The sequence below is a fragment of the Pseudomonas weihenstephanensis genome, assembly GCF_001043055.1.
In the GTDB taxonomy this organism is placed as follows: Bacteria; Pseudomonadota; Gammaproteobacteria; order Pseudomonadales; family Pseudomonadaceae; genus Aquipseudomonas; species Aquipseudomonas weihenstephanensis.
The window spans coordinates 1-855,826 of sequence record NZ_JYLF01000001.1 but is presented as its reverse complement, the minus strand read 5'-3'; the positions used below and the strand labels follow the sequence as shown (position 1 = coordinate 855,826).

Here is an 855,826-nt window from a genome sequence, read left to right as displayed (position 1 = left end):
GGATCACCGTGTTAGAAAGCGAGATCCAAAAACTTGAAGGCACGTTAGCAATCGAAGCGGAAACGCTCGAAATCACCACCTACGAAGACATAATAGCCCTATACGAAACAGAAGAAGGCCGATTGAAGCTCAACACATTTTTCATCACCAGAGGAATCACCTTCGACGTTAAAATTGACAAAGAAACAAATCTCGTCGGCATGGACATTCGTATAAAAGGTGAAAAAGACTTCAACCTTTACACCCATCAATTTTTCAAACAAAAAGCTCCACTAACGCCATTTGGAATACCAGACCTTTCCCACATCATAAAATAAACGTAAGCCCCTCTAATAAACCAAAAATTGGAGGGGGTTACACATTAAATAACCAAGGCGTTACACGTTAAAATTCAGAACAATAATCAAAGACTCCTAAGCTCTTACCCACCAGAAGAGCTTTTGACCTTTTCTAAACCACGATCTTTTTTTACAAATCGCCTAGCATAATGCACGCCCCTGCACACGCCTCATGCATACGCACGCACCCACACACGTCTTTAGTTATCAATATATAGATAACATGTAGACTACATAACCATAATAAAGATTACTACACCACACGCACATACCCAACCCCCCCATACAAAACTACCTACACCATCATGCTTGATATACATTTTTTATGTGGTTCAATATATGTATATGGTTCAAGTTCTCAAAGAAGCCCTTTAAAGCATACCTGCTATGTTAACCATCCCACTTTTGCTACGCAAAAGATGTGACGGTTAACGCAGGTGCCTAGTCGGCAGGACAGAAGCAAAAGCCAAAAGAAAAGACCAACCCACTACTGAGGATAAAATGAATGATACTAATTTGCAGACAATCACACTGACCAAAAGAGATCGAAACTACTCCAACCTGAAGGGGTTGGACAGTTCGTTGAAGCACTCGCTTAGACTGGACCAAAACGAGTATGACGACTTTGAATTCAACCTCAATCCAGACCACCCAAATATCGCCATTGTAGGTGGCGTTGAACAGGTATTAACTAGGGAATTGGCCGAGCAATTGCTGGCCGACTTCAACGACCAACTACAGACCAAACTCAAAGCAACAGAAGCGACTGACGAGATAGCAGCAGAGAAAGAAAAGCTCCGAAAACTAAAATCGAAGCTGGTCAAATTCATCAACGCAACCGAATCGACTGAGATAAAAGAATACGTCACATCGATAATGGAAGGAGAAAGGCCGTTAGTAGTCCAAGACTACGCCGCCCTACTCAATCAGCACAAAATCAGCCGTATATCCCAGCGAATCGACCTCTTAGAGAACTACACCACAAAGAAACAAGAGATCGAGCAAAACGCACCAGAACGAGCCGTATCAAGGACGGTCAACAGGGTTAAAGAAATCATCCTTGTGATCCCCGAACCCAATAAATTGGCAATCACAAAGGGATACACAGACCTTTTGCAGAAAGCCATGCACCAGTTCTACCAAAAGAACTTCCCCAACAACGACATTCTATTTTCGTTCAGTCACTTGGACGAAACCACAAACCATGTCCACGCCTTCCTTGACCTTCAAAATACAAAAACTGGGAAATATGATTTTTCAGCCCAAGAATTTGAATTCGCATCACAATACTATGCGAGGAATAAAGCTCACCTTGACAAAATATCTGAGCCACCAATATTAGAAGACTTCAAACTTCCCAACCGTAGCGAAGAAAAGCAAAACCATAGGTTTATCCGAGAACGCGAGTCATGGAAGTCAAAAGTAATGCAGGCAGCCTTTTATGAACACTTTAACGGATTAGCCGCTGCATATGGATTACAAGCAAAATTCCTACCTAAAACCAAGGAAAAACAAGAATTCCTAAGCAAGATTGAGCAGGAGGCCAAGAAGCCCAAGAGCGAGCGAAGCCATAACTATTACACCAGACAAGTAGAAAAACTTGAGCAGGAGCTTACACAGAAGAAAGAAGAGCTGACCGAGCAAAAGACCACTGTCGTAAGACTTAATACCACGATAAGCAACCTTCAAAATACTGTTTCAACATACCAGAATACAATCCAAAATTTAGAGATGCACGCCACGGAGCAGCAGAAAGAAAATGCGAAGCTCGACCACGATAGGCAAATACTGTCCGAGGACATAACCAAGAAAACAAACAAAACCGAAGAGCTTAGGGTAAATTTCAAAACCGCCAAAGAAAAAATGACCAAGGAACTACGCGAGCTAAGGAAGAAAATAGAAGAGGATACCGAAAGAAAATCAGTGTTAGAAAGAGCAATTAAGGTCTACGAGGTAGAGTTAGAACCATTAATCAAGAAATTTGACATTCTCGTTGATAGAATACTTGAAGCTAAGAGGCTCGATGAAAATCCAGAGCAATACTACCAAAGACTTAGAGAAAACACCTATAAAATGGCAAGCCGGTTGGGTTCCGAGAAGCGAAAGGATTACCTATTTAATGTCGGAGAACAACTAAAAGAGCAAGGATTAGACCATGTTAAAGTGGAGCTTGGATTGACAGGAAAAGTAAAACTTTGGGCATCCGACACCTTCACAAAAAAACAAGTGGTTGAATTTGACAAAGAGGAAGCCCTGCAGGCAAAAGAAGCCAGAAGGCGAAGATTGCTAAAGCTCAAACCGCCAAGCCCATTCCAAGACCCTTACGACCCCTATCAATAGCCGCAATATAGCGGCTTTATAGCCTCTATCCCCTTCAACGCCATTCTTGGATTGATGGCATCTCAATGGTAGAATGCCAGCATTGAACGCAACGGATATGCCAATGAAAATCCGCACCCATTACGATAACTTAAAAGTTTCACGGGACGCCCCTCCAGAGGTTATACGTGCAGCTTACAAGTCGTTAACACAGAAATACCACCCTGATCGTAACCCCGATCCGCAAGCAGCTAAAATTATGCTGCATCTCAATGAAGCATATGAGGTTCTCTCTGATCCAGAAAAACGAGATAACCATGATAAATGGATAAGATTTGAAGAATGGAAAGCTGCTCATAGAGTTGATCCAAAAAAAGAACAGCCACAGCCACAGCCACAGCCACAGCCACAGCCACAGCCACAGCCACAGCCACAGCCACAGCCACAGCCACAGCCACAAGCATCGGCCTCTTCAGATAAATGGCGGGAAAAAAAGCCGGTAGAACCCGCCAGTTCAAAAAAACAACCGTTTCAATGGTCAAGGACAATACTACCTTTACTGATACTTCTAGGTTGGGGGTACTCGCTTACTCCAACAGATATGAAAAACAAGATTGCCGGATACTGGGACCACTTTTTTGATTATAACAATTCTAAATCAACAACAGAAAATAGTGAAACCACGAAAACATCGCCATTTCAGCAAGCATATAATTTAACACCGGAACAAAGTAAAAAGCTTTTAACACAAACTAATATCAAACCAACGGGCACCACAGGCACTCAAGCACCGACTGTTAAAGCTCCTACAAAGCCAACAGCTCCTACCATGTGCTCTCCTGAAATGACAAAAGCCCCTAATGGACAGGCTTGGCCCGCTCGTGCTGCCTATGTAGGGCCGATCACTAGAGCCAATGGTTATTCGACTATTACGATTGACAATGGTAAGGGCAACTCAAACATTTACATTAAGCTTGCTCGCCCTTCTGATGGAAAATCTTCTGGAATCCGAGAGGCGTACATTCCAGCAGGGAGCACATTCAAAATGAATAAAATTGAACCGGGCAACTATGTAATTAAATACAAAGACATTAAGAGTGGGTGCAACTCAAAGTCAGACCCTTTTGACGTTGAGCAAATCCAAACAGCTCAAGGCATTCAATATAGCGATATATCCCTGACAATCTACACAATGTTCAACGGAAATATGGACTTCGAGAGGCTACCAGAAAATGCGTTTTGAGTTCTCAAATATAAGCTTAAGAAATGCCATTATATTCGCTTTGACGATTTTTATTTTGGCAACCTCTTACAAATTATTCGTAACTCCTAGAAATTTTGAAGATTGTGTTTTATATAACGCAAAAAATGGGGGCAGCAAATTTCACGCCCAAATAGCATACGACATGTGCAAAAGAAAATTCCCCAAAGAATAAAATAGAAAAGCCCGCAAGCAAACGGGCTTTTTAGCATCCAAGTTTGACAAACCTCTAAAGTATGGCAATTTGAAAGGAGCAGAAAAAGAAAACCACCTTGGGGAAGGTGGCCAGATACTACAATAAAATTTTAAAAAACTTCAATCAACACAACCATTTAATCATTATAAAAATTATTGTCAAGTCATCTCCCAAGGTTTTCTTTTTCTAAATATAACTATTAGAAGAGGACAACGATGGGATGCGTAAAACTATTTGAGGACTACTTACCAAAGAGACCTTACCACACTGACGATTTACTCAGTGGCTTAAAAATAAACAAAAAAGAAAAAGCAAAACTTGCAAGGCTTGTGCAACCAAACGGCCCTACGCATAGATATTGGATGGTATTTGACCTCGATAAATCTAATGCAGGGATGCACTGGGATGACGTGGGGGCACCAGCCCCTAACCTAATCGCTCGAAATCCGGCCAATGGGCACGCCCATTTGCTCTACCTGCTACAAACCCCTGTCCGAACCGCAATCGACGGCAAAACCGCCCCTTTACGCTATGCGGCAGCCGTTGAGGCGGGCTTGCGTAGTCGTCTAGGAGCAGACAGAGGCTACAGCGGCCTGATCTGCAAGAACCCGATCAATTCCCACTGGATGACCCACCAGTGGCAGGCCGCCCCCTACACCTTGGACGACTTGGCCGACTACATCGATCTAACCCCGGAAAAAGCCAGAGAGAAGCCCGTAGAGGATTACGGCTTGGGTCGTAACTGTATGCTTTTTGACCAATTAAGAGCGTGGGCATACAAGGCGATACGTCAGGGTTGGCCGACCTATGAACAATGGCTAAACGCTTGCCTAGACCGTGCCACCGGCTACAACGTTAATTTTACTACGCCGTTGGACATTTCCGAAGTAAAGCACACGGCCAAAAGCGTAGCCAAGTGGACGCATAGAAACTTCAACCGTGGCACCTTTGACGATTATGTCGCCAGAACCCACACCAGCGAGATACAGAGCTTCCGAGGCAAGCAAAAAGGTAAGACCAAGAGAGAGCGAGGCATTATCTTGCTTGAAGCTGGGGCAACTATTACGGAAGTGATGAAGGAGTTAAATGTCAGCCGTAGAACTGTATTCTATTGGAGGAAGTAACCATAGCATTATAATTAGTGCAAAAGCCTATATCAGATAATAGCACCCTCAGCGGGTGTTTCTTCTTCCTTCCGCCCATCCCCCTCCCTCCGACCGTACTCACCTACCTATAAAAAGACCTATAAGGCGATAGCCCTAGAATGCCTGAGAATAGTCAAAATCGGCTTTCTTCCACTCCGTTGATACAACGACACCAAGCCACCCCACTACACGCCTAAAATAGCCAAGTGCGTTACACCTCGCAGCATTATGGTTAGTGTAAAAAACCTATATCAAAACAGTCCAAAACAGCGTTAACCACTCAACCCATCGCTTACCATGCTTTGGAGATATATCCCCCAACCTATATGTATGTATACATACATATCAAATTTATTTCCTGATGAAAAATTCACACTTTTCCAAATTCATCGAAAACGGTGAACATCACTCACTGGGCTGGTGAGCGTAAATATCCCGAAAGCGATTTGGGGCAGTAACCAAAAATCGACTTTTTAGAAAAATGATTTTCTTGAAAAAACCATCATGAAAATTTAACTTTTTTATCGAATTTTTTAGATATTTAATTTTTCCAACCATTGAATTATGGCTTACTTACGGCAAAAATCCTTGTCAATAGCAAAACGAAAATAAATATAAGGTCGGAGGTTAATAGGTGAATAGGATTCGACTATAACTAAATTACTTAGTTGGGTTCTGCAACAAAGCACATCAAAAAATCAACCCTGAAAAAATTAAAAATCGCCCCCATATTTATTTCACAAAAAAACATGGGGTCTTGGTTACGTTAAAATTTTAAAAAAAACGAAACTAGCCAATTTCCTACAAGATGTATCCCGGAAGCAAAACCTGAAACAGTTAAAGGTTTGGAGATATGACCTTGAAGCATTGACATATCAAAACCCTATGGTATTGGTATTATAACAACATAGGAGTTCTAATTATGAACAGGATGGAATATGCAGGAAAAATAGGCGGTATGGTTGGTGGATTTAAAAGACGTGAGCGTCAAAAATTTTTAATTATGTTCGTAAAGATAGTAGAAATGGATGAGCTTCATGATATCCGAATGACCTCAAACCTCGCCAAAAAGCTAATAGCAGCATTTTCAGGCTGCAAATCAATATCCAATGATGTTCTAATCAAGGAGTTTGCAAGAAGCGGGAATAGTGTAAAACAACAAAACCTTGATATGATTGTCCATTCATTAGCAGCACGATGGCAAGACCTTTATGAAGAACAGTGGAAAGAAGCAAAAATAAAGATAGACATTGAAGCCGACGAATACAAGCAATCTATTATCGAAAAGCTGGACATTAAACTATAAATACATGTAAAGCCCCACTTTACATACTTATACCCGTGAAGCTATTTTCGCTTTGCGGATATACACATTCCTACACCGTAGGAATTTACAACCACTATGTATCCTGCCACGATACATACTTGTATCCTTTAACCAAAACCTTACCTTCACGGACATATAACCTACTCTCACAGAGTAGAATCGCCCCATTCCATTTCGTTTAAATCAGGCAGCCATAGGTTTAGAGATATATCTCCGAAGCTTTAACTATCACCTACTACTCCAAACCCTTCCATTATTTTCGATACTTCTTTCTAGGGAACTCACACGTATTATATTGTCACACATCTTGACAGGCCAGAATTCTGGCCTTATTATACCAATTGAACCACTCACTATAAATGGAGAAAATACCAATGTCATTAGCAACTCATATTCGACCTATTACTTATTTAAAAAATAGTGCCGCAGACATCGTTAAAGAATTTACTGTTAATCCTGAACCGATAATAATTACTCAAAATGGAGAACCTAAAATGGTTATCGTAGAGATCAATGATTTCGAACGTCAGCAAGAAACAATGGCTCTATTAAAGCTCATTGCACTGGGGCACAAACAGGTTGCCGATGGGAAATTCAGCGATGCCATGGAATTTATTGAAGAACTGGGTGACTGATAATGACTAGACAGTTCATCATCACTGAGAATGCGAAAAAAGACTTATCCGAGATAAAGTCATACGTCACGAAAGAGTTTGGGAAAAGCACATGGAAGAAGGCTCACGCTGAATATGCAGCGGAATTTAAAAAAATCAGAGACAAACCTGAAGCCGGAAAAATTGTTGACGAGCTTAAAGACTTAGGAATTAACCACATACTATACAGATTAGTTAGACAAACAAAAATTGTTTACGAGTTTAATGAGTCAAAAATAATTATTCAGTTACTTATCAATACCAGAAGAGACTTTCGCTCTCATTTACTCAAGAGAGTTCTATCTTAAAGCCCTTTCACGGGGCTTTTTATTACTAATGCCCTCACCCACCTACAGAAAAATTCTCGCTCGAATGAGCCATTCTCGTGCCCATACAGGCCAGATCCCTTACCATCTACGGCACGCCACCGTTTTCCCCTAAGTCCAGTATTTTCAGCCCCCAAAGCCACGGGTACAAGTCCCCGCACCTTTGGCGACCTAGATCACAATTATTAGAAACCGCTAGACCCTGCGAGCTGGGCATTATCAACAGTCGCTGGCGCGGTTATGTGCCCGCCTCTGATAGCTACTGGCGTAATTATCATCGCTTGATTTACCAGATCATCATCGGGACCACCCTTTTACTGCTGCTGTCATTGGTCTGGAACGCTTACATGCGCCGCCAGATACAGCAGCGAAAACAGGCTGAGCGCGCCCTCAGCGATCAGTTCGAATTTATGCGCGCCATGGTCAATGAAACACCCCACCCCATTTATGTGCGAGACCGCCAGGGCATTCTGCAAACCTGTAATGACAGTTATCTGGAAGCCTTTTGCGCCAAGCGCGAAGAAGTCATCGGCAAAACGGTCATACAAACTCGCAGTGCCATCAGTAATGAACACGAAGCCCGGGACTTTCAGGCTGACTATCTGCGCGTTATACGCGAAGGCACGCCACTGATCATGGATCGCCAATTGCACATCGGCGATCAGATCATGACCATTTACCACTGGATTCTTCCCTACAGGGATTCGCTGGGTGAGGTGCAAGGCATCATCGGTGGCTGGATCGACATCAGTGACCGCCGTCAATTGATGGACAAACTGCGCTCCGCCAAAGAGCTGGCTGATGAGGCCAACCGCGCCAAAAGTACGTTCCTGGCGACGATGAGCCATGAAATCCGTACCCCCATGAATGCGGTTATAGGCTTGCTGGAACTCACGTTGAAACGAGCGGATAAAGGCCAGCTCGATCGACCTTCAATTGAGGTGGCGTACAACTCTGCCAAAGACTTGCTGGAGCTGATTGGCGATATTCTTGATATCGCCAGAATCGAGTCGGGCCGGCTGAACCTGTCAGCTGAGCGCGTCAACTTACGCGAATTGGCCAGCTCCGTTATTCGGGTGTTCGACGGTTTGGCACGGCAAAAAAATCTGACCCTGTCACTGATTTTCACTCCGGAGCATAACGCCCCGGATGTACAGGTCGACCCTCTGCGTTTTAAACAAATCCTCACCAATCTGATCAGCAATGCCATCAAATTCACAGACCGCGGTCATGTAACACTGACATTGAACCTGCTCCCCACAGACGCCCCGGATCAGGTTCAGGTGCAGCTCAGCGTGCAAGACACAGGCATTGGTATCAGCAGCAGCGATCAGGCGCGCCTGTTTGAACCTTTTTCCCAGGTAGAAAACAGCGGCCAGTTTGCCTTGGGGGGCGCAGGACTCGGGCTGGTGATTTGTAAAAGCCTGTGCGAAATGATGGGCGGCACGCTGACGCTGAGCAGCCAACATACGGTGGGCACACGGGTTCAGGTCACCCTGAAAGTACCGTCTCTGGCGCCCAGCCTGAGTCAGACCGCAAAAGAGCCGGAGATCACCCACAGCACACGGACGCTCAATGTCCTGGTTGTGGACGATCACCCGGCCAATCGCTTGTTGATGTGTCAGCAATTGGGCTTTTTAGGCCATGTGTACACCACGGCACAAAACGGGGCCGCCGGGCTTGAACTCTGGAAGCAAGGGGGGTTCGACGTGGTCATTGCTGATTGCAATATGCCCGTCATGAATGGCTATGACTTGACCCGCGCGATTCGACATATCGAACACATTGACCAGCGAGTGCCGTGCACGATCCTGGGGTTCACCGCCAACGCCCAACCAGAGGAGCGTCTCAACTGCCAACAGGCAGGCATGGACGACTGCATGTTCAAGCCCATCAGCCTCACATTGCTCTGCAAGCGTCTGAACGTACTCAAGCCTGTCTACGCCGAAGTCGCATTCAATGTTGAAAGCCTTTATGCGCTGTCAGGTGCAGACCCCATCAGGATCAAACGATTGCTCCAAGAGCTGTTACACAGCAACCGCGCTGACCTTGAGGCGCTGCGCATACTGCGCGCAGACGAAGGGCTGGACGGCTTTACTGAATTGGCCCACAGAATTAAAGGCGCCGCACGTATTGTCGGGGCCGTGAAATTGATTGAGCGGTGTGAAGCGCTGGAAACGGCCAGCCCCGACACCTTGCAACACGCCTGTGATGAGGTCAGGCATGCCATGGCGTCACTTGAGCAAACGCTGCTCAATGAACTGGCCAAGCTTGCCGAATAACCCAGGCGTCACCCTGCACAAAAAAAGGGGCTCGTGAGCCTGGCCTAACTATGCTTACAGGGACCAGCGCACTCCTATCTGCGGGGACACCTTGTATGCCCAAAACTGGGTCAGCTAAAAAGCGCCAATTTCCGCTGCATGTCCATATCAGCGTGATGTTCACGCTGTTGCTGGTATTGCTGGGTGTGGCCTTGGGCGTTTTTAACTATGTGCAAACCACCCGGATCATTCTCAACAGCAGCCAACAGGTGTTCAGCCAGATAGCACAGGATGTGCAGCAAGACTTGCTGCACACCTACCAGCCGATACGCCAAGCGCTGAACCTGCTTTCACTCGGTACCGATGGCACTACCGATCAATTCGAAAGCCGGATGGCATTGTTGAAACCGTTTGTGCAAACACTCAATGACAATCCGGCACTCGCCGCCCTTTATCTGGGGGACAACCAAGGGAACTTCTTTCTGGTTCGCCCTTTACGTAATCAAGCAACCAAGAACCGCCTGAAAGCACCGCAACAAGCCATGTATCAGGTCTGGAGCATTCAACGGTCGGGGCTACTGAGCGCAGTTGAGTCGAAAATTCTGTTTTTTGATGAGTCCCTGTCGCTGCTTGAACAACGCAATAAAGCCGATGAAACCTACGACCCACGTGCCCGCAGCTGGTTTATTCCGGCGCGGGGCATCACCGACCAACTCACCACCAGCCCCTATCTGTTTTTCTCGACACGCGAGGTGGGCACTACATTATCCCGTCGCAGTTCGGCCAAAGCGGTGATCGGAGCAGACCTCACGCTTTCTCAACTTTCCACCACGCTGGCCCGGCACAAGGTCACGCCCGGCACAGAAATCGCGTTATTTGATGACACAGGCCAGGCCGTTGCTTACCCTGATTACCAGCCGTCACTGGCCGATCCTGAGTCCACTCACCTGTCCCGCGTTGAGCAACTTAGCCCCGCATTCGCGGCCTTAACCCGCCAAGGCATCGACCACGAGCATCGCCTCCAGGCAGACCAACGCCAGTGGATCGTCTCACAGGCCAGGCTGACCGATGGTGGACTGAACGGCTTGTATCTGACCCTGATGGTTCCTGAAGACGAACTGTTGGGCGATGCTTATCAACTGCGTTGGGAAGGCGCAATTGTCACACTGGCGATCCTGCTGCTGTGCCTGCCCTTAGGCTGGTTAATCTCTCGGCTGTTGGTCAAACCCCTGCGTGCCCTGGTGCAAGAAGCCGAAGCGATACGCCGTTTTGACTTCAATTACCCCGCGATTGAGCACTCACCGGTGCTTGAAATCGACCAGTTGGCCGCCTCCATGCGCCGCATGAAAGAGACCTTGGCCAGTTTTTTTGAGATCACCGCCAGCCTGTCGGCGCACACCCGCTTCGAACCGCTGCTGCAATCGGTGGTGCGCGAAACCATGAAGATTGCCCAGGCGCAGGCTGGACTGATTTATCTGACCGAAAGTGAGGGGCCTCATTTCGCCCTCAAAGGGTTGATCATTAACGATCAACCTCGCGACTTGAGCACACTGACTCACCCCGCGCTGAATGCTCAGGAGCGCGAATATCCGCCCTGGTTGCGTACGCTGCATGAAGGCAACGACAGCGTGGTGTGCACCCTCAGCCATGCACAGGCCGGTGACTTGCAACCCGTGATGCAGGCGTTCGACAGCCAAAGCGTGCACCTGATCGGGATTCGTCTGCACAACCGTCATGGCGAGACCGTGGGCATCCTGGTGTTATTACTCAACAACAGCGGCTCGCGTGAAGACCAGGAGCACCTGCGCGCCGACCGTATTGCCTTCATCAAGGCCGTCTCGGGCGCGGCGGCGGTTTCTATTGAAAGCCAGCGCCTGCAAGCGCGACAAAAGCAGCTGCTGGACGCCTTCATCCAATTGCTGGCCGGGGCGATTGACGCCAAAAGCCCTTACACCGGCAGTCATTGCCAGCGCGTGCCCGCCCTGACCTTGATGCTGGCCCAGGCGGCTGCCGCCAGCCAACACACCGCATTTGCGCACTATCAACCCACCGATGAAGAGTGGGAAGCGCTGCACATCGCGTCCTGGCTGCATGATTGCGGCAAGGTCACCACGCCAGAATACGTGGTCGACAAAGCCACCAAACTTGAAACCCTGTACGACCGGATCCACGAAATACGCACCCGTTTCGAGGTCCTCAAGCGCGATGCCTGGGTCAGCTATTGGCAGGGCCGGGCTCTAGGCGCAGACGAGAAGCAACTGGCTCAAACCCGTGACGCCAGCCTGGGCGCACTGGACGATGACTTTGCCTTTGTTGCACGCAGCAATCTGGGCAGCGAGGCCATGGCCGAGGTCGACCTGGAACGCTTGAAGACGATTGCCCTGCGCCCCTGGACCCGCACGCTGGATGATCGGCTGGGCGTGTCATGGGAAGAAAACAAACGCCAGGCAACCCGAACGGAGCAAGCGTTACCGGTGACCGAATCACTGCTGGCCGACAAGCCGGAACACCTGTTCGTACGCAACGAGGCCGAATGCATGGAGCCGGACAATATATGGGGCTTTCAACTGGACGTGCCTGCGTACAAGTTCAATCGCGGCGAGCTGTACAACCTGAGCATTACTCGGGGCACCCTGACCCGCGAAGAGCGTTACATCATCAATAACCACATCGTGCAAACCATCCTCATGCTCAAGCACCTGCCCTTCCCCAGCTACTTGGGCAACATTGCTGAAATAGCGGGCGGGCATCATGAAAAAATGGACGGCACCGGTTATCCGAAACGGCTGAAACGCGAAGAGATGAGCCTGGCGGCACGCATGATGGCGATTGCCGATATCTTTGAGGCGTTAACCGCGTCCGATCGACCGTACAAACGCGGTAAAACCCTGAGCGAAGCGCTGAGCATCATGGCAGCCATGTGCCACGATGCTCATATTGACCCGCAATTGTTCGCGCTGTTTATGCACGAGCAGATCTATATGCAGTATGCCCAGCGCTTTCTGGCGCCTGAGCAGGTCGACAGCGTGGAAGTCGACGTGCTGCTACGCAAGGCCGGGCTGGGCCCATAGGCTCAGCAATCGCTCAAACGCAAAAAGATAGCCGCAAGTGCTTCGATGCCTTGCTGATCCTGCGCTGAAAAACGCCCGATGCTCGGACTGTCCAGATCCAGCACACCGATCAAACGACCGTCCTTGATCAAAGGCACCACCAATTCACTGTTGGACGCGCTGTCGCAGGCAATATGCCCTGCAAACGCGTGTACATCCTCAACCCGCTGGGTCTCTCGGGTTGCGGCCGCAGCTCCGCACACCCCCCGACCAAACGGGATGCGCACACAGGCGATCTGGCCCTGAAAAGGGCCCAGTACCAACTCATCATTACGATTGAGGTAAAACCCGGCCCAATTCAAATCGTCGAGCTGGTGATACAAAAATGCCGAAAACTGTGCGGCATTGGCAATAAAGTCACGCTCATCAGCCAACAAGGACTCCAGTTGCGCCTTCAACAAGGCATAACCGTCCAAACCATCACCTGTTGCGTTCAAATCAATCATTCGGTTGCTCCAACAATTTCAATCCAACCCAGTAGCGTGCGAACTGGTAAGCGCAGCGTCCATTACGATTGCCACGCCCGGTTGCCCAGCGCACGGCCAAAATATCCAGCGCCTCATTGCGCTCCCACTGCAAACCGGCCTTGCTCGCCAACACGCCGATCCAGTGTTCAACCACGCTCAGAAAGTGTTCCTGCGTAAACGGGTAAAACGACAGCCACAGGCCAAATCGATCAGACAACGCAATCTTGTCTTCCACGGCTTCGCTGGGATGCAGTTCACCGTCGACGTGCTTCCAGTTTTCGTTGTCGCTTTCTTTTTCTGGCACTAAATGCCGGCGGTTAGACGTGGCATACAACAGAACGTTTTCCGGGGCTTGCTCAAGGGAGCCATCCAGCACGCTTTTCAGCACGCGGTAATCGCCCTCGCCGGCCTCGAAAGACAAGTCATCACAAAACAGTACAAAACGTTGCTCAAGACCTTGCAGGGCTTCAACCACGCGAGGCAGGTCGGCGAGGTGATCGCGCTCGATTTCAATCAGGCGCAACCCCTGCGAGGCGTATTCGGCCAGCAACGCCCGAATCAAGGAGGACTTACCCGTGCCGCGCGACCCCCAAAGCAATGCATGGTTGGCCGGTAAACCGTCCAGAAATTGTTTAGTATTGCGGCCCAATTGATCGCGCTGCTGATCGACGCCAATCAAGTCGGTAAGACGCATCTGAAGGCTGACATCCAGCGGCATCAAATAACCCGTACGCCCTTCGCGCTGCCAGCGTGCGGCGAGTGAGCGATCCCAATCCACCGGTTGGCGGATCGCCGGCAGCAACGGTTCAATACGCGCAAGCACCGCGTCAGCACGCTCAAGAAAGGCATTCAGTTTAGAATCCACAACATCTCCTCAGACTGATACACACAAAGCGCATTGATGGAGTGGACACGGATGCCCATCCCCGGATTAGCGGATACGTAATTACCAGCGGTTAACTGGGCAAAGTCTGCCAGCTAACCTGTTAATCTCTTGCCAGCCGACAGGACATGGAAACAGGTGCAGCACCTTATGGACATAAAACTCACCCATCGCCTGTCGTTCAAGCAGGCACGGCTGACAGTGCTGGTCGGCTTTGTACTGGGAACGCTGCTCAGCCTGCTGCAAATCGGCATCGATTATGCCAGCGAAAACGCTGCCATCAATCGTGAAATCTATTCCTTGCTTGAGATCAGCCATAACCCGGCTTCACGGATTGCCTACAATCTGGACTCAGAGCTGGCTCAAGAGTTAGTGCTGGGGCTGTTGCGCTCGCCCGCAATCATCGGCGCGCAATTGAACGACAACGATAAGTCGGTGCTGGCATCGGTGCAGGATCAGCCCGAATCCGGGCGCTACCGGGCACTCAGTGACTTCCTGTTCGGGGCCAATCGTTCGTTTGATGACCGGCTCTACTTCAATCACATGCCGGAACAAAGCGTTGGCGTGCTGCACCTTGAGGTAGACACCTACCCTTTTGGCAGCCGTTTTTTACACCGGGCCGAAGTGACCTTGCTCAGCGGCTTCGCCCGCAGCCTCATCCTGTCAGGCATTTTACTCGGCCTGTTTTATGTGATGCTGACCCAGCCATTGGTGCGGGTGATCCGTGAGCTGAGCAACAGCAAACCCGGCGACCCTCAACCTTCACGTATCCATTGCCCGCCCGGCCACGAAGACGATGAAATCGGGGTGTTGGTCAACGTTGCCAATCAGCAGTTTGATGCACTGGTGCGTGAAATCGAACAGCGGCGCAGCGCTGAAAACCGTCTGAACGAATACCTGGCGCAGCTGGAACACATTGTGTCTGCCCGCACCCAGCAATTAAAAGCGATCAATGACCGCCTCAGCCAGTCCAATGAAGAACTGGAAGCCGCCCGTAGCACGGCGCTGGAAATGGCCCAGGCACGCTCCGCCTTTTTGGCCAATATGAGTCACGAAATACGCACCCCTCTCAATGGGTTGTTGGGCATGCTCGCCCTGACCCTGGACAGCCCGCTCAATGCTGAACAACACCAGCAACTGTCGATTGCCCATGATTCGGGCAAAGTGCTGGTCGAGCTGCTCAACGATATTCTCGACCTGTCCAAATTCGACGCCGGGCAATTGGAACTGGAGCACATTGCGTTCGATCTTGGGACGCTGGTTGAGGACACCGCCAACCTGCTGTCGCAGAACGCTGCGCCCAGCGTCGAGCTAACGTGCCTGATCGACCCGCAGTTCCCGGCGCTGGTATTGGGCGATCCGACGCGGGTGCGTCAGATCGTCAGCAACTTGTTATCCAACGCCCTGAAGTTCACCCGGTTCGGGCGGGTGGATGTGCGCCTGAGCGCACAGCATGATCGCGTGCGTATCGAGGTCTGCGACACAGGGATTGGGATTGCTCAAGAGGCACAGGCCAGAATCTTTCAACCTTTTACCCAAGCGGGCGCCGGTATCACTCGCCAGTACGGCGGCACAGGCTTGGGCCTGGCATTGACCAACAGCCTGTGTGAAGTCATGCAAGGGCGCTTGACCATCAGCTCCGAAGTGGGTTTTGGCAGTCAGTTCTGCGCTGAACTGCCCCTGCCCTGCCACACAGAGGCGATTACGCCCAAACCCCTTTTGGGTAATGTGATTGCGGTCACAACCGCGAGCAGTGGCCTGGCAGAGTTACTGAGCAGCCTATTGCCGATCTGGGGCCTGAAATTTCAGCGCTTTTCGATCGACGACTCCTTGGCCAAGGTCAATCCTGACTTGTTGATCACGGACTGCCCCGAATGCCTGTTTGGCTTACGCCCGGCGATCAGCACACCGATCTTACTGGTCACCGCCTATGGCAATTTCATGCCGAGCGATCAGGTCAATGCGTTGGCGCCGCTCCAGCAGAAAGCCCGGCCCCTTTCGCGTAAAGCGCTCTATCAAACCTTGCAGCACTTATTGCAAAAAGACGATGACGACACCTTGCGTGCACCGACCCACCACCTGCCCACCCCGCACCGGGCACACATTCTATTGGTGGAAGACAACCCGGTTAACCAGCTGGTCGCCAAAGGCATGCTGAGCAAACTGGGCTGCGAAGTAGTGGTGGCTGCCCACGGCGGGGAAGCCTTGAGGCAGTTAGCGCAGAACCGTTTTGATCTGGTGCTGATGGACTGCAACATGCCCGTTATGGATGGCTATGAGGCCAGTCGGCAAATACGCCAAAGCGGACTGTGGCCAGACCTGCCGATAGTTGCTCTGACAGCCAATTCCATGCCTGAGGAACGTGAACGTTGCCGCACGGCAGGCATGAATGACTACCTGTCCAAGCCGTTCCGGCGTGAAGAGTTGCAAGCGCTGCTCGATACCTGGGTGCCGCTCAAGCCTTAGGCACAGGGCGTAGCTGCGAACGAATGAGAAGCGTGGCTAACGCTCGTACATAAACACCTCAGCCCTCGCCTTTAGGGCCGCGCCTGCACACGCAGCAGTGCTTCGATGTCAGCTTTCAAGGCATAGGGTTTCGTCGCAGGGGCATAGCGTTTGATACTGCGACCGTGCTCACTGATCAAAAACTTGGTGAAGTTCCACTTGATGCCTGTGGACCCCAACAGTCCAGGGGCGCGCTGTTTGAGGGCAGTAAAGAGAGGGTGCGCCTGAGGGCCATTCACTTCGACTTTCTTGAACAACGGGAAGCTCACGCCAAAGTTCACCTCGCAAAATTGCAAGATTGCCGCTTCATCCCCGGGTTCCTGTTGCCTGAACTGGTTGCAGGGAAACCCCAGAATGACCAAACCTTGATCCTTGTACTGCTGCCACAGCGCTTCCAGCCCTTTGTACTGTGAGGTAAACCCGCAGTTGCTCGCGGTATTAACCACCAACACGGCTTTGCCCCCGAAGTCGGCCAAGGTCTTTTGCTCACCGCTCAGTGTGGTGCAAGCAATGTTCAACAGGTTGTCAGTCATGACGCCACCCTCGATAACGTGAAGTTCAGTCGCGCGCCACGAAGTCCAGGCACACCGAGTTGATGCAATAACGCAAACCGGTAGGTGGCGGGCCGTCAGGAAATACGTGGCCCAAATGCGCATCACATTTGGCACACTTCACTTCAGTGCGGACCATGCCGTGGCTCACATCACGAATCTCGACCATCGCACTCTCGCCAATGGGTTGATAAAAACTTGGCCAACCACAGCCTGAGTCAAACTTGGCCGCAGAGTCGAACAACGGCTCATTACAACAAATGCAATGATAAACACCGTCCGTTTTGGTGGCGTTGTACTTGCCGGAGAATGGCCGCTCGGTGCCCTTGAGGCGGCACACGTTGTATTGCTGTGGGTCGAGCATGGCCTTCCACTCGTCCAGTGTTTTTTCCAACTTTTGCATGCTTAAGCCCCTGTCACTGAAAAACCCCGACCAGTGGCTTTTCCAGGGGTCGGGTGGCACGTATGATTGCGCCTCGTTAAGCGCCAGTCTGGCACCCGCGTTATGTGCATTCAAACGGATTCTTGAAGCAAAGCGGGTTGCCGCTGTGTGAAGACACAGAATTTCCCAGTGCAGGCGTCACGTCCTGGCTGGATCGTTCATTTTCGGGATCACATCGCCATGCAGGTCAGCAAATCAAACAAGCTCGCCAACGTCTGTTATGACATTCGCGGCCCAGTGCTCAAGCACGCCAAACGTCTGGAAGAGGAAGGCCACCGCATCCTCAAGCTGAATATCGGCAACCCGGCGCCATTTGGTTTTGAAGCGCCGGACGAAATCCTTCAGGACGTGATCCGCAATTTGCCTACCGCTCAGGGCTACAGCGACTCCAAGGGCCTGTTCAGCGCTCGCAAAGCCGTGATGCAGTACTACCAGCAAAAGCAGGTAGAAGGCGTGGGCATTGAAGACATCTACCTGGGTAATGGCGTCTCCGAACTCATCGTGATGTCGCTGCAAGCGTTGCTCAACAATGGCGATGAAGTGTTGGTGCCCGCACCCGATTACCCGCTATGGACCGCAGCCGTAACGCTGGCAGGTGGCCATCCGGTGCACTACCTGTGTGACGAGCAAGCCAACTGGTTCCCTGACCTGGCCGATATCAAAGCCAAAATCACCCCAAACACCAAAGCGATGGTCATCATCAACCCGAACAACCCAACGGGTGCGGTGTATTCCAAAGAACTGCTGCAAGGCATGCTGCAAATCGCTCGCCAGCACAACCTGGTGGTGTTCTCGGATGAGATCTACGACAAAATTCTGTATGACGATGCCGTGCACATCTGCACTGCGTCGCTGGCACCGGACGTGCTCTGCCTGACCTTTAACGGCCTCTCCAAGTCGTACCGGGTGGCAGGTTTCCGTTCCGGCTGGATCGCCATCTCCGGTCCCAAGCACAATGCCCAAAGCTACATTGAAGGCATCGACATGCTGGCCAACATGCGCCTGTGCGCCAACGTGCCTAGCCAGCATGCCATCCAGACCGCGCTCGGTGGCTACCAGAGCATCAATGACCTGGTGCTGCCCAACGGCCGCCTGCTGGAGCAACGTAACCGCACCTGGGAGTTGCTCAATGACATTCCGGGCGTCAGTTGCGTAAAACCGATGGGCGCGCTGTATGCCTTCCCGCGCATTGATCCAAAAGTCTGCCCGATTCTTAACGACGAGAAATTCGTGCTCGACTTGCTGCTGTCGGAAAAACTGCTGGTGGTTCAAGGCACGGCGTTCAACTGGCCGTGGCCAGATCACTTTCGTGTGGTAACACTGCCACGCGTGGACGAACTGGATCAGGCGATCGGCAGAATCGGTAACTTCCTGAAAACCTACCGTCAGTAATTTCTCTACATGCTGTGCGACGCATCAAATGTCGCACAGCATGTGTCTAATGAAACATTCTTCACTTACTGTACCCTCCGGGCCTTTTCGCGCCTGAATACGCCTTAAAAAATCCTTAAGCCTCGTATCCACTGGGTTTTGTGGGAATTTTTGAGCCTAAAAAAAGTCAATCCGTATTAGGAAATGGCTCTCTTGCAACTAGAATCACGCTGTAGGACACAGTTTGAAATAGTCACTTGGTTGAATAGCCTGTAACAGCACCTTATATACCCCGCATGCGGCAATACCTAAAGACGAGGAGATTCTTACAACCATGATGCGCATTTTGCTGTTTTTGGCCACTAACCTGGCGGTCGTGCTGATTGCCAGCATCACCCTGAGCCTGTTCGGCTTTAACGGGTTCATGGCGGCCAACGGGGTTGATCTGAACCTCAGTCAGCTGTTGGTTTTCTGTGCAGTCTTTGGTTTCGCAGGGTCTCTGTTCTCGCTGTTCATCTCCAAATGGATGGCGAAAATGAGCACAAGCACCCAGGTGATTACTCAACCTCGTACTCGTCATGAACAATGGCTGATGCAAACCGTTGAGCAATTGTCTCGGGAGGCCGGGATCAAAATGCCCGAGGTCGGGATCTTCCCGGCTTATGAGGCCAATGCTTTTGCAACCGGCTGGAACAAGAACGATGCCCTGGTGGCTGTTAGCCAAGGGCTTTTGGAGCGTTTCTCGCCCGATGAAGTGAAAGCCGTGCTGGCTCACGAAATCGGCCATGTGGCCAACGGTGACATGGTCACCCTGGCACTGGTTCAGGGCGTGGTGAACACCTTCGTCATGTTCTTTGCACGCATTATCGGCAACTTTGTCGACAAAGTGATTTTCAAGAACGATGAAGGCCGCGGCATCGCCTACTACGTTGCGACCATTTTCGCCGAGTTGGTACTGGGCTTCCTGGCCAGCGCCATCGTGATGTGGTTCTCGCGCAAACGTGAGTTCCGGGCAGATGAAGCCGGTGCTCATCTGGCGGGTACCGCCGCCATGATCAGCGCCCTGCAACGTCTGCGCTCCGAACAGGGCCTGCCGGTGCATATGCCTGACACCTTGGCCGCCTTTGGTATCAATGGCGGTATCAAGCAGGGCCTGGCGCGCATGTTCATGAGCCACCCGCCACTGGAAGAACGTATCGATGCATTGCGTCGTCGCGGCTAACCTGACGGCACAGGCACAATAAAAGGGCGACTTCGGTCGCCCTTTTTCATGTTCGCCGCAGCGGGCTTAGACGTTTTTTTGCAAGCGATACGCGCGCTCTACCAAACGAGTGGCGCCCTTATTCAGAAAGTTCCAGCTCTTGTCCAGAATGTCGGATTGCTCCAGCACCTCCAGTGACCACTCTGGGGTCAGCAGGCGCTGAATCTCTGTATCCGGCACTGAGAATGGCGGCCCCTGCATTTCGGATTGATCGTAGTCGAGGGTAATCAACAGGCCCTTGCAATCGCGCGGCAAAACGTTCGTCAAGTGGGTCACGTAATTTGCTCGCATCTCAGGCGGTAAGGCGATGATTGCCGCACGGTCATATAACCCCTGACACGTCGCCACATCGTCTGCGCTGATCGCAAACACGTCACCACACATGAGCGTCACAGGCCCTGCCTCATAGACGCTCAACGCGCCACGCCGGGTAATGTCGGGTTTGAGGTTATGCTCGCTGAAATAGCGCTCTACAGCAGCCTCAGACAACTCGACACCCAACACCTGGTAACCGTGAGCGGCCAGCCAGGTGATATCCAGACTTTTCCCACACAATGGCACCAGCACACGCGCACCGGCCTCTAACCCCAAGGCTGGCCAATATCGTGCCAAATACGGGTTGACGTGGTCCAGGTGAAAGCCAATCTGATTGTTCTTCCACCGGTCGTGCCAAAACTCAGGCTGCATGATTCACCTTTAAATTCGATAGATAAGTACTAAAACTTATATTGGATTTAGATCAATGATCAGGATGAAGATGACGCATCTTAACCTTGAGACATAACGCCATGCTCCCCAGTCTTTTTATCTCCCATGGCTCGCCGATGCTGGCACTCGAGCCAGGCGCCAGTGGCCCCGCCCTGACTCGCCTGGCCAGTGAATTGCCACGACCTAAAGCAATTGTAGTGATGTCTGCCCATTGGGAAAGCCCCGAACTGCGCGTTAGCAGCGCCGCAGCGCCTGAAACGTGGCACGATTTTGGCGGTTTCCCTCCTGCGTTGTTTGCCGTGCAATACCCCGCGCCGGGCGAGCCTGCCCTGGCGGCGCGCATTGCTCAAATGCTGCAAGACGGCGGCCTACCCGCACAACTCGACGCCAAACGCCCTTTCGATCACGGCACCTGGGTGCCGCTGTCATTGATGTACCCGGCAGCGGATATTCCGGTTGTACAAGTTTCACTGCCCAGCCACAAAGGCCCGGCTTATCAGACACAAATCGGTCGCGCTTTGGCGAGTTTGCGTGAAGAAGGCATTTTGCTGATCGGTTCTGGCAGCATTACCCACAACTTGCGTGAGCTTGACTGGCGTGCGGGGCCAGAGAGCATCGAGACGTGGGCCAAAGATTTTCGTGACTGGATGATTGAAAAGCTCACCCATGATGACGAGGCAGCGCTGCACGACTATCGCCGCCAGGCGCCAAGTGCCGTACGCAGCCACCCGAGTGACGAGCACTTGCTGCCGCTTTATTTCGCTCGCGGTGCCGGGGATGCTCCTCGTATTGAACACGAGGGCTGGACGATGGGCGCTCTGGGGATGGACATCTATCGGTTCGGGTGAACCTGCAATCGCTACAACGCGATCCGGTTGAGCAAAGAACCGGCTCAGTCAACATTCGCAGCTTGCGTGCCTTGGCTGCCTCTACGGGCAGTCCCCAAAAAAGGCAGGCAAAAAAAATCCCCGAACCAGTCGGGGATTTTTTTAGCGATCAATCACTGCAACAGTGATTAATCTTCGCGATAGCGACGCAGCTTGAGCTGCTTGCCTGCAACGCGAGTATCTTTGAGCTTGGCCAGCAGTTTTTCCAGGCCATCTTCCGGCAGTTCTACCAGGCTGAAGCTATCACGCACTTGAATGCGACCGATGGCTTCACGTGCCAGACCACCCTCGTTGAGGATAGCGCCCAGCAGGTTCTTGGCAGCGATGCCATCACGCGCGCCCAGCGCGGTACGGCAACGAGCACGGCCTTCGGCCAATGCCACCGGAGCGCGACGCTCACGATCACCACGGTCCGGACGGTCACCCGAACGCTCGGAACGCTCACGCGGTGCACTGTTAGGCACCAGTGGGCGATCACGCTCGATCGCAGCCAAGGTCAGCGCCTGACCATTGGTGGCTTTGCGCAACAGCGCTGCGGCCAATGCACGTGGGCTGCAACCGATATCGGCAATCAGGCGATCCAGCAGATCACCGTGAGTCGATTCAGCGTCAGCCACCAGCGGCGTCAGGCTGTTGGTCAGTTTCTTGATGCGAGCATCGAGAACAGCTTGGGCATCCGGCAGGCGGACTTCAGCAACCTTTTGCCCGGTTACACGCTCGATCACTTGCAGCATGCGACGCTCACGCGGCGTAACCAGCAACAGGGCGCGACCTTCGCGACCGGCACGGCCAGTACGGCCGATACGGTGAACGTAGGACTCTGGATCGTAAGGCATGTCAACGTTGAACACGTGGGTGATACGTGGAACGTCAAGACCACGTGCCGCTACGTCGGTCGCCACAACGATGTCCAGACGGCCATCTTTGAGGGATTCGATAACGCGCTCACGCTGGTTCTGAGCAATGTCACCGTTCAGCGCAGCAGCTTTATAGCCTTTGGCTTCCAGGGCACTGGCCAGGTCCAGGGTCGCTTGCTTGGTGCGCACGAACATGATCAGGGCGTCGAAATCTTCAACTTCCAGCAGGCTCAACACAGCCGAGGTCTTCTGGTCAGCGTGAACCAACAGGTGAGCCTGTTCGATCGCGGTAACGGTCTGAGTCTTGGTCTGAATCTTCACGTGTTGCGGGTCGCGCAGGTGGCGCTCAGCAATGGCACGGATCGACTGCGGCAAGGTCGCCGAGAACAATACGGTCTGGCGAGTCGCTGGCAAGGCCTTGAAGATCACTTCAAGGTCATCCATGAAGCCCAGCTTGAGCATTTCGTCAGCTTCGTCGAGAACCAGGTGGTTCACGGTCGCCAGTACTTTTTCGTCACGACGCAAGTGGTCGCACAGACGGCCCGGTGTGGCGACAACGATTTGTGCGCCATTACGGATTGCTTTCAGTTGTGGGCCCATAGGCGCGCCGCCGTAAACGGCCACAACAGTTACACCCGGCATTTGCTTGGCGTAGGTTTCGAAAGCGGTTGCTACTTGCAGCGCCAACTCACGGGTTGGCGCCAGGATCAGGGCTTGCGGCTCGCGCTTAGCAGGATCGATGCGGTGCAGGATCGGCAGGGCGAACGCGGCGGTTTTACCCGTACCGGTTTGCGCCTGACCAATCATGTCGTGACCGGCCATGATGATCGGGATCGATTGCTGCTGAATAGCCGAAGGTTCTTCGTAGCCAGTTGCTGCAACGGCTGCAAGAATGTTCGGATTAAGATTAAAAGCGGCGAAGCCGCCGGTTTCCTGGGTCATGGGTCTGCCTCTAAGTGCATCCGCAAAGACCCATGCTCCAAAGCTGCGCATGCCGTGTAAGACTCAAGAGTCGCCCTGGCTGCTTTGTCGGCGGGGATTTGCGAAAACGTTTAAATGAATGGAGCGTTCAGGGTTGTCCGCGAAACGGACGAGCAGCCGAAGCGTGCTTCGGGAAATGCGACACCTAAACGTGGCCCGGCTAAAGGCCGGCGCGCACTATACCGGATTTATCAAAAAAAAGAAGCGTTTTTTTAAGGATAAAAGCGCTGAACGCCTCTGTAGACCGGGCCTTGACGATATTTTGCACACTGCAAAATGATCAAACCCTCGCCCGCGGGCTAAAACGTTTCACCTTCGCCCTTCACGTGGCGGGGCGAATGGCCTTGATCAAGGACTCCAGGGAGTAGCCCAAACGCGAGGCCAGACCCTCGGCCCGCAGCGTCAAAGCCGGCAGCTCCAGCGTTTGTTCCAGATCGGCAGGCACCATCAAAATGACGTTCCCCTCCTTCACCGGCAGCTCCCAATAGTGACGATGGAATAACCCGCGCAGCAGCGCTGCACCCAGCGGCTTGCCATCATCCGTGGCCCACTGGTTGATGATCAGCCAACCGTTGGGATTGAGCTTGTTCTGGCAGCTTTCAAGAAAGTTCCAGCCCAGATGAGCAGGCGCAGGCCCCAAGTCGTTGTACAGGTCGACAAAAATCAGGTCCGCCGACTCCGCACTTTCCAGCAACTCTTGCGCATCGCCGATGCGAATGTACAAGCGCGGGTCATCGTCCAGCCCAAGGTACTCGATGGCCAGACGCGGAACATCCGGACGCAACTCAATGGCTTCGACATCCTCAAGGGGCAAAAACTTCAGGCAGGCCTGGGTCAGGGTTCCGGCGCCCAAACCTAGAAACAAGGCACTTTCGGGGGTTTCATGGCACAGCGCGCCAATCAGCATGGCGCGGGTGTAGTCGTATTCCAGCCAGCTGGGATCAGCGGTGAACACACAACTTTGCTCGATCGCATCGCCAAATTCGAGGAAGCGGTAGTCTTCCACTTCAAGTACTCGAATCATGCCGAAGTCATCATGAACCTCAGCGAGCAGACGCTCAACGCGCTCCTCAGACATTTCCTCTCCTTGCCGCGACCCGGCACAACCCGGGCATCGCTCTAAAAAAACACCACTCGGCGCCGAGCAGAAAGGCGCGATTGTCGGCCATTGCCACGCAACAGGTCACGCACTAATTGCTGATAACATGCGCCATCTCCCCTTGACACTAGAGTCTGCGATGAGCCAACCCTGGACCCCCGACAGCTGGCGCGCCCTGCCAATCCAGCAACAACCGCACTACCCTGATGCCGCGCACGTACTGCGTGTCGAGCAGAGCCTGGCGAGTTACCCGCCACTGGTCTTTGCGGGCGAGGCTCGCGAATTACGCCGTCAGTTTGCCGAGGTCACACAAGGTCGGGCGTTTCTGTTGCAGGGCGGCGATTGCGCTGAAAGCTTTGCCGAGTTTTCCGCCGCCAAAATTCGCGACACGTTCAAAGTGTTGCTGCAAATGGCAATCGTCATGACCTTCGCCGCAGGTTGCCCGGTGGTCAAGGTCGGGCGCATGGCCGGGCAATTCGCCAAGCCGCGTTCGGCCAACGATGAAACGATCAATGGCGTAACCCTGCCAGCGTACCGGGGCGACATAGTTAACGGCATCGGCTTCGATGAAAAAAGCCGCGTGCCGGACCCCGATCGTCTGGTGCAAGCCTATAACCAGTCAACGGCGACCCTGAACCTGCTGCGCGCCTTTGCCCAGGGCGGCTTTGCCGACCTGCATCAGGTTCACAAATGGAACCTGGACTTCATCGCCAACTCGGCACTGGCGGATAAATACAGCCAGTTGGCCAGCCGCATCGACGAAACCTTGGCCTTTATGCGTGCCTGCGGCATGGACAGCTCACCGCAGTTGCGCGAGACCAGCTTCTTCACGGCTCACGAAGCGCTGCTGTTGAACTACGAAGAAGCGTTCGTGCGTCGCGACAGCCTGACCAACGATTATTACGATTGCTCGGCCCACATGCTGTGGATCGGCGATCGCACGCGCCAGCTCGACGGCGCACATGTCGAGTTCCTGCGCGGGGTCAATAATCCGATTGGGGTCAAGGTTGGCCCGAGCATGAACACCCAAGACCTGATCCGCCTGATCGATATCCTCAACCCGGACAACGACCCGGGCCGCCTCAACTTGATCGTGCGCATGGGCGCCAATAAGGTGGGCGATCACCTGCCAAGCCTGATCCGCGCGGTCGAAGGCGAAGGCAAGCAGGTGCTCTGGAGCTGTGACCCGATGCACGCCAACACGATCAAGGCCAGCAGCGGTTACAAGACCCGCGACTTCGCGCAGATCCTCGGCGAGGTGAAGCAGTTCTTCCAGGTGCATGAGGCCGAGGGCAGCTATGCAGGCGGCATTCACATCGAAATGACCGGACAAAATGTCACTGAATGCATTGGTGGCGCGCGTCCGATTACCGAAGATGGCTTGTCGGACCGCTACCACACCCACTGCGACCCACGCATGAATGCCGATCAGTCGCTGGAACTGGCGTTTTTGATTGCCGAAACGCTCAAGCAGGTTAACCGCTGAGTGAGCACGCAGTTGCGATCTCTTGCTGTTAAAAAGGATCGCAACCTGCGCCATCGCCAACACGGATTGCGGCTCATTTGTTGAACGGGTCTTCCCAAAAATGCCGGTGACTTTCGGTTTCAATATCCGCCCGACTCAACCCCAAATCCTTCAGCGTGGCATCACTGACCCGCCGTAAATGTGCGCGTTCGCGCGACAGTTGATGCCAGCGAACCACCCGCGTAAACCAGCCTGCACGTATCTGACCTTTCATCGCTCAAATCCTCCTTGGGGATGACTCAAGTCTGCGCGCCGGCATAAGATCAATCCAACGAATGCTTCTTATGCAATTCATTTGCGAGATTGATCAATGGCTGACTTTCCGAGCATCGACACCGACCTGCTGCGCACGTTCGCAGCCATCGCCGATCACGGTGGATTTACCCGCGCAGCCGAAGCCGTCAACCGCACTCAATCGGCGGTGAGCATGCAAATGAAACGGCTGGAGGAAGACGTGCTGCAATGCCCGCTCTTTCAGCGCGAGGGGCGCAACGTGGTGCTCACTGCCGAAGGGCAGGTGTTGCTGGGCTATGCGCGGCGCATTCTTAAATTACACAGTGAGGTGTTCAATACCCTGCGCCAGCCGCAGATGGTGGGCATGATCAAAATCGGCTCGCCGGATGATTATGTGATGCGTTTTTTGCCCGGCATTCTTTCGCGCTTTGCCCAGGACTATCCGCTGATCAATGTCGAAGTGCATTGCGAACCTTCAGCGCAGTTGTTGCAGCGTAACGATCTGGACCTGACCATCGTCACCCGCAAACCCGGCTCTGAAAGGGGCCAGATCTTGCGCCAGGAACGCTTCGTGTGGATGGTGGCTCAAGGTTTCTCGCCGCACGAGCAAACGCCCTTGCCCCTGGCGATGTTCAATACCGAGTGCTTTTGCCGGATCTGGGCCTGCAATGCACTGGATGCATTACAGCGCGAGTACCGCGTTGCCTACACCAGCGCCAGCCTGGCAGCCATCAATGCAGTCGTGAGCACAGGACTTGCAGTGACTGCACAGCTCGAAAGCCTGTTGACACCCGACCTGCGTATCGTGGGCGAAGCCGAAAACCTGCCGCTCTTGCCTACGGCCAGTATCGTGCTGCTGCGCAAGGCCACCACCACGCCCTCCCCCATCATCGAGTGTTTTGCTCAGTACATCATCGACGGCTTCAAGCCTTGATCGCCAGCAGCCCGGCACAGATCAGCAAAAAGCCGCAGTACATGCCACGCAATACGCGCTCCGGTAGCGCATGGGCCACCTTGACCCCCCAACTGATACTCAACAGGCCACCAATGGCCATCGGCACCCCCATGTGCCAGTTCACTTCATGGTGCACGGCATAGGTGAGCAGCGTGACGCTGGTACTGGGCGCCGCCAGCGCCAGGGACATCCCCTGAGCCACCACTTGCGAAGTGCCGAAGACGCTGGTCAGTACGGGGGCCGCCACCACAGCGCCGCCCACACCGAACAGTCCGCCTGTCGTCCCCGCCAGCGCGCCCAGCACGCCATACCACGGCCAACCGAAGCGAGTGTTTGCAGCGGCTTGCGCCGAAGCACCATAAAGTTTGATCAGGTTATAGAGGGTGATGGTCAGCAAGAATCCGACAAACCCCCAGCGGATCAGGCTTGGGTCCAGGCCGACCGCGAGCATGGCGCCCAGCCAGGCAAAACAAAAGCTCATCACCACCAAGGGCAATGCCTGGCGCCAATCGATACGGTTGCGCTGGTTATAGCGGTACAGCGCCACGAACACATTGGGCACCGACATCACCAAGGCCGTGCCCTGCGCCATCTGTTGATCCAGCCCGAACCACAAGCCCAGTACCGGAATGGCGATCAAGCCGCCACCAATGCCGAACAACCCGCCCAGCGCGCCCAAGGCAATCCCCAGCGCGGCATACATTGCAAAATCGATCAGCATGACTGGCCCTCTTGGTGAGCCGCCATGCTACCCAGTCACTCGCCTGTGGCAAAGCTCAAAACCGGGCCTTGCGCACGATTTCATCGAGCAAAAAAAACCCAACCATAAGGCCGGGTTCTTTTGTGGTGCGGTTAACGCAAGGTTTAAACCTTGGCGCGGCCCTTGTAGGAGCCACCGTCACGGGTGTCGATCTCGATCCAGTCGCCGATTTCAACGAAATCTGCAACGCTCAGCTCGGTACCGTTTTTCAGTTTGGCAGGCTTCATCACCTTGCCCGAAGTGTCGCCGCGCGCGGAACCTTCGGTGTAGTCAACCTGACGCACGATGGTGGTCGGCAGCTCTACGGAAACCAGGCGGTCTTCAAAGAAGATGGCTTCGCAAACATCGGTCATGCCTTCTTCAACGAAAGGCAGAACGGCTTCGATGTCTTCAGCGTTCAGCTCGTACATGGTGTAGTCAGTGGTGTCCATGAACGTGTAGGTGTCGCCGGAGATGAACGACAGGGTCGCTTCTTTGCGATCCAGGATCACGTCTTCCAGCTTGTCATCAGCGCTGTAAACGATTTCAGTTTTGTAGCCGGTCAGCAGGTTCTTCAGCTTGGTCTTCATGATCGCGCTGTTACGGCCCGACTTGGTGAATTCAGCTTTCTGAACCAACCAAGGGTCGTTTTCGAGCTTGATGACGGTGCCGGGTTTAAGCTCTTTACCAGTTTTCATTGCGAGTATCCGAATTTGGATTGAGATTTACAAAAATCTAGGCCGCGTATCATATCCAATTTCTATAAAACAGTACCAGCGCTTGCGCAAGATCAGCCTGCATTGCCTGTTGCAAGCACCAGCGCTCGCTGTGCGCGGTGATTTCAGGCCAGTGTTCAAGCACCGCATTCCAGCTGTGCGCCATGTCTGCGCCAGCATTCCAGGCCAGCCACAGCTCGGTGAACGCCTGCGCGGCGGGCGCGGACAAGTCTTTGACGTACAACGCCAAAAACGCCTTGAGCTTGATCCAGTGCGCGTCCTCTTCTTGCTGATAGATGTGCCACAGCAGCGGACGGCCCGCCCATTGCGCCCGCACAAATGAATCCTCACCACGCACGGCATTGAAGTCACAACTCCATAACAGGCGATCGTAATCCTCTTGCCGGACGAACGGCAGTGCCTGAACGCTCAGTTGACCCCGCTGCTCAACCGTTCCAAGTGGCAATTGATCAACACCCAGCCAGCGCAATAAGTCCCCCATGATGCGACCTTGCGGCACCAATAAATGCGTGGGTCGAGCGCCCGCAGCCATCGCCTCCAGCCAGCTGGCCAGCCCGGTGTTTTCGTAAGCAAAGAGCGAAATCAGGCGCGCACCGTCTAACGCATACACCCCCAGCGCCTGCAAAAAAGCACGTCGTGCCTGCGGATCACGCTCAAACGCCTGGCGTCGGGCAATCAGATCCGCTTCTCGCAACAGGCCCCCCGTGCCTTTCTCAAAGCCGGGAAAGAAGAACATGCGCTTGAGCCCGTCAGGCCGCAGCGAGGGTAATCCGTGACAACCGGTCACCCAGTCTTCGGCGCTTAAATACTCAAGGTTGATCCACAGCGCAGGCACAGCCCGGGCTTTCATGGCCAGCAGATAAGCCTCTGGCAGTTTGCAGGCAAAGGCTTCGATGACGACATCAGCCACCTGCGCCGCCTCCCACTCCTGCGGCCACAGATGCACCTCAACCCCTTGGCGCCATTGTTGGGTTGCCGTGGCGTCTGCCTCGGGACAAAGCGCGACAAACGCCTGCAAGTCGTCGACCCACAACCGCACGGCCACGTCATGTTCAGCAACCAATTGCCGGGCCAGCCGCCAGGTCACACCAATGTCGCCGTAGTTATCGACCACACTGCAAAAAATATCCCAGGAGGCTTTCATTCCGGGCTCCAACGCTTAAAAGGCGGATTGTCCGCATAAAACAGTCGATACAGAAGCGCTGACGCGGATTAATCTGCTCGGGAGTCGTGCGACAATCGCCGCTCTCATCCATTCGCGCCTGTCAGGAGGCTGTCATGCCCGCCCGTCCGATTGCTCGCCGTCGATTGTCTGTCAGGTTAAGCCCGCTGTCGTTGATCGGCTGTATCGCCGCTGGCCTTTGGCTAGGTTGCATGGCGATTGCGCTGACCGGCTGGCTACTTTATCGCACGCTCGGGCCTGCCCCTCTGGCGCCAGTAGTCAACGACCTGCGACAAATCATCCAACCGCAACCGCCCGTTCAAACGCCTGAAGCCAGCAACGTGATGTTTGAGCAGTACCAGCAGAATCTTTATCAAAGCGAGCAACAGCAACGTCTCGACCAAGCGCGCAGCAACTATCGCAACCTGTCCAACCCAACGTGCCAGTTTTGGTTACAGCAAGACCAAAATGCCCCAACCGATAAAAGCCGGGCTAATGTGCTGCGCTTTTGCAATTAACCTCAGACATAAAACACCTCCCTTATGAACAAGACTGTTGTGCACCGCCTGCTACTGGAAAAGCTTGAGGTGGACCTCGACGTACTCCAGCGCGCCGCTCAAACGGCTTATGAAGCCGCCACGCACGAAGAGAATGTCGCGGAAAACAAATACGACACGCTGGGCCTGGAAGCCTCGTATCTGGCGACGGGGCAAGCGCGCAGGGTTGAGCAGATCCGCCAGTCGCTGAAAAGCTGTCGGACAATGGCGCTAGAGCCGTTCAATGCGGCGCGCGGGATTCAGGTCGGCGCACTGGTCAACCTGGAAGCCGAAAACGGCAATGCGCAGCATCTATTTCTGGCGCCTGATGCCGCCGGCCTCACACTCTGTGTTGAAGGGCAAACCGTGACGGTTATCACCCCGCGTTCACCGCTAGGCACAGCGCTGCTGGGCAAACAGGTGGACGATGACGTGCAGATCACCGTGGGCGCTACAGCGCAATACTTCAGCGTCTGCACGATTGAATAGATGGGCTGCGCTGGATCGCGAGCCGGATTGCGCCTGCGGGGCTACTCGCTTCGACTTACTTGGCAGCCGCCATCAGACGGTTCACTTCACTGCGCACCATGTTGGCGTACTCCGGCGGTGACATCGCGTCCAGTTCCGAGCGCACCCATTCAGCCCACTTGCCCTTGCGCTTGGAGCGCTCACCAAACAAACGCGCCGCATCCCCTTTGGCCTTGCCCAGATTGCTCTGCCAAAGATCAAACAGACGGGACTTTTCATCTTCAAGCGCAGCACGCTCAGCGAGAGACTTATTGGCGAGGTTGAAGCTCATGAGATTTTCCTGCGGCGTAAATTGGGCTACATCTTACACCGTCAAAAGAAGTGTCTCAGCCTGGTTTTTAACTACGCTGTCACCCTAGTACCGCACCCCGTGCGAAAACAGATGCAACTTTTCAGCACGGGACTGACTCCATTACTCATCACCCTTTCACCTGCAAGGAGTACCGCAATGGCTCGAAAAAACGCCGTACACGCCGCTGAAGACCAAATCAAAGACCAGGCTTTCAGTGAGCTGCAAGACCTGATTGCCGAATCGGAAAAGCTGCTTAAAGACAGTGCGTCACTGGTCGGCGAAGAGGGTGAGACGCTGCGTGCGCAAGTTGGCCTGAAACTTAAACAGGCGCTGGATTCGGTGAGCAATGTGCGCGAGCGCACCAAGCCCGTCGTGGACGCCACAGAAAATTACATCGGTGGCCATCCATGGCAGACCGTGGCGATTTCGGCAGGCTTTGGCCTGGTGGTTGGCCTGTTACTGGGGCGCCGCAACTAATCAGCTTTTTAGTCCGACAGCGCTGCACCTGCACAGCCCTTCGCCTCCCTGGCGAGGGGCTTTGTTGTTTGAGCCGTTATTTTTTTCGACATACTCAGTGACATTGACGCCCGACAGTCCCGATACTTCACGCCACTCCCAACGCCTTCGAGACAGTCAATGTCAGCCTCAACTGCTGCCGCCAAGCCCTTAAGTACCGCCCTGATTCTGCTGATGGCGACCGCCACCGGCCTGGCGGTTGCCAGCAACTATTACGCGCAACCGTTGCTTCACACCATCGCCCAACACATGGGCTTGAGCATGAGCGGCGTTGGCTCCGTGGTCATTACCGCGCAGCTGAGCTACGGCGCAGGCCTTTTGTTGCTGGTACCACTGGGGGACTTGTTCGAGCAACGCCGGCTCATTGTGATCATGACGGTACTCAGTGCGCTGGGGCTTCTTTTAAGCGCATTTTCTCCTTCGTTGACCTGGCTGTTACTGGGCACGGCGATGACGGGACTGTTTTCAGTGTCAGCTCAAATACTGGTAACCATGGGGGCCAGCCTGACAGATCCGCAAAGTCGCGGGCGCGTAGTAGGCACCTTGATGAGTGGCCTGCTGCTGGGGATTTTGCTCGCGCGAACGGTTGCGGGGGCGTTGTCCTCGGCGGGTGATTGGCGAACTATCTACTTGCTGGCGGCAGCACTGATGTTTATCAGCGCCATCGCTTTGTTTGTCGCCCTGCCCAGCCATCACCACAGTGCGGGCTTGAGCTACCCGAAATTGCTGGGGTCGGTGTTTCGCCTGTTCGTCGAAGAGCCAGTGCTGCGCCTGAGAGCCGCATTGGGTTTATTGACGTTCTCGCTGTTTGCCTTGTTCTGGACCCCGCTGGCTTTTCTGCTGGCGGTGCCACCTTATAGCTACTCAGACGCTGTGATCGGCCTGTTCGGCCTGGCCGGTGCCGTCGGCGCACTGGCGGCCAGCTGGGCCGGACGCATGGCTGACCGAGGCAAAGGGCAGCAGGCCACCACCGTCGGCTTGCTGGTCCTGCTTGCTTGCTGGCTACCGATGGCGTTTGCCGGCACCTCGTTGACCGCCTTGTTGATCGGCGTGCTGGCATTGGATTTTGCCGTGCAACTGGTTCACGTCAGCAATCAGAATGCGGTGTTTCAAGTCCGTCCTGCTGCGCGTAATCGCCTCAATGCCGGTTACATCACCTGTTATTTCATCGGTGGCGCGCTGGGTTCACTGGTGGGTGCGCAAACCTATCCGGTCTATGGGTGGGATGGCATCGTGCTCGTCGGGGCCGTCATCGCCACATTAACCCTGGCTGTCTGGGGCTACGCCTTGCAACGCGAAAGCAAGCTGCAACCCGTCGACTAGAGAGTGTTACAGCACTTCTCATCACTTGGCTTAGTCGCTAGGATGCATTCCCCCTGAAAATAACCTGCCCGCGCAGACCCTCTTATAGCTCCGAGATAACGAATGATCCCTAAAGAATCGCGCAACGAACTCGCCCTGGACACATTCATCAAGGCGCACCCGCACTTAATCGAAGAAATGAAGGAACTGAGCCACGAAGACCGGCAACAGCAAATCCTCTGGGCATTTGAAGATGAAGCACAAAGCCGCGGACTGGACACGTGGGAACTGGCGCTGGAGCTGATTGCACGCTCACCTGAAGAACTCGCAGCCATGCGCCGGGAGGTTCATCAAGAGGCGGCTGAAGCACTGGACATGAGCTGGGAAGAATACTGCGGATTCAACGACATCGCGGTGTGAGTGGCGCGCGCATTGAGTGACGCAACGGTTGTCAGCCAACCGTTCGTCACTTGAGTGGCACCAATCGATAACACGCACACACCAATATCATGTAGTCCTCGCCCACCTTGGAGCTGACCTCATGATGACGCTGCTCAAACACCTCTCTTTCGCCGCCGCGCTAGGCATTTTATCCGCCAGTTCGTATGCCGCACCGTCTTCAACGGGACCGACCATCCCCGAAAATCCCGTCAACCCGCCTGCAACTCAAGGGGTTGAACCCAGCATCAATCAGGATTCCAAAATCCATAACGATGCCGATACGCCTACCCATCCTTCAGTTGACCCCAGGATTCAGGGCAATGACCCTGGCCGCCAGGGCGGTATGAATACCGACGGAAATGGCCCAGTGGGCGATGATCCAAGCCCACATCCACGCCCCTGACCCCATCAGGCCCGGCCGAGCCTTAGGCAGGCTGGTAAAGCACTGGACGCTGGCTTTTATCACACACCCGCGCAGCACTGAGATTCATTTCTGGAGCGTTGCGGCGTCACCTTTTTGGTGAGCCGCCGCGAGCTTTTTGGCCATTTCCAGGTGCATTTCCAGTTTCGGCAAATACTTTTGGGCAAACGCTTTCAACTCCGCAGATTTAGACTGTTGCGCCTCTTGCTTAAACAGGGCGATTGCATCCTCATGAGTGGTGACTTGATTAGCCGCATAGGCCACATCAAAGGACGCGCCCTCTTGCACTTGAAGCATCATGTTCTTCACCTTGCTCAACATGTCCTCTTCAGTCGCCAAGGCCCACCCTTGTTTATGGGCGATTTCCTTCAAATCGCGATTGGCATCGGTATGATCCCTAATGACTTCTACGGCGTAGCTATTGATGTCCACAGAGGTGGTTTTCTGAATCGCCATACGGCTGTTTTCAATCTCTGCAATCCCAGCCGCAGACGCCTCGTCAACAAACTCGGCCGGGCTTGCAGCCGCAGCAGAACCGGCCATGAAAACGGCATAAACCACTGCGCAGCCAGCGACAAAACGTTTAGGGGCACACGGGGTAGTCATAACATCCTCCAAAAAAAGGCAGGTTTTGCCCTGCACAGAATCTGAAGGCGTGTGGTGGCAAAGGTTTAGAAAAACCTCACAAGGGCGACGAATGGTATCGAACACTTTTGCATCCGCTTTTCACACTTCACGCCGCCCAATCTAAAACTGACTATTTGCAAGGGGCGTAGATAAATATATAGAGGCACTCCTGATTGATAGGTAGCAACGTTGAAAAAACGCCGCAACGTAAGGGTTAACTAATGCGGTATTCGACACTAAAATCGAAAGGCGATGAGTCGTCATACTCAACAACTTCAGCATAACAATGAGCCTCTTTAGTACCGGTGGATGCTGCATAAACCTCGCGCGTTGCACTGAGAGTCGGGCTGAATACCCCAAAGGACTGAACAACCTTCAGCACCACGCTATAAGTACACTCCTGCTCACCGTTGGTATATGAAAGAGTCTCTCGCAGATAACGCGGCTTCTTGCTTGGGTAAGTGAAATTGGTCGAATAATTCGCGGCAAAAGAATGCTCACTCAAGGGGCCTACATCAAAATAACCTGGCGCCGCTAACGACCTGTCCCAGCTCGATGAATTCATAATTAGCGCACTTGACGTATCGTTAACAACTTCGAAACTGATCGTCGTCACATCGTTCGCCCACGCGTTGCTGATGGCTGCCACAGACACGAACATCAGCGACATAACAGCGATTTTTTTCTTGATATTGTCTATCATCTCTAATCCTCTTAATGACTTAAGTAGCGCACGTGTTAGCACGGTGCGCCGTTACTCATTAGTAATAGTCGTCTTTTTTGCACGGGAAGCTTCTTGATGAACTGAAAAGCATTCTGGATAAAACACTAAACATTGCAGGGAATACTTTAAATCCAAGTAATCATTCGATATTTACTGGTGTAGGAAATCGACAAGAGCCGCCCCAGTTCCGGCGTACATCGGCCCGCTGACACACTCAGCTGGCAACTCAAACCAACCCGTGGCTGTAAACCATGAAGCCCCATGAACTGGACACACTTGCCTCGCAAGTAAACAGCACCACACCGCCCTATGCAGCAGCGCCTACTGAACCGGAAACCGTATCGCGCAGGCGAAGTGAAATATTACCCCGCGTAAAACATCGACACAGGGCGGAGGGGGACTACGAAAAAGATGGAAGACAAGAGATGGCACTATTGTTGAGTGGGATAGCCAGCATGGCGCTGTTGAGAAATACAACAAGTGGGGAAAACATCTTGGGGCGTTTAATCACGAAACAGGTGAACAAACTAAAGATGCTGATAAACACAGAAAGGTAGAACCCTGAAATTTATCGTCGAAGCATTCCATAAAGAGAGCGAATTTCAAGATTTTGAAGGTGTTCTACCAGATGACTGCGAAGCCCAACTAGCCAAAATCATAAACGGGTCATCTCCACAGCGAGGTGATGAGGGCTACAACCTTAACAGCTGCCAACTATCTAGTATCGAGGCATTGACAGGTAAGCATTTCAACGATGACAAACACATATTTCAACTCACTTGTAACATGAGCTGAAATAAGGCCTCTGATGATCTTCGTAGCGGGTACGAACTCATACCCGCTACACCCTCACATCAAAACAACATTCCCAGCGCTTCCGGCGTCCAATTCATAATCACCACCTCACCGCTAACCTCTGCCTTCCCCTGCGGCTGATTCGCAGCGCTATAACGAATATCCACCCTCTCAAAATGACACCCCTCACATCCCCGCCGCATATCCGGGTGATCATTAATGCTGACCATCACCTTGCCTTTGCAGCGGCACATGAAGTCGGGCATCCGTTCATAGTTATCAAGCGCAAAGTCCGCTCCATAGCCAGCTGTCTACCAATAAGGAGGGTCCATGTAATGGAAAGTATGTGGCCGTGCACCTACTCAGCCATTGATATCTTCATTCCGGATTCAACAGTGCGTGGCTACCGGCGTCTTTCCCAGCGGGAGGCATGGTTCAAATTGCCTACCGTATTCACATCCCTCTTTTTCCAGACGCCAGAAACCACAAACCCCCGACTTTCTCTAGGAAAATCAGGGGTTTGTGTTTACTTAATGTGGCGGTGAAGGAGAGATTCGAACTCTCGATACAATTTCTTGTATACACACTTTCCAGGCGTGCTCCTTAAGCCACTCGGACACTTCACCGTATCTCTTCAAACATGTTCTGTCTGTCGAGGCGCGCTAATGTAGTCGAAACCTTTCGATATGACAAATCTTTTTTTCAGAATTTTCATGTGCTTACGCGATTTGCTGATGACTGGCCTCTTGCAGGGGGGCAAATCGGCCAATTGTCGGCCCCTGCACCACGCCTTGGTTGGCGCCATACGCCGCTGCGCCAGCGTCTATATAGAAGATGCGCCGCGATCAGCTGACTCACCAGTCAGTCACAGCGCTTTACCTGTGCCGTGGGGCTGGGTAACGTCTGCTCCACTTCAATACAAGGAATGACGCCATGAGTGACTTGATTGCCTACCACCTGGAAGACGGTATCGCCACGCTGACTTTGTGCAATGGCAAGGTGAATGCGATTTCACCGGATGTAATCACCGCCTTTAATGCCGCGCTGGATCAAGCGGAACAAGATCGCGCCGTGGTGATTATTACCGGGCAACCGGGCATTCTCTCCGGCGGCTATGACTTGAAGGTGATGACGGCAGGCCCTCAGCAGGCGGTTGATCTGGTGACTCAAGGCTCGACGCTGGCACGTCGCCTGTTGGCGCATCCTTTCCCGGTGATCGTGGCTTGCTCCGGGCATGCGGTCGCCAAGGGTGCCTTTTTGCTGTTGTCGGTCGATTACAGGATCGGTGTCGATGGCCCCTTCAGCATCGGCCTCAACGAAGTGCAGATCGGCATGACCATGCACCACGCCGGTATTGAGCTGGCCCGCGATCGCCTGCGCAAGTCGGCCTTCCATCGTTCGGTGATCAACGGCGAGATGTTTAACCCGCAAAGCGCAGTGGACGCAGGCTTTCTCGACAAGGTGGTTCAGCCGCAAGAGCTGCACGGCGCAGCGCTTGAGGCTGCACGCCAATTGAAGAAGATCAATATGAAAGCGCACAAGAACACCAAGCTCAAAGTGCGCAAGGCATTGCTGGAAACTCTGGAAGCTGCCATCACCCTTGATCAAGACCATATGGGTTGAACCTCTTGCGACCCGACTGCATGCGCAGTCGGGGCGCAAGCTCTGTCGCTCACCTCCCCTGCCTGGCCTGCTCATTCCAGCAAAGCCGCTCTGTCGCGCCCCTTAACGCCCTGCTGAAACATGCGCTTAAACATCAGTCATCTCCTGTGTGTATCGGAGTAATTGCCGAATACAGTGCACGTCCGTACACTGCGCCACCTTTTGTGTTGACGAGCCTGTAAATGCTACTTTCGTTTCGTATGCTGTTGATGAGTCTGCATTTTATGACCGCCGGAGTACTGGGAGTGCTGCTGGGCCTGTGCCGACCTTTCAACCCTGACAACAGTCGTCTTTGCGCGCGCCTCTATGCGCTGCCGTCCAGATGGATCCTGGGCTATAAATTGAAGACTGAAGTCGGCCCATTGATGGATAAACCGCAAAGCTGCGTAATCATTGCCAACCATCAGTCCAATTACGATCTATTCGTGTTCGGCAACGTCGTGCCGCGTCGCACGGTGTGCATCGGCAAAAAAAGCCTGAAGTGGGTCCCGCTATTCGGTCAATTGTTCTGGCTGGCCGGCAACGTGCTGATAGATCGCGGCAATGCTGATAAAGCCCGCAAGTCAATGCTGACCACGACCCGTACCTTGCAACAAAAGGACACGTCGATCTGGGTATTCCCAGAGGGCACACGCAATTTAGGTAAAGAATTACTGGCGTTTAAAAAAGGCGCATTCCAAATGGCCATTACTGCGGGCGTGCCTATCGTGCCGGTCTGCGCCAGCACTTATAGCCAGCACCTGAAGCTCAATCGCTGGCACAGTGCCGACATCCTTATTCGCTCCTTACCTGCCATCCCGACAGTGGGCTTAACACTGGACGACATGCCTGCGTTGATGGAGCAGTGCCGCGAGCAAATGCGCGCCTGCATTGAGGCAATGGACCGTGAAGTGCTGGCCGGGCAAAAGCACGCCACGCCAACCTTGACCGACAGCAAGGGCGCTGCCTCCAACCCGAACGTCTGAAGGTTTGTTGACTCAAAGGATGACATTGCACGCTAAGCTGCACCTTCGTGCCCTAACCCTTTGAAGAAGAAGCGATTAGAACTATGGGGAGAGTTGTTGCTGCGGCGGTCTATTCCGCTGGCAAAAAAATCACTGACATCACGCTGGACGAAGGCAGCGACTGGGCGAAAAAGCCCGGCCACTTCGTCTGGATTGGTCTGGAGCAGCCCGACGCGCAAGAGATCAGCAACCTGCAACGCCAGTTCAATTTGCATGAACTGGCCATTGAAGATGCCCTTGAGCAACACAGCCGGCCCAAACTGGAGACCTTTGGCGACGCGCTGTTTATCGTGATCTATTCGCCGATTCGTCACGAGGGCAAGCTGGAGTTTGTCGAAACCCATATTTTTGCCGGCAATGGCTACATCATTACCAGCCGCAACGGGCACTCAGCCTCTTACAAAGCCGTGCGCCAGCGTTGCGAAGCCAGGCCCTTGCTACTCGATCATGGCGAAGACTTTGTCTTGTATGCCTTGCTCGACTTCGTCACCGAAAGCTATCAACCGGTGAGCGAAGCCATCCACGCCGAAATCGATGCGCTGGAAAAAAGCATCATGGGCAACTCGCTTAAAGAAGCCGACATCGTGCACTTGCACAGCTTGCGCCGCGATGTACTGCGCTTGCGCCGCTATGTAGCCCCGATGGTTGAGATCAGCGAAGAACTGCAACGCTTGACCTTTCCCTTTATCGACAAGAACATGCGCCCCTACTTTCGAGATGTGCAGATTCACGTCACCCGCCAGATGGAAGACCTCTCGACACTGCGCGACATCGCGAGTCAGACCATTGAAGTGGTGGTGCTGCTGGAGTCGTCGCGCCAAAGTACTGTGCAGCGCAAGTTCGCCGCCTGGGCGGCCATTCTGGCCTTTCCTACGGCTGTTGCAGGGATTTACGGGATGAACTTCCAAAACATGCCAGAGCTGAGTTGGCATTACGGCTACTTCGGCGTTCTGGGCTTTATTGGCATTGGGGTCACAGGGTTGTGGGCCAGTTTCAAGCGCTCTGGCTGGCTGTAAGCATGCGGGCAGTCTGCGCCTGCCCGCAAATCCTTGACGCTTAAACGACTTGCGTTTCAGACTTGTGCGCAACGAAACGCATCATCCACTCTGCCACCGTTTGACCGTGATGGGCCTTTTCAAGACTGGCAATGCCTGTGCCGTAGATTTGCGCCCCCAAATGTTCCTGGCGCAGGTCTAACAATGCACGCGAGTAATCGTGAATGAACTCCGGATGACCTTGAAAGCACAGCACTTGATCATTGATGTGATAGGCCGCAAACGGACAAAAGTCACTTGAAGCAATAACCGTGGCGTTTTCAGGCAGGGCCGTGACCTGATCCTGATGACTGATCAGCAGCGTCAGGTCTTCGACTGCCGGACTCATCCACGGCGCCTTGGCGGCCAATTTGTATTGGTGAGTGCCAACCCCCCAGCCCTGGGTCGCGCGCTCACTTTTGCCGCCCAGTAACAGCGCCAGCAACTGGTGACCAAAACACACACCAATCAACTTGTCGCCACGCTCATACCGTGTGAGCAGGTAGCTTTTGAGGGTTTCAATCCACGGGTCTGTGCCAAACGAGTCCGCCTTGCTCCCCGTTACCAGATAAGCATCGTAGGTCTGGTCATCAGACGGGTATTGACCGTTCATCACGTTAAAGACGCTGAATTGCGCGGCGATAGGCTGCTGGGTGAACAGTTGTTTGAACATCTGCCCATAGCCCTGGTATTGATCAACAAACTCAGGGCGCAGAACGTCGGTTTCCAGAATGCAAATGTGTAGCGACATAAAAGTACCTGGCACGATGAAGACGAAATGATCACAGCAATGGGCTAGAGCCTGCCTTGAAAGCGTAATTCAAGGCAAGCACTGAACACCGGGTTTCATGTAAGCCTTACGCTTTGTGTACACAGAACTGAATGAAAACGCTGCACAGCCCACGCGCTGACGAACGGTAGGTCGCTAAGCACTCCAACCCTTTGAATGCCCGTTGCGTCTAGCAACGGCCTGTCAGGCAGCGCCTTCACTGCGTAATAGCGTTTTAGAAACATTGCGCACTCAGATGATGTGAAAGCGTTCTAAGCCCTTCGATACGCGGGCTCTAAGGTAAACCTGTGAACCGCTGCGTTGCTGACCCACAAGCACACATGCGGCTAAGGATCGTTGCTTGTTAATAACAATAAAGGCAGATAGCCATGTTCAAACACACCAAACTTCGTCAAGCAGGACTCATCCTTTTTGCCACCGCCCTGCTGCTGATTGTGCCCAACCTGACCAAGGTGATCGGCTAGCATCCCTGTCATTAGGCCCTCGTCTTATTTATGACCACTGCTTTCGGGATTGGCACTTGTGTGCCAATCTTCAAGCACGTTTGGAGGGAGGGAACCTTATGCGTCATTGGCTGGCAGTTGCTCTACTTCTCTGTGGCGGGGGGGCCGCTCAAGCAGGCATCATTGATGTGAACCGGGCAGTGGATGAAATCGAAGATGGCGCGCTGATTCTTGATCTGCGTAACAACAGTGATTTCGCCGCAGGCAACTTGCATAACTCATTGCAGGTAGACCTGACACTCGAAGACGGCACGGGCATCAGTGCAGAAGGGCTTGCCTACCAACTGAGACAAGTTGTGCTGGATCCCAACAACACTATCGTGATTTACAGTGACACCAATCAACACGCCCTCGACGCCGAAGATACGCTGATCAAGCGTGGTTATTTTGGTGTCGTAAATGGTGGCAACTATGAAGAACTGCGCGACGCGCTTTTTGACCATGTTTCGCTGACCGAGAATGTACTGCCCGGCGACGAAGCCACTGACGACGACATTACAGCCATCAATTGAAACGCCTGACGCTTTTTATTACCGCCCTGCTCAGCCTGCCTGCTTACGCCGCCCAACTCACCCTGGAGCTGGGTGATACCCGCCGCACTTGGCAAACCGCCGAGCTGCTGAAGCATCCGGCCGCGCAAGAAGTGCGCATAGATGACGATGTGTCTTACAAGCGCGCCATGATCTATCGCGCAGTACCTGTGGCCACCTTGCTGGAAGGCATCCAACCTGAAGACCATCTGCAAGCGGTGGCGCTGGATGGCTTTGCGGCTGAACTCAGCGCCGGCCCGCTGCTGAGTCAAAACGGCGCCAAGGCCTGGCTGGCCATTGAAGACCCTGAACAGCCGTGGCCCGCACTGGGCAAAGGCAAGCCCAGCGCCGGGCCTTTTTACCTGGTGTGGACCCACCCTCAAGCCAGCCACATCAGCCCTGAACAATGGCCCTTTCAGGTTGCCCGCATTACACGTCTGCGACCCGTCGCCGAACGGTTCCCGGTGATGCGCCCTGACCCGGCACTCCCGGTTGACTCACCGATCACTCAAGGCTTTAACTTATTTCAAAAGAACTGCCTGGCCTGCCATCGCCTGAACGGTGCAGGGGATTCACAGTTTGGCCCCGACCTGAACATCCCGTACAACCCTACCGAGTATTTTGGCGCTGACTTTCTCAAGCGCTACGTGCGTGACCCACAAAGCCTGCGTCATTGGCCACAAGCGCGCATGCCCGGATTTTCTACCCGCGTGCTGTCCGAAAACGAGCTGGATCAGTTGGTCAGTTACTTACAGCACATGGCCACGCGCAAAGTGACGTTGCCATGAATAATGCGCCCAAGGTTTTAACTATCAACGACATAGGCATCGGCAATTTCACGAACGTCACGAACCGACAGATACTTGCCGCCATTGTCGAACTTCCCTTTAGCCACCCACTTGCGGTGGCTTTTTTTCGGCGCTCATAACGTAAAACGGCCAGCCCAAGGGCCGACCGTGAGTCGTTGGATTGACGATTAATTCAACAGGCCACGCACCTCCTGCTTAACGCCCCAGCCTTCTATGATCCCACCCAGCGGTACAACCACCGCTTCGAAGTCTTGTTCAAAATCACCAATGCCACCGTAGGTGGCATACATCACTTTGCTCAGCTCCAGATTCCAGGCGCCATCATCGCGCGCATTGATTTGCGCATTCAGGGACTCACCACAAAACTTTCCTGCTGCTCGGCGCGCCCGCTCTTCGTCCGGGAAGATGGCGTAGAACTCAATAGGATGGATACGTGAAAAATCAAAACCGCCTTCTTTCATGCGGCGCAGCACATAGCTGCTGAGGTCTTCTTGATGGGCTGTGCTCATGAAACGTCCTCCTCGCAATGGATAGACATTCAACGTTCCCCGTGGTGCAACAGTCAGGCCGTTACGGGGATGCAAGCATGTAGCGAACAAGATCAGAGCCAGTCGAACACTTCGCCGGTCTGGGTGCAGATTAGCCTTGGCGCGCAATATCTGCCAAGTGCCGGAATATGAAATTAATGATTTATTTCAGATTAACTTACGAGCGCCTGGAAAATAACCGCCTGACCCCGAGCAGATGCGCTACCCAGGGCCAGACCAGCCTTGGCAGAGGGCTTATTGCTTCTCTGCGCGCTCTTTGAGCGCCTTCAGCGTATTGAACGGTGCATCGACTACAAACTTGTTGGCCAGCCAGGATGGCACGCTGCCGCCCGGCTCAGTGTGAACCTGATAGGTCACTTCAGTTTCATCAGCACCTTTGGGCACCAACTTCCAGAAGCCTTCTACCTGAGCTACCCGCACAAAGCCTTTTTCTTCAGGGAGGTACGTCGGGACTTCTTCAAGCTTACGCATTACAGCGCCATCACTGCCGAGCGAGGTAGTCACCAGCAAAATCGAATCACGCGGTGTTACCGGCCAAGGCGTATTGAACTGGGTGTAAGTCCAGCTCTTGTCCCCTTCGGTTTTAAGCAGCTTTTGGGATTTGCACTCGTGAATCCATTTGCACGCACCCGCTACGTCTTCCTGCAAGCCACGCACTTTGGCAATCGGCGCCTTGATCGTGGTCACACCCTGGTAAGCCTTGTATTGCGAGCCAGCCACCTCGCTCAACGACACTTTGATGCCGTCTTCATTCTTCGCCACTTTCCAGTCTTGAGCGTGAGCAGCGCTCACCATCAACACGCTCAGACCACATGCAATTGCTACTCGATGCAACGAACCCATTGTCTTATTCCTTATTGTTGAAGGTTTGTTCACTGGACATGAACACACTATGCTGCGGTCATCTGTTCCCACCACCCGATCAGGTTGATGGCTTCTTCCCGGTTACTGCCGCACACCTCGATGTCTGCTTTGAACGAACCACACACGGCGGGACGTTCAGGGCGCCCAAACAACCCACACAGATTTTCGACAGAAAGGTGCAGACAGCGTTCCCCGGCAGGTTTGCCATTGGGCATGCCAGGGATCGGGGTACTGATGGAGGGGGCTATACAGCAAGCGCCACAGCCTTCACGGCAATTCATGACGTTAGCTCCTCATTCGGGGCAAAGTGTGGTGATGACAAGGGATAGTACTCGCTGGAACAGGCGTTTGAAATTGTCCGTTCAGCAGAAAGTGCGCATAGACGCACGTGACTGAACAGTCAGTTTAGAAGCCTGCTTTGGCGCATGAGGCACTTATTGCTTGAACTCGAAATCCAGGGCCGCGCCTTCAATCTGTCGGTCACGGGCTTCGTTACGCAATTGCAGTTCCATCTCATTGCTCAACAGACGACCGTTTAATTGAAACGGGCTGTCTTCTGCGGGTTTTTCACCGAACAGATTGGGCAACAAGGGTTTGTGCTTGGGCATCGGCATAGTGCCAATCGGCTGAAGTTGCTTGACCATTTCAGGAGGCAGGCTCAAGTCAAGCTTGGCGCTGGGCAAGCGTTTTTTTGCGATCTCACGCGCCGACTTTGATTTGCTCGCAACAGGTGCACGCTTTTTTGCGAGTGCCTTTTGAGCACTGGCAGCTGGCTTTTCAGGCGACTCGACGGTCTTGGTGTTGGTTGTCTGGGCCTGTGACTGCACCGCTGCCACATCGACAGCCGCAAAGGCAGTTAACACGCCGATCAACAGTATCACCACGCTAAATGTCGCTTTCATAACTCCCACAGCGTTAACGGTTCAAGTGCATATGCTGGCGCTTTAGACCTCGTGTGACAAGTCACATGTAGGCACATCGCCATGTCCGATTGCCGCATGCGGGCTCAATAGAGGCTTGTCGCCTCCTGACAGAGTTGGCTGGCAAGCATCCCCAAGGTCATCAGGGCGCGCTCCGCTTCCCGGTTCCAGGGCGTACCGCAATTGAGCCGTATGCAATGATTAAATTGCTCGGTATTACTGAAAATCAACCCCGGCGCGATGCTGATCCCTTGCTGCAACGCCCGCACATGCAGCTCTTGGGTGTTAACCCGGCCTGGCAAACTGACCCACAGTATAAACCCACCACTGGGACGCGACATCTGCGTGCCCTCGGGGAAATACTGTTGGACCGCCAACTGAAATGCGCTGAGGTTTTTCCGGTACTCCTGCCGGATATGCCTCAAATGGCGGTCATACCCGCCATTTTCAAGGTAGGCCGCAACACCCATCTGCGTCACGCTGCACGCTGAATGGGTAGTAAACGTCTGCAAGCGCTGGATCTCTTGCTGAAACTTACCCGCGATCATCCAGCCAATCCGTACACCGGGCGAAAGAGTCTTGGAAAAACTTGAACAGTAAATTACTCGATCCAGCCGGTCATAGGCCTTGAGCGCCTTGGTACGGCCGACTTCGAACATCAACTCGCCATAAATATCGTCTTCAACGATCTGGATATCGAAATCGGAAGCCAGGCGCAGTAACTGCTTCTGCCGCTCCTCGGGCATGGTGCCGCCCAGCGGATTACTCAGGCGCGTGGTCAACACCAACGCTTTGATCGACCATTGATTGGCCGCCAATTGCAGGGCTTCCAGGCTCATACCGGTGGCAGGATCACTGGGAATCTCGATCACCTTCAAGCCCAGTAAATCCGCCAGTTGCAACAACCCGTAATAGGTAGGCGACTCGGCTGCAATCAGGTCACCGGGGCGCGTGAGGGTGCGCAGCGACATTTGCAGTGCATCGACGCAGCCATGAGTAATGATCACTTCTGAAGGATCGACCACCACCCCGGCATCACGCATGCGAATTGCCACTTGCCGACGCAACGGCTCAAAGCCTGGGCTGAACATGTAACTGAACGCGCGAGGGCTATGGAAGCGCGTAACTTTGGCCAACTGCTGGTGCAGGGCGCGTACGGGTAAATAGTCGACACTGGGCACCGCAGCGCCCAGAGGAAACACCCCTTCGCGGCGCGATTCGACCAACACCTGTTGAATGATACTGCTGCGTGTAACCAAACCTGGGCGCTCAACGCGGGCGATATCGGGGGTTGGCGCGGTCAGTGCCGGGGTTTGGTGGACGTAATACCCCGACTGTGGCCGGGCGCGAATCAGCCCTTGATCTTCAAGGTTGGCGTAGGCTTGCAAAACTGTGGCATGGCTGACATTGAGCTGCGAACTCATCTTACGCACCGAAGGCACACGCTCGCCGGGCTGATAAACGCCACGCCGAATATCCTCAGCCAACTGCTGAGCGATACGTTGATAAAGCAAAAGGTTGGTCATGGCGCAGCACTCAATGTTCAGGCGTTTTTTTTGTTGTGTAGAACAATACCGGAACAGTTTAGAAGTGTACGGGCACAGTTGTCATCCATCTAAGCCGTACAGTGCTCAACGGGGTGAAACTGTATGGGTACAGAGTGGCAACAGATTTACGCAGACCTAAACCTGTAGTCGCTGACGAGTAATGCGAGGCTGCGACCGGGCGCGCAGCGCTCGCACAGCAATTCAACACGGTGCTCGCTTCGCAATCGAACGTCGCTTTCGCCAGCAGGTTACGCAGACCTCAGGGTGTTAGCGGGCAGCGCCCAACTGACCTTTTTCGTCAGAGAACACAATCTCAACGCGACGATTCTGCGCCCGACCACGCTCAGTGGCATTCACATCCACCGGGTATTCATCGCCATAGCCTTCAACCTGAATGCGTTTTTCGTCGATGCCCAGGTCAATCAACACATCAGCCACGGCTTGTGCCCGATCACGCGCCAGTTTGAGGTTGTCATCCTTGCCGCCCGTGCTATCGGTATAGCCCTCGATACGCACCACGCGCTTGGGGTTCAGCTGTAGAAATTGCACCAGCTTGAGGACCGTACGGTTGGCGGAGTTTTTCAAGTCAGCCTCACCCGTATCGAACAACACATCCCCCAGGGTCATGACCAACCCCCGATCTGTCTCGTTGGTCGTCAGGCTCAGGATTTGCTCTTCCAGCCATTGCCCTTGCTGCTGAACGCTTAACAACTTGGCTTCGCGCAGGGCCAATTGCAAGCGCTGACGCTCCAGTTCGAGCTTGGCCGCACGCTCTTCGTTGAGCACTTGCTGCGTGTGTTCGCGCGCGATCTCGCTATAGCGCTGACTCAAATACGCGTAATGGGCCACATCTTCGCCACTGCCCCAGTAACTGGACAAGCGCTCAGCGCGGGCTAACGATTCACCAGCACGGATGACATCCTTGGGAGCAATGCGCAACACATTGGTGTCTTCTTTGACCACCTGAAAATCGCTGGCGGCCTGTTGCAAGGCCTGGTCACTGTTGTGGTGCCCGGCGCAACCGGCCAGGCTGACGCTGGCGAGCAACACGCTCGCGCTGATCATGACGGACTTAAGGCTCATTGGTCCTCCGCCAGTTGCTTGCGCAAGCGTGTAATTCGGGTGTTCAACACGTTCAATTGCTCCTGGCTCTTTTGGGTCAGCACGCGCGCTTCGGCCAATCGCGCATCCAGCTCGGCTTGTTCAGCCTGCATGCGCGCATCTTTGTAAGACGCTTCAGCCATTTCGGCCAATGCCTCGGCCAGCTTGTCTTCGGCTTGTTTGAGCTCGGTGACATCATCAGCACTGGCACCCACTGCTTTGGCTTGCTCCAAGGCTTGCTCAGTCAAACGAATTTGTTCATTCGGCGCAGGATCAGCTGCACAGCCCGCCAAAGCCAGAACGGCCAGGGCAGCGAAAAGAGGTCGAATTGTCACTGGGTATTCCTACTGTTTTGGGGCGCTGACCGGCTGTTTCAGCTGAGCTTTCCACCGTTCCAGGTTGCGTTGCACTGCGGCCTCGGTCAGGCCAGAGGCGGGCAATTCTGTCATCTTTTGCGCGAGCTGTCCGCGCAACCACGGTTCATTGCAAGCGGAGTCATGGGAAATCGCCACAAACAGTCCCGGCTGATCGACTGGCTGATCGTGTGCCCGCACGTCATCGGTGATGCCCAACGTTTGAGACGTAGCCAGGCCCGCATAACGCCCCGCCAGCACGTATTCGACGTCACCCAGCAACAACGCCTGGAACGCTTGCGCCAAGCTCGAGCGACGCTCCAGCGTAAGCTGACGTTGCGCAAAGGCATCAAACGCCTCTGTGAGGCGAGCTTTATCGGAGAGTGCGCCTTTATGCCCATGCAGATCGGCAGGCGTGTCATAAGCGAGGGCTGACCCCTTGAGCGTCCACACCAAGTAGTCGTTACGCACCAGCGGGGGGTGAATGTAATCTTGCGCCGTCAGGCCGGCCAACGTCAGCGGCGCATCCAGCAGCATGTCCATGCGCCCGGTGCGCACTTCGTTTTGTGCTTCTGCACGCTTGCCGCCATACACCACTTCAATGTTGATACCGAGGTCTTGCGCCACGTGTTGCAGCAGGTCAGCACTGGCGCCAATCAAATGTGCAGGATCAGCAGGGTCGCGCCACAGATAGGGAGGAGCATCCGGGCTGCCGGTCACGATCAGGCGCTCGCACTTTCCGGCCGCCTGCGACAACACTGGCAAAAACACCAAACCCAGCAACCACCTGCTTACTTGCCGCACACCCATACCTCACACCCCGAAAATCCGATTCAGACACACAAAAAAGCCCGACCATACGACCATGAAAAATCAGCTGAAACACTCGGTGTTTCGCCTTTCTCCACGGCCCGAATGGTCGGGCTCTTTATAAGTGAAGCGGCTGGATTAAACCAGCTTCTCCAACTCCGGCACAGCTTCGAACAAGTCCGCGACCAGGCCGTAATCAGCCACCTGGAAGATCGGTGCTTCTTCATCCTTGTTGATCGCAACGATCACTTTGGAGTCTTTCATACCGGCCAAGTGCTGGATCGCGCCAGAAATACCCACAGCGATGTACAGCTGTGGCGCAACGATTTTACCGGTCTGACCGACCTGCATGTCGTTGGGTACAAAACCTGCGTCGACTGCGGCACGGGAAGCGCCAACAGCAGCACCCAACTTGTCAGCCAGTGCGTACAGGTGTTTGAAGTTGTCACCGTTCTGCATGCCACGACCGCCCGACACGACGATTTTGGCAGCGGTCAGCTCAGGGCGGTCCGACTTGGCCAGCTCTTCACCTACAAACGAGGAGGTGCCTGCATCATGAACAGCGCCAACTGCTTCAACCGAAGCCGAACCACCGTCAGCAGCAACCGGATCGAAACCGGTAGCACGCACGGTGATCACTTTGATCGGTGCAGTGGACTGCACGGTGGCAATGGCGTTACCGGCATAGATCGGACGCTTGAATGTATCCGCGCTTTCGACCGATACGATCTCGGAGATCTGATCAACGTCCAGCTGCGCAGCCACACGCGGCAGGATGTTTTTACCGTTAGAGGTAGCGGCCGCCAGGATGTGGCTGTAGCCAGCGCCTAGCTCAGCGACCAGCGGGGCAACGTTTTCTGGCAACTGGTGCGCGTAAGCCGCGTTATCAGCAACCAGCACTTTGGCCACGCCAGCAATTTTGGCAGCGGCTTCAGCGATTGCGCCAATGCCCTGGCCTGCAACCAGAACATGAATGTCACCGCCGATTTTGGCAGCGGCGGCAACGGTGTTCAGCGTGGCCGGAGCCAGTACTTTGCCGTCGTGTTCGGCGATTACGAGGATAGTCATGATCAGATCACCTTCGCTTCGTTTTTCAGTTTCTCGACCAGTTCAGCCACCGACTTGACCTTGATACCCGCGCTGCGAGCAGCCGGCGCTTCAACTTTCAAGGTTTTGTTGGTCGAAGCGGTCGAAACGCCCAACGCTTCAGGCGTCAGCACTTCAAGCGGCTTCTTCTTGGCCTTCATGATGTTTGGCAGGGACGCATAACGCGGCTCGTTCAAACGCAGGTCGGTGGTGATGATGGCCGGCAAGCTCAGCGAAACTGTTTGCGCGCCGCCGTCAACTTCACGGGTCACGGCAACCTTGTCACCCGCCACTTCAACCTTGGACGCGAATGTGCCCTGACCATACCCGGTCAGCGCAGCCAGCATCTGGCCCGTCTGGTTGTTGTCGCTGTCGATGGCCTGTTTGCCCAGGATCACCAACTGAGGCTGCTCCTTGTCCACGACTGCCTTGAGCAGCTTGGCCACGGCCAGCGAAGTCAGGTCTTCGGCGGATTCGACGAGGATGGCGCGATCTGCACCCAGTGCCAGCGCGGTCCGCAGCTGTTCCTGAGCCGTGGTCGGGCCGATGGAGACGACGATGATTTCAGTCGCCACGCCTTTCTCTTTCAGGCGTACGGCTTCTTCCACTGCGATTTCGCAGAAAGGATTCATCGACATCTTGACGTTGGCGAGGTCAACGCCGGAGTTGTCCGCTTTGACGCGTACTTTAACGTTGTAATCGACCACTCGTTTGACAGCTACAAGAACCTTCATGGATTCCTCGTTACTCTCCGGTGAAAAGAAAGTCGCCTAGGCGAACCTGGCGGTTGAAGCTCATCAGCACAAGGGCACCTCCAAAGATCGTTGCTGTGCCCTTCTTATATAAAGAATGACGAATGCCAAATACTTCCCGTGCGACCGTCTGTCAGGTGTGACTCACGAGTCATCCACCAAAAGGACGTGTAAACTTCGCTCAAAAAATAGCGGGCTCCTACAGGCTCATGCCTGTGCCCTGTCTTTAGAGGTGCTCTTGAAACCGACAATCAGCCTACGGCGAGCGCAAAACCGCCCGTATCTTGACCGGAACGCCTTTTGCGGTCAATACAGCAAATCGGTCACTTTTGAGCCTCTCGACTTTGATTTGTCTGGGTTCCAGCAGATTCAAACAAACGTTTGTATTGGACCCTGACAGTGGTGTAGATATAATGCCCGGCCATAGAGAGAGCGGCGCCTCATCCATTGCATCTTCAGCCAGCAGGCGAGGAAATAATGGATGGAACGCCAAACCTCCAATTAGAAAAATACCGTTGAGCCTTGAGTAGGAGATAGCCTGTGGAACGCGAATACATGGAATTCGACGTGGTCATCGTCGGCGCCGGCCCTGCCGGTTTGTCCGCCGCCTGCCGTTTAAAGCAGAAGGCCGCCGAAGCCGGTAAAGAAATCAGCGTCTGCGTGGTTGAAAAAGGCTCCGAAGTCGGTGCTCACATTCTGTCCGGTGCCGTATTTGAACCACGCGCCCTGAACGAATTGTTCCCGGACTGGAAAGCACTGGGCGCTCCGCTCAATACCCCAGTCACCCGCGACGACATCTATGTACTGCGCAGCGAAGCCACCGCGACCAAGGTGCCGGATCTGTTTGTGCCTAAAACCATGCACAACGAAGGCAATTACATCATCTCGCTCGGTAACCTGTGCCGTTGGCTGGCGCAGCAGGCCGAGAACTTGGGCGTGGAAATCTACCCAGGTTTCGCGGCTCAAGAAGTTCTGTTTGACGAAAACAACGTGGTTCGCGGGATCATCACCGGTGATCTGGGCGTTGACCGCGAAGGCAATCCTAAAGAAGGCCTGTACACCCCTGGCATGGAGTTGCGCGGCAAATACACCCTGTTCGCCGAAGGCTGCCGCGGTCACCTGGGCAAACAGCTGATCGAGCGCTTCAACCTCGACAGCGAGGCCGACAGCCAGCACTACGGCATCGGCCTGAAGGAAATCTGGGAAATCGACCCGGCCAAACACCAACCCGGCCTGGTGGTTCACACCGCTGGTTGGCCACTGGACATCATTAGCAGCGAAAACACTGGCGGTTCTTTCCTGTATCACCTGGAAAACAACCAAGTGGTGGTGGGCCTGATCGTTGACTTGTCCTATAGCAATACCTTCCTGTCGCCGTTCGATGAGTTCCAGCGCCTCAAACACCACCCGGTGCTCAAGCAATACCTTGAAGGCGGCAAACGCATCAGTTACGGCGCGCGCGCCCTGGCCAAAGGCGGCCTGAACTCGCTGCCAAAAATGGTGTTCAACGGTGGCGCCCTGATCGGTTGCGACTTGGGCACCATGAACGTGGCCAAGATCAAAGGCAGTCACACGGCGATGAAGTCCGGCATGCTTGCCGCCGAGGCGGTGGCAGACTCGCTGCTCGCAGACTCCGAAGGCGGCGATGCACTCAACACCTACGTTGAAGCCTTCAAAGCCAGCTGGTTGTTCGACGAGCTGTTTGCAAGCCGAAATTTCGGCCCGGCGATGCACAAGTTTGGCCCGATCATGGGCGCAGGCTTCAACTGGATGGATCAAAACATCTTCGGCGGCAAACTGCCGTTCACCCTGCACGACACGAAGCCAGATTACGCCTGCCTGAAACTGGCCAAAGACTGCAAGAAGATCGACTACCCGAAACCCGATGGCAAGTTGAGCTTCGACAAACTCAGCTCGGTGTTTCTCTCCAGCACCAACCACGAAGAAGAGCAGCCTTGTCACCTCAAGCTGCGCGACGCAAGCATTCCGATCAGCGTGAACCTGCCGCTCTACGACGAGCCGGCGCAACGTTACTGCCCGGCAGGTGTGTATGAAGTGATCACGCAGGAAAGCGGTGAAAAGCGCTTCCAGATCAATGCGCAAAACTGCGTGCACTGCAAAACGTGCGACATCAAAGACCCGTCACAAAACATCACCTGGGTCACCCCGGAAGGCGCTGGCGGCCCGACGTACCCGAACATGTAAGCCCGACTCGTTTAGTCGCTGACAAGGCAGGGGCTGCAAAGCGGCCCCGCTTTATTGATCGAAGGCCCTGCAGTTCTTATCGCAGCCTCGTGCCTGGTCATCGACTACACAACGGTTGTAAGGCCCTCAGCACCCTGCCCCCTCATGCCCGGGACTGCGTTCAAAGTAGCGCTTGTACTCACGACTGAATTGCGAGGCGCTCTGATAGCCCACGCGTTCGGCCACCTGCGCCACACCCAGCCTTTCACTCAACAACAACTGCTGCGCCCGCAACAAACGCAAACGTTTGAGATATTGCACCGGCGACAGCAAAGTGCTGCGTTTGAAATGCTCATGGAAGGTGGACGTGCTCATGTTGGCGCACCGTGCCAGCGTGTCGACATTCAACGGCTCGGCAAAGTGCTCATGCAAATGACTGAGCGAGGCGGCAACCCGGGCGAACTGGCCCTGCTGCTCAACCAGTGCCCGCAACACCCCGGCCTGCGGCCCACGCAGTGCCGCGAAAAGAACTTCGCGCAAGCGCGCTTTACCCATGATCCGGCACTCCAGCGGGTCATGCAGGCAACGTAGCAAACGCTCAACCGCTTGGCGCATTTCGTCATCCAACACCGCCGAGGTCATGGATTCCGGCGTTTGCGCCACGGCGCTACGGTCCGGGTCCAGCCCCATCGCCAGCACCAGCTCCCCCAGCACAGCCCGATCAATACTGATCGCCACCCCCAGCAGTGGCAACGTTTCAGAGGCAAAGGTTTCACACTCAAACGGCACCGACAGCGCCTGCACAAGGTAATGGCCTGCGCCATATTCCAGGGTGCGCTGACCGAGATAGGCCAACTTACTGCCTTGCGCGATGACCATCAGGCTAGGCTCATAAATCTGCGGCATGCGCGCCACAGCCCGACACGCCGACACCACGCGCACTTCAGGCAATAAAGTCGATACAAAACCGGTTTGCGAGGCCAGCGGCTCGATCAACGAGACCAGCGTGGCGTTCTCATCGCGATGGCGAGTCAAAAACATGAAGACAACTTCACAGGAGGAATAGACAGGCGCATCTTCGCAGAATTGGCCACCAAAACCACCTCCAGCCCGACACGCCGGAGGAATAGGCATAACAGGCGGAGGAATTGTCATAGTCCTGCAAGACTGGCGAGCGCAAAATGACCTCCTTGTTCACCGTCAACGTTTCGCGAGGCCTTCCATGTCCAACGTCACTTACAACGCCATCGGCTATGCCGCTCAAACCACCTCGGCCCCCTTGGCCCCGATGCAGTTTAACCGCCGCGCCCCGCGCCCGGACGACGTCGCCATTGAGGTGTTGTACTGCGGCGTGTGCCACTCCGATATCCACCAAGTGCACAACGATTGGGGCTTTGCGGTTTACCCGGTCATGCCAGGCCACGAAATCGTGGGCAAAGTCACCACCGTCGGTAGCGACGTCACTCAATACAAAGTGGGCGATATGGTCGGCGTAGGCTGCATGGTCGATTCGTGCCGCGAATGTTCGGCCTGTAAAGAAGATTTGGAGCAGTACTGCCTGGAAGGCTTCACCCAGACCTACGGCTCACCGGACCGTATTGACGGCACCACTACAATGGGCGGCTACTCGGACAGCATCGTGGTGCGCGAAGCCTTCGTAGTGCGCATTCCGGAAAACCTCGATCCGGCCAGTGCAGCCCCGCTGCTGTGCGCCGGCATCACCACTTACTCGCCGCTGCAACACTACGGTGTTGAGCCGGGCGACAAAGTGGGCGTGCTGGGCATGGGTGGCTTGGGCCACATGGGGATCAAGTTTGCCAAGGCCATGGGCGCAGAAGTGACCTTGTTCACACGCTCCGCCGCCAAAGCTGAAGAAGCGCGCCGTCAAGGTGCCGATCACGTGATCGTGTCCACCGACGCCGAGCAAATGAAAGCCGCCGCTGGCAGCTTCGATTTCTTGCTCGACACCATTCCGGTGCAACACGACCTGAACCCCTACCTCGAAACCCTGCGTTTTGACGGCGTGCACATTCTGGTTGGCTTGATCGAACCGGTTGAACCGGCTGTGGATGCGTTCAACCTGGTGTTCAAGCGTCGCGTGCTGGCCGGCTCGCTCATCGGCGGTATCGCTGAAACTCAAGAAATGCTGGATTTCAGCGCCGCGAATGGCATCACCTGTGACATCGAAATGCTCGACATCAAAAACATCAACCAAGCGTTTGAACGCGTGCAGAAAGGTGATGTGAAATACCGCTTCGTGATTGATATGAAAACGCTGAAAGCCTAAGCGTTTAGCCCGCCGGGGCGGGAGCAATGGGGAAGAACTCCCCGTTGCTCCACACGCCCAGCCAAGGCTGGCCATCAATGACCAGCGTCTGCGCCATCTCGACCAACGGGTAAAACACATTGCGATGGATCAACGCCTCAAGGTTGCGTCGTACCCGCACGTAAGGCGAAGGCTCTTGAGTGACAGGATCAATCACCACCCGCAACGGGTGTTCACGATCCAATTCAAACTGCTCATCCACGTTCGTGGTGAAGCGCAACACCTGCTGCTCACCCACCCCTTCGACCTCAAGGGTAACCGCCACAAAGGGCGCGTCATCGACTTTGATCCCGACCTTTTCCACCGGTGTTATCAGAAAGTAATCGTCACCCTCACGGAGAATGATGGTTGAGAACAGCTTGACCATCGGCTTGCGCCCAATCGGCGTTCCCATGTAATACCAAGTACCATCACGGGCGATGCGCATGTCGATGTCGCCGCAAAATGCGGTGTCCCACAAGTGAACCGGCGGCAAACCTTTGCCGGGCTTGGGGATTTGCGCCAACAGGCCACTGACGTCCACCGGCTCGCTCATACTGCCCTCCTGAATTTATTGATCGCTCAAGCCTATCAAGCTGCGCGCGTACTTAGCCAGCGGCGGGCCAATCAGGTCGGCAGGCTTGTTGTCATGAAACGTCAGCAAACCGCCACGGCTGCGAATGGTGGCCGTGTCGATCAAGTATTGGGTGCTGGTCTCGATCAACATCACCTGAATCACACCACTGTCGATACCCAAACGGCTGATTTCTTCCTGGTCCAGCCACTCGTCACTGTTGCCAATGCGGTCATCGGCACGGGCAAATCGGGTGTAGAGCAAATAGTGCGCGCCAAAACCCCGGGCTTCAGTCATCGCTTCGTCCAATCCCAGCGGTGCCTTGGCACGACGCACCATCGGGAAGTATTCGATAAAACCACTGTAGGCTTCTTCTGCCACAACGTTGGGCCGCACGTAAGGGTCGCCGATGGGCTTAAACGGGCCTTGAGCAATGTAAATGAAGGAGTCGGGCTGGATGCGCAGCGAATTGCTGCGACGCGTGTTGCTGTGGTCGAGCAAACCGGCGTCACTCATTTGATAGCGCGCGCCTTCGCCCAGGTCGCTGACCTTCATGCAACCACCCAGCGCCAAAAAAGCCAGCAACACAAACAGACTACGCATCACGATCTCCCGATGGCCGGTGACAAAAAACCGGCGAATAGCCGCGTAATGCAGTTTGCGCGCCAGTTTGAGCCGAAGCTGAACATCGCAGGACACACACATCAACCACCAATGATTTTCATCACCGTGGCCCCCCCCGAAAAGGCGACGTCCTGCTTGTCACCCAAGGCTTTCATCAACAAACCTTGCAACGCCGGCAACGCTTCGTGCCGGGGCTTGTTGAGCAAATCCCCGACGTAATGACGATTACTCGACGATAAACACCCGTGCAACCAGCCGGTCGATGAAAGGCGCAACCGCGAACACGTCCGACAAAACGGGACACTCTCGTTGGCAATCACACCGAAATACCCCCGGCCCGGGATCTGATAGCGCACGGCCGTGGCATCAATCGGCGCATCGGCTTGCAGGTAGTCGTGCCGCTCGCCAATCAGCTCAAGCAATTGCTGCAAGCTCACAAACTGATGCAAAAACGCATTGCCATCGCTGGCCAGATGGCCCATGCGCATCAGTTCGATAAAGCGCAGTTCGAACCCTCGCTCAAGGCAGTACTCCAACAGCGGCAGGACCTGATCCAGGTTCTGACCCCGCAAGGGCACCATATTGACCTTGATCTTCATCCCCGCCTCGCTGGCGTGTTGCAGGCCATTGAGCACGGTCGCCAAATCGCCGCCGCGGGCAATGCTGCGAAAAGCGTCGGGGTTGAGGGTGTCGAGGGACACATTGAGGCGGCGTATGCCCGCGTCCAGCAGCAACGGTAATTTGCGCGTGAGCAATTGGCCATTGGTGGTCAGGCTGATATCACTCAGGCCCAACTGCCCGACTTCGCGCATGAAGGTTTCCAGCTTGGGACTGACCAACGGCTCGCCGCCGGTAATACGTAAACGCTCAATTCCGGCCGCTTCAATCAGATACGCCACGCCACGCGCCATTACTTGAGCTGACAACTCATCCTGCGCCGCCACTAATCGCTTGCCGTTCGGCACGCAGTAGGTGCAGGCATAGTTGCAAGCGGAGGTCAGACTAATGCGCAAGTTGCGAAATTGTCTGCCTTGGCGGTCAACAATCATGGATGACTCCGGCACGAGGGAAGTAGGACGCCCCAAAACCTGACTCATGTATCAGGTTTTGGCAAGACCTACACCTGAGTATAGGCGGCACGGCAAAGCGCCATGCGCGGTGAACCGACGGCGTTACTCGACAGCCGGGGTGTCTGTATCGCGCTTGCGCTTGTTACCCATGCGCACACCGATGTCCATCAGGAACTGGAAAAAACCTTCCTGATCTTCCAGGACATTGCTCCAGAACGGCGAGTGGTACAGCGCCACCGCGCCGTGAACCAGCGCCCAGGCAGCGCAGTAGTGGAAATAAGGCGGTACGTCTTCGAGCTTGCCTTCGCTGATCCGACCTTTGATCAGGAGCGTGAGGCGCTCAAAATTCGACGCACGGATTTTATGCAGCTCTTCGATCAACTCAGGCACCTGATTACCTTTGACCACCTTCTCTTCAAGGCGATCAAACAACCGATAACGCTGAGGGTCACGCATGCGAAATTCAAAGTAGGCGCGCGACAGCGCTTCTTTGTCTTTATCCACATCGGCGGAATGCAGCAGCTCGTTCAAATCACGCTCATAGTCGAGCATCAGGCGCAGATAGATCTCGGCCTTGGACTTGAAATGCTTGTAGATCGTGCCTTTACCGATGCCGACGGCATCCGCAATCATCTCGACGGTGACGCTGTCTTCACCCTGTTCGAGGAACAGTTTGAGCGCGGTATCGAGAATTTCTTGCTCGCGGCGACGAAACTCACGGACCTTACGGGGTTCTTTGTGCATAAGAAAAGGTCTGTAGGGGTCAAAATCGAAGCCCGGTATTATGCCTAAGTCACGCTAAATTGCACGGATCATCCTGCCTATCGATGTCTGCGGATGAATAATGCCCAGCACAATGCGTACTCAAACGAATCACGGGTATTCCAAATCTGTTTAAAAAATGATCAATGCCGACTGGACGCCCTACAAAGCTGACCAATACTTAGGGTGTCGGCGTGACATACCCCCCAAATGCTTCGCCGATAAGGGTCACAACGGAGTGTGCGCCTTTGTTTTACTCCTAATGGTCTTAACCCGGATTCCCCCAGAGCCCGGGTTTTTTTTGTCTTTTTTGCCGACGGGTCAGTGTTGGACCCGCGCCAGCGGGAACAGGCGCTGGAAGTTTTCGGTGGTCTGCTCGGCAAAACGCTCGTAGGACTCACCGCGCAACATGGCCAGAAACTCTGCCACTTCACGTACGTACTGCGGCAGGTTGGGCTTGCCCCGGTAAGGAATCGGCGCCAGGTACGGCGAGTCAGTCTCCACCAGCAAACGATCGGCCGGCACTTGGCGCGCCACGTCTCGCAGGGCGTCGGCGTTGCGGAACGTCACGATGCCGGAAAGCGAAATGTAAAAACCCAGGTCCAGCGCCGCCTTGGCCATATCCCAGTCTTCGGTAAAACAATGCAACACACCGGCCTGCGGCAATGCGGCTTCGCGCAGCAGCGCCAGGGTGTCTGCACGTGCGCCACGGGTATGCACCACGACCGGTTTGCCGGTTTGCTGCGCGGCTTGCAAGTGAACGCGAAACGACAACTGCTGCAACTCGGCCGCTTCAGGTTCGTAGTGATAATCCAGGCCGGTTTCGCCAATCGCCACCACCTGCGGGTGATTCAGCTCGCTCAGCAGCCAGTCCAATGCCGGAGCGGCGCCCGGTTGCACGTCCAGCGGGTGCACGCCCACCGAACAGTCCACATCGCTATAACGCTCGGTCAGGGCTTTGACATCGGCCGCGTTGTCAGCGCTGACGCCAATGCACAGAAAATGCCCCACCCCGCGATCACGCGCCGCTTGCAGGGCGGCGTCCAGCGAACCGTCGTGGGCACTCAGATCAAGGCGATCAAGATGGCAGTGGGAGTCAACGAGCATGGAAAATCACCTGCTTAAAAATGTGAATCAACTCAGCGCTGGCCGGGCAGGCTTGCCCATTGCACCAATAACGCTTCAAGCAACAGCACTCGGTTGAGGTTGGCCTTGCTCAACACCTTTTGACGCTGGGCCAGAATCCAGTCCTGAATGTTCAGGACTTTTTCCTGCGGCGTTTTTTGCGCCAGGTACTGCACGACTTTGCGCATGTCTTCAAGGCCCAGGCCGGCTTCGTCCTGAGTCAGTTGATAGCGCAAGATCAGGCTCGACCAGTCACAGAACCAATCAAACAGCAATAAAAGGGGAATCGCGTTCCAGCTTTCTGCCAATTGAGTGGCCGAGATCTGCTGCTTGAGCAGCTTTTTAACCCCTTCCACTACGCCAGCCCGCTGCTCTCGCACACCCTGTGCGTGCAACTTGACTGCGGCCAATGGCGAACCGGCCGCCAGGGTCAATAACTCCACCCGCTCATCAGCACTGCAATCGGGCAAGGTTTTAGCCAGCCACGCCAGGCTCAGCGTTTCGTTCGGCAGCGGGCACGCCTGCTGCACACAACGACTGCGGATGGTCGGCAACAAACGGCTGGACTGGTGACTGACCAACAGCAATACCGTATCGCCCGACGGCTCTTCCAGGCTTTTGAGCAATGCGTTGGCCGCGTTGATATTCATCGCCTCCACCGGCTCGACCAACACCACCTTGCGCCCGCCCAACTGAGCGGTTTGCACCACAAAACTCACCAGATCACGCACTTGGTCGACCTTGATCGCCTTGTCCGCTTCTTCGGGTTCCAGAATGTAGTTGTCCGGATGACTGCCCGCCGCCAACAGCAGGCAAGACTTGCAGGTACCGCAGGCCTCAAGCCCGGCAGGTTGTCTGCACAGCAGGCGGGCCATCAGGCGCTCGGCTAGGGCGCGCTTGCCGATCCCGGCAGGCCCGTGCAGCAGATAGGCGTGCGCATGGTGTGCGCGCCCGGCCATTTGCTGCCAGAGGCCGTCTTGCCACGGATAGGCTTCAGCCACGGTACAGACCCAGCACTTGCGGCATCAACGCGTCCAGCTGCGCCTGAACGTGCTCAAGGCTTTGCGCCGCGTCAATCAAACGGTAACGCTGCGGGGCGGCTTCAGCGCGCTGCAGATAGGTACTGCGCACGGCATCAAAAAAGGTCCGGCCTTCTTGCTCGAAGCGATCCAGGCGGCCCCGCGCACTGGCGCGCGCCATGCCAACCTCGATAGGCAAATCGAATACCAGCGTCAAGTCGGGACGCAGGTGACCCTGTACAAATGACTCAAGGGTCGCGATGCGCTCTTTCGATAAGCCGCGGCCACCGCCTTGGTACGCGTAGGTGGCGTCGGTAAAGCGATCACACAGCACCACGGCGCCACGCTCCAGCGCCGGGCGGATCACCTCGGCCAAGTGCTGCGCGCGGGCGGCAAACACCAACAACAACTCGGTGTCTGCGCACATGGCATCGTCGCTCGGTGCCAACAACAGCTCACGAATGCGCTCAGCCAGCGGCGTGCCGCCCGGTTCACGGGTCAGCACCACATCAATACCTTCAGCCCGCAAGCGCGCGGCCAGGTATTCGCGGTTGGTGGTTTTGCCCGCGCCTTCGGGGCCTTCCAACGTAATAAACAAGCCAGTCACAGGCAGCAGTCCTTTATCAGTGTCATTGCGCGCTTTGCGGTTGGGCTTCGCCGGGCGACGGGGAAACAGGGGCGACGGCATCCGGCGCAGGGCTTGAACGGTAATCGGCACGGCGTTTGATCTGGAATTCACGGACGGCGCTGTTATGCGCGTCCAGATCATCAGAGAACGTGTGGCTGCCATCACCCTTGGCCACAAAATACAAACTGCTGCCGCTGACCGGATGCAAAGCGGCATGAATGGCTTCACGGCCTACCATGGCAATCGGTGTCGGTGGCAAACCGGGAATCGTGTAGGTGTTGTAAGGCGTCGGTTCGCGCAAGTGGGCGCGGGTGAGCTTGCCGTTGTACCGCTCGCCCAAACCGTAAATCACGGTGGGATCGGTCTGTAATGGCATGCCGATCTTCATACGGCGCACAAACACCCCGGCAATCTGCCCACGCTCATGCGGCACACCGGTTTCTTTTTCTACCAGCGAGGCCATGATCAGCGCTTGATAAGGGTCTGCGTAGGGCAGGTCCGGGGCGCGCTGCGCCCATTCTTCAGCCAACACCTTATGCAAACGGTCATAGGCCTTTTCAAGCAACTGCGCATCGCTCATGCCACGCACAAAGCGATAGGTGTCGGGGAAGAACCGCCCTTCCGGGAACTCACCCGGATGACCGAGCTTGGCCATCACCTCACTGTCACTCAGGCCGTCGAGGGTCTGCTCGATTTTCTCGTGCTTGGCCAACGCGCTGCGCACTTGTCGAAAATTCCAGCCTTCGACCAGCGTCAGGCTGTATTGCACCACCTCTCCACGCTGCCAAAGGCCGATCAGGTCCTGGGCTGTCATGCCGGGCGTCATGCGGTATTCGCCGCTGTGCAGCGGTTGCTCCGCCAGATTGAAGCGCCAATACACGCGCAACCAAAAGGCGTCTTGCAGCGTGTCGTCTGCCTCAAGGCGATTGAACATACCGGTTGGGGTCGCGCCCGCCGGTACATCAAGCAGTTGTTCTTGCGTGAGGCTTAGCGGCTGCTCGAGCGCCGAATTGAGTTTCCAGGCGCTGGCGCCCAACACCAGGCCCGCCAACACCAGACCGGTCTCCAGCAGCAACAAGAATTTACGTTTCACGAATCAAACATCCAATAGGGTGCGGGCAATGCTTTGCAGTTTACGGGTGAGTGGCCCCACCGGCCAGCTCAGACCAGCAACACCCCGTACAGGCCAAATGCCGTACACGCTGTTGCAGACAAAGAGTTCATCCGCCTGTTGAAGCTGCTCAACGCTGATATCAGTGACATGACACGGGATCGCCAGGCGCTCGGCCTCGCTCAGTAATGCAGCACGCATCACACCCGCCACCCCACAGCGTTGCAGGTCGGCGGTGATCAACACCCCGTCACGCACTAAAAACAGGTTACTGAACACGCCCTCGATCACGCGTCCCGAGGTGTCACGCATCAAGCCTTCGGCGTAAGTCGGGTCTTGCCATTCCGAACGGGCAATGACTTGCTCCAACCGATTGAGATGCTTAAGTCCCGCCAGCAGCGGTTGCTCAGCCAATCGCGTGGTGCAGTCAAATAACTGAACACCTTCAAGGGCGTGCGCTAGGGGATAAGCCGGCGCAGGGCTGGCTTGCAGAATTCTGCGAGGCTGAGCCTCGGGGCACGCGGCATAACCGCGCAGGCTGTCGCCGCGGGTCAGGATGAGCTTGAGAACGCCCTCGCCCATCGCCTGTGCATACGCCAGCACTTCACTGCGAATCAGTGACTGATCCGCAGTAATCGCCAGTCGTGAGCAGCCCCGCACCAGGCGCTGCATGTGCAGCTCCAGCAACACCGGCCGCCCGGCCTTGACGGCGACGGTCTCAAACAGACCGTCGCCGTAGGCCAGCCCACGGTCCTTGAGCGACGATAAACCGTGCGCTGTCAGACCGTCGACCCAGCTGTGCATCACTCGGCGAACCGGCGGAAAACCAGTGAGCCGTTGGTGCCGCCAAACCCGAACGAATTGGACAGTACGACATCGATCGGCATTTCACGCGGCGTGTGCGGCACGAAGTCCAGATCGCAGCCTTCATCAGGCTCGTCCAGGTTGATGGTCGGCGGGGCAATCTGACTGTTAATCGCCAGCACGCTGAAAATTGCCTCAACCGCGCCAGCAGCACCCAACAAGTGCCCGGTCATCGATTTGGTCGAACTGACCGCCAAGTTGTAGGCGTGATCACCGAACACCGACTTGATCGCCGACACTTCCGCCAGGTCACCGGCAGGCGTCGACGTACCGTGGGCATTGATGTACTGCACTTGATCGATGTTCACCCTGGCATCACGCAAGGCATTGGTGATGCAGCGTGCAGCGCCTGCGCCATCCGCCGGGGGCGAGGTCATGTGATACGCGTCGCCGCTCATCCCGAAGCCAATCAGCTCGGCATAGATCGTCGCGCCACGCGCCTTGGCGTGTTCAAGCTCTTCAAGCACCAGTGCACCGGCGCCATCAGACAGCACGAAGCCATCACGGCCTTTGTCCCAGGGACGGCTGGCACGCGTCGGGTCATCGTTGCGGGTCGATAGCGCACGCGAGGCACCAAAGCCGCCCATGCCCAAACCGCATGCGGCCATTTCAGCACCGCCGGCAATCATCACATCGGCTTCGCCGTAGGCAATGTTGCGCGCCGCCATACCGATGCAATGCGTACCCGTGGTACACGCTGTCGAAATGGCGTAGTTAGGTCCCTGTGTACCCAAGTGGATAGACAGAAAACCGGAAATCATATTGATGATCGAGCCAGGCACAAAAAACGGAGAAATCCGTCGCGGGCCTTGTTCGTGCAAGGTACGGCTGGTTTCTTCGATATTGGTCAATCCCCCAATACCCGACCCCATTGCCACACCAATACGCTCACGATTGGCATCCGTGACTTCCAGGCCAGCATTTCGTATTGCCTGAAAACCAGCTGCCAAACCGTATTGAATAAACAGGTCAAGTTTTCGGGCTTCTTTGACGGAGAGGTAATCCTCAACGTTAAAGCCCTGTACCGAGCCGCCAAAACGGGTGGAATAGGCAGAAAGATCCGTGTGTTCGATCAGACCAATGCCACTTCGGCCTGCCAGAATGCCTTGCCAGGTGCTCGGAACATCCGCACCCAGTGGCGACAACATCCCCATACCGGTGACTACGACGCGTCTACGCGACACAGCACTCTCCTTTATTCTATTGACGACACTTTGCATCAAGCCTAAAGAAAAAACCGCACGCCATAGTGGCAGTGCGGTTTTTCCATGACAGCATGTAACGATTACAAACTATTACGCCTGGTGGGCAGTAACGTAATCGATAGCAGCTTGTACAGTAGTGATCTTTTCAGCTTCTTCATCAGGAATTTCGGTCTCGAATTCCTCTTCCAGAGCCATCACAAGCTCAACAGTGTCAAGGGAGTCGGCACCCAGGTCTTCAACGAAGGAAGCAGCGTTGGTCACTTCTTCTTCTTTAACGCCCAGTTGCTCGGCAACGATTTTCTTGACGCGTTCTTCGATGGTGCTCATACCTTGTTTTCACTCCTAATGGACAAATTCAGGCAGCTGGCCAGTGGGCAAGTGTATCGAAAGACTTTTCAGTTTTTCAACTGAAAGCTTTGCACCTACCCCGCTACAACCGGCTGCCTATAAAAAGATTGCAGCTTTATAACGGATTTTAGACAGCTCGTATGACATTTTTTTGCAGCAATCCGTCACATTTAACTCATGTACATCCCGCCGTTGACCGGAATTGTAGCCCCAGTCACGTAAGCTGCACCGTCCGAAGCCAGGAAAGCGACCACGTTCGCGATCTCTTGAGCCTGACCCAAACGACCCAGCGGAATCTGCGTCTGCAAGGCTTCACGCTGTGCTTGCGGCAACTCGCGGGTCATGTCGGTATCGATAAACCCAGGAGCCACCGAGTTGACAGTGATTGAGCGCGAACCCACTTCACGCGCCAGAGCACGGCTGAAACCTTCGAGGCCGGCCTTGGCGGCGGCATAGTTTACTTGGCCTGCGTTGCCCATGGCACCCACAACAGAGCCAATGTTGATAATTCGTCCCCAACGCGCCTTGGTCATGCCGCGCAAAACACCCTTGGAGAGGCGAAACAGACTGTTCAAGTTGGTATCGATAACATCATGCCATTCGTCGTCTTTCATGCGCATCATCAGGTTATCGCGGGTGATGCCAGCATTATTGACCAGGATCGCCGGCGCGCCGAACTGCTCCTGAATGCTGTTCAGCACGGCGGCAACGGAATCTGCATCCGTGACATTGAGTTCCATGCCCGTGCCCTGAACGCCGTTTTCTTTCAGCGTGGCAGCAATGCGCTCAGCACCCGAAGCAGTGGTGGCAGTGCCAATGACAATGGCGCCCTGACGACCCAACTCCAATGCGATCGCCTGGCCAATGCCACGGCTAGCGCCCGTTACCAGTGCAACTTTACCTTGCAAGCTCATGCAGGCTTCTCCTAATTCAGGCCAGTGCCGCACGAGCGGCAGCGAAGGCGTCTGGGGTATTCAAGTTGTGAGTGGTGATGCCCTCAGCGCAACGCTTGCTGATGCCCACCAGAACTTTGCCCGGGCCACATTCAACCAGCTCGACCGGGCCATTGGCCGCCAGACATTGAACTGATTCAACCCAGCGCACAGGCTTGTACAGCTGCTCAAGCAAGTCGCGCTTGAGGGTATCCAAATCGTTCGCCACGGCGGCGCTGACATTCTGCACCAGCGGGATTTGCGGCATTTTCCAGTCAATGGCCTGGATCGACTCGGCAAAACGCTCAGCTGCGGGTCGCATCAATTCACAGTGCGAGGGCACACTCACCGGCAGCGGCAGCGCACGCTTGGCGCCCTTGGCCTTGCACAGCTCCATGGCGCGCTCAACAGCCGCCTTGGCTCCGGCAATAACCACCTGGCCCGGCGAGTTGAAATTAACCGCACTAACCACTTCGCCTTGCGCCGCGTCAGTACAGGCAGCCAGCACATCAGCATCGTCCAGCCCCAGGATCGCTGCCATGGCGCCTTGACCGGCAGGAACAGCTTCTTGCATCAGGCGACCGCGACGCTCAACGAGCTTCACGGCATCAGCCAGGCTCAGGCAACCGGCAGCAACCAGCGCGCTGTACTCGCCCAAGCTATGGCCAGCAACAAAATCAGGCTGCTTGCCGCCTTCTGCCAACCACAGACGCCACAGGGCAATCGAGGCGGTCAAAATGGCGGGCTGGGTGATATCTGTTTGATTCAGCTTCTCGGCAGGGCCGACCTGGGTCAACGCCCACAGGTCGTAACCCAGAGCATCAGAAGCTTCTTTAAATGTTTCCAGGACCAGCGGGTGTTCCGCGCCCAGCTCGGCCAACATGCCGAGGGACTGCGAACCCTGCCCTGGAAAGACGAATGCGAGGGATGTAGACATGTAACAAGCCCCTAATGATCTTGTCGTCGGTGAATTGACGTCCTGCCGTGGCGGACGCAAGAAACTGACAGTTGGATGGCGATTTAGACCGTGCGGTCACATTTACACGCTCGACCGGCAATACGCCTACGGTAACAACCCTTCAAGGCGCCCATGCAAACGCTTTGGCAGGTCTTCATGGATTTCAATCAGCGCCCGTTGTATCGCACTTTGAAAGCCCTGAGCACCTGCCGAACCGTGACTCTTAATGACAATTCCCTGCAACCCCAGAAAACTCGCGCCATTGTGCCGTGCGGGGGCCAAATCAGCCTGCAAGCGACGCAGTAACGGCATCGCCAACGCACCGACACATCGCCCAAAGAGCGTGCGCTTGAACAGCGCCTCAATCCGGCCTGAGATCATGGTCGCCAGGCCCTCACTGGATTTGAGCAGGATATTACCTACAAAACCGTCACACACCACCACATCGGCCTCGCCGCGGTACAACCCATCACCTTCGACAAAGCCGATGTAATGCAAAGCACTCGCCGCTTGCAACAAGGCGGCGGCCTCCTTGACCTGCTGGTTACCCTTGATGTCTTCGGTACCGATATTCAACAGGGCTACGCGCGGGCGAAGCGTGCCGAGGGCCTGCGCCGCCACCGACCCCATCACCGCGAACTGAAACAACTGCTCAGCCGTGCAATCGACATTCGCCCCCAGATCCAGCAACTGACAATAGCCCGTCTGCGTTGGAACCGCCGCCACCATCGCAGGGCGATCTATGCCGGGCAGTGTTTTGAGGACGAACCGCGACAGCGCCATCAAAGCCCCCGTATTTCCCGAACTGACACAAGCTTGCACTTTGCCATCACGCAGCAGCTCAAGCGCCACCCGCATGGAGGAGTCCGGCTTGCCACGCAACGCATGGGAAGGCCGCTCGCTCATGGCGATAACTTCTGAGGCTGGAGTAATGGTCAGGCGCGAGCGATCCACAACCGAATGGCTGGCGATCAAATCTTCAAGTACGGAGGGTTGACCAACGAGGGTCAGATGCAGCGAGGGTGTAGCAGACAGACAAGCGATGCAAGCCTGAACAATGCTGCGGGGACCGAAGTCCCCGCCCATTGCGTCGATCGCGATGACCTGAACGGACAAGTGATTACTCGTCAGCGCCCTTGTCGATCACTTTACGACCACGGTATACGCCTTCTGGCGATACGTGGTGACGCAGGTGAATTTCACCGGTGGTTTTTTCTACAGACAGCGTGCTAGCCGAAAGAGCATCGTGCGAACGACGCATGTCACGGGCAGAGCGGGATTTTTTGTTCTGCTGAACAGCCATAATTGATTAACTCCTAAACGTTTGGGTCACGCTTTAACTGCGCCAATACACTGAACGGGTTGGACCGCGTTACCTCGTCCTCGCCTGGATCGGGCTCATCGAGACCCGCCGGCTGCTGGCATTCTTCCGGATGATGAGCAGGCACAATGGGCAAGGCGAGCAAAAGCTCCTCCTCGATCAGTGCATGCAGATCCAATGGATCTTCGCCCAGTTCCAGCACGTCATAACCTTTCGGTAACGACTGGGTATTCGCACCCTCTTTCACCACAGCGTAACTGCATTCGCTATGGATCGGCAGGGTGACCAGCTCAAGACAACGCTGGCAAACCATCTTGACCTCGACGTCGATGGAGCTGTGTATTACCACAGATCTTCGCTCGTCGCGCTCAAAAACAAATTTAGCCTGGACCGTACCGACATTGTCGGAAAGCGGGTCGCAGAGTCTCTCCAAATCAGCCAGCAGCACTTCACCTTGAAGGGTAGTGCCACGATCAGCTAATTTGCGCGGGTCAACGTGAGGTGGAATCGGGTCATTCAACATAGGCGCAGCATTCTAGGGACGACCCCCTCACCTGTCAAAGGAAATTGTGCCTGTGCGACATCCCGTGCGCCCGTTAGAATCGACATTCATCTACAGGAGCCGCGAATGCTGCCTTTATTACTCGCCTCAAGCTCGGTTTATCGCCGGGAATTACTGGCTCGTCTGCGCCTACCCTTCAGTTGCAGCTCACCTGACATCGACGAAAGCCACCACACAGATGAAAGCGCAGCCGACCTGGTCAAGCGCCTGTCGCTGGAGAAGGCCCGTGCACTGGCGGGCAGCCATCCCGACCACTTGATCATCGGCTCAGACCAGGTGGCCGTGCTTAATGGCCGAATCATCGGCAAACCTCACACCTTCGACAAGGCACGTCAACAACTCCTGGACGCCAGTGGCGCCAGCGTCAGCTTCCTCACCGGCCTGACCCTGCTCAACAGCCGCACCGGGCAGCACCAGACTGACTGCGTGCCCTTCACGGTGCACATGCGCACGCTCAGCGCTGAACAGATTGAACGCTACCTGCACGCTGAGCAGCCCTACGATTGCGCAGGCAGCTTTAAAGCCGAAGGCTTGGGCGTGAGTCTGTTTCAGCGCACCGAAGGGGACGACGCGACCAGCTTGATTGGCCTGCCATTAATCCGACTGGTGGACATGCTGACCCATGAAGGCATCAGCATCCCTTAACACAGCAAACCCGACCCCACCCAAACAACAACGGCCTTCACAGGCCGTTTTTTTGGTGCAGTCGCAAGTTAGCGCAAGGTGGGTCCCTGAAAACCCATCCACAAGGCAACGTGCTCTGCAACGCTGGCACCGAGTTTTTTCGAGAAGCGATCGAATGCCGACTCTTGCACGGTGAAATCAACCAACTCTTTTTCACCAATCACATCACGGGCAACCGAACTGGCATTGCCCAAGCCGTCAATCAGACCCAGCGGCAGCGCTTGCTGTCCCGTCCACACCAACCCCGAGAACAACTCAGGATGCTCTTTATCCTTCAAGCGATCGCCACGACCCTGCTTAACGCTGGCAATGAACTGCTCATGCGTCACATTTAGCACGCCTTGCCAGAACTTGGTCTCGTCCGGCTTTTGAGGCTCAAAGGGATCAAGGAACGCCTTGTGCTCGCCCGAAGTGTAGGCGCGACGCTCAACACCCAGCTTTTCCATAGCCCCGACAAAACCGAAACCTGCCGCTGTCACGCCAATCGAACCCACCAGACTGGCTTTGTCGGCATAAATCTCGTCAGCCGCACTGGCGATGTAGTAGGCACCCGAGGCACCGAGGTCCGAAATCACCGCGTACACCTTGGTCTCAGGGTGCAAGCCGCGCAAACGACGGATCTCGTCGTAGACATAACCCGATTGCACAGGACTGCCGCCCGGACTGTTGATACGCAGCACCACGCCTTTGACTTTGGGATCATCAAACGCCGCTTGCAAGCTGGTCACCAGGTTATCGGCACTGGCCTGCTCTTTATCGGCAATCACCCCGCGCACCTCGATCAGCGCACTGTAACCCGAACCCGCCGTAGCGTTGCGCTCCATATCCATCAACGGCGTGAAGGTGAGCAGCACCGCCACCAGCAACAGAAAGGTCAGCAACTTGAAAAAAATACCCCAGCGACGTGCACGGCGCTGCTCCTGAATACCTGCCAACAAGGTTCTTTCCAGCAACTTCCAGCTTTTGTCATCACCCGCAGCAGGCTCAGACTCAGCGGGCGCTTTCCATTGATCGACCATGCACTACCCCAGCTAAGACGTTATTAGTGAGCGCGCCCATGCAGCCAGGCACGCAACTCAGAAAAATGATTGATTTCCAGCGTAGGCCCAAACGTGCGCAGACGTTCAATTGACTGCGCCCCGTAACTCACCGCCACCGAGTCGATGCCTGCATTACGCGCCATGAGCAAATCAAACGACGCATCACCCACCATCAACGCCTGCTGCGCGGGCACATCGCAGTGAGCCAGAATCTGATTGAGCATGAGCGGATCCGGCTTACTGGCGGTTTCGTCGGCTGCACGGGTGATATCAAAGAAGCCTTCCCAACCCTGCGCCTTGAGCACCCGATCCAGACCGCGACGCGCCTTGCCCGTCGCAACGGCCAAGCGGTAACCCTGATCACGGAAGGATTCTAGCGACTCGGCCACACCGGCAAATAGCGGTGAAGGCTCGGCATCCGACGCGATATAGATATCCGCGTAGTGCTGACGGAAGGCAATAACTTGCGCCTCGGTCAAATCAGGGTAAAGCGTCAAAATCGCTTCCGGCAACCCCAGACCAATAATGCCTTTGACCGCCTCATCATCACGCTCAGGGCGACCTGCGCGCTGCGCAGCCCCCTGCATCGAAGTGACAATGCGGCCAATGGAGTCCGCCAACGTGCCATCCCAATCAAAGATCAGTAATTTGTACTCAGACGGCACTCAATCGCTCCACGGTTTTAGCCCACATCTCATCGACGGGCGCCTGAAACTTCATTTCACCGCCATCAGGCATGGGCACGGTCAGCATGTAGGCATGCAAAAACAGACGCTTGCCGCCCAATTCGCGAATTTCTTTAGAAAAGCCTTCTTCGCCGTATTTGGTGTCGCCCGCAATGCAGTGGCCCGCATGCAGGGTGTGCACGCGGATCTGATGGGTCCGCCCGGTAATCGGCCGGGCTTCAATCATGGTGGCGAAATCGCCAAAACGACGCAGCACCTTGAACACCGTGACCGATTCTTTACCCTCTTCGTTCACCTCAACCATGCGCTCACCCGAGCGCAGATTGCTCTTCATCAATGGCGCACGCACCTGCTTGATCGAGCTGGCCCAATTGCCACGCACCAACGCCATGTAGCGCTTGTCGATTCCGTCACCGCGCAACGCTTCATGCAAGTGGCGCAACATGCTGCGCTTTTTGGCGATCATCAAAAGACCGGACGTATCGCGGTCAAGGCGATGCACCAACTCCAGCTCTTTGGTATCGGGACGCAACTGACGAAAGGCTTCGATCACACCGTAATTCAGGCCACTGCCACCGTGAACAGCAATACCCGCAGGCTTGTTGAGCACAATCAGGGCTTTGTCTTCATAGACAATTGCCGCTTCCAGGCGCTGCAACAAACCCTGAGCCAGGGGCACCGGTTCGTCGCGCTCAGGCACGCGCACAGGCGGCACGCGCACAATATCGCCCGCTTGCAGCTTGTACTCAGGCTTGATCCGGCCCTTGTTCACGCGCACTTCGCCTTTACGCAAAATGCGGTAAATCAAGGTCTTGGGTACGCCCTTGAGCCGGGCAAGAAGAAAGTTGTCAATGCGTTGGCCGGCATATTCCGGCGAGACCTCAAGCAGCTGGACGCTGGGGGTCGGGGGGGTAGTCGTCGTCATGCCGCGGATGATAACAATTTTTTATGGAATTGAAGCACTTAATCATTGCTGCTATAGTCGCGAACGCCGCCAAAAGCGGCCTGGACAGCGGATTAACGGTGAGTCACCGGCCCTGCCCTACGCTCTTCACGAGGACGCGAGGCCGTCCTACGGGACTTTTGCTGCATACGGAACGCCTGGAGTTGTAACAAGCGCAGGTGACATGAGGCCTGAAGCGAGCCTGGAAAGCAGAGTGAAAACTCGCCTTTTACGCCGATATTCACGGCCAGTTCACAAAGTGCAGTCAGCCTCGGGAATTTCGAGCGAATGTTTCGGAAACTTCGCCTTTATTAGCCATGATGCGTGACCTCCCCTTTTGGAGTTCACGGTAAATGCCAACCCGCTGCGGATTCTGCGCGCGGCAGCACCCGAATTATCAGGGATACGTGTGGGGTGGAGATGCACAACCGCCGGACTGTGTAGCAATAGGCTTTATCAAGACGCTTCATCTCGTCCACAGCCGCCGGTTGATTCCTCCTCCTGACCAGACTTTTGCTTAAGCGGTGCTTTAGCACCACAGCAAGCAGGAAGCGTTAGTCGCGACTCGGCCCCCAGGGCCGAACCTCGCTGGACAATGGAGTGGCCAACTACTCCTGACGCACCTGACACCGACCGTGAGAAGTCGTGTGTGCCGAACGCCGTTTCCGGCAGCCCGGAAACCGACGGTACAACATGAAAAGAATGCTGATTAACGCGACTCAACCCGAAGAGTTGCGTGTTGCACTGGTAGATGGCCAACGCCTCTACGACCTGGACATTGAGTCAGGTGCACGCGAGCAGAAGAAAGCCAACATCTACAAAGGCCGTATTACTCGCATCGAACCAAGCCTTGAGGCTGCCTTTGTCGATTTCGGCTCTGAGCGCCACGGTTTTCTGCCCCTCAAAGAAATCTCCCGCGAATACTTCAAAAAAGCCCCAGAAGGCCGCGTCAACATCAAAGACGTCCTGAGCGAAGGCCAGGAAGTCATCGTGCAAGTCGAGAAAGAAGAACGTGGCAACAAGGGCGCAGCCCTGACCACCTTCATCAGCCTCGCTGGCCGTTACCTGGTGCTGATGCCTAACAACCCGCGTGCCGGTGGCATCTCGCGCCGCATCGAAGGTGAAGAGCGCAACGAACTGCGTGAAGCGCTCAATGGCTTGATCGCACCTGCCGACATGGGCCTGATCGTGCGCACTGCAGGCCTGGGCCGCAGCAGCGAAGAAATGCAGTGGGACCTCGACTACCTGCTGCAACTGTGGACTGCTATTAAAGAAGCGTCGCTGGACCGCGCGGCGCCGTTCCTGATCTATCAGGAAAGCAACGTGATCATCCGCGCCATTCGCGATTACCTGCGCCAGGACATCGGCGAAGTGCTGATCGACAGCGTTGAAGCCCAGGACGAAGCCCTGACCTTCATCCGCCAAGTGATGCCGCAGTACGCCAGCAAAATCAAACTCTACGAAGACAGCGTTCCGCTGTTCAACCGCTTCCAGATCGAAAGCCAGATCGAGACCGCTTTCCAGCGCGTTGTTGAACTGCCTTCCGGTGGCTCTATCGTTATCGACCCGACCGAAGCCCTGGTGTCCATCGACATCAACTCGGCGCGCGCCACTAAAGGCAGCGATATCGAAGAAACCGCCCTGCAAACCAACCTTGAAGCGGCTGAAGAAATCGCCCGTCAGTTGCGCCTGCGCGACATCGGCGGCCTGATCGTCATCGACTTCATCGACATGACCCCTGCCAAAAACCAGCGCGCCGTGGAAGAAAAAGTCCGCGAATGCCTGGAAGCAGACCGCGCCCGCGTTCAAGTGGGCCGTATCTCGCGCTTTGGCCTGCTGGAAATGTCCCGTCAGCGCCTGCGCCCATCGCTGGGTGAAAGCAGCGGTATCGTCTGCCCACGCTGCAACGGCACCGGCATCATCCGTGACGTTGAATCGCTGTCGCTGGCCATCCTGCGCCTGATCGAAGAAGAAGCCCTGAAAGACCGCACTGCCGAAGTGCGCGCCCAGGTGCCAATCCCGGTCGCCGCCTTCTTGCTCAACGAAAAACGCAACTCGATCACCAAGATCGAACTGCGCACTCGCGCGCGCATCATCATCCTGCCGAACGACCACCTCGAAACGCCGCACTTCGAAGTTCAGCGTTTGCGCGATGACAGCCCGGAAGCCCACACCAATCAGTCCAGCTATGAAATCGCTGCCGCTGCTGCTGAAGTGGAAGAAGTGCAACCGGCCGCTGCCACCCGCACCCTGGTTCGCCAGGAAGCCGCGGTCAAAACAGCTCCGGCGCGCACCTCGGCACCGGTTCCGACCGAAGCCGCAGCCACCGCGACTGCCGCCCCGGCACCCGCCGCTACCATTGCCGAACCCAGCCTGTTCAAAGGTCTGGTGAAATCACTGGTCAGCCTGTTCGCCTCCAAGGATGAGCCTGCGGCTGCCGCGCCAACCGTGACCGAGAAACCGGCCACCACCGAGCGCCCGCAACGTAATGAAGAACGTCGCAACGGTCGCCAGCAAAGCCGTAACCGCAACGGTCGTCGTGACGAAGAACGCAAGCCGCGCGAAGAACGTGCACCTCGTGAAGAGCGCGCCCCGCGTGAAGCCCGCGAAGTGCGTGAACCACGCGAAGAAACCCCGGTAGTCGTTGCCCGCGAAGAACGTGCCCCGCGCCCACCGCGCGAAGAGCGTGCTCCACGCGCACCTCGCGATGATCGCAAACCTCGCGGTGAGCGTGAAGAACGCGTACGCGAACTGCGAGAACCGCTGGATGCCGCACCCGCTGCAACCACCGAGCAAGAGCGTCCGGCCCGTGCACCTCGTGAAGAACGCCAACCACGCGCACCTCGCGAAGAGCGCGCACCACGCGCCGAGCAAGCCGCCGTCGCCGCTGAAGACGAAACCGCTCTGAACAACGAAGAGCAATTGCAGGACGAGACTCAGGACAACGCCGAAGGCGATCGTCCACGTCGCCGCTCCCGCGGTCAGCGTCGTCGCAGCAACCGTCGCGAGCGTCAACGCGATGCCAATGGCAACGTGATCGAAGGCAGCGATGACGGTTCTGAAGAAGGCAGCGAAGAGACCAACGCGCAAAACGTGCCTGCCAACACCGAGCAGCTGGCTGCCGGACTGGCCGTCACAGAAGCCGTTGCCAGTACCGTCATCAGCGCTCCGGCCGAAGCTCAGGCTCATCAGCAAGCTGAACGAGCCAGCGCAGCCACCGAGCAAGCAGCCCCGGCCGAAACCGTGGTTGCCGTTGAAGCTCAAACCAAGGCTGTGACTGTCGTTGAAGCACCGCAAGCGCCAGCACCGGTCGTTGAGACGCCAGTGATCGAAACGCCAGTGGTTCAAGCCCCTGTGGTTGAAGCCATCACGCCAATCGAAGCCGTTAAAGCGCCTGAAGTTGAAGTGGCTCCGGTTCAAGAAGCCCAGCCTGAACCCAAGGCAGCCGCAGAACCTGCTCCAGCCATCGAAACACCGATTGTTGCTGCACCTGAGCCTGTAGTTGAAGCGCCAGTGGTAGAAACCCCGGTTGTTGAGAAGCCTGCCTTCGAAAAGCGCCCTGAGCCTGTCAAGGAAGCCCGCACTGTACGCGAGCCCGTTGCAGAGCCTGCCGCCGCTCAAGCCGCACCGGCCCACGCCACGCCAGCAGAACCGGTTGTGATCGCACAACCAGAGCCTGTTGAAGTGCTGGTAAAAGCTGAAGTGGTTGAAGTGGCCATCGTCGCAGCACCTGTCGCCAGCGGCCCGACCAGCAATGGTCGTGCCCCGAACGATCCGCGTGAAGTGCGTCGTCGCAAGCGTGAAGAGGCCGCCGCTGCCGCTGCCGCCGCTCAAGCGCAAGCCACCGAAGCCGTCGCAGAGCACACGACACCTGCCATCGACGAGAACTTGCGTTCTGTTGAGGAAGTGGTCGAGCAAAACCCTAAAGCCCTGGAAGAAGAGCACGAGCCTAAACCCCTCGCCTAATTCCAAAGGCCACTAAAAAGCCCCGCCAGTTTGCACTGGCGGGGCTTTTTTTATGCGTTGAAGGCGTGCCGATCAGAAGAACCAGAACGAACGACGATTGCTCTCCAGCTCACCCCGGCACTGATTAAGCTGTGCGCCGTACGTCTTTGATTGCTGCTCAACCTTGCGTGCGACCTGCACCAGCCAAGGCTTGGCACGATACGTACCACGACTGTAGCCGCCCCGCCCCTCGTGATAGGCCAAATATTGGTTATAGGCGTCCCACTTGGAGATGCCTAGCTGCTGCTGAGTACCCGCCGCATACCAACCAATAAAGCGAATGGCATCCGCAAAGTTGTCACGCGAACCTCCCTTGCCCGTGCTTTTTTTGAAGTCACTCCACGCTGGTGGCTGAGCCTGGGCATAGCCATAAGACTGACTGACCCGCCCCCACGGAATGACCCACAACAAATAGGCGCGCGGCGGCAGTGCGTCCGCCACAAAGCTGCTTTCCTGCTTCATGATTGCCATCGCCACCTGTGGCGGCGTGCCGAACTGGCTCTGCATGCTTAACGAGTCTTCATACCAGCGCGGGTACTGACGATAGATATTGCACAGATTGCCTTGATCCCTGGGCGGCGCGGTGGTGCAACCGGCCAGCGCCACCCAGGTCAACGCCAAGGCCCAAGCAGGCTTATGCTTCATTGGTTTTCCTTACGGCCACGGATGATGGAGCAACGCGAGTGCCCGATTAATACACGTTGGGTTCCATCTCCAACTGCACGGCAAAGCGCTGCGCAATATCGGCCTGGATACGCTGCGCCAGCGCCAACAATTGCAGACCGGTCGCCGCGCCGTAGTTGACCAGCACCAGCGACTGCAAACGGTGTACGCCCGCATCCGCGTCACGAAAGCCTTTCCAGCCAGCCGCCTCGATCAGCCAACCCGCCGCCAGTTTCACCTGACCGTCCGCTTGCGGATAGCCGATCAGGTTGGGGTGCGCCAGCTTGAGTTCAGCCGCCAACACCGATGAAACCACCGGATTCTTGAAGAAGCTGCCCGCATTGCCCAAGACCGCAGGGTCGGGCAGTTTTTCACTGCGGATGCTGCTGATGGCACGACTGACATCACTGGCGCTCGGCAGATCAACGCCTTGTTCGATCAGGCGCTGGCGTACCGGGCCGTACTCCAAGTGCAGACTGGCAGCACGACTCAGAGCAAACCTGACCCGCAGAATCAACCATCGACCCGGATGTTGCTTGAACAGGCTGTCGCGGTAACCAAAATTGCACTCAGCCAGGGTGAAATCACGCAACTCCCCACTTTGACGGTCGAGCGCGGTCAGCCCGGCAAACACATCCTTGATCTCAACCCCATAGGCACCAATATTCTGCATCGGCGCAGCGCCGACGGTGCCCGGGATCAGGCTCAGGTTTTCAAGCCCGGCAAAGCCCTGCGCAAGCGTCCACAACACAAAGTCATGCCACACCTCACCCGCCTCGGCCTCAACCACCACGCGCTCGCCGTCATCTACTAGCACACGAAGGCCACGACTGGCCATGCGCACTACCAACGCCTGCACATCGCCGGTCAACAGCAGGTTGCTGCCACCACCAATCACCAGTAAAGGCAACTGGTGCTCAGCCGAATAGCGCAACGCTTCACGCACGTCATCGTCGTTATGCGCCTGGGCAAACAATCGGGCACGCACATCGACACCAAAGCTGTTGAACGGCTTGAGTGACGCTTCAACCTGCAACTGCAAACTCATAAACGTCCTTTCAATTCGATCACTAGCAAGTCGCACGCGCGTTCAATCAGGTCCAGCACTTCTTCAAAGCCCTGTTCGCCATCGTAATAAGGGTCGGGAACTTCGTGTTTCACACCCTCATAACGTCGCAAGAACAAATCCAGCTCAGCCTTCCCACTGACCGGTTGCAATGCCTTGAGATCACGCAGGTTGCTGTTATCCATCGCAAAGATCAGCTCATAGCGGCTGAAGTCAGCGGCGCTGACGTGCTGCGCGCGCTGCGCGGACAAGTCATAACCGCGCAGCTTTGCCGCCCGCTGAGTGCGTTTGTCAGGAGGCTGCCCTACGTGCCAGTTGCCAGTCCCTGCCGAAGCGACATCAACCTGCGATGCAAGGCCGGCTAACTGCAATTTATGGCGCAGGACACCCTCAGCCGTCGGCGAGCGGCAAATATTGCCCAGGCACACAAACAGGACGCGCATCAAACCTCCAACAAACGCCGAACGCGCTCAAGGTCTTCAGGGGTGTCTACACCGCCAGGCGGTGCTTCGAGCACGTCGGCGACATGAATACGCACGCCATGCCACAGCGCGCGCAACTGCTCAAGACGCTCGGTATTTTCAAGCCAGCAAGGGCCCCAACTCACAAAGTCATGCAGGAAACCCGCACGGTAGGCGTAGATGCCGATATGCCGACGATAAGGCACGCCCTCTGGCAGGCGGTCGCTGGCCTGCGCAAAATCATCACGCGCCCACGGCAGGCAGGCTCGACTGAATGTCAGCGCCAGCCCATTGAGGTCACTGACCACTTTGACCACATTGGGATTGAACAACGCGGCTACGTCTTCGATGGGCTCGGCCAGCGTCGCCATGCTCGCTTCGCTGTGGGCAGCCAGGTTAACCGCCACCTGATCAATTACCCGAGGGGGAATCAAAGGCTCATCGCCCTGGACATTGACCACAATGGCATCGTCAGCCAACCCCAGAAGCGTCGCCACTTCGGCCAGGCGGTCGGTGCCTGATTCGTGATCGACGCGGGTCAACAACACCTCGGCCCCAAACGCCTGACAGGCCTCAACAATCCGCGCATCGTCCGTAGCCACCACCACCCGTTGCGCACTGCTTTTGCACGCTTGTTCCCACACGTGCTGAACCATCGGCTTGCCCGCAATCATTTGCAGGGGCTTGCCGGGCAAGCGTGTGGAAGCAAACCGCGAGGGGATAACGACCGTAAACACCGGGATCATTTATCCAGACGCTCTTCGTCAGTCAGCGTACGGGCTTCTGTTTCGAGCATGACCGGGATGCCATCACGAATCGGGTACGCTAGGCCTGCGCCCTTGCTGATCAGTTCGCTCTTGTCGGCACTGAGCTTGAGCGGGCCTTTGCAAACAGGGCAAGCAAGGATATCGAGCAGTTTGGTGTCCATAAGGGTTTCCCTGAATAAGAGGAGTTAGGGCAAAAGACGATCAGGTAAAAGACGCAGTAGCTGCTGATCAAACCAGCGCACAAAGGCTTGCGAAGGTACAGCGTCTACCGCCAGATACCACCAGTTAGACGCGGCAAAGTCGCGGCATTTCACCGCATCCTTTTCCGTCATGACCAACGGCAAAGGCGGCGTAAAATTCAGCACCTCGGCGCTATACGGCGCATGGTCCGCAAACGCGTGGGCAATTGGCCGCCAGTGTAACGTTTCGAGGGTAGTGAAGAAACGCTGCGGGTTACCGATACCGGCGACCGCATGCAACGCTTGCTGCGGCGCAAAATAGTCCAGTGACTGACGTTGGCCACTGCACAGGTTGATCAGCGCGGTGGGCTGCAAAGCAAAGGCAAATCCCGATGCCGGGTCCGTCATTGCACCGTTGTACAGCACCGCATCGACACTGTTCAGCCGCTCGGCCGGCTCGCGCAGGGGGCCTGCGGGCAAACAACGGCCGTTACCCAAACCGCGGGCGTTATCGATCAACACCAGCTCAAGATCACGCGCCAGGCGGTAATGCTGCAAACCATCATCCGACAGGATCAAGTCCAGCGACTCACTGGCCAGCAAGGCTTTGACTGCACGGCTACGATCAGGATCGATCATCAAGGGAACACCGCTGCGCTGCACGATCAGCAAAGGTTCATCACCGGCCTGCGCGGCACGTTGTTCAGCCGTCACACGCCAGGGGAAATGCGCAGGCCTGGCCCCATAGCCGCGACTGACCACCCCAACCCGCAGGCCGTGGCGCTGACAGTGTTCAATCAGCCACAGGATCAGCGGCGTCTTGCCGGTGCCGCCCACCGTGATATTGCCCACCACTACAATCGGCACCGGCGCTCGGTAAATATCGCCCTGCCCTGCCACAAAACGCGCGCGCTTACCCGCCACCACGCGACGGTAGAGACACTCAAGCGGCCGCAGCAGCGACAGCAGCGGGTGCCCGGCATACCAGGCGCGTAACAAACGATCGGACATAGCCATCAGGGAGCTGCCTGTGCCTCGACGGTGGTCATGCGTAAATGGCTGAAACCCAATTTACCCGCCGCATCCATCGCGGTGACGACATCTTGATGCCGGGCCTTGCCGTCAGCACTGATCGACAGCGCCAGCGTGGTGTCACCCTCAGACTCTTTCTGCAAGGCCTCCATCAGAGTGGCCAGGTCATTTTTCGGCAGTATCTGGTTGTTCACCGAAAACACACCGTCTGCGCTGATGGCGACATCTAACTGCTTGGCGTTTTGATCGTCACTCGGGGCACCGCTCACCGCTTGCGGCAGATCAACACGCAGTTGAGTTTCGCGGGTGAAAGTGGTGGTCACGACAAAAAACAGCAACAGGATAAACACCACATCAATCAATGACGCGAGGTTGATATCCACTGTTTCTCGTGGCTTGCGGCGAAATTTCACGCTTTGCTCCCGGCCATGTCGACTTCGCGGTCGCCTTGAACGACTTCAACCAGCTTGATGGCTTCTTGCTCCATGCCCACCACCAACTCATCAACGCGCCGTTGCAGGAAACGATGGAAGAACACCGCCGGGATACCCACCATCAAGCCCGCGGCCGTGGTGATCAACGCCTTGGAAATACCGCCCGCGAGGATCGCTGCGTTGGTGCTCATGCCTGCCCCCATGAACGAACTGAAAATGTCGATCATGCCCAGCACCGTGCCCAGCAAACCGAGCAATGGGGCCATCGCGGCAATCGTACCCAGCGCATTGAGGTAGCGTTCAAGCTCATGAATGACGCGGGCCGCAGCCTCTTCAATGCACTCTTTCATGATCTCGCGACCATGTTTTGAGTTGGCAAGCCCCGCTGCAAGGATTTCACCGAGCGGCGAATCGGCGCGCAATTGCTTGAGTTTTTCTTTGTCCAGTTGCTTGTCCTTGATCCAGACCCACACCTGCCCCAGCAGGTGGGGCGGAGTTACGCGGCTGGCGCGTAAAGTCCAAAGACGCTCGACAATAATGCCCAGCGCGGCAACAGAGCTCAGAATGATCGGCAGCATCATCCAGCCGCCGGATTTGACCAGTTCCCACACAGTGACAATCCCCTCGAAAAAGTGCGCCACTCTACCATAGGATTGGGCGCCCGCTCAGGCGCAGGCAAATCCCCGGTTATCCACCCTGGCGCCAAAACCTGCTGGGTTGACGCAGGCTGCGGGCCATCCCCCTCGTCCCCAACCTGAACCGCAGCGCCCCTTGTTCTGCGCTGTCCAGCACGTTCATGCCCAAGGCGTTGTAACGTGCCAGTACCTGCGGGTGCGGATGACCAAAGCTGTTGCCGTGACCTCGCGATATGAGCACATGTTCAGGTTTTAACGCATTCAGAAACACCTTGGATGACGATGAACGACTGCCATGATGCGGCGATTGCAACCAGTGCACCGGCATCGCCAGAGGGCTTTTCAAAAAGGCGCGTTCGGCCAACGCGTCAATATCACCCGTCAGCAACAGACGCTCATCGCTGGCCTGTACAAGCAGCACACAGGATTTTTGATTACCCGTCTGCGCATCCGCCCATTGCCAGAGTGAAAAACTCACACCGTCCCACTCCCACCGCTCGCCACTGACACACGGCTGCGCCTGTAACTGTAGTGCCAACCCGGGCACGTCACCACTGATCACTTTTTTGATGGTCATGGCGCGCTGCACGGCCAACGCGCCACCGGCATGGTCAGAATCGGCGTGACTGATGAGCATCACGTCCAATTTACCGACACCCAACGCGCGCAGCACCGGCACCACCACGCGCTCACCCTGATCCACCTCCCTGACCTTGGGCCCTGCGTCATAGAGCAAGGTGTGATGGCGTGTACGCAGCACCATCGCCAACCCCTGCCCGACGTCCAGTTGCCAGACCTCGACCTGACCATGGGGAATCTGCTCTTGTGGCGCGAATACCGCCAGCAGCACCAGTGGCCAGCCCAACGGCCTGGGTAAAAGCCCTGCGGGTAGCAATAAAATCAGCACCCCGATAGCACTCAAGCACCACACACCGGTTGTGACTTGTGCGGGCATCCACGGCAAAAAAGTACCGGCCAACAACGCTAACCCGCGTATCAGGGCATCCAATAAACCGCCCGACAGCCACAAAAGTGCCTCCCCGAGCCAAGGCACAGGTAACAGCAGCGTGCCCAATAACGCCGAGGGCAGCACCAGCAAGCTGATCCACGGCACCGCCACCAGGTTCGCCACTGGCCCGGTCACGCTGACCGGCAAACCCAGTGCCCAGATCACAGGAAACAGCCCCAGCGCGATCAAACCTTGGGGCCGGGTCCAGGCCGCCCACCACCGCCACGCACCCAAGCGCCCGCTGAACGTGAATATCAGCACGGCCACTGCCATGAATGACAACCAAAACCCCGGCATCAGGCTCGCCAGAGGCTGTGCTATCAACACCGCGTTGAGAGCCAGCAAAAACGGCAACCACATGCCCACATGACGAAACCGCAAACGCCATAGCAGGACCAGCCCGAGCATGACGCAGGCCCGCTGCACCGGCACTTCAAACCCTGCGAGCAGGCCATAACCGAGTGCACCCGCAAAGGCCAGGCCGCAGGCCCACGGCAGCCACGGCCAGGTACGCGGCCATAGGCCATAACGTGCCAGCAGCGCGACAAGCCCATAGAGCAACCCGCCAAACAGCCCGATGTGCTGACCCGAAATCACCAATAGATGCACGGTCCCCGTGGCTTGCAGCAGCGCCCAGTCATCACGGCTTAGCCCGGACCCGTCCCCCATCACCAGGGCTGCCAGCCACGGTGCTCGGCCGTGAGCATCAACCTGCAACAAGCGTTGGCGCAAACCGTCTCGCCATGCATAGGCCGCGGGCGCTAAACGCTGGCCCTCCTTGACCGAACCGGTCCCCCCGATACGCTGCGCCAGCAACCAGGCCTCGTAATCAAACCCCTGTGGATTGAGTAACCCATGGGGCTTTTTGAGCTTGACCGCCAGACGCCAACGCTCACCACTGTTGAGCGGCGGGCCGCCATGCCAGCTTAAACGCAGGGTGCGCGGCAGCTCGGCATGACGCGAGGTCGCGTCCCGTAATTCAAACCGCTGCGCTGTACCTGTGCGTTGCGGCAGGCCAATCACACGCCCCTCAACCCATAGGGTGCGACCATCGAGCGATGGCGACAAACGATCGTTCAGCGCCGATTGCCCCTGTACGCACGCCCATACCAGCCCGAACAAAAACAATCCAAATGGATAGGTACGAAAAAACAACAGCGCCAGTCCCACTGCCGACAGAAGAAACAGACACCCCACCGGCGGCAACACCGGTAAATAACGCAAAGCCATCAAGCCCGACGCCAGCCCTAACATCCCTGTATACATAGCCAGCCCACCGAGATCCTTTACCTCGGATTAGTCGATGCGGGTAATACGCGCTTAAATAATTGTCACAAAGTCTGAATAGGCAGAAGAGTGAATTTGGGCATACTGCCCCATTCATTCCCGGGAGAGGCCCATGCCACGGCGTTTGTTTAAACGTTACATGCCAGACCCAGCCAGCATCAGGGAACACAAATCCTTACGCTTTATGGGCACCCTGCTACATGACCCCAATCTGTGGCACCTGAATCGGCACTCGGTTTCCCGCGCAATGGCAGTGGGCATTTTTGCGGCATTTATCCCCATGCCTTTCCAGATGCTACTGGCCGCCTTCCTCGCCATTACCGTGCGCAGCAACATGCCCATTTCGGTTGGCCTGGTATGGCTGACCAATCCGATTACCATGCCGCCGGTTTTTTATTGCACCTACAAACTGGGGGCGTGGTTGATGAATGTGCCGGCACGCAGCCTGCCCGAGAACCTGACGTGGGAGTGGATCAGCGGGCAACTGTCTACGGTGTGGCAGCCTTTTCTACTGGGTTCGGTGGTGTGTGGCGTGGTGTTGGGTGCGCTGGCTTATTGCCTGACCCAGCTGTATTGGCGTTGGTGGGTGAACCGCCAATGGAAACGCCGACAAAAAAAACGCCCCTGAAGGGGCGTCGTTTCGCGCAAAAAAAACCTACCGTCATGTTTGCTACTGACGCATGCCGCGACCGCTGACCAGCAACCGCGCGCACAGCAGGTAAAGCACCACGGTCGCAATGACCATGAAGGTCAGTGCCACACTGATCTTGATGTCCGAGACACCCAGAATGCCGTAACGGAAGGCGTTGACCATGTGCAGCACCGGGTTGGCCATCGAGACCGTCTGCCAGAACGGCGGCAACAAGCTGATGGAGTAGAACACCCCGCCCAGGTAGGTCAAGGGCGTCAGCACGAAGGTTGGGATGATCGAAATATCATCGAAGTTACGCGCAAATACCGCGTTGACGAACCCCAACAGCGAAAAGATAGTCGCCGTCAGCACCACCACGGCCACCGTCAGTCCCAAGTGGTGCACTTGCAGGTCGGTAAAGAACAGCGACAGCAAGGTCACGATCACACCCACCATCAGCCCGCGCAAAATCCCGCCCACGGTAAAACCGATGAGGATGATGTGCGGCGATACCGGCGACACCATCAGTTCTTCAATCGAGCGCTGGAACTTGGCGCCAAAGAAGCTCGATACCACGTTGCCGTAGGCGTTGGTGATCACCGACATCATGATCAGGCCCGGCACGATGTACTCCATATAGGTGAAACCACCCATATCACCGATTTGTCGGCCAATCAGGTTACCGAAGATCACGAAGTACAAAACCATGGTGATCGCTGGTGGCAGCAGGGTTTGCGGCCAGATGCGCATGAAACGTCGCACTTCACGGTAAACAATGGTGTTTAACGCAATCAGATTGGGGCGCAGCTCCGAGCTCATATCGCCACCTTTGCCAGATTTTTTTCGACCAGCGACACGAACAACTCCTCAAGGCGATTGGTTTTATTGCGCAGGCTCACCACTTCAATGTGCTGTGCCGCCAATTGCGTGAACAGACCCGTGATGCCGACCGCCTTGTCCACCTGGACTTCCAGCGTGGCGCTGTCGAGCAACGCACTTGGGTAGCCGATCAACTGCGGTGCAGCCTGCAACGGGGTTTTCAAATCAAGCAGGAAGGTTTCGACATGTAACTGGCCAAGCAACTGGCGCATGCTGGTGTTTTCAACGATGGTGCCGTGATCAATGATCCCGATGTTGCGGCACAACTGCTCAGCCTCTTCCAGGTAGTGGGTGGTGAGGATGATGGTGGTGCCCTGCTCATTCAGCTCGGTGAGAAAGCTCCACATCGAGCGACGCAGCTCAATGTCCACGCCTGCGGTCGGCTCATCGAGAATCAACAGCCGCGGCTCATGCACCAAGGCGCGGGCAATCATCAGACGGCGCTTCATGCCGCCGGACAACGAACGTGAAGGTGTGTCGCGCTTGTCCCACAACCCCAGCTGGGTGAGGTACTTTTCGGCACGTTCCTTGGCGATTTTCGCCGGAATGCCGTAATACCCCGCCTGAGTCACGACAATGTCGAAGGTTTTTTCAAACTGGTTAAAGTTGAACTCCTGCGGCACCACGCCAATACAGCGCTTGAGTGCAGCAGGTTCACGGTCAAGATCATGACCAAACACATTCACCGTGCCGCCCGTCTTGTTGACCAGCGTCGAGAGAATGCCAATGGTGGTGGATTTGCCAGCCCCGTTCGGGCCGAGCAACGCGAAAAAGTCACCTTCGGATACATCCAGATCGATACCACTCAGGGCCTGGAAACCGTTGCCGTAGGTTTTGGTTAGCTGCCGTATGGACAGAGCGGAACTCATATCTGATTACGCACCAAGATGAGGGAATGGGAGGTGTAGATAAGGGCGAGCCGTCAGTCATACAAGTCCGACACGCAAGGTGCATGGTGCTTGGCCTCGACGCACAAGTACAGTCGCCCGTATTAATAGTGGGTATTAAGTCAACGCAGTCATGACCGAGTTGCGATAGGCCGGACGCAGCTTCAGACGCTCGTACCACGCCTCAAGATGCTGCATGCGCGGGCGTTCGATGGGCATTTCAAACCAGGCGTAAATAAACGATCCCAGCGGTATATCCCCCATGCCGATTTCATCACCGGACAGGTAAGGCTTTTGTGACAACGCCTGGTCAACCAGCGATAACAATTCGGCGCAGTGTTTACTCGCGGCGTTAATCACCCCCCAATCCTGCTGTTCGGCGGGGGTCCGTAAAATGCCCCAAAACAGATCACGAAACGGCCCGGCGAATGAAGATGTCGTCCAGTCCATCCACTTGTCGGCCTGCGCCCGCACGCAAACATCACGTTGATACCAAGAGGTGTCTGACCCATATCTGGCCGCCAAATAGCGCACGATGGTGTTGGATTCCCACAACACGAAACCATCGTCCTCGATCATTGGCACCCGGCCATTCGGGTTCAACGCCCTATATTCGGGGGTATCGACCACACCGAAAGCACCTCCGGCCTCTTGCCGGTTGTAAGGCAACGCCAACTCCTCGGCACACCACAGCACTTTTCTGACATTTGACGAATTCTTGCGACCCCACACTTTGAGCATGACTCAACTCCTGATTGATAGACGCCGGGGCAGTCTAACCTTGCCAGACGAACTCCGCCTCCCGCGCGAGGTCACTATCCATAACGCCTTGATCACGACTTGCGACTAAGCTCACAAAGGTGCCCGCCCCTGGCTTCACGGAGGATTGAATATGCTGTTGTTGTGGATTGTGGTTTTAATCGTTGGCGTCGCCTGGCTGGCGCATCGTCGCGTTGCCCCGCTGCCCGCCATGGGCGTGGTCGCGGTCTATCTACTCGCCATGGGCCTGTTCAGTCATGCTCCGGGCTGGCTGTTGGGTATTTTCTGGATCCTGCTGGCGGTCCCCGCCGCCCTGTTGTTACTGCCTGATATGCGGCGCAAAGTATTCACCGCGCCGCTTTTTAACTGGTTTCAAAAAACACTGCCGCCCATGTCGCAAACCGAACGCGACGCCATCGACGCGGGCACCGTGTGGTGGGACGGCGAATTGTTCAGTGGCCGCCCCGACTGGAACCAGTTGCTGGCCTACCCCAAGGTCCAACTCACAGAAGAAGAACAAGCCTTCATCGACGGCCCGACCGAAGCACTGTGTGCAATGGTCAGTGATTGGGACATCGGCCAGCGCATGGACTTACCCCCCCAAGCGTGGGCGCACATCAAAGAGCACGGTTTTTTTGCGCTGATCATCCCCAAAGAATTCGGCGGCAAAGGTTTCTCGGCCTATGCACACTCGCAAGTGGCGATGAAGCTTGCCACCCGCAGCGGCGATCTGGCCTCCACGGTGATGGTGCCCAACTCACTCGGCCCGGCTGAGCTGTTGTTGCATTACGGCACCGACGAGCAACGCAACCATTACCTGCCACGTCTGGCCCGGGGGGATGACATCCCTTGTTTTGCGCTCACCGGCCCGCTCGCGGGTTCTGACGCGGGCGCCATGCCCGACACCGGGATCATATGCAAAGGTCAGTGGCAAGGCGAAGAAGTGATCGGCCTGCGTCTGAATTGGGAAAAACGCTACATCACGCTCGGCCCGGTCGCCACGCTGCTGGGGCTGGCGTTCAAGGCTCACGACCCGGACCACCTGCTGGGCGAGGAAAAAGACCTGGGCATCAGCCTGGCGTTGATCCCCACCGACACACCGGGCGTCGACATAGGCCGCCGTCACTTGCCACTGGGCGCGGCCTTCATGAATGGCCCGAACAGCGGCAAAGACGTGTTCATCCCGCTGGACTACCTGATCGGCGGCCAGGAAATGCTTGGCAAGGGCTGGATGATGCTGATGAACTGCCTGTCGGTCGGGCGGTCGATTTCACTCCCGGCGGTCGGCACAGGCGCCGCCAAGTTCACCAGCCTGGTGACCGGGCAATATGCGCAAGTGCGTGAGCAATTCAACGTACCGCTGGCCGCCTTCGAAGGCATTCAAGAAGCCCTGGCCCGTATTGGCGGTAATGCCTGGCTGATGGACAGCGCCCGCATGCTGACCGCCAACGCTGTGGATCTGGGCGAAAAACCCTCGGTCCTGTCGGCCATTCTCAAGTACCACCTCACCGAGCGCGGCCGCGAATGCATCAGCCATGCGATGGACGTTCACGGTGGCAAGGGCATCATCATGGGGCCCAATAACTATTTGGGCCGCAGCTGGCAAGGGGCGCCGATCTTCATCACCGTCGAAGGCGCAAACATTCTGTCGCGCAACCTGATGATCTTCGGCCAGGGCGCAATCCGCTGCCATCCGTTTGTACTGAAGGAAATGGCGCTGGCCGGGCGCGAAGATCACGCGCAAGCGTTGCACGAATTTGATGGACTGCTGCTCAACCACATCGGATTTGCGGTGAGCAATGCCGCTAGCACCTTCGTGTTGAACCTGGGCTTTGGGCGCCTTGAAAAAGCCCCCGGCAATGCATTGAGCCAAGGTTACTTCCGGGCGCTTAATCGCCAGGCCGCAGCCTTTGCGATGCTGGCCGATTTGAGCATGATGCTGCTGGGCGGTGAGTTAAAACGCCGTGAGCGCTTGTCCGCACGTCTGGGCGATGTGCTCAGCAACCTGTATCTGGCTTCGGCCGCACTCAAGCGCTACCACGACATGGACTCGCCCGAGTACCTCAACCCGCTGTTCAACTGGGCCATGCAAGAAAGCCTGGGCCATGCCGAGCGCGCGCTGGATGAGCTGCTGCAAAACTTCCCGAGTCGCACACTGGGCTTCTTGTTGCGCGCCATCGTGTTCCCGTTTGGGCGTCGCCACACCGGGCCGTCCGATGCGCTGGACGCTGAAGTCGCCGCTGTATTGGGCCGCGCCAAGGGCGACCCGACCCTTGAAGCGGTGTTGGCAGGTTGCTATCGCCCACAATCGGCTGACGATCCTGTCGGCGCCCTGCAACACGCCAGCGAACTGCTCAGCGCCGCCCATCCACTGTTCAAAAAATTGCATGAGGGCCTTAAAAGCGGTCAGGTCAACCCCGCCGCCGGCGAACCGGCGATTGAGGCAGGCGTGAAAGCAGGCGTGCTGCAACCCGACGAGGCGCAGACCTTGCGCGAGGCCGAAGCCGCACGTCGCAAGGTGATTGACGTGGATGATTTTTCCAAAGATGAGCTAACTCTCAGCGAAGGAAAGATTCGATAGCACGACAGCGGGCGCGCGGGGCTTTATACTCCCGCGCCCGTTTTGTTTAGAGGACACCGCAATGGCCACCAACGATCTGAACCACAACCTCGTGTTGCTCGATATTCTGCGCAGCATCCTGGTTGCTGTCGGTGACGCTGAGCAGATCCCTGAGGAAAGCCACGCGTTATTCCTGGAACGCTTTGACGACATGCGCAGTTCGCTGCCGGTTGACCCGATCAACAGCCAGTACTTGGGCCAGGACATCATGTGCCAAGTGATCGAACGCTACCCGCAGATCGCCCATCTGGTTCCCCGTGACCTGCTGTGGTACTTCGGCGGTGCGTGCTTCAACTTCCTCTCGGATGAAGAACTGGACATGTATCAGGCACTGGAAGAGCGCCGTCATGAAGCTGAACTGAACGGCGAACCGTTCGACTGGAATCAGGAAAAGCAGTTCATGGTCATGCCCGTGACTGAAGACAGCACCCAGCACTGAATGCTTGTCTGAACATTCAAAGGCCCGCCCGGTTTAACCGGGCGGGCCTTTTTTTGGCACACAGCGCCCCATGCTGCACCTGCGGCTACACCTGCTTATGCGGCATGCCAAGTGTCGGCTCCTGCGCCATTCGCTCCACTAAAAAATCAATAAACACCCGCAGCTTGGGCGGCAGATAACGCGATGGCGCATGCAATAGCCACACGCCACCATGGTAGGACGCAATAAAACTCCATTCAGGCAGCACTTGCACGACCAGCCCTTGGGCCAATGCGTGGCGCGCCGTGAAATACGGCACGCTGCCAATCCCGATGTGCTGCAAGATCGCCTCCAGCCGTACCCCGGTGTGATTCGCCGCATACCGCCCGTGCACCCCGACGGTCACGGACTTGCTACCCTGCTTGAACTTCCAGCGCGCATCCGCCGGGGTTTCCCCCAGGTAAATGCAACTGTGCGCACGCAAGTCTTCGGGCCGGGCCGGTAGGCCGTGTTCAGCCAGGTAAGCGGGCGTGGCACACAGTACGTGCTCCAGCGCAAACAGCTGGCGCCCCACCAACCCCGGCGCGGGTTGGTCTGTGATGCGGATACTCAGGTCAACGTTGTCATCAATCAGGTCGACGTAGCGATCTTCCAACATCATCTGCACATCGACTTTTGGATAACGGCGCAAAAAATCCGCCATGTGCGGGTGAATCACATAGCGCCCGATGGCCTTGGGCACGCTGACCCGGATCAAGCCTTCAGGCTCCTGCGTAAACTGGCCACTGAGCTCCATCACCGATTGGGCCGCCCCCACCACCTCGCAGCAGCGCTTGAATACGGCCTCACCGCCCTCGCTTAAACGTAATTTACGCGTGGTGCGCTGTAGCAAACGCAGCGCCAGCGCTTTTTCAAGGCGCGAAATACTGCGACTGACAGCCGACGGTGAGGTACCCAGCTGGCGTGCCACTTCAGAGAAGCTCCCGGCCTCAGCCACCCGCACAAACACGACCATTTCAGCCAACAACGACAACGGTAGATTTATGCTCATGACGCACAGGTCCATTGAAATTTGCAGGAATTATCACACCGAGTGCGCTTTTCTATACTAGAAAAAGAATTCGATCAGGACACCGTGATGACTCAACGCCTTTATTTTTCCGACGACACACTGACTGCCGATGCCGTGGTGATGCAATGCACCCCCCACGAGGAAGGCTTTGCCGTGACCCTGCAGGCCACGCCGTTTCACCCGCAAGGTGGCGGGCAACCGTCAGACATTGGCTGGATCGGCGACAGTGAAGTACTCAAAGCGCTACAAGAACACGACAGCATCGTGCATTACCTCAAGCAACCCGTTGCCCTTGGCCCGGTACAGGTTCGCGTCGATGCCCAGCGTCGCCAGTTGAATACCCGACTGCATTCGGCCGGGCACTTGATCGGCGTGGTGGGCGAACAAGCTGGCTGGATACCCACCAAAGCTCACCATTGGCCGGGTGAATGCCGAGTCAGCTTTGTACCCGGCGAGCAGCCCCAAACACTGGATGCAAGCGCCATTGAGCAGCAACTCACGCACTGGATCAGCGCCGACCTGCCCCGGCATTTGCACCTCGACGCCCCACAGCGCGCGGTCAGTTTTGGTGAGCTGCCAAGGTACCCGTGCGGCGGCACCCATGTGCGTTCGCTGTGCGAGTTGCAGGCCGTGAAGGTGCTATCGGTTACCGAGAAAAAAGGGGTGCTGTCAGTGCGTTATGAACTGGACTGACAGCACCGCCTGCCTCCACCACTTGCGGCACTATGGCGTCGACAGAAAAAGACGCTGCGCCAAATCCTTGTCTAATTTGGCGCGGTACACCTCGATATAATCGTGGGCAGTCTTGGCTCTGGCATAAAGCGCCCTTTCACTCAACGTTCTCTGATTGGCGGTTTTCAAGTGCGCCACATCAAAAGCAGCCTCGGGGGTGTCGAGCGCAGGATAGTGAAAATGCGCAAACCACAGCACCTTGCCGTCCTTGTCACTGATCGTATATTCCTGAAGGTAATCTTTGCGTTGCCCCTTGGATAAATGCCGCCTAGGGCCTTCGCGCACAATGGTGATCTCATTTTGGGTCTTTAAATAGTCAACATTTGGCCCTGTCGGTGGCAGTCGTTTAATGATCTGAGTCCGTAAATTTTTGCCCTCTGAACGCAGCACTTTCGCTTCTATCGCAAGTTCTTGGCTCAACGCCAGCACAACGCTTCTGCGGGCCTCAGTTAACGTCGGGGTGTGCGCAGGCGTGGCCATGACGATCTGTTCGATCTGCCGGCCCACCTCCTCCATTGACTGGGCTTTGAACGTCAGTATTTCTTCAATTTCAATCGGGATTTTTGATGTCGCGGCACTTGCCCGGTTGTCTTGAATCACCTTGGGCAAACGCCCCAGTAAGCTCCGTGCATCGGCCTCCAGCCTCACCAGATTCTTGGTATGCGAAACCTGTGCCGTTGAGGGACGGGTACTGCCGAACTCTTCCCAATGGCCATTTTCGAGCTGGCGAAAGGAGCGAATCTGCATACGATCCACACCCTCGGTCACGTCCACGATTTCATCGCCGGGCTGGGTGGGAGACTCACGCTTTATGCCCACCAATGTCTGCTTCTTAGTGGTTTTGATGATCTTGTGTGCCGGGCTTAATGGCACGGCTTTCGCAACGGGTACCCGCATCTGACTGCTTGGCCCAGGCCTTGGCTCATCCAATTGAGATGAGGCGCTTTCTGGCTCACGAATGGCCATTTCCAGCTGCGTTTCGGCAAGCCCCCTGAGATGCTCCAGCACTCGGCGAATGGAAGGCAAATACTCGTTACGAAAGTGCTCGGAGCCAAGCTGCTCAAGGCTTACGCAAATGGCATCAGCCGACGCATATTGCTCGATTGCACTGTCGAACACGTCGATAGGTTGGAGACCAAGAAATCCCCCCTCGCGTGGGATGTACAGCTGTGACCACGCCGTATCACTCAATGTGCCTTGGCCAAACAGGTCAAACGCAAATTGCTCTTCAGGCAGAAGATCCGTTGCATCACGTCGAATCAGAAGCTCACACAGGGTTTCCAGATATCCAACCGCCCAATGCCAATCAAAATATTGCCGATCAGGCCGCTGCATGAGTTCGGCCAAGGAACTTCCTTTGGGCAAAGGTCTGAGCATGGCTTGTGTAATGGCTTCAGACTCAAACACAGAATTATTAAAAAGCCGTTCCTCCAACTTTTCTGCCTGCTTTAAATGCTCAACCCATTGTTCGTACGGCGCGTTGTTGGCGTCTTTAATACCGCTCAGTACGGCCTTTAGCCCATCGAGATAAGCCGGGTGCACGCTTGAGACCGGCAACCCTCGCAGCGCATCGTCTAAATAATTCTGCAACTTGAACAGCCTGAGCACGACGCGTGGCCACACCTCCTGCATCTTTTTTTCATAATGCTGCGTCGGCATCAACTTATTGGCCTTGCCCATGACCTTGATTAGCTCAAGCGTCGTTGTTCGCCAGAGGCCCACATCGCGCTCATAGCGGTCTAGCAGCTGTGTCAGCCGCTCAGGATTAGCGGTCAGCAATTGTTCACTGATTTTCAGTACGCCATCACGCCTTTCAAGCTCGGCCAAGAGGCGCTCTTCATCCTGGGCGAGTTCGGTCAGCTTTTCGTTTTTTTGCGCACGTAATGCCTGAATACGCTTCTTCGGCCCGCCCCCGCGTAATCCCAAGCGCAAATCGAGATCCCATTGGCCCAAGCCATCTGTTTTAAGCCTTGGCCCCAGCCGCTCAGGCTGCTTGTCATCCTGCACGACTAACCCATCACCCTGGCGGGTGATGCGGTAAGCCTTGCCGTCGAGTCGTACATATGACTTACCTTGATATTTAATAACGCCTTTTAACGGGCCTACCGCTATTGACGTACCCGAGGTGAGGTCTACGTCTGCGGCGAACGTCTCCAGACTGATGCGCAGGCTCTGTGAGAGCTGGGGTGAAGCACTGAACCAGGAAAAGTCCAGGGTTGAAAAACGCATCACTGAATGGCCACTGATGGAGGGGACCTTTTGTTGTGCCAGGGGTGACATCACAGGCAGCTCAACAGGCGTCGGTCTTTCATCCCCGATTAGCGTGAACGTCGGTTCATCAATGGGCGCTTTAAGGTCTGGTGGCTCATGGGGCCCTGCTTTAAATTTCATTCCTGCATGCAATAACGCCAAGCTAACAGTGAATAGCAGATCAATCACGGTCTGCGTGGCAGCCTCTTTATCACCCTCGATACGGGCCTGTAAGCCGCTCTCAAGGCTAACCAAGGTTTGAAACAGCCACGCCGCTTTTTGCAACGGGCCGCTGACAAAAAACGTCAAACCATTAAAGACAGTCCATGCATAGCGCTTGAACAACATCCAGCGCCGCTCTGAACGCGACACCGTTTGCCTGTCAGACAGGGTTATTAATGCATTGGCATTGCTATTAAACATCGCTGTGAAAACATCACCCACGACGCGCTCCGTACTGAGCCTGGCTGCACTGCGCGGTAAAAGCGCCAAAAATCCTTCTAATAAAACGCCTTCCAGATGCGGTCGCTCAAAGCCGCCATCGGCATAAAAACCGCGCGCGTCGTCATCAAGCCACGCCAGCACTGTCTCTTGCAGTTCACCGGACTGATTGATGGCCGCCAATAAGGCCCCCCACGTTGCAAACTCCAGCAGGGCCTCACCTGCCAGTGGCCGGTAGAGGACAAAAGGCCCGGATCCAATATCTCTTGCGCCGAACACAAACATGTTGGCGACATAATCAGGTACTGCCCCTTCATAAGCGTAAAAGCCTAACGGCCTGACACATAGGCGGTCATACACCGCTCTCGCGACTGAGTCAGGGTTGAGCACATGTTTGAGCATTTGCCACCCTGCCGCCGTAAAGCCGGCTTGCGCCTTAATCTTTTTTTCCAGCGCTTGCAGGGGCAACTGCACCCTCAGCTGCTGCTTGTACAAGGCCAGGCGGCGCGCGGACTCAACCCGATCATCCACCAGCAGGCGCTTGATCAATGCAATGTATTGGCTGCCAATATCAAGTTCGTCCAGTAGTTTTTTGAGGTAAGCCGAGGTCAACCAGTGCGGCAATCGCTGCTGATCTTGAAGACTCAGATTCATAAGCCCAGCGGGTTTTCCACCGACGTACATCAACGCAAATTCTGGTAATGGGATGACTTCTTCTGTCAGCCATCCCAACTGTAGACTCTGGATCGACACATCATGGATTTCGACCTTAGCGGCATCCACACTGAAACCCGGGTGATCGAGCTGGAAACGTGTATTGAGAACCTGGGCGGCGTAGGCGGGAAGCGACACGATACCGTCCAGAAAAGTCTGTCTATGCGACGCTTGCTCGGCCATTAAGGCGCTGTATTCCATCAGATCCTGCGCCCCAGCCTGACTGAGCCACGCAGGCATCTTGGCCATCACCCACTCAAGCTCAGCACGATCAGGGCGGCTGAAAAAATCGAACATGGCACTGTCAGACTCAAGCGTTTGCATTAACCGCCCCACACTCCAGCGCTCTGTTTGAGCGCGCTGCCCAGCACGGGTCAGTTGACGTAACTGTTGATCAAGCAGCGTCAACGCCAACCCGGTAAAAAAGTTGCCTTCTGGCTCATGTAACGACCACGTAAATAACGGCCCATCGAGTGTCCCTTGCAAGCGCTGGGTCAAGGCGGTGCCGAACGCTTGCACAGAATCAAACACCTCGACCCCATGCGCCAGCGAGTAGCCGAGAACTAACAGTTTGTCGGGCATCAGACGTGTAATCAGGCCCATCCCCGGTAACTGAAAGCGCTGGGTCTGCGTGGCTTCAACGCATTGGATATTGATCAGATAAGCATGCAGCGGGGTTTCTTCGGCCATTTTCGAACGGACCGCAGCATAGGGAAAGTTGGCCACGACAGCCAATGCGGCCGCCTGATCCCCGGTCAAAGTCGGCAATGATCCAGGTTGCGCAGTGACGGCGTTCAGGCTTCCTTGCAGTACCTGCTGTATCCATTGAACCGGGCTGATACCGCGCCCAGTGGCTTCGCTCCAGAACTGCGCCAAGGCCTGTTGATAGGCATCCATTAATAATTCGGCGCAGTCATTGAGCCGCTTTTGCACCTCACTCATATCAACCGGTAAGGCTGTGGGGGGCTGGGCAGTTGAGTCCGTGGTCAGGCAATGAAAGCCTTGGACCAAGTGCACCGGCTCAGTATCGATATAACACTGAATCAGTACCTCAACCACCGCCATGAACCGGTAGCGTGGGGGCTGCCCCTGGCTCGTGATGGGTAACGGCTCAGCAATCCACAGCGGCGTACTGTCACCCACATTCAGGTTCGGATACTTGTCGAGCAACAGGCTGTTGAAGCACTGCATGGCTGCACCGCGAAAGGTAGGGCGAGGCGCAAAGTCCTGATGAACAAAGCTGCCCAACGGACTGTATCGGGCAATTAAATCGGGTGTTGAAGAGAGTTTTTTCATGGTCAATCCATCGCATTGAATCGCTAAAAGACAGTCCGGCTGACGGGGTAACCGTCAACGCCAACCGAGTAAGCGATTCAACGTGATGAAACACGGGGGGTGGTGGTAAGCAGATATTGCTAAATGCTGGACCGGTGGCGCTGCACAAAACGGTCAACATAGTCATCGGCAGGGGCCTGCAAAATTTCGTGCGGCGTGCCCACCTGAACCAATTGCCCATCTTTGAGAATGGCAATGCGATTGCCAATGCGCAGCGCTTCATCCAGGTCATGGGTGATAAACACAATGGTTTTTTGCAATGTGCGTTGCAGCTCAAGCAGTTGATCTTGCATCTCAGCGCGAATCAACGGATCGAGGGCGCTGAAGGCTTCATCCATCAGGATGATGTCGGTGTCGGTGGCCAATGCACGTGCCAGACCAACGCGCTGTCGCATTCCCCCCGACAACTGATGAACAAAGGCGTGCTCATAGCCTTGCAGGCCCACCACTGAGATCCAGTGCCGTGCGCGCTCATCGCATTGCGCCTGACGCTCGCCCCTGACCTTTAACCCATACGCGACGTTCTCCAGCACGTTGCGATGCGGCAACAGGCCGAAATTCTGGAACACCATACTGACGTTGTGCCGCCTGAATTGACGCAACGCAGGCATGTCGTAATCAAGGATGTTCTGACCGTCGACCAGGATCTGGCCGCTGGTGGGGTCGATTAAACGATTGAGGTGACGCACCAGCGTCGACTTGCCGGAACCGGACAAGCCCATGATGACGAACACTTCACCGGCACGGATCGACAGCGACAAGTCGTTGATCCCGATCACGCAACCCGTTTTGGCCAACACTTCTTCCTTACTCTTGCCTTCGCCGATCAGCGCCAGCACGTCTTTTTCGCGATTACCGAACACCTTGAACACGTTGCGCACTTCGATTTTATTGATCGTCACGTCTGTCATTCCTGAGGCCCATGCCGAGGTCGGCCATAGGCCTGGGTGATACGGTCAATGACCACTGCCAAAATCACAATCGCCAGCCCGGCCTCCAGGCCCTTGCCCACGTTGAGCGTCTGAATGCCGACCAACACGTCCTCGCCCAAACCCCGCGCACCAATCATCGATGCAATGACCACCATCGACAGTGCCATCATGGTGGTCTGGTTGATGCCCGCCATGATGCTCGGCATCGCCAACGGCAGTTGCACGCCGAACAGTTGCTGCCAAGGGGTGGCGCCAAACGCGTTGATCCCCTCCATCACTTCACGGTCGACCTGACGCAACCCCAGGTCGGTGAGGCGAATCAATGGCGGTACGGCATAGATCACCGTGGCAAAAATGGCCGGAACCTTGCCCAGGCCGAACAGCATCAACACCGGGATCAAATACACAAAGCTGGGCATGGTTTGCATGATGTCCAACAAGGGCATCATCACCGCTCGCAAGCGATTGTTGCGCGCCGCGAGAATACCCAGCGGAACCCCCAACATCACCGAAATGACCGTGGCCACCATCATCAGCGCCAGGGTTTGCATCAGCTTGTCCCACAGCCCGACGGCACCGACCAGAAACAGCAGGCCAACAATCACCACTGTGCTGAGGACTTTACGGGTGGCGTGCCAGGCAATCGCCCCCACGATGGCCAGCATCAGCCACCAGGGGGTGATGCGCAGCAGGTTTTCAAGGTTGATGATGGCCCACAGCAGCGTGTCGGAGATGTGCCTGAACACATCGCCGTAATGGCTGACCAGCGCGTCCACGCCGTCATTGACCCAGCCTGCGATGGAAAACGTCATGTTGTCTGGAAACATGCAGTGCTCGTGTCAGTGAGTTATTTGGAGTTCAGCGCTGCATCGACTTTTTGTGCCGCGTCAGGGGTTACCCAGGCATGCCAAATCTGCGGTTGCTCGCGTAAAAAAGTTTCAGCGGCCTTGCGTGGCTCCGTGCGTTTTTCGCTCATGTGGGCCAACGTTGTGTTGAGCAAATCAATCGGAAAGTCGACCTTTTCATAGAACGCGACCAATTGCGGGTACTCGGCTTTGAAAGGCGCTGAAACGCCAATCGCCAGTTTCGCCGGTAATGAGCGCGTGCCTTTGGGGTTAGGGTTGTTGACGTCAGCCAGAGTCTTCCAGGCCTCAGCATCAAAGGCCGGCTCTTCGAGCTTGATCAGTTTGTAGCGGCCAATCAGCGGGGTCGGTGACCAGTAGTAGAACAACACCGGTTTGCCACGGCGAATCGAGGAACTGACTTCGGCATCCAGCGCCGCGCCCGAGCCGGTGCGGAAATTCACGAAATCCTTGTCCAGGCCATACGCTTTGAGCTTTTGGCTGTTCACAATCTCAGACGTCCAGCCGGTGGGGCTGTTAAGGAAACGGCCACGGGTCGGGTCTTCCTGATCACGGAACACCTCTTTGTAGCGCGCCAGGTCGTTGACCGACTTCAAGTCCGGCGCCAGCGCCTTGATGCCTTTTTCGGCATCGCCCTTGATCACATACTCCGGCACCCACCAGCCTTCACTGGCGTTTTTGACAATATCGCCCACGCCAAACACTTTGCCCTCCGCTTGCGCCTTGAGCCACACCGGGCTGCGACCCGCCCACTCTTCGCCAATCACCTGAATGTCGTTTTTAGCCAGGGCCGCTTCAAGACTGACCGTGCTGCCGGGCAAAGTGTCTGTGGCGACGCCGTAGCCTTTCTCGGTGATAAAGCGCAGCACTTCGGTGATCAAACTGCCGCTTTCCCAAGTGATATCACCGAAATAAACAGGGGGCTTCTGGCTTTGCGCCAAGACCGGTTGTGTGATGAGTCCTAACGCCAGAAGCGAGCCACCGAGCCACTTTTTCAGATTGTTCATACAGATTCTCTTGTTTTGGAGGAGTGGTCTTGAAACGGTGCAATGCCTGTTTTGGAGCACCTGCGCAGCGCAAGGTTCATGTAATCGCTGACCGAACGCTGGGAAATCCCCAACTGCGCGGCTATTTCGGGGTAGGTCATGCCGTTCACCCGCGAGAGCACAAAGGTTGATTTGACCTTGTCGGGCAACCCTTCGAGCTGACGCTGCACCGTGCGCAAGGTTTGATGTAACTGCGCCATAGACTCAGGGCTAGGCACGTCCTGCGTATCGTGCAGGGGTAAGGTCATCAAATAGGCCCGCTCTACCGAACGACGGCGCCATAGTTGATACACCAGCCGCTGTGCGATGGTCGTCAATAACGCCCGCGGCTCACGAATACTCCCTGGGGTTGGCACGTTGAGCAACTGGACAAAGGTGTCGGCTGCAATGTCTTCAGCGTAGCTGTCTGAATGCAGATTGCGCCGCAAACGAGTGTGCAGCCAAACATAGTGAGCGCTGAAAAGATGACTCACGTAATCACGATGAGAAAGGTCGGCCCCGGACATACAGGCTCCAAAAATAAGATGAAAGCAACGTGTCCGGTGATCCGGTGCGGCGATCCTAGCAAACGCCTTTATTTCTTTTAAATATTAAAAAATGATTTAAACATTAACTTTTGATATATAAACGCGCGCAGTGGCGTGCTATTGCAGCACCTCAAAGCCTTGAAGCGTCGCCTCGCGCTGGTAATCGAGTACGCATTCATAGTCTGCCAGGCTGGCAGGTAGCACCTCACGCAGCCGCAGGCAGTCGCCCACCTGCGGTAACTGTTCAAGTGCCGCGTTCATGGCAGTGCGAATGCGCTGTACCTCCTGCGCGCTCGTGCCGATAGACGTAATAAACGGCAAGGTCGGGCTGGGGGCCGTGCGGGCAACGATTCGAATACCCGCCACGTCTTGAGGCGCGTAGTGCGCAAGGTAGGCAAAGGTCACGCTGTCGATAGCGGCCAGATCTGCGCGCTGAGCCTGGACCCAACGCAGGCTGTGTTGATGCGCCCCGCTGATTGTCACCGACGAAAAAAAGCGCCCACCCTGCTGGAGGGGCGCCAGTTGATGACGAAACAGGTTCATGCCGCTATTGGAATGCTCGTCATTGATCACCGCTCGGCAGCCACGAAATTGAGCCAATGTGCGACGCGGATCCTGTTCGCGGCAGACAATCACACTGCAATGGCTGCCACCCGTACTGTGCGGCCATTCGTAGCGCGGACGACCAATCAATTGCACCTGATCGCGCAGTTGAGTCATCAACGGGTAGCCGCAGGTTTGTGTCAGCAGCAGCTCAGGCGCACGAAACAACGCGCTCAGCTCAAGCCCCTGCGCATCAGCGCGTATGTATCCCAACAAGTGCATGATGCGTGTCAGCCATTGCTCATTGGCGGCCTGCACCGGCTTCGGTGCTACATACATCGCGAGGGCGGCGTAACGACCCGACATAGGACACTCCTGGTGCAATTAATGGAAGGGATGCTGAGGGCTGTCGATGGCGCGCATGCTATTGTTGCGCAGGAACGTGCCATAGCCTTCAACCAAGAAGCCACCACTGCGCTCAATCCATTGCGCGCGCCGAGCCCGGTACACCGTGGGCAAGTAAAACCACGGTAAGCCCGGCATGTCGTGATGCACCAAATGCAAATTCAAGTGCAAAAACAGCCACGCCCAGGGCCAACCGGCCTCATTGAGCACCGTTCGCTGTTCGGGCCGTTCGGCAGGCCGATGCTCATAGTAAGAACGCAACGCGCCCACAGACAGTGCAGGAACCGTTACCAAGAACACGTATTGCCAGATCGAAAGCACGCTGTAGTGAGCAATAAAGGCACACATCAACCCTGTGCAAAAACCGTGCGTCAGCCACATGCACCACGCCTGTCGCTGACCTTGGCGCAACCGCGCAAACTCTTCCGTGGCCAGCCCGCATAAGGCCAGTGGCGGCCCGATCAATACCCGCCCCGCCACAGTCTTGTTCAGCCAGAGCAACCCACGCAGCCATTTGGGCGACTGAGGCCATTGGCGGTTGAGCAGGTAACGGCTTTCCGGATCGATGCCGGGCAGGGTCAGATCATGGTCTCGGTGGTGCAGCAAGTGGCTGTCTCGGTACAAGGTGTACGGGTACCACACGGCAAAAGGTGCATACCCCAGCAGTTTGTTGAACCACAGCGCCCGCGTGGGATGCCCGTGCAACAGTTCGTGCTGCACCGACATCCACAACACGACCACCGGTATCAACAAAAGGAGTGTCCAAAAAGCCCCTATCAACGGGCTGATTAAGAGCAGGCCAAACCACGCACCGGGAACAGCGATCAACAATAGCCAGGTGGGCCATTGCGTACGACCGGTAAAGCTGCGGGCCAAGGTGTGAATGTCTTGTTGCTGGGCAAGATCAAAGTAGTGCGCCATCCTGAAGCTCAATTAAGAAGTAGAAGAACCTTCTGTGGCGCGAGCGGTGAGTTTCTTGCAGATCGATTGGTTATTTGCTTAGAGCGGATTGACCGGGCGTGACCTTGCAAAATCGCAGGCACAAAAAAAGCAGCCATAAGGCTGCTTTTCTGGTGTTTTTTGAAACTGCGTAGCCCCAAAAAACAAAATTTGGAGCGGGAAACGAGACTCGAACTCGCGACCCCGACCTTGGCAAGGTCGTGCTCTACCAACTGAGCTATTCCCGCAATAATGGCGTCCCCTAGGGGACTCGAACCCCTGTTACCGCCGTGAAAGGGCGGTGTCCTAGGCCACTAGACGAAGGGGACGTTGCCCGAAATGTACACGTACATTTCAGTGCCAGGCACAGTAACCGAAGTTATCGCTCTGGCTTTTCACCAACTTCACTCGAAAGCAAAGCTGCTTGTGACACAAAAAAAATCAGCCTTGGCTGATCTTTTTATGCTTTCTCAACACTATTGAGCGTCAGAAAACAAAATTTGGAGCGGGAAACGAGACTCGAACTCGCGACCCCGACCTTGGCAAGGTCGTGCTCTACCAACTGAGCTATTCCCGCAATAATGGCGTCCCCTAGGGGACTCGAACCCCTGTTACCGCCGTGAAAGGGCGGTGTCCTAGGCCACTAGACGAAGGGGACGTTGCCCGAAATGCACACGTACATTTCAGTGCCAATCACATAACCGAAGCTAAGGATCTGGCTTTCACTCAACCCCGCCCGAGAGCGAAGCTGCTTAAAAATGGAGCGGGAAACGAGACTCGAACTCGCGACCCCGACCTTGGCAAGGTCGTGCTCTACCAACTGAGCTATTCCCGCAATGGCGTCCCCTAGGGGACTCGAACCCCTGTTACCGCCGTGAAAGGGCGGTGTCCTAGGCCACTAGACGAAGGGGACACGCTACAACTTCACTGGTTACTGCGTTTCGCTGTGTGCTTTACGCTGCAATTGGCGCGCATTCTAGGGATGGTTTGGGAAGTCGTCAACCCCAATATGAAAATATATTGAAATCAATGACTTCGCCCATCTTCACCTCATTTCATGCACCGTACGGCGCCGATGTCCTGACGCCTATATTCCGACATCCTACAAGGAGTTATAGTTGGCACCGTGCAATAGTGGCACTCTGTACTTCCGCTAGCAGTCCAACCTCTTTAATAGACGAGGGCAGCCAACCTCAAGACCGTTTGCACGTTTAGAAAATAAAGCCCACCGACCATCCAAAGAGGTTTTTACGTTGACGCCATCCATGATCACCCTGCTTGTAGTAGCCGGGATCGTCCTATTGATCGCCATCGGTTACATGAACCATGTGGTGGAAAACAACAAATTGGAAAAGGCCCGCTTAAAGGTTGAGCTTACTGACCGTGTGCGTCGTTGCAGCGAAGTCAGCGAGACGTTCCCTGGCCAACTGATGTCGCCCGCACTCAAACACCTGCTGGCACGCCTGGAACTTAACGCCACACAACGCCTGTTGCACCTGCAAAAAAACAGCGCGCCTTTAAAGACCCGGATCGCCGAACTCAATGCATTGATCGGCCAGGGTGAATCGATCCCGGTCAACAACCCGCCCGGCCCTATCCTGACTGAAGCCAAAGCCAAAGATGTGCGCTTTTTGCTGGAAACCCTGCACGGGCAAATCACCCGCGCCGTTCAGGACGGCTTCCTACCCACCAACGAAGCCAAGCGCTGGATCAAAGAAATTCGGCACTTGCTCGTGGTGCTGCACATCGAGTTTTTCAATAATCTGGGCCAGCTCGCTTTTCAGCAAAATCAGCCGGGCCAAGCGCGTCTTGCCTATGAGCGCGGCGCTCAATACCTGCGCAAGCAACCAGAGCCTGCGATGTACAGCGCAGCACTCAAAGAAATGGAAGAGCAACTGGTGCGCGCCAACTCGCTGGTGCTGACCAACCTTGAACCGGCGAAAGATGAAGTCAACGAACTGACTGAAGGCTTGAAAACCGATGACGCGGATGCCGACTGGAAGAAGAAAGTGATTTACGACTGATTTCTAACCGCCCGCAAAAAGGACAAGCTCACCCCTTGTCCTTTTTTTTGCACGCTTTTTGGCCTGCGACTGCAACCGCAGTTGCATTGCCCCTTTGCAGAGGCTCTCAGGCGCCAGGCACGCAGGATCGCGCCATAAAAGCTGACCAACAATAACGAGGATTTAAGCGACGCCCGAACGGGCTAGAGGATCTTGCAGTAAAGCAGCAGAGAGGCAACCCCATGGGCCGCCTCCCTGCGTCACATCAGGCTACCGGATTGATTGGCTTTTCCGGGTACCAAACGTCGAGTAACGGGCTGACTTCAACGCTGGTCAGCTCAGTGCGAGCTTTCAACCAGGCTTCAACCGCAGCACGCTGCTCTTCGCTGACCGAGCCGCGCTTTTGCAGGCAAACCAGACCGTAGTCGTCGCCGCCAACATAGCCCAGACCGTTAGCTTCCATGGCATCAGCCAAGAAGGCGCTGAGGAATGCGTCGATAGCTTTTTCCGACAGGTCTTCTTTGAAATCCAGGTTCAGCTCAAAACCCAGCTCCTGAAATTCATCAACGCACAGTTTTTTGCGCAGACGCTGGGAACGATTAGTAGCCATTGAACAATCCTCTTAAGTAATAACGGCGGCACTTTACCAGTTTCAGGCTGCACGTGCCCGGTTCCGTGTGGACGGCTCATCGTTTTGTGCATTTAATCAACAGATGGGTGTAACACGGTAATGCACAAGTCCAGCCACCTTGGGGCATAATGCCGTCACTTTTATGACCATTGAGGGAACTTATCATCATGCCCTCGTATTTTTTCCCCTCGCGTGCAGGGTTTTACTTCTTATGATCAAATCTTTACGTCCTCTGTTACTTGCCGGCTTTTTTCTGCCACTCGCCTTTGGGGCTCACGCCGCCCCGGTCAACACCACGCTTTCACCCAAGGTTCAACAAGCGCTCAAAACCAACAAGCTGCAAAACGACGCACTGTCGCTGGTGATGCTGCCCCTGAGCGGCCCCGGCGTACCCACCGTCTTCAATGCCGACGTGTCGATGAACCCGGCCTCCACCATGAAACTGGTCACCACCTACGCCGCCCTTGAAATGCTCGGCCCGACCCATCAGTGGAAAACCGAGTTCTACACCGACGGCACCCTGAACAATGGCATCCTGCAAGGCAACCTGTACCTCAAGGGTGGCGGCGATCCCAAGCTGAACATGGAAAAACTCTGGCTATTGATGCGCGACCTGCGGGCCAATGGCGTGCAACAAGTGACCGGCGACCTGATTCTGGATCGCGGCTTCTTCGAACAACCTCACTTGCCGGTGTTTGACGACGACGGCAATGATAAAAACAAGCCGTTTCTGGTTAAGCCCGATGCCTTGATGGTCAATCTCAAGGCCCTGCGGTTTGTTGCCCGTAACGATGCGGGCAAGGTGTTGATTTCAGTCGAGCCGCCAATTGCCAGCATCCGCGTCGACAACCAGGTCAAAGCGGTCAATTCCAAGCAATGCGCAGGCGATGTGCGCTACAACCCGGTGCCGCAAGCCGACGGGTCGGTGTTGGTGACCGTCAACGGGCAACTGGGCGATGGCTGCAACTCGCAGACCTACCTGTCCCTGCTCGACCATGCGACCTACACCGCGGGTGCTGTGCGCGCGATCTGGAAAGAGCTGGGTGGCAGCATTTTGGGTCAGGATCGCCAGGGCTCAGTGCCCAAGGGCGCCAAAGTGCTGGCCCGCGCCTTCTCGCCTGATCTGGCCGAGATCATTCGCGACATCAACAAATACAGCAACAACACCATGGCTCAACAATTGTTCCTGAGCCTGGGCGCGCAGTTCCGCACCGACGCCGACGGCGATGATGCCAAGGCTGCGCAACGCGTCGTGCGTCAATGGCTGGCCAAAAAAGGCATTACGGCTCCGCACCTGGTCATGGAAAACGGCTCCGGCCTGTCCCGTGCAGAACGTGTGAGCGCGCGTGAAATGGCGCAGATGCTCCAGGCCGCCTGGAAAAGCCCCTACGCTGCCGAGTTCATCAGCTCCATGCCTATCGCCGGCAAAGACGGCACCATGCGCAAGCGTCTGAAGACCACCGCCATGAACGGTCAGGCCCACATCAAAACCGGCACCCTCAATACAGTGCGCGCCATCTCGGGCTTTAGCCGCGACAGCAATGGCAACACGTGGGCTGTGGTCGCGATTCTTAATGATCCGCGCCCTTGGGGCGCTTCTGCGGTACTCGACCAGATACTGCTCGACCTGTATCGCCAGCCGCAATTGCCTAACAACGCGATTTCAATCGCTCAGTAAGTCATTCACCGGCAACAAAAAACGCCCCGGCTCGTGAGAACCGGGGCGTTTTTGTGTGCACTGGAAAAACGTCGCCACCGGTGGCAGCGACGATACGGCAGTTTAGCGGGCCGTTATTTTCCACGCGCGGTGGATTTTGCTGTTGCGGGCAAAGTCCGGATCGATGGTGCTGGCCGTGATTTCTTCAACCGCGTAACGCGCTTCCAGATGCTCATCGAGGATGAACTTGCGGAAGTTGTTCGAGAAGTACAACACGCCACCCGGTGCCAAACGCGCCATGGCCAAGTCCAGCAACTGTACGTGATCGCGCTGAACATCAAAGATGCCTTCCATGCGCTTGGAGTTGGAGAAGGTCGGCGGATCGATGAAGATCAGGTCGTACTCTTCGCGACAGGCATCCAGCCACACCATCACATCACCCTGCTCCAGACGGTTTTTGTCCGAAAAACCGTTGAGTGACAGGTTACGGCGAGCCCAGTCCAGATAGGTCTTGGACAAGTCAACGCTGGTGGTGCTGCGCGCTCCGCCTTTGGCGGCGTGAACACTGGCAGTGGCGGTGTAGCAATACAGGTTAAGGAAGCGCTTGCCAGCCGCCTCTTTCTGAATCCGCATGCGCATTGGGCGATGATCGAGGAACAGCCCGGTGTCCAGGTAGTCGGTAAGGTTGACCAGCAGTTTGACACCGCCTTCATTGACCTCGGTGAACTTGCCCTGCGCACTTTGTCGCTCGTACTGCTTGGTGCCGCTCTGGCGCTCACGGCGCTTGACGATGACGCGGCTTTTGTCGACGTTCAACGCCTGAGGAATCGCCGCCAACGCGTCAAACATACGGGCCGAGGCTTTTTCAGGGTCGATGGATTTTGGCGCCGCGTACTCCTGGACGTGAACCCAGTCGTGGTACAGGTCGATGGCCATCGAATATTCAGGCATGTCGGCATCGTAAACACGGTAGCAATCAATGCCTTCACGCTTGACCCACTTGCCCAGGGCCTTGAGGTTCTTTTGCAGGCGGTTGGCAAACATCTGCCCGCCTTCGCTCAAGCGTGGCTGCTCAATCACCACCGGTGCCGGTTTGATCGGGTTGCCGTTCTTGTTGAACTTCTCGTACTTGCCAGGCGCTTCGAGGTTGCCCGGCAGATCCGACTCAGCCTGCTCACGCTCGGCTTGACGCTGCTCAGGCGTGCGACGCTCACCCGTCACGAATTGGTCTGGCGCCACTTTGATCAGCAGCAACTTGCACGGCAAGGCGCCGTTCCAGAACGAATACTGTTTGTGACTGCGAATACCCATCCGCTTACCCAGATCCGGGGCACCCGTGAACACCGCTGCTTCCCAGTTCAAACAAGCCTGACGCAACCGCTCACCGAGGTTCTGGTAGAGGTAGAGCAAGCTCGCCTCATCACCCAGACGCTCGCCGTACGGCGGGTTGCAAATGACCAGACCCTTTTGATTTTGGTCCGGGCGCGGCTCAAACGTTGCCACTTCACCCTGATAGATTTTGATCCAGTGGCTCAGGCCTGCACGCTCGATGTTGTTGCGCGCCGGTTGGATCAGGCGCGGGTCAGCTTCATAACCGCGAATCCACAGCGGCGGCTTGGCCATACCGGCTTCAGCGCGCTCAGTGGCTTCTTCATGCAGCTTTTTCCAGATAGCCGGCACGTGACCAAGCCAGGCGTCAAAGCCCCAGTGGATGCGATTGAGGTTTGGCGCCATGTCGGCCGCGATCATCGCGCCCTCAACCAGGAACGTACCCACACCGCACATCGGGTCAGCCAAGGCCGCGCCTTCGGCAGCCATACGCGGCCAACCTGCACGAATCAGGATCGCTGCCGCGAGGTTTTCTTTCAGTGGCGCAGCACCCTGCTGCAAACGGTAGCCGCGCTGGTGCAAGCTGCTGCCCGACAGGTCCAGCGACAGGATGGCTTCACCGCGATCCAGACGCAGGTGGATGCGCAAATCAGGGCTGATTTTATCAATCGAAGGACGCTCACCCGACGGCGTGCGCAGCTTGTCAACGATGGCATCCTTGACCTTCAGCGCGCCGAAGTGAGTGTTGTCGATACCTGAACCGTGGCCACTGAATTCCACGGCCAGCGTGCCATCCGGCACCATATGGTCTTGCCAGTCCACATCCAGTACCCCGTGGTACAGGTCTTCAGCGTCCTTCATCGGGAAGCGCTTGAGTACCAGCAACACGCGGTTGGCCAGACGCGACCAGAGGCACAGACGGTAGGCAGTTTCCATATTTGCCGTGCCACGAATGGCCGAAGTGTGCTCGCGAGCTTCCTCAAGGCCAAGGCCGGTGGCCTCCTCAAGAAGCAGACCTTCGAGGCCTTTGGGGCAGGTAAGGAAGAGTTCGTAACGATCCGACATGGGATTCCTGAGCTTTTAGCTATGTGTGAAGAGGCAACGCATTGCCTGCTCCGTTTTCAATCAAGCGCTTTTCTTGAAGAGCGCTCGCGTGGCACGAAACTGTGCCGTCCCGCCAAGGCGCCACTCATGCCCGCAGGCACACAGAGTCTAGACGCAGAGGCAGATCATTTATCTTGAAACAAAGGGACATATTCAGACCCTTCGTCGAATAGTACCCGAGCAAAAAGGACGGTCATTCACAGCCGAGAATGAAACTCATCATCTTTGCAAACACTGGTCATATCAGGCTTTGGTCGCATCCGGGGTCTCAAAACCGGTGTTTCTTATGGCCTTAACACCACTATCGTTACGTCCTTATGACAAAACGATCATTCACACACCTAAGCACATTGGTTAGAACTGGACTCAGGTTGTCACCGCGCAGGTGATAACAAAAATGCTCGCCACGCCGGCAGCGAGCAACCAACGGCAGAAGCATTCTGCCCCGACCTGAGTCAGGTCGACGCGATATAAACAGTCAACAAGTGAGGGCAACACCCTATGAGAAGACTTAAGCGTGATCCGTTGGAAAGAGCTTTTTTACGCGGATACCAATACGGCGTTAGCGGGAAATCCCGTGAGCTTTGCCCTTTTACTCTACCGTCGGTACGCCAGTCCTGGATTAACGGCTGGCGCGAAGGACGCGGCGACAACTGGGACGGTATGACAGGCACTGCGGGCATCCACAGACTCAACGAACTTCACGCGGTCGGCTAACTCTGGGCACATTCCGACACCACCATGAATAGGCAATGATTTAACCTTGCCGTCTCATCCAGGCGGCGGGCTGCGGCCCAAGGGCTCCTTCGAGGAGCCCTTTTTATTGCGCGCTTATTGGCGCGCAATGGCAGAGATGGCGTCGACGGACTCACGAATCAAGGCAGGGCCTTTGTAAATGAATCCCGAGTAGATCTGCACCAGACTGGCACCTGCGGCGATTTTCTCAGCCGCATGCTTGCCTTCGGTGATACCGCCCGCCGCGATGATGGGCATGCGCCCGGCCAACTCGCCTGCCAGCACCTTAACGGTGTGCGTACTTTTTTCACGCACCGGCGCACCCGACAAGCCGCCTGCCTCATCACCATGTTCCATGCCTTCAACACCTGCGCGGCTAAGAGTGGTGTTGGTTGCAATGACCGCATCCATCCCGGTCTCCAGCAGCGCCTGGGCGACGAGAACGGTTTCTTCGTCGGTCATGTCAGGGGCGATCTTGATCGCCAACGGGACACGCTTGCCGTGACGCTCAGTCAGCTCGTTCTGACGCAGCTGTAGGGCCTCAAGAAGCTGCTTGAGCGAATCGCCGAATTGAAGGCTACGAAGCCCCGGAGTATTCGGCGAACTGACGTTAACGGTCACATAGCTGGCGTGGGCATAGACCTTATCGAGACAGATCAAGTAATCGTCGACGGCCCGCTCAACCGGAGTGTCGAAGTTTTTACCGATGTTGATCCCAAGGATGCCGCTGTACTTGGCCGCCTCAACCCGCGCCAACAAGTGATCGACCCCCAGGTTGTTAAAACCCATGCGATTGATGATCGCTTGCGCTTCAGGCAGACGGAAAATACGCGGTTTGGGATTGCCCGGCTGTGGCCGCGGTGTGACCGTGCCGATTTCGACAAAACCAAAACCCAACTGCGCGAACCCGTCGATGGCCGCCCCATTTTTATCCAAACCTGCGGCCAGACCGACCGGGTTCGGGAAGTCGAGGCCCATCACCGTCACAGGTAGCTTGGCGGGCGCCTTGCACAGCAAACCGTTGAGCCCCAGACGGCCACCCGCACCGATCAAGTCCAGAGACAGGTCATGCGAGGTTTCAGGGGAGAGTTTGAAGAGCAACTGGCGGGCCAGGTTATACATGGGCTCGATGGTCTCGAAAGGCAACTGAAAGAGCCGGCGATTATAGCCGGGCATCGCCTTGGCAAGCGAGAGGCAGTCGCGGGCAATGAGGTATACGGGTCAAAAATGCACCATTCACCAAATCGCAGGCAAAGAAAAGCCCGGCCTAAGCCGGGCTTTTCTGTACAGGCTAGCTAAAAATTACTTAGCTTCAGCTTGAACGGTTGCTTCTACGCGACGGTTCAGAGCACGGCCTTCTTCAGTTGCGTTGGAAGCAACTGGGTTAGCTTCGCCGTGGCCAACAGCGGCTACACGGTTAGACTCAACACCTTGGTTAACCAGAGCTGAACGAACAGCGTCAGCACGACGCTGGGACAGTTTTTGGTTGTAAGCGTCTGGACCTACGCTGTCAGTGTAACCAGCAACAGTGGTAGTGGTCGCAGGGTACTGCTTCATGAAATCAGCAACGTTGTTGATGTCAGGCATGTACTGCGACTTAACAACCGACTTGTCGAAGTCGAATTTCACGTCAAGTTCAACGCGAACAACTTCAGCGATTGGAGCTTCTGGTTCTGGCTCAGCGATTGGTGCTGGAGCTGGAACTGGAGCAGGAGCTACTTTGCCGCCGCTGCCGCCGAAGTTCATACCCAGACCAACGGTAGGCGCGTAGTCCCACTTGCCGTTGTCCAGTTTGTAGTCAGCTTCAACGCCTGCACGGGCAAACAGGTTGTCAGTGATGTACCACTTAACACCAGCGCCTGCAGTCAGGAAAGTCGACTGGTCACGACCGCTGTGGCCATCGTCTTTCACGTTGGTCATGCTCTTGTGAGCAACACCACCGGAAACGTATGGACGCAGAGCGTCACCAACGGTGCCGAAGTGGTACTGAGCGTTCAGACCAAAGTTGTCGCCTTTGATTTTCTGGTTGCCAGTGCCGTCATTCGAACGGGTGTGGTTAGTCTTGTCGTAGGTCAGGTTCAACGAAACGTCGTCGGTCAGGAAGTAACCGATCGATGCGCCTGGGTTGTAACCGTCTTCTACGTGCTTGACGCTGTCGTTGTACTGTTTTTTGTAGAACAGTTCACCCTCGACCGCGCCTTGGCCTTGTGCCAGGGCACCGAACGAAGTTGCGGCTACAAAGGAACCAATGGCAATGCCCAAGGTGTTTTTCAGTTTCATCCGTTAAATCCCCATCTGGTGATTGTAAAGCAGTCCCACATACCGGGGGACAACTCGGCGGCAAGTCTATCAGAACTTACCTACACGTAGAGCTATTTGCGCTGAACTAAGTTTCAGCAATGCCTGCAAATTTCTCACGCAATTTATCAAGAGCACGCTTGTAGCGCATTTTCGTCGCACTCAAACCCATATGCATTATGTCTGCGATTTCCTGAAATTCCAGTTCTGCGACAAAACGCAGCACAAGAATCTCCCGGTCAATCGGATTCACATGCACCAGCCAGCGATCAAGTCCGCCCTTTTCCTCAGGTTTCGGCGCCTTCTCTTCAGACGCTTCCTCGAGGGGGTCAATACTTAATGCGTCCATCAAGCGACGCTTTCGCCGTTCCTTCCGATACTGCGTAATGCATTCGTTGTAAGTGATGCTATATAGCCATGTCTTGAATTTCGATTTGCCCTCGAAATTCTTCAAGCCATACAAGACCTTAAGCATTACCTCCTGACAGACATCGTCAGCATCACGATCGTTCCCTAAATACCTTGAACAAACGTTGAACAAAGTGCGTTGGTAACGCCGCATTAACTCTTCATAGGCGCGCGTAACGTGAAACAACTCATCATGCGAGCGCGCCACCAACTCCTCATCAGAGAGTTCGCGGGGGTCGTAGCGCATGGACAGCGATTGGGCTTTATTCAAAACGAGTCGTGCCGACAGTCAGGTCAATGTCCGCCACAGCCCGGAACACGGGCTTTTTTGCGGCGGCATACATTAGCAGGGTTTGCCGCATCAGCGGCTAGTCACGTGCTGCTCCAGCAAGATCCGATTGGAGATGGAGACTAGCTCACCCTCCTCGGTCAGCAACGTGGTCTTAACCGTGCCGATCTCTTCGATCTGACCCTCTACCTCACCCACACGTACATCTTGCCCAACCTGATACAGCTCACGCACGTAGATCCCAGCCAGAATCTGCCCGGCAATTTCGCGACTTCCCAAACCCATTGCCAAGGCAACAGCCAGACCAACGGTAATCAAAACGATGACGATCACATGGTTCAGCAGGTCAGTTTTCACTTCCAGCTGGCTGATTGCCACGGAGATGCTGATGATTATGACCAGACCCTGGGCCACTCGACCCAGACCGCCCGCATAATCAAACCCCACGCTCTCGGCAGCGCCACGCACCAGGCCATTGAGCAACTGCGCAAGCAGAACGCCTACCAGCAATACCAGCAGGGCACCAAATACTTTGGGCAGGTACAGCGTAAAGATGTCCAGCGTAGCTGAAACGCGCTCCAGGCCCAGGGACTGAGCGGCCGAAACCAGGAAAATCAGCAGAATGAACCAATAGACAATTTTGCCGATCAGGGTCGAAATCGGCACTTGAATGCCTGCACGGCCCAGTATTTTGGTCAGCCCCGTCCCCCCCATCAACCGATCAAGGCCCAACTTGGCCAGCAACTTCGACAGCAGGGTATCAAGCAGTTTTGCAACCACGAAGCCCAGCAGCACCACCACCAACGCCCCGAACAAATTGGGGATGAAGTTGGCAATTTTGGTCCAAAGAGCGGTCATTGCGGTGACCAGGCTCTGGGTCCAGAGATCAAGTTCCATGTTCAATCAGCCTTATCAGCAGGGCGAGCAACAGGTTTGCGTCGCGAAACGGGCGCAATATGAGCCGAACCGCTATTCAAAGCAATCATCAGTGCTTGAACCCAACGCCCCAGCAGGCTGAAAAGGTCGCCCGCGCCCACCTGACGGTTCGCGGTTTTCAGCACTCGGCCCAGGCAGGCATCGTCGTCACGGGCAGACGGCTCGGCCTTGAGCATTTCACGTAAGGACTGTTCAAACGGATCGTGCATAAGCACCTCTCGGTATGTCAGTGAAAGACGCGGGCAAAATGAAAGAGGTCACATGGCCTACACTCAAAGCCACTGCAAACGACGATAAAACCACCATTGCCCTACACCAATCACGAGCATCACACCGCAGGTGACCGCAAAGCCGTAGGGGTCATTGGAGAACGGAACACCGCCCACGTTAATCCCCAATAAACCGGTAATAAACGTGATGGGCAGAAAGATCCCGGTCAGCACGCCAAAGCGGTACATGATGCGGCTCATGCGCACATTCAAACGCCGATCCTCAGCCTCCAACACCAGCCCCACGCGCTCGCGGGTCAGCTCGAGCTCTTCCAGATAGCGGGTCAGGCTGTTGTTCAATTCGTTCCAGTAATCTGCATCGTCGGCCGTGAACCACGGCAATTTAGTACGCGTCAGTTGCCCAAAAATATCGCGTTGCGGGGCCAGAAAACGACGCAGCCCGGCAGCCCGGCGACGAATCTGCAAAATAGAACCATGCTCGGGCGTATACCGTTCGTCGGCATCTATCTTATCTTCTTCGTCATCGACGATTTCGGACAGTTCACCGATCAAATCCTGGACCTTTAACGTCAGGTGTTGAGCCAAATAAAGGATCAATTCGGCTGGATTTTTTGGACCTTCCCCCTGCTCAAACTCGCCCAACAATTCATCCGTGGCCCGCAACGGACGCATACGCAACGAGATAACCCGTTGCGCACTGCCAAAAATGCGTAGCGAGACCATGTCTTCCGGTTCTGCACCAGGATTGAGGTTGACCCCGCGCAAGAACAGCAATAACTCGTTATTGGGCAGCCCCAACAGCCGCGGACGGGTATTTTCCTCCAACAACAAGTCACAACTGAACTCGCTCAAACCACTGGCGTTGCGTAACCAGCTTTGTGTTTGAGGATGACTGCGATCCCAGTGCAACCAAAGGCTTTCATGGCTCTTTAACTCAAGGTCATTGAGTTCGGTACGGGCAATCGCACGGGCACCGCCTTCTCCATCGAGCACCAGTGCATGCACCAGCCCCCACTGAGCGTTGTCTTCCTCAAACATCCGTGATCCTTAGCAGTTGGGCGATTATTCCGGCATTTTCAAAGCAGAAGGCGAAATGATCACGCCATTATTGTCGGCATAGATAAATTCGCCCGGACGGAATGTGACGCCTGCAAAGGTGACTGCCACATTGAGATCGCCCACGCCGCGCTTGTCGGTTTTCATCGGGTGACTGGCCAGCGCCTGCACACCCAGATCGGTTTGAGCGATGACATCCACATCCCGAATACAGCCGTAAATGACCAACCCTTCCCAGCCATTCTTAGCCGCCTTCTCGGCGATCATGTCCCCCAGCAAGGCCCGGCGCAGCGAACCCCCTCCGTCCACCACCAGCACTTTGCCCTTGCCATCCAGCTCTGCCTGCTCTTTAACCAACGAGTTGTCTTCAAAACATTTGATGGTGACGATTTCGCCACCAAATGAATCGCGCCCGCCAAAGTTGCTGAACATCGGTTCCAGCACCTGAATCAGCTCAGGGTAGGCATCGCACAAATCGGGAGTAATGTAGTGGTTCATGGAAACTCCTGTGGAGAGGGCGTAGCAGTCAGAGTTAAAGGACTCTACTGTTTATAGACGTTGGCACACGGGCAAGCTTTAAATGTCACGACCAGCCATACCCTGACACTGCGACACCACCAAGATCACAGAATATGACCAAGGTCGCAAATCGCGTCACATAGTAGCCGCAAGCGCGGCTTGCCGAAACCCTGAACCCGGCTCACTCACTGCCTGCTTCAGGCATTGCTCCTCAAGCCAATCGCGCACCAACGGCCAGACCTCAGCTTGAGCAGGCGCGCTGACCAGCATTTCAGTGTGACCAAAATCTGAACTGAACCCATGCTCACGGCCCAAGGCAATAAATTGGCGCTGCTCAGAACCCAATTGCTCATACAGCTTTCGACACGCCCACTCAGGGGTCTGCTGATCGCCTGCCGCCGCGACGGCCAGAACCGGTAGCTGGACGTCAGATAATCCCGCCCACCAATCGCGCTCAGAATCCTTGAAACGCCCCAAAAAGCCATTCCAGCGCAAGGTTTCGAGGGCGATGCCTACTGGTTCGTCCTCGGGGCCGCGCTTGAGCTGAACACCCGACAACTGCGTGCAGCGCTTCAAGAGCAGATAAGCGCCCCATTCCACTGGCGGAATTTTCAGCGGCCAATAGCGGCGATTGATCTGACAGCCAAAAAACGCTGCGGACGCCACCGCAGGTTCACCCAGGTACTGCCCCCCCAATGCGGCCGCCAACGTGATACCGCCCTGGGAATGGCCAAGCCAATGCGGGACTTGGCCGCTTTGCTCGCGTACAAACGCCGCAATCGCCGGTAAGTCGTAGCGGGCGTAATCCGCCACCCGATTGGTGCGCCACTGTTGATTACGCACCGACAGTCCATGACCGCGCATCTCGGGCAGCCACACATCAAACCCGGCACGGGCCAAATAAGCGCCTAGGCCGACACCTTTGGGTGAGTACCAGAAGCGCCGGTTAGAAAAACTGCCATGCAACAAAATCACGGGTACACCGCGCGCCTGGCTGGCATCCGCCATGCCCAGTCGCGTGACCGCCAATTCCACGGAGATGTCCGGGCTATTAGCGGGTTTTAAGCGATAAACATCCTCGCTCAGATCACCCCGACGCTCGGCACTGATCAGGGCAACGGGAAAAAGATGACTGCTGCTTTGCATAATGCTCTTGCACAAAAAAGGGCGATCCCGAACAGGCGCTCGCCCTACCACTGCCTATAAAGAGCAGCACAGCCTTGCGGCCGCCCTGCTCCTCTCTCAACGACTCAAGCCTGGGCTTGACCTTCAGCCAGGAAGAACCAGGTTTCCAGCACGGTGTCCGGGTTCAGCGACACACTTTCAATGCCTTGCTCCATCAGCCACAGCGCCAGATCCGGGTGGTCTGAGGGGCCCTGCCCGCAAATACCAATGTATTTACCGGCTTTGTTGCACGCCTGAATCGCGTTGGACAGCAGCTTTTTAACCGCAGGGTTACGCTCGTCGAACAGGTGCGCGATAACCCCGGAGTCACGGTCCAGACCTAGCGTCAGCTGAGTCAGGTCGTTGGAGCCAATGGAGAAACCGTCGAAGTACTCCAGGAATTCGTCGGCCAGAATCGCGTTTGAAGGCAGCTCACACATCATGATCACGCGCAGACCGTTTTCGCCGCGCACCAGACCGTTTTCAGCCAACAAGTCGATAACCTGGCTCGCCTCGCCCAGGGTCCGTACGAACGGCACCATGATCTCGACGTTGGTCAGGCCCATGTCATTGCGCACACGCTTGAGCGCACGGCATTCAAGCTCGAAGCAATCGCGGAAGTTTTCGCTGATGTAACGCGACGCGCCACGGAAACCCAGCATCGGGTTTTCTTCTTCGGGTTCGTACAGCTTGCCGCCGATCAGGTTGGCGTACTCGTTGGACTTGAAGTCCGACAGGCGCACAATGACTTTTTTCGGGGTAAAGGCTGCGGCCAGGGTGCTGATGCCTTCGACCAGCTTCTCAACGTAGAAACCTACTGGATCGTCGTAACCGGCAATGCGCTTGTCGACGCTGTCCTTGATGTCTTGCGGCAGACCGTCGTAGTTGAGCAGCGCTTTAGGGTGCACGCCGATCATGCGGTTAATGATGAACTCAAGGCGGGCTAGGCCCACACCGGCGTTCGGCAACTGCGCAAAGTCAAACGCGCGGTCCGGGTTACCGACGTTCATCATGATTTTGAACGGCAGGTCCGGCATGGCATCAACGGAGTTCTTCTTGATGTCGAAACCCAGTTCGCCTTCAAAAATCAAACCGGTGTCGCCTTCGGCACACGAAACGGTCACGCCCTGGCCGTCTTTGAGCAACTGGGTCGCATTGCCACACCCTACAACGGCCGGAATGCCCAGCTCACGGGCGATGATTGCTGCGTGGCAAGTACGGCCGCCACGGTTGGTCACGATGGCGCTGGCGCGCTTCATCACCGGTTCCCAGTCTGGGTCGGTCATGTCGGAAACCAGTACGTCGCCGGGTTGAACCTTGTCCATTTCGGACACGTCCTTAATGATCCGAACCTTGCCCGCGCCAATCCGCTGACCAATGGCCCGACCTTCCACCAGCACTGTGCCGGTTTCTTTGAGCAGGTAACGCTCCATCACATTGGCCTGGGAGCGGCTTTTTACGGTTTCAGGCCGGGCCTGTACGATGTACAGCTTGCCGTCATCACCGTCTTTGGCCCATTCGATGTCCATTGGGCACTTGTAGTGTTGTTCGATGATCATCGCTTGCTTGGCCAGCTCGCTGACTTCAGCGTCGGTCAGGCAGAAACGCGCGCGATCGGCCTTCTCAACGTCGATCACCTTGACTGACTTACCGGCCGAGGCTTCGTCGCCGTAAATCATCTTGATCGCTTTGCTGCCCAGGTTACGGCGCAAAATCGCAGGACGACCCGCTTCCAGCGTTTGCTTGTGGACGTAGAACTCATCCGGGTTGACCGCGCCCTGGACCACGGTCTCACCCAGGCCATAAGCGCCGGTGATAAAGACCACATCACGGAAACCCGACTCAGTGTCCAGGGTGAACATCACGCCCGCAGTGCCGGTTTCGGAACGCACCATGCGCTGCACGCCTGCCGACAGGGCGACCAGTTTGTGGTCAAAGCCCTGGTGCACGCGGTAAGAAATCGCACGGTCGTTGAACAACGACGCAAACACTTCCTTGGCCGCACGAATGACGTTTTCTACGCCACGGATATTAAGGAAGGTTTCTTGCTGACCGGCAAAGGAAGCGTCCGGCAAGTCTTCAGCGGTGGCCGAGGAACGTACGGCAACCGCCATGTCCGGATTACCTTGGGACAAGGTGGCAAATGCGGTGCGAATTTGCGCGTTGAGCGTCTCAGGGAACTCGGCTTCCATGATCCATTGGCGGATCTGGGCGCCGGTTTTGGCCAGTGCGTTAACGTCGTCCACATCCAGCGCGTCGAGCGCGGCATGGATCTGATCGTTCAAACCGCTGAGTTCAAGAAAATCGCGATAGGCCTGAGAGGTGGTGGCGAAACCACCGGGAACCGAAACACCAGCGCCTGCAAGATTACTGATCATCTCGCCGAGGGATGCGTTCTTGCCCCCCACATGCTCTACATCATGGACGCCGAGCTTATCGAGGGAAACTACGTACTCTACCAAGGTGATCTCTCCACTAACTGTGTTGGGAAAAGCTCAGGGCGCTGGACGCTCTACAAAGGGCGGCATCTCAGCGAATGTGGCCTGGACCTGGAAAATAAGTGACACTGCCTGCCATTCAGGGCGACAAAATCGCGCCTATCATATCCAAGAATCGTCACCAGCTTAAGGCCCAAGGCGCAAATGAAACGATCTGCTTTCTTTATCTCCGATGGCACCGGCATCACCGCCGAAACCCTCGGCCAGAGTTTGTTGGCCCAATTCGAAAATGTGACCTTCAGCAAGTTCACGCGACCCTATATAGACAGCGTGGATAAAGCGCGGGCAATGGTACAACAAATCGATAACGCCGCCGAAAAAGACGGAGTTCGCCCGATTATCTTCGACACCATCGTCAATCAGGACATTCGCGAAATCCTCGCAACGTCCAATGGTTTCATGATCGACATCTTCTCCAGCTTCCTGGCCCCGCTGGAGCAGGAACTCGCCGAACACTCGTCCTACTCGGTAGGCAAGTCCCACTCTATCGGCCATAACTCCAATTACATGGAGCGTATTGAGGCGGTGAACTTTGCCCTCGACAACGACGACGGCGCCCGCACGCACAAATACGACAAGGCCGACCTGATTCTGGTGGGCGTCTCACGCTGTGGCAAAACCCCGACCTGCCTGTACATGGCCATGCAATTCGGCATCCGCGCGGCCAACTACCCGCTGACCGAGGACGACATGGAAAGCCTGAAGCTGCCGGCGGCCTTGCGCGAACACAAGCATAAGCTGTTCGGCCTGACCATCGACCCGGATCGCCTCACCGCCATCCGCAACGAGCGCAAGCCCAACAGCCGCTATTCAAGCTTTGCCCAGTGCGAATTTGAAGTGCGCGAAGTCGAAAACCTGTTCAAGCGCGAAAATATCCCGCACATCAACTCCACGCATTTTTCTGTGGAAGAAATCTCGGCCAAAATTTTGGTCGAAAAAGGCGTGGAGCGACGCTTCAAATAACAGCGCAGCGGCGATTAAGGGCTGCGATCTTTTCATCGTCAAAGATCGCAACCTTCGGGGTGTGCTTTAGATCACCAGTAAATCCACGAACCGGTTTACCGGGGTCGCTTCAAGTGCAGCCTGATCCTTGCAAAGGGCAAAAATCTCCTCACAACGCTGCCCTGCAAAGCGCGTGGCCAGATTGGCCTTGAACTTGTCTTCCAGCAGCGCAATGCCTTCGGCACGGCGGCGACGATGGCCAATCGGGTATTCCACCACCACTTGCTGAGTGCTCGTGCCATCGTTGAAAAACACCTGAATGGCATTGGCAATGGAGCGTTTATCCGCCTCCAGGTATTCACGGGTGTAGCGTGGATCTTCAACAATCACCATTTTTTCGCGCAGCTCATCAATGATCGGATGCGCGGCATGGAAGTCATCCTCGTACTGCTCGGCCACCAGATTGCCAAACGCCAACGGCACGGCGGTCATGTATTGAAGGCAGTGATCGCGATCGGCGGCGTTGGCTAATGGACCTTGCTTGGAAATGATCCGAATCGCCGATTCGTGGGTGGTGATGACAATTTTCTCGATTTCGTGCAGACGATCTCTGACCTGCGGATGCAAAGTCACTGCCGCTTCACAGGCCGTTTGCGCATGAAACTCTGCCGGGAAGCTGATCTTGAACAGCACGTTTTCCATCACGTACGTGCCATAAGGCTGTGAAAGCTTGAACGCGCGCTGCCCTTCGGGCTTGAGTGCCAGATCCTTGTTGGTATGACTGAACAGCACCTCATAAAAACCCCATTGCGGCGCCGTCAGCACACTCGGAATACCCATTTCACCGCGCAGCGCAATGTCCGCCAGGCGCACCCCCCGGCTGGACGCATCGCCCGCCGCCCAGGACTTGCGCGACCCTGCGTTCGGTGCATGGCGATACGTGCGCAGCGCCTGGCCATCGACAAAGGCATGGGACAGCGCCGACAACAACTGTTCACGGTTGGCCCCCATCAGTTTGGCGCAGACCGCCGTTGAGGCCACTTTGACCAGCAGCACATGATCCAGACCGACACGATTGAAGGAGTTTTCCAATGCAATAACGCCCTGAATCTCATGGGCCATGATCATTGCATCAAGTACGGCGCGCACCGTCAGCGGCGCCTCGCCATTGGCCACGCGCTTTTGCGACAGGTGGTCGGCCACGGCCAAAATACCGCCCAGGTTGTCCGAAGGATGCCCCCATTCAGCCGCCAGCCAGGTGTCGTTGTAATCCAGCCAGCGCACGATACAACCAATGTCCCAGGCGGCCTTGACCGGGTCGAGGCGAAAGGAGGTGCCGGGCACTCGGGCACCAAACGGCACAAGGGTGCCCTCCACGATGGGCCCCAGGTGCTTGGTGCATTCTGGGAATCGCAGCGCCAGCAAGCCGCAGCCCAACGTGTCCATCAGGCAGTTACGGGCGGTGTCGAGGGCGTGTGGCGAGGTGATGCGGTAACTGAGGACGTAATCGGCAATGTCCTGCAAAACCTGATCGTAGTCGGGGCGGTTGTTGAGGTCGACGTTAGCGCTCATGGGTGTCTCCAAAGAGTGGGTAAGTGTCGTGGTCCATCCTCAGGCTTATCGTGCTTTTGCGGGTCTGGAGTGCCCGCTTGATGTATCAAAATCACCCCCCCCTCACCCTAACCCTCTCCCGGAGGGAGAGGGTTAGGGTGAGGGTGAGGGGGATGCTATAGATCAGCGGCGACCTTGGCTCTTGCACTGAATCCACAAGCAACTCGGTCAAGCCCCCTCTCCCTTTGGGAGAGGGTTGGGGTGAAGGCCAAGGGTTCACGCAATTAAAAGCAATCGCCCGGCACCCGCACCCAGCCTTCCATCAACACCCGCGCACTGCGGCTCATGATGGCTTTAGTGACAGTCCACTCGCCGTCAACCTGCTGCGCTTCAGCACCCACGCGCAAAGTCCCGGACGGATGGCCAAAGCGCACTGCGCTGCGCAACTCGCCTCCGGCCGCCAGATTGACCAACGTGCCCGGTATCGCGGCCGCCGTGCCAATCGCAACCGCTGCCGTGCCCATCATCGCGTGGTGCAGTTTGCCCATCGACAAGGCCCGCACCAGCAAATCCACGTCTTGCGCCTTGACCACCTTGCCGCTAGACGACACGTACTCTGTCGGGCCTGCAACAAACGCCACTTTAGGGGTGTGCTGACGCTTGGCAGCGTCGTCCAAATGAGCAATCAAACCCATGCGCAACGCTCCGTGCGCCCGAATGGTTTCGAACAGGGCCAACGCTTTCGGGTCGCTGTTGATGTCGTTTTGCAGCTCCGCGCCGGTGTAACCCACATCACGCGCATTGACGAAAATCGTCGGAATGCCCGCATTGATCATGGTCACGTTCAACGTGCCCACACCCGGCACTTCAAGCGCGTCGACCAGGTTGCCGGTGGGGAACATCGAACCGCCCCCGCCCTCTTCATCCGCTGCCGGGTTGAGGAACTCCAACTGCACTTCGGCCGCAGGAAAAGTCACACCGTCAAGCTCAAAGTCGCCAGTTTCCTGCACCGCGCCGTCGGTCATCGGTACATGGGCGATGATGGTTTTACCGATATTGGCTTGCCAGATGCGCACCACGGCAGTGCCGTTCTGGGGCAGGCGTGCCGGGTCGACCAAACCACTGCTGATGGCAAACGAACCCACCGCCGCCGACAGGTTGCCGCAGTTGCCGCTCCAGTCCACAAACGGTTTGTCGATGGAGACCTGGCCAAACAGATAATCAACATCGTGGTCGGCACGCAGGCTTTTGCTCACGATCACTGTTTTGCTGGTGCTGGACGTCGCGGCGCCCATGCCGTCGATTTGTTTTTCGTAAGGGTCGGGGCTGCCAATGACCCTTAACAGCAACGCGTCACGCGCAGCCCCCGGCACCTGCGCCACCGCTGGCAGGTCAAGCAGGTTGAAAAACACACCCTTGCTGGTGCCGCCACGCATATAAGTGGCAGGGATTTTTATTTGCGCTGCGTAGGCCATAGAACAGAGTCCTGTGAAGTGACCTCTGTAGGCGCTGGCGCCTACAGAGGTATGTGATTAAACCGACGCCGATTCCAGGAAGTCCTGGGCAAAACGTTGCAACACGCCACCCGCTTCATAGATCGAAACTTCTTCGGCGGTGTCCAGACGGCAGGTCACCGGCACCTCCACGCGCTCGCCGTTTTTGCGCGTGATCACCAGCGTCAGCGTGGCACGCGGGGTGCGCTCGCCGATCACGTCGTAGGTTTCACTGCCGTCGATTTGTAAGGTTTTACGATTGGTGCCCGGCAGAAACTCCAGCGGCAACACCCCCATGCCCACCAGGTTGGTGCGGTGAATGCGCTCAAAGCCTTCCGCCGCAATGGCTTCGACACCCGCCAGACGCACGCCTTTGGCCGCCCAGTCACGGGACGATCCCTGACCGTAATCGGCGCCCGCAATGATGATCAGCGGTTGCTTGCGCTCCATGTAGGTTTCGATGGCTTCCCACATGCGCATCACACGACCTTCAGGCTCCAGCCGGGTCAGCGAACCCTGTTTGACCTTACCGTCCTCAATCACCATTTCGTTGAACAGTTTCGGGTTGGCAAACGTGGCGCGCTGGGCGGTCAAGTGGTCGCCACGGTGGGTGGCATACGAGTTGAAGTCGACTTCCGGCAAACCCATTTTCGCCAGGTATTCACCCGCGGCGCTGTCGAGCATGATCGCGTTGGAAGGCGACAAGTGGTCAGTGGTGATGTTGTCCGGCAGCACCGCCAGCGGGCGCATGCCTTTGAGCGGCCGCGCCCCGGCCAACGCACCTTCCCAGTACGGCGGGCGACGGATGTAAGTACTTTGCGGGCGCCAGTCATACAGCGGCGCCACTTTAGGGCCGGTGTCTTCGTGAATGGCGAACATCGGAATATAGACTTGGCGGAACTGCTCAGGCTTCACTGCGGCCTTGACCACAGTGTCGATTTCTTCGTCGCTCGGCCAGATGTCTTTCAGGCGAATCTGATTACCCTGGGCGTCCAGGCCCAGCACGTCTTTTTCGATGTCGAATCGGATCGTGCCCGCAATCGCGTAGGCCACCACCAACGGAGGCGAGGCTAAAAACGCTTGTTTGGCGTAAGGATGAATACGTCCGTCGAAGTTGCGGTTACCCGACAACACGGCGGTGGCGTACAGGTCGCGGTCGATGATCTCCTGTTGGATGGCCGGGTCCAGTGCTCCCGACATGCCGTTACAGGTGGTGCACGCGAAGGCCACCACGCCAAAACCCAATTGCTCCAGTTCGCTGGTCAGCCCCGCTTCATCGAGGTACAACGCCACGGTCTTGGACCCCGGCGCCAGCGAGGTTTTGACCCACGGTTTACGGGTCAGGCCGAGTTTATTCGCGTTGCGCGCCATCAAGCCCGCCGCGATCACGTTGCGCGGGTTGCTGGTGTTGGTGCAACTGGTGATGGCCGCAATAATCACCGCGCCATCAGGCATTTGCCCCGGTACGTCGTCCCATTGACCGGCAATGCCCTTGGCCGCCAGCTCGGTGGTGGCCACGCGCGCGTGCGGGTTGCTCGGGCCGGCCATGTTGCGCACCACAGACGACAAGTCAAAACTCAGGCCGCGCTCGTATTGCGCGTCTTTAAGGTTCTCGCCCCACAAGCCTGTGACCTTGGCGTAATGCTCAACCAACTGCACTTGCTGGTCATCGCGACCGGTCAGCTTGAGGTAGTCAATGGTTTGCTGGTCGATGTAGAACATGGCCGCCGTAGCACCGTATTCCGGGGCCATGTTGGAAATGGTCGCGCGGTCGCCCAGGGTCAGCGCAGAGGCGCCCTCACCGAAGAATTCCAGCCAGGCACCGACCACTTTTTGTTTGCGCAGGAACTCGGTCAGGGCCAGCACCATGTCAGTGGCCGTAATGCCCGGTTGCAGCTTGCCGGTCAGTTCCACGCCGACGATTTCAGGCAGGCGCATCCATGACGCACGGCCCAGCATCACGCTTTCGGCTTCCAGTCCACCCACGCCAATGGCGATGACGCCCAGCGAGTCGACGTGGGGGGTGTGGCTGTCGGTGCCGACGCAGGTGTCCGGGAAGGCCACGCCGTCACGCACCTGAATCACCGGGGACATTTTCTCCAGGTTGATCTGGTGCATGATGCCGTTGCCCGGCGGGATCACATCGACGTTTTTGAAGGCTTTTTTGGTCCACTCGATGAAATGGAAACGGTCTTCGTTACGCCGGTCTTCGATGGCGCGGTTCTTCTCGAACGCTTCGGGGTCATAACCGCCACACTCCACCGCCAACGAGTGGTCAACGATCAGTTGCGTCGGCACCACCGGGTTAACTTGCGCCGGGTCGCCGCCTTGCAGGGCGATGGCGTCACGCAGCCCGGCAAGGTCGACCAGAGCGGTCTGGCCCAGGATGTCGTGGCAGACCACACGGGCCGGGAACCACGGGAAATCCAGGTCGCGCTTGCGTTCGATCAACTGGCTCAGCGAGGCATTGAGGGTTGCCGGATCGCAGCGACGGACCAGATTTTCGGCCAGTACACGCGAGGTGTAAGGCAGCGTGTCATAAGCGCCGGGCTTGATCGCATCGACCGCTGCGCGAGTGTCGAAATAATCCAGCCGGGTGCCCGGCAGTGTTTTGCGAAATTCAGTATTCATTGGCGCGGGACTCGATCACGGGTAGGTCTGAGGGCTGGCGCACCGCCGGGGCGGTTGCACCTGCCCTGCTGTTCAGCGACGCTCGATTGGCACGAACTTGCGCTGTTCGACGCCGATGTACTCGGCGCTTGGACGAATGATGCGGTTGTTGGCACGCTGTTCGAACACATGCGCCGCCCAGCCGGTCAGGCGTGAGCAGACGAAGATGGGGGTAAACAGCTGGGTCGGGATGCCCATGAAGTGGTACGCCGAGGCATGGTAGAAATCGGCGTTGGGGAACAGCTTCTTTTGCTCCCACATGGTTTGGTCGATGGCCTCGGAGACCGCGAACAACACCGTGTCGCCCACTTCGTCCGCGAGCTTTTTCGACCAACCCTTGATCACCTCATTGCGCGGGTCGCTGTCTTTGTAGATCGCGTGGCCAAAGCCCATGATCTTGTCTTTGCGTTCGAGCATGCCGAGCGTGCCCTGGACGGCCTCCTGCGCAGAGCTGAAGCGCTCGATCATTTCCATGGCCGCTTCATTGGCGCCGCCGTGCAATGGACCGCGCAGCGAACCGATGGCGGCGGTGATGCACGAATACAGGTCGGACAATGTCGAGGCGCAAACCCTTGCGGTGAATGTCGAGGCGTTGAATTCGTGCTCGGCGTACAGGATCAGCGACACGTTCATCACTTTGACGTGCAAGTCACTCGGTTTTTTGTCGTGCAGCAGGTGCAAAAAGTGGCCGCCAATTGACGTTTCATCACTCACACAATGAATGCGCACGCCGTCATGGCTGAAGCGATACCAGTAGCACATGATCGCCGGGAAAGCGGCCAGCAGACGGTCAGTCTTGTCCCGCTGCTGAGTGAAGTCTTTTTCCGGCTCAAGATTGCCCAAAAACGAGCAGCCGGTGCGCATCACGTCCATCGGGTGGGCGTTGGCAGGGATGCGTTCCAGCACCTCTTTCAAGGCTTGCGGCAGGTCGCGCAGGTTTTTTAGCTTAAGGGTGTAGGCGTCCAGCTCAGCCTGGGTCGGCAGTTCGCCGTATAACAACAGGTAAGCCACTTCTTCAAAACGGGCTTGGGCGGCCAATTCACGTACGTCATAACCGCGATAGGTGAGACCGGCACCTTCCTGACCTACGGTCGACAACGCCGTTTGACCGGCCACCTGGCCACGGAGTCCGGCACCACTCAATACTTTTGCTTCGGCCATTGCGCTTCTCCAATTTTTGAATTTGTTAGGGATTGGGCAAGAACGGTTTAATGCGCTGTTACTTTTTGCTGGCAAACAGCGCATCGAGCTTTTGTTCAAACGCGTGGTAGTCGATGGCGTCGTACAGCTCCATGCGGGTTTGCAGGGTGTCGATCACGTTCTGTTGAGTGCCGTCGCGGCGAATTGCGCCGTATACGTTTTCGGCAGCCTTGTTCATCGCACGGAACGCCGACAGCGGGTACAGCACCAGCGACACGTCGACTTCACGCAGTTGATCAACGGTGTACAGCGGCGTGGCGCCAAACTCGGTGATGTTGGCCAGAATCGGCGCCTTGACGCGATCAGCGAACAGTTTGTACATCTCAAGTTCGGTGATGGCTTCGGGGAACACCATGTCCGCGCCCGCCTCAACACAGGCCGCTGCACGTTCAAGGGCCGATTCCAGCCCTTCTACCGCCAGTGCGTCGGTGCGCGCCATGATCACAAAACTGTCATCGGTACGGGCATCGACGGCGGCCTTGATGCGGTCGACCATCTCTTGCTGCGAGACGATTTCTTTGTTCGGGCGATGGCCGCAACGCTTGGCGCCCACTTGGTCCTCAATGTGAATCGCCGCTGCGCCAAACTTGATCATCGACTTGACGGTGCGCGACACGTTGAAAAACGAGGAGCCGAAGCCGGTATCCACGTCCACCAGCAGTGGCAGGTCACAGACGTCGGTGATACGCCGCACATCGGTCAACACGTCATCCAGACCGGTAATGCCCAGGTCCGGCACGCCCAGCGAACCCGCTGCCACACCGCCACCCGAGAGGTAGATAGCCTTGAACCCGGCACGTTTGGCCAGTAATGCATGGTTAGCGTTAATGGCGCCGACGACTTGCAGCGGATGCTCACTGGCGACCGCATCACGGAAACGTTGGCCTGGACTGTTTTTATTGCTCATGACTCACCTCGTGGAGTGGCTGTCTGCTGGGCGCTGTCTTGGTAGTGACGCGCAATATTGCGTTTGGATACGCCAATGTGGCGGCGCATCAATAACTCGGCCAGTTCGCCGTCGCGGTCGGCAATGGCATCTAGAATCCGGTGGTGCTCGGCGAACGCCTGACGGGGACGATTGGGCGTGGAGGAAAACTGGATGCGGTACATACGCACCAATTGATACAGCTCACCGCACAGCATCTGCGTCAGGGTCCGATTGCCGCTGCCTTGAATAATCTTGTAATGAAAATCGAAATCGCCTTCTTGCTGGTAGTACCCAACGCCCGCCTGGAAGGCCTCGTCGCGCTCATGGGTTTCCAGTACCCGGCGCAACTCGCCAATGTCTTCATCACTCATGCGCTCGGCGGCCAAACGACAGGCCATGCCTTCGAGGGACTCGCGAATCTCGTAGAGTTCAATCAGCTCGGCATGGCTCAAGGACACGACGCGAGCGCCTACATGCGGCACCCGCACCAACAGGCGCTGACCTTCAAGACGGTGCAGGGCTTCACGCAGCGGCCCGCGGCTGATGCCATAAGTGCGGGCCAGTTCCGGCTCGGAAATCTTGCTGCCGGGGGCAATCTCGCCTTTGACGATAGCGGCCTGAATACGCCTGAAGACGTTCTCGGACAAGGTCTCCGAGTCGTCTTGAGCCACCGCGGCACTTTCCAGCGAATCCAGCATATTGTCGACACCTTTTAAATCAATAGCGCCAAAACTAGCCATTTAAGACTTCAACGTCAAAGAATAAATATGGATTGTCGACAATCGTCTAATACGACGTGGGTTTAATCGAGTGCTTCACGCCTCGCTAAACGCGGCGCCAGCGCTGGCGTCATAAAACCATCATGCTAGAATGCCGCCCGCATCAGCCTTGCCCTCTTTATAGGGCAGCCGCACGAGGACACTTGCGCTGTATTGCCAGTCGCCTTGAACTGAAGATTGCAAGAGACTGCCCCCGGATTTATGAAATTTTCCCCCTTCTTTATATGCCTTTGCCTGCTGACCTTGCCGGGCCTGAGCCTTGGCGCCGAAAAAACCGTGTACGGCCTGAACGAATACGCCGAACTGTCGGGCATTAACCTGCAAGTGGCTGCCAAACTCGACACCGGTGCCAAAACCGCCTCGCTCAGCGCGCGTGATATAAAACGCTTCAAGCGCGACGGTGAGAGCTGGGTGCGCTTTTATCTGGCCATTGATGATGCACACTCGCACCCGATCGAACGTCCGCTGGCACGGGTCAGCAAGATCAAGCGCCGCTCAGGTGATTACGATCCCGAATCGGACAAGAACTACACCTCGCGCCCGGTTATTTCACTGCAAATCTGCATGGGCAAAGCTTTACGCACCATCGAAGTGAACTTGACCGACCGAAGTGCGTTCCAATACCCGCTGTTGATCGGCTCCGAAGCGCTCAAACGCTTTGATGCGCTGGTCGACCCAAGCCTTAAATACGCTGCTGGCAAACCTGCCTGCGCCGCCAACGCTCAAACCGCAGAGTAATTGAAATGCGCGCTCTTACCCTTCACCTGAAAATCTTGATCACCATCCTCGTGGTGCTGGGCATTTCGATTACGGCCTATCAGATTTTCGTCATCGGCATTCCTGTGACCGAAGACGCGACGGACGACCTGTGGAACATCGACGCCAAAGTCGAATTTGTCGCCAGCTCCAAAGACCCGGTCAAGATCCAGATGTTCGTGCCGCCTCTGAACCGCGACTACGTCAGCCTGAATGAAAGCTTTATCTCCAATAACTACGGGGTGAGCGTCAATCGGGTCGATGGCAACCGCAAGGTCACCTGGTCGGCCCGGCGGGTGAGCGGCAAGCAAACCCTGTATTACCGCCTGGTATTGACCAAGCGCTACACCGGCGACAAAACCAAAGTCAAAGGCCCGGTATTTCGCGACAGCATCGCCGTGGAAGGCCCGGAAAAAATCGCCGCCGAAGCGCTGCTGGCACCGATTCGCCAACACTCGGCCGACGTTGAAACCTTTATCAGCGAGACCATCAAGCGGGTGAGCAACCCCAGCGATGACAACGTGAAGCTGCTGCTGGCCGGCGATCCATCGACCGCGCACAAGGCACAAATCATCGAACTGCTGCTGTCGATTGCCCACGTACCACTGGAAAAAGTCCACACCATTCGCTTGGTCGCCGACCAGCCGCAAAGCCCCGAACTGTGGCTGCGCAGCTTCAATGGCAACGACTGGCTGTACTTCAATCCGGAAACCGGCGAACAGGGCCTGCCGTCTGACCGCCTGCTGTGGTGGACCGGCGACGAGCCCATGATCACGGTCGACGGCGGCAAAAAAGCCAATGTCACGTTCAGCCTGAACAACAGCGAAATGAACGCCATCCGCCTGGCCAAGCTGACCGACGAAAACACCGACGCCAACTTCCTCGAATACTCGCTGTACGGCTTGCCGCTGCAAACCCAGCAAACCTTCATGATCATGGTGATGATCCCGATTGGCGTGCTGGTGATTCTGGTGCTGCGCAACCTGATCGGCCTGCAAACCCTGGGCACGTTCACCCCGGTACTGATTGCCCTGGCGTTCCGCGAGACTCAATTGGAGTTCGGCATCATCCTGTTTACGGTGATAACCGCGCTCGGGCTGATGTTGCGTTCCTACCTTGAGCACCTGAAGTTGCAAATGCTGCCGCGACTCTCCGTGGTATTGACCTTCGTGGTAATACTGATCGCGGCCATCAGCCTGTTCAGCCACAAACTGGGGCTGGAGCGCGGGCTGTCCGTGGCCCTGTTCCCGATGGTGATCCTGACCATGACCATCGAGCGCCTGTCCATCACCTGGGAAGAACGTGGCGGCGGCCATGCGATGAAAGTCGCCATCGGCACCCTCTTCGCTGCCACCCTGGCGTATCTGGTGATGAGCATCCCGGAACTGGTGTACTTCGTGTTCACCTTCCCGGCGGTGCTGCTGATTCTGGTGGGCTTCATGCTGGCAATGGGCCGTTATCGCGGTTACCGCCTGACCGAGCTGGTGCGTTTCAAAGCATTCTTGAAGGCTGACTCCTGATGTTTGGCTTCTGGAAGACCTGGAAGGCCCTGGAAGCCAGAGGCATCATGGGCATCAATCGGCGCAATGCGGACTACGTACTCAAGTACAACAAACGCAGCCTGTACCCGATTGTGGATGACAAGATCATCACCAAAGAGCGCGCCATCAAAGCCGGGATTCACGTCCCGGAAATGTACGGCGTGATCTCCACCGAGAAAGAAATCGACAAGCTCGACGAGATCATCGGTGGCCGCAGTGACTTCGTGATCAAGCCCGCACAAGGCGCGGGCGGTGACGGCATTTTGGTGATTGCCGACCGTTTCGAAGACCGCTTTCGCACGGTCTCGGGCAAGATCATCAGCCACGAAGAAATCGAACATCAGATTTCCAGCATCCTGACCGGCCTGTACTCGCTGGGCGGTCACCGCGACCGCGCGCTGATCGAGTACCGCGTGACACCGGATCAAATCTTCAAAAGCATCAGCTACGAAGGCGTGCCGGACATCCGCATCATTGTGCTGATGGGCTACCCGGTGATGGCGATGCTGCGCTTGCCGACCCGCCAGTCCGGCGGCAAGGCCAACCTGCACCAGGGCGCCATTGGGGTTGGTGTAGACCTCGCCACCGGCCTGACCCTGCGCGGCACCTGGCTGAACAACATCATCAGCAAACACCCCGACACCACCAATGCGGTAGACGGCGTTCAATTGCCGTACTGGGATGGTTTCATGAAGCTGGCGGCGGGTTGTTACGAGCTGTGCGGCCTGGGGTATATCGGTGTCGACATGGTGCTCGATCAGGACAAAGGCCCGCTGATTCTGGAACTGAACGCCCGTCCGGGGCTGAACATCCAGATCGCCAACGACTGCGGTTTGACCCTGCGCACCCATGCGGTCGAAGCGCACGTTGAAGCGCTGGCCGCCAAAGGCATCAAGGAAACCCCCGAAGAGCGCGTGCGTTTTGCGCAAGAACTGTTCGGCCATATCCACCCCAACGAATAAAACCCGCACAGGCGTTGCCGCAGGCGACGCCCGGTTGCCGGGCAAACGCCAACCGTGATGCCGCAGCGCCTGCGGCAGCCGCTACGCAACTCGCTTTGCGGCCGCCCACAGGATTACAATCCCCACCCCCGCCCCACTGGCTGATTTGCTTCGCATGTTGATCTGCTCTGTTCACCCGCTCCCTTACCTTGCCAACCCGGCCGACTATTTCGCGGCGATTCGCCATGCACCCGGTGCTGTGTTGCTGGACAGTGGACGCCCCGAAGCCGAACGCGGCCGCTACGACCTGATGAGCGCATGGCCGCTCGAAGAGTTGTGGGTGCAGCCGCAAGAGTCGGGGCGCGATTTTTTGCAGCGCTTGCGTGAACATCTGGCCCGACTGGGCCGTGCGCAAATCCCCGCACCGCATGAACTGCCCTTCGCAGGCGGTTTGATGGGCTATCTGAGCTACGATTTCGGGCGAAAGCTTGAACCGTTACCCGCACTGGCACACGACGACTTGCAGTTACCGGATGCGCGCCTTGGCCTGTATGCCTGGGCATTGATCAGCGACCACCAGCACGCCAGCAGCCAGTTGGTGTTCCATCCCAGCCTTGAGATGAACGAGCGCGAACGCCTGATCAACCTGTTCACTCGACCACGAGCTGCGCCAGTTGCGCCTTTCAGCCTCAAGCAACCGATGCAACCCGACCTCAGCGCTCAGCAGTATCAGCAGGCATTGACCCAGGTTCATGACTACATCCAGGCCGGTGACTGCTACCAAGTCAATTACACCCAGCGTTTCAGCGCCGAGTGCGAGGGCGATGCCTGGACCGCCTATTGCGCCCTGCGCGCAGCGTGCCCGACGCCTTTTTCAGGCTTCATGCAACTGCCTGAGCAAGGCGCCATTGTGAGCCTGTCGCCCGAACGCTTTGTGCGCGTGAGCCGCAATCAGGTCGAAACCCGCCCGATCAAAGGCACCCGTCCACGGGGCAAAGACCGCGGCGAAGATGCCGCCAACGCCGCCGAACTGCTGGCAAGCCCTAAAGATCGCGCTGAAAACCTGATGATTGTCGACTTGCTACGCAACGATTTGGGGCGCACGTGCCGCACCGGCTCGGTCCGTGTGCCTGAGCTGTTCAGCCTTGAAAGCTACCCCAACGTGCACCACTTGGTGAGCAGCGTCACAGGCGAACTGGCGCCAGGCAAAGATGCCCTGGACCTGATCGGTGACAGTTTCCCCGGCGGCTCGATTACCGGCGCACCGAAAATTCGCGCCATGCAAATCATCGACGAATTGGAACCAACACGGCGCAGCATCTACTGCGGCTCATTGCTGTACCTCGACGTGCGCGGCGAAATGGACAGCTCCATCGCCATTCGCAGCCTGCTGATCAAGGACGGGCGCGTGAGTTGCTGGGGCGGAGGCGGCATTGTCGCGGACTCGGACTGGCGCGCCGAATATGAAGAATCTGTCACCAAAGTGAAGGTGCTGCTCGACACGCTACAAACCCTGTAACGCGCGGTTTTTGCTAACATCGCGCCACTAGAGAGCGCCCAGCGCCATTTACTGTAGGAAGCCGCCTGATGAGCCATCCGTTTGACGTCGCTGAACTCGCCGCGACATACGCCAGCAAATCCCCGCAGGACATTCTCAAGCTCGCCTTTGAGCACTTTGGTGACGAACTCTGGATTTCGTTCAGTGGCGCCGAAGATGTGGTGTTGGTTGACATGGCCTGGAAGCTCAATAAAAACGTCAAAGTGTTCAGCCTCGACACCGGTCGCCTGCACCCTGAGACCTACCGTTTTATTGAGCAAGTGCGCGATCACTACAACATTCACATTGAGCTGATCTCACCCGACCAACGCGCGCTCGAACCGTTCGTCAAAGAAAAAGGCTTGTTCAGCTTCTACAAAGACGGGCACGGCGAATGCTGTGGCGTGCGCAAAATCGCGCCTTTGCGTCGCAAATTGTCAGAGGTCAAAGCGTGGGCCACCGGCCAGCGTCGCGATCAAAGCCCCGGCACGCGCAGCCAGGTTGCCGCGCTGGAAATCGACGGCGCCTTCTCCACCCCCGAGCGCCCGCTGTACAAATTCAACCCGCTGGCGCAAATGAGCAGCGAAGAAGTCTGGGGGTATATCCGCATGCTGGAGCTGCCCTACAACAGCTTGCACGAGCGCGGATTTATCAGCATCGGCTGCGAACCTTGCACCCGCCCGGTGCTGCCAAACCAGCACGAGCGCGAAGGCCGCTGGTGGTGGGAAGAAGCCACGCAAAAAGAATGCGGGCTGCACGCGGGCAACTTGATCGCCAAACACTGACGCTCGACTCGCGCAGGCTGCGATCTTTTGACGACCCCATCAAATGCTCGCCGCTTGCCCCAGCGCCTACAAAAAATCCCCGCCTTGCGTTTATTCAAGACTTGAGCACAGAATTAGCAATTATTCTCAATAGCGTTTGAGCTTAGTTCTATGTCTTCGGGTGAGCCTCCGTTCCAAGCCGCGATTTCCCACCTCTACTGTGAGCATCACGGCTGGCTGCTGGGTTGGCTGCGCCGAAAGCTGGGCTGCGCACAAAATGCCGCCGACGTCGCGCAGGACACCTTCGCCCGAATTCTCAATGCCCGCGAGTCAGTGGCAAGCTTGCGCGAACCCCGGGCTTTTTTGAGCACCACCGCCCGACGCCTGATCATCGACCAGGCCCGCCGCAAGAAAATTGAAAACGCTTACCTGTCGCAGCTAGCCCTCACCGCCGAGGCGCTGGAAGGCCACCAATCCCCCGAAGACATTATTGCCACCCTGGAAGCCCTGGAGCAGATCGCGTTTATTCTCGAAGGCCTGCCCGAAAAAACTCGCCAAGCCTTCGTCCTGTATTACCTGGACGGCTTGAACCAGGCCGATATCGGCCGCCAGCTGGGGTTGTCGGACCGCACGGTGCGCAAATACCTGATTCAAGCGCTGCTGCATTGCAGCCACAGCATGAACACCTGAGCCCCTATGCCTGCCTCTCGCCAACAGATTGATGAACAAGCGGCTGAATGGATGATTCGTCTGCATGAAGGGGGTTTTTCGGATGAGCTGCGGCTGGAATTCGAACGCTGGAAACACCTCAGTCCCCACCACGCTTCGGCGGCAGCGCGCATGCAAGAGGTCATTTCACGCATGCAATTGTTGCGCCCCCAAGCATCGCCAGCCAAGGCGGCACTGAATGCAGCCTTCGCGGCACCCCGAAAAACCTTACCGCGCAGGGCAACATTGCGCGCCCTGTTGCTGGCGGGCTGCCTGATCGTACCGGCCACCCTGTTACTGCGCAGTCAGTACCCGCAGGTGTGGCTGGCCGACATCAGCACCGCTGCGGTGGAGTGGAAAACCGTGCGCCTGCCCGACCAGTCCACCCTGACGCTCAGCGGTGCCAGCGCCGTAGATCTGCATTTCGACGCCCGACAACGCCGTATCGAGGTGCTGCAAGGCGAGGTGCTGATCGAAGTAGCGCACGACCCCGCACGGCCGTTTATCGTGCACACCGCGCAAGGCAACATGCGTGCGCTGGGCACCCGGTTTGTGGTCAAGCGCACGGGCGACACAACCGTGCTGAGCATGCTCGAATCGCGTGTCGCGGCGCAAAGCGAAAACCAGCAGCAAACACTCGAAGTCAATGCAGGCTCCCAAGCCTTGATCAAGCACGACGCCATCGAATTGCTCGGCGCCATTGACCCGTCGAGCATTGACCAAGCCTGGAAACACCACCAACTGGTGGTCGAGAACCTGCCCTTGGCGCAGGTTCTCGATGAAATTTCTCGCCATCGTCCAGGCTTCATGCATTTCGATCGCCAGGCATTGGCCGACATGCGTGTGACGGCGGTCTTACCGCTGGACGACCCGGAGCGCGCACTGAACTTGATCGTTGAAACCTTGCCTGTCACGGTCAAGCACGTCACGCCCTGGCTGATTTCCATCAACAAAAACAGCGCGCCTGAAAAATAATGATTCGCATTGCTTCCGCTTTTTGAGCCTCGCTCGTCAAGGTAGGTACATAGACCCTAAAGGACTGCGCCTACCATGCTGACCACCCCAATCTCCCGAGGGCGCTTGCGCTCGAAGGCTTACGCCCCCCTGACGCTCGCTATCCATTTGATTGTTGCTTCTGCGGCTGGCGCACTGGTCAGCACAGCGGCGCTGGCGCAAAACAGCAGCGCGGTACAAGCCTATGACATCCCGGCCGGCCCACTGGGCAGTGCACTGAATCGCTTCGCACAACTTGCCGGTGTCGCCATCCTGTTCCAGTCGCACAATCTGGACGGCATCACCACCCAAGGCCTGCACGGCAGCTACAGCGAAGCATCGGGCTTTGACACCCTGCTGCGCGGCAGCGGTTTCAGCGTAATCAAAGGCCAGAACGGCTATCTGCTGGAAGCGACGCCCACCGTGAGCGGTGCAATGGAGCTGGGCGCGACCGAAGTCAGTGCCAACCAGCTCGGCACCATCACTGAGGGCACGGGGTCTTACACCCCCGGCAGCATCGCCACCGCGACCCGCATGGTGCTCACCCCGCGCGAAACGCCGCAATCGATTTCAGTGGTCACCCGCCAGGCAATGGATGACTTTGGCCTCACCTCCATTGATGACGTAATGCGCCACACCCCCGGCATTACCGTCGCCACCTATGACAGCGACCGCACCAGCTATTATTCGCGCGGGTTTGCGATCAAGAACTTCCAGTACGACGGCATCCCCATCCTGCAAGACCCGCAATACTCCGCGGGCCATACCCTGACCGACACCGCGATTTACGACCGCGTCGAAATTCTCAAAGGCGCCACCGGATTGCTCACCGGCGCTGGTGGGCCTGGCGGCACGATCAATATGGTGCGCAAAAAACCGACCCACGAATTCAAGGGCCATATCGATCTGGGGGCTGGGTCGTGGGACAACTACCGCTCTGAAGTCGATGTCAGCGGCCCGCTGACCGAAAGCGGCAACGTACGCGGCCGGGCCGTGGCGGCCTATCAAGACAAGCGCTCGTTCATGGACCATTACAAACGCGACAGCGAGGTCTATTACGGGATTCTTGAGGTCGATTTGACGCCTGACACCCTGCTCACCCTCGGCGCCGACTATCAGGACAACAACCCCAAAGGCTCAAGCTGGTCAGGCAGCGCCTCGCTGTTCAACTCCGCCGGGGATCGCATCAGCAACCCGCGCGACTTCAACAACGGCACCCAGTGGAGCAGTTGGGAGCAATACACCCGCACCGTATTCGCCACCCTGGAGCACAGTTTCGACAATGGCTGGGTTGCCAAAGGCCAGTACAACCACCAGATCAATGGCTACAACGCGCCACTGGGGGCACTGCTTGACCCGGATGCCATCACCGGCAAAGCCAAGATCCTGGCCCGCAAGTACACCGGCGAATACGTGAGTGACAGCGGCGACGTGTATGCCACCGGCCCTTTCAGCCTGCTGGGCCGTGAGCACCAACTGGTGATCGGTGGTTCGGTGTCCCGATCGCACTGGACCGGCAAGGACTACACCAACGCGGTCATGATCAACAACGCCTATGACTACTACAACTGGAAGGGCGACGCACTGGAACCCGACTGGGGTAACGTCACCTCCAAAAACGATGAAACCACGCGCCAAACGGGCACTTACATCACGGGCCGCTTTAGCCTGACCGATGATTTGACCCTGATGCTTGGGACCCGCGTCGCCAACTACACGCTGACCGGCACCAGCCAGGCCAAAGACACCGGCAAAGTGCTGCCCTATGCGGGCCTGATCTACGACCTCAACGACAATATTTCGGCCTACGCCAGCTACACCGAAATCTTCTTGCCGCAGTCGTACTACCACAACAGCGACAACAAAATGCTTGAGCCGGATGAAGGCACCAACTATGAGCTGGGGCTTAAAGGTGAGTTCTTTGACGGTCGCCTGAATTCAAGCCTGGCGTACTTCGAAGTGCATCAGGATAACCGGCCTGAGGCAGACACCGCCTACAACGCTCACCCCACTAATCCCGACATTGATTACGCCTACAAAGGCATCAAAGCCACGACTAAAGGCTACGAAGCAGAAATTTCCGGCGAATTAATGCCTGGCTGGCAGCTACAAGCAGGCTACACCCACAAAATCAGTCGCGATCAGGGCGGTAAAAAAGTCTCTACCTGGGAGCCTGAAGACCAGATCAACCTGTATACCCGTTACAAACTGACCGGCAGCCTCGACAAATTGACGCTGGGCGGCGGAGTTCGCTGGCAGGGCACGGGCTGGCAGGTGCTGACCAACTACAACAAAGGCGCCACCCAGGAGAAATTCTCCCAAGAGGCATATTGGCTGGTGGATCTGATGGCGCGCTATCAGGTCACGGAAAACCTGTCGGCCACCGTTAATCTGAACAACGCATTCGACAAGTCGTACTACACCAACATTGGCTTCTACAACTCGTCGTATTACGGCGACCCACGCAACGTGATGGTCACTACCCGTTGGGATTTCTAAGACCACGCGCAAACGCTACATGACGTTTAGGCAATAACTGGCGCAGGCTGCTTGCGATGAAGCAGCCTGCGTGAACGTGTGTGGCAGCAACCTGCCCAATGCGGTTTTTACGAGCGCTTCGCCCTCGCACACTGCCTGCGGGAGCGGTTACGCACCACAAAATAGACGCGCACAAAAAAGCCTGCACAAGGCAGGCTTTTTGTTGATCACAAGCGTTCAAGGGGCTTGTGTTCAGAATATGGCGCAGCGGACGGGACTCGAACCCGCGACCCCCGGCGTGACAGGCCGGTATTCTAACCGACTGAACTACCGCTGCGCGTAACACTGAAAGCGAATGGTGGGTGATGACGGGATCGAACCGCCGACCCTCTGCTTGTAAGGCAGATGCTCTCCCAGCTGAGCTAATCACCCTTTCACTTCACTCTCGTTGCGGGGCGCATTCTCTCACACATTTCGTGTAAGTGGTTGTTTTTATTAAGTTTTTTTCAAAACTTCAGAAAAACTTCCGTTTCCTGCGACCTGCATCTTTGAATCAACAGCGAACTGCTGACTCGAAGCCTTTCAAGAAAAAGCCCGCATTCAGCGGGCTTCCCCTGACCACAAGCGTTCAAGGGGCTTGTGGTAAAAATATGGCGCAGCGGACGGGACTCGAACCCGCGACCCCCGGCGTGACAGGCCGGTATTCTAACCGACTGAACTACCGCTGCGCGTAACACTGTGAGCGAATGGTGGGTGATGACGGGATCGAACCGCCGACCCTCTGCTTGTAAGGCAGATGCTCTCCCAGCTGAGCTAATCACCCTTTCACTCTCGGTGTGGCGCGCATTCTACGGAGCGACCTTGAGTCTGGCAAGCACTTTTTAAAATAATTTTCTTATGCGTGACAAAGGCTTAGCGCAGGGTTGGCCTATCAGCTCATGAAGCGAATAATGCCGTCTTTGTATAAAGGAGTGATTCACCCCATGTGGTTCAAAAACCTGCTTATCTATCGCCTGACCCAAGATCTGCCTTTTGATGCGCAGGTGCTGGAAACTGCACTGGCCACCAAACTGGCCCGCGCCTGTTCAAGTCAGGAATTAGCCACCTACGGTTTCGTCGCCCCTTTCGGCAAAGGCGAAGACGCGCCCCTGGTGCATGTCAGCCAGGACTTCCTGCTGATCGCCGCCCGTAAAGAAGAACGCATCCTGCCCGGCAGCGTTGTGCGCGATGCCTTAAAGGAAAAGGTCGAAGAGATCGAAGCCGAGCAAATGCGCAAGGTCTATAAGAAAGAGCGCGACCAGCTCAAGGATGAAATCATTCAGGCCTTCTTGCCGCGCGCCTTTATTCGTCGCTCGGCGACCTTCGCCGCCATTGCGCCTAAACAGGGTTTGATTCTGGTTAACGCCTCCAGCCCAAAGCGCGCCGAAGACTTGCTGTCCACACTGCGCGAAGTCGTCGGTTCGCTGCCTGTTCGCCCGCTGGCCGTCAAAGTCGCGCCAAGTGCCACCATGACGGAATGGGTCAAAACCCAAAAAGCGGCTGATAACTTCTTCGTACTCGACGAATGCGAGCTGCGTGACACCCATGAAGACGGCGGCATCATCCGTTGCAAGCGTCAGGACCTGACCAGCGACGAAATCCAGCTGCACTTGAGTACTGGCAAAGTCGTCACTCAACTGTCACTGGCTTGGCAGGACAAACTGTCGTTCGTGCTGGACGACAAACTGGTGGTCAAGCGCCTGAAGTTCGAAGACCTGCTGCAAGACGAGGCCGAGCAGAACGGCGGTGATGACGATCTGGGCCAACAAGATGCCAGCTTCACCCTGATGATGCTGACCTTCGGCGAATTCTTGCCACAGTTGTTCGAAGCACTGGGTGGCGAAGAAGTGCCTCAAGGTATCGAATAACCCTTAGCCCCCGCGTCTATGTCTATAAAGAAGGCACGGCTGGCCTGCGATGCAATGTCGCCCGCCAGCAGCCTTCTTTAATAGAAGGCGCACATGAAAAATCAGAGTTGCCTGTCAGAACAATCATGGGCAATATACTGCGCACTGCGAGGACGACCTCGCGACTCATCGAGTGACTTTCTGGGGACGACCCCATCAATTGATGGAGGCAACCATGGCCTGGATTATTCTGTTTTTCGCCGGTCTATTTGAAGTTGGCTGGGCCGTAGGCCTGAAATACACCGACGGCTTCAGCCGCCCTCTCCCCACTGCACTGACGATTGCCGCGATGGCGGTCAGCTTGGGCCTGTTGGGTTTGGCCATGAAAGAGCTGCCGTTGGGCACCGCTTACGCCATCTGGACCGGTGTAGGTGCGGTGGGCACGGTGATCGCCGGCATCATTTTGTTTGGCGAATCGATGGCGCTGTTCCGCCTGGCCAGCGTTGCGCTGATCATTGCCGGGTTGATCGGTTTGAAAGTGAGCGCATAAGCGCTCACTCATCCTTGTAGTCGCTGCCGCAGGCTGCGAAGGGGTATTCACATCCCCTTCGCAGCCTGCGGCAGTCACTACAGGTTCTGACCTCGCAACTGCATCACCCGCTCACGCAACCATTTTTGCGTGGCCTCAGACGGTGCGACCGGCTCACCTGCCACCAACGTCACCCGCGACCACAACCTGCGTAAAAAGCCTTTGTTCGGATCGCGACTGAAGAAACTGCCCCACAACCCCTGCAAGGCCATTGGAATCACCGGCACCGGTGTTTGCTCCAGTATTCGCGTGACCCCTGCCTTGAATTCATTGATCTGGCCATCCGTGGTGAGCTTGCCTTCCGGGAAGATGCACACCAATTCGCCGTCCTTCAAATACTCCGCAATTTTTTTGAAAGCGCGCTCATAAATGGCTTCATCCTCACCGCGCCCAGCAATCGGAATCGTCCCGGCCGTGCGGAAGATAAAGTTGAGCACCGGCAAATTGTAGATTTTGTAATACATCACAAAGCGAATGGGTCGACGCACCGCACCGCCTATCAACAACGCATCCACAAACGATACGTGATTGCATACCAGCAACGCCGCCCCCTCATCCGGGATTGCGTCCAGGTTTTTGTGCTGCACGCGGTACATGGAGTGGCTCAGGAGCCAGATCATGAAGCGCATGCTGAACTCGGGCACGATTTTGAAGATGTACGTGTTAACCGCGATGTTCAACAGCGACACCACCAAAAACAACTCAGGGATGGTCAGCTTGGCCACGCTCAGCAGCAAAATCGTAACGATGGCCGAGACCACCATAAACAGCGCATTCAAAATATTGTTGGCCGCGATCACCCGCGCCCGCTCATTTTCGGCCGTGCGCGACTGAATCAGCGCATAGAGCGGGACGATGTAGAACCCGCCAAACACGCCCAGCCCCAGAATGTCGAACAGCACCCACCACGCCTGACTGAAACCCAATACGTCCAGCCAGTTGCTGGCCTGAATGTTGTGCGGCATGTGCCCGGAGTGCCACCACAGCAACAGGCCGAACACGGTCAGGCCGAACGAGCCAAAGGGCACCAGACCGATCTCGACTTTACGACCCGACAGCTTCTCGCACAGCATCGAGCCTAAAGCGATCCCCACGGAGAACACCGTAAGAATCAGCGTAACCACGGTTTCATCACCGTACAGCCACTCTTTGGCGTAAGCCGGAATTTGCGTCAGGTAAATGGCCCCGACAAACCAGAACCACGAGTTGCCCACCACAGAGCGCGACACCGCTGGCGTCTGATTCAGGCCCATTTTCAAGGTGGCCCAGGACTCGCTGAAAATGTTCCAGTTCAGGCGCAAATCGGGCGTATCAGCAGGCGCCCCCGGAATGGCGCGACTGGCCAGATAGCCCAGGACGGCCACCGACACAATCACCACCGACACCACCACTGCGTAATGGCTGGAAGACAACATGATCCCGGCACCAATAGTGCCCGCCAAAATGGACAAGAACGTGCCCATCTCGACCAAACCATTGCCACCCACCAGCTCATCGTCGTGCAGGGTTTGAGGCAGGATTGAATACTTGACCGGGCCAAACAGCGCCGAATGAGTGCCCATCGCGAACAGCGCAATCAGCATCAGGGCCAAGTGATCGAACGCAAAGCCAATGGCACCGACCAACATAATCGCGATTTCGCCGAGTTTGATCAGGCGGATCAGACGATCTTTGGCGTACTTTTCGCCAAATTGCCCCGCCAGGGCCGAGAACAAAAAGAACGGCACGATGAACAACAACGCGCACAGGTTGACCCAGATCCCGCGGTCACCCTCGATCGCGAGCTTATAAAGGATGGCCAGAATCAGCGATTGTTTGAACAGGTTGTCATTGAGAGCGCCCAGCGATTGGGTCACGAAGAAGGGCAGGAAGCGTCGCTTCCTTAGCAAGCTGAACTGCGAGGGGTGACTCATCTTCCATGTACTCACGTTGCGCCAGAGGCTTTCTCATTGGAGTGCTGTTTTAACACTCAAGGCACAACGTTACTCAGGTTCTGTACGCAACACGCCAGACTCGGCGCTTTCATACAGAACCTGAGGCAACGTCTTACTTCTTCAAGCCTGCAATGCAGGGCGATACAAACAACTCGCCACGATACGCCCCGATCACAGTGCGTTTACCCACGATCAGCCACATCAGCACCAGCAATGCCACCAGCACACAGCCCGCGACATCAAAGAAGGTGAGGTGTAGCACCTTGCCCAGACGCAGGGTCGCCAGCGAGTACACGCCCAGCGGGAACGTGAACCCCCACCAGCCCAGGTTGAAGGGAATGCCCGCGCGGTAGTAACGATGGGTGATCAGCACGGCCATGACGATCCACCACAAGCCGAAGCCCCACAGTGCAATGCCTGCGATCAAGCCCAGGCCTTCGGCCACCTCGCCTGTGCCGGTAAAACCATTGGCCGCGAAAATGGCGGGAGCATCCGCCCCCAGCAACAGCAAACCCAGCGCCCCGGTACCAATCGGGCCCAAGGCCAGCCAGCTCGATGCCGCCATGCTTTCGTGGGGCAACTTATGCAGCGCCATGCGCAGCATCAAAATGGTCAGGATGCTGAAAGCCACCGGCACCGAGAACGCCCACAGCACATAGCTGGTAATCAGCACATGGAACTGCGCCACCGTATCGCTCAAGTGCGGCGCCAGCTGCCCGCCACTGGCGGCCGCCACTTCAGCCGCCACCACGGGTAACAGCCAGACCGCAGTCATTTGGTCGATGCTGTGCTCCTGACGGGTGAACATCATGTAGGGGATCATCACCCCGAATGCCAGCGACATGGCCACATCGAGCCACCACAACACTTCAGCGACCTGCACCATGCCACTGCCCCACCGGGCGACACCAAATAGCAGAAAGCCATTAATGATGGTCGCCAGCCCCATAGGGATCGTGCCGAAAAACATCGACACGGTGGAGTGACCGAAAATGCGCCGTGCTTCATCGAAATACAGCACCCAACGGGCGCCGTAGAGCACGCTGAATAAAATGAACAAGCCTATATTGAACAGCCACAGCCCTTCGGCGACGGCGTACATACCCGGGATCTGTACGGGCAATGAAGCCAGTGCCAACGCCAACACACCGGTGCCCATCGTCGCGGCAAACCAGTTCGGGGTGAACTGACGAATGACTTCGCGCGGGTGCTGCAATGCGCTCAAGGGCCGAAAAGTGGCTTTGGGGGTGTTAGGGCATGTCATGGGTTCCTCCTGTTCCTCGTATGAGGTGATGCAAGAGTAGAACTGAATCGAATATCTATATAACGGGTAATATCTCTAACTGTTATCGACTTAACAGATAAGTACAATCCAAAAGGCTTTCAAGCCCTGCGGCGCTTGGCCGCGCTGCGACCATCGTCGACACTGACGCCGCCCAAACATCATGCGAGACTAGCCCGCCGCAGACGGATAGCTGCGGCCTTTACCTCCAGGAGTCACCATGTCGTTGTCCAGCGGGCTGATCGCCGCCGTTGCCCTGGCCTATATGGCCATCATGTTCGCCATTGCCTTTTATGGTGACCGGCGCAGCAAACCGCTGCCGCCGCGGGTTCGCGCGTGGGTCTATAGCCTGTCGCTGGCGGTGTACTGCACCAGCTGGACGTTCTTTGGCGCCGTCGGTCAGGCCGCCGAACAACTCTGGTCATTTTTGCCCATCTACCTGGGACCGGTGCTGCTGCTGGTATGTGCGCCGTGGGTGTTGCAAAAAATGGTGATGATCAGCAAGCAGGAGAACATCACCTCCATTGCTGACTTTATTGCCGCGCGCTACGGCAAATCCCAGTCGCTGGCCATTGTGGTCGCACTGATTTGCCTGGTGGGCGTGCTGCCCTACATCGCCCTGCAACTCAAAGGCATCGTGCTCGGCGTAAACCTGCTGATCGGTGCCGGGGCTGACGCGACCGGTACGCGCGCGCAAGACACCGCGCTGATTGTGTCGCTGGTACTGGCGCTGTTTACCATCGTCTTTGGCACCCGAAACCTCGACTCGACCGAGCACCACCGGGGCATGGTACTGGCCATTGCCTTTGAGTCACTGGTCAAACTGTTCGCGTTTCTGGCGGTGGGGGCGTTTGTCACCTTCGGCCTGTACGACGGTTTTGACGACCTGTTCAATCAGGCCATGCTCGCCCCGCGCCTTGAGGAATACTGGAAAGAGACCGTCAACTGGCCGTCGATGGTGGTGCAAACCGGCGTGGCCATGATGGCGATCATCTGTTTACCGCGCCAGTTCCATGTGACGGTGGTCGAAAACATTGAGCCGCAAGACTTGCGCTTGGCCAAATGGGTGTTTCCGGCGTACTTGATCCTGGCAGCCCTCTTTGTGGTGCCCATCGCGCTGGCTGGCCAAATGCTGCTACCCAGCTCCGTGCTGCCCGACTCGTTTGTGATCAGCTTGCCGCTGGCGCAAGCGCACCCGGCGCTGGCCGTGCTGGCGTTTATCGGCGGCGCATCGGCCGCCACCGGCATGGTGATTGTGGCCAGCGTGGCGCTGTCGACCATGGTGTCCAACGACATGCTGCTGCCGTGGTTGTTGCGCCACAAAAACGCCGAGCGCCCGTTTGAGGTTTTCCGCCATTGGATGCTGTCGGTGCGCCGCGTCTCGATTGTGGTGATTTTGCTGCTGGCGTATGTCAGCTATCGCCTGCTCGGCTCAACCGCCAGCCTTGCGACCATCGGGCAAATTTCCTTCGCGGCTGTTACCCAACTCGCGCCCGCGATGATCGGCGCCCTGTACTGGAAGCAGGCCAACCGCCGTGGCGTGTTCGCGGGCTTGGCCACCGGGACCTTTATCTGGTTTTACACGCTGGTGCTGCCATTGATTGCACACAGCCTTGGCTGGCACTTAAGCCACTTCCCGGGCTTGGCCTGGCTGCACGGCAACCCGCTGAGCCTGCCAATCACACCACTGACCCAAGGCGTGGTGCTGTCGCTGGCGGGCAACTTCACCGTGTTTGCCTGGGTGTCGGTGCTGTCGCGCACACGGGTGTCCGAGCATTGGCAGGCGGGACGTTTCATCGGTCAGGAAATCAGCAGCCATCCGAGCGGGCGCTCGATGCTTTCGGTGCAAATCAATGATTTGCTAACCCTCGCCGCACGCTTTGTCGGTGAAGAGCGCGCTCGCCAGAGCTTTATTCGCTTCGCTTACCGCCAAGGCAAAGGCTTTAACCCCAACCAACACGCTGATGGCGAATGGATCGCACACACCGAGCGATTACTGGCGGGCGTGCTGGGTGCGTCATCCACGCGCGCAGTGGTCAAAGCGGCCATTGAAGGTCGCGAAATGCAGCTCGAAGACGTGGTACGCATCGCGGACGAAGCCTCAGAAGTGTTGCAGTTCAACCGCGCCCTGCTGCAAGGCGCCATTGAGAACATCACCCAGGGCATCAGCGTGGTCGACCAATCCCTGCGCCTGGTCGCCTGGAACCGCCGCTATCTGGAGCTGTTCAACTATCCAGAGGGCCTGATCAGCGTGGGTCGGCCGATTGCCGACATCATCCGTCACAATGCCGAGCGCGGGCTGTGCGGCCCCGGCGAGGCGGAAGTGCATGTGGCCCGCCGCCTGCACTGGATGCGTCAGGGCCGCGCGCACACCTCTGAACGCCTGTTCCCCAATGGCCGTGTGATTGAACTGATTGGCAACCCGATGCCGGGCGGCGGATTCGTCATGAGTTTCACCGACATTACCGCCTTCCGCGAAGCCGAACAGGCGTTGACCGAAGCCAACGAAGGGCTTGAGCAACGGGTCGACGAACGTACCCGTGAGCTATCGGAGCTGAACCAGGCGTTAACGGAAGCCAAAGGGATTGCCGAAACAGCCAACCAGTCGAAAACCCGTTTTCTGGCCGCCGTCAGCCACGACCTGATGCAGCCGATGAATGCGGCACGGCTGTTTTCAGCCGCCCTCTCCCATCAAGAAGAAGGCTTAAGCCCGGAAGCGCAAAAACTGGTCCAGCATCTCGACAGTTCCCTGCGTTCGGCCGAAGACCTGATCAGCGATTTGCTGGACATTTCACGCCTGGAAAACGGCAAGTTCACGCCCGATATCAAGCCGTTTGCTCTGAACGACCTGTTTGACACCCTGGGCAATGAGTTCAAAGCGCATGCGCAGGAACAAGGGCTGAGCTTCCGCATGCGTGGCAGTCGTTTGCGGGTCAGCAGTGACATCAAATTACTGCGGCGCATTTTGCAAAACTTCCTGACCAATGCCTTGCGCTACGCCAAGGGGCCGGTGCTGCTGGGCGTACGTCGCCGTGGCAGTGAACTGTGCCTTGAAGTGTGGGATCGCGGGCCGGGCATCCCGCACGACAAATTGCAGGTCATTTTCGAAGAGTTCAAACGGCTGGACAGCCATCAGACGCGCGCCGAAAAAGGCCTGGGGCTGGGGCTGGCGATTGCCGATGGCTTGTGCCGCGTGCTGGGCCATCGTCTGCAAGTGCGCTCATGGCCCGGCAAAGGCAGCGTATTCAGTGTCAGCGTACCCTTGGCGCAGAGCCAGACCGCGCCGCAGCCGGTGGTGGCCGAACAAAACGGCCAGCCGGTCACAGGCGCACAAGTGCTGTGCATCGACAACGAAGACAGCATCCTTATCGGCATGCAAAGTTTGCTGACGCGCTGGGGCTGTCGCGTGTGGACGGCACGCAATCGCGAAGAATGCGCCGCCCTGCTCAATGAGGGCGTACGGCCGCAGTTAGTGCTGGTTGACTACCACCTGGATGACGGAGAAGTCGGCACCGAACTGATGCGCTGGTTACGCGCCGAACTGGGCGAGCCAGTGCCGGGCGTGGTAATCAGTGCTGACGGTCGCCCGGAAATGATTGCGCAAGTGCATGCCGCGGGCCTTGAGTACTTGGCTAAACCGGTCAAACCTGCCGTGCTGCGGGCACTGGTGAGTCGGCACGTACCGCTTTAAGACGGCGTTCAGTAAGGCCCGTAGCCGCTGACGAGCCACACGCGGCGGCGGGCGGGCGTTCAACACGGCGCCCCAGAAACAACCACTCACTGCCCAACCGGACGTCGGCTACGGCGTTATCTCTCATTATTCTGCCGGGTGCGCCACACCATCGACATCGGTCATGGCGCGCTCCAGCAGGTCGGCCGGCAAACTTTTACTGGCCCGCGCACCTAACAATTTGAGCTGTTCGCTGCGACTCACCAGGTTGCCACGCCCATCGGTCAACTTGTTACGCGCGGCGGCGTAGGCCTTGTCCAGTTGCTGCAAGCGGTTGCCGACCTCATCCAGATCCTGAATAAACAGCACGAACTTGTCGTACAACCAACCCGCCCGCTCTGCAATCTCCCGCGCATTCTGGCTTTGTCGCTCCTGCTTCCACAGGCTGTCGATCACCCGCAGTGTCGCCAGCAACGTGGTAGGGCTGACGATCACGATATTGCGATCAAACGCCTCTTGAAACAGGTTCGGCTCAGCCTGCAAAGCGGCGGAAAACGCCGCTTCTATCGGGACGAACAACAACACAAAGTCCAGGCTGTGCAGCCCTTCGAGGCGCTTATAGTCTTTACCGGCCAGCCCTTTGACGTGGTTACGCAGCGAGAGCACATGCTGCTTGAGCGCTGACTGCCCAATCACCTCATCATCGGCGCCTACAAACTGCTGGTACGCCGTGAGGCTGACCTTGGAATCGACCACCACCTGCTTGTTACCCGGCAGCATGATCAGCACGTCCGGCTGAAAGCGTTCGCCATCCGGGCCCTTGAGGCTGACTTGCGTCTGGTATTCGCGGCCCTTCTCCAGCCCCGCGTGCTCCAGCACGCGTTCCAGAATCAGTTCACCCCAGTTGCCCTGGGTTTTCTGGCCTTTGAGTGCCCGGGTAAGGTTGGTGGCTTCATCGCTCAATCGCAGGTTCAGTTGCTGAAGGCGCTCCAGCTCCTTGCCCAGCGAGAAGCGTTCGCGCGCTTCTTGCTGATAACTCTCCTCAACGCGCTTTTCAAACGACTGAATGCGCTCTTTGAGGGGGTCAAGCAGTTGCCCCAGGCGCTCGTTACTGGTCTCGGCAAAGCGCTGCTCGCGCTCATCGAAAATCTTGCTGGCCAGCTCCGCGAACTGCGCGCGCAACTCATCACGCGAGCCTTGCAGATCACTGAGACGCTGTTGATGGCTTTCTTGCTGCTCACGCAACTCGGCCGCCTGCGCAGCCACTTGAGCATCAAGCCTGCGCAGTTCGACTTCCTTTTGCGCCCGCTCAAGGTTCCAGGCATGGGCGGCATCCCGTGCGTTGTCACGTTCAAGCTGCAACAGCTCAACTTCACGGCGCAGTGCGGCCAGCTCGGCCTGTTTGGCGGCATTGGCCTGGCCCAGATCACTGATCTCGTCTCGACTGGCATCCAGTTGCGCGTTGAGGCCCTCTTGGGCCAGTTGCGCCATGCTCAGCCGCTCATCCAGCAGCGTGCGTTCAGCGTTTAACGCGCTGGCTCGACGTTGCAACTGCCAGATAAACGCCAACAACGGCACGCCTGCCACTGCCAAGCCCAGCAAAAGGCTGTTCAAGTCCAGGGCCATGACCCCTCCACACGAGGTAAAAGAGCAAGGTTAACCAAGCTGGCGAGTCGAAGACAGCTCAGTCTTCGATCTTGTTGAGTTCTTGCTGAGCGCTCTGGTCACCTGCCCGCGCGGCATGCCGGAGTAGCGCCTGCCCAATGCGCTGATCGCGGGCACTGCCGCAATCGCGGCACATCAATTGGCCGAGACGGCTTTGCGCCAGCACCACGCCTTGACGTGCAGGTTGTTTGAGTAGATGACCGGCCACATGCTTGACGCTGGGGTTCGCACCCAGCCGTGGGTTATCCAATAGCCAGATAGCCACGCGCAGAGAAAACCGTTTTGGCGCTTCAGCTGGAGAGCCAGCCGGAGTAACAGAGGCAGAGTTTGAACGAAACTTCATAGAACACTGTGGGGCAGAACAGAAGGCGCGCCACTCTACTCCTTTTTTCGTTTGGGTAAAGTCGAAAAAAGTCTACACCCGCGATCTAGAGCAAGCGCTTGGGACAATCCACAGATCCTGTGGATAAGTCAGTGGACAACCCTCTTTTAACTCCCGCAAACCCCCACCCTACGGGGCCTAAGGTCAAACTGACGATTTTTTCACCAATTAAAAAAAACGATGTTTTTCATTGACTTAAATTTGCATAACAGGCTAAGCGAAGGCTTGCTCGCGGTTGTGTGGCGAACTGACGCAGCGCACTGCAAATGTGCACAAGTTCACATTGAGAAGCAGGATATGGCCTTATAACCACTAAATTCTGTAGGACTGCATCGCCAGCGGGCACAGCCTTCTCATCAGGATGTAAGGACCTAAAAGGCCATCCACAACACTGGAATATTGTCAGAAACCGACTAGCGGCACCCCACTCTGATACATAACGCTGACTGAGGAGCCGTGCGAGGCTCTGATCGGACGCTGATTTGGAGTGACTCCAAAAAGTATTTTGCTAACACACTTGCGTTTAAATTTTCAAGCCGTTAGTATCCGCAGCGTTAGTACCAAGCTGAAAGTCAATTCGGGTTGAACAAATCCCCTCATGGTCACCTTCCCTAAAGAGAAGACGAGCCAAGGCACATGGGATCGACCCCCTCGATGGTTTCCAGGTAAATCTTGCGACGATACAGCCTTTGAACAAACACAAAGGGTATCGCGAAGTTCTTTTACTCTGACCGAACCAACCTGCAAATTGATCAGGATCTTCACCCCGAGCACGGAACCTTAGCTCTTGTTGTGATTGCCTGCCCTCCTAAGTACCTACCTGCCAGCCCAAGCGCTACAACTTAAATGCGCTCCAACTGGCGGCTTTGTTCCAGTCAGGTTCTTCGTCCCGCCAAAGATGGCCCGACGTCACTGGAACGTTTTAACGTTGCGCGGATCATATCCGTGTCATTTGTAGGAACACCTAATAACTATGTCTACTCAAATCCATACTCAGGATGCCATTCGCACCCTAACCAACGCCTTCGCTCCAATGAACTGCCTGATTATGGCCGCTCGCAAAGGCTGCTTCAGCTTCACGCTGGTCAACGAACACGGTATCGCACGTCACAGCGAACGCCTGTACCCCGATCAATACTCCAGCGCAGAACCCCTGCAAGCTGTGATCGAACGTACTCGTCAGGCACTCATCGCCTGATCACGCAGTAAGCGTCTATACAACAAGCCCTGCCTCAATAGCAGGGCTTTTTGTTGCCTGCTATTTACGAAATATCCAGCATGATTTAATTACTTGCGGGTATATAGCCGACACATCGAAGCTGCAAATGTTTTAAAAACAGTCCTTTACAGCAAAGATATGACACTACACTTCAACTCAAGCGGCCTGTGCCGTTTACGGCGAACCCTCCCGACTCATTGCTGCCAAGCCCTTGGGTGTCGCCGACCATTTTCAGGTGTCGAGGACGCTATGGGTATCGCTGCCAAGGAATTGAACCAGTATGTGATTCGGCCAACACTTCTCTACTTGGGTCTTAACAACCCAAATGCAGAAGCTTTGTTGCTGGGTATTGCTGCCAGCCAGTCACATTTGGGGTCAGCCCTGCACGACCGACGCGACCACGGCCTTTACTGTATTCGCGAACTTCGCCATGCCGCGTTATGGGATGACTACCTGGCCCACGATCCGGATTTGGCGAGTCAGGTTCGCGGCCTCGCCAGCCAACACGCTTTTTTATGCAGCCCGCATTTAGAACTGACCGTGAATTTACGCTACGCCACCGCCATTGCCTGGCTGTTGATTGAAGAGCAAAAAGCCATCATCCCGGAACGTGAGGATGTGTTGGGTATGGCCAGAATTTGGCGCCAAGCCTTTGAACCACAAGGACGTTTACGTGACTTCATCGATGCCTGGCGCATCTGCGTAACACCTCTCAACCACGTGGCTTGAGATTTTCAACCGCTACATCCAATCAGAAAAAGACCTAAAACCGGTAGGATTGTCCTACAAAAACACGCTATCTCCTTCGATTTGGCCTATAGCGCTTAAACAAAAATGTTGGTAGCTTTCCATCCGGTGATCAAAAGGAGTTCTAATAATGAAAAAAGTAATGCTCAAGACCACACTTAGCCTCGCCGTCACTTTGGCTTCCAGCCAGATTTTCGCAAGTGGCTTCGCCCTCAACGAACAAAGCGTCAGCGGTATGGGGACCGGTTTCGCAGGTCGTTCGTCTTCCGCTGATGATGCAAGCACCGTGTTTGGTAACCCTGCCGGTATGTCCCGTCTGCAAGGTCAGCAAGTGACCGGCGGTATCGCTGTAATTGATGCCTCCACTGACATCAAAGATGAGCGCAGTAACCTCAAAGGCCGCAACAAAGGTGACATGGTGCCGTTCACCGGCGTACCTATGGGCTTTTACACCAACCGTCTTAACGATCAGTGGGCCGTCGGTTTTGGCTTGTATGCCCCGTTTGGTTTGGCAACCGAGTACAAAAGTGACTTCCCGGGCCGTGCATTCGGCAGCACCAGTGATGTCGCTGTTGTGACGTTCCAACCGACCATCAGCTACGCGTTCAACGACAAAGTTTCGATAGGTTTCGGCCCGACATTCAACCGAATTTCCGGCAAATTAGAGTCCGATCTGCCACTGGCTCGCGGACTGCCCGAAACCCACGTCAAGATCAAAGGTGACGACACTGCCTTTGGTTTCAATGCCGGTGTTTTGGTGCAAGCGACAGACACCACCCGCGTTGGCCTGACCTACCACTCCAAAGTCAGCTATAAGCTCAAGGGCCACACTGACATCGAAGCAGGTCCAGGCACTCCGGCTCAAATTCTGAAAAGCAATCGTTATGACGCTTCCCTGTCGATCGACACCCCAGAGTCCTGGGATCTGTCTGTCACACAAGACCTGTCTGATGCCTGGAAAGTGTATGCCGGTTCTACCTGGACTCGCTGGAGCCGCCTGAAAGACATTACCGTCAAGAACGAAGGCGTGACCGTAGCCAACGCCGGGTTTGGCGGTGCGGCTGCATTCAGCACCATCAAAGAAGAACAAAACTGGCACGACACCTGGGCTTACGCTATCGGTACGTCGTATCAGTTGAACAAGCAGTGGGTATTGCGTACCGGCCTAACCTGGGATCAGTCGCCTACCAACAACACTAACCGCTCGCCACGTATTCCTACCGGCGACCGGACAATCTTCAGCTTGGGTGCTGGTTATGCCGTCACCGACGACCTGACCATCGACGCGGCTTACTCTTACCTCAAAGAAGAGTCAGTCAAAGTCAATGACACCAAAGGCATCAACAGCTACAGCGCCAAATATGAAAACAGCGCTAACGGCTTTGCAGTAGGCGCAACCTACAAGTTCTAATTCGCAACGAGCCTCAACCCCTCGCCTGCTGAAATAAAAAATCCCCGCCTCGGTCACGAGAGCGGGGATTTTTAATGGCGCCGACTCAAGGTTTTGAAGCAATGGCTTGTTCAATCGCCTCGATCAGTTCCGGGCTGTCCGGTTTGGTCAGGCTGGAAAAGTTGGCAATCACATTGCCCTGACGGTCCACCACGTACTTGTAGAAATTCCACTTCGGCGCACTGCTTTGCTCAGCCAGCACTTTGAACAAATGCGCCGCATCAGCACCCCGTACTTTTTGTGGGTCGGTCATGGTGAACGTCACGCCGTAATTGACGTAGCACACCTTGGCGGTCTCTTCGCCATCTTTGGCTTCTTGCTTGAAGTCATCCGACGGCACACCGATCACTTCCAAACCTTGATCCTTGAACCGCTGACTCAGAGCCTCAAGCCCTTTGAATTGAGGGGCAAAACCGCAAAAACTTGCGGTGTTTACGATCAACAAGGGCTTGCCCGCGAATCGCTGACACAAGTCGATTGATTCTTTGGCGCGCAACTTGGGCAATGAGCCATCAAGCAGCGGCGGGCAATCGGCCGCCCAGACAGAACCTGCGCACGCTAACAGCAGCACGGGCATCGCAATCCAGCGTTTGAGCATCATCGCTATCCTTGAATGAAAGAATCGGTTCTGAATTTACGCGCACAGGTTGCCACCTAGCAAACCCCCATGCCCAGTTGCATGAGTGCCAGTCCACCCTGATGCCAACCCCACCACACCCCTGCAAGCAACGCGAACCCAATAGTTACGCCGCTCAGCCATAGCCAGGTTGAACTCATGCCATCCCCTCCTGTGCTTGCAAGCGCGCCACCGGTCGTTCGCGTACCGGCACGTTAAGCGCTGCCGCCAACAGGCTCAGGCCAATCGAAACCTGCCAGATAAGGTCATAACTGCCAGTTTGATCATAGACCACGCCTCCCAGCCAGCCACCGAGGAAGGCCCCGAGCTGGTGAAATAGGAACACGATCCCGCCCAGCATCGACAAGTTACGCACACCAAACATCGTCGCCACCGTGCCGTTGGTCAGCGGTACTGTCGACAGCCATAGAAAGCCCATGACCATGCCAAACAGATAAGCACTGAACTGGGTAACCGGCGCCCACAAGAACAGCACGATCACCACTGAGCGGGCCAGATACAACCCGGTCAACAAGCGCGGCTTGGACATACGCCCGCCTAGCCAGCCAGCCGTGTAAGTGCCAAAAATGTTGAACAGGCCGATCAGCGCCAGCACCGTAGTGCCCACGGTGGCCGGTAAATGCTGGTCCACCAGATAGGCTGGCAGATGAATACCGATAAACACCACCTGAAAACCACACACAAAAAAACCAAACGCCAGCAACCAAAAACCCGAGTGGCTGCACGCTTCGTGCAAGGCTTCTTTAAGCGTTTGCTCGCCGCCCAATTTGGGCATGGGGCGATCCTTGAGCATGCTCACCAGCGGCACAATCAGCGCCACCAACAGGCCCAGCACCAAGAGCGCCGCCGACCAGCCCAGCCAGCCAATCAGCCCCAGCGTACCGGGCAACATGGCGAACTGACCGAACGAACCTGCCGCACTGGCGATCCCCATGCCCATGCTGCGATTTTGCGGGGGCAAGGCGCGACCAACCACGCCCAAAATGACTGAAAAGGAGGTGCCAGACAGGCCAATGCCGATCAATAGACCGGCGCTCAGCGACAACGACAGCGGCGAATCCGATAACCCCATCAGCAATAAACCGACGGCGTACAGCACCCCGCCGACAATCACCACTTTGGCGGCCCCAAAGCGGTCTGCCAAGGCTCCGGTAAACGGCTGAGCCAAGCCCCATATCAAGTTTTGCAGGGCGATGGCGAATGCAAACACTTCACGCCCCCAACCGAACTGCGCACTCATGGGCGGCAGAAACAGCCCGAAACCGTGCCTGACACCTAAAGACAGTGCCAAAATCAAAGCACTGCCCAGCAACACCCAACCACTGTTACGCCACACCGTTGTCATTATTGTTCTCCGGGAGCAGGTATATCTTTCGATTTAAGCCCAAGCGACTGACCTTCAACCAGGGTCGGCCAATTCATCCAATAGCGCCAACAACTGCGCACGTCGCTCTTCACCCAAGCGATCCATCAAACGCTGCTGTGCGGCTTCCCACGCAGGCAGGGCAGCAGCCAGACGCTCATTTCCTGTCTCGGTCAGGCACACCAGACGATTACGTTGGTCTGCGCCCCCGGACAGCTTCACCAGCCCAACGCCCTCAAGCACACGCAAGTTACGGCCCAAGGTGCTGCGGTCCAGCCCCATAGCCTCTGCCAGGCTGGAAATACTCGGTTGCTCAAGACGCTTGAGATTGCTCAGCAGTGAATACTGCGCAACGTTAATTCCGAAGCCTTCAAGGGCGCCGTCGTAATGTTTGCTGGCGCCACGGGCGGCGCGCCGCAGGTTGGTGCATAAACACTGGGTCGGTAACATTCTGTATGCATATACCCGCAATAAAAGAGAATCACGTTGGAAGATCAACGCACCTGTGCCTATGCGAGTGCCAGACCTACCAGCATCAGCACTTCCAGCAATTCCAGCATGGCGCCCGCCGTATCGCCGGTGGTGCCGCCCAACCGGCGCATCATCACTTGGCGCAACCACGCAAACCCGAGCACTGCCAACCCCAGCGCCCACACACCGCTCACGCCCGCCAGCAGCACACAGGCCAGCGCGCTGAACCCCAGCACCCACCAACCCGCTTGGCGCGGCAAGTGGTCGGCCAACGCCTGCCCCAATCCACCGGCGCGCACATAAGGCGTGGTCAAGAATACGCCGAGTAACGCACTGCGCCCTATCAGCGGCACCATCAACAATGCCGCAAACTGTTGCTGCTCAATCAACGCCAGCAGCGCGCAAAATTTCAGCAGCAGTACCAGCACCAACACCACCACGGCTATCGGCCCGCTGCGCGGGTCTTTCATGATGGTCAGGGTGCGCTCGCGGTCACCAAACCCGCCCAGCCAGGCGTCGGCACTGTCGGCCAGACCGTCCAGGTGCAACCCGCCACTGAGCAGCACCCACACCGTCAGCAGCAAGGCGGCATGGAGCATGGCCGGAGCACCTGCCAGCACAGCGTTCACCCCCCACAGCACGGCACCGAACAGCACACCCACTAATGGATAAAACAGCAACGAACGCCCAAGTTCCTGGGGCTGCGGCATGTCCGGCAACCGCACCGGCAAACTGCTCAGAAACTGCACAGCAATCCAGAAGGGCAGCATCAGTCCATCACCTCATGCAACTGACCGTCCGCCATCACTTGCAGGCCAAACAAAGCCCCATGCGCGACTGCAACGTTAAGTAACTGCTCGCGTGGCAAGCCTCGGGCCTGTGCAAGCAGTCGCTTGATCACGCCACCGTGGCAGACCACCAACACCCGCTCACCCGCACAGCTGCGCTGCAAACGCAGCACTGCCGCCAACACCCGCTCGGCGAACTCAACCACCGGTTCACCATCAGGCGGGGTAAAGCGGTAGGGGTCGGCCCAAAACAGGCCCAGCGCCTGCTCATCGGTTTGCATCAGCGCCGCGGCGCTCTGCCCTTCCCACGCACCGAAATGCAGCTCTTGCAGGTCCTTTTCCAGACTCAACAGCAGGTTGAGTGAGGCCGCCAATTCTTCAGCAAACAAACGGCAGCGTTGCAAAGGTGAGCTGACAATACGATCCCACGGCCCCTGACCGATCACTGCCTCACGCATTTGCGACCAGCCCAGTTCGGTCAGCGCATCATCCAGGCTGCCGCGCAAGCCCCCGCCCAGCTCGGTTTCGCCATGACGCAGCAGGTCCAGGCGCACGGTCATGCCGGACGATCCGCCACGGCCGCCTCAGCAAACGTCGCCATCTGCGCGTGCAGGTCGCAGGCCAGGCGCAGCAACGGCACCGCCAACGCAGCGCCGCTGCCCTCGCCCAAGCGCAAGCCCAAGTCGAGCAAAGGCTCAGCTTCAAGGCTTTCAAGCACATGACGATGCCCTTGCTCGGCGCCGCGATGGCTGAATATCAACCACTGGCGGCACTCAGGGTTCAAACGCACAGCCACCATCGCGGCAACGGTGCAGATAAAACCATCCACCAGCGCAACGACACCCGCTTGCGCGCACGCCACGTAGGCGCCCGCCAAGGCGGCAATTTCGAAGCCGCCCAGACGAAACAAGGCTTGCAACGGGTCGTCGAGCAGCCCGGCATGAAACGCCAGCGCCCGCTCGATGACCCGCGCTTTATGGCTCACACCGGCTGCATCCAGCCCGGTGCCCGGCCCGGTTAACACAGAGGCTGGGCATTGCAGCAGCGCGCTGGCCACGGCACTGGCGGACGCCGTGTTGCCGATGCCCATTTCGCCACCGATAAACAATTGGCAGCCCTGCTCCCGTGCCCGCAAAACGCTGTCGCGCCCCGCCTGCAATGCCTTCAACCCTTGCGCGTCAGTCATCGCCGGACCGTTCGCAAAGTTCGCCGTGCCCGCGCCCAATTGCACATGGCGCACGCCTGCCAGGTTAAGCATCGGCGAAACCGTGCCCAGGTCCACCACATCCAGCTGCGCGCCCAATTGCCGTGCCAGCACACTGATCGCCGCACCGCCGTTGACAAAGTTATGCAGCATTTGCCCGGTCACAGCTTGCGGATACGCCGAAACACCTTCGGCCACCACGCCGTGATCGCCCGCAAAAATGGCAATCCACAGGTGATCGACACGCGGCTTGAGCTGGCCTTGCAGCCCGGCCAATTGAATCGCCACCGCTTCCAGTTGACCCAGCGAACCGGCAGGTTTGGTCAGTTGCTGTTGACGCTCGGCTGCCGCCTGTTGCACATCAAGGTCAACTGATTTGCAGGGCAGCAGCCACCACGGCGTGTTCATAAAGCAGTTCCTTTCAAGGTAAGGGGCAAGCCTGCAACGGTCAGCACAACGCGCTGGCAACGCTCGGCCAACGCTTGATGCAGCCAGCCGGCTTCATCGACAAAGCGACGGGTCAGCTCGCCCAGCGGGACAACGCCCATGCCGGTCTCGTTGCTGACAAACAGGATTTCACCCGGTAGCTCGCCCAGGCATTGCAGCAATGCATCACGCTCCTCAGTCAGGCGCTGCGGGTTTTCGAGCATCAGCAGATTGGTCAGCCACAGCGTCAGGCAGTCGACCAGCAGGCAGGTATCGACGCGCGCGTTTTCACGCAGCACACGGGCCAGTTCGATAGGTTCTTCAATCAATGCCCAATGGGGCGGACGGCGTTCACGGTGGTGGCGCACGCGCTCATTCATCTCGCCGTCCAGCGGTTGGCTGGTAGCAATGTAGGTCACCGCACAGCCCGAGTCGGCCGCAAGCTTCTCGGCCAAGCGGCTTTTACCCGAGCGGGCACCGCCCAAAATCAGTTGCAACATGTTCGTCCACCTCTAAAAGACGCAGCACTCTGCGCCTGTCATCACGCGGTTAGGCAAGCCCACAGAGTTCGCGCAGAAAGGCGGTGTCGAGATGGTTTTCTACCAAGTCGGCCAGCCGTTCAATGTCACGCTCACGCAGGGCGTGGTAATCCACGGTTTGCACGGTATGTAATCCGGCCCAGCGCAACAGCGCGCTACAGGCTGGCGGTGACTCGAACATACCGTGCAGGTAGGTGCCCAGAATCTGCCCGTCGGCACTGAGCGCGCCATCGCAGCGCCCGTCCTCCAACTGCACCGCGGGCAGCTCAAGCGCAGGCCCGGTCGTAACGCCCGCATGGATTTCATAACCGCTGACCTCAGCGTTTTCCAGAGTCAGACGCCCGCGCACGTTGCGCAGTTGTTTTTCAGCTTCAAGCCGGGTGCTGAACGCCAACAAACCCAAACCGGCACTCGAACCCGACGGCCCTTCAAGGCCCAGCGGGTCGTGGACGTGCTCGCCGAGCATCTGCAACCCCCCACAAATCCCCAGCACTTTGCCGCCATAGCGCAGGTGACGGCTGATGGCCGTGTCCCAGCCATTGGCGCGCAAGTAGGCCAAATCACTGCACACGCTTTTGGAACCCGGAAGGATGATCAAGTCCGCAGGCGGTATCGGCTGCCCCGGCCCCACAAACTGCAAGTCCACCTGCGGGTGCAGGCGCAGCGGGTCAAAGTCCGTGTGATTGCTGATGCGCGGCAGCACGGGCACCACCACCTTGAGCACGTGCGCGTGTTTCTCGATCTGACGCTGATCAATGCCGTCTTCGGCTTCAAGGTGCAAGTCCATCACGTATGGCAGCACGCCGATCACCGGTTTGCCGGTGCGCTGCTCCAGCCAGTCCAGACCCGGTTGCAGCAGCGCGATATCACCGCGAAAACGGTTGATGACGAACCCTTTGACCCGCGCCTGCTCGCTCTCGGACAGCAGCTCAAGGGTGCCGACCAAATGCGCGAAGACCCCGCCGCGATTGATGTCGGCAATCAGGATCACCGGGCAATCTACGGCTTCGGCAAACCCCATGTTGGCAATGTCACCGGCGCGCAAATTGATCTCGGCGGGCGAGCCGGCACCTTCGACCATGACCACCGGGTAGGCCGCGCTCAGGCGTTGATGCGAGGCCAGCACCGCTTGCATCGCGATGGCTTTGTAATCGTGGTAAGCCACCGCGTTCATGCTGGTCACGGCGCGGCCGTGAATAATCACTTGCGAACCGGTGTCGCTGTTAGGTTTGAGCAGCACCGGGTTCATGTCGGTGTGTGGCGCTAGCCCCGCGGCCTGCGCCTGAACCGCTTGTGCGCGGCCGATCTCGCCCCCCTCAGGGGTCACGGCACTGTTGAGCGCCATGTTCTGCGGCTTGAAGGGCACCACGCCGACGCCCTGACGGGTCACCCAGCGACACAACGCCGTCACCAACGTACTTTTACCGGCGTCAGACGTCGTGCCTTGCACCATCAATGTGCTCATGGGGTTTCCTGGGCATAAGCCTGCAAGGCGTGTTCAAGTTTGAGCCAGTCTGCCTCTTCGCCAGGCAGGCCCAAACGCACGCTGCTGTTGTGGGGGAACAAACGCAACAGAATGCCGCGCCGCGCCATGAAGTCGTACAAGCGTTCGGCATGCGGCGTGATCAGCCACTGGAACAGCGCACAACCGCCCAAAGGCGGCAGGCCGTATTGGCTTAACAGCGCAACCAAACGTTCACTGGCCTGCTCGCTGCGTTCGCGCTGACGCGCATGCGCCTCGTAATCGAGCAGGCACGCTTGCCCCAGGACCCGCGTCGGGCCACTGACAGCCCATGGCCCGACTTGCTCGGCGAGCAATTTGAGTAATTTGAGTTCAGCCAGCACAAAGCCCAGACGCACGCCCGCCAGGCCGAAGAACTTGCCGAATGAACGCAACACGATCAGACCGGCACGATGGCTCTGCGCTGCCAGACTCAAATCGGGGGTGTTGTCCATGAACGCCTCGTCCACCACCAGCCAGCCGCCACGCGTCACCAACCGCGCATGCCACTCCAGCAAGCGCTCGGGCGACAGGCTCAGGCCGGTGGGATTGTTGGGGTTGACCACCACCAGCACGTCCAGCGTGTCGAGGTAGAAGTCGACTTCTTGCTCCATGACTTCACGCACGACATGCCCGTTGCGCCGCCAGGCTTCGGCATGCTCGGCATAGCACGGGGACAACACCCCGACTTTGCCCGTACGCCGCAGGCGCGGCAGCAACTGGATGGCACATTGCGAACCCGGCACGGGCAGCGCGTTCGGCGCGCCGTAATAGGCGCACGCGGCGTGCTCAAGCCCGTCGTCGGTTTCAGGCAGACGCGCCCAGGCCCGTTCAGCAATCGCAGGCACCGCAAAAGGCCAGGGCGCCAGACCGCTGGACAAGTCCAGCCAGTCGGTTTCACCAATACCGTATTGCAGCGCTGCCTGACGTAAACGCCCACCGTGCTCAAGCATAGAATTCACTCCACACGCACAAGATCAACAACCACAGCCACACACCGCGCTGTACCAACTGCCAGCCGCGCTCGATGGCGTCGGCATCGGCGGGCGGGCCTTCACCCAACTGCGGGCGTTGGTGCAACTCACCGTAGTAAATCGCCGGGCCTCCCAGCTCCACACCCAGCGCACCGGCACCCGCCGCCATAACCGGGCCAGCATTGGGACTGTCCCACTGCGGCGCCTGTTTGCGCCAGCACTGCAAGGCCAGCCGCGTTTTGCCCAACAGGGCGTACGTTAACGCCACCAGACGTGCCGGGATGTAATTGAGTACATCGTCGATGCGCGCAGCGGCCCAGCCAAAACGCTCAAACCGTTCGTTGCGATAGCCCCACATGGCGTCCAGCGTGTTGCTCAACCGGTAGAGCACCACGCCCGGCGCGCCCGCCACGGCAAACCAGAAGAGGGCGGCAAACACAGCGTCGCTGCCGTTTTCGAGCACCGACTCGGTGGCGGCGCGTGCGACGTCGGTGGCGTCCAGTTCACTGGTTTGGCGACTGACCAGATACCCGACGCGGGTGCGTGCGGTCTCCAGGTCATCACTGCGCAACGCCTCGGCCACCGGCTGCACATGCTCGCCCAAGCTGCGCATGCCCAGCGCGCAATACAGCGCCGCGATCTCCACCAACCAGCCGATATAGGGCAGCCACGACAGCGCCGTGGCCAGGATCGTCAGCGGGACGACCGCCAGCACCCAGGCCGTCACCCCATGACTGCGCCAACCCCGCCCGCCGGAGTTAAAACGTTGCTCGATACGCTCAGCCATACGGCCAAACGCAACCAGCGGATGCCAGCGTTTTGGCTCACCCAGTAGCGCATCCAACGCCACACCGGCGACGCACAGTAACGCCACACTCATGGACTCACTCCCCAATAGTTCTCGTACACCAATTCGTTCAGTGGTCGCGCTTGCGCCCACCCTTCCAGCACCAGCATCGGCGCCGGGTAAAACGCCGCAACCGGCCCCAGGCATAACACTGCCAGCGGCTTCGCCCCGGGTGGCAGGCCGAGTACATCTGCCAGTGCCTGCGGCTCGAACAACGACACCCACCCCATGCCCAACCCTTCAACCCGCGCGGCCAGCCACAGGTTTTGAATGGCACAGGACAACGACGCCATGTCCATTTCCGGCAAGGTGCGACGGCCAAAAATGTGCTTTTCGCGGTCATCCATCAACGCGGCCACCAACACTTCGGCGCAGTCGTTGATGCCTTCGACCTTGAGCGTCATGAATTCATCCGAACGCTCGCCCAGCGCCTCGGCGGTGCGCACGCGCTCTGCTTCGACCAAACGTTGAATCTTGCCGCGTAACGCACGATCTGTAATGCGGATAAACCGCCACGGCTGCATCAAACCCACGCTGGGGGCTTGATGCGCCGCTTCGAGCAGGCGCGCCAACAGCTCGGGCGCTACCGTACCGCCGCTGAAATGACGCATATCGCGGCGTTCGGCGATGGCGCGGTACACCGCTGCGCGTTCTTGGGGACTAAATGCGTTGTCGCTCATGGCACCTTCACGGCACACGGTGCGAACAGCGCAGCCACGGCCTGGGGGTTGGAGGGAAAGTAAAAGTGCACATAAGACGCCGTCATCCGGCCTTCGCGATACACCGCTTCGGCGCCGCGCCCGCCATTGGGGCTAAGGCCACGGGCGATAGGGAGCAGCTCGGTGCGGGTCAGCGAGTGATGGTAGGTGTGACCGCGCAGCAGGCCTTCGGGCATGTCCACCGCTTGCAACGCCAATGCCGCCAGGCGTTTTTGCATGGTGGCTTCGCCTTTCAACAACCCCACCAGCTCAGCCCGCTGGCCTTCAACATCGGTCAACGCATCGAGTAAATACAGCATGCCGCCGCACTCAGCCAGCAGCGGTTTACCGGCGGCGTGGTGAGCACGAATGGCCTCCAGCATCGGGCGATTACGCGACAACTCAAGGTGATGCAACTCGGGATAGCCGCCCGGTAAATACAGGCTGTGCGCCTGCGGCAGGTGCGTGTCGCGAATCGGCGAGAAAAACAGCAATTCAGCCCCCATGTCTCGCAACAAGGCCAGGCTCGCGCCGTAGGTGAAGGCGAACGCTTCATCGCGGGCCACGGCAATGCGCACACCGGCCAACAGCGGTTCGATCGCGACCGGCTGCGGCGCGGCAAACTCAACCGCCGGTGGCAGCGCTACCTCGCAGGTGCTGGCGAGCGCATCGGCGGCAGCATCGAGACGTGCGTCCAGATCGTTCAACTCGCTGGCCTGCACCAGCCCCAAGTGACGACTGGGTAATTCGATACCGGTTTCACGCGACAGTGCGCCGTACCAGCGCAAGCCTTGGGTCAAGCTGCCTTCGAGCAATTGCGCGTGGCGTACCGTACCGACGCGGTTGGCCAGAACCCCGGCAAATGGCAAATCAGGCTGATACATCGCCAGCCCCAACGCCAACGCACCAAAGGTCTGCGCCATTGCGGTGCCATCAATGACCCCGAGTACAGGCACACCAAAGTGGCGCGCCAGATCAGCGCTGGACGGGGTGCCATCGAACAGGCCCATGACCCCTTCAATCAGAATCAGGTCGGCCTCGCCTGCGGCTTCCCACAACAGGCGTCGGCTTTCGTCCGCGCCCACCATCCATAAATCAACCTGATACACCGGCGCACCGCTGGCGCGCTCCAGAATCATGGGGTCGAGAAAATCCGGGCCACATTTAAATACCCGCACCTTGCGCCCTTGATTGCGATGCAATCGGGCCAAAGCGGCGGTAACGGTGGTCTTGCCCTGACCGGAAGCCGGTGCGGCGATCAACACCGCCGGGCAATGACGCGACTCTCTCATGCTTGAGCACTCACAATTCAATGCCTTTCTGGGCTTTTATTCCGGCCTGAAACGCGTGCTTGACCACGTTCATTTCCGTCACGGTGTCGGCCAGATCAATCAATTCGGGTTTGGCGCCACGGCCGGTGACCAGCACATGCTGCATGGGCGGACGGGCTTGCAGGTCACTGAGCACCTGTTCCAGGTCGAGATAGCCGTGCTTGAGCGCAATGTTCAGCTCATCCAGCACCACCAGCCCGATGGAGGGGTCGCGCAACATCTCGCGCGATACTTCCCACGCCGCTTCAGCAGCGGCGATGTCACGCTGGCGGTCCTGGGTTTCCCAGGTAAAGCCTTCGCCCATCACGTGGTAACGCACTTGCTCGGGGAAGCGGCGGAAAAAAATCTCTTCGCCAGTGCTGTTGCGGCCCTTGATGAACTGCACTACGCCACATTGCATGCCGTGCCCCATGGCACGGGCCAACATGCCAAAAGCCGAGCTGCTTTTGCCTTTGCCATTGCCGGTCAATACCAGCAACAAGCCACACTCGTTGGGAGCGCTGGCAATGCGCTCATCCATGACGGCTTTTTTGCGCAGCATGCGCGCCTGATGACGTTCGTCGCGTTCGGGGGATTCATTCATGGCAGCTCTCCGTCGGGGCTGAATTAAGCAAACGGGAGGCGGGGGGAATAGGTCAATAACGACACACACTCGCCCGCCGCGAAGGTGCTGGATGGCTCAGGCCGGTCTCCGGGCTCACAAGCAGGCGGCCCTGACGCGGGGCAGCCCTGACCGCGCGCCTTCCCGTGAATAAACACAGTGGCACTCAGCGCGGCGTTGACTCATTTACCGTTGCGGGGGCAGCGCCGGGATCGTGGCGGCTGTGCGAAATGCACGCGCCCTCACCGGCTTCCCTGTTTCACCCTGCGAACCTTGGATTGCAGGGCACCTGAAACAAGCGCCAAAGGTTAGAGGGTTGGGGGTGGAGCGTCAATTAAAGGTGGTGCGCATATCGGCACGCCTCGCATTGCCCTGAACCTTTAAGCGACTAGGCTTATCTATCACTTACGCCCCCTGAACTCATGGAGATTCACATGCTCAAGCGCCAACACGCCGTCGTCATCGTCCTCGCGGCCGGTTTAGCCGCCTGTGGTGAGAGTTCGTCACTGCAAGTGGCGGATGGCACCGGCCCCTCGCCCAAGCTGCCTGAACCCAATAAAACCTTGATCCCCACCGTAAACATCGCCCCCGCCGTGGGCTGGAGCCAAGGCGCCAAGCCGATTGCAGCTGAAGGCTTGAACGTCAGCGCATTTGCTGAAGACCTCGACCACCCGCGCTGGCTCTACGTACTGCCCAATGGCGACGTGCTGGTGGCCGAAACCAACGCCCCGCCCAAACCGGATGACAGCAAAGGCATTCGCGGCTGGGTGATGGAGAAGGTCATGGGCAAAGCCGGTGCCGGCGTGCCCAGCGCAAACCGCATCACGTTACTGCGCGACGCCAACCATGACGGCATCGCCGAGACCCGCACCGTGTTTTTGCAAAACCTCAACTCGCCGTTCGGCATGACGTTGGTGGGCAACGACCTGTACGTGGCCGACTCCGACAAGCTGCTGCGCTTTCCCTATCAAGCCGGCCAAGACTCCATCAGCGCCCAACCGACCAAAGTGGTCGACTTGCCGGGTGGGCCGCTGAACCATCACTGGACTAAAAACGTCATCGCCAGCCCCGACGGCAAAAAGCTCTACGTGACCGTCGGCTCCAACAGCAATGTGGGTGAAAACGGCCTGGACAAGGAAGAAGGCCGCGCCGCCATTTGGGAAGTTGACCCGGCGACCGGCAGCCACCGCATTTTCGCCTCCGGGCTGCGCAACCCCAACGGCATGGACTGGGAACCTGCGACCGGCAAACTCTGGACGGCGGTTAACGAACGTGACGAGATCGGCAGCGATCTGGTGCCGGATTACATCACCTCCGTCAAAGACGGCGGCTTCTATGGCTGGCCCTACAGCTATTACGGCCAGCATGTTGATGTGCGGGTTGATCCGCAAAACCCCGAACTTGTGGCCAAAGCCATCGCGCCTGACTATGCCGTCGGCCCACACACCGCTTCACTGGGTTTAAGTTTTGCCGATGGCAGCAAGTTGCCGAACTTCACTGAAGGGGCTTTTATTGGCCAGCACGGCTCCTGGAACCGCAAACCGCACAGTGGCTACAAAGTGATCTTCGTGCCCTTTGCTGACGGTAAACCCACAGGCATGCCGATGGACGTGCTCACCGGCTTTCTCAACGCCGACGAAAAAGCCATGGGCCGCCCGGTGGGGGTAGTGATTGATAAACAGGGGGATTTGCTGGTGGCCGATGACGTCGGCAACAAGATTTGGCGGGTGTCAGCCAAGTAACCTCAGGCTCGCAGCTTTCGGCAGCTCCTACAGACGTCCCGTAGGAACTGGCGCAGGTTGCGAGCTTTTAAGAGGCGCTCAGATTGCCTAAGGATTACGCGCCAGGTGCTGCTCGGTCGGCAAGACGCGCTTGGCATTCAGGTAGGCTTTTTGCCAATAGGCTTTGGACAGGCTGTCGAGCTTGACAGTGCCGCCCGTGGCAGGCGCATGCACAAAGCGCCCTTCCCCCACATAAATCCCTGCATGGCTGACTTGCGTACCACCGCTGGTGGCGAAGAACAGCAAGTCACCGGTTTGCAGTTTGTCTTTGCCCACATTCGGCGCGCTCATCACGATCATTTCGCGGGTTGAGCGCGGCAACGAAATACCCGCCGCGTCGTTATAGACGTACTTGATCAAACCGCTGCAATCAAAACCCGAATCCGGGGTATTACCGCCCCAGCGATAAGGCGTACCGACCAAACCCAAGGCGCGAAACAGCACATCGGCCGCGACCGGCGAAAAGTCTTCAGAGGAATTGGTAAATACCACCGGCTTTTTGGCCACGGGGGCTGGCGGCGGGTTGCTGGCGCAAGCACTGAGCAAGGCAGCTAGAGTTAAAACGGCAACGCGGGCGATGATCGGCATAAACAGAACGTTCCTGATTCTGGATACGGCAACTCGGCCGCGAAACCTGAAGCCGCGAGAGGGAGCACCTTCGCGGCTTCAAGAGTTTAACAATGCGACTGAATTCTAGCCCTTAGAGGCCAAACTTCAAGTGAAGCTTTAACTTTACTTGCGGGCTACTACGCTCGTAGGCGCCATCGCCAAGGCACGTTTGGCCTCAATAAAGGTTTTGCTCCAGTAGGTGTCACCCAGGTTGTCGATCCGTACGCCCCCGCTGCGGCGGCTGCTGGAGTGGATGAACTGGTCATCGCCCAGGTAAATACCGGCATGGCTGACGCGGCCACGACCGTTGGTGCTGAAGAACAGCAAGTCACCCGGCTTGAGTTTGTTGCGCGCGACGAGCGGTGCTTTTACGTTGATCATTTCTCGCGTGGAACGCGGCAATTGCATGCCCGCCTCTTCGCGAAACAGATAACCGATAAAGCCGCTGCAATCGAAGCCTGCTTCAGAGGTGCCGCCAAAACGGTAGCGGGTACCGATCAAGGACATGCCACGCTCAAGGATGCTGTCAGCCAGGGCTGGCAGTTCGTAAGGCTTGCTGTTCTCGGAGAATTGAGCCAGTTCTTTTTCGGTCGCCAACTCTTCCTGATAAATAGCGGAAGCCTGGGACGAAGATGACGATTGAACCTGATGATCGACCACTTGCTGAGACACGGGCGAGTGCGCAGCGCAACCAAACAACAGGGTAACGAGTGCGAGAGGCACGAGGGGTGCGAAGCGATTTAGCATGGGCACGACCGTGGCTTGTAGGAAAAGTAGTCGCGACTATGCCAACTATGATCCTCATTTGCAAATTCAATCGATCTAAATGTGACTCGCCAGTTTTCTCATGACATCTAAGGTTTTACACCCCTGACGATAGATTCTGCGCGCGCAGCCCTTCTAGCCCGCAGGTTTTCTGGCGCCTGAAACTTGCCAAACAGAGAGGAAGTGCCGACTTTACCAGCCCAATGTTTCTTTCAAGAACGGGATGGTCAGCTTGCGCTGTGCTTGCAACGAGGCTTGATCGAGCTGCTCAAGCAGGTCAAACAATGCACTCATGCTGCGGGTGCCGCGGGTCAGGATGAAGTGCCCGACTTCGTCGGTCAGGTGCAGGCCACGGCGTGAAGCGCGCAGCTGCAAGGCACGCAGTTTGTCTTCGTCAGACAAAGGGCGCATCTGGAAAATCAACGCCAGCGTGAGGCGCGACTTGAGGTCAGCCAGCTTGATTGGCAATTCGCGCGGCGAGGCCGAAGCGGCAATCAGTAACCGCCGACCGCTGTCACGCAGACGGTTGAACAGGTGGAACAAGGCCTCTTCCCAATCAGCACGACCGGCCACGGCTTGAAGGTCGTCCAGGCACACCAGCTCGTATTGCTCAAGGTTGTCGAGGATTTCGATGCCACGGTCCATCAGCTCGCCCAGCGGCAGATAAACAGCAGGCTCACCCATCTGTTCAAAACGCAAGCAGGCTGCCTGGAGCAAGTGCGTACGCCCTACCCCGTGTTTACCCCAAAGATAGATCAGACTTTCTGTCCAGCCGGCGTCGGCTTCGCATAGACGCTCGACATAGCCGAGTGCAGCGGCATTGGCGCCTGGATAGTAGTTTATGAAGGTAGCGTCATCACGCAGACGCACACCTAGGGGCAGCTGAATCGGTTTCATGCTGACTGAACAGTTCAAACGAACCGTTAGTGGCCTCTGTGTAAAGTTTGCAAAGTTTATACCCGTGTAGCCGGGCGCACAATGTAACAGACCACGAGCAAAATCAAAGGTTTGCGTTAAGACCTTGGATTAGATCAAGTTTTTTTGCGCTCTCGCGCACGCCACGCTAAACAAAAAGGCAGGTCAGCGCGTTGACTGACCTGCCTTTATTAACGCAACAAACACTTACAACTCAGGGTCTTCGGTGCCCTTATAAGCCTGCGAATCCTTGTAGATATCTTGCACATGGCGCACCAGCACCATAATCACGGCGGCCACGGGCAAGGCCAGCAACACACCGGTGAAACCGAATAATTCACCGCCCGCCAAAATCGCAAAGATCACCGCCACCGGGTGCATGCCAATTTTGTCGCCCACCAGCAATGGCGTGAGCACCGTGCCTTCGAGCGCCTGACCGACCATGAACACCGCCACGATCCCGAGCATCGGGTACAGGTCGCCACCAAACTGGAACAACCCCGCGATCAACGCCGCACCAATGCCGACGATAAACCCCATATACGGCACGATGGCGGCGATGCCCGCCATCAAGCCGATCAACAGCCCCAGCTCCAGGCCCAGCATCATCAAGCCCGCCGAGTAGATGACGCCCAGCGCCAGCATCACCAGCAACTGCCCACGCACAAACGCCCCCAGCACGTCATGACATTCCTTGGCCAGCGACACAATTTGCGTTTCGCGATCACGCGGCAGCAAGCTGCGAATCTTGCCCAGCAGCACGTCCCAGTCACGCAGCAGGTAAAACGCGACAACCGGGATCAGCACCAGATTGGCCAGAAAACCGATCAGCGCCAGACTCGATGCCGTTGCCTGTGACAGCACAATGCCCACGATGTCTGAGGCCTGCCCCATGTGCCCGGTAATCGCAGCCTTGATCTTGTCGAACTTCCAGAACCCGTCGCTCAGGCCAAACTTGCTCTGCGCCCACGGCATCGCAGTGTTCTGCAACCAGTCGAGCACTTGCGGCGCCAGTTGATAGAGCTTCATCAACTGCTTGGCCAGCAGCGGCACCAGCACCAGTACCAGCGCTGTCACGATGATGGTGAACAGCGCGAACACCGTGACCACGCCCCAGGTTCTGGAAAAACCGACCTTTTCAAGACGATCAACCACCGGATCGAACATGTAAGCCAGCACAATCGCGACCAGAAACGGCGTGAGTATCGGATGCAGAAAATACACAAACAGGGCAAACACCAGCGCCACGCCCCACCATACCCATCGCCGCGAATCCGTCATCAAGCACCCATCCTTTATAGAGAAGAAAAAACCTACCAGCGAAAACGTAGCTGCACGACCGGGTTATCCGCAGGCGGCTGTCCGGCGTCCGTCACCGCGGGCACTTCTTGCGCTGACACTTCCTGCAAATGCGCCAACCCCAGTTGCGAGCGCAACTGCTCGGCACTGCCGTTTACCTGATACACAATCCGGTCACCCTCGACACGCTTGAGCTGTCCGCCAAACGGTTCGAGCAAACGGCCCAGCGAGGCATAGCGCTCAAGGGTCATGCCCTGCACTTCCAGCAACTGGTCGCTCGAGACACCCGGTTTGACCACGTAGCGCGGCGCCAGACGCTCGCTCACCGCCAACATCACCGCATCGGCCAACGCTGCCTGATCAGCTGCCTGCGCACTGCCTTGCTCCTGCTGATCGCCCAGCCACAGACGCCATTTGGCTTGCCATTGACCGCCCTCTTCACGCGCATGCACCGCCAGCAAGGCATCGGCACCATAACGCTCAGACGCTTCGCGCAAAGGTGCAGGATTAGTGCCTTCCAGATTTTCGACCGTCCCCACCAACTGTTCGTTCAAGTCCGCCAGCGGCAAGCGCAACGGCAAACCTCGGTGCTGTGCGGCGCGGCGCAAGGGTTCGGCGGCCGATTGCCCGTCGCCCACCAGGCTTGAGCCGTCGACCGAATCGTTAAGCCACCAGCTCAGCAACGCCGGACGGTTGCTGCCCCACAGCGACAAACCGGCCTGACGCAACGCACGCTCCGTGCTCACCGGGTCGAAATCCACTTGCAGGCTTTCAGGAGGGCCTGCGTCGTAGCCGTATTGGCTGATAATCTGCTGCGGGTCTTTGCGCACCGCCTCAAGTGCCGGGCTTTGCGCGGCCTTGGCATCGCCGGTCAGGCGTAGCACCAAGGTTTCTAACGCTTTTTGTGTCGCCTGAGTGCGCTCTTCGGGTGATTGACTGCTCACCGGCTCACGCACCTGATACAGATTGGTCAGAATTTCGGCATGGCTCGCCAGACTGAAAAATGACAAGCAGCCCGCCGCTAAAAAATGATGAAAACGCATGAAAGATTCCTGACGACAAAAAAGTAGTCTTGAAAGACCCGAGAAAAATACGCAAGCAGGCTTCAGACAGGGCTCGCGCCCAATCATTCACCCGGCCACAGCGGTTTTCATCCAGCCGTAAAAAATCAAAAGTGAACCCGTATACCTTATACAGGGCTGCGCGCAGCGGCCAGTACGACTAAAAAAGGTTTTTTTCGCGCTATATAACCCTGCCCGTCGGCCCGAGGATGGCCGCTGCCCTTCAAGCCTGATAAAATCGCGCGCCTTCGCAGACCGGCGACAGCCGGGCACCCGGCAAATGCTCTATCCCCAACGATGAGCACTTGCCAGTGGGCCCTCTGAGATCGGTCGACCTCCCCGAATCCCCCCTAAAGGCCTGGATTAATGAGCAAGCAACCATCCCTGAGCTACAAAGACGCCGGTGTAGACATCGACGCCGGTGAAGCATTGGTCGAACGCATCAAGAGCGTGGCCAAGCGCACTGCACGCCCGGAAGTGATGGGCGGCCTCGGCGGTTTTGGCGCCCTCTGCGAAATTCCTGCTGGCTACAAGCAGCCTGTTCTGGTTTCCGGCACCGACGGTGTCGGCACCAAGCTGCGTCTGGCACTGAACCTGAACAAGCACGACAGCATCGGCATCGACCTGGTTGCCATGTGCGTGAACGACTTGATCGTATGCGGCGCCGAGCCATTGTTCTTTCTCGACTACTACGCCACCGGCAAGCTCAACGTAGAAACCGCGACCCAAGTGGTTACCGGTATCGGCGCGGGCTGCGAACTGTCCGGTTGCTCGCTGGTAGGCGGCGAAACCGCTGAAATGCCAGGCATGTACGAAGGCGAAGACTACGACCTGGCCGGTTTCTGTGTCGGCGTGGTCGAAAAATCCGAAATCATCGACGGCTCCAAAGTGGCTGCTGGCGATGCGCTGCTCGCCCTGCCATCTTCTGGCCCGCACTCCAACGGCTACTCGCTGATCCGCAAGATCATCGAAGTGTCGGGCGTCGACATCGAAAATACCCAGCTGGACGGCAAGCCGCTGACCGACCTGCTGATGGCCCCGACCCGTATCTACGTGAAGCCGTTGCTCAAGCTGATCAAAGAAACCGGCGTGGTCAAAGCCATGGCCCACATCACCGGTGGCGGCCTGCTGGACAACATCCCGCGCGTGCTGCCAAAAGGCGCTCAAGCCCTGGTTGACGTGGCCAGCTGGCAGCGTCCGGCCGTCTTCGACTGGCTGCAAGCACAAGGCAACGTGGACGAAAACGAAATGCACCGCGTGCTCAACTGCGGCGTCGGCATGGTGATCTGCGTGGCTCAGGCCGACGTTGAAACCGCGCTGAACGTACTGCGTGAAGCCGGCGAGCAGCCTTGGGTCATCGGCAGCATTGCAACAGCCGCTGAAGGCGCTGCACACGTTGAGCTGCAAAACCTCAAGGCGCACTAATGCCTGATACCTGTGATGTAGTGGTGCTGCTTTCCGGCACCGGCAGCAACTTGCAGGCCTTGATCGACAGCGATGACGTCAAGGGCAGCCCGGCCACGATTCGCGCGGTGATTTCCAACCGCGCCGATGCCTACGGCCTGCAACGCGCCACAGACGCGGGTATCGACACCCGCGTACTGGATCACACAGCATTCGAGGGCCGCGAGGCCTTCGATGCTGCACTGATCAAAATCATCGACCAATTCAATCCGCACCTGGTGGTCCTGGCCGGCTTCATGCGCATCCTCAGCGCTGATTTCGTGCGTCACTACTCAGGGCGGCTACTCAATATCCATCCCTCCTTATTGCCCAAATACAAAGGCCTGCACACGCATCAGCGCGCATTGGAAGCGGGTGATCGTGAGCACGGTTGCAGCGTGCACTTTGTTACCGAGGAACTCGATGGCGGCCCACTGGTCGTACAGGCAGTGATACCGGTAGAGTCCGAGGACACGCCAAGCAGTCTGGCGCAACGGGTTCACACCCAAGAGCACCTGATTTACCCGCTTGCAGTGCGCTGGTTTGCCGAGGGTCGTTTGTCTCTCAACGAACAAGGCGCATTATTGGACGGTCAATTACTCCCGGCCAGCGGCCACCAGATACAAATCTAGGAGATTTTATGCGTCGTGCCCTGCTCCTTGCCCTTAGCTTGCTGGCCATCCCAGCAGTGCAAGCGGCCGATCTTCAGCCTTTCAAAGCCAGCTACACCGCCGACTGGAAACAGTTACCCATGAGCGGTTCGGCAGAGCGCAGCCTGACCAAAGGCGCCGACAACGTCTGGACCCTGAACTTCCAGGCGTCGATGCTGGTGGCCAGCCTGAACGAAGAAAGCACCCTCAAGCTGGACAAAGACAAACCGGTTCCCCTGACCTACCACTTCAAGCGTGGCGGGCTGGGTAAAAGCAAAAACATCGACCTCAAGTTTGACTGGTCGGACATGACGGTGACCGGCACCGACAACAGCGAAGCGGTAAACGTAAAGCTGCTGACCGGCATGCTCGACAAGTCCACCTACCAGTTGGCTCTCCAGCGCGATGTTCTGGCGGGTAAAAAGTCCATGAGCTATCAAGTGGTTGATGGCAACGACGTGGACACCTATGACTTTCGCGTCATTGGGCCTGAAGTGGTCGACACCAAAGCAGGCAAAGTAGACGCGATCAAGGTCGAGCGTGTGCGTGATCCGTCCCAAAACAAGCGCATCACCGAAATGTGGTTCGCCAAAAAATGGGACGGCCTGCTGGTCAAACTGCGTCAGGTCGAAAAAGACGGCAAGGAATACAACATCATGCTGCTCGACGGCACGGTGAACGGCCAGTCGGTCAAAGGCAACTGAGTCACGACCGTCTTCGGGCTGCAAAAAACCTCGCTTCGGCGAGGTTTTTTTTTGCCCGGATACCCCCGCGCAAGATGAAGCTTTTGTCATAAAACTATTGGCCAAATCGCTAAACACCGCGCCAACCGTGGCCTGCGTGAATTTCACGAATTCCCGGCAGATGACACCCTGTGCAATACCTATTTACTTAGGAAGCTAACAGATTCTATAAAGAAGGCCTGCGACGACTTGCCGCATACCTCATCAGAATTTGGAGCAAGCAGATGACTATCAAAGTAACTGAGCGCGACGATTCACGTATGTTTCACCAACTTGTCGCCCACGGCGTACACCTGTGGGATGTTCACCAGGAAGACATATTGGTCGGTATGTTTCACCGCGAAAGCGACGCTCACAACTACAAAGCCGAGCTGGAACAGCTAGAAGCGCAGAAACGTCAGGCCTGAAGTACTGAAACTACTGTCTTGAAAACACAAACCCCGCCGAAGCGGGGTTTGTTGTTTACGGGCCCGTAACGGATACCTGTAGCCGCTGACGAGTAACACGAGGCTGCGTCCGCGCGGATAGGTCGTAAAGCCATGCAGCCTCGTTCTTCAGCCCCCGTAGCGTCCGAGTGACCCGTTTACCACATCAGGTCGTCAGGGATCTGGTAAGCCGCGTACGGATCGTCTTCTTCCGGTGTTTTCGGTTCGACGAGGATGTTCAATTGCACGATACGGCGCGGGTCACGTTCCTGAATCTTCAGCGCGGCCTCGCGCGGGATCACTTCGTAGCCCCCCTGATGCTGCACAATCGCCAGCGAACCATTGGCCAGCTTGTTGCGCATCAACGTGTTGACCGACAGGCGCTTAACCTTCTTGTCGTCCACAAAGTTGTAGTAGTCCTCAGTGGTCAACTTGGGCAAGCGCGACACTTCGATCAATTGCTTGATCTGGGCAGCACGGGCCTTTTGCTCGACCTTTTCTTGCTGCTGACGATTGAGTTCCTGATCGCGTTTGATCTTCTCGGCCTTGGCTTCTGCTGCCAGGCGCTGCTGAGTGTCGTCAAGCTCGATCTGGCCTTTGTGGGCCAGACGCTGCTGTTTTTGCTTTTCTTTGCCGGCCTGCTTGGCCTGCTTCTCGTTGACCAGTCCGGCTTTGAGCAACTGGTCGCGTAGGGAAATGCTCATCTACTTACTCACTTAGGCAAACTCAGCCGCAGCTGGGTAAATTCTTTTCCTGGCGCTTGGCTTCGCCCCACAGGGCGTCCAGGTCTTCAAGGGTGCAATTTTCAATGGGACGCAGGGTATCGCGCAATGCCTGTTCGATAAACCGGAAACGTCTGTCAAATTTGGCGTTAGCGCAGCGCAGGGCGGTTTCAGGGTCAACTTTAAGGTGCCGGGCCAGATTGACCACTGAGAACAGCAGGTCGCCGATTTCATCGTGAACCGCAGCACTATCGTTGTCCGCCATCGCTTCAAGCACTTCGTCGAGTTCTTCGCGCACCTTGTCCAGTACCGGCAAGGCCGCAGGCCAATCAAAACCGACCTGCGCGGCGCGCTTCTGCAATTTGGCGGCGCGCGACAAGGCCGGTAACGCTACTGGCACGTCATCGAGCAATGACAGCTGCTCAGGACGTTCGGCGTTCTCTGCCCGCTCTTGGGCCTTGATCTGCTCCCAGCGCAGCTTGACCTGTTCTTCGCTCAGGCGCGGGACGTCCAGCGGGGCATACAAATCACCGGTCGGGAACACATGGGGATGACGGCGGATCAGCTTGCGGGTGATGCTGTCGATCACCCCGGCAAACTCAAAACGCCCTTCTTCGCGCGCCAACTGGCTGTAATACACCACCTGAAACAACAAATCGCCCAACTCGCCTTGCAGGTGTTCAAAGTCACCTTGCTCGATGGCATCGGCGACCTCGTAGGCCTCTTCAAGGGTGTAGGGCACGATCGTCTTGTAGGTTTGCTTGATGTCCCACGGGCAACCGTACTGCGGGTCACGCAACCGGGCCATGAGATGGAGCAAGTCGTCGAGGTTGTACATCGCGGATCTCTTCTAATGTGCACTCAAACCCCGTAGTGCTGGCGCAGGCAGTATTCAAAGCCTGCGCCAGCGGCTGCGCATCAGCGTGGCTCGCTGCGCCCGATGCGGCGGGTTTCGATGATGTTGGGCAGTTGCGAAATACGCCCCAGCAAACGCCCCAGCGCATCCAGCCCCGGAATCTCGATGGTCAGGGACATCAACGCCGTGTTGTCCTCTTTGTTCGAGCGGGTGTTGACGGCCAGTACGTTAATGCGCTCGTTGAGCAGCACCTGCGACACATCACGCAGCAAACCAGAACGGTCGTACGCACGAATCTCGATATCCACCGGGTAGGTCGACACCGGAATCGGGCCCCAATTGACCTGAATGATTCGCTCCGGCTCGCGGCTGCCCAGTTGCAACACTGAAGGGCAGTCCTGCCGGTGAATGCTCACGCCACGGCCCTGGGTGATGTAACCAACAATCGCATCGCCCGGCAGCGGCTGGCAGCAGCCAGCCATTTGCGTCAGCAAGTTGCCCACGCCTTCGATCTGGATGTCGCCGCGCTTGCCCGGTTTGTAACCCGTGGCCTTGCGCGGGATCAGCTCCATTTGCTCGTTGCCGCGTTCCGGCTCGACCATTTGCTGCGCGAGGTTGATCAACTGCGCCAAACGCAAGTCACCCGCGCCCAACGCCGCGTACATGTCCTCGGCGGTTCTCATGTTGGCTTTGTCGGCCAGCTTCTCGTAATCGACGGCCGGCAGGCCCAGGCGCCCCAGTTCACGTTCAAGCAGGGTTTTACCCGCCGCGACGTTTTGATCACGCGCCTGCAACTTGAACCAGTGAACAATCTTGGCCCGCGCCCGCGAGGTGGTGATGTAGCCCAGGTTGGGGTTCAGCCAGTCGCGGCTCGGCGTGCCGTGTTTGCTGGTGATGATCTCGACCTGTTCACCGGTTTGCAGGCTGTAGTTGAGCGGCACAATGCGCCCGTTGATCTTCGCGCCCCGGCAGTTATGGCCGATTTCGGTGTGTACCCGATACGCGAAGTCCAGTGGCGTCGAGCCTTTGGGCAAGTCGATGGCATGCCCGTCGGGCGTGAAGATGTAGACCCGGTCCGGTTCGATATCGACCCGCAACTGATCGGCCAGACCACCGATGTCGCCCAGTTCCTCGTGCCACTCCAGCACTTGGCGCAACCACGAGATTTTTTCTTCGTACTGGTTGGAGCCGGCTTTAACGTCGGTGCCCTTGTAACGCCAGTGCGCACACACGCCCAGCTCGGCTTCTTCGTGCATGGCGTGGGTGCGAATCTGCACCTCAAGCACTTTGCCCTCAGGGCCGATGACGGCGGTGTGCAGCGAGCGGTAGCCGTTCTCTTTCGGGTTGGCGATGTAGTCGTCGAATTCTTTGGGGATATGGCGCCACAACGTGTGGACGATCCCCAACGCGGTGTAGCAATCGCGCATTTCGGGCACCAGCACCCGCACGGCGCGCACGTCATAGATCTGGCTGAAGGCCAGGCCTTTGCGCTGCATTTTGCGCCAGATGGAATAGATATGTTTGGCCCGACCGCTGATGTCAGCGTCAACCCCGGTGGCCACCAGTTCGGTGCGCAACTGGTTCATTACATCACTGATAAAGCGCTCGCGATCAAGGCGACGCTCATGCAGCAAGGTGGCGATCTGTTTGTATTGCTCAGGCTCAAGGTAGCGAAAGGACAAGTCCTCCAGCTCCCACTTGATATGGCCAATGCCCAAGCGATGCGCCAGTGGCGCATAAATATCGAACACCTCACGGGCGACGCGATTGCGCTTCTCGTCCGGGGCATTCTTGACCGCCCGTATGGCGCAGGTACGTTCAGCCAGTTTGATGAGCGCCACACGCACATCATCGACCATCGCCACCAGCATTTTGCGCAGGTTTTCAACCTGTCCCTGCGTGCCCAGCACCATAGACTGGCGCGGGCTGAGGCTGGTGCTGATGGCCGCCATGCGCAGCACGCCATCAATCAGCTTGGCCACCACCGGACCAAAACGCTGACTGACGGCGGGCAGTTGAATCTGCCCTTCACGTACGCCGCGATACAAAATCGCGGCGACCAACGAATCCTGGTCCAGCTTGAGGTCCGCCAGGATTTCAGCGATTTCCAACCCGGTCCGAAAGCTCGACGTGCCCTCGGTCCACAGGTTTTTCGCCGCATTGGCTTGTTGTTCGGCCTCGCGTGCAAACTCACAGGCTTCTTTCAAGGCTTCTCGGTCCAGCGCGACGTCAACGCTCACGGCATGGTCAAGCCATGCCTCAAGGTTGAGACTGCCGTCAGTGTTGATCGGCTGGTGTGCTCTGACCTGTACCATCTTGCTTACCTTCCCTACGGCGCACATTCAATGCGCCGAAATCACCGACCCGAATCCCAACTCCACGCCACTGGGCCAAGTCGCGTGGAACTGCGGGCCCGTCGAAATAGACAGACCGTCCTAGTCTGCTTCAAATAACGCCATCGCCTCGACATGCGCGGTTTGCGGAAACATATCGAGGATTCCGGCACGTTTTAACCGATAACCCTGTTTCATCAGCTCAACCGTGTCGCGCGCCAGCGTGGCCGGGTTGCACGACACATACACCAAACGTTTGGCCCCCAGGCCAGACAACGTGCGTACGGCTTCATAAGCGCCGTCGCGGGGCGGGTCGAGCAACACAGCACCAAACCCTTGTTTGGCCCATTGTGCGTTCGCCAGCGGCTGCGACAGATCAGCCTGAAAAAACGCTGCATTATGCAGGTTGTTAGTGACCGCGTTTTGCCCGGCGCGTTCGACCATCGTCGTAACCCCCTCAACGGCCACCACTTCGCGAACCTGCTTGGCCAGAGGTAAGGCGAAATTACCCAGCCCGCAAAACAAGTCAAGCACCCGCTCCTCGGCCTGTGGCGCGAGCCATGTCAGCGCCTGCGCCACCATGGCTTCGTTGACGCCTGCGTTGACCTGAACAAAATCACCGGGCCGATACGCCAGCTCCAAATCCCATTGCTCTAAACGGTAGCCCAAGCGTTGCTGCGCATCGACCGGCTGTGGATCGCCGTCGCCATGCAGCCACAATTGGGCGTCATGGGCTGCGCAAAACGCCTGCAACACCTGCATGTCTGCCTCGTTGAGGGGCGCCATGTGCCGCAACAACACGGCAATCGCCGAGCCACTGAACAACTCGACATGGCCCAGCGCCTTGGGATTGCTCAACTGACGCAACATGGCGGGCAGCCCGGTCATGATAGGTTGCAAAGCCTGTACCAGCACTAAACAGTGATCAATTGCCACGATGTCTTGACTGCCGGCAGCCCGAAAACCGACCTCCAGATGCTTGGCCCGCACGTCCCAACGCACCGCAATGCGGGCGCGACGGCGATAGCCAAACTCGGGACCGGTCAAGGGCGCCGCCCACTCGTCGGGTTCTACCCCGGCCACACGCGACAATTGCTCGGTGAGCATGCGCTGTTTCAGTGCGAGCTGCTCTTCGTGGGGCATATGTTGCACGCTGCATCCGCCACATCGTCCGGCATGGGCACACGGCGCTGTGCGGCGCACCTCACTGGCGCTGAACACGCGCTCGGTGCGCGCCTCAACCACTTTGCCGTGAGCACCCAACACCCGCGCCTCAACCTCTTCACCGGCCAGGGCGCCCGACACAAACCAGGTACGCCCCTCGATAAAGGCAATGCCACGGCCGTCGTTGGCCAGACGCTCAATGCGCAGACGTTGTTTCTTGCCGGTCGGCACTTGCGCGGCTTTGGTGCCGCCCGTTGGCTGGAAACGCAGGCCTCTCTCTTGCTTAGCCATCAGTTAGGCGCATCGTAAATGCCGGTCGACAAGTAACGGTCGCCACGGTCACAAATGATGGCGACGATGACCGCATTCTCGACTTCCTCAGACAAGCGCAACATCGCTGCCACCGCCCCGCCCGACGACACACCACAGAAGATGCCTTCTTCGCGGGCCAGTCGGCGCATCACGTCCTCGGCTTCACGCTGAGCCATGTCGACGATGCGGTCTACACGATCGGCCTGATAGATTTTGGGCAGGTATTCGGTCGGCCAGCGACGGATACCGGGGATGGCGGCGCCTTCCATCGGCTGCAAACCCACGATTTGTACGTTCGGGTTTTGCTCTTTCAAGAAGCGCGACACGCCCATGATGGTGCCGGTGGTGCCCATCGAACTGACGAAATGGGTGATGGTGCCTTCGGTCTGGCGCCAGATTTCCGGGCCGGTACTGGTGTAGTGCGCCTCGGGGTTATCGCCGTTGGCAAACTGATCGAGCACCTTGCCACGGCCTTGGGCCTGTAACTTATCGGCCAGGTCGCGGGCACCTTCCATGCCCTCTTTCTGGGAGACCAGGATCAGCTCGGCACCGTAGGCCGTCATGGCGGCCTTGCGCTCGGCGCTGGAGTTGTCGGGCATGATCAGGATCATCTTGTAACCCTTGATCGCGGCGGCCATGGCCAATGCGATACCGGTATTACCCGAGGTGGCTTCGATCAGGGTATCGCCGGGCTGGATCTGGCCGCGCGCTTGAGCACGGTCAATCATCGACAGCGCAGGCCGGTCCTTGACCGAACCCGCCGGGTTATTCCCTTCGAGCTTGAGCAACAAGGTATTGGTGGTGTTGCCGGCCAGGCGCTGCAAGCGCACCAGCGGCGTGTTGCCGACGCAGTCGGCGATAGTGGGGTACTGCAAGGTCATGGCGTATTCGCAATCCGGACTGCGGGGCCGCACATCATACCGACAAACGCCAATTGCCCATATCACGCAAAGTGCGCAGCTTATGGCGAAAGGCTATAAGCGAGCTTTTGGTCTGAAGGCTCACAGACTCGCAGACGCCAATGCACGCGCAACCCCGGCCCGTGATTCTCAGCCCACAAACTGCCGCCCTGTAGCCTTAAGGCGTTGCGCGCAATGCTCAAGCCCAGCCCAAACCCGCCATCACCGGGCCGTGAACCATCGAGGCGGATAAACGGTGCAAAGATTCGCTCCAGCTCTTGTGGCGCCACGCCGCCGCCCTGATCGTCGAGCCATAGGTGCCACCTATCGCCCTCACGCTGCCCACTCAAACTGACCACGCCCTCAGGCGGTGAGTGACGAATCGCATTGCGCAGGATGTTTTCCAGGGCTTGCGCCAAGCTATTGAGATGCCCCTGCACCCAGCAATCGGCCTCCACGAAACAGGGCAGACGGTCCTCGGTCCAGCCACTTTCAAAGCGCGCGTTTTCACTGATCATTTCCCACAGTGCCTGCACTTGAATGTCTTCCAGCGGCAACGGCCCGCGCTCGGCATCCAGCCACGCCAGTTGCAGGGTGTCTTCGACCAGCCGCTGCATGCCGTCCACTTCGCGGCTCAAGCGTTCGCGCAACGCGGCTTCGCCCTGCTCGCTGTCACACGCCACCCGCAAGCGGCTCAAAGGCGTACGCAATTCATGGGACAAATCGCGCAGCAACTGTTGCTGTTGGCTGACGGTACTTTGCAAACGCTCGGACATTTGGTCGAACGCACGCCCCAAATCGCCCAACTCATCCTGACGACTGGTGGTCTGGCTCGACAGCCGCGTGCCCAATTGATCGGCGCGCCAGGCATTGGCCTGTTCGCGCAGATGATTGAGCGGCACGATCAATAACCGATAGAGGCCGACGCACAGCAGCAACGTGAATAAACCGGGGATGACGCCGTTGGTGATGATGCGCCAGATGAACTGCGAGCGCCCCGGCATAAAACGTTGCGGCAACTCGATGACCAGATACCCCAACGATGAGTCGCGCGGGAACGGCACCTTGATCCACGGCCGCGTGGCCTTCAAATGGCTGACAGGCCAATCCAGACCGCGCAAAAAGGTCAAACGCTGACTTTCGGCATCGCTGAGCGGGTAGCTGCTCAGCGACTGCAAATCCTGGCCGATGACCCCGATCCAGCCGCTCTCTACCTGCCCCAGCGCTTGCAACCATTGGTCGACACCGGCTTGCTGGCCGCTTTCCCAGGCCCTTTCGGCCTCGCTCGCATACCGCACCAGCGTGCTGCGCGCCTCCTGGGACAGAAACCCGGTGCGCTTGTCCATGTAGCGTCCCCAAGACCAACTGAGCCAGATCATCAGCAGGCAGAACGCAACCAGCAGGCACGCCAGCTTCCAGAACACCGAGTGTTTGCCCGGCACCTTATAGCGCATCATTGGCACTCAACACGTAGCCCTTGCCCCACACCGTGCGCACTTCACGCGCGTGGTAGCCGAGGGTTTTGAGCTTGCGACGGATTTGGCTGATGTGCATGTCCAGGCTGCGATCATGCGGCGCGTAGCCACGTTGCAGCACATGCTGATAAAGAAAGGCTTTGCTCAGCACTTCGTCGCCATGACGGTTAAGGGTGTCGAGCAAGCGGTACTCACTGCGCGTCAACCCGGCCCACTGCACGCCGTAGCGCACGTCGCTGGCGCTGTCATCCAGAAACAGCTCGTCCTCAATCGCAGGCGACACGGGCAAAACGCTGGTTCGGGGCGAGCGATCAAGCGCCACCCGCCGCAAAATGGCGGCAATACGCACCTCAAGCTCGGCCATGCTGAACGGCTTGGGCAAGTAGTCATCGGCGCCCAATTGAAAACCATTGATACGGTCAGCCTCCGCGCCCAACGCCGACATCAGAATCACCGGCAATGCGTGGGTCTGGCGCAATTGCGTGAGCACATGCAGGCCATTCATGCCGGGTAACAGAATGTCCATCAGCACCACGTCAAAGTGTTCGTGTTGCGCGAGGGCCAAACCTTGCTGGCCGTTTTGGCACCACACCACCTCAAAGCCGCTGCGCTGCAACTGCTGGTGCAGATAGGCCCCCAGCACGGGATCATCTTCAATGGCCAAAAGGCGGGAGGGGCTAATTACGACGGGATTCATTAGCGTCTGCAAGTCATTCTCAATCGTCGATTATTCAAGATTGAGCCTGCGCGAGCAACCGGCACAGGGGTAAGCGGGGCTGATGTCGATCAAAGGCAGGGCCAGAACTTGAAATTTCTGCGCGTGGGGTGACAGTCAAATCGCTACACTGCCAGCAAACCCGCGCCGGATGCGCGGGGCAAAAAATTAGAAAGACGTGGAGCTGGAGAGTTGCGTGCTTAAAAATCTGGGTATCAAAGGCCGCGTATTGTTGCTCACGTTAGTGCCCGTCAGCTTGATGGCGATGCTGCTTGGCGGCTATTTCACCTGGCTGCAACAATCGGAATTACAGGCTCAACTGCTGCAACGCGGTGAAATGATTGCCGAGCAACTCGCGCCGCTGGTGGCGCCAGCCCTGGGCCGCCATGACACCGCCCTGTTAGCGCGCATCGCCACCGAGTCGCTTGAGCAGCAAGATGTGCGTGCTGTGTCGTTCCTCGACGCCAATCACGAAACGCTCGCCCATGCCGGGCCGGTCATGCTCAATCAGGCCCCGCTGGGTAACAGCACGCACTTGCTGCAACGCACCGAAAACGACGCCACCCGCTATCTACTGCCGGTGTTTGGCCGCCACCGCAACCTGGCCGGTGACGTCATTCCCAACGAAGCGCATCGCCTGCTGGGCTGGGTCGAACTTGAACTGTCCCACAGCAACATGTTGCTGCGCGGCTACCGCAGTTTGTTTGCCAGCTTGCTGCTGATTGTCAGCGGCCTGGTGTTTAGCGCCCTGCTGGCGCTGCGCATGAGCCGCACCATCAATGCACCGTTGGGGCAGATCAAACAGGCGGTCGCGCAACTCAAAGACGGTCAACTGCAAACTCGCTTGCCACCCTTGGGCAGTCACGAACTGGATGAGCTGGCGTCGGGCATCAATCGCATGGCCGAAACCCTGCAAAACGCTCAGGAAGAACTGCAACACAGCGTTGATCAAGCCACCGAAGACGTGCGCCAAAACCTTGAAACCATCGAAATCCAGAACCTTGAGCTGGACCTGGCTCGCAAAGAGGCCCTTGAAGCCAGCCGCATCAAATCCGAATTCCTGGCCAACATGAGCCATGAAATTCGCACCCCGCTCAACGGCATTCTGGGCTTTACCCACTTGCTGCAAAAAAGCGAGTTGACCCCGCGCCAGTTCGACTACCTGCACACCATTGAAAAGTCGGCCGACAACCTGCTGGGCATCATTAACGAAATTCTCGACTTCTCAAAAATCGAAGCCGGCAAACTGGTGCTCGACAGCACGCCGTTCAACCTGCGCGACCTGTTGCAAGACACCCTCACCATCCTCGCCCCCTCCGCCCACGAAAAAGGCCTGGAGCTGGTGAGCCTGGTGTACCGCGACACGCCGCTGTCGTTGATTGGCGACCCGCTGCGACTCAAGCAAATCCTGACCAATCTGGTCAACAACGCCATCAAGTTCACCCGCGAAGGCACGATTGCCGTGCGCGCCATGCTCGAAGACGTGGATGAAAATGACGGCAGCGTGCAACTGCGCATCAGCGTTCAGGACACCGGCATCGGCTTGACCAGTCAGGATGTGCGCGCGCTGTTCCAGGCTTTCAGCCAGGCCGACAACTCATTGTCCCGCCAACCCGGCGGCACGGGTCTGGGACTGGTGATTTCCAAGCGCCTGGTGGAGCAGATGGGGGGCGAAATTGGCGTCGAGAGCACCCCCGGCGAAGGGTCTGTGTTCTGGATCAGCGTCAGCCTGCCCAAAGCCCGGGATGATGTCGAAGACCTGCCGGGCGCCCCGCTGCTGGGTCGTCGCGTGGCCCTGCTGGAAAAACACGATCTGGCGTGCCAGGCCTTGCAGCACCAGCTCGAAGACTGCGGGCTGGACGTCACGCCATTCAACACCCTGGAAAACCTCTGCAACAGTGTGACCAGCGCACACCAGACAGAGCAGGCATTCGAACTGGTGGTGCTGGGCGTCACCGCTAAAGACATTCCGCCAGAGCGTCTGAACCAGCACATCTGGGATCTCGAACACCTGGGTTGCAAAGTGCTGGTGTTGTGCCCTACCACTGAACAGCAGTTGTTCGGCGCATCGGTGCCCAACGCCCATGACCAATTGCAGTCAAAACCGGCGTGCACACGCAAACTTCGCCGTACGCTAGCGGACTTGATCGAGCCTCGGCAAACCCGCAACGAACCTATCGGGCTATTGGCCAGCCGTGCGCCGCGCATTTTGTGCGTCGACGACAACCCGGCCAACCTGCTGCTGGTACAGACCTTGCTGGAAGACATGGGTGCCAAGGTCACCGCGCTGGACAGTGGCTATGCCGCGGTCGATGCGATCAAGAACGAGGCCTTCGATCTGGTGCTGATGGACGTACAAATGCCTGGCATGGACGGTCGCGAGACCACCGAAGTGATCCGTCAATGGGAGAGCGAGGGGCAATCCACCCCGCTGCCGATTGTCGCCCTGACGGCCCACGCCATGGCCAACGAAAAACGTGCGCTGCTGCAAAGCGGCATGGACGACTACCTGACCAAACCCATCAGTGAGCGCCAACTGGGCCAGGTAGTGCTGAAGTGGACCGGGCTTGCGCTGCTCAACCAAGTCAGCGAAAGCAGCCCCGAGCCTGGGCGCAATAACGCCAAACTGCCGGTCCTCGACCACGACGAAGGCCTGCGTCTGGCGGCCGGCAAGGCTGACCTGGCCGCCGACATGCTCGCCATGCTGCTGGCCTCCCTGGAAGCTGACCGCCTGGCCATCCACCAGGCCCGTGAAGCGCGAGACAACAACGCACTGATTGAGCGGGTCCACCGTTTGCACGGCGCGACGCGTTACTGCGGTGTGCCGCAATTGCGTGCCGCCTGCCAGCGCAGTGAGACCTTACTCAAGCAAGACAACCCTAACGCTTACGCCGCGCTGGACGAACTGGATCAGGCCATCACGCGCCTGGCCAATGAAGCGCGAAGCACCGCCTAGCCCCACCCTCAACCAAGGAAGACCCTCATGCGCATCCTTCTGTTCAGCAGCCAAACCTACGACCGCGACAGCTTTACCGCCGCCACGCAGCACGCAGGCTTTGAGCTGCACTTTCAACCGGCGCGCCTGAGCCTGGACACCGCCGCACTGGCCCATGACTACGAGGTGGTGTGCCCCTTTATCAATGACGACCTGAGCGCCCCGGTGCTTGAACAATTGGCAGCCGGGGGCACGCGCCTGATCGCCCTGCGTTCGGCGGGGTATAACCATGTCGATCTGCTGGCCGCCAAGCGTCTGGGGTTAAGCGTGGTGCGCGTGCCTGCGTATTCCCCGCATGCGGTGGCCGAACATGCCGTGGCGCTGATTCTGGCGCTTAACCGCCGTCTGCACCGGGCCTACAACCGCACCCGCGAAGGCGATTTCACCCTGCACGGCCTCACCGGGTTTGATCTGGTGGGCAAGACCGTCGGCGTGGTCGGCACCGGGCAAATCGGTGCCACGTTCGGCAAAATCATGGCCGGTTTTGGTTGCAAGCTGCTGTGCTTCGACCCGTACCCCAACCCCGTTTTGCTGGCACTTGGCGCTGAATACGTGAGCCTGGCCGAATTGATTGCCGGTTCGCACATCATCAGCCTGCATTGCCCGCTGACCACCGAAAACAAACACATGATCAACCACGACAGCCTCGCCACCCTGCAACACGGCGCAATGCTGATCAACACCGGGCGTGGCGCACTGGTGCACACCCCGTCCCTGATCGACGCGCTCAAAAGCGGCCAGCTCGGGTATTTGGGCCTGGATGTGTACGAAGAAGAAGCCCAGCTGTTTTTCGAGGACCGCTCAGACTTGCCGCTGCAAGATGACGTACTGGCACGGTTGCTGACCTTTCCCAACGTCATCATCACTGCGCATCAGGCGTTCCTGACCCGCGAGGCGCTCAGCGCAATTGCGGGCACCACGCTGGGCAATATCCAGGCCTGGAAAAGCGGCTCGCCACACAACCTGATCGAAGGTTGAACGCTCACGCCTGGAGCTTTGAGGTCTGCGTGCTAGCATAGCGGCCTATTTGGAGGACCCATGGTCGAACACGATTTCCGCTACAACCTGCTTAGCCCGCAGCACACCCTGATCGAATGCCGTGCCTTGATGCCGGGTCGCTACCAAGTGACCGGCAACGGCGGCTCGATTCAAAACGATGACGTGCTGATTGTGACGCTCAAAGGCAGCAAGGACTTGGCCATGCGTTTGACGGTCGAAAAAGTCCGTCACCTGATCAACCCGCGCGGTCAATGGGTAGCCGTGGCCCACGGCCCGGTCTTCGGCGAACTGGCGATTCACGAATGGCAGGTCAACTGTGATGCGTGTGCCAAAGAGCTGAAGTTTGAATTTGCGGTCGACGCCAAACTGGGCACCAAAGCGCAAAAGCCTGCCGCCAGCGCGCGCATTGCCGAGCTGGGCTGGAGCACCGAAGGCAGCAAACACCTGTGCCCCCAATGCCAAAAGGAACGCGCATGAAACGCCTGACCTTACTGGCCCTGCTAGGCGCAAGCCTGATGGGCTGCGCGGGTGATCCGGTTAAATTGCAGCAAAACCACACCTACGTACTGGAGTGGATTGGCGAACGCCCGCTGATTGACCGCAGCCACTTGACCGTGACGTTGGACGATGCAGGCCGCGCGTATGGCAGCGGTGGTTGCAACCACTGGTTCGCGCCTTACACCCTGGACGGCCATAAACTGACCTTCGGTGGCGTAGGCAGCACCCGCAAGGCATGCGCTCCGGCGCTGATGGAGCAGGAGCAACGCTTCTTCAAGGCCCTGCAAACCGTTGAGCGCTGGGACATCTCGCCCATCGAGCAAGTGCGTTTCTGGCCGGCCGAAGGCAAGCCCCTGCGCCTGTGGCCCGAAGAAAGCTGATCCCCTGGTACAGGAGCGAGCGTGTTCGCTCCTGTACACCGATGTGATTACGACCCCTTCAATTCCTTGAGCTTGGCCAACACGCCCGCCGCGGTCTGTTCGCCCAGCAACTGCGCCCGCACTTTGCCTTTCTCATCGAGAATGAACGTCACCGGCAGCGCTTCACTGCGTGGCAGATCAAACACCTCGGCCGGGTCTTGCGCCAGCACGGTAAAGGTGATGCCCAGCGCAGTCGCCGCATCGCTCAGCTCCTTGCCCTGCAAGCCATCGAAGTTCACCCCGAACACGCCCACCGACTGCCCTTGCAGCTGTTTTTCCAGCGCATTGAGCTCTGGAATTTCTACCCGGCACGGCCCACACCACTCAGCCCAGTAATTAATGACCTTCCACTGCTTGTCCAAACGCTCGGACGCAACTTTTTGACCGTGTTGGTCAACCCCGTAATCATTGCCGCACCCCGCCAGCATTAACGTCGCAGTGACGGCGGCGAGCGCCATGAGTCGCTTAAACATGCGTTGATCCTTCTCAATGAATACCCACAAAAAACCACGGGACGGCGGCCATTTACCGCACACGTTTCAGGCGCGGCCGTCAGGCGGGTAGAATAGCCCCCACCTTACGCAAGATGCGACCCGCACATGACCGATCTGACGCTTTATCACAACCCGCGCTGCTCGAAATCGCGCGGTGCGCTCGAACTCCTCCAGGCTCAGGGCCTGACGCCCAACGTGGTGCGTTACCTCGAAACGCCACTCAACGCAGCCCAACTGAGCGATCTGCTGGCCAAACTGAAGATCAGCGCCCGCCAATTGCTGCGCACCGGTGAAGAGGAATACAAAACCCTCAACCTGGCTGACAGCAGCCTGAGCGATGCGCAGTTGATCGACGCGATGGCCGCTCACCCCAAACTCATCGAGCGCCCGATTCTGGTCGTCGACAACCACGCCGTGATCGGTCGCCCGCCCGAAAAAGTCCTGGAGATTCTGCCGTGAGCACGCCTTACATTCTGGTGCTGTATTACAGCCGCAATGGCTCGACCCGCGACATGGCACGCCAAATCGCCCGCGGCATTGAGCAAGGCGGCATGGAGGCACGCTTGCGCACCGTGCCAGCGATTTCCACTGAATGCGAAGCCGTGGCCCCTGCGATTCCAGTTGAAGGCGCGCTGTACGCCAGCCTTGATGACTTGAAAAACTGCTCGGGCCTGGCGCTGGGCAGCCCGACCCGCTTCGGCAACATGGCTGCGCCTCTCAAATACTTTTTGGATGGCACCAGCAACCTGTGGCTGACCGGTGCCCTGGTGGGCAAACCGGCTGGCGTGTTCACCTCCACCGCCAGCTTGCACGGCGGTCAGGAAACCACCTTGCTGTCGATGCTGTTGCCACTGATGCACCACGGCATGCTCGTCACCGGCCTGCCTTACAGCGAATCGGCCTTGCTACAGACCACCGCAGGCGGCACGCCTTACGGGCCAAGCCACCATGCGGGCGCCGACGGTAAACGCGGGCTAGACGAACACGAAATCGCGTTGTGTCGTGCACTGGGCCAACGCCTCGCCAGCATCGCGCTGAAACTGGAGAACACCCGTGGCTAAACAGCCCAAAGTGCTGCCGTCCATCGAGTGGCTAAAACCGCGCGTGCGCCTCATGCGGGCGTTAAGCCTGGTGTGCTTCTTTGGCTTTATCGGCTTGCTGTGCGTGTACTACCTGATGTTCGCCAACTTGCATGGCGCCCGCCCCTGGGTGATTTTGCTGATCGAGCTGGTACCGCTGATGTTTCTGGTGCCCGGCATGCTGCTCGGCAACCCGCGCGGGCACTCCTTCACCTGTTATGTGATCAATTTGTACCTGATCAAAGGCGCACTGGCGGCCTTCGACCCCAATCGTCAGCTTTTCGGTGTGCTGGAAATTGCCGGCAGTGTGGCGGTGTTTGTCAGCGCGATGCTGTTTGTGCGCTGGCGCCATCAGTTGGACCGGCGGCTGGCGGGCGAGTAAGACGAAGCTGCGACGATGGGCTATCGACGCCCTGTAGTCGCTGCCACAGGCTGCGAGATCGCTGAAGATTGATCGCAGCCTGCGGCAGCGACTACAGGGGGTTAATCAGTGATTGACGGTGAAGGCCAGCATTTGTGACAGCTGGCACATCGGCCGCCCGCTCTCGGCATGCCATTGGTTGAACGCATGTTGCACAATCGCCAAATCCCGCAGGCTGGTCGGCGCTTTATCCACCAGCTTTTGCGCATTCAACGCCGCCACCACGTCATAGCTCGGCACGAAGGTGTCTTTGCCCACCATGCGCAAAAAACGCGGGGCCGAAAGCCCGCCCAATTGGTGCCCGTGCTTGGCCAGGTACTTCCACAAGCCCACGATGTCGGTCACCGGCCAGTCAGCGACGAATGCACCAAAGCTGCCGTGCTCGTGAGCGATGTCGAGCACCATCTGCGCATTGCGCGGCACGCTTTTAAGCTTGCCCAAATGCCGAATGATCCGGGCGTCCTGCATCAGGCGCTCCAGGTGTTCTGCGCCCATCAGCACTACTTTTTCCGGGTCGAAGCCAAAAAAAACGGTTTCAAACACCGGCCATTTGGCATCAACCACACTGTGTTTGAGCCCGGCGCGAAATACGCGCAAGGCCAGGGTCGAGAGGTAACGGTCGTCTGGAATCGCCCGCAATTGGGCTGCGGTTAACGGCACAGGCAATTGGGCTTCGAGCGCGGCGGCAGAACCAAAACGGTTCAAACAATACTCGTGCAGCCATTTGTAGTCGCGCATGCCCTCTCCTCTTGGCAGTTGGGGTGTTACGTGTGGGATCAGAACCTGTGAACGGCTCAGAGGTTCAGCACATTGACGAAACGCGACGCTGCCGTGTCATCGATTTTCAGGCTGGCAAAGTCGAACAGGTTGCGATCGGCCAATTGCGACGGGTTCACATTCTGCAAACTGCGAAAGATGCTGTCGGTACGCCCCGGCGTTTTGCGGTCCCACTCTTGAAGCATGTCCTTGACCACCTGGCGTTGCAGGTTTTCCTGAGAACCGCACAGGTTGCACGGGATGATCGGGAATTGCTGCACATCGGCGTAGGCCTGAATGTCTTTTTCTTTGCAGTACGCCAGCGGGCGGATCACCACGTTGCGCCCGTCATCGGACAGCAGCTTGGGCGGCATCGCCTTGAGGTGACCGTTGAAGAACATATTGAGGAAGAAGGTCTCAACGATGTCATCGCGGTGATGCCCCAAGGCCATCTTGGTCGCCCCGATTTCGTCAGCGAAGGTGTACAGCGTGCCACGACGCAGGCGTGAGCACAGCGAACAGGTGGTCTTGCCTTCCGGGATCAGTTCCTTGACCACCGAATAGGTGTCTTTTTCGACGATGTGGTACTCAACGCCCAACGCTTTGAGATAGGCCGGCAGCACGTCTTCAGGGAAGCCCGGCTGTTTTTGGTCCATGTTCACGGCGACGATTTCAAAGCGGATGGGCGCCACTTTCTGCAAATGCAGCAGCACATCGAGCAGCGTGTAGCTGTCTTTCCCGCCCGACAGGCAGACCATCACCTTGTCGCCATGCTCAATCATGTTGAAATCGGCAACGGCCTCACCGGTCAATCGGCGCAGGCGTTTCTGGAGTTTTATTTGAGAGACCGACAGAGTGCCCATAGCGCTTCAATTCCGCGAGTTAAGACAAAAGCTGGCGATTTTACCCCTAAATTCGCGACGCACGAACCCCCTGTGCAAGGCTTAAGACGCCAAAGCGATTAACCCCCGGCCTGACAGCACAATATGCTCTAAAGCACCGACTCTATTGGGCGGCAGGTTTCCTATACTGCGACATAAGGCCGCAAGCCCTCTCACTTGATCACCTATTCAGGCTGCGCGACCGGCACGCGTCCCACTGGGGGCGATGCGTCTTACTACAGGAGCGACAGCCATGATCCATCACGTTGTGGGCCTTTTCACCCACCCCGATAAAGAGTGGCGCCAGATCCGTGGCGATGCCGAAGAAAGCATCAGCCACATGTACTTCACCCATACGTTGATTCTGGCCGCGATCCCGGCCATTTCCGCCTTTATTGGCACCACTCAGGTCGGCTGGGTCATCGGCAGCCGTGCCCCGGTGATGCTGACCACTGAAAGTGCGCTGTGGATGACCGTGATGTCTTACCTGTCCATGCTGGTGGGCGTGGGCGTGATGGGGGCCTTCATTCACTGGATGGCCCGTACCTATGACGCGCAACCGAGCATGGCGCGCTGCGTGGCATTCGCCACCTACACCGCCACGCCGCTGTTTATCGGCGGGCTGGCCGCGCTGTATCCGCACATGTGGCTGGGCATGGCCGTGGGCACCGCCGCGATCTGCTACACCGTGTACTTGCTGTACGTCGGCCTGCCAACCTTCATGAGCATCGACCCGGATGAAGGCTTTTTGTTTTCAAGCTCGGTGCTTGCAGTCGGCCTGGTGGTGCTCGTCGCGATCATGGCCTTCACCGTGATCGTATGGGGCTTGGGGGTCGGCCCCGTCTACACCAATTAACGCTCCCACCCCACCCGCAGGTGCCGCCAAAGGTTGCGAGCGTTGAGTCTTTTAACCGCTCGCAGCCTTCGCCAGCGCCTACCGGGTGCGTGACCATTGAGCAGTAACCGGTTCGGAAGCCTTTGCACTTGCGGCATAATCGCGGCTTCTGGAGAACCGAACCGCATGCCCGAGTTGCTCAATACCCGCGTCGAAGACTGTTTCAAACAGGCCGAAGTGTTTTTCAAGCGCCCCTTCAAACGCCCCGTGGTCAGTTTCAAATTGCGCGGCCAAAAGGCTGGCGTCGCCCATCTGCATGAAAACCTGCTGCGCTTTAACCCCCAGCTGTACCGCGAAAACAGTGAAGACTTTCTCAAGCAGACCGTGGCCCACGAGGTCGCGCACCTGATCGCCCATCAACTGTTTGGCGAACGCATCGCGGCCCATGGCGAAGAGTGGCAACTGATCATGCGCGGCGTGTACGAACTGCCGCCCAACCGCTGCCACACCTACGACATCAAGCGCCGCAGCGTCACCCGCTACATTTACCGCTGCCCCTGCCCCGACATCGACTTTGCGTTCACCGCGCAACGCCACGGGCTGGTAAAAAAAGGGCGGCGCTACCTGTGCCGTAAATGCCGCGAAACCCTGATATTCAGCGGCCTGACCCGCGTCGAATAACGCGCAATAAAAAACCCATCCGAAGATGGGTTTTTTAATGCGCTGCGCGTTACTTCATCAGTGAAGGGGTTGGGCCTTCAGCCACACCCAAATCGTCTTCAGGGCGGGTTTCTTCCAGCGGACGACCGCCAGAAGCCAGCTCAGCGTGCAGCGTGTCTTCGTCCAGCTCCTTGACCCACTTGGCAACGACCAGCGTCGCGACCGCGTTACCCACCAGGTTGGTCAGGGCACGGGCTTCGGACATGAAACGGTCGATACCCAGAATCAGCGCCAGGCCAGCCACCGGCAAGTGGCCAACCGCCGACAGCGTTGCCGCCAGTACGATAAAGCCGCTACCCGTCACGCCCGCCGCACCTTTGGACGACAGCAACAGCACCAGCAACAGGGTGATCTGGTGCGTGATGTCCATGTGCGTGTCGGTGGCTTGCGCGATAAACACCGCCGCCATGGTCAGGTAGATCGAGGTGCCGTCAAGGTTGAACGAGTAACCGGTCGGGATCACCAGGCCTACAACAGACTTTTTGGCGCCCAGACGCTCCATCTTCACCAGCATGCGGGGCAGTGCGGACTCGGACGAGGAGGTGCCCAGCACGATCAGCAGTTCTTCACGGATGTAGCGGATCAGCTTGATTACGCTGAAACCGTGAGCGCGGGCAATACCGCCCAGCACCACCAGCACGAACAGCACGCAGGTGATATAGAAGCAGATCATCAGTTGACCCAGCTGCACCAGCGAACCGACGCCGTAAGCACCGATGGTGAAGGCCATCGCACCCAGCGCTCCCAGCGGGGCCAGCTTCATGATCATGTTGATGATGTTGAACATCACGTGGGCGAAGCGGTCGATGAAGTCCAGCACCGGCTTGCCATAGGCGCCCAGGCGGTGCAGGGCAAAACCGAACAGCACCGAGAACATCAGCACTTGCAGGATGTCGCCATTGGCGAAGGCACCGACGATGGTCGACGGGATCACGTTGAGGATGAAGCCAACGATGCTCTGGTCTGCACCCGCGGTCACGTAAGCCGCGACTTTGGAGGCGTCCAGGGTAGACACGTCGATGTGCATGCCGGCGCCCGGCTGCACCACGTTGACAACGACCAGACCGATCAACAGCGCAATGGTGGAGACCACTTCAAAGTAGAGCAGTGCATAACCGCCGGTTTTACCGACCGATTTCATGCTCTGCATACCGGCAATACCGCTCACCACCGTACAGAAAATGATCGGGGCAATGACCATTTTGATCAATTTGATAAAGCCATCACCCAACGGTTTGAGTGCTACACCGGTTTCCGGGTAGTAGTGGCCCAGCAAAATGCCGATGGTGATCGCTACGATCACTTGCACATACAGGGATTTGTACAGTGGCTGACGAGTCGTCATTGCAAAGTTCCTCAAGTGCATCACTCGGCCATCATTCCATCTGAGACCGGCAACGCCCAAAGCGCGAACCCTCCTGTACTTGGAGGGATTTGTTGTGTCGAGCTGCTCTAACGGCAGACCTCTCGCACTTATTGCAAGGCGCGGGCCAATGTTGACTAAACCTCGCGAACGCCCGGCAGCACCCAGCCTTGCAGGAAATTGCAGATAAATCTTGTAGGACAACTTTGGCGGGTTTCCGCCCATTTGGCGTAAATGAACAGAGCAGATGGCGGGTTTCCGCCTGCCAGGCTGGCAGGTCGCAGCTCAGGTACAAGGGCGCGATTGAGCGCGCAGCGTGCGTAAACCGCCGTTATTGGGATGTATGAAACGATAAATACCTGTGTCGCGACTGCGGGCCTCGTACCTCGACAGCGACGACAGGTGCTTCATAGCGCCGGGAAATAGATGCGGAACGCCGCCCCGCCCAAGGGTGAATCATCGAGGGTCAGTTGAGCGTCGTAGCTTTCAATGATGTCTTTGACCACTGCCAGGCCGATGCCCTGTCCCGGGTGCTGACGATCAAGGCGTTCGCCGCGTTGCAGAATACGCGCGCGCTGATCGGGCGGTACACCGGGACCGTCATCTTCCACGCAGACGTCGATACCTGCTTGAGTGCGATGCAGGCTGATACGCACTTGGCTCAAACACAGCCGCCAGGCGTTTTCCAGCAAGTTGCCGAGCAATTCCAGCAGCGCGTTTTGCTCAATCGGCACATGGCTTAAGGCCGGGATGTCGTAGCTGACGTTGACCCGTTTGTCGCGATAGACCTTCTCAAGGGTGTTGCACAGGCTTTCAACCACCGGGATCAGCTCAACCTGATGGCGCACCAAACCGCTTTTACGCAAGCTGGCCCGCTGCAATTGGTAGCTGATCTGCTGGTTCATGCGTTCGATCTGGGTTTGCAACACCCTCGCCTGCTCACGGTCTTGCGGACGCTGCGCCATGCTTTCACTGACCCCTTGCAACACCGCCAGCGGCGTTTTCAGGCTGTGGGCCAGATCATCCAGCGAATCCCTGTACCGCGCGCGTTGTTCGCGCTCGCTTTGCAGCAGGCGGTTCAAGGAGCCGGTCAAACGCAGCAATTCACGCGGGTGTTGCTCGCTGAGGCTGTCGCGCTCGCCGGTTTCAATCTGGTCCAGTTCCTGACTCAAACGTCGCAAGGCTCGTAACCCCCACGTCAAACCAATCCATAACAGCGCCAGCAACACAAACAATGCCGCGCCAAATCCCAGGTAAAGATTTTCACGCAGCCCGGCGAGGGTCATGTTGTATTCGCGCATGGGCTGCAACGCGACGAAGCTGAAGGCCGCGCTTTTGCCGCCCAGCAGCTTGACCTCCACGTCATAGACGAAGAACTCTTCGCCGTTGTCCTCGCGAATGCTCGCAAACTCGTTGCCGCGCCCGTCGTAGCGCGGTTTGTAGTTGATGGTTTCTTCTTGCGTGGCCCGCGAGCGCCACACCAGGTGCCCCTCGCGGTCATAGATGTAGCCGAGCAGGCGACTGTCCGGCAGGTTGAATTGTTCGTCCGGCAGCAGGGCCGGCATTTTCAGGTGATTTTTTTCGACCCGCGCAGCAGAAATCAGGGTGGTGACATCTGAAGCCAAACGCTGCTCGATGGCGTCTTTGAGCGCCAGACTGAAAGCCCCCTGCATGGCCGGTAACAGCGCAAGCATGAACAACACGGCCAGCAACGTGGCCGCGAGCATCAATCTGACGCGCAGCGATCGAATCATCGGCAGCGCTCAGTAAACAGATACCCCAAGCCGCGCACGGTATCGATTGGCTTAAAGCCGTTTGCCCCCTCCAACTTGCGTCGCAGGCGCCCGACCAGCACCTCGATCACATTCGGATCACGTTCCTCGTCATCCGGGTACAGCTGCTCCATCAGTCGGTCCTTGGCCACCACCTGTTGGTGATGACGCATCAGGTATTCCAGAATCCGGTATTCATAGGCCGTCAGCGCCAGCGGCTCACCCTCAAGCCTCGCTTGCTTGCGATTGATGTCCAGCTCCAGTTCGCCCGCAATAATGGTCGATTGGGTAAAACCGCTGGAGCGGCGCAACAAGGCATTCAATCGCGCTTCCAGCTCTTCAAATTGAAAGGGCTTGACCACGTAATCGTCGGCGCCTGCCGCTAGCCCTTCCACTTTGTCCTGCCAGTTACCGCGCGCCGTGAGGATCAGGATCGGAAAGGTCTTGGCGCGTTTACGCAACTCGCGGATCAGCTCCAGCCCGCCCAAACCGGGCAAGCCCAGGTCGATCATCGCCAAGTCGTGGTTGAACTGTTCGCTCTGGTACAACGCTTCTTCAGCATTGGCCACCGCCTCGACCACATGCCCCTTTTCCGTGAGGCGGGTTTGCAAGTGATGACGCAACAGCGCCTCATCTTCAACCACCAGCAATTTCATCGCGCTCTCCCACGCTTGATCGCGCCTGCAAAGGCATAAAACACACCCGCACTCTACGGGTTTGGCCCTGAACACACTCTGAACAATAGCCTAAGAGTACCGGCCCCCTACCCAGCTCGGCCCAGACCCGGCAAAATGCGCGGCATGACCCGACTCCCCACCTTGCCCGCCTGCTGCACGCCATTGCGTGCCGACTGGCCCATGCCCCAGCCACTGCCCGGCAGCGTCTGGCGCAGCACTGACTTCGTTCCGGCACAGCTTGGCGTGGATGACTTTGCGCGCAGTGCCATCGAAATGCCCGCCAGTATTCAACGCTCGGTGGCCAAACGCCAAGCCGAATTTCTGGCCGGGCGCCTGTGCGCTCGCGCCGCCTTGCTGCAATTGGACGGCACCCTTGGCGCACCCGCCATCGGCGAGGACCGGGCGCCCGTGTGGCCCGCGCACATCAGCGGTGCCATCACCCACAGCAACGGCCGCGCCGCGGCGGTGGTGGCGCTCAAGCGTGACTGGCAAGGCATTGGCATCGACCTTGAAAACCTGCTCAGTGCAGAACGCGCGCAGCGTCTGGCCAAAGAGATCCTGACCCCAGCCGAGCTGGAGCGCATGGCCGCCAGCCCTGCTGAGCACATGGCGCTGGGGGTCACGCTGACGTTTTCTATCAAGGAAAGTTTGTTCAAAGCCCTGTATCCGCTGGTGAACACACGCTTTTATTTTGAGCACGCCGAAGTCCTCAGTTGGACGCCGAACGGTCAGGTGCGCTTGCGCCTGCTGACTGATCTCTCTGAGCACTGGCAACACGGGCGCGAGATCGACGGCCAATTTGCGCTGACTGAGGGTCAGTTGTTGAGCCTGGTGGCCATTCACGGTTCGCCGCATCAGCGCCCCTGACGTCACGTCCGAGTGCGCCCTGCACAATCGCTTCACCCGCTCATGACATAGACCTGCGTCATGCTTTATGCGGCTTTGCGCAAACGCCATTATTGGCCCGGCATGCCTGCATGCTATCGTTTGCGCCCCCTAATCGAGCGTATGGCCACTATGCCCGTGACGTCCCGTTCTCTGCGTTTGGCGCTCTACACCGTGTTAATCCTGATGGGAGCGGCGGTGGTTGGCAGTTGGGCCATGCAGCAGGCCAAGCAGCATGCATTAGAAGAAAGCGCCCGACGCGGCCCCGAGCAGTTGAACCTGTATGCCAACTCGCTGCATACCCTGATTGAACGCTACCGCGCCTTACCGGCTGTTTTGGCACAAGACCCCGAGTTGATTTCGGCGTTGGCGGGGCCGATCACCGCCGACATACAGACACAGCTCAACCGCAAACTTGAACGTATCAACGGCGCCGCGCAGTCTTCGACCCTGGAGTTGCTCGACAGCACCGGCCTGGCAGTTGCCGCCAGTAACTGGAACACCTCCAACAGTTACGTCGGCCATAACTACGGATTTCGGCCTTATTTCAGCCAAACCCGCAGCCAGGGCACCGGGCGCTTTTTTGCCGTGGGTGTGACCAGCGGAATTCCGGGCTACTTTTTATCCAGTGCATTGCACGATGCCAACGGCGCGTTTTTGGGCGCTATTGTGGTCAAGCTTGAATTCCCGGAGCTGGAGCGCGAATGGAGCCAGGGCAACGACACGCTGCTGGTCAGTGATGCACGAGGCATTGTGTTTATTGCCAACCAGCCCGGCTGGCGTTATCGCCATCTGCGCGCGTTGAACGACACTGACCGCAGCGAGATTGCCACCACCCGTCAATACGACAAACAGCCGCTCAGCCTGATGGCCACACGCACGCTGCAAAGCTTTGGCGACAACAGCTACCTGAGCCGGGTTGACGGCCCCGGCGGCCCGGCCGATTACTTGTGGGGTTCACTGGCGCTCAAAGCCGAAGGCTGGACCTTGCACTTGTTACGCAAGCCGCCCACTGCTGCCGAGGATGGACGAAATGCGGCGCTGGCCGCCATCGGCCTGTGGCTGACGCTGGTTTTCCTGGGGCTTTTTTTGCTGCAACGCTGGCGCATTGGAAGGTTGCGCCAGCGCAATCGCGAAGAGCTTGAGCAACTGGTTGAAGCGCGCACCAAAGATTTGCGTACCGCGCAGGACGGGCTGGTGCAATCGGCCAAGCTCGCGGCGTTGGGGCAGATGTCAGCAGCGCTGGCCCATGAAATCAACCAGCCTCTGACTGCCCAGCGCATGCAATTGGCGACCCTGCGCCTGCTGCTCGACCACGGTCGTATTGAGGACGCCTATAAAGCGCTGACACCCCTTGAGCACATGTTGACACGCATGGCGGCGCTCACAGGCCACCTCAAGACCTACGCCCGGCAAAGCCCCAGCGGCCTGCGCGAACGGCTGGACCTGGCCAGTGTGGTCGATCAGGCCTTACAACTGGTAGAACCACGCATGAAGGAAGAAGGGGTTGAGTTGGACATCCAGCTCATACGCCCGGCCTGGGTGCGCGGTGATGCCATCCGTCTGGAGCAAGTGCTGATCAACCTGCTGCGTAACGCGCTGGATGCCATGCGCGACACCCCGCGCAAGCACCTGGAGATTCGCATCGAAGCCGATCAACAGCTGTGGCACTTGACCCTCAGCGACAGCGGAGGCGGTATCAGCGACGAACATTTGGGTAAAATTTTCGACCCCTTCTTCACCACCAAACCGGTGGGGGATGGATTGGGCTTGGGGCTGGCGGTGTCTTACGCCATTGTTCACGAACTCGGCGGCCGCCTGACCGCTTGCAACCATGCCGATGGCGCGCTGTTCACGCTGACGCTGCCCATCGCACAGGAACTTTGACCCATGCTCAACTCGGTAATCGTGGTCGATGATGAAGCCAGCATTCGGTCTGCCGTGGAACAGTGGCTGAGCCTGAGCGGCTTTGAGGTGCAGTTGTACAGTTGCGCCGAAGACTGCCTGAGCCAATTGCCAGCACACTTTGCCGGGGTGATTGTCAGCGACGTGCGCATGCCGGGCATGGGCGGGCTTGCCTTGCTCACACGTTTGCAACAACTGGACCCCGATTTGCCGGTGATTTTGCTCACCGGCCACGGCGACGTGCCGATGGCCGTCGAAGCCATGCGCGACGGCGCCTACGACTTTCTGGAAAAACCCTTCAGCCCGGATGCGCTGCTCAGCAGCCTGCGCCGCGCCCTGGAAAAGCGTCAGTTGGTGCTGGAAAACCGGCGTTTGCATGAACAGGTCGACCTGCGCGAACAGATCGAGGGGCGCCTTTTGGGCGTGTCCCGCAGCTTGCACACCTTGCGCCGCCAAGTCATGGACCTGGCACCGTTGCCGGTCAATGTATTGATTCGCGGTGAGACCGGCAGCGGCAAGGAGCTGGTTGCCCGTTGCCTGCATGACTTTGGCCCGCGTGCCGACAAACCGTTTGTGGCGCTCAACTGTGCCGCCATCCCTGAGCAATTGTTTGAAGCAGAATTGTTCGGTCACGAAAGCGGCGCCTTTACCGGGGCGCAAGGCAAGCGTATCGGCAAGCTCGAATACGCCGATGGCGGCACCTTGTTTCTCGACGAGATCGAAAGCATGCCACTGGCTCAACAAGCCAAACTGCTGCGGGTGTTGCAGGAGCAAAAACTGGAGCGGCTAGGCTCCAACCAAAGCATTCATGTGGACTTGCGGGTGATTGCCGCCACCAAACCGGACTTGCTGGAAGAAGCCCGCGCCGGGCGGTTTCGCGAAGACCTGGCCTACCGCCTGACGGTCGCCGAATTGCGCCTGCAACCCTTGCGCGAGCGCCGCGAAGACATCCCGCTGTTGTACGAATATTTCTCGCGCAGCGCCGCTGAACGCTTGGGCCGTAGCGTGCAACCGATGAGCGGCGTGCAATTGACCACACTGCTCAGCCACGACTGGCCAGGCAACGTGCGCGAACTGGCCAACGTGGCCGAGCGTCAGGTGTTGGGCCTGGGTGAACCGCAATGGGATGAACCTGAGGTGGGGCAATCGCTGGTGGCCCAACAAGAAGCCTTTGAGGCCCAATGCCTGCGCTCAGCCTTGACCCGGCACAAAGGCGATATCAAGGCAGTGATGGCCGAGCTGCAACTGCCGCGCCGCACGCTCAACGAAAAAATGCAGCGTCATGGCTTGGTGCGTGAAGCGTTTTTGAATGACGCTTGATATCGGTTCGCAGGCGCTGGCTCAGCCGCATCGGCGGGAATCCGCTCACCGCAAAGTGTGAATCAGCGGATTTCCGCTCACTTATCAATTGAACCCCTTATAAACCGGGGGTTCACATCTTGGCACAACTCCTGCTATTGCCCCGTAAGCACGCGTTTTGACGCGCTATAACAAAACCAAAAATAGAAGGATCCATTTAATGGATAACGCCAGTTCCCTGCCTGCCGGGTCGGCCTCTACGACCCCACCAGAAAAGACCACCTCCAGTCGCATCAAATCCATTTTCAGTGGTTCCGTCGGCAACATGGTCGAGTGGTACGACTGGTATGTGTACGCGGCTTTCTCGCTGTACTTCGCCAAGGCCTTTTTCCCTAAAGGCGACACCACTGCACAACTGCTCAACACCGCCGCGATTTTTGCCGTGGGCTTTTTGATGCGCCCCATCGGCGGCTGGCTGATGGGCCTGTACGCTGACCGCAAAGGCCGCAAGGCCGCGCTGATGGCTTCGGTGCTGCTGATGTGCTTCGGCTCACTGATCATCGCGCTGTCGCCGGGTTACGAAAGCATCGGCGTCTGGGCGCCAGTGCTGCTGGTCTTTGCCCGCTTGCTGCAAGGCTTGTCGGTGGGTGGCGAATACGGCACCTCGGCAACCTACCTGAGTGAAATGGCCACCAAGGAGCGCCGCGGGTTCTTCTCCAGCTTCCAGTACGTGACCCTGATTTCGGGCCAGCTCATCGCGCTGGGCGTGTTGATCGTGCTGCAACAAACCCTGACCGAAGAGCAACTCTACAGCTGGGGCTGGCGTGTGCCGTTTGTGATCGGTGCGCTGTGTGCAGTGGTCGCGCTCTACCTGCGTCGCGGCATGGAAGAAACCGAGTCCTTCAAAAAGACCAAGGTCAAGCCTAAAGAAAGTGCCATGCGCACCTTACTGCGCCACCCCAAAGAGCTGATGACGGTGGTCGGCCTGACCATGGGCGGTACGCTGGCGTTCTACACCTACACCACGTACATGCAGAAATACCTGGTGAACACGGTGGGCATGAGCATTTCGGACTCGACCACGATTTCGGCTGCCACGCTGTTCCTGTTCATGTGCATTCAACCGCTGGTAGGCGCGCTCTCAGATAAAGTGGGCCGTCGTCCGATCCTGATCGCGTTCGGCGTGCTGGGCACCTTGTTCACCGTGCCAATCCTCACCACGCTGCACACCATCACTACGTGGTGGGGCGCGTTTTTCCTGATCATGGCGGCACTGATCATCGTCAGCGGCTATACCTCGATCAACGCGGTGGTTAAAGCAGAGCTGTTCCCGACTGAAATTCGCGCACTGGGTGTGGGCCTGCCGTATGCCCTGACCGTGTCGATCTTTGGCGGCACGGCCGAATACATCGCACTGTGGTTCAAAAGCGCTGGCATGGAAACCGGTTACTACTGGTACGTCACGGCGTGTATCGCCTGCTCGCTGCTGGTGTACGCCACCATGAAAGACACCCGTAAACACTCGCGCATCGAGACCGACTAAACGTCGTCTGCCAAGGCTGCGTAGCCGCGGCTTAAATGCGAAGCGGTCCTGGACCCAATGACGGCGGTGCCTGTGAGGCACCCCGTCAAGGGGTTTAGCGGTCGCTTTACCGGTTGCTTTGAGTCCTGAGCAACCTGCCCCTGCAACTCCCCCCGCCACTCATGAGTAAGATTTTTCGGAATTAATTACCCGTTAATTCTAAAAGCTCACGCTCAGCCTCAATAAAGCCCCTGAAGCGATACGCATTTTGATCGAAGGCTTAACGCCGGAATGATCGCAACGTGGATCGGCGAAGCCTTGCCTTAAAACATCGAAAAAAACGATTCTTTAGTGCTATTTTTTGCGCTTTTTAATCGAATTGATCAGCGTAATCTTAGACCCATACCCACTCAACACCCCCTTACACGGAGCACCACCATGAAAACCTCACTGATCCTCGCCACTGCCCTCTCTGCCCTGGCCCTCAACGCCTTTGCCGCTGACGGTTATGACCGCACCCACTCGTCGAGCTTTGCAGAGGACGGCTACGGCCGCACCCACTCAGCCACGTTTGCTGCCGACGGTTATGACCGCACTCACTCGGCGACCTTTGCTGAAGATGGCTATGACCGCACGCAAGGTGCCCGCTTCAGCTAACACCTGAACGCGGCACATCAGCCCGGCCTCGGCCGGGCTTAGTCATTTTTGGGGGACGCAAAACCTGTCGTCGCTGCCGAGGGCTGCGAGCTGATTCAAATCAAGGCCAATCACTCACACCCTGTTGAGACACACTTTGTCTTTCGCCCCATTGCCTTGCACTATAGGGCCTTCTAATTCAGCTGTTTACGGACACTTCTGATGCCTGACGATATCCATTTCTACGAACCATCCCTGGGCCACGGTCTGCCCCACGACCCGTTCAACGCCATTGTCGGGCCGCGCCCGATAGGCTGGATTTCGTCACAGGATGCCCAAGGCCGACTGAACCTTGCGCCTTACAGTTTTTTCAACGCGTTCAACTACATCCCGCCGATCATTGGTTTTTGCAGCGTGGGGCGCAAAGACAGCCTCAACAACATTGAGCAAACCGGCGAGTTCGTCTGGAACCTGGCCACGCGCCCACTGGCAGAGGCCATGAACCAGAGCTGCGCCAGGGTCGGGCCGGATGTAAATGAGTTTGAGCTGGCAGGGCTGACGACTGTCGCGTCGCGGGTGGTGAGTGTGCCGCGGGTGGCTGAAACGCCGGTGTCATTCGAATGCAAGGTGACGCAGATTATTCAGCTGCAACGTGCGGACAAGGCATTAGTGCCCAGTTGGCTGATTCTGGGTGAAGTGGTGGCGGTGCACATCGCCAAACATCTGCTCAAAGACGGGATTTACGACACGGCCGCCGCCGAACCGATCTTGCGCGGCGGCGGCCCGGCAGATTACTTCCAGCTTGGCCCTGAAGCACTGTTCAAAATGCACCGCCCTCAATAACTACCAGACCAGTTCAGCGTCTTCGCTCACGCCTTGAAGGGCGTGAAGTTGCTGCTCGGCGGCGGCATCGGCTGCCGTCGCGGTGCTGAAGGTCTGGCCCGGCAAGATCGTGTGAAAGCGCGGTGCACCACCTTCGTACAAGGCTTTAACGGCTATCGCTGCGTGGTAAACCCCAGGTTCCACCGGCACCACTGCCGAGACGGCTTCAAACTGTGCAAATTCCTTACGTGCCATGTTTCAAATTCCGGCCTGTGAAAAAGCGGCATTCTACCCGCTTAACCGGTGCGCTGGCGCAAACCTGCGCAGGCCACATCGCTGAAGGTCTGAAAATCCAGGTGATCGACAACCTGTTCATGCACCAGGTCGCTGTAAACCTGCATCACCGGTGAGTGGAAGTACGCCTGCATCGAGGATTCATCTAGCCAATACCCTGCGACGTGCCACAGCAACGGGTCGCTGTGGGAATGTTGCAAGGCAAAATGCAGGCAACCTGGCGTTTGCAGCGTAGGTTCAATCAGTTGGTTCAGGCATGTCTGGACTTGCGCCGCACAGCCAATGCGGGCGCGTACCCAGGTCGTGTGACTGACAACAGGGGACTGGGGCATGGTGGCCTCCACAAAAGAGAGTGGCGTGAGGGGAGGTTCAAAGCTTGGGGGCCACCGTCACCTGACCGTTAGTCGATTCCTGCCCCTCGATTGCACAATCGTGCCAAACAGTACACTCGCGAAAAAATCATCGCCCATGCACTCACCTCACTCTCAGCCGCCCTTTCAAGCAATCTCCCTGCCCTGAAACGCCGTCTGCACATCACTTGCGGTGTGGCCTGACAGGATCAGGCAAGTGTGCGGCAGAAATTGGCTACCCCCCTGCCTTGCACAAACTTAAGCTAGGGTCCCATCACCGCTGAATCAGGACGTGCCGATGTCACTGCTGGAACCGCCCCAGGCCACACTCGACGCAGCCCTCGAAGAAAAGCGCGTGGAGTTGGCTGACCTGATCTACCGCCATACGCGCGAGGACGGCACCGTCGAAAGCGCCGTCGGCGCGCTGTTCATGTCGCGCTACAGCTACTCCAGCGACTTTTCGCCCAGCTTGCCGCAACCGGCCTTGTGCATCCTCGCCCAGGGCCGCAAAGAAGTGCGGCTGGGCGATGAGTATTTCGCCTACGATCCGCTTAATTATCTGGTGGTCAGCGTGTCGATGCCCATCAGTGGCCGGGTGGTGGAGATATCACCCGAACGTCCGGTCCTGGCCCTGCGCCTGGACATCGACCCGATGGAAATCAAAACGCTGATCAGCGATGCCGGGCCCATAGGGATGCCGTCGCGCACGGCTGGACGCGGCCTGTACGTCGAGCCAATCGATCAAGTCATGCTTGACGCCCTTTTGCGCCTCACCCGGCTTCTGGACACCCCGCGTGACATCGCCATGCTCGCGCCGTTGATTCGCCGCGAAATCCTTTACCGCTTGCTGCGCAGCCCACTGGGCTACCGGCTGTATGAAATTGCTACCGAAAACAGCCAAACCCACCGTGTGAGCCGGGCCGTGTCATGGCTCAACGGTCATTTTGAGCAACCGCTGCGTATTGATAGCCTGGCCCGTGAAGCCAATCTCAGCGTGTCGACGCTGCATCACCGCTTCAAGGCAATGACGGCCATGAGCCCGCTGCAATACCAGAAACAACTGCGCCTCAATGAAGCACGCCGCTTGATGCTCTGCGAAGGGCTGGACGCGTCAGCGGCAGGCTATCGCGTGGGGTATGAAAGCCCGTCGCAATTCAGCCGCGAGTACCGCCGCCAATTCGGCGCGCCACCGGTCAGGGATCTGGCGCGCCTGCGCATGCGTTTATAAGCCCAACGATTGCTGCCACTGGTGTTCATCAATCTCGATCACGCTAGGCCCCTGTCGGCCTGCCGCCGTGGCCAGCGCCGTGCGTAATTGCGCTTCATCCGCCACAGATTCAGCCGCGCAGCCCAATGCTCTGGCGACACCCACCAGGTCGGGAGTGTAGATGTCGACACCAACTGGCTCGATACCGCGGTTGAGCATGTATTTTTTGATTTCGCCATACCCTTGGTTATTCCACAGCAGCACGATGATGGGCGTGCGCGCTTCCACCGCGCTGGCCAGCTCCGGCAAGGTGAATTGCAAACCGCCATCACCGATCAGACACACCACCGGGCCACCCGCCTTGCCTGCGGCACGCCGCCCCAACCATGCGCCAACAGCGGCAGGCAACGCATAACCCAGCGTGCCGTAGCCGGTGGCCGAGTTGAACCAGCGCCGTGGCTGCGCAGGGTTGAAGGTGAAATTGCCGGTATAGACGGGTTGGGTGGAATCGCCCACGCAGACCGCGTCTGGCAAGACGTCGAATACGCTGTGTATGAAGTGCGTTTGCGCGCGGGTCGGCGCGTCCCATTGAGCATCCACTTCAAGACGCAAGCGTTGCGCGCGAGCAGCCCCCCAAGCGGTCTCGCGTGGGGCCAGCGAACGTTGACTGAGCGCAGCCAGTAACGCCTCGGCGGCCAACCGCGCATCGGCCACCAGCGCCAGCGTCGGCAGATAATTGCGCACCGTCTGGTCGCTATCAATGTCGATGCGCAGCAAAGCGCCGGGGATCTCAAACCCTCCGCCAAAAAATACGTCGTAGTCGGTTTCCGCCAGCTCCGTGCCGATGGCCAATACCACATCGGCCTCAGCCACCAATGCCCGGGTGGCCGCCAGCGATTGCACCGAGCCGATCAATAACGGGTGCGCGGCGGGCAGCATGCCTTTGGCGTTGATGGTCAAAGCAACGGGGGCGCCTAAGCGCTCAGCCAGTAACGTGAGCGCCGGGGCCGCGTCAATGGCGCCGCCTCCGGCCAAAATCAGCGGACGTCTGGCGTGCATCAGGCGCTCGCTCATCTGCTCAATAGCCGCGACTGAAGGGCCGGGGCGCGCGAGGGTCATCGGCGGGCTGTGGGGCAGCGCGTCTGCATTTTCAACCAGCACATCCAGCGGGATTTCGATATGCACCGGCCTTGGCCGTGCGGCCTGAAACAGCGCAAATGCTCGCGCCAGCACGCCGGGCAACTCGGCCGCCGACATCAAGGTGTGGGAAAACGCGGCCACGCCCGCCACCAGCGCACCTTGATTGGGCAACTCATGCAGTTTTCCGCGCCCCCCGCCCAACTGGCTGCGCGACTGCACGCTGGAGATCACCAACAGGGGGATCGAGTCTGCGTAGGCTTGGCCCATCGCCGTGGCGATATTGGTCATGCCCGGCCCGGTGATGATGAAACACACGCCCGGTTTGCCGCTGCTGCGCGCATAGCCGTCGGCCATAAAGCCTGCGCCCTGCTCATGACGCGGGGTGATGTGCCGGATGCTGGAACCTGCCAACCCCCGGTACAGCTCAATGGTGTGCACGCCGGGAATACCGAAAGCGTGCTCAACGCCGTAGGCTTCCAATAACTTGACCAACACTTCGCCGCAGGTTGCCATCAATTACGCCCTCTCTTGTTGTGCCTGGGACTGGACATCGCAGTCTGGACGATGGGGTCCCGATGGCAACCATTGAAGCGAGCGCAGGTAGCGCGCACAACGTAAACCTGCTCATACTGGCCATGTCCTGCACGCATGGCTCAGCCCCTATGAAACGCTTACCGCCTCTTCCCGCCTTGCACACATTTTTGATCACGGCTCACCACTGCAACTTCACCCGGGCGGGTGAGCACTTGCACATCACCCAGGGCGCCGTCAGCCGACAAATCGCCGGGCTTGAAGATCAATTAGGGTTTGCGCTGTTCCACCGTCAGGCGCGAGGTTTGAGCCTCACCGAACAGGGCCAGGCATTACTGCCGCGTATTGAGCAAGCCTTTAACCTGATCGACGAAGCCATCGAACACGCCAGCATTCGTCGCACACCGCTGCAACTCAAAGCCCCGAGCTGCCTGTTGCGCTGGCTGATGCCCAAGTTGCAGGACTGGCAAGCCCTGCGCCCCGACGTACCCGTCGAACTCACCAGCAGCGTGCAACATGGGGTAGATTTTCGGCATGAGGCGTTTGATGCTGCGGTGGTCTACAGCCCTTTACCGGGGCCAAAGCGCCAAGGCCAACACTTGTTCGACGAACAGCTCACCCCGGTTTGCGCCCCCCAGTTGTTAGAGGGCAGCGCATCGCTCAACAGCCTGCGTGACCTGGAGCAACACACCTTACTGCACCCCAGCCGTGACCAACGCGATTGGGCGCTGTGGTTGAGTGCGGCGGGCGCGGATGTTCCTACAACGCGTAAAGGGCAGTATTTCGACACGCTGGACCTGGCCATGACCGTGGCGGCGCAAGGGAATGGTGTCGCGATTGGCGACTGGTCGTTGGTGGGGGACGATGTAAAGGCAGGCCGATTGGCCATACCGTTTGATTTGAAGGTAAAAACCGGCGCGGCGTATTACCTGGTGTGCCCGCCCCGCAGCGAACCGTCCGCGCCCTTGCATGAACTGATGCACTGGCTGGTGGAAAAAGCCGCAGAGACCCGTAGCAGCTGACGCGTAAACCATTGACCGCTTCGCGCTCGATCGCAGCCTCGTGTGACTCGTCAGCGACTACAAAACGTGGATGACCGTCGGGGCTCAATAACCGACCGTGAAACGCTGACGCGTGTGCTTGGGCTGCTCAACTTCGTCGAGCATCGCAATGGCGAAGTCGGCAAAGGTGATCCAGCTTTTGCCTTCAGCGCTGACCAACAGGTGGTCTTGCCCCAAACGGAAAGTGCCCGTGCGCTCCCCCTCTACAAACTCGGCTGACGGCGAGAGGAACGTCCAGTCCAGGTCCTTCTCGGCACGCAAGTTGTCCAGATAAATGCCGCCTGCCGTGGCCTCCGGCTTGTACGCTTCAGGAAAATCGGGGCTCTGGATGACTTGGCTGCCATCCGGTAGCAACAGAGAACCGGCCCCGCCCACAAACAGCAAACGTTTAACACCCGCTTTTTTCACCGGTTCGATGATGGCCGCAGCCGGCAACGTCGAAAAATGCGCCGCGCTTAATACTACATCGCTGCCGGCAACAGCCGTTTGCAAAGCCTGAGCATCGTTAACGTCTACCTCTTTGGTCACTACCCCCGCACGTTCGCCTATTTTGGAGGCGTGGCGCGCAATGGCGACCACGCGATGGCCACGACGCAGCGCCTCTTCCAGCAGTTGGCTACCCGCACGCCCGGTGGCACCTATGATTGCAATGTTGCTCATGACGTTCTCCTGTTGAATGGACAGATCAAATTTCACTGAGCGCTTGAATCACCACTTCATTTCGCCTTTGGCCACTTTGGCACTCAGTTCCAGCGAAGACTCTTCGGCCAGGTCCGGGTAGCGTTTTTTCATTGCCGCAATCAGCTCGCCCGCGTTTTTGGCTTTCAGGGTTTCTTCATCAAACGCCTTGATGTAATCACGCGTGAAATGCACGGCGTTTACTGAGCGGTCGTTATCACCCATGTAATGACCAGGCACCACCGTCAGGGGCTGCAAGCTGTCGATACGTTTGAGAGTGGCCAGCCACTGTTTGTGGGATTGAGGGGTTTGGGTGTCGGCCATCCACACATGGATGTTGTCGGCCACCACCACACCACCGACCACGGCCTTGAGCGATGGAATCCATACAAAACTGCGGTCCGGCTGCTTGCCATTGAGGCCGATGACGTCCAGTTCGCGACCTTCCAGTTGCAGGCTATTGCCTTTGAGCACTTGAGGCACGATCAGCTTGGCCGGTACATCAACCCCCATTTGCGGGCCCCAAAACGCTAACTTGGCGTCTTTGGTGTGGTTGATGTGTTCCACCGTGGGGGCTGAGGCCAGTACTTTTGCGTCCGGGAATGCCTGGGTCAGGGTTTCAAGACCGAAGTAGTAGTCCGGGTCGCCGTGGCTGATGTAGATGGTGGTCAGGTGTTTGCCACTGGCGCGGATTTTATCCACGACATGCTGGGCTTGAGCCTTGCCGAATTGGGCATCGATCAAAATGGCGTCTTTGTCACCGCTGACCAGCACTGAAGACACCGGAAAAATGGCCGCCGCGCCAGGGTTGTAAACGTCCAGGGTCAAGGGCGCTGGCGCCGCTGCGGCATGGGCCGCAAAACCCAGCGCAACGGCGCTGAGGAAGAAACGACGCAGGGTTGTCAGTGCTGTCATGAGGGTGTCCGTAGTCAAGAGGCCAAGGTCGGCGATGAACAAAGCTTAGCCGCGCGGTCAGGCATAAAAAATGCGATGCTGCGACATAGTTTGTTTCACAAATCGGGCAAATCATGGACCGTCTCATTGCAATGCGGGTGTTCGTCACCGTCGTCGACCTCGGCAGCCAGTCAGCGGCGGCCGATCACCTGGACCTGTCGCGCCCGGTGGTGTCGCGCTATTTGGCTGAGCTGGAAGAATGGGTGGGCGCGCGGTTGCTGCACCGCACCACGCGCAAACTGAGCCTGACGGCCGCAGGCAATGAAACCCTGCCCCGCTGCCGCCAATTACTGGAACTGTCCGAAGACCTGCAGGCCGCTGTCAGCACCGCCGGGGATGCGCCTCGCGGCCTGTTGCGCATCAGCGTCAGCACTTCGTTCGGGCAATCACAACTGGCCGCGGCAGTGACCGACTATGTACGCCTCAACCCCGGCGTCACCATTGATCTGCAAATGCTCGACCGCACCGTGAATCTGGTGGACGAGCGCATCGACCTGGCAATCCGCACCAGTAATGAGCTGGACCCCAGTTTGATTGCCCGCAAATTGACCGTGTGCCGTTCGGTGCTGTGCGCGGCACCCGCGTACTTGCGTGAGCACGCAACGCCACGGCAGGTAGATGACCTGAGCCTGCACAACTGCCTGACCCATTCCTATTTCGGCAAAAGCCTGTGGCATTTCACCTGCCAGGGCGAAGACGTGTCGGTGCCCGTACAAGGCAATATCAGCGCCAACGAGGCCAGTACGTTGCTCAGCGCGACCCTCGCGGGCGCAGGCATTTCATTGCTGCCCAGCTATCAGGCCGGCGTGCATGTGCATCGCGGCGATCTGGTGCGCTTGCTGCCCGAGGCCGAACCCAGGGTGATGAACATTTATGCCGTGTACGCCTCGCGCAAACACATGCCGGCCGCGCTGCGCAGCATGCTCGACTTTCTGGCAGAGCGTTTCACAGCAGAGCCTGCGTGGGACACAGGTTTGTAACAGGTAGTCCATTTGAGGGATGAAGGCTTACAAAGGCAGTCGTACAACGGGCGTGGCAAGTCCGATGGTCTGTACTAGCTTTAAAAGTGTGACGTCTAGGTATCAGGAGATGACTGCCATGACCACGAAAACAAAAGCCAGATGCATGACCGCGTTTGTTGTATTGGCTGCCGCCGTACTGTTCGCCAGCGCCTGCTACCGCGCTGAGCAAACACGCTTGTCCCCACGCTTTACCGCCAGTTGCCAGGGCGAGCACTGCAACTCGTTGAATGCCGCATTTAGCGCACTGCGATAACAAGGTCGGTGCACCCGTTGCTGGAATAACGCCTGCACCGATTTTGCGCACATCCGTTAGCCAGCTATCCAGTACACTGGGCGCCATTACGCCACAGGCGGCCGCGCCTGTGCCTTTGCGCCCACAGGTGTATTGATGAGCAGTCTGAACCAACCCGCCCAAGCCAAACCCGCCATTCGCAGCATCCTGGTCGCCCTGATGCTGGCCATTTTCCTCGGTGCGCTGGACCAGACCATCGTGGCGGTCTCGATGCCCGCTATCTCCGCCCAGTTCAAAGATGTCAGCCAACTGGCCTGGGTGATTTCAGGCTACATGGTGGCCATGACGGTGGCCGTGCCGATCTACGGCAAACTTGGCGACCTGTATGGCCGGCGGCGCCTGATGTTGTTTGGCATGGGCCTGTTTACCGTGGCCTCGCTGTTTTGCGGGTTGGCGCAAAACATGGAGCAGTTGGTACTGGCTCGGATCATTCAAGGCATTGGTGCGGGCGGGATGATCTCGGTCAGCCAGGCCATCATCGGGGACATCGTGCCCCCGCGCGAACGCGGTCGCTACCAGGGGTATTTCAGCAGCATGTACGCGCTGGCCAGCGTCGCCGGGCCAGTATTGGGCGGTTACATGACCGAATACCTGTCGTGGCGCTGGGTGTTTTTGATCAACTTGCCCTTGGGGCTGGTGTCGTGGTGGATCGCCCACCGCACCCTGGTCGGGCTGCCGGTGCCACAGCGCAAACCGATCATTGATTACCTGGGTACGGTGCTGATGATTATCGGCCTGAGTTCCTTGCTGCTGGGCATCACGCTGATTGGCCAAGGCCAGAGCTGGCGCAGTGAGCAGGTGCTGATGTTACTGAGCGCCTCGCTGATCGCACTGCTGCTGTTTGTGTGGCATGAACGACGGGCGCCAGAACCGCTGCTGCCCATGCACCTGTTTGCCAATCGCAGTGCGGTGCTGTGCTGGTGCACCGTGTTCTTCACCAGTTTTCAGGCCATCTCGTTGATCGTACTGATGCCGCTGCGATACCAGAGCATCACCGGCGCCGGTGCCGACAGCGCGGCCTTGCACTTGCTGCCGCTGGCCATCGGCTTGCCCATCGGCGCGTACTTTGCCGGGCGCAGGACGTCCGTGACCGGGCATTACAAGCCGATAATTTTGGGCGGCGCAGTGTTAATGCCCTTGGCGATTCTCGGCATGGCCCTCAGCCCGCCGAGTGCCGAACTGCTGAGCGGTGTATTCATGCTGCTCAGCGGGATCGCCTCGGGCATGCAATTTCCGACCTCACTGGTGGGGGCACAAAACAGCGTGGCGCAACGCGATATCGGCGTGGCGACCAGCACCACCAACCTGTTTCGTTCGCTGGGCGGCGCGATGGGCGTGGCGTTGATGTCGGCACTGCTGTTGGCGTTACTGCACGATTCGTTGATCACCCCGATCATGGGCCAGCCGCTGCTGGGCGAAGGCAGTTCGGGCAACGTGCTGCTGGACGGACTCAACGCGGTTCAAGGCCCCGCGCTGGACAACTTGCGGGCCGAGTTACAGGTGACCTTCCGCCATTTACTGAGCGTCAGCGCAGCCATTTCAGTGCTGGGTTTGTGTGCGGCAATTGCCATGCCCAATCAAGTGCTGCGCGGGCGTGAAGACAAGGCCCGGTAATCGCTCGCAACCCATGACGTAGCCGTTGCCAAAGGCGACGTCCGGTTGCTCAGCAAGCGTAGAACCTGACAACTCGACCAGCCTGACACTGCGCGAGTATCGATTCTACGAAAGCTGCGGCTACGCGTGCTTACTTGGCGCTGATCTGTTTTTGCAGGTTTTGGATCTGGCTTTGCAAGGTGTTGATGTTACGTGTGACTTGCCCACGGAACAGGTCAAACTCGGCGGTGTTGGCACCTTGCGCCGGGGCCGCTGGCGCTGCCGGACGGGTTTCCAGTTCGCTCTTGAGCACGATCAAATCTTGCTCCAGGCGCTGAATGGCCGCAGCCGGGTTGCCCTGTTTTTTCAACGCAGCCACATCGGCACTTAAACTTTTGAGCTGGGCGTCCAGCTTGCCCTGCTCCGCGACGGTGGCTTTGAGTGTGGCCAGTTCGGTGCCTAATGCCTTCACCTCAGTGGCCCGTTGTGTGCTGTCCGCTTGCTGAGCGGTCACTTGCGCCACAATCGCCGCATTGATTTGCTCAAAGCGTTTGTCCAGCTCACCTTGCTGGCCCACCACAGCGCCTTGCTGTTGCTTGCTCTGCTCAAGGAGTTTTTCTTCAAGCTGCTTGATCTGCAACTTCAGCGCTTCGCTGCCGCTGTTGAGGGTGGATTCACTGGCCACCACTTTGCCGGAGATGGCTTGCAAGCGCCCCGCCGCTTCTTCGCTGATGCGTGCAAAGCTTTCCTGGGTGGCCACCAGTTGCTGCTCCATCATCGACAACTGCTGAAAACTCCACCACGCCAACCCGGCAAACGCCAGCAAGACCGCGCCGAGCAGTGCCCACAGTGGGCCAGTGGTGGGCGCCTTGACCTTGTTCACAGGGGTGTTGCGCGAATACACCGTGGTGCGTTCTCGGGCACCGGTTGGGGTGGCCAGTTCATCGTGGTCATCGACCGTGGCTCGCAGGGTCGGGACATCATCGAAGTCGTCGCGGGCATCGTTACGCATGGCAAACCTTATTCAAAACCTGAGTGAAAGCTGAATGGCGCGAGTATAAACCGCTGACTCGCGCCTTGATCGTCCTTGAACCTTCATCGGGTTCATCGGCAGTACGGGTGTTTAACGGTAGGGCGATTCCTGGGCTTTCCACCAGCCACAGAACTCATCAAGCGCCGCCCACACGCTGACTTTTGGGTCGTAGTCCAGGCAATGCCGGGCGCGACTGATATCGAGCGTGAAGTCTTTGCTCATTTCCTGCGTGCGCAAGCGCGAGCGTTTCGGCTCGGGCTGACCGGGCCACAGTTTACAGGCAACTTCACTGAGCGCACTCAAGCTGTACGCTGAGCCGTAGCCACGGTAACGCGTAACCGGCGCTACATTCATTTGGCGCATCACATAATTGACCACGTCCCAGAACGGGATCGGCGTGCCATTACTGATGTTGTACGCCTTGCCCAATGCCGAACCTGTGGCCAGCACGCTGCTGAGCAGGGCTTCGTTAAGATTTTGCACACTGGTGAAGTCGACTTTGTTAAGCCCGTTGCCGATGATCGCCAAACGGCCTTTGCGCTGCATTTGAAGCAAACGCGGAAACAGGCTCATGTCCCCCGCCCCCGTCACCATGCGCGGGCGCAAGGCGATCACTTCAAGGCCGAACTCTTGGGCGCCGAAGACTTTTTGCTCGGCCAGGTTTTTGGTGGCGGCATAGGTGTGGCTCAAACGTCTTGGCACCTGTTCTTCGCTCAGGCCCACATGTGAGCGGCCGTCGAAATACAGCGAGGCCGAAGACAAGTGCACCAGGCGCCGTACGCGCTGTTTCAAGCAGGCTTCGACCACGTTTTCGGTAACCAGCACGTTGTCGCGCTGCAAGTCCTGCGCACGGCCCCACGCACTGACGGCGCCCGCACAATGCACCACGGCGTCGATGTCGACGCACAGGTCGCGCACCAGCAAGCCATCGGTCAAATCACCCGGAATAAACTCAGCGCCACGCCGCACCAGGTGTTCAACACCGTCGGCACGCCGCCCACTGACCCGTACGTCAAAGCCCTGCTCCAGGGCAAAACGCGCAAAGCGTCCGCCAATGAAGCCGCTTGCGCCGGTGACCAGAATCTTCATCAATCGCTCCAAATGCTCTAATGCGTGCTGCCTGCTGTTTAAACGCTGGATATCAGGCCAAAGGCACTAACCAGCGCGGCGCCGAACGCGATAAATGTTCGGTCAGTTGCCCCAGCAGTTGTCCGCCGTTGCGCCAATGATGCCAGTACAGTGGCACGTCAATCGGTTTATCTGGCAAAAGCTCCACCAGTGTTGCGCTTTCAAGTTGTTCGCGCACTTGCAGCTCGGGGACTAACCCCCAGCCCAGCCCAGCCTCGGTCAAGCGAATAAAGCCTTCGGAAGACGGGCACAGATGATGCTCGAAACCACCGTCCACCCCCAACGAAGCCAGATAACGGTGTTGTAAGAAATCGTCCGGGCCAAAGACCAGCGCGGGGGTTTTTGGCAGTAACGCTGCGCTCACCCCCTGCGGGAAATGCCGCGCAATAAACGCAGGGCTGGCCAACGCCCGATACCGCATGGCACCCAGCAACACACTGCGCGCACCCGCCACCGGGCGTTCATTGGCACACAAACACGCCGCCACTTCACCGGCACGCATGCGTTTGAGGCCTACGGTCTGGTCCTCGACCACCAAGTCCAACAACAGGTGCTGTTCGGCGCAAAAATCTCCCACCGCCTGCGCCCACCACGTGGCCAGGCTGTCGGCGTTCAAGGCAATGCGCAGACGCTCCGGCAAACCTTCGTCGTCCAGCGCAGGCACAGCGCTTTGCAGATCACGTTCTAGTAAACGCACTTGCTGCACATGGTTGAGCAAACGGCGCCCGATCTCGGTGGGGCTGGGCGGTGTCGCACGTATCAACACAGGCTGACCGATGCGCGCTTCGAGCAATTTGATGCGTTGGGAAATGGCCGATTGTGACAGCCCCAACACCTGCGCCGCACGTTCGAAACCCGCTTGTTCCACCACCGCCGCCAGCGCGGAGAGTAATTTATAGTCGAACATCAGTTTTCCTAATGAGCGATCAGCAATATTGGTTTTTCTTATACCTCTAACGACCGGAGAATAGCCAGCAGCACACCGCTCCCCGCGCTGTAGTTAGACGAGTAATTCTTATGTGGCAAAGCTACCTCAACGGCCTGTTGGTCGCGTTCGGCCTGATTATGGCCATTGGCACCCAAAATGCTTTCGTGCTGGCGCAAAGCCTGCGCCGAGAACACCACCTGCCAGTGGCGGCATTTTGTGTGGTATGCGACGCCTTGCTCGTGGCTGCCGGGGTGTTCGGGCTAGCGACGATTTTGGCGCAAAACCCCATCCTGCTCAGCGTGGCGCGCTGGGGTGGCGCTGTGTTTTTGTTGTGGTACGGCACCCAGGCGCTGCGCCGCGCCTTTTCTAATTCCAGCCTTGAACAATCGGCGGGGCAAACCGCCCGCTCGCTCAAGGCGGTGATGCTCAGTGCATTGGCCGTCACCCTGCTCAACCCCCATGTGTACCTCGACACCGTTTTGCTGATCGGCTCGCTGGGGGCGCAGCAAAGTGTACCCGGCGCTTATGTCATCGGTGCAGCCAGCGCTTCACTGTTGTGGTTCTTCACCCTGGCCCTCGGCGCGGCATGGCTGGCACCGTGGCTGGCCCGTCCCGGCACCTGGCGCCTGCTCGATTTGCTGGTGGCCGTGATGATGTACACCGTGGCCGTGCAGTTGATTGTTGCCGGGTGATCGAGGACAAAAAAGACGCGCCCGAACCCATCGAGTTTTTCTATCAATCGCGCTGGAACCTCTATTCCACACAGTTGTTGCGTGGTTAAGGCGTCACCCCGGTGCTATGATCCTGACCCTGCGCCGCGAAGAGTAAAAACTCATCGGCGCGTGTTTGGCCGCCCGTGATCGGCCTTGCGCTCATCGCAACTGACCTGATTAGGAGAATCAACATGGCTTTCGAATTGCCGCCGCTGCCGTACGCACACGATGCCCTGCAGCCGCACATCTCCAAAGAAACCCTGGAGTTTCACCACGACAAGCACCACAACACCTACGTCGTGAACCTGAACAACCTGGTGCCAGGCACCGAGTTTGAAGGCAAAACCCTGGAAGAGATCGTTAAAACCTCTTCGGGCGGTATCTTCAACAACGCAGCCCAAGTGTGGAACCACACGTTCTACTGGAACTGCATGACGCCAAACGGCGGCGGCCAACCGACTGGCGCACTGGCTGAAGCGATCAACGCCTCGTTCGGCTCGTTCGACACGTTCAAAGAAGAATTCAGCAAAACCTCCATCGGCACCTTCGGTTCCGGCTGGGGCTGGCTGGTGAAAAAGGCTGACGGTTCCCTGGCACTGGCCAGCACCATCGGCGCCGGTAACCCGCTGACCAGCGGCGACACCCCGCTGCTGACCTGCGACGTGTGGGAACACGCTTACTACATCGACTACCGCAACGTACGTCCGAAGTATGTAGAAGCGTTCTGGAACCTCGTTAACTGGAAGTTCGTGGCCGAGCAGTTCGAAGGCAAAACCTTCACCGCTTAAGCGATGCGCCAGATAAAAAACCCGGCATTGCCGGGTTTTTTTTGCCTGCTGAAAAGTCCGTGCCCCACTGGCCGGTGCACTAACGCCAGCTAGAATCAAACCACTGAAATATTCTTCGGCACCGGCTCAAGTTCAGCAGGCACAAGACCGACACAGTGTGCACAGCATGGCCGCATCAACGTTTTGAAAGCGAAGAGTGTCTGCGAGGGATTACCCACAGTCATGGCTACTTGATATCATCGGCCGGAAACAAGGAAGCGCTCTTTGAAGCTGGAACTTAAAAACAGCTTGTCAGTCAAGTTGCTCCGGATCGTGCTGCTGTCAGCGCTGGTCGTCGGGGTGGTGCTCAGCTGCGCGCAAATTGTGTTCGACGCCTACAAAACCCGGCAGTCGATCAACAATGACGCCGAACGCATTCTCGACATGTTTCGCGACCCTTCGACCCAGGCCGTTTATAGCCTGGACCGCGAAATGGCCATGCAAGTGATCGAGGGGCTGTTTCAGGACGAAGCCGTACGCCAGGCCTCTATCGGGCACCCTAAAGAAACCACCCTGGCGCAAAAGTCCCGACCGCTGCGAGAAGCCTCCAGCCGCTGGCTGACAGATGTGTTTCTGGGCAAGGAACTCACCTTCGTCACCCCTCTGGTCGGTCGCGGCCCTTACAGCGAGTACTACGGCGATTTGACCATCACCCTGGACACCGCGACCTATGGCGACGGGTTTCTGGTCAATTCCGGGATTATTTTCATCTCCGGTGTACTGCGCGCCCTGCTGATGGGGCTGGTGCTGTACCTGATCTATCACTGGCTGCTGACCAAACCGTTGTCGCGCATGATTGAGCACCTGAGCACGATCAACCCCGACCGTCCCAGCGAACACCTGTTGCCGTTGCTCAAGGGCCACGAAAAAAACGAACTGGGGATCTGGATCAACACCGCCAACCAGTTACTGACCTCAATAGAACGCAATACGCACCTGCGCCACGAAGCCGAAAACACCCTGCTGCGCATGGCCCAGTACGACTTTCTGACCGGCCTGCCCAATCGCCAGCAACTGCAAACGCAACTGGCCAAGATTTTATTCGATGCCGGGCGCTTGCAACGCAGGGTGGGCGTGTTGTGCGTGGGCCTGGACGATTTCAAAAGTATCAACGAGCAATATGGCTACCAGACCGGCGACCAACTGCTGATGGCCGTTGCTGACCGTCTGCGCTCTCACAGCGGCCGACTGGGCGCCCTCGCCCGCCTGGGCGGTGACCAATTTGCCCTGGTGCAGGCCGATATCGACCAGCCTTATCAGGTGGCCGAGTTGGCGCAAAGTATTCTCGACGACCTCGAAACCCCGTTTTCGCTGGCAGAACAGACGATTCGACTGCGGGCCACCATCGGTATCACGCTGTTCCCCGAAGATGGCGACACCAGCGAAAAATTGCTGCAAAAGGCCGAGCAGACCATGACCTTGGCCAAGAGCCGCTCGCGCAGCCGTTACCAGTTCTACATCGCCAGCGTCGACAGCGAGATACGCCGCAGGCGAGAGTTGGAAAAAGACCTGCGTGACGCCTTGCTGTGCAATCAGCTGTACCTGGTCTATCAACCGCAGATTCGCTACAGCGATCACCGCGTAGTCGGCGTCGAGGCGCTGTTACGCTGGCAGCACCCCGAACACGGCATGGTGCCGCCTGACTTGTTCATCCCCCTGGCCGAACAAAACGGCAGCATCATCGCCATTGGCGAGTGGGTACTGGATCAAGCCTGTCATCAATTGCGCGAGTGGCACGATCAGGGCTTCACTGAGCTGCGCATGGCGGTCAACCTGTCGACCGTGCAGCTGCACCACGCCGACCTGCCGCGCATGGTCAACAATCTGCTGCAAATTTACCGTTTACCCGCGCGCAGTCTGGAACTGGAAGTCACTGAAACCGGCCTGATGGAAGACATCAGCACCGCCGCCCAGCACCTGCTGAGCCTGCGCCGCTCGGGGGCATTGATCGCCATTGATGACTTTGGCACAGGCTATTCGTCGCTCAGCTACCTCAAGAGCCTGCCGCTGGACAAAATCAAGATCGATAAAAGCTTTGTGCAGGACCTGATTGACGATGACGACGATGCCACCATCGTGCGGGCCATCATCCAGCTCGGTAAAAGTTTGGGCATGCAAGTGATTGCCGAGGGCGTCGAAACCCTGTCGCAAGAGATGTACGTGATCAATGAAGGCTGCCATGAAGGCCAGGGTTACTTGTACAGCAAGCCCCTGATTGCACGGGAATTGAGCATTTTTCTGAAGCAGGCGCAGCGCAACAATGCCGTCATTATGTAAATGCATGTTTCGAGTGCGGTGAAGCATCCGGCGTAGAGGTGACGTGAATAGGAAATATTTACAACGCTAACCCTTTACAGAAAATGCATATCTTTCGCATCATGTCGCCAGTATTGCGTGCAGTCGCACGCGTGTCCCACCTCTCGAAGCAGGATTTTCGCCATGATTCGTATGCCCCTGGCCTCCGCCAGTCTGCTGGCCATTGCTATTTCACTCGCCGGTTGTGGCGACAAAGACCAAGAAAAAAATGCAGCGACCCCAGCGCCTGCCGCAGCGACGACTCAAGCGACTCCCGCAGCTGACATCAGCGCAGTGAAAATCGACGAAGCTGCCGCCAAGGCTGTTGTCGCGCATTACGCCGACATGGTGCACGCCGTCTACAGCGACGCCGAATCCACCGCTAAAAAACTGCAAACCGCAATCGACGCCTTTTTGGCCAACCCTAACGATGACACGTTGAAAGCGGCCAAAGCGGCCTGGGTTGAGTCCCGCGTGCCTTACCTGCAAAGCGAAGTGTTCCGCTTTGGCAACACCATCATTGACGATTGGGAAGGTCAGGTTAACGCCTGGCCACTGGATGAGGGCCTGATCGACTACGTTGACGCCAGCTACGCGCACGCTCTGGGCAACCCGGGTGCCACCGCCAACATCATTGCCAACACCCAAATCCAGGTCGGCGAAGACAAAGTCGACGTCACCCAAATCACCCCTGAAGTCCTTGCCAGCCTCAACGAGCTGGGCGGCTCGGAAGCTAACGTAGCCACTGGCTATCACGCCATCGAATTCCTGCTGTGGGGCCAGGACCTCAACGGCACCGGTCCGGGTGCAGGCAACCGCCCTGCGTCGGACTACCTTGAAGGTGAAGGCGCTACGGGCGGCCACAACGACCGTCGTCGTGCCTACCTGAAAGCCGTGACCCAATTGCTGGTCAATGACCTGAACGAAATGGTGGCGAACTGGGCACCTGAGGTGGCCGACAACTACCGCGCATCGCTGGAAGCAGAGCCTGTCCAAAACGGTCTGCGCAAAATGCTGTTCGGCATGGGCAGCCTGTCGTTGGGCGAACTGGCAGGCGAGCGCATGAAAGTGTCGCTGGAAGCCAACTCCCCTGAAGACGAACAAGACTGCTTCAGCGATAACACCCACAACTCGCACTTCTACGACGCCAAAGGTATTCGTAACGTGTACCTGGGTGAATACGTACGCGCCGATGGCACCAAGATGACCGGCCCTAGCCTGTCTTCGCTGGTAGCCGTAGTTGACCCGGCTGCTGACGCCACCTTGAAGTCTGACCTGGCCGATACCGAAGCCAAGATCCAGGTTATGGTGGATCGTGCAGCCAAGGGCGAGCACTACGACCAATTGATCGCCGCGGGCAACGAGTCCGGCAACCAAGTGGTTCGTGACGCCATCGGCGCGCTGGTCAAGCAGACCGGTGCCATTGAACAAGCCGCTGGCAAGCTGGGCATCAGCGACCTGAACCCGGACAACGCCGATCACGATTTTTGATCAATAGCGTTTGAGTGACTGAACATGAGGCGGCCTGCGGGCCGCCTTTTTTTTAGGTTTGTAGATGCCTCACCGATGCATGGCCCGTAGTCACTGACGAGTAACGCGAGGCTGCGATGGGTCGCGATGCGCCACCCCGGCACGCGATTATTCAACCCGGCAGATCATGCCATCCGATGAAGGGTTTACGGTCGTTGACTGCCGCAGATCAAACCAAACGCTAATTCCTCTTATTTCAATTCACCTTCCCTGATAAACTTTGCGCCCTCGATTTTGCTCGCTGAACTGGACGCTTGATGCCTTCGTTGCCTCTTCGCCTGTCTCTGCTGCTCCTGGCCCTTGGCCTTGGCGGTTGTGATGACGCCCCGCGTTTTACCAAACCCGAGCCTGGCGAAGCCCGCTCCGGTGGGGCCACGACGGTGCGTAAAACCGATCAAAATGCGTTTTCGATGCCCTCTGCCAACCTGGCGCCCACACGGCGTCTGGATTTCAGTGTCGGCAACAGTTTTTTCCGCAGCCCGTGGGTGATCGCCCCGTCCACTACCACGGCGCGCGACGGGCTGGGGCCCCTGTTCAATACCAACGCCTGCCAAAACTGCCACATCAAGGACGGCCGGGGTCATCCACCCGCCCCCAACGCCAAGAACGCCGTCTCGATGCTAGTACGCCTATCGATTCCCAATGACCCGGCATTTGCCACGCTAATCGAACAAATCGGCATCGTCCCCGAACCGGTCTACGGCGGCCAATTACAGGACATGTCAGTGCCCGGCGTGCCACCTGAGGGCAAGGTGCGGGTCGATTACACGCCTGTGCCCGTGCGTTTCAAGGACGGCACCGAAGTCGAACTGCGCAAACCTGTGCTGCACATCACTCAATTAGGCTACGGCCCGATGCACCCTGACGCGCGTTTTTCCGCCCGTATTGCGCCGCCTATGATTGGCTTGGGGCTGCTTGAAGCGATCCCGGACCAAGACATTTTGGCCAACGCCAAGGACAAGAGCGCTGATGGCGTTACCGGGCGCCCTAATTGGGTGTGGGACGACGCACAACAAAAAACTGTCTTGGGCCGATTTGGCTGGAAAGCGGGCCAACCCAATCTCAATCAACAAAATGTTCACGCCTTTTCTGGTGATATGGGGCTTACCACGTCCCTGAGACCGTTTAATGATTGCACCCAGGCTCAAACTGCCTGCCTTGAAGCGCCCAACGGCAATGGCCCGCAAGGTGAGCCTGAGGTCAGCGACAACATTCTGCGTCTGGTCGAGTTCTATACCCGCAACCTCGCGGTGCCCGCGCGTCGGGATGTCGGCGCACCAGAAGTGCTGGCCGGTAAAAACCTGTTCTACAAAGCTGGCTGCGTTGCGTGTCACACCCCGACCTTCACCACCTCAGCCACGGCGGCTGAACCGGAGCTGGCCAATCAGGTCATTCATCCCTACAGCGACCTGTTATTGCACGATATGGGCGAAGGGCTGGCCGATGGCCGCACCGAGTTCACCGCCAGTGGTCGACAATGGCGCACTGCGCCCTTATGGGGGATTGGTTTGACCCAGAACGTGAGCGGCCATACCCAGTTTTTGCACGATGGACGTGCACGCAACCTGCTCGAAGCCGTGCTGTGGCATGGTGGCGAGGCCGAACCGGCCAGGCAGCAGGTTTTACAGTTCAATGCCGAGCAGCGCGCTGCGTTGCTGGCGTTCCTGAATTCTCTTTAAACGCTTATAAGATCGGGGACCCCGACATGTTTCGACCCAAGTTGTTGTTCACCAGCCTTGCCGCCCTTGCCTTGGGCGCGTGTGCACCGCAAGACCCGCAGGCCGTGACCTCGGCCGCGATTGCCAAGCAAGTGATCCTGCCAACTTACAGCCGCTGGGCCGATGCCGATCGCCAATTGGCTGTCAGCGCCCTGGCGTATTGCGAAGGCAAAGAAACCCTGGAAACCGCCCGTGCCGACTTCCTGCATGCGCAGAAAGCCTGGGCCGAGCTGCAACCGCTGCTGATCGGTCCGCTGGCTGAGGGCAACCGTTCGTGGCAAGTGCAGTTCTGGCCGGACAAAAAGAACCTGGTCGGGCGTCAGGTTGAACAACTGGTCATCGCTCAGCCGCAGATCGATGCTGCTGCCCTGGCCAAGTCCAGTGTTGTGGTGCAGGGTCTGTCGGCTTACGAGTACATCTTGTTCGACAGCAAGATTGACCTTGCCGATGACACACAAAAAGCCCGTTATTGCCCACTGCTCACGGCCATTGGCGAGCGTCAGAAACAACTGGCCGAAGAAATTCTGGGGAGCTGGAACAGCACCGACGGCATGCTGGCGCAGATGAGCAAGTTCCCTAACCAGCGCTATGCCGACTCTCACGAAGCCATTGCTGACCTGCTGCGTGTTCAGGTCACCGCACTGGACACCCTGAAAAAGAAACTCGGCACCCCGATGGGCCGCCAGAGCAAGGGCATTGCACAGCCTTTCCAGGCCGATGCATGGCGCAGCGAGTCGTCGCTCAAGAGCCTGGCCGCCAGCTTGGCCGCCGCTCAGACCGTATGGGCTGGCGTTGACAACAAAGGTTTGCGTGGTCTGTTGCCCGCCGACCAGAAACCGTTGGCCGACAAAATTGACGCCGCGTATGCCGCCTCGCTCAAATTGTTCAATGATAACCAGCAGTCGCTGAATGAATTGCTGGCCGATGACGCCGGCCGCGCCAGGCTGAATGCGATTTACGACAGCCTGAACGTGGTTCACCGCTTGCACGAAGGTGAACTGGCCAAGGCGCTGGGCATTCAACTGGGCTTTAACGCCAACGACGGCGATTAATGAAGGAAGGTTCGATGATGCGCAGGCAAGCTCTGAAACTCGGCGGTTTACTGCTGAGCGCCGTTACGCTGGGCGGCTGGTCGCTGTTCAAAAACAAAGGCCACAGCCCGCTGTTGTTGAGCGCCCGGGATGACGTGGACGGCAATCACTTTGCCGTGGGTTACACGCTCGACGGCACTCAGGTATTCAACACCCCAGTGGGCCAGCGCTGCCACGACATCATCAACCACCCCACACTGCCCATTGCGTTGTTCGTTGCCCGGCGCCCCGGCACCGAGAGCTACCTGATCAACCTCAAGGATGGGCAGTTGCTGCAAACCCTGACATCCCTGCCCAATCGCCACTTTTATGGTCACGCGGTGATTCATAAAGATGGCGAGTGGCTGTACACCACAGAAAACGACACCACCGACCCGGGCCGTGGCGTGCTGGGGGTTTACCGCTTTGAAGGCGAGCGTCTGATACACACTGGCGAAATCCCGACTCACGGCGTAGGCCCGCATCAAGTGTCGTGGATGCCAGACGGCGAAACGCTGGTGGTGGCCAACGGCGGTATCCGTACCGAAGCTGAAAGCCGGGTCGAGATGAACCTCAACGCCATGCAACCCAGCCTGGTGCTGATGCAGCGTGACGGCACCCTGCTGAGTAAAGAAACCCTCAGCCAGCCGATGAACAGCGTGCGTCACTTAGGCATTGCCAACGATGGCACTATAGTGGCGTGCCAACAATTTATGGGCGACGCCCAAGCGCTGTCCGAGTTGTTGGCAATCAAGCGCCCCGGCCAGCCCTTTAAGCCGTTCCCGGTGGCCGAACAGCAACTGCGTGCAATGGGCCATTACACCGCCAGCGTGGCGGTGCACAGCGACTTGCGGCTGGTGGCATTGACGGCCCCTCGCGGTAATCGGTTTTTTGTGTGGGATCTGGACAGTGGCGCAGTACGACTGGATGCGCCGTTGCCCGATTGCGCAGGCGTAGCCGCCGTAAAAGAGGGTTTCGTGGTGACATCAGGCCAGGGGCGCTGCCGGTTCTATGACTGCCGACAAACACCGTTGACCGCCAAACCGCTGGATTTGCCCGCAGGGCTTTGGGACAACCATTTGCATGTGATGTAGGGCACTTGTCTGCGCAGCGATCACGACATCCGATGACGTCGTTAAATCAGGCAAAACCATCACCCTGAGTTAACGACGTCTTCGCTTGCGCACAGGGCCTTCGGCAACGGCGACAGACAGCCTGTCAGGGGCGCAGGCCTTGGGACATACCAAACATGAACAGCAATAAATCATGATCCGGCCTGGCTATGGTTTCGACTTTAGCGATGCGCGGCAGCGGGCATTGACTGCCACTGGTGGTTGAACTCAACACTTGCAAACGGGGTTGCTCCCAGGCGGCCATTGCCACCGAAGCAATCGCCAGCGCACCCAGCAGGAACAAACCTCGTGCTATTTCTCTCTTCATCATCGTAAACCTTTGATGGCGCTGCCAAACACCGTCTCATAAAAGTAGATCAACTTGCGCCAGTCGGTGTCGCTCCACGACGAATGGCGACGCAGCTGTTTCAGATCGTGTGAGGCCGCCTTGTAGGGTGTCAGGCGTTGCCTGCATTTCTCCAAGTCAAGCAGGGCGACGTCTACCGTTGCACTCTGCGCGCTGCCCGTGACCCGTACAAAGACATGTTTGATATAAAGGCAACCGTGCTGCCAACGCCCCAGGTGCATGCGCGCCAGGTTTTGCGCCACAGCCTCAAGCACGCGCTCATGCACGGCTTCGCCATAGCGCTCACGCCCACCGGCGGCGTACCAATTGTCGATTTCGATAAAGCCGTCCAGCGCCGCCGTCACCAACAACGCACGCCATTGCCCGTCCGGTGCCTGCCTGGCCCCACAAAACACCAGTTCCGGCACATTGACGGACAAGGCGCTCAGGGCCAGCAGCGCATCGCGCTCACGCAACACAGTCGGGCGCCCTAGCGGGTAGCGCCAGCTGCGGTAGATATGGCCCACTTGCCGCTTGGCATACAACAACCGACCCGCTTCGTGGATTCGTTGTACCCCACTCTCCCCGCCACGACGCTGGTTGGGTTCTTCGACCCACTCGCCCTCCTGGCGCCAGTAATGTTCAAAACAGTCTTCTGTCGACATCGGGGGTTGCTGTACACAATCAACGGCCATGAGTTACCTCTTGCGTAGTACGTAAACCCGCCACATCGCATACAGCGGAATAAAGTCCAAATGCTCCTGAACAGTGAAACCAGCCTTCCTAAACTCCGCCTCAACCGTAACAGCAGGTAACACAAACCGATTTTGGTAACCCTCCTGCACAGGCGAAGTGCCCCGTTGACGCTCCAGACGCTTACGCTTCCACGCCTTGAAGTTGCCGTCGACCCACAGAGAAACAATCACGCTGTCTCGGCTGACACGGTGAAACTCCCGCAATAGAGCCATCCGATGACTTGCGTCACCGATATGGTGGAGCAGGCGCATACAAAAAATACTGTCGACCGCGTTATCTGGCAGGTCTATATCAAACGCAGATGTCTGCAAACGGCGTACCCGTTTCACCACTTCGGACGGCTGAGCGACGCAAGCCACTTCCAGCATAGACGCTGAATTATCAGCCCCGATGATTTCACGGTTATGTTTTGCGGCCAGTAACGGCCAAAAACGACCTGCGCCGCACGGCAAATCCAGCACCACCCCAGGTTCGCCCGCTAACGCCAGGGCACGGCGCGCCAACTGCTCGTCACGGGTATGGGACAAGCGTCGCGCCCAACCGTTCTGGTGCTTTAACAGATAGTCAGTTGCGTGTTGCTGGTCGTACTTTTCAGAAAACTTAAGTGTGATCACGGGGCTCATGACGGCTCTCCTGAAGCATGTAGCCCTACCTTAATCAGGCGGGTGTGAGCATCAGGTCATCATCGAGTGAAAATTTTGTGCCGCTAAACACCGAAAAGATCGCAGGGTTTTACAGGCATGGAGTGCTGGCGCGGGGCCATTTAACGACTAAAAGCTAAGAGGAGACGACGGCGAGCAAGGTGCAGGCCGTCGTTAAGCGGGCATCAATCCTTGGGATCGAGTTCGACGTGAAAACGGCAACCGTTGGGTTCCATCGTGGTCAATGACACACGCCAGCCCTGGCTGTCACAGATGCGCTGAACCAATGACAAGCCCAGCCCCAGCCCCTCTCCGCGCTTTTCACTGCCGCGTACAAAAGGCTGGAACATGGCCTGGCGTTTCTCTTCAGGGATACCAACACCGCTGTCCTCCACCACAAAACCGGTCGGTTCGAGGGTCAGGCGAATGAAGCCGGTATCGGTGTAGTGCAACGCATTACGTAACAAGTTACCCATCACCGCGTGCAGGAATGTCGCGTTATAGAGCGTGTCCAGCGGCTGACCCGGCTGGTAGATCAGCTCCAGGCCTTTGGCTTCAATCGGGCCACGCCACAGACTGATCAAGCCTTCAGCCACAGTGGTGAGGTTGACCTTGGGCGACATACTGGCGTCTTCGTGTTGCGCACGAGCCAGCATGAGAAAGGTCTGCACCAACTCGCGCATCTCTTCGCAAGCGCGGGAAATACGCTCCACTTGCGAACGACTGCGTTGATCCAGGGCCGGGTTTTCGAGCAACAGCTCGCAGGAACTGGCCAGGACCATCAACGGCGTGCGCAACTCGTGGCTCACGTCACTGGTAAACAGCCGTTCGCGGGTCAGCGTGTCGCGCAGGCGCCCCAGCGTGGCGTCAAAGGCAACGGCCAGCTCACCCACTTCATCGGCAGCGTAATCGGGCGCCAAGGGCGGCGCCAGCCCGAGCAATTGATCGCGATGGCGCACTTGGCGCGCCAGCCTTACCACCGGCGCCATCACCCGTCTGGCCAGCACCCAGCCCAGGAAGACCGCCAGCGCCAGCGCCAGCACAAAGCCCACTAGCACCACGGCAAACAGCACGCGCTCACGTTCTTCAAAATCGCTTTGGTCTTGCAGCAAGACATAACGCCGCCCGTCAACCACCTCAACCATGGCGTGATACGACAACTGGTCGCGAAACACCTCGTGAAAACCCGGCTGCAAATGGCGCAGATCCTTGGGTAAGGCAAAGTCGCCGCGCCCACCACTGAAGTAGAACAACTGGTCTGGCTCGGGGCGGTGATTCCAGTCGGCAACGTTGTCCATCAACAGCAAGCGCTGCAAGTCTCCGCCCAAACCGGCCGAGATCAGTTTTTCTTCCACCAGGTGCACGGTGGCGACAATCCCCATCGCGAAGGTGCCCGCAACCAGCGCACTCATCAGCGCAAACGCGATGATGATCCGCTGGGCAAGGCTTTGCTTAAACTCCATCGCGTGCCTCGGCGAGGCGATAGCCCACGCCATGCACGGTTTGCAGCAGCGGTTTATCGAACGGTTTGTCGATCACCTGGCGCAGTTGGTGTACGTGGCTGCGCAGGCTGTCGCTGTCCGGGCAATCGTCGCCCCACAAGGCTTCTTCCAATACTTCGCGGCGCAGCACGTGCGGGCTTTTTTGCATCAGCACAGCCAGCAGTTTTAGCCCTACCGGGTTGAGCTTGAGCAGGCGCCCATCGCGCGTGACTTCAAGGGTGTCCAGGTCATATTTGAGGTCTGCTACTTGCAGCTCGCGCCGCCCGCCGCCCTGGGCACGACGCAATACGGCTTCAATGCGCGCCGCCAATTCAGACAGCGCAAAGGGTTTGAGCAGGTAATCATCGGCACCGGACTTGAAGCCTTGCAGGCGATCGTCCAACTGATCACGGGCGGTGAGCATGATCACGGGTGTGTCGCGGCGCGCGTCTTCACGCAAGCGCTTGCACAAGGTATAGCCGTCAATGCCGGGCAGCATGATGTCGAGCACGATCAAGTCGTAATGCTCGGTGGCCGCCAGGTGCAGGCCCGACAAACCATCCTGTGCGCAATCCACGGTATAGCCTTTAAGCCCTAGATAATCGGCCAGATTGGCGAGGATATCGCGGTTGTCTTCAACCAACAGAATTCGCATGGGCACTTTCTCCGTACGCAGTTACGGCCGTCTTGGCCCGCGCAGCTTAGAGTGAAGATCGGCGCAGGGCCAGTGCCACAAGGCGTTCTGCGTATTTAGTTGACGCTCATCAGAGCCTGACATTTTTTTCACCTGCGGTTCACAAGCGACCGACAGCCGCGCCATCAGACTTGCGCACGCGCGTGATCGCTTTCGCAGGTCTGCTGGCGCGGCCAGGGCCGCAATGCTTACCAGCACGAACGGGCAGTAACGGCCCCTCTCAATTCTTCGCCGCTTCTCGTAACAACGAACTCGATGACCAGCAGTTCTACGCCAGCTTGCCGCGCAGATGTTGAGCTGGAAACCGGCGCAAGCGGCTTAACAACAGGTGTCTCAACGCTAAGCACGCAAGTGCGTGATCTCCCGTTGCGGCGCTCATGTGCTATCACCGCGCGATGGCGTCGCAAGCACATGTGGCCGAACAACGACCCACTAATAGCCGGGCACTAAAAAGCCCCGCCTGATTACTCAGGCGGGGCTTTTGCGTAGCGGGGTAAGGCTGGCTTACATCATGCCGCCCATACCACCCATGCCGCCCATGTCTGGCATACCGCCGCCAGCTGCTTTGTCTTCCTGGATCTCAGCGATCATCGCCTCAGTGGTGATCATCAGGCTGGCAATCGAGGAAGCCGCTTGCAGAGCCGAACGCGTCACTTTAGCCGGGTCAAGAATACCCATTTCAATCATGTCGCCGTATTCGCCAGTGGCAGCGTTGTAACCGTAGTTACCCGAACCCTGCTTCACTTTGTCGACGACTACGCTTGGCTCGTCACCGGAGTTGGCAACGATCTGGCGCAGAGGTGCTTCAACAGCACGACGCAGCAGAGCAATACCTACGTTCTGATCAGCGTTGTCGCCTTTCAGTTCGGAGATAGCCTGCAACGCACGCACCAGTGCCACGCCACCGCCAGGTACCACGCCTTCTTCAACGGCTGCACGGGTTGCGTGCAGGGCGTCTTCAACGCGGGCTTTCTTCTCTTTCATTTCTACTTCAGAACCCGCGCCAACCTTGATCACTGCAACGCCGCCCGACAGCTTGGCCAGACGCTCTTGCAGTTTTTCACGGTCGTAGTCAGAAGTGGTATCAGCCACTTGTGCACGGATCTGAGTTACACGGGCCTGGATGTCCGCGTCAACGCCAGCGCCATCAATGATGGTGGTGTTTTCTTTGGACAGGATCACGCGCTTGGCGTTACCCAGGTGCTCCAGGGTGGTGCTTTCCAGGCTCAGGCCGATCTCTTCGGAGATGACGGTACCGCCTGTCAGAACAGCGATGTCCTGCAACATTGCTTTACGACGATCGCCGAAGCCAGGTGCTTTAACAGCAGCGACTTTAACGATACCGCGCATGTTGTTCACAACCAGAGTCGCCAGGGCTTCGCCTTCAACGTCTTCAGCCACGATCAACAGTGGGCGGCCGGCTTTTGCAACGGCTTCCAGCACTGGCAGCATTTCGCGGATGTTGGAGATTTTTTTATCAACCAACAGGATCAGCGGGCCGTCCAGCTCAGCCACCATGGTGTCTGGCTTGTTTACGAAGTAAGGGGACAGGTAGCCACGGTCGAACTGCATGCCTTCAACCACAGACAGTTCGTTTTCCAGGCCCGAGCCTTCTTCAACGGTGATCACGCCTTCTTTACCGACTTTTTCCATGGCTTCGGCAATGATGTCGCCGATGGAGCTGTCGGAGTTGGCAGAGATAGTGCCTACCTGAGCGATAGCCTTGCTGTCAGCGCATGGCTTGGCCAGCTGACGCAGTTCTTTAACAATAGCGATGGTCGCTTTGTCGATACCGCGCTTGAGGTCCATCGGGTTCATGCCGGCAGCGACGGCTTTCAGGCCTTCGTTGACGATCGACTGAGCCAGTACGGTTGCAGTGGTAGTACCGTCACCGGCGTCATCGTTGGCACGGGAGGCAACGTCTTTAACCAGCTGCGCGCCCATGTTTTCGAAGCGATCTTTCAGCTCGATTTCTTTGGCAACGGACACGCCGTCCTTGGTGATGGTCGGAGCGCCGAAGCTCTTCTCGATGATCACGTTGCGGCCTTTAGGGCCCAGGGTCGCTTTTACTGCGTCAGCCAGGACGTTTACACCGGCCAACATTTTTTTACGGGCGGAGTCGCCGAATTTAACTTCTTTAGCAGCCATGTTCGTTCTTCCTTAAATACTGTGTAGTAACGGGAAAATGAGCGGGAAATCAGCCTTCGATAACAGCGAGAATCTCGTTCTCAGCCATTACCAACAGGTCTTCGCCGTCTACTTTCACGGTGTTGCTGCCGGAGTACGGGCCAAACACAACCTTGTCACCCACTTTTACGGCCAGCGCGCGCACTTCACCGTTGTCCAGAACGCGACCAGTGCCCACAGCGATGACTTCACCGCTGTTGGCTTTCTCAGCAGCCGAACCCGGCAGAACGATACCGCCAGCGGTTTTCTTTTCTTCTTCGCTGCGACGGATTACGACGCGGTCATGCAGAGGACGAAGCTTCATTGTCGATCTCTCCTAATTGTGGTGTTCATCGGCCGGTTTCATACCGGCTGGGTTTACAAGTCCGGAATTGCCGGGAGTGTTTCGCGGAAGAGTGTTTGCTGTTGCCAGCAAAACCCTGCGGTGTCCGTTACATGAGGGCGCCCTTATTGATTACAAGGGCCCACGCGTGTTTTTTTTGCGTTTACACACCGTTAAAAAACAAACACGGCACTCGAGGTGCCGTGTTGAAAACGCTAAGCCGCTTTACTTGTCGCGATGCTCGAATTCGCCTTCGATCACATTAGGCTCACGGCCTAGAGGCGTGTGCGAACCAGGCCGGGTCGGCACATCAAATTCATCGGCGAAAGCACGCTGACGAATGGCCTGTTCTTGCGCACGTTTACGCAGACGATTCACCAACAGGCTGCGCACGGGCGGCATCAACAACAGCAAACCGGCAACATCGCTGATAAAACCTGGAAGCACCAGCAAACCGCCACCCAATGCCATCATCAGACCGTGAAGCATTTGTTCAGCGGGCAACTCACCGCGGTTCAAACTTTCACGCGCACTGAGCGCAGTCGCCAAACCTGCCACACGCACGACGAGAACGCCCAGCATGGAACCAGCAATGATCAGCAGCAACGCGGGGAAGAACCCGATAGCGGTGCTGACCTTAAAAAAGACGTACAGCTCTAGCACTGGAAACAACAGAAAGAGCAATAGAAAAGCGCGCATCAAATGATTCCTCTCCGGAAGAATATCTTCCAACCCCTCTTAGATGACGGCGCTTGGCGCTGAATTCAAGGTCAGGCTGGCTGTTTTTTCGGCCATTGGCTCGCACGCGCCAGAAAGACCAGAGCCTCGCGGGCTTGTGTCGGGTTGTTACAGACCTCTGGAAAGCCTAGCCAATAAAGGCCGTCTCCGATGCGCAAATGCATGCCTTCACTGTCAATACCGACCAGCGTGGCGGGCACGGTTTGCGGTAAGCCGGCCAGTTCAACATAGTGCTGGATCGCATTGGCGTGGTCATCGTTCATGTGCTCGACCATGCGCACTTCAGCTTGACCGGCGAACGGGTTTGCCAACGTAACCTGATCGAGCCAGTGAATTGCGCCAAAACCGCCGATGTAACGATGACGAACGGGCTTGAGCACCCAAAAGTCAAAATCATGGGCCGTGTGGTAGCTCTGCGACTCAGGGAAATAGCGGTAGTAACGCTCGGCAGCCGCTTCAATCGCCTCAGGGTCAGTCAACTGCTCGGCTTCAGCCAGGCAGGTCAGGCGACCCACCGCCTGCACATCTTCAGCGCCCCGCTCGCCGACCATCAAGGAGCACTTGGGGTCTTTGCGCAGGTTATGGGTGTGCTGGGCAATCCGGCTGATAAGGATCAAGGGCTGCCCTTGCTCGTCCAGGCAATAGGGCACCACCGAGCCAAACGGGAAGCCCGGCATCGCCTTGGACTGGGTGGCCAGCGCTCCACGGTATTCCTTGAGCAGTAATTCTCGGGCATGCTTGACGGCTTCAACGCTCAACTTATGACTCCTTATAAAAAATCCGTCAAAAACGGACGAGTTCAGGGCATGTAGCACACCCGCGCTCAGGGCTATGTTTGATAGACGACCGCTCCCAAGGCGTTGATCAACGGCTGCGTAAGGAATCACACCGTTCAACTGCTGCCGAGGGCTGTCATGCAACTAAAAGACAAAGTAATCATTATCACTGGCGGTTGCCAAGGCTTAGGTCGGGCCATGGCAGAGTATCTGGCGGGCAAAGGGACAAAACTGGCGTTGATTGACCTCAACCCCGAGAAGCTCGAATTGGCAGTGGCGGCCTGTCAGGCCCACGGCGTCGAGGCCCGCGCATACCTGTGCAACGTGGCGGATGAAGAACAAGTCACACAAACCGTTTCACAAATTGCTGATGATTTTGGTGCGATCAACGGCCTCATCAACAATGCCGGTATCCTGCGTGACGGCCTGTTGCTCAAGGTCAAAGATGGCGTCATGAGCAAAATGAGCCTGGCGCAATGGCAAGCGGTGATCGACGTAAACCTGACCGGTGTTTTTTTGTGCACCCGTGAGGTGGCGGCCAAGATGGTAGAGCTGAGCAATCAGGGCGCGATCATCAACATCTCATCCATTTCGCGGGCCGGAAATGTGGGTCAAACCAACTACTCTGCCGCCAAAGCAGGGGTTGCCGCCGCCACCGTGACCTGGGCCAAAGAACTGGCGCGCTATGGCATCCGCGTGGCGGGTATTGCTCCGGGGTTTATTGAGACAGAAATGACCTTGGGCATGAAGCCCGAAGCGCTGGAAAAAATGACGGCATTTATTCCACTTAAGCGCATGGGCAACGTTGAAGAAATTGCCCATTCGGCGGCCTATATCTTTGAAAACGACTACTACACCGGGCGGATTCTTGAGCTGGATGGCGGGTTACGGATTTAACCCGCTGGGGGACACCGCACCTGTAAATGAGGCGCGTGCTGCGGTAGGGCTGACGTTCAAGGTTGGAGGGGTTTGCGATGGCTTCGCCGCCGCACGCAGCCTCGCGTTGCTCGTCAGCGGCTACAGAGTGCTCGCTGTCGAGGCCCTTACCAGGTCACACCAAAGCCTGCGGTGTAGCGGGTTTTGTTGAGGGTATTGTCACTGCCGCTGCCGCCACCAATCAGGTCTTTCTCGGCCTTGAGGTTGAGCGATGCCCATTCGGTGACTTTGTAGCGCAGGCCGATCTCGGCATCCAGGCTGTAATCCGCAGCACTACCCAGCGGTTTACCCACCTCGCCATTGGTGAAGAGCGAAACCGTTTTACCCAACAAGTAACGGTTGTAATCCCACTTCATGGCCAGGGAGTAGAAATTGTCTTTTTTGCCATCCGAGTATTCGTAATCGGTACGGTTGAGCAAAGAACCCAAGGAAAACGAACCCAACTCATCATCCCAAAACTGGTAACCGGGACCTGTACCCACAGTGCGCTGGCGGGAGACGTCTTCTACTTTGTCGCGCTTGTAGGTCAAACGGCCCTGCCAATACCACTTTTCATCAATAAAGTGGTCGAGCGCGTATTCGGCGCTCCAGTTGTCTGTGGTCACAACGTCGTTCTGGAACTCGCGGTTGTATTCGCCTTCAGCATGGTGACGCCAAGACCCGTGACGCGCCGTTGTTTTGAAATCGATGTCGTAATCGTCGGTGTCTTTGTCTGCACGCTTGTAGTCCAGCGCCACATCTACATTGCCCTTCCAGACCAGGTCTTCAATCACCGGCTTGGGCTTGAGTATTTGCTGAATGCTGGCCAGCTCTACCGTTTTAGGCGCTTCGCCGTTGGCCAGAATAACCTTGCCGTCTTCAGCGGCTTTGAGTGACTTGGCCTTTTCGCCTGCGTAAGCATCTTGCTTGACCAGAAGCTCCTGATCGCTCTCCAGGGTTTTGACTTGTTTCCAGTCAATCGGAATGGCACCCGCATATTCCGTTTGAATGAGCAATTTGCCACCATCAAACACTTTGATTTTGCCGCTCAGGCGGTCACCGTTTTTCAACCAGACCGTATCAGCGAGCAAAGGCGTGGACACATTCAGGACAGCGAGGCATAACAAGGTTCTGGACAACATAAGCAGATGCGAAACTCAGATTTGCGAAAGAATGCCGGCATTATCCAGATGGATACGCCCCAGGCATAGAAAGACCGACTGAAAAGGTTGTAGTTCCTTCAGTATTCCAATTGACAGAAATGTCTTCATTTACATTTATAAGCAAAAAACATTAAGGCACTGGCGGTGAATTCAGACTCTTGCGCCACTCAAACAGCCGCCGAGATTCGTCGTGAGGCGCTGTACTCCACATTAATGCAGGTCCCGGCCGGTTACGTTGTGACTTACGGCCAACTCGCCGCGCTGGCAGGCCTGGGCCGGGCCGCTCGCTGGGTGGGACGCACTCTCAGCCAACTGCCCGCAGGCTCGCGACTGCCTTGGCACCGCGTGCTGGCGGCTGGAGGACGTATCAGCTTGCCAGCAGGCAGCCCGTCGGGGGACGAGCAACGTGCGCGCCTGCGCACTGAGGGTTTAAGCATTATGAATAATCGTGTGGATATACAGCGTCATGGCTGGCGCCCGATAGAGCACTGCGGTTAGAGTGCGCCCTTTGTTTCCGTAACCTGAGGCAGACTCCAGCCCATGCCCCGTAAAACCTGGCGCGCCGCGCTCGCTGCCTATGCCAGCCCCTCGACTCTTGTGCTGTTGTTGCTCGGTTTTGCCGCCGGCTTGCCGTACATGCTGGTGTTCTCAACCCTTTCCGTGTGGTTGCGCGAAGCCGGTGTGGCCCGCGAAACCATCGGCTACGCCAGTCTGATTGGTTTGGCTTACGCCTTTAAATGGGTGTGGTCACCGCTGCTCGACCAGTGGCGCCTGCCTTTGCTCGGCAAACTGGGGCGGCGGCGTTCATGGCTTGTGTTGTCGCAATCGCTGGTGATCCTGGGCCTGATCGGCATGGGCTTCTGCGATCCGCAAAAACACCTTTCATGGCTGATTGCCATCGCGGTGATTGTGTCATTTGCCTCGGCAACCCAAGACATCGCCGTGGACGCCTATCGCCTGGAAATTGCAGAAGACAGCCGCCAGGCCGCTCTCGCCGCCAGTTATATGTCCGGCTATCGCGTGGCCGCGTTGCTGGCCACCGCGGGCGCTCTGTTTTTTGCCGAAGGCTTCGGCTCAACCGGCTTTAATTACAAACACTCGGCCTGGACAGGCACCTACGTGCTGTTTGGGGTGCTGATGGTCCCGGCCCTGCTGACCACATTCTTTATGCGCGAACCCCCGGTGCCTTTGCGCACCCAATTGTCGGCAGGGCGTTACAGTTTCGGCCATCAACTGGCGTCGGTTTTTGTGTTGATTGTGCTGCTGGTGTCGGTGCCCGCGATGTTTACGCAGCTCTACAACACCGACTTTGCGGGCGTCATGTTTGGGGACCTGAGCCCCACAGACCTGCTGCTCGAAGACCGCGCATTCTTGCGAGCGATTCTGTACACCCTGCTGACCGTGCTGTGCTTGTCGTCAATTGGACGACGCGGGCTGGCGCCTGTACTGACGCCAGTCAACGACTTTATCGTGCGCTATCGCTGGCAAGCCCTGTTGCTGCTCGGGCTGATTGCCACCTACCGCATGTCGGACACGGTAATGGGCGTGATGGCCAACGTGTTCTATATCGACCAAGGTTTCACCAAAGATCAAATCGCCGGCGTCAGCAAGATTTTTGGCCTGATCATGACCCTGGTGGGTGCCGGCATGGGCGGCTTGCTGATTGTGCGCTTTGGCATTTTGCCGATTCTACTGATTGGCGGCGCGGCGTCGGCAGGCACCAACCTGCTGTTTATGCTGCTGGCGGATATGGGGCCGAATCTGCAGATGCTGATTGTCACGATTTCACTCGACAATTTCAGCTCGGGCCTCGCCACTTCAGCGTTCGTGGCCTACCTGTCGAGCCTGACCAACCTGAAGTTCTCGGCCACGCAATACGCCCTGCTCAGCTCGATCATGTTATTGCTCCCGCGCTTGATGGGCGGCTATTCGGGTGTGATGGTCGAAAAGTTCGGCTATCACACCTTCTTCATCATTACGGCCGTCATGGGCATACCAACGCTGCTGCTGATTAGCCTGCACTGGTATCAAGAGAGCCGTCGCGCTCGCTTGAATCCCCCCGTCGACCTCGAAAAAACCCCGTAAACACGAGGGGGAGCCTACCTCCCCCGCCTGGCCTGTACGCAAGCAACTCTCGCCCGTACAATGCCCAGTCATTTCTAGTCATCAGCAACGGCACCGGCTAACCATGCGCACCAGTCAATATTTGCTCGCCACACAGAAAGAAACGCCATCGGACGCGGTCGTTATCAGCCATCAGCTGATGCTGCGCGCCGGCATGATTCGCAAACTGGCTTCGGGCCTGTACACCTGGCTGCCGATGGGCCTGCGCATCATGCGCAAGGCCGAAGCCATTGTTCGCGAAGAAATGAACGCTGCCGGTGCTCTGGAAGTGCTGATGCCGAGCATTCAACCGGCTGAACTGTGGCAGGAGTCCGGTCGCTGGGAAGAGTACGGCCCTGAGCTGTTGCGCCTTAAAGATCGCCACGGTCGCGAATTCTGCGTGGGGCCGACCCACGAAGAAGTCATTACTGACCTGTGCCGCAACGAGTTGAACAGCTACAAACAGCTGCCTATCAACCTGTATCAGATCCAGACCAAATTCCGTGATGAGATCCGCCCACGCTTCGGCTTGATGCGCGGCCGCGAATTCATCATGAAGGACGCTTACTCCTTCCACGCTGACGAAGCGTCGTTGCAGGTCACTTATGACCGCATGCATCAGGCGTACTGCAACGTGTTTACGCGCCTGGGCCTCAATTTCCGCCCGGTTGAAGCCGACAACGGCTCTATCGGTGGCGCCGGTTCCCACGAGTTCCACGTCTTGGCCGAGTCAGGCGAAGACGACATTGTTTTCAGCAACGGTTCGAGCTACGCGGCCAACATTGAAAAAGCCGAAGCCGTACCCACCGAGACCTCGCGCCCTGCTCCTGCACTGGAGCTACGCCTGGTGGACACTCCAGACGCCAAAACCATCGTGCAATTGGTCGAAGGCTACGACCTGCCGATCGAGAAAACCGTCAAGACCCTGATCGTTCACGCTGCCGAAGAAGGCAAGCTGATCGCCCTGGTCATCCGTGGCGACCACGAGCTGAACGAAATCAAAGCCTCCAACCACCCGCTCGTGGCCAGCCCGCTGGTCATGGCCGGTGACGCTGAACTGCGCGAGGCCATTGGTGCCGGTGCAGGTTCTTTGGGCCCGCTGAACTTGCCATTGCCGTGCATCATTGACCGCTCGGTCGAGCTGATGAGCGACTTTGCCGTTGGCGCCAACATCGACGACAAGCATTATTTCGGCGTGAACTGGGAGCGTGACCTGCCCGTCCCTACCGTTGCCGACCTGCGCAACGTGGTGGCTGGCGACCCTAGCCCGGACGGCAAAGGCACGCTGGAAATCAAGCGCGGCATCGAAGTCGGTCACATCTTCCAGCTGGGTACCAAGTACAGCGAAGCCATGAAGTGCCAGGTGCTGGGTGAGAACGGCAAGCCGGTCACGCTGAGCATGGGCTGCTACGGCATCGGTGTTTCGCGTGTGGTGGCAGCCGCCATCGAACAGAACAACGACGAGCGCGGCATTATCTGGAGCGATGCTCTGGCACCTTTCCAGGTTGCCTTGGTGCCACTGCGCTACGAAACCGAAGCGGTACGTGAAGCCACAGATGCCTTGTATGCCCAACTGACCGCCGCAGGCTTTGAAGTGCTGCTGGATGATCGCGACAAGAAAACCAGCCCGGGCATCAAGTTCGCGGACATGGAACTGATCGGCATCCCGCACCGCATCGTGGTCAGCGACCGTGGCCTGGCCGAAGGCAACCTTGAGTACAAGAGCCGCACAGAAGCAGAGCCGCAAGCCCTGCCTGTCGCTGACGTCCTCGCATTCCTTCAGGCACGTATCCGTCGCTGAACCCAGATAGAGACGCCATGTTCAATCGAAGTACCTTAACCCTCGGGGGCGCCGCCATGTGCGGCGCCCTGCTGTTGAGCGGCTGCGCCAATCACATGTCGCAACGCAGCGAGCACGAGGAGCGCATTGAGCGCAAATTGCTCTCCCACAGCTTACAAATCGATGTGGGCTCACCGTCTGTGCTTGAGCTGCCGCAACGCCGTGTGCGCATCAATGAACAAAAGACCTTTGAGGTCACTGAGTTCGATGTTACCCGGCGCTATGACCGCTACACCCCCTACCAACCCTGGCGAGAAATCTACGAGGTACCACTGGGAGCTGTAGCGGTTGTGGCAGGTGTGGGCGCCAATGTGCTGAACATCTTCATGTTTGGGCAACTGCCAGACAGTGTCACCAGAGACTGGCTCAGCTATGGCGTCGACGGCCTGAACCCGGCCATGAATGTGCAATCCAACGGCCGTGCGCAGCAGAACCTGGCAGGCATTGAAGACGTTCAGCGCGAATCGCGCCTGGAATATTCCAGCCTGCCGTGGGCCGAGCGTCCCGTGGTGGTGACCGCAGGCACCCAACACCATGAGCTGACCACTGACCGCAATGGCGTGCTGCGCCTCAATTTGCTGGACAGCCCGTTTGCCGAACAAGATCTCAATCACGTCGGCAAGCTGACGATCACCGTAGAAGACGCGCAGGACGAAACCCATTCGGATTCAACCCTGTCGGTAAGCAGCAACCTGCGAGGCAAACTGCTGGAAGCGCACAACCTGATTTACGACGACCTGGAGGGTGATGACGTCAGCCAATGGGTGCATCGGGTTAAACGCTTGTCTGAACTGGGGCTGGAAGAAGAAGCCAGCGAGCTGGAGCAGAGCCTGATCGAACTCACGCGTAATGATCCTGAATTACAGCGCGAATTCCTTCAGTCCTTGACCAAAAACGCCGGGCGCCTGGTGGCAGATCCGGGGGTTAGCTGACATACAAGCCATCCGTAGCGGCCGCCCAAGGCTGCGGCTACGGGCGCGCGCCGAACAGTTCCAATTGCTCAAATCCGGTGCTCAAATCCTGTAAACGCACCCCCAGCCCGAGCAATCGAACGGGCTTGGCGCCTCGTGCGAACGCCTGACTCATCAGGCTTTGATAGCTTTCCACGTCCCGCCCTGCACCCGACTGCTCAAGAGTCGTTTGGGTGAAGTCATGAAACTTCACTTTGACGAACGGTTTGCCCGGGCGATAACTGGCATCGAGCCGACTGATGCGCCCATTGAGGGTATCGAGCAGTTCAGGGATTTTTTCCAGGCATGCGGCAAGATCCGGCAAGTCCACATCGTAGGTGTTTTCGACACTGACCGACTGACGACGACTGTCGCTGTGCACCAAGCGCTCATCAATCCCCCGCGCCAACCCCCAAAGTCGCTCACCGAAACTGCCGAATTCACGCACCAACGCCATTTTTTTCCAGTCGCGCAAATCAAGGCAGGTTTCAATCCCCAGTCGCGCCAGCTTGTCAGCCGTGACTTTGCCCACCCCATGCAACTTGTTTACAGGCAGTGCCGATACAAAATCGTCCACTTGGTCAGGGGTGATGACGAACAAACCATTGGGCTTGCGCCAGTCACTGGCAATTTTGGCCAGGAATTTGTTTGGCGCCACGCCCGCAGAGACGGTGATATGCAACTGATTAGAGACCCGGCGCCGAATATCTTGCGCGATACGCGTTGCACTGCCTGCAAAATGCGGGCTATCCGAGACATCCAGATAAGCTTCGTCCAGCGACAGCGGCTCAATGAGCTCGGTGTAATCACGCAAGATGCCGTGTATTTCCCTGGACGCCTCTTTATAAGCGTCCATGCGGCCGTGGACAATCACCAGATCCGGGCACAGCTTAAGGGCATGCCGGGATGACATCGCCGAGCGCACGCCGTAAGCCCGCGCTTCATAGTTACAGGTAGAGATCACGCCGCGTCGATCGGCCGAGCCGCCGACCGCCATAGGCTTGTTTGCCAGGCTCGGATCATCACGCATCTCGATGGCGGCATAGAAACAGTCACAGTCGACGTGGATGATTTTTCGCTGCGTCATGTAGGCCGGCGTTCTTTCCGAGGTGAAGTAAAGCGGATCGCCAGTATGTCACCCTGAACTGTATATAGCACCAGTAGTCTTAATACTCCCCGACCAGCGTGGGAATTGTACGCTTAATTTATTTTTCTAATCGAAATCACTCCCCTGATAGAGCCTAAACCCTTGCGCCGCGGGCTCTGTGACGCTTTTTATAGCTGCATTTATCAGCTAACCAATTGAACCAAAAGGTTTTTCCGTAAATTAACGTTTGACAGCAAGGCCTATCGCTGTAGAATCCACCCCACAGACGCGGGATGGAGCAGTCTGGTAGCTCGTCGGGCTCATAACCCGAAGGTCGTCGGTTCAAATCCGGCTCCCGCAACCAAACATCGAAAAAGGCTACTCGAAAGAGTGGCCTTTTTTGTGCGCGTGCGTTTTATGCAATGAAACTTGCTGACCATCATTTGCACTGGCAACCCCATTGAAGCCTGCGGCAGTGACGACCAAGTCCGCGCCCTGCTTTGAGGTTGAAATCTGCGCATGCGACCTAATTCATTGTTTTTACGTATTAAAGTTTGACACTTCGGCGTATCGCTGTAGAATCCGCCCCACAGACGCGGGATGGAGCAGTCTGGTAGCTCGTCGGGCTCATAACCCGAAGGTCGTCGGTTCAAATCCGGCTCCCGCAACCAAACATCGAAGAAGGCTGCTCGAAAGAGCGGCCTTTTTTGTGCGTGTGTGTTTTTGCTGACCCGCCACCTGAAAGTTGTTTATTTCGACCGCACGGTCAATTAAGCGTTGACACATCTTCGTTCAGCTGTAGAATGCGCCCACACAGACGCGGGATGGAGCAGTCTGGTAGCTCGTCGGGCTCATAACCCGAAGGTCGTCGGTTCAAATCCGGCTCCCGCAACCAAACATCGAAAAAGGCTACTCGAAAGAGTGGCCTTTTTTGTGTGCGCTCGAAAAGTACCTCGCATGCGTTTATTGACAATAAACGGCATATTTCTGAGAGTGCGTGCAGCTATCCCCTGGCGCAGCAACTACCTTCTTTTTACCTCGTCAACCTGAACCTCAGGCAAACAACTGAAAGTATTTCAAAATATTTTAGCCAAAAGGATTGGTAACTTGAGTCTATGCCTCCATCCTATCGCGCACGATCCACGAGGTGATTGATGCCCGATAACTCGCCACTCCCCAAAGACACCGTTACAGCAGCCCACCCGATTGCCGCGACCCGCTTGCGCTGGCTGGATTTGCTGAGCAAGTACCGTCAACCCATCGGGCTGGTGCTCACCTTGCTGCTGTTTGCGATAGCCCTGATTGCATGTCGCCATCTACTCAGCGAACTTGACCTGTACGCACTGCACGACTCCATTCTTGAGGTGCCCAAGCCCGCCCTCTTCGGCGCGGTGGCTGCCACGGCTGTCGGGTTTCTGATCCTGCTCGGGTATGAATGGTCTGCGAGTCGCTACGCGGGGGTCAAACTGCCTCCCAAAACCTTGGCACTTGGCGGCTTCACCGCCTTTGCCATTGGTAACGCCATCGGCCTGTCGCTGCTGTCCGGTGGCTCGGTGCGCTACCGCTTATATGCACGCCACGGTGTCGGCGCCTCGGAAGTGGCACACATGACGCTGTTCGCCAGCCTCTCTTTAGGCTGCGCGTTACCGCCCCTGGCAGCGCTCGCAACATTAAGTAATTTGCCCGCAGCTGCAGCCGCCCTGCACATTCCCGCCTATTTATTGGGTGCGATTTCTTTCGCAGTGCTGGCACTGTTCGGCTTGTTGGCACTGGGCATTTATCGTCGCCGACTGCCCGAACAACCGATACCGGACAACTTGCTGGTCAAGGCTGGCCGACGCACCCTGCGCCTGCCGAGCCCACGCCTGACGCTCCTGCAACTGGTGATCACTGCCCTGGACGTGGCCGCAGCCGCCACCGTGCTGTATTTGTTACTGCCCGAAGCGCCCCCGTTTGGCGCTTTCATGCTGGTTTATCTGCTGGCGCTGGCCGCAGGCGTGTTGAGTCATGTACCCGGCGGCGTGGGTGTATTTGAGGCCATATTGCTCGCCGCCTTTGCCGACAAGCTTGGGGCTGCGCCGTTGGCCGCCGCTTTGCTGCTGTACCGCATGATTTACGTGATTCTGCCGCTGCTGGTCGCGTGTCTGATGCTGCTGATCAACGAAGCCCAGCGCCTGATTCAAACCCGCCAAAGTCTGCGCGTCGCTTCGGGCCTTGCGGCTCCGATCCTTGCGGTGCTGGTGTTCATGTCGGGCGTGGTGTTGCTGTTCTCGGGGGCGACCCCTGAAATCGACACCCGCCTTGAACACATCGGCTTTCTTATCCCGCACCGCCTGATTGATGCCTCACACTTTGGCGCCAGCCTGATTGGCGTGCTGTGCCTGTTGCTGGCTCAAGGCTTGCGTCGACGCTTGTCGGCGGCGTGGATGCTGACCACCATTTTGCTGCTGGTGGGTGCCGTGCTGTCGCTGCTCAAGGGCTTTGACTGGGAAGAAGCGTGCATTCTGGCCCTGACCGCCAGCCTACTGGCGCTGTTTCGCCGCTCGTTCTATCGCCCCAGCCGTTTGACTGAACTGCCCTTCTCTCCCCTGTACCTGGTCGCCAGCCTCTGTGTGCTGGGCGCCTCGATCTGGTTGCTGCTGTTTGCCTATCAGGACGTGCCTTACAGCCATCAGCTGTGGTGGCAATTCACCCTGGATGCCGACGCGCCACGCGGGTTGCGCTCATTGCTGGGCGCCGCCGTGGTGTTGGTGATCATTTCGCTGACCTGGCTGCTGCGCACCGCCCGGCCCGTCATCCACCTGCCGGATGCCGAGGAACTGGCACGCGCCGAGAAAATCCTCCTGGCGTCCAACCAACCCGACGGCGGCCTGGCCCTGACCGGCGATAAAGCCTTGCTGTTCCACCCGCACGACAACGCATTTTTGATGTACGCCCGCCGTGGCCGCAGCCTGGTGGCCTTGTACGACCCGATTGGGCCGAACCAACAACGTGCCGAGTTGATCTGGCAGTTTCGCGACCTGTGCGACACCTATCACGCGCGCCCGGTTTTTTATCAGGTTCGCGCTGAAAACCTGCCGTTCTATATGGATATCGGCCTGACCGCGATCAAGCTGGGCGAAGAAGCCCGCGTCGATTTGCATCGCTTTGATCTCGACGCCAAAGGCAAAGAGATGAAGGACCTGCGTTACACCTGGAACCGCGGTACTCGTGACGGTCTGTCACTGGAGATTCACGAACCGGGTGAAGCACCGATGGATGAATTGAAGGTGATTTCCGATGCCTGGCTCACGGGCAAGAACGTGCGCGAAAAAGGCTTCTCGCTGGGACGATTCAGCGAGGACTACATCAAGCATTTTCGTGTGGCGATTATTCGTTTCGAAGGTAGACCGGTGGCTTTCGCCAACTTGCTGGAGACTCACAGCCACGAGTTGTCGAGCCTTGACCTGATGCGCGCTCACCCCGATGCGCCGAAGTTGACCATGGAATTCATGATGGTCGGCCTGATTCAACATTATAAGAAGCACGGATATGCCCGTTTCAGCCTGGGGATGGTGCCGTTGTCTGGCTTGCAACCGCGCCGGGGCGCACCGCTGACCCAGCGTTTGGGGTCGATGTTGTTCCAGCGCGGCGAGCACCTGTACAACTTCCAGGGGTTGCGCCGTTTTAAAGACAAATTCCAGCCTGACTGGGAACCTCGTTATATGGCCGTGCCTGCCGGACTTGATCCGCTGGTCGCACTGGCTGATACCGCCGCCCTGATTGCAGGCGGCTTGACTGGATTGGTGAAACGTTAATGAAACATCGTTCCTGGCGGTTTTTGCTGGTCACTCTGGTGGTGTTGGTCGCGCTGGTGGCAGGCGGCTATTGGGCATGGAACCGCCCCGCTCCTGAGCCCACAATTGAACACATCAGCCAAGCCGACGGCTCGACGCTGACCAAAGTTATCCCGGGCCAGAAAGCCCGCGCCCAAGTGGTCATCGCCGTACCTGCCGAAGAAGCGCTCAACGATAAGCAATTACTGGCGTTGAGCCGCGGCGGCGCCGCTCAGTTGGCGCAGGTCATCCTGCCCAAAGAGGACTGCACCTTGCAGCAGCAAGCGCTGCAAAACGCACTCGCACAACTCAAAGGCCCGGCCACGCTGGTCAGTGGCATAGGTCCCGGTGCAACGTTGGCCTGGCGCTGGCTGGCCGTGCAAACCAACGACAAAGCGCAAGCGGTGTCAGTGGGCTTCAAGCTGGAAGAGCCGGGATGCGCCCTGCCCGTGCCAAAGTCGGCTGCCCACGGCAACTGGCTGGTGGCCTGGAACGACAACCCTGACGATCCAAGCGCTGCGTTCGTACGCGATCAGGGCAATGCACAGACCAGCATCAGCGACTACGACATCCATTTGCCGCAAGTGCTGAGCAATGAACTGCGCAAAATCCTGGTGGGCAATGAAAACGGTGGACTGAGCATGCCGGTGGTCGAAGTCCCGGCCGGTCAGCAAAACAATACCGTTACGCTGTTTTTGTCGGGTGATGGCGGCTGGCGTGACCTGGACCGTGACGTGGCCGGTGAAATGGCCAAGATCGGCTACCCGGTGGTGGGTATCGACATGCTGCGCTACTACTGGCAGCACAAAACCCCGGAGCAAAGTGCTACCGACCTGACAGAACTGATGCAGCACTACCGCCAGAAATGGGGCACCCAGCGTTTTGTGCTGGTCGGCTACTCGTTTGGTGCTGATGTGCTGCCTGCCACCTACAACCGTCTACCCGAAGCCGAGCAAAAGCGAGTAGATGCCATTATGTTGCTCGCATTTGCCCGCAGTGGCAGTTTTGAAATCCATGTGGATGGCTGGCTGGGTAAAGCGGGTGCAGAAGCCGACACGGGCGAAGAAATGTCAAAACTGCCGCCAGCCAAAGTCGTGTGTATTTATGGCGAAGAGGAAGTCGACGAAAGCGGCTGTACGGCCAAAACAGCAGTGGGCGAAGGCTTGAAGCTACCGGGCGGCCATCACTTCGACGAGAACTACCCGGCACTGGCGCAACGGCTGGTCGACCTGATCAAGAAACACCAGGCCGTAGCCGAATAACCCGATGCAAGCAGTGCGCAAACGTCCATGACGGGTGCGTTTTACAGCGGCTGCACAACAAAAAGCCCGACCTCTCACAAGGCCGGGCTTTATTATCAGGCTACATCTCGACCTGGGTTCCCAGCTCGATCACCCGGTTTACCGGCAGCTTGAAGAAGCGCAGGTTGCCGTTGGCGTTTTTGAGCATGAAAGCAAACAGCCCTTCGCGCCAACGCGCCATGCCCACCAGTTTTGAAGGGATCACTGTCTCGCGACTGAGGAAGTAGGTCGTGCGCATCGGACTGAAATCCAGCTCGTCCAGATGGCACAGCTTCAACGCTTGCGGTACATCCGGCTCATCCATAAAACCAAAATGCAGAATCACCCGATAGAAGCCATCACCGTAAGCATCCACCTCAAAGCGTCGCTCAGCTGGCACCCGTGGCGAGTCTTCGTTGACCACCGTCAGCAACACCACTTGCTCATGCAGGACCTGGTTATGCAGCAGGTTATGCAACAGCGCGTGGGGTACAGCGTCTGGGCGGGCAGTCAAAAACACAGCGGTACCCTGCACACGGTGCGGCGGTTGCACGCGAATGCTGCTAATAAACAGCGGCAGCGGCAAGGCGCTTTCGTCGAGGCGATCAACCAACAACTGTTTACCGCGACGCCAGGTGGTCATCAGTACAAACAGCACAATACCCGCCAACACCGGAAACGCCCCGCCCTGGAAGATTTTCGGCACGTTGGCCGCAAAAAACAGGCCATCCACCAGCAGAAAACCGGCCAAAATGGGCACCGTTAAAATCGGTGGCCACTTCCACAGCAACAACATCACGGCCGACACCAAAATACTGGTGATCAACATGGTGCCGGTCACCGCCACGCCGTAAGCCGATGCCAGCGCGCCCGAGGACTCAAAGCCCAACACCAGCAAAATCACCCCCACCATCAACGACCAATTCACGGCGCCGATGTAGATTTGGCCCTGTTCGGCGCTGGAGGTGTGCTGGATGTGCATGCGCGGGATGTAACCCAACTGGATCGCCTGGCGGGTCAAGGAAAACGCCCCGGAAATTACCGCTTGCGATGCAATCACCGTGGCCAGCGTGGACAGCACCACCAACGGGATCAGCGCCCAGCTGGGGGCCAGCAGATAGAACGGGTTACGCGCAGCGTCCGGGTTTTCGAGCAGCAATGCGCCTTGTCCAAAGTAGTTAAGCGCCAGCGCAGGCAACACCAAAATGAACCACGCCCGTGCAATCGGCTTGCGACCAAAGTGCCCCATGTCGGCGTACAACGCCTCGGCCCCGGTCAAGGCCAGGACCACGGCGCCCAAAATGGCCACGCCCATGCCAGGGTGCGACACAAAAAAGCGCACGCCCCAAACAGGGTTCAGCGCGTTGAGCACTTCAGGGTGCTGGGCTATCCCGTGAATGCCCAGCCCGCCCAATACCAGAAACCACACCACCATCACCGGGCCAAACAGCTTGCCAATGCTGGCAGTACCGTGGCGCTGAATCAGAAACAGCAGCACCAGCACCACCAACGCGAGGGGCACTACCCAGTGGTCCAGGCCATCAAACGCCAGCTCAAGCCCTTCAACCGCGGATAGAACCGAGATCGCCGGGGTGATCATGCTGTCACCGTAAAACAACGATGCGCCGATCAACCCCAGAATCACCAGCACCGAACGCAATTGGGGATAAGGCGAAGCGGCTCGGCGAGCCAGCGCGGTCAAGGCCATAATGCCGCCTTCGCCCTGGTTATCGGCGCGCAGGATGAACAGTACGTATTTGATCGACACGACCCAAATCAGCGACCACAGAATCAGCGCCAAAATGCCGAACACACCGTCGTGGTTGACCTGCACCCCATAACCGCCAGAAAACACCTCTTTGAGGGTGTACAAGGGGCTGGTACCAATGTCGCCGTAAACCACCCCGACCGCCGCAACCAGCATCCCAATCGGCTTGGCTTTTGAATGCCCGCCTTCTGCCGCCTGACTACTTGCCTGCCCCATCAACCACTCCTACAACTCTAGACCGCTGTTCTTAATGGCGAGCGCTACGCTTGCTCGGCAGCATGCGCTGATTGTCTGACTGTTATCTACGAAAATTCATAGTTTAGAAACCCTACTTTCGCGACGGCGCGCAGCATAGCGCAGCACTCGTCGTAAATCCCCGCATAACGCTGGTCAAGTGCGTTGACCATAGCTAAAATCACGCACTTTTTTTCATTAGAGGCGCATCAAGCGCCCGTTCGTCGTGCAGCCTTTACGGGCATGTAACGTCACTACATACCGAGGTTCGCCATGTCCACCGTTACCAAGCCTGCCAACCCCAAGGTTGGTTTTGTTTCCCTGGGTTGCCCCAACGATGGTCTAAATATACTAATTATTTTTTCGCTTCCTCAGTAATATTCCCACTAGCCTCCCCATTCCTACTGGCAAACTGTACACTTTGTCCCTTCATGGCAACGTGCCATCCAGCACGGATGTCTGACCCATTTTTGATCAACAGCCCTGCTGTCGATTGAAAAATTCAATCGGCGCTTCGTCTCTTTTAAGGTACAGTCTGTAATGTACGCAGTGGAACACGTACTGTCTGCCAATGGAGTGGATATCTATCAAGCTTGGCTCGACACCATTAGAGACAAGCGATCTAAGGCGAGAATCACCACCAGAGTTGACCGGGCAGCGCTCGGAAACTTTGGCAAAACCGAGCCGGTGGGTGATGGGGTCTTTGAAATGAAGCTGGACGTTGGCCCTGGATTTCGCGTGTATTACGCAGTCGAAGGTCAAAAGGTCATTTTCCTGCTGGGCGGCGGCTCAAAGGATAAACAGCAGAACGACATCGACCAAGCTAAGGCTCTCTGGAAATCTCACAAGGTGAAATAGAAATGACAACTCGTACTCGTTCTCATGAAGACAGCGTTCTTGAAATGCTCCGTGAAGACGAAGCATTTGCCATCGAATACCTATCTGTAGCATTAGAAGAAATTGACGAGGCAGGCGGCGGCGATGCTTTCCTCCTAGCTATCCGTCGTCTTGTCGACGCAAGAGGCGGGATGGGTAGCCTCTCTCAAAATACAGGCCTTGCTAAAGGAAATCTCTACCGATCCATTGCGGCAGGCGGAGATCCAAAGCTCTCTACAATCCTCAAGGTACTGCAGGCGCTAGGCATAGGAATGTCGAAAGTTGTTACACATCGGACAGACGAAGCATGCGCTTAAGTTCTTCAGGTTAGATAAAAAAGCCCTAGTCAAAAACTAGGGCTTTTTTAGTCACTAGCAAAAACGTATTTCTTGACAAAAAAAAGCCGCGAATCAGATTCGCGGCTTTTTTTTAACGCTTGCTGTCAGGAGTAACGTGGGTCGGGACCCAAGTATTTCCCGGCGTTGTGGTCGGCGGTAGTGGCTTGTTGTCTGGAACAGCCGCAAAATTATCTTTCGGTCCGCCGCGAGGGCCTACTTCTTGAAAGATGCCGCCTTGTTTACCGGTACTCTGCCCAGGTTTTTTTCCGATTGTCATGGTAAATCTCCTACTTACATAGTGCCTAGGAGCTACAGACCCAGAAAATTCACGACCACGTTGTGCTAAAGCACAAGCGGATATAGAATTAGCTAGTCCGCAGCTTTTCGGCTATGGGTTCTGAATTGGGAAGGTCTCGTAAATCATCCCCAAGTTCAGGCTAGAAGTCCTACGTGCAAAAGCATGTGGGACTTTTTTTTTGGCATCCAATTTGTAGACACCCTTTAGATCGACTTCTACATGTAGAAGTGACAGGCCAATAATAGCCATCTCTTCTAAGAGAAATCAACAGCTGATTGATAGTTTTTTATCCACAGCCTCTGTGGATAACCCTGTAGATAAACCTGTGCTTAAGGGCACAAATCCTTGACTATCACTGTCAAAACAATAATTGATCATTTTTTAATCAAAAAAAAAATTATGCACATTTGCCCTTGAATTGCGCCTGAGCACTAGAGCCCTCACACCACTACATGTCGTGTTATACTGAAAGGTTCCCAACACTTCCCCTCTAGATCTTGTGAGATTCAAATGCTTTCAGCCTTCTTCAATCGCTTCGAGCAATATTGCCTCTCGCCTCAATGGCTGAATGGCTGAATGGCTGAATGGCTGAATGCAAAAAAATACAATACAGCAGTGCCTTTCAGATCGACTCCATCCCTTAATCTGATTGGTTCTCAGCAGTCTTCAAAATTTATCCCGTCACTCACCTGATGCGTATTGCCGGAGCGATGCCGTTTTTGAAAACCGTCCCATTCATTACTTTTCCGGCTTTCCGCCCAATGAATTCGGGCACGTCATCATTGCCCCGCTCGTGACCTCCCATTGCGCCGCTGTGTTACCGCGCTGCATTACCTTTCAAAACTTTGCATTATGTGCAAATGGCGGTCGGCTGCAGAGCCCCGCGGCGTGCCTGGGCTGCAGGATTGTTTGCACTACATTCGACTTTGCACAAAAAAAGGACACAAAGCCCGTCGGCGGGAGGGGGATAAGTGCTTTTTTCTCCAAATTTTTATTTCCTAAATTATTTTTATAAACAAACTCGCAATCAAAGGCTTGCGTCACTGACTGCTCCTTACAACTTTACGACAGATGTTAAAAAGCCCTCAATTGAGGGCTTGGGACTGTCAGAATGTGTATGGAAACTTACACCTAAGGCACAGCATCAGTTCATTACTGGACTGCACCACCAGCCGCATGCCCAGCTACCTTTTTAAACATAGGAACCAGCATTTGGCTGCCTCGCTCATTTAGATGATCATCATCAAAATAAATCGGCAGTCCGCCTACATCTCCCCAACATGTCTCCTCTTCGCACAAGAATGGTACTGGGTCGAGAATTTTAGCTCCGCACTCTTTCGCAGCCAAATCAAGGGTTTCTAGAGCAAATTCATTTCGTTTGTTGTACTGTTCTCGCGAGACTGAGATCCGTGTTGGCACATGAAACATCATTGAGCGCCCCATACTCATAGGGACGTTGAACCCTTGCTCCGGCACAGGACGCACGATATAAACCTCTCTATCCTTAGAAAGCTCACAAACCATTTTCAGAACACCCTCTCTCATTTTAGTCGGGTATTCGTTACTTTTAAAATTCACCCCTTCAAATCCAAATAAAGATATTAAATTCATTAAAGGCGGGTCAACCTCATTAGGCCCATATAAGTAAACCGAAAACCTATTAACCAAAACGACAGGCACATTGCTTGGCAACGTCTTAGCTTCTTTCAAAACCCAAGTCAGAAAATTTTCACACTTATGCTTTACAATGCTGCTATGTATCCCGATAGCAAGAGGACAAGCATTTGCAGTCCATTGAAGTACATCACCGCTCCCAATCGCGGCCTTAAATGAGGTCACCAGAGAGGATGAGTGGCTATCTCCAATCATTACAGCCTTGATAACACCTTCGGTTCCATACGTGCAATTAGGTACGGGTTTATCCTTAGAGCTAGTTCCGGAAGCTTGGGATGCGCATTCTTCCAAACGCGGATTCTTATTAAGTGCTTCGGCGAAAATAGCATTTGTCTCCGATGAGACGCGGCCAGGAAAACCATCCTGCCAGCGAACCAAAGCACCAAGCGCGCCGACTATCAAAACCCCTGACAACAATAAAACAAACGAAATAAATATAGGCCGTTTCGATAGATTTATACGCGTTGGGGTTTCAACGTAGCGATAGGACAGCCATCCCAAAAGCAAAGTTAAAACCAGTCCAAATGCAACTCCCAACATGTGGCCTTTGAAATTCAGAAAGACCAGCATGACTGCAATCGGCCAGTGCCACAGATATAGAGAATATGAGCAATCACCTAACCACTGGGCCAGCTTAGTACCCGTCCACCAGGAACCTTGTCTTGCAGCAATTAAAACCAGTACCGTTCCCATTACAGGAATCAGTGCTCGCCAGCCCGGCCACTGGCTGGTCTGATCAAAAATAACGACAGATGCTATTATCAAAACAAAGCCAAAACCTTCAATCACCCTTCTAATGATTGAGGGCATTGCAATATTGTTGGCCCACAAATAAACCACCCCACCAGCAAGAAGCTCCCAGGCTCTAGTTTTGATGAGATAGAATGCGATCAAAGGTTTATGCGGAGTCATCTTGACCGACCAATACAGCGACAACAAAAGGCCGATAACAATCAAGGTCTTCAATGATGAGATTTTAGGGCGAAACTTCCAAGCACCCAACATAACCAGCGGGAGAACTAAATAGAACTGCCACTCAACCGAAAGCGACCAAGTATGTAGTAATAAATTCTCGTGGGACGAGACATCGAAATACCCCGACTCACGACTAAATTTTATATTCGAGAAAAAACCTAAGGCACTAATAACATATGTGCCAAGGGTATGATATTCCTGAGGCAGTAAAACCAGCCACCCCAGCGCAAGAACAAATAGACACAGGACTATCAAAGCAGGAAGAATACGTTTAGCCCTAGAGACATAAAACTCAAGCACTGAAAATCGCTTGCCTGAAATCAGTGAATCAGTTAAGCCTCTCACGATTATTCCAGTCATTAAATAACCAGATATCACGAAAAATATGTCTACCCCTACAAAACCTCCTGAAAAGCCAAAAATACCAAAATGGTAAAAAATTACTGAGACTACTGCCCAAGCACGCAACCCATTGATATCAGCCCTGAAGTTGCTCTTCTTAATATCCATGTTGTTCCATATCTAAATCTCAAAATCCACCACCCTGGCCGACAGGGCTTATTAAAATTCAAGGGATTACTTGCGCACAAACAACCCTTATTCAAAAAAATACCGCACTACTGAACGGCGCGGCATTAAACATCTATCTTTCGTTACTGCTTTATCGCCCCACTCAGGGTGTACTAAAATTAATTTTAGTAGCAACGATTTAAGTACATCATTCCATGATTGATGTGATTTTGCCAGCATCCCCAACGAATCTAAGTCCACCTTTGTGTGCAGACTAAAACGTTTCAGGACTTATAACGTAATCGGTTTTAACTGGCCCACTAACAAGGTGGCCTTACCGGCGTTTGATGTGAACACCGCTGCATTCGCTGGCACTGGTGTCGGCCCATGGGTATGGCTGGCCAATTGCGTGTTCATCTCCTGCACCAAATCCAGCAAATCACACACCACCTGAAACAGGTTCACGCTTTCCGACCCTATCCAGTTTTGGGGAGCCACCAATCGCTGACTAACCCCCGCCACACTCTTACGCAGCCCCTCGATCCTCTCCTGCATGTCGCCACCCACCGTGGCGTTGTGCTTCTGCCCCACGACCATGTTGAAGTCCCGGCCGGTAGCTTGGTGCAGATCATCCACTGCCGCTAGGCTCGCAGATCCGCCCGACAGCAGCTTGAGCGCGCCCAGCGCTTCGATGGTCTTGATTCCGCCCACTGACTCGGTTGAATGGTCGTCCACTGTCCTGGTGTGGTTCTGGAAGGTCTCGGTGTTGTCCAGGGCTTCCACTTCGCGCTCGATCGCTTTGTCCTGGATCTTGCCGTCGGTTTGGCGCAGCCAGTTGCCGTCGGCATCGACCCGTTGCTGGCACGCTTCGCTGTGCTGCCAGACCTGATCCCCTTTCGGGACTTTGGGCATGCTCAGGCCGTGCGGGAGAATGGTTTGGATGTAAGGCTTGTGCGGCAGGCCGTAGGCGAAGCACACAACGACTTGGGTGCCTTCCTCGGGGAAGGCGTAGATGCCCATTTCCTCGCCGCCTGTAGGCAGCGGCAGCGGGACACCGGCCAAGATCGGCAGTTGAGTGTCTGGCTCGCCATCTGGCCCCATGACCTCGATGTCGACCGCGTAGCGCGGGCGGAAGTCGTCGCAGATCCCGGCGCCGCTGGGGGCGTCGGCAACGGCGACCACGCGGGCGAAGCGCGGCAGGTGGTAGCCGCCTGTGAGTTCGGGGAATTGTCGTTCTACGCTGCGGCGGATTGCGTCGTCCATCGGATGGCCATCTGGTTGTCGACGAGGGCCACACTGGTGATGCGCTCGCCGTGGTTGATTGTTGCACCTGGTCGCAACCCGGGAAGGGCCGCGATCATGGCGCTTTGATTGCCCTGGTAGCCGTCGAACAGCTCGGCAGGCAGTTGTAGCGGCGCCCGCACGCCGAAGAAGCTGTCGGCCCAACTGCCCACGAACACTTCGCCATCGCCCTGTTGCTGCCAGATAAAGTCGGGGATGTTGAACACGCGGGCCATGCTGTCCAGCGCCTGATAACCCGCCGCCAAGCTGTAGAAAAACGGCGCTTTCACACTGGCATAGGCTTGTTCCGGCACACGAAAGCGCAGGCCGGTGTGCTGGCTGATTTCGGTCAGTACGTCGCGCAGATCGACGTGACGCAGGTTCAACGGCAGCGGCTTGGCCAAGATGGCGGCCATCTCGCGGCAGTACAGCACCTGCTCCACGCGATTAGCCGCGGTGCAGCGCTCGACGTAGCCGATAAAGTGCCGCTGTAGCGTGCGTTCGTTGTAGCCGATGTCGAGTGTGACCAGCCCCCTGACGGGGGCTTGGGCTTGAATGGTGAAGGTGGCCCGGCCGGGGCTTTTCAGATCCAGCCGCACGTCGTCTTTGACCAGTTCCACCCGTTCGCCGTTGATGCTGAGGATTTTGTGCAGTTTCATCGGTTAATTACCCCCACCCAGCCAGCCGTCGACCTTTTTCAAGGTGGCTTCAAAGCCGGTCAGTGCCTGTTCGCCCTCGGCGGCGTCCTCGCCGGTGCCGCCCTTGCCACCCACGGCAGCGCCGGGGCCGGATTGGGCCGTCACGCCATTGGCAGCGCGGCGCCCTTCGACCTTTTGCGGGTTAGAGACTTTTTCGGTCAGGGTGAACTGGATCCGCCAAGCGCTGAGGGTGTCGTCTTCGCGTGCACTGACGCCTTCGGAGAACTCCACCTGACGGATGCCGAACGTGCTCGCCGTGTCGTTGACCACGCGATAGGTTTTGAGTTGGCCACCGCCTTCGGTGGCCTCGGCCATGCGCATCAGGTCACGCAGTTGCACCTGGTCAACGTAAGGGATCATCAGGGACGCAGTGAGGGTCTTGGGCTTGAAACCCTTGTGGGCGGTTTCGGTGTTGCTGGTTTGGCCCGACATATCACCGCTTTCGATCCGCATATTGGCGGTCACTTTCAGGCCCTTGCCACGCACCTGTTCGCCATCGAGTAGCAGCGTCATAGGCCCACCAGCTCGCGGACGAAGTTCAAGCCCTTTTCCGACCCCACCAACAGCGCCCCGGCGCACAGCACCCATTCATGGCCCGGCGCTTCGGTGCTGAGCAAGTTTCGGCGCAGGTCGCTGGTGGTGCCGGGGCCGATCATCCGCGCGCGCAGGCTGCCGTCCTGCTGGCCACCGGCAAGCAAGGCTTTAAGGTCGGCCAGTTGTTGGTCGCGGCCTTTTTGCTGGGCGGTCTTGCGGCTGGCCAGCGCGGCCAGATCGCTCATGGGCGAGCTGTCGGCGGCGTAGCTCTCCAGCACCGCCAGTTGGCCCGCCATCGACTGTTTGGCGGCCTTGAGCAAGGTGCAGCGCTCCAGCGGCAAGGACTGCCAGCGCGGCAACGGCCCAGCGTTGGGGATTTCCCACTTTTCGGTCTCCAGCTTTGACAGGTGCCGGGCGCGGCGCTCGGTGCGCACCAGATCCGGCATCGGCAGCAACGCATTGAACCGGGACAGGCTGTCGGCCAACTGGTCGAAACGTGTGGCCAGAAACATCAGGCACAGCGCGTACTGCTGCCCTTCGGGACGGCTGGCATCGCTGACGTCCACCAACTTGTTGGCCAACTGCTGCACCAGGTTCGGCGCCGACAGATACCGCTGGTAGCCACGGCCCTGACCCACACCACTTTGAAACGGCGTCACCACCAGACAGGCCGGGGCTTCGCCCATCTGTTCCGTGAGGGCCGCACGCCCGGCCGCAATCACGCCTTGCGCGGCGGCGCCCACCGGCCCCGGATTGGTACTGGTCATGCCGTCCAGGCCGCTCAGGCGCAACGCGGTGCTGGCCAGCTCGCCGCTGGCCAAGTCCTTGGCCGCGCTCAGTTGCTGCATCCAGCCGGTGGACTGCTCGGGCCAGCGCAGGGTCACAGGTGCCCAGGTCATGAAAGCGCCTCTCCCCAACGGATGGCCTCGACCGTCTCCAGCTCTCCGCTGGCTAACGCTTGGTCGAGCTGCTGTTTCAGCTCATTGCCGTACACCAGCAGCTTCATTTTGAATTGGTTGAAGTCCTCCCCCACCTGGCGCAACTGCTGCGCCGTGTGCAGGTGAAAGCCCTTCTCCCCCTGCGCATCACGGCAGGGATAGTGCATGTCGATGCCCAGCAAAATGGCGGCGTTCAGGTTCAATTGGTCGTCCCGCTGACTGTCGTAGTCAAAACGGGTACCGGTGGCGTTTGAGCTGAATCCCGAAGTGATAGCGTCCTCGCAGCGCTGGTCAATGTCGCGGCGCGTGCGCAGGCTTTGCTGCTGGGCATCCAGTCGATAAGGGCGGAACTCCAGCACGTTGTTGACGTAGTACGGCGCTTGCTCCTTGCGGTAGTTCAGCGAACCGTCATAGATCGTTTTCGCCACATCGATGGCGTCGTCCGGTATGGCATTGCCGTGCAGTGCCGATGAATAGCGAGTCAAAATGCGGCCGTCAGTGGCCAGCAGAAAGCAAAAACGGGCCATGGTTATTTCCCTAATGCCAGAAAGAAGGCTTGGCCCTCATGTGAAAAGGTACCGCCCGCGCTCCAGAGGAAACGCGAACTGTCCACAACCTGGTGCACCATGCCGAAGTTGTTGCCAAAACCGCCCTGCGTGCTGGACATGAGACTGAACAGCATGCCGAAGCACTCATTCGGGAACGGGGTCGGGAAGTACCGGTAATCGCTGCTGGAAATACACTCGCTGGTGGTCGCCCATTGCAATACCCACCCGCCCAACCAGGTGGGGGCGGCAAAGTAGCCATTGCGCCCGATCGACCAGGAGCAACCCCGGCGCAGTTTCTTCGGGGTGACGATGGTGCTGTCATCGTTTCCCGCATCGATCTGGGCGTCAGAAGCAATGCGCGCCACGCCCACGTCGGCGGTAGTGGCCAGCTTTGAGCTGTCGATGATTGTGGCTTGCCCTTTGAACACAATCGGGTTGGCCCCGGCCTCTGCACGTCGCACGATCAGTTGACCGGCCGCCCCCGCCATCACCACCGCAGGCAGCCCGGTGTTGTGGCGCATCCATTTGGCGCCGTCCCAGTAGCAGTTTTGAGACAGGCTGGTCTCGCTGATAGAGCTTAAAAAACCGTACTGACCCGCGTGAATGTCTAAGCTGTCACCCGACAAGGGGTTACGGTTTGGAATGGCGTCGGTGATGCCGTAGTCCTTTAGAGTGGTGCCCTTGTCGGCCTTTTTATCCAGCGTTTTGTTGATGACAACCAGGTCTTTATTGATCTGACCCACGTTCACATTGGTCTTGTCGATCGCGTTATTGATGGGCACCAACAAGTCGTCCACCTGGTTGGCGCTGTAGGTATTGAGGCTGTCCATTAACGTGGCGTCATACGTCCAGACAATGGGATTGGCCCCGGCCGCTGCCTTGCGGATGATCGCCCGACCATTGGTGACGGCAATGCAGGCGGCAGGTTTGTTGGTGTCGTGACGCATCCAGCGGCCGTCCGCGTAATAGCAGTTCTGGCACAGGCTGGATTCGAGAATCGAACTCACAAAACCAAAGCTACCCGCGTGAATGTCCAGGCTGTTGTTAGGCAGCGGGTTAAGGTTCGGGATGGCATCGGTGATGCCATACCCCCCCAGCGTCGTGGCTTTGTCGGCTTTGGAGTCCACCACCAGATTGAGCGCCGTCAGCAAGCGATCGATCTCTACGATGCTGTACGTGTCGCCACTGTCGCGGATCGAGGCCGAAGACGTCCACACGATCGGGTTCTCACCTGCGCTCGCACGCTGCACCCGCAATCGACCACCACCGCCCACCAACACCACAGCAGGCTTGGCCACGTCATGCCTCAGCCAGGCTTTCCCGTTCCAGTAGCAGTTCTGGCACAGGTGGGTTTCACTTTCAGCCGACACGAAAGCGAACTGCCCGCCGTGCAGATCCAGGCTGGTACCGGGCAGCGGGTTGACGTTCTGAATGGCGTCGGTGATGCCGTAATCCTTCAGCGTCGTGCCCTTGTTGGCCTTTTTCAGCAGTTCGGATTCGACCCAACTGCGACCGGCGAAGTGCTTGACCAGCGCGTCTGTGATCGGCTCGGGCTTGCGGATGTCGGTGATGGTGTTGGAATTGGGAATGTCGGCCAGCGGCACCACGTAGTGACGCACCCCAACGCTGTCGGTGTAGTCGGGCAACGAGGCGCCAAAGGTCACTTTCCAGCTGACCACGGCATCGCTCAACTGGCGTTCCAGGCACACATCCAGCCAGGCTTTGGTCGGCAGGTTGGCCGGGGCGACTGGCGTGGCTGCCGCTGACAGCACCCGCACGCCTTCGATGTAAGCAATACCGGGCTTGAGCTGGTACACCGCCCCGACTTTCTCCAACTGAAAACCGCCGTCAAAGAAGCACGAACGCCCGAACATATCGCGGTTACTCAGGCGCTCGCGCTCGTCGATGCTGTGCAGGCGCACAGTGAAGTCGTGCTGCCAGGTCTTGGCGTCGATGGTGATGCCGGTCAGCGCCTGGGCGCCGTCGAACACCACCAGAAAGTTGCGGGTGACGTTGTTGCCGATTTGCAGCGGCGGGATGTTGCGGCGCTTTTGCTGCACCGGCACGTACGCCACGGCCAACAACACGTTGTCGGCGGTTTCGAGGCCGATCCAGTTCCAGTCGAAGTCCCCGATGTCGCTGCCCATCATCAGGCTGTAAACCACCTGATTAGGGTTCACAAAGCCTTTTTGGGTCACGTCGTAAGTGGCCACGATCTGGCTCACGGGCGGCTTGGCCGCGCCACGGTTTACCGGGCCGTTCGGGTTAAGGCCCGGCACGTTGGCCAGCACAAAGCGGCTGACGATCAGGGGTTGTTGTGCGCCGACTTTCTGCGCGATCAGGCTTTCACCTGCAAGGGTAATACTGGCACCCACGGGAGGCTCCTACAGGCTGGCAACCAGCGTTTGCTGGTCGTCGTTAAAGTCCACCGCGACGATGCGCAGCGATACAGGGGTGATGGTCACAAAGTCATAGCGGCGGCACGTGCGCCCGTACTGCTGGATCAATACCCGCATCAGTTCCGGGTTTTGCGACAGTTGCGAATCGGAGAGGCGCAGCAGCACCACGTCCCAGTCCCGATCGGGCAGGCGCTCGTCGATCTCGACGTAGCCCACGCCCAGGCGTTGCAGAATGCGTTTCAGCCCTGCGGTGCTGCCCGCGTCCACGGCGTTGATAAAGGCGAATTTGACCCGCAACCGGTACAGGCTTTCGGGTTCGTCCTTGAAGCGGCTGATGTCGCGCTGCCAGGCCAGCAGATCGAGCACGGTCAGGTGGCAGGTTTCAGCGTCCATTTGCAGCAGCGGCCACTGCAACCAGCCTTCGACCTTGTTCCACCAGGACTGACTGGCGGTCTTGAGCCTGTTCAGCTCCTTACCATCGAGCCAGAACGGCAACTTGAGTTTGATCATGCGAGCGTCACCACCAGGCTGTTGATCCGGGGGATGCTCAGTTCTGAAACGATGTCGGCATTGTCAAAGTGCAGCGACTCGATGCCGGGGAACTGTTGGTGCAGCTCTTCGCCCAGTCGGCTGAAAGAAAAGCGTGACTGCGGATAGGTCAGGGTCGGCTGGTAGTCGGTGACCGTGCTTTCACGGAACGCTGCGCGCACGAACAACGCCACCTCATCGCGCAGGCTGTCGCGTTTGTCATTGCCGATCAGCGCGCGTGGCCACAGGGTCAGGCGGATGGCGTGTTGGGTTTCGGGCATCACCATCACCACCAGGTCATCGCCGTGGCCATGGTTGCCCTGGTTACGGATGTGCGCGTTGATCTGCTCCAGGTACGTGGCCGCTGGCACGTCCGCATCGAACAGCACATAGGCGTTGGCACTGCCGGGGCCACGGGGCGCGCCGTGCAGAAAATACACCCCGTCCGGGCGCACGCCGGGGAACGCTGAGATCATCGCCCGGTACACCGCGTCGGTGTGCCACTGGTTGACCGCCGAGAACTGGTTGCGCACGCGCAAGCGCAGTTGCTCGTCGGGTTCAGGGTCGGCGCCTGGGGCGATCAACCAACCATCGGCGTTCACCACCTGGGCAATGCCCGCCAGTGGCACCGGCAAAATGGCGTAGTAACCGGGCGCCAGGTTGTAGCCGCTGCCCACCTCCTGCGCCTCCACCGGCACTTCCAGTTGCAGCAGGCCATCGGCAAAGGTCGCGGGTGTGGTGGTGACCAGTTGATAAATATGGCCGTTGATCGCGGACGACTGCACCACGATGCCCGCAGGCAATTCCAGCGTGCCACCGGCTGCAATGCGGGTGAACAGGATCACGCCCTTGGCCTTGGTCGCGCCTTTGCGCTCGACGTTGACCGCCCAGGCCAGCATGTCCAGCCAGGTGTCACCGGCCGTTTTGACAAAGAAATTCGGCAGCACGGTGTCGCTGATAAAGCTGATGAGCCACATGACTGGCTTGGTCACCAGCGCGGTAATCAGCCGCCAGAACGGCGAATAGGCGCTGGTGTTGCTCAGCTTACTGCCTTGGGTCGCCACCTCACTTTCCCACGCCTTGCGCAACCCGGCCTCGGTGGTCGGGATCCCGGCGTCTGTCAGCGCCTGTTTAAAATCCACGTCGCTCACAGGAACACCTCGATCGCGCCAAACTTCAAAGTTTTAGCCGTCACCAGGTACTTGCCGCTGTCGTAGGACTGAATCAACGCCGTGCCCGGCACCAGGCGCACATCGGCCTCCACCAGCAGCTCCAGTTGCTGGATGCAATCGCGCTGACGCAGACGGCTGCGCTCGGCCACCAACGTCACCAGCAAGCCGCTTTCGCGGATCATGTGCGCGATGTCCTGGGCAATACTGGCGCGGTCATCGATGAGCAACGGTTGGCGCGACGGATCCAGCGACAAATCGTTGTCCACAATCCGCAGGTCGATGTAGTCACTCATCCGCCCACCGCCATGCTCATCATGTTTTCAAGCTCCAATGGACTCATGGGTTTGGTGTTGGTGATGTTCAGGTTTTCCACGTGGGTGGCCTTGCTTTGGGTTTGGCTGTTGTTCTGAATGCTGCTCAACAGGCCGCCCTTAGGCACGGCGTTGGGCCGTGACGGGGACAGGCTGCTCAGCGCGCTGTTGAGGCGTTCCTGACTTTGCTCGGACTTGGCTTGCGGCGGTGCCGCCGTCACCAGTGCAGGGACTTGCAGCGGCGGTTGCAGTGCATCGACCTGCGGTATGGCTGGGGTGGCCAGCGCCCGAGGGCCGGGGATGTTGGGTTGCACGGGCACAGGTGCCGGTGCCATCACCAACGGCGGCGCTTGAGGCACGAGCCGCAACGGGCTTTCCATCTCCGGCAGCATGGCCGTGGGGTCTTTCGGCACGGGGGCCATGACCAGCGGCGGCGCCGGTTGGGCCTGCACCTGCGCCACCCCGATGTCCGGCATCTGCGGCGGTGCTGGCAGGTCGCCAAACGCGGCATCGATCTGCACGCCGGGGATTTTGTTCAGCATCTCGATCAGGCCATTAATCGCGCCTTTGAAGATGTTGATAATCCCGTCCCACGCGGCCTTAGCCATGCCCATCCAGCCGCCCATGGAACTGAACCAGTCACTCAAGCCCTGGAGCTGGTCACTGACCCACTTGAACGCCTCGCTGTTGAGTAGCGCGGTCGTCCACTCATCCCAGTAATAAACGGCAGCAGCCACGGCAGCGATCAACGCCACCACCCCGATCACGATCCACACGATGGGGTTGGCCAGCAGGGCCGCGTTAAGCAGCCAGATCGCGCCTTGCCACAGCAGCATGGCGCCGCGAACCAGCCATATCCAAGTAACCATGGCCATCATGCTCACCACTAACGTGGTGGCAATGGCCACGTGAATGAGGAACATGGCAATGCTGCGAAAGCCTGTCCAGGTGAGGATCTTCCAGACCGTCACCAAAGCCAGCCACACCATCTTGCTGATGCCCACCACCAGCGTGAGGGCCGACATCACGGCAGTGATAGTAAAGATGGCCAGCGTGGCAATCCCCACCACGCGGGTGATGTTAGGGAACAACTGCGACCAGCGCGTCAGGGTTTGCGCCACACCAGTGAGCTTGGCCATCAGCGGTTCAAGGATCGGGATCAAGCCTTGACCGAAGGCAATGCGCAGCGCCTGCACGGCCGAGCCGAACTGTTGCCACGGGTCAACCATCGCCCGCGCCATCTTGTCTGCGCTCTCCAGCCCGCGCACGTTGCCCAACTGCTCCATGCCATTGCGCAAACGCCCGGTGTCTTTGGCCAGAGCGCCAATCACCCGCGCCCCTTCGCCGCCAAAGGCATCGGTCAAGGCCGTGCCAGCGGCGGCGGTGGTCAGGTCGCCAAACTTGCCTTGCAGCTTGTCCAGGATGTCGAGCATCGGCAGCAGTTTGCCGTTCTGGTCGGTGAACTTCATGCCCAGTTTTTCCGACCCTGCGCCGATGTTTTCAAACAGCGCCTTGTACATGCCCCCGGCGTCGCCGCCTTCCATGGTGCTGCTCAGCGTGCCAATCACGGCGAACTGCTCGGCCAGATCGACACCGGCCGTGGTCGCGATCGCGCCGACCTCTTTAAAGGCATCCTTGAGCTGGGCGCCGTCGGTGCGGAACAGCTGCACCGCCAACGCGGTCTGCCCGCCCATCTTCTCGACCCACTGGCTTTTGCCCATGGCATCGGCTTGATCTTTGAACAGGTTGTACAGGGTGCCGACGTAGGCGCCCATGGTGTCGGCGTCGGTTTTGGTGGCCTTGGCCAACAGGTTGCTGGTGTTGGTGAAGGTGGCCAACTGGCTGCCGCTCAGCCCTTGAATGGCGCCATTGATGCTGGACGCCGAGGCCACAAAGTCACGGGCGTTTTCACCGTAGGCCACTGAGAACTCCAGCGACTTGCGGTTGAGTGCATTCAGCGCGTCTTCAGCCACGCCCAGTGAGCGGACTTCGCCCAGGGCGCGGTTCATTTCTAACGCAGGCTCCAAAGATTTATTGATCGCAACCCCCGCCCCCAACAAGCCACCCAAGCCAAGGCCCATGGTCTTGTTGTTGTTTTCTGCCTGCTTGGTCAAATCCGAAAATCCGGTTTTGACCTTGCCCAAGGGCGCGGTGATCTTGTCGGTCAGGCTCAAGATAAAGGCTAGGCGGGCGCTGCGATCTGCCATGTGTGGTTATCCGTTCAGGGCATGGGCAATGCCGTTAGCCACGGCATATTCCATGCGTTTCCAATACTCGTCTTCCAACCACTTGGCCGTGCCCATCACCTCGGCGGTGGGTTCGGCGCCCGGTAGCCAGCGATTGGCCAGGGCCACTAACTGGCCCAAGCCGTTCTCACTCAGTCCTTCGGCGTGGTCGAGGGCTTTTTTACGATGATTTCAACGTCCGGGCCGTACTCTTCCAGCAGCGTGCCGGCCAGTTGCATCACCATCACCGGGTTGGCCAGCAACGGTTTCAGGGAGGCGCGCTGTTCCTGCTTCACCGTGGTCACCAGCAAGTTGTTGGCCGGGGCCACTTTGTTGTTCTGGTTAACGGCGTTGAAGTACTTGGTCACGTCTTGAGGGGTCAGCTCAAAGGTGAATTCGCTGTTGCCAATTTCCAGTTCGATTTCGCGACGTTCAGTCATGGGGTGTTTTCCGTTCAGGTTTAAAAGTGGGTGATTCGGGTTAGCGCAGGCAGATCCGGCGCACGTGGTCTTGCAGCCCCAGGATCATTTCTCGACTGAGGGCGAGTTGATCGCGGAGGGTGAAATAATCCGGTCGAGCGTCTGTTGCGAGTTCGGCGGCGCCTGCATCAGCCAGGCTGCCGGGGCCGGTCTGGTCGGGCTTTGGGGTGCTACAGGTGGCTTTAACGAACAGCCGCTTACCACCACTATCAACAGCACGGCGCAGATCATTGATTTCAGAAAGTGCATGGTTCAGAGCCTTAGTTCGAGTGCGGTCGTTTTCGTCACGATCAGCCAGCATTTCTCCACTGATACGGGCCGCTTCGCGCAGTCCGCTGACCTCAAACAAGGCGCGGTTACGCTCATCGATGAGGTGGTTGAACAGAAACCAGGCGGCCAAGAACAGCAGCAACGAAAGCAAGTTCGTGGGCAACGCGGTCATAGTCCGACCTCACACATTTCACGCTCAGCAGCGCGGCGGTGCACCAGCCCGGCCAATTCCTTGCCACCGGCATACACCCAGCGCGACAGCTGGGCACAAGCACCGCGCACGTCACCGCTGTTCAACAGTCGCAACAGTGTCGAGCTTGAAAACTGGCGCTCTCCCACGTTGTAAACAAACGACCCAAGGGCAGCGCGGCGGGTGTCCGGCAGCGGCATACGCACCTGGCGGTCAACCGCGGTCAATGCGATGCGCAATTCACGCAGCAGCAGCTGGTCGCACTGGGCCGGTGTGGCCTGATCGCCCAGCTTTACGCCCAGGGTGACGCCCTCACAGATGGTCGGAATCCCCACCGGATCGAGATAAGCCACCAGCGAGCGGCCTTCAAACCAACTGACCAGTGCGCCGGTCATGCCCAGCACACCCGTCAACGCGCCTATGGCGATCTTGTTGCGCAGGCTCATCACTTGCGCCTCCAGTCACGCAGCATCTGGCGGTACTTGGGCGCCAACAGCAGGATCTGCAACACCATGTAAAGCGCGGTCAGCATGTAGGCCACTGCTGACCAATCCACGGCCCCGGTCGCACCGGTCGCGGCCACGCCGATGGCGGGTGAGGCTTTTACGATCGCAATCGCGGTGTCCTGGGCGGCCTGATTTGTGCTCATCGCAGCCCCTCCTTCTCAAAAATGGACTGGCACGGCACACACCGCAGGATCCCGCCCAGCGCCTGGCGTGCTGCGGGGATTTCGCCCTCACAGTCCAGGCACTCGCTACGGCTTGGCCCGATCGGGCGCACACGGGCCAACTGGGCGGCAATCGCGTGATCGCGCTGACGTTGCTCCAGCGCCTGGGCGCGATCGAACGGGCACGACATCAGCTCAGCCCCTCAATCTCGGACACAGCCAGGTACGGCACACCATTCATGCGGATAAAATCCGGGCTAGTGACGTCGAACGGCACCTTGTGTTTGGATTTCTCGCCACCTTTGGGATCAATGCTCAGCAAGCTGGACACCTTCAACTTGCAGCCGAAGGCCTCGATGCGCATTTCTTCATCGCCGCTCTTGGCGAAAAACACGCTGTCGAAGGGCTTCAACTCGCGAAAACTGCCCGCCGTGCGCGCGGCATCCACCAGCAGGCCGAAGTTGTAGCTGTCCAGCTCAAACTCGCCGCTGGCCGACACGTCGCCATCCACGTGGCCATCGGGCACGCCACGGGTTTGCGCCACGGCGCTGTTGTCGGTGATATCGAGGGTGCAGCTCTCCACGTGAACCAGCAGATCGCCCAGGTTCACGTCAAAATTCTTACCGCCAATGCGTGACATAGGGGGGTTACTCCTTGGCGTCGTTGGAAAGATCCAGGGCGATGTTGGCCGTGATGTCTTTCGGGCAGTTGTGGGGTTTGAGCTTGATGTACGCCTCTACGGCGGTTTTGCTCTTCCAGACCAGCACGATGTCGCCGTCCTTGGGGGTCTGGATTTCACCGGGGAACACCTGACCCGCGAACGTGACGGACTTGGCCATCGCACGCAGGGGCGCCATCAGCGCATTAATGTTTACCGCCATGCTGTTGGGCGTGCTGTTCAGGCGGCGGTCACCCACGCGACGGATCAACAGCGGGCGCACCTGGCGCGCAGCCTTGTCGGCCAGACGCAAATGCTCGATCACCTGAAAGTCGCTGGCCGGGGTGTCCAGCAGGTTGCCGTCGCCCCAGTACACGCCCTCGTAGTCCGGGTAGGTCTGCGAGACCGAGAACCGCGCTTTATCCAGCTCGGCACGGATCGCGGACGGCAGCGGCACGCCTTCGGAGTCTTCCGGCACCGGGCCAAGGCCCAACACCGCACCGCTGGCCACGCGCATCGGCGTGTCGGCAATGCTTACGGCGGCATTCGCCAAGCGACCGGCCAACACCCCCAAATCGTTGCCGTGCAACTGCGGCACCACCAACACACGCGGCGCGGCCAGACCGGCCGTAATGGCTTTCTGTTCGGTCAGGAACTGCGACCACGGTTGCAACGCGGTAATGCCCGACGTCGCGGCCATCACGAACGAACGGCGGCCGTAGACGTTATTCAACGCCACCGCCGCATCGTTCATTTGCGACAGCTCGGCGCCGGTGGTGACCGGTTTGGTAATCACCACCGCTTCGACTGAAAAGCCTTTCTGCTGGGTCATTTCCAGCGCGTCCGACCACGCGCCGTCTGCGCCGATCGGCACGGCCACGCAGGCCCAGCGGTCGCCACCATTGAGGCGCGCAGCCGTGATCTGGGTTTTCAAATCACTGGCAGGAATGCCCAGCTCGTTATCCAGATCGCTGTCGGTGTTGAGGGCCAACACCTTGCCGATGTTTTTGGTACTGGGGCCAATGAAGAGGAAATAACGCTCGATCGCGGTCACTTCGCCCTGGCCCAGATTGAGATTGTTAACGCTGACTTTGCCGAGTGCCATGGGGTGCCTCGTTAGCGGGGTGAATTTAGGATTTGTTCAAAGACCTGGTTAACCAGTTCGCGGGTTTCATTACTGCTTTGCACGCCGAGGAACTGGCGTTTGGGCAGGGTGATGTCCCAGCTTTGTGCGCCCGAGGACTCGGTTCTTTCATCGTTCAAAATGCGGATCAACAGACCGGCCTTGGCGTAGTTCACGTGCTCTTGAATCCACGCCACAGACGGTTTGGTCAGGTTCTTTTTGCCTTTGACACGCACGCGAAAGCCCACCTGACGCAAGCGCTTGGCCTGTTTGTCCGTGCAGGCGACACCGGGCGGGACTTTGTTCCAGCGGCGCATCTGCGCGGCCGTGCGGCGCTCGCTGACGCCGTTGTGCTGCTGCGAGGCAACCCAGCGCGTGAGGGCATTTTTCCAGCCCAATTCGGCCTCATCCGAGCTGACGCGGGTGACTTGCAGCAGCTTGGCCAACCCGGCTTCCATCTTCTTTTTGCCCTTGGCCGAACCCTTGCGCTCAGCGAACGGCGAGCCGTCGAGGTTCTTCTGCTCGCGCACGCGCTTGCGGCTCATCGAGCGCACGCGTTTGGTGACGTTGTTCAGCAAGCGGCGGCGCAGTTGTGGGCGCAGCTCCATCAGGGCCAGTTGCGCGTCCACGTTGAGCAAGCCCCGGATATCGAGGTCGAGCGGACTAGCGGCCATTGCTGCCCACCTCGCCTTCTTCCGCGACCCACAGATCAAACGGGATAAATGACCAGGTCTGACCGAACGCCACGATTTCGCCGTCCGGGTCTTCGGCCAGGTACTGCGGCTCGACAAACTCCACGGTGATTTCGACGTCAGCCAGGTCGTTGTCCAGCATGTCGATGGCAAACGTGAGGGCTGGCAGCCCGTCGCGGTCGCGGTCGTGGCTCTCCAGCCAACTGCCGAGCAACGCCATCAGCCGTCCCGGCTCATCCGCAAAACGCTCCAGCACAATGGCGGCGCTGTAACGCATGTCAGCAAAGTGCAGCCCCTTCACATCCGGCTTCCAGATCAACTCCAGACTGATCTGGTTGGCCCAGCTGTCGAGCTGCTCCGGCATGACCAGGCGGCGTTCAATCAAGTAGCTGGTAAGGGCTTGCAGCTTCTTCATAGCAACACCGCCGTAATGCGCCCACGCCCTTGCAGCGAGCGCACAGCCTGCTGACTGAAAGACAGAAAGGTCTCGGCGCGCTCGGGGGCTTCCTTGCCGGTGTTTTCCGCGCTCTCGCGACGGGTCACGGTGGCGAACTGGGTCAACAGGCTGGCTTTGGCGCGTGCATACACGGCGCGCTTGTACGTTGCTACGTGAAAAGCACGCTGTGGCATCACCATAGGGTCAGCAGATTCCACACAGACAACGCCTACGGATTGCCACTGGGACTTGCAGCGCGCCAAATCGGTATTGACCTCGACCATGGCGGTGGTCAGATCCGCGACCAGCATTTCGCCCAGGTACTCACCCGGCAAGCGATAGCCTTTCTGGAACTCGCTTACAGACAAGTCCGGCCAAAAGCCGTCGTTGTCGATGTGCTGCTCCACCAACGTGGTGGGTTTGCCTGAAAAGCTCATTGCCGGGCGCTCAAATAGGGCGGGAGAACTGTTTCAGAGAGGCAGGCCATAAATGGCTCACTCTCATCCACAGTTTCCCGCTGGGGGGGTAGTCGGTTATTCGGTGGCCGGTGCGGCCTGTTGCTTCGCCAGCGCCTTACGGCACTTGGAGATGCGGGTTTCATTACCGGCCTTGGGGTACAACTCGGTCGAGCGCTCAAGGTGCTTGAGTGCGGTGCTCAACTCCCCTGCTTCCATGGCGCGCATGCCGATCAACTTGTGGTACTTGCTCGGGATCTGCTCCGTCAGTTCCCACTCGCCATCTACCAGCGGCAGCATGTTGCTCAAGTAGGGTTCAGGGCTGCGCTCAGCGTTGTACTCAGCAAAGGCCCAGTCGATGACGGCATCCGCGACAAAGGTCTGGATGTCGCGGCGCTTGAAACGCTCCGGCATCACCTGGCCCTGTTCGATCGCGAAGTCCGCCAGTTCCAGACCGTCTTCGAACTGCTCGGTGTCAAACAGCCACACCATCACCTGCACCAGGACACGGTTGGGAAAGTTCAGGCCCGACTCGCAGTAGCGCTGCACATAGTCCTGGTACTTGGGCAGCAGTTCGTCGCGCTTGAGCGTCTGACGCCCCGCCAGTCCCTTGATCGCGCTCAAGCGCTCAAGGTCTTGATCCAAAGCGGCTTCCTGCAACATCAGGTGCTTACGGGCGTTGGCCGGGCTGCTCAAGGCATCAGCGGGCGAGTACGCCACAGGGGCGCCCGCTGCCATAACTGCCGCTGCGCTTCCCTGTGCCAGGGTGCGGCGCTTGTGCGCCAGGGCCAGACTCACGCGACCACCAACTCAACGTTTTCAGTCAGTGCGATCTTTTCCATTTGCTCGATCACATAACCTTCGTTGCGGCTGTTGTAGTCCTCGACACGGGAGCGTTTCGGGTTGTCGACTGTCTGCTTACGCCAGCTGGTGTCCTGGTAGTAAATCGACAAGTTGTCCCAACTGGTGACCAGCACGGCGTTGACCGGGAAGTTCGGCACGCTGAACGCGGGCAGACCGCCATAGGTGGCAATGACCTGAGCGTTTTCGATGCGCTCTTTTTCGGTCGGGGTATCGCCCTGTTTGGTGTACAGCTTGGCCTTGTCAGCCGCCAACAGGTCAGAACCGATGATCGCTACCAGGTCGCCGTCTTCACGCAGGATTTCGTCAACCATTTGCTTTGTGTCATGCACCAGGGCGTCAAGGTTGGCGTAATCGCCATCGGCACCCAACGTGATCTTGCCAGCGGTTTTGCCCTCTTTGAGCACTTGTTGCGGGGCATCTTCACGCAGTTGCTGGAGCCAACCTTTGTTGACGTCCTGCAACTTGGGGTTGGCGTCCAGATCGGTCTGGGGTGCCGCCGTTTTACCGTGAAAACCGATCACAATTCGGTCTTGTGCAATGCGCTTTTGCACCGCAGCGGAATAGCGATCCTGGAAGTCGGGAAACTTCGCCCACGCGTCGATCTTGGCGTATGGCAGGCCCACGTCAGACTGGGTATCCACCAGCTCATAGGTGGTGTTTTCCAGCGCCGACGCATCCTTGGCCTGGCGGTCAGCGGTTTTGGTGTTGGTTCGGCCGGTGACCGGGCCATTGACACCAATAAACACCTTCTCGCCCTTGATCTCGCTGACCGGGATGATGTTGATGCGTTCCAGAAAGTCCGCTTTCGCCGTGATCGCGTCGTTCAATTCCTGAGCGACCGAAGCTTCAACGGCAAACATTTTGCTGGCACGTTTGACACCGTAACTTTCGGCGATCGCGTCCTGTAATTCAGCGTATTTCTTTTCGCCCTTGGCGCTCAGTTGAGCCATGTCAGAGCACCTTTTTCTTGGCAGTTGCTACAGGGCCAGAATGACGTGGCAACTGGCGACCGACGGCGGTGTTCTGCAGGGTGGAGAACTGCTTTTGCAGTTTCAGCAGTGCAGTCAGTACCGCCTTGTTGGACGAACTGCCTTTGCGTTTGAATTCGCGCTCTTCTTCGGCAGTGGTGACGATGTCGTCAACTGCTGCCTGCACTTCTTCAATAAGTTCAGGTTCGGGGTCTGGGGTGTCAGCTGCGGCGCTGTCGATAACGACGTCTAGACCAGCCACAATTATCAGCAGCTGATCGCGCAGAGCCTTCAAGGCTGTGCCGTTGGCTTCATCCATTTGGGATTTGTTCTCTGTGTTGGGTTGGGTGATTTCGGGGGGCAAGACTTCAGTGGAGAAGCGCTTGAAAAAGCTGGTCAGGGCGTTGAGTAGCCCGGTTTCAGCAGTGCTTGGACTTTCGTCCCGTAGGCGGCCGATTTCGACCGACGCGGCGTAATAAGAGGTGCGGCTGTTCTTGTGTGAGAAATAAAGTTCTTGGGTGCCCACACTGGCGGGTTCATCTGTAACGCCCATACCCGTCAGGTAGGCTCTACCACTGCCTCGAAAATCCGGGCTGATCTCAATGCTGGTGAACAGCTTCTGACCTTGGTCGTTCAGGTACAGCAAGCGGTCGTTCGGCTTAAGTTGCGCTTCCAACGCGATTTCGCCCGGCTCAAGGTCGTCAGCTTCTTCCACCAAGCGCACGGCGTATACGGTGCCGTGCGAACCCGGCCAACGCTCGTGATCGCACCAGATCACGGCGGTGTAAAAAGATGGCTTGTAGGTTTCAGCGATATCGCGCAGTTCCTGGGGAAGGATCACGCGCCCATCAACGGTTGCGCCGCTGGTGGCGACACGTTTCCAGAACGAAACAAGGGAACGGGGCATGGTGGTTAACTGCGCTCAATCGGTGATTTGAGCCGCCAAGATAGGGAGCGATTCAGCCCGAAACAAACGATTCAAATCCGCCCTTCTCCTATTTTCAGCTTTTAGGAGAATCGCGGAAATTATCAGCACGTTTTCACCGTTTTCGCCGCATAGACTGCGGCCCATGCTCTACTCAACCGAAGTTAAAGAAGCCGCTAAACGCCTGTTTCTACGCCGCTGCAAGGCCAAGGAAATTCAGGCGCAACTCAACCTGCCCAATATTCGGATCGTCTATTACTGGATCCGCCAAGGCGGGTGGGAAGACATGCTGTCCGATGAAGAACCGCTGACCGCTGTCGGACGCAGAATCACCCTGTTGCTGGACAAGGCCAGCAGCCTGAGCAAAGACGATCTGAACGAACTGGATCGACTGACCAGCATTCGCGAGCGACTGCTAAAGCAGGCCGTGAAACCGACAGCCCCGACCGGGGGTGCTCAGGACGCCCCGGACGAAAGCCCCCAAGCGCCGCGCAGGGGACGTGCCAACCGTGGGGACAGCGGCGGGAAGAAACGCGAGAAGAAGGCCAAGAACGACATCAGCGGCCTGACCGAAGTGGACTTCCTGGATAAGTTCATCTCAAAGATGTACGGCTACCAAAAAGAACTGTTCGCCGCAAAACAGAATCCTCTGACGCGCAGGATCCGCAACATCCTTAAAAGCCGTCAGGTCGGTCTGACCTATTACTTCGCCGGTGAAGCGTTCATGGATGCCGTATTGAGCGGCGACAACCAGGTGTTTCTGTCGGCCAGCCGTTCGCAGTCGGAGATTTTCCGCAGCTACATCATCCAGTTCGCCCAACAGTGGTTTGGCATCGAATTGACCGGCAACCCCATCACACTGAGCAATGGTGCCGAGCTGCGTTTTCTCAGCACCAACAGCAGCACGGCCCAGGGCTATCACGGTCACGTCTATGTCGACGAATACTTCTGGATCCGCGACTTCGAAAAACTCAGCACCGTGGCCAGCGCCATGGGCACCCACAAGAAGTGGCGTAAAACCTACTTTTCAACGCCCAGCGCGGTGTCGCATCAGGCGTACCCGTTTTGGTCCGGTGAAGAGTTTCGCAACAGCAAGCGCGGGAAAAAGGCCGGTGGCACTTGGCCCACTGAATCAGCGTACACACAGGGCGCGCTGTGCCCGGATGGCCAATGGCGCAAGACCATCACGATTCAGGACGCAATCGACGGCGGCTGCGATCTGTTCGACCTTGAGCTGCTGCAACTGGAGTACGACGAAGACAAGTTCCAACAGTTGTTCTATTGCAAGTTCATCGACAGCACACAGAGCGCGTTTGGTCTCAAGGATCTGGAGCGCTGCTACTCCGACCTGACGTTGTGGGAAGACTACAAGCCGGACGACGACCGCCCCTATGGCAACAGCCCGGTCTGGCTTGGGTACGACCCCAGCCGCACCCGCGACGACGCCACCTGTGTGGTTATTGCTCCACCGCTGGAGGCCGGGGCGAAATTTCGCATCCTCGAAAAATACAGTTGGCGGGGTCAGTCGTTCAAATACCAGGCCGAGCAAGTTAAAAAACTCACCGAACGTTTCAACGTCCAGCACATCGGCATCGACACCACGGGCATTGGCTACGGCGTGTTTGACCTAGTGCGCGACTTCTATCCTCGGGCCACATCGATTCACTACAGCCTGGAGACCAAAAACACTCTGGTACTCAAGGCTCAAGACACCATTCAGGGCAGCCGCATCGAATGGGATGCGGGGTGGACTGATATCGCCCAGGCATTCCTGACCATCAAGCGCGGCACCACCGGCAGCGGCCAAGTCACCTACAGCGCATCGCGTACCGACGCCACCGGCCACGCCGACATCGCGTGGGCGATCATGCACGCCCTGGCCAACGAACCCTTGAACACAAACAAGCGGCGCCGGAGCCGCTACATCACGAGCGGAACCCATGTCCAAAGTACGACGCAAACAGCACCAGGCCACTCAGCAGGCACGACGCAAACAGCCCAAGGTCACTCAACCGGCGCGTCAACAACAACCCATGCGCGCGTTTACGTTCGGGGAACCGGAACAAGTGCTGAGCGGCAACATCGGGGAGTACGTGGGGGTGTTCCCCAGCGACGACGGCGACATCTACAAGCCCCCCGTGTCGCGCACCGGGTTGGCCAAGCTGTTGCGCGCCAACGCGCACCACGGCGCCATACCGAAGTTCAAACGCAACCTGCTGCTGCGTGAGTTCATCCCCTCGGCGGGGTGCAGTGCCCACACCATGGGCTGCGCGGCGCTGGACTACATGGTGTTTGGGGATGCGTTCTTCTATTGCGACACCAACACCTTCGGCCAAGTGCTGGAGCTGAAACACCTGCCCGCAATCAACATGCGGGTCAAAGTGGACGGTTGTTATCGAATGCTACTACCCGACGGCAAATTCATGGACTTCGAGCGGGATGAAATCATCCATGTCATGGACTATGACGTCGAACAGACCATCTACGGCATCCCGGACTATCTCGGCGCCCTGCAAGCACTGTTGCTCAACGAAGCCGCAACCTTATTCCGCCGCCGCTACTACAGCAACGGCGCCCACGCGGGCTATATTTTCTACACCAACGACCCCGATCTGACCGAAGAAGACGAAAACAACCTGCGCGAACAAATCAGCGCAAGCAAAGGCGTGGGCAACTTCCGCTCGATGTTCGTCAACATCCCCAACGGCAAAGAAAACGCCATCCAAATCATCCCGGTGGGCGACTTTCAGGCCAAAGACGAACTGGAAAAGGTCAAAAACATCACCCGCAACGACATCATCGCCGCATGGCGCATGAACCCGGCCCTGGCGGGCATCATCCCGGAAAACAGCGGGGGGTTTGGCGATATCGAAAAGATTGACGGGGTCTACACCAGCAACGAGATACGGCCCATTTGCCAGTTGTTTAACCAGGTCAACGATGTCTTGAGACCAGACAGGAAAATTGACTGGAAAAAACCAGAAAGAACAGAAATAACAACTGACTAAATACACAGTTAGCAGTGAAAACCACTACACTAAAAGGCATAATAGTGATTATTCAACCCTGGGGAGGGAGACATGCGAATTTACTGTACCGGTTGTGGCCACAAAGGACGTATCAGCTCACGGGCGGAAGTAACACGAGGTTACGTGAAATTGTATTGTCAGTGCTTGGACGCAAAGTGCGGGCACACTTGGCTATCCGAACTAACGTTCATACATTCGTTACGGCCACCAGCACAGCACCTAGATACACTTTTAGTCGAGCGCATCAGAAACTTATCGACAGCACAACAACAGGAACTATTCGAGCAAGTAGGCTCGCAACAATTCGACTAACAACTCGCCTACTGTCGCAACCTCCTCACATTTGCCAAAGCCTGCCTCTCGAGTGTCCACCATGGACATCTCAAATGATAACCATCGGTCTGTGTTTCAGAATGTCTGCGCAGCAGGCATATAAGCCGCCGACACCATCTAACTTGATACCTCCGATCTTACAGCGGCGACACTCGCGAAGCGGTCGGCTATACGCCAAGCTCGCCCCAAAGAAATGTGCTGCACCGCAAGATAAAGCCCGCGACCGCTACCTGCGAATTTGCAACTCACCTCGACGCGCCCAATTACCGCTTTTGTGCCCCATGGATTTCCAGCACGGGTGCAGGGCACTGCCCTGCCGCTGTGCGGGCGCGCAGCCCGCGACTTGTACTCGGGCCGCGCCTTGGCGCGAAGTGCTCGAGGCATCATCTTGTACCCAACACACTGACCCTGTGGACACCTCGGAAAGCTCTTTTTTTTACCCTTTGGGGATGCTGAGTGGGGTTTAAAATTCCATTTAATTCAAAGACCTTTGGGATTACCCGGCCGCCCGCTGGCGGCGTATAGAAATGACGCTGAAAAATGGGCGTGATCGTCCGCCTGAGCCTGCATAGCGATGCGTGCCAACAGTGATCGTATGATAGGGAGTGTGTTTTTCGACTGCCAGGCGTAGCCCGGCCTCGCAAGATTTGCGATTAGTTCTGAGGGATGTCTTTCTTGACTTGGACGTTGCGCAGTAGCCGCGCCATGGATTCGCCCAGTCCACCTGAACTCTTGTCAGGCTCAAGGGCAGGTTTTACGCCCCTACCTGACCCTCGAGACGGGGTCATCACTACTGATCCACCATGCACATGAGCCGCCTTGCGCGCCTCACTCTTTTCCCAATTGCTACGGGATTGCTGCCTGCGGAACTCCTCCAGGGATGCCTTTTCCTGACGAGCTGCACGAAGCCCGCTGACCTGGTGAAGTTCTCTCTCTCTGCGTTTGATGGCGGCCTTCTTGGCCCGGTACCAAAGGTAGCGAACACCAAGATCGGCAAAGAATTTTTCTGTGAAGCGCACCAGCACCCGGGTTCGCACCAGGTTAAGTCCAGCCTCGTCCTTCTCATCCAACCGTACTTTCTCGATGCGCCGATAGACGTATCCGGCCAAGTCCAAGCTGTGCATGAGCCGGTTAAGGGAAGCAGGAGACATATCGCAGTCTTCAGCGACACCGCATTGGGTGTTAAGGAAGTACTGCCCTCGTTCGATATCCAGCCATCCCAGCACGCCGGTGGCCAAGTCCAATCGGAGCAACAGTTGCTCGGCTGCCTTGGCCAGTGCGTCGAATTTCTCGGAGCGGGTACGGCGACCACCGTGGATCGTGTCCAGGTCGCGCAGGTACTGCCCACGCAGATCACCAATGCGGCTTAGGCGCGAGAATGCCATGCGCAGGAGGGGATTTTTCAGCTGCTGGCCAGTCAGTCGGCGTGGAGCTGAGTACCGCGGCGCCCGGATTGGCGCACGGAGTGCGGCATGGGGATCTTTCTTGTCACGATGGACAGCAGGAGGCCTGCCCTTCTTGGGGCTGTCGGTGCGGCCGCTTGCCGTGCGCGATTTGATGTCCTTATCAAGGGGGTTCACAGAGACGTATTCACCTGGTGAAGTACGCTCTCAGCACGCGAACGCAGTTCGCTGCAGCGGGCTTCGACCGAACGCAAGCGATCGACAAACTCAGGCAGTTTGTCCAGGTCTTCGATATCAATTCGACCATCAGCCAAGATTTCACTACCGAGGGAGACTGTATTGCCCAAGCGGGCAACCAACGCGCCGAAGACCCCAACAGGGTTGGCATCACCGATCAGCGCACGCGCTCCAGTCAGCCCGTGACGGCTGGCCAGCTCATTCAGACAGTGCTCCTGAAAGTCTCCTTCGAGAGCATCAACCCAAGCCTCCTCAAGCCAACTTGGCAGGTCAACTTCACCACTGAGCCAACGCCCAACACGCCGCAGCCAAGCCCCTGATGATCTTAGAAAGGTCTCAGAATCGTTGCCCTTCGCCAACAGCTTGAAATCAGGTACATCCTTGCTGGTAGCCTTTTCAGGAATCAGGCGATGTAAATGGCTGCTTAATGCCTGAGCAAAGTCATCCTGGCTAAAACCTGTGCGCGCAATCATTTCAGCGGCATGAGCTACCAGCACCTGATCACGGGAGATGGACTGCTGTCCTGAGTTGGACATATTCATACAACGCTACTGCTTATAGCCTCAGCGGCGTCTTGGTTTTCCAGCACTTTTGACGGAAAAGGCCGAATCTCTTTAGCGACACATGAGCCGTCGTCATTGACCATCACCATGATGTTTCGACGAATGCGAATAGCTTTTGCAATAGACGCAGGCTTAACGCCAAGTGCTCGCGCAACTCGTGCCTGACCTAGCTTAGATACCAAGTCATTCAAGGAAACGTTTTCCATGCCACACACCTCTACCTGATGAATGGCGAATATTAACCGCAGACATATTTTTTATCAATGCCGCTAGCTAATCATCGGCATTAGCTAGCGGCTTATACTTTTATGATGACCAAGAAAAAACCTCTCCCCCCGGCACTTCTGGCTGAATGCAAAGCAGCTCACGATCTTTATCTCTCGAAAAAGAACGCGCTTAAGCTCAACCAAAGGAAAATTGCTGACGCTGCTGGAATCACACCAGTTTCGGTGAATCACTATTTGAAGGGTATAAACCCGTTGAATGCTCGTTTTGCCGCAATTTTGGCGAAACTGCTTAACGAACCAATTGAAAGTTTTAGCCCACGACTTGCTGCGGAAATTGCAGAGATGAGCAACGTTGGGCCAATGGTGCAGCCGCACCGTCAGAGTAGGGAATATCCAGTTTTGAGTTGGGTCGCTGCAGGTGAAAGGCTTGAGTCTGTAAACAGCTATCCAACCGGCATTGCCGAAGAGTGGCTAAGTTCTACCGAGAATGCGGGTCCGCATGGCTACTGGCTAAGAGTAAAAGGTAGATCGATGACATCGGATACACCTCCAAGCTTTCCGGAGGGCACCCCAATCCTGATCCGCCCAGAAGGCTTTGATCTTATCAGCGGGAAATTTTACATCGCTGAACATACCATCAGCGGCGAGCACACCTTCAAACAATATGTTCAAGACGCTGGTGTAGGATATTTAGTGCCTCTGAACCCCGAGTATCAGACTGTGACTCTGGACGGGACTTGGGAGATCACGGGCCGGGCAATTGACGCCAAGATAACCGGCATGTAATCCGCAGTCCAAAAGCGCGACGTGTTGCATACGTGCGCTTGAACTGCCGGTGAGTTGAACGCAAGCAGCACAACGTCAGCTCATCATTTTTCGTTTGACAAGTCCTGGCGGCGCGCTGTGCACCACAATATGGCCCTGCCCGATCTTGAAGTTCTTGATCACAGCAATGCATACATTCCATGCCTCCCTTGCCACAGCGTCGCCGGACTCAATCACATTGCCCTGGTCGTCGATTATCGCCAGCCGAGCTGATCGACCGTCGGCGGTACTGAACTGGTAGCCACTGGTGACATTGGCACTAATGCAGCCATTTTCCAGTGTGCCTGTCTTGGGGATACCTATCATGACTGCGCTCCGTACTCTGTTGGCTTGTCTGTGTACATGTTGATGATCAACGCAATGGTATTGGCGTGCAGTTCTCGATTGCTCTGGGCCTGATGTATTGCTCCCCAGTTTTCAGCATCGATGGCGACATCCAGGTCTGTATTTGCGCTTCTGTAGCCAGCAATGCTTCGGTCGAACAATCGTTTGGTGTCGGGTTCCGAAATGATGATCGTCATCGTCATAGCCGCCCCCTCAAGCCGCACAGCGGTAGTTGGCAATCAGCTCTTGCACGCAGCCTGAAAGCAGCTCGTAGGCCAGTGCCTGATTGCTAGGCAATAACAACGGCAAGGTCAGCCCGACGCTATCCAGCTCAAAGCGAAAGACTGTTCGCGCAGGATCGCTGCGGCTGGGATGCAGCAACAGGCCAAGTTGCTCGATCCCTTCAGCTGGCAGGTAATAACTACCTTGGCGCAAGCGAACCGCGTCACGCAGCACTGATTCAACGTCACTCACCACCAAGTGCTCGTCAACTTCCCGCACGCTGCACGGAGATGCGCCGTTGGCCAGCTCTTCAAGGAAAAGCGCAACCCTCTCAGCGTTATCTGCACGCTGAGTCAACGTGAGGCTGTTGACGCTATCACCCAATTCGACACGCACAGACACAGCACTGATGGACTGCTCGATCACCACGTAGGCCATGGCGCAGATCATCCCGTTTCGGGCGTGCAGCGAGTGAATAAACGTTCCGTTTTGGTTTATCTGCTCAGCCAATTGCGTGCGTGTATTGGGGGAAAGGATGAGGGTGTGCATGCGAGGAATCTCCTTTGTGATCAAGTCAGCGTATTTCACCGACCTGAACTGTTGGAGATACGTTAGCCGCAGGCTAAGATTCAGTCAATGCCTGCGGATAATAATTAACCATAGACATTTAGCCTCGATGCTGATTTGTCCAACTCAGGTACACGACACCCTCATCCATACGAGTCACGCGCACGCTTTCCTCTAGCTCAAACTGCTCAAGCAGTGCATCCCAATCATCCATTTTTTCGCTGGACTGCCTTACGATCAACGTCCGCCTCCACAATTGTGCTGCTGAACTGTTGACCTGTTTCAGAATGCGACGAGCGAGTTGTTCGCATGATGTTGACTGCTGATGGGTGGAAGCTGGAAGAACATGTGGAAACATAAGGCACCCCGCCATTACTGTATAAGTATACAGTATCACGAGGTACGGCTTAATCCCAGTCTTCGCTTGACACCCACTCACCACTGCGACGATCAATCTGAATCAGCCGGTGCTGCCCTGTCCGAGAGAGCAGCTGAACATCAATTAATTGACCTTTTCGACCATCTGGTTCAAGCCCTCTCATGTAAATGACAATACGCTCGAACGTATCCATGACCAACTGACGCACCTTCTCCCTAGCACCATAGTCACCAGTACCAACCAACTCTGCCAGCTCCTCCCAACGCTCTGCCTGAGCAGGTTGAGAAGTCCCGGAGACTGTAGCCAGCGCATACTCCAGTTGCAGTACCTTCTGTTCAGCAACAACCTGTTGCGCTTCCAACTCGCGAGCCTTACGAACAAATGCGATCGGGGCAGAACCACTCTCATCATCCAAAAGCGCTTCAGTGATCTTGCCGAGCTGCCTAGTGTTTTTTTCTACGGCTGCTCGTGCAATTACCAACTGCTGACGAATGCCTTGCCCATCGTCCCCCACTTGCAACAAGCGCTGCAGATTGAGTTGGTCAGAGCAGAAATTCAGCAGCGCACGCTCGATCGGCACGACACTGCAACTTCCACTGGCTGAGCAACCCCCGTTCTTGCTGTACGAAGTACACTGCAGACGCCTATGACCGTCAGCAAGACTTCCATCGGCTCGCCGACGCTGCATGATGTTTTGAGCCACTAAGGCGGTTCCGCAGTACCCACAATAGGCGAGTCCAACGCCGGTAATTATTCCGGGGATCTCACCAGCTCCACGACGTCGATGGCGCTGGCTTGCCAGGTGTTGCAGCTCTGCCCACTCTGTATCGGAAAGAATCCGGGGATAATATTCCTCCAGCATGTAAGCCTCGCCATCCACAGCCAGCCGCTTGGCTCCGCGTAACGCGGGCAACTTGATCAGTCGATAAACCTGCTGCCCAGAAATTCCCCAGCTGGAAAGCTCGAACCCCTCATCGTGCATCAGCTTCGCAGCGCGCCCAGCACCAAGCCCCTGCTGATACAACTCTAAAGCTCGACGCACAGCACTGACGCGCTCAGGAATCAACTCCCAGCCCTGTTCACCCCAATGCAACCATTGAGGGTCTTTGCCATTGCGGATCAAGCCTCGGAATGAACCCGCTACCCACCCTTCACACTGACGGCGGATCGCGGCTTTAACGCGCTTGCTCTTTGTGTCGGATTCTTCATGCGCCCGAATCATAACCAGGAGCGAATAGACCAAGTCCATAGGCTGGGCTTTCAAACTCGCCCGGTTGTACTCGCGGCCATCGCTGGCGGTGACGACAGTGATACCTGCATTGATGATCTGGGCCAACTGGGCCTGAGCCTGTATAGGTTCCGCTCGACTCAGACGATCCAAACCCTCAACCACCAGAACTGAGCCGCTGGCAATACGCCCGTCCTCAATCGCTCGAAGGAATACGCCTAATGCACCCTGGGTAACGTGACGTTGGTGGTAAGCAGATAAACCCTCATCTTTTAGCGTGAGGGTGGCATCCAACTCCATACCTTGCTTCGCCGCCCAAGTTGCAGCGTAGGCAAGTTGGCGATCCGCACTACTACCAGCAGCCTGACGAGGGTCTGAGAAACGAAGATAACTAAATACCTTGCCTATACCTACCTTCAATACCTTCACCCAAATATGAGAACGAAAACCAATAGCAACAATTGCTTTTGCGCATTTTTTAATCAGCGCTTAGAATCGCGCGCCACGAAATTCGACCAGGGTAAACCCTGCAGGTTATTAGTATATGAGCAACAATCCACGTGTAGGGTTTATATCACTGGGGTGCCCAAAAGCGTTGGTCGACTCCGAGCGCATCCTCACGCAGCTGCGTATGGAAGGCTACGATGTCGTCTCCACCTATCAGGACGCTGACGTCGTGGTGGTTAACACCTGCGGCTTCATCGACAGCGCCAAAGCTGAATCGCTGGAAGTCATCGGCGAAGCCATCAAGGAAAACGGCAAAGTCATCGTGACTGGCTGCATGGGCGTCGAAGAAGGCAATATCCGCAACGTTCACCCAAGCGTGCTCGCAGTCACCGGCCCGCAGCAGTATGAGCAAGTGGTCAACGCCGTTCACCAAGTGGTGCCACCGCGTCAGGATCACAACCCGCTGATCGACCTCGTGCCGCCTCAAGGCATCAAGCTGACCCCGCGCCATTACGCGTACCTTAAAATCTCCGAAGGCTGTAACCACAGTTGCAGCTTTTGCATCATCCCTTCGATGCGCGGCAAGCTGGTCAGCCGCCCGGTCGGCGACGTGCTTGACGAAGCGCAGCGTCTGGTCAAGTCCGGGGTTAAAGAGCTGCTGGTGATCTCCCAAGACACCAGTGCCTATGGCGTTGACGTGAAATACCGTACCGGTTTCTGGAACGGCGCCCCCGTCAAAACCCGCATGACCGAACTGTGCGAAGCCTTGAGCTCGCTGGGTGTATGGGTGCGCCTGCACTACGTTTACCCGTACCCGCACGTTGATGAGCTGATCCCGTTGATGGCCGCCGGCAAAATCCTGCCGTACCTGGACATCCCGTTCCAGCACGCCAGCCCTAAAGTACTCAAGTCGATGAAACGCCCGGCGTTTGAAGACAAGACCTTGGCGCGGATCAAGAACTGGCGCGTCATCTGCCCGGACCTGATCATCCGCTCGACCTTCATCGTCGGCTTCCCCGGCGAAACCGAAGAAGACTTCCAGTACCTGCTGGACTGGCTGAGCGAAGCGCAACTGGATCGCGTGGGTTGCTTCCAGTATTCGCCCGTAGAAGGCGCACCGGCCAACGATCTGGATCTGGACATCGTGCCCGATGACATCAAGCAGGACCGTTGGGATCGCTTTATGGCGCACCAGCAAGCCATCAGCGCGGCACGTCTGCAAATGAAGATCGGTAAGGACATCGAAGTCCTGATCGATGAAGTGGACGAGCAAGGCGCTGTAGGTCGTTGCTTCTTTGATGCACCGGAAATCGACGGCAACGTGTTTATCGCCACCGACAAAGACATCAAGCCGGGTGACAAGATCATGTGTCGCGTGACCGACGCCGACGAGTATGACCTGTGGGCTGAAGTGATCTAAATCGCCGCACACTCTGAAAAAGCCCTGCCGCACTCGCGCCAGGGCTTTTTTTACGGCTATGGTTAACCTCATGGTTTTAATCACGGGCGTCAGGAGAAAGGCGTAATGGGCCGGGTATGGGTGGTAGAAACACCACAACACAACGATTTAAAAGAGCTGTGCCAGGTTTGGGACGACTCCGTGCGGGCAACTCATGACTTTTTACCTAACCGTTACATCCAAGAACTGCGCGAACTGGTGGAGCACTCCTACCTTAAGGCGGTGACGCTGATTTGCTGTAAAGACCCACTCACCCGTCGCATCGCGGGGTTTGCCGGGATCCATGCTGACAAAGTTGAAATGCTGTTCATTGACCCTGAGTACCGAGGGCTTGGCGTCGGTAACAGCCTGCTCAGGCATGCCATCAACCACCTTCACGCCGTGCAACTCGACGTCAATGAGCAGAACCTGCAAGCCATCGGTTTTTACTTCAAACAAGGATTTGAAGTCATCGGCCGCAGTGAAAAAGACGGCATGGGCGAGCCTTATCCGCTACTGCACCTGCGTTATAAGCGCACAACACCGGCCCAAGGCAAATGTAGCCGGGCTTAACCGACGCGAGGCGGGTACAATAGCCGCCCAATTACATTACGGCCCTTGTCATGTCTGAACCGATACGTCTCTCCAAACGCCTCATCGAACTCGTCGGCTGCTCGCGCCGTGAGGCCGAACTGTTCATTGAAGGTGGCTGGGTCACGGTAGATGGCGAAGTCATCGACGAACCACAATTTAAGGTCGACAACCAAAAAGTCGAGCTGGACCCTGAAGCCAAGGCCACCGCCCCCGAGCCGGTGACCATTTTGTTGAATGCCCCCGCCGGGCTGGACACTGACAGCGCCATGGCGTTGATCGGCCCGGACACCCTGAGTGAAGAGCACCGTTACGGCAAACGCCCGCTGAAAGGTCACTTCCTGCGCCTGAGCGTTGGCAATGAACTGCAAGCAGGTGCCAGCGGCTTACTGGTGTTCACCCAAGACTGGAAGATCGTGCGCAAGCTGACCGCTGACGCCAACAAGATTGAACAGGAATACGTGGTTGAAGTGTCTGGCGAGATGGCGCCTCACGGCCTCAATCGCCTCAATCACGGCATGACGTACAAAGGCCGTGAATTGCCTGCCGTCAAAGCCAGCTGGCAGAGTGAAAACCGCCTGCGCTTTGCGATGAAGAACCCGCAGCCGGGCGTTATCGCACTGTTTTGCCAGGCCGTGGGCCTGACGGTTATTTCCACCCGTCGTATTCGTATCGGCGGCGTGTCGATGGGCAAGCTGCCTGTAGGCCAATGGCGCTACATGACAACCAAAGAAAAGTTCTAAACACGGCTTTACCCCGAACATATCGACACCGCAGCACGCCTGCGGTGCTCTCTGCTGAATATCAGGATTACCCACCATGATTCATAACGACGTACTGCGCAGCGTGCGCTACATGCTCGACATCAGCGACAACAAGATGGTCGACATCATCAAACTTGGCGGCTTTGAAGTGTCCAAGGAAGATCTCTTGAACTACCTGAAAAAAGAAGATGAAGAAGGTTATGTCTTCTGCCCGGACGTGGTGATGGCGCATTTCCTGGATGGCCTGGTGATCTTCAAGCGCGGCAAAGACGAAAGCCGTCCTGCGCAGCCCATTGAAACGCCAGTGACTAACAACATCATCCTGAAAAAACTGCGCGTGGCCTTCGAGCTGAAAGAAGACGACATGCACGCCATTCTTAAAGCCGCCGAGTTCCCGGTGTCCAAGCCTGAGCTGAGCGCCCTGTTCCGCAAGTTTGGTCACACCAACTACCGCACCTGCGGCGACCAGTTGCTGCGCAACTTCCTCAAAGGCCTGACCCTGCGCGTACGGCCCGCCTGAGTGCTGCCGTAGTCGTCACTGGCGCAGGCCGCGAAAAGATCTGAAGATCTGATGCAACACCTATTTCAAGGGCCGCAACCGCAGCCCATCGCAGCCTGCGGCCGCGACTACAGGGTCCCTTCATGAGCTACAGCGTTTCCCCCATCGGTTTTGTGCGCTCCTGTTTCAAGGAGAAGTTCGCCATTCCGCGTCAGCCGCAATTGGCCCCCGCCGCCCGTGGCGTGCTGGAGCTGGTCGCGCCGTTCAATCAGGGCGATGCGGTGCAAGGGCTTGAGCAGGTCAGCCATGTCTGGTTACTGTTTGTGTTCCATCAAGCCCTGGAGGACAAACCACGATTAAAAGTGCGACCGCCGCGCCTTGGGGGCAACACGTCGATGGGCGTCTTTGCGACCCGTGCCACTCATCGTCCAAATGGCATCGGCCAGTCCGTCGTCAAGCTGGATCGCGTTGAAGCTGGCCGGCTGCACATCTCTGGCATCGACCTGCTCGACGGTACGCCGATTCTGGACATCAAGCCCTATGTGCCTTACGCCGACATAATCCCTGGCGCCAGTAACGACATGGCCAGCGCAGCCCCTGTGCTGATCCCGGTGGTTTGGGCCGAGAGCGCCTTGCAACAGGCGCATGCCCACGCCCTGCGCCTTCAAGAGCCGCTCGTGGCCCTGATTGAACAGTGTTTGGCGCAAGACCCACGTCCGGCCTACCAGACGCCTACAGCAGAACGAGAGTACGGTGCTCAGTTTTGGGACCTGGATGTGCGCTGGCACTACCCCGAGCCGGGCATGATCCGAGTGCTGGAAGTGATCACAGCAGCATAAAACCCGGTCAGCAAAAAGCCCGCGCTGTCGTCAGACACCGCGGGCTTTTTGTTGAAAGACGCTTACTTTTCTACGAAAGCGCGCTCGATCAGGTAATCACCCGGCTCGCGCATACGCGGCGAAACGGTCAGGCCAAAGCTGTTCAGAACTTCGCTGGTTTCGTCCAGCATGCTTGGGCTACCGCACAGCATGGCACGGTCATCTTGCGCATTGATCGGCGGCAAACCGATGTCGCTGAACAGTTTGCCACTGCGCATCAGGTCAGTCAGGCGCCCCTGATTTTCAAACGGCTCGCGGGTTACGGTGGGGTAGTAGATCAACTTTTCACGCAGCGCTTCACCAAAGAACTCGTTCTGCGGCAAATGCTCGGTGATGAACTCGCGGTAAGCGACTTCGTTGACGTAACGCACACCGTGGCACAGGATCACTTTTTCGAAACGCTCGTAGGTTTCCGGGTCCTGGATGACGCTCATAAACGGCGCCAAGCCTGTACCGGTGCTGAGCAAATACAAATGCTTGCCCGGCTTCAAGTCGTCCAGCACCAGCGTACCCGTAGGTTTTTTGCTGATGATGATCTCGTCGCCTTCCTTCAAGTGCTGCAACTGGGACGTCAGCGGGCCGTCTGGCACCTTGATGCTGAAGAACTCCAGATGCTCTTCCCAGTTCGGGCTGGCGATCGAGTAGGCACGCATAAGCGGACGGCCGTTGGGTTGTTGCAGGCCGATCATCACGAACTGACCGTTCTCAAAGCGCAGGCCCGGGTCGCGGGTGCACTTGAAGCTGAACAGGGTGTCGTTCCAGTGGTGAACACTGAGGACACGTTCGTGGTTCATGTTGCTCATGTACGGGGCTCCTAATTTCGCCTGCGCTGACTATGGGCGCGATTGCATAGCATTCTAATGGCGACGACAATATCTGTTAACTGAATTATTAAGATAAGGGTTATCGGTTATATCGATATGCGATTTACTCTCAGACAACTCCAAGTGTTCGTCACCGTCGCCCAACAAGAGAGCGTGTCACGCGCTGCCGGCTTGTTGGCCCTTTCACAATCGGCCGCCAGCACCTCAATTACCGAACTGGAACGCCAAACCAGTTGCCAACTGTTTGATCGCGCCGGCAAGCGTTTAAGCCTCAACGCGCTCGGCCGCCAACTGTTGCCACAAGCTGTCGCCCTGCTCGACCAAGCCAAAGAAATCGAAGACCTGCTTAACGGTAAGTCCGGGTTTGGCTCGTTGACGGTAGGGGCAACCCTGACCATCGGTAATTACCTGGCCACTTTGCTCATCGGCAGCTTTATGCAAGCTCACCCCGAAAGCCAAGTGAAACTGGTTGTTCAAAACACTGCGCACATCGTGCAACAAGTGACCCATTATGAAATTGATCTGGGTCTAATTGAGGGCGACTGTAGCCATCCTGACATCGAAGTTCAGAGCTGGGTCGAGGATGAATTAGTGGTGTTTTGCGCACCGCAGCATCCGCTGGCCGCCAAGGGGAGCGCCACACTGCAAGAGCTGACCCGTGAAGCGTGGATTTTACGTGAGCAGGGTTCAGGTACACGACTGACCTTCGACCAGGCCATGCGCCATCATCAGAGTGCGCTCAACATTCGCCTGGAACTGGAACACACCGAAGCGATCAAGCGCGCGGTGGAGTCAGGTCTGGGCATTGGGTGCATCTCTCGCCTGGCACTGCGCGATGCCTTCAGACGCGGCAGCCTGGTGGCGGTTGAAACGCCGGAGCTGGATCTTGCGCGGCAGTTTTACTTCATCTGGCACAAGAAAAAGTACCAAACCTCTGCCATGCGCGAGTTTTTGGACCTGTGCCGCGCCTTCACCGCCGGGGTTCAGCGCAGCGACGAGATCGTACTGCCCAGCATCGCTTAAAGCAGGATGACAGCCCACACCACGGCAATCAGGGTCAGCACCACAAACTGAGCGGCGCTGCCCATGTCTTTGGCGTTCTTGGACAAGGGGTGCAGATCGAGGGAGATCCGGTCAATCGCTGCTTCAATGGCCGAGTTGAGCAACTCAACGATCAATGCCAGCAGGCATACAGCGATTAATAACGCGCGCTCGACCCGGCTGACATTCAAGAAAAACGTCAGGGGAATCAGCACCACATTAAGCAGCACCAACTGGCGAAAAGCGGCTTCGCCCGTAAAGGCTGCGCGCAACCCATCCAGCGAGTATCCGCCTGCATTCAAAATCCGTTTAAACCCGGTTTTCCCTTTAAAAGGCGACATAGATAGGCAACTGAGCAAAAAATGAGAAAAGAACGCTAATTCACGCTTCGTCAAAAAAGCGTGAAGCCTGGCAATTTAATGGTTAGAAATTGACTCGAGTTGTTGCAGGAGCAACGCCGCCTGCGTGCGGGTGCGTACACCCAGCTTGCGAAATATCGCGGTAACGTGCGCCTTGATCGTGGCTTCCGACACGCTCAACTCATACGCAATCTGCTTGTTCAGCAACCCTTCACAGACCATCGTCAGCACCCGGAACTGCTGCGGCGTCAAGCTGGCCAAGCCTTCGCTAGCGGCTTTGGCTTCGGCAGACACCTGCACCTCTTCGAATGCCTGAGGCGGCCACGACACATCGCCATCCAGTACGGCACGTACAGCTTTTTGAATTTCGTGCATAGAGCTGGACTTGGGAATAAACCCGCTGGCGCCGAACTCGCGAGAGCGGACCATGACCGAGGCTTCTTCCTGAGCAGACACCATGACCACCGGAATTTGCGGGTATTGCCCACGCAGCAACACCAGCCCAGAAAACCCGTAAGCGCCCGGCATGTTCAAGTCGAGCAGTACCAGATCCCAATCCGCCTTGATTACCAGTTGCGTTTCAAGCTCGGCAATACTGGCGACCTCTACCAGACGAACATCAGGTCCCAGCCCCAGCGTCACCGCCTGAAGCAATGCACTGCGGAACAATGGGTGGTCGTCGGCAATCAGGATTTCGTATGTGGCCATTTTTAAAATGATCCCGTTTCAGGCGAGCCCTGATGAATTCCAGCACTCGCTAAGGCAACTTGAGCAGCAGTTGAAAGACTGTGCGTCAAAGGGCGTGCTTAGGCTAAACGTCGTGAAAAATAAGCGTTTGAACAGCAACAGCGCCCGAATCGGCGCCAAGCATGCCCAGCGAACTGTGGGTGGTCAAGGATAAACCTGACCCCAACGTTCAACTTTGTACGACGTCAAACGCACCGGTCAGGATGCGACGCTTTGACACACGTTGTGAACGCGCAAAATTGTAGCGCTACTTCTTTAGTCTATTGAGAGCGATTCTGGCGAAGGTCTTTTACAAAAAACACCCAGCTCATGGTGCGCTGCGCTACTTTCGTTCATCGGCAACTGATTTCGGGCATCCAGATAGTGCTGACTGAACACATCGAAGTAGGCATCCAGCGCGGTGGACGCCTGGGTATCACCTGCAAGGTCCAGGCACAGGCTGGCGACCTCGGCAGTGCATAAATGCTCACTGCGGGTGGAGCGGCGCAGGCGATAGCGTGAGAGTTTTTCAGGCAACAGACTCAGGATCGGAAAACGATCAAAATGCGGGCTTTTGCGGAAAATCTTGCGGGCCTCGGTCCACGTGGCGTCAAGCAGAATAAACAGTGGCCGTTTTCCGCTCTCGGCCTGAACCGTATGGGTGACGCGCCGAGGCTCGACATACTCGCCCGGAAATACCAGATAAGGCTGCCACTGCGGGTCGGCCAGCAGCTCAAGCAATGCCGGATCGGTTTCAGTGCGCGACCAGATAAAGGCAAAATTGTCGCTCACCACGTCAGCAATCAACCAGCCCGTATTGCTCGGCTTGAACACTTCTTTTTTGGTCATGATCAGGCACACCCCGGCGCGCGTACTGACCTGCGGGCGCCAGCGACACAAACAATGGCTGGCAATCACGCGGCAGGTAGGGCAGCGCGGCGCGCGCGAGCCACGGGACAAATAGGGTTTTGTGCTTTCCTCTTCTCGCTCGTCTCGTAAACGGGCGACAGCATTCGGGGAAAAGGTCATCAGGGTCATGGTGTTTACTTTGAGATGCAGATCGCCGGCACGCCTCGGGTTAGCGCAGGGGCAGATTGGCTGGGAAAGGCGCGCAGTCTATCAGAGGCCGCCTTGTGGCGTGCCAACCCGTGACTTCAGGCATTTCCTGTAACCGCAGGCTGACCTATACTCCCGCGCCACTGAACGCATACAACTGTGGCGGGTCAAAGCCTGCGTCACTGAATCAGGAGAGTTTCATGTTGCGCACTATCATTCCGACCGTCGCTTTAATGCTGGCACTGCCTTTGGGCGCACAAGCGGCCTCTCTTGCCGAATTCAACCTTGAAAAAAACCTGAAAAAGACGGCCGAAAAAAGCAGCCAGGGCACACCTAGACTAATGAGTTCAGGCCTTACCGATAACGGTTTTAGCGCTGAAGGCCGGGTACTGACTAATCACTTGGTCGCTCCACAGGCATTGGCTTTAGACATACTCAAAAATAAAGAGGCCGCTGCGTCGGTCCTCGGCCGAGGTGTGTGTAGCAATAAAGAGTTTCGTACATTGCTCGCCAACGGCGCAATTGTGCGACTGGACATCAAAGATGACCAAAACAACATCACGATTCTCAGCCAAGAAATTGTCGCTGATAACTGTCGGCCAAAAAAATAAACCCTTTCGGGGTGCATGCACGCCGTAATTCGTTGCGGCGTTCGCAACTTTCTATCTGATGCTCTCTCCCCCCTCCTCCCGCCTATTTTCATGGATTTCAGGCAATTAGCGGTTGCCAGGTTCGACGGCACAAGACCATCATCAGGCCATTACTTTTGACACGCTGTGTCTGTGCGCTGCCATGTTTTACTGCGCCCCAAAGGATGTTGTGCTGAAGGAGATCTACATGCCTGATCAAACCCATGCGAACCTGCCTCTCGATTTCGAACGCTTGAGCCTCGACCTTGCGCAGCACGTCGATGCCCAACTTGAGTTGATTGCTCCCGACAGTAAAAACCGACCGCTTTACCGCGAAATGATGCTCACGGTATTGCGTATGGCGCACGACGACTTTGATCGCTGGAACGCCAAAATTACGCTGCAAGCCATACGTGAACTGGAGCAAACCTTTCGCGTGCTGGAGCAATTCAAATCCCACCGCAAAATCACCGTATTTGGCTCGGCACGTACCCCAATGGAAGACCCGCTGTATGCCTTGGCCCGTGAAGTAGGCGCGGAATTGGCCAGAGCCGACATGATGGTGATCACCGGCGGCGGTGCAGGTATCATGGCCGCGGCCCATGAGGGGGCCGGTCTTGAACACAGCCTGGGCTTCAATATCACCTTGCCGTTTGAACAGCGCGCCAACCCGACCATCCTGGGCAGCTCACACCTGCTGGCGTTCCACTTCTTCTTTACGCGCAAACTGTTTTTCATCAAGGAAGCGGCCGGACTGGTGATGTGCCCTGGCGGATTCGGCACGCTGGATGAAGTGCTGGAGGTGCTGACGCTGATACAAACCGGCAAAACGCCATTGGTACCTGTGGTGTTGCTCGACATACCGGGCGGGACATTCTGGCAAAGCGCACTGGACTTCATTCAAGCGCAACTGCAAGCCAATCATTACATCCTGCCTAACGACTTGAAGTTAATGCGCCTCGTCCACAGCGCCGAAGAAGCCGTGGCGCAGATCGATCAGTTTTACAACAACTTCCACTCCACACGCTGGCTGAACAAGATTTTTGCGATACGCATGAAACGCCCCGTCAGTGCGCTGGCGCTGAAACAAATACAGCACGAATTTGGCGATATCTGCTTAAACGATAGCTTTCATCAACAGTTGGATGACGAACCTGCGTTTGAACACCTTACGCGTTTGAGTTTTGCTTTCAGCGGCCGTAATCAGGGGCGTCTGCGCGAGCTGGTGGACTTTATCAATCTGCCGCAGAACTGGGCTGATGCTGGGGGAATGATCCAGAAGAAGTCACTTGAGCCTTTGTCTCGATAGGCCTGCAATGTTCTGCATGCCGGCGTGGCAGGTGTTGCGCTCATACTCTGTCGCTGGGGGACTAAGCGGCAGGGAATCGCAAGACTGTGGCAGGTTTGATGTATCAGATTGAATGGTTTTACGGCCGCTACGCGCCCGGACGCAGCCTCGCGTTGCTCGTCAGCGGCTACAAAGGGACTGCCGGGGCTGGCGACTCTCGATTGCGAAGCGATTGTATATCCGTTGACTGCGGGGGCTCTGCGGTAGCGCGTTTAACGGTTTTACGGCCGCTACGCGCTCGGACGCAGCCTCGCGTTGCTCGTCAGCGGCTACAAAGGGACTGCTGGGGCTGGCGACTCTCGATTGCGAAGCGATTGTATATCCGATGACTGCGGGGTCTCTGCGGTAGCGCGTTTAAGGTTTTTAGTCATCGAACTCTCGGCCACTGAGCAAGCGGCCAATCATTTCAAGCGGATACCCTCTGTAACTCAAGAAGCGCCCTTGACGTGCACGCTCTTTGGCATCTTCAGGCATACGCCCTGAAAACTTACGCTGCCAAGTGTCTTGCAACTGTGCTTGCCAGTTGAATTCACATTCACGCAGCGCCTCCTCCACGTCACTACGCGCTAAGCCTCGCTGGTTCAATTCTTCGCGGATACGCAAAGGGCCATAACCCGAGCGGGCACGGTAGGAGATATAGCTTTCGAGGTAACGCGATTCGGACAGCAAGCCATCTTCCGTTAAACGGTCGAGGGCTATGTCGATCATGTCAGGGCAAGCGCCTCGCTGACGCAACTTGCGCGTCAGCTCGACACGACCGTGCTCGCGTCGCGCGAGCAGGTCCATTGCAGATCGCCGTATGGCGACGAGGTCATCCAGAACAACAGTCATGGTTCAATCAGTTGCTAGCGTCGTCTGAACCCGAGTTTTCGAGCTCCATTTCCGCCGCTTCCTGTTCAGCTGCCGCTTGCTTGGCCGCCTTGCTCAGTTTTGGCATGACTTTCATTGCAGCCAGTTCACTCTCGGTTTTTGGGCCGAGCAGCTTGTCACGCAGTTGCTTCTCAAGCGTGGCTTTAATGTCCGGGTTCTCATCAAGAAACTTGGCGGAGTTAGCCTTGCCCTGGCCGATTTTGCTGCCTTGGTAGCTGTACCAAGCACCGGCTTTTTCGACGAAACCGTGCAACACGCCCAGCTCGATCATCTCGCCGTTCAGGTAGATGCCCTTGCCGTACAGAATCTGGAACTCAGCCTGACGGAATGGCGGAGCGACTTTGTTCTTGACCACTTTGACGCGGGTTTCGCTACCAATGACCACGTCGCCTTCTTTAACGGCGCCGGTGCGACGAATGTCCAGACGTACAGAGGCGTAGAACTTCAGGGCGTTACCACCGGTGGTGGTTTCCGGGCTGCCGAACATCACGCCGATTTTCATACGGATCTGGTTAATGAAGATCACCAGGCAGTTGGCATTTTTGATATTGCCGGTGATTTTACGCAGTGCCTGAGACATCAAGCGGGCTTGCAGGCCAACGTGGGTGTCACCCATTTCGCCTTCAATTTCAGCTTTAGGCGTCAACGCGGCCACGGAGTCGATGATGATGACGTCAACCGCATTGGAGCGCACCAGCATGTCAGTGATTTCCAGCGCCTGTTCGCCGGTATCTGGCTGGGAAACCAGCAGGTCATCAACGTTGACACCCAATTTGGCGGCGTACTCAGGATCAAGGGCATGTTCCGCATCGACGAACGCACAGGTAGCGCCAGCTTTTTGGGCTTGAGCGATAACGGACAGGGTCAGCGTGGTTTTACCCGAAGACTCCGGACCGTAGATTTCAACAATACGACCCTTTGGCAGACCGCCAATACCCAGCGCGATGTCCAGACCCAACGAGCCGGTGGAGATAGCCGGGATCGCCTGGCGGTCTTGATCACCCATCAACATCACGGCGCCTTTGCCGAATTGACGTTCGATCTGACCCAAGGCCGCAGCCAAGGCTTTCTTCTTGTTGTCGTCCATTAAAGTCCTCTCGTAATCAATAAGGCCTGACGGCCGATAACTGTATAAGTAGCCAGTATTATTCCACAGGGTTTCAGGATCGCCTACCCCTGATTTTTTATTTCTCGTACCGTTCGGCGTATTAGACCCTCTAGCGCGGCTATCACCGTTTGTCGGCGCACATTATCGCGATCTCCGTGGAAGTGCCTGCACTGCGTCCACACCTCGTTGCCGGCGCCCCACGCCAGCCAAACGGTACCCACCGGTTTGGTCGCCGACCCGCCGCCCGGCCCGGCGATGCCGCTGACCGCCACCGCAAAATGCGCGCCGCTTTGTGCCTGCGCACCGCGCACCATCGCCTGGACTACCTCACCGCTGACCGCACCCACTTGCCCGAATAGAGTCGCGGGCACGCTCAACTGCTTGGTTTTCTGCTGGTTGGAATACGTGACAAACCCGGCTTCAAACCAGGACGAACTGCCAGCAATACGGGTAATGGCCTCAGCGATACCGCCGCCTGTGCAAGATTCAGCCGTTGTGACCTGCGCATTAAGAGCCTGCAAGTGCTGGCCCAGTTCAGTCGCCAGTTGAGTTAATTCGTCCACGATGGTCTCCCGAAGCGCAAAAAACAGCGGTCTAAGCTACGCGACTTACTGCTGCCCATCGACCCCCAAACGCTTGGCCGCCCAACGCTGATAAAGGCTGATGGCCGCATCCGCTCCGGCCAATGCGGTAAAACAGCCCAAAGCACCGGCTGCCCACACCGACATACTCGCCGAGTAAAGCAGCATAAACGTGGACACACCGCACACCATGCAGGCTCCCGAGCGCAGGGCCAAACGTCGCACGAGAGGCCAGCCGCTGGCGCCGTCTTTGTCGGCTCGCCACATCTCACCAAAGATACCGCCTACCAAGGCCAGAAGGATGACCAGCAAAACCGGCATATCCAACAAAAACTGCGGATCATTCATCGTGTCATCACTCCTGATTCCTTATCCAAACGCGTCATTAACTGACAGATAGGCTGAAAAATTGACGCTCCTCTCACCCCAATCACTGCGAAAGGCCAACGACGACAACCCTGCCACAAAGACTATGCATGTATGGATATACAGTCAATGCACCAATGCATAATTTGTAGGGCGCTGCGCAAAATCATCATCCAAAGGAAGAAACTTCGTCGGACAGGGCTTTAAAAGGCCGAAAAAAAGGCCTACTTCTATGTAGGCCTTAGCTCAAAACGTAGACTCAACGAGCGTACATACCCCACCAGAAAACATGCCCGAGAATCACCAGTCGATCATCTTCAAGGTCAGCGTAGAGGTAATCTTCATCCGGGTATTCGTCGCGATTGAAACTGCGTAAACGCAGACCGCCAGCCAAGCGATACAGCTGTTTCACCCGAAGTTCGCCGTTGTGATTAATCGCATACAGGTCGCCATCTATCACTTCAGCCATTGAGCGTTTACCTGCATTGACCCCCACGGTCGCGCCATCGCGCAACACCGGGAGCATGCTGTCCCCGCGCACCGTTACACACTTGGCTTGATCGAATTGCACGCCATTGTGACGCAGGCTGCGCTTACCAAAACGCAGCCTGGCACGCTCGCTTTCTTCGATAGCAAAACGCCCAGAACCCGCCGCCAGCTCAACCTGACGCAAAAACGGAATCGACACCTCATCCTCGGCCACAGGGGTTTCGTCATCCCATAAACAGATATCACGCAGCTCGGGATGCGACGGTTCGAGGAGAGCGACCGGGTCTTCACGCCCCCGCAGACGGTCTGTACTGATATTGAAATAAGCAGCTATTTTAGAAAGGTGCCGGTCAGACGGCTCGGCAATTTGGCCACTCAAAATTCTGGACAACGTGGATTGCGCCACCCCGGTCAGACGGTGCAGCGCCATCGCGCTGATTTGATGCCGGGCGAGCAATTCTTTAAGGACGATTGAGACGTTACGTTTAGCCATGCGCGCAATATTGCTAAGCGCCCAGGCAGATGGCAAATGCTATTTCTTCTATTTATAACAACCCACCACAGCGATCGGTGCTTGGCTGTAGGTGCAAGGCACAGGCGTGTTAACCTTGCGCCCATTGCACAAAAGCCGTGCGTGGCACCCGCTTTTCACCCCTCTTTTTAAATGAATCCGCCTAAGCCCTGATGAGTAAAAATACTTCCGATCTGTCCTCACACACGCCGATGATGCAGCAGTACTGGCGCCTGAAGAACCAACACCCTGATCAGTTGATGTTCTATCGCATGGGCGACTTCTACGAAATCTTCTATGAGGATGCGAAGAAGGCCGCCAAGTTGCTGGACATCACTCTCACGGCGCGTGGGCAATCGGCAGGACAGGCGATTCCGATGTGCGGGATTCCTTACCACGCAGCCGAAGGCTATTTGGCCAAGCTGGTCAAGCTCGGCGAGTCGGTGGTGATTTGCGAGCAAGTCGGCGATCCAGCCACGAGTAAAGGCCCGGTCGACCGTCAGGTGGTGCGCATCATCACGCCGGGTACGGTCAGTGACGAAGCGTTACTGGATGAGCGCCGCGATAACCTGATCGCCGCCGTGTTGGGTGATGAGCGCCTGTTTGGCCTGGCCGTGCTGGATATCACCAGTGGTAACTTTTCGGTCGTCGAGATCAAGGGCTGGGAAAACCTGCTGGCTGAGCTGGAGCGCATCAACCCGGTTGAGCTGATGATCCCGGATGATTGGCCACAGGGCCTGCCAGCCGAGAAGCGCCGTGGTGTACGTCGTCGAGCGCCGTGGGACTTTGAGCGCGACTCTGCACTAAAAAGCCTGTGCCAGCAGTTCTCGACCCAGGACCTTAAGGGCTTTGGCTGCGAGAACCTGACCCTGGCCATTGGCGCAGCAGGCTGTTTGCTCAGCTACGCCAAAGAAACCCAGCGCACCGCCCTGCCCCATTTACGCAGCCTGCGCCATGAACGACTCGATGACACCGTGGTGCTGGACGGCGCCAGCCGACGCAACCTTGAGCTGGATACCAACCTGGCGGGGGGGCGTGATAACACACTGCAATCGGTGGTTGATCGCTGCCAAACCTCAATGGGCAGCCGCTTGCTGACCCGTTGGTTGAACCGTCCGCTACGCGACCTGCCCGTTCTGTTGGCGCGCCAGTCGTCAATCACCTGTTTGCTCGATGGCTACCGTTTTGAGCGCTTGCAACCGCAGCTCAAGGAAATCGGCGATCTGGAGCGTATTCTGGCGCGTATCGGCCTGCGTAATGCGCGGCCGCGCGACCTGGCCCGACTGCGCGATGCCCTGGCGGCACTGCCTGAACTGCAAGACGCCATGCTGGACCTGCATGCCCCGCACTTGCAGCAACTGGCCGTGACCACCAGCACCTACCCCGAGCTGGCCGCGTTGCTGGACAGCGCCATTATTGATAATCCGCCTGCGGTCATTCGCGACGGCGGCGTACTGAAGACTGGCTATGACGCCGAACTCGATGAGCTGCAAGCCCTGAGCGAAAACGCCGGTCAGTTTCTGATCGACCTGGAAGCACGCGAAAAAGCCCGCACTGGACTGGCCAACCTTAAGGTCGGTTACAACCGAGTGCACGGTTACTTCATCGAACTGCCGAGCAAACAGGCCGAACAGGCACCCGCCGATTACATTCGCCGTCAAACCCTCAAAGGCGCCGAACGGTTTATCACCCCGGAACTCAAGGCGTTTGAAGATAAAGCCTTGTCGGCCAAGAGCCGCGCACTGGCACGCGAAAAGATGCTTTACGAAGCGTTGCTCGAAACCTTGATCGGCGAGTTGCCACCGCTACAAGACACCGCGGCGGCTTTAGCCGAACTGGACGTTTTGAGCAACCTGGCCGAGCGTGCACTGAACCTCGATTTGAATTGCCCGCGTTTTGTTGAAGAACCGTGCATGCGCATAAGCCAGGGCCGTCACCCGGTGGTTGAGCAAGTGCTGACCACACCGTTTGTGGCCAACGATCTGGCGCTGGATGACAACACCCGCATGCTGGTGATTACCGGCCCGAACATGGGCGGTAAATCGACTTATATGCGACAAACCGCGTTGATCGTGTTGCTGGCACACATCGGCAGCTTTGTTCCAGCCGCCAGCTGCGAACTGTCACTGGTCGACCGGATCTTTACCCGTATCGGTTCCAGCGATGACCTGGCCGGTGGACGCTCGACCTTTATGGTGGAAATGAGCGAAACCGCCAATATCTTGCATAACGCAACCGAACGCAGCCTGGTACTGATGGACGAAGTGGGCCGCGGCACCAGCACATTTGACGGTTTGTCGCTGGCATGGGCTGCGGCAGAACGACTCGCCCAGCTTCGCGCCTACACGTTGTTTGCCACCCACTATTTCGAACTGACCGTACTGCCTGAAAACGAACCCTTGGTGGCCAACGTGCATTTGAGTGCCACCGAGCACAATGAGCGTATCGTCTTCTTGCATCACGTCTTGCCCGGTCCGGCCAGTCAGAGCTATGGCCTTGCAGTGGCGCAATTGGCGGGGGTTCCGGCCAATGTCATCACCCGCGCACGGGAGCATTTGAGCCGTCTTGAAACCACCAGCCTGCCGCACGAAGCGCCTGCTCCGGTGCCCGGAAGAAAATCAGCGCCCCAGCAGAGCGATATGTTTGCTAGCCTTGCGCATCCGGTGCTGGACGACTTGGCCAAGCTTGATCTTGACGAGCTGACGCCACGCAAAGCCCTTGATTTGCTCTACACATTAAAGACACGCATCTAACCATGCGCTAGAATCGCGCGCGGTTCGGGATGCTACTGGCCTTTTAGCCTGATCAGTGGGTATCACTCCCGAACCTGGCGAACCCGACCTGGAAGGGCTTCGCTGCCGCCGCCTGAGGAGAAAATTAGAAATGACCTTCGTCGTCACCGACAACTGCATCAAGTGCAAGTACACCGACTGCGTAGAAGTCTGTCCGGTGGACTGCTTTTACGAAGGCCCGAACTTCCTGGTGATTCACCCGGACGAGTGCATTGACTGCGCGCTTTGTGAGCCTGAATGCCCGGCGCAAGCCATCTTCTCCGAAGATGAAGTGCCCGCTGACATGCAAGAGTTTATTCAGTTGAATGTGGAACTGGCTGAAATCTGGCCAAACATCACTGAACGTAAAGACGCTCTGCCGGACGCGGCAGAATGGGATGGCGTGAAAGGCAAGCTCAAAGATCTGGAACGCTGATCCACGCTGCACCAAAAAGCCCCGCCTCACCTGAGCCGGGGCTTTTTTACGTTTCAGGGCCCGCTACGTAGTCGCAGGCTCGTGTTTCTCGTCAGCGCCTACAAGCTTTGATCAGCGTTTTAGCCGTTGATCTCACAGCCCGTAGCTTCTTGAAGCTGCTCACGGGTAACACCTGAAGCCAACTCAACGAGCGTGAGACCTTGCTCCGTCACATCAAGCACGCCCAGATCCGTGATGATTCGATCCACCACGCCTACGCCGGTCAGCGGTAAATCACACTGCTTGAGCAGTTTGTGAACGCCACCTTTGGCAGTGTGCTCCATCAACACGACGACGCGTTTGACCCCTGCCACCAGATCCATCGCACCGCCCATGCCTTTTACCATCTTGCCGGGAATCATCCAGTTGGCCAGGTCACCGTGCTCGGAAACCTGCATCGCCCCCAGGATCGACAAGTTGATGTGCCCGCCGCGAATCATGGCAAACGAATCGGCACTATTAAAGAAGCTGCTGCCAGGCAAGGTGGTGATGGTTTGCTTGCCGGCATTAATCAGGTCGGCATCAACTTCATCTTCGGTGGGAAATGGGCCAATACCCAGTAAGCCGTTCTCACTTTGCAGCCACACGTCCATGCCCGCAGGAATGTAGTTGGCCACCAGCGTCGGCAAACCGATACCCAGGTTGACGGAGAAACCATCCTGCAATTCTTGGGCGGCGCGGTGCGCCATTTCTTCACGAGTCCAAGCCATGATCAGGCGCTCCGCACAGTGCGTTGTTCGATGCGTTTTTGCGGGGTGGCATTGAGTATCAGCCGCTGCACATAAATCCCGGGCAGATGAACCTGATCAGGTTCAATCTCACCAATTTCAACGATCTCTTCAACTTCAACAACACACACTTTGGCCGCCATTGCAGCCAGCGGATTGAAGTTACGTGCGGTTTTATTGAACAGCAGGTTGCCGGACTTATCCGCCTTCCAGGCTTTCACCAACGCGACGTCCGCACGCAGTGAACGCTCCATGACATACCATTGCCCGTCGAACTCTCGGGTTTCCTTGCCTTCGGCAACCAGGGTGCCGTAACCGGTTTTGGTAAAGAACGCCGGAATACCCGCGCCCCCCGCACGCAGCTTTTCAGCCAGGGTGCCTTGCGGGGTGAATTCCAGCTCCAGCTCGCCCGCCAGGTATTGACGCTCGAACTCTTTGTTCTCACCCACGTAGGAAGAAATCATTTTGCGTATTTGACGGGTGGCCAGCAGTTGGCCCAATCCAAACCCGTCGACACCCGCGTTGTTGCTGATGACGGTCAAGTCGCGCTTGCCGGTGTCACGCAAGGCGCCGATCAGTGCTTCTGGAATCCCACACAATCCAAAACCGCCCACAGCGAGGGTCATGCCGTCTTCGACGAGCCCCTGCAAGGCGGATTGCGCACTCGAGTAAATCTTATTCACTTGTTATTCCTCGAATTCACCACGCACACATGCCGTACGTGGCCTGCTTGCTTTAGTCGAGAACGAACACACAGTAAGGCAGGTGCCCGCTCCCCGATTCTGGCTGCATTGGCCTTAAGCCAACGCGTTGCCCGAGTGTAGGGGAAGGCGGCGCGGGAACTCTAGCCATGAGTGAAGATGGCGCACAAATAAATGCGCGAGGTGTCGCGCTTGCGCAACTCTTTGACGTGCAGGCCGTTCGAGTGACCTTTCCATTAACATGGTCGTAACAATTGACCTACAAAATACTTAGCTCGCTAACTTTAAACCCGCGACCTAGACGTATATAAAGACCGCCGGGTTTTAAAAAGTCATTAGAGCAAAATCTTCTCTCACCTTATGGCTGTAGAGAACTAGACTCAGATTCGGTTTTGTCTGATGTTCGCAGCGCAGGATTGAGTCGTAGCATGTCCAGGCCAATGTCGACCCATGCCTCTGCCTCTCCATGAAGCTCGAAACTGTCAGGAACCAGTAGCCATTGCCCGAGAATGCCGTCGATATAGGCATGTAAACAAATGGCGGCTCGGCGTACGTCGAGTGTTTTAGGGAGTTGTTGGCGATGAACTGCATTACTCAGGGTCAGCTCGATTCGACTGTTGCAGTCGGCCATCGCGACTTGGCGCTGACGGCGCAAATCGCACATTTCGTCAGTGAATTCGCACTTATGAAACAAAATCTCGTTGATACGTCGGGTTTTGGGATCGTTCGCAACTTGATGAAACAAATGGATCAACAGCTTGCGCATGCAGCCAAGCGGATCAATTTCGTCCTGACTTTCACTGGCTTTTGCCAATGCGTCCAAGGGTTCATGCAGGCTATCGAGCATCGCCTGCACCAAGTCAGCTTTGTTGCTGAAATGCCAGTAGATGGCACCTCGAGTCACACCCGCCAATGTGGCAATATCCGCCAACGTCGTGCGCGCTACACCCCGTTCATAAAAGGCCCGTTCGGCCGCTTCAAGGATGGCACTGCGGGTTTCCTGGGCTTCTTCTTTGGTACGACGCACCATGGCAATAAAAACCTCAATCAGGGCGGTTCTGAGCACGGCGTAAAGCCTTCAAAACCTATATCGGGTGGCGTTTGTTGTGCCTTATCCCGGCCTACATCTCACGCATTAAAAAGGGTTGCGGCATGCCTTTAAAGACACAACCCCGCTATTTACAAACAGACACGAATGTAAGTATATTCCTTAGCAAGCTACTTATCCACCCGGAACAGCTTTCTTTACCTTTCCACTATTCTTGTGCGCTTTCGCGTGCCTGACCCGAGGATCTTCATGCAATTCAAGCCAGCTGTTACCGCTCTGGTTGCCGCCGTCGCCCTGGCATCGCTGCTCAGCGGATGCAAAAAGGAAGAAGCGGCACCCGCCCCCCAAATCCCTCAGGTCGGCGTCGTGACGCTCAAAGCTCAGCCGTTCACCCTGACCACTGATCTTCCCGGCCGAACTACGTCTTATCGTTCTGCCGAGGTTCGACCTCAGGTCAACGGGATTATTCTCAAGCGCCTGTTCAAAGAAGGCTCTGACGTCAAAGTTGGCCAACAGCTGTATCAAATCGATCCGGCTATCTATGAAAGTGCCGTATTGAGTGCCCGCGCGACCTTACAATCCGCCAAGTCGCTGGCTGATCGCTACAAGCAATTGGTCGCAGAGCAAGCCGTGAGCCGTCAGGAATACGACAACGCTGAAGCCGCTCGCCTGGAAGCTGAGGCCACTCTCAATACCGCTCAAGTCAACCTGCGCTATACCAAAGTGCTGGCGCCGCTGACTGGCCGTATCGGTCGCTCGCTATACACCGAAGGTGCGCTGGTGACCAGCGGTCAAGCCAACGCGCTGGCCGTCATCACCCAACTGGACCCTATCTATGTTGACGTGACCCAGTCCTCTGTCGAGATGCTGGAACTGCGCAAAGACCTCGCTGATGGCCGCTTGAAAAAAGCCGGCGATAATGCGGCCAAGGTCAAATTGACCCTGCCGGACGGCAGCGAGTACGCACAAGAAGGTCGCCTGGAATTCAGCGAAGTGTCGGTCGACGAAACCACCGGTTCCGTGACGCTGCGTGCACTGTTCCCCAACCCCGACGAGATTTTGTTGCCAGGCATGTTTGTGCACGCGCAACTGGAAGCGGGTATCGACAGCCACGCGATTTTGGCACCTCAAGTGGGCGTGACGCATAACCTCAAAGGCCAGCCGACAGCAATGGTTGTAGGGCCGGACAACAAGGTCGAACTGCGCGTACTGCAAGCATCCCGTACCGTGGGCAGCGACTGGCTGGTCGAGAAAGGTTTGAACCCTGGCGATCGCCTGATCACCGACGGCCTGCAATTCGTCAAGCCAGGTGTTGAAGTCAAGATCATGGAAAAACCACAAGGCGCAACCCCGGCAGCTGCCCCGGCAACAGAACAAGCTGCAGGCAGTAAAGGGGAGTAAACCATGTCGAAATTTTTTATCGACCGTCCGATTTTCGCTTGGGTAATCGCCCTGGTGATCATGCTGGTCGGGGCTTTATCGATCCTCAAACTTCCGATCAACCAATACCCGAGCATCGCACCGCCGGCTATCTCGATCTCCGTGACCTACCCGGGCGCTTCGGCGCAAACCGTGCAGGACACCGTGGTCCAGGTGATCGAGCAGCAGCTCAACGGTATTGACCACCTGCGTTATGTATCGTCTGAAAGTAACTCCGACGGCAGCATGACCATCACCGCCACGTTCGAGCAAGGCACCGACCCCGACACCGCTCAGGTGCAGGTGCAGAACAAACTCAACCTGGCGACCCCACTGCTGCCTCAAGAGGTTCAGCAGCAAGGTATCCGCGTGACCAAGGCAGTGAAAAACTTCCTGATGGTTATCGGTGTGGTGTCTGAAGACGGCAGCATGAACAAAGACGACTTGTCGAACTACATCGTCTCTAACATGCAGGACCCGATCTCCCGTACCGAAGGTGTGGGCGACTTCCAGGTGTTCGGCGCCCAGTACGCCATGCGTATCTGGCTCGATCCAGCCAAGCTGAACAAGTACAACCTGACCCCGGTGGACGTTAAGTCCGCTATCAGCTCACAGAACGTACAGGTGTCCTCCGGGCAACTGGGCGGCCTGCCAGCTGTAAAAGGTCAAGAGCTGAACGCAACCATCATCGGCAAAACGCGCCTGCAAACTGCTGAAGAGTTCAAAAAGATACTGCTTAAAGTCAACACCGACGGCTCTCAGGTACGTCTGCACGACGTCGCCGAAGTCGCTTTGGGCGGTGAGAACTACAGCATCAGCGCGCAGTACAACGGCAAACCGTCTTCGGGTCTGGCGATCAAACTGGCCACCAATGCCAACGCACTGGACACGGCCAAGGCGCTGCACCAAACCATCAATGATCTGGCTCCGTTCTTCCCGCCCGGCATGAAAGTGGTTTACCCATACGACACCACGCCAGTGGTATCGGCCTCGATCAAGGGCGTTGTTGAAACCCTGGTTGAAGCCGTCGCTCTGGTGTTCCTGGTGATGTTCCTGTTCCTGCAAAACTTCCGCGCCACCATCATCACCACCATGACGGTGCCAGTGGTATTGCTGGGTACATTCGGCATTCTCGCAGCAGCCGGTTTCAGCATTAACACCCTGACCATGTTCGGCATGGTACTGGCCATCGGCTTGCTGGTGGACGACGCCATCGTTGTGGTGGAAAACGTCGAACGGGTCATGAGCGAAGAAGGATTGTCACCCAAAGAAGCCACCAAGAAATCCATGGAGCAAATCCAGGGAGCCCTGGTGGGTATTGCCTTGGTACTGTCGGCCGTATTGCTGCCAATGGCGTTCTTTAGCGGCTCAACCGGTGTGATCTACAAACAGTTCTCGATCACTATTGTTTCGGCGATGGCGCTTTCGGTACTGGTTGCCCTGATCTTCACCCCGGCCTTGTGCGCCACCATGCTCAAGCCCGTCAAAAAAGGGGATCACGGCGAAAACAAACGCGGTTTCTTCGGCTGGTTCAACCGCACTTTCGACAGTGGCGTGAAGCGCTACGAGAAAGGTGTCGGCAACATCCTGCGCCACAAGGCTCCGTATCTGCTGGCATACGTGCTGATCGTCGTCGGCATGGTCTTCCTGTTTACACGCATTCCTACCTCGTTCCTGCCAGAAGAAGACCAGGGCGTACTCTTCGCCCAGGTCCAAACTCCAGCCGGTACGACAGCGGAACGCACACAGGTAGTAATTGACCGCATGCGCGAATACTTGCTCGCCGATGAATCGGCGGCAGTGTCTTCGGTGTTTACCGTGAACGGCTTTAACTTCGCCGGTCGCGGCCAAAGCTCCGGTCTGGCGTTCATCATGCTCAAGCCTTGGGGCGAGCGTGATGCCGACAACAGCGTGTTTGCACTGGCAGCCCGTGCTCAGGCGCACTTCTCCACCTTCCGCGATGCAATGGTGTTTGCCTTTGCCCCGCCAGCAGTGATGGAGCTGGGTAACGCCACCGGTTTTGACGTGTACCTGCAAGACCGCGCCGGTATTGGCCACGAAAAGCTGATGCAAGCCCGCAACCAGTTCCTGGGCATGGCATCGCAAAGCAAGATCCTGGCAGGCGTGCGACCTAACGGCCTGAACGATGAACCGCAATACCAACTGGAAATTGATGACGAAGCGGCTCGCGCCCTGGGCGTTAGCCTGACAGACATCAATAACACCCTGTCTATCGGTCTGGGTGCCAGCTACGTCAACGACTTCATCGACCGTGGTCGTGTGAAAAAGGTTTACCTGCAAGGCGAAGCTGACTCGCGGATGAACCCCGAAGACCTGAAGAAGTGGTACGTGCGTAACGACGAAGGAACCATGGTGCCGTTCTCGGCGTTCGCCAAAGGCAAGTGGACCTACGGTGCACCGAAGCTGTCGCGCTACAACGGCGTAGAAGCTATGGAAATCCTCGGCGCCCCGGCACCCGGCTACAGCAGTGGTGAAGCCATGGCTGAAGTTGAAGCCCTGGCCAAGAAACTGCCGGCAGGTGTAGGTATTTCCTGGACTGGCCTGTCATACGAGGAGCGTCTGTCGGGTTCGCAAGCACCTGCTTTGTACGCAATTTCCTTGCTGATGGTGTTCCTGTGTCTCGCAGCGCTGTATGAAAGCTGGTCAATCCCGATTGCAGTGATGTTGGTTGTACCGCTGGGGATTATCGGCGCCTTGCTGGCCACCAGCCTGCGCGGACTGTCCAACGACGTGTACTTCCAGGTGGGCTTGCTCACGACCATCGGTCTGGCATCGAAAAACGCCATTCTGATCGTCGAGTTCGCCAAAGAGCTGCATGAACAAGGGCGAACCCTGACCGAAGCCGCCATCGAGGCGTGCCGTATGCGTCTGCGTCCGATCATCATGACGTCGCTGGCGTTCGTATTGGGTGTGATTCCGCTGGCCATCTCCTCGGGTGCCGGTTCAGGCAGCCAGCACGCCATTGGTACCGGTGTAATCGGCGGTATGATCACCGCCACGGTTCTGGCCGTGTTCTGGGTGCCGCTGTTCTTCGTTGCCGTGTCGTCCTTTGGCAGCAAGGACAAAGAAGAACAGAAGAAAGTAGATCTGACTAAAACTCCAAATCAAGAGGCTGGCCAATGAGCAAGTCGCTTCTCGCAGTAGCGGTCGCAGCGTTTACGCTGGGCGGCTGCTCGCTGATCCCTGACTACCAGCGCCCTGAAGCGCCGGTAGCAGCGCAGTACCCGCAAGGCCCGGCCTACAAGCCAAACGAAGCGCCGAATCAAACGGCTGCCGAGCAAGGCTGGCGTCAGTTTTTTCATGACCCGGCCCTGCAACAGTTGATTCAGACGGCACTGGTCAACAACCGTGACCTTCGGGTCGCGGCCTTGAACATTGATGCATATGCCGCGCAGTACCGTATTCAGCGTGCGGACCTGTTCCCGGCAGTAAACGCGAATGCCAGCGGTAGCCGTCAACGCACGCCTGGGCGCATGTCGCAAACAGGCGAGTCGGGCATCACCAGCCAGTACTCGGCAACCCTTGGGGTCAGCGCGTATGAACTGGACCTGTTCGGGCGGATTCGCAGCCTGAACGATCAGGCGTTGCAGAACTACTTTGCAACCGAAGAAGCCCGCCGCACGACACAGATCAGTCTGGTTGCCAGCGTCGCCAATGCCTACTTGACCTGGCAGGCCGACAAAGAGCTGCTCAAGCTGACTGAAGACACGCTCAAAGCGTTCAATGAGAGCTACAAGCTCACCTTGCGCAGCAATGAAGTGGGCGTGGCATCGGCACTGGATGTGAGCCAGTCCCGTACCTCGGTCGAAAACGCCAAAGTGCAACTGGCGCGTTACACCCGCCAGGTCGCTCAAGATCAGAACAGCCTGGCGCTGCTGCTCGGCACGACGCTTCCAGAGAACTTGCCCGCGAGCAAGCCGCTGGCCGCCGACCTGCTGAACGAAGTACCGGCCGGTTTGCCATCGGACCTGCTGCAACGTCGACCGGACATTCTGGAGGCCGAGCACAAGCTGTTGGCCGCCAACGCCAACATCGGCGCGGCCCGTGCTGCATTCTTCCCCAGCATCAGCCTCACCGCCAATGCCGGGACCTTGAGCCCGGACTTGTCCGGGCTGTTCAAGGGTGGCTCGGGTACGTGGCTGTTCTCGCCGCAAATCACACTGCCCATCTTCAACGCAGGTGCTTTGCGCGCCAGCCTGGACTACTCGAAAATCCAGAAGGACATCACCGTCTCGCAATACGAGAAGGCGATCCAGACGGCCTTTCAGGAAGTCTCTGATGGTTTGGCCGCTCGCCAGACTTACAGCCAGCAGTTGCAAGCGCAGACTGATTTCGTCAACGCCAACCAGGATTATTACCGGTTAGCGGAACGTCGTTATCGCATTGGCGTGGACAGCAACCTCACCTTCCTCGATGCCCAGCGCTCGCTGTTCAGCGCCCAACAGTCGTTGATCAGTGACCGCCTGTCGCAGTTGACCAGTGAGGTCAACCTGTACAAAGCACTGGGTGGCGGATGGTACGAACAGACCGGACAAAACCGCCCGATCTCTTCAGAACCACCGAAGGCCTGATTGTCGCTTAGCGTCACCAAAAAACCCGCCTGATGGCGGGTTTTTTATTTGTTCACCGCTGTCAATCACCGTCAGCTCAGTCAAATCACCCTCCGTCCATCCGGATTAAACACGTCATTTAATCCATCAAACCGGTTGTATGCAGTCCATCACCACGTTGATTTGATCGCCCCTTGTGTAGAAAAATTGTTCTTTGATAAGCACTTAACACGCCTGATAAGTGCCGCTCCCTTATCGAGCCAACATTCCCCTCCCCTTTTGCATCCTGCTCACACGGCTGGCGAAAAAGCACCGACCACATACAGTTATTTCAATACCCGGATTTTGTGTGCGTGTTTAAAACAATAGGTCAATGCACGGCTCTTTTCAGGAAGCCGCGTGACGACCCGACCACGGAGGTCACGCAATGGTAAAAAAAATCATCATCGTCGGTGGCGGTGTGGGGGGCACATTGCTCGCCAACCAACTGGTCACCAAACTCTATCCAGAGATCAATCGAGGCGATGTGCAACTGACGTTGCTTTCAAACTCGCCCGACCACTACTACAAGCCCGCCTTCATGTACGTGGCATTCAACCAGTTCTTCGAGGAGGAGCTAAAACGCTCTGAAAAATCGCTGCTGCGACCCGAAATCGACTTCAACGTTGAAGAGGTCACACGCTTCGATTTCAACGCTCAAGCCCTGCATACCCGCAGCGGCAAGCGCTATGGCTATGACTATTTAGTGATAGCCACAGGGTGCGTGCCTGCGCCAGAACGTATCGAGGGTCTGAAAGAAGCTGGCGACCACTTCTATCAATACACGCCGGCAAGACTATTGGCAGAACGCTTAAGCACGATCAAAAAAGGCCGTATTTTTATCACCGTATCGTTCCCCCAGACACCCAACGTACCCCATCAATGCGGGATCGCACCTGTAGAAACGACCTTGATGCTGGATGATTTTTTGCGCAAGCGCGGGGTGCGCGATCAAATCGAAATCATCTACACCTACCCCACTACGGCGCAATTGATGCGTAACTGCCTGTTTATGCAACGCCGTGTGGGCGATGTGCTACCGGGGGTTTTCGAGCAAAAAAACATACAGTTCCAACGCAGCTTCACCCTGAGCAAGGTAGATCCCGACGCGCGCATTGCGTACAGCGCTGAGGGCGAAGAACAACCATTCGACATCTTGATGGCCACACCGCCCATTCGCGCCGTGGACGCAGTGCTCAACAGTGGTGTGTCGCAGGCGCAGAACCATGAAGGCTGGCTGCCTACCCATCATGAAACCCTTGAAGTGTATGGCCTGGAAAACGTCTACGTAATCGGTGACACGGTTGACCTGCCCATCAGCAAAGCCGGAGGTGCTTGTCACAATCAGGGGCCGGTCATCGCCAACAATATTGCGGGCAAGGTTCGCTTGGGCACTAACGTCAGTGTCTATGACGGCCGGGTGCAGGCCGTCGCTCAAATGGGCCTGAATGCCGGCATGCCACTGTGGTACGACTATCAAGTCGACGTGCTGCCAACACCGCCGACCAAACTCGGCAGTTTACTTAGAAACGGATTTAACCGCGGACTGTATTGGGCTGTCGCCCGTGGAATGCTGTGACCCGATACCGGGAGGAGCGTGCGTATGGAACCCGTCAATCAAACACCCACTGAGGGTCAGGTTTGCCAAAACCCTATCACTGATCAGTCCCCTCTCGATCTGGGCGACCTGCTGAGCAAACTTGAGCCCTTGATTCAAAGCGGCCGCCTGGACAATCTGGTCGACGCCCTGTCCTTGGTCAGCGATACCGTAGACCTGCTGGACCCGGCCATGGTGGAAAAACTGGCGTTGCTGTTTGAACAAATCACGGCGGCCACCTGGTCGCTGGGCAATGCGGTGCGCATGGCGAGCGCGCAAACCGCCGCCCAAACCGAATCCCCCAGCCTCCGCCAATTGCTGTCACTGCTGCGTCAGGAAGACACCCGACGTGGCTGCGCTGTTGCTTTACGAACACTCAATGTCATCGGAAGACAACTCTGAAATGCACTGGAGGACCACCTCATGCTTTCCAATGTTCAGACACCCCCGGCACGGACTGCCAGCACCCAATGGGACGCCAAGTCCTACCAGCAATTTGCCCGGCTGCGTGAGCGGCCGGTGCTTGAGCTGCTGGACCATGTCGACCTGCAACACCCGCAACGTATCTATGATCTGGGCTGCGGCACCGGCATTGCGACGCAACTCCTCGCCAAACGTTGGCCATTGGCTGACCTGACCGGCATCGACAGCTCAGCCGAAATGCTGGAAGAGGCAACTTATTTGCCCATCAAAGCGTTATGGCAAAAGTGTGATGTGCGCGAGTGGCGGGCGCAAAGCCCGGCGGATCTTTTATTTGCCGCCGCTGTGTTGCACTTCATCAATGATCATCAATCGTTGCTCCCGCAGTTATTGAGCCAGTTGAACACGGGCGGGTGCCTCGCCGCGCACATGCCTAACTGGCGCGATGCACTGTGGTACGAATTAATGCTGGAAACCCTGGAAACAGGAGGCCCGCAGGGGCGACCCCTTGGCTCTGCACGTCTGCGCCAATTCATGGCCGAACGTACGGTGCTCTCACTTAAAAGCTATTACCAATTGCTGGCCCCCCTGACAAAGGCGCTGGATATTTGGGAAACCGAGCACTTACAAGTCGTCGAAGGAACATCGCCCATTTTCGACTGGGTCAAAGTCTCCGCACTGCGACCTGTATTACTGGCACTGGGCGAGCATGAGAAAGAACGTTTCATTGAGCAATACCTGCGTGTGGTGCATCAACACTACCCACAAGAAGCCAATGGCCAGACGCTGTTCCCGTTCAAACGCATTTTCATCCTCGCGACTGTCTGACTCGCGCTGTGTTTTATACATGGCTGCCGGACATCATGTCAGCAGCCATTGCTAATGTGCGCGCCTCACACATGCAACATAAGGACCGTATAACCACGCTTTATTACACGCACCCTTGCGGGCATGAAAACTTGCTGAGTACTTTCAGACAGGTTTAAGTTCTGCGGCACATAGACCTGAGTGAGTTGCTTTAGCACGTCCGTTCTATATCACACGCACTCAACATCACGTGAAGCGCTAACTTAAGTTGTAAGGCGCCAGCCCTGTTCACGGGTTAGCCAAACCACTCTGTACCGCCCATCAGCCAGGGCGGCCATGGCCCTACACAGGAAAGTTGACGCCTGCAAAGTCCATCAGCGATAGTAGCGGCTGTTGTGCTCCTGCACGGTGCAGCACACCTCTCACGCCACCTTGAAATCATCTTTGTTAAGAAGACCAGTGGCCTATTCAGTACCGTGGTTTAAATCAGCTATTGATAAGCCGGCCGCTCGCCTAGGGGCGACCTCAAAACAACGGCGTACAGTTTCATGATTGAAACTACGAACGGCGTGCCTGTTTTAAATACGCAGGGCTGTTACTCCGTCCCTGCACGGAGCAACTAGGATTCACCCGACTCACTCTCTACTCCATTAGGTAACACGGTGACGAAAGACGAACTGCGCGCAGAACTTGAGCGACAGGAACAACGTTACAAGGACGTTTACGGCGGTGAAGTGACGACTTACGCGGCTCAGCCTGAGCCTGAGCGTAAGCCTTGGCGCAAACGCGCCAGCCTGATTGATCAGGCATTTACCCAAGAAATCCAAAAAATCGAAAAAGAGCTGAAACCCGAGGAACCATAACCTCTGCGCCATCAGGTTCCACGCACCGTCCATGAGGCTCGCTATGCGGCGTCCTTTCTTTGAACGCAGGGGGCGGATTTTCGGCATCGAGGACGGAATGTCGCTGCTGAAACCTCTTGGACAAGAAATTTCATACGCATGATTCAGACATACATAAAGGCTGACTCATCACCTGTTCAATGGCTTATAGCCTTTGATATCAGCGGCTTGTAACCAACATCCCACCCGTTGAAGCGATCCGGTCTGACAGGTTTTTTCATTTACAGATGTTACCAACGAGCAGCTAGTGCATCGATTACCGGGGTTTTCTGGCATAATCCGGCCCCCTTTATGACCGTGTCAGAAAACCTTCATGATCGATCTATTAAGCGGATTGGATGCCTGGGTTCTTATCAGCCTCTTCTTCGCCCTAGCCTTTGTTCTCGCGTTTGAGTTCATCAACGGCTTTCATGACACCGCGAATGCGGTAGCGACTGTCATCTACACCAAAGCCATGCCGCCTCACCTGGCGGTGTTCTTTTCCGGTGTGTTCAATTTTCTCGGCGTTTTGCTGGGCGGTGTGGGCGTGGCGTATGCCATCGTCCACCTGTTACCCGTAGAGCTTCTGGTGAATGTGAATACCGGACATGGCCTGGCCATGGTGTTCTCACTGCTCGCCGCTGCCATCACCTGGAACCTGGGCACCTGGTACTTCGGGATCCCGGCTTCAAGCTCGCACACCTTGATCGGCTCGATCCTGGGCGTGGGTTTGGCCAATGCCTTGATCACCGGGATTCCGGTGAGCGAGGGTGTGAACTGGCAGAAGGCGATCGACATCGGCGCCTCGCTGGTATTCTCGCCCCTGGCAGGCTTTGTGGTTGCCGCGCTGGTCTTGATCGGCCTTAAATGGTGGCGTCCGGGTTCCAAGATGCACAAAACCCCGGAACAGCGCCGCAAGATGGACGACAAAAAGCACCCGCCGTTCTGGAACCGTCTGGTACTGGTCATTTCGGCCATGACCGTGAGCTTTGTACACGGCTCCAACGATGGCCAGAAAGGCATTGGCCTGATCATGCTGGTATTGATCGGTATCGTGCCGAGCGTCTTCGTACTGGACCTCAACAGCACGACTTACCAGATCGAACGTACACGCGACGCCACCTTGCACCTGAGCCAGTTCTATCAGCGCAATAACGCCACCCTGAGCGAGTTTCTGGCACTGGGCAAGAGCGCAAAAGGCGACTTGCCGGAACAGTTCAGTTGCAACCCTCAGCAAACCGAGCCGACCATCGCAGCCCTGCTCAGCTCGCTTAAAGGCGTAGCGGACTACCACTCGATCCCGGCTGAAAAGCGTATCGAGATCCGTCGCTACCTGCTTTGCCTGGACGACACGGCAAAGAAAGTCAGCAAACTGCCAGTGCTCGATAAACGCGAAAAAGCCGACCTCGAAAAACTGCGCAAGGACCTGACGGCCACGACTGAATACGCCCCGTTCTGGGTGATTCTGGCGGTCGCCCTGGCCCTGGGCCTGGGCACCATGGTGGGCTGGAGACGTGTGGTTAAAACCATCGGTGAGAAGATCGGCAAGCAGGGCATGACCTATGCTCAAGGCATGTCGGCGCAGATCACCACCACGTTTGCGATCGGGCTGGCCAACATCTACTCCTTGCCGGTATCGACAACGCATATTTTGTCGTCCGGTGTAGCGGGTACGATGGTTGCCAACAAAAGCGGCCTGCAAGGCGGCACCATCAAGACCATCCTGATGGCATGGGTACTGACCTTACCGGCCACTATCGCACTGTCTGCAACCCTGTTCTGGCTGGCCTCCAAAGCCCTCGCCTAAGCAGCACGCACTAAAAAAGGTACGCCCCTCACGGGCCGTACCTTTTTTTATGCCTCGGGTTTCAGGGGATGGCACCAAGGCCGTCGCTTGAACAGCTCGCAACCTGTACCAAAAACAACCGCAAGCCTTGCAAAACACACACGCAAAAAAATAGGCGACCGAAGTCGCCCAAAATGCCTTGCGTGCTCGTGACTCGAAAAGACCCGGCGCTACTTATTGCGCTTCTGGGAGTCTTTCCAGATAAAAATCCCTAAACCCGCGAAAAATAAAACCATGAGACCGACGGTAAGTACTCCAGCGATAACCACATTATCGAGAAACATGACGGCCTCCTGCGCGTGTTTGTTTGTGTGAAGCCAGATTAACCCCACACGCAGGCAAGGAACTTGACCGGGATCAATAGTGACTCCGGCCAGCAGGGTGTTAGAGGGAATAGTTGATACAGATCAGGGAAACGCCGATGTTCAGCGCTTTTTAGGCTTTTTCTTCGCTTTTTTCTTGGGGCTTTTCAGCGGCATCGCTTGCTCAAACGCCTGGCGCACTTCATTCAGACGTTTTTCATTGAGGTCATGCACGCGTTTGGCGCGTTCGGCGCCCAGGTCGACCAGCTTGTTGTCTTGGCTCATAACGAAATGGGGTCACTGTCAGTGGGAATCGGCAATGCGCTAATAATGCGACGCACCTACAGCCCTGACCAGAAAAAACACTCAAACCTCAATATCAACCCACAACCCCTGGCGTGGCGCGCCATCAATCAACGGCGATACCGGCACGGTGTTGTCTTCATTTAACTCATCGCCCGGCACAACCACCACCTCCTGCCCTTGAGCCGCTTCACGACGACGCTTGTCCTGCTGGCGCTGTTGCTCTTCGCGCAGCAGCAACGTGGCTTGATCGCTGTCCTGATTCTTCAGGTTGATCGTACTGTCGCCTGAACTTGGCTGGGCTGGCACAACGGGCGGAATATCGGGACGCGGGCGAACCGGGTCTTGCTGAGAGGTCACGGGCACAAGGCTGAGAGGTAGGATCGGCGGCAGCATATTATTGTTCTCCTGTATTCAAGCTGTCGGCCCAAGACGGTTCGACTTGAGCCGCCGGTCGTAAACCCATGACTGACTAAATCCCTACGCGTAGCTTTTTGTCAGAGTCCTTTGGACTGAGGCCCTTGATCCGTTAATATACTCGGCTTTTTCAAAGCGGGAGTCAGGCAGCATGGCGCAGCAGTATCAACCGGGGCAACGCTGGATTAGTGACAGCGAAGCTGAGTTAGGTTTAGGCACCGTTCTGGCACAGGACGGTCGCTTATTGACCGTGCTCTATCCGGCCACTGGCGAAACCCGTCAATATTCGCTGCGCAACGCACCGCTGACGCGCGTACGTTTCTCGCCAGGCGACACCATCATCCACTTCGAAGGCTGGAAGATGACTGTACGCGAGGTCGATGATGCCGACGGCCTGATGGTCTATCACGGCCTGAACGAGCAGAACGAAACCGTGACCCTGCCCGAAACCCAGCTGTCGAACTTTATCCAGTTCCGCCTGGCCAGCGACCGGCTGTTTGCCGGGCAAATTGACCCGTTGTCCTGGTTCTCGCTGCGCTACCACACCCTCGAACACACTAGCCGTCAGTTGCAATCGCCACTGTGGGGCTTGGGTGGCGTGCGTGCACAACCTATCGCACACCAACTGCATATTGCTCGCGAAGTCGCAGACCGCATCGCGCCGCGCGTACTGCTGGCCGACGAAGTAGGCTTGGGTAAAACCATCGAAGCCGGCCTGGTGATCCATCGTCAACTGCTCAGCGGCCGTGCCAGCCGTGTGCTGATCGTGGTGCCAGAGAACCTCCAGCACCAATGGCTGGTGGAAATGCGCCGTCGCTTCAACCTTGAAGTAGCCCTGTTCGACGAAGAACGCTTCATCGAAAGCGATGCCAGCAATCCCTTTGAAGACACCCAGCTGGCACTGGTTGCACTGGAATGGCTGGTTGATGACGAAAAAGCTCAGGACGCGCTCTTTGCAGCGGGCTGGGACTTGCTGGTTGTCGACGAAGCCCACCACTTGGTGTGGCACGAAAACAATGTCAGCCCCCAGTACGCATTGGTTGAGCAACTGGCCGAAACCATCCCTGGCGTGCTGTTGCTGACCGCGACCCCGGAGCAATTGGGTCAAGACAGCCACTTCGCCCGTCTGCGCTTGCTGGACCCGAACCGCTTCCACGACCTCGCCGCTTTCCGCGCCGAGAGCGAAAACTATCGCCCGGTGGCCCAGGCCGTACAGGAGTTGCTGGACAAAGGCAGCCTGTCGCCTGAAGCGCAAAAAACCATTCATGGCTTCCTCGGCGCTGAGGGCGATGCCCTGCTCGCAGACGTCAATGCAGGGGACGCTGAAGCCAGTGCCCGCCTGGTGCGTGAACTGCTCGACCGCCACGGCACCGGCCGCGTGCTGTTCCGTAACACCCGCGCAGCTGTCCAAGGCTTCCCGGAGCGCAAGCTGCACGCTTATCCGCTGCCATGCCCGGACGAATACCTTGAGTTGCCGCTGGGCGAACACGCCGAGCTGTACCCGGAGGTCAGCTTCCAGGCCCTGCCGGATGCCAACGAAGAACAGCGCTGGTGGAACTTCGACCCGCGTGTCGAGTGGCTGATTGACACCCTCAAGATGCTCAAGCGCACCAAAGTCTTGGTCATCTGCGCGCATGCTGAAACCGCAATGGATCTGGAAGACGCCCTGCGCGTGCGCTCCGGCATCCCTGCCACGGTCTTCCACGAAGGCATGAACATCCTTGAGCGCGACCGTGCCGCCGCCTACTTCGCAGACGAAGAGTTCGGCGCACAAGTGCTGATCTGCTCGGAAATCGGCAGTGAAGGCCGCAACTTCCAGTTTGCACACCACTTGGTACTGTTCGATCTGCCGTCACACCCCGACTTGCTGGAGCAGCGCATTGGTCGTCTGGACCGTATCGGCCAGAAACACACCATTGAGCTGCACGTGCCGTACCTTGAGCCAAGCCCTCAGCAACGCCTGTTTCAGTGGTATCACGAAGCCCTGAACGCCTTTCTCAACACCTGCCCGACCGGTAACGCCCTGCAACACCAGTTCGGCCCCCGCCTGCTGCCGTTGCTGGAAGCTGGCGATGACGAGGAGTGGCAAGCCCTGATCAATGAAGCCCGCGCCGAGCGCGAGCGGCTTGAACAAGAGCTGCACACGGGTCGTGACCGCTTGCTGGAGCTGAACTCTGGCGGCGCAGGTGAAGGTGAAGCGCTGGTTGAAGCGATTCTTGAGCAAGACGATCAATTTGCCCTGCCGATCTACATGGAAACCCTGTTCAACGCCTTTGGCATCGACAGCGAAGACCATTCGGAAAACGCCCTGATCCTCAAGCCCAGCGAGAAGATGCTGGACGCCAGCTTCCCCTTGGGTGACGACGAAGGTGTGACCATTACCTACGACCGCAACCTGGCCCTGTCACGCGAAGACATGCAGTTCATCACCTGGGAACACCCGATGGTGCAAGGCGGCATGGACTTGGTGCTTTCCGGCTCGATGGGCAACACCTCGGTGGCGCTGATCAAGAACAAGGCACTCAAACCCGGCACTGTCTTGCTTGAACTGATTTACGTCAGCGAAGTGGTCGCTCCGCGCGCGCTGCAACTGGGCCGCTACCTGCCGCCTGCTGCTCTGCGCTGCTTGCTCGACGCTAACGGCAATGACCTGTCATCACGGGTTTCTTTCGTGACGCTCAATGAACAGCTCGAAAGCGTGCCACGTGCCAGCGCCAACAAGTTCGTGCAGGCCCAGCGCGACCAACTGACACCCAAAATCAACGCCGGTGAAGCCAAAATTGCGCCGCGTCATGCTGAACGTGTCGCCGACGCGCAACGTCGCTTGGCCGCTGACACCGAAGAAGAACTGGCCCGCCTCACTGCTTTGCAAGCTGTGAACCCAAGCGTGCGTGACAGCGAACTGGTTGCCTTGCGCAAACAACGTGAACAAGGTCTGGCCATGCTTGAAAAAGCTGCCCTGCGCCTTGAAGCGATTCGCGTATTGGTTGCAGGCTGACGCCACACACTTTGTAGGAGCAAGTTGCCCGCGAAACAAAACAATGCGCCCCGTCTGATGAGATGCGTTGTTTTTTTCGCAGGCAAGCTAGCCCCTACAGGGTCCCCCCCTTGTTCAAGGCAGGGGTTATAGCGTTAAACACGGTCAAAGCCGTGTTTAATCGCAAAATCATAGGCATCATCTTGCCATCATCGCTTTTTCCCCCATTTCAGCTTCTACACTTCAGAGCAAGCTAGCGTCTGACGACTGGCAAACCTGCACTCAGTGTTGAGGGATGCTATGGAATGGCTGGGGCTGCAGTTTATTGGGGAGCACACCGCAAACGGGCAAATGGCGCTCAACAGCAGTCATAACCCGTATTTGGTGTTTCTGGCATTTTTAGTCGCTTGTGCCGCCAGCCTCGCCACCCTGCACATGTTTGAACGCGCCTGCAACGCGGAAAAACCTACGGCCAAAACGGTGTGGCGCTGGATAGGCGCATGCTCTCTGGCGGGCGGCATCTGGGCCATGCACTTCATCTGCATGCTCGCCTTTGAATCCCCATTGAATGTTCACTTCGACTTGGGCATCACCATTGGCTCGCTGTTTATCGTCTTACTCGCAGCCATTATTGCGATGCAAATCCTCACCCAAACGCCCCTCACACGCCCCAGGCTGATACTCACCGCGCTGGTGTTCGGGCTGGGCATCTGCACCATGCACTACGTCGGCATGTCAGCCATGCATTCCAGCAGTCAGCAGCACTACAACCCCGCCCTGTTCACCCTGTCATTCGTGATCGCCATAGTCGCCAGTTATGCCGCCCTGTTACTGGCCAAGTCATTGCGCACCACCAGCGGCTTGGCGCATCAGTTCTACAAGTACGCCATCAGCCTGGCCGCTGGCCTGGCCATTACCAGTGTTCACTTCATCGGCATGTGGGCGCTGCACACCTATGCCCCCCTGGGCAGCAACGTGCAGCCGCACATAGAAAATAACCACTGGCAATTGGCCCTGATGGTGGCGCTGATTGCCTTGCTGCTCATTGGCAGCAGCATAAGTGCTGCGCTGGTGGACAAAAAATTGCAACTCAAAGAGCACGATCTCAGGCGGGTCAACGCCCTGCTCAGCCAACTGGATCAGGCCCGCGCCTCCTTACAACAAGTGGCGCATTACGACCCGCTGACCAACTTGATCAACCGTCGCGGTTTTAACCAGCTGTTTGCCGAAAAGCTGATTGAACGCGCCAGCAATAACACCATGCTGGCGGTGATGTTCCTCGATATCGACCACTTCAAACGCATCAACGACAGCCTTGGCCACGATGCGGGGGACGAACTGCTCAAAGTGATTGCCTCGCAAATCAAGAGCGCCACCCGCAGTCACGAGGATGTGGTTGCGCGCTTTGGGGGCGATGAGTTCTGCATATTGATCAGCCTGAACAATCGTGAAGAAGCCCGCCAAATGGCGCAGCGCATCATGCTCAAAATGAAAGACCCCATCGAGCTTGCCGGACGAAACATGGTGATGACCACCAGCATCGGCATCAGTGTGTTCCCTGACGATGGCACCACCATTGATGAACTGCTCAAACATGCCGATCTGGCGCTGTACCAATCCAAAGACAATGGCCGCAACAGCCTGAATTTCTTTAGCTCAAGCCTCAAAGCCCGCGCCTCTCTTGAGCTGCAAATCGAAGAAGAGTTGCGCCATGCCTTGCGTGAAGATCACGGGCTGTTCTTGCATTACCAGCCCATATTCGACCTTAAAAGTGGCCAGGTAGCCAAACTCGAAGCCTTGGTCCGCTGGCACCATCCGGAGCATGGCCTGCTGGGGCCAGAGCGCTTTATCAGCATTGCCGAAGCCAATGGCCTGATCGCCGAACTCGACAACTGGGTACTGCGCAAAGCCTGCCATGACCTCGCGGCCTTGACCGATCTTGGCTGGAAAGACATCAGCGTCGCAGTGAACTGCTCGGCACTCAACCTGGTACGCGTTGAACTGGCTGATGAGATTGAGAGCGCCCTGCGCAGCTCGGGCATCAGCGCTAACCGACTGGAACTCGAAGTCACCGAAAACGCGCTGATGGGCAACATCAGTAATACCTCGCAACTGCTGCGACAGATTCGGGCGCTCGGCGTTTCACTGTCCATTGACGACTTTGGCACTGGCTACTCATCGCTCGCTTACTTGAAACGACTGCCGCTCAACACGTTGAAAATCGACCGCTCGTTTATCCAGGACATCCCCAAGTCCAGCCAGGACATGGAAATCGTCCAGGCCATCATCTTGATGGCCCACACGCTGCACCTGCAAGTGGTCACCGAAGGCGTTGAAACGCACCAACAGTTCGCCTTCCTCAACCAGTACAGCTGCGACTTTATCCAAGGCTTCCTGCTCAGCCGCCCCGTGCCGTTCGAGGAGTTGAATGCGCTGCTCGAACAGCTCAATAAACGACCGCCTGAGACCCTTGACTACACAACCTTTCAACTCTCAAGCCAGTAAAATGCCAGCATCCTCTTCGCTGCTCGAAAAGAGCCATTAAAGAACCACCGCCTCAGGCCGATTCTTTTCTATCCGTACCGTTTAATCCCCTATACAAAATATGGATTAGAACGTGCGAATACCCTTATCGCCCCGTTGGTGCGCGATTCCCAACCTCGTTTTGGCCTGTTGAGCATCCCTCAACAGTCGTCCAGCCCAGACAGATGGCACACAATGACGTCGAACAATAATGCGACACCCTTGGTCTCTGAAGTGTCTCTAAAAACAATAAACGAGCCCCTACGTTCATCGAAAAGCTATTCCAGCCAGCAACCATTGGCGACTCAGCAATACCTGTATTTCACCGAAACCAATACCGACCGTATCCTCGAAAACCTTGATGGCTTACGGGACTTGGTGTTCCCGCAACCCGAGCTGGTTGAAGACGACAGCGCGAGCCGTGTCGAGCAGCAATTCCCCTCGGTGTGCCTGATTGGCCTGGGGCGCTGCGGGTCCAACATTGCGCTGGACGTCGCCGAACTGGTGTACAACGCCCGCAAGTTCTACCTCAACGAATTCAATACCATCGACCCGCAACACGAAGACAAACGCTACAACCCTGGCCAATGGATTCGTAATAACTTGCGACTGGTGCAAAACAAAGCCACTAAACCGGTGTTTTTGGTCGAACCGCTGGTGCTGCTGGGTGATCTGGACAAAGACATCGCGGGGCGTATTCGCTTCTCGCGCAAAAGTGAGAAAAGTAACTTCATCCGCGACTACAGCAAGATGAAGATCATGGACTTGTCGGAAGTCCACGCAGGCGGTGCCGGTAACGCGCCGATTCTGGGTCAGTACCTGGCCAAGATCATTCTCAACAAGGATGCGCAGCGCTTCTCCAGCCCGGACTGGAAACTGATCCACTCATACCTGATCGACTCCTGCGGCATCAAAGCCAACCAGTCGCGCCTGTACTTTTCGATTTTCAGCGCAGGCGGCGGGACAGGCTCGGGCATGGCCTCGGAGTTTGGTCTGGCGCAGCAGTTCTCGTACATGAACAAAACCTTCGACACCAAACCGGCCGATGAACATGACAGCAAGAGCGGACACGCTTTTGTGTTCGAGCCTATTTTCACCAGCGGCATCTGCGTACTGCCGAACATTTCCGATCACCGCAGCGAAATGTCCGAAGCCTTGCACATCAACGCGGGCCGACTGTTGTGTAAATACCTGTCAGAAGAATGGGACTTCTCATACAACTTCGACAATGAAGACAGCAGCGAAGCCAGCGTCATGGGCCGTATTCGCCCCTGGAACGCCATGATGTTGATCTCCAACGACATCATGCGTTACGCCGAACAAAGCGATGACGGCAACATCCAGAACATCGACGTCAACGCGATGGAAAAGCACGCCAACCAATACATCTCGCAGCAGATCTTCAACATTCTGACGGCGCAGGCGGTGACCACTGACTACGATCAGAATTACTTCCGCCGTGCCGGGATCGACATCGGCGAAACCATCCGCCTCGATGCCAACGATTTGTTTATGAGCCTGGCGGGCCCCGTAGCCATTGCCTACGCAGAATCCGTGGTGCCCGAACAACCTGTACCGGGAACCGACAAATTCAAAGTCTTCGAAAAAGAGCCACTGCGTCTGGACATTGACGACTTGTTCTTTCGCTCCATCGATTTGCCGCACTTCAACAAGGACACCCAGGCTATCGAAGGCATCAGCTTGCTGCCGATCGAGTCTCAGCGTTACCGCGCAGCCCTGGAGCAATACAAGCACTCGGGCTACGACGCCGCTGCGCTGCACGACCTGCATTTCTTCAAGAACTGCTCTTCGGTGGTTTCCATCGTGTCCTTGCCCAAGGACTACAAGCTGTCGTACATGGACTTGAACCGGCTCAAGACCCACCTCAATAGCCTGTTCCCCAATACCACGCTCAAACGTTATGCGTTGGTCATCGGTGCCTCGGCCAACTTGTCGCTGACAACATTGATCGCCAAAAGCCCCTGCTTGTCGGACGACTTTCTCACGCTGATCGTTGCCTTTATCAAACGCTGTTTTGCGCGAAATCCTTACCGTTTTGACGACACGCTGGATGATTCGATGCTGGAATTCATCACCGGTGACGCGTTCGATGAAAGCCAGATTGATGACTTGCTCAACGAGTTCGAGAACCCGGCCAAAATCCTCGATACCAACTGGTACGCGATCAAGCCGATGTACGAGAAGAAATACCGTGAGCTGATTAACGACAAAGACAAATTTGTGTCGATCAATGACATCCGCCTTTCCCGAGACTGCGTGAAAAAAGCCATCAAGTACCTGCGTGAAATTTACCGTCACCGTATCGGAAAAACCAAGATCATCTCGCTGAACAATCACACGGGCAAAACGGCCTACTGATCCTCGCCGCAGGTACAAAAAAACGCCACAGTCACGACTGTGGCGTTTCTCTACGGCAACTAGCCACTATTTAGCCGCCAGTTACTGGGCTACACACTTCCCCCTTCTTTTCGCGCCCCAAAAAACGCTCAATTTTGGTGCGCAGAATTTTTTTCATGCCCTTTCCTGGATCAGTATCCACGGCGAAACCACCACGGCCCACAGCTGCGGATCACGCTCGGCGAAGTCTAATGCCTGCGTGTCAGACAATTTATTGAGTGTCCCGGATGCCATCCAGCCCCCCACTTTGCTTGCATCATCCTGGCTCACTGCCTGCGCTGCTTCGATCAAGTCCAACTGTGCGTCAACGTACAGCAGTTCGCCTTTGGCGAAAAACTTCTCCAACGCTTTCCATTCGATAGTTGAGGTCTCGCCGAGCAGCTTGGCATAGAGGGTGCTAGGTTCTTCGATCATGGGTTTCACCAGGTAAAAAATCGGCGCAATGATAGCGCTGCACACCCGGTAGCAAAACCCGGATTCAGGTGGGAGAACGAAGAAAGAGTCGAAGGCTGTGCAACAGGCGTCAAGACAGCAACATTCTGTTAAGAATCATCAGCCTGTTTAGCCGCCATTCTGTCTTTTTCTTTCGTTTAAGCGACATTTTCTGGTTTTTCCCTCAGCCGCCCGCTATTCAAGCGCTGAATCGTGGCCCTACACTGTACCGGTACAGTTGCAGGGGGGATTGACCGGGAATTTCGCTCAGATGAAGACCCGGTCCGGCTGCCTTGGCTTCCAGGACTATAAAAATTACAACAGAAGAGTGGAGCACCAATAAAGATGGCTATTAAGCACATGACTAAACTGTTTGCCGCTATGGTTTTGGCCGGGGTTGCCAGCCATTCGTTTGCAGCAGACACCATCAAGATCGGTATCGCGGGTGCCAAAACAGGCCCTTTGACCCAGTACGGCGACATGCAGTTCTCCGGCGCCAAAATGGCCATCGAACAAATCAACGCCAAAGGCGGCGTAGACGGCAAAAAACTGGTGGCCGTTGAGTACGATGACGCTTGCGAACCCAAACAAGCCGTTGCCGTAGCCAACAAAGTCGTGAACGACGGCGTCAAGTTCGTGGTCGGTCACCTGTGCTCCAGCTCCACTCAGCCTGCTTCGGACATCTACGAAGACGAAGGCATCATCATGATTACCCCGGCAGCGACCGGCCCGGAAATCACCAATCGCGGTTACAAAATGGTGTTCCGCACCATTGGCCTGGACAGCGCTCAAGGCCCTGCCGCCGGTAACTACATCGCCGATCACGTAAAACCTAAAATCGTGGCCGTGGTTCACGATAAGCAGCAATACGGAGAAGGCATCGCCTCCGCGGTCAAAAAGACCCTGGAAGACAAAGGCGTGAAAGTCGCGGTGTTTGAGGGCATCAACCCGGGCGAAAAAGACTACTCATCGCTGATTGGCAAACTCAAGCAAGCCAACGTCGACTTCGTGTACTACGGCGGCTACCACCCAGAACTGGGCCTGATCCTGCGCCAAGCCAAAGAAAAAGGCCTGAGCGCCAAGTTCATGGGCCCAGAAGGTGTGGGCAACGAGTCCATCTCGCAAATCGCTCAGGGTGCCTCCGAAGGCCTGCTGGTGACCTTGCCACAAGCTTTCGACAAAGACCCTGCCAACCAGCCTTTGGTTGAAGCCTTCGCCGCCAAGAAAGAAGACCCAAGCGGCCCGTTCGTCTTCCCTGCTTACGCCGCCGTTGAAGTGATTGCGGGCGGTATCGAGCAAGCCAAAAGCGAAGACCCGGTAAAAGTGGCCGAGGCCATCCACAAAGGCACCTTCAAAACCCCGACAGGTGATCTGAGCTTCGACGAAAAAGGCGACGTGAAGAACTTCAAGTTCGTGGTGTACGAATGGCACTTCGGCAAACCTAAAACCGAAGTAAGCCCTCAGTAAGGGCAGCGTTTTGATCTGATCACAAAGCCCACTGCACAAGCGGTGGGCTTTGTTTTACAGACGTTCGTTGGACTGAATTGGGGCCGCGCTTTCGTGATCCGAAAGTCTGCCCACCTGAAAATCTTTAAAACCGTCACCAGCGGTTCGCTGGGAGAAGACTTGTGCTCAAAGTGGATGCAAATCCACGCAGGCAAGTCCGCAAAATGACTCCGCCAGTGAAATGCGTCTCAGGTTTTTAGGAGCTTGGTAATGCCTGACATCTATCACTTTTTCCAAATGCTGGTTAACGGCCTCAACGTTGGCAGCACATATGCCCTCATCGCCATCGGCTATACGATGGTTTACGGCATTATTGGAATGATCAACTTCGCCCACGGCGAGGTGTACATGATTGGTTCCTATATTGCGTTTATCGCCATCGCCGGCCTGACCATGATGGGTCTGGACAGCGTGCCGTTGCTGATGACCGCGGCCTTTCTGGCCAGCATCGTGGTCACCAGTGCCTACGGCTACAGCATTGAACGGGTGGCCTACCGTCCTTTGCGCGGCAGTAATCGCCTTATCCCTTTGATTTCTGCCATCGGTATGTCGATCTTCCTGCAAAACATGGTGCTTTTGTCTCAGGACTCAAAAGACAAATCGATTCCAAACTTGATTCCTGGCGGCTTCACCTTCGGTCCGGGTGGCGCCAGCGAAGTGGTTATTTCCTACATGCAGATTGTGGTCTTCGTGGTCACCTTCCTCGCCATGCTGGGCCTGACACTGTTCATCTCCCGTTCACGCCTGGGTCGCGCCTGCCGCGCCTGCGCCGAAGACATGAAGATGGCCAATTTGCTGGGCATCAACACCAACAACGTGATCGCCCTGACCTTCGTCATTGGTGCCGCGCTGGCCGCCGTCGCCGCCGTGCTGATCAGCGTGCAATACGGCGTGATCAACCCCAATGCGGGGTTTTTGGTGGGGCTTAAAGCCTTTACCGCCGCCGTACTGGGCGGTATTGGCAGCATTCCGGGCGCGATGCTCGGAGGGCTGGTATTGGGTGTAGCTGAAGCCTTTGGTGCCGACATCTTCGGCGACCAGTACAAAGATGTTGTGGCGTTTGGCCTGTTGGTATTGGTGCTGCTGTTCCGTCCGACCGGCATTCTGGGGCGTCCGGAGATCGAAAAAGTATGACTAGGAATCTTAAGTCGGCGCTCTTCAGCGCCCTGCTGGTCTGGGCAGTCGCCTATCCGGTGCTTGGCCTGAAACTGACCATCGTCGGGATTAACATTGAAGTTCACAACACCAGCGCCTTTACCCTGAGCGTGATCGCAATCTGCTCGTTGCTGATGTTTGTGCGCGTGCTATTCAACCAACAATTGAGCGCGGCCTGGAAAGCCACGCCCGGCCTGCCAAAAGTGCCAGCCAAAGCCAGTAACTTCTTGACCCTGCCCAGCACTCAGCGCTGGATCATTCTCGGGCTGGTGCTGGTGGCATTGGTATGGCCGTTCTATGGCTCACGCGGTGCGGTGGACATTGCCACACTCATCCTGATCTACGTGATGCTGGGCCTGGGCCTGAACATCGTGGTGGGTCTGGCTGGTCTGCTGGATCTGGGCTACGTGGGCTTCTACGCCGTGGGCGCTTACACCTACGCGTTGCTGTCGCACTTCTTCGGTTTCAGCTTTTGGGTGTGCCTGCCCCTCGCCGGGTTGATGGCGGCTACGTTTGGCTTCCTGCTGGGGTTCCCGGTGCTGCGTTTGCGCGGTGACTATCTGGCCATCGTGACGCTGGGTTTCGGCGAGATCATTCGCCTGTTCCTGCGTAACCTGACCGAGATCACCGGCGGACCAAACGGCATCAGCAACATCCCTAAACCGACGCTGTTCGGGTTGAGCTTCGACAGAACCGCCGCTGAAGGCATGCAAACCTTCCACGAATACTTCGGCCTGCCCTACAACTCGATCAACAAGGTGATTTTCCTGTACCTGATCGCATTGGTCCTGGTGCTGGTGGTGCTGTTCGTGATCAACCGCCTGCTGCGCATGCCCATTGGTCGTGCGTGGGAAGCGCTGCGCGAAGACGAAATTGCCTGCCGTGCACTGGGTTTGAATCCGACGATTATCAAGCTTTCAGCTTTCACCCTGGGCGCGACCTTTGCGGGCTTTGCGGGCAGCTTCTTTGCCGCTCGCCAAGGCTTGGTGACCCCGGAATCGTTCACCTTCCTTGAGTCGGCGATCATTCTGGCCATCGTCGTGCTTGGCGGTATGGGGTCACAGCTGGGTGTGATTCTGGCTGCTGTGGTGATGATCCTGCTGCCCGAAATGATGCGTGACTTCAGTGAGTACCGGATGTTGCTGTTCGGTGCCCTGATGGTGTTGATGATGATCTGGCGTCCGCAAGGCCTGCTGCCCATGCAACGTCCTCACCTGGAGCTGCGCCAATGAGCCGCGAGATCCTGAAAGTCAGCGGCCTGAGCATGCGCTTTGGCGGCTTGTTGGCGGTCAACGGCGTGGGCCTGACCGTCAAAGAAAAACAGGTTGTATCAATGATCGGCCCTAACGGGGCCGGCAAAACAACCGTATTCAACTGCCTGACCGGCTTCTACAAGCCTTCGGCTGGCAGCATCCTGCTCGATGGTCAGTCGATTGAAGGCTTGCCGGGTCATGAAATCGCCCGCAAGGGCGTCGTGCGTACCTTCCAGAACGTACGCCTGTTTAAAGACATGACCGCCGTCGAGAACCTGCTGATCGCACAGCATCGCCACCTCAATACCAACTTTCTGGCAGGGCTGTTCAAGACCCCGGCGTTTCGTAAAAGCGAACGTGATGCAATGGAGTACGCCGCGTACTGGCTGGACAAGGTCAACCTGACCGAGTTCGCCAACCGCCCGGCGGGCACATTGGCTTATGGCCAGCAACGGCGCCTTGAAATCGCTCGCTGCATGATGACGCGCCCGCGCATTCTCATGCTCGACGAACCCGCTGCGGGGCTTAACCCCAAGGAAACCGAGGACCTGAAAGCGTTGATCAGCGTGCTGCGCGAAGAGCACAACGCCACGGTATTGCTGATTGAACACGACATGAAGCTGGTGATGAGCATTTCTGACCACATCGTGGTTATCAACCAAGGCACGCCTTTGGCTGATGGCACACCGGAACAGATCCGCGACAACCCTGACGTGATCAAAGCCTATTTGGGGGAAGCGTAAATGCTGCAATTCGAAAACGTTTCGACCTTCTACGGCAAGATTCAGGCGCTGCACAGTGTCAATGTCGAAGTGCGTCAGGGGGAAATCGTGACGCTGATCGGTGCCAACGGTGCTGGCAAATCGACGTTGATGATGACCTTGTGCGGCTCACCGCAAGCCCACAGCGGCAGCATTCGCTATTTGGGCGAAGAGCTGGTGGGCTTGAGTTCTGCGCACATCATGCGCAAGAGCATCGCCGTGGTGCCTGAAGGCCGTCGGGTGTTTGCCCGACTGACGGTGGAAGAAAATCTCGCCATGGGCGGTTTTTTCACCGACAAGCACGACTATCAGGAGCAAATGGACAAGGTGCTGCATCTTTTCCCGCGTCTGAAAGAGCGCTTTACCCAACGCGGCGGAACCATGTCCGGGGGCGAGCAGCAAATGCTCGCGATTGGGCGCGCACTGATGAGCAAACCCAAGCTGTTGCTGCTTGACGAGCCATCATTAGGCTTGGCACCGATCATCATTCAGCAGATTTTCGACATCATCGAGCAACTGCGCAAAGAAGGCGTGACGGTGTTTCTGGTGGAGCAAAACGCCAACCAGGCACTGAAAATTGCCGACCGCGCGTATGTCTTGGAAAACGGCCGAGTCGTCATGCAGGGCACCGGAGAGCAACTGCTCAACGACCCAAAAGTGCGCGACGCTTACCTGGGCGGCTAACCCTGCCAGCCACACCCTAAACGGCCTTACGGGGCCGTTTTTTATGACCCGCAGCCATGAAGTCATGCCGCACGCACCTAACACCTGGAGCCGCGGACGAGCAGTGAGACTGCGGCGTTCAGAGACGCAGCGGTCGTAAAATCCTTCAACCGCGCCTAAGAGAGGCCGCATTCACCCGGTGAATAAAAAACACTCATTTCAATTTTTTTTTGAGTTCTCTGTAACAAATCCAGACCTCGTTTCTCTAGTGGGGTAAGCCGGCAGACATTCGCTGCTGGCAGGCATAAAACCTCAACCCTGGAGAAACACCATGACTAACAAAACCACCCGCACTGTGTCCGCCGCTGCTCTGGCTTTGGCGTTGGGTTCTGCATTGAGCATCGCTGCTCTGCCAACGACCGCTGTGGCTGCGGGCGACATGGAAAAATGCTTCGGTGTGGCCATGAAAGGCCAAAACGATTGCGCGGCGGGCGCTGGCACCACCTGCGCTGGCACTGCCAAAACTGACCATCAAGCCAACGCCTGGAAACTCGTCCCTAAAGGCAGCTGCGAAAAAACCACCAGCAGCACCTCGCCCACCGGTTTTGGCCAACTGGCCGCTTTCACAGCCAAGTCCTGAAACACGGCGCCAGAGTCATGATGATGCACAGCCCTGATGCTTCGCTCATCGCGCCTGGTGCGCCCCAACTTCCACCGCGCGTGGGGTTGGGGCTCAAGGCCGAGCATTTCAAGGATGTACTCCAAACCCGTCCTGATGTCGGGTTCTTCGAAGTACATGCCGAAAACTACATGGTGGCCGGGGGTCCGTTTCATCATTACTTAACGTTGATTCGTGAACACTACCCGCTGTCCATTCACGGTGTCGGCCTGTCTATAGGCGCCGACGCAGCGCTCGATTCCGAACATTTGAAACGTTTGAAAACCTTGCTTGAGCGCTACCAGCCCGAGCAGTTTTCCGAACATCTGGCCTGGTCCACCCACGGCCCTTTTTTCCTCAATGACCTGCTGCCATTACGCTATGACGACGCCACGCTGACACGGGTGTGCGCCCATATCGACCAGGTCCAAAACACACTGCAACGCACGATGTTGCTGGAAAACCCGGCCACGTATATCGAGTTCGATCAGGCCAGCTATACCGAGGCGGCCTTTATAGAGCACGTCATACAACGCACCGGCTGCGGTTTGCTGCTGGATGTCAACAACGTTTACGTGTCGTGCACCAACCATGCACGCGACCCTTTGGCCTATATCGATGCCTTGCCGTTACATACGGTGGGTGAGCTACATCTGGCGGGTTTTGCCGAAGACACCGACAGCGCGGGTCAACGTTTGTTGATAGACAACCACGGGGCAGCTATCGATGACGCGGTGTGGGCCCTCTATCAGCAGGTGCTGGCACGCACCGGGCCTGTGGCGACGCTGATCGAACGCGACAATCACCTGCCTGAGCTGAGCGCACTGATCACCGAAGCTCAACTCGCCGAGCACTTTTTACACTCAACCCCACAGGTGTTCCCATGACCTTGCAACAGGCATTCAGCGCCGCTGTGCTTGCCCCACAACACGCCTGCCCACAAGGGATCATCAGCCCCAGCGGCGGCGATATCCTCAGCCGTTTTTCGGTCTACCGCAACAATGTACAAAGTGGCTTGATCAACGCGTTAGAGTCCAGCTTTCCGGTGGTTGCACAACTGGTCGGCGAAGCGTTCTTTAACGCCATGGCGCAGTTATTCATTCAGAAACACCCCCCCCAAAACCCGGTCATGAGCACCTACGGCCGCCAGTTTGCGGATTTCATCCAGGGTTTCGCGCCCGCCAACAAAGTGCCTTACCTGGCGGATGTGGCCCGTCTTGAACGGCTGTGTGTGCAGGCCTTTCACGCCGCCGATGCCAGCCCCGTGGCCCCGCAAACCCTGGCCCTTGCATTGAGCACGCCCGACACATTGGACCAGTTACGCATGACGCTGCACCCCAGCGTTGCCACCCTGCATTCGCCTTATGCCGTCGCTGCGTTATGGGCCGCGCATCATGGTCAAGGCCAAATCAAAGGACTTGACCCGCTCCAACCGCAAAGCACATTGGTGCTGCGTAACGGCTTGAGTGTTGAAGTCTTCGCCGTGCGCTCAGGGTGCGTGGCCTTTGTACGGTTTATGAAAAGCGGCTGCCCGCTCGGCGAAGCCGCCGCCTATGCACTGCAAGCCGACCCGCTTTTCGATTTAAGCCAAAGCCTGGCGCTATTGATCAGCCAAGGCGCCATCACTGAACTGCAGCCCAGCCCCGAGGTATCGCCATGAACACGTGTGCTGAACATTCCTGCGTGTTTCGGCGCGCACTCGCCCGTGTGATTGGGTGGATGCAATGCATTCCCCACACACTGATCGCCTTGATCGCCCGGGTCTCAATTGCGGCCGTATTCTGGAAGTCCGGGCAAACCAAGGTCGAAGGGTTTGCCGTGGACCTGGTGTCCGGCACGTTCGAACTGGGTATGCCACGTTTGTCAGGCTCTGCGGTTTACCTGTTCAGTCACGAATACAAGCTGCCTGTGCTTTCTCCTGAGTTCGCGGCCCACGCGGCGGCGTTTTGCGAACATTTTTTCCCTGTGCTGATCTTGCTGGGCCTGGCTACGCGCTTTTCAGCGTTAGCCCTGCTCGGCATGACCCTGACCATTCAGCTATTCGTCTACCCCGATGCGTATCCCACTCACGGCACGTGGATCGCAATTTTGCTGTACCTGATGGCCAAAGGGCCGGGAGCCTTCTCGATTGATCACCTGATTGCCCGGCGTTTTGGCTAAAGCTGCGCCATGCTCTCACCGCTGCGCTGAAACCATCCGGCCAGGTAATCTGCCAACACCTGGGTACGCTTGGGCAAACCGCCCTGATACGGATGCACGAGGTACATCGGGTGACTGCGGGTCTGGTAGTCACGCAGCAATACGCACAAGCGGCCGTCTGCCAATTCGTTGTGAAGCATGTACGACGGCAAACGTGCGATACCGGCGCCAATCACTGCCGCTTTTTTCAGCAAGCTGTAGTGATTACTGGCAAACGGCCCCGAGACACGCACCCGATGCAGTTCATGCTGCTGGTGGTACTGCCACTCTTCACGGCCACTGTAGTGACTGTTAAGCAAACAGCTGTGCCCGACCAGTTGCTGTGGCGTTACGGGTTCACCGTTTTGCGCCAGGTATGCAGGGCTGGCGCAGGTCATTTCGTGCCAGTTGACCACCTGTTTGGCCACCAGGCGCTCGTGACTGTGCACCTGTGAGCGGATCGCCAGATCAAACCCGTCACGCGCCAGATCGCGATAGCTGTTGTTGAGTTCCAGTTCGACCTGGACATCGGGGTAATCACGCGAGAACTCCAGCAACAACGAATCGAAGAAGGTTTCACCTAAAGAAACCGGAACCGTCATACGCACAGGCCCCGCCATATCCTCCTTCAGACGGGCTAAAGCCTGACGCGCTCGCTCCACTTGCACCACCAATGCCTGCGCTTGGGGCAATAGTGCTGCGCCCGCCGCCGTGAGGCTCAAACGACGGGTGGTGCGGTGCAGCAGTACCACCGAAAACTGCGCTTCCAATTGGCTGATGCGTTTGGACAACTGACCCTTGCTGCAACCCAGTTGCTGGGCAGCCAAGGTAAAACTGCCCGCGTCGATCAACACGGCAAACGCCGCAAGGTCATCCATTTCGCTCATCAATTGTTTCCATATGAAAACCAAAGGTTGCCTATTAGTGCGCTTATCGCTCCAAAAAACCAGTACTAGACTGAGTCCACACCCACCCACTCCAGGAACACATCATGAAAATTCTGTTGATCGGCGCACACGGCACCATCGGTTCGGCCATTGATCGCGAACTCTCGGGCCGCCATGAGATTGTGCGCATTGGCCTTAAAAGTGGTGACGTGCAGGTGGACATCAGCGACAGCGCCTCGATTCGCAAACTGTTTGAACAAACCGGTCGATTTGACGCGCTGATCTGCGCCGCCGGTAGCGTCACGTTTGCTCCCTTGGGCGAGATGAGCGAAAAAGACTTTGCATTGGGCTTGCAGAACAAGCTCATGGGCCAAGTCAATTTGCTGTTGATCGGACGCGAATTCGCCAATGATGGCGCCTCGTTCACCTTCACCAGCGGTGTGATCAATCGCGAACCGATTCGCACGGGCAGTTCGGCCGCGCTGGTGAATGCCGCACTGGATGGTTTTGTAAAAGCTGCCGCCATTGAACTGCCCCGTGGGCTACGGGTGAACTCGGTCAGCCCGACGGTGCTCGAAGAAGCCATGGGCCATTACGCACCGTACTTCCGCGGTTTCAAGCCGGTGCCGGCTGCGGACGTGGCTTTGGCGTACGCCAAAAGTGTCGAAGGTCTGCACACAGGTCAGACCTATCAGGTGGGCTAAACACTTGTGATGCGCGTCGCGCCTAAGTAACGTGGCGACACTTGTCAGGAGTCCCAATGATGCGTGTTGCCCGTTCCTTCGTTTTAGTCGCCCTGCTCCCCGTGTTTGCGGGCTGCCAACTGTTCAACAGCAAACCGGTGGACAGCAATGCCGGTTTGTCCCGCCTGCAAGGTGAACTGCTCTCGGCCAACGGCGAGCTGGTGTTCCAACCCTGTATCGGGCAACAGCGCTATGTGGTTCGCGACAGCGCTGACACCACCCTCGTACAAGATGCGATGGATATGCCTGTCAAACCTGGCGCGTTATTCGCAGACATTCGTGGCAGCTTTACTGCCAGCAAATCAGCCGGTTCCGATGGCGAAGTCAATGTTAAGCAGCTCTATCGTCTGGAGCGCAGCAGCAGCGCCTGCAAAGACCCGAACTTCAAACAACTGACCGTGCATGCCAACGGTAACGGCCCGGCGTGGGAAGTGCGCGCCAGCGGCAAAGGCCTGCAAATGACCCGTGAAGGCCAGCCACCGCTGGTACTGCCCTATGTTGAAGAACAAGTGGGCGACGGCCGCTTCTACTTGTCCACTGAAGCCAACAACCAACGCATCGAACTGTGGGTCGCCCCGCAACGCTGCACCGACAGCGTTGATGGCAGCGTGCAGCACCTGGGAGCAGAACTGCGCGTCAATGGTCAGGTTCAACGCGGCTGCGGTTATTTCGGCGGCGCACGGAACGATTAATCGACGGTTGTTACTGAACATTGCCGTTTTAGCCTGACGGTTTTACCCCGAAGCAGCCTATAATCGCCGGTCTATGGCTGCTGGGGTATACCTGGCCCCGATACTGGACACCGTCATGTTACGAATTACCGAACTCAAGTTGCCGATCGACCATCCCGAAGAAGACCTGCGCCCTGCCATCGTGCAACGCCTGGGCATCGCCGATGCTGACCTGCTCGACTTCACCTTGTTCAAGCGCAGCTACGATGCGCGTAAAAAATCTTCCGAACTGTGCTTTATCTACACCATCGACCTGTCGGTGCGTGATGAAGCGCCGTTGCTGCTCAAGTTCGCGGACGACCGCAACGTCAATCCGGCACCGGATGTCAGCTACAAAGTCGTCGGTCACGCCCCACACGATTTGAGCGAACGCCCTATTGTGGTCGGCTTCGGGCCTTGCGGCATTTTTGCTGGCCTGTTGCTGGCACAGATGGGTTTCAAGCCCATCATCCTTGAGCGCGGCACTGAAGTGCGCCAGCGCACCAAAGACACGTGGGGGCTGTGGCGCAAAAACGTGCTCAACCCGGAGTCCAACGTGCAGTTTGGTGAAGGCGGTGCCGGGACATTCTCTGACGGCAAACTGTACAGCCAGATCAAAGATCCCAAGCACCACGGTCGAAAAGTGCTGCACGAGTTCGTGAAAGCAGGCGCACCCGACGAAATCCTCTACGTCAGCAAGCCGCATATCGGTACGTTCCGTCTGACCGGTGTCGTAGAAAACATGCGTCAGCAAATCGAAGCGCTGGGTGGCGAAGTGCGCTTCCAGCAACGCGTGGCAGATGTACTGATCGACAATGGTCAGCTGACCGGCGTGGTACTGACCGATGGCGAGCAACTGAACTCCCGCCATGTGATCCTGGCGTTGGGCCACAGTGCCCGTGACACCTTCCGTATGCTGCATGACCGTGGCGTGTACATGGAGGCCAAGCCGTTCTCGGTAGGCTTCCGGATTGAACACCCGCAATCGCTGATCGACAGCGCGCGGTTGGGCAAATACGCCGGTCACCCGAAACTGGGTGCCGCTGACTACAAGCTGGTGCACCACGCTAAAAACGGTCGCTCGGTGTACAGCTTCTGCATGTGCCCTGGCGGTACTGTGGTTGCCGCCACCAGCGAGCCTGGCCGTGTGGTCACCAACGGCATGAGCCAATACTCGCGTAACGAGCGCAATGCCAACTCGGGCATCGTGGTCGGCATCACCCCCGAAGACTACCCGGGCGGCCCATTGGCCGGTATCGAACTGCAAGAGCGCCTCGAAGCGCACGCCTACATTTTGGGGGGCAGCAACTACGAAGCGCCGGCGCAGTTGGTCGGTGACTTTATTGCTGGTAAACCTTCGACGGCGTTGGGCAGTGTAGAACCGTCGTACAAGCCTGGCGTAGCGCTGGGCGACCTGGCGCTGGCCTTGCCCGATTACGCCATTGAAGCCATCCGCGAAGCCTTGCCTGCGTTTGAGAAGCAAATCAAAGGTTTCTCGATGCATGACGCGATCCTGACCGGTATCGAAACCCGCACCTCATCGCCCCTGCGCATGACCCGTGACGCGTCGATGCAAAGCCTCAACGTCAAAGGGCTGTTCCCGGCCGGTGAAGGCGCCGGCTATGCGGGCGGCATCCTGTCAGCCGGGGTGGATGGCATTCGTATTGCCGAAGCCGTGGCCCGTGACATGCTCGGCCTCGACGCCTAAAAGCGAATGGGCCCTGTAGGAGCGAGGCAAACGCGCTCCTACAGGTTTTTTTCCAACGTTGTTACACCCCTTTCCTACGGTCGTTAACGGCATATTCCCGACTCAATTTGACATACAACGGCCAACGTTTTTGGCAGTGTGAGATCACGCACCTGCTTATAACAAAAAAGAATATAGTTTTTGTTTTAACAACTAACCCCACAGGTTAGGGTGTTGCACCCCTTTACTCACTGATGGAGAGCGACCTTGCCTCTGCGTAGCACTTTCACTCGTTTCTTTCAGTTGGAAGCTGCCAGCGGTTTGCTGTTGATTGCCGCAGCCGCTCTGGCTTTGATCATCAACAACTCACCGCTTTCGCACTTCTACATGGCCTTTTTGGACACGCCCGTGGCTGTGCAAATCGGTGCCTTGCAAATTGCCAAACCTTCTCTGCTCTGGATCAACGATGGCCTGATGGCCTTGTTCTTCCTGTTGATCGGCCTTGAGGTCAAACGCGAGTTGCTGGAAGGCCAGCTGTCCAAGCCGTCCCAAGTCGTGCTGCCCGGTGCGGCGGCGATTGGCGGCATGGTGGTGCCAGCGCTGATCTATTGGTTCATCAACAAGGACTACCCGGACGCACTCGGCGGCTGGGCTATCCCGATGGCCACCGACATTGCCTTTGCACTGGGTGTGCTGGCACTGCTGGGCAAGCGTGTTCCCGTGTCGCTCAAGCTGTTCCTGATGACCCTGGCAATCATCGACGACTTGGGTGCGATCGTCGTGATTGCACTGTTCTACTCCAGCGAACTGTCGGGTATCTCCTTGGCTCTGGCAGCCGCATGCCTCGTCGCGTTGATCCTGATGAACCGGATGGGCGTGATAAAAGTGGCGCCGTACATGATCGTCGGTTTGATCCTGTGGGTGTGCGTGCTCAAAAGTGGCGTGCACGCAACCTTGGCCGGTGTCACCTTGGCGTTCTGCATCCCGCTGCGCACCAAAAACTCGGAGCCATCACCCCTGATGACCATCGAGCATGCGCTACACCCTTGGGTGGCTTACGGGATTTTGCCGCTGTTTGCGTTTGCCAATGCGGGCGTCTCGCTGTCCGGCATCACCCTGCATAACTTCATCAGCCACGTACCAATGGGGATCGCCGCAGGCTTGCTGATTGGTAAAACCGTCGGCGTGTTCGGCCTGACCTGGCTCGCAGTCAAAACCGGGTTGGCCGCATTGCCGTCCGGCGCTAATTGGGGGCAAGTCTTTGGCGTGGCGATCCTGTGCGGTATCGGCTTCACCATGAGCCTGTTTGTCGGCTCACTGGCGTTTGTCGCGGGCAGCAGCGACTACGTGGGCATGGACCGCATGGGTATCCTTACCGGTTCGATCCTGGCGGCGTTGATCGGTTATGCCGTCACCGCTATGGCGAGTCGCAAGCAACAACTCTCCTCGTAGCCGTACGATTCGCACCTGCGCTCTGTAGGTGTTCGGTCGAGCCGTAACCCCTGTCACTGCGGTATGTCTGACATACCCTGTTGACGGGGCTTACGACGACCCTGTCGCCGGATGCAGCCTCGCGTTGCTCGTCAGTGGCTACAGGTTTTCACGCAGGCGACAGGCAATAAAAAACCCCGGCCAGTTCACACTGGCCGGGGTTTTGTTTTTGCCCGATGACTTATTGAGTGACGCGGCTGGTGCCGTCAACGGTCATGATGCGCACGCGCTCACCGGTGCGGAACACTTGGTTAGGTTCAACTTGTTGAACATAAGCACGGGTGCTGCCGTCGTCTTCACGCACGGTAATCTCAACGCCCTGGGTTTTAGTCAGGCCCGATTCAGCCGCAGAACCCAGCAAGCCACCGGCGACAGCGCCGATAACCGCTGTGACGATGCTACCGCGCCCGCCACCAATCGCACTGCCGCCCACCCCACCTACGATGGCGCCAGTTGCAGCACCGATTGGGGTCTTGGTGCCTTCAATTTGCACAGGGCGTAAAGCCACGATGGTGCCCATACGAACCGTTTGTACACGGCGGGCTTCATCACGCGAGTAAGAGTCGCCAGTCAAGTTGGAGGTGCAGCCGCCCAACAAGACTGTCATGGTAGAAAAAGCAGCAATTAACAGTACGGACTTACGCATTTAGATCAACTCCAAAAGATCAGGGGTTCATTAAACTCCGCTGCTTGAGGCCTGTCACGGCTCAACCCGGATAAAATGGCCTTTATTCAGCGCTTGTACAGGCAAATTCAAGCCATTACTTATTCAAAACGTTAAGCAAGCGTAGCGGGAAATCGACGAATTCGCCTCGCCCATCACAGGACCGTCATGGACTACTTCATCATTTTCATCACCACTGCCGCCGGGTTGTATTTCCACGGGTGGCTGTATGTCCGTATCAAGCGCTGGATGGACAGGGATTTGGCGCTGTCTTTAGCGGGAGACGATCCCGCCAAGAAGGACTTTATGCTGCAACGCCTGACAGCAGCGCGCCAGCAGAAGATCAAACGCCGCGACTTGCCTCAATGGCTGCAAGCTGCGGCGGCTGACTACAGCATCAAGGCGCCAGCCGCTCCCGCGTCCAGTCAGCCCCGTCACGCCGATAGTTGAGACGATCATGCAAGCGGCTAGGTCGCCCCTGCCAGAACTCGATACGCTCGGGTAACAACCTGAATCCGCCCCAGTGCTCAGGACAATGGGGCTGCGTGTCGCTGAAACGCTCTTGAGTAACGCGAAGCAATTGGGCTAACGCCTCACGGTCTGCAATGACCTGACTTTGCGGTGACGCCCACGCGCCGATCCGGCTGCCCAGTGGGCGCACCTGATAGTAAGCGTCGGATTCCTCTGGCGTAACCTTGACCACCTGGCCCTCGATACGCACCTGACGCTCCAGCGTTGGCCAGAAAAATGTCATGGCTGCGTAAGGCCGTGCTGCCAGTTGCTGACCTTTGGCACTTGTGTAGTTGGTAAAGAAGGTAAAGCCCTGTGCATCCAGCCCTTTTAGCAGCAGGACCCGGCAATGCGGACGCCCTTCATCATCAACCGTTGCCAAGGTCATGGCATTGGCTTCGACAGGCGGTTGCTCGGTTTTGACCGCATCCGCAAACCATTGGTGAAACAGCGCGAAAGGCTCCGCCGGGGCCTGAGCCTCGGCGAGTCCATCACGGGTGTAATCGCGTCGCATATCAGCCAGCGCTTGAGTCATGACACCCTCCCGTTAATCAAACCGATTAATTCTTGGCTTGAGCGTTGGCAACGTCCTTTTTAGCCGCTGCGCTTTTCGCGACGACGGCTTTCTTGGCCGGCGCAGCTTTCACGGGTTTCTTGGCTGGCGCGGATTTTTTGGCAACGACGGCTTTCTTGGACGCGGCCGCGCCCTTTTTAGCCGCTACGGCCTTGGTGGGCGCAACGGCAGGCTGCACGGCAACCAGATCGGCTGGCGACAACGTTGGCTGGCTGTATTTGCTGACCAGCGCCAACATGGTGTTTTGCGGCGTCATCAGAATTTCAACACGACGGTTCAATGCACGACCTTCGTTGCTGTCGTTGGCCGCTCGCGGCATCACCGAACCCATGCCACGCAGGGTCAACCGGTTGGCTTGCAAGCCGCTCATGCGGAAAATAGCCGCCACCGAACGCGCACGGTCCAGGCTCAGCTTGGTGTTACCCGCCATAGCGCCCGTGGAGTCGGCATGGCCGAGTACCAGCACGGCGGTTTTAGGATCGCCTTCAACCACTTTAGCCACGCGTGTGAAAGGGCCCAGCATAGAAGGCATCAACAAGTCAGGACGCGTGGCTTTGAACGAGCTGTCCGCAGAAGCCACGATCACCAGCAGGCTTTCGCGACGCTCAAGTTGCAGGTTGGTGTCTTTGATGGCCGCACGCAAACGGGGTTCGTATTCGTCCAGCCAGGCTTGCGTGATTTTTGGGTCCGGCATCGGGACGACGTTGCCAGCGGTCGTTTTGCTGTCTTTAGCAGTGCTGCCGAACGGCCACCACCAGTTCTTTTCAGTGCTGGTAGCCGCTGCGGGCGCGGCCGCCACGGTTTTTGGCTTTTCAGTCGAGGCGTCTTTCTTCGCGCTGTCAGAGCCGAAAGGCCACCAATCGAAGCCGCTGTCTTTTTTAGCGTCTGCTAAAGCTGGCGCAGGTGCGGCCTTGGCAGCCACGGGCGCAGAGGCTTTTTTATCCGCGGGTTTGGTCGCTACGGCATCCTTTTTATCGACCGAAGCGGGGGCGTCAGCTTGGTCAGACGCGCCCAGCTGCCACCATTTGTGGCCACCTTCGGCGTCATTTTGTGGAGTTTGTGCGCAACCGGTGATTGCCAGGCACAGGGCCAAGGCGAGGGTCTTATTAGATGACATTGAATATCCACACAATGAATTAGAAATAATCGGACGCGATATACGTATAAAAAAGCGTATTAAGCGCATTAAAGCCACAGTGATCCGACCTACGGCTTACAAAAGAGTCTTACAAACACGTCGCTAATACCTGCACCAGCTTTTGTGCTCGCGGGTCCATCAGTACATAAGGCCCCAACGTGTTGGTGACGAAGCCAAAGGCCACCTCCCGTTGCGGGTCCGCAAAACCAATCGAACCGCCCGCCCCCGGATGGCCAAATGCCTTAGCACTTAAACCATAGGTTGCATTCCCAACCTGGGGCTGATCCAGCATGCAACCCAGGCCAAACCGCGTCTGGGTGCGTAATGTTTTGTCTTCACCCACGCTGTGTTCACGCGTCAGCTCAGCGAACATCTCGGGGCCTAATAGCCTGCCATCCAGTAAACCGCTGTAAAAACCGGCCAGACTGCGGGCATTACCATGACCATTGGCAGCGGGCTGTTCCATCCGGCGCCATTGCGGCTTATTGGTGCTGGTCATAATAGACGGCGGGTTGGTAAATGCCCGGGTGCTCATGGACGCAGGCTCTTTCATCATCGCCATCAATAAGCGCTGCGCAGACGCATCGCCCTGCGAGCCCTTGCTGCGAGCGATATGCGCCACCCGGTAAAATTCGTCATCTGCCAGCCCGATATGAAAATCCAGGCCCAAAGGCTGGGCAGTACGCGCCACGATCGACTGGCCAGGGCTGCGCCCGTCTGCGCGACGAATCAACTCACCGACCAACCAGCCATAGGTGATGGCGGCATAGCCATGGCCTTCGCCCGGCGTCCACCAAGGCGCCTCAGCAGCCAGCGCATCCACCATGGTTGGCCATTCATACAACGCTTCTGGCGCCAACAGTTCGCGCAATGCAGGCAGCCCGGCACGGTGACTCAGCAATTGGCGCAAAGTAATAGAGGCTTTGCCCGCTGCCGCAAATTCAGGCCAATACTTTGCCACGGGGACGTCCAGCGCCAACTTGCCCTCTTCCACCAATTGCAAAGCGGTCACGGCAGTAAAGGTTTTGGTGCAGGAAAACAGGTTGGCAATCGTGTCGGTATGCCACGTTTGCTCACCGTCTTTGTCCGCTGTGCCGGCCCACAGATCAACCACCGTGTCACCGCCAATCTGGATGCACAGCGCTGCACCGCGCTCTTGCGGATCATTGAAAAGATCGGCAAATGCTTCGCGCACTGCTTCGAACTTAAGGTCGTGAAAACCCTGAATCTGCACCCGCACCTCCTGGTTCAAGCATGGCTCTACAAGGCGTGCATTGTTCCAGTCCCTGTCAGATTTTGAAACAGACTAAACGGTTCTGAACGCACAATTTTTGAGCATGCGAAATCACCCGCCAAAGGTAACGAGATAAGAGTGGATTTTTTGTGAAACATACTCGGGATTTCAGCAGAGCGTGTAAGAGCGAGCATGCCTCGCAAGCGCTTTGACCAGCAATCAGTCAAAACCTGGGGTTTGGATGGTGAGAAAAAAGTGCTGTGTGCGAGTAAACAAAGCTCGTTTTAAGCGTGGGAAGTAAACGTGAAAAGGTCCGATCAGCGACGAAAGACACCGCCGCTGATCGGGGCTCATAGGATCAGTGACCTTTACCTGAATGCCCGCCCGCGTGGCCCGCACCTGAGCCGCCTTCATTGCCGTCCTGTGGCGCATGGCGTGGCGCTTTGAGCACTTTTTGTGCGTCAGCTTGGGCCTTGGCAGCCTCTTGGCCGAGTTGCTCAAGCACTTGCAAATTGGTCTTACGCACGCTGTCGACAAACCCGGTAAACGGTAAATCGGTGATGCCGACCAAACCGAAATGCCCGTTTTCACCATCCAACAGGCGCCCGGTCACGGGCTGATCCAGGTATTGGAACCAATGCACGCCCACAATCGAGGGTTCTGCCACGGCTTGCTTAAGGAACTTGGCGTAGGCCGGGCCGCGGGCTTCTTCATTGGCCACTTCTGTCACACCGCCCCAGAACGGGCCACGGTCACGCGAACCGAAATTGAACTCGGTGATCATGACCGGTTTGTCCAGTGCATGCAGTTTGGCGAAGTCGTAGCCGTCCTGAGGTTGCAAGGTGTAGAAGTTGAAACTCAGTACGTCGCAATACTGCGCGCAAGACGCCACCGCCTGCGGGGTGCTGACTGCAAATCGGCCGCCCAATAACAGGTGATTGGGCGCGTGCCATTTCAAAGAATCGGAGAGGGTCTTGAAGTACGTGTCGGCAAATACTTTTTGGAAGTTTTGATAGTCGGCTTCGATTTCCGGGTGTTGCGGATTGGGCAACGGTGCTTCGAAGCCCGGGTCTTCGAGTAGTTCCCACGCAGCAATTTCAACGCCCCACGCCTTGGACAAGCCCTGCTGGTTACGGTATTTGTCGCGCAGTTGCTTGAGGAACGCACGCTTGGCCGGCACGTCAGTGGTCATGCGCAACGTGCCGAAGGCCAGTGCATAACGGCTTTTGGCATCATCGCCGGGACCAGCCCATGCCAATTCGTTGTCTGCAAAGTAGCCGATCAACCACGGATCGTCACGATGGTCACGCGCCGCAATGGCCACAGCGCGTTCGGTAGCCATTGCAAAGCGCGGGTCAAACGGGTCAGGCATGCCGCCCCACCAATCAGAGCCGGTGCTGATGCTGGCGTAATCACCAACGATCGACAGTGGCAGGGTGTAAGGCACACGATCATTCTGGCCCAACTGCGGGTCGCTCCAGTTGCCGATGGTGTTGAAACCCCATGCTTGCAGGCGATCCAGCGTGTGGGTTTGCCAGCGTTTGGCATCGAAGGCCTGCGGCGCACAAGGTGTGGCCGGCTGTGCGCCATCGGCGGGTTTAGTGACACTGCACGGCTGACCATAAATGCGTTGCAGGTTAGCGCCATAAAAGTTGTACCAGCGCCCGGCGTTGAAATCGCGGCCCTGAGTCGCACCGTTGCCATTGTTGTGGTTTGACGTGCCGTAGTAGGCATGCAACGGCTGGTCTTTTTCAGGCAAAGTGCTGAACATCCATTCCCGCCCGGCGACGTACGTCTGACTGTCGTTGGCCGTGACGGCATTCAAGCCCAGGGAGTAAAAAGGGTGGCCCTCGGGGGTGACCAGATTCCAGCGCCCGTCGCGCTTTTCAGTCCGGAAAAAACCCGTGGCTTCAAAAGGGGTGCCCGTGGTCCAGCCGCCGTATTGGTCCTGATCGCCACGTTTGGCCAACCATCCTTTGAGCTGTTGCTGCTCTTTGGCGGCTGCGGCCTTTAGCTGCTCGTCATTGGTCACGCGCTCCGGCCATCTGGCGCGGGTTGACTGCCCATAGCCGTCCACGATCGAGCCGTACACGGCTTTAATTACTCCCTCGCCGTCTTGCACGCCAAAACGTTCCAGCAAGATGCTTTGCGCTGCATTGGGATGCGGGATCGACAGGGTCACCGACACCACCTGGCTGCGATCAAGTTCGCCCTGGCTGGCGGCCAGCAAAATACGTTGCCCATCCAGGGTCATTGGCATCGGCGGCCCGGCGCGCATGCCCTGGCTATGCGGGGTGTTGGCTTGCATGGGTAATAACAATGTCTGCGCAGGTCCGGCTGGCAAGGCGACCCGGCTGGTCAGGGTTTTACCGTTGCTGCTGTGAACCGTGATGTCGAGGGTCAGCGCCCAGTTCATGGCATTTTGAATGCGCAAGGTCATCATCCCGGACTGCGACCAGTCCCACACACCGGTCTGCGGTTTCAGGATCAGGCTCGGGGTCGTGGCCGGGTTGAAGGTTACACGGCGCAGCACCTCACCCTCCGCCGTTTGCTCCGCATTGTATTGCGGCAAGCTCGCATCCACGGTCGCCACCTGGACCACATCGGCAGGGCGAACGAAGTTGAACAAGGTTTGTTGACCCGCAGGCGCCGCCAGAAGCGGGGTCGTGACCAGCAGCGCTAAAACAGCAGAAAGCGAACGGCGAATCATAAGACAGTGGTTCTCCCTGACGACCGATAAGCGGCCTGTAAGGTGGTGAAAGACAAAGCATAGACAGCAAAATCGGCCATATGGCCGACTTGCACTTAAGAAATTTCGCGCCGGAAAGGCGGCAAGGCATTCAAAATCGCCTTGCCATAACGTTGGGTGACCAGTCGTCGATCCAGCAACGTGATCGTCCCGCGATCCTGCTCGGTGCGCAGCAGGCGCCCGCAAGCCTGCACCAGTTTGAGCGAGGCATCGGGCACGGATATTTCCATGAACGGGTTGCCACCGCGCGCTTCAATCCATTCCGCCAGTGCCGCTTCAACGGGATCGTCAGGCACTGAGAACGGGATTTTGGCAATGACCACGTGCTCACAGTAGGCGCCGGGCAAGTCCACGCCTTCGGCAAAACTGGCCAGGCCAAACAGCACACTGGAGTCGCCGCCGTCGACCCGCGCCTTGTGCTTGTTGAGTGTTTCCTGCTTGGACAGATTGCCCTGAATGAACACCTGCTTGCGCCAGTCGCGCTCCAGCCCGTCGAACACGTCCTGCATTTGCTTGCGCGATGAAAACAGCACCAGCGTGCCTTTCGAACCTTCGACCAACCCTGGCAGTTCGCGAATGATCGCAGCCGTGTGGGCCGTGGCATCACGCGGGTCAGCCTTGAGGTCGGGCACTCGCAACACCCCTGCATCGGCATGATGAAACGGGCTTGGCACTACCGCCGTCACGGCCTTTTTGGGCAGGCCGGCACGCATACGAAAGCGATCAAATGTGCCCAGAGCGGTTAACGTGGCCGAGGTCACCAGCGCCCCATACGCCACGTTCCACAGATTACGACGCAGCATTTCAGCGGCCAGAATCGGGCTGGCGTTGACCTCAATGTCAAACAACGAGCCGCTTTCAGCCAGGGTCAGCCAGCGCGCCATCGGCGGGTTGTCTTCAGGGTCTTCGGTGGTGAAGGCCGTCCACAGCTCCCAATTACCTTGGGCGCGGGATAGCAAGCTGCCAAACAATGGGTACCACTCTTCAGCCTGATTGCTGGTGATGCCGATACTGACCTCACCGTCCATGCCGTCTTTGAGGATTTCGGTCAAACGGGTGAACAGGTCGGTGAGGCGCGAGAAACCTTTTTTCAGTTCGATGCCCATTTCGCGCATGTGCTCGGGTATCAATCCCCCGACAAAACGATGGCGCGGGCGCTCACGACCTTCAGGCTCTTCACCGACCTTGAAGTCAGCGATTTGCTCGCAGGTGGTGAACATGAAATGCTGTTGTGCCTTGATCTCTTTGGCCAGCTCAGGCACTTGCTCCAGCAAGCGCCCCAAGTCGCCCGGCAACGGGTGTTGCGCCAGCAGCTTGGTAAGGTTCTTGGCAGTCTGCTCCAGCCAGTCGGCGGTCGAGCGCAAACGCGTGTAATGCGCAAAGTGACCGATGGCTTTGTCCGGCAGGTGGTGACCTTCGTCGAACACGTACAGCGTGTCACGCGGGTCGGGCAACACCGCGCCGCCGCCCAGGGCCAGGTCTGCCAGCACCATGTCGTGATTGGTCACGATCACGTCCACTTTGCTCATGCCTTCGCGGGCCTTGTAAAAGGCGCATTGGCCAAAATTGGGGCAATGCCGGTTGGTGCATTGGCTATGGTCGGTGGTCAGACGCGCCCAATCCTGGTCTTCGAGGGCCTGAGGCCAACTGTCGCGGTCACCGTCCCACTTATTGCCCGCCAGTTTTTCGATCATGCTGGTGAACAGTTTTTGGCTGGCTTCGTCGACTTCAATCTTGAAGCCTTCCTCTTCGAACAGCTGCGCGGTCGCCGTTTGGGCGTGGCCTTCTTGTAGCAGCATGTCGAGCTTGGACAAGCACATGTAGCGCCCACGGCCTTTGGCCAGCGCGAAACTGAAATTCAACCCGCTGTTGCGCATCAGGTCAGGCAGGTCTTTGTAGACGATCTGCTCTTGCAGGGCCACGGTCGCCGTGGCGATGACCAGACGCTTGCCGGCGGCCTTGGCCGTAGGAATCGCCGCCAGGCTGTAAGCCACGGTTTTACCGGTGCCAGTGCCCGCTTCTACAGCGACCACGGCCGGTTCGCCACTGCGGTGGCCTTCTTCATCGGTGTCAATGTCGCCGAGCACCTTGGCCACTTCAGCGATCATCAACCGCTGGCCGTAGCGTGGTTTGAGGCTCTTGGCTTCGAGAAAACGCGAGTATGCGCCCTGGATCTGGGATTTGAGTTCGGTACTAATCATGGTTCTTCGGGCGCGAGAAACGCTGGATAAATTTTCAGTGGTTCGAATGGCCGCTATCATACCCCGCTAATTCATCCCGCGCCGCACGGAGTACCTCATGACCGCCTTTGCCCTTGCCCTTGCCTACAGCCTGCATGTTTTGGCCGCCCTGATCTGGGTGGGCGGGATGTTTTTTGCCTGGATGATCCTGCGCCCCGCCAGCGTGGCGGCCCTTGACGGCCCGGTGAGGCTAAAACTGTGGGTCGAGGTCTTTCAGCGTTTTTTTGGGTGGGTCTGGGTGGCCGTCGTGATTTTGCCGATAAGCGGTGTGGGCCTGTTGCAAATCCGCTTTAACGGTTTCGAAACCGCGCCGCGTTATGTGCAGATCATGATGGGACTGTACATCGTGATGGTGGCGTTATTTATCCGGATTCAATCGCTGCAATTGCCTGAACTGCGCAAGGCTGTGGAATCTGAGCAGTGGGCAACGGGCGCAGCGGTGATGGGGAAAATTCGCCGATTGGTGGGGTGCAATTTGATTGTGGGGCTGGTGCTGGTGGCCATTGCGGCAGCGCGCCCGGTGTTTTAACGCCTGCGGCCGTTGCATGAGGACCGCCTAACGATCATGCAACAGCTCGCAGCCTTCGTACCTTGCCAGCCACTACGGCGCGCGCTTTTACAGGCGCTGGATGGTTACTGCGCCAGCTGAACCTGCTTCACCCGGTTCACCGGCCAACCCTGGACGGCCCGACTTAGCGCCGTCAGTGCGATACACCAAGCAACCCTTGGATTTGCCGCCTGATCCTGCGCGCCCGGCCACACCCGGTTTGCCGCCAGCACCGCCGTCGACGCGCACTTTGATCAAGTCATCAGGAAAGTCACGCGGCAGCTCTACACGCACCTGTGCACCGGGGGCGCCCTGCTGGCCGTTGCCGCCGTTTTGTCCATTGAAGCCCGAACCTGCCGAACCCCACGTACAACCCGGCGCCTCGCCGTTACCACCGTCCAAGCCGGCAAAGCCAGGAGCGCCGGTACCGCCACGGGCATCAATAGACAGTTCTGCGGCTTGTAACGCATCAAAGCGCAGGCTCAAATCACGCGCGGGCCGAGCCGGTTTCTCATAGGTACCCGCCGCGCCGCGGGCGTTGATTTGGCTGCCTTCGCCAAACTCTGCATACGCTGCCCGCAACTCAATGGCCCGTTCGGCGGGCACGATGGTAATGCGCGCTTCATGACCCAAACGCAATTGATCAATGTTGACCTGTGTAACACCCGCCGGGATCAACAAGGTGCCGTAATCCGCGACCTCTAGCGCTTCCAGCTGCAACACACTGGCATTGGCGGGCAGGCGCATCAAGGTGTTGGGGTCAACCTTGACCGATTCGGCATGCACAAAGGGGCTGCACAGGGCGACCAGTAAACATAACTTACGCATGATGAGCGCCTTGTTCTGAAGTGGAGCGAAGGGTTTGCAAGTGGAAGATGCCCACCAACAGGATGTTCAGACGATCACGCCAAGGGTGCGGCCGCTGTTTCAAACTGCCGTTAAACAGCAACAGTTCAAGTACGTGCGTCAACAGCAGCAAGCTGCCTGCCAGATTAATCAGTAAATCGAACGGGTTGATCAGTGGGCTGAACACGTTGATGACAACAACAACCCAGAACAATAGGGTCAAGACTTTCCCCAGCCCCCAAAGCACCTTCATAGCGTCCCCCCTTCATTTATGTTTTTCTTTGGACGCACCTTAACGGCTCGCAGGATAGCTGCGCCAGAGGCGTCGATAAAAATTCCTTAATGCGCAACCTCTGGTACGAGCAACTCATCCCTCGGCCAAGGCTGTCGGTCAGGGCGCCAAAGGCAAGAACCAGCGTTGCGCAAGATCCCTGCCGATTTCACTTCGATACACCTCAACCACTTCATACTGATTTCGCGCGTTTTCTTTGAGTGCCCAGTAGTCATCGGTGCGCTGGCTCCAGACTTTCAGGTGCGCAACCTCATACTCATTTTTTGATTTATTTGCATCTTTGTAATGAAAGTGCGCGCACCACAAGAAGTTACCGTCCGTGTCTTTTATAGCGTACTCATCAATAAAGTCTCGTTTAAGCCGTTTGCGGGCTCTGAACAGCGAAACGGTGACACGGTGCAGCTCAAGCAGGTATTGAAGATTGCCGTGGGTGGGCGGCAGTTTAAGACTGAGCCGTATGCGCAAATCGAATGCTTTGGCACGCATATCCAGGGCCCTCTCGCGCATGCTACCGACCAACTCCTGATCGTCCCTTTGGCGCCAGCTTTCGGTATCGGTCCCAATCACTCGTTCGAGTTCGGAGGCCGATTTATTCAAGCGATCCGCCACATGCACTAAGGTTTCTTCAGCTTCTTGCGGGTACCTCGCACTATTAAGCAGGCCCTCTGCGCGCGTTAAGTGGACCTGCGCCATGCCATACAACTTGCGGGCTTCACCCTTGATATCTGACAGGCTACGTTTGAATGGCAAAGGCTCTGCGGGCCGCTCGACGGGGACTGCATTCCAGGTGTCGCCATCCCTGATATAGGTAGAAAACAATTCATTGTCCCGATCTGAACGCACCTCGATAGTCTCGATACCGGCCCCGTCTGTTGACAGTTTTAAGTCACCGATCAGTTGCCCCTTATTGCGCGTTTTAATGATGCGTTTAAGGGGGCGTTCAGACAGTTTAGGCTTGTTTTTTTTGATTTTTACGGGCATTGACTCAAGGGGTTTTAACTCCGCTGCCAGTTGCTGCTCAACGTCTTTGTAGAAACCTGCCACCAAATCAATGAGCCGTTGATAGGTGTCTCCCTCCAGCTCTTCAACACTCACTTTTTGAATATTCAGTAATGCATCCAGGGCTTTGCCATATTGCTCAAGCAAGCTGCCCAACACGTCAAGACGCTCGCGAGCGTCCAGCTCAATTTTATTGAGTTGATCGTGTGTCTGGATCTGTTCGCGTAGCGGTTCAAGATGCTCATTTAGCTGAACGACCCGTTCGGTAGCGAACGTTTTTAAACTGATCGTTTTCAAACACACGATCTGTAAACTTTTCAACTGGAGTGAGGTCAATGTTTCATCTGAATATTCTGTGCGTAGACGTTCAGCAGCTTCAACACCTTTAGGCCCGACGGTTGAGAGTTCGGCAATATTTCTGTCCAGCGTGTCGATCATGCGGATGCTTTGATCGTTAAGGTCAACCAGCGCTTTCATATGCGCCCTAAAGTGCACCATGCTCGCCAAATTCAAGGCCGACACGTCGCCTGACATACCGCTCTGAGCCACCGTTATCTCTGCCCATCGCGCGTTAAAAATCACTCTTATTTTTTCAATCTGAGACAAGCTGACGCTGGCATTGTTGATCACGCTTTCAATGAGCGCTATCACATGCTCAGGTGTAAATCCCACACCCAGTTCATTGCGTTCCTGGTTGCTTATCACCACACGCTCTATCAAGTTAGTTTCTGATTCGATGTCCATCAGAAATTGTGCACGGCGATCCAAGACTTCATCCTCGGTTCTGCGCGGGTCATTTTCAAATGCTTTTAATACCGTGTTTTCTAGCATTATTTTTTTCTGTTTAACTTTGTGTTCGTGTAAAAACAGCGTGTATTCGGCATCTAACTCAGCGATACGCTTGGCTTTACGTGCGCGCAATGCGGCAACTTGCCGGGTAGGTCCGCCACCGCGCAACCGTAACCTCAAGTCCAGGGACCACCGGCCAGCGCGGTCCCGCTGCAAGTGGGGCCCACCTACGATAACGACCTGATCCGCCTCAATTCGCACGGGGTAAAAACCCTCATCTATCAAGGCATACCAAGACTGTTGGACGTTGTAGAGGCCCGCCTGCCCCCCTGACTGTTCGGGCGACGGCAGTGGCTCGGGGGCCGGAACCGCGAGCGCCTGTAGCGCTCGACGCTGATTCGGCGTTAGCCGGTTAGTGGCGTTGGAAAAACTAAAGTCCACGTGCTTGCTCAGCCTTTTTTCCCACTCGCCTGCCAGGACTACAGGCCCTTCGGTGATTTTTGCTGATGGCCGAGGAGGCCACTCTTGGGGGGCGCGGCGCGGTACGCCTGCCCGTCGTAGTTGCTTAATGACACCTTCACCCGGTTTTGTGGGTGAAGCGGTGAAGGCAGGTCCCCATTGAAACAGCACCATCGCCAGGTTTTGCAATACATCAACCAGTGCCAACTCTCGGGTAACCGGATCATCGCTATGAAGCGCCGGTATATCCCTGCGCAATGCATCCAGCAACAACACAAACCAGGCAGTGAGCATGACCGGGCCGCGAAGATAGGGAAGCAGAAAGATGTTTAAAAACAGGTTGGCGCCCTCTAAAAAAATACGCCAACGACTTTCACGATTAGAGACCGTGTCGCGATCTGCCTGATGCGTTAGCGACAGCGCGTTAAATTGATAGAGATAGGGCAGTAACGTGCCGTTTTGTAAATGCTGCATCAGCTCGTCATTGACCCCATTGACCGCGAGGCTGGCCGGTTGAGGCTTAACAAATGCGCTCACAGGAAAGTCATCTTCTAACGTAAAACGCACGTAATGTGGCTCTTTGAATCCCTCATTGTCGTACATCGTTCTGGCCGCGTCGGTTAACCAGGTCAGCACACTGGTTTGTAACGCACCTGACTGTGCGATAGCGCGCATCAAATCATCACGCGACGCAAACTCCAGCAGTGATTGGTCGTAAAGAGGTCGATACAACACACACGGCCCAACGTCTAGATGCATCGATTCAATAATGAACATATTACTGACAATGTCTGGTTTTGCTTCGCTATGACTGAGAAGTGCCAGATGGCGAATCACTACCTCCTGACCATCGACCCTGCGCGCATCGGCGTTTGTTTGCATGACTGCTGCCACATAACGCGCCCCTTCAGGAGTGATCCCACTTTCATTCTTTAGGCTCAACTCCAGCGCTTGCAGGGGTAACTGCCACCTGAGTTGCTCAGTAAACAGCTTTTCGCGGTCCATTCGCGCTTGACCATCACCCAGTAGCTCGCGCTTGAGTGTTTCAGGGTAATACCTGCCAATGTCGACAGTCTCGATCAAGCCATTGCGTTGCGTGATGTAATGCGCCGTGAGCCAAACGGGGAGCGCCAAACCCTGGCGGTGCATCACGCTGATGATTTCACCCCTTGGTTTGCCACTGAGGTTATTAAGGGCCAGTTCCGTCAGGGTCATTTTCACCTGCTGCGCAATACCTGACACATGGGTGGAGCCAGGTGCCAACGTGCCTGCCACGAGCAGGAAGGTCAGTTCAATATCGTCCGGCTCGAAGGATGCGTTTGAAAGCTCGCTCGCTTGCTGATGCCCAAAACGCTGCTGATCACGCTCAAGCTGTCGTTTCAATGACTCAATGGTAAAGCGATGTATGTCTGCAATACCGGTGAGGTAGCTCTGCCCTTGCGCGCTTTTTTTGGCGTTGGCCAACGCCAGGCTCCAGGAACGATAGAGTGCCTGATCCGCAGCAGAGGCTTTCGCTAGCCACTGGGGCAGTAACGATTGCAGCCTGCTCACGGTATCAGCGCTGCCAGTAGGCGCGTTAAGGAACGCGCTTGAGGTATCGGTCATTGCGAAACAGACAGACTCCAGCGCTTGTAAACCGGTTTGAGTGGGCAATTTCAGTGCTGAAAGTCGGCTCATATGCCTGCTGAGTATTAACGCCGCTTCAGCATCAAAGGCATCACCGTCAATTTCGTAGTGTTTAGTGACAATCGCCTCAACGACATACAGTGACTCAGCAAGCGCGGCTCTGGATTGAGCGACCGCCTGCACTGAACTGAATGTTTCGATAGCGCCGTCTGGCAGACACATCATCACCAGCGGCTGCACGTTTTGGCCGCCGGCGTAACGAACCAGCAACAGATGCGGGTTAATGATCGAACCGCTCGTACCCGCAAAAGTGAGCGTGGTTTGTACGTAATAAACTCGAGTAGCGTGGTCACCGTAAAGGCGGACTCTGTCGCTGCCATCCGGAAAATTAAGCACCTGGCGCAAGGTTTCTAACTCAGCATCGCTGAAATCGGTTTGTTGCACGGCTTTGATCGCCAACGTGTCTTTAAGTACATTGCTCAGCCACCGCCATCGGCTGATACCGTTTTCGGTCTGCTCACTCCAGTATTGGCTCAACGCGCTTTTAAGCCCTATCGGCACACTCCAGGACAGTTCTTTAACGAGTGTTTCTACGACCTTCATGTCGATTTCATAGCCCTGCGCGAGCTTAAGTCGATTACCTTCAGGGTCAGACAAAAAATAATAGTTGTGCGGGCTAACATGACTGATATCCAGCGATGCACCATCGACCAACCAGGCCAGCACGCGGTCAATGAACAGCGGCAACTCCCACCCACCACCTACCCTAGGCGTCGCTAAACGCGTACTGGACAAATCGAGCGTAAGCGTTGGGAATCGCTCATGCAGCGCAGCCGTCAGCATTTGTCGAATAACCGTATCAATACGTGCACGGCTGGCGAATTGCGCACTGACCGCTTTTTGAACCGGTGAAACAGGCTCCAGTAAAACGGGGGCGGAGATTGAAGGTGTCGACATAAAAATCCCTTTCATTTTTAGGCGGCCTAATGACCCGTTCCGTATTGACACACGCTGCAACCCTGTCCAGGTGGTACACCGCTATAGCGCTTCCAACAGTGCCACTGCCAAGATGAGTACACTGTCTTGCCCGCCATACGCGTCCATCTACTAGGCCACACGTTCTGGGCACGCTAGTCTTGAACACTCTGATTGAGGACTTACGATGACCCTTGGCATTTCCACGCGCACGCCTCAGCACGCTTTGGCGGCCATGCTCGATCGTTATGCATCACAGCGTTTGCTGATCGTCGGTGCCAGCAGCTTCCCGGCCCTGGACGCTTATAAGGCCGAGCACCCCGAGGCCGTTGTTGCCCACGCCAACCCCGGCGCACTGCCCGCCGACTTGGCCGCCCAACGCTTTGATTTCGCGCTGGTAGTGGATTGCCTTGAACACCTGCCAAAAAGAGAGGGCTTTGAATTGCTCGCAGGGATTCGCAATCTGAATGCCAGCCGAATTGCCGTGCTAGCGGACCTCAACGCTTGTAAATGGAAAGAGACAGACTTTTTCGCTTTAGGCCTACAAAACAATGAGAATTTTCAGCGCGCCGAGCAGATGCTGACTCTGTTCACTTATGACTTACACGAGTACAAACAAGTGCCCGACTGGCTTAATGCAAGGTTCTGGGCCAATCCGGAAAACTTCGGCAAGTATTGGTGGTAACCCGATGAGTACATCTATTTGCCCCTGTGGCACCGGCAATTTACTGGACGCATGCTGCGGGCACTATCACGACGGCGTTGCCGCCCCAAGCGCCGAAACACTCATGCGCTCGCGCTACAGCGCTTATGTGCTGGGGCTGATCGATTATCTGATTGGCACGACTTTACCCGTGCAGCAACCCGGCCTGGATCGCCAGTCGATTGCAGCATGGAGTGCCCAAAGCACTTGGTTGGGCCTGGAAATTGAACAGAGTGAGGTCTTTGGCGGTCAACCTGAACATGCCTTTGTGACTTTTACTGCACGTTGGCACGACGCCGACGGTGAACACCGCCACCGGGAGCGCTCCTCGTTTGTGCAAAGTGCTGGTCGCTGGTACTTCATCGACCCCACGGTACCGCTCAAAGTAGGCCGCAATGACGCGTGCCCCTGCGCCAGCGGGCTTAAATTCAAAAAATGCTGCGCCAGCTATTTCGCCCAATAAGCTGAACTGACGCGCGTAATAAGGAGCAAGGAATGGAATCTCGGGCACTTATTAGAAGCTCATTCGCCGTCATGTTAATTGTGGCGCTATCAGGTTGTGCATCATGGTTTGAATCAGCCGACAAGGACCCGCAAGTTCGCCTTGCCAAAGTGGAGCTGGTTCAAGCAAAGCTGCTGGAGCAACGCTTCAAACTGCATTTCAGGGTGGATAACCCTAATGACTCGACGCTGACCGTACGCGGGCTGAGCTACAAAGTGTATCTGGGCCCCATCTTGCTGACCGAAGGCGAACACAGCCAGTGGTTCAGCGTTGAGCCAAAAAGCCACGTCGACTATGTCGTACCGGTGCGCACCAATATGTGGCAACACGTCAAACCGCTGGTCAAACTGCTCGAATCCCCCGACCAACCGATCCCTTACCGGCTGGAAGGCATACTGGAAACCGGATTGTTCTACGGTAACGACGTGCACCTGATGCGCAAAGGCGAGATAATCCCCGGCGATTTTATTCCAGAGTGATTGAGCAATGACCCAGCAACCCCACGTTCACGGCCCGGACTGCAACCACGATCATGACCAGCATGATCACGCCCATGACCACGATAACGGTCATGTGCATGGCCCGAACTGCGGTCACGCCCACCAGGAGCCTGTGCGCAATGCGTTGAAAGACGTTGGCCGCAACGACCCTTGCCCGTGCGGCAGCAGCAAGAAATTCAAGAAGTGCCACGGCGCCTGATACTTTAAAGCGCCTCGCCCACGCCGCACTTGCCTTCAAGCATGTGCGGCGTGTGTGTTTTCACCACATGAAAAATGCATCCAGAACAGAGTCAGGTACTTTCTTCCTGCACAAGATTGGGAGTAAAACTGACAGGCCGCGGTGAACTGTTACCTTTGGCTGGCATCAGTTGCTGCGTGAACTTCCCTTCTGGAGCTCTTCATGATCGATCTTTATTACTGGACCACCCCCAACGGCCACAAGATTTCGCTATTCCTTGAAGAAGCGGGGCTGCCCTATAACGTTCACCCGGTGAACATCGGCAAAAACGAACAGTTCGAACCGTCCTTTCTGAAGATCGCACCTAACAACCGCATCCCGGCCATCGTCGACCAAACACCGGCAGACGGCGGCGCCCCGCTGTCGCTGTTTGAATCCGGCGCTATCTTGTTGTACCTCGCCGAAAAAACGGGCCAATTCCTACCCAAGGACCTACGCGGCCGGCAAATGGCGCTGCAATGGCTGTTTTGGCAAATGGGCGGCCTGGGGCCGATGGCCGGGCAAAACCATCACTTCAATCGTTTTGCGCCAGAAAAGATTCCTTATGCCATCAAGCGCTATACCGACGAAACCGCACGCCTCTACGGTGTATTGAACAAGCAGCTGGAAGGTCGAGAGTTTGTCGCAGGCGCCACGTACAGCATCGCCGACATGGCGATATACCCCTGGATTGTGCCTCACACCTGGCAAGGTCAAAACCTGGATGACTTCCCGGCGCTCAAAGCCTGGTTCGCCCGCGTCAAGGCACGTCCCGCAACCGAGCGGGCTTATGCGCTGGTGGAAAAAATCAATCCATCGAAGTAAACAGATCCCATCGCTACGCGTAGGTATCTGCGCTGTTTTTGACAGCGTGGCGGGGCATTAATCGCCACCTGTCATACCGACCACAGCTTTTATCTGGCTAACCCTTGCGCGCCATCATCGGCCTCACTAACGTAGCGCCTTTCGATGACATCCCCCGCAGGAGCTTTGCCATGGCCTCGCCAGCCCTCACTCATTTTTTACCCCGGTTCGGCGTTGCCGCGGCAGTGGTCGGTTTTTTAAGCCTGACCGGTTGCCAGATAAACAACCACGCCTCTCAAAGCCTGGTACCTGCTTCCGGCGTGCAACCGCTCAAAGGGTTGGCCCAGAACGTCTCGGTGCGTCGTAACAGTCAGGGCATGCCACTGATTGAAAGCAGCAGTTTTCATGACGCGCTGTTCACCTTGGGTTACGTGCACGCGAGTGATCGCTTCAGCCAAATGGTGCGCTTGCGCTTGCTTGCTCAGGGCCGCCTGGCGGAACTCAACGGTGCCGACGCCCTGCAAACCGATCGCCTGATGCGCAGCATCAACCTGAAAAAAAACGCCAGCGAACTCTATAAAAGTGCATCGCCGCGCCTGAAAAGGTTCTTCGAAGTCTATGCTCGCGGCGTGAACGCTTACGTGTTCCGCTACCGCGACAAGCTGCCCGCTGATCTGGCACAGGCCGGCTATAAAGCCGAGTACTGGAAGCCTGAAGATTCAGCCTTGATTTTCAGCCTGCTGAGCTTCGGCATGTCGACCAACTTGCAAGAAGAGCTGAACGCATTGGTGCTGGCGCAGAAAGTCGGCACCGACAAGCTCCCATGGCTGGTGCCGACGTACCCCGGCGAAGCCTTGCCCAGCGCCGAGGCCGACAAACTCAAAGGCCTGAACCTGGGCAGCCAGTTACAAGGGCTGGACAGCGTCACTCAAGCCCTTGAGCAGGTCACGCGCTTGAGTATGCCGGGCGTCACCGCGTCGAGTGACTGGGCGTTTGGCCCACAGCGCAGCCGCACAGGCAAAAGCCTGCTGGCCACTGATATCCACCAACCTATTGGCATACCGTCCGCCTGGAGCTACGTGCAAATTCGCGCGCCAAAATATCAGGCTGCTGGCGCCTCGATTGCGGGCCTACCGACGCTGTTTGCCGGTTTCAATGGCAAAGTCGCTTGGGGCATGAGCATGGCGATGGGCGACAACCAGGACGTCTTCCTGGAGAAACTCAAGCGCCAGGGCAACAGTGTGTATTACCTCGCCAATGGCAAATGGGTACCCGCGAGTGTGCGCAACGAAACCTTTTTCATCAAAGGCCAGCGCCCCATTCGCGAAGCACTGTATGAAACCCGCCACGGCCCTTTGCTCAATAACCCGCTGAACAGCAGTCTGGGGCTTGCCCTGCAAGTACCGGACTTCAAGGGTGACAAGACCCTTGATGGGTTTTTCGATCTGTCGCGTGCGCAAAACAGTGAAGCCGCCTCCGATGCCAGTCGCGAAATCCGCGCCGTAGCGCTCAATCTTCTCTATGCAGACGCCCAACACATCGGCTGGCAATTGACGGGGCTTTATCCTAATCGCCGCGAAGGTCTGGGGTTGTTCCCGTCGCCGGGCTGGGACAGTCGCTATGACTGGGACGGTTATGCCGACGCCATGCTGCACCCCTACGACCAGGACCCGGCGCAAGGCTGGCTCGGCATGGCGAACCAGCGCACGGCTGCGTACGGCTATGGCATGCAGCTGTCCAACTCGTGGTTATCGCCCGAGCGCAGCGAACGCATTGCGCAACTGGCGGCCAGCGGCAGGCAGGACGCGCGCAGCCTGATAGCCATGCAGTACGACCAGACCACCCTGTTCGCCCCCAAGCTTAAGGCCATGCTTACAGCGCCCGGCATGGCGCAGCCGTTGAAGCAAGCGATTGCCGGGCTACCCGCAGGCGAGCAGGTCAAAGCCCGCGAAGCCTTGGCGCGCTTATTGGCGTTTGACGGCAAACTCAGCGCCACCTCCGCCGATGCGGCGTTATATGAACTGTTTTTGCAGCAAAGTGCTGAGCAAACGTTCCTCAGCGCACTTGGCCCGCAAAACAGCGCGAGCTGGAAGGCCTTCATCAGCAATGGCAACCTGTCGTACTCGGCTCAGGCTGACCACCTGTTGAGCCGCGAAGACAGCCCGTTCTGGGATGATTCAAAAACGGCGCAAAAAGAAGACAAACCCACGGTGTTGGCGCGCAGCCTGGTGGCCGCAGTGAACGCCGCAGAACAGTCGATGGGCAGCAATCACAAAGCCTGGCAATGGGGCAAGCTGCACCCTTACGTATGGCGCAACACCGAAGGGCAAACCGTGCGCGGCCCGATTGCAGCGGGCGGCGATCACACCACGCTGAACATTGCGGCCTACAACATGGGCGCTGGCGACTTCGAGGCCACCGTGATTCCGGCAATGCGCATGATCATCGACTTTGGCCAAATCGAACCGATGATGGTGCAAAACAGCACGGGGCAATCGAGTAACCCGGCCAGCCAGCATTATGCTGACGGCATCGATCCGTGGCTCAAGGGTCAGTACCTCAGCCTCCCGATGCAGCCACAAAACTTCGACAAGGTGTATGGCAAAACACGATTGACTTTGACACCCGGGAAGTAAAACCGGCAACCAGACCCATGAGCCGCAGGCCCAAGGCTAAGATGCCCTGCGCTGCGAATTGACGTTCATTACCCGTTCTCCAGGATTTTTTTATGCGAGCACAACGACATCAGATCCACGCTTTGCTGGCCCCGGTGCCGGGTACTGAACGATTCATCCATAGCTTTCATTACGGGCCAGCGCAGCCACAGGGCAAGGTCTATATCCAGGCGTCCCTGCATGCCGACGAACTGCCCGGCATGTTGGTGGCCTGGCACCTCAAGCAGCGCCTGGCCGAACTGCAAACAGCTGGCCGACTGCGCAGCGAGATCGTAATCGTCCCGGTGGCCAACCCGGCGGGCCTCGAGCAAATTTTAATGGACGTGCCTTTAGGTCGTTTTGAGATGGCCAGCGGGCAAAACTTCAACCGCAACTTCCTCGATTTGAGCGGGCCAATTGGCGATGCCATCGAAGGTCATTTGACCGACGATGCCACGCACAACCTGCACCTCATCCGCCGTCATTTGCGTGATGCGCTTGCAGCACAAGTGCCCGCCACACAGCTGCAATCACAGCGTTTGACCCTGCAAACACTGGCCTGCGATGCAGACATGGTGCTGGATTTACATTGCGATTTCGAAGCGGTTTCGCACCTGTACACAACTCCCGAAGCCTGGCCACAGGTCGAGCCACTGGCCCGGCGCATCGGCGCGCAGGCCAGCCTGCTGGCAACCGACTCCGGGGGCTTGTCCTTCGACGAGTGCTTTACCTTGCTGTGGTGGGCGTTGAGCCAGCGCTTTGGGCACGCTGCGGCGATCCCGCAGGGCAGTTTTTCGGCCACCGTCGAGCTGCGCGGCCAAGGCGATGTGAACCACTCACTAGCCGAGCAAGACTGTCAGGCATTGATTGACTACCTGATCGATTATGGCGCCATTGAGGGCCAACCCGCGCCACTTCCGGCCCTCATGTACCCTGCGACCCCTCTGGCCGGGGTTGAACCCGTCACAACGACCGTCGGAGGCTTGCTGGTGTTCAGCGCAAAACCGGGCGATTACCTGAAAGCCGGTGCGTTGGTTGCCGAGGTCATTGACCCGATCAGTGATCGCATCACGCCCATTCATTGCACCTGTTCCGGCGTGTTGTATGCCCGTGTAACACGCCGCATGGCCACAGCCGGGATGGTCATTGCCCATGTGGCAGGCGAACAGGCATATCGCAGCGGGTATCTCTTATCGGCTTGAGGTTCATCCAGACTGTGGCGCTACGCTTGAGCCATAGCAGCACACAACACCCGCGATGCAGCGTGGGGTGTTGGCCTGCACAGGTAAGGATGGCGTACTCATCATTCAGGCCACAGGCGCAGGCGGCGGCTCATCCGGCAGCGTCGGCACGCCAGGTTCTGTGGGTTGCGGGGTATCGGGGTCTGGCTGGCCGGGAATACCGCCTGCCTGGATCTGAGGGTGTGCAAGTAACGACCAGGCCAGCATCCCGACCTGATTAGGTTCAAGGTTTGCCAACTGGGCGCGGATACTCGGATCAATCTTCATAAGGGCACTCCTGAGCGTGGATCCGGCTCGCTGGGTGCATCACCGGAAATACACTCAGTAGAGTGCATTTGCGCTCAGGAATTCCCTCTGTTCGTCAGGTACGCGGCAAGGTGACGCCACGTTGGCCCTGATATTTACCGCCACGGTCTTTATAAGACACTTCGCACTCTTCATCGGATTCGAAGAACAGCATCTGCGCGACACCTTCATTGGCGTAGATTTTCGCCGGTAATGTCGTGGTATTGGAGAACTCCAGCGTGACGTGGCCTTCCCACTCAGGCTCAAGCGGTGTCACGTTCACGATGATGCCGCAACGAGCGTAGGTGCTTTTACCCAGACAGATGGTCAACACGTTGCGCGGGATACGGAAGTATTCGACGGTGCGCGCCAGTGCGAAAGAGTTCGGCGGGATGATGCAGACATCGCTGGTGACATCGACAAAGCTGCCTTCATCGAAGTTTTTAGGGTCGACGGTGGCGGAGTTGATGTTGGTGAACACCTTGAATTCGTTCGCGCAACGTACGTCATAACCGTAGCTCGACACACCGTAGGAGATCAGACGGTTTGCGCCTTCACCACGAACCTGGCGCTCAACGAAAGGTTCGATCATGCCGTGCTCTTGCGCCATGCGGCGAATCCACTTGTCTGATTTGATGCTCATGGCGGGGTGTCCTGAATAGCGAGGTGGAAAAATTCTGTCCGGCATCTTACCGGGGCGCGGGGCCAGGTTCAAAAAACTGGAACAGATTTATTAAAAATAGCCCCGAGCGCCGTGAATACGGGCCTTCAGGCCAACCGTCAGTCACGTTTTTAGAGAAACCTTTGCAAAGACCCTTTGCACGTTCCTGAAAAAGGGTTAAGGTGGCGCCACTGTGCTGCTTGTGTCACTGAGAATCTCTACACGATGTTGAATTTCGATCCAACCATCTCCAAGAATTTTTCCTGCTCTTTGCACTCAGTCTCGGCCAGGGCTTTTCCTGCGTCGCAGTTATCTTTGTTCAAGGAGTTACACCATGTCTAATCGCCAAACTGGTACCGTTAAGTGGTTCAACGATGAAAAAGGCTTCGGCTTCATCACTCCACAATCCGGTGACGACCTGTTTGTTCACTTCAAAGCAATCCAATCCGACGGCTTCAAGAGCCTGAAAGAAGGCCAACAGGTTTCTTTCATCGCTACTCGCGGTCAGAAAGGCATGCAAGCTGAGGAAGTACAAGTTATCTAACTTGTACTGATCCAGTAAAAAACCCCGCCCTCAAAAGCGGGGTTTTTTTATGCCCGCAAAAACGAACCTCAAAGCTTGAGCCTGTCTCGCAATGCCTTCAAGTCCGCCTTTTGAATCCAGACGGACAACATCGCGAGAAAGAACAACCCCTTACCTCAGCATCAATCGTCGCTGGAGGTAATCGTCGGCATGGCCTGTGACGTCGCTTCATGCAGGACAATGCGCGCGCCCACGTGGCGGGCCAGCTCCTGATAGATCATCGCAATCTGGCTGTCAGGTTCTGCGATCGCCGTCGGCTTACCACTGTCCGCTTGCTCGCGGATGCTCATCGACAAAGGCAATGACGCCAAAACCTCAACACCATATTGAGTCGCCAGCTTTTCACCCCCCCCCTCGCCAAACAGATGCTCTGCGTGACCGCAATTGGAGCAGATATGGATCGCCATATTCTCGACAACACCCAGCACAGGGATGTTGACCTTGCGGAACATTTCGACGCCCTTGCGAGCATCCAGCAACGCCAGATCCTGCGGCGTAGTGACGATAACAGACCCGGTGACCGGGACTTTTTGCGCTAACGTCAACTGGATATCCCCGGTGCCGGGCGGCATGTCGATGACCAGATAGTCCAAATCATTCCAGGCGGTCTGTGTCACCAACTGCAACAGTGCCCCGGACACCATCGGGCCGCGCCACACCATCGGCGTGTTGTCGTCGGTCAAGAAAGCCATCGACATCACTTCAACGCCATGGGCTTCAATGGGCACAAACCACTTCTGGTCACGGATTTTGGGGCGAGTGCCCTCGGCAATACCGAACATCACGCCCTGACTCGGACCATAGATGTCAGCATCCAGGATTCCGACCCGCGCACCTTCACGCGAAAGCGCAAGCGCAAGGTTGGCCGCGGTGGTCGATTTGCCGACTCCGCCCTTGCCCGAGGCCACTGCCACTATGTTCTTCACATTGGCCAAACCCGGGATTTGCGCTTGTGCCTTGTGCGCAGCAATCACACAGCTGATCTCAACGCTGGCCGTTGCGACACCGTCCATATTCTCGATGGCCAGTTGCAGCATTTGCGCCCAGCCTTTCTTGAACAAACCTGCGGCATAACCCAGCTCAAGCTGGACATTGACGCGATCACCTTGAACAGCAATGTGCCGTACACATCCGGCACTGACCGGGTCCTGATTCAAATAAGGGTCAGTGTATTGGCGAAGTACAGCCTCCACCGCTGCGCGATTGACGGCGCTCATGGGCAACTCCCTAAATAGGTCTGAACAAAACAGGCCGCTATCCTAACCCTTCTAAAGCGGTGGACGCAGGCTTTTAAAAACACCCTATGCCAACTGATACGCGCCCACGGGGTGAAATAAATTGCCCGGCGCTTTATAGTGGCCGACCACCGTCTCATCAAGTAGCCGAGCCCCATGTCCGAGCCACGCAAGATCCTCGTCACCAGCGCCCTGCCCTATGCCAATGGTTCAATCCACCTTGGCCATATGCTTGAGTACATCCAGACTGATATGTGGGTGCGCTTCCAGAAGCAACGCGGCAATCAATGCACTTACGTCTGCGCAGACGACGCTCACGGCTCGGCAATCATGTTGCGCGCCGAAAAAGAAGGCATCACGCCAGAGCAACTGATCGCCAATGTCCAGGCTGAACACTGCGCCGACTTTGCTGACTTTCATGTCGACTTTGATAATTTCCATTCGACCCACGCCGAAGAAAACCGCGAGCTGTCGAGTGCGATCTATATCAAGTTGCGCGAAGCTGGCCACATTGCAACTCGCTCGATCACCCAGTATTTCGATCCGGAAAAGAAAATGTTCCTGGCCGACCGCTTCATCAAGGGCACCTGCCCGAAATGCGGCACTGAAGATCAATACGGCGATAACTGCGAAAAATGTGGCGCCACTTACGCCCCCACCGATCTGAAGAACCCCAAGTCGGCCATTTCTGGCGCCACCCCGGTATTGAAGGATTCGCAGCATTTCTTCTTCAAGCTGCCCGACTTCGACGCCATGCTCAAGAGCTGGACGCGCAGCGGCGCACTGCAAGATGCGGTAGCGAACAAAATCGCCGAATGGCTGGATGCTGGGCTTCAACAGTGGGACATTTCCCGCGATGCACCGTACTTCGGCTTTGAAATCCCGGACGAACCGGGCAAGTACTTCTATGTGTGGCTGGATGCACCGATCGGCTACATGGCCAGTTTCAAAAACCTCTGCTCGCGTCGTCCAGACCTGGATTTTGACGCGTACTGGGCCAAAGACTCCACCACCGAGCTGTACCACTTCATCGGCAAGGACATCGTGAACTTCCACGCGTTGTTCTGGCCCGCCATGCTCGAAGGCGCAGGCTATCGCAAGCCGACTGCCATCAACGTGCACGGCTACCTGACCGTTAACGGTCAAAAGATGTCCAAATCCCGCGGTACCTTTATCAAGGCCCGCACGTACCTGGATCATTTGGCGCCTGAATACCTGCGCTACTACTACGCGTCCAAACTGGGTCGCGGCGTCGATGACCTGGACCTTAACCTTGAAGATTTCGTGCAGAAGGTTAACTCGGACCTGATCGGCAAAGTGGTCAACATTGCCAGCCGTTGTGCAGGATTCATCCACAAAGGCAATGCGGGCGTCATGGTTGAGGGGAACGCAGCACCTGAGCTGACTGAAGCGTTTCTCGCTGCCGAACCAAGCATTGCGCAAGCGTACGAAGCCCGTGACTTCGCGCGCGCCATGCGTGAGATCATGGCGCTAGCCGACCGTGCCAACGCCTGGATTGCCGAGAAAGCGCCTTGGGCAATGGCCAAACAAGAAGGGAAACAGGACGAAGTGCAGGCGGTCTGTGCCTTGGGCATCAACCTGTTCCGCCAACTGATCATTTTCCTCAAGCCCGTGTTGCCCGTGCTCGCAGCAGATGCCGAGGCATTTCTTAATGTCGAGCCTCTGACATGGGCTGACCACCACACGCTACTCAACAATCATCAGTTGAATGCATTCAAGCCGCTAATGACCCGCATTGACCCGGTAAAAGTTCAAGCCATGACTGACGCCTCTAAAGAAGACCTGATTGCTAGCCAGACCGATACGGGGGCTGCCAAGCCTAAAGGCAACGGTGAGCTGGTAAAAGAGCCGCTGGCGGACGAGATTGAGTTTGATGCATTTGCCGCCGTAGACCTGCGCGTCGCGCTGATTCTCAAAGCTGAAGCCGTGGAGGGCGCTGACAAACTCTTGCGCCTGACATTGGACATCGGCGATGAACAGCGCAATGTGTTCTCCGGCATCAAAAGCGCCTACCCAAACCCGGCAGAGCTTGAAGGCCGTTTGACCATGATGATTGCCAACTTGAAGCCGCGCAAAATGCGCTTTGGCATCTCTGAAGGCATGGTGATGGCCGCCGGTCCTGGGGGCGAAGAAATTTACCTGCTGAGCCCCGATAGCGGCGCAAAGCCAGGCCAGCGCATCAAATAATACTTGCCACACACACCCGCTAACGGCTTACAGGCCGTTGGCGGACGTTCATCAGTAGCCGCCCTTCCTGCCTTGTCGGATAATCAGCCACGCTCACTTAACCGTATTGAGCATGACTGATCTGACATTCACGCGTTATCGCCAGCCCATTTCAACCACCGCGCCGGATGAATAGCGCTTGGGGGCGGCCTGCTGTCGCTGGACATAAAACACCATGAGCCTGATTCAACAGATTGATGCTTTATTGCCACAAACCCAATGCGGAAAATGCGGCCATCCCGGCTGTAAACCCTACGCGCAGGGTATTGCTCAAGGCGAAGCGATTAATAAATGCCCGCCTGGTGCAGATGAAACCATTGGTACGCTTGCCACATTATTGAAAATACCCGTCATTGCACTGGACACCGAGCGCGGCACGGCACCGGCACAAATCGCCTTTATTCGCGAGGCCGAATGCATCGGCTGTACAAAGTGTATTCAAGCTTGCCCGGTAGACGCCATTCTGGGTGCCGCCAAGCTCATGCACACCGTGATAGTGGATGAATGCACGGGATGCGACTTGTGCGTAGCCCCCTGCCCTGTCGACTGCATTGAAATGCGTCCGCTACCTGACGATGTGATCCCGGTGGTAAGCGGATTTGCTCATGGAACAGCCCAGTATCACGCACGTACGCGCAAGCGCGATCACGCTCGACAACGCTATGAGCAGCGCATGACGCGCCTGAGTCTTGAGGAGCAAATCAAGCAATCACAACGAATCGCTCGCACTCAGCACACTCGTACATCTACTGAAGTTGCGCACAACCCGTCAACCCCATCAGCATCACTTAACGATGCAGCCCTTAAAAAGGCCAAAGTCACCCTTGCGATGGCCCGCGCCCAACTTCACAAATCGCTTAAAGCATTTGGTCACCCGCCAACTGCACCACAGCAATCCCAGTTGATCCAGCTTCAAGCGCAATTCGAACGTGCAGAACAGGCATTGGCTCAGCTCGAGCAGCGTCCAGAGCTATCGAGTAATGCTCCCTTAGCGCCCGGCGCCGATGTTAAGCGTGCAAAAATCCAGCTTGCTTTGCGTCGCGCAGAACTGAAAAAAGCCATTAACCAGGCATTGCCGAGTGAGCAACTCACTTCACTGAACGAAGCAGTCACTCATGCAGAATCGACTCTGGCCGCGCTAGACGTAGTCAAAGCTTGAAATATCAGGCTTTGCACCTACTTACTCTCAAGGCCCTTAACACTGCACATCGGGAACCTTTTTACTCATGAACGCCGCTAAGCGCCTTGAAATATTTCGTCGATTTCACGAAGACAACCCCGAGCCCAAGACAGAACTGGCCTACACATCGGCTTTCGAACTATTGATCGCCGTGATTTTGTCAGCCCAAGCAACGGACGTTAGCGTAAACAAGGCGATGGCCAAGCTGTTCCCGGTCGCGAATACCCCAGAAGCCATCTACGCTCTGGGAATAGAAGGTTTGTCGCACTACATCAAGACCATTGGCCTGTACAACAGCAAGGCCAAGAACGTGATTGAGGCCTGCCGCTTATTGATCGAACGTCACGCCAGCCAGGTGCCTCAAACCCGCGAGGAGCTCGAAGCACTCCCTGGTGTAGGTCGCAAGACGGCTAATGTCGTGCTGAACACCGCCTTCAGGCAGCTCACAATGGCGGTGGACACGCATATTTTCAGGGTCAGCAACCGGACAGGAATCGCTCCTGGAAAAAATGTGGTGGAGGTAGAAAAGCAATTGATGAAATTCGTACCCAAGCCTTATTTGCTGGATGCTCACCACTGGCTGATCCTGCACGGCAGGTATGTGTGCCAGGCACGCAAGCCACGTTGCGGCAGTTGCCGTATAGAAGACCTATGCGAATTCAAGCAAAAAACATCCGATGATTGAAACATCGAAGCTTTTAGGGTTGATCGATTGAGAAAATCTTTTTTACCCCCGAAGCGTTTGTCGCTATAAGGGGCGCCAATAGCTGTCTTGGCCTGGAGTGAAAAGAATGAGCACTGGCAAAGAAAGACTGGATGACGACGATTTGGAAGAGCTGGACGATAGCGTGCCTACCCCTTCTCCTGAGCCTGTGGCGAAGATCAATCTCGCCAAGCGCAGGACCATAGACAATCTTCTGGAGGAAAAGCGCCTCAAGAAACAACTGTCTGACTATGACTACGACCTTTAACGTCCTCAAAAGCCTCCTGTCTCGGAGGCTTTTATTCTTAAGGCCGCAACGCACGGGGACATCAGTACAGGCAAGCTACGTTCACATTCCCCTCACACCAAGCCATTACGCTGTGCAAGCTCGATCAGGTCAACAAGCGAGCGCGCATTGAGCTTTAATAACAGCCGGGTTTTGTAAGTACTAACCGTTTTATTGCTCAAGAACATGCCATCAGCAATGTCCTTGTTACTTTTCCCCCGTGCCAACTGCTGCAAGACCATCATTTCCCTACCCGACAAACGATTGACCATATCCGCTTCACTGGCATTCCCAAGGCTCGTACGCACTGAGTGCAGTGCCTGATTAGGAAAGTAACTGTAACCGGACAGTACCGCTTTGATTGCACTCAGCAACTCGGTCAAATCTTGCTGCTTGCATACATACCCCGCAGCTCCCGCCTGCATGCAGCGCATGGAAAAATGCCCGGGAGCCTGTGAAGTCAATACCAGTACTTTTACGGGTAATGCGGGTGTTGAAAGACGGGCAATAACCTCGAGCCCGTCTAGTTTGGGTATTCCTATATCCAGAATGACAATATCTGGCGCATGTTCACGCGCAAGTTGTAATGCATCTACACCGTTATCCGTCTCAGCAACGACTTCATAGCCATGTCGTTCCATGAGCATACGTACAGCAAGACGGATCACGGGATGGTCATCCACGATCAGCACTTTATTCATGGGCAATTCCAATTTTCGCTGTTCGAATTTTTAGAGTCAGCACAATAGCCTAGTCGTAACACCCTGGGCATAGCGCTCCCCCCCGAGCACTAACAGCCAAAGACATCACCTACATAAAATAACGATTTATCCTACAAAAAACCGCTCTAAAGAAAAGCTTCCCGTCCATCAAACGCGCGAATCACCCCACGTAAGAAAAATCGAATTTCGAAGCCTCCACGTATATTGAATTAATCAAACGAGTGTTTTTTTGTGCAACCCCATCGCACTTACGCAAGCGATGCTCCGACGCAACGCCATACTTTTACATACTGCCTTTTTCAATCACCTTCCTTTGCGCCCGCTCTGAAGCATCACTCACCTTCACACTATGTATGGGTAATGGTCCAATATAAACGCGTAAAAAAATCCTTACAAAACATTCGCACCGCCTACCCACACAAACAGAGAAATATTGACACACCTATTTAGCAGCACGTCAATCATTCAGCAACATCCCGGATACGTATGAAAAATATGACTACCAACCACACTAGCATGCCTTTACAACATCGCTACCCGATAATTATTGCCACCCGGCAAAATCTACTCTCCTTTCATAAGAAAATATTTCAAATTATCACTTAAGGAAAAGTACTACAGATCATTCGGAAATAGATTAAGCGTTACTTAATCAATACTAACAAGTTCATTACCCGAACCCGCCCAGCATTTGATCTCACTCAAAAACCATCTGCCCTTAGCACTTATTGATGCATTACATAAAAAGAAAACTTCCGAACCATTTTCACGATAAGTACTACAAGAAACCGTCAAAAACAAACATTCACATATCGCGCATATAAATACAGACCAAGCCTGCCCTTGCAGTTTCAAAAAGCCAGGTCTAGCTTTATAAGAAGTCACACTTTTTCACCCCTTGCAAACGCCCTCCCTGATGCTGACATCTCTCAGGAACGGCCTCTTGCGCACAGGACATTCACGTAAAAAACCACCCTTTTTTTCATACAGGCCGCACCATGATTACTCAAAAATACAAAGCCAAAAACCCGCTGACCGTAATCGCTATTTTTTCAATGCTTACGCAGGCGTCTGCCTCTATTTCCTTGCCTTACATCAACAATGAGAACCAGGAGATCTATGTATGGTTTTTGATCATTTTTCCACTTATTCTAATTGTTCTTTTTTTCATCACCTTAAACTTCAATAACAAATCCCTTTACTCGCCCTCCGACTTCACCAATGAAACAAACTTCATAACCACCAATATTGACCGCGCACACCCGCAAAATGGCGGCAGCACTCACTTCACACGTTCTGACGTGCCCGCCCACAAAAAAGCCCTCGACTGGGCAAATGTAAAGCTGACTCTTTGCCGCCCGCAGAGCCTTATTTTCTTGCCTCAAGGGCATCGAGATTATGATTCAACGCACTGCAAACGACACAAAATAAAAACAGCACCTGGTATTAGCCCTGCCACCAAAGAAGCCAGTGCCCCACAATTTATTGCCTTAAAGAAGGCCGGAACAGACGGCTTGCACATTGCAAACCTTACGCATCCGAACCTTCGCATCCTGGATATAAACAGACTCGAGGAAGTCCTACATCGCCTGAATAAGGCCTTGCACCCGACCAAAAATATACTTAAGAAAAATACCACGCTTATTCTATTAATCAATCATCACATTAATGCATTGATGCAAGACACTTCATTAACAATGCATACACATAAGAAGAATCAGTTAATGGAGAACACGAGGGTTATCACCTACAACACCCAAGACGACGCCATTCGGTTGCCCCTTTGACACTCGTCACTGAATGCCCCCCATAAAAAAGCCCTGGCCAAGGCCAGGGCTTCTTTAACACCGTGCGTATCAGAACAATTTACGGCCTTTGTTCGCCGCAATCCGCATGCGCAGTGCATTCAGCTTGATAAAGCCTGCTGCATCTGCCTGATTGTAAGCACCGCCATCTTCTTCAAACGTTGCAATGTTGGCATCAAACAATGATTCGTCAGACTTGCGCCCCGTAACAATCACATTACCTTTATACAATTTAAGACGCACAACACCATTAACGTGCGCTTGGGACGCATCAATCATTTGTTGCAACATCACCCGCTCAGGGCTCCACCAGTAACCGGTGTAGATCAAACTGGCGTATTTAGGCATCAGCTCATCTTTCAAATGCGCCACTTCACGATCAAGCGTAATCGACTCGATAGCACGGTGCGCACGCAGCATGATGGTGCCGCCTGGCGTTTCATAGCAACCACGGGACTTCATGCCTACATAGCGGTTTTCAACGATATCGAGACGTCCAATACCATTCTCACCACCGATACGGTTCAGTGTCGCCAGCACTGTGGCCGGCGTCATTTCAACGCCATCCAGTGCAACGATGTCGCCATTGCGGTAAGTCAGCTCCAGATATGTTGGCGTGTTAGGCGCGTCTTCGGGCGACTTGGTCCAACGCCACATATCCTCTTCGTGCTCGGTCCACGTATCTTCCAGTACACCGCCCTCGTAAGAGATGTGCAGCAGGTTGGCATCCATCGAGTACGGGGATTTTTTCTTACCGTGACGCTCGATAGGGATGGAGTGCTTTTCAGCGTAATCCATCAGCTTTTCACGCGAGAGTAAATCCCACTCACGCCAAGGAGCGATCACTTTGACCCCAGGCTTCAAGGCGTAGGCGCCAAGCTCAAAACGAACCTGGTCGTTACCTTTGCCTGTAGCGCCGTGAGAAATGGCATCAGCGCCCGTTTCGTTGGCGATTTCAATCAAGCGCTTGGCAATCAGCGGGCGAGCAATAGATGTGCCCAGCAGGTATTCGCCTTCGTAAACAGTATTGGCGCGGAACATAGGGAACACGAAGTCTCGAACGAACTCTTCGCGCAGGTCATCAATGTAGATTTCCTTGACGCCCATGGCTTGCGCCTTGGCACGTGCAGGCTCGACCTCTTCACCCTGCCCCAGGTCAGCGGTAAAGGTTACGACTTCACAGTTATAAGTATCCTGCAGCCACTTCAGGATCACCGAAGTGTCCAGGCCGCCCGAATAAGCCAGAACGACCTTGTTTACGTCCGCCATGCCATCACTCCACGGGTTGTTCGAAAAGCCGAACAGTCTACCGCTCAAGTGTATGAATTTACAGAGGCGCGACAGCTTAAGACGACAAAGCGACAGTTACTTTCATTTGCGCGACGAACAAGGCGCATTCAAGAGACGTTTGCAGGATTGATAACGCTTGCCGCCGGAGCCGTTTTTTCAGGTGGAGGGGTACGATCGAGTCGCACACTGACTCGACGATTTTTCGCACGATTTGCCGCACTGGAATTGCGCACCAAAGGATACTGCTCGCCGTGGAAACGCAAGGTGATCTGCGATTCTTGCAGGCCGTTCTCCTTGAAATACTCCATCACGGCCAGCGCCCTGCGCCTGGACAAATCACGATTGGTCAAACGGTTCCCGCTATTGTCGGAATGGCCATCCAGCGTGACATGATTCACCGAGGGATCTGCCTTCATGTATTGCACCATGACTTGCAGATTGATCCGCGCCTGAGCGTCCAGCTCAATACCTCCCCCCGGGAAGCCAATCTGAGATTGGCGTACCTGTTCAAAGTTTTTCGGCAGCAGCTTGGCAGTGCATGCCTCGTAATCACCATAAGCCTGACGGAACTTGACCGGTAACAAGCGAACCTCCGAGAGCCCACCTGACGAGGAGTAATGCCTGACCAACGGACTGCGACCTTCCAGCAACCCTCTGACCAGACTGCCTGCCTGGGCCTGAGAGCTGTTAAACAGCACGTGGCCGCGGCTTATGCGCACCGCCCCCAAATTAATATCACCGCGCCCTGGCTGCCAGGGTGCAGCCGCAGCCAGCAGCGTCGCAGACCCTTCACCCATCATCGAGTTGTAGGCATTCAAACGGAAAACCGCTTGCTCACCCGCACGACGCACAAAGGCGCCGGAGCCGAAATCAGTGATGGGCTGAATCAGACGACACTCGAACTTGTCACCTTCTACCTTCCACTCGATATTCTCCAGACGCGTCTGGAAAGTCAGGGCCATGGCAGGCAGGCTGGCAAACATACTGAGTAGGGCTAGATAACGCTGGCGCACGGGAGGCTCCACAGGCTTGTACGGCAAAAAAACAGCAAACAGATTTACGGCATTCTCAAGAGATATCGGTTAAGCGCCACAAAACTTGATAGCGAGTGCCTGAGAGAGTGTTTTCCGGTAGCATTCGCCTCAGTTTGACCCGCCTGGAATCCCCAATGTCCGACCGCCTGACCCTGCTGCGTCCCGACGACTGGCACATACATCTTCGCGATGGCGCCATGTTGCCTCACACTGTCGCGGATGTTGCGCGCACTTTTGGCCGCGCCATCATCATGCCCAACCTGGTACCTCCGGTGCGTAATGCAACCGAAGCAGATGCCTATCGCCAGCGTATTTTAGCTGCGCGCCCTGACGGTAGCCGCTTCGAACCGTTGATGGTCCTTTACCTCACCGATCGCACACAGCCTGAAGATATTCGTTCGGCCAAGGCTTGCGGTTTCGTTCACGCTGCCAAGCTTTATCCTGCTGGCGCCACAACCAACTCCGACTCTGGCGTCACCAGCATCGATGCCATTTTCCCGGTGCTTGAAGCCATGGCCGAAGTCGGCATGCCATTGCTGATCCACGGCGAAGTGACACGCAGCGATGTGGATGTATTCGATCGCGAAAAAATCTTCATCGACGAGCACATGCGCCGCGTTGTGGATCGCTTTCCTACGCTGAAAGTTGTGTTTGAGCACATAACCACTGCTGATGCCGTGCAGTTCGTCAACGAGGCCTCGGCCAACGTCGGCGCAACCATCACCGCTCACCACCTGCTCTACAACCGCAACCATATGTTGGTGGGGGGCATTCGCCCGCACTTCTATTGCTTGCCTATTCTCAAGCGCAACACCCATCAGGAAGCGCTGTTGGATGCGGCAACCAGTGGCAGCGAAAAGTTTTTCCTGGGTACCGATTCGGCCCCGCATGCCCAACACGCAAAAGAAGCGGCGTGCGGCTGTGCTGGCTGCTATACCGCATACGCGGCCATTGAGCTGTATGCCGAAGCCTTTGAACAGCGCAATGCGCTGCCCAAACTGGAGGCATTTGCCAGCTTGAACGGCCCGCGCTTCTACGGTTTGCCGCCGAGCGCCGAACACATCACCCTGGTTCGCCAGGAGTGGACCGCCCCAAGCAGCCTGCCCTTCGGCGAGCTGACCGTAATCCCGCTGCGCGCCGGTGAAAAACTGCGCTGGCGCCTGCTGGAGGAACAGCTGTGAGTGACGACCATTTTGATGACGAACACGAAGGCGGTCATAGCGGCCCTCGCCACCCGATGGCCGAACGCTTTCGCGGTTACCTGCCGGTTGTGATTGATGTTGAAACCGGTGGTTTCAATTGCGCGACCGATGCATTGCTGGAAATTGCCGCTGTGACCATCGGCATGGACGAAAAAGGCTTCGTGTTCCCCGAGCACACCTATTTCCACCGTGTTGAGCCGTTCGAAGGTGCCAACATCGAAGCCGCTGCGCTGGAGTTCACCGGCATCAAGCTTGATCACCCACTGCGAATGGCCGTTAGCGAAGAAACCGCGCTGAATGACATCTTCCGTGGCGTACGCAAAGCCTTGAAAGCCAACGGCTGCAAGCGCGCCATTCTGGTAGGCCATAACAGCAGTTTCGATTTGGGCTTCCTGAACGCTGCTGCCACGCGCCTGGACATGAAACGTAATCCGTTTCATCCCTTCTCAAGCTTTGACACTGCAACACTGGCTGGCTTGGCCTATGGTCAAACCGTTTTGGCCAAGGCGTGTCAGGCCGCTGATATCGACTTCGACGGGCGCGAAGCACACTCGGCACGTTACGACACCGAAAAAACAGCTGAGCTGTTCTGTGGCATCGTCAACAGCTGGAAACAAATGGGCGGTTGGAAAGACTTCAACGACTGATTCAGTCGCCTGAACTTTCTTGTCAGCATAAAAAAACCGGACACTGAGTCCGGTTTTTTTATGCCTGAAACGGAGGCTTACAGCTTGTCAGCGTTCTCGGTCAGGTAAGCAGCAACACCCGCAGTCGAAGCGGTCATGCCTTTGTCGCCTTTTTTCCAGTTGGCAGGGCACACTTCGCCGTGCTCTTCGTGGAACTGCAATGCATCAACCAGACGCAGCAACTCGTCCATATTACGGCCCAGTGGCAGGTCGTTAACGATCTGCGAGCGAACAACGCCCTTGTCATCGATGAGGAAAGCACCACGGAAAGCAACACCACCTTCGGACTCAACGTCGTAGGCTTTGCAGATTTCGTGCTTCATGTCCGCAGCCATGGTGTATTGCACCTGACCGATACCGCCGTTGTTAACTGGGGTATTGCGCCACGCATTGTGTGTGAAATGGGAGTCGATAGAGACTGCAACCACTTCAACATTGCGTGCTTTGAACTCAGGAATGCGGTGATCCAGGGCAATCAGCTCCGATGGGCACACAAAGGTGAAGTCCAACGGGTAGAAGAACACCAGGCCGTATTTGCCTTTGATCGCGGTGGACAGCGTGAAGCTGTCAACGATTTCGCCATTGCCCAGAACAGCGGCTACGGTGAAGTCAGGGGCTTGTTTGCCTACGAGTACGCTCATGGATATCTCCTGATGTGCAGCGTGAAGAACGGGAACTGGCTAACCTTCGTTGAAAGGCGTTATTACCGCCAGCGCTCGCGTGAAAAGATCGCGCATCATACACCGCTCGTCGGAACCGGCCTTACCCCTTTTTCATGGCAAGTGCAGATCATCGCAGCACCGTTCGTCAGCCACGCTAAATCGAGGTCCAATCGAGACCTAAGTTGCTTTGACAATCATTCTCGTTAACATTAAGATCCATCGCATTGAATCCCAACCAGTGATGGTTCTTATTTATGTACGTTTGCCTTTGCACTGGCGTCACCGATGGAAAAATCCGCGATGCGATCTACGACGGTTGCTGCAGCTACCGTGAAGTTCGCGAAGCGACGGGTGTTGCCAGCCAATGCGGCAAATGTGCATGCCTGGCCAAACAAGTGGTTCGTGAAACCTTGACGTCCCTACAAGCCAGCCAGGGCGTTATGAGTTATCCCGCAGATTTTTCAGCTGCCTGAATAAGCTATTTTCAAAGAACCGGACGAATGTCCGGTTTTTTTATGCTCTGAATTCAAGTGCTTAGCGTCAAGACGCGGAACACAAACATTCTTATTCCGATTAATTTTCATTTATTATTCAAATACTTAGGTTTGACAGCTGTAAGTGCGCGGCTCAAACTCTGGCGCATATACAGTTAACTAAGGCAGGCCCTCGCGATGAAAGGCGACATTTCAGTCATCCAGCACCTCAATAAAATCCTCGGCAACGAGCTGGTCGCAATCAATCAATACTTCCTGCATGCACGCATGTATCAGGACTGGGGCCTGGAAAAGTTGGGCAAGCACGAGTACAACGAGTCCATCGATGAGATGAAACACGCTGACAAGCTGATCAAACGCATTCTGTTTCTAGAAGGTCTGCCCAACGTGCAGGACCTGGGCAAGCTGCACATCGGCGAGCACACCAAAGAAATGCTTGAGTGCGACCTGCGTATTGAGCGCACCGGCCATGCTGATCTAAAAGCCGCCATTGCCCATTGCGAAGTTGTCGGCGACTTCGGCAGCCGTGAACTTCTCGAAGATATTCTTGAATCTGAGGAAGAACACATTGACTGGCTGGAGACTCAATTAGGCCTGATCGACAAAGTCGGCATTGAGAACTATCTGCAATCTCAAATGGGGTGAATAAGCAACTTCGCACTCATTAAAAAACCCCGCCCTGTTCATCGCAGGGCGGGGTTTTTTATTGTGCGCAAATAGTTAGCGCACCACCGTCATCACGCTTCGGTCTTGGCGGCGGCTGCCTTCGCGGTGGCCTCTTTGATCAGCGTTTGCAGCTCACCCGTGGCATGCATCTCAGCCATGATGTCGCTGCCGCCCACCAATTCACCGCCTACCCACAATTGAGGAAAGGTTGGCCAGTTGGCGTACTTTGGCAGGTTGGCGCGAATTTCCGGGTTTTGCAGGATGTCCACGTAAGCGAACTTTTCACCGCAGCCCATCACAGCCTGAGCAGCTTTAGCCGAAAAGCCGCACTGCGGGGCATTCGGCGAGCCTTTCATGTAGAGCAGAACGGTATTGTTGGCAATCTGTTCTTTAATAGTTTCGATGATATCCATGGAGCACCTCGGCTGAACTTTCCGACTCAGTTGTCGGCACGGTGGCGCATTGTAACGGAAACACAAGCAAGACGCTCGGTCGGCCCCACAGACGATAGTCTGCTTCTGCCGCCCATGAATTGCCAAGCAATGTCAGGGCAGTGTACAAATGGGCATCTGAGGGCTGGAAGCCACCCTTCAGGTGATCCAGACACACGCTAACGGCGGGCGAACGGAACCTGAACCCTCTAAAAAAACACCCTGATTGGCAAGACGCGACATTTCCTTATAAGATCGCGCCTTCCCCTATTTCGTCGCCCCGTGCGGCTTACGCCGCAGGTCTCGCCCGTTTTTGTGAAAATCCCGGCTTTGAGCATCTGCAGTCGTTGTAAAAAAGGTAGCTAATGATGAGCGCAAGGCACTTTCTCTCCCTCATGGATTGCACGCCCGAAGAGCTAATCAGCGTGATTCGTCGAGGCATTGAGCTCAAGGACCTGCGCCATCGCGGGGTACTCTTCGAACCTCTGAAAAACCGCGTGCTGGGCATGATTTTCGAGAAATCGTCGACCCGCACCCGCTTGTCCTTCGAGGCCGGCATGATCCAGCTCGGCGGTCAGGCCATCTTCCTGTCGCCGCGCGACACCCAACTGGGCCGTGGCGAACCTATCGGTGACTGCGCCATTGTCATGTCGCGCATGCTTGATGCCGTGATGATTCGTACCTTCGCTCACAGCACCTTGACTGAGTTCGCGGCCAATTCCCGCGTTCCCGTGATCAATGGTCTATCAGATGACTTGCACCCCTGCCAACTACTGGCTGACATGCAAACGTTCATGGAGCATCGCGGCTCGATCAAAGGCAAGACCGTGGCCTGGATCGGCGACGGTAACAACATGTGCAACAGCTATATAGAAGCGGCCATTCAGTTCGACTTCCAACTGCGCATCGCTTGCCCGCAAGACTATGAACCCAACCCGCAGTTTGTTGCCTTGGCAGGCGAACGCGTGACCATCGTGCGCGATCCACGCGAGGCTGTTAAAGGGGCGCACCTGGTGAGTACGGATGTGTGGACGTCCATGGGCCAAGAGGAAGAAACGGCCAAACGCTTGAAGCAGTTCGCCCCTTACCAAGTCAATAAAGCGCTGCTCGACCTGGCTGCCGAGGACGTGCTGTTCATGCACTGCCTGCCCGCTCACCGCGGCGAAGAGATCAGTGTCGACTTGCTGGACGATCCGCGCTCAGTCGCCTGGGATCAAGCCGAAAACCGCCTGCACGCACAAAAAGCGCTGCTCGAATTCCTCGTTCAACCGGCGTACCACCACGCATGAGTCAGCCTCTACTGCTTAACCTGCGCGATCTGGCCTGCGGGTATCAAGGCCAGAGCGTGGTACAGAACCTCAACTTGCACCTCAATGCAGGCGACATCGGGTGTCTGCTGGGCTCTTCAGGGTGTGGCAAAACCACAACCTTGCGCGCGATTGCAGGCTTTGAACCCGTTCATCAAGGAGAAATCCAGCTAGGCGGTGAAATCATCTCCAGCGCCGGATTCACCTTGGCGCCCGAAAAACGCCGGATCGGCATGGTGTTTCAGGACTACGCGCTGTTTCCCCATCTCAGCGTGGCGGACAACATTGCGTTCGGTATTCGCAAACTTCCAGACAAAGAGCGCATTACTGAAGAGTTGCTCGAACTGGTCAACCTGAAGAACCTGGGCAAGCGTTTCCCCCACGAGCTATCGGGTGGGCAACAGCAGCGTGTAGCACTCGCCCGTGCGCTGGCGCCAGAACCGCAACTGCTATTGCTTGATGAGCCGTTCTCGAACCTGGACGGTGAGTTGCGGCGCAAGCTGAGCCACGAGGTACGGGACATTCTGAAAGCCCGTGGCACCAGTGCGATTTTGGTGACACACGATCAAGAAGAAGCCTTCGCTGTCAGCGACCACGTCGGCGTGTTCAAGGAAGGTCGTCTCGAACAATGGGATACGCCCTACAACCTGTATCACGAACCGCTCACACCCTATGTCGCAAGTTTTATTGGCCAGGGTTACTTCATTCGTGGCCAGTTACTCAGCCCGGAATCGGTTCAGACCGAGCTGGGCGTGTTGCAAGGCAATCGGGCTTATACCTGGCCAACAGGGTGTGCTGTCGATGTATTACTGCGCCCGGACGACATCGTCTACGCACCGGACAGCAACTTGAAAGCGCGCATTATCGGTAAAACCTTCTTGGGGGCTTCAACGCTGTATCGTCTGCAATTACCGACAGGCAGCCAGCTGGAATCCATTTTCCCAAGCCACGTGGACCATTTGCCTGGTACAGAAGTGGGCATCCGGGTCGCGGCAGAGCATTTAGTGATGTTTCAAACCAGTGGCAGCACCGCAGCGCAAATCCCGCACTGCGAGGCTGGCGTAAGACGTTTCAGCACGTCCCACTGAAAACGACAACCCGCCCACACGGATGCATAACGTGCAGGCGCTGTGCTCCCGAGCGGCTTAACCCGCAACCGCGCCGCTACATCGCGTAAATACTGACGTCTGTAGCGGCTGATCAACCTCGCCCAATGTCGGCAAAGGTAGCCTGTGTCTGCGCTGCCAACACGCCAGGCGCCAGCTCGACCTCAAGCCCGCGTCGCCCCGCACTCACATAAAGGGTGGTGAAAGCCTGTGCACTGCTATCTATAAAAGTACGCAGACGCTTCTTTTGTCCCAGCGGACTGATCCCACCCAGCAAATACCCTGTCGCTCTTTGCGCCGCCGCAGGGTCAGCCATCTCGGTTTTTTTAACCCCTGCCGCCTGAGCCAACGCTTTGAGATCAAGACTTCCGACGACCGGTACAACAGCAACCAACAACTCACCTTTTTCACTGCTCGCCAACAGCGTCTTAAACACCCGAACAGGCTCCAGCCCCAGTTTCTCTGCGGCCTCAAGACCATAAGAAGGCGCTTTGGGGTCGTGCTCATAGCTGTGTACCCGGTGTGGCGCGCAAACTTTTTTCAGCAGGTCCAGTGCGGGGGTCATGTGCGTTCCAATCGTGGAGTGAATAAAGACAGTCGCGTGCGGATTTTAGGCCATCGGCCCGTAAAAAGGCATTGGAACGGGCGTTCCGAATTAAATCCCTGATGAATCGTTACACCTGACCCTACCAATTTGTAGCCTTTGCTTACAGAAAAACAAGCCCCAAAACATCTCCCAAAAGTCAGAATACGACGGCTCGTTCACTTTCGACCTTTGACAGCGGTGTTTCTTGTCTATATTTTTTCGATTCTGAATATAAACGCTCGATACCTGAACATTTTTATCCGCACACGAAAACCGGGCGCAAAGCTTCCCGGTTTTTGTGCAGCTTCACGACCAACCTGACTGACGATGTCAAAAAAAACAAAAAAGAGGTTTCAAATGACGACTGCATCGCAGCACCCTACGCTTTCAGGCCAGTGTATGGCCGAGTTTCTCGGCACCGCACTTCTCATCTTCTTTGGTACAGGTTGTGTCGCAGCCCTCAAGGTGGCGGGCGCCAGCTTTGGCCTCTGGGAAATCAGCATCATCTGGGGCATTGGCGTCAGCATGGCGATTTACCTGACCGCGGGAGTTTCAGGCGCACACTTAAACCCCGCAGTCAGCATCGCGCTGTGCCTGTTCACCGATTTTGAAAAACGAAAACTGCCGTTTTACATCCTCGCCCAAGTGGCGGGTGCCTTCTGCGCGGCGGCATTGGTGTACACCCTCTACAGCAACCTGTTCTTCGATTACGAACAAACTCACCAGATGGTACGCGGCAGCAAGGAAAGCCTGGAGTTGGCGTCGGTGTTCTCAACCTACCCGCACCCGGCGCTCTCAACTTTGCAGGCGTTTATGGTTGAGATGGTGATCACCGCTATCCTGATGGGCGTAATCATGGCCCTCACTGATGACAAGAATGGTCTGCCACGCGGCCCATTGGCGCCGTTGCTGATTGGCTTGCTGATTGCGGTGATTGGCAGCTCGATGGGCCCGCTGACCGGCTTTGCGATGAACCCTGCACGTGATTTCGGGCCTAAGCTGATGACTTTTTTTGCGGGCTGGGGGGAAGTTTCTTTCACCGGCGCGCGGGATATCCCTTATTTCCTGGTTCCTATCTTTGCACCGATCGTCGGTGCCTGCCTCGGCGCAGCGATTTATCGCGGGATGATTGCCCGCCACCTGCCTGCCGTCGAAGCTGTGGCAACGGATGCCCAAGCCAGCGCTGAGGTAAAAACAGCGTCCTGACATCGATTTATGAAACGGGGCGCAGCAGATCACTGCCCGTTAACGCTCTCGCGCCCTGAACCCATTACTTCATTCTGCAAGGCAATCCCATGACCGACATTCAGAATAAGAACTACATCATTGCGCTGGACCAAGGCACCACTAGCTCGCGAGCGATCATCTTTGATCGTGACGCCAACGTGGTTTGCACCGCACAACGTGAGTTCCAACAGCACTACCCGCAAGCCGGCTGGGTTGAGCACGACCCGATGGAAATTTTCGCCACCCAAAGTGCCGTAATGGTTGAAGCCTTGGCACAAGCGGGTCTGCATCATGACCAAGTGGCCGCCATTGGTATCACTAACCAACGCGAAACCACCGTTGTGTGGGACAAAATCAGCGGCCGTCCCATCTACAACGCGATCGTTTGGCAATGCCGACGCAGTACCGAGATCTGCGAACAGCTCAAACGCGACGGCCACGAGCAATACATCAGCGAGACCACCGGTCTGGTCACCGACCCGTACTTCTCGGGCACCAAGCTGAAATGGATCCTCGACCACGTTGAAGGCAGCCGCGAGCGCGCCCGCAATGGCGAACTGCTGTTCGGCACCATCGACAGCTGGTTGATCTGGAAATTTACCGGCGGCAAGACCCACGTCACCGACTACACCAACGCCTCGCGCACCATGCTCTTCAACATCCATACGCTGGAATGGGATGCGAAGATGCTGGAAGTGCTCGATATCCCGCGTGAAATGCTCCCAGAGGTAAAATCCTCCTCCGAAATCTACGGTCGCACCAAAAGCGGCATCGCCATTGGCGGCATCGCAGGCGATCAGCAGGCCGCTTTATTCGGCCAGATGTGCGTAGAGCCGGGCCAGGCGAAAAACACCTATGGCACCGGCTGTTTCCTGCTGATGAACACCGGCACCAACGCGGTCAAATCCACACACGGCATGTTGACCACCATCGCCTGCGGTCCCCGTGGCGAAGTTGCCTACGCATTGGAAGGTGCAGTTTTCAACGGTGGCTCCACCGTGCAATGGCTGCGTGACGAACTAAAAATCATCAACGATGCGCACGACACCGAATACTTCGCCAATAAAGTCAAAGACAGCAATGGCGTGTATCTGGTCCCGGCGTTTACCGGCCTTGGCGCACCGTATTGGGACCCGTATGCACGGGGTGCTCTGTTCGGTCTGACTCGGGGCGTACGTGTAGATCACATCATTCGCGCAGCTCTTGAGTCGATTGCCTACCAGACTCGCGACGTACTCGACGCCATGCAACAGGACTCGGGCGAACGCCTTAAAGCCCTGCGCGTCGACGGTGGCGCAGTCGCCAACAACTTCTTGATGCAGTTTCAGGCTGACATTCTGGGCACCATGGTGGAACGGCCGCAAATGCGCGAAACCACAGCGTTGGGCGCTGCCTACCTGGCGGGTCTGGCATGCGGTTTCTGGAGCAGCCTGGACGAATTGCGTGGTAAAGCCGTCATCGAACGCGAGTTCGAACCAACGCTGGAAGAAGCCAACAAAGAGAAGCTCTACGCGGGCTGGAAAAAAGCCGTGAGCCGCACCCGCGATTGGGAACCTCACGAAGAAAACAACTAAGCAAGGCAGGCAATGCCAGAAGCTGACGCCTGAGGCGTCGGCTTCTATCAACTGACTTCATGGCGCCTGTGAGTAGCAGGCGGCGCTTTCCTGCGGCATCATGGGCGAATTTGCTTCGCCGCCCAAAGGAAACTCCATGAATCTGCCTCCACGCCAACAGCAGATCCTCGAACTCGTTCGCGAGCGCGGCTATGTCAGCATCGAGGAAATGGCGCAGTTGTTCGTCGTCACGCCGCAGACCATTCGTCGCGATATCAACCAATTGGCCGAAGCCGATTTGTTGCGTCGCTACCACGGTGGAGCAGCCTATGACTCCAGTGTTGAAAACACCGCCTACGCCATGCGCGCGGATCAAATGCGCGATGAAAAACGCCGTATCGGCGAAGCCATCGCTGCTCAGATTCCTGACCACGCCTCGATCTTTATCAACATCGGCACCACCACCGAGTCGATAGCCAGAGCGTTGCTCAACCATAGCCACCTGAAAATCATCACCAACAACCTGCATGTCGCCTCAATTCTGAGCGCCAAGGATGACTTTGAAGTCCTGATTGCAGGCGGTAACGTGCGTCGCGACGGCGGCATCGTTGGTCAGGCCAGTGTCGACTTCATAAACCAATTCAAATTCGACTACGCCTTGGTGGGTATCAGCGGTATCGATTCAGACGGCAGCCTGCTGGACTTCGACTACCAGGAAGTACGCGTTTCCCAAGCCATCATTGCCAATGCCCGACAAACCATACTGGCCGCAGACTCCAGCAAGTTCGGACGTAACGCGATGGTACGCCTGGGTCCAATTACACTGATTGATTGCCTGGTGACCGATCAACCACCCGTGCCGGAGCTGGCTCAATTGTTGGCCCAGAACAAAATCCGCCTCGAAGTGGTGTAACCACATGCCACGCTAATCTGTAGGCGTTAGGGCAGGCTGCGATTTTTGGCGGTTATTTCGTAATAGATAGTGGCCAGAGATCAAGAAGCAGCCTTCGTGCATCAGCAGCTTCTACCTAATGCATATCGGCAAAATGTTCGAAATTCTTCCTTTCAGCCCTCTTCGATGAGTTTTTTCAATCGAAGGGTGCTGGCTGCCCGCCTGTTTATCCGCTACCATTTTCGAAAATGAACATTAATGTTCGAATTCAAATATGCGTAAACAACGCGAGGCTCATCCATGTCGCACAACACCTTGCCTGCCACCCCTCTCGCTGAGGTCTACGATGTTGCCGTGATTGGCGGCGGGATCAACGGTGTCGGCATCGCCGCAGACGCAGCCGGGCGCGGCTTGTCGGTTTTTCTGTGTGAAAAAGATGACCTCGCCAGCCACACATCGTCAGCCAGCAGCAAGCTGATTCACGGCGGTCTGCGCTACCTCGAACATTACGAGTTCCGCCTGGTGCGAGAAGCCCTGGCTGAGCGTGAAGTGCTCTTGGCCAAAGCCCCACACATCGTTAAACCGATGCGTTTCGTGTTGCCACACCGCCCCCATCTGCGTCCTGGCTGGATGATCCGCGCAGGTCTGTTCCTTTACGACCATTTGGGTAAGCGTGAAAAGCTGGCAGGCTCCAACAGCCTCAAGTTCGGTGCAGACAGCCCGCTTAAAGCTGAAATTACTAAAGGCTTCGAATATTCGGATTGCTGGGTCGATGACGCCCGCCTCGTCGTGCTCAATGCGATGGCCGCGCGCGAAAATGGCGCTCATGTGCATACCCAAACCCGCTGTGTAGGGGCTCGTCGCAGCAAAGGCTTGTGGGAATTGAACCTGGAGCGCGCTGACGGCAGCGTGTTCTCGATTCGCAGTAAAGCGCTGGTCAACGCGGCTGGCCCCTGGGTTGCCAAGTTCATCAAGGACGACCTCAAGCTCGAATCGCCGTATGGCATCCGCCTGATTCAAGGCAGCCACTTGATCGTGCCCAAGCTGTATGACGCGCCGAATGCGTTCATCCTGCAAAACGAAGACCAGCGGATTGTGTTCACCATTCCGTACATGGACCAGTTCACCATCATCGGTACCACTGACCGCGAATACACCGGCGATCCGGCCAAGGTCAGCATTACCGAAGAAGAAACCGAGTACTTGCTGAACGTGGTCAACGCCCACTTCAAAAAGCAGGTAAGCCGTGCCGATATCTTGCGCACTTACTCCGGCGTGCGCCCCCTGTGCAACGACGAATCCGATAACCCGTCGGCTGTGACACGCGACTACACCCTGGCCCTGTCCGGCATACCGGGTGAAGCGCCTCTGTTGTCGGTATTCGGTGGCAAGCTGACCACGTATCGCAAACTGGCTGAATCGGCGATGGCGCAACTGACGCCCTTTTTCACGCACATCAAGCCAAGCTGGACTGCCAGCGCCACACTGCCTGGCGGCGAAGACATGACCACCCCGGCTGCCTTGAGTGCCGCCCTGATTAACGCTCACAGCTGGCTCGATGCTGCCATTGCCAAACGCTGGGCAATCACTTACGGCAACCGCGCATGGCGCCTGCTGGACGGCGCTCAAAGCCTTGAAGACATGGGTGAGCACATCGGCAGCGGCCTCTATAGCCGTGAAGTGGATTACCTGTGCAGTCAGGAATGGGCACTGGATGCACACGACATCCTGTGGCGTCGCACCAAGCTGGGCCTGTTCACCACCGCTGAAGAGCAGGAACACCTGGCGCAATACATGACCAGCCTCAACCTCAAACACCGTAAAGTTGAAGCGGCTTAACGCCCAAACCTCGCAAAACCTCTAGGGGCGAATTCGCCCCTAGAGGTGGCCTTCTGCCCTCCCTTCATTCGGATTTCCGAACAGCCTTGCCCATGCCTATTCGGCTTTCCGGGCGACAGGGGCTTTGCCTCCGCACTCCATAAACAAATAAACCGATATAAAACAAAGACTTAAAGTTATTTTTAAAGTCTGGCACGACTCATGCTCTACACTCAGGGCCGACTGCTTAAACAGCGTTAGCCTGTTGAGTGGCTCGAAGTACATAAAGGGTCCAGTGAACTGGCTCAATAAAAAAAACAATGTCGAGGAAACACCGATGCGCATCGTTCCGCAACTTTTGGCCGCAGCTATTGCTGCCGCTCTGATTAGCACTCCAGTTTTTGCTGCCGAATTGACCGGCACACTGAAGAAAATCAAAGAATCCGGCACCATCACCCTCGGGCATCGTGACTCCTCCATCCCGTTCTCTTACATCGCGGACGCTTCCGGCAAGCCGGTTGGCTACTCCCACGATGTGCAACTGGCAATCGTTGAAGGGCTGAAAAAGCAACTCGACATGCCTGAGCTGAAGGTCAAGTACAACCTGGTCACCTCCCAGACCCGTATCCCGCTGGTACAAAACGGCACTGTTGACGTTGAATGTGGCTCCACCACCAACAACGCAGAGCGCGCTCAGCAAGTCGACTTCTCGCTCGGCATCTTCGAAATCGGTACCCGTCTGCTGTCCAAAAAAGACTCGACCTACAAAGATTTCGCTGATCTCAAAGGCAAGAACGTCGTGACCACCGCGGGTACAACGTCCGAGCGCATCCTCAAGTCCATGAACGCCGACAAGCAAATGGGCATGAACGTGATCTCGGCCAAAGACCACGGCGAAGCCTTCAACATGCTGGAGTCGGGCCGCGCTGTTGCGTTCATGATGGACGACGCCCTGCTGGCCGGTGAAATGGCCAAAGCCAAGAAGCCAACTGACTGGGCCGTAACAGGCACGCCACAGTCGTATGAAATCTACGCGTGCATGGTGCGCAAAGGCGACCCGGATTTCAAAAAAGCCGTGGATGACGCCATCGTTGCGTACTACAAGTCCGGCGACGTCAACAAGTCCTACGCCAAGTGGTTCGAATCGCCAATCCCGCCTAAAGGCCTGAACCTCATGTTCCCGATGAGCGACAAGGTCAAAGAGCTGATCGCCAATCCAAACGACAAACCAGCGCCAGAAGTCAAAATCTGATAGCGGCCTGTATTGACTCCCGAGTGTGAACGATCGCACTCGGGATGTTTGGATCACCTGCTGTACTCGCTACTGACTGCATGAGAAAGCACTCGACCCGCTGGTTGTCGAGCGGGGAGTGTGTGCCTGACGATCGTGTCAGGTGTGAACGGATTCCCTGAAGCAAGTGCGTGTTTATAGAACCAACTGAGGGGAGACCCTGCATGAATTACAACTGGGACTGGACCGTGTTCTTCAAGTCCACCGGCGTAGGCAGCGAGACATATCTCGACTGGTTTATTTCGGGCTTGGGCTGGACCATCGCGATCGCTGTCGTTGCCTGGATTGTTGCGCTGGTATTGGGTTCGCTGCTGGGCGTTATGCGCACACTGCCGAACCGTTTTATCGCAGGCATCGCCACGGTTTACGTGGAAATTTTCCGTAACGTACCGCTGCTGGTGCAGCTGTTTATCTGGTACTTCCTGGTACCCGATCTGCTGCCACCAAACTTGCAGGAGTGGTACAAACAGGACCTCAACCCGACCACCTCTGCCTACCTGAGCGTTGTTGTGTGTCTGGGGCTGTTTACTGCCGCCCGTGTCTGCGAACAGGTACGCACCGGTATTGAAGCGTTGCCGCGCGGTCAGGAATCCGCCGCCCGTGCAATGGGTTTCAGCATGGCGCAAATCTACTGGAACGTGCTGCTGCCTCAAGCCTACCGCATCATCATTCCGCCCCTCACCTCTGAGTTCCTCAACGTCTTCAAGAACTCGTCGGTGGCGTCATTGATCGGTTTGATGGAGCTGCTGGCGCAAACCAAACAGACGGCCGAGTTTTCTGCCAACCTGTTTGAAGCCTTCACCCTGGCCACGCTGATCTACTTCACCTTGAACATGAGCCTGATGCTGCTGATGCGCCTGATCGAGAAGAAAGTCGCTGTACCCGGCCTGATGTCTCTGGGGGGCAAATAATGGACTTCTTCGATTTCAGCGGGATTGTCCCTGCCCTGCCGGGCCTGTGGAACGGCATGATCATGACCTTGAAGCTCATGGTATTGGGTGTGATTGGCGGCGTGGCCCTGGGCACCGTACTGGCGCTGATGCGTTTGTCATCGAGCAAGTGGATGGCCAACCTGGCCGGCGCTTACGTGAACTACTTCCGCTCGATTCCACTCCTGCTGGTCATCACCTGGTTCTACCTGGCAGTGCCGTTCGTGTTGCGCTGGATCACCGGCGAAGACACCCCCATCGGCGCCTTTGAGTCGTGCATGGTGGCTTTTGTCATGTTCGAAGCGGCCTACTTCTGCGAGATCGTACGCGCAGGCGTTCAAGCCATCCCCAAAGGCCAGATGGGTGCAGCCAAAGCGCTGGGCATGAGTTACGGCCAGGCCATGCGCCTGATCATCCTGCCCCAGGCCTTTCGCAAAATGACCCCGTTGCTGCTGCAACAAAGCATCATTCTGTTCCAGGACACCTCGCTGGTTTACACCGTAGGGCTTGTGGATTTCCTCAATGCTTCACGCTCAAGTGGCGATATCATCGGCCGCTCCAATGAGTTCCTGATCTTCGCCGGTCTGGTGTATTTCATCATCAGCTTTTCCGCCTCGCTGCTGGTCAAGCGTCTGCAAAAAAGGTTTGCCGTATGATTTCGATCAAGAACATCAACAAGTGGTACGGGGACTTTCAGGTACTGACCGATTGCAGTACTGAAGTCAAAAAGGGTGAAGTGGTGGTGGTCTGTGGGCCGTCCGGCTCCGGCAAATCAACCCTGATCAAGTGCGTCAACGCCCTCGAACCGTTCCAGAAAGGCGACATCGTGGTCGACGGCACCTCGATTGCCGACCCCAAGACCAACCTGCCAAAACTGCGCTCGCGCGTGGGCATGGTGTTTCAGCACTTTGAGCTGTTCCCGCACATGACCATCACCGAAAACCTGACCATTGCGCAGGTCAAGGTGCTGGGCCGCAGCAAAGCCGAAGCCACCAAAAAGGGCCTGGAACTGCTGGAGCGCGTAGGGCTGTCGGCGCACGCCCACAAGCATCCGGGCCAGCTTTCGGGCGGTCAGCAACAGCGGGTGGCCATTGCCCGTGCGTTGGCGATGGACCCGATCGTCATGCTGTTCGATGAACCCACTTCGGCCCTCGACCCTGAGATGGTTAACGAAGTGCTCGACGTAATGGTGCAATTGGCTCACGAAGGCATGACCATGATGTGCGTCACCCACGAAATGGGTTTTGCACGCAAAGTGGCTAACCGCGTGATCTTCATGGACCAGGGCAAAATCGTCGAAGACTGCGAAAAAGAAGAGTTTTTCGGCGACGTAAGCGCCCGCTCACAGCGCGCCCAGGACTTCCTCAGCAAAATCTTGCAGCACTAAGCAACAGCCATCACCTGTAGGCGCGGACCTGCTCGCGCCTACAGGAAACCATTGATCAACGGCCATTGCGCAGTGGTTGACCCAAGGCATCTGTGATGAAATGCGACCCCACACTTTATCGCGGTGCCCCGCCCTCACTTGCCGTGAAACCTCGTCTGCTTCGCCATTTGCTGTTGCCGCCCTTGATCATCCTGCTGACAATCGGCCTGGGATACGCGGGCTATCGCGTCAGCGAACACTTCGGCATTCGCAACCTCAGCGAAAGCGGTGAACGCCAGTTGGAGCTGCACGCACGCACGGTTGAGAGTGAACTGGGCAAATACACCTACCTGCCCAGCCTGCTGGAACTGGAGTCCAGCGTCTCAAAGCTGTTGGGCGACCCGAATCTGCAACATCGCACCACGGTCAATCAATACCTCGAAGGGCTGAATCGGCGTAGTCGCAGCCGCGCCATTTATGTGCTCGACACCACAGGGCGCGTGCTAGCCACCAGCAATTGGCGTGATGCCGACAGTTACCTGGGTGAAGACCTGTCTTTTCGCGCCTATTTTCAAGACGCGGTACGCGGGCAGCCCGGCCGGTTTTACGGCATTGGCAGTACCAGCGGCGAACCCGGCTACTACTTGGCACACGGCCTGGAAGAGCAAGGCAAAATCATCGGCGTCGCGGTCATCAAAGTGCGTCTCGAAGCGCTGGAAGAACGCTGGCAACGTGCCCGCCTGGAAGCCTATGTCAGCGATGAGAACGGCATCATTATCCTGTCCAGCGATCCCTCGCGACGCCTGAAGTCTGTGCGCCCTTTGACCCCCGACATCAAAGAGAAGCTGGCGCGCAGCCTTCAGTATTACTGGTGGCCACTCAATGAGCTGCAACCGCTGGACCGCGAGCACTTGGCCGAAGGGGTCGAGAAAGTCACCTTTGCCACCAACAGCGAAGTCATTACCGATCACGATCAAGTGAGTTATCTGGCGCAAACCCGTAAGCTAAACGACACGCCGTGGGACATCACCCTCCTCTCACCCTTACAGGACCTGCGCCGCGAAGCCGCCAACCAAGGCATGCTGGTAGCCGTTGCGTTTGCGTTGCTGGCTTTTTTGCTGATTGCCTGGAACGAGCGGCGCAAAGTCATCGCCACCCGACTGGCTGCGCGTGAGGCCCTGCAAGAGGCCAATAACCAGTTAGAACGCAAAATCACCGAACGCACCACTCACCTGCGCGCCAGCAATGAACGCCTTAAAGGGCAGATTCGTGAACGGAGGCAAACAGAAGACACATTGCGTCGCGCTCAAGACGAACTGGTGCAAGCTGGCAAACTGGCCGCCATCGGGCAAATGTCCACCAGCATCGCTCACGAACTGAATCAGCCATTGGCAGCCTTGCGCACGCTTTCAGGCAATACCGTGCGCTTTCTTGAACGGGGCGATTTGAAAGTGGCGGCGGACAATCTGGGCACCATCAACAAGCTGGTGGACCGCATGGGGCGCATCACCGCCAACCTGCGTTCCTTTGCCCGCCGCGGCGATGATCACGGCCAGGCCAACCTCAATCATGCGGTCGACGCGGCCCTGCAACTGCTGGCCAACCGGCTGGAAGCCTCCGGTGCGCGCCTGCATCGAGACTTCAGCGACGCCGAGCTGAAAATTGACCAGACCCGCCTTGAACAAATACTGGTCAACCTGATCGGTAACGCACTGGACGCCATGCAGGGCCAGACCTCTGCGCCGCAGGTGTGGCTTGAGGGGCATTTACAGGAAGGAAAATACCGCCTGCAAGTGCGCGACAACGGTCCCGGCATTGACCCCGAAACCCGCAAGCATCTGTTTGAACCGTTCTTCACCACCAAACCCGGTGAACAAGGGCTTGGCCTGGGTCTGACATTGTCTGCCAGCCTTGCCGCAGCCGCCGGCGGCAACCTCAGCGTCGAATTCCCGGCCAGCGGGGGTGCTTCGTTTGTCCTCTTAATACCGTTGGTGCAACCCGCTAAGGTCGATCAGATATGAACCACGAGTTGAGCGTCCTCATCGTTGAAGACGACCCCCATGTGCTGCTCGGTTGCCAACAGGCCCTGGCGCTCGAAGACATCCGCAGCGAGGGTGTCAGCAGTGCCGAGCAGGCGCTCGCCCTGGTGGGCGACAACTTCCCCGGTATCGTCATCAGCGACATCCGCCTGCCGGGCATTGATGGCCTGGAACTGCTTAAACGCCTCAAGGCTCGCGACGCCAGCCTGCCAGTGGTACTGATTACCGGCCACGGCGACATTTCAATGGCTGTCGGGGCCATGCGTGACGGTGCCTATGACTTCATGGAGAAACCCTTTTCACCGGAACGCCTGGTAGACGCCGCGCGCCGGGCACTTGAACAGCGCAGCCTGGCACGCGAAGTCTGGTCATTGCGCCGACAATTGGCTGAGCGCGATTCGCTTGAAGGGCGCATCATCGGCCGCTCTCCCGCCATGCAGCACTTGCGCGAATTGATCGCCAACGTTGCCGATACCTCTGCCAACGTATTGATTGAAGGCGAAACCGGCACGGGCAAAGAGTTAGTCGCACGTTGCCTGCATGACTTCAGTCGGCGCCAGCCTCAGCAGTTTGTCGCGCTTAACTGCGGGGGCTTGCCCGAAAACCTGTTTGAAAGTGAAATTTTCGGTCACGAAGCCAACGCGTTTACCGGCGCAGGCAAACGGCGCATCGGCAAGATTGAGCACGCCGACGGCGGGACGCTGTTTCTTGATGAAGTCGAAAGCATGCCGCTCAATTTACAAATCAAGCTGCTGCGGGTACTGCAAGAACGCACGCTGGAACGTCTGGGTTCCAATCACAGCATCGACGTGGATTGCCGAGTCATTGCGGCCACCAAATCCGACCTTGATCACCTGAGCAAAGCCAATCAATTTCGTAGCGACCTTTACTACCGCTTGAACGTGGTCACGCTCGAACTGCCGCCCTTGCGCGAGCGGCGCGAAGACATCTTGCAATTGTTTGAGCATTTCTTGCAGCAGTCCTCCCTTCGCTTCGACCGCACGGCGCCCGAGCTGGACAACCAGACCTTGTCGACCCTGATGAGCCACGACTGGCCGGGCAACGTGCGAGAGCTGCGCAACGTGGCCGAGCGGTTTGCCCTTGGCCTGCCCGCGTTCAAAAAATCCGGCAATAACGTGGCACAAGGCCTGGGCTTCTCCGAAGCGGTGGAAGCGTTCGAGCGCAACCTGCTCAACGACGCCTTGCAGCGCAGCGGTGGCAACCTGACTCAAGCCAGCCAGGAGCTGGGCATGGCCAAGACCACGCTGTTCGATAAAGTTAAAAAATACGGTTTGGCTCACTAATGGATCTGATTTTAAAAGCGGCGCTCGGGGCTGGGGTGGTTATCATTTTGGCCATGCTGGCAAAAACCAAAAACTACTACATCGCAGGGCTGGTGCCGCTGTTTCCAACGTTTGCGCTGATCGCGCATTACATCGTCGGCAAAGAGCGCTCCCTCGACGATCTTAAAACCACCATCGTTTTCGGTATGTGGTCGATCATTCCTTACTTTGTGTATCTTGCCGCGCTCTACCTGCTGGTAGACCGCATGCGCCTTGAAGCCTCGCTGGCGCTGGCCGCTGTGGCCTGGTTAATGGCCGCCACCGTGCTGGTCAGTGTGTGGGTGCGCTTGCACTAACCTTCCACGTAAGGCCGCTTAAAATGTGTAGCTCAGCGCCGTCTGCACCGCGCCCTGATTCACATCGCCCAACGCCTTGACCATGCTGCTGTCAGCCGCCGAGCCGATCAAGTGGGTCCAGGTGGTACTGGCCACCCAAGACCAATGTTGAGCCAAAGGAAACGATAAGTTCTGCGTCAGGCTGATCTGTTGAAACCCGCCACTGGCCTTGTACCCCGAAATCCCTGACGCTTGCGCTTCACTGGCACTTACACCAAAAAACGTCGAAGTCTGGCGCCCGTCCGCGAAGTGGGCGGCCAACTGGCTGCTGCCAATGACCCCAAGCCCCAGCGGATAACCCAGCTCGCCGCCGAACTTGCCCAACACCCCGCCCTGCCCGCTGGCGCCCCCCACGGCTTGCCCCACTTGCGCGTACACCCGCCAGAACTCGGCAGGGCTGTATTGCACAAAACCGCCGAGTTGAGCCATGCCTGAAACATCCCGCAAGCCACGTAATGAGCCATTGGCGTTGCGCCCCGACACGTCGTTAATGAACGGCCCCGCACTCCACCCCTGTGCCTTGAGGACACTCCAGGTCAGGCCATCGTCACTGTCCAGACTGACATTTCCCCAATCCAGATCGAAATACGGTAACGGAACAGTCTCGTAGCGACTGGCGCTTGGGTCGGAGGGCTGATACCCGACCCCCACGCCGATTTCACCCGTCAAGTCGTCAGCGGCACGCGCACCTGCAGTGGCGCTCAATAAGACGAACAGCAAAACAACCGATAGTGGCGCCTTCATCTCAAGGTATCCCTGTGATTCATGCGCGCATCACGCCTTTTATTGCCTGTTCAGTGCAAGCACCGATGTTGTTTGTAGCGAGCTACAAAAAATGTAGCTCTGGCGTCTTATTTTTTGCTCTTGGCTGGTCAAAGCCCGGCCTGCCGGGGTTTTTTCAACTTGGCACAATCAGTGCAATTGCCCTGTTGCAGCGCAACGTGCGCCCCTTCCAACAGGACAATGCTGATGATGCAATGGCATATCGTGTGCGATTTCGACGGAACCATTACGGGCACCGACGTCATCGATAACATTCTTCAACGCTTCGCCGACGCGAGTTGGGAAGCGATCGAAGACCAATGGATGAAAGGCGAGATCGGCTCACGTGAATGCCTAAGACGCCAACTGTCGTTGGTCCAAGCCTCTCCAGCCCAATTGCTGGCCTATTTCGACAGCGTTGACATCGACCCGGACTTTCCGGATTTCGTCGATCACGTGATCAGCCTCGGGGCGTCCATTGAAGTGGTCAGCGACGGCATCGAACAAGCCATCGCGCGGATCCTGGCGCGTAACTACGTCACCTTGCTGCCGATACTCGCCAATCGCCTGCGCCAAATGGACCAAAACCGCTGGCGTATCGACTTCCCTCACTCCAGCGATGCTTGCCGTGCCGCCTCGGGCAACTGCAAATGCAAGTCCACACCCAGCGGCAAACGCGTGCTGGTGATTGGTGATGGCCGCTCCGACATGTGCGTGGCCGCGACTGCCGACTTTGTGTTCGCCAAAGACAGTCTGGCCAAACACTGCGAGGACAACGGCATTCCTTACGCCCGTTTTGACACATTCGCAGATCTTCCAGCATTACTCGCCAAACTGCCCAGCAATGCTGCCAACACCCTCCACTTTTCTCGTGAACAGCAGGAACTCTTCAACCATGTCTGACATCCGAATCGCCACCCCTGAAGACCAGATCCTTCTGGATAAAGAAGCCAAATACTGCTCGTACGGCGATACCGTTCACTACATTGAACCGCCGCGTATTTTCAGCCGCTGCGAAGGTTCCTACGTATGGGACACCGAAGACCAAGCCTACCTCGATCTGCAAATGTGGTATTCGGCGGTTAACTTCGGTTACTCCAACCCGCGCCTGAACAACGCGCTGAAACAGCAGATCGACACGCTGCCGCAGATCGCCAGCCAATACCTGCACAAAGGCAAGATCGAGCTGTCAGAGTGCATCGCTGTCGACGCCAAGAACAAGTTCGGCCTCGACGGGCGTGTGCACTTCAACGTGGGTGGCTCGCAGTCCATCGAAGACTCGCTCAAAGTAGTACGCAACGCCAGCAACGGCAAAAGCCTGATGTTTGCCTTCGAAGGCGGGTATCACGGCCGTACCCTCGGCGCGTCGTCTATTACGTCGAGCTACCGCTACCGCCGCCGTTACGGGCATTTCGGCGAACGCGCCAACTTCATTCCGTTCCCGTACCACTTCCGTGGGCCAAAAGGCATGACCAAGGAAGAATACGGCAGCCATTGCGTGCAGCAATTCGCCCGCTTGTTCGAGACCGAGTACAACGGCGTATGGGACCCAAAAGTCGGCCAAAGTGAATACGCCGCGTTTTACGTCGAGCCGATCCAGGGCACTGGCGGCTATGTCATACCGCCGATGAATTTCTACAGCGAACTCAAGCAGGTGCTCGATCAGCACGGCATTTTGATGGTAGTGGACGAAATCCAGATGGGTTTCTGGCGCACTGGCAAGCTGTGGTCGATTGAACACTTTGACGTCAAACCCGACGTGATCGTATTCGGCAAGGCATTGACCAACGGCCTCAACCCGCTGGGTGGCATCTGGGCACGCGAGGAGTTGATCAACCCGACGGTGTTCCCGCCAGGATCAACCCACTCCACCTTCGCCTCGAACCCGCTGGGCACCGCTGTGGGCCTTGAAATGTTCAAAATGACCAGCGAAGTCGATTACGGCGCGATGGTCATGGCCAAAGGCAAATATTTCTTGGCCGGCCTGCAAGACCTGCAAAAGCGTTACCCAATCATCGGCGACGTGGACGGCCTGGGCTTGGCCCTGCGCTGCGAAATCTGCGGCCCGGATGGCTTCACACCAGACAAGGCGACGCTGGACTTCATGGTCGAAGAAGGCATGAAAGGCGACATCGAAATCGACGGCAAGCGGCTGGGTTTGATTCTGGACGTGGGCGGTTACTACAAAAACGTAATCACCCTGGCACCGTCGCTGGAAATCAGCTACGCAGAAATCGACTTGGGCATCGCCCTGCTCGACCGCCTGCTGCACCGGGCCATGAAACGGTGAACACGTCAAAGATCGATCTGGGCGAAGGCGACGCCGGTTTCGTTCTCGGCACAGGTGAGGTCGCGGTGTTGTTGATCCACGGCCTTACCGGCACCCCGACGGAGTTGCGTCGGGTGGCCGTGGGCCTGGCCAAGGCTGGCTGCACGGTGTACGTGCCTACCTTGGCCGGGCATTGCGCCGATAACGCATATTTGCAGACCACCGGCTGGCAAGACTGGTATGAAAGTGCGCGCAACACCTTTGCCGGGATTCGGCAAAAGCACTCACAGGTGTTTGTCGGCGGCCTGTCGATGGGCGCCGTGATGTCGATGTACATGGCGGCCGAACATCCAGGGCAAATCGCGGGCCTGCTGCTGTACTCCACGACCTTGCGTTATGACGGCTGGAATATCCCAAAGACCTCCTTACTTATCCCGCTGATGATGATGCTTCCTTTTGGCGTGCACCTGTGTAGCTTCAACGAAAGGCCACCCTATGGGATCAAGAATCCACGTTTGCGGGCCATCGTAGAGCGGCAGATGAAAGCAGGGGACAGCAATAGCGCCGGACTTTTAAGCATGCCAGGTCTGAGCGTGCGCGAACTGCGCCGGTTAATTGCAGTGGTCAAACGCAAAATGCCTAGCGTAATGACGCCGACACTGGTGATCCATGCCAGTGAAGACGACTTGACCAGCCGCTGGAACGCCGATTACGTTGAACGCCACTTGGGCGGGCCGGTGACCAAAGTGCTGCTCGATAACTGTTACCACATGATCACCGTCGACCTGCAATACCCGCGCGTGATCGAGTTAAGTAATGCCTTCGTGAAAAAAAACAGTCTCGAAACGCAGGTCCAAGACCCGCTCTTACAGGGAACCTGACGTGAAGAATGGTTCCTGAACCGCTCACAGGCTTACCCCGTGTCCTATAAACCGGGGTCGCTTAGCCTGACAACCAATTTCGATCAGGACGCTTACCGGCGCTGAATTTGGCGAGTATTCTCAGGCCCTTGAATAACACGACAACATGAGCGGGGGTTACCCGCTCCGACCGCCATGACCGCTTCGATAAGCGAGTATTAATGTCGACCTCTCCCCACTCCGCGCACACGCCACCTCCGTTCAAAGTTTCGCGCTGGACGGTCCAGCGCAAACTGGTACTGGCCTTTTGGCTAGTCAGTGTTATTCCGACCATGATCGCCTCGGAACTGGCCGCGACCACCTTGTCGCACATTTTCGACAGCAACGTGCGCGTATGGCTTCAAGAGTCGACCAAAATCGTCAAAGACGAAATCAGCGAAACCCTGCTAGACAACGCCAGAGCGGCAAAGCTTTTTTTGCAATACACCCACCCGCCTTCCAGCAGTAAAGCCATTCGCCATGATCGACTCACCGCCGACATCGCTGACGCCATGGGCATCGACGTTGTCGCGCTGATACGTGACAGCGACCATAAAGTGGTGTTTAGCACCGCAAGCGATAACATCGTCAAGCAGATCAGCTTGTCACCCAACGCGGTATTGCAAACGGTTAACGTAGGCGAAGTCACGACCGGCACAGTAGTGTCGACTTTTCCGGCACGCCAGGACGGCGTGGACTATCAACTACTGGTGGCGACCAACATCGACAGCAGCTTTCTGATCAGCGTGGCAGAGGTGCACTCTCTGGACCTGCGTCTTTATCTGCATACCCCAAAAGGCTTCGCTGAAATATTCTCCAGCCAGCGTTTTGAAGATAGACAGCCCACAGTACCCAATGCCATCGAGCAAAAACTGCGCGATACCAAGTTGCCCAGTGAGCAGTTCACGAACCGTTATTGCGGCTTGTACTGGCCGATCATTAATGACACGGGCGAGCTGCAAGGCGTGATTTACAGCGGTTTGTTGTGCAACACCAATTTGGTTGGACTGGTGAACCAACCCAACCTGTTTATGCTGATTTTTCTGCTGGGTTCGATGCTCTCGTTAACCGTTGGCTGGCAGGTGTCCGAGCACCTGACGCGGCCTTTGCGAGCACTTTCTGAAGGTGTGCGCGCGGTCACCGCCGGGGATTACGACCAACGGATGGACGTTTCCGGGCATGACGAACTGGCCGAATTGAGCAGTACCTTCAACCACATGACATTGCGTTTGGGCGAGCTGCATCACCTTGAGGCGCAACTGCGTCGACGGGATCGCCTGCATGCCCTGGGCGAGGTGGCCATGGGCCTGGCCCACGAAATCCGCAACCCGCTGGGCATTATCAAAACCGCCACCCAATTGCTGCACCGCCGCGCCGAACTGGGGGAAACCGACAAACGCCATCTCGAATACGTGGTCAGTGAAGTCACGCGCATCAATGACCTGATCACCGACTTTCTCGAATTCGCCAAACCCAGTACACCCGTGCGCTCAACTCAAGCCGCGCGCCCTCTGGTTGAAGACATTCTGGGCTTTTGCAAACCGGAACTTGAAAGCCACCACATTGATGCGCACATCTATGACCAAGCACCCGGTGCCACCTTGTATGCCGATGCACGGCAGTTGAAACAGGCGCTCCTGAACTTGATCATCAACGCCATCGACGCCATGCCTGAAGGCGGGCAGCTCAGCGTAGGCATTGACCAGAAAGACGGTTACACCGTCATCAGCATTGCCGACAGCGGCGAAGGGATCGCGCTTGACATGATAGAACGCATCTTCACCCCTTTTGTGACCACCAAAGCCTCAGGCACAGGCTTAGGGCTGGCCAAGGTTTTCTCGATCATGGACAGCCACGACGCACGCATCGAGTGCCTCAGCGACAGGAGCGCAGGTGCCACCTTCAATCTGTACATTCCGTCACATGGAGGGGATGAGGCATGAGTCATAACGTGCTGGTGGTGGACGACGAACCGAAGTTGTGTGACCTGCTCAGCTCAGCGCTCAGCCAGAATGACGTGCACGTGTTCACAGCGAGCAACGGGGTACAAGCACTGGCCATTCTTGAGCAAGAAGACATCGACCTGGTCATCAGCGATTGGCGCATGCCGGGCATGGACGGGCCGCAACTGCTGGCCGAAGTCAAACAGCGTTATTCGCACCTGCCGGTGATCGTGATGACCGCCTACAGCACGGTAAAAAATGCCGTGCAGTCCATGCGCAACGGCGCCTATGACTACATCGCCAAGCCCTTCGACATCGACGAACTGGACATTACTGTCCACAAAGCCCTGCAATTTCGCGACATCCTGCGTGACAACGCACGCATGCGGGCCGAACTGGACCAACACCAGCCCTTCGACAGCCTGATGGGCGACAGCCCCAGCTTTCGCCGTGTGTTGCAGGCCATTGACTCAGTACGCGACAGTAGCGCGACCATTTTGCTCACCGGCGAAAGCGGCACGGGCAAAGAGATGGTGGCACGCGCCATTCACAAACATGGCAGCCGCGCCGACAAACCGTTTGTCGCGGTTAACTGTGCGGCCATTCCTGAAGGGCTGCTGGAAAGCGAGATGTTTGGCCATCGCAAAGGCGCATTCACTGGCGCGGTCACCGACCGTGTAGGACGCTTCATGCAGGCGGACAAGGGCACGTTGTTCCTCGATGAAGTCGGCGATATGCCACTGGCGTTGCAGGCGAAGATTTTGCGTGCCCTGCAAGAGCGTGTGATCGAACCCGTGGGTGATCCGCGTGAGCGCAAGGTGGATGTACGGGTGATTGCAGCCACCCACAAAAACCTGCTCGAAGCGGTCGCCAACAAGGAGTTTCGCGAAGACTTGTACTACCGTTTGAACGTGTTTCCGATCCAACTGCCCGCCTTGCGCGAGCGCATAGAAGACATCGCACCGCTGGCGCGGCACTTTGCGCATAACCTGGGGGCAACGGCAGGTAAACGTATCACCGGGTTCAGTCCAGATGCCTTACAGGCCATGGCCGAATACAACTGGCCGGGCAACATCCGCGAGCTGCAAAATTGCGTCGAGCGCGCCACCATTGTGGCCACCAGCAGCACCATTGAAGACAGCGACCTGCCGCCGTATTTGTTTACCGCACAACCCAATCAACAATGTAGCGTGCTGGAGTCTGGCCCCAGTGTGCCACCGGACCTGGAAGCGGCGTTGGCCGAGGTTGAAAAGGCCTACATTCTCGCGGCTTTGCAACAGGCCAACGGCGTGCAAGCGGCGGCGGCGCAGCTCATCGGCATTTCAGAACGAAGCTTTTGGTATCGCCTGAAAAAACTCGATATCCATGTCGAAAAAATCGTGCGCTAACCAAACCCTGTAGGCGCTGATGCAGGCTGCGATCTGTTGATTTGAAGATCAAAAGATGACTGCCTGCATCAGCGCCTGCATAACGTGCGGCCTTAAGCCACCTCGGCGCGCAACTGACGTGCTGCGGCCACCATGTTGATCAACGCGGCTTCCGTCTCGGCCCAGGCGCGGGTTTTGAGGCCGCAGTCCGGGTTCACCCACAGCCGCTGCGCCGGGATACGCTGCGCAGCCTTGCTCAGCAACTTGACCATTTCGGCCGTGTCCGGCACCCGTGGCGAATGGATGTCATACACCCCTGGGCCAATGTCGTTCGGGTAGTCGAACGCTTCAAAGGCGTCCAGCAATTCCATGTCCGAACGGGAGGTCTCAATCGTGATGACGTCAGCGTCCATCTCGGCAATCGACTTGATCACATCGTTGAACTCGCTGTAGCACATGTGGGTGTGAATCTGGGTTTGATCCCCCACGCCCGAGGCACACAGACGGAACGCTTCGACCGCCCAATCCAGGTACTCCTGCCACTGCGCACGGCGCAGCGGTAAGCCCTCTCGGAATGCTGCTTCGTCGATTTGCACAATTTTTATCCCGGCTTTTTCCAGGTCGACCACTTCGTCACGAATGGCCAATGCCAGCTGTTGCGCCTGCTCCTTGCGCGACACATCTTCGCGGGGGAAGGACCACATCAGCATAGTCACCGGCCCGGTCAGCATGCCCTTCATGACTTTCTCGGTCAGGCCCTGGGCGTATTTGATCCATTCCACGGTCATGGCTTTCGGACGACTCAGGTCGCCGAAGATGATCGCCGGTTTCACGCACCGCGAACCGTAGCTTTGCACCCAGCCATATTGGGTGAATACATAGCCATCCAGTTGTTCGGCAAAGTACTCCACCATGTCGTTGCGCTCGGCCTCGCCGTGTACCAAGACATCCAGCCCCAGACGTTCTTGTGTCTCTACTGCATTACGAATTTCACTGTGCATGGCTTCGGTGTATTCACTGACCGACAATTTGCCTTGCTTGTAGGACTGGCGCGCCAGACGAATAGAAGCGGTTTGCGGGAATGAACCGATGGTGGTGGTCGGAAAGGCTGGCAGGTTCAAACGCGCCCGCTGTACTTCAATGCGTGCAGCAAACGGCGAATGACGCTGGCTATCCGCCTCGCTGATCGCGCCAAGGCGCGCTTGGACGGCGGGCTTGTGAATACGCGGCGACTTGGCGCGGCTTTCTTGCACGGCCCGACTTTCGGCCAGGGCTTTTTGCACGCTGGCGTCGTGCGGTTTATTCAGCGCATCACGCAAAACAGCTATTTCGCCGCATTTTTGTTTAGCGAACGCCAGCCAGCTTTTCAGCTCGGCATCGAGCTTGGTTTCGCGCTCCAGGTCTACCGGGCTGTGCAGCAATGAGCACGAACCCGCGACCCACAGGTTGTCACCAAAACGCTCTTCGGCTTGTTGCAGTTGCGCCAGCGCGTTTTCCAGGTCGCAACGCCATACGTTACGGCCGTTTACCAGGCCCAGCGACAACACTTTATAGGTCGGCAAGCGATCCAGAATCGCGTTCAACTGGTCTGGCGCACGCACCAGGTCTACATGCAGCCCTTCAACCGGCAAGCTGACCGCCAGGCCGAGGTTGTCTTCCAAGCCGCTGAAATACGTAGCAACCAACTTCTTTAGCGGGGAGTACTGAAGGATGTGGTAGGCGCGCTCGAAGGCGTTTTTCCATTCTTGCGGTAAGTCGAGTGACAGAATCGGCTCGTCAATCTGTACCCACTCAACCCCTTGTTCGGCCAAGCGGGTCAGGATTTCACCGTAGACCGGCAGCAGGTTTTCCAGCAGGTCGAGTTTGTTGAACTCATCGCCTTTGGCCTTGCCCAGCCACAGGTAGGTCAGCGGACCGATGATGACCGGCTTGGCTTGATGCCCCAGTGCAAGCGCCTCAGCAGTTTCTTCAAACAGTTCGTTCCAGCTCAGTTCAAAACGCTGATCAAGGCTCAATTCCGGCACGAGGTAGTGGTAGTTGGTGTCAAACCACTTGGTCAGTTCCTGAGCATACTGGCCTTGGCTGTGCTCGCCACCGCAGCAGCTCTGGCTCGCGCCACGGGCCATGGCAAACAAGGTGTCCAGGGTCGGGCGGCCTTCGTCATCGAGGGTGCTGGAAAAGCGTTCTGGAATCGCGCCAAACATCAGCGAATGGGTCAACACCTGGTCGTACCAGGCGAAGTCGCCGACCGGCACCAGGTCAATGCCTGCATCTTTTTGCAGTTGCCAGTGTTTGGCGCGCAATTCACGGCCCACGGCGTTAAGTGCGGCTTGATCGATATCGCCTTTCCAGTAGGCTTCAAGGGCTTTTTTCAGTTCGCGATCCGCGCCGATGCGTGGGAAACCAAGATTGTGAGCCAGGGCCATAACGGCATTCCTCCATGTCAGTAATGGCCCAATTATCGACAGACGCATCAACATGAGACAAACTCAACGTTTTCGTGTTCATCATCAAAATTACTCATGGAGCACCCGTGCTGGAAATTCGTCACCTCAAAACCCTGCACGCCTTGCGCGAATCCGACAGCCTGGTCGAGGCGGCAGAGCGCCTGCACTTGACCCAGTCGGCCCTGTCTCATCAGTTCAAAGAGCTGGAAGAACGCATGGGCATGCCGTTGTTCGTGCGCAAAACCAAACCTGTGCGCTTCACCAGTGCGGGTCTGCGCCTGCTGCAACTGGCCGACGCCATGTTGCCGCTACTGCGGGGTGCAGAGCGAGATATAGCGCGCCTGGTCGGGGGTACCGCGGGCCGCTTGCACATGGCGATTGAATGCCACAGCTGCTTCCAGTGGTTGATGCCCACCATCGACCAGTTCCGTGATGCGTGGCCCGAGGTTGAACTGGACCTGGCATCAGGCTTCGCGTTCGCCCCGCTCCCAGCGCTGGCGCGCGGCGATCTGGATTTGGTGGTCACCTCTGACCCACAAGAGATTGCAGGTCTAACGTACGTGCCGCTGTTCACCTACGAAGCCATGCTGGCCGTTGCCAATCAGCACCCGCTGGCCAGCAAGCCATTTATCGTGCCTGAAGACTTGAGTACCGAAATTCTCATCACCTACCCGGTGGAGCGTGACCGACTCGACATCTTTACCCGCTTTCTGGAACCGGCTGACGTAGAGCCCGCACAAGTACGTACCTCAGAGTTGACGGTCATGATGATGCAACTGGTGGCCAGCGGCCGAGGTGTATGCGGGATGCCGCACTGGGCGCTGCATGAATACAGTTCACGGGGTTACGTGAAAGCCAAGCGCTTGGGAGAAAAAGGGTTGTTCGCCACGCTGTATGCAGCGATTCGCGCAGACATGCTGGATGCGCCGTACATGCGCGACTTCTTGCTCACCGCCAAAGACACCTCGTTCTCGACGCTGGATGGCGTCAGCGCCGTGCGCTAAACCTCGCAAACGCCATTGGCTGCGCTCTTTTGATCTTGAAAACCAACAGATCGCAGCTGCGCCAACGCCTACAGGGTTTTGTGCTCGGCAACCGTCAGCCGGCGGCGCATATGCACGCGGTCGTAATAGTCTTCCCCCACCCTAATCGCACAATCCTCCAGCCCCGACTGTTCAAACCCGCAACGCTTGTACAACGCCAGCGCCGCCGTGCTATTGGCGCTGACGGTGAGTTCAATCACTTTGATATCGGGTTCTTGCTCAGCCAGAGACACGACCGCCTGCACCAATTGCTCGCCCAACCCTTGACCTCTGAAGCGTTCGCACACATATAAGCCAAACAAGGTGGCCTTGTGCTGCGCCTCTGCCCACGGCTCAAAGGCCAGGCCGACGATCCCCACCAACTCGCCCTCAATAAATGCGCCGTACAGCTCACTGAATTCGTCATCCAGCTGCGATTGCCACCAGCTCAGCGGCACGAGATCTCGCCGGGTAATCGTGGAGACAAACGCCTCAGGGTGTCGTTCATAGGCCTCTAGCATCAAGCGGCAATAGCCAGCGGCGTGTGAAGGATCAAGCAGTTCTATAGCCATTGAGGGTCCACGTCATAGCGTTTTACGTTGTTCGAGCATCAGCCTCACCGCCAGCGCCGCCAAGACGAACCCCATCACATAACGCTGCACGGCCAACCATAACGGGTTGCGTACAAACCAGACGGCGATCCCCGAGGCGAACAAGGCAATCAGCAAGTTGACGGTAAAACTGACGCTGATTTGAATAAGGCCCAACAGGATACTTTGGATAAACATCGAGCCGTGAGCCGGGCTGATGAACTGCGGCAGAATCGAGAGGTAAAACAGCGCCACCTTGGGGTTTAGCACACTGGTCAAAAAGCCCATGGCGACCAGTTTCGAAGACGAATCCGGCACCAGCTCACGGGCCTCAAACGGCGAACGTGCGCCGGGTCTAACCGCCTGCCAGGCCATCCACAACAGATAGAGAGCACCTGCCCATTTCAAGGCCTCATAGGCCATCGGCACAGCCAAAAACACAGCCGTCAGCCCGACCGCAGCGGCGAGCATGTGAACAAAGAAACCCGCCACCACCCCCACCAAAGACGTCACCCCTGCTGCGCGCCCCTGACAGATCGAACGCGAAATCAGATAGATCATGTTTGGCCCCGGTGTCAGCACCATCAGCAAACACGCCGCAGTGAAAATCAGCACATCGTGGGCAGCAATCATCAAGGGTCCTTATCGGCATTCAATCAGGCAGAGGTCGGAATAATCTGGCGGTAGAACGGCAAAATCACATCACCGGTCAAGGGCGCCAGGGTCAAACCGCCATCGCCACGGGGATCAATCCATTGCACTTCTTCGATCTCCGCAGCAGGGGCCACGTCAGCGTCGATGTGCAGCAAAAACAACTCGGCCTGCACTTCAAACCCTGGCTCATTCACCGCCGGTGCACAAAAGTGCCCAAGGTAGGTGGCGCGGACCGGGTCAATCTTGAGCGCAAGCTCTTCCTCCAGCTCCCGGGCCAGCGCTTCAATGGGTTGCTCATGGGCATCAATTTTGCCACCCGGCTGCATAAAGGCTTGAGTACCGCGCTTGCGCACCAACAGGGTTCGGCCGTCGGGACCAATCAGCACAGCGGCGGCGATACGAATGATGTTTGTCGGTACAGGCAAAGATTGATCGGAACGCGTCACAAGAATTAACCACTCAGAGTGCGAAGGCGGGCAGGATCACACGGCCAGACTTCGCTGAAAAGATACAGATCCGCCTTTTTTAGAGGTTTATCAAACCGCTGAAATGGTTAATAAAACATTGCCTGTAAGGTTCTGTTAAGGTGCGCACCGTCCTGCCCGGAGGCAAGGATTGAGCGCGTGAATAATTACGCCGAGACAAAGGATAAAAGGAGTTTTAAATGTCGAGCATCACTGAGCTAAAAGAACGCGTTAATACTAAAACCTGGAACCTGGTATTGCTGGCTGTTGCAACTGCGGGCCTGTACCCCCTGCTCTGGCTATGGCAAAACCACACGATCATTGATCAGGTGACTCAACGTCAAACCGCGAACACTACTTACCTTATCTGGCTGGCGGTGTGTATTGGCTGGGGGGGTGCACTGGGCAATACAGGGGATAACGCCCTGATTCTCATTGGTAGCCTTTTGAGCCTTGCTGGGGCTGTTTTGTACATCGTGTGGGCGTTTCGAGCGCGGGCTGCCTTGCAAGAATACGCACTCAACGAACACAAAATTGATCTGCGCATGAACGGTTTTTACACCTTCATCTTCAACGTTTATTACATCAACTACTGCATCAACGACCTGCCTGAAGCGCTGCGCAAGCAGCAGATTTTGCAGGGCAAGACGCAAACCACTACCGTTTGATGATGTTTGGCCGCCCCGTTCGAGGGCGGCCAGTTAGGCCTGTGCATATCAATCTTGAGCCACGGCCTTCGAACCACACCCCGCGAAACACTTGTTAAAGCCTGCAACCCTCCCCTCCGATTGCGTCTTGTGCTGCTGCCCGGTGTACACCGGATGCGAGGCGCTGGAAATATCCCGCACCTCAAAAGGGTACGTGCTGCCATCGGTATGGACATGCGTGCGATCCGTGTCCATCGTAGAGCCGATCAGAAAGTACGCGTCAGCTGCGTTGTCGTGAAAAAGCACTGTCCGGTCGTCAGGGTTAATGCCAGGTGTCATGAAATGTCTCCGCCGTTAAGGCAAGCTCGAAACGTTAGACAGTAACTACAGCCCCCCCTGCAAATGACAACTTGCTTCAACTCGGCGCTCACGTTATATGCCCGCGACTATCGTCGGGATGCCGCGCCAAGCGAAATACCGTTCAATGACTGGTCTGCTTTCTGTAATGACGTTTGCTTGATACAGGGCAAACACCGCACCCGGGAAACCTCCAAGCTAAAGAGAGGGTCCTGACCACACCGTGAGTTCCCGCTTGTGCAGTTCACAAGCCCTTCAGGCGCAATGGCCTGACTGAAAAAACAAGCCTGAAACAGGAAACCGTATGAGCCTGTCACTGTTGAGCCGTTATGCGTTTTTTGCCTTTTGCGTGATTTTCACTCTCGCCAGCCTGCCGTTTATGCACCACGAGTGGTTATGGCCCTTTACTGCTGTGACCCTGGTGTTGAGCCTGATCGGTATTTTCGACCTGATGCAAACCCCCCACGCCGTGCGCCGTAACTACCCCATCCTGGGCAACATCCGATACATGGTTGAGACCATTCGCCCAGAGATACGCCAATACCTGCTGGAATCGGACAGCGATGCCCTGCCCTTCTCCCGTGCACAACGCTCACTGGTGTATTCACGGGCCAAGAATGAGAGTGCTGACAAACCATTTGGCACCCTGATCGATGTGTACCAATCAGGCTTTGAGTTTATCGGGCACTCCATGCGTCCGGCCCCTTTGAGCGACCCGGCGGGTTTTAGAGTGATGGTCGGCGGGCCTCAGTGCACGCAGCCTTACAGTGCATCGGTGTTCAACATCTCAGCCATGAGTTTCGGCTCCCTGAGCGCCAACGCGATTCGCGCACTTAATAAAGGGGCCCAACTGGGTAACTTTGCGCACGACACGGGTGAGGGCAGCATCAGCCCATATCACCGCGAAAACGGCGGGGACCTGACGTGGGAGTTGGGCAGCGGCTATTTCGGCTGCCGCACGACCGATGGCCGTTTCGACCCGGAACGCTTTGCCGTTCAGGCGCAAAACCCGCAAGTGCGCATGATCGAAATCAAGATGAGCCAAGGAGCAAAACCCGGTCATGGCGGGATTTTGCCAAAAGATAAAGTCACTCAAGAAATCGCTGAAACACGCGGCATCATGATGGGTGAAGACTGCATTTCCCCTTCACGACACAGCGCGTTTTCAACACCGCTTGAGTTGATGCAGTGGATCGCCCAATTGCGTGAACTGTCCGGCGGCAAGCCCGTGGGCTTCAAGTTCTGCCTGGGCCATCCGTGGGAGTTCATGGGCATTGCCAAAGCCATGCTGGAAACCGGCATCTTGCCGGACTTCATCGTCATCGACGGCAAAGAAGGTGGCACCGGGGCCGCACCGGTTGAGTTCACCGATCACATGGGCGCGCCAATGCGTGAAGGGTTGTTATTCGTGCATAACACCCTGGTGGGCCTCAACCTGCGCAGCAAGATCAAACTGGGCGCCAGTGGCAAGATCGTCAGCGCCTTTGATATTGCCAGCGTGTTGGCGATTGGCGCCGACTGGGCCAACTCGGCACGCGGCTTTATGTTTGCCATCGGCTGTATTCAGTCGCAGTCGTGTCACACCAACAAATGCCCAACCGGCGTAGCCACACAAGACCCGTTGCGTCAGCGCGCCCTGGTGGTCCCGGACAAAGCACAGCGCGTATTTCATTTCCATCGCAACACCCTCAAGGGCCTGGCCGAAATGCTCGCCGCCGCGGGCCTTGAACACCCAGCACAACTGCAGGCCAAACATTTGGTACGTCGCGTGTCGGCGACCGAGGTCAAACTGTTTTCGCAACTCCACGTGTTTCTCAAGCCCGGCGAATTGCTGACCGGCGAAGTGAACGGGGAGTTTTATTCGCGCATGTGGCAAATGGCACGAGCCGACAGCTTTGACGCCAATGTCATTACGGCGGCTTGAAACGCACCTCGCCCACCACAAGGACGTAAAACATGCTGAAAGTGATTGCCGAAGACTTCATCAAACCCGAACACCTGAACACCGTACGCCCGTGGTACGCCGAACTGGTGGAAAAACCCGATTGGAACCGGACTGCATCGCCTACGACTTGTACGTGGATCAGCAAAACCCGGGGCATTTCATTTTTATCGAGCAATGGCCCGATCAAGCGGCATTGGATGCTCACTGTCAAAGCGAGCACTTCAGGCGGCTGGTGCCGATGATTAATGCGCATCAGGCAAAAGCGTGCACGTTTATATTGATGCACGCGTTCTGAATAAGGCCATAACCTCTAACTTTCGCTGTCCGCCTTCACGCCGCCCGAACGAGAAGGCTGACAGCACAAGGCCCTACAACAAACATCATTGCGCACGGTATTACATAGTTAACAGTGACCTTTAAATCACCACTGCTGAATTTGATGAAAGGTCGAGTACGTTTGCAGGCGCTGGATGACATTGCAGAGAGTCAATACGAGTTGCAGTTACAGGCCTATAACGAAGGACTTGCAAACCCAAATCCCGGTACACCTGCCAGCCGGCTCAAGCCTGACCTGCTAGAAGTCCAACGGATATATCAGGTTGATTGGGCCCAACGCCTTGAATTGCCTTGGCAACCGACATCGATGAAATTCCGTGCCAGCGCCTTAACCTGCGACGAGCAAATCGAGGCCGCCTACGAGATCGTGATCAACAAGGAATCAAGACGCGGCTATCTGCCGAAAAACCTGGCGCAGAAGGAGTGACACGACCCCGGCGGTCAAGGCTCGCCGCACAGGATACATTCCGTCATATTCAACCTTTGCATTTACTCTTCAATACCTTCACCCTGCGCGCCGCCTGTGTGTGTGTGGCGCGCAACCTGCACGACGTTCCGGGGTAGGTACGACATGCTTTCGAGAGACGGTTTGGCAAAGCGAAAACAGGCGAGGAAAGCCAGGATCGCGCACGACTTTACGGGTTGTAAATGAGCATTACGAGCCTGTTTTCAACGCCGCATAACCGAGTGCAGATACATTTCGTACAGACCCCAAGGTCTTTATTCACTCTTTAACCGAGTACTCGTCTTGATCATTAACGGACGTGACCAGCGTATCGATTTCTTTCGCGGGCTGGCGCTGATTTTTATCTTTTGGGACCACATTCCGCATAACCCGCTGGCGGAAGTGACCGTGCGCAATTTCGGTTTGAGCGATGCGGCAGAAATCTTTGTGTTTTTGGCCGGCTATGCCGCCGTGCTGGCCTACGGAAAAATCGCTCGACGCGAGGGTTTGCTGATCGCCAGTGTGAAAATCCTGCGCCGCGCCTGGGTGCTGTATGTGGTGCATATTTTCTTGTTGGCAGTACTGATGGGCATTGTGTTCTACGCCAACAGCCACGTTGAAACCCGCGACTTGGTGCAGGAAATGGGCTTGCAGTATTTCCTGAGTAACCCACAGCAGGCCCTGACCGACGAATTGCTGCTGCGCTTCAAACCCAATCTGATGGACCCATTACCGTTGTACATCGTGTTATTGCTGGGTTTGCCGCTGGTACTGCCCATGTTGCTGCGCAAATCCGAGTACGTGGTGGGCGTGTCACTGGTGTTGTACTTGATTGCGCCTTTCTGGAACCTGGCAGCACAAGAAGGCGGCGTCTGGTTTTTTAACCCGATTGCCTGGCAGTTCCTGTTTATCCTGGGCGGAGCGGCCGCACTCCACAGCCAACCTCGCAAAGTTTCAGAGAACCGCCCACTGTTACGCCAACCGGTATTTTTGCTGGCAGTGCTTTATCTGCTGCTGACGGGCCTGTTGGCGTTGTCGTGGAAGTGGCCACAGGTACACGATGCGCTAATGCCTCTCTGGCTCGGTGAGCACCTGTATCCGATCAGTAAAACCAACCTTTCACCGGTTCGCTTGCTGCACTTTTTGGCATTGGCCTACGTGGTCGCCAAAGTCGTCCCGCACACTGATTGGCTGAATCGCGGGCTGGCTCGCCATACTTGCCGCATGGGCCGTTACTCACTGGAAGTGTTTTGTCTGGGGGTGATTCTGGCGCCGTTGGCCGACATGCTCAATGCACTGGGAGGGGATACGTTTGCGATGAAGCTTTTGAGCGCCCTGCTGGGCGTCGGGATCATGGCCATACTGGCCACATGGCTGGACTGGTACAAACGGTTGGGCAAGCAGGCACCGACTGTGTCGAGCCGCTGAGTATTCATGGGTAGGAGCGAGCGTGCTCGCTCCTACCGTTGCCTGAACTGTATTACGCGCTTATGAGGCCGAGCTTACGACTGCCGGGGTCGTGTGCTTAGGCTGCAACTTGAACACGTAAAACAGAACCGTCAGCAAGATCAAGAACGCCGGGCCAACAAACAAAGCCACTCGCGTCTCAACGAAGTAAGCCATCAGCCCTACCACAAAGAACAAGAACGCCAGCGCAGCATACGAGCTGTACGGGTACAGCCACATCTTGTACTTCAAGGCAGCCGCTTCTTCCTTGCTCAGATTTTTACGAAAGCGCAGTTGCGCCAGCAAGATCATCAACCAGGTCCAGATCGCACCGAAGGTGGCAATCGCCGTCACCCATACAAACACTTTCTCGGGCGCCAGGTAGTTGAGGACCACGCCCAGCAGCAACATTGCAATCGACAGCAACAATGCCTGACGCGGCACGCCATTTTTCGAGGTGGTGCCGAAGTTGGCGGGCGCCTGACCGTTCTGCGCCAGGCTGTAGAGCATACGACCGGTGCTGAAAATGCCACCGTTGCATGACGACAGCGCGGCCGTGATCACCACAAAGTTAATGATGCCCGCCGCGGTTTTAATGCCCAGACGTTCAAAGGTCATGACAAACGGACTGCCTTGGGTACCGATCTCATTCCACGGGTAGATCGACAGGATCACAAACAGTGCGCCGACGTAGAACAGCAGAATGCGCCAGAACACCGAGCCAATCGCACTGGGAATGGTCTTTTGCGGGTTCTTGGCTTCACCGGCCGTCAGACCGATCATTTCAACGCCCAGGTAGGCAAACATCACCATTTGCAGGGACATCAACACACCCTGGATGCCGTTTGGCAGAAAACCGCCGTGGGCCCAAAGGTTGGAAATACCCAGTGCAACGCCATCGTTACCAAAACCAAACGCGATGATGCCAATGCCACCGAGCACCATCGCGATGATGGTTACGATTTTGATCAGTGCAAACCAGAACTCAAACTCACCGAAAGCCTTGACCGCGATCAGGTTGATAGACCCCATGCTGATCAGCGCAGCAAGCGCCCAGATCCAGCGCGGTACATCGGGAAACCAGATCCCCATGTACACCGCCACGGCGGTGATTTCCGCGACACAGGTCACCAGCCATAAGAACCAGTAGTTCCAGCCCGTCAAAAAGCCCGCCAAGGGGCCAAGGTAATCTTGTGCGTAGCGGCTGAAAGAGCCAGCTACCGGATTGTGCACGGCCATTTCGCCGAGGGCGCGCATGATCACCAGGATGGCCAGGCCACCGATGATGTAGGACAGCATGATGGCAGGGCCTGCCATTTCAATTGCTTTGGCCGAACCCAGGAACAGGCCTACGCCGATACAGGCGCCGAGCGCCATCAAGCGAATATGACGTTCGCCCAGTTCGCGCTTGAGCGGACCGCCTTGTGCGGTTTCGCCTTGGGGCTGGTGGTTGCCGACTGGCATAAAAGTACAACCTCATATTGTTATTGGATGTGGCATCAATCGGGCGTTCTATCAAGCCGGGCGTGTCACCTGGCTCCCCTCTTGATCGGCCCTGACCTTGTGGGTCGACAGGTCAAAAGGGAAATGCCCTACTGAGATCGGCGGCGAGTATTGCACAGCGTTGGTGCACAGTCATTCCCCTACCTAGGACGTATTTACCTACTTTAAAGGCTCTATTCCTACACTTTCAGGCGCATGCCCCGTCAGCCGGGGCCTGCATCACCCGTCGGAAAAGCATTTATGCAGCGCCAGCACAAAGTTTTCGCCGGCCTCACTCAACGTCTACGCTTCACACAAGCGCAGCCAAAATGCGTATGTGGAACTGTCGATTATGGGCGCACTGTGGCATTCCAATTCCAATCAAAGCGCAGGGCCACAAACGTCAGTGGAGCACGTGCTGCCCCCACCGCAAAGGCCCGGCGGGCGGCGCTATGGCTGGATTTTAGTAAGCGTTTTATCACTGGCAGGCCTGGCCGCAGTCAGCCTGATGGTCGTCAAAGAAGTGCGCACCTCTGCCTTTCAGGCGCGTGAGTTCAGTCGCTTTGCCGCGTCCCTGAGTTACTCGATGCAGGCAGGTCCAAGCGACTCGATGCTGTACCCCGGTGCGGGACCTTTTGACAAGCGACTGGGCTACAGCGCTTTGGGCGACTTTTTGCCGCGCTTGTTAAAACGTGATTACGTGATTGCCGAACAAACTCGCTTCTCGCCAGAGCTGTTGAGCTACAGCAAAAAAGGGTTTTTCGTACCGTACTCAGAAAAAATTCAAGCTGGACTTTCCATTACTGACTGCTCCGGCGCACCGCTCTATCAGTACAACTACCCGCAACAGCTCTATTCGAACTTCGCCAGTATTCCGCCAGTGGTGGTGCACAGCTTGTTGTTTATCGAAAACCGCGACCTGCTCGACCCCAATGAGCCGTTGGCCAACCCCGCCGTGGATTGGCCGCGTTTTGCCATGGCCGCGTGGTCGCAAGTTGCAAAAGTGCTGCACATGCCTGGCCAATCAGCGGGGGGCAGCACCTTGGCCACGCAACTCGAAAAATACCGTCACTCGCCAGATGGCCTGACAGTGTCCGGCAGTGAAAAAGTGCGGCAGATGATCTCCGCCAGCGTGCGGGCCTATCAGGATGGGCCTGATACCCTGCAAGCCCGCCAGGCCGTGGTACGAGACTATCTCAACAGCGTGCCGCTCTCGGCGGTGCCGGGGCATGGTGAAGTCCACGGCATGGCTGAAGGATTACGGGTGTGGTACGGCGCCGATTTCAATCACGTCAATCAACAATTGGCCAGCACTGCGAGTGACCCGCAAAGCCTTGCATCCCGCGGCCTGGCATTACGAGAAGTGCTGTCGCTGATGATCGCCCAGCGCCGCCCTTCGCATTATTTGGCCAAAGGCCGCGAAGAATTAGCGCAATTGACCGACAGCCACATACGCCTGCTGGCGCAGAACAACGTCATTGATCCCGCATTAACGGCTGCGGCGCTGGCAAGCAAAGTGACCTACCGCAACTGGAATACAGCGCCGACGATACAGCCCATCGAAACCAACAAAGGCATCAGCGTGGCGCGTGGCCGTCTCTCGGCGCTGCTCAAGCGCCCGCTGTACGACCTTGATCGCCTTGATCTGTCGGCGACCAGCACATTGCAAGCCGACTTGCAGCGCGAAGTCAGTCACTATCTGCGTCAACTGGCCGATCCCGCTTTTGCCGGCAAGCTGGGATTGCTCGGAGAACGTTTACTGACGCCCTCCAGCACTGCGCAAGTGCGTTACAGCTTCACCTTGTTTGAACTCACACCCGATGGCGCTCGCGCCAGAGTCCAAACCGACAGCACCGATCAGCCTTTTGACATTAACGAAGGCAGCAAACTGGAGCTGGGCTCGACCGCCAAACTGCGGGTCATGACCACTTACCTGCAAATCATGGCCGAGCTGCATGATCGCTACGGCGGTCAGTCCAGCGCCAACTTGAAGAAAGTCCAGGTCAATGACCAGGACCGCTTGAGTCGCTGGGCGCTGGATTACCTGATCCGGGACCCCGGCGCCAGCCTCGCGAACATGCTCGATGCCGCGCTCAACCGCCAATACTCCGCAAGCCCCGGCGAAAGCTTCTTCACCGGTGGCGGCATGCATCACTTTCACAACTTCCGCAATCAGGACAATGGCCGCAACCCGACCCTGCGCGAGGCCATCCGCGAGTCTATCAACCTGCCCTTCGTTAGGCTGATGCGCGATGTGGTGCGTTACACCACGTATCAGGCGCCAAGCAACAGCGCCGAACTGCTCAAAGACGACCTCAATCCGCGTCGTCAAGAATACTTGAGCCGTTTCGCCGATCGCGAAGGCACCACCTACATGCTCAAGTTCTGGAAAAAATACAAAGGTAAAGACACCCAGGCGCGCCTCGACACCTTTTTGGACAGCATGCACCCCACCCCCATTCGCATGTCCGCGGTGCACCGCTACCTGTTCCCACATGCTGACCAGGCCACCTTTAACAGCTTCGTGCGCTCACACCTGCGCAGCGACAAGATCCCCGACAATCGCCTCATCACGCTTTACCAAAGCTACGGCCCTGGCGCCTATGACCTGCCCGACCAAGGTTACATCGCCAAAGTCCATCCGCTGGATCTGTGGCTGATGGGGTATTTACTGAACAACCCGCAGTCCACCTTCCAGCAAGCCGTAGCGGCAAGCCAATTCGAACGTCAGGAGGTTTACAGCTGGTTGTTTAAAAGCCGGCACAAAAGTGCCCGTGATAGCCGGATTCGTACCATGTTGGAAATCGAAGCATTCCTCGATATTCATCAGCGCTGGCAAAAGGTCGGCTACCCGTTTGACCACCTGGTGCCATCACTGGCCACGGCCTTGGGCAGCTCGGGGGATCGTCCGGCAGCGCTGTCGGAGTTGATGGGCATCATCCTTAACGATGGCGTGCGTTTACCGGTGTTACGCATTGATACCCTGCATTTCGCCGCCGATACGCCTTATGAAACCCGTCTGATCAACGACCCAGACAAAGGTGAGCGGGTGATGCCGAGCGAAGTGGCCACGGCCCTTCGTGAAGCCCTTTCAAACGTCGTGGACGCCGGTACTGCGCGCAGGGTTTCGGGCAGTTTCAAACAAACCGACGGCAGCATACTGGCCATGGGCGGCAAAACCGGGACCGGTGATAACCGCATCGAAGCCATGGGAGCGGGCGGACGCATCCTCAGCTCCAAGTCGATCAATCGCACGGCAACCTTCGTGTTTTACATCGGCGAACACCACTTTGGCACCCTGACTGCGTTTGTGCCTGGACGCTCGGCCGAAGCCTTCAAATTCACCTCCGCCCTGCCGGTGCAAGTCCTCAAGGGCATGGCCCCGATCCTGACGCCGTACCTTCAACCTGACACTCACACCTTGTGCCATCCGCCTGCCGCCCAGTTGTAATCATCCATAAACCCGGCACTGCGGCGCGGCTCTTCAGCGGCTTGTGAAACTGCCGAGGTTGACGCCGCCGTTGGCGAGTCTAGGTTCTATTGCAAAGTGATCATTTACCCGATCACTACGGGGGTGCAGCTGAAGATGCAGCCTGGTATTTCTGGGCCGGTCGCTAAAGTCTCTAGCGCCGATCAGCACATGAGAATAATTACCGTTCATCGCCTCTGCTTGAACAGACTTAAGATATATCTTAAGTTGTATCTGACTTTTACAGAGCGCGAAGATAAATGAGAGAACACCATCATCCTCATCACCGCGAGCACGGTGTTGACCCCGACGGTTTCGAGAAACGCCCCGGTCGCGAACGCGCAGGCCGTGGCCCACGGGTATTCGCCCCTGGCGACTTGAAATTACTGCTGCTGGCGCTTATCGCCGACCAGCCTTGTCACGGTTACGACTTGATCCGCCAAATAGAAACGCTGTTCGACGGCGCCTATAGCCCCAGCCCCGGCGTGATCTACCCGACCCTGACCTTCCTTGAAGAAAGCGAAATGATCACGGGCGATACCGAAGGCGGTAAAAAACGCTATACCGTCACCGACGCCGGTCGTCAGTCACTGGCCGAGCAAACCATTGCGCTGGAAGGCGTGCGCATGCGCATTGATGTCAGCAAGCGCTCGCTGCGCGGCCACGACCGGCCGGCTGAAATCCACGAAGCCGTGCACAACTTGCGTCACGCGTTACAAATGCACCATGGCCGCTGGAACCCGGAAGAAATCCTGCGCGTTCGCGACCTGCTCAATAACACCGCCAAAGCCATTGTCGATGGCCCTGTCACTGCACTTTCATCGCAGGAGAACGCTGAATGAATGCCATCGCCCCCCAGACCATTCACCGGGTCATGCATGAAATAAAACGCCGCAAACTTGAGGTGCTCCGGGTGACCGACCTGACACCCCGCATGCGCCGTATTACCGTAAGCGGACCTGAATTGGCCGGCTTCATCAGCCTGGGCAGCGATGACCACGTCAAGTTGTTCTTCCCGCAGAACGCCGAAGAACAGGCGGCACTCGAAGGCCTGGAACTCAGTGCCGGGTTGAAGAGCAAAAGCATGCCTGCGATGCGCGACTACACCCCGCGTCGCTACGACCTGCACACCCTCGAACTGGACATCGACTTTGTACTGCATGGCGACGGACCTGCCTCTACCTGGGCAGCCCAGGCCACGCCGGGGCAGTACCTGCACATCGGTGGTCCGCGCGGCTCAATGGTGGTTCCCGATATCTTCGACAGCTACCTGCTGATCGGCGACGAAACAGCCATCCCCGCCATCGCCCGACGCCTGCAAGAGCTCCCCGCCAATCGCCGGGCACTGGTCGTGGTAGACATCGAAAATGCGGGGGAAGAGCAACCCTTTGACAGCGCCGCAACGGTTGACGTGATCTGGGTGCATCGCGACCAGCCGAATGAGGACCTGCTCAAGACCGTTGCACAATTGAAGATGCCTGAGGGCGAGTTGTATGCATGGGTGGCGACCGAAAGTGCGCTGGCGCGCAAGGTGCGTCGTGTGCTGCTCGACACCCATGGTTTGAATGACGAGTTTGTAAAAGCGGTCGGCTACTGGCGGTTGAACGACAGCGCCGAAGATTAATCGACCGCGTACGTGCCTGTACTCTGACGCATCGGATTGATGGGTTTGACGGCTACTTCGCACCCGCACGCTGCCGAGGCACGAAGCGGCGATAGGCTGCGCGTCTGACCCATCGGGCCTGTACGTTAATCGGGTGTTGCAGGCCGCTTCCATCGGTCCAGCCCCACCACAATGACGGCCACGGCTATGAACCCCGCCAAAATTGCGCTGGCATTGATAAAGGTCAGCGCATACCCCAGCTTCTCGACGTCCACAAACGGATACGGGTATGCACCCAGCAGATGCCCGCGCAACAGGATGTAGGCGAAATACAAAATGGGGTACAGCGCCCATAACGCGATGTGCCGGATGCGTAACGCGCCTTTGGGTACGCAAAACCACCAATACAGGGCGAAGAGTACGGGCATTACGTCATGCAGCACTTCATTGGCCAGCCACTGCAAACCCTGGGGCTGCCAGAGGTTACGCAGCAGCACACTGTACGCAACGCCCACCACAATGATGCTCACGCAAACACCGCTGCTAATCCGTGGCTGCAAGAAGAACCTTCTGACGCCTGACTCACGACCCGTTGCCTCGCAGGTCAAAACCACCGCCGCCAGGGTGTTAGTCAGAATGGTGAAAAAACTGAAGTAGTTCACCAATCCCCCCAACACGCTAGCGCCTGATGTCCAGCGGGCCAGCAACACCAGATCAAGCTGCAACGCCAACCCGCTCCATCCCACCATCGCCAGCAGGGTGCACAGCGTGCGTGTGGCGGTGGCGCTTACTCTCGTCGGGGGATTGTTCATCGGCGAATCAAATATCGCGCTTGGTGCGGGCGTATTTCACATAGAGCTTTTCAACTTTTTCCCGTGCCCAGGGCGTTTTCCTCAAGAAGGTCAGGCTCGACTTAATGCTCGGGTCGCTTTTGAAACAGCGAATATCAATGCGCTCAGCCAGCCCTTCCCACGTGTAATGCGCCACCAGCGCCGTAAGGATTTGTTCCAGCGTCACGCCGTGCAAGGGGTTGTTAGTGGGTTCAGTCATGCCGAGCCTTAAGAAAGCAAAAGAGAGAAAGTCGCGCACCTTAGCCGAGCACTCGCTCAGGGGGAAGTGCATTTGCCACGCCACAGCTTAGCCGTGACTGGACAGGTGAGAGGAAAGTTCCCCTTGGTTACATTAATAGTGATGTTATATTGTAACCAATACTTTCCAATCAGAGCGTCTCGCGCGCGCCTTTCACGTCTAACCCTTCCAAGGAACTTGCAATGTCGTCCCCCGCCTTCCCACGCCATCTTCGCCGTCTACGCCTGACCCCACTGGCTACCGTCCTGCTCGTTGCCTCCCCGGTATATGCCCTTGAACTGCAACCCCAGGTGATTACCGGCAACCCGCTTGGCAGCAGCCAGTTGGCCTCACCGACCACCGTTCTGGAGGGTGACGACCTGACCTTGCAACAACAAGGCAGCCTCGGTGAAACCCTGAACAAGCAACCGGGTGTGTCCTCGTCCTACTTCGGGCCCGGAGCCAGCCGCCCGATTATTCGTGGCCTGGACGGTGACCGCATTCGCATTCTGCGCAATGGCGTCGGGGCGCTGGATGCCTCATCCCTGTCTTACGATCACGCCGTGCCGCTGGACCCGGTGAATGTCGAACGGGTGGAAATTGTGCGCGGCCCCGCCGCCTTGCTGTACGGCGGCAATGCCATCGGTGGCGTGGTCAACACCTTTGACAATCGCATCCCGACTGAGGCCATCGAGGGTATTCAGGGTGCGGGAGAATTGCGTTACGGCGGTGCAGACACCACGCGCAGCAGCGCAGGCAAGCTGGAAGCGGGCGATGGCACTTTCGCCCTGCACCTGGATGCCAACGCCCGCGAATTTAACGACCTGAAAATCCCCGGTGATGCGCGCAGTCGTCATGCACCGGCAAGTGAAGACGGCAACGATAAAAAAGGCCGTTTGGGCAACAGCAATGGCCGCCAGGACGGCGGCGCGGTGGGAGGTTCTTACACGTGGGACGATGGTTATGCCGGTCTGTCCTACAGCAACTACGACGCCAATTACGGCTCACCCGCCGAACAAGACGTGCGTATTCGCATGAAGCAGGATCATTACGCGTTTGCCTCCCAATTGCGCAACCTGCAAGGCCCCTTCAGCTCGCTGAAATTCAACGCCGGTTACACCGACTATGAACACCGCGAAATCGAAGGCGGCGAGGTCGGCACCACCTTCAAGAACAAAGGCTATGAAGCCGGTGTTGAAGCGCGGCACGTGCCCTTGGGACCGCTGAATGGCGTGGTGGGTGCTCAGGTCAACCGCAACGAGTTTTCTGCCTTGGGCGAAGAAGCGTTCGTACCGCACACCGACACCAACAGTGGCGCCCTGTTCATCCTCGAAGAACTGCAAGCCACCGAACGCTTGACGCTCAGCCTGGGCGCTCGTCTGGAGCACACCGTGGTCGACCCGGATGCCAAGGGTAACGAGCGCTTTTCAGCGGCTGATCGCTCTAAAAGCTTCACCACAGGCAGCGTGTCGTCGGGTGCAGTCTTCACCCTGACTCCGATTTGGTCGTTGGCTGCCACCCTGGGCTACACCGAGCGCGCCCCTACGTTTTATGAGCTGTACGCCAACGGCGCGCACGTTGCGACCGGCACTTATGAAGTTGGCAACGCAAACCTGTCAAAAGAAAAAGCCGTCTCCAGCGACCTGGCCCTGCGTTTCGATAACGGCACCCACACGGGCAGTGTCGGCGTGTTCTACAGCCACTTTTCCAATTACATCGGCTTACTCGGCTCGGGTCGTACGTTGAATGACGAAGGTGAACCCGACGCCGATGGTATCCCGGAGTACACCTACTCCGGAGTACGCGCACGCTTCACGGGCTTTGAAGCGAAAGATCACTGGAAACTTGGTGAAAGTGCCTACGGCAAATTCGCGCTGGAACTGTCAGGTGACTACACCCGAGCCACCAACCTCGACACGGGCGAAGCGTTGCCTCGTATTGCACCACTGCGCTTGAGCAGCGGCCTGCTGTGGGAACTGGATCGCTGGCAGGCACGGGTGGACATCGAACATGCCAGTCATCAAGGGCGCGTACCGCGCAATGAGTCGGGCACTGAGGGTTACACCACCTTAGGCGCCAGCGCCGGCTATCACTTTGAAGTGGGCAGCAGCCAATGGCTGGCCTTCGTCAAAGGCCAGAACCTGACCAACCAGACCGTGCGTTACGCCAGCTCAATTCTGCGCGACATAGCGCCTGCGCCAGGGCGTGGCATTGAGGTCGGTTTACGCACCACGTTCTAAGCCTGCGCACCTGCACTGAGCGTCGCGCAGCCCTCTGCGCGGCGCTATCGAAGGCTCTAGAACAGGCTTTTTGCCACTAATACGAGACTAAATAAAAGCAACATTTCGCTTTATCGCTACGCTCTTTCTCCGTTCTCACCTTGTAACTAGATTTATCCCACAGAGAACTTGGAGTCGTTATGCACGGAAGCTGTAGCACCACCGCCTCACACATCCTTAAAGAAATGCTGCATTACCGCCGTCGCTTCTCTGGCAGCGATCAAGATATTTCCCTCGAAAACGACATCGTTACCCTCACCCAATTGCCACGCATCCAGACCTTTATCAGCGCCAACCTGCCCATTCACTTCATCTTGCCAGCCTTCCCGGCCAAGTCCCCGAACCCCAATAAAGTGCTGGGTGCTGTCCCGGACATGGCTGAAAAACTTGCCCTGACGTTTCTCAATTCATTGTGCGAAAACATTAAGAGCCACTACGCACCCGGCGCACGCCTGACCATTTGCTCGGATGGCCATGTGTTTTCTGACTTGATCAACGTCAGTGACGCCACGATCAACACCTACCAGAACAAGATCAAAGCGCTGATCAAGGATGAACAGCTGTCACACCTGGACGTTCTGAACCTGGGTGATATCGAAGAGTTCGCGGCCTTGACCGATGACTACGATGTGCTGCGCAGCACATTGCTGGAAGGCTACGCCGACCCGCTGCAAGACATTCGCGAGCACCTGATCAACGACGAGGACGGCACCCGCCTGTACCGCGCCATCACCCGGTTCATGTTTGAGGACGGTTTAACGCCGGATTACCAGGGCTCAAAAACAGCGCTGCAACGTGACGCCCGCCAACGCGCCTATGGCGTGATTCAAAGCAGTTGGGCCTGGGGCAACCTGCTGGCGCAATGTTTCCCGGATGCCATTCGCCTGTCGATCCACCCGCAACCTACGTCGAGTTTAAAAATGGGCATTCATATGCTGCCCACCAAGGATGACTGGTTGACGCCCTGGCATGGCACAGCCGTGGATGTGGACGGCACCTTTGTGCTGATGAGAAAAACCGAAGCCATGGAGCTGAATGCCAAGCCGGTGTGGGTCGATGGCAACCACAGCCACTACTCGCTCGACTCGCGTAAGTCAGCCGAATGCGCATGAGAAGCACGGATGCTTCTGAATTTTCGCTGTCTCATACGGTAAACAGTGATGCAAAACACACCTGCTTTTAACGTCAGTGCACATTCGCCTTTTGGCCTGATGATTACGCCTGCCCACAACGGGCAAACAGTCGAGCAACTGGATGTCAGCCAGCTCATCGCCCTGGCACGCGAGCATCACTTGCTGATACTGCGCGGATTTGCGCCGACCTTCGTCGATTCACCGAGTTTTACCCGCTTTGCCGAGCAATGGGGAGCGATCAAGATGTGGCCCTTTGGCGCGGTACTTGACGTTAAGGAGCACCCGGACGCCACCGACCATATCTTTGATCACAGCGGCGTGCCCTTGCACTGGGACGGCATGTACAAGCCGACCATTCCTGAATTTCAACTGTTCAATTGCCTGCATGCCCCCGCAGAGGATGAAGGTGGGCGTACGACCTTTCTCGACACTGAGGCGCTGTTGGCCCATACCCCGCGGGAAGTGATTGAGCGCTGGCGTGACGTCAGTGTCACTTACCGTATTCGTCAGGTGGTGCATTACGGCGGCCAAGTGTGCTCCTCGTTGCTGGTTGAGCACCCGCGCACTGGCAAGCCGGTGCTGCGTTACAACGAACCGGCACAGGAGGGCGAGCGTTTTCTCAATCGCCATGCGTTGCAGTACCACGGTATCGAGCCGGACCAGGTGCTGGCGTTTGAACAGGACCTACAGGCCCGGCTGCATGACCCGCGCTTTTACTACGGCCATGCCTGGCAACAAAACGACGTGGTGATTGCCGACAACTTCTCGCTGCTGCACGGCCGCGAGGCGTTTACCGCACGTTCTGCACGACACTTGCAGCGGGTACACATCCACGCCGATCCCATCTGCCACAACACCGCTTTACAGCCCGGCGCCTGACCTGTGACCGCTGCCCGTGTGCGCCAACTGCGTACCCGGTCAGCGGCCAGATATCACGGTTTTACACATTGATAAACACATCGAAAGGACTTCGACATGGCACGTCTTCTGATTGCTTGCACCGCCAGCCCAGGGCATGTATTGCCGCTGCTTAAAATCGCTGAACACTTGATAGGCCAAGGCCATGAGCTGGGGGTACTGACCGGCAAACTGTTTCGCCAGCAGGGTGAACACATTGGCGCCGAGTTTTTCGAATTCAACGAAAACATCGACTTCGATTACCGTCACGTAGACCGTCTTTTTCCACAACGCGCCTTGCTACCTCCAGGCCCCGAGCAAACAGCTCTGGCCCTGAGGAATTTTTTTGCCGATGCCATGCCACTGCAAGATCTGCAATTGCGTCAACTGATTCAAGACTTCAAACCCGACGCGCTGATCATTGAAAGCGTGTTTTATGGCGCCCTGCCGTTACTGCTGGGTCCTGTCGCCTCACGCCCCCCAGTGATGTGCATCGGTGAAACGCCGCTAGGCCTCAGCTCACGGGACTCGATCTTCTTCGGCCCGCGCATACCGCCCGCCGTGCTGCCAACGGACTGCACGCGAGAGTCGCTGGTTATCAGCGATCATCAACGACTTATCGACGAGGTTCATGACTATTTCAATCAAACACTGATCCAGCACGGGCACCCCACATTGCGTGCGGCACTCAGCGATACGCTGGTCAACGACGTGGAGCGCTTCTGCCAGTTGTCGACCCAAGCGTTTGAATATGCGCGCGATGACCTGCCACAACACTTGAGATTTGTCGGCCCGCTGCGTAATCCTCCAACCTCCAGAAACGCCGTCAAAGATCCATTCATCGAGGAGGATGGACGTCCGCTGGTGATCGTGACGCAGGGAACGGTGGCCAATGCCGACCTCAATCAACTGCTGCTGCCCACGTTGCGCGCGCTGGCAGGGTTACCTGTCAAGGTGCTGGCGCTTACCGGCGGCCGGGGCACCGACCCGTCCCTGATCCCCACGGCCGACAACCTGCGCGTCACCGATTTTGTGGCGTATGAACAGGTGCTGCCACACGCCAGTGTATTTATCACCAACGGCGGCTATGGCTCGATCAACAGCGCATTGGGCTATGGCGTACCGGTGCTGATCGCGGGCACCGGCGAAGACAAAGCCGAAACGTCTACGCGAGTGGTATGGGCGAGGTGCGGCATTAACCTCAACACCAGCTACCCCTCTGAGCAGGCAATTGCGCACGCCGTGCAAAAAATCATCACTCAACCCTCTTATCGCCTCCGTGCAAAGGAGATCGCCGAAGATTTTTTACAGCATGACGCACTGGCCATTATTTCAGACGAACTCCAGCAAATGCTGGCCGAAACAGCCTGAGACGATCGGTCGCAGCACACTGTTACCAAATCCGAAATGATCCATGTCATTTAAAGTGCTGTTTCAAAAGGTTACAGCGCTTTATCATCCCATTCTTAGAGGCTGAACCGATTCACGGCGCCTCCAAATCTTCAAGGGTGCGCGCTGATCTTTACAAGACAGCGCTACCACTGCCACAGCCATACCTATAAAGACTCACGACCTCGACCTATGTCCACATTTCTGATTTTGCGCAAACACAGTGCGCTGCTTCCTATGGCCGGGCAAAAAGCCCTGAGCCTGATGGGCGGCCTTACTGCTTTCGGCCTGGCCACCTGCGTGCAGGCAAACCCGGCGTTCGACAGCGAGTCCAAATGGATGTTTGGGGACTGGAACGGCACCCGTAGCGAGCTGGAGCAAAAAGGCTACGCCTTCTCCCTCGACTATGTCGGCGAAGTGGGTTCCAACCTGCATGGCGGCTATGACCACGACCGTACGGCGCGCTACAGCGATCAGTTCGGCCTGGGCACGCACTTGGATTTGCAAAAGATTCTGGGCTGGGAAGATGCCGAGTTTAAGCTGACGATCACCCATCGCAGCGGTAACAACATCAGCAACGATCGCATCAACGACCCGCGCGTGGGGGGCTTCACCTCGGCGCAAGAAGTCTGGGGCCGTGGCCAGACCACCCGCCTGACGCAGATGTGGTACCAACAGAAATTCTTTGATCAGAAGCTCGACATCAAAGTCGGCCGCTTTGGTCAGGGCGAAGACTTCAACAGCTTCCCGTGCGACTTCCAGAACCTGGCGTTTTGCGGTTCGCAGGTCGGTAACTGGGCTGGCAGCATTTGGTACAACTGGCCGGTCAGCCAATGGGCGTTGCGCGTTAAATACCACCTCACCCCTGAGCTGTATGCACAGGTCGGTGCCTACGAGCAAAACCCGTCCAACCTGGACCGTGGCAATGGTTTCAAACTCAGCGGCAGTGGCACCCAAGGTGCCGTGCTGCCGGTTGAACTGGTATGGACGCCAAAAATTAATGGGCTGCCTGGGGAGTATCGTGCGGGGTACTACTACAGTAGTGCCAAGGCAACCGATGTTTACAAAGATGCCAATGGCCAGGCCGCAGCCTTGAGCGGCGAAGCCTATCGCAGCAGTTCGAGCAAGCACGGCATGTGGCTGGGTGTGCAACAGCAACTGACCCGCCGCGCCAGCGATCAGTCGAGGGGCTTGAGTGTGTTCGCCAACGCCACCGTTCACGACAAGAAAACCAACCCGATCGATAACTATGTGCAGGCAGGCATCGTCTACAAAGGCGTGTTCGATGCGCGGGCCAAAGACGACATCGGCTTTGCCGTGGCCAGGGTTCACGTCAACCCGGCCTATCGTAAAAACGCTCAGGCGACCAATCAGGCCCGCACGGTGTACGACTTTGACGACGCCCGCTATCTGCCGCCGCAAGACACCGAATACAGCGCCGAATTGTATTACGGCGTGCACGTCACTAACTGGCTGACCGTGCGACCGAACCTGCAATACATCCGCCATCCGGGCGGCGTCAACCAACTGGATGACGCGCTGATCGGCGGCTTGAAGATTCAAAGTTCGTTCTGATCCCTGCACGAACGACCGCGACGAGCATGAAGCTTGAAGCTGACTCACAAGGACTAACTTTACTGAATCGCCTCGCATCGCGCCGTGTTCCACGGCCCATGCGGGAACACTATCAACGTAACGGAGAACCACACTATGAGCACTGAAGGTGCTTCAAGTCGTAGCCGCCTGTTACCGACGTTGCTCGGTATCTTGCTGCTGCTAATGGGCCTGGCCATGCTGGTCGGGGGTATCAAGCTGGTCACGCTGGGCGGGTCGATGTACTACCTGCTGGCCGGTATCGGTTTTGGCCTGTCAGGCGCACTGCTGATGGCCGGGCGCCGCGCCGCGCTGGGCTTGTACGCCGTGGTGCTGTTCGCCAGCACCGTTTGGGCACTGATCGAAGTGGGCCTGGACTGGTGGCAACTGGTACCGCGCCTGGCCCTGTGGTTTGCGATCGGTATCGTATTGCTGCTGCCATGGTTGCGTCGCCCACTGTTGCGCGGCCAATCGGCCCCGGTGGCGACGGGTGCACTGAGCGTGGCCGTCGTACTGGCAGGCCTGGCTGCACTGGCCAGCCAGTTCACCAGCCCTGGTGAAATCAAGGGTCAACTGGACCGTGATGCTGTTCCCGGCATGACCAACACCGCACCGGCCATGCCGGAGGGTGACTGGCAGTCCTACGGGCGCACCGCCTACGGTGACCGTTACTCGCCACTGAAAGAAATTACGCCAGAAAATGCCCACAAGCTGGTTCCAGCCTGGACATTCCGTACCGGGGACATTCCGGGCGAAGGCGATCCGGGCGAAACAACCGCCGAGAACACCCCGCTGAAAGTGAACGGCATGCTGTACGTGTGTACCCCACACAGTCAGGTGATTGCTGTTGACCCAGACACCGGCAAGGAAATCTGGCGCTACGACCCGAAGCTCAGCACGCAGAACGCGGCTAACTTCAAAGGCTGGGCGCACATGACCTGCCGCGGCGTGACGTATCACGACGAAAACGCCTACGCCAAAGCCAGCACTGAGCAAAGCGCTGCCGAGCCTGCTGCGGCCACGTCGAGCAACTCGTGCCCACGTCGCCTGTTCCTGCCGACGGCTGACACGCGCCTGATCGCGCTGAACGCCGACACCGGTAAAGTCTGCGAAGACTTCGGTGACAATGGCGCAGTTGACTTGCGCCACAACATGGGTGGCTTCGCGCCAGGCGGCTACTACTCCACCTCGCCCCCTGCCGTGACCAAAGACCTGGTTGTGATTGGCGGCCACGTTACTGACAACATTTCTACCGATGAGCCATCGGGCGTGATCCGGGCGTACGACGTACGTACCGGTAAGCTGGTGTGGAATTGGGACAGCGGCAACCCGGACGCCACCGCGCCGATTGCCGAAGGCGAAACCTACACCCGCAACTCGCCTAACATGTGGTCGATGTTCGCCGTCGACGAAAACCTCGGCATGCTCTATCTGCCGATGGGCAACCAGACGCCTGACCAGTTCGGCGGCAACCGTACCGAAGATTCCGAGCGCTACGCTGCTGGCATCACTGCGCTGGACATCAACACCGGTAAAGTCCGCTGGTACCGTCCGCTTACTCACCATGACCTGTGGGACATGGACGTAGGTGGCCAACCTACCTTGATGGACATTAAAACGGCTGACGGTGTTAAACCGGCTCTGCTGGCGTCCACCAAGCAAGGCAGCATCTACGTGCTTGACCGTAGCAACGGTAAAGACATCGTACCGATCCACGAAGTGCCAGCACCGGGCGGCGCCGTTGAAGGCGACCACACCGCGCCAACGCAGCCTCGCTCAGAGCTGAACATGATCCCGCCGGTCCTGACCGAACGTGACATGTGGGGCGTGACTCCGTTTGACCAGATGCTGTGCCGTATCAACTTCAAATCCCTGCGTTATGACGGCATGTACACCCCGCCTTCCTTGCAAGGTTCGATCGTTTATCCCGGTAACTTTGGCGTGTTTGACTGGGGCGGCATCTCGGTAGACCCCGTGCGTCAGATCGCATTCCTGAACCCAAGCTACATGGCCTTCACCTCCAAACTGGTACCCCAGGCGGATGTGGCTGCAATGGGCCCACGTAAAGGCGAAACCTCGGGCGTACAACCGAACAAAGGTTCGCCTTACGGCGTGATCCTGGAGCCTCTGTTGTCGCCACTGGGCCTGCCTTGCCAGGCTCCGGCGTGGGGCTACGTTGCGGCGGTCGACCTGACCAACAACAACGTGATCTGGAAACACAAGAACGGCACCGTGCGTGACAGTTCGCCGGTTCCAATCCCGCTGTCGATGGGCGTTCCAAGCTTGGGCGGCACATTCACCACCGCCGGTGGCGTAGCCTTCCTGAGCGGCACCCTTGACCAGTACCTGCGTGCTTACGATGTAAGCAACGGCAAGTTGCTGTGGGAAGGTCGCCTGCCTGCTGGCGGCCAAACCACTCCAATGACCTACACCGGCAAAGACGGCACACAATACGTGCTGGTCATGGCGGGTGGTCACGGCGGCCTGGGCACCAAAAAAGGTGACTATGTCATCGCGTTCAAACTCGCCGATTAAGTAACACAGCGAGTGGCAAGCGAAGCGGCTATCGAAAGATAGCCGCTTTTTTTAGGGCTGACGTTTTATACGAGCCTGACCTGCGATATTCACAACGGCAACGCTACACGCCATTCTACTTTGCGGCACCCATTACAACTGGCCTTCAAAACGCATCATTACGCCGTTTCTTTCAGGCGCGACAACCACACCTCAAACGCCTGCGCATCCAGCGGACGACTGATCAGATAGCCTTGCGCCGTGTCGCATTGCCAGCGCTCCAGCAGGTCAAGGGTATGTTGATACTCCACCCCTTCGGCCACCACTTTTAGCCCCAGGTTGTGGCTCATCTCGATGGTCGAGCGCACGATCACCGCGTCTTCACTGGTTTCATCCAGGTTGCGAATAAACGACTGATCGATTTTCAGCTCTTGCACCGGCAAGCGTTTGAGGTGAGCCAGCGATGAATAACCGGTGCCGAAGTCATCGACCGCCAGACTGATACCGCCATCGCGCAGTTTTTCCAGCACGCCAAGCGAGTGCTCAGGGTCGCGCATGACCGCACTTTCGGTGATTTCGAAAATAAGTTGCTCGGCCGACACCTCATAACGCTTGAGCAGGGTTTCGACCTTATGCAACAGGTCTTCACCGTGCACATCCGCGGCCGAAATGTTCAGCGACAGTTGCAGCGCCAGCCCCTTGCGGTTCCACTCGGCCAGTTGACGAACGCCCTCCTCCAGCACCCACTGCGTCAGCAATACCATGCTGCCCGTGCGCTCGGCCAAGGGAATGAACTCGGCTGGCGACACCACGCCCAGCTCCGGGTGACGCCAGCGCAACAAGGCTTCGGCCTGGCGCACCTGGCCACTGCCAATCTCCAGCTTGGGCTGATACAGCAAAAACAACTCGCCCTCGCTGGCGGCGCTGCGCAAGTCGCGAATCAGCTGGATTTGCCGCTGATGCGCCAAGTCCCGATCCTGCTGATAGACCTGCAAGTACCCCGGTAAGGCCGCTGCATCGCGGCGCGCGATCGCGGCCCTGCTGATCAGTTCTTCGACGCTTTGGCCGTTGATCGGGTACACCGCAATGCCCATGCAAACCTCGAGCAACACGTCATGGCCATCGATGCTCAAGGGTCGATTCAACAGCGCATACAACGTGTCGGCCATCGCGACCCCGGCATCGACCTGAGTGCTCTCCAGCAGCAACAAAAATTCATTGCCGGTGATGCGCGCCGCCGTATCGCGCTCGTGCAGGGTGTCGAGCATCGCGCGGCTGGCCTCGCGCATGATCAGCTCCATGCCGTCCGGGCCAAAGCTTTCGTTGATCACGCGGTAGTTTTCAATGCCCAGATAAATCAGGACGACGTTGCGCCGGGCGCTGATCGCACTGCCCAATCGTTCCATGGCCAGAGCGCGATTGGGCAAGCCGGTGAGCGCGTCATGCAAGGCGTTATGCGCCAATTGCTGCTCACGCTGCGCAATACCGGCCTGCATGGCGTTGATGGCCTTGGCCAGAAAACCCAGTTCGTCCTTACGCTTGAGTTCGACCGGCGTTTCGTAGTCGCCCCGACCAATCCGTTGCGCGGCTTCTGCCAGCAGACTGACCGGGCGCGAGACCGCCCGCGCCAGCCACAAGGCTCCGAGCAAGGACGCCAGCAATGCACCGACCGAGACCCACAAAAACTTGCGATCAAGCGAATTAAAGGCCTGCATGGTTTGATCCAGCGGGCTCTGCAGCAACGCCATCACTTGCCCGTTAGCCGGGTCGCCGGAGTTGGCCAATTGCAATAATTGACCCAAAAAACGCTGGTGGTGAAATTCGCTGAAATGAACGGTCAGGCCCGGCGCATGCGTGTGCATGAACGCGACAATGCTGGCGTTCATTGCGTCAGGCTGAGTGCTGCTCAGCACCCCGTTTTCGCCGTTATTAAGGGTCATAAACGACACTTCAAGGTTGCTCAGCGAACGCAACTCATGGGCAAATACGTCGTCCATCGGCATCGCAGACACCACGCGCACCACCGGTAAAGGGGCCATCACGGCACTCTGCACCATCATGTAAGGGCGGCCATCGAGTACGCCGACAAGCATGGTTTGAGCGTTACGACGCGCCATCTTCAAAGCCTTGGCGTAGGGGAAGGCCTGCCCGGACGGTAAGCCTTTGAGGGTGCTGGTGATGATGTTGCCATTGAGGTCGAGTACAAAGAGATCACTGCCGCGAATACTCGCCTCAAACTCCAGCAAGGCGTTCTCGATGTCCGCGGAGGTGCCATTGATGCTCGCGAGGCGAAAGTCCGAGTCATTGGTCAGCCAGTTGAGCCCGTACTGGATGCGCCGCCAACGCAAATCCATGAACCGCTCAAACACCCGCGTGCCGGTGCGCAATTGCTCTTCGGCCTGATCGCTGGCCACCGTAATGGTCACTGCTTTGACGGCGAAGTACACCGCACCAATCACCACGAGCAAGAGCAACGCCAGGAACAGGCTGATACGCGCCTGAAAACTGTTACGCAGCTTCATGCTGCCTCCTCGATCCACTGAGTCAATGCCACTACCCACTCTGAGGTTATGTCCTGAGGCATACGCCGCTCCCTCTGCATCGTCAGAAAAGCCTGTCGCAAGGCTTTCCATTCCCTTTTTATTGTTATCAATCGTAACTGCTGCAAGAGAGAAGATCGCCTAATAAATCAGGGCCGTCCACCGTCAAGTTGTTGGCGACAAAGGCCTAGCGAGCGGGCACTTCGGGGAAGATTTTATCAATGAGACAAGGGCCTGCCCTGACACTCGCCACAGGCTTGAACACAGGCCTCTTGAACCGCAAACCCTGCGCTCGACTACGCTACCCCGCGCAGTCTTCGGCAGCGGCTAGAGGATGAAAAACGTTTCGCCATTGAAACCACTGACACCGCGCCCCATCTAACCCTCATACCCCATTGCGCAGGTGCCCCATGAGCGACCAGCAAGATTTCCCGGATAACAGCACTGAATACACCGACATAGAACACCCGCACAGCGAACATCAACCTCACTCGGCAGGGACTGAATTGGCGTTGCCAGAACAGAATCTGCCGGACAAGGTGTACATCATCCCGATCCATAATCGGCCGTTCTTCCCGGCGCAAGTGCTGCCGGTCATCGTCAATGAAGAGCCGTGGGCCGAAACCCTCGAACTGGTCAGCAAATCACCTCACCACTCGCTGGCACTGTTTTTTGTCGACACCCCGCCCGATGATCCTCGCCATTTCGACACCGACAGCCTTCCTGAATACGGCACGCTGGTAAAAGTGCATCACGCCAGCCGCGAAAACGGCAAATTGCAGTTCGTGGCCCAAGGCCTGACCCGCGTGCGCATCAGCATGTGGCTCAAACATCACCGCCCGCCGTATCTGGTGGAGGTTGAATACCCGCAGCAGCCCAAAGAGCCCACCGATGAGGTGAAGGCGTATGGCATGGCGCTGATCAATGCGATCAAAGAACTGCTGCCGCTCAACCCGCTGTACAGCGAAGAGCTGAAAAACTACCTCAATCGCTTCAGCCCTAATGATCCTTCGCCGCTGACCGATTTTGCCGCAGCGCTGACCTCGGCCACCGGTAACGAGCTGCAAGAAGTGCTCGACTGCGTGCCCATGCTCAAGCGCATGGAAAAAGTGCTGCCGATGCTGCGCAAAGAAGTCGAAGTGGCACGGCTGCAAAAAGAGATCTCGGCCGAGGTCAATCTCAAAATTGGCGAACATCAGCGCGAGTTCTTCCTTAAGGAGCAACTCAAGGTCATTCAGCAAGAGTTGGGGCTGACCAAGGACGATCGCAGCGCAGACATCGAGCAATTCAAGCAACGCCTTGAAGGCAAAAACCTGCCGGTGCAAGCGCAAAAGCGCATCGACGAAGAACTGAACAAGCTGTCGATTCTGGAAACCGGATCGCCGGAATACGCGGTCACTCGTAACTATCTGGACTGGGCTTCGTCGGTGCCGTGGGGCGTGTTCGGTAAAGACAAACTCGACCTCAAGCACGCGCGTAAAGTGCTCGACGCGCACCATGCGGGGCTGGATGACATCAAAAATCGCATCCTCGAATTTCTCGCCGTTGGCGCTTACAAAGGCTCGGTCAGTGGTTCGATTGTGCTGCTGGTCGGCCCGCCGGGTGTGGGCAAGACCAGCGTCGGCAAGTCGATTGCCGAGTCGCTGGGGCGCCCGTTCTACCGTTTCAGCGTGGGCGGTATGCGCGACGAAGCCGAGATCAAGGGCCACCGTCGCACCTACATCGGTGCCCAACCGGGCAAGCTGGTGCAGGCGCTCAAGGACGTTGAGGTGATGAACCCGGTGATCATGCTCGATGAGATCGACAAGATGGGCCAAAGTTTTCAGGGCGACCCCGCCTCGGCCTTGCTTGAGACCCTGGACCCGGAGCAAAACGTCGATTTCCTCGATCACTACCTGGACCTGCGGCTGGACCTGTCCAAGGTGCTGTTTGTGTGCACGGCCAATACGCTGGACTCAATCCCCGGCCCGTTGCTCGACCGCATGGAAGTCATACGCCTGTCGGGTTACATCACCGAAGAAAAGGTCGCGATTGCCAAGCGTCATTTGTGGCCAAAACAGCTTGAAAAGGCGGGTGTGTCTAAAGGCAGCCTGAGTATCAGTGACAGCGCACTGCGCGCCGTGATCGACGGTTACGCCCGCGAAGCCGGCGTGCGTCAGCTGGAAAAACAGCTGGGCAAACTGGTGCGCAAAGCCGTGGTCAAGTTGCTGGATGATCCCAAAGCGGTGATCAAGATAGGTCCAAAAGACCTCGAAGCGTCACTGGGCATGCCGGTGTTCCGTAACGAGCAAGTGATCAGCGGCACGGGTGTCATCACCGGGCTGGCCTGGACCAGCATGGGCGGGGCCACGTTACCGATTGAAGCCACGCGTATTCACACGCTCAACCGCGGGTTCAAGCTGACCGGGCAATTGGGCGATGTGATGAAGGAGTCAGCTGAAATTGCTTACAGCTACATCAGCGCCAACCTTAAGCAATTCGGCGGCGATCCCAAGTTCTTCGATGAGGCCTTTGTGCATTTGCATGTGCCAGAAGGGGCCACGCCCAAAGACGGCCCCAGTGCTGGCGTGACAATGGCCAGCGCCCTGCTGTCCCTGGCTCGCAATCAAGCGCCCAAAAAAGGCATCGCCATGACCGGCGAGTTGACCTTGACCGGGCATGTGCTGCCGATTGGGGGTGTGCGTGAAAAAGTCATTGCGGCACGCCGGCAAAAAATTCACGAGTTGATCCTGCCTGACGCCAACCGTGGTCACTTTGAAGAGTTGCCGGACTACTTGAAAGAAGGCATTACCGCCCACTTTGCCAAGCGCTTTAGCGACGTGGCAAACGTGTTGTTTTAACCGCCTGAACTAACGCCGCACGTCGCGGGACACGATGCGCTACACCTCGTATCTTGTCCCGCGGTTCAAGCCGTTCACCCCACACTGTCAATGTTGTCAGTAGACACCTGCCCTATTCCCGACGCTAATAGCCTCAAGCCTGTTAAAACTGCGTCGAGAAACGATCATGGCACTGCATCACCCTACATATGGAAATCCAGCGGTTATCTGTCAGAAGTTTTTGGGCAGCCCTTCATTCAATCCAAGAACCAGCGGTGAGCTCAAAGCCGAGGTTCTGGACAGGGCCTTGTTCGACTCCCATGAAATGACCTTTGCCAGTAGCCAAAAGAAAATCGTCATTACGGCTGACATGGGTGACTTTGGGTCTATAGGCTATCGCTCCCTAGCATTCACCCTCGACATCAATATCCAGACCGGTATTTACCCGTTTGCACGCGGCAATTTTGGGCATGTGCACGACATGACATACACAGAGTGCGTCGAACTGAACGGCGAGCATGTCTACTACTTGATTCAGGCAGAGATCGGCAGCCTGCAATTGAGTGTGGTCGAAAGTTGCTACAGCGCGCGTTTGTTTACCTTTGATGGCCGTGACCACAACGACGCGACTTTCGAAATATGCGGTGACTTCATCATCACCCCACCCCACGCATCGTTCAGTTAGTGAGGGCCGCGCACGACTTTAACCGCGCGGCGTGGTGCAACACCTTGCATGGGTTATGCTGCGCGCTTGTTATTGTCTGACCGGAGCCTTCAATGTCCCTCGCGCGCCTCATTCCCTTGTTCGGCCTCACGCTGCTGACGGCTTGCGCCCAGCAACCGGCACACAACGTGATCGTTGAAGAACAAAGTGACTGCCCGATGCAATTGCACACCGGGCAAAACTTGACCCTGACCTTGCCCAGCAACCCCACCACCGGCTATCGCTGGGCGATTCAGGACTCCGCCGGCGGCGTGTTACGCAGCCTCAGCCCTGAAGTCTACAAAAGCGTCGACAGTGGCCAGCTACTCGGTAGCGGCGGGCAATCCACCTGGCGCTTTCAGGCATTTGCCGCAGGCTCCGGGCGCTTGCGCCTGACCTATCAGCAACCGTGGGAACCTGAAGCCGAGCCTGCACAGGTGTTTGATTGCGCTATCACGGTGAAATGACATGCCTTGGCTGATCCTCGCGGTTATGGGCGCCGCCGCCTATCTGTACGGTGTGAACATGCAGTCCACGCTGCTGTGTTTACTGAGCAAACCGCTGCCGGTGCTGGCCTTGCTCGGCTGGCTGCAAGATGCACCGCCCAGCCTGTACAGGCGCTGGATCAGTCTTGGCCTGTTGTTTTCACTGCTGGGGGACATTCTGCTGGCCTGGCCGGTGGACCTGTTTGTGTTCGGTCTGGGTGCCTTTCTGCTGGCCCATTTGGCATATCTGAAGGCATACCTGAGCGATTGCCGGCGTGTCGCCTGGTTACCGCTGACGTTAGCCTTGATGGCGGGCGTGAGTTTATTCAGCGTCATGGCGGCGCAGGGTCTGGGCCAATTGTTGATTCCCGTCAGCGTGTACGCGCTGGCCATCAGCGCCATGCTGTGGCGCGCCTTTGCCCGACTGGGCACAGCCGTCCCCGCGCGTTCGGCCTGGCTGGCGGCAGCCGGGGCACTGGCGTTTGTGGTCTCGGACAGCCTGATCGGCATCGACCGCTTTGTGTTCAAGTTCAGCGCCGCACCGTATCTAATCATCCTCAGTTACTGGCTCGGGCAATGGGGCATTGCCGCCTCAGCGTTGAGTCAGAGCAAACGCTGAGTCAGCATCTGTCCACCCCACCAAACGGTTTATCAGACAGACCGCGCATCCCGGCGCCAACTTGGCTAAAATGCCGCCCCTTTTAAATTTCCATCGCCGGAACCCTCGTGAGCAAAGAACCCGACCGTATATTCGCCCAGCCCTTGGCCCAGGTGCCGGACTTCGCCTTTAACGAAGACGTGGTGCGGGTGTTCCCGGACATGATCAAACGTTCGGTGCCGGGTTATCCGACCATTGTCGAAAACCTCGGTGTGCTCGCTGCACAGTTCGCCCAGCCTGATAGCGTGCTCTACGATCTGGGCTGTTCGCTGGGTGCAGTCACTCAGGCGCTACGCCGGCATGTGCGCAGTGAAGGGTGCAAGGTGATTGCCGTAGACAACTCGGCGGCGATGGTCGAGCGCTGCCGCGAATACTTGAATGGGCAAAACTCGATGTTTCAGGAGTTGTTGCCGGTCGACGTGATCGAAGGCGATATTCTCGCGCTGCGCTTTGAGCCGGCCTCAGTGGTTGCGCTCAACTTCACCCTGCAATTCATTGCCCCCCAAGATCGCCTGGCCTTGCTTGGCCGTATCCGCCAGGCGCTGTTGCCGGGCGGCGCGTTGATCCTCTCGGAGAAGCTGCGCTTCAATGACGCAGACGAGCACGCGCTGCTCACCGACTTGCACATCGCATTCAAGCGCGCCAACGGCTATAGCGATCTGGAAATCGCACAAAAGCGCAGCGCCATCGAAAACGTCATGAAGCCCGACAGCCTCGAAGAACATCGCGAACGCCTGCTGGCGGCCGGGTTCTCGAAAGTCGTGCCGTGGTTCCAGTGTCTTAACTTTGCCTCGTTGATTGCCTTGCCATGATTGATCTTTCCCCTCTCGCCCGGCGTCTGGCCGGCACGCCTTTGGCTGAATGGGCCGACACCCTGCAAGCTCAGCTCGACACCAAAATGGAGAAAGGTCACGGTGACCTTGAGCGCTGGCAAAGCGCTCTGGATGCGCTGCCTGACGTTACACCCACTGAAATTGACCTGCTCAATGGCCTCACGCTCGACACTGACTGCGACGACGACACCCGTGCGCGTATGCGCCAGGCGCTGATGGGCTTGTCGCCGTGGCGCAAAGGCCCGTTTGACCTGTTCGGGGTGCATGTCGACACCGAATGGCACTCGGACTGGAAATGGTCACGGGTTGCGCCGCACATCGACCTCAAAGGCAAGCGCATCCTGGATGTCGGCTGCGGCAATGGTTACTACATGTGGCGCATGCTCGGTGCAGGCGCCCATAGCGTGATCGGCGTGGACCCCAACTGGTTGTTCTTCTGCCAGTTTCAGGCCGTGCAACGCTTTTTGCAGCAAGAGGCCGCCTGGCACCTGCCGTTCCCGTTTGAAGACTTGCCACCGAATCTGGAAGGCTTCGACACCGTGTTCTCCATGGGTGTGTTCTACCACCGCCGCTCCCCGATCGAGCATTTGCTGGCGCTCAAGGATTGCCTGGTCAAAGGTGGCGAACTGGTGTTGGAAACACTGGTGATTGAAGGCGACGTGAATCAGGTGCTGGTGCCCGAGGACCGCTACGCGCAAATGCGTAACGTATGGTTTTTACCATCGATTGCTGCGCTGGAGCGCTGGTTGCGGCGCGCCGGTTTCAGCGATGTGCGCTGCGTGGACGTAAGCATTACAACCGTTGAGGAGCAACGGGCGACAGAGTGGATGAAGTTCCAGTCGCTGAGTGACTACCTTGACCCCAACGATCACAGCAAAACCATCGAAGGCTTGCCTGCGCCCATGCGCGCAGTGATTGTGGCCAAAAAATAAACCGCTGTAGCCGCTGCCGGAGGCTGCGATGGGCTGCGCAGCGGCCCTTATCGCAGCCTTGGGCAGCGGCGATAGATCAGGATTTCGCCCGGCGGGCCTTGAAGAACTCGCTGAGCATTGTGCCGCACTCCTCGGCCAGCACGCCGCCTTCAAACAGCACACGGTGGTTGAGAAAGCCCTGGGTAAAAAACTGCCCCTGACTTTGCACAATTCCAGCCTTGGGTTCCAATGCACCGTACACCACCCGCGCGACCCGCGAATGCACGATCAAACCGGCACACATGCTGCACGGCTCCAGCGTCACGTACAGCGTGCTGCCGGGCAGTCGATAGTTGCTGGCCGCCGCCGCCGCCGCACGAATGGCGACCATTTCGGCATGGGCGCTGGGGTCGTGACCGCTGATCGGGCAGTTGAAGCCGCGCCCGATGATTTCGCCGTTTTGCACCAGCACTGCACCCACCGGCACTTCACCCAGTGCGGCGCCCTGTGCCGCCAGCGCCAGCGCTTCACGCATATAGTCTTGATCGCGGCTGCGGTCGATGATCTGGGGTTGACGCCCTTGTCGCATCAGGAAACCTCAATAGCGGCCATCAGGCCGGTTTCCATGTGGTCAATCACATGGCAGTGGAACATCCACACGCCGGGATTATCCGCCACCAGCGCTACGCGGGCACGTTCGTTTTTACCCAGCAGGTAGGTGTCGGTGAAGTACGGGATGATTTTTTTGCGGTTAGACGCCAGCACCTTGAAGCTCATGCCATGCAAGTGAATCGGGTGCTGGTACTGGGTCATGTTCTTCAATTCGAAGATGTAACTGTGGCCCAGCTTGAGCTTGGCGATGGGCCGGTCAGCACAGGTTTTGTCTTTGATGTCCCACGCGATGCCATTGATCTGCCACAAGCTCGGCGGCTGATCAGGCCCTAGATCCTCGGACACCGAACCGACCCACTCGAAGTTGAAGTTGATCTTCTCGGCATTGGCCACGTCCGGCTCGGCAATCGGGTTGGCGGGCAACGCAGGGGGCCATTGGGCGGGGGCGTCGTTGCTGGCAACCGAGCGCAAAGTGCCCAGGCGTACCGGACCATCACGCAACGACAGCTCCTCACCCACCGCCGGGGCTTTGATGGCCAGACAAATGCGCATGCCAGGGCCTAGCCAGTATTCCTTGCCCCACGGCCTTGGCTCGATGGGATTACCGTCCAGCGCGTAGATTTTGGCTTGCACGCCGGGGATGTTGATGCGGTAGGTCAAGGTGTTGTCGAGATTAAGCAGGCGCACGCGGGTGATCTGCCCTGCGGGCAGCTCAATCGTCGGCACATGGCTGCCATTGATCGTCGACAAGCGCCCGGCCGTACCGCCGCGAGCCGCCTCACGGGTGATGCTGAACGGCATAAAACCGCCCTCTTCATCCACATGCCAGTTCTTGATGCTCAAGGTGCGTTCATGCGTAAAGCCGGTAGGTTCGCGCTCTTCAACAATCAGCGGCCCGACCAGCCCACGGCCCAGCTCTTCGCTGCTGTTGACGTGCGGGTGATACCAAAAGCTGCCCGCATCTGGCACGCGGAACTTGTAGTCAAAATATTCGCCCGGCAATACCGGCAACTGCGAGACGTAAGGCACGCCGTCCATCTCCAGCGGCAAGCGGATACCGTGCCAGTGAATGGTGGTCGATACTGGCAGGTGGTTGATAAAGCGTACCCGCAGCCATTGGCCCTGACGCACCCGCAATTCGGTGCCAGGTGCCGAAGGGCCAAAGGCCCACGCCTCGGTCTGATGACCGGGCACCAGTTCCACGTCGAGGGGCGCGGCAATCAGTTCGTAATCGTGGCCCGCTTCGGCATCGGCCATTTTGCCCAACCAGTAACGCGAAGCGCCTCCTGCGCCAACACCCACCACTACCAGGCCGGCTAAACCACCGAGTATTTGTCGACGGGTAAAGGACATGGGCTCAACTACCTCTCGTATCGTAAGCGGGCTTTAGGCCCGCAAAAGGCGAATACGATACACCTGCGGTTGAGAAACAGTAAGGCCGGGGTGGCGAAGGGCCGCAGTCCACACGCCGAAAACACCCTGGCTGGCTGCGAGCTTTTTTAGCACATCCGAAGATTGCAGCCCGCGGCAGCACCTAAGGTGTAAGCCCCACGAGCAGGTGCACCACGTTGTCTGCCAGCACCATGACCCCCGGCACGCCCGCTCTGTGCAGCGCTTGCGTGTCCAGCTTCGACCCGTCGCGCAACACCACGCGCACGCGGGTCAATGCCACTTTTTGTTCGGATTTGATGTTCACCGCGCCCCCCAAGCCTGCCAACGTGGCGTTGTTGAGTAACGAGGAGGCAACGTTCGTGTCCGGGAGCAAGTCCGGCGTCAGTGCTTTCCAAAACGCCTGATGCAATTTTGCAAACATGTTCAGTTCTCCAACACCACGGATTGAGGCTGTAAAACAGCGCGTACTTGTTGCGCGCTATCGAACCCCAGCACCTGATCCGCCAAGGTGGTACAGGCATTGAAATCCAGCTCGCGCACTTGCGCCTTGATGGTCGGGATCAGCGGCACGCTCACCGACAGCTCATCCACACCCAGCCCCAGCAACACAGGCACCGCCTGCGCCTCGGACGCTAAAGCCCCACACACACCCACCCATTTGCCATGTGCATGCGCAGCCTTGACGGTATGGGCGATCAGACGCAGCACTGCCGGGTGCAGGCTGTCGGCCTGGTTGGCCAGACGCGGGTGATCGCGGTCCATCGCCAAGGTGTATTGGGTCAGGTCATTGGTGCCAATCGAAAAGAAGTCCACGTGCGGCGCAAACACGTCGGCCATCAACGCCGCCGCAGGCACTTCGATCATGATGCCCAGCTTGGGCAGTTGGACCAGGCCCGCTCGCTGCGCTTCGTCTTGCAGCACACGGCGGGCTTCGTGCAGCTCGGACAAATGAGTGACCATCGGCAACATGATGTGCAGGCGCGCCAGATCAACACTGGCCAATATTGCGCGCAATTGGTCACGCAACAGTTCAGGTCGCTCCAGGCACAGGCGAATGCCGCGCATGCCCAGAAACGGATTGCTCTCATGCGCCATCGGCACGTAGGTCAGCGGTTTATCACCACCCACGTCCAGCGTGCGTACGACCAAATTATGCTCAGGCCCCACCGCATCAGCGATAGCCCTGTAGGTGGCCACTTGCTCCTCGTGCGTGGGTGCGCTGTTGCGCTCCAGATACAGGAACTCCGAACGTAACAGCCCGATCCCTTGAGCACCCAAGGTCATGGCCTGTTCAGCTTCTGCCTGCGAGGCGATATTGGCCGTGATTTCTATCGTGTGCCCGTCGCGGGTGCAGGCGGCCTGCGATGCGTGCTGCACATCGAGCTGACGACGTTGTTGAAGCTGAACGCGCTGAACCTCCAGCCGCTCGACCAGGGCGTCATCAGGTTGCAAGTGCAACTCGCCTGCGTCTGCATTGAGCAAAACCGGCATGCCATTGGCCAATGCCAGCACCTGCGGGGCAACCCCGCACAGAGCGGGCAAACCCAGGGCGCGGGCCAAAATGGCAACGTGGCTGGTGGCTCCGCCGCCCACCGTGGCAAAGCCCACCACTTTGCGGGTGTCCAATGCCGCCGTCTGTGAAGGGGTCAATTGCTCTGCAATCAAAATGGCATGTTCGGGCAAGACCTGCATTTGGTCTTGCACACCGAGGATCAGTTTGAGCACCCGCTGCCCGACATCGTCAAGGTCCAGCGCGCGCTCAGCCAGCAGGTGGCTGCCCAAACTTTTGAACAAGGTTGACGTGGTCTCAGTGGCGCGGCGCCAGGCATGGCCTGCGCTCTTGCCCGCATAGATCAGTTCGTCGGCATGTTCTAGCAGACTCGGGTCTTGCAGCAACGCCTGATGCGCTTTGAAAATCTCGCCCTGTGCGGTATTCGAGGCGTTGTCGCGCAGCGTCTGTAACTGGGTGTCTGCCTGCGCTAAAGCGTCTTGTAAACAGGCCCGTTCATGCGGCGCATCGGTGGCGTTTTCGACCACCTCCAACGTACACGCCGCCACTTGTACCACGTGCCCAAACGCTGCACCCGAAGAGGCGCACACACCGCGCAGCACACCCGATACGGGCTGCTGGACGAGAGGTTCGGGCTGTGGCGCGTGCGTTGCGCTCGTTACAGATTCACCACAACCGCTGGCCAACAGGTGTGACAACGCCGTGATTGCCGCCTCAGCGTCATGGCCCGCGGCACTCAGGTGCACACTGTCACCATATTTCGTCTGTAACGCCATGATTGCCACCAGTGACTTGGCGTTGGCTGTCTCGTGCTGTAGGTGCAGATAAATGACCGAATCAAAGGTTTTTGCAGCCTGAGCCAAAACGCCTGCTGGACGCGCGTGCAGACCATTAGGGTTAGCCAGTAACTGAGCCGCTGAGTGCAACGCTTCACCGCCTTGAACCTCAGGCTGCACGTCCAGCTCGCGCGGTCGTACCAGCAACAGCGGTTGGCCGCTCTCAACCACGCCCTGGTCTGCATCCAGCGCGACAAAACCATCGCCACTGATCACCAGCATTAACGTCAATAGACTGCGGGCATTGAGGGCCAGGTAATCAGCGTCAAACTCAATCAAGGGTTGCCCGGCCTCGACCCGCTGTCCCTCGACCACCAGGGCACTAAAGCCTGCGCCGCCGAGGTTTACGGTGTCGAGGCCGATATGCAGCAGCACTTGCACACCCGTGTCATGGGTGATGCTGAGCGCATGACCGGTGTGTTGCCGATTACTGACCACCCCGGCCAGTGGTGCGTACAACACCTGCGAGGTGGGATCAATGCAAACGCCGTCACCCATCAGGCGGCTGGAAAACACCGGATCCGGGACATCATCAAGCGCCAGCAGCACGCCAGCCAATGGCGCCAGCAGTTCCAGTTGTGGGGATATGGCCATGAACTCACCTACAGTTGATTCGCTATATGCCGATGGAGCGCAAGCCCCGACAGCGTCGCTTATTTCCACCAGTACTCGACTTGCACACCCATGTTTGACCCGTGCCGCGCCTTGCCAAAAGCGCCGCTGTCCGACAACGCTGAACCTGCATCCAACTGATTAGCGGCACGTTGCGCGGCTTTGTTCCACCTGGCGTAGGTGTAATACAAACGGATTTCCGGGCGTTCCCAAAAGCCGGGGCCTTTAGGCGACCAGGTGGGCGCGAAGGTGAACTTGCTTAATGTGCGCGTGCCCTCCTTTGCCCTGACTTGATCGTGCCCCAGCTCAGTGACCAATTTGAATTGCTCACTGACGGCATAAGCAGGCCGCACCCCCAGGGACATCCACTCCTGATGGCCTCCGTGCGGGCGAAAATCCTTTTGATAGACCGCTTCGACCTGCCCACCGAAACGCGGGGTCACTTGCCAGTCAAAGAACTCGACGATGCGGTAACGCTTGCTGCTGTTGTCCAGTTTGGTGTTGCCGGTGTAACCCAAGCCTGTGCCGGAACCTTCGCCGTACTGCACGGCAAATTTGTTCTGGGCGCCTAAAAAGGCGCTTTGCACGTGCTGCGCGGTGATCGCCCAACCACTGTGGGCGTCAGTGCGCTGAGGCTTGTCGAGGTAGGTCAAACCAAATTCCAGCACCCCGTCAGGGTTGATGTTGAACCCTGCAACGTTGAAATCGTGGCGCGTCACGTAGTCTTGCTGATACAGGCTGTCTTTGCGTGACAGGGCGTAGCTGTATTTGAGGCCGCCGATCAGCACGTCTTCTATACCGCCGCCCGTGGCGCTCTGGTTCCAGTAGTAGAAATCAGAAATGTGGATGTCGTTACGCTTGTAATAACGCCGTCCGGCCCACAGCGAACCGCCGTTGAGGCTCGGCAGGTTGGACCATTGTGCGTATAGCTGGGGCATGCGCACCGAGCCGTTGTCGCCCTGAAAGGTCAGTTGGCGGTTGTACTGGTTGTAGAAAGAGGCCATGCCATCGACGCTGAGCACCGAACCGTCATCGAGGGTGTAGAGGTCCTGGCGCAACTCCAGTTCAGCGTATTGTTCACATTCATTGCCCAGCCGGTATTTGGTCTCGGCGCCCGGCAGTTTGAAGCACGATTGCTTGCCCCCGTTGAGCGAATTGCCAACGCCACTGCGCAAGTAACCCGAGAACTCCAGGGCCTGGGCTGGCAGCGGTGCCAGCAGGCATAAACAGGTGGTGAAAATGCGGCGGTAGAGTGCTGTGTTCATAAAGACGACCTTTCTTATTTTTATGGGGCAGAGCCGTTAAACACCCTCTCCTTCAGCGGGGTGTTTCAGTGTTTGAGGTGCAAGACGAACGATTCATAGGGTCTCAGCCGGATGTTGCGCGTTCGCGGCGAACAGTCGGCGTAGTTGCTGATCACTACCCGCTGGGTCATGCCGTGGCTGATGACGTGCTCGGGCAGCTCAAGCTCACAGGCGGTGCCGTAAAAATTGTTAAGGACCAGCAAACGCTCGTTGTCGCCTTGGCGCAGGTATGCCCAAACCTGCGGGTGATCGATCAGCAGCGCGCGATATTGGCCGTGCTGCAACAGCGGTTCGGTACGGCGCAAGGCAATCAACTGCCGGTAGTGATGCAGCACCGAAGCCGGGTCATTCACTTGGTCTTCAACGTTGATCAATGACGCGTTATCAGGGATGCCGATCCAGGGTTGCGCCGTGCTGAAACCCGCGTTCGGCTGATGACTCCACTGCATGGGCGTGCGGCTGTTGTCCCGCGACTTTTGCATGATCGCGGCCATGCAATCGGCTTCAGCCTCCCCCGCTTGACGCTTGAGACGATAGATATTCAAGGTCTCGACATCGCGGTATTGCTCGATGCGTTCGAAGCCCGGATTGGTCATGCCGATTTCTTCACCCTGATACACATACGGCGTGCCTTGCAGGCAGTGCAGCGCGCTGGCGAGCATCTTGGCCGAGACCACGCGATACTCGCCGTCATCGCCAAACCGCGACACGGCACGCGGTTGGTCGTGGTTACACCAGAACAGGGCATTCCAGCCGCCCCCCGCTTGCATCCCCACTTGCCAGTCAGAAAAGATCCGTTTGAGCTCAAGGAAATCGAAGTCGGCGCGTACCCACTTCTGCATGTTCGGGTAGTCCACTTTCAGGTGATGAAAGTTGAAGGTCATCGACAGTTCATTGCATTCGGGGTTGGAGTAGCGAATGCAATGTTCAAGGGAGGTGGAGGACATTTCACCGACGCTGACCAGATCGTGGCCGGCAAACACTTCGCGGTGCATCTCTTGCAGGTAGGCATGCACGTTCGGCCCGTCGGTATAGAACCGGCGGCCATCACTGTCGTCTTGCGGAAAGTGAGCGGGTTTGGAAATCAGATTGATCACGTCAAGACGGAAACCGCCTACACCTTTGTCACGCCAAAAGCCCATCAGTTTGTAGACTTCGGCCCGCACTTTCGGGTTGTCCCAATTGAGGTCGGCCTGGGTGTGATCAAACAGGTGCAAATAGTATTGGCCGGTTTGGGCCTCGTACTCCCACGCCGAGCCGCCGAACTTGGATTGCCAGTTATTGGGCTGGTCGCGCCAGATGTAAAAGTCGCGGTACGGGTTGTCGAGGCTGCTACGCGCCTGCACGAACCATTCGTGTTCGATCGAGGTATGGTTGACCACAATGTCGAGCATCAACTTGATGCCTCGGGCGCGGGCTTCGCCGATCAACAACTCGCAATCGGCCATGCTGCCGTAGCTCGGGTCAATGGCGTAGTAATCACTGATGTCATAGCCATTGTCGCGTTGCGGTGAACGCAGAAACGGCGTCAGCCACAGGTAGTCAACGCCCAGCCATTGCAGGTAATCAAGCTTGTCGACCACACCCAGCAAGTCCCCGGTAGCATTGCCCGCGTGGCTGTGAAAACTTTTTGGGTAAACCTGATAGATCACCGAACGCTGCCAGTCTTGCATGGGGGTTCCTTCAATAATTTTTTTAAACGCGCGGGGCAGTGAATCAGGCCACGCGAAAGCCTGGCCGGATGATTTTCAGGCTCAAGGCACAGGTCAGGACAAACGGCACCGCGATGGCCACCAGCATCCCGATGACGAACATCGGGATGTACTGGGGAATGATCGAGATGAAACCGGGCAAGCCGCCGACACCAATGGCCGAGGCCTGGACTTTGTTCAGCGACAGGAAAATGCTGCCCAGCGCCGACCCAGCCAACGCGGCGTAAAACGGGAATTTGTAGCGCAGGTTGATACCGAACATGGCCGGTTCTGTGATGCCAAAGTACGCAGACACCGCCGAGGTGGACGCCATGCTGCGTTCACGCACATTGCGGCTCATATAGAACACGCCGAGCGCAGCGCTGCCCTGCGCCAGATTGGACATCACGATCATCGGCCAGATGAACGTACCGCCCTGTGTGGCAATAAGTTGCAAGTCGACGGCGAGGAACATGTGATGCATACCGGTGATCACCAGCGGTGCGTAAAGCAGGCCAAAGATTAAGCCGCCGAGCACCGGTGCCAGATCAAACAGCATGACCACGCCTTCGGTAATCAGAATGCCCAGATGCCGGGTCACAGGCCCGATGATGGCCAGCGCCAGCACGCCCGTCACCACGATCGTGGTGATCGGCACCACCAGCAGTTGAATGGCATTGGGCACCCGGGCACGCAGCCATTTTTCAATCACGCTCATCACGTAGGCAGCTAGCAGGATCGGCAGGATTTGCCCTTGGTACCCGACTTTTTCGATCTGAAACAGGCCCAGGATGTCGAAGTAAGGCAGGCTTTGGCCGTCCAGCCCGGCAACGGCTTTGCCGTAGTTCCAGGCATTGAGCAGGTCGGGGTGAACCAACATCAAGCCCAGCACAATGCCGAGGATTTCACTGCCGCCAAAGCGCTTGGCCGCCGACCAGCCGACCAGCGCCGGCAGGAATACAAACGAGGTGTTGGCCATCAGATTGATCAGGCTCCACACGCCGTCGAGTGAGGGGTAGGCGTCGAGCAACGTTTTGTCGGCGATGAACATGCCTTTGGCGCCAAGCAGGTTGTTCACCCCCATCAGCAGGCCCGCGATGATCAGCGCTGGCAGAATGGGCATGAACACATCAGAGAACACCCGCACCAGCCGCTGCATGGCGTTGGCCTTGTCGGCGCCCTTCTGTTTGACATCCGCGATGGTGGAGGCCGCCAGCCCGGTTTGCTCGCGCAAAGCGGCGTAAACCTTTTCAACCTCGCCGGGACCAATCACCACCTGATACAGCCCCCCGGTAAAGAAGGAACCTTTGACCAAGTCGATCTGATTGAGCGTGGTGCTGTCGACCAGAGCAGGATCTTTTAACGCCAGGCGCAGACGTGTCACGCAATGGGCTGCCTGCTCAAGGTTTTCGGCCCCCCCGAGGCTGTGCAACAACTGGCTGGCGATCGATGAGTAATCGTGACTCATGCAGGATGTCCTGTTTGGAATTCTTGTTATGGAGCGTCACCCGTACAGCGCGCTAAAACGCAAACTACTCGTCTGTACCAGTTAAATCAACAACTGGTACAGACGAGTTGGCTATTTTTATGGACATGTCGTTGGGGAGCAAAAAAATTGACAGTAAGACCAATCCTCAGGCATCGCCTGAAAAGGCGTAAGCCTCTATGGGACTTGCACTGCCTGCACCCTGCCCTTAAGGTTCGGCCCTTGAGCCACCACGGCAAAGAAACTTTTTCATGACTAAATACAACCAGATCTATACGGATCTGCTTGCCAGCATCACCACCGAACGCTTGCAGCGCGGTGCGCGCTTGCCGTCCGAGGCCGAGTTGATGGCCACCTATGACGCCAGCCGCGGCACAGTGCGCAAGGCCATCGAGCAGCTGCAAGAGCGCGGCTTTGCGCAAAAGGTGCATGGCAAAGGGACGTTTGTACTGTCATCGAGCCCGATTGAGTTTCAGTTGGGTGGCATCGTCAGCTTTCAGGAAACCTGGCCGCGACTGGGCAATGACGTGAGTACCCACGTGGTCGAGTGCGTGCAGTTCCCGCTCGAAGGTACGCTGTGCGAGCATATCGACGCCCCGCCAGGCAGCTCGATCACTCGCATCAAACGGGTAAGGCGCATTGATGGCAAGCGCGTGATTCTGGACATCAACCACTTTGTGAACGCGTTGATTCCAGGGCTGAACGAGGACATTGCACAGCATTCGATTTACGCCTATATCGAGCAAACGCTGAACCTGTACATCAGCTACGCCCAGCGCACCATTGAAGCCGTGCCGCGCAGCAAAGATGATCAGCAACACCTGGATCTGGGCGATCAAAGCCATGTCATTGTGGTCAGCAACCAGACGTTCTTGCAGGACGGGCGGCAGTTTGAGTACACCGAGTCGCGGCACACACTGGACAAGTTCTATTTTTCTGACGTGGCACGGCGCTGAATCAGCGCCAATCCGACACGTCAGACGAAAACAAAAAAGGCGGTCAACACTGGGTGTTGACCGCCTTTTTTAGTTTGAACCGGTTACCCGGCCAGACTTATTCCCACTCTATTATCAATTGACCAAAAAGATTCTTATAAAACATAGCCCTAAGACGCTGGATATTTGAACAACCATGAAAAATGCCATGCACAGTAAAGCGTTCAAGAAGTCGGATTAGCCTCTCTCTTGGCAAAGGCTGCCGATAGCTGCCTCTCTAGAATGGCCAACTCATCCGCATTCCCATCACGAACAACCTCGGCCAGCAGATCCGCCGCGAAAGACGGATCGACCTGGAAAAGCTCTGCCATTGCCTCAGCGTGACTACGGTCTTTCATCAATCGCCCCTAGTTCGCAAATGCCCTCAGCGTCAAGAATAGCCTGCTCCGACTCCTACAAATCCGTCAGCTTCTGGCCGGTACTGGCTGTGAAGACTGACAGAAATCGGCCAACGGCTGTCCTTCATGAATTTCGTTCAAACAACATCCTTTCCAGCGTATTGTCCTTCACCCAATAGTGATGAAACATCCCCGCCACAGCGTGCAAACCAATCAACCAATATCCTGTAGTGCCAACTAGCTCATGCCAGTACTTGAGCTGTTTGGCGAAGTCCGGGGCAATGGCTACCGGTGCCGGCACGTGAAAGCCAAAGTACGGGAACGGCTTATCGCCAGCGGCGAGCATCAGCCAGGCGAGGATGGGCGTTGCGATCATCAGCCCGTACAGCGCAAGGTGTGTCAGATGCGCGATAGCAATCTGCCAAGCCGGTGGTTTTGGGGTAATCGGTGGTCGTGGGTTCAGGCGCCCGACCAGGCGAACCCACACCAGAGCGAAGATGGTTGTACCAAACAAGCCGTGCAAGCCCATGAGCAAACCCCGCGCTTCGCTGCCTTTGGGCAGATAACCCTTGATTTCAACACAGGCATATACCCCGACGAACAGGGAGAGCATCAGCCAGTGCAGGGCTATTGAAAGTTTTCCATATCGGGTTACGGAGGTGTCGCTGGTCATAAGAAGCGCCTGTTGATTGTTGTGAGGGACCGTTGATCCGGTTTCCTTGAACCGGCTGCGTAACCCTGCTCGTCCTGCCTTAAGAGAGTCTGAAGATCGACCCAAAGGTTATTCCTCTTTCACCTTCAGACTTCGTTAAGAAATGGCTTGGATACTTCGCTCAATCTCATTGAGGAAGGCGTTCGGCCCATGCTCGATCTCGACTGGAACATCCCCCTGCCCTTGCATTTTGGCCAAGCTGAAACGTCACCGTTAACCTTGGCTGGTGCTTTGCCGAACGATGCTTTGCGAGCGACGTTCGAAGACTTTATCCAGCAGCGTTTCCACAAGGCCCACGGCGCCGACATCCGCCACTTCATGCCCGAGCTGTTCGGCATGCACAACGGTGAGGGCCAGTTGTGCGCAGTGGCCGGTGTGCGTCGCGCGCACCTTGAAAGGCTATTTCTGGAGCGGTATCTGGACGAGCCGATCGAGCCATTGATTAGCGCGGCCGCTGATCACTCGGTAGGCCGAAATGCCATTGTCGAGGTTGGCAATCTGGCGGCTAGCGACACCGGCAGCGCGCGCCTGAGCATCATCGCCATCACCTATCTGCTGGCCATGGGTGGCCTGGAATGGGTGACGTTCACCGGCAATATCGGACTGGTCAACAGCTTCCGTCGTCTCGGCCTGAAACCCGTGACATTGTGCGCCGCTGATCCGGATCGACTGGGTGACGAGCGCCAACATTGGGGCAGTTATTACGAGAGCAAACCCTGGGTGCACGTCGGCGACATCCGCGCCGGGTTCGTCCACCTACGCAATATCGGCCTGTTCAGCCGCCTGGGCTTGCCGACCCCGATTGAAGGAGCCTGCCATGTCGCTTGAACTGCAACGCTTTCAGGAAACCTTGCGCGAGTATGCCCGGCGCAATGACAACACGACCGCGATTTGGGGCGATACGCTGAAACTCGATTACGCCACCCTGTATGCAGAAGTGCTGTATCGCCAGGAGCGCCTACGCGATGAGCAGGTGCAAGTCGTCGCCCTGGCGCTGGACAACGGCGTCGACGCAATGCTCTGGGATCTGGCGGTGTTGTTCGAAGGGTTGACCTGTGTGACGCTGCCGCCGTTTTTCAGCGCGGCACAACGCGCCCATTGCCTGGAGCAGAGTCAGGCCGAACGCGTGATTGCCGAACCGGAGCTGGACCCCGAACTGCGCGCTGCGGGCTATGAGCAACGCGGCGAGTTCTGGTGCCGCGCCTTTACCAGCAAAACACACATGCCGATTGGCACCGCCAAACTGACCTTCACGTCCGGCACCACCGGCACGCCGAAAGGTGTTTGCCTGAGTGCCGACAGCTTGCTGCGGGTCGCACGAGAGCTGGATCAGGCGAGCGAAACCACCCGGCCGCAGCATCACTTGGCGCTACTACCGTTGGCGATACTGCTGGAGAACCTAGGCTGTTATGCCGCGCTGTATGCCGGTGCGATGCTCAGTTTGCCGAGCCAGAAAACCCTCGGCATTCAGGGCGCCAGTGGCGTCGATGTCCCGCACCTGCTCGGTTATCTCGCCGGGCGTGCGCCGCATAGCCTTATTCTGGTGCCACAGCTGTTACTGATGCTAGTCAGCGCCGCCGAACAGAAAGCCTTCGCCCCGCAAACTCTGCGCTTTGCTGCGGTCGGTGGTGCACGAGTTTCCAAAGATTTGCTGGACCGTGCGCAACGGGTCGGCTTACCAGTTTTTGAAGGTTACGGTTTGTCCGAATGCGCGTCAGTGGTGTGCCTCAACCGCCCCGGCGCACTTCGACCCGGCAGTGTCGGTCGACCGCTGCCCCATGTCGAAGTGCGGTTGGCCGAAGACGGTGAAGTGCTGATCAAGGGCTCGACGTTGCTCGGCTATCTAGGAGACGCACCGTACGCCGATGAGTGGTGGCCGAGCGGCGACCTGGGCGAGTTCGACCCGGAAGGTTTTCTTTATCTCAAGGGCCGCAAGAAGCATCAGTTCGTCACCAGTTACGGGCGCAACGTCAACCCGGAATGGGTCGAGTCCGAGCTGACCCAGCGCCGCCACATCGCCCAGGCGTTTGTTTACGGCGAGTCCTTGCCGCGCAATCACGCCCTGCTCTGGCCGCATCGCCCGGACTGCACCGATGCCGAACTAGCCGCTGCCGTGGCCGAAGCCAACGAGGTGTTGCCCGATTACGCCCAGGTGCATCAGTGGACGCGCCTGCCGCAACCCTTCACCGCCGCCAATGGCTTTCTAACCGCCAATGGCCGCCCACGCCGCGATGCCATTGTCGCGCAGTACCACGCCCAATTGACCGAATCCGTTGTCCGAGAGGAAGCCGCATCATGAGTTTTTTCGACACCCTGCAAGAAGCAACACAGCATGAGCGCCACGAGCTGTTCAATCTGCCGATCATCTTCGATGCGTTGCACGGCAAGGTCAGCCTCGATAGCTATCGGGCTTTTCTCGCTCAGGCTTACTATCACGTGCGCCACACCGTGCCATTGATGATGGCATGCGGCGCACGTTTGCCGACGCGTCTGGAATGGTTGCGCAAAGCGGTGTGCGAGTACATTGAAGACGAATACGGCCACGAACAGTGGGTGCTCAATGACATTGCGGCCTGCGGAGGTGATCGCAAAGCCGTGCATGATGGCGAGCCTTCGCTGCCGATAGAGCTGATGGTGAGCTTCCTTTATGACCTGATCGCCCGAGGCAACCCGGTGGGTCTATTCGGCATGGTCAATGTCCTCGAAGGCACCAGCATCGCTCTGGCCACACACGCGGCAGGGAGTATTCGGGAGCGCCTGGCGTTGCCGGAAACCGCCTTCAGTTACCTGAGTTCTCATGGTTCGCTCGACATCGAACACATGCAAACCTATCGCCGCCTGATGAACCAGCTGGAAGATCCTGAGGATCAAGCGGCAGTGATTCATGCTTCAAAAGTCGTTTACCGACTGTACACCGACATGTTTCGCAGCCTGCCTCGTGACGCGGAGATTGAACATGCAGCTGCGTAACGCGCGCGTGGTCTTGACCGGTGCCAGTGGCGGTATCGGCATGGCTATCGCCGAAGCCTTGTGCGCCGCCGGCGCTCGGGTATTGGCCGTGGCGCGGCATCAGGAAGCCTTGGCCCCGCTGCTCAAACGCTACCCAGACGCCCTGTGCTGGGTAGCGGCTGACCTTACGCTCCTCAGCGACCGGCGCAAAGTACTCGCCGCCACAGAAGCGATTGGCGGAGTCAATCTGTTGATCAACGCCGCCGGGTTGAACCACTTCGCCATGCTCGAACAGCTCGACGACAGTGACATCAATGCGATGCTCGCGGTGAACATCAGCGCGCCGATCTGCCTGACCAAGCTGTTGCTGCCGCTACTCAAGCAGGCCGACAGCGCCATGGTAGTCAACGTCGGCTCGACCTATGGCTCGATCGGCTATGCCGGTTACGCCAGCTATTGCGCGACCAAGTTTGCCCTGCGCGGGTTTTCCGAAGCGTTGCGCCGAGAGCTGGCCGACACCCGGGTCAGCGTGCTCTATGTCGCGCCGCGGGCAACCCGCACGTCGATGAACAGCGCGACTGCGCAAGCCCTGAACGATGCGCTCAAGGCCAACGTCGATGATCCGCAAATCGTGGCCTCGGCGGTGATCCACGCGATTGCGGGTGACCGCCGCGACCTGTATCTGGGATGGCCCGAACGCTTCTTCGTGCGCCTCAACAATTTACTGCCGCAACTGGTCGATCGAGGTCTGCGCAAGCAGTTGCCCCTGATTCGTCGCTTCAGCGAAAAACCCGAGAACGAGACCCTCAAGCCATGAAAAAGATCTTCGCGGGCCTGCTGATAGCAACTCTCAGCCAAAGCGTTTGGGCTCTGGAGGCCGCCGACCAGCAGCGCCTGAGCAGCATTCAGCAAAGCTGGGCGCACATCCAATATGAAGTGGCGGAAAAACAGCGCGCTGCCGCGTTCGAGCAGTTGTCCAGTGAAACCCAGGCGTTCGCCGCGCAGCGCCCGGCGGTAGCCGAAGCCTGGATCTGGAAAGGCATTGTCACCAGCAGCTGGGCCGGTGCCGAAGGCGGACTCGGAGCGCTGGGGAAAGCCAAGGAAGCCAAGGCCGACCTGGAGAAGTCCCTGACGCTCGACCCCAAGGCCCTGCAAGGCTCCGCCTACACTAGCTTGGCGGCGCTGTATGATCGGGTGCCCGGCTGGCCCATCGGTTTCGGCGACAGCGACAAAGCTGAGCAACTGATCAAGCAGGCGCTGCAACTCAACCCCGACGGCATCGACAGCCTGTACTTCTGGGGCGATCACCTCTACCGTCAGAAACACTACGCTGAAGCAAAAGCAGCGCTGCAAAAAGCCCTGCAGACGGCGCCGCGTCACGGCCGTGAAACGGCAGATGCGGGACGCCGCAAAGAGATCGCCACTCTGCTGGTGGATGTCAACAAGAAACTCGACTGACAGGAGTCCGCGTGCGTTTATTACTGATTGAGGATGATGTGGCGCTAGGTGGAGGCATCCATCAAGCGCTTGGGCGCGAGGGATACACCGTCGATTGGCTCAAGGACGGCAGCAGCGCGCTGCATGCTCTGCTAAGCGAAACGTTCGATGTCGCTGTGCTGGATCTTGGCTTGCCACGCATGGACGGTCTCGAAGTACTGCGGCGCCTGCGCGACAGCGGCTCGAACCTACCGGTATTGATTCTCACCGCCCGCGATGCAACCGAAGATCGCATCGCGGGGCTGGATGCCGGTGCCGACGACTACCTGATCAAACCGTTCGACCTGGCCGAACTCAAGGCGCGATTGCGAGCGTTATTGCGGCGCAGTGCCGGGCGCGCGCAAGCGCTGATCGAACATGCCGGCATCATCCTCAACCCCGGTACACAGCAGGTCAGCTACAAGGGCCTTCCCGTAGCACTGACGCCCAAGGAGTATCAGTTGCTGCATGAACTGCTCTCACCTCCGGGCAGGGTGATGACTCGAGATCAACTGATTCGACTGCTCTATGGCTGGAGTGAAGAAGCGGAAAGTAACACGCTTGAAGTCCACATCCATCACCTACGTAAAAAGTTCTCCACTGAGCTGATCCGCACCATTCGAGGTGTGGGCTATCTGGTGGAGGAGCGTTGATGACTTCGATCCGCCGCCGTACATTGACGCTGATCATTGGCCTGCTGCTGGCCGGTCTGGCGGTGCTCAGCCTCTTCAATCTGCACGATAGCAATCATGAAATCGCCGAGGTTTACGATGCTCAATTGGCGCAGAGCGCGCGCTTATTACAAGGCGTGATGCGCATGCCGCTGGCGAGCAAGCAGCACGCCGAACTGTACCGGGCCTTCAATACTGCACTGGGCGAAGCGGTGCCGCGCGGCGATGGTCATCCATACGAACGGAAAATTGCTTTTCAGGTATGGAGCCCTGGCGGGGAGGTGTTGGTGCACACCGCCAGCGCACCCTCCTTCAGTTCACCGCCGACGCAAACGGGTTTCAGTGATGTGGTGGATGTGAACCGTCGTCATTGGCGCGCCTTCCTCCTTGAAGACCCACAAAACGGCATGCGCATCTGGGTTGGCGAGCGCGATGATGTGCGCGCGGATCTGGTCGACCGCATCGTGCGTCATACGCTCTGGCCGAACATCGTGGGCAGTTTGCTGCTCGCTGCGATGGTTTGGCTCGCTATAGGCTGGGGCTTGAAGCCCTTGGCAGACATGGCCGAGACCCTGCGTGCCCGTCACAGCGGTTCACTTGAGCCATTGCAACTGGCACCGCTTCCCAGCGAGCTAGAGCCCATGCAGGCGGCGCTCAACCGCATGCTCGCGCAGATTCAAGACGTGCTTGGCCGCGAACGACGCTTCATTGCCGACGCTGCCCACGAAATGCGTACGCCACTCGCCGTGCTGCGGGTACACGCGCAAAACCTGCTGGAGGCAGGCACAGAACAGGAACGTCGCGAATCACTGGAATTCCTTATATCAGGCGTTGATCGCACCAGCCGACTGGTCAACCAGTTACTGACCATGGCGCGACTGGAACCCCAAGCCAATCCGCCACCGCTACAGCGCATCGACCTCAGCAAAACCGTGCGTAATAGTCTCGTGCAGCTGACACCGTGGTTATTGAGCAAAAATCTTGAACTGATATTCGATGTCAGCGAGCAGCCATTTTATGTATCCGCCAACCCCGCCTCCATCGACATCGCGCTGAGCAACCTGATCACCAACGCAGCCAATTTCTCTCCCGAACACGGGGTAATCGCTGTGCAATTGAACCAGGCTGATGGCTTCTGTCATTTGACTGTCGACGACCAGGGGCCGGGAATTGATGAGTCATGTAGAGAGCGATTGTTTGAACGTTTCTATAGCCGTGGAACGGCGCAAGGAGCCGGTTTGGGGCTAACCATCGTCAACACAATCGCCATGCGTTTGAACGGACGTATCGAACTGGTAAACCGGGCAGAGGGAGGTTTGAGGGCTACGTTATCAATTCCAGCAAAAGAATAATCGCACAGCATCAAGCGATTATTTCGTTTCGCACAGTCGGTAAACATCGTGTGAGCAATGAGCCGCACCACATTTGATGCTGAAATCAGACCCCCCGCCAGCCATTACTTCCTCTGCGCGGATAAGCACACTCGATACCATGCCAGCATTGTCCAACTGAGCGTGGTATCGATGTCCTTTTCTAGTGATGCTTGCACTGAGCACCATGGCCAACGCCATTGACAACATAGAGAATATCGTAACAATCATAATTTTTTACATAAAAATCAATCAGTTACGATAAAACCTACTCCCACTCAATCGTTGCCGGTGGCTTGCTCGACACGTCATACGTAACGCGGGAGATGCCTTCGATTTCGTTGATGATACGCCCGCTCACGGTTTCAAGCAGTTCGTAAGGCAGGTGTGCCCAACGTGCAGTCATGAAGTCGATGGTTTCTACGGCACGCAGGGCCACAACCCATGCGTAACGACGACCATCGCCAACAACGCCCACCGATTTCACCGGCTGGAACACCACGAACGCTTGGCTGACTTTGTGATACCAGTCGGCCTTGCGCAGTTCTTCGATGAAGATGTGGTCAGCGCGACGCAGGATGTCGGCGTATTCCTTTTTCACTTCACCCAGGATGCGCACGCCCAGACCCGGGCCCGGGAACGGATGACGGTAGACCATGTCGTACGGCAGGCCCAGTTCCAGACCCAGACGACGGACTTCGTCCTTGAACAGCTCGCGCAGCGGTTCAACCAGCTTGAGGTTCATTTCATCCGGCAGGCCGCCCACGTTGTGGTGCGACTTGATCACGTGTGCCTTGCCGCTTTTAGCGCCAGCCGACTCGATCACGTCCGGGTAGATGGTGCCTTGCGCCAGGTACTTGATGTTTTCCAGCTTGCAGGATTCGGCATCGAACACGTCGATGAAGGTACGACCGATGATCTTGCGCTTCTTCTCCGGGTCGCTTTCGCCCGCCAGGTTGTTCAGGAACTGATCGGCCGCGTTGGCACGGATCACTTTGACACCCATGTTCTCGGCGAACATGGCCATCACCTGCTCACCTTCGTGCAAGCGCAACAGGCCGTTGTCGACGAATACGCAGGTCAACTGATCGCCAATGGCTTTGTGCAGCAAGGCTGCTACCACCGAGGAGTCAACGCCGCCGGACAGACCCAGCAACACATTGTCGGTGCCGACCTGGGCGCGGATGTTGGCAATGGCGTCTTCAGCGATTTTCGACGGTGTCCACAGCGCTTCACAGCCGCAGATATCGAGAATGAAGCGCGACAGGATGCGACCGCCTTGCTTGGTGTGGGTTACTTCCGGGTGGAACTGCACGCCGTAGTAGCCGCGCTCGTCGTTGTACATGCCGGCAATCGGGCAGCTCGGGGTGCTGGCCAGAATGTGGAAGTCGGATGGCATTTTGGTGACCTTGTCACCGTGGCTCATCCATACGTCGAGGCCAAACAGGCCATCCGCGTCGATGTGGTCTTCGATGCCGTCAAGCAGGCGGCTTTTGCCGACCACGTCGACGCGGGCATAACCAAACTCACGCAGCTCAGAGCCTTCGACCTTGCCACCCAGCTGTTCAGCCATGGTTTGCATGCCGTAGCAGATACCGAAAACCGGTACGCCAAGGTCAAAAACGGCTTGTGGCGCGCGCGGGCTGTCGGCTTCGTGAACCGATTCCGGGCCACCGGCCAGGATGATGCCTTTAGGGGCGAATTCGCGGATCGCGGCGTCGTCCATGTCGAACGGGTGCAGCTCGCAGTAAACACCGATCTCACGCACGCGACGGGCGATCAGTTGGGTGTACTGGGAACCGAAGTCCAGGATCAGGATGCGGTGAGCGTGAATGTCGAGGGCCATGGCAAAATCTCGATTAATTTCAGAAACGACACGGGGCTGAATCAAACAGCCCCGGTGACTTAATTCGTATCGCACCCCGAACTGGCCGGGGCGCGATCACTATCAACCTACGCGATAGTTAGGTGCTTCTTTGGTGATTTGTACGTCGTGGACGTGGGATTCAGCCATGCCAGCGCCGGTAATCCGCACGAACTCGGGTTTGGTGCGCATTTGTTCGATGTCGGCACAGCCGGTGTAACCCATCGAAGAACGCAGACCGCCCATCAGTTGGTGAATGATTGCCGACAGCGAGCCTTTGTACGCCACACGGCCTTCGATACCTTCCGGTACCAGCTTCTCGGCACCTGCGGACGAATCCTGGAAGTAACGGTCGGAAGAACCCTGGGATTGCGACATCGCACCCAGCGAACCCATGCCGCGATAAGCCTTGTACGAACGGCCCTGATACAGCTCGATTTCGCCCGGTGCTTCTTCAGTACCGGCAAACATCGAACCCATCATCACGCAGGAAGCGCCAGCGACGATGGCCTTGGACAGATCACCCGAGAAACGAATGCCGCCGTCAGCGATCAAGGGTACGCCGGTGCCTTCGAGGGCAGCGGCCACATTGGCAATCGCGCTGATTTGCGGAACGCCAACGCCAGCCACGATACGCGTGGTGCAGATCGAGCCTGGGCCGATACCGACTTTAACTGCGTCTGCGCCTGCTTCGGCCAAGGCCAGGGCCGCGGCGCCGGTGGCGATGTTGCCGCCAATCACCTGCACGTGCGGGAAATTTTGTTTAACCCAACGTACGCGGTCGATCACGCCTTTGGAGTGACCGTGAGCGGTGTCGACGACCACCACATCAACGCCAGCCGCCACGAGGGCCGCAACGCGATCCGCAGTGTCTTTACCCGTGCCGACCGCTGCGCCAACACGCAGACGACCCTGATCGTCCTTGCTGGCCAATGGGTACGCCTTGGCTTTTTCGATGTCGTTAACGGTCATCATGCCTTTGAGGGCAAATTTGTCGTCAACGATCAATACTCGCTCGATGCGATGTTTGTGCAACAGTTCGCGGGCTTCTTCTTTGTCCGCACCTTCCATGACCGTCACCAAACGCTCTTTAGGCGTCATGACGTCACGAACGGAGGCTTCAAGGCGGTTTTCAAAGCGCACGTCGCGGGACGTCACGATGCCGACCAGGTCGCCGTTTTGCAGCACCGGAACACCGGAGATATTGTGCTGGCGAGTCAGTTCGAGCAGTTCACGTACGGTGGCATCGGCCTCGATGGTGATGGGTTCTTTAACCACACCGGCCTCGAAACGCTTGACCTTGCGCACTTCGTGAGCTTGCTGCTCGATGGTCATGTTCTTGTGGATGATACCAATACCGCCTTCCTGAGCCATGGCGATTGCCAAACGGGCTTCAGTTACGGTGTCCATTGCAGCGGAAACCAGCGGAATATTCAGTTCAATGCCACGGGTCAAACGAGTCTTTAGACTGACTTCGTTCGGAAGAACCTCGGAATAACCGGGGACGAGAAGGATGTCATCGAAGGTGAGTGCTTCTTGGCTGATACGCAGCATCGCTGGGGCTCCCGAGCGGGAAAATGGAAGCGCGCCATTGTACTTAAAACACCTGTGCGGCTCAACGGAAACCTTTAGAGAGTTTTGCGCTAAGGGCCATGATTTATTGACTTCGAAGGCAGAAATCGATCCGTAGCGGCTGCTGAAGGCCGCGTCCGGCGGTGAAGCGGTCGCAAGGTCAGGCTACTGCGTTACGTCAGGTAAAAACGGGATTCCGGTTTTACGACGGCGTCGCCCCCGCACGCAGCCGCGCAGGCTCGGCAGCGGCTACGCAATCCGGGGGTCACAGTTCGACTTTCACCCACGCCACCGGCTGATCAAGCCAGTCGGCAAACTCATCGAGGAAGCTTTGCTTGAACCCCGCCTCGGCCCAGTTATTGAAGATGAAACCCAGGTTGGAAAACGCGCACGGCTGCAAAAACAAAAAACCGTTGATGTCATCTTCATGGGCGCAGAGCGGGCAGGTGAAGTTATCTGTTCGCCCCGGCATCCAGTCTTCAAGGCTTTCGAACAGTGCTTCGCCAACTTCTTTGCGGCACTCGGCACAACCGGCCTCTTCCAGAAAGCCCTTGGCCGGGGTGTAAATGCAGCGCTTGGTAATGATCTCCAACCCGTTGATCGCCTCACCAAAGGGCAAGGCTTCAGGGTGTAACACCACGCTCGCAGCCCCCGGCGCAATGGCATAAGCCATGCCATTGCCGGTGCGACCGCAGGTCGTGAGTTCTGCTTCAATGATGTTTTTGCGCACCAGCCAGCGCACGATGGCACGGGCGCGCGGCTCATGCACCGCCAAGGTGGAAATTTTAGGCACGATGATGCTTTGCGAATTCATGGGATACGGCACATATAAGAACAAACCTAAAGGTGTAGTCGCGGTTGCATGCGAGCTTTTTCAGAGCGCGCAGCTTAAAGCCTGATCCCCCAAGGGCCTACTCTTTAGTGCACGCGCCTTAACCCGACAGGTGCAGTGATCAGCATCCGCCCTTATGATGGCCCTCATGATTAAAGACCCTTTTGCAAGACTCAACCTGGACCGCGAAGTCCTGACTGTCAGCCAGCTCAACGGCCGTGCGCGGGTGTTGCTCGAAGACGTGTTCAGCAATATCTGGGTTGAAGGTGAAATTTCCAACCTCGCCCGCCCGGCGTCTGGCCACGTCTACTTCACCCTCAAGGACAGCGGTGCTCAAGTACGTTGCGCGCTGTTTCGCAACAACGCCGCACGGGTGCGCCAAGCGCTGAAAGACGGCCTGGCGGTAAAAGTACGTGGCAAGGTGTCGTTATTTGAAGGTCGTGGCGACTATCAACTGATCCTCGATACGGTCGAACCCGCAGGCGAGGGGGCGCTGCGTCTGGCCTTCGATGCACTCAAAGAAAAGCTCAGCGCTGAAGGGCTGTTCAGTGCCGAGCGCAAGGTGGCCCTGCCCGCTCATCCGCAGCGCATTGGTATTGTCAGCTCACCCACGGGCGCGGTGATTCGCGACATCATCAGCGTGTTTCGCCGCCGTGCCCCGCACATCGAGCTGACGCTGATCCCGACTGCCGTGCAAGGCCGTGAAGCCACCGCGCAAATCGTGCGCGCACTGAAACTCGCCGATGCGCGCGGCTTTGACGCGCTGATCCTGGCCCGGGGCGGCGGCTCGCTGGAAGACCTGTGGTGTTTTAACGAAGAAGCCGTGGCCCGCGCCATTGACGCCTGCGTGACCCCTGTCGTGAGTGCCGTCGGCCACGAAACCGACGTTTCGATCAGCGATTTTGTGGCCGATGTACGCGCCCCCACCCCCTCCGCCGCCGCCGAGTTGCTGGCTCCGGACACCCGCGACTTGCAGCACCGCATCGACAACCTGCATCGCCGCCTGGTGATGCGCATGCGCGACCGTTTAATGCGTGAGCGCTTGCGCCTGGACGGCCTGGCGCGTCGTTTGCGCCACCCCGGCGAACGTTTGCGCCAGCAAGCACAACGGCTGGATGACCTGGACATGCGCCTGCGCCGCGCGTTTGAGCGTAATCTCAATACCCGTCGCGAGCGCTTGATTCGCCTCCAAACCCGTCTGGCCGGTCAGCATCCGGGGCGCCAATTGGCGCTCTTACGCCAGCGTCTGGACAGCCTGGCCGAGCGCTTGCCACGCGCCATGCGCGAAGGGCTCAAGGCCCGTCGTTTGCAATTGCAAAGCCAGATGCAAACCCTGCATGTGGTCAGCCCGCTGGCCACGCTGGGGCGCGGTTACAGCATCTTGCTCGACGAGCGCGGCAATGCCATTCGCAGTGCCGGGCAAACCCATAACGGCCAACGCTTGAAGGCCAAACTGGGTGAAGGCGAATTACACGTGCGCGTTGAAGATAACCACCTCACGCCCGTCACCCTTTCATTACTGGATTGATCAATGCTGCGTTTTGCCTCTGCTCTTTTGTTGTTATGCCTGACCGTCAATGCGAACGCAGCTGACAGTTACATCACCCGATTACTGAACAAACCTGTGCCGGGGGGCGTTGCCGTGATCGAGCTGGGCAAAGGTGCGCAAGCCCCCAAAGCAACCTATCAAGGCAAGCCCGTATTGGTGGTCAAAGAACAAGACACATGGCGTGCCATTGTCGGCATCCCGCTGACGGTAAAACCCGGCACTCAGCTCATCAGTTCGGCCGGGCGCGACCTGAGCTTCACAGTGGGCTACAAAAAATACCCCGAGCAACGCATCACGCTGAAGAACAAGCGCCAGGTCAATCCGAACCCGGCGGATATCAAGCGCATCGACAATGAACTGGCGATTCAGATCAAGGCGTATCGCACGTTCAGCCCCAACACCCCGAGCAACCTGCTGTTGGACAAACCGGTCAACGGACCGTTGTCGAGCAAGTTTGGTGTGCGCCGATTCTTCAACGGCGAAGAACGCAACCCGCACGCAGGCCTCGACTTTGCAGTGCCAGCCGGCACGCCGATCAAAACGCCAGCAGCCGGCAAAGTGATTTTGATCGGCAATTACTTCTTCAACGGAAACACCGTGTTTGTCGACCACGGCCAAGGCTTCATCAGCATGTTTTGTCACATGTCCACGATCGACACCCAGGTTGGCCAGCAACTGGCCCGTGGTGAGGTGGTAGGTAAAGTGGGTTCAACCGGTCGCGCCACAGGGCCGCACATGCACTGGAACGTCAGCCTGAATGATGCACGCGTAGACCCGGCCATCTTTATTGGGGCTTTCCAGCCGTAACCATTCGGCAGCTCTTGAGCAGCACAAAACGCCTAACTACCTTTACGGAGCGCAATCCTTGTCAATAAAAGACATGGATTGCGCGATAAAAACTCGTATAACGACGATATTCGAGCATTTATCTCAATCTTTTTTGGCCGCTTGCCATCTTTACGGCCAATGGTTAGGGTTGAGGCCATGAACACACCTCACACCCTCATTCTGCTACGTCAACATCGCAGCCTTTGCCTCGTCAGTGCACGACTGCAAGGCTGATTGCGGTGCCTCGCCCCTCTGCTTTGTATCTACGGTTAGCCGCCTTTTTTCGGCTCGTACAATAAGGATTGCCTGATGACCATGCTCAAAAACCCTTCTTCCAAGTACCGCCCGTTTCCGGTCATTGATTTGCCTGACCGCACGTGGCCGTCGAAAACCATCATCCGCGCGCCAATCTGGTGCAGCTCTGATCTGCGCGACGGCAATCAGTCGCTGATCGAACCGATGGATGCCGCGAAGAAGCTGCGTTTCTGGAAAACGCTGGTCAGTGTTGGCGTAAAAGAAATTGAGGCGTCGTTCCCGGCCGCTTCGCAAACCGACTTTGATTTCGTGCGCACGCTGATCGAAGACGGTCACATCCCTGACGACACCACCATTCAGGTGCTGACCCAAGGCCGTGAAGACTTGATCGCACGCACGTTCGAGTCATTGCGAGGCGCCAAAAAAGCCATCGTTCACTTGTACAACGCGACATGCCCGGCCTTTCGCCGCATCGTGTTCAATCAGGACAAGGACGGCATCAAAGAAATCGCTGTCAGCGCGGCCAAGCTGTTCGTCAAATACGCCGCGCAACAACCTGAAACCCAGTGGACGTTCGAATATTCGCCTGAGACCTTCAGCGCCACGGAGCTGGAGTTCGCCAAGGAAGTGTGTGATGCCGTAATCGAGGTGTGGAACCCGACGCCTGAGCACAAGATGATCCTCAACCTGCCCGCCACCGTTGAGTGCGCCACCCCAAACATTTATGCCGACCAGATCGAATGGTTCGGTCGCCATATCAATCGCCGTGACAGCGTGCTGATCAGCCTGCACACCCATAACGACCGTGGCACAGGGGTTGCGGCAACCGAGCTGGGCCTGTTGGCGGGTGCTGACCGCGTGGAAGGCTGCCTGTTCGGTAATGGCGAACGCACCGGCAACGTCGATCTGGTCACCGTGGCACTGAACATGTACACCCAGGGCCTGGACCCGCAGCTGGACTTCTCGGACATCGACGGCGTACGCAAAGTCGTTGAAGAGTGCAACCAGATTCCGGTTCACCCACGCCATCCGTATGTGGGCGATTTGGTGCACACCGCGTTCTCCGGCTCGCATCAGGACGCTATCCGTAAAGGCTTCGCACAACAGAAACCCGATACTTTGTGGGAAGTGCCGTACTTGCCTATCGACCCGGCAGACATTGGCCGTAGCTACGAAGCCGTCATTCGCGTTAACAGCCAATCCGGTAAAGGCGGGATTGCTTACCTGTTGGAGCAGGAATACGGCATCAACCTGCCGCGCCGCATGCAGATCGAGTTCAGCCAGGTGGTGCAACGCGAAACCGACCGTCTGGGCCTTGAGATGACCGCCAAACAAATCCACGGCCTGTTGCACAGCGAGTACCTGCAAGCCAACACGCCTTACGCGCTGGTAAGCCATCGCCTGCAAGAAGAAAACGGTCATAGCGCGGTCGACGTTGAAGTATCAGCCAAAGGTGCGGGCGAGACTAACCTGCGCTGGAGCGGTCAAGGCAACGGCGCGCTGGAAGCGTTGGTGGCGGGCTTGCCGGTCAAGGCTGAAATCATGGACTACAACGAGCATGCAATCGGCGCAGGCACCCACGCCAAAGCGGCGGCGTACATTGAGCTGCGCGTAAATGGCGAACGCGCCGTGCATGGTGTGGGTATTGATGAAAACATCACCACCGCCAGCTTCAAGGCCTTGTTCAGCGCCCTGAACCGCGCACTGAGCGATGCGCAGGCAAAAGCGGCGTAAGCAATCAAAAAGCCCCCTGATGTACGGGGGCCAATGAAAGGATCAGCGCCACACCCTGCGAGGGCTACGCTTTTGCAGGGTGTTTTTTTGGAGCCCCTGATAATGCTCACCCCTGAGCATACATTTTGAATCTCAACGAAAGTCCCACAGTGCCTATGGCAGCCTACTGACAGCGGCTATAGTTTTTGACACTTACAACTCGTCGCGTAAAGGCCCGACCTTCACGTTCGCAATGGGTTGAGCCGCCGTCGTGCCTTCATAGTCAAGATCCGAAGGCTCTGTTGAGATCGTATGGCGGCTCTGAATGCCCCCCTGAAGCGGCCAACTGGCACTGCTGACGAGCACGCGCAAACTGCCAGAATTCAGCAGTTTGGTCAGAATTTCACTGGCGGGGGTCGGGATCGGGAGAGGCTGGGCGTTCTCGACAAAATAAGCCTGCGTGGTCCACCCGTATCCACTGACGCCATTACACAGCGCAAACGTCGCTGCCTCATTACCGCGTCCATAGCGCAAGAGCCCTCCATCGTCTGCCGAGACATAAACGTAGTCGTACACGATGCCTATGACTTCTTCGGTATGGAAGGCATAACAAAGGTCTTCCGGCCACGGGAGATTGCGGATCAGTTGGGCTTCAACCTCAGACTCAGCGCTGAGCCCTCGCACATCACGCGAGTAATGCAGGCTAACCAGCGAGTAACCGCGAGGAAGCACGGCTCTGGCTGAAGCTGTCGGTTGGCCGTGGGTTTTGCTAATCATCTCAGCCACATTGACGGATTCACCATTGACCACAGGCTCAAGCGCCACGTAGCTCCCGTAAGTTGCCTCATATAAGACACCGCCCATGATATTGACTGTGTGTGGCAGTTTTATCCGGCGATGCACAAAGCGCGCGGCATCATCGGGGTGGCAAAATACCGGGCTTGCGGGGAAAAACTTGAGGGTACTCGCAGGTCGGGGCGCGCTTTCGAGGCCGTAAGGCTGCCACCCTCCCGACACAGAACCTGGCTCGTGCCACACCGCATTGGTCTGCAGCACGTGTAACTCGCCCGCCATTGCCACTTGGCGCACGTATTCCAAAGGAGTCAATCTAAGCGCTGTCAGATCATTCAATAGCGCCTGCCCGCTGTCTTTAAACAGCCCGGTCGAGAGCTGCACAGCATCCAATGTGCTGAAAAAACGCAACAGCGCACCATCGCCACCCGAGATATAAATCACACTCCCCTCACCCACGAGGGCATCTTCGTGCTTGAGGCTGATAGCCAGTTGTAATGCTTTGAACAGGTCCACGGGTGAGATGAACGCGTCGTAAACCCGTCTGTTGGTAAGGTGCCCCTTGATCGGCGCTACTTTTTCAGGCGCGCCGACATAGACCCCATGCAGTTGAAAAGCCATCGGCAGGGTGTAGTGCTGGGTAGAGTCATCGCGTGGATACAGGCGCTCCATACTGAAATCGCCACCCTCCAAAGGCAACGTCGTTACGTACTCCTCGCTGTGGGTACTGCGCAGAATCACCCCGTATTGCGCAGTAGTACGAGCGCCCATGTGCTCATGGGCATAACGCACGGCGTCTTCAGACTGCGCGAATATCGGGCTCAGAGCCGGTGGCGACAACGCTTGTGTCACGGCGGAGGTCCTGCCCCCCGGCTTCCAGGTTGGTGTGATCTTACCGGGCTTGCCCCATAACGCACTGCCCACGACGACGTACAAGTCCCCAGCCTCTGCCACTTGGGCAACGTATTGCCCTGGCTTGATCGAGTTGGCGCGCATCGCTGCCCCCAGTGTATTTCGACGGACCTTTTCGGGATTTAGCCTCGGCGGTGAAATCTGGCTCAGTAGAATAACTTCCTTGGCCGATCCACTGGGCGTGTACCTGAGCAGCGTGCCGTTTTGCGTCGAAAAATAACGCGCACTGGCCCAATCACTATTCTTGATCGCGTCATACAACTCATGGGGTTCAAGCATGTTGCGAAATAGCTGTTCTTCGTCTGCAGAACGCCACAATTGCAACGGATGCACACAATGGGTGTGGTAAACAGCCACCACCGAAAAACCATGCGGTACATGCCTCATCAGCTCAGGAGGAAACACCAGCGTGGCGTCAAATGTTTCATTTTTTACCGCCATGGGTTCTGTGGCGACAAAACGATTATCCAGCCGCTGGTAGATAATGCCGCCATAGGTGTAGTCCGTTCGCTTGGCGATAACGTTATGAGCGTAACGGGCAGCGTCGTCAGCAGACACGAAGGATGGCCCCAACTCGCGCCGATAAAAATCTTTATAGGGCTGCCAGTTCGCAGCTACACGACCTGCATAACGCCACAGATCACTGGTGTGCAAAACGCTCAACTGACCCGCAGCGGCCAAGTCGCGGATGTAATTACCTGGCGTGTAGACCCCTCCTAGCAGGTCTCTGAGGATCGCTAAAGCGCCGCCTTCGCTTTGCGGCAGTGCCCTCAGAAATTTTTCCTCGGCCGCGGCAAATGTCGACACGTATTTAAGGAGCGCGCCGTCGCGGCACACGATAAACAACGGCACCGCCTGTGAGGCCGCTGGCAGCTTCAGCCGTTTAGCCACCTCAATACCCTTGGCCAGTGCGTCAGGGTGCAGGAAGTTCTTGAACACAGTGGGTTCTTGCGTAGGGACCTCACTGAGATCACGGTAAAAACCGTCGCAGGCATACAGCCCGACAATTTCGAAATTGGCCGGAACTAAAGCCCTGCCTGCGGTGTTGCGACCAAAAATGCGCGCCAGCGAAAAGTCCATCTCCTCGCTGACCGGCTCAGTGCTGATGTAAAAGGGATGGTTTTTGAATTTTAAAATCACGCCATACTGACTTTCAGCGGTTTGATAAACCCGCGCCCGAGCTTCTTTGAGGGCCTGTTCAAGCGTGCTACTGATGGAGCTGAACGCGGGTTGGCTAACCATTACCGGAGCAATATCGAGCAAGGGATGTGGGGTGAACACTTTAAAATCGGTGGTCACCTGACCGAGCTTGCCGCCCCACACCTCATTACTCTGGATAATACTCAGCGTCCCGGCGCGGGCCACCTCCTGGACATACTCGGCAATCCTGGAAAAACTGAGTTTTTTTGCGTGTACATCGTATGCAATGCGTTCGGACAGAGCACGCTCCACAGCCGAACCACTGGACACATACTTGAGCAAAGCACCATTGGGGCACGATAAATAATGCGCCACTGCAAAATAGGCATTGAGCATATTGAGCACAATATCGTTACTTGAGAAAAAACTGATCGCTGTCTGAATCTCTTCAGTGCTCCAGTGTTTAAACGCGCGTTGCAACTCTTCGTAGTTGCTCGGATGAGAATGATATAGGGCATAACAGGTGTAACCGGCAGGCGTAATGAAGAGACCTTGAGCGTCGGTAGAAATAACCCGGGTCGGGTTGAAAGAACCCGACTGGTCTCTGACGGGGCGCGTTGCATAATAACGCCCTTGAGCATCTTTCAAGATGGCGCCCCCGTATTCGACATTTCGAAAATCGCCGATCAAGCGATGCGCATAGCGGGCAGCATCATCGGCACTCACAAACGCCGGGCTCAGCGCGGGGAGTTCGACGCGTACATTGGGTTGCGCATGGCGCTTTTCACGATCGCTTGTATGATTCATTACCGTTTAATCCTTGATTAGAAAAAGAAGACAGAACACGCATGCCTGCCGTCTTCACACCATCAAGAACATCACCTTCAAAAAGGCGGTACATAGTTAGCCATCTTAAAACTCGTCCTTGTCTCGCGCATTTGCCGAACGTTTAAGTTCGCCTGCACCGCGGGCACACTTCAAAAGCACGCGATCATTCAAAGGGGGACAGTCCGGATACGGAGAACGTTTGGGAGAGGGCGCTTCAGAAAACAGCATTAAAAGTACGTTAAGACTTGGGCGGCGGCTGTCGCGGCCTGGCCTCCTCGCACGCACCTTGGCGCTGCTGCGCCAGGGATAATCGCCGGTCAGGTAGAGGTATTAATCGCAGAGCGTCAATCGCAACATTGCAAGCTCGTATTGATGTTGTTCGAGAGTGGCAACAACACGAGCTTGCTTTTATAGATCACTGGGTGAGTGCAAAACAGAAACCCATCCTAGTGCAACTCAAAATCGTCGGCATCCAGGTCAGCCGGAAAACGCTCACGGTAGGCTGCCAGCTCGCCCGCACTCAGGCTCATCTGAAATACGCCATCCGCTTCGCCCGCACTGAGCAACGATTCACCCTGAAAATCAAAGATATGGCTGTCACCGGTGTAAACAAGGCCCTTGCCATCGGCACCGACCCGGTTGACGGCTGCCACATAACACAGGTTTTCAATTGCCCGCGCTGGCAACAGACGGTTCCAGTGCAAGCGACGCGCCCCCGGCCAGTTGGCCGTATACAACAGCAGGTCGGTGTCGTGGGGGTCGCAACTCCACACCGGGAAGCGCAGGTCGTAGCAAATCAGCGGACGAATACGCCAGCCCTTCACTTCGAACTGAACCTGGCGCTCACCCGGTGTGAAATGTTCATGTTCACCCGCCATGCGGAATAAATGCCGTTTGTCGTAGTGCAACACCTCGCCATCAGGGCGAGCCCACAACAGGCGATTGCGGTGGCTGCCGTCGGCCGCCTCGATGATCACGCTGCCCGTGATGACTGCATTGAGTTTTTTAGCCTGCTGACGCAACCAGTCGGTAGACGGGCCCTCTTCGGGCTCAGCCAGGGTTTTGGAGTCCATGCTGAAGCCTGTGGTGAACATTTCGGGTAAGACCACCAGGTCAGCGCCCTGGGCCTGAACCAGCAAGTCATCGAAATGATCAAAGTTGGCCTGTCGGTCGTGCCAGGCCAGCGTGGTTTGCACCAGCGCTACGGTTAAATCGGGTAAACCACTTAGATCACGCATAGTTTTTCTGCTGCTTCACGCAGCGTCTCCTCGCGTTTTGCAAAACATAGGCGAACCAGCCGCTGCCCTTCGGGCGGGGTCTGGTAGAACACCGAAACCGGGATGGTCGCCACGCCATGTTCGCGGGTCAGCCAAATGGCCATGTCGACATCATTGAGGTCCGGACGAATTTGAGAGTAATCAACCAACTGGAAATACGTGCCTGCCACCGGTTTAAAGGTGAAACGTGATGGGGTTAACAGGTCACAAAACAAGTCACGCTTGGCCTGGTAAAAGGCCGGTAACTCTTCAACGTGTTGCGGGCAGGCCGCCATGAAATCAGCCAACGCATATTGCAGCGGCGTCACCCCGCAAAAGCTCACGTACTGATGCACTTTGCGCAGTTCGCCAGTCAACGCGGGCGGCGCCACCACGTAGCCGGTTTTCCAGCCGGTCACGTGGTAGGTTTTGCCAAAAGAGCTGACAACGAAAGCACGATGGTACAACTCAGGATGTGACAGAACACTGACGTGGGGCACCCCGTCGAACACCAAATGCTCATACACCTCATCACTGACGAGGTAGATGTCACGGTTTTCGATAAGTGTGGCCAATTGGTCCAGTTCAGCGCGGGTAATCAGCGCACCACTGGGGTTATGCGGGCTGTTGAGGATGATCATGCGCGTACGCGGGCTCAAGGCATCCTCAAGCTTTTGCCAGTCAATCGCGAAGTCGTCCAGCGCCAACGGCACATGCACGCAACGCCCCCCGGCCAATACGACTGAAGGCTCATAACTGTCATAGCACGGGTCAAACACAATGACTTCGTCACCGGCATGAATCACCGCCTGAATGGCACAAAAAATGGCTTGGGTTGCGCCCGGCGTGATGGTCACTTCGGTGTCGGCATTGACCTGTACGCCATAGCTGCGTGCAATCTTGGCTGCCACTTGCTCGCGCAAGGCAGGTAAGCCGGTCATCGGGGAATATTGGTTGTGACCGCTGGCGATGTGCTTGCCCACTGCATCACGCAGCGCTTGTGGACCATCGAAATCGGGGAAGCCCTGAGACAAGTTGAGCGCACCCGTTTCTGTCGCGAGCTGCGACATGCGCGTAAAGATAGTGGTGCCGACGTTCGGCAACTTGCTGGTCATCATGGCCGTTCCCTGTTGAGTTCCCGGCACTGACTGCGGCACAGGACCCACCGAGGATAGCCCAAACGCCTGACACGAAAAAGGGTCCTTTCGGACCCTTTCTCATTACGCTCTACGCGTGCGCGATCAGCGCTTGTCTCTGCGTTTTTTGTCGGCTTTCTTGTGGTGCGACATCATACGGCGCTTCTTGTTGACCTGACGGTCGGTCAAGGAGTTCTTGTTGGCTTCGTACGGGTTCTCGCCACCTTTGAACTCGATGCGGATGGGCGTACCCACCAGCTTCAAGACACGACGGTAGGTGTTTTCGAGGTAACGGACGTAAGACTTCGGCACCTTCTCAACCTGGTTACCGTGAATCACGATAATCGGCGGGTTGGCACCACCCAAGTGGGCATAACGTAGTTTGATGCGACGGCTGTTGACCATCGGCGGTGCGTGCTCGCCCACTGCGTCTTCCAGGATCTGGGTCAGACGGTTGGTTGGCCAGCGGGTAACTGCCGACTTGAAGGAGTTTTGCACCGATTGGTACAAGTTACCCACGCCGGTGCCGTGCAAAGCCGAGATGAAGTGAATGTCAGCAAAGTCGACAAAGAACAGACGACGCGTCAACTCGACTTTGACGAACTCGCGCTCGCTTGGGGTCATGCCGTCCCACTTGTTGATTGCGATGACCAGAGCACGACCGGCCTCCAGCGCAAAGCCCAACAGGTTAAGGTCGTGGTCTACCACGCCTTCACGGGCATCCATCACAAAGATCACCACGTTGGCGTCTTTGATCGCTTGCAGGGTTTTGACCACGGAGAATTTTTCAACTTCTTCGTGGATCTTGCCGCGCTTGCGCACACCGGCGGTGTCGATCAGCGTGTACTTCTCGTCGTTACGCTCAAACGGGATGTAGATACTGTCGCGGGTTGTGCCAGGCTGGTCGTACACAATGACGCGGTCTTCACCGAGCATGCGGTTCACCAGCGTCGATTTGCCTACGTTCGGGCGACCGATGATGGCGATCTTGATGCCGTCTTTTTCGCTAGGGCCAGGAATGCGCTTGGCTTCCTCACCTTCGAGTACGACTTCTTCTTCGCCGTCTTCTGGCTCTTCTTCGTCACGCGGGAAGTTGCTCAGGGCAATTTCCAGCATCTGCGTGATACCACGGCCATGGGCACCGGCGATTGGAATCGCGTCGCCCATGCCCAAGGGGGCGAACTCGGCGCGGGCCATGTCCGGGTCGATGTTATCGACCTTGTTGGCAACCACGTACGAGCGCTTGTTACGTTTGCGCAGGTGTTCACCGATCATCTGGTCAGCGGCAGTGAAGCCCGCTTTTGCATCAACCAGGAACAGCACAACATCCGCTTCTTCGATAGCCAGCAGCGACTGCTCGGCCATCTTTTCGTCCATACCGTGCTCGTCACCGGAAATACCGCCGGTGTCGACCAGAATGTAGGAACGCCCTTGCCACTTGGCCTCACCGTATTGGCGATCACGGGTCAGACCGGACAAGTCGCCGACGATAGCGTCGCGAGTCCTGGTCAGGCGGTTGAACAAGGTGGACTTGCCGACGTTAGGTCGGCCCACCAGGGCGATTACGGGAACCATGCGGCTCTCCACTTCGTTATTTCAGAAAATACAAAAGCCGCTGCAAGGCAGCGGCCAGAGTTCGGAACAGCACAAATGTGCCGCAAGCCTTGCCAGAGCAAGGCTGCTTGAAACCCTAGAGTCTCAAGCATAGACGCCTTAGCGAATGGTCAGGGCTTCCAGTTTGCCGCTGTTACCAAACACGTAAATCATGTCACCGACCACCAGCGGACGCGCCCGAAGGCCATCACTGTCAATGCGGGTACGGCCTACGAAACGGCCATCAACCTGGCTCAACAGGTGCAGATAACCTTCCATGTCGCCAACCGCTACATAGCTGGAAAACACTTCTGGCGCCGACAATTGACGGCGAGCCAGAGCATCGTTGCTCCACAGGGCGGTGGTCGAACGCTCGTCAACGCCTTCGACAGTGCCGGATGCCAAGCTGACATAGACGCTGCCAAAACCTTGAGCGACACCTGCGTAGCTCGAAGCATCGCGCTGCCACAGCACACGGCCGCTTTCCAGCTCCAGTGCTGCCATACGGCCCTGATAACTGGTGACATACAGCGTGCCACCGGACAGCAGCAGACCGCCGTCGATGTCTACGATGCGCTCAAGCTCAGAACGGCCTTGCGGGATCGCAACACGTTGCTCCCATACAGGCACACCGTTTTGCGTATCCAGCGCAACGACTTTACCGGTCGAAAGACCTGCCACTGCCAAGTGATTGGTCACCAACGGTGCACCCGTACCGCGCAGTGTCAGCACGCCAGGCGTGCTGTCATAGGTCCAGCGCTGCTCACCGGTCGATGCATCAAGACCGATCAGACGATCATCCTGAGTTTGAACCACCACCACGTCACCGTTGGTTGCTGGCGGCGCCAGTACTTCGCTGGTAACACGGGAACGCCATTTTTCTTCGCCATTGCTGGCGTCGAGCGCAACCACTTCACCTTGCAAGGTGCCCAGCAGAACCAAGCCATAGCCAGCGCCCACGGCACCGGACACCGGCAGTTCGAGGTCTTTCTTCCACTTGACGTCACCGGTCATGCGATCCAGCGACATCACCACGCCCGTTACATCGGCCGCGTACAGGGTATTACCGTCAACCGCTGGCACCAGCATGTTGTAGGTTTTGCCCTGGCCATCACCGATCGAACGGCTCCACTGCTTTTGCAAGACAACTTCTTCTTTGAAGTCAGTCAGTGCAGCCGGTGGCAGTTCTTTTTTGCTGTTGCTGCTGCAACCCGCGGCCAATATGACCAGAGCCAGCAATGCTGCATGTTTCCAACGGTTCACGTTACGCATCCCCTTTGGCCAGGTCGTCGAGCTTGATTTGTAAGCCGCCGACCGCTGCTTCGTCCGACAGCGCAGCTTTGGCTTTTTCGTAGGCTACACGTGCGTCTTCAGTGCGGCCTTGCTGAACCAGCAAGTCGCCCTTGAGTTCTTCACGACTGGCCAGGAATGCTTTGTCCGAATCACCTTCAAGCAGCTTCAAGGCCTCATCGACCTTGTTTTGTGCGGCCAGAACCCGAGCCAGACGCTGACGCGCCACTTCACCCAATGTGGCGTTGGCTGGTTTTTCAACAATGGCGTTCAGCTCATTGGCTGCGTCATCCAGCTTGCCGCTCTCAACCGCGACCTTGGCAACGAACAAGCCGCCAAACTGCGCGTAGGCACTGCCGCCGTACTCACTCTTGAGCTTGTTGGACAGGTCAGCCACGCGCGCTGTATCGGGCTGACCCGTTGGCGTCAGTGTTGTTTCAAGCAGTTGTTGGTAGAGAATCGACGCACCCTGCGACTGATTGCTCTGATATTTGTGCCAAGCCTGCCAGCCGAACACCACCACCAGCGCCAACAAGCCGCCCGTGACCAGGGGTTTGCCGTTGCGCTGCCACCAGTCTTTCAACTCGCCCAGCTGATCATCATCGTTACTCGACACCCCAACACTCCTTATTCGATAAATCGGCTGTTTTTACAGCTTCAACCCTGCACAACGCAGGTGGCCAAGTGCTCGGAAAGAGCATCCCAGGCAATAGTTTGTTGTTCGCCCTGGCCACGCAGGGGTTTGACACCTACCACTTGCTGGGCCAATTCGTCGTCACCCAGGATCAATGCGTACAAGGCACCGCTCTTGTCGGCTTTCTTGAATTGGCTTTTGAAGCTGCCAGCGCCCGCATTGACTTGCAGACGCAGGTTGGGCAACTGATCACGGACACGTTCGCTCAGGGCAAGCGCGGCCAGTTCAGCGGCTTCACCGAAGGCGCACAGGTAAACATCCACCTGTCGCGAGATTTCTTGCGGGATCTGCTCAAGGGTTTCGAGCATCAGGATCAAACGCTCGATCCCCATGGCGAAACCCACGCCGGAGGTAGGCTTGCCACCCATTTGCTCCACCAGACCGTCATAACGGCCACCGGCACACACGGTGCCTTGGGCGCCGAGTTTGTCAGTAACCCACTCAAATACGGTTTTGCTGTAGTAATCGAGCCCGCGTACCAGCTTGGGATTGATGACGTAAGGAATGCCGGCAGCATCGAGACGTGCCTTGAGGCCCTCAAAATGCACACGGGATTCTTCGTCGAGGTAATCCACCAGCTTCGGTGCATCAACCAGTACCGCTTGGGTGTCGGCATTTTTGGTGTCGAGTACACGCAGCGGGTTGGACTTGAGGCGACGCTGGCTGTCTTCGTCCAGCTCGCTCAGGCGCGAAGTCAGGTATTCGACCAATGCGTTGCGATAGCGCGCACGGGCTTCGCTGGTGCCCAGGCTGTTGAGTTCCAGCTTGACCGCATCACGAATCCCCAGCTCACCCCACAGGCGCCAGGTCAGTACGATCAGCTCGGCATCAATGTCCGGCCCATCGAGGTTGAACACTTCGACACCCACTTGGTGAAACTGGCGATAACGGCCTTTTTGCGGGCGCTCGTGGCGAAACATCGGGCCGACGTACCACAGCTTCTGAACCTGCCCGCCACCGGTGATGCCGTGCTCAAGCACTGCACGCACACAGGCCGCGGTACCCTCGGGGCGCAGCGTGAGCGAATCGCCGTTGCGGTCTTCGAAGGTGTACATTTCTTTTTCGACGATATCGGTGACTTCACCGATCGAGCGCTTGAACAGCTCGGTGAACTCGACGATCGGCATACGGATTTGCTTGTAACCGTAGTTATCCAGCAAACGCGCAACCTTACCTTCAAAGAAGCGCCACAGAGGCGTCTGCTCAGGCAGGATGTCGTTCATGCCACGAATGGCTTGCAGTGACTTGCTCACAGTAAATCCTTAATTCGTTTGATTAGCCGCGCGCGATCACAGCAGCGTCAGCTTCGACCTTTTCGGCCGCTTTCTGGCGGATCAATTTTTCGAGTTGATCCACCAGATTTTCATTCGTCAATTTCTGCGACGGCTTACCGTCGATGTAAATCAGGTTTGGCGTACCACCGGTCAAGCCCACATGGGCCTCTTTGGCTTCGCCGGGGCCGTTAACTACACAGCCAATCACAGCAACATCCAAGGGAACCAGCAAGTCTTCAAGGCGCCCTTCCAGTTCGTTCATGGTTTTTACCACGTCGAAGTTCTGGCGCGAACAGCTAGGGCACGCAATGAAATTGATGCCACGCGAACGCAACCGCAGGGATTTGAGAATGTCGTAGCCGACTTTCACTTCTTCCACCGGGTCGGCAGCCAACGAGATGCGAATGGTGTCGCCAATGCCTTCGGCGAGCAGCATACCTAGGCCCACGGCAGATTTCACTGTGCCTGAGCGTAATCCACCCGCTTCAGTGATACCCAAATGCAGCGGCTGCACAATTTCTTTGGCCAACAGACGGTAGGCTTCAACGGCCATGAACACATCGGACGCCTTCACACTGACTTTGAAGTCCTTGAAATTCAGACGTTCAAGGTGTTCAACGTGGCGCAGGGCCGACTCAACCAAAGCGGCCGGGGTCGGTTCGCCGTACTTTTTTTGCAGGTCTTTTTCGAGCGAACCTGCGTTAACACCGATGCGGATCGGAATACCACGGTCACGCGCCGCATCAACCACTGCACGCACACGGTCTTCGCGGCCGATGTTACCGGGGTTGATACGCAGGCAGTCCACACCCAATTCCGCCACGCGCAAGGCGATGCGGTAATCGAAGTGGATATCGGCAACCAACGGTACTTTTACCAATTGCTTGATGCGGCCAAACGCTTCGGCAGCGTCCATATCAGGCACGGAAACCCGCACGATATCGACACCGGCAGCTTCCAGGCGATTGATTTGCGCAACGGTGGCGGCTACATCGTTGGTGTCGCTGTTGGTCATGCTTTGTACGGCAATAGGGGCATCGCCACCCACTGGCACTGAGCCGACCCAGATTTTTCGCGATTCGCGACGTTTGATTGGAGATTCGCCGTGCATGACTTATTGACCTAACTTCAGGCGAGCAGTTTCGCCACTGGTGAAAGGAGCCAGGTCCACTGACTGACCGTTGTAGGTCACTTGTGCACCGCGGGCAAAGCCCAGGCGCAAGCTCAAGGGAGGCTTGCCGCTCACTTCAAGATTTTCGCCTTTGCGCTTCAAGCCGCCGAACAGCACTTTACCTGTGGCATCGGTGACTTGAGTCCAGCAATCAGCGGTGTATTGCACGCCAACGTTGCCCGCACCTGCGACGGCTGCCGGTGCCGCAGCTGTCGGGGCGGGCGTTGCAACAACGGGCGCCACAGCGACCGGCAGCGCGGGCGCAGGGCCTGGAGCGGGCTGAACCACTGGCACGGCCGTTTCGGCAACAGCCGCTTGTGGGGTGTCAGGTAATGCCAAGGCGGTCGTAGCCGCCTGATCACCAGCAGGCGCACCAGGAGCAGCCGCTTCGCTTTCAGTTTTGGCTTCAGCCACGGCCTGATCTTCAGGCTCGTCCAGCGGATGGATCTGGGTTGTGCCGTCAGCCCCTTCCACTTCAACGTGTTCGGGCGTGAGGCCGATCAGGTCCTTGGCGCGCATGGACGTTTGGTCCTGCCACCAGATAAAGCCGCCGCCAATCACTGCCAACAACAGCAACAGGCTGACAATGCGCAAAATGGTGTGGGACACGCGCACCGGTTCTTCGATACGGCCCAAACTGTGGACGTTGCTGCCGGACGAGTCAGTGCCGGTAAACAGATCAAACTCATGCACCAGGGCCGTCTGATCCATACCCAGCAATTTGGCATAAGCGCGGATATAGCCACGGGCAAAGGTATGGCCTGGCAATTTGTCGAACGCGCCCGTCTCAAGATGACTCAAGGCACTGGCCGTGAGATTGAGCTTCAAGGCGACTTCAGCCAATGTCCAACCATTGTTTTCACGGCCCTGACGCAAGGTCTCACCGGGATTGACTCGAGTCGCTGCTAGAACTTCGGGTTGCGCCGCTTTCATCATTGCTCCGACAGGTATTGCTGATATTCCGGCGTGCCGGGATAAAGTCGTTTTAGTTGCTGGCCATGACTGGCAGGTGTGGCGCGATCATCGAACACAGCCGCCAGTCGCGCACCGAGCAATAGACTACGTGCATTTTGCCCACTAAGCAGGCTAAAACGATCGTAAAACTCGCGGGCGGGCAGATATTGACGGTCCTGGTAGGACAACTCGGCCATTTCCAGTAGGGCTCGCGGTTGTTTGGGGTTCAGGCGCAATGCTTTTACAAGGTAACCGCGTGCTGTTTCAGGCTGCCCCAGCTTGAGCGCCGTTATACCCAAATTTTCGTAAACCCGGGAGCGTTCAGGATAAAGATGGTCAGCGGCGGCTTTCTGAAACAGCGTGTAGGCGTCTTGATAGCGTTGCTGTTCAAACAGCAAGCTGGCGTAGTTGTTGAGCGTGCGGGCATCGTGCGGGCGGGCAGCCAAGGCTTTTTGAAAGCTTTGCTCTGCCAGCTCAAACTCCATTTCGCGCTGAAACACTAACGCCAGCGCTGCGTGGGTGTCCGGGGCGTCCTGATCCAGCTCAAGGGCCTTGCGCAAGGGAACTTTGGCCTGTTCGGCCATGCCCTGCTGCAAATAACCAAGCCCCAACTGAACATACGCCTGACGCGCTGCATCACGGCCTTTGTCGGTGCTCATCGGGTTTGATCCACCCGATGAAACGCAGCCAGCCAACACGCTGACTAACACCACACAAAGCGCTGCACGCAGGGTCATAGAGTGCCTCTCTCAGGGCTGGGCAGCAGCGTTTTGCACCGAAACGGCTTCAATCGATGCCAAGTGGCGCTCGTTGCGACGGGTACGGTCATTGACCTGCCCGACCAACTGCCCACAGGCCGCATCGATGTCTTCGCCACGTGTCGTACGCACGGTCACGTTGTAACCGGCCTGTTGCAGCAGTTCCTGGAAACGGCGAATAGCATTGTTGCTCGGACGCTCATAACCGGAATGCGGAAACGGGTTGAACGGGATCAGGTTGATCTTGCACGGCGTGTCTTTGAGCAGTTCGATCATTTCACGCGCGTGGTCGACATGGTCGTTCACGTCTTTGAGCATGGTGTATTCAACAGTCAAAACGCGCTTCTCACCCAGGGTCGCCATGTAACGACGGCAGGACTCAAGCAGCATTTTGAGCGGGTACTTCTTGTTGATCGGCACCAACTGACTGCGCAGCTCGTCATTGGGTGCGTGCAGCGACAACGCCAGCGACACATCGATGTGCTTGGCCAGCTCATCGATCATTGGCACCACACCCGAGGTCGACAAGGTTACCCGGCGCTTGGAGATGCCGTAGCCCAGGTCATCCATCATCAGATGCATGGCGGCGATTACGTTGTCGAAGTTCAGCAGCGGCTCACCCATGCCCATCATCACCACGTTGGTGATGGCACGGTCGACGGTTGCCGGGACGCTGCCAAAGGATTTGTTGGCAATCCACACCTGACCGATGACTTCGGCGGCGGTGAGGTTGCTATTGAAACCTTGCTTGCCGGTGGAGCAGAAACTGCAATCCAGAGCACAGCCAGCCTGGGACGAAACGCACAACGTGCCACGTTTGCCCTGGGGAATATAAACGGTCTCGACGCAGCTGCCGGATGCCACACGCACGACCCATTTACGGGTACCGTCGGTGGAAATGTCCTCGCTGACGACTTCAGGTCCACGAACCTCAGCAATCGCCTTGAGCTTGTCGCGCAAGGCCTTGCTGACGTTAGTCATGGCGTCGAAATCATCGACGCCAAAGTGGTGAATCCACTTCATGACCTGACCGGCACGGAAACGCTTCTCCCCGATTGAGTCGAAGAATTTCTCCATTTCCGGTTGGGTCAAACCCAACAGGTTGGTTTTGCCAGTCGTTGCAATCATGTCTTCACCCTCACTCACACGCCAATACTTAGCGAGTGGTTACTTCAGTTGCTGCGAAAAAGTACGAGATTTCACGAGCAGCAGCTGCTTCAGAGTCGGAACCGTGAACAGCGTTAGCGTCGATGGATTCAGCGAAATCAGCACGGATAGTGCCGGCAGCTGCTTCTTTAGGGTTGGTAGCGCCCATCAGTTCGCGGTTCAGAGCGATAGCGTTTTCGCCTTCCAGAACCTGAACAACAACAGGACCGGAGATCATGAAAGCAACCAGGTCGCCGAAGAAGCCACGAGCGCTGTGCTCAGCGTAGAAGCCTTCAGCTTCGGCTTTGGACAGTTGCTTCAATTTGGAAGCTACAACCTTCAGGCCGGCTTTTTCAAAACGAGTGGTGATCTCGCCGATAACGTTTTTTGCAACAGCGTCAGGCTTGATGATGGAGAAAGTGCGTTGAACAGCCATGGTGTAACTCCAGAAACAGTGATTTAAGCGAAAAATTAAACCCGCGAATTATACGCGGGTTCTGGGGCATTGCATAATTACGTCGATTACAAGCTTAGTCGGCTTCTTCGATCCACAAACCCTGAATGGCTTCGAGAACCTTCTCTCCCCCGCGATCAGGGATGTCATCGAACTCTGGTAGTGCCATCACCAGATTGCGCAGCGTGACGAAATTCACCGAGAGCGGATCTACATCCGGGTGAGCTTCAGCCAGCTGAATCGCGATTTCCTGTACATCAACCCATTTAAGGCTCATGACAATTCCTTATCAATGTGGCGCTTCGGCCGCATGGTTGAGCGAGTACTTCGGAATTTCGACCGTCAGGTCTTCAGTGCCGACCTTGGCCTGACAGCTGAGGCGTGATTGCGCTTCAAGGCCCCACGCACGGTCAAGGTAGTCTTCTTCCAGCTCGTCAGCCTCTTCCAACGAATCGAAACCTTCGCGAATGATGCAGTGGCACGTGGTACAGGCGCAGACGCCGCCGCACGCGCTTTCAATCTCGATGTGATTGTCGTGTGCCACTTCGAGAATCGACTTACCGGTCTCAGCCTCGACAACCATACCGTCCGGGCAATGCTCGGCGTGTGGCAGAAAAATGATCTGCGGCATCAGTTATTCCTCGATTTCATTCAGGTTGCGCCCCGCCAGAGCGGCCTTGACGGACAAGTCCATACGGCGGGCGGCAAAGGCATCGGTCACTTGAGACAGACGCTTGGTCTGCTGCTCGATGGCGTAACCATCGGTGCCTTTCAACAATTCGGACAATTCTTGCATTTGCAGCTCGATGACCATCCGCTCTTCGGCGTCCAGCAAACGATCACCGTCCACCTCAAGCGCCGCTTGCACAGCCTCGATCAGGCGTTGCGCATCAACTTGCTGCTCGCGCAACACGCGGGCCACTTTGTCGTCACCGGCGTACTGGAACGAATCCTTGAGCATTTTGGCGATCTCGCCATCGGTCAGCCCGTAAGACGGCTTGACCTGAATGCTGGCTTCGACGCCAGAACCCAGCTCTCGCGCCGACACACTGAGCAAACCATCGGCATCCACCTGGAAGGTCACACGAATTTTAGCGGCGCCTGCCACCATCGGCGGAATCCCGCGCAATTCAAAGCGCGCCAGAGAGCGACAGTCGCTGATCAGTTCGCGCTCACCTTGCAGCACATGAATCATCATGGCCGTCTGGCCATCTTTGTACGTGGTGAAATCCTGCGCCCGCGCAACCGGGATCGTGGTATTGCGCGCAATGACTTTTTCCATCAGCCCGCCCATGGTCTCAAGACCGAGCGACAGTGGAATCACGTCCAGCAGCAGCAACTCGCCACCCTCACGCTTGTTACCGGCCAGGGTATCGGCCTGGATCGCTGCACCAATGGCAACCACTTGATCCGGATCGATATCCGTCAGCGGTTGGCGACCAAACATGTCCGCCACGGCTTCACGCACGCGGGGCACACGCGTCGAACCACCGACCATGACCACGGCTTGCACATCCTCAATCTCGATATTGGCGTCGCGCACAGCACGACGGCAAGCCTTGAGGCTGCGGGCGATCATGGGTTCGATCAACACCTCGAACGCTTCACGGGTCAAGTCGGCGGACCACTCGCCAAAGGTGACGGTGACAGAGGAGGCGTTGGTCAGGGCTTCTTTGGCAGCACAGGCCGCTTGCAGCAATTGACGCTGGATGCCCGGATCGAGATCAGCAGACAAACCCGCCTGCTCGATCATCCAACTGGCAATCGCATGATCGAAGTCGTCTCCGCCCAGCGCGCTGTCGCCGCCAGTGGCCAGGACTTCGAATACACCGCCAGTCAAACGCAACACCGAAATATCGAACGTCCCGCCGCCCAAATCATAGATGGCAACAACGCCTTCAGCGGATTGATCCAGGCCGTAGGCAACCGCAGCAGCAGTCGGCTCATTGAGCAAACGCAATACGTTCAGACCGGCCAATTTGGCCGCATCCTTGGTCGCCTGACGCTGAGCATCATCGAAGTAGGCCGGAACAGTGATCACCGCACCGACCAATTCGCCACCCAAGGTTTTTTCGGCGCGCTCGCGCAACACCTTCAAAATCTCGGCCGACACTTCTACCGGGCTTTTCGGGCCTTGTACCGTATCGATGAACGGCATGTGCGACTCGCCGCCGACAAAACGATAAGGCAATTGCTCGCCTAGCTGCTTGACGTCGGACAAACCACGACCCATCAAGCGCTTGACCGACAATACGGTGTTGAACGGATCACTGGAGGCTGCCAGGCGCGCCGACTCACCGACTTCAACACGGTCAGCGTGATAGCGCACAGCGGATGGCAAAATGACACTGCCGCGCGCATCAGCCAGAGGCTCGGAGAGACCGCTGCGCAATGCAGCGACCAACGAATTGGTAGTGCCCAAGTCAATCCCCACAGCCAGACGACGCTGGTGCGGTTGAGGACTTTGGCCGGGTTCGGCGATCTGCAGTAGGGCCATCGTTATCAGGACTTATCTGTAATCAGGCGTGCAATCAGGAAAGCACGGAGTTAATCGTCGAGGCGCTCTTCTAACTGGCGCACTTCGTAATTGAGCTTGTCAAGGAACTGCATGCGCCGCATCAAGCGTTCTGCCTGTTCGCGTTGCGCTGCATCATCCCAACAAGCAGCGAAGCTGTTGTTCAGTTCTTGCTGAGCGACCTTGAGCCGACGCTTGAATGCTGCAATACCGCCCATATCGGCGCTGTCGTGCAGGTCTTCAAGTTCTTCGCGCCACTGCATCTGCTGCATCAGAAACTCAGGGTCATGCACCGTGACTTCCAGCGGCGTCTCATTACCCTTGAGCGCAAGTAAATAGCGCGCGCGTTTAGAAGGGTTTTTGAGCGTCTGGTAAGCCTCATTGAGGCCGGCGGACTGTTCGAGCGCCAGACGCTGCTCACGCTCGGAAGCGTCAGCAAAGCGGTCCGGGTGAACGCCACGTGCCAACTCTCGATAGCGCACAGCCAACTGGTCGAGATCCAGATTGAAGCCCGGTTGCAGTTCAAACAAAGCAAAATGACAAGGAGTACCCACGAGTAGCCTCAGATGTTGAAGCTTTCGCCGCAGCCACATTCACCGCGCACGTTAGGGTTATTGAACTTGAAGCCTTCGTTCAAGCCTTCCTTGACGAAATCCAGCTCGGTGCCGTCCAGGTAGCTGAGGCTTTTGGGATCAATGATCACTTTTTCGCCATGGGTTTCGAACACTTGATCGTCTTCGCCCACTTCATCGACAAACTCCAGCACATAGGCAAGACCGGAACAGCCCGTGGTGCGAACACCCAGACGAATCCCCTCACCTTTGCCGCGCCCATCAAGGGAGCGGCGAATATGCTTGGCAGCCGCTTCTGTCATGCTGATAGCCATCGTGACTCCTTACCTGTTGCCGGTTTCTTCACCACTCATGCGCCATATAAGGGCGCAATGGATCAGATCAAACCTTTCTTCTGCTTGTAATCGCGAACGGCCGCCTTGATGGCGTCTTCGGCGAGCACGGAGCAGTGAATTTTTACGGGTGGCAAAGCCAGCTCTTCAGCCAACTGGGTGTTTTTGATGGTCTCTGCTTCATCCAGAGTCTTGCCCTTCATCCACTCAGTTGCCAGGGAGCTGGAAGCGATTGCCGAACCGCAACCGTAGGTCTTGAACTTGGCATCTTCGATGATGCCCTGCTCGTTCACCTTGATTTGCAGGCGCATGACGTCGCCGCAAGCAGGGGCGCCGACCATGCCGGTACCTACATCTGGATCTTCCGCGTTCATCTTGCCGACGTTGCGCGGGTTCTCGTAGTGGTCAATGACCTTTTCGCTGTAAGCCATGGTACTTATCCTCACTCATCAGAGAGTCGCTCTTGAGACGCTGTAAAAGCGGCTATGCGCTGCGCTTACAGCGACTATCTACGGCGACTTGAAATATCAGTGCGCCGCCCACTCGATTTTCGAGATGTCGACACCGTCTTTGTACATGTCCCACAGCGGCGACAGGGCGCGCAGCTTGGTAACGGCCTCGCACACCTTCTGCGCGGCGTAGTCGATTTCCTCTTCGGTGGTGAAGCGACCGAACGTGAAGCGAATCGAACTGTGAGCCAGCTCATCGTTGCGACCCAGGGCGCGCAATACGTAAGACGGCTCAAGGGATGCAGATGTGCAGGCCGAACCGGACGACACCGCCAGATCCTTGAGCGCCATGATCAGCGACTCGCCTTCAACGTAGTTGAAGCTCAGGTTCAGGTTGTGCGGGACGCGGGCAGTCATGCTGCCGTTAACGTAAAGCTCTTCAAGGTGTTCAACCTGCTTGAAGAAACGGTCGCTCAAGGCCTTGATGCGCACGTTTTCAGCGGCCATTTCTTCTTTGGCAATCTGGAACGCCTCACCCATACCCACGATCTGGTGGGTGGCCAGGGTACCCGAACGCATGCCGCGCTCGTGACCGCCGCCGTGCATGGTTGCTTCGATACGCACACGAGGCTTGCGGCTCACGTACAGTGCGCCGATACCCTTCGGACCGTAGGTTTTATGCGCCGAGAAAGACATCAGGTCGACTTTCAGCTTGGCCAGGTCGATTTCAACCTTGCCCGTAGACTGAGCTGCATCCACATGGAACAACACGCCGCGCGAGCGCGTCAGCTCACCAATGGCAGCGATATCGTTAATGGTGCCGATCTCGTTGTTCACGTGCATGATCGAAACCAGAATGGTGTCGTCGCGCATGGCGGCTTCAACCATCGCAGGTGTGACCAGACCGTCTTCACCTGGCTCGATGTAGGTCACTTCAAAGCCTTCTCGCTCCAGCTGACGCATGGTGTCGAGTACGGCTTTGTGTTCGATTTTGTCAGTGATCAGGTGCTTGCCTTTGGTCGCATAGAAATGCGCAGCGCCCTTGATGGCCAGGTTATTGGCCTCGGTAGCGCCGGATGTCCAGACGATTTCACGCGGATCGGCATTGACCAAATCAGCAACCTGACGGCGACCGTTTTCAACCGCTTCTTCGGCCTTCCAGCCAAATACGTGGGAGCGCGAAGCCGGGTTACCGAAGTTCCCGTCAACCAACAGGCAGTCGCTCATTTTTTGAGCAACACGCGGATCAACCGGGGTGGTGGCTGAGTAATCAAGGTAAATCGGCAATTTCATGGACTATCTCCTAAATCAGGCTGGCTGGCGCACCGTCGTTTTTATGCAATCAATCGACGGCGGACGCTTCGATCTTATCCAGGTGCGGCGCCTTGCCATTACAGCGGCGCAGATCCTGACGCTGGGCTACTTCTTGTACCTCACGGCGAGTGACAAGATCAGCCAAGCTGATACCGCTGAGAAACTCGTGTATTTGCAGGCTCAAGTCACACCACAGGTGATGGGTCAGGCACGTGTCACCGGCATGGCAATCGCCCAGACCCTGGCAACGTGTGGCGTCGACGGACTCGTTTACCGCATCGATAACCTGGGCCACCTGAATACCTTGCATGTCGCGCGATAGCTGATAGCCACCACCAGGGCCGCGCACACTGGAAACCAGGCTGCTGCGGCGCAACTTTGCAAAGAGTTGCTCAAGGTAGGAAAGGGAAATGCCCTGGCGCTCGGAAATGTCGGCCAGGGACACCGGCCCGTGCTGTGCATGCAATGCCAAATCGAGCATTGCAGTGACGGCGTAACGGCCTTTTGTAGTCAGTCTCATGGACAGGTACCACGGAATTCGGAATGGGGGCGAGTATGCTATTCCCGACTATTTAAGTCAACTATTAGACCTAGTACTTTAGTCGGGATTACCCGCAAAACAGCGGCCGCATTGTAGCAGGGTCTGCGGCGTAATGGCACATGAGCACATCAGACCCTTGTGCGCATTCGCCGCAGTGACAAGCCTACCCCGGCCTCACGTCATCCTTGCCCTGTACACAGGCGAAATCCTCTTCACGCAACTGCGGCAAGTCCTTGGCGCAATACGGGCTGCCAAGATCTTTGAGCGCACCACACATGCCCTCCAGCTTGCCGTCGACCGCCTGCAAGTGATCCAGCAATTGGCCAATGGCGCGCGCAACAGGGTCCGGCATGTCTTCACTGACACCGTAGGCATCAAAACCGATCTTTTCGGCCATTGCCTTGCGCTTGGCCTGCACCTCATCGTCGTGCTTGATGATGATACGACCCGGAATGCCCACAACCGTCGCCCCGGCCGGCACTGCCTTGGTGACAACCGCATTGGAGCCGACTTTGGCTCCCGCACCCACGGTAAACGGACCTAGCACCTTGGCTCCCGCCCCGACCACAACACCATCCTCAAGCGTGGGATGGCGCTTGCCTTTGTTCCACGTAGTGCCGCCCAGGGTTACGCCCTGATACAGCGTCACGTCATCACCGATCTCTGCCGTCTCACCGATCACAATCCCCATGCCATGATCGATGAAAAAGCGGCGCCCCACCTTCGCCCCCGGATGAATTTCAATCCCGGTCAGCCAGCGCCCGAAGTTCGACACCAGCCGCGCCAGCCACTTCCAATCCGCACGCCACAACAACCCGGACAGGCGATGTATCCAGATGGCATGCATCCCCGGATAACACGTCAGCACCTCAAAAGCATTGCGCGCCGCCGGATCACGATGAAACACACTCTGGATATCTTCACGCAGACGCTCGAACATCTTTAATCCTTGCGCTTGAGCAGCTCGCCACGGGCTGCCTTTTGGGTTTCAGTAAGAATGCCACGCAATATGTTCATTTCGGCACGACTCACCGAACTGCGGCCATACAGGCGACGCAGGCGCGCCATCAGGTGGCGCGGTTTTTCAGGGTCAAGAAACTCGATCGCGACCAACGTCTGCTCAAGATGCTCGTAAAAGCGCTCCAGCTCGTCCATGGTCGCCAGCTCACCACTTTTGGTGGAAGCCACTTCATCTTTTTCCATCTTGCTCGGCTGCCCCTGAGCCGCCAGCCAGGACATACGAATCTCGTAACTCAGCACCTGCACTGCCGCACCCAGGTTCAGCGAGCTGAACTCAGGGTCCGATGGAATGTGCACGTGGAAGTGGCAGCGCTGCAACTCATCATTGGTCAGGCCCGAATCTTCACGACCAAACACCAAAGCAATCTCAGCGCCCTGCGTGGCCTCTTCGACAACTTTTTGCCCGCACTCACGCGGATCGAGCAACGGCCACGGGATACGGCGATCGCGCGCACTGGTACCCAATACCAGATTGCACCCTACCAACGCGTCCTCCAGCGTGGCCACTACCTGTGCATTTTCGAGAATATCGCCCGCGCCCGACGCACGTGCATCGGCCTCGTGATGCGGGAACAGCCTCGGCTCAACCAGAACCAGTCGCGACAAGCCCATGTTTTTCATGGCACGCGCAGCACCACCGATGTTGCCGGGATGGCTGGTATTGACCAGAACGACACGAATATTTGACAGCAATGGGAGCGCTCACAGACCGTTAAAAGGGAGCAAATCTTACCTAAGCCCATCACCTTAAGCTACGAAAGCTAACGCAAACCTTCATATGCCAAACTTTTCTGCTAGAATGTTCGGCTTTCTTTAACGACCTAGGTGAAACGTCCATGCAGCCCATGCTGAATATCGCGCTGCGCGCCGCCCGCAGCGCCAGTGAATTGATTTTCCGCTCCATCGAGCGCCTGGATACCATCAAGGTTGACGAAAAAGACGCCAAGGATTACGTCTCTGAAGTCGATCGTGCTGCCGAGCAGAAAATCATCGACGCCTTGCGCAAGGCTTATCCGACACACGGCATTCTCGGTGAAGAAACCGGCCTGCACGCTGGCAGCGGCGAAGGCGCCGACTACCTGTGGATCATCGACCCACTGGATGGCACTACCAACTTCCTGCGTGGCGTTCCGCACTTCGCAGTCAGCATTGCCTGCAAATACCGCGGCCGCCTTGAGCACGCCGTCGTACTTGACCCGGTTCGCCAAGAAGAATTCACCGCCAGCCGTGGCCGTGGCGCCCAACTCAATGGTCGCCGCCTGCGCGTCAGCGGTCGCACCAGCCTTGAAGGCGCCCTGCTGGGTACCGGCTTCCCGTTCCGCGACAACCAAATGGACAACCTGGATAACTATCTGGGCATGTTCCGCAGCCTGGTCGGTCAAACCGCTGGTATCCGTCGTGCAGGCGCTGCCAGCCTGGACCTGGCCTATGTGGCCGCCGGTCGTTTCGACGCATTCTGGGAGTCGGGCTTGTCCGAATGGGACATGGCCGCAGGCGCACTGTTGATTCAAGAAGCAGGCGGCCTGGTCAGCGACTTCACCGGCAGCCACGATTTCCTTGAAAAAGGCCACATCGTTGCCGGCAACACCAAGTGCTTCAAAGCTGTACTGACGGCTATTCAGCCGCACTTGCCTGCCTCGCTGAAACGCTAAGCGAAGCGCGCAAACAAAAAAGCACCCCTCGGGGTGCTTTTTTTTGCCTACTAAATCCGTAGGTGCCGCAGGCTGCTCGCTTTTGACAGGCGGCAGCTCCTGGAATCAACAGGCCAAATTTATTGCGGGCTCTGCCCAAGAATCAAATTGCCATCTTTACCCACCGGGATTGAACTGCCCGGCTCGTGATCCATACGCACCTTGCCTTCCTTGCCATCCAGCGAATAACGCACGTCGTAACCGACCACTTTGTCACTGATGTCGTTAACGGTATTACAGCGCGTTTGCGTCGTGGTGTAGGTATCACGGTTCTGCATGCCTTCTTGCACCTTGTTACCGGCATAACCCCCGCCTACTGCACCCGCAACGGTCGCAATCTTCTTGCCGCTACCGCCACCGACCTGGTTACCCAAAAGACCACCCGCCACCGCACCAATCACGCTACCGACGATTTGGTGCTCATCCTTGACCGCCGCCCGACGTGTAACGGTCACGTCCTTGCACACTTCACGCGGCGTTTTAATCTGTTGCTTGACCGGCTGAACAGCCAGCACCTGCGCAGACTCCGGGGCTTTAACCAAGCTGTAAGTGGCAACAGCACCACCGGCAGTGACACCGACAGCACCCAAAACAGCACCTACCAGCAAAGATTTGTTCACGCGAACCTCCAGACCATCCTACGTAGGAACAATCCCACGCTAATCCCAGCCTTGGAGCATAAAAAAAGGCGCGAGTTCAATACTCGCGCCTTTTAGGTGATCACCAGGAATCAACTCACCGTCATGGACGGTCGTCGATTTCCTTTTCGCTCGCCGCAGGAGGAATCAGATCCTCACTGTTGAGGTTCAGCCAGATCAGCACCACGTTGGCGATATAGATCGAAGAGTAAGTACCCGCCAATACCCCCACAAACAAGGCAATCGAGAAGCCCCACAGGTTGTCGCCACCAAAGATCAGCAGCGCTGCAATTGCCAGCAAGGTGGAGATCGACGTCGCCATGGTGCGCAGCAGGGTTTGCGTGGTCGAGATATTGATGTTCTCGATCAGGCTGGCCTTGCGCAGCACACGGAAGTTCTCTCGCACTCGGTCAAACACCACGATGGTGTCGTTAAGCGAGTAACCGATGATCGCCAGCACCGCCGCCAACACCGTCAGGTCGAAGGTGATCTGGAAGAACGACAGCACACCCATCGTCACGATCACATCGTGCACCAACGAAACAATGGCGCCGACGGCGAATTTCCACTGAAAGCGAAAAGCCAGGTAAAGCATGATGCCGCCCAGCGCCATCAGCATGCCGAGACCGCCCTGATCGCGCAGCTCTTCACCCACTTGCGGGCCTACGAACTCGACACGCTTGATAACGGCCGGGTTGGCGGTATCTGCCTGCCCCAGCGCAGCAGCCACCTTGTTGCCCAGCAACGGATCGTCGCCCGGCATACGCACCAGCAAGTCGGTCGTAGCGCCAAAGCTCTGCACCACTGCATCGTGGAAACCGGCCGAGGCCAGTTCGGTTCGCACCTTGGTTAAATCAGCCGGCTTCTCGTAGGTCAGCTCGATGAGCGTACCGCCGGTGAAGTCCAGGCCGTAGTTCATGCCCTTGTGAAACATGCTGAACAAGGCCAGCACGGTAAGCAGCACAGTGACGCCGAACGCAACGTTGCGAACGCCCATGAAGTTGATTGTACGTAACATGGCAGCCCCTTAAATCCACAACTTCTTGAAGTCCCGACCGCCGTAAACCAGGTTGACCATTGCGCGGGTCACCATGATGGCCGTGAACATCGAGGTAAAGATCCCCAGAGACATGGTCACCGCAAAGCCTTTGACCGGCCCGGTACCCATGGCAAACAGAATCCCGCCGACCAACAGGGTTGTCAGGTTGGAGTCGATAATCGCCGTGAATGCACGATTGAAGCCTTCATTGATCGCCCGCTGCGGTGTCATGCCATTGGCGATTTCCTCACGAATACGCGAGAAGATCAGCACGTTGGCGTCAACCGCCATACCCATCGTCAATACGATACCCGCGATACCCGGCAGGGTCAGGGTAGCGCCCAACAACGACATCAGCGCCAGCAGCAAGACCATGTTGCCTGCCAACGCCACCGTGGCGATCACACCGAAGAAGCGGTAGATGGCGATGATGAAGATGGACACAAACAGCATGCCCCACAGCGATGCATCAACACCTTTGGTGATGTTGTCAGCACCCAGGCTCGGACCAATGGTGCGCTCTTCCGCAAAGTACATCGGTGCCGCCAGACCACCGGCACGCAGCAGCAGTGCCAACTCGGACGCTTCACCCTGGCCATTGAGACCGGTAATCCGGAACTGGCTGCCCAGCGGCGACTGAATGGTCGCCAGGCTGATGATCTTTTTCTCTTCCTTGAAGGTCTGAACCGGCACTTCCTTCTCAACACCGTCAACCACTTGCTTGGTGTAGGTCGTCACCGGCTTCTGCTCGATGAAGATAACCGCCATGCTGCGACCGACGTTGCTGCGAGTGGAACGGCTCATCAACTCGCCACCATGACCATCAAGCTTGATGTTCACCTGTGGTCGGCCGTGCTCGTCAAAACCCGCTTGTGCATCGGTTACCTGATCACCCGTGATGATCAAGCCACGCTCGATTTGCGCGGAAGCACGATTGCCCTCACGGAACTCGAACGTCTCGGAAGTGGCTTTGGATGCGCCCGGCTCTGCGGCCAGACGGAACTCAAGGTTGGCCGTCTTGCCCAGGATACGCTTGGCTTCGGCGGTGTCTTGCACGCCCGGCAGCTCAACCACGATGCGGTTGGCACCCTGACGCTGAACCAGAGGCTCGGCAACACCCAACTCGTTAACCCGGTTACGGACGGTTGTCAGGTTTTGCTTGATGGAATATTCACGGATTTCCGCCAGCTTGGCCGGGGTCATCGCCAGACGCAGCACCGGCTGACCGTTCAGATCCGCAGCGGCAATGTCGAAGTCATTGAAGTTCTTGCGAATCAGGCTACGCGCTTGCTCACGGGTTGCTTCATCAGCAAAACCCAACTGAATGGCACCATTGAGCTGCGGCAGACTGCGATAACGCAGCTTGTCTTTACGCAACAGGCTTTTGACGTCGCTTTCGTACACTTTCATGCGCGCGTCGACGGCCTTGTCCATGTCGACTTCCAGCAGGAAGTGCACACCACCCGACAAGTCCAGACCCAGCTTCATTGGGTGAGCACCCAGGTTACGCAGCCATTGTGGCGTGGTCTGAGCCAGGTTGAGCGCTACGACGTAGTCGTCACCCAAGGCCTTGCGCACCACGTCTTTTGCTGGCAACTGGTCGTCTTTGCTCGCCAGACGCAACAAACCGCCTTTGCCGTTGGCTGCCAACGTGGCGCCTTTCACAGCAATGCCGGCATCCTTGAGCGCTTTGCTCGCACGCTCCAGATCAGCGTCGGTCACTTGCAGTGCCGTGCTCGCGCCAGACACCTGAATAGCCGGATCATCCGGGTAGAGATTGGGAGCGGAATAAATAAAACCGATCGCCAGCACCGCCAGGATCAGTACGTATTTCCACAGAGGGTATTTGTTCAGCATCAATCACGCCGCCCGCTTAGAACGCGGGGCGCCTTGCGCGCCCCGTCGATTGTTAAAAGTTGAAACTTTAGATCGCTTTCAGCGTGCCTTTAGGCAGCGTGGCGGCTACAGCGCCCTTCTGAATTTTCAGCTCGACAGTGTCAGACACTTCGATCACAACAAAAGCATCAGTGACTTTGGTGATTTTGCCGGCGATACCGCCAGTGGTTACAACTTCGTCGCCTTTTTGCAGGTTACCCAACAGGGCTTTCTGCTCTTTGGCGCGCTTGGCCTGTGGACGCCAGATCATCAGGTAGAAGATGACCAGGAAGCCGACCAGGAAAATCCACTCAAAACCAGTACCGGCTGGGCCAGCAGCAGGTGCAGCAGCGTCCGCGAAAGCGGGAGAGATGAAAAAGCTCATTAAGCACTCCAGTTGCAAAAAGTGTTTCTTAGGGTCCGAAAATCAGTCCAGGGGCGGTACAGGCAACCCGCGCTTGGCATAGAAGGCATCGACAAAGGCGGCCAATGTACCCTGTTGAATAGCCTCGCGCAAACCAGCCATGAGCACCTGATAGTGCCGCAAATTGTGGATGGTATTGAGCATGCTACCCAACATTTCGCCGCACTTGTCCAGATGATGCAGATAAGCACGGGAGAAGTTCTGGCAGGTGTAACAGTCGCAGGTCGGATCCAACGGCGAATCATCATGGCGATGGAACGCATTGCGGATCTTGATCACACCGGTGTCGATGAACAGATGCCCATTGCGGGCATTACGGGTTGGCATCACGCAATCGAACATGTCCACACCGCGGCGCACACCCTCCACGAGATCTTCAGGTTTGCCAACCCCCATAAGGTAACGAGGTTTGTCAGCCGGCATCATGGCAGGCAGGTAATCCAGCACCTTGATCATTTCGTGCTTGGGCTCGCCTACCGACAAGCCGCCGATGGCCAGGCCATCAAAGCCGATCTTGTTCAGACCTTCGAGCGAACGCTCGCGCAGGTTCTGGTGCATGCCACCCTGAACGATCCCGAACAGGGCCGCGGTGTTATCGCCGTGAGCATTTTTAGAGCGCTGAGCCCAGCGCAATGACAGCTCCATAGACACCCGAGCCACGTCTTCGTCGGCCGGGTACGGGGTGCACTCGTCAAAAATCATGACCACGTCGGAGCCCAGATCGCGCTGAACCTGCATCGACTCTTCCGGGCCCATGAAGACTTTGGCGCCGTCTACGGGCGAGGCAAAGGTCACGCCCTCTTCTTTGATCTTGCGCATGGCCCCCAGGCTGAACACCTGGAAACCACCCGAGTCAGTCAGGATCGGACCTTGCCACTTCATGAAGTCGTGCAGGTCGCCGTGCTTTTTGATCACTTCAGTGCCAGGACGCAGCCACAGGTGAAAGGTGTTACCCAAAATCATCTGCGCGCCGGTATCGACGATATCGCGCGGCAACATGCCCTTGACCGTGCCGTAGGTACCCACCGGCATGAACGCCGGGGTTTCCACCACACCACGCGGGAAGGTCAGACGACCGCGACGAGCCTTGCCATCGGTGGCAAGTAACTCGAAAGACATACGACAGTTGCTCATGCTTGATCCTCTGGGGCCGGGGCAGGAGCCGTCGGCGCGGGATTGCGGGTGATGAACATTGCATCACCGTAACTAAAGAAGCGGTATCCATGCTCGACCGCAGCCTGGTAGGCCGCCATGGTTTCGGGATAACCGGCGAACGCCGAAACCAGCATCAGCAGCGTGGATTCTGGCAAATGGAAATTGGTCACCAGCGCATCGACCACATGAAACGGCCGGCCCGGGAAGATAAAGATATCGGTGTCACCACTGAACGGCTTGAGCACGCCATCACGCGCTGCGCTCTCCAGCGAACGCACGCTGGTGGTGCCCACGGCAATCACTCGCCCGCCCCGCGCACGGCACGCCGCCACGGCATCCACCACGTCCTGGCCCACTTCCAGCCATTCGGTGTGCATGTGGTGATCCTCAAGGCGCTCAACCCGTACCGGCTGGAACGTGCCCGCGCCCACATGCAGGGTCACGAACGCCGTTTCAACGCCTTTGGCGGCAATGGCCTGCATCAGCGGCTCATCAAAGTGCAGCCCGGCCGTTGGCGCAGCCACAGCGCCCAGGCGCTGAGCGTAGACCGTTTGATAGCGTTCACGGTCCGAGCCTTCGTCCGGACGGTCGATGTACGGCGGCAGCGGCATATGCCCGACACGGTCCAGCAAGGGCAACACTTCTTCAGCAAAGCCCAGCTCAAACAACGCATCGTGGCGCGCCAGCATCTGCGCTTCGCCACCGCCATCGATCAGGATCTTTGAACCAGGCTTTGGCGACTTGCTGGAGCGCACATGCGCCAGCACCCGATGACTGTCGAGCACGCGCTCAACCAGAATTTCCAGCTTGCCGCCCGAAGCCTTTTGGCCAAACAGGCGTGCCGGAATCACCCGGGTATTGTTAAACACCATCAAATCACCCGAACGCAAATGTTCAAGCAAATCAGTAAATTGACGATGTGCCAGCGCCCCGCTCTCCCCATCCAGGGTCAGCAGGCGACTGTTGCGGCGCTCCGCCAAAGGATGGCGTGCGATGAGCGAATCAGGGAGTTCGAAAGTAAAGTCAGCAACGCGCATGATAGGTTTCGTCTAGCAGGGCCGGGGAGTTTAACGGACTTAGTAAAAATAGACCAATAAGTTGTTGACCGACCTAAAACTCATCTCTATACTTCGCCGCCATTGAGCCCTGATGGCGGAATTGGTAGACGCGGCGGATTCAAAATCCGTTTTCGCAAGAAGTGGGAGTTCGAGTCTCCCTCGGGGCACCATCTTAAAAAAAGACCTTGAAATTCAAGGTCTTTTTTTTCGCCTGTCAAAAAGTGAATTCGCTCGCTTGGCACCCACTCACAGGAACCTATCGCATGGAATCGTCGCTGGAGGCAGTTGCGCTTTTCTCTCTCAAGCTGGTGCACGAGACGGACGGTCATAGCCCGGTGCTGCGTGACGATTATGTGATGGCTGACTATCAACGCGAACTCTTCGCCTTACTGGTGCGTAACGGCGATATCGCAGGCATTCAGCACAAAGTCGCTGAGTGCCTGAGGCAGGCATTAAACGCGTTGGGCGGTGCCGAAAAGCCCTTGGGCCGCGAGCTGTACAAGCTGGCCTGTGCGTTCCAGCACGCGCAAACGCTGGCCGAACTGAACACCCCGCTGGAGCAGCTCAAAGACTACCTCAAAGACATTCAGTGATCGGTGTCCTGAAAGGTCGCGATATAGGCCAGCAGATCGTCGATCTTCTGCGGATCGCTGATGCCCCAGAAAATCATGCGCGTACCGCTCACGACTTTTTTCGGCGCCTCAATATAGGCGGCCAGCTTTTCGCGGCTCCAGACCACGCCTGAGTTCTTCATCGCGTCCGAGTATTGATAACCCGGCGTGATCCCGGCAGTGCGTCCGATCACGCCATTGAGCTGAGGACCGAACCCCCCTCGCGCACCCGGCCCGATGCTGTGGCACCCCCCGCAGGTTTTGGTGAACAACTTGCCACCTGCGTCGGCATCACCCGCCGCCGCGGCCGCGGCACTGAAAATGCCGAGCGTGACGGTCAGGACCAAAGTGGTGAAAGCCGATAGTTTCATGAACGACTCCAGATCAGATGTTGCAGACAATTTCAGCCGACGATTATGCCCGCCTCCTCGCCACGCCACCATTCACAGCTCACTCGCGCCACTCGCACCTGCACGTAACCAGAGATTGCAGTAGCCATCATCTCGCCGCTAATATTGAGAACTATTCGCACTCACCTCTGGAAAGCCGACCGGTGCAATCTCTCCCAACCAGCAAGCTGGGTTTCTTTTTCAGCGATCACCATCGCTGGCTGCTGCAACATATTCAGCGACGCTTGCGCAACCATGCCGATGCGCAGGACACGGCGGCGGATACGTTTTGCCAGTTGCTGGCGGCCCAAGTCGACCCTGACACCATCGAGCAACCTCGTGCGTACCTGTCGACCATTGCGCGGCGGCTTATCTTCGATCGCCACCGGCGGCGCAAGCTGGAGTTGGCGTATCTGGAACGGCTGGCCCTATTGCCCGAAGCCGTGGCGCCCTCCCCCGAAGAACAATGGCAACTGACAGAAGCACTCATCGCCATCGACCGCGCCCTCGACGGCTTGCCCATGATCGTCAAGGCCACCTTCCTATACAGCCAGCTCGACGGCTTGAGCTATGTAGCGATTGCACAAAAATTGGGTTTGTCGCAGCGCACCGTCAGTCGCTACATGAAACAAGCCCTGCGCCAGTGTTACTTGAGCGATTTGGGCGTATGAGCAAGCCAGCGCTGGACCCTGTCAACGAGCAGGCGATTGACTGGATGGTCAAGCTGCGCGCAGGCACGCCAAATGCTGCACTGCAAGCACGCTTTAACCAGTGGCTAAGCCAAGACCCGACCCACCAGCAAGCCTGGACGCTGCTGCACGATCGCCTGGGCGGCGCGTTCAACACCGTACGCGCACTGGATAAACGCGTACCCGGCCAGGCGGGCGAGGCGCGTCAGTTACTGCTGCAACCCCACAGCTCGCGCCGCGATGCTTTGCGCGTGATCGCGGGCCTGGGGTTGCTCGGTGGCGGGTTATGGGTGGGCGCCCGCAGCCCGGTGGGGGATTCGCTGCTGGCGGACCTGTCGACGGGCCGTGCTCAGCGACAGGATTACACCCTGGCGGATGGCAGCCAGCTGAGTCTCGATGCCAACAGCGCGGTCGACCTGCAATTCGATGCCACGCAAAGGCTGGTGATTCTGCGCCACGGCCAACTGGTGATCCAGGTTGCGCCTGATGTGCATCGCCCGTTGCGTGTGCGCACCGCGCAAGGCGAAATCCGCGCCCTGGGGACGCGCTTTCTGGTGGCTCAAGAGCCTGGCGCCAGCCGTGTGGTCGTGCTTGAGCACAGCATTGAAGCACGACTGTTCAACGGCACCGTGCTGAATGTGCAAGAAGGTCAGAGCGCGCTGCTCTACACCGACCGCATCAGTCGGCTACCCGGCGAACAACGCCAGCGTGCCGACTGGCAGAGCGGCCGGCTCAATGTGCTGGATGATTCGCTTGAATACGTGATCGATGCGCTGCGGCCCTATACCCGGGGTTATGTGCGCGTGGCGCCCGAGGTGCGCAACTTGCGCGTACAAGGCGTGTACCCGCTCAATGATCCGCAACGCGCCTTCACGGCACTGGCACACACCCTTGCGATCCGCGTGGACCATTACAGCCCGTGGCTGACAGTGATCAGCGCCAAATGAGCGGGCGGTCTCTTTTTGAAAATTAATCTTATTTGTGTCCGGTTTTCATTTCTCATCCCACCTATCTCCTGACACTTGCACACGATCAGGAGAATGCCGTGCTCAATCCGTGGCCCCATGCCCTAACTGTCGCTGTTGCCCTGGCAACGCTGGCCAACTCAGCCGCGCTTCAGGCGCAAGACCTGAGCTTCAATCTCAAGTCTGGCCCGCTGGCCAATACGCTCAATGCCATCGCCAGCCAGAGCGGCAAGATCATCTCGCTGCAACCCACCCTCGTGCAGGGTAAACAGGCGCCAGCGGTAATGGGGCACATGTCTGCCGAACAGGCGATGGACACCGCGCTTAGCGGCAGCGGCCTGCAATTGCGCATTACAGAGCAAGGTGACTTCAGCGTCGAACCCGCCCCGCAAAACGGCGAGGCGCTGCAACTGGGCCTCACCCACATCGTCGAGCAACACCGAGACGCCACCACTGAAGGCTCCGGCTCTTACACCGCACAGGCAGTGACCATCGGCAAGGGGTCCCACAGCCTCAAGGAGACCCCGCAATCAGTCACGGTCATCACCCGCAAAATGCTGGACGACCAGAACCTCAACACCATTGAGCAGGTGATGAAAAAAACACCGGGCATCACCGTGTACGACTCGCCCATGGGCGGCAAGTATTTCTATTCGCGCGGGTTCCGCATGACCGGGCAGTACCAATACGACGGTGTGCCATTGGACATCGGCAGCAGCTACGTGCAAGCCGACAGTTTCAACAGCGACATGGCCATCTATGACCGGGTGGAAGTGTTGCGTGGCGCCGCTGGCATGATGAAAGGCGCGGGCGGCACGGCAGGCGGGATCAACTTTGTGCGCAAACGTGGCGATTACACGCCCCATACGCAACTGTCGCTTTCTGCGGGCACGTGGGACAACTACCGGGGCCAGGTCGACACTGGCGGCCCGTTGAACGAGTCTGGCACCGTGCGTGGCCGCGCCGTGGTCACGCAACAGACCCGTCAGTATTTTTATGACGTGGCTGCGCGCAAAGACCAGATCTACTACGGCGCTCTGGACTTCGACCTGAGCCCCGATACCACGCTGGGGTTGGGCCTGGCCTATGAAGACGTCGACGCCACACCCTGCTGGGGTGGGCTGCCGCGCTATGCCGATGGCAGCGACCTGAAACTCAAACGTTCCACTTGCCTGAATACCGCATGGAACAACCAGCGCAGCAAACGCACCACCGTGTTCGGTGACCTCAAGCACCAGCTCAATGACGACTGGGCACTGAAAGTCGCCGGGGTTTACTCCAAAAACACACAAAACATGGAGTACGCGTTCCCCAGTGGCTCGGTGCCCGTCGGCGCCACCGCCACTCACACCTTGATGCTGGGCAGCACGTATGACTACGACCAGGTCGATTACGGGTTCGATGCGTACGTAGACGGTAAATTTGATGCCTTCGGACAACAGCACGAACTGATCGTGGGGGCCAATGCCAGCCGCTCCCACAAAGATGACTTCTACGCCGTGGCCGCGTTGCCTCAGCGTCAGAACGTACTCAATCCGGACCACCACTTGCCGCGCCCTGACGAAAGCTATTACTTGGCCAATGCCTCACGAGGCGGCCCGCTGGACATGCGTATCCAGCAATACGGCGCCTACTCCCTCACCCGACTGAAACTGGCCGACCCGCTGACTGTGGTGCTGGGCAGCCGCGTCAGTTGGTACTCATCTGACAGCCATCAGGTCTCGTACTGGCGCGGCGAAGGCACGCCTCTCAGTGCCAAGGCCAAAGAGACCGGGCAGGTCACCCCGTTTGCCGCCGTGCTGTTTGACCTCAATGACAACCTCACCACTTACGCCAGCTACACCGACATTTTCACCCCACAAGGCGGTTATGCCACCTTGACAGGCACGACCCTCAAACCTCTGATCGGGCAAAGCTATGAACTGGGGATCAAAGGCGAATGGCTCGACGGGCGCTTGAACAGCTCGTTCAACCTGTTCCGCACGGTTCAAAAGGACGCCGCCCAAGACGATCCGCGGTGCCCGGACAGCAGTTGTTCGATCAACTCCGGCAAGGTCCGTGCTCAAGGTTTCGAGGCTGAAATCAGCGGAGAAGTCATTGACCGTCTGCAAGTGTTGGCCGGCTACACCTACACCCAGACCAAAGTGCTGGAAGACGCCAACCCTGAACAGGATGGCCTGGCCTACAACGCCTATGTACCGCGCCACCTGCTACGCGTATGGGCCGATTACGCACTGTCGGGCGCGCTGGAGCGCGTGACCGTCGGCGCCGGGGTTAACGCTCAGAGCAGCAACTACCGCGTATCCCCTATCAGCGGCAACGACATCAGCCAAGCGGGTTATGCCGTGTGGAACGGGCGTATTGGCTATCGCATCGACGACACCTGGTCGGTGGCACTGAACGGCAACAATCTGCTCGACAAGCGCTATTACGCCACCGTCGGCACCGAAGGGTTCGGTAATTTCTACGGTGAACCACGCAACCTCGTGATGTCGCTCAAGGCGGATTTTTAAACCCGGCGCCTCAGCGTCAAGCTGCTTTGGACAGGTTAACGACACAGCCGTGTTGGGCCAACCCCGGCCCAGCACGGTCATGCCCGCTCCCATGCCCCAAGGGCGCTGCCAATCAAACATCGGATCAAGGTCAAACTGGGGCAAACGCAGGCGTTCAGCACGCTATGCGAACACCTGCTCACTCAACAACACCACGGCGATGACGATCATCACCGCCCCCGATACCTGACTGACTTTTTGCGCCGCGCCAGGGCGGGTCTGCAACACCGAGCGGGCTCCAAACCCGACCAGCAAGTACACCACTGCACAACTGACGGCATGCAACCCACCCAACGCAACGATTTGTGCCGGGATCGGCCATGCCGATAACGGGTCGGTGAATTGCGGCAACAAGGCCAAAAACAACAAGAACACCTTCGGGTTCAATCCGCTGACGCACAACCCTTTCCAGGCCCAGCGCGACCATGTGTCAGACACCTGAACCCGACCCGACTCAGGCACCGCCGGGTTTCTGAGCATTCCCACCCCCAGCCACAGCAAGTACAGCGAACCGGCCACGGTCAGCCCCTTGAGAATCATCGGATTACTGGCCATCAACCCGCCGACGCCCGCGGCCACTACCACCGTTGCCAGCAAGTGCCCCGAAAGCAAGCCCGCCACGGCCGGCGTCACCCAGCGCCCACGCATGCCCGCCGAAATCGCATACGCCCAATCGGCACCGGGGGTGATGATGAACAAAAATGACACCGCCCAGAAAGCGGCCAGAACACTAAGGGTCACGGGATAGATACCTTCTTGCAGCACACGTTTTTAAAAAAGTCAGGCGTATTGCTCACACCCGCACAGGTGAAAGCAGCCAGTAGAAGATTAAGCAAATGCTGCTAGGATTATCTTTCGTTTATACCTGCCTAACCCCGCCGAATTAGAAGGTTCTTCCAAGTGGATCGAATTGATCGAAAGATTCTTGCTGAGCTGCACCGTGACGGTCGGCTTTCTCTCACCGAACTGGCCGAACGCGTGGGCCTGAGCCTGTCACCGTGCCATCGCCGGGTGCGGGCACTGGAGGAGTCCGGGGTGATTCTGGGCTATCGCGCGGTGCTGGCACCCAGTGAGCTGGGGCTGAATTTTTCGGCGATGGTGTTCGTGACCTTGCGCGAAGTCACCCGCCAGGCGGTTGCCGATTTTGAAGCAGCGCTGCCTGAGATCCCGCAGATCGTGGAGGCACAACGATTGTTCGGGGATCCGGATTATTTGTTGCATGTCATCGCCAAGGACCTGCCCGCGTACCAGCAGCTCTACGATGAGCAACTGAGTGCGCTGCCTAACGTGCAGCGTCTGGTGTCAACGTTGGTGATGAAGCGGGTCATCCATGACCGCGTATTACCGCTTTAACCTATCGAGCAGCCGCCAAGGCTTGCGGGGAGAACAGGTCATCAATCGCAGCCAGGATGCAGGCCATTTCGCTGGGCGGCGCGGCGCCTTCAGGCATTGACTGCAACAGCCTGGTTTTCTTGCTCTCCCCCATTCGAGCCAGTTTTTGGTGCAGCGCCAGTAGTCGCTCAGGGGCCATGCGCTTGAAGGTGTTGAATGTCAGCTCTTGCAAGCAAGAACGCTTGAGCGCGAAGTTTTGGGCGTATGCCTCGATCGCCTCTGCGCGAATCTCCCAGCCGGTGTTGGCATAGAACATTTGGCCATACAGGCTCTTGAGCATTTCTCTGGCATGCGCTGGCAAGGGTTCAAAACGCTGTGCTTTGTTCTGCGCCGGGAAAACCGCATAGGTGGCGTTCGTACTGCCCGAATACTCCTTATCCAGACTGATCTGCGCGTAAAAGCAGGCCACCAGGGCCAGCGCAAAAATAAACGTGTTGTCCGGGTTGCGGTGCGCAGAAGGGTCGAGGGCTCCGCGCGTTTTCACATAGTGTTTTTGCACCTCTAAGGCGTGATACAGCGCCACCTCCAGGTTATGGCCTTTGAGCGGCGTGCCGAATCCGGGTTCATCCGCCAACACACCCGCATCGCCAAACCATGCTGTTAGTTCGTCTCTGAGGTCGTTGCAATTGCGCACTTCAGGGACTTCACACTTGCCATTGCGATTGAGCGCGTGCAGCAAGTCAGTACTGACCTGGGTGGCTTGATCGGCCAGCGCTGCGATACGCGCCGACTCAAGCAATGCCCGATTCCCTACCAAGTTGCACAGCAACTCCAGCGTGAGTTCACCGTCAGGTTTGTACATCCCTTCGACTGATGACTCGGCGGGTTGCTGGCCCGCTTCATCGCGCTCATCGACCTGCCAAGGCAGCGGCTGCACACCCCACACGTACAGATGAGCATCGACCTTTTGCGCCGCCTTGTCGGCCAGCCAGCCTATCCAGTCGTACGGGATCGAATCACCGTCCGCAAACCCTTTTTCGCGCCGCAACCGGGCTTCACACACCGCGTATTCCCGGTAAAACAGCTGGTCCAAAGCATAAATACTGCGAGCCAAAGCCATGTCTTCCAGCACCGGCTGAGTCTCTGACTGAGGCTCGATCTGAGTCCACTCCAGCATGGCCGCATACTGCTGACGCACCTGCGCAGGCAGTATTTCTACCAATGCCTTGTGCACCGCTTTGCGATTTTCGAGTTGGTTCCAGGCATTCTCGTCCGCGGCGTCAGGCGCGGTGGTGCTCATGTATTTGAGCGACGCCTCTTTGAGCGGCGCTACATAAAAGAAGCCATCCTTGTGCTTCCAGTGCTCCAGCGGCAGACGCGACAAGGTATGCGCACGCCATTTACGGGCGCTCTTGCCGTAGTCGACCACGCTCGTGGAAAAAGCCCCCAGCACATTTGAGGCCTCGAACAATGAGGTGCGGTTAATCAGCGCCTTGCTCTCCTGTAACGAGACCGTGAGCATGTCGGCCACGGTCGGGGCCAGGGAGTCACGGGTGCGGCTGTCTACTTTTTGAGTGTTATTCATCTGTCAGGCCTTCTAATCACCAGCAAACCACGGGGTGAAGCGCCAAGCGCGAACGCGTCTGGCGCCTGAGTGCTGTCACGCAGGCAAAAAACCTGCGGGGTCAGCGCAATCTTCACCCGCTGCGTGCCGGGCAGAATGTGCATTGAGTACGGCATGGGCTTGCTTGTTAAGCATTTCACCCGCGGCCAGGCGCCGGGTTTGGTCGAGCGACACACGCGCCATTTCAAGCGCTTGCCACTCGTCATCCGCCACTTTTTGCATCATAAACACCTGCGCCAAGGCGTGGGTATGGGCGATAGGGCCGTATTTATTGATCGAGCGCACCGCGTGGTAATGGTCATTGCACGCAGCCAGTTGCGAACGGTAGGGGGAGCCGAGGTTTTCATGATCAGACATGACGCGTTCCTTTTTAATGAGAGGTAATGACTACCCGCTCACTGTCTCGCGAACCGCCTGACAGAAAACCTTGAACATTATGAGCCACCGATCAGGGCGGCATTATTCAGGCTCAAGCGCCTTACCCGGCAAATCCCCCACTCGCTAAAAAGGCGCGCTCTTCATCGGTTGTCTCGCGCCCCAAAACCTCATTGCGATGCGGAAAACGACCAAATTTTTCAATGATGTCCGCGTGATCCTTGGCCCATTTGACGTCTTTTGGCTCGAAGTCCTGGTGCAGCTTTACCGACAACTGCTGATCGGCCCAATCTTCGGAGTGCTCGAAAGGCAAGTAGCAAAACACCCGCAAGGAGGCTTCGATCTGCTTGTCCATTCCCACCTCAATCATCTGCCGCGCATAAAAACGTGCCAGCGGATCAGTGGCGAACCAATGCTTTGGACCTGCCTGTTTCCAGAACTCAATCACGCTGTGCGCAGAAGGTTGAACGTTGCTGTCGAGGGTGATCACGCGCTATTGCTCTGGGTGTGATGAAAAACGATGCCTACACCTTAGACCGATTGTGAGGCTGCAACGGGCGTATTCAGACGTGCGCAGCCAGTCTTGACCGCGCCCTGTTCGCCCCAACGCATTCAAGCAAGACGATGCCTTGCTCAACGCGCGGGTCAAGCAATGCAAGCAGGCCGACCTCGGCGCACACTTTTTCACAAATTAGTTTGACTCCAAGGTCAAGTTATCCAGCCACCGGACGATAGCATTGCGCTATTACTCTTTGGTGCGAGCCTGTTCGCGCCGCTGTCTTACCTGCATCCCGTGTGCAGGCTGCCTTTGATTTTTAGGATCGCTGATGAACTTACGTAACATGAACATTGCCCCGCGTGCGCTGCTGGGATTCTCCCTGATCGGCACCCTGATGTTGATTTTGGGCATTTACGCCCTCGTACAAATGAACAAAATCCATCAAGTGGGACAGAGCATTGCGACCAGCGACATGCCCAGCCTGGTCGGTCTCAATAATTTCAGTTACTTCAACCAGCGCCAACGCGTACTGAGCTATCAACTGCGAGATGAGCCGGACCCAGACGCCAAGGCCCGTATATTCAGCGAGCTGCAATCACTGGAAGAAAGCACGCACAAGGCAATGGCCGATTACATTGCGCTCATCAGCAGCGCGCAAGAACAAGCCAGTTATGAGCAATTAAGCCGTGAGCAAGCGCAGTACCGCACCCTGGAAGCGCAATTGATCCAGCTGGCGCGCAACGATCAACAAGACGAATTGAAACGTCTGCAAGCCGGCCCGCTAAGTGTGGTGTCACGCAATATCAGCGCCGCCATCGAATCCATGCTGGACATCAACGCCAAACAAAGCGCTCTCGCCAATCGCCAAAGCACTGAAAATTACGCCACCACCTTCAACTTCACCGTCGCCCTGCTAATCATTGCCACGGCACTGACCATTCTGTGCGCGTGGCTGCTGACCAACAGCATCACCCGCCCCATCAGCCAAGCCTTGCAAGCAGCCGAGACCATTGCCAGTGGCGATCTGACGCGCCCGATCAACGTCGAAGGCCGTGATGAAGCCGCGCGGTTGCTGCTGGCGATGCAGAGCATGCAAAACACGCTGCGCGACACCTTGCAGCACATCGCAGGTTCCGCCACCCAACTGGCCTGCGCCGCAGAAGAGTTGAACAGCGTGACCGACGAAAGCGCCCGTGGGCTGACACAACAAAACAATGAGATTCAACAGGCCGCCACCGCCGTGACCGAAATGACCAGCGCGGTCGAAGAAGTGGCCCGCAATGCCGTGAGCACTTCCCAAGCCTCCAAAAGTGCGGCGGATTCGGCGGGTGACGGGCGCGACCTGGTGCAAGAAACCGTGACCGCCATCGAGAGCATGGGCAGCGACGTGCAAACCACCGCCGAGCTGATTGGCAATCTGGCCAAAGAGTCGCAAGACATTGGCAAAGTACTGGACGTGATTCGCGGCCTGGCCGATCAAACCAACCTGCTGGCCCTCAATGCCGCCATTGAAGCTGCGCGCGCAGGCGAAGCGGGACGCGGCTTTGCCGTCGTGGCCGATGAGGTGCGTGCCCTGGCCCACCGCACCCAGCAATCGACCAGCGAAATCGAGCACATGATCGGCAGCATTCAGGGCGGCACCGAACACGCCGTCAGCTCAATGCGCCAATGCACCGAGCGCGCCGAGTCGACCCTCAACATCGCCCGTGGCGCAGGTATCTCGCTGGAGACCATCAACGGCGCGGTGATCGAAATCAACGAGCGCAATCTGGTGATCGCCAGCGCGGCTGAAGAACAGGCACAAGTGGCCCGCGAAGTGGATCGCAACTTGATCAACATCAACGACCTGTCTGTGCAATCGGCCAGTGGCGCCAGCCAGACCAGCCTTGCCAGCAATGACTTGGCGCGTCTGGCCATCGACCTGAATGCGATGGTGGCGCGTTTTAGCCTCTAACACCCCTGCCTGTTGGAACCGACACCGTGCAGCGCTTTCCCGCAGGACAGCGCTGCATGGCAGCACAAAAGGGGACCCTCAAGCGCCACGGCATTGCGCGGGTGAAGGCGGCATAGGCTATGAGTACTTCAAGGACATGGCCCCCGAAGCGCTGAAAGTGCACACCGACCGGATCAACGCCAGTGAAGGCATGCAGGCCCCTCAGCAAGCCTGCCTGCAAGACCGTCGCGCACCTCGACTAAAAAAAATCCCCGCGCTTCTTTCGAAGGGCGGGGATCTTTTGTACTGAGGCTCTTAGTGCGCGTAAGTCAGTAACAACTCAGTCGGCACTTTGAAGTCCAAAGACATCATGACGCTCAGCGCGGTGATGGTGAAGATCGAGAACACGAACAGCTTGCGTGCCCAAACCTTGTCGTCGACCGCTTTGTAACCGGTCCACGCCATGTACAGCCAGTACATGCCCATCGCAGCCGCCACGGCCATGTAGCTCATACCGGCGTAACCGCCGAGGGTGAGCATCAGGGTCGCGATCAGGAACGCGAGGATGTAGAGCAGGATGTGCTTCTTGGCCACTTTGATCCCGCGCTTAACAGGCAACACCGGAATCGATGCGGCCAGGTAGTCGTTGAAGCGGAAGATCGCGATGGCGTAGGAATGCGGCATCTGCCACAGGCTGAACATCACCAGCAAAGTCAGTGCGGCCAGGTCGAAGCTGTTGCTCACAGCCACGTAGCCGATCACAGGCGGCATTGCACCCGACAGACTGCCAATCAGCGTGCCGTGAACCGACTTGCGCTTGAAGTACAGGCTGTACAGACCGACGTAGATCACGAAGCCGATCGCGGCAAACAATGCTGCCAGCGGGTTGGCCACGCGATACAGCAGCACTAAGCCTGCAACCCCCAGCAAGGTGGCGTAAACCAACGCCACCTTGAGGGAGATAAGGCCTTGCACCAGCACGCGGTTCTTGGTGCGGTCCATCTTGATGTCTATGTCGCGGTCGATGCAGTTGTTGAACACACAACCCGACGCAACCACCAAGGAGGTGCCGATCACCGCAGCCAGGAACAGGGCAAGATCAAAATGCCCCTTCGAGGCCAGGAAGAACCCGCCTGCCACAGAAAGCACGTTACCGAAAATGATCCCCGGTTTGGTGATTTGGATAAAGTGCTTAAAGGACATCGGGCTTACCTCACTTCGCCATCATTTCAGTGTGGATGCTGAACATGATCCACAGGGACAAGCCCACCAGCAGCACAATAACCAGGGCTGCGAACACCAGCGCTGTGACGTTATTGCGTTGTGCAGGCGAACGGTCCAGGTGCAGGAAATACACCAGGTGAACAATCACTTGAACCACAGCGAACAACAGCACGATCGCCAGGGTGGTCATTTTAGGCAGCGATGGGTACATCACCAGCCCGAACGGAATGACGGTCAGGATGACCGACAGGATGAAGCCGATTACGTAGGACTTCACGCTGCCGTGGTTCGCGCCGTCAGAATGTGCGTTAGCCATTTACAGAGTCCCCATCAGGTAAACAACGGTGAATACGCAGATCCACACCACGTCCAGGAAGTGCCAGAACAAGCTCAGGCAGCTCAGACGGGTTTTGTTGGTCGCTGTCAGGCCATTTTTCTGGACCTGATACATCATGATCGCCATCCAGATCAGACCGCTGGTCACGTGCAGACCGTGGGTACCAACCAGGGTGAAGAACCCGGACAGGAAGCCCGAACGGCTAGGGCCGTAGCCTTCAGAAATCAACATGTGGAACTCGTTGATTTCCATGCCGATGAAGCCAGCACCGCACAGGAAGGTCATGGCCAGCCAGAACAGCACCTGGCTTTTCTTGCCCTTGAACAACGCCAGCATGGCGAAGCCGTAGGTGATCGAGCTGACCAACAGCAGTGCGGTTTCACCCAGCACGTACGGCAGTTCGAAGATGTCGTGGCCCGACGGGCCACCCGCTACGTTGTTAACCAGTACCGCGTACACCGCGAAGATCGACGCAAACAAGATGCAGTCGGTCATCAGGTAGAGCCAGAAACCAAATATGGTTATCTCGCCCGAGTCGTGGTGATGGTCATCATGCCCATGGTCTTGACCATGGGCGTGTCCAGCATGGGTCGCTAAGTTCGACATGGTTTATGCCTGTTCCAACTTGGTTTCAACACGGGTAGCCGGGATCTTGCCAGCCGCTACCAGACGCTTGTGCTGCTCGGCTTCGATGCGCTCGATGGTTTCCACCGGCACCATGTAGCCTTGGTCATCACGGGCAGCGTGGATCGCGAAGTACGCGACAGTGCCAACCAGGCTGACGATCGCCAACCACCAGATGTGCCAGATCATTGCAAAACCGAACACGGTCAGCAGTGCGCCCATCACCACACCGGTAGCGGTGTTGTTTGGCATGTGGATCGGTTCGTACTTGGCCGGAGTCTGGTACGCAGTACCGTTTTCCTTGGCTTCAGTGAACGGGTCGATACCGTCGGCTTTTGGCAGCACAGCAAAGTTGTAGAACGGAGGTGGCGACGAAGTCGACCATTCCAGGGTGTGACCATTCCATGGATCGCCGAATTCGCAGGCGTTCTCTGGCTTGTTGCGGTCACGTACGCTGACGTACAGCTGGATCAACTGGCAGGCAATACCGACAGCAATCAAGGCAGCACCGAATGCAGCCACGTACAGGTAAGGCACCCACTCAGGGTTGGTGCTGGCGTTCAGACGACGGGTCATGCCCATGAAGCCCAGTGCATAGAGCGGCATGAACGCAACGAAGAAGCCAACGATCCAGAACCAGAAGGCAGCCAGGCCCCACTTCTCGTTCAGCTTAAAGCCGAACGCTTTAGGGAAGAAGAAGCTGAAGCCAGCGATGTAGCCGAATACGGCGCCGCCGATGATCACGTTGTGGAAGTGAGCAATTACAAACAGGCTGTTGTGCAGTACGAAGTCAGCACCCGGAATGGCCAGCAATACGCCAGTCATGCCGCCGATGGCGAAGGTCACCATAAAGCCCAGTGTCCACATCACCTGGCTGGTGAATTGCAGACGACCGCGGTAGATGGTGAATAGCCAGTTAAACAGCTTCACACCCGTGGGGATCGAAATCAGCATCGTCGCCAGACCGAAGAAGGCGTTGACGCTGGCACCCGAACCCATGGTGAAGAAGTGGTGCAGCCAAACCATGAAGCCCAGGATCGAGATCGCGCCACTGGCGTAGACCATCGAGTGGTGACCGAACAGACGCTTGCCAGTGAAGGTCGAGATGACTTCAGAGAAGACCCCGAACGCCGGCAGAATGAGGATGTACACCTCAGGGTGACCCCACGCCCAGAACAGGTTGACGTACATCATTGGATTGCCACCAAGTTCATTGGTGAAAATGTGGAAATCCATGTAACGGTCAAGTGTCAGCAGCGCCAAGGTAGCGGTCAGGATCGGGAACGAGGCCACGATCAGAACGTTTGCCCAGGTGCAGGTCCAGGTGAAAATCGGCATGTCCATGATTTTCATGCCTGGGGTACGCATTTTCAGCACGGTGGCCAGGAAGTTAACCCCGGTTAACGTCGTACCTAACCCCGATAACTGTAGCGCCCAGATGTAGTAATCCACACCCACGCCCGGACTGTAAGCCAGACCCGACAGCGGCGGATACGCAACCCAACCGGTCTTGGCAAACTCGCCGACGCCCAGCGACAGGTTGACCAGTACCACGCCCGACACCAGGAGCCAGAAGCTCAGGGAGTTCAGGAACGGATAGGCAACGTCACGTGCGCCGATTTGCAGCGGCACTGCAAGGTTCATCAGGCCGGTGAAGAATGGCATCGCCATGAAGATGATCATGATCACACCGTGGGCGGTGAAGATCTGGTCATAGTGTTCAGGCGGCAGGTAGCCCGGCGAACCTTCGGTAGCCATCGCCAACTGGGTACGCATCATGACGGCGTCGGCAAAACCGCGCAGCAACATGACCATGGCGACGATGATGTACATCACGCCAATCTTCTTGTGGTCGACTGACGTTAGCCATTCGGTCCACAGGTAGGTCCACTTTTTGTAGTACGTGAGTGCTGCAACCAACGCCAGACCACCGAGCAGAATCATAGCGACGGTGACCATCACTATCGGCTCGTGGAACGGTATGGCGTCCAGACTTAATTTACCAAACATCGTTTACTCCTCTGCCCCGGCAGCTGAATGCGAACTGGTGTCCAAACCTTCGGTCCCGGCCACTTCTTTCTTCTCGTGGTTTACCGGCTTGCCTGGTTTCATGCCTTCATACTTGTCGATGATGGTCTGGAACAGGTTCGGTGCGTACGAGGAGTAGAGCTCAACGGGATTGTTCTGACTCGGCTTGGTCAAGGCTGCGTATTCAGCTGTATCAAGCTGTTTAGGTGACGCTTTGACTTCACTTACCCACGCATCGAAATCTGCTTGGGAAGTCGCGATTGCTTTGAATTTCATGCCGGTGAAGCCCGCACCGCTGTAGTTGGCAGAGATGCCATCCAGCTCGGCGTTCTTGTTGGCAATCAAATGCAGCTTGGTCGTCATACCGGCCATGGCGTAGATCTGGCCGCCCAGGCCCGGGATGAAGAACGAGTTCATGACCGTGTCAGAGGTGATACGGAAATTAACCGGTGTGTTGGCCGGGAACACGATCTTGTTGACGGTCGCAATACCCTGGTCCGGGTAGATAAACAGCCACTTCCAATCCATTGCCACCACTTCGATGGTGACTGGCTTGACGTCAGACTGAATCGGACGGTAAGGGTCCAGTGCGTGGGTCGACTTATAGGTGATCACGCCCAGGGCGATGATGATCAAAATCGGCACGGTCCAGATCACAACTTCGATCTTGGTGGAGTGCGACCATTTCGGTGCGTAAGTGGCGTTTTTGTTCGACGCGCGATACTTCCACGCGAAAATGATGGTCATCAGGATGACCGGAACCACGACCAAGAGCATCAGCAATGTTGCAGTGATGATCAGATTCTTCTCATCGATGCCGACCTGCCCCACCGGATCGAGCAACGTCATATTGCAGCCTCCCAGCAACAACATGCCGAAAAGTGGCAATAAGCCAAAGAGTCTGGGGTACCTTTTTTTAGTCATCTCACGACCTCTAAAACAGCTTGCATAATGCAGTTGGTTTTATGCGCCAACACTTCACCCTGCCAAGGGTTGGCATTTTTCCGATTGAATAAGGGCCTGCTTCATCGCTGTAAGGCGAGTGGGCAAATCCTGGGTTAGCAGTGATTTCTTATTCGATACGTGGTCAAAGGCCTTGTCACAGACCAATTCCATTTGGTGCGGAACTTAGAAGGGTTGCCAGTACCTTGGGAGTCGCATGGGTAGCCTGTCACTCACTGCCCAGACGACCTTCAACTTCCCGCTTGGGCTCAGGGATGAGCAGGCTGGACGTTCAGTGCGGGCGATTGTAGTTAGGTAGCTCTCTATAAACCATGTCTCATCCAGAAATAATTATTCTCGGCTCCGGTAACAATCCCACACTATTATTACGCCCCGCGTTTATACCCGCCCCCCGACGCACCTGTAGCACCCCCTTGCCGCCCCTTAAAAATCGCCCCTTTTTAGCGCACCTGCGCGCGCGTCCCAGTGCCTCAAAACGCCCAAAGAAAAAGGGTTCCAGGGGTTTTTCATCAGGCCAGGCCCCAGCGATTTCAACCCCGACATCAGCGTCAAAACGCCTCACTCCCCCTAAAACAGATGAGACGTTTCAGCCGTGTATTGTGAAATAAAAACATGCCTTGTGACAATTTATCCGTGACAATATGTCGCAGTGTCGCAACCCCCTTCACTGCGCCGCATCACATTCCCTTCACATTTTTCATAGACGAAAAAAAGCCCCGCACTTCGGGAGAAGGACGAGGCGGCTATACCCTGATTTAGTGATTCAGGCGGATTTGTTCCGGTTGCGGTAAATACCCAGCGGAACCAGTACGGCGGTCAGCACAAACGCCACCAGCGCCCATTGTGCCAACGACAGGCCGAGCACCGGCGGGTACGGCGTTGAGCAGAAGCCATCAACCTGAAAGCCCAGCGGGAAGATCGCCGCCAGCGGCAGGCCATCCACAATCGGTTGCAAGGCATCCAGACCGCAGCTCACCGCCGGATTGGCCAAAATATACACATGGCGCCCCGCCGCAACGATGCCACCGATGGCACTCAGCACCACCAACCCTTCAAACACCGTCATGCTGCGTGTGGTGCGCATGGCGGCGCCAACAAAAGCAAAGAGCGCGATCAGCAGCAGTGCATAACGTTGCAGGATGCACAGCGGGCAAGGCGCCTCACCGAGCACGATCTGCATATACAGCGCCCCGCCAATGAGCGCCAGGCAGATCAGCCCCAGCAAGACCAGAAAGCGCTTCTCGCGCCCCAGTCGCATCATGTCATCCGTCATACCGCTTCCCTTTGCCTGATTTTCGAATGGCCATACAGCCGAATAAAGCGCGCAGTTTACACCCAGACCCTAAGTGTGGATGCACGGCAACTGTAGGAGGGGATTTAACTGCGAGTCAGATTAAAGCGCGATTAACAAAAAGCCCGCAGCCATCGCCGAATGCGACCGCTGCGGGCTTACGCGCCAATCAGATGCACTCACCCAAAGGGCTTACTCCAGCGCAGCCGCCGGGCCGAAGAACTCGTAACGGCTCTGTTTTTCCGGCACACCCAAGGCTTTGAGCTGACGCTTGATCGCGCCCATGAAGCCTTTAGGCCCCAGGAAATAGGCGTCTACATCACGATCCTCGGGCAGCCACTTTTCCAGTACCTCAGCGCTGAGCATGCCCACATGGTCTACCGCAGGGCCTTGCCCGTCGTGTTCGGCGTAGCAGTAAAAACGTTGCAATTGCGGGAACTGCTCGGCCAGTTCATCCACCCAACCCCGAAACGCATGCACCTGGGCATTGCGCGCGCAGTGAATAAAGTGGATCGCACGCTGGGTCGCCAGTGCCGCTTCCAGCATGGGCAAGGTCGGGGTGATACCGACACCGCCACTGATCAACACCAGCGGTTTGTCGCTGGCCGTCAGGGTGAACTCACCTGCGGGCGGGAACAACTCAACAATGTCACCCACTTGCAGGCGGTCGTGCAGGAAGTTCGACACCACCCCACCCGCCTCGCGTTTGACGCTGATACGGTAGCGGCCGACCTGCGCCAGCGCCGACAGCGAATAGTTGCGACGCGCTTCGACCCCGTCGATGTCCAATTTGATGCCGATGTACTGCCCGGCCTCAAACTCAAGGATCGGTTGCTTGTCCACCGGGCGGAAATAAAACGATGTGATTTCCGCGCTCTCCTGAATGCGGGCGGCGAGCTTGAACTCACGACCGCCACGCCAGCCGCCCGGCGCTGCAGCTTTCTGGTCGTAGATCGCCGCTTCGGCGCCTATCAAGATATCGGCCAATTGACCGTACGCAGCCCCCCAGGCCGCCAACACCTCGGGCGTAGCAATATCACTGCCCAGCACTTCTTCGATAGCACGCAGCAAGCAGGTGCCGACAATCGGGTAATGCTCCGGCAGGATTTGCAGGGCCACGTGCTTGTTAATGATCTTGGCCACCAGATCGCCCAACTGGTCGAGTTGGTCGATGTGGCGTGCATACATCAGCACGCCATTGGCCAACGCACGTGGCTGATCACCGCTGGCCTGGTTCGCCTGATTGAACAGCGGGCGCACCTCGGGGTATTCAGACAGCATCAAACGGTAAAAATGGGTAATCAGCGCTTCACCGCCGCTTTCCAGCAGCGGCACAGTGGATTTGACGATGGCACGATCCTGAGCAGTAAGCATAAAGTTGACTCCTGAGCACGTAGGCATTAACTAAAATTCAATTACCTTTTAGCTATCAGTAATCGTGCCAACTTTAAAACCCTTTAAAAACAGATACTTGAAAACTAAATAGTCATTTTGACTCAGCTTGTTTTATAGTCACTTCGACTACACGAGGTCAAAATGACTGCAAAATTACTGCTAACCACCCTGCTACCCCTGGTAGCCGACCTGTCACGCGAGCTGCCTGAAAGTGAGCGTTACCGGCGCCTGCTCGAAGCCATGCGCGCCCTGCTCCCTTGCGACGCAGCGGCACTGCTGCGGCTGGACGGCGATTGGCTGGTGCCATTGGCCGTGGACGGACTGAGCCTGGACACCTTGGGGCGTCGCTTCAAAGTCAGTGAACACCCACGCTTTGACGTGCTGCTCAGCAGCCCCGGCCCCACACGATTCCCCAGCAATTGCGACTTGCCCGATCCGTATGACGGGCTGGTTGACGGCTTGGCCGAACACTTGGAAATCCACGACTGTATGGGTTGCCCGCTGTTTATAGATGAGAAGCCCTGGGGATTGCTGACGCTGGACGCGCTAGACCCCAAACGTTTCGAGCCCATTGAGCTGGACGCACTGCAAGCCTTCGCCAGCCTCGCAGCGGCCACCGTCAACGTTGCCCAACGCATTGAGCGACTCGCCTTGCGGGTTGAGGACGAACAACTCAAAGCCGAGCTGTATCGCCAGGCGCACGGTACGCCCAACAAAGAACTGATCGGCCAGAGCAAAGCCCATAAACGCTTGCTCGATGAAATCGCGCTCGTAGGCAGCAGTGACCTGACCGTGTTGATCACCGGTGAAACCGGCGTCGGCAAAGAGTTGGTCGCGCAAGCGATTCACGCCGCCTCACCACGCGCAGACAAACCCATGGTCAGCCTCAACTGCGCGGCATTGCCCGACACTCTGGTCGAAAGCGAACTGTTCGGCCATGTACGCGGCGCCTTTACCGGCGCGATGAATGACCGGCGCGGCAAATTCGAACTGGCAAATGGCGGCACATTGTTCCTTGATGAAGTCGGCGAATTGTCACTCACCGTGCAAGCCAAACTGCTGCGCGTGCTACAGAGCGGCCAATTGCAACGCTTGGGTTCGGATCAGGAACACCGCGTCGACGTGCGCCTAATCGCCGCCACCAACCGTGACCTGGCCGAAGAAGTGCGCAGTGGCCGCTACCGCGCCGACTTTTATCATCGCCTGAGCGTGTACCCGCTCAAAGTGCCCGCCTTGCGTGAACGCGGGCGCGACGTGTTGCTGCTCAGCGGCTTCTTCCTTGAACAAAACCGCTCGCGCATGGGCTTGGGCAGCCTGCGCCTGAGTCCCGACGCCCAAGCCGCACTCGTGCGGTACGACTGGCCAGGTAACGTGCGCGAACTGGAACACCTGATCGGGCGCAGCGCCTTAAAAGCCTTGGGCAATTGCAGCACACGGCCGCGTATTTTGACCCTGACCGCGCAAGACCTGGACTTGCCCTCCCGCGAGGTTATTGAGACGGCCACGGCACCACCCCCCCCACCCCCTGCGGCCGCCGGTGATTTGCGCCAGGCGACCGAAGCCTACCAACGCCAGCTCATCAGCGCCTGCCTTGAACGCCACACACACAACTGGGCCAGCGCGGCACGAGAACTGGGGCTGGATCGGGCCAACCTCGGCCGTATGGCCAAACGGTTGGGGTTGAAATAAGCCTCAAGCACTGACCTGTCGCTGACGAACATCGCGAGGCAGCATGACGCACTGATTGGTTTTACGACAACGGTATCGTAGTGCCCCTCCCCCCGGGCGCTGCCTCGCACCACTCGCCTGTTGCTACGCGACTTCTCTTTGCTTTGTAGGTAAATAGATCGGTCTTGCCAAACATCAGCCAACGAACTACCCACCAAAAGGAATCAGCCGATAGACGCTTAGCCTGAAAAATCTTCTTACTCATTACCCGATAAAAATAAGAAGAGGTTTCAGCCATGAGCAACACTGTCGCTGTCAGTCCCGTGCGCGTTGCTGTGGTTCAGTTCGATCCGCAAGTCGGTATTCATCACCAGCCAAAAAATCTGGAAAACAGCCTGCATCTAGCCCAAGAGGTTGTCACCAACAGGGCAAATTTGATTGTGCTGCCCGAGCTGGCCAACACCGGCTATTTATTTGCCAGCCGTCAGGATGCTTATCTGCATGCCGAGTCCATTCCTGAAGGTCCCAGCACTCAGGCATGGATCGATTTCGCGGCGCACCATCAGGTCTATCTGGTGGCGGGGCTCGCGGAACGGGACGGCATGCAGTTGTTCGATACCGCCGTGCTACTTGGGCCGGACGGTTTTATCGGCAAATACCGCAAAGCTCACTTATGGCATCGGGAAAAACTCTGGTTCACGCCGGGCAATCTTGGTTTTCCTGTGTTTGAAACGCCTATTGGCCGTATCGGCCTGATGATCTGCTGGGACATATGGTTTCCCGAGGTCCCGCGACTGCTGACCCAGCAAGGCGCAGATATCATTTGCAGCCTGAACAACTGGGTATGGACACCACCGCCGCTGTTCGATGAAGCGGGAAGAGGTTCTACAACCGATTGCGGCCAAAATACCGGTCATCGTCGGCTCACGCACCGGGGCGGGTCCCACGGCCTTCAACACCTATGGGTTCAAAGGCGGCGAAATCGACTTGACCGGCAAAGGCCTGCATATGAGCGGCTTTCTGTGCCCGCGCAAAGCCAGACTCTTACTGTGGCTGCTTATTGGGTGTGGCCAACAGTCGAGATTGAAAAATTTTTTGCGCAATCTCTCCGTAGCCGGGTAACACTGTGGCCTGACATGCAGGCCACAACAGAGAGCGAGTGTTCAAGGTCGCGTTGTGATCTGATTGGCCCTACTGGCTAAAGACCCACTAAATCAGGTCGATAACCCTGTATCGCCCGCTGCTGTTGGCTTTTAGCCCGCGCGCATCTCTTTACACAGAAGGTTTTTATGTCATCCCACAACGCCCGCGCAGACTCTCTTTCGCTTCTGCTATTCACTTTGCGCAGCGGCAAGCTGATGGCGATTAACTTGTTGAAAGTCAGCGAAATCATTCCCTGCCCGCCGCTGACCAAAATGCCTGAGTCGCACCCTCACGTAAAAGGCATTGCCGTGCTGCGCGGGGCGTCGCTGTCGGTCATCGACCTGAGCCGTGCCATCGGCGAGCAACCCCTGGAAGACCCCAACGGCGGTTGCCTGATCGTGACCGATGTCAGTCGCTCTAAACAGGGTTTGCACGTGCAGGCAGTAAGCAAGATCATTCACTGCCTGAGCACGGATATTCGCCCGCCACCCTACGGCGCAGGCGGCTCGCGCTCGTTCATCACCGGCGTGACCCGGGTCGATGATGTGCTGGTACAAGTGCTCGATATCGAAAAAGTGATTCACGGCATCGCCCCCTCGAAAATCATCGAGGAGCCGGATGCGGTGACGATGGAAGAAGCTGAGCTGCTGGCCAATGCCCGCATTCTGGTGGTCGATGACAGTCAGGTGGCTTTGCAACAGTCGGTGATTACCCTGCGCAATCTGGGCTTGCAATGCCACACTGCCCGCAGCGCCAAGGAAGCCATCGACCGTCTGCTGGAACTGCAAGGCACCAAAGAGCAAATCAACCTGGTGGTGTCGGACATCGAAATGTCTGAAATGGACGGTTACGCCTTCACCCGCACGCTGCGCGAAACCCCGGATTTCAAGCACCTTTATGTGCTGCTGCACACCTCGCTCAACAGCGCGATGAACAGCGAAAAAGCGCGTCTGTCCGGGGCCAATGCGGTGCTGACCAAGTTCTCGTCGCCTGACCTGACCAAATGTCTGATTGAAGCCGCACGCACGGTTGCCGCGCAGGGTTACTGAGCATGACGCGTGACGTGTGCTTGCTGCTGCGCAAAGACTTGCGCGGGCCACTCCCTCCCGCGCACTGGCCAGCAGGCATCCGCGTGGTGAACCTCAGTGATTCATGCCTGCCCGACGCACACGCCTTGCTTGTCGAAGGCTATGCGCCCGGCCACGGCAGCGTTGAACCTTTGGAGCGGTGGCGAGAGGCGTTGATTCACGATGCCGAATACGATCCGCAACTGTGTTTTTTAGCGATGCAGGACGCCCGTGTGGTGGGCGTCGCCCAAGGCTGGACCAGCGCCTACCTCAAAGACTTGGTCGTGCACCCGCACTATCAAGGTCTAGGCATTGCGAGCGCGTTATTGGCGCATGTGTTCAGCGTGTTCAAGCAGCGGGGCGAAGCCTGCGTCGACCTCAAGGTCATGGCGCACAACCTCAAGGCCTGCTGCCTGTACCGAAAACACGGCATGGCGCTGGTTCAAAGGCTCAGCATTTAAGCGCTTAACGCCGGGTCTGCCAGAACTCCTGCGCCAGCGAGCGCAAGCCAGCGGCCAGATCGGCCACTTCACCCGAGTTGCGGTGGCTGTGTTGTCCGGCATCGACTGTGACTTCGCACGCGCTGCGAATGCCTGCAATGTTGCGATTAATGTCTTCGCTGACCACGCTTTGCTCTTCCACCGCCGAGGCAATTTGCAGGTTCATCTCGTTGATTCTCTTCACTTGCAGGCTGATACCGCTCAACGCACTGCTGGCCAACTGCGCCTGATTGACGCTGGTCTGCGCATATTCGCTGCTGTGCTGCATGACTTCTACCGCCGCGCGCGCTCCCCCCTGCAAGTTATTGATCATCTGCTGGATCTCCTGGGTGGACTGCTGGGTACGTTGCGCCAAACCCCGCACCTCGTCCGCCACCACCGCAAAACCGCGCCCTTGATCACCTGCACGCGCCGCCTCGATTGCTGCATTGAGCGCCAGCAGGTTGGTTTGCTCAGCGATGCTGCGGATCACCTCCAGCACCGATGAAATATCACTGCTGTGGCTCTCAAGGTGATGCACCACCTCAGTGGCACGCGCCAGCTCGCTGGCCAGATACTGCGCCGAGGTGCGGCTTTGCATCACCAGGTCATGGCCTTCGCGGGTTTCATGTTCGACCCGGTCGGCGGCTTGAGAGGCTTGCTGCGCATTGTTGGCCACTTGCGCCACACTGGCCGCCATTTCGTTAATGGCGATCGCCACCTGGTCGGTTTCCAGTTGCTGATGCAGCGTGCTGTCATGGCTGCTTTGCAGGTGTTCAACCAACTCGCCGGCATGCCCGGCCAAACGTTGCGAGGCATCACCGATACGCCCCACCACCGCCCCGACTTGCGCTTCCAGCATGTTCAGCGCGAACGCTATCTGGCCGACGTCATCGCGCCGCCCGGTATAAATCTGCTGACTCAGCGGGTTATCACCCACGTCTTTGGCACGCCGGGCCAAAGCACTCAAAGGCTGGAGCAGCCAGTTAATGGCCGCCGAACTCAGCAGGCTGCCCACCAGCCACACCATCACCGCCGCTTGCAGGTCGATCTGGGGTAACAGCAGCGTGCCCAAGGCCGTCACTGCGCCAAACACCGCACTGACAAACAGCGCCAGCTTGCTCCTCAGCCCGAGGTGTCCCCAGCGCTGCAACACCGATCCGCGCCCGGCACGCATGCGCGCGTAGCAGGCTTCAGCCGCGGCGACCCGCTCGGGGGACGGATGGGTACGCACCGATTGGTACTCCACGATTTCGCCATTGCGCTTGACCGGCGTGACGTAAGCGCTGACCCAATAGTGATCGCCATTTTTACAGCGGTTTTTCACCATGCCCATCCACGAGCGACCTGACTTGAGCGTCTGCCACATGTGACTGAAGGCAGCGGCGGGCATATCAGGATGACGCATCAGGTTATGCGGACTGCCCAACAGCTCACTCAGCGCGTACCCACTGACGTTTATAAAGTCGGGGTTGGCGTAAGTGATGCAACTGTTGAGGTCGGTGGTGGAGAGAATGTTTGCGTCGGGTGCAAAATCAACGGATCGGCCGGTAATCGGTAGATTGATTTTCATGACAGGCGCGCTCGAATTATTAGGTGAGAGTCGGCAGGGCTGTCGACTCTAAGCGCACCTATTAACCAAACACTGATCTAGCGCAGGTGTGCCGAAGTTAATCGGGCACACGATGAAAATGGGGGATAAATGACGTTTTTTCGACGCCAATTATCAGCGCTTACCCATGGTTTTGCGCGTGCCGTGCGGCGGCGCGCCAGGGGTTTTGTCGTGACCGCCCTTGCCGGATTTTTGGTACCACGGCTGGTTGTCTTTTTTGCCTTGGGCAAACGCCGCCGGGTTGAACGGAAAGCTGAACGCAGGAACGGCCGGTTTATCAGCAGCGTTCGCAATGGTTTCAAGCTCGACCTGTTCTGCCGCCAGTGTTTCGGGAGCCGTCGGTTGTTTAGGGGAAGTCATGAAAGCTCCGGAGAATGCGGGGGGTAGGAATAAAGCCGCGCAGTATACCTGCCATCCTCGCCCCGCGTTGCACTCAGAGGTAGGAAATAGTCAGCACACCATTGCGTACACCTTGCTCTTCACTGTAAGCCGGGGTGTTGAGCTTCTGATAGGAGGCGACAAACGGTAACTGGCCTGTGCGGCAAGCATTGTTCGCCATGTTCACTGCCAGCACCACGCGGGGGGCCACTTCAATCAGTTTCGTCTGTTCGCCAAAATCCACGGCGCCCGAGCGGCCATGCTCACACGCGGCCTCCATCACCTTGCCGCGAAATTCAATCGTGCCACCCTTGGCGGCGGTTTCAGACACCGCCTCATTGGAAAGCCCAAACAACACACAAGCTGCCAGCCCCAGTGCAAATACTTTCATCAATTACCCCCCGGTTCAGGGACGCGCCAGCGCCCCACTCTTATAACCAGACCATCGGCCAAGACCCTGTTTTCTTTAGGGTTATAAACCGGTTTTTCACTTAACTGTCAGCGATGTCAGTTTGACGTCACGCTACTGACCGGGTTGACGCGCTATAACCGCTGGCACATTGCAAACACTCTCATTTCACGCACACGGCGTTTACCCGGCATGCGCATTTCAAACAACAAGATCCTGCTGAGCCTGTTGATCATGGCCTTGATCGTGACCGGCAGCTGGCTGCTCACTCGCCCGGCTAAAACCAAACCCACCCACGCGGCAACCATTCCGGTGCGCGTGATCCAGGTGGTGCAACGCGATGTGCCACGCTATGTGAGCGGGATAGGCGCGGTGCTGTCACTGCACAGTGTGATGATCCGCCCGCAAATCGACGGCATCCTCACCCAGTTGCTGGTCAAGGAAGGCCAAAGCGTCAAGGCCGGGGATTTGCTGGCCACACTGGATGATCGCTCGATTCAGGCCAGCCTCGATCAAGCCAACGCACAACTGGGGCAAAATCAGGCGCTGTTGCGGGTGGCGCAGATCGACCTTAAACGCTATCAACTGCTGAGCGTCGACAACGGCATCTCCAAACAAACCCTCGATCAGCAGCAAGCGCTGGTCAATCAGCTCAAAGCCACAGCCCGTGGCAATCAGGCCGCCATCGCGGCGGCCAAGGTGCAGTTGTCGTATACGCACATCCATTCTCCGGTCACCGGGCGCGTGGGGATCCGTGCGGTAGATCCCGGTAATTTCCTGCGGGTCAGCGACGCGCAGGGGCTGTTTTCGGTGACGCAGATCGACCCGATTGCCGTGGAGTTTTCGCTGCCACAACAGCAACTGCCCACCCTCCATGACTTGCTTGAGGCCAAGACACCGGCCTTGGTCAAAGCCTTTATCGGCGACAGCGAGCACAGCAGCGCCCCCTTGGGCGAAGGGCGTTTAAGCCTGATCGACAACCAGGTGTCGGCGACGACCGGCACGATCAAGGTCAAGGCGCAGTTTGATAACCCCCAGCACACGCTGTGGCCCGGCCAACTGGTGAATGTCGAGGTTCAAACCGGGGTTGAGCAGAACGCTTTGGTGGTGCCGCCGAGCGTGGTGCAACGCGGGCTAGATAACTACTTCGTGTACCGCGTTAAAGGCGATGCCGTCGAAAGTGTGCCGGTGCGCATGGTGTATCAAGACACCGAACTGAACATCATCAGCGGCGTCAACGGGGGGGACACGCTGGTCAGTGACGGTCAGTCGCGGCTCAAGCCCGGTTCGCGGATTGAGGTAGTGCATGAACCTGCGCAGACGCCTGACGCGTCGGTGCAACCATGACCGCCAGTCGCTCACTCTCAGCCTGGTGCGTTGATCACCCGGTGGCCACGGTGCTACTGACTTTCGCGCTGGTGTTAGTCGGTTTGATTGCGTTTCCACGCCTGCCCATTGCGCCGCTGCCCGAGGCGGAGTTCCCCACCATTCAAGTCTCGGCCCAGTTACCCGGTGCCAGCCCCGACACCATGGCGTCGTCGGTGGCGACCCCACTGGAGGTGCAGTTCAGCGCCATCCCCGGCGTGACGCAAATGACCTCCAGCAGCGCGCTGGGTTCGACCACCCTGACCCTGCAATTTACCCTCGACAAAAGTATCGACACGGCCGCCCAAGAAGTTCAGGCGGCCATCAATACCGCCTCCGGCAAATTACCCAAAGACATGCCGACGCTGCCCACCTGGAAGAAGGTCAACCCGGCGGACAGCCCGGTGCTGATTCTCAGCATCAGTTCGATGCAGATGCCCGGCACCGAATTGAGTGACTACGTTGAAACCCTGCTGGCGCGGCAAATCAGCCAGATCGACGGCGTAGGGCTGATCAATATCACCGGCCAGCAACGTCCGGCGATCCGCGTTCAGGCGTCTGCCGACAAACTGGCGGCCATTGGCCTGACCCTGGCCGACATCCGGCTGGCGATTCAGCAAACCAGCCTCAACCTGGCCAAGGGTGCGCTGTATGGGCCATCGAGCATTTCCACGCTGTCGACCAACGATCAACTGTTTAACGCCGATGACTATGCCCAACTGATCGTCGCGTACAAAGACGGCGCGCCAGTGCAATTGCGCGACGTGGCGCGGGTGATCAACGGCTCAGAAAACGACTACGTGCAAGCCTGGTCCGGGCATCAGCCCGGTTTGAACCTGGTGATTTCGCGTCAGCCCGGCGCCAACATTGTTGAAACCGTGGACCGCATTCAGGCTGCCCTGCCCGGTTTGCAAGCCATGCTCCCGGCCTCGGTAGAGGTGAAGGTGCTGAGTGACCGCACGCAAACCATCCGCGCCTCGCTGCACGAAGTCGAAGTCACGCTACTGATTGCCGTGTTGCTGGTGATTGCCGTGATGGCGCTGTTCCTGCGCCAATGGTCAGCCACGCTGATCGTCTCGTCAGTATTGGGCGTGTCGTTGATCGCCAGTTTCGCGCTGATGTACGTGCTGGGCTTCAGCCTCAATAATCTGACGCTGGTCGCAATCGTGGTGGCCGTGGGCTTTGTGGTCGACGATGCGATTGTGGTGGTGGAAAACATCCATCGTCACCTCGAAGCGGGCGACAGCATGCGCGAGGCGGCAATCAAGGGTTCCAGCGAAATCAGCTTCACCGTAGTGTCGATCAGCCTGTCGCTGGTGGCGGCGTTTATCCCGCTGTTGTTCATGGGCGGTGTGGTCGGGCGGCTGTTCAAGGAGTTCGCCCTGACCGCGACTTCGACCATTTTGATTTCGGTACTGGTGTCCCTGACCCTCGCACCGACCTTGGCCGCGCTGTTCATGAAAGCCCCGGTGCACCCGGCCGATGCCACACCCGGCTTCGGTGAACGGTTGCTCGCGCTGTATGAAAAAGGCTTAACGCGCGCCCTGGCGCACCAACGGTTAATGCTGGGGGTGTTTGGCGTAACGCTGGCCATGGCCGTGACCGGTTATGTGCTGATCCCCAAAGGGTTCTTCCCGGTGCAAGACACCGGCTTTGTGTTGGGCACCAGCGAGGCTGCCGCCGACGTGTCCTACCCGGACATGGTGAAAAAGCATTTGGCATTGGCCGACATCGTCAGCAACGATCCGGCCGTCAAGGCGTTTTCGCACTCCGTGGGCGTGACCGGCAGCAACCAGACCATCGCCAACGGGCGTTTCTGGATCGCCCTCAAAGACCGCAGTGAGCGCGATGTGTCGGCCAGTGAGTTCATCGACCGTATACGCCCGCAACTGGCCAAAGTGCCCGGCATCGTGCTGTACCTGCGCGCCGGACAAGACATCAACCTGAGCGCCGGCCCCAGCCGCAGCCAGTATCAATACGTGCTCAAGAGCAATGACGGGGCGACCCTCACTGCCTGGACCCAGCGCCTGACGGAAAAACTGCGCACCAACCCGGCCTTTCGCGACCTGTCCAACGACCTGCAACTGGGCGCCAGCATCACCCACATCAGCATCGACCGAAACGCCGCCGCGCGTTTCGGGCTGACCGCCACCGATGTCGATGAAGCGCTCTACGACGCCTTTGGCCAGCGACAGGTGAATGAGTTCCAAACCGAGATCAATCAGTACAACGTCATCCTTGAACTCGACGCGCAACAACGCGCCAAGGCCCAAAGCCTGAACTACTTCTACCTGCGTTCGCCGCAAACCGGCGACATGGTGCCGCTGTCTGCCGTGGCCAAGGTCGATGCACCGATCAGTGGCCCGCTGTCCATCAGCCATGACGGCATGTTCCCAGCCGCTAACCTGTCGTTCAACCTCGCCCCCGGCGTGGCGCTGGGCGATGCGGTGTTGATGCTCAATCAGGCAAAAAATGACATCGGCATGCCCAGCACGATCAGCGGCAACTTTCAGGGGGCGGCCCAGGCCTTTCAAAGCTCGCTGGCCAGTCAGCCGTGGTTGATTCTGGCGGCGCTGGTGGCGGTGTACATCATTCTCGGCGTGCTGTACGAAAGCTTCGTGCACCCGCTGACCATCATCTCAACCTTGCCCTCGGCGGGCGTCGGCGCGTTGCTGATGCTGTGGATCTGCGGGCAAGACTTTTCGATCATGGCGTTAATCGGGTTGGTGCTGCTGATTGGCATCGTGAAGAAAAACGGCATTCTAATGATCGACTTTGCCCTGCATGCTCAACGCACTCGTGGGCTGGCGCCCGAGCACGCCATCTATGAGGCCTGCCTGACGCGTTTTCGGCCGATCATCATGACCACGCTCGCCGCATTGCTCGGCGCGCTGCCGCTGATGCTCGGCTACGGCACCGGCGCCGAGCTGCGTCAGCCTTTGGGCATTGCGGTGGTGGGCGGGCTGCTGGTGAGTCAGGCGCTGACGCTGTTTACCACGCCAGTCATATACTTGTGGCTTGAAAGACTGTTCCACCGGTCCAAACCCGCCAGCGGGCTGGCGACTGATCACTGAGGCGGGTTATGCGCGTTCTGATTATTGAAGACGAAGAAAAAACGGCTGATTACCTGCGCCGAGGCTTGACCGAACAGGGCTACACCGTGGACGTGGCGCGCGACGGTATTGAGGGCCTGCATTTGGCGCTCGAAAGCGATTACGCGGTCATTGTGCTCGACGTCATGCTGCCCGGCCTCGATGGCTTTGGCGTGCTGCGCGCCTTGCGTGCCCGCAAGCAAACCCCGGTGATCATGCTGACCGCCCGTGAACGGGTCGAAGACCGCATTCGCGGGTTGCGCGAAGGGGCTGACGATTACCTGGGCAAGCCGTTTTCGTTTCTGGAACTGGTGGCGCGCTTGCAAGCGTTGACCCGACGCAGTGGCGGCCATGAACCGGTACAGGTCATGGTCGATGACCTGTGGATTGACCTCATCAGCCGCAAGGCCACCCGCGCCGGGGGCCGTCTGGACCTGACTGCCAAAGAGTTTTCATTGCTCAGCGTACTGGCGCGGCGCCAAGGTGAAATCCTGTCCAAAACCGCCATCGCCGAACTGGTCTGGGACATCAATTTCGACAGCGACGCCAACGTCGTCGAAGTCGCGATCAAACGCTTGCGCGCCAAGCTCGACGGGCCGTTCGAACACAAGTTGCTGCACACCATTCGCGGCATGGGCTACGTGCTGGAGCGGCGCAGTGTCTAAGCCCGCGCTGCGTTTGAACGCCATCGCCCTGCGCCTGAGCCTGCTGTTCACGCTCGTGGCCTTGCTGGTGTTCGTGTTGATTGGCGGCGCGCTGTACCAGCAAGTCGACAAAAGCATCGCCAGGCTCCCCGAAGCTGAACTGGAGGCGCGCTACAGCGTGCTGGAGTCGTCGATCAACCGTTTCGGCAACCCGGACCATTGGGCCAAGATCAGCGCCAAACTCAAACTGTTGACTGAAGAAGACAAGCGCATCCGGTTTTGGGTCATCAGCCCGCACCCTGACTATGAGTTCGGGGATGCCGATGCAAGCGTTCGCACCTTCGCCCAAGGCCCGGAAGGTATTCGTGACCTGACGCTACCCGGCATGTCGTCCCCGCTCAAAGTGCTGACCAGCGACGTGCCGGCCAAAGACCAACGCCCCGCGCTGCGCTTTTTGATTGCCATCGACACCGAGACGTTCCACCAAACCCAACACCACTTGTTGATTGCGCTGATCAGCCTGGCAATCATCGGGGTCGTGCTGGCCTCGCTTTTGGGCTATTGGGTAGCGCGTGTGGGTCTCAAGCCCTTGATCACACTCAGTGAAGAAGCACAAAAACTGGCCTCTCCACGCTTGTCCGGGCGTTTACGGGTGTCCCCCCTGCCACCTGAGCTGGATCAGTTGGTCAGTGCATTCAACGCCACACTGGATCGCGTCGAACAGGCTTACACGCGGCTGGAGTCATTCAATGCCGATGTGGCCCACGAGCTGCGCTCGCCGCTGACCAATCTGATTGGCCAGACCCAAGTCGCACTGACCCGTGGGCGCTCGGCCGAGCATTACTTTGAAGTGCTGCAATCGAACCTCGAAGAACTGGAACGCTTGCGCAGCATCATCAACGACATGCTGTTTTTGGCCAGTGCCGATCAAGGCAGCAAAGCCTGTGCGTTAACCCGTGCCTCGCTGGCGGACGAAGTGGCCACGACCCTGGATTACCTGGACTTCATCCTTGAAGATGCGCGCGTGCAGGTACAGGTCAGCGGCGATGCCCAGGCCAGCATTGAAACACCGCACCTGCGCCGGGCGCTCATCAACTTGCTGAACAATGCCGTGCAACACACCGGGCCCGGCCAGCAGATTGACGTACACATCACTCAAGGCCCTGAGCGGATCAGCATCAGCATCAGCAACCCCGGCGCTCCGATAGCCGATGAACACCTGCCCCGCCTGTTTGAACGTTTTTATCGCGTGGATGCCGCGCGCTACAACAGCGGGAGCAATCACGGGCTGGGATTGGCCATCGTCAAAGCAATCGCGCACATGCATGGCGGAGATGTGTTTGCCTACAGTCGCGACGGAATAAATACCTTCGGCCTGCACCTTCCGCCCCATACCGCGTAGGAGAGGTAATCGCGTTGTTACTCAAAACGCAAAAGTCCTTATCCAGCGCAGGGCTTTTTCAGGGGGCGGGTTGTCTATATTTTGATCGCACCACACAGAACTTGCTCAGCAAGAAGGTCTTTGAAATGTCCAGCAGTATGGGTATGGCCAGCGTTTTCGCTTTGTCGTCATTGTTGTTGTCGCCCTTGGCCATGGCGGAAGAATCGCCCGCGTTCGTCGCGCAAAATGCAGCCCGCGCAGCCGCCTATGAGCAGCACCAACAGGAACTGACGGCCAACCACCAAAACGAGGCCAAGCCTCAGTCATCACAGGTCAAAACCAGCGCTAGCGTTGATACCAAAGACAGCTGATTGCCCACCTGAAGTCTTCCCGACCCAGTCAGTCACGGCCTTTATATGTGACTGATTGTTTCAAAAGCCGCTACTATAGCGGCTTTTTTTTGTTTTAAAAAAAGCCGCCACAGCGTTTGGCGTCTTTGAATACGCATTCAAATGCCTACAGACAATAAAAACTGCCACCCCAAAAAAGGAGCCATTTACCGGTGAAGAACACACTCAAGCTCAGCCCGCTATTCCTCGCGCTGGCCGCAACGATCCCGACATTCGCTCACGCTGACGATGACACCGCCAAGGAAGGTTTTATCGAAGGCTCCAGCCTCAAGCTGCACCTGCGCAATTACTACATGAATCACGACATTCGCAGCCCGAAAGGCGATGACAGCAAAGAGTGGGGCCAGGGGTTTATTGGCACGTTTGAGTCGGGGTTCACCCAAGGGGTCGTAGGCTTTGGTGTGGATGCCTACGGCATGCTCGGCCTCAAACTTGATGGCGGTGGCGGCACCGACGGCAGCAGCATCCTGCCGGTCAGCGATGGCAACGGCAAGGCGCCGACCGAGTTTTCGTCTGCGGGCGCAGCGCTGAAAATGCGCGCGTTTGATACCGAGCTTAAAGCCGGTGACATGTTCCTCTCCAACCCGGTCATTGCCGGCGGCGAGACGCGTATGCTGCCGCAGGCTTTTCGCGGCGTCACGCTGACCAATCACAGCCTGGAAGGCTGGATGTTCGAAGGTGGGCAGGTCAGTTTCGAAAAACCGTACAACCAAAGCGGCATGCGCCGCATGACCACCATGTACGGCGACCTCAAAGGCCAGAGCAGCCAACACATCAACTGGGCCGGGGCCTCGTGGAGCGGCGTACCGGCGCTGACCAGCAACCTCTATGCCGCCGAGCTCAAGGACATCTGGAATCAGTACTACTACGATCTGGATTACACCTACGCCCTGAACGAAAGTGTCAGCCTCAACCCCGGCCTGCACTTCTACCACACTCAGGACACGGGCAAAGCGCTGCTCGGCGATATCGACAACAACACGTTCAGCCTGCACTTTGCCGTGGCCGTCGCCGGGCACACGGTCACTGCCGTGTACCAGCGGGTAAACGGCAACACGCCGTTTGACTACATCTATCAGGGCGACAGCGTGTACCTGGACAACTCCCAGCAGTACTCGGACTTTAACGGCCCGAACGAGCGCTCCTGGAAACTGCAATACGAATATGACTTTGCCGGGCTGGGTCTGGCGGGCCTGACGTCGACGGTGTCGTACTCGCGTGGTGAGTTGGACCTGACCAAGGTTGACCCCAACAGCGTCGGCTACAGCAACTGGTACAACGCCGACGGCAAGCATGCCAAACATTGGGAACGCGACCTGACCGTCAAATACGTGCTGCAAGAAGGCCCGGCGAAAAACCTCGGCGTCGCTCTGCGCTGGTCAGCCAACCGCGGTAACGATGCGTATCAGGCGGTGGACAACAATGTGGATGAGTACCGCGTGATCATCGATTACCCGCTGGATGTGTTTTAAGCCGTGAGCCAAGCCGACAAGTAGCGATCCAGATTCAGGACTGTACCCAGCCACAGCGGTGCAGCCCTGATTCAGCCATCAGCACGGTTGGGTGCACAAAAAAAAGGCCACCCGAGGGTGGCCTTCAAAAACTAGAGAAAGAAGTTTTACTTAAACTGCCGCAACCGGACGCATGTACGAGATCGGTGCAGTGCTGGCATCTTCAAAGGTCACGACTTCCCATGCATCTTTCTGCTCAATCAGCTTGCGAAGCAGCTGGTTGTTCAGTGCGTGGCCAGACTTGAAGCCTTTGAACTCACCAATCAGGCTATTGCCCAACAGGTAGAGATCGCCAATTGCGTCGAGGATCTTGTGCTTCACGAATTCGTCTTCATAGCGAAGACCGTCTTCGTTCAGTACGCCGTCTGCGTCGACAACGATCGCGTTTTCCACGCTGCCACCGAGTGCGAGGTTGTGCTTGCGCAGGTACTCGATATCACTCATGAAGCCAAAGGTACGGGCGCGGCTGACTTCTTTTACAAACGAAGTGCTTGAGAAATCCACGCTTGCACTTTGGGTGCGATTACGGAAAACCGGGTGATCGAAATCGATCTCGAAAGTCACCTTGAAGCCTTCGAAAGGGACAAAAGTGGCGCGCTTGTCGCCATCTTCCACTGTCACTTCACGCAGGATGCGGATGAATTTCTTCGGCGCGTCCTGTTCTTCCAGGCCGGCAGATTGAATCAAAAATACGAAAGGTCCAGCGCTACCGTCCATGATAGGGACTTCAGACGCGGAGAGTTCGACGTAGGCGTTATCGATCCCCAGGCCAGCCATGGCCGAGAGCAAGTGCTCTACCGTGTCTACTTTGGTATCGCCGTTGACCAACGTGGTCGACATGGTTGTCTCGCCGACGTTTTCCGCGCGAGCAGGGATCTGCACCACAGGGTCAAGGTCTGCACGACAAAACACGATGCCGGTGTCCACAGGCGCAGGCTTGAGGGTCAGGTAGACCTTCTCACCGGAGTGCAGGCCGACACCTGTGGCACGGATAATATTTTTCAGGGTGCGTTGTTTAATCATGGCATTGGCCGCTTCAGCGCAAATTGCGAACTGGTATCAACAAAGGCTGGCGATAATAGCAGACCGAACCTTTGCTGAATACCAATCACCTTAATCCCCCTGATTGATTTCATTAATCAGCCTGTCGACGCAGGAAAGCCGGGATGTCCAGGTAATCCAGATCGTCTTGAGGATTGAGCTTGGCAGCCGTGGTGGCGCCTTGCTGGGCTTGGTTACGCATCACGGTCGGGCGATCCAGGTCACGGTAGTTAACCGTTGGCAGCTCCTGGCGAGTCTCCTGACGCACATCCTGACGTGCCGCCGCTGCTTGAGCCGAAGACGCCGAGTAGGACGATTGAACCGTGTTGTCGATCACTTTGACCGGCTTCTCGATTTTCGCGCCCAGACCGGTCGCTACAACGGTTACGTGCAGTTCGTCGCGCATGTCCGGGTCGATAACGGTACCGACTTTGACCATCGCGTGCTCCGAAGCAAACGCTTCGATGATGCTACCCACGTCCGAGTATTCACCCAACGACAGGTCTGGACCGGCGGTGATGTTCACCAGGATGCCGCGCGCACCTTCCAGGTTCACGTCTTCGAGCAACGGGTTGCGGATGGCCGCTTCGGTCGCTTCGCGTGCACGGTTCGGACCGCTGGCGCAGCCAGTGCCCATCATCGCCATGCCCATTTCGCTCATCACGGTGCGCACGTCGGCAAAGTCGACGTTGATCATGCCCGGACGCTTGATGATGTCGGAGATGCCGCGAACGGCGCCGGCCAGTACGTCATCCGCCTTGGCGAAAGCCGACAGCAGGCTGGCGTCCTTACCGAGGATGGTCAGCAGTTTTTCGTTCGGAATCGTGATCAACGAATCGACGCTTTCGGACAGCAGACGAATACCTTCGTCAGCGATCTGCATGCGCTTGCGACCTTCGAACGGGAACGGACGTGTCACCACCGCAACGGTGAGAATCCCCATTTCTTTGGCCACTTCGGCAATGATCGGTGCAGCACCAGTACCGGTACCGCCACCCATGCCCGTGGTGATGAACACCATATTGGTGCCCTGCAACACTTCGGCAATGCGCTCGCGGTCTTCCAGAGCGGCCTGACGACCGACCTCAGGATTGGCGCCAGCGCCCAAGCCTTTGGTCACGCCTGTGCCCAATTGCAGGATGGTGCGTGCACCAATGCTCTTGAGTGCTTGTGCGTCGGTGTTGGCGCAGATGAATTCCACGCCTTCGATGTTGCTCTTAACCATGTGGTTAACAGCATTGCCACCGCCACCACCAACACCGATAACCTTGATTACCGGGCTTTGCGGGATGTTGTCTACGAGTTCGAACATGGTCCCTCTCCTTACCTTCTCTAGTTTTTTTCGCCTACTTCTACTGCTTTTGAATCATTTACTGCTTAGAAATTGCCTTGTACCCAACGCTTCAAACGTTCAAGTACCGGGGCTTTTTGTTCTTCACTGCTGTAACTGTCGCGGTTGCCTAGGCCCGACAGAGAGATGCCATCGGACTGTTTTTGCAGCCCGTATTGCAGCAAGCCCACAGCCGTGGAGTAAATCGGGTTACGTACCACATCGGTCAAACCCTTGAAGCTGTGCGGCACGCCCAGACGCACGGGCATATGGAAGATTTCTTCGGCCAGCTCGACCGCGCCTTCCATTTTTGACGTGCCGCCCGTCAGGACGATGCCTGCCGGGATCAAATCTTCGTAGCCACTGCGGCGCAGCTCAGCCTGAATCAGGGTGAACAGCTCGTCGTAACGCGGCTCGACCACTTCGGCCAATGCCTGACGCGACAGCTCGCGCGGCGGACGATCGCCCACGCTTGGCACTTTGATGGTTTCACCGGCGCCCGCCAGTTTGGCCAGTGCGCAGGCGTAACGGATCTTGATTTCTTCGGCGTACTGGGTCGGTGTGCGCAACGCCATGGCGATGTCGTTGGTCACCTGATCGCCCGCAATCGGGATCACCGCCGTGTGGCGAATGGCGCCTTCGGTGAAGATCGCGATGTCCGTGGTGCCGCCGCCGATGTCCACCAGGCACACACCCAGCTCTTTTTCGTCATCGGTGAGCACCGAGTACGCCGACGCCAGTTGCTCCAGGATGATGTCGTCCACCTCCAGGCCACAGCGACGCACGCACTTCTCGATGTTCTGCGCAGCATTCACCGCGCAGGTCACCACGTGCACCTTGGCTTCCAGACGCACGCCCGACATGCCCAGTGGCTCACGCACGCCTTCCTGGTTATCGATCACGTAGTCTTGCGCCAACGTGTGCAACACACGCTGGTCAGCCGGGATGGCGACCGCCTGGGCGGCATCCAGTACTCGCTCAAGGTCAGCCGCGCTGACTTCGCGGTCGCGAATCGCCACGATGCCGTGGGAGTTCAGGCTGCGAATGTGATTACCGGCCACGCCGACAAACGCCGAGTGGATCCGGCAACCGGCCATCAGCTGCGCTTCTTCAATGGCGCGCTGGATCGATTGCACGGTGGACTCGATGTTCACCACCACGCCTTTCTTCAGGCCCCGGGACGGATGCGTGCCAATACCGACGATTTCAATCATGCCGTCTTCGCCGACCTCGCCCACCAGCGCCACCACCTTGGAGGTGCCGATATCGAGACCGACGATCATTTTTCCGCTTTGCACGTTTGCCATGGGTCCTGCCTCTTCTTAATTCTTCGCGACAGCGGGTTGGGCTATCGTGGGTGCCACAGGTTCCCGCCAGCCGACGGCCAATCCGTTGGCATAACGCAAATCGATGCGCGCTATGTTCGTAATCTGTTCTTTCAACGTTTTTTCATAGATGGCTATGAAGCGACGCATTTTCTCTACCAGATGATCGCGCCCCAACAGCAGCTCGATACCCGGCCCTGCACTGCCAGCCCCCGTTGTCAGGAACCAGCTACCGCGTTCACGCAGCTCCAGCCGGGCGATGGAAAAACCCATCGGACGCAGCATTTGGCTCAACACCTGATACTGCTGCATCACTTGCTGTTGAGCCCGTTGCGGCCCGAACAGCTGCGGCAAATGTTCGTAATTGGCCAGTTCACGCGGGGTAAACGCCTGCCCCTGGTTGTTGAGCAGTGCTTCATCCCCCCAACGCGCCACCGGCAGTTGCTCTTCGAGGCGAATCACTACCTGATCCGGCCACACCCGACGCACTTCGGCGTGGGCAATCCAGGGCATCTGTTCCAGCTCGGTACGCATCGCTTCCAGATCGACCGTAAAAAAGCTCGCGGCAATGTAGGGGGCGATGCGTTGTTGCACGGCTTGCTGACTGATGTAAGTCAGATCACCTTGTACGTTGACGTTGGTAATCGGCCGATCCGCGTAAGGCATGAGCCGTTGCGCGCCTTCATAGGTGCCAAATCCCAACGCAACCAACAGCACAGGCCAAAACAATGCCTTGAGAAAGCCAAAGTTGGCTTTCGGCAGGCGCACCGACATCGGCTCTTTAGCCACCATTCGGCTTGCACCCCGCGGCACCGGCTTGCGGCCGGGGGCGAGTGGTGGCTGGCGATGCTGTGCGCCTTGCATGGACTTAACCCCGCGCCTCTACACTGGCTGCCAGAATCGACAGCACCAACTGTTGAAAATCAAGACCCGCCGCCTTGGCCGCCATCGGCACCAGGCTGTGATCCGTCATGCCCGGCGCGGTGTTGACTTCCAGCAGCCAGAACTGGCCATCGGTGTCCTGCATCACGTCCAGACGTCCCCAACCGGCGATACCGATTGCCTCACAGGCTTTGGCCGTGAGGTCCATCAATTCTTTTTCCTTGGCCTCGTCCAGACCGCACGGCACCCGATACTGAGTGTCGTTGGCCACGTATTTGGCGTCGTAGTCGTAGAACGTATGCGGGGTGCCCAGGGCAATGGGTGGCAACACCTGGTCACGCAGGGTGGCGATGGTGAACTCGGGACCCGAGATCCATTGCTCTACCAACACTTGCGAGTCGTACTTACTGGCTTCGGTCCACGCGCTGATCAGTTCCTCAACGCTGTTCACTTTGGCCATACCGATACTTGAACCTTCATGGGCCGGTTTGACGATCAAAGGGAAGCTCAGTTCCTTCGCTGCGCAAATACAATCGGCTTCAGTGCTCAGGACCGCATGGCGCGGGGTCGGAATCCCCAGGCTGTGCCACACCTGTTTGGTACGCAATTTGTCCATCGCCAGTGCCGAGGCCAAGATGCCGCTGCCGGTGTAAGGGATGCCCAGGCATTCCAGCAGGCCCTGCATGCTGCCGTCTTCGCCGCCGCGGCCGTGAAGAATGATGAACGCGCGGTCGATCTTCTCGCTCGTGATGCGGCTGATGAAGTCGTCGCCCACGTCGATACCGAATGCATCAACGCCAGCGCTTTGCAGCGCGCTCAAGACGGCATTGCCCGACTTGAGCGACACTTCACGTTCAGCGCTTTTGCCGCCGAACAGCACCGCCACACGGCCGAAGTCGGCTGGGGTAAGGGTCGAGAACAGAGTGGCGTAGGCAGCAGTCATTTCAACTTTCCTTCGCTGGCTGCCACAACGGCGCCGGCAAACAACGGGCTTTTAATAAGTTGGGGGGCCAGGCGGCCAATGTCGCCCGCCCCTTGGCACAGCAAAATGTCGCCAGCACGCAGCAGCGGCTTGACGATCGGCGCCAGCTCCACGCCGCGCTCAATGTAGATCGGGTCCAGCTGGCCACGCTGACGGATGCTGTGGCACAGCTGACGGCTGTCCGCACCCGGGATAGGCTCTTCGCCCGCCGGGTAGACTTCCATCAGCAGCAGCACGTTGGCGTCGGCCAGCACTTGCACAAAATCGTCGTACAGGTCGCGGGTGCGGCTGAAACGGTGCGGCTGGTAAACCATCACCAGGCGGCGCTCCGGCCAACCACCGCGCACGGCCTTGATCACCGCAGCCACTTCGGTCGGGTGATGACCGTAGTCATCGACCAGCATCACGCTGCCGCCTTCAACCGGCAGTTCGCCATAGACCTGGAAGCGACGCCCCACGCCCTGAAAGCACGACAAACCCTGAACAATGGCTTCGTCGCTGATGCCTTCGTCCGATGCGATGCAGATGGTGGCCAGTGCATTGAGCACGTTGTGGTTGCCCGGCATGTTTACCGACACATCCAGCGGCGCACGATCAGGTCGCAACACGGTGAAAAAGGTTTGCATGCCTTGCTGGCGCACATTGATCGCACGTACGTCAGCGTTTTCGCTAAAGCCATAGGTCACGGTCGGGCGCTTGACCAACGGCAGGATTTCACGCACCACCGGGTCGTCCAGGCACAGCACCGCCAAGCCATAGAACGGCAGGTTGTGCAGGAACTCGACGAAGGTTTTCTTCAGTTTGTTGAAGTCACCTTCGTACGTCGCCATGTGGTCGGCGTCAATGTTGGTGACGACCGCCACCAGCGGTTGCAGATGCAGGAAGCTGGCATCACTTTCGTCCGCTTCGGCAATCAGGTAACGGCTGGTGCCCAGTTGTGCATTGGTGCCCGCTGCATTCAGCCGGCCACCGATCACAAACGTCGGGTCCAGCCCGCCTGCTGCAAACACCGATGCCAACAGGCTGGTGGTGGTGGTTTTGCCGTGCGTACCGGCAACGGCAATGCCATGACGGTAGCGCATCAACTCAGCCAGCATCTCGGCGCGTGGCACTACAGGAATGCGGCGCTCCAGCGCGCTCGCCACTTCCGGGTTCGACGTGTTCACCGCGCTCGACACCACCAACACATCGGCATTGGCTGCGTTTTCAGCACGGTGGCCGATGAAGATCTGTGCGCCGAACGACTCAAGACGTTCCGTCACCGGCGAAGCATTCAGGTCAGAGCCCGACACCTGATAACCCAGGTTGAGCAATACCTCGGCGATACCGCACATGCCCACACCGCCGATACCGACGAAGTGAATGCGGCGGATACGGCGCATTTCCGGTTGCGGCATGGCTTTTTGATTCTCAACCATGGGCCACCTCCAGGCAGATATCGACAACGTTGCGGGTCGCATCAGGTTTGGCCAGGCGGCGAGCGTTGGTCGCCATGCTGTTCAGTCGTTCCGGTTGCATCAAAACCTCTGTCAGGCGAGCAGCCAGTTCGGCTGCGCCAGTCGTCGCTTGTGGCATCAGGAAAGCCGCGCCTTCCCGAGCCAAAAAGTCGGCATTGCGGCTCTGATGGTCATCGATCGCGTGGGGCAAAGGCACCAGCAGCGAAGGCAGACCGGCCGCAGCCAGTTCACTGACGGTGAGCGCGCCTGCGCGACAAACCACCAGGTCGGCCCAGCCATAGGCATGGGCCATGTCTTTAATAAAAGGCTGTACCTGAGCCTCTACACCGACTGCGTGGTAGCGCTCGGCGGTCATTTGATCGTGTTGTTTGCCCGCCTGATGAAACACTTCAGGACGCACGTCGACCGGCACTTGCGCCAGAGCTTCGGGCAGCAGTTTGTTTAACGGCTCCGCCCCAAGGCTGCCGCCCAACACCAGCAAGCGCGCTTTGCGCCCTGGCAGCGGCGCACGCTCGGCCAGAGTGAACAGCTCAGGGCGCACAGGATTGCCGGTGGTGTGACGCTTATGCGAGGCGTCGAAGGTGTCCGGGAACGCTTCGAGCACGCGCTCAGTCATCGGCAACAGCAAGCGGTTCGCGGTACCGGCCACAGCATTTTGTTCGTGGATAATCACCGGCACGCCACAGGTTTTGGCCGCCAGACCACCGGGGCCTGTCACATAGCCGCCAAAACCCAGCACACACACAGGCTTGAGCTGGCGAATGATTTTGCGCGCCTCAAACAACGCCTTGAGCAACACAAAGGGGGCCTTGAGCAGTGACAATTTGCTTTTGCCACGCAGGCCCGCCACGTTGATTCGGTGCAAGGTAAAGCCCGCAGGCTCCACCAGTTCGTTTTCAATACCGCGCGGCGTACCCAGCCAGTGCACGGTGTAGCCACGGGCTTCAAACTCGCGCGCGCAGGCCAAAGCCGGGAACACATGTCCACCGGTGCCGCCCGCCATGATCAGCACATTAGCGCCCACGGTTCGGCTCCTCTGCGAAGTCGCTTTCTTTAAACTCGGTCTCTTCGCTGCCCAAGTGGGTTCGACTCTCCCACTCGATGCGCAGCAACAACCCCATGCACACGCAGCAAATCACCAACGAACTGCCGCCATAACTGAGGAAGGGCAAGGTCAATCCCTTGGTCGGCAACAGGCCAACGTTCACCCCGATGTTGATCAGGAACTGGCCGATCCACAGGAACGACAGGCCGTACGCCATGTAGGCCGCGAAATATTGTTTGGCGCGCTCAGCCCACAAGCCGATGTACATGCCGCGCACGCAGACGAAGACAAACAGGGCCACGGTCAGCAATGAACCCACCACGCCCAGCTCTTCAGCCAGTACCGAGAATACGAAGTCGGTGTGAGCCTCGGGCAGGTAGAACTGCTTTTGCACGCTATTGCCCAGACCTACGCCGAACCACTCGCCGCGACCAAAGGCGATCAACGCCTGTGTCAGTTGATAGCCCGAACCGAACTGATCGGACCACGGGTCGGTGAAGGTGATCAAACGTGCCATTCGATAAGGCTGCGCTTGTACCAGAACGAACACCGCGCCCACGGCCAACGCCACCATCAACGCGAAGCGGAACAGGCCCACCCCGCCCAGAAACAGCATCGCCGCCGCCGCGCCCATCATGACGACAGTGGCCCCGAAGTCAGGCTCCATCAGCAACAGACCCGCCATTGGCAACAGCACGATGAACGGCTTGAAGAAGCCCATCCAGCTTTCACGCACTTCTTTTTGCTGACGTACCAGATAACCCGCGAGGTAAATCACCACAAAGACCTTGGCGATTTCCGAAGGCTGTACGTTAAAGAAGCTGAAACCGATCCAGCGCATGGAGCCGTTTACCTCACGGCCAATCCCCGGGATCAGCACGGCTACCAGTAAGCCGAAAGCGCCGACCAGCAACATCCAGCCCAAGCGCTGCCATGTGGCAATCGGCACCATCATGGTCACGATGCATGCGCCCAGACCGAGCACGATGTAAAACAGGTGGCGGATCATGTGGTACAGCGTGTTACCCGACTGCAACGCTGCGACCTCCGAGGAGGCCGAGGTGATCATCACCAGCCCCAGGCCGAGCAATGCCAGGCAACCGGCGAGCAACGGGAAGTCGAGGTCGATGCCACGGCCCGTGATCAGCGGTGAAGGGTACGGTTTGAGGATGCCGAAGATCATGCCTGGGCCTCCACTGCGCGGGCGAACAGCTGGCCGCGCTCTTCGTAGTTCTTGAACATGTCAAAGCTGGCGCATGCGGGCGACAGCAGTACCGCATCGCCCGGCTCAGCCCGTGAGCGGCTCAAGGCAATCGCCTCATCCAGCGAACCCGCGCGCACTTGCGGCACGGCGTCGCCCAATGCATCGGCAATAAGATCAGCATCGCGCCCGATTAACACCACGGCGCGGCAGTATTGCGCCACGGAGTCACGCAGGCCGCTGAAGTCAGCGCCCTTGCCGTCACCGCCAGCGATCAGGATCAGTTTGCCGGCCATGTCCATACCCAAACCGTCGATGGCCGCCAGTGCGGCGCCCACGTTGGTGGCTTTGGAGTCGTTGTAATAACTCACGCCATCGAGTTCACGTACCCACTGGCAGCGGTGCTCAAGGCCGGTGAAGTTGCGCAGGCTGTGCAACATCGCATCGAACGGCAAACCGGCGGCATGGCCGAGTGCCAGCGCGGCGAGCGCATTGGCCTGGTTGTGCGCACCGCGCACTTTCAGCTCGCGCACAGGCATCAGGTTCTGGAATTCAAAGGCGAGGTATTTTTCGCCGTTCTCTTCGCGCACACCAAACGCTTTGAAGTCCGGCGTACTGAGGCCGAATGTCCAGCAAGGCTGGCCTTCGCTCATCAGCGGACGGGTCAGCGCATCCTGACGGTTGACGACGACTTGTTTGGCACCGCGAAAAATCCGGTGCTTGGCCAAGTGATACGCCGGCAGACCACTGTAGCGGTCCATGTGGTCTTCGCTGACGTTGAGCACGGTGGCCACTTCAGCGCCCAAATGGTGGGTGGTTTCCAGCTGAAAGCTCGACAGTTCCATGACATACAACTCGATGTCATCGCCCAGCAGGTCCAGCGCAGGCGTGCCGAGGTTACCGCCGACTGCAACGCGTTTGCCCGCCGCTGCCGCCATGTCGCCGACCAGCGTGGTCACGGTGCTTTTGGCGTTGGAACCGCTGATTGCCACGATGGGCGCTTTCGCGTTACGCGCGAACAGATCGATATCACCCGACAGCTTCACGCCACGGGCGGCAGCCGCTTGCAAGGCAGGCGTTGCCAGCGCCAGGCCGGGGCTCACGTAGAGCTCGTCGGCGCGGCACAGGAATTCGACATCCAGCTCGCCACAACGCACTTCCACTTGCGGGTAGTCACGGCGCAGCGTGGCCAGCTCCGGTGGATTTCCCCGCGTGTCAGCCACGGCAAACGACACGCCCTGCTGCGCCAGAAAGCGCACCAGGGACATGCCGCTCTTGCCGAGGCCGACAACGATGCGGAAGTGGTCAGAAGCGATCAGAGACACAGGTTCTACCTCAGCTTCAGCGTGGCAAGACCGATCAACACGAGGATCACGGTGATAATCCAGAAGCGGACGATCACGCGCGGCTCGGGCCAGCCTTTGAGTTCAAAGTGGTGATGAATCGGCGCCATGCGGAACACCCGCTTGCCGGTCAACTTGAAAGACGCTACCTGGATCACCACCGACAGGGTTTCCATCACGAACACACCACCCATGATGAACAGCACGATTTCCTGGCGTACGATCACGGCGATGGTGCCCAATGCAGCGCCGAGTGCCAGAGCGCCGACGTCGCCCATAAACACTTGGGCCGGGTAGGTGTTGAACCACAGAAACCCGAGGCCTGCGCCGATCAGGGCGCCGCAGAACACAATCAGTTCACCTGCGCCCGGCACGTAAGGAATCAGCAGGTAGTCGGCAAATTTCACGTTACCCGACAGGTAGCAGAAGATGCCCAGCGCGCCGCCCACCATCACCGTCGGCATGATTGCAAGGCCGTCGAGGCCGTCAGTCAGGTTGACCGCGTTGCTCGAACCCACGATTACAAAGTAGGTCAGCACCACGAAGCCAATTCCCAGCGGGATACTGGCGTCTTTAAGGATCGGCAGGATCAGCGTGGTTTCGACGGCGCTCGGTGCGGTCATATACAGGAAGATCGCTGCACCCAGGCCAAACACCGACTGCCAGAAATACTTCCAGCGGCTCGGAAGGCCACGGGAGTTTTTCTCGATCACTTTGCGGTAGTCATCGACCCAGCCGATGGCTCCGAACAACAGAGTCACCAGCATCACCACCCACACGTAACGGTTGCTCAGGTCGGCCCAAAGCAAGGTGCTGATGGTGATGGCGGACAGAATCAGTGCCCCGCCCATGGTCGGCGTACCGGATTTGGACAAGTGCGATTGCGGGCCGTCGTTACGCACCGATTGGCCGATTTGACGGTTTTGCAGGGTGCGGATCATCCACGGCCCAAGGCACAGCGACAACGACAGCGCGGTCAGTACGCCCAGAATCCCGCGCAAGGACAGGTACTGGAAGACCGCGAAGCCTTTGTAGAACTGTTGCAGATACTCCGCTAGCAGCAGCAGCATTAATGTTTCTCCCCGCTGGAACCGCACAACGCCGCAACGATGTTTTCCATCGCTGCGCTGCGCGAGCCCTTGATCAAAATAGTGGTGTTTGTTTCGTGTTCAGCGCGAAGCGCCTTGATCAGGTCAGCCTGATTGGCGAAGTGACGAGCCGGGTGTCCAAATGCAGCGACGGCATGCGCCATCATCGGCCCCACCGCATAGAGCGCTGAAACCTTGTCGGCGGCATAGGCGCCTACTTCACGATGTCCTTGCTCCGCCCACTCACCCAACTCGCCAATGTCTCCGAGCACCAGGACGGTGCGACCGGAAAAGCCGGCGAGTATATCAACGGCAGCGCACATTGAGGTGGGGTTTGCATTGTAAGTGTCATCAATAATTCGTAGCCCCCCAGCGGTCAGTTGAGCGACTGCGCGGCCTTTGACCGGCTGTACGGCTTCAAGCCCTGAGGTAATGCCAAACAGCGAGACACCCAGCGCATGAGCAGCAGCAGCAGCGGCCAGGGCATTGGCGACGTTATGGGTGCCCAGCAAATTGAGCTGAACCCGCTCAGCACCCAGTGGGCTGTGCAGCGTAAAAGCGGGGCAGCCGCGTGCATCGCGGGACAATTGGCTGGCGTAAAAATGTGCATCAGAATTTGTCAGGGCAAAGCTGAGCACCTTGCGCCCGGCAGCGCGCGCCTGCCAGATAGCAAAAGCCTTGTCATCCAGATTGAGTACGGCGACGCCATCAGCGTCCAGCCCTTCGATGATTTCGCCCTTGGCTTCGACGATTTTGTCGGGACCACCAAACTCACCGACATGGGCCGTGCCCGCATTGTTCAACACCGCCACGTGAGGACGGGTCATGGCGACGGTGTAGGCGATTTCGCCCAGACGCGAAGCACCCAGCTCGATCACCGCGGCCGTGTGTTCAGGCGCCAGTTCCAGCAGGGTCAGCGGCACACCCAGGTCGTTGTTCAAATTGCCTTTAGTGGCCAGTACCGGACCACGGGTACGCAGGATGCACGCAAGCATTTCCTTGACCGTGGTTTTGCCGCTGGAGCCGGTGATCGCGGCAACCGGTTTGTCGTAGTCAGCGCGATTGAGCGCGCCCAATTGGCCCAACGCAACGCGAGTGTCCTTGACGATCAGTTGCGGCAGCGTCGATTCGGGGACTTCGCGCTCAACCAGCGCGGCAACGGCACCTTTGGCCGCCACTTCATTGAGGTAGTCATGCCCATCGAAGCGCGGGCCAGTCAGGGCAATAAACAATTGGCCCTTGGTGATGGCACGGCTGTCGATGCTGGCACCATTGAAACGCGCGTCAGCTTCAACCAGACGGCCATCCAGCTCGGCGCAGACCTCACTCAACCACAGTGGCTTAAGCATGGGCAGCCTCCCAAATGGCCAGGGCTTTTTCGGCTTCGACCAGATCAGAGAAATCATGGCGCTGGCCATTGATTTCCTGATAGTCCTCGTGACCTTTGCCGGCCAGAACGATCACGTCGTCGGCGCTGGCGCTGGCAATCATCCGGGCGATGGCGGCGCCACGGCCCGGCACGAACTGGATGCGGTCAGGCACAGTAAAACCGGCCCGAATGTCGTCAAAAATGTTAGACGGCGCTTCAGTGCGCGGGTTGTCGTCCGTTACCAGGACGCCATCGGCCAAACGTTCAACCACTTCGGCCATCAACGCACGCTTGCCGCGATCACGGTCGCCGCCGCAGCCGAACAGGCACAACAACTTGCCTTTGGCGTGCGGACGCAGCGCCAACAATACTTTTTCCAGCGCATCGGGGGTGTGGGCGTAATCAACCACCACCAACGGTTTAGAACCGCCGCCCAAGCGCTGCATGCGACCTACCGGACCTTCCAGTTTTGGCAGCACTTTGAGAATTTCATCCAGCGCGTACTCAAGCCCCAGCAGCGCGCCAATCGCAGCCAACACGTTGCTCAGATTGAAACGCCCCAGCAAGGTGCTGCGCAGTAAGTGCTCGCCTTGAGCTGTTACCACGGTGGCACGCACGCCGTTGTCATCGAATATCGCGTCACGGCAATACAGGGACGCGCGGCTGTCTTCAAGGCTGTAACTGATCAAGCGCGAATCGTGCTTTTCAGCGGCCAACTGACGGCCAAAGTCATCGTCCAGATTCAGTACACGGCAACGCAAACCTGGCCAGGCGAACAGTTTGGCCTTGGCCGCCGCGTAGACTTGCATCGTGCCGTGGTAGTCCAGATGATCGCGCGACAAGTTGGTCAGTACTGCCACATCAAACGCCAACGCGCTGACCCGCCCCTGATCCAGACCGTGAGAGGAAACCTCCATTGCAACCGCTTTGGCGCCGGCTTTTTTCAAGTCAGCCAACATGGCTTGCACCGCAATCGGGTCAGGCGTGGTGTGACGACCGCTTTGCAGCGCACCATGAAAACCGGTGCCCAATGTGCCGACGATGCCGCAGTGTTGCCCCAGCAGGTCAAGCGCTTGCGCCACCAGCTGAGTCACACTGGTTTTACCATTGGTGCCGGTGACGCCCACCAGATTGAGCTGACGGCTCGGCTCGCCATAAAACCGCCCGGCGATATCGGACAATTGCGCCGCCAGCCCTTTGACCGGAATCAGCGGCACTGAGGTGATAGGCAACACCGAGGCGCCTTCCACTTCATAGGCAACGGCGGCGGCACCACGGGCCAACGCGTCACTGATGTGCTCACGCCCATCGAGCTTGCCACCTGGCACGGCGAGAAACAGATCGCCTGCGCGCACATTGCGACTATCGAGGGTCAGCTCGCGGATCAGCAAGTCGTGACCGGCGTGGGGGAAAATTTTGTTAAGGCTCAGGGACATTAGCCGCGCCCTCCTTTGGCTGCCGCAGCGGCCGCTGCTGCTTGTTGCTCCGCCGCTGTGGGCAGGTTATCGGGCGTAACGTTCATCAGGCGCAGGGTGCCGGACATGACTTTACTGAACACCGGTGCCGAAACCAGGCCACCGAAGTAGCCCGCTTTGCTCGGCTCGTCGATCACCACCACGATCGCGTAACGCGGATCGCTCATCGGGCCGAAACCAGCAAACAGGGAACGATAAGAGTTCACCGCGTAACCTTTGACGCCACCGGAGGACGTTTTACGCGCCGTACCCGATTTGCCACCGACGTGGTACGCCGGCACTTTGGCTCGCCACACACCCCGCGGGTTTTCGATCACTTCCTGAAGCATGCCTTGCACGGTTTTGGCCACTTGCTCAGGCATTACCTGCGCCGCCTGGGCCGGTTTGTCGGCCTTGAGCAGCGTCAGCGGGGCCAGCTTGCCGTTGTTGGCCAACGCCGAGAACGCGTGCACCAACTGGATCGCGGTCACCGACACGCCGTAGCCGTAAGACAGGGTCGCGGTTTCAGCTTTGCGCCACTCGCGGTAGTTGGGCAGGTTGCCAACACGCTCGCCGGGAAAACCCAGGCCCGTGTCCTGACCCAAGCCCATTTTCGCCATCTGACGGAAAATCGCTTCGCCGCCAATATCGAAGGCCACCTTGCTCATGCCCACGTTACTGGAGTTGATCAAAATACCGGTCAGGTCGAGGATCGGGCCTTCGGTACGCGACACGTCGCGAATGGTGTATTTGCCCAACTGCAACGTGCCCGGATACACCTCAACCTTGTCAGTGGGCTTCCAGCGACCGGTTTCCAGTGCGGCACTCATCGAGATCGGTTTGACCGTCGAACCCGGCTCGAACACGTCGATCATGGCGCGGTTACGCATCATTGCCGGTTGCAGGTTACGACGGTTGTTCGGGTTATAGGTGGGCTGGTTGACCATGGCCAGGATCTCGCCGGTCTTCACATCCATGATCACCAGGCTGCCCGCCTTGGCGCCATTTTCAACCAGCGCGTTGCGCAGTTCGCGGTTGGCCAGGTATTGCAGGCGCAGGTCAATCGACAACGCCAAGGTCTTCCCTGCCTTGGCGTTTTTAGTCACTTGCACGTCTTTGATCAGACGCCCGCGTCGGTCCTTGATGACCTGTCGCTTGCCCGCAACCCCTGCCAGCCACTCGTCGTAAGCCAGCTCGACACCTTCGCGACCCTTGTCGTCAATATCGGTAAAGCCAACCATGTGCGCGGTCACTTCACCTGCCGGGTAGAAGCGGCGGAATTCCTCAATGCCATACACGCCAGGCACTTTTAGATCGAGCACGACCTGCCCTTGCTCAGGCGTGAGGCCACGCACCAGATAGATAAATTCTTTGTTGGCTTGCTGTTCAAGACGCGCCGTCAGCACTTTGGGGTCTTGCCCAAGCGCATGCGCCAAGGCGGGCCAGCGGTCTTTGGCTACCTGCATTTCCTTGGCATTGGCCCACAACGTGGTCACCGGGGTACTGACCGCCAAAGGCTCGCCATTACGGTCGGTGATCAGGCCGCGGTGCGCCGGAATCGGAATGTGCCGCACGCTACGCGCATCGCCCTGCCCCTTGAGGAAGTCATGGTCGATCACTTGCAGGTAAATGATTTGGCAGGCAATAGCGCCTACCAGCAGTGCCAGCAAGGCCAGCACTACACGAAAACGCCACGGGTAAAGCGCGCCTTCGAGTTTGATCATGGCGCCACCATCCGCACTTCTGCGGCGCCGGGGATGCGCATTTTCAGCTGTTCACTGGCCAGCGTTTCGATGCGGCTGTGGGCGGTCCAGGTGCTTTGCTCAAGGATCAAGCGGCCCCATTCGGCCTGCGCCTTGTCACGCACACTCAACTCCCCGTACAGGGTGTTGAGCAGTTGACGGTTCCAGTGGGCACTGTAAGAAACGCCCACAGCCGATACCAGCACGCCAATAAACAACAGCAGCATGAAAAAGCTTCCGCCGGGAAGTGGTTTGGCGAAGAGCTTGTTCAACGAAGCTTCTCCGCAACGCGCATGACAGCGCTGCGCGAGCGCGGATTGGCTTTGATTTCTGCTTCGCAGGCTGTCTGCGCCTTGCCGTGAATTTTAATTTTTGGAACAAAGGCAACGTGCTGAACCGGCAAGCCACGCGGCAAGTTGTCCGGCTCGCCTTTGACCAGCTTGCGCATGAACAATTTGACGATACGGTCTTCAAGGGAGTGAAAGCTGATTACCACCAGCCGGCCGCCGATTTCCAGCGACTCCAGCGCAGCCTCAAGGCCCGCCTCAAGATCGCCCAATTCATTGTTAACGTGAATGCGCAGGCCCTGGAAGGTGCGGGTTGCCGGGTGCTTGCCCTTCTCCCAGGCTGGGTTAGCGACTTTCAACACTTCTGCCAGGTCAGCCGTACGTTCGAACGGCTGAATGTCACGCCGCTCGACAACCGCACGCGCCATACGGCCAGAAAAACGCTCTTCGCCGTACTCTTTGAACACGCGGGCGATTTCTTCCTGGGAAGCGCTGTTCACAAATTCGGCAGCGCTGATGCCGCTGTCCGGATTCATGCGCATGTCCAGCGGGCCATCGTTCATGAAACTGAAACCGCGCTCAGGGTCATCGAGTTGCGGCGAGGACACGCCCAGATCGAGCAACACACCGCTGACCTTGCCGGCCAAGCCGCGCGCTGCAACCTCTGAACCCATTTCGGCAAAGCTGCGTTGCACAATGACAAAGCGGCCGTCTTCGGCCGCTAGCGCTTGCCCGGTGGCAATCGCTTGTGGATCTTTATCAAACCCGAGCAGTTGCCCTTGCGGGCCGAGCTTCTGGAGTATCAGGCGGCTATGTCCGCCGCGACCGAAGGTGCCATCCAGATAGCATCCATCAGGACGTACGGCGAGAGCCTCTACGGCTTCGTCGAGCAGTACGGTGATGTGGTTGAAGCCGCTATCTATAGTCACAGAATTAAATCACGCAGTTCGTCAGGCATCGCGCCCGGTTGTTGAATGGCTGCAAGGTCGGCGGCCGAAACGGCTTCCCAGGCATCCTCGTCCCACAGTTGAAACTTGTTCAGTTGGCCCACCAACATTGCGCGCTTCTCCAACTTGGCATATTCACGCAAACGCGGCGGCACCAGAAAACGACCACTGCCATCGAGTTCAAGGTCGACAGCATTCCCAATCAACAGACGTTGCAAACGGCGGTTCTCTTCACGCAATGAAGGCAACGCCCGCAGCTTGGTTTCAATCAGCTCCCACTCATCGAGCGGGTACACACATAAGCAGGGATCTACCGCATCAATGGTCACAATCAGCTGCCCGGAACTGCGCGAAATCAGCTCGTCACGGTACCGGCTCGGCATTGCGAGACGACCCTTGGCATCGAGACTGATAGCGTTGGCTCCACGAAACACGGCTGCGTTTCTCCAAATGTTAGCGTTTTACGTCTAGAAAACCCACTTTATGCCACTTTTCGCCACTTGCGCACACTATAGGAATGCGCCCACCACACCGTCAAGGCGCGGCCCGAAGGAAAACCCTTACATAACGGAGATTTAGCTAGGTAAATAGACGTACAGCAGGAGGAGATAAGATTTTTTGACGAGGGATGCACAGCAAACTCAAAGCCCTGAAGCTCAAACTTAAAGTGATTTATTAAGAGTAAGAACTTTTTGGCATTACATTGAGTTTTTTTCTGGCTATTAAAGCGAGGGGGTCAAGCGCGTGTTCATCGTGCCAACTGCTCACAGCGCAAGCAGAAGATAAAAAAGGTGGAGAGTCGATCTGTAAGCCGGGTTCTGTCGTGAACAGTCATTCGTCTACGATGGCCATCACTGGACATCTTTAGCAACCTACCCGGTTCCAGCGCGGGCCACGCCTTGGAACCCTATTTGGTCTTGCTCCAAGTGGGGTTTACCTAGCCACGAACTGTTGCCAGTCGTGCGGTGCGCTCTTACCGCACCTTTTCACCCTTACCGGCGCTTGCGCGCTTAGGCGGTTATTTTCTGTGGCACTTTCCGTAGGCTCACGCCTCCCAGGCATTACCTGGCACTTCGCCCTATGGAGCCCGGACTTTCCTCCCCCCCCTAATTTTCATAGAGGGCAGCGACTGTCCAATCGACTCTCCGGCGCGAAGATTAACGGCACAATGCGTATAGGACAAGCTTTAAAAGCCGCACAACGCCTTGAAACCCTTATCTGAAAGGCTCACATCAGACACTAAAACGGCTCAAAAGCAGCCAATGGCCAGCAGCTCGACGATTACTGATCGGTTTTTTGCTTTTCAAGCGCCACCTGATACAGCACGTTTTTGCGCTCACCGGTAATCTCGGCAGCCAAGGCAGCGGCACGCTTAAGCGGCATTTCCTTGAGCAGCAAATCCAGAATGCGCATCGCTTCGCTGCTGACGACTTCGTCGGTTTCAGGTGCGGTCCAACCGGACACCAACACCACACATTCACCGCGCTGCTGATTACTGTCGCCCTCGACAAAAGCCCGCAACTCAGCCAGTGGCAACCCCTTGAGCGTTTCGAACGTCTTGGTCAGCTCCCTTGCCAGCAAGGCCGGGCGCTGCGCGCCAAACACCAGTTCCATGTCTTGCAGGCACTCAAGAATGCGGTGCGGCGCTTCATAAAAGATCAGTGTGCGCGGCTCCTCTTTGAGCAACTCCAGCCGCGAACGGCGACCAACTGCTTTGGCGGGGAGGAACCCTTCGAAAATAAAACGATCAGAAGGCAGTCCCGCGGCCGACAGCGCAGCAATCAAAGCGCACGCACCCGGCACCGGCACAACTGGCACGCCTGCCGCTCGTGCCTGACGCACCAAGTGATAGCCCGGATCGGAAATCAGCGGAGTGCCTGCATCAGAGATCAAGGCAACGTCTTCACCCGCGAGCAAACGCTGAATGAAACGATTACCTTCATCACGTTCGTTATGTTCGTGACACGCACCCAGCGGCGTAGAGATACCAAAGTGCTGCATCAGTCGCAGCGAATGCCGGGTGTCTTCGGCCGCAATGAGCGCAACATCACGCAACACCTTGAGCGCACGCGCACTGATGTCGTCCAGGTTACCGATGGGCGTGGCCACCACATAAAGCGAGCCAACAACGGAATTCAGAGCACCTGGAGCAGTCAAAACGCGTACCTCAAAAGAGTGAAAGGCGCCATTGTAGCGCGTAGAACCTCACTCACAGCACCCTGAGGCGCGACACAAAAGAGATATTAAGGAAAAGATTGTCCGTCACAGACGCCTGAAGTCATCTAAATTTAGGCTTTATCACCAGTAACATCGCACCCCGGCCAGCGCTTGGGTACACTTCCCCCCCTTATTTGATCGAGTATCAGGAACACTACATGATCGCTTGCCTGCGGCTGTTCACTGCCCTCTGCCTCGCTGCCCTTTTGGCGGCTTGCGCCAGCTCGCCCTCGTCCAGCCTTGGCGAACTCCCTAGAACCCCGGACGCCAGCCTAGAGCAGTTGCTCCAGCAGGCTGCCCAGAGCCAAAAACCAGATCAGGCAGCCCTGCTGCGACTGTCTGCTGCCGACTTGGCCTACAAACAGCACAATGTTGATCGCGCGACGCAAATTCTGGCGCTCATCCCGATGGATCAGCTCAAACCGGCTCAACAAGCGTTTGCCAGCACTTTGTCAGCCGAGCTGGCCATGAGCCGCAATCAGACCAAAGAAGCGCTGGTTGCCTTGGGCCACCCCAGCATTGCTCGCATCAACGAGATGCCAGCCGACTTGCAAGTGCGCACCCATACCATTCACGCTCGCGCCCTTGAAGCCGATGGCCAGACACTCGCGGCAGCCCGTGAACGCGCAGCCATGAACACCCTGCTGACCGGCGACGCCGCCACCAGCAACAATGATGCCCTCTGGTCTTTGGTCGCCGCGTTGCCAGTCGATCAACTGAAAGCTCAAAGCAATGACGCACTGGGCGGCTGGATGTCCCTCGCACTGGCGGTCAAAAGCGCCGGCACGCTCGCAGATCAGCAAAACGCGATCGACCAGTGGCGCGCGCAGAACCCCGCCCATCCGGCCGCCGTTCAGCTCCCGACACCCCTGATCAAGCTCAAGGCACTGGCCAACCAACCCTTGACTAAAATTGCCCTGTTGCTGCCTCAGGACGGCCAACTGGCGTCAGTCAGCAAAGCCTTGCGTGACGGCTTCATGGCCGCCCACTACCAGGCTCAGCAGGCCGGTCAAAACCCGCCGCAAATTTTGTTCTATGACAGCTCGCGCCTGACTTCGCTTGACGACTTCTATCGCAAAGCGCAGGCGGACGGCGTGCAACTGGTGGTAGGCCCATTGGAGAAGCCACTGGTCAAACAGCTGAATGCGCGCGCGCAACTGCCCATTACCACACTGGCGCTGAACTACAGCGAGGGCGCACAAGGCCCGGCACAGCTGTTCCAGTTTGGCCTGGCTGCCGAAGACGAAGCCCGTGAAGTTGCCCGCCGCGCTCGCGCTGACGGCCTGACCCGCGCTGGCGCGATGGTTCCGCAAGGTGAATGGGGCAATCGCGTGCTCAACGCCTTCCGTCAGGAGTGGGAAGCCAATGGCGGCACCCTCGTCGGGGTCGAGCACATCGACAAACCGGTGACACTGGCCCAGCAAGTGGCCGATCTGGTGCAATTGCGCAAAGGCGGCAACTCAAGCGAGCCTTCGCGTCGCCAGGACATGCAGTTCATCTTCCTCGCCGCGACCCCGCAGCAAGCCCAACAGATCAAACCGACCCTTAACTACCAATACGCTGGTGATTTGCCGGTTTACGCAACGTCCCACGTATTCAGTGCCAGCGGCGACCAAAACCAATACAACGACATGAACGGCATCCGTTTCTGCGAAACCCCGTGGCTGCTCAACCCGTCAAACCCATTGCGCCAACAAGTGTCTGCGCAATGGCCACAAGCGAACGGCAGCCTGGGCCGTCTCTACGCGATGGGTGTAGACGCCTATCGCCTGACGCCAAGCCTGGGGCAGCTAAAGGCGCTACCTGACAGCCGCATTGACGGCCTGTCCGGCAGTTTGAGCATGAGCCAAAGCCAGCGCATCGAGCGTCAATTGCCGTGGGCCGAGTTCGTCAACGGCCAGGTTCAAAACCTCCCGGACACGCGCAACTGATGCCCGACCGCTCACGCCAACAATCCGGCAAGGATGCCGAGCACCTGGCGCTCCGGCACCTTGAGCAACACGGGTTGCGCTTGCTGGCTCAGAATTGGCTGTGCAAGCGCGGCGAGCTGGATCTGGTCATGCTCGACGGCGATACAGTAGTATTCGTCGAAGTTCGTTACCGCACGCACGCGCAATGGGGTGGTGCACTGGCCAGCATTGATGCCAGCAAGTGCCGAAAGCTGGTGTTGGCTGCCGAGTATTTTTTACAGCGTGAAACCCGCTGGGCCAATCACCCGTGCAGATTCGATGTCGTCGCCATCGACAGCTCCACACCCCATTTGAACTGGCTACGGAACGCCTTCGACAGCTAAACGCTGGCGAACCGACTCCAGCCCCCTTTTATTAACGATTTTGCTTTGCTTTGCGGGCCGCACATTTTTTTGTGCCGGGAAGTCACTCAGGAACACCTGAATCACGCCCGACCAGCCGCCCTACTTAAGGTCACATAGATGGACATGCAATCCCGGATTCGCCAGCTTTTTCAGGCCAGCATCGACACCAAACAGCAGGCGATGGAAGTGCTTGCACCCCACATTGAGCTAGCCAGCCAAGTGATGGTCAATGCCCTGCTCAACGAGGGCAAAATGCTTTCGTGCGGCAACGGCGGCTCGGCAGGCGATGCGCAACACTTCTCCTCCGAGTTGCTCAATCGCTTCGAGCGCGAGCGCCCTAGCTTGCCGGCCATCGCCCTGACAACCGACAGCTCGACGCTGACCTCGATTGCCAACGATTACAGCTTCAACGAAATCTTCTCCAAGCAAATTCGCGCCCTGGGTCAACCCGGTGACGTGCTGCTGGCAATTTCAACCAGCGGTAACTCGGCCAATATTATTCAGGCCATTCAGGCGGCCCACGACCGCGAGATGACCGTGGTCGCTCTGACCGGACGGGATGGTGGCGGCATGGCCTCCCTGCTACTGCCAGAGGACGTGGAAATTCGCGTTCCCGCCCTTGTTACCGCACGCATCCAAGAAGTCCACCTGCTGGCGATCCACTGCCTGTGCGATCTGATCGACAGCCAACTGTTCGGGAGTGAAGAATGACTTTTAATCGCCTTGGCTTAGTAGCTCTGACCTTGTGCCTGGGCTTGACTGCCGGTTGCAGCTCAGTCCTGACGGCTACCCGCGACACGCCGATTGAAGATGACCGCGGCACCCGCACCTTCGGCAGCAAGATTGACGACTCTCTGATCGAGACCAAAGTGGCCGTCAACGTCGCCAAGGCCAGCCCTGATCTGGACAACGGCTCACATATCGTCGTCACCAGCTATAACGGCATTGTGCTGCTGGCCGGACAAACCCCGCGTGCCGACCTTAAAGCCATGGCCGAACAAGCCGCCGCGTCGGTACAGCGCGTAAAGAAGGTCAACAATGAACTGCAAGTCATGGCGCCGTCTTCAATCCTGGCCCGCAACAATGACGCCTGGCTGACCACTAAGATCAAATCGCAAATGCTGACCGACAGCGCCATTCCGGGCTCTCGCATCAAAGTTGTGACGGAAAACGGCATTGTGTACATGCTCGGCCTCGTCACCAAGCAAGAAGCCACCCGCGCCACCAACCTGGTGCAGAGCGTGTCGGGCGTACAAAAAATCGTCAAATTATTTGAATACATCGACTGATTGCGATGCGCACCCGTTTTTTGCAATAAACCGCGCCACTATCATCGCAAGCGCGCTCATGCCTGCACCGCACGTACAAAAAAGGCGACCTTCTCAGGTCGCCTTTTTTATTACTTCACCACTTTCAGGCTTGGACGACCGCTAGGACGCGGCGGCTCGGAGCCTGGAGGCGACAGCTCGTCATCCACCTCAACCTCGTCATCTGCCTCAAGAGACTCTTCAAGGTCAAACACCATACCCTGACCATTCTCACGGGCGTAAACCCCTAAAATAGCCTCAATAGGCACGTACAGCGTATGTGGCACACCGCCAAAGCGACCTTCGAAGCTGACAGCTTCGTTGTCCATGTGCATGTTGCGCACAGCAACGGGCGATACGTTCAGTACAATCTGCCCGTCACTGGCAAAACCCTGAGGCACTTGTACCTTCGGGTAATTGGAATTAACCAACATGTGCGGCGTGCAATCGTTGTCCACAATCCACTCATAGAGCGCACGCACCAAATAAGGTCGACTTGAATTCATAAAGGACTCCTAAAGCCTTAGCGCATGTCGCGTTCGACACCAGACAAGCTTGCCTGGAAAGCCTCACGCGCAAACTGGCGCTCCATATAATCAAGCAGCGGCTTGGCAGGCCGCGGCAGTTCAATACCCAAAATTGGCAAACGCCAGAGTATCGGCAATAGACAGCAATCGACCAGACTTTGCTCATCACTGAGGAAAAAAGGCTTGTCTGCAAATAAAGCCGATACACCTGTGAGGCTCTCGCGCAACTCTTTACGCGCCTGCACCCGTGCAGGCTCTTTGGTGCGTGTGTCGAGAATCAAATCGACCAAGGCGCACCAGTCACGCTGAATGCGATGAATCAACAGGCGGCTATTGGCACGCGCCACCGGATAAACCGGCAGCAAAGGGGGGTGTGGATAACGCTCATCCAGGTATTCCATTACCACCGTCGACTCCCACAACGCCAGGTCGCGATCGACCAGTGTTGGCAGGCTGCCGTAGGGGTTCACTTCGATCAATTTGGGCGGTTGACGACCCGCCTCCACACTAATGATCTCGGCGCTGACACCTTTCTCGGCGAGCACAATGCGTACTCGATGGGAATAGTGGTCGGCGGGGTCGGAGTAACAGGCCAACCGATTGGTCACGCCCATGGCGGTCCTCCTCGCTTGTTGAAATGGTCAGAAGCAGAAAAACGAAAGCGCCCGAGGTGAGCCTCCAGTAACCGCAGAACCGTGGCAAGCAATGTCGTAAGACCTCACTTGCCACCCATCCTGCACTGTTACCTATTCAGAGACACCCTCGGGCGCGCACGTTTAACAGCAATGCGTGTAACGATATCAGTGCACGTCTTTCCAGTATTCACGCTTCAGCAGATAGGCGAATACAAAGAAGAAGGCCAGATAGAGCAGTACGTAAGTACCGATGCGCTGATGTTCAAGCTTCACCGGGTTGGCCGAATAGGCCAGGAAGGTCACAAGGTTCTTGATCTTCTCATCGAACTGCTCCTCAGTCAGGGCGCCAGTTTTTGGCAACACTGTCAGCTGGTCGCACGCTTCATGTGTCAAAGGCGTGCCGGTGAGCGGATCATACTGCTTCTTGCCGTCTTCGACGATCTGAACTTGCTTGCAGCCAATGACCTGACGACCTTGCAGCGGTGCAAGGACGTTAGGCATGCCCACGTTCGGGAAGACCTTGTTGTTCACACCCCAAGGGCGCGACGGGTCTTCATAGAAAGAACGCAGGTAGCTGTACAACCAATCGGTACCACGAACGCGAGCTACCAATGTCAGGTCAGGCGGTGCAGCCCCGAACCAGGCCTTGGCATCTTCAGGCGTCATGCCGATGTTCATGTGATCGCCAATCTTGGCGCCCGTCAGCACCAAGTTATCGAGCATGACGTCGTGGGGGATGCCCAAGTCGTCTGCAACACGCTCGTAACGCTGGAACTTGGCACTGTGACAGCCCATGCAGTAGTTGGCGAACGTACGCGCACCGTCCTGCATGGCAGCTTTGTCAGACACATCGATATCGACTTTGTCGAGCTGAACACCCTGCTCCGCAGCGAAAGACAGTGCAGGCATCACAGCAAGCATCAATACAGCAAATAGCTTTTTCATCAGCCAGTCACCCTTTCCGGAACCGGTTTGGTCTTCTCAAGCCTGGTGTAGAACGGCATCAGAATGAAGTAGGCGAAGTACAGGAACGTACACACCTGCGACAACAACGTGCGGCCCGGGGTCGGTGCCAATACACCCAACACACCCAGAATCACGAAGCAGATGCAGAACACCCACAGCCAAATTTTGCTCATCCAGCCTTTGTAACGCATGGATTTGACAGGACTGCGGTCCAGCCACGGCAACACGAACAGCACGGCAATCGCTGCGCCCATGGCAATAACGCCCATCAACTTGTCAGGGATCGCACGCAAGATCGCGTAGAACGGCGTGAAGTACCACACAGGCGCAATGTGTTCCGGCGTTTTGAAGGCGTTAGCCTGTTCAAAGTTCGGTTTTTCCAGGAAGTAACCACCCATTTCCGGGAAGAAGAACACAATCGAGCAGAAAACAAACAGGAACACCACTACGCCGACAATATCTTTAACGGTGTAGTACGGATGGAAAGGAATGCCATCCAGCGGGATACCGTTTTCGTCTTTGTGTTTCTTGATGTCCACGCCATCCGGGTTGTTGGACCCGACTTCGTGCAAGGCGAGAATGTGCAACACCACCAGACCCAGAATCACGATTGGCAAGGCCACAACGTGCAAGGCAAAGAAGCGGTTCAGGGTAATGCCGGAGATCAGGTAATCACCACGGATCCACTGAGTCAGGTCGTTACCGATCACTGGAATCGCGCCAAACAGCGAAATGATCACCTGCGCACCCCAGTAGGACATTTGCCCCCAAGGCAGCAAGTAACCCATGAAGGCCTCAGCCATCAGCGCCAGGTAAATCATCATGCCGAACAGCCAGACCAGCTCACGCGGCTTCTGGTACGAGCCGTAAAGCAAGCCACGGAACATGTGCAAATACACCACGACAAAGAACGCCGACGCACCGGTTGAGTGCAGATAGCGCAAGATGGAGCCGTATTCGACGTCACGCATGATGTATTCGACAGAAGCAAAAGCCTCTTCCGCCGACGGCGTGTAACTCATCGTCAGCCACACACCGGTTACGATCTGGTTGACCAGAACCAGTAACGCGAGGGAGCCGAAAAAGTAGAAGAAGTTGAAGTTCTTCGGGGCGTAATACTTGCTGAGATGGTCTTCCCACATTTTTGTGGCAGGGAAGCGGGCATCCACCCAATCCATGAACTTACTCATTACGCTTCCCCTTCAGCGACGCCAACGAGAATAGTGCTGTCATCGAGATACTGATAAGGCGGCACCGGCAGGTTCAGCGGGGCGGGTTGAGACTTGTAAACGCGACCGGCCAAATCATAGTGCGAACCATGACATGGGCAGAAATAGCCACCGACCCAATCCTTGCCAAGATCAACAGGTGCAACCTCGGGGCGGAACGTCGGCGAACAACCCAAGTGAGTACACAGGCCTACCAACACCAGAATTTCTGGTTTGATAGAGCGGTATTCGTTCTTGGCATTCTCGGGCTGATCAGACTGTGCGGAATTCGGGTCAGCGAGCTGCCCCTCAACCTTCTTGAGATTCGACAGAATCTCCTCGGTGCGCCGGACAATGAAAACCGGTTGACCACGCCACTCAGCAATCATCTGCTGACCTGGCTCAACCTTTGCAATATTGATCTTGACCGGTGCGCCAGCGGCTTTCGCCTTGGCACTGGGGAACCACGACCCCACAAACGGGACTGCCGCCCCCACCGCTCCTGCAGCACCCACCACGGATGTGGCTGCTACGAGGAAGCGACGCCGGCCGACATTTACGCCGTCATTGCTCATTCAGTCCTCTCCCATCAGCTTTGTGGCCTGTTAAATCAGGCATCTACTAAGTAAAAATCTGAACTTATAAAAATTTTGCAGAATGGTAATGAAAAGCCCCTACTCTGACAAGGTAATTACCGCTCTCGGGCGGCTACAAGCCTTGTAGTATAGGCATTTGCTGGATGTGGCAAGTTGTCACACCAATAAATCATCACCCATAAAAAACGCCCAGCTCCGAAGGAGACTGGGCGCTTTTGAACGAAGCTGCGAATTAACGCTTCGAGTACTGCGGACGCTTACGCGCTTTACGCAGACCGACTTTCTTACGTTCAACTTCACGAGCATCGCGAGTTACGAAGCCTGCTTTGCGCAGAGCGCCACGCAGAGTTTCGTCGTACTGCATCAGTGCGCGAGTGATACCGTGGCGGATTGCGCCAGCTTGACCACTTACACCACCACCGATCACGGTGACGTAGATGTCGAATTTCTCGACAGTCTCAGTCAGTTCCAGCGGCTGACGAACTACCATGCGGGCAGTTTCGCGACCGAAGAAATTCTCCAGAGTGCGGTTGTTGATCGAGATGTTACCGGTACCCGGACGCAGGAAAACGCGAGCGGTTGCGGTTTTACGACGGCCAGTGCCGTAGTTTTGAGTCGCCGACATAATGAACTATTCCGTTAAAACTTCAGTTCTTGGGGCTGCTGAGCAGTATGAGGGTGAACAGCGCCCGCATAGACTTTCAGCTTACGGTACATGTCGCGACCCAGTGGGTTTTTAGGCAGCATGCCTTTAACCGCGGTCTCGATCACGCGCTCAGGAGCTTTGGCGATCAGCTTTTCGAAGTTGATCGACTTAATCCCGCCCGGGAAACCGGAGTGAGAGTAGTACATTTTGTCAGAGGTTTTTGCACCAGTGACACGGATCTGCTCAGCATTGATAACAACGATGTAGTCACCGGTGTCAACGTGCGGAGTGTATTCCGGCTTGTGCTTACCACGCAGACGGCTCGCGATCTCGGTAGCCAGACGACCCAGGGTCTGGCCAGCAGCGTCGACGACAAACCAGTCGTGCTTTACTGTTTCTGGTTTAGCAGTAAAAGTTTTCATTCTTTATAGCCTCAGGGGCCGCCCTGTAAATTAGACGGCGGATCTTACTGAATAGTGCGTACTTTGACAAGTCAAAGGCAGCCGGGTACAGACGCTATCGGGGGCTCGGGTCAGCGCGTCCGTTCAACGGCAAGATTCTTCGGCAGGCGGCGCATCACTTCCACTGCAGAAAGAGGTCGGCAATTATCCAGATTGCGAAAAAAATTACAACCTGCTTTTATGATTCTTTCCCCGAAGGAGCACCGTATGGACTACCGCCAGCTAGGCCGAACCGACCTGAACGTGAGCGCAATTGGCCTTGGAACCATGACCTGGGGCGAGCAGAACACGCAGGATGAAGCCTTCGCTCAGATAGAACACGCTAAAAACGCCGGCATCAATTTCATCGACACCGCTGAAATGTACCCGGTCCCTCCCAAAGCTGAAACCTACGCCAGCACCGAGCGCTGTATCGGTAACTGGTTCAAGAGCCGCGGCGATCGCGCTGACTGGGTGCTCGCCAGCAAGATTGCAGGCCCGGGCAATGGCATTGACTACATCCGCGACGGTCAGCTCAAGCACAACCGCAACCACATCGTGCAAGCGCTGGACGCCAGCCTCAAACGCCTGCAAACCGACTGGATCGACCTCTACCAGCTGCACTGGCCTGAACGCAGCACCAACTTCTTCGGCCAGTTGGGCTACACGCACCACGCTGACGAGACGTTCACGCCGCTCGAAGACACCCTAGAAGCGCTCGACGAACAAGTCAAAGCCGGCAAGATCCGCCACATCGGCCTGTCCAACGAAACCCCGTGGGCCACGATGAAGTTCCTGCAACTGGCCGAAAGCCGAGGCTGGCCCCGCGCAGTTTCAATCCAGAACCCCTACAACCTGCTCAACCGCACGTTTGAAGTGGGCCTGGCAGAAATCGCCCTTCGCGAACAATGCGGCCTCCTCGCCTACTCGCCCCTGGCGTTCGGCATGCTCTCAGGCAAGTACAGCGGCGGGGCACGGCCGCCAAAAGGCCGCCTGAGCCTTTACAGCCGCTTCTCGCGCTATTCCAACCCGCAAGCGGTGGCTGCCAGCGAGCGTTACGTCGCATTGGCACGCGAACACGGCCTGGACCCGGCTCAAATGGCGCTGGCCTACGTGACACAACAACCCTTTGTCACCAGCAACATCATTGGCGCCACCACGATGGAACAACTTACAAGCAACATTGCCAGCGTCAACGTGACGCTGTCTGAGGATGTGCTCGCCGGCATCGAAGCGATTCACAACGCCCAGCCTAACCCTGCACCGTAATAACACTCCACGCCGCTGGCGTAGGCTGCGATCTTTTTCCATCGAAAATCAAAAGATCGCGGCCTGCGCCAACTCCTACTAGACATGCCCAGCAGAAAATAAGACGATCCAGCCGTAAGTTGACCAATTTCACCTATAAGAATAATCAAATCATGTCTAGTCATCTCTCCACGCCCTTGCGGCGCGTCAGCATATTGGCCATCGATCGGGTCTTCGCCTCGACCCTGATGCAAGCCAAGGATTTTTTCCACCTCGCCAGCCTGCGTCACGGTAAACAACTGGGCCAGGGCCTCAATGCAACGTTCGAAACGCGCCTCGTCAGCCCTGACGGCCTTCCCGTCTCAAGCTTCAGCAATGTGATGCTGCCGGTCGACGGCGCCCTCGAAGACTCCGACATCATCGTACTGCCCGCCTTCTGGGACGATTTCGACACACTCTGCCAGCGCTACCCGCAAATTCTTCCCTGGCTGCGCGCGCAACACGCCCGCGGCGCCGTCTTATGTGCCGAGGCCACCGGGGTGTTTTGGCTGGCCGAAGCCGGGCTGCTGGATGGCAAAGAGGCGACCACCTATTGGCGTTTTTTCAGCACCTTCGCCGAACGCTTCCCACACGTACATCTCAATCAAGACAAGCACCTGACCGACGCCGACAACCTGTACTGCGCAGGTGGCCCGACCTCGGCGTGCGATCTGTACATTTACCTGATCGAACGTTTCTGCGGCGCCAACATAGCCCAGGCGGTAGCGCGCGACATTCTGTACGAAGTGCAGCGCAACTACGCGCCGGGCCGTATTGGTTTTGGCGGGCAAAAACTGCATCAAGACGTCATCATTCTGCAAATCCAGCACTGGCTCGAAGAGCACTTCGCTGACAAGTTCCGCTTTGAAGACGTCGCCCGCGAACACGGCATGAGTATTCGCAATTTTATGCGCCGCTTCCAAATGGCCACCGGCGATAAACCCTTGCACTACTTGCAACGCCTGCGCATAGAGACCGCCAAAGGGCTGCTCTCCGCGACCCGCAAGAGCATCAAGACCATCAGCTACGACGTGGGTTACGACGACGCCAGTTTCTTTGCGCGGCTGTTTCGCCAGCACACCGAACTGTCGCCCAATCAATATCGGCAGCAGTTTCAGCAAGCGGCATAAAAATATCCGTTGGCGAAAAACCAAAAAGGCCTGCAATGCAGGCCTTTTTTTGATGCGGTGTCCGACTAAGGCTTATGTGCCCGCGTCAGGTATTCATGGGACTGCATTTCCAGCAAACGGCTCAGCGTACGCTGGAACTCGAAGTTCAAACGCCCGCCCAGGTAGAGGTCTTTCAACTCAACCTCGGCCGATATGATCAGCTTGACGTTACGGTCATAGAACTCATCGACCATGTTGATGAAACGACGCGCGATGTCGTCCGTCTTAACGTCCATCTGCTCAACACCGCTGAGAATTACAGCGTTGAAGATTTTACCCAGCTCGATGTAATCGTTCTGGCTGCGCGGGCCATCGCACAACTCACGGAAGTCAAACCAGGCCACGTCATCACAAGTGCGCAGGGCACGAATGGTGCGGTTTTCGATAACCAGGTCATCATTTTCCACCGCGCGTGTCGAGTTGTGCGTCAGCGCCTTGAAGCTTTCGCGCAAGCACTTCTCAGAAGCTTCGTTCAGCGGGAAGTGGAACAGTTCGGCCTGCTCCAAATGACGCAAACGGTAGTCCACGCCACTGTCGACGTTGACGATATCGGTGTTCTGCTTGATCAGCGCAATCGCTGGCAAGAAGCGCGCACGCTGCAAACCGTCCTTGTACAGACCATCAGGCACGATGTTTGAGGTCGCCACCAGGGTGACGCCGTTTTTGAACAGCTCTTCCATCAACGTGCCCAGAATCATGGCATCGGTAATATCCGACACAAAGAACTCGTCGAAACAAATTACCCGCGCCTCATCTGAAAAGCGTTTGGCGATGATCGTCAGCGGGTTCTTTTCGCCATTCAACGTGCGCATTTCTTCGTGCACACGCTTCATGAAGCGGTGGAAGTGCGTCCGTACTTTCTCTTTGAACGGCAGGGCATCGAAGAACGTATCGACCAGGTAAGTCTTGCCCCGGCCTACTCCGCCCCAGAAATACAGGCCCTTGACCGGCGTCTGTTCTTTTTTACCGAACAGCTTGCCGAACAGACCCGGCTTGCTCTGTGAAGAGGCAACCAGATCGTCGTACAGACGCTGCAAGTGGCGTACAGCGTTTTCCTGCGCGGCGTCATGGAAAAAGTCCGGGCGTTTCAGATCAGCTTGATATCGTTCTAGAGGCGTCATAATTCGTTAGCAAGGTAACAAAAACGGGCCGTCACTGTAGCGACGGCCCTGAGGAATGGCAATTAAACCTGAGGCAAAACGCCGCACTTTCTTAGTCTTGGACAGGCACCAGCGCCAAACGCAAGGCGTCGATAGCGAGGTCACGGGTGGCACTGTCAGCAAAAGCAGGACTGTGCGCAACGCACTCGCCGTCCAGCCAAACGCTGAAGCCCAAGTCTTCATGACGCACATCCAGCGGCTCACCCGATTGCAGCTGCTTGGTGATCTGACCGGCAGTTTTGCCATCGACAAAGCTGCGCGAGAGCAACAATTGCTCACCGTCCGCCGTCAGCAAACGAAAACGGAAGCTGGCGTCTTCATCACGAAAGCTGACAAAACGCGGGCCTTTTACGGCTTTTTTCTTGGCGGTCGTGGTGTTTTGCGCGGCACTGACAAACGAACGCAGACCAACCGCCTCACGCAGTTGCGCCAGGAACGGGGTTGCAGTTTTGCGAGCCTTCTGCGCGCCCGCCAGCAAAATGTCTTCCATGTCGGATGGGCGCGACATCAGGTCGTGATAACGCTCGCGCGATTCACCCAATTCGGCGTCCAGCAGCTTGAACAGGCGCTCTTTGGCCTCTCCCCAACCCAGCCCCTGCAACAACTCACTGCGGAACTCGGCGGACTGCTCAGGGGTGGAGAACGCCTGATACAAGGTAAACAGGTGCGAGTTATCAGGGTCTTTGGCTTCACCCGGCGCCTTGGAGTCGGTGACGATGCGCGAAATCGCGCTCTTCATGTCCTTCGCGCTGGTAAACAACGGAATGGTGTTGTCGTAGCTTTTGGACATTTTGCGACCGTCGAGACCCGGCAAGGTCGCGACGCTTTCTTCGATCAGGGCTTCAGGCATGGCGAAAAACTCTTTGCCATTGCCAAACAGATGATTGAAGCGCTGACCAATGTCGCGGGCCATCTCAACGTGCTGGATCTGGTCACGACCAACCGGCACCTTGTTGGCGTTGAACATTAGGATGTCGGCAGCCATCAGTACCGGGTAGCTGTACAGGCCCATGGTGATACCGGCATCCGGGTCTTCACCATTTTCCAGATTTTTGTCTACCGATGCCTTGTAGGCGTGCGCACGGTTGAGCAAGCCTTTGGCCGCCACACACGTCAGCAGCCAGGCCAGCTCAGGGATTTCCGGGATATCGGACTGGCGATAAAACGTCACGCGCTCGACATCCAGACCGGAGGCCAGCCAGGTTGCCGCGATTTCCTGACGCGAGCGTTGAATACGCTGCGGGTCGTCGCATTTGATCAGGGCGTGATAGTCAGCCAGAAAGTAAAACGAGTCGGCATTGCTGTCACGGCTGGCCACGATGGCCGGGCGAATGGCACCGGCATAGTTGCCCAGGTGCGGCGTACCAGTGGTGGTGATACCGGTGAGGATTCGAGTACGAGTGGTCATAGGTAATCGCTTATCAGACTGCAATCAATTCGAAAGGCGTGGCAGCACCAAATCCTTAAGATCCGTCAGCTTGCCGTGAAAAAAGTGCCCGCATTCTGCCACTTTCAGCAGCTCATGGGGGCGCGAGAGCTGTTGGGACCAGTCATACACCCGCTGCGGATCGATCACTTCGTCGGTTTCGGGCTGGATCACGGTCAACGAGCCGTTGTGAGGCAAGGCCTCTTCGTCACGCAAACGTATCACCGCCGGGGCAATCATAAATACGTGCTTGAGTGTTTCGCCCTGGGCTTCAAGTCGCCCGCCCAGACTGGCTACCACAAAGCCGCCGAACGAAAACCCCAGCAACGTCATCGGCAAGTCTGGGTGTTTGGCGCGTAGCCACTGGGCGGCTGCGAGCGCGTCATCCACTTCTCCGGTGCCCATGTCATGACTACCGGCACTGGCGCCTGTACCCCGGTAATTAAACCGTAAGGTCACAAGGCCAGCATCGCGCGCCGTGCGCTGAAGGGTTGAAACGACTTTATTCAACATCGTCCCGCCCTGTACCGGATTAGGGTGGCACAGCAACGCAAGGCCGCGTGGCTCTTCACAATCAAGGTATAAAGCTTCCAATTGGCCAACAGGGCCGTCAATCACAACGGGGGTTTCGCGGGTAAGCAAGAAGGAACTCCGTGACCTCAAATTGGGTCGACTCGTCTAGCTGATAGATTCTGTCTGACATATTTGCGAGTGCATCGCGGTATACAGCGCAGGTCCGAGCCGTTAACGTAAAGCAAAGCCGTTTATAGAGGAAGGACTCGTGGAACACTCGCTCTTGATTTGGTTGTTGCCGACTCTCGCCTTGGTTGCAGGTGTCGCCATAGGTTTTCTGGTCGCTCGTTTGCTGCCCAATGCCGCGCCTAACCGCACGCAGCGCCAGCTAGATGACATCCAGGAACGTTTTGACAGTTATCAAAGTGAAGTGGTTACCCACTTCAACAGCACCGCCAATCTGGTGAAAAAACTCACGCAGAGCTATCAGGAGGTGCAAGACCACCTCGCCGAGGGCGCCAACCGCTTGGCCCTGGACGAGCAGACTCGCCAACGCCTGCTGGCCGCACTGCACTCCGAAGCGCCTCAACCGCACCGCGAGCGTCTTACCCCGCCGCACAGCTCAGAGCCGCCGTTGGATTACGCACCAAAAACCCCGAACGCCCCCGGCATGCTCGACGAGCATTACGGCCTGAAGAAGTAATTCATCCGGCAAAGCGTTCAACAAAAAGCCCCGCGAGCTCATAAAGATCGCGGGGCTTTTTGTTGTTCACTTTTTGTGGCCGCAGCCTCAGGCAGCGGCTACAAAGCATGAACCTTATGGGTACTGCTGGACTTGACCCTGCTGCTGGTAGTTCATGCCTGGAATCGGCGCCAGGGTGATCTGCACCCGACGGTTTTGCGCGCGGCCATCCGGTGTGGCGTTGCTGGCAATCGGGTCAGCCGGACCTTTACCCGTAACTGACAGGTACTGACCGCTGACACCCTGAGACGTCAGGTAGGTCGCTACGCTTTGCGCACGCTGCTGAGACAACTGCATGTTGAAGTTGTAGTTACCCGTGCTGTCGGTGTAACCCACAATCTGAATCTGTTGCTGGTTGTTGAGCTGCTTGAGCGAGTTGGCCAGGCTATTGAGTGGCTGATAAAAGCTTGGCGAGATGTTCGCAGAACTGGTCGCAAAGGTGATATTGCCCGGCATTACCAGGGTGATGTTGTCACCTTGGCGCTGCACCTCAACCCCGGTGTTGGCCATGCTTGCGCGCAATGCGGCTTCTTGCTTGTCAGCGTAGTAGCCATAACCGGCAGCCCCCAGGCCCGCCACCGCAGCACCGATCAAAGCCCCCTTGCCACGGTTGTTGTGGTCGATGGCCGCGCCAGCGACAGCACCGGCCAATGCCCCCAGACCACCGTATTTGGCAGTTTTGCTCATACCAGAAGACGCCTGACCTTGATTGTCATACGGGTTAGGCGAGGCGCAGCCAGCCAGCAACGCAACAGCACTTGCGGCCACAATCAAACGACGCGAAATAAACATGGTGAAGCTCCTACTCAATACTTTCTGGAGGCAAAGGCCGTTGGCAATGGAACTCTGTTGGCGTTTGAACACGACCAACGGTAAAAATTCCATCTATTTCTCAAGCGCGTACAAACGGGTTGTCGCGCATTTCATCGCCCAGGCGAGTGTCGGGGCCATGGCCTGTAATCACTGTGGCGTCTTCGTCCAACGTGTACAGACGCTGCTTGATGGAACGTACGATAGTTGCCTGATCGCCACCCCACAAATCGGTTCGCCCTACCCCACGCCGAAATAACGTATCGCCCGCAATCAGTAATTTCGCATCGGCAAACCAAAAGCTCATGGAGCCGGGCGTATGTCCCGGTGTGTGCAGTGCGACACCACAGCCGCAAGCCAATTCTTCATCGTCTGAAAGCCAGCGATCCGGCGCGGGTACCGGCGTGTAGGGAACGCGAAACAACTCGCACTGCATCTTTAGGTTGTCCCACAAAAACTGGTCGTCCTTGTGCAGGTGCAACGTCGCGCCGGTCTTCTCCTTAAGCTGGCCAGACGCCAGAAAATGATCCAGATGCGCGTGCGTGTGAATGATGCTGACCACCTTCAACCCATGTTTCTCAAGCCGCGCCAAGATCAACTCATGATCGCCACCCGGATCGACCACAATGGCCTTTTTAGTCAGCGGATCGCCGATGATCGTGCAGTTGCACTGCAACGGGCCGACGGGGAAGGTGTCGCGGATCAGGGCAGTCGCAGCATTCATGATTCACATATCCACAGCAGATTAAAACGGTTCAAAACTTCACCCCGACACTCAATGCCATGAAGTCGCGGTCGCTCAACGTGTTGTAGCGCCCGCCAAAGAAATTAGTGTACGAGAGGCTGCTGGTGTAGGTGTTCTGGTATTGCGCATCAACGCCCACACTCACCGCTTTACGACCCTCTTCGAAGGTAGCAGACGGTCCGGGCGAGTAGCCGCTCACATCGTGGGACCACGCCACGTTCGGTTTGAGATTAATGCCCGGCAACACGCTGTTGTATTCCCACACAGCCCGTGCGCGATAGCCCCATGCGTTGGCGGTGGTAAAACCATCGTCACCCGCCTGCCCGAACACCGGATCGCGGCCGTAGCGCGCGTCTGAGCGGCTTTCGAGCCCGCCAACGTGGGTGATACCGACTTCGCCAATCAGAATCAGCCGATTGGCACCCATCGCATTGTCCAGAATATGGGTCAGCGATGTCTGAAACTGGGTGATCTCTTTACGCCGATAGCCCGCCGTATCACCTCCCGCTGTCACGCTCAGGGGCGATGCATCCGCCAAGCCTGGGAGCAGCGTCACGTTGGCGTACAACAAATCGTCGGTATTGAGTTGCACAGGCGCGTTGGGGCGATAGCTCAACTCACCTTTCCAGGCCGTGCCTGTGGATAAGGTGGTGGCGAAACTCACGCCGTACAAGCGGATGTCTTCAGGGTACTCAACGTAGTAACGGGCGTTGCCCGCCACGACCATCGGTGCTAAACCACCCGCAGCTGTCGCGGCGTTGTAAACCGACTGAGGGGCTGCACGCCCGCTGATGATCGGGTCGCGGCTGTGATAGTTCATGAAGAAGGCGCCGAACTCGGTGTCCAACGGGTCAAACAGGTAGTGCAGGGCCAGACCGAACTGGCCACTGTTGCGTGCATTGCGATCAGCGTCGCGGCGCACCAGTACGCCTTCGCCGTTGACATCGACACCCACCGACGTCAGCGCCGCCAAATCAGCCACATCCAAAGCCGAGCGCTTGCTCATTACCCGGTAATTAGCGCTGCAACCATCGGCGATCACGTCCGACTGAGAGAAAAACGTGCCGCAGTTGTCGACCTCCGACTGCTCCCAATCCAGCTGATAGAACCCCTCAACCGACAGTCTGTCCGTGAGGTTCTGCGAGAGGTAAAAAAGATTGACCGGCACCAGACCGTCTTTGTATTCAGACCCCGGCCGACGATAGGCCGCCATCTGCATCGGGTTGATAGCATTTATACCGCCGCCGATAAACGCGCCTTCACCCCAGTTGACCACTTGCTTACCCAAACGCACGGCGCCTGGCTGATCGGCAATGACATAGTTGTGGTACACGAACGCGTCGAGCCACTGCGCGCCAGCCGACTGCGCTGATGCCTTGCGCCCCTTGTCACTGATGTCTTTGAATGGGCGGCTGTCATCTTGCAGTTCGAAGTCGTACCAATACTTGCCGCGTACATAAAGACCGCTGTCGCCGTACTTCAACTCCAGGCCGTGAACCCCCATCAACACTTTGGAGAAGGTTTCGCCGCGCTTGAAATTAAGACGGCCATCGTCCGAGATCTGCGAGTGACCGGTGCCACCGTTGTTGGCGCCGATCAGCGAATGATCGGCCTTGGCAGTGGACCAACTGGCGCCGATCGACAACTCGGAATCCAGCTGAACCTCGACATCGCCCACATTGAAACTCACGCCCCAGGCAGGCCCGGCGAGCGTCGCGGCGAAACTGACTGCCAGTGGCAGTTGGGCTCGGCGCCAGAACCGGTGGACTGAGGGCATTGATACTTCTCCGTGGGTACGTCGCAATAAGCCCGCAAGGATGAAGGAAAACCAGATTTTGACAAGATCAACGGTGACGCAGCACGCAGCACGCAGCGGCTAGGCAAACGAAGTCAATTGCCCCCGAATACGTTTTTTATCCAGCTTGCCGACGCTGGTTTTAGGGATTTCATCGACCAGCGCCAGGCTGGCCGGAATCGCCCACGGGCGTATCCTACCTTCGTCAACAAAGGGCTGGAGGTGCACTTTGAGCATCGCCGCGTCGAAATCAGCGTTGGCGGCCACGACCAGCATCGCCACCGGTCGCTCGCCCCACTGCGCATCCGGCACCCCGACCACAGCCACTTCACGCACTGCCGGGTGACGGCTGATCAGGTCTTCCAGCTCAAGCGATGACACCCATTCGCCGCCGCTTTTTATGACGTCTTTGATCCGGTCACGGATGTCGATTTCGCCCCGAGTGTCGAGGGTCGCCACGTCGCCGGTGTGCAGCCAGCCTTGCGCCCACAATTGCGCGCCTTTCTCGGGTTCATGCAAATAGCTGCCGGTTAACCAGGGTGCGCGCAGCACCAATTCACCTTGCGTTTCGCCATCGTGCGGGAGAAACCGCCCGTGCTCGTCAACAATGCCCACTTGCACCAATGGCCCAGGTACCCCGGCACGTATTCGGTGGCTAATGCGCTCTTCGGTTGAACCGGCCCAAGCCGCGTCGTCCAGGTGCGCGCAAGACACCAGCGGCCCGGATTCGGACATGCCATAAGCCCCGGTCAACTCGATGCCGCGAGCCTTGGCCGCGCGGTACAGGGTGCGACTCAAAGCACTGCCGCCGACAATGATTTTCCACCCCTTGAAGTCGGTGCCCTGCGCGCCTTGGGCGTTAAGCAACATTTGCAAAATGGTGGGCACGCAATGAGAAAACGTCACCTGCTCGCGACGCCACAATGCAAGCAACTGTTCAGGTTCGTAACGCCCCGGATACACCTGTTTAAGCCCCAACATTGTCGCCAGATACGGCATGCCCCACGCATGCACATGGAACATCGGGGTGATCGGCATGTACACATCGCTGCTACCCAACAGACGCTCAGCAGGCACGCTGCCCAGGATCGTCGAAACACCCAGGGTGTGCAGCACTAACTGGCGATGAGTGAAATACACCCCCTTGGGATTGCCAGTCGTGCCGGTGGTGTAAAAGGTCGTGGCTACCGAGTTCTCGTCGAAGTCTTCGAAGGCATAGTCAGGGCTGGCCGCTGCCAACAGTTGCTCGTATTCGCCAACGCAATCAGGCAACTGAGCCACCATCTGCGGGGTGTCGGTCAACAGCAGGGTTTTCTCGACGGTCAATAATTGCGGGGCGATGGACTGATACAGCGCGACGAAATCACTGTTGACCAGCACAAAGCGGTCTTGCGCGTGGTTCATCGTGTAGAGGATTTGTTCGGGCGATAAACGTACGTTAATGGTGTGGACCACCGCGCCAAGCATCGGGATAGCAAACATGCACTCAAGGTAGCGATGGCTGTCCCAATCCATGACCGCCACCGTGTCGCCCGCCTTGACCCCGGCGCGGGTCAGTACATTGGCCAACCGGGCAATGCGTTCGTTGAGCGTGCCGTAGGAGTAACGGCGCTGGTCGCGATAAACGATTTCACGCGAGGCTTCGTAGCGGCGCCCCGACCACAACAATTGCTTGATCAGTAGAGGAGCTGCATACGCCGCTGGCGTAGGCGCAATAACGCGAGTCTGCAACATGAATGCCCCCCAATGAGTGAACGATCAACGTCGTCTTGGGGATAACTCTAGTCGCTCGCGAAAAAAACCCAATCATTCACAACCGTGATTGGGTTTCAAAACACGTCAGTTCATTTCGGTAAAGGCCAGTTTCACGCCCAGCGCGACCAGCACTGCGCCCATGGTGCGGTCAAACCAATGCCCCATACGTGCAAAACCGGTGCGCACGCGCTGATGGCTAAACAGCATTGCCACCATGCAAAACCACAGCCCTGTGGCAACTGCCAGATACACGCCGTACCCCGCCTGAATCGACAACGGCGTGTGCGGGTTGATGACCACGGTGAACAACGACAGGAAGAACAATGTGGCCTTGGGGTTCAAACCATTGGTCACAAAGCCCGAGGTAAAGGCGCCGCGTGCGGTGCGCTCACCCACCGGCAGGGCCGTGGCCAGCGCCGCCGGGTCGGCCGGTTTGGCCCGCAGTGCCTTGATACCGATGTACAGCAGGTAAGCGGCTGCCAGCCATTTCAAGGCGTTAAACAACACAATCGACTGCGACACAATGATGCCGATACCCAGCAGCGAGTACCCCACATGGACAAAAATCGCCGTGCCCACTCCGAACGCCGTAAACATGCCCGCGCGGCGACCGTGGGTCACACTTTCACGCACGACTACGGCAAAATCCGGCCCTGGGCTGGCCACCGCCAACAGGTGAATCAGGGCGACGGTCAAGAATTCTGTCCAATACATGCACGGCTCCATTACAAATTGTTTCTTCTGATAGTCTCGCCACATTACGCCTTCATTTCACAGTACAAAAGGTACAGTTGATGACGAACACTCACCGCGCCGTATTCCTCGATCACCCCTCACTGGACCTGGGTGATCTTGACCTCAGCCCCCTGCGCCAGTGTTTCAATACGTTGCAGTTGTACACCGATACGACGCCAGCCAACGTGGTCGAACGCTTGCAAGGTGCCAGCGTCGTCATCAGCAATAAAATCCTGCTGAACGCCGACACCCTCGCCCAGTGTCCGGACCTGAAGCTGATTTTGGTCGCCGCCACGGGCACCAACAACGTAGACCTTGAGGCGGCCCGGGCGCACGGCATGGTTGTCGCCAACTGCCAGGGTTACGGCACGCCCTCTGTGGCACAGCACACCTTGATGTTGCTGCTGGCACTGGCCACGCGCGTCATCGACTACCAAAAAGCCGTGTCCGCAGGTGAGTGGCAAACCGCCAAACAATTCTGCCTGCTGGACTTCCCGATTGTTGAACTAGAAGGTAAAACCCTCGGCCTGTTCGGTCATGGGGAGCTGGGCAGCGCCGTGGCAAAACTGGCCGAAGCCTTTGGCATGCGGGTTTTGCTCGGGCAGATCCCGGGCCGCCCTGCTCGCCCCGATCGTCTGGCGCTGAACGAATTACTGCCTCAGGTCGATGCCGTGACCTTTCACTGCCCGCTCAATGAGCACACGCGTCACTTTATCGGCGCCCCGCAGTTGGCATTGCTCAAGCCCGGCGCCTTCGTCATCAACACGGCGCGCGGCGGCATGATCGACGAACAGGCCCTGGCCGATGCCTTGCGCAGTGGCCATTTAGGCGGCGCTGCCACCGACGTGTTGAGTGTTGAACCACCACGCGACGGCAACCCGTTGCTGGCGGCTGACATCCCGCGCCTGATCATTACTCCGCACAGCGCCTGGGGCAGCCGCGAAGCCCGACAGCGAATCGTGGGGCAATTAAGCGAAAACGCCCAAGCGTTCTTCAACGGTACAGCGCTGCGGGTCGTCAGTTGATAAACTGCGCCCCTTTTTGAGGAGCAGATTATGGATCCGCGCAGTGAAGTACTGCTTCGCCAGCCCGAATACTTTCAAGGTGAGGTGCTGTTAGTCGGCCTGCCGCCGGACGATTTGCTGGGCCAGCTGCCCAATGCTCACGGTTGGTGCTGGCACGCAGGCGATCAAGCCGCACTGGACGCCCGCTTTGCCGGGCGCGTGCACTTCGGGGTTGAATTAGCCGAGCGCTCATTTGACACCGCCGTGGTGTTTTTGCCCAAGTCCAAAGAACTGAGCGACTACGTGCTTAACGCCGTGGCCGCCCGTTTGCCCAGTGCCGATGTGTTTTTGGTGGGTGAAAAGAAAGGGGGCATTGAAGGCGCCTCCAAACAGCTGGCAGCGTTCGGCAAGCCGCGCAAACTCGACAGCGCACGGCATTGCCAACTGTGGCAAGTCACCGTGGACACCGCACCCGCCGCTCCTGTACTGGCCCAACTGGCGCAACATTACGAACTGCCGCTGGCCGAAGGTCCGCTCAAAGTCGTCAGCTTGCCGGGCGTGTTCAGCCACGGCCGTCTGGACCGTGGCAGTGCTTTGCTGCTCGAAAACCTCGACAAACTGCCCAGCGGCCATGTGCTGGACTTCGGCTGCGGCGCGGGCGTACTAGGCGCCGCCGTCAAACGTCGCTATCCGCACAACACTGTCACGCTGCTCGACGTGGATGCATTCGCCACCGCCAGCAGCCGTTTGACATTGGCCGCCAATGGCCTGGAAGCCGAAGTGATTACCGGCCACGGTATCGATGCGGCGCCGATGGGTTTGAACTCAATTTTGAGCAACCCACCGTTCCATGTCGGCGTCCACACGGACTACCACGCCACCGAAAACTTGCTGAAAAAAGCGGTCAAACATCTGAAATCAGGTGGCGAACTTCGGATTGTTGCCAACAGCTTCCTGCGCTACCAGCCCCTGATCGAAGAGCATTTTGGGGCCTGCGCGGTCAAGGCCCAAGGCCAGGGATTTCGGATTTACAGCGCCAAGCGTCGCTAAGACGATTTGAAAAACAAGGCTTGCCGGATCGGATTTGCATAGGCAGAATCCGCTCCGTCCTAGGGGAGTAGTCTCCTCTGAGCTTCACGCTCATCCGGCATACGTCAACATACTTGGTCAACAGACCATGGCGTATGCGACCCAGGTGTCCGCACAGACGGACCGGGGTTTGACAAGACCTATGACACGAACACCTTACCCGGGGCGGGAAGGCTGTACGTGTCATAGCCGTGTCGACCCGCCCCTGGAAACCACCTGATGATGCTCGACTCCTTACTTGTTCCAACTGCAATCGTTGCCTTGGCCGAAATCGGCGACAAGACGCAACTGCTCGCACTCATTCTCGCTGCGCGCTTTCGCAAGCCCTGGCCCATTATTGCTGGCATCGTGGTCGCGACCCTGGCCAACCATGCGGCGGCGGGTGCTGTTGGCGCCTGGTTCAGCACCTTCTTCAGCGATGCAATGCTGCATTGGATTCTTGCGGCGAGCTTTACCGCCACCGCCTTGTGGACGCTGGTGCCGGACAAGATGGACGACGACGAAGCCAGTACTGCACGCAAGTACGGCCCTTTCGTGACCACCCTGATCACTTTCTTCATTGCTGAAATCGGCGACAAAACCCAAGTGGCAACCGTCATGCTTGCGGCGCAGTACCCCGATTTGTGGCTGGTGATTATCGGCACCACGCTGGGCATGCTGATTGCCAACGTGCCAGTGGTATTGGCGGGTAATTTTGCGGCCGACAAACTACCGCTGACCCTGATCCGTCGCCTGGCGGCGGGTGCGTTTGTCGTCTTGGCTGCCGTGGCGGTGTACAAGGCCATGGTGATCAGTGGCTGGGTTTAAGCGCCCGACGTGAAATCAGCCCTCACCCTAACCCTCTCCCAAAAGGAGAGGGGACTGATTGGGGGTGTTTCAAATCTTCAGCGGGCGACAAACGTTGCGTAATCCACAGTTTCAAACACCCCTCACCCCAGCCGTTACTGGGTTTTCGGCGCCTGTTGATAAAGCGGCATCACCTTGGGAATCGCCGCTTCCAATGCTGCAATCCGGCTGCTGGACGCCGGGTGAGTGCTCATGAATTCAGGGGGCGCGTTCTGCGACTCCTGCGCCATTTTCTGCCACAAGGTGATCGCAGCGTTCGGGTTGTAGCCCGCACGAGCCGCCAACTCAAGACCGATCAGATCCGCCTCGTTTTCGTTGCTGCGGCTGTTAGGCAAGGTCAGGCTGTAATTCACCACGGTATCGGCTAATTGCATGCTGTCTTGCCCCAAGCCCAACAACGCGCCCGCCCCCTGCTTGGCGATTTCAATACCATAGGCTTTGGACATGGACTCGCGACCGTGTTCGCGCAAGGCGTGAGCAATCTCATGACCCATGATCGCGGCGATTTCATCGTCGCTCAGCTTGAGCTGATCAATGATCCCGCTATAAAAGATGATTTTGCCGCCTGGGCCGCAGTTGGCGTTGAGTTCATCACTCTTGATCAGGTTGACCTCCCAATCCCATTGCGCAGCATCCGGGCGAAACGCCGGTGCCTGGGCAATCAGTCGGTTAGCGATGGCTTGCAAGCGTTTAGCGTTGGCGCCGGTTTTGTCCAATGCGCCTTTGGTGTTCGCCTCGCTGACCGTTTGCTGGTACGACTGCGCGTACATCTGATCGACCTGCTGGCTGGAGAGCATGCTGAACATGTATTGCTTGCGCTCAACCCCGACCGCACCCGCCTTGGTCGTATTGACCGCCTGACACCCGCCGAGCAACAGCCCTGCGCCGATCACGCACACTACCGCTAACTTACCCATCACGACTCTCCATAAAGATGGCGCGTATCGTAGCAGACACACCCGTCAACCCGGCGTCAGACATTCCGGTGCATTGAGCTTGGGATCATTGACCAGGTTGGCCAACGGCCGCTCACGCAGCGCCGATTGCGGGCTGGCCAGCAGGGCTTGCAACACATGCAGCGGGGTTTCGGGGTCCAGCCACGCACGCTGGCCGTCTTCGTCCAGAATCAACGGCCGCCGCTGACTGGCGGCCGCCTGAGTGATGACCGCGGTGCTCAACCACTCGTGACCTTCCACCGGATAGGCGTCCCAAATCGCCGCAAAAAACAGCGATGCACCTTCACCCGGTGTCAGCCAATACGGACGCTTACGCGTGGTACCGCGCCACTCATAAAAGCCGTTGGCCGGCAGCAGACAGCGACGCTGACGAAAGGCATCGCGAAACATGGGTTGTTCGACCAGGGTCTCCGCGCGCGCATGCGCAGGCGTGCGGGACAGGTCGGTCAGCCAGGCCGGGGTCAGGCCCCAACGCGCGCGGGCCAACGTGCGCTGATCCGACAGCACCCCCGCCCGCAGGATCAATACCGAGTCATTGGGCGAAATATTCCACTGCGCTTGCTGATCCGTCGGAAAACCGGGCAAAGCTGCAAATGCAGGATTCCAACGAAACAGAGCAAAACGTCCACACATGGGCCAGCACAACTCTTCTATATAGATAGCGGTGAAAAAGCGGTCTTTTAACAGACCAGCACATCCGGAAAACTCTCGGGTTCGTCGTCCGCTACGGGTGAGGCCGCATTGTACGCATCGATCAGCTCGCGCGCGTAAAGCGCTTGATCGTCGGCCACCGCCAAGCCCAGCAGCCCCAACGCCGGCAACTCGCCCATCCCGCCCACCAGATCACTTCCCTGAATGCTGGCAGACACGCCTTCACTGGCGAGCATGCCCGACAACAGCTCGGCTTCCATCAAGCTTTGCGGCTCATAAATGCGCTGCATGGCCGTTACTCGTTCTCAGTGCGCACATCGAGCATCCACTCACCATCGTGAATCTGAAGCGTGAAGAGGATTGGCCGACAACACACAGGGCAGTCTTCAAAGTAGGTTTGATCACCACCGGACAGATCAAGCACCGCTTCTACCGGTTCACCGCAATAAGGGCAGTTGTAGTGTTCGGTTTCAAGCATCGCGGTCTCCAAAGTAACTTGTGCGTATAATCGCCGGTCTATTTGCAGGGCTATTATTTTTGGCCTGCCTTGTTTACTTACCTTAGCCGTTTCCAACAAGAGAGCATGATGGGCCAATTCGATACCATCCGACCTTACGACGACGCCGAAGTCCCAGCAGTGCTGGCCCGGCTGCTCAGCGACAAGGCGTTTCTAGATATCCTTACCCACTTTCGCTTCCCGCGTCTGGCTGGCGCTTTCGGCTGGCTGTTAAAACCTCTTATAGCGCATCGACTGCAAAAAGAGTTCGCAAGGATTAACTCTGTCGCCTCGTTACAAGACAAGGTCGCGGTCTACGTCGATCGCACGATTGAACACGCAACCGACGGTGTGACCTATAGCGGCGTTGAAAACTTGAAGTCGGGCACCGCCTATCTGTTTTTGGCCAACCACCGCGACATCGTGATGGACCCGGCATTCGTCAACTACGCGGTGTACCACGCGGGCCTGCCGACGCCGCGCATCGCCATCGGCGATAACTTGCTGCAAAAACCCTTTGTCAGCGACCTGATGCGCCTGAACAAGAGCTTCATCGTGCACCGCTCGATCACCGGTCGCCGCGAAAAACTCGCGGCTTACCAATTGCTGTCGGCGTACATCAACCATTCGATCCGCAACGATGGTGTGTCCATCTGGATTGCTCAAGCCGAAGGCCGAGCAAAGGACGGTGACGACCGCACAGACTCGGCAATCCTCAAGATGTTTCACATGAGCCGTAAAAGCGAACCCTTCGGCGAGGTCATTCAATCACTGAACATGACCCCGGTGTCGATTAGCTATGAATACGACCCGTGTGATCAGGCCAAAGCGCGTGAACTGTACATCCGCGCCACAACCGGCACGTACAGCAAGGCTCCGGGCGAAGACGACACTAGCATCGCCAACGGCATCACCGGCTACAAAGGCCGGGTACACATAAACTTCGCAGCGCCGATCACTGATGTTTTCGAAGACAGCAAACTGCTGGCCGCCGAAATGGATTGTCAGATCCTGACGGGATACCGACTGTTCCCGGCGCATTACCTGGCCTACGCGCAATGGGCTGAGGCTGACCCGCAATTGCAGGTGCCTGTGGCGAGCGACGTGTTCCCCGCCGATGAGTTGGCCAAGGCCCAACAGGAATGGCAACGCCGCCTAGACGCCTGCCCCGTAGAACACCGCCCATACCTGGTGCTGCAATATGCAATGCCGGTACGCAACCAATACCGCATCAAGGCTGGTCTGGTGCTTTAATCTCCCCCCCTTAAAGTGTGCTGTCACCGTATCGTCATCTAGAGAGGTCACTCTGTGGCCCCTCTAGACCGACACGGAGCTTGTCATGCTGCACGCCGAAAACCAGGACCACCTTTATCGCATTACGCCCAACGATGAACAGCAGGCGCTGATCGAAGGTTTAGCGTTCAACGTTCAGGATCGTCACTGGCTGGTGTATTGCGCGCTGAGTGGGCACACCCATGCCGACCTGCCCGAACTGGATATGCTCACCGGCGTCAGTCAACTTGAGTTGTATGCGCAAGCTGCCTGAACCCTGCGCGCACAAAAAAGCCCGAACTCGGCGAGTTCGGGCTTTTTGCTGTTGAACGGTTACTCGCCCAGCAGACGACCTACCGACGGGTCTTTAAACACGCGGGTCAGGGCATCGCTCAGTACATCGCTCACCAGTTTGGTATTGGTTTCCTGATTCGGAGCCATACCGAAGCGCTGGTCCAGGGACGCGCCATAACGACCAGTGTAGGTGCGGCCGCCATTCTTCACGTCAGAACGGAAGGTTGCGCCAATGGTCGCTTCAGTCACGTACATCGAGTCCTTTGGCGACTGATACTTCAGCTCAGCCAGGGTCACGGTCAGTTGCGGGGCATTCATCGCATTGGCCGTCGGGGTGTAGCCCAACAAACGCACAGCGGCTTCAGCCTGGGCTTGCAGTTTTGGGAGCAGGTCCGCACTGCTGACACTGATGGCGCTGGTCTCAGGGTACATGCCACCGCGCGTGCCCAAGGTTGGGGATGGACGCCCATCCACCACACGCACAACCACAGGCTGACCGCGACCGACAGGTGCGAGCTGCGTGGTCAGTTTTGGTTGCGGGCTAAGTTGTTGCGGGCTGTGGGCGCAGCCGACCAGGGTCAAACTGGTCACAGTGATCAAACCGAACAACAGGCGTTGCAACATGCTCATCTCTCCAGGACTGGGTAAAACCGGCCGCCAGTATAGCGGTGCTGCGCACCTGTGAACCAGCCGCTTGCTGTCACGGGTCTGTCATGGCCGATACATCAGTGCGTCACGTCTGCGTGGCACTGTTCTACACATTCACTTAAGAGGTACTTGCTATGAGCTGGCTAGGGTTGTTGCTGAGCGTTACTCGACCATATCGCTGCTTTGTACGTCTGGATGCATCAGGCCGCTGCCAGGCCTTTAAACACTGCATAAAGCCTCCGACTGGCGACAACTGGGTCGAAATTGAAGAAGTTCGCCTCAATTGGTTGCACCAGGTATTACCCGCTAACGCCCGCGTGGCCCCGCCTGCAACGCGCTCAAGGGTGCGACCGCTGTTAGGTGTTTGACTCAAACACCAATAAAAGTCATTTAACAGGATCAATTGCCCGCGTTTCTTCGCTACAATCTCCCCCCGATTATAAGGACGTCTCCTGATCGGGCCTCGCAACACCGCTAATACGCGTGTATTGGCACCCCAAACCGCCCACAGAGAGCCGCCCACACAGATTGTGTAGAGCCGGCGCGCTTGCTGTTGATCGTGCACACCCCTCTAAACAATCTGTAGAGCTGCCATGCTGCTCGGCCACTGCGTTCGCCCGTTTTGCCGCACCTGTATTGCAGGTTGTTCACGGGTTTGGTGCCAGGCATGCGGCAGCCCTTTTTTGAGGTTCACGTCTTCAAAAGAGCGTGAAAAAAACGGGTTTTCACAACTTCACAAGAGTGTGGCGAGCAAATGAAAAGTTTTGCGTCTGAACATGCACCATTAGCGTCTGTTACTGCCCCATCCAGCAGGTTCGAAGTCAGCTTTACCGCACAAGACTGAAACCTGTCCGCCTTACGGATTTGGTTGCACAAACGGACGCTCTTGACCTTAAGTCGAATTGCCTCCGGCACCCTGAAATGCGTTCATATGAACCTTCAAGGCCCGGTTGGTGGCGTCCGCTGAAGCAGCAAGCAATTGCGATGAATCGGACATGGCGATCCTGGCCACGCGTGACCTGAGGCTCTATCTGATCCACGCCTCGGAACACCTGGCAGCTATGCCGTCAATTTGGTGCCGTAGATTTTGGAGACGCGTTAATGGCGCATAACGAAGCAGTCGATGTAGTACTGGTTGGAGCGGGCATCATGAGTGCCACCCTCGCCGTACTGCTCAAAGAGCTCGACCCCGGCATGTCGCTGGAAGTAGTAGAGCAAATGGACTCAGGCGCTGCGGAGAGTTCCAACCCGTGGAACAACGCTGGCACCGGCCATGCCGGACTGTGCGAATTGAACTACACGCCGCAAGCGGCTGACGGTTCGATCGACATCAAAAAAGCGGTGCATATCAATGCACAGTTCGAAGTCTCGAAACAATTTTGGGCCTATTTGGCGCAACAAGGGACGTTCGGTTCGTGCAAATCCTTCATTAGCCCAGTGCCTCACCTGAGCTACGTGCAAGGCGAAAAAGGTGTGTCCTTCCTGAAAAAACGTTTTGAAGTGCTGAGCAAGCACCATGCGTTTGCCGACATGGAATACACCGAAGACAAAGCCAAAATGGCCGAATGGATGCCGCTGATGATGCCGGGCCGCCCTGCGGACGAAGTCATCTCGGCGACCCGTGTGATGCACGGCACCGATGTCAATTTCGGCGCCCTGACCAAGCAATTGCTCAAGCATCTGGCCAGCGCTCCCGACACCCAGATCAAATACAGCAAGAAAGTCACCGGCCTCAAGCGCAATGGCAGCGGCTGGACCGTGAGCATCAAAGACATCAACAGCGGCAATACGCGCCACATTGATGCCAAGTTTGTGTTCTTGGGCGCCGGTGGCGCGGCCTTGCCGCTGCTGCAAGCCTCGGGCATCGAAGAAAGCAAAGGTTACGGCGGCTTCCCGGTCAGTGGCCAATGGCTGCGTTGCGACAATCCGGAGGTGGTCAAGCTTCACCAGGCCAAGGTTTACAGCCAGGCCGCTGTGGGTTCGCCACCGATGTCAGTGCCGCACCTGGACACCCGTGTGGTGGATGGCAAAAAGTCGCTGCTGTTCGGGCCGTATGCCGGTTTCACCACCAAGTTCCTCAAGCACGGCTCCTTCCTTGACCTGCCGATGTCGATCCGTTTGGGCAACATCGGCCCCATGCTCGCCGTCGCTCGCGACAACATGGACCTGACCAAGTACCTGGTTAGCGAAGTGCGCCAATCGATGGAACAGCGCCTCGAATCCCTGCGTCGCTTTTATCCACAGGCCAAAGCCGAAGACTGGCGTCTTGAGATTGCGGGCCAACGGGTTCAGATCATCAAAAAGGACCCGAAAAAAGGCGGTGTGCTGCAATTTGGTACTGAGCTGGTGGCGGCCAAAGACGGCTCGCTGGCCGCGCTGCTGGGCGCCTCCCCCGGCGCCTCGGTGACGGTTTCGATCATGCTTGACCTGATTGAACGCTGCTTCGCGCAACGAGCTACAGGCGAATGGGCCACCAAGCTCAAGGAAATTTTCCCGGCACGGGAAAAAACCCTGGAGACAGACGCCGAGCTGTACCGCGAAATCAGCACACGTAATTCGCAACTGCTTGAGCTGGTTGAACCGAGCAACAGCATCGCGTAAGGCCGCTTGATGTAAGCAGCCCACAAAGCCCTCGCCCGTTTTTGGAGCGAGGGCTTTTTTTGCACCGCAAAAGCGCATGACAGGCGCAACGCCTATTTCATGGTGAACAACACCCGGCTGCCGCCATTACTGACAAAGTCATCGTCGTCTGTGATTGCGATCAAATCGGCCTCACACACGCTCGCAACCTGACCCATAGACTTGGCATGAACCCGACGATTTAGATGGGCGCTTCCCGACACAAGGTGACTGAAGCTGAACCCGCACACGCGCTCCCCTTGTTGATAGCTAAACGATTCATTGCCCCGCGACTGCGGCAGGTAATAGGTCAACTCCTGGCTGTGCCCCGGCTCAATCACAAAGTCATGTCCCGTCGCCTGCGTGTTGTCGAGCCACGAGAAATCTTTGCCCGGTGAGATCGCTGCGGACGTCGCATTATGAATTTCGACCTCCAGTATTTCGTCAATGGCCAGCGCGGCCGAACCCAGCCCGCCAAGCAGCAGACCCAAAAAAAGGCGGGCCAAAAAATCCGGGAATCGTTTCATGGTAGAAGTCCTTTTCAGTAGAGGGGCTCATCGTCCTGATGAGCGGTTAACAGGCTAAGTGTCGATTTGAGTATTGTTCGCCCACGCAAAAGCACCCCGCCGCAAACGGTGCAAGCGACGTGGGATGGGTCTTTAAACACTACAGGGAATAAGCGCGGAGGCATCCGGCGGCAACGCCGCCGTCAAATCAAGTCACGCATGCTGAAAAAACACGCAGGTGAAGTTGACGATGGCTGTGCAATCGGATGTCGCCTTAGGCAACGGCTACGCGTTGCGAGCAGTCTCGATCAGTTGGATATAGTCGGCCGCGTTGCGCTGGTCCTTGATGATGTCGACGAAGGTTTGGCCGTGTTCGTCTTTGCCATCCAGGTCGTAGCCCGCTTCTTTGAAAAAGGTCAGGAAACGCTCGAAATCATCAATACGCAAACCACGGTACGCTTTGACCAGCTTATGCAGCGAAGGTGAAGTGGCGTCCACAGGCTCGAAGTCGAGGAACAGCTTGATCTGTTCATCGCCAATCTCATCACCAATCAACTGCTTCTTATCTTTACGCATGTCCGACTCCAGCTTGCTGATACTTCACGGGGCACGCAGTTTACCCAAGCCTCAGCGCGCGCGCACGCTGGCGGTGTGCAAGTCGGCCCAGATATGACCATTGGCGTACGTCAGAAACTGGCAATAGAGCGTGTCGTTACGCAGCAAATCCATAACCACCCGATACTGGGCGACCGGGTACGACAGCGTCAGGGTTTTGGTCTTACTGTCGAAGGCGGGTTTTTTCAGGCTTTTACTTTCACCATCGAACGAGATCAACACTTCACGCACTGTGGCGCCCTGACTCATCGGCTTGCCTTTCAAGCGCACCCACAGTGGCGACGTCACCGGAATCGGCTGTTGATTGGACTGGCGCTGGCTGCCCACCACGACGGAATAAGAGGTGACCAGCATCAGCTGTTGCTGCTCGGGTTTCTCGGTGCGCAATTGCAGGTCATCGGCAGGCAAAAACTGCGCATGCAAAGGCGAAGTGCTGACGGGTGCGGCCGCCAAAGGCAGACTGGCCACCAACACAAACGAGGCAACACAACGGGTTAAACGGCTCATGACCAGCTCCGAGAGACGAAGCCAGCACTCTAGCATGGGCTCGCGCCTGTAAACCGGTCAGCGCGACCGGTTTCACAGAGGCGTACAACCTGAGTGCAGGTTGACTCAGCGGCGCACGGGGCGCTTTTGCAATTTGCGTTGCAAGGTCCGGCGGTGCATGCCCAATGCGCGGGCAGTGGCGGAGATATTGCCTTCATGCTCACCCAGTACGCGCTGGATGTGTTCCCACTGCAAGCGGTCAACCGACATGGGGTTGTCCGGCACCAGCGCATCCAGATCGGCGTGCTGGCTCAGCAGTGCCGCGAGCACGTCATCAGCGTCGGCAGGTTTGCACAGGTAGTTGCAGGCGCCGCGCTTGATGGCCTCAACAGCGGTGGCGATGCTCGAATAACCGGTGAGGATCACCACGCGCATTTCCGGGTCAAGTTCCAGCAATTTCGGCAGCAAAACCAAGCCCGAATCGCCGTCCATTTTCAGGTCCAGCGCGGCATAGTCAGGAATGTCTTGCTGGGCCAGAGTCAGCCCTTCTTCGGCAGAGCCTGCGGTGCTCACGCGAAAACCGCGTCGGCTCATGGCGCGTGCCATCACGCGGGTGAACGTGGCGTCGTCGTCAACCAGCAGCAAATGCGGCAGCTCTTCGCCTTCGACCAGAATTTCTTCACTCATTTTCGTTTCCTCGGGCGACACGGGGCAGGCGCAGCTCGGTGAGCGTGCCGCCTTCCTCATGACTGTAGAGTTTTACCGAGCCACCGGCGCGTGTCACGCTGGCTTTGCTCAAGAATAGGCCCAGGCCGAAACCTTTGCCCTTGGTGGTAAAAAAGGGTTTGCCAATTTGTTCGGCGATGGCCAACGGAACACCTGCACCGTGGTCACGAATACTGATGGTCAAATCCACGGCGTCCCAATCCACGGTCACTTCAAGCCCTTCCGGGCAGGCATCCGCCGCGTTATTGAGCAGGTTAAGCAGCGCCTGGGTTAAATCGGGCGGCGGTGCCAGACGCGGGATCGGCGCATGGCCCAGGCACTGAAAGCGATACGTCGCTTCGGGGCGCATCAAATGCCAGCGATTGAGTGCTTCATCCAGCCATTGAGTGACGTCCTGCACCTCAACCGCCAGACGACGATTGGCTTCGGCTGCGCGCACCAATTGTTGCAAGGTTTGCTTGCACAGCTGGACCTGGTCTTGCAGCACGCTCAGGTCGTCTTGCAAGTCTGGATCAGGGTGTTCGCGGCGCATCTCTTTGATCAGCACACTCATGGTCGACAACGGTGTACCCAGTTCGTGAGCAGCGCCAGCGGCTTGGGTGGCCACGGCCAAAAGCTGCTTGTCACGCAGACCTTCTTCACGGCGCAAGGCTCGTAGCTCCTCTTGACGACGCAGCTCTTCGGCCATTTTGGCGGCGAAGAACGTGATCACGGCAGCCGACAAGGCAAAACTCAGCCACATGCCGTAGATCTGTAGTTTTTCGCGAAAGAACGCAACGGTGTCCAGGGGATAGGACTGCACCAGCAGCAAGGTGTACAGCGCCAGCGCGATCCCGGACAGCACCACCGAAAACCGCCACGGCAGCGTGACCGCTGCAATGGTCAGCGGCACCAGGTAATACGAAACAAACGGGTTGGTGGAGCCGCCCGAAAAATACAGCAAGGCACTGTGGATAAACAGATCACAGGCCAGTTGCAACGCGTATTCCAACTCGGTCACCGGCCACGTGGTACGCAACCGGATCGCGGTAAAAGCACACAACAGCATCGAGCAGCCGAGGGTCACGCATAGCTGAAACCAGGGCAGCGGCAACAAATCAAACAGGTAGGCGATCCCCACCGAACCCGCTTGAGCAGCGAGCACCAAGGTGCGGATAAGCGTAAGGCGCCAGAGGTTCTGACGTGTCGCAGACATTAACTGTACGGGGGCGAGCATGAGCTCTCCTGATGAGCGCTCCAGGCGGATCGCCGGGAGTATAACCAAGCTGACGGCACCACAGGCAAACGTGCGGCAATGAGCCACAGTGTTTTTTTACAGAATACGGCTACTCACGCGCCTGGTGTGAGCGGACAACCCCGTCCATGCCTTCACGAACGCTGGCGCCTTGACACCTGGGTATATGTATCAAAAATGTAATCGGGCGAACTGAAACCCATGTATTAGAGTCTTATTGCTCAGACGCCGGCCTGCATGACCACACCTGCGTACCTCACCCAAGGAGCCTTCATGTCTATGTTCCCTCGCACTGCCGCCCTTCTGACCCTGAGCATTGGCGCACTGGCCAGTCTGCCCGCGCTGGCCGCCGATGACCTGCATTACAACCAGATCTCGTTGCGCGCCGAAGCCAGCCAGGAAGTGCCACGCGACCTAATGATCGTGACCTTGTACACCGAAGCGCAAAACACCGACGCCGCCAAGCTGGCCGCAGAAATCACCACCGCCATGAACAAGGCGATTGGCCAGGCCAAGCAGGTTAAAGACGTGACGTTGCGCCAGGGCAGCCGTAACAGCTACCCGATCTACGACAACAAAACCCAAAAGATCACGGGCTGGCGTGAACGCGCCGAACTGCGCCTGGAAAGTGCAGACTTCGCAGCCCTGTCCAAGCTCACCGGCGACCTGATGCAAACCCTGAAAATGGGCAACATGCAGTTCGCGGTCGGTAACGCTGCGCGCAAAACCAGTGAAGACACCCTGCTCAAAGATGCCGTGAATGCGTTCAAGGCCCGCGCACAACTGGCCACCGATGCGCTGGGCGGCAAGGGTTACAAAATCGTCAACCTGAACCTCAACAGCAACGGTTATCCGCAACCCTACATGCGCAGCGAGATGATGATGAAAGCCGCTTCTGCTGACATGGCGGCGGCACCCACCCCAGACGTTGAGGCGGGCACCAGCGAAGTCAGCATGAGCGCTGACGGTGTGATTGAAGTGCAAATGCAATAACGCCCTTCCCCCCCTTGAACAAGCCCCTGAAGCGGCAGCGCTCCAGGGGCTTTTTCGTAGGCGAAAAAGGCCTAAGACGCGTCTTAAGCAATATAAAGATATGACTTACACGGTGAATATCTATCAGCTGACATCTTTTCAAGGCGAGAGTCTAGATAAGTAACACCTCTGACCTAAAACAGTGCAACCGGTGACTCCATAGCGGTAAAAGCTGTAACGAAATGCTTCAAAAATCGGCGCGCAAACGATCAAATGCGTCATAAATTACATAAATGCGACATTCCTGTACGATCGTTCCACGAAAATTGCGTTCAACGGCCAACACATCTTGCATTGGGTATAGGCCGTGCATAAGTATCGCCGGGTCGACTCACAAGGTCGCCCTCACACCAAAAATGACAAAAATCATGAGGCCACCATGTTCAAACACGCGGTCATTCCGTTTTTAGTGGGTGCCAGCCTGCTGGCAAGTGCACCTTTCGCTCACGCAGCGACCAACCTGGTGTTTTGCTCTGAAGGCAGCCCAGCCGGTTTTGACCCGGGCCAATACACCACCGGTACCGACTTCGATGCGTCGGCCGAAACCATTTACAACCGCCTGAGCCAGTTCGAACGTGGCAGCACGCAGGTTGAGCCTGGCTTGGCGACGAGCTGGGATATCTCCCCAGACAACTTGACCTACACCTTTCACCTACGTGACGGGGTCAAATTCCACACCACGCCGTACTTCACGCCTACACGCGATTTCAACGCAGATGACGTGCTGTTTACCTTCAACCGCATGCTCGATAAAGACATGCCGTTCCGTAAGGCTTACCCCACCGAATTCCCTTATTTCACCGACATGGGCATGGATAAAAACATCGCCAAGGTGGAAAAACTTGACGACAAAACCGTCAAATTCACCCTGAACACCGTTGATGCTGCGTTCATCCAGAACATGGCCATGCACTTCGCGTCTATCGAGTCGGCTGAATACGCCGATAAATTGCTCAAGGAAGGCCGACCGGCTGACATCAACCAAAAGCCGATTGGCACCGGGCCGTTTGTCTTCAAGAGCTATCAGAAAGACTCCAACATCCGTTACACCGGTAACAAAGATTACTGGAAGCCCGAAGACGTCAAAATCGACAACCTGATTTTCGCCATCACCACCGATCCGTCGGTGCGCATCCAAAAGCTGAAAAAGAACGAATGCCAGGTCACGATTTACCCGCGCCCTGCTGACCTCGCCGCCCTGAAAGCCGATAAAGCCCTGCAGATGCCTGATAAACCGGGCTTCAACGTGGGTTACATCGCTTACAACGTGATGGACAAGGTCAAGGGCAGCAACGAGCCTAACCCGATGGCCCAGCTCAAGGTGCGCCAGGCACTGGACATGGCCGTCAACAAACAGCAAATCATTGATTCGGTGTACCAGGGCGCTGGCCAACTGGCCGTCAACGGCATGCCGCCAACGCAATGGTCCTACGACGACACCATCAAAGATGCACCCTACAACCCTGAAAAAGCCAAAGAGCTGCTCAAAGAAGCAGGCATCAAGCCCGGCACAGAAATCACCCTGTGGGCCATGCCGGTACAACGCCCGTACAACCCCAACGCCAAGCTGATGGCCGAAATGCTGCAATCGGACTGGGACAAGATCGGCATCAAGGCCAAGATCGTCACCTACGAATGGGGCGAGTACATCAAGCGTTCCAAAGGCGGAGAAAACGGCGCGATGTTGATCGGCTGGAGCGGTGACAACGGTGACCCGGACAACTGGCTCGGCACCCTGTTCGGTTGCGACGCCATCAATGGCAACAACTTCTCCAAGTGGTGTAACCCCCAGTTTGACGCGCTGATCAAGGCGGCCAAAGCCACCACCGACGTGGCCGAACGCACCAAGCTCTACAAACAGGCGCAACACCTGCTCAAAGATCAGGTTCCGATGACACCTATCGCACACTCGACGGTGTATCAGCCGATGCGCAGTAACGTACAGGACTTCAAAATCAGCCCACTCGGTCTGACGTCCTTTTACGGCGTTGGCATCAGCAAGTAAAAAGGACCGGTGAATGCGGCCTGTATGCCGCATTCACTTATCTGCCAGGACGGCGGAAATCCCCTTCATCCTTAAGCCACTCTGTACTACAGATAAAGCTATAGGACGCCGAGACATTTCCTACGCACCTGTCAGGCCCGACGCATTTACGGCGGCTCTTTGACCTCTTAACGTCTTTGAGCCACCTGCGAACAGCGCCGGGAGTCAAACCGTAGTGGATGGTATCGACGCCTTGAGTGTGTTGGCCCGTACGTGCAGCACTCAGGACACAAAAACAAGAAAAAGGACTCGGAACGCTATGCGTAATCCTCTGGTTTTATCGGTTCTGCTCAGCGCTGGCGTCCTTGCCGGCAGCCCCTTGGCCCATGCCGCCAACAGCCTGGTGTTCTGCTCCGAAGGCAGCCCGGCCGGCTTTGACACCGCGCAATACACCACCGCCACCGATAACGATGCGGCCGAACCGATTTACAACCGCCTCGCCGAGTTTGAAAAAGGCGGCACCGCAGCAGGGCCGGCACTGGCCACCCGCTGGGACATTTCCGAAGACGGCCTGACCTACACCTTCCATCTGCGTCCCGGTGTGAAGTATCACACCACTAAATGGTTTACCCCGACCCGCGATTTCAACGCCGATGACGTGCTGTTTACCTACAACCGCATGCTCAATCGTGACCACCCGTTTCGTAAGGCGTACCCCACCGAGTTCCCCTACTTCAGCAGCATGAGCCTGGACAAGAACATCGCGCGCGTTGAAAAAACCGACCCAATGACGGTTGTCATCACGCTCAACTCGGTCGACGCCGCGTTCATCCAGAACATCGCCATGAGCTTTGCCTCGATTTTGTCGGCCGAATACGCCGACCAGCTGCTCAAGGAAGGCAAGCCCAGCGACATCAACCAAAAGCCGGTGGGCACCGGGCCTTACGTGTTTCAGCGTTATCAAAAAGACTCGAACATCCGCTACGCGGCCAACAAGGACTATTGGGACCCGAGCCAGGTCAAACTCGACAACCTGATTTTCTCGATCAACACCGACGCCTCGGCACGCATGCAAAAACTGCGTAAAAACGAGTGCCAGGTCTCGCTCAACCCACGTCCGGCCGACGTTGCCAGCCTCAAGCAAGACCCCAAACTTCAGGTCATCGAAAAGCCCGGTTTCAACCTCGGTTACATCGCCTACAACGTGCGGCATAAACCCTTCGACCAGCTTCAGGTGCGTCAAGCACTGGACATGGCCGTCAACAAAGACAGCATCCTGACCGCCGTGTATCAGGGCGCGGGGCAGAAAGCAGTCAACGCCATGCCGCCCACCCAGTGGTCGTATGACGACACCATCAAAGACGCGCCCTACAACCCCGAAAAAGCCAAAGAGATGCTCAAGGCTGCCGGGGTCAAGGAAGGCACAGAAATTACCCTGTGGGCCATGCCCGTACAGCGTCCATACAACCCCAACGCCAAGCTGATGGCCGAAATGCTGCAATCGGACTGGGGCAAGATCGGGCTTAAGGTCAAGATCGTCAGCTACGAATGGGGCGAGTACATCAAACGCACCAAAAATGGCGAACATGACATCAGCCTGATTGGCTGGACCGGTGACAACGGTGACCCGGACAACTGGCTCGGCACGCTCTACAACTGCGACGCGATTGGCGGCAACAACTACTCCATGTGGTGCAACAAGGAGTACGACACCCTGGTCAAGAACGCCAAGATCGTGACCGACCGCGATCAGCGCACGGTGCTCTACAAGCAAGCCCAGCAACTGCTCAAGCAACAAGTGCCGATCACACCCATTGCCCACTCCACGGTTAACCAGCCGCTGAGTGCCAAAGTGCAGGGTTTTACCGTGAGCCCGTTTGGCCGTAACGCCTTCTCCGGCGTGAGTATCGACGACTAACCCTTATCCCGCGTTTGTCCGTGTCATCAGGCCGCATGGGGCGGCCTGTTGAACACTGCGGCCAAGTGGTCGCAAGCAAACGTTTGCAGTGCTCAAACTCGTTCCACAACAGCCAGCTCAACACATAAAGAGCGGCAATAAAAAAGAAGCAGAGGAGCCTCAACCATGAGAGTCACAAGCAGCGCGTTACTCGCTTTATCCATCAGCAGCCTTGCGGCGATGGCACAAGCAGAAGAGATGAGCCAGGCGTTTGTGCCCACCGAAGTCAAAACCGGTGCCAGCAGCCAAAGCGAAGCCAGCGGATTCGTTGAAGGCCAAAGCCTGGGCGGTACAACGCGCAACTGGTACGCCAACGAACTGAAGCGCAACAACGGCCGTTTCACCTACAACGACCACGGCGTGGAAAAAACCACACCGCGCCGGATCAACTGGGTGCAAGGCACCATCATTGATTACAGCTCGGGCTTCACCCAGGGCACCGTGGGTTTCAAAACCCAAGTGGCGGCCTACAACGCCATTGCGCTGGACCGTGATGTCGGTGACATCGCCGGTAAAAACAACCGCACCCTGACCCACAGTGATGGCGATGCCGTTGGCCAGTGGAGCAAGCTGGGCCTGGCGAACCTTCAGGCACGCGTGTCCAACACCACACTGGTGGTGGGCCGACAGAACTTCAGCAGCCCAACCATCGATGTGATCGGAAACCGCGCACTGCCTTCCAGCTTCCAGGGGGTAGGGCTGCACAGTGAAGAGTTCAACAACCTGTCGTTCGACGCTGGCTCCTTCGACCGCGTATCGCCGCGCACCGAGCAAGGCCTGAAGAAGTTTCGCTCGGAATACAGCGACAGCGCCAAGGTCACCACTGACCGCGCCAGCGTGGCCGGCCTCAACTACCAGCCGTTCAAGAGCCTGAAAACCTCGCTCTATGCCACCCACGTTGAAGACTTCTGGAACCAGTACTACTTTGGCGCGGTGCACGACCTGGGCGACAACGCGGTACTGGGGCTCAACACCAACCTCAACTACTACAAAACCATCGACACCGGCAGCAAGGCCATGGGGGATATCAACAACGATACCTTCAGCCTGGCCTTCGGCCTGACTCACCAGGCGCATACCGTTACCCTGTCGTACCAGCAAGTGATCGGTGACGAGTACTTCGACTACCTGCACGAAACCAACGGTATTTACCTGGCCAACTCCCTGTTGTCTGACTTCAACGGCCCGAACGAAAAATCGGTGCAGTTGGCGTACAGCATCAACATGGCGCAGTACGGCGTGCCGGGCCTGAAATTCAACGCCTACCATGCGCGTGGCTTTGACATTGACGGCACCAAATACAAAGGCACCGCCTACGACGTGAAGAAAATGGACGGCGAAGACCACTCCGAGTACAGCATTGGCACGTCCTATGCGATTCAAAGCGGTCCACTGAAAGCCACCGCGATTCGCGCCACCTACACCACGCACCGCGCCAGCAAATTCCAGTCTGACGGCAACATCAACGAGTTCCGTGTGGTCACCACCATTCCGTTCAACATCCTTTAACCCTGCCGCGCCAATGCCTGTTGCTCGCACACAGGCATTGGCGCAACGCAAATTCAACCGATTGGAGAGGGTAGCCATGAAACGACTTCCACTACGCACTGCCCTTGCCGTGGCATTGCTCAGCACCGCTGTCAGTGTTTGCGCCAAGTCGTTGGTGGTGTGCACCGAAGCCAGCCCTGAAGGCTTCGACATCGTTCAATACACCACCGCCGTGACCGCCGATGCCTCGGCTGAAACCATCCTCAATCGCCTGGCCGATTTCAAACCCGGCACTACAGACGTTGAGCCTGCCCTCGCCGAGCGCTGGGACATCAGCCCCGACGGACTTGAATACACCTTTTACCTGCGCCCCGGCGTCAAGTTTCACACCACCGACTATTTCAAACCGACCCGCACCCTGAACGCCGATGACGTGATCTGGAGTTTTCAGCGCCAGCTGGACCCAAACCACCCCTGGCACGACAAATCGCTGGTCGGCTATCCCTACTTTGAAAGCATGGGCTTTAAAAACCTGCTCAAGAGTGTGGACAAAGTTGACGACATGACCGTGAAAATCACGCTCAACCATGCCGAGTCGCCGTTTCTGCGGGACATCGCCATGCCGTTCAACTCCATCTATTCCGCCGAATACGCCGACCAGTTGCTCAGGTCGGGTAAAACCAGCGAACTGAACAGCAAGCCGATCGGCACCGGCCCGTTTATTTTTGTGCGCTACAACAAGGATGCGCAGGTGCGCTTCAAGGCCAACCCCGAATACTTCCGGGGCAAGCCGGCGAGTGATGTGCTGATCTTCGCGGTGACCACCGACAGCAACGTGCGCCTGCAAAAACTCAAGGCCAACGAATGCCAGATTGCGCTGTACCCCAAGCCCGATGAAGTCAACAACATCAAGAAAGACCCGAACCTGAAAGTCGACGAGATGGCGGCGCTGATGACCAGCTACATCGCCATGAACACCCGCCACAAATACCTGGACGATGTGCGCGTGCGCAAAGCCATCGACATGGCCTTCGACAAAGAAACCTACCTCAATACCGTTCACGGTAAAGGCAACGCGATCACCGCCGTCAACCCGTACCCGCCGACGATGCTGGGGTTTAACACCTCGATCAAAAGCCCGCCCCGCGACCTCGACAAAGCCCGCGCCCTGCTCAAAGAAGCCGGAGTACCCGAAGGTCAGGTTTTTACCCTGTTTACCCGTAACGGCGGCGGGCCGACTAACCCCAACCCGATGCTCGGCGCGCAGTTGCTGCAATCAGACCTGGCGAAGATCGGCCTCAAACTGGACATTCGGGTCATGGAATGGGGTGAGATGCTCAAGCGCGCCAAAAATGGCGAACATGATCTGGTGTCCACCGGCTGGGGCGGCGACAACGGCGACCCGGACAACTTCCTGACCCCGCTGCTCAGCTGCGATGCCGCCAAAAATGGTGAAAACTACGCGCGCTGGTGCAACAAAGACTTCGAGGCGCTGATCACCAAAGCCCGTAACATCACTGAACCCGCCGAAAGAGCGGCACTCTATGAACAGGCACAGGTGCTCTTCAACCAGGACCAACCCTGGATCAACGTCGTACACCCCATGCTCTTTACTGCCAGACGCAGCAACGTCGAGGGCTACATCCTTAGCCCGCTGACCAATAACAACTTTGCCACCACCCAGGTGAAGTAGAACAATAAAACACCCGCCAGCGTTCACCCGAACCCTGGCGGTCCTGCCTAACCGGCTGATGAGGTACACCACACGATGTTTAGTTTTATTGCCCGCCGAATAGGGCTATTGATCCCTACGTTCTTCGGCATCACCTTGCTGACCTTCGCCCTGATCCGCATGATCCCCGGCGACCCGGTCGAAGTCATGATGGGTGAACGTCGGGTCGATCCAGAGATGCATGCACAGGCCATGGAGCGTTTGGGCCTGAACAAGCCACTCTACGAACAGTATTTCGACTACGTGACCAAACTCGCCCATGGCGATTTGGGCGAATCGTTGAGAACCCGTGAAAGCGTGTGGACCGAATTTTCTGCGCTGTTCCCCGCCACCCTGGAACTGTCGATGGCCGCCCTGTTGTTTGCAGGCATTCTCGGACTGCTGGCCGGGGTCATCGCCGCTTTGAAGCGAGGCTCACTGTTTGACCACGGGGTGATGGGCATCTCCCTGGCGGGTTACTCCATGCCGATTTTCTGGTGGGGGTTGATTCTCATCATGTTCTTCTCGGTGAGCCTGGGCTGGACCCCCGTGTCAGGACGCATCGACCTGCTGTATGACATCGAGCCCAAGACCGGCTTCATGCTCATCGACACCCTGCTCAGCGACGAACCCGAAGCCTTCTGGGACGCGCTGCACCACATGATCCTGCCTGCGATTGTGCTCGGCACCATCCCGCTGGCAGTGATTGCGCGCATGACCCGCTCTTCGATGCTCGAAGTGCTGCGCGAAGATTACATTCGCACCGCCCGCGCCAAAGGCCTGTCGCCCGCACGCGTGGTGTTTGTGCACGGCCTGCGCAATGCCCTGATCCCGGTGCTTACCGTGGTCGGCCTGCAAGTCGGCACCCTGCTGGCCGGCGCCGTACTGACCGAAACCATCTTCTCGTGGCCCGGCATCGGTAAATGGCTGATCGAAGCCATTGGCGCCCGCGACTATCCCGTGGTGCAAAACGGCATCCTGTTAATCGCCTGCCTGGTGATTCTGGTCAACTTCGTGGTGGACATCCTCTACGGCTTTGCCAACCCACGCATCCGCCACCAGCGCTGAGATCCTGACCATGACTACCACACCTACACCCGCGACTGCGGTGGATCAAAGCCTGCTTTATCCCTCGCCTTACAAAGAATTCTGGCACGCGTTTTCACGCAACAAGGGCGCCGTGGCCGGGCTGATTTTCATGAGCATCATCGTGTTCTGCGCGCTGTTTGCGCCGTGGGTTGCCCCGCACAACCCCAGCGAGCAATACCGGGACTTCCTGCTGACGCCACCGGCGTGGCTTGAAGGCGGGCAGATGCAGTTTTTGCTCGGCACTGACGAGCTGGGCCGTGACCTGCTGTCCCGACTGATCGAAGGCTCGCGCCTGTCCTTGCTGATCGGCTTGTCATCGGTGGTGATCTCGCTGATTCCGGGCGTGATCCTGGGCCTGTTTGCCGGGTTTTTCCCGCGCTTCCTCGGCCCCGGCATCATGCGCTTGATGGACATCATGCTGGCCCTGCCCTCCTTGCTGCTGGCGGTAGCGATTGTCGCCATCCTCGGCCCTGGCCTGATCAACACCGTGATCGCGATTGCCGTGGTCTCTCTGCCCTCTTATGTGCGCCTGACCCGGGCGGCGGTGATGGGCGAACTGAACCGCGACTACGTGACCGCTGCGCGTCTGGCCGGTGCCAGCTTGCCACGCCTGATGTTCATCACCGTGCTGCCCAACTGCATGGCGCCACTGATCGTTCAGGCCACGTTGAGCTTCTCCTCGGCGATCCTCGATGCCGCAGCCCTGGGCTTCCTGGGCCTTGGCGTACAACCGCCGACGCCGGAGTGGGGCACGATGCTGGCCTCGGCTCGCGACTACATCGAGCGTGCGTGGTGGGTCGTCAGCCTGCCCGGTTTGACCATTTTGCTCAGCGTGCTGGCAATCAACCTGATGGGCGACGGCCTGCGCGATGCGCTGGACCCGAAACTCAAGAACGCCGCCTGAGGAGATTCACATGTCACTGTTAGAAATCAAGAATCTCAACGTCCGTTTTGGCGACGCCAACGCGGTGCCGGTGGTCGACGGCTTGAGTGTGTCGGTGGATAAAGGCGAAGTATTGGCCATCGTTGGCGAGTCGGGATCGGGCAAATCCGTGACCATGATGGCGCTGATGGGGCTGATCGAGCACCCCGGCATCGTCACCGCCGACGCGCTGAACTTCGACGGCCAAAACATGCTGAGCCTCAGCGCCCGTCAACGCCGCAAAATCGTCGGCAAAGACATGGCGATGGTCTTTCAGGACCCGATGACCGCGCTCAACCCCAGTTACACCGTGGGCTTTCAAATTGAAGAAGTGCTGCGCCTGCACCTGAAAATGTCCGGCAAAGCCGCACGCAAGCGCGCCATCGAGCTATTGGAAAAAGTCGAAATACCCGGCGCCGCCAGCCGCATGGACGCCTACCCGCACCAACTGTCCGGTGGCATGAGCCAGCGCGTGGCCATCGCAATGGCTATTGCCGGAGAGCCAAAACTGCTGATCGCGGACGAACCGACCACCGCGCTCGATGTGACCATTCAAGCCCAGATCATGGACTTGCTGCTTAACCTGCAACGCGAACAGAACATGGGCCTGGTGCTGATCACTCACGACTTGGCCGTGGTAGCCGAAACCGCCCAGCGCGTGTGCGTGATGTACGCCGGGCAAGCCGTGGAAGTCGGTCAGGTGCCGGGGCTGTTTGATGTGCCCGCACACCCGTACAGCGAAGCCTTGCTGGCAGCCATCCCGGAACACAGCATGGGTGCTGCGCGCCTGGCGACGTTGCCCGGCATCGTGCCGGGGCGTTACGACCGCCCGCAAGGCTGCCTGCTGTCGCCGCGCTGCCCGTATGTACAAGACACATGCCGCCAACAACGCCCTGCGCTGGAGCCTAAAGCTCACAGCCAGGTGCGCTGCTTCTTCCCCTTGAATCAGGAGGTGGCGTAATGACTGTCGTTCTTACTGCCCGTGACCTAACCCGCCATTACGAAGTGTCCCGTGGCATGTTCAAAGGCCACGCCCTGGTGCGTGCCCTCAATGGCGTGTCGTTTGAACTTGAAGCCGGTAAAACCCTGGCCGTGGTCGGCGAGTCGGGGTGCGGCAAGTCCACCCTCGCCCGCGCGCTGACGCTGATTGAAGAACCGTCCTCCGGCTCGCTGAAAATTGCCGGTCAAGAGGTGGCAGGCGCCAACAAGGCCGAGCGCAAGCAACTGCGCAAAGACGTGCAGATGGTGTTTCAAAGCCCTTACGCCTCGTTGAACCCGCGCCAGAAAGTCGGTGATCAACTGGCTGAGCCGCTGCTGATCAATACCCAACTCAGCGCCAGCGAGCGCCGGGAAAAAGTGCAGGCCATGATGAAGCAAGTGGGGTTGCGCCCTGAGCATTACCAGCGCTACCCGCACATGTTCTCGGGTGGCCAGCGGCAGCGTATCGCCCTGGCGCGCGCCATGATGCTGCAACCCAAAGTGCTGGTGGCCGACGAACCGACTTCCGCCCTCGACGTGTCGATTCAGGCCCAAGTGCTCAACCTGTTCATGGACTTGCAGCAGGAGTTCAACACCGCTTACGTGTTCATCTCGCACAACCTGGCGGTGGTGCGGCACGTGGCGGACACGGTTTTGGTGATGTACCTCGGTCGCCCAGTGGAGATGGGGCCAAAAGAAGAAATCTACACCCGCCCCCTGCACCCTTACACCCAGGCGCTGCTGTCGGCGACCCCGACCATCCACCCGGACCCGCTGAAGCCGAAAATCAAAATTGTGGGTGAACTGCCCAACCCTTTGAACCCACCCTCGGGTTGCGCCTTCCACAAGCGCTGCCCGTATGCGACCGACTTTTGCAGCACCCATGAGCCGGAGTTACGGCTGCTGGATAACCGCCAAGTGGCGTGCCATCACGCCGAACAATTCCTACAGAGCTAAGCGTTTTTCGAAGGCGCTGCCGAAGGCTGCGATCGAATGCGCAGCCTTCGGTATTCGGCTTATTGGGTTACACGACGGCATGGCCGTCGAGAGCCTCGTGTGAATTTGATTCGGCTCAGTACTGACCTTCGCTGGCTTTGCCGTGATCAACACTGTCGTCGTCCTGACGATCGGTCTTGCCGTCTCCGTCATTCGTGGCGCTGTCGGCCGAGTCGTCATCACCATCAACCTGATCATCATCCCCGGAGCTGCCGCCCTGACCCTGGTCTCCAGGTTCAGACTCCGATTTAAAGATGGCGTGCAATGTAGGGCCTGCAACACCGTTCGCTGAAACGCCAGCAGCCGGATGGGTCAGTGGATTGCTCGCCCAGGCTGGCGAACTGCTGATCGTTATAAACACCAGCACTTTGAGCAACAACACAGCGCGTTGATAAAGCTTCATGGGGAATTCCATCCTAGGGTGAGAAACGTCCTGTAACGCTAGTCCGTCTTCCTCGCCTTCGCCAAGCGAGCGCCCATAAAAAAAGCGAAGCCCCACCGGATCATGCTGATCGGCTCAAGACGACTGCAATCGGTAGGCGCAAACTTGCGCCTGCCGATTGCAGTGACAGATCCCTTGATAGATCAGCAAAAACCAAAGGCTTCGCTTTTTTCAAACAGGCACGCAGGCCTTAGTGGTGCTCACGCGTTGCGCGGAACTTCACATCAGGCCAGCGCTCTTCCATCAGCGCCAGGTTGACGCGGGTCGGCGCCAGGTACGTGAGGTGACCACCGCCATCAATCGCGAGGTTTTCGACCGCTTTGATCTGGAACTCTTCAAGCTTCTTCTTATCGCTGCACTCAATCCAGCGCGCCGAGTACACGGTGATCGGCTCGTAGGAGCATTCCACTTTGTATTCGCCTTTCAGACGGCTGGCCACCACGTCGAATTGCAGTACACCGACGGCGCCCAAGATGATGTCGTTGCTGCGCTCCGGGAAGAACACCTGCGTGGCGCCCTCTTCGGCCAGTTGCTGCAAGCCCTGACGCAGTTGCTTGGATTTGAGCGGGTCGCGCAGACGCACACGACGGAACAGTTCCGGCGCAAAGTGCGGAATGCCGGTAAAGCCCAGCACTTCGCCTTCGGTGAAGGTGTCGCCGATCTGAATGGTGCCGTGGTTATGCAGGCCGATGATGTCGCCCGCGTAGGCTTCTTCGAGCTGTTCACGCTCAGAGGAGAAGAACGTCAGTGCATCGCCAATGCGGATGTCTTTGCCGGTCCGTACGTGGCGCATTTTCATGCCCTTTTCGTACTTGCCTGAGCAAATACGCATAAAGGCGATGCGGTCACGGTGTTTAGGGTCCATGTTTGCCTGAATCTTGAACACGAAGCCGCTGAACTTCTCTTCGGTCGGCTCCACTGTGCGCTCGTTAGCCACACGCGGCAGCGGCTCTGGGGCCCAATTGACCACAGCGTCGAGCACGTGATCGACACCGAAGTTGCCCAACGCCGTACCGAAGAACACCGGTGTCAGTTGGCCATCGAGGAATTCTTGCTGGTTGAACTCATGGCACGCGCCCTGAACCAGTTCCAACTGATCGACAAAGCGCTGGTACTCATCACCCAAGTGGGCGCGGGCTTCGTCAGAGTCGAGTTTCTCGATGATTTTGACTTCGGTGCGCTCGTGGCCGTGACCGGCGGTGTAAACGATGATGTAGTCGTCTGCCAGGTGGTACACGCCTTTGAAATCGCGGTAGCAGCCAATCGGCCAGGTGATCGGCGCAGCTTTGATTTTCAGTACGGCTTCGATCTCATCCAACAGCTCGATCGGGTCGCGAATGTCGCGGTCCAGTTTGTTGATGAAGCTGACAATCGGCGTGTCACGCAGGCGGCACACGTCCATCAGGGCGATGGTGCGCGGCTCAACCCCTTTACCGCCATCGAGCACCATCAGCGCCGAGTCAACAGCGGTCAACGTGCGGTAGGTGTCTTCCGAGAAGTCTTCGTGGCCCGGGGTATCGAGCAGGTTGATCATGTGGTCGCGATACGGGAACTGCATGACCGACGTGGTAATCGAAATACCCCGTTGCTTCTCCATTTCCATCCAGTCGGAGGTGGCATGGCGGTCGGACTTTCGCGATTTCACCGTACCGGCCACAGCAATGGCCTTGCCCATCAGCAAGAGTTTCTCGGTGATGGTGGTCTTACCCGCATCGGGGTGGGAAATGATGGCGAAAGTGCGGCGTTTCGCGACTTCGGCGGCCTGGTTGGTCATGGGAAATCGCCTGACGATTGATTCAAAAAAGGGCGCGGATTATAGCTCAAATCAGGCATCAACAGCCACCGTTGGTACCCTGGATGTGATCACAAGGGTGGCAATATGCCGTAAATAATGTGAACCTTTTAAACGGTGGAGGCGTCCACTCTCCTGATACGACATCGCGTCAGGGGCTGAAATATCAGCAAGTTAGCCTGACGAGGCTGCGCTAATGACAGGCGATGCCGGCGTTTACTCTGCCCCCGCCTGTTGCTCTTCGCGAACCCATTGTCGGCAGCCAGGAATGGCCTTGCCACACGAGAATGTGTCCGCCGACTGAAATAAAAAGGAGTCCGCCTGTGGCTAATCGCTATGGAAAAGGGCTTATAGGATGCGTGGCAGTTGTCGCCCTCCTGGCCCTGTTGGTCCATTGGATCGGCATCAGCACTATCGAACACTATCAAGATGATTTGTTGTTCTACCTGCAAGCCCATCTGTACCTCGTACTCGCTTCAATGCTCGCCGCCCTCCTCGTAGGGATACCCGCTGGCATTTTCCTCAGCCGACCTTCAATGGCCGGACGTGCGGAACGCTTCATGCAAGTCTTCAACATTGGTAACACCGTGCCACCGCTGGCCGTTTTGGCCATTGCGCTGGGCTTTTTAGGGATCGGTAGCGGCCCTGCCATCTTCGCCCTGTTTCTCGCCTCGTTGCTGCCCATTGTGCGCAACACCTACGAAGGCCTGAAAAACGTACAGGGTTCACTCAAAGAAGCCGCCGTCGGCATCGGCATGACCCCGCGCCAAGTGCTATGGCGGGTCGAATTGCCCAATGCCGTGCCCATCATCATGGGTGGCATCCGGGTGGCGCTGGCGATCAACGTCGGCACCGCGCCCTTGGCGTTCCTGATCGGTGCCAACAGCCTGGGCAGCCTGATTTTCCCGGGCATTGCCTTGAACAACCAACCGCAACTGATCCTCGGCGCCGCCTGCACTGCGCTGCTGGCACTGCTGCTCGACGGCCTGGTGATCCTCATCAGCCGCCTTTGGTTGGAACGCGGCCTACGACCTGCTTAAGGTCTGGCTGAGCAAAGGAAAAACCATGAAAAAAATAAGCTTGTTTTTAGGCTGCATCATGCTGTTCGCAGGAATGGTCCAAGCCGCAGAAAAACCGTTGATTCGCATCGGGGCGCGAGTGTTTACCGAGCAAACCCTGCTCGCTGAAATCACCTCGCAATACCTCAACAGCAAAGGCTACAACGCCCAAGTGACGGGCGGTCTGGGCAGCAGCCTGGCGCGCTCGGCGCATGAATCCGGGCAGCTGGACATGGTGTGGGAATACACCGGTGTGTCGCTGGTGGCCTACAACCACATCACCGACAAACTCGACAGCCAGCAATCCTACGACCGCGTTAAAGAACTCGACGCCAAAAAAGGTCTGATCTGGCTGCACCCCTCCAAGTTCAGCAACACCTACGCCTTGGCCCTGCCGCAAAAAGTGGCCGAAGCCTTCCCGCAGATCAACACCGTCAGCGACCTGAACAAGGCCCTGCGTGAGCCGCAAAACAAAGAGGCACTGGTGGCGCTGGACACCGAGTTCGCCAACCGCTCTGACGGTTTGCTGGGCATGGTCAAGCTGTACGGCATGGACCTGACCCGCCGCAACATCCGTCAGATGGACGCGGGCCTGGTCTACACCGCGCTGAAAAACGGCCAGGTGTTTGCCGGTCTGGTCTACACCACCGACGGCCGGTTGAGCGCCTTCAACCTCAAGTTGCTGGACGACGACCTGCATTACTTCCCCGACTACACCGCAGCGCCGGTGGTGAGCAAAGCCTACCTCGACGCGCACCCGGACCTGGAAGGGCTGCTCAAGCCGCTGGCGGATCTGTTTGACGACGAAACCATGCGCCAGCTCAACGCCAAGGTCGACGTCGATCACGAAAGCCCGTCCAAAGTCGCCGCAGAGTTTCTGCGCCAACATCCACTGAACTGAGGAGAAGACATGGAATTTCTAAACGCCTTTTCCCACATGGATTGGTCGCTCGTACTGCATCTGACCTGGCAGCACATCACCTTGGTCGGCATCGCCGTGACCTTGGCCATTGTTGTCGGTGTGCCACTGGGGGTGCTGATGACGCGCTTCCCGACACTGGCCGGCCCCCTGCAAGCCAGCGCCACCGTGCTGCTGACCATCCCCTCCATTGCCCTGTTTGGCCTGCTGCTGCCGTTCTACTCCAAGTTTGGCCAGGGCCTTGGGCCGATGCCGGCCATCACCGCTGTGTTCCTGTATTCGCTGTTGCCCATCATGCGCAACACCTTCCTCGCCCTGACGGGTGTGGAACCGGGTATTCGTGAAGCCGCCCGTGGCATCGGCATGACCTTCGGCCAGCGCCTGCGCATGGTTGAACTGCCGATCGCGGTGCCCGTGATTCTGGCCGGTGTACGCACCGCCGTGGTCATGAACATTGGTGTCATGACCATCGCTGCCACCATCGGTGCCGGTGGCCTGGGTGTACTTATTCTTGCTGCAATCAGCCGTAGCGACATGTCGATGCTCATTGTCGGCGCGGTATTGGTCAGTGTGCTGGCCATCATCGCCGACCTGCTTTTGCAATGGCTGCAACGCTCGCTGACTCCAAAAGGACTGCTCAAATGATCGAACTTCAAAACCTCAGCAAAACCTTCCAAAGCAACGGCAAAGACGTCAAAGCCGTGGACTCGGTAAACCTGACCGTCAACGAAGGCGAAATCTGCGTGTTCCTCGGGCCTTCGGGTTGCGGCAAGAGCACCACACTGAAAATGATCAACCGCCTGATCAAGCCCACCTCGGGCAAGATTTTGATCAACGGCGAAGACACCACCGACCTCGACCCGGTGACCTTGCGCCGCAACATCGGCTACGTGATCCAGCAGATCGGTCTGTTTCCCAACATGACCATCGAAGAGAACATCACCGTGGTCCCGCGCCTGCTGGGCTGGGACAAGCAAAAGTGCCACGAACGGGCACGTGAGCTGATGAGCATGATCAAGCTCGAACCCAAGCAATACCTGCATCGCTACCCGCGTGAGTTGTCGGGCGGCCAACAGCAGCGTATCGGCGTGATCCGAGCCTTGGCGGCGGATGCACCGCTGCTGCTGATGGACGAACCGTTCGGTGCGGTTGACCCGATCAACCGCGAGATGATCCAGAACGAGTTCTTCGAGATGCAACGGGCGCTGAACAAGACCGTGATCATGGTCAGCCACGACATCGACGAAGCGATCAAGCTGGGCGACAAAATTGCCATCTTCCGGGGCGGCAAACTGTTGCAGATGGACCACCCGGACACTTTGCTGGCCCACCCGGCCGACGAATTTGTCAGCAACTTCGTGGGTCAAGACAGCACGCTTAAACGCCTGCTGCTGGTCAAGGCCGAAGACGCGGCCGACAACGCGCCATCGGTCAGCCCCGAGACGCCCGTGGGCGAAGCACTGGAGCTGATGGACGAACTCGACCGTCGGTACGTCGTGGTCACCTGTGCCGACAACAAAGCACTGGGTTATGTACGTCGCCGCGACCTGCATCGCCAGACAGGCACCTGCGGCCAATACCTGCGCCAGTTCACCGCGACGGCGGCCTCCGAAGAACACCTGCGCATCCTGCTGTCGCGCATGTACGAATTCAACCGCTCGTGGTTGCCGGTGATGGACACCGACTGTGTGTTCCAGGGTGAAGTGACCCAGGAATCCATTGCGGCGTACCTGAGTTCGGGCCGTTCACGCGGGGCTAAAACCAGCATCGTGTCACCCGCCGAAACCGCACTGGCTTAAGCGCCATAGCCTGATCACTGTAGGGGCGAGCACGCTCGCGCCTACAGCTGATATCCCGCCTCAAATGCCTGTTGATGGAACATCCCTACGTCATCAATGTCGGTTAGTTAAATAGCTGTCATTGAACCCGCGACGAACGCGTACATAAACGCGACATTTGTTGTTGCTCAATGCGCAATCACCCCCTACAGTTCGCGCCGAACATCCATGCTGGAAACGATCCATCCGGCTCAAGTACTGACGACGAGACAGCAAGGTTCATTTACCTTTTTTGCTTTCGGCGGACATGCCTTGGGAAGTAGGCGAACCAAAGTGGGGATACGGAGGATGTTCAGTTGCACCCCTTGATTGATGACGTTTGCCACTAGGAGTCCCACAGCATGTCGATTCAGGTCGAAGACTATTACGCGCGCGAAACCTTCCAAAAAATGAAGGCGTTCGCTGACACCCAGGAAACCCCGTTCGTGGTGATCGACACCGCGATGATCAGCAAAGCCTATGACGATCTGCGGGCCGGCTTTGAGTTCGCCAAGGTGTACTACGCCGTCAAGGCCAACCCGGCCGTCGAAATCATTGATTTGCTGCGCGACAAGGGGTCGAACTTCGACATCGCGTCGATCTACGAGCTGGATAAAGTCATGGCCCAAGGCGTCGGCCCCGAGCGCATCAGCTACGGCAACACGATCAAAAAATCCAAAGACATTCGTTACTTCTACGACAAAGGCGTGCGCCTGTTCTCCACCGACTCCGAAGCCGACTTGCGCAACATTGCCAAAGCCGCCCCCGGTTCAAAGGTGTATGTGCGCATCCTGACCGAAGGCTCGACCACGGCTGACTGGCCTTTGTCACGCAAGTTTGGCTGCCAGACCGACATGGCCATGGACTTGCTGATTCTGGCCCGTGACCTGGGCCTAGTGCCCTACGGCATTTCGTTCCACGTGGGGTCGCAACAGCGCGACATCAGCGTGTGGGACGCTGCCATTGCCAAGGTCAAAGTGATCTTCGAGCGCCTGAAAGAAGAAGACGGCATCGTGCTCAAGCTGATCAACATGGGCGGTGGCTTCCCGGCCAACTACATCACCCGCACCAACAGCCTGGAAACCTACGCCGAAGAAATCATTCGCTTCCTCAAAGAAGACTTCGGCGACGACCTGCCAGAAATCATTCTGGAGCCGGGTCGTTCGCTGATCGCCAACGCGGGCATTCTGGTCAGCGAAGTGGTGCTGGTGGCACGCAAATCGCGCACCGCCGTCGAGCGTTGGGTGTACACCGATGTCGGTAAATTTTCGGGCCTGATCGAAACCATGGACGAAGCCATCAAGTTTCCGATCTGGACTGAGAAGAAAGGCGAAATGGAAGAAGTCGTGATCGCCGGGCCAACGTGCGACAGCGCCGACATCATGTACGAGAACTACAAATACGGCCTGCCGTTGAACCTGGCCATTGGTGACCGGCTGTACTGGTTGTCGACCGGTGCTTACACCACCAGTTACAGCGCTGTTGAATTCAATGGCTTCCCGCCGCTGAAGTCGTACTACCTGTAAGCCTCAACGCTTAAAAAACCCATGACACGTCATGGGTTTTTTTATACCTGCGCCCTGTGCTCAATGGCACAGGGGCGTTCAAGCTCAAAACGCTCAAAACGCCTAAGGCTGCGCCAAGGCACGGATTCTGGGATCGGGGGCGCTGGCCAGGGTCTGATGCGCCACGGCAAGAAACTTGCTATTACCGCCCGCCAACGCTCGCTCGAACCACACCAGCGCTTCGTCTATCTGGCCAGCCTCGGCCAGCACCGACGCATGACTGAACTGCCCGCGAAAATCCCCACCTTGGGCCGAGCATTTGTACCAGTGCCGCGCCGCATCCAGATCCTGGGCACAAAACTGTCCGTCCTCCAGATACCGCCCCACCAGGTTCATCGACTTGGCATGCCCCCGCTCTGCCGCCTGCCGGTAGAGCGCCAGCGCGGCGGGCTGGTTCTCGATCACCCCGCGCCCGGTGGCCAACAAATTGGCGTAGTTGTACATCGCCCAGTCCAGCCCGGCTTCGGCCGCCTGGCGGTATTCAAGGCTGGCCAACGCCCAATCAACCGGCCCGCCCCAACCCAGTTCCCAGCAACGACCCAGCATGTTGCGCGCCATCAGGTGACCGCCATTGGCGGCAATTTGAAACCAGCGTTTGGCCAGCACCGCGTCGCGCTCAATCCCTTGCCCGTCGAGCAAGATCTGGCCCAACAAGGCTTGGCCATCGACGATGCCTTGTTTGGCGGCGATCAGAATCGCCTGCGCCGCGCGAGCCGGGTTCTCAGTGAGCATGGCGCGCAACTGCTCGCCGTCGAGCACTTCTTCGCGGCGCAATTGGAAAGGCATGACTTACACCTCAACCCAGCGGCGCAGCAGGTTGTGGTAAGTGCCGGTGAGCTGGATCAGTGAGGGGTGGTCGGGCACGTCACGGGTCAGTTGCTGAATCGCGCCGTCCATTTCATACAGCAGGGTGCGCTGACTGTCTTCGCGCACCAGGCTCTGGGTCCAGAAAAACGACGCAAAGCGCGTCCCGCGCGTGACCGCGTTGACCTTGTGCAGGCTCGTGCCGGGGTACAGCACCATATCGCCCGCCGGGAGTTTCACCTGACGCACGCCGTAAGTGTCCTGAATCACCAGTTCGCCGCCGTCGTAATCTTCGGGGTCACTGAAGAACAGCGTCGCCGACAGGTCGGTGCGCACCCGTTCCGGGTTGCCCTTGGGCTGGCGCACGGCATTGTCGATATGAAAGTCGAAACTGCCGCCCGCCGTGTAGCAATTGAGCAACGGCGGAAACACTTTGTGCGGCAACGCAGCGGACATGAACTGCGGGTTCTGCCACAGCCGGTCAATCATGGCGGCGCCGATTTCTTTGGCCAGCGGATGGCCTTCGGGCAATTGCAGGTTGTGTTTGACTTTGGCCGACTGAAACCCGGCGGTGATTTTGCCGTCAGCCCAATCGGCCTGCGCCAGCGCCTCGCGTATGCGCAGTACTTCTTCACGGGAGAACAAGCCGGGAATATGCAGCAGCATGGCGCAGTACCTGATAGCAAAGGGATGGCAATGGTATTGATTCTTATTGATCGTGTAAAACACTGATCGGACCTAGTGACGAACGAGTGTGGAAAAACCGTAAAGCAAAACTGTAAAGAATGTAAATTTCGCGCTAATAGTAATTGCTCTCAATTGATACAAGGAATTGTTTGCACTATATTTCGCGGCTCAAATTCTGGGGGAAGGGATCTTCACATGTCGCGCCAACCAATAAAAATACCTGTCAGCTCACCGCGCTTACTGGCTTCGGCCATCGGTGTAGCAATCACCGCAACCTCTGCTGCACACATGGCACAGGCGGCTGAAAGCACCGAAAGCAAAACACAGAGCAACAGTATTTCCCTGGGCGCGACCACGGTGACGGGTGAGCAGCAAGCACAGTCGTATCAGACCGAAAAAGGCAGCTCGCAGAAATACACCGCCCCGCTGGTGGACACCCCGCGCTCCATCACCGTGATCCCGGCGCAAGTGCTGCAAGACACGGCCGCCACATCGCTGCAAGACGCCTTGCGCACCGTTCCGGGTGTGACATTCGGCGCAGGCGAAGGCGGCAATCCGCAAGGCGACCGTCCATTCATTCGCGGGTTTGATGCCCAGGGCGATATGTACCTGGACGGCGTACGTGATGCCGGTGGTCAGACCCGCGAGATCTTTGACGTTGAGTCGATCGAAGTCAGCAAAGGCCCGAACTCCTCAATGGGAGGCCGTGGATCGGCTGGCGGCAGCGTAAACATGGTGAGCAAGACCCCAAAAATGGGCGATTTCCTCAATGGCGGCTTCACTTACGGTTCCGACCAGACCCGCCGTTACACCCTTGATGTAAACCGCCAGTTCCTGGACACCGCAGCGTTCCGCTTGAACCTGATGAGCCACGAGCAAAACGTAGCCGGTCGCGATTCGATCAACTACGACCGTTGGGGCGTAGCACCGTCGCTGACCTTCGGCCTGGGTACTGAAAACCGCCTGAACCTCAGCTACTACCATCTGGAAAGCAACGACTTGCCGGACTCGGGGATTCCATACGGCTACAGCAACAGCTCGAAAACAGCGGCTCACGGGCACGACAAACCTGACGATGGCGGCAACAGCAACAACTTCTACGGCCTCAAAGACCGTGACTTCCGCAAGACCCGTGTCGATATCAGCACCGTTTCGTTCGAGCATGACTTTAGCGATGCGATGACCCTGAAGAACACCTTTCGCCACGGCAACACCGGTCAGGACTACATTTTGACCCAGCCGGATGACAGCCAGCACAACGTCAACCAATACGGCACGGTATGGCGCCGAGCGAACTCCCGCGTATCGACGACTGAAACCACCACCAACCAGACAGACCTGTTTGGTAACTTCCAGGTGATGGGCTTCAAGAACACTTACTCCACAGGTGTTGAGTTCACGCGTGAAGAAACCCGCGCCAGCAGCTACAGCATTTACGGTCCAAATGGCCAGCTTCAAGGCAACCCGAAACCGAACGGCTGCACACCGGGCATGGTGGGCACCAGCGGTGGGGTATGTACTTCGCTTGATAACCCAAATCCGAACGATGTGTGGGGGGGGTCCGATTCGCGCAACTACTACGGCACTAACACCGTTGGCGTGACCAAAGCGGCCTACGTCTTCGACACCATTGAGCTTGATCCAAAATGGCTGCTGAACGCAGGTCTGCGTTACGACGCCTTCAGCACTACCGCCAACACCAACTCAGCCACAGGGCGCAGCAAAGCCGAGAACGACAGCCACTTCTTCAACTGGCAAACCGGACTGGTCTGGAAGCCACTGGATAACGGCAGCGTTTACCTGTCCTACGCCACCTCGGCGACACCACCCGGCGGCATTGTGGGTGAAGGTGCAGAAGGTAACGCACTGGTTGCACCGGGCAGCACCATCACCAGTGACCTGAAACCCGAAGAGACGGTTAACTACGAACTGGGCACCAAGTGGGATGTGTTCCAGGATCGTCTGTCGCTGACCGCTGCGGTGTTCCGTACCGAGAAGAAAAACACCCGCGTGCTGACTGACTCGTTCACCTACGAAAACGCTGGCGAGTCGCGCGTAGACGGTCTGGAACTGTCGGCCAGCGGTAAGATCACTGACAAATGGCAAGTGTTTGCAGGCTACAGCTACCTGAAAAGCGAGCTGGTTGATCCGGGCAAGAAAGCCAACCGTAATGGCAGCATCAATACCGGCGCGCTGTCGGACAAAGGCAACGAAATGCCTAACACGCCGAAAAACAGCTTCAGCCTGTGGACCACGTATGACGTGACACCCAAGCTGACCGTCGGTGGCGGCGCGTTCTATGTAGACGAGGTCTACGGCGACACCGCAAACACGGTGTACGTCCCCTCTTACACCCGCTACGACGCAATGGCCAGTTACAAGCTGACCAAAAACGTCGATCTGCAACTGAACGTGCAAAACCTGACCGACAAGACGTACTACGACAAAGCCTACGCTGCGCACTTCGCCAGCCAGGCCGCAGGCCGTACCGCCTTGTTGACCACCAGCTTCCACTTCTAAGTACACGTTAGCCACACAAAGCCCCGCCCATCCAATGGCCGGGGCTTTTGTGTGAAAGCCTCAGGGCTTGACGTTGATGACGTCAGGCCTGTGGCGTAAAACATGCATTCAATTGAACAAGCAAGGCGGCCGTTGTGTTCAAGAAAACACTGTTTCAGTTGCACTGGTTTTTCGGGATAACCGCCGGCCTAGTGCTGGCCCTGATGGGCATCACCGGTGCGACCGTGTCGTTTCAGGACGAGCTGCTGAACCTGCTCAACCCCTCGGTACTCAAGGTCCAACAGCTCGACAGCGGCGTATTGCCGCCCGCCGAACTGGTACGCAGAGTCGAAGCCCGCGAAGGCAAGCACGTGTCGATGTTGTGGGTGGGCGTTGACAGCGACAGTGCCGCCCGCGTGTTTTTCACCCCGCCACCGGGCGAGCGGCGCGGCCAACTGCGCTATGTCGACCCCTACACCGGCGCCTATCAAGGCGATGCCACAGGCCAGGATTTCTTCGGCCTGATGCTGCAATTGCACCGTTTTCTGGCCATCGGCCAAACCGGTCGCCAGATCACAGGCGCGTGCACCTTGATGCTGATTTTCTTCTGCCTCTCGGGCTTGTACCTGCGCTGGCCGCGTCAGGCGCTGAACTGGCGCGCGTGGCTCACACTGGACTGGGCGAAAAAAGGCCGCAGTTTCAACTGGGACTTGCACGCGGTGGCGGGCACCTGGTGCCTGATCTTTTACCTGCTGGCGGCACTCACCGGCCTGTCATGGTCCTACGAGTGGTACAACAAAGGCCTGCAACGGCTGTTTTCAGACGCCCCCCACGGTGAGCAACGCAAAGGCGGTCGCGGCCAACCCGGCCCGGCGGGCCCCGCGCCCATCGCCGATTACGCTGCGATCTGGGCCAGCATCCAAAAAGCCGCAGGCCCCGAGCTGAGCCTGTACAACGTGCGCATGCCGCCAGCGGCAGGCCAGCCCGCGACGGTTTTCTACCTGCGCACAGACTCACCCCATGAGCGGGCCTTCAACCAGATCGTGCTCGACCCCGCGACCGGCGTAGTCAAAAAACATGAGCGCTACGATGACAAAAGCTACAAGGCGCAGTTGCTGACCAGCATTTACGCCCTGCACGTGGGCAGTTACTGGGGCCTGACCGGGCGCATTCTGGTCACCGCCGCCAGCCTGACCATGCCGCTGTTCTTTATTACCGGCTGGTTACTGTACCTGGACCGTCGTCGCAAAAAGCGTCACATCAAACAAGCGCGCCAAGGTTTTACAGAGCTGCGCAGCGATGCGCCTTCATGGTTGATCGGCTTCGCCAGCCAGAGCGGCTTTGCCGAGCAACTGGCCTGGCAAACCGCCGGGCAATTGCAGGCATCCGGCTTGCCTGTTCGGGTGCAGCCGCTGTCAGCGTTGACTGAAGATGACGTGCAAAACGCCAGCAACGCGCTGTTTGTGGTCAGCACTTTTGGCGACGGGGAAGCGCCGGACAGCGCCCGCGGATTTGAGCGCAAGGTTGTGGACCAACCCTTGGCCTTAAATGGCCTCACTTATGGCGTACTGGCCTTGGGGGATCGCCAATACCCCGACTTCTGCGGTTTTGCCACCCGTATAGAACAGTGGCTAAACGAGCGCGGCGCACAGTCTTTGTTCAGCCCGGTGCACGTCGACAACGGCGATACCTTGGCACTGCAACAATGGCAGCAGCAACTGAGCCAGCTCACCGGTGGCGCGCCCAGCACGCCATGGCAGGCCCCGCGTTACAGCAACTGGACGCTGGAACAGCGAGATCGGCTCAACCCCGGCAGCCTCGGTTCCAGCGCGTACCTGCTGGGGCTTAGCACACCCGACAACAGCCACACGTGGCAGGCGGGTGATTTGGTCGAAGTCCTGCCACGCCAATGCGCCTGGGCGGTAGAGCACTTTCTCGACGGCCTGGGCCTTGAGCCGCACAGCATGGTGCAACTCGACGGGCTGCGTGAAACCCTGGCACAAGCACTCGCCAGTCGCCAACTGCCCGAGAACCGTGGGCATTTGGTGGGCCTGCACGCCCAGGCATTGGTCGATGCGCTCATCCCCTTGAGCATGCGCGAATACTCCATTGCGTCGATTCCTGAAGACGGAGTGCTGCAATTGATCGTGCGCCAAGAGCGCCATGCCGATGGCAGCCTGGGCATTGGCTCGGGTTGGCTGACCGAACATGCACCCGTGGGTTCAAGCATCCATTTGCGACTGCGGCGCAACAGTGGCTTCCACTTGCCCGAGCAATCGTGCCCCCTGATTTTGCTGGGCAATGGCACCGGACTGGCAGGGTTGCGCAGTCTGTTAAAGGCACGGATTAGCGAAGGGATACAGGACAACTGGCTGTTCTTCGGCGAGCGCAACGCTGCCCATGATTTCTATTGCCGCGAAGAGTTGCAAGGCTGGCTGGCCAACGGGGATCTGGCGCGGCTGGACTTGGCCTTTTCGCGTGATCAAGCGCACAAAGTGTATGTACAAGACCGTCTGCGCGAATCGGCGGATGAAGTGCGGCGCTGGCTGGCGCAGGGCGCAGCTATTTATATCTGCGGCAGCTTGCAAGGCATGGCAGCGGGTGTGGATCAGGCGTTGATCGACATACTGGGTGCCGAGGCGCTGGAGCACCTGATTGAACAAGGGCGTTATCGTCGGGATGTGTACTGATACGTGCTGGCAACATCGGTTAATCATTGAGGCCAACGCGGGTTGGTCGCCGTTCTAGGCTGAGTCAGACATCCACCTTCACACGGACGTGAAGCATGACGCTGCCCCGCCCTACCTCTATGCAACGTCAACTGGCCAGACGCTTACGCGGCAATCAAACCGATTGCGAATTGCGCCTCTGGCAACAACTGCGGGCCAGGCAACTGCTGGACGTGAAGTTTCGCCGTCAGCATCCTTGCCCGCCTTATGTGCTCGACTTTTATTGTGTGCAACTGCAACTGGCCATTGAGCTGGATGGCAGTCAGCATCTGCTGCCTGAGGCCCTGACTTATGACCTGCGCCGCAGCTGGTATTTGCAGAGTCTGGGGATCACTGTGCTGAGGTTTGACAATCTGCAAGTGATTGACGAGATGGAGGGTGTTTTGCACGTCATATTTCTGGAGGTTCAGCGCAGGCTCCAAGACCCTCACCCTAACCCTCTCCCAAAGGGAGAGGGTACTTGATTGGGGGTGGGCTTGAGATCTCGGTGCTAGCCTTCGCTCATCCTGGCCCCTTCCACAGAGAGTCGGCGTTGGTGGGCGTCAGCACTGAATGCATACATTTCAAGCCTCAATACATCTCAAGCCCCCTCTCCCTCCGGGAGAGGGTTGGGGTGAGGGCAAGCGGTTCAAGCCTTGGCCGTCTCCAGTGCGATATCCGCCGGTTCAGGCCGTTTAATCACGGCATACACCACCGCCGTCAGCACACTGCCCGCCACAATGGCCAGTAAATACAACAACGCATGGTTAATTGCATTGGGGATCAACATCACAAACAATCCGCCGTGCGGCGCCATTAATTTGCAGCCGAAGTACATCGACAACGCACCGGTCAATGCACCGCCCACCACACTGGCCGGGATCACCCGCAACGGGTCTTTGGCTGCAAACGGGATCGCGCCTTCAGAGATAAAGCACAACCCCAGCACCATCGCCGCTTTACCCGCCTCCCGCTCGGTTTGCGCAAATTTACGCCGGGCGATCAATGTGGCAATGCCCAAACCAATCGGCGGCACCATGCCCGCGGCCATTGTCGCCGCCATCGGTGCATAACTTTGCGACGCCAACAGCCCCACTGAAAACGCATACGCCGCTTTGTTGATCGGCCCGCCCAAGTCGACGCACATCATCGCGCCCAGCAGCACGCCCAACAAAATAGCGTTGGTGGTGCCCATGCTGTCCAGAAAGTGGGTCAGCCCTTCAAGCATGCCCGCCACCGGTTTACCCACCACGTAGATCATCACCAAGCCCGTAAACAGGCTGGCGAACAGCGGGATGATCAGGATCGGTTTTAATGCCTCAAGACTTTGCGGCAAGCGCGCATAACGGTTGATCGCTTTGGCGCAATAACCGGCGATAAAACCGGCAATGATCCCGCCAATAAAACCCGCGCCCAAGGTGCTGGCCAGCAGGCCGCCAATCATCCCCGGCGCAAGGCCCGGACGGTCAGCAATCGAGTAGGCGATGTATCCCGCGAGCAACGGCACCATCAGTTTGAATGCCGCATCGCCGCCGATCTGCATTAACGCTGCCGCCAAAGTGCCGGGCTCTTTATACGCCGTGATACCAAACACAAATGACAACGCGATCAGCAGCCCACCCGCCACCACCATCGGCAACATGAACGACACGCCAGTCAGCAGGTGCTTATACACACCTGTCTTCTCCGATTTGACCGTGCCCGAAGCCCCCGTGGCAGCCGATTCTTGCTGCCCCTCTCTGAGGGCTTTTTTCAGCGTGGCTTCCGATTGCTTGAGCGCGATACCAGTGCCACAGCGATAGATCTTCTTGCCGGCAAAACGCTCGGTCGGCACTTCAATGTCCGCCGCCAGCAACACCACGTCAGCCTCGCTGATGGCCTGGGCGCTCAGCGGGTTGCGTGCGCCCACCGAACCCTGGGTTTCGACTTGCAAGTCATAGCCCAGGCGCTTGGCCGTTTGTTGCAAGGCTTCGGCGGCCATGAAGGTATGCGCCACGCCCGTGGGACACGCCGTGACCGCGACAATTTTGGGCGCGCGGGCAGGCGCCGCGTCCTCGACCACCGCGTCAGCAGCGGCGTACACCTGGGCTTCTTCCACGCCCCGGCGCAATACCCCCTCTACATCTTGCAGGGCCTGGGCCGGGGTGCTTTGAAACACGCGTTTACCGATAAAGCGCTGCATGTCCAGCGGCGTACTGCTCACCACCAGTACCCACTCGGCTTCATCGATCACCGCTGCCGATAATTGGCGCTCAGGGTGCTTGGGGTCATGCACTTCAACGCTGGTGCTCCAACCTTGACGTTGCGCAGCAGCGTCAAGCAACCGGGCACACAGCACGCTGGTCACCATGCCGTTGGGGCAGCCCGTCACAATGGCTAATTTCATGTCCTTGCCTCTTATTCTTCTGTCAGGGAGCGCACGCGCACGCCGCTTTCGAGCGTCGCCAAGTGCGCCGCATCGCTGATACCAAAACCAATCTGGGTGACCGCCATGGCCGCAATCGCCGTGGCGGTGCGCACGGTCTGTTCCGGGGTATGCCCGCTGAGCAGGCCATGCAGCATGCCCGCCAACAGCGAGTCACCGGCGCCCACGGTGCTGGCGACGCTGACCTTGGGCGGCAAGGCCTGAAGTGCCTGACCAGGGCGAAACCAGTTCACACCGTCAGCCCCCTGGGAAATCACCACATGCTCAACGCCTTGCGCTTGCAAACGCGCAGCGGCGGCCACTTGGGATTCAAGGCTGCTGATGTCACAGCCCAGGGCATCGCTGAGTTCTTCGGTGTTGGGCTTGATCAGCCACGGCCCTGCGCTCAAGCCTTGCTTCAAGGCTTCGCCGCTGGTGTCCAGAATCACTTTCAAGCCCATCGCCTTGAGCCGCAGCAGCAAGTGATGCAACCACTGCGCACTGACACCTCGCGGCAAACTGCCCGCCACCACCACCGCGTCATGACTGGCAGCGATCTGGTCGATTTTGTCGATCAGCGCTTGCTGGGCGAATTCACTGACCAGCGGGCCTGGGCCGTTCACGTCAGTGACGCGACCATCGTCTTCGGCCAGTTTGATGTTGCTGCGGATTTCACCCGGCACCCGAATAAAGGCGTCGACAAACCCACGACGGGCAAACAGGGCGTTGAAAGGCTGTTGATTATCCTCGCCGAGAAAGCCGCTGACGGTCAGCGTGTGGCCAAGATCGGCCAGCACTTGCGCAACGTTGATGCCCTTGCCCGCCGCGTGGGTCAACAGGGCCTGGCTGCGGTTGACTTCGCCGGGCTGCAACTGCGCCACACGCACGGTCAAATCCAGCGCAGGGTTCAGCGTAAGGGTCAGAATTTTGGCCATTAGAGCGCTTCCACCAATGCACGAACTTCATCCGGGCTGCCCACACTTAACGCGTCGGCGGCCAGGGTTTTAAGGCGATCCATGCTCAACTCTCGCACCCGCGCTTTGACTTCCGGGATGCTGCGGGCCGAGACGCTCAATTCATCCACCCCCAACCCCACCAGCACGGGAACGGCCAGCGGGTCTGCCGCCAACTCGCCACACACCCCCACCCATTTGCCGTGGGCATGGGCCGCACGCACGGTGATGTCGATCAGTTGCAACACCGCCGGGTGCAAGCCATCGGCCTGCGCCGACAGGGTCGGGTGACCACGGTCGATGGCCAGGGTGTATTGCGTCAGGTCGTTGGTGCCGACGCTGAAAAAATCCACCTCTTTGGCCAGCACCGGAGCCAGCAACGCGGCCGAAGGCACCTCGATCATGATCCCCAGCTGCAAGTCGGCCACGGGGATTTCCTGGCGCAGACGTTCGGTCATGTCCCGCGCTGCACGCCACTCTGCGACGCTGCCGACCATCGGGAACATGATGCGCAGCGGGCGGTTGTCTGCCGAACGCAGCAAGGCACGCAACTGGCCTTCCATCACCTGCGGGCGTTGCAGCGTGAGGCGAATACCACGCACGCCCAAAAACGGGTTTTCTTCTTTATCAATCGGCCAGTACGGCAGCGGCTTGTCACCGCCCACGTCCAGAGTGCGCACCACCAAAGGGCGGCCGTCGAGACCGTCGAGCACGCGGCGATATTCGGCCTCTTGCGTGGCTTCATCCGGCGCTTGGGAATGGGCCATGAAAATCAGTTCGGTGCGCAGCAAACCGATGCCTTCGGCGCCCTGCTCGACGGCATTGGCCACGCCCTTGCTCTCGCCGATGTTGGCAAACACCTCGACCGCATGACCGTCGCGGGTCACCGCAGGCGCGTGACGCAATGCACTGGCGGCCTGCAAGCGTTGTTCGCGGCTGTCACGCTCTTGCGTGGCGCGCTGTAACGCGTCGGCGTCCGGGGCAACGTGCAGGCGGCCACGCTGGCCATCTATCAGTAGCTGGGTGCCTGGCGCGAGCAACAGCACCGCGTCCCCCGCACCGACCAGCGCCGGGATGCCCAAGGCACGGGCGACAATGGCGCTGTGGGCCGTGGCCCCGCCGCGGGCGGTCAAAATACCCGCGACCCGGGCTGGATCAAGGCGCGCCACATCAGAGGGACCCACCTCATCCATCACCAGCACATAAGGCTGCTCGGGTTCGGCTGGCGTTTCGATGCCACACAGTTGGGCCAGCACACGGCGACCGATGTCGCGTAAATCGGCGGCACGCTCGGCCAGCAACGCATCCTGCAACGACTCCTGTTGACGCGCCGCCGCTTCGATCACCGACATCCACGCCGCTTCTGCGCTTTCGCCTTGCTTCAAACGGTTGTCGACTTCATCGCTCAGCTCCGGATCGTCGAGCATTTCCTGATGGGTAATAAAAATCTCGCGGATGGCTTTGGACGGGCTGCGTTGAATCAGACCTTCAATGTCCTGTCGCACCTGAGCCAATGCGTTGTGCAAGCGCTCGCGCTCCACCACTGATGACTCGCCGCGCAGCGGGTAGTCGAAGGTTTGTAACACCTGGATATGCGCCGGACCCACGGCGATGCCAGGCGCTGCCGCGATGGCGTGAATGACGCTGCCAGCCGCCGGGGCGCTGATGATTTGCGCAATGTCGGCAACTGTCGGGGCCGCTTCGCTGACCGCAGGCAACGGTTCAACGTCTTCGCCCAGCCCCTCTTCTATCGCCGCTAAAATCGCCGGTAACGCGTCGTCGGCCACGCTCGGTTCGGCCACAAATTCGAGCACTTGCCCACGCCGAGCGCCCAGGCTCAGCAGTTTGCTCAGGCTCTTGGCCGATACTGGCGACTCATGGCCGCCGACGATGCTGACGCGAATGTCACCGTCAAACCGCTTGGCCAACTGCGCAAGGATTTTTGCCGGGCGCGCATGCAGCCCGTGGGCGTTGGCCAAGGTGATGCGGGCACTTGGCCAGTCAGCGGGCAGTTCGCCGCCCAACACTTCAAGCACGGCACGCCGACTGGTGGCACTGCCCAGTTCGTGACCGCGCCCCTCAATCAGCAAGGCGCACAAGCGTTCGAGCAGTGCCTGATGCGCTTCACCCAGACTGGCCAGGCAGAATAGGCCACTGAGCGGTTTGCCCAGGTAGCGGATCGGTTTATCGGGCGTGACGAACGCCAACCCCGGACGCTTGACCGTTTGCTCGCTGTGCAACCACCACAGGCCGTCGCCCAGCGGCAGCGCTTCAACTTGTTGCAATACGGCGGCAAAGCCATTGCTTACGCAATCGGCCTGGCGCAATAAACGGGCACCGCGCCACACCAACTCTTCAAAGTCATCTGCCGACACACCCAGGCCAATCATTTGCGCATCAAGCGCCAGCTCTTGCGGTGCGCCTTGCAACAGTTTGAGCAAGGCTTCAGCAGAACTGGCGCGACGCAGGGCTTCGCCCAGATCGGTTTCACCCAAGGCACGGGTCAACAGTTGCAATAAACGCAGGTGTTCATCGGACTTGGCGGCAATGCCAATCGCCAGATAGACCATTTGTCCATCGCCCCAGTCCACACCTTCGGGAAACTGCAACAAACGCACACCGGTGGTGAACACCAGGTTGCGGGTGTCGGGGGTGCCATGAGGGATGGCAATGCCCTGCCCCAGAAAAGTCGAACCTTGAGCCTCACGCGCTCGCAAACCGTCCAGATAGCCCTCGGCCACCAACCCGTCGGCGACCAGCTTATCGGCGAGTAATTGCAACGCAGCAGACTTATCCACAGCCGATTGGCCCATGGATATCTGCTCTATGGTGAGCTCAAGCATGCGTTCTCCTTATCCGGCGCTCCGTGGCGCCCGGTATTGTTTTGAATTTAATCAGCTTAGGCCGCCCGCCCCTCACTAGGTCACCCGATGTGTGGCAAGCACATCCATACAGGGGCTTACGGCTACAAAACACGCTTGCTGAAACGTTTAATCATGAATGTGCGGCACGTTACTGCATAATCGCTCGCGCTTGAAGCCCAACCTGTCGCATTGATCAGCGTCATGTGGACGACGCTGCAAAAAAATACAGTAGCAATAAGGCAGACGATGGTCGGCTGCCTTTATCGGGTAGGATTGGCCAGAATGTCGACATGTACTATAAAAAATAAGGAATTATCGGCGTGAAGCTCAGCGATATCGCTCAACTGGCAGGTGTTTCCGTGACCACCGCCAGCTATGTCATCAATGGCAAAGCTGAACAGCAACGCATCAGCAGCACGACGGTGGAGCGCGTACGCGCGGTGGTCGAGGCGCATGGTTTCACCCCTAACCCGCAGGCCGCAGGTTTGCGCAGCCGGCATACCCGCACACTGGGTTTTATCCTGCCCGACCTTGAAAACCCCAGTTACGCGCGCATTGCCAAGCAACTCGAACAAGGTGCCCGCGCCCGTGGGTATCAATTGCTGATCGCCAGCTCCGACGACGCTCCCGACAGCGAACGCCAACTGCTCAAGCTGTTCCGCGCCCGACGATGCGACGCCTTGTTTGTGGCCAGTTGCCTGCCAGAAGAAGACGACAGTTACCGTCAACTGCAAGACCTGGGCATGCCCATTATCGCGATTGACCGCACGATGCAGCCCGAACGGTTTTGCTCGGTGATCAGTGATGACTGTGAAGCCAGCCTGCAGCTGACCCGTAGTGTGTTAAAGCCCATGCCACGGCAAATCGCCCTGATCGGCGCGCGCCCGGAACTGAGCGTGAGTCAGGCACGGGCGGCGGGTTTCAAGCAGGCGCTGGAAGGTTTTGAAGGCGACGTACTGATTGAGCATGGCACCGCGTTCAGCCGCGAATGCGGGCGACGCATGATTGATGATTTGCTGGCACGCCTGGGGCATTTTCCTGAAGCGCTGGTCACAACCTCTTACGTGCTGCTGCAAGGGATGTTTGATGCCTTGCTCGATCACCCGGAGCACAAAGCACCTACGCGTCTCGCCACCTTCGGCGACACGCAGTTGCTGGACTTCTTGCCCTTACCGGTGAATGCCATGGGCCAACAGCATCAGTTGATCGCCGAAACGGCACTCAATCTCGCTCTGGCCGCCATTGAAGAACAACGTTACGCACCCGGCATCCACGCCATTGCACGTAACTTCAAACAGCGTATTGATCAGGTTTAAGCATGCAACTGATCGACACCCACACCCACCTCGACTTCCCCGACTTTGACGCCGACCGTACGCGGCTGCTGGCGCGCAGTCGGGCATTGGGGGTGGAGCGCATGGTGGTGCTGGGGGTCGATCAGCGTCACTGGCAACGGGTGTGGGACCTGATGCAAACCGACCCTCATTTGTATGCCGCGTTTGGCTTACACCCGGTGTATCTGAATGAGCATCGCCCTGAGCACCTCACTGAGCTGAGGGCATGGCTGACCCGGCTGGACGGGCATGCGCAGCTGTGTGCGGTGGGTGAAATCGGCCTCGATTACTTTCTCCCGCAACTGGACCGCGACGCTCAACAGCGGTTGTTTGAAGGTCAGTTGCAGTTGGCCGCAGACTTTAATCTGCCGGCACTGCTGCACGTGCGCCGCAGCCATGCGCAGGTAATTGCCACACTCAAGCGTTTCAAGCTCAAGCGCGGCGGGATCATTCATGCGTTTGCGGGCAGCCGCGAGGAAGCGCGCGAGTACATCAAGCTGGGTTTCAAGCTGGGCGTGGGCGGTGCCGCGACCTGGCCGCAAGCGTTACGCTTGCGCAAAGTGCTGGCTGATTTGCCGCTGGAGGCCCTCGTGCTCGAAACCGACGCGCCCGACATGGCGCCAGCCATGTACCCCCACCAGCGCAACAGCCCGCAGCATCTGCCCAACATTTGCCGGGCGCTGGCCGAGGTGTTGAACATCAGCCCCGAGCAATTGGCCGACGCCACCACGGCCAATGCGTGCGCGCTGTTTAACTGGGCACGATAAGCCGCTAAAGACCGCAATCACGACCGCTGCGCGCCCGGACGCAGCCTCGCATTACTCGTCAGCGACTACAGGGTAATGATCGCGGTTCATGTAGCAGTTGCCGAAGCCGACGTCCGATTGCGCAGCGATCGTAAACCCGGTGAATGTGGTGCCTCTGAAGCGCCACGTTGACGGGTTTAGCGAGCGCTGGGCCTGTGTCTTAAAGTAGCAACGTCCACACGGCAAAACCGGCGTACCACACCACGGCAGCACGCAGCAGCAGTTCCCACAAGGCATCAAGGCTGGAAACGCCTTCCGGGCCGGTCTGCGGTGGCGCAAGTTCAGCCGCCGCACACCCGACTTTGTTGATCAACTGTTCTGCACTGATTTCCCAGCTCAGCAGTTCGTGCAACATCACGCGGCTGACCGCGGCGAAGTTGCCGACCAATGCAAAACTGGCCGCCAGCAATCGCACCGGCAGCCAGTCAAACGCATGACGCATTTGTTGAGCGTGCTCGACCAGTTCGGGGTTCTTGCCGTGCTCGACCGCCAGCGCCAGCAAGCGATAACTGAGCGCCGCCACCGGTCCCAACAGGAAGTACCAGAAAATCACCGCAAAAAAGCTTTGGTAGGCTTGCCACAGCAAGTGCGCCTGAACGTGTTCCAGCAGTTGCTCACCATTCTCGGCCCGCACGCTAATGTCACGTTCGGCCACATGGGCAGCTGCTTGCAGATCACCCCGACGCCAGGCATCACGAAATGGCCCCAGATCTGCCAGCAAGTCACCCCGGCCCAAGCTGAAGATCAACACCACCAGATGCACCGGTAACGCCAGCAGGCCATAAGCCACCGGGTCGAGCACCACCAGCAACAACCCCAGTAACATGACCGGCAGCAGAATCAGGATGATCAACACCCACCACGGGTTTTTCGCCAGTTTGGGCGAGGCTTCGAGCTTGTTCAGCTCGCGTACCCAGCCGCCGTCGCATTGAAGGCGCTGGCGCAAGGCCGAGAATTTTTCGACCAGAATCGCCAGCAGTAGCACCACAAAACTCATTGATTGTCTCCTCTGTGCTGCAACGCGCTGCGATAGCGCGTCCAGTCGAAATGGGGGCCTGGATCTGTCTTGCGCCCCGGTGCCACGTCACTGTGGCCACATATTCGTTGAAGGGTAATGTCGCCATAGTGGGTTTGCAGCTCCCGCGTCAGAGCAATCAGCGCCTGATACTGGGCGTCGCAGAACGGCTGATCATCGGTGCCTTCAAGTTCGATGCCTATCGAAAAATCGTTACAAGTCTCGCGGCCCTCGAAACTGGAAATACCCGCATGCCAGGCACGGTCCAGACACGAGACAAACTGCGTAACCTGACCGTCGCGCTCAATCAGAAAATGCGCACTGACTCGCAGCTCCTTGATGGTTTCAAAAAAAGGATGCTCATCGGGGTCCAGTTGATTTTGGAAAAACGTCTGGACTTGACCGGTGGCAAACTGCCCCGGCGGCAAGCTGATGTTGTGGATAACCAACAAGGAGATTTCGCCGCGCGGGCGTTCATTGAAGTTGGGCGACGGGCAATGGCGCACGTCATGGCACCAACCGCTCGTGGGGTCCAGCTGCATACAGACTCCTTCAACGTGCAAAACCAAAGGCGCAGTATGCCGCGATGTGCAGCTCAATTGGCAGCTATCTGTGACGCCAAAGCCGCAGGCCAGTCACTGCGCGTTACGTTGGTACAAGCTACCAATCACCGACTCCAGCGCCCGGTCGAACAGTAAACGGTCATCCAGTAGCAATACTTTGCCATTGCGCAGTTGAGCGATCAGGTCGGTGCGGCTTTGCTCCAGCACTTTCATGCCCGTGCGGTTGACGAAAATATGCTTGCCGCCCGGCTCCAGAATGGCGATCAGCTTGCATCGCAGGCGAAACTCTTCGTCTTCCTGTAACTCAATCCAGGTGCCCAGGCGCAGTTGGCTGACCAGCAATAAACCCAAGTGGTCCTGCTCATCCACTGCGGGTGGCGCAAGCGCAGCCCGCTCACTCGCCTTGAGTGGATGTTTCAGACGCGCCTGCTCTGCCTCGCGAGTGCGTTGCTCGAGCAGTTCGATGCGACAACGCTCACCGTGGGTAAAGACCAAAAACTCATGCAACAGGGCTTCGAGCAGCGTGCGATTGTCGCCCGCGTACGTAGCCAATTGTTGCACCACACATTCAATCTGTCGGAACAACGGATCGCTGCTCTCATCCGTGCTGACGTCCCAGCCGATGGCCGCCGCCGCAATCACGTTCAAGAGGCGTCGGGCGGGGTGGGTGTCACAGCTGAAAAAGTTTTGATCGCGTTGCGCGATCTTCAGCATCGGCTCCTGCAACTGGGCAATCAGCGATTTCAGCGCAGGCGGCACATTGCGATCTTTGGCGATGTACTCAAACAGCAACCCGACCAGGTTGCTCGCCTCCTCAGCCACGGCCGCCGTTTCTGTGCCCCTTGCTTTATCCCCGCAGCAGCCATCGTTCTCGCTCAGCGTTGGCAATACACCCGTGGCAATCAGTAATTGGTTGGCATCGGCGTACAACTGCGTGGTGTGGCTGAGCAGGTACTTTTCGAACAGTTGCAACATGATCAGCTTGACCTTGATGTCCATGCCCTGATCACGCTCAGCCAGCAAAAAATATTCGCACAACATGCCCGGCCCCAACGGGTTGTTGTGATCATCCAGCGGGGTGCAACTGAGCGTTGCGAGACGTGTGGTCAATTGGCACAGCGCCAACTGGTCGCGCGTCATGACGTGGCCCACCATCGCATTGATCACTTGAGCGCGCTCAAGGTCATGGGTCATCAGCGAAAAAGACCCGCCTGCGGGGGCTGCACCCTGCAACGTGCGCTCGCTGGGGTCGGCGAGCGCCAACTGACTGAAAGCGTCAAAAAACCGGTCAAGAAAGCCGCGCTCGATGTATTTACGCTTGAGCCTGACGTCGCGCATGGCTTCAAAAAACAAGCTTTGTTCGACGTCACTCCGGGCTTTATCCGCCATCTCGAACAGCGTTTCATCGGCACTGTCAAACAGCACTTGCAACCCGTTTTTGAGCTGCTGCGCGGCTTTATCGTGAACCTGCAACAAAATGACCGGCAGGCGCGCAAGTGGCGAACGCATCGCCAGCTCTGCCGTGGCCCAGTGGGCAGGTCCCACTTTCCCGTCATTTTGCATCCAAGCCTCCTGGAACGGTGTTCGCTTGCGAATGACGCACAGGTGGCACAGGCCACTTTTGACGCTCGCAAACAGAAACCGGCCAGTGCATATCGCACTCGCCGGTGTATCTGAATTAGGACTTTAATGGCATGTCAAAGCTATGACGCCAATTACAAGGCGCTGATTATCTTGCAAAAGGCGAGCCTTGTGCTACTAAACAGCGCGATTCATTTACTGAACGGTCAAATAAATGCTGGGATGCGGCCCAAACAACACAGTTACAGGCATTTGCCTACGGCGCAGCCGCGCGCCTTGGGTTCGCTCCCGGCATGGCCCTATAATCGGCGCACTTTGTTTGTGGAGCTGGTTATGCCGAATTTACATCTGGCCGATCTCACCGCCGAGATTGAAGCCAACGTACGCCGTGCGCTTGCCGAAGACATTGGCAGCGGCGACATCACTGCACGGTTGATCCCGGCAGAACGCCTGGCCAAGGCCACGATCATTACGCGCGACAACGCTGTGATCAGCGGCACCGCATGGGTGGACGCGGTTTTTCGCCAACTGGACCCGCGCGTCGCCGTGCATTGGCAGGTGGCCGATGGCGAGCGCGTCAGCCCCAATCAAGTGTTGTTTCACCTTGAGGGCCCTGCCCGCTCGCTGCTCAGTGGTGAGCGCAGTGCGCTGAACTTTCTGCAAATGTTGTCGGGGGTTGCGACCCATGCCCAACAGTTGGCGGACCAGGTCGCGCAGACGCAAGTCAAGTTGCTGGACACCCGCAAAACCCTGCCGGGCTTGCGCCTGGCGCAAAAGTACGCCGTCACCTGTGGTGGCTGTCATAACCACCGCATTGGTTTGTACGACGCGTTTTTGATCAAGGAAAACCACATCGCAGCCTGCGGCGGCATCGCCCAGGCGATCAGCGCTGCGCATAAAATCGCGCCGGGCAAACCGGTAGAGATCGAAGTCGAAAGCCTGGCAGAACTCAAAGAAGCGCTGGCGGCAGGTGCAGACATCATCATGCTCGACGAACTGAGCATGGATGACATGCGTGAAGCCGTGCGTCTGAATGCGGGTAAAGCCAAGCTGGAAGCCAGCGGCGGTATCAACGAAAGCACGCTGCTGCCTATCGCACAAACGGGCGTGGACTACATTTCGATTGGCGCCATGACCAAAGACGTAAAGGCTGTGGATTTGTCGATGCGCCTGAGTTTGTAAGCGCCACGCTCTTAACCCGGTGCCGGGTGTCAGGACAGCACAAAACCTCGACACTTGGCTTCATGCGCCAGCAACCATTGCTTGGCTGCCAGACCACCGGCAAAGCCGGTCAACGTGCCATTGCTGCCGATTACCCGGTGGCACGGGATGATGATCGGGATCGGGTTGCGCCCATTGGCGGCCCCCACAGCCCGTGATGCGGTCGGGCGCTGGATCTGCTGCGACAGTTGGCCATAACTGGTGGTCACGGCATAGGGGATGGTGGTCAGCGCCCGCCATACCGTTTGCTGAAACTCGGTGCCCCCAGGTTTAAGCGATACATCAAAGGTGTATCGCTCGCCCGCAAAGTACGCCTCTAGCTGGCGTATGACCTCAGCCAGTTTTTGCGGCGCATGCAGCCAACTGTCTTGAGCGGTATGTGCTCTGCGCTCGCATTCAAATCGAACCTCACGCAAGCCTTCGTCGTCGGCCACCAAAAACAGTGGACCAATCGGCGATGGCATCTGCGCGTAGTAAATCTGAGACATGGTCAAATCCTCTTGAGCGCAGCGGCATCGGTGGCTGCGCGCCATAAATACAGGACGCTGTAGGCGCGCCACGGGCGCCAGCTCTCGGCCAGCGTTTGCATCGCTTTTGTGCTCAGCGGCGGGCCATCAGGGTTGGCCTCGCGCCGCAGGATCAAGTCTGCGGCCGGGAAGGCATCCGGGTGTTTGAGGACGCGCATGGCAATGTAATGCGCGGTCCATTCGCCGATCCCCGGCAGTTGTACCCAACGCTGAACAAAGGTGTCGAGCGCTTGCTCCATGCCAAAATCAACCCGCCCTTCAATCAACGCCTGAGCAATGCCGTGAAGGGTATTGATACGTGCCTGGGTGATGCCCATTTGGTCCAGGTTAGCGGCTGCCAATTGCTGAGCGTCGGGGAACAAGCGATCCAGCCCCGATGTACCCGGCGCTTCAATCGGTGTGCCATAGCGCTGCACGATGCGGCTGGCCAGGGTGCGCGCCGCTGCCACACTCACTTGCTGGCCTAACACCGCACGCACAGCCACTTCGAAACCATCCCAGCCCCCCGGTAAACGCAAGCCCGGATAGCGCTCGATCAGGGGCGCCAACTGGGGGCTGGCACCCAGGGTATGGGCGATGGCCTGCGGATCGGCGTCCAGATCGAACATACGCCGAATGCGTGTCACCACAGTGAGCATGTGTGCCGGGGCAACGTTCAACAGCTCCAATTGCAGGGCGTGTTGCCCCGCGGGCCACGCGCTAACCCGCAGCCAGCCGGGCGATTGCGCACGGCCAAACACCCGCTGATAACTGAACGCGTCAACCTGTTCGATACCGGGCAAGGCGCGCTGTTGTAAAAATCCGAGTACAGCATTGAAGTCGTAGGGCGGGCGGTAACCCAAGCGCAGGACCAGTGCAGTGCCAGCGCGTGTTTTTGGACTGCGCCTGAAGGCCCGTGGTTCGGCATGGTTGGCTTCGGCAAACGCTGAATTGAAGCGCCTGACACTGCCAAAACCCGACGCCAACGCCACTTCAGTGATCGATAAATGCGTTTCTGTCAGCAGTTGCTTGGCAAACAACAGGCGTTGAGTGGCGTGCACGGCCATCGGCGGTGCCCCCAAATACTTAACAAACACGCGTCGTAACTGACGCGCCCCCACATTCAGGCGCAGGGCCAACGCCTCAAGCGAGTTATCCGCCAAAAACCCTTCGTTGATCAGCTTCAAGGCCCGCGTCACTAAATGCTCACCCTGCAACCACAGCTGATTACCGGGTGCCAGCTCGGGCCGACAGCGCAAGCAAGGGCGAAACCCCTGTGCTTGTGCCGCCGCCGCGCTGGGGTAATACACAACGTTCGACGCTTTGGGCGCGCGCGCCGGGCATACCGGGCGGCAATAGATTCGCGTGGTCAGGACGGCAGTAAAAAACACCCCGTCAAAGCGCGCATCACGGCTCAGCCGTGCGATTTCGCACGCGGCAATAGAAGGAGTGAGTGAGGCGTCGTGTGTGTTCATGGCCCGCACAATAGCACCGGGCTTTTAACGGTTCTCGCCATTTTCGGACGTCAATGTTGACCATTGATCAGGTTATTTTGGCCTTACGATTGCACAGCACGATGCCACTGATGGCCAGCAGACCGCCCAACAACATGGGCATGCTCAGGCGCTCCCCCAAAATCAGCATCCCCAGCACCACCGCCGACAATGGATTGAGGGCAATAAACACCCCGGATTGGGTTACACCGATTTTCTGGATGCCATCGTAATACCAGATATAAGCCAGCGCCGACCCCAGCACACCGAGGTAAATCAGGCTCAGCCACTGGGTGCTGTTGACGGCGGCCAGCGCGTGGGCGCTCAACTCACCCTGCGCCACTGCTGCTGCCAGCAACATCAGGGTGCCCGCGAGCACGGAATAGGTCACGGTGTGCAGCGGACCGATATCCCTGACCAGGCCCCGGGCAAAAACGCTGTAAATCACCCAGCTCATGACGCACCCCAAAATCAACAGGTCGCCGCGCCAGGCACCCGCCACCACTGAGGTCAGCGACACCGTATTTTTGCTGACGATGACGGTCATCGCGCCAATGATGCACAGCGCGATGCCCGCCACGTTGATTCGGCTCAGGCGCTCACGCCCGAAAGCAAACGCCGTCAACGCAATCAGCGCCGGATTCAGCGCCACGATCAAAGACGCGCGGGATGAGCTGATGTAGTGCAACCCATAAAAGAAAAACAAGTTGTAGGCAAACACCCCAAAAAAGCCGAGCAGCACCAGTTGCAGGGCTTGCGATACTGTCACCTGGCGCACCAATTGGCCCTTGAGGCTCAACACCAATAACAGCGTCAGGCTCGCCAGCACGAAACGCACGCTGGCCGACAGCAGTGGCGCCACATCCGTGGACAAATAACGCCCGGCCACGAAAGTGCCGCCCCACAAACACGACACGGCAACCAGCTTGGCATACACCGTATACCCGGTGTGTAACGGCGCACATGCGACAGCATTGTTCATCAGGGTTTGGCCTATAGCGCGTTGACGAGCCGTGCTCGGGGTTGATGCGAGGGCATCATTTTTTGGGCCATATTCATGGTTTTCATCAACAGTTCGCGCTGTGCCCGGCTGCCGCCCAGACGCAACCACACTGACTGCGAGGCGGCCAGGATTTGATAGCACTCGGCGTAGGCACCCCGGGCAAAAAACGCGATGGCATTGAGCACGTCGACACCCACTTGCTGGGTCGCAGGTTCGATGCCGAAACCGTCACTTTCCGCGATCAACTTATCAATCAATAACGGCCGATCAGCGGCGGCAAATGCAAACGCGGCATGCATGTTGTGAAAGTGCGATGTGGAGGTGCCAATGCTGCCAGACCACAAAATCGACAAGTCTTGCCACAACTCATCGAATTGACGGTCTTCCAGGTTTTGCAACTTCAGGCGCCATAAAAAACCGACCGCATCGAGGTCTTGTTTGGCATAGCGAAAATCCTTGAGCGCGTAGAACTCTCGGAACGTGGCCGTTGAACGTTCGTACTGACTGCTCATCAAATAGGCAATCGCCAGATGCCAATAAATATGCATGCGCATGCCTGGATTGAAAGCCCAATTGTCTTTGCAGCCCTCAAGGAACTCGCACAGCGCTGCCCATTGCTGTTGTTCGTGCTGGGCATGCACCACACCGTGAATGGCGTAAATGTTATCGGGCCGTTGCGCCACGGCTTGTAGCCCCAGCACCCGCGCCTGTTCGAACTCTGACCGTTCGCACAACACAAACGACTTGATCCCCAAATAGAACGAAGACAGTGGGTGCGTCGCGTCGACACAGGGGTCGCAGATGTCAAACACATCGACCAGGTCGCAGGTCTTGCCGGTGCAAAAATCCAGCATATGCACAAAAAACACCGTCAGCACATCGCCGGGATACTCATGCAAGTGCGCTATAAACAGTGCACGCGCGCCGCTGTAGTCAAAGTCGACCCAGCAGCGAAATGCAGCCACCACCTGTACCAGTTCAGGGCAAGCAACGGGTGCCTCGGGCAGTCTCTGCAAGTGCATCTTGAAGCGATAAAACTCTTTGAGTTCGCAGCCGGCAATAGCATCAAACCCGACCAGCAACGGGTGCAACACCTGTTGCGCCGCCGTGCGAGGGACCGCATCGGGCGGTAGCCCCTTTAACGACAAAAAATGCGTATTAACGTCAGGCCAGAGACGACAGCAGCCGTCTGCGCGCGAAGCATATTCACTGTTGCTCATGCGTAAATAGTCCGGTTATCCAGAATAATGTTTTACGAATCCCTTCAAGCGTCAGGGTCAGTCACCTTTCCTGCACCGCTGTATTCCGGTATGTCCGGTTGCACGCCTATACTCGCGCAGAAGCTAGCTCATACGGAAATTAGCAAAAGCTCATGAGACACCCACGATGACCCTCACCCAACTTGAAGTGTTTGCCCGAGTTGCCGAACTGCGCGGCTTCACGCTGGCGGCCACGCGACTCCATATCAGCCAGTCGGCCGTCTCCCATGCGATCAAAGCGCTGGAGCAGGAAATGGGCGTCGAGCTGATTCATCGTCATCAAGCAGCCATCGAACTGACGGACATCGGCGCACAGTTGTTACTGCGGGCAAGGGAGATTCTCGGTCTTGCAGAAACCATGCGTCAGGAGGCAGCCGATGCCCGTGGCATGAAGCGCGGCACACTGCGCATCGGCTCTTTTGGGCCATCGTCGTCGATGAGATTGTTGCCGCGCATTCTGGAGCGCTATCGCCAGCGCTATCCCAATATTGAGATCCGCATCGATGAAGGCACCGATCAGGAGGTCGTGAGCTGGCTTCAGGAGCGGCGGGTAGATGTCGGATTTGTGGTGCTACCCGAAGACAAGCTCGACACCTTCACCCTGTGTGAGGACCAGATGGTAGCGATTTTGCCCGCCAACCATGCCCTGGCCACAGCCTCCAGCGTGAGCCTTGAAGCCTTGTGCCGCGAACCGTTCATCATGACCGAGGCCGGGTCCGGGCCATTGCTGGAACGGTTGTTCTCTTCGCAAAAACGAGTGCCCAACGTACTGCATCGCAGCGCGCAGTTGATCAGCACCCTGGCGATGGTCGAGATGGGCTACGGCGTCAGCATACTGGCCGAACAGGCCCTGCCGGAGCGCCCTTTACGACAGGCTGGCAGCTACGTCACAAAACCGCTGGACCCGCCGGTCAAACGCAGCGTGGGCCTGGCGGTACTGAATGAAGGACACGCCTCCCCGGCGACCAAGGCCTTTATCGAAATTGCCACAGGTTTGCAGCAAAGGTGAACAGCCCGTCACCAGCATCAGACGCGCCATAAAAAACGCCCTGAACACAGGCAGGGCGTTTATTTAAATGGTGCCGGAGACAGGAATCGAACCTGCGACCTTCGCGTTACGAGTGCGCTGCTCTACCGACTGAGCTACACCGGCGGTGCCTGCAAAACTAACACCGCTCGCACCACCGGGCAATTCGTGGCTATTTGCAGGCACCGCTGGCCAGGCACGTACCGCTTTGCGTCCACACCAGCGCATTACCCGCGCTGCTCAAGGCCGGAACCATCACACTGGTCCAGCCACCCGCCGCTTTGGTGCCGGTCATGGTGATCACGCCGTCGATAACGGTCATACCCGCGGCCAGATTGTCGGTCGCGTCAGCCGGGCCAGGAATGCCGTGGGTGCCGGCGTCGCACGCCGCCAGATCGTTGGTTTCGCTGTAGCACAAGGCGACGGCCGTCTTATAGGTGTTGCTGAGGGTGTTCACTTCGGCAAACCGCGCCTTCATGGTGTGGTCGTTGTAAGCCGGTAAAGCGAAAGAAGCGATCAGACCAATGATCGCGACCACGATCATCAGCTCAATCAAGGTAATGCCCTGTTGTTGTTTCATGTGTGGCCTCCAAAAATAAGACGCGGCTCAGCGAATATGGGCCAATGCCCATGCTGAGCTGGCAAAAAGTGCGCACAGGCTATCAAGGATCGTTGTCAGAAGCTTCTGAACAACCGCGTTCGACACCTTTAGGCATACTCCTGTCGGCACGTCGCTTTTAGCCTGTCTAGGCTTGGACCTACACAACGCGGCTTATCGCGCTGCATTTCAAGGACGAATGCATGTCAACGCTGGCAATCAATACCCACCTGTATCGCTGGGAGGGCACAGACGTAAACGGTGAGCGACGCCAGGGCGAAATCAGGGCTAACAGCCTCGCAATGATCCGCGCCCAACTGCGGCGCCAAGGTGTCAACGCAGCTAAAGTTCGACTCCTGGGCAACGCTCAGTCATTCATAAATCGCGCCGTAAATTCGTCAGACATCACGCTCTTCAGCCGCCAATTGGCAACGCTGATCAACGCTGGAATACCGCTGCTGCAAGCGCTGGAGGTCATCGCCAAAGGTTTCGAACAACCGGCCACCCGTCAACTGGTGACCGATCTCACACTCGACATCGCCGCAGGCACCAGCCTGAGTGCCGCACTGCGTAAAAAACCGGCCCACTTCGATGCCATGTTTTGCCATCTGGTGGAAGCCGGGGAACAGGCAGGCGCTCTGGATGTGTTGCTGCAACGCATCGCCAGCGACCGGGAAAAGCGTGAGGCGCTGGCACAAAAAATCAAAAAGGCCATGACCTATCCCATCGCCATATTGCTGGTAGCGCTACTGGTAAGCGCCATTCTGTTGATCAAAGTGGTGCCGCAGTTTCAGAGCATATTTGCATCGTTCAATGCACAGTTGCCCGCCTTCACCCTGTGGGTTATCGGCGTGTCGCAAGCGCTACAAGACCATGGCGTCTGGTTATTAATCGCGACAGCGGGCGCACTGGGCACTCTTCGTCATTGCTATAAGCACTCGCCATCTTGGCGCCAGCGCCTGGACGGCTGGCTGCTGAAGCTGCCCGTGCTGGGGCACCTGCAACATATCTCGGCGATTGCCCGGTTTTCCCGCACGTTGTCCACCACCCTGGCGGCGGGTGTACCGTTGCTTGAGGCACTGGATTCAGTGGCAGGGGCTACCGGTAATTGCGTGATCAAAGAGGCCGTACTGCGGCTCAAATATCAGGTCGCCACAGGCACACAGATCCATGTGGCCATGAGCAATACTCGCGTCTTTCCAGGCATGGCGATTCAAATGACAGCCATAGGCGAAGAATCTGGCACATTGGACGGCATGCTCAATCATGTAGCGACCTATTATGAGAGCGAGGTCGATCACCTCGTCGACACCCTGACAACGTTAATGGAGCCCTCAATCATGGTGGTATTGGGTGTCGTGGTGGGCGGTCTGGTGATCGCCATGTATTTACCGATTTTTACCTTGGGCCAAGTGATTTGAGCATGATCGATTTCTTTAGCCGTCATCCTGATGCCTTTGTCGCGTGCGTTTTAGTGCTCGGTCTGCTGGTCGGCAGCTTTATAAATGTACTGGTCTGGCGCCTGCCCAAGATGCTTGAGCACGACTGGCAAACCCAGGCGCGCGAACTGCTCGAGCAGCCCGCGCCAGCCAGGAGTCCGACCTATAACCTGCTTTTACCCGCGTCTCACTGCCCACAGTGCCAGCATCGCTTAAAAGCATGGGAAAACATCCCGCTGCTCAGTTATGGGCTGCTGGGCGGCAAATGCTCACACTGCAAAAAAACCATCAGCCCGCGCTATCCCCTGACCGAACTGGCCTGTGCACTCATCTGCGCTTTCATCGCCTGGTACCTGGGGGTCAACGCGCAAACCGGCTGGGTGCTGTTACTGACATGGGGGCTGATCGCCATTTGCCTCATAGATGCCAAACACCGCATCGTGCCCGATGTGATCGTGCTGCCGCTGCTATGGATGGGCTTGCTGCTCAACACGTTCGAGATGTTCACCACGCTATCGCTGGCGGTCTGGGGCGCCGCCATCGGCTATATGAGCTTGTGGGTGGTTTTCTGGCTGTTCAAACTGATCACCGGCAAGGACGGCATGGGGCATGGTGACTTCAAACTGCTGGCCTTGTTTGGCGCCTGGGGCGGTGTAGCCGTATTGCCGCTGACCCTTTTGCTCTCGTCACTGGTCGCCGCGGTCGTTGGCCTGGGGTTGATGGGCTTGCGCCGCGCTCATAGGGCAACGGCTATCCCTTTTGCGCCGTATCTGGTGATTGCCGGGTGGATTGCATTGCTCTGGGGTGGTCAAATGAGCGCTTTCTATTGGCAACTTGCGACCTGACATGAATACCGCCTCCTCGAAACCCTGGATTCTTGGCCTGACCGGCGGGATTGGCAGTGGTAAAAGTGCCGCTGCTGAGCACTTTGCTGCGCTCGGCGTTCATGTGGTGGACGCCGATCACGCCGCGCGCTGGGTGGTTGAACCGGGGCGTGCGGCCTTGGCAAAAATAGTTGAGCATTTCGGCGCTGACGTGCTGCAGGCTGATGGCCAACTTAACCGTGGTGCCTTGCGCAGCCTGATTTTTGCCGACCCGCAGCAACGCCTTTGGCTGGAGTCGCTGTTGCACCCGCTGATTCGTGAAGAGATCGCACTCAACCTGGCCAAGGCGCAGTCACCGTATGCGATTTTGGTATCGCCACTGTTGGTCGAGTCCGGGCAGCACGCCACAACACAGCGGGTGCTGGTGATCGATGCGCCGCAAGCGCTGCAAATCCAGCGCACGCTATTACGTGACAACACCAGCGAAGAGCAAATTCAGGCCATCCTCAAAGCCCAAGCCAGCCGCGAAGAACGCTTGAGTTTTGCCGATGATGTGCTGGTCAACGACAAAGACCTGAAGGCGCTACACACCCAAGTCGAGCGCCTGCATCAAACTTATTTAACCCTGAGTGGAGGCCAATCATGACCAAACCGATGACCGTAGACTGCCCAACCTGCGGCACTGCCGTGCAATGGAACGCTGCCAACGCCTTCAGGCCTTTCTGCTCTGACCGTTGCAAACTGATCGACCTGGGCGCCTGGGCCAGCGAAGAACACAAAATCCCGGTCAGCCCGGATGCGGAAGATGACATGTTTTCGCAAGATCTGGAGCCGCGCACTCACTGATCCATACCCCCTTCATCACCGTAGTTGTTACCAAAGGCTGCGAGCTTTTCCAGATAAATGTCAAAAGCTCGCAGCCTCCGGCAGCGACTACGGGACTTACGAGGGACCATCGTCCTTCCAAGGCGCCGCCAAGTAGCGGGTTCGATTGAATGTTTCCAGCCACTCAGGGCAAAACACCACCAGCGCCGTGACCAACATCCCGTTGATGAACGCTTCCGGGAAGATGATCAGCCACAAATAACCGATAAAGTCTTCCAGCCACTCGGGCATTACAAACAACCCGTCCAGCCACAACACCCCCAACCCCACCAGCAAACACAGCAGCGCCGCCAAGGCCGCAGCAAAAAAACCGGAACAAAAGATATACACAAACGGATTGCGCGGTTGCGCACGCTCAACCAGACGAGCACAGGTTTCAGTCACCGCGATCGGCAAGACAATCAACAACACCCCATTGAGGCCCATTGCGGCCAGATCCTGTCGCCCCAACAACACCAACCCTGTTTGCGCCATCAGCGCGCCGACTATCGCCAACGGCCAATCCAGCAGCAACGTAACGACGGTCAGCCCAATGAAGTGATAAGACACTCCGGTGTCAAAGTCGCGCCGCACCAGCCACAACAAAAACAGAGCAAACACAGTACCAAACAGCAAATGCTGACGCCGGGTGTCGCTAAATAGTTCTACCCACGGCGCTCGCGCCACTGCCCACAGCACAACGGGCACATACAACAGCCAACCGATCACCATCGTTTGGGCAGATAACACCTCGGCGGCAATCATACGCGTGCCCCCCACTTAACCTTGCTCAAGCACACCGCTCAATCCTCCCTGTTTAAAGCCTGTGTGGATAATACGGCTCAGTCTACACCGCGCACTTGGAGTCACACGCGTTTGGAGGCTAAGCTGCGCGCATGGATGACTCTGATTATTTACGCCTGTTAACCATTCAGGCGGAGCAAGCCAATGCCTTTTTGTCCAATGCCCGCAAATGGGAGCGTGAGCGTTGGGTCTGCCAGCGCCTGCTACAAGGCTTGAATATTGGCTATCACACACAAGACTTCACCCAGCCCGATCACGAGCCGCCGGACGTTTTATTTCGCGATGCGCGGTTTGAGGTGTTCTTTGTCCTTGATGAAGGCCGGCGCCTGAGCGATGAATGGCGCGACGAGCTGCAACGTCGTCGCAATGCTTACTCATTGAGCCAATTGGTACGCCGCGAAGCCCGGCCCAAACGCATACCCGCCAGCAAGTTGCTGCAACGGCTCGGCCCCACACTGCACAAAAAGGCCACCAATTACCGCGAGCGCGATATCGACTTGGGGCAGTTGGACATCATTGCGTTTTCCAGCCTCAAACGTGAGGTGCTGGACCTCAACAGCCACTTCCCGCCGCCCACCGAATATTTGCGCATGGGGTGGCGCTCGCTGTCGCTGGTGGGGCCAACCTTCGCCAGGGTGCTGTTTGCGCAACCGGATGCGCCAGACTTCCTGCGCAGTAATTTGGGGCGCAGCATTATTTTTGATGTCGGAATCAGTCTGTGAGCCCATTACAAGAACTGATCGCCCACGTCCCGCAAACGGGGCGCGTGCGCTGGATCGGCGTGCGCCCCGCCTCCCGCGCCGACCTGTTGGAGCTTGGCGCGGTAGAAGCACGCCGCGAAGCCGGATTGACTGGCGACCACGCGCGCCCCGGTGCACGCAATGCGCGACAAGTCACGTTGATTCAATGGGAGCACTTGGCGGTGATTAATTCGCTGCTGGGCCGACCTGCTGACAACCCCGTGTTACCTCAAGATTTGCGACGCAACATTGTGGTCAGCGGTATCAATTTGTTCAGCCTCAAAGGGCGGCGCTTCAGCATTGGCGGGGCGATGTTTGAGACCACGGGCTGGTGCCAACCGTGCGCGCGACTTGAACAGCGGCTGGGCGCTGGCACGTTTCAAGCCGTGCGCGGCCACGGAGGGATTACGGCCAGGGTTATAGAAAGTGGAATCATTCGTCTAGACGACGAACTGCGGGTCGAGCCTTTAGGCCCCAGCGGCTATGCTTCTTTTCATCCCGGCTGAATCAAAGCTGTAGCTTTTACACATCCCGCAACGTCTATCTGACGAGGCAAATGCTATGTCCAGTCGCTTGAACCCAGATGACCAACAACGTGTCGAAGAGTATCTGAAACTGCCACAGCATCAGGTTGAGCGCCGGCCCTTCAGGCCGTGGCTGCTCCTTGGGGTGGTACTGATCGTGGTCATCAGCATGGGCTTTTTGAGCCGCCTCCTGAGTTATTTGGCGCTATGAGCTGCATGGCGCTCGCCCAACTGACTCCAGCACAGAATTTTTTTTCAAGCCTTGAGAGTGATACCTATGACCCATCGTATTGTGATTGTCGGCGGCGGCGCCGGCGGCCTGGAGTTGGCGACCCGCCTGGGCAAAACTCTGGGTAAACGCGGCAAAGCCCGCGTTACGCTGGTCGACGCCAACCTGACCCACATCTGGAAACCCTTGCTGCATGAAGTCGCTGCGGGGTCGCTGAACTCCTCCGAAGATGAACTCAACTACGTCGCTCAAGCCAAATGGAACCATTTCGAGTTTCAGCTGGGGCGCATGAGTGGTTTGGATCGCGAGGCGAAAAATATCTCATTGTCGGCAACCCTCGATGAAAACGGCGAAGAGCTGGTTCCCGCACGCGAGCTGAGCTATGACACGCTGGTGATTGCGGTGGGCAGTACCACCAACGATTTCGGCACCTTGGGCGCCGCTGAGCATTGCCTGTTTTTGGATACGCGCAAACAAGCCGAAAAATTCCATCAACAGTTGCTTAACCATTACCTGCGCGCACACGCAGGCCAAACCGACGCCATTGAAAACATCAGCGTTGCCATCGTGGGCGCGGGCGCTACCGGCGTTGAATTGGCGGCCGAGTTGCACAATGCCGCACACGAGCTGGCGGCTTATGGGCTGGACCGAATCAAACCCGAAAACATGCACATCACCGTGATCGAAGCCGGGCCGCGGGTATTGCCCGCGCTGCCGGAGCGCATCGGCGGGCCTGTGCACAAGACGCTGGAAAAACTCGGGGTCACGGTGCTGACCAACTCAGCCGTGAGCGAAGTGACGGCCGATAGCCTGATCACCAAAGACGGCCAGGTCATTCCTGCAAGCCTGAAGGTATGGGCCGCTGGCATTCGTGCACCGGGCTTTTTGAAAGACATTGCCGGGCTAGAAACCAACCGCATCAACCAATTGGTGGTGCGCCCGACCCTGCAAACCACCCGCGATGACAATATTTTCGCCTTTGGTGACTGCGCGGCATGCCCGCAACCCGGCACAGACCGGATGGTGCCGCCTCGCGCTCAAGCGGCGCACCAACAAGCATCGCTGCTGGCAAAATCGTTGAAATTGCGACTGGAAGGCAAATCCAGCCTGCCGGATTACCACTACCGCGATTACGGCTCGCTGATTTCGCTGTCGAGCTTTTCGGCTGTGGGTAACTTGATGGGCAGCTTGATGGGCACTGTCATGCTCGAAGGCTGGCTGGCACGGATGTTCTATATCTCGCTGTATCGTATGCACCAAATGGCGCTGTACGGCACCTTCCGCACCTTGATGCTGATGCTGGGTAGCCGAATCGGACGCGGCACCGAGCCGCGCCTGAAACTGCATTAATGCTAAATCTGTAGTCGCTGCCGCAGGCTGCGGGTTAAAAACTCGCAACCTTTGCCAGCGACAGGGCTATTAGCGCCCGGCGTGATTGCCCGCCTCAGCTTCACGGCCTTTAAAGCCGTGAGGCTGATGCTCCTCAAAGAATTTAATGTCCCGCTCAAAGTCCGCCAGCAACAGCTTGGCCATGTCGATTGACAAGCCTTGACGCACTAAAATCCTTTGCACGACTACATTTTCAACGTTTGCCGGCAGGCTATAGGCCGGGACGAGCCATCCGCGTATGCGCAAACGGTCTGCCAAGTCGTACAGCGAAAAATTGGCGTTAGCGCCCGGCTTCAGTCGCCAGGTCAACGCCGGAATCCCCAACTGCGGATCACCGTTATAGAGCATTTCAAACGGCCCGATTTTGACCAGTTCACGCGCTAAAAACTGCGCAGTTTCGTAGCACGCCGAGTGAATGCGCTCATACCCTTCACGGCCTAAACGCAAAAAGTTGTAGTACTGCGCAATGATCTGCCCCGCCGGACGCGAAAAGTTGAGGGCGAATGTCGGCATGTCTCCGCCCAGATAATTCACATGAAAGATCAGGCCTTCAGGTAAGTCCTGCGCATCGCGCCATACCACCCAGCCTGCACCCAGCGGAGCCAAACCGAACTTATGCCCTGAGGTGCTGATGGACTTGACCCGCGACAGGCGGAAGTCCCACTCAATGTCCGGCGCACAGAACGGGGCCAGCATTGCGCCACTTGCCCCGTCGACGTGAATTGCCACGTTCAGACCGTTGCGCTTTTCAAGATCATCCAGCGCATCAGAAAGCGGCTTCACCGTTTCATACAGGCCCGTAAAGGTTTGGCCAAAGGTCGGGACCACCACGATGGTGTTTTCATCGACTCGTTCGAGCATGTCTTGCGGGGTCATGAACCATTGCCCTTCTGACATGGGCACTTCGCGAATTTCAACGTCCCAATAACGCGCAAATTTATGCCAGCACACTTGAACCGGTCCGCAGACCATGTTCGGTGTGGTGGTCGGTTTGCCTGCGGTTTTGCGGGCTGCACGCCAGCGCCACAGGGCGGCCAGGCCACCGAGCATGCACGCTTCGCTGGAACCTACCGTGGACGTGCCGATGGTGGTCGCGGCAGCAGGCGAATGCCATAAGTCGGCAAGCATGTGGATACAACGACTTTCAAGCTCGGCGGACTGCGGGTACTCGTCCTTGTCGATCATGTTCTTGTCGATCGACAGGTCCATGAGTTTGTGAACTTCGTCTTCTTCCCAGGTCTGGCAGAAAGTCGCGAGGTTCTGGCGAGCGTTACCGTCCAGGTACAACTCGTCATGAACCAATTGGTAAACCTCACGCGCAGATTGCTCTGCCTCGGGGAACAATTTGGTTGCTGCGGCATGGGCCAGTGCCGATGAGCCAAAAACGGGGTCGGTGTCGCGATGACGTTTGATTCGGTGCAGCGCCATGTGAACTCTCCTTGTGTAATCGACAGTGGCTGGGCCGACCTCCTCTCACTGGCTCAGCGTTGGGCTAACAGCATAGACAAGCATTTCGACTTTGCCCTGCCTGCGGGCATACCCCCGAATTCCGTCCTATAGTTCCTCGCGACCCATCGTCCGCACGGAGCGAGCGCAATGAAAATACAACCCACCACGGTTGACGATTCAGTGACTCACGCACTGCAAACAGCCCATCAACGCTTTGCCAGCAACCACCACGGTAAAAATGCCAGCTACATCCCGTACTTGGCTTCAGTCCCGGCCAACCTGTTCGGCATCAGCATCATGTTTTGTGATGGCACCCATGCCGAGGTCGGTGACACCGATTACGCCTTTGCCATCGAGTCGATTTCCAAGGTATTTACCCTGGCCCATGTACTGGATGACATTGGGCCGCAGTCCTTGCGCAGCAAGATTGGCTGTGACCCCACGGGCGAACCTTTCAACTCGGTGGTAGCGCTGGAGCTGCATAAGGGGCGACCGCTCAACCCATTCGTCAACGCCGGGGCAATGGCCACAGTGAGCCTGCTCAAGGCACAGACGGCAAAAGAGCGCTGGGAGAAAATTCACGCGACCTACAACGCGTTTGCCGGACACGAACTGGCGGTAAACGAAGAGGTGTATACGTCCGAAGCGTCGAGCAATCAGCACAACCGGGGGATTGCCTGGCTGCTTCAGAGCTACGGCTACATGCATGCCGATCCGATGCAAGTGTGCGACGTGTATACCCGTCAATGCTCAGTGGCGATCACCTGCCGCGATTTGGTGACGATGGGCGTAACGCTTGCCAATGGCGGGGTTAACCCGATGACGCAACAACGCGTGGTCGAGGCCAAAAACGTTGCCCCCATACTGGCCGAAATGACCTTGAATGGCCTGTATGACACCACGGGCGACTGGTATTACAAAGTCGGCCTGCCTGGCAAAAGCGGGGTGGGCGGCGGGATTCTGGCCGTGGTGCCGGGTGTCTGTGCAATCGCGGCGTTTGCGCCACCACTGGATGTAGCGGGCAACAGCGTTCGCGGCCAACTGGCCGCTGAGCACCTCAGCCGCACGCTCAATTTGAGCCTGCTGGATTAATCACGCGACATGGAGGGTGACGTTATGGCTACCACCAGCAAGGCTAAAACTTACATCTCATGGCTGACGATCTGCTTCATGATGGTCGCCGCAGTTGCCAGTATCCGTTCACTGCCGAGCATGGCGGTGTATGGCCTGGGTTCGGTTTTTTTGTACATCATCCCGGCGCTGTTGTTCTTCATCCCCGTATCGCTGGTCGCCTCTGAACTGGGTACGGGCTGGAACGGCGGAATTTATGGCTGGGTACGCCAGGCATATGGCGATAGGCCCGGCTTTTTCATCATGTGGTTCATGTGGATTCAAGTGGTGGTGTGGTATCCCATCGTGCTGGGGTTCGGCGCGAGCACCATGGCCTATCTCATAAATCCTGAGTTGGCCAAAAGTGGCGTTTTTACCGCCACGGTGATCATCGTGCTGTATTGGATGTCGACGTTTATCACGCTAAACGGTATGACCACGCTGTCCAAGCTGACGTCGTGGTTCATGCTACTGGGTACTGCGCTACCCGCCGCGTTGTTGGTGATATTGGGCGTTGCGTGGTTGGTATTGGGGCATAAATCGGCGACCCCACTGACCTGGGATGCCTTGATCCCTACCATTTTTGACACCCACCAAACCGTGAAGTCCGGTGCGCATAATTTGCACGGCGATCTGTGGCGCGAGTTCACCGGTTCCATCTCGGGGCTGGTGTTGATTGTGGGTAACTTTCTGGCATTTGCCGGTATCGAAATGAACGCCATTCACGCCCGCGAGCTGCGTAATCCGCAAAAAGAAATGCCGCGGGCTATCTTGCTAGCGTTTGTGTTGATCATGTTGGTGTTTATCCCGCCTACCGTGGCGATTTCACTGGTCGTGCCCGCCGATTCAACCAGCCTCACCGCTGGTGTGATTCAAGCGTATGCCGCGTTCTTCGAGGGCTTTGGCATGCCGTGGGCAACCAAAATCATGGCTGTATTGTTGATTATTGGTGCTTTGGGTGGCGTGTTGGCCTGGACAGGCGGACCGTCGACCGGCCTGTTATTTGTCGGTAAAGCGGGGATGCTGCCGCCCAGCCTGCAAAAAGTGAACGCGAAGGGGGTACAAAAAAATATTTTGTATCTGCAAGCGGTCATCGTGACCTTGCTGTCGACCATTTACATCTTTATCGACAACGTGTCCGACGCGTTTTGGATGATCAGCGCCATGGCGGCACTGATGTATCTGATTATTTATGTGTTTATGTTTTTGGCGGCCATGAAGCTACGTAAAACTCAACCTACGGTTAAACGCGGCTTTGTCCTCAAAGGACTGCATGGCTGGTGTTACTTGGGGCTGTTCTCGACGTGCGTGGCACTGATCTTTGGGTTTATTCCGCCCAACAACTTCAGCCATATGCCGTTTTTCGAATATGCGGGGATCTTGCTAATCGGCCTGGTGATTGCTGGCGTGCCGCCTTTTATCTTCTATGCGGTGCGCAAACCGTCATGGCAGATGGTGCCGAAGGCGGAAGCCGATCAATATTCAGCTGCGTTGCAGGATCTTCAGGACGCGGATGATAAGGCGGCCAAAGCTTGAACCGTCGCAGGCACACCTGGCTCCCGTAGCAGTTGCCGCAGGCTACGGGCGAATGCGCGGTGATTGTAAATCCTGAGTCCACGACCTTTTGAGCGGTCGCGACAGCTGATTTACAACCGCTGCGCTGCCAGACGTAGCCGCGCGGAACCCGTCAACGGCTACATGGCTTCAAATGACTTTTCTACAGGCATAAAAAAAGCGTCCCCAGGACGCTTTTTTTAATGGCTTTTGACGCGATTGGCGTCAGAGCCTGATTTTCTACACCCATTACTGCCGGGCAGAAAATGGTCGGGGTAAGGGGATTCGAACTCCTGACATCCTGCTCCCAAAGCAGGCGCGCTACCGGACTGCGCTATACCCCGGTAAAAAAAAGGCACCTTCAAAGAGGCGCCTTCTGCGATCAGTGCTTTTGGCCTCTGATCTTAAGATCTAACCCCAGTGAACTGGAGCCAAAAATGGTGGGTCGTGTGGGATTCGAACCTACGACCAATTGGTTAAAAGCCAACTGCTCTACCAACTGAGCTAACGACCCAAAAATGGTCGGGGTAAGGGGATTCGAACTCCTGACATCCTGCTCCCAAAGCAGGCGCGCTACCGGACTGCGCTATACCCCGGCTTGAAAATGGCTCCACGACCTGGACTCGAACCAGGGACCCAATGATTAACAGTCATTTGCTCTACCAACTGAGCTATCGCGGAACTACATATTTCAATCTACAACATTGTAACTCTTTGCAACTCTCGTTGACTTCAGCGTATCGCTACGTTGACGTCTCTGAGGCGGGCCATTCTACAACCTTTCAAACCCTTGTCAACCCTTATTTTTCGTTAGAAGACAATGTGTTAGCTCTTCTAGCGAGCATCTTGGTTTGGGCCAATCTGCCGTTGCGGGTGACTTACTGCGGGGCGCATCTTACAAGTGTTTTCCTTACGGATCAACACCCTAACGAAAAAAACTAAAAAAAGGCCTCGCAGTGCGAGGCCTTCTTCAAAACACCGCTGTAGAGCGTTAGGCGAAGACGATTTCGTCGTCTTTCACCGTAGCCACGACCGTCGAGCCTGGCAGGAACTGACCGGACAGAATCAGTTGAGCCAGCGGGTTTTCGATCCAGCGCTGGATCGCACGTTTCAGAGGCCGCGCGCCATATACCGGGTCGTAACCTACCGCAATCAACTTGTCCAAAGCCTCCTGGCTCAATTCCAGCCTCAGGTCACGCTCAACCAGACGACTGCGCAGGCGACCCAACTGGATCTCCGCGATACCGGCGATCTGATCACGGGCCAGAGGCTCGAAGATCACCACTTCGTCGATCCGGTTCACAAACTCCGGCCGGAAGTGCGTACTCACCGCATCCATCACCGCCGCCCGTTGCGCTTCGCGATCACCGACCAGCTCCTGGATCTGTGCAGACCCCAGGTTGGAGGTCATCACGATCACCGTGTTGCGGAAATCGACTGTACGACCGTGGCTGTCTGTCAGTCGACCGTCCTCAAGCACTTGCAGCAGCACGTTGAACACGTCCGGATGCGCCTTCTCGACTTCGTCCAGCAGAATCACCGAGTAAGGCTTGCGGCGCACAGCTTCGGTCAGGTAGCCACCCTCTTCGTAGCCCACGTAGCCTGGTGGTGCACCAATCAGACGAGCCACGGAATGTTTCTCCATGAACTCGGACATGTCGATGCGCACCATCGCCTCTTCAGTATCAAAGAGGAACTCGGCCAGCGCCTTGCACAACTCGGTTTTACCGACACCGGTTGGGCCAAGGAACATAAACGAGCCGCTAGGACGGTTCGGGTCACTCAACCCTGCACGCGAACGACGTACCGCATTGGACACGGCTACAACCGCCTCGTCCTGACCAATCACACGTTGGTGCAGCAAGCTTTCCATCTTCATCAGCTTGTCGCGCTCGCCTTCGAGCATTTTGGACACGGGAATACCGGTCCATTTCGAGACGACTTCAGCGATTTCCTCTTCAGTCACTTTGCTGCGCAACAACTGGTTCTCAGTTTTGCTGTGCTCGTCGACCATTTGCAGGCTGCGTTCCAGGTCAGGAATGATCCCGTACTGCAACTCGGCCATGCGGTTCAGGTTACCGCTGCGGCGTGCGACTTCCAGTTCCTGACGCGCTTGCTCGATCTTTTGCTGGATCTGGGCAGAGCCCTGCACTTCGGCTTTTTCCGAAGTCCAGATTTCTTCCAGGTCGGAATACTCACGCTCAAGGCGCTCGATTTCTTCCTGCAATTTTTCGAGACGTTTTTTCGCTGCCTCGTCTTCTTCTTTCTTCAACGCCTGGGCTTCAACTTTCAGTTGAATCAGGCGGCGCTCCAAGCGGTCCAGCACTTCGGGCTTGGAGTCGATTTCCATACGAATACGGCTGGCCGCTTCGTCGATCAGGTCAATCGCCTTGTCAGGCAACTGGCGATCGGTGATATAGCGATGGCTGAGTTTGGCCGCCGCAATGATCGCACCGTCCGTAATCGCAACCTTGTGGTGAACCTCATAACGCTCTTTCAGGCCACGCAGGATGGCGATGGTGTCTTCTTCGCTCGGCTCATCCACCAGTACTTTTTGGAAACGACGCTCAAGTGCTGCGTCTTTTTCAATGTATTGGCGGTACTCGTTGAGGGTGGTAGCACCCACACAGTGCAACTCACCCCGAGCCAACGCAGGCTTGAGCATGTTGCCCGCGTCCATCGCGCCTTCGCCTTTACCGGCACCGACCATGACATGCAACTCGTCGATAAACAGGATGATTTGCCCTTCCTGTTTCGACAGCTCGTTGAGCAATGATTTCAGGCGCTCTTCGAACTCGCCACGGAACTTGGCACCCGCAATCAGCGCACCAATGTCCAGCGACAACAGGCGTTTGCCTTTCAAGCCGTCAGGCACTTCACCGTTGATGATCCGTTGAGCCAAACCTTCGGCGATGGCGGTTTTACCCACGCCAGGCTCACCGATCAGCACCGGGTTGTTTTTAGTCCGACGCTGCAACACTTGAATGGTGCGACGAATTTCATCGTCACGGCCAATCACCGGGTCGAGCTTGCCTTCTTCGGCACGCTTGGTCAGGTCGATGGTGTATTTATCCAGCGCCTGGCGCGACTCTTCAGCGTTCGGGTCATTGACGGCTTCGCCGCCGCGCAGGTTGTTGATGGCGTTTTCCAGGGCTTTTTTGCTCACGCCCTGCCCCAGCAACAGCTTGCCCAGCTTGCTGTTATCGTCCATCGCCGCCAGCAATACGATTTCGCTGGTGATGTACTGGTCGCCTTTCTGTTGCGCCAGACGGTCGGCCTGGTTCAGCAATCGTGCCAAATCCTGCGACATGTTTACGTCGCCGGTAGGATTCTGAATTTTTGGCAGTTGATCGAGCTCTTTGGTCAGCTCTTTACGCAGGCTGTTTACATCAAAACCGACTTGCATCAGCAAAGGCTTGATTGAGCCGCCCTGCTGTTCCAGCAATGCCTGCATCAAGTGCGCGGGCTCAATCGCCGGATGGTCATGGCCAACAGCCAATGACTGAGCATCGGACAACGCCAATTGCAACTTGCTGGTTAATCTATCTATACGCATTCGTCACCTTCCTTATGAGCAGGCCGGAGGGATGGAAACTCCTGAATGAAGAAACCTGCCAGATACCTTAGTAGATGCGGGCAATTCTGGGAGTTTCAAGCGTAAGACGAATGACGCAGATCAGCGTGGGGATGATTCGATCCAGACCAGTGATGCGAAACGGCCAGTACGAGGACTGCGCCGGTAGGAATAAAAGCGTGGGTCGGTGACCGTACAAAAGCCGCCACCATAGACCGCAGTGATACCGCAGCGTGCCAACCGCAGGCGCGCCAGCGCGTAAATGTCAGCCATAAAGCGCCCGGCGTTGATGCTGGGTACAAACGCTGTGCCAGCGTGAGGCATGTCCTCTATAAAGACGTCACGCACCTCGGCACCGACTTCAAAGGCTCTCGGGCCGATGGCAGGCCCCAGCCAGACCAATATGTCACAAGGTTCAACATTGAGGCTTAAAGCTGCGGCTTCAAGGACACCTGCGGCCAACCCCCGCCACCCCGCATGCGCGGCCGCCACGCGGGTGCCGGCACGGTCGCAGAACAGTGCAGGCAAACAGTCGGCGGTCATCACCGTACAGGCGATACCTGGCGTAGCCGTCCAGCTGGCGTCAGCCTCGACAATCTGCTGCGGATCGGCAGGCGCGACGACAACCCCGTGAACCTGGCTGAGCCAAGCGGGCTGCACATCGAAAATTTGGGTCAGGCGCTGGCGGTTATGTGCGACGGCAACGGGGTCGTCGCCAACATGATCGCCCAGATTGAAGCTGTCGAACGGCGCCACACTGACACCGTTCGCACGGGTGGTCACGCAGGCCCTGATGCCTGCCGGCGCTGGCCAGTCAGGAATCAGGAAGGTGTTCATCCGATGAACGCCTCGCGGTCTTGCTTGAGCAGGGTCAGCAACCAGACAAAGTCGTCTGGCAATGGTGATTCCCAGCTCATGCGCTTACCGGTCGTCGGATGATCCAACTCAAGGAAGCGTGCGTGCAGGGCTTGGCGCGGAAAGTTTTTCAGCGACTCGACCATGGTCACACTGGCTGCCGGCGGGATGCGGAAGCGACCGCCGTAGGCAGGGTCTCCGACCAACGGGAAGTTAATGTGAGACATATGCACACGAATCTGGTGCGTACGCCCGGTTTCCAGCTTGACCCGCACATGCGTGTGGGAACGGAAGCGCTCAAGCACGCGGTAATGACTCACCGCCTGTTTACCGCCTTCCATTACCGCCATGCGCTGGCGTTGCTGGCCGTGACGGCCGATGGGCGCGTCGATCTTGCCCCCGGCGGTGACGACACCGATAACAATGCACTCATAGATCCGGCTGACACTGCGGCTTTGCAACTGTGTGACCAGTTGCGTCTGCGCCTGGATGGTCTTGGCGACCACCATCAGACCGGTGGTGTCTTTGTCCAGACGGTGCACGATCCCCGCACGCGGCACATTGACAATGTCCGGTACGTGATGGAGCAACGCATTGAGCAAAGTGCCATCGGCATGCCCGGCAGCCGGGTGCACCACCAGGCCCGCAGGCTTGTTGATGACCAGGATTTCATCGTCTTCGTAAACGATGTCCAGGGGGATGTCTTGGGCGACCCACTCACCCTGGGCTTCCTGCTCGGCAGTCAGCTCCAGGATGGCACCACCGTGCACGATGTCACGGGGACGTATGACGCCTCCGTCCACAGTGAGGCGGCCGTCCTTGATCCAGGCGGAAAGGCGCGAGCGCGAGTGCTCAGCGAATAATTGTGCGGCGACTTGATCGAGGCGTTGGCCGCCCAATTCGGACGGCACCTCTGCGCGAAGTAGTATTTTCTCGGACATGCTCATCAGGACGGCGCCAAGCCTTTGGTTTCGGCTGCGCGCTTGTGGTTAAATACGGCGTCTTTTGCCCCGAGGCTTTTCACGGGGCGCTCATCATAACAGGACGGCCTCGCCCAAGACAGCGGCCGTCATAGGGACGCAAGCCGCCATGCAAGTGAGACACCTGCTGCTGATCGCCATCCTCGCACTGACCGCCGCTTGCTCGTCGACAAAGGAAGTCGTTGACGAAAACCTCAGCGAAGTCGAGCTGTACCAGCAGGCACAGGCCGATCTGGACAACCACAGCTATACCAGTGCAACCGCCAAACTGAAGGCGCTTGAGTCACGCTACCCGTTCGGACGTTACGCCGACCAGGCTCAGCTTGAACTGATCTATGCCTACTATAAAAACTCCGAACCGGAAGCTGCAAAGTCTGCCGCAGAGCGTTTTATTCGTCTGCACCCCCAGCATCCGAACGTTGATTACGCCTATTACCTTAAAGGCTTGACCTCGTTTGACCAGGACGTTGGCCTGCTGGCACGCTTTCTGCCGCTGGACATGACCAAGCGTGACCCGGGTGCTGCCCGCGACTCTTATAACGAGTTCGCCCAGCTCACCAGCCGTTTTCCCAACAGCCGTTACGCGCCAGACGCCAAGCAGCGCATGATTTATCTGCGTAACCTGCTGGCAGCGTACGAAATCCACGTAGCTCACTACTACCTGACGCGTCAGGCGTATGTGGCCTCGGCTAACCGTGGCCGTTATGTGGTTGAGAACTTCCAGGAAACCCCTTCGGTGGCTGACGGCCTGGCGGTAATGGTTGAGTCTTATCAGCGCCTGCACCTCGACAAGCTGGCAGACACCAGCCTTGAAGTGCTCAGGGACAACTACCCGAACCACGCAAGCCTGGTTGACGGTCAGTTCGTACCGCAAGTGTCCGAGTCGGACAACCGTTCGTGGTTGAGCAAGGCGACGCTTGGGCTGATCGAGTCCAGCACACCACTGCCACCGGGTGAAACCCGCGCCAACCAAGACGTGCAGAAACAGTTTCAGGATGCAAAAGATGCAATCCCTGCTGAACTGAAACCAAAAGATGCTGATGGCAACATCATCGAAGAGCCAGAAACGGAAACTAACAGCCGTTCGTGGTTCAGCTACATGACCCTTGGTCTTTTCGACTGATCGTCAATGCATCCAAAAAGAGTCCTTCGGGACTCTTTTTTTTGCGCTGCATTTGATGCTGGGCGCTTACCCGGTCCTTGGCTAAACTGGCGCATCTTTTCTCGAATAGCGAATAACCATGTTTCGTTTACTGTTCTGGGCGGCTCTGATTGCTGCGGGCGTGTGGTTCTGGCGTAAATACAAGGCCAGCCTCGCAGCCACTAAAAAACCTGTCGATCCTGGCGCTATGCCAATGGTGCGTTGCGCTCATTGCGGCGTGCACTTGCCACGTGACCGCGCCTTGAGTCAGCAGCAAGAGTGGTATTGCACCCAAAACCATCTGGAACAAGGCCCGGGCAAGCGCTGATTGGTTTCGCCTGGCGCAGCCAAACCCTGTAGGTGCTGACGAGTAACACGAGGCTGTGATCGGCGGCAACGTCCTCGTGAAGCCATTCAACCCGGCGATTCAGACATATCGCAGTCATCGGGTTTACGAGCGCTGCGCACTCGATCGCAGCCTCGTACCTCGGCAGCGACTACAAAAAACGCCAAGGTGTAGCCGCTGACGAGTCGCACGAGGCTGTGATCGGCGGCAACGTCGTCGTGAAGCCATTCAACCCGGTGATTCAGACATATCGCAGTCATCGGGTTTACGAGCGCTGCCTCGTGCATCGACAGCGCCCACACGATTAAACTCGCCCCTGAGGTGCGTACGGGGCAGGGTCGATGATGGGGGTTCGCCCCAATAACAAGTCGGCAAATAACTGGCAAGAAGCCGGTGCCAATACCAGCCCGTTTCGGTAGTGCCCGCAATTCAACCACAAGCCTTCAAAGCCTGGTAGCCGGCCAATATAGGGTATGCCTTCGGGCGAACCTGGCCGCAAGCCGGCCCAATGCGCCACAGGCTGGGCATCGGCCAACGCAGGGATCAGCTCCACGGCCGATGCTTTCAGGCTTTCAAGTGCCGACTCGGTAGGCGTTTTATCAAAGCCTTCGTACTCCAAGGTGCTACCAATCAAAATATGTCCGTCACGACGCGGTATTGCATAGCGCCCTTTGGCCAACACCATGCACGACAAGAAATCAGACGAGCATTTGTACAAAATCATCTGACCTTTTACAGGTTCTACGGGCAACTCAAGATTCAAGATTTTGAGAAGTTCGCCACTCCAGGCACCTGCGGCCAATACCACTTCATCGCCAAGAATCGGACCTTGAGCCGTGTCGACCCCTTTGATGGTTGTGCCATCAAGAATAAAACCCTGTACCTCACACTGCTCATGAATGGTCACATTGGGCATCGCCAGCAGCGCTGCCTTAAGCGACTTAACAAGACGCGGGTTACGCACATTAGCCACGTCTTTCATATAGATGGCGCGAGAAAAACCACGACCCAACACAGGCACACGACTTTCAACCGATGAAATATCCACCGCACTCAGCGGCCTGCCTTCACGCTCAGCCCATGCCAACGCCTGCGCTTCATCATCCAGGTCCATCCAGTACAAACCCGTTGTATGAACTTCAGGATCGACGCCCGTAGAGGCAAACAAGCGCTCAGCCAAACGAGGATAAAAATCTTGCGACCAGTGAGCCAACGCCGTGACCGCAGGGGTGTAGCGCCAAGGGTAAAGCGGCGAAACAATGCCCCCGCCCGCCCATGAAGACTCCTGCCCAACGGTGTTGCGGTCCAACAAAGTCACCTGTTCAACGTCGGCGGCCAGATTAAACGCCGTTAACAGGCCTATCACCCCGCCTCCAACAATCACCACCCGTTTCTGCCTACCCATCTATCCATCCAGCCCATCATCAAAATAAAGTGTCAGCGCCCCCAACACTGCTGCGGTGTGAGGTTCGGGGCGGCCTGGGTTATCGAGGTTAAACCGGTATGCGTCAGCGTGAAATCTCCACACGGGTCGGTTGCCATCGCAAAACCTTGCTTACGTATAGCGCTCAACACAAACCCGTGATCAGCAAGACTCGACGCAATGTTGTAGTGCTCATTGCCAACACTGAGTGCTTGCATGCCGCTATATAACCCGTTTTTCGTATAAAAACGCTCTAGACTTTGGGCTTGCTCTGACAGGAGTACGACAATTTGAGCGCGATACGCGCGCTTCACATAATCGCTGTAGAGCGGATAAACGAAGGCTCCAAGGATACCGATGATCGTCACCGCGATCATCAATTCGATCAGGGTGAAACCTGCATCAGGTCTAAACATTGCGCATTTCCTATTGAATCTGTCGCCACATGTTCCGGCTAAAGCTCTGACGTGCAGGCATTCCAACGCCTTCGTCCGAGGTTTGATAACGGGCGTAAATAGTTTCTAGCACTGTGCGCGACTGACCTCGCAATCCAATCCCGCTAACGCGGTACAGATGAGTAGAGCCTCCCGCTGATGAACCCAGCGCTTCGCTGCTACGCCCCAGGAATTGGATGCCATACAAACCATCGGCCACGCGCACCCAATTCACCCCCGATTGCGCATCAATACCGGGAGAGAGGCGTGTTTTCACCTCAGAAGGCGGAGCGCAGTGCGCTATCGAAATGCATTCGGCCATCTCGGCCCACTGCATGTGAAGCCACGATTCCCCGGTGCGCAATGCACTTTCAGCGACCTGAAAAGATTGATGAGCGAGCCGCACACTGCCTGCCATTTTTTCCTGCTGCCCGGCATTTTCGAGTGCGCCAAGCCCCATCAGGCTAAGCAGCATCAAAAAAATCAGACTGACCAATAACGCCATGCCTTTTTGTGTACGTGAGCCCAGCGCCATACCCCTGCCCTATCCCAGTCGATTACGTATGGCGACCACCACATGGTAAGCCTGGTCTTTGACACGCAACTTGGGGTCTCTCATTGTCAGCGCGATACGCACACTGCGAATACGTGAAGGGTCCGCAGGGCTGGACTCGTAGTGCACAACGGGCTGCGTCTCTCTGGAGCTGGACATACCAAAACTCACATCGAACGCCGCTACATTGTCCAAAAGTACTGACTTGGTAAGCCCGGTTTTCAATTGGCCTTGTTCAAACAGGTAAACAACCTGACGTATAGGGAGGCCAATTTCCCCTGGGGCTAAGGCCAATTGCGCACCCGAAAATGCCTGAGCGCGGTTTTTACAATCTGTAACGACGGTCCAGTCAGGCTTGCCGGAAGTAAGCCCCACATCCGCGCTGATCATATGCAGCGCACCTGCCCTCACAGTTCCGCTCCAGAAGATCGGCGTTTTAAACGCTAAAGGCGCATCGATAATCCGCTCGCTCGGCAGGCAACCGAACATGCCGGCCATACGGACTTCCTGAGCAATTTTGCTCAATACATACCGGGCGTCTTCCTGTAATTGGGCGGATGCACCTTGTGCTAAATAGCTCCCACGGGCGCTCAAAAATATCTGAGTCATGCCCAACACCAGCAGCAAGCCCAACGCCATCGCGACCGTCAGCTCGATCAAGCCGAAGCCTGCGTCAGACTTGCTCATGGCTTGGCACCGAATGCTGAAGCAGCAACTGGCTGCGCAGGGTGAATGACTGAAAAGCGCCATCCAGCCCTTCTGCACGCGAATCATCCCATTCCAGGTGAATGGTCACTTGCTGCTCGCTGACCGAAATAGCGCCCCGCGCACTGTCACCCGCAAATTGACGGATGTTGCGCTTGAACTCATTCAGATCCTGTCCCGCGACGTTGGTGGCACTGATGCCGTGATTGGTGGCCGTCAACGCCGAGGTACGATAATCACCCGCCGAATTGGCCCGTATGCGGTCCAACATGTCATACGCGATAAAACTGGCCTGAGTGCTCATCAGCGCGCTGTCGACGTATTTCAACGCTTTGATTTGAGCGCCTGCCGCCCCTAAAAGACCAACACTTAAAATCAGCGTGGCAATCAAGACTTCAATCAAGGTCATGCCCGCTTGTGGGTGTTTGTTACAACGCCGCATCACATTCATCCTTGAGGATTGACCGAGGCGACACGTCCTGTGTCGTCATGCCAAAAGCCTAGCCTTGAGTTCACAGCACACAGACGGGACACGACTGAAGCTGATGAAGGCTTTTTCGCTGCAATACGTAAGCCGCAGCCACGCTAAAAGCCCTAAACATGGCGCAATGATTGGCACCGGCAAAAAGACCGGAGGCAGCCAGACACCCAGCTATACCTAGGACTGATCAGGGCATTGAGTTTCAGGGAGGGTAAACGTGTACCAACGAGGCATGAGCCTGATTCAGTTGCTGCTTACGTTGTCGATATTGGCCATTACGGCCCAATTTGCCAGTCCGGCCTACAACACACTCATAGAGCAGCAACGACGCCAAACCCTTGCGCAAGAGCTGACCAGCAGCCTGCGCAAAGCCCGCAGTGAAGCGTTAATACGCCATCAATCTGTAGTGATCCATGCACTGGACGAGAATTGGAGCAAGGGCTGGAGAGTGGTTCTGGACGTCAGCGGTCAAGGGCATACCGATGTAAACAATCCAGTGCTCACCGAAAGACACACCGGCCTGCACGTTCTGATAGCCGGGAATTCACCCGTCAAACACTACGTGCGGTTTAACCCGCTCGGCGAGCCCGTGCTGAATGCCGGGGCATTTCAAGCGGGGACACTGCATGTGTGTCACACAAAAGAGGCGCTGAGCCACTATCAGATAGTGCTCGCGAAAAGCGGGAGAATCAGCCTGCGCAACCAGATGGCGGCGCAAGCATTGTGCGAAGAGGCTTAAGTGATGGAGCGAACCCGCAGCTCTTTGGGCATGGAGAACGTAATATTCTCTTCGCGCCCAGCCAACTCATCGGCGCCGGTCGCACCCCAAGCGTGCAATTGTTGAATTACCCCGCGTACCAACACTTCGGGCGCCGAGGCGCCTGCGGTGATGCCAATGCGCTGGACGCCATCGAACCAGCTTTTTTTCAGGTCTTCGGCGCCGTCGATCAGATAGGCCGGCGTGGCCATGCGCTCAGCCAGTTCACGCAGGCGGTTGGAGTTGGAGCTGTTCGGGCTGCCCACCACCAACACCACGTCGCATTCATCTGCCAACTGCTTTACAGCGTCCTGACGGTTTTGCGTGGCGTAGCAAATGTCATCCTTACGCGGGCCGCCGATGGCCGGGAAGCGTGTACGCAAGGCATCGATCACACGACTGGTATCGTCCATCGACAAAGTGGTCTGGGTCACGAACGCCAGTTTTTCCGGGTTATGCACCTGCAGCTCGGCCACGTCTTTTTCGTCTTCAACCAGATAGATCGCACCGCCATTGCTGGCGTCGTACTGCCCCATCGTGCCTTCAACTTCAGGGTGCCCGGCATGCCCGATCAGGATGCATTCGCGGCCGTCGCGGCTGTAGCGCGCCACCTCGATATGTACCTTGGTGACCAACGGGCAGGTCGCGTCGAACACTTTAAGGCCACGCCCTGCGGCTTCGGTGCGTACAGCCTGGGAAACGCCGTGTGCACTGAAAATCACAATCACGTCGTCTGGCACTTGGTCCAGCTCTTCGACGAAGATCGCGCCACGGGAGCGCAGGTCTTCGACCACAAATTTGTTGTGCACCACTTCGTGGCGTACGTAGATAGGCGGACCGAAAACTTCCAGAGCGCGATTGACGATCTCAATCGCTCGGTCCACCCCGGCGCAAAAACCACGGGGGTTGGCGAGTTTGATGTGCATGCTAGGCCTCGTGGGACGCGCAGAAAAATAATGCCAAACAGGCCCGGCCGCAGCCGGGCACTGGATTTACAGCGCTTTGACGTCTTTGATATCCACTTCGAAAGTCAGGGTTTTACCTGCCAGCGGGTGGTTGAAATCAATGGTGACCTGCTCGTCGTCAAAGGCTTTGACCACGCCGGGCAACTCGGTGTTAGCCGCATCGTTAAAAATCACCAGCAAACCTTCGGACAGCTCCATGTCCTTGAACTGCGATCGCGGGATGATTTGCACGTTTTGCGGGTTGGGCTGGCCGAACGCGTTCTCTGGAAGGATCTCCAGGGTGCGTACGTCACCGGCCTTGAAGCCGAAAATAGCGGCCTCAAAACCTGGCAACAGGTTGCCATCACCGACCTTGAAGGTTGCAGGGGATTTGTCGAACGTACTGTCGACGGTGTCGCCATTCTCCAGGCGTAAAGCGAAATGCAGGGTGACTTCCGTGTTCTGGCCAATACGAGGCTCAGTCATGAACGGGTTCTCCGGACTTTTTACTTTTGAACATATCCAGTGCCAGCATCACGGCGCCTACACAAATCGCACTGTCAGCGAAGTTGAATGCAGGGAAGTACCAGCGATTTTGCCAGTGCACCAGAATGAAATCGATCACATGGCCGTAAGCAATGCGGTCATACAAGTTACCCAACGCGCCGCCCAGAATCAGGGCCAGCGCAATGGCTAGCCACGTGTCATCACGCCCCAGACGCTTGAGCCAGACCACCAGCACGGCACTGACCACGACGGCGATCAGGGCAAACAGCCAACGCTGCCAGCCTGCGCTATCAGCCAGAAAGCTGAAAGCGGCGCCGGTGTTGTAGGCCAAAGTCCAACTGAAGTAGTCAGGGATGATGACGATCTGTTGGTACATCTGTAAGGCGCCGTCGAAATAGACCTTGCTGGCCTGGTCAATGACCAGAACCAGCAGGGTCAACCACAGCCAGCCCAGGCGCCCGAAGCGCCCGGCAGTGCTGGTGTTAGGCATAGTGACGTACCTCGCCCGCGCCGCTGATGTTGTCTACGCAACGACCGCAGATTTCCGGGTGCTGTGGATCAATACCCACGTCTTCACGGCAATGCCAGCAACGCGCGCACTTGGCGTGAGCGGACTTGACCACTTTGAGCTTGAGGCCCGCCACTTCAGTGATCACTGCATCTGCCGGAGCCGATGCAAACGGCGCGACACTGGCCGTGGAGGTGATCAGCACGAAGCGCAGTTCGTTGCTCAGTTTAGTCAGGTCGGCGGCCAATTCATCTTCGGCGAACAAGGTGACTTCAGCCTGCAAGTTGCCGCCAATGGCTTTGGCCGCGCGCAGGTTTTCCATCTCTTTGTTGACCGCCACTTTGACTGCCATGATCCGTTCCCAGTAGGCACGGCCCAACTCAGTGCCTTCTGGCATTTCGCTCAGGCCCTGGTACCAGGTATTGAGCATTACGGATTCGTTGCGCTCGCCCGGCAGGTATTGCCACAACTCGTCGGCGGTGAAGGCCAGGATCGGAGCGATCCAGCGCACCAGCGCTTCAGAGATGTGGAACAGTGCGGTCTGGCACGAACGACGGGCCTTGCTGTTGGCGCCCGTGGTGTATTGACGGTCCTTGATGATGTCGAGGTAGAAACCGCCCAGCTCTTGCACGCAGAAGTTGTGCACTTTGGAGTACACGTTCCAGAAGCGGTATTCACCGTAGTGAAGTTCCAGCTCGCGTTGCAGCAAGAGTGCGCGGTCAACCGCCCAACGATCCAGTGCCAGCATTTCTTCAGCCGGCAAGATGTCAGTGGCCGGGTTGAAACCAGTCAGGTTCGACAGCAGGAAGCGTGCGGTGTTACGGATACGGCGGTAGGCATCCGCGCTACGTTGCAGGATCTGGTCGGACACAGCGATCTCGCCCGAGTAGTCGGTCGATGCCACCCACAGACGCATGATGTCAGCGCCCAGGGTATCGTTGACTTTCTGCGGTGCAATCACGTTGCCCAACGACTTGGACATCTTGCGACCGGCTTCGTCCACGGTGAAGCCGTGGGTCAGCAGTTCGCGGTACGGCGCGTGGTTGTCGATGGCGCAACCGGTCAGCAAGGAGGAGTGGAACCAGCCACGGTGCTGGTCGGAACCTTCAAGGTAGAGATCGGCACGCGGACCGGTTTCATGGCCCATTGGGTGCGAACCGCGCAGGACGTGCCAGTGCGTGGTGCCCGAATCGAACCACACGTCCAGCGTGTCGCAGATTTTGTCGTACAGCGGTGCTTCGTCGCCCAGCAGCTCGGCAGCGTCCATCTTGAACCAGGCTTCAATGCCTTCCAGCTCAACGCGCTTGGCCACTTCTTCCATCATTTCGACGGTACGCGGGTGCAGCTCGCCGCTTTCCTTGTTCAGGAAGAACGGGATCGGTACGCCCCAGTTGCGCTGACGCGAGATGCACCAGTCGGGACGGTTGGCGATCATCGAATGCAGGCGCGCCTGGCCCCAGGCCGGAACGAACTGGGTGTCTTCAATGGCCTGCAACGCACGGGTGCGCAGGGTGTCGCCGGCAACCGGCTCTTTGTCCATGCCGATGAACCATTGCGCGGTGGCGCGGTAGATCAGCGGGGTCTTGTGACGCCAGCAGTGCATGTAGCTGTGGCTGATGGTTTCGGTAAACATCAGCGAGCCGACTTCAGTCAGCTTGTCGATGATGTTCTGGTTAGCCTTCCAGATGAACTGGCCACCGAAGAACTCCAGCGACGGTACATAAACGCCGTTGCTCTGAACCGGGTTGATGATGTCGTCATTGACCATGCCATACGCTTTGCAGGTCACGAAGTCGTCTACACCGTAAGCCGGTGCGGAGTGAACCACGCCGGTGCCCGCGCCCAGCTCAACGTACTCGGCCAGGTAAACAGGCGACAGACGGTCGTAGAACGGATGACGGAAATTAATCAGCTCCAGCGCAGAACCGGTGGTGGTGGCGATCACCGAACCTTGCAGGTTGTAGCGCGCCAGGCTCGACTCAACCAACTCTTCAGCCAGAACCAGGAACTTGTCACCCACATCGACCAGCGCGTAGGTGAATTCGGGGTGAACGTTGAGCGCCTGGTTGGCCGGGATGGTCCACGGGGTGGTGGTCCAGATCACAATCGACGTCGGCTTGCTCAGGGCTGCCAAACCAAAGGCTTCAGCCAGTTTGGCCTCGTCGGCAACCTGGAAGGCTACGTCGATGGCAGCGGATTTTTTGTCCTGATATTCGACTTCGGCTTCAGCCAGCGCCGAGCCACAGTCAAAACACCAGTTCACAGGCTTGAGGCCCTTGAACACGAAGCCCGCCTTGACGATTTCGGCCAGGGCGCGGATTTCACCGGCTTCGTTCTTGAAGTCCATGGTTTTGTACGGGTTAGCGAAGTCGCCCAGTACACCCAAACGGATAAACTCGGTTTTTTGTCCTTCGATCTGCTCAGTGGCGTAGGCACGGCACAGCTCGCGGGTTTTATCCGCGGGCAGGTTTTTACCGTGAGTCACTTCAACTTTGTGCTCAATCGGCAAACCGTGGCAATCCCAGCCCGGCACGTACGGCGCATCAAAACCCGAGAGGGTTTTGGATCGGACGATCATGTCCTTGAGGATTTTGTTCAGCGCATGACCGATGTGAATCGTGCCGTTGGCGTAGGGAGGACCGTCGTGAAGTACGAACTTCGGACGATCCTTGCCAATCTCGCGCAACTTCCCGTACAGGCCAATGCTGTCCCAGCGCTGCAAAATTTGCGGTTCGCGCTGTGGCAGGCCGGCCTTCATTGGGAAGGCTGTGTCCGGAAGGTTTAGCGTGGCTTTGTAGTCGGTCATTTCAGGCTCTTTTTAAGCGGTTGACCCAGCCAATAGGCTCGGGCGGCGGCGACGTCCGCATTGATCGCCGTCTTGAGCGCCTCCAGAGAGGCAAAACGCTGCTCATCACGCAGCTTGTGGTGGAATGCCACGGTCAGACGCTGGCCATACAAATCGCCAGCGAAATCCAATAGATGTACTTCGAGATGGGCACTGCCATCCCCTGCAACTGATGGCCGTACGCCAATATTGGCGACACCGGGCCACGTTTTTCCGTCGATCTCAACACTGACCAGATACACCCCGGTGAGCGGCACACGACGACGCTTTAACTGAATATTGGCCGTTGGCGTGCCCAATTGGCGCGCCAGTTTTTGCCCATGCAACACGCGTCCGGCAATCTGAAAAGGACGCCCCAACAGACGCTCTGCAAGGGTAAAGTCGGCATTGGCCAACGCGTCACGCACCTTGGTGCTGCTGACTCGCAGGCCATCCAGTTCAACGGTTTGCGCCGCTTCTACAGTAAAGCCCTGCAGGGCGCCTGCCTGTTGCAGGAAGTCAAAATCGCCCACCCGGTCGCAGCCAAAACGGAAGTCGTCACCGACCTCCAGGTGCTGCACACCCAAGCCGTCCACCAGAATCGTGTCCACAAACTCAGCGGCGCTGAGCTTGCTTAAACGCTGGTTGAACGCCAGGCACAGTACGCGATCAACGCCTTCGTCAGCCAGCAACTGCAACTTGTCACGCAAGCGTGCCAAGCGGGCTGGAGCGGTTTCGGGGGCAAAAAATTCGCGCGGCTGCGGTTCAAAAATCACCACGCAGCTGGGCACACCCAACTCCAGTGCACGTTCACGCAGCCGACCCAGGATTGCCTGGTGACCACGGTGTACACCGTCAAAGTTGCCAATAGTGGCGACACAGCCCCGATGTTGGGGCCGCAGATTGTGAAGGCCTCGAACCAGCTGCATAACGCGCTTCTTGCTCATAAAGTGGCCGATTATAACCACACCCAGCCCGCTACAACAGGCAACAGCGCACGGCAAATTCAGTCAATGCGACAAAATAGTCGCCTAACCGACCATTACCCTACATAAGAGACTTGCGGGCGAAATCCTTCAAACGCAAGCCAAGCAACAACAACATACCGAAATAAGCCAGCACGCCCGCGACCACTAACCCGCCCAAACGCAGGAAGCGCTCCAGCATATGACCGTGGTCCCACGCCGGCATCACGTGCATAAGCCCAATCAAAACGCCCGACATCACGGCCACGGCCAGTAACAGCTTGCACAGGTATCGGGTCCAGCCAGGCTGGACCACAAATAGCTGTTGTTTGCGTAACTGCCAAAACAACAGGCCCGCATTGATACACGCCCCCACACTGATTGCCAGCGCCAGGCCTGCGTGCTGCAACGGCACGATGAACACCAGGTTCAGCAATTGGGTGACGATCAAGGTAAACACCGCAATTTTCACCGGCGTACGAATATTTTGTTGAGCGTAAAAGCCGGGGGCCAACACCTTAATCAAGATAATGCCCAGCAAACCGACCGAATACGCCATCAGGGCGCGCTGGGTCATTGCCGCATCCAGCGCACTGAACTCGCCGTACTGGAACAGCGAAACCGTCAGCGGCTCAGCCAGAATCGCCAATGCCAGCGAACACGGCAAAACCAGCACAAAACACAGACGCAGGCCCCAATCGAGAATTCGCGAATACTCTTGACGGTCTTTATTGGCATAGGTTTTGGACAGGGTTGGCAACAGGATCGTACCCAGCGCGACGCCCAAAACACCGGAAGGCAATTCCATCAGGCGATCGGCGTAGTACATCCAGGACACCGAGCCTGCGACCAGAAACGAAGCAAAAATAGTGTTGATGATCAATGAAATCTGGCTGACCGAAACCCCCAGAATGGCGGGCAACATCTGTTTCATGACCCGCCAGACACCGGTATCGCGCAGGTTCAGGCGCGGCAACACCAACATGCCGATTTTTTTCAGGTGCGGTAACTGGAACAGCAACTGTGCCAAACCACCGGCCAATACTGCCCAGCCCAAGGCCATCACGGGCGGATCAAAATAAGGCGTCAGGAACAGCGCGAAAATAATCATGCTGACGTTGAGCAGGGTCGGCACGAAGGCCGGGACCGAAAAACGGTTCCACGTGTTGAGGATCGCACCCGCCAGCGAAGACAGCGAAATCAGCAATATATAAGGGAAGGTGACACGCAGCATGTCACTGGTGAGCTGGAATTTCTCTGGGGTGGTGGCAAAGCCCGGAGCCGTCGCCCAGATCACCCAAGGCGCAGCAATCATGCCTAACGCAGTGACAATTGCCAGTACCAGGGTCAGCAAACCGGCCACATAAGCCACGAAGGTGCGTGTCGCCTCCTCGCCCTGCTGGCTTTTGTACTCCGCCAAAATCGGTACAAAAGCTTGCGAAAATGCGCCCTCGGCGAAGATCCGACGCAGCAGATTAGGCAGTTTAAAGGCGATAAAGAACGCATCCGTGGCCATTCCGGCGCCAAAGGTGCGTGCAATGATCGTGTCTCGAACAAAGCCCAAAACCCTTGAAATCATGGTGATTGAGCTGACGGCAGCCAACGATTTGAGCAAATTCATTGAAAGAGTTTTTGCCTATTAAAGAAAGAGCAGGCGAACAAAGCGTCCACTTATGCGATACTGCGCGCCGCAACAGCACAGAGCCAAGCTCGCGAGTTTACAGGTCAAGCGCCGGAAATAAATCTCCCGTCTCCCTCGATCCACCACTCAGCGGATCGTATCAATCGCCCTTGACAAGCCTTCACGTCATCGGCATGATTCGCGGCCTATTTTGTTTGTTATTTCCTAAAAGTCTTTCGAGGAGCTCGACGGTGGCCAACACACCTTCCGCCAAAAAACGTGCAAAACAGGCTGAGAAGCGTCGCAGCCACAACGCCAGCCTGCGTTCCATGGTTCGTACCTACATCAAGAATGTAGTTAAAGCCATCGACGCAAAAGACGCCGCTAAAGCGCAAGCTGCTTATGTTCTGGCTGTTCCTGTTATCGACCGTATGGCCGATAAAGGCATCATCCACAAGAACAAAGCTGCTCGCCATAAGAGCCGCCTGAATGGCCACGTCAAGGCGTTGAACCTTGCGACTGCCGCTTAAGCGATAAGCTTTTTAAAAAACCGACCTCAGGGTCGGTTTTTTATTGCCCGTAAAAAAGCAGGCGCTGATTCACATTATCGACAGGCATAAAAAAGCTGCGATCAGAGCGCCCCCTGTCGCAGCTTTTTTACTAACCGCCGCTAGCCGTGAGGCCACGGCAGGATCGGGATTGCTGTGACCGCGTTCTGCGGACTGCCTTCGATCAGACGATCGCTGTACACCAGGTACACCAGCGTATTGCGCTTTTTATCGAGGAAACGCACCACCTGCATGGTCTTGAATACCAACGAGGTGCGCTCCTTGAACACTTCATCGCCGTCTTTCAACTCACCCTTAAAGCTGATCGGACCGGTCTGACGGCATGCAATCGACGCCTCTGCGCGATCTTCCGCCAAACCCAAACCCCCTTTCATACCGCCCGTTTTAGCGCGAGACAAGTAGCAGGTAACGCCTTCAACCTTAGGATCATCGAACGCTTCGACCACGATGCGATCATTTGGACCCACCAGCTTGAATACGGTCGACACCGTGCCAATCTCCTCCGCCGATGCCAGCAACGGCATTGCTAGCATCACCCCCAACAACCCCTTGATCAAACGCATACACACCCCACATTCAGACCAAAATCAGATTATCGCGATGAACCAGCTCTGGCTCCGCCATATAACCCAACACGCTGACAATCGCATCTGACGACTGCCCGATAATTTTTTGCGCTTCCGCCGCACTGTAGTTAGCGAGCCCGCGCGCAATTTCTCGCCCGTCCGGCGCCACGCACACCACCATTTCACCGCGGCGAAAACCGCCTTGCACTGCTTTCACGCCCACAGGCAGCAGACTTTTATGACCCTGCGACAAGGCCGCAACCGCACCCTCATCCAGCACTAGCGTGCCGCGCGTCTGGAGATGCCCCGCCAGCCACTGCTTACGCGCTGCGAGCAGTCCGCGCTCAGGTGACAGCAATGTGCCCAGGCGCTCACCCGCCTTCAAACGGTCCAACACGCGCTCCAGACGCCCACCCACGATAATCGTATGCGCCCCGGAGCGCGCAGCCAGTCGCGCAGCACGCAACTTGGTTTGCATGCCACCGCGCCCCAGCGCTCCACCCGTGCCCCCTGCTACCGCATCCAGCGCAGGATCATCAGCACGGGCTTCGTAAATCATTTTGGCATCAGGGTTGTTTCGCGGATCGGCGTCAAACATGCCGTCGCGGTCCGTCAGAATCACCAGCAGATCAGCTTCGACGAGGTTGGCCACCAGCGCCGCCAAGGTGTCGTTATCACCAAAGCGGATCTCATCGGTCACCACGGTGTCGTTTTCATTGATGACCGGGATAACACCCAGCTCAACTAACGCACGCAAAGTGCTACGGGCATTTAGATAGCGCTTTCGGTCAGACAAATCGTCATGCGTCAGCAGAATTTGCGCTGTGTGACGGGAATGTTCCGCAAAGCTCGACTCCCACGCCTGCACCAAACCCATTTGCCCGATCGCTGCAGCGGCCTGCAGCTCGTGCATGGCACTTGGGCGCACGGTCCAGCCCAGACGACTCATGCCAGCCGCAACCGCGCCTGAAGACACCAGCACCAACTCAACACCCGCTTCGTGCAGGGCGACCATTTGCTCAACCCAAACACCCATTGCCGCACGATCCAGGCCTTTGCCATCAGCTGTCAGCAATGCGCTGCCGATCTTCACAACCCAACGCTGGGCACCCGTCACCTTACTCCGCATCATCATCCAACCTATGCCTGAGAGCAGCGCGACCGAGCGCCACCCATGGAAATTTTTTGATTACCGTTTCGTAGATGCTAAAACGCCGCTCAATTGAGCGGCGCTGTAGTTTACTGCAACAAATCAGTCGCGGACGTAAATGATTTCCGGACCATCTTCGTCATCAACATCTTCTTCGTCCCAGTCATCTTCACCGATGTCATGGACGCTCTTCACGCCACTGCGACGCAGAGCACGCTTGTCATCAAGCGCTTGCAACTGCGCACGCGCTTCGTCTTCGATGCGCTGATCCAGCTCAGCCAGCTCTGCTTTATAAGCAGGGTCATTGGCCAGACGGTCAGCACGATCTTCGAGGTAGCGCATGATGTCGTGGCACAGCTTGTCGGTACCGATTTTGGCAATGGCCGAAATCACATACACAGGGCCTGTCCACTCAAGACGATCCACCACTTCTTTAACGCGTGCATCGTGCTCATCTTGCGGCAACGAATCACACTTGTTCAGCACCAGCCAACGATCACGCTCAGCCAGCGACGGACTGAACTTGGTCAGCTCGTTAACGATGACTTCAGCAGTATCAGCAGCGCTGTCAGTGCCCTCAACCGGCGCCATGTCGACGAGGTGCAGCAACAGGCGAGTACGTGCCAAGTGCTTGAGGAAGCGAATCCCCAGGCCCGCACCATCCGAAGCCCCTTCGATCAAACCAGGGATGTCAGCAATGACGAAGCTCTTCCAGCGATCAACGCTGACCACACCCAGGTTAGGCACCAGAGTAGTGAACGGATAATCCGCCACTTTTGGCTTGGCTGCGGACACCGAACGAATAAAGGTACTTTTACCGGCGTTCGGCAAGCCCAGCAGACCAACGTCAGCCAGCACTTTGAGCTCCAGTTTCAGGTCACGTAACTCACCCGGTTTACCCGGCGTGGTTTGGCGCGGCGCACGGTTGGTACTGGACTTGAATCGGGTGTTACCCAGACCGTGCCAGCCACCCTGCACCACCATCAACTTCTGACCCGCCTTGGTCAGGTCGCCAATGACTTCCTGCGTACCTGCATCGATCACCGTGGTGCCGACCGGCACGCGCAGGATCAGGTCCTCGCCCTTGCGGCCAGTGCAATCAGCGCTGCCGCCGTTCGAACCGCGCTCAGCGTCAAAGTGACGGGTGTAACGGTAGTCAACCAGCGTGTTGAGGTTTTCGTCGGCGACCATGAAGATCGAGCCGCCATCACCACCATCACCGCCGTTAGGGCCGCCATTTTCGATGAACTTCTCGCGACGGAAACTCATGCAACCGTTACCACCGTCGCCCGCTTTTACCTTGATCGATACTTCATCAACAAACTTCATAACAAAACGCCTCTCGTCATCAGGACGAGCCGATAAACATAAGACATAAGACTCTTGCAAAAATGAGCGCAGCGACCTCAATCAACGGCCGTTAAATCCAGCGCTGGCAGCCCATACAAACAGTTTTGCAAGAGACTCATCCCACAAACGAAAAAGCCCCGTCGCAAGACAGGGCTCTTCCAGCTACCAAGCTATTACGCCGCGACGACTGCAGTCTTCGGAACGATGCTTACATAGCGACGACCGAAGGCGCCTTTAACTTGGAACTTGATCACGCCTTCCACTTTCGCGAACAGGGTGTGATCTTTGCCCATACCAACGCCGTAGCCAGCGTGGAATTGGGTGCCGCGCTGACGCACGATGATGTTGCCCGGAATGATAGCCTGGCCGCCATACATCTTCACGCCAAGGCGTTTGGCTTCTGAGTCGCGACCGTTACGGGTACTACCACCAGCTTTTTTGTGTGCCATGAGTCAATTCTCCTAGTGAGGAATTAGGCTGAAATTAAGCCTGAATACCGGTGATTTTGATCTCGGTGTACCACTGGCGGTGGCCCATACGCTTCATGTGGTGCTTACGACGACGGAACTTGATGATGCGGATTTTATCGTGACGACCTTGGGAGATCACTTCAGCAACAACAGTGGCGCCAGGAACAACTGGAGCGCCGATGTTCACGTCGTCGCCATTGGCAACCAACAGAACGCGATCAAAAGTTACGGATTCGCCGGTAGCGATTTCCAGTTTTTCGATCTTCAGGTATTCACCTGGAGCTACTTTGTACTGCTTGCCACCAGTAACGATTACTGCGTACGACATGGTATTTCTCCGATAATCCTGCTCACCCAGCGCTTTATAAGTAAAGGTATTGGCTGGCATGGCTGCATGGGGCTGGAACGGCCCAAGTGCAATTGCGTAAGGCAGGTGCTGCCCAGGAAGTTCAGGGTGCGCGATTGTACGCAAGGCAACAGCACGTTGCAAGAGGCCGCCCATCGCGCCTTGACAGGCCATCCCCCCCGACCTAGCATGCCGCGCAACCCTTCTGGAGCACCTGTCGCTGATGCAACCCCAAGCTTTCTACCGCACGGTTGCGGACGATTTTAGCGCCGTCGACGGCATCATCAAGAAGCAGCTGACCTCACGCGTACCGCTGGTCTCAAAAATCGGCGACTACATTACGTCGGCCGGCGGCAAACGCCTTCGTCCTTTATTAGTGTTGCTGTGTGGCAAGGCTCTGGGCCGTGAAGGCGACGACTTGCGCCTGCTGGCCGCCACCATTGAGTTCCTGCACACCGCCACCCTGTTGCACGACGACGTAGTCGACATGTCCGGCATGCGCCGCGGCCGCAAGACCGCCAATGCCACATGGGGCAACGCGCCGAGCGTATTGGTGGGCGACTTCCTGTACTCGCGCTCCTTCGAAATGATGGTGGAGCTGGGCTCGATGCCAGTGATGAAAATCCTGTCGCAAGCCACGCGCATCATTGCTGAAGGCGAAGTGCTGCAACTGTCCAAAGTGCGCGACGCCAGCACCACCGAAGAAACCTACATGGAAGTCATCCGTGGCAAAACCGCCATGCTCTTTGAGGCCTCGACCCACAGTGCTGCGGCGCTGGCCGGGGCAACGCCCGAGCAAAGCGAAGCCCTGCGCACGTTTGGCGATCACTTGGGCGTGGCGTTCCAACTGGTGGACGACTTGCTCGACTACCGTGGCGATGCCGAGACCCTGGGTAAAAACGTGGGTGACGACCTGGCCGAAGGCAAGCCGACCCTGCCGCTGATCTACACCATGCGCGAAGGCACGCCGGAGCAAGCTGCCCTGGTTCGCCAGGCGATCCAGAAAGGTGGCATTGAAGACCTGGAAAGCATCCGCGCGGCTGTCGAGGCTTCCGGCTCGCTGGAATACACCGCCCAACTGGCACGCGACTATGTGGCCAAGGCCATTGTTTGCCTTGAAGCCCTGCCGCCGAGCGAATACCGCGACGCGCTGGTGGAGTTGAGCGAATTTGCGGTCGCACGTACGCACTGAACCTCACACCTGGTAATCGCCGTAGCAGGCTGCAAACGGGGGGCATATCCCCCCGTTCTACCAAAGCTCTGCTCGCAACCTTCGGCACAAGCTATAAGCGCACCAACCCGCACTTCCCCGCCCGCCAACAAAACCCTATACAATGCGTGCCTTTTAGCCATCCTGACTTTTAAGGAGCGCAAGTGAGCACTTTGCCACCCTGCCCAAAATGCAATTCCGAATACACCTACGAAGACGGCGCACAGCTGATCTGCCCGGAATGCGCCCATGAGTGGTCCGCCAATGGCGAGGCTGAAGACACCAGCGATGTAAAAGTCTACAAAGATGCGTCGGGCACCGTGCTGACCGACGGCGACACAATCACCGTTATCAAAGACCTGAAAATCAAAGGCACCTCGCTGGTGGTCAAAGTTGGCACCAAGGTCAAAAACATCCGCCTGTGCGACGGCGACCACGATATCGACTGCAAAATCGACGGCATCGGCCCCATGAAGCTCAAGTCCGAGTTCGTGCGTAAAGTCTGATTCTGCTGCATTCCTTCCTGCGCCCTGCGCAGGAAGGTGTCGCCCTCCCCGCTCCAATCCCGCCGCTACTGATGCGCAATATCAAAAAGCCAGTCACTTTGACCGACAGCAATTTCTGCGCAAAAAAAACACAATTGCGGCAATAGGCACTTGCTATTAATTGAATAAGAATTATTCTCATTGATATTCATCAAGGAGACGCCCATGACTTATTTAATCGATGCCTGGCTGGACCGTCCGCACCCCTATCTGCGAATCCTGCATCGGGAAACCGGGGAAGTCTGTGCGGTACTGGAAGAAGAAGCGCTGAACGAACTGCACGATCAGGGAGATCTGGATTTCTCGGGGCTTAACTCCAGCGAGCCGGTGGTGCTCAAGGAGTTAGTGCGCAATCTGTTTCTATTTTGCTACGCCCGGGCATTGCGCCCTGTCGGCTCGACTGACACCCATGAGCATCACGCCAAAATAGAAATATGATGCGTCTTGCGCAGTGGCGGGCTTACCCGCAAACCCGCCACTGCCGTTAAAACACTGGGGTCTTACAGAACGTCCAGCAGCTCAACGTCGAATACCAACACGCTGTGTGGAGCGATGCTGCCAACGCCTTGTGCGCCGTAAGCCAATTCGCTCGGCACGTAGATGCGCCATTTGCTACCGGCATTCATCAATTGCAGTGCCTCAGTCCAGCCGGCAATCACACCGCCCACTGGAAACTCAGCGGGTTCACCGCGCTCGTAGGAACTGTCGAACACAGTGCCGTCGATCAGGGTGCCGTGATAGTGAACGCGAACAGTGTCTTCGCGCGATGGCTTAGCGCCTTCACCTGCCGTCACTACTTCAAATTGCAGACCCGATGCCAGGGTGGTGATGCCGTCTTTCTGGGCGTTTTCAGCCAGGAAAGCCTTGCCTTCGCCAGCAGCCGCTTCTGCCTTGGCAGCCGCTTCAGCTTGCATGATCTCGCGGATCACTTTAAAGCTGGCCGACATTTCTTCCTGACCTACGCGGCTTTCTTTACCGGCGAACGCATCAGTCAGGCCCGCCAGGATTGCATCCAGGCTCACGCCCGGTGGTGGGTTGTCACGCAGTTGGTCGCCCAACTGACGGCCAATGCCATAGCTAACGCGGGTTTCGTCGGTCGACAGATTTACTTCGGACATAACACTGCTCCGCTGTGGGACGTTCCTGGCCAGCCAGTCGTAACCGCTGACCCCAAACGCCCTGAACCAAAAAAGGGCGAGCAGACTACCACAGCCCCCAAAGCCTTCGCAGCCCGGGTTATGCGCCGCGAGCTGCAGGGGGCATCAATGCTTGGTGAGTTTGTCCAGATAACCCATCGCAAACGCCGAGATCACGAACGTCATATGAATGATCACGTACCACATCAGGTACTGAGGCTCGATGTTGCGCGCATCCATAAACACCCGCAGCAGGTGGATCGAAGAGATCGCAACAATCGAGGCGGCCACTTTCATTTTCAGCGACGTGGAGTCCATCGTACCCAGCCAGCTGAGCTTCTCTTTGTGCTCGTCGATATCCAGTTGCGAAACGAAGTTCTCGTAGCCCGAGATCATCACCATCACCAGCAAGCCGCCGACCAGCGCCATGTCGATCAGCGACAGAATGACCAGGATCAAGTCCGACTCAGATAGCGCAAACACGTTAGGGATTACGTGAAACACTTCCTGAAAGAATTTCAAGGCCAGCGCCAGCAGCCCCAGGGACAAACCAAAATAGATCGGCGCTAGAATCCAGCGCGAAGCGTACATTGCATTTTCGATAAAGCGTTCCATTGAATCTCACAGGATGTAGAAAAATGGGCGCGAGTATATCAGTGAGAAAACAGCTGGCATGAAGCCCCAGACACAGTCTGTAAAAACTTTTTCTGCTAGTGTCCTCCTACTCAGCATCGTTTACGGACAGGAAAACTGAAGAATGGATCTGCGACTCCCCTTGGCTGGTCTCGGACTCTCATTGGCGCTGCTCGCCACAGGAGGCTGTTCACCGGATGAGAAACACCCGCTCGCCAGCCTGGAAGAAAGGACCGCGCAGTTCGAACAGAACCTGGACACCATCAAAGACCAGCCACTCAAGGATGCCGTTGCCGACCTCGGTGGCTCTTTGTTGTTGCTTGAACGTGCGCGTATCAAGTTGCAAGACAAGCCGATTGAAACCCAATACACCACCGACGATCTGGCACTGCTCAAGCACTACCCCACCACCCAGGCACTGACTGACACCTACATCAATGGCTTGTTTGTGCTGCGCAAACACGCCAGCTCTGACTACCTGACCGATCTGGAGCCGGTGTTCCCGTTCCCGCTCAACAGCGCCTCGCAATTCCCGTTCCCGCATGTGCTGGAATGGCAGTCCGTCACCCTGAGCAACAAACAGGTGGTGCCCTTCCAGGCCGAATGGTCCGAGACCGACCCCGGCATCCAGTTGAGCCCCTCCAGCGCCAACCTGAGCAACCCGGACGACCTGACCGTCACCTACCCCTACATCGACGGGATCGAAACCGAGAACATCCAGCAACCCCAGCCACTGATGCTGCACGGCAAGGTCGAAGTCATTGCACCGGGCAAAGTGGTCAACTTCAAGCTGAGCGCCAATGACGTTGGCCAGACCCGCACCGAGGGCAGCATCAGCGTGACCCTGTTGGCGCTGGGCAAAAACTTTGCAGAGGTCGATATTCGTAACAGCGCAGCGCTGGCCGAGCCTGTGCGCGACATCGAGCTAAACCCGCTGATCATCCAGGCGCACGACCTGTCCGGGCAATTTCTCTCACGCGCAGGCTCGATCAACGAAAACGCCGAGCAACTGGCGTTTTATCAACAGCAACTGGCCGAAATGCTCAAGCAAACCGCGTGGAGCGAGGCCTTTGAGCAACAGTTGAGGAACGAACAAGCCGACTTTGATAAAAAACACCCCAATCACTACAGCAAGGTCTACTTCAACGGCACGGTCGAACATGTCGACATCAGCGTGCTCGACTTCTCGACCGCGACGGTCACGCGTAAAGAACTCGATCTGCCCGTACACAGGCTCGACAAAAACGTGGTGAACAAAGACATACAGCCCTTGCCCCTGGCCGTGGTGGTCTATGACGACCAGGCACCTGCGTACCTGAAGAACGCCAACCTCGACCCTGAGCAGTTTAAAAAGAATGTCACCATCAGCCAGTCGATTGACGACGCCAGCGCCGCGACCCTGGAGTTCAGCCACCCGGCCACCTTCAATGACGAGTTGCTGGGCGTGCTGCCTGACTCGTCCGACGCGCCGGTAACCTTCTTTGCCGAAGACGATAATGGCAATCGCAGTGAACCCCTGGAATTGCCCGCCGAAGCCTTCGATGTTGACCCGCACACCGGCGTCATCACCTATGACCTCAATTTGTTCCCAGAAACACCCGCTTTCGCGATTGGCTCAATCCCGATGTACATCGCCAACGTCGACCAACAATCCCTGGACGTTGCCCATTTACCCAAGGGTCTGGAGCTTAAGGGCAATGCGTTGATCGTTGATCAAACGCTGTTCCCGTCTGACGCCTGGCGCTTTTACGCCAAGGACAAGACCGGTAATTATCTGAAAGAAGTGCTAGCAGTGAGCCACAGTCGCGAGGCGGATGGCCCGCCCACCTTTGACGTGCATTACTTTTATGGCCAGCCGACGCACCTTGAAAGCTATGCCCGCACCGACCTGACACCGGTGGAATATGGCTTTGAGGTCAAACTGGACAAAGTGCCCGAGGTCAACCCGCCGCATTGATTGCTGTCCCTCAACGAGACGCGTGACTGCGCGTGCCGTTGATCTGCCGCAACTGGGCCTGCACATGCAGGCACCAGATCTGCGGATCATCCGCCAACTGATAGCCGTGCAGCGTCAGGCTTTCAACGATTGATTCAAGAATGGTTTCAGCCGCGAACGGGCCAGGGAACGGGCCTTGGGACTTGATCGTGGTCGGCTGCTCGCCGGCAAGCCCTGCGGCAAACAACAGCGTCCACATGCCTGTACCACCAGCGAGCGGGCGCACGCTGCATTCGATCCGTGTTTCCAACCCCAGGCATTGGCGGGTAAGGCAAAGGTTGCGCGTCATGGCGGCGACCCTCGGTAGATCCTGTATTCAGCCGCACACAACGGGCTGCATCGTTCCAGTGACGACAGTGGAGGTCCTTGTGCTGAGAATAGAAGAAAAACAGCGCTCGCCAAGGCGCCGTGACCAACGGAAAGGTTCACGCATTGGCAATCATCCCGATGGATGCTGGCGCAGGCTACGAGCTTTAGCGCAATGATCAACAGCTCGCAGCCTGCGCCAGCTCCTACGGGGTAGGTTTTAAACCGATTTTTTAGCGGCCAGGGTTTCGGCGATCAACTCCTTTTCAGCCTCTTTGAGGTCTTCATCGCTGATCATTTCAGCGATGACCCGTAACCGCTCAACCACCCGCGCATTGACGCTGCCTTCCGGGAACAGACCTTCAGCGTCCGGCTCGCCCGCAGGCTCACCCACCAACAAGCTCAAGGCTTCGTCCGCCTGGCGCACCGCGTAGACGTGAAACTTGCCCTCGCGCACCGCCTGCAACACTTTCTCATCCAGCATCAACGTCGCTACGTTGGCCTGAGGAATGATTGCCCCTTGCTCACCCGTCAACCCGCGAGCTTCGCACAGGCGGAAGAAGCCTTCGATTTTCTCGTTGACGCCACCCACAGCCTGCACTTCGCCGAACTGGTTGATGGAGCCGGTGATTGCAAAACACTGCTTGAGTGGCGTTTTCGACAGCGCTGAAATCAGCGTGCAAGCCTCGCCCAGTGACGCACTGTCGCCATCCACATAGCCGTAAGACTGCTCCAGCGCGATGCTGGCCGAGATCGCCAGCGGGAATTCCTGCGCATAACGGCTGCCCAGGTACCCGGTCAAAATCATCACGCCTTTGGAGTGAATCGGTTGGCCGAGGTTAACTTCGCGCTCAATGTCGACGATACCGCTGCCACCCGGATACACCGTGGCTGAAATACGGGCTGGCACGCCGAAGGCTGAATCGCCCACTTCGAGCACCGTCAGGCCGTTGCACTTGCCGACCGCCGCACCGTCGGTGTCGATCAGAATGATCCCGGCCAACATGTCGTCAAGAATCCGTGCCGACACTCGACCGGTGCGCGTGGCCTTGGCTTTCAGCGCGCGCTCGATATGGCCCGCATCGGTCATTTCATCGTTGGCCAGATGGCGAATGAAATCCGCCTCGCTGACCAGCTGGAACAGATCGCCGATACGCGCCGACAAGCGCCCTTGATGCTCGGCCAAACGGGCGCTGTACGTCGCCAGTCGCGCTACCGCATCGGCTGTCAGCGGCGCCATGCCTTCCTCAGAAGTGCGCGTGGTCAGCAACTGGGCAAACTGCTCAAGGCTCTCGTCGACCATGGGAATGTCTTCGTCGAAGTCCACCAGCACACGGAACATCTCTTGGAAGTCCGGGTCCAGGTCTTGCAACGTGTAATACAGCTGGCGGGCACCAATGATGATGACTTTGACCTGCAACGGGATCACTTGCGGGCTGAGGGTCACGGTGGCCAAGCGCCCCATCTCGCCCAGTGGCGACTCCATTTTCAATTTGCGCGATTGCAGTGCGCGTTTGAGCGCGTCCCATACAAACGGCTCGCTGAGCATTTTCTCGGCTTCGAGAATCAAAAAGCCGCCGTTGGCGCGGTGCAAAGCGCCCGCACGCAACTGACGATAGGTGGTGTAGAGCGCCCCCTGATCGGTGCTGTACTCAATACGGCCAAACAGGTTGTCGTAGGTGGGATGCGGTTCAAACACCACCGGTGCACCGCCGCTCATGGGCTGGCCGACCACCAGGCTGGGCAGATACTGCTCTTCGAGCAACTTGCGCGCCTGGGCATCGGTCTTGCTGTCGTCGACCAGTTGCTCGACCACGGTCTTGAGCAAGTACACCTGCACCGCCTGCAAGTAGCCGCACACAGCGCCGTTCTCGGCGTACTTTTGCGACAGCGGCGCCAGCAACGGTTGCAGCGCCAGGGTGATGGTTTCTTCGTTCAAATGACGCAGTTGGTTATTGGACTCGCGCTTCCACTGCGGCAGGCTCGCCAGTTCTTCGTTGAGACGCTCTTCGAGCTGCGAAATATCCTCGTGAAAACGCTCGCGCTCCTCTTCGGGCAACTGCGAAAACTCGGCTTCATCCAGTGCCTTGCCGTCGCTCATCGGCGTAAAGGCGACGTTGCTGCTGTCGCGGTACAAGGCCACGCCTTTTTCCAGCGCCAAACGCTCGATCACATCCAGCGCGCGGTCATACCGTTGATTAAAGCCCCGGTCGATGGCGCTTTTACGCTGTTGATAGGTCGGGTGCTCAAAGACCGCCGGAAAGGTCGCCAGCAGGTTGTCGATCAAACCATTGATGTCAGCGATGAACGCCGAGGCGCTGCTGGCGGGCAGCTCCAGCGCCCGTGGCTCGCGCGGGTCATCGAAGTTATTGACATACACCCAGTCACTCGGCGACTTCAGGCGCTTGCCTTCAGCTTTGAGGTAGCGTTTGACGAACGAAAAACGCCCGGTACCGGGTTCGCCCATCACAAATACGTTGTAACCCGGACGTGGCATGGCCACGCCAAATTGCAAGGCTTCGACCGCACGTTCCTGGCCGAGAATGCCGCGAAAAGGCTCCAGATCATTGGTGGTAGAGAAGCTGAACTGTTCAGCGGAAAACGGACGGGTCAGCGCGTCAGGCGCGAGACGCAAGCTGGCAGCAACAGGATCAGGCATCGGGCTTCCTTACATCGGGCGGGGCAGATGCCCGCATTCTGGCGCTGGCCGTACGCCACTGGCAAGGCGCACGATGCGCGAAATCCCGCGGCCCTGCATTTGCGGGTTAAAACTGTGCTCGATCAATGATTGTTTTACAAAAAATAACGGAACCCACAGATCATGCCTAGACTCCAAGATGTTACGCGGCCGGAAGGCATAACTGGCCCGTACTGGCGCTTCGGGGCCAGACACCCTTGTCCATTGGTTGCACACACATAGAGAACAAAGCTATGAAACGGATTCTTCTCGGTACTCTCTTCACTGTTGTTTCCCTCAATGCTATGGCTCAAGCACCAGGCGGTCCGAACTGCGGTTGGGGCAACATGCTGTTTGAAGGCCAACGCGGCACTCCGGCCCACTTCCTGGCCTCCACCACCAACGGCACGTCCGGCAACGCCACCTTTGGTATGACTTCCGGTACCAACGGTTGCACCACCAAAGACTCGCTGACCTACGGCGGCAAATCGTGGATTGCCATGAATGGCATGATGAACGAGCTGTCCGAAGACATGGCTAAAGGCAATGGCGAAGCGCTGACCACCTACGCGGTGGTACTGGGTGTCGCCCCTGAAGACCGTGAGCATTTTGCAGCGGTCACCCACGAACACTTCCAGCAAATCTTCAGCAAGGCTGACGTGACCGCGGATGATGTTCACACCAACACCCTGGCCGTCCTGAAAAGTGACGCTCGCCTGTCCAAGTACGCAACCGCTGCGTAAATGAGACCTGCCCGCTCCTTTCGGAGCGGGTATCCTTCTGCTTCATTTCTATTCGTCTGACAACAGTTGCCGACCATGCTCAAACGCCTTGCCTATTTGGCGCTCTGTGCCTGCGCCCCGTTATATGCCGCGCCCTCTATCGACAATCAACGTGTGCAGCAGTTGGCCAACGACCCGTTCTGGCTCTCCCTGGGGCATTACGAAGCCCGCAAGCTCGGCGGCTGGCGCAGTTATGTCAGCGACGACAAATTCTTCATCGCCCCCGACGGCGCTCACCACCCGGACGCTGAATTGCGCGCCACCGTCGAGGCGCTGTATTCGCCCTTAAGCCTGGGCGACAAACACCCGCAATGCGTGTACCCGGCCCGCACCCGCTGGCTCAAGGCGCAACTGAATCTGAACGACTTGCCCCAAGCGCCGTGCGCCGAGTTCACGCAATGGTTCACAGACGTGGCCCCGCACAGCACGGTGATGATTTTCCCGGCGGCGTACCTCAACAGCCCGTCCTCGATGTTTGGTCACACCTTATTGCGCATCGACCAGGCTGACGTGCAAAGCAACAAGACCGCGCTGCTCAGCTACGCGATCAACTTCGGCGCCTACATCGAAGGTTCCGACAACAGCATTCTGTATGCGTGGAAAGGCCTGGCTGGCGGTTATCCCGGCCTGTTCGCCCTGGTGCCCTACCAGGAAAAACTCTCGGAGTATCGCAGCCTCGAAAACCGCGACCTGTGGGAATACCGCCTCAACCTGACGCCCGAAGAAACCCAACGGATGGTTGAGCATGTGTGGGAGCTGAAACAGATCCAGTTCGACTACTTCTTTTTCGACGAAAACTGCTCGTATCGCCTGCTTGAACTGCTGCAAGTGGCCCGTCCAGGCTTGAAGCTGACCACCCAATTCCCGTTGACCGCGATCCCCACCGACACTGTAAAAGCGGTCAAAGAAGCCGGTCTGGTCGAAAGCATCGAATACCGCCCGTCACGCGAGCGCGAGTTGCTGGACCGCGCCAAGGTCCTCGACCCCGAAGAGCAGCAATGGGTGCTACAGGTCAGCGCCAATCAACAGCAACTGCAAAACCCTGAATTCAAAGCCCTGCCCAAAGCCCGGCAAGCGTTGATCATCGACGCCGCTTATCGCCTTGAACGCTACCGCGCCAACGGCCTGGAGCGTGATACCGAGCGCTCGCAACGCAGCTTTGAACTGCTGCGCGCAATCAACCAAAACCCGGCACCGGCGCTGCACGTCGAAAAACCCGAACTGCCGGAGAACGGCCACGAGTCGCGCACCTGGCAATTGGGCGCGGGCAGCCGCGACGACAAGGCCTTTGCCGAGTACGGCCTGCGCATGGCTTACCACGACCTGAACGACAACGCGCCGGGCTTTCCGCTGGGGGCGCAGATTGAAATCCTGCAACTCAAATTGCGCCAGTACGAAGGCAACCACTGGCAAATCCAGCAACTTGATCTGGCCAACATCCGCTCGCTGACACCGCGCAATGACCTGCTCCAGCCGTGGTCCTGGCAAGTGGGCGGCGGCCTTGAGCGCGTGCTGGGCAAGCATGGCGACGAAAACCTCGTCAGCCACGTCAATGGCGGCGCAGGCGGCACCTGGCAACTGGCCGACGGCCTGCTAGGTTTCGCCCTCGGCACAGTGCGCGTGGAACACAACAACGACTTCGCCGCCTTCGTCGCTCCGGCTGCGGGCTACAACACCGGGTTGCTGTGGCGTAATCCGCTGGGCAATCTGAGCCTGGAAGCCAAGGGGGATTACTTCACCAACGGTGAAATCCGCCGCACGCTAAGCCTGAACCAGCAGTGGGAAATATCCCGCAACCTCGGCCTGCGCCTGACCGCCCAACGAGAGTTCAGCCACCTGAGCTCGCCGGTCAACGAAGTGATGCTGGAAGTGAAGTGGTATCACTACTGAATGGAGTTACACGACATGGCTGCCCACTGCCAAACCCTGGACGAAGTCCGCGAACACATTGACCAACTGGATCGCCAGATCGTCGGCCTCATTGCACAGCGCGGGCGCTATGTGTCGCAGGCTGCGCGTTTTAAAAAAGACAGTCATGCCGTCAAGTCGCCGCAGCGGGTTGAGCACGTGTTCGCCAAGGTCAGGGCCTTGGCCGACGAGCTGGGTGCCAACCCGCACGTCACCGAACAGGTGTACCGCGCCATGATCGCGGCGTTTATCCAGCAAGAGCTGGCTGAACACTCGGCGCTTTCCTGAACGGCTGAGCCGTGAAGTCGCTGGGCAGGTTGCGATCAACTGCGCAGCGATCTTAACCTGCAAGACCTGTCCTGGGAGCTTGCGCCGCCAGCCCCCTCAGACCGAACCCGCGCTCAACCTGCAACGTCAGACGAACGATTAACGCCTGGCGCCCCACCCCACGAAGGCCTGCACACGTTCTATAACGCCAAGGCCAAAATGAAGCGTCAGTCCAGGGCCTTACATGAGCTGCACCCCGATGCCAGCACTGGCCAGTTGTTCGCGGGCGTGCAGGCGCTGCAAACACCCGCCGACAGCTGACATCACGTTGACACGCGCTTCACAGCCCAATCACAGATCCCGGCCTACACTCCACCTCATCGGCCGTTGATCGGTGCATTGAGGTGGATTATGTGGCGCGGCGCTGTGTGTATCGGGCTGTTGAGTGCAGTGCTGAGCGGGTGTCAAACCACCCACGATGAGCTGTTGGCGAAGGGTTATCCGCCCGCCTTTGCGGACGGTTTTGCTGAGGGCTGTAGCAGTGGCCGGCAAGCCGCAGGGGCTATCACTGGCGAGTACAAGAAAGACGTTGCGCGCTACCTGAAAGATTCGATCTACGCCCAAGGCTGGGACGATGGCTTTCGCCAGTGTCAGGCCATGCGCGAAAGTCAGGACCGCGAGGAGTACCAGGAGCGGCATTGGGATCAGCGCGAACGCGACTGGCAGCACGAAAAGGATGTGGACGCCGCCCGCGCCTATCGCTCGCAATAATTTGAACCCTGATCTACCCGCAGGCTCTCAAGCCTATAGCCACAAGGGACACCTGCCATGAGCCGCGCATTTGTAAACGAAGACAGCGCCGCCGACCACGCCAATACCCCTATTGAGCGGCACGTCAGCAACCAGCCCAATTACGTGACCGCCGAGGGTCATGGGTTATTGCACGCCAAAGTCAGCGCGCTTCAGGCGCAACACAGTCAAGAGAGCGCAAAGGGCGATGACGCCGACAAACAGCGCTTGGCCGACCTTGAGCGAGATTTGCGCTATTTCAATCAGCGTTTGCTGAGTGCGCAGGTCGCCGCCCCGGCAACCTCGTCAGATAAGGTGCAGATCGGCAGTTGGGTGACATTTACCGATGAACACGGCAATGAACAACGGGTGCAGTTGGTCGGTGAGGACCAGGCCGATGCCGCTCAGGGCTTGATCAATTGGGGATCGCCGCTGGGCCGTGCGCTGTTGGGCGCACAGCTGGGCGATGAAGTGCTGTGGCTTCGACCTGCCGGGGATTTGCAGGTTGAAATCATCGCCATAAAACCGGCTTAAACCACGCCCTGCGCCAGCATGGCATCGGCCACTTTAACGAAGCCTGCGATGTTGGCGCCTTTGACGTAGTTGATACGTCCGTTTTCTTCGCCGTAGTGAACACACGCGTGGTGGATCGACTGCATGATGTTGTGCAACTTGCTGTCCACCTCACCCGCCGTCCACAGCAAGCGCATGGCGTTTTGCGACATTTCCAGCCCGCTCACCGCCACACCACCGGCATTGGAAGCCTTGCCCGGTGCGAACAGAATGCCAGCCTCGACAAACACATCGACAGCTTCCAGCGTGGTCGGCATGTTGGCGCCTTCGGCCACGCACACGCAGCCATTGCTCAGCAACGTACGTGCAGCGTCTGCGTCCAGCTCGTTCTGCGTCGCGCACGGCAGGGCAATGTCACACGCCAGGTGCCAAGGATGCTGACCGGCCAAAAACTCCAGACCAAACTGCGTCGCCATTTCGCTGATACGCCCACGCTTGACGTTTTTCAGTTCCATCAAGGCTTCCCACTGCGCGTCGTCCAATCCGGCTTCGCAGTACAGCGTGCCTTCGGAGTCCGACAGAGAAATGACCTTGCCGCCCAGATCCATGACCTTACGCGCGGCGTATTGCGCCACGTTGCCAGAACCGGAGATCGCAACACGTTTGCCGTCGATGCGCTGGCCGCTGCGCTTGAGCATTTCCTGGGCAAAGTAAACGCAGCCAAAGCCTGTAGCTTCCGGGCGAATCAAGCTGCCACCGTAGCTCATGCCTTTGCCGGTCAGTACGGAGGTGAACTGGTTGCTCAGGCGTTTGTACTGGCCAAACAGGAAACCGATTTCACGTGCGCCAACGCCGATATCCCCCGCAGGCACATCCACGTCCGAACCGATATGGCGGTACAGCTCGCTCATAAAGGCCTGACAAAAGCGCATCACTTCTGCATCGCTCTTGCCCTTGGGATTGAAGTCCGAACCGCCCTTGCCGCCGCCCATCGGCAGTGAAGTCAGGGAGTTTTTGAAGGTTTGTTCAAAGGCCAGGAACTTGAGTACACCCAGGTTCACCGAAGGGTGGAAGCGCAGGCCGCCTTTGTACGGGCCAATGGCGCTGTTCATCTGAATACGGAAACCACGGTTAACCCGCACTTTGCCTTCGTCATCGACCCACGACACACGGAACACAATCGCACGCTCAGGTTCGCAAATGCGTTCAAGAATTCCGGAGGTCAGGTAATGCGGATTAGCTTCGAGAAAGGGCCACAGACTGCGCAGGACTTCTTCCACAGCCTGGTGGAATTCTGGTTGGTCCGGGTCACGTTTTTTCAGGCGGGCAAGGAAGTGGTCGACGGATTCGATCATGGATAAGTCTCGGCAAATTTATTGTCGTTAAACGGAGATTGGCCAGAACTTTATCAATTCATGTCGCACCGCGACAGCGCAAAATGTCGCAGTTTTGAATTTAAATGGTGCTTTTATATAAATAACGCTGATTTTACGGCGCTTTGCGCACCAAAAAAGTGAAACCTGTACCCACTTTTGCCCCAATAAAAAGCCCCCCCGTAGCAAAGAGGTGCCGTGCAGCCTGCAAAACAACGGCGCCCGAAGGCGCCGTTGTTTTGCAGCAAACGGCCGTTTATTGGGCCAGTTTTTTGTGACGCACACGATGCGGCTGGGTGGCCGCTTCGCCGAGGCGCTTTTTACGGTCAGCTTCGTACTCGGTGTAGTTGCCTTCAAAGAAGACCGCTTGCGAGTCGTCTTCGTACGCCAGAATGTGCGTCGCGACGCGGTCAAGGAACCACCGGTCGTGAGAGATCACAATGGCGGCGCCAGGGAAGTCCAGCAACGCTTCTTCGAGCGAACGCAGGGTCTCGACGTCAAGGTCGTTGGACGGTTCGTCGAGCAGCAGCACGTTGGCGCCCTCTTTCAAGGTCAGGGCCAGGTGCAAGCGACCACGCTCACCACCGGACAGGTCCTTGACGAATTTCTGCTGATCGCCACCCTTGAAGTTGAAACGCCCCACGTAGGTACGCGACGGGATTTCGTAGTTGCCGATGCGGATCACATCGGAACCGTCAGAAATGGCCTGGAACACCGTTTTGCTGCCATCCAGGTCGTCACGGCTCTGGTCAACACACGCCAACTGCACAGTGTCACCGATTTCGATGCTGCCCGAATCCGGCTGTTCTTTGCCCATCAGCATGCGGAACAGGGTCGATTTACCGGCACCGTTACCGCCGATCACGCCCACGATGGCGCCTTTAGGCATGGCGAACGACAAGTTGTCGATCAGCACGCGATCGCCGTAGCCTTTGGAGACGTTTTTGAACTCGATCACTTTGTCACCCAGGCGCGGACCGGCCGGGATGTAGATTTCGTTGGTCTCGCTGCGCTTCTGGAATTCCTGCGATTGCAGTTCTTCGAAGCGTTGCAGACGGGCCTTGGATTTGGACTGACGCGCCTTGGCGCCTTTACGCACCCATTCCAGCTCGTCTTTCATGGCCTTTTCATGGGCCGACTGCTGTTTGGATTCGGCCGCCAGACGGTCGGACTTGGCTTCAAGCCAACCCGAGTAGTTGCCCTCGTAAGGGATACCGGCGCCGCGGTCGAGTTCCAGAATCCAGCCCGCCACGTTGTCCAGGAAGTAACGGTCGTGCGTGATCGCAACCACGGTACCCGGGAAGTCGTGCAGGAAGTGTTCCAGCCAGGCCACCGAGTCGGCGTCCAAGTGGTTGGTAGGTTCGTCGAGCAGCAGCATGTCCGGGGCTGAGAGCAGCAGGCGGCACAGGGCCACACGGCGTTTCTCACCACCCGACAGGTGTTCGATTTTGGCATCCCAGGCCGGCAGACGCAGTGCATCGGCCGCAACTTCAAGCTGGCGCTCAAGGTTGTGGCCGTCGCCCGCTTGCAAGATGGCTTCGAGCTTGGCCTGTTCGGCCGCCAGTTTGTCGAAGTCGGCATCCGGCTCGGCGTATTCGGCGTAAACCTGATCCAGGCGCGCCTGAGCGTCCTTGATCACGCTGACGGCTTCTTCAACCACTTCGCGAACGGTTTTGGTCGGGTCCAGTTGCGGCTCTTGCGGCAGGTAGCCGATGTTCAAGTCCGGCATCGGACGGGCTTCGCCGTCGAACTCGGGGTCGACGCCAGCCATGATTTTCAACAGGGTGGATTTACCCGAACCGTTCAAACCGAGCACGCCGATCTTGGCGCCCGGGAAAAACGACAGGGAGATGTTTTTCAGGATTTCCCGCTTCGGCGGAACAACTTTGCTCAGCCGATGCATGGTGAAAACGTATTGAGCCATGGTGAACCTAGCGTCAGTGACTGATGAATAAGGCGCGAGCAATGCACGGCTCAGGCCATAGCAGACGGTCAGGAATTGATCTGGGTCAATGCCTGCTCATGTAAAAAGCCTGAGTGTAGGAGCTCTTATGCCCCCGCGTAACCGGCAAAGCTACCTGAATGCGCAGTGCAGGGCAAACCAGCGCAGAGCAGAGGGCTGGCACTTTGCCACAGTCCAAGGCATGCTAGCCGCCCTTTGGGCGTCCCGCTTATAGTGCGCCTCGCACCTTAGCAGCCAAATCGCAGGATCACAGCTTGCCCAATGTCACACCGCCCAACTCCGCCTCCGCGCGCGCTCCAGGCCAATGGCTTGGCACACCTGTGCGCGGCACGTTAAAAGGCGCATTGGCGACGCTGGTCTTGCTGTTGTTGGCGATGCTGTTCTGGTTGTTGATTGAACAGTTTCGCGAAACCCTCGCGCACAAACGCCAATACAGCATCAATTACAGTGCCGATCTGGCCGATCACATCAGCCTGAGCATGGCCCTGCGCGCCGAAGTGGCGCTCAATCTGTTGCCCGCTCATGCCCCCCTCGCTAACCGGCAACAGTTGCAAGCGCTGGTCCATCAAATGCGCCAGTCGCTGCCTTCGCTGCAAAGCGTGGCCTTGCTCAACCCAAATGGCGAAGTGTTGATCGACAGCGGCGGTATCAGCCCGGACGCGGCCTACCTGCGTGACTGGATCAAACACAACCGCGCCCGCAAACGCACTGACGGTTACTACTTCAGCAATAGCAGCGATGCCGGCACGGCGTACCTGTTGCTGAATAAACTGGGCCACGACCCGCAGGGTTACTGGCTGCTGCGCATGAGCCCGGACCTGCTGCACAACCTGACGCGTCAAAACACCCTTGCCGACCGCCCACAATGGCGGATCGAAAACACGCAGACCCGCACCGTGCTGGGCCACAGCGCAGCTACGATGGCCTCGGCGGCCCCCCTCAGCCCGCAAGACGAGACCAACACCGTGCTGCTCACCCCGTTGAGCCACAGTGACTGGCAATTGCGCGGCCTGTTCGCTGCCGATGAAGTCGTGGCCCACTTGCTGCCCGGACTGATCGGCAAATGCCTGCTGGGGCTGCTGTTTGCCCTGTTGCCAGTGGTCGCACTGGTCAACATGCGCCGTCGCCAACGCCAGGTGCATGAAGGCCGTCGCCGCTATTACGACATTTTTGAAGGCACCGGCGTGGCGCTGTGTGTGATGGACCTGTCCGGCCTGCCAGGTTTTTTGGAGCGCGAACAGCTTTATGACAGCAACGCGCTCAAGCAATGGATGAATCACAACCCCGAACAGCGTCGCCAGCTGTGCGAGCAGTTACGCATCACTGAAGTCAACCAGGTGGCGTTGCACTTGCTGGACGTGGATTCAGGCGCTGGCGCGTGGATGAAGCTGATCAGCGGCTGCCCGACCAACACCTCGGCCATCAGCTATCAAGTGATCGAAGCCGTCCTCAACCACCAGCAGCAGCTTGAGCTGGAAATCACGCTGGTAGATGCCAATGGCCAGGATCAGCACTTATGGTTGGTTCTGCGCCTGCCCGATAACCGCTGCGAATATCACGCGGTCATTTTGAGCATCAGTGACATCACCAGCCGCAAGCTGATTGAGTTGTCGCTGCAAGAGCGCGAAAGCTTCTGGTCCGATGTGGTGCGCACCGTGCCTGACCACCTGTATGTGCAGGATGTGATCAGCCAGCGGATGATTTTCAGCAACCACCATTTGGGCCACACCTTGGGGTACAACGCCACCGAACTGCAACAAATGGGCGCTTACTTCTGGGAGCTGCTGCTTCATCCTGAAGACGCCGAGCAGTACCACCGCTCGCGTCAGCAACAGCGCCATGGCGGCTATGCGCACTTACTGCAATGCCAACTGCGCTTCCGTCACAGCAATGGCGTGTGGCGCCGCTTTGACATTCGCGAGCAAGCCTTGGCTCGCGATGCCTATGATCAAGTCACGCGCATTGTCGGGGTGGCCAAAGACATCACCGATCAGATCGAAGCCAGCGAGTCCCTGCGCGACAGTGAGCAGCGCTATCGGATGCTGGCGGAAAGCATCAGCGACGTGATTTTCTCCACCAACAATACCTTGAAACTGAACTACGTCAGCCCCTCTGTACAAAGCGTATTGGGCTTTGATGCCGCATGGGTGTTCAAGAACGGCTGGCAATCGACCATTGCCAACCCGCAGCAGTTGGCAGGCGTTTACAGCCTGATGGAGCGGGTCAGCAACGCCCTCGACAACCCCGAGCAACTGTCGGCCCTGCGCACCCAACTGGACACCCAACTGTTTGTGTTCGATTGCCTGCGCGCCGACGGGCGCAAAATCCCTATCGAGCTGCGTCTGGTGTTGGTGTGGGATGAAAACGACGCCTTTGAAGGCATCCTCGGTGTGGGCCGTGATATCAGTCAGCAACGGCGTGCTGAAAAAGACCTGCGCATGGCCGCTACGGTGTTTGAGCATTCCACCTCAGCCATCCTCATCACTGACCCTGCGGGCTACATCGTGCAGGCCAACGAAGCGTTCAGCCGGGTCAGTGGCTACGCGGTGTCACAGGTGCTCGATCAATTGCCGAGCATGCTCACCGTCGATGAACAGCAGCAAGCGCACCTGCAATACGTGCTCAAGCAATTGCACCAGCACAACACCTGGGAAGGTGAAGTGTGGCTCAAGCGCCTCAATGGCGAGCATTACCCGGCATGGGTCGGCATCACGGCGGTGTTTGACGATGAAGGCGACCTCGCCAGTTACGTGTGCTTCTTCAGCGACATCAGCGAGCGCAAGGCCAGTGAGCAGCGGATTCACCGCCTGGCCTATTACGACGCCCTGACCCACCTGCCCAACCGCACCCTGTTCCAGGACCGCCTGCACACCGCGTTGCAACAGGCCGAGCGCAACAAGTCGTGGGTGGTGCTGATGTTCCTCGACCTCGACCGCTTCAAACCGATCAATGACTCATTGGGCCACGCCGCAGGCGACCGCATGCTCAAAGACATGGCCATCCGCCTGCTGGCCTGTGTGGACAATGACGACACAGTGGCGCGCATGGGCGGTGACGAATTCACCCTGCTGCTGCAACCGCGAGCCACCCGTGACATGGCGCTCAACCGCGCAATCAGCGTGGCTGAACAGATCCTCGCCAGCCTGGTGCAACCGTTTGTGCTCGAAAGCCGCGAGTTTTTCGTGACCGCCAGTATCGGCATCGCCTTGAGCCCCCAAGACGGCAATGAACTCAGCCAGTTGATGAAAAACGCCGACACGGCGATGTATCACGCCAAGGAGCGCGGCAAAAACAACTTCCAGTTCTATCAGGCGGACATGAACGCCAGCGCCCTGGAACGTCTGGAACTCGAAAGCGACCTGCGCCACGCACTGGAACAACAAGAATTCATCCTCTATTACCAGCCGCAATTCAGTGGCGACGGCAAACGCCTGACAGGGGCCGAAGCCCTGTTGCGCTGGAACCACCCGCGCCGCGGGTTAGTGCCGCCGGGGGACTTTATCCCGGTGCTCGAAGAACTCGGTTTGGTGGTGGACGTCGGCGACTGGGTGCTGGCCGAGTCGTGCCGCCAGCTCAAACATTGGCATCAGGCCAAAGTGCGGGTCCCCAAAGTCTCGGTCAACATCTCGGCGCGTCAGTTCTCTGATGGCCAATTGGGCACGCGTATCGCCACTATCCTCAAAGAAACCGGCTTGCCACCCGCGTGCCTTGAGCTGGAACTGACCGAAAGCATCCTGATGCGAGAAGTCAGCGAAGCCCTGCAAATTCTCGCCAGCTTGAAGAACCTGGGCCTGAGCATTGCCGTGGATGACTTTGGCACGGGGTACTCATCGCTCAACTACCTCAAGCAATTCCCCATCGACGTGCTGAAAATTGACCGCACCTTTGTCGACGGTCTGCCGGAAGGCGAGCAAGATGCGCAAATTGCCCGTGCCATTATTGCGATGGCGCATAGCCTGAATCTGGCCGTGATCGCCGAAGGCGTCGAGACCCACGAGCAACTGGACTTTCTGCGCGAGCACGGCTGCGATGAAGTGCAGGGCTACCTGTTCGGCCGCCCGATGCCCGCGCGACAATTTGAAGCACGGTTCAGCCCCGAATCCCTGCCGGTCTTTGAATAAGCGCCTAAAGGCTATCAAAAAGACATCACCTGAAAGCCACTTGTCTGCCACATGATTGCCTTTCATATGCCAGATAAAACCCATTGAGTTAGAATGCGCTTCTTTTCTGCCCCCGATCCTTGAGGACCGCCATGTTCAGCCGTGATTTGACACTTGCCAAGTTCGACGCCGACCTTTTTGCCGCCATGGAGCAAGAAGCTCAGCGCCAGGAAGAACACATTGAGCTGATCGCTTCGGAAAACTACACCAGCCCAGCGGTGATGGAAGCTCAAGGCTCGGTGCTCACCAACAAATACGCCGAAGGTTACCCGGGCAAGCGTTACTACGGCGGTTGCGAATACGTCGACGTGGTTGAGCAACTGGCAATCGACCGTGCAAAAGAACTGTTCGGCGCCGATTACGCCAACGTTCAACCGCACGCAGGCTCGCAAGCCAACAGCGCGGTTTACCTGGCCCTGCTGTCGGCCGGTGACACCATTCTGGGCATGAGCCTGGCCCACGGCGGTCACTTGACCCACGGCGCCAGCGTTTCGTCCTCGGGCAAGCTGTACAACGCTGTGCAGTACGGCATCGACGCCAACGGCCTGATCGACTACGACGAAGTTGAACGCCTGGCGGTTGAACACAAGCCAAAAATGATCGTGGCCGGTTTCTCTGCCTACTCGCAGATCCTCGACTTCCCACGCTTTCGCGAAATCGCAGACAAAGTTGGCGCGTACCTGTTCGTCGACATGGCTCACGTAGCCGGTCTGGTGGCGGCGGGCGTTTACCCGAACCCGGTTCCGTTTGCTGACGTAGTCACCACCACCACGCACAAAACCCTACGTGGCCCACGTGGCGGCCTGATCCTGGCCAAAGCCAACGCCGACATCGAGAAAAAGCTGAACTCGGCTGTTTTCCCGGGTTCGCAAGGCGGCCCACTGGAACACGTGATCGCAGGCAAGGCCGTTTGCTTTAAAGAAGCGCTGCAACCTGAGTTCAAGGTTTACCAGCAGCAAGTGGTGAAAAACGCCCAAGCGATGGCTTCGGTGTTCATCGAGCGCGGTTTTGACGTGGTATCGGGCGGTACTGAAAACCACTTGTTCCTGCTGTCGCTGATCAAGCAAGACATCTCGGGTAAAGATGCTGACGCCGCTTTGGGTAAAGCCTTCATCACCGTGAACAAAAACTCCGTACCTAACGACCCGCGTTCGCCGTTCGTGACCTCGGGTCTGCGTTTCGGTACACCCGCCGTTACCACGCGCGGTTTCAAAGTTGAAGAATGCCGTGAGCTGGCGACCTGGATCTGCGACATCCTGGACGACATCAATAACGAAGCCGTGATTGATGCCGTACGCGAGAAAGTAAAAGCCATTTGCAAGAAGCTGCCGGTTTACGGCAACTGAGTGTAAATAGTTGAACAAAAGCCCGGCTCTTGAGCCGGGCTTTTTTGTGGCTGTGAATCCTTGCGCAGGCGCTGGCGAAGACTGCAAGCGTTTGATCTTTTAGACGATCGCAGCCTTTGGCAGCGCCTACAGGAAGAGATCAGGTGAGTTGGGCAAATCCCTCGCGGATCTTGGCCTCGGGTAAATCATCGGCAATAAATACCATCACGCTTTCACGCGCTTCGTCAGCGCGCCATTCGGTGTCCCAGTCAAAACCATACAATTTCAGTACGCCCTGAAACACTAAGCGCCGGTCTTCACCCGCAATGTTTAACACGCCTTTGTAACGCAGCAATTGCTTGCCGTGGTCTTCGAGCAGTTCATTCATGAACGCGCTCAGGCTGTCGATATCCAGCGGTTTGTCTGTACGCAGTACCAGACTTGAGATGCGATCAACCGTGGCCGCTGGCTGCACCGGACGCAGGTTCAGGCCGCCACCCAGGTCGGCATTGAGGTTAAAGCCACGCACATCGAGCAGCTCGGCCAGGTCGATTTTGCCATGCTCGACCACACGGACCGGCGCACGGCGGTTAATGCGGGTCAGGCGCTCGCACAAGGCATCGAAGGTGGCATCGTCCACCAGGTCGCGCTTGCTCACCAGCAGCCGGTCAGCAAAGCCGATCTGTGCCTGGGCGATGGTTTGTGTCAGGTGGACATCGGCGTGAGCCGCATCGACCAAGGTAATGATGCCGTCCAGCAGATAACGCTCACGCAGCTCTTCATCGATAAAAAAGGTTTGCGCCACAGGTGCCGGATCGGCCAGCCCGGTGCATTCGATCACCAGTCGGTCGAAGGCAATTTCGCCACTGTCTAGCCGCTCAAGCAGCAAGTACAGCGCTTTGGTCAGGTCGGTGTGGATGGTGCAGCACACGCAACCGTTGGCCAGGGTCATCACTTGCACCGGCTCCTCACCCAACAGTTGGGTGTCGATCCCGGCGTCGCTGAATTCGTTTTCGATCACGGCGATTTTCAGCCCGTGCTCGGCCTTGAGCAAGTAACGCAGCAAAGTGGTTTTGCCGGCCCCTAAAAAGCCGCTGAGGATGGTGACGGGGATGGGAGAGGACATCAACAGTCTCCTGAAAAATTGAGGCCGCAAAAAAATGCAGGCGCGAACGCACTGGCGAAAGCATCAGGCCACTCAACAACATCGTTGACAGACATAAAGCCTTCGCAAGCGCGCTCGCACCTACACAGGCGTTAGCGGGTCAGCAGCACTTGGGGCCGCCCTTGCCGCCATAACGGGCCTCTTGGCGTTCACGAAAGAACGCCTCGTAGCTCATCACCGGTTTGTCCGGGTGCTTGGTTTGCATATGCTCGACGTAGTTGTCGTAGTCAGGCATGCCGACCATCAGGCGCGCGGCCTGACCGAGGTATTTACCGAGGCGACTCAGGTCATTGAACATGCGTGCAACCCTCTATCAGGCGTCAGGAACGGAGTGGTACGGCGACTCTTTATCCGTACGTTCTTTAGAACCCCAAGCCGCGATGCCCACTTTGATCGCAAAGAAGAGGATGCTGAACACCACGAACAGGAACAGCACGGTCAAACCGGCATTGGTGTAGGCGTTGATAATTACGTGCTGCATCTGATCGATGTTTTTGGCCGGTGCAATCACTTGGCCCGCGTCCAGCGCCGTGCTGTATTTGTTGGCCAGGGCCAGGAAACCGACAGCCGGGTTGGCATCGAACAACTTGATGAAACCCGCAGTGGTGGTGCAAATCAGCAACCACACGGCTGGCAGCATGGTCACCCAAATGTAACGCTGACGTTTCATTTTGATCAGCACAACGGTGGCCAGCATCAGCGCGATACCCGCCAGCATCTGGTTAGAGATACCGAACAGCGGCCACAAGGTGTTGATCCCGCCCAGCGGGTCGATCACGCCCTGGTACAGCAGGTAGCCCCACATCGCCACACACAGGCCAGTGGCCAGCAAGTTGGCGCCCCACGACTCGGTGCGTTTGAGCGCGGGTACGAAGCTGCCAAGCAAGTCTTGCAGCATGAAGCGGCCAGCACGGGTACCGGCATCTACCGCGGTCAAAATGAACAAGGCTTCAAACAAAATGGCGAAGTGGTACCAAAACGCCATAGTGTTTTCGCCGGGCAACACGTTGTGCAGGATCTGCGCGATACCGACCGCCAGCGTAGGCGCGCCGCCAGCACGGGCCAGAACGGTGGTTTCACCGATGTCATGGGCCAGCGCTGTCAGGGCGTCTGGGGTAATTGCAAAGCCCCAGCTGCTTACGGTTTGCGCCACGCTCACCACATCGCCGCCCACAATTGCGGCGGGGCTGTTCATGGCGAAGTACACACCAGGCTCAATCACCGAAGCGGCAACCATTGCCATGATGGCGACGAACGACTCCATCAACATGCCGCCGTAACCGATGTAACGGGCGTTGCTTTCGTTATCCAGCAGTTTGGGGGTAGTACCCGAGGCAATCAGTGCGTGGAAACCCGATACCGCGCCGCACGCAATGGTGATGAACAAGAATGGGAACAGGCCGCCCTTCCAGACCGGACCGTTACCGTCGATGAACTGAGTGACCGCCGGCATTTTCAGCTCGGGCATGGTGACCAGAATCCCGATGGCCAATGCGACGATGGTGCCGATTTTAAGGAACGTCGACAGGTAATCACGCGGTGCCAGTACCAGCCACACCGGCAATACCGCCGCGACAAAGCCGTAACCGATCAGCATCCAGGTAATTTGCGTACCGGTGAAGGTGAACACCGGCGCCCACTCAGGGCTTGCCGCAATCTGGCCCCCCAGCCAAATGGAACCCAGCAACAACAGCACGCCCATCACGGAGATTTCACCGATGCGTCCCGGGCGGATGTAGCGCATGTAAATGCCCATGAACATCGCAATCGGGATGGTGGCCATCACCGTAAACATGCCCCACGGGCTCTCGGCCAGAGCTTTGACCACGATCAGCGCCAGCACCGCGAGGATGATGATCATGATCAGGAAGCAGCCAAACAGCGCGATGGTGCCCGGTATTTTGCCCATCTCCTCGCGCACCATGTCGCCCAGTGAGCGACCGTTGCGGCGGGTTGACATGAACAGGACCATGAAGTCCTGCACCGCACCGGCCAGCACCACACCGGCAATCAGCCAAAGTGTGCCCGGCAGGTAACCCATCTGCGCAGCCAGTACCGGGCCGACCAAAGGTCCGGCACCGGCAATGGCAGCAAAGTGGTGACCGAAAAGAATGTGTTTGTTGGTCGGCACATAGTCCAGACCATCGTTGTTGACCACCGCGGGCGTGGCGCGCAATGGGTCCAGCTGCATCACCTTGGTGGCGATGAACAAACTGTAATAACGATAAGCGACCAGATAGATGGCAACTGCTGCCACTACGATCCACAAAGCGTTGATCGCCTCGCCTCGGCGCAAGGCCACTACGCCCAAGGCGCAAGCTCCTACAATCGCCAGCACTAACCACGGAATGTGGCGTAGCAGGCTATTTTTATTATTCATTTTTATATTCCGGCCAGTTGGACAAGAAGGACTGCCCCCGGAGTTTAGCGTCCCCAGCACTAAAGACCAGCCCCTGACGTTGGTCTAGAGCCTTCTTTCAGGTTTTTTTGCACGGCTGACTTTTGCCGTTGTACGTCTATAGTTCAGGCATACCCGGAGGGTTTGAACATGCACCAGCACCCCGCAGAACGTCGGCGTTTTACCCGTATCCACTTCGATGCCCAGACAAAAATCAGTCAGGGGCCACTTCATTGGTCGGTCAAACTGCTGGATGTGTCACTTAAAGGGTTGCTGGTCGAAAAGCCGCTGAATTGGCACCCCGTCACAGAGCAGACATTTACCGCCAATATCCATCTCAGCGATGAGACGCACATCATCATGGACGTGCGCTTAGCCCATGTAGATGACCAGTACTTGGGCTTTGAGTGCACACACATCGGCCTGGACTCGATCAGCCACCTGCGGCGGCTGGTCGAATTGAATATGGGCGATGAACAATTACTGGAGCGAGAGTTACGGGCGCTGATCAGCACGCAGTAACTTATTCCTCGAATAAAGCATCCAGCGCCTGCTCCAGACGGGTCACGCCGATAATCTGCAGCCCCGGTGGCGACTCTTTCGGGGCATTGCCCTTGGGCACGATGGCGCGTTTAAAACCATGTTTGGCGGCCTCTTTTAGCCGCTCCTGACCACTGGGCACCGGCCGTACTTCACCTGACAACCCGACTTCGCCGAACACCAGCAAGTCGTGAGGCAACGGCCGATTACGCAGGCTGGACATCACGGCCGCCATCAACGCGAGGTCAGATGCGGTTTCCAGTACTTTGACCCCGCCCACCACGTTGAGAAACACATCCTGATCGTGGGTTGGAATGCCGCCATGACGGTGCAACACCGCGAGCAGCATCGCCAGTCGGTTTTGATCCAGTCCCAGCGTTACGCGCCGCGGGTTGGACATATGGCTGTCATCCACCAGCGCTTGCACTTCGACCAGCATCGGCCGCGTGCCCTCCCACGTCGCCATGACCACGCTACCAGGGACTTCTTCTTGTGCTCGCGTCAGGAAAATCGCCGAAGGGTTGGAGACTTCTTTCAAGCCCTTGTCGGTCATGCCGAATACACCCAGTTCGTTGACCGCGCCGAAACGGTTTTTTACTGCACGCAGTAAACGCAGACGCCCGTCGGACTCGCCCTCGAAATACAACACGGTGTCGACCATGTGTTCCAACACGCGCGGGCCCGCGAGCGCGCCCTCTTTGGTCACGTGGCCAACGAGGAAGATCGCCGTGCCGCTGGATTTTGCATAGCGCACCAACAACGCAGCGCTCTCGCGCACCTGCGAGACCCCGCCTGGCGCCGACTGCAACTGCTCAGTGAAGATGGTCTGGATCGAGTCGATCACCATCACCTTGGGTTTTTCGAGCTTGGCAGTGGCAATGATGTTTTCGATGCAGGTCTCGGTCATCACCTTCAGTTGATCCTGCGGCAAGCCCAGACGACGTGCGCGCATGGCCACTTGCTGCTGTGACTCCTCGCCGGTCACATACAGCGCGGGCATGCGCGTCGCCATGTGACACAAGGTTTGCAGCAGGATGGTGGACTTGCCGATGCCGGGGTCGCCACCGATCAACACCACGGAGCCATCTACCAGACCGCCGCCAAGCACCCGGTCCAACTCACCGGAAGCCGTAGAGAAACGCGGAATCTCTTCAATACTGACTTCTGCCAGGGTTTTGAGCTGGGCTTGTTGACCCGTCCAGCCGCTACGACCGCTGGGTGGAGCGGCTGCGCCACTTTCGACGATGGTTTCGACCAAGGTGTTCCACACACCGCACTCGGCGCACTGCCCTGACCACTTGGGAAAGGTTGCACCACACTCGGTGCAGCCGAAAATGCGCTTGGGCTTAGCCATCAGAACTCCACGGAAAAACCGCGATGATAGCCCACCCGGCCCGGATCAGTGCGACACCGGCATGCGGATTTCACCGTTGGCCAGCCGAGCGGCACTGTTGCCCAAGGGGTCTTCGGCGTTCAGATCGGCCCCTTTACCCGATAAGTCGTTGAGCAGATCAATCCGTTTGAACAGGCCCGCGTACATCGCGGCGGTCTGGCCTGCGCCGTTACGCTGGTCAGGATTGCAGTCGGTGGCCAAAAGCCTGCGAGCGATCTTGAGTTCGCCTTTGAAAATCGCGCCCATCAGGGCTGTGTTACCGCGTTTGTCTTGCACACACGCATTGGCTCCCGCGGCGAGCAAGTGCTCCACGGCTTCGGACTGGCCGTGATACGCGGCCAGAATCAACGCGCTGTAGCCTTTGCTGTCTTGCGTGTCGAGCGAATAACCGGACTCGATAAAGGTGTCGAGCATCGCCACATCACCGCGGCGTGCGGCATCAAAGTAATAGTCCTGAAGCTGAACGCGCACATCGGGTTCTGCGGCGGCACAGATACCGCTGACAAGCAGCAAAGCCAAGGAAATAAAAACTCGCATAGTGAATTACCTGCAATGACGCGTTTGAATCAAAAGCCCCTCACCCCACCCCTCTCACAGGGAGAGAAGGGTGGGGTGAGGTCTAGCGGTTAATCAACCAGTTTGGCTGCCAGAGCCTTGACCCGTGCCAAGTCACCTTTGGCGACTTTTGTCACGCCTGTGCCGTACTCAGGATCAGCTTTGTAGAGGAACGACAAGATGATGTGCTTGCTTTCATCATCTGTTGTGGCCAGCGACCCGCCGAAGCTTTCAATCAGATCGTTACGCTCTTTCTTGTTGAATGAGCGGTACAAATCACCGGCCTGTTTGAAGTTTTGCTCACGCGTGATCTTCGCTTGCTGGGTCGTACCCGACAGCGTCATTTCGCTGTAACGCGCGGACTGTGGTTCTGCGCGCGGCTCCAGACGGCTAGGCTGATAGTTCACACCACTGCTGGTGTGACCCAGGTTCATCGCGCCGTCCTGATTGCCATTGTTCACCGAAACCCGTGGCGCGTTGATCGGCAGCTGCATTGCGTTAGCGCCCAAACGGTACATCTGGGTGTCGGCGTACGAGAAGACACGCCCTTGCAGCAAACGGTCTTCCGACGGTTCGATACCCGGTACCAGGTTGGCCGGAGCCATCGCGACCTGCTCGGTCTCCTGGAATACATTCGCCGGGTTGCGGTTAAGCACCATCTGGCCGACTTTACGCTCAGGCACATTCGGCCAGATTTTGGTCGCGTCCAACGGGTCGAAATCAAAGGTCTTCAGGTCTTCAGGCTTGAGCACCTGCACGTACAAGTCCCACTTGGGGAAGTCGCCGTTTTTGATGTGAGTGACCAGATCGTTGCTCATGTGGCTGTAGTCTTTGCCCTGAACCTCAGTCACTTGTTTTGGATCAAGGTTCTTCAGGCCTTGCAGGCTTTTCCAGTGAAACTTGACGTAGCGCACGTCGCCCTTGGCGTTAACCAATTTGTAGGCGTGCACACCGTTGCCGTCCATTTCACGGTAGCTGGCGGGCGTCCCCGCGTTGGAGTACAGCTCGGTCAGCGTGCGGGTCGCTTCTGGAACGTGGGAGAAAAAGTCGAAGCGGCGTGAGTCATCGTCCAGATTGGTGCGCAGATCGGGCTTGAAGGCGTGAACCATGTCCGGGAACTTGATCGCGTCACGAATAAAGAACGTGGGGAAGTTGTTACCTACCAAGTCCCAGTTACCCTCTGCGGTATAGAACTTGGTAGCAAAACCACGCGGGTCACGCAGGGTTTCAGGCGAATGGTTGCCATGTACCACGGCCGAGAAACGCACAAATACCGGCGTGACTTCACCCGCTGCAAATACCTTGGCTTTGGTCAGGTCGCTCAAACCATTGGTCACGGTGAACGTGCCGTGAGCGCCCGTACCGCGAGCATGTACAACGCGCTCAGGGATACGCTCGCGGTCAAAACGTTGCAGTTTTTGCAACAATTGCACGTCTTGCAGCAGCACTGGACCGTTGGCTCCAGCCGTTTGAGAGTTTTGGTTATCACCAACAGCCGCGCCGTTGTCGCGTGTCAATGTGGCGGCCTGAACAGACGCCGACAGCAAGCTTGCGCTCAAAATACACAGCAGGCGACGCTGTGAAAGCATTCCGAAGCCAAGGGGGGTGGCCATGTGTAGATCCTCTAATTATTGGGTGCGCATCAACGTGCACTGAGCAAAGGCTAGAGGTCCGCGCCGCGAATCCTAAATAGAAAGGTCTCAAGTCAGCCATTAAGAAAAAAAGCTGGTACAGGGCAATTTAATCGAGTAATTGGCGCCCCCTTGGCTAGCGGGTGAAAACTTATGACGTTTCAGCAGGTCGATAACCTGCGCATAGAGGCAGTCAACCGATCAGGCAATATCTCCAATGCTGATTTACACTGCCTTTACCAATCTCATCTGTAACAAGGAATAACCTATGGGCGTGATAAGTGAGTTCAAGGCCTTCGCGGTCAAAGGGAACGTGGTCGATATGGCCGTGGGCATCATCATCGGCGCTGCGTTTGGCAAGATCGTGTCGTCCTTCGTCGGCGACGTCATCATGCCCCCCCTGGGATTGCTGATCGGCGGTGTGGATTTCAGTGACCTGGCCATTACCCTTAAAGCTGCCGTAGGCGATGCGCCTGCCGTGGTGCTGGCTTACGGTAAATTCATCCAGAGCGTGATTGATTTCATCATCGTCGCCTTTGCAATCTTTATGGGTGTCAAGGCGATCAACCGTCTGAAACGTGAAGAAGCCGTTGCACCGAGCGCACCACCCCTTCCGTCAAAAGAAGAAGAGTTGCTGGGCGAGATTCGTGATCTGCTTAAGGTCCAGAACAATCGACCTGAATGATCAATGAAAAAACGGCGCCTGAAGGCGCCGTTTTTTATTCGTTATGTTTATAAACAAACAGCTACCAGTAGTTCTCAACTGCGACTTGCCCGGGTCGACGCGTCAAACTTAGTTGCATATTTCGTTCTTTCAATAACTTACGTGAATCGTCAATCATCTGAGGATTACCACACAACATGACCCGCGAATGTTCTGCAGTTAACTGAGCGCCCACCCTCGCCTCAAGTTCACCCCTCTCAATGAGTGTGGTTATTCGGCCATGCAGTTCACCCGGTATTACCTCCCGAGTAACAATCGGCACATAGGTAAACTTGTGCGCATGCTGGGCGAGATACTCACGCGTCGTTAACTGATGGATCAAATCCTGATACGCCAACTCTTTTTGTTCCCTGGCGCTGTACACCAGAATAATGCGCTCAAATTTTTCCCACACCTCAAAGTCTTGCAGAATCGACAGAAACGGCGCGACACCCGTGCCCGTCGATAGCAACCACAGATCACGACCATCCACAAAACGGTCAAGCGTCAAATAACCGAAGGCCTGACGGTCAACCAGCACGCTATCACCCACCTGCAAGCGGCTGAGTTCACTGGTAAATTCTCCTCCGGGCACAACAATCGAGAAAAATTCCAGAAACTCATCATGAGGTGAAGAGACCATTGAGTACGCGCGCCAGACCGTGCTGCCATCGGCCTTGGTCACACCCAGTCGGGCAAATTGACCGGCCGTAAACCGGAACCCCTGATCACGCGTGGTGCGCAGGGTGAAGAGACTGGGGGTCAACGGGGTGACATCAAGGAGGGTTTGACGGGTGAATTTTTCTGCACTGGCAGTCATGGGGCACTCCATTGGCTAGTGCGCCTAGTGTCGCGCAAAGCAGCGGTGAGGAACACCGACGATTTGTGATGGCATTGTGTTCACAGCGCGGCGGAACCAATGGCAACTTCCAATCGCTTAATAGTCTATTGACATAGCCTATATACCCACACTCCTAAAATGGTTTTAAACCTATTACCCCCGCCCTCTAAACACTAAACACTAAACACTAAACACTAAACACTGGCGTCAAAATATACGCCTCTTATATATCTTGTCATGACACTCACCATACAATTCGCCCTTATCGAATATCGATATTAGAGCAATCACACCAATCTGCTGCAAACAACCAAAACTCAAAATAAATTTAATGATTTTGAAACGTCCTACAAATCTAAACTACTATGGAGGTCGTCATGCAAATTGGATCACATCTTTAGGGGCAAGGGATCTCCTCATGAAAACTCACAATACCTTCTATGAAAATCAATGCATTACCCATAAAACCGAGTCTCAGCTTGCAGAATACACTCAAAAAGATTGAAACCTATGGATTTAACTTCTTTTTGTTCAGATTAATTCCACGCTTTGGAAGCATCTCAACGCATAGCAAAATCATTACAAACTATCCACATGGATTTATGGAGTTGTATGAAAAAAGCCACTTCGTACAAAAAAATCCTATTGTTATTCACTGCCAACTCTCTATCTCACCCATTATTTGGGATGAAGAGCTGTTTCGTGACACACCCGAAATTTGGGCCGGCAATCAAGCGAACGGTTTGAATTACGGGTGGTCGCAGTCGGTGCATGACACAAAGGGGGTGGTCAGTATTTTGAGCCTGGCCAGGTCTTGCCCCCCTCTCACTGAAGATGAGTTTGAAGACAAGGCCGCCGGTGTGTTGTGGTTGTGCAACCAATTACACACCTCCATGACAACCCGGTACTTGCCACGCCACGTGGAACAGGCCCAACCCCACCGACTTTCAGCGCGAGAGTCAGAGGTACTGAAATGGACCGCTGAAGGAAAAACGGCTTTCGACATTGGCATGATTCTTAGCCTGACCACCCGTACGGTGAATTTCCATATCAGCAGTGCCATCCGAAAAATGGGGGCGAACAATAAAACCTCCGCCGTCGTCATCGCGACCAAGTCCGGCCTGTTATAAACGGGCGGCATTGCCGCCCTCCAGCATTCACCTGATAAACGCATCAGGTAATCTCCTGCGAAAAAAAGTAAAATCGCGCACACCTGTAAAACCCACGGACTCCAGCGTTGCTACCTGCCCCCCACGGCACGCACGCCGCTGCGATTCCTCAGAGTTTGTCCAAATGCCTGTGCTCGAAACCCCTTTCGCCCAACTCCAGTTGATCCGCCAGCCAGAACAACAGAATGAGCCTTTACAGGCTTTTGATGCGGCGGATGAATATTTGCTTAACCACCTTGCCGAACAGGCGCTGCCTTCTGGCAGCCGCGTTCTGGTGCTCAATGACAGTTTTGGTGCACTGGCTATCAGCCTGGTTAGCACGATGGACGTTACCAGCAGCAGCGACTCATGCCTCGCCATTCAAGCCCTGGAAAAAAATCTGTCGCGTAATCACCTCGCGTTTGATGCGGTCAAGGTCACGCCCGCCAGCGAACCTCTGGTGGGGCCTTTCGACTGCGTGTTGATCAAAGTCCCCAAGACACTCGCACTGCTTGAAGAGCAACTGATTCGTTTACAAGGTCAATTGGGGCCCGGCACCCCGGTGATCGCTGGTGCCATGGTCAAACACTTGCCACGTGCTGCGGGGGATCTTCTGGAGCGCTACATCGGCCCGGTTCAGGCCTCTCTGGCCGTGAAGAAAGCACGCTTGCTGAGCGCGCAGGCGCAAGCCAAGCCCCTTTTCATATCGCCTTATCCGACGCGTTATCGCCTGGATGATCCGGCCATTGAACTGCTCAATCATGCCAACGTGTTCTGCCGGGAAGACCTGGACATCGGCACGCGCGCTTTCCTCCCGCATCTGCCAAAAAACCTGGGTACAGCGCGAGTGGCCGATTTGGGCTGTGGCAATGGCGTATTAGCCATCGCCAGCGCACTGAACAACCCGGATGCTCATTACACACTGGTCGATGAGTCGTTTATGGCAGTGCAATCTGCCCGTGAAAACTGGCAGGCGGCATTGGGCGATCGTGACGTGATCGTGCGGGCTGATGACGGTTTGGCAGGCCAGGAACCCCAGTCTCTGGACGTGGTGCTGTGCAACCCGCCGTTTCATCAGCAGCAAGTAGTGGGCGACTTTCTGGCGTGGCGCATGTTCCACCAAGCCCGCGATGCGTTGGTGGTTGGTGGCGCGCTGTATATCGTCGGCAACCGCCATTTGGGCTACCACAGCAAGCTGGCCAAGCTGTTTCGCGGCGTAGAACAAGTGGCCGCCACGCCCAAGTTTGTGATTCTAAAAGCGCGCAAATAAACGCTGATCCCTTTAGTGGCTGCCCAAGCACGAAGGCTGCGAAGTAAGGTTGTGACCCATCGCAGCCTTCGCCTCGTACAGCGACTACGGCGTTGCCGGCAGCCAAGCAAAAAAAACCCGCCGAAGCGGGTTATAAATCCGTGCTGCAAGGCAACGGGATGGGAAGTCGGTTGCTGCCTGATCAGTGGGTTTTCATACCCGCCGCCGACATGAACAAACGGACCAGCATGGCAAACACCGCCAGGCTCGCCACGCTGGCGGTCCAGATCACCAGCAACCAGCCAATGCGTTGCCACAGCGGCTTTTTCTCGCACTCTTGCACGTCGTTTAGATAATCTTTTCCGGCCATGTTCAGGCACTCCTCTGAAGGAAATGGCTGCGGCCCTCAGGCCGCAGCAGGCACGTCTAGTGGTAGCCGTCTTCGTGGGTCACCTTGCCGCGGAACACGTAGTAGCTCCAGAAGGTGTAACCCAGAATGAACGGAATGATGAACAAGGTCCCCACCAGCATGAAACCCTGGCTTTGCGGCGGCGCGGCCGCGTCCCATATTGAAATCGAGGGGGGGATGATGTTCGGCCACAAGCTGATGCCCAAACCGCTGTAACCCAAAAAGATCAGCACCAGGGTCAACAGAAACGGCGTGTAATGGGCATTGCGGGCAATCGCTTTAAGCAGGCCATACATCGTCACCAACACCAGAATCGGCACCGGCAAGAACCAGAACAGGTTCGGCAAGGTAAACCAGCGCGCGGCGATGTCTGAATGCGCCAACGGTGTCCACAGGCTGACAACGCCCATCAAGACCAGCACAGCCAGTGCCAGCGGGCGACCCAGTTTGTGCATGCGCGCTTGCAGGTGGCCCTCGGTTTTCATGATCAGCCATGTGCAGCCCAGCAAAGCGTACGCCACGATCAGCGCAATCCCGCAAAACACAGTGAAGGGCGACAGCCAGTCCAGTCCACCGCCGGCATACTGGCGATTGACCACCGGGATGCCGTCAATGAAGGCACCCAGCGCCACCCCTTGGAAAAAGGTCGCCGCCACCGAGCCGCCGATGAACGCCTTGTCCCAGATATGACGCTTCTCGGCACGGGCCTTGAAGCGGAACTCAAAAGCCACGCCGCGGAAGATCAAGCCAATCAGCATCAACATCAATGGCAGATACAACGCTGACAACACTACCGAATAGGCCAGTGGGAAGGCGCCAAACAACGCCGCGCCCCCCAATACCAGCCAGGTTTCGTTACCGTCCCAAACGGGGGCAACGGTATTCATCATCACGTCGCGATCTTGCTCGCCCTTGATGAACGGAAAGAGGATGCCGATCCCGAGATCGAAACCATCCATCACCACGTACATCATGATCCCGAAGATGATGATGATTGCCCAGATAAGTGGCAGATCAATACCCATGACTCAATTCCCCTTATTCAGGCTGTCGCTGTGGCCTTCTTCTGTACCCTCGTGGGCAGCAGACAAAGGACGGGCAGGCGTGCGTTGCTGGCCTGGACCACCGGAGGGGTGCTCATCACCTTCATGGGTGATCGGGCCTTTGCGCACCAAGCGCATCATGTAACCCAGCCCTACACCAAACAGTGAGAAGTAGACCACTACAAACATGATCAAGGTGATGCTCATCTGCGCCACGCTGTGGTTAGACGAGGCATCTGCGGTGCGCATCAAACCGTACACCACCCACGGTTGGCGACCTACCTCAGTGGTGAACCAGCCCGCCAGAATCGCGATCAGCCCCGACGGCCCCATCCACAACACCAGGCGCAAGAACCAACGATTCTCGTACAACGTGCCACGCTTGCGCAGCCACACACTCCACAGTCCGATGAAGATCATGATCATGCCCAGCGCAACCATGATGCGGAAGGTAAAGAACACGATGGTCGAGTTGGGACGGTCGGCGGCCGGGTAGTCCTTCATCGCCGGGATTTGTTTGTCCAGGCTGTGGGTCAGGATCAGGCTGCCGAGGTAAGGAATTTCAACCTTGTAATCGGTGGTTTCGGTTTTCATGTTCGGGATGCCAAACAGGATCAGCGGCGTAGGCTCGCCGGGCTTGTTTTCCCAGTGGCCTTCAATAGCCGCGATTTTGACCGGTTGATACTCAAGCGTATTCAGACCGTGAGCATCACCGATAAACGCCTGAACCGGCGCAACCACCAGGGCCATCCACATCGCCATGGAAAACATACGACGAATGGCGGGCGTATTGCGGCCTCGCAGCAAGTGCCACGCACCGGATGCACCGACAAAAAACGCTGTCGCGACAAAGGCAGCGGTCGCCATGTGCGCCAAACGGTACGGGAACGAAGGGTTGAAGATCACCGCCAGCCAATCCACCGGGATCACACGGCCATCGATGATTTCAAAACCTTGCGGGGTCTGCATCCAGCTGTTGGACGCCAAAATCCAGAACGTGGAGACCAATGTGCCCAAGGCCACCATCGCGGTCGAGAAGAAGTGCATCCCTCGGCCCACGCGGTTCCAGCCAAAGAGCATGACGCCCAGGAAACCGGCTTCAAGGAAGAAGGCCGTGAGCACTTCATACGTCAGCAGTGGCCCGGTCACCGCCCCTGCAAAGTCGGAAAATTGTGACCAGTTGGTACCGAACTGATAAGCCATGACCAGACCGGAAACCACGCCCATACCAAAATTGACAGCGAAAATTTTCGACCAAAAGTGATACAGATCGCGGTACGTGTCGTCACGGGTTTTCAGCCACATCCCTTCGAGCACCATGAGGTAACTGGCGAGACCGATAGTAATGGCGGGGAAAATGATGTGAAACGAAACGGTAAACGCGAACTGAATTCGGGCGAGATCTAAAGCCTCCAAACCGAACATAAGCCTTCCTCTATCAGGTATCAGGTCGTTCAGGACACGGGCACGGGCCTGTATCCAACTGTCCCGCAGGCTCTGGCCACAGCGAATCAGCGTTCGCTCTTTTAACCACAGCGCAAAGGGGATCTGGCCGGCTGGCCATTCCAAATAAAACGCGAGACGTTTTGATCTGGATCAAGCATTGCTGAAAGAGTAGTCCATTCCGGGCAGGCGGCTAATGTGGTTTGTTGTCGCGTGACAGGTTGTCCCAGGCCCCGAAATAGACCTTTGCAGGAACGATAGGTAATCAATAAAGACTCATTGGCGCCTAACCGTTTGTCAGCTTTTAGACACCCTCTGCGCGTCATTACTTGTTACAGATTAATGATAATCTCGCGATCTCCCTTGCCAGCACTCACGGCTTTTAGATGATCTCCCCGCCCTTGTTGCTTCGCCATCACCGACCGTTCATCGCCTTTTGGTTTGCGCGTATTTTCACTGCCAGTGCGTTTCAGATGCTGACTGTGGCCATTGGCTGGAACCTCTATCAACTCACCGGCAATGTGATGGACCTTGGCTGGGTCGGGCTGATCGAGTTCGCCCCGCGCGTCATGTTTATGCTGCACACCGGGCATGTGGCGGATCGCTATGACCGGCGCAAGGTGGCGGCGTTATGCCAAACCCTACAAGGCATGATTGCGCTGACGCTGGCCATCAGCAGCGCTACGGGCCATGTCACGCGGGAAATGATCTTCATCCTGGCGTTTTTGCTGGGCAGTGCACGTTCATTCGAGATGCCGAGCACACAAGCACTCTTGCCTTCCATCGTACCGGTGAGCCTGTTTCCACGGGCGGTCGCTGCCGCGCAGGCAGCACAACAATCGGCAACCATTATTGCCCCGGCGTTTGGCGGGTTGCTGTACGCCTTTGGCAGTGTGTGGGTATATGGCCCTTCGGTGGCGCTGTACGTGATTGCCGCGTTGCTGATGAGCAACCTGCCAGCCCGTCAGGCCGCTCTTAATAAAGGCAAAGCCACGCTGGACTCATTACTGGGGGGGATTCGTTTCATCCGCAGTCGCCCTGATGTGCTCGGCGCCATCTCTCTGGACTTGTTTGCCGTGCTACTGGGCGGGGCAACGGCGCTGTTGCCGGTATTTGCCAAAGACATTCTGCTCACTGGGCCTTGGGGCCTGGGCATGTTGCGCTCAGCCCCTGCCGTAGGCGCGCTGTTAATGTCGTTGTGGCTTGCGCGGTTCCCCGTGGAGCGCAAGGTCGGGCGCATCATGTTCACGGCTGTCGGTGTATTTGGGGTCGCAACCATCGCGTTCGGGTTGTCGACCTCATTCTGGTTTTCAATGGCGGTGCTGGTAGTGCTGGGTGCAGCGGACATGATCAGCATGGTGATCCGCGCCTCGTTTGTGCAGCTCGAAACCCCGGATGAAATGCGTGGCCGCGTGAGCGCAGTCAATGGCCTGTTTATCGGCGCCTCGAATCAGCTCGGTGAGTTTGAGTCAGGGGCCACCGCCCACTGGTTGGGCACCGTGCCGGCCGTGGTGCTGGGCGGCATCGGCACATTGGTGGTGACCGGGCTGTGGATAAAACTGTTCCCCGGGCTGGCTAATCGCGACCGGATGGTCGAAGACAAAAATCCGTAATCACCGTATGCGCGGGCTGTGAATGGGGATTACGGATTGAGGGGACTTTAAGAGATCGCGCCGTGTTGGAAAAAAGCGTTGCTTCGCAGCCTGCGGCAGCGACTACCGTATATCGAGGCTGGCGCTGAGCCGGTCATGCGGGGGCACCAACGAAACGTTACTGAACTCAAACCTGCCGCCATCGGTGTTACTGAACGTGAAGGTGTGAAGGTAACCAACGGTGCTTCCTGCACCATTGCATACCACTAAACCTTCGGCCTGGTTGCATAGCGGGGCGCTTTCGCCTTTCAACCTTTGGCCGTTGAACGTGACATTGGGCTGAGGGTTGCCATAGCCGCGTTCCAATACATAGACGTGCACCTCTGTACCGTGGTGCTCGCGCACAGTACGCGTCTTGCTGCCTACCTCCTCGTCAGCGCCCTTAACAGAGGTCACCTGCAGGATTTCAATGCTGTCCAGCCGGGTCGCTGGCGCAGCGCTTAAACCCACACTCATAAACAGGCTGAAACAAGCTAAAACAGATTTAAATGTGCGCGTCATAAGTCCCCCGAAAAACTGGCACACAGTATGCCTGTCACCTGCGCGTTACAAAACATCGGCCCACACCAAAACCAAAGCAGCCATACGTCGAAGCTGCTGGTATGATGCGCGGCTTTTTCCGACAGACAGAAAATCTTCAGGCGTTCAAGGTCTGTGCTTTGCTGTTGAACACGATTTAATTACGGCGCCTGGGGCGCCACGGGGACTGGCATGCTGGAAAGGCTGTTTCAACTCAAGGCACACAACACCAACGTGCGTACCGAGATTCTTGCGGGTATCACCACGTTTCTGGCAATGGCCTACATCCTGTTCGTCAACCCGAGCATTCTGGGCGAAACCGGCATGGATAAAGGCGCGGTGTTTGTCGCGACCTGTCTGGCGGCCGCCATCGGCTCAGCAATCATGGGCATCATCGCCAACTACCCGATTGCATTGGCACCGGGCATGGGCCTGAACGCCTTCTTCACTTATACCGTGGTGCTGCATATGGGCCACACCTGGCAAGTGGCGCTGGGTGCGGTCTTCATTTCTGCTGTGCTGTTCTTTCTGTTGTCGATCTTCCGCATCCGCGAATGGATCATTAACAGCATTCCGCTGCCCCTGCGCTCAGCGATTGCTGCCGGTATCGGCTTGTTCCTGGCGTTGATCGCACTGGGTAACGCCGGCATCGTGGTGGCCAACAAGGCCACGCTGGTAGGCATGGGCGACTTGACCCAACCCAAAGTCATTCTCGCCTCGCTGGGCTTTGCCCTGATCGTGGCACTTGAAGCCATGAAGGTACGCGGCGCCGTGCTGATCGGCATTCTGGGCGTGACCGTGGCCTCCATCGTCATGGGCGTGACCGAGTTCGGTGGCGTGATGTCGATGCCGCCTTCGCTGGCCCCCACCTTCCTGCAACTGGACATCAAGGGTGCGCTGGACATCGGGCTGATCAGCGTCATTTTCGCCTTCCTGTTCGTCGACCTGTTCGACAACTCCGGCACCCTGATCGGGGTTGCCAAGCGCGCGGGCCTGATGGGCAAAGACGGCCACATGCCGAAAATGGGCCGCGCCCTGATCGCTGACAGCACCGCGGCCATGGCCGGTTCACTGCTCGGCACCTCGACCACCACCAGCTACATCGAGTCGGCAGCGGGCGTGAGCGCCGGTGGCCGTACCGGCTTAACTGCCATCGTGGTCGGCATCATGTTCTTGCTCGCCCTGTTCTTCTCGCCACTGGCGGCCAGCGTACCGGCATTCGCCACCGCGCCTGCCCTGATGTTCGTGGCCGTATTGATGATGAGTGGCCTGGCTGAAATCGAATGGGATGACGTGACCGTCGCCGCGCCGGTGGTCATCACCGCTCTGGCAATGCCGTTTACATACTCCATCGCCAACGGCATCGCCTTCGGCTTTATTTCCTGGACCGTGATCAAGTTGCTGTCGGGCCGCGCACGCGAGCTGAACGCGCCGCTGATCATTCTGTCGGTTCTGTTCGTGGTCAAGTTGGGTTGGTTTAACGCATGAGTGCCTTGCCGTTTGATTCTGCTACTTACGCCGTAGAACTGGAGGCCAAGGCCAACCGTCTGCGCGAGTTGCTGGCGCCGTTCGATGCCCCAGAACCTCAAGTTTTCGATTCGCCATTGAAAAACTTCCGCCTGCGCGCCGAGTTCCGCTTGTGGCGCGAAGGTGGCGAGCGTCACTACGCGATGTTTGCCCCTGAAGATAAACGTACGCCAATCCTGATCGAAGACTTCCCGATTGCCAGCCTGCGCATCAATCAACTGATGCCACAGCTCAAGGCCGCCTGGAAAGCCAGTTCGGCCCTGAGCCACAAGCTGTTTCAGGTCGAGTTCCAAACCACGCTGGCGGGCGATGCGATGGTCACCTTGTGCTATCACCGCCCGCTGAACGAGCACTGGCAAACGGCCGCCGAGCAACTGGCCAAAGACCTCGACATCAGTGTCATTGGCCGCTCGAAGGGCAAGCGTATCGTCATTGGTCGCGATCACGTCGTAGAAAAGCTCGAAGTCGCTGGCCGTGTCTTCAGTTATCAACAACCGGAAGGCGCCTTCACTCAGCCTAATGGCACGGTCAACCAGAAGATGCTCAATTGGGCGTACGACGCTTTGGGCGAACGGGCGGATGACCTGCTGGAGTTGTATTGCGGCAACGGCAACTTCACCTTGCCGTTGGCCACCCGCGTGCGCAAAGTGCTAGCCACCGAAATCAGCAAGACCTCGGTATATGCCGCACTGAACAACCTTAGCGACAACGCTGTGGATAACGTCACCTTGGTGCGCTTGTCGGCCGAAGAGTTGACCGAAGCCCTGAATGAAGTACGTCCGTTCCGCCGCTTGCAAGGCATTGACCTGAAAAGCTACGACTTCGGGAGCGTCTTTGTTGACCCGCCGCGCGCAGGCATGGACCCGGACACCTGCGAGCTGACCCGTCGCTTCGACAATATCCTGTACATCTCATGCAACCCGCTGACCCTGGCCGAAAACATCGCTCAACTGCATGACACTCACCGCATTGAGCGTTGTGCCGTGTTTGACCAATTCCCGTGGACGCACCACATGGAATCGGGTGTGTTGTTGGTTCGCCGGTAAACGCTTCGCGAGGCTGATAAGCGCGGGGCGTCTTGTAGCAGCTGCCGAGGCACGAGGCTGCGATCGAGCGCGTAGCGGTCGTATATCTGACCGCTGCGCCACCTCTGGCACATCGTGACCGTCAGGTTTTACGGCGGCTCTGCCGCCGATCACAGCCTCACAGTACTCGTCAGTTCCTACATGTTTCACGCAAGCGCCCTACCCCCCTCAAGATGGTTGAAAATAGCCCGCCATTTGCTGCAAATCTCCTTCGTTCAATAACCCCGCGTAGTACCTGAGTTGTACACGCGCCAGCAAGTAGGCATACCGCGCCTCGGCCAAGTCGCGTTTGGCACTGAACAACTGTTGCTCGGCATCCAGCACATCCAGGTTGACCCGCTCACCACCGCGTACGCTTTTGTACGTTGCTTGCACGAGCGCACTCGCTGACTCCACTGCCATTTCATAAGCCCGGACTTTGGCCGCCGCACTGCTGCTGAGATTGAACTGCTTGCGCAGGTCTACCAATGTTGTCGCCGTCTGCGCGTCTAATTCGTACTGCGCCTGGGACAATTGCCGCGCCGCCTGACGCGTCGATGCTGATACCGAGCCGCCCGCAAATAACGGCACGCTCAGTTGAATGCCCACGCTGTTGGTGTCGTATTTCTGGTTGTAGGTGCTTTCAGAATCCGAGCTAGTCTGTCGGCTGCTGGCGTACAGGCTGAGTTTAGGAAAATGCCCGGCACGCTTACGCTCCACTTCGTACTCAGCCGAACTCAGTGCGTGATGCTGCGACGCCAGTTCAGGGTTATTGGCCAGCGCCAGTTCGCGCCAGTTTTCAAACCGCTGAGGCTCCAGCGGCTGAATGTTGAAATGCGCCACCAACGGATCAAGTTGATCCACTTGCAACGGCTCACCGAGCATCGCCTCCAACTCACGCAAGGCAACGTCCTGGTCGTCTTGCGCCTCGATCTCTTGTGCCACGGCCATGCTCAGGCGTGCCTGGGTTTCCAGCACATCGGTGCGCGTGCCTTCGCCACCTTTGAGCAAGCGCTGATTGAGTTGCAAGCGCTCGGCAAAGGCCCGCTTCTGCGCCCGGCTCAGTTCAATGCGCTCCTGCGCCAACAACGCCTGGCTGTAGGCACTCAATACCCGCACCAACAGGTATTGGCTTTTACTGCGAAAACGCTCATCGGCAAACAATGCCTGCGCCGCACCTTGTCGCAAGCGGGCATAGGCTTCGTAGTCCAGTAGCGGTTGTTGCAAGGTCAGAGTCGAAGCGTAGCTGCGGTAATCGCGGTCTGTACGGGTGCTGGCCTGGGTCACTTCAGAGTCGTTACGCGAGTTGGTGTAGTTCCACGTCAACGTAGGTAACAACGCGGAACGACCGAGGGCGCGGTTCTCCTCCCCTGCCGCCCGTTCTTCGATCGCGGCTTGAAAGGTCGGATCGTTATGCACAGCCAAGTCGTACGCTTGCAGTAACCCCAATGCGTGAGCCGATCCCGTCGAGATCACGCAGACGATCAATAAGGCAGCACTCAATCGACACGTGCTCATTCCTCCACCATCGCCATGTGCGTACGGTCGAGCAACGGTTTGAACAAATAATTGAGCATCGAGCGCTCGCCTGTACGGACAAAGGCTTCTACCGGCATGCCGGGGCGAATCTGCAAACCGGCCAGTTGCGCCATACCGGCTTCGCTGACTTGGGCACGCAAGGTGTAATACGGCTCGTCGGTGCGTTCATCCACTTGACGGTCCGCCGACACCAGCGTGACTTCGCCCGCCACCCGCGGTGTGGTGCTTTGGCTGAAAGCAGAGAACATCAGCTCAACCGGCAACCCTGCGTGAACCTTGTCTGCCAGCTCAACCGGCACCCGTGCTTCGACCAGCAAAGGCTCGCCTTGGGGCACGATTTCCATTAATGCCTGGCCAGGTTTGATCACGCCGCCTTCGGTAAACACGTCCAGCCCCACAACGATGCCGGATGCCGGGGCGCGCAGTTGGCTGTTGGCCAGTTCAAACTCTGCCGAGGCCAGCCGGTTACGCAGGTCTTCGGTACGTACACGGGTCTCAGCCAATTGCGTACGCACCTCTTTCTGGTACTCCTCGGCCAGTTGACGAATTTTGAGACGCATTTCCTGAACTTGACGCTGTAATTGCCCGATACGGCCGTAGTCTTCGCTGATCGAACCCAGCACTTGCGCATACACGCGTTCACTGTCTAGCAGGCGGTTGCGCGGGATGTAGCCATCACGGGCCAGTTCGCGCAGACCCTCCAATTGCTCGGTGAGGGCGCTGCGTTGCAGCACTTTATTGGCCTGTGAATCTCGCACCCCACGCAATTGCGCCTCTGCACCCGCAATGCTTTCACCTATACCCTGCTGATCGAGCAGTAACGCCTGACGCCGACTGCTGAACAACTGTCGTTGCAACGTCAGGTTTGACGCAATTTCAGGGTCGTCCTTGAGCGTCAGCAACTGAGGTTGAAAGGTCACATTCGCAGCACCATCGCCCTCGGCATTGAGTCGTGCCTCACTGGCCAGCGAGCCATAAAACTGGCTGCGCAATGATTGCGCCTGCCCCAGCAGCGGCGTCTCCTTAAGGCGGATCAGTACCTGCCCGGCCGTGACCTTGTCGCCATCGCGCACATCAATTCGTTCAACGATCCCGCCCGTGGGGTGTTGCACCACTTTGCGGTGGCCCGACACCATGACTTTGCCTGAAACGGCGACGCCTTTGTCCAAAGGGGCGAAGGCCGCCCACCCTAAAAACCCGACAAATCCCCCAATCATCAGCAGCCAACCCAGGCGCGAATAAAGGGTGTCGTCCAGTTGCAACACGTTGCTGTCCACCGGCTTTACGTTTGAACGGCTCATGCTTTGCCCGCCTCCACCGTGCCAAGGCGGTAACTCACATTCATCGCCGGTTTCGGCGCCGCAGCTTTGACCGGTGCGGGTGCACCGAGCACCTTGGCTGTTGGACCAAAAGCTTGCAGTTGCCCGTCGCGCAGGATCAACAGTTGGTCCGTGAGGGTCAGCACATTGGGTTTGTGAGTAATCAAAATCAACGTTCGCTTAAGGGTTTTGAGGTGGGTAATGGCCTGCAACAACGCCTGTTCCCCCGCTTCATCCAGGTTGGAATTAGGCTCATCGAGCACGATTACCGCGGGCAAGCCATACAGGGCACGTGCCAGACCGATACGTTGTTTCTGCCCCCCCGATAACCCGGCCCCCCCCTCGCCGAGGCGGGTTTCGTACCCTTCGGGCAGTTGCAGAATCAGCGCATGCACCCCGGCCATTTGCGCCGCGGCCAACACCTTGTCGGCGTCCACCTCTGCGAAGCGTGCGATGTTTTGTGCGATGGTCCCGGCAAACAGCTGGATGTCCTGGGGTAAATAGCCCAGATACGGCCCGAGTTGGTGCTTGTCCCATTGCGCTAGATCGGCGCCATCCAGTCGGACTTTGCCGCTCAGCGGTTGCCAGACACCCACCAGTAACCGCGCCAGCGTGGATTTACCGCAGCCCGAAGGCCCAATGATCCCCAGCACGTGCCCGGCCGGCAGGGTAAAGCTCAGGTTGGCCAGCGTGGCGCGGCGCGTACCCGGCGCACTGGCCCCCAAGTGCTCGACAGACAATTCACCGCGTGGCGCAGGCAATGCCATGCGCGCGGCCCGCGGGGGATGGGCATGCAGCAGGGCTTCGAGGCGTTGATAGGCCAGACGGGCGCAGGTCCATTGCTTCCAGACACCAATCAATTGGTCGATAGGGCCAAGCACCCGGCCCATGAGGATGGAACCCGCAATCATCATCCCCGCCGTGATTTGCCCTTGCACCGCCAGCCATGCACCCAGCCCGAGCACCAGCGATTGCAGGGCCAGTCGCACACCTTTAGACCAGGCCGTGACGGTCGCGGTCTTTTCGCTGGCCAGGTTCTGCTGCGCCAGAAATGCGGTGTGCTGCGCCAGCCAACGCCCGCGCAACGTGTCGAGCATGCCCATTGCCTCTATCGCCTCGGCGTTGCGCAGGTGCGCGCTGGCCTGCTGCGTCGCCTCGACAGAGAGTTCACTGGCGGCTTTCAACGGACCTCGCGACACCCGCTGATTGATCCACGCCAGCGCCATCAGCACCACGGCGCCACCCAGCGCCAGTAACCCGAGCCAGGGGCTGAACAGGAAAATCACGAGCAGATACGCCGGGAACCACGGCGCATCGAAAAAGGCGAACAACGCATTACCGGTGGCAAACTGGCGCAAGCTCGTCAGGTCGTTCAGTGCCTGCCCGGCGGCCGGGCTACCGGTGCGTAACTGCGCTTCAAAGGCCGCGTCGTACACCCGTTGATTCAGGCGCATGTCCATTTGCGTGCCGAGGCGGATCACCACCTGGCTACGCACCCATTCCAACGCACCCATCAGGCCAAACAGGCCGAGGATCATCAGCGTCAGCATCAACAGGGTCATTTGATTGCCCGACGCCAGCACCCGGTCGTACACCTGCAACATGTACAGCGCCGGTGCCAGCATCAGTAAGTTGATCACGGCCGAAAACAGCCCGATGTTGAAAAATGCACGCTTGTAGGCCGTCAAGGCAGCCAGCATCTCATTGGCGACGTGGGCTTTGGGCCGGGTCATGAAGGTATTCCGTGAGCGAAGAACCAACAAAACCGCGCACACCGGGGGGAGCGTGCGCGGCATAACGGTGCTCTTGCAGTGGCTGCGTCAGGCGCGAAGGTCGCTCCAGCGTATGGCGCCTTCAGCGTTGGGCAGCAACGACAAGAACCAGGCGGGTGTTACGCCGCCAACGCCCAGTCTTGGGCCACGTCTTGCACACCCACCAGACCGATGTCGGCCGCCAGCGATGCATCGGCGTGAGCCAGGCCAGCCGCTGCCAAATCGTCGAAGGTGGATTCGGTAGACAGGCCAAACTCGCTCAGCAGGTTGTTGAGGGCACCTTCCAGACCCGCAACGTTGCCTTTCATCAAGCCGTAGATCACGTCCTGTACGGCGTTGCCTGCACGGCCTGCGTCGCTGGCGGCGGAGAGGTCGAGGCCGTTGAAGGAAGCGATATATTGGCCCAAACCAAAATCACTGCCATCTCCACCGGTCAGACCTGTGCCCAATGTGACGGTATCCAACTCGCCCCATAGGTAGTGGTTCATGTTGTCGCCAGGGGAGACTTTCGGGTTGAATACATAATTGAGGCCGTTATCGGTGTCGCTGCCGGCAATAAATGCATAGTCCGAGCTATTGGCACCGTGGGTGGCATATTGTTCACCGCTCATTGCACGCCCGCCGGTATTAAATCCCCCGGTATTACCTGCGCCATGACCGGCAGTATTGAACCCGGTCGACCATACACTCAATGCCTCATTAACCGAGAGCGCACCAAAATCAGAATTGTAAGTAATCGAAATAGTCATACCTAAACCTTTTCCTTGGAGAGTTAGTAATACCACGCACTCAAGTGCGCCTTTTGCTCGACATGAACAAAAACTTTTTAATCGTGTCTGCGACGTTAGAACTTATATTCCAGCATGCCACTCAGGGTGCGGCCACGCGCCAAACTCAAGTTATTGGCATCGCCCATGGCCACGAAATAGGCCTCGTCCGTGGCGTTTTCCAACACCAGCGTAAGGTTCAAGGCATCGGTTGCCCAGTAGCTGGCATACAGGTCATATACGCTGTACTTGGGCCACGTCGCTTGCTCGAGGTTGGCATAGTTATGGGTATTTATATCCGAGCCATTACCGGGGCTGTAACGCAAACGAACTCCCGTATCCAGACGTCGCTCAAGGAACCGAGCACCTACGGTCAATGAACCACGGTCTGCCGGCATGTAGGCAGCAGCCCCCATCACACCGCCGCAACTGACCTTATTGTTGCGCTCATCATCATCCAGCCACTCGGTTTCATGCACAGGCCGGATGCTCCAGCGGCCGTTGGGCAATTGAAAACGTTCAACACCACTCTTTAATTTTTTACCGAATTTCTTGGCGCCGCCCATGAAGTAGTTTTTAGAACAGAAATCGTTACTCCCGATCATGTGCGTATAACTGAGACTGGTGTACATACGCCCCATGTCATAGTTGAGTTGATACTCAACCCCTCGAAAGTTTGTGTCACTCAAACTATTAACGTAGGCCAGGTCCCCAAAATTACCCGATGCCGTTTCTTCGGGCAGCATGATGCCGTATTGCATAAACGAAAAGTTTTTGACGCGGCTATCGAAGTACGACACTTTCATGCCTAACCGGTCATTATTGAAAAACAAAGACTCTTTAAAAATATTAAACCCAACTTCCCAATCACGGGACTCTTCAGGCTTTAGGAACGGGTTGGGGAATACCCGCTCAGGCGCATTACCGCCATGGGGGCGACCGGTCATGAACACTTCCGTCACGGCGGGTGGGCGCCAGCCCTTGCCCCAGTGAGTGTAGAGCTGCAACCAGTCCACGCCCGGCTTGATTGCCAGGCCAAAGGTGGGGGAAAACTGACCTTGAGTACGATCTATGTCATAGACGTTTTCAGTCCGCACGGCCGGACCACTGCCGATCACTTCTACGCCGTTTTGGTGGCGGATGACTTTTTTGCGGTACTGGGTCATGCCCGTTTCGCCTTCAAGCCGGTAACGGTCATAACGCAGACCACCGCTGACAGTCAGCCAACCGTCGTAGTCGTATTGCAGGTTGCTGAACAGGCTGGCCATGCCCCGCTTGCCCGCAGGGTCAGCACCCTCGATATAAGGCAGGGTGACTTCATTTTTAGCGGCGACTTTGCCGGTCTTGGGCTTGAAGGTGTCCTGATACATTTCCAGGCCATAGGTCCAGTTCAACTGCCCGAAGGTGTCGAAGTTGAACAGTGACGTGTTCTGGGCTTGCAGGCCCCAGGTGTCGGTACGAAACCGATCCTTGTAAGCACCAAAGGCGTTATCGGGCGTGGCGTTATGCCGGGCGTTGGCACGAACAAGCTCCGTGCTGACGAAATACAGCTTGCTCTTGAAATCAATCAGCTCGTTGTCCGGGTTAAAGCTGTAGTCAACGGCGTAGTTGACGGTGCCCAAATTGTTTTTGCTGTGGCGCACATAGTCGTAACCCTTCTGGTCAGAGGTGGCGTAAGTCCACGAGTCATTGCTGTCGCTGTCGGTGTTCAAGTAAGTGAATTGCACGCGCTGATCGTTAGCCAGGTTGAGCCCGAACTTGGCCATCTGCGAGCGCGTCACGCTGCCGGCATCCCCCACTTCACTTTTCAGCCAGTCATTCCAGGCTTCACGACGTGATTGCTTGACCCTGATTTCACGCCCCAGGTTATCGGCGTTCTGCCGACCGCTGCGGTAGTTACCGAAGTGACGCTCACTGTAGGCAAACAGGGCGTCACCGATGTCGTTACCGAAGGCAAAGACTCCACTGCCGTTGAAGTAGGTGCCGTTGCCCATTTCACCAATGCCGCTGCCCGCACGAATACGACCACCAAACTCCTTGCCGTCTTTGAGGAACTCACTGGCTTCGAGGGTTTTAAAGGTGGCGATCCCGCCCAGTACCGCCGCACCGCCCATCCCGGACTGAGAGCCCTTTTCGATTTCGATGCTGGAGATCATTTCCGGATCGATCAGCATTACGCCATTGCGATGCTGATGGCCGTTAACGTTGAAGTTCTGGCGCATGCCATCCACGTTCATGTTGACCCGGCCATAGTCCTGCAAACCGCGAATATTGACTGACAGCCCAGGGTCACGCTGATCCACGGCGGTGTACACGCCCGGGGTTTCTTCCAGCATGTCAGCCGTGTGGCGTGGCGCGCGCTTGTTGATTTGCTCGCTGGTAATCACCGACACCGCTTCGGGGGTCTGGTACACCCAGTCCGCGCTATTGCCTTCGGCCTCACTGGCAGAAATTGACGTGGTGCCCAGTGCCAGCGCGCCTTTTAGGTCGCCGCTCACACGGGTCAGGGTGACTTGGCGCTCACCGGTAAAACGGTATTCAATCGGGTTACTGCCCACCAGTCGCGCCAGACCTTCCTGAACCCCGAAGTCGCCTTTGAGCGCTTGAGCATGCAGGCCTTGCAACATCTGGGTGTCGAACAGCACCTGCAAACCCGCCTGTTCGGCGAATTGCAGTACCGCTTTGTCCAGCGGCTGCGCCGGGATATGGAAGGCAATAAACGCTTGCTGGACCGCACTGCTGACCGTTTCAGCGGCCTGTAGCGGCGCTTGCACTGCTAACAATGCGAACACACCGACATGAACTGCAAAGGCTAATCGGCTTACGGCCCCGATACCTTTGCGCTGATTGAACACCATTATTGTTATCCCCAAGCGTGTACGATTTGCTTTGCGAATGAATCTCAATAGCAAGACGAACAACGGGGGAAAAGTCAGTAACGGTTTTTGCGATTAATTTTCAAATGGGCGAATCAGGCAGGCTGCGGCCTTTAAGAACCACAAAATCGCAGCCTGCACGGTGATCAATAAATCAGGCTGAGGCCCGCCACTTCGACGCGTTTTACGTGCAGTTCACGGGTGAGTGTATGCAGCGCGCTGTCGAGCATTTCAAGGCGGAAGACCCCGCTAACCTGCCGATTGGCCAAGGAGGGATTGGCCAATACGATCTGGCCGGGGCGATAGCGGTTGAGTTGCCCAATGACTTGCGCCAACGGCTGGCGGTCAAAAACCAACACGCCACGTCGCCAACCAGTGGCAGCACTCAGGTCGAACTCCGGCAACGGCTGTACACCGTCGGCCTGGCTGTAACGGGCGCTTTGCCCCTCTTTGAGCACGTATTTCGCTGCGCCGTTGGCGGGAGGTGTTTGCAGGCTGACTGCCACACTGTGTTGCAACACACCAACCCATGCCTGATTGCCGCTCTCGCGCCCCACTACAAACTGTGTGCCCAGGGCTTGGGTTTGGCCTCCTGCGCTTTGCACGACAAAGGGCCGGTTTTCGGCCTCGCCCATGGGCGCCACATCAAACACGGCGGACCCCGCCAACAGGCTGATACGCCGCTGCTGCGTGTCATAGTCGATGCGGATTGCACTGGAGGCATCCAGCTCAACCGAGCTGCCGTCATCCAGTTGCACCGTGCGCAACTCGCCGGTGCCGGTTTGATAGTCAGCCTGCATGTGCACCAGCAAGCCCGGGCCACTGACCCACGCTACAGCGATGACGACTGACAGCGCGACAGCGCGCCCTACCTTGCGCAACGGTCGACGCCGCCGAGCCACTGGCGCGGGGACCGTGCGGGGCGATTCAGGACGCAAACGATGGGCCACGGTCTGCTCCCCGTCAGGCTCTAGCGCCAACTCGCCCAATGCGGCCCACGTCTGTTGTGCGAAGTGCAAGGCTGGCGCATGGCGCTCATCGCCCGCCAGCCAGCGGTTCAGTTGCACCTGAGCCTCTTCACTCAACGCACCCGCGTGCAAGCGCACCGCCCACTCGGCGGCCGCCTCAGTAATGGTCTGCTGTTCGGGGCCTTGGCTATTCACGTGTGAATCTCAATTTCTCGTTATGTATAAGCAGTGACGTCTTGCCTGAAGATTCTCAGTAAACCATTCGTCGACATGTAGGATAGTTATGACTTCGGCGACTGCAAACGCTGCATGACATAAGCCAATGCTTTCGACAGATGCTTTTGCACTGAGCTGTCAGAAATTTCAAGGTGGCGCGCCACTTCCGCGTGGGTCATGCCTTCAATCCGGTTGAGCCTAAATATCTCCCGGGTGCGTTCAGGCAACTCCGCAACTGCCTGTTTTAACGCCATGCGCTGTTGTTCAGCCATCGCCTGGGCCTCCAGCCCTGCCAGTTCATCCTCGATTTGAGCCAATGCCTCATGGGTCACTGAGTCTGTTTTGCGTCGGGTTTCCTGACGAATGTGATCCACCAGCAGGTTGCGCGCCGTGCGGTAGAGGTAGCCGGGGGAGTTGTCGATGGTGTGTTTGCGCCCATGCTCGGCCATGCGCAGGAAACTTTCCTGAACCAGATCGGCAGCCAGTTGCGGGTCTCGTACCTTGCGCGCCAAATACCCGCGCAGGGTGCTGGCATGCTTGATGAACAAGCCCTTGAGGTCCATATCCGACAAACTGACTCCCTGGCGCATGAAGGAAGGGGGCGCCATCTTACTTTTTGTCGAGAATGATTTTCAATTGAAATTAGCGCCCCGTGCGCAGGCAGGCCCACTCAGTTCTGCGACGGCTGCGCACTAAGTGCCATACTTTGCGGTCACTGGAAGAACGTCTGACGACCGGGCTGGCGCAGCTCCGACTCAGCAACAACACTTACCAACAAGATTTACAGAGGAAACCTCCATGCTTTGGAAAAAAGGCCGACGTAGCGACAACGTGGAAGACGTGCGCGATCAAAGCACCGGAGGCGGCGGGATGCGCATCGGTGGTGGCAAGGGCTTGAGTTTGATCGCCGTCGTCGTGATCGTGGGCTTCGGTCTGCTGACCGGACAGGACCCGATGCAAATCCTCGGGCAACTGAGCGGGCAGCTGGGCGAGCAATCCTCCCCGCAAGTCACTCAGCAAGCCGGGCACGCGCCCCCCGCCAACGACCAACAAGCCGAGTTTGTGCGCGCCGTGCTGGGCGACACCGAAGACACCTGGCGCCAGGTGTTTCAACAGGCCGGTCGAACCTACAAAGACCCGACGCTGGTGCTGTTTCGCGGCCAGATCAACTCCGCGTGCGGCTTCGCATCATCGGCCAGCGGTCCGTTCTATTGCCCGGCCGACCAAAAGGTCTATCTGGACATGAGTTTCTTCCAGGAAATGGCTCAACGCTTTCAAGCCGCCGGCGAGTTCGCGCAGGCGTATGTGATCGCGCATGAAGTGGGCCATCACGTGCAAACCCTGCTGGGCGTGTCATCCAAGATGCAGATGGCCCGTCAGCAAGGTAAACGCATGGAAGGTGACGGCGGCCTGCTGGTACGTCAGGAGCTGCAAGCCGACTGCCTGGCAGGGGTGTGGGCCAATTTGGCGCAAAAGCGTTTGAACTGGCTGGAACCGGGGGATATCGAGTCAGCCTTGAATGCGGCCAACGCCATCGGCGATGATCGCTTGCAGCAACAAGGGCAAGGCCGTGTGGTGCCGGACTCGTTCACCCACGGCACTTCGGCGCAACGGGTTAAATGGTTCAAGACCGGCTTTGCGCAGGGCGACATCAACCAATGCGACACCTTTTCGGCAGCAAGGTTGTAAATGGGTGCACGGGGTTTCGTGTCATGGGTCGTGTTACTGGCCGCCTGCACCACGGCGCAGGCCGCTGAACACGGGGTGAAAGCGCTTAGCCCTGAGCGCCTTGCGCTCAACCCCGGCGAGTTGAGCGTTGGCTTAAGTCAAGACTGGCAGCACCCTCTGCCTGAGGTGCAACGTGCAGTGATTGTGATTCACGGACGTTTACGCAACGCCCAGACGTATTTGCACAGTGCGCAGCAAGCGGCGGCGCAAGCCGGGGTGCTGTCCACCACCCTGATCATCGCCCCACAGTTTTTAAATGAGCGCGATAACACGCAGCATCGCTTGCCGGACGCGGTGTTGCGCTGGCAAGGGAACGACTGGATGGGCGGGCAGCCCGCCATCAGCCCTGCGCCCGTCAGTTCGTATGCTGCACTGGATCAGATCCTCAACCAGCTCAATGACCGCACGCGCTTCCCGGCCTTGCGCGAGGTAGTGATTGCGGGGCATTCCGGCGGTGCGCAAGTGGTGCAGCGTTATGCACTGACCACCCGGGCGGACAAGGCGTTGCAGACCAACGGGATCAAGGTGCGCTATGTGATCGCCAACCCGTCAAGTTACGTCTGGCTCACCAAACAGCGGCCCATTGCGACGTTCGATGCTGCCACCTGCCCTGGGTTCAATACCTGGAAGTACGGGCTCAACGACTTGCCTGCCTACGCCAAAGGGCAAAAACACCATCAGCTGGAAGCGTCGTACGTTGAGCGGGACGTCACCTATCTATTGGGTGGCAATGACATCGCCCCCCATCACCCTGCGCTGGATAAAAGCTGCGAGGCAGAGGCTCAAGGGGCTTTCAGGCTGGTCCGCGGCAAGCATTATTTCGCGTCTTTAACGCAGCGCCATCCGCAGGGGCTGAACCAGCGTTTGGTTGAAGTGCCGGGGGTTGGGCACAACGGCGATCAGATGTTCACCTCGCCCGAGGGGCAAAAAGCATTGTTTGGGCAGTAGGACAGTCCCGCAGGCTGTGAGCTTTCAAGATCAAAAGCTCCCAGCCTGTCAGGCCAATAAGCGCCGTAGCTCAAAGCAGTCTCTGGCGTGCCAGTCGGTCAGCTCGGGCCACAGGTTTTGCGGCACGTTGACCAGCACTGTCCGGGCTCCCGCTGCACGACCACACTCAAGATCGAAGCGATAATCCCCCACCATGACCATCTGTGCAGGCGTTACGCCCCACGCGTTGGCCAGTTGCAGCAAGCCGTCCGGGTCGGGCTTGTGCGCAGCGTTGTCGCGCCCCAAAACGTCTTGCGCCGCAAAGCATTGCTCCAGGCCAATCGCCTTAAGGGTGATGCGCGCCAGCTCTTGGGCGTTGCGGGTCAACACCCCTAAGCGCACACCACGCTCATGCAAATCAAGAACCAGCTCCACCGCGCCAGGCGCAGGCGTGGAGGCAAGCGCCAGTTCACGCTCGTGTTCGAGCAGCCAGACGTGCTTCTCGGCCGACTCAGCAGGCGGTAAGCCCGCGAGGTGGGTAAGAATGTCTTCGTCGTCCGGAATGCACAGCTCACGGTGAATCAGCTTGAAGTCATGCACAGCCACCGTCAGCGTGCCGTCCATGTCGAATACCCAGTGCTTTATGTGCTTAAGCGTCATGCCCAGTCCTTGCGATGGCGAATCAAACCTTCTTGTGTCACTGACGCAACCAGCTGGCCAGCCCGGTTGTACACGCTGCCACGGGAGAACCCGCGCGAGTTGCCCGCCCACGGGCTGTCCATTGCGTAGAGCAACCAGTCATCGGCACGCAGGTCCGCATGGAACCACAGCGCGTGGTCGAGGCTGGCCACTTGCATGTCTTTTTGCCATACGCCTTTGCCGTGCGGCAGCAGCGAGGTGGTCAGTAAACCGAAGTCCGAGGCGTAGGCTAGCAGATATTTGTGCAGCGCTGGCGTGTCGGCCAATGCGCCATCGGCGCGAAACCACACGTATTTGACCGGGTCGCTGACCTTGGGGTTGAACGGGTCTTCACCGACCACCGGACGAAACTCGATGGGCTTGGCACACAGCAGTTTTTCGCGCATGGCTTCGGGGATCAAATGCGCGCGCTGGCGCGTGATCTCAAGCTCGGAAGGCAAGTTCTCCGGGCCGACCACGTCGGGCATGGTGGTTTGGTGCTCAAAGCCGCCTTCGTCGTACTGAAACGAAGCGCTACAGGTGAAAATCGGCTGGCCCTTCTGGATCGCCGTCACTCGACGCGTGCTGAAACTGCCGCCATCGCGCACACGGTCAACCTGATACACCACCGCCAGTCCCGCATCCCCGGGGCGCAAGAAGTAACCGTGCATCGAGTGCACATGCCGCGCGTCTTCAACCGTCTGGCTCATGGCGGACAGCGATTGGCCCAGCACCTGACCGCCGAACAGCTGGCGAAAGCCCAAATCCTGACTGCGGCCGCGAAAGAGGTTCTCTTCAATCGGTTCCAGGGTCAGCAGGTTGACCAGATCATCCAACACTTGGCTCATTCAGATTTTCCTCACACAGAGCATTGCCGGCGCACTCTACGTTGCGACGGCCAACAAAAATTTGGCACTTGCCACTTAACCTACAACTTGAAAGTTATTTGCCTGCTTATCCGTGCAGTGTTTCCAACCATTGAGCGCGGCTGATCCGATATAGCACATGCTTGCTTAACGGATGACCCGGTTCCAACCCCGGATGTTCAAAATCACCGGCCATATCGCGCTGCATGCCGATGGCTTGCATCACTTTCTGTGATGGCACGTTGGCCTCCGTGGTGAATGAAACCACTTGATCCAGCGCCAACCGGTCAAACGCACAACGCAATGCCGCCCACGCCGCCTCACTGGCGTAACCCAGCCCCCAATGCTCGGGGGCCAGGCGCCAGCCGATCTCGACAGCCGGGGCGAAAGGCGCTTTGAAACCGATCTGCGCCAGGCCAGTGAAGCCAATAAACGCACCCGTATCTTTGCGTTCCAACGCCCAGAACCCGTAGCCGTATTCGGCAAAATGACCACGAAAACGACCAATCACCGAGGCGCTCTCAAGACGGTTCAGAGGCTTGGGGAAAAAGCGCATGACCTGCGGATCGGCGCACATGGCAGCGAACTCCGCCAAATCGGTGTCACGCCAGGGACGCAGACGCAGACGAGCGCTTTCGAGTTCCTGAATTTGCTCCATCTGTCTCCTCCGATTTGTTACACGGCTTTTCATCTGTCGGGCAGTGTACCGCGCTGTTAAGATCCGGCGCTCGCTCCTACATGAAATCCCTATGCCTTTACCGCTGATTTATCACGATGATTACAGCCCGCCTTTCCCGGCTGAGCATCGCTTCCCGATGGATAAATTTCGCTTGTTGCGTGATCACCTGGTTGCAACCGGGCTGACCTGTGATGCAGACCTGCTACGCCCCTCGTTGTGCCCTGTGGATATCCTCGCGCTGGCCCATGATCCGGCGTATATCGCGCGTTACATGACTGGTGAACTGGCCCACGAAGACCAGCGGCGGCTGGGCTTGCCGTGGAGCGAAGCCTTGGCGCGCAGGACGATTCGCGCCGTGGGCGGCTCCCTGCTTGCCGCCGAGCAGGCACTGGAGCATGGGTTGGCCTGCCATTTGGCCGGCGGTACTCATCATGCGCATTACGATCACCCCGCGGGCTTTTGCATCTTTAACGATTTAGCGGTCATCAGCCGTTACCTGCTGGAAAGCGGGCGCGTCAATCGGGTACTGATTTTTGACTGCGATGTGCATCAAGGTGATGGCACCGCCCGAATTCTTGAACATACGCCTGATGCGATTACCGTTTCCCTGCACTGTGAAAAGAATTTTCCGGCGCGCAAGGCGCAAAGTGATTGGGACATTGGGTTGCCGATGGGCATGGGTGATGCGGCGTACTTACAAGTGGTCGACGAAGCGCTCAATTACCTGTTGCCGCTGTATCAACCAGACTTGGTGCTGTATGACGCCGGGGTCGACGTGCATCAAGATGACGCGCTGGGTTATTTGAAGCTGACCGACGCCGGTGTCGCCGCGCGGGATGTGGCGGTGATGCGCCATTGTCTGGGCCGCGATATACCGGTGGTCGGGGTGATTGGCGGCGGTTACAGCAAAGACCGCCAGGCGTTGGCGCGACGGCACGGGATTTTGCATCACAGCGCACAACACGTCTGGGTGTCATCCGGTTGTCATTAATCTGTGATTGTTACCCACAATGCCTGTGGAACTGCCTGTGGATAACCTGAGCGAAAGCCTTTGCAGGCCATATGAAACAAGGCGTGTAGAGCACTGTATGTTTTTCGTACAGCTCATACCTGACGCTGCATAGCCGCCTGCGCCAGCGGCTAGGGGAGATATGAGGCATGGTCAGGTAGAATGCAGCGCTTATTTCGCCGATTTGCAGCTTGCCATGACTGACGCCAACACGCCCCTTCCCTCTCATGTCGCCATCATTGGCGGTGGCCCGGCCGGGCTGATGGCCGCTGAAGTGCTGAGTCAGGCTGGCGTGCGGGTGGATGTGTACGACGCGATGCCCTCTGTAGGCCGCAAGTTTCTGCTCGCCGGAGTGGGCGGCATGAACATCACTCACTCCGAAGCCTGGCCCGCGTTTTTATCGCGCTACGCTGAGCGTTCGCCGCAGATGACACCACTATTACAGGCATTTGATGCCCAAGCCTTGTGTCAATGGATCCATGATCTGGGCATCGAAACCTTTGTCGGCAGCTCAGGCCGAGTGTTCCCCACCGACATGAAAGCAGCCCCCCTGCTACGCGCCTGGCTCAAGCGTTTGCGCGAGTGCGGTGCGGTTATCCACACCCGCCATCGCTGGCTGGGTTGGCAGGCAGATGGCGCATTGCGTATCGCCAGCCCGGAAGGTGAAAAACAGCTCAGGCCTGATGCCGTATTACTGGCCTTGGGCGGCGGCAGCTGGGCCCGCCTGGGCTCGGATGGGGCGTGGATGCCGTGGCTGGCCGAGCGCGGTGTAGCGCTGGCGCCGTTACAACCCAGCAACTGCGGTTTCGATGTGACGGGCTGGAGCGAGGTGCTGCGCAGCAAATTTGCTGGCGCACCGCTCAAGAACATTGCCATTGCCCTGGAGCATCACAGCCCGCGCTTGGGCGAGTGCGTGCTCACGGCCACCGGGATTGAAGGCAGTTTGATTTACGCGTGGTCCGCGCCCATCCGCGAAGCAATCAACCAACACGGGGTTGCCACACTGCTAATTGACCTGTTGCCGGGTAAGCCTGTGGATAAAGTGGCAACCGCCTTGGCCAAGCCGCGCGGCTCACGCTCGATGAGCAAACATTTGCACAGCCAGTTGGGTCTGGATGGCGTCAAAGCGGCGCTGTTACGCGAGTTGGCACCCGCTGACGCGTTCAATGACCCGGCGCGATTGGCCGCGGCGATCAAGGCGTTACCGCTGAAACTGGTCAAGGCTCGCCCGTTGGACGAAGCCATCAGCAGTGCCGGTGGCGTGGCGTTTGAAGCGCTGGACGAACACTTGATGCTCAAGCAATTGCCAGGCGTGTTCTGCGCGGGGGAAATGCTGGATTGGGAAGCCCCCACCGGCGGCTACTTGCTCACGGGCTGCTTTGCCAGTGGACGTGCCGCCGGGTTGGGGGTTTTACGCTGGTTGAAAGTTAAACCTTAACCCCGGGTCGTAACGCTTGAACGCAGGGGCTTGGTGGCAGACCGCACGTTCTGGCTTTACGAAGGCTGCGTCGCCGCACGCAGCCTTCGTAAGTTGCTACGACACTCGCTCAAACCTTAAGGTTTGCGCTTACGCGGGCCAGTGTTGAACACGGGCACTTTACGCACAGGTTTCACCGAAGGTTCGGCCGGGGCCGCTTCGCCGCTGTCGACCCACTTACCCAAGTTGCGTTTGCCGCCACCGCCCGAGGTTTTCGGCTTTTTCGGCTTCTTCGGTTTTTTGATCACTTGGCCCGAGGCGTCGGTTTCAGGCACACGGTGCTCTGGCTCGAAGTCTTGCTCTTCGTGGCGTGGCAACGTTTGGCGGGTCAACATCTCGATGGCCGAGAGCATGTTCACTTCATCGGCACACACCAGCGAAATCGCTTCACCCTTTTGCCCGGCACGGCCGGTACGGCCAATACGGTGGATGTAGTCTTCAGCCACGATCGGCAGGTCAAAGTTAACCACTAACGGTAAGTCTTCGATGTCCAGACCACGGGCTGCGACGTCAGTGGCCACCAGAATCTGCACGTCGCTGGCCTTGAAACGGTCCAACGCACGTTGACGCGTGGCTTGTGGCTTGTCGCCATGAATGCCGTCAGCGTTGATGCCCAAGCCCTGTAATTTGCCCACCAGCTCGTCGACGCCATTACGGGTTTTAGCGAACACCAGCACCTGCTTCCAGTGCTGGGTACGCAGCAAGTGCAGAAACAGCTCGGGTTTGCGCTTTTTGTCGACCGGGATGACCCACTGTTTAACGCTGCTGGCCGCGACGTTGCGCGGGCTGACTTCAATGCTCAGCGGGTTGTCGAGCATTTGCTCGCCCAGCGCGCGAATGGCATCCGAGAAGGTGGCCGAGAACAGCAAGGTTTGACGCTTTTTAGGCAGCGCGCGATAGATGTCACGCAGCTCTTCGCTGAAACCCAGATCGAGCATGCGATCGGCTTCATCGAGAATCAGGGTTTGCAGCTGGTTGAACTTGATCGCCTTTTGACGATACAGGTCGAGCAGACGCCCCGGCGTGGCGACCAGTACATCGACGCCTTTGCGCATTTTCATCATCTGCGGGTTGATGCTCACACCGCCGTACACCGCGTAGGTGCTCAAAGGCAGGTGTTCGGCGTACTGGCGAATGCTTTCGTGAACCTGTTCAGCCAGCTCACGGGTGGGCACCAGCACCAGGGCGCGCACAGAGTTGCTGGCCACTTTCGGGCCTTCCATTGTCAGCAATTGCAGGAGCGGCAGAGCAAAGCCACCGGTTTTGCCGGTGCCGGTCTGGGCGGCGGCCATCAGGTCGCGGCCCGCCAGCACTGCGGGGATCGCTTGGGCCTGAACCGGGGTGGGCGTCTGGTAACCGAGCGTCTCTAGGGCGCGCAGCAAGGGTTCGATCAGGCCAAGGGTGGCGAATGTCATGGGGATACCGTCGAAAAAGGTCAGCGCGTGGGTGCATAGGTTGCAATGGCGCGCAGTTTACCCTAATTCAGACGGGTTTCTGCTTACGCCACTGCGGCAAACCGATCAACACCACGGCGCTGATAATGACCGCCATCGCCAGGCACTCCTCCACGCCAATGGTCTCACCCGCAAACGCGATGCCCAGCATCACCGCCACGGCGGGGTTGACGTAGGCATAACTGGTGGCCGCTGCCGGACGTACGTTTTTGAGCAAGTACATGTAGGCGCTGAAGGCGATGATTGAGCCAAAGAACACCAGATAGAGTAAGGCGCCCCAACCCGCGGCGGTGGGCATGTGCGTCATGCGCTCACCGCTCAACAGGCTACCGACCAACAGCACGACCCCGGCGGTGAGCATTTCGGCCGCACTGGCCATCGGCCCTGCTGGCAACGGCAGGTGGCGGCTCCACACCGAACCAAAAGCCCAGGCCGCCGCCGCAAACAGGATCATCGCGGCGCCCACGGGGCTGGCTTGCAGATTGGAGCCAAGGTTGAGCATGCCGATGCCGATCAAACCGAGCAGGATGCCCGCCCATTCCAGACGCGTGTTACGCGCGCCCCAGAAGTAACCGAACAACAAGGTAAATAGCGGCACCGTGGCCACGGCCAGTGCCGCGACCCCCGAGGCAACGCCCGAATGCTCGGCCAGGGTCACGCCGCCATTGCCACACGCCAACAGCAGAAAACCGATCATTGCTGCCGAACGCCATTGCACCCACGTCGGTGCAGGTGAACCGCGCCAGCGCATAAAGGCATACATCAAACTGCCCGCCACGAGGAAGCGCACCCCGGCCATCATCAGCGGCGGCCACGACTCAATACCGATGCGGATCACCAGGTAGGTCGACCCCCAAATCACGTACAAGGCAAAAAAAGCACCGATCAGTTGCAGCGGGAAACGACGTGCGGCAGGCATGGTTCAGCTCAAAGGCAGAGGCAGGGGACCGGTAAGTGTAGACAAGAGTCGCTATCAGCAGAAGTAACAGAACGCACCAAAAGTGGCCGTACACTTTGGCGGCTCTTATAGGCAGGCAGGGTGTTTAAAACCCGCGATAGCGCTTGAGGTGCTCGTTGATTTTGGCCGCAGGCACTTTTTGCAAGCTGCGCAACAGGTCGTGGTTCAGCTCGCGCAACCCGTGCTGCTGGCGCAGTTGCTGAGCCAAGTGTGTGGTCAGGTTAGCTGCCATCTCGGCATCGGCCATCGCCCGGTGAGCCTTACCGGTGTGGGGCAAGTCGGCAAATGTGGTGAGCGTCCCGAGCTTGTGGTTAGGTGCCTGGGGCATCAAACGGCGCGCCAGTAACAGCGAACAGGCGAAGTTCTGCAAACGGGTGCGCTTGATGCGGCCCATCTCGAAATCCCAGAACTTTTGGTCAAACGCTGCATTGTGCGCGAGCAAAGGGGTGATACCGACAAACTCGTTAACCTCGTTCATCACCTGCTCTGCCGAGGGCGCGGTGCGCAACATGGCGTTGCTGATACCCGTCAACTGCTCGATAAAGCCCGGTATGCGTACGCCCGCGTTCATCAGGCTTTGATAGCGTTCAACGATGCGCCCTTGCTCCAGAATCACCACCGCGATTTCGGTGGCCCGGCAGGTGCTGCTCGGGGAGATGCCTGTGGTTTCAAAGTCGATGACGGCGATACGTTCCAAACGAGGTCAATCCTGTAAAAAAGTGAGCGTTACTTGAGTAGCAGACTGCCTTCAATCGGCACATAACGGGTCGCCGCGCGAATCAACGAGTTGGCCGTGAGGCCGGGCACGCCGTAAGCCACGGTTTGTACCCCGTGCTTGCTGGCGATGCGTTCGAGCAACAGGTCAAAGTCGCCATCGCCCGAGGCCAGCACCACTTCGTCCACATTGGCGGCAGCGTCCATAATGTCGATGGTGATGCCCACGTCCCAATCGCCCTTGGCCGAGCCATCACTGCGCTGGATGTACGGCTTGAGTTTTACGGTGAAACCGAGGTTGCGCAGGATCTGCTGAAACTGCTGTTGCTTGCTGTCGCCCCGGTCGATGGCATACGCGTACGCCTCGACAATCTCACCGCGCTGGCTGATATCCGCCCACAGCGCAGCGTAATTAAAATGGCAGCCATAAGCCTGGCGAACCGTGTAGTAGAGGTTCTGCACATCCGCGAAGACCGCAATTCTTTTCACCGGGAGACCTCAAGGCGCCCAATCAAACGGGCACGCAACTGAAAACAAGGCCGCAGTATGCCAGCCTGCTGAGACTTTGCGCGGATTAACCGCCCAACGCGCGAGCACACACCCAGTTCAACACGGACATTTGCTTGATGCAGGGTTTGATCGGTTAAAGTGGCGCACCGCTTTTGACTGTTGATACCGAACCATGAACCCGCTGACTGTTATTCGCGACTCCCTGTACTTCTTCCAGCGCAACCTGGGCCAGATTGTGGCGCTGTGCCTGCCATTGGTGATTCTTGAGGCTGTGCTGCAACAACTGGTCAACAATGCCACGGGCCCGGATGCGTCGCCCGGCTACAGTTTGATCGTCGGGTTGCTGGTGTACCCGATTTACACCGCGGCTCTGATTCTGTTTCTCGACGCCCGCAGCCGGGGCGAAAGCCCGCGCAACCGTGACCTACTGGCCCGCGCCCTGTACCTGTGGCCGCGATTTGCGCTGCTGGCCGCCATCAGCACGCTGCTGATTGTGCTCGGGCTGTCGATGTTCTTTGTGCCGGGTATTTACCTGACCGTCGTGTTCGCATTTGCTGAGTACCGATTAGTGCTGCGCGGCGAGGCGCCATTGGCCGCGCTGAAGTCAAGTTTTGGACTGAGCAAGGGCCACTTCTGGCGTATTTTCGTGTGCATCTTGGCGGTGCTGGGGCCGCTCATGCTGCTCAAGGAATTAAGCTTTTCGGTGTACCCAAAAGCTGAAAACCCCCTGCTTTCGTTAGCGCTGGAAAGTATCAACAGCTTCTTGCAGTTGTTCTTGTCTGTAGTTCTATTCCGTTTATTCATGCTGATTAGCGACGAGTCTGACAGCCGATAAAACGCCTTCCTACGTATCACCCATTGGGATGCCAGGCAGCGGTCGCGTATGCTCGCTTACATCTTGAAACTTTATAAGCCGACGCCATGCCACGTCTTTTGCGTAACACCGTATTGGGTTTGCTGCTGACCGCCGCGCTGTTGGCGAGCCTGATTTATAGCCTGACGTGGCGCCCTGAAGCCAAAGAAGTGCTGACCGTCAGTTGCCCCACCACCGCCCCTGTGCTGGTGCCGGGGCAGGCGCTCAAGGTCATGACCTGGAACGTGCAATACCTGGCGGGCAAGCGTTATGTGTTCTGGTACAACCTGGCTGATGGCAGCGGACCTGATACACGCCCGACCGCAGAGGACATGGCGTTCAGCCTGGATCAGGTGACGCGGGTGATTCGCGACGAGCAACCGGACCTGGTGCTGTTGCAGGAACTCGATAAAAACGCCAAGGCCAGTGGCTATCAGGATCAGCTCAAGCTGTTGCAAGAGCGGCTGGTCGACCTCTACCCGTGCAGCGCGCAGGCGGTCACCTGGCAGGCCGACTTCGTGCCCGACCGTCACATTTTCGGCAGTGTGGGCCGCACCTTGGTGACCCTCAGCCGCTTCCAGATCGAGCACGCCGAGCGCCTGCAACTGCCCGTGGCCGAGGCCAACCTGATCAGCCGTCAGTTTGCACCCAAGCCTGCGTTGCTGGTCAGTTACCTGCCCCTCAATGACGGTGGGCAATTCGTGGCCATCAACACTCAGCTTGATAGCCCCACACAGGACAACAGCAACCTGCGCCAACAAATGCAGGCCACCGCGGCGGCGCTGAATACATTTGAAAGTTACGGCACCCCGTGGCTGATCGGCGGCGATTTCAATCTGTTGCCGATTGGCCAGTATCTGCGCCTGCCCGCCGAGCAGCGAGCAGGTTATTCGCCTGACAGCGAGCTGCATCAGCTGTGGGAGAAGTACCCAATGATCCCCAGCAACCCTGAAGCCACAGGCATCGACCGCGAATTGTGGCTCACCCACTTCCCCAACGACCCGCGTGTCGAAGAACCCGACCGTACCCTCGACTACTTGTTTTACAGCCCAAAGCTCAAACGTATCGAGGGCTATGTACGTCAGGAAGACACCCTGACCATTTCCGATCATTTACCCGTGGTGGGCCGGTTTTTATTGCCGCTGGATTGACTCGCCTTGCAGGAGTCGCTGCCGCAGGCTGCGAAACGGGCCATGGGTGCGTGGGCGTTTAATGAAACGGGTGGCTGCGCAACCCTTCGCAGCCTTTGGCAGCGACTACGAAGAGGCAGGCTTTCGGGGTTTGATCCGTGCGGTGGCTTCGGCCACCAGCGGGTCGTCTGGCCAGTAGTGTTTGGGGTAACGGCCTTTGAGGTCTTTTTTCACTTCGCCGTAGGTGCTGCGCCAAAAGTTGGCCAGATCCTGCGTCACTTGCACCGGGCGCCGCGCGGGCGACAGCAGGTGCAATTTGACCACTTGGCGGCCGCCCGCAATGCGCGGGGTGTCGGCCAAACCGAACAGCTCTTGCAGGCGAACGGCCAAAATCGGCGGGTGCTCACTGTAATCCACCCGCACCGAAGAACCCGACGGCACTTTGATGTGATGGGGCGCCAGCTCTTCCAGACGCTGCGGCAAAGGCCAGGGCAATAAGTTATGCACAATACTTGACAGGTCGAGGCTGGCAAAATGGCTGAGCCGCGAGACCCGCCCCAAGTACGGCGCCAGCCATTGCTCAAGCCCATTGAGTAACGCTGCATCAGTGACATCCGGCCATTCGCTCTGGCCGTGCGCGTCAAGATCCAGCTGACGCAGTAACGCTACCCGCGCTTGCCACTGACGCAGTTCAGGCGTCCACGGCAACAGTTCCAGGCCTTTGCGCCGCACCAGATTGATCAGCGCCTGAGTGCGGGCCGCTTCATCGAGACCTGTCAGCGGTTCACGGCTCAACACCAGTTCGCCGACTTTGCGCTGGCGCTCGGCACGCAACACCCCTTCGCGCTCGTCCCAATCCAGTTGATCCACCACGCTGACCTGCTCGCTCAACACCCCGTCGAGCAACCCGGGATCGAACTCCGCCGCCAAATAGATGCGCTCTTCACGCTGGCCCTGGCGGCTGCCCAAGTCGGCGATCACCAGCCAGGGATGTTTCATCAGCGCATCCACGTCGCTGAACAACGCTGCCCGCCCGTTCGCCAGGCGATACTCGGCGCCACCTGGCTTGCGCTGCTGCGCGATACGATCCGGATACGCCAGCGCCAGCAAGGCGCCCAGCCAACGCGGGTGATCAGGGTCGGCGACGGCTTGAGTCGGCTTACCCCGCAGGTTAGAGCGGTATTGGCGAGCCAGTTGTTTGGCGCGCTGTACGCCGCCCTGCCCGCCCCGCGCGGCACGGGTATCGCCCGATAACAACGCCAGGCGGCTGTGAACGTCGGCCCCGGCGCCGCGCACAATATCGCGCTCCCCCAACAGCGCGGCGACATCACAGGCCATCTCAGTCAGGCCCACGTCATGCCCGCGCAACAACAGGTGCGCGATACGAGGGTGTGCGGGCAACTGAGCCATCGCTTCGCCATGCGTGGTGAGTTTCCAGCCGCCGTCCACTTGCTTGCGCAGTGCACCCAAACGCTCCAGCAACTGCTGGGCCTGTGCATAACTTGCCGCTGGCGGAGGATCAAGCCAGATCAGCTCGTTCGGGGTCACCCCCCAACGCGCTAATTGCAGCGCCAGCCCTGCCAGATCTGCTTGCAGGATTTCAGCGCTGCCATAGGCGGCCAGTTGCGCGTGCTGGTCTTCTGACCACAGCCGATAACACACGCCAGGTTCCAGCCTCCCGGCGCGGCCTGCACGCTGGGTGGCGCTGGCCCGGGAGATGCGCTGGGTGTCGAGGCGCGTCATGGCGCTGCCCGGATCAAAGCGTGGCACCCGTGCCAGACCGGCATCAATCACCACGCGCACGCCATCAATGGTCAGGCTGGTTTCGGCAATGTTGGTGGCCAGCACCACTTTGCGCAGGCCCTTGGGCGCAGGTTCGATGGCGGCCCGTTGTGCGCTCAACTCCAGCTCGCCGTGCAGCGGGCACAACAGGATGTCTGTGCGCGAGCCCAACGCGTCAGCCAACTGTTGATTAACGCGTCGGATTTCTGCCTGACCGGGCAGGAATACCAACACGCTGCCCGTCTCATCGTTGATCGCCTCCAGCACGGTGTTCACCACCCGTGGCTCAACAAACTCACCGGGCACAAACGGCCGCCCCCAACGCATGGCCACCGGGTACATGCGCCCTTCGCTGCGCAACACCGGGGCATCGTCGAGCACGCTGGCCAAACGCTCACCTTCAAGGGTGGCGGACATCAGCAAAATTTTCAGCGGCTGCTCGTCGCGAAACAACTCACGCCCATTAAGGCTCAATGCCAGTGCCAGATCGGCGTCCAGACTGCGCTCATGGAACTCATCGAAGATCAGCAGCCCTACGCCTTCGAGCGCCGGGTCTTGCTGCAGGCGCCGAGTGAGGATGCCTTCGGTGACGACTTCGATACGCGTGTTGGGTCCGATTTTGCTATCGAGTCTGATCCGATAGCCGACGGTTTCTCCGACTTTTTCTCCCAGCTCACTGGCCAACCGCTCCGCTGCCGCGCGGGCGGCCAGGCGCCGCGGTTCGAGCATCACAATGGTCTGTCCGGCAAGCCACGGCTCATTGAGCAAGGCCAGCGGCACACGGGTGGTTTTACCGGCGCCAGGCGGCGCTTCGAGCACGGCTTCGTGCCGTTCAGCCAAGGCGCATCGCAGCGCAGGTAAAACTTCATCAATCGGCAAAGAAATCATGGTGGCTCCAGAACTGTGCGGCGAGTATAACGGCGAACAGTTCGGCATTAAGCGCGGTCTTAATGTTTGGTTTGGCCCTTCAAGCGTTTATGAGGTTTTGGTATGCGTAGGTCTTCGCGCGTCATTGGCGGCATTGTGGTTGCTGCCCTGTTCACCCAACTGACTGCCTGCGGCAGTATTTTCTTCCCGGATCGCCGGGGTCAGATCGACGGCAAAATCGATCCGATGATTGCCGTACTGGATGCCGTGGGGCTGCTGTTTTATGTGATTCCGGGGCTGATTGCGTTTGGTGTCGACTTCGCCACCGGTGCTATTTATTTCCCGCCTGGTAAAACCGCACACATCGACCCACAAAAATTGCAAGAAGCCCTCGGTGCTAACGGCAGGGTGGATAACAGCAAGCTGCAAGCGATTCTTGAAAGCGAACTGGGTGGCAGTTTCCCGCTGAACGACCCGCGCCTGATCCAACACAAAGGCAGCGTGCAGCAATTGGCGTTGTACGGCCTTGTACCCGCCGCCTGAGACAAGGAAGTGTCATGAGCAGCAGCCCGGAACACGCACGTCTGTTACGCCTGGCCACCCGCGCATCGGTGGCAGTGGCAAGCCTTTTGATTGTGACCAAGGCCATCGCCTGGTGGCTCAGCGGGTCGATCAGTATGTTGGCCGGGTTGACCGACTCGCTGCTCGATGGTGTGACTTCGTTTCTGAACTTACTGGCCGTGCATTACGCCTTGCGCCCTGCCGATGACGATCATCGTTACGGGCACGGCAAGGCGGAGTCGTTGGCAGGCATGGCGCAGGCGCTGTTTATCGCCGTGAGTGCCGTATTGATTGCATTCCAGGCCATTGAACGCCTGAAAAACCCCGAGCCGGTCGGTGCGCCGTGGATCGGCATTGGCGTGATTGTGTTCTCGCTGGTGATGACCGTCGCCCTGCTGATGCTGCAACACCGCGTGATCAAAGCCACCGGCTCCAACGCGGTGCGGGCGGACTCGCTGCACTACCGCTCCGATTTATTGCTCAATGGCAGCATTTTGGTTGCGCTGGTGCTGGCCAGCTTCGGCTGGCCGCAACTGGATGCCTGGTTTGGTTTGGGAATTGCGGGTTACATCCTGTGGAGCGCGATCCAGATCGCCCGTGAGGGCTTTTCGGTGTTGATGGACGAAGAGTTACCCACCGAGGTCAGTCAGCACATGCTGGAATTGGCCTGTAGCGTACCCGGCGTACTGGGCGCCCATGATTTGCGTACACGCATTTCGGGCAACATCTGGTATGTGCAATTGCACTTGGAGTTGCCCGGCGAACTGACGCTGTCAGTCGCCCACGCCCTCAGCGACCGAGCCGCCGAGGCGATTGAAAAAGCCTACCCGCGCGCCGAAGTGCTGGTGCACGCCGACCCCCAGGAAGTGGTCAAACCCAAGGCTTATTAATAGGTGACCTGATAACCCCGGCTGCTGAGGCAGTTGCCCTGCGCTTGCCGGTAGGTTTGCACCACGGCAGGCGAAGGCGCGTAGGTGGCTTTAGCCGGGTCAAAACCGCTTTGCTCGATGGCCCAGCGATAGCAATCGTAGCGGTCCTGATTAATCTGCGCAGGCGTCTGACCATTCGCCGGGTAGGCCACGACGTCATAGCCGTTGCTCACCGGTTGCGGCGCAGCCACGGGAACAGGCGCCGGTGGCTGGACCACGATGTAGTCCTGCGTAGCGGGCTGATAGGCGTAGTACGCACCCGCTGCCAGGAACATCAACGAACTGCCGATCCACACTTCCCGCGCGTAATCGGGCAAGTAACCTACGCGAATCCCGTAGGGTGGCTGCACCACGACGTAACGCGGACCTTGCGGGCGATACCAATAACCACCGGAAAAGAAGTAGTTCTGCCCGCGATAGGGCACTTGCCAATGCTGACCGGGAAACCGGTCGACCACATAACCGGGCCGGTATTGTGGACCCGGCCCCCAGCCATTGCCCTGCCCGCTCGGGCGACCTTGCCAGCGATTTTCATAGGGGCGGCCATTATTAAAACCGGGATTGCGGCCATAATCGGGCCTGGAATTGCCTTGCCTGTGCGAATAGTCGCCGGGACGTCGGGGAATATCCTGATAGTAACCACGGCGTGGCGGCTGAGTTTGCTGCACCGAATCGGGACGTGGCTGGATGCTCAGGTGATTAGCCGGTTGCGCCGGACGATTTTGAGGGTTGCCCTCGCCCTGGGGGCGGGCTTGCCATTGCCCGCCTTGCGGCCGACCCTGGCCCTCAAATGACGGAGGCCGGGCTTGATGACCCTGATTGTCCGGGCGCGGTTGATTATTCGCGCCCTGCCCTTGCGGCCGATGTTCACCACCGTTGGGGCGACCTTGCTGAGGGTTACCATCACCTCGTTCATCGGCCAATAACTGACCGCTGATACTGACACTGAGCACGCTAACGGCAGCCAAACGCCAAAGACGCGATTTCATGATGTTCCTCACTGCGGGTTGGGGCGTACATATAAGACTGGAAATCCGAGAACCGGTTCGGCGGCAGGTTAGCAGTTACGGTGCTTATTTTCGGCCAATAAAAAAGGGCGACCCGTCGGCCGCCCTTAGAATTTTTCGTCCTGGCTCAACACGTGTGGTGTTGGCTCACCTCGCGCCGTCTTCTGGACAGTGCGTAGCCCGGGGACCGGGGCAACCCTGTGGGGTTGGCGGTCGCGGCTGGCCTGATTCGGCGGGCCGCAGTGGACTCTATGTCCGGGCAGTGATTCTGGGAGTAAGAATAGGCGTTTGCGTGCGGCAGGCGATTGCGAAGATTGCTCAATAAAACAGTACTTGCGCAATTTTTGCCTTAAGGTGGATACTTTCACGCAATAGTTATTACAAAGGGTTACTTCGTGAGCAAACTCGACCGATACGACTTGAGTATTTTGGCGGAATTGCAGCGTGATGCACGCATCTCCAATCAGGAGCTGGCCGAACGCATTGGCTTGTCGCCTTCGCCCTGCTCAAGGCGCGTCAAACAGCTTGAAGACGACGGCTACATTTCGCGCCAAGTGGCACTGCTGGACCGTAAAAAACTAGGATTAACCCTCACCGCCTACGTATTGATCGGCATGGACCGTCACACGCCTGAGCGCTTTGAGAACTTCGAAGCGGCCATTCGCAGCCTGCCGCAAGTGCTGGAGTGCAGCCTGGTGACGGGGGTGGACGCCGATTACCAATTGAAAGTAGTGGTGCCGGACATGGACCACTATCAACAATTGTTATTGGGCCATTTGACCCGTATTGACGGGGTGACCAGCGTGCGTTCCAGCTTCGTGCTTAATCAGGTGCTCAACAGCACTGAGTTGCCGCTGACTCATCTGCGGACATAAGCAGGCTGCGAAGGGGCTGTGGTGAACTCAAGAAAACGGGTTGCGGTGCAACCCTTCGCTGTCTTCGGCCATGAGTACGCTGTGGGTGTACATCACCCAGATCAACAACCACGCGCACGCTCTGGCGTATACTCCCCCGATTTTTAATCCCCGATCACGCTGGAGAACACCGATGGATCCTGCCTTACTTGAAGAGTGGATGATGACGATCCTGGTCAGCATCCTGATCATTTTCATGGCTTTTATCGTCTGGGATCTGGCGAAGAAGTCCAAGGCCGGACGTTTCGGCTCGTTCATTCTGTTTTTTGTGCTGGGCCTGGGCGTGGCCGCTTTCATTATCAAAAGCGTGGTCATCGGCCTGATCGAGTCGGGCGCGCTATAACCGCGCCGGCACTTCCCTGTAGTGCCCCTGTTCCAGCCCTTCAATGCTCCAGTCACCGATGCGTACTCGCACCAGACGCAAGGTCGGCAACCCCACGGCAGCGGTCATGCGTCTGACCTGACGGTTTCGCCCTTCGCGAATCACCAGTTCCAGCCAGGCCGTGGGTATGCTTTTGCGAAAACGCACCGGCGGGGTACGCGGCCACAAATGCGGCTCGTCAAGGGCGCGCGCCTCGGCCGGCAGGGTCTTGCCATCGTTGAGTTCCACGCCCTCGCGCAATTGCTGCAATTGCGCCTCAGTCGGCTCACCTTCCACTTGCACCCAATAAGTTTTGGGCAACTTGTGCTTGGGGTCTGCAATTCGCGCCTGCAACTGGCCATCGTTGGTCAATAGCAACAACCCTTCACTGTCGCGATCCAAGCGCCCGGCCGGGTAAATACCAGGAATCGGAATGAAGTCCTTGAGCGTCGCCCGCCCGCCTTCATCGCTGAACTGGGTCAGCACATCAAACGGTTTATTGAACAGATACAGCTTTGGCTCTGCCGGTGGGGCTTTGGCCACGCGCCGACTGGCCGCTTGAGTGGAGGTGGGGTTGGACGCCGGACGGCGTGGGGCGGGACGAACAGGACGGGACATGGCAAACCGGACATCTAGCGATCAAGGGCGGCAATGCTAGGGGCTGTTGCCATTTAAGTGCAAGCGCCCCTACTGCCTGATCGCTAAATGCCACGTCCCATCAACGGAATGGCGGTTCGTCAAAGCTGCGCAGTTTGCGCGAGTGCAATGAGTTGAGCTGGCTGCGCATCAAGTCCACGGCCGCGATACCGATTTTCAAATGCTGACTCACCGCGCGCTCATAAAACGCGTTAGCCGAGCCTGGCAGTTTGATTTCGCTGTGCAGGGGTTTATCAGACACACACAGCAACGTGCCGTACGGCACCCGCAAGCGATAACCCTGCGCGGCGATGGTGCCGCTTTCCATGTCCACGGCCACGGCGCGCGACAGGTTGATCAGCGGGCGCTCCTGTGCCCAGCGCAATTCCCAGTTGCGATCGTCATACGTCAGGACGGTGCCGGTGCGCAGGCGTTTTTTCAGCTCCTCACCACGCTCACCGGTGACTTGCGCTGCCGCTTCCTGAAGCGCCAGCTGCACCTCGGCCAGGGCCGGGATCGGAATGTTGGGGGGTACAACCCGGTCGAGTATTCCGTCACGGCGCATATAGGCGTGGGCCAATACGTAGTCGCCAATGGTTTGCGACTGCCGCAGGCCGCCACAGTGACCAATCATCAACCAGCAGTGCGGACGCAGCACCGCCAGGTGGTCGGTGATGTTTTTGGCATTGGAGGGACCGACGCCAATGTTCACCAAGGTCACGCCGTGGCCATCGTTAGCCTGCAAGTGGTACGCGGGCATTTGATAGCGGTGCCACACCACGCCCGCCGCAATCGCCTGCGCTTCACCGTAGTCCATACTCTTTTCGATCAGCACATTGCCGGGCAGCACCATGCGTATAAAACGCGGGTTATCACGCAGTTGTTCCAGGCCGTGGAGGATGAACTGGTCAACATACCGGTGATAGTTGGTCAGCAGAATCCACGGTTGCACATGACGCCAGTCGCTACCGGTGTAATGCACCAGACGACGCAGTGAGAAGTCCACGCGCGCGGCGTCAAACAGTGCCAGCGGCAGCGGGTCGGTGTTGGCCCAGTCGTAGAGGCCGTCGGCAATACCGTCGGAGGCCGCCGACAGGTCGGTGCTGGGGAACACCCGCGCCAGCGCCGCCGCCGTCACGCCGGAGCCAGCAAGTTCGTCGCCCTGCTCAACCACGTACGGGTAAGGAATATTCTGCTGGCTGAGACCCACTTCGACTTCAACGGTGAAGTCACGCATCAGCGGCACCAACTGCTCCAGCAGGTAGTTACGAAACGCCGCAGGATGGGTCACGGTCACGCTGTAGGTGCCGGGCAATTGAACCTTGGCGTAGGCGCGGGTCAGGGTCGGAATTTCACCATCAATGGTGTTGGTCAAGCGCAGCTCTGGGTAGCGAAACAGCGCACGCTCCTCTGCCGAAGGTTCGATGCGGTCTTTGAGGTAACGTTTGAGGGCCTGGCTCAAGGCCGTGGTTGCGCGTTCGTGCAGGGCGGCGAGGCGATCAACGGCCTCTTCAGCGGTTGAAACGACAATGAAAGCTTCGGTCACGATGAGCATCCTCTCTTCTGAACGGGCAGGCGCTTATCTTGCCTGTATCGTTGGCCAAAGGCACTAGCCAATCCCGTCATTGCCCTGGCGGATGAGGCGTCACGCGAGGCTGCGCCAGGGCACGTAGCGGCCGTCAAACCTGCCACTGACTCAGGTCGCTGGCGGGGTTGAGCGCGCGACGAGGGCGGCCACGTTCAGACCGCGTGGCAACGTGCCGTACACCCGACCACTGCCTTGTAAGCGGCTGGCAATAAAGGCGTCGCTCACGTCGCTGTTTCCTGCCTCCAGCAACAGTTTGGCCTGTAGACCAAGGGCGATGTCTTCGCTCAGTTGCCGGGCGCGGTACTGAATGTCGTCGGTGTCTTTAAACGCCGTTTTAAGCTGTGCAATGTGCTGAGCCAAGCCTGTATGGCCATGCCCGTCACCCAGCTCGATAAACAACGCCTCCAGCACGCCCGGCTCTTTGGACAGTGCTCGCAGCACATCAAGGCATTGCACGTTGCCCGAGCCTTCCCAAGTAGAGTTGACCGGCGCTTCGCGGTACAGGCGCGGCAAAATACTGTCTTCGACATACCCTGCGCCGCCCATGCACTCGGCCGCTTCATTGATCATCGCGGGCGCCCGTTTGCAGATCCAGTATTTGCCCACGGCGGTTACCAGTCGCGAGAACTTGGCCTGCTGCGGATCGTCCAGGTGGTCCAGCGCTTGTCCCATGCGCAAACTCAAGGCCAGCGCGGCTTCGCTTTCAAGCGCCAGATCCGCGAGCACGTTTTGCATCAACGGTTGCTCGGCCAGCACCCTGCCACCGACCAAACGGTGAGCGCAATGATGAGTGGCTTGGGTCAGCGCCTGACGCATCAACGCGCTAGACCCCACCATGCAGTCAAAACGCGTCATGGCGACCATTTCAATAATCGTCGGCACCCCGCGTCCTTCTTCACCCAGCATCCAGGCCAGCGCCCCTCGAAATTCCACTTCGCTGGAGGCATTGGAGCTGTTGCCCAGTTTGTTTTTCAGCCGCTGGATATAGAACTCATTACGACTGCCATCCGGACGGTGGCGCGGCAGCAAAAAGCAACTCAGCCCCTTGTCGGTCTGGGCCAGGGTCAGAAAGCCGTCGCACATGGGGGCCGAGCAAAACCATTTATGGCCCAGCAGTTCATAGGCCTGCCCCGGCCCCGGTGCGCCGACCGGGTAAGCCCGCGTGGTATTGGCCCGCACGTCGGTGCCGCCCTGCTTTTCGGTCATGGCCATGCCCAGCGTCACACCGCCCTTTTGACTGATGTCGACATTACGCGGGTCGTACACGGTGGCGAGCACCTTGGGCAGCCAGACCTGTGCAACGTCAGGCTGCACACGCAGCGCCGGCACACTGGCAAACGTCATGGTCAGGGGGCAGCCACTCCCCGCTTCTGCCTGGGTGTGCAAGTAGGTCATTGAGGCGCGAGCCACGTGGGCGCCGGGTTGCGGATGGGTCCAGGGTAAAGACGGCAGGCCGTGTTCAATCGCGGTGCGCATCAGCTCATGGTAGGCAGGGTGAAAGTCGACCTGATCAATCCGATGACCAAAGCGGTCGTGGCTGACGAATACCGGTTTGTTTTCATTGGCCAAAAAGCCCGCCGCCATCAACGGGCCACCGGCCAGCGCGCCATACGCATCAATCCGAGATTGTGCCCACCCCGCGCCAAAACGCTGCCCCCACTGCTGCAAGGGCAGGTCGATGCGGTACAGGTTAACGCCGTCCAGTGAGGGCGGCTGATTGGTCACAGCGTGGGTTTCGGCGTATTGATGCAGGTTCATTGCGCGGGCTCCTGTGGGTCATGCCAATGAAGCCAGTGAAGCACGCATCGCGGTCTTCACAAGTGGCATAACCGCCTAAAGCTCGACGCTTATGCCCTCACCGTCACGCAACAAGCGTTGCGCCAGGACCTGTTGCAGGTCTTCAAAACGCAGCGGTTTGATCAGGCAGTCGGTAATTGCGTCGACCTGAGAACGCGCGGTGCTGGCCGCAGGTTCTGACTCGAACAACGCCACCACAGGCAACCGTGCACACGCCGCCAACGTCAGCAATTGACTGCCCATTGAGTCGCCCGACACATGGCTGAACGGGCACGCCAACAACACGGCATCCACGCGCTCGCGACGTAGCGTTTCAATGGCCACCTGACCACTTTCGGCACTCAACACGCGATAGCCCAATTTGAGCAACATACCCCGCAGTAACGGCGAGTTGGCGTTGTTGTCTTCCACCAACAAAACGACGCATTGCTCAGGCGTTCGCACCACAGGCTGTGGGACCATCGCCGACTCAGGGGGCGATTCCAGTTCAAGGGTGAGCTGAAACTGTGACCCCTGCCCCGGCTGCGAATGATGAGTCAGGCGCCCGCCGAGCAGTTCAACCAGACGTCGGCAAATCGACAGCCCGATGCCCAAGCCGCCATATTCACGGGTCATGGAGCCATCCACCTGAAAGAAGTGCTGATACAACTCGGCATCTTCCTGATGAACAAAGCCAATGCCGCTGTCGATCACATTGAACGCCAACGTCCAACGGCCGGGGCTGGCCGTTTTGCCGGTGACGCGCAGAATCACCCCCCCTTCGCGGGTGAACTTAATGGCGTTATCCAGCAAACATTCCAGGCACTGGCGAATTTTCTCGGCATCCCCGATCCATTGATCCGGCAAGCCACGCGCCACTTCATACGAGAACGCCAGGCGCTGGCTTTCAGCTCTTGGTCCAAATTGCTCGCGCAAACCGTGCATCATCTCGTTGAGACTGAAAGGCCGGGCACGGGCCTCTAGGCGCCCGGCCTGCAGCTCGGTCAGGGTCAGGATGCCATTGACCATGCCCATCATGGCTTTGGCAGACCCCTCGCCGGTGTGGGTGTACTGCTCAAGTTCAGGCGTCATGTCCAGGGTCTTGATCAACTCCAGCGAGCCAATCACCCCGTTCATGGGCGTGCGCAACTCATGGGTCACCGTGGCCAGAAACTCATCTTTGAGCTGGTTGGTGCGGGCCAGTTGCTGGTTCATTGCCGCCAGTTTTTGCCCGGACTCTTGCAGCGTCCTGGCTTGCAGATCGCGCATGGCGTTGATCCGGTCCGCCAGCGCCAGCGACAGCAGCCCCACCTCAATGGCCGAACCAATCTGGCTGGCGTACATGGTCAGGAATACATTCGGCAAATAGCCCAGCACCATCAGTGTGTTAACCAGCCCGCCGAGCAAAAAGGCGGTCCAGGCGATGACAAAATAACGCGCCACCCGCAGGCCACGGCACCAGGCCACGATGCCGGCAATGAAAATGGTAAAGATAAACGCCAGCGCCAGCCCCGTGGCCAAACGCAGCGACGTCGCGTAACTGGTGGTCAGCGCCAGCACCATCACCAGCACACCGACCGCCATCAACACCATCAGCGCCCGGTCGAGCCAGCGGCTGTGGGTGGCGGTGTGCAGAAAGGTGCGGGCGAACTGGCAGCCGAAGAAGGCGGCGCTGCCAATCAAAAATGGGGTGGCGGCGTTGGCCCACCAGGGGTTGTTGGGCCAGAAATACTGCACGGCTGCACCGTTGACTGACAGCTGGTACAGGCCGAACGAGGCAATATAGAAGATGTAATAGAGGTAACTGGTGTCGCGCACGCTCACATAGATAAACAAGTTGTAGACCAGCATGCCCAGCAATACGCCGTAAATCAGACCGAGGATGTAAATACGAACGGGCTGATCTTCCAGATACGCCTTGGTTGACCACAGTGTCAGCGGTGCCTGGATAGAGCCTTCGCTGGCCAGGCGTAAATACACGGTCTGGGTTTGTCCGGGGGTGAAATTCAACTCGAACAGGTAGTTGTTTTCTTTCACCGGGCGACTGTCGAACGGCAGGCCATCACCGGTGCGCTGGGTCAATTCAAACTCACCGCTGGCGTTTTGCTGGTAGAGGTCAATACGGTCCAGCGGCGGGTACGCCAGCTCCAGTAACCAGGAGGTATTGGCGCTCGGGTCTAATGGCAGGTAGCTGAGGTCGACTTTGAGCCAAAACACCGAATGCGAGTACCCCGCATTGAGCGTGGCCTTGTCATGGGGTTTGAGCCGTTCGGGGTGGGCGATGACGTCGGCCATCGTCGACTGGCCTGCGACGTCTTCATAGACGTGCATCTCGCGGCCCAACGGCAAGCGCTGAGTGGTCTCATCAAAGGCGACTGCGCAGGCCAGCATTGGCAGCCAGCCCATCAGAACAATAAAAAAATAGCGCATACAGCCCCAAAATGGCCTGCCTGATTGCGTCTGTAAGCCTCCTTTCCTTTTGAGACGACGTAAACCAGCATTACCTGTTATTCGTTTGGCGGTCACTCTAGCACAGGCGTTAATGGCAAATACACATCACCTAAATATTCAAAGCGAAGCGTCTAGATCGAGCATTACAGCGACTTTCAGTGCACTTTAAGTACGAGGTGAGTCAGCGTTTTTTCCAGAATTATCCGAAAGAAAATTCCACAGCGTCCTAACCGCCCGTAAAAACTGATTGGTGGTAAGCTCGCGCACCATGAATATCTACAGCTCTCGCCCTGTTGTCCTCTGTCTCTCCGGCCATGACCCCAGTGGTGGCGCCGGCTTGCAGGCAGATATCGAAGCCCTGCTGGCTCAAGGTTGTCACGCCGCTCCGGTGGTCACCGCCCTGACTGTGCAGAACACCGTTAATGTCCGCGATTTTCGTGTGCTGGACCGTGAGTGGGTGCTGGCTCAAGCCGATGCCGTGCTCAGCGACTCACCCGTTTCGGCTTTCAAGCTGGGTATGCTCGGCTCGCTTGCGATGGTCGACACAGTGGTCGAACTGCTTCAAGCCCACCCGCACTTGCCAATGGTCTGCGACCCGGTACTGCGCGCAGGCGGTGGCGGACGGCTGGGCAAGGACGAAGTGGGTTATGCCATGCGCGAGCGCCTGCTGCCTTTGGCCACCATCACTACGCCCAACCTGCCCGAAGCCCGCATTCTGGCTGAGTTGCCTGAAGGCAGTGCCGATGAATGCGCTGAAAAACTCCTGCCATATTGCAAGCATTTGCTCATCACCGGCGGTCACGGCGATGAGCACGAAGTTCATAACCGCCTGTACAGCCGCGACGGCAGCCGTCATACCTTCACCTGCTACCGCCTGCCTGGCAGCTATCACGGCTCAGGCTGCACGCTGGCCAGTACCTTGGCCGGCCGCCTGGCCATTGGCGAACACATGGTCAGCGCGGTTGAAACGGCACTCAATTACACATGGCGCACCTTGCGTGATGCCGAGCAACTGGGCCAAGGGCAATTTGTACCCCGCCGCTTGCCGCTAGACTTCTGCTCGTAACCCATGAGGCTCGACTTATGAAACTGCGTGGTCTTTACGCAATCACTGACAGCCAATTGCTGGCCGGCAAGTGGGTGCCGTATATCGAGGCAGCCCTTGATGGCGGCCTGACCCTGCTGCAATACCGCGACAAAAGCAGTGACGAGGCCCGACGCCTGCGCGAAGCCGAGGCATTGCGCGACTTGTGTGCACGCTACAACGCACACTTGATCATCAATGACGATGCCGAACTGGCGGCCCGGTTAGGGGTCGGCGTGCACTTGGGGCAAACCGATGGCCCGTTAACGCCTGCCCGCGCTCTGCTGGGTCGCCAGGCGATCATAGGTTCGACCTGCCACAGTCAAATTGAGCTGGGCGAACAAGCGGCCAAAGAAGGCGCGAGTTATGTCGCCTTTGGCCGCTTCTTCAACTCCAGTACCAAACCCGGCGCACCGACTGCGACTCTGGATGTACTCGATCAAGCCCGCGCGCGGATCAAACTGCCGATCTGTGTGATTGGCGGCATTACTCTGGACAACGCGGCTCCGCTGGTCGACCACGGTGCTGATTTACTGGCGGTGGTGCACGGCCTGTTTGGCGCCGAGAGCCCACAAGAAGTTACCCGCCGCGCCCGTGCGTTCAACGCTTTGATGTCACTTTAAATACCGATTCCTGATTCAGAGAGAGCCCTTCATGTCTCGTTCCGAAACCCTATTTGCCAACGCTCAAAAACACATTCCCGGCGGCGTGAATTCGCCAGTTCGTGCCTTCAAAAGCGTGGGCGGCACGCCGTTGTTCTTCAAGCACGCCGAAGGCGCCTACGTGACTGACGAAGACGACAAGCGTTATGTCGATTACGTCGGTTCGTGGGGCCCGATGATTTTGGGCCACAGCCACCCGGACGTGCTGGATGCCGTGCGCGCACAGCTGGAGCACGGCCTGTCGTACGGGGCGCCAACGGCCATGGAAACCGAAATGGCAGACCTGGTGTGCGCCATCGTGCCATCGATGGAAATGGTGCGTATGGTCAGCTCCGGCACTGAGGCGACCATGAGCGCGATTCGTCTGGCGCGTGGTTTCACCGGTCGCGACAACATTCTCAAGTTCGAAGGCTGCTATCACGGCCACTCCGACAGCCTGCTGGTGAAAGCCGGTTCCGGCTTGCTGACCCAGGGTGTACCCAGCTCGGGCGGCGTGCCGGCTGATTTTGCCAAACACACCCTGACCACGACCTTCAACGACATCGACGCCGTTGAGAAGCTACTGGCCGAGGTCGGTGACACCGTGGCCTGCATCATCGTTGAGCCGGTAGCGGGCAACATGAACTGCGTGCCACCGGCCCCCGGTTTCTTGCAGGGCCTGCGCAACCTGTGTGACAAGCACGGCGTGGTGCTGATTTTTGACGAAGTGATGACCGGTTTCCGCGTCGCCCTCGGCGGTGCTCAAGCGCACTACGGCGTGACCCCGGACCTGAGCACATTCGGCAAAATCATCGGTGGCGGCATGCCGGTAGGCTGCTTCGGCGGCAAGCGCGAGATCATGGAATGCATTGCGCCACTGGGCCCGGTGTATCAAGCCGGTACGTTGTCGGGCAACCCGCTGGCGATGGCAGCAGGCTTGACCACATTGCGCCTGATCAGCCGCCCCGGCTTCCACGCCGAACTGAGCGATTACACCACGCGCTTGCTCGATGGCCTGCAGCAACGCGCTGATGCGGCCGGTATCCCGTTCGTCACGACCCAAGCAGGCGGCATGTTCGGCCTGTACTTCAGCAACGCCGATGACATCGTTACCTTCGACGACGTCATGGCCAGTGATGCGGACCTGTTCAAGCGCTTCTTCCACTTGATGCTCGAAGGCGGCGTTTACCTGGCCCCGAGTGCTTTCGAAGCAGGTTTCACCTCGATTGCCCATGGCGATGACGAATTGAAACTGACGCTGAACGCTGCCGAGCGCGCATTTGCCGCCCTGAAGTGATCCACAAAAAACGGCAAGGGTGAGGGCCTTTGCCGTTTTTATGCCCGTAATGAGCCGTTCTTTTAACCCGCTCGTCCAAAATCGTCTTAAATCAACCGATATCACACTAGTAGCGCAGAAAAACGAGTAAAGACTTTGTAAGGTTGCCTCTGCTTATTTCATAATGCGCGCCTATACATCCCTTGGTCGGGCTTGCCCGTCTTTCCAGAGGTACGTCGATTCCCATGAACCGCACCGGCCGCGCCCTTGCACTGGGCTGCCTGTTGCTCCTACAACCGCTGCTTGCTCAGGCAGGCGGTAACTCGTTGTTGATCCCGGCGATGGGTCGCTGCACCCTCAATACTCAGCCAGAAAATCTGGAAGAGGCGCTTGCCGCGTGCGTGCAAGCAGCAAAAGAGGGGGATGCAGAAGCCGAATACGAGTTAGGCGAGTTCTACTACGACGTTAACAACCCCAAGCGCGACCTCAATCAAGCCCTTAGCTATTTCGAACAAGCGTCGCTGCAAGGCCACGCCATGGCCCAGTTCAAACTGGGCACCATGTTCTTCAAGGGCGAAGGCGTACCGGCCAATAACATTCAGGCGTATATCGTGTTGAAGATGGCGGCCGTGAACGGCGCTGAAGATGCACTGGACACCGCCGACGAAGTGGCCGAGCAAATGCCCCGCGACCAACTCGAAACCGCGACCCAGGTGCTGGGGCAGATATTCCGCAAATACCTGATGGAACTGCAATCGACGGACGCCCGCTCGCCGTTTTCGCCGCTGCCTTGACTGACCGCCCGACCACAAGCGCCAGCCAGCGGGTAGAACTCTGGGGTTGAGCCCTACTTCTCCGGCATCGGAAACGGAAACGGCATCACATTGCTCACGCCACGGGCTTCGCTGATTTTCGGCGTCCCCAGGCGCTCCACCTCGTCGATGCGCACAATCGAATGCATCGGCACAAAGCTGCGCACCACGCCTTCAAATTGAGCCTTGAGCTTTTCTTCGCTCGGATCAACGACCATTTGCGTGCGCTCACCGAAGACGAATTCTTCTACTTCCAAGAAACCCCACAGATCACTTTGATAGATCTGCTTGGCGTACATTTCGAACACCTGTCCCTGGTTAAGGAAAATCACCTTGTAGATTGGAGCTTCACGTTTGGTCATGGTGGGCGGGTAAACATCTGAAGGTATAAAAGAGGGCGCGAACTATAGCATAGCCATCAGACGCACAGCGCTAGGAAGCAACGGCTATGCCCCCTATAATGCGCGGTTCTTTGAACCACTTGATGAACACCCATGGCCAAGAAGCTTTACATCGAAACCCACGGTTGCCAGATGAATGAGTACGACAGCTCACGCATGGTCGATCTGCTGGGTGAACATCAGGCCCTGGAAGTCACGGCGCGCGCTGAAGACGCTGATGTCATCCTGCTCAATACCTGCTCGATTCGTGAGCGCGCCCAAGACCGCGTTTACTCGCAATTGGGCCGCTGGCGCGAGCTGAAACTGGCCAACCCGGACATGGTGATTGCCGTCGGGGGATGTGTGGCCAGCCAGGAAGGTGCCGCGATCCGTGATCGTGCGCCCTACGTTGACGTGGTATTTGGCCCGCAGACCCTGCACCGCCTGCCTGAAATGATTGACGCGGCGCGCATCACCAAGCTGCCGCAGGTCGATGTGTCATTCCCCGAAATCGAAAAATTCGACCACTTGCCCGAGCCACGCATCGACGGCCCGAGCGCCTACGTCTCGGTCATGGAAGGGTGCAGTAAGTACTGCACCTTCTGCGTGGTGCCTTACACCCGCGGCGAAGAAGTCAGCCGTCCGTTCGACGACGTACTCGGCGAGGTCATTCACCTGGCTGAAAACGGTGTGCGCGAAGTCACCCTGCTCGGGCAGAACGTCAACGGCTATCGCGGCCTGACCGAAGACGGCCGCCTGGCTGACCTGGCGGAGCTGATCCGCGTGGTGGCCGCCATCGACGGGATCGAACGTATCCGGTACACCACCTCTCACCCGCTGGAGTTCTCGGACAGCCTGATCCAGGCGCATGCCGAAGTGCCGGAGCTGGTGAAGCACCTGCATTTGCCGGTGCAATCGGGCTCTGACCGCATTTTGTCGGCCATGAAACGCAACCACACGGCGCTGGAGTACAAGTCCAAACTGCGCAAACTGCGTGCTGCCGTACCGGGCATTTGCATCAGTTCGGACTTTATCGTGGGCTTCCCCGGCGAGACCGAAAAAGACTTCGAGCAAACCATGAAGCTGATCGAAGACGTCGGCTTCGACTTCTCGTATTCGTTTGTGTACAGCCAGCGCCCCGGCACTCCAGCCGCCGACCTGACAGACGACACCCCAGAAGAGCGCAAGAAGGAACGCCTCAACGCCTTGCAGCATCGACTGAACCAGCAAGGTTTCGAAATCAGCCGACAAATGGTGGGCTCAACCCAGCGAATTTTGGTCACTGACTACTCGAAAAAAGACCCCGGCGAACTGCAAGGCCGTACCGAGAACAACCGCATCGTCAACTTCCGCTGCGACAACCCGCAGTTGATTGGTCAGTTTGCCGATGTGCACATCGATGCCGCCCAGCCGCATTCGCTGCGAGGTTCGTTGTTGAACTGACCCTTGCCTCACGTAGCCGCAGCCTTGGGCAGCGGCTACAGTTGATTTGCAGCGAAGTCCTTTCGCCCATGACCTGCTAGCGTTATCCTTCAAACCCTCTTATTTGCCTCAGGGCGGCTAAAAACGACTTTGAACGCACCCATCGAACCACATCGTTTTCTCCTCGAGCCTTTTGAGGCTCGCCGTTTCGCCAATCTGTGCGGGCTGTTGGACGAGCATTTGCGCTTGATCGAACAACGCTTGGCGATCGAAATCCGCAATCGCGGCAATCAGTTCGAACTGATCGGCGACCCAAAAATCACGTCCTCCGCAGAAAACCTGCTGCGCCGTCTGTACCGCGAGGCCAAAGCCACCGAGCTTTCGCCAGACATGGTGCACCTGTTCTTGCAGGAATCCGCAGTACAGGACCTCGCCAACGACCCCGTGGCCGAAGCCAGTGTTTCGTTGCGCACCAAAAAGGGCATGATTCGCCCGCGCGGCATCAATCAGCAGCGCTACGTCAAAGAAATCCTGGGCAACGACATCAACTTCGGCATTGGCCCGGCGGGTACGGGTAAAACCTATCTGGCCGTGGCCTGCGCAGTAGATGCCCTTGAGCGCGAGCAGATCCGTCGCATCCTGCTGGTGCGCCCGGCCGTTGAGGCCGGCGAAAAACTGGGGTTCCTGCCCGGCGATCTGTCGCAGAAAATCGACCCGTACCTGCGCCCGCTGTACGACGCCCTGTACGAGATGCTCGGTTTTGAATACGTGGCCAAGCTGATCGAGCGCCAGGTGATCGAAGTCGCACCGCTGGCCTACATGCGCGGTCGCACGCTCAACAACAGCTTCATCATTCTCGACGAAAGCCAGAACACCACCGTCGAGCAAATGAAGATGTTCCTGACCCGTATCGGTTTCGGCTCCACTGCCGTGATCACCGGTGACATCACCCAGATCGACCTGCCTAAAGGCACCAAGTCAGGGCTTAACCATGTCATCGAAGTGCTCAAGGATGTGCCGGGTATCAGCTTTACGCACTTCCAGTCCAAAGACGTCGTGCGCCATCCGCTGGTGCAACGCATCGTAGAGGCCTATGGCCGCTATGAGCAGGACGCTGCCGACAAACTGGCCGCCCTGCCAGCTGCCAAGGATTACCGCCACGATGCTTGAGCTTGACCTGCAACGGGCGAGCGAAGCAGGCGCGCCTTCTGAAGCCCAGTTCCGCCAATGGTGCGAACTGGCGTTGCGCCAGCGCAGCGCCGATTCGGAAATGACCATCCGCCTGGTCGACGAGCCTGAAGCCCGCGAACTGAATCACACGTGGCGCCAGAAAGACTACGCGACCAACGTGCTGTCCTTTCCGGCCGACGTGCCCGATGAATTCCTCGATATCCCGCTACTGGGCGACCTGGTGATTTGTATCGCCGTGGTTGAACGCGAAGCCGCCGAGCAAGGCAAGGCACTTGAAGCCCACTGGGCTCATCTGGTGATTCACGGCTGCTTGCATCTTCTGGGTTACGACCATATAGAAGACGAAGAAGCCGAAGAAATGGAAGCACTGGAACGAACGTTGCTTGCTGAACTGGGCCATCCGGACCCGTACGCAGACGACGAAAACTGATCAACACCACTGAAATTACCAAGGGATACGAGTAAATCGCTATGAGCGAAGACCGATCGAGCAACGGGCAAAAGTCATGGTTGGGTAAGCTGACCCAGGCCTTTGCCCATGAGCCGAAAAACCGCCAGGAGCTGCTTGAGCTGCTGCGCGAAGCCCATCAAAACAAGTTGTTGGACAGCGAAGCGCTGGCCATCGTCGAAGGCGCCATTCAAGTGGCTGACCTGCAAGTACGCGACATCATGGTGCCGCGTTCGCAGATGATCAGCATCAAGGCGACCCAGACACCCCGCGAATTTCTCCCGGCGATCATTGACGCAGCCCACTCGCGCTATCCGGTGATCGGCGACAGCCACGACGAGGTACTTGGCGTGCTGCTGGCCAAAGACCTGCTGCCGCTGATCCTTCAAGAGAACGGCGACAAGTACAACATCAAGGATTTGCTGCGTCCGGCGACGTTTGTCCCCGAGTCCAAGCGCCTGAACGTGTTGCTGCGTGAGTTCCGGGCCAACCACAACCACATGGCCATCGTGATCGACGAATACGGCGGCGTGGCGGGTTTGGTGACGATTGAAGACGTTCTCGAACAGATCGTCGGCGATATCGAAGACGAACATGATGTCGAAGAAGACAGCTACATCAAGCCGCTGCCCAGCGGCGACTTCCTGATCAAAGCCCTGACCCCTATCGAAAACTTCAACGAGTTCTTCGACAGTGACTTCTCCGACGATGAGTTCGACACCGTCGGCGGCTTGGTCATGAGTGCGTTCGGGCACTTGCCAAAACGCAATGAAATCACTGAAATCGGCCCCTACCGCTTCCGCATCCTGAATGCTGACAGCCGCCGAATTCACTTGATTCGCCTGACGCCTATCGCCCGCTAAACCTCCCACACCAAGGATTGAAATGCGCTGGATAACCTCCCCCGGCTGGCCCGGTAACTTGCTGGCCGTGGTGGCCGGCGCACTGACAACCTTGGCGTTGGCACCTTTCGACATCTGGCCGCTGGCGCTGGTTGCCCTGGCCATGTTCTACCTCGGCCTGCGTGACCTGTCGCCCAAACAGGCGCTGGGCCGTGGCTGGTGTTTCGGCTTTGGCCTGTTTGGCGCGGGCACCAGCTGGATTTACTACAGCATCCACAACTTCGGTGGCGCGTCGGTGTTGCTGGCCGGGTTGTTAATGCTGGCGTTCACGGCGGCCATTGCGTGGTTTTTCGCCCTGCCCGCCTGGTTGTGGGCACGCTGGATTCGTCGCAATGAAGCCCCGCTGGCAGACGCGCTGGCGTTCGCTGCGCTGTGGGTTGCGCAAGAGGCCTTTCGCGGCTGGTTCCTCACCGGTTTCCCGTGGCTGTATTCGGGTTACAGCCAGCTCGACGGCCCATTGGCCGGGCTTGCTCCGCTGGGTGGCATGTGGCTGATTTCCTTCACTCTGGCACTGACCGCAGCCCTGCTGTGCAACCTGCCGCGCTTGATCAAGGCCAAACGCACGGCGTTTATCGGCGCAGGCTGCGTACTGCTGATCGGCCCGTGGTGCATCGGCCTCGCCCTCAAACACCACGCATGGACCAGCCCTTCGGGCGACCCGCTGAGCGTGGCGGCGATTCAGGGCAATATCGAACAAAGCATGAAGTGGGACCCTGAACAGCTGAATGCGCAGTTGGCCTTGTACCGTGACATGACCTTCAGTTCCAAACGCGCAGACCTGATTATCTGGCCCGAAACAGCGATTCCCGTGCTCAAGGAAAACGCTGAAGGCTACCTGAGCATGATGGGCCGCTTCGCCGCCGAGCGGCATTCGGCCTTGATTACCGGTGTACCGATTCGACAGGAAGTACGCCATGAACCGCGTTTTTTCAACGGCATCACGGCCGTAGGCGAAGCGGACGGCACCTACCTGAAACAAAAACTGGTGCCGTTTGGCGAGTACGTGCCGTTGCAAGATGTGTTGCGCGGACTGATTGCCTTCTTCGACCTGCCGATGTCCGACTTCGCACGCGGCCCGGCCGAGCAGGCGCTGCTGCAAGCCAAGGGTTATCAGATCGCGCCGTTTATTTGCTACGAAGTGGTGTACCCGGATTTCGCGGCCAGCCTGGCGGCCAAGAGCGACATTTTGCTGACCATCAGCAACGACACCTGGTTCGGCACCTCGATTGGCCCGTTGCAACACTTGCAGATGGCGCAGATGCGCGCACTGGAGGCGGGCCGCTGGATGATTCGCGCGACTAACAATGGCGTCACCGGGTTGATTAACCCGTATGGCCAAATCACCGCGCAGATCCCGCAATTCGAGCGCGGGATTTTGTACGGCGAAGTGGTGCCGATGCACAACCTCACGCCTTACCTGCAATGGCGCTCGTGGCCGTTGGTCATTCTGTGTGGCCTGCTGATTGGCTGGGCGTTGATCACCAGCCGGATTGCCAAAACGGTGTAGCAAGCGCCCGGTCGAGACGCTGAGACCGATCAAGCTTGAAAGCACACTGCGCGGTTGCGGCGGGCGGCGTAACCGTCGCCAAGGCATTCAGCTCGCAACCCCAGGCCTATCGCAGAGTTTGAATTGACGGCTGCTGCGCCCCTGATCGCAACCTCGCACCTCGTCAGCGACTACCGCGCGTTGAGCGGATTTACGGGTACTGGGGGCTTGAGCACAACCTCATACCTGGGCAGCGCCTGGCAAAGTCATCGCTGTAATGGCGGGTGCGTATCAGCGGTAAAACAGCGGATACGCCACTTGCCCTGCGGCTTCGTTCAGCAATTGCCCCGACTGCCAGATCGACTTGAATTCTGGCATCCAGCCGCCCAAAGGCCGGGCGTTGTCTCGCCCCAGAAACCCGACGGGCGCGGGCACCACGTCGAAACCGGCTTGCTCAAAGCTCCAGACCGAACGCGGCATGTGCCAGGCCTGCGTCACTACGACCACGCGCTTGATGCCTTGCGGCAACAAAATATCGGCGGTCATTTGGGCGTTTTCCCAAGTGGTACGGCTTTGTTCTTCCTTCCAGCGCACCTGCACGCCAAAGTCATCGCGCAGCGAGTCAGCCATTAACTGAGCCTCACTGGGCGGCGTACCGTAGTGCAAGCCGCCTGTGGTCAGCAGCGGCAAGCCCGATGCTTTAGCCAACCGTGCCGCATAACGCTGGCGCTCTAATCCGGTGCCCGTTGGCTGGTCACTGCCCCACGCCGGATCGCCACGCTCACGGCCCGACCCCAATACCACGATCGCGTCGGCGCGCTGTGCCAAAGTCGACCATTCGCTTTGGGCCAACGCCGGTTCACGCTCCAGTGCACGCGCACTCCACTCCACCACAACCGGCAAGCTCATCAACCAAAAGCCAGCCACACCCACGGCAAATAGAGCGCCTGCCAAGCGTGGACGGGAACGACGCAACCACCAGGCAAGCACCAAAATCAGCAGCAGAATGCCGGGCGGTAAAAGAAGTTGTTTAACGAAATATCGAATAGGCATCGAGCATCTCCAAAGATGCCCGAAGCCTAAGGGGGTTGAACCGATGCAACAACAGGCAACGTGAGTGACTGAATAAAAAAGCCTGCTTCATCAACCCTGGGACACGTACTGCATCAAACCATGACTCACGAGCACAGCGTGAATGGCCGTGCTACCCCTTTGCTCCCTTAACCCTGTCCTTGAGCCAGATGACCTTGGCTGTCGGGGGCGCATGCTGCACATTACTGCTGCCTTGCGAACGGCCATCGGCCTCGCGCTCGCTCCGGTTCAAATATGCGTTGATCAACTCCAGCTCGGCACGACTCAAGCCTCGCAATTCCAGTTCGGCAGGGCGCTCATCACGTAACTGCACTGCCGTTTTTGCTGAATCAAGGGCCACGCCCAAACGGTTAATCAGCCGCTCATACACCTGCGACGTTATTGCTGTGCGTTGCGTTTCTGCCATCCGTTCACCTCATCGAAGGAAATAGATCACCCCCGAGATCAAGCTTAGCTGCGCTCGCAAAGCCGGTGCATTGCAGCGACCAACGGAAGGCAGAGGCAATCAGGGTTTCCCTCGATAGAGTGGGGTCATGTATGCTACGGAACTTCCTGTAACCCCTACTCCAACATGACCGGGCAACACAATAGCCGGCCATAGGTTGAAGAGGATTAGGCCACCCTTTATTAGTACAAGTAGCCATGCACGAACATTATCAGCCCCGTGAAATAGAAGCCGCCGCCCAATCATTCTGGGACACCCAAAAGTCCTTCGAAGTCAGCGAAGATCTAGGCAAGGAAACGTTCTACTGCCTATCGATGTTCCCGTACCCAAGCGGCAAGCTACACATGGGGCACGTGCGCAACTACACCATTGGCGACGTGATCTCCCGTTACCAGCGCATGCTCGGTAAAAACGTGTTGCAACCCATGGGTTGGGACGCGTTCGGCATGCCAGCCGAAAACGCCGCGATGAAAAACAAGGTCGCACCGGCCAAATGGACCTACGACAACATCGCCTACATGAAAACCCAGCTGTGCAGCCTGGGTTTGGCCGTCGACTGGTCGCGCGAAATCACCACCTGCAAGCCTGATTACTACCGCTGGGAACAATGGCTGTTTACCCGCCTGTTCGAAAAAGGGGTGATCTACCGCAAAAACGGCACCGTGAACTGGGACCCGGTCGACCAGACCGTTCTGGCCAACGAGCAAGTGATCGACGGCCGCGGCTGGCGTTCGGGCGCGGTGATCGAAAAACGCGAAATCCCGATGTACTACTTCAAGATCACCGCTTACGCCGATGAACTGCTTGAGGGCCTGGACGACATGCCGGGCTGGCCCGAGCAGGTCAAAACCATGCAGCGCAACTGGATTGGCAAATCGCGCGGCATGGAAGTGCAGTTCCCGTATAACGTCGATTCCATCGGCGAAGCGGGCACGCTCAAAGTCTTTACTACCCGCCCTGACACCCTGATGGGCGCCACCTATGTGGCCGTTGCCGCTGAACACCCGCTGGCCACCCAGGCCGCGCAAGGCAATCCTGAGCTGCAAGCCTTCATCGCCGAATGCAAAGGCGGCAGTGTCGCTGAAGCCGACATGGCCACCCAAGAGAAAAAGGGCCTGCCGACTTCGCTGTTCGTCGAGCATCCACTGACCGGTGAAAAGCTCCCGGTGTGGGTCGCCAACTATGTGTTGATGCACTACGGCGATGGCGCAGTGATGGCCGTGCCGGCACACGACGAGCGCGATTTCGAATTCGCCACCCAATACAACCTGCCGATCAAATCGGTCGTACGCACCAGCGCGGGCGATGCCTCGCCTTCACCTTGGCAGGACGCGTACAACGAACACGGCACGCTGATCAATTCCGGCGAGTTCGATGGCCTAGACTTCGACGCCGCCTTTGCTGCGATGGAAGCGGCCTTGACAGCCAAAGGCCTGGGTCAATCGCGCACTCAATTCCGTCTGCGCGACTGGGGCGTGAGCCGTCAACGCTACTGGGGCTGCCCGATTCCTATCGTGCATTGCGACACCTGCGGCGATGTGCCAGTCCCTGAAGACCAACTGCCTGTTGTGCTGCCAGAAGACGTCGTACCCGATGGCGCCGGTTCGCCATTGGCGCGCATGCCTGAGTTCTATGAGTGCAGCTGCCCGAAATGCGGCGCACCGGCCAAGCGTGAAACCGACACGATGGACACCTTCGTCGAGTCGTCGTGGTACTACGCCCGCTACGCCTCACCGCACTATGAAGGTGGCCTGGTCGAAAAGGCTGCGGCTGACCACTGGCTGCCTGTCGATCAGTACATCGGCGGCATCGAACACGCGATCTTGCACCTGCTGTACGCGCGCTTCTTCCACAAATTGATGCGCGACGAGGGTCTGGTCGGCTCCAACGAGCCGTTCAAGAACCTGCTGACCCAAGGCATGGTGATTGCCGACACCTATTTCCGTACGCTGGACAACGGTGGCAAGGACTACTTCAACCCGGACGACGTAGACGTCGTGCGTGACGCGAAGGCCAAGATCATCGGCGCTACGCTGAAGTCGGACGGTCTGCCGGTTGAAATCGGCGGCACGCAAAAAATGTCCAAGTCGCTGAACAACGGCGTTGACCCGCAATCGATGATCGAACAATACGGCGCCGATACCTGCCGCCTGTTCATGATGTTTGCTTCGCCACCCGATGCCAGCCTCGAATGGTCGGACGCAGGTGTTGAAGGTTCGCACCGCTTCCTCAAGCGTGTATGGCGTCTGGCCCATGCCCACGTTGGCCAGGGCCTGCCTGGCCCGCTGGACATCGGCACCCTGAACGACGAGCAAAAAGTCATTCGCCGCGCCATTCACCACGCCATCAAACAAGCGAGCCAGGACGTCGGCCAGCATCACAAATTCAACACCGCCGTCGCGCAAGTGATGACCGTGATGAACGTGCTGGAAAAAGCGCCGCAAACCACCGAACAAGACCGCGCCCTGCTGCAAGAGGGCCTGGAAACCGTGGCGCTGCTGTTGGCACCGATCACCCCGCACATCAGCCATGAGCTGTGGAATCAGCTGGGTCACATCGACGCCATCATCGACGCGCCGTGGCCAACACTGGACGAAAGCGCGTTGGTGCAAGACACGCTGCAACTGGTGATCCAGGTCAACGGCAAGCTGCGCGGGCAAATTGACATGCCCGCCGCTGCCAGCCGCGAAGACATTGAAGCGGCTGCCCGTATCAACGAAAACGTGTTGCGCTTCACCGAAGGCCTGACGATCCGCAAGGTCATCGTTGTGCCGGGCAAACTGGTCAACATCGTCGCCAGCTAAATTGGAACAGGCGCCCCGCCCTACGTGCGGGCGCCCAATAAAACCTTCCGGGCCGCTCAGTCGGCCTATCTGGTTTCAAGGGGAGCAACACATGATCAAACGCAATTTGCTGGTGATGGGCCTCGCGGTACTGCTGAGCGCCTGCGGCTTCCAGCTGCGTGGCACAGGCACCAATCAGTTGTCCATTACTGAACTCGATGTGACCGCGCGTAATGCTTATGGCGATACCGTGCGTCAACTGCGTCAGGTACTGGAAAACAGCGGCGTAAAAATCTCTGCCGGCGCGCCGTATCACCTGATCCTGACCAACGAGCAAGAAACCCAGCGCGCTGCCAGCTATGCGGGCAATGGCGGCACGGTAGAGTACGAATTGACCAACGTGCTGAACTACGAGATCCGTGGCGACCACAATCTGCCGTTGCTCGACAACAAGATTGAAGTGCACAAGGTCTACTTGCAGGACAGCAGCAACATCACTGGCTCTGGCCAGGAAGCCACCATGATTCGCGGCGAAATGCGTCGTGAACTGGTGCAACAGATGGTGCTACGCCTGGAGCAGCTCACGCCTGAGCAGTTGGCCAAATTGCAACAAGTGGCTGACGAGAAGGCAAAGGCTGAAGCCGACGCTCTCGAAGCCGCGCGCAAAGCGCAAGAGGCGACCCCGCAACAGTCGCCACTCGAAGTACCCAATCAGTAAGGCATACGGGGCGCTCAGGCGCCCCGTCATCTATCAAGTCCTATGAAACTCGCCCCCGCTCAACTTGCCAAACACCTGCAAGGCAACCTGTCGCCGGTCTATATCATCAGCGGCGATGACCCGTTGCTGTGCCAGGAAGCCGCAGACGCCATTCGCAGTACCGCCCGCCAACAAGGTTACGACGAACGCCAGGTATTCAGCGCTGACGCCAGTTTTGACTGGGGTTCACTGCTGCAAGCGGGCGCCAGCATGTCACTGTTTGCTGAAAAGCGACTGCTGGAACTGCGCCTGCCTTCCGGCAAACCGGGCGATAAAGGGGCTGCTGCACTGATCGAGTATTGCGCCCGCCCCGCCGAAGACACACTGCTGTTGATCAGCTTGCCCAAACTCGATGGCAGCGCGCAGAAAACCAAGTGGGGCAAGGCTCTGGTTGAAGGCGCGCACACTCAGTTCGTGCAAATCTGGCCGGTCGACGCCAATCAATTGCCGCAATGGATTCGTCAGCGTTTGTCTCAGGCCGGTCTTTCAGCAACGCATGAAGCTGTCGAACTGATCGCGGCTCGGGTCGAAGGCAACTTACTGGCCGCCGCCCAAGAAATCGAAAAGCTCAAACTGATGGCTGAAGAAGGCCAGATCACCGTCGAGACCGTGCAAGCGGCCGTAGCGGACAGCGCGCGTTTTGATGTGTTCGGGCTGGTCGACGCGGTACTCAATGGCGAGGCCACCCATGCGCTGCGCATGCTCGAAGGCTTGCGCGGCGAAGGTGTCGAGCCACCTGTGATTTTGTGGGCACTGGCGCGCGAACTGCGGGTGCTGGCCAATATTGCATTGCAATACAGCCAGGGCACCCCACTGGACAAAGCCTTCAGCCAAGCCCGGCCACCGGTGTGGGATAAACGCAAACCCCTGATGAGCAAAGCCTTGCAACGTTATTCCGCACAACGCTGGGCGCACCTGTTGATGGACGCGCAACGTATTGATGCACAAATAAAAGGCCAGGCGTCGGGTTCTGCCTGGAGCAGCTTGAGTCGATTAACGCTGCTGATGTGTGGGCAACGTCTGAATCTGCCTGCGGAGTAAACACCTCGCCCCGCAGGAACTTGGGGTGCAGCATGCCCTCTGGACAACGCTGAATAACTGGCCGATGATTTGGCCGTGTTTAATCCAGCGAGAGTCAATGCCATGAGCAAGCGCCCCAACAAGGCCAAATCCATTGTCGCCCAACCCTTGTTCCGCAGCCGCCAGGAACGCCCCGCCAAAGGCAAAGGCAGCTACCGCCGCGAAGCCTTCCAGTCGAGAGACCGGGAGGCTTTTTACCTTCTAGCTGCCTGACGACGGGAATGTTAAGGTCTGCCTCTGATTCGCATTACCTGGACCTGCGCATGCCCTCAAGTCATACACGCCGTTGGCCGATGCGCCAACTGATCGCTGCTTCTAGCGTCATCCTTTTAGTCGCCTGCGCAGAGAAACCCACCGCAGCCGATGCTCAACCCCTGCCTGTGACGCCTGCCGCACCTGCGGTGATCTCGGCGCCTGCTGCAGATAACCTCGACATACAGCCCGCTCAAAGCTTCAGCGAGTGGCAAGCCAATTTCCGCGTTCAAGCCCTTAAAGCCGGGATCAACCCGCTGGTGTTTGATAACGCCTTCAAAGACATCACCCCGGACATGGGCGTGATCAAGGCCGACCGCAGCCAACCTGAATTCAGCCGCCCGGTGTGGGAGTACCTTGACGGTGCCCTCTCCCCTTTGCGCGTGCGTAACGGTCAACGCCTGCTGGAGCAGAATGCCCAATTGCTGAGCCGCATCGAACAGCGCTATGGCGTTGACCGCCAGGCTTTGGTGTCGGTGTGGGGCATGGAAAGCAACTTCGGTACGTTTCAGGGCAACAAGTCGGTGATTCGTTCACTGGCCACCCTCGCCTATGAAGGTCGCCGCCCGGAGTTTGCCCAGAGCCAACTGATCGCCGCGCTGAAAATCATTCAGGAGGGCGACATTTCGCCCGAGAAAATGCTCGGTTCATGGGCGGGTGCGATGGGGCAAACCCAGTTCATCCCCACCACCTATGAAACCCATGCGGTCGATTTCGATGGTGATGGTCGCCGCGATATCTGGAACAGCTCGGCCGACGCCCTGGCCTCAACTGCGCACTACCTGCAAAGCTCCGGCTGGAAGCAAGGTCAGCCGTGGGGCTTTGAAGTGAACCTGCCAGGCGGTTTCGACTATGCACTGGCTGACGGCGCGGTACGCAAATCTGTTGGCGAGTGGCAAAAGATCGGTGTCATTTTGCCAGCCAACGCGGCGGGAGCTGATCAATTGAGCGCCACCTTGTTGTTACCGGCCGGGTACCGTGGCCCGGCATTTTTGGTGCTGGATAACTTCCGCGCCATCCTTCGATACAACAACTCATCGTCCTACGCACTGGCCGTGGGTTTGTTGTCTGAGCGATTCGCAGGCCAAGGGACGATCAAAGGGGACTGGCCCAAGGATGAGCGACCACTAAGCCGCTCAGAGCGTGTCGAACTGCAAACCCTGCTCAGCAACCGCCATTACGATGCGGGCAAAGCGGACGGGATTATCGGGGCGAATACCCGTAAGGCGATCCGTAGCGCGCAGCAAGCCTTGGGCTGGCCAGCAGATGGCTATCCATCCCATAAGCTGCTCGAAAGCTTGCGTAACCCGTAGGCATCGTCCTCACCCCAACCGTTTCCCTGGAGAGGTTGGGGTGAGGGGCTTCAAGCCTTATGGTTGTTGATCGAAACCACGCACTGCTCTAGCACCAACTGCTGGCGATCAGCATCCAGACTCACCAAAGCGCCCATCGGCAACGTAAGGTTCGGGTCGCAATGCCCACTCCGCCAACCTGCCAGCACGGGAATGCCCAAAGGCTCAAACGTCTGCCCCACCAGTCGGATCAACGCCTCGTGGTCAACACCCGCCACATCCCCCACCAAGACCCCGCGCAACCCGGCAAACTTGCCCGCCAGGCGCAACTGCGTCAAGAAGCGGTCTATCCGGTACAGCGGCTCGTTGACGTCTTCGATAAACAGAATGATGTCGTCCGCATCCAGTTCGAACGCTGTGCCCATCATGGCGCAGATCATCGCCAGATTGCCGCCCAGTAAACGACCACAGGCAACGCCCGGTGCCACGGTGGTCAAGGGAAAGGCAGCCGGGTGGGCCAACTGTGGTCCTTGACGGCCGCTGAGCATGTCCAACAACGAAGATTCGGTGGGCGCCTGCTTGTCACCCAGCAAGTCAGCGTTAAGCATCGGCCCGTGAAAGGTCACAAAGCCTGCATAACGGGTGATCGCCAAGTGCAGCGCGGTGATGTCGCTATAACCGATGAACGGTTTTGGATGACGTTTAAGTCGCTCAAAATCGATGCCGTCGAGCAAGCGAGGGCTGCCATAGCCGCCGCGCATGCACAAAATGGCGTCAATGCTGTCATCCTCAAACGCGTCGTGCAGATCGCGCAAGCGAGTTGCATCAGCGCCTGCCAGATAACCGTCCTTTTCCCAGACGCCAGGAAACACACGCAGTTGATAGCCGCGCGCTTGTATCCATTGGGTCGCAAGGGTCAGGTCAAGTTCGGCGGGGCCTGCCGGGGCGATCAGGCCGATCACCCCGCCAGCGGGTAGCGCGGGCACCGCGCTGTGGGCCTTGTAGGACACCTGCGCGGTAAGCCGGCTATTCATGCGTTTACTCACCAACCAACATGGTTTTAACCAGCTTGGCCTGCTCATCGGCATGGTACGAAGAACGCACCAAGGGGCCCGAGGCGACGTTTTTGAAGCCCATTTTGTAGCCTTCCTCGGCGAACCAGGCGAAGACGTCCGGGTGAACAAAACGCTGCACCGGCAAGTGGCTGCGCGACGGTTGCAGGTATTGGCCCAACGTCAGCATGTCGATGTCGTGCTCACGCATGCGCTTCATCACTTCAATGACTTCTTCGTCCGTTTCACCCAGGCCCAGCATCAAGCCGGACTTGGTCGGGATGTGCGGCATCATTTGCTTGAAGCGTTGCAGCAAGGTCAACGACCACTGGTAGTCGGAACCCGGACGCGCAGCCTTGTAGAGGCGCGGCACGGTTTCGAGGTTGTGGTTGAACACGTCAGGCGGCTCGGCAGCGGTGATTTCCAACGCGACGTCCATGCGCCCACGGTAGTCGGGCACCAGCGTTTCGAGCAGCACGTTCGGCGACAATTTGCGGATTTCACGGATGCAATCGGCAAAGTGCTGCGCACCACCGTCACGCAGGTCATCACGGTCGACCGAGGTGATCACCACGTACTTCAAACGCAAGTCAGCAATGGCGACCGCCAGGCTTTCTGGCTCATTGACGTCCAGTGGCTTCGGTCGTCCATGGCCCACGTCGCAGAACGGGCAGCGACGGGTGCAGATGTCGCCCATGATCATGAACGTCGCCGTACCACCGGAGAAGCATTCGCCCAGGTTCGGGCAGGAGGCCTCTTCGCACACGCTGTGCAGCTTGTGCTTGCGCAGCAACGCTTTGATACGGTCGACTTCAGGCGATACCGGGATGCGCACACGAATCCAGTCAGGCTTCTTCGGCAACTCGGTGGTCGGAATGATCTTGACCGGGATACGCGCAACCTTCTCGGCACCGCGCAATTTAACGCCGGTCTCAACCTTGGAACGGGCCTCGCTGGCGCGGGCTGCACGTTCGGAGATGTCCAGCGTAGGGATCAGGGTTTGAACAGCGTCTTGCGCAGTAGTCATATCAATCGATTCCGCCCGTGAGGGTCGTCTGCTCAGCATAGTCGAGGTGTTTGACGAGTTGCGCACGCAATCGGGCACTCACCTCGGCAAATTCAATCGGGCCTGCATGGTCACGCAACTGGGTCATCGCCAGCCCCGCATAACCACAGGGGTTAATCCGTCGAAACGGTTCCAGATCCATGTCCACATTCAGGGCCAGACCGTGGAAAGAGCAGCCATTGCGAATCCGCAGGCCCAGTGAGGCGATTTTGGCGCCGTCGACATAGACACCCGGCGCATCCACTTTGGCCTGGGCGTTCACGCCATAGCTGGCGAGCAGCTCGATCAGGCAGCGCTCCATCCGGCTGACCAGCTCACGTACGCCAAACCCTAACCGGCGAACGTCCAGCAACAGATAAGCGACCATCTGACCGGGCCCGTGGTACGTCACCTGCCCGCCGCGGTCCGATTTGACCACCGGGATATCACCCGGCAACAGCAGGTGCTCGGCCTTGCCTGCCTGACCTTGGGTAAACACCGGCGGATGCTGCACCAGCCAGACTTCATCTTGGGTGTCCGGTTGTTGCTTGCGTGCTTCGGTGAAGCGTTGCATCGCCAGCCAGGTGCGCTCGTAGTCAAGCTGACCCAGCTCGCGAATACCCAAGACCTGCGACATCACAACACCATGTGCACGAAGCCGGTAGCCCGCAGTTCGCTGTTGATGTTGTAGAGCTGATCCTGATCCGTTGCCACGATGTGCAACTGGATCGTTGTGTACTTGCCATTGGTGCTTTGACGTTCGTCGACACGCTCATCGTTGACCTTCGCGTGTTTCTTCACGATGTCGATGATCTTGTCTTTGTTGCCCACACCCGTGTCGCTGATCACCTTAACCGGGTAATCCACGTTAGGGAATTCGATCTTTGGCGCCTTTACTTCGGTATCGCTCATGGCGTATTGGCCTCGTAAGCCCGGAACTACAGACATGACCCCGTGCCGGGTAGGCAAGGGGTCACACAGGTGGGTGCAATCAGTTGAACAACCCGTAGAAGAATAGACGGATGCTATCCCACACGCGTCGGAAAATTCCACCTTCCTCAACGGGTTCAAGTGCGATCAAGTCGGCACTGTGAACAACTTTATCGTCGAGTTTGACTTCAACCTTGCCGATCACGTCACCTTTGGCGATCGGCGCCATCAGTTGCGGGTTCATGGTCATGCTGGCCGCGAGCTTTTTCAACTGGCCTTTAGGCAGGGTCAGGGTCAGATCATCGGCCAGACCTGCTTTGACCTGGTTGGTGGTGCCTTTCCAGACCGGTGCTTGCGCCAGCTCAGTGCCCTTCTGGTAGAAGGTCTGGGTTTCGAAGAAACGGAAACCGTAGGTCAGCAGCTTTTGCGTCTCGGCAGCACGGGCCGCCTCGCTGTTGGTGCCGAACACCACCGCGATCAAACGCATGCCATCACGCACAGCCGACGACACCATGCAGTAGCCCGCTTCATCGGTATGACCGGTTTTCAGGCCATCAACGGTTTTGTCGCGCCACAGCAGCAGGTTGCGGTTAGGCTGCTTGATGCCGTTCCAGAAGAACTCCTTCTGCGAGTAGATCGCATAGTGAGTCGGGTCTTCGTGGATGATCGCGCGTGCCAGCAACGACATGTCGTGCGCCGACGAGTAGTGATCCGGGTTTGGCAGACCGGTCGGGTTCATGAAGTGGCTGTTGGTCATGCCCAACTCGCCCGCGGTTTTGTTCATCAGGTCGGCGAACGCGTCTTCACTGCCGGCAATGTGTTCGGACAGCGCAACGCTGGCGTCGTTACCCGACTGAATGATGATCCCGTGCAGCAAGTCGCTGACCGATACCTGGGAACCGACTTTGATGAACATCCGCGAACCACCGGTACGCCAGGCATTTTCGCTGACGGTGACCGGATCGTTTTCACCGATCTGGCCACGACGGATTTCCAGGGTCGCAATGTACGCGGTCATCAGCTTGGTCAGGCTGGCAGGCGGCAGGCGTTGATCGCCATTGTTCTCAACCAGCACGTTACCGCTGCTGGCATCCATGAGCACGTAGGACTTGGCGGCAAGCTGCGGCGGCGACGGCATCATTTCGGCTGCAAAGGCAGCAGGCGTAATGATCAGCGGGACAAGCAGGCACAGGCGTTTGGCAAAGGTGGTGATGTTCATCCGTCTCTCGAAATTGTTAATGGAAACTTACCCTCGCGGGCAAAACTGTTGTGACAGCCGTTTGACGGGCTGTCGCGTATTCAGTTGCAGCGTGGCCCTCACAGGGCTTTTATTCTTCGCCGCCACAACTGCGTTTGAGCCTCGAAGGTTCAAGGCCCAACGCGTTAATCAGTGTTACTGATCCGATGTCACAACGCTTGGCTGGCCCAAGTTGGCCAGACGCACGCTGTTTTGCGCTTGCTGTACTTCACCGGCCGAGGCAATTGGCCCCAGTCGTACACGGTGCAAGGTTTGTTGATTGCGCACAATTGAACTGATGAACACCGGAGCGCTGACCATGCCACTGAGCTTGGAGCGAAGCAACTCTGCCGCGTCCGGGTTGGCAAATGCGCCGACCTGCAAGTACGTGCCGTGGCCACTGGCCATGCCTGGCACCGGTACAACATCACTCGCGTGCTGCTGCGCAGGTGGGGTCCATTGTTCAACCTTGCCGGTCGACACCGTAGGGCCGGGTGCATTCTGAGCCATTTTTGGCTCATTGAGCATCAACGGCGCCGGGCGACCGCGCTGCGCCCACCACGCTTGCGGGTCAATGCCTTCAACCTTGACCCGCGCCGTACCGGTTTCGGCATAGCCAAGTTTTTTGGCCGCCGCATAAGACAAGTCAATGATGCGGTCGGAGTAGAACGGGCCACGGTCGTTGACCCGCAGCACTACAGCTTTACCGTTGTCCAGGTTGGTCACTTTGACGTAGCTGGGCAGTGGCAGGGTTTTGTGCGCGGCGCTCATGCCGTACAGGTCATACACCTCGCCATTGGCGGTGTTTTGACCATGAAACTTGGTGCCGTACCAAGAGGCAGTACCCGATGCGACATAGGTCTTGGACTCTTGAATCGGGAAGTAGGTTTTACCCAGCACGGTGTACGGGTTGGCCTTGTAGGGCCCGGTGTGCAGGGTCGGGGTGGCATCGGGGATGCGCGAGACGTCCACGTCCCACCACGGCGCGCCGTCTTTGTGCGCGCGGTTGATGTCCAGCCCCGGCGTGGCGCGAACAACGGCAGTCGACTTTTGTGGCGCGGCGGTGCGGCTGCTGGAGCAGCTCACCACCAGCAACGCAAGGGCGGCGCAGGCAGCGACTTTAAGAGGTGTGCGGATCGCTAGAAACGGCATTACTTAGTGCCCCGTGCTTGAACCAGCAGGTCGGACAGTTGGTGCACTGCCATGGCGTACATCACGCTACGGTTGTAGCGCGTGATCGCGTAAAAATTCTTCAGGCCCATCCAGTATTCAGGGCCGTTTTCGCCTTCGAGACGGAACGCGGTGACCGGCATGTCGTCAGGCAGCGCATCATGACTCGACCACCCCAGCGCTCGCAACTCCCCGACGGTTTTCACCGGCTCGATGCCTTGGGTCAAGCCTTCGTCGACCCGCTCGCCCTGAACGTCGGCGCGAATCACCACCGGCTCACCGGCCACCCAGCCATGACGCTTGAAGTAGCTGGCAGCGCTGCCAATCGCGTCGTCCGGGTTGCTCCAGATGTTGATGTGGCCGTCGCCGTCAAAGTCCACGGCGTAAGCGCGAAAGCTGCTCGGCATAAATTGCGGCAAGCCCATCGCACCCGCGTACGAGCCTTTAAGGGTCAACGGGTCGACCTGCTCTTCACGGGCCAACAACAGGAACTCACGCAGCTCCTTGCGGAAGAACTCGGCCCGTGGCGGGTAATCAAAGCCCAGGGTCGACAACGCGTCGATCACCCGATAATTGCCGGTGTTGCGACCGTAGAAGGTTTCAACGCCGATGATCGACACAATCACCTGTGCCGGAACACCGTATTCCTGCTCGGCACGGGCCAGTACGGCTTCGTGCTCGCGCCAAAAATCGACACCGCGGGCAACACGGGCATCAGAAATAAAGATGGGGCGGTATTCTTTCCACTGCTTGACGCGCTCGGCAGGACGCGAAATAGCGTCGAGAATGCTCTGCTTGCGCTGAGCCTGGCGAAACACGTCCATCAGCTGTTCGCCGGCAAACCCGTAGTCGCGGGTCATTTCACCGACAAACTCAGCCACTTGGGGTGAGCCTTCGTAGTCGCCGGCCACCGCGCCTTGCGCCGCCCCGAACAGACCCAACAGGCCTACCCATGACGCGTATCGAGCGGCCCAGCCACGCATTACTTGCATTGAATAATTCACCTTAATCAAACTTGCGCGATCCACTTGCGATGCGTGTGGATCGACATCAAAACCCCAAACGCTGACAGCAGCGTGACGAGCGAAGTTCCGCCGTAGCTTATAAACGGCAATGGCACGCCCACCACCGGCAACAGGCCACTGACCATACCGATGTTGACGAAAACATAAACAAAAAACGTCATGGTCAGGCTGCCGGCCAGCAATTTGCCGAACAGCGTCTGGGCCTGGGCCGTAATCACCAGGCCGCGACCAATCAACAGCAGGTAGATCAGCAGCAATGCGCAAATCCCTACCAGGCCGAATTCTTCGCCCATCACCGCGATGATGAAGTCGGTGTGGCTTTCGGGCAGAAAGTCCAGATGCGACTGGGTGCCCAACAGCCAGCCTTTGCCAAACACCCCGCCAGAACCGATAGCCGCCTTGGACTGAATGATGTTCCAGCCGGTGCCCAACGGGTCGCTTTCAGGGTCGAGAAAGGTCAGTACCCGCTGCTTCTGGTAGTCGTGCATCACGAAAAACCACATGGCCACCGCCACCGGGATGGTGGCCGCCAATACGCTGAGAATCCAGCGCCAGCGCAAACCGCCCATAAACAGCACAAACGCTCCGCCCGCCAGCACCAGCAACGCGGTGCCAAGGTCGGGCTGGCGCACAATCAGCGCAAACGGCACGCCGATCAGCATCAAACTGATAGCGACGTGCTTGAGCTGCGGGGGCAAGGTGCGCTTGGAGAGATACCAGGCGATGGTCGCCGGCATCAAAATTTTCATGAACTCCGAAGGCTGGAAACGAATCACCCCCGGTATGTTGATCCAGCGCGTGGCGCCCATCGCGTTGTGGCCCATCACGTCCACCACCACCAGCAACAACACACCGACCAGGTAGCCGATGGGCACCCAGCGCGCCATAAAGCGGGGTTCAAGCTGGGCAATGATAAACATCGACACCAGACCGATACCGAACGAGGTCGCCTGCTTGCTCAGCAGGTCCCAGCTTTTACCGCTGGCCGAATACAACACAAACAAACTGCCTGCTGCCAGGGTCAGCAGCAAAATCAGCAGCGGGCCATCAATGTGCAAGCGCTGAAGCAGCGAGGCACGCCGACGCATCACATCCTCACTGGAGAGCATGCGATCAAAATTACTCATCACTGGCCGAAACCTCCGCCTTTGAAGGGCTGGCGTACTCAGGTTTGAGCTTGCCGTCTGCATCCAGTAACCAGGCATCCATGACCTTGCGCACCACTGGCGAGGCGACGCGGCTGCCCGCCTCGCCGTTTTCAATCATCACCGAGACCGTAATTTGCGGGTTATTGGCCGGCGCAAAACCGACGAACAAGGCGTGGTCGCGGTGGCGCTCCTGAACCTTGGAGCGGTCATATTTTTCGCCTTGCTTGATGGCCACCACCTGCGCCGTACCACTTTTGCCGGCAATCAGGTATTGCGCGCCAGCCCCGGCGACCCGTGCCGTACCGCGTGCGCCATGCACCACTTGCTGCATGCCGTGGCTGACCTTGGCCCAGTTGGACGGGTCGCGCAGCACGATATCAGGCATCGGGTTCGGGTCCACGGGCGGTACGCCTTCGATGGTCTTGGCCAGATGCGGGCGAATCCACTTGCCCTTGCTGGCAATCAGCGCCGTGGCTTGCGCCAGTTGCAAAGGCGTGGACTGCATGTAGCCCTGACCGATCCCCAAAATCAGGGTTTCACCCGGAAACCAGGCCTGACGTCGGGTGGCGCGCTTCCACTCGCGCGACGGCATCAGCCCCGCCGACTCTTCAAACATGTCGAGGGAGACTTTCTGGCCAATGCCGAACTGGTTCATGTAGGTCGACAGCCGGTCAATGCCCAGCTTGTGGGCCAAGTCGTAGAAGTAGGTGTCATTGGAACGCATGATCGCCGTGTCCAAATCCACATAGCCATCACCGCTGCGGTTCCAGTTACGGTATTTGTGATCGTAATTGGGCAACTGGTAATAACCGGGGTCGTAGACCCGCGAGGCACCGGTGATCACGCCGCTGTCGAGGCCGGCAATCGCCACCGCAGGCTTGATGGTCGAACCCGGCGGGTACAGGCCGCGCAAAATCCGGTTAAACAGCGGGCGATCAATGGAGTCGCGTAACTCGGCGTAAGCCTTGAAGCTGATGCCGGTCACAAACAGGTTGGGGTCAAAACTGGGTTGACTGACCATTGCCAGCACCTCGCCCGTCATCGGGTTCAGGGCGACAACTGCGCCACGGCGCCCGGCCAGCGCTTCCTCGGCGGCTTCCTGCAACTTGATATCGAGGCTGAGCACGATGTCTTTGCCGGGGATCGGGTCGGTGCGTTTAAGCACGCGCAACACCCGGCCACGGGCGTTGGTTTCAACTTCTTCGTAACCCACCTGCCCGTGCAGCTCGGCTTCATAGAAGCGCTCGATGCCGGTTTTACCGATGTGATGGGTGCCGCTGTAATTGACCGGGTCGAGGGTTTTAAGCTCTTTTTCGTTGATCCGCCCCATGTACCCCACCGAGTGCGCAAAGTGCGCGCCTTGCGGGTAGTGACGCACCAACTGCGCAACCACTTCCACCCCTGGCAGGCGGAACTGGTTAACGGCAATGCGGGCGATCTGCTCTTCGTTCAGCTCAAACAGAATGGGCACCGGCTCAAACGGCCGACGCCCCTGTTTCATGCGCTTTTCAAACAGTGCGCGGTCCTGCGGGGTGAGTTGCAACACCTCAACAATCACGTCGAGCACTTGTTGCCAGTCGCCGGAGCGCTCGCGGGTCATGCTCAGGCTGAAGCTTGGCCGGTTGTCGGCGATCACCACCCCATTGCGGTCAAAAATCAGGCCACGGGTGGGGGGAATCGGCTGCACGTGCACCCGGTTGTTTTCCGACAATGTCGAGTGGTACTCGTACTGCACCACTTGCAAGTAGTACAGGCGCACGATCAGCGCACAAATGAGCGCCACCACGACACAGGCGCCGACCACGACGCGGCTGCGCACAAGGCGTGCGTCTTTCTCGTGGTCTTTGAGGCGAATCGGCTGAGACATTCAGGACGCTGACTATTTGTGATAAGGGTGCCCGGACAGAACCGTCCAGGCGCGATACAACTGCTCACCAATCAGAATCCTTACCAACGGGTGTGGCAACGTCAACGGCGACAACGACCAGCGTTGATCGGCACGCGCGCACACTTCGGGTGCCAGCCCTTCAGGCCCGCCCACCATGAAGTTGACCGTGCGCGAGTCCAGGCGCCAGCGGTCGAGTTCGACCGCCAGTTGCTCGGTACTCCAGGGCTTACCGTGCACTTCCAGCGTGACAATCCGCTCGCCCGGGCCGACTTTGGCCAGCATGGCCTCGCCTTCCTGACGGATAAAACGGGCCACGTCGGCATTCTTGCCACGGGTATTGAGCGGTATTTCTACCAGTTCGAGCGCCAGCTCGGATGGCAGACGCTTGGCATATTCATGCCAGCCTTCTTCCACCCACTTGGGCATACGCGAACCGACAGCGATCAAACGCAGGCGCACAGCGAACCCTTATTCCTGGTCTTTGTTGAGCTTGAGGAAATGCTCATGGGTGTTTTCAGGGCTGTGGTGAGCAGCGCTGCCTGCACGGCTTTGCTCGGCACCGGCCCACAGACGCTCCAGGTCGTAGAACTGACGGGCGCTGGCGGTCATCATGTGAACGATCACGTCGTCCATGTCCAGCAGAACCCAATCGCTGTCGCCCTTGCCTTCTTCACCCAATGGCTTGACGCCCAGGGCTTTCACCGCTTCACGGATTTTGTCGAGCATTGCGCCGATCTGACGGTTCGAGGTACCGGTGGCAATGATCATGTAATCGGTGATGCTGTGCTTGTCGCGCACATCAATTACCTGAATGTCCTGGGCTTTGACGTCTTCCAGCGCGGCAACAGCAACCTTGACCAGCTCGTCGCCTTTGAGCGGCTCGGCGCTAAAGGTTTTTTCTGGCAGCGGAGCGCTCTTGAAGGTGCCTTTGCGTTTTACTTTGCTTACATCTTTGTTGGTCATATAAAACTCGTTTTGCTCGTATGTTCGGGGGGTTCAATACACGTCAAATCGTGCCTTGAACCACGCCTTTTTCAGTTCGACGCACGGTAAAGCCCGTGCGCATCGATGTAGGCCAGGACCGCGTCGGGCACCAGATAACGTACCGACTTACCGCTGGCCAGCAGTTGACGGATCTGGGTGGCGGATACCGCGAGCGGTGTCTGCCAGACGAATGCAATCTGTCCGCTCGACCCTTTCAGGGCCAGCGGGTCGCTTACCGAGCGCGCCGCCAACAGGTTGCGCAAGGCATCCGGCGGTTCGCTGTCGGCATCCGGGCGCTGTAGCACCAGGATATGGCAATGCTGGAGCAACTCTTCCCAGCGATGCCACGTGGGCAGGCCGCAAAACGCGTCCCAACCCAGCAATAAAAACAACTGGTCGTCGGCGGCCAACTCGGCCCGCATCAGTTCCAGGGTGTCGATTGTGTAGGACGGCTTGTCCCGTTGCAGTTCCCGGGCGTCAACCACCAGCGTAGCCACTCCGGCGACGGCGCACTCAACCATCGCCAAACGGTCGTGCGCTGACACTTGCGGGGTGTCGCGGTGGGGTGGCCTGGCGTTGGGGGTCAGACGCAGCTCGTCGAGCGCCATCATTTCCGCCACTTCCAGCCCACCGCGCAAATGCCCGATGTGCACCGGATCGAAGGTTCCACCCAACACGCCAATGCGCCGGGGTAACGCGTCGTTCAGCGGTGCCATCATTGGCGCGTCAAGGTCGGCCAACTCAAGCAGGCTCCTGACCGCGCAGCTGCCCATCACCGACCACAATGTACTTCTCGCAGGTCAAACCTTCGAGACCCACCGGGCCGCGGGCGTGCAGCTTATCAGTAGAAATGCCAATCTCCGCACCCAATCCGTATTCAAATCCATCGGCGAAGCAGGTTGGGGTGTTGAGCATCACCGAACTGGAGTCCACTTCGGCCATAAAACGCCGTGCGTCGCCCTGGTGTTCGGTCACGATCGAGTCGGTGTGATGGGAGCCGTAGTGATTGATGTGTTCAATCGCCTGGTCCAGACCGTCGACAATACGGATCGACAAAATCGCGTCCAGGTACTCGGTGTGCCAGTCGTCTTCAGTGGCAGCCACCACGTCAATCAGTGCCTGCGTGCGCTCACAACCGCGCAGCTCGACGCCTTTGGCACGAAACTCTTCGGCCATTGCCGGCAAGAACTGCGCCGCCACCGCCTGATCGACCAGCAAGGTTTCCATCGCCCCGCAAATGCCATAACGGTAGGTTTTGGCATTGAACGCAATACGCTGCGCTTTTGTCAGATCCGCCTGGGCACTCACGTATACATGGCAGATGCCGTCCAGGTGCTTGATGACCGGAACACGGGCGTCACGGCTCACGCGCTCGATCAAACCTTTGCCACCGCGCGGCACGATCACGTCCACATACTCGGGCATGGTGATCAATGCACCGACGGCGGCACGGTCCGTGACTTCAACCACTTGCACCACTGCCGCCGGCAGACCGGCCTCAGCCAGGCCTCGCTGGATACAGGCGGCAATCGCACGGTTGGAATGAATGGCCTCGGAGCCACCGCGCAAAATAGTCGCGTTGCCCGACTTCAAGCACAGGCTCGCAGCATCGATGGTCACATTGGGGCGCGACTCATAAATAATGCCAACCACGCCCAGCGGCACGCGCATTTTGCCCACCTGAATGCCCGAAGGCCGGTAGCTCATGTCGCGAATCGCGCCGATCGGGTCCGGCAAGCTGGCCACCTGCCGCAAACCGACGATCATGCCGTCGATGCGCGCAGGGGTCAGCGCCAGACGCTCCAACATCGCGGGCTCCAGACCATTGGCACGCCCCGCCGCCAGATCCTGCTCGTTGGCAGCGGTGAGTTCGGGACGGGCAGCATCCAATGCCGCGGCAGCCGCCAGCAGGGCACGGTTTTTTTGCCCGGTGCTGGCACGGCCAATCACACGGGACGCTTGGCGAGCGGCGCGACCCAGGCGGGTCATGTAGTCAAGAACGGACTCAGTCATGGTCTCAATGGTCTTGGCAGGGAGGAAAGCGGCCGATTATAGCGGTCCCGCCGCCTCACGCACAGCGGTGGCAGGCGGATGGTCGAAATGGGCTGTAAATACACTGCGTTCAGCCCCAATTAAGCAGGTCTTGCTATGATCTGCCCCTTTTCAGCCATCCATTAATCGATCCGAAGATGCCGAACGTACTGCCGGATTCATTTTTTGACCGTGACGCCCAGCGCGTCGCCCGCGAACTGCTGGGCAAAGTCATCCGCCATCGAGTCAACGGGCTGTGGCTGAGCGCGCGCATTATCGAAACCGAAGCCTATTACTGCGTCGATAAGGGCAGCCACGCGTCATTGGGCTATACCGAAAAACGCAAAGCGCTGTTTATGGATGGCGGGCACATTTACATGTACTACGCTCGCGGCGGTGATTCATTGAACTTTAGCGCCCACGGCCCCGGCAATGCGGTACTGATCAAGTCGGCGTACCCGTGGGTTGACGCGCTCTCAGGCCCTGACAGCCTGGCGCAGATGCAACGCAACAATCCGGACACACACGGCAATCCGCGCCCCGCGGCCAGGCTCTGCGCCGGGCAAACGCTGCTGTGTAAAGCCTTGGGGCTGAAAGTGCGCGAATGGGATGCAAAATGTTTCGACCTTGAACGTTTACGCGTCGATGACGTCGCACAACAACCCTCGCACATCCTTCAAACCACGCGTTTGGGCATCCCTCGCGGACGTGACGAGCACCTGATGTACCGCTTTGTCGATGCCGACTATGCCGCGCACTGCACACGTAACCCGCTACGCCGCGGGCAGGTTGAAGGCCGGGACTATGTGACGCTGCAACACACCTGCACCGCCGATTAAATAACGATCAAAAGGAAGTTGAAACATGGGCCCATGGCTCGATAGCGTAACTGGCTGGCTAACAGCCAACCCGCAGTGGCTGGGCCTCGCGGTATTTATTGTGGCGTGCGTGGAGTGTCTGGCAATTGCCGGGATCATCGTGCCCGGCACCGTTTTGCTGTTTGCGATTGCCGTCATGGCCGGCAGCGGCGCCCTGTCATTGGGTGAAACCTTGTTACTGGGCTTTCTCGGCGGCCTGCTCGGTGACGTGGTGTCTTACGCACTGGGCAGACGCTTCCACCAAAACATTCGGCGATTACCGCTATTACGCACGCATCCTCAATGGATGAACGGCGCCGAGAGCTACTTTCACAAGTACGGTATTGTCAGCTTGCTGATTGGCCGCTTTATCGGCCCGCTGCGCCCGATGCTGCCGATGGTGGCGGGCATGTGCGACATGCCCATCCCGCGCTTTATTGGTGTCAGCCTGCTGGCCGGCATGGGTTGGGCAGTGGCGTACTTGCTGCCCGGTTGGGCGACCGGGGCCGCCATCCGCCTGCCCTTGCCCGAAGGGTTCTGGCCGCAAGCCGCGATGGTTGCGGTCGGCCTGGCCGCGCTGTTGGGCCTGAGCATCAATGCCAGCATCCGGCGCCAATCCGGGGCGACGGTGCTGATCGGTGCCCTGAGCCTGAGCCTGCTGCTGGCAGTGTTCGTCGGCTACCCCTACCTCAGCGCTCTGGACCGGGGCATCTCGGCACTGGTGCAAGAACATCGCAGCAGTGCGATGGACATGGCCGCGGTCCTGGTGACGCAAATTGGCAACTTCCGCACCCAGTTCCTGGCTGCCGCCGTGGTCTGCGTCATTTTGCTGTTAACCCGCCAATGGCGCGCCCTGTTCTTTTTCGGTGGAGTCACGCTGTTTACCGCAGTGGCCAACACCACGACCAAACACTTCTTTGCACGGATGCGCCCTGACGTATTGGTCGACCCGCTCACCAGTTACAGCATGCCCAGCGGGCACAGTTCGGGGGCGTTTGCATTTTTTGTGGCGCTGGCGATTCTGGCCGGACGCGAGCAACCGCAACGCATGCGCGTGACGTGGGTGTTGCTGGGGTGCCTGCTGGCGATCACGGTCGCCATGTCACGGGTTTACCTGGGCGCTCATTGGCCAACAGACATCATGGCCGGCGCATTACTGGCGATTACAGTCAATGCGTTTGCACTCGCCCTGAGCCAACGCTTTATGCCGCTCAGCCCGGTTCCGCAAAAAGTCTGGTGGGTGATTTTACCCGCGGGCACCGCGCTGTACGGCTTTTTTATGCTCGGGCACCTGTCCAAAGAGCTGCTGCGCTACGCCTATTGATAGCCAAAAACGCAGCTCATTTTGCAGGAGCTGCCGAGGTACGGGGCTGCGTTCAGACGCAGCCTCGCATGACCCGTCAGCCACGCCAAAACAGCGACGGTTCAATTAAGGACTTCAGCCTGCATCTCGTCGAGCAACACTTGAATACCATCAAGGCGCTGCTGCGGGTCATCGACTTGCAGCAGTTCGAGCTTGTCCTCTTCGGCAAAAGGCAACAAATACGCCAGCTGATTGCCCAGTGACTGCTGCCCCGACACCTCGGTGTTCATCTCCAGAGCCGCCACCATGGGATGCTCTGCCAACGCTTTGAGTAACGCCAGCAGGTCTTGATCTTCTTCACCCAGCGGTTGCTCGGCAACTTCATCCATCCATTCAATCTCGGCCAGCAATGACTGATTGGGTTGCGCCTGCGTGCTCAAGACCTGAAAGCGCCGCCCGCCTTCGACACGAATGCCCAGCAGCCCGTTGTCCTGCTGCTTGAAGTCTCGGATCAGTGCCTCACACCCGATCAGGGCGATGTCTTGCGGGGCGTCGCCCACTTCGCTGCCCTCAAGAATGCACACCACACCAAAGCCGGAGCCCTGCTTCATGCAGCGGGCGATCATATCGAGGTAGCGCGCTTCAAAGATTTGCAGGTCCAGCACACACCCCGGAAACAGCACGGTACTGAGGGGAAACAACGGCAATGTCATGTCTACGTCCTTACACCACGAGGCTGACGGCCAGCGGTAAAAATACCGCCGTACCCACGCCCATTAAACTCATCGCCAACGCCGCAAAGGCGCCGCACTCTTCGCTTTCTTGCAAGGCCACCGATGTGCCCACCGCATGCGCCGTCATCCCCAATGCCATGCCGCGCGCCTCGGTGCTGTGAACGCGCAACAGACTCAGCAGGCTGGGGCCGACGATCGCACCAATAACCCCTGTAATCAGTACAAACACTGCCGCCAACGCCGCCACACCGCCAATTTGCTCTGCCACCAGCATGGCAATCGGTGAAGTGACCGACTTGGGCGCCAACGTCATCAGCACTCTGTGCTCCGTCCCGAACCAGGCGCCCAACAGCACCACGAGACCGGTCGCAAATACCCCGCCAATCACCAGCGTAGTAAAGATGGGCCAAAACAGTTGCCGGATTCGCCGCAGGTTCAAGTACAACGGCACCGCCAAAGCTACCGTGGCAGGCCCCAGCAGAATGCTCAGAATGTCAGTGCTATTGCGGTACTCGTCGTAGCTCAGGCCGCAGCTGAGCAGCACGCCAATCACCAACAACATCGAGGCCAGCACGGGCTGTAGAAAGATCCAGCGGGTTTTCTCAAACGCTGCGAGCACCAGTTGATAAGCACCCAGAGTGATGCCGATACCAAACAGCGGGTGATGAATCACGGCGTACCAGGCACCTTGCCATTCCAGGGTCATGACCGTTCCTCAGGGTGCTGATGACGTTTGAGCAAACGCTGCATTAACACACCGACGAAGGCCATCGAGATTAAAAGCGACAGTACCAATGCCCCGACAATGGCCCAAAAATCTGCCGCGATATCGCGCGCGTAAACCATCACCCCCACGGCGGGCGGCACTAACAGCAAGGGCAAGTAGCGCAGCAGACCACTGGCGGCCTGACTTAACGGCTCGGAGACTTCGCCGCGCACCACCAGAAACGCCAATAGCAGCAGCAACCCGATAATGGGGCCGGGCAAAACGGGGATGAACACATGATTGAGGGCGGTGCCGAGCAATTGAAACAGCACCAGCCAGGTCAGGCCGCGTAACAACATTTCACATCTCCAGCGATCTTTTTTGCGGCGCATTATAGGCACGCTCCCCGCCCGCTGGCATGGCTAACGCCATGATCGGCCGGTGAATATCTCAGGATGTTTCATGTGGCCCTATAGAGCGGCTTCCTTAGCTGCGGCATACTCGGTGGCCTAACTTTGCGGATCCTGCCATGCGCCCATTTGCCCCCCTCGCTTTGACCCTGCTGCTGACGGCCTGTGGCGACGGTGAATCGCTATTGCCGCCGGACGCGCGCCTGCCCGATGGCGGACGCTATCGCGGTGAAGTGGTCAATGGGTTGCTGCAAGGCCCGGGTCGCATCGACTACCCGAATGGCAGTTGGTACGCAGGTAATTTCAGCAATGGGGTGTTCCAGGGCCAGGGCGAATGGCACGCCAGCAATGGCGATGTGTACCGTGGCGCGTTTGAGCAAGGTTTATACAGCGGCCAGGGCAGCCTGATCACCCACGACAGCGATTACATGGGCGGCTTCAAGCAGGGCCGGCGCGAAGGTGAAGGCACGCTTAAAGAAGGCGGCATGAGTTATCGCGGCGAGTTCAAAGATGACCAGTTCTGGGGCAACGGCCACCTTGAACTCGATGACGGCAGCCAATATGAGGGCCAGTTCGCGCGCGGCAAACCCCACGGCCAGGGCAAACGCAGCGATGCCAGCGGCAATGAGTTCACAGGCACCTTTGTGAACGGTCAACTTGAAGGCAGCGGCATTTTCAACAGTGCCGAAGGCGATCAGTACGAAGGCGAATTCAAAGACAACCAGCTCAATGGCAAAGGCCGCTACGAAAACGCAGACGGCGATGTGTGGATCGGCGAGTTCAAGGATGGCGCCCTCACTGGCAAAGGCGAGTTCATTGGCATCGACGGCAGTCATTATCGCGGCCAGTTCAGTGAATGGCGGTTTAATGGCCCGGGCGAACTCAGCCTTGCAGACGGCAGTACCTACGTCGGAGACTTTGCCAACGACACCTATCAGGGCTACGGCACCTTGACGCTGAGCGACGGCTCGGTCGAAAAGGGCTACTGGATCAACGGCCTGCGGGTACGCGACGATAAAGGCAACCTGTTGCCCGACCCGCTGGAGCTGGGTTTAATCAACCAGGGCAAGCTACTGGACAAGGCCCTCAAAGCGGTGCCGCAGTCCACCCCGGCCATTGAGCTGTACAGCCTGGTACTGGGGGGCGACGGCAAGCAAAGCGTGTTCTTGCGTGAAGCCGACTACGTCGGCGACATGCTCGCCAGCCGTTTCGGCAGCCGCGGCCAGATCAGACTGGTCAACCATCGCGATCACTTGATGGATCGCCCTATGGCCACCCGCGAAAACCTGCACCGCGCCGCCAAAACCCTGGCCGAGCGCACCGGCCCGGAAGATTTGGTCTTCATTTACCTGACCAGCCACGGCACCCACGATCACGAACTGGTGCTGGACCAGCCTCGCCTTGAACTGGCCGACCTGCCTGCCGAAGATTTGGCAGCCGCTCTTGCCCCCCTCAAGCATCGCAACAAAGTCATTGTGATTTCCGCCTGCTACTCCGGCGGTTTCATACCGGCACTCAAGGATGAAAGAACCTTGATCATGACCGCGTCCGAGGCCAACAAAGTGTCGTTTGGCTGCTCGGAAGAAGCCGACTTCACTTACTTCGGCAATGCCCTGTTTGCCCAAGCCCTGAACCAGACTGACGATCTGCAAAAAGCTTTCGCGCTGGCCAGGCAGTACGTCGCCGAACGCGAAAAAACCGATAACTTCGAGCCTTCTGAGCCACAAATCTGGGCGCCTAAAGGTGTATTGAGCCGCTGGCAACGCTTGCGCGAGCACCAGGCCCGGCAGGCGCTGCACTAAACCGATTGAACAGCATGCACCCCCAGAGTGACTAAGCTGACTGTATTAAGGGAGAACTCGCATGTACCTGACGCCTAAGCACATCTTGCTTGCTGGTGCCACCGGCCTGACCGGTGAGCTTTTGCTCGACCGTTTGCTTAACGAGCCCACCATCGAACGCGTGCTCGCACCCTCGCGCAAGCCATTGGCCGAACACCCGCACCTGGACAACCCGGTGGGTGAGCCTGCGGTGTTTTTACCTCAGCTCAGCGGCCCGGTCGAGGTGGCCTTCTGCTGTTTGGGCACCACGATCAAACAGGCAGGCTCGGAACAAGCGTTTCGCGCTGTGGATCACGACATGGTCGTGGCATTTGGCAAGCGTGCGCGGGAGATGGGGGCACGGCACTTGATCGTCGTCAGCGCCATCGGGGCTGACCCCAAATCTTCCGTGTTCTATAACCGGGTCAAAGGCGAGATGGAGCAATCTTTACGCGCTCAAGGCTGGCCGCAACTGACCCTTGCACGCCCCTCGGTGCTGATTGGTGAGCGCCTGGAAGAGCGGCCAGTGGAAAAAATTGCGGCCACACTGTCCAAGCTGGTGCCCGGCAAGTACCGCGGCATTGAAGCCTGCGAGCTTGCCCGTGCTCTGTGGCGATTGGCACTGGAAGAGCAAAACGGTGTGCGAGTGGTTGAGTCGGACGAGCTGAGAAAGTTGGGCAAGTAACCCCACTGGCTACAGCCCGCCGCTGGCCTGAAACCCGACGCCCAGAACGGTCAGCACCGACAGCGGCAACAACACCGTATCGAGCAACGCGCTGGCCGGTAGATCCAGCCCCGGGTAGCGCGGGGCTTGCGCGCCAAACCGGTCCAGCGCACAACAACCACCCTGCATTGCATACCAATCCAGCCGCGTGCCCGCGTACACCACCGGCGCGCCCGGCTTGGCCGCGTCCAGCGTACGCACGCTGGCGCAGCCCCCGATGTGCATCACCGCCAGCAAGGCCAGCAGCGCTTTACTCATCGCCGCCCACATGGTGCTCGCCCCAACGCGGGAGCATGTCCTGCGGGATGTTAAGCAGATTGAGAATCCGCGCCACTACAAAGTCGACCAAGTCATCGATGGTTTGCGGCTGGTGATAGAAACCCGGCGAGGCGGGTAAAATCACGGCGCCCATGTTCGACAGCTTGAGCATGTTCTCCAGATGGATGCTGGAGTACGGCGCCTCTCGCGGCACCAGAATCAACTGGCGCCGCTCTTTGAGGGTCACGTCCGCCGCACGCTCGACCAAGTTGTTGCAAGCCCCGGTGGCAATGGCCGACAGCGTGCCCGTGGAGCACGGCACCACCACCATCGCAGCAGGCGCGCCAGAGCCGGAAGCCACGGGCGACATCCAGTCTTCTTTGCCGTAGACGCGAATCTGCCCGGCTGCCGCACCGGTGTATTCGGTCAGAAAGGTCTGCATGGCTTGTGGTTTAGGCGGCAGGTTGACGTCGGTTTCGGTCGCCATCACCAATTGCGCGGCCTTGGAGATCAAAAAATGCACTTCGCGGTCTTCGCGCACCAGGCAATCGAGCAGGCGCAGCGCATATTGCATGCCCGAGGCGCCCGTCACGGCCAGCGTGATGCGTTCCGGGCCGGTCATCGCAATGCATCCGCTAATTTGCCGTGCAACCCGCCGAAACCGCCGTTGCTCATGATCACCACATGCGCGCCCGGTTTAACGTGGGTTTTGACGTCCGTAATGATCGCCTCCAGCGAATCGCACACCTGTGTGGACACGGGGCTGGAGGCGACGGTAGCCGCCAGATCCCACCCCAGATTGGCCGGGGCATACCAGACCACGTGATCGGCTTGCACCACACTGCCCGGCAAACCGTCGCGGTGGGCGCCCAGCTTCATGGAGTTGGAGCGCGGCTCGATGACGGCGATGAGCGGCGCATCGCCAATGCGTTTGCGCAGGCCGTCCAGCGTGGTGGCAATGGCCGTTGGGTGATGCGCAAAGTCGTCATACAGTGTGATGCCATTGACCTCGGCGACTTTTTCCATCCGCCGTTTCACACTTTTAAACGCACTCAAGCCGTCAATGGCCATGCTCGGCACCACGCCCACATGGCGCGCAGCGGCCAAGGTTGCCAAGGCGTTAGCGACGTTATGCTGCCCGGTCATGTCCCACTCGACGGTGCCTTGAACGGCGCCGTCAAACAGCACCTCAAAGCGCGAACCGTCGGCACTGAGCAAGCGCGCCTGCCATTGACCGCCCTCGCCCGTGGTTTGCACCGGCGTCCAGCACCCCATCTCGATGACCCGCTGCAACGCAGGTTCGGTGGTGGGGTGAATCACCAGTCCTTCACTCGGGATCGTGCGGACCAAATGGTGGAATTGACGCTCAATCGAGGGCAGATCCGGGAAGATATCAGCGTGATCGAACTCAAGGTTGTTCAAAATCGCGGTACGCGGGCGGTAATGCACAAACTTTGAGCGTTTGTCGAAGAAGGCGCTGTCGTACTCATCGGCCTCGACCACAAAAAAAGGCGTGTCGCCCAAACGGGCCGAGACCGCAAAGTTTTGCGGTACGCCACCGATCAGGAAGCCCGGCGCCATGCCCGCATGCTCAAGCACCCAGGCCAGCATGCTGCTGGTCGTGGTTTTGCCATGGGTCCCGGCCACGGCCAGCACCCAGCGACCTTGGAGTACATGGTCAGCCAGCCACTGCGGGCCAGACACATAAGGCAGGCCCTTGTTCAGTACGTACTCGACCGCCGGATTGCCGCGCGACAGTGCGTTGCCAATGACCACCAGGTCAGGCGCGGGGTCGAGCTGGGCAGGGTCGTAGCCTTGAGTCAACTCAATGCCTTGAGCTTGCAACTGGGTGCTCATTGGCGGATAGACGTTCGCATCGGAGCCTGTGACGTGATGGCCCAGCTCTTTGGCCAATACCGCCAGCGACCCCATGAAAGTGCCGCAAATACCAAGAATATGAATGTGCATAGTCGACCTCGTAAATCATCGGCGAAGGGTAGCGTAGGAGGCTTTTTTTCGCACCTGATGATTCGGGGGACGTTAGCCCCTGACCCTCACCCTGGCGCTCTGATGCAGGGAGAGGGTCAGGGTGAGGGCCAGCCTTAACGCTCGATCCCATGTTTGCGCAGCTTGCGATACAGCGTATTGCGGCTAACCCCCAGTTGCAGCGCGGTGTGGGTCATGTGCCAGCGATGCAATTGCAGCGCCATCAGCAAGGCCATTTTCTCGGCCTCTTCCAGCGGCTGCTCTGAAGGCGCAACCGCCCCCACAGGCGCTGTCCGCATGTTGGCAGGCAGATCCTGAAGCTTGATCTCGCCACCCTCACACAACGCCGCCAAAGTGCGCAGCACGTTGCGCATTTGCCGCACGTTGCCCGGCCAGGCAAAGTTCAGCAAGGCGTCTCGCGCCTCGTGCTGGATGACCAGCGGCTCCTGCCCTGCTTCTTCGGCCAGCAGAAAATCCAGCAACTGCGACTTGTCACTGCGATCACGCAAGGCAGGCAAGGCGATTTCCAGCCCGTTCAACCGGTAAAACAGATCTTCGCGAAAACTGCCCTCGGCCACCCGCTCCAGCAGGTTGCGGTGAGTCGCACTGATGATGCGCACGTTGACCGCTTGTGGCTCACCGCCAATCGGCACCACCAAGCGGTCCTCCAGCACTCTTAACAGCCGCGTTTGCATGGCCAGTGGCATGTCGCCGATTTCGTCCAGAAACAAGGTGCCGCCGTCAGCCTGCTGCAACTTGCCTTGCATCCCTTCTTTGCGCGCACCCGTAAAGCTGCCACCGCGGTAGCCAAACAATTCGCTTTCAATCAGGCTTTCGGGGATCGCGGCGCAGTTGAGCGCTACGAACGGCTGCCCAGTGCGCAAGCTGGCCTGGTGCACGGCCTTGGCAAAGGCTTCTTTACCCGAGCCGGTTTCGCCATTGATGAGCAACGGCACGTCGCGCTCAAACACCCGCAAGGCCCGCCGAAAGTCGTTTTGCAACGCGTCATCGCCCAAACAAATACTGCTTGTTTGCGCGCGCACCGGCTCAGGCTGAACACGAACAGGGCTGGGCACCGTGCGCGCCGGACCACGCAATGCGGCAAATAAATAACGGCCGTCACGGGTGCACAATGGCCAACTGGCACTGGCTTGCGGGGTCGCACGGGCAAACAGCTCATCGCCCGAACTGTCGAACAGGCCATCGATGTTGTGCCCCACCAGCCCGTCACGGGCTTTGCCCAGCAGGTTGAGCGCGCTTTGATTCACCGCGCAGATCACCCCGTCGCCATCAAACGCCAGCATGCCTTCGCTAAACAGCCCGAGTGACTGAGCTTGCAGATGAAAACGCAGCAGCCATAGGCCTTCAAAGTGATGCAGGAAGTAGCTACTTTCGATGATTTTGGCAGAGAGGTTGACCAGCGCCATCGTATGAAACTGGCTCTGGCGCGACACTTCATGGCGCGCCGAAGACACATCCAGCACTGCCAGCAGTTCTCCCTGCGGGTCGAACACCGGGCTTGCCGAGCAGGTCAGGCCGGTATGACGGCCACGAAAGTGTTCGTCCTGATGGATGGTCAGCGCCTGGCGCTCAACCATGCAGGTGCCGATGCCATTGGTGCCTTCACGGGCCTCGCTCCAGTCCGCCCCCAGCCACAAACCTGCGTGTTCAAACACTTTGCGCTCGGCAGGTGCGGTCACACAGTTAAGAATCACGCCCCGCGCATCGGTCAACAGCACCGCATGACCGGCCCCCGAAAGCTGTTGATGCAGGCTGTTCATTTCATGACCGGCAATGTGCAACACCTGTTGCAGACGCTCGCGGCCTTCAAGAATGCGCCCATGTTCAAGCACCGTAGGGGCGATGTTTTGCGCGGGATCGAGGTGGTAATCCTCCAGGCAGCGTTGCCAGGAGCGAACGATAGACGGGTCGCATCCTTGAGGATGGCCCTGGGTGACGTCGATGACTTGTCGGGCGTGCCGACTGATATCTGCACTGCGCATTTTTATTGTTCTCCGCTCTGTCTCGGCGGTCTTAGCGTGCACGGGGAAAATGACCCGCGAGCAACCCCTAAGAACCAGTCCAAACCGAGCCATCAGCATCCTCTTGCACTGCTGGCATTGCAATCGTCATCTGACTGACTGGTCACACGCTGTACCGCTTTTGGCACAAAGTGTCACCACCACTGTGTCGACCGTGACACATCGTTTCGCTGACGCACCTCGCTCCAACGCCTGAAAGCTCCGCTTTAGAGCGCTCACGACAATTTGGCCCGACCTTTGCTCCTGCTTGGGGCAACGCCACCGCGCGTCCTCCCATAAGCACAATAAAGCCAGGAGACACTCACCATGCGTTACGCACAACCCGGTACTGAAGGCTCGATCGTCTCGTTCAAGAGCCAATACGGTAACTACATCGGCGGCGAATTCGTGGCGCCGGTCAACGGCCAATACTTCACCAACACCTCGCCGGTCAACGGCAAGCCCATCGCTCAATTTCCTCGTTCGACGGCGCAAGACATCGAAAAAGCCCTCGACGCAGCTCACGCCGCCGCCGATGCCTGGGGTGCAACCTCAGTGCAGGCGCGCTCGCTGGTGCTGCTGAAAATCGCGGATCGCATCGAACAAAACCTTGAACTGCTGGCCGTGACCGAAACGTGGGACAACGGCAAAGCAGTGCGCGAAACCCTGAACGCCGACGTGCCATTGGCCGCCGATCACTTCCGTTACTACGCCGGTTGCATCCGCGCTCAGGAAGGCAGCGCCGCCGAAATTGACGGCAACACGGTTGCGTATCACATCCACGAACCGCTGGGCGTGGTCGGGCAAATCATCCCGTGGAACTTCCCCCTGCTGATGGCCGCCTGGAAACTCGCGCCAGCGCTGGCCGCCGGTAACTGCATCGTGCTCAAACCGGCCGAACAAACGCCGTTGAGCATCACGGTGCTGATGGAGTTAATCGGCGATTTGCTGCCACCGGGCGTGTTGAACGTGGTGCAAGGCTTCGGAAAAGAAGCAGGCGAAGCCCTGGCGACCAGCAAGCGCATTGCCAAAATCGCCTTCACCGGCTCAACCCCGGTCGGCTCGCACATCATGAAATGTGCCGCTGAGAACATCATTCCCTCCACCGTGGAGCTGGGTGGCAAGTCGCCCAACATCTTCTTCGCCGACATCATGCAAGCCGAACCAAGCTTCATTGAGAAAGCCGCTGAGGGCCTGGTGCTGGCGTTCTTCAACCAGGGCGAAGTCTGCACTTGCCCCTCGCGCGCGCTGATTCAGGAGTCGATCTACGACGATTTCATGAAAGTGGTGATGAAGAAGGTGGAGTCGATCAAACGTGGCGACCCGCTGGACACCGACACGATGGTCGGTGCTCAGGCCTCCGAACAGCAGTTCGACAAGATCCTGTCCTACCTGGAAATTGCCAAGGCAGAAGGTGCGCAGTTGCTGACGGGCGGCCAAGTGGCCAAGCTCGAAGGCGACCTGGCAACCGGCTATTACATCCAGCCGACGCTGCTCAAGGGCACCAACAAAATGCGCGTGTTCCAGGAAGAAATCTTTGGCCCGGTGGTCAGCATCACCACGTTCAAAGACGAAGCCGAAGCGCTGGCCATCGCCAATGACACTGAATTCGGTCTGGGTGCCGGTTTGTGGACCCGCGACATCAACCGCGCTTACCGCATGGGCCGCGCAATCAAGGCCGGTCGCGTGTGGACCAACTGCTATCACCTGTACCCCGCACACGCGGCGTTCGGCGGCTACAAAAAGTCCGGTGTCGGCCGTGAAACCCACAAGATGATGCTCGACCACTATCAGCAGACCAAAAACCTGCTGGTCAGCTACGACATCAACCCGCTGGGTTTCTTCTAAAAAATCCCCCGCTGGGTGCGATCTTTGATCTTTAAAAGATCGCAGCCGGCGTCAGCTACAGGTCTACACCGCTCTACCTCAGGGCCTATGGCCCGGCTCTTGCTTTACACCCTGTCAAATTTCCTAACTATAAAAGAACAGGTGAAATCACATGCCTAGCGAACCGAATGCCGCTACTGCGGCCCCCTCTTCGGTCGACTTTGAAAAAGTCGGCTCCGAGTACTTTCAACAACGTGAACTGAAAAAAGGCGCCGCCGGTTGGGTCCTGCTCGTAGGGCTGGGCGTTGCTTATGTGATTTCCGGTGACTACGCCGGGTGGAACTTCGGGCTGGCTCAAGGCGGCTGGGGCGGAATGTTTCTCGCAACCTTGCTGATGGCCACCATGTACCTGTGCATGTGCTTCTCGCTGGCCGAATTGTCCTCGATGATCCCGACAGCGGGCGGCGGCTATGGCTTTGCCCGCAGCGCCTTTGGCCCCTGGGGCGGTTTTTTGACCGGTACCGCGATCCTGATCGAATACGCCATCGCCCCCGCCGCCATCGCTGTGTTTATCGGCGCGTACTGCGAGTCGTTATTCGGGATTGGTGGCTGGATGATCTACCTGGCGTTCTACATCATCTTTATCGGCATCCACATTTTCGGTGTCGGTGAAGCCCTTAAATTGATGTTCATCATCACCGCCGTGGCCGCCATTGCCTTGGGCGTGTTTTTAGTCGCAATGGTGCCGCACTTCAACGTCGCCAACCTGCTGGACATCCCGGTGAGCAACGCCAAGGGCGCCAGCCCGTTCCTGCCGTTCGGCTATGTCGGCGTGTGGGCGGCCATTCCTTATGCCATCTGGTTTTTCCTCGCCGTAGAAGGCGTGCCGCTGGCCGCCGAAGAAACCAAAAACCCCAAGCGGGACCTGCCGCGCGGTTTGATTGGCGCCATGCTGGTGCTCGTGACCTTCGCCCTGCTGATCTTGGTGATTGGCCCCGGCGGCGCGGGGGCACATCACTTAATGGCCTCGGGTAACCCGTTGGTGGAAGCGCTGAGCAAAGCGTATGGCGGCTCTACCTGGATGGGCGGCTTCGTCAATCTGGTCGGCTTGGCCGGTTTGATCGCCAGCTTCTTCTCGATCATTTATGCCTACTCGCGTCAGATCTTCGCCCTGTCTCGTGCAGGTTATTTGCCTCGCAAGCTGTCCGAAACCAACAAGAGCAAAGCGCCGGTACTGGCGTTGATCATCCCCGGCATCATCGGTTTTGGCCTGTCGCTGACCGGGCAAGGTGATTTGCTGATTCTGGTGGCGGTGTTTGGTGCGACCATTTCCTACGTACTGATGATGGCCGCGCACATCACCCTGCGCATTCGTCGCCCCAAAATGGAGCGTCCATATCGCACACCGGGCGGTATTTTCACCTCTGGCATCGCCTTGGTGCTCGCCTGCGTCGCGGTCGTGGCCGGTTTCCTGGTCGACCCGCGGGTGGTGATTGGTGCGGCGGTGATCTATGGAGTATTAATTGCTTACTTTGCTTTCTACAGTCGGCATCACTTGGTAGCCGGTACGCCTGAAGAAGAATTTGCGGCGATTCAACAGGCCGAACAAACCTTGCACTGATCGCTGAGAATCCCGCCAGACGCCCTGCGTCTGGCGTCAAGGAGCACCCTGTATGGCAACGTTTTCTCACGCGGTGGGCACTCAGACTTACCGTTTCGACAGCCTCAAAGAGCTGATGGCCAAAGCCAGCCCCGCACGCTCCGGGGACTTTTTGGCCGGTGTAGCCGCGCACAACGATGGCGAACGTGTGGCCGCGCAAATGGCGCTGGCTGACATCCCGCTCTCGCACTTCCTGCAAGAAGCGCTGATTCCTTACGAGGCCGATGAAGTCACGCGCCTGATCATCGACAGCCATGACGCTCAGGCGTTTGCCGCCGTCAGCCACCTGACAGTGGGGGGCTTTCGTGACTGGCTGCTCAGTGATGCCGCCGATGAACACAGCTTGCGCGCCCTGGCGCCAGGGCTTACGCCTGAAATGGCAGCCGCTGTGTCAAAAATCATGCGCGTGCAAGACCTGATTCTGGTGGCGCAAAAAATCCGTGTGGTCACGCAGTTTCGCGGCACCGTTGGCCTGCGTGGGCGACTGTCAACGCGCCTGCAACCCAACCATCCCACCGATGACCCGGCCGGGATTGCCGCGAGCATTCTCGACGGCCTGCTCTACGGCAACGGCGACGCCATGATTGGCATCAACCCGGCCACTGACAGCATTGCCTCGATCTGCGATTTGCTGAACATGCTCGACGCGATCATTCAGCGCTATGAGATCCCTACGCAATCGTGCGTGCTGACCCACGTCACAACCTCAATTGAAGCGATCAATCGGGGTGTGCCGTTGGACCTGGTGTTTCAGTCAATTGCGGGCACTGAAGCGGCAAACGCCAGTTTCGGGATTAATCTGAATGTATTGCAAGAAGGTTACGACGCCGGTTTAAGCCTCAATCGCGGCACACTGGGCAACAACTTGATGTATTTCGAGACAGGCCAAGGCAGTGCGTTGTCGGCTAATGCGCACTTTGGTGTCGATCAGCAAACCTGTGAGACGCGCGCCTATGCGGTGGCGCGGCATTTCAAGCCGTTTTTGGTCAACACCGTAGTCGGCTTTATCGGCCCCGAGTATCTGTACAACGGCAAACAGATCATCCGTGCCGGGCTTGAAGACCATTTTTGCGGCAAGTTACTGGGGGTGCCGATGGGCTGCGACATCTGCTACACCAACCACGCCGAAGCCGATCAGGACGACATGGACACCTTGCTGACGTTACTCGGCGTGGCCGGGATCAATTTCATCATGGGTATTCCGGGGTCGGACGACATCATGCTCAATTACCAGACCACGTCCTTTCACGATGCGTTATATGCGCGCAAAACCTTGGGCCTTAAACCCGCCCCCGAGTTTGAACAGTGGTTGAGCAAGGTCGGCATTTTTACCCAAAACGACGGCCGCATTGAATTTGGTCATCAACTACCGCCGCTGTTTCGTCAGGCGCTGACCCACTTGGGAGGACGTTGAACATGGCCCATACCCCAACCGACAGCCACAACCTATGGCTGCAACTGCGCACGCTGACCCCGGCGCGCATTGCGCTGGGCCGCACCGGTACCAGTTTGCCGACCCATGCGCAGCTGGACTTTCAATTCGCCCATGCGCAGGCACGCGATGCGGTGCATCTGCCCTTCGATCACGCCGCCTTGAGCGCAGAACTTCACGAGCGAGGCCGTGACAGCTTGTTGCTGCACAGCGCCGCCGCTGATCGCCACAGCTACCTGCAACGTCCTGATCTTGGCCGACAGTTACACGCAGACTCGGCACAGCACTTGCGCGAATATGCGCAGGCCCACCCCGGCGGGGTCGATGTGGCCGTGGTCGTGGCCGATGGTTTGTCGGCGCTGGCGGTTCATCGTCATACCGTGCCCTTTTTGGCGCGCATGGAAGAGCACATCGCCGCTGAGGGCTGGTCGCTGTCGCCAGTGATGCTAGTGGAGCAAGGCCGCGTCGCGGTCGCCGATGAAATTGGTGAGCTGCTCGGGGCAAAAATGGTGGTGATGCTGATTGGCGAGCGGCCCGGCCTGAGTTCACCCGACAGCCTGGGACTGTATTTCACCTATGCGCCGAAAGTGGGGCTGACCGATGCCTTTCGCAACTGTATTTCCAACGTGCGGCTTGAGGGATTGAGCTATGGCATGGCCGCCCATCGGCTGGCGTATTTGATGCGCGAGGCCTGCCGTCGACAATTGTCGGGGGTCAATCTCAAAGACGAAGCCCAGGTGCAGACGCTGGACGCAGGCGCTCCCCGCGAAAACTTCCTGCTCAAGGGCGAGTAAAAACACGTAACCGCTGCAAAGGTACGGCATGTATTACCATGACGACCGTCACAGGCTGGAGTGATGACGGATCGGCATTCATCAATACATGCTTCGCTACAAACTCTGGAAGCAGAATTTGCGTCAATCCGTATAATCCTCTCCGTTCAAAATGTACGAAAACACTACATACGCTGTAGTTAACTGCCTTTTTCCCCGCACAGACCTGCTGAGCCGGGTCATCCACACAGGTGCTTTACATGGATTTCAACCCGGTCGACATTATCTTGCACCTCGATGTGTACCTCGACATGCTGGTTAACAATTACGGGCCATGGATCTACGCCATCCTGTTCCTGGTGATCTTTTGCGAAACCGGCCTAGTGGTCATGCCGTTCTTGCCCGGTGACTCACTGCTGTTCATCGCAGGCGCTGTAGCTGCCGGTGGCGGTATGGACCCCGTGTTATTAGGCGGCTTGCTGATGCTGGCAGCAATCATGGGTGACAGCACCAACTACGTGATAGGACGAACGGTCGGGGAGCGGTTATTCAGCAACCCTGACTCGAAAATTTTCCGCCGCGATTACCTGCAAAAAACCCATGACTTCTACGAACGTCATGGCGGCAAAACAGTGACCATGGCGCGTTTTCTGCCGATTTTCCGTACCTTCGCGCCGTTTGTCGCAGGCGTGGCGCGCATGTTTTACCCGCGTTTCTTTATGTTCAGCGTATTCGGCACCGTGCTGTGGGTCGGCGGCCTGGTGACCTTGGGATACTTCTTCGGCAACGTGCCGTTCATCAAGAAAAACCTGTCGTTGCTGGTGGTGGGCATCATTCTGCTATCGCTGATACCGATGATTATTGGTGTGGTTCGCAGCCGGTTCGGTCGCAGCCCCTCTAAAGCCTGAACGAGATAAACCGACATGTGGTCACTGAGCGAATGGAGACGCCAGAGGATTCTTGCCCAGCACCCGGTGGCGCCCGATACGTGGCATGACGTGCGCCAGCGACTGAGCATCCTTGATGGTCTGGATGACGAACAAGACCGGTGGCTACGCGAACACAGCGTGCTGTTTTTGCAGGACAAGCACCTGACGCCGATGCCCGGCGTAGAACTGAACGATGAAAGCCGGTTGCTGCTGGCGGCTCAGGCGCAATTACCGCTGCTGAACCTGGGCGATCTGGACTGGTATAAGGGCTTTCACGAGATCGTGCTCTACCCCAACGACTTCGTCAGTCCACAGCGTCATCTCGACGCCAGTGGCGTGGAGCACGAATGGGAAGGTCATCACAGTGGTGAAGCGTGGCAACACGGACCGGTCGTGCTGGCTTGGCCTGGCGTGTTGGCGGGTGGAGGCTGGGACGCCAGCAACCTGGTGATCCACGAGTTGGCGCACAAGCTCGACATGCTCAACGGTACAGCTAATGGCATGCCGCCATTGCATCCCGGCATGAACGTCAGCGACTGGTCCCACGCCATGCAAGAGGCGTACGACCACCTCAACCATTACCTCGACCACCATGACCCCGATCACGCGCCCATCGACCCGTATGCAGCCGAGAACCCGGCGGAGTTTTTTGCAGTCATCAGTGAATACTTTTTCACGGCCCCTGACCTGCTCAACCATGCCTATGCGCAGGTTTATCAGCAGCTTTGCCTGTTTTACCGTCAAGATCCGCTGGCCCGCCTGCAAAAGCTACAAAGCGAACACCCCCAATACCGCGCACCGCACTGATCGCCCAAGCGTGACGTCGTTGCAGGAATACGCCTATAATCGCCGCCACTTTTTGGCCAAATCGGCCAAGTAAACTGGCCTACTAACGGGGGCACCGCCCAATGAGCTACAGCAAAATTCCGGCTGGCAAAGACCTGCCGAATGACATCTACGTCGCTATCGAGATTCCGGCTAACCACGCGCCGATCAAATATGAAATCGACAAAGACAGCGATTGCCTGTTCGTTGACCGCTTCATGGCCACCCCGATGTTCTACCCGGCCAACTACGGCTTCATCCCCAACACCCTGGCTGACGACGGTGATCCCCTCGACGTGCTGGTCGTGACCCCTTACCCGGTTGCGCCAGGTTCGGTTATTCGCGCGCGTCCCGTGGGCATTCTGCACATGACTGACGACGGCGGCGGCGATGCCAAGGTAGTAGCAGTGCCTCACGACAAGCTGTCCCAGCTGTACGTAGACGTCAAAGAGTACACCGACCTGCCACCCCTGCTGATTCAGCAGATCCAGCACTTCTTCGAGAACTACAAAGATCTCGAAAAAGGCAAATGGGTGAAAATCGAAGGTTGGGGCGACGCAGAAGCTGCCCGCACTGAGATCACCAAGTCAGTTGCCGCCTACAAAGGCTAAATGTGGGTGAACTGGCTTCGGCAAGTTCCTACATAAAAACCCCGGTTCCCGGGGTTTTTTTATGCCTGCATAAACGCAAGGAAACAACCTGTTCACACCCACCAAATAAGGCACACAGCACGCGTAGGAAATAACCCTGCGAAAGCAGGAGAAGTCTTTTTTTTTGAGCGTTTTTTGAACGTTTAGTTTATTTAAACAGTGATCTCTTCTCCGTAAAATCCGCCAGCATGAATACATCCGGTGATCGTCTAAGACTCCTTTTAAGGGAGTGCCATTTATCTGCTTCGGACTTCGCTGCCAATCGGCGCGTTACGCCGCAGCACGTCAACAACTGGTTCAAGCGGGGTATCCCGATGGCCCGCCTGGACGAAATCTCTGAGCTCCTATGTGTTAACAGCCGATGGCTGCGCACGGGTGAAGGGGTTAAACATCCAACGGTACCGATCTCCAACCCTACGACGTCTTCACCCTCCTGCGAGGTGGGTTCTCCCCCCAACCTAAACACTAAATTGATCACTGATAAAAACGACATCCACATTCCGTTTTACAACGAAGTGCTCAGCCCATGCGGGACAAAAAAAACCCGTGTCGTTGAAATTCCCGGCAAGCGGGTTCGCCTCGACTGCTCGATCTTGCATGCCGCAGACGTCAGCGCCGAGAACGCCATTTGCGTGCCTATGATTGGCCATAGCATGTCGCACAAGATCCAGAGCGGCTCGACGATTGCTATTGATCGCAGCTTGACTCACATCGTGGACGGCGAAATTTATGCCCTGGAACAGGACGGCATGCTGCGCATCAAATACGTCTACCGCCAGCCCAAAGACGGTTTGCGTTTGCGTAGCCACAACGGCAAGGAATACCCGGACGAAGTCTTCAGTGCCGAACACATCCGAGCCTTGGACATACGTATTTTGGGCTGGGTTTTTTGGTGGTCGACACTCAACACACGCAGGCCATCAGTACCGAGCCTGTTAAATGAATAAACAAATAACCTGCGCCCAGCTACAAGGCGCGCAGGTTTTAGCTAGGAAACATCACTCCCTTTAAGTAATTGCATGTCCCACCGCAGGTGGGACTTTCTCCAGACTAGAAAAGAGATACTGACTGTAAGTGCTACTGAACAAGTAATTGGGCAGCAGGCAGCTGTCCAATTTATCAACTGCCAGGAACGCTCGCGACCTCAGTAGCTACGACTTCATCGAAACGCGGAAATCGCTGCTTTAATCGATCAATCGTCCACCGCCACTTCGGCGTAGTTGGGCGGCAAACCGTATTCTGATTCCCAAACATCCCAATCTCTCGTACTGCCTGGCTCACCGGTACGCTTTGCAGCCATTGGATCGGAACAAAATAGTCGCAGCGCTCCAGATCGTCAGCAAATTCTGCATGATAGTGGGCGCGCGTTGCGACCTCTAGCACCGGCCGCTCCTCGCCGTCTTGCATCACTGTGAACTCGTTCGCAGGTGTGGACGTGCCAAGAACGCGTCCTACGCCGACATAGCCTTGCTGCGGAATGTTTACCCAGATCCGGTCTCCCGGAGAGAGGAGCTGCAGGGTCTTGCTGTACCACGCGCCTCCACCGCCGGAAATAAAACCGAACTCCACAGCATCGGCCCATGAGCGCGAGGCAGAATCGCCGAAGGAACAGTAGAACTCACCGTTCCAAGGCTCGGTATGCCCTTCGCTCGTCGACGCTGCGTTCACTTGAGTCTGAACAGGATCGAGTAACCAGGATCGACTCAGTAGCTGTTGATCGCCCACCTGGAAAATTTGAAAACAGAGCACGTTGATCGGAATATCTCGCTTGCTGAGGTACTCAACGATTCGCTCGCTGCTGACATCCAACTCCGTGGCGACGATGATCAGTTGGTGGCTTTTATTCAAATCATCGTCGTCTAGCACACGACCAAAGCGCGCTAGAAAATCTGCATACAAGCTGCTTCCGGGGCGGAACCGTTGGTAAATCGCCGCGATTTCGTTCTCACGCAGACTCTCGACCCACACGGCGTAATCGAGGGTCTGAGCAACGACTTCACGGGGCGTGCGGTCTCGTTTGAGCTCAATTAGTACCAGATTTCCATCAGGAGCAATGGCCAATAAATCAATGCGCCCCCCCATACCAGTGCTTTCTTGCCTACCTATAAGCATCCACTCATCCGAGAGAATGCTTGGCGAGCTGATGATCATCTCTTCCAGCAGCTGCTCGCTGGCCAATCGACTTTGGCGCAGCTTGTTCGGTGCAAGGCCGACGGTCCAGACATCCGTTTTGATAGGCAAGTTGTGAGTCCTTGGGAATTTTCATCAGCGAAATTGAAAACATGGTGATTGCTTCCTTGGCGATTGGTCAAGGCGGCCCTGGTGACGCCGGTATCGACGGTATTATGTCGCTCGACAAGCTGGGGCTTGGGAAGGTCTACGTTCAGGCCAAGCGCTGGCGAATCATGAGGTGGTCACGACACCACAATTGTTCGCCATTGCGCGCTCACGCGTTTCACAGCTGGGCAGGTAAACGAAAGCTGCGCAGCGTTTGCAGGTCAAACGGGTTCGGTGTGCGCTGACTCATAAGCACATAGTCGGCCCGCAGCCCGCCCACATCGGCCTTAAGCAACATGACGTCGCGCCCACTCAGGTAGTCGATTTGCATCAAGTCCAATACTCGAAACAGTGACCACGGCCCTGTGTTTTTTTCGATGCCGATGGGACGTCCGACGTTTTTTTCCAGGACCAGGCTGGTACGCCCATTGTCGGCCAGAGTCGGCCACTGGAAATTCATCGGTACGGTGGGACCGTGTCGGTATTCGATCATTTGATCACCGAAGCGCAACTGCGAACGGCTTACGTTGGTGTCCAGGCTGTAAGGCTCGAGGGTGAACTGCACCTGCGGCTCGGATGGATTTTGTGCAAAAAAGCCCTGACGAATAACTTGAGCCGTGGCCATTTGCTCAAAATACACCCGTGACATTGGCAAACTTTTACCGTCCATGCTGCGCAAGCGATAACTGCCCGCGTCCCGACTGACAAAAGGTTTCATCCAGGTGTCGAAGAATTGATCAGCAAGCCCCTGCGCTTTAAAAAACTCACGGAAGTCGTTCAAAGCCACATCGCTGCTGCTGTGTGCATCAAAAGGGTAGCGCTGCTTGAGCGCTCGGGCATAAAACCGGTACAGCTCGTGCTGGTAGCGTTTATTTAAAAATTGATACGAATCGTTAAGCACCAGCCCCCATGTGTCCTCGGTCAGGGTGTTGAACCAGCCGTTGAGGGGACGCGGTAAGCGTTGGGCGGCTTGGCGTAAATGGCTCAGCGCATCACGCTGCCCACTTATGCGCAGCCTGGCCATCTCATAAGCGGCTTGATCCGGCGCACTGGCGCGAGCCAGCACTGCCATTTGTAATTGCACATCCGTGAGGCCGACCAATAACGGTGTCAGGCTCGCCGTCGGCGCATCCTTGTCATCCAGTAAACGGTGTAACGGCTCAAACTGGCGCTGCAAGTCTTTCTTTGAGGTGTCCGGCACAGTGCTCGCCAAGACTTCAGTGCCTTTGGCGACAACCGCCCCGGCAACAGCCGTGAGTGTGCCGCCCTGCGTGCCAACGGTAGTCGTTACAGAAGGCAACTCATCGGCAATGCTGATCAAGCGCGTGTTCTCACGCACGGCGACCAACAGCTGCAAGAGCGGTGAGTTGGCAGACGTCAGGCCTGCCATCTGCTCGGCACCTTCACGGGCGTCGCTCATCGGCTGCAACGCCAGGCGCCCAACCGCTTCAGCCCAATGGTCGGCGTAGTCACGAAAATACAGTTGCTCCAGTGCAACCATGAGTTTGCGCATGTCCATCGCACTGTTGCTGCTGCCCTCGCCCAACACCCAGTTATCACGCAGAATGTCACGCACCAGGCTCACGCCCTGGATCGAAAAAAACTGTTGATAACCTTGCTGGGTATAGAAGCCCGGAATGCTGTAATCCGCACCGCTGAACAAATGGCCCTGTGGCCCGAGATGCTGGCTGAGGCTGTAAGGCGCCAATGAGTGGGCCTGCTCACGTAATGTGCGATACACCACCGTGGCCAATGACTCACTGCGCAATACCTGTCGCGCCTGTGCTATCAGCCCTTCATCGAGCGGGGCCTTGAAGGCGGTTCCCAATAAGCGTTCGAAATGCTGATTAAGACCGTTTTGCACCTCTGTCAGCCCCGGGTAACGCAGCGACCAGTCGCGGGCAACCCAAGCCTTGAGCCAGGCGTTATCGCGTTGTTCAACGGCGTCTAACATCAGGTAGGCACCCAAACTATTGAGCAAACGCTCGCGATTGTTAAGGTTGGCGCGGATCTGCTGTTCGAGTTGCTGCATGACACGCGGCAATAACTGCGTGTGCAGTTCGTTTTGGTAAGCCTGGGTGAGCGCCCGCTTAACGGCAGCGCCCTGATACAGACCGCTGCGCTCATACAACGCAACCTGCGTCATGGACGGGAACACCTGAGTTGCCGCGTAATACGTGCCCAGGGTCTGGAGCGCAGCCTGGGCATCATCGCGCGGACTCAATTGCGCACGTTGTTGAACCCCTTGCTGAGCCAAATGACGCAGTTGTTCCAGGCGCTCATGGTTGGATGAAAAACTGCTTGCCCACAGCCCCCCTAACCCACCCAACACAGCCATCGCGAGCAGGTACTGAAACCGCTGCCCCCAATGAATACGGCGCTGCTCACGCTTGTCCAGCCCAGCCAGTTGCGCTTGCGGGAAAATCACGCGGCTCAACAGATGGTTAATAAAGTAAGCGCGACCTGTGTGCAGAAATGGCGATTGCGGTTTTTGGGCTGTCTCGACGCTGTGCGCTTCCGGATTTTGCGTAGGGGGGCTGGCCATGACATGGGGCGCGCTGGTCAAATAAACGCCCCGTAGCGGGCTGGCGCGCGGGTAGCGATTACCCGTAAACGTCATGTCGCTAAAGACGCACAGTTGCGCGGCGATCTGGCTCAACTGATGAGGGAAATCCAGAATAAGGCCGCGGCGTTGCGGATCTCGCTCCTGGTGCATGCGCGTGATGATCTGGCTGTTGAGACGCACCAGCAGCGCCTCAAGCTCTGCGCGCAGCAGCGCCGTTGCGTCTTGGTTGTTATCAAAACTGGCGCCAAATACCTGAGCACGCTCATCGCGGGTCAGTTGTTCAAAAAAAGCATCAAACCCTGGCACGCTGTCCGTCTTGCTCAGCACCAGGTACACCGGCAGCTCAATGCGCAGGACACGATGGATGTCTTGCAGGCGCGCCCGAATCTGATCTGACAATTGCGACAACGCGGGTTGATCGCCTTGGCTCAGCAGGTCCACCGGCACAGTCACCAGTACGCCATTCAAAGGTCGTTCACGCCTGCGTTTGCGCAACAATCCGAGCAAGGTGTTCCAGCCACTGGCATCTAAGCGCTCATTACCCTGTGTCAAAAACCGCCCCGCGGTGTCTATCAGCACCCCGTGCTCGGAAAAGTACCACTCGCAATCAGACGTACCACGCAAATCGCGGGTCAGGGTGCGGTCAAGTTTGTTAAGCGGAAACTCCAGCCCCGAAAAGTCCAGCAAGCTGGTTTTGCCAGCGCCTTGGGGGCCCAGCAACACGTACCAGGGCAACTCGTCGCGCCAGCGCTCACTCCGGCCTTTGTAAATGCTGGTGTTTTTCAAGATGTGCAACGCGGCTTTAAAGCGTTTGCGCAGGTTTTTGCGCGACGCTTCAATCTCTTGCTCCTGACGCTCGTGTGCTTTGCCCGCGTCGCTGTCTGCCAGCACTTTTTTACGCACACCGGTGCGCCAACTGACATACACCATCGCCAGCCCCCAGATCAGCAACAAGGCGCTGATGCTTAAAAGCCTGGCGATGGGGTCTGCCCAAAACTTGTAATCATCGACCGCCAGTAATGGCCCCACCCACCACACCAACAGCGCGAAACCTAACACCAGTATCAGGGTCCAGAGCCATGTCTGACGCAGCAGCGCCATGCTCGCTTTCAAGAAACTCTTCATCATCAATTCCTGTTTACAACTGCGGCCCTTACAACCAGAGCAGCGTGCTGTTGATAAGGTTGCATGACCGCTTCACGTTGCTCGTCCAAGACCCAGGCAAACCCTGCGTACATGACGCCCGCCCAGCCCAGGGTCAGAGCCACGAGGACCCAACGCGCCACGATGCGTACCACGCTGTTACGCCGCAGGCCCAAGCCCTGCCAATGAGGGGACACTTCGCGAATGGCATCACCGCGCAGGTGGCGGATTTGCCGATACAGGCTGTCGCGAATGGAGTCCAGCTCCAGCGCGCCACGGGTTTCTATGCGGAATTTGCCCTCAAAGCCCAGCGACAAACACACGTACAGCAGCTCCAGCAAATACAGGTTGCGCACAGGGTCCCTGGAGACCTGCTCAATGAATTGAAAGACTTTGGTGCCACCCAACGTTTCGTTGTGAAAACTGCCCAGCAAACTCTTTTGCGGCCAGTCACTTTCATTGCCCCATGCCGTAGTGGCGATGGCTTCGTCCACCACCGTACAAAGCACATACCGAGCACTCATCACCTGAGTGCTTTCAACCCCGTTGCGCAGTGCCGTGGCTTCGAATGCTTTTATGGCTTTGGTCAGGTGAGCGCTCAGGGTGTCTCGCGTGTGCTGCTGGACGTTGCGTTCAATCCCGACCACAAACGACAACACATCACTGGCCGCAGCCACTAAAGGGTTAAGGCTGATACTGATTGTTTCGTCAGGTGCCAGCCGGGCGTTGAACACCCTTAGCGCGCCGATGTTTTCAATGCGTGGAGCGTGTTCGGCATCGGTCAGCGCAACCTGTTGCGGCGCTCTGCCGTAGCGGTCTACCAACACGGTTTTACTGCCTTGAGGCGGTTGAATATCTGTTTTCATGAGGGTCAGTTCCTGATAGCCCAAAATTTCAGTTCAAGCTCAGAGAACTCACCCGACACATGGAAGGCAAAGCCGCCTGAGCGCTGCATTTGCGCCAGATCGTCGGCATTGAGTTCGAGGATGAAATAGGTTTTGTCGGCGTGAACGGGATTTTCCGCGGATCTACGGCCAGCCAGTCGATCGGGACGTTTTCATACAACGATTGAGCCTTACCCCGCTCACGCTCCAGGGCCTCGAACTCATGAGAGAAACGCACGTCGCTGCCCGCAAAGCTGTCTTTGAATACCGGCGATTTGGCCAAACTGATAACCCGCGCATACAGCTTGTTGGCATAGGTCATGGCCTGCCGCCAATCAAAGAAGAACGCGCTCTGAATGCTGTCCAAAAATAAGAAAAAGTTGCCATTGGCCACTACCGATTCCGTTCAAGTGGCGAGACAGTATTGGAAAGGAAAAGTAAAAAATGTCGGAATTTTCCGTAATTCTAAAGGAAGCGTCTCGGAGCTAAAAAATCTTCAAAACCATCTTTTAGGAGCATAATCGCTAGCATTTACAGCCCCATTCCTACGGCGCCCAAAGACAAATAGACACGGTGGCTCAATCCCCCGCCCAGTGAATGCACAAGCGCATTGAGCACCAGCACCCGCCGCCGGATTTGCCCCAAAACTCAGCGTCTGCTAGTGTCGGCCGGTTTTAACGCCTACCGAGAGCGCCGCCATGGCCCGCAAAAAAACTTCCCCGGATTTCGAGCAGTCACTCGCAGAGCTGCAAACACTGGTCGAGCGCCTGGAAAACGGCGAGCTGTCGCTGGAAGACTCGCTGACAGCCTTCGAACAAGGCATTCGCCTGACCCGTGATTGCCAGGGCGCACTCACTCAAGCCGAGCAAAAAGTGCAGATCTTGCTTGAGCGTGATGGCGAACTGGCGCAAGAACCCTTTGATGCGGAACAGCCCGAATGATTGATGCCTACCAGGCCAGCAGCCAGGCCCGCGTCAATGCGGCCCTTGAACGCTTGTTTGTCGCGCCGTCGCCGCAATTGGCCCGTCTATATGAGGCCATGCGCTATAGCGTCATGAATGGAGGCAAGCGGGTTCGCCCGCTGCTGGCGTATGCCGCTTGCCAAGCCTTGGGCTGCCCACCCGAGCACGCCAACGGCGCAGCCTGCGCGGTAGAGCTTATTCATGCCTACTCGCTGGTACACGATGATTTGCCCGCAATGGACGACGACGACCTGCGCCGTGGCCAGCCCACTACGCACAAAGCCTTCGATGAAGCCTGCGCAATTCTGGCCGGTGACGGTTTGCAAAGCCTGGCGTTCAGCGCCCTGCTCGACACGCACATGAGCACACTGGATGCCCAGACGCGTTTACAGATGGTGTCTGACTTGGCATTGGCCGCAGGCCCGGCAGGCATGGTAGGCGGTCAAGCCATCGACCTCGGCTCAGTCGGTATCAAGCTTGATCAAAACGCCCTGGAATACATGCACCGGCACAAGACGGGCGCCCTGATCGAAGCCAGTGTGCAACTGGGCGCATTGGCCAGCGGCCGTGCCCAGCCCAGTGATTTGCAGGCACTGAAGGTGTATGCGCGGGCCATTGGTTTGGCGTTTCAAGTGCAGGACGACATCCTTGATGTGGAAGGCGATACCGCCACTCTGGGCAAACAGTCGGGCGCCGATGCGGCCCGTGACAAGCCTACGTACCCGTCTTTGATGGGCCTGAACGCCGCCAAAGCCTATGCACTTGAGCTGCGCGATCAGGCCATTGACGCCCTGCGACCTTTTGATGCAGCGGCAGAGCCATTGCGTGAACTGGCGCGCTATATCGTAGAGCGCCGCCACTAAAAGCGGCGCTATCCCGATATTTCAGACACCCTCTAATGCCAAGGTCTGACTAACGAATACCAGACTCCGTGGGCAGCTTACGTTGCATAAGGTAAACTGCCGCCTCTTCTTATACCTATAACGATTCGCCTGATGCCAACGACGTTTCATGAGTTTCCCCGCAAGCGCCCGACCACGCCCCTGCTCGACCGAGCCGGCACGCCTGCGGGCCTGCGCCGGTTAGCCGAAGCCGAGCTGGAACCTTTGGCCGATGAGTTGCGCCAGGAACTGCTCTACACCGTCGGCCAGACGGGCGGGCATTTTGGTGCAGGCTTAGGCGTCATCGAGCTGACCATCGCGTTGCACTACGTGTTTGACACCCCGGACGACCGCGTGGTGTGGGACGTGGGTCATCAGGCGTATCCGCACAAAATCCTCACCGGCCGTCGCGAGCAAATGGCTACCTTGCGCCAGAAGGACGGCGTTGCCGCCTTCCCGCGTCGCTCAGAGAGCGAGTACGACACCTTTGGCGTCGGTCACTCCAGCACCTCGATCAGCGCTGCGCTGGGCATGGCAATTGCCGCCCGTTTGCAAAACAGCGACCGCAAGGCCATTGCGGTGATCGGTGATGGCGCCTTGACCGCTGGCATGGCGTTTGAAGCGTTGAACCATGCGCCGGAGGTCAACGCCAACATGCTGGTGATCCTCAACGACAACGACATGTCGATCTCGCGCAATGTGGGCGGGCTGTCCAACTACCTGGCCAAAATTCTGTCGAGCCGCACCTACGCCAGCATGCGCGAAGGCAGCAAGAAAGTGCTGTCGCGGTTGCCTGGCGCCTGGGAAATCGCCCGCCGTACCGAAGAATATGCCAAAGGCATGTTGGTGCCCGGCACGTTGTTTGAAGAACTGGGCTGGAACTACATCGGCCCGATTGACGGCCATGACCTGCCCACGCTGATCGCGACGCTGCGCAACATGCGTGACCTCAAAGGCCCGCAGTTCCTGCACATCGTCACCAAAAAGGGCAAGGGCTTCGCCCCGGCAGAAGTCGACCCGATCGGTTACCACGCCATCACCAAACTTGAACCGCTGGACGCGCCAAAAGCCGCACCCAAAGCCGCGAGCGGGCCTAAGTATTCCGCCGTGTTTGGCGAGTGGTTGTGCGACATGGCCGCCGCCGATCAGCGCCTGGTGGGCATTACCCCAGCGATGAAAGAGGGCTCGGACCTGATCGCGTTCAGCGAGCGCTTCCCGTTGCGTTATTTCGACGTGGCCATTGCGGAACAACACGCCGTAACCTTTGCCGCGGGCATGGCCTGCGAAGGCGCTAAGCCAGTGGTGGCCATTTATTCGACGTTCCTGCAACGCGGTTATGACCAGTTGGTGCACGACGTGGCCGTGCAAAACCTGGACGTGCTGTTTGCCATCGACCGTGCGGGCCTGGTGGGTGAAGACGGGCCAACCCATGCCGGCAGCTTCGACCTGTCTTACCTGCGCTGCATTCCGGGCATGGTCATCATGACCCCGAGTGACGAAAACCAATTGCGCAAAATGCTCACCACCGGCCATCTGTATAACGGCCCGGCGGCGGTGCGTTACCCACGCGGTACGGGGCCCAATACGCCTATCGAGAAAACACTGGAACCGATCGAGATCGGCAAAGGCGTGATCCGTCGCAAAGGGTCGAAAGTGGCGATGCTGGTGTTCGGCGTGCAACTGGCCCAAGCCCTGCAAGTGGCCGAAACACTCGACGCCACTGTGGTCGACATGCGTTTCGTTAAACCGATGGATGAAGCGCTGGTGCGAGAAATTGCCAACAGCCACGACCTGTTGGTGACCGTCGAAGAAAACGCCATCATGGGCGGCGCAGGCTCAGCGGTCAGTGAGTTCATGGCCCGCGAAAACCTGCTTAAGCCCATGCTTCACCTGGGCTTGCCGGACGTGTACGTCGAGCACGCCAAACCGAGCCAGATGCTGGCCGAATGCGGTCTGGATGCGCCAGGCATTGAAGCCTCGGTGCGCCAGCGCATGGCACTGCTGGGGCTTTAAAAACACTCTGTAGTCGCTGCCGCAGGCTGCGAAGGGTTGGGGGTGCGTCGTGGCGACGGACCTTTTTCTTGAAGGCCTTGGGCCCTTATCGCAGCCTGCGGCGGCGACTACAGAATCCGGATTCCATGAAACATCTGCGCACAGCCTTATTCCTCAGCTTTATCCCTGCCAGCTCGCTGATGGCCGACGCCATTGAACGTGACGACGCGCTCAAGCTCCCGCAAACACTGATCACCGGCAATCGCCAGGTAGAGGCGCGCTCGGACAGCAGCAGCGCCAATACAGTGTTTACCCGCGCCGACATCGACCGCCTGCAACCCACCAGCCTGAGCGACCTGCTGGGGCGCGTGCCCGGCGTACAAGTCGCACGCAGTGGTGGGCGCGGGGCGTTACCGGGCATCTATATTCGCGGCACCAAGTCAGCGCAAAGCCTGGTACTGGTCGACGGCCAGCGCATGGCCAATGCCACGTCGGCCGACAGCAACCTGCAATACCTGAACATTGACCAGATCGAGCGCGTAGAAGTGCTGCGCGGCTCGCGCTCGGTGATTTATGGCAGCGATGCCATTGGCGGAGTGATTCAGATTTTCACCCGACGTGGCGCCCATCAAGCACCGCAACTGCGCCTGCACAGTGCGACAGGCAGCTATGGCAGCTCGCAAAACAGCGTGGGGGTTTCTGGCGGGGATGCGCAAACACGCTTCAACCTCAGCGGGGCGCTGGAGGAAACGGCGGGTATTAATCGCACCACCGTGTCCTACCCGGTCGATAACGATCACGACGCTTACCGCAACAAATCCGTCAGCCTGAACCTGAACCACAGCCTGAGCGACACACTGGAAGTCGGGATCAGTGCCATCAAGAGCACCGGCAAAACCGAACTGGATGCCATGTTCGGCCAACAGGGCTACAGCGATTTCGACATCAGCAGCGTGGGCAGTTTTATCGATGCGCAGCTCTCAGAGCGCTGGAACTCACGCCTTGAGCTGGGCCATAGCGAGAACCGCGAGAAGACCCGGGACAAGCTCAGCCCTGCCCTTTACAGCTTCAACACCTATCGCGACGCGTTGAATTGGCAGAACACCCTGACGCTGGACGATCAAAACAGCCTGATGCTTGGCGTTGATACGTATGAAGACCGGGTACGCAGCAGCACTGACTTTGAGCAAGACAGCCGCTGGAACCGCGCAGCGTTTGTTCAGCATCGCTTTGAGGGCGAGTACTTTTCGACGGAGCTGGGGCTGCGTCACGACAAAAACCAACAATTTGGTAGCAACAACACCTGGAGTGGCAGCCTGACTGTGCCGTTGAATGTGGACAACGATGTGCTGTTGTCCTACAGCGAGGGCTTTCGTGCGCCAACGTTTAACGATTTGTATTACCCGCAGTTTGGCAACCCGTCACTCAAACCCGAGCACTCCAAAAGCTACGAGCTGCAATGGCGCAGTCAGTTAAGCGACACCAGCCGACTGGAGACATCGCTGTATCGCACAGACATTCGCGACGCAATCGTGGCGGATGCCGACTGGATTCAGCAAAACATTGGCTCAGCCCGCATTACCGGTTTTGAAAGCGCCCTGCACCAAGAGTGGTTCGGCTGGCAAAGCAGCCTGGGCATCGCAATCATCGACCCGCGCGACCGCGACACGGGTAAAACCCTGAGCCGTCGTGCGCGGCGCACGTTGAGCCTGGATCTGGATCGTCAGTTCGACCGCGTTGGCGTCGGCGCCAGTTGGCAAGCGGTGAGCAGCAGCTATAACGACGAAGCCAATCAACAGCCGATTGGCGGCTATGGACTGTTAGGGCTGCGGGGCAACTGGCAAGCCAGTTCAGAAGTGCGCCTGGAGGTGAAAGTCGACAACCTGCTGGATAAAACCTTCACCCGCGCGCTATACGGCTATGAAGGGCAGTATTACGGCTATCGCGAAGAGCGGCGCAGCCTGCAATTTGGCGTGACCTGGACGCCCCCCTTATAACCCCGACGGCTGTGTTTTTTTAGATCAACCGCTCGCAGCCTTCGCCAGCGTCTACGGGGTTATCGACAGTTGCTGACAGAGCTTGGCTGTTGCTTCGATCATCTGCCCGCTCGGCCGCTCAAGACCTTTGTCGCTCAATAAAAGTAATCGCCCGTGCTGTACCGCGTCGATCTGCGGCCAGGCTTTCCAGGCAGTCAACTGCGCCTGGGTGCCTGCAATGATCAGCTCAGGGTTGCGCTGCAACACAGACTCGATGCTGACCTGCGGTGCAGGCAGATGAAGGTCTGCAAACACATTGCTGGCGCCGCATACCGCCAGCGCATCGCTGATGATTTGCCCGCCACCCACGGTATACAGCGGTTGATCCCACACTTGGTAAAACACCCGCAACGGCGTATCACGGTGATACTGCGCGCGCAGCTCAGCCAGCCGCGCCCGCCACTGCGTGGCCAGTTCAAGGCCGCGCTCGGGGCGATTCAAGGCAACGGCCAGGGCTTGGACCTGTTCGGCCAGTTCACTCAGACTTTTGGGTTCCGCACTGTAGGTCGGGATGTTCAACCGGCGCAGTTGTTCGCGTTGCGCAACGCCGACGCTGCCCGGCCATAGCAAGAGCAAGTCCGGTTGCAGGCTGACCACGCGCTCCATGTCCAACTGGCCATAGCCGCCTACTGAAGGTACATGGGCCAGTTCCGGCACGGGTTCGCCTGCGTCCAGACGCCCGACCAGCAGGTCGGTGGCGCCCAGTTCAACCACGATTTCAGACAGCGACGGTGCCAGGCTGACCACCCGCGTGGCGGCCATGCCGGGTACGCCCACGGCCAGCAACGCAAGCGCCAGCCACAGGCGCATCAACCGACCTGACGAGGAATGCGATAGAGGTAAAACAGCACCAGCGTCGACAACGCCAGCAACAACAGCGGCACACCTTCAAGCCCGACAAATACCGCCAGCGCGGCGATCCAGGCAGGCAGCCCGGCGGCCAGCAAAGCACGCCGCCGTACCTGCGCCAGATGATCCCAGGCAGCAGGCTCTTGCGCGGTATCGAGGGCTTTTTGCAGGTTGATCAGGCCATGTTTGTAGGGGCTGAACGTGCGCAGGGTGACAAACATCGACGCCACCCCGGCAATAAAGAAAGGCATTGTCAGCCCAGGCAGCAAGGGTTCGGACTTACCGAAAAACCAGTTGGCCAATGCCAGCGGCAGCAGGGTCAGTACCAACTGTTGCCACCAACTGAAACTCAAACGCCGACGACGCTGGCCCCGGGTCACGCCGGATCAGCCTCGTTCTGGTGTTGATTGCCCATCATGTGCCCGAGTTTATTGGCCTTGGTCGCCAGGTACAGCTTGTTGTGCGGGTTGTGGCCGGTGTGCAGCGGCACACGCTCAGCGACGGTGATGCCCATATCGGTCAAGGCTTTGACCTTGCGCGGGTTGTTGGTCATCAAGCGCAGGGACTTGACGCTCATGTGCTCAAGCATCGGCAGGCAGATTGCGTAATCACGCTGATCGGCCGCAAAGCCCAGACGTTCGTTGGCCTCAACGGTGTCAGCGCCGCCGTCCTGCAACTCGTAGGCGCGGATCTTGTTCAGCAGGCCAATGCCGCGGCCTTCCTGACGCAAGTACAGCAACACGCCGCGGCCTTCGCGGGCGATGGCCTGCAAGGCCGCTTCGAGCTGTGAACCACAGTCACAGCGCTGGCTGAACAGTGCATCGCCGGTCAGGCATTCAGAATGCACCCGACCCAACACGGGCGCGCCATCCGCTACGTCGCCCAAACTGAGCACAACGTGTTCACGACCCGTGGCTTTCTCAAGGAAGCCATGCATGGTGAATTCGGCAAAGGGAGTAGGGAGTTTGCAAGCTGCAACAAAAGCGACGGGCACCGTGTGCTCCTGATCAAATGAGGACTGGAGATTCGCAGAGGCGCATTGTAACAGGACGTTCCTACAGACGCTTAGGCTGAATTATCGGAGATAACGATCAAAAAGTTTGATGGCTTTTCGCAGCAACACCCCCCTCTGTAGTCGCTGCCGAAGGCTGCGACCACTGAGGGCGTCAGCCTGCAAAGTGCTGGTAGCCGCAGATTGCCGGGGTGATGTCTTGGCCGTGCTCGTCGATCAGACTGACGCCCTGCCCTTCAACCACACGCCCAATAACGTGGATCGGCCAGCCGTCCGCCAGCAGGATCGACACATCGCGCTCAGGCAAGGTAAACGCCAGTACGTAGTCGTCGCCGCCGCTCAAGGCCGCTTGCTGCGCGCCCGCGCTGCCCAGAAATTCTTCCAGGGCCAATGAGACCGGCACGCGATCACTGTCGATCAGCAGCCGCACCTGTGACGCCAGCGCGAGGTGCCCGCAATCGGCCAACAAGCCGTCGGAGATATCCAGCGCGCAGGTGGCTTTGCCGCGCAGCGCCTGGCCCAACGCCAGTTGCGGCTGCGGCGACCAGTAATGCGCCAGCAAAGGTTGCGCAACAAACGATTCGGCACTGCGCTGGCCCAACACCAAGGGCAAGGCCCCGGCGGCATTGCCCAACTCACCGCCCACACACAGCACATCACCCGGCTGCGCACCGCTGCGGGTCAGGGCACACCCGCTGGGCACGCGGCCGAACACCGTGAGCGTCAGGCACAGCGGCCCACGCGTGGTGTCGCCACCGATCAGGCGCAGATTGCACGCCACAGCCATTTGATTCAAACCCCGGGCGAACGCTTGCAGCCAATCGGCGTTAACCGTCGGCAAGGTCAGGGCAAGGGTAAACGCGAGGGGGGTTGCGCCCATGGCCGCCAAATCACTGGCCGCCACTGCCAGCGAACGCTGACCGAGCAAGAAAGGGTCGCAAGGATCTGCGAAGTGCACGCCTGCCACCAGCGTGTCGGTAGAGATGGCCAGTTGTTCCCCGAAGGGAACATCCAGCAGGGCGCAGTCGTCGCCAATACCCAGCGCAACGCCCTCGCCGCCTTGCGCACAAGGCGCGGCAGCGAAGACGGTGCGGATCAGCTCAAACTCGCCCATGGCACGCAGCGCTGTTTAGCGCTTGAACGCTTTAACTTCGGCTTCACGCAAGCGTGGCGCCAATTTGTCGAGTACACCGTTGACGAACTTGTGGCCGTCGGTGGAACCGTACACTTTGGCCAGCTCGATGCCTTCGTTGATCACAACGCGGTAAGGCACGTCGACACGTTTGATCAGCTCCCAGGTGGACAGGCGCAGTACAGCCAGCTCAACCGGGTCCAGCTCTTCGATGGTGATGTCCAGACACGGGGTCAGGGCAGCATCGATTTCGCCACAGTGTGCAGGCACGCCGTGCAGGATTTCACGGAAATAAGCCGCATCAACGTCAGTGAAGTCGTTATCAACGCGAAACTGCGCTTCGATTTCGTTCAACGAATGCTTGGCCATGTGCCACTGGTACAGCGCCTGGGTCGCGAGCTGACGCGCTTCGCGACGTTTGGCACTTTTAGAGGGCTTGCCAGCGTCCGCAGGTTTTGGATCGCGCGGGTTGAAACGATCGCTTTCGTCGGAAATCACTTGGCCTCCAACTGCGCCAACAGGCTGACCATTTCGAGGGCGGACAAGGCAGCTTCTGCGCCTTTGTTACCGGCTTTGGTGCCGGAACGCTCGATGGCTTGCTCGATGGAGTCAACGGTCAGCACGCCGAATGCAACCGGTACGCCGAACTGCATGGACACCTGGGCCAAGCCTTTGGTGCACTCGCCAGCAACGTATTCGAAGTGCGGCGTACCGCCACGAATCACAGCGCCGAGGGCGATGATGGCGGCGAATTCGTTGCGCTGGGCAACCTTCTGCGCAACCAACGGGATTTCGAACGCACCCGGCGCGCGAATGATGGTGATGTCGCTTTCGTTCACACCGTGGCGAACCAGGGCATCAACGGCACCACTCACCAGGCTTTCGACAACAAAGCTGTTGAAACGGCCAACTACAAGTGCGTAGCGACCTTTGGGGGCAATGAAGGTACCTTCGATGGTCTTCAGGGTCATTCGGTATGTCTCGTATTAAAGAGCCAGAACGCACTCGCGTGCGTTCTTTAAGGAGTTTGGGCCACGAATTTCAGACGGGAAATACCCGGTCTTTATTCGGAGGGCACGTATTCTACAACTTCCAGATCGAAACCGGATATGGCGTTGAACTTCATTGGTGAACTCATGAGGCGCATTTTGCGCACACCAAGGTCACGCAGGATCTGCGAACCGGCACCCACGATGCTGTAAGTGGTCGGTTTTTTCACTGGCGCAGCGTCGGCAGTTTCGCGGATATGCGCCAGCAGTACATCACCGTCCAGCGGATGACCCAGCAGCAATACAACCCCGCTACCGGCCTGTGCCACGGCACTCATGGCGGCGCGCAGGCTCCAGCGGCCGGGCTGCTTGACCATCAGCAGATCGCGCAGCGGGTCCATGTTGTGCACCCGTACCAGCGTCGGTTCGTCAGCGCAGATCTTGCCCAGGGTCAGCGCCATGTGCACATCACCTTCGACTGAATCACGATAGGTCACCAAATTGAATTGGCCCAGTTCGCTGTCCAACGGCTGCTCGGCAATCCGCTGAACGGTACGTTCGTGGATCATGCGGTAGTGGATCAGGTCGGCAATGGTGCCGATTTTGATGCCATGTTCAGCCGCAAATGTTTCAAGCTGCGGGCGACGGGACATGGTGCCGTCGTCATTCATCACTTCGCAGATCACGCCGCTGGGTTCGAAACCGGCCATGCGCGCCAGGTCGCAGGCGGCTTCGGTGTGACCGGCGCGGGCCAGAGTGCCACCCGCCTGGGCCATCAGCGGGAAGATGTGGCCGGGGCTGACGATGTCTTCGGCCTTGGCATCTTTGGCAGAGGCCGCTTGCACGGTGCGGGCGCGGTCAGCGGCAGAAATACCCGTGGTGACGCCCGTCGCCGCTTCAATGGAAACAGTGAACTTGGTGCCAAAACCCGAACCGTTGCGCGGTGCCATCAAGGGCAATTTGAGCAGCTCGCAGCGCTCGCGGGTCATCGGCATACAGATCAAGCCACGGGCGAAGCGCGCCATGAAGTTGATGTGCTCAGCCTTGCAGCACTCGGCGGCCATGATCAGGTCGCCTTCGTTTTCGCGGTCTTCGTCATCCATGAGGATGACCATCTTGCCTTGGCGGATGTCTTCAACCAGTTCTTCGATGCTGTTGAGCGCCACGCGGCACCCCCTTAAGTCAGGATTTGAGGTAGCCGTTGGCGGCCAGAAAACTTTCGCTGATGGTGCTGCCCTGGGTCGGCTCGGCGGCTTTGTCACCCAGCAACAAACGCTCCAGGTAACGCGCCAACAGGTCAACTTCAAGGTTTACCCGGCGGCCAGGGCGGTAGTCGCCCATGATGGTTTCAGTCAGGGTATGCGGGATGATGGTCAGCGAGAATTCGGCGCCATTGACCGAGTTCACGGTCAGGCTGGTGCCGTCTACCGTGATCGAGCCTTTATGGGCGATGTACTTGGCCAGCGCTTTGGGTGCGCGGATACGGAACTCAATGGCGCGGGCGTTCTCCTCACGCAAGATCACCTCGCCCACGCCGTCCACGTGGCCGCTTACCAAATGGCCGCCCAGACGTGTGGTCGGGGTCAGGGCCTTTTCCAGGTTGACCCGGCTGCCCGTTTTCAAATCATTGAACGCGGTGCAGTCCAGCGTTTCGCGACTGACATCGGCCATAAAACCGTTGCCCGGCAACTCAACCGCGGTCAGGCACACGCCGTTGATCGCGATGCTGTCGCCCAGCTTGACGTCGCTCAGGTCGAGCTTGCCGGTGTCTACATAAACCCGTACATCGCCACCTTTTGGGGTCAGTGCACGGATGTTGCCGATGGATTCGATAATGCCGGTAAACATGGCGTTCCCCTTGAGAACCAAGCCTGCGTAAAACGGAGGCTGAGAATTATACGCTCGCTGATGGCACAGGTATGGCAGTGACTCGCCAGTCATCCCCTACCGCGCGCATTTCGATGATCTTGAGCTCGCTCGCTTCGCTCATGCGGGTCAACGGCAGCTCCAGCAAGGGACGGGCCGTAGAGCCCAAAAACTTGGCTGCGATGAAAATCTGATACTCGTCCACCAGACCCTGTTCGGCAAATGCACCCGCCAGACGAGGACCGGCTTCAACCAGCACTTCGTTGACATCGCGGGCGGCCAGCGCCCGCAGTAACTGGCGCAGATCGATCTGACCGTTCTCACCCGGAATCACCAGGCATTCGGGGCCTGTGCGGTATTGTTCGGCAGGCGGCACACAGGTGGCGACCAGCGCGGGTCCGGCCTTGAAGAACGGTGCATCCAGCGGCACGCGCAAGCGCCCGTCGATCAACACGCGCAGCGGCGCACGACTCATGGCCTGCGCGGTCTGCTCGGCGTCCAGCCCCAATTCATCGGCACGCACCGTTAAACGGGCGCCATCGGCCAGTACCGTGTCGGCACCGGTTATCACCACGCTGGCTTGCGCGCGTAAACGCTGCACCGCAGAACGTGCGGCAGGCCCGGTGATCCATTGGCTCTCACCACTGGCCATCGCGGTGCGCCCGTCCAGGCTCATTGCCAGCTTGACCCGCACAAACGGCAGGCCATGCTCCATGCGCTTGAGAAAGCCCTGGTTCAAGGCACGCGCTTGAGCTTCCAGCACTCCGCACCGCACCTCAATGCCAGCATCGGCCAAACGCTTGAGGCCACGCCCTGCGACTTCCGGGTTGGGGTCTTGCATGGCGGCCACCACGCGGGCGACCCCGGCATTGACCAAGCCTTCGGCGCACGGCGGGGTGCGCCCGTGATGACTGCACGGCTCAAGGGTGACGTAGGCCGTCGCCCCGCGAGCCAGTGCACCGGCGGCCCGCAAGGCGTGGACCTCGGCGTGCGGCTCACCCGCACGCACATGCCAGCCTTCGCCGACGATCTGGCCGTCACGCACGATGACGCAACCCACACGAGGGTTGGGGTGGGTGGTGTACAGCCCCTTACGGGCCAACTCGATGGCACGCGCCATGTAATGGGCGTCTAAAACCAGTTGCTCAGTGGACACAATCACTCCTTTGAAGGCTCACGGGCAAGGCGGTCGATCTCTTCACGGAACTCATTGAGGTCCTGGAAGCGTCGATAAACAGAGGCAAAACGGATGTAGGCCACTTCGTCGAGCTTTTGCAGCTCGCTCATGACCAGCTCACCCACGACCAGCGATTTGACTTCGCGTTCGCCGGTGGCGCGCAGCCTGCTTTTGATATGGGCCAGCGCCGCTTCAAGGCGCTCGACACTCACCGGGCGCTTTTCCAGCGCACGCTGCATGCCGGCGCGCAGTTTTTCTTCGTCGAACGGCTGACGACTGCCGTCTTGCTTGATAAGGCGGGGTAAGACCAACTCAGCTGTTTCAAAGGTGGTGAAACGCTCACCACAGGCCAGGCATTCACGCCGGCGGCGCACCTGATCGCCCTCGGCGACCAGACGCGAGTCGATGACTTTAGTGTCGTTGGCACCGCAGAAGGGACAGTGCATGGTGGCAGGCAACAAAAAATGGGGAGCGCCATGGTAGCGCATCCCACTGGCAAGACAAGCCATAGGCTTTACGGTATACAGTCCGCCTACTACGTTTTACACAATCTGATACAACGACTGACCTGCCGCTGGAGCCCACTATGTCGCTACGAACGCTTGTTTTGCTGTGCCTCGCCAGTTTGCTGGTCGCCTGTAGCAGTGAGCCGCCAAAGTCGGCACAACCCCAGGTGCTGGCGCAGCCAAAAACCGATGCCCCGGCCGATCTTGGCCCCCTGCCCGCCTATCAGCGTGAATTGAGTGGCGTGCTGACCGGCGTACCGGCTGGCGCAGAAGTCGAGTTGGCAATGCTGATCGTGGATGAACGCGGACGTCCTCAAGGGCTGATGGCCAGCAGCAAGATCATCGGCAATAGCCAGCCACTGCCGTTCAAGCTGCGATTCAACCCGCAAGCGTTTCCGGCCGGGGCACGGGTGGAACTGCGCGGGCGCGCCAGTCAGTCCGGGCAACTGATTCTGCACCTGCCGTCGCGCATCATCGGCCAACCCGCGACCCAGGCAATGGGCACCCTGGCACTCGTCAAAGCGCCATGAACACACCGTTCGACCTGCAACAGTCATTAAGTGAGCTGCTGGGTGATGCGCGGCTGGTGGCCACCGATCTGCCTGGCACCTCCCTCAAACTGTGGTTGATCGACGCGCACAACATGGACCGCGCCTTCACCCCGGACGAAACCCGGCGCATTCTCTACGAGCCGCCCTACTGGGCCTTTTGCTGGGCCAGCGGCCTGGCATTGGCGCAGTATCTGGCCGAACACCCGCAGTGGGTCAAAGGCAAGCGCGTACTGGATTTTGGCGCCGGTTCGGGGGTGGCGGCCATTGCCGCGGCCAAGGCCGGCGCGCTGCAAGTGCTGGTGTGTGATCTGGACCCATTGGCGCTGGCTGCCTGTCGAGCCAACGCTGAACTGAATAATGTGCAACTGAGCTATTCCAGCGACTTTTTTGCCGAGGCGGACCGCTTTGATCTGATTCTGGTGGCCGACGTGCTCTACGACCGGGAAAACCTGCCGCTACTGGATCAATTTTTGACTCGAGGGCAGCAGGCATTGGTGGCTGATTCGCGGGTGCGCGACTTTAAACATCCGCTGTACCGGCAACTGGCAACGCTCAGGGCATTGACCTTGCCCGACTTGGCCGAACCCCATGAGTTTCGCCAAGTGAGCCTATATCATGCGCAGCGCCGCAGTACGGCTTTCAGCGTGCCCGCACAGCCTTTATAGTTGCCCTCATTTACCTGTTTCGAGACCCGTAATGAATCAGCCAACGACGACTTTCAGCTTCGATGTGACCTCAGCAGACTTCGATAAACGCGTGATCGAAGCCTCTTTCGAGCAGCCGGTGTTAGTCGATTTCTGGGCCGAATGGTGCGCACCGTGCAAAGTGATGCTGCCGATCCTGGAACACATTGCCGAGGAATACCAAGGCGAGCTGCTGCTGGCCAAAGTCAATTGCGACATTGAACAGGACATCGTGGGGCGCATCGGTATCCAGACCCTGCCGACGGTGGTGCTGTTCAAGGAAGGCAAAGTCGTCGACGGGTTTCAGGAAGCACAGCCGGAGTCCGCTATTCGCGCCATGCTTGAGCTACATGTCGAAATGCCTGCTCCGGCCGCCGAAGACCCGATGGTTCAGGCTCAGGCGCTGTTTGCCGAAAGCCGTTTTGCCGAAGCCGAGGCGCTACTCAAACAGGTCCTGACCGAAGACAACACCCACGCCAAGGCGCTGATTTTGTATGGTCGCTGCCTGGCTGAGCGTGGCGAGCTGGCAGAAGCGCAAGCCGTGCTCGATGCTGTAAAAAGCGATGAACACAAAGCCGAGCTGGCGGGCGCCAAGGCGCAATTGACCTTTTTGAGCCAAGCCAAAGACCTGCCCGATGTCGCGGACTTGAAAACCCGCGTGGCGCAAAACCCGCAGGACGATGAAGCTGCCTACCAACTGGCCGTTCAGCAATTGGCCCGCCAGCAATATGAAGGCGCGCTCGAAGGTTTGCTAAAGCTCTTTGTGCGCAATCGCAGCTACAACGAAGGCATTACGCACACAACTTTGCTGCAAGTGTTCGACCTGCTGGGCAACGATCACCCACTGGTGACCACTTACCGCCGCAAATTGTTTGCAGCGCTGTACTAAATCCGCACATCAACACGCAGGCTGCGATCGCTTGATCTTAAAAAAGATCGCAGCCAGCGCCTACGCCAAGTCGGGCGTGCATCCTGCTGATTTATTCAACCCAGCTGTAAACCGGTGAGTCAGTGCCGCTGACCACTTTCACCTCGCTGCTGTGGCGCAATCGCACCAGCAAGCGCTTCCCGGCACCTGTACTGCCGGCCAGCGCTTGCAGTTGGGCGAGCAGTTGCGGGCCGGTCATCTGACCCGCCTGACGCAACAAATCCTTGGTCGCTTCCCACACGGCATCGTCTTGATTCGCAGGTTTGTTGGCAACTGCAACCGGGGCCGGTGCGTTAACGTTTAACTGCCCGCCCAGCTGCGCCCACTCCGCCTCATCCAGCTCTACCGTCAAATCCACTGGCCAGTCGCCAATTGTTCCGCGAATACGCACCATCACCCTGCTCCTGAAGTTTCATGAAGGCATGCTCCCACGCGTCTTGCGTAACGCCAAGCACACGGGCAAACTCTCGCAACATTGTTATAAGATCACATAACAAGCCATTCCCTCTTCCTAGCTGGAGTCATGCTATGCGCCGTTTGCTGCTTGCTTTGCCGTTTGCCCTGTTGCCGCTGGCTGTGGCGCATGCTGAGGACCACGATCACGAACACGGCAGCCTGGCGCCGCATGAACACGGCGTTGCCAGCTTGAACGTGGCGCTTGATGGTCAAACACTGGAACTGGACCTCGACGGCCCGGCCATGAATCTGGTGGGGTTCGAGCACCTTGCCAGTACTGACGCTGACAAAGCCAAGGTCGCTGCCGCCCGCACCCAACTGGCCAATCCATTAGTGCTGTTCAGCGTGCCGAAAACAGCCGGTTGCACGGTCGATGAACAGGAACTCAACAGCCCGTTATTCGAGCCGGCCCCTGAAGAGCGCGTGAGTAAAACAGAGCATCACCACAGCGATATCGAAGCTCACTACGCGTTCACGTGCAGCCATCCTGAAGCCCTGAAAACCCTGGATCTGGCGCAGTTTTTCAAGACATTCCCCGCCACCCACACATTCAAGGTACAACTGATCGGCCCAAGCGGTCAGCAGGCCGTGCAAGTGACGGCCAAAGCAGCGACGCTCACGTTCTAAACGGGTACAGGCGCGAGCTTGCCTTGCGCCTCTAGGCCCTCCCATCACATTGCAGGCGACCCTGACTCCCCATGACCCATGCACTCATCGAACTGAGCGACCTGAGTTTTAATTGGCCGGGCCACCCCGTGCTGCTGGATATTCCTCAGTTCCGCCTGCAAGCGGGCGAAACCCTGTTCCTCAAAGGCCCCAGCGGCAGTGGTAAAACCACGTTACTGGGCTTGCTCGGCGGTGTGCAAAAAGCCAATAGGGGGACGATCCGTTTACTGGGCCAAGCACTCAGCGAACTCGGGGCGGGCGCACGGGACCGGTTTCGCGTCGATCACACCGGTTATATTTTTCAGCAATTCAATTTGCTGCCCTTTTTGTCAGTGCGCGAAAACGTTGAGTTGCCGTGTCACTTTTCCAAACTGCGCGCCAGCCGTGCCACCCAACGCCACGGTAGCGTTGATAAAGCGGCGCAAACCTTGCTCGCCCATTTGGGCCTTAAAGACCCCGCGTTGCTGGAGCGGCGCGCCGACTCGCTGTCCATCGGCCAGCAACAACGGGTCGCCGCCGCCCGTGCCCTGATCGGCCAACCCGAGCTGGTGATCGCCGATGAGCCCACCTCGGCCCTTGATGCCGATGCCCGCGAAGCGTTTATCCAATTGTTGTTCGCCGAATGCCGCGAGGCCGGGGCCAGCTTGCTGTTTGTCAGTCACGACCAGAGCCTGGCCCCGCTGTTTGATCGCAACCTGTCGCTGTCTGAACTCAATCGTGCCGCCACGACGGCAGAGGTCTGAGATGTATTTGTTTCGTCTTGCGCTGGCCAGCCTGGCTAACCGCCGTTTTACCGCGTTACTGACAGCATTCGCGATTGCCCTGTCTGTGTGTTTGTTGCTGGCCGTGGAGCGGGTTCGAACGGAGGCCCGCAGCAGTTTTGCCAGCACCATCAGCGGCACGGACTTGATCGTCGGCGCACGTTCGGGGTCGGTCAATTTGCTGCTGTATTCGGTGTTTCGCATCGGCAATGCCACCAACAACATCCGCTGGGACAGCTTTGAACACTTCGCCAATAACCCGAAGGTGAAGTGGGCAATTCCCATGTCGTTGGGTGACTCCCACCGCGGCTACCGGGTGATGGGCACCAGCGAGGCGTACTTTGAGCATTATCAGTACGGCCATCGGCAAAACCTTGAGCTGGCCACTGGCCGCGCCTTTGCTACCGATCCGTTTGAAGTGGTACTGGGGGCTGAGGTCGCGCAGGCGTTGCACTATAAATTAGGCGACAAACTGGTGTTGGCGCATGGCGTCGCCGCCGTGAGCCTGGTCAAGCACGACGATAAACCGTTCACCGTGGTCGGCATTCTCAAGCGCACCGGCACCCCGGTCGACCGCACGCTGCACATCAGCCTCGGCGGCATGGAAGCCATTCACATCGACTGGCATAACGGCGTGCCTGCTCGCGGCGCAGGCCGCATTACGGCCGATCAGGCCCGCAACATGGACCTCACGCCGCAGGCCATTACCGCCTTTATGCTGGGGTTGAACAGCAAGATTTCGACCTTTGCCCTGCAACGTGAAATCAATGAATTTCGCGGAGAACCGATGATGGCGATTTTGCCCGGCGTGGCCCTGCAAGAACTCTGGAGCTTGATGAGTACCGCTGAAAAGGCCCTGTTTGTGGTCTCGTTGTTTGTGGTGCTGACCGGGTTGATTGGCATGCTCACCGCCATTTTGACCAGCCTCAACGAGCGACGCCGCGAGATGGCGATTTTGCGCTCAGTGGGTGCCCGCCCTTGGCACATTGCCACTTTGCTGGTGTTTGAAGCGCTGGCGTTGGCATTGGCTGGCGTGGTTGCAGGTGTGGCGTTCTTGTATGTGAGCATCGCCGTGGCCCAAGGCTACGTGCAGTCGAACTACGGGCTGTATTTGCCGTTGGCCTGGCCGAGTGAATATGAATGGACCTTGCTCGCAGGTATTCTGGCAGCCGCCCTGTTGATGGGCTGCGTGCCCGCCTGGCGCGCTTACCGACAATCGCTGGCCGATGGTCTGTCCATTCGCTTATGAGCCTGTGCCTATGAATCGCTCTGTATTGCCGCGCGCGCTGCTCGCACTGTTGCTGCTGGTGTCCGCTCCACTGTGGGCGGCTGAACCGAAGGAATTGACCTGGTCTGAGATGATCCCGCCGGATGCGCCGCCCGAAGTGGCGGACATGGCGCCGATGCACGACCTGTCGCAACTGGGCAACCTTGATCCGGAGGCAGCACCCGCGGCCAAACAGGGCACGCCCAATGCCCCGGTGGTGCCTGCGCTGGACGGTCAGCACATCCGCCTGCCGGGCTATATCGTGCCGCTTGAGGTGAGTGAAGAAGGACGCACCACGGACTTTTTGCTGGTGCCGTACTACGGCGCCTGCATTCATGTCCCGCCGCCGCCGTCGAATCAGATCGTGCATGTCACCAGCAAAGTCGGGGTCAAGCTCGATGAGCTGTACCAACCGTACTGGATCGAAGGCGCGATGCAGGTCAAGCCCAGCACCAGCGAACTGGCTGATGCCGGTTACCAGATGGATGCGCAGAAAATCTACGTCTACGAACTGCCGGAATAGTCCCTCGTCGCCGTTGCCGAAGGCGAGGTTCAATGGCCAAGGGATCGTAAACCCGAAGACTGCGGCGTCGCTCAAGCCCCCGTTAAAGACTTGGCAGCAGGGGGTATGTCAGCACTGCGTGGCTGGCTACAGAGTGAACGTTTGCGTGTTGGTTCACGAAATTTTCACAATTTTGTCGGTCTTCACCGTTTCATTGAGCTGGGTCAACAGACATGCGCAGGGCGCTCATTACCATTGGTTATATAAATTTTAAATATCCAATTGGAGCTCCCATGCACAAGTCTTTGCTCAGCGTAGCGGCCCTCGCCCTCGCCGTCGTTGCCCCACTTGCTCACGCGCACACTGAAGGCGACATCATCGTCCGTGCCGGTGCAATCACGGTTAACCCGAAAGCCGACAGCTCCAGCGTTAAAGTGGATCAAGGTCCATTGTCGGGTTACGATCTGGGCGGCAAAGCAACGATGAGCAGCGACACCCAATTGGGTCTCAACTTTGCGTACATGGTCACCAACAACATTGGTATCGAATTGTTGGCGGCGACGCCGTTTGAGCATGACGTGAAACTCAAAGGCACCGGCCTTGATGCCGCCAACGGCAAACTCGGCTCCCTGAAGCACTTGCCGCCAACCTTGAGCGTTGTGTACTACCCGCTGGACTCCAAGTCGGTGTTCCAACCGTACGTGGGTGCCGGTATCAACTACACCTGGATCTATGACGAACACGTCGGCAGCCGCGCCAATGCAGCAGGCTTCGACAACTTCAAAGCGAAAAACTCGTGGGGCATGGCGTGGCAGATCGGTGCTGACTACATGCTGACCGACAACATCATGATCAACGCCCAGGCGCGTTACATCGACATCGATACCCGCGCCACCGTTGAAAACAACGGCGTTGCACCGGGCACGCGAGCCAAGGTCAACGTTGATGTAGATCCATGGGTTTACATGGTGGGCCTGGGTTACAAGTTCTAAGCTACCGCCGCACACAAAAAAAGGCGCCTTTTAAGGCGCCTTTTTCAGATGCAGTGTTTGTTAACGCCCCAACAAGCGCGCCAGCCCTTCACTCATCGGCGTGATTTCGCCCAAGGTAAATCGCTGCAATAAACGGCTGTTGTCGGCACGCGAATGGCGGATGTCGCCGGAACGCGGCGGGCCGTAGCTGATCGGCGGCAACTGGCCGACAACGTCGCTCAGTGCGGTGAGCATTTGCTTGAGGGTGGTGGCTTTGTTCAGGCCCACGTTAACCGCGCCCTCTTCAACGTGTTCAGCCTCGACGGCCTGCACCAAAATGTTGACCAGGTCGCCCACGTAGACGAAATCGCGGGTTTGTTCGCCATCGCCAAAAAGGGTGATGGGCAGGCCTTTTTCAGCGCGTTCACTGAAGATGCTGATCACGCCCGAGTACGGCGAAGACGGGTCTTGGCGTGGCCCAAAGACGTTGAAGAAGCGAAAGATCACAGGTTCCAGGCCGTGCTGGCGACGGTAGAAATCCAAATAGTATTCGCTGGCCAGCTTGTCGGATGCATAGGGCGTGAGCGGTGCTTTAGGCGTGTCTTCGACAATCGACTCGCCTTCACCGTTGTTGCCGTAAACCGCAGCACTGGAGGCAAATACCACGCGTTTTACACCTGATTCACGCATGGCTTCGCACACGTTCAAGGTGCCGACGAAGTTGCTTTGGTGAGTGCGTACCGGGTCGTCTACCGAGGCTTGTACTGAAGCCACGGCGGCCAGATGCACAACGGCACGGCACCCGGCCATGACGCCGGCGACCAGCGCGGCATCTGCCACATCACCTTCAATCAGTTCTACGTTGGGATTGTCCAGGGGCAGGTTGCTGCGTTTGCCTGTGGACATGTCATCCAGGATTCGCACTGCGTAGCCCTTGGCCAGCAACGCGTCAACCAGATTGGAACCTATAAACCCGGCGCCGCCGGTGACGAGGATCGGGGCATCAGCCATGACGATAAAACCTGTCCAGTAGGATCGGGAGACCGGCACGCCAGGCGCGAGGTTTGATCCCGAAGGTGTGTAGGATTTTTTTACATGCCAGCACCGCGTGCTGTGGTTCTTCTGCGGCATCCGGCCGTGCGGCGTGCGCTTGTGGTGTAGGCGCTTCGATTGCCAGCGGATGCAGGTTCCGCGCCTCGGCCAAAATCGCCTGACCAAGCGCCAGCGGAGTAGTGGCCTCATGCCCGGCGTAGTGGTAGGTGCCCCACAAGGGTGCCGAACAATCCAGCTGCTTGAGCACCGAAATGATTACCCGCGCCGCATCATCGACCGGCGTAGGATTGCCGCGGCGATCATCGGCCATCAGCAACTCACCGGTTTTTTCAGCCTGAGCCAGAAAACGCCCCAGGGTACCATCCGGGCTGTCATCGAGCAGCCAGCCGAAACGCAGCAGCACGTGCTGCGGACAAATGGCCCGCACACTCTGCTCGATCCGCCACAGCGCCTGACCCCGCAACCCCAAGGGCACGGGTTCGTCTTTTTCGCTGTAGGCCGTGGCCCGCGAACCGTCGAAGACGCGATAACTGGAAGGTTGGAGCAAGGTGATGCTGTGATGCTGGCACAGTTCGGCCAACCGTTCGACGGCATGTTCCTGGGCAGCCAAGCGGGTTTCGCTGACTGACTGCGCCTGGAACCAGTCGAAGTAGTACGCAAGGTTGATAACGGCGTCCGGTCGGGTGTCGTCGAGCAGTTGCGTGAGACTCGCAGCGTCCCAGCCGTCTTGCGGCGGACGCGGGGCCAGGAAGTGGATGTCTTCCTCGGCACCCAGACGAATCAGCGCCTGCCCGAGAGCATTTCCGCCGCCCAATAACATAAGGCGCATTCGCATAGAGTGTGCAGGCTCAGTCTATTCAGAACGGTGATGTATACCAGAAAACCAACCGTGCAAGCCGTTGGCCATGATCAAGACTCCCGCATTTTGCGGGTTTATCAGCCTGTCGTCACTGACAAACTGCTCCTCAGGCTCGCAGCGGATCATTGCGACGATGGCGGCATATCGGTCAGCAATAGCGTAGACCGATGTGGCGCCCCGTCTGGCGCCGCAGATTGCGTCACTGCACTGACGGGGGCCAGCAGGGCCTGTGGATAGGTTTGCGCAAAATGAACGTCATTAGACTTATCCACAAGCTTTTTGAGCCGGTCATTGAACGCACGGGTAATGGTGCTTTGCGCACCGGACATGGTCCGAAATTGGGCCGTCACGGTGACACCATCCAAGTTCATGCTATCGACGCCAAAGACGGTCAATGAACCTTGCAAGCTAAGACTGAGCAACGGGTCATCGCTGATTTGTCGGCCAGCGTCGCGAATCAGGTCGGTGGCTTGGTCGATGTCCGTGGCATAAGTGAACTGCACCGAGAAGAAGGCGTAGGCAAATTGCCTGGAGTGATTGATGACTGCCTTTATCTGACCGAAGGGCACCGAGTGCACAAAGCCGCGGCTGTCGCGCAGACGCAAGGTGCGAATGGTCAAACCCTCGACCGTACCCGCGTGGTTGGCGTCTACCACGACCCAATCGCCCACTGAAATGGTGTCTTCGATGATGATGAAAAGCCCGGTAATGACGTCTTGCACCAACTGCTGAGAACCAAAACCGATCGCCAGGCCAATCACCCCGGCACCCGCCAGGAAAGGCGCAACGTTGACCCCTAAATTGGCCATCGTGGTAATGGTGCAGACCACCACCAGTATCACTTTGGTTGCATTGCGCATCAGCGGCAGGATGGTTTTGATCCGCGTACTCGGCTCACGGGCGCCGCGACGATTGGTAGTAGGTTGCAGCGCTTGCTGGATGGCGGTGTCCAGCACCACCCAGGTCAGCCAGGTGACTAATAAAATCAGCAGGATATGCCCCAGTGAATCGCTGATCACCCTGCCGGTGTTGCTGTCCGAGGCAAACGCCAGCAGAGAAAAGCCCCAGATTTGCGCCAGCAATTCGATAAAGGTGACCGCCAGAGCGATGCGCAATAGCGCATACAGCACGGTCATCAAACGCTCTTTATACGCGCCACTGCGTTTTACCTCGGTGTGGAAGCCGTGATGCAAAATCGTGCTCATGAACACGGTGGCGATCAACAAGCCGCACGTCAGCAATGCATTGCGCATCGTGCGCTCACTGCCCTCCCCCACGCCCAACAAGTCAAGCGCCGACACCAACAGCATCAGCAGGATCGGCCAGTACCACAGCACCGAAAAAATGCGCAATGACTCTTGTAGCGCGGGCTGGCCCACACGCTGCGCCAACGCCCGGTCGCGAATCAGGTGTGCCACAGGGCGACGCAATTTAACGGCTAAAAAAGCAAACACTGCGCACGCCAGTAATCCCGTCAGTACCGACAAGCAACTCGCAATGTTGCCGCCGATTTGTCGAGCCATTTGCGGGCTATTCATGGCGTCGCTGAAGGCGGCAAAAAAACCAATCAAGAATAAGGGCCGTACAGAATATCGACGAATAATCTCTACCGCGTGTCGCTTGTGCCCTACATAAAACATCGCACTCAAGGACAGCACTAACGCGGTACAGAACACGCCGGCACTGCTGGCATACGAGAGGCTGAGAGCCAACGAGCGGCCAATGGAGTCTTGCAGCATGCGACTGGCATATAAGGTCAGCGGCAAGGCGATCAAAGCGGGCAGCAGGTAAGAAAGCGTGTTACGCGTCAATGTTTGCACACGCGGCCGTGGCCTGAGTCCACGGCTATTACATGCATGGCGAGCCAATACCCGCCCTCCCATGACCGCAGCGGCAAACACAGCCAGCCAGACAGCGGACAGCACCAAGAAGTCGCCTACACCACTCCAGGACGGATGCGACGCGACCTGTTCAACCAAAACACCGACTTCGTCCGCCGCTCGATCCGTGCGCAAACGCCACGCATCGAGCAGGTGCACGCTCATGCCCAGTTTTTCTTGCATCTCATCCATGCCCGCGCCCAAGGCTGCGAGCAAACCGCCGTCAACCAGCACCGGAGGCTTTCCATCAGACTCTTCAGCCTTGATTACGGAGGCCAGCGTGGGCGCTGCCTGCAAAAAGCCATTGCCGGTCAGCAGCAGGATGACCAGCAAACATACTGTTTTAAGAGAAGACAAAACCGGGGGAACCTCCTGAACGTCTGTTATCAACTGATCGAAATGCGCCAGCGAAGTTCGAATTTCAGCCGCCATATCTATTTTTCTGAGTACAGCGTAGTCAATCACCAGGAAGTGTTCGCACATAAGGCGCAAAAGCATCTCACGCTGGATACAGATAAAAGCCGCATAGGTCGGGGTATCTGCCTGTACCTCAAGGCGCCAGCGCAGCCCCCAGCGCCTCAAGTAGAACGCTCACTTTAGGCTGGGCCTCTCGGCGCTTGAGCCACACCAGATTCACCGGCGACCCTTCGGTAGCCAAGTGCGCCAATACCTCCACCAGTTTGCCCTCTGCCAGTGGCTGCTTAACCAGCCAGGTCGGCAATTGAGCAATGCCATGACCTGCCAACACGGCGGCTACCTGCCCTTCTCCGTCACCCACTGTGAGGTGGGCAGGCAACAGCCGGCGCTCGCTGCCACCTTGCGGCCCCGCAAAATACCAAGGGTTGACCTGGCCATCTGCACGGCCATACATCACGCAGCGGTGGTGCTCCAGATCATGCGCAGTCTTGGGTGCTCCATGCTTGAGCACATACGCGGGGGAGGCGCAAAAAACCAGCCGTTCGGTCCCCAAATAGCCCCGCCCCAAGGTGGGCGGCCATATGTTTGAGCCACCAATGCGCACCACGATGTCGATATCCTCTTCAACCGGGTCCACATAACGATCAGAAAACGAGATGTGCGGCACTAACAGTTCATGCGCTTCAACGCAGCGCAAAATAACCCCGAGCGCATGCAGGCGCCCGTAGGCCGCCGGCAGGTCGATGCGCACTCGCCCCATGGGTTCAGTGTTGTGGGCATGAAGTGACAGCTCGGCCTCCTCCAGTTCACCCAGCACGTTGGTGCAGGTGCGATAGAACCTGACGCCCGCATCGGTCAGGGCCAGCCTGCGGGTAGTTCGATTAAACAGCCGGGTGTCCAACCGCGCTTCCAGACGGGTAATGGCTTTACTGATGGCTGAGCGAGTCACGTTCAGACGCTCGGCCGCCGTCGTGAAACTGCCGGTTTCAGCCACGCAGACAAACACATCCAGACCTTTCAACCGCTCAGAAGAAAACATGACACCTCTCCATTGGGTAATTAAATTCACACGATTGGGTATTTTATAGCCGCAATACGAATAAATTTCTCCAATAAGCTGTCGCCCTGATTTCAATAGAGCGATGCAACATGCCTTCTTCACAGACCCCTGCTGCGGTCCACAGTCCATCTCAACCTCGAACAGGGGTACAGATTGCAATCATGGCGATTGCTGCCTTTGTGATTGTGACAACCGAATTTTTGATCATCGGCCTACTGCCCGCGCTGGCTCGTGACCTGGCCATTTCCGTGACTCTGGCGGGACAGTTAGTCACGTTATTTGCCTTCACGGTGATGCTGTTTGGCCCCATTTTGACAGCGCGGCTAGCGCACATTGATCGGCGCAAGCTGTTCACTTTCATCGTGCTGGTGTTTGCGGCATCCAATGCATTGGCAGCCGTGTCGGTCAATATCTGGGTCATGGCGATAGCACGTTTTATTCCCGCGCTGCTGTTGCCCGTGTTTTGGGGCACCGCCAGCGAAACTGCTGGGCAACTGGCCGGCCCGGCGCATGCCGGCAAGGCCATCGCCAATGTGTACATGGGTATTTCGGCAGCGCTGGTATTTGGCATTCCGTTGGGCACGCTGGCCGCAGATGCTGTCGGATGGCGTGGCAGTTTTTGGATCTTGGCGGCGCTGTGCCTGTTGATCGCAGGACTGATGCTCACCTGCATGCCGACACTGCCTTCTGCGCCAAAACGCACCACGGCAAACAAACAAACACTGATCCTCAAAGACCCGCGCTTTATCGGCCACGTCGCACTCTCAATACTGACCTTTACAGCGATGTTTACCGCTTATACCTACCTGGCAGACACCCTTGAGAGCCTGGCTGGCATTGCGCCCCGTCACGTGGGTTGGTGGCTCATGGGCTTTGGTGCTGTAGGCATGCTGGGTAACCAGATCGGCGGGCGTCTTGTTGATCGCAGCCCGCTGGGGTCCAGTGTGTTGTTTCTGACATTACTGGCGGCCGGCATGCTGGCAGCCACTCCTCTCGCGTCACAGCACACGGGGCTGATTGTTGCGCTGGTGGTGTGGGGCATCGCCTACACGGCCCTGTTCCCGATCTGCCAGGTTCGCGTCATGCGCGCGGGCGCCAAGGCTCAAGCCTTAGCTGCATCCTTGAACATTTCGGCAGCCAATGCGGGTATCGGTTTGGGCGCAATCGTGGGAGGCCTCGGGATTCAGCACTACGGGCTCCAATCGCTGGGCATGATCTCAGCAGGCATTGCCGCGACGGCTATAGGCTTGGCCTTGCTGTTGATGCGACGCTCATAAACCGCGCAAATAAAAAGGCCGGTCACTGAGAAAGTGACCGGCCTTTTAAGCGTTCAGCGTGCGTGAGTTCTGCGACTAAGCACGTGCCTAGTGGGGCTTAGAACGGGATATCGTCATCAAAGCTGTCGAAATCCGGAGCAGGTTGCGGTGCCTGCTGTTGCGGCGCTGGGCGCGAATCGCGCTGTGGCTGCTGTTGTTGCTGTTGCGGCGCTGGGCGTTGAGCCTGCTGACGCGGGGCAGACTGCTGCTGTTGGTAGTTGTTGCCACCACCCTGGTTTTGTTGATCGCCCTGAGGACGGCCACCCAGCAGCTGCATGGTGCCCTGCATGTCGACCACGATTTCAGTGGTGTAACGCTTGATACCGTCTTTTTCCCACTCACGGGTTTGCAGCTTGCCTTCGATGTAGACTTGCGAACCTTTACGCAGGTATTCGCCGGCGATTTCAGCCACTTTGCCGAACATCGAGACACGGTGCCATTCAGTCTTTTCGACTTTCTGGCCAGTTTGCTTGTCAGTCCACTGTTCGCTGGTTGCCAGACTCAGGTTGGTCACGGCATTACCGTTAGGCAAGTAGCGAACTTCGGGATCCTGGCCGCACGTGCCGACCAATATAACTTTGTTAACCCCACGGGCCATAACGTTCTCCTAGGCTTCGCACGTCGGCGCTGGGTTAACCAACTGCTCGAGTGTCGCGCGATCCAATAGTTCGGTGTCCAATTTGATATAAATGGCAGCCTCTTCGGCTGCCACCACTGCATCAGTGACTCCAGCAACAGCCTTCAAACGCTCGCTCAGGCCTGCTTCGCGAAGCGCCTCAGGCGATAACGGCAAGCGCACGCTTGTCACATACGGAGGTTCGCGCATGGTAACAGCAAAGGCGAGCCAGAGGGCAGCCAGACCTGCGCATCCAAGGAACACAACCGACAGACCGCCATGCTGAAATAACCAGCCACCGAGTATGCCGCCCAGTGCTGAACCGAGGAATTGGCTGGTGGAATAAACCCCCATCGCCGTGCCCTTGCCGCCCGCTGGTGACACTTTGCTGATCAGCGAAGGCAATGACGCCTCTAGCAGATTGAACGCGGTGAAAAACACCACCGTGCCGATCACTAAAGCGCGCAAGCTGTCGCCGAACTGCCAGAAGAATAGCTCAGTGAGCATCAACGTCGCGACGGCGCCGAGTAAAACTCGTTTCATTTTGCGTTTTTTCTCGCCGTAGATGATGAACGGGATCATGGCGAAGAAAGAAATAAGCAAGGCAGTCAGGTAGACCCACCAGTGTTGTTCCTTGGGCAAACCGGCTTTTTCAACCAGCGCCAGCGGCAAGGCGATGAAACTGGACATCAACATGGCGTGCAACACAAAAATGCCGAGGTCCAGGCGCAGCAAGTCTGGATGGCGCAACGTCGGTATCAAAGCCTGCCTGGCCACGCCGGATTCACGGTGCTGCAACGTACCGGTTGAGCGCGGCACCATGAACATGACGATCACAATCCCCACCAGAGCCATCGCGCCGGTGGCTAAAAACAAACCCGACAAACCGAATGCGCGGGTTAACAACGGGCCTACGACCATTGCCACGGCAAACGACAACCCAATGGTCATGCCGATCATGGCCATGGCTTTGGTGCGGTGTTGTTCGCGAGTCAGATCAGAAAGCAGAGCCATGACGGCAGCAGAAATGGCACCGGCGCCTTGAAGGACTCGTCCTGCAATCACGCCCCAAATTGAATCCGAGTTCGCAGCCAGTACGCTGCCCAAGGCGAAGACAATTAACCCGAGGTAGATCACCGGGCGCCGACCTATACGGTCAGAAATAACCCCGAACGGAATTTGAAAAAGCGCCTGAGTCAGGCCATAGGCGCCAATGGCCAGGCCAATCAAGGCCGGTGTAGCACCTGCGAGGTCCATCCCATAGGTCGCCAATACGGGCAACACCATGAACATACCAAGCATACGGAAGGCAAACACAAGGGCCAGACCGCTTGCTGCGCGGGTCTCGCTACCACTCATGCGTTCGCTATGGGGATCGTGCATGGAAAAACCTCGTGTGAACCGGCGGCGATTCTACCAGTCCCATCGTGTAACAGCACACACACGAGCGATGCGCGACGCTTTGTCACGTAAAAGTTATAAAGGCTGCTTAATGACATCGTGCCATTAAGGGCCTGCACAGCTTTCGCACAGCGCCGTATACTCATTCGTTTACGTAATGCCCGCCAAGCGAGGCCGCAGTGGACAAGATCCTGATACGTGGGGCACGAACCCACAACCTGAAGAACATCGACCTGACCCTGCCACGGGACAAACTGATCGTCATCACCGGACTGTCTGGCTCCGGCAAATCATCCCTGGCGTTTGACACGTTGTATGCCGAAGGCCAGCGGCGTTATGTCGAGTCACTGTCAGCCTATGCGCGGCAGTTTCTGTCAATGATGGAAAAACCTGACGTCGACACCATCGAAGGTCTGTCGCCAGCAATCTCCATCGAGCAGAAATCAACCTCGCACAACCCGCGATCAACTGTCGGCACTATCACTGAAATTTACGACTACCTGCGTTTGCTGTATGCCCGTGTAGGTATTCCGCGTTGCCCGGATCACGATATTCCCCTGGAAGCACAGACCGTCAGCCAGATGGTCGACTTGGTGCTGGCACAACCCGAAGGCAGCAAGCTGATGTTGCTGGCGCCGGTGATTCGTGAGCGCAAGGGAGAGCATTTGTCAGTGTTTGAAGAGCTGCGAGCGCAAGGATTTGTGCGTGCGCGGTTTAACGGCAAACTCTGCGAGCTGGATGAACTGCCGAAGCTGGACAAGCAGAAAAAACACACCATCGATGTGGTGGTTGACCGCTTCAAAGTACGTGCGGACCTGCAACAACGTTTGGCCGAGTCGTTTGAAACAGCCCTGAAACTGGCCGATGGTATCGCCTTGGTCGCGCCAATGGACGACGAGCCTGGCGAAGAAATGATTTTCTCGGCGCGCTTTGCCTGCCCTATTTGCGGGCATGCCATCAGCGAACTGGAACCCAAACTGTTTTCCTTCAACAACCCGGCGGGCGCTTGCCCGACGTGCGATGGTTTGGGCGTGAAGCAGTTTTTCGACATCAAGCGCCTGGTCAACGGCGATTTAACCTTGGCCGAAGGCGCCATCCGTGGATGGGACAGGCGTAACGTCTATTACTTCCAGATGCTCGGTGCGCTGGCCAAGCATTACGATTTCAGCCTCGAAGTGCCGTTCAGCGAGCTGCCTGCCGACAAACAGAAAGTCATTCTGTATGGCAGCGGTACCCAGAACGTTGACTTCCGTTATTTGAATGATCGCGGCGACATCGTTAAACGCGCGCACCCGTTCGAAGGCATCGTGCCGAATCTTGAACGTCGCTATCGTGAAACCGAGTCGGCGACCGTGCGCGAAGAGCTGGCCAAGTTTCTCAGCACGCAGGCTTGCCCTGACTGCAGGGGCACGCGTTTGCGCCGCGAAGCGCGCCACGTGTGGGTAGGCGAGAAAACCCTGCCTGCCGTAACCAATATGCCGATTGGCGATGCAACAGAGTATTTCAGCACGCTGAGCCTGACCGGCCGCCGTGGCGAGATTGCGGACAAGATTCTTAAAGAGATTCGCGAGCGCTTACAGTTCCTAGTGAATGTGGGCCTGGATTACTTGTCTCTGGACCGTAGCGCCGACACATTATCCGGCGGCGAAGCGCAGCGCATTCGCTTAGCCAGCCAGATTGGTGCGGGCTTGGTGGGCGTGCTGTATATCCTCGACGAGCCGTCTATCGGTTTGCATCAGCGCGATAACGATCGCTTGCTGGGCACGCTCAAGCACCTGCGCGACATTGGCAATACGGTGATTGTCGTCGAGCACGATGAAGATGCCATCCGGCTGGCGGACTATGTGGTGGACATCGGGCCGGGCGCGGGCGTACATGGTGGCCATATCGTTGCACAAGGCACGCCTGCCGAAGTCATGGCCCACCCTGACTCGCTGACGGGCAAATACTTGTCGGGCCGAGTGAAGATCGCAGTCCCTGCCAAACGCACACCGCGCAACAAGAAGCTGACCCTGTCGCTCAAAGGCGCGCGCGGCAACAATTTGCGCAATGTCGACCTTGAGATCCCGATTGGTTTGCTGACGTGTGTGACCGGTGTTTCAGGGTCAGGCAAGTCGACGCTGATCAACAACACGCTCTACCCGCTCAGCGCAACGGCCTTGAACGGTGCTACCACGCTGGAAGCCGCCGCTCACGACAGCATTAAAGGTCTGGAGCACTTGGATAAAGTCGTAGATATCGACCAAAGCCCGATCGGCCGTACGCCGCGTTCCAACCCGGCGACGTACACCGGGCTGTTTACCCCCATTCGCGAACTGTTTTCTGGCGTGCCTGAATCCCGCTCCCGGGGTTATGGTCCGGGGCGTTTCTCGTTCAACGTGAAAGGGGGTCGCTGCGAGGCGTGCCAAGGTGATGGCTTGATCAAGGTAGAGATGCACTTTCTGCCTGACATCTACGTGCCGTGCGACGTGTGCAAAAGCAAGCGCTATAACCGCGAAACCCTTGAGATAAAATACAAGGGCAAGAGCATCCACGAAGTACTGGAGATGACCATCGAAGAAGCCCGTGTGTTCTTCGATGCGGTGCCTGCCTTGGCGCGTAAGCTGCAAACGTTGATGGACGTAGGCTTGTCATACATCAAGCTCGGACAATCTGCCACGACACTGTCAGGCGGTGAAGCGCAGCGGGTAAAGCTGTCCCGCGAGCTGTCCAAGCGTGACACCGGTAAAACCCTGTATATCCTCGACGAGCCAACAACGGGCCTGCACTTTGCGGATATTCAACAGTTGCTGGATGTGCTGCATCGTCTGCGCGATCACGGCAACACCGTGGTGGTCATCGAGCACAACTTGGACGTGATTAAAACAGCCGACTGGCTGGTGGACCTCGGTCCTGAAGGCGGCTCCAAAGGTGGGCAGATCATTGCCACCGGCACGCCTGAAGACGTCGCTGAAATGAAGCAGTCACACACAGGCTTCTATCTGAAGCCGTTACTGATCCGCGATAAAGCTTAACCGCAACGTATGAAAAAGCCCCTGTCATCGTGATGATGACAGGGGCTTTTTACTGAGCCATCAGAACTGCGATTGCAGGTAGTTCTGAAGGCCGATTGACTTGATCAGGCCCAGCTGTTTTTCCAGCCAGTAGGTGTGATCTTCTTCGGTATCAGCCAACTGAATACGCAGCATGTCGCGGCTGACGTAATCCTTGTGTAGCTCGCACAACTCAATGCCCTTGCACAGTGCAGCACGTACTTTGTACTCAAGGCGTAAATCTGCGGCGAACATGTCCGGTACAGAAGTACCCACATCCAAGTCATCCGGGCGCATACGCGGAGTACCTTCAAGCATCAGAATCCGGCGCATCAACGCATCTGCGTGTTGTGCCTCTTCTTCCATCTCGTGGTTGATACGTTCGTACAACTTTGTGAAACCCCAATCCTCATACATGCGGGAATGGACGAAATATTGGTCACGTGCAGCCAGCTCGCCGGTCAGCAACGTGTTGAGGTAATCGATTACTTCCGGGTGCCCTAGCATCGGCCCACATCTCCCTGCTTGAAAGGCTGTAGTTTGAACCAAGCCGACCCAGAGGTCACGGCTCAATCGCAATAAATACCCTCTTATGACGAGAAAAACAGGTTAAAAAACGCAAAAACCGCCCAATTGAGGGCGGTTCTGCTTCTCACTTAGAGTTAGTTACGCTGTACACCCAGCGCACTTGCAACACCGTCACCATACGCCTGATCGGCATTGTAGAAATGCTGAAGCTGACGCTCTACCACGTCGTCCGATACGCCGGCCATGGCGCCTGCAATATTGTTGATGAGCAAGGCTTTCTGCTCCTCATTCATCAAACGAAACAAAGCGCCGGCGTGGCTGTAGTAGTCGCTGTCTTCACGGTGATCGTATCGGTCCGCTGCGCCGCTCAACGCCAAAGGCGGCTCCGCGTACTGCGGCGCCTGCTTAGGAGCGTCTGCGTAGCTATTAGGCTCGTAGTTCGGCGCTGCCCCCCCATTGTTGCCATATGCCATCGAGCCATCACGCTGGTACGTGTGAACGGGTACACGAGGCGAGTTAATCGGCAGGTGTTGGTGGTTAGTACCTACACGATAGCGATGCGCATCGGCGTAAGCGAACACACGACCTTGCAGCATGCGATCAGGAGACAGGCCTACGCCCGGAATCATGTTGCTAGGCCCAAAAGCGGCTTGTTCGACTTCTGCGAAATAGTTGAGCGGGTTGCGGTTCAACTCCAACTCGCCAATTTCTATCAACGGGAACTCTTTTTGCGACCAGGTTTTAGTCACATCAAACGGGTTTTCGTAATGTGCAGCGGCCTGCGCTTCGGTCATTACCTGCATGCAAACGCGCCATTTCGGGAAGTCGCCACGCTCAATGGCACCAAACAGATCACGCTGAGCGTAGTCAGGATCAGTGCCTGCCAAACGTGCAGCTTCTGCCGGTGGCAGGTTTTTGATCCCTTGCTTGGTTTTGTAATGCCATTTAACCCAATGACGCTCACCCGCAGCGTTGATCAAGCTGTAAGTGTGGCTGCCGAAACCGTGCATGTGGCGATAGCCATCAGGAATGCCTCGGTCAGAAAACAAGATCGTGACCTGATGCAGAGACTCAGGTGAGTGCGACCAAAAGTCCCACATCATTTGTGCGCTTTTCAGATTGCTCTGCGGCAGACGCTTTTGCGTGTGAATGAAGTCAGGAAACTTCAGTGGATCACGGATGAAAAACACAGGTGTGTTGTTGCCCACAATGTCCCAGTTACCTTCTTCGGTATAGAACTTGATGGCAAAGCCGCGCGGGTCGCGCTCGGTGTCAGCAGAGCCGCGTTCACCACCCACGGTAGAGAAGCGCATGAATGTCGGCGTTTGCTTGCCAAGGGTATCGAACAGTTTGGCGCTGCTGAACTGGGTCATATCACGGGTCAGGGTGAACGTACCGTGCGCACCTGAACCTTTAGCGTGTACACGACGCTCTGGAATATTTTCGCGATTGAAATGCGCGAGCTTCTCAATCAAATGGAAGTCATCGAGCAACAAGGGGCCGCGAGGACCGGCAGAACGAGAATTCTGGTTATCAGCTACTGGGGCGCCGCTGGCGGTGGTAAGCGTTTTGGTCTGGCTCATGCGTTTACTTCCTCAGTCAGTCTTGGTGCTGCCGGCTAATCGGCTGAGGGGGAGTATTGACCATGTATTTAACATGGGCAAATGCATTAAATGATGCACAACAATAGAAAAACTTAATTCAACGCGCACAAAAAACCGGGCACTAGGCCCGGTTCTTTGTAGAGACTGACGTCTTACTCAGCGGATACAGCTTCACCGCCAACTGGACGATCAACCAACTCGACGTACGCCATAGGCGCGTTGTCGCCAGCGCGGAAACCGCACTTGAGGATGCGCAGGTAGCCACCCTCACGAGTTGCATAACGCTTGCCCAGATCGTTGAACAGCTTACCAACCATGGCTTTCGAACGAGTACGGTCGAATGCCAGACGGCGGTTAGCAACAGAATCAATCTTGGCCAGAGTAATCAGCGGCTCAGCAACACGACGCAGTTCTTTGGCTTTCGGCAGAGTCGTTTTGATCAGCTCGTGCTCGAACAACGACACTGCCATGTTTTGAAACATAGCCTTGCGGTGCGAGCTAGTGCGGCTCAGGTGACGACCACTTTTACGATGACGCATGGTTCATTCCTTACCAAACACAACGTTCGGTGATTACGACGATCAGGCAGTCGCCTTGTCGTCCTTCTTAAGACTTGCAGGCGGCCAGTTGTCGAGGCGCATGCCGAGGGACAGACCACGGGAGGCCAGAACGTCCTTGATTTCAGTCAAGGATTTCTTGCCCAGGTTCGGAGTCTTCAACAGTTCTACTTCGGTGCGCTGAATCAGGTCACCGATGTAGTAAATGTTCTCCGCCTTAAGGCAGTTGGCCGAACGCACGGTCAGTTCCAGATCGTCAACCGGACGAAGCAGGATCGGATCGATCTCGTCTTCCTGTTCGATAACCACTGGCTCGCTGTCACCTTTGAGGTCGACGAATGCAGCCAACTGCTGTTGCAGGATGGTTGCAGCACGACGAATGGCCTCTTCAGGATCCAGGGTACCGTTGGTCTCCAGATCAATAACCAGTTTGTCCAGGTTGGTGCGCTGCTCGACACGGGCGTTTTCCACCACGTATGCGATACGGCGAACCGGGCTGAACGAAGAATCAAGCTGCAAGCGACCAATGCTGCGGCTTTCGTCTTCATCGCTCTGACGCGAGTCGGCTGGTTCATAACCACGACCACGAGCTACAGTGAGCTTCATGTTCAAGGCGCCGTTAGACGCCAGGTTGGCGATTACGTGATCGGGATTAACGATCTCGACATCATGATCCAGCTGAATATCGGCAGCGGTAACCACCCCCGAACCCTTCTTCGACAAGGTCAGCGTAACTTCGTCACGGCCGTGCAGCTTGATAGCCAGACCTTTAAGGTTCAACAGGATTTCAATTACGTCTTCCTGTACACCTTCGATGGCGCTGTACTCGTGGAGCACACCATCAATCTCGGCCTCGACTACTGCACAGCCTGGCATTGAGGACAACAGGATGCGGCGCAGCGCGTTGCCCAGGGTGTGGCCAAAACCACGCTCGAGAGGCTCGAGAGTGATTTTAGCGCGGGTTGGACTGACAACTTGCACATCAATATGGCGAGGTGTCAGGAACTCATTTACCGAAATCTGCATGGATGCACCTATTTTCTAGCCCTTACTTGGAGTAGAGCTCGACAATCAGGCTTTCGTTGATGTCGGCGGACAGATCACTGCGAGCAGGAACGTTCTTGAAAACGCCCGACTTCTTCTCAGTGTCTACTTCTACCCATTCTACGCGGCCACGTTGGGCACACAGATCGAGAGCTTGGACAATGCGAAGCTGGTTCTTTGCTTTCTCGCGGATAGCGACCACGTCACCAGCACGAACCTGGAACGACGGTACGTTAACGGTCTGACCGTTTACGCTGATCGACTTGTGCGATACCAACTGACGAGATTCGGCACGAGTAGAACCGAAACCCATACGGTATACGACGTTATCCAGACGGCATTCGAGCAGTTGCAGCAGGTTTTCACCGGTTGCACCTTTTTTGCCAGCAGCTTGTTTGTAGTAGCCGCTGAACTGACGCTCGAGAACGCCGTAGATACGACGGACCTTCTGCTTTTCACGCAGTTGGGTGCCGTAGTCGGATTGGCGACCGCGGCGTTGGCCGTGGATGCCTGGAGCAGCTTCAATATTGCACTTCGATTCGATAGCGCGCACACCACTCTTCAGGAAGAGATCGGTGCCTTCACGACGTGCCAGTTTGCATTTTGGACCAATGTAACGAGCCATTCTTTACAGTCTCCTGGATTACACGCGGCGCTTCTTCGGCGGACGGCACCCGTTGTGCGGGATTGGCGTCACGTCGGTGATGCTGGCGATCTTATAGCCACAGCCGTTCAAAGCACGGACAGCGGACTCACGACCTGGACCTGGGCCCTTAACGTTAACGTCAAGGTTTTTCAGGCCATATTCCAGCGCAGCTTGACCAGCACGTTCAGCAGCTACTTGAGCAGCAAACGGCGTGGACTTGCGAGAACCGCGGAAACCCGAACCACCGGAGGTAGCCCAAGAAAGCGCATTACCCTGACGGTCGGTGATGGTCACGATGGTGTTGTTGAAAGACGCGTGGATGTGGGCGATGCCATCAACCACTGTCTTTTTAATCTTTTTACGAGGACGAGCAGCAGGTTTTGCCATGACTAAATTCCTGTCGATTCGCTGGTGCGATTACTTGCGGATCGGCTTACGCGGACCTTTGCGAGTACGCGCGTTGGTCTTGGTACGCTGACCGCGCACTGGAAGACCACGACGATGGCGCAGACCGCGGTAGCAGCCCAAGTCCATCAAGCGTTTGATTTTCATGTTGACTTCACGACGCAGATCACCTTCAGTGGTGAACTTTGCCACTTCGCCACGCAGCAACTCAATCTGCTCGTCGCTCAGATCCTTGATCTTAGCGGCTGGGTTTACACCAGCATCCGCACAGATTTTCTGTGAGGTAGTGCGACCAACACCATAGATGTAGGTCAGCGAGATAACAGTGTGCTTGTTATCTGGAATGTTAACGCCTGCAATACGGGCCATTCAGTGGGACTCCAATTGACAGCTACCTACGCCCCGGAAGCCAAGAAATAGGGCGCGAGATAATATCGCTGTAATAACAAATAATCAACCCAGCAGCGCACTAGCTGCTGGGCTTCAAACAGATCACACTCAGCCTTGGCGCTGTTTGTGACGTGGTTCCGCGCTGCAAATTACCCGAACAACACCTTCGCGGCGAATAATCTTGCAGTTACGGCACAGCTTTTTCACCGATGCACGAACTTTCATCACCAACTCCTCTCACCTTACGGGGTAGTACTTCAGCGGAGCATGCCGCTGCCGTAGCCCTTCAGGTTGGCTTTCTTCATCAGGGATTCGTACTGGTGCGAAACGAGGTGCGATTGTACTTGGGACATGAAGTCCATAACAACCACAACAACGATCAGCAACGAGGTCCCGCCAAGGTAGAACGGAACGTTTGCCGCAACCACCAGGAACTGGGGCAACAGGCACACGGCCGTCATATAAAGAGCACCGAACAGAGTCAAACGAGTCAAAACGCCATCAATATAGCGTGCCGACTGCTCACCTGGACGGATACCCGGAATAAAGGCACCGGACTTCTTCAGGTTTTCCGCTACGTCTTTCGGATTGAACATCAACGCCGTATAGAAGAAGCAGAAGAAAATAATCCCTGCACTAAACAGCAGAATATTCAACGGCTGACCAGGAGCGATCGACTGCGAGATGTCCTGCAACCAGCCCATACCTTCAGACTGACCAAACCAGGCACCCAGCGAAGCCGGGAACAGCAAAATGCTGCTCGCGAAAATAGCCGGGATAACGCCGGCCATATTCACTTTTAACGGCAAGTGGCTTGTCTGTGCAGCAAAAACCTTGCGGCCCTGCTGACGCTTGGCGTAGTGAACAGCAATACGACGCTGACCACGCTCAATGAACACCACAAAACCGATAATCGCTACTGCCAGCAAACCGATAGCAACCAGGGCGAAGATATTGATATCGCCCTGACGCGCAGACTCGAAAGACTGCCCAATTGCTCTCGGAAGACCGGCGACGATACCCGAAAAAATCAACATCGAGATACCGTTGCCAACACCACGCTCTGTAATCTGCTCACCCAGCCACATCATGAACATTGCACCCGCCACAAACGTGGTTACTGCAACGAAATGGAAGCCTAGGTCACCAGTGAACGCTACGCCTTGCCCCGCCAGACCTATGGACATGCCAATAGCCTGAACGAGAGCAAGAGCGACAGTGAGGTAGCGGGTGTACTGGCTTATCTTGCGACGACCAGCTTCACCTTCCTTCTTCAACTGCTCCAACTGTGGGCTGACAGCGGACATAAGCTGCATGATGATCGATGCCGAAATATACGGCATGATCCCCAGCGCAAAAATACTCATCCGCTCCAGCGCACCGCCGGAAAACATGTTGAACAAGCTAAGAATGGTCCCCTCATTCTGTCGAAACAGGTCCGCTAGCCGGTCCGGGTTGATACCTGGAACTGGGATGTGTGCGCCTATTCGGTAGACGATAATCGCCAGGAATAGAAAACGCAGACGAGCCCAGAGCTCGGATAACCCGCCTTTGCTGAGCGCTGAGAGAGCACCTTGCTTAGCCATTTATTCCTCGAACTTGCCGCCAGCTGCTTCGATAGCCGAACGCGCACCTTTGGTGGCGCCGATTCCCTTGCCGATTGTGACAGCGCGAGTCACTTCACCGGACAGCATGATTTTCACACGCAGTACGTTGACGTTGATCACGTTGGCATCTTTCAGGGTCTGCAGAGTAACGATGTCGCCGTCCACTTTAGCCAGCTCGGACAAACGCACTTCTGCGCGATCCATAGCTTTCAGGGAAACGAAACCGAACTTAGGCAGACGGCGATGCAGCGGCTGTTGACCGCCTTCAAAGCCTGGAGCAATTGTGCCACCGGAGCGGGAGGACTGACCTTTGTGACCACGGCCACCAGTCTTACCCAAACCACTACCGATACCACGGCCCGGACGATGCTTTTCGCGACGGGAACCCGGCGCTGGACTCAGATCATTGAGTTTCATCGATTAACCCTCTACACGCAGCATGTAGTAAGCCTTGTTGATCATCCCGCGATTCTCGGGAGTATCAAGTACTTCTACAGTGTGACCGATGCGACGCAGACCCAGACCCTTAATGCACAATTTGTGATTAGGGATGCGGCCGGTCATGCTTTTGATCAGCGTTACTTTTACGGTAGCCATGATCAGAAGATCTCCTTGACACTTTTGCCGCGCTTGGCAGCAATGGATTCAGGAGATTGCATAGCTTTCAAACCTTTGAAAGTGGCGTGAACCACGTTTACCGGGTTAGTCGAGCCGTAGCACTTGGCCAGTACGTTCTGAACGCCAGCAACTTCGAGGACAGCACGCATAGCGCCGCCAGCGATGATACCGGTACCTTCAGAAGCAGGCTGCATGTACACCTTCGAAGCGCCATGAGCTGACTTCATTGCGTACTGCAGAGTTGTACCGTTCAGGTCAACTTGGATCATGTTGCGGCGAGCAGCTTCCATTGCCTTCTGGATCGCAGCAGGCACTTCACGTGACTTGCCACGGCCGAAGCCAACACGCCCTTTACCATCACCTACCACGGTCAACGCGGTGAAAGTGAAGATACGGCCGCCTTTAACGGTTTTGGCTACGCGGTTAACTTGAACCAGCTTCTCAATGTAGCCTTCGTCGCGCTTTTGGTCGTTATTTGACATAACTTAGAACTCCAGCCCAGCTTCACGAGCAGCCTCAGCCAGCGCTTTCACGCGGCCGTGGTACTTGAAGCCAGAGCGGTCGAAAGCCACCTGCGAGACGCCAGCGGCTTTTGCACGCGTAGCGACCAGCTGGCCAACCTTTGTGGCCGCGTCGATGTTGCCAGTAGCAGCATCACGCAGTTCTTTGTCCAAAGTCGAGGCGCTTGCCAGGACTTTGCTGCCGTCGGCCGAGATGACCTGGGCGTATATATGCTGAGACGAGCGGAACACGCAGAGACGCACGACTTCGAGTTCGTGCATTTTCAGACGTGCTTTGCGAGCGCGACGCAGTCGAGTAACTTTTTTGTCGGTCATTTGCTATGCCCTACTTCTTCTTGGCTTCTTTACGACGGACGACTTCGTCCGCGTAACGTACACCCTTACCTTTATAAGGTTCTGGTGGACGGAAACCGCGGATCTCAGCGGCGACCTGACCTACCAGTTGCTTATCGATACCCTTGATCAGGATGTCGGTTTGGCTTGGTGTCTCAGCGGTGATGCCTTCCGGCAATTCGTAATCCACTGGGTGCGAGAAGCCAAGAGCCAGGTTCAGCACTGTGCCTTTTGCTTGCGCTTTGTAACCAACACCGACCAGCTGGAGCTTGCGCTCGAAGCCTTGGCTTACGCCTTGGACCATGTTGTTTACCAACGCACGAGTGGTACCAGCCATTGCGCGAGTTTGTTGATCGCCATTGCGAGCAGCGAAACGCAACTCACCGGCTTCTTCAACGATCTCAACGGACGAATGGATGTTCAGTTCTAGAGTGCCCTTGGCACCCTTCACCGAAAGCTGTTGGCCGGCGAATTTTACTTCGACACCAGCTGGCAGCTTAACGGGGTTCTTAGCGACGCGTGACATGCTTATCCCCCCTTAGAACACAGTGCAAAGAACTTCGCCGCCGACACCGGCAGCGCGCGCAGCACGATCCGTCATCACACCTTTGTTGGTGGAGACGATAGACACACCGAGACCGCCACGAACTTTTGGCAGATCATCGGAGGACTTGTACTGACGCAGGCCTGGACGGCTAACGCGCTTAACTTCTTCGATGACTGGACGGCCTTCGAAGTACTTCAGCTCGATAGACAGCAGTGGTTTGATTTCGCTGCTGATCTGATAATCCGCGATGTAACCTTCGTCCTTCAGGACTTTAGCTACAGCTACCTTCAACGTAGAAGATGGCATGCTTACGACGGACTTTTCAGCCATCTGGGCATTACGGATTCGAGTTAGCATGTCCGCTAACGGGTCCTGCATACTCATGGGCTAGACGCTCCTGTTACAAAAATAATTAGCCTTGCGGCTACAACTATCGCCGAGTGACACGCAACTAAAAAGCACGGGCTCAGGCGAGCCGGTCATTCTAGACACACACCAGAAATGAATCAAGCCCCAATAGGGGCTTGATTCATGTTCAAGGTCACCGACTGTCAGGATCTTGCGACCCTGACAATGACGACTTTGCCGTTTCGCCTTACCAGCTGGCTTTAACCAGACCTGGTACGTCGCCACGCATTGCTGCTTCACGCAATTTGTTACGGCCCAGGCCGAACTTGCGGTAAACACCATGCGGACGACCAGTCAAGCGGCAGCGGTTACGCATGCGCGCAGCGCTTGCATCACGTGGCTGCTTCTGCAGAGCAACTTGAGCTTCCCAACGTGCTTCTGGACTTGCGTTCAGATCCACGATGATAGCTTTCAGCTCAGCACGCTTCTTGGCGAACTTAGCAACCGTGAGCTGACGCTTCAGCTCGCGGTTTTTCATGCTCATCTTAGCCATGGTCTACTCCAATCAGTTGCGGAACGGGAATTTGAAAGCACGCAACAGGGCGCGACCTTCATCATCCGTTCGAGCAGTGGTGGTCAGGGTAATGTCCAGACCGCGGAGAGCATCGATTTTGTCGTAGTCGATTTCCGGGAAAATGATCTGCTCTTTTACGCCCATGCTGTAGTTACCACGACCATCGAAGGACTTGGCATTCAGGCCGCGGAAGTCGCGTACCCGAGGCAGGGAGATCGACAGCAGACGATCCAGGAATTCGTACATACGCTCACGGCGCAGAGTTACTTTGACGCCGATCGGCCAGCCTTCGCGAACTTTAAAGCCTGCGATGGACTTGCGAGCGTAGGTCACAACAACTTTTTGACCCGTGATCTTTTCCAAATCAGCTACAGCGTGCTCGATGATTTTTTTATCACCGATCGCTTCGCCCAAACCCATGTTCAGGGTGATTTTGGTAACGCGCGGAACTTCCATCACGTTCGAAAGCTTAAGTTCTTCCTTAAGTTTCGGAGCGATTTCCTTCCGGTAAATCTCTTTTAGTCGTGCCATGGTCTTATCTACCTAGCAGTGTTCAAGCATCAACCGCTTTTTGGGTCGACTTGAAGACACGAATTTTTTTGCCTTCTTCTACTTTGAAACCAACGCGGTCAGCCTTGTTGGTTTCGCCGTTGAAGATGGCGACGTTAGAAGCGTCCAGTGGAGCTTCTTTCTCGACGATACCGCCCTGCACGCCCGACATCGGGTTAGGCTTGGTATGACGCTTAACCAGGTTCAGACCACCAATAACCAGACGGTTATTAGCGAGAACCTTAAGCACCTTACCGCGCTTACCTTTGTCTTTGCCGGCGATCACGATGATCTCGTCGTCACGACGAATCTTTTGCATGTCGGATCTCCTTACAGCACTTCTGGGGCGAGCGAGACGATCTTCATGAACTTCTCAGTACGAAGCTCACGGGTCACTGGCCCAAAGATACGGGTGCCGATCGGCTCTTGCTTGTTGTTCAGAAGAACAGCAGCGTTGCCATCAAAGCGGATAATGGAGCCATCTGCACGACGTACGCCGTGACGAGTGCGGACTACAACAGCAGTCATCACTTGGCCTTTTTTCACTTTACCGCGAGGAATTGCTTCCTTCACGGTAACTTTGATGATGTCACCGATACCAGCGTAACGACGATGGGAGCCACCCAGCACCTTGATGCACATAACACGGCGTGCGCCGCTGTTATCGGCCACATCGAGCATGGATTGAGTCTGAATCATATAATTTCTCCGACCCCTAGTCCTTAGACTTCCACAGCGCGTTCGAGAACATCAACCAATGCCCAAGACTTAGTCTTGGCCAGCGGACGAGTTTCACGAATAGTGACTTTGTCGCCGATGTGGCACTGATTGGTTTCGTCGTGCGCGTGCAGCTTAGTCGAACGCTTAACGTATTTACCGTAGATCGGGTGCTTAACGCGACGCTCGATCAGAACGGTGATGGTCTTGTCCATCTTGTCGCTGACAACACGGCCAGTCAGCGTACGGACAGTTTTTTCGGCTTCAGCCATGATTACTTACCTGCCTGCTGGTTGAGCACAGTCTTCACGCGAGCGATGTCACGCTTAACTTGCGAGAGCAGATGCGACTGCCCCAACTGGCCAGTTGCTTTCTGCATGCGCAGATTGAACTGGTCGCGCAGCAAGCCGAGCAATTGCTCGTTCAGCTGCTGTGCGGATTTTTCACGAAGTTCATTCGCTTTCATCACATCACCGTCCGTTTAACAAAGGAGGTGGCGAGCGGCAGCTTTGCAGCAGCCAGGGCGAAAGCCTCACGCGCCAGCTCTTCAGTAACACCCTCGATTTCATACAGGACTTTGCCTGGCTGAATCTGGGCAACCCAATATTCCACGTTACCCTTACCTTTACCCATTCGAACTTCGAGTGGCTTTTTGGTAACTGGCTTGTCCGGGAATACACGGATCCAGATCTTACCGCCACGCTTAACGTGACGGGTCAGTGCACGACGCGCTGATTCGATCTGACGAGCGGTGAGACGACCACGAGCAACAGACTTCAGCGCGAACTCGCCGAAGCTGACTTTGCTACCGCGCAATGCCAAGCCACGGTTGTGGCCTGTCATCTGCTTGCGGAACTTCGTACGCTTAGGTTGTAACATTTGGCGTACCCCTTACTTAGCAGCTTTTTTACGAGGCGCTGGTGCTTGTGGCTTCAGCTCTTCTTGGCGACCACCAATTACTTCGCCTTTGAAGATCCAAACCTTTACACCGATCACACCATAAGTGGTGTGAGCTTCGTAGTTGGCATAGTCGATGTCGGCACGCAGGGTGTGCAATGGCACACGACCTTCGCGATACCATTCAGTACGTGCGATTTCAGCACCGCCGAGACGACCGCTCACTTGGATTTTGATGCCTTTGGCACCAATGCGCATAGCGTTCTGTACAGCGCGTTTCATCGCGCGACGGAACATTACACGACGCTCCAGCTGCTGAGCTACGCTCTGCGCAACCAGCATACCGTCAAGTTCCGGCTTGCGGATCTCTTCGATATTGATGTGCACAGGCACACCCATTTGCTTGGTCAGGTCCTGACGCAGTTTCTCAACATCTTCACCTTTCTTCCCGATAACGATACCTGGACGAGCAGTGTGGATGGTGATACGTGCAGTTTGGGCCGGACGATGGATATCGATACGGCTTACGGACGCGCTTTTTAGTTTGTCTTGGAGGTATTCACGCACCTTCAGATCAGCGAACAAATAGTCCGCATAAGTCCGGCCGTCTGCGTACCAGACGGAGGTGTGCTCCTTGACGATTCCCAGGCGAATGCCAATGGGATGTACTTTCTGACCCATCTCTTCGACTCCGTTACTTGTCAGCAACCTTGACAGTGATATGGCAAGACCGCTTGACGATGCGATCAGCGCGGCCTTTGGCACGCGGCATGATGCGCTTCAGCGAACGCCCTTCGTTGACGAAAACGGTGGCGACTTTCAAGTCGTCAACGTCTGCGCCTTCGTTATGCTCGGCGTTGGCTACGGCCGACTCCAGCACTTTCTTGATGATCTCGGCGGCTTTCTTGTTGCTGAAAGCCAACAGGTTGAGCGCTTCGCCCACCTTCTTCCCGCGGATCTGGTCGGCGACCAAGCGGGCTTTCTGGGCGGAGATTCGAGCGCCCGACAACTTAGCGGCTACTTCCATCGTTCCTTACCCCTTAACGCTTGGCTTTCTTGTCTGCCACGTGCCCACGATAAGTGCGGGTACCGGCAAACTCGCCTAGTTTATGGCCAACCATGTCTTCGTTCACAAGAACTGGGACATGAAGACGACCGTTATGCACAGCGATGGTCAGACCGACCATTTGCGGCAGGATCATCGAACGACGCGACCAGGTTTTCACCGGTTTGCGATCATTCTTTTCCGCCGCCACTTCGATCTTCTTCAGTAGGTGAAGATCAATAAAAGGACCTTTTTTCAGAGAACGTGGCACTGTCGTATCCCTCTATTTACTTGCGACGACGGACGATCATTTTGTCGGTACGCTTATTACCACGAGTCTTCGCGCCCTTAGTCGGGAAGCCCCATGGCGATACCGGATGACGACCACCAGAGGTACGACCTTCACCACCACCATGTGGGTGGTCAACCGGGTTCATGGCAACACCACGAACGGTTGGGCGAACGCCACGCCAGCGTTTGGCACCAGCTTTACCCAGCGAACGCAGGCTGTGCTCGGAGTTCGAGACTTCGCCCAGCGTTGCACGGCATTCAGCCAATACTTTACGCATTTCACCGGAACGCAGACGCAGGGTCACGTAGACACCATCACGAGCGACCAGCTGAGCCGAAGCACCAGCGGAACGTGCGATCTGTGCGCCTTTGCCCGGCTTCAATTCGATGCCGTGTACGGTGCTACCAACTGGAATGCTGCGCAGTTGCAGCTGGTTACCTGGCTTGATCGGAGCCAAAGCACCCGAAATCAGCTGGTCGCCAGCGCTCACGCCTTTAGGGGCGACGATGTAACGGCGTTCGCCGTCTGCGTACAACATAAGAGCAATGTGAGCAGTACGGTTTGGATCGTATTCGATACGCTCAACAGTGGCTGGGATGCCATCTTTGTCGTTGCGACGGAAGTCGACCATACGGTAATGCTGCTTATGACCACCACCAATGTGACGCGTGGTAATACGGCCATTATTGTTACGACCACCAGACTTCGATTTTTTCTCGAGCAGCGGTGCGTGAGGAGCGCCTTTATGCAGCTCCTGGTTGACCACCTTGACCACATGACGGCGGCCAGGGGAAGTCGGTTTGCATTTAACGATTGCCATGATGCACCCCTTCCTTACTCAGCACTGCTGCTGAAATCGAGATCTTGGCCTGGCTGAAGGGAGATTACTGCCTTCTTCCAGTCATTACGCTTGCCCACGCCGCGAGCGGTGCGCTTGCTCTTACCCAGAACATTCAGGGTAGTAACACGCTCAACTTTCACGCTGAACAGGCTTTCGACGGCCTTCTTGATTTCCAGCTTGGTTGCATCAGTAGCAACCTTGAAAACGAACTGGCCTTTCTTGTCTGCCAGAACCGTAGCCTTCTCGGAAACGTGCGGGCCAAGCAGAACTTTAAATACGCGTTCCTGGTTCATCCCAGCAGCTCCTCGAATTTCTTCACGGCCGACACGGTGATCAACACCTTGTCGTATGCGATCAGACTAACTGGATCGGAACCTTGCACGTCACGAACATCAACGTGTGGCAGGTTACGAGCAGCAAGGTACAGGTTCTGATCAACAACTTCAGACACGATCAGGACATCAGTCAGACCCATGCCATTCAGTTTGTTCAGCAGATCTTTGGTTTTCGGCGCTTCAACAGCGAAGTCCTGAACCACGACCAGACGATCAGTACGCACCAGCTCAGCAAGGATGGAGCGCATTGCTGCGCGGTACATCTTCTTGTTCAGCTTCTGAGAGTGATCCTGTGGGCGAGCTGCGAAAGTGGTACCACCGCCACGCCAGATAGGGCTACGGATAGTACCGGCACGAGCACGGCCAGTACCTTTCTGACGCCAAGGGCGCTTACCGCCACCACGAACGTCGGAACGGGTCTTTTGCTGTTTGCTACCTTGACGGCCGCCGGCCATGTAGGCCACGACTGCTTGGTGAACCAGCGTCTCATTGAACTCGCCGCCGAACGTCAGTTCGGAAACTTCGATCGCCTGAGCGTCATTTACATTTAATTGCATGTCAGCTTCCCCTTAACCGCGAGCCTTGGCCGCTGGACGTACAACCAGGTTGCCGCCAGTAGCGCCAGGAACAGCACCCTTGACCAACAACAGATTGCGTTCAGCGTCGACGCGCACTACTTCGAGGGACTGCACGGTCACGCGCTCAGCGCCCATATGACCGGACATTTTTTTGCCCTTGAATACACGACCAGGAGTCTGGCACTGGCCAATAGAGCCCGGGACGCGGTGGGAAACGGAGTTACCGTGAGTGTTATCTTGGCCACGGAAATTCCAACGCTTGATCGTACCCTGGAAGCCTTTACCTTTGGACTGACCGGTCACATCGACCATCTGACCTGCGGTGAAGATTTCAGCGTTGATCAGATCGCCTGCCTGGTACTCGCCTTCTTCAAGACGGAATTCCATTACGGTACGACCGGCTGCAACGTTTGCTTTAGCGAAGTGACCCGCCTGAGCAGCAGTTACACGCGAAGCGCGACGCTCGCCGACAGTGACTTGCACTGCACGATAGCCATCGGTTTCTTCAGTTTTGAACTGGGTGACGCGATTCGGCTCGATCTCAATGACCGTGACCGGAATGGAGACACCTTCTTCGGTGAAAATACGGGTCATACCGCATTTACGACCGACTACACCAATAGTCATGTTGTAAACCTCATGAGTGTACGGGGCTTTCACCCGCTATGGCCGCCCATTTCAGAGCGTTACACGACTAAGACCCAAGTCTTAGCCGAGGCTGATCTGTACTTCCACACCGGCCGCCAGATCTAGCTTCATAAGAGCGTCAACGGTTTTATCCGTTGGCTGGACGATGTCCAGTACGCGCTTATGAGTACGGATCTCGTACTGGTCACGCGCGTCTTTGTTAACGTGCGGAGAGACCAGAACGGTGAACCGCTCTTTACGAGTAGGCAGTGGAATTGGACCACGAACCTGAGCACCAGTACGTTTCGCGGTTTCCACGATTTCCTGGGTTGATTGGTCGATCAGGCGATGGTCAAAAGCCTTCAACCTGATACGGATTTGCTGATTTTGCATTGGATTTCAGACTCCGATTGCTATTCCCACCGAGCGCAATACGCCCGTTAAAAGGAGGCGCAATTCTATAGACGGCCCAACAGGGTGTCAACTCAATAAAAAAAGCCCCCGCTGAGCGGGGGCCTTTTTAAGCGATCATCGATTACTCGATGATTTTGGCTACAACGCCAGCGCCTACAGTACGACCGCCTTCACGGATTGCGAAACGCAGACCGTCTTCCATTGCGATAGTTTTGATCAGGGTGACAACCATTTTGATGTTGTCGCCTGGCATTACCATCTCAACGCCTTCCGGCAGTTCGCAGTTACCAGTTACGTCAGTTGTACGGAAGTAGAACTGAGGACGGTAGCCTTTGAAGAACGGAGTGTGACGACCGCCTTCTTCCTTGCTCAAAACATAAACTTCTGCTTCGAACTTGGTGTGCGGCTTAACCGAACCTGGCTTAACCAGAACCTGGCCACGCTCAACGTCGTCACGCTTGGTGCCACGCAACAGAACGCCGCAGTTCTCGCCTGCACGACCTTCGTCAAGCAGCTTGCGGAACATTTCAACGCCGGTGCAAGTGGTAACAGTCGTGTCACGCAGACCAACGATTTCCAGCGGATCTTGAACGCGAACGATACCGCGCTCGATACGACCAGTCACAACAGTACCGCGACCAGAGATCGAGAATACGTCCTCGATTGGCATCAGGAACGGCTTGTCGATAACGCGAACTGGATCTGGAATGTAAGAATCCAGAACCTCTACCAGTTTACGAACGGCAGTGGTGCCCATTTCGTTGTCGTCTTTGCCTTCCAGCGCCATACGAGCAGAACCGATGATGATCGGAGTATCGTCGCCCGGGAAGTCGTAAGTCGACAGCAGGTCACGAACTTCCATCTCAACCAGTTCCAGCAGCTCAGCGTCGTCTACCAGGTCAGCCTTGTTCAGGAAAACCACGATGTACGGAACGCCAACCTGACGGGACAGCAGGATGTGCTCACGGGTTTGTGGCATCGGACCATCAGCGGCCGAACAAACCAGGATAGCGCCGTCCATCTGTGCAGCACCGGTGATCATGTTCTTCACATAGTCAGCGTGACCTGGGCAGTCAACGTGAGCGTAGTGACGGATCAGCGAGTTGTATTCAACGTGCGCAGTGTTGATGGTGATACCACGAGCTTTTTCTTCTGGCGCGCTGTCGATTTTATCGAAGTCAACGATTGCAGAACCGAAAACTTCGGAGCAAACACGAGTCAGAGCTGCAGTCAGCGTGGTTTTACCATGGTCAACGTGACCAATAGTGCCAACGTTGACGTGCGGTAGGGAACGATCAAATTTTTCTTTAGCCACGACAATTAACTCCTTGCCTAAAGGACTGAACTAAATCAGCCTTGTTTTTTAGTAACAGCTTCGACGATGTGCGACGGCGCTGTATCGTATTTTTTGAATTCCATAGAGTAGCTTGCGCGACCCTGAGACATGGAACGAACGTCGGTCGCATAACCGAACATTTCACCCAACGGCACTTCAGCACGAATTACTTTGCCGGAGACCGTATCTTCCATACCCTGGATCATGCCGCGACGACGATTCAAGTCGCCCATCACGTCACCCATATAGTCTTCAGGTGTAACAACCTCTACCGCCATGATCGGCTCAAGCAACTCACCGCCACCTTTGGAGGCCAATTGCTTGGTAGCCATGGAAGCAGCCACCTTAAACGCCATCTCGTTGGAGTCGACGTCGTGGTAAGAACCATCAAACACGGTAGCCTTCAGGCCGATCAGCGGATAACCGGCAACAACACCGTTCTTCATCTGCTCTTCGATACCCTTCTGGATAGCCGGGATGTATTCCTTAGGAACCACACCACCTACCACTTCGTTCACGAATTGCAGACCTTCCTGACCTTCGTCAGCAGGAGCAAAACGGATCCAGCAGTGACCAAACTGGCCACGACCGCCGGACTGGCGAACGAACTTGCCTTCGATCTCACAGCTCTTCGTGATGCGCTCACGATACGAAACCTGAGGCTTACCGATGTTAGCTTCGACGTTGAACTCACGGCGCATCCGGTCAACCAGGATGTCCAAGTGCAGCTCGCCCATGCCAGAAATGATCGTTTGACCAGTTTCTTCATCAGTTTTTACGCGGAAAGATGGATCTTCCTGAGCAAGCTTGCCCAGAGCGACACCCATTTTTTCCTGGTCATCCTTGGTCTTCGGCTCAACGGCAACCGAAATAACCGGCTCCGGGAAGTCCATACGAACCAGAATGATTGGCTTGTCAGCGTTGCACAAAGTCTCACCCGTGGTGACGTCCTTCATGCCGATCAAGGCCGCGATGTCACCAGCGCGTACTTCCTTGATTTCTTCACGGGCGTTTGCGTGCATTTGCACCATACGACCCACACGCTCTTTCTTGCCTTTAACCGAGTTGATTACGCCGTCACCGGAGTTCAACACGCCCGAGTAAACTCGAACAAAGGTCAAAGTACCCACGAATGGGTCAGTCGCGATCTTGAACGCCAATGCCGAGAACGGCTCGTTGTCGTCTGCATGACGCTCCAGCTCGATAGTCTCGTCATCCGGGTCAGTACCCTTGATGGCAGGAATATCGGTTGGCGCAGGCAAGAAGTCGATAACGGCGTCGAGAACCAGGGGAACACCCTTGTTCTTGAAGGAAGAACCGCAAACAGCCAAGACGATCTCACCAGCGATAGTACGCTGACGCAGAGCCGCCTTGATTTCTTCGATGGTGAATTCTTCACCTTCGAGGTACTTGTTCATCAGCTCTTCATTGGCTTCGGCAGCAGCCTGGACCATGTTGTCGCGCCATTCGTCAGCCAGTTCCTGCAGTTCAGCAGGGATAGGCTTACGAACAGGAACCATACCTTTGTCAGCATCGTTCCAGTACACAGCTTCCATGTTGATCAGATCAATCTGACCCTGGAAGTTGTCTTCAGAACCGATAGCGAGCTGGATAGGCACCGGAGTGTGACCCAGACGCTTTTTGATCTGCTCGATCACACGCAGGAAGTTTGCACCTGCACGGTCCATCTTGTTTACGTAAACAAGACGTGGAACACCGTATTTGTTGGCTTGACGCCATACGGTTTCCGACTGAGGCTCAACACCCGACGTGCCGCAGAAAACAACAACTGCACCATCGAGTACACGCAGGGAACGCTCAACTTCAATAGTGAAGTCTACGTGACCCGGAGTATCGATTACGTTGAAGCGGTGCTCGTCCTTGTACTGCTTGGCAGAACCTTTCCAGAAGGCGGTAATAGCAGCAGAAGTAATGGTAATACCACGCTCCTGCTCCTGAACCATCCAGTCTGTGGTCGCGGCGCCATCATGCACCTCGCCCATTTTGTGACTTTTGCCAGTGTAAAAAAGGACGCGCTCGGTGGTGGTGGTTTTACCAGCATCCACGTGAGCAACGATACCGATGTTACGGTAGCGATTAATCGGAGTAGTACGAGCCATAAAGCCCTCGCAAAATGAGTAGCGCTGAAATTAGAAGCGGTAGTGCGAGAAAGCCTTGTTAGCTTCAGCCATACGGTGCACGTCTTCACGCTTCTTAACTGCTGCGCCCTTGCCTTCGGCAGCATCCAACAGTTCGCCAGCCAAGCGCAGAGCCATAGACTTCTCGCCGCGCTTGCGGGCGAAGTCTACCAACCAGCGCATTGCCAGGGCGTTACGACGGGACGGGCGAACTTCGACCGGAACCTGGTAAGTAGCACCGCCTACACGGCGCGACTTCACTTCGACCAGCGGAGCGATGGCGTCGAGAGCTTTCTCGAAGATTTCCAGGGGATCGCTGTTCTTGCGTTCTTTAACCTTTTCCAGCGCGCCATAAACGATACGCTCGGCAACGGCTTTTTTGCCGCTTTCCATCACGTGGTTCATGAACTTGGCCAGGATTTGGCTTCCGTATTTTGGATCGTCAAGCACATCGCGCTTGGCTGCTACGCGTCTTCTTGGCATGGATAAGCCCTCAAACGGTCTTCAGGTTAGCTCGGAACCATTACACCCAGTGGATGCACGCCCGACCTTACTCTTATCGACTCAGAAAAAAAGAAATCTGCATTATTTACCAGCAACCGAATACTACTTCGGCTTCTTGGTACCGTACTTCGAACGACCTTGGTTACGACCTTTAACGCCGGAAGTATCCAAAGAGCCGCGAACGGTGTGATAACGAACACCTGGCAAGTCTTTTACACGACCGCCACGAATCAGTACCACGCTGTGCTCTTGCAGGTTGTGACCTTCACCACCGATGTACGAGGAAACCTCGAAACCGTTGGTCAGGCGCACACGGCATACTTTACGCAGTGCCGAGTTAGGTTTTTTCGGCGTAGTTGTATACACACGGGTGCATACGCCACGACGTTGCGGGCAGTTTTGCAGCGCAGGCACGTCGGATTTCTCGACGATACGCTTACGCGGCTGACGTACCAGCTGGTTGATAGTTGCCATCTACTAGCTCCACTGTTGTCTTGCGACGCTATTGTCTTGCAAGAAAAGCAAAATGGCAGGAACGAATTCCCGCCAAATTTAGGGGTACAAGAGTCTAAAGAGGATCTTGTCCCCAGTCAAGGCAAGGCCCCGACCTTACGCCACATCAAACCGAGGTTAATGACCTCGATTCGATGAACGGAAGAGCCGGGGCCTACCTTCATTTACCGCAGAACTCAGTTACCGCTCGAGTTCAGCGCTTCGGTCAGTGCAGCTTCCACTTCACTGGCGCTTACGCGCAACGGTTTGTCAGCTTCACGACGACGCTTACGCTCGCTGTGGTATGCCAAACCGGTACCTGCCGGGATCAATCGACCCACGACAACGTTTTCTTTCAGGCCACGCAGATAATCGCGCTTGCCGGTTACCGCTGCTTCGGTCAGTACTCGTGTGGTCTCTTGGAAAGAGGCTGCAGAGATGAACGACTCAGTCGACAACGATGCCTTGGTGATACCCAGCAGAACGCGAGTGAACTTGGATACGAATTTGTCTTCGCCACCCAAACGCTCGTTCTCGGTCAACACCTGAGTCAACTCCATCTGGTCGCCCTTGATGAAGGTGGAATCACCCGACTCGGCAATCTCAACTTTACGCAGCATCTGACGCAGAATGGTCTCGATGTGCTTATCGTTGATTTTTACGCCTTGCAGACGGTAAACGTCCTGGATCTCGTTAACGATGTACTTGGCCAACGCACTCACACCCAGCAGACGCAGGATGTCATGTGGATCGCTAGGACCGTCGGAGATAACTTCGCCGCGGTTCACTTGCTCGCCTTCGAAGACGTTCAGGTGACGCCACTTCGGAATCAGCTCTTCGTACGGATCAGTACCGTCGTTCGGGGTAATAACCAGACGGCGCTTGCCTTTGGTTTCTTTACCGAACGCGATGGTACCGCTGACTTCAGCCAAAATAGAGGCTTCTTTCGGACGACGCGCTTCGAACAAGTCAGCAACGCGTGGCAGACCACCGGTGATGTCTCGAGTTTTCGAAGTTTCTTGCGGAATACGAGCGATAACATCACCGATCGCGATTTCCGCACCATCCGCTACACCGACCAAGGCGTTGGCTGGCAAGAAGTACTGAGCCGGCACGTCAGTACCTGGCAACAGCAGATCTTTACCATCGACACCCACCATCTTGACGGCTGGACGAATGTCTTTGCCGGCAGCTGGACGGTCTTTGGCATCAAGCACTTCGATGTTGGTCATACCGGTCAATTCGTCAGTCTGACGCTTGATCGTGATGCCTTCTTCCATGCCTACGTAGGTCACAGTACCTTTCATTTCGGTAACGATTGGGTGAGTGTGCGGATCCCACTTGGCTACGATAGAGCCAGCGTCAACCTTGTCACCTTCTTTAACCGAAATTACGGCACCGTACGGCAGCTTGTAACGCTCACGCTCACGACCGAAGTCATCAGCGATGGCCAGCTCACCGGAACGGGACACAGCAACCAGGCAACCGTCTACTCGCTCAACATGCTTCAGGTTATGCAGACGGACAGTACCGCCATTTTTGACCTGGACGCTGTCAGCAGCAGAGGTCCGGCTTGCCGCACCACCGATGTGGAACGTACGCATTGTCAGCTGTGTACCCGGCTCACCGATCGACTGAGCAGCGATTACGCCGACAGCTTCACCGATGTTCACCTGGTGACCACGAGCCAAGTCACGGCCGTAGCACTTGGCACAGATACCGAAGCGCGTTTCACAGCTGATTGGCGAGCGCACGATCACTTCATCGATGCTGTTCAGCTCGATGAACTCAACCCACTTCTCGTCTACCAGAGTGCCCGCAGGAACGATAACTTCTTCGGTGCCCGGCTTGAATACGTCACGGGCGATAACTCGACCCAGAACGCGCTCACCCAACGGCTCCACAACGTCGCCGCCTTCGATGTGCGGAGTCATCAGCAGACCGTGTTCGGTACCGCAGTCAACCTCAGTCACAACCAAGTCTTGAGCTACGTCTACCAGACGACGCGTCAGGTAACCGGAGTTAGCCGTTTTCAAGGCCGTATCCGCAAGACCCTTACGAGCACCGTGAGTGGAGATGAAGTACTGAAGTACGCTCAAACCTTCACGGAAGTTCGCAGTAATTGGCGTTTCGATGATGGAGCCGTCCGGCTTGGCCATCAGACCACGCATACCGGCCAGCTGACGGATCTGCGCAGCAGAACCTCGAGCACCGGAGTCGGCCATCATGTACATCGAGTTGAACGACTCTTGCTCAACTTCAACGCCGTGACGATCGATAACCTTCTCTTTCGAGAGGTTGGACATCATTGCCTTGGAGACTTCGTCGTTCGCTTTCGACCAAAGGTCGATTACTTTGTTGTACTTCTCGCCCTGGGTTACCAGGCCGGAGGCGTACTGACTTTCGATTTCTTTCACTTCATCGGTTGCAGCCGCGATGATGCGCGCTTTTTCATCCGGGATAACGAAGTCGTTAACACCGATGGAAACGCCAGAAATGGTCGAGTAAGCAAAACCTGTGTACATCAACTGGTCGGCGAAGATCACAGTCTCTTTCAAACCAACCACGCGGTAGCACTGGTTGATCAGTTTGGAGATCGCTTTTTTCTTCATCGGCAAGTTGACGACGTCGTACGACAGACCTTTTGGCACAACCTGGAACAACAGCGCACGGCCGACAGTGGTGTCGACGATACGGGTGTTGCTCACGCTGCCGCCATCGCGGTCATTGACGGTTTCGCTGATGCGAACTTTAACCTTGGCATGCAATGCGGCTTCGCCAGCACGGAATACACGGTCAACTTCTTGCAAGTCAGCGAACACACGACCTTCGCCTTTAGCGTTGATCGCTTCACGCGTCATGTAGTACAGACCCAATACAACGTCCTGCGACGGAACGATGATTGGCTCACCGTTGGCTGGCGACAGAATGTTGTTGGTCGACATCATCAACGCACGCGCTTCCAGCTGGGCTTCCAGTGTCAGCGGTACGTGCACGGCCATTTGGTCGCCGTCGAAGTCGGCGTTGTACGCAGCACAGACCAGCGGGTGCAGCTGGATAGCCTTACCTTCGATCAGTACCGGTTCAAACGCCTGGATACCCAGACGGTGAAGGGTCGGTGCACGGTTGAGAAGTACCGGGTGTTCGCGAATAACCTCAGCGAGAACGTCCCAAACCTCTGGCAGCTCGCGCTCAACCATCTTCTTGGCTGCTTTGATGGTAGTCGCCAGACCACGCATTTCCAGCTTGCCGAAGATGAACGGCTTGAACAGCTCCAGAGCCATCTTCTTAGGCAGACCGCACTGGTGCAGACGCAGGGTCGGACCTACGGTAATTACCGAACGACCCGAGTAGTCAACACGCTTACCGAGCAAGTTCTGACGGAAACGACCTTGCTTACCCTTGATCATGTCAGCCAAGGATTTCAGAGGACGCTTGTTCGAACCAGTAATAGCGCGACCACGACGGCCGTTGTCGAGCAAGGCGTCGACCGCTTCTTGCAACATACGCTTTTCGTTACGCACGATGATGTCCGGAGCGGACAGATCAAGCAGGCGCTTCAAGCGGTTGTTACGGTTGATCACTCGACGATACAGATCGTTGAGGTCGGAAGTCGCGAAACGACCACCATCCAGCGGCACCAAAGGACGCAGATCTGGCGGCAGAACCGGCAGAACGGTCAACACCATCCACTCAGGAAGGTTGCCGGAACCCAGGAAGGCTTCCATCAACTTCAGGCGCTTGGACAGCTTCTTGATTTTGGTTTCGGAGTTGGTTTGCGGAATTTCTTCGCGCAGACGGCCAATCTCGTGCTCTAGGTCGATAGCGTGCAGCAGTTCACGAACAGCTTCAGCACCCATGCGGGCATCGAAGTCGTCGCCGAACTCTTCCAGCGCTTCAAAATACTGCTCATCGTTCAGCAGCTGACCTTTTTCCAGAGTGGTCATGCCCGGATCGATAACGACATAGCTCTCGAAGTAGAGAACGCGTTCGATATCACGCAGGGTCATGTCCATCAGCAAGCCGATACGGGACGGCAGCGATTTCAGGAACCAGATGTGAGCCACTGGCGAAGCCAGCTCGATGTGAGCCATGCGCTCGCGACGGACCTTGGCCAGTGCTACTTCAACGCCACACTTCTCACAGATCACACCGCGGTGCTTCAAGCGCTTGTACTTACCGCACAGGCACTCGTAATCCTTGACCGGGCCAAAGATTTTGGCGCAGAACAGGCCGTCACGTTCAGGTTTGAACGTACGGTAGTTAATGGTTTCCGGCTTTTTAACTTCACCGAACGACCACGAACGGATCATCTCAGGCGATGCCAATCCAATACGGATGGCGTCGAACTCTTCGACTTGACCCTGGTTTTTCAGCAAATTCAGTAGGTCTTTCAAGGCCTTTCCTCCTGGCGGAGCAGAGAGCGGGCATCACAGCCCCGCTCTCGATTCGCGTCACGTGTTATTCGGTTTCCAGATCGATATCGATGCCGAGGGAACGAATTTCTTTGATCAACACGTTGAAGGACTCGGGCATGCCCGGCTCCATACGGTGATCGCCGTCCACGATGTTTTTGTACATCTTGGTACGACCGTTCACATCGTCCGACTTCACTGTGAGCATTTCTTGCAGAGTGTATGCCGCGCCGTAGGCTTCCAGCGCCCAGACCTCCATCTCCCCGAAACGCTGACCACCGAACTGTGCCTTACCACCCAGCGGCTGCTGGGTAACCAGGCTGTAAGAACCGGTAGAACGAGCGTGCATCTTGTCGTCCACCAAGTGGTTCAGCTTCAGCATGTACATGTAGCCAACGGTAACCGGACGCTCGAACTTGTTGCCGGTACGACCATCTGTCAGCACCATCTGGCCGCTGTCTGGCAAGTCTGCCAGACGTAGCATTGCCTTGATTTCGCTTTCTTTTGCACCGTCAAACACCGGGGTGGCCATCGGCACACCGCCACGAAGGTTCTTCGCCAGATCCAGGATTTCCTGATCGGAGAAGTCATCCAGGCTTTCTTGACGACCGCCAATTTCGTTGTAGATCTCATGCAAGAACTTACGCAGGTCAGCGACCTTGCGTTGCTCTTCAATCATGAGGTTGATCTTCTCGCCCAAACCTTTGGCAGCGAGGCCCAGGTGAGTTTCGAGAATCTGACCAACGTTCATACGCGAAGGTACGCCCAACGGGTTGAGAACAACATCGACCGGGGTGCCATTGGCATCGTACGGCATGTCTTCAACCGGCATGATCACGGAGACCACACCTTTGTTACCGTGACGACCAGCCATCTTGTCACCCGGCTGGATGCGACGACGGATTGCCAGGTAAACCTTGACGATTTTCAGCACGCCTGGAGCCAGGTCATCGCCTTGCTGCAGTTTGCGCTTCTTGTCTTCGAACTTGTCGTCCAGCAGACGACGGCGATCGATGATGTAAGCCTGAGCCTTTTCAAGCTGCTCGTTCAGAGCATCTTCAGCCATGCGCAGTTTGAACCACTGACCATGCTCAAGACCGTCCAGGATTTCATGGGTGATTTCCTGACCTTTCTTCAGACCAGCTCCACCTTCGGCGATACGGCCAACCAGTGCAGAGCGCAGACGTTCGAAAGTGGCGCCTTCAACGATACGGAACTCTTCGTTCAAATCCTTGCGGATCTCGTCCAGCTGGGTTTTCTCGATCGACAGGGCACGAGCATCACGCTCAACGCCGTCACGAGTGAAAACCTGAACGTCAATTACCGTACCTTTGGTACCGGTAGGTACACGCAGGGAAGTGTCTTTAACGTCGCTGGCTTTTTCACCGAAGATGGCACGCAACAGCTTCTCTTCAGGTGTCAGCTGGGTCTCGCCTTTCGGAGTGACCTTACCCACCAGAATGTCGCCAGCGCCAACTTCAGCACCTACGTAAACAATACCGGCTTCGTCCAGTTTGTTCAGTGCAGCTTCACCCACGTTAGGGATGTCCGCAGTGATCTCTTCAGGCCCAAGCTTGGTATCACGCGCCACACAGGTCAGTTCCTGGATGTGGATCGTGGTAAAGCGATCTTCTTGAACAACTCGTTCCGACAAGCAGATGGAGTCTTCGAAGTTGTAACCGTTCCAGGCCATGAACGCGATGCGCATGTTCTGACCCAATGCCAGTTCACCCATATCGGTGGACGGGCCGTCAGCCATAATGTCGCTACGCTGAACACGATCACCCTTACGAACCAGCGGACGCTGGTTGATGCACGTGTTCTGGTTGGATCGGGTGTATTTGGTCAGGTTGTAGATGTCGACACCGGCTTCGCCAGTCTCAACTTCGTCATCCGCAACACGAACCACGATACGGCTTGCATCAACAGAGTCGATTACGCCGCCACGACGAGCCACGACGCAAACGCCGGAGTCACGAGCTACGTTACGCTCCATGCCGGTACCTACCAGCGGCTTGTCAGCGCGCAGGGTCGGTACAGCTTGACGCTGCATGTTGGAACCCATCAACGCACGGTTGGCGTCATCGTGCTCCAGGAACGGGATCAGCGACGCTGCAACCGACACTACCTGCTTGGGCGATACGTCCATCAAGGTGACGTCTTCCGGCGCCTTAACGGTGAATTCGTTCAAGTGGCGGACAGCTACCAATTCGTCGACCAGCACTTTCTTGTCGTTCATCGTGGCCGAAGCCTGAGCGATCACGTGATCAGCTTCTTCGATGGCGGACAGGAAAACGATCTCGTCGGTCACCAGAGCGTCTTTCACCACGCGGTACGGGCTCTCAAGGAAGCCGTACTGGTTGGTGCGCGCATAGGCAGCCAAGGAGTTGATCAGACCAATGTTCGGACCTTCCGGAGTCTCAATAGGGCAAACACGACCGTAGTGAGTCGGGTGTACGTCACGAACTTCAAAGCCGGCACGCTCACGCGTCAAACCGCCCGGGCCCAGTGCAGAAACACGGCGCTTGTGGGTGATCTCGGACAGCGGGTTGTTCTGGTCCATGAACTGGGAAAGCTGGCTGGAACCGAAGAACTCTTTCACCGCGGCAGCGACTGGCTTCGCGTTGATCAGGTCTTGCGGCATCAGGCCTTCGCTTTCAGCCATCGACAGACGCTCTTTGACCGCACGCTCAACACGTACCAAGCCAACGCGGAACTGGTTTTCTGCCATTTCGCCTACACAGCGAACACGACGGTTACCCAGGTGGTCGATGTCATCGACGATGCCTTTACCGTTACGGATGTCGACCAAAGTCTTCAGTACCGCGACGATATCTTCTTTGCACAACACGCCCGAACCTTCGATTTCGGTACGACCGATACGACGGTTGAACTTCATCCGGCCGACCGCAGACAGGTCATAACGCTCAGGGCTGAAGAACAGGTTGTTGAACAAGGTTTCGGCAGCGTCTTTGGTTGGCGGCTCGCCGGGACGCATCATGCGATAGATCTCGACCAGGGCTTCCAATTGGTTGCTGGTGGAGTCGATCTTCAGAGTGTCGGAGACGAATGGACCGCAGTCGATATCGTTGGTGTACAACGTTTCAATACGAACAACCTGGCTCTTGGCAATTTTAGCCAGAATCTCAGTGGTCAGTTCGGTGTTGCACTCAGCAATGATTTCGCCAGTTGCCGGATGCACGATAGCCTTGGCCGTTGTGCGACCCAGGACGTAGTCCAGAGGCATAACGAGCTCTTTGATACCGGCTTTTTCCAGCTGGTTGATGTGACGAGCAGTAATACGACGACCCTGCTCAACAATCACCTTGCCTTTGTCATCGGTAATATCGATGGCCGCAATTTCACCGCGCAGGCGCTGAGGAACCAGCTCCAGGCTGATGCTTTCACCTTGAACGTGGAAAACGTTGGTGGTGTAAAACGCGTCCAGCACTTGCTCAGTGGTGTAGCCCAGCGCGCGCAGCAATACCGATGCAGGCAGCTTGCGACGACGGTCAATACGCACGAACACGCAGTCTTTAGGGTCGAACTCGAAATCCAACCAAGAACCGCGGTACGGGATGATGCGAGCGGAATAAAGCAGTTTACCGGAGCTGTGCGTCTTGCCGCGGTCGTGGTCAAAGAACACGCCCGGGGAACGGTGCAGTTGGGAAACAATTACACGCTCAGTACCGTTGATTACAAAGGTACCGTTTTCAGTCATCAGGGGGATTTCACCCATGTAGACTTCTTGCTCTTTGATGTCCTTGATTGCTTTATTCGACGATTCTTTGTCGAAAATAATCAAGCGAACTTTTACCCGCAAAGGTACGGCGTACGTTACACCGCGCAACACGCATTCTTTGACATCAAACGCCGGTTCGCCCAAGCGATAACCGACATACTCCAGCGCAGCATTGCCGGAGTAGCTGATGATCGGGAAAACGGATTTGAAGGCCGCATGCAGGCCCACGTCGCGGAACTGATCTTTAGTCGCTCCCGCCTGCAAGAATTCACGATACGAATCCAGCTGGATTGCCAAGAGATACGGCACATCCATGACGTCCGGCAACTTGCTAAAGTCCTTGCGGATACGTTTTTTCTCAGTATATGAGTAAGCCATCAGCGTTCCCCAGCTTGGTCACCTGCTTGTTTGGCCTCTCCCGACGGGAGCAGCCAGAAAATCGTGCAAACCCCTTGGTTTGCTCCACCGCACAGGGTGGTTACAGCACGTTAGAGACGCCGACCCAGTCGGCAGCCAATAACGGAAAAAGGCCGGTGGCATGAGCCACCAGCCATCAGCCTCAGCTTAACGCCTGGGCTGGATACGCAAGGTCGATGCTTATTTCAGCTCGACTTTAGCGCCTGCTTCTTCCAAGGTAGCCTTGGCTTTGTCAGCTGCGTCTTTAGCAACAGCTTCCAATACCATAGCTGGAGCGCCGTCAACTACTGCCTTGGCTTCTTTCAAGCCCAGACCAGTCAGTTCACGAACAGCCTTGATCACGTTAACTTTCTTCTCGCCAGCTTCCAGCAGCATGACGTTGAATTCAGTTTGCTCTTCAACAACAGCGGCAGCAGCAGCTGGACCAGCAGAAGCAGCGGCAGCCGAAACGCCGAATTTTTCTTCGAAAGCTTTGATCAGCTCAACAACCTGCAGAACCGACATTTCAGCTACGGCGTTGAGGATATCGTCTTGGGAGATAGACATTGCTGTATTTCCTGAATTGGGGGACGGCCTACGCGGCCATCGAAATAAACAAAAATACGCGAGAGAAAATGCTCAGCCTTAGGCTGCAGCAGCTTCTTTTTGCTCGCGAACTGCAGCCAGAGTACGAGCCAGCTTGCTGGTAGCGCCTTGAATCACGCTCATCAGCTGCGAAATAGCTTCGTTACGGGTCGGCAGTGTTGCCAGTACGTCGATTTGGTTAGCTGCGAGGAACTTGCCCTCGAACGCAGCTGCCTTAATCTCGAACTTATCCTGACCTTTAGCGAACTCTTTGAACAAACGGGCAGCAGCGCCAGGATGTTCGTTGGAGAATGCAATCAAGGTCGGGCCAGTGAACACGTCGTTGAGAACACTGTAGTCAGTGTCAGCAACTGCGCGCTTGAGCAGAGTGTTACGTACAACGCGTACGTAAACGCCTGCTTCACGAGCCTCTTTACGGAGTCCGGTCATAGCGCTTACTGTCACACCGCGGGCATCAGCCACAACAGCAGACAGGGCAACTTTGGCAGCCTCGTTGACTTCAGCGACGATGGCCTTCTTGTCTTCGAGTTTAATTGCCACGGGTTTAACTCCTGCTTGTTACCGTTTCATTCAGCCGAGGCTGAATGTCGTTTTGGTGTCTGATTCGGTAAGGAACCGGGAGCACCATCTGCGTAGGCTTGAGGTTTAAGGCTTTCACCGCCTACGGTCTTGGATAGCCCCCGCCAGGCAGGGACCCCAATCTTTCAATTGGCACATTTAACTGCGCCAACGTTGTCTTACGCGTCCAGAGAACCTTGGTCGATGACCAAGCCTGGGCCCATAGTGGTGCTCAGGGTAACGCGCTTAACGTAAATACCTTTCGAGGAAGCAGGCTTGATACGCTTCAAATCAGCGATCAGGGCTTCAACGTTTTCCTTCAGCTGGACAGCATCAAAGCCGACCTTGCCAACGGAAGTGTGGATGATACCGTTTTTGTCGGTACGATAACGAACCTGACCAGCTTTCGCGTTTTTAACCGCGGTAGCAACGTCTGGAGTTACAGTACCAACCTTAGGGTTAGGCATCAGACCACGTGGGCCCAGGATTTGACCCAACTGACCTACAACACGCATTGCGTCCGGGGATGCAATTACTACGTCATAGTTCAGGTCGCCGCCTTTCATTTCAGCAGCCAGATCGTCCATACCAACGCGATCAGCGCCGGCCGCCAGAGCAGCTTCAGCAGCTGGACCCTGTGTGAACACAGCTACACGTACAGTCTTGCCAGTGCCGTGTGGCAGCACAGTTGCGCTACGAACAACCTGGTCAGATTTACGTGGGTCTACGCCCAAGTTAACAGCGATGTCAAAAGACTCGCTGAACTTAACAGTCGACAGCTCAGCCAGAAGAGCGGCAGCGTCTACAAAGTTGTAGGACTTGCCAGCTTCGATTTTACCGGCGATTGCCTTTTGACGCTTAGTCAGCTTAGCCATTACACACCCTCCACGTTAAGGCCCATGCTACGAGCAGAGCCGGCGATGGTACGCACGGCTGCATCCAGATCAGCTGCAGTCAGATCCGCGTTTTTGGTTTTCGCGATTTCTTCCAGCTGAGCACGGGTAACAGTGCCAACCTTAACGGTGTTTGGACGAGCGGAACCGCTAGTCAAACCAGCCGCTTTCTTCAGCAGAACCGAAGCAGGAGTCGACTTAGTTTCGAATGTGAAGCTACGGTCGCTGTATACAGTGATGATCACTGGAGTCGGCAGGCCTGGCTCAATACCCTGAGTACGGGCGTTGAAAGCCTTGCAGAATTCCATGATGTTCACACCGTGCTGACCCAGAGCCGGACCAACAGGTGGGCTTGGGTTAGCCTGAGCGGCCTTCACTTGCAGCTTGATGTAAGCGGTAATTTTCTTGGCCATGAGGCACTCCAATTACGGGTTCAGACGCCTAAATTAAAAGGCTCCCCGGTTACTTGCGTGTTTATCCCAGTGACGACAAAACCCCACAGCCTAAGCCATGGGGTTGGGATGCGTATTCAGCTAGACCTTTTCGACCTGGCTAAACTCTAGCTCCACCGGAGTGGAACGACCGAAAATGAGCACAGCCACTTGGATGCGACTCTTTTCGTAGTTAACTTCTTCTACCGTGCCATTGAAATCAGCAAACGGGCCGTCGGTCACACGAACAACCTCACCCGGCTCGAACAGTGTTTTCGGCTTAGGCTTATCACTGCCATCAGCAACACGTCGCAGAATCGCTTCTGCTTCTTTGTCTGTGATCGGTGCTGGCTTGTCAGCGGTGCCGCCAATAAAGCCCATGACACGAGGTGTATCCTTGACCAAGTGCCAAGTACCTTCGTTCATGTCCATTTGGACCAACACATAACCAGGGAAGAACTTGCGCTCACTTTTGCGTTTCTGGCCATTACGCATTTCAACCACTTCTTCAGTGGGAACCAGAATTTCGCCGAAGCCTTCTTCCATGCCTGCCAGCTTAATACGCTCAATCAAAGAGCGCATAACATGCTTTTCGTAACCCGAATAAGCATGCACTACGTACCAACGCTTAGCCACGGGACACCCTTAGCCAACAATCAAGGAAACGAGCCAGCCGAGCAGGGAATCCAAACCCCACAACAGCAACGCCATAACAAGAACAACAGCCACCACGATCAACGTAGTCTGCGTAGTTTCTTGGCGAGTTGGCCATACGACTTTACGAATTTCAGCACGAGCTTCCTTTACCAGGACAGCAAACGACTTGCCTTTTGCAGTCTGCAAACCCACATAGGCAGCAACAGCAGCAATCACAAGAAGTGCGATGACGCGATACAGGATCGGCGAACCAGAATAATACTGATTCCCAACAACGCCAACCACCACAAGCGCAACCACTACTAGCCACTTGAGGAGATCGAAGCGAGAGCCTTGAACTTCAGCCTTGGGAGTCATCAAAGAGGATCCTGTGAAAAGAAAGCCAGATGCATTGTAAGAATCTGGCAGGTCAGGAGGGAATCGAACCCCCAACCTACGGTTTTGGAGACCGTCGCTCTGCCAATTGAGCTACTGACCTAAAACATTATCGAGCCGCCGATTATGCCGACCCGAGAGAGACTTTTCAACAAACAATGCGAATACTTTTGCAATCAGATCATAAGACAACCTGAAAACCTTGCCAGCAGCAGAATGCGTGCCACCCACAAAAGCAATCACCAACCAGAGCAGCAGACCCAACCAACAGCCCACCAGCAAACACTCCAGGCAAGCTATTCAGCCCGCTAAAACAAAGGCAGATATTTTCATATCTGCCTTGTTATATGGAGCTCTTGAGCGGATTTGAACCGCTGACCTCACCCTTACCAAGGGTGTGCTCTACCAACTGAGCTACAAGAGCAAAACCTTCTCTAAACCAGCACGTTATGGAGCGGGTGGCGGGAATCGAACCCGCATCATCAGCTTGGAAGGCTGAGGTTCTACCACTAAACTACACCCGCAAAACATGCTGACCGATATAAATATGGTGGAGGGGGAAGGATTCGAACCTTCGAAGTCGTAGACGTCAGATTTACAGTCTGATCCCTTTGGCCGCTCGGGAACCCCTCCTGAGCTGGTCGAAATTCTACAGCATTTCAACCTTATGTCAACCGCCTTTATTAACTAAATCATCAACTTAGGCGACTTACATACTTCACATCAAATACCCTTTTAGGTGTTCACTGTGGAGCGGGCGCCATTCTATGCAAACTATCAGGCAGCTGCAACCCCCCGCAGTCCTTTTTTTCGTATTTGAAGTCATTGAATTCATTAGCAAGATTCTGCAAAAGAACTTCAGGCTTTTTTTCATCGTTCTGCTCACCGATCTTGAACAGATAGTTTGGCGCGCCCGCATCTCCATCAACGGTTAATTCGCTTGCAACATCTGTATCTGCGAGCCTCTGGCGTATGACACTCAGCGAAGCTCCATCGATTGGAAGAGTCAGGTGGAAGCACGTGCTTAGCGGCGCAACGACCTCCCCTCCTGGCGCTATCGGTCGGACCTCCTTAAGCAATTGAATATCTTGTTTGCTGCCTTTGTACAACGCCAGGGAGGCGACCTCCTTAACCCTAGGAGGCGCCTCTTGCTGACGCCACACATAGTAGAAAATATTGAGCACCACCAGTAGTAGGAACAGCCAACGCATAGAAACCTCAAGACAAGGGACAAGCTGTAGCCAAGCCGACAAAAACAAGATCTTTTACCAGGCGCGCCTGGGGTAGTGCAGACATCACCAAATCCGCATCCCCACCAGTAAGGAATACCTCGAATTCCTCCCCCCAATACTCATGGGCCAGTTGGAGTTGAGTCTGGACAAATCCGCGAAGCATCAGTAAGCAGCCCCTCTCAACCGCCTCAACAGTGGTACGACCTGGAGTGCTGCTCAGCAAAGCCTGCTCAGCAGAATGATCGTCATATTTTATCCGTCGCGTATGCGTACGCAGCTGATCTCGCATAAGCGGGAGACCAGGGCAAATGAACCCACCCAGATGCTGCCCATTTGCCGCAACAAAATCTGCGGTCACTGCCGTACCTAGGTCCAAAATCAAACACGCACCTTTGGACAGCTCAAACGCGCCCACTACTGCCAACCAGCGATCTAGCCCTAGACGCTCAAAGTCCTCATAACCATTCGTGACACCTGCCACGGCTCGGACAGGGCTTGCACACATCACAGCAACAGAAAATTCAGCTCTCAGCACAGCAACCAAACACGCAGTCTCCTCATCACTGCGCACGCTAACCATACGGCAATGAGTAATCTTTAAATCATGGTTATCTGACACGACGGCTATCAATTCAGTTGCTGAGTCAGCTATACCCGAACCTAATACTGCCTCGCGATCCAGGACCCGCCACTTGATAAAACTATTGCCACAATCCATTTCAAGAATCATTGCGCAGCCTCAAGCTCAGCTCACCGCCACTGAACACTTTCTCCTGACCTTCCACCCTCAAGCGCAATGCGCCCTGCGGATCTATACCGATGACAGTTCCATTTACCTGGTTCACACCGGCAATTAGTGAAACCTCACGGCCAGCCCACAGATGATTTGACTCCCACTCAGCCTGAACTGCAGAAAAACCTAGCTCAGCGTGACGCTCAAGATACATCTGCAAGGTCTCACTCAGCGTCAAAATAACAAGATTACGATTCACCTCCTTACCCGTCTCCAATCGCATTGATGTCCACGCTTGGTCAACGTCGTTTGTCGCCTTCATATTAACGTTGATACCAATACCGATGACCACATGACAGACATCTGCTGGATCACCCACCAACTCCAACAGAATACCCGCGATCTTTTTATTACCAACCAACAAATCGTTTGGCCACTTAAGCCCCACACTTAAACAGTCATAGCTGCGCAAAACACTCATTACAGCCAGGCCTACAACTAAACTCAACCCTTCCAGCTGATGCATGCCTCCGTCCATCCTAAGCACCAAGCTGTAGTAAATATTTTGGGCAAAAGGACTAACCCACTTGCGACCGCGTCGCCCACGACCTGCACTTTGTTGCTCAGCCACGACAGCAAAGGGCGCCACCCTCCCCGCAGAAACCCCACGCAATGCCTCTGCGTTGGTGGAGTCCAGTGACTCATATAGCGATATAGGATAGTGAGAATCCGCCAATGTCCCTTGATCTATAAGCTCAAGCGGCGCAGCCAATTGATAGCCACGACCACGAACTTTATGAATAGGCAGGTTCAATTCGACCTCTAACTTCTGGAGCTGCTTCCATACGGCACTGCGGCTAATACCTAGCGCGGCACCTAGAGCTTGTCCAGAATGAAAACGACCATCTTTAAGGAGCTTCAACAACGTCAGCATGCACGTATCGCCTCGCAATCAGGTATGCATGATAACGACGGACAGCGTCAGTGCATAGAAAAGCGCTGGATTACACTTTCCAACATTAGGTGGCGCTTGACCGATATCGACGTAGCCAACGCTTGAAATTAGGAGACTGTTGCGGCATCGGTGCCTATGAATTAGTTACATAAAGTGGGAGCCCCTGGTGCCTCCATATACGCCGATGACAACGTAAATATTCAGCTGTTTGGAGCAAGAATATTTTTCGAGCGCACAAACAAAATCCCCATCTGCGTAAGCAGACAGGGATTCTGGAATTTAATCTTGACGATGACCTACTCTCACATGGGGAAACCCCACACTACCATCGGCGATGCATCGTTTCACT

The 855,826-nt window shown here is 57.3% G+C and carries 805 protein-coding genes, 24 tRNA genes, 1 other RNA gene, 10 pseudogenes and 2 riboswitches; of the genes and pseudogenes, 342 read left to right on the top strand and 498 right to left on the bottom strand.

What is annotated here, in order from left to right:
* The 9 genes and pseudogenes from TU86_RS04145 to TU86_RS04100 form a co-directional block, all read left to right on the top strand.
* A pseudogene (locus tag TU86_RS04145) lies at positions 1 to 317 on the top strand (hypothetical protein); the annotation flags it as partial.
* 522 nt (positions 318 to 839) lie between these two features.
* The gene (locus tag TU86_RS04140; protein WP_048363000.1) at positions 840 to 2,678 is read left to right on the top strand and encodes a hypothetical protein; all 1,839 of its coding nucleotides are present in this window, start codon (positions 840 to 842) and stop codon (positions 2,676 to 2,678) included.
* A 103-nt stretch (positions 2,679 to 2,781) separates the two neighbouring features.
* Positions 2,782 to 3,900 (top strand): J domain-containing protein, encoded by a 1,119-nt coding sequence (locus TU86_RS23480; RefSeq protein WP_157395879.1) that lies wholly within the window; start codon positions 2,782 to 2,784, stop codon positions 3,898 to 3,900.
* A 429-nt stretch (positions 3,901 to 4,329) separates the two neighbouring features.
* Positions 4,330 to 5,238: a replication initiation protein gene (locus TU86_RS04125; protein ID WP_048362998.1), complete on the top strand. Its 909-nt coding sequence runs from the start codon at positions 4,330 to 4,332 to the stop codon at positions 5,236 to 5,238.
* A gap of 943 nt (positions 5,239 to 6,181) precedes the next feature.
* Complete coding sequence (locus tag TU86_RS04120) at positions 6,182 to 6,565, top strand: hypothetical protein (protein ID WP_048362997.1); 384 nt, start codon at positions 6,182 to 6,184, stop codon at positions 6,563 to 6,565.
* 395 nt (positions 6,566 to 6,960) lie between these two features.
* Positions 6,961 to 7,221: a type II toxin-antitoxin system Phd/YefM family antitoxin gene (locus TU86_RS04115; RefSeq protein WP_048362996.1), complete on the top strand. Its 261-nt coding sequence runs from the start codon at positions 6,961 to 6,963 to the stop codon at positions 7,219 to 7,221.
* A gap of 2 nt (positions 7,222 to 7,223) precedes the next feature.
* The gene (locus TU86_RS04110) at positions 7,224 to 7,547 is read left to right on the top strand and encodes a type II toxin-antitoxin system RelE/ParE family toxin (RefSeq protein ID WP_048362995.1); all 324 of its coding nucleotides are present in this window, start codon (positions 7,224 to 7,226) and stop codon (positions 7,545 to 7,547) included.
* A gap of 218 nt (positions 7,548 to 7,765) precedes the next feature.
* Positions 7,766 to 9,847: pseudogene (locus tag TU86_RS04105) on the top strand (ATP-binding protein); the annotation flags it as partial.
* A gap of 95 nt (positions 9,848 to 9,942) precedes the next feature.
* Positions 9,943 to 12,897, top strand: a complete 2,955-nt coding sequence (locus TU86_RS04100; protein ID WP_048362994.1) for an HD domain-containing phosphohydrolase — start codon at positions 9,943 to 9,945, stop codon at positions 12,895 to 12,897.
* A gap of 2 nt (positions 12,898 to 12,899) precedes the next feature.
* Here the strand turns inward: TU86_RS04100 and TU86_RS04095 are convergent, their stop codons facing one another.
* Positions 12,900 to 13,382: a GAF domain-containing protein gene (locus tag TU86_RS04095; RefSeq protein WP_048362993.1), complete on the bottom strand. Its 483-nt coding sequence runs from the start codon at positions 13,380 to 13,382 to the stop codon at positions 12,900 to 12,902.
* Positions 13,375 to 14,268 carry an ATP-binding protein gene (locus TU86_RS04090; RefSeq protein WP_048362992.1) on the bottom strand — a complete coding sequence of 298 codons (894 nt, stop codon included), beginning with the start codon at positions 14,266 to 14,268 and terminating at the stop codon, positions 13,375 to 13,377. The genes TU86_RS04095 and TU86_RS04090 overlap by 8 nt, the downstream gene beginning before the upstream one ends.
* A gap of 168 nt (positions 14,269 to 14,436) precedes the next feature.
* On the opposite strand from TU86_RS04090, the gene TU86_RS04085 reads away from it, so the two are divergent.
* Complete coding sequence (locus TU86_RS04085) at positions 14,437 to 16,752, top strand: response regulator (RefSeq protein WP_048362991.1); 2,316 nt, start codon at positions 14,437 to 14,439, stop codon at positions 16,750 to 16,752.
* A 71-nt stretch (positions 16,753 to 16,823) separates the two neighbouring features.
* Here the strand turns inward: TU86_RS04085 and TU86_RS04080 are convergent, their stop codons facing one another.
* Positions 16,824 to 17,324 (bottom strand): glutathione peroxidase, encoded by a 501-nt coding sequence (locus tag TU86_RS04080; RefSeq protein ID WP_048362990.1) that lies wholly within the window; start codon positions 17,322 to 17,324, stop codon positions 16,824 to 16,826.
* A gap of 25 nt (positions 17,325 to 17,349) precedes the next feature.
* The gene (gene msrB / locus TU86_RS04075; RefSeq protein ID WP_048362989.1) at positions 17,350 to 17,745 is read right to left on the bottom strand and encodes a peptide-methionine (R)-S-oxide reductase MsrB; all 396 of its coding nucleotides are present in this window, start codon (positions 17,743 to 17,745) and stop codon (positions 17,350 to 17,352) included.
* Positions 17,746 to 17,964: 219 nt separating this feature from the next.
* Here msrB and TU86_RS04070 point away from each other — a divergent pair, with 219 nt between their 5' ends.
* Both TU86_RS04070 and htpX read left to right on the top strand, forming a co-directional pair.
* Positions 17,965 to 19,176 carry a pyridoxal phosphate-dependent aminotransferase gene (locus tag TU86_RS04070; RefSeq protein ID WP_048362988.1) on the top strand — a complete coding sequence of 404 codons (1,212 nt, stop codon included), beginning with the start codon at positions 17,965 to 17,967 and terminating at the stop codon, positions 19,174 to 19,176.
* Between the two features lie 313 nt (positions 19,177 to 19,489).
* Positions 19,490 to 20,377, top strand: coding sequence for a protease HtpX (htpX, locus tag TU86_RS04065; RefSeq protein WP_048362987.1), 888 nt, complete (start codon positions 19,490 to 19,492; stop codon positions 20,375 to 20,377).
* Positions 20,378 to 20,443: 66 nt separating this feature from the next.
* Here the strand turns inward: htpX and TU86_RS04060 are convergent, their stop codons facing one another.
* Positions 20,444 to 21,103 (bottom strand): thiopurine S-methyltransferase, encoded by a 660-nt coding sequence (locus TU86_RS04060; RefSeq protein ID WP_048362986.1) that lies wholly within the window; start codon positions 21,101 to 21,103, stop codon positions 20,444 to 20,446.
* Between the two features lie 101 nt (positions 21,104 to 21,204).
* Here TU86_RS04060 and TU86_RS04055 point away from each other — a divergent pair, with 101 nt between their 5' ends.
* A complete protein-coding gene (locus tag TU86_RS04055) occupies positions 21,205 to 21,972 on the top strand; it encodes a DODA-type extradiol aromatic ring-opening family dioxygenase (RefSeq protein ID WP_048362985.1) in 768 nt (255 codons plus the stop codon).
* A gap of 167 nt (positions 21,973 to 22,139) precedes the next feature.
* Here the strand turns inward: TU86_RS04055 and TU86_RS04050 are convergent, their stop codons facing one another.
* Together TU86_RS04050 and TU86_RS04045 are read right to left on the bottom strand one after the other, a co-directional pair.
* Complete coding sequence (locus tag TU86_RS04050) at positions 22,140 to 23,810, bottom strand: DEAD/DEAH box helicase (protein ID WP_048362984.1); 1,671 nt, start codon at positions 23,808 to 23,810, stop codon at positions 22,140 to 22,142.
* Positions 23,811 to 24,171: 361 nt separating this feature from the next.
* Positions 24,172 to 24,927 (bottom strand): spermidine synthase, encoded by a 756-nt coding sequence (locus TU86_RS04045; RefSeq protein WP_048362983.1) that lies wholly within the window; start codon positions 24,925 to 24,927, stop codon positions 24,172 to 24,174.
* A 160-nt stretch (positions 24,928 to 25,087) separates the two neighbouring features.
* On the opposite strand from TU86_RS04045, the gene TU86_RS04040 reads away from it, so the two are divergent.
* Positions 25,088 to 26,434, top strand: a complete 1,347-nt coding sequence (locus tag TU86_RS04040) for a class II 3-deoxy-7-phosphoheptulonate synthase (protein ID WP_048362982.1) — start codon at positions 25,088 to 25,090, stop codon at positions 26,432 to 26,434.
* Positions 26,435 to 26,507: 73 nt separating this feature from the next.
* Here TU86_RS04040 and TU86_RS04035 read toward each other — a convergent pair whose 3' ends face one another.
* The gene (locus TU86_RS04035) at positions 26,508 to 26,687 is read right to left on the bottom strand and encodes a DUF1127 domain-containing protein (RefSeq protein ID WP_048362981.1); all 180 of its coding nucleotides are present in this window, start codon (positions 26,685 to 26,687) and stop codon (positions 26,508 to 26,510) included.
* A gap of 96 nt (positions 26,688 to 26,783) precedes the next feature.
* On the opposite strand from TU86_RS04035, the gene TU86_RS04030 reads away from it, so the two are divergent.
* Complete coding sequence (locus TU86_RS04030; protein WP_048362980.1) at positions 26,784 to 27,641, top strand: LysR family transcriptional regulator; 858 nt, start codon at positions 26,784 to 26,786, stop codon at positions 27,639 to 27,641.
* On the opposite strand, the gene TU86_RS04025 is transcribed toward TU86_RS04030, so the two are convergent.
* From TU86_RS04025 to earP, 3 genes are all read right to left on the bottom strand, one after another.
* Positions 27,631 to 28,383 (bottom strand): sulfite exporter TauE/SafE family protein, encoded by a 753-nt coding sequence (locus TU86_RS04025; RefSeq protein ID WP_048362979.1) that lies wholly within the window; start codon positions 28,381 to 28,383, stop codon positions 27,631 to 27,633. The two genes, TU86_RS04030 and TU86_RS04025, sit on opposite strands and share 11 nt — an antisense overlap.
* 143 nt (positions 28,384 to 28,526) lie before the next feature.
* On the bottom strand, positions 28,527 to 29,099 hold the full coding sequence (locus TU86_RS04020; protein WP_016780001.1) for an elongation factor P: 573 nt from the start codon (positions 29,097 to 29,099) through the stop codon (positions 28,527 to 28,529).
* 49 nt (positions 29,100 to 29,148) lie between these two features.
* Positions 29,149 to 30,282, bottom strand: coding sequence for an elongation factor P maturation arginine rhamnosyltransferase EarP (earP, locus tag TU86_RS04015; RefSeq protein WP_048362978.1), 1,134 nt, complete (start codon positions 30,280 to 30,282; stop codon positions 29,149 to 29,151).
* 134 nt (positions 30,283 to 30,416) lie between these two features.
* Between earP and TU86_RS04010 the strand changes: the two genes are divergently transcribed.
* Positions 30,417 to 30,818 (top strand): hypothetical protein, encoded by a 402-nt coding sequence (locus TU86_RS04010; protein WP_048362977.1) that lies wholly within the window; start codon positions 30,417 to 30,419, stop codon positions 30,816 to 30,818.
* 24 nt (positions 30,819 to 30,842) lie between these two features.
* Positions 30,843 to 31,325 carry a GreA/GreB family elongation factor gene (locus TU86_RS04005; protein WP_048362976.1) on the top strand — a complete coding sequence of 161 codons (483 nt, stop codon included), beginning with the start codon at positions 30,843 to 30,845 and terminating at the stop codon, positions 31,323 to 31,325.
* Positions 31,326 to 31,380: 55 nt separating this feature from the next.
* On the opposite strand, the gene TU86_RS04000 is transcribed toward TU86_RS04005, so the two are convergent.
* Positions 31,381 to 31,635, bottom strand: coding sequence for a hypothetical protein (locus TU86_RS04000; RefSeq protein WP_048362975.1), 255 nt, complete (start codon positions 31,633 to 31,635; stop codon positions 31,381 to 31,383).
* Positions 31,636 to 31,812: 177 nt separating this feature from the next.
* Here TU86_RS04000 and TU86_RS03995 point away from each other — a divergent pair, with 177 nt between their 5' ends.
* From TU86_RS03995 to TU86_RS22310, 4 genes are all read left to right on the top strand, one after another.
* The gene (locus TU86_RS03995; protein ID WP_048362974.1) at positions 31,813 to 32,133 is read left to right on the top strand and encodes an ElaB/YgaM/YqjD family protein; all 321 of its coding nucleotides are present in this window, start codon (positions 31,813 to 31,815) and stop codon (positions 32,131 to 32,133) included.
* Between the two features lie 159 nt (positions 32,134 to 32,292).
* Positions 32,293 to 33,495, top strand: coding sequence for an MFS transporter (locus TU86_RS03990; protein WP_048362973.1), 1,203 nt, complete (start codon positions 32,293 to 32,295; stop codon positions 33,493 to 33,495).
* A gap of 102 nt (positions 33,496 to 33,597) precedes the next feature.
* Entirely contained in the window at positions 33,598 to 33,894 is a 297-nt protein-coding gene (locus TU86_RS03985) for a DUF6388 family protein (protein ID WP_048362972.1), read from the top strand.
* A gap of 121 nt (positions 33,895 to 34,015) precedes the next feature.
* Entirely contained in the window at positions 34,016 to 34,318 is a 303-nt protein-coding gene (locus tag TU86_RS22310) for a hypothetical protein (RefSeq protein ID WP_082149301.1), read from the top strand.
* A gap of 84 nt (positions 34,319 to 34,402) precedes the next feature.
* Here TU86_RS22310 and TU86_RS03975 read toward each other — a convergent pair whose 3' ends face one another.
* Positions 34,403 to 34,942, bottom strand: coding sequence for a DUF4142 domain-containing protein (locus tag TU86_RS03975; protein WP_048362970.1), 540 nt, complete (start codon positions 34,940 to 34,942; stop codon positions 34,403 to 34,405).
* 235 nt (positions 34,943 to 35,177) lie between these two features.
* Positions 35,178 to 35,666, bottom strand: coding sequence for a hypothetical protein (locus TU86_RS03970; protein ID WP_082152855.1), 489 nt, complete (start codon positions 35,664 to 35,666; stop codon positions 35,178 to 35,180).
* 382 nt (positions 35,667 to 36,048) lie between these two features.
* Here TU86_RS03970 and TU86_RS22305 point away from each other — a divergent pair, with 382 nt between their 5' ends.
* Complete coding sequence (locus TU86_RS22305; RefSeq protein ID WP_204369774.1) at positions 36,049 to 36,252, top strand: colicin E3/pyocin S6 family cytotoxin; 204 nt, start codon at positions 36,049 to 36,051, stop codon at positions 36,250 to 36,252.
* Positions 36,249 to 36,482, top strand: a complete 234-nt coding sequence (locus TU86_RS23610) for a DUF7683 domain-containing protein (RefSeq protein WP_082152861.1) — start codon at positions 36,249 to 36,251, stop codon at positions 36,480 to 36,482. The genes TU86_RS22305 and TU86_RS23610 overlap by 4 nt, the downstream gene beginning before the upstream one ends.
* A 59-nt stretch (positions 36,483 to 36,541) precedes the next feature.
* Here the strand turns inward: TU86_RS23610 and TU86_RS22990 are convergent.
* Positions 36,542 to 36,835: pseudogene (locus TU86_RS22990) on the bottom strand (DNA adenine methylase); the annotation flags it as partial.
* A gap of 183 nt (positions 36,836 to 37,018) precedes the next feature.
* Positions 37,019 to 37,108, bottom strand: a tRNA-Ser gene (locus TU86_RS03960).
* Positions 37,109 to 37,415: 307 nt separating this feature from the next.
* On the opposite strand from TU86_RS03960, the gene TU86_RS03955 reads away from it, so the two are divergent.
* The 3 genes from TU86_RS03955 to TU86_RS03945 all read left to right on the top strand — a co-directional run bounded on the left by TU86_RS03955 (position 37,416) and on the right by TU86_RS03945 (position 40,164).
* On the top strand, positions 37,416 to 38,105 hold the full coding sequence (locus tag TU86_RS03955) for a crotonase/enoyl-CoA hydratase family protein (protein WP_048362969.1): 690 nt from the start codon (positions 37,416 to 37,418) through the stop codon (positions 38,103 to 38,105).
* Between the two features lie 221 nt (positions 38,106 to 38,326).
* Positions 38,327 to 39,109, top strand: a complete 783-nt coding sequence (locus TU86_RS03950) for a lysophospholipid acyltransferase family protein (protein ID WP_048362968.1) — start codon at positions 38,327 to 38,329, stop codon at positions 39,107 to 39,109.
* Positions 39,110 to 39,192: 83 nt separating this feature from the next.
* Entirely contained in the window at positions 39,193 to 40,164 is a 972-nt protein-coding gene (locus tag TU86_RS03945) for a magnesium and cobalt transport protein CorA (RefSeq protein WP_048362967.1), read from the top strand.
* Positions 40,165 to 40,204: 40 nt separating this feature from the next.
* Here TU86_RS03945 and TU86_RS03940 read toward each other — a convergent pair whose 3' ends face one another.
* Positions 40,205 to 40,933 (bottom strand): amidotransferase, encoded by a 729-nt coding sequence (locus TU86_RS03940; protein ID WP_048362966.1) that lies wholly within the window; start codon positions 40,931 to 40,933, stop codon positions 40,205 to 40,207.
* Between the two features lie 601 nt (positions 40,934 to 41,534).
* Between TU86_RS03940 and TU86_RS03935 the strand changes: the two genes are divergently transcribed.
* Positions 41,535 to 41,987 carry a rhodanese-like domain-containing protein gene (locus TU86_RS03935; RefSeq protein ID WP_048362965.1) on the top strand — a complete coding sequence of 151 codons (453 nt, stop codon included), beginning with the start codon at positions 41,535 to 41,537 and terminating at the stop codon, positions 41,985 to 41,987.
* On the top strand, positions 41,984 to 42,793 hold the full coding sequence (locus tag TU86_RS03930; protein ID WP_048362964.1) for a c-type cytochrome: 810 nt from the start codon (positions 41,984 to 41,986) through the stop codon (positions 42,791 to 42,793). The genes TU86_RS03935 and TU86_RS03930 overlap by 4 nt, the downstream gene beginning before the upstream one ends.
* 188 nt (positions 42,794 to 42,981) lie before the next feature.
* Here the strand turns inward: TU86_RS03930 and TU86_RS03925 are convergent, their stop codons facing one another.
* The 10 genes from TU86_RS03925 to TU86_RS03880 form a co-directional block, all read right to left on the bottom strand.
* The gene (locus tag TU86_RS03925; RefSeq protein WP_048362963.1) at positions 42,982 to 43,323 is read right to left on the bottom strand and encodes a ribonuclease E inhibitor RraB; all 342 of its coding nucleotides are present in this window, start codon (positions 43,321 to 43,323) and stop codon (positions 42,982 to 42,984) included.
* 273 nt (positions 43,324 to 43,596) lie between these two features.
* Positions 43,597 to 44,205 (bottom strand): START domain-containing protein, encoded by a 609-nt coding sequence (locus tag TU86_RS03920; protein WP_048362962.1) that lies wholly within the window; start codon positions 44,203 to 44,205, stop codon positions 43,597 to 43,599.
* A gap of 47 nt (positions 44,206 to 44,252) precedes the next feature.
* A complete protein-coding gene (locus tag TU86_RS03915) occupies positions 44,253 to 44,507 on the bottom strand; it encodes a YkgJ family cysteine cluster protein (RefSeq protein WP_048362961.1) in 255 nt (84 codons plus the stop codon).
* 153 nt (positions 44,508 to 44,660) lie between these two features.
* On the bottom strand, positions 44,661 to 45,128 hold the full coding sequence (locus tag TU86_RS03910) for a translation initiation factor 2 (protein WP_173426989.1): 468 nt from the start codon (positions 45,126 to 45,128) through the stop codon (positions 44,661 to 44,663).
* A gap of 104 nt (positions 45,129 to 45,232) precedes the next feature.
* Positions 45,233 to 46,672 (bottom strand): aminotransferase-like domain-containing protein, encoded by a 1,440-nt coding sequence (locus TU86_RS03905; protein ID WP_048362960.1) that lies wholly within the window; start codon positions 46,670 to 46,672, stop codon positions 45,233 to 45,235.
* A gap of 288 nt (positions 46,673 to 46,960) precedes the next feature.
* Positions 46,961 to 47,776, bottom strand: coding sequence for an OmpA family protein (locus TU86_RS03900; protein ID WP_048362959.1), 816 nt, complete (start codon positions 47,774 to 47,776; stop codon positions 46,961 to 46,963).
* Positions 47,773 to 48,129, bottom strand: coding sequence for a DUF4398 domain-containing protein (locus TU86_RS03895; protein ID WP_048362958.1), 357 nt, complete (start codon positions 48,127 to 48,129; stop codon positions 47,773 to 47,775). The genes TU86_RS03900 and TU86_RS03895 overlap by 4 nt, the downstream gene beginning before the upstream one ends.
* A gap of 9 nt (positions 48,130 to 48,138) precedes the next feature.
* Positions 48,139 to 48,957, bottom strand: a complete 819-nt coding sequence (locus tag TU86_RS03890) for a substrate-binding periplasmic protein (RefSeq protein ID WP_048362957.1) — start codon at positions 48,955 to 48,957, stop codon at positions 48,139 to 48,141.
* 138 nt (positions 48,958 to 49,095) lie between these two features.
* Positions 49,096 to 50,025, bottom strand: coding sequence for an electron transfer flavoprotein subunit alpha/FixB family protein (locus TU86_RS03885; RefSeq protein WP_048362956.1), 930 nt, complete (start codon positions 50,023 to 50,025; stop codon positions 49,096 to 49,098).
* Between the two features lie 2 nt (positions 50,026 to 50,027).
* Entirely contained in the window at positions 50,028 to 50,777 is a 750-nt protein-coding gene (locus TU86_RS03880; RefSeq protein WP_048362955.1) for an electron transfer flavoprotein subunit beta/FixA family protein, read from the bottom strand.
* Between the two features lie 558 nt (positions 50,778 to 51,335).
* Between TU86_RS03880 and TU86_RS03875 the strand changes: the two genes are divergently transcribed.
* Complete coding sequence (locus tag TU86_RS03875; protein ID WP_048362954.1) at positions 51,336 to 53,000, top strand: electron transfer flavoprotein-ubiquinone oxidoreductase; 1,665 nt, start codon at positions 51,336 to 51,338, stop codon at positions 52,998 to 53,000.
* A 126-nt stretch (positions 53,001 to 53,126) separates the two neighbouring features.
* Here the strand turns inward: TU86_RS03875 and TU86_RS03870 are convergent, their stop codons facing one another.
* The gene (locus tag TU86_RS03870) at positions 53,127 to 54,020 is read right to left on the bottom strand and encodes an AraC family transcriptional regulator (protein WP_048362953.1); all 894 of its coding nucleotides are present in this window, start codon (positions 54,018 to 54,020) and stop codon (positions 53,127 to 53,129) included.
* 181 nt (positions 54,021 to 54,201) lie between these two features.
* On the opposite strand from TU86_RS03870, the gene TU86_RS03865 reads away from it, so the two are divergent.
* Complete coding sequence (locus tag TU86_RS03865; RefSeq protein ID WP_048362952.1) at positions 54,202 to 55,266, top strand: NAD(P)-dependent alcohol dehydrogenase; 1,065 nt, start codon at positions 54,202 to 54,204, stop codon at positions 55,264 to 55,266.
* 4 nt (positions 55,267 to 55,270) lie between these two features.
* On the opposite strand, the gene TU86_RS03860 is transcribed toward TU86_RS03865, so the two are convergent.
* The 16 genes from TU86_RS03860 to TU86_RS03785 form a co-directional block, all read right to left on the bottom strand.
* On the bottom strand, positions 55,271 to 55,840 hold the full coding sequence (locus TU86_RS03860) for a DUF1285 domain-containing protein (RefSeq protein ID WP_048362951.1): 570 nt from the start codon (positions 55,838 to 55,840) through the stop codon (positions 55,271 to 55,273).
* Positions 55,841 to 55,855: 15 nt separating this feature from the next.
* Positions 55,856 to 56,461 carry a DUF4823 domain-containing protein gene (locus TU86_RS03855; protein WP_048363043.1) on the bottom strand — a complete coding sequence of 202 codons (606 nt, stop codon included), beginning with the start codon at positions 56,459 to 56,461 and terminating at the stop codon, positions 55,856 to 55,858.
* Between the two features lie 101 nt (positions 56,462 to 56,562).
* Positions 56,563 to 57,531 (bottom strand): GTP 3',8-cyclase MoaA, encoded by a 969-nt coding sequence (locus TU86_RS03850; protein WP_048362950.1) that lies wholly within the window; start codon positions 57,529 to 57,531, stop codon positions 56,563 to 56,565.
* 123 nt (positions 57,532 to 57,654) lie between these two features.
* Positions 57,655 to 58,296, bottom strand: a complete 642-nt coding sequence (locus tag TU86_RS03845) for a TetR/AcrR family transcriptional regulator (RefSeq protein ID WP_048362949.1) — start codon at positions 58,294 to 58,296, stop codon at positions 57,655 to 57,657.
* A 339-nt stretch (positions 58,297 to 58,635) separates the two neighbouring features.
* Positions 58,636 to 59,421: a TatD family hydrolase gene (locus tag TU86_RS03840; protein WP_048362948.1), complete on the bottom strand. Its 786-nt coding sequence runs from the start codon at positions 59,419 to 59,421 to the stop codon at positions 58,636 to 58,638.
* Positions 59,422 to 59,453: 32 nt separating this feature from the next.
* A complete protein-coding gene (locus TU86_RS03835; protein WP_048362947.1) occupies positions 59,454 to 60,440 on the bottom strand; it encodes a DNA polymerase III subunit delta' in 987 nt (328 codons plus the stop codon).
* Positions 60,433 to 61,065: a dTMP kinase gene (gene tmk, locus TU86_RS03830; RefSeq protein ID WP_048363042.1), complete on the bottom strand. Its 633-nt coding sequence runs from the start codon at positions 61,063 to 61,065 to the stop codon at positions 60,433 to 60,435. The genes TU86_RS03835 and tmk overlap by 8 nt, the downstream gene beginning before the upstream one ends.
* Positions 61,066 to 61,087: 22 nt before the next feature.
* Entirely contained in the window at positions 61,088 to 62,179 is a 1,092-nt protein-coding gene (mltG, locus tag TU86_RS03825; RefSeq protein WP_048362946.1) for an endolytic transglycosylase MltG, read from the bottom strand.
* Positions 62,180 to 62,182: 3 nt separating this feature from the next.
* On the bottom strand, positions 62,183 to 63,001 hold the full coding sequence (gene pabC, locus TU86_RS03820) for an aminodeoxychorismate lyase (RefSeq protein WP_048362945.1): 819 nt from the start codon (positions 62,999 to 63,001) through the stop codon (positions 62,183 to 62,185).
* The gene (gene fabF / locus TU86_RS03815; protein ID WP_048362944.1) at positions 63,001 to 64,245 is read right to left on the bottom strand and encodes a beta-ketoacyl-ACP synthase II; all 1,245 of its coding nucleotides are present in this window, start codon (positions 64,243 to 64,245) and stop codon (positions 63,001 to 63,003) included. Before fabF ends, pabC begins: the two co-directional genes overlap by 1 nt.
* A 111-nt stretch (positions 64,246 to 64,356) precedes the next feature.
* On the bottom strand, positions 64,357 to 64,593 hold the full coding sequence (gene acpP, locus TU86_RS03810) for an acyl carrier protein (RefSeq protein WP_048362943.1): 237 nt from the start codon (positions 64,591 to 64,593) through the stop codon (positions 64,357 to 64,359).
* A gap of 191 nt (positions 64,594 to 64,784) precedes the next feature.
* On the bottom strand, positions 64,785 to 65,528 hold the full coding sequence (fabG, locus tag TU86_RS03805; RefSeq protein ID WP_048362942.1) for a 3-oxoacyl-ACP reductase FabG: 744 nt from the start codon (positions 65,526 to 65,528) through the stop codon (positions 64,785 to 64,787).
* Between the two features lie 16 nt (positions 65,529 to 65,544).
* Entirely contained in the window at positions 65,545 to 66,483 is a 939-nt protein-coding gene (gene fabD, locus TU86_RS03800) for an ACP S-malonyltransferase (protein WP_048362941.1), read from the bottom strand.
* 126 nt (positions 66,484 to 66,609) lie between these two features.
* A complete protein-coding gene (plsX, locus tag TU86_RS03795; RefSeq protein ID WP_082152854.1) occupies positions 66,610 to 67,620 on the bottom strand; it encodes a phosphate acyltransferase PlsX in 1,011 nt (336 codons plus the stop codon).
* 4 nt (positions 67,621 to 67,624) lie between these two features.
* Positions 67,625 to 67,807, bottom strand: coding sequence for a 50S ribosomal protein L32 (rpmF, locus tag TU86_RS03790; RefSeq protein WP_003442519.1), 183 nt, complete (start codon positions 67,805 to 67,807; stop codon positions 67,625 to 67,627).
* A 13-nt stretch (positions 67,808 to 67,820) separates the two neighbouring features.
* A complete protein-coding gene (locus tag TU86_RS03785; protein WP_048362940.1) occupies positions 67,821 to 68,348 on the bottom strand; it encodes a YceD family protein in 528 nt (175 codons plus the stop codon).
* Positions 68,349 to 68,453: 105 nt separating this feature from the next.
* Between TU86_RS03785 and TU86_RS03780 the strand changes: the two genes are divergently transcribed.
* Positions 68,454 to 69,032 carry a Maf family protein gene (locus TU86_RS03780; protein ID WP_048362939.1) on the top strand — a complete coding sequence of 193 codons (579 nt, stop codon included), beginning with the start codon at positions 68,454 to 68,456 and terminating at the stop codon, positions 69,030 to 69,032.
* A 68-nt stretch (positions 69,033 to 69,100) separates the two neighbouring features.
* Here TU86_RS03780 and sppA read toward each other — a convergent pair whose 3' ends face one another.
* From sppA to rluC, 3 genes are read right to left on the bottom strand one after another with little or no spacing between them, the layout of a single operon-like run.
* Positions 69,101 to 70,090, bottom strand: a complete 990-nt coding sequence (gene sppA / locus TU86_RS03775; protein ID WP_048362938.1) for a signal peptide peptidase SppA — start codon at positions 70,088 to 70,090, stop codon at positions 69,101 to 69,103.
* A 23-nt stretch (positions 70,091 to 70,113) separates the two neighbouring features.
* Entirely contained in the window at positions 70,114 to 70,776 is a 663-nt protein-coding gene (locus TU86_RS03770) for an HAD-IA family hydrolase (protein WP_048362937.1), read from the bottom strand.
* A complete protein-coding gene (gene rluC / locus TU86_RS03765) occupies positions 70,766 to 71,722 on the bottom strand; it encodes a 23S rRNA pseudouridine(955/2504/2580) synthase RluC (RefSeq protein ID WP_048362936.1) in 957 nt (318 codons plus the stop codon). Before rluC ends, TU86_RS03770 begins: the two co-directional genes overlap by 11 nt.
* A gap of 720 nt (positions 71,723 to 72,442) precedes the next feature.
* On the opposite strand from rluC, the gene rne reads away from it, so the two are divergent.
* Positions 72,443 to 75,706: a ribonuclease E gene (rne, locus tag TU86_RS03760; RefSeq protein ID WP_048362935.1), complete on the top strand. Its 3,264-nt coding sequence runs from the start codon at positions 72,443 to 72,445 to the stop codon at positions 75,704 to 75,706.
* A 72-nt stretch (positions 75,707 to 75,778) separates the two neighbouring features.
* On the opposite strand, the gene TU86_RS03755 is transcribed toward rne, so the two are convergent.
* The 9 genes from TU86_RS03755 to TU86_RS03715 all read right to left on the bottom strand — a co-directional run bounded on the left by TU86_RS03755 (position 75,779) and on the right by TU86_RS03715 (position 83,257).
* Positions 75,779 to 76,390 (bottom strand): transglycosylase SLT domain-containing protein, encoded by a 612-nt coding sequence (locus TU86_RS03755; RefSeq protein WP_048362934.1) that lies wholly within the window; start codon positions 76,388 to 76,390, stop codon positions 75,779 to 75,781.
* A 46-nt stretch (positions 76,391 to 76,436) separates the two neighbouring features.
* Complete coding sequence (gene murB, locus TU86_RS03750; RefSeq protein ID WP_048362933.1) at positions 76,437 to 77,456, bottom strand: UDP-N-acetylmuramate dehydrogenase; 1,020 nt, start codon at positions 77,454 to 77,456, stop codon at positions 76,437 to 76,439.
* Positions 77,453 to 77,917, bottom strand: a complete 465-nt coding sequence (locus TU86_RS03745) for a low molecular weight protein-tyrosine-phosphatase (protein ID WP_048362932.1) — start codon at positions 77,915 to 77,917, stop codon at positions 77,453 to 77,455. Before TU86_RS03745 ends, murB begins: the two co-directional genes overlap by 4 nt.
* Positions 77,917 to 78,681 (bottom strand): 3-deoxy-manno-octulosonate cytidylyltransferase, encoded by a 765-nt coding sequence (gene kdsB, locus TU86_RS03740; protein ID WP_048362931.1) that lies wholly within the window; start codon positions 78,679 to 78,681, stop codon positions 77,917 to 77,919. The genes TU86_RS03745 and kdsB overlap by 1 nt, the downstream gene beginning before the upstream one ends.
* Positions 78,678 to 78,863, bottom strand: a complete 186-nt coding sequence (locus TU86_RS03735; RefSeq protein WP_048362930.1) for a Trm112 family protein — start codon at positions 78,861 to 78,863, stop codon at positions 78,678 to 78,680. The genes kdsB and TU86_RS03735 overlap by 4 nt, the downstream gene beginning before the upstream one ends.
* Positions 78,864 to 78,887: 24 nt before the next feature.
* Positions 78,888 to 79,898, bottom strand: a complete 1,011-nt coding sequence (gene lpxK / locus TU86_RS03730) for a tetraacyldisaccharide 4'-kinase (RefSeq protein WP_048362929.1) — start codon at positions 79,896 to 79,898, stop codon at positions 78,888 to 78,890.
* On the bottom strand, positions 79,898 to 80,326 hold the full coding sequence (locus tag TU86_RS03725) for an ExbD/TolR family protein (protein WP_048362928.1): 429 nt from the start codon (positions 80,324 to 80,326) through the stop codon (positions 79,898 to 79,900). The genes lpxK and TU86_RS03725 overlap by 1 nt, the downstream gene beginning before the upstream one ends.
* On the bottom strand, positions 80,323 to 80,958 hold the full coding sequence (locus TU86_RS03720) for a MotA/TolQ/ExbB proton channel family protein (RefSeq protein WP_048363040.1): 636 nt from the start codon (positions 80,956 to 80,958) through the stop codon (positions 80,323 to 80,325). Before TU86_RS03720 ends, TU86_RS03725 begins: the two co-directional genes overlap by 4 nt.
* A 76-nt stretch (positions 80,959 to 81,034) precedes the next feature.
* Positions 81,035 to 83,257, bottom strand: a complete 2,223-nt coding sequence (locus tag TU86_RS03715; protein WP_048362927.1) for a DNA internalization-related competence protein ComEC/Rec2 — start codon at positions 83,255 to 83,257, stop codon at positions 81,035 to 81,037.
* Between the two features lie 133 nt (positions 83,258 to 83,390).
* Between TU86_RS03715 and TU86_RS03710 the strand changes: the two genes are divergently transcribed.
* Positions 83,391 to 83,906 (top strand): DUF2062 domain-containing protein, encoded by a 516-nt coding sequence (locus tag TU86_RS03710; protein ID WP_048362926.1) that lies wholly within the window; start codon positions 83,391 to 83,393, stop codon positions 83,904 to 83,906.
* Between the two features lie 42 nt (positions 83,907 to 83,948).
* Here TU86_RS03710 and TU86_RS03705 read toward each other — a convergent pair whose 3' ends face one another.
* From TU86_RS03705 to TU86_RS03695, 3 genes are all read right to left on the bottom strand, one after another.
* The gene (locus tag TU86_RS03705) at positions 83,949 to 84,728 is read right to left on the bottom strand and encodes an ABC transporter permease (protein WP_048362925.1); all 780 of its coding nucleotides are present in this window, start codon (positions 84,726 to 84,728) and stop codon (positions 83,949 to 83,951) included.
* The gene (locus TU86_RS03700; RefSeq protein WP_048362924.1) at positions 84,725 to 85,657 is read right to left on the bottom strand and encodes an ABC transporter ATP-binding protein; all 933 of its coding nucleotides are present in this window, start codon (positions 85,655 to 85,657) and stop codon (positions 84,725 to 84,727) included. The genes TU86_RS03705 and TU86_RS03700 overlap by 4 nt, the downstream gene beginning before the upstream one ends.
* Positions 85,658 to 85,792: 135 nt before the next feature.
* Complete coding sequence (locus TU86_RS03695) at positions 85,793 to 86,416, bottom strand: glutathione S-transferase family protein (RefSeq protein ID WP_048362923.1); 624 nt, start codon at positions 86,414 to 86,416, stop codon at positions 85,793 to 85,795.
* A gap of 151 nt (positions 86,417 to 86,567) precedes the next feature.
* On the opposite strand from TU86_RS03695, the gene TU86_RS03690 reads away from it, so the two are divergent.
* Entirely contained in the window at positions 86,568 to 89,015 is a 2,448-nt protein-coding gene (locus tag TU86_RS03690; RefSeq protein WP_048362922.1) for an acyl-CoA dehydrogenase, read from the top strand.
* 61 nt (positions 89,016 to 89,076) lie between these two features.
* The gene (locus TU86_RS03685) at positions 89,077 to 89,493 is read left to right on the top strand and encodes a PA2817 family protein (RefSeq protein ID WP_048362921.1); all 417 of its coding nucleotides are present in this window, start codon (positions 89,077 to 89,079) and stop codon (positions 89,491 to 89,493) included.
* Positions 89,494 to 89,578: 85 nt separating this feature from the next.
* Here the strand turns inward: TU86_RS03685 and TU86_RS03680 are convergent, their stop codons facing one another.
* A complete protein-coding gene (locus tag TU86_RS03680; protein WP_048362920.1) occupies positions 89,579 to 90,523 on the bottom strand; it encodes a LysR family transcriptional regulator in 945 nt (314 codons plus the stop codon).
* 87 nt (positions 90,524 to 90,610) lie between these two features.
* On the opposite strand from TU86_RS03680, the gene TU86_RS03675 reads away from it, so the two are divergent.
* Positions 90,611 to 91,237, top strand: a complete 627-nt coding sequence (locus TU86_RS03675; protein WP_048362919.1) for a serine-tRNA(Ala) deacylase AlaX — start codon at positions 90,611 to 90,613, stop codon at positions 91,235 to 91,237.
* Between the two features lie 30 nt (positions 91,238 to 91,267).
* Here TU86_RS03675 and TU86_RS03670 read toward each other — a convergent pair whose 3' ends face one another.
* The 13 genes from TU86_RS03670 to TU86_RS03610 all read right to left on the bottom strand — a co-directional run bounded on the left by TU86_RS03670 (position 91,268) and on the right by TU86_RS03610 (position 102,184).
* Entirely contained in the window at positions 91,268 to 95,167 is a 3,900-nt protein-coding gene (locus tag TU86_RS03670) for a dermonecrotic toxin domain-containing protein (protein WP_157395878.1), read from the bottom strand.
* A 929-nt stretch (positions 95,168 to 96,096) separates the two neighbouring features.
* Positions 96,097 to 96,927 (bottom strand): quaternary amine ABC transporter ATP-binding protein, encoded by an 831-nt coding sequence (locus tag TU86_RS03665; protein WP_048363039.1) that lies wholly within the window; start codon positions 96,925 to 96,927, stop codon positions 96,097 to 96,099.
* The gene (locus TU86_RS03660) at positions 96,924 to 97,775 is read right to left on the bottom strand and encodes an ABC transporter permease (protein WP_048362917.1); all 852 of its coding nucleotides are present in this window, start codon (positions 97,773 to 97,775) and stop codon (positions 96,924 to 96,926) included. Before TU86_RS03660 ends, TU86_RS03665 begins: the two co-directional genes overlap by 4 nt.
* A gap of 20 nt (positions 97,776 to 97,795) precedes the next feature.
* A complete protein-coding gene (locus tag TU86_RS03655; RefSeq protein WP_048362916.1) occupies positions 97,796 to 98,818 on the bottom strand; it encodes an ABC transporter substrate-binding protein in 1,023 nt (340 codons plus the stop codon).
* Positions 98,815 to 99,363 (bottom strand): sigma-70 family RNA polymerase sigma factor, encoded by a 549-nt coding sequence (locus tag TU86_RS03650; protein ID WP_048362915.1) that lies wholly within the window; start codon positions 99,361 to 99,363, stop codon positions 98,815 to 98,817. Before TU86_RS03650 ends, TU86_RS03655 begins: the two co-directional genes overlap by 4 nt.
* Before the next feature lie 138 nt (positions 99,364 to 99,501).
* A complete protein-coding gene (locus TU86_RS03645) occupies positions 99,502 to 100,293 on the bottom strand; it encodes a phosphate/phosphite/phosphonate ABC transporter substrate-binding protein (RefSeq protein WP_048362914.1) in 792 nt (263 codons plus the stop codon).
* An 18-nt stretch (positions 100,294 to 100,311) separates the two neighbouring features.
* Positions 100,312 to 101,253 (bottom strand): fatty acid desaturase, encoded by a 942-nt coding sequence (locus TU86_RS03640; RefSeq protein WP_048362913.1) that lies wholly within the window; start codon positions 101,251 to 101,253, stop codon positions 100,312 to 100,314.
* Positions 101,254 to 101,443: 190 nt separating this feature from the next.
* Positions 101,444 to 101,519: transfer RNA gene (locus TU86_RS03635), tRNA-Gly, on the bottom strand.
* Positions 101,520 to 101,524: 5 nt separating this feature from the next.
* Positions 101,525 to 101,600: transfer RNA gene (locus TU86_RS03630), tRNA-Glu, on the bottom strand.
* Positions 101,601 to 101,772: 172 nt separating this feature from the next.
* Positions 101,773 to 101,848, bottom strand: a tRNA-Gly gene (locus TU86_RS03625).
* A gap of 5 nt (positions 101,849 to 101,853) precedes the next feature.
* Positions 101,854 to 101,929: transfer RNA gene (locus TU86_RS03620), tRNA-Glu, on the bottom strand.
* Positions 101,930 to 102,030: 101 nt separating this feature from the next.
* Positions 102,031 to 102,106 (bottom strand) — tRNA-Gly (locus tag TU86_RS03615).
* A gap of 2 nt (positions 102,107 to 102,108) precedes the next feature.
* Positions 102,109 to 102,184, bottom strand: a tRNA-Glu gene (locus TU86_RS03610).
* Positions 102,185 to 102,536: 352 nt separating this feature from the next.
* Here TU86_RS03610 and TU86_RS03605 point away from each other — a divergent pair.
* Complete coding sequence (locus TU86_RS03605) at positions 102,537 to 103,295, top strand: hypothetical protein (RefSeq protein WP_173426991.1); 759 nt, start codon at positions 102,537 to 102,539, stop codon at positions 103,293 to 103,295.
* A 244-nt stretch (positions 103,296 to 103,539) separates the two neighbouring features.
* On the opposite strand, the gene TU86_RS03600 is transcribed toward TU86_RS03605, so the two are convergent.
* Positions 103,540 to 103,884, bottom strand: a complete 345-nt coding sequence (locus TU86_RS03600) for a YggL family protein (protein WP_048362911.1) — start codon at positions 103,882 to 103,884, stop codon at positions 103,540 to 103,542.
* 232 nt (positions 103,885 to 104,116) lie between these two features.
* Here TU86_RS03600 and dacB point away from each other — a divergent pair, with 232 nt between their 5' ends.
* Entirely contained in the window at positions 104,117 to 105,583 is a 1,467-nt protein-coding gene (dacB, locus tag TU86_RS03595) for a D-alanyl-D-alanine carboxypeptidase/D-alanyl-D-alanine endopeptidase (RefSeq protein WP_048362910.1), read from the top strand.
* Positions 105,584 to 105,685: 102 nt separating this feature from the next.
* Here dacB and rlmKL read toward each other — a convergent pair whose 3' ends face one another.
* Positions 105,686 to 107,956 carry a bifunctional 23S rRNA (guanine(2069)-N(7))-methyltransferase RlmK/23S rRNA (guanine(2445)-N(2))-methyltransferase RlmL gene (gene rlmKL / locus TU86_RS03590; RefSeq protein ID WP_048362909.1) on the bottom strand — a complete coding sequence of 757 codons (2,271 nt, stop codon included), beginning with the start codon at positions 107,954 to 107,956 and terminating at the stop codon, positions 105,686 to 105,688.
* A 540-nt stretch (positions 107,957 to 108,496) separates the two neighbouring features.
* On the opposite strand from rlmKL, the gene rmf reads away from it, so the two are divergent.
* Complete coding sequence (rmf, locus tag TU86_RS22290; RefSeq protein WP_082149364.1) at positions 108,497 to 108,712, top strand: ribosome modulation factor; 216 nt, start codon at positions 108,497 to 108,499, stop codon at positions 108,710 to 108,712.
* A 114-nt stretch (positions 108,713 to 108,826) separates the two neighbouring features.
* On the opposite strand, the gene TU86_RS03585 is transcribed toward rmf, so the two are convergent.
* The 9 genes from TU86_RS03585 to ppsA all read right to left on the bottom strand — a co-directional run bounded on the left by TU86_RS03585 (position 108,827) and on the right by ppsA (position 118,092).
* The gene (locus TU86_RS03585) at positions 108,827 to 109,852 is read right to left on the bottom strand and encodes a quinone-dependent dihydroorotate dehydrogenase (protein WP_048363038.1); all 1,026 of its coding nucleotides are present in this window, start codon (positions 109,850 to 109,852) and stop codon (positions 108,827 to 108,829) included.
* 180 nt (positions 109,853 to 110,032) lie between these two features.
* A complete protein-coding gene (locus TU86_RS03580) occupies positions 110,033 to 111,010 on the bottom strand; it encodes an OmpA family protein (RefSeq protein ID WP_048362908.1) in 978 nt (325 codons plus the stop codon).
* Between the two features lie 106 nt (positions 111,011 to 111,116).
* Positions 111,117 to 111,707 (bottom strand): RNA polymerase sigma factor SigX, encoded by a 591-nt coding sequence (gene sigX, locus TU86_RS03575; protein ID WP_029611289.1) that lies wholly within the window; start codon positions 111,705 to 111,707, stop codon positions 111,117 to 111,119.
* A gap of 90 nt (positions 111,708 to 111,797) precedes the next feature.
* A complete protein-coding gene (locus TU86_RS03570; protein WP_048362907.1) occupies positions 111,798 to 112,622 on the bottom strand; it encodes a mechanosensitive ion channel family protein in 825 nt (274 codons plus the stop codon).
* A 2-nt stretch (positions 112,623 to 112,624) separates the two neighbouring features.
* Positions 112,625 to 112,870 (bottom strand): hypothetical protein, encoded by a 246-nt coding sequence (locus TU86_RS03565; RefSeq protein WP_048362906.1) that lies wholly within the window; start codon positions 112,868 to 112,870, stop codon positions 112,625 to 112,627.
* Positions 112,871 to 112,933: 63 nt separating this feature from the next.
* Positions 112,934 to 113,929 (bottom strand): zinc transporter ZntB, encoded by a 996-nt coding sequence (locus tag TU86_RS03560; protein WP_048362905.1) that lies wholly within the window; start codon positions 113,927 to 113,929, stop codon positions 112,934 to 112,936.
* A 24-nt stretch (positions 113,930 to 113,953) separates the two neighbouring features.
* Positions 113,954 to 114,445, bottom strand: a complete 492-nt coding sequence (rraA, locus tag TU86_RS03555) for a ribonuclease E activity regulator RraA (RefSeq protein WP_048362904.1) — start codon at positions 114,443 to 114,445, stop codon at positions 113,954 to 113,956.
* Between the two features lie 156 nt (positions 114,446 to 114,601).
* The gene (locus tag TU86_RS03550; RefSeq protein WP_082152852.1) at positions 114,602 to 115,612 is read right to left on the bottom strand and encodes an alpha/beta fold hydrolase; all 1,011 of its coding nucleotides are present in this window, start codon (positions 115,610 to 115,612) and stop codon (positions 114,602 to 114,604) included.
* Between the two features lie 104 nt (positions 115,613 to 115,716).
* Positions 115,717 to 118,092 carry a phosphoenolpyruvate synthase gene (ppsA, locus tag TU86_RS03545; RefSeq protein ID WP_048362903.1) on the bottom strand — a complete coding sequence of 792 codons (2,376 nt, stop codon included), beginning with the start codon at positions 118,090 to 118,092 and terminating at the stop codon, positions 115,717 to 115,719.
* A 180-nt stretch (positions 118,093 to 118,272) separates the two neighbouring features.
* Here ppsA and ppsR point away from each other — a divergent pair, with 180 nt between their 5' ends.
* A complete protein-coding gene (gene ppsR / locus TU86_RS03540) occupies positions 118,273 to 119,091 on the top strand; it encodes a posphoenolpyruvate synthetase regulatory kinase/phosphorylase PpsR (RefSeq protein WP_048362902.1) in 819 nt (272 codons plus the stop codon).
* 66 nt (positions 119,092 to 119,157) lie between these two features.
* On the opposite strand, the gene prpD is transcribed toward ppsR, so the two are convergent.
* From prpD to TU86_RS03510, 6 genes are all read right to left on the bottom strand, one after another.
* Positions 119,158 to 120,642 carry a 2-methylcitrate dehydratase gene (prpD, locus tag TU86_RS03535; protein WP_048362901.1) on the bottom strand — a complete coding sequence of 495 codons (1,485 nt, stop codon included), beginning with the start codon at positions 120,640 to 120,642 and terminating at the stop codon, positions 119,158 to 119,160.
* A 263-nt stretch (positions 120,643 to 120,905) separates the two neighbouring features.
* Entirely contained in the window at positions 120,906 to 122,096 is a 1,191-nt protein-coding gene (gene prpF, locus TU86_RS03530) for a 2-methylaconitate cis-trans isomerase PrpF (protein WP_048362900.1), read from the bottom strand.
* Positions 122,097 to 122,153: 57 nt separating this feature from the next.
* Complete coding sequence (gene acnD, locus TU86_RS03525; protein WP_048362899.1) at positions 122,154 to 124,745, bottom strand: Fe/S-dependent 2-methylisocitrate dehydratase AcnD; 2,592 nt, start codon at positions 124,743 to 124,745, stop codon at positions 122,154 to 122,156.
* Positions 124,746 to 124,817: 72 nt separating this feature from the next.
* Positions 124,818 to 125,945, bottom strand: coding sequence for a bifunctional 2-methylcitrate synthase/citrate synthase (gene prpC / locus TU86_RS03520; protein WP_048362898.1), 1,128 nt, complete (start codon positions 125,943 to 125,945; stop codon positions 124,818 to 124,820).
* A 58-nt stretch (positions 125,946 to 126,003) separates the two neighbouring features.
* Entirely contained in the window at positions 126,004 to 126,891 is an 888-nt protein-coding gene (prpB, locus tag TU86_RS03515) for a methylisocitrate lyase (RefSeq protein WP_048362897.1), read from the bottom strand.
* The gene (locus tag TU86_RS03510) at positions 126,888 to 127,610 is read right to left on the bottom strand and encodes a GntR family transcriptional regulator (RefSeq protein WP_048362896.1); all 723 of its coding nucleotides are present in this window, start codon (positions 127,608 to 127,610) and stop codon (positions 126,888 to 126,890) included. Before TU86_RS03510 ends, prpB begins: the two co-directional genes overlap by 4 nt.
* A 282-nt stretch (positions 127,611 to 127,892) precedes the next feature.
* Here TU86_RS03510 and rloA point away from each other — a divergent pair, with 282 nt between their 5' ends.
* From rloA to TU86_RS03470, 8 genes are all read left to right on the top strand, one after another.
* Positions 127,893 to 128,429: a retropepsin-like aspartic peptidase RloA gene (gene rloA, locus TU86_RS03505; RefSeq protein ID WP_048362895.1), complete on the top strand. Its 537-nt coding sequence runs from the start codon at positions 127,893 to 127,895 to the stop codon at positions 128,427 to 128,429.
* Between the two features lie 5 nt (positions 128,430 to 128,434).
* Positions 128,435 to 129,967: an osmotic stress tolerance membrane protein RloB gene (gene rloB / locus TU86_RS03500; RefSeq protein ID WP_048362894.1), complete on the top strand. Its 1,533-nt coding sequence runs from the start codon at positions 128,435 to 128,437 to the stop codon at positions 129,965 to 129,967.
* Positions 129,967 to 130,950: an alpha-L-glutamate ligase-like protein gene (locus TU86_RS03495; protein WP_048362893.1), complete on the top strand. Its 984-nt coding sequence runs from the start codon at positions 129,967 to 129,969 to the stop codon at positions 130,948 to 130,950. The genes rloB and TU86_RS03495 overlap by 1 nt, the downstream gene beginning before the upstream one ends.
* 154 nt (positions 130,951 to 131,104) lie before the next feature.
* Entirely contained in the window at positions 131,105 to 132,448 is a 1,344-nt protein-coding gene (gene pabB / locus TU86_RS03490; RefSeq protein ID WP_048362892.1) for an aminodeoxychorismate synthase component I, read from the top strand.
* Positions 132,449 to 132,516: 68 nt separating this feature from the next.
* A complete protein-coding gene (locus TU86_RS03485) occupies positions 132,517 to 133,251 on the top strand; it encodes a phosphoadenylyl-sulfate reductase (protein ID WP_048362891.1) in 735 nt (244 codons plus the stop codon).
* 150 nt (positions 133,252 to 133,401) lie between these two features.
* Positions 133,402 to 133,920 carry a sigma-70 family RNA polymerase sigma factor gene (locus TU86_RS03480; protein WP_048362890.1) on the top strand — a complete coding sequence of 173 codons (519 nt, stop codon included), beginning with the start codon at positions 133,402 to 133,404 and terminating at the stop codon, positions 133,918 to 133,920.
* 6 nt (positions 133,921 to 133,926) lie between these two features.
* Complete coding sequence (locus tag TU86_RS03475) at positions 133,927 to 134,913, top strand: FecR family protein (protein ID WP_048362889.1); 987 nt, start codon at positions 133,927 to 133,929, stop codon at positions 134,911 to 134,913.
* Between the two features lie 75 nt (positions 134,914 to 134,988).
* Entirely contained in the window at positions 134,989 to 137,430 is a 2,442-nt protein-coding gene (locus TU86_RS03470; RefSeq protein ID WP_048362888.1) for a TonB-dependent siderophore receptor, read from the top strand.
* Between the two features lie 239 nt (positions 137,431 to 137,669).
* Here TU86_RS03470 and TU86_RS03465 read toward each other — a convergent pair.
* The 4 genes from TU86_RS03465 to TU86_RS03450 all read right to left on the bottom strand — a co-directional run bounded on the left by TU86_RS03465 (position 137,670) and on the right by TU86_RS03450 (position 138,232).
* A tRNA-Asp gene (locus TU86_RS03465) sits at positions 137,670 to 137,746 on the bottom strand.
* A gap of 19 nt (positions 137,747 to 137,765) precedes the next feature.
* Positions 137,766 to 137,841, bottom strand: a tRNA-Val gene (locus TU86_RS03460).
* Positions 137,842 to 138,060: 219 nt separating this feature from the next.
* Positions 138,061 to 138,137: transfer RNA gene (locus tag TU86_RS03455), tRNA-Asp, on the bottom strand.
* Positions 138,138 to 138,156: 19 nt separating this feature from the next.
* Positions 138,157 to 138,232, bottom strand: a tRNA-Val gene (locus TU86_RS03450).
* A gap of 160 nt (positions 138,233 to 138,392) precedes the next feature.
* On the opposite strand from TU86_RS03450, the gene rdgC reads away from it, so the two are divergent.
* Together rdgC and sugE are read left to right on the top strand one after the other, a co-directional pair.
* Positions 138,393 to 139,316 carry a recombination-associated protein RdgC gene (rdgC, locus tag TU86_RS03445; RefSeq protein WP_048362887.1) on the top strand — a complete coding sequence of 308 codons (924 nt, stop codon included), beginning with the start codon at positions 138,393 to 138,395 and terminating at the stop codon, positions 139,314 to 139,316.
* 214 nt (positions 139,317 to 139,530) lie between these two features.
* Positions 139,531 to 139,845, top strand: coding sequence for a quaternary ammonium compound efflux SMR transporter SugE (gene sugE, locus TU86_RS03440; RefSeq protein WP_048362886.1), 315 nt, complete (start codon positions 139,531 to 139,533; stop codon positions 139,843 to 139,845).
* A 77-nt stretch (positions 139,846 to 139,922) separates the two neighbouring features.
* Here sugE and TU86_RS03435 read toward each other — a convergent pair whose 3' ends face one another.
* Together TU86_RS03435 and TU86_RS03430 are read right to left on the bottom strand one after the other, a co-directional pair.
* Positions 139,923 to 141,797, bottom strand: a complete 1,875-nt coding sequence (locus tag TU86_RS03435) for an MFS transporter (protein WP_048362885.1) — start codon at positions 141,795 to 141,797, stop codon at positions 139,923 to 139,925.
* 133 nt (positions 141,798 to 141,930) lie between these two features.
* Positions 141,931 to 143,082: a TDT family transporter gene (locus tag TU86_RS03430; RefSeq protein WP_048362884.1), complete on the bottom strand. Its 1,152-nt coding sequence runs from the start codon at positions 143,080 to 143,082 to the stop codon at positions 141,931 to 141,933.
* Positions 143,083 to 143,320: 238 nt separating this feature from the next.
* Here TU86_RS03430 and TU86_RS03425 point away from each other — a divergent pair, with 238 nt between their 5' ends.
* Entirely contained in the window at positions 143,321 to 146,791 is a 3,471-nt protein-coding gene (locus TU86_RS03425) for a hybrid sensor histidine kinase/response regulator (RefSeq protein ID WP_048362883.1), read from the top strand.
* Between the two features lie 126 nt (positions 146,792 to 146,917).
* Here TU86_RS03425 and TU86_RS03420 read toward each other — a convergent pair whose 3' ends face one another.
* On the bottom strand, positions 146,918 to 148,282 hold the full coding sequence (locus TU86_RS03420; RefSeq protein WP_165599911.1) for a DNA recombination protein RmuC: 1,365 nt from the start codon (positions 148,280 to 148,282) through the stop codon (positions 146,918 to 146,920).
* A gap of 172 nt (positions 148,283 to 148,454) precedes the next feature.
* Positions 148,455 to 148,778 carry an SEL1-like repeat protein gene (locus tag TU86_RS03415; RefSeq protein ID WP_048362881.1) on the bottom strand — a complete coding sequence of 108 codons (324 nt, stop codon included), beginning with the start codon at positions 148,776 to 148,778 and terminating at the stop codon, positions 148,455 to 148,457.
* A 1,012-nt stretch (positions 148,779 to 149,790) separates the two neighbouring features.
* Between TU86_RS03415 and TU86_RS03410 the strand changes: the two genes are divergently transcribed.
* The 3 genes from TU86_RS03410 (at position 149,791) to TU86_RS03400 (ending at position 152,194) form a co-directional block, all read left to right on the top strand.
* Positions 149,791 to 150,015, top strand: a complete 225-nt coding sequence (locus TU86_RS03410; RefSeq protein WP_019407963.1) for a hypothetical protein — start codon at positions 149,791 to 149,793, stop codon at positions 150,013 to 150,015.
* A 270-nt stretch (positions 150,016 to 150,285) separates the two neighbouring features.
* Positions 150,286 to 150,765 carry a hypothetical protein gene (locus TU86_RS03405; RefSeq protein WP_048362880.1) on the top strand — a complete coding sequence of 160 codons (480 nt, stop codon included), beginning with the start codon at positions 150,286 to 150,288 and terminating at the stop codon, positions 150,763 to 150,765.
* Positions 150,766 to 150,913: 148 nt separating this feature from the next.
* A complete protein-coding gene (locus TU86_RS03400; protein WP_048362879.1) occupies positions 150,914 to 152,194 on the top strand; it encodes an OmpP1/FadL family transporter in 1,281 nt (426 codons plus the stop codon).
* An 85-nt stretch (positions 152,195 to 152,279) separates the two neighbouring features.
* Here TU86_RS03400 and TU86_RS03395 read toward each other — a convergent pair whose 3' ends face one another.
* The 13 genes from TU86_RS03395 to cobO all read right to left on the bottom strand — a co-directional run bounded on the left by TU86_RS03395 (position 152,280) and on the right by cobO (position 163,595).
* Positions 152,280 to 152,831: a glutathione peroxidase gene (locus tag TU86_RS03395; RefSeq protein WP_048362878.1), complete on the bottom strand. Its 552-nt coding sequence runs from the start codon at positions 152,829 to 152,831 to the stop codon at positions 152,280 to 152,282.
* A 175-nt stretch (positions 152,832 to 153,006) separates the two neighbouring features.
* Positions 153,007 to 154,215, bottom strand: a complete 1,209-nt coding sequence (locus TU86_RS03390; RefSeq protein ID WP_048362877.1) for an MFS transporter — start codon at positions 154,213 to 154,215, stop codon at positions 153,007 to 153,009.
* 54 nt (positions 154,216 to 154,269) lie between these two features.
* Positions 154,270 to 154,683: a MarR family winged helix-turn-helix transcriptional regulator gene (locus tag TU86_RS03385; protein ID WP_048362876.1), complete on the bottom strand. Its 414-nt coding sequence runs from the start codon at positions 154,681 to 154,683 to the stop codon at positions 154,270 to 154,272.
* A gap of 59 nt (positions 154,684 to 154,742) precedes the next feature.
* Positions 154,743 to 155,474 (bottom strand): adenosylcobinamide-GDP ribazoletransferase, encoded by a 732-nt coding sequence (locus TU86_RS03380; RefSeq protein ID WP_048362875.1) that lies wholly within the window; start codon positions 155,472 to 155,474, stop codon positions 154,743 to 154,745.
* Positions 155,474 to 156,052: an alpha-ribazole phosphatase family protein gene (gene cobC / locus TU86_RS03375; protein ID WP_048362874.1), complete on the bottom strand. Its 579-nt coding sequence runs from the start codon at positions 156,050 to 156,052 to the stop codon at positions 155,474 to 155,476. Before cobC ends, TU86_RS03380 begins: the two co-directional genes overlap by 1 nt.
* Positions 156,049 to 157,104 carry a nicotinate-nucleotide--dimethylbenzimidazole phosphoribosyltransferase gene (gene cobT, locus TU86_RS03370; RefSeq protein WP_048362873.1) on the bottom strand — a complete coding sequence of 352 codons (1,056 nt, stop codon included), beginning with the start codon at positions 157,102 to 157,104 and terminating at the stop codon, positions 156,049 to 156,051. The genes cobC and cobT overlap by 4 nt, the downstream gene beginning before the upstream one ends.
* Positions 157,101 to 157,622, bottom strand: coding sequence for a bifunctional adenosylcobinamide kinase/adenosylcobinamide-phosphate guanylyltransferase (gene cobU / locus TU86_RS03365; protein WP_048362872.1), 522 nt, complete (start codon positions 157,620 to 157,622; stop codon positions 157,101 to 157,103). Before cobU ends, cobT begins: the two co-directional genes overlap by 4 nt.
* A 49-nt stretch (positions 157,623 to 157,671) precedes the next feature.
* Positions 157,672 to 159,126 (bottom strand): cobyric acid synthase, encoded by a 1,455-nt coding sequence (locus TU86_RS03360; RefSeq protein ID WP_048362871.1) that lies wholly within the window; start codon positions 159,124 to 159,126, stop codon positions 157,672 to 157,674.
* The gene (gene cobD / locus TU86_RS03355; protein WP_048362870.1) at positions 159,123 to 160,115 is read right to left on the bottom strand and encodes a threonine-phosphate decarboxylase CobD; all 993 of its coding nucleotides are present in this window, start codon (positions 160,113 to 160,115) and stop codon (positions 159,123 to 159,125) included. Before cobD ends, TU86_RS03360 begins: the two co-directional genes overlap by 4 nt.
* Complete coding sequence (gene cbiB / locus TU86_RS03350; protein ID WP_048362869.1) at positions 160,108 to 161,016, bottom strand: adenosylcobinamide-phosphate synthase CbiB; 909 nt, start codon at positions 161,014 to 161,016, stop codon at positions 160,108 to 160,110. The genes cobD and cbiB overlap by 8 nt, the downstream gene beginning before the upstream one ends.
* Positions 161,013 to 161,663, bottom strand: coding sequence for a 5,6-dimethylbenzimidazole synthase (gene bluB / locus TU86_RS03345; protein ID WP_048362868.1), 651 nt, complete (start codon positions 161,661 to 161,663; stop codon positions 161,013 to 161,015). The genes cbiB and bluB overlap by 4 nt, the downstream gene beginning before the upstream one ends.
* Positions 161,660 to 162,973, bottom strand: coding sequence for a cobyrinic acid a,c-diamide synthase CobB (locus TU86_RS03340; protein WP_048362867.1), 1,314 nt, complete (start codon positions 162,971 to 162,973; stop codon positions 161,660 to 161,662). Before TU86_RS03340 ends, bluB begins: the two co-directional genes overlap by 4 nt.
* Before the next feature lie 10 nt (positions 162,974 to 162,983).
* Positions 162,984 to 163,595 carry a cob(I)yrinic acid a,c-diamide adenosyltransferase gene (cobO, locus tag TU86_RS03335; protein WP_048362866.1) on the bottom strand — a complete coding sequence of 204 codons (612 nt, stop codon included), beginning with the start codon at positions 163,593 to 163,595 and terminating at the stop codon, positions 162,984 to 162,986.
* Between the two features lie 82 nt (positions 163,596 to 163,677).
* A riboswitch (cobalamin riboswitch) is annotated at positions 163,678 to 163,921 on the bottom strand.
* A gap of 126 nt (positions 163,922 to 164,047) precedes the next feature.
* On the opposite strand from cobO, the gene TU86_RS03330 reads away from it, so the two are divergent.
* Entirely contained in the window at positions 164,048 to 165,355 is a 1,308-nt protein-coding gene (locus tag TU86_RS03330; RefSeq protein ID WP_048362865.1) for a PQQ-dependent sugar dehydrogenase, read from the top strand.
* Between the two features lie 87 nt (positions 165,356 to 165,442).
* Here TU86_RS03330 and TU86_RS03325 read toward each other — a convergent pair whose 3' ends face one another.
* From TU86_RS03325 to TU86_RS03305, 5 genes are all read right to left on the bottom strand, one after another.
* Entirely contained in the window at positions 165,443 to 165,982 is a 540-nt protein-coding gene (locus TU86_RS03325; protein ID WP_048362864.1) for a C40 family peptidase, read from the bottom strand.
* A gap of 144 nt (positions 165,983 to 166,126) precedes the next feature.
* A complete protein-coding gene (locus TU86_RS03320) occupies positions 166,127 to 166,750 on the bottom strand; it encodes a C40 family peptidase (RefSeq protein WP_048362863.1) in 624 nt (207 codons plus the stop codon).
* 210 nt (positions 166,751 to 166,960) lie between these two features.
* The gene (gene hda / locus TU86_RS03315) at positions 166,961 to 167,665 is read right to left on the bottom strand and encodes a DnaA regulatory inactivator Hda (RefSeq protein ID WP_047276383.1); all 705 of its coding nucleotides are present in this window, start codon (positions 167,663 to 167,665) and stop codon (positions 166,961 to 166,963) included.
* Positions 167,666 to 167,890: 225 nt separating this feature from the next.
* Positions 167,891 to 168,964, bottom strand: a complete 1,074-nt coding sequence (locus tag TU86_RS03310; protein ID WP_048362862.1) for an AI-2E family transporter — start codon at positions 168,962 to 168,964, stop codon at positions 167,891 to 167,893.
* Between the two features lie 32 nt (positions 168,965 to 168,996).
* A complete protein-coding gene (locus TU86_RS03305) occupies positions 168,997 to 170,025 on the bottom strand; it encodes a DUF2066 domain-containing protein (RefSeq protein ID WP_048362861.1) in 1,029 nt (342 codons plus the stop codon).
* Positions 170,026 to 170,409: 384 nt separating this feature from the next.
* On the opposite strand from TU86_RS03305, the gene purM reads away from it, so the two are divergent.
* From purM to TU86_RS03285, 4 genes are all read left to right on the top strand, one after another.
* Positions 170,410 to 171,468, top strand: a complete 1,059-nt coding sequence (gene purM, locus TU86_RS03300; RefSeq protein WP_048362860.1) for a phosphoribosylformylglycinamidine cyclo-ligase — start codon at positions 170,410 to 170,412, stop codon at positions 171,466 to 171,468.
* Positions 171,468 to 172,118 carry a phosphoribosylglycinamide formyltransferase gene (purN, locus tag TU86_RS03295; protein WP_048362859.1) on the top strand — a complete coding sequence of 217 codons (651 nt, stop codon included), beginning with the start codon at positions 171,468 to 171,470 and terminating at the stop codon, positions 172,116 to 172,118. Before purM ends, purN begins: the two co-directional genes overlap by 1 nt.
* Positions 172,119 to 172,126: 8 nt before the next feature.
* Positions 172,127 to 172,840 carry a DUF3108 domain-containing protein gene (locus TU86_RS03290; protein ID WP_048362858.1) on the top strand — a complete coding sequence of 238 codons (714 nt, stop codon included), beginning with the start codon at positions 172,127 to 172,129 and terminating at the stop codon, positions 172,838 to 172,840.
* Positions 172,841 to 173,103: 263 nt separating this feature from the next.
* Complete coding sequence (locus TU86_RS03285; RefSeq protein WP_048362857.1) at positions 173,104 to 173,286, top strand: hypothetical protein; 183 nt, start codon at positions 173,104 to 173,106, stop codon at positions 173,284 to 173,286.
* 176 nt (positions 173,287 to 173,462) lie between these two features.
* Here TU86_RS03285 and TU86_RS03280 read toward each other — a convergent pair whose 3' ends face one another.
* The 7 genes from TU86_RS03280 to TU86_RS03250 all read right to left on the bottom strand — a co-directional run bounded on the left by TU86_RS03280 (position 173,463) and on the right by TU86_RS03250 (position 181,762).
* A complete protein-coding gene (locus TU86_RS03280) occupies positions 173,463 to 174,008 on the bottom strand; it encodes a DUF2058 domain-containing protein (protein WP_048362856.1) in 546 nt (181 codons plus the stop codon).
* A gap of 22 nt (positions 174,009 to 174,030) precedes the next feature.
* Complete coding sequence (gene mazG, locus TU86_RS03275) at positions 174,031 to 174,864, bottom strand: nucleoside triphosphate pyrophosphohydrolase (RefSeq protein ID WP_048362855.1); 834 nt, start codon at positions 174,862 to 174,864, stop codon at positions 174,031 to 174,033.
* 80 nt (positions 174,865 to 174,944) lie between these two features.
* A complete protein-coding gene (relA, locus tag TU86_RS03270; protein ID WP_048362854.1) occupies positions 174,945 to 177,197 on the bottom strand; it encodes a GTP diphosphokinase in 2,253 nt (750 codons plus the stop codon).
* A 120-nt stretch (positions 177,198 to 177,317) separates the two neighbouring features.
* Positions 177,318 to 178,670 (bottom strand): 23S rRNA (uracil(1939)-C(5))-methyltransferase RlmD, encoded by a 1,353-nt coding sequence (rlmD, locus tag TU86_RS03265; protein WP_048362853.1) that lies wholly within the window; start codon positions 178,668 to 178,670, stop codon positions 177,318 to 177,320.
* Complete coding sequence (gene cysM, locus TU86_RS03260) at positions 178,670 to 179,572, bottom strand: cysteine synthase CysM (protein ID WP_048362852.1); 903 nt, start codon at positions 179,570 to 179,572, stop codon at positions 178,670 to 178,672. The genes rlmD and cysM overlap by 1 nt, the downstream gene beginning before the upstream one ends.
* 80 nt (positions 179,573 to 179,652) lie before the next feature.
* Complete coding sequence (locus tag TU86_RS03255; protein WP_088500054.1) at positions 179,653 to 181,044, bottom strand: sensor histidine kinase; 1,392 nt, start codon at positions 181,042 to 181,044, stop codon at positions 179,653 to 179,655.
* The gene (locus TU86_RS03250) at positions 181,034 to 181,762 is read right to left on the bottom strand and encodes a response regulator transcription factor (protein WP_048362850.1); all 729 of its coding nucleotides are present in this window, start codon (positions 181,760 to 181,762) and stop codon (positions 181,034 to 181,036) included. The genes TU86_RS03255 and TU86_RS03250 overlap by 11 nt, the downstream gene beginning before the upstream one ends.
* 214 nt (positions 181,763 to 181,976) lie before the next feature.
* On the opposite strand from TU86_RS03250, the gene TU86_RS03245 reads away from it, so the two are divergent.
* From TU86_RS03245 to TU86_RS03230, 4 genes are read left to right on the top strand one after another with little or no spacing between them, the layout of a single operon-like run.
* Positions 181,977 to 184,736 (top strand): response regulator, encoded by a 2,760-nt coding sequence (locus TU86_RS03245; RefSeq protein ID WP_048362849.1) that lies wholly within the window; start codon positions 181,977 to 181,979, stop codon positions 184,734 to 184,736.
* 27 nt (positions 184,737 to 184,763) lie between these two features.
* Positions 184,764 to 185,753 carry a 2-hydroxyacid dehydrogenase gene (locus TU86_RS03240; RefSeq protein ID WP_048362848.1) on the top strand — a complete coding sequence of 330 codons (990 nt, stop codon included), beginning with the start codon at positions 184,764 to 184,766 and terminating at the stop codon, positions 185,751 to 185,753.
* Between the two features lie 60 nt (positions 185,754 to 185,813).
* Positions 185,814 to 186,251: a hypothetical protein gene (locus TU86_RS03235; protein ID WP_048362847.1), complete on the top strand. Its 438-nt coding sequence runs from the start codon at positions 185,814 to 185,816 to the stop codon at positions 186,249 to 186,251.
* Positions 186,248 to 186,652, top strand: a complete 405-nt coding sequence (locus tag TU86_RS03230) for an META domain-containing protein (RefSeq protein ID WP_048362846.1) — start codon at positions 186,248 to 186,250, stop codon at positions 186,650 to 186,652. The genes TU86_RS03235 and TU86_RS03230 overlap by 4 nt, the downstream gene beginning before the upstream one ends.
* A 47-nt stretch (positions 186,653 to 186,699) precedes the next feature.
* Here the strand turns inward: TU86_RS03230 and TU86_RS03225 are convergent, their stop codons facing one another.
* On the bottom strand, positions 186,700 to 187,164 hold the full coding sequence (locus tag TU86_RS03225; protein WP_048362845.1) for a TlpA disulfide reductase family protein: 465 nt from the start codon (positions 187,162 to 187,164) through the stop codon (positions 186,700 to 186,702).
* A 126-nt stretch (positions 187,165 to 187,290) separates the two neighbouring features.
* Here TU86_RS03225 and arsC point away from each other — a divergent pair, with 126 nt between their 5' ends.
* Genes arsC through TU86_RS03210 form a run of 3 tightly spaced genes read left to right on the top strand, consistent with a single transcriptional unit; the run spans position 187,291 to position 188,646 of the window.
* Positions 187,291 to 187,644 (top strand): arsenate reductase (glutaredoxin), encoded by a 354-nt coding sequence (gene arsC / locus TU86_RS03220; RefSeq protein WP_048362844.1) that lies wholly within the window; start codon positions 187,291 to 187,293, stop codon positions 187,642 to 187,644.
* Positions 187,641 to 188,246 carry an NAD(P)H:quinone oxidoreductase gene (gene wrbA / locus TU86_RS03215; protein ID WP_048362843.1) on the top strand — a complete coding sequence of 202 codons (606 nt, stop codon included), beginning with the start codon at positions 187,641 to 187,643 and terminating at the stop codon, positions 188,244 to 188,246. Before arsC ends, wrbA begins: the two co-directional genes overlap by 4 nt.
* A complete protein-coding gene (locus TU86_RS03210) occupies positions 188,239 to 188,646 on the top strand; it encodes a DUF2069 domain-containing protein (RefSeq protein WP_048362842.1) in 408 nt (135 codons plus the stop codon). The genes wrbA and TU86_RS03210 overlap by 8 nt, the downstream gene beginning before the upstream one ends.
* Before the next feature lie 105 nt (positions 188,647 to 188,751).
* Here the strand turns inward: TU86_RS03210 and TU86_RS03205 are convergent, their stop codons facing one another.
* Both TU86_RS03205 and ttcA read right to left on the bottom strand, forming a co-directional pair.
* Positions 188,752 to 189,423, bottom strand: a complete 672-nt coding sequence (locus TU86_RS03205) for a DNA-3-methyladenine glycosylase I (RefSeq protein WP_048362841.1) — start codon at positions 189,421 to 189,423, stop codon at positions 188,752 to 188,754.
* A gap of 56 nt (positions 189,424 to 189,479) precedes the next feature.
* Entirely contained in the window at positions 189,480 to 190,304 is an 825-nt protein-coding gene (gene ttcA, locus TU86_RS03200; protein WP_048362840.1) for a tRNA 2-thiocytidine(32) synthetase TtcA, read from the bottom strand.
* A 271-nt stretch (positions 190,305 to 190,575) separates the two neighbouring features.
* On the opposite strand from ttcA, the gene TU86_RS03195 reads away from it, so the two are divergent.
* Both TU86_RS03195 and TU86_RS03190 read left to right on the top strand, forming a co-directional pair.
* A complete protein-coding gene (locus TU86_RS03195) occupies positions 190,576 to 191,178 on the top strand; it encodes a Yip1 family protein (protein WP_048362839.1) in 603 nt (200 codons plus the stop codon).
* 165 nt (positions 191,179 to 191,343) lie between these two features.
* Complete coding sequence (locus TU86_RS03190; RefSeq protein ID WP_048362838.1) at positions 191,344 to 191,838, top strand: SprT family zinc-dependent metalloprotease; 495 nt, start codon at positions 191,344 to 191,346, stop codon at positions 191,836 to 191,838.
* Positions 191,839 to 191,887: 49 nt separating this feature from the next.
* Here TU86_RS03190 and TU86_RS03185 read toward each other — a convergent pair whose 3' ends face one another.
* The 3 genes from TU86_RS03185 to TU86_RS03175 all read right to left on the bottom strand — a co-directional run bounded on the left by TU86_RS03185 (position 191,888) and on the right by TU86_RS03175 (position 195,668).
* The gene (locus TU86_RS03185; protein WP_048362837.1) at positions 191,888 to 193,222 is read right to left on the bottom strand and encodes a dicarboxylate/amino acid:cation symporter; all 1,335 of its coding nucleotides are present in this window, start codon (positions 193,220 to 193,222) and stop codon (positions 191,888 to 191,890) included.
* Positions 193,223 to 193,647: 425 nt separating this feature from the next.
* A complete protein-coding gene (locus TU86_RS03180) occupies positions 193,648 to 194,994 on the bottom strand; it encodes an ATP-binding protein (RefSeq protein WP_048362836.1) in 1,347 nt (448 codons plus the stop codon).
* On the bottom strand, positions 194,991 to 195,668 hold the full coding sequence (locus tag TU86_RS03175; RefSeq protein WP_048362835.1) for a response regulator: 678 nt from the start codon (positions 195,666 to 195,668) through the stop codon (positions 194,991 to 194,993). Before TU86_RS03175 ends, TU86_RS03180 begins: the two co-directional genes overlap by 4 nt.
* Before the next feature lie 144 nt (positions 195,669 to 195,812).
* Between TU86_RS03175 and TU86_RS03170 the strand changes: the two genes are divergently transcribed.
* The 6 genes from TU86_RS03170 to TU86_RS03145 all read left to right on the top strand — a co-directional run bounded on the left by TU86_RS03170 (position 195,813) and on the right by TU86_RS03145 (position 202,779).
* The gene (locus tag TU86_RS03170) at positions 195,813 to 196,556 is read left to right on the top strand and encodes a 4'-phosphopantetheinyl transferase family protein (RefSeq protein ID WP_048362834.1); all 744 of its coding nucleotides are present in this window, start codon (positions 195,813 to 195,815) and stop codon (positions 196,554 to 196,556) included.
* Positions 196,557 to 196,706: 150 nt separating this feature from the next.
* Positions 196,707 to 198,461, top strand: coding sequence for an ATP-binding protein (locus TU86_RS03165; protein WP_048363036.1), 1,755 nt, complete (start codon positions 196,707 to 196,709; stop codon positions 198,459 to 198,461).
* 3 nt (positions 198,462 to 198,464) lie between these two features.
* On the top strand, positions 198,465 to 199,799 hold the full coding sequence (locus TU86_RS03160; RefSeq protein WP_048362833.1) for a sigma-54-dependent transcriptional regulator: 1,335 nt from the start codon (positions 198,465 to 198,467) through the stop codon (positions 199,797 to 199,799).
* A 199-nt stretch (positions 199,800 to 199,998) separates the two neighbouring features.
* On the top strand, positions 199,999 to 201,321 hold the full coding sequence (locus tag TU86_RS03155; protein WP_048362832.1) for an MFS transporter: 1,323 nt from the start codon (positions 199,999 to 200,001) through the stop codon (positions 201,319 to 201,321).
* 417 nt (positions 201,322 to 201,738) lie between these two features.
* Positions 201,739 to 201,957 (top strand): hypothetical protein, encoded by a 219-nt coding sequence (locus TU86_RS03150; protein WP_048362831.1) that lies wholly within the window; start codon positions 201,739 to 201,741, stop codon positions 201,955 to 201,957.
* Between the two features lie 201 nt (positions 201,958 to 202,158).
* Positions 202,159 to 202,779, top strand: a complete 621-nt coding sequence (locus TU86_RS03145) for a flavin reductase family protein (protein WP_048362830.1) — start codon at positions 202,159 to 202,161, stop codon at positions 202,777 to 202,779.
* Here the strand turns inward: TU86_RS03145 and TU86_RS03140 are convergent, their stop codons facing one another.
* Both TU86_RS03140 and TU86_RS03135 read right to left on the bottom strand, forming a co-directional pair.
* Entirely contained in the window at positions 202,780 to 203,013 is a 234-nt protein-coding gene (locus TU86_RS03140) for a hypothetical protein (RefSeq protein WP_048362829.1), read from the bottom strand. It lies immediately after the preceding gene.
* A 41-nt stretch (positions 203,014 to 203,054) separates the two neighbouring features.
* Positions 203,055 to 203,384, bottom strand: a complete 330-nt coding sequence (locus TU86_RS03135) for a putative quinol monooxygenase (RefSeq protein ID WP_048362828.1) — start codon at positions 203,382 to 203,384, stop codon at positions 203,055 to 203,057.
* Between the two features lie 316 nt (positions 203,385 to 203,700).
* On the opposite strand from TU86_RS03135, the gene TU86_RS03130 reads away from it, so the two are divergent.
* The gene (locus TU86_RS03130; protein ID WP_048362827.1) at positions 203,701 to 204,630 is read left to right on the top strand and encodes an AraC family transcriptional regulator; all 930 of its coding nucleotides are present in this window, start codon (positions 203,701 to 203,703) and stop codon (positions 204,628 to 204,630) included.
* Here the strand turns inward: TU86_RS03130 and TU86_RS03125 are convergent.
* Positions 204,625 to 206,262 carry a 5-guanidino-2-oxopentanoate decarboxylase gene (locus TU86_RS03125; RefSeq protein ID WP_048362826.1) on the bottom strand — a complete coding sequence of 546 codons (1,638 nt, stop codon included), beginning with the start codon at positions 206,260 to 206,262 and terminating at the stop codon, positions 204,625 to 204,627. The genes TU86_RS03130 and TU86_RS03125 overlap by 6 nt on opposite strands.
* 149 nt (positions 206,263 to 206,411) lie before the next feature.
* Between TU86_RS03125 and TU86_RS03120 the strand changes: the two genes are divergently transcribed.
* Positions 206,412 to 207,302, top strand: a complete 891-nt coding sequence (locus TU86_RS03120) for a LysR substrate-binding domain-containing protein (protein ID WP_048363035.1) — start codon at positions 206,412 to 206,414, stop codon at positions 207,300 to 207,302.
* Positions 207,303 to 207,386: 84 nt separating this feature from the next.
* Here the strand turns inward: TU86_RS03120 and TU86_RS03115 are convergent, their stop codons facing one another.
* Together TU86_RS03115 and TU86_RS03110 are read right to left on the bottom strand one after the other, a co-directional pair.
* Positions 207,387 to 208,001 (bottom strand): NAD(P)-dependent oxidoreductase, encoded by a 615-nt coding sequence (locus TU86_RS03115; RefSeq protein ID WP_048362825.1) that lies wholly within the window; start codon positions 207,999 to 208,001, stop codon positions 207,387 to 207,389.
* A gap of 48 nt (positions 208,002 to 208,049) precedes the next feature.
* Entirely contained in the window at positions 208,050 to 208,934 is an 885-nt protein-coding gene (locus TU86_RS03110; protein ID WP_048362824.1) for an MBL fold metallo-hydrolase, read from the bottom strand.
* Positions 208,935 to 209,047: 113 nt separating this feature from the next.
* On the opposite strand from TU86_RS03110, the gene TU86_RS03105 reads away from it, so the two are divergent.
* The 3 genes from TU86_RS03105 (at position 209,048) to TU86_RS03100 (ending at position 211,901) form a co-directional block, all read left to right on the top strand.
* A complete protein-coding gene (locus TU86_RS03105; protein ID WP_048362823.1) occupies positions 209,048 to 209,953 on the top strand; it encodes a LysR family transcriptional regulator in 906 nt (301 codons plus the stop codon).
* A 118-nt stretch (positions 209,954 to 210,071) separates the two neighbouring features.
* Positions 210,072 to 210,248, top strand: a complete 177-nt coding sequence (locus TU86_RS22865) for a hypothetical protein (RefSeq protein ID WP_157395877.1) — start codon at positions 210,072 to 210,074, stop codon at positions 210,246 to 210,248.
* A gap of 135 nt (positions 210,249 to 210,383) precedes the next feature.
* Positions 210,384 to 211,901, top strand: coding sequence for an MDR family MFS transporter (locus TU86_RS03100; protein ID WP_048362822.1), 1,518 nt, complete (start codon positions 210,384 to 210,386; stop codon positions 211,899 to 211,901).
* A 130-nt stretch (positions 211,902 to 212,031) separates the two neighbouring features.
* Here the strand turns inward: TU86_RS03100 and TU86_RS03095 are convergent, their stop codons facing one another.
* The 3 genes from TU86_RS03095 to TU86_RS03085 form a co-directional block, all read right to left on the bottom strand.
* Positions 212,032 to 212,892, bottom strand: coding sequence for a coiled-coil domain-containing protein (locus tag TU86_RS03095; protein ID WP_048362821.1), 861 nt, complete (start codon positions 212,890 to 212,892; stop codon positions 212,032 to 212,034).
* 111 nt (positions 212,893 to 213,003) lie between these two features.
* On the bottom strand, positions 213,004 to 214,002 hold the full coding sequence (locus TU86_RS03090; RefSeq protein WP_048362820.1) for an NAD-dependent epimerase/dehydratase family protein: 999 nt from the start codon (positions 214,000 to 214,002) through the stop codon (positions 213,004 to 213,006).
* A 52-nt stretch (positions 214,003 to 214,054) separates the two neighbouring features.
* Positions 214,055 to 214,948 carry a LysR family transcriptional regulator ArgP gene (locus TU86_RS03085; protein ID WP_048362819.1) on the bottom strand — a complete coding sequence of 298 codons (894 nt, stop codon included), beginning with the start codon at positions 214,946 to 214,948 and terminating at the stop codon, positions 214,055 to 214,057.
* A gap of 110 nt (positions 214,949 to 215,058) precedes the next feature.
* On the opposite strand from TU86_RS03085, the gene TU86_RS03080 reads away from it, so the two are divergent.
* From TU86_RS03080 to TU86_RS03050, 7 genes are all read left to right on the top strand, one after another.
* Positions 215,059 to 215,661, top strand: a complete 603-nt coding sequence (locus TU86_RS03080; protein WP_048362818.1) for a LysE/ArgO family amino acid transporter — start codon at positions 215,059 to 215,061, stop codon at positions 215,659 to 215,661.
* Between the two features lie 212 nt (positions 215,662 to 215,873).
* A complete protein-coding gene (locus TU86_RS03075) occupies positions 215,874 to 216,470 on the top strand; it encodes a superoxide dismutase (protein ID WP_048362817.1) in 597 nt (198 codons plus the stop codon).
* Positions 216,471 to 216,734: 264 nt separating this feature from the next.
* The gene (locus TU86_RS03070; RefSeq protein WP_048362816.1) at positions 216,735 to 218,786 is read left to right on the top strand and encodes a putative bifunctional diguanylate cyclase/phosphodiesterase; all 2,052 of its coding nucleotides are present in this window, start codon (positions 216,735 to 216,737) and stop codon (positions 218,784 to 218,786) included.
* Between the two features lie 162 nt (positions 218,787 to 218,948).
* A complete protein-coding gene (locus TU86_RS03065) occupies positions 218,949 to 220,295 on the top strand; it encodes an imelysin family protein (protein WP_048362815.1) in 1,347 nt (448 codons plus the stop codon).
* 296 nt (positions 220,296 to 220,591) lie between these two features.
* Positions 220,592 to 222,013, top strand: coding sequence for a di-heme oxidoreductase family protein (locus tag TU86_RS03060; RefSeq protein ID WP_048362814.1), 1,422 nt, complete (start codon positions 220,592 to 220,594; stop codon positions 222,011 to 222,013).
* Positions 222,014 to 222,039: 26 nt separating this feature from the next.
* A complete protein-coding gene (locus TU86_RS03055; RefSeq protein WP_048362813.1) occupies positions 222,040 to 223,104 on the top strand; it encodes an imelysin family protein in 1,065 nt (354 codons plus the stop codon).
* A 14-nt stretch (positions 223,105 to 223,118) separates the two neighbouring features.
* Positions 223,119 to 224,216, top strand: a complete 1,098-nt coding sequence (locus TU86_RS03050) for a DUF1513 domain-containing protein (protein ID WP_048362812.1) — start codon at positions 223,119 to 223,121, stop codon at positions 224,214 to 224,216.
* Between the two features lie 124 nt (positions 224,217 to 224,340).
* Here the strand turns inward: TU86_RS03050 and TU86_RS03045 are convergent, their stop codons facing one another.
* From TU86_RS03045 to TU86_RS03005, 9 genes are all read right to left on the bottom strand, one after another.
* Positions 224,341 to 224,562, bottom strand: coding sequence for a hypothetical protein (locus TU86_RS03045; RefSeq protein ID WP_048362811.1), 222 nt, complete (start codon positions 224,560 to 224,562; stop codon positions 224,341 to 224,343).
* Positions 224,562 to 225,275 (bottom strand): lipopolysaccharide kinase InaA family protein, encoded by a 714-nt coding sequence (locus TU86_RS03040; RefSeq protein ID WP_048362810.1) that lies wholly within the window; start codon positions 225,273 to 225,275, stop codon positions 224,562 to 224,564. Before TU86_RS03040 ends, TU86_RS03045 begins: the two co-directional genes overlap by 1 nt.
* Before the next feature lie 3 nt (positions 225,276 to 225,278).
* Complete coding sequence (locus TU86_RS03035) at positions 225,279 to 225,959, bottom strand: class I SAM-dependent methyltransferase (protein WP_048362809.1); 681 nt, start codon at positions 225,957 to 225,959, stop codon at positions 225,279 to 225,281.
* Between the two features lie 203 nt (positions 225,960 to 226,162).
* Positions 226,163 to 227,440 (bottom strand): sensor histidine kinase, encoded by a 1,278-nt coding sequence (locus TU86_RS03030; RefSeq protein ID WP_048362808.1) that lies wholly within the window; start codon positions 227,438 to 227,440, stop codon positions 226,163 to 226,165.
* Positions 227,430 to 228,113: a two-component system response regulator ColR gene (colR, locus tag TU86_RS03025; RefSeq protein ID WP_048362807.1), complete on the bottom strand. Its 684-nt coding sequence runs from the start codon at positions 228,111 to 228,113 to the stop codon at positions 227,430 to 227,432. Before colR ends, TU86_RS03030 begins: the two co-directional genes overlap by 11 nt.
* A gap of 543 nt (positions 228,114 to 228,656) precedes the next feature.
* The gene (groL, locus tag TU86_RS03020) at positions 228,657 to 230,300 is read right to left on the bottom strand and encodes a chaperonin GroEL (protein ID WP_048362806.1); all 1,644 of its coding nucleotides are present in this window, start codon (positions 230,298 to 230,300) and stop codon (positions 228,657 to 228,659) included.
* A 49-nt stretch (positions 230,301 to 230,349) separates the two neighbouring features.
* Entirely contained in the window at positions 230,350 to 230,643 is a 294-nt protein-coding gene (locus TU86_RS03015) for a co-chaperone GroES (RefSeq protein ID WP_016779794.1), read from the bottom strand.
* A 243-nt stretch (positions 230,644 to 230,886) separates the two neighbouring features.
* Positions 230,887 to 231,360: an FxsA family protein gene (locus TU86_RS03010; protein WP_048362805.1), complete on the bottom strand. Its 474-nt coding sequence runs from the start codon at positions 231,358 to 231,360 to the stop codon at positions 230,887 to 230,889.
* Positions 231,361 to 231,431: 71 nt separating this feature from the next.
* Positions 231,432 to 232,157 carry a HugZ family pyridoxamine 5'-phosphate oxidase gene (locus TU86_RS03005; protein WP_048362804.1) on the bottom strand — a complete coding sequence of 242 codons (726 nt, stop codon included), beginning with the start codon at positions 232,155 to 232,157 and terminating at the stop codon, positions 231,432 to 231,434.
* Between the two features lie 156 nt (positions 232,158 to 232,313).
* Between TU86_RS03005 and TU86_RS03000 the strand changes: the two genes are divergently transcribed.
* Positions 232,314 to 233,072, top strand: coding sequence for an SDR family oxidoreductase (locus tag TU86_RS03000; RefSeq protein ID WP_048362803.1), 759 nt, complete (start codon positions 232,314 to 232,316; stop codon positions 233,070 to 233,072).
* Between the two features lie 146 nt (positions 233,073 to 233,218).
* Here TU86_RS03000 and TU86_RS02995 read toward each other — a convergent pair whose 3' ends face one another.
* Complete coding sequence (locus TU86_RS02995; protein ID WP_048362802.1) at positions 233,219 to 234,232, bottom strand: DUF481 domain-containing protein; 1,014 nt, start codon at positions 234,230 to 234,232, stop codon at positions 233,219 to 233,221.
* A 165-nt stretch (positions 234,233 to 234,397) separates the two neighbouring features.
* Here TU86_RS02995 and TU86_RS02990 point away from each other — a divergent pair, with 165 nt between their 5' ends.
* From TU86_RS02990 to TU86_RS02975, 4 genes are all read left to right on the top strand, one after another.
* Complete coding sequence (locus tag TU86_RS02990; protein ID WP_048362801.1) at positions 234,398 to 234,751, top strand: MGMT family protein; 354 nt, start codon at positions 234,398 to 234,400, stop codon at positions 234,749 to 234,751.
* 42 nt (positions 234,752 to 234,793) lie between these two features.
* The gene (locus TU86_RS02985; RefSeq protein ID WP_048362800.1) at positions 234,794 to 236,338 is read left to right on the top strand and encodes an AmpG family muropeptide MFS transporter; all 1,545 of its coding nucleotides are present in this window, start codon (positions 234,794 to 234,796) and stop codon (positions 236,336 to 236,338) included.
* 103 nt (positions 236,339 to 236,441) lie between these two features.
* Positions 236,442 to 238,157, top strand: a complete 1,716-nt coding sequence (locus TU86_RS02980) for a proline--tRNA ligase (RefSeq protein ID WP_048362799.1) — start codon at positions 236,442 to 236,444, stop codon at positions 238,155 to 238,157.
* Between the two features lie 17 nt (positions 238,158 to 238,174).
* Positions 238,175 to 239,128: a hypothetical protein gene (locus TU86_RS02975; RefSeq protein WP_048362798.1), complete on the top strand. Its 954-nt coding sequence runs from the start codon at positions 238,175 to 238,177 to the stop codon at positions 239,126 to 239,128.
* Between the two features lie 37 nt (positions 239,129 to 239,165).
* On the opposite strand, the gene dinB is transcribed toward TU86_RS02975, so the two are convergent.
* Positions 239,166 to 240,233, bottom strand: coding sequence for a DNA polymerase IV (gene dinB / locus TU86_RS02970; RefSeq protein WP_048362797.1), 1,068 nt, complete (start codon positions 240,231 to 240,233; stop codon positions 239,166 to 239,168).
* A 287-nt stretch (positions 240,234 to 240,520) separates the two neighbouring features.
* Here dinB and TU86_RS02965 point away from each other — a divergent pair.
* The 5 genes from TU86_RS02965 to TU86_RS02945 all read left to right on the top strand — a co-directional run bounded on the left by TU86_RS02965 (position 240,521) and on the right by TU86_RS02945 (position 245,310).
* Positions 240,521 to 240,597: transfer RNA gene (locus TU86_RS02965), tRNA-Met, on the top strand.
* A gap of 230 nt (positions 240,598 to 240,827) precedes the next feature.
* Positions 240,828 to 240,904, top strand: a tRNA-Met gene (locus TU86_RS02960).
* 147 nt (positions 240,905 to 241,051) lie between these two features.
* A tRNA-Met gene (locus TU86_RS02955) sits at positions 241,052 to 241,128 on the top strand.
* A gap of 259 nt (positions 241,129 to 241,387) precedes the next feature.
* Entirely contained in the window at positions 241,388 to 244,030 is a 2,643-nt protein-coding gene (mprF, locus tag TU86_RS02950) for a bifunctional lysylphosphatidylglycerol flippase/synthetase MprF (protein WP_048362796.1), read from the top strand.
* Positions 244,030 to 245,310 (top strand): virulence factor family protein, encoded by a 1,281-nt coding sequence (locus TU86_RS02945; protein ID WP_048362795.1) that lies wholly within the window; start codon positions 244,030 to 244,032, stop codon positions 245,308 to 245,310. The genes mprF and TU86_RS02945 overlap by 1 nt, the downstream gene beginning before the upstream one ends.
* 100 nt (positions 245,311 to 245,410) lie before the next feature.
* On the opposite strand, the gene TU86_RS02940 is transcribed toward TU86_RS02945, so the two are convergent.
* On the bottom strand, positions 245,411 to 247,312 hold the full coding sequence (locus TU86_RS02940; protein WP_048362794.1) for a potassium transporter Kup: 1,902 nt from the start codon (positions 247,310 to 247,312) through the stop codon (positions 245,411 to 245,413).
* A gap of 558 nt (positions 247,313 to 247,870) precedes the next feature.
* Here TU86_RS02940 and TU86_RS02935 point away from each other — a divergent pair.
* The gene (locus TU86_RS02935) at positions 247,871 to 248,188 is read left to right on the top strand and encodes a type II toxin-antitoxin system RelE/ParE family toxin (RefSeq protein WP_048362793.1); all 318 of its coding nucleotides are present in this window, start codon (positions 247,871 to 247,873) and stop codon (positions 248,186 to 248,188) included.
* 2 nt (positions 248,189 to 248,190) lie between these two features.
* Positions 248,191 to 248,523: a helix-turn-helix domain-containing transcriptional regulator gene (locus TU86_RS02930; RefSeq protein WP_048362792.1), complete on the top strand. Its 333-nt coding sequence runs from the start codon at positions 248,191 to 248,193 to the stop codon at positions 248,521 to 248,523.
* Between the two features lie 1,471 nt (positions 248,524 to 249,994).
* Here TU86_RS02930 and TU86_RS02925 read toward each other — a convergent pair.
* From TU86_RS02925 to TU86_RS02805, 25 genes are all read right to left on the bottom strand, one after another.
* A complete protein-coding gene (locus TU86_RS02925) occupies positions 249,995 to 252,001 on the bottom strand; it encodes an acyltransferase family protein (RefSeq protein WP_048362791.1) in 2,007 nt (668 codons plus the stop codon).
* A 291-nt stretch (positions 252,002 to 252,292) separates the two neighbouring features.
* On the bottom strand, positions 252,293 to 253,264 hold the full coding sequence (locus TU86_RS02920) for a hypothetical protein (RefSeq protein ID WP_048362790.1): 972 nt from the start codon (positions 253,262 to 253,264) through the stop codon (positions 252,293 to 252,295).
* A complete protein-coding gene (locus tag TU86_RS02915) occupies positions 253,237 to 253,941 on the bottom strand; it encodes a hypothetical protein (RefSeq protein ID WP_048362789.1) in 705 nt (234 codons plus the stop codon). Before TU86_RS02915 ends, TU86_RS02920 begins: the two co-directional genes overlap by 28 nt.
* Before the next feature lie 3 nt (positions 253,942 to 253,944).
* Positions 253,945 to 254,493: a baseplate complex protein gene (locus TU86_RS02910; RefSeq protein WP_048362788.1), complete on the bottom strand. Its 549-nt coding sequence runs from the start codon at positions 254,491 to 254,493 to the stop codon at positions 253,945 to 253,947.
* Positions 254,490 to 255,413 (bottom strand): hypothetical protein, encoded by a 924-nt coding sequence (locus TU86_RS02905; RefSeq protein ID WP_048362787.1) that lies wholly within the window; start codon positions 255,411 to 255,413, stop codon positions 254,490 to 254,492. The genes TU86_RS02910 and TU86_RS02905 overlap by 4 nt, the downstream gene beginning before the upstream one ends.
* Positions 255,410 to 255,979: a DUF4376 domain-containing protein gene (locus TU86_RS22095; protein ID WP_053075973.1), complete on the bottom strand. Its 570-nt coding sequence runs from the start codon at positions 255,977 to 255,979 to the stop codon at positions 255,410 to 255,412. The genes TU86_RS02905 and TU86_RS22095 overlap by 4 nt, the downstream gene beginning before the upstream one ends.
* A gap of 2 nt (positions 255,980 to 255,981) precedes the next feature.
* The gene (locus TU86_RS23120; protein ID WP_053075972.1) at positions 255,982 to 258,375 is read right to left on the bottom strand and encodes a phage tail protein; all 2,394 of its coding nucleotides are present in this window, start codon (positions 258,373 to 258,375) and stop codon (positions 255,982 to 255,984) included.
* 9 nt (positions 258,376 to 258,384) lie between these two features.
* Entirely contained in the window at positions 258,385 to 258,909 is a 525-nt protein-coding gene (locus tag TU86_RS02890) for a phage tail protein (protein WP_048362786.1), read from the bottom strand.
* Positions 258,906 to 260,078, bottom strand: coding sequence for a baseplate J/gp47 family protein (locus TU86_RS02885; protein WP_048362785.1), 1,173 nt, complete (start codon positions 260,076 to 260,078; stop codon positions 258,906 to 258,908). The genes TU86_RS02890 and TU86_RS02885 overlap by 4 nt, the downstream gene beginning before the upstream one ends.
* The gene (locus TU86_RS02880; protein ID WP_048362784.1) at positions 260,075 to 260,392 is read right to left on the bottom strand and encodes a DUF2590 family protein; all 318 of its coding nucleotides are present in this window, start codon (positions 260,390 to 260,392) and stop codon (positions 260,075 to 260,077) included. Before TU86_RS02880 ends, TU86_RS02885 begins: the two co-directional genes overlap by 4 nt.
* A complete protein-coding gene (locus tag TU86_RS02875; protein WP_048362783.1) occupies positions 260,389 to 262,617 on the bottom strand; it encodes a phage tail tape measure protein in 2,229 nt (742 codons plus the stop codon). Before TU86_RS02875 ends, TU86_RS02880 begins: the two co-directional genes overlap by 4 nt.
* 6 nt (positions 262,618 to 262,623) lie before the next feature.
* Positions 262,624 to 262,764 carry a DUF6890 family protein gene (locus TU86_RS22855; protein ID WP_048363032.1) on the bottom strand — a complete coding sequence of 47 codons (141 nt, stop codon included), beginning with the start codon at positions 262,762 to 262,764 and terminating at the stop codon, positions 262,624 to 262,626.
* A gap of 23 nt (positions 262,765 to 262,787) precedes the next feature.
* Positions 262,788 to 263,075: a putative phage tail assembly chaperone gene (locus TU86_RS02865; RefSeq protein WP_048362782.1), complete on the bottom strand. Its 288-nt coding sequence runs from the start codon at positions 263,073 to 263,075 to the stop codon at positions 262,788 to 262,790.
* Between the two features lie 40 nt (positions 263,076 to 263,115).
* Complete coding sequence (locus TU86_RS02860; protein ID WP_048362781.1) at positions 263,116 to 263,556, bottom strand: lysis system i-spanin subunit Rz; 441 nt, start codon at positions 263,554 to 263,556, stop codon at positions 263,116 to 263,118.
* Positions 263,553 to 264,020 (bottom strand): lysozyme, encoded by a 468-nt coding sequence (locus tag TU86_RS02855; protein ID WP_048362780.1) that lies wholly within the window; start codon positions 264,018 to 264,020, stop codon positions 263,553 to 263,555. Before TU86_RS02855 ends, TU86_RS02860 begins: the two co-directional genes overlap by 4 nt.
* Positions 264,020 to 264,223, bottom strand: a complete 204-nt coding sequence (locus TU86_RS02850; protein ID WP_048362779.1) for a hypothetical protein — start codon at positions 264,221 to 264,223, stop codon at positions 264,020 to 264,022. Before TU86_RS02850 ends, TU86_RS02855 begins: the two co-directional genes overlap by 1 nt.
* Positions 264,220 to 264,432: a TraR/DksA C4-type zinc finger protein gene (locus tag TU86_RS02845; protein WP_048362778.1), complete on the bottom strand. Its 213-nt coding sequence runs from the start codon at positions 264,430 to 264,432 to the stop codon at positions 264,220 to 264,222. The genes TU86_RS02850 and TU86_RS02845 overlap by 4 nt, the downstream gene beginning before the upstream one ends.
* Complete coding sequence (locus tag TU86_RS02840; RefSeq protein ID WP_048362777.1) at positions 264,432 to 264,881, bottom strand: phage protein; 450 nt, start codon at positions 264,879 to 264,881, stop codon at positions 264,432 to 264,434. The genes TU86_RS02845 and TU86_RS02840 overlap by 1 nt, the downstream gene beginning before the upstream one ends.
* A 7-nt stretch (positions 264,882 to 264,888) precedes the next feature.
* Positions 264,889 to 266,004: a DUF2586 domain-containing protein gene (locus TU86_RS02835; RefSeq protein WP_048362776.1), complete on the bottom strand. Its 1,116-nt coding sequence runs from the start codon at positions 266,002 to 266,004 to the stop codon at positions 264,889 to 264,891.
* An 11-nt stretch (positions 266,005 to 266,015) separates the two neighbouring features.
* Positions 266,016 to 266,696 (bottom strand): virion morphogenesis protein, encoded by a 681-nt coding sequence (locus TU86_RS02830; protein WP_048362775.1) that lies wholly within the window; start codon positions 266,694 to 266,696, stop codon positions 266,016 to 266,018.
* Positions 266,686 to 267,129 (bottom strand): phage tail protein, encoded by a 444-nt coding sequence (locus TU86_RS02825; protein WP_048362774.1) that lies wholly within the window; start codon positions 267,127 to 267,129, stop codon positions 266,686 to 266,688. The genes TU86_RS02830 and TU86_RS02825 overlap by 11 nt, the downstream gene beginning before the upstream one ends.
* The gene (locus TU86_RS02820; protein WP_048362773.1) at positions 267,126 to 267,587 is read right to left on the bottom strand and encodes a head completion/stabilization protein; all 462 of its coding nucleotides are present in this window, start codon (positions 267,585 to 267,587) and stop codon (positions 267,126 to 267,128) included. Before TU86_RS02820 ends, TU86_RS02825 begins: the two co-directional genes overlap by 4 nt.
* 96 nt (positions 267,588 to 267,683) lie before the next feature.
* Positions 267,684 to 268,403: a phage terminase small subunit gene (gene gpM, locus TU86_RS02815; RefSeq protein WP_048362772.1), complete on the bottom strand. Its 720-nt coding sequence runs from the start codon at positions 268,401 to 268,403 to the stop codon at positions 267,684 to 267,686.
* Positions 268,400 to 269,419 (bottom strand): phage major capsid protein, P2 family, encoded by a 1,020-nt coding sequence (locus TU86_RS02810; RefSeq protein ID WP_048362771.1) that lies wholly within the window; start codon positions 269,417 to 269,419, stop codon positions 268,400 to 268,402. The genes gpM and TU86_RS02810 overlap by 4 nt, the downstream gene beginning before the upstream one ends.
* A 1-nt stretch (position 269,420) precedes the next feature.
* Positions 269,421 to 270,344, bottom strand: a complete 924-nt coding sequence (locus TU86_RS02805; RefSeq protein ID WP_048362770.1) for a GPO family capsid scaffolding protein — start codon at positions 270,342 to 270,344, stop codon at positions 269,421 to 269,423.
* Between the two features lie 163 nt (positions 270,345 to 270,507).
* Here TU86_RS02805 and TU86_RS02800 point away from each other — a divergent pair, with 163 nt between their 5' ends.
* The 3 genes from TU86_RS02800 (at position 270,508) to TU86_RS22275 (ending at position 273,703) form a co-directional block, all read left to right on the top strand.
* Positions 270,508 to 272,589, top strand: coding sequence for a terminase large subunit domain-containing protein (locus tag TU86_RS02800; RefSeq protein ID WP_048362769.1), 2,082 nt, complete (start codon positions 270,508 to 270,510; stop codon positions 272,587 to 272,589).
* Entirely contained in the window at positions 272,528 to 273,370 is an 843-nt protein-coding gene (locus TU86_RS02795) for a phage portal protein (protein WP_238938298.1), read from the top strand. Before TU86_RS02800 ends, TU86_RS02795 begins: the two co-directional genes overlap by 62 nt.
* 72 nt (positions 273,371 to 273,442) lie before the next feature.
* Positions 273,443 to 273,703 carry an ogr/Delta-like zinc finger family protein gene (locus TU86_RS22275; RefSeq protein ID WP_082152851.1) on the top strand — a complete coding sequence of 87 codons (261 nt, stop codon included), beginning with the start codon at positions 273,443 to 273,445 and terminating at the stop codon, positions 273,701 to 273,703.
* Between the two features lie 674 nt (positions 273,704 to 274,377).
* Here the strand turns inward: TU86_RS22275 and TU86_RS02790 are convergent.
* Genes TU86_RS02790 through TU86_RS02780 form a run of 3 tightly spaced genes read right to left on the bottom strand, consistent with a single transcriptional unit; the run spans position 274,378 to position 276,133 of the window.
* On the bottom strand, positions 274,378 to 275,304 hold the full coding sequence (locus TU86_RS02790; protein WP_239658763.1) for a hypothetical protein: 927 nt from the start codon (positions 275,302 to 275,304) through the stop codon (positions 274,378 to 274,380).
* Entirely contained in the window at positions 275,301 to 275,906 is a 606-nt protein-coding gene (locus TU86_RS02785; protein WP_048362767.1) for a hypothetical protein, read from the bottom strand. Before TU86_RS02785 ends, TU86_RS02790 begins: the two co-directional genes overlap by 4 nt.
* Positions 275,903 to 276,133 (bottom strand): Cro/CI family transcriptional regulator, encoded by a 231-nt coding sequence (locus TU86_RS02780; protein ID WP_048362766.1) that lies wholly within the window; start codon positions 276,131 to 276,133, stop codon positions 275,903 to 275,905. The genes TU86_RS02785 and TU86_RS02780 overlap by 4 nt, the downstream gene beginning before the upstream one ends.
* 102 nt (positions 276,134 to 276,235) lie before the next feature.
* Here TU86_RS02780 and TU86_RS02775 point away from each other — a divergent pair, with 102 nt between their 5' ends.
* Positions 276,236 to 276,940 (top strand): XRE family transcriptional regulator, encoded by a 705-nt coding sequence (locus tag TU86_RS02775; protein WP_048362765.1) that lies wholly within the window; start codon positions 276,236 to 276,238, stop codon positions 276,938 to 276,940.
* Positions 276,941 to 277,015: 75 nt separating this feature from the next.
* On the opposite strand, the gene TU86_RS02770 is transcribed toward TU86_RS02775, so the two are convergent.
* The 5 genes from TU86_RS02770 to TU86_RS02750 form a co-directional block, all read right to left on the bottom strand.
* Positions 277,016 to 277,285, bottom strand: a complete 270-nt coding sequence (locus TU86_RS02770; RefSeq protein ID WP_048362764.1) for a hypothetical protein — start codon at positions 277,283 to 277,285, stop codon at positions 277,016 to 277,018.
* Positions 277,282 to 277,506 (bottom strand): hypothetical protein, encoded by a 225-nt coding sequence (locus tag TU86_RS02765; protein WP_048362763.1) that lies wholly within the window; start codon positions 277,504 to 277,506, stop codon positions 277,282 to 277,284. Before TU86_RS02765 ends, TU86_RS02770 begins: the two co-directional genes overlap by 4 nt.
* A 10-nt stretch (positions 277,507 to 277,516) precedes the next feature.
* A complete protein-coding gene (locus tag TU86_RS02760; protein ID WP_048362762.1) occupies positions 277,517 to 278,074 on the bottom strand; it encodes a hypothetical protein in 558 nt (185 codons plus the stop codon).
* 118 nt (positions 278,075 to 278,192) lie between these two features.
* Positions 278,193 to 278,450: a DUF1654 domain-containing protein gene (locus tag TU86_RS23605; protein WP_048362761.1), complete on the bottom strand. Its 258-nt coding sequence runs from the start codon at positions 278,448 to 278,450 to the stop codon at positions 278,193 to 278,195.
* A 49-nt stretch (positions 278,451 to 278,499) separates the two neighbouring features.
* Positions 278,500 to 280,119 (bottom strand): recombinase family protein, encoded by a 1,620-nt coding sequence (locus TU86_RS02750; RefSeq protein WP_088500053.1) that lies wholly within the window; start codon positions 280,117 to 280,119, stop codon positions 278,500 to 278,502.
* A 124-nt stretch (positions 280,120 to 280,243) separates the two neighbouring features.
* Here TU86_RS02750 and rimO point away from each other — a divergent pair, with 124 nt between their 5' ends.
* From rimO to tsaA, 5 genes are all read left to right on the top strand, one after another.
* The gene (gene rimO / locus TU86_RS02745; RefSeq protein WP_048362760.1) at positions 280,244 to 281,566 is read left to right on the top strand and encodes a 30S ribosomal protein S12 methylthiotransferase RimO; all 1,323 of its coding nucleotides are present in this window, start codon (positions 280,244 to 280,246) and stop codon (positions 281,564 to 281,566) included.
* Between the two features lie 105 nt (positions 281,567 to 281,671).
* Complete coding sequence (locus tag TU86_RS02740) at positions 281,672 to 282,157, top strand: acetyltransferase (protein WP_048362759.1); 486 nt, start codon at positions 281,672 to 281,674, stop codon at positions 282,155 to 282,157.
* A 50-nt stretch (positions 282,158 to 282,207) separates the two neighbouring features.
* Positions 282,208 to 282,918 carry an rRNA pseudouridine synthase gene (locus tag TU86_RS02735; protein ID WP_048362758.1) on the top strand — a complete coding sequence of 237 codons (711 nt, stop codon included), beginning with the start codon at positions 282,208 to 282,210 and terminating at the stop codon, positions 282,916 to 282,918.
* A 76-nt stretch (positions 282,919 to 282,994) separates the two neighbouring features.
* The gene (locus tag TU86_RS02730) at positions 282,995 to 283,459 is read left to right on the top strand and encodes a YehS family protein (RefSeq protein ID WP_048362757.1); all 465 of its coding nucleotides are present in this window, start codon (positions 282,995 to 282,997) and stop codon (positions 283,457 to 283,459) included.
* Between the two features lie 122 nt (positions 283,460 to 283,581).
* A complete protein-coding gene (gene tsaA, locus TU86_RS02725; RefSeq protein ID WP_048362756.1) occupies positions 283,582 to 284,277 on the top strand; it encodes a tRNA (N6-threonylcarbamoyladenosine(37)-N6)-methyltransferase TrmO in 696 nt (231 codons plus the stop codon).
* A 62-nt stretch (positions 284,278 to 284,339) separates the two neighbouring features.
* Here the strand turns inward: tsaA and fpr are convergent, their stop codons facing one another.
* Positions 284,340 to 285,119 carry a ferredoxin-NADP reductase gene (gene fpr, locus TU86_RS02720; protein WP_048362755.1) on the bottom strand — a complete coding sequence of 260 codons (780 nt, stop codon included), beginning with the start codon at positions 285,117 to 285,119 and terminating at the stop codon, positions 284,340 to 284,342.
* Positions 285,120 to 285,236: 117 nt separating this feature from the next.
* Here fpr and TU86_RS02715 point away from each other — a divergent pair, with 117 nt between their 5' ends.
* A complete protein-coding gene (locus TU86_RS02715; protein ID WP_048362754.1) occupies positions 285,237 to 286,163 on the top strand; it encodes a LysR family transcriptional regulator in 927 nt (308 codons plus the stop codon).
* Here the strand turns inward: TU86_RS02715 and TU86_RS02710 are convergent.
* From TU86_RS02710 to TU86_RS02695, 3 genes are all read right to left on the bottom strand, one after another.
* Positions 286,160 to 286,522, bottom strand: coding sequence for a diacylglycerol kinase (locus TU86_RS02710; protein ID WP_048362753.1), 363 nt, complete (start codon positions 286,520 to 286,522; stop codon positions 286,160 to 286,162). The two genes, TU86_RS02715 and TU86_RS02710, sit on opposite strands and share 4 nt — an antisense overlap.
* 75 nt (positions 286,523 to 286,597) lie before the next feature.
* The gene (gene erdR / locus TU86_RS02705) at positions 286,598 to 287,248 is read right to left on the bottom strand and encodes a response regulator transcription factor ErdR (RefSeq protein WP_048362752.1); all 651 of its coding nucleotides are present in this window, start codon (positions 287,246 to 287,248) and stop codon (positions 286,598 to 286,600) included.
* 294 nt (positions 287,249 to 287,542) lie between these two features.
* Positions 287,543 to 288,295 carry a tRNA-uridine aminocarboxypropyltransferase gene (locus TU86_RS02695; protein WP_048363029.1) on the bottom strand — a complete coding sequence of 251 codons (753 nt, stop codon included), beginning with the start codon at positions 288,293 to 288,295 and terminating at the stop codon, positions 287,543 to 287,545.
* A 227-nt stretch (positions 288,296 to 288,522) separates the two neighbouring features.
* Here TU86_RS02695 and TU86_RS02690 point away from each other — a divergent pair, with 227 nt between their 5' ends.
* Positions 288,523 to 288,933 (top strand): PA3611 family quorum-sensing-regulated virulence factor, encoded by a 411-nt coding sequence (locus TU86_RS02690; RefSeq protein ID WP_048362750.1) that lies wholly within the window; start codon positions 288,523 to 288,525, stop codon positions 288,931 to 288,933.
* 226 nt (positions 288,934 to 289,159) lie between these two features.
* Positions 289,160 to 290,260, top strand: a complete 1,101-nt coding sequence (locus tag TU86_RS02685) for an LOG family protein (RefSeq protein WP_048362749.1) — start codon at positions 289,160 to 289,162, stop codon at positions 290,258 to 290,260.
* 402 nt (positions 290,261 to 290,662) lie between these two features.
* Here the strand turns inward: TU86_RS02685 and recX are convergent, their stop codons facing one another.
* The 5 genes from recX to TU86_RS02660 all read right to left on the bottom strand — a co-directional run bounded on the left by recX (position 290,663) and on the right by TU86_RS02660 (position 294,206).
* Positions 290,663 to 291,130 carry a recombination regulator RecX gene (gene recX, locus TU86_RS02680; RefSeq protein WP_048362748.1) on the bottom strand — a complete coding sequence of 156 codons (468 nt, stop codon included), beginning with the start codon at positions 291,128 to 291,130 and terminating at the stop codon, positions 290,663 to 290,665.
* A gap of 7 nt (positions 291,131 to 291,137) precedes the next feature.
* Positions 291,138 to 292,256, bottom strand: coding sequence for a recombinase RecA (gene recA, locus TU86_RS02675; RefSeq protein WP_048362747.1), 1,119 nt, complete (start codon positions 292,254 to 292,256; stop codon positions 291,138 to 291,140).
* 83 nt (positions 292,257 to 292,339) lie between these two features.
* Complete coding sequence (locus tag TU86_RS02670) at positions 292,340 to 292,840, bottom strand: CinA family protein (protein WP_048362746.1); 501 nt, start codon at positions 292,838 to 292,840, stop codon at positions 292,340 to 292,342.
* Between the two features lie 45 nt (positions 292,841 to 292,885).
* Entirely contained in the window at positions 292,886 to 293,206 is a 321-nt protein-coding gene (locus TU86_RS02665) for a phage holin family protein (protein WP_048362745.1), read from the bottom strand.
* Between the two features lie 277 nt (positions 293,207 to 293,483).
* A complete protein-coding gene (locus TU86_RS02660) occupies positions 293,484 to 294,206 on the bottom strand; it encodes a S24 family peptidase (protein ID WP_048362744.1) in 723 nt (240 codons plus the stop codon).
* 191 nt (positions 294,207 to 294,397) lie between these two features.
* Here TU86_RS02660 and mutS point away from each other — a divergent pair, with 191 nt between their 5' ends.
* Entirely contained in the window at positions 294,398 to 296,977 is a 2,580-nt protein-coding gene (gene mutS, locus TU86_RS02655) for a DNA mismatch repair protein MutS (protein WP_048362743.1), read from the top strand.
* A gap of 130 nt (positions 296,978 to 297,107) precedes the next feature.
* Positions 297,108 to 297,431, top strand: a complete 324-nt coding sequence (gene fdxA / locus TU86_RS02650; RefSeq protein ID WP_048362742.1) for a ferredoxin FdxA — start codon at positions 297,108 to 297,110, stop codon at positions 297,429 to 297,431.
* Positions 297,432 to 297,550: 119 nt separating this feature from the next.
* Here the strand turns inward: fdxA and TU86_RS02645 are convergent, their stop codons facing one another.
* From TU86_RS02645 to TU86_RS02635, 3 genes are all read right to left on the bottom strand, one after another.
* Positions 297,551 to 298,180: a CoA transferase subunit B gene (locus TU86_RS02645; protein ID WP_048362741.1), complete on the bottom strand. Its 630-nt coding sequence runs from the start codon at positions 298,178 to 298,180 to the stop codon at positions 297,551 to 297,553.
* Between the two features lie 2 nt (positions 298,181 to 298,182).
* Positions 298,183 to 298,881, bottom strand: a complete 699-nt coding sequence (locus TU86_RS02640) for a CoA transferase subunit A (RefSeq protein ID WP_048362740.1) — start codon at positions 298,879 to 298,881, stop codon at positions 298,183 to 298,185.
* A 376-nt stretch (positions 298,882 to 299,257) separates the two neighbouring features.
* On the bottom strand, positions 299,258 to 299,929 hold the full coding sequence (locus TU86_RS02635; protein ID WP_048363028.1) for a TetR family transcriptional regulator: 672 nt from the start codon (positions 299,927 to 299,929) through the stop codon (positions 299,258 to 299,260).
* A gap of 267 nt (positions 299,930 to 300,196) precedes the next feature.
* On the opposite strand from TU86_RS02635, the gene TU86_RS02630 reads away from it, so the two are divergent.
* The 8 genes from TU86_RS02630 to TU86_RS02595 all read left to right on the top strand — a co-directional run bounded on the left by TU86_RS02630 (position 300,197) and on the right by TU86_RS02595 (position 311,488).
* Positions 300,197 to 301,348, top strand: a complete 1,152-nt coding sequence (locus TU86_RS02630) for an efflux RND transporter periplasmic adaptor subunit (protein ID WP_048362739.1) — start codon at positions 300,197 to 300,199, stop codon at positions 301,346 to 301,348.
* Positions 301,349 to 301,351: 3 nt separating this feature from the next.
* Positions 301,352 to 304,510: an efflux RND transporter permease subunit gene (locus tag TU86_RS02625; protein WP_048362738.1), complete on the top strand. Its 3,159-nt coding sequence runs from the start codon at positions 301,352 to 301,354 to the stop codon at positions 304,508 to 304,510.
* On the top strand, positions 304,507 to 305,958 hold the full coding sequence (locus TU86_RS02620; protein ID WP_048362737.1) for an AdeC/AdeK/OprM family multidrug efflux complex outer membrane factor: 1,452 nt from the start codon (positions 304,507 to 304,509) through the stop codon (positions 305,956 to 305,958). Before TU86_RS02625 ends, TU86_RS02620 begins: the two co-directional genes overlap by 4 nt.
* Before the next feature lie 406 nt (positions 305,959 to 306,364).
* Entirely contained in the window at positions 306,365 to 307,555 is a 1,191-nt protein-coding gene (locus tag TU86_RS02615) for an NAD(P)/FAD-dependent oxidoreductase (RefSeq protein ID WP_048362736.1), read from the top strand.
* A 24-nt stretch (positions 307,556 to 307,579) separates the two neighbouring features.
* The gene (locus tag TU86_RS02610) at positions 307,580 to 307,975 is read left to right on the top strand and encodes a hypothetical protein (protein WP_053075971.1); all 396 of its coding nucleotides are present in this window, start codon (positions 307,580 to 307,582) and stop codon (positions 307,973 to 307,975) included.
* 21 nt (positions 307,976 to 307,996) lie between these two features.
* Positions 307,997 to 308,821 (top strand): methyltransferase domain-containing protein, encoded by an 825-nt coding sequence (locus TU86_RS02605; RefSeq protein ID WP_048362735.1) that lies wholly within the window; start codon positions 307,997 to 307,999, stop codon positions 308,819 to 308,821.
* Between the two features lie 641 nt (positions 308,822 to 309,462).
* The gene (locus TU86_RS02600) at positions 309,463 to 309,663 is read left to right on the top strand and encodes a hypothetical protein (protein WP_048362734.1); all 201 of its coding nucleotides are present in this window, start codon (positions 309,463 to 309,465) and stop codon (positions 309,661 to 309,663) included.
* 352 nt (positions 309,664 to 310,015) lie between these two features.
* The gene (locus TU86_RS02595) at positions 310,016 to 311,488 is read left to right on the top strand and encodes an inorganic phosphate transporter (protein ID WP_048362733.1); all 1,473 of its coding nucleotides are present in this window, start codon (positions 310,016 to 310,018) and stop codon (positions 311,486 to 311,488) included.
* Positions 311,489 to 311,697: 209 nt separating this feature from the next.
* On the opposite strand, the gene ccoM is transcribed toward TU86_RS02595, so the two are convergent.
* The 3 genes from ccoM to TU86_RS02585 all read right to left on the bottom strand — a co-directional run bounded on the left by ccoM (position 311,698) and on the right by TU86_RS02585 (position 312,528).
* Positions 311,698 to 311,811: a cytochrome c oxidase subunit CcoM gene (gene ccoM / locus TU86_RS23560; protein ID WP_019411060.1), complete on the bottom strand. Its 114-nt coding sequence runs from the start codon at positions 311,809 to 311,811 to the stop codon at positions 311,698 to 311,700.
* A 141-nt stretch (positions 311,812 to 311,952) separates the two neighbouring features.
* Positions 311,953 to 312,114 carry a hypothetical protein gene (locus TU86_RS23040; protein WP_087148758.1) on the bottom strand — a complete coding sequence of 54 codons (162 nt, stop codon included), beginning with the start codon at positions 312,112 to 312,114 and terminating at the stop codon, positions 311,953 to 311,955.
* Positions 312,115 to 312,195: 81 nt separating this feature from the next.
* A complete protein-coding gene (locus tag TU86_RS02585; RefSeq protein ID WP_048362732.1) occupies positions 312,196 to 312,528 on the bottom strand; it encodes a hypothetical protein in 333 nt (110 codons plus the stop codon).
* A 172-nt stretch (positions 312,529 to 312,700) separates the two neighbouring features.
* Here TU86_RS02585 and rapA point away from each other — a divergent pair, with 172 nt between their 5' ends.
* The 3 genes from rapA (at position 312,701) to TU86_RS02570 (ending at position 320,428) form a co-directional block, all read left to right on the top strand.
* Positions 312,701 to 315,547, top strand: a complete 2,847-nt coding sequence (gene rapA, locus TU86_RS02580; RefSeq protein ID WP_048362731.1) for an RNA polymerase-associated protein RapA — start codon at positions 312,701 to 312,703, stop codon at positions 315,545 to 315,547.
* Positions 315,548 to 315,826: 279 nt separating this feature from the next.
* Positions 315,827 to 318,031 carry a putative bifunctional diguanylate cyclase/phosphodiesterase gene (locus TU86_RS02575; protein ID WP_048362730.1) on the top strand — a complete coding sequence of 735 codons (2,205 nt, stop codon included), beginning with the start codon at positions 315,827 to 315,829 and terminating at the stop codon, positions 318,029 to 318,031.
* A gap of 213 nt (positions 318,032 to 318,244) precedes the next feature.
* Positions 318,245 to 320,428 (top strand): hypothetical protein, encoded by a 2,184-nt coding sequence (locus TU86_RS02570; protein ID WP_048362729.1) that lies wholly within the window; start codon positions 318,245 to 318,247, stop codon positions 320,426 to 320,428.
* A gap of 153 nt (positions 320,429 to 320,581) precedes the next feature.
* Here the strand turns inward: TU86_RS02570 and TU86_RS02565 are convergent, their stop codons facing one another.
* A complete protein-coding gene (locus TU86_RS02565; RefSeq protein WP_048363026.1) occupies positions 320,582 to 320,881 on the bottom strand; it encodes a DUF2288 domain-containing protein in 300 nt (99 codons plus the stop codon).
* 363 nt (positions 320,882 to 321,244) lie between these two features.
* Here TU86_RS02565 and TU86_RS02560 point away from each other — a divergent pair, with 363 nt between their 5' ends.
* The 9 genes from TU86_RS02560 to TU86_RS02520 all read left to right on the top strand — a co-directional run bounded on the left by TU86_RS02560 (position 321,245) and on the right by TU86_RS02520 (position 329,055).
* On the top strand, positions 321,245 to 322,366 hold the full coding sequence (locus TU86_RS02560) for a branched-chain amino acid ABC transporter substrate-binding protein (RefSeq protein WP_048362728.1): 1,122 nt from the start codon (positions 321,245 to 321,247) through the stop codon (positions 322,364 to 322,366).
* Between the two features lie 249 nt (positions 322,367 to 322,615).
* Positions 322,616 to 323,539, top strand: a complete 924-nt coding sequence (gene livH / locus TU86_RS02555) for a high-affinity branched-chain amino acid ABC transporter permease LivH (protein WP_048362727.1) — start codon at positions 322,616 to 322,618, stop codon at positions 323,537 to 323,539.
* Entirely contained in the window at positions 323,536 to 324,792 is a 1,257-nt protein-coding gene (locus TU86_RS02550; RefSeq protein WP_048362726.1) for a high-affinity branched-chain amino acid ABC transporter permease LivM, read from the top strand. The genes livH and TU86_RS02550 overlap by 4 nt, the downstream gene beginning before the upstream one ends.
* Positions 324,789 to 325,556, top strand: coding sequence for a high-affinity branched-chain amino acid ABC transporter ATP-binding protein LivG (livG, locus tag TU86_RS02545; protein WP_048362725.1), 768 nt, complete (start codon positions 324,789 to 324,791; stop codon positions 325,554 to 325,556). Before TU86_RS02550 ends, livG begins: the two co-directional genes overlap by 4 nt.
* A complete protein-coding gene (locus tag TU86_RS02540; RefSeq protein WP_048362724.1) occupies positions 325,557 to 326,258 on the top strand; it encodes an ABC transporter ATP-binding protein in 702 nt (233 codons plus the stop codon).
* Between the two features lie 310 nt (positions 326,259 to 326,568).
* Entirely contained in the window at positions 326,569 to 326,877 is a 309-nt protein-coding gene (locus tag TU86_RS02535) for a BufA1 family periplasmic bufferin-type metallophore (RefSeq protein WP_048362723.1), read from the top strand.
* 23 nt (positions 326,878 to 326,900) lie between these two features.
* The gene (gene bufB, locus TU86_RS02530) at positions 326,901 to 327,782 is read left to right on the top strand and encodes an MNIO family bufferin maturase (protein ID WP_048363025.1); all 882 of its coding nucleotides are present in this window, start codon (positions 326,901 to 326,903) and stop codon (positions 327,780 to 327,782) included.
* Positions 327,779 to 328,555 (top strand): HvfC/BufC N-terminal domain-containing protein, encoded by a 777-nt coding sequence (locus tag TU86_RS02525; RefSeq protein ID WP_048362722.1) that lies wholly within the window; start codon positions 327,779 to 327,781, stop codon positions 328,553 to 328,555. The genes bufB and TU86_RS02525 overlap by 4 nt, the downstream gene beginning before the upstream one ends.
* Positions 328,552 to 329,055, top strand: coding sequence for a DoxX family protein (locus tag TU86_RS02520; protein ID WP_048362721.1), 504 nt, complete (start codon positions 328,552 to 328,554; stop codon positions 329,053 to 329,055). The genes TU86_RS02525 and TU86_RS02520 overlap by 4 nt, the downstream gene beginning before the upstream one ends.
* On the opposite strand, the gene TU86_RS02515 is transcribed toward TU86_RS02520, so the two are convergent.
* A complete protein-coding gene (locus TU86_RS02515) occupies positions 329,052 to 329,960 on the bottom strand; it encodes a LysR family transcriptional regulator (RefSeq protein ID WP_048362720.1) in 909 nt (302 codons plus the stop codon). The genes TU86_RS02520 and TU86_RS02515 overlap by 4 nt on opposite strands.
* A 104-nt stretch (positions 329,961 to 330,064) precedes the next feature.
* Here TU86_RS02515 and TU86_RS02510 point away from each other — a divergent pair, with 104 nt between their 5' ends.
* The 4 genes from TU86_RS02510 (at position 330,065) to nhaA (ending at position 334,552) form a co-directional block, all read left to right on the top strand.
* The gene (locus TU86_RS02510; protein ID WP_048362719.1) at positions 330,065 to 330,664 is read left to right on the top strand and encodes a short chain dehydrogenase; all 600 of its coding nucleotides are present in this window, start codon (positions 330,065 to 330,067) and stop codon (positions 330,662 to 330,664) included.
* 59 nt (positions 330,665 to 330,723) lie between these two features.
* Complete coding sequence (locus TU86_RS02505) at positions 330,724 to 331,395, top strand: COG3650 family protein (RefSeq protein ID WP_048363024.1); 672 nt, start codon at positions 330,724 to 330,726, stop codon at positions 331,393 to 331,395.
* A gap of 115 nt (positions 331,396 to 331,510) precedes the next feature.
* A complete protein-coding gene (locus TU86_RS02500) occupies positions 331,511 to 333,121 on the top strand; it encodes an NAD(P)/FAD-dependent oxidoreductase (RefSeq protein ID WP_048362718.1) in 1,611 nt (536 codons plus the stop codon).
* Positions 333,122 to 333,367: 246 nt separating this feature from the next.
* Positions 333,368 to 334,552, top strand: coding sequence for a Na+/H+ antiporter NhaA (nhaA, locus tag TU86_RS02495; protein WP_048362717.1), 1,185 nt, complete (start codon positions 333,368 to 333,370; stop codon positions 334,550 to 334,552).
* 220 nt (positions 334,553 to 334,772) lie between these two features.
* Here the strand turns inward: nhaA and TU86_RS02490 are convergent, their stop codons facing one another.
* Positions 334,773 to 335,237: an outer membrane lipoprotein gene (locus TU86_RS02490; RefSeq protein WP_048362716.1), complete on the bottom strand. Its 465-nt coding sequence runs from the start codon at positions 335,235 to 335,237 to the stop codon at positions 334,773 to 334,775.
* Between the two features lie 186 nt (positions 335,238 to 335,423).
* On the opposite strand from TU86_RS02490, the gene TU86_RS22270 reads away from it, so the two are divergent.
* Complete coding sequence (locus TU86_RS22270) at positions 335,424 to 335,705, top strand: hypothetical protein (protein ID WP_048401075.1); 282 nt, start codon at positions 335,424 to 335,426, stop codon at positions 335,703 to 335,705.
* Here the strand turns inward: TU86_RS22270 and pdxH are convergent.
* From pdxH to dinG, 5 genes are all read right to left on the bottom strand, one after another.
* Positions 335,653 to 336,300, bottom strand: coding sequence for a pyridoxamine 5'-phosphate oxidase (pdxH, locus tag TU86_RS02485; protein ID WP_048362715.1), 648 nt, complete (start codon positions 336,298 to 336,300; stop codon positions 335,653 to 335,655). The genes TU86_RS22270 and pdxH overlap by 53 nt on opposite strands.
* Before the next feature lie 25 nt (positions 336,301 to 336,325).
* On the bottom strand, positions 336,326 to 337,456 hold the full coding sequence (locus TU86_RS02480; RefSeq protein ID WP_048362714.1) for an OmpA family protein: 1,131 nt from the start codon (positions 337,454 to 337,456) through the stop codon (positions 336,326 to 336,328).
* Between the two features lie 109 nt (positions 337,457 to 337,565).
* Positions 337,566 to 338,711, bottom strand: coding sequence for a serine hydrolase domain-containing protein (locus tag TU86_RS02475; protein WP_048362713.1), 1,146 nt, complete (start codon positions 338,709 to 338,711; stop codon positions 337,566 to 337,568).
* A 358-nt stretch (positions 338,712 to 339,069) separates the two neighbouring features.
* Positions 339,070 to 341,421 carry a beta-galactosidase gene (locus TU86_RS02470; protein WP_048362712.1) on the bottom strand — a complete coding sequence of 784 codons (2,352 nt, stop codon included), beginning with the start codon at positions 341,419 to 341,421 and terminating at the stop codon, positions 339,070 to 339,072.
* Between the two features lie 95 nt (positions 341,422 to 341,516).
* Entirely contained in the window at positions 341,517 to 343,661 is a 2,145-nt protein-coding gene (gene dinG / locus TU86_RS02465; RefSeq protein WP_048362711.1) for an ATP-dependent DNA helicase DinG, read from the bottom strand.
* Between the two features lie 97 nt (positions 343,662 to 343,758).
* Here dinG and TU86_RS02460 point away from each other — a divergent pair, with 97 nt between their 5' ends.
* Positions 343,759 to 344,229: a CopD family protein gene (locus tag TU86_RS02460; protein WP_048362710.1), complete on the top strand. Its 471-nt coding sequence runs from the start codon at positions 343,759 to 343,761 to the stop codon at positions 344,227 to 344,229.
* An 87-nt stretch (positions 344,230 to 344,316) separates the two neighbouring features.
* On the opposite strand, the gene TU86_RS02455 is transcribed toward TU86_RS02460, so the two are convergent.
* The 3 genes from TU86_RS02455 to TU86_RS02445 all read right to left on the bottom strand — a co-directional run bounded on the left by TU86_RS02455 (position 344,317) and on the right by TU86_RS02445 (position 350,230).
* Positions 344,317 to 345,075: a hypothetical protein gene (locus tag TU86_RS02455; RefSeq protein WP_048362709.1), complete on the bottom strand. Its 759-nt coding sequence runs from the start codon at positions 345,073 to 345,075 to the stop codon at positions 344,317 to 344,319.
* Entirely contained in the window at positions 345,068 to 345,346 is a 279-nt protein-coding gene (locus tag TU86_RS02450) for a DUF1145 domain-containing protein (protein WP_048362708.1), read from the bottom strand. The genes TU86_RS02455 and TU86_RS02450 overlap by 8 nt, the downstream gene beginning before the upstream one ends.
* Positions 345,347 to 345,484: 138 nt before the next feature.
* Positions 345,485 to 350,230 carry a dermonecrotic toxin domain-containing protein gene (locus TU86_RS02445; RefSeq protein WP_157395874.1) on the bottom strand — a complete coding sequence of 1,582 codons (4,746 nt, stop codon included), beginning with the start codon at positions 350,228 to 350,230 and terminating at the stop codon, positions 345,485 to 345,487.
* Positions 350,231 to 350,420: 190 nt separating this feature from the next.
* On the opposite strand from TU86_RS02445, the gene TU86_RS02440 reads away from it, so the two are divergent.
* The 7 genes from TU86_RS02440 to TU86_RS02410 all read left to right on the top strand — a co-directional run bounded on the left by TU86_RS02440 (position 350,421) and on the right by TU86_RS02410 (position 356,815).
* Positions 350,421 to 350,918, top strand: coding sequence for a DUF6231 family protein (locus TU86_RS02440; RefSeq protein WP_048362706.1), 498 nt, complete (start codon positions 350,421 to 350,423; stop codon positions 350,916 to 350,918).
* Between the two features lie 4 nt (positions 350,919 to 350,922).
* On the top strand, positions 350,923 to 351,399 hold the full coding sequence (locus TU86_RS02435) for a YchJ family protein (RefSeq protein WP_048362705.1): 477 nt from the start codon (positions 350,923 to 350,925) through the stop codon (positions 351,397 to 351,399).
* A 32-nt stretch (positions 351,400 to 351,431) separates the two neighbouring features.
* Positions 351,432 to 351,917 carry an LEA/WHy family protein gene (locus tag TU86_RS02430; RefSeq protein WP_238936076.1) on the top strand — a complete coding sequence of 162 codons (486 nt, stop codon included), beginning with the start codon at positions 351,432 to 351,434 and terminating at the stop codon, positions 351,915 to 351,917.
* 7 nt (positions 351,918 to 351,924) lie between these two features.
* Positions 351,925 to 352,137, top strand: coding sequence for an SEC-C metal-binding domain-containing protein (locus TU86_RS02425; protein ID WP_048362703.1), 213 nt, complete (start codon positions 351,925 to 351,927; stop codon positions 352,135 to 352,137).
* A 201-nt stretch (positions 352,138 to 352,338) separates the two neighbouring features.
* Positions 352,339 to 352,980, top strand: coding sequence for a glutathione binding-like protein (locus TU86_RS02420; RefSeq protein ID WP_048362702.1), 642 nt, complete (start codon positions 352,339 to 352,341; stop codon positions 352,978 to 352,980).
* A gap of 170 nt (positions 352,981 to 353,150) precedes the next feature.
* On the top strand, positions 353,151 to 355,595 hold the full coding sequence (locus tag TU86_RS02415) for a penicillin acylase family protein (RefSeq protein WP_048362701.1): 2,445 nt from the start codon (positions 353,151 to 353,153) through the stop codon (positions 355,593 to 355,595).
* A 92-nt stretch (positions 355,596 to 355,687) separates the two neighbouring features.
* Positions 355,688 to 356,815 (top strand): succinylglutamate desuccinylase/aspartoacylase family protein, encoded by a 1,128-nt coding sequence (locus TU86_RS02410; protein ID WP_048362700.1) that lies wholly within the window; start codon positions 355,688 to 355,690, stop codon positions 356,813 to 356,815.
* A gap of 105 nt (positions 356,816 to 356,920) precedes the next feature.
* Here TU86_RS02410 and TU86_RS02405 read toward each other — a convergent pair whose 3' ends face one another.
* A complete protein-coding gene (locus TU86_RS02405) occupies positions 356,921 to 357,121 on the bottom strand; it encodes a hypothetical protein (RefSeq protein ID WP_048362699.1) in 201 nt (66 codons plus the stop codon).
* 94 nt (positions 357,122 to 357,215) lie between these two features.
* Complete coding sequence (gene dcd / locus TU86_RS02400; protein ID WP_048362698.1) at positions 357,216 to 357,782, bottom strand: dCTP deaminase; 567 nt, start codon at positions 357,780 to 357,782, stop codon at positions 357,216 to 357,218.
* 352 nt (positions 357,783 to 358,134) lie between these two features.
* On the opposite strand from dcd, the gene TU86_RS02395 reads away from it, so the two are divergent.
* Positions 358,135 to 358,344, top strand: coding sequence for a cold-shock protein (locus TU86_RS02395; RefSeq protein WP_002554837.1), 210 nt, complete (start codon positions 358,135 to 358,137; stop codon positions 358,342 to 358,344).
* A 161-nt stretch (positions 358,345 to 358,505) separates the two neighbouring features.
* Here the strand turns inward: TU86_RS02395 and apbC are convergent, their stop codons facing one another.
* On the bottom strand, positions 358,506 to 359,600 hold the full coding sequence (gene apbC, locus TU86_RS02390; protein ID WP_048362697.1) for an iron-sulfur cluster carrier protein ApbC: 1,095 nt from the start codon (positions 359,598 to 359,600) through the stop codon (positions 358,506 to 358,508).
* Between the two features lie 174 nt (positions 359,601 to 359,774).
* Here apbC and metG point away from each other — a divergent pair, with 174 nt between their 5' ends.
* The 4 genes from metG to TU86_RS02370 all read left to right on the top strand — a co-directional run bounded on the left by metG (position 359,775) and on the right by TU86_RS02370 (position 364,016).
* Positions 359,775 to 361,826: a methionine--tRNA ligase gene (gene metG / locus TU86_RS02385; RefSeq protein WP_048362696.1), complete on the top strand. Its 2,052-nt coding sequence runs from the start codon at positions 359,775 to 359,777 to the stop codon at positions 361,824 to 361,826.
* Between the two features lie 214 nt (positions 361,827 to 362,040).
* A complete protein-coding gene (gene rsxB, locus TU86_RS02380) occupies positions 362,041 to 363,024 on the top strand; it encodes an electron transport complex subunit RsxB (RefSeq protein ID WP_048362695.1) in 984 nt (327 codons plus the stop codon).
* A gap of 67 nt (positions 363,025 to 363,091) precedes the next feature.
* Positions 363,092 to 363,730: an endonuclease III gene (gene nth, locus TU86_RS02375; protein ID WP_048362694.1), complete on the top strand. Its 639-nt coding sequence runs from the start codon at positions 363,092 to 363,094 to the stop codon at positions 363,728 to 363,730.
* A 106-nt stretch (positions 363,731 to 363,836) separates the two neighbouring features.
* Complete coding sequence (locus TU86_RS02370) at positions 363,837 to 364,016, top strand: PA3496 family putative envelope integrity protein (protein WP_048362693.1); 180 nt, start codon at positions 363,837 to 363,839, stop codon at positions 364,014 to 364,016.
* 92 nt (positions 364,017 to 364,108) lie between these two features.
* Here the strand turns inward: TU86_RS02370 and TU86_RS02365 are convergent, their stop codons facing one another.
* Positions 364,109 to 364,735 (bottom strand): response regulator transcription factor, encoded by a 627-nt coding sequence (locus TU86_RS02365; protein WP_047274014.1) that lies wholly within the window; start codon positions 364,733 to 364,735, stop codon positions 364,109 to 364,111.
* Positions 364,736 to 365,754: 1,019 nt separating this feature from the next.
* Between TU86_RS02365 and TU86_RS22085 the strand changes: the two genes are divergently transcribed.
* Positions 365,755 to 366,543: a hypothetical protein gene (locus tag TU86_RS22085; protein ID WP_053075969.1), complete on the top strand. Its 789-nt coding sequence runs from the start codon at positions 365,755 to 365,757 to the stop codon at positions 366,541 to 366,543.
* Between the two features lie 69 nt (positions 366,544 to 366,612).
* On the opposite strand, the gene TU86_RS02355 is transcribed toward TU86_RS22085, so the two are convergent.
* Together TU86_RS02355 and TU86_RS02350 are read right to left on the bottom strand one after the other, a co-directional pair.
* On the bottom strand, positions 366,613 to 367,830 hold the full coding sequence (locus TU86_RS02355; RefSeq protein WP_048362692.1) for an argininosuccinate synthase: 1,218 nt from the start codon (positions 367,828 to 367,830) through the stop codon (positions 366,613 to 366,615).
* A gap of 128 nt (positions 367,831 to 367,958) precedes the next feature.
* The gene (locus TU86_RS02350; RefSeq protein WP_048362691.1) at positions 367,959 to 368,864 is read right to left on the bottom strand and encodes a flagellar protein MotY; all 906 of its coding nucleotides are present in this window, start codon (positions 368,862 to 368,864) and stop codon (positions 367,959 to 367,961) included.
* A gap of 155 nt (positions 368,865 to 369,019) precedes the next feature.
* Here TU86_RS02350 and pyrC point away from each other — a divergent pair, with 155 nt between their 5' ends.
* Together pyrC and rnt are read left to right on the top strand one after the other, a co-directional pair.
* Complete coding sequence (gene pyrC / locus TU86_RS02345) at positions 369,020 to 370,066, top strand: dihydroorotase (protein WP_048362690.1); 1,047 nt, start codon at positions 369,020 to 369,022, stop codon at positions 370,064 to 370,066.
* Positions 370,063 to 370,734: a ribonuclease T gene (gene rnt, locus TU86_RS02340; protein ID WP_048362689.1), complete on the top strand. Its 672-nt coding sequence runs from the start codon at positions 370,063 to 370,065 to the stop codon at positions 370,732 to 370,734. Before pyrC ends, rnt begins: the two co-directional genes overlap by 4 nt.
* 77 nt (positions 370,735 to 370,811) lie before the next feature.
* Here rnt and TU86_RS02335 read toward each other — a convergent pair whose 3' ends face one another.
* Entirely contained in the window at positions 370,812 to 371,414 is a 603-nt protein-coding gene (locus tag TU86_RS02335; RefSeq protein WP_048362688.1) for a peroxiredoxin, read from the bottom strand.
* Positions 371,415 to 371,689: 275 nt separating this feature from the next.
* Between TU86_RS02335 and TU86_RS02330 the strand changes: the two genes are divergently transcribed.
* Together TU86_RS02330 and bfr (TU86_RS02325) are read left to right on the top strand one after the other, a co-directional pair.
* Positions 371,690 to 371,908 carry a bacterioferritin-associated ferredoxin gene (locus TU86_RS02330; protein ID WP_048362687.1) on the top strand — a complete coding sequence of 73 codons (219 nt, stop codon included), beginning with the start codon at positions 371,690 to 371,692 and terminating at the stop codon, positions 371,906 to 371,908.
* Between the two features lie 198 nt (positions 371,909 to 372,106).
* A complete protein-coding gene (bfr, locus tag TU86_RS02325) occupies positions 372,107 to 372,574 on the top strand; it encodes a bacterioferritin (protein ID WP_048362686.1) in 468 nt (155 codons plus the stop codon).
* A 92-nt stretch (positions 372,575 to 372,666) separates the two neighbouring features.
* On the opposite strand, the gene grxD is transcribed toward bfr (TU86_RS02325), so the two are convergent.
* On the bottom strand, positions 372,667 to 373,008 hold the full coding sequence (grxD, locus tag TU86_RS02320; RefSeq protein ID WP_048362685.1) for a Grx4 family monothiol glutaredoxin: 342 nt from the start codon (positions 373,006 to 373,008) through the stop codon (positions 372,667 to 372,669).
* 386 nt (positions 373,009 to 373,394) lie between these two features.
* On the opposite strand from grxD, the gene argF reads away from it, so the two are divergent.
* Both argF and TU86_RS02310 read left to right on the top strand, forming a co-directional pair.
* The gene (gene argF / locus TU86_RS02315) at positions 373,395 to 374,315 is read left to right on the top strand and encodes an ornithine carbamoyltransferase (protein WP_048362684.1); all 921 of its coding nucleotides are present in this window, start codon (positions 373,395 to 373,397) and stop codon (positions 374,313 to 374,315) included.
* Positions 374,312 to 375,421, top strand: coding sequence for an ABC transporter ATP-binding protein (locus TU86_RS02310; RefSeq protein WP_048362683.1), 1,110 nt, complete (start codon positions 374,312 to 374,314; stop codon positions 375,419 to 375,421). The genes argF and TU86_RS02310 overlap by 4 nt, the downstream gene beginning before the upstream one ends.
* A 112-nt stretch (positions 375,422 to 375,533) precedes the next feature.
* Here the strand turns inward: TU86_RS02310 and ybaK are convergent, their stop codons facing one another.
* On the bottom strand, positions 375,534 to 376,004 hold the full coding sequence (ybaK, locus tag TU86_RS02305; RefSeq protein ID WP_048362682.1) for a Cys-tRNA(Pro) deacylase: 471 nt from the start codon (positions 376,002 to 376,004) through the stop codon (positions 375,534 to 375,536).
* 378 nt (positions 376,005 to 376,382) lie between these two features.
* Here ybaK and TU86_RS02300 point away from each other — a divergent pair, with 378 nt between their 5' ends.
* From TU86_RS02300 to TU86_RS02250, 11 genes are all read left to right on the top strand, one after another.
* Positions 376,383 to 377,231 carry an MIP/aquaporin family protein gene (locus tag TU86_RS02300; protein ID WP_048362681.1) on the top strand — a complete coding sequence of 283 codons (849 nt, stop codon included), beginning with the start codon at positions 376,383 to 376,385 and terminating at the stop codon, positions 377,229 to 377,231.
* A gap of 89 nt (positions 377,232 to 377,320) precedes the next feature.
* Positions 377,321 to 378,826 (top strand): glycerol kinase GlpK, encoded by a 1,506-nt coding sequence (gene glpK / locus TU86_RS02295; protein WP_048362680.1) that lies wholly within the window; start codon positions 377,321 to 377,323, stop codon positions 378,824 to 378,826.
* 136 nt (positions 378,827 to 378,962) lie between these two features.
* Positions 378,963 to 379,718 (top strand): DeoR family transcriptional regulator, encoded by a 756-nt coding sequence (locus TU86_RS02290; protein ID WP_048362679.1) that lies wholly within the window; start codon positions 378,963 to 378,965, stop codon positions 379,716 to 379,718.
* A gap of 279 nt (positions 379,719 to 379,997) precedes the next feature.
* A complete protein-coding gene (gene glpD / locus TU86_RS02285) occupies positions 379,998 to 381,536 on the top strand; it encodes a glycerol-3-phosphate dehydrogenase (RefSeq protein ID WP_048362678.1) in 1,539 nt (512 codons plus the stop codon).
* A 316-nt stretch (positions 381,537 to 381,852) separates the two neighbouring features.
* Positions 381,853 to 382,767 (top strand): glutamate/aspartate ABC transporter substrate-binding protein, encoded by a 915-nt coding sequence (locus TU86_RS02280; protein WP_048362677.1) that lies wholly within the window; start codon positions 381,853 to 381,855, stop codon positions 382,765 to 382,767.
* A 203-nt stretch (positions 382,768 to 382,970) separates the two neighbouring features.
* On the top strand, positions 382,971 to 383,717 hold the full coding sequence (locus tag TU86_RS02275; protein ID WP_048362676.1) for an amino acid ABC transporter permease: 747 nt from the start codon (positions 382,971 to 382,973) through the stop codon (positions 383,715 to 383,717).
* Positions 383,717 to 384,391 carry an amino acid ABC transporter permease gene (locus tag TU86_RS02270; RefSeq protein WP_048362675.1) on the top strand — a complete coding sequence of 225 codons (675 nt, stop codon included), beginning with the start codon at positions 383,717 to 383,719 and terminating at the stop codon, positions 384,389 to 384,391. The genes TU86_RS02275 and TU86_RS02270 overlap by 1 nt, the downstream gene beginning before the upstream one ends.
* A complete protein-coding gene (locus tag TU86_RS02265; protein ID WP_048362674.1) occupies positions 384,388 to 385,122 on the top strand; it encodes an amino acid ABC transporter ATP-binding protein in 735 nt (244 codons plus the stop codon). Before TU86_RS02270 ends, TU86_RS02265 begins: the two co-directional genes overlap by 4 nt.
* Before the next feature lie 95 nt (positions 385,123 to 385,217).
* Positions 385,218 to 387,122, top strand: a complete 1,905-nt coding sequence (aauS, locus tag TU86_RS02260; RefSeq protein WP_048362673.1) for a two-component sensor histidine kinase AauS — start codon at positions 385,218 to 385,220, stop codon at positions 387,120 to 387,122.
* On the top strand, positions 387,119 to 388,444 hold the full coding sequence (gene aauR / locus TU86_RS02255) for a two-component response regulator AauR (RefSeq protein ID WP_048362672.1): 1,326 nt from the start codon (positions 387,119 to 387,121) through the stop codon (positions 388,442 to 388,444). The genes aauS and aauR overlap by 4 nt, the downstream gene beginning before the upstream one ends.
* An 8-nt stretch (positions 388,445 to 388,452) precedes the next feature.
* Positions 388,453 to 388,779 carry a GlpM family protein gene (locus TU86_RS02250; protein ID WP_193387768.1) on the top strand — a complete coding sequence of 109 codons (327 nt, stop codon included), beginning with the start codon at positions 388,453 to 388,455 and terminating at the stop codon, positions 388,777 to 388,779.
* Positions 388,780 to 388,797: 18 nt separating this feature from the next.
* Here the strand turns inward: TU86_RS02250 and TU86_RS02245 are convergent, their stop codons facing one another.
* Positions 388,798 to 389,562, bottom strand: coding sequence for a MipA/OmpV family protein (locus tag TU86_RS02245; protein WP_048362670.1), 765 nt, complete (start codon positions 389,560 to 389,562; stop codon positions 388,798 to 388,800).
* Between the two features lie 225 nt (positions 389,563 to 389,787).
* On the opposite strand from TU86_RS02245, the gene TU86_RS02240 reads away from it, so the two are divergent.
* From TU86_RS02240 to TU86_RS02220, 5 genes are all read left to right on the top strand, one after another.
* Positions 389,788 to 390,483, top strand: coding sequence for an MtnX-like HAD-IB family phosphatase (locus TU86_RS02240; RefSeq protein WP_048362669.1), 696 nt, complete (start codon positions 389,788 to 389,790; stop codon positions 390,481 to 390,483).
* Positions 390,476 to 391,870, top strand: coding sequence for an aspartate aminotransferase family protein (locus TU86_RS02235; protein WP_048362668.1), 1,395 nt, complete (start codon positions 390,476 to 390,478; stop codon positions 391,868 to 391,870). The genes TU86_RS02240 and TU86_RS02235 overlap by 8 nt, the downstream gene beginning before the upstream one ends.
* Positions 391,867 to 392,730 carry an alpha/beta hydrolase gene (locus TU86_RS02230; RefSeq protein ID WP_048362667.1) on the top strand — a complete coding sequence of 288 codons (864 nt, stop codon included), beginning with the start codon at positions 391,867 to 391,869 and terminating at the stop codon, positions 392,728 to 392,730. The genes TU86_RS02235 and TU86_RS02230 overlap by 4 nt, the downstream gene beginning before the upstream one ends.
* 200 nt (positions 392,731 to 392,930) lie before the next feature.
* Entirely contained in the window at positions 392,931 to 394,691 is a 1,761-nt protein-coding gene (locus TU86_RS02225; protein WP_048362666.1) for a sensor histidine kinase, read from the top strand.
* Positions 394,688 to 396,079, top strand: a complete 1,392-nt coding sequence (locus TU86_RS02220; RefSeq protein WP_048362665.1) for a sigma-54-dependent transcriptional regulator — start codon at positions 394,688 to 394,690, stop codon at positions 396,077 to 396,079. Before TU86_RS02225 ends, TU86_RS02220 begins: the two co-directional genes overlap by 4 nt.
* A 92-nt stretch (positions 396,080 to 396,171) precedes the next feature.
* Here the strand turns inward: TU86_RS02220 and metE are convergent, their stop codons facing one another.
* A complete protein-coding gene (gene metE, locus TU86_RS02215; RefSeq protein ID WP_048362664.1) occupies positions 396,172 to 398,484 on the bottom strand; it encodes a 5-methyltetrahydropteroyltriglutamate--homocysteine S-methyltransferase in 2,313 nt (770 codons plus the stop codon).
* A 107-nt stretch (positions 398,485 to 398,591) separates the two neighbouring features.
* Between metE and metR the strand changes: the two genes are divergently transcribed.
* Positions 398,592 to 399,509: a transcriptional regulator MetR gene (gene metR / locus TU86_RS02210; RefSeq protein ID WP_048362663.1), complete on the top strand. Its 918-nt coding sequence runs from the start codon at positions 398,592 to 398,594 to the stop codon at positions 399,507 to 399,509.
* A gap of 68 nt (positions 399,510 to 399,577) precedes the next feature.
* Here metR and TU86_RS02205 read toward each other — a convergent pair whose 3' ends face one another.
* The 3 genes from TU86_RS02205 to TU86_RS02195 are packed head-to-tail and all read right to left on the bottom strand — an operon-like array spanning position 399,578 to position 401,217.
* Positions 399,578 to 400,099 (bottom strand): GNAT family N-acetyltransferase, encoded by a 522-nt coding sequence (locus TU86_RS02205; protein ID WP_048362662.1) that lies wholly within the window; start codon positions 400,097 to 400,099, stop codon positions 399,578 to 399,580.
* Between the two features lie 12 nt (positions 400,100 to 400,111).
* Positions 400,112 to 400,750, bottom strand: a complete 639-nt coding sequence (locus TU86_RS02200) for a LysE family translocator (protein ID WP_048362661.1) — start codon at positions 400,748 to 400,750, stop codon at positions 400,112 to 400,114.
* A 23-nt stretch (positions 400,751 to 400,773) separates the two neighbouring features.
* Entirely contained in the window at positions 400,774 to 401,217 is a 444-nt protein-coding gene (locus TU86_RS02195; protein WP_048362660.1) for an NUDIX hydrolase, read from the bottom strand.
* A gap of 218 nt (positions 401,218 to 401,435) precedes the next feature.
* On the opposite strand from TU86_RS02195, the gene TU86_RS02190 reads away from it, so the two are divergent.
* Positions 401,436 to 401,903, top strand: a complete 468-nt coding sequence (locus tag TU86_RS02190; RefSeq protein WP_048362659.1) for a DUF4234 domain-containing protein — start codon at positions 401,436 to 401,438, stop codon at positions 401,901 to 401,903.
* Between the two features lie 48 nt (positions 401,904 to 401,951).
* Here the strand turns inward: TU86_RS02190 and TU86_RS02185 are convergent, their stop codons facing one another.
* On the bottom strand, positions 401,952 to 402,221 hold the full coding sequence (locus TU86_RS02185; protein ID WP_048362658.1) for a type B 50S ribosomal protein L31: 270 nt from the start codon (positions 402,219 to 402,221) through the stop codon (positions 401,952 to 401,954).
* A gap of 322 nt (positions 402,222 to 402,543) precedes the next feature.
* Here TU86_RS02185 and TU86_RS02180 point away from each other — a divergent pair, with 322 nt between their 5' ends.
* The 4 genes and pseudogenes from TU86_RS02180 (at position 402,544) to TU86_RS02165 (ending at position 406,393) form a co-directional block, all read left to right on the top strand.
* Complete coding sequence (locus tag TU86_RS02180; RefSeq protein ID WP_048362657.1) at positions 402,544 to 404,163, top strand: FMN-binding glutamate synthase family protein; 1,620 nt, start codon at positions 402,544 to 402,546, stop codon at positions 404,161 to 404,163.
* A gap of 32 nt (positions 404,164 to 404,195) precedes the next feature.
* Positions 404,196 to 404,479: pseudogene (locus tag TU86_RS02175) on the top strand (putative quinol monooxygenase).
* Between the two features lie 144 nt (positions 404,480 to 404,623).
* Positions 404,624 to 404,947, top strand: coding sequence for an NEL-type E3 ubiquitin ligase domain-containing protein (locus TU86_RS02170; RefSeq protein WP_048362656.1), 324 nt, complete (start codon positions 404,624 to 404,626; stop codon positions 404,945 to 404,947).
* Between the two features lie 324 nt (positions 404,948 to 405,271).
* Complete coding sequence (locus TU86_RS02165; protein WP_193387767.1) at positions 405,272 to 406,393, top strand: OpgC family protein; 1,122 nt, start codon at positions 405,272 to 405,274, stop codon at positions 406,391 to 406,393.
* A gap of 60 nt (positions 406,394 to 406,453) precedes the next feature.
* Here the strand turns inward: TU86_RS02165 and TU86_RS02160 are convergent, their stop codons facing one another.
* Positions 406,454 to 407,875 carry an amino acid permease gene (locus TU86_RS02160; protein ID WP_048362654.1) on the bottom strand — a complete coding sequence of 474 codons (1,422 nt, stop codon included), beginning with the start codon at positions 407,873 to 407,875 and terminating at the stop codon, positions 406,454 to 406,456.
* 370 nt (positions 407,876 to 408,245) lie between these two features.
* Here TU86_RS02160 and TU86_RS02155 point away from each other — a divergent pair, with 370 nt between their 5' ends.
* The 3 genes from TU86_RS02155 to TU86_RS02145 all read left to right on the top strand — a co-directional run bounded on the left by TU86_RS02155 (position 408,246) and on the right by TU86_RS02145 (position 412,986).
* Positions 408,246 to 411,344: a transglycosylase domain-containing protein gene (locus TU86_RS02155; protein ID WP_048362653.1), complete on the top strand. Its 3,099-nt coding sequence runs from the start codon at positions 408,246 to 408,248 to the stop codon at positions 411,342 to 411,344.
* 278 nt (positions 411,345 to 411,622) lie between these two features.
* Positions 411,623 to 412,204, top strand: a complete 582-nt coding sequence (locus tag TU86_RS02150; RefSeq protein ID WP_048362652.1) for a PadR family transcriptional regulator — start codon at positions 411,623 to 411,625, stop codon at positions 412,202 to 412,204.
* Positions 412,201 to 412,986 (top strand): siderophore-interacting protein, encoded by a 786-nt coding sequence (locus tag TU86_RS02145; RefSeq protein ID WP_048362651.1) that lies wholly within the window; start codon positions 412,201 to 412,203, stop codon positions 412,984 to 412,986. Before TU86_RS02150 ends, TU86_RS02145 begins: the two co-directional genes overlap by 4 nt.
* A gap of 125 nt (positions 412,987 to 413,111) precedes the next feature.
* Here TU86_RS02145 and TU86_RS02140 read toward each other — a convergent pair whose 3' ends face one another.
* Together TU86_RS02140 and TU86_RS02135 are read right to left on the bottom strand one after the other, a co-directional pair.
* Positions 413,112 to 413,777 (bottom strand): Pr6Pr family membrane protein, encoded by a 666-nt coding sequence (locus tag TU86_RS02140; protein ID WP_048362650.1) that lies wholly within the window; start codon positions 413,775 to 413,777, stop codon positions 413,112 to 413,114.
* A gap of 7 nt (positions 413,778 to 413,784) precedes the next feature.
* Positions 413,785 to 414,015 (bottom strand): VF530 family protein, encoded by a 231-nt coding sequence (locus tag TU86_RS02135; protein ID WP_048362649.1) that lies wholly within the window; start codon positions 414,013 to 414,015, stop codon positions 413,785 to 413,787.
* A 221-nt stretch (positions 414,016 to 414,236) separates the two neighbouring features.
* Between TU86_RS02135 and TU86_RS02130 the strand changes: the two genes are divergently transcribed.
* The 6 genes from TU86_RS02130 to TU86_RS02105 all read left to right on the top strand — a co-directional run bounded on the left by TU86_RS02130 (position 414,237) and on the right by TU86_RS02105 (position 423,859).
* Entirely contained in the window at positions 414,237 to 416,273 is a 2,037-nt protein-coding gene (locus TU86_RS02130) for a TonB-dependent receptor (protein WP_048362648.1), read from the top strand.
* A gap of 179 nt (positions 416,274 to 416,452) precedes the next feature.
* The gene (locus TU86_RS02125) at positions 416,453 to 417,424 is read left to right on the top strand and encodes an L-tyrosine/L-tryptophan isonitrile synthase family protein (RefSeq protein ID WP_048362647.1); all 972 of its coding nucleotides are present in this window, start codon (positions 416,453 to 416,455) and stop codon (positions 417,422 to 417,424) included.
* Positions 417,425 to 417,472: 48 nt separating this feature from the next.
* A complete protein-coding gene (locus TU86_RS02120; protein WP_048362646.1) occupies positions 417,473 to 418,324 on the top strand; it encodes a TauD/TfdA dioxygenase family protein in 852 nt (283 codons plus the stop codon).
* Between the two features lie 96 nt (positions 418,325 to 418,420).
* A complete protein-coding gene (locus TU86_RS02115) occupies positions 418,421 to 419,713 on the top strand; it encodes a nucleotide disphospho-sugar-binding domain-containing protein (protein ID WP_048362645.1) in 1,293 nt (430 codons plus the stop codon).
* A gap of 210 nt (positions 419,714 to 419,923) precedes the next feature.
* Positions 419,924 to 421,306 carry a carbohydrate porin gene (locus tag TU86_RS02110; protein WP_082149367.1) on the top strand — a complete coding sequence of 461 codons (1,383 nt, stop codon included), beginning with the start codon at positions 419,924 to 419,926 and terminating at the stop codon, positions 421,304 to 421,306.
* Positions 421,307 to 421,441: 135 nt separating this feature from the next.
* On the top strand, positions 421,442 to 423,859 hold the full coding sequence (locus TU86_RS02105; protein ID WP_048362644.1) for a glucose/quinate/shikimate family membrane-bound PQQ-dependent dehydrogenase: 2,418 nt from the start codon (positions 421,442 to 421,444) through the stop codon (positions 423,857 to 423,859).
* A gap of 158 nt (positions 423,860 to 424,017) precedes the next feature.
* Here the strand turns inward: TU86_RS02105 and TU86_RS02100 are convergent, their stop codons facing one another.
* Positions 424,018 to 426,360 carry a GGDEF domain-containing protein gene (locus tag TU86_RS02100; RefSeq protein ID WP_048362643.1) on the bottom strand — a complete coding sequence of 781 codons (2,343 nt, stop codon included), beginning with the start codon at positions 426,358 to 426,360 and terminating at the stop codon, positions 424,018 to 424,020.
* A 428-nt stretch (positions 426,361 to 426,788) separates the two neighbouring features.
* Between TU86_RS02100 and lon the strand changes: the two genes are divergently transcribed.
* From lon to cmoB, 6 genes are all read left to right on the top strand, one after another.
* On the top strand, positions 426,789 to 429,218 hold the full coding sequence (gene lon / locus TU86_RS02095) for an endopeptidase La (RefSeq protein WP_048362642.1): 2,430 nt from the start codon (positions 426,789 to 426,791) through the stop codon (positions 429,216 to 429,218).
* Between the two features lie 286 nt (positions 429,219 to 429,504).
* Positions 429,505 to 429,882 carry a hypothetical protein gene (locus TU86_RS02090; protein WP_239658762.1) on the top strand — a complete coding sequence of 126 codons (378 nt, stop codon included), beginning with the start codon at positions 429,505 to 429,507 and terminating at the stop codon, positions 429,880 to 429,882.
* 92 nt (positions 429,883 to 429,974) lie between these two features.
* Positions 429,975 to 430,367 (top strand): protease inhibitor I42 family protein, encoded by a 393-nt coding sequence (locus tag TU86_RS02085; RefSeq protein WP_048362640.1) that lies wholly within the window; start codon positions 429,975 to 429,977, stop codon positions 430,365 to 430,367.
* 1 nt (position 430,368) lies between these two features.
* Positions 430,369 to 431,004, top strand: a complete 636-nt coding sequence (locus TU86_RS02080) for a lysoplasmalogenase (RefSeq protein WP_048362639.1) — start codon at positions 430,369 to 430,371, stop codon at positions 431,002 to 431,004.
* A gap of 107 nt (positions 431,005 to 431,111) precedes the next feature.
* On the top strand, positions 431,112 to 431,855 hold the full coding sequence (gene cmoA, locus TU86_RS02075; RefSeq protein WP_048362638.1) for a carboxy-S-adenosyl-L-methionine synthase CmoA: 744 nt from the start codon (positions 431,112 to 431,114) through the stop codon (positions 431,853 to 431,855).
* Complete coding sequence (cmoB, locus tag TU86_RS02070) at positions 431,852 to 432,808, top strand: tRNA 5-methoxyuridine(34)/uridine 5-oxyacetic acid(34) synthase CmoB (RefSeq protein WP_048362637.1); 957 nt, start codon at positions 431,852 to 431,854, stop codon at positions 432,806 to 432,808. The genes cmoA and cmoB overlap by 4 nt, the downstream gene beginning before the upstream one ends.
* Positions 432,809 to 432,884: 76 nt before the next feature.
* Here cmoB and tadA read toward each other — a convergent pair whose 3' ends face one another.
* From tadA to treP, 7 genes are all read right to left on the bottom strand, one after another.
* Complete coding sequence (tadA, locus tag TU86_RS02065) at positions 432,885 to 433,376, bottom strand: tRNA adenosine(34) deaminase TadA (RefSeq protein ID WP_048362636.1); 492 nt, start codon at positions 433,374 to 433,376, stop codon at positions 432,885 to 432,887.
* The gene (locus tag TU86_RS02060) at positions 433,376 to 434,752 is read right to left on the bottom strand and encodes a multicopper oxidase family protein (RefSeq protein WP_048362635.1); all 1,377 of its coding nucleotides are present in this window, start codon (positions 434,750 to 434,752) and stop codon (positions 433,376 to 433,378) included. The genes tadA and TU86_RS02060 overlap by 1 nt, the downstream gene beginning before the upstream one ends.
* Positions 434,753 to 434,933: 181 nt before the next feature.
* Positions 434,934 to 435,212: a PTS sugar transporter subunit IIB gene (locus tag TU86_RS02055; protein ID WP_048362634.1), complete on the bottom strand. Its 279-nt coding sequence runs from the start codon at positions 435,210 to 435,212 to the stop codon at positions 434,934 to 434,936.
* Between the two features lie 2 nt (positions 435,213 to 435,214).
* Positions 435,215 to 437,731, bottom strand: coding sequence for a phosphoenolpyruvate--protein phosphotransferase (gene ptsP / locus TU86_RS02050; protein ID WP_048362633.1), 2,517 nt, complete (start codon positions 437,729 to 437,731; stop codon positions 435,215 to 435,217).
* A gap of 59 nt (positions 437,732 to 437,790) precedes the next feature.
* Entirely contained in the window at positions 437,791 to 439,014 is a 1,224-nt protein-coding gene (locus TU86_RS02045) for a maltoporin (protein WP_048362632.1), read from the bottom strand.
* A 65-nt stretch (positions 439,015 to 439,079) separates the two neighbouring features.
* A complete protein-coding gene (treC, locus tag TU86_RS02040; RefSeq protein WP_048362631.1) occupies positions 439,080 to 440,726 on the bottom strand; it encodes an alpha,alpha-phosphotrehalase in 1,647 nt (548 codons plus the stop codon).
* Positions 440,727 to 440,769: 43 nt separating this feature from the next.
* Positions 440,770 to 442,212: a PTS system trehalose-specific EIIBC component gene (gene treP, locus TU86_RS02035; RefSeq protein WP_048362630.1), complete on the bottom strand. Its 1,443-nt coding sequence runs from the start codon at positions 442,210 to 442,212 to the stop codon at positions 440,770 to 440,772.
* A gap of 269 nt (positions 442,213 to 442,481) precedes the next feature.
* Here treP and treR point away from each other — a divergent pair, with 269 nt between their 5' ends.
* Positions 442,482 to 443,186, top strand: a complete 705-nt coding sequence (treR, locus tag TU86_RS02030; RefSeq protein WP_048362629.1) for a trehalose operon repressor — start codon at positions 442,482 to 442,484, stop codon at positions 443,184 to 443,186.
* A gap of 203 nt (positions 443,187 to 443,389) precedes the next feature.
* Here the strand turns inward: treR and TU86_RS23035 are convergent, their stop codons facing one another.
* Positions 443,390 to 443,563, bottom strand: a complete 174-nt coding sequence (locus tag TU86_RS23035; RefSeq protein WP_167337961.1) for a hypothetical protein — start codon at positions 443,561 to 443,563, stop codon at positions 443,390 to 443,392.
* 124 nt (positions 443,564 to 443,687) lie between these two features.
* Positions 443,688 to 444,236, bottom strand: coding sequence for a cytochrome b (locus TU86_RS02025; RefSeq protein ID WP_048362628.1), 549 nt, complete (start codon positions 444,234 to 444,236; stop codon positions 443,688 to 443,690).
* A 189-nt stretch (positions 444,237 to 444,425) separates the two neighbouring features.
* Here TU86_RS02025 and TU86_RS02020 point away from each other — a divergent pair, with 189 nt between their 5' ends.
* Genes TU86_RS02020 through TU86_RS01990 form a run of 7 tightly spaced genes read left to right on the top strand, consistent with a single transcriptional unit; the run spans position 444,426 to position 450,723 of the window.
* Positions 444,426 to 445,103: a thermostable hemolysin gene (locus tag TU86_RS02020; protein ID WP_048362627.1), complete on the top strand. Its 678-nt coding sequence runs from the start codon at positions 444,426 to 444,428 to the stop codon at positions 445,101 to 445,103.
* Positions 445,093 to 446,574, top strand: coding sequence for an AMP-binding protein (locus TU86_RS02015; RefSeq protein WP_048362626.1), 1,482 nt, complete (start codon positions 445,093 to 445,095; stop codon positions 446,572 to 446,574). Before TU86_RS02020 ends, TU86_RS02015 begins: the two co-directional genes overlap by 11 nt.
* The gene (locus TU86_RS02010; protein ID WP_048362625.1) at positions 446,571 to 447,245 is read left to right on the top strand and encodes an iron-containing redox enzyme family protein; all 675 of its coding nucleotides are present in this window, start codon (positions 446,571 to 446,573) and stop codon (positions 447,243 to 447,245) included. The genes TU86_RS02015 and TU86_RS02010 overlap by 4 nt, the downstream gene beginning before the upstream one ends.
* Positions 447,232 to 448,041 (top strand): SDR family oxidoreductase, encoded by an 810-nt coding sequence (locus TU86_RS02005; protein WP_048362624.1) that lies wholly within the window; start codon positions 447,232 to 447,234, stop codon positions 448,039 to 448,041. Before TU86_RS02010 ends, TU86_RS02005 begins: the two co-directional genes overlap by 14 nt.
* Positions 448,038 to 448,682: a tetratricopeptide repeat protein gene (locus TU86_RS02000; protein ID WP_048362623.1), complete on the top strand. Its 645-nt coding sequence runs from the start codon at positions 448,038 to 448,040 to the stop codon at positions 448,680 to 448,682. Before TU86_RS02005 ends, TU86_RS02000 begins: the two co-directional genes overlap by 4 nt.
* Positions 448,683 to 448,693: 11 nt before the next feature.
* Entirely contained in the window at positions 448,694 to 449,353 is a 660-nt protein-coding gene (locus tag TU86_RS01995) for a response regulator (protein ID WP_048362622.1), read from the top strand.
* Positions 449,353 to 450,723 carry an ATP-binding protein gene (locus TU86_RS01990; protein WP_048362621.1) on the top strand — a complete coding sequence of 457 codons (1,371 nt, stop codon included), beginning with the start codon at positions 449,353 to 449,355 and terminating at the stop codon, positions 450,721 to 450,723. The genes TU86_RS01995 and TU86_RS01990 overlap by 1 nt, the downstream gene beginning before the upstream one ends.
* Positions 450,724 to 451,009: 286 nt before the next feature.
* Here the strand turns inward: TU86_RS01990 and guaA are convergent, their stop codons facing one another.
* The 3 genes from guaA to TU86_RS01975 all read right to left on the bottom strand — a co-directional run bounded on the left by guaA (position 451,010) and on the right by TU86_RS01975 (position 454,991).
* Positions 451,010 to 452,587 (bottom strand): glutamine-hydrolyzing GMP synthase, encoded by a 1,578-nt coding sequence (guaA, locus tag TU86_RS01985; protein WP_048362620.1) that lies wholly within the window; start codon positions 452,585 to 452,587, stop codon positions 451,010 to 451,012.
* Between the two features lie 102 nt (positions 452,588 to 452,689).
* Positions 452,690 to 454,159, bottom strand: coding sequence for an IMP dehydrogenase (gene guaB / locus TU86_RS01980; protein ID WP_048362619.1), 1,470 nt, complete (start codon positions 454,157 to 454,159; stop codon positions 452,690 to 452,692).
* 283 nt (positions 454,160 to 454,442) lie between these two features.
* A complete protein-coding gene (locus TU86_RS01975) occupies positions 454,443 to 454,991 on the bottom strand; it encodes a hypothetical protein (RefSeq protein ID WP_048362618.1) in 549 nt (182 codons plus the stop codon).
* A 166-nt stretch (positions 454,992 to 455,157) separates the two neighbouring features.
* Here TU86_RS01975 and xseA point away from each other — a divergent pair, with 166 nt between their 5' ends.
* The 3 genes from xseA (at position 455,158) to leuA (ending at position 459,375) form a co-directional block, all read left to right on the top strand.
* Entirely contained in the window at positions 455,158 to 456,537 is a 1,380-nt protein-coding gene (gene xseA / locus TU86_RS01970) for an exodeoxyribonuclease VII large subunit (RefSeq protein ID WP_048363021.1), read from the top strand.
* A gap of 3 nt (positions 456,538 to 456,540) precedes the next feature.
* Positions 456,541 to 457,365, top strand: coding sequence for a M23 family metallopeptidase (locus tag TU86_RS01965; RefSeq protein WP_048362617.1), 825 nt, complete (start codon positions 456,541 to 456,543; stop codon positions 457,363 to 457,365).
* A 330-nt stretch (positions 457,366 to 457,695) separates the two neighbouring features.
* Complete coding sequence (leuA, locus tag TU86_RS01960; RefSeq protein WP_048362616.1) at positions 457,696 to 459,375, top strand: 2-isopropylmalate synthase; 1,680 nt, start codon at positions 457,696 to 457,698, stop codon at positions 459,373 to 459,375.
* 192 nt (positions 459,376 to 459,567) lie between these two features.
* On the opposite strand, the gene TU86_RS01955 is transcribed toward leuA, so the two are convergent.
* The 22 genes from TU86_RS01955 to trmJ form a co-directional block, all read right to left on the bottom strand.
* Positions 459,568 to 463,005, bottom strand: a complete 3,438-nt coding sequence (locus TU86_RS01955; protein ID WP_053075968.1) for a DUF4329 domain-containing protein — start codon at positions 463,003 to 463,005, stop codon at positions 459,568 to 459,570.
* A 467-nt stretch (positions 463,006 to 463,472) separates the two neighbouring features.
* A complete protein-coding gene (locus TU86_RS01950; RefSeq protein WP_048363019.1) occupies positions 463,473 to 464,264 on the bottom strand; it encodes an amidohydrolase in 792 nt (263 codons plus the stop codon).
* Positions 464,252 to 465,400 (bottom strand): pyridoxal phosphate-dependent aminotransferase, encoded by a 1,149-nt coding sequence (locus TU86_RS01945; RefSeq protein WP_048362615.1) that lies wholly within the window; start codon positions 465,398 to 465,400, stop codon positions 464,252 to 464,254. The genes TU86_RS01950 and TU86_RS01945 overlap by 13 nt, the downstream gene beginning before the upstream one ends.
* Before the next feature lie 123 nt (positions 465,401 to 465,523).
* Positions 465,524 to 466,993 carry a ribosome biogenesis GTPase Der gene (der, locus tag TU86_RS01940; RefSeq protein WP_048362614.1) on the bottom strand — a complete coding sequence of 490 codons (1,470 nt, stop codon included), beginning with the start codon at positions 466,991 to 466,993 and terminating at the stop codon, positions 465,524 to 465,526.
* A 138-nt stretch (positions 466,994 to 467,131) separates the two neighbouring features.
* Entirely contained in the window at positions 467,132 to 468,283 is a 1,152-nt protein-coding gene (bamB, locus tag TU86_RS01935; RefSeq protein WP_048362613.1) for an outer membrane protein assembly factor BamB, read from the bottom strand.
* Positions 468,276 to 468,917 (bottom strand): tetratricopeptide repeat protein, encoded by a 642-nt coding sequence (locus tag TU86_RS01930; protein WP_048362612.1) that lies wholly within the window; start codon positions 468,915 to 468,917, stop codon positions 468,276 to 468,278. Before TU86_RS01930 ends, bamB begins: the two co-directional genes overlap by 8 nt.
* Positions 468,918 to 468,958: 41 nt before the next feature.
* Positions 468,959 to 470,248: a histidine--tRNA ligase gene (gene hisS, locus TU86_RS01925; protein WP_048362611.1), complete on the bottom strand. Its 1,290-nt coding sequence runs from the start codon at positions 470,246 to 470,248 to the stop codon at positions 468,959 to 468,961.
* A 22-nt stretch (positions 470,249 to 470,270) separates the two neighbouring features.
* Positions 470,271 to 471,380, bottom strand: a complete 1,110-nt coding sequence (gene ispG / locus TU86_RS01920; protein ID WP_048362610.1) for a flavodoxin-dependent (E)-4-hydroxy-3-methylbut-2-enyl-diphosphate synthase — start codon at positions 471,378 to 471,380, stop codon at positions 470,271 to 470,273.
* A 3-nt stretch (positions 471,381 to 471,383) separates the two neighbouring features.
* Positions 471,384 to 472,373: a RodZ domain-containing protein gene (locus tag TU86_RS01915; protein ID WP_048362609.1), complete on the bottom strand. Its 990-nt coding sequence runs from the start codon at positions 472,371 to 472,373 to the stop codon at positions 471,384 to 471,386.
* Positions 472,373 to 473,131 carry a type IV pilus biogenesis/stability protein PilW gene (gene pilW / locus TU86_RS01910; RefSeq protein ID WP_048362608.1) on the bottom strand — a complete coding sequence of 253 codons (759 nt, stop codon included), beginning with the start codon at positions 473,129 to 473,131 and terminating at the stop codon, positions 472,373 to 472,375. The genes TU86_RS01915 and pilW overlap by 1 nt, the downstream gene beginning before the upstream one ends.
* A 12-nt stretch (positions 473,132 to 473,143) precedes the next feature.
* Positions 473,144 to 474,280 (bottom strand): dual-specificity RNA methyltransferase RlmN, encoded by a 1,137-nt coding sequence (gene rlmN / locus TU86_RS01905; protein ID WP_048362607.1) that lies wholly within the window; start codon positions 474,278 to 474,280, stop codon positions 473,144 to 473,146.
* 28 nt (positions 474,281 to 474,308) lie between these two features.
* Positions 474,309 to 474,734, bottom strand: a complete 426-nt coding sequence (ndk, locus tag TU86_RS01900) for a nucleoside-diphosphate kinase (protein WP_003443361.1) — start codon at positions 474,732 to 474,734, stop codon at positions 474,309 to 474,311.
* Between the two features lie 94 nt (positions 474,735 to 474,828).
* The gene (gene iscX, locus TU86_RS01895) at positions 474,829 to 475,029 is read right to left on the bottom strand and encodes a Fe-S cluster assembly protein IscX (protein WP_016779607.1); all 201 of its coding nucleotides are present in this window, start codon (positions 475,027 to 475,029) and stop codon (positions 474,829 to 474,831) included.
* A 12-nt stretch (positions 475,030 to 475,041) separates the two neighbouring features.
* Entirely contained in the window at positions 475,042 to 475,383 is a 342-nt protein-coding gene (gene fdx / locus TU86_RS01890; RefSeq protein ID WP_048362606.1) for an ISC system 2Fe-2S type ferredoxin, read from the bottom strand.
* Between the two features lie 3 nt (positions 475,384 to 475,386).
* A complete protein-coding gene (gene hscA / locus TU86_RS01885; protein WP_048362605.1) occupies positions 475,387 to 477,249 on the bottom strand; it encodes a Fe-S protein assembly chaperone HscA in 1,863 nt (620 codons plus the stop codon).
* Positions 477,250 to 477,299: 50 nt separating this feature from the next.
* Entirely contained in the window at positions 477,300 to 477,821 is a 522-nt protein-coding gene (hscB, locus tag TU86_RS01880; protein ID WP_048362604.1) for a co-chaperone HscB, read from the bottom strand.
* Positions 477,822 to 477,829: 8 nt separating this feature from the next.
* Positions 477,830 to 478,153, bottom strand: coding sequence for an iron-sulfur cluster assembly protein IscA (iscA, locus tag TU86_RS01875; protein WP_048362603.1), 324 nt, complete (start codon positions 478,151 to 478,153; stop codon positions 477,830 to 477,832).
* 62 nt (positions 478,154 to 478,215) lie between these two features.
* Positions 478,216 to 478,602 carry a Fe-S cluster assembly scaffold IscU gene (gene iscU / locus TU86_RS01870; RefSeq protein ID WP_007929523.1) on the bottom strand — a complete coding sequence of 129 codons (387 nt, stop codon included), beginning with the start codon at positions 478,600 to 478,602 and terminating at the stop codon, positions 478,216 to 478,218.
* 96 nt (positions 478,603 to 478,698) lie between these two features.
* On the bottom strand, positions 478,699 to 479,913 hold the full coding sequence (locus TU86_RS01865) for an IscS subfamily cysteine desulfurase (RefSeq protein WP_048362602.1): 1,215 nt from the start codon (positions 479,911 to 479,913) through the stop codon (positions 478,699 to 478,701).
* A 49-nt stretch (positions 479,914 to 479,962) separates the two neighbouring features.
* Positions 479,963 to 480,454 (bottom strand): Fe-S cluster assembly transcriptional regulator IscR, encoded by a 492-nt coding sequence (gene iscR, locus TU86_RS01860; RefSeq protein WP_048362601.1) that lies wholly within the window; start codon positions 480,452 to 480,454, stop codon positions 479,963 to 479,965.
* 184 nt (positions 480,455 to 480,638) lie between these two features.
* Entirely contained in the window at positions 480,639 to 481,415 is a 777-nt protein-coding gene (gene cysE, locus TU86_RS01855) for a serine O-acetyltransferase (protein WP_048362600.1), read from the bottom strand.
* A 2-nt stretch (positions 481,416 to 481,417) separates the two neighbouring features.
* Positions 481,418 to 482,188, bottom strand: coding sequence for a tRNA (cytosine(32)/uridine(32)-2'-O)-methyltransferase TrmJ (gene trmJ, locus TU86_RS01850; RefSeq protein WP_048362599.1), 771 nt, complete (start codon positions 482,186 to 482,188; stop codon positions 481,418 to 481,420).
* Between the two features lie 143 nt (positions 482,189 to 482,331).
* Here trmJ and suhB point away from each other — a divergent pair, with 143 nt between their 5' ends.
* Entirely contained in the window at positions 482,332 to 483,147 is an 816-nt protein-coding gene (gene suhB / locus TU86_RS01845; protein WP_047273836.1) for a type III secretion system regulator SuhB, read from the top strand.
* A 119-nt stretch (positions 483,148 to 483,266) separates the two neighbouring features.
* Here suhB and TU86_RS01840 read toward each other — a convergent pair whose 3' ends face one another.
* The 6 genes from TU86_RS01840 to queA form a co-directional block, all read right to left on the bottom strand.
* Positions 483,267 to 483,806, bottom strand: a complete 540-nt coding sequence (locus tag TU86_RS01840) for a glycine zipper 2TM domain-containing protein (protein ID WP_048362598.1) — start codon at positions 483,804 to 483,806, stop codon at positions 483,267 to 483,269.
* A 121-nt stretch (positions 483,807 to 483,927) separates the two neighbouring features.
* Entirely contained in the window at positions 483,928 to 484,842 is a 915-nt protein-coding gene (secF, locus tag TU86_RS01835; protein ID WP_048362597.1) for a protein translocase subunit SecF, read from the bottom strand.
* Positions 484,843 to 484,851: 9 nt separating this feature from the next.
* Complete coding sequence (gene secD / locus TU86_RS01830) at positions 484,852 to 486,720, bottom strand: protein translocase subunit SecD (RefSeq protein ID WP_048362596.1); 1,869 nt, start codon at positions 486,718 to 486,720, stop codon at positions 484,852 to 484,854.
* Between the two features lie 67 nt (positions 486,721 to 486,787).
* Entirely contained in the window at positions 486,788 to 487,123 is a 336-nt protein-coding gene (gene yajC, locus TU86_RS01825) for a preprotein translocase subunit YajC (protein ID WP_047273832.1), read from the bottom strand.
* Between the two features lie 42 nt (positions 487,124 to 487,165).
* Positions 487,166 to 488,281: a tRNA guanosine(34) transglycosylase Tgt gene (tgt, locus tag TU86_RS01820; RefSeq protein WP_088500051.1), complete on the bottom strand. Its 1,116-nt coding sequence runs from the start codon at positions 488,279 to 488,281 to the stop codon at positions 487,166 to 487,168.
* Positions 488,282 to 488,292: 11 nt separating this feature from the next.
* Positions 488,293 to 489,354, bottom strand: a complete 1,062-nt coding sequence (queA, locus tag TU86_RS01815; protein WP_048362594.1) for a tRNA preQ1(34) S-adenosylmethionine ribosyltransferase-isomerase QueA — start codon at positions 489,352 to 489,354, stop codon at positions 488,293 to 488,295.
* A gap of 106 nt (positions 489,355 to 489,460) precedes the next feature.
* On the opposite strand from queA, the gene TU86_RS01810 reads away from it, so the two are divergent.
* Positions 489,461 to 489,545: transfer RNA gene (locus tag TU86_RS01810), tRNA-Leu, on the top strand.
* Positions 489,546 to 489,638: 93 nt separating this feature from the next.
* Complete coding sequence (locus TU86_RS01805) at positions 489,639 to 489,968, top strand: hypothetical protein (protein WP_048362593.1); 330 nt, start codon at positions 489,639 to 489,641, stop codon at positions 489,966 to 489,968.
* On the opposite strand, the gene TU86_RS01800 is transcribed toward TU86_RS01805, so the two are convergent.
* Positions 489,962 to 490,357: a c-type cytochrome gene (locus tag TU86_RS01800; RefSeq protein WP_048362592.1), complete on the bottom strand. Its 396-nt coding sequence runs from the start codon at positions 490,355 to 490,357 to the stop codon at positions 489,962 to 489,964. The two genes, TU86_RS01805 and TU86_RS01800, sit on opposite strands and share 7 nt — an antisense overlap.
* Before the next feature lie 182 nt (positions 490,358 to 490,539).
* On the opposite strand from TU86_RS01800, the gene TU86_RS01795 reads away from it, so the two are divergent.
* The 3 genes from TU86_RS01795 to TU86_RS01785 all read left to right on the top strand — a co-directional run bounded on the left by TU86_RS01795 (position 490,540) and on the right by TU86_RS01785 (position 494,542).
* Positions 490,540 to 491,046: a sigma-70 family RNA polymerase sigma factor gene (locus tag TU86_RS01795; RefSeq protein WP_048362591.1), complete on the top strand. Its 507-nt coding sequence runs from the start codon at positions 490,540 to 490,542 to the stop codon at positions 491,044 to 491,046.
* Complete coding sequence (locus TU86_RS01790) at positions 491,043 to 492,011, top strand: FecR domain-containing protein (protein ID WP_048362590.1); 969 nt, start codon at positions 491,043 to 491,045, stop codon at positions 492,009 to 492,011. Before TU86_RS01795 ends, TU86_RS01790 begins: the two co-directional genes overlap by 4 nt.
* Before the next feature lie 98 nt (positions 492,012 to 492,109).
* A complete protein-coding gene (locus TU86_RS01785; protein WP_048362589.1) occupies positions 492,110 to 494,542 on the top strand; it encodes a TonB-dependent siderophore receptor in 2,433 nt (810 codons plus the stop codon).
* Positions 494,543 to 494,704: 162 nt separating this feature from the next.
* Here TU86_RS01785 and TU86_RS01780 read toward each other — a convergent pair whose 3' ends face one another.
* Positions 494,705 to 495,322 (bottom strand): LysE family translocator, encoded by a 618-nt coding sequence (locus tag TU86_RS01780; protein WP_048362588.1) that lies wholly within the window; start codon positions 495,320 to 495,322, stop codon positions 494,705 to 494,707.
* Positions 495,323 to 495,481: 159 nt separating this feature from the next.
* Here TU86_RS01780 and TU86_RS01775 point away from each other — a divergent pair, with 159 nt between their 5' ends.
* Positions 495,482 to 495,934, top strand: a complete 453-nt coding sequence (locus tag TU86_RS01775; protein WP_048362587.1) for an Lrp/AsnC family transcriptional regulator — start codon at positions 495,482 to 495,484, stop codon at positions 495,932 to 495,934.
* Position 495,935: 1 nt separating this feature from the next.
* Here TU86_RS01775 and TU86_RS01770 read toward each other — a convergent pair whose 3' ends face one another.
* The 3 genes and pseudogenes from TU86_RS01770 to TU86_RS01760 all read right to left on the bottom strand — a co-directional run.
* The gene (locus tag TU86_RS01770) at positions 495,936 to 497,498 is read right to left on the bottom strand and encodes a hypothetical protein (protein WP_048362586.1); all 1,563 of its coding nucleotides are present in this window, start codon (positions 497,496 to 497,498) and stop codon (positions 495,936 to 495,938) included.
* A gap of 75 nt (positions 497,499 to 497,573) precedes the next feature.
* On the bottom strand, positions 497,574 to 497,894 hold the full coding sequence (locus tag TU86_RS01765) for a hypothetical protein (RefSeq protein WP_048362585.1): 321 nt from the start codon (positions 497,892 to 497,894) through the stop codon (positions 497,574 to 497,576).
* 121 nt (positions 497,895 to 498,015) lie between these two features.
* Positions 498,016 to 498,336: pseudogene (locus TU86_RS01760) on the bottom strand (DUF924 family protein); the annotation flags it as partial.
* Between the two features lie 403 nt (positions 498,337 to 498,739).
* Between TU86_RS01760 and TU86_RS23600 the strand changes: the two are divergent.
* Together TU86_RS23600 and TU86_RS01755 are read left to right on the top strand one after the other, a co-directional pair.
* Positions 498,740 to 499,234 (top strand): annotated as a pseudogene (locus TU86_RS23600) (MCP four helix bundle domain-containing protein); the annotation flags it as partial.
* Positions 499,235 to 500,365, top strand: a complete 1,131-nt coding sequence (locus tag TU86_RS01755; protein WP_420850381.1) for a methyl-accepting chemotaxis protein — start codon at positions 499,235 to 499,237, stop codon at positions 500,363 to 500,365.
* A gap of 294 nt (positions 500,366 to 500,659) precedes the next feature.
* Here the strand turns inward: TU86_RS01755 and cyoE are convergent, their stop codons facing one another.
* The 7 genes from cyoE to hmpA all read right to left on the bottom strand — a co-directional run bounded on the left by cyoE (position 500,660) and on the right by hmpA (position 508,185).
* On the bottom strand, positions 500,660 to 501,547 hold the full coding sequence (gene cyoE, locus TU86_RS01750; protein WP_047273811.1) for a heme o synthase: 888 nt from the start codon (positions 501,545 to 501,547) through the stop codon (positions 500,660 to 500,662).
* A gap of 10 nt (positions 501,548 to 501,557) precedes the next feature.
* The gene (gene cyoD, locus TU86_RS01745) at positions 501,558 to 501,884 is read right to left on the bottom strand and encodes a cytochrome o ubiquinol oxidase subunit IV (RefSeq protein ID WP_048362582.1); all 327 of its coding nucleotides are present in this window, start codon (positions 501,882 to 501,884) and stop codon (positions 501,558 to 501,560) included.
* Positions 501,885 to 502,511 carry a cytochrome o ubiquinol oxidase subunit III gene (locus TU86_RS01740; RefSeq protein WP_048362581.1) on the bottom strand — a complete coding sequence of 209 codons (627 nt, stop codon included), beginning with the start codon at positions 502,509 to 502,511 and terminating at the stop codon, positions 501,885 to 501,887. It lies immediately after the preceding gene.
* Between the two features lie 3 nt (positions 502,512 to 502,514).
* On the bottom strand, positions 502,515 to 504,539 hold the full coding sequence (gene cyoB, locus TU86_RS01735; protein ID WP_048362580.1) for a cytochrome o ubiquinol oxidase subunit I: 2,025 nt from the start codon (positions 504,537 to 504,539) through the stop codon (positions 502,515 to 502,517).
* 3 nt (positions 504,540 to 504,542) lie between these two features.
* Complete coding sequence (cyoA, locus tag TU86_RS01730) at positions 504,543 to 505,481, bottom strand: ubiquinol oxidase subunit II (protein ID WP_048362579.1); 939 nt, start codon at positions 505,479 to 505,481, stop codon at positions 504,543 to 504,545.
* Positions 505,482 to 506,283: 802 nt separating this feature from the next.
* Positions 506,284 to 506,793 (bottom strand): disulfide bond formation protein B, encoded by a 510-nt coding sequence (locus tag TU86_RS01725; protein WP_048362578.1) that lies wholly within the window; start codon positions 506,791 to 506,793, stop codon positions 506,284 to 506,286.
* Between the two features lie 210 nt (positions 506,794 to 507,003).
* Complete coding sequence (hmpA, locus tag TU86_RS01720) at positions 507,004 to 508,185, bottom strand: NO-inducible flavohemoprotein (RefSeq protein WP_048362577.1); 1,182 nt, start codon at positions 508,183 to 508,185, stop codon at positions 507,004 to 507,006.
* 162 nt (positions 508,186 to 508,347) lie between these two features.
* On the opposite strand from hmpA, the gene norR reads away from it, so the two are divergent.
* The 4 genes from norR to TU86_RS01700 all read left to right on the top strand — a co-directional run bounded on the left by norR (position 508,348) and on the right by TU86_RS01700 (position 512,545).
* On the top strand, positions 508,348 to 509,895 hold the full coding sequence (gene norR / locus TU86_RS01715; RefSeq protein ID WP_048362576.1) for a nitric oxide reductase transcriptional regulator NorR: 1,548 nt from the start codon (positions 508,348 to 508,350) through the stop codon (positions 509,893 to 509,895).
* Between the two features lie 275 nt (positions 509,896 to 510,170).
* Positions 510,171 to 511,076 (top strand): nitrilase-related carbon-nitrogen hydrolase, encoded by a 906-nt coding sequence (locus TU86_RS23220; RefSeq protein ID WP_239658761.1) that lies wholly within the window; start codon positions 510,171 to 510,173, stop codon positions 511,074 to 511,076.
* A gap of 87 nt (positions 511,077 to 511,163) precedes the next feature.
* Positions 511,164 to 512,066, top strand: coding sequence for a chemotaxis protein CheV (locus tag TU86_RS01705; RefSeq protein WP_048362575.1), 903 nt, complete (start codon positions 511,164 to 511,166; stop codon positions 512,064 to 512,066).
* A 2-nt stretch (positions 512,067 to 512,068) separates the two neighbouring features.
* A complete protein-coding gene (locus TU86_RS01700) occupies positions 512,069 to 512,545 on the top strand; it encodes a GNAT family N-acetyltransferase (protein WP_048362574.1) in 477 nt (158 codons plus the stop codon).
* A gap of 4 nt (positions 512,546 to 512,549) precedes the next feature.
* Here the strand turns inward: TU86_RS01700 and TU86_RS01695 are convergent, their stop codons facing one another.
* The 4 genes and pseudogenes from TU86_RS01695 to TU86_RS01685 form a co-directional block, all read right to left on the bottom strand.
* Positions 512,550 to 513,593 (bottom strand): methyl-accepting chemotaxis protein, encoded by a 1,044-nt coding sequence (locus tag TU86_RS01695; protein ID WP_420876361.1) that lies wholly within the window; start codon positions 513,591 to 513,593, stop codon positions 512,550 to 512,552.
* Positions 513,594 to 513,854: 261 nt separating this feature from the next.
* A pseudogene (locus TU86_RS23595) lies at positions 513,855 to 514,136 on the bottom strand (PAS domain-containing protein); the annotation flags it as partial.
* 153 nt (positions 514,137 to 514,289) lie between these two features.
* On the bottom strand, positions 514,290 to 514,535 hold the full coding sequence (locus tag TU86_RS01690; protein ID WP_048362572.1) for a hypothetical protein: 246 nt from the start codon (positions 514,533 to 514,535) through the stop codon (positions 514,290 to 514,292).
* Positions 514,536 to 514,608: 73 nt separating this feature from the next.
* Positions 514,609 to 514,944 carry a hypothetical protein gene (locus TU86_RS01685; protein ID WP_048362571.1) on the bottom strand — a complete coding sequence of 112 codons (336 nt, stop codon included), beginning with the start codon at positions 514,942 to 514,944 and terminating at the stop codon, positions 514,609 to 514,611.
* A 210-nt stretch (positions 514,945 to 515,154) separates the two neighbouring features.
* Between TU86_RS01685 and TU86_RS01680 the strand changes: the two genes are divergently transcribed.
* The 6 genes from TU86_RS01680 (at position 515,155) to TU86_RS01655 (ending at position 523,326) form a co-directional block, all read left to right on the top strand.
* Positions 515,155 to 516,309 carry an efflux RND transporter periplasmic adaptor subunit gene (locus TU86_RS01680; protein ID WP_048362570.1) on the top strand — a complete coding sequence of 385 codons (1,155 nt, stop codon included), beginning with the start codon at positions 515,155 to 515,157 and terminating at the stop codon, positions 516,307 to 516,309.
* On the top strand, positions 516,306 to 519,401 hold the full coding sequence (locus TU86_RS01675; RefSeq protein WP_048362569.1) for a multidrug efflux RND transporter permease subunit: 3,096 nt from the start codon (positions 516,306 to 516,308) through the stop codon (positions 519,399 to 519,401). The genes TU86_RS01680 and TU86_RS01675 overlap by 4 nt, the downstream gene beginning before the upstream one ends.
* Before the next feature lie 8 nt (positions 519,402 to 519,409).
* On the top strand, positions 519,410 to 520,084 hold the full coding sequence (locus TU86_RS01670) for a heavy metal response regulator transcription factor (protein ID WP_048362568.1): 675 nt from the start codon (positions 519,410 to 519,412) through the stop codon (positions 520,082 to 520,084).
* Positions 520,077 to 521,465: a heavy metal sensor histidine kinase gene (locus tag TU86_RS01665; protein ID WP_420876358.1), complete on the top strand. Its 1,389-nt coding sequence runs from the start codon at positions 520,077 to 520,079 to the stop codon at positions 521,463 to 521,465. The genes TU86_RS01670 and TU86_RS01665 overlap by 8 nt, the downstream gene beginning before the upstream one ends.
* 125 nt (positions 521,466 to 521,590) lie before the next feature.
* Positions 521,591 to 521,815: a hypothetical protein gene (locus tag TU86_RS01660; RefSeq protein WP_048363016.1), complete on the top strand. Its 225-nt coding sequence runs from the start codon at positions 521,591 to 521,593 to the stop codon at positions 521,813 to 521,815.
* A gap of 191 nt (positions 521,816 to 522,006) precedes the next feature.
* Entirely contained in the window at positions 522,007 to 523,326 is a 1,320-nt protein-coding gene (locus TU86_RS01655) for an OprD family porin (RefSeq protein ID WP_048362567.1), read from the top strand.
* Positions 523,327 to 523,476: 150 nt separating this feature from the next.
* On the opposite strand, the gene lpxC is transcribed toward TU86_RS01655, so the two are convergent.
* The 18 genes from lpxC to rsmI all read right to left on the bottom strand — a co-directional run bounded on the left by lpxC (position 523,477) and on the right by rsmI (position 542,997).
* Positions 523,477 to 524,388 carry a UDP-3-O-acyl-N-acetylglucosamine deacetylase gene (lpxC, locus tag TU86_RS01650; protein ID WP_047273792.1) on the bottom strand — a complete coding sequence of 304 codons (912 nt, stop codon included), beginning with the start codon at positions 524,386 to 524,388 and terminating at the stop codon, positions 523,477 to 523,479.
* A gap of 112 nt (positions 524,389 to 524,500) precedes the next feature.
* Entirely contained in the window at positions 524,501 to 525,718 is a 1,218-nt protein-coding gene (gene ftsZ, locus TU86_RS01645; RefSeq protein WP_048362566.1) for a cell division protein FtsZ, read from the bottom strand.
* 65 nt (positions 525,719 to 525,783) lie between these two features.
* Positions 525,784 to 527,043 (bottom strand): cell division protein FtsA, encoded by a 1,260-nt coding sequence (gene ftsA, locus TU86_RS01640; RefSeq protein WP_048362565.1) that lies wholly within the window; start codon positions 527,041 to 527,043, stop codon positions 525,784 to 525,786.
* A gap of 15 nt (positions 527,044 to 527,058) precedes the next feature.
* A complete protein-coding gene (locus tag TU86_RS01635; protein WP_048362564.1) occupies positions 527,059 to 527,925 on the bottom strand; it encodes a cell division protein FtsQ/DivIB in 867 nt (288 codons plus the stop codon).
* Between the two features lie 4 nt (positions 527,926 to 527,929).
* Positions 527,930 to 528,886: a D-alanine--D-alanine ligase gene (locus TU86_RS01630; protein ID WP_048362563.1), complete on the bottom strand. Its 957-nt coding sequence runs from the start codon at positions 528,884 to 528,886 to the stop codon at positions 527,930 to 527,932.
* Positions 528,883 to 530,343 carry a UDP-N-acetylmuramate--L-alanine ligase gene (gene murC / locus TU86_RS01625; RefSeq protein WP_048362562.1) on the bottom strand — a complete coding sequence of 487 codons (1,461 nt, stop codon included), beginning with the start codon at positions 530,341 to 530,343 and terminating at the stop codon, positions 528,883 to 528,885. The genes TU86_RS01630 and murC overlap by 4 nt, the downstream gene beginning before the upstream one ends.
* On the bottom strand, positions 530,336 to 531,406 hold the full coding sequence (gene murG, locus TU86_RS01620) for an undecaprenyldiphospho-muramoylpentapeptide beta-N-acetylglucosaminyltransferase (RefSeq protein WP_048362561.1): 1,071 nt from the start codon (positions 531,404 to 531,406) through the stop codon (positions 530,336 to 530,338). Before murG ends, murC begins: the two co-directional genes overlap by 8 nt.
* Positions 531,396 to 532,610 carry a putative lipid II flippase FtsW gene (ftsW, locus tag TU86_RS01615; protein WP_048362560.1) on the bottom strand — a complete coding sequence of 405 codons (1,215 nt, stop codon included), beginning with the start codon at positions 532,608 to 532,610 and terminating at the stop codon, positions 531,396 to 531,398. Before ftsW ends, murG begins: the two co-directional genes overlap by 11 nt.
* Positions 532,607 to 533,953: a UDP-N-acetylmuramoyl-L-alanine--D-glutamate ligase gene (gene murD, locus TU86_RS01610; protein ID WP_048362559.1), complete on the bottom strand. Its 1,347-nt coding sequence runs from the start codon at positions 533,951 to 533,953 to the stop codon at positions 532,607 to 532,609. Before murD ends, ftsW begins: the two co-directional genes overlap by 4 nt.
* Before the next feature lie 5 nt (positions 533,954 to 533,958).
* Positions 533,959 to 535,041, bottom strand: coding sequence for a phospho-N-acetylmuramoyl-pentapeptide-transferase (mraY, locus tag TU86_RS01605; protein WP_047273782.1), 1,083 nt, complete (start codon positions 535,039 to 535,041; stop codon positions 533,959 to 533,961).
* On the bottom strand, positions 535,041 to 536,408 hold the full coding sequence (locus TU86_RS01600) for a UDP-N-acetylmuramoyl-tripeptide--D-alanyl-D-alanine ligase (RefSeq protein WP_048362558.1): 1,368 nt from the start codon (positions 536,406 to 536,408) through the stop codon (positions 535,041 to 535,043). The genes mraY and TU86_RS01600 overlap by 1 nt, the downstream gene beginning before the upstream one ends.
* Entirely contained in the window at positions 536,401 to 537,864 is a 1,464-nt protein-coding gene (locus tag TU86_RS01595) for a UDP-N-acetylmuramoyl-L-alanyl-D-glutamate--2,6-diaminopimelate ligase (protein WP_048362557.1), read from the bottom strand. The genes TU86_RS01600 and TU86_RS01595 overlap by 8 nt, the downstream gene beginning before the upstream one ends.
* A complete protein-coding gene (locus TU86_RS01590) occupies positions 537,864 to 539,606 on the bottom strand; it encodes a peptidoglycan D,D-transpeptidase FtsI family protein (RefSeq protein ID WP_048362556.1) in 1,743 nt (580 codons plus the stop codon). The genes TU86_RS01595 and TU86_RS01590 overlap by 1 nt, the downstream gene beginning before the upstream one ends.
* Entirely contained in the window at positions 539,603 to 539,896 is a 294-nt protein-coding gene (gene ftsL, locus TU86_RS01585) for a cell division protein FtsL (RefSeq protein ID WP_019823808.1), read from the bottom strand. Before ftsL ends, TU86_RS01590 begins: the two co-directional genes overlap by 4 nt.
* A complete protein-coding gene (rsmH, locus tag TU86_RS01580) occupies positions 539,893 to 540,840 on the bottom strand; it encodes a 16S rRNA (cytosine(1402)-N(4))-methyltransferase RsmH (RefSeq protein WP_048362555.1) in 948 nt (315 codons plus the stop codon). The genes ftsL and rsmH overlap by 4 nt, the downstream gene beginning before the upstream one ends.
* Entirely contained in the window at positions 540,837 to 541,292 is a 456-nt protein-coding gene (gene mraZ, locus TU86_RS01575) for a division/cell wall cluster transcriptional repressor MraZ (RefSeq protein ID WP_047273774.1), read from the bottom strand. Before mraZ ends, rsmH begins: the two co-directional genes overlap by 4 nt.
* Before the next feature lie 357 nt (positions 541,293 to 541,649).
* An RNA gene (rnpB, locus tag TU86_RS22100) (RNase P RNA component class A) lies at positions 541,650 to 542,003 on the bottom strand.
* A gap of 136 nt (positions 542,004 to 542,139) precedes the next feature.
* Positions 542,140 to 542,997, bottom strand: coding sequence for a 16S rRNA (cytidine(1402)-2'-O)-methyltransferase (rsmI, locus tag TU86_RS01570; protein ID WP_048363015.1), 858 nt, complete (start codon positions 542,995 to 542,997; stop codon positions 542,140 to 542,142).
* A 236-nt stretch (positions 542,998 to 543,233) separates the two neighbouring features.
* On the opposite strand from rsmI, the gene TU86_RS01565 reads away from it, so the two are divergent.
* The 4 genes from TU86_RS01565 to TU86_RS01550 all read left to right on the top strand — a co-directional run bounded on the left by TU86_RS01565 (position 543,234) and on the right by TU86_RS01550 (position 546,678).
* On the top strand, positions 543,234 to 545,006 hold the full coding sequence (locus TU86_RS01565) for a penicillin-binding protein activator (protein ID WP_048362554.1): 1,773 nt from the start codon (positions 543,234 to 543,236) through the stop codon (positions 545,004 to 545,006).
* Positions 545,006 to 545,368 (top strand): YraN family protein, encoded by a 363-nt coding sequence (locus tag TU86_RS01560; RefSeq protein WP_048362553.1) that lies wholly within the window; start codon positions 545,006 to 545,008, stop codon positions 545,366 to 545,368. Before TU86_RS01565 ends, TU86_RS01560 begins: the two co-directional genes overlap by 1 nt.
* A 138-nt stretch (positions 545,369 to 545,506) precedes the next feature.
* Positions 545,507 to 546,100, top strand: a complete 594-nt coding sequence (locus TU86_RS01555; RefSeq protein WP_048362552.1) for a phosphoheptose isomerase — start codon at positions 545,507 to 545,509, stop codon at positions 546,098 to 546,100.
* Positions 546,097 to 546,678, top strand: coding sequence for a BON domain-containing protein (locus TU86_RS01550; RefSeq protein ID WP_048362551.1), 582 nt, complete (start codon positions 546,097 to 546,099; stop codon positions 546,676 to 546,678). The genes TU86_RS01555 and TU86_RS01550 overlap by 4 nt, the downstream gene beginning before the upstream one ends.
* A 110-nt stretch (positions 546,679 to 546,788) precedes the next feature.
* Here the strand turns inward: TU86_RS01550 and TU86_RS01545 are convergent, their stop codons facing one another.
* From TU86_RS01545 to rplM, 7 genes are all read right to left on the bottom strand, one after another.
* Positions 546,789 to 547,202: a ClpXP protease specificity-enhancing factor gene (locus TU86_RS01545; protein ID WP_048362550.1), complete on the bottom strand. Its 414-nt coding sequence runs from the start codon at positions 547,200 to 547,202 to the stop codon at positions 546,789 to 546,791.
* A 17-nt stretch (positions 547,203 to 547,219) separates the two neighbouring features.
* Complete coding sequence (locus TU86_RS01540) at positions 547,220 to 547,837, bottom strand: glutathione S-transferase N-terminal domain-containing protein (protein ID WP_048362549.1); 618 nt, start codon at positions 547,835 to 547,837, stop codon at positions 547,220 to 547,222.
* 186 nt (positions 547,838 to 548,023) lie between these two features.
* Entirely contained in the window at positions 548,024 to 548,803 is a 780-nt protein-coding gene (locus TU86_RS01535) for a cytochrome c1 (RefSeq protein WP_048362548.1), read from the bottom strand.
* Positions 548,803 to 550,014, bottom strand: a complete 1,212-nt coding sequence (locus TU86_RS01530; RefSeq protein ID WP_048362547.1) for a cytochrome b — start codon at positions 550,012 to 550,014, stop codon at positions 548,803 to 548,805. The genes TU86_RS01535 and TU86_RS01530 overlap by 1 nt, the downstream gene beginning before the upstream one ends.
* Complete coding sequence (petA, locus tag TU86_RS01525) at positions 550,014 to 550,607, bottom strand: ubiquinol-cytochrome c reductase iron-sulfur subunit (RefSeq protein WP_048362546.1); 594 nt, start codon at positions 550,605 to 550,607, stop codon at positions 550,014 to 550,016. Before petA ends, TU86_RS01530 begins: the two co-directional genes overlap by 1 nt.
* 253 nt (positions 550,608 to 550,860) lie before the next feature.
* Complete coding sequence (gene rpsI, locus TU86_RS01520; RefSeq protein ID WP_003216038.1) at positions 550,861 to 551,253, bottom strand: 30S ribosomal protein S9; 393 nt, start codon at positions 551,251 to 551,253, stop codon at positions 550,861 to 550,863.
* 14 nt (positions 551,254 to 551,267) lie between these two features.
* Entirely contained in the window at positions 551,268 to 551,696 is a 429-nt protein-coding gene (rplM, locus tag TU86_RS01515; RefSeq protein ID WP_048362545.1) for a 50S ribosomal protein L13, read from the bottom strand.
* A gap of 246 nt (positions 551,697 to 551,942) precedes the next feature.
* Between rplM and TU86_RS01510 the strand changes: the two genes are divergently transcribed.
* Together TU86_RS01510 and TU86_RS01505 are read left to right on the top strand one after the other, a co-directional pair.
* A complete protein-coding gene (locus TU86_RS01510; RefSeq protein WP_048362544.1) occupies positions 551,943 to 552,983 on the top strand; it encodes an NADP(H)-dependent aldo-keto reductase in 1,041 nt (346 codons plus the stop codon).
* A gap of 227 nt (positions 552,984 to 553,210) precedes the next feature.
* Entirely contained in the window at positions 553,211 to 554,131 is a 921-nt protein-coding gene (locus TU86_RS01505) for a GlxA family transcriptional regulator (protein ID WP_173427001.1), read from the top strand.
* Between the two features lie 65 nt (positions 554,132 to 554,196).
* On the opposite strand, the gene zapE is transcribed toward TU86_RS01505, so the two are convergent.
* The 3 genes from zapE to TU86_RS01490 form a co-directional block, all read right to left on the bottom strand.
* On the bottom strand, positions 554,197 to 555,291 hold the full coding sequence (gene zapE, locus TU86_RS01500) for a cell division protein ZapE (RefSeq protein WP_048362542.1): 1,095 nt from the start codon (positions 555,289 to 555,291) through the stop codon (positions 554,197 to 554,199).
* Positions 555,292 to 555,382: 91 nt separating this feature from the next.
* Positions 555,383 to 556,738 (bottom strand): tryptophan--tRNA ligase, encoded by a 1,356-nt coding sequence (locus TU86_RS01495; protein ID WP_048362541.1) that lies wholly within the window; start codon positions 556,736 to 556,738, stop codon positions 555,383 to 555,385.
* Between the two features lie 24 nt (positions 556,739 to 556,762).
* On the bottom strand, positions 556,763 to 557,398 hold the full coding sequence (locus TU86_RS01490; protein WP_048362540.1) for an alpha/beta hydrolase: 636 nt from the start codon (positions 557,396 to 557,398) through the stop codon (positions 556,763 to 556,765).
* A 139-nt stretch (positions 557,399 to 557,537) separates the two neighbouring features.
* Between TU86_RS01490 and TU86_RS01485 the strand changes: the two genes are divergently transcribed.
* Positions 557,538 to 557,972, top strand: coding sequence for a Z-ring associated ZapG family protein (locus TU86_RS01485; protein ID WP_048362539.1), 435 nt, complete (start codon positions 557,538 to 557,540; stop codon positions 557,970 to 557,972).
* Between the two features lie 114 nt (positions 557,973 to 558,086).
* On the opposite strand, the gene TU86_RS01480 is transcribed toward TU86_RS01485, so the two are convergent.
* The 5 genes from TU86_RS01480 to TU86_RS01460 form a co-directional block, all read right to left on the bottom strand.
* Positions 558,087 to 558,803, bottom strand: a complete 717-nt coding sequence (locus TU86_RS01480) for a YiaD family glycine zipper/OmpA-like lipoprotein (RefSeq protein ID WP_048363014.1) — start codon at positions 558,801 to 558,803, stop codon at positions 558,087 to 558,089.
* Positions 558,804 to 558,903: 100 nt separating this feature from the next.
* Entirely contained in the window at positions 558,904 to 559,545 is a 642-nt protein-coding gene (locus TU86_RS01475; RefSeq protein ID WP_048362538.1) for an MBL fold metallo-hydrolase, read from the bottom strand.
* A gap of 31 nt (positions 559,546 to 559,576) precedes the next feature.
* Positions 559,577 to 561,343 (bottom strand): DUF1302 domain-containing protein, encoded by a 1,767-nt coding sequence (locus tag TU86_RS01470; RefSeq protein ID WP_048362537.1) that lies wholly within the window; start codon positions 561,341 to 561,343, stop codon positions 559,577 to 559,579.
* A 99-nt stretch (positions 561,344 to 561,442) separates the two neighbouring features.
* A complete protein-coding gene (locus TU86_RS01465; RefSeq protein ID WP_048362536.1) occupies positions 561,443 to 563,095 on the bottom strand; it encodes a fatty acid--CoA ligase in 1,653 nt (550 codons plus the stop codon).
* Between the two features lie 105 nt (positions 563,096 to 563,200).
* Positions 563,201 to 563,830: a LysE family translocator gene (locus tag TU86_RS01460; RefSeq protein ID WP_048362535.1), complete on the bottom strand. Its 630-nt coding sequence runs from the start codon at positions 563,828 to 563,830 to the stop codon at positions 563,201 to 563,203.
* An 80-nt stretch (positions 563,831 to 563,910) separates the two neighbouring features.
* On the opposite strand from TU86_RS01460, the gene TU86_RS01455 reads away from it, so the two are divergent.
* From TU86_RS01455 to TU86_RS01445, 3 genes are all read left to right on the top strand, one after another.
* Positions 563,911 to 564,876 carry a 2-hydroxyacid dehydrogenase gene (locus TU86_RS01455; RefSeq protein WP_048362534.1) on the top strand — a complete coding sequence of 322 codons (966 nt, stop codon included), beginning with the start codon at positions 563,911 to 563,913 and terminating at the stop codon, positions 564,874 to 564,876.
* Between the two features lie 30 nt (positions 564,877 to 564,906).
* The gene (locus TU86_RS01450) at positions 564,907 to 565,905 is read left to right on the top strand and encodes a class I SAM-dependent methyltransferase (protein WP_048362533.1); all 999 of its coding nucleotides are present in this window, start codon (positions 564,907 to 564,909) and stop codon (positions 565,903 to 565,905) included.
* 49 nt (positions 565,906 to 565,954) lie between these two features.
* Positions 565,955 to 566,076: riboswitch (yybP-ykoY riboswitch) on the top strand.
* A gap of 90 nt (positions 566,077 to 566,166) precedes the next feature.
* Positions 566,167 to 566,751, top strand: a complete 585-nt coding sequence (locus TU86_RS01445; RefSeq protein WP_048363013.1) for a TMEM165/GDT1 family protein — start codon at positions 566,167 to 566,169, stop codon at positions 566,749 to 566,751.
* Between the two features lie 134 nt (positions 566,752 to 566,885).
* Here TU86_RS01445 and TU86_RS01440 read toward each other — a convergent pair whose 3' ends face one another.
* From TU86_RS01440 to TU86_RS01425, 4 genes are read right to left on the bottom strand one after another with little or no spacing between them, the layout of a single operon-like run.
* Positions 566,886 to 567,707, bottom strand: coding sequence for a M48 family metallopeptidase (locus TU86_RS01440; RefSeq protein WP_048362532.1), 822 nt, complete (start codon positions 567,705 to 567,707; stop codon positions 566,886 to 566,888).
* 45 nt (positions 567,708 to 567,752) lie between these two features.
* Positions 567,753 to 568,379 carry an SOS response-associated peptidase gene (locus tag TU86_RS01435; RefSeq protein WP_048362531.1) on the bottom strand — a complete coding sequence of 209 codons (627 nt, stop codon included), beginning with the start codon at positions 568,377 to 568,379 and terminating at the stop codon, positions 567,753 to 567,755.
* A 47-nt stretch (positions 568,380 to 568,426) separates the two neighbouring features.
* Positions 568,427 to 568,687 carry a putative signal transducing protein gene (locus TU86_RS01430; RefSeq protein ID WP_048362530.1) on the bottom strand — a complete coding sequence of 87 codons (261 nt, stop codon included), beginning with the start codon at positions 568,685 to 568,687 and terminating at the stop codon, positions 568,427 to 568,429.
* Positions 568,688 to 568,692: 5 nt separating this feature from the next.
* A complete protein-coding gene (locus TU86_RS01425; protein ID WP_048362529.1) occupies positions 568,693 to 568,875 on the bottom strand; it encodes a CPXCG motif-containing cysteine-rich protein in 183 nt (60 codons plus the stop codon).
* A 108-nt stretch (positions 568,876 to 568,983) separates the two neighbouring features.
* On the opposite strand from TU86_RS01425, the gene TU86_RS01420 reads away from it, so the two are divergent.
* Together TU86_RS01420 and TU86_RS01415 are read left to right on the top strand one after the other, a co-directional pair.
* Positions 568,984 to 570,147: a 1-acyl-sn-glycerol-3-phosphate acyltransferase gene (locus TU86_RS01420; protein ID WP_193387766.1), complete on the top strand. Its 1,164-nt coding sequence runs from the start codon at positions 568,984 to 568,986 to the stop codon at positions 570,145 to 570,147.
* An 85-nt stretch (positions 570,148 to 570,232) separates the two neighbouring features.
* The gene (locus TU86_RS01415) at positions 570,233 to 570,439 is read left to right on the top strand and encodes a hypothetical protein (RefSeq protein ID WP_048362527.1); all 207 of its coding nucleotides are present in this window, start codon (positions 570,233 to 570,235) and stop codon (positions 570,437 to 570,439) included.
* A 59-nt stretch (positions 570,440 to 570,498) separates the two neighbouring features.
* On the opposite strand, the gene TU86_RS01410 is transcribed toward TU86_RS01415, so the two are convergent.
* Positions 570,499 to 571,083 (bottom strand): YajG family lipoprotein, encoded by a 585-nt coding sequence (locus tag TU86_RS01410; protein ID WP_048362526.1) that lies wholly within the window; start codon positions 571,081 to 571,083, stop codon positions 570,499 to 570,501.
* A 158-nt stretch (positions 571,084 to 571,241) separates the two neighbouring features.
* Between TU86_RS01410 and TU86_RS23215 the strand changes: the two genes are divergently transcribed.
* Complete coding sequence (locus TU86_RS23215) at positions 571,242 to 571,475, top strand: hypothetical protein (protein ID WP_082149371.1); 234 nt, start codon at positions 571,242 to 571,244, stop codon at positions 571,473 to 571,475.
* Positions 571,476 to 572,208: 733 nt separating this feature from the next.
* Complete coding sequence (mqo, locus tag TU86_RS01405) at positions 572,209 to 573,708, top strand: malate dehydrogenase (quinone) (RefSeq protein WP_048362525.1); 1,500 nt, start codon at positions 572,209 to 572,211, stop codon at positions 573,706 to 573,708.
* A gap of 92 nt (positions 573,709 to 573,800) precedes the next feature.
* Here the strand turns inward: mqo and TU86_RS01400 are convergent, their stop codons facing one another.
* The 5 genes from TU86_RS01400 to TU86_RS01380 all read right to left on the bottom strand — a co-directional run bounded on the left by TU86_RS01400 (position 573,801) and on the right by TU86_RS01380 (position 577,275).
* The gene (locus TU86_RS01400) at positions 573,801 to 574,253 is read right to left on the bottom strand and encodes a hypothetical protein (RefSeq protein WP_048362524.1); all 453 of its coding nucleotides are present in this window, start codon (positions 574,251 to 574,253) and stop codon (positions 573,801 to 573,803) included.
* A gap of 264 nt (positions 574,254 to 574,517) precedes the next feature.
* On the bottom strand, positions 574,518 to 574,808 hold the full coding sequence (locus TU86_RS01395) for a PA4642 family protein (RefSeq protein WP_048362523.1): 291 nt from the start codon (positions 574,806 to 574,808) through the stop codon (positions 574,518 to 574,520).
* 51 nt (positions 574,809 to 574,859) lie between these two features.
* The gene (locus tag TU86_RS01390) at positions 574,860 to 575,354 is read right to left on the bottom strand and encodes a hypothetical protein (RefSeq protein ID WP_048362522.1); all 495 of its coding nucleotides are present in this window, start codon (positions 575,352 to 575,354) and stop codon (positions 574,860 to 574,862) included.
* A 105-nt stretch (positions 575,355 to 575,459) separates the two neighbouring features.
* Positions 575,460 to 576,020 (bottom strand): response regulator transcription factor, encoded by a 561-nt coding sequence (locus TU86_RS01385; protein ID WP_048362521.1) that lies wholly within the window; start codon positions 576,018 to 576,020, stop codon positions 575,460 to 575,462.
* Positions 576,013 to 577,275, bottom strand: coding sequence for an ATP-binding protein (locus tag TU86_RS01380; protein WP_048362520.1), 1,263 nt, complete (start codon positions 577,273 to 577,275; stop codon positions 576,013 to 576,015). Before TU86_RS01380 ends, TU86_RS01385 begins: the two co-directional genes overlap by 8 nt.
* A gap of 291 nt (positions 577,276 to 577,566) precedes the next feature.
* Here TU86_RS01380 and TU86_RS01375 point away from each other — a divergent pair, with 291 nt between their 5' ends.
* From TU86_RS01375 to TU86_RS01335, 9 genes are all read left to right on the top strand, one after another.
* Positions 577,567 to 578,286 carry an SIMPL domain-containing protein gene (locus TU86_RS01375; protein ID WP_048362519.1) on the top strand — a complete coding sequence of 240 codons (720 nt, stop codon included), beginning with the start codon at positions 577,567 to 577,569 and terminating at the stop codon, positions 578,284 to 578,286.
* Between the two features lie 418 nt (positions 578,287 to 578,704).
* The gene (locus tag TU86_RS01370) at positions 578,705 to 580,330 is read left to right on the top strand and encodes an ABC transporter substrate-binding protein (RefSeq protein WP_048362518.1); all 1,626 of its coding nucleotides are present in this window, start codon (positions 578,705 to 578,707) and stop codon (positions 580,328 to 580,330) included.
* A 298-nt stretch (positions 580,331 to 580,628) separates the two neighbouring features.
* Positions 580,629 to 582,227, top strand: coding sequence for an ABC transporter substrate-binding protein (locus tag TU86_RS01365; RefSeq protein WP_048362517.1), 1,599 nt, complete (start codon positions 580,629 to 580,631; stop codon positions 582,225 to 582,227).
* A gap of 165 nt (positions 582,228 to 582,392) precedes the next feature.
* Complete coding sequence (locus TU86_RS01360; protein WP_048362516.1) at positions 582,393 to 583,775, top strand: OprD family porin; 1,383 nt, start codon at positions 582,393 to 582,395, stop codon at positions 583,773 to 583,775.
* 76 nt (positions 583,776 to 583,851) lie between these two features.
* Positions 583,852 to 585,447: an ABC transporter substrate-binding protein gene (locus TU86_RS01355; protein ID WP_048362515.1), complete on the top strand. Its 1,596-nt coding sequence runs from the start codon at positions 583,852 to 583,854 to the stop codon at positions 585,445 to 585,447.
* Between the two features lie 75 nt (positions 585,448 to 585,522).
* On the top strand, positions 585,523 to 586,533 hold the full coding sequence (locus tag TU86_RS01350; protein ID WP_048362514.1) for an ABC transporter permease subunit: 1,011 nt from the start codon (positions 585,523 to 585,525) through the stop codon (positions 586,531 to 586,533).
* A 10-nt stretch (positions 586,534 to 586,543) separates the two neighbouring features.
* Positions 586,544 to 587,458, top strand: a complete 915-nt coding sequence (locus TU86_RS01345) for an ABC transporter permease subunit (protein WP_048362513.1) — start codon at positions 586,544 to 586,546, stop codon at positions 587,456 to 587,458.
* A 10-nt stretch (positions 587,459 to 587,468) separates the two neighbouring features.
* Positions 587,469 to 588,437 (top strand): ABC transporter ATP-binding protein, encoded by a 969-nt coding sequence (locus TU86_RS01340; RefSeq protein ID WP_048362512.1) that lies wholly within the window; start codon positions 587,469 to 587,471, stop codon positions 588,435 to 588,437.
* The gene (locus TU86_RS01335; protein WP_048362511.1) at positions 588,437 to 589,411 is read left to right on the top strand and encodes a peptide ABC transporter ATP-binding protein; all 975 of its coding nucleotides are present in this window, start codon (positions 588,437 to 588,439) and stop codon (positions 589,409 to 589,411) included. The genes TU86_RS01340 and TU86_RS01335 overlap by 1 nt, the downstream gene beginning before the upstream one ends.
* A 115-nt stretch (positions 589,412 to 589,526) precedes the next feature.
* Here the strand turns inward: TU86_RS01335 and TU86_RS01330 are convergent, their stop codons facing one another.
* On the bottom strand, positions 589,527 to 589,853 hold the full coding sequence (locus TU86_RS01330) for a hypothetical protein (protein ID WP_048362510.1): 327 nt from the start codon (positions 589,851 to 589,853) through the stop codon (positions 589,527 to 589,529).
* Between the two features lie 229 nt (positions 589,854 to 590,082).
* Positions 590,083 to 591,666, bottom strand: a complete 1,584-nt coding sequence (locus tag TU86_RS01325) for a peptide chain release factor 3 (protein WP_048362509.1) — start codon at positions 591,664 to 591,666, stop codon at positions 590,083 to 590,085.
* Positions 591,667 to 591,971: 305 nt separating this feature from the next.
* Between TU86_RS01325 and TU86_RS01320 the strand changes: the two genes are divergently transcribed.
* The 5 genes from TU86_RS01320 (at position 591,972) to TU86_RS01300 (ending at position 597,004) form a co-directional block, all read left to right on the top strand.
* On the top strand, positions 591,972 to 592,724 hold the full coding sequence (locus tag TU86_RS01320; RefSeq protein ID WP_173426994.1) for an ABC transporter permease: 753 nt from the start codon (positions 591,972 to 591,974) through the stop codon (positions 592,722 to 592,724).
* Between the two features lie 25 nt (positions 592,725 to 592,749).
* A complete protein-coding gene (locus TU86_RS01315) occupies positions 592,750 to 593,643 on the top strand; it encodes a glycine betaine ABC transporter substrate-binding protein (RefSeq protein WP_048362507.1) in 894 nt (297 codons plus the stop codon).
* A 9-nt stretch (positions 593,644 to 593,652) separates the two neighbouring features.
* Positions 593,653 to 594,306, top strand: a complete 654-nt coding sequence (locus TU86_RS01310) for an ABC transporter permease (protein ID WP_048362506.1) — start codon at positions 593,653 to 593,655, stop codon at positions 594,304 to 594,306.
* Positions 594,303 to 595,460 (top strand): osmoprotectant ABC transporter ATP-binding protein OsmV, encoded by a 1,158-nt coding sequence (locus TU86_RS01305; protein ID WP_048362505.1) that lies wholly within the window; start codon positions 594,303 to 594,305, stop codon positions 595,458 to 595,460. The genes TU86_RS01310 and TU86_RS01305 overlap by 4 nt, the downstream gene beginning before the upstream one ends.
* Positions 595,461 to 595,840: 380 nt before the next feature.
* Positions 595,841 to 597,004 carry a type III PLP-dependent enzyme gene (locus TU86_RS01300; RefSeq protein ID WP_048362504.1) on the top strand — a complete coding sequence of 388 codons (1,164 nt, stop codon included), beginning with the start codon at positions 595,841 to 595,843 and terminating at the stop codon, positions 597,002 to 597,004.
* Positions 597,005 to 597,106: 102 nt separating this feature from the next.
* Here TU86_RS01300 and TU86_RS01295 read toward each other — a convergent pair whose 3' ends face one another.
* Both TU86_RS01295 and TU86_RS01290 read right to left on the bottom strand, forming a co-directional pair.
* Positions 597,107 to 597,829 carry a tetratricopeptide repeat protein gene (locus tag TU86_RS01295; RefSeq protein WP_048362503.1) on the bottom strand — a complete coding sequence of 241 codons (723 nt, stop codon included), beginning with the start codon at positions 597,827 to 597,829 and terminating at the stop codon, positions 597,107 to 597,109.
* Between the two features lie 3 nt (positions 597,830 to 597,832).
* On the bottom strand, positions 597,833 to 598,513 hold the full coding sequence (locus TU86_RS01290) for a Fe2+-dependent dioxygenase (RefSeq protein WP_048362502.1): 681 nt from the start codon (positions 598,511 to 598,513) through the stop codon (positions 597,833 to 597,835).
* 216 nt (positions 598,514 to 598,729) lie between these two features.
* Here TU86_RS01290 and TU86_RS01285 point away from each other — a divergent pair, with 216 nt between their 5' ends.
* The 3 genes from TU86_RS01285 (at position 598,730) to TU86_RS01275 (ending at position 604,226) form a co-directional block, all read left to right on the top strand.
* Positions 598,730 to 601,054: a TonB-dependent receptor gene (locus TU86_RS01285; RefSeq protein WP_048362501.1), complete on the top strand. Its 2,325-nt coding sequence runs from the start codon at positions 598,730 to 598,732 to the stop codon at positions 601,052 to 601,054.
* Positions 601,055 to 601,188: 134 nt separating this feature from the next.
* Positions 601,189 to 603,723, top strand: a complete 2,535-nt coding sequence (locus TU86_RS01280; protein WP_048362500.1) for a PepSY domain-containing protein — start codon at positions 601,189 to 601,191, stop codon at positions 603,721 to 603,723.
* A gap of 95 nt (positions 603,724 to 603,818) precedes the next feature.
* Positions 603,819 to 604,226, top strand: a complete 408-nt coding sequence (locus tag TU86_RS01275; RefSeq protein WP_048362499.1) for an endonuclease domain-containing protein — start codon at positions 603,819 to 603,821, stop codon at positions 604,224 to 604,226.
* Positions 604,227 to 604,390: 164 nt separating this feature from the next.
* Here the strand turns inward: TU86_RS01275 and TU86_RS01270 are convergent, their stop codons facing one another.
* From TU86_RS01270 to ptsP (TU86_RS01260), 3 genes are read right to left on the bottom strand one after another with little or no spacing between them, the layout of a single operon-like run.
* Positions 604,391 to 606,127 carry a PTS fructose-like transporter subunit IIB gene (locus TU86_RS01270; protein ID WP_048362498.1) on the bottom strand — a complete coding sequence of 579 codons (1,737 nt, stop codon included), beginning with the start codon at positions 606,125 to 606,127 and terminating at the stop codon, positions 604,391 to 604,393.
* An 11-nt stretch (positions 606,128 to 606,138) separates the two neighbouring features.
* Complete coding sequence (gene pfkB, locus TU86_RS01265) at positions 606,139 to 607,080, bottom strand: 1-phosphofructokinase (protein ID WP_048362497.1); 942 nt, start codon at positions 607,078 to 607,080, stop codon at positions 606,139 to 606,141.
* The gene (gene ptsP, locus TU86_RS01260; RefSeq protein ID WP_048362496.1) at positions 607,080 to 609,941 is read right to left on the bottom strand and encodes a phosphoenolpyruvate--protein phosphotransferase; all 2,862 of its coding nucleotides are present in this window, start codon (positions 609,939 to 609,941) and stop codon (positions 607,080 to 607,082) included. The genes pfkB and ptsP (TU86_RS01260) overlap by 1 nt, the downstream gene beginning before the upstream one ends.
* Before the next feature lie 341 nt (positions 609,942 to 610,282).
* Between ptsP (TU86_RS01260) and cra the strand changes: the two genes are divergently transcribed.
* Positions 610,283 to 611,278: a catabolite repressor/activator gene (gene cra, locus TU86_RS01255; RefSeq protein WP_048362495.1), complete on the top strand. Its 996-nt coding sequence runs from the start codon at positions 610,283 to 610,285 to the stop codon at positions 611,276 to 611,278.
* Positions 611,279 to 611,280: 2 nt separating this feature from the next.
* A complete protein-coding gene (locus TU86_RS01250) occupies positions 611,281 to 612,063 on the top strand; it encodes a TatD family hydrolase (RefSeq protein WP_048362494.1) in 783 nt (260 codons plus the stop codon).
* 199 nt (positions 612,064 to 612,262) lie between these two features.
* Here the strand turns inward: TU86_RS01250 and ampE are convergent, their stop codons facing one another.
* From ampE to TU86_RS01235, 4 genes and pseudogenes are all read right to left on the bottom strand, one after another.
* Positions 612,263 to 613,099: a regulatory signaling modulator protein AmpE gene (gene ampE / locus TU86_RS01245; RefSeq protein ID WP_048362493.1), complete on the bottom strand. Its 837-nt coding sequence runs from the start codon at positions 613,097 to 613,099 to the stop codon at positions 612,263 to 612,265.
* A complete protein-coding gene (gene ampD, locus TU86_RS01240; RefSeq protein WP_048362492.1) occupies positions 613,096 to 613,659 on the bottom strand; it encodes a 1,6-anhydro-N-acetylmuramyl-L-alanine amidase AmpD in 564 nt (187 codons plus the stop codon). Before ampD ends, ampE begins: the two co-directional genes overlap by 4 nt.
* 93 nt (positions 613,660 to 613,752) lie before the next feature.
* Positions 613,753 to 614,049 (bottom strand): DUF1631 family protein, encoded by a 297-nt coding sequence (locus TU86_RS23830; protein WP_478002732.1) that lies wholly within the window; start codon positions 614,047 to 614,049, stop codon positions 613,753 to 613,755.
* Positions 614,050 to 614,103: 54 nt separating this feature from the next.
* Positions 614,104 to 615,243: pseudogene (locus tag TU86_RS01235) on the bottom strand (DUF1631 family protein); the annotation flags it as partial.
* A 351-nt stretch (positions 615,244 to 615,594) separates the two neighbouring features.
* Here TU86_RS01235 and nadC point away from each other — a divergent pair.
* Positions 615,595 to 616,443 (top strand): carboxylating nicotinate-nucleotide diphosphorylase, encoded by an 849-nt coding sequence (nadC, locus tag TU86_RS01230; RefSeq protein WP_048363012.1) that lies wholly within the window; start codon positions 615,595 to 615,597, stop codon positions 616,441 to 616,443.
* A 29-nt stretch (positions 616,444 to 616,472) separates the two neighbouring features.
* On the opposite strand, the gene TU86_RS01225 is transcribed toward nadC, so the two are convergent.
* The 4 genes from TU86_RS01225 to TU86_RS01210 form a co-directional block, all read right to left on the bottom strand.
* Positions 616,473 to 616,970 (bottom strand): methylated-DNA--[protein]-cysteine S-methyltransferase, encoded by a 498-nt coding sequence (locus TU86_RS01225; protein ID WP_048362490.1) that lies wholly within the window; start codon positions 616,968 to 616,970, stop codon positions 616,473 to 616,475.
* 2 nt (positions 616,971 to 616,972) lie between these two features.
* Complete coding sequence (locus TU86_RS01220; protein WP_048362489.1) at positions 616,973 to 618,463, bottom strand: DNA-3-methyladenine glycosylase 2; 1,491 nt, start codon at positions 618,461 to 618,463, stop codon at positions 616,973 to 616,975.
* Between the two features lie 67 nt (positions 618,464 to 618,530).
* Positions 618,531 to 619,463 carry a DMT family transporter gene (locus TU86_RS01215; RefSeq protein WP_048362488.1) on the bottom strand — a complete coding sequence of 311 codons (933 nt, stop codon included), beginning with the start codon at positions 619,461 to 619,463 and terminating at the stop codon, positions 618,531 to 618,533.
* 11 nt (positions 619,464 to 619,474) lie between these two features.
* Positions 619,475 to 620,704, bottom strand: coding sequence for a tetratricopeptide repeat protein (locus TU86_RS01210; protein WP_048362487.1), 1,230 nt, complete (start codon positions 620,702 to 620,704; stop codon positions 619,475 to 619,477).
* 166 nt (positions 620,705 to 620,870) lie between these two features.
* On the opposite strand from TU86_RS01210, the gene TU86_RS01205 reads away from it, so the two are divergent.
* Positions 620,871 to 621,752: a LysR family transcriptional regulator gene (locus TU86_RS01205; protein ID WP_048362486.1), complete on the top strand. Its 882-nt coding sequence runs from the start codon at positions 620,871 to 620,873 to the stop codon at positions 621,750 to 621,752.
* A gap of 68 nt (positions 621,753 to 621,820) precedes the next feature.
* On the opposite strand, the gene TU86_RS01200 is transcribed toward TU86_RS01205, so the two are convergent.
* Both TU86_RS01200 and TU86_RS01195 read right to left on the bottom strand, forming a co-directional pair.
* Positions 621,821 to 621,896 (bottom strand) — tRNA-Thr (locus tag TU86_RS01200).
* Between the two features lie 46 nt (positions 621,897 to 621,942).
* Positions 621,943 to 622,350 carry a pilin gene (locus TU86_RS01195; protein ID WP_048362485.1) on the bottom strand — a complete coding sequence of 136 codons (408 nt, stop codon included), beginning with the start codon at positions 622,348 to 622,350 and terminating at the stop codon, positions 621,943 to 621,945.
* Positions 622,351 to 622,571: 221 nt separating this feature from the next.
* Between TU86_RS01195 and TU86_RS01190 the strand changes: the two genes are divergently transcribed.
* The 4 genes from TU86_RS01190 to yacG are packed head-to-tail and all read left to right on the top strand — an operon-like array spanning position 622,572 to position 625,477.
* On the top strand, positions 622,572 to 623,789 hold the full coding sequence (locus TU86_RS01190) for a type II secretion system F family protein (protein WP_048362484.1): 1,218 nt from the start codon (positions 622,572 to 622,574) through the stop codon (positions 623,787 to 623,789).
* Between the two features lie 2 nt (positions 623,790 to 623,791).
* Entirely contained in the window at positions 623,792 to 624,652 is an 861-nt protein-coding gene (locus TU86_RS01185) for a prepilin peptidase (protein WP_048362483.1), read from the top strand.
* A gap of 1 nt (position 624,653) precedes the next feature.
* Positions 624,654 to 625,277: a dephospho-CoA kinase gene (gene coaE / locus TU86_RS01180; RefSeq protein WP_048362482.1), complete on the top strand. Its 624-nt coding sequence runs from the start codon at positions 624,654 to 624,656 to the stop codon at positions 625,275 to 625,277.
* Positions 625,274 to 625,477 (top strand): DNA gyrase inhibitor YacG, encoded by a 204-nt coding sequence (yacG, locus tag TU86_RS01175; RefSeq protein WP_048362481.1) that lies wholly within the window; start codon positions 625,274 to 625,276, stop codon positions 625,475 to 625,477. The genes coaE and yacG overlap by 4 nt, the downstream gene beginning before the upstream one ends.
* Positions 625,478 to 625,573: 96 nt before the next feature.
* On the opposite strand, the gene TU86_RS01170 is transcribed toward yacG, so the two are convergent.
* Entirely contained in the window at positions 625,574 to 626,260 is a 687-nt protein-coding gene (locus TU86_RS01170; RefSeq protein WP_048362480.1) for an energy-coupling factor ABC transporter permease, read from the bottom strand.
* Positions 626,261 to 626,391: 131 nt separating this feature from the next.
* Between TU86_RS01170 and TU86_RS01165 the strand changes: the two genes are divergently transcribed.
* The 4 genes from TU86_RS01165 (at position 626,392) to TU86_RS01150 (ending at position 629,142) form a co-directional block, all read left to right on the top strand.
* Positions 626,392 to 627,021, top strand: a complete 630-nt coding sequence (locus TU86_RS01165; RefSeq protein WP_048362479.1) for a DUF1780 domain-containing protein — start codon at positions 626,392 to 626,394, stop codon at positions 627,019 to 627,021.
* Positions 627,018 to 627,545, top strand: coding sequence for an MOSC domain-containing protein (locus TU86_RS01160; protein ID WP_048362478.1), 528 nt, complete (start codon positions 627,018 to 627,020; stop codon positions 627,543 to 627,545). Before TU86_RS01165 ends, TU86_RS01160 begins: the two co-directional genes overlap by 4 nt.
* Before the next feature lie 55 nt (positions 627,546 to 627,600).
* Positions 627,601 to 627,774: a DUF3094 family protein gene (locus TU86_RS01155; RefSeq protein WP_048362477.1), complete on the top strand. Its 174-nt coding sequence runs from the start codon at positions 627,601 to 627,603 to the stop codon at positions 627,772 to 627,774.
* 66 nt (positions 627,775 to 627,840) lie between these two features.
* Positions 627,841 to 629,142 carry an NAD(P)/FAD-dependent oxidoreductase gene (locus tag TU86_RS01150; protein ID WP_048362476.1) on the top strand — a complete coding sequence of 434 codons (1,302 nt, stop codon included), beginning with the start codon at positions 627,841 to 627,843 and terminating at the stop codon, positions 629,140 to 629,142.
* Positions 629,143 to 629,211: 69 nt separating this feature from the next.
* On the opposite strand, the gene gad is transcribed toward TU86_RS01150, so the two are convergent.
* Positions 629,212 to 630,609, bottom strand: a complete 1,398-nt coding sequence (gene gad, locus TU86_RS01145) for a glutamate decarboxylase (RefSeq protein ID WP_048362475.1) — start codon at positions 630,607 to 630,609, stop codon at positions 629,212 to 629,214.
* A gap of 168 nt (positions 630,610 to 630,777) precedes the next feature.
* On the opposite strand from gad, the gene glsA reads away from it, so the two are divergent.
* Both glsA and TU86_RS01135 read left to right on the top strand, forming a co-directional pair.
* The gene (gene glsA, locus TU86_RS01140; protein WP_048362474.1) at positions 630,778 to 631,722 is read left to right on the top strand and encodes a glutaminase A; all 945 of its coding nucleotides are present in this window, start codon (positions 630,778 to 630,780) and stop codon (positions 631,720 to 631,722) included.
* Positions 631,723 to 631,746: 24 nt separating this feature from the next.
* Complete coding sequence (locus TU86_RS01135) at positions 631,747 to 633,276, top strand: amino acid permease (RefSeq protein WP_048362473.1); 1,530 nt, start codon at positions 631,747 to 631,749, stop codon at positions 633,274 to 633,276.
* Between the two features lie 285 nt (positions 633,277 to 633,561).
* On the opposite strand, the gene TU86_RS01130 is transcribed toward TU86_RS01135, so the two are convergent.
* The 7 genes from TU86_RS01130 to rluD all read right to left on the bottom strand — a co-directional run bounded on the left by TU86_RS01130 (position 633,562) and on the right by rluD (position 638,664).
* Positions 633,562 to 633,638: transfer RNA gene (locus TU86_RS01130), tRNA-Pro, on the bottom strand.
* A gap of 94 nt (positions 633,639 to 633,732) precedes the next feature.
* Positions 633,733 to 633,808 (bottom strand) — tRNA-Lys (locus TU86_RS01125).
* Between the two features lie 5 nt (positions 633,809 to 633,813).
* A tRNA-Pro gene (locus TU86_RS01120) sits at positions 633,814 to 633,890 on the bottom strand.
* Between the two features lie 9 nt (positions 633,891 to 633,899).
* Positions 633,900 to 633,975: transfer RNA gene (locus TU86_RS01115), tRNA-Asn, on the bottom strand.
* Between the two features lie 310 nt (positions 633,976 to 634,285).
* The gene (gene clpB, locus TU86_RS01110; protein ID WP_048362472.1) at positions 634,286 to 636,850 is read right to left on the bottom strand and encodes an ATP-dependent chaperone ClpB; all 2,565 of its coding nucleotides are present in this window, start codon (positions 636,848 to 636,850) and stop codon (positions 634,286 to 634,288) included.
* A gap of 120 nt (positions 636,851 to 636,970) precedes the next feature.
* Positions 636,971 to 637,705 carry a peptidoglycan editing factor PgeF gene (pgeF, locus tag TU86_RS01105; RefSeq protein WP_048362471.1) on the bottom strand — a complete coding sequence of 245 codons (735 nt, stop codon included), beginning with the start codon at positions 637,703 to 637,705 and terminating at the stop codon, positions 636,971 to 636,973.
* Positions 637,702 to 638,664 carry a 23S rRNA pseudouridine(1911/1915/1917) synthase RluD gene (gene rluD / locus TU86_RS01100; RefSeq protein ID WP_048363011.1) on the bottom strand — a complete coding sequence of 321 codons (963 nt, stop codon included), beginning with the start codon at positions 638,662 to 638,664 and terminating at the stop codon, positions 637,702 to 637,704. Before rluD ends, pgeF begins: the two co-directional genes overlap by 4 nt.
* Before the next feature lie 148 nt (positions 638,665 to 638,812).
* Between rluD and TU86_RS01095 the strand changes: the two genes are divergently transcribed.
* Together TU86_RS01095 and TU86_RS01090 are read left to right on the top strand one after the other, a co-directional pair.
* The gene (locus tag TU86_RS01095; protein WP_048362470.1) at positions 638,813 to 639,826 is read left to right on the top strand and encodes an outer membrane protein assembly factor BamD; all 1,014 of its coding nucleotides are present in this window, start codon (positions 638,813 to 638,815) and stop codon (positions 639,824 to 639,826) included.
* Positions 639,827 to 639,944: 118 nt separating this feature from the next.
* Positions 639,945 to 640,172, top strand: a complete 228-nt coding sequence (locus TU86_RS01090) for a PP0621 family protein (RefSeq protein WP_048362469.1) — start codon at positions 639,945 to 639,947, stop codon at positions 640,170 to 640,172.
* A 322-nt stretch (positions 640,173 to 640,494) separates the two neighbouring features.
* On the opposite strand, the gene thiO is transcribed toward TU86_RS01090, so the two are convergent.
* From thiO to pilV, 5 genes are read right to left on the bottom strand one after another with little or no spacing between them, the layout of a single operon-like run.
* Positions 640,495 to 641,595: a glycine oxidase ThiO gene (thiO, locus tag TU86_RS01085; protein WP_048362468.1), complete on the bottom strand. Its 1,101-nt coding sequence runs from the start codon at positions 641,593 to 641,595 to the stop codon at positions 640,495 to 640,497.
* A 32-nt stretch (positions 641,596 to 641,627) separates the two neighbouring features.
* Positions 641,628 to 642,029, bottom strand: coding sequence for a type IV pilin protein (locus tag TU86_RS01080; protein WP_048362467.1), 402 nt, complete (start codon positions 642,027 to 642,029; stop codon positions 641,628 to 641,630).
* A 10-nt stretch (positions 642,030 to 642,039) separates the two neighbouring features.
* Positions 642,040 to 642,552 (bottom strand): pilus assembly PilX family protein, encoded by a 513-nt coding sequence (locus tag TU86_RS01075; protein WP_087148765.1) that lies wholly within the window; start codon positions 642,550 to 642,552, stop codon positions 642,040 to 642,042.
* 39 nt (positions 642,553 to 642,591) lie between these two features.
* Positions 642,592 to 643,287, bottom strand: coding sequence for a PilW family protein (locus tag TU86_RS01070; RefSeq protein WP_048362465.1), 696 nt, complete (start codon positions 643,285 to 643,287; stop codon positions 642,592 to 642,594).
* Entirely contained in the window at positions 643,274 to 643,756 is a 483-nt protein-coding gene (pilV, locus tag TU86_RS01065) for a type IV pilus modification protein PilV (protein ID WP_048362464.1), read from the bottom strand. Before pilV ends, TU86_RS01070 begins: the two co-directional genes overlap by 14 nt.
* A 247-nt stretch (positions 643,757 to 644,003) precedes the next feature.
* On the opposite strand from pilV, the gene TU86_RS01060 reads away from it, so the two are divergent.
* Entirely contained in the window at positions 644,004 to 644,525 is a 522-nt protein-coding gene (locus TU86_RS01060) for a GspH/FimT family pseudopilin (protein ID WP_239658760.1), read from the top strand.
* Here TU86_RS01060 and ispH read toward each other — a convergent pair.
* The 6 genes from ispH to murJ form a co-directional block, all read right to left on the bottom strand.
* On the bottom strand, positions 644,522 to 645,469 hold the full coding sequence (gene ispH, locus TU86_RS01055) for a 4-hydroxy-3-methylbut-2-enyl diphosphate reductase (RefSeq protein ID WP_048362462.1): 948 nt from the start codon (positions 645,467 to 645,469) through the stop codon (positions 644,522 to 644,524). The two genes, TU86_RS01060 and ispH, sit on opposite strands and share 4 nt — an antisense overlap.
* A gap of 66 nt (positions 645,470 to 645,535) precedes the next feature.
* The gene (locus TU86_RS01050) at positions 645,536 to 645,973 is read right to left on the bottom strand and encodes an FKBP-type peptidyl-prolyl cis-trans isomerase (protein ID WP_048362461.1); all 438 of its coding nucleotides are present in this window, start codon (positions 645,971 to 645,973) and stop codon (positions 645,536 to 645,538) included.
* The gene (lspA, locus tag TU86_RS01045; protein ID WP_048362460.1) at positions 645,966 to 646,484 is read right to left on the bottom strand and encodes a signal peptidase II; all 519 of its coding nucleotides are present in this window, start codon (positions 646,482 to 646,484) and stop codon (positions 645,966 to 645,968) included. The genes TU86_RS01050 and lspA overlap by 8 nt, the downstream gene beginning before the upstream one ends.
* On the bottom strand, positions 646,477 to 649,308 hold the full coding sequence (ileS, locus tag TU86_RS01040; protein ID WP_048362459.1) for an isoleucine--tRNA ligase: 2,832 nt from the start codon (positions 649,306 to 649,308) through the stop codon (positions 646,477 to 646,479). The genes lspA and ileS overlap by 8 nt, the downstream gene beginning before the upstream one ends.
* The gene (gene ribF, locus TU86_RS01035) at positions 649,305 to 650,255 is read right to left on the bottom strand and encodes a bifunctional riboflavin kinase/FAD synthetase (protein WP_048362458.1); all 951 of its coding nucleotides are present in this window, start codon (positions 650,253 to 650,255) and stop codon (positions 649,305 to 649,307) included. Before ribF ends, ileS begins: the two co-directional genes overlap by 4 nt.
* A 118-nt stretch (positions 650,256 to 650,373) precedes the next feature.
* Positions 650,374 to 651,912, bottom strand: a complete 1,539-nt coding sequence (gene murJ, locus TU86_RS01030) for a murein biosynthesis integral membrane protein MurJ (protein WP_048362457.1) — start codon at positions 651,910 to 651,912, stop codon at positions 650,374 to 650,376.
* Between the two features lie 251 nt (positions 651,913 to 652,163).
* Between murJ and rpsT the strand changes: the two genes are divergently transcribed.
* Positions 652,164 to 652,442: a 30S ribosomal protein S20 gene (rpsT, locus tag TU86_RS01020; protein WP_003443902.1), complete on the top strand. Its 279-nt coding sequence runs from the start codon at positions 652,164 to 652,166 to the stop codon at positions 652,440 to 652,442.
* 140 nt (positions 652,443 to 652,582) lie between these two features.
* On the opposite strand, the gene TU86_RS01015 is transcribed toward rpsT, so the two are convergent.
* From TU86_RS01015 to rplU, 5 genes are all read right to left on the bottom strand, one after another.
* Positions 652,583 to 653,044, bottom strand: a complete 462-nt coding sequence (locus TU86_RS01015; RefSeq protein ID WP_048362456.1) for a CreA family protein — start codon at positions 653,042 to 653,044, stop codon at positions 652,583 to 652,585.
* A gap of 13 nt (positions 653,045 to 653,057) precedes the next feature.
* The gene (gene proB, locus TU86_RS01010; protein ID WP_048363010.1) at positions 653,058 to 654,176 is read right to left on the bottom strand and encodes a glutamate 5-kinase; all 1,119 of its coding nucleotides are present in this window, start codon (positions 654,174 to 654,176) and stop codon (positions 653,058 to 653,060) included.
* Positions 654,177 to 654,299: 123 nt separating this feature from the next.
* Positions 654,300 to 655,526, bottom strand: coding sequence for an Obg family GTPase CgtA (gene cgtA, locus TU86_RS01005; protein ID WP_048362455.1), 1,227 nt, complete (start codon positions 655,524 to 655,526; stop codon positions 654,300 to 654,302).
* Positions 655,527 to 655,720: 194 nt separating this feature from the next.
* Positions 655,721 to 655,996, bottom strand: a complete 276-nt coding sequence (gene rpmA / locus TU86_RS01000; RefSeq protein ID WP_003443913.1) for a 50S ribosomal protein L27 — start codon at positions 655,994 to 655,996, stop codon at positions 655,721 to 655,723.
* A 34-nt stretch (positions 655,997 to 656,030) separates the two neighbouring features.
* The gene (gene rplU / locus TU86_RS00995) at positions 656,031 to 656,345 is read right to left on the bottom strand and encodes a 50S ribosomal protein L21 (protein ID WP_003443915.1); all 315 of its coding nucleotides are present in this window, start codon (positions 656,343 to 656,345) and stop codon (positions 656,031 to 656,033) included.
* A gap of 241 nt (positions 656,346 to 656,586) precedes the next feature.
* On the opposite strand from rplU, the gene TU86_RS00990 reads away from it, so the two are divergent.
* From TU86_RS00990 to TU86_RS00980, 3 genes are all read left to right on the top strand, one after another.
* Entirely contained in the window at positions 656,587 to 657,555 is a 969-nt protein-coding gene (locus tag TU86_RS00990; protein WP_048362454.1) for a polyprenyl synthetase family protein, read from the top strand.
* A 182-nt stretch (positions 657,556 to 657,737) separates the two neighbouring features.
* A complete protein-coding gene (locus TU86_RS00985; RefSeq protein ID WP_048362453.1) occupies positions 657,738 to 658,079 on the top strand; it encodes a zinc ribbon domain-containing protein YjdM in 342 nt (113 codons plus the stop codon).
* 204 nt (positions 658,080 to 658,283) lie between these two features.
* Complete coding sequence (locus TU86_RS00980; RefSeq protein WP_048362452.1) at positions 658,284 to 658,556, top strand: PA4570 family protein; 273 nt, start codon at positions 658,284 to 658,286, stop codon at positions 658,554 to 658,556.
* A 62-nt stretch (positions 658,557 to 658,618) separates the two neighbouring features.
* Here TU86_RS00980 and TU86_RS00975 read toward each other — a convergent pair whose 3' ends face one another.
* Together TU86_RS00975 and TU86_RS00970 are read right to left on the bottom strand one after the other, a co-directional pair.
* Complete coding sequence (locus TU86_RS00975) at positions 658,619 to 659,236, bottom strand: BamJ family beta-barrel-assembly machinery protein (RefSeq protein ID WP_048362451.1); 618 nt, start codon at positions 659,234 to 659,236, stop codon at positions 658,619 to 658,621.
* Positions 659,237 to 659,380: 144 nt separating this feature from the next.
* Positions 659,381 to 659,869 carry a TIGR00645 family protein gene (locus TU86_RS00970; protein ID WP_048362450.1) on the bottom strand — a complete coding sequence of 163 codons (489 nt, stop codon included), beginning with the start codon at positions 659,867 to 659,869 and terminating at the stop codon, positions 659,381 to 659,383.
* A 142-nt stretch (positions 659,870 to 660,011) separates the two neighbouring features.
* On the opposite strand from TU86_RS00970, the gene TU86_RS00965 reads away from it, so the two are divergent.
* A complete protein-coding gene (locus TU86_RS00965; RefSeq protein WP_048362449.1) occupies positions 660,012 to 661,844 on the top strand; it encodes a hypothetical protein in 1,833 nt (610 codons plus the stop codon).
* A 10-nt stretch (positions 661,845 to 661,854) separates the two neighbouring features.
* Here the strand turns inward: TU86_RS00965 and TU86_RS00960 are convergent, their stop codons facing one another.
* Both TU86_RS00960 and TU86_RS00955 read right to left on the bottom strand, forming a co-directional pair.
* The gene (locus TU86_RS00960; protein ID WP_048362448.1) at positions 661,855 to 662,172 is read right to left on the bottom strand and encodes a PA4575 family protein; all 318 of its coding nucleotides are present in this window, start codon (positions 662,170 to 662,172) and stop codon (positions 661,855 to 661,857) included.
* Between the two features lie 237 nt (positions 662,173 to 662,409).
* On the bottom strand, positions 662,410 to 664,848 hold the full coding sequence (locus TU86_RS00955) for a Lon protease family protein (RefSeq protein WP_048362447.1): 2,439 nt from the start codon (positions 664,846 to 664,848) through the stop codon (positions 662,410 to 662,412).
* A 272-nt stretch (positions 664,849 to 665,120) separates the two neighbouring features.
* Between TU86_RS00955 and TU86_RS00950 the strand changes: the two genes are divergently transcribed.
* The 5 genes from TU86_RS00950 (at position 665,121) to TU86_RS00930 (ending at position 669,146) form a co-directional block, all read left to right on the top strand.
* Entirely contained in the window at positions 665,121 to 665,609 is a 489-nt protein-coding gene (locus TU86_RS00950; protein WP_048362446.1) for a DUF3015 domain-containing protein, read from the top strand.
* Positions 665,610 to 665,684: 75 nt separating this feature from the next.
* A complete protein-coding gene (locus TU86_RS00945; protein WP_048362445.1) occupies positions 665,685 to 667,538 on the top strand; it encodes an Lnb N-terminal periplasmic domain-containing protein in 1,854 nt (617 codons plus the stop codon).
* Positions 667,539 to 667,553: 15 nt separating this feature from the next.
* Positions 667,554 to 667,844 (top strand): chorismate mutase, encoded by a 291-nt coding sequence (locus TU86_RS00940; protein WP_173426996.1) that lies wholly within the window; start codon positions 667,554 to 667,556, stop codon positions 667,842 to 667,844.
* A gap of 390 nt (positions 667,845 to 668,234) precedes the next feature.
* The gene (locus tag TU86_RS00935; protein WP_048362443.1) at positions 668,235 to 668,594 is read left to right on the top strand and encodes a hypothetical protein; all 360 of its coding nucleotides are present in this window, start codon (positions 668,235 to 668,237) and stop codon (positions 668,592 to 668,594) included.
* A gap of 57 nt (positions 668,595 to 668,651) precedes the next feature.
* Positions 668,652 to 669,146 carry a GreA/GreB family elongation factor gene (locus TU86_RS00930; protein WP_048362442.1) on the top strand — a complete coding sequence of 165 codons (495 nt, stop codon included), beginning with the start codon at positions 668,652 to 668,654 and terminating at the stop codon, positions 669,144 to 669,146.
* On the opposite strand, the gene gdhA is transcribed toward TU86_RS00930, so the two are convergent.
* Both gdhA and ettA read right to left on the bottom strand, forming a co-directional pair.
* Positions 669,143 to 670,480, bottom strand: coding sequence for an NADP-specific glutamate dehydrogenase (gene gdhA / locus TU86_RS00925; protein WP_048362441.1), 1,338 nt, complete (start codon positions 670,478 to 670,480; stop codon positions 669,143 to 669,145). The genes TU86_RS00930 and gdhA overlap by 4 nt on opposite strands.
* A 274-nt stretch (positions 670,481 to 670,754) precedes the next feature.
* Complete coding sequence (gene ettA, locus TU86_RS00920) at positions 670,755 to 672,422, bottom strand: energy-dependent translational throttle protein EttA (protein WP_048362440.1); 1,668 nt, start codon at positions 672,420 to 672,422, stop codon at positions 670,755 to 670,757.
* A gap of 293 nt (positions 672,423 to 672,715) precedes the next feature.
* Between ettA and TU86_RS00915 the strand changes: the two genes are divergently transcribed.
* Positions 672,716 to 676,582 carry a bifunctional diguanylate cyclase/phosphodiesterase gene (locus TU86_RS00915; protein ID WP_048362439.1) on the top strand — a complete coding sequence of 1,289 codons (3,867 nt, stop codon included), beginning with the start codon at positions 672,716 to 672,718 and terminating at the stop codon, positions 676,580 to 676,582.
* A gap of 131 nt (positions 676,583 to 676,713) precedes the next feature.
* Positions 676,714 to 677,967: a serine hydroxymethyltransferase gene (gene glyA, locus TU86_RS00910; RefSeq protein ID WP_048362438.1), complete on the top strand. Its 1,254-nt coding sequence runs from the start codon at positions 676,714 to 676,716 to the stop codon at positions 677,965 to 677,967.
* A 139-nt stretch (positions 677,968 to 678,106) separates the two neighbouring features.
* Here glyA and yjiA read toward each other — a convergent pair whose 3' ends face one another.
* The 3 genes from yjiA to TU86_RS00895 form a co-directional block, all read right to left on the bottom strand.
* Positions 678,107 to 679,072 carry a GTPase gene (gene yjiA, locus TU86_RS00905; RefSeq protein ID WP_048362437.1) on the bottom strand — a complete coding sequence of 322 codons (966 nt, stop codon included), beginning with the start codon at positions 679,070 to 679,072 and terminating at the stop codon, positions 678,107 to 678,109.
* 139 nt (positions 679,073 to 679,211) lie between these two features.
* Positions 679,212 to 679,409: a YbdD/YjiX family protein gene (locus tag TU86_RS00900; protein ID WP_007937254.1), complete on the bottom strand. Its 198-nt coding sequence runs from the start codon at positions 679,407 to 679,409 to the stop codon at positions 679,212 to 679,214.
* A 15-nt stretch (positions 679,410 to 679,424) separates the two neighbouring features.
* Entirely contained in the window at positions 679,425 to 681,491 is a 2,067-nt protein-coding gene (locus TU86_RS00895) for a carbon starvation CstA family protein (protein WP_048362436.1), read from the bottom strand.
* Between the two features lie 168 nt (positions 681,492 to 681,659).
* Here TU86_RS00895 and TU86_RS00890 point away from each other — a divergent pair, with 168 nt between their 5' ends.
* On the top strand, positions 681,660 to 682,031 hold the full coding sequence (locus TU86_RS00890; RefSeq protein WP_048362435.1) for a PilZ domain-containing protein: 372 nt from the start codon (positions 681,660 to 681,662) through the stop codon (positions 682,029 to 682,031).
* Position 682,032: 1 nt separating this feature from the next.
* Here the strand turns inward: TU86_RS00890 and radA are convergent, their stop codons facing one another.
* The 3 genes from radA to katB all read right to left on the bottom strand — a co-directional run bounded on the left by radA (position 682,033) and on the right by katB (position 685,586).
* Entirely contained in the window at positions 682,033 to 683,403 is a 1,371-nt protein-coding gene (gene radA, locus TU86_RS00885; protein ID WP_048362434.1) for a DNA repair protein RadA, read from the bottom strand.
* A gap of 45 nt (positions 683,404 to 683,448) precedes the next feature.
* Positions 683,449 to 683,979, bottom strand: coding sequence for an ankyrin repeat domain-containing protein (locus TU86_RS00880; protein ID WP_048362433.1), 531 nt, complete (start codon positions 683,977 to 683,979; stop codon positions 683,449 to 683,451).
* 89 nt (positions 683,980 to 684,068) lie between these two features.
* Complete coding sequence (gene katB / locus TU86_RS00875; protein WP_420876360.1) at positions 684,069 to 685,586, bottom strand: catalase KatB; 1,518 nt, start codon at positions 685,584 to 685,586, stop codon at positions 684,069 to 684,071.
* Between the two features lie 310 nt (positions 685,587 to 685,896).
* Between katB and mscL the strand changes: the two genes are divergently transcribed.
* Positions 685,897 to 686,313, top strand: coding sequence for a large-conductance mechanosensitive channel protein MscL (gene mscL, locus TU86_RS00870; protein WP_048362431.1), 417 nt, complete (start codon positions 685,897 to 685,899; stop codon positions 686,311 to 686,313).
* A gap of 61 nt (positions 686,314 to 686,374) precedes the next feature.
* On the opposite strand, the gene TU86_RS00865 is transcribed toward mscL, so the two are convergent.
* Complete coding sequence (locus TU86_RS00865) at positions 686,375 to 687,151, bottom strand: ferredoxin--NADP reductase (RefSeq protein ID WP_048362430.1); 777 nt, start codon at positions 687,149 to 687,151, stop codon at positions 686,375 to 686,377.
* Positions 687,152 to 687,612: 461 nt separating this feature from the next.
* Here TU86_RS00865 and TU86_RS00860 point away from each other — a divergent pair, with 461 nt between their 5' ends.
* Together TU86_RS00860 and TU86_RS00855 are read left to right on the top strand one after the other, a co-directional pair.
* Positions 687,613 to 688,302 carry an autoinducer binding domain-containing protein gene (locus TU86_RS00860; RefSeq protein ID WP_082152848.1) on the top strand — a complete coding sequence of 230 codons (690 nt, stop codon included), beginning with the start codon at positions 687,613 to 687,615 and terminating at the stop codon, positions 688,300 to 688,302.
* A 163-nt stretch (positions 688,303 to 688,465) separates the two neighbouring features.
* Entirely contained in the window at positions 688,466 to 689,590 is a 1,125-nt protein-coding gene (locus TU86_RS00855; RefSeq protein ID WP_048362429.1) for a methyltransferase, read from the top strand.
* Between the two features lie 181 nt (positions 689,591 to 689,771).
* Here the strand turns inward: TU86_RS00855 and TU86_RS00850 are convergent, their stop codons facing one another.
* Genes TU86_RS00850 through TU86_RS00840 form a run of 3 tightly spaced genes read right to left on the bottom strand, consistent with a single transcriptional unit; the run spans position 689,772 to position 692,446 of the window.
* Positions 689,772 to 689,939 carry a DUF2474 domain-containing protein gene (locus tag TU86_RS00850; protein WP_048362428.1) on the bottom strand — a complete coding sequence of 56 codons (168 nt, stop codon included), beginning with the start codon at positions 689,937 to 689,939 and terminating at the stop codon, positions 689,772 to 689,774.
* A gap of 56 nt (positions 689,940 to 689,995) precedes the next feature.
* Positions 689,996 to 691,003, bottom strand: coding sequence for a cytochrome d ubiquinol oxidase subunit II (gene cydB / locus TU86_RS00845; protein WP_048362427.1), 1,008 nt, complete (start codon positions 691,001 to 691,003; stop codon positions 689,996 to 689,998).
* A gap of 3 nt (positions 691,004 to 691,006) precedes the next feature.
* Entirely contained in the window at positions 691,007 to 692,446 is a 1,440-nt protein-coding gene (locus TU86_RS00840; protein WP_048362426.1) for a cytochrome ubiquinol oxidase subunit I, read from the bottom strand.
* A 404-nt stretch (positions 692,447 to 692,850) separates the two neighbouring features.
* Here TU86_RS00840 and TU86_RS00835 point away from each other — a divergent pair, with 404 nt between their 5' ends.
* A complete protein-coding gene (locus tag TU86_RS00835; protein WP_048362425.1) occupies positions 692,851 to 694,077 on the top strand; it encodes an MFS transporter in 1,227 nt (408 codons plus the stop codon).
* 102 nt (positions 694,078 to 694,179) lie between these two features.
* Here the strand turns inward: TU86_RS00835 and TU86_RS00830 are convergent, their stop codons facing one another.
* Positions 694,180 to 694,617, bottom strand: coding sequence for a DUF4879 domain-containing protein (locus tag TU86_RS00830; protein ID WP_048362424.1), 438 nt, complete (start codon positions 694,615 to 694,617; stop codon positions 694,180 to 694,182).
* Between the two features lie 210 nt (positions 694,618 to 694,827).
* Here TU86_RS00830 and TU86_RS00825 point away from each other — a divergent pair, with 210 nt between their 5' ends.
* On the top strand, positions 694,828 to 696,123 hold the full coding sequence (locus TU86_RS00825) for an NCS2 family permease (protein WP_048362423.1): 1,296 nt from the start codon (positions 694,828 to 694,830) through the stop codon (positions 696,121 to 696,123).
* Complete coding sequence (gene trmA / locus TU86_RS00820) at positions 696,120 to 697,208, top strand: tRNA (uridine(54)-C5)-methyltransferase TrmA (protein WP_048362422.1); 1,089 nt, start codon at positions 696,120 to 696,122, stop codon at positions 697,206 to 697,208. Before TU86_RS00825 ends, trmA begins: the two co-directional genes overlap by 4 nt.
* A gap of 207 nt (positions 697,209 to 697,415) precedes the next feature.
* On the opposite strand, the gene TU86_RS00815 is transcribed toward trmA, so the two are convergent.
* The 7 genes from TU86_RS00815 to TU86_RS00785 all read right to left on the bottom strand — a co-directional run bounded on the left by TU86_RS00815 (position 697,416) and on the right by TU86_RS00785 (position 707,255).
* Positions 697,416 to 698,744 (bottom strand): TolC family outer membrane protein, encoded by a 1,329-nt coding sequence (locus TU86_RS00815; protein WP_048362421.1) that lies wholly within the window; start codon positions 698,742 to 698,744, stop codon positions 697,416 to 697,418.
* Positions 698,741 to 700,066, bottom strand: a complete 1,326-nt coding sequence (locus TU86_RS00810; RefSeq protein ID WP_048362420.1) for an HlyD family type I secretion periplasmic adaptor subunit — start codon at positions 700,064 to 700,066, stop codon at positions 698,741 to 698,743. The genes TU86_RS00815 and TU86_RS00810 overlap by 4 nt, the downstream gene beginning before the upstream one ends.
* Positions 700,063 to 701,817, bottom strand: a complete 1,755-nt coding sequence (locus tag TU86_RS00805; RefSeq protein ID WP_048362419.1) for a type I secretion system permease/ATPase — start codon at positions 701,815 to 701,817, stop codon at positions 700,063 to 700,065. The genes TU86_RS00810 and TU86_RS00805 overlap by 4 nt, the downstream gene beginning before the upstream one ends.
* A 158-nt stretch (positions 701,818 to 701,975) precedes the next feature.
* Positions 701,976 to 702,605, bottom strand: a complete 630-nt coding sequence (locus tag TU86_RS00800; RefSeq protein WP_048362418.1) for a heme acquisition protein HasA — start codon at positions 702,603 to 702,605, stop codon at positions 701,976 to 701,978.
* A 95-nt stretch (positions 702,606 to 702,700) separates the two neighbouring features.
* Positions 702,701 to 705,481, bottom strand: a complete 2,781-nt coding sequence (locus tag TU86_RS00795) for a TonB-dependent receptor (protein ID WP_048362417.1) — start codon at positions 705,479 to 705,481, stop codon at positions 702,701 to 702,703.
* A 164-nt stretch (positions 705,482 to 705,645) separates the two neighbouring features.
* On the bottom strand, positions 705,646 to 706,662 hold the full coding sequence (locus TU86_RS00790) for a FecR family protein (protein WP_048362416.1): 1,017 nt from the start codon (positions 706,660 to 706,662) through the stop codon (positions 705,646 to 705,648).
* A gap of 86 nt (positions 706,663 to 706,748) precedes the next feature.
* Positions 706,749 to 707,255: an RNA polymerase sigma factor gene (locus TU86_RS00785; protein ID WP_048363008.1), complete on the bottom strand. Its 507-nt coding sequence runs from the start codon at positions 707,253 to 707,255 to the stop codon at positions 706,749 to 706,751.
* 226 nt (positions 707,256 to 707,481) lie between these two features.
* Between TU86_RS00785 and ypfJ the strand changes: the two genes are divergently transcribed.
* Both ypfJ and TU86_RS00775 read left to right on the top strand, forming a co-directional pair.
* Positions 707,482 to 708,372: a KPN_02809 family neutral zinc metallopeptidase gene (gene ypfJ, locus TU86_RS00780; RefSeq protein WP_048362415.1), complete on the top strand. Its 891-nt coding sequence runs from the start codon at positions 707,482 to 707,484 to the stop codon at positions 708,370 to 708,372.
* Positions 708,373 to 709,359, top strand: coding sequence for a hypothetical protein (locus tag TU86_RS00775; RefSeq protein ID WP_048362414.1), 987 nt, complete (start codon positions 708,373 to 708,375; stop codon positions 709,357 to 709,359). It begins immediately after the preceding gene.
* 48 nt (positions 709,360 to 709,407) lie between these two features.
* Here the strand turns inward: TU86_RS00775 and TU86_RS00770 are convergent, their stop codons facing one another.
* From TU86_RS00770 to TU86_RS00760, 3 genes are all read right to left on the bottom strand, one after another.
* The gene (locus TU86_RS00770) at positions 709,408 to 709,998 is read right to left on the bottom strand and encodes an HAD family hydrolase (RefSeq protein WP_048362413.1); all 591 of its coding nucleotides are present in this window, start codon (positions 709,996 to 709,998) and stop codon (positions 709,408 to 709,410) included.
* Positions 709,995 to 710,864, bottom strand: a complete 870-nt coding sequence (gene tesB, locus TU86_RS00765) for an acyl-CoA thioesterase II (RefSeq protein WP_048362412.1) — start codon at positions 710,862 to 710,864, stop codon at positions 709,995 to 709,997. The genes TU86_RS00770 and tesB overlap by 4 nt, the downstream gene beginning before the upstream one ends.
* Before the next feature lie 106 nt (positions 710,865 to 710,970).
* A complete protein-coding gene (locus TU86_RS00760; RefSeq protein ID WP_048362411.1) occupies positions 710,971 to 711,540 on the bottom strand; it encodes a GNAT family N-acetyltransferase in 570 nt (189 codons plus the stop codon).
* 91 nt (positions 711,541 to 711,631) lie between these two features.
* On the opposite strand from TU86_RS00760, the gene TU86_RS00755 reads away from it, so the two are divergent.
* Together TU86_RS00755 and TU86_RS00750 are read left to right on the top strand one after the other, a co-directional pair.
* Positions 711,632 to 712,552: a histone deacetylase family protein gene (locus TU86_RS00755; protein ID WP_048362410.1), complete on the top strand. Its 921-nt coding sequence runs from the start codon at positions 711,632 to 711,634 to the stop codon at positions 712,550 to 712,552.
* Positions 712,553 to 712,766: 214 nt separating this feature from the next.
* Entirely contained in the window at positions 712,767 to 714,008 is a 1,242-nt protein-coding gene (locus TU86_RS00750; protein WP_048363007.1) for a TIGR03862 family flavoprotein, read from the top strand.
* Positions 714,009 to 714,124: 116 nt separating this feature from the next.
* Here the strand turns inward: TU86_RS00750 and TU86_RS00745 are convergent, their stop codons facing one another.
* The 4 genes from TU86_RS00745 to TU86_RS00730 form a co-directional block, all read right to left on the bottom strand.
* Positions 714,125 to 715,462: an RNA helicase RhlE1 gene (locus TU86_RS00745; RefSeq protein ID WP_048362409.1), complete on the bottom strand. Its 1,338-nt coding sequence runs from the start codon at positions 715,460 to 715,462 to the stop codon at positions 714,125 to 714,127.
* A 67-nt stretch (positions 715,463 to 715,529) separates the two neighbouring features.
* Positions 715,530 to 716,420 carry a drug/metabolite exporter YedA gene (gene yedA / locus TU86_RS00740; protein WP_048362408.1) on the bottom strand — a complete coding sequence of 297 codons (891 nt, stop codon included), beginning with the start codon at positions 716,418 to 716,420 and terminating at the stop codon, positions 715,530 to 715,532.
* A gap of 124 nt (positions 716,421 to 716,544) precedes the next feature.
* On the bottom strand, positions 716,545 to 717,156 hold the full coding sequence (locus TU86_RS00735; RefSeq protein ID WP_048362407.1) for a 3'-5' exonuclease: 612 nt from the start codon (positions 717,154 to 717,156) through the stop codon (positions 716,545 to 716,547).
* 29 nt (positions 717,157 to 717,185) lie between these two features.
* Complete coding sequence (locus tag TU86_RS00730; protein ID WP_048362406.1) at positions 717,186 to 717,662, bottom strand: NYN domain-containing protein; 477 nt, start codon at positions 717,660 to 717,662, stop codon at positions 717,186 to 717,188.
* A 193-nt stretch (positions 717,663 to 717,855) separates the two neighbouring features.
* On the opposite strand from TU86_RS00730, the gene TU86_RS00725 reads away from it, so the two are divergent.
* Complete coding sequence (locus tag TU86_RS00725; RefSeq protein ID WP_048362405.1) at positions 717,856 to 718,518, top strand: YciC family protein; 663 nt, start codon at positions 717,856 to 717,858, stop codon at positions 718,516 to 718,518.
* A gap of 86 nt (positions 718,519 to 718,604) precedes the next feature.
* Positions 718,605 to 719,687: an endonuclease/exonuclease/phosphatase family protein gene (locus TU86_RS00720; protein WP_048362404.1), complete on the top strand. Its 1,083-nt coding sequence runs from the start codon at positions 718,605 to 718,607 to the stop codon at positions 719,685 to 719,687.
* Between the two features lie 105 nt (positions 719,688 to 719,792).
* Here TU86_RS00720 and hrpB read toward each other — a convergent pair whose 3' ends face one another.
* The gene (gene hrpB, locus TU86_RS00715) at positions 719,793 to 722,336 is read right to left on the bottom strand and encodes an ATP-dependent helicase HrpB (RefSeq protein ID WP_048362403.1); all 2,544 of its coding nucleotides are present in this window, start codon (positions 722,334 to 722,336) and stop codon (positions 719,793 to 719,795) included.
* A gap of 102 nt (positions 722,337 to 722,438) precedes the next feature.
* Here hrpB and TU86_RS00710 point away from each other — a divergent pair, with 102 nt between their 5' ends.
* Entirely contained in the window at positions 722,439 to 722,858 is a 420-nt protein-coding gene (locus tag TU86_RS00710) for a hypothetical protein (protein ID WP_048362402.1), read from the top strand.
* A 14-nt stretch (positions 722,859 to 722,872) separates the two neighbouring features.
* The gene (locus tag TU86_RS00705; RefSeq protein ID WP_048362401.1) at positions 722,873 to 723,766 is read left to right on the top strand and encodes a cation diffusion facilitator family transporter; all 894 of its coding nucleotides are present in this window, start codon (positions 722,873 to 722,875) and stop codon (positions 723,764 to 723,766) included.
* Here the strand turns inward: TU86_RS00705 and TU86_RS00700 are convergent.
* Positions 723,763 to 724,794 (bottom strand): DUF6515 family protein, encoded by a 1,032-nt coding sequence (locus TU86_RS00700; RefSeq protein WP_048362400.1) that lies wholly within the window; start codon positions 724,792 to 724,794, stop codon positions 723,763 to 723,765. The genes TU86_RS00705 and TU86_RS00700 overlap by 4 nt on opposite strands.
* 413 nt (positions 724,795 to 725,207) lie before the next feature.
* Between TU86_RS00700 and TU86_RS00695 the strand changes: the two genes are divergently transcribed.
* Positions 725,208 to 725,687: an Lrp/AsnC family transcriptional regulator gene (locus TU86_RS00695; protein WP_048362399.1), complete on the top strand. Its 480-nt coding sequence runs from the start codon at positions 725,208 to 725,210 to the stop codon at positions 725,685 to 725,687.
* Positions 725,688 to 725,859: 172 nt separating this feature from the next.
* A complete protein-coding gene (locus TU86_RS00690; RefSeq protein ID WP_003444116.1) occupies positions 725,860 to 726,069 on the top strand; it encodes a DUF2788 domain-containing protein in 210 nt (69 codons plus the stop codon).
* Here TU86_RS00690 and TU86_RS00685 read toward each other — a convergent pair.
* The 4 genes from TU86_RS00685 to TU86_RS00670 form a co-directional block, all read right to left on the bottom strand.
* Positions 726,064 to 726,630 (bottom strand): pseudouridine synthase, encoded by a 567-nt coding sequence (locus TU86_RS00685; RefSeq protein ID WP_162207796.1) that lies wholly within the window; start codon positions 726,628 to 726,630, stop codon positions 726,064 to 726,066. The genes TU86_RS00690 and TU86_RS00685 overlap by 6 nt on opposite strands.
* Before the next feature lie 175 nt (positions 726,631 to 726,805).
* The gene (gene amn, locus TU86_RS00680; RefSeq protein WP_162207793.1) at positions 726,806 to 728,278 is read right to left on the bottom strand and encodes an AMP nucleosidase; all 1,473 of its coding nucleotides are present in this window, start codon (positions 728,276 to 728,278) and stop codon (positions 726,806 to 726,808) included.
* Positions 728,279 to 728,419: 141 nt separating this feature from the next.
* Entirely contained in the window at positions 728,420 to 730,069 is a 1,650-nt protein-coding gene (locus tag TU86_RS00675) for an acyl-CoA dehydrogenase family protein (protein WP_048362397.1), read from the bottom strand.
* A gap of 75 nt (positions 730,070 to 730,144) precedes the next feature.
* On the bottom strand, positions 730,145 to 732,517 hold the full coding sequence (locus TU86_RS00670) for a hybrid sensor histidine kinase/response regulator (protein ID WP_048362396.1): 2,373 nt from the start codon (positions 732,515 to 732,517) through the stop codon (positions 730,145 to 730,147).
* 289 nt (positions 732,518 to 732,806) lie between these two features.
* Here TU86_RS00670 and TU86_RS00665 point away from each other — a divergent pair, with 289 nt between their 5' ends.
* From TU86_RS00665 to TU86_RS00650, 4 genes are all read left to right on the top strand, one after another.
* Complete coding sequence (locus TU86_RS00665; protein WP_048362395.1) at positions 732,807 to 733,604, top strand: hydroxymethylpyrimidine/phosphomethylpyrimidine kinase; 798 nt, start codon at positions 732,807 to 732,809, stop codon at positions 733,602 to 733,604.
* A 17-nt stretch (positions 733,605 to 733,621) separates the two neighbouring features.
* Positions 733,622 to 734,245, top strand: a complete 624-nt coding sequence (gene thiE, locus TU86_RS00660; RefSeq protein ID WP_048362394.1) for a thiamine phosphate synthase — start codon at positions 733,622 to 733,624, stop codon at positions 734,243 to 734,245.
* Positions 734,246 to 734,276: 31 nt separating this feature from the next.
* Positions 734,277 to 735,560, top strand: a complete 1,284-nt coding sequence (gene hemL, locus TU86_RS00655; RefSeq protein WP_048362393.1) for a glutamate-1-semialdehyde 2,1-aminomutase — start codon at positions 734,277 to 734,279, stop codon at positions 735,558 to 735,560.
* Positions 735,561 to 735,784: 224 nt separating this feature from the next.
* Positions 735,785 to 736,333 (top strand): tetratricopeptide repeat protein, encoded by a 549-nt coding sequence (locus tag TU86_RS00650; protein ID WP_048362392.1) that lies wholly within the window; start codon positions 735,785 to 735,787, stop codon positions 736,331 to 736,333.
* Between the two features lie 53 nt (positions 736,334 to 736,386).
* Here the strand turns inward: TU86_RS00650 and TU86_RS00645 are convergent, their stop codons facing one another.
* On the bottom strand, positions 736,387 to 736,713 hold the full coding sequence (locus TU86_RS00645) for a DUF1820 family protein (RefSeq protein ID WP_019411970.1): 327 nt from the start codon (positions 736,711 to 736,713) through the stop codon (positions 736,387 to 736,389).
* A gap of 132 nt (positions 736,714 to 736,845) precedes the next feature.
* On the opposite strand from TU86_RS00645, the gene miaB reads away from it, so the two are divergent.
* The 5 genes from miaB to lnt all read left to right on the top strand — a co-directional run bounded on the left by miaB (position 736,846) and on the right by lnt (position 742,201).
* Positions 736,846 to 738,174 carry a tRNA (N6-isopentenyl adenosine(37)-C2)-methylthiotransferase MiaB gene (miaB, locus tag TU86_RS00640; protein ID WP_048362391.1) on the top strand — a complete coding sequence of 443 codons (1,329 nt, stop codon included), beginning with the start codon at positions 736,846 to 736,848 and terminating at the stop codon, positions 738,172 to 738,174.
* Positions 738,175 to 738,303: 129 nt separating this feature from the next.
* Positions 738,304 to 739,323: a PhoH family protein gene (locus TU86_RS00635; protein WP_048362390.1), complete on the top strand. Its 1,020-nt coding sequence runs from the start codon at positions 738,304 to 738,306 to the stop codon at positions 739,321 to 739,323.
* The gene (gene ybeY, locus TU86_RS00630) at positions 739,316 to 739,774 is read left to right on the top strand and encodes an rRNA maturation RNase YbeY (RefSeq protein WP_048362389.1); all 459 of its coding nucleotides are present in this window, start codon (positions 739,316 to 739,318) and stop codon (positions 739,772 to 739,774) included. Before TU86_RS00635 ends, ybeY begins: the two co-directional genes overlap by 8 nt.
* Positions 739,775 to 739,815: 41 nt before the next feature.
* Positions 739,816 to 740,655, top strand: coding sequence for an HlyC/CorC family transporter (locus TU86_RS00625; protein ID WP_048362388.1), 840 nt, complete (start codon positions 739,816 to 739,818; stop codon positions 740,653 to 740,655).
* Positions 740,656 to 740,677: 22 nt separating this feature from the next.
* Positions 740,678 to 742,201: an apolipoprotein N-acyltransferase gene (lnt, locus tag TU86_RS00620; protein ID WP_048362387.1), complete on the top strand. Its 1,524-nt coding sequence runs from the start codon at positions 740,678 to 740,680 to the stop codon at positions 742,199 to 742,201.
* A gap of 270 nt (positions 742,202 to 742,471) precedes the next feature.
* Here lnt and TU86_RS00615 read toward each other — a convergent pair whose 3' ends face one another.
* Positions 742,472 to 743,233: a YdcF family protein gene (locus tag TU86_RS00615; protein WP_048362386.1), complete on the bottom strand. Its 762-nt coding sequence runs from the start codon at positions 743,231 to 743,233 to the stop codon at positions 742,472 to 742,474.
* A gap of 151 nt (positions 743,234 to 743,384) precedes the next feature.
* A complete protein-coding gene (locus TU86_RS00610) occupies positions 743,385 to 743,678 on the bottom strand; it encodes a hypothetical protein (protein ID WP_048362385.1) in 294 nt (97 codons plus the stop codon).
* A 236-nt stretch (positions 743,679 to 743,914) separates the two neighbouring features.
* Here TU86_RS00610 and leuS point away from each other — a divergent pair, with 236 nt between their 5' ends.
* From leuS to TU86_RS00585, 5 genes are all read left to right on the top strand, one after another.
* Positions 743,915 to 746,521: a leucine--tRNA ligase gene (gene leuS, locus TU86_RS00605; RefSeq protein WP_048362384.1), complete on the top strand. Its 2,607-nt coding sequence runs from the start codon at positions 743,915 to 743,917 to the stop codon at positions 746,519 to 746,521.
* 91 nt (positions 746,522 to 746,612) lie between these two features.
* Positions 746,613 to 747,218, top strand: a complete 606-nt coding sequence (locus tag TU86_RS00600) for an LPS-assembly lipoprotein LptE (protein ID WP_048362383.1) — start codon at positions 746,613 to 746,615, stop codon at positions 747,216 to 747,218.
* A gap of 42 nt (positions 747,219 to 747,260) precedes the next feature.
* Positions 747,261 to 748,298, top strand: a complete 1,038-nt coding sequence (gene holA, locus TU86_RS00595; protein ID WP_048362382.1) for a DNA polymerase III subunit delta — start codon at positions 747,261 to 747,263, stop codon at positions 748,296 to 748,298.
* 102 nt (positions 748,299 to 748,400) lie between these two features.
* Positions 748,401 to 748,550, top strand: coding sequence for an alternative ribosome rescue factor ArfA (gene arfA, locus TU86_RS00590; protein WP_048362381.1), 150 nt, complete (start codon positions 748,401 to 748,403; stop codon positions 748,548 to 748,550).
* Between the two features lie 50 nt (positions 748,551 to 748,600).
* Positions 748,601 to 749,902 carry a lytic murein transglycosylase gene (locus TU86_RS00585; protein WP_048362380.1) on the top strand — a complete coding sequence of 434 codons (1,302 nt, stop codon included), beginning with the start codon at positions 748,601 to 748,603 and terminating at the stop codon, positions 749,900 to 749,902.
* Between the two features lie 50 nt (positions 749,903 to 749,952).
* On the opposite strand, the gene TU86_RS00580 is transcribed toward TU86_RS00585, so the two are convergent.
* From TU86_RS00580 to TU86_RS00520, 13 genes are all read right to left on the bottom strand, one after another.
* Complete coding sequence (locus TU86_RS00580; protein ID WP_048362379.1) at positions 749,953 to 750,915, bottom strand: S66 peptidase family protein; 963 nt, start codon at positions 750,913 to 750,915, stop codon at positions 749,953 to 749,955.
* 4 nt (positions 750,916 to 750,919) lie between these two features.
* The gene (gene lipA / locus TU86_RS00575) at positions 750,920 to 751,960 is read right to left on the bottom strand and encodes a lipoyl synthase (protein ID WP_048362378.1); all 1,041 of its coding nucleotides are present in this window, start codon (positions 751,958 to 751,960) and stop codon (positions 750,920 to 750,922) included.
* A 1-nt stretch (position 751,961) separates the two neighbouring features.
* The gene (gene lipB, locus TU86_RS00570) at positions 751,962 to 752,615 is read right to left on the bottom strand and encodes a lipoyl(octanoyl) transferase LipB (RefSeq protein WP_048362377.1); all 654 of its coding nucleotides are present in this window, start codon (positions 752,613 to 752,615) and stop codon (positions 751,962 to 751,964) included.
* Complete coding sequence (locus TU86_RS00565) at positions 752,615 to 752,890, bottom strand: DUF493 domain-containing protein (protein WP_048362376.1); 276 nt, start codon at positions 752,888 to 752,890, stop codon at positions 752,615 to 752,617. Before TU86_RS00565 ends, lipB begins: the two co-directional genes overlap by 1 nt.
* 79 nt (positions 752,891 to 752,969) lie before the next feature.
* Complete coding sequence (locus TU86_RS00560; RefSeq protein ID WP_048362375.1) at positions 752,970 to 754,127, bottom strand: D-alanyl-D-alanine carboxypeptidase family protein; 1,158 nt, start codon at positions 754,125 to 754,127, stop codon at positions 752,970 to 752,972.
* A 174-nt stretch (positions 754,128 to 754,301) separates the two neighbouring features.
* Positions 754,302 to 755,297, bottom strand: a complete 996-nt coding sequence (locus TU86_RS00555) for a septal ring lytic transglycosylase RlpA family protein (RefSeq protein ID WP_048362374.1) — start codon at positions 755,295 to 755,297, stop codon at positions 754,302 to 754,304.
* Positions 755,297 to 756,307: a lytic murein transglycosylase B gene (mltB, locus tag TU86_RS00550; RefSeq protein ID WP_048362373.1), complete on the bottom strand. Its 1,011-nt coding sequence runs from the start codon at positions 756,305 to 756,307 to the stop codon at positions 755,297 to 755,299. The genes TU86_RS00555 and mltB overlap by 1 nt, the downstream gene beginning before the upstream one ends.
* Before the next feature lie 17 nt (positions 756,308 to 756,324).
* Positions 756,325 to 757,428 carry a rod shape-determining protein RodA gene (gene rodA, locus TU86_RS00545; protein ID WP_048363005.1) on the bottom strand — a complete coding sequence of 368 codons (1,104 nt, stop codon included), beginning with the start codon at positions 757,426 to 757,428 and terminating at the stop codon, positions 756,325 to 756,327.
* Between the two features lie 31 nt (positions 757,429 to 757,459).
* Positions 757,460 to 759,355: a penicillin-binding protein 2 gene (mrdA, locus tag TU86_RS00540; protein WP_048362372.1), complete on the bottom strand. Its 1,896-nt coding sequence runs from the start codon at positions 759,353 to 759,355 to the stop codon at positions 757,460 to 757,462.
* 12 nt (positions 759,356 to 759,367) lie between these two features.
* Positions 759,368 to 759,835, bottom strand: coding sequence for a 23S rRNA (pseudouridine(1915)-N(3))-methyltransferase RlmH (gene rlmH / locus TU86_RS00535; protein WP_003444191.1), 468 nt, complete (start codon positions 759,833 to 759,835; stop codon positions 759,368 to 759,370).
* 9 nt (positions 759,836 to 759,844) lie between these two features.
* On the bottom strand, positions 759,845 to 760,339 hold the full coding sequence (gene rsfS / locus TU86_RS00530) for a ribosome silencing factor (RefSeq protein WP_048362371.1): 495 nt from the start codon (positions 760,337 to 760,339) through the stop codon (positions 759,845 to 759,847).
* Between the two features lie 71 nt (positions 760,340 to 760,410).
* Complete coding sequence (gene nadD, locus TU86_RS00525) at positions 760,411 to 761,076, bottom strand: nicotinate-nucleotide adenylyltransferase (protein ID WP_162207794.1); 666 nt, start codon at positions 761,074 to 761,076, stop codon at positions 760,411 to 760,413.
* Between the two features lie 25 nt (positions 761,077 to 761,101).
* Positions 761,102 to 762,373 (bottom strand): glutamate-5-semialdehyde dehydrogenase, encoded by a 1,272-nt coding sequence (locus TU86_RS00520; protein WP_048362369.1) that lies wholly within the window; start codon positions 762,371 to 762,373, stop codon positions 761,102 to 761,104.
* Between the two features lie 176 nt (positions 762,374 to 762,549).
* Between TU86_RS00520 and TU86_RS00515 the strand changes: the two genes are divergently transcribed.
* Together TU86_RS00515 and TU86_RS00510 are read left to right on the top strand one after the other, a co-directional pair.
* Positions 762,550 to 763,230, top strand: a complete 681-nt coding sequence (locus TU86_RS00515) for a DNA-3-methyladenine glycosylase (protein ID WP_048362368.1) — start codon at positions 762,550 to 762,552, stop codon at positions 763,228 to 763,230.
* A 25-nt stretch (positions 763,231 to 763,255) separates the two neighbouring features.
* The gene (locus TU86_RS00510) at positions 763,256 to 764,572 is read left to right on the top strand and encodes a bifunctional DedA family/phosphatase PAP2 family protein (RefSeq protein WP_048362367.1); all 1,317 of its coding nucleotides are present in this window, start codon (positions 763,256 to 763,258) and stop codon (positions 764,570 to 764,572) included.
* Positions 764,573 to 764,673: 101 nt separating this feature from the next.
* Here TU86_RS00510 and TU86_RS00505 read toward each other — a convergent pair whose 3' ends face one another.
* The 3 genes from TU86_RS00505 to TU86_RS00495 are packed head-to-tail and all read right to left on the bottom strand — an operon-like array spanning position 764,674 to position 766,350.
* On the bottom strand, positions 764,674 to 765,264 hold the full coding sequence (locus TU86_RS00505) for an LON peptidase substrate-binding domain-containing protein (protein WP_048362366.1): 591 nt from the start codon (positions 765,262 to 765,264) through the stop codon (positions 764,674 to 764,676).
* A 10-nt stretch (positions 765,265 to 765,274) separates the two neighbouring features.
* Complete coding sequence (locus tag TU86_RS00500) at positions 765,275 to 765,991, bottom strand: LrgB family protein (RefSeq protein ID WP_048362365.1); 717 nt, start codon at positions 765,989 to 765,991, stop codon at positions 765,275 to 765,277.
* Positions 765,988 to 766,350, bottom strand: a complete 363-nt coding sequence (locus TU86_RS00495) for a CidA/LrgA family protein (protein ID WP_048362364.1) — start codon at positions 766,348 to 766,350, stop codon at positions 765,988 to 765,990. The genes TU86_RS00500 and TU86_RS00495 overlap by 4 nt, the downstream gene beginning before the upstream one ends.
* Before the next feature lie 170 nt (positions 766,351 to 766,520).
* Here TU86_RS00495 and TU86_RS00490 point away from each other — a divergent pair, with 170 nt between their 5' ends.
* Together TU86_RS00490 and TU86_RS00485 are read left to right on the top strand one after the other, a co-directional pair.
* A complete protein-coding gene (locus tag TU86_RS00490; protein ID WP_048362363.1) occupies positions 766,521 to 768,203 on the top strand; it encodes a C13 family peptidase in 1,683 nt (560 codons plus the stop codon).
* 61 nt (positions 768,204 to 768,264) lie between these two features.
* On the top strand, positions 768,265 to 768,906 hold the full coding sequence (locus TU86_RS00485; protein WP_048362362.1) for a Rossmann-fold NAD(P)-binding domain-containing protein: 642 nt from the start codon (positions 768,265 to 768,267) through the stop codon (positions 768,904 to 768,906).
* Between the two features lie 9 nt (positions 768,907 to 768,915).
* Here TU86_RS00485 and TU86_RS00480 read toward each other — a convergent pair whose 3' ends face one another.
* From TU86_RS00480 to TU86_RS00465, 4 genes are all read right to left on the bottom strand, one after another.
* Complete coding sequence (locus TU86_RS00480; protein WP_048362361.1) at positions 768,916 to 769,203, bottom strand: YceK/YidQ family lipoprotein; 288 nt, start codon at positions 769,201 to 769,203, stop codon at positions 768,916 to 768,918.
* Positions 769,196 to 769,825: a flavin prenyltransferase UbiX gene (gene ubiX / locus TU86_RS00475; RefSeq protein ID WP_048362360.1), complete on the bottom strand. Its 630-nt coding sequence runs from the start codon at positions 769,823 to 769,825 to the stop codon at positions 769,196 to 769,198. Before ubiX ends, TU86_RS00480 begins: the two co-directional genes overlap by 8 nt.
* Complete coding sequence (mpl, locus tag TU86_RS00470; RefSeq protein WP_048362359.1) at positions 769,822 to 771,171, bottom strand: UDP-N-acetylmuramate:L-alanyl-gamma-D-glutamyl-meso-diaminopimelate ligase; 1,350 nt, start codon at positions 771,169 to 771,171, stop codon at positions 769,822 to 769,824. Before mpl ends, ubiX begins: the two co-directional genes overlap by 4 nt.
* Positions 771,172 to 771,305: 134 nt before the next feature.
* Positions 771,306 to 773,192, bottom strand: coding sequence for a sigma-54-dependent Fis family transcriptional regulator (locus TU86_RS00465; protein ID WP_048362358.1), 1,887 nt, complete (start codon positions 773,190 to 773,192; stop codon positions 771,306 to 771,308).
* Positions 773,193 to 773,537: 345 nt separating this feature from the next.
* Between TU86_RS00465 and exaC the strand changes: the two genes are divergently transcribed.
* From exaC to TU86_RS00425, 8 genes are all read left to right on the top strand, one after another.
* Positions 773,538 to 775,058, top strand: coding sequence for an acetaldehyde dehydrogenase ExaC (gene exaC / locus TU86_RS00460; RefSeq protein WP_048362357.1), 1,521 nt, complete (start codon positions 773,538 to 773,540; stop codon positions 775,056 to 775,058).
* A 151-nt stretch (positions 775,059 to 775,209) separates the two neighbouring features.
* On the top strand, positions 775,210 to 776,658 hold the full coding sequence (gene eat / locus TU86_RS00455; protein ID WP_048362356.1) for an ethanolamine permease: 1,449 nt from the start codon (positions 775,210 to 775,212) through the stop codon (positions 776,656 to 776,658).
* A gap of 52 nt (positions 776,659 to 776,710) precedes the next feature.
* Positions 776,711 to 778,111, top strand: a complete 1,401-nt coding sequence (locus TU86_RS00450) for an ethanolamine ammonia-lyase subunit EutB (RefSeq protein ID WP_048362355.1) — start codon at positions 776,711 to 776,713, stop codon at positions 778,109 to 778,111.
* A 2-nt stretch (positions 778,112 to 778,113) separates the two neighbouring features.
* Complete coding sequence (gene eutC / locus TU86_RS00445) at positions 778,114 to 778,923, top strand: ethanolamine ammonia-lyase subunit EutC (RefSeq protein WP_048362354.1); 810 nt, start codon at positions 778,114 to 778,116, stop codon at positions 778,921 to 778,923.
* Between the two features lie 239 nt (positions 778,924 to 779,162).
* Positions 779,163 to 779,810, top strand: a complete 648-nt coding sequence (locus TU86_RS00440; protein ID WP_048362353.1) for a DedA family protein — start codon at positions 779,163 to 779,165, stop codon at positions 779,808 to 779,810.
* Between the two features lie 15 nt (positions 779,811 to 779,825).
* Positions 779,826 to 780,638, top strand: a complete 813-nt coding sequence (locus TU86_RS00435) for a M90 family metallopeptidase (RefSeq protein ID WP_048362352.1) — start codon at positions 779,826 to 779,828, stop codon at positions 780,636 to 780,638.
* A 101-nt stretch (positions 780,639 to 780,739) separates the two neighbouring features.
* On the top strand, positions 780,740 to 781,267 hold the full coding sequence (gene ppa, locus TU86_RS00430; RefSeq protein ID WP_048362351.1) for an inorganic diphosphatase: 528 nt from the start codon (positions 780,740 to 780,742) through the stop codon (positions 781,265 to 781,267).
* Positions 781,268 to 781,494: 227 nt separating this feature from the next.
* Positions 781,495 to 782,253, top strand: a complete 759-nt coding sequence (locus TU86_RS00425) for a LexA family transcriptional regulator (protein WP_082152847.1) — start codon at positions 781,495 to 781,497, stop codon at positions 782,251 to 782,253.
* Between the two features lie 172 nt (positions 782,254 to 782,425).
* Here TU86_RS00425 and TU86_RS00420 read toward each other — a convergent pair whose 3' ends face one another.
* Positions 782,426 to 783,547, bottom strand: coding sequence for an endonuclease NucS domain-containing protein (locus tag TU86_RS00420; protein WP_048362349.1), 1,122 nt, complete (start codon positions 783,545 to 783,547; stop codon positions 782,426 to 782,428).
* Positions 783,548 to 783,618: 71 nt separating this feature from the next.
* Between TU86_RS00420 and TU86_RS23555 the strand changes: the two are divergent.
* Positions 783,619 to 783,708 (top strand): annotated as a pseudogene (locus TU86_RS23555) (restriction endonuclease); the annotation flags it as partial.
* 53 nt (positions 783,709 to 783,761) lie between these two features.
* Here TU86_RS23555 and tssM read toward each other — a convergent pair.
* From tssM to tssK, 3 genes and pseudogenes are all read right to left on the bottom strand, one after another.
* A complete protein-coding gene (gene tssM, locus TU86_RS00415) occupies positions 783,762 to 787,274 on the bottom strand; it encodes a type VI secretion system membrane subunit TssM (RefSeq protein WP_048362348.1) in 3,513 nt (1,170 codons plus the stop codon).
* Between the two features lie 2 nt (positions 787,275 to 787,276).
* Positions 787,277 to 788,158, bottom strand: coding sequence for a type IVB secretion system protein IcmH/DotU (gene icmH / locus TU86_RS00410; protein ID WP_048362347.1), 882 nt, complete (start codon positions 788,156 to 788,158; stop codon positions 787,277 to 787,279).
* A gap of 5 nt (positions 788,159 to 788,163) precedes the next feature.
* Positions 788,164 to 788,307 (bottom strand): annotated as a pseudogene (tssK, locus tag TU86_RS22785) (type VI secretion system baseplate subunit TssK); the annotation flags it as partial.
* A gap of 567 nt (positions 788,308 to 788,874) precedes the next feature.
* Here tssK and TU86_RS00400 point away from each other — a divergent pair.
* The 4 genes from TU86_RS00400 to TU86_RS00385 all read left to right on the top strand — a co-directional run bounded on the left by TU86_RS00400 (position 788,875) and on the right by TU86_RS00385 (position 794,008).
* Positions 788,875 to 789,117 carry an exodeoxyribonuclease VII small subunit gene (locus TU86_RS00400; RefSeq protein WP_048362345.1) on the top strand — a complete coding sequence of 81 codons (243 nt, stop codon included), beginning with the start codon at positions 788,875 to 788,877 and terminating at the stop codon, positions 789,115 to 789,117.
* Positions 789,114 to 790,001 carry a (2E,6E)-farnesyl diphosphate synthase gene (gene ispA / locus TU86_RS00395; RefSeq protein ID WP_048362344.1) on the top strand — a complete coding sequence of 296 codons (888 nt, stop codon included), beginning with the start codon at positions 789,114 to 789,116 and terminating at the stop codon, positions 789,999 to 790,001. Before TU86_RS00400 ends, ispA begins: the two co-directional genes overlap by 4 nt.
* Before the next feature lie 132 nt (positions 790,002 to 790,133).
* Entirely contained in the window at positions 790,134 to 792,032 is a 1,899-nt protein-coding gene (gene dxs, locus TU86_RS00390; RefSeq protein WP_048362343.1) for a 1-deoxy-D-xylulose-5-phosphate synthase, read from the top strand.
* A gap of 125 nt (positions 792,033 to 792,157) precedes the next feature.
* Positions 792,158 to 794,008: a TonB-dependent receptor domain-containing protein gene (locus TU86_RS00385; protein ID WP_048362342.1), complete on the top strand. Its 1,851-nt coding sequence runs from the start codon at positions 792,158 to 792,160 to the stop codon at positions 794,006 to 794,008.
* Positions 794,009 to 794,059: 51 nt separating this feature from the next.
* Here the strand turns inward: TU86_RS00385 and TU86_RS00380 are convergent, their stop codons facing one another.
* The 10 genes from TU86_RS00380 to nrdR form a co-directional block, all read right to left on the bottom strand.
* A complete protein-coding gene (locus TU86_RS00380; RefSeq protein ID WP_048362341.1) occupies positions 794,060 to 794,857 on the bottom strand; it encodes a cobalamin-binding protein in 798 nt (265 codons plus the stop codon).
* On the bottom strand, positions 794,857 to 795,276 hold the full coding sequence (locus TU86_RS00375) for a hypothetical protein (protein WP_048362340.1): 420 nt from the start codon (positions 795,274 to 795,276) through the stop codon (positions 794,857 to 794,859). Before TU86_RS00375 ends, TU86_RS00380 begins: the two co-directional genes overlap by 1 nt.
* Positions 795,273 to 795,890, bottom strand: a complete 618-nt coding sequence (ribA, locus tag TU86_RS00370) for a GTP cyclohydrolase II (protein WP_048362339.1) — start codon at positions 795,888 to 795,890, stop codon at positions 795,273 to 795,275. Before ribA ends, TU86_RS00375 begins: the two co-directional genes overlap by 4 nt.
* A gap of 172 nt (positions 795,891 to 796,062) precedes the next feature.
* Positions 796,063 to 797,022: a thiamine-phosphate kinase gene (thiL, locus tag TU86_RS00365; RefSeq protein WP_048362338.1), complete on the bottom strand. Its 960-nt coding sequence runs from the start codon at positions 797,020 to 797,022 to the stop codon at positions 796,063 to 796,065.
* A gap of 15 nt (positions 797,023 to 797,037) precedes the next feature.
* A complete protein-coding gene (gene nusB / locus TU86_RS00360; protein WP_048362337.1) occupies positions 797,038 to 797,538 on the bottom strand; it encodes a transcription antitermination factor NusB in 501 nt (166 codons plus the stop codon).
* Positions 797,535 to 798,011, bottom strand: a complete 477-nt coding sequence (ribH, locus tag TU86_RS00355; RefSeq protein ID WP_048362336.1) for a 6,7-dimethyl-8-ribityllumazine synthase — start codon at positions 798,009 to 798,011, stop codon at positions 797,535 to 797,537. The genes nusB and ribH overlap by 4 nt, the downstream gene beginning before the upstream one ends.
* 92 nt (positions 798,012 to 798,103) lie before the next feature.
* On the bottom strand, positions 798,104 to 799,195 hold the full coding sequence (gene ribBA, locus TU86_RS00350; RefSeq protein WP_048362335.1) for a bifunctional 3,4-dihydroxy-2-butanone-4-phosphate synthase/GTP cyclohydrolase II: 1,092 nt from the start codon (positions 799,193 to 799,195) through the stop codon (positions 798,104 to 798,106).
* A 16-nt stretch (positions 799,196 to 799,211) separates the two neighbouring features.
* Entirely contained in the window at positions 799,212 to 799,877 is a 666-nt protein-coding gene (locus tag TU86_RS00345; RefSeq protein ID WP_048362334.1) for a riboflavin synthase, read from the bottom strand.
* 46 nt (positions 799,878 to 799,923) lie between these two features.
* Complete coding sequence (ribD, locus tag TU86_RS00340; protein WP_048363004.1) at positions 799,924 to 801,015, bottom strand: bifunctional diaminohydroxyphosphoribosylaminopyrimidine deaminase/5-amino-6-(5-phosphoribosylamino)uracil reductase RibD; 1,092 nt, start codon at positions 801,013 to 801,015, stop codon at positions 799,924 to 799,926.
* Positions 801,016 to 801,053: 38 nt separating this feature from the next.
* Positions 801,054 to 801,518, bottom strand: a complete 465-nt coding sequence (gene nrdR, locus TU86_RS00335; RefSeq protein ID WP_162207792.1) for a transcriptional regulator NrdR — start codon at positions 801,516 to 801,518, stop codon at positions 801,054 to 801,056.
* A gap of 140 nt (positions 801,519 to 801,658) precedes the next feature.
* On the opposite strand from nrdR, the gene TU86_RS00330 reads away from it, so the two are divergent.
* The 3 genes from TU86_RS00330 to TU86_RS00320 are packed head-to-tail and all read left to right on the top strand — an operon-like array spanning position 801,659 to position 803,701.
* Complete coding sequence (locus TU86_RS00330; RefSeq protein WP_048362333.1) at positions 801,659 to 802,108, top strand: YbaY family lipoprotein; 450 nt, start codon at positions 801,659 to 801,661, stop codon at positions 802,106 to 802,108.
* The gene (locus TU86_RS00325; RefSeq protein WP_048362332.1) at positions 802,105 to 802,794 is read left to right on the top strand and encodes a class I SAM-dependent methyltransferase; all 690 of its coding nucleotides are present in this window, start codon (positions 802,105 to 802,107) and stop codon (positions 802,792 to 802,794) included. The genes TU86_RS00330 and TU86_RS00325 overlap by 4 nt, the downstream gene beginning before the upstream one ends.
* Before the next feature lie 31 nt (positions 802,795 to 802,825).
* Positions 802,826 to 803,701 (top strand): thioredoxin family protein, encoded by an 876-nt coding sequence (locus TU86_RS00320; protein ID WP_048362331.1) that lies wholly within the window; start codon positions 802,826 to 802,828, stop codon positions 803,699 to 803,701.
* A 91-nt stretch (positions 803,702 to 803,792) separates the two neighbouring features.
* Here TU86_RS00320 and TU86_RS00315 read toward each other — a convergent pair whose 3' ends face one another.
* Complete coding sequence (locus TU86_RS00315; protein WP_048362330.1) at positions 803,793 to 804,134, bottom strand: hypothetical protein; 342 nt, start codon at positions 804,132 to 804,134, stop codon at positions 803,793 to 803,795.
* A gap of 134 nt (positions 804,135 to 804,268) precedes the next feature.
* Here TU86_RS00315 and TU86_RS00310 point away from each other — a divergent pair, with 134 nt between their 5' ends.
* The 5 genes from TU86_RS00310 (at position 804,269) to TU86_RS00290 (ending at position 808,384) form a co-directional block, all read left to right on the top strand.
* Positions 804,269 to 804,823: a DUF2796 domain-containing protein gene (locus TU86_RS00310; RefSeq protein ID WP_048362329.1), complete on the top strand. Its 555-nt coding sequence runs from the start codon at positions 804,269 to 804,271 to the stop codon at positions 804,821 to 804,823.
* A gap of 71 nt (positions 804,824 to 804,894) precedes the next feature.
* Entirely contained in the window at positions 804,895 to 805,605 is a 711-nt protein-coding gene (locus TU86_RS00305; protein ID WP_048362328.1) for an ABC transporter ATP-binding protein, read from the top strand.
* Between the two features lies 1 nt (position 805,606).
* Positions 805,607 to 806,872 carry an ABC transporter permease gene (locus tag TU86_RS00300; RefSeq protein ID WP_048362327.1) on the top strand — a complete coding sequence of 422 codons (1,266 nt, stop codon included), beginning with the start codon at positions 805,607 to 805,609 and terminating at the stop codon, positions 806,870 to 806,872.
* Positions 806,873 to 806,882: 10 nt separating this feature from the next.
* Positions 806,883 to 807,413 carry a DUF3299 domain-containing protein gene (locus tag TU86_RS00295; RefSeq protein WP_048362326.1) on the top strand — a complete coding sequence of 177 codons (531 nt, stop codon included), beginning with the start codon at positions 806,883 to 806,885 and terminating at the stop codon, positions 807,411 to 807,413.
* 272 nt (positions 807,414 to 807,685) lie between these two features.
* Positions 807,686 to 808,384 carry an OmpW/AlkL family protein gene (locus tag TU86_RS00290; protein ID WP_048362325.1) on the top strand — a complete coding sequence of 233 codons (699 nt, stop codon included), beginning with the start codon at positions 807,686 to 807,688 and terminating at the stop codon, positions 808,382 to 808,384.
* Positions 808,385 to 808,444: 60 nt separating this feature from the next.
* Here the strand turns inward: TU86_RS00290 and TU86_RS00285 are convergent, their stop codons facing one another.
* From TU86_RS00285 to TU86_RS00270, 4 genes are all read right to left on the bottom strand, one after another.
* Complete coding sequence (locus tag TU86_RS00285; RefSeq protein ID WP_048362324.1) at positions 808,445 to 809,374, bottom strand: NAD-dependent epimerase/dehydratase family protein; 930 nt, start codon at positions 809,372 to 809,374, stop codon at positions 808,445 to 808,447.
* On the bottom strand, positions 809,367 to 810,251 hold the full coding sequence (locus tag TU86_RS00280) for a sugar nucleotide-binding protein (protein ID WP_082149383.1): 885 nt from the start codon (positions 810,249 to 810,251) through the stop codon (positions 809,367 to 809,369). The genes TU86_RS00285 and TU86_RS00280 overlap by 8 nt, the downstream gene beginning before the upstream one ends.
* 146 nt (positions 810,252 to 810,397) lie before the next feature.
* Positions 810,398 to 812,512, bottom strand: coding sequence for a mechanosensitive ion channel family protein (locus TU86_RS00275; RefSeq protein WP_048363002.1), 2,115 nt, complete (start codon positions 812,510 to 812,512; stop codon positions 810,398 to 810,400).
* 193 nt (positions 812,513 to 812,705) lie between these two features.
* Complete coding sequence (locus TU86_RS00270; RefSeq protein ID WP_048362322.1) at positions 812,706 to 813,611, bottom strand: LysR family transcriptional regulator; 906 nt, start codon at positions 813,609 to 813,611, stop codon at positions 812,706 to 812,708.
* Positions 813,612 to 813,721: 110 nt separating this feature from the next.
* Here TU86_RS00270 and TU86_RS00265 point away from each other — a divergent pair, with 110 nt between their 5' ends.
* A complete protein-coding gene (locus TU86_RS00265) occupies positions 813,722 to 814,909 on the top strand; it encodes an MFS transporter (protein WP_048362321.1) in 1,188 nt (395 codons plus the stop codon).
* A 97-nt stretch (positions 814,910 to 815,006) separates the two neighbouring features.
* Here TU86_RS00265 and TU86_RS00260 read toward each other — a convergent pair whose 3' ends face one another.
* Positions 815,007 to 815,546, bottom strand: coding sequence for a single-stranded DNA-binding protein (locus TU86_RS00260; RefSeq protein WP_048362320.1), 540 nt, complete (start codon positions 815,544 to 815,546; stop codon positions 815,007 to 815,009).
* A 9-nt stretch (positions 815,547 to 815,555) separates the two neighbouring features.
* The gene (locus TU86_RS00255) at positions 815,556 to 816,947 is read right to left on the bottom strand and encodes an MFS transporter (protein WP_048362319.1); all 1,392 of its coding nucleotides are present in this window, start codon (positions 816,945 to 816,947) and stop codon (positions 815,556 to 815,558) included.
* Positions 816,948 to 817,144: 197 nt separating this feature from the next.
* Here TU86_RS00255 and uvrA point away from each other — a divergent pair, with 197 nt between their 5' ends.
* Positions 817,145 to 819,979, top strand: coding sequence for an excinuclease ABC subunit UvrA (gene uvrA / locus TU86_RS00250; RefSeq protein WP_048362318.1), 2,835 nt, complete (start codon positions 817,145 to 817,147; stop codon positions 819,977 to 819,979).
* Positions 819,980 to 820,039: 60 nt separating this feature from the next.
* On the opposite strand, the gene bfr (TU86_RS00245) is transcribed toward uvrA, so the two are convergent.
* From bfr (TU86_RS00245) to birA, 49 genes are all read right to left on the bottom strand, one after another.
* Positions 820,040 to 820,504 (bottom strand): bacterioferritin, encoded by a 465-nt coding sequence (gene bfr, locus TU86_RS00245; RefSeq protein ID WP_048362317.1) that lies wholly within the window; start codon positions 820,502 to 820,504, stop codon positions 820,040 to 820,042.
* A 155-nt stretch (positions 820,505 to 820,659) separates the two neighbouring features.
* Positions 820,660 to 822,108: a catalase gene (locus TU86_RS00240; protein WP_048362316.1), complete on the bottom strand. Its 1,449-nt coding sequence runs from the start codon at positions 822,106 to 822,108 to the stop codon at positions 820,660 to 820,662.
* A gap of 173 nt (positions 822,109 to 822,281) precedes the next feature.
* Entirely contained in the window at positions 822,282 to 822,668 is a 387-nt protein-coding gene (gene rplQ, locus TU86_RS00235) for a 50S ribosomal protein L17 (RefSeq protein ID WP_016779185.1), read from the bottom strand.
* Positions 822,669 to 822,710: 42 nt separating this feature from the next.
* Positions 822,711 to 823,712, bottom strand: a complete 1,002-nt coding sequence (locus TU86_RS00230; RefSeq protein WP_003176403.1) for a DNA-directed RNA polymerase subunit alpha — start codon at positions 823,710 to 823,712, stop codon at positions 822,711 to 822,713.
* Positions 823,713 to 823,734: 22 nt separating this feature from the next.
* A complete protein-coding gene (gene rpsD, locus TU86_RS00225; RefSeq protein ID WP_048362315.1) occupies positions 823,735 to 824,355 on the bottom strand; it encodes a 30S ribosomal protein S4 in 621 nt (206 codons plus the stop codon).
* An 18-nt stretch (positions 824,356 to 824,373) separates the two neighbouring features.
* Positions 824,374 to 824,763, bottom strand: a complete 390-nt coding sequence (gene rpsK / locus TU86_RS00220) for a 30S ribosomal protein S11 (protein ID WP_007924177.1) — start codon at positions 824,761 to 824,763, stop codon at positions 824,374 to 824,376.
* A 30-nt stretch (positions 824,764 to 824,793) separates the two neighbouring features.
* Positions 824,794 to 825,150, bottom strand: coding sequence for a 30S ribosomal protein S13 (gene rpsM / locus TU86_RS00215; RefSeq protein WP_016779184.1), 357 nt, complete (start codon positions 825,148 to 825,150; stop codon positions 824,794 to 824,796).
* A gap of 129 nt (positions 825,151 to 825,279) precedes the next feature.
* Positions 825,280 to 825,396: a 50S ribosomal protein L36 gene (gene rpmJ / locus TU86_RS00210; protein WP_002555468.1), complete on the bottom strand. Its 117-nt coding sequence runs from the start codon at positions 825,394 to 825,396 to the stop codon at positions 825,280 to 825,282.
* A gap of 32 nt (positions 825,397 to 825,428) precedes the next feature.
* A complete protein-coding gene (secY, locus tag TU86_RS00205) occupies positions 825,429 to 826,757 on the bottom strand; it encodes a preprotein translocase subunit SecY (protein ID WP_003444361.1) in 1,329 nt (442 codons plus the stop codon).
* Complete coding sequence (gene rplO, locus TU86_RS00200) at positions 826,758 to 827,195, bottom strand: 50S ribosomal protein L15 (RefSeq protein ID WP_048362314.1); 438 nt, start codon at positions 827,193 to 827,195, stop codon at positions 826,758 to 826,760.
* Between the two features lie 3 nt (positions 827,196 to 827,198).
* Entirely contained in the window at positions 827,199 to 827,375 is a 177-nt protein-coding gene (rpmD, locus tag TU86_RS00195) for a 50S ribosomal protein L30 (protein WP_003444363.1), read from the bottom strand.
* A gap of 2 nt (positions 827,376 to 827,377) precedes the next feature.
* The gene (gene rpsE, locus TU86_RS00190) at positions 827,378 to 827,878 is read right to left on the bottom strand and encodes a 30S ribosomal protein S5 (protein ID WP_003186035.1); all 501 of its coding nucleotides are present in this window, start codon (positions 827,876 to 827,878) and stop codon (positions 827,378 to 827,380) included.
* A gap of 3 nt (positions 827,879 to 827,881) precedes the next feature.
* The gene (gene rplR / locus TU86_RS00185) at positions 827,882 to 828,232 is read right to left on the bottom strand and encodes a 50S ribosomal protein L18 (protein WP_003444364.1); all 351 of its coding nucleotides are present in this window, start codon (positions 828,230 to 828,232) and stop codon (positions 827,882 to 827,884) included.
* Between the two features lie 10 nt (positions 828,233 to 828,242).
* Entirely contained in the window at positions 828,243 to 828,776 is a 534-nt protein-coding gene (gene rplF, locus TU86_RS00180) for a 50S ribosomal protein L6 (protein ID WP_016779180.1), read from the bottom strand.
* A 12-nt stretch (positions 828,777 to 828,788) separates the two neighbouring features.
* A complete protein-coding gene (gene rpsH, locus TU86_RS00175; protein WP_019409907.1) occupies positions 828,789 to 829,181 on the bottom strand; it encodes a 30S ribosomal protein S8 in 393 nt (130 codons plus the stop codon).
* A 211-nt stretch (positions 829,182 to 829,392) separates the two neighbouring features.
* Entirely contained in the window at positions 829,393 to 829,698 is a 306-nt protein-coding gene (rpsN, locus tag TU86_RS00170; RefSeq protein WP_019409906.1) for a 30S ribosomal protein S14, read from the bottom strand.
* A 12-nt stretch (positions 829,699 to 829,710) separates the two neighbouring features.
* The gene (gene rplE, locus TU86_RS00165; protein WP_048362313.1) at positions 829,711 to 830,250 is read right to left on the bottom strand and encodes a 50S ribosomal protein L5; all 540 of its coding nucleotides are present in this window, start codon (positions 830,248 to 830,250) and stop codon (positions 829,711 to 829,713) included.
* 22 nt (positions 830,251 to 830,272) lie between these two features.
* The gene (gene rplX, locus TU86_RS00160; RefSeq protein WP_003444369.1) at positions 830,273 to 830,587 is read right to left on the bottom strand and encodes a 50S ribosomal protein L24; all 315 of its coding nucleotides are present in this window, start codon (positions 830,585 to 830,587) and stop codon (positions 830,273 to 830,275) included.
* An 11-nt stretch (positions 830,588 to 830,598) separates the two neighbouring features.
* Positions 830,599 to 830,967 carry a 50S ribosomal protein L14 gene (rplN, locus tag TU86_RS00155; RefSeq protein ID WP_002555479.1) on the bottom strand — a complete coding sequence of 123 codons (369 nt, stop codon included), beginning with the start codon at positions 830,965 to 830,967 and terminating at the stop codon, positions 830,599 to 830,601.
* Between the two features lie 23 nt (positions 830,968 to 830,990).
* Complete coding sequence (gene rpsQ, locus TU86_RS00150; RefSeq protein WP_003176419.1) at positions 830,991 to 831,257, bottom strand: 30S ribosomal protein S17; 267 nt, start codon at positions 831,255 to 831,257, stop codon at positions 830,991 to 830,993.
* Positions 831,258 to 831,259: 2 nt separating this feature from the next.
* Positions 831,260 to 831,451 (bottom strand): 50S ribosomal protein L29, encoded by a 192-nt coding sequence (rpmC, locus tag TU86_RS00145; RefSeq protein WP_002555481.1) that lies wholly within the window; start codon positions 831,449 to 831,451, stop codon positions 831,260 to 831,262.
* Positions 831,451 to 831,864 (bottom strand): 50S ribosomal protein L16, encoded by a 414-nt coding sequence (gene rplP / locus TU86_RS00140; protein WP_002555482.1) that lies wholly within the window; start codon positions 831,862 to 831,864, stop codon positions 831,451 to 831,453. The genes rpmC and rplP overlap by 1 nt, the downstream gene beginning before the upstream one ends.
* 12 nt (positions 831,865 to 831,876) lie before the next feature.
* Positions 831,877 to 832,563 carry a 30S ribosomal protein S3 gene (rpsC, locus tag TU86_RS00135; protein ID WP_003176422.1) on the bottom strand — a complete coding sequence of 229 codons (687 nt, stop codon included), beginning with the start codon at positions 832,561 to 832,563 and terminating at the stop codon, positions 831,877 to 831,879.
* A 13-nt stretch (positions 832,564 to 832,576) separates the two neighbouring features.
* Positions 832,577 to 832,909: a 50S ribosomal protein L22 gene (rplV, locus tag TU86_RS00130; protein ID WP_003444373.1), complete on the bottom strand. Its 333-nt coding sequence runs from the start codon at positions 832,907 to 832,909 to the stop codon at positions 832,577 to 832,579.
* 13 nt (positions 832,910 to 832,922) lie between these two features.
* Entirely contained in the window at positions 832,923 to 833,198 is a 276-nt protein-coding gene (rpsS, locus tag TU86_RS00125) for a 30S ribosomal protein S19 (protein WP_003232420.1), read from the bottom strand.
* Positions 833,199 to 833,214: 16 nt separating this feature from the next.
* Positions 833,215 to 834,039, bottom strand: coding sequence for a 50S ribosomal protein L2 (gene rplB, locus TU86_RS00120; RefSeq protein ID WP_048362312.1), 825 nt, complete (start codon positions 834,037 to 834,039; stop codon positions 833,215 to 833,217).
* 14 nt (positions 834,040 to 834,053) lie between these two features.
* The gene (rplW, locus tag TU86_RS00115) at positions 834,054 to 834,353 is read right to left on the bottom strand and encodes a 50S ribosomal protein L23 (RefSeq protein ID WP_003444375.1); all 300 of its coding nucleotides are present in this window, start codon (positions 834,351 to 834,353) and stop codon (positions 834,054 to 834,056) included.
* Entirely contained in the window at positions 834,350 to 834,952 is a 603-nt protein-coding gene (gene rplD, locus TU86_RS00110) for a 50S ribosomal protein L4 (protein WP_047277894.1), read from the bottom strand. The genes rplW and rplD overlap by 4 nt, the downstream gene beginning before the upstream one ends.
* A gap of 12 nt (positions 834,953 to 834,964) precedes the next feature.
* Entirely contained in the window at positions 834,965 to 835,600 is a 636-nt protein-coding gene (gene rplC / locus TU86_RS00105) for a 50S ribosomal protein L3 (RefSeq protein ID WP_003444377.1), read from the bottom strand.
* Between the two features lie 81 nt (positions 835,601 to 835,681).
* Positions 835,682 to 835,993, bottom strand: coding sequence for a 30S ribosomal protein S10 (rpsJ, locus tag TU86_RS00100; RefSeq protein WP_003186070.1), 312 nt, complete (start codon positions 835,991 to 835,993; stop codon positions 835,682 to 835,684).
* Between the two features lie 142 nt (positions 835,994 to 836,135).
* Entirely contained in the window at positions 836,136 to 837,329 is a 1,194-nt protein-coding gene (tuf, locus tag TU86_RS00095) for an elongation factor Tu (RefSeq protein WP_048362311.1), read from the bottom strand.
* A 35-nt stretch (positions 837,330 to 837,364) separates the two neighbouring features.
* Positions 837,365 to 839,470 (bottom strand): elongation factor G, encoded by a 2,106-nt coding sequence (fusA, locus tag TU86_RS00090; RefSeq protein WP_048362310.1) that lies wholly within the window; start codon positions 839,468 to 839,470, stop codon positions 837,365 to 837,367.
* Between the two features lie 30 nt (positions 839,471 to 839,500).
* The gene (gene rpsG, locus TU86_RS00085; protein ID WP_019824369.1) at positions 839,501 to 839,971 is read right to left on the bottom strand and encodes a 30S ribosomal protein S7; all 471 of its coding nucleotides are present in this window, start codon (positions 839,969 to 839,971) and stop codon (positions 839,501 to 839,503) included.
* A 123-nt stretch (positions 839,972 to 840,094) separates the two neighbouring features.
* The gene (gene rpsL / locus TU86_RS00080; protein ID WP_002555494.1) at positions 840,095 to 840,466 is read right to left on the bottom strand and encodes a 30S ribosomal protein S12; all 372 of its coding nucleotides are present in this window, start codon (positions 840,464 to 840,466) and stop codon (positions 840,095 to 840,097) included.
* Positions 840,467 to 840,681: 215 nt separating this feature from the next.
* A complete protein-coding gene (gene rpoC, locus TU86_RS00075; RefSeq protein ID WP_048362309.1) occupies positions 840,682 to 844,881 on the bottom strand; it encodes a DNA-directed RNA polymerase subunit beta' in 4,200 nt (1,399 codons plus the stop codon).
* A 64-nt stretch (positions 844,882 to 844,945) separates the two neighbouring features.
* Positions 844,946 to 849,019 (bottom strand): DNA-directed RNA polymerase subunit beta, encoded by a 4,074-nt coding sequence (gene rpoB, locus TU86_RS00070; RefSeq protein WP_048362308.1) that lies wholly within the window; start codon positions 849,017 to 849,019, stop codon positions 844,946 to 844,948.
* A gap of 219 nt (positions 849,020 to 849,238) precedes the next feature.
* Positions 849,239 to 849,604: a 50S ribosomal protein L7/L12 gene (rplL, locus tag TU86_RS00065; protein ID WP_019409897.1), complete on the bottom strand. Its 366-nt coding sequence runs from the start codon at positions 849,602 to 849,604 to the stop codon at positions 849,239 to 849,241.
* Between the two features lie 78 nt (positions 849,605 to 849,682).
* Positions 849,683 to 850,183, bottom strand: a complete 501-nt coding sequence (gene rplJ / locus TU86_RS00060; RefSeq protein ID WP_048362307.1) for a 50S ribosomal protein L10 — start codon at positions 850,181 to 850,183, stop codon at positions 849,683 to 849,685.
* Between the two features lie 197 nt (positions 850,184 to 850,380).
* Positions 850,381 to 851,076, bottom strand: coding sequence for a 50S ribosomal protein L1 (gene rplA / locus TU86_RS00055; RefSeq protein WP_048362306.1), 696 nt, complete (start codon positions 851,074 to 851,076; stop codon positions 850,381 to 850,383).
* Complete coding sequence (gene rplK / locus TU86_RS00050; protein WP_048362305.1) at positions 851,076 to 851,507, bottom strand: 50S ribosomal protein L11; 432 nt, start codon at positions 851,505 to 851,507, stop codon at positions 851,076 to 851,078. The genes rplA and rplK overlap by 1 nt, the downstream gene beginning before the upstream one ends.
* Positions 851,508 to 851,627: 120 nt before the next feature.
* Complete coding sequence (gene nusG, locus TU86_RS00045) at positions 851,628 to 852,161, bottom strand: transcription termination/antitermination protein NusG (RefSeq protein WP_048362304.1); 534 nt, start codon at positions 852,159 to 852,161, stop codon at positions 851,628 to 851,630.
* A gap of 9 nt (positions 852,162 to 852,170) precedes the next feature.
* A complete protein-coding gene (secE, locus tag TU86_RS00040) occupies positions 852,171 to 852,539 on the bottom strand; it encodes a preprotein translocase subunit SecE (protein WP_048362303.1) in 369 nt (122 codons plus the stop codon).
* Between the two features lie 45 nt (positions 852,540 to 852,584).
* A tRNA-Trp gene (locus tag TU86_RS00035) sits at positions 852,585 to 852,660 on the bottom strand.
* A 245-nt stretch (positions 852,661 to 852,905) separates the two neighbouring features.
* Positions 852,906 to 852,981, bottom strand: a tRNA-Thr gene (locus tag TU86_RS00030).
* Between the two features lie 26 nt (positions 852,982 to 853,007).
* A tRNA-Gly gene (locus TU86_RS00025) sits at positions 853,008 to 853,081 on the bottom strand.
* A 24-nt stretch (positions 853,082 to 853,105) separates the two neighbouring features.
* Positions 853,106 to 853,190 (bottom strand) — tRNA-Tyr (locus TU86_RS00020).
* Positions 853,191 to 853,300: 110 nt separating this feature from the next.
* The gene (locus TU86_RS00015; RefSeq protein WP_048362302.1) at positions 853,301 to 853,768 is read right to left on the bottom strand and encodes a hypothetical protein; all 468 of its coding nucleotides are present in this window, start codon (positions 853,766 to 853,768) and stop codon (positions 853,301 to 853,303) included.
* Positions 853,769 to 853,775: 7 nt separating this feature from the next.
* The gene (locus TU86_RS00010) at positions 853,776 to 854,519 is read right to left on the bottom strand and encodes a pantothenate kinase (protein ID WP_048362301.1); all 744 of its coding nucleotides are present in this window, start codon (positions 854,517 to 854,519) and stop codon (positions 853,776 to 853,778) included.
* Complete coding sequence (gene birA / locus TU86_RS00005; RefSeq protein WP_048362300.1) at positions 854,509 to 855,456, bottom strand: bifunctional biotin--[acetyl-CoA-carboxylase] ligase/biotin operon repressor BirA; 948 nt, start codon at positions 855,454 to 855,456, stop codon at positions 854,509 to 854,511. Before birA ends, TU86_RS00010 begins: the two co-directional genes overlap by 11 nt.
* Positions 855,457 to 855,826: the final 370 nt, after the last annotated feature.

Excerpts from the sequence above, each read along its gene's own strand:
- TU86_RS04140 (WP_048363000.1), top strand. The coding sequence starts at position 840 with ATGAATGATACTAATTTGCAGACAATCACACTGACCAAAAGAGATCGA.
- TU86_RS23480 (WP_157395879.1), top strand. The coding sequence starts at position 2,782 with ATGAAAATCCGCACCCATTACGATAACTTAAAAGTTTCACGGGACGCC.
- TU86_RS04125 (WP_048362998.1), top strand. The coding sequence starts at position 4,330 with ATGGGATGCGTAAAACTATTTGAGGACTACTTACCAAAGAGACCTTAC.
- TU86_RS04120 (WP_048362997.1), top strand. The coding sequence starts at position 6,182 with ATGAACAGGATGGAATATGCAGGAAAAATAGGCGGTATGGTTGGTGGA.
- TU86_RS04115 (WP_048362996.1), top strand. The coding sequence starts at position 6,961 with ATGTCATTAGCAACTCATATTCGACCTATTACTTATTTAAAAAATAGT.
- TU86_RS04110 (WP_048362995.1), top strand. The coding sequence starts at position 7,224 with ATGACTAGACAGTTCATCATCACTGAGAATGCGAAAAAAGACTTATCC.
- TU86_RS04100 (WP_048362994.1), top strand. The coding sequence starts at position 9,943 with ATGCCCAAAACTGGGTCAGCTAAAAAGCGCCAATTTCCGCTGCATGTC.
- TU86_RS04095 (WP_048362993.1), bottom strand. The coding sequence starts at position 13,382 with ATGATTGATTTGAACGCAACAGGTGATGGTTTGGACGGTTATGCCTTG.
- TU86_RS04085 (WP_048362991.1), top strand. The coding sequence starts at position 14,437 with ATGGACATAAAACTCACCCATCGCCTGTCGTTCAAGCAGGCACGGCTG.
- TU86_RS04080 (WP_048362990.1), bottom strand. The coding sequence starts at position 17,324 with ATGACTGACAACCTGTTGAACATTGCTTGCACCACACTGAGCGGTGAG.
- msrB (WP_048362989.1), bottom strand. The coding sequence starts at position 17,745 with ATGCAAAAGTTGGAAAAAACACTGGACGAGTGGAAGGCCATGCTCGAC.
- TU86_RS04070 (WP_048362988.1), top strand. The coding sequence starts at position 17,965 with ATGCAGGTCAGCAAATCAAACAAGCTCGCCAACGTCTGTTATGACATT.
- htpX (WP_048362987.1), top strand. The coding sequence starts at position 19,490 with ATGATGCGCATTTTGCTGTTTTTGGCCACTAACCTGGCGGTCGTGCTG.
- TU86_RS04060 (WP_048362986.1), bottom strand. The coding sequence starts at position 21,103 with ATGCAGCCTGAGTTTTGGCACGACCGGTGGAAGAACAATCAGATTGGC.
- TU86_RS04055 (WP_048362985.1), top strand. The coding sequence starts at position 21,205 with ATGCTCCCCAGTCTTTTTATCTCCCATGGCTCGCCGATGCTGGCACTC.
- TU86_RS04050 (WP_048362984.1), bottom strand. The coding sequence starts at position 23,810 with ATGACCCAGGAAACCGGCGGCTTCGCCGCTTTTAATCTTAATCCGAAC.
- TU86_RS04045 (WP_048362983.1), bottom strand. The coding sequence starts at position 24,927 with ATGTCTGAGGAGCGCGTTGAGCGTCTGCTCGCTGAGGTTCATGATGAC.
- TU86_RS04040 (WP_048362982.1), top strand. The coding sequence starts at position 25,088 with ATGAGCCAACCCTGGACCCCCGACAGCTGGCGCGCCCTGCCAATCCAG.
- TU86_RS04035 (WP_048362981.1), bottom strand. The coding sequence starts at position 26,687 with ATGAAAGGTCAGATACGTGCAGGCTGGTTTACGCGGGTGGTTCGCTGG.
- TU86_RS04030 (WP_048362980.1), top strand. The coding sequence starts at position 26,784 with ATGGCTGACTTTCCGAGCATCGACACCGACCTGCTGCGCACGTTCGCA.
- TU86_RS04025 (WP_048362979.1), bottom strand. The coding sequence starts at position 28,383 with ATGCTGATCGATTTTGCAATGTATGCCGCGCTGGGGATTGCCTTGGGC.
- TU86_RS04020 (WP_016780001.1), bottom strand. The coding sequence starts at position 29,099 with ATGAAAACTGGTAAAGAGCTTAAACCCGGCACCGTCATCAAGCTCGAA.
- earP (WP_048362978.1), bottom strand. The coding sequence starts at position 30,282 with ATGAAAGCCTCCTGGGATATTTTTTGCAGTGTGGTCGATAACTACGGC.
- TU86_RS04010 (WP_048362977.1), top strand. The coding sequence starts at position 30,417 with ATGCCCGCCCGTCCGATTGCTCGCCGTCGATTGTCTGTCAGGTTAAGC.
- TU86_RS04005 (WP_048362976.1), top strand. The coding sequence starts at position 30,843 with ATGAACAAGACTGTTGTGCACCGCCTGCTACTGGAAAAGCTTGAGGTG.
- TU86_RS04000 (WP_048362975.1), bottom strand. The coding sequence starts at position 31,635 with ATGAGCTTCAACCTCGCCAATAAGTCTCTCGCTGAGCGTGCTGCGCTT.
- TU86_RS03995 (WP_048362974.1), top strand. The coding sequence starts at position 31,813 with ATGGCTCGAAAAAACGCCGTACACGCCGCTGAAGACCAAATCAAAGAC.
- TU86_RS03990 (WP_048362973.1), top strand. The coding sequence starts at position 32,293 with ATGTCAGCCTCAACTGCTGCCGCCAAGCCCTTAAGTACCGCCCTGATT.
- TU86_RS03985 (WP_048362972.1), top strand. The coding sequence starts at position 33,598 with ATGATCCCTAAAGAATCGCGCAACGAACTCGCCCTGGACACATTCATC.
- TU86_RS22310 (WP_082149301.1), top strand. The coding sequence starts at position 34,016 with ATGATGACGCTGCTCAAACACCTCTCTTTCGCCGCCGCGCTAGGCATT.
- TU86_RS03975 (WP_048362970.1), bottom strand. The coding sequence starts at position 34,942 with ATGACTACCCCGTGTGCCCCTAAACGTTTTGTCGCTGGCTGCGCAGTG.
- TU86_RS03970 (WP_082152855.1), bottom strand. The coding sequence starts at position 35,666 with ATGATAGACAATATCAAGAAAAAAATCGCTGTTATGTCGCTGATGTTC.
- TU86_RS03955 (WP_048362969.1), top strand. The coding sequence starts at position 37,416 with ATGAGTGACTTGATTGCCTACCACCTGGAAGACGGTATCGCCACGCTG.
- TU86_RS03950 (WP_048362968.1), top strand. The coding sequence starts at position 38,327 with ATGCTACTTTCGTTTCGTATGCTGTTGATGAGTCTGCATTTTATGACC.
- TU86_RS03945 (WP_048362967.1), top strand. The coding sequence starts at position 39,193 with ATGGGGAGAGTTGTTGCTGCGGCGGTCTATTCCGCTGGCAAAAAAATC.
- TU86_RS03940 (WP_048362966.1), bottom strand. The coding sequence starts at position 40,933 with ATGTCGCTACACATTTGCATTCTGGAAACCGACGTTCTGCGCCCTGAG.
- TU86_RS03935 (WP_048362965.1), top strand. The coding sequence starts at position 41,535 with ATGCGTCATTGGCTGGCAGTTGCTCTACTTCTCTGTGGCGGGGGGGCC.
- TU86_RS03925 (WP_048362963.1), bottom strand. The coding sequence starts at position 43,323 with ATGAGCACAGCCCATCAAGAAGACCTCAGCAGCTATGTGCTGCGCCGC.
- TU86_RS03920 (WP_048362962.1), bottom strand. The coding sequence starts at position 44,205 with ATGGGTTCGTTGCATCGAGTAGCAATTGCATGTGGTCTGAGCGTGTTG.
- TU86_RS03915 (WP_048362961.1), bottom strand. The coding sequence starts at position 44,507 with ATGAATTGCCGTGAAGGCTGTGGCGCTTGCTGTATAGCCCCCTCCATC.
- TU86_RS03910 (WP_173426989.1), bottom strand. The coding sequence starts at position 45,128 with ATGAAAGCGACATTTAGCGTGGTGATACTGTTGATCGGCGTGTTAACT.
- TU86_RS03905 (WP_048362960.1), bottom strand. The coding sequence starts at position 46,672 with ATGACCAACCTTTTGCTTTATCAACGTATCGCTCAGCAGTTGGCTGAG.
- TU86_RS03900 (WP_048362959.1), bottom strand. The coding sequence starts at position 47,776 with ATGAGCCTTAAGTCCGTCATGATCAGCGCGAGCGTGTTGCTCGCCAGC.
- TU86_RS03890 (WP_048362957.1), bottom strand. The coding sequence starts at position 48,957 with ATGGGTGTGCGGCAAGTAAGCAGGTGGTTGCTGGGTTTGGTGTTTTTG.
- TU86_RS03885 (WP_048362956.1), bottom strand. The coding sequence starts at position 50,025 with ATGACTATCCTCGTAATCGCCGAACACGACGGCAAAGTACTGGCTCCG.
- TU86_RS03880 (WP_048362955.1), bottom strand. The coding sequence starts at position 50,777 with ATGAAGGTTCTTGTAGCTGTCAAACGAGTGGTCGATTACAACGTTAAA.
- TU86_RS03870 (WP_048362953.1), bottom strand. The coding sequence starts at position 54,020 with ATGTTTTTGACTCGCCATCGCGATGAGAACGCCACGCTGGTCTCGTTG.
- TU86_RS03865 (WP_048362952.1), top strand. The coding sequence starts at position 54,202 with ATGTCCAACGTCACTTACAACGCCATCGGCTATGCCGCTCAAACCACC.
- TU86_RS03860 (WP_048362951.1), bottom strand. The coding sequence starts at position 55,840 with ATGAGCGAGCCGGTGGACGTCAGTGGCCTGTTGGCGCAAATCCCCAAG.
- TU86_RS03855 (WP_048363043.1), bottom strand. The coding sequence starts at position 56,461 with ATGCGTAGTCTGTTTGTGTTGCTGGCTTTTTTGGCGCTGGGTGGTTGC.
- TU86_RS03850 (WP_048362950.1), bottom strand. The coding sequence starts at position 57,531 with ATGATTGTTGACCGCCAAGGCAGACAATTTCGCAACTTGCGCATTAGT.
- TU86_RS03845 (WP_048362949.1), bottom strand. The coding sequence starts at position 58,296 with ATGCACAAAGAACCCCGTAAGGTCCGTGAGTTTCGTCGCCGCGAGCAA.
- TU86_RS03840 (WP_048362948.1), bottom strand. The coding sequence starts at position 59,421 with ATGCTCGTTGACTCCCACTGCCATCTTGATCGCCTTGATCTGAGTGCC.
- pabC (WP_048362945.1), bottom strand. The coding sequence starts at position 63,001 with ATGCACAGCTGGGTCGACGGTCTGACAGCGCACGGTTTATCGTCGCTC.
- acpP (WP_048362943.1), bottom strand. The coding sequence starts at position 64,593 with ATGAGCACCATCGAAGAACGCGTCAAGAAAATCGTTGCCGAGCAACTG.
- fabG (WP_048362942.1), bottom strand. The coding sequence starts at position 65,528 with ATGAGCTTGCAAGGTAAAGTTGCACTGGTAACGGGCGCTAGCCGTGGC.
- fabD (WP_048362941.1), bottom strand. The coding sequence starts at position 66,483 with ATGTCTACATCCCTCGCATTCGTCTTTCCAGGGCAGGGTTCGCAGTCC.
- rpmF (WP_003442519.1), bottom strand. The coding sequence starts at position 67,807 with ATGGCTGTTCAGCAGAACAAAAAATCCCGCTCTGCCCGTGACATGCGT.
- TU86_RS03785 (WP_048362940.1), bottom strand. The coding sequence starts at position 68,348 with ATGTTGAATGACCCGATTCCACCTCACGTTGACCCGCGCAAATTAGCT.
- TU86_RS03780 (WP_048362939.1), top strand. The coding sequence starts at position 68,454 with ATGCTGCCTTTATTACTCGCCTCAAGCTCGGTTTATCGCCGGGAATTA.
- sppA (WP_048362938.1), bottom strand. The coding sequence starts at position 70,090 with ATGGTCGATCAATGGAAAGCGCCCGCTGAGTCTGAGCCTGCTGCGGGT.
- rluC (WP_048362936.1), bottom strand. The coding sequence starts at position 71,722 with ATGACGACGACTACCCCCCCGACCCCCAGCGTCCAGCTGCTTGAGGTC.
- rne (WP_048362935.1), top strand. The coding sequence starts at position 72,443 with ATGCTGATTAACGCGACTCAACCCGAAGAGTTGCGTGTTGCACTGGTA.
- TU86_RS03755 (WP_048362934.1), bottom strand. The coding sequence starts at position 76,390 with ATGAAGCATAAGCCTGCTTGGGCCTTGGCGTTGACCTGGGTGGCGCTG.
- murB (WP_048362933.1), bottom strand. The coding sequence starts at position 77,456 with ATGAGTTTGCAGTTGCAGGTTGAAGCGTCACTCAAGCCGTTCAACAGC.
- TU86_RS03745 (WP_048362932.1), bottom strand. The coding sequence starts at position 77,917 with ATGCGCGTCCTGTTTGTGTGCCTGGGCAATATTTGCCGCTCGCCGACG.
- kdsB (WP_048362931.1), bottom strand. The coding sequence starts at position 78,681 with ATGATCCCGGTGTTTACGGTCGTTATCCCCTCGCGGTTTGCTTCCACA.
- TU86_RS03735 (WP_048362930.1), bottom strand. The coding sequence starts at position 78,863 with ATGGACACCAAACTGCTCGATATCCTTGCTTGCCCTGTTTGCAAAGGC.
- lpxK (WP_048362929.1), bottom strand. The coding sequence starts at position 79,898 with ATGGCTATGTCCGATCGTTTGTTACGCGCCTGGTATGCCGGGCACCCG.
- TU86_RS03715 (WP_048362927.1), bottom strand. The coding sequence starts at position 83,257 with ATGTATACAGGGATGTTAGGGCTGGCGTCGGGCTTGATGGCTTTGCGT.
- TU86_RS03710 (WP_048362926.1), top strand. The coding sequence starts at position 83,391 with ATGCCACGGCGTTTGTTTAAACGTTACATGCCAGACCCAGCCAGCATC.
- TU86_RS03705 (WP_048362925.1), bottom strand. The coding sequence starts at position 84,728 with ATGAGCTCGGAGCTGCGCCCCAATCTGATTGCGTTAAACACCATTGTT.
- TU86_RS03700 (WP_048362924.1), bottom strand. The coding sequence starts at position 85,657 with ATGAGTTCCGCTCTGTCCATACGGCAGCTAACCAAAACCTACGGCAAC.
- TU86_RS03695 (WP_048362923.1), bottom strand. The coding sequence starts at position 86,416 with ATGCTCAAAGTGTGGGGTCGCAAGAATTCGTCAAATGTCAGAAAAGTG.
- TU86_RS03690 (WP_048362922.1), top strand. The coding sequence starts at position 86,568 with ATGCTGTTGTTGTGGATTGTGGTTTTAATCGTTGGCGTCGCCTGGCTG.
- TU86_RS03685 (WP_048362921.1), top strand. The coding sequence starts at position 89,077 with ATGGCCACCAACGATCTGAACCACAACCTCGTGTTGCTCGATATTCTG.
- TU86_RS03680 (WP_048362920.1), bottom strand. The coding sequence starts at position 90,523 with ATGAGCATAAATCTACCGTTGTCGTTGTTGGCTGAAATGGTCGTGTTT.
- TU86_RS03675 (WP_048362919.1), top strand. The coding sequence starts at position 90,611 with ATGACTCAACGCCTTTATTTTTCCGACGACACACTGACTGCCGATGCC.
- TU86_RS03665 (WP_048363039.1), bottom strand. The coding sequence starts at position 96,927 with ATGACAGACGTGACGATCAATAAAATCGAAGTGCGCAACGTGTTCAAG.
- TU86_RS03660 (WP_048362917.1), bottom strand. The coding sequence starts at position 97,775 with ATGTTTCCAGACAACATGACGTTTTCCATCGCAGGCTGGGTCAATGAC.
- TU86_RS03655 (WP_048362916.1), bottom strand. The coding sequence starts at position 98,818 with ATGAACAATCTGAAAAAGTGGCTCGGTGGCTCGCTTCTGGCGTTAGGA.
- TU86_RS03650 (WP_048362915.1), bottom strand. The coding sequence starts at position 99,363 with ATGTCCGGGGCCGACCTTTCTCATCGTGATTACGTGAGTCATCTTTTC.
- TU86_RS03645 (WP_048362914.1), bottom strand. The coding sequence starts at position 100,293 with ATGTCGGGTCGTTACGCCGCCCTCGCGATGTATGTAGCACCGAAGCCG.
- TU86_RS03640 (WP_048362913.1), bottom strand. The coding sequence starts at position 101,253 with ATGGCGCACTACTTTGATCTTGCCCAGCAACAAGACATTCACACCTTG.
- TU86_RS03605 (WP_173426991.1), top strand. The coding sequence starts at position 102,537 with ATGATCACCCTGCTTGTAGTAGCCGGGATCGTCCTATTGATCGCCATC.
- TU86_RS03600 (WP_048362911.1), bottom strand. The coding sequence starts at position 103,884 with ATGGCTACTAATCGTTCCCAGCGTCTGCGCAAAAAACTGTGCGTTGAT.
- dacB (WP_048362910.1), top strand. The coding sequence starts at position 104,117 with ATGATCAAATCTTTACGTCCTCTGTTACTTGCCGGCTTTTTTCTGCCA.
- rlmKL (WP_048362909.1), bottom strand. The coding sequence starts at position 107,956 with ATGTCGGATCGTTACGAACTCTTCCTTACCTGCCCCAAAGGCCTCGAA.
- rmf (WP_082149364.1), top strand. The coding sequence starts at position 108,497 with ATGAGAAGACTTAAGCGTGATCCGTTGGAAAGAGCTTTTTTACGCGGA.
- TU86_RS03585 (WP_048363038.1), bottom strand. The coding sequence starts at position 109,852 with ATGTATAACCTGGCCCGCCAGTTGCTCTTCAAACTCTCCCCTGAAACC.
- TU86_RS03580 (WP_048362908.1), bottom strand. The coding sequence starts at position 111,010 with ATGAAACTGAAAAACACCTTGGGCATTGCCATTGGTTCCTTTGTAGCC.
- TU86_RS03570 (WP_048362907.1), bottom strand. The coding sequence starts at position 112,622 with ATGGAACTTGATCTCTGGACCCAGAGCCTGGTCACCGCAATGACCGCT.
- TU86_RS03565 (WP_048362906.1), bottom strand. The coding sequence starts at position 112,870 with ATGCACGATCCGTTTGAACAGTCCTTACGTGAAATGCTCAAGGCCGAG.
- TU86_RS03560 (WP_048362905.1), bottom strand. The coding sequence starts at position 113,929 with ATGTTTGAGGAAGACAACGCTCAGTGGGGGCTGGTGCATGCACTGGTG.
- rraA (WP_048362904.1), bottom strand. The coding sequence starts at position 114,445 with ATGAACCACTACATTACTCCCGATTTGTGCGATGCCTACCCTGAGCTG.
- TU86_RS03550 (WP_082152852.1), bottom strand. The coding sequence starts at position 115,612 with ATGCAAAGCAGCAGTCATCTTTTTCCCGTTGCCCTGATCAGTGCCGAG.
- ppsR (WP_048362902.1), top strand. The coding sequence starts at position 118,273 with ATGAAACGATCTGCTTTCTTTATCTCCGATGGCACCGGCATCACCGCC.
- prpD (WP_048362901.1), bottom strand. The coding sequence starts at position 120,642 with ATGAGCGCTAACGTCGACCTCAACAACCGCCCCGACTACGATCAGGTT.
- prpF (WP_048362900.1), bottom strand. The coding sequence starts at position 122,096 with ATGGCCTACGCAGCGCAAATAAAAATCCCTGCCACTTATATGCGTGGC.
- acnD (WP_048362899.1), bottom strand. The coding sequence starts at position 124,745 with ATGAATACTGAATTTCGCAAAACACTGCCGGGCACCCGGCTGGATTAT.
- prpC (WP_048362898.1), bottom strand. The coding sequence starts at position 125,945 with ATGGCCGAAGCAAAAGTATTGAGTGGTGCCGGACTCCGTGGCCAGGTG.
- prpB (WP_048362897.1), bottom strand. The coding sequence starts at position 126,891 with ATGAGCAATAAAAACAGTCCAGGCCAACGTTTCCGTGATGCGGTCGCC.
- TU86_RS03510 (WP_048362896.1), bottom strand. The coding sequence starts at position 127,610 with ATGCTGGATTCGCTGGAAAGTGCCGCGGTGGCTCAAGACGACTCGGAG.
- rloA (WP_048362895.1), top strand. The coding sequence starts at position 127,893 with ATGAAATTTTCCCCCTTCTTTATATGCCTTTGCCTGCTGACCTTGCCG.
- rloB (WP_048362894.1), top strand. The coding sequence starts at position 128,435 with ATGCGCGCTCTTACCCTTCACCTGAAAATCTTGATCACCATCCTCGTG.
- TU86_RS03495 (WP_048362893.1), top strand. The coding sequence starts at position 129,967 with ATGTTTGGCTTCTGGAAGACCTGGAAGGCCCTGGAAGCCAGAGGCATC.
- pabB (WP_048362892.1), top strand. The coding sequence starts at position 131,105 with ATGTTGATCTGCTCTGTTCACCCGCTCCCTTACCTTGCCAACCCGGCC.
- TU86_RS03485 (WP_048362891.1), top strand. The coding sequence starts at position 132,517 with ATGAGCCATCCGTTTGACGTCGCTGAACTCGCCGCGACATACGCCAGC.
- TU86_RS03480 (WP_048362890.1), top strand. The coding sequence starts at position 133,402 with ATGTCTTCGGGTGAGCCTCCGTTCCAAGCCGCGATTTCCCACCTCTAC.
- TU86_RS03475 (WP_048362889.1), top strand. The coding sequence starts at position 133,927 with ATGCCTGCCTCTCGCCAACAGATTGATGAACAAGCGGCTGAATGGATG.
- TU86_RS03470 (WP_048362888.1), top strand. The coding sequence starts at position 134,989 with ATGCTGACCACCCCAATCTCCCGAGGGCGCTTGCGCTCGAAGGCTTAC.
- rdgC (WP_048362887.1), top strand. The coding sequence starts at position 138,393 with ATGTGGTTCAAAAACCTGCTTATCTATCGCCTGACCCAAGATCTGCCT.
- sugE (WP_048362886.1), top strand. The coding sequence starts at position 139,531 with ATGGCCTGGATTATTCTGTTTTTCGCCGGTCTATTTGAAGTTGGCTGG.
- TU86_RS03435 (WP_048362885.1), bottom strand. The coding sequence starts at position 141,797 with ATGAGTCACCCCTCGCAGTTCAGCTTGCTAAGGAAGCGACGCTTCCTG.
- TU86_RS03430 (WP_048362884.1), bottom strand. The coding sequence starts at position 143,082 with ATGACATGCCCTAACACCCCCAAAGCCACTTTTCGGCCCTTGAGCGCA.
- TU86_RS03425 (WP_048362883.1), top strand. The coding sequence starts at position 143,321 with ATGTCGTTGTCCAGCGGGCTGATCGCCGCCGTTGCCCTGGCCTATATG.
- TU86_RS03415 (WP_048362881.1), bottom strand. The coding sequence starts at position 148,778 with ATGAAGTTTCGTTCAAACTCTGCCTCTGTTACTCCGGCTGGCTCTCCA.
- TU86_RS03410 (WP_019407963.1), top strand. The coding sequence starts at position 149,791 with ATGTCTACTCAAATCCATACTCAGGATGCCATTCGCACCCTAACCAAC.
- TU86_RS03405 (WP_048362880.1), top strand. The coding sequence starts at position 150,286 with ATGGGTATCGCTGCCAAGGAATTGAACCAGTATGTGATTCGGCCAACA.
- TU86_RS03400 (WP_048362879.1), top strand. The coding sequence starts at position 150,914 with ATGAAAAAAGTAATGCTCAAGACCACACTTAGCCTCGCCGTCACTTTG.
- TU86_RS03395 (WP_048362878.1), bottom strand. The coding sequence starts at position 152,831 with ATGCTCAAACGCTGGATTGCGATGCCCGTGCTGCTGTTAGCGTGCGCA.
- TU86_RS03390 (WP_048362877.1), bottom strand. The coding sequence starts at position 154,215 with ATGACAACGGTGTGGCGTAACAGTGGTTGGGTGTTGCTGGGCAGTGCT.
- TU86_RS03385 (WP_048362876.1), bottom strand. The coding sequence starts at position 154,683 with ATGTTACCGACCCAGTGTTTATGCACCAACCTGCGGCGCGCCGCCCGT.
- TU86_RS03380 (WP_048362875.1), bottom strand. The coding sequence starts at position 155,474 with ATGCTGCCCTTCTGGATTGCTGTGCAGTTTCTGAGCAGTTTGCCGGTG.
- cobC (WP_048362874.1), bottom strand. The coding sequence starts at position 156,052 with ATGACCGTGCGCCTGGACCTGCTGCGTCATGGCGAAACCGAGCTGGGC.
- cobT (WP_048362873.1), bottom strand. The coding sequence starts at position 157,104 with ATGAACACGCCGTGGTGGCTGCTGCCCTGCAAATCAGTTGACCTTGAT.
- cobU (WP_048362872.1), bottom strand. The coding sequence starts at position 157,622 with ATGTTGCAACTGATTTTGGGCGGTGCCCGCTCGGGTAAAAGCCGCTTG.
- TU86_RS03360 (WP_048362871.1), bottom strand. The coding sequence starts at position 159,126 with ATGAGCACATTGATGGTGCAAGGCACGACGTCTGACGCCGGTAAAAGT.
- cobD (WP_048362870.1), bottom strand. The coding sequence starts at position 160,115 with ATGCTTGAGCACGGTGGGCGTTTACGTCAGGCAGCGCTGCAATACGGT.
- cbiB (WP_048362869.1), bottom strand. The coding sequence starts at position 161,016 with ATGAGTGTGGCGTTACTGTGCGTCGCCGGTGTGGCGTTGGATGCGCTA.
- bluB (WP_048362868.1), bottom strand. The coding sequence starts at position 161,663 with ATGAGCGACAACGCATTTAGTCCCCAAGAACGCGCAGCGGTGTACCGC.
- TU86_RS03340 (WP_048362867.1), bottom strand. The coding sequence starts at position 162,973 with ATGAGAGAGTCGCGTCATTGCCCGGCGGTGTTGATCGCCGCACCGGCT.
- cobO (WP_048362866.1), bottom strand. The coding sequence starts at position 163,595 with ATGAATGAATCCCCCGAACGCGACGAACGTCATCAGGCGCGCATGCTG.
- TU86_RS03330 (WP_048362865.1), top strand. The coding sequence starts at position 164,048 with ATGCTCAAGCGCCAACACGCCGTCGTCATCGTCCTCGCGGCCGGTTTA.
- TU86_RS03325 (WP_048362864.1), bottom strand. The coding sequence starts at position 165,982 with ATGCCGATCATCGCCCGCGTTGCCGTTTTAACTCTAGCTGCCTTGCTC.
- TU86_RS03320 (WP_048362863.1), bottom strand. The coding sequence starts at position 166,750 with ATGCTAAATCGCTTCGCACCCCTCGTGCCTCTCGCACTCGTTACCCTG.
- hda (WP_047276383.1), bottom strand. The coding sequence starts at position 167,665 with ATGAAACCGATTCAGCTGCCCCTAGGTGTGCGTCTGCGTGATGACGCT.
- TU86_RS03310 (WP_048362862.1), bottom strand. The coding sequence starts at position 168,964 with ATGACGGATTCGCGGCGATGGGTATGGTGGGGCGTGGCGCTGGTGTTT.
- TU86_RS03305 (WP_048362861.1), bottom strand. The coding sequence starts at position 170,025 with ATGCGTTTTCATCATTTTTTAGCGGCGGGCTGCTTGTCATTTTTCAGT.
- purM (WP_048362860.1), top strand. The coding sequence starts at position 170,410 with ATGAGCAAGCAACCATCCCTGAGCTACAAAGACGCCGGTGTAGACATC.
- purN (WP_048362859.1), top strand. The coding sequence starts at position 171,468 with ATGCCTGATACCTGTGATGTAGTGGTGCTGCTTTCCGGCACCGGCAGC.
- TU86_RS03290 (WP_048362858.1), top strand. The coding sequence starts at position 172,127 with ATGCGTCGTGCCCTGCTCCTTGCCCTTAGCTTGCTGGCCATCCCAGCA.
- TU86_RS03285 (WP_048362857.1), top strand. The coding sequence starts at position 173,104 with ATGACTATCAAAGTAACTGAGCGCGACGATTCACGTATGTTTCACCAA.
- TU86_RS03280 (WP_048362856.1), bottom strand. The coding sequence starts at position 174,008 with ATGAGCATTTCCCTACGCGACCAGTTGCTCAAAGCCGGACTGGTCAAC.
- mazG (WP_048362855.1), bottom strand. The coding sequence starts at position 174,864 with ATGTACAACCTCGACGACTTGCTCCATCTCATGGCCCGGTTGCGTGAC.
- relA (WP_048362854.1), bottom strand. The coding sequence starts at position 177,197 with ATGGTACAGGTCAGAGCACACCAGCCGATCAACACTGACGGCAGTCTC.
- rlmD (WP_048362853.1), bottom strand. The coding sequence starts at position 178,670 with ATGGCTAAGCAAGAGAGAGGCCTGCGTTTCCAGCCAACGGGCGGCACC.
- cysM (WP_048362852.1), bottom strand. The coding sequence starts at position 179,572 with ATGACCTTGCAGTACCCCACTATCGCCGACTGCGTCGGCAACACGCCG.
- TU86_RS03255 (WP_088500054.1), bottom strand. The coding sequence starts at position 181,044 with ATGCGCTATAAGGTGCCGGGCAAACACTCGGTGTTCTGGAAGCTGGCG.
- TU86_RS03250 (WP_048362850.1), bottom strand. The coding sequence starts at position 181,762 with ATGAATCCCGTCGTAATTAGCCCCTCCCGCCTTTTGGCCATTGAAGAT.
- TU86_RS03240 (WP_048362848.1), top strand. The coding sequence starts at position 184,764 with ATGCGCATCCTTCTGTTCAGCAGCCAAACCTACGACCGCGACAGCTTT.
- TU86_RS03235 (WP_048362847.1), top strand. The coding sequence starts at position 185,814 with ATGGTCGAACACGATTTCCGCTACAACCTGCTTAGCCCGCAGCACACC.
- TU86_RS03230 (WP_048362846.1), top strand. The coding sequence starts at position 186,248 with ATGAAACGCCTGACCTTACTGGCCCTGCTAGGCGCAAGCCTGATGGGC.
- TU86_RS03225 (WP_048362845.1), bottom strand. The coding sequence starts at position 187,164 with ATGTTTAAGCGACTCATGGCGCTCGCCGCCGTCACTGCGACGTTAATG.
- arsC (WP_048362844.1), top strand. The coding sequence starts at position 187,291 with ATGACCGATCTGACGCTTTATCACAACCCGCGCTGCTCGAAATCGCGC.
- TU86_RS03205 (WP_048362841.1), bottom strand. The coding sequence starts at position 189,423 with ATGCGCGACTACAAATGGCTGCACGAGTATTGTTTGAACCGTTTTGGT.
- ttcA (WP_048362840.1), bottom strand. The coding sequence starts at position 190,304 with ATGGGCACTCTGTCGGTCTCTCAAATAAAACTCCAGAAACGCCTGCGC.
- TU86_RS03195 (WP_048362839.1), top strand. The coding sequence starts at position 190,576 with ATGATCCATCACGTTGTGGGCCTTTTCACCCACCCCGATAAAGAGTGG.
- TU86_RS03190 (WP_048362838.1), top strand. The coding sequence starts at position 191,344 with ATGCCCGAGTTGCTCAATACCCGCGTCGAAGACTGTTTCAAACAGGCC.
- TU86_RS03185 (WP_048362837.1), bottom strand. The coding sequence starts at position 193,222 with ATGACGACTCGTCAGCCACTGTACAAATCCCTGTATGTGCAAGTGATC.
- TU86_RS03180 (WP_048362836.1), bottom strand. The coding sequence starts at position 194,994 with ATGATTCGATCGCTGCGCGTCAGATTGATGCTCGCGGCCACGTTGCTG.
- TU86_RS03175 (WP_048362835.1), bottom strand. The coding sequence starts at position 195,668 with ATGAAATTGCTGGTGGTTGAAGATGAGGCGCTGTTGCGTCATCACTTG.
- TU86_RS03170 (WP_048362834.1), top strand. The coding sequence starts at position 195,813 with ATGACCCGACTCCCCACCTTGCCCGCCTGCTGCACGCCATTGCGTGCC.
- TU86_RS03165 (WP_048363036.1), top strand. The coding sequence starts at position 196,707 with ATGCCCGTGACGTCCCGTTCTCTGCGTTTGGCGCTCTACACCGTGTTA.
- TU86_RS03160 (WP_048362833.1), top strand. The coding sequence starts at position 198,465 with ATGCTCAACTCGGTAATCGTGGTCGATGATGAAGCCAGCATTCGGTCT.
- TU86_RS03155 (WP_048362832.1), top strand. The coding sequence starts at position 199,999 with ATGGATAACGCCAGTTCCCTGCCTGCCGGGTCGGCCTCTACGACCCCA.
- TU86_RS03150 (WP_048362831.1), top strand. The coding sequence starts at position 201,739 with ATGAAAACCTCACTGATCCTCGCCACTGCCCTCTCTGCCCTGGCCCTC.
- TU86_RS03145 (WP_048362830.1), top strand. The coding sequence starts at position 202,159 with ATGCCTGACGATATCCATTTCTACGAACCATCCCTGGGCCACGGTCTG.
- TU86_RS03140 (WP_048362829.1), bottom strand. The coding sequence starts at position 203,013 with ATGGCACGTAAGGAATTTGCACAGTTTGAAGCCGTCTCGGCAGTGGTG.
- TU86_RS03135 (WP_048362828.1), bottom strand. The coding sequence starts at position 203,384 with ATGCCCCAGTCCCCTGTTGTCAGTCACACGACCTGGGTACGCGCCCGC.
- TU86_RS03130 (WP_048362827.1), top strand. The coding sequence starts at position 203,701 with ATGTCACTGCTGGAACCGCCCCAGGCCACACTCGACGCAGCCCTCGAA.
- TU86_RS03125 (WP_048362826.1), bottom strand. The coding sequence starts at position 206,262 with ATGGCAACCTGCGGCGAAGTGTTGGTCAAGTTATTGGAAGCCTACGGC.
- TU86_RS03120 (WP_048363035.1), top strand. The coding sequence starts at position 206,412 with ATGAAACGCTTACCGCCTCTTCCCGCCTTGCACACATTTTTGATCACG.
- TU86_RS03115 (WP_048362825.1), bottom strand. The coding sequence starts at position 208,001 with ATGAGCAACATTGCAATCATAGGTGCCACCGGGCGTGCGGGTAGCCAA.
- TU86_RS03110 (WP_048362824.1), bottom strand. The coding sequence starts at position 208,934 with ATGACAGCACTGACAACCCTGCGTCGTTTCTTCCTCAGCGCCGTTGCG.
- TU86_RS03105 (WP_048362823.1), top strand. The coding sequence starts at position 209,048 with ATGGACCGTCTCATTGCAATGCGGGTGTTCGTCACCGTCGTCGACCTC.
- TU86_RS22865 (WP_157395877.1), top strand. The coding sequence starts at position 210,072 with ATGACCACGAAAACAAAAGCCAGATGCATGACCGCGTTTGTTGTATTG.
- TU86_RS03100 (WP_048362822.1), top strand. The coding sequence starts at position 210,384 with ATGAGCAGTCTGAACCAACCCGCCCAAGCCAAACCCGCCATTCGCAGC.
- TU86_RS03095 (WP_048362821.1), bottom strand. The coding sequence starts at position 212,892 with ATGCGTAACGATGCCCGCGACGACTTCGATGATGTCCCGACCCTGCGA.
- TU86_RS03090 (WP_048362820.1), bottom strand. The coding sequence starts at position 214,002 with ATGAAGATTCTGGTCACCGGCGCAAGCGGCTTCATTGGCGGACGCTTT.
- TU86_RS03085 (WP_048362819.1), bottom strand. The coding sequence starts at position 214,948 with ATGTTCGACTATAAATTACTCTCCGCGCTGGCGGCGGTGGTGGAACAA.
- TU86_RS03080 (WP_048362818.1), top strand. The coding sequence starts at position 215,059 with ATGTGGCAAAGCTACCTCAACGGCCTGTTGGTCGCGTTCGGCCTGATT.
- TU86_RS03075 (WP_048362817.1), top strand. The coding sequence starts at position 215,874 with ATGGCTTTCGAATTGCCGCCGCTGCCGTACGCACACGATGCCCTGCAG.
- TU86_RS03065 (WP_048362815.1), top strand. The coding sequence starts at position 218,949 with ATGATTCGTATGCCCCTGGCCTCCGCCAGTCTGCTGGCCATTGCTATT.
- TU86_RS03060 (WP_048362814.1), top strand. The coding sequence starts at position 220,592 with ATGCCTTCGTTGCCTCTTCGCCTGTCTCTGCTGCTCCTGGCCCTTGGC.
- TU86_RS03055 (WP_048362813.1), top strand. The coding sequence starts at position 222,040 with ATGTTTCGACCCAAGTTGTTGTTCACCAGCCTTGCCGCCCTTGCCTTG.
- TU86_RS03050 (WP_048362812.1), top strand. The coding sequence starts at position 223,119 with ATGATGCGCAGGCAAGCTCTGAAACTCGGCGGTTTACTGCTGAGCGCC.
- TU86_RS03045 (WP_048362811.1), bottom strand. The coding sequence starts at position 224,562 with ATGAAGAGAGAAATAGCACGAGGTTTGTTCCTGCTGGGTGCGCTGGCG.
- TU86_RS03040 (WP_048362810.1), bottom strand. The coding sequence starts at position 225,275 with ATGGCCGTTGATTGTGTACAGCAACCCCCGATGTCGACAGAAGACTGT.
- TU86_RS03035 (WP_048362809.1), bottom strand. The coding sequence starts at position 225,959 with ATGAGCCCCGTGATCACACTTAAGTTTTCTGAAAAGTACGACCAGCAA.
- TU86_RS03030 (WP_048362808.1), bottom strand. The coding sequence starts at position 227,440 with ATGGAGTTTAAGCAAAGCCTTGCCCAGCGGATCATCATCGCGTTTGCG.
- colR (WP_048362807.1), bottom strand. The coding sequence starts at position 228,113 with ATGCGAATTCTGTTGGTTGAAGACAACCGCGATATCCTCGCCAATCTG.
- groL (WP_048362806.1), bottom strand. The coding sequence starts at position 230,300 with ATGGCTGCTAAAGAAGTTAAATTCGGCGACTCCGCCCGTAAAAAAATG.
- TU86_RS03015 (WP_016779794.1), bottom strand. The coding sequence starts at position 230,643 with ATGAAGCTTCGTCCTCTGCATGACCGCGTCGTAATCCGTCGCAGCGAA.
- TU86_RS03010 (WP_048362805.1), bottom strand. The coding sequence starts at position 231,360 with ATGCGCGCTTTTCTATTGCTCTTTCTGTTGTTTCCAGTGCTAGAGCTG.
- TU86_RS03000 (WP_048362803.1), top strand. The coding sequence starts at position 232,314 with ATGCAACTAAAAGACAAAGTAATCATTATCACTGGCGGTTGCCAAGGC.
- TU86_RS02995 (WP_048362802.1), bottom strand. The coding sequence starts at position 234,232 with ATGTTGTCCAGAACCTTGTTATGCCTCGCTGTCCTGAATGTGTCCACG.
- TU86_RS02985 (WP_048362800.1), top strand. The coding sequence starts at position 234,794 with ATGCCCCGTAAAACCTGGCGCGCCGCGCTCGCTGCCTATGCCAGCCCC.
- TU86_RS02980 (WP_048362799.1), top strand. The coding sequence starts at position 236,442 with ATGCGCACCAGTCAATATTTGCTCGCCACACAGAAAGAAACGCCATCG.
- TU86_RS02975 (WP_048362798.1), top strand. The coding sequence starts at position 238,175 with ATGTTCAATCGAAGTACCTTAACCCTCGGGGGCGCCGCCATGTGCGGC.
- dinB (WP_048362797.1), bottom strand. The coding sequence starts at position 240,233 with ATGACGCAGCGAAAAATCATCCACGTCGACTGTGACTGTTTCTATGCC.
- mprF (WP_048362796.1), top strand. The coding sequence starts at position 241,388 with ATGCCCGATAACTCGCCACTCCCCAAAGACACCGTTACAGCAGCCCAC.
- TU86_RS02945 (WP_048362795.1), top strand. The coding sequence starts at position 244,030 with ATGAAACATCGTTCCTGGCGGTTTTTGCTGGTCACTCTGGTGGTGTTG.
- TU86_RS02940 (WP_048362794.1), bottom strand. The coding sequence starts at position 247,312 with ATGGGGCAGGCAAGTAGTCAGGCGGCAGAAGGCGGGCATTCAAAAGCC.
- TU86_RS02935 (WP_048362793.1), top strand. The coding sequence starts at position 247,871 with ATGTACGCAGTGGAACACGTACTGTCTGCCAATGGAGTGGATATCTAT.
- TU86_RS02930 (WP_048362792.1), top strand. The coding sequence starts at position 248,191 with ATGACAACTCGTACTCGTTCTCATGAAGACAGCGTTCTTGAAATGCTC.
- TU86_RS02925 (WP_048362791.1), bottom strand. The coding sequence starts at position 252,001 with ATGGATATTAAGAAGAGCAACTTCAGGGCTGATATCAATGGGTTGCGT.
- TU86_RS02920 (WP_048362790.1), bottom strand. The coding sequence starts at position 253,264 with ATGGACGACGCAATCCGCCGCAGCGTAGAACGACAATTCCCCGAACTC.
- TU86_RS02915 (WP_048362789.1), bottom strand. The coding sequence starts at position 253,941 with ATGAAACTGCACAAAATCCTCAGCATCAACGGCGAACGGGTGGAACTG.
- TU86_RS02910 (WP_048362788.1), bottom strand. The coding sequence starts at position 254,493 with ATGACGCTGCTACTCGATGGCGAACAGGTGCGTGGCAAGGGCCTGAAA.
- TU86_RS02905 (WP_048362787.1), bottom strand. The coding sequence starts at position 255,413 with ATGACCTGGGCACCTGTGACCCTGCGCTGGCCCGAGCAGTCCACCGGC.
- TU86_RS22095 (WP_053075973.1), bottom strand. The coding sequence starts at position 255,979 with ATGGCCCGTTTTTGCTTTCTGCTGGCCACTGACGGCCGCATTTTGACT.
- TU86_RS02890 (WP_048362786.1), bottom strand. The coding sequence starts at position 258,909 with ATGATCAAACTCAAGTTGCCGTTCTGGCTCGATGGTAAGGAGCTGAAC.
- TU86_RS02880 (WP_048362784.1), bottom strand. The coding sequence starts at position 260,392 with ATGAGTGACTACATCGACCTGCGGATTGTGGACAACGATTTGTCGCTG.
- TU86_RS02875 (WP_048362783.1), bottom strand. The coding sequence starts at position 262,617 with ATGGCAGATCGCAGCGCCCGCCTAGCCTTTATCTTGAGCCTGACCGAC.
- TU86_RS02865 (WP_048362782.1), bottom strand. The coding sequence starts at position 263,075 with ATGACTGAACGTCGCGAAATCGAACTGGAAATTGGCAACAGCGAATTC.
- TU86_RS02860 (WP_048362781.1), bottom strand. The coding sequence starts at position 263,556 with ATGACCGCGTTGCCCACGAACTTGCTTTCGTTGCTGCTGTTCTTGGCC.
- TU86_RS02855 (WP_048362780.1), bottom strand. The coding sequence starts at position 264,020 with ATGAGCCTGCGCAACAAGATCGCCATAGGCGCGTTGACGGGTGTGCTG.
- TU86_RS02850 (WP_048362779.1), bottom strand. The coding sequence starts at position 264,223 with ATGAGCACAAATCAGGCCGCCCAGGACACCGCGATTGCGATCGTAAAA.
- TU86_RS02845 (WP_048362778.1), bottom strand. The coding sequence starts at position 264,432 with ATGTCGTGCCCGTTCGATCGCGCCCAGGCGCTGGAGCAACGTCAGCGC.
- TU86_RS02840 (WP_048362777.1), bottom strand. The coding sequence starts at position 264,881 with ATGTCACGCATTGGCGGTAAGAATTTTGACGTGAACCTGGGCGATCTG.
- TU86_RS02835 (WP_048362776.1), bottom strand. The coding sequence starts at position 266,004 with ATGGCACTCGGCAAAGTCAGCGTTAACAATCTCAATCTGGGCCAGGGC.
- TU86_RS02830 (WP_048362775.1), bottom strand. The coding sequence starts at position 266,696 with ATGGCCGCTAGTCCGCTCGACCTCGATATCCGGGGCTTGCTCAACGTG.
- TU86_RS02825 (WP_048362774.1), bottom strand. The coding sequence starts at position 267,129 with ATGAAGAAGCTGCAAGCCCTTACCAGCTACTTGATTGAACGCCGCCTG.
- TU86_RS02820 (WP_048362773.1), bottom strand. The coding sequence starts at position 267,587 with ATGAGCTTTTCAGGCAAACCCACCACGTTGGTGGAGCAGCACATCGAC.
- TU86_RS02810 (WP_048362771.1), bottom strand. The coding sequence starts at position 269,419 with ATGGCTCAACTGAGCGCCAAGGGCGAAAAGAAATACGCTGAATTACAG.
- TU86_RS02805 (WP_048362770.1), bottom strand. The coding sequence starts at position 270,344 with ATGCCCCGTTCCCTTGTTTCGTTCTGGAAACGTGTCGCCACCAGCGGC.
- TU86_RS02800 (WP_048362769.1), top strand. The coding sequence starts at position 270,508 with ATGCTCTACTCAACCGAAGTTAAAGAAGCCGCTAAACGCCTGTTTCTA.
- TU86_RS22275 (WP_082152851.1), top strand. The coding sequence starts at position 273,443 with ATGCGAATTTACTGTACCGGTTGTGGCCACAAAGGACGTATCAGCTCA.
- TU86_RS02785 (WP_048362767.1), bottom strand. The coding sequence starts at position 275,906 with ATGAATATGTCCAACTCAGGACAGCAGTCCATCTCCCGTGATCAGGTG.
- TU86_RS02780 (WP_048362766.1), bottom strand. The coding sequence starts at position 276,133 with ATGGAAAACGTTTCCTTGAATGACTTGGTATCTAAGCTAGGTCAGGCA.
- TU86_RS02775 (WP_048362765.1), top strand. The coding sequence starts at position 276,236 with ATGATGACCAAGAAAAAACCTCTCCCCCCGGCACTTCTGGCTGAATGC.
- TU86_RS02770 (WP_048362764.1), bottom strand. The coding sequence starts at position 277,285 with ATGATAGGTATCCCCAAGACAGGCACACTGGAAAATGGCTGCATTAGT.
- TU86_RS02765 (WP_048362763.1), bottom strand. The coding sequence starts at position 277,506 with ATGACGATGACGATCATCATTTCGGAACCCGACACCAAACGATTGTTC.
- TU86_RS02760 (WP_048362762.1), bottom strand. The coding sequence starts at position 278,074 with ATGCACACCCTCATCCTTTCCCCCAATACACGCACGCAATTGGCTGAG.
- TU86_RS23605 (WP_048362761.1), bottom strand. The coding sequence starts at position 278,450 with ATGTTTCCACATGTTCTTCCAGCTTCCACCCATCAGCAGTCAACATCA.
- rimO (WP_048362760.1), top strand. The coding sequence starts at position 280,244 with ATGAGCAACAATCCACGTGTAGGGTTTATATCACTGGGGTGCCCAAAA.
- TU86_RS02740 (WP_048362759.1), top strand. The coding sequence starts at position 281,672 with ATGGGCCGGGTATGGGTGGTAGAAACACCACAACACAACGATTTAAAA.
- TU86_RS02735 (WP_048362758.1), top strand. The coding sequence starts at position 282,208 with ATGTCTGAACCGATACGTCTCTCCAAACGCCTCATCGAACTCGTCGGC.
- TU86_RS02730 (WP_048362757.1), top strand. The coding sequence starts at position 282,995 with ATGATTCATAACGACGTACTGCGCAGCGTGCGCTACATGCTCGACATC.
- tsaA (WP_048362756.1), top strand. The coding sequence starts at position 283,582 with ATGAGCTACAGCGTTTCCCCCATCGGTTTTGTGCGCTCCTGTTTCAAG.
- fpr (WP_048362755.1), bottom strand. The coding sequence starts at position 285,119 with ATGAGCAACATGAACCACGAACGTGTCCTCAGTGTTCACCACTGGAAC.
- TU86_RS02715 (WP_048362754.1), top strand. The coding sequence starts at position 285,237 with ATGCGATTTACTCTCAGACAACTCCAAGTGTTCGTCACCGTCGCCCAA.
- TU86_RS02710 (WP_048362753.1), bottom strand. The coding sequence starts at position 286,522 with ATGTCGCCTTTTAAAGGGAAAACCGGGTTTAAACGGATTTTGAATGCA.
- erdR (WP_048362752.1), bottom strand. The coding sequence starts at position 287,248 with ATGGCCACATACGAAATCCTGATTGCCGACGACCACCCATTGTTCCGC.
- TU86_RS02695 (WP_048363029.1), bottom strand. The coding sequence starts at position 288,295 with ATGACCTTTTCCCCGAATGCTGTCGCCCGTTTACGAGACGAGCGAGAA.
- TU86_RS02690 (WP_048362750.1), top strand. The coding sequence starts at position 288,523 with ATGTTGCGCACTATCATTCCGACCGTCGCTTTAATGCTGGCACTGCCT.
- TU86_RS02685 (WP_048362749.1), top strand. The coding sequence starts at position 289,160 with ATGCCTGATCAAACCCATGCGAACCTGCCTCTCGATTTCGAACGCTTG.
- recX (WP_048362748.1), bottom strand. The coding sequence starts at position 291,130 with ATGACTGTTGTTCTGGATGACCTCGTCGCCATACGGCGATCTGCAATG.
- recA (WP_048362747.1), bottom strand. The coding sequence starts at position 292,256 with ATGGACGACAACAAGAAGAAAGCCTTGGCTGCGGCCTTGGGTCAGATC.
- TU86_RS02665 (WP_048362745.1), bottom strand. The coding sequence starts at position 293,206 with ATGAATGATCCGCAGTTTTTGTTGGATATGCCGGTTTTGCTGGTCATC.
- TU86_RS02660 (WP_048362744.1), bottom strand. The coding sequence starts at position 294,206 with ATGGCTAAACGTAACGTCTCAATCGTCCTTAAAGAATTGCTCGCCCGG.
- mutS (WP_048362743.1), top strand. The coding sequence starts at position 294,398 with ATGAGTAAAAATACTTCCGATCTGTCCTCACACACGCCGATGATGCAG.
- fdxA (WP_048362742.1), top strand. The coding sequence starts at position 297,108 with ATGACCTTCGTCGTCACCGACAACTGCATCAAGTGCAAGTACACCGAC.
- TU86_RS02645 (WP_048362741.1), bottom strand. The coding sequence starts at position 298,180 with ATGGCTTGGACTCGTGAAGAAATGGCGCACCGCGCCGCCCAAGAATTG.
- TU86_RS02635 (WP_048363028.1), bottom strand. The coding sequence starts at position 299,929 with ATGGTGCGTCGTACCAAAGAAGAAGCCCAGGAAACCCGCAGTGCCATC.
- TU86_RS02630 (WP_048362739.1), top strand. The coding sequence starts at position 300,197 with ATGCAATTCAAGCCAGCTGTTACCGCTCTGGTTGCCGCCGTCGCCCTG.
- TU86_RS02625 (WP_048362738.1), top strand. The coding sequence starts at position 301,352 with ATGTCGAAATTTTTTATCGACCGTCCGATTTTCGCTTGGGTAATCGCC.
- TU86_RS02620 (WP_048362737.1), top strand. The coding sequence starts at position 304,507 with ATGAGCAAGTCGCTTCTCGCAGTAGCGGTCGCAGCGTTTACGCTGGGC.
- TU86_RS02615 (WP_048362736.1), top strand. The coding sequence starts at position 306,365 with ATGGTAAAAAAAATCATCATCGTCGGTGGCGGTGTGGGGGGCACATTG.
- TU86_RS02610 (WP_053075971.1), top strand. The coding sequence starts at position 307,580 with ATGGAACCCGTCAATCAAACACCCACTGAGGGTCAGGTTTGCCAAAAC.
- TU86_RS02605 (WP_048362735.1), top strand. The coding sequence starts at position 307,997 with ATGCTTTCCAATGTTCAGACACCCCCGGCACGGACTGCCAGCACCCAA.
- TU86_RS02595 (WP_048362733.1), top strand. The coding sequence starts at position 310,016 with ATGATCGATCTATTAAGCGGATTGGATGCCTGGGTTCTTATCAGCCTC.
- ccoM (WP_019411060.1), bottom strand. The coding sequence starts at position 311,811 with ATGTTTCTCGATAATGTGGTTATCGCTGGAGTACTTACCGTCGGTCTC.
- TU86_RS23040 (WP_087148758.1), bottom strand. The coding sequence starts at position 312,114 with ATGAGCCAAGACAACAAGCTGGTCGACCTGGGCGCCGAACGCGCCAAA.
- TU86_RS02585 (WP_048362732.1), bottom strand. The coding sequence starts at position 312,528 with ATGCTGCCGCCGATCCTACCTCTCAGCCTTGTGCCCGTGACCTCTCAG.
- rapA (WP_048362731.1), top strand. The coding sequence starts at position 312,701 with ATGGCGCAGCAGTATCAACCGGGGCAACGCTGGATTAGTGACAGCGAA.
- TU86_RS02575 (WP_048362730.1), top strand. The coding sequence starts at position 315,827 with ATGGAATGGCTGGGGCTGCAGTTTATTGGGGAGCACACCGCAAACGGG.
- TU86_RS02570 (WP_048362729.1), top strand. The coding sequence starts at position 318,245 with ATGACGTCGAACAATAATGCGACACCCTTGGTCTCTGAAGTGTCTCTA.
- TU86_RS02565 (WP_048363026.1), bottom strand. The coding sequence starts at position 320,881 with ATGATCGAAGAACCTAGCACCCTCTATGCCAAGCTGCTCGGCGAGACC.
- TU86_RS02560 (WP_048362728.1), top strand. The coding sequence starts at position 321,245 with ATGGCTATTAAGCACATGACTAAACTGTTTGCCGCTATGGTTTTGGCC.
- livH (WP_048362727.1), top strand. The coding sequence starts at position 322,616 with ATGCCTGACATCTATCACTTTTTCCAAATGCTGGTTAACGGCCTCAAC.
- TU86_RS02550 (WP_048362726.1), top strand. The coding sequence starts at position 323,536 with ATGACTAGGAATCTTAAGTCGGCGCTCTTCAGCGCCCTGCTGGTCTGG.
- livG (WP_048362725.1), top strand. The coding sequence starts at position 324,789 with ATGAGCCGCGAGATCCTGAAAGTCAGCGGCCTGAGCATGCGCTTTGGC.
- TU86_RS02540 (WP_048362724.1), top strand. The coding sequence starts at position 325,557 with ATGCTGCAATTCGAAAACGTTTCGACCTTCTACGGCAAGATTCAGGCG.
- TU86_RS02535 (WP_048362723.1), top strand. The coding sequence starts at position 326,569 with ATGACTAACAAAACCACCCGCACTGTGTCCGCCGCTGCTCTGGCTTTG.
- bufB (WP_048363025.1), top strand. The coding sequence starts at position 326,901 with ATGCACAGCCCTGATGCTTCGCTCATCGCGCCTGGTGCGCCCCAACTT.
- TU86_RS02525 (WP_048362722.1), top strand. The coding sequence starts at position 327,779 with ATGACCTTGCAACAGGCATTCAGCGCCGCTGTGCTTGCCCCACAACAC.
- TU86_RS02520 (WP_048362721.1), top strand. The coding sequence starts at position 328,552 with ATGAACACGTGTGCTGAACATTCCTGCGTGTTTCGGCGCGCACTCGCC.
- TU86_RS02515 (WP_048362720.1), bottom strand. The coding sequence starts at position 329,960 with ATGAGCGAAATGGATGACCTTGCGGCGTTTGCCGTGTTGATCGACGCG.
- TU86_RS02510 (WP_048362719.1), top strand. The coding sequence starts at position 330,065 with ATGAAAATTCTGTTGATCGGCGCACACGGCACCATCGGTTCGGCCATT.
- TU86_RS02505 (WP_048363024.1), top strand. The coding sequence starts at position 330,724 with ATGCGTGTTGCCCGTTCCTTCGTTTTAGTCGCCCTGCTCCCCGTGTTT.
- TU86_RS02500 (WP_048362718.1), top strand. The coding sequence starts at position 331,511 with ATGTTACGAATTACCGAACTCAAGTTGCCGATCGACCATCCCGAAGAA.
- TU86_RS02490 (WP_048362716.1), bottom strand. The coding sequence starts at position 335,237 with ATGCGTAAGTCCGTACTGTTAATTGCTGCTTTTTCTACCATGACAGTC.
- TU86_RS22270 (WP_048401075.1), top strand. The coding sequence starts at position 335,424 with ATGGACTACTTCATCATTTTCATCACCACTGCCGCCGGGTTGTATTTC.
- pdxH (WP_048362715.1), bottom strand. The coding sequence starts at position 336,300 with ATGACTCAAGCGCTGGCTGATATGCGACGCGATTACACCCGTGATGGA.
- TU86_RS02480 (WP_048362714.1), bottom strand. The coding sequence starts at position 337,456 with ATGTCATCTAATAAGACCCTCGCCTTGGCCCTGTGCCTGGCAATCACC.
- TU86_RS02470 (WP_048362712.1), bottom strand. The coding sequence starts at position 341,421 with ATGATTCGCCGTTCGCTTTCTGCTGTTTTAGCGCTGCTGGTCACGACC.
- dinG (WP_048362711.1), bottom strand. The coding sequence starts at position 343,661 with ATGATTAGTACCGAACTCAAATCCCAGATCCAGGGCGCATACTCGCGT.
- TU86_RS02460 (WP_048362710.1), top strand. The coding sequence starts at position 343,759 with ATGACCGCCTTTGCCCTTGCCCTTGCCTACAGCCTGCATGTTTTGGCC.
- TU86_RS02455 (WP_048362709.1), bottom strand. The coding sequence starts at position 345,075 with ATGCGTAAGTTATGTTTACTGGTCGCCCTGTGCAGCCCCTTTGTGCAT.
- TU86_RS02450 (WP_048362708.1), bottom strand. The coding sequence starts at position 345,346 with ATGAAGGTGCTTTGGGGGCTGGGGAAAGTCTTGACCCTATTGTTCTGG.
- TU86_RS02445 (WP_157395874.1), bottom strand. The coding sequence starts at position 350,230 with ATGAAAGGGATTTTTATGTCGACACCTTCAATCTCCGCCCCCGTTTTA.
- TU86_RS02440 (WP_048362706.1), top strand. The coding sequence starts at position 350,421 with ATGACCCTTGGCATTTCCACGCGCACGCCTCAGCACGCTTTGGCGGCC.
- TU86_RS02435 (WP_048362705.1), top strand. The coding sequence starts at position 350,923 with ATGAGTACATCTATTTGCCCCTGTGGCACCGGCAATTTACTGGACGCA.
- TU86_RS02430 (WP_238936076.1), top strand. The coding sequence starts at position 351,432 with ATGGAATCTCGGGCACTTATTAGAAGCTCATTCGCCGTCATGTTAATT.
- TU86_RS02425 (WP_048362703.1), top strand. The coding sequence starts at position 351,925 with ATGACCCAGCAACCCCACGTTCACGGCCCGGACTGCAACCACGATCAT.
- TU86_RS02420 (WP_048362702.1), top strand. The coding sequence starts at position 352,339 with ATGATCGATCTTTATTACTGGACCACCCCCAACGGCCACAAGATTTCG.
- TU86_RS02415 (WP_048362701.1), top strand. The coding sequence starts at position 353,151 with ATGGCCTCGCCAGCCCTCACTCATTTTTTACCCCGGTTCGGCGTTGCC.
- TU86_RS02410 (WP_048362700.1), top strand. The coding sequence starts at position 355,688 with ATGCGAGCACAACGACATCAGATCCACGCTTTGCTGGCCCCGGTGCCG.
- TU86_RS02405 (WP_048362699.1), bottom strand. The coding sequence starts at position 357,121 with ATGAAGATTGATCCGAGTATCCGCGCCCAGTTGGCAAACCTTGAACCT.
- dcd (WP_048362698.1), bottom strand. The coding sequence starts at position 357,782 with ATGAGCATCAAATCAGACAAGTGGATTCGCCGCATGGCGCAAGAGCAC.
- TU86_RS02395 (WP_002554837.1), top strand. The coding sequence starts at position 358,135 with ATGTCTAATCGCCAAACTGGTACCGTTAAGTGGTTCAACGATGAAAAA.
- apbC (WP_048362697.1), bottom strand. The coding sequence starts at position 359,600 with ATGAGCGCCGTCAATCGCGCAGCGGTGGAGGCTGTACTTCGCCAATAC.
- metG (WP_048362696.1), top strand. The coding sequence starts at position 359,775 with ATGTCCGAGCCACGCAAGATCCTCGTCACCAGCGCCCTGCCCTATGCC.
- rsxB (WP_048362695.1), top strand. The coding sequence starts at position 362,041 with ATGAGCCTGATTCAACAGATTGATGCTTTATTGCCACAAACCCAATGC.
- nth (WP_048362694.1), top strand. The coding sequence starts at position 363,092 with ATGAACGCCGCTAAGCGCCTTGAAATATTTCGTCGATTTCACGAAGAC.
- TU86_RS02370 (WP_048362693.1), top strand. The coding sequence starts at position 363,837 with ATGAGCACTGGCAAAGAAAGACTGGATGACGACGATTTGGAAGAGCTG.
- TU86_RS02365 (WP_047274014.1), bottom strand. The coding sequence starts at position 364,735 with ATGAATAAAGTGCTGATCGTGGATGACCATCCCGTGATCCGTCTTGCT.
- TU86_RS22085 (WP_053075969.1), top strand. The coding sequence starts at position 365,755 with ATGATTACTCAAAAATACAAAGCCAAAAACCCGCTGACCGTAATCGCT.
- TU86_RS02355 (WP_048362692.1), bottom strand. The coding sequence starts at position 367,830 with ATGGCGGACGTAAACAAGGTCGTTCTGGCTTATTCGGGCGGCCTGGAC.
- pyrC (WP_048362690.1), top strand. The coding sequence starts at position 369,020 with ATGTCCGACCGCCTGACCCTGCTGCGTCCCGACGACTGGCACATACAT.
- TU86_RS02335 (WP_048362688.1), bottom strand. The coding sequence starts at position 371,414 with ATGAGCGTACTCGTAGGCAAACAAGCCCCTGACTTCACCGTAGCCGCT.
- TU86_RS02330 (WP_048362687.1), top strand. The coding sequence starts at position 371,690 with ATGTACGTTTGCCTTTGCACTGGCGTCACCGATGGAAAAATCCGCGAT.
- bfr (WP_048362686.1), top strand. The coding sequence starts at position 372,107 with ATGAAAGGCGACATTTCAGTCATCCAGCACCTCAATAAAATCCTCGGC.
- grxD (WP_048362685.1), bottom strand. The coding sequence starts at position 373,008 with ATGGATATCATCGAAACTATTAAAGAACAGATTGCCAACAATACCGTT.
- argF (WP_048362684.1), top strand. The coding sequence starts at position 373,395 with ATGAGCGCAAGGCACTTTCTCTCCCTCATGGATTGCACGCCCGAAGAG.
- TU86_RS02310 (WP_048362683.1), top strand. The coding sequence starts at position 374,312 with ATGAGTCAGCCTCTACTGCTTAACCTGCGCGATCTGGCCTGCGGGTAT.
- ybaK (WP_048362682.1), bottom strand. The coding sequence starts at position 376,004 with ATGACCCCCGCACTGGACCTGCTGAAAAAAGTTTGCGCGCCACACCGG.
- TU86_RS02300 (WP_048362681.1), top strand. The coding sequence starts at position 376,383 with ATGACGACTGCATCGCAGCACCCTACGCTTTCAGGCCAGTGTATGGCC.
- glpK (WP_048362680.1), top strand. The coding sequence starts at position 377,321 with ATGACCGACATTCAGAATAAGAACTACATCATTGCGCTGGACCAAGGC.
- TU86_RS02290 (WP_048362679.1), top strand. The coding sequence starts at position 378,963 with ATGAATCTGCCTCCACGCCAACAGCAGATCCTCGAACTCGTTCGCGAG.
- glpD (WP_048362678.1), top strand. The coding sequence starts at position 379,998 with ATGTCGCACAACACCTTGCCTGCCACCCCTCTCGCTGAGGTCTACGAT.
- TU86_RS02280 (WP_048362677.1), top strand. The coding sequence starts at position 381,853 with ATGCGCATCGTTCCGCAACTTTTGGCCGCAGCTATTGCTGCCGCTCTG.
- TU86_RS02275 (WP_048362676.1), top strand. The coding sequence starts at position 382,971 with ATGAATTACAACTGGGACTGGACCGTGTTCTTCAAGTCCACCGGCGTA.
- TU86_RS02270 (WP_048362675.1), top strand. The coding sequence starts at position 383,717 with ATGGACTTCTTCGATTTCAGCGGGATTGTCCCTGCCCTGCCGGGCCTG.
- TU86_RS02265 (WP_048362674.1), top strand. The coding sequence starts at position 384,388 with ATGATTTCGATCAAGAACATCAACAAGTGGTACGGGGACTTTCAGGTA.
- aauS (WP_048362673.1), top strand. The coding sequence starts at position 385,218 with ATGAAATGCGACCCCACACTTTATCGCGGTGCCCCGCCCTCACTTGCC.
- aauR (WP_048362672.1), top strand. The coding sequence starts at position 387,119 with ATGAACCACGAGTTGAGCGTCCTCATCGTTGAAGACGACCCCCATGTG.
- TU86_RS02245 (WP_048362670.1), bottom strand. The coding sequence starts at position 389,562 with ATGAAGGCGCCACTATCGGTTGTTTTGCTGTTCGTCTTATTGAGCGCC.
- TU86_RS02240 (WP_048362669.1), top strand. The coding sequence starts at position 389,788 with ATGATGCAATGGCATATCGTGTGCGATTTCGACGGAACCATTACGGGC.
- TU86_RS02235 (WP_048362668.1), top strand. The coding sequence starts at position 390,476 with ATGTCTGACATCCGAATCGCCACCCCTGAAGACCAGATCCTTCTGGAT.
- TU86_RS02225 (WP_048362666.1), top strand. The coding sequence starts at position 392,931 with ATGTCGACCTCTCCCCACTCCGCGCACACGCCACCTCCGTTCAAAGTT.
- TU86_RS02220 (WP_048362665.1), top strand. The coding sequence starts at position 394,688 with ATGAGTCATAACGTGCTGGTGGTGGACGACGAACCGAAGTTGTGTGAC.
- metE (WP_048362664.1), bottom strand. The coding sequence starts at position 398,484 with ATGGCCCTGGCTCACAATCTTGGTTTCCCACGCATCGGCGCGGATCGC.
- TU86_RS02205 (WP_048362662.1), bottom strand. The coding sequence starts at position 400,099 with ATGGCTATAGAACTGCTTGATCCTTCACACGCCGCTGGCTATTGCCGC.
- TU86_RS02200 (WP_048362661.1), bottom strand. The coding sequence starts at position 400,750 with ATGATTGCTGCCCACGATGTGCTGATTTTCACTGCGGCGTGTTTGCTG.
- TU86_RS02190 (WP_048362659.1), top strand. The coding sequence starts at position 401,436 with ATGTCGAGCATCACTGAGCTAAAAGAACGCGTTAATACTAAAACCTGG.
- TU86_RS02185 (WP_048362658.1), bottom strand. The coding sequence starts at position 402,221 with ATGACACCTGGCATTAACCCTGACGACCGGACAGTGCTTTTTCACGAC.
- TU86_RS02180 (WP_048362657.1), top strand. The coding sequence starts at position 402,544 with ATGAGCCTGTCACTGTTGAGCCGTTATGCGTTTTTTGCCTTTTGCGTG.
- TU86_RS02170 (WP_048362656.1), top strand. The coding sequence starts at position 404,624 with ATGAAAGGTCGAGTACGTTTGCAGGCGCTGGATGACATTGCAGAGAGT.
- TU86_RS02160 (WP_048362654.1), bottom strand. The coding sequence starts at position 407,875 with ATGCCAGTCGGCAACCACCAGCCCCAAGGCGAAACCGCACAAGGCGGT.
- TU86_RS02155 (WP_048362653.1), top strand. The coding sequence starts at position 408,246 with ATGGGCGCACTGTGGCATTCCAATTCCAATCAAAGCGCAGGGCCACAA.
- TU86_RS02150 (WP_048362652.1), top strand. The coding sequence starts at position 411,623 with ATGAGAGAACACCATCATCCTCATCACCGCGAGCACGGTGTTGACCCC.
- TU86_RS02145 (WP_048362651.1), top strand. The coding sequence starts at position 412,201 with ATGAATGCCATCGCCCCCCAGACCATTCACCGGGTCATGCATGAAATA.
- TU86_RS02140 (WP_048362650.1), bottom strand. The coding sequence starts at position 413,777 with ATGAACAATCCCCCGACGAGAGTAAGCGCCACCGCCACACGCACGCTG.
- TU86_RS02135 (WP_048362649.1), bottom strand. The coding sequence starts at position 414,015 with ATGACTGAACCCACTAACAACCCCTTGCACGGCGTGACGCTGGAACAA.
- TU86_RS02130 (WP_048362648.1), top strand. The coding sequence starts at position 414,237 with ATGTCGTCCCCCGCCTTCCCACGCCATCTTCGCCGTCTACGCCTGACC.
- TU86_RS02125 (WP_048362647.1), top strand. The coding sequence starts at position 416,453 with ATGCACGGAAGCTGTAGCACCACCGCCTCACACATCCTTAAAGAAATG.
- TU86_RS02120 (WP_048362646.1), top strand. The coding sequence starts at position 417,473 with ATGCAAAACACACCTGCTTTTAACGTCAGTGCACATTCGCCTTTTGGC.
- TU86_RS02115 (WP_048362645.1), top strand. The coding sequence starts at position 418,421 with ATGGCACGTCTTCTGATTGCTTGCACCGCCAGCCCAGGGCATGTATTG.
- TU86_RS02110 (WP_082149367.1), top strand. The coding sequence starts at position 419,924 with ATGTCCACATTTCTGATTTTGCGCAAACACAGTGCGCTGCTTCCTATG.
- TU86_RS02105 (WP_048362644.1), top strand. The coding sequence starts at position 421,442 with ATGAGCACTGAAGGTGCTTCAAGTCGTAGCCGCCTGTTACCGACGTTG.
- TU86_RS02100 (WP_048362643.1), bottom strand. The coding sequence starts at position 426,360 with ATGAAGCTGCGTAACAGTTTTCAGGCGCGTATCAGCCTGTTCCTGGCG.
- lon (WP_048362642.1), top strand. The coding sequence starts at position 426,789 with ATGAGCGACCAGCAAGATTTCCCGGATAACAGCACTGAATACACCGAC.
- TU86_RS02085 (WP_048362640.1), top strand. The coding sequence starts at position 429,975 with ATGTCCCTCGCGCGCCTCATTCCCTTGTTCGGCCTCACGCTGCTGACG.
- TU86_RS02080 (WP_048362639.1), top strand. The coding sequence starts at position 430,369 with ATGCCTTGGCTGATCCTCGCGGTTATGGGCGCCGCCGCCTATCTGTAC.
- cmoB (WP_048362637.1), top strand. The coding sequence starts at position 431,852 with ATGATTGATCTTTCCCCTCTCGCCCGGCGTCTGGCCGGCACGCCTTTG.
- tadA (WP_048362636.1), bottom strand. The coding sequence starts at position 433,376 with ATGCGACAAGGGCGTCAACCCCAGATCATCGACCGCAGCCGCGATCAA.
- TU86_RS02060 (WP_048362635.1), bottom strand. The coding sequence starts at position 434,752 with ATGTCCTTTACCCGTCGACAAATACTCGGTGGTTTAGCCGGCCTGGTA.
- TU86_RS02055 (WP_048362634.1), bottom strand. The coding sequence starts at position 435,212 with ATGTTTGCAAAATTGCATCAGGCGTTTTGGAAAGCACTGACGCCGGAC.
- ptsP (WP_048362633.1), bottom strand. The coding sequence starts at position 437,731 with ATGGCCATATCCCCACAACTGGAACTGCTGGCGCCATTGGCTGGCGTG.
- TU86_RS02045 (WP_048362632.1), bottom strand. The coding sequence starts at position 439,014 with ATGAACACAGCACTCTACCGCCGCATTTTCACCACCTGTTTATGCCTG.
- treC (WP_048362631.1), bottom strand. The coding sequence starts at position 440,726 with ATGCAAGACTGGCAGCGTTCGGTGATCTATCAGGTTTACCCAAAAAGT.
- treP (WP_048362630.1), bottom strand. The coding sequence starts at position 442,212 with ATGAGTCACGATTACTCATCGATCGCCAGCCAGTTGTTGCACAGCCTC.
- treR (WP_048362629.1), top strand. The coding sequence starts at position 442,482 with ATGACTAAATACAACCAGATCTATACGGATCTGCTTGCCAGCATCACC.
- TU86_RS23035 (WP_167337961.1), bottom strand. The coding sequence starts at position 443,563 with ATGAAAGACCGTAGTCACGCTGAGGCAATGGCAGAGCTTTTCCAGGTC.
- TU86_RS02025 (WP_048362628.1), bottom strand. The coding sequence starts at position 444,236 with ATGACCAGCGACACCTCCGTAACCCGATATGGAAAACTTTCAATAGCC.
- TU86_RS02020 (WP_048362627.1), top strand. The coding sequence starts at position 444,426 with ATGCTCGATCTCGACTGGAACATCCCCCTGCCCTTGCATTTTGGCCAA.
- TU86_RS02015 (WP_048362626.1), top strand. The coding sequence starts at position 445,093 with ATGTCGCTTGAACTGCAACGCTTTCAGGAAACCTTGCGCGAGTATGCC.
- TU86_RS02010 (WP_048362625.1), top strand. The coding sequence starts at position 446,571 with ATGAGTTTTTTCGACACCCTGCAAGAAGCAACACAGCATGAGCGCCAC.
- TU86_RS02005 (WP_048362624.1), top strand. The coding sequence starts at position 447,232 with ATGCAGCTGCGTAACGCGCGCGTGGTCTTGACCGGTGCCAGTGGCGGT.
- TU86_RS02000 (WP_048362623.1), top strand. The coding sequence starts at position 448,038 with ATGAAAAAGATCTTCGCGGGCCTGCTGATAGCAACTCTCAGCCAAAGC.
- TU86_RS01990 (WP_048362621.1), top strand. The coding sequence starts at position 449,353 with ATGACTTCGATCCGCCGCCGTACATTGACGCTGATCATTGGCCTGCTG.
- guaA (WP_048362620.1), bottom strand. The coding sequence starts at position 452,587 with ATGGCCCTCGACATTCACGCTCACCGCATCCTGATCCTGGACTTCGGT.
- guaB (WP_048362619.1), bottom strand. The coding sequence starts at position 454,159 with ATGCTGCGTATCAGCCAAGAAGCACTCACCTTCGATGACATCCTTCTC.
- TU86_RS01975 (WP_048362618.1), bottom strand. The coding sequence starts at position 454,991 with ATGAATTCGCAAAGCATCATCGTGCCTAAAATTTCCACCTTGGCGGTG.
- xseA (WP_048363021.1), top strand. The coding sequence starts at position 455,158 with ATGATTAAAGACCCTTTTGCAAGACTCAACCTGGACCGCGAAGTCCTG.
- TU86_RS01965 (WP_048362617.1), top strand. The coding sequence starts at position 456,541 with ATGCTGCGTTTTGCCTCTGCTCTTTTGTTGTTATGCCTGACCGTCAAT.
- leuA (WP_048362616.1), top strand. The coding sequence starts at position 457,696 with ATGACCATGCTCAAAAACCCTTCTTCCAAGTACCGCCCGTTTCCGGTC.
- TU86_RS01955 (WP_053075968.1), bottom strand. The coding sequence starts at position 463,005 with ATGAATCATACAAGCGATCGTGAAAAGCGCCATGCGCAACCCAATGTA.
- TU86_RS01950 (WP_048363019.1), bottom strand. The coding sequence starts at position 464,264 with ATGCGTGATCTAAGTGGTTTACCCGATTTAACCGTAGCGCTGGTGCAA.
- TU86_RS01945 (WP_048362615.1), bottom strand. The coding sequence starts at position 465,400 with ATGATGACCAGCAAGTTGCCGAACGTCGGCACCACTATCTTTACGCGC.
- der (WP_048362614.1), bottom strand. The coding sequence starts at position 466,993 with ATGGTTCCCGTAATCGCCCTGGTGGGCCGACCTAACGTCGGCAAGTCC.
- bamB (WP_048362613.1), bottom strand. The coding sequence starts at position 468,283 with ATGCGTAACGTGAACCGTTGGAAACATGCAGCATTGCTGGCTCTGGTC.
- ispG (WP_048362610.1), bottom strand. The coding sequence starts at position 471,380 with ATGCACGGCGAATCTCCAATCAAACGTCGCGAATCGCGAAAAATCTGG.
- TU86_RS01915 (WP_048362609.1), bottom strand. The coding sequence starts at position 472,373 with ATGAAAGCGGCGCAACCCGAAGTTCTAGCAGCGACTCGAGTCAATCCC.
- pilW (WP_048362608.1), bottom strand. The coding sequence starts at position 473,131 with ATGACCCTGCGTGCAGCGCTTTGTGTGGTGTTAGTCAGCGTGTTGGCT.
- rlmN (WP_048362607.1), bottom strand. The coding sequence starts at position 474,280 with ATGATTGCAACGACTGGCAAAACCAACCTGTTGGGTTTGACCCAACCG.
- ndk (WP_003443361.1), bottom strand. The coding sequence starts at position 474,734 with ATGGCTGTTCAACGCACTTTCTCCATCATCAAGCCTGACGCTGTTGCA.
- iscX (WP_016779607.1), bottom strand. The coding sequence starts at position 475,029 with ATGAGCCTTAAATGGGTTGATGTACAGGAAATCGCGATTCAGCTGGCT.
- fdx (WP_048362606.1), bottom strand. The coding sequence starts at position 475,383 with ATGCCGCAGATCATTTTTCTGCCACACGCCGAGCATTGCCCGGACGGT.
- hscA (WP_048362605.1), bottom strand. The coding sequence starts at position 477,249 with ATGGCCCTACTGCAGATCGCCGAACCCGGCCAAAGTCCTCAACCGCAC.
- iscA (WP_048362603.1), bottom strand. The coding sequence starts at position 478,153 with ATGGCTATCAGCATGACAGAAGCGGCTGCCAAGCATATTCGCCGCTCC.
- iscU (WP_007929523.1), bottom strand. The coding sequence starts at position 478,602 with ATGGCTTACAGCGAAAAGGTCATTGACCACTACGAGAACCCGCGCAAC.
- TU86_RS01865 (WP_048362602.1), bottom strand. The coding sequence starts at position 479,913 with ATGAAATTGCCGATTTACCTTGATTACTCAGCCACCACCCCGGTTGAT.
- iscR (WP_048362601.1), bottom strand. The coding sequence starts at position 480,454 with ATGAGACTGACTACAAAAGGCCGTTACGCCGTCACTGCAATGCTCGAT.
- cysE (WP_048362600.1), bottom strand. The coding sequence starts at position 481,415 with ATGTTCGAGCGTCTGCGTGAAGATATCCAGAGTGTGTTTCATCGTGAT.
- suhB (WP_047273836.1), top strand. The coding sequence starts at position 482,332 with ATGCAGCCCATGCTGAATATCGCGCTGCGCGCCGCCCGCAGCGCCAGT.
- secF (WP_048362597.1), bottom strand. The coding sequence starts at position 484,842 with ATGTTACGTACAATCAACTTCATGGGCGTTCGCAACGTTGCGTTCGGC.
- secD (WP_048362596.1), bottom strand. The coding sequence starts at position 486,720 with ATGCTGAACAAATACCCTCTGTGGAAATACGTACTGATCCTGGCGGTG.
- yajC (WP_047273832.1), bottom strand. The coding sequence starts at position 487,123 with ATGAGCTTTTTCATCTCTCCCGCTTTCGCGGACGCTGCTGCACCTGCT.
- tgt (WP_088500051.1), bottom strand. The coding sequence starts at position 488,281 with ATGTCTTTCGAGTTACTTGCCACCGATGGCAAGGCTCGTCGCGGTCGT.
- queA (WP_048362594.1), bottom strand. The coding sequence starts at position 489,354 with ATGCGCGTTGCTGACTTTACTTTCGAACTCCCTGATTCGCTCATCGCA.
- TU86_RS01805 (WP_048362593.1), top strand. The coding sequence starts at position 489,639 with ATGGAATCGTCGCTGGAGGCAGTTGCGCTTTTCTCTCTCAAGCTGGTG.
- TU86_RS01800 (WP_048362592.1), bottom strand. The coding sequence starts at position 490,357 with ATGAAACTATCGGCTTTCACCACTTTGGTCCTGACCGTCACGCTCGGC.
- TU86_RS01790 (WP_048362590.1), top strand. The coding sequence starts at position 491,043 with ATGAGCAAGCCAGCGCTGGACCCTGTCAACGAGCAGGCGATTGACTGG.
- TU86_RS01770 (WP_048362586.1), bottom strand. The coding sequence starts at position 497,498 with ATGAATAACACTCAAAAAGTAGACAGCCGCACCCGTGACTCCCTGGCC.
- TU86_RS01765 (WP_048362585.1), bottom strand. The coding sequence starts at position 497,894 with ATGTCTGATCATGAAAACCTCGGCTCCCCCTACCGTTCGCAACTGGCT.
- TU86_RS01755 (WP_420850381.1), top strand. The coding sequence starts at position 499,235 with ATGCTGGACATCAACGCCAAACAAAGCGCTCTCGCCAATCGCCAAAGC.
- cyoE (WP_047273811.1), bottom strand. The coding sequence starts at position 501,547 with ATGTCCTTTAAGCACTTTATCCAAATCACCAAACCGGGGATCATTTTC.
- cyoD (WP_048362582.1), bottom strand. The coding sequence starts at position 501,884 with ATGGCTAACGCACATTCTGACGGCGCGAACCACGGCAGCGTGAAGTCC.
- TU86_RS01740 (WP_048362581.1), bottom strand. The coding sequence starts at position 502,511 with ATGTCGAACTTAGCGACCCATGCTGGACACGCCCATGGTCAAGACCAT.
- cyoB (WP_048362580.1), bottom strand. The coding sequence starts at position 504,539 with ATGTTTGGTAAATTAAGTCTGGACGCCATACCGTTCCACGAGCCGATA.
- cyoA (WP_048362579.1), bottom strand. The coding sequence starts at position 505,481 with ATGACTAAAAAAAGGTACCCCAGACTCTTTGGCTTATTGCCACTTTTC.
- TU86_RS01725 (WP_048362578.1), bottom strand. The coding sequence starts at position 506,793 with ATGACGGATGACATGATGCGACTGGGGCGCGAGAAGCGCTTTCTGGTC.
- hmpA (WP_048362577.1), bottom strand. The coding sequence starts at position 508,185 with ATGCTTACTGCTCAGGATCGTGCCATCGTCAAATCCACTGTGCCGCTG.
- norR (WP_048362576.1), top strand. The coding sequence starts at position 508,348 with ATGACTGCAAAATTACTGCTAACCACCCTGCTACCCCTGGTAGCCGAC.
- TU86_RS23220 (WP_239658761.1), top strand. The coding sequence starts at position 510,171 with ATGAGCAACACTGTCGCTGTCAGTCCCGTGCGCGTTGCTGTGGTTCAG.
- TU86_RS01705 (WP_048362575.1), top strand. The coding sequence starts at position 511,164 with ATGTCATCCCACAACGCCCGCGCAGACTCTCTTTCGCTTCTGCTATTC.
- TU86_RS01700 (WP_048362574.1), top strand. The coding sequence starts at position 512,069 with ATGACGCGTGACGTGTGCTTGCTGCTGCGCAAAGACTTGCGCGGGCCA.
- TU86_RS01695 (WP_420876361.1), bottom strand. The coding sequence starts at position 513,593 with ATGGTGTGGCTGGTGGGCAGCCTGCTGAGTTCGGCGGCCATTAACTGG.
- TU86_RS01690 (WP_048362572.1), bottom strand. The coding sequence starts at position 514,535 with ATGACTTCCCCTAAACAACCGACGGCTCCCGAAACACTGGCGGCAGAA.
- TU86_RS01685 (WP_048362571.1), bottom strand. The coding sequence starts at position 514,944 with ATGAAAGTATTTGCACTGGGGCTGGCAGCTTGTGTGTTGTTTGGGCTT.
- TU86_RS01680 (WP_048362570.1), top strand. The coding sequence starts at position 515,155 with ATGCGCATTTCAAACAACAAGATCCTGCTGAGCCTGTTGATCATGGCC.
- TU86_RS01675 (WP_048362569.1), top strand. The coding sequence starts at position 516,306 with ATGACCGCCAGTCGCTCACTCTCAGCCTGGTGCGTTGATCACCCGGTG.
- TU86_RS01670 (WP_048362568.1), top strand. The coding sequence starts at position 519,410 with ATGCGCGTTCTGATTATTGAAGACGAAGAAAAAACGGCTGATTACCTG.
- TU86_RS01660 (WP_048363016.1), top strand. The coding sequence starts at position 521,591 with ATGTCCAGCAGTATGGGTATGGCCAGCGTTTTCGCTTTGTCGTCATTG.
- lpxC (WP_047273792.1), bottom strand. The coding sequence starts at position 524,388 with ATGATTAAACAACGCACCCTGAAAAATATTATCCGTGCCACAGGTGTC.
- ftsZ (WP_048362566.1), bottom strand. The coding sequence starts at position 525,718 with ATGTTCGAACTCGTAGACAACATCCCGCAAAGCCCGGTAATCAAGGTT.
- ftsA (WP_048362565.1), bottom strand. The coding sequence starts at position 527,043 with ATGGCAAACGTGCAAAGCGGAAAAATGATCGTCGGTCTCGATATCGGC.
- TU86_RS01635 (WP_048362564.1), bottom strand. The coding sequence starts at position 527,925 with ATGCAAGGCGCACAGCATCGCCAGCCACCACTCGCCCCCGGCCGCAAG.
- TU86_RS01630 (WP_048362563.1), bottom strand. The coding sequence starts at position 528,886 with ATGACTGCTGCCTACGCCACTCTGTTCTCGACCCTTACCCCAGCCGAC.
- murC (WP_048362562.1), bottom strand. The coding sequence starts at position 530,343 with ATGGTTGAGAATCAAAAAGCCATGCCGCAACCGGAAATGCGCCGTATC.
- ftsW (WP_048362560.1), bottom strand. The coding sequence starts at position 532,610 with ATGATCTTCGGCATCCTCAAACCGTACCCTTCACCGCTGATCACGGGC.
- mraY (WP_047273782.1), bottom strand. The coding sequence starts at position 535,041 with ATGCTGCTGCTGCTAGCGGAGTATCTGCAACAGTTCTACAAAGGCTTC.
- TU86_RS01600 (WP_048362558.1), bottom strand. The coding sequence starts at position 536,408 with ATGCTTAAGCCACTGTGGTTGAGTGAGGTCTGCGCCGAGCTGGATGGC.
- TU86_RS01595 (WP_048362557.1), bottom strand. The coding sequence starts at position 537,864 with ATGTCCCTGAGCCTTAACAAAATTTTCCCCCACGCCGGTCACGACTTG.
- TU86_RS01590 (WP_048362556.1), bottom strand. The coding sequence starts at position 539,606 with ATGATCAAACTCGAAGGCGCGCTTTACCCGTGGCGTTTTCGTGTAGTG.
- TU86_RS01565 (WP_048362554.1), top strand. The coding sequence starts at position 543,234 with ATGATCGCTTGCCTGCGGCTGTTCACTGCCCTCTGCCTCGCTGCCCTT.
- TU86_RS01560 (WP_048362553.1), top strand. The coding sequence starts at position 545,006 with ATGCCCGACCGCTCACGCCAACAATCCGGCAAGGATGCCGAGCACCTG.
- TU86_RS01555 (WP_048362552.1), top strand. The coding sequence starts at position 545,507 with ATGGACATGCAATCCCGGATTCGCCAGCTTTTTCAGGCCAGCATCGAC.
- TU86_RS01550 (WP_048362551.1), top strand. The coding sequence starts at position 546,097 with ATGACTTTTAATCGCCTTGGCTTAGTAGCTCTGACCTTGTGCCTGGGC.
- TU86_RS01545 (WP_048362550.1), bottom strand. The coding sequence starts at position 547,202 with ATGAATTCAAGTCGACCTTATTTGGTGCGTGCGCTCTATGAGTGGATT.
- TU86_RS01540 (WP_048362549.1), bottom strand. The coding sequence starts at position 547,837 with ATGGGCGTGACCAATCGGTTGGCCTGTTACTCCGACCCCGCCGACCAC.
- TU86_RS01535 (WP_048362548.1), bottom strand. The coding sequence starts at position 548,803 with ATGAAAAAGCTATTTGCTGTATTGATGCTTGCTGTGATGCCTGCACTG.
- TU86_RS01530 (WP_048362547.1), bottom strand. The coding sequence starts at position 550,014 with ATGAGTAAGTTCATGGATTGGGTGGATGCCCGCTTCCCTGCCACAAAA.
- petA (WP_048362546.1), bottom strand. The coding sequence starts at position 550,607 with ATGAGCAATGACGGCGTAAATGTCGGCCGGCGTCGCTTCCTCGTAGCA.
- rpsI (WP_003216038.1), bottom strand. The coding sequence starts at position 551,253 with ATGTCGGCGACTCAAAACTACGGCACTGGCCGTCGTAAAACCGCAACC.
- rplM (WP_048362545.1), bottom strand. The coding sequence starts at position 551,696 with ATGAAAACTTTTACTGCTAAACCAGAAACAGTAAAGCACGACTGGTTT.
- TU86_RS01510 (WP_048362544.1), top strand. The coding sequence starts at position 551,943 with ATGGACTACCGCCAGCTAGGCCGAACCGACCTGAACGTGAGCGCAATT.
- TU86_RS01505 (WP_173427001.1), top strand. The coding sequence starts at position 553,211 with ATGCAAGCCAAGGATTTTTTCCACCTCGCCAGCCTGCGTCACGGTAAA.
- zapE (WP_048362542.1), bottom strand. The coding sequence starts at position 555,291 with ATGACGCCTCTAGAACGATATCAAGCTGATCTGAAACGCCCGGACTTT.
- TU86_RS01495 (WP_048362541.1), bottom strand. The coding sequence starts at position 556,738 with ATGACCACTCGTACTCGAATCCTCACCGGTATCACCACCACTGGTACG.
- TU86_RS01480 (WP_048363014.1), bottom strand. The coding sequence starts at position 558,803 with ATGTTTATTTCGCGTCGTTTGATTGTGGCCGCAAGTGCTGTTGCGTTG.
- TU86_RS01475 (WP_048362538.1), bottom strand. The coding sequence starts at position 559,545 with ATGAATGCTGCGACTGCCCTGATCCGCGACACCTTCCCCGTCGGCCCG.
- TU86_RS01470 (WP_048362537.1), bottom strand. The coding sequence starts at position 561,343 with ATGCCCTCAGTCCACCGGTTCTGGCGCCGAGCCCAACTGCCACTGGCA.
- TU86_RS01465 (WP_048362536.1), bottom strand. The coding sequence starts at position 563,095 with ATGTTGCAGACTCGCGTTATTGCGCCTACGCCAGCGGCGTATGCAGCT.
- TU86_RS01460 (WP_048362535.1), bottom strand. The coding sequence starts at position 563,830 with ATGTATTGGACAGAATTCTTGACCGTCGCCCTGATTCACCTGTTGGCG.
- TU86_RS01455 (WP_048362534.1), top strand. The coding sequence starts at position 563,911 with ATGACGAACACTCACCGCGCCGTATTCCTCGATCACCCCTCACTGGAC.
- TU86_RS01450 (WP_048362533.1), top strand. The coding sequence starts at position 564,907 with ATGGATCCGCGCAGTGAAGTACTGCTTCGCCAGCCCGAATACTTTCAA.
- TU86_RS01445 (WP_048363013.1), top strand. The coding sequence starts at position 566,167 with ATGCTCGACTCCTTACTTGTTCCAACTGCAATCGTTGCCTTGGCCGAA.
- TU86_RS01440 (WP_048362532.1), bottom strand. The coding sequence starts at position 567,707 with ATGGGTAAGTTAGCGGTAGTGTGCGTGATCGGCGCAGGGCTGTTGCTC.
- TU86_RS01435 (WP_048362531.1), bottom strand. The coding sequence starts at position 568,379 with ATGTGTGGACGTTTTGCTCTGTTTCGTTGGAATCCTGCATTTGCAGCT.
- TU86_RS01430 (WP_048362530.1), bottom strand. The coding sequence starts at position 568,687 with ATGCAGCGCATTTATGAGCCGCAAAGCTTGATGGAAGCCGAGCTGTTG.
- TU86_RS01425 (WP_048362529.1), bottom strand. The coding sequence starts at position 568,875 with ATGCTTGAAACCGAACACTACAACTGCCCTTATTGCGGTGAACCGGTA.
- TU86_RS01420 (WP_193387766.1), top strand. The coding sequence starts at position 568,984 with ATGGGCCAATTCGATACCATCCGACCTTACGACGACGCCGAAGTCCCA.
- TU86_RS01415 (WP_048362527.1), top strand. The coding sequence starts at position 570,233 with ATGCTGCACGCCGAAAACCAGGACCACCTTTATCGCATTACGCCCAAC.
- TU86_RS01410 (WP_048362526.1), bottom strand. The coding sequence starts at position 571,083 with ATGTTGCAACGCCTGTTGTTCGGTTTGATCACTGTGACCAGTTTGACC.
- TU86_RS23215 (WP_082149371.1), top strand. The coding sequence starts at position 571,242 with ATGAGCTGGCTAGGGTTGTTGCTGAGCGTTACTCGACCATATCGCTGC.
- mqo (WP_048362525.1), top strand. The coding sequence starts at position 572,209 with ATGGCGCATAACGAAGCAGTCGATGTAGTACTGGTTGGAGCGGGCATC.
- TU86_RS01400 (WP_048362524.1), bottom strand. The coding sequence starts at position 574,253 with ATGAAACGATTCCCGGATTTTTTGGCCCGCCTTTTTTTGGGTCTGCTG.
- TU86_RS01395 (WP_048362523.1), bottom strand. The coding sequence starts at position 574,808 with ATGCGTAAAGATAAGAAGCAGTTGATTGGTGATGAGATTGGCGATGAA.
- TU86_RS01390 (WP_048362522.1), bottom strand. The coding sequence starts at position 575,354 with ATGAGCCGTTTAACCCGTTGTGTTGCCTCGTTTGTGTTGGTGGCCAGT.
- TU86_RS01385 (WP_048362521.1), bottom strand. The coding sequence starts at position 576,020 with ATGAGTGAAGAAATTCTGGTCGAAGGCGAAGAGCTGCCGCATTTGCTG.
- TU86_RS01380 (WP_048362520.1), bottom strand. The coding sequence starts at position 577,275 with ATGCTCGCCCCCGTACAGTTAATGTCTGCGACACGTCAGAACCTCTGG.
- TU86_RS01375 (WP_048362519.1), top strand. The coding sequence starts at position 577,567 with ATGTCTATGTTCCCTCGCACTGCCGCCCTTCTGACCCTGAGCATTGGC.
- TU86_RS01370 (WP_048362518.1), top strand. The coding sequence starts at position 578,705 with ATGTTCAAACACGCGGTCATTCCGTTTTTAGTGGGTGCCAGCCTGCTG.
- TU86_RS01365 (WP_048362517.1), top strand. The coding sequence starts at position 580,629 with ATGCGTAATCCTCTGGTTTTATCGGTTCTGCTCAGCGCTGGCGTCCTT.
- TU86_RS01360 (WP_048362516.1), top strand. The coding sequence starts at position 582,393 with ATGAGAGTCACAAGCAGCGCGTTACTCGCTTTATCCATCAGCAGCCTT.
- TU86_RS01355 (WP_048362515.1), top strand. The coding sequence starts at position 583,852 with ATGAAACGACTTCCACTACGCACTGCCCTTGCCGTGGCATTGCTCAGC.
- TU86_RS01350 (WP_048362514.1), top strand. The coding sequence starts at position 585,523 with ATGTTTAGTTTTATTGCCCGCCGAATAGGGCTATTGATCCCTACGTTC.
- TU86_RS01345 (WP_048362513.1), top strand. The coding sequence starts at position 586,544 with ATGACTACCACACCTACACCCGCGACTGCGGTGGATCAAAGCCTGCTT.
- TU86_RS01340 (WP_048362512.1), top strand. The coding sequence starts at position 587,469 with ATGTCACTGTTAGAAATCAAGAATCTCAACGTCCGTTTTGGCGACGCC.
- TU86_RS01335 (WP_048362511.1), top strand. The coding sequence starts at position 588,437 with ATGACTGTCGTTCTTACTGCCCGTGACCTAACCCGCCATTACGAAGTG.
- TU86_RS01330 (WP_048362510.1), bottom strand. The coding sequence starts at position 589,853 with ATGAAGCTTTATCAACGCGCTGTGTTGTTGCTCAAAGTGCTGGTGTTT.
- TU86_RS01325 (WP_048362509.1), bottom strand. The coding sequence starts at position 591,666 with ATGACCAACCAGGCCGCCGAAGTCGCGAAACGCCGCACTTTCGCCATC.
- TU86_RS01320 (WP_173426994.1), top strand. The coding sequence starts at position 591,972 with ATGTGTCCGCCGACTGAAATAAAAAGGAGTCCGCCTGTGGCTAATCGC.
- TU86_RS01315 (WP_048362507.1), top strand. The coding sequence starts at position 592,750 with ATGAAAAAAATAAGCTTGTTTTTAGGCTGCATCATGCTGTTCGCAGGA.
- TU86_RS01310 (WP_048362506.1), top strand. The coding sequence starts at position 593,653 with ATGGAATTTCTAAACGCCTTTTCCCACATGGATTGGTCGCTCGTACTG.
- TU86_RS01305 (WP_048362505.1), top strand. The coding sequence starts at position 594,303 with ATGATCGAACTTCAAAACCTCAGCAAAACCTTCCAAAGCAACGGCAAA.
- TU86_RS01300 (WP_048362504.1), top strand. The coding sequence starts at position 595,841 with ATGTCGATTCAGGTCGAAGACTATTACGCGCGCGAAACCTTCCAAAAA.
- TU86_RS01295 (WP_048362503.1), bottom strand. The coding sequence starts at position 597,829 with ATGCCTTTCCAATTGCGCCGCGAAGAAGTGCTCGACGGCGAGCAGTTG.
- TU86_RS01290 (WP_048362502.1), bottom strand. The coding sequence starts at position 598,513 with ATGCTGCTGCATATTCCCGGCTTGTTCTCCCGTGAAGAAGTACTGCGC.
- TU86_RS01285 (WP_048362501.1), top strand. The coding sequence starts at position 598,730 with ATGTCGCGCCAACCAATAAAAATACCTGTCAGCTCACCGCGCTTACTG.
- TU86_RS01275 (WP_048362499.1), top strand. The coding sequence starts at position 603,819 with ATGACGCTGCCCCGCCCTACCTCTATGCAACGTCAACTGGCCAGACGC.
- TU86_RS01270 (WP_048362498.1), bottom strand. The coding sequence starts at position 606,127 with ATGAAATTAGCCATTGTGACGGGCTGCCCCAACGGCATGGTGACCAGC.
- pfkB (WP_048362497.1), bottom strand. The coding sequence starts at position 607,080 with ATGGCCAAAATTCTGACCCTTACGCTGAACCCTGCGCTGGATTTGACC.
- ptsP (WP_048362496.1), bottom strand. The coding sequence starts at position 609,941 with ATGCTTGAGCTCACCATAGAGCAGATATCCATGGGCCAATCGGCTGTG.
- TU86_RS01250 (WP_048362494.1), top strand. The coding sequence starts at position 611,281 with ATGCAACTGATCGACACCCACACCCACCTCGACTTCCCCGACTTTGAC.
- ampE (WP_048362493.1), bottom strand. The coding sequence starts at position 613,099 with ATGAGTTTTGTGGTGCTACTGCTGGCGATTCTGGTCGAAAAATTCTCG.
- ampD (WP_048362492.1), bottom strand. The coding sequence starts at position 613,659 with ATGCAGCTGGACCCCACGAGCGGTTGGTGCCATGACGTGCGCCATTGC.
- nadC (WP_048363012.1), top strand. The coding sequence starts at position 615,595 with ATGCCGAATTTACATCTGGCCGATCTCACCGCCGAGATTGAAGCCAAC.
- TU86_RS01225 (WP_048362490.1), bottom strand. The coding sequence starts at position 616,970 with ATGTCTCAGATTTACTACGCGCAGATGCCATCGCCGATTGGTCCACTG.
- TU86_RS01220 (WP_048362489.1), bottom strand. The coding sequence starts at position 618,463 with ATGAACACACACGACGCCTCACTCACTCCTTCTATTGCCGCGTGCGAA.
- TU86_RS01215 (WP_048362488.1), bottom strand. The coding sequence starts at position 619,463 with ATGAACAATGCTGTCGCATGTGCGCCGTTACACACCGGGTATACGGTG.
- TU86_RS01210 (WP_048362487.1), bottom strand. The coding sequence starts at position 620,704 with ATGAGCAACAGTGAATATGCTTCGCGCGCAGACGGCTGCTGTCGTCTC.
- TU86_RS01205 (WP_048362486.1), top strand. The coding sequence starts at position 620,871 with ATGACCCTCACCCAACTTGAAGTGTTTGCCCGAGTTGCCGAACTGCGC.
- TU86_RS01195 (WP_048362485.1), bottom strand. The coding sequence starts at position 622,350 with ATGAAACAACAACAGGGCATTACCTTGATTGAGCTGATGATCGTGGTC.
- TU86_RS01190 (WP_048362484.1), top strand. The coding sequence starts at position 622,572 with ATGTCAACGCTGGCAATCAATACCCACCTGTATCGCTGGGAGGGCACA.
- TU86_RS01185 (WP_048362483.1), top strand. The coding sequence starts at position 623,792 with ATGATCGATTTCTTTAGCCGTCATCCTGATGCCTTTGTCGCGTGCGTT.
- coaE (WP_048362482.1), top strand. The coding sequence starts at position 624,654 with ATGAATACCGCCTCCTCGAAACCCTGGATTCTTGGCCTGACCGGCGGG.
- yacG (WP_048362481.1), top strand. The coding sequence starts at position 625,274 with ATGACCAAACCGATGACCGTAGACTGCCCAACCTGCGGCACTGCCGTG.
- TU86_RS01170 (WP_048362480.1), bottom strand. The coding sequence starts at position 626,260 with ATGATTGCCGCCGAGGTGTTATCTGCCCAAACGATGGTGATCGGTTGG.
- TU86_RS01165 (WP_048362479.1), top strand. The coding sequence starts at position 626,392 with ATGGATGACTCTGATTATTTACGCCTGTTAACCATTCAGGCGGAGCAA.
- TU86_RS01155 (WP_048362477.1), top strand. The coding sequence starts at position 627,601 with ATGTCCAGTCGCTTGAACCCAGATGACCAACAACGTGTCGAAGAGTAT.
- TU86_RS01150 (WP_048362476.1), top strand. The coding sequence starts at position 627,841 with ATGACCCATCGTATTGTGATTGTCGGCGGCGGCGCCGGCGGCCTGGAG.
- gad (WP_048362475.1), bottom strand. The coding sequence starts at position 630,609 with ATGGCGCTGCACCGAATCAAACGTCATCGCGACACCGACCCCGTTTTT.
- glsA (WP_048362474.1), top strand. The coding sequence starts at position 630,778 with ATGAAAATACAACCCACCACGGTTGACGATTCAGTGACTCACGCACTG.
- TU86_RS01135 (WP_048362473.1), top strand. The coding sequence starts at position 631,747 with ATGGCTACCACCAGCAAGGCTAAAACTTACATCTCATGGCTGACGATC.
- clpB (WP_048362472.1), bottom strand. The coding sequence starts at position 636,850 with ATGCGTATAGATAGATTAACCAGCAAGTTGCAATTGGCGTTGTCCGAT.
- pgeF (WP_048362471.1), bottom strand. The coding sequence starts at position 637,705 with ATGAACACCTTCCTGATTCCTGACTGGCCAGCGCCGGCAGGCATCAGG.
- rluD (WP_048363011.1), bottom strand. The coding sequence starts at position 638,664 with ATGTCCGAGAAAATACTACTTCGCGCAGAGGTGCCGTCCGAATTGGGC.
- TU86_RS01095 (WP_048362470.1), top strand. The coding sequence starts at position 638,813 with ATGCAAGTGAGACACCTGCTGCTGATCGCCATCCTCGCACTGACCGCC.
- TU86_RS01090 (WP_048362469.1), top strand. The coding sequence starts at position 639,945 with ATGTTTCGTTTACTGTTCTGGGCGGCTCTGATTGCTGCGGGCGTGTGG.
- thiO (WP_048362468.1), bottom strand. The coding sequence starts at position 641,595 with ATGGGTAGGCAGAAACGGGTGGTGATTGTTGGAGGCGGGGTGATAGGC.
- TU86_RS01080 (WP_048362467.1), bottom strand. The coding sequence starts at position 642,029 with ATGTTTAGACCTGATGCAGGTTTCACCCTGATCGAATTGATGATCGCG.
- TU86_RS01075 (WP_087148765.1), bottom strand. The coding sequence starts at position 642,552 with ATGGCGTTATTGGTCAGTCTGATTTTTTTGATGCTGCTTAGCCTGATG.
- TU86_RS01070 (WP_048362465.1), bottom strand. The coding sequence starts at position 643,287 with ATGAGCAAGTCTGACGCAGGCTTCGGCTTGATCGAGCTGACGGTCGCG.
- pilV (WP_048362464.1), bottom strand. The coding sequence starts at position 643,756 with ATGAATGTGATGCGGCGTTGTAACAAACACCCACAAGCGGGCATGACC.
- ispH (WP_048362462.1), bottom strand. The coding sequence starts at position 645,469 with ATGCACATCAAACTCGCCAACCCCCGTGGTTTTTGCGCCGGGGTGGAC.
- TU86_RS01050 (WP_048362461.1), bottom strand. The coding sequence starts at position 645,973 with ATGACTGAGCCTCGTATTGGCCAGAACACGGAAGTCACCCTGCATTTC.
- lspA (WP_048362460.1), bottom strand. The coding sequence starts at position 646,484 with ATGCCTAACACCAGCACTGCCGGGCGCTTCGGGCGCCTGGGCTGGCTG.
- ileS (WP_048362459.1), bottom strand. The coding sequence starts at position 649,308 with ATGACCGACTACAAAGCCACGCTAAACCTTCCGGACACAGCCTTCCCA.
- ribF (WP_048362458.1), bottom strand. The coding sequence starts at position 650,255 with ATGCAGCTGGTTCGAGGCCTTCACAATCTGCGGCCCCAACATCGGGGC.
- murJ (WP_048362457.1), bottom strand. The coding sequence starts at position 651,912 with ATGAATTTGCTCAAATCGTTGGCTGCCGTCAGCTCAATCACCATGATT.
- TU86_RS01015 (WP_048362456.1), bottom strand. The coding sequence starts at position 653,044 with ATGCGTTTGATCAAGGGGTTGTTGGGGGTGATGCTAGCAATGCCGTTG.
- proB (WP_048363010.1), bottom strand. The coding sequence starts at position 654,176 with ATGCGGAGTAAGGTGACGGGTGCCCAGCGTTGGGTTGTGAAGATCGGC.
- cgtA (WP_048362455.1), bottom strand. The coding sequence starts at position 655,526 with ATGAAGTTTGTTGATGAAGTATCGATCAAGGTAAAAGCGGGCGACGGT.
- rpmA (WP_003443913.1), bottom strand. The coding sequence starts at position 655,996 with ATGGCACACAAAAAAGCTGGTGGTAGTACCCGTAACGGTCGCGACTCA.
- rplU (WP_003443915.1), bottom strand. The coding sequence starts at position 656,345 with ATGTCGTACGCAGTAATCGTTACTGGTGGCAAGCAGTACAAAGTAGCT.
- TU86_RS00990 (WP_048362454.1), top strand. The coding sequence starts at position 656,587 with ATGCAACCCCAAGCTTTCTACCGCACGGTTGCGGACGATTTTAGCGCC.
- TU86_RS00980 (WP_048362452.1), top strand. The coding sequence starts at position 658,284 with ATGACTTATTTAATCGATGCCTGGCTGGACCGTCCGCACCCCTATCTG.
- TU86_RS00975 (WP_048362451.1), bottom strand. The coding sequence starts at position 659,236 with ATGTCCGAAGTAAATCTGTCGACCGACGAAACCCGCGTTAGCTATGGC.
- TU86_RS00970 (WP_048362450.1), bottom strand. The coding sequence starts at position 659,869 with ATGGAACGCTTTATCGAAAATGCAATGTACGCTTCGCGCTGGATTCTA.
- TU86_RS00965 (WP_048362449.1), top strand. The coding sequence starts at position 660,012 with ATGGATCTGCGACTCCCCTTGGCTGGTCTCGGACTCTCATTGGCGCTG.
- TU86_RS00960 (WP_048362448.1), bottom strand. The coding sequence starts at position 662,172 with ATGACGCGCAACCTTTGCCTTACCCGCCAATGCCTGGGGTTGGAAACA.
- TU86_RS00955 (WP_048362447.1), bottom strand. The coding sequence starts at position 664,848 with ATGCCTGATCCTGTTGCTGCCAGCTTGCGTCTCGCGCCTGACGCGCTG.
- TU86_RS00950 (WP_048362446.1), top strand. The coding sequence starts at position 665,121 with ATGAAACGGATTCTTCTCGGTACTCTCTTCACTGTTGTTTCCCTCAAT.
- TU86_RS00945 (WP_048362445.1), top strand. The coding sequence starts at position 665,685 with ATGCTCAAACGCCTTGCCTATTTGGCGCTCTGTGCCTGCGCCCCGTTA.
- TU86_RS00940 (WP_173426996.1), top strand. The coding sequence starts at position 667,554 with ATGGCTGCCCACTGCCAAACCCTGGACGAAGTCCGCGAACACATTGAC.
- TU86_RS00935 (WP_048362443.1), top strand. The coding sequence starts at position 668,235 with ATGTGGCGCGGCGCTGTGTGTATCGGGCTGTTGAGTGCAGTGCTGAGC.
- TU86_RS00930 (WP_048362442.1), top strand. The coding sequence starts at position 668,652 with ATGAGCCGCGCATTTGTAAACGAAGACAGCGCCGCCGACCACGCCAAT.
- gdhA (WP_048362441.1), bottom strand. The coding sequence starts at position 670,480 with ATGATCGAATCCGTCGACCACTTCCTTGCCCGCCTGAAAAAACGTGAC.
- ettA (WP_048362440.1), bottom strand. The coding sequence starts at position 672,422 with ATGGCTCAATACGTTTTCACCATGCATCGGCTGAGCAAAGTTGTTCCG.
- glyA (WP_048362438.1), top strand. The coding sequence starts at position 676,714 with ATGTTCAGCCGTGATTTGACACTTGCCAAGTTCGACGCCGACCTTTTT.
- yjiA (WP_048362437.1), bottom strand. The coding sequence starts at position 679,072 with ATGTCCTCTCCCATCCCCGTCACCATCCTCAGCGGCTTTTTAGGGGCC.
- TU86_RS00900 (WP_007937254.1), bottom strand. The coding sequence starts at position 679,409 with ATGTTCAATGACCTGAGTCGCCTCGGTAAATACCTCGGTCAGGCCGCG.
- TU86_RS00895 (WP_048362436.1), bottom strand. The coding sequence starts at position 681,491 with ATGAATAATAAAAATAGCCTGCTACGCCACATTCCGTGGTTAGTGCTG.
- TU86_RS00890 (WP_048362435.1), top strand. The coding sequence starts at position 681,660 with ATGCACCAGCACCCCGCAGAACGTCGGCGTTTTACCCGTATCCACTTC.
- radA (WP_048362434.1), bottom strand. The coding sequence starts at position 683,403 with ATGGCTAAGCCCAAGCGCATTTTCGGCTGCACCGAGTGTGGTGCAACC.
- TU86_RS00880 (WP_048362433.1), bottom strand. The coding sequence starts at position 683,979 with ATGCGAGTTTTTATTTCCTTGGCTTTGCTGCTTGTCAGCGGTATCTGT.
- katB (WP_420876360.1), bottom strand. The coding sequence starts at position 685,586 with ATGCTTTCACAGCGTCGCCTGCTGTGTATTTTGAGCGCAAGCTTGCTG.
- mscL (WP_048362431.1), top strand. The coding sequence starts at position 685,897 with ATGGGCGTGATAAGTGAGTTCAAGGCCTTCGCGGTCAAAGGGAACGTG.
- TU86_RS00865 (WP_048362430.1), bottom strand. The coding sequence starts at position 687,151 with ATGACTGCCAGTGCAGAAAAATTCACCCGTCAAACCCTCCTTGATGTC.
- TU86_RS00860 (WP_082152848.1), top strand. The coding sequence starts at position 687,613 with ATGAAAATCAATGCATTACCCATAAAACCGAGTCTCAGCTTGCAGAAT.
- TU86_RS00855 (WP_048362429.1), top strand. The coding sequence starts at position 688,466 with ATGCCTGTGCTCGAAACCCCTTTCGCCCAACTCCAGTTGATCCGCCAG.
- TU86_RS00850 (WP_048362428.1), bottom strand. The coding sequence starts at position 689,939 with ATGGCCGGAAAAGATTATCTAAACGACGTGCAAGAGTGCGAGAAAAAG.
- cydB (WP_048362427.1), bottom strand. The coding sequence starts at position 691,003 with ATGGGTATTGATCTGCCACTTATCTGGGCAATCATCATCATCTTCGGG.
- TU86_RS00840 (WP_048362426.1), bottom strand. The coding sequence starts at position 692,446 with ATGTTCGGTTTGGAGGCTTTAGATCTCGCCCGAATTCAGTTCGCGTTT.
- TU86_RS00835 (WP_048362425.1), top strand. The coding sequence starts at position 692,851 with ATGATCTCCCCGCCCTTGTTGCTTCGCCATCACCGACCGTTCATCGCC.
- TU86_RS00830 (WP_048362424.1), bottom strand. The coding sequence starts at position 694,617 with ATGACGCGCACATTTAAATCTGTTTTAGCTTGTTTCAGCCTGTTTATG.
- TU86_RS00825 (WP_048362423.1), top strand. The coding sequence starts at position 694,828 with ATGCTGGAAAGGCTGTTTCAACTCAAGGCACACAACACCAACGTGCGT.
- trmA (WP_048362422.1), top strand. The coding sequence starts at position 696,120 with ATGAGTGCCTTGCCGTTTGATTCTGCTACTTACGCCGTAGAACTGGAG.
- TU86_RS00815 (WP_048362421.1), bottom strand. The coding sequence starts at position 698,744 with ATGAGCACGTGTCGATTGAGTGCTGCCTTATTGATCGTCTGCGTGATC.
- TU86_RS00810 (WP_048362420.1), bottom strand. The coding sequence starts at position 700,066 with ATGAGCCGTTCAAACGTAAAGCCGGTGGACAGCAACGTGTTGCAACTG.
- TU86_RS00805 (WP_048362419.1), bottom strand. The coding sequence starts at position 701,817 with ATGACCCGGCCCAAAGCCCACGTCGCCAATGAGATGCTGGCTGCCTTG.
- TU86_RS00800 (WP_048362418.1), bottom strand. The coding sequence starts at position 702,605 with ATGACTATTTCGATTACTTACAATTCTGATTTTGGTGCGCTCTCGGTT.
- TU86_RS00795 (WP_048362417.1), bottom strand. The coding sequence starts at position 705,481 with ATGGTGTTCAATCAGCGCAAAGGTATCGGGGCCGTAAGCCGATTAGCC.
- ypfJ (WP_048362415.1), top strand. The coding sequence starts at position 707,482 with ATGCTTTGGAAAAAAGGCCGACGTAGCGACAACGTGGAAGACGTGCGC.
- TU86_RS00775 (WP_048362414.1), top strand. The coding sequence starts at position 708,373 with ATGGGTGCACGGGGTTTCGTGTCATGGGTCGTGTTACTGGCCGCCTGC.
- TU86_RS00770 (WP_048362413.1), bottom strand. The coding sequence starts at position 709,998 with ATGACGCTTAAGCACATAAAGCACTGGGTATTCGACATGGACGGCACG.
- tesB (WP_048362412.1), bottom strand. The coding sequence starts at position 710,864 with ATGAGCCAAGTGTTGGATGATCTGGTCAACCTGCTGACCCTGGAACCG.
- TU86_RS00760 (WP_048362411.1), bottom strand. The coding sequence starts at position 711,540 with ATGGAGCAAATTCAGGAACTCGAAAGCGCTCGTCTGCGTCTGCGTCCC.
- TU86_RS00755 (WP_048362410.1), top strand. The coding sequence starts at position 711,632 with ATGCCTTTACCGCTGATTTATCACGATGATTACAGCCCGCCTTTCCCG.
- TU86_RS00750 (WP_048363007.1), top strand. The coding sequence starts at position 712,767 with ATGACTGACGCCAACACGCCCCTTCCCTCTCATGTCGCCATCATTGGC.
- TU86_RS00745 (WP_048362409.1), bottom strand. The coding sequence starts at position 715,462 with ATGACATTCGCCACCCTTGGCCTGATCGAACCCTTGCTGCGCGCCCTA.
- yedA (WP_048362408.1), bottom strand. The coding sequence starts at position 716,420 with ATGCCTGCCGCACGTCGTTTCCCGCTGCAACTGATCGGTGCTTTTTTT.
- TU86_RS00725 (WP_048362405.1), top strand. The coding sequence starts at position 717,856 with ATGAACCCGCTGACTGTTATTCGCGACTCCCTGTACTTCTTCCAGCGC.
- TU86_RS00720 (WP_048362404.1), top strand. The coding sequence starts at position 718,605 with ATGCCACGTCTTTTGCGTAACACCGTATTGGGTTTGCTGCTGACCGCC.
- hrpB (WP_048362403.1), bottom strand. The coding sequence starts at position 722,336 with ATGATTTCTTTGCCGATTGATGAAGTTTTACCTGCGCTGCGATGCGCC.
- TU86_RS00710 (WP_048362402.1), top strand. The coding sequence starts at position 722,439 with ATGCGTAGGTCTTCGCGCGTCATTGGCGGCATTGTGGTTGCTGCCCTG.
- TU86_RS00705 (WP_048362401.1), top strand. The coding sequence starts at position 722,873 with ATGAGCAGCAGCCCGGAACACGCACGTCTGTTACGCCTGGCCACCCGC.
- TU86_RS00700 (WP_048362400.1), bottom strand. The coding sequence starts at position 724,794 with ATGAAATCGCGTCTTTGGCGTTTGGCTGCCGTTAGCGTGCTCAGTGTC.
- TU86_RS00690 (WP_003444116.1), top strand. The coding sequence starts at position 725,860 with ATGGATCCTGCCTTACTTGAAGAGTGGATGATGACGATCCTGGTCAGC.
- amn (WP_162207793.1), bottom strand. The coding sequence starts at position 728,278 with ATGCTCATCGTGACCGAAGCTTTCATTGTCGTTTCAACCGCTGAAGAG.
- TU86_RS00675 (WP_048362397.1), bottom strand. The coding sequence starts at position 730,069 with ATGAACCTGCATCAATACGCCGAAACCCACGCTGTGACCAATCAGCCG.
- TU86_RS00670 (WP_048362396.1), bottom strand. The coding sequence starts at position 732,517 with ATGCGCTATTTTTTTATTGTTCTGATGGGCTGGCTGCCAATGCTGGCC.
- TU86_RS00665 (WP_048362395.1), top strand. The coding sequence starts at position 732,807 with ATGAATATCTACAGCTCTCGCCCTGTTGTCCTCTGTCTCTCCGGCCAT.
- thiE (WP_048362394.1), top strand. The coding sequence starts at position 733,622 with ATGAAACTGCGTGGTCTTTACGCAATCACTGACAGCCAATTGCTGGCC.
- hemL (WP_048362393.1), top strand. The coding sequence starts at position 734,277 with ATGTCTCGTTCCGAAACCCTATTTGCCAACGCTCAAAAACACATTCCC.
- TU86_RS00650 (WP_048362392.1), top strand. The coding sequence starts at position 735,785 with ATGAACCGCACCGGCCGCGCCCTTGCACTGGGCTGCCTGTTGCTCCTA.
- TU86_RS00645 (WP_019411970.1), bottom strand. The coding sequence starts at position 736,713 with ATGACCAAACGTGAAGCTCCAATCTACAAGGTGATTTTCCTTAACCAG.
- miaB (WP_048362391.1), top strand. The coding sequence starts at position 736,846 with ATGGCCAAGAAGCTTTACATCGAAACCCACGGTTGCCAGATGAATGAG.
- ybeY (WP_048362389.1), top strand. The coding sequence starts at position 739,316 with ATGCTTGAGCTTGACCTGCAACGGGCGAGCGAAGCAGGCGCGCCTTCT.
- TU86_RS00625 (WP_048362388.1), top strand. The coding sequence starts at position 739,816 with ATGAGCGAAGACCGATCGAGCAACGGGCAAAAGTCATGGTTGGGTAAG.
- lnt (WP_048362387.1), top strand. The coding sequence starts at position 740,678 with ATGCGCTGGATAACCTCCCCCGGCTGGCCCGGTAACTTGCTGGCCGTG.
- TU86_RS00615 (WP_048362386.1), bottom strand. The coding sequence starts at position 743,233 with ATGCCTATTCGATATTTCGTTAAACAACTTCTTTTACCGCCCGGCATT.
- TU86_RS00610 (WP_048362385.1), bottom strand. The coding sequence starts at position 743,678 with ATGGCAGAAACGCAACGCACAGCAATAACGTCGCAGGTGTATGAGCGG.
- leuS (WP_048362384.1), top strand. The coding sequence starts at position 743,915 with ATGCACGAACATTATCAGCCCCGTGAAATAGAAGCCGCCGCCCAATCA.
- TU86_RS00600 (WP_048362383.1), top strand. The coding sequence starts at position 746,613 with ATGATCAAACGCAATTTGCTGGTGATGGGCCTCGCGGTACTGCTGAGC.
- holA (WP_048362382.1), top strand. The coding sequence starts at position 747,261 with ATGAAACTCGCCCCCGCTCAACTTGCCAAACACCTGCAAGGCAACCTG.
- arfA (WP_048362381.1), top strand. The coding sequence starts at position 748,401 with ATGAGCAAGCGCCCCAACAAGGCCAAATCCATTGTCGCCCAACCCTTG.
- TU86_RS00585 (WP_048362380.1), top strand. The coding sequence starts at position 748,601 with ATGCCCTCAAGTCATACACGCCGTTGGCCGATGCGCCAACTGATCGCT.
- TU86_RS00580 (WP_048362379.1), bottom strand. The coding sequence starts at position 750,915 with ATGAATAGCCGGCTTACCGCGCAGGTGTCCTACAAGGCCCACAGCGCG.
- lipA (WP_048362378.1), bottom strand. The coding sequence starts at position 751,960 with ATGACTACTGCGCAAGACGCTGTTCAAACCCTGATCCCTACGCTGGAC.
- lipB (WP_048362377.1), bottom strand. The coding sequence starts at position 752,615 with ATGTCGCAGGTCTTGGGTATTCGCGAGCTGGGTCAGCTTGACTACGAG.
- TU86_RS00565 (WP_048362376.1), bottom strand. The coding sequence starts at position 752,890 with ATGAGCGATACCGAAGTAAAGGCGCCAAAGATCGAATTCCCTAACGTG.
- TU86_RS00560 (WP_048362375.1), bottom strand. The coding sequence starts at position 754,127 with ATGAACATCACCACCTTTGCCAAACGCCTGTGCCTGCTTGTCCCGCTG.
- TU86_RS00555 (WP_048362374.1), bottom strand. The coding sequence starts at position 755,297 with ATGCCGTTTCTAGCGATCCGCACACCTCTTAAAGTCGCTGCCTGCGCC.
- mltB (WP_048362373.1), bottom strand. The coding sequence starts at position 756,307 with ATGCAAGTAATGCGTGGCTGGGCCGCTCGATACGCGTCATGGGTAGGC.
- rodA (WP_048363005.1), bottom strand. The coding sequence starts at position 757,428 with ATGCGTCGGCGTGCCTCGCTGCTTCAGCGCTTGCACATTGATGGCCCG.
- mrdA (WP_048362372.1), bottom strand. The coding sequence starts at position 759,355 with ATGTCTCAGCCGATTCGCCTCAAAGACCACGAGAAAGACGCACGCCTT.
- rsfS (WP_048362371.1), bottom strand. The coding sequence starts at position 760,339 with ATGACCAACAAAGATGTAAGCAAAGTAAAACGCAAAGGCACCTTCAAG.
- nadD (WP_162207794.1), bottom strand. The coding sequence starts at position 761,076 with ATGGCACCGCTGAACGACGCGTTACCCCGGCGCATTGGCGTGTTGGGT.
- TU86_RS00520 (WP_048362369.1), bottom strand. The coding sequence starts at position 762,373 with ATGACTGAGTCCGTTCTTGACTACATGACCCGCCTGGGTCGCGCCGCT.
- TU86_RS00515 (WP_048362368.1), top strand. The coding sequence starts at position 762,550 with ATGCCGAACGTACTGCCGGATTCATTTTTTGACCGTGACGCCCAGCGC.
- TU86_RS00510 (WP_048362367.1), top strand. The coding sequence starts at position 763,256 with ATGGGCCCATGGCTCGATAGCGTAACTGGCTGGCTAACAGCCAACCCG.
- TU86_RS00505 (WP_048362366.1), bottom strand. The coding sequence starts at position 765,264 with ATGACATTGCCGTTGTTTCCCCTCAGTACCGTGCTGTTTCCGGGGTGT.
- TU86_RS00500 (WP_048362365.1), bottom strand. The coding sequence starts at position 765,991 with ATGACCCTGGAATGGCAAGGTGCCTGGTACGCCGTGATTCATCACCCG.
- TU86_RS00495 (WP_048362364.1), bottom strand. The coding sequence starts at position 766,350 with ATGTTGTTACGCGGCCTGACCTGGCTGGTGCTGTTTCAATTGCTCGGC.
- TU86_RS00490 (WP_048362363.1), top strand. The coding sequence starts at position 766,521 with ATGCGCCCATTTGCCCCCCTCGCTTTGACCCTGCTGCTGACGGCCTGT.
- TU86_RS00485 (WP_048362362.1), top strand. The coding sequence starts at position 768,265 with ATGTACCTGACGCCTAAGCACATCTTGCTTGCTGGTGCCACCGGCCTG.
- TU86_RS00480 (WP_048362361.1), bottom strand. The coding sequence starts at position 769,203 with ATGAGTAAAGCGCTGCTGGCCTTGCTGGCGGTGATGCACATCGGGGGC.
- ubiX (WP_048362360.1), bottom strand. The coding sequence starts at position 769,825 with ATGACCGGCCCGGAACGCATCACGCTGGCCGTGACGGGCGCCTCGGGC.
- mpl (WP_048362359.1), bottom strand. The coding sequence starts at position 771,171 with ATGCACATTCATATTCTTGGTATTTGCGGCACTTTCATGGGGTCGCTG.
- TU86_RS00465 (WP_048362358.1), bottom strand. The coding sequence starts at position 773,192 with ATGCGCAGTGCAGATATCAGTCGGCACGCCCGACAAGTCATCGACGTC.
- exaC (WP_048362357.1), top strand. The coding sequence starts at position 773,538 with ATGCGTTACGCACAACCCGGTACTGAAGGCTCGATCGTCTCGTTCAAG.
- eat (WP_048362356.1), top strand. The coding sequence starts at position 775,210 with ATGCCTAGCGAACCGAATGCCGCTACTGCGGCCCCCTCTTCGGTCGAC.
- TU86_RS00450 (WP_048362355.1), top strand. The coding sequence starts at position 776,711 with ATGGCAACGTTTTCTCACGCGGTGGGCACTCAGACTTACCGTTTCGAC.
- eutC (WP_048362354.1), top strand. The coding sequence starts at position 778,114 with ATGGCCCATACCCCAACCGACAGCCACAACCTATGGCTGCAACTGCGC.
- TU86_RS00440 (WP_048362353.1), top strand. The coding sequence starts at position 779,163 with ATGGATTTCAACCCGGTCGACATTATCTTGCACCTCGATGTGTACCTC.
- TU86_RS00435 (WP_048362352.1), top strand. The coding sequence starts at position 779,826 with ATGTGGTCACTGAGCGAATGGAGACGCCAGAGGATTCTTGCCCAGCAC.
- ppa (WP_048362351.1), top strand. The coding sequence starts at position 780,740 with ATGAGCTACAGCAAAATTCCGGCTGGCAAAGACCTGCCGAATGACATC.
- TU86_RS00425 (WP_082152847.1), top strand. The coding sequence starts at position 781,495 with ATGAATACATCCGGTGATCGTCTAAGACTCCTTTTAAGGGAGTGCCAT.
- tssM (WP_048362348.1), bottom strand. The coding sequence starts at position 787,274 with ATGAAGAGTTTCTTGAAAGCGAGCATGGCGCTGCTGCGTCAGACATGG.
- icmH (WP_048362347.1), bottom strand. The coding sequence starts at position 788,158 with ATGAAAACAGATATTCAACCGCCTCAAGGCAGTAAAACCGTGTTGGTA.
- TU86_RS00400 (WP_048362345.1), top strand. The coding sequence starts at position 788,875 with ATGGCCCGCAAAAAAACTTCCCCGGATTTCGAGCAGTCACTCGCAGAG.
- ispA (WP_048362344.1), top strand. The coding sequence starts at position 789,114 with ATGATTGATGCCTACCAGGCCAGCAGCCAGGCCCGCGTCAATGCGGCC.
- dxs (WP_048362343.1), top strand. The coding sequence starts at position 790,134 with ATGCCAACGACGTTTCATGAGTTTCCCCGCAAGCGCCCGACCACGCCC.
- TU86_RS00385 (WP_048362342.1), top strand. The coding sequence starts at position 792,158 with ATGAAACATCTGCGCACAGCCTTATTCCTCAGCTTTATCCCTGCCAGC.
- TU86_RS00380 (WP_048362341.1), bottom strand. The coding sequence starts at position 794,857 with ATGCGCCTGTGGCTGGCGCTTGCGTTGCTGGCCGTGGGCGTACCCGGC.
- thiL (WP_048362338.1), bottom strand. The coding sequence starts at position 797,022 with ATGGGCGAGTTTGAGCTGATCCGCACCGTCTTCGCTGCCGCGCCTTGT.
- ribH (WP_048362336.1), bottom strand. The coding sequence starts at position 798,011 with ATGACCCTGAAGACCATCGAAGGTACCTTCATTGCCCCCAAAGGTCGC.
- TU86_RS00345 (WP_048362334.1), bottom strand. The coding sequence starts at position 799,877 with ATGTTTACCGGCATTATCGAATCCATCGGCAACATCCGTGCACTGACC.
- ribD (WP_048363004.1), bottom strand. The coding sequence starts at position 801,015 with ATGGCGCGTGCCATCGAGTTGGCCCGTAAGGGGCTGTACACCACCCAC.
- nrdR (WP_162207792.1), bottom strand. The coding sequence starts at position 801,518 with ATGCACTGTCCCTTCTGCGGTGCCAACGACACTAAAGTCATCGACTCG.
- TU86_RS00330 (WP_048362333.1), top strand. The coding sequence starts at position 801,659 with ATGTCGCTACGAACGCTTGTTTTGCTGTGCCTCGCCAGTTTGCTGGTC.
- TU86_RS00325 (WP_048362332.1), top strand. The coding sequence starts at position 802,105 with ATGAACACACCGTTCGACCTGCAACAGTCATTAAGTGAGCTGCTGGGT.
- TU86_RS00320 (WP_048362331.1), top strand. The coding sequence starts at position 802,826 with ATGAATCAGCCAACGACGACTTTCAGCTTCGATGTGACCTCAGCAGAC.
- TU86_RS00315 (WP_048362330.1), bottom strand. The coding sequence starts at position 804,134 with ATGGTGCGTATTCGCGGAACAATTGGCGACTGGCCAGTGGATTTGACG.
- TU86_RS00310 (WP_048362329.1), top strand. The coding sequence starts at position 804,269 with ATGCGCCGTTTGCTGCTTGCTTTGCCGTTTGCCCTGTTGCCGCTGGCT.
- TU86_RS00305 (WP_048362328.1), top strand. The coding sequence starts at position 804,895 with ATGACCCATGCACTCATCGAACTGAGCGACCTGAGTTTTAATTGGCCG.
- TU86_RS00300 (WP_048362327.1), top strand. The coding sequence starts at position 805,607 with ATGTATTTGTTTCGTCTTGCGCTGGCCAGCCTGGCTAACCGCCGTTTT.
- TU86_RS00295 (WP_048362326.1), top strand. The coding sequence starts at position 806,883 with ATGAATCGCTCTGTATTGCCGCGCGCGCTGCTCGCACTGTTGCTGCTG.
- TU86_RS00290 (WP_048362325.1), top strand. The coding sequence starts at position 807,686 with ATGCACAAGTCTTTGCTCAGCGTAGCGGCCCTCGCCCTCGCCGTCGTT.
- TU86_RS00285 (WP_048362324.1), bottom strand. The coding sequence starts at position 809,374 with ATGGCTGATGCCCCGATCCTCGTCACCGGCGGCGCCGGGTTTATAGGT.
- TU86_RS00280 (WP_082149383.1), bottom strand. The coding sequence starts at position 810,251 with ATGCGAATGCGCCTTATGTTATTGGGCGGCGGAAATGCTCTCGGGCAG.
- TU86_RS00270 (WP_048362322.1), bottom strand. The coding sequence starts at position 813,611 with ATGTTTTCTTCTGAGCGGTTGAAAGGTCTGGATGTGTTTGTCTGCGTG.
- TU86_RS00265 (WP_048362321.1), top strand. The coding sequence starts at position 813,722 with ATGCCTTCTTCACAGACCCCTGCTGCGGTCCACAGTCCATCTCAACCT.
- TU86_RS00260 (WP_048362320.1), bottom strand. The coding sequence starts at position 815,546 with ATGGCCCGTGGGGTTAACAAAGTTATATTGGTCGGCACGTGCGGCCAG.
- TU86_RS00255 (WP_048362319.1), bottom strand. The coding sequence starts at position 816,947 with ATGCACGATCCCCATAGCGAACGCATGAGTGGTAGCGAGACCCGCGCA.
- bfr (WP_048362317.1), bottom strand. The coding sequence starts at position 820,504 with ATGCTAGGGCACCCGGAAGTAATCGATTACCTCAACACGTTGCTGACC.
- TU86_RS00240 (WP_048362316.1), bottom strand. The coding sequence starts at position 822,108 with ATGAGCCAGACCAAAACGCTTACCACCGCCAGCGGCGCCCCAGTAGCT.
- rplQ (WP_016779185.1), bottom strand. The coding sequence starts at position 822,668 with ATGCGTCATCGTAAAAGTGGTCGTCACCTGAGCCGCACTAGCTCGCAC.
- TU86_RS00230 (WP_003176403.1), bottom strand. The coding sequence starts at position 823,712 with ATGCAGATTTCGGTAAATGAGTTCCTGACACCTCGCCATATTGATGTG.
- rpsD (WP_048362315.1), bottom strand. The coding sequence starts at position 824,355 with ATGGCTCGTTACATTGGTCCAAAATGCAAACTGGCACGTCGTGAAGGC.
- rpsK (WP_007924177.1), bottom strand. The coding sequence starts at position 824,763 with ATGGCAAAACCTGCTGCTCGTCCTCGTAAAAAGATTAAAAAGACAGTG.
- rpsM (WP_016779184.1), bottom strand. The coding sequence starts at position 825,150 with ATGGCCCGTATTGCAGGCGTTAACATTCCAGATAACAAGCACACTGTT.
- rpmJ (WP_002555468.1), bottom strand. The coding sequence starts at position 825,396 with ATGAAAGTTCGTGCATCGGTGAAAAAGCTGTGCCGTAACTGCAAGATT.
- secY (WP_003444361.1), bottom strand. The coding sequence starts at position 826,757 with ATGGCTAAGCAAGGTGCTCTCTCAGCGCTCAGCAAAGGCGGGTTATCC.
- rplO (WP_048362314.1), bottom strand. The coding sequence starts at position 827,195 with ATGAAACTCAATGATCTGAGTCCAGCGCCGGGTTCCCGTCGCGAAAAG.
- rpmD (WP_003444363.1), bottom strand. The coding sequence starts at position 827,375 with ATGGCTACCGTAAAAGTAACGCTGATCAAAAGCATGACCGGCCGCATC.
- rpsE (WP_003186035.1), bottom strand. The coding sequence starts at position 827,878 with ATGTCAAATAACGACCAAAAGCGCGACGAAGGCTACATTGAGAAGCTG.
- rplR (WP_003444364.1), bottom strand. The coding sequence starts at position 828,232 with ATGACCGACAAAAAAGTTACTCGACTGCGTCGCGCTCGCAAAGCACGT.
- rplF (WP_016779180.1), bottom strand. The coding sequence starts at position 828,776 with ATGTCACGCGTCGCTAAGAACCCCGTTAAGCTGCCAGCTGGTGTCGAA.
- rpsH (WP_019409907.1), bottom strand. The coding sequence starts at position 829,181 with ATGAGTATGCAGGACCCGTTAGCGGACATGCTAACTCGAATCCGTAAT.
- rpsN (WP_019409906.1), bottom strand. The coding sequence starts at position 829,698 with ATGGCTAAGATGAGCATGAAAAACCGCGAGCTGAAGCGTCAGCTCACG.
- rplE (WP_048362313.1), bottom strand. The coding sequence starts at position 830,250 with ATGGCACGACTAAAAGAGATTTACCGGAAGGAAATCGCTCCGAAACTT.
- rplX (WP_003444369.1), bottom strand. The coding sequence starts at position 830,587 with ATGCAAAAGATTCGTCGTGACGACGAGATCATCGTGATCGCCGGCAAA.
- rplN (WP_002555479.1), bottom strand. The coding sequence starts at position 830,967 with ATGATTCAGACTCAATCCATGCTCGATGTGGCCGATAACAGCGGCGCA.
- rpsQ (WP_003176419.1), bottom strand. The coding sequence starts at position 831,257 with ATGGCTGAAGCCGAAAAAACTGTCCGTACGCTGACTGGCCGTGTTGTC.
- rpmC (WP_002555481.1), bottom strand. The coding sequence starts at position 831,451 with ATGAAAGCGAATGAACTTCGTGAAAAATCCGCACAGCAGCTGAACGAG.
- rplP (WP_002555482.1), bottom strand. The coding sequence starts at position 831,864 with ATGTTACAACCTAAGCGTACGAAGTTCCGCAAGCAGATGACAGGCCAC.
- rpsC (WP_003176422.1), bottom strand. The coding sequence starts at position 832,563 with ATGGGTCAGAAAGTACATCCCATTGGCATTCGCCTGGGAATCGTCAAG.
- rplV (WP_003444373.1), bottom strand. The coding sequence starts at position 832,909 with ATGGAAGTAGCCGCTAAGTTGTCGGGCGCTCGAATCTCCGCCCAGAAA.
- rplB (WP_048362312.1), bottom strand. The coding sequence starts at position 834,039 with ATGGCAATCGTTAAATGCAAACCGACTTCCCCTGGCCGCCGTCATGTG.
- rplW (WP_003444375.1), bottom strand. The coding sequence starts at position 834,353 with ATGAACCAGGAACGCGTATTTAAAGTTCTGCTTGGCCCGCACGTTTCC.
- rplD (WP_047277894.1), bottom strand. The coding sequence starts at position 834,952 with ATGCAATTAAATGTAAATGACGCTCAGGCGATCGAAGTTTCCGAACTG.
- rplC (WP_003444377.1), bottom strand. The coding sequence starts at position 835,600 with ATGACTATTGGTGTAGTCGGTCGTAAATGCGGTATGACCCGTATTTTC.
- rpsJ (WP_003186070.1), bottom strand. The coding sequence starts at position 835,993 with ATGCAAAATCAGCAAATCCGTATCAGGTTGAAGGCTTTTGACCATCGC.
- fusA (WP_048362310.1), bottom strand. The coding sequence starts at position 839,470 with ATGGCTCGTACTACTCCGATTAATCGCTACCGTAACATCGGTATCGTT.
- rpsG (WP_019824369.1), bottom strand. The coding sequence starts at position 839,971 with ATGCCAAGAAGACGCGTAGCAGCCAAGCGCGATGTGCTTGACGATCCA.
- rpsL (WP_002555494.1), bottom strand. The coding sequence starts at position 840,466 with ATGGCAACTATCAACCAGCTGGTACGTCAGCCGCGTAAGCGTATCGTC.
- rpoB (WP_048362308.1), bottom strand. The coding sequence starts at position 849,019 with ATGGCTTACTCATATACTGAGAAAAAACGTATCCGCAAGGACTTTAGC.
- rplL (WP_019409897.1), bottom strand. The coding sequence starts at position 849,604 with ATGTCTATCTCCCAAGACGATATCCTCAACGCCGTAGCTGAAATGTCG.
- rplA (WP_048362306.1), bottom strand. The coding sequence starts at position 851,076 with ATGGCTAAGCTGACTAAGCGTCAAAAGGCAATCGCCGGTAAAATCGAA.
- rplK (WP_048362305.1), bottom strand. The coding sequence starts at position 851,507 with ATGGCCAAGAAAATTACCGCTTACATCAAGCTGCAAGTGAAGGCCGCT.
- secE (WP_048362303.1), bottom strand. The coding sequence starts at position 852,539 with ATGACTCCCAAGGCTGAAGTTCAAGGCTCTCGCTTCGATCTCCTCAAG.
- TU86_RS00015 (WP_048362302.1), bottom strand. The coding sequence starts at position 853,768 with ATGCGTTGGCTGTTCCTACTACTGGTGGTGCTCAATATTTTCTACTAT.
- TU86_RS00010 (WP_048362301.1), bottom strand. The coding sequence starts at position 854,519 with ATGATTCTTGAAATGGATTGTGGCAATAGTTTTATCAAGTGGCGGGTC.
- birA (WP_048362300.1), bottom strand. The coding sequence starts at position 855,456 with ATGCTGACGTTGTTGAAGCTCCTTAAAGATGGTCGTTTTCATTCTGGA.